Annotated in this window: 705 protein-coding genes, 23 tRNA genes, 1 other RNA gene, 3 pseudogenes and 1 riboswitch; of the genes and pseudogenes, 485 read left to right on the forward strand and 247 right to left on the reverse strand. The window is 27.7% G+C overall.

Annotation, left to right across the window (positions count from 1 at the left end; all coding sequences use genetic code 11):
- Window positions 1-1,152, forward strand: a complete 1,152-nt coding sequence (locus tag ACA135_RS00005; RefSeq protein ID WP_409198282.1) for a Cdc6/Cdc18 family protein — start codon at window positions 1-3, stop codon at window positions 1,150-1,152.
- A gap of 8 nt (window positions 1,153-1,160) precedes the next feature.
- On the opposite strand, the gene pyrB is transcribed toward ACA135_RS00005, so the two are convergent.
- The 4 genes from pyrB to hisG are packed head-to-tail and all read right to left on the reverse strand — an operon-like array spanning window position 1,161 to window position 4,291.
- Complete coding sequence (gene pyrB, locus ACA135_RS00010) at window positions 1,161-2,096, reverse strand: aspartate carbamoyltransferase (protein WP_409198283.1); 936 nt, start codon at window positions 2,094-2,096, stop codon at window positions 1,161-1,163.
- Window positions 2,097-2,116: 20 nt separating this feature from the next.
- The gene (locus ACA135_RS00015) at window positions 2,117-2,614 is read right to left on the reverse strand and encodes a flavodoxin domain-containing protein (RefSeq protein WP_409198284.1); all 498 of its coding nucleotides are present in this window, start codon (window positions 2,612-2,614) and stop codon (window positions 2,117-2,119) included.
- A 2-nt stretch (window positions 2,615-2,616) separates the two neighbouring features.
- Window positions 2,617-3,399 (reverse strand): fumarylacetoacetate hydrolase family protein, encoded by a 783-nt coding sequence (locus ACA135_RS00020; protein ID WP_409198285.1) that lies wholly within the window; start codon window positions 3,397-3,399, stop codon window positions 2,617-2,619.
- Between the two features lie 19 nt (window positions 3,400-3,418).
- Window positions 3,419-4,291, reverse strand: a complete 873-nt coding sequence (hisG, locus tag ACA135_RS00025; RefSeq protein ID WP_409198286.1) for an ATP phosphoribosyltransferase — start codon at window positions 4,289-4,291, stop codon at window positions 3,419-3,421.
- 142 nt (window positions 4,292-4,433) lie between these two features.
- Here hisG and ACA135_RS00030 point away from each other — a divergent pair, with 142 nt between their 5' ends.
- A complete protein-coding gene (locus tag ACA135_RS00030) occupies window positions 4,434-5,738 on the forward strand; it encodes an amidohydrolase family protein (protein WP_409198287.1) in 1,305 nt (434 codons plus the stop codon).
- A gap of 285 nt (window positions 5,739-6,023) precedes the next feature.
- Here ACA135_RS00030 and tfrA read toward each other — a convergent pair whose 3' ends face one another.
- Both tfrA and ribB read right to left on the reverse strand, forming a co-directional pair.
- Complete coding sequence (gene tfrA, locus ACA135_RS00035) at window positions 6,024-7,679, reverse strand: fumarate reductase (CoM/CoB) subunit TfrA (protein ID WP_409198288.1); 1,656 nt, start codon at window positions 7,677-7,679, stop codon at window positions 6,024-6,026.
- Between the two features lie 45 nt (window positions 7,680-7,724).
- Window positions 7,725-8,363 (reverse strand): 3,4-dihydroxy-2-butanone-4-phosphate synthase, encoded by a 639-nt coding sequence (gene ribB, locus ACA135_RS00040; RefSeq protein ID WP_409198289.1) that lies wholly within the window; start codon window positions 8,361-8,363, stop codon window positions 7,725-7,727.
- 83 nt (window positions 8,364-8,446) lie between these two features.
- A riboswitch (FMN riboswitch) is annotated at window positions 8,447-8,593 on the reverse strand.
- 134 nt (window positions 8,594-8,727) lie between these two features.
- On the opposite strand from ribB, the gene ACA135_RS00045 reads away from it, so the two are divergent.
- Window positions 8,728-9,108, forward strand: coding sequence for a DUF120 domain-containing protein (locus ACA135_RS00045; RefSeq protein WP_409198290.1), 381 nt, complete (start codon window positions 8,728-8,730; stop codon window positions 9,106-9,108).
- Here ACA135_RS00045 and ACA135_RS00050 read toward each other — a convergent pair.
- Window positions 9,105-10,625: a DJ-1/PfpI family protein gene (locus ACA135_RS00050; protein WP_409198291.1), complete on the reverse strand. Its 1,521-nt coding sequence runs from the start codon at window positions 10,623-10,625 to the stop codon at window positions 9,105-9,107. The two genes, ACA135_RS00045 and ACA135_RS00050, sit on opposite strands and share 4 nt — an antisense overlap.
- 234 nt (window positions 10,626-10,859) lie before the next feature.
- Window positions 10,860-12,239 carry an Asp-tRNA(Asn)/Glu-tRNA(Gln) amidotransferase subunit GatA gene (gatA, locus tag ACA135_RS00055; protein ID WP_409198292.1) on the reverse strand — a complete coding sequence of 460 codons (1,380 nt, stop codon included), beginning with the start codon at window positions 12,237-12,239 and terminating at the stop codon, window positions 10,860-10,862.
- A 185-nt stretch (window positions 12,240-12,424) separates the two neighbouring features.
- On the opposite strand from gatA, the gene ACA135_RS00060 reads away from it, so the two are divergent.
- Window positions 12,425-13,219: an HAD family hydrolase gene (locus ACA135_RS00060; RefSeq protein ID WP_409198293.1), complete on the forward strand. Its 795-nt coding sequence runs from the start codon at window positions 12,425-12,427 to the stop codon at window positions 13,217-13,219.
- Here ACA135_RS00060 and ACA135_RS00065 read toward each other — a convergent pair.
- The gene (locus ACA135_RS00065) at window positions 13,216-13,965 is read right to left on the reverse strand and encodes a sugar phosphate isomerase/epimerase family protein (RefSeq protein WP_409198294.1); all 750 of its coding nucleotides are present in this window, start codon (window positions 13,963-13,965) and stop codon (window positions 13,216-13,218) included. The two genes, ACA135_RS00060 and ACA135_RS00065, sit on opposite strands and share 4 nt — an antisense overlap.
- Window positions 13,966-14,118: 153 nt before the next feature.
- On the opposite strand from ACA135_RS00065, the gene ACA135_RS00070 reads away from it, so the two are divergent.
- The 4 genes from ACA135_RS00070 to ACA135_RS00085 are packed head-to-tail and all read left to right on the forward strand — an operon-like array spanning window position 14,119 to window position 18,209.
- On the forward strand, window positions 14,119-14,601 hold the full coding sequence (locus tag ACA135_RS00070) for a PadR family transcriptional regulator (RefSeq protein WP_409198295.1): 483 nt from the start codon (window positions 14,119-14,121) through the stop codon (window positions 14,599-14,601).
- Window positions 14,598-15,662 (forward strand): ATP-binding cassette domain-containing protein, encoded by a 1,065-nt coding sequence (locus ACA135_RS00075; RefSeq protein WP_409198296.1) that lies wholly within the window; start codon window positions 14,598-14,600, stop codon window positions 15,660-15,662. The genes ACA135_RS00070 and ACA135_RS00075 overlap by 4 nt, the downstream gene beginning before the upstream one ends.
- 27 nt (window positions 15,663-15,689) lie before the next feature.
- Entirely contained in the window at window positions 15,690-16,874 is a 1,185-nt protein-coding gene (locus ACA135_RS00080; RefSeq protein WP_409198297.1) for an ABC transporter permease, read from the forward strand.
- A 12-nt stretch (window positions 16,875-16,886) separates the two neighbouring features.
- Window positions 16,887-18,209, forward strand: coding sequence for a PQQ-binding-like beta-propeller repeat protein (locus ACA135_RS00085; protein ID WP_409198298.1), 1,323 nt, complete (start codon window positions 16,887-16,889; stop codon window positions 18,207-18,209).
- A gap of 110 nt (window positions 18,210-18,319) precedes the next feature.
- On the opposite strand, the gene ACA135_RS00090 is transcribed toward ACA135_RS00085, so the two are convergent.
- The 5 genes from ACA135_RS00090 to ACA135_RS00110 all read right to left on the reverse strand — a co-directional run bounded on the left by ACA135_RS00090 (window position 18,320) and on the right by ACA135_RS00110 (window position 24,049).
- Complete coding sequence (locus ACA135_RS00090) at window positions 18,320-19,849, reverse strand: 2-isopropylmalate synthase (RefSeq protein WP_409199048.1); 1,530 nt, start codon at window positions 19,847-19,849, stop codon at window positions 18,320-18,322.
- A gap of 76 nt (window positions 19,850-19,925) precedes the next feature.
- Window positions 19,926-20,720 carry a DUF63 family protein gene (locus ACA135_RS00095; RefSeq protein ID WP_409198299.1) on the reverse strand — a complete coding sequence of 265 codons (795 nt, stop codon included), beginning with the start codon at window positions 20,718-20,720 and terminating at the stop codon, window positions 19,926-19,928.
- A 15-nt stretch (window positions 20,721-20,735) separates the two neighbouring features.
- Window positions 20,736-21,422, reverse strand: coding sequence for a PHP domain-containing protein (locus ACA135_RS00100; RefSeq protein WP_409198300.1), 687 nt, complete (start codon window positions 21,420-21,422; stop codon window positions 20,736-20,738).
- A gap of 11 nt (window positions 21,423-21,433) precedes the next feature.
- Entirely contained in the window at window positions 21,434-22,495 is a 1,062-nt protein-coding gene (locus ACA135_RS00105) for a DUF1786 domain-containing protein (protein ID WP_409198301.1), read from the reverse strand.
- Window positions 22,496-22,570: 75 nt separating this feature from the next.
- Window positions 22,571-24,049 (reverse strand): IS1182 family transposase, encoded by a 1,479-nt coding sequence (locus ACA135_RS00110; protein ID WP_409197524.1) that lies wholly within the window; start codon window positions 24,047-24,049, stop codon window positions 22,571-22,573.
- A 368-nt stretch (window positions 24,050-24,417) separates the two neighbouring features.
- Between ACA135_RS00110 and ACA135_RS00115 the strand changes: the two genes are divergently transcribed.
- Entirely contained in the window at window positions 24,418-25,053 is a 636-nt protein-coding gene (locus ACA135_RS00115; RefSeq protein WP_409198302.1) for a hypothetical protein, read from the forward strand.
- Window positions 25,054-25,118: 65 nt separating this feature from the next.
- Here the strand turns inward: ACA135_RS00115 and ACA135_RS00120 are convergent, their stop codons facing one another.
- Complete coding sequence (locus tag ACA135_RS00120) at window positions 25,119-26,225, reverse strand: radical SAM protein (protein ID WP_409198303.1); 1,107 nt, start codon at window positions 26,223-26,225, stop codon at window positions 25,119-25,121.
- 98 nt (window positions 26,226-26,323) lie between these two features.
- Here ACA135_RS00120 and cfbB point away from each other — a divergent pair, with 98 nt between their 5' ends.
- The 5 genes from cfbB to ACA135_RS00145 all read left to right on the forward strand — a co-directional run bounded on the left by cfbB (window position 26,324) and on the right by ACA135_RS00145 (window position 32,914).
- A complete protein-coding gene (cfbB, locus tag ACA135_RS00125; RefSeq protein WP_409198304.1) occupies window positions 26,324-27,769 on the forward strand; it encodes a Ni-sirohydrochlorin a,c-diamide synthase in 1,446 nt (481 codons plus the stop codon).
- A 564-nt stretch (window positions 27,770-28,333) separates the two neighbouring features.
- Complete coding sequence (locus ACA135_RS00130; protein WP_409198305.1) at window positions 28,334-29,020, forward strand: hypothetical protein; 687 nt, start codon at window positions 28,334-28,336, stop codon at window positions 29,018-29,020.
- A gap of 615 nt (window positions 29,021-29,635) precedes the next feature.
- On the forward strand, window positions 29,636-30,823 hold the full coding sequence (locus tag ACA135_RS00135; protein WP_409198306.1) for an oligosaccharide repeat unit polymerase family protein: 1,188 nt from the start codon (window positions 29,636-29,638) through the stop codon (window positions 30,821-30,823).
- Window positions 30,802-31,947, forward strand: a complete 1,146-nt coding sequence (locus tag ACA135_RS00140; RefSeq protein WP_409198307.1) for a hypothetical protein — start codon at window positions 30,802-30,804, stop codon at window positions 31,945-31,947. The genes ACA135_RS00135 and ACA135_RS00140 overlap by 22 nt, the downstream gene beginning before the upstream one ends.
- A gap of 136 nt (window positions 31,948-32,083) precedes the next feature.
- Window positions 32,084-32,914 (forward strand): F420-dependent methylenetetrahydromethanopterin dehydrogenase, encoded by an 831-nt coding sequence (locus ACA135_RS00145; protein ID WP_409198308.1) that lies wholly within the window; start codon window positions 32,084-32,086, stop codon window positions 32,912-32,914.
- Window positions 32,915-33,037: 123 nt separating this feature from the next.
- On the opposite strand, the gene hisB is transcribed toward ACA135_RS00145, so the two are convergent.
- From hisB to ACA135_RS00170, 5 genes are all read right to left on the reverse strand, one after another.
- A complete protein-coding gene (gene hisB, locus ACA135_RS00150; RefSeq protein WP_409198309.1) occupies window positions 33,038-33,616 on the reverse strand; it encodes an imidazoleglycerol-phosphate dehydratase HisB in 579 nt (192 codons plus the stop codon).
- 75 nt (window positions 33,617-33,691) lie between these two features.
- Window positions 33,692-33,931 carry a ferredoxin family protein gene (locus tag ACA135_RS00155; RefSeq protein ID WP_409199049.1) on the reverse strand — a complete coding sequence of 80 codons (240 nt, stop codon included), beginning with the start codon at window positions 33,929-33,931 and terminating at the stop codon, window positions 33,692-33,694.
- Between the two features lie 8 nt (window positions 33,932-33,939).
- Window positions 33,940-34,635 carry a TOBE domain-containing protein gene (locus ACA135_RS00160; RefSeq protein WP_409198310.1) on the reverse strand — a complete coding sequence of 232 codons (696 nt, stop codon included), beginning with the start codon at window positions 34,633-34,635 and terminating at the stop codon, window positions 33,940-33,942.
- 125 nt (window positions 34,636-34,760) lie between these two features.
- A complete protein-coding gene (locus ACA135_RS00165) occupies window positions 34,761-36,320 on the reverse strand; it encodes a flippase (RefSeq protein WP_409198311.1) in 1,560 nt (519 codons plus the stop codon).
- A gap of 126 nt (window positions 36,321-36,446) precedes the next feature.
- Complete coding sequence (locus ACA135_RS00170) at window positions 36,447-37,028, reverse strand: flavodoxin family protein (RefSeq protein ID WP_409199050.1); 582 nt, start codon at window positions 37,026-37,028, stop codon at window positions 36,447-36,449.
- 99 nt (window positions 37,029-37,127) lie between these two features.
- On the opposite strand from ACA135_RS00170, the gene ACA135_RS00175 reads away from it, so the two are divergent.
- The gene (locus ACA135_RS00175; protein ID WP_409198312.1) at window positions 37,128-37,667 is read left to right on the forward strand and encodes a hypothetical protein; all 540 of its coding nucleotides are present in this window, start codon (window positions 37,128-37,130) and stop codon (window positions 37,665-37,667) included.
- A gap of 6 nt (window positions 37,668-37,673) precedes the next feature.
- Here the strand turns inward: ACA135_RS00175 and ACA135_RS00180 are convergent, their stop codons facing one another.
- From ACA135_RS00180 to ACA135_RS00205, 6 genes are all read right to left on the reverse strand, one after another.
- Window positions 37,674-37,943 (reverse strand): zinc ribbon domain-containing protein, encoded by a 270-nt coding sequence (locus tag ACA135_RS00180; RefSeq protein ID WP_409198313.1) that lies wholly within the window; start codon window positions 37,941-37,943, stop codon window positions 37,674-37,676.
- A 91-nt stretch (window positions 37,944-38,034) separates the two neighbouring features.
- Window positions 38,035-39,258, reverse strand: a complete 1,224-nt coding sequence (locus ACA135_RS00185; RefSeq protein ID WP_409198314.1) for a bifunctional 5,6,7,8-tetrahydromethanopterin hydro-lyase/3-hexulose-6-phosphate synthase — start codon at window positions 39,256-39,258, stop codon at window positions 38,035-38,037.
- A 262-nt stretch (window positions 39,259-39,520) separates the two neighbouring features.
- On the reverse strand, window positions 39,521-41,356 hold the full coding sequence (locus tag ACA135_RS00190; RefSeq protein WP_409198315.1) for a threonine--tRNA ligase: 1,836 nt from the start codon (window positions 41,354-41,356) through the stop codon (window positions 39,521-39,523).
- Between the two features lie 174 nt (window positions 41,357-41,530).
- Window positions 41,531-41,773 (reverse strand): barstar family protein, encoded by a 243-nt coding sequence (locus ACA135_RS00195; protein WP_409198316.1) that lies wholly within the window; start codon window positions 41,771-41,773, stop codon window positions 41,531-41,533.
- A 14-nt stretch (window positions 41,774-41,787) separates the two neighbouring features.
- Window positions 41,788-42,246, reverse strand: coding sequence for a ribonuclease domain-containing protein (locus ACA135_RS00200; protein ID WP_409198317.1), 459 nt, complete (start codon window positions 42,244-42,246; stop codon window positions 41,788-41,790).
- A gap of 43 nt (window positions 42,247-42,289) precedes the next feature.
- Window positions 42,290-43,057, reverse strand: coding sequence for a TrmB family transcriptional regulator (locus ACA135_RS00205; RefSeq protein ID WP_409198318.1), 768 nt, complete (start codon window positions 43,055-43,057; stop codon window positions 42,290-42,292).
- A gap of 151 nt (window positions 43,058-43,208) precedes the next feature.
- Between ACA135_RS00205 and hcp the strand changes: the two genes are divergently transcribed.
- The 5 genes from hcp to argS all read left to right on the forward strand — a co-directional run bounded on the left by hcp (window position 43,209) and on the right by argS (window position 49,083).
- Window positions 43,209-44,513: a hydroxylamine reductase gene (gene hcp, locus ACA135_RS00210; protein ID WP_409198319.1), complete on the forward strand. Its 1,305-nt coding sequence runs from the start codon at window positions 43,209-43,211 to the stop codon at window positions 44,511-44,513.
- A 38-nt stretch (window positions 44,514-44,551) separates the two neighbouring features.
- Entirely contained in the window at window positions 44,552-44,878 is a 327-nt protein-coding gene (locus ACA135_RS00215; RefSeq protein WP_409198320.1) for a cupin domain-containing protein, read from the forward strand.
- A gap of 172 nt (window positions 44,879-45,050) precedes the next feature.
- Window positions 45,051-46,706 (forward strand): dihydroxy-acid dehydratase, encoded by a 1,656-nt coding sequence (gene ilvD / locus ACA135_RS00220; protein ID WP_409198321.1) that lies wholly within the window; start codon window positions 45,051-45,053, stop codon window positions 46,704-46,706.
- Window positions 46,707-46,793: 87 nt separating this feature from the next.
- Entirely contained in the window at window positions 46,794-47,216 is a 423-nt protein-coding gene (locus ACA135_RS00225; RefSeq protein WP_409198322.1) for a signal peptidase I, read from the forward strand.
- Between the two features lie 157 nt (window positions 47,217-47,373).
- Window positions 47,374-49,083 (forward strand): arginine--tRNA ligase, encoded by a 1,710-nt coding sequence (gene argS, locus ACA135_RS00230; RefSeq protein WP_409198323.1) that lies wholly within the window; start codon window positions 47,374-47,376, stop codon window positions 49,081-49,083.
- 75 nt (window positions 49,084-49,158) lie between these two features.
- Here argS and ACA135_RS00235 read toward each other — a convergent pair whose 3' ends face one another.
- From ACA135_RS00235 to purD, 4 genes are all read right to left on the reverse strand, one after another.
- On the reverse strand, window positions 49,159-50,598 hold the full coding sequence (locus tag ACA135_RS00235) for a B12-binding domain-containing radical SAM protein (RefSeq protein ID WP_409198324.1): 1,440 nt from the start codon (window positions 50,596-50,598) through the stop codon (window positions 49,159-49,161).
- A gap of 83 nt (window positions 50,599-50,681) precedes the next feature.
- The gene (locus ACA135_RS00240; protein ID WP_409198325.1) at window positions 50,682-51,110 is read right to left on the reverse strand and encodes a universal stress protein; all 429 of its coding nucleotides are present in this window, start codon (window positions 51,108-51,110) and stop codon (window positions 50,682-50,684) included.
- A 206-nt stretch (window positions 51,111-51,316) separates the two neighbouring features.
- Window positions 51,317-52,219 carry an ornithine carbamoyltransferase gene (argF, locus tag ACA135_RS00245; RefSeq protein WP_409198326.1) on the reverse strand — a complete coding sequence of 301 codons (903 nt, stop codon included), beginning with the start codon at window positions 52,217-52,219 and terminating at the stop codon, window positions 51,317-51,319.
- 188 nt (window positions 52,220-52,407) lie between these two features.
- On the reverse strand, window positions 52,408-53,721 hold the full coding sequence (gene purD / locus ACA135_RS00250; protein WP_409198327.1) for a phosphoribosylamine--glycine ligase: 1,314 nt from the start codon (window positions 53,719-53,721) through the stop codon (window positions 52,408-52,410).
- A gap of 198 nt (window positions 53,722-53,919) precedes the next feature.
- Between purD and ACA135_RS00255 the strand changes: the two genes are divergently transcribed.
- From ACA135_RS00255 to ACA135_RS00275, 5 genes are all read left to right on the forward strand, one after another.
- The gene (locus ACA135_RS00255) at window positions 53,920-55,629 is read left to right on the forward strand and encodes an acetolactate synthase large subunit (protein WP_409198328.1); all 1,710 of its coding nucleotides are present in this window, start codon (window positions 53,920-53,922) and stop codon (window positions 55,627-55,629) included.
- Entirely contained in the window at window positions 55,630-56,136 is a 507-nt protein-coding gene (ilvN, locus tag ACA135_RS00260) for an acetolactate synthase small subunit (protein WP_409198329.1), read from the forward strand.
- A gap of 43 nt (window positions 56,137-56,179) precedes the next feature.
- Window positions 56,180-56,704 carry a beta-class carbonic anhydrase gene (locus tag ACA135_RS00265; protein ID WP_409198330.1) on the forward strand — a complete coding sequence of 175 codons (525 nt, stop codon included), beginning with the start codon at window positions 56,180-56,182 and terminating at the stop codon, window positions 56,702-56,704.
- 202 nt (window positions 56,705-56,906) lie between these two features.
- Window positions 56,907-57,902: a ketol-acid reductoisomerase gene (gene ilvC, locus ACA135_RS00270; protein ID WP_409198331.1), complete on the forward strand. Its 996-nt coding sequence runs from the start codon at window positions 56,907-56,909 to the stop codon at window positions 57,900-57,902.
- Between the two features lie 191 nt (window positions 57,903-58,093).
- A complete protein-coding gene (locus tag ACA135_RS00275; protein ID WP_409198332.1) occupies window positions 58,094-59,098 on the forward strand; it encodes a methanogenesis marker 12 protein in 1,005 nt (334 codons plus the stop codon).
- Between the two features lie 36 nt (window positions 59,099-59,134).
- Here ACA135_RS00275 and ACA135_RS00280 read toward each other — a convergent pair whose 3' ends face one another.
- Together ACA135_RS00280 and ACA135_RS00285 are read right to left on the reverse strand one after the other, a co-directional pair.
- On the reverse strand, window positions 59,135-59,965 hold the full coding sequence (locus ACA135_RS00280) for an undecaprenyl-diphosphate phosphatase (RefSeq protein WP_409198169.1): 831 nt from the start codon (window positions 59,963-59,965) through the stop codon (window positions 59,135-59,137).
- Between the two features lie 26 nt (window positions 59,966-59,991).
- Complete coding sequence (locus tag ACA135_RS00285; RefSeq protein ID WP_409198333.1) at window positions 59,992-60,915, reverse strand: branched-chain amino acid transaminase; 924 nt, start codon at window positions 60,913-60,915, stop codon at window positions 59,992-59,994.
- 226 nt (window positions 60,916-61,141) lie between these two features.
- Between ACA135_RS00285 and ACA135_RS00290 the strand changes: the two genes are divergently transcribed.
- Window positions 61,142-61,213 (forward strand) — tRNA-Val (locus ACA135_RS00290).
- 157 nt (window positions 61,214-61,370) lie between these two features.
- Here ACA135_RS00290 and ACA135_RS00295 read toward each other — a convergent pair.
- Window positions 61,371-62,378, reverse strand: a complete 1,008-nt coding sequence (locus ACA135_RS00295) for a restriction endonuclease (RefSeq protein WP_409198334.1) — start codon at window positions 62,376-62,378, stop codon at window positions 61,371-61,373.
- 170 nt (window positions 62,379-62,548) lie between these two features.
- Between ACA135_RS00295 and surE the strand changes: the two genes are divergently transcribed.
- Window positions 62,549-63,319, forward strand: coding sequence for a 5'/3'-nucleotidase SurE (surE, locus tag ACA135_RS00300; RefSeq protein WP_409198335.1), 771 nt, complete (start codon window positions 62,549-62,551; stop codon window positions 63,317-63,319).
- A gap of 59 nt (window positions 63,320-63,378) precedes the next feature.
- Here the strand turns inward: surE and ACA135_RS00305 are convergent, their stop codons facing one another.
- A complete protein-coding gene (locus tag ACA135_RS00305) occupies window positions 63,379-63,525 on the reverse strand; it encodes a hypothetical protein (protein ID WP_409198336.1) in 147 nt (48 codons plus the stop codon).
- Between the two features lie 168 nt (window positions 63,526-63,693).
- Here ACA135_RS00305 and ACA135_RS00310 point away from each other — a divergent pair, with 168 nt between their 5' ends.
- The gene (locus ACA135_RS00310) at window positions 63,694-63,894 is read left to right on the forward strand and encodes an LSM domain-containing protein (protein WP_409198337.1); all 201 of its coding nucleotides are present in this window, start codon (window positions 63,694-63,696) and stop codon (window positions 63,892-63,894) included.
- A 55-nt stretch (window positions 63,895-63,949) separates the two neighbouring features.
- On the opposite strand, the gene cobT is transcribed toward ACA135_RS00310, so the two are convergent.
- Window positions 63,950-65,035, reverse strand: coding sequence for a nicotinate mononucleotide-dependent phosphoribosyltransferase CobT (gene cobT / locus ACA135_RS00315; protein WP_409198338.1), 1,086 nt, complete (start codon window positions 65,033-65,035; stop codon window positions 63,950-63,952).
- A gap of 133 nt (window positions 65,036-65,168) precedes the next feature.
- Here cobT and ACA135_RS00320 point away from each other — a divergent pair, with 133 nt between their 5' ends.
- The 10 genes from ACA135_RS00320 to ACA135_RS00365 all read left to right on the forward strand — a co-directional run bounded on the left by ACA135_RS00320 (window position 65,169) and on the right by ACA135_RS00365 (window position 77,536).
- Window positions 65,169-66,830, forward strand: a complete 1,662-nt coding sequence (locus tag ACA135_RS00320; RefSeq protein ID WP_409199051.1) for a bifunctional N(6)-L-threonylcarbamoyladenine synthase/serine/threonine protein kinase — start codon at window positions 65,169-65,171, stop codon at window positions 66,828-66,830.
- Window positions 66,831-66,866: 36 nt separating this feature from the next.
- Complete coding sequence (locus ACA135_RS00325) at window positions 66,867-67,418, forward strand: XTP/dITP diphosphatase (protein ID WP_409198339.1); 552 nt, start codon at window positions 66,867-66,869, stop codon at window positions 67,416-67,418.
- Window positions 67,419-67,498: 80 nt separating this feature from the next.
- Complete coding sequence (locus tag ACA135_RS00330; RefSeq protein ID WP_409198340.1) at window positions 67,499-67,894, forward strand: 30S ribosomal protein S15; 396 nt, start codon at window positions 67,499-67,501, stop codon at window positions 67,892-67,894.
- A 19-nt stretch (window positions 67,895-67,913) separates the two neighbouring features.
- Complete coding sequence (locus tag ACA135_RS00335; protein WP_409199052.1) at window positions 67,914-69,221, forward strand: DHHA1 domain-containing protein; 1,308 nt, start codon at window positions 67,914-67,916, stop codon at window positions 69,219-69,221.
- A gap of 143 nt (window positions 69,222-69,364) precedes the next feature.
- Window positions 69,365-70,555: an aconitase X catalytic domain-containing protein gene (locus ACA135_RS00340; protein ID WP_409198341.1), complete on the forward strand. Its 1,191-nt coding sequence runs from the start codon at window positions 69,365-69,367 to the stop codon at window positions 70,553-70,555.
- 48 nt (window positions 70,556-70,603) lie between these two features.
- On the forward strand, window positions 70,604-70,867 hold the full coding sequence (locus ACA135_RS00345; RefSeq protein WP_409198342.1) for a zinc ribbon domain-containing protein: 264 nt from the start codon (window positions 70,604-70,606) through the stop codon (window positions 70,865-70,867).
- 228 nt (window positions 70,868-71,095) lie between these two features.
- Window positions 71,096-72,565, forward strand: a complete 1,470-nt coding sequence (locus tag ACA135_RS00350) for a Mur ligase family protein (RefSeq protein ID WP_409198343.1) — start codon at window positions 71,096-71,098, stop codon at window positions 72,563-72,565.
- Window positions 72,558-74,132, forward strand: a complete 1,575-nt coding sequence (locus tag ACA135_RS00355) for a Mur ligase family protein (RefSeq protein ID WP_409198344.1) — start codon at window positions 72,558-72,560, stop codon at window positions 74,130-74,132. Before ACA135_RS00350 ends, ACA135_RS00355 begins: the two co-directional genes overlap by 8 nt.
- 182 nt (window positions 74,133-74,314) lie before the next feature.
- Window positions 74,315-76,711, forward strand: coding sequence for a DEAD/DEAH box helicase (locus ACA135_RS00360; RefSeq protein ID WP_409198345.1), 2,397 nt, complete (start codon window positions 74,315-74,317; stop codon window positions 76,709-76,711).
- 93 nt (window positions 76,712-76,804) lie between these two features.
- Window positions 76,805-77,536 carry a tRNA (adenine-N1)-methyltransferase gene (locus ACA135_RS00365; RefSeq protein WP_409198346.1) on the forward strand — a complete coding sequence of 244 codons (732 nt, stop codon included), beginning with the start codon at window positions 76,805-76,807 and terminating at the stop codon, window positions 77,534-77,536.
- Window positions 77,537-77,588: 52 nt separating this feature from the next.
- Here the strand turns inward: ACA135_RS00365 and leuS are convergent, their stop codons facing one another.
- Window positions 77,589-80,453, reverse strand: coding sequence for a leucine--tRNA ligase (leuS, locus tag ACA135_RS00370; RefSeq protein ID WP_409198347.1), 2,865 nt, complete (start codon window positions 80,451-80,453; stop codon window positions 77,589-77,591).
- 51 nt (window positions 80,454-80,504) lie between these two features.
- Window positions 80,505-81,332, reverse strand: coding sequence for an NAD+ synthase (locus ACA135_RS00375; RefSeq protein WP_409198348.1), 828 nt, complete (start codon window positions 81,330-81,332; stop codon window positions 80,505-80,507).
- A 234-nt stretch (window positions 81,333-81,566) separates the two neighbouring features.
- Between ACA135_RS00375 and ACA135_RS00380 the strand changes: the two genes are divergently transcribed.
- Complete coding sequence (locus ACA135_RS00380; protein ID WP_409198349.1) at window positions 81,567-82,574, forward strand: ArsA family ATPase; 1,008 nt, start codon at window positions 81,567-81,569, stop codon at window positions 82,572-82,574.
- A 110-nt stretch (window positions 82,575-82,684) separates the two neighbouring features.
- On the opposite strand, the gene ACA135_RS00385 is transcribed toward ACA135_RS00380, so the two are convergent.
- Window positions 82,685-83,320 carry a cobalt-precorrin-7 (C(5))-methyltransferase gene (locus ACA135_RS00385; protein ID WP_409199053.1) on the reverse strand — a complete coding sequence of 212 codons (636 nt, stop codon included), beginning with the start codon at window positions 83,318-83,320 and terminating at the stop codon, window positions 82,685-82,687.
- 17 nt (window positions 83,321-83,337) lie between these two features.
- Window positions 83,338-83,733, reverse strand: coding sequence for a winged helix-turn-helix transcriptional regulator (locus ACA135_RS00390; protein WP_409198350.1), 396 nt, complete (start codon window positions 83,731-83,733; stop codon window positions 83,338-83,340).
- A gap of 373 nt (window positions 83,734-84,106) precedes the next feature.
- Here ACA135_RS00390 and ACA135_RS00395 point away from each other — a divergent pair, with 373 nt between their 5' ends.
- A complete protein-coding gene (locus ACA135_RS00395) occupies window positions 84,107-84,511 on the forward strand; it encodes a pyridoxamine 5'-phosphate oxidase family protein (RefSeq protein ID WP_409198351.1) in 405 nt (134 codons plus the stop codon).
- A gap of 77 nt (window positions 84,512-84,588) precedes the next feature.
- On the opposite strand, the gene ACA135_RS00400 is transcribed toward ACA135_RS00395, so the two are convergent.
- Both ACA135_RS00400 and ACA135_RS00405 read right to left on the reverse strand, forming a co-directional pair.
- On the reverse strand, window positions 84,589-86,706 hold the full coding sequence (locus ACA135_RS00400) for a phage holin family protein (protein WP_409198352.1): 2,118 nt from the start codon (window positions 86,704-86,706) through the stop codon (window positions 84,589-84,591).
- Between the two features lie 215 nt (window positions 86,707-86,921).
- Window positions 86,922-87,761, reverse strand: a pseudogene (locus ACA135_RS00405) (metallophosphoesterase); the annotation flags it as partial.
- Between the two features lie 103 nt (window positions 87,762-87,864).
- Here ACA135_RS00405 and ACA135_RS00410 point away from each other — a divergent pair.
- A complete protein-coding gene (locus tag ACA135_RS00410; RefSeq protein WP_409198353.1) occupies window positions 87,865-89,061 on the forward strand; it encodes a TIGR00375 family protein in 1,197 nt (398 codons plus the stop codon).
- A gap of 10 nt (window positions 89,062-89,071) precedes the next feature.
- Here ACA135_RS00410 and ACA135_RS00415 read toward each other — a convergent pair whose 3' ends face one another.
- The 4 genes from ACA135_RS00415 to ACA135_RS00430 all read right to left on the reverse strand — a co-directional run bounded on the left by ACA135_RS00415 (window position 89,072) and on the right by ACA135_RS00430 (window position 92,486).
- Window positions 89,072-91,105, reverse strand: coding sequence for a heavy metal translocating P-type ATPase (locus ACA135_RS00415; RefSeq protein WP_409198354.1), 2,034 nt, complete (start codon window positions 91,103-91,105; stop codon window positions 89,072-89,074).
- Window positions 91,095-91,445 (reverse strand): ArsR/SmtB family transcription factor, encoded by a 351-nt coding sequence (locus tag ACA135_RS00420; RefSeq protein WP_409198355.1) that lies wholly within the window; start codon window positions 91,443-91,445, stop codon window positions 91,095-91,097. Before ACA135_RS00420 ends, ACA135_RS00415 begins: the two co-directional genes overlap by 11 nt.
- Window positions 91,446-91,658: 213 nt before the next feature.
- A tRNA-Arg gene (locus ACA135_RS00425) sits at window positions 91,659-91,732 on the reverse strand.
- A 136-nt stretch (window positions 91,733-91,868) separates the two neighbouring features.
- Window positions 91,869-92,486, reverse strand: a complete 618-nt coding sequence (locus ACA135_RS00430) for an endoglucanase (protein WP_409198356.1) — start codon at window positions 92,484-92,486, stop codon at window positions 91,869-91,871.
- A 584-nt stretch (window positions 92,487-93,070) separates the two neighbouring features.
- On the opposite strand from ACA135_RS00430, the gene frhA reads away from it, so the two are divergent.
- From frhA to frhB, 4 genes are read left to right on the forward strand one after another with little or no spacing between them, the layout of a single operon-like run.
- Complete coding sequence (frhA, locus tag ACA135_RS00435; RefSeq protein WP_409198357.1) at window positions 93,071-94,288, forward strand: coenzyme F420 hydrogenase subunit alpha; 1,218 nt, start codon at window positions 93,071-93,073, stop codon at window positions 94,286-94,288.
- Between the two features lie 20 nt (window positions 94,289-94,308).
- Window positions 94,309-94,773 (forward strand): coenzyme F420-reducing hydrogenase, FrhD protein, encoded by a 465-nt coding sequence (gene frhD, locus ACA135_RS00440; protein WP_409198358.1) that lies wholly within the window; start codon window positions 94,309-94,311, stop codon window positions 94,771-94,773.
- A gap of 19 nt (window positions 94,774-94,792) precedes the next feature.
- Window positions 94,793-95,725 (forward strand): coenzyme F420 hydrogenase subunit gamma, encoded by a 933-nt coding sequence (gene frhG, locus ACA135_RS00445; protein WP_409198359.1) that lies wholly within the window; start codon window positions 94,793-94,795, stop codon window positions 95,723-95,725.
- 12 nt (window positions 95,726-95,737) lie between these two features.
- Window positions 95,738-96,583, forward strand: coding sequence for a coenzyme F420 hydrogenase subunit beta (gene frhB / locus ACA135_RS00450; RefSeq protein WP_409198360.1), 846 nt, complete (start codon window positions 95,738-95,740; stop codon window positions 96,581-96,583).
- 232 nt (window positions 96,584-96,815) lie between these two features.
- Here the strand turns inward: frhB and map are convergent, their stop codons facing one another.
- A complete protein-coding gene (gene map / locus ACA135_RS00455) occupies window positions 96,816-97,748 on the reverse strand; it encodes a type II methionyl aminopeptidase (protein WP_409198361.1) in 933 nt (310 codons plus the stop codon).
- Between the two features lie 168 nt (window positions 97,749-97,916).
- On the opposite strand from map, the gene ACA135_RS00460 reads away from it, so the two are divergent.
- The 9 genes from ACA135_RS00460 (at window position 97,917) to ACA135_RS00500 (ending at window position 110,052) form a co-directional block, all read left to right on the forward strand.
- On the forward strand, window positions 97,917-98,321 hold the full coding sequence (locus tag ACA135_RS00460; RefSeq protein WP_409199054.1) for a hypothetical protein: 405 nt from the start codon (window positions 97,917-97,919) through the stop codon (window positions 98,319-98,321).
- Window positions 98,322-98,344: 23 nt separating this feature from the next.
- The gene (locus ACA135_RS00465) at window positions 98,345-98,830 is read left to right on the forward strand and encodes a hypothetical protein (RefSeq protein WP_409198362.1); all 486 of its coding nucleotides are present in this window, start codon (window positions 98,345-98,347) and stop codon (window positions 98,828-98,830) included.
- 121 nt (window positions 98,831-98,951) lie between these two features.
- A tRNA-Met gene (locus ACA135_RS00470) sits at window positions 98,952-99,026 on the forward strand.
- A gap of 103 nt (window positions 99,027-99,129) precedes the next feature.
- An RNA gene (gene rnpB / locus ACA135_RS00475) (RNase P RNA component) lies at window positions 99,130-99,421 on the forward strand.
- 144 nt (window positions 99,422-99,565) lie between these two features.
- Window positions 99,566-104,527: a cobaltochelatase subunit CobN gene (locus ACA135_RS00480; RefSeq protein ID WP_409198363.1), complete on the forward strand. Its 4,962-nt coding sequence runs from the start codon at window positions 99,566-99,568 to the stop codon at window positions 104,525-104,527.
- Window positions 104,528-104,780: 253 nt separating this feature from the next.
- Window positions 104,781-108,089, forward strand: a complete 3,309-nt coding sequence (locus tag ACA135_RS00485; protein ID WP_409198364.1) for a beta strand repeat-containing protein — start codon at window positions 104,781-104,783, stop codon at window positions 108,087-108,089.
- A 54-nt stretch (window positions 108,090-108,143) separates the two neighbouring features.
- The gene (locus tag ACA135_RS00490) at window positions 108,144-108,851 is read left to right on the forward strand and encodes a DUF2162 domain-containing protein (protein WP_409198365.1); all 708 of its coding nucleotides are present in this window, start codon (window positions 108,144-108,146) and stop codon (window positions 108,849-108,851) included.
- 171 nt (window positions 108,852-109,022) lie between these two features.
- Entirely contained in the window at window positions 109,023-109,685 is a 663-nt protein-coding gene (locus ACA135_RS00495) for a MotA/TolQ/ExbB proton channel family protein (RefSeq protein ID WP_409198366.1), read from the forward strand.
- A 7-nt stretch (window positions 109,686-109,692) separates the two neighbouring features.
- Window positions 109,693-110,052 (forward strand): DUF2149 domain-containing protein, encoded by a 360-nt coding sequence (locus tag ACA135_RS00500; protein ID WP_409198367.1) that lies wholly within the window; start codon window positions 109,693-109,695, stop codon window positions 110,050-110,052.
- A gap of 300 nt (window positions 110,053-110,352) precedes the next feature.
- On the opposite strand, the gene dnaJ is transcribed toward ACA135_RS00500, so the two are convergent.
- The 3 genes from dnaJ to ACA135_RS00515 all read right to left on the reverse strand — a co-directional run bounded on the left by dnaJ (window position 110,353) and on the right by ACA135_RS00515 (window position 114,322).
- The gene (gene dnaJ / locus ACA135_RS00505) at window positions 110,353-111,513 is read right to left on the reverse strand and encodes a molecular chaperone DnaJ (RefSeq protein WP_409198368.1); all 1,161 of its coding nucleotides are present in this window, start codon (window positions 111,511-111,513) and stop codon (window positions 110,353-110,355) included.
- A 230-nt stretch (window positions 111,514-111,743) separates the two neighbouring features.
- Window positions 111,744-113,654, reverse strand: a complete 1,911-nt coding sequence (gene dnaK / locus ACA135_RS00510) for a molecular chaperone DnaK (protein ID WP_409198369.1) — start codon at window positions 113,652-113,654, stop codon at window positions 111,744-111,746.
- Between the two features lie 92 nt (window positions 113,655-113,746).
- Window positions 113,747-114,322: a nucleotide exchange factor GrpE gene (locus tag ACA135_RS00515; protein ID WP_409198370.1), complete on the reverse strand. Its 576-nt coding sequence runs from the start codon at window positions 114,320-114,322 to the stop codon at window positions 113,747-113,749.
- Window positions 114,323-114,628: 306 nt separating this feature from the next.
- Here ACA135_RS00515 and ACA135_RS00520 point away from each other — a divergent pair, with 306 nt between their 5' ends.
- On the forward strand, window positions 114,629-115,210 hold the full coding sequence (locus ACA135_RS00520) for an ArsR/SmtB family transcription factor (RefSeq protein WP_409198371.1): 582 nt from the start codon (window positions 114,629-114,631) through the stop codon (window positions 115,208-115,210).
- A 24-nt stretch (window positions 115,211-115,234) separates the two neighbouring features.
- On the opposite strand, the gene hypF is transcribed toward ACA135_RS00520, so the two are convergent.
- Complete coding sequence (gene hypF, locus ACA135_RS00525) at window positions 115,235-117,544, reverse strand: carbamoyltransferase HypF (RefSeq protein WP_409198372.1); 2,310 nt, start codon at window positions 117,542-117,544, stop codon at window positions 115,235-115,237.
- Between the two features lie 130 nt (window positions 117,545-117,674).
- On the opposite strand from hypF, the gene larB reads away from it, so the two are divergent.
- Together larB and ACA135_RS00535 are read left to right on the forward strand one after the other, a co-directional pair.
- Window positions 117,675-118,466, forward strand: coding sequence for a nickel pincer cofactor biosynthesis protein LarB (gene larB, locus ACA135_RS00530; protein ID WP_409198373.1), 792 nt, complete (start codon window positions 117,675-117,677; stop codon window positions 118,464-118,466).
- A 62-nt stretch (window positions 118,467-118,528) separates the two neighbouring features.
- Window positions 118,529-119,137: a GNAT family N-acetyltransferase gene (locus ACA135_RS00535; protein WP_409198374.1), complete on the forward strand. Its 609-nt coding sequence runs from the start codon at window positions 118,529-118,531 to the stop codon at window positions 119,135-119,137.
- A gap of 50 nt (window positions 119,138-119,187) precedes the next feature.
- Here ACA135_RS00535 and hisE read toward each other — a convergent pair whose 3' ends face one another.
- The 4 genes from hisE to ACA135_RS00555 form a co-directional block, all read right to left on the reverse strand.
- Window positions 119,188-119,478, reverse strand: a complete 291-nt coding sequence (gene hisE, locus ACA135_RS00540) for a phosphoribosyl-ATP diphosphatase (RefSeq protein WP_409198375.1) — start codon at window positions 119,476-119,478, stop codon at window positions 119,188-119,190.
- Between the two features lie 23 nt (window positions 119,479-119,501).
- Complete coding sequence (locus ACA135_RS00545; RefSeq protein ID WP_409198376.1) at window positions 119,502-120,311, reverse strand: CBS domain-containing ParB/RepB/Spo0J family partition protein; 810 nt, start codon at window positions 120,309-120,311, stop codon at window positions 119,502-119,504.
- Between the two features lie 31 nt (window positions 120,312-120,342).
- On the reverse strand, window positions 120,343-121,695 hold the full coding sequence (gatB, locus tag ACA135_RS00550) for an Asp-tRNA(Asn)/Glu-tRNA(Gln) amidotransferase subunit GatB (protein WP_409199055.1): 1,353 nt from the start codon (window positions 121,693-121,695) through the stop codon (window positions 120,343-120,345).
- Between the two features lie 210 nt (window positions 121,696-121,905).
- Window positions 121,906-122,907 carry a radical SAM protein gene (locus ACA135_RS00555; RefSeq protein WP_409198377.1) on the reverse strand — a complete coding sequence of 334 codons (1,002 nt, stop codon included), beginning with the start codon at window positions 122,905-122,907 and terminating at the stop codon, window positions 121,906-121,908.
- 283 nt (window positions 122,908-123,190) lie between these two features.
- Here ACA135_RS00555 and ACA135_RS00560 point away from each other — a divergent pair.
- The 8 genes from ACA135_RS00560 (at window position 123,191) to ACA135_RS00595 (ending at window position 125,248) form a co-directional block, all read left to right on the forward strand.
- A tRNA-Asn gene (locus ACA135_RS00560) sits at window positions 123,191-123,263 on the forward strand.
- 6 nt (window positions 123,264-123,269) lie between these two features.
- Window positions 123,270-123,343, forward strand: a tRNA-Ile gene (locus tag ACA135_RS00565).
- 25 nt (window positions 123,344-123,368) lie between these two features.
- A tRNA-Glu gene (locus ACA135_RS00570) sits at window positions 123,369-123,443 on the forward strand.
- Between the two features lie 48 nt (window positions 123,444-123,491).
- Window positions 123,492-123,574, forward strand: a tRNA-Leu gene (locus tag ACA135_RS00575).
- A 60-nt stretch (window positions 123,575-123,634) separates the two neighbouring features.
- Window positions 123,635-123,710, forward strand: a tRNA-His gene (locus ACA135_RS00580).
- A 187-nt stretch (window positions 123,711-123,897) separates the two neighbouring features.
- On the forward strand, window positions 123,898-124,305 hold the full coding sequence (gene hjc, locus ACA135_RS00585; protein ID WP_409198378.1) for a Holliday junction resolvase Hjc: 408 nt from the start codon (window positions 123,898-123,900) through the stop codon (window positions 124,303-124,305).
- Between the two features lie 96 nt (window positions 124,306-124,401).
- Window positions 124,402-124,551: transfer RNA gene (locus ACA135_RS00590), tRNA-Trp, on the forward strand.
- 85 nt (window positions 124,552-124,636) lie between these two features.
- Window positions 124,637-125,248, forward strand: coding sequence for an MBL fold metallo-hydrolase (locus ACA135_RS00595; protein ID WP_409198379.1), 612 nt, complete (start codon window positions 124,637-124,639; stop codon window positions 125,246-125,248).
- A gap of 27 nt (window positions 125,249-125,275) precedes the next feature.
- On the opposite strand, the gene ACA135_RS00600 is transcribed toward ACA135_RS00595, so the two are convergent.
- The 3 genes from ACA135_RS00600 to ACA135_RS00610 all read right to left on the reverse strand — a co-directional run bounded on the left by ACA135_RS00600 (window position 125,276) and on the right by ACA135_RS00610 (window position 128,192).
- Entirely contained in the window at window positions 125,276-125,950 is a 675-nt protein-coding gene (locus tag ACA135_RS00600; RefSeq protein ID WP_409198380.1) for a potassium channel family protein, read from the reverse strand.
- A 279-nt stretch (window positions 125,951-126,229) separates the two neighbouring features.
- Window positions 126,230-127,696 carry a TrkH family potassium uptake protein gene (locus tag ACA135_RS00605; RefSeq protein WP_409198381.1) on the reverse strand — a complete coding sequence of 489 codons (1,467 nt, stop codon included), beginning with the start codon at window positions 127,694-127,696 and terminating at the stop codon, window positions 126,230-126,232.
- A gap of 274 nt (window positions 127,697-127,970) precedes the next feature.
- Complete coding sequence (locus tag ACA135_RS00610) at window positions 127,971-128,192, reverse strand: TRAM domain-containing protein (RefSeq protein WP_409198382.1); 222 nt, start codon at window positions 128,190-128,192, stop codon at window positions 127,971-127,973.
- A gap of 387 nt (window positions 128,193-128,579) precedes the next feature.
- Between ACA135_RS00610 and ACA135_RS00615 the strand changes: the two genes are divergently transcribed.
- On the forward strand, window positions 128,580-129,734 hold the full coding sequence (locus ACA135_RS00615) for a UPF0104 family protein (RefSeq protein WP_409198383.1): 1,155 nt from the start codon (window positions 128,580-128,582) through the stop codon (window positions 129,732-129,734).
- A 229-nt stretch (window positions 129,735-129,963) separates the two neighbouring features.
- On the forward strand, window positions 129,964-130,851 hold the full coding sequence (gene fhcD, locus ACA135_RS00620; RefSeq protein WP_409198384.1) for a formylmethanofuran--tetrahydromethanopterin N-formyltransferase: 888 nt from the start codon (window positions 129,964-129,966) through the stop codon (window positions 130,849-130,851).
- Window positions 130,852-130,918: 67 nt separating this feature from the next.
- On the opposite strand, the gene ACA135_RS00625 is transcribed toward fhcD, so the two are convergent.
- Window positions 130,919-132,076: an NAD-binding protein gene (locus tag ACA135_RS00625; protein WP_409198385.1), complete on the reverse strand. Its 1,158-nt coding sequence runs from the start codon at window positions 132,074-132,076 to the stop codon at window positions 130,919-130,921.
- Between the two features lie 122 nt (window positions 132,077-132,198).
- Here ACA135_RS00625 and ACA135_RS00630 point away from each other — a divergent pair, with 122 nt between their 5' ends.
- Window positions 132,199-133,767: an NAD(P)H-hydrate dehydratase gene (locus ACA135_RS00630; protein ID WP_409198386.1), complete on the forward strand. Its 1,569-nt coding sequence runs from the start codon at window positions 132,199-132,201 to the stop codon at window positions 133,765-133,767.
- Window positions 133,768-134,472, forward strand: coding sequence for a DNA/RNA nuclease SfsA (sfsA, locus tag ACA135_RS00635; RefSeq protein WP_409198387.1), 705 nt, complete (start codon window positions 133,768-133,770; stop codon window positions 134,470-134,472).
- 147 nt (window positions 134,473-134,619) lie between these two features.
- Here the strand turns inward: sfsA and ACA135_RS00640 are convergent, their stop codons facing one another.
- Window positions 134,620-135,795, reverse strand: a complete 1,176-nt coding sequence (locus tag ACA135_RS00640; RefSeq protein ID WP_409198388.1) for an argininosuccinate synthase — start codon at window positions 135,793-135,795, stop codon at window positions 134,620-134,622.
- A gap of 432 nt (window positions 135,796-136,227) precedes the next feature.
- Window positions 136,228-138,246 carry an IGHMBP2 family helicase gene (locus ACA135_RS00645; RefSeq protein ID WP_409198389.1) on the reverse strand — a complete coding sequence of 673 codons (2,019 nt, stop codon included), beginning with the start codon at window positions 138,244-138,246 and terminating at the stop codon, window positions 136,228-136,230.
- A gap of 200 nt (window positions 138,247-138,446) precedes the next feature.
- On the opposite strand from ACA135_RS00645, the gene ACA135_RS00650 reads away from it, so the two are divergent.
- From ACA135_RS00650 to ACA135_RS00740, 19 genes are all read left to right on the forward strand, one after another.
- The gene (locus ACA135_RS00650; RefSeq protein ID WP_409198390.1) at window positions 138,447-139,238 is read left to right on the forward strand and encodes a succinylglutamate desuccinylase/aspartoacylase family protein; all 792 of its coding nucleotides are present in this window, start codon (window positions 138,447-138,449) and stop codon (window positions 139,236-139,238) included.
- Window positions 139,239-139,723: 485 nt separating this feature from the next.
- The gene (locus ACA135_RS00655) at window positions 139,724-140,026 is read left to right on the forward strand and encodes a metal-dependent hydrolase (RefSeq protein WP_409198391.1); all 303 of its coding nucleotides are present in this window, start codon (window positions 139,724-139,726) and stop codon (window positions 140,024-140,026) included.
- 312 nt (window positions 140,027-140,338) lie between these two features.
- Window positions 140,339-140,653 carry a monovalent cation/H+ antiporter subunit E gene (locus ACA135_RS00660; RefSeq protein ID WP_409198392.1) on the forward strand — a complete coding sequence of 105 codons (315 nt, stop codon included), beginning with the start codon at window positions 140,339-140,341 and terminating at the stop codon, window positions 140,651-140,653.
- A 98-nt stretch (window positions 140,654-140,751) separates the two neighbouring features.
- Window positions 140,752-141,012 carry a monovalent cation/H+ antiporter complex subunit F gene (locus ACA135_RS00665; RefSeq protein ID WP_409198393.1) on the forward strand — a complete coding sequence of 87 codons (261 nt, stop codon included), beginning with the start codon at window positions 140,752-140,754 and terminating at the stop codon, window positions 141,010-141,012.
- A gap of 1 nt (window position 141,013) precedes the next feature.
- A complete protein-coding gene (locus ACA135_RS00670; RefSeq protein WP_409198394.1) occupies window positions 141,014-141,457 on the forward strand; it encodes a cation:proton antiporter in 444 nt (147 codons plus the stop codon).
- 2 nt (window positions 141,458-141,459) lie between these two features.
- Window positions 141,460-141,693 (forward strand): DUF4040 domain-containing protein, encoded by a 234-nt coding sequence (locus tag ACA135_RS00675; RefSeq protein WP_409198395.1) that lies wholly within the window; start codon window positions 141,460-141,462, stop codon window positions 141,691-141,693.
- A 2-nt stretch (window positions 141,694-141,695) separates the two neighbouring features.
- Complete coding sequence (locus tag ACA135_RS00680; protein WP_409199056.1) at window positions 141,696-142,064, forward strand: cation:proton antiporter subunit C; 369 nt, start codon at window positions 141,696-141,698, stop codon at window positions 142,062-142,064.
- Window positions 142,057-143,550 carry an energy conserving hydrogenase EhbF gene (gene ehbF, locus ACA135_RS00685; protein ID WP_409198396.1) on the forward strand — a complete coding sequence of 498 codons (1,494 nt, stop codon included), beginning with the start codon at window positions 142,057-142,059 and terminating at the stop codon, window positions 143,548-143,550. Before ACA135_RS00680 ends, ehbF begins: the two co-directional genes overlap by 8 nt.
- Window position 143,551: 1 nt before the next feature.
- The gene (locus ACA135_RS00690; RefSeq protein ID WP_409198397.1) at window positions 143,552-143,887 is read left to right on the forward strand and encodes an energy-converting hydrogenase B subunit G EhbG; all 336 of its coding nucleotides are present in this window, start codon (window positions 143,552-143,554) and stop codon (window positions 143,885-143,887) included.
- Window positions 143,880-144,158, forward strand: a complete 279-nt coding sequence (locus ACA135_RS00695; protein WP_409198398.1) for an EhbH — start codon at window positions 143,880-143,882, stop codon at window positions 144,156-144,158. The genes ACA135_RS00690 and ACA135_RS00695 overlap by 8 nt, the downstream gene beginning before the upstream one ends.
- Complete coding sequence (locus ACA135_RS00700) at window positions 144,155-144,637, forward strand: MnhB domain-containing protein (protein WP_409198399.1); 483 nt, start codon at window positions 144,155-144,157, stop codon at window positions 144,635-144,637. The genes ACA135_RS00695 and ACA135_RS00700 overlap by 4 nt, the downstream gene beginning before the upstream one ends.
- Window positions 144,634-144,894: an energy-converting hydrogenase B subunit J gene (locus tag ACA135_RS00705; protein ID WP_409198400.1), complete on the forward strand. Its 261-nt coding sequence runs from the start codon at window positions 144,634-144,636 to the stop codon at window positions 144,892-144,894. Before ACA135_RS00700 ends, ACA135_RS00705 begins: the two co-directional genes overlap by 4 nt.
- Before the next feature lie 159 nt (window positions 144,895-145,053).
- Window positions 145,054-146,427 carry a 4Fe-4S binding protein gene (locus ACA135_RS00710; protein ID WP_409198401.1) on the forward strand — a complete coding sequence of 458 codons (1,374 nt, stop codon included), beginning with the start codon at window positions 145,054-145,056 and terminating at the stop codon, window positions 146,425-146,427.
- Between the two features lie 22 nt (window positions 146,428-146,449).
- Window positions 146,450-146,968, forward strand: coding sequence for a 4Fe-4S binding protein (locus tag ACA135_RS00715; protein WP_409198402.1), 519 nt, complete (start codon window positions 146,450-146,452; stop codon window positions 146,966-146,968).
- Window positions 146,965-147,411 (forward strand): NADH-quinone oxidoreductase subunit B family protein, encoded by a 447-nt coding sequence (locus ACA135_RS00720; protein ID WP_409198403.1) that lies wholly within the window; start codon window positions 146,965-146,967, stop codon window positions 147,409-147,411. Before ACA135_RS00715 ends, ACA135_RS00720 begins: the two co-directional genes overlap by 4 nt.
- A 92-nt stretch (window positions 147,412-147,503) precedes the next feature.
- The gene (locus ACA135_RS00725; RefSeq protein WP_409198404.1) at window positions 147,504-148,664 is read left to right on the forward strand and encodes a nickel-dependent hydrogenase large subunit; all 1,161 of its coding nucleotides are present in this window, start codon (window positions 147,504-147,506) and stop codon (window positions 148,662-148,664) included.
- 4 nt (window positions 148,665-148,668) lie between these two features.
- Window positions 148,669-149,667, forward strand: a complete 999-nt coding sequence (locus ACA135_RS00730; RefSeq protein ID WP_409198405.1) for a respiratory chain complex I subunit 1 family protein — start codon at window positions 148,669-148,671, stop codon at window positions 149,665-149,667.
- A 30-nt stretch (window positions 149,668-149,697) separates the two neighbouring features.
- On the forward strand, window positions 149,698-149,979 hold the full coding sequence (locus tag ACA135_RS00735; protein WP_409198406.1) for an energy-converting hydrogenase B subunit P: 282 nt from the start codon (window positions 149,698-149,700) through the stop codon (window positions 149,977-149,979).
- Window positions 149,980-150,077: 98 nt separating this feature from the next.
- Window positions 150,078-150,734: a DUF5612 domain-containing protein gene (locus ACA135_RS00740; RefSeq protein ID WP_409198407.1), complete on the forward strand. Its 657-nt coding sequence runs from the start codon at window positions 150,078-150,080 to the stop codon at window positions 150,732-150,734.
- Window positions 150,735-150,925: 191 nt separating this feature from the next.
- Here the strand turns inward: ACA135_RS00740 and ACA135_RS00745 are convergent, their stop codons facing one another.
- From ACA135_RS00745 to ACA135_RS00755, 3 genes are all read right to left on the reverse strand, one after another.
- Window positions 150,926-151,522: a sugar O-acetyltransferase gene (locus ACA135_RS00745; RefSeq protein ID WP_409198408.1), complete on the reverse strand. Its 597-nt coding sequence runs from the start codon at window positions 151,520-151,522 to the stop codon at window positions 150,926-150,928.
- Between the two features lie 112 nt (window positions 151,523-151,634).
- Window positions 151,635-152,732 (reverse strand): DNA polymerase subunit beta, encoded by a 1,098-nt coding sequence (locus ACA135_RS00750; RefSeq protein WP_409199057.1) that lies wholly within the window; start codon window positions 152,730-152,732, stop codon window positions 151,635-151,637.
- Between the two features lie 293 nt (window positions 152,733-153,025).
- A complete protein-coding gene (locus ACA135_RS00755) occupies window positions 153,026-154,024 on the reverse strand; it encodes an Ig-like domain-containing protein (RefSeq protein ID WP_409198409.1) in 999 nt (332 codons plus the stop codon).
- Between the two features lie 1,267 nt (window positions 154,025-155,291).
- Here ACA135_RS00755 and ACA135_RS00760 point away from each other — a divergent pair.
- The 9 genes from ACA135_RS00760 to coaBC all read left to right on the forward strand — a co-directional run bounded on the left by ACA135_RS00760 (window position 155,292) and on the right by coaBC (window position 163,100).
- Window positions 155,292-155,885 (forward strand): DUF366 family protein, encoded by a 594-nt coding sequence (locus ACA135_RS00760; protein WP_409198410.1) that lies wholly within the window; start codon window positions 155,292-155,294, stop codon window positions 155,883-155,885.
- Window positions 155,886-155,916: 31 nt separating this feature from the next.
- Window positions 155,917-156,435: a 6-carboxytetrahydropterin synthase gene (locus ACA135_RS00765; protein ID WP_409198411.1), complete on the forward strand. Its 519-nt coding sequence runs from the start codon at window positions 155,917-155,919 to the stop codon at window positions 156,433-156,435.
- 122 nt (window positions 156,436-156,557) lie between these two features.
- Entirely contained in the window at window positions 156,558-157,256 is a 699-nt protein-coding gene (locus ACA135_RS00770; protein ID WP_409198412.1) for a 7-carboxy-7-deazaguanine synthase QueE, read from the forward strand.
- 91 nt (window positions 157,257-157,347) lie between these two features.
- Window positions 157,348-158,277 carry a CBS domain-containing protein gene (locus tag ACA135_RS00775; protein WP_409198413.1) on the forward strand — a complete coding sequence of 310 codons (930 nt, stop codon included), beginning with the start codon at window positions 157,348-157,350 and terminating at the stop codon, window positions 158,275-158,277.
- 76 nt (window positions 158,278-158,353) lie between these two features.
- Window positions 158,354-159,175 (forward strand): CBS domain-containing protein, encoded by an 822-nt coding sequence (locus ACA135_RS00780; RefSeq protein ID WP_409198414.1) that lies wholly within the window; start codon window positions 158,354-158,356, stop codon window positions 159,173-159,175.
- A gap of 273 nt (window positions 159,176-159,448) precedes the next feature.
- Complete coding sequence (gene pheA / locus ACA135_RS00785) at window positions 159,449-160,258, forward strand: prephenate dehydratase (RefSeq protein ID WP_409198415.1); 810 nt, start codon at window positions 159,449-159,451, stop codon at window positions 160,256-160,258.
- 208 nt (window positions 160,259-160,466) lie between these two features.
- Window positions 160,467-161,168, forward strand: coding sequence for a hypothetical protein (locus ACA135_RS00790; protein WP_409198416.1), 702 nt, complete (start codon window positions 160,467-160,469; stop codon window positions 161,166-161,168).
- A gap of 144 nt (window positions 161,169-161,312) precedes the next feature.
- Window positions 161,313-161,855, forward strand: coding sequence for a hypothetical protein (locus ACA135_RS00795; RefSeq protein ID WP_409198417.1), 543 nt, complete (start codon window positions 161,313-161,315; stop codon window positions 161,853-161,855).
- A gap of 72 nt (window positions 161,856-161,927) precedes the next feature.
- On the forward strand, window positions 161,928-163,100 hold the full coding sequence (gene coaBC / locus ACA135_RS00800; protein WP_409198418.1) for a bifunctional phosphopantothenoylcysteine decarboxylase/phosphopantothenate--cysteine ligase CoaBC: 1,173 nt from the start codon (window positions 161,928-161,930) through the stop codon (window positions 163,098-163,100).
- A gap of 715 nt (window positions 163,101-163,815) precedes the next feature.
- On the opposite strand, the gene ACA135_RS00805 is transcribed toward coaBC, so the two are convergent.
- Window positions 163,816-164,460: a fibrillarin-like rRNA/tRNA 2'-O-methyltransferase gene (locus tag ACA135_RS00805; RefSeq protein ID WP_409198419.1), complete on the reverse strand. Its 645-nt coding sequence runs from the start codon at window positions 164,458-164,460 to the stop codon at window positions 163,816-163,818.
- A gap of 63 nt (window positions 164,461-164,523) precedes the next feature.
- Window positions 164,524-165,756, reverse strand: coding sequence for an NOP5/NOP56 family protein (locus tag ACA135_RS00810; RefSeq protein ID WP_409198420.1), 1,233 nt, complete (start codon window positions 165,754-165,756; stop codon window positions 164,524-164,526).
- A gap of 155 nt (window positions 165,757-165,911) precedes the next feature.
- Here ACA135_RS00810 and ACA135_RS00815 point away from each other — a divergent pair, with 155 nt between their 5' ends.
- From ACA135_RS00815 to ACA135_RS00830, 4 genes are all read left to right on the forward strand, one after another.
- Window positions 165,912-166,820, forward strand: coding sequence for a dihydroorotate dehydrogenase (locus ACA135_RS00815; RefSeq protein WP_409198421.1), 909 nt, complete (start codon window positions 165,912-165,914; stop codon window positions 166,818-166,820).
- A 30-nt stretch (window positions 166,821-166,850) separates the two neighbouring features.
- Window positions 166,851-167,660, forward strand: coding sequence for a dihydroorotate dehydrogenase electron transfer subunit (locus ACA135_RS00820; RefSeq protein WP_409198422.1), 810 nt, complete (start codon window positions 166,851-166,853; stop codon window positions 167,658-167,660).
- 69 nt (window positions 167,661-167,729) lie between these two features.
- Complete coding sequence (locus ACA135_RS00825) at window positions 167,730-168,812, forward strand: AI-2E family transporter (protein WP_409198423.1); 1,083 nt, start codon at window positions 167,730-167,732, stop codon at window positions 168,810-168,812.
- Window positions 168,813-168,814: 2 nt separating this feature from the next.
- Window positions 168,815-170,641 (forward strand): 3'-5' exonuclease, encoded by a 1,827-nt coding sequence (locus ACA135_RS00830; RefSeq protein ID WP_409198424.1) that lies wholly within the window; start codon window positions 168,815-168,817, stop codon window positions 170,639-170,641.
- 352 nt (window positions 170,642-170,993) lie between these two features.
- Here ACA135_RS00830 and comC read toward each other — a convergent pair whose 3' ends face one another.
- The 4 genes from comC to psmB all read right to left on the reverse strand — a co-directional run bounded on the left by comC (window position 170,994) and on the right by psmB (window position 176,168).
- Window positions 170,994-172,016 (reverse strand): L-sulfolactate dehydrogenase, encoded by a 1,023-nt coding sequence (comC, locus tag ACA135_RS00835; protein WP_409198425.1) that lies wholly within the window; start codon window positions 172,014-172,016, stop codon window positions 170,994-170,996.
- A 31-nt stretch (window positions 172,017-172,047) separates the two neighbouring features.
- Complete coding sequence (gene purM, locus ACA135_RS00840) at window positions 172,048-173,067, reverse strand: phosphoribosylformylglycinamidine cyclo-ligase (RefSeq protein WP_409198426.1); 1,020 nt, start codon at window positions 173,065-173,067, stop codon at window positions 172,048-172,050.
- A 198-nt stretch (window positions 173,068-173,265) separates the two neighbouring features.
- The gene (locus ACA135_RS00845) at window positions 173,266-175,176 is read right to left on the reverse strand and encodes a beta-CASP ribonuclease aCPSF1 (protein WP_409198427.1); all 1,911 of its coding nucleotides are present in this window, start codon (window positions 175,174-175,176) and stop codon (window positions 173,266-173,268) included.
- Window positions 175,177-175,547: 371 nt separating this feature from the next.
- On the reverse strand, window positions 175,548-176,168 hold the full coding sequence (gene psmB / locus ACA135_RS00850; RefSeq protein WP_409198428.1) for an archaeal proteasome endopeptidase complex subunit beta: 621 nt from the start codon (window positions 176,166-176,168) through the stop codon (window positions 175,548-175,550).
- Between the two features lie 354 nt (window positions 176,169-176,522).
- On the opposite strand from psmB, the gene ACA135_RS00855 reads away from it, so the two are divergent.
- Window positions 176,523-177,284, forward strand: a complete 762-nt coding sequence (locus ACA135_RS00855; protein WP_409198429.1) for a class I SAM-dependent methyltransferase — start codon at window positions 176,523-176,525, stop codon at window positions 177,282-177,284.
- A 20-nt stretch (window positions 177,285-177,304) separates the two neighbouring features.
- Here the strand turns inward: ACA135_RS00855 and cofG are convergent, their stop codons facing one another.
- From cofG to ACA135_RS00880, 5 genes are all read right to left on the reverse strand, one after another.
- Window positions 177,305-178,333: a 7,8-didemethyl-8-hydroxy-5-deazariboflavin synthase subunit CofG gene (gene cofG, locus ACA135_RS00860; RefSeq protein ID WP_409199058.1), complete on the reverse strand. Its 1,029-nt coding sequence runs from the start codon at window positions 178,331-178,333 to the stop codon at window positions 177,305-177,307.
- 126 nt (window positions 178,334-178,459) lie between these two features.
- Entirely contained in the window at window positions 178,460-178,912 is a 453-nt protein-coding gene (locus ACA135_RS00865; protein WP_409198430.1) for a DUF2120 family protein, read from the reverse strand.
- 185 nt (window positions 178,913-179,097) lie between these two features.
- The gene (mptA, locus tag ACA135_RS00870) at window positions 179,098-180,036 is read right to left on the reverse strand and encodes a GTP cyclohydrolase MptA (protein WP_409198431.1); all 939 of its coding nucleotides are present in this window, start codon (window positions 180,034-180,036) and stop codon (window positions 179,098-179,100) included.
- Between the two features lie 300 nt (window positions 180,037-180,336).
- Window positions 180,337-180,816, reverse strand: a complete 480-nt coding sequence (locus ACA135_RS00875; RefSeq protein WP_409198432.1) for an Lrp/AsnC family transcriptional regulator — start codon at window positions 180,814-180,816, stop codon at window positions 180,337-180,339.
- A 648-nt stretch (window positions 180,817-181,464) separates the two neighbouring features.
- Complete coding sequence (locus ACA135_RS00880) at window positions 181,465-182,658, reverse strand: tRNA (guanine(10)-N(2))-dimethyltransferase (RefSeq protein ID WP_409198433.1); 1,194 nt, start codon at window positions 182,656-182,658, stop codon at window positions 181,465-181,467.
- A gap of 185 nt (window positions 182,659-182,843) precedes the next feature.
- Between ACA135_RS00880 and ACA135_RS00885 the strand changes: the two genes are divergently transcribed.
- Window positions 182,844-183,953 (forward strand): DegT/DnrJ/EryC1/StrS family aminotransferase, encoded by a 1,110-nt coding sequence (locus ACA135_RS00885; protein WP_409198434.1) that lies wholly within the window; start codon window positions 182,844-182,846, stop codon window positions 183,951-183,953.
- Between the two features lie 108 nt (window positions 183,954-184,061).
- Here ACA135_RS00885 and ACA135_RS00890 read toward each other — a convergent pair whose 3' ends face one another.
- Complete coding sequence (locus ACA135_RS00890; RefSeq protein WP_409198435.1) at window positions 184,062-184,367, reverse strand: MTH1187 family thiamine-binding protein; 306 nt, start codon at window positions 184,365-184,367, stop codon at window positions 184,062-184,064.
- Window positions 184,368-184,719: 352 nt separating this feature from the next.
- On the opposite strand from ACA135_RS00890, the gene ACA135_RS00895 reads away from it, so the two are divergent.
- Window positions 184,720-185,568, forward strand: coding sequence for a TIGR00269 family protein (locus ACA135_RS00895; protein ID WP_409198436.1), 849 nt, complete (start codon window positions 184,720-184,722; stop codon window positions 185,566-185,568).
- 20 nt (window positions 185,569-185,588) lie between these two features.
- On the opposite strand, the gene ACA135_RS00900 is transcribed toward ACA135_RS00895, so the two are convergent.
- From ACA135_RS00900 to comB, 6 genes are all read right to left on the reverse strand, one after another.
- Window positions 185,589-186,530, reverse strand: a complete 942-nt coding sequence (locus ACA135_RS00900) for a calcium/sodium antiporter (RefSeq protein WP_409198437.1) — start codon at window positions 186,528-186,530, stop codon at window positions 185,589-185,591.
- 176 nt (window positions 186,531-186,706) lie between these two features.
- Entirely contained in the window at window positions 186,707-187,648 is a 942-nt protein-coding gene (locus tag ACA135_RS00905; RefSeq protein WP_409198438.1) for a calcium/sodium antiporter, read from the reverse strand.
- A 53-nt stretch (window positions 187,649-187,701) separates the two neighbouring features.
- On the reverse strand, window positions 187,702-189,048 hold the full coding sequence (locus ACA135_RS00910) for a hemolysin family protein (RefSeq protein WP_409198439.1): 1,347 nt from the start codon (window positions 189,046-189,048) through the stop codon (window positions 187,702-187,704).
- A gap of 34 nt (window positions 189,049-189,082) precedes the next feature.
- Window positions 189,083-189,301, reverse strand: a complete 219-nt coding sequence (locus ACA135_RS00915; protein WP_409198440.1) for a DUF1922 domain-containing protein — start codon at window positions 189,299-189,301, stop codon at window positions 189,083-189,085.
- Between the two features lie 151 nt (window positions 189,302-189,452).
- Complete coding sequence (locus tag ACA135_RS00920; protein ID WP_409198441.1) at window positions 189,453-190,622, reverse strand: TraB/GumN family protein; 1,170 nt, start codon at window positions 190,620-190,622, stop codon at window positions 189,453-189,455.
- Between the two features lie 205 nt (window positions 190,623-190,827).
- A complete protein-coding gene (gene comB / locus ACA135_RS00925) occupies window positions 190,828-191,514 on the reverse strand; it encodes a 2-phosphosulfolactate phosphatase (RefSeq protein ID WP_409198442.1) in 687 nt (228 codons plus the stop codon).
- Window positions 191,515-191,675: 161 nt separating this feature from the next.
- Here comB and ACA135_RS00930 point away from each other — a divergent pair, with 161 nt between their 5' ends.
- The 31 genes from ACA135_RS00930 (at window position 191,676) to ACA135_RS01080 (ending at window position 225,775) form a co-directional block, all read left to right on the forward strand.
- A complete protein-coding gene (locus ACA135_RS00930; protein WP_409198443.1) occupies window positions 191,676-192,230 on the forward strand; it encodes a hypothetical protein in 555 nt (184 codons plus the stop codon).
- 99 nt (window positions 192,231-192,329) lie between these two features.
- A complete protein-coding gene (locus tag ACA135_RS00935) occupies window positions 192,330-193,241 on the forward strand; it encodes a methanogenesis marker 7 protein (protein ID WP_409198444.1) in 912 nt (303 codons plus the stop codon).
- Between the two features lie 92 nt (window positions 193,242-193,333).
- Window positions 193,334-194,434 carry a metallophosphoesterase gene (locus ACA135_RS00940; protein ID WP_409198445.1) on the forward strand — a complete coding sequence of 367 codons (1,101 nt, stop codon included), beginning with the start codon at window positions 193,334-193,336 and terminating at the stop codon, window positions 194,432-194,434.
- A gap of 54 nt (window positions 194,435-194,488) precedes the next feature.
- Complete coding sequence (mmp10, locus tag ACA135_RS00945) at window positions 194,489-195,736, forward strand: methyl coenzyme M reductase-arginine methyltransferase Mmp10 (protein WP_409198446.1); 1,248 nt, start codon at window positions 194,489-194,491, stop codon at window positions 195,734-195,736.
- Window positions 195,737-196,525: 789 nt separating this feature from the next.
- Window positions 196,526-197,854, forward strand: a complete 1,329-nt coding sequence (gene mcrB / locus ACA135_RS00950) for a coenzyme-B sulfoethylthiotransferase subunit beta (protein WP_409198447.1) — start codon at window positions 196,526-196,528, stop codon at window positions 197,852-197,854.
- A gap of 70 nt (window positions 197,855-197,924) precedes the next feature.
- Window positions 197,925-198,380: a methyl-coenzyme M reductase operon protein D gene (gene mcrD / locus ACA135_RS00955; protein ID WP_409198448.1), complete on the forward strand. Its 456-nt coding sequence runs from the start codon at window positions 197,925-197,927 to the stop codon at window positions 198,378-198,380.
- A 40-nt stretch (window positions 198,381-198,420) separates the two neighbouring features.
- Window positions 198,421-199,017: a methyl-coenzyme M reductase I operon protein C gene (gene mcrC / locus ACA135_RS00960; RefSeq protein WP_409198449.1), complete on the forward strand. Its 597-nt coding sequence runs from the start codon at window positions 198,421-198,423 to the stop codon at window positions 199,015-199,017.
- A 2-nt stretch (window positions 199,018-199,019) separates the two neighbouring features.
- Complete coding sequence (gene mcrG, locus ACA135_RS00965) at window positions 199,020-199,793, forward strand: coenzyme-B sulfoethylthiotransferase subunit gamma (RefSeq protein WP_409198450.1); 774 nt, start codon at window positions 199,020-199,022, stop codon at window positions 199,791-199,793.
- A 1-nt stretch (window position 199,794) separates the two neighbouring features.
- Window positions 199,795-201,453 (forward strand): coenzyme-B sulfoethylthiotransferase subunit alpha, encoded by a 1,659-nt coding sequence (gene mcrA, locus ACA135_RS00970; protein ID WP_409198451.1) that lies wholly within the window; start codon window positions 199,795-199,797, stop codon window positions 201,451-201,453.
- Window positions 201,454-202,117: 664 nt separating this feature from the next.
- Window positions 202,118-203,062, forward strand: coding sequence for a tetrahydromethanopterin S-methyltransferase subunit E (mtrE, locus tag ACA135_RS00975; protein ID WP_409198452.1), 945 nt, complete (start codon window positions 202,118-202,120; stop codon window positions 203,060-203,062).
- Window positions 203,063-203,075: 13 nt separating this feature from the next.
- The gene (gene mtrD / locus ACA135_RS00980; protein WP_409198453.1) at window positions 203,076-203,780 is read left to right on the forward strand and encodes a tetrahydromethanopterin S-methyltransferase subunit D; all 705 of its coding nucleotides are present in this window, start codon (window positions 203,076-203,078) and stop codon (window positions 203,778-203,780) included.
- A 1-nt stretch (window position 203,781) separates the two neighbouring features.
- Complete coding sequence (gene mtrC, locus ACA135_RS00985; RefSeq protein ID WP_409198454.1) at window positions 203,782-204,579, forward strand: tetrahydromethanopterin S-methyltransferase subunit MtrC; 798 nt, start codon at window positions 203,782-203,784, stop codon at window positions 204,577-204,579.
- Window positions 204,580-204,590: 11 nt separating this feature from the next.
- A complete protein-coding gene (gene mtrB / locus ACA135_RS00990) occupies window positions 204,591-204,914 on the forward strand; it encodes a tetrahydromethanopterin S-methyltransferase subunit MtrB (RefSeq protein WP_409198455.1) in 324 nt (107 codons plus the stop codon).
- Window positions 204,915-205,637, forward strand: a complete 723-nt coding sequence (mtrA, locus tag ACA135_RS00995; RefSeq protein ID WP_409198456.1) for a tetrahydromethanopterin S-methyltransferase subunit A — start codon at window positions 204,915-204,917, stop codon at window positions 205,635-205,637. It abuts the gene before it with no gap.
- Between the two features lie 16 nt (window positions 205,638-205,653).
- Window positions 205,654-205,860: a tetrahydromethanopterin S-methyltransferase subunit F gene (locus tag ACA135_RS01000; RefSeq protein ID WP_409198457.1), complete on the forward strand. Its 207-nt coding sequence runs from the start codon at window positions 205,654-205,656 to the stop codon at window positions 205,858-205,860.
- 12 nt (window positions 205,861-205,872) lie between these two features.
- Window positions 205,873-206,109 carry a tetrahydromethanopterin S-methyltransferase subunit MtrG gene (gene mtrG / locus ACA135_RS01005; RefSeq protein ID WP_409198458.1) on the forward strand — a complete coding sequence of 79 codons (237 nt, stop codon included), beginning with the start codon at window positions 205,873-205,875 and terminating at the stop codon, window positions 206,107-206,109.
- A 24-nt stretch (window positions 206,110-206,133) separates the two neighbouring features.
- A complete protein-coding gene (gene mtrH, locus ACA135_RS01010) occupies window positions 206,134-207,069 on the forward strand; it encodes a tetrahydromethanopterin S-methyltransferase subunit H (protein ID WP_409198459.1) in 936 nt (311 codons plus the stop codon).
- Between the two features lie 370 nt (window positions 207,070-207,439).
- Window positions 207,440-208,906 carry a methanogenesis marker 14 protein gene (locus tag ACA135_RS01015; protein ID WP_409198460.1) on the forward strand — a complete coding sequence of 489 codons (1,467 nt, stop codon included), beginning with the start codon at window positions 207,440-207,442 and terminating at the stop codon, window positions 208,904-208,906.
- A 59-nt stretch (window positions 208,907-208,965) separates the two neighbouring features.
- A complete protein-coding gene (locus ACA135_RS01020; RefSeq protein WP_409198461.1) occupies window positions 208,966-209,574 on the forward strand; it encodes an NTP transferase domain-containing protein in 609 nt (202 codons plus the stop codon).
- Window positions 209,575-209,808: 234 nt separating this feature from the next.
- Window positions 209,809-210,075, forward strand: coding sequence for a PRC-barrel domain-containing protein (locus ACA135_RS01025; RefSeq protein ID WP_409198462.1), 267 nt, complete (start codon window positions 209,809-209,811; stop codon window positions 210,073-210,075).
- A gap of 258 nt (window positions 210,076-210,333) precedes the next feature.
- On the forward strand, window positions 210,334-211,260 hold the full coding sequence (locus ACA135_RS01030; RefSeq protein WP_409198463.1) for a nucleotidyltransferase domain-containing protein: 927 nt from the start codon (window positions 210,334-210,336) through the stop codon (window positions 211,258-211,260).
- A 9-nt stretch (window positions 211,261-211,269) separates the two neighbouring features.
- Window positions 211,270-211,866 carry a hypothetical protein gene (locus ACA135_RS01035; protein ID WP_409198464.1) on the forward strand — a complete coding sequence of 199 codons (597 nt, stop codon included), beginning with the start codon at window positions 211,270-211,272 and terminating at the stop codon, window positions 211,864-211,866.
- 52 nt (window positions 211,867-211,918) lie between these two features.
- Window positions 211,919-213,406: a hypothetical protein gene (locus ACA135_RS01040; RefSeq protein ID WP_409198465.1), complete on the forward strand. Its 1,488-nt coding sequence runs from the start codon at window positions 211,919-211,921 to the stop codon at window positions 213,404-213,406.
- A 174-nt stretch (window positions 213,407-213,580) separates the two neighbouring features.
- Complete coding sequence (gene sufC / locus ACA135_RS01045; protein WP_409198466.1) at window positions 213,581-214,348, forward strand: Fe-S cluster assembly ATPase SufC; 768 nt, start codon at window positions 213,581-213,583, stop codon at window positions 214,346-214,348.
- A complete protein-coding gene (locus ACA135_RS01050; protein WP_409198467.1) occupies window positions 214,284-215,552 on the forward strand; it encodes a SufB/SufD family protein in 1,269 nt (422 codons plus the stop codon). Before sufC ends, ACA135_RS01050 begins: the two co-directional genes overlap by 65 nt.
- A 530-nt stretch (window positions 215,553-216,082) precedes the next feature.
- Window positions 216,083-216,619 carry a hypothetical protein gene (locus tag ACA135_RS01055; protein WP_409198468.1) on the forward strand — a complete coding sequence of 179 codons (537 nt, stop codon included), beginning with the start codon at window positions 216,083-216,085 and terminating at the stop codon, window positions 216,617-216,619.
- A gap of 1,202 nt (window positions 216,620-217,821) precedes the next feature.
- Window positions 217,822-218,247, forward strand: coding sequence for a hydrogenase iron-sulfur subunit (locus ACA135_RS01060; protein WP_409198469.1), 426 nt, complete (start codon window positions 217,822-217,824; stop codon window positions 218,245-218,247).
- Window positions 218,248-218,277: 30 nt separating this feature from the next.
- Window positions 218,278-219,207 (forward strand): F420-nonreducing hydrogenase, encoded by a 930-nt coding sequence (locus tag ACA135_RS01065; protein ID WP_409198470.1) that lies wholly within the window; start codon window positions 218,278-218,280, stop codon window positions 219,205-219,207.
- 2 nt (window positions 219,208-219,209) lie between these two features.
- Window positions 219,210-220,634, forward strand: coding sequence for a Ni/Fe hydrogenase subunit alpha (locus tag ACA135_RS01070; RefSeq protein ID WP_409198471.1), 1,425 nt, complete (start codon window positions 219,210-219,212; stop codon window positions 220,632-220,634).
- A 231-nt stretch (window positions 220,635-220,865) separates the two neighbouring features.
- Window positions 220,866-222,101, forward strand: a complete 1,236-nt coding sequence (locus tag ACA135_RS01075) for a 4Fe-4S binding protein (RefSeq protein WP_409198472.1) — start codon at window positions 220,866-220,868, stop codon at window positions 222,099-222,101.
- A 623-nt stretch (window positions 222,102-222,724) separates the two neighbouring features.
- The gene (locus ACA135_RS01080) at window positions 222,725-225,775 is read left to right on the forward strand and encodes a beta strand repeat-containing protein (RefSeq protein WP_409198473.1); all 3,051 of its coding nucleotides are present in this window, start codon (window positions 222,725-222,727) and stop codon (window positions 225,773-225,775) included.
- 329 nt (window positions 225,776-226,104) lie between these two features.
- On the opposite strand, the gene pyrC is transcribed toward ACA135_RS01080, so the two are convergent.
- A complete protein-coding gene (pyrC, locus tag ACA135_RS01085) occupies window positions 226,105-227,424 on the reverse strand; it encodes a dihydroorotase (protein ID WP_409198474.1) in 1,320 nt (439 codons plus the stop codon).
- An 86-nt stretch (window positions 227,425-227,510) separates the two neighbouring features.
- On the opposite strand from pyrC, the gene ACA135_RS01090 reads away from it, so the two are divergent.
- Window positions 227,511-228,641 carry a nucleotidyltransferase family protein gene (locus ACA135_RS01090; RefSeq protein WP_409198475.1) on the forward strand — a complete coding sequence of 377 codons (1,131 nt, stop codon included), beginning with the start codon at window positions 227,511-227,513 and terminating at the stop codon, window positions 228,639-228,641.
- Window positions 228,632-229,381: a peptidylprolyl isomerase gene (locus ACA135_RS01095; RefSeq protein WP_409198476.1), complete on the forward strand. Its 750-nt coding sequence runs from the start codon at window positions 228,632-228,634 to the stop codon at window positions 229,379-229,381. Before ACA135_RS01090 ends, ACA135_RS01095 begins: the two co-directional genes overlap by 10 nt.
- Window positions 229,382-229,475: 94 nt before the next feature.
- Here ACA135_RS01095 and ACA135_RS01100 read toward each other — a convergent pair whose 3' ends face one another.
- Window positions 229,476-230,900 (reverse strand): hypothetical protein, encoded by a 1,425-nt coding sequence (locus ACA135_RS01100; protein ID WP_409198477.1) that lies wholly within the window; start codon window positions 230,898-230,900, stop codon window positions 229,476-229,478.
- A gap of 372 nt (window positions 230,901-231,272) precedes the next feature.
- Between ACA135_RS01100 and ACA135_RS01105 the strand changes: the two genes are divergently transcribed.
- Window positions 231,273-231,476, forward strand: a complete 204-nt coding sequence (locus ACA135_RS01105; protein WP_409198478.1) for a hypothetical protein — start codon at window positions 231,273-231,275, stop codon at window positions 231,474-231,476.
- Between the two features lie 69 nt (window positions 231,477-231,545).
- On the opposite strand, the gene serS is transcribed toward ACA135_RS01105, so the two are convergent.
- Together serS and ACA135_RS01115 are read right to left on the reverse strand one after the other, a co-directional pair.
- Window positions 231,546-233,114, reverse strand: a complete 1,569-nt coding sequence (serS, locus tag ACA135_RS01110) for a serine--tRNA ligase (protein WP_409198479.1) — start codon at window positions 233,112-233,114, stop codon at window positions 231,546-231,548.
- Window positions 233,099-233,371, reverse strand: a complete 273-nt coding sequence (locus ACA135_RS01115; protein ID WP_409198480.1) for a KEOPS complex subunit Pcc1 — start codon at window positions 233,369-233,371, stop codon at window positions 233,099-233,101. Before ACA135_RS01115 ends, serS begins: the two co-directional genes overlap by 16 nt.
- Before the next feature lie 202 nt (window positions 233,372-233,573).
- Here ACA135_RS01115 and ACA135_RS01120 point away from each other — a divergent pair, with 202 nt between their 5' ends.
- The 8 genes from ACA135_RS01120 to ACA135_RS01155 all read left to right on the forward strand — a co-directional run bounded on the left by ACA135_RS01120 (window position 233,574) and on the right by ACA135_RS01155 (window position 242,456).
- Window positions 233,574-233,930, forward strand: a complete 357-nt coding sequence (locus tag ACA135_RS01120; RefSeq protein ID WP_409198481.1) for an HIRAN domain-containing protein — start codon at window positions 233,574-233,576, stop codon at window positions 233,928-233,930.
- Between the two features lie 30 nt (window positions 233,931-233,960).
- On the forward strand, window positions 233,961-234,908 hold the full coding sequence (locus tag ACA135_RS01125) for an ARPP-1 family domain-containing protein (RefSeq protein WP_409198482.1): 948 nt from the start codon (window positions 233,961-233,963) through the stop codon (window positions 234,906-234,908).
- A gap of 418 nt (window positions 234,909-235,326) precedes the next feature.
- Window positions 235,327-235,809, forward strand: coding sequence for a 50S ribosomal protein L16 (rplJ, locus tag ACA135_RS01130; protein ID WP_409198483.1), 483 nt, complete (start codon window positions 235,327-235,329; stop codon window positions 235,807-235,809).
- Between the two features lie 273 nt (window positions 235,810-236,082).
- Window positions 236,083-238,359, forward strand: coding sequence for a phosphoenolpyruvate synthase (gene ppsA, locus ACA135_RS01135; protein WP_409198484.1), 2,277 nt, complete (start codon window positions 236,083-236,085; stop codon window positions 238,357-238,359).
- Window positions 238,360-238,556: 197 nt separating this feature from the next.
- Window positions 238,557-239,723 carry a tyrosine decarboxylase MfnA gene (gene mfnA, locus ACA135_RS01140; RefSeq protein ID WP_409198485.1) on the forward strand — a complete coding sequence of 389 codons (1,167 nt, stop codon included), beginning with the start codon at window positions 238,557-238,559 and terminating at the stop codon, window positions 239,721-239,723.
- 308 nt (window positions 239,724-240,031) lie between these two features.
- A complete protein-coding gene (locus ACA135_RS01145; protein WP_409199059.1) occupies window positions 240,032-240,454 on the forward strand; it encodes an ATP-binding protein in 423 nt (140 codons plus the stop codon).
- 321 nt (window positions 240,455-240,775) lie between these two features.
- Window positions 240,776-241,276 (forward strand): fumarate hydratase C-terminal domain-containing protein, encoded by a 501-nt coding sequence (locus tag ACA135_RS01150; protein ID WP_409198486.1) that lies wholly within the window; start codon window positions 240,776-240,778, stop codon window positions 241,274-241,276.
- A 64-nt stretch (window positions 241,277-241,340) separates the two neighbouring features.
- Window positions 241,341-242,456: a DUF763 domain-containing protein gene (locus tag ACA135_RS01155; RefSeq protein WP_409198487.1), complete on the forward strand. Its 1,116-nt coding sequence runs from the start codon at window positions 241,341-241,343 to the stop codon at window positions 242,454-242,456.
- Window positions 242,457-242,484: 28 nt separating this feature from the next.
- Here the strand turns inward: ACA135_RS01155 and ACA135_RS01160 are convergent, their stop codons facing one another.
- From ACA135_RS01160 to ACA135_RS01170, 3 genes are read right to left on the reverse strand one after another with little or no spacing between them, the layout of a single operon-like run.
- Window positions 242,485-243,045: a tRNA (cytidine(56)-2'-O)-methyltransferase gene (locus tag ACA135_RS01160; protein ID WP_409198488.1), complete on the reverse strand. Its 561-nt coding sequence runs from the start codon at window positions 243,043-243,045 to the stop codon at window positions 242,485-242,487.
- Between the two features lie 33 nt (window positions 243,046-243,078).
- Window positions 243,079-243,879: an adenosylcobinamide-GDP ribazoletransferase gene (cobS, locus tag ACA135_RS01165; protein WP_409198489.1), complete on the reverse strand. Its 801-nt coding sequence runs from the start codon at window positions 243,877-243,879 to the stop codon at window positions 243,079-243,081.
- Between the two features lie 36 nt (window positions 243,880-243,915).
- On the reverse strand, window positions 243,916-245,073 hold the full coding sequence (locus ACA135_RS01170) for a phosphatidylglycerophosphatase A (RefSeq protein ID WP_409198490.1): 1,158 nt from the start codon (window positions 245,071-245,073) through the stop codon (window positions 243,916-243,918).
- A 229-nt stretch (window positions 245,074-245,302) separates the two neighbouring features.
- Between ACA135_RS01170 and larC the strand changes: the two genes are divergently transcribed.
- Genes larC through ACA135_RS01190 form a run of 4 tightly spaced genes read left to right on the forward strand, consistent with a single transcriptional unit; the run spans window position 245,303 to window position 248,299 of the window.
- On the forward strand, window positions 245,303-246,535 hold the full coding sequence (larC, locus tag ACA135_RS01175; RefSeq protein WP_409198491.1) for a nickel pincer cofactor biosynthesis protein LarC: 1,233 nt from the start codon (window positions 245,303-245,305) through the stop codon (window positions 246,533-246,535).
- Window position 246,536: 1 nt separating this feature from the next.
- Window positions 246,537-246,998, forward strand: coding sequence for a GNAT family N-acetyltransferase (locus ACA135_RS01180; RefSeq protein WP_409198492.1), 462 nt, complete (start codon window positions 246,537-246,539; stop codon window positions 246,996-246,998).
- 15 nt (window positions 246,999-247,013) lie between these two features.
- Window positions 247,014-247,715 carry a 7-cyano-7-deazaguanine synthase QueC gene (gene queC, locus ACA135_RS01185; RefSeq protein ID WP_409198493.1) on the forward strand — a complete coding sequence of 234 codons (702 nt, stop codon included), beginning with the start codon at window positions 247,014-247,016 and terminating at the stop codon, window positions 247,713-247,715.
- Window positions 247,716-247,771: 56 nt separating this feature from the next.
- Window positions 247,772-248,299, forward strand: a complete 528-nt coding sequence (locus ACA135_RS01190; protein ID WP_409198494.1) for a hypothetical protein — start codon at window positions 247,772-247,774, stop codon at window positions 248,297-248,299.
- Window positions 248,300-248,373: 74 nt separating this feature from the next.
- Here ACA135_RS01190 and ACA135_RS01195 read toward each other — a convergent pair whose 3' ends face one another.
- The 6 genes from ACA135_RS01195 to ACA135_RS01220 all read right to left on the reverse strand — a co-directional run bounded on the left by ACA135_RS01195 (window position 248,374) and on the right by ACA135_RS01220 (window position 253,522).
- Complete coding sequence (locus ACA135_RS01195; RefSeq protein ID WP_409198495.1) at window positions 248,374-248,787, reverse strand: hypothetical protein; 414 nt, start codon at window positions 248,785-248,787, stop codon at window positions 248,374-248,376.
- Window positions 248,788-248,794: 7 nt separating this feature from the next.
- Window positions 248,795-249,163 carry a hypothetical protein gene (locus ACA135_RS01200; RefSeq protein WP_409198496.1) on the reverse strand — a complete coding sequence of 123 codons (369 nt, stop codon included), beginning with the start codon at window positions 249,161-249,163 and terminating at the stop codon, window positions 248,795-248,797.
- Window positions 249,163-249,447 (reverse strand): hypothetical protein, encoded by a 285-nt coding sequence (locus ACA135_RS01205; protein WP_409198497.1) that lies wholly within the window; start codon window positions 249,445-249,447, stop codon window positions 249,163-249,165. Before ACA135_RS01205 ends, ACA135_RS01200 begins: the two co-directional genes overlap by 1 nt.
- A gap of 165 nt (window positions 249,448-249,612) precedes the next feature.
- Entirely contained in the window at window positions 249,613-250,356 is a 744-nt protein-coding gene (locus ACA135_RS01210; protein ID WP_409198498.1) for a hypothetical protein, read from the reverse strand.
- A gap of 451 nt (window positions 250,357-250,807) precedes the next feature.
- On the reverse strand, window positions 250,808-252,526 hold the full coding sequence (gene oadA, locus ACA135_RS01215; RefSeq protein WP_409198499.1) for a sodium-extruding oxaloacetate decarboxylase subunit alpha: 1,719 nt from the start codon (window positions 252,524-252,526) through the stop codon (window positions 250,808-250,810).
- A 204-nt stretch (window positions 252,527-252,730) separates the two neighbouring features.
- On the reverse strand, window positions 252,731-253,522 hold the full coding sequence (locus ACA135_RS01220; protein WP_409198500.1) for a CPBP family intramembrane glutamic endopeptidase: 792 nt from the start codon (window positions 253,520-253,522) through the stop codon (window positions 252,731-252,733).
- 325 nt (window positions 253,523-253,847) lie between these two features.
- On the opposite strand from ACA135_RS01220, the gene ACA135_RS01225 reads away from it, so the two are divergent.
- A complete protein-coding gene (locus ACA135_RS01225) occupies window positions 253,848-254,750 on the forward strand; it encodes a hypothetical protein (protein ID WP_409198501.1) in 903 nt (300 codons plus the stop codon).
- Window positions 254,751-254,779: 29 nt separating this feature from the next.
- On the opposite strand, the gene ACA135_RS01230 is transcribed toward ACA135_RS01225, so the two are convergent.
- Window positions 254,780-255,844 (reverse strand): inositol-3-phosphate synthase, encoded by a 1,065-nt coding sequence (locus ACA135_RS01230; protein WP_409199060.1) that lies wholly within the window; start codon window positions 255,842-255,844, stop codon window positions 254,780-254,782.
- Between the two features lie 250 nt (window positions 255,845-256,094).
- Between ACA135_RS01230 and ACA135_RS01235 the strand changes: the two genes are divergently transcribed.
- Together ACA135_RS01235 and ACA135_RS01240 are read left to right on the forward strand one after the other, a co-directional pair.
- Window positions 256,095-257,369 (forward strand): glycosyltransferase, encoded by a 1,275-nt coding sequence (locus ACA135_RS01235; RefSeq protein WP_409198502.1) that lies wholly within the window; start codon window positions 256,095-256,097, stop codon window positions 257,367-257,369.
- 44 nt (window positions 257,370-257,413) lie between these two features.
- Entirely contained in the window at window positions 257,414-258,274 is an 861-nt protein-coding gene (locus ACA135_RS01240) for a UbiA family prenyltransferase (RefSeq protein ID WP_409198503.1), read from the forward strand.
- Window positions 258,275-258,320: 46 nt separating this feature from the next.
- On the opposite strand, the gene ACA135_RS01245 is transcribed toward ACA135_RS01240, so the two are convergent.
- From ACA135_RS01245 to ACA135_RS01255, 3 genes are all read right to left on the reverse strand, one after another.
- Window positions 258,321-258,725, reverse strand: a complete 405-nt coding sequence (locus ACA135_RS01245) for a hypothetical protein (protein WP_409198504.1) — start codon at window positions 258,723-258,725, stop codon at window positions 258,321-258,323.
- A 284-nt stretch (window positions 258,726-259,009) separates the two neighbouring features.
- Entirely contained in the window at window positions 259,010-259,360 is a 351-nt protein-coding gene (locus ACA135_RS01250) for a hypothetical protein (protein ID WP_409198505.1), read from the reverse strand.
- A gap of 270 nt (window positions 259,361-259,630) precedes the next feature.
- A complete protein-coding gene (locus ACA135_RS01255) occupies window positions 259,631-261,379 on the reverse strand; it encodes a glycosyltransferase family 39 protein (RefSeq protein ID WP_409198506.1) in 1,749 nt (582 codons plus the stop codon).
- Window positions 261,380-261,539: 160 nt separating this feature from the next.
- Here ACA135_RS01255 and ACA135_RS01260 point away from each other — a divergent pair, with 160 nt between their 5' ends.
- The 4 genes from ACA135_RS01260 to ACA135_RS01275 all read left to right on the forward strand — a co-directional run bounded on the left by ACA135_RS01260 (window position 261,540) and on the right by ACA135_RS01275 (window position 267,191).
- Window positions 261,540-263,387 carry a glycosyltransferase family 39 protein gene (locus tag ACA135_RS01260; RefSeq protein WP_409198507.1) on the forward strand — a complete coding sequence of 616 codons (1,848 nt, stop codon included), beginning with the start codon at window positions 261,540-261,542 and terminating at the stop codon, window positions 263,385-263,387.
- 20 nt (window positions 263,388-263,407) lie between these two features.
- Window positions 263,408-264,589, forward strand: a complete 1,182-nt coding sequence (locus ACA135_RS01265) for a glycosyltransferase (RefSeq protein WP_409198508.1) — start codon at window positions 263,408-263,410, stop codon at window positions 264,587-264,589.
- A gap of 164 nt (window positions 264,590-264,753) precedes the next feature.
- On the forward strand, window positions 264,754-266,646 hold the full coding sequence (locus ACA135_RS01270) for a hypothetical protein (RefSeq protein ID WP_409198509.1): 1,893 nt from the start codon (window positions 264,754-264,756) through the stop codon (window positions 266,644-266,646).
- A gap of 41 nt (window positions 266,647-266,687) precedes the next feature.
- Window positions 266,688-267,191 (forward strand): acyltransferase, encoded by a 504-nt coding sequence (locus ACA135_RS01275; protein ID WP_409198510.1) that lies wholly within the window; start codon window positions 266,688-266,690, stop codon window positions 267,189-267,191.
- 30 nt (window positions 267,192-267,221) lie between these two features.
- On the opposite strand, the gene ACA135_RS01280 is transcribed toward ACA135_RS01275, so the two are convergent.
- Genes ACA135_RS01280 through ACA135_RS01295 form a run of 4 tightly spaced genes read right to left on the reverse strand, consistent with a single transcriptional unit; the run spans window position 267,222 to window position 272,935 of the window.
- Window positions 267,222-268,673 carry a flippase gene (locus ACA135_RS01280; RefSeq protein WP_409198511.1) on the reverse strand — a complete coding sequence of 484 codons (1,452 nt, stop codon included), beginning with the start codon at window positions 268,671-268,673 and terminating at the stop codon, window positions 267,222-267,224.
- A gap of 17 nt (window positions 268,674-268,690) precedes the next feature.
- Window positions 268,691-270,157: a sialyltransferase gene (locus ACA135_RS01285; RefSeq protein ID WP_409198512.1), complete on the reverse strand. Its 1,467-nt coding sequence runs from the start codon at window positions 270,155-270,157 to the stop codon at window positions 268,691-268,693.
- A gap of 49 nt (window positions 270,158-270,206) precedes the next feature.
- On the reverse strand, window positions 270,207-271,259 hold the full coding sequence (locus ACA135_RS01290) for an N-acetylneuraminate synthase family protein (RefSeq protein WP_409198513.1): 1,053 nt from the start codon (window positions 271,257-271,259) through the stop codon (window positions 270,207-270,209).
- Window positions 271,256-272,935, reverse strand: coding sequence for a cytidylyltransferase domain-containing protein (locus ACA135_RS01295; RefSeq protein ID WP_409198514.1), 1,680 nt, complete (start codon window positions 272,933-272,935; stop codon window positions 271,256-271,258). The genes ACA135_RS01290 and ACA135_RS01295 overlap by 4 nt, the downstream gene beginning before the upstream one ends.
- Before the next feature lie 268 nt (window positions 272,936-273,203).
- Here ACA135_RS01295 and hypD point away from each other — a divergent pair, with 268 nt between their 5' ends.
- Genes hypD through ACA135_RS01310 form a run of 3 tightly spaced genes read left to right on the forward strand, consistent with a single transcriptional unit; the run spans window position 273,204 to window position 276,341 of the window.
- A complete protein-coding gene (hypD, locus tag ACA135_RS01300; RefSeq protein ID WP_409198515.1) occupies window positions 273,204-274,256 on the forward strand; it encodes a hydrogenase formation protein HypD in 1,053 nt (350 codons plus the stop codon).
- Window positions 274,257-274,288: 32 nt separating this feature from the next.
- Window positions 274,289-274,990, forward strand: coding sequence for a phosphoglycolate phosphatase (locus ACA135_RS01305; RefSeq protein WP_409198516.1), 702 nt, complete (start codon window positions 274,289-274,291; stop codon window positions 274,988-274,990).
- Window positions 274,991-275,036: 46 nt separating this feature from the next.
- Window positions 275,037-276,341, forward strand: a complete 1,305-nt coding sequence (locus tag ACA135_RS01310) for a TldD/PmbA family protein (protein WP_409198517.1) — start codon at window positions 275,037-275,039, stop codon at window positions 276,339-276,341.
- 58 nt (window positions 276,342-276,399) lie between these two features.
- On the opposite strand, the gene thiD is transcribed toward ACA135_RS01310, so the two are convergent.
- Genes thiD through proS form a run of 3 tightly spaced genes read right to left on the reverse strand, consistent with a single transcriptional unit; the run spans window position 276,400 to window position 279,294 of the window.
- Window positions 276,400-277,164, reverse strand: a complete 765-nt coding sequence (gene thiD, locus ACA135_RS01315) for a bifunctional hydroxymethylpyrimidine kinase/phosphomethylpyrimidine kinase (RefSeq protein ID WP_409198518.1) — start codon at window positions 277,162-277,164, stop codon at window positions 276,400-276,402.
- A gap of 6 nt (window positions 277,165-277,170) precedes the next feature.
- Window positions 277,171-277,842 carry a 2-phospho-L-lactate guanylyltransferase gene (cofC, locus tag ACA135_RS01320; protein WP_409198519.1) on the reverse strand — a complete coding sequence of 224 codons (672 nt, stop codon included), beginning with the start codon at window positions 277,840-277,842 and terminating at the stop codon, window positions 277,171-277,173.
- Between the two features lie 45 nt (window positions 277,843-277,887).
- A complete protein-coding gene (gene proS, locus ACA135_RS01325; protein ID WP_409198520.1) occupies window positions 277,888-279,294 on the reverse strand; it encodes a proline--tRNA ligase in 1,407 nt (468 codons plus the stop codon).
- 190 nt (window positions 279,295-279,484) lie between these two features.
- Here proS and ACA135_RS01330 point away from each other — a divergent pair, with 190 nt between their 5' ends.
- The 8 genes from ACA135_RS01330 to ACA135_RS01365 all read left to right on the forward strand — a co-directional run bounded on the left by ACA135_RS01330 (window position 279,485) and on the right by ACA135_RS01365 (window position 288,440).
- Window positions 279,485-280,525 (forward strand): NAD(P)-dependent glycerol-1-phosphate dehydrogenase, encoded by a 1,041-nt coding sequence (locus ACA135_RS01330; protein WP_409198521.1) that lies wholly within the window; start codon window positions 279,485-279,487, stop codon window positions 280,523-280,525.
- Complete coding sequence (locus tag ACA135_RS01335; protein WP_409198522.1) at window positions 280,525-280,959, forward strand: UPF0179 family protein; 435 nt, start codon at window positions 280,525-280,527, stop codon at window positions 280,957-280,959. The genes ACA135_RS01330 and ACA135_RS01335 overlap by 1 nt, the downstream gene beginning before the upstream one ends.
- Window positions 280,960-281,049: 90 nt before the next feature.
- Window positions 281,050-281,715 carry a ribose-5-phosphate isomerase RpiA gene (gene rpiA / locus ACA135_RS01340; protein ID WP_409198523.1) on the forward strand — a complete coding sequence of 222 codons (666 nt, stop codon included), beginning with the start codon at window positions 281,050-281,052 and terminating at the stop codon, window positions 281,713-281,715.
- 34 nt (window positions 281,716-281,749) lie between these two features.
- Window positions 281,750-281,971, forward strand: coding sequence for a hypothetical protein (locus tag ACA135_RS01345; protein ID WP_409198524.1), 222 nt, complete (start codon window positions 281,750-281,752; stop codon window positions 281,969-281,971).
- An 819-nt stretch (window positions 281,972-282,790) separates the two neighbouring features.
- Window positions 282,791-284,788, forward strand: coding sequence for a methionine--tRNA ligase (metG, locus tag ACA135_RS01350; protein ID WP_409198525.1), 1,998 nt, complete (start codon window positions 282,791-282,793; stop codon window positions 284,786-284,788).
- 182 nt (window positions 284,789-284,970) lie between these two features.
- A complete protein-coding gene (locus ACA135_RS01355; RefSeq protein ID WP_409198526.1) occupies window positions 284,971-286,539 on the forward strand; it encodes a DUF530 domain-containing protein in 1,569 nt (522 codons plus the stop codon).
- 19 nt (window positions 286,540-286,558) lie between these two features.
- Window positions 286,559-287,080, forward strand: a complete 522-nt coding sequence (locus tag ACA135_RS01360; protein ID WP_409198527.1) for a resolvase — start codon at window positions 286,559-286,561, stop codon at window positions 287,078-287,080.
- Window positions 287,081-287,417: 337 nt separating this feature from the next.
- The gene (locus ACA135_RS01365; protein WP_409198528.1) at window positions 287,418-288,440 is read left to right on the forward strand and encodes a multidrug transporter; all 1,023 of its coding nucleotides are present in this window, start codon (window positions 287,418-287,420) and stop codon (window positions 288,438-288,440) included.
- Window positions 288,441-288,561: 121 nt separating this feature from the next.
- Here the strand turns inward: ACA135_RS01365 and ACA135_RS01370 are convergent, their stop codons facing one another.
- From ACA135_RS01370 to glp, 3 genes are read right to left on the reverse strand one after another with little or no spacing between them, the layout of a single operon-like run.
- Window positions 288,562-288,789, reverse strand: coding sequence for a hypothetical protein (locus ACA135_RS01370; RefSeq protein ID WP_409198529.1), 228 nt, complete (start codon window positions 288,787-288,789; stop codon window positions 288,562-288,564).
- Window positions 288,790-288,816: 27 nt separating this feature from the next.
- Entirely contained in the window at window positions 288,817-289,278 is a 462-nt protein-coding gene (locus ACA135_RS01375; RefSeq protein WP_409198530.1) for a GyrI-like domain-containing protein, read from the reverse strand.
- A gap of 36 nt (window positions 289,279-289,314) precedes the next feature.
- Complete coding sequence (gene glp, locus ACA135_RS01380) at window positions 289,315-290,541, reverse strand: gephyrin-like molybdotransferase Glp (RefSeq protein WP_409198531.1); 1,227 nt, start codon at window positions 290,539-290,541, stop codon at window positions 289,315-289,317.
- Between the two features lie 242 nt (window positions 290,542-290,783).
- Here glp and eif1A point away from each other — a divergent pair, with 242 nt between their 5' ends.
- The 12 genes from eif1A to ACA135_RS01440 all read left to right on the forward strand — a co-directional run bounded on the left by eif1A (window position 290,784) and on the right by ACA135_RS01440 (window position 301,329).
- Window positions 290,784-291,098 carry a translation initiation factor eIF-1A gene (eif1A, locus tag ACA135_RS01385; RefSeq protein WP_409198532.1) on the forward strand — a complete coding sequence of 105 codons (315 nt, stop codon included), beginning with the start codon at window positions 290,784-290,786 and terminating at the stop codon, window positions 291,096-291,098.
- Between the two features lie 85 nt (window positions 291,099-291,183).
- On the forward strand, window positions 291,184-291,957 hold the full coding sequence (locus ACA135_RS01390; protein ID WP_409198533.1) for a serine protein kinase RIO: 774 nt from the start codon (window positions 291,184-291,186) through the stop codon (window positions 291,955-291,957).
- Between the two features lie 284 nt (window positions 291,958-292,241).
- Window positions 292,242-292,883, forward strand: coding sequence for a KH domain-containing protein (locus tag ACA135_RS01395; RefSeq protein WP_409198534.1), 642 nt, complete (start codon window positions 292,242-292,244; stop codon window positions 292,881-292,883).
- A 487-nt stretch (window positions 292,884-293,370) separates the two neighbouring features.
- Window positions 293,371-295,146, forward strand: coding sequence for a DNA topoisomerase VI subunit B (gene top6B, locus ACA135_RS01400; protein WP_409198535.1), 1,776 nt, complete (start codon window positions 293,371-293,373; stop codon window positions 295,144-295,146).
- A gap of 29 nt (window positions 295,147-295,175) precedes the next feature.
- Window positions 295,176-296,255, forward strand: coding sequence for a DNA topoisomerase IV subunit A (locus ACA135_RS01405; protein ID WP_409199061.1), 1,080 nt, complete (start codon window positions 295,176-295,178; stop codon window positions 296,253-296,255).
- Between the two features lie 109 nt (window positions 296,256-296,364).
- Window positions 296,365-296,880 carry a DUF2284 domain-containing protein gene (locus tag ACA135_RS01410; RefSeq protein ID WP_409198536.1) on the forward strand — a complete coding sequence of 172 codons (516 nt, stop codon included), beginning with the start codon at window positions 296,365-296,367 and terminating at the stop codon, window positions 296,878-296,880.
- 148 nt (window positions 296,881-297,028) lie between these two features.
- Window positions 297,029-298,042 carry a phosphorylating glyceraldehyde-3-phosphate dehydrogenase gene (locus ACA135_RS01415; RefSeq protein WP_409198537.1) on the forward strand — a complete coding sequence of 338 codons (1,014 nt, stop codon included), beginning with the start codon at window positions 297,029-297,031 and terminating at the stop codon, window positions 298,040-298,042.
- 104 nt (window positions 298,043-298,146) lie between these two features.
- On the forward strand, window positions 298,147-298,983 hold the full coding sequence (locus tag ACA135_RS01420; protein ID WP_409198538.1) for a TIM barrel protein: 837 nt from the start codon (window positions 298,147-298,149) through the stop codon (window positions 298,981-298,983).
- Window positions 298,984-299,271: 288 nt separating this feature from the next.
- Window positions 299,272-299,496, forward strand: coding sequence for a histone family protein (locus ACA135_RS01425; protein ID WP_409198539.1), 225 nt, complete (start codon window positions 299,272-299,274; stop codon window positions 299,494-299,496).
- 256 nt (window positions 299,497-299,752) lie between these two features.
- Complete coding sequence (locus tag ACA135_RS01430) at window positions 299,753-299,920, forward strand: hypothetical protein (RefSeq protein WP_409198540.1); 168 nt, start codon at window positions 299,753-299,755, stop codon at window positions 299,918-299,920.
- A gap of 51 nt (window positions 299,921-299,971) precedes the next feature.
- Window positions 299,972-300,118 (forward strand): hypothetical protein, encoded by a 147-nt coding sequence (locus tag ACA135_RS01435; RefSeq protein WP_409198541.1) that lies wholly within the window; start codon window positions 299,972-299,974, stop codon window positions 300,116-300,118.
- Between the two features lie 86 nt (window positions 300,119-300,204).
- Window positions 300,205-301,329, forward strand: a complete 1,125-nt coding sequence (locus ACA135_RS01440; protein ID WP_409198542.1) for an AAA family ATPase — start codon at window positions 300,205-300,207, stop codon at window positions 301,327-301,329.
- 67 nt (window positions 301,330-301,396) lie between these two features.
- On the opposite strand, the gene hemA is transcribed toward ACA135_RS01440, so the two are convergent.
- The 19 genes from hemA to ACA135_RS01535 all read right to left on the reverse strand — a co-directional run bounded on the left by hemA (window position 301,397) and on the right by ACA135_RS01535 (window position 317,857).
- Window positions 301,397-302,602 (reverse strand): glutamyl-tRNA reductase, encoded by a 1,206-nt coding sequence (gene hemA, locus ACA135_RS01445; protein WP_409198543.1) that lies wholly within the window; start codon window positions 302,600-302,602, stop codon window positions 301,397-301,399.
- A 66-nt stretch (window positions 302,603-302,668) separates the two neighbouring features.
- On the reverse strand, window positions 302,669-303,286 hold the full coding sequence (locus ACA135_RS01450; RefSeq protein ID WP_409198544.1) for a bifunctional precorrin-2 dehydrogenase/sirohydrochlorin ferrochelatase: 618 nt from the start codon (window positions 303,284-303,286) through the stop codon (window positions 302,669-302,671).
- A 124-nt stretch (window positions 303,287-303,410) separates the two neighbouring features.
- Entirely contained in the window at window positions 303,411-303,893 is a 483-nt protein-coding gene (locus ACA135_RS01455; RefSeq protein WP_409198545.1) for a methanogenesis marker 9 domain-containing protein, read from the reverse strand.
- Window positions 303,894-304,125: 232 nt separating this feature from the next.
- Window positions 304,126-305,727, reverse strand: coding sequence for a methyl coenzyme M reductase system, component A2 (gene atwA, locus ACA135_RS01460; RefSeq protein WP_409198546.1), 1,602 nt, complete (start codon window positions 305,725-305,727; stop codon window positions 304,126-304,128).
- Between the two features lie 168 nt (window positions 305,728-305,895).
- Window positions 305,896-306,195, reverse strand: a complete 300-nt coding sequence (locus tag ACA135_RS01465) for a hypothetical protein (protein ID WP_409198547.1) — start codon at window positions 306,193-306,195, stop codon at window positions 305,896-305,898.
- A 60-nt stretch (window positions 306,196-306,255) separates the two neighbouring features.
- Window positions 306,256-306,651 (reverse strand): DUF134 domain-containing protein, encoded by a 396-nt coding sequence (locus tag ACA135_RS01470; RefSeq protein ID WP_409198548.1) that lies wholly within the window; start codon window positions 306,649-306,651, stop codon window positions 306,256-306,258.
- 102 nt (window positions 306,652-306,753) lie between these two features.
- The gene (locus tag ACA135_RS01475; protein WP_409199062.1) at window positions 306,754-307,461 is read right to left on the reverse strand and encodes an MJ0144 family RNA dihydrouridine synthase-like protein; all 708 of its coding nucleotides are present in this window, start codon (window positions 307,459-307,461) and stop codon (window positions 306,754-306,756) included.
- Between the two features lie 175 nt (window positions 307,462-307,636).
- Entirely contained in the window at window positions 307,637-308,404 is a 768-nt protein-coding gene (locus ACA135_RS01480) for a GTP cyclohydrolase III (protein ID WP_409198549.1), read from the reverse strand.
- A gap of 115 nt (window positions 308,405-308,519) precedes the next feature.
- Window positions 308,520-309,422 (reverse strand): 2-phospho-L-lactate transferase, encoded by a 903-nt coding sequence (gene cofD / locus ACA135_RS01485; RefSeq protein ID WP_409199063.1) that lies wholly within the window; start codon window positions 309,420-309,422, stop codon window positions 308,520-308,522.
- Between the two features lie 42 nt (window positions 309,423-309,464).
- A complete protein-coding gene (locus tag ACA135_RS01490) occupies window positions 309,465-309,935 on the reverse strand; it encodes a hypothetical protein (RefSeq protein WP_409198550.1) in 471 nt (156 codons plus the stop codon).
- Between the two features lie 5 nt (window positions 309,936-309,940).
- A complete protein-coding gene (locus tag ACA135_RS01495) occupies window positions 309,941-310,696 on the reverse strand; it encodes a DAPG hydrolase family protein (RefSeq protein WP_409198551.1) in 756 nt (251 codons plus the stop codon).
- Window positions 310,697-310,724: 28 nt separating this feature from the next.
- Entirely contained in the window at window positions 310,725-311,489 is a 765-nt protein-coding gene (locus ACA135_RS01500; RefSeq protein ID WP_409198552.1) for a coenzyme F420-0:L-glutamate ligase, read from the reverse strand.
- 151 nt (window positions 311,490-311,640) lie between these two features.
- The gene (locus ACA135_RS01505; RefSeq protein ID WP_409198553.1) at window positions 311,641-312,267 is read right to left on the reverse strand and encodes an IMP cyclohydrolase; all 627 of its coding nucleotides are present in this window, start codon (window positions 312,265-312,267) and stop codon (window positions 311,641-311,643) included.
- A 43-nt stretch (window positions 312,268-312,310) separates the two neighbouring features.
- Window positions 312,311-312,721 carry an ExbD/TolR family protein gene (locus tag ACA135_RS01510; RefSeq protein ID WP_409198554.1) on the reverse strand — a complete coding sequence of 137 codons (411 nt, stop codon included), beginning with the start codon at window positions 312,719-312,721 and terminating at the stop codon, window positions 312,311-312,313.
- Window positions 312,722-312,807: 86 nt separating this feature from the next.
- Window positions 312,808-313,647 (reverse strand): MotA/TolQ/ExbB proton channel family protein, encoded by an 840-nt coding sequence (locus ACA135_RS01515; protein WP_409198555.1) that lies wholly within the window; start codon window positions 313,645-313,647, stop codon window positions 312,808-312,810.
- A 160-nt stretch (window positions 313,648-313,807) separates the two neighbouring features.
- Window positions 313,808-315,172 (reverse strand): FAD-dependent oxidoreductase, encoded by a 1,365-nt coding sequence (locus tag ACA135_RS01520; protein WP_409198556.1) that lies wholly within the window; start codon window positions 315,170-315,172, stop codon window positions 313,808-313,810.
- Between the two features lie 152 nt (window positions 315,173-315,324).
- The gene (gene rnhB, locus ACA135_RS01525; RefSeq protein WP_409198557.1) at window positions 315,325-315,954 is read right to left on the reverse strand and encodes a ribonuclease HII; all 630 of its coding nucleotides are present in this window, start codon (window positions 315,952-315,954) and stop codon (window positions 315,325-315,327) included.
- 197 nt (window positions 315,955-316,151) lie between these two features.
- Window positions 316,152-317,225 (reverse strand): rod shape-determining protein, encoded by a 1,074-nt coding sequence (locus tag ACA135_RS01530; protein ID WP_409198558.1) that lies wholly within the window; start codon window positions 317,223-317,225, stop codon window positions 316,152-316,154.
- Window positions 317,226-317,227: 2 nt separating this feature from the next.
- A complete protein-coding gene (locus tag ACA135_RS01535; protein WP_409199064.1) occupies window positions 317,228-317,857 on the reverse strand; it encodes a hypothetical protein in 630 nt (209 codons plus the stop codon).
- A gap of 415 nt (window positions 317,858-318,272) precedes the next feature.
- Between ACA135_RS01535 and ACA135_RS01540 the strand changes: the two genes are divergently transcribed.
- The 8 genes from ACA135_RS01540 (at window position 318,273) to sucC (ending at window position 324,313) form a co-directional block, all read left to right on the forward strand.
- Complete coding sequence (locus tag ACA135_RS01540; protein ID WP_409198559.1) at window positions 318,273-318,980, forward strand: archaetidylserine synthase; 708 nt, start codon at window positions 318,273-318,275, stop codon at window positions 318,978-318,980.
- Between the two features lie 40 nt (window positions 318,981-319,020).
- Entirely contained in the window at window positions 319,021-319,755 is a 735-nt protein-coding gene (locus tag ACA135_RS01545) for a class E sortase (protein WP_409198560.1), read from the forward strand.
- 39 nt (window positions 319,756-319,794) lie between these two features.
- A complete protein-coding gene (locus ACA135_RS01550; RefSeq protein WP_409198561.1) occupies window positions 319,795-320,166 on the forward strand; it encodes a dihydroneopterin aldolase family protein in 372 nt (123 codons plus the stop codon).
- 227 nt (window positions 320,167-320,393) lie between these two features.
- Window positions 320,394-320,600: a ferredoxin family protein gene (locus ACA135_RS01555; RefSeq protein WP_409198562.1), complete on the forward strand. Its 207-nt coding sequence runs from the start codon at window positions 320,394-320,396 to the stop codon at window positions 320,598-320,600.
- Window position 320,601: 1 nt separating this feature from the next.
- Window positions 320,602-321,735 carry a 2-oxoacid:acceptor oxidoreductase subunit alpha gene (locus ACA135_RS01560; protein WP_409198563.1) on the forward strand — a complete coding sequence of 378 codons (1,134 nt, stop codon included), beginning with the start codon at window positions 320,602-320,604 and terminating at the stop codon, window positions 321,733-321,735.
- 3 nt (window positions 321,736-321,738) lie between these two features.
- Window positions 321,739-322,599, forward strand: a complete 861-nt coding sequence (locus ACA135_RS01565; protein WP_409198564.1) for a 2-oxoacid:ferredoxin oxidoreductase subunit beta — start codon at window positions 321,739-321,741, stop codon at window positions 322,597-322,599.
- Window positions 322,600-322,604: 5 nt separating this feature from the next.
- Window positions 322,605-323,156 (forward strand): 2-oxoacid:ferredoxin oxidoreductase subunit gamma, encoded by a 552-nt coding sequence (locus ACA135_RS01570; protein ID WP_409198565.1) that lies wholly within the window; start codon window positions 322,605-322,607, stop codon window positions 323,154-323,156.
- 47 nt (window positions 323,157-323,203) lie between these two features.
- On the forward strand, window positions 323,204-324,313 hold the full coding sequence (sucC, locus tag ACA135_RS01575) for an ADP-forming succinate--CoA ligase subunit beta (protein ID WP_409198566.1): 1,110 nt from the start codon (window positions 323,204-323,206) through the stop codon (window positions 324,311-324,313).
- 53 nt (window positions 324,314-324,366) lie between these two features.
- Here sucC and twy1 read toward each other — a convergent pair whose 3' ends face one another.
- Complete coding sequence (twy1, locus tag ACA135_RS01580) at window positions 324,367-325,281, reverse strand: 4-demethylwyosine synthase TYW1 (RefSeq protein WP_409198567.1); 915 nt, start codon at window positions 325,279-325,281, stop codon at window positions 324,367-324,369.
- Between the two features lie 166 nt (window positions 325,282-325,447).
- On the opposite strand from twy1, the gene tpiA reads away from it, so the two are divergent.
- Both tpiA and ACA135_RS01590 read left to right on the forward strand, forming a co-directional pair.
- Window positions 325,448-326,125, forward strand: coding sequence for a triose-phosphate isomerase (gene tpiA, locus ACA135_RS01585; protein ID WP_409198568.1), 678 nt, complete (start codon window positions 325,448-325,450; stop codon window positions 326,123-326,125).
- Window positions 326,126-326,158: 33 nt separating this feature from the next.
- Window positions 326,159-327,388, forward strand: a complete 1,230-nt coding sequence (locus ACA135_RS01590; RefSeq protein ID WP_409198569.1) for a phosphoglycerate kinase — start codon at window positions 326,159-326,161, stop codon at window positions 327,386-327,388.
- Between the two features lie 36 nt (window positions 327,389-327,424).
- On the opposite strand, the gene thiE is transcribed toward ACA135_RS01590, so the two are convergent.
- Together thiE and thiM are read right to left on the reverse strand one after the other, a co-directional pair.
- Window positions 327,425-328,057 (reverse strand): thiamine phosphate synthase, encoded by a 633-nt coding sequence (gene thiE, locus ACA135_RS01595; RefSeq protein ID WP_409198570.1) that lies wholly within the window; start codon window positions 328,055-328,057, stop codon window positions 327,425-327,427.
- Window positions 328,058-328,081: 24 nt separating this feature from the next.
- Entirely contained in the window at window positions 328,082-328,966 is an 885-nt protein-coding gene (gene thiM, locus ACA135_RS01600; protein WP_409198571.1) for a hydroxyethylthiazole kinase, read from the reverse strand.
- Between the two features lie 154 nt (window positions 328,967-329,120).
- Between thiM and ACA135_RS01605 the strand changes: the two genes are divergently transcribed.
- From ACA135_RS01605 to ACA135_RS01690, 18 genes are all read left to right on the forward strand, one after another.
- Window positions 329,121-329,194 (forward strand) — tRNA-Thr (locus ACA135_RS01605).
- A gap of 149 nt (window positions 329,195-329,343) precedes the next feature.
- Window positions 329,344-329,418 (forward strand) — tRNA-Pro (locus ACA135_RS01610).
- 11 nt (window positions 329,419-329,429) lie between these two features.
- A tRNA-Tyr gene (locus ACA135_RS01615) sits at window positions 329,430-329,503 on the forward strand.
- 187 nt (window positions 329,504-329,690) lie between these two features.
- Window positions 329,691-329,762, forward strand: a tRNA-Asp gene (locus tag ACA135_RS01620).
- A gap of 151 nt (window positions 329,763-329,913) precedes the next feature.
- Window positions 329,914-329,987, forward strand: a tRNA-Lys gene (locus ACA135_RS01625).
- Window positions 329,988-330,071: 84 nt separating this feature from the next.
- Window positions 330,072-330,305: a DNA-directed RNA polymerase subunit H gene (locus tag ACA135_RS01630; RefSeq protein WP_409198572.1), complete on the forward strand. Its 234-nt coding sequence runs from the start codon at window positions 330,072-330,074 to the stop codon at window positions 330,303-330,305.
- 417 nt (window positions 330,306-330,722) lie between these two features.
- Window positions 330,723-332,279 carry a DNA-directed RNA polymerase subunit B'' gene (locus ACA135_RS01635; RefSeq protein WP_409198573.1) on the forward strand — a complete coding sequence of 519 codons (1,557 nt, stop codon included), beginning with the start codon at window positions 330,723-330,725 and terminating at the stop codon, window positions 332,277-332,279.
- 14 nt (window positions 332,280-332,293) lie between these two features.
- The gene (gene rpoB, locus ACA135_RS01640; protein WP_409198574.1) at window positions 332,294-334,126 is read left to right on the forward strand and encodes a DNA-directed RNA polymerase subunit B; all 1,833 of its coding nucleotides are present in this window, start codon (window positions 332,294-332,296) and stop codon (window positions 334,124-334,126) included.
- Between the two features lie 57 nt (window positions 334,127-334,183).
- Entirely contained in the window at window positions 334,184-336,793 is a 2,610-nt protein-coding gene (locus ACA135_RS01645; RefSeq protein ID WP_409199065.1) for a DNA-directed RNA polymerase subunit A', read from the forward strand.
- A 19-nt stretch (window positions 336,794-336,812) separates the two neighbouring features.
- Window positions 336,813-337,970, forward strand: a complete 1,158-nt coding sequence (gene rpoA2, locus ACA135_RS01650; RefSeq protein WP_409198575.1) for a DNA-directed RNA polymerase subunit A'' — start codon at window positions 336,813-336,815, stop codon at window positions 337,968-337,970.
- Between the two features lie 9 nt (window positions 337,971-337,979).
- Window positions 337,980-338,279 carry a 50S ribosomal protein L30e gene (locus ACA135_RS01655; protein ID WP_409198576.1) on the forward strand — a complete coding sequence of 100 codons (300 nt, stop codon included), beginning with the start codon at window positions 337,980-337,982 and terminating at the stop codon, window positions 338,277-338,279.
- Between the two features lie 6 nt (window positions 338,280-338,285).
- Window positions 338,286-338,717 carry a NusA-like transcription termination signal-binding factor gene (locus ACA135_RS01660; protein ID WP_409198577.1) on the forward strand — a complete coding sequence of 144 codons (432 nt, stop codon included), beginning with the start codon at window positions 338,286-338,288 and terminating at the stop codon, window positions 338,715-338,717.
- 700 nt (window positions 338,718-339,417) lie between these two features.
- Window positions 339,418-339,843: a 30S ribosomal protein S12 gene (locus ACA135_RS01665; protein ID WP_409198578.1), complete on the forward strand. Its 426-nt coding sequence runs from the start codon at window positions 339,418-339,420 to the stop codon at window positions 339,841-339,843.
- Between the two features lie 14 nt (window positions 339,844-339,857).
- Complete coding sequence (locus ACA135_RS01670; RefSeq protein ID WP_409198579.1) at window positions 339,858-340,418, forward strand: 30S ribosomal protein S7; 561 nt, start codon at window positions 339,858-339,860, stop codon at window positions 340,416-340,418.
- Between the two features lie 42 nt (window positions 340,419-340,460).
- A complete protein-coding gene (locus tag ACA135_RS01675; protein ID WP_409198580.1) occupies window positions 340,461-342,653 on the forward strand; it encodes an elongation factor EF-2 in 2,193 nt (730 codons plus the stop codon).
- A 284-nt stretch (window positions 342,654-342,937) separates the two neighbouring features.
- Window positions 342,938-344,179, forward strand: a complete 1,242-nt coding sequence (tuf, locus tag ACA135_RS01680; protein WP_409198581.1) for a translation elongation factor EF-1 subunit alpha — start codon at window positions 342,938-342,940, stop codon at window positions 344,177-344,179.
- Between the two features lie 132 nt (window positions 344,180-344,311).
- A complete protein-coding gene (gene rpsJ, locus ACA135_RS01685; protein WP_409198582.1) occupies window positions 344,312-344,620 on the forward strand; it encodes a 30S ribosomal protein S10 in 309 nt (102 codons plus the stop codon).
- Between the two features lie 118 nt (window positions 344,621-344,738).
- A tRNA-Ser gene (locus tag ACA135_RS01690) sits at window positions 344,739-344,823 on the forward strand.
- Window positions 344,824-344,955: 132 nt separating this feature from the next.
- Here the strand turns inward: ACA135_RS01690 and cobK are convergent.
- Both cobK and ACA135_RS01700 read right to left on the reverse strand, forming a co-directional pair.
- Window positions 344,956-345,744, reverse strand: a complete 789-nt coding sequence (cobK, locus tag ACA135_RS01695) for a precorrin-6A reductase (RefSeq protein ID WP_409198583.1) — start codon at window positions 345,742-345,744, stop codon at window positions 344,956-344,958.
- A gap of 48 nt (window positions 345,745-345,792) precedes the next feature.
- Window positions 345,793-346,185: a UPF0146 family protein gene (locus ACA135_RS01700; RefSeq protein ID WP_409198584.1), complete on the reverse strand. Its 393-nt coding sequence runs from the start codon at window positions 346,183-346,185 to the stop codon at window positions 345,793-345,795.
- A 165-nt stretch (window positions 346,186-346,350) separates the two neighbouring features.
- Between ACA135_RS01700 and rimI the strand changes: the two genes are divergently transcribed.
- Window positions 346,351-346,788 (forward strand): ribosomal protein S18-alanine N-acetyltransferase, encoded by a 438-nt coding sequence (rimI, locus tag ACA135_RS01705; RefSeq protein WP_409198585.1) that lies wholly within the window; start codon window positions 346,351-346,353, stop codon window positions 346,786-346,788.
- Here rimI and ACA135_RS01710 read toward each other — a convergent pair.
- Genes ACA135_RS01710 through ACA135_RS01725 form a run of 4 tightly spaced genes read right to left on the reverse strand, consistent with a single transcriptional unit; the run spans window position 346,783 to window position 349,703 of the window.
- On the reverse strand, window positions 346,783-347,268 hold the full coding sequence (locus ACA135_RS01710) for an HD domain-containing protein (protein ID WP_409198586.1): 486 nt from the start codon (window positions 347,266-347,268) through the stop codon (window positions 346,783-346,785). The two genes, rimI and ACA135_RS01710, sit on opposite strands and share 6 nt — an antisense overlap.
- 47 nt (window positions 347,269-347,315) lie before the next feature.
- Window positions 347,316-348,131 (reverse strand): hypothetical protein, encoded by an 816-nt coding sequence (locus ACA135_RS01715; RefSeq protein ID WP_409198587.1) that lies wholly within the window; start codon window positions 348,129-348,131, stop codon window positions 347,316-347,318.
- Window positions 348,128-349,315: an adhesin gene (locus ACA135_RS01720; RefSeq protein ID WP_409198588.1), complete on the reverse strand. Its 1,188-nt coding sequence runs from the start codon at window positions 349,313-349,315 to the stop codon at window positions 348,128-348,130. Before ACA135_RS01720 ends, ACA135_RS01715 begins: the two co-directional genes overlap by 4 nt.
- 46 nt (window positions 349,316-349,361) lie before the next feature.
- Window positions 349,362-349,703, reverse strand: a complete 342-nt coding sequence (locus ACA135_RS01725; protein ID WP_409198589.1) for a hypothetical protein — start codon at window positions 349,701-349,703, stop codon at window positions 349,362-349,364.
- A gap of 159 nt (window positions 349,704-349,862) precedes the next feature.
- Between ACA135_RS01725 and ACA135_RS01730 the strand changes: the two genes are divergently transcribed.
- The 9 genes from ACA135_RS01730 to ACA135_RS01770 all read left to right on the forward strand — a co-directional run bounded on the left by ACA135_RS01730 (window position 349,863) and on the right by ACA135_RS01770 (window position 362,174).
- Complete coding sequence (locus tag ACA135_RS01730) at window positions 349,863-350,393, forward strand: zinc-ribbon domain-containing protein (protein ID WP_409198590.1); 531 nt, start codon at window positions 349,863-349,865, stop codon at window positions 350,391-350,393.
- A 94-nt stretch (window positions 350,394-350,487) separates the two neighbouring features.
- Window positions 350,488-350,733 (forward strand): hypothetical protein, encoded by a 246-nt coding sequence (locus ACA135_RS01735; RefSeq protein ID WP_409198591.1) that lies wholly within the window; start codon window positions 350,488-350,490, stop codon window positions 350,731-350,733.
- Window positions 350,734-351,268: 535 nt separating this feature from the next.
- Window positions 351,269-352,351, forward strand: coding sequence for a glutamine-hydrolyzing carbamoyl-phosphate synthase small subunit (gene carA / locus ACA135_RS01740; RefSeq protein ID WP_409198592.1), 1,083 nt, complete (start codon window positions 351,269-351,271; stop codon window positions 352,349-352,351).
- 110 nt (window positions 352,352-352,461) lie between these two features.
- Window positions 352,462-355,641 carry a carbamoyl-phosphate synthase large subunit gene (carB, locus tag ACA135_RS01745; RefSeq protein ID WP_409198593.1) on the forward strand — a complete coding sequence of 1,060 codons (3,180 nt, stop codon included), beginning with the start codon at window positions 352,462-352,464 and terminating at the stop codon, window positions 355,639-355,641.
- A 264-nt stretch (window positions 355,642-355,905) separates the two neighbouring features.
- Complete coding sequence (locus ACA135_RS01750) at window positions 355,906-358,554, forward strand: PEP/pyruvate-binding domain-containing protein (RefSeq protein WP_409198594.1); 2,649 nt, start codon at window positions 355,906-355,908, stop codon at window positions 358,552-358,554.
- A 55-nt stretch (window positions 358,555-358,609) separates the two neighbouring features.
- On the forward strand, window positions 358,610-359,779 hold the full coding sequence (locus tag ACA135_RS01755; RefSeq protein ID WP_409198595.1) for an amidohydrolase family protein: 1,170 nt from the start codon (window positions 358,610-358,612) through the stop codon (window positions 359,777-359,779).
- Between the two features lie 85 nt (window positions 359,780-359,864).
- Window positions 359,865-360,302 carry a universal stress protein gene (locus ACA135_RS01760; protein WP_409198596.1) on the forward strand — a complete coding sequence of 146 codons (438 nt, stop codon included), beginning with the start codon at window positions 359,865-359,867 and terminating at the stop codon, window positions 360,300-360,302.
- Between the two features lie 395 nt (window positions 360,303-360,697).
- Complete coding sequence (locus ACA135_RS01765) at window positions 360,698-361,531, forward strand: CBS domain-containing protein (RefSeq protein ID WP_409198597.1); 834 nt, start codon at window positions 360,698-360,700, stop codon at window positions 361,529-361,531.
- Window positions 361,532-361,688: 157 nt separating this feature from the next.
- Entirely contained in the window at window positions 361,689-362,174 is a 486-nt protein-coding gene (locus ACA135_RS01770; protein WP_409198598.1) for a hypothetical protein, read from the forward strand.
- A 26-nt stretch (window positions 362,175-362,200) separates the two neighbouring features.
- On the opposite strand, the gene ACA135_RS01775 is transcribed toward ACA135_RS01770, so the two are convergent.
- Genes ACA135_RS01775 through ACA135_RS01785 form a run of 3 tightly spaced genes read right to left on the reverse strand, consistent with a single transcriptional unit; the run spans window position 362,201 to window position 365,135 of the window.
- Window positions 362,201-363,229, reverse strand: coding sequence for an ATP-binding protein (locus ACA135_RS01775; RefSeq protein WP_409198599.1), 1,029 nt, complete (start codon window positions 363,227-363,229; stop codon window positions 362,201-362,203).
- 9 nt (window positions 363,230-363,238) lie between these two features.
- The gene (locus ACA135_RS01780) at window positions 363,239-363,889 is read right to left on the reverse strand and encodes a TfuA-related McrA-glycine thioamidation protein (protein ID WP_409198600.1); all 651 of its coding nucleotides are present in this window, start codon (window positions 363,887-363,889) and stop codon (window positions 363,239-363,241) included.
- Between the two features lie 25 nt (window positions 363,890-363,914).
- Window positions 363,915-365,135 (reverse strand): YcaO-related McrA-glycine thioamidation protein, encoded by a 1,221-nt coding sequence (locus ACA135_RS01785; RefSeq protein ID WP_409198601.1) that lies wholly within the window; start codon window positions 365,133-365,135, stop codon window positions 363,915-363,917.
- 144 nt (window positions 365,136-365,279) lie between these two features.
- On the opposite strand from ACA135_RS01785, the gene ACA135_RS01790 reads away from it, so the two are divergent.
- On the forward strand, window positions 365,280-366,317 hold the full coding sequence (locus ACA135_RS01790; protein WP_409198602.1) for a M24 family metallopeptidase: 1,038 nt from the start codon (window positions 365,280-365,282) through the stop codon (window positions 366,315-366,317).
- Between the two features lie 24 nt (window positions 366,318-366,341).
- Complete coding sequence (locus ACA135_RS01795) at window positions 366,342-367,754, forward strand: lactaldehyde dehydrogenase (RefSeq protein WP_409198603.1); 1,413 nt, start codon at window positions 366,342-366,344, stop codon at window positions 367,752-367,754.
- Window positions 367,755-367,802: 48 nt separating this feature from the next.
- Here the strand turns inward: ACA135_RS01795 and ACA135_RS01800 are convergent, their stop codons facing one another.
- Entirely contained in the window at window positions 367,803-368,531 is a 729-nt protein-coding gene (locus tag ACA135_RS01800) for a tRNA-binding protein (protein WP_409198604.1), read from the reverse strand.
- Window positions 368,532-368,946: 415 nt separating this feature from the next.
- On the opposite strand from ACA135_RS01800, the gene ACA135_RS01805 reads away from it, so the two are divergent.
- The 4 genes from ACA135_RS01805 to ACA135_RS01820 all read left to right on the forward strand — a co-directional run bounded on the left by ACA135_RS01805 (window position 368,947) and on the right by ACA135_RS01820 (window position 371,872).
- Window positions 368,947-369,375 carry a PRC-barrel domain-containing protein gene (locus ACA135_RS01805; RefSeq protein ID WP_409198605.1) on the forward strand — a complete coding sequence of 143 codons (429 nt, stop codon included), beginning with the start codon at window positions 368,947-368,949 and terminating at the stop codon, window positions 369,373-369,375.
- 277 nt (window positions 369,376-369,652) lie between these two features.
- Window positions 369,653-370,417 carry an aspartate dehydrogenase gene (locus ACA135_RS01810; protein ID WP_409198606.1) on the forward strand — a complete coding sequence of 255 codons (765 nt, stop codon included), beginning with the start codon at window positions 369,653-369,655 and terminating at the stop codon, window positions 370,415-370,417.
- A gap of 35 nt (window positions 370,418-370,452) precedes the next feature.
- On the forward strand, window positions 370,453-371,190 hold the full coding sequence (locus ACA135_RS01815) for a tRNA(His) guanylyltransferase Thg1 family protein (protein WP_409198607.1): 738 nt from the start codon (window positions 370,453-370,455) through the stop codon (window positions 371,188-371,190).
- A gap of 34 nt (window positions 371,191-371,224) precedes the next feature.
- On the forward strand, window positions 371,225-371,872 hold the full coding sequence (locus tag ACA135_RS01820) for a Mov34/MPN/PAD-1 family protein (RefSeq protein ID WP_409198608.1): 648 nt from the start codon (window positions 371,225-371,227) through the stop codon (window positions 371,870-371,872).
- A 59-nt stretch (window positions 371,873-371,931) separates the two neighbouring features.
- On the opposite strand, the gene serA is transcribed toward ACA135_RS01820, so the two are convergent.
- Window positions 371,932-373,503, reverse strand: coding sequence for a phosphoglycerate dehydrogenase (gene serA / locus ACA135_RS01825; protein ID WP_409199066.1), 1,572 nt, complete (start codon window positions 373,501-373,503; stop codon window positions 371,932-371,934).
- A gap of 337 nt (window positions 373,504-373,840) precedes the next feature.
- Here serA and ACA135_RS01830 point away from each other — a divergent pair, with 337 nt between their 5' ends.
- From ACA135_RS01830 to ACA135_RS01840, 3 genes are read left to right on the forward strand one after another with little or no spacing between them, the layout of a single operon-like run.
- Entirely contained in the window at window positions 373,841-374,179 is a 339-nt protein-coding gene (locus ACA135_RS01830; RefSeq protein ID WP_409198609.1) for a heavy metal-binding domain-containing protein, read from the forward strand.
- Window positions 374,180-374,212: 33 nt separating this feature from the next.
- Window positions 374,213-374,551 carry a heavy metal-binding domain-containing protein gene (locus ACA135_RS01835; protein ID WP_409198610.1) on the forward strand — a complete coding sequence of 113 codons (339 nt, stop codon included), beginning with the start codon at window positions 374,213-374,215 and terminating at the stop codon, window positions 374,549-374,551.
- A gap of 7 nt (window positions 374,552-374,558) precedes the next feature.
- Complete coding sequence (locus tag ACA135_RS01840) at window positions 374,559-375,362, forward strand: hypothetical protein (protein ID WP_409198611.1); 804 nt, start codon at window positions 374,559-374,561, stop codon at window positions 375,360-375,362.
- A gap of 16 nt (window positions 375,363-375,378) precedes the next feature.
- Here the strand turns inward: ACA135_RS01840 and ACA135_RS01845 are convergent, their stop codons facing one another.
- Complete coding sequence (locus ACA135_RS01845) at window positions 375,379-376,341, reverse strand: transcriptional regulator (protein ID WP_409198612.1); 963 nt, start codon at window positions 376,339-376,341, stop codon at window positions 375,379-375,381.
- Between the two features lie 149 nt (window positions 376,342-376,490).
- Between ACA135_RS01845 and ACA135_RS01850 the strand changes: the two genes are divergently transcribed.
- The 21 genes and pseudogenes from ACA135_RS01850 (at window position 376,491) to ACA135_RS01950 (ending at window position 396,085) form a co-directional block, all read left to right on the forward strand.
- The gene (locus tag ACA135_RS01850; protein ID WP_409198613.1) at window positions 376,491-377,759 is read left to right on the forward strand and encodes a DUF1743 domain-containing protein; all 1,269 of its coding nucleotides are present in this window, start codon (window positions 376,491-376,493) and stop codon (window positions 377,757-377,759) included.
- A 128-nt stretch (window positions 377,760-377,887) separates the two neighbouring features.
- A complete protein-coding gene (locus tag ACA135_RS01855) occupies window positions 377,888-378,841 on the forward strand; it encodes a DUF3100 domain-containing protein (protein ID WP_409198614.1) in 954 nt (317 codons plus the stop codon).
- A gap of 2 nt (window positions 378,842-378,843) precedes the next feature.
- Complete coding sequence (locus ACA135_RS01860; protein ID WP_409198615.1) at window positions 378,844-379,326, forward strand: hypothetical protein; 483 nt, start codon at window positions 378,844-378,846, stop codon at window positions 379,324-379,326.
- 69 nt (window positions 379,327-379,395) lie between these two features.
- Window positions 379,396-380,820 carry an MmgE/PrpD family protein gene (locus ACA135_RS01865; RefSeq protein ID WP_409198616.1) on the forward strand — a complete coding sequence of 475 codons (1,425 nt, stop codon included), beginning with the start codon at window positions 379,396-379,398 and terminating at the stop codon, window positions 380,818-380,820.
- A 14-nt stretch (window positions 380,821-380,834) separates the two neighbouring features.
- A complete protein-coding gene (locus tag ACA135_RS01870; protein WP_409198617.1) occupies window positions 380,835-381,737 on the forward strand; it encodes a peptidase in 903 nt (300 codons plus the stop codon).
- Window positions 381,738-381,768: 31 nt separating this feature from the next.
- The gene (locus tag ACA135_RS01875; RefSeq protein WP_409198618.1) at window positions 381,769-382,611 is read left to right on the forward strand and encodes a fumarate hydratase; all 843 of its coding nucleotides are present in this window, start codon (window positions 381,769-381,771) and stop codon (window positions 382,609-382,611) included.
- A 65-nt stretch (window positions 382,612-382,676) separates the two neighbouring features.
- Window positions 382,677-383,495 carry a citryl-CoA lyase gene (locus ACA135_RS01880; RefSeq protein ID WP_409199067.1) on the forward strand — a complete coding sequence of 273 codons (819 nt, stop codon included), beginning with the start codon at window positions 382,677-382,679 and terminating at the stop codon, window positions 383,493-383,495.
- Between the two features lie 20 nt (window positions 383,496-383,515).
- Window positions 383,516-384,028 (forward strand): nitroreductase family protein, encoded by a 513-nt coding sequence (locus ACA135_RS01885; protein ID WP_409198619.1) that lies wholly within the window; start codon window positions 383,516-383,518, stop codon window positions 384,026-384,028.
- A 196-nt stretch (window positions 384,029-384,224) separates the two neighbouring features.
- Complete coding sequence (locus tag ACA135_RS01890) at window positions 384,225-385,223, forward strand: response regulator (RefSeq protein ID WP_409198620.1); 999 nt, start codon at window positions 384,225-384,227, stop codon at window positions 385,221-385,223.
- Between the two features lie 67 nt (window positions 385,224-385,290).
- Window positions 385,291-385,689, forward strand: a complete 399-nt coding sequence (locus ACA135_RS01895) for a hypothetical protein (RefSeq protein WP_409198621.1) — start codon at window positions 385,291-385,293, stop codon at window positions 385,687-385,689.
- A gap of 162 nt (window positions 385,690-385,851) precedes the next feature.
- A complete protein-coding gene (locus tag ACA135_RS01900; protein WP_409198622.1) occupies window positions 385,852-386,214 on the forward strand; it encodes a hypothetical protein in 363 nt (120 codons plus the stop codon).
- A 244-nt stretch (window positions 386,215-386,458) separates the two neighbouring features.
- Window positions 386,459-386,773, forward strand: coding sequence for an ATP synthase archaeal subunit H (gene ahaH / locus ACA135_RS01905; protein WP_409198623.1), 315 nt, complete (start codon window positions 386,459-386,461; stop codon window positions 386,771-386,773).
- 10 nt (window positions 386,774-386,783) lie between these two features.
- Window positions 386,784-388,784 (forward strand): V-type ATP synthase subunit I, encoded by a 2,001-nt coding sequence (locus ACA135_RS01910; RefSeq protein WP_409198624.1) that lies wholly within the window; start codon window positions 386,784-386,786, stop codon window positions 388,782-388,784.
- 113 nt (window positions 388,785-388,897) lie between these two features.
- On the forward strand, window positions 388,898-389,383 hold the full coding sequence (locus ACA135_RS01915) for a V-type ATP synthase subunit K (protein WP_409198625.1): 486 nt from the start codon (window positions 388,898-388,900) through the stop codon (window positions 389,381-389,383).
- Between the two features lie 13 nt (window positions 389,384-389,396).
- On the forward strand, window positions 389,397-390,083 hold the full coding sequence (locus tag ACA135_RS01920) for a V-type proton ATPase subunit E (RefSeq protein WP_409198626.1): 687 nt from the start codon (window positions 389,397-389,399) through the stop codon (window positions 390,081-390,083).
- Window positions 390,084-390,094: 11 nt separating this feature from the next.
- Window positions 390,095-391,249: an ATP synthase A1 subunit C gene (ahaC, locus tag ACA135_RS01925; RefSeq protein WP_409198627.1), complete on the forward strand. Its 1,155-nt coding sequence runs from the start codon at window positions 390,095-390,097 to the stop codon at window positions 391,247-391,249.
- Entirely contained in the window at window positions 391,246-391,563 is a 318-nt protein-coding gene (locus ACA135_RS01930) for a V-type ATP synthase subunit F (protein ID WP_409198628.1), read from the forward strand. The genes ahaC and ACA135_RS01930 overlap by 4 nt, the downstream gene beginning before the upstream one ends.
- Window positions 391,560-393,317, forward strand: coding sequence for an ATP synthase subunit A (locus tag ACA135_RS01935; protein ID WP_409198629.1), 1,758 nt, complete (start codon window positions 391,560-391,562; stop codon window positions 393,315-393,317). Before ACA135_RS01930 ends, ACA135_RS01935 begins: the two co-directional genes overlap by 4 nt.
- A 4-nt stretch (window positions 393,318-393,321) precedes the next feature.
- Window positions 393,322-394,716, forward strand: coding sequence for an ATP synthase subunit B (locus ACA135_RS01940; RefSeq protein ID WP_409198630.1), 1,395 nt, complete (start codon window positions 393,322-393,324; stop codon window positions 394,714-394,716).
- A 61-nt stretch (window positions 394,717-394,777) separates the two neighbouring features.
- Window positions 394,778-395,410, forward strand: a pseudogene (locus ACA135_RS01945) (V-type ATP synthase subunit D); the annotation flags it as partial.
- Between the two features lie 519 nt (window positions 395,411-395,929).
- Window positions 395,930-396,085: a hypothetical protein gene (locus ACA135_RS01950; RefSeq protein WP_409198631.1), complete on the forward strand. Its 156-nt coding sequence runs from the start codon at window positions 395,930-395,932 to the stop codon at window positions 396,083-396,085.
- Here the strand turns inward: ACA135_RS01950 and ACA135_RS01955 are convergent.
- The 9 genes from ACA135_RS01955 to dnaG form a co-directional block, all read right to left on the reverse strand.
- Entirely contained in the window at window positions 396,082-397,353 is a 1,272-nt protein-coding gene (locus ACA135_RS01955) for an ATP-grasp domain-containing protein (protein WP_409198632.1), read from the reverse strand. The two genes, ACA135_RS01950 and ACA135_RS01955, sit on opposite strands and share 4 nt — an antisense overlap.
- A gap of 113 nt (window positions 397,354-397,466) precedes the next feature.
- A tRNA-Gln gene (locus ACA135_RS01960) sits at window positions 397,467-397,538 on the reverse strand.
- 95 nt (window positions 397,539-397,633) lie between these two features.
- A complete protein-coding gene (locus ACA135_RS01965) occupies window positions 397,634-398,029 on the reverse strand; it encodes a DUF1284 domain-containing protein (protein WP_409198633.1) in 396 nt (131 codons plus the stop codon).
- 33 nt (window positions 398,030-398,062) lie between these two features.
- Window positions 398,063-398,203, reverse strand: a complete 141-nt coding sequence (locus ACA135_RS01970; RefSeq protein WP_409198634.1) for a hypothetical protein — start codon at window positions 398,201-398,203, stop codon at window positions 398,063-398,065.
- A 67-nt stretch (window positions 398,204-398,270) separates the two neighbouring features.
- Window positions 398,271-398,876, reverse strand: a complete 606-nt coding sequence (locus tag ACA135_RS01975; protein WP_409199068.1) for a biotin transporter BioY — start codon at window positions 398,874-398,876, stop codon at window positions 398,271-398,273.
- Between the two features lie 150 nt (window positions 398,877-399,026).
- Window positions 399,027-399,839 (reverse strand): type 1 glutamine amidotransferase, encoded by an 813-nt coding sequence (locus ACA135_RS01980; protein ID WP_409198635.1) that lies wholly within the window; start codon window positions 399,837-399,839, stop codon window positions 399,027-399,029.
- 18 nt (window positions 399,840-399,857) lie between these two features.
- Complete coding sequence (locus tag ACA135_RS01985) at window positions 399,858-401,225, reverse strand: MurT ligase domain-containing protein (protein WP_409198636.1); 1,368 nt, start codon at window positions 401,223-401,225, stop codon at window positions 399,858-399,860.
- Window positions 401,226-401,407: 182 nt separating this feature from the next.
- Window positions 401,408-402,304: a site-specific tyrosine recombinase/integron integrase gene (gene xerA, locus ACA135_RS01990; protein ID WP_409198637.1), complete on the reverse strand. Its 897-nt coding sequence runs from the start codon at window positions 402,302-402,304 to the stop codon at window positions 401,408-401,410.
- A gap of 248 nt (window positions 402,305-402,552) precedes the next feature.
- Window positions 402,553-403,845, reverse strand: coding sequence for a DNA primase DnaG (dnaG, locus tag ACA135_RS01995; protein WP_409198638.1), 1,293 nt, complete (start codon window positions 403,843-403,845; stop codon window positions 402,553-402,555).
- An 839-nt stretch (window positions 403,846-404,684) separates the two neighbouring features.
- On the opposite strand from dnaG, the gene ACA135_RS02000 reads away from it, so the two are divergent.
- The 4 genes from ACA135_RS02000 (at window position 404,685) to ACA135_RS02015 (ending at window position 408,250) form a co-directional block, all read left to right on the forward strand.
- A complete protein-coding gene (locus ACA135_RS02000; protein ID WP_409198639.1) occupies window positions 404,685-405,470 on the forward strand; it encodes an RraA family protein in 786 nt (261 codons plus the stop codon).
- Window positions 405,471-405,547: 77 nt separating this feature from the next.
- On the forward strand, window positions 405,548-406,651 hold the full coding sequence (locus ACA135_RS02005) for a UPF0104 family protein (protein ID WP_409198640.1): 1,104 nt from the start codon (window positions 405,548-405,550) through the stop codon (window positions 406,649-406,651).
- A gap of 325 nt (window positions 406,652-406,976) precedes the next feature.
- On the forward strand, window positions 406,977-407,297 hold the full coding sequence (locus ACA135_RS02010; RefSeq protein ID WP_409198641.1) for an H/ACA ribonucleoprotein complex subunit GAR1: 321 nt from the start codon (window positions 406,977-406,979) through the stop codon (window positions 407,295-407,297).
- A gap of 20 nt (window positions 407,298-407,317) precedes the next feature.
- Window positions 407,318-408,250 carry a transcription initiation factor IIB gene (locus ACA135_RS02015; protein WP_409199069.1) on the forward strand — a complete coding sequence of 311 codons (933 nt, stop codon included), beginning with the start codon at window positions 407,318-407,320 and terminating at the stop codon, window positions 408,248-408,250.
- 53 nt (window positions 408,251-408,303) lie between these two features.
- Here ACA135_RS02015 and ACA135_RS02020 read toward each other — a convergent pair whose 3' ends face one another.
- Together ACA135_RS02020 and ACA135_RS02025 are read right to left on the reverse strand one after the other, a co-directional pair.
- The gene (locus ACA135_RS02020; RefSeq protein WP_409198642.1) at window positions 408,304-410,292 is read right to left on the reverse strand and encodes an MJ1255/VC2487 family glycosyltransferase; all 1,989 of its coding nucleotides are present in this window, start codon (window positions 410,290-410,292) and stop codon (window positions 408,304-408,306) included.
- A gap of 52 nt (window positions 410,293-410,344) precedes the next feature.
- Window positions 410,345-411,445, reverse strand: a complete 1,101-nt coding sequence (locus tag ACA135_RS02025; RefSeq protein WP_409198643.1) for a hypothetical protein — start codon at window positions 411,443-411,445, stop codon at window positions 410,345-410,347.
- 201 nt (window positions 411,446-411,646) lie between these two features.
- On the opposite strand from ACA135_RS02025, the gene ACA135_RS02030 reads away from it, so the two are divergent.
- On the forward strand, window positions 411,647-412,411 hold the full coding sequence (locus tag ACA135_RS02030) for a sulfite exporter TauE/SafE family protein (protein WP_409199070.1): 765 nt from the start codon (window positions 411,647-411,649) through the stop codon (window positions 412,409-412,411).
- Here the strand turns inward: ACA135_RS02030 and ACA135_RS02035 are convergent.
- From ACA135_RS02035 to pyrH, 4 genes are all read right to left on the reverse strand, one after another.
- On the reverse strand, window positions 412,408-413,274 hold the full coding sequence (locus ACA135_RS02035; RefSeq protein WP_409198644.1) for a heavy metal-binding domain-containing protein: 867 nt from the start codon (window positions 413,272-413,274) through the stop codon (window positions 412,408-412,410). The two genes, ACA135_RS02030 and ACA135_RS02035, sit on opposite strands and share 4 nt — an antisense overlap.
- A 24-nt stretch (window positions 413,275-413,298) precedes the next feature.
- Entirely contained in the window at window positions 413,299-413,622 is a 324-nt protein-coding gene (locus ACA135_RS02040) for a YbjQ family protein (protein ID WP_409198645.1), read from the reverse strand.
- Window positions 413,623-413,713: 91 nt separating this feature from the next.
- Complete coding sequence (locus ACA135_RS02045; protein ID WP_409198646.1) at window positions 413,714-413,905, reverse strand: DUF2116 family Zn-ribbon domain-containing protein; 192 nt, start codon at window positions 413,903-413,905, stop codon at window positions 413,714-413,716.
- Window positions 413,906-413,934: 29 nt separating this feature from the next.
- Window positions 413,935-414,612: a UMP kinase gene (gene pyrH / locus ACA135_RS02050; protein ID WP_409198647.1), complete on the reverse strand. Its 678-nt coding sequence runs from the start codon at window positions 414,610-414,612 to the stop codon at window positions 413,935-413,937.
- Window positions 414,613-414,883: 271 nt separating this feature from the next.
- Here pyrH and prf1 point away from each other — a divergent pair, with 271 nt between their 5' ends.
- The 4 genes from prf1 (at window position 414,884) to ACA135_RS02070 (ending at window position 418,896) form a co-directional block, all read left to right on the forward strand.
- Window positions 414,884-416,113 carry a peptide chain release factor aRF-1 gene (gene prf1, locus ACA135_RS02055; RefSeq protein WP_409198648.1) on the forward strand — a complete coding sequence of 410 codons (1,230 nt, stop codon included), beginning with the start codon at window positions 414,884-414,886 and terminating at the stop codon, window positions 416,111-416,113.
- 56 nt (window positions 416,114-416,169) lie between these two features.
- Window positions 416,170-416,391, forward strand: coding sequence for a hypothetical protein (locus ACA135_RS02060; protein WP_409198649.1), 222 nt, complete (start codon window positions 416,170-416,172; stop codon window positions 416,389-416,391).
- 310 nt (window positions 416,392-416,701) lie between these two features.
- Complete coding sequence (gene gdhA / locus ACA135_RS02065) at window positions 416,702-418,036, forward strand: NADP-specific glutamate dehydrogenase (RefSeq protein WP_409198650.1); 1,335 nt, start codon at window positions 416,702-416,704, stop codon at window positions 418,034-418,036.
- A gap of 554 nt (window positions 418,037-418,590) precedes the next feature.
- Window positions 418,591-418,896 carry a hypothetical protein gene (locus tag ACA135_RS02070; protein ID WP_409198651.1) on the forward strand — a complete coding sequence of 102 codons (306 nt, stop codon included), beginning with the start codon at window positions 418,591-418,593 and terminating at the stop codon, window positions 418,894-418,896.
- 61 nt (window positions 418,897-418,957) lie between these two features.
- Here the strand turns inward: ACA135_RS02070 and ACA135_RS02075 are convergent, their stop codons facing one another.
- The 6 genes from ACA135_RS02075 to ACA135_RS02100 form a co-directional block, all read right to left on the reverse strand.
- The gene (locus ACA135_RS02075; RefSeq protein ID WP_409198652.1) at window positions 418,958-419,572 is read right to left on the reverse strand and encodes an orotate phosphoribosyltransferase-like protein; all 615 of its coding nucleotides are present in this window, start codon (window positions 419,570-419,572) and stop codon (window positions 418,958-418,960) included.
- A gap of 35 nt (window positions 419,573-419,607) precedes the next feature.
- Window positions 419,608-420,558, reverse strand: a complete 951-nt coding sequence (locus ACA135_RS02080) for a Gfo/Idh/MocA family protein (RefSeq protein ID WP_409198653.1) — start codon at window positions 420,556-420,558, stop codon at window positions 419,608-419,610.
- A 216-nt stretch (window positions 420,559-420,774) separates the two neighbouring features.
- Window positions 420,775-421,644 carry a hydroxymethylbilane synthase gene (hemC, locus tag ACA135_RS02085; RefSeq protein ID WP_409198654.1) on the reverse strand — a complete coding sequence of 290 codons (870 nt, stop codon included), beginning with the start codon at window positions 421,642-421,644 and terminating at the stop codon, window positions 420,775-420,777.
- Between the two features lie 52 nt (window positions 421,645-421,696).
- Complete coding sequence (gene cfbE, locus ACA135_RS02090) at window positions 421,697-423,187, reverse strand: coenzyme F430 synthase (protein WP_409198655.1); 1,491 nt, start codon at window positions 423,185-423,187, stop codon at window positions 421,697-421,699.
- Between the two features lie 32 nt (window positions 423,188-423,219).
- The gene (locus ACA135_RS02095; RefSeq protein WP_409198656.1) at window positions 423,220-425,094 is read right to left on the reverse strand and encodes a bifunctional NADP phosphatase/NAD kinase; all 1,875 of its coding nucleotides are present in this window, start codon (window positions 425,092-425,094) and stop codon (window positions 423,220-423,222) included.
- Window positions 425,095-425,127: 33 nt separating this feature from the next.
- Window positions 425,128-425,586 carry a pyruvoyl-dependent arginine decarboxylase gene (locus tag ACA135_RS02100; RefSeq protein ID WP_409198657.1) on the reverse strand — a complete coding sequence of 153 codons (459 nt, stop codon included), beginning with the start codon at window positions 425,584-425,586 and terminating at the stop codon, window positions 425,128-425,130.
- 344 nt (window positions 425,587-425,930) lie between these two features.
- Between ACA135_RS02100 and ACA135_RS02105 the strand changes: the two genes are divergently transcribed.
- On the forward strand, window positions 425,931-426,338 hold the full coding sequence (locus tag ACA135_RS02105) for a translation initiation factor IF-5A (protein ID WP_409198658.1): 408 nt from the start codon (window positions 425,931-425,933) through the stop codon (window positions 426,336-426,338).
- A 122-nt stretch (window positions 426,339-426,460) separates the two neighbouring features.
- Window positions 426,461-427,372 carry an agmatinase gene (gene speB / locus ACA135_RS02110; RefSeq protein ID WP_409198659.1) on the forward strand — a complete coding sequence of 304 codons (912 nt, stop codon included), beginning with the start codon at window positions 426,461-426,463 and terminating at the stop codon, window positions 427,370-427,372.
- A 19-nt stretch (window positions 427,373-427,391) separates the two neighbouring features.
- Here speB and ACA135_RS02115 read toward each other — a convergent pair whose 3' ends face one another.
- A complete protein-coding gene (locus ACA135_RS02115; protein WP_409198660.1) occupies window positions 427,392-427,919 on the reverse strand; it encodes a nitroreductase family protein in 528 nt (175 codons plus the stop codon).
- A 154-nt stretch (window positions 427,920-428,073) separates the two neighbouring features.
- On the opposite strand from ACA135_RS02115, the gene ACA135_RS02120 reads away from it, so the two are divergent.
- Both ACA135_RS02120 and ade read left to right on the forward strand, forming a co-directional pair.
- The gene (locus ACA135_RS02120) at window positions 428,074-429,321 is read left to right on the forward strand and encodes a TIGR00300 family protein (RefSeq protein WP_409198661.1); all 1,248 of its coding nucleotides are present in this window, start codon (window positions 428,074-428,076) and stop codon (window positions 429,319-429,321) included.
- 59 nt (window positions 429,322-429,380) lie between these two features.
- A complete protein-coding gene (ade, locus tag ACA135_RS02125) occupies window positions 429,381-431,099 on the forward strand; it encodes an adenine deaminase (protein WP_409198662.1) in 1,719 nt (572 codons plus the stop codon).
- Window positions 431,100-431,107: 8 nt separating this feature from the next.
- Here the strand turns inward: ade and ACA135_RS02130 are convergent, their stop codons facing one another.
- Complete coding sequence (locus ACA135_RS02130) at window positions 431,108-431,740, reverse strand: DUF447 domain-containing protein (protein ID WP_409198663.1); 633 nt, start codon at window positions 431,738-431,740, stop codon at window positions 431,108-431,110.
- A 200-nt stretch (window positions 431,741-431,940) separates the two neighbouring features.
- On the opposite strand from ACA135_RS02130, the gene ACA135_RS02135 reads away from it, so the two are divergent.
- The gene (locus ACA135_RS02135; RefSeq protein WP_409198664.1) at window positions 431,941-432,948 is read left to right on the forward strand and encodes an SIS domain-containing protein; all 1,008 of its coding nucleotides are present in this window, start codon (window positions 431,941-431,943) and stop codon (window positions 432,946-432,948) included.
- A 125-nt stretch (window positions 432,949-433,073) separates the two neighbouring features.
- Here the strand turns inward: ACA135_RS02135 and ACA135_RS02140 are convergent, their stop codons facing one another.
- The 4 genes from ACA135_RS02140 to ACA135_RS02155 form a co-directional block, all read right to left on the reverse strand.
- A complete protein-coding gene (locus ACA135_RS02140; protein WP_409198665.1) occupies window positions 433,074-433,643 on the reverse strand; it encodes an Hsp20/alpha crystallin family protein in 570 nt (189 codons plus the stop codon).
- A 143-nt stretch (window positions 433,644-433,786) separates the two neighbouring features.
- A complete protein-coding gene (locus ACA135_RS02145; protein ID WP_409198666.1) occupies window positions 433,787-434,809 on the reverse strand; it encodes an NOG1 family protein in 1,023 nt (340 codons plus the stop codon).
- Between the two features lie 165 nt (window positions 434,810-434,974).
- Window positions 434,975-435,541: a TIGR00296 family protein gene (locus ACA135_RS02150; protein WP_409198667.1), complete on the reverse strand. Its 567-nt coding sequence runs from the start codon at window positions 435,539-435,541 to the stop codon at window positions 434,975-434,977.
- 25 nt (window positions 435,542-435,566) lie between these two features.
- Entirely contained in the window at window positions 435,567-436,937 is a 1,371-nt protein-coding gene (locus ACA135_RS02155) for a TldD/PmbA family protein (protein ID WP_409198668.1), read from the reverse strand.
- A 319-nt stretch (window positions 436,938-437,256) separates the two neighbouring features.
- On the opposite strand from ACA135_RS02155, the gene ACA135_RS02160 reads away from it, so the two are divergent.
- On the forward strand, window positions 437,257-438,471 hold the full coding sequence (locus ACA135_RS02160) for a GMC family oxidoreductase N-terminal domain-containing protein (RefSeq protein ID WP_409198669.1): 1,215 nt from the start codon (window positions 437,257-437,259) through the stop codon (window positions 438,469-438,471).
- Between the two features lie 22 nt (window positions 438,472-438,493).
- On the opposite strand, the gene pyrI is transcribed toward ACA135_RS02160, so the two are convergent.
- The 7 genes from pyrI to hisA form a co-directional block, all read right to left on the reverse strand.
- A complete protein-coding gene (gene pyrI / locus ACA135_RS02165; protein WP_409198670.1) occupies window positions 438,494-438,955 on the reverse strand; it encodes an aspartate carbamoyltransferase regulatory subunit in 462 nt (153 codons plus the stop codon).
- 113 nt (window positions 438,956-439,068) lie between these two features.
- Window positions 439,069-440,298: a preprotein translocase subunit SecD gene (locus tag ACA135_RS02170; protein WP_409198671.1), complete on the reverse strand. Its 1,230-nt coding sequence runs from the start codon at window positions 440,296-440,298 to the stop codon at window positions 439,069-439,071.
- The gene (locus tag ACA135_RS02175) at window positions 440,295-441,137 is read right to left on the reverse strand and encodes a protein translocase subunit SecF (protein WP_409198672.1); all 843 of its coding nucleotides are present in this window, start codon (window positions 441,135-441,137) and stop codon (window positions 440,295-440,297) included. Before ACA135_RS02175 ends, ACA135_RS02170 begins: the two co-directional genes overlap by 4 nt.
- 329 nt (window positions 441,138-441,466) lie before the next feature.
- A complete protein-coding gene (locus tag ACA135_RS02180; RefSeq protein WP_409198673.1) occupies window positions 441,467-441,958 on the reverse strand; it encodes a flavodoxin family protein in 492 nt (163 codons plus the stop codon).
- Window positions 441,959-442,008: 50 nt separating this feature from the next.
- A complete protein-coding gene (gene argC, locus ACA135_RS02185) occupies window positions 442,009-443,028 on the reverse strand; it encodes an N-acetyl-gamma-glutamyl-phosphate reductase (RefSeq protein WP_409198674.1) in 1,020 nt (339 codons plus the stop codon).
- Between the two features lie 139 nt (window positions 443,029-443,167).
- Window positions 443,168-443,611: an adenylyltransferase/cytidyltransferase family protein gene (locus ACA135_RS02190; protein ID WP_409199071.1), complete on the reverse strand. Its 444-nt coding sequence runs from the start codon at window positions 443,609-443,611 to the stop codon at window positions 443,168-443,170.
- A 10-nt stretch (window positions 443,612-443,621) separates the two neighbouring features.
- Complete coding sequence (hisA, locus tag ACA135_RS02195; RefSeq protein ID WP_409198675.1) at window positions 443,622-444,368, reverse strand: 1-(5-phosphoribosyl)-5-[(5-phosphoribosylamino)methylideneamino]imidazole-4-carboxamide isomerase; 747 nt, start codon at window positions 444,366-444,368, stop codon at window positions 443,622-443,624.
- A gap of 132 nt (window positions 444,369-444,500) precedes the next feature.
- Between hisA and truA the strand changes: the two genes are divergently transcribed.
- Complete coding sequence (gene truA / locus ACA135_RS02200) at window positions 444,501-445,370, forward strand: tRNA pseudouridine(38-40) synthase TruA (RefSeq protein WP_409198676.1); 870 nt, start codon at window positions 444,501-444,503, stop codon at window positions 445,368-445,370.
- 55 nt (window positions 445,371-445,425) lie between these two features.
- Here the strand turns inward: truA and ACA135_RS02205 are convergent, their stop codons facing one another.
- Window positions 445,426-446,547: an acyltransferase gene (locus tag ACA135_RS02205; RefSeq protein ID WP_409198677.1), complete on the reverse strand. Its 1,122-nt coding sequence runs from the start codon at window positions 446,545-446,547 to the stop codon at window positions 445,426-445,428.
- 329 nt (window positions 446,548-446,876) lie between these two features.
- Between ACA135_RS02205 and wecB the strand changes: the two genes are divergently transcribed.
- From wecB to ACA135_RS02225, 4 genes are all read left to right on the forward strand, one after another.
- Window positions 446,877-448,202 (forward strand): non-hydrolyzing UDP-N-acetylglucosamine 2-epimerase, encoded by a 1,326-nt coding sequence (wecB, locus tag ACA135_RS02210; protein WP_409198678.1) that lies wholly within the window; start codon window positions 446,877-446,879, stop codon window positions 448,200-448,202.
- Window positions 448,203-448,283: 81 nt separating this feature from the next.
- Window positions 448,284-449,363 carry an ATP-grasp domain-containing protein gene (locus ACA135_RS02215; RefSeq protein ID WP_409198679.1) on the forward strand — a complete coding sequence of 360 codons (1,080 nt, stop codon included), beginning with the start codon at window positions 448,284-448,286 and terminating at the stop codon, window positions 449,361-449,363.
- Between the two features lie 28 nt (window positions 449,364-449,391).
- Complete coding sequence (locus ACA135_RS02220) at window positions 449,392-450,414, forward strand: hydantoinase/oxoprolinase family protein (RefSeq protein WP_409198680.1); 1,023 nt, start codon at window positions 449,392-449,394, stop codon at window positions 450,412-450,414.
- A gap of 29 nt (window positions 450,415-450,443) precedes the next feature.
- A complete protein-coding gene (locus ACA135_RS02225) occupies window positions 450,444-451,139 on the forward strand; it encodes a hypothetical protein (protein WP_409198681.1) in 696 nt (231 codons plus the stop codon).
- Window positions 451,140-451,518: 379 nt separating this feature from the next.
- Here the strand turns inward: ACA135_RS02225 and ACA135_RS02230 are convergent, their stop codons facing one another.
- Window positions 451,519-452,085 (reverse strand): CDP-2,3-bis-(O-geranylgeranyl)-sn-glycerol synthase, encoded by a 567-nt coding sequence (locus ACA135_RS02230; RefSeq protein ID WP_409198682.1) that lies wholly within the window; start codon window positions 452,083-452,085, stop codon window positions 451,519-451,521.
- Window positions 452,086-452,446: 361 nt separating this feature from the next.
- Here ACA135_RS02230 and ACA135_RS02235 point away from each other — a divergent pair, with 361 nt between their 5' ends.
- The 11 genes from ACA135_RS02235 to ACA135_RS02285 all read left to right on the forward strand — a co-directional run bounded on the left by ACA135_RS02235 (window position 452,447) and on the right by ACA135_RS02285 (window position 460,201).
- Entirely contained in the window at window positions 452,447-452,737 is a 291-nt protein-coding gene (locus ACA135_RS02235; RefSeq protein ID WP_409198683.1) for a hypothetical protein, read from the forward strand.
- A 40-nt stretch (window positions 452,738-452,777) separates the two neighbouring features.
- Window positions 452,778-452,945, forward strand: a complete 168-nt coding sequence (locus ACA135_RS02240) for a hypothetical protein (RefSeq protein WP_409198684.1) — start codon at window positions 452,778-452,780, stop codon at window positions 452,943-452,945.
- 116 nt (window positions 452,946-453,061) lie between these two features.
- On the forward strand, window positions 453,062-453,370 hold the full coding sequence (locus ACA135_RS02245; RefSeq protein WP_409198685.1) for a hypothetical protein: 309 nt from the start codon (window positions 453,062-453,064) through the stop codon (window positions 453,368-453,370).
- Window positions 453,371-453,890: 520 nt separating this feature from the next.
- Window positions 453,891-455,408: a tetraether lipid synthase Tes gene (gene tes, locus ACA135_RS02250; RefSeq protein WP_409198686.1), complete on the forward strand. Its 1,518-nt coding sequence runs from the start codon at window positions 453,891-453,893 to the stop codon at window positions 455,406-455,408.
- Window positions 455,409-455,475: 67 nt separating this feature from the next.
- Window positions 455,476-456,462, forward strand: a complete 987-nt coding sequence (locus tag ACA135_RS02255) for a beta-ribofuranosylaminobenzene 5'-phosphate synthase (RefSeq protein WP_409198687.1) — start codon at window positions 455,476-455,478, stop codon at window positions 456,460-456,462.
- 35 nt (window positions 456,463-456,497) lie between these two features.
- Window positions 456,498-456,980, forward strand: coding sequence for a homoaconitase small subunit (hacB, locus tag ACA135_RS02260; RefSeq protein ID WP_409198688.1), 483 nt, complete (start codon window positions 456,498-456,500; stop codon window positions 456,978-456,980).
- Between the two features lie 136 nt (window positions 456,981-457,116).
- Window positions 457,117-457,743 (forward strand): HVO_0476 family zinc finger protein, encoded by a 627-nt coding sequence (locus tag ACA135_RS02265; RefSeq protein ID WP_409198689.1) that lies wholly within the window; start codon window positions 457,117-457,119, stop codon window positions 457,741-457,743.
- A 40-nt stretch (window positions 457,744-457,783) separates the two neighbouring features.
- Window positions 457,784-459,061, forward strand: coding sequence for a tRNA (N(6)-L-threonylcarbamoyladenosine(37)-C(2))-methylthiotransferase (locus tag ACA135_RS02270; RefSeq protein ID WP_409198690.1), 1,278 nt, complete (start codon window positions 457,784-457,786; stop codon window positions 459,059-459,061).
- 469 nt (window positions 459,062-459,530) lie between these two features.
- On the forward strand, window positions 459,531-459,731 hold the full coding sequence (locus tag ACA135_RS02275; protein ID WP_409198691.1) for a histone family protein: 201 nt from the start codon (window positions 459,531-459,533) through the stop codon (window positions 459,729-459,731).
- 321 nt (window positions 459,732-460,052) lie between these two features.
- Window positions 460,053-460,124: transfer RNA gene (locus ACA135_RS02280), tRNA-Val, on the forward strand.
- A 3-nt stretch (window positions 460,125-460,127) separates the two neighbouring features.
- Window positions 460,128-460,201, forward strand: a tRNA-Phe gene (locus tag ACA135_RS02285).
- A gap of 109 nt (window positions 460,202-460,310) precedes the next feature.
- Here ACA135_RS02285 and deoC read toward each other — a convergent pair.
- Window positions 460,311-461,063, reverse strand: coding sequence for a deoxyribose-phosphate aldolase (gene deoC / locus ACA135_RS02290; protein WP_409198692.1), 753 nt, complete (start codon window positions 461,061-461,063; stop codon window positions 460,311-460,313).
- A 126-nt stretch (window positions 461,064-461,189) separates the two neighbouring features.
- Window positions 461,190-462,860, reverse strand: coding sequence for a tRNA uridine(34) 5-carboxymethylaminomethyl modification radical SAM/GNAT enzyme Elp3 (locus ACA135_RS02295; protein WP_409198693.1), 1,671 nt, complete (start codon window positions 462,858-462,860; stop codon window positions 461,190-461,192).
- A gap of 135 nt (window positions 462,861-462,995) precedes the next feature.
- Between ACA135_RS02295 and ACA135_RS02300 the strand changes: the two genes are divergently transcribed.
- The 4 genes from ACA135_RS02300 to ACA135_RS02315 all read left to right on the forward strand — a co-directional run bounded on the left by ACA135_RS02300 (window position 462,996) and on the right by ACA135_RS02315 (window position 464,722).
- Window positions 462,996-463,304 carry a PRC-barrel domain-containing protein gene (locus ACA135_RS02300; RefSeq protein WP_409198694.1) on the forward strand — a complete coding sequence of 103 codons (309 nt, stop codon included), beginning with the start codon at window positions 462,996-462,998 and terminating at the stop codon, window positions 463,302-463,304.
- 36 nt (window positions 463,305-463,340) lie between these two features.
- The gene (locus ACA135_RS02305) at window positions 463,341-463,643 is read left to right on the forward strand and encodes a DUF2098 domain-containing protein (protein WP_409198695.1); all 303 of its coding nucleotides are present in this window, start codon (window positions 463,341-463,343) and stop codon (window positions 463,641-463,643) included.
- Between the two features lie 135 nt (window positions 463,644-463,778).
- Window positions 463,779-464,279 (forward strand): DUF308 domain-containing protein, encoded by a 501-nt coding sequence (locus ACA135_RS02310; RefSeq protein ID WP_409198696.1) that lies wholly within the window; start codon window positions 463,779-463,781, stop codon window positions 464,277-464,279.
- 134 nt (window positions 464,280-464,413) lie between these two features.
- On the forward strand, window positions 464,414-464,722 hold the full coding sequence (locus ACA135_RS02315; protein ID WP_409198697.1) for a hypothetical protein: 309 nt from the start codon (window positions 464,414-464,416) through the stop codon (window positions 464,720-464,722).
- A 51-nt stretch (window positions 464,723-464,773) separates the two neighbouring features.
- On the opposite strand, the gene ACA135_RS02320 is transcribed toward ACA135_RS02315, so the two are convergent.
- The 4 genes from ACA135_RS02320 to cbiD all read right to left on the reverse strand — a co-directional run bounded on the left by ACA135_RS02320 (window position 464,774) and on the right by cbiD (window position 469,733).
- Window positions 464,774-466,843 carry a DEAD/DEAH box helicase gene (locus ACA135_RS02320; RefSeq protein WP_409198698.1) on the reverse strand — a complete coding sequence of 690 codons (2,070 nt, stop codon included), beginning with the start codon at window positions 466,841-466,843 and terminating at the stop codon, window positions 464,774-464,776.
- A gap of 114 nt (window positions 466,844-466,957) precedes the next feature.
- On the reverse strand, window positions 466,958-467,428 hold the full coding sequence (gene moaC / locus ACA135_RS02325; protein ID WP_409198699.1) for a cyclic pyranopterin monophosphate synthase MoaC: 471 nt from the start codon (window positions 467,426-467,428) through the stop codon (window positions 466,958-466,960).
- 73 nt (window positions 467,429-467,501) lie between these two features.
- Window positions 467,502-468,599, reverse strand: coding sequence for a glycosyltransferase family 4 protein (locus tag ACA135_RS02330; RefSeq protein ID WP_409198700.1), 1,098 nt, complete (start codon window positions 468,597-468,599; stop codon window positions 467,502-467,504).
- Between the two features lie 30 nt (window positions 468,600-468,629).
- Window positions 468,630-469,733 (reverse strand): cobalt-precorrin-5B (C(1))-methyltransferase CbiD, encoded by a 1,104-nt coding sequence (gene cbiD, locus ACA135_RS02335; protein ID WP_409198701.1) that lies wholly within the window; start codon window positions 469,731-469,733, stop codon window positions 468,630-468,632.
- A gap of 128 nt (window positions 469,734-469,861) precedes the next feature.
- Here cbiD and ACA135_RS02340 point away from each other — a divergent pair, with 128 nt between their 5' ends.
- Complete coding sequence (locus ACA135_RS02340; protein WP_409198702.1) at window positions 469,862-471,322, forward strand: sodium-dependent transporter; 1,461 nt, start codon at window positions 469,862-469,864, stop codon at window positions 471,320-471,322.
- 44 nt (window positions 471,323-471,366) lie between these two features.
- Here the strand turns inward: ACA135_RS02340 and ACA135_RS02345 are convergent, their stop codons facing one another.
- Window positions 471,367-472,131 (reverse strand): nitroreductase family protein, encoded by a 765-nt coding sequence (locus ACA135_RS02345; RefSeq protein ID WP_409198703.1) that lies wholly within the window; start codon window positions 472,129-472,131, stop codon window positions 471,367-471,369.
- A gap of 136 nt (window positions 472,132-472,267) precedes the next feature.
- Between ACA135_RS02345 and ACA135_RS02350 the strand changes: the two genes are divergently transcribed.
- The 6 genes from ACA135_RS02350 (at window position 472,268) to ACA135_RS02375 (ending at window position 477,038) form a co-directional block, all read left to right on the forward strand.
- Window positions 472,268-472,341, forward strand: a tRNA-Gly gene (locus tag ACA135_RS02350).
- A gap of 2 nt (window positions 472,342-472,343) precedes the next feature.
- Window positions 472,344-472,417, forward strand: a tRNA-Gly gene (locus ACA135_RS02355).
- Window positions 472,418-472,697: 280 nt separating this feature from the next.
- A complete protein-coding gene (locus ACA135_RS02360; protein ID WP_409198704.1) occupies window positions 472,698-473,738 on the forward strand; it encodes a hydroxymethylglutaryl-CoA synthase in 1,041 nt (346 codons plus the stop codon).
- A 36-nt stretch (window positions 473,739-473,774) separates the two neighbouring features.
- Entirely contained in the window at window positions 473,775-474,935 is a 1,161-nt protein-coding gene (locus tag ACA135_RS02365; protein ID WP_409198705.1) for a thiolase domain-containing protein, read from the forward strand.
- 191 nt (window positions 474,936-475,126) lie between these two features.
- The gene (locus tag ACA135_RS02370) at window positions 475,127-476,131 is read left to right on the forward strand and encodes a M48 family metallopeptidase (RefSeq protein WP_409198706.1); all 1,005 of its coding nucleotides are present in this window, start codon (window positions 475,127-475,129) and stop codon (window positions 476,129-476,131) included.
- 448 nt (window positions 476,132-476,579) lie between these two features.
- On the forward strand, window positions 476,580-477,038 hold the full coding sequence (locus ACA135_RS02375) for a GNAT family N-acetyltransferase (RefSeq protein ID WP_409198707.1): 459 nt from the start codon (window positions 476,580-476,582) through the stop codon (window positions 477,036-477,038).
- A gap of 40 nt (window positions 477,039-477,078) precedes the next feature.
- Here the strand turns inward: ACA135_RS02375 and cobQ are convergent, their stop codons facing one another.
- On the reverse strand, window positions 477,079-478,629 hold the full coding sequence (cobQ, locus tag ACA135_RS02380) for a cobyric acid synthase CobQ (RefSeq protein WP_409198708.1): 1,551 nt from the start codon (window positions 478,627-478,629) through the stop codon (window positions 477,079-477,081).
- Between the two features lie 452 nt (window positions 478,630-479,081).
- Here cobQ and lonB point away from each other — a divergent pair, with 452 nt between their 5' ends.
- From lonB to ACA135_RS02415, 7 genes are all read left to right on the forward strand, one after another.
- The gene (gene lonB, locus ACA135_RS02385; protein ID WP_409199072.1) at window positions 479,082-480,962 is read left to right on the forward strand and encodes an ATP-dependent protease LonB; all 1,881 of its coding nucleotides are present in this window, start codon (window positions 479,082-479,084) and stop codon (window positions 480,960-480,962) included.
- A gap of 172 nt (window positions 480,963-481,134) precedes the next feature.
- Window positions 481,135-482,034 (forward strand): ribose-phosphate diphosphokinase, encoded by a 900-nt coding sequence (locus ACA135_RS02390; RefSeq protein WP_409198709.1) that lies wholly within the window; start codon window positions 481,135-481,137, stop codon window positions 482,032-482,034.
- Between the two features lie 36 nt (window positions 482,035-482,070).
- Entirely contained in the window at window positions 482,071-482,451 is a 381-nt protein-coding gene (gene hypA / locus ACA135_RS02395; protein WP_409198710.1) for a hydrogenase maturation nickel metallochaperone HypA, read from the forward strand.
- Between the two features lie 36 nt (window positions 482,452-482,487).
- Window positions 482,488-483,147: a hydrogenase nickel incorporation protein HypB gene (hypB, locus tag ACA135_RS02400; protein WP_409198711.1), complete on the forward strand. Its 660-nt coding sequence runs from the start codon at window positions 482,488-482,490 to the stop codon at window positions 483,145-483,147.
- A gap of 58 nt (window positions 483,148-483,205) precedes the next feature.
- Window positions 483,206-484,240: a DUF354 domain-containing protein gene (locus ACA135_RS02405; RefSeq protein WP_409198712.1), complete on the forward strand. Its 1,035-nt coding sequence runs from the start codon at window positions 483,206-483,208 to the stop codon at window positions 484,238-484,240.
- 71 nt (window positions 484,241-484,311) lie between these two features.
- Window positions 484,312-484,384: transfer RNA gene (locus tag ACA135_RS02410), tRNA-Ala, on the forward strand.
- Between the two features lie 154 nt (window positions 484,385-484,538).
- Window positions 484,539-485,621, forward strand: a complete 1,083-nt coding sequence (locus ACA135_RS02415; RefSeq protein WP_409198713.1) for a hypothetical protein — start codon at window positions 484,539-484,541, stop codon at window positions 485,619-485,621.
- A 236-nt stretch (window positions 485,622-485,857) separates the two neighbouring features.
- Here ACA135_RS02415 and ACA135_RS02420 read toward each other — a convergent pair whose 3' ends face one another.
- Together ACA135_RS02420 and ACA135_RS02425 are read right to left on the reverse strand one after the other, a co-directional pair.
- Window positions 485,858-486,640 carry a zinc-ribbon domain-containing protein gene (locus tag ACA135_RS02420; RefSeq protein ID WP_409198714.1) on the reverse strand — a complete coding sequence of 261 codons (783 nt, stop codon included), beginning with the start codon at window positions 486,638-486,640 and terminating at the stop codon, window positions 485,858-485,860.
- Between the two features lie 41 nt (window positions 486,641-486,681).
- On the reverse strand, window positions 486,682-487,161 hold the full coding sequence (locus tag ACA135_RS02425; protein ID WP_409198715.1) for a hypothetical protein: 480 nt from the start codon (window positions 487,159-487,161) through the stop codon (window positions 486,682-486,684).
- Between the two features lie 66 nt (window positions 487,162-487,227).
- Between ACA135_RS02425 and ACA135_RS02430 the strand changes: the two genes are divergently transcribed.
- On the forward strand, window positions 487,228-488,805 hold the full coding sequence (locus ACA135_RS02430; RefSeq protein ID WP_409198716.1) for an MnmC family methyltransferase: 1,578 nt from the start codon (window positions 487,228-487,230) through the stop codon (window positions 488,803-488,805).
- A 102-nt stretch (window positions 488,806-488,907) separates the two neighbouring features.
- Here ACA135_RS02430 and ACA135_RS02435 read toward each other — a convergent pair whose 3' ends face one another.
- The gene (locus ACA135_RS02435; RefSeq protein WP_409198717.1) at window positions 488,908-490,725 is read right to left on the reverse strand and encodes a DUF2070 family protein; all 1,818 of its coding nucleotides are present in this window, start codon (window positions 490,723-490,725) and stop codon (window positions 488,908-488,910) included.
- Window positions 490,726-490,900: 175 nt separating this feature from the next.
- Here ACA135_RS02435 and ACA135_RS02440 point away from each other — a divergent pair, with 175 nt between their 5' ends.
- The 3 genes from ACA135_RS02440 (at window position 490,901) to ACA135_RS02450 (ending at window position 493,239) form a co-directional block, all read left to right on the forward strand.
- Complete coding sequence (locus ACA135_RS02440; RefSeq protein WP_409199073.1) at window positions 490,901-491,425, forward strand: FumA C-terminus/TtdB family hydratase beta subunit; 525 nt, start codon at window positions 490,901-490,903, stop codon at window positions 491,423-491,425.
- Window positions 491,426-491,616: 191 nt separating this feature from the next.
- The gene (locus ACA135_RS02445; RefSeq protein WP_409198718.1) at window positions 491,617-491,949 is read left to right on the forward strand and encodes a hypothetical protein; all 333 of its coding nucleotides are present in this window, start codon (window positions 491,617-491,619) and stop codon (window positions 491,947-491,949) included.
- A 135-nt stretch (window positions 491,950-492,084) separates the two neighbouring features.
- Window positions 492,085-493,239 carry a TIGR03576 family pyridoxal phosphate-dependent enzyme gene (locus ACA135_RS02450; RefSeq protein ID WP_409198719.1) on the forward strand — a complete coding sequence of 385 codons (1,155 nt, stop codon included), beginning with the start codon at window positions 492,085-492,087 and terminating at the stop codon, window positions 493,237-493,239.
- Between the two features lie 38 nt (window positions 493,240-493,277).
- On the opposite strand, the gene ACA135_RS02455 is transcribed toward ACA135_RS02450, so the two are convergent.
- Window positions 493,278-494,201 (reverse strand): biotin--[acetyl-CoA-carboxylase] ligase, encoded by a 924-nt coding sequence (locus tag ACA135_RS02455; protein WP_409198720.1) that lies wholly within the window; start codon window positions 494,199-494,201, stop codon window positions 493,278-493,280.
- Window positions 494,202-494,232: 31 nt separating this feature from the next.
- A complete protein-coding gene (locus ACA135_RS02460; RefSeq protein ID WP_409198721.1) occupies window positions 494,233-495,729 on the reverse strand; it encodes an acetyl-CoA carboxylase biotin carboxylase subunit in 1,497 nt (498 codons plus the stop codon).
- A 148-nt stretch (window positions 495,730-495,877) separates the two neighbouring features.
- Here ACA135_RS02460 and ACA135_RS02465 point away from each other — a divergent pair, with 148 nt between their 5' ends.
- From ACA135_RS02465 to ACA135_RS02720, 52 genes are all read left to right on the forward strand, one after another.
- The gene (locus ACA135_RS02465) at window positions 495,878-496,555 is read left to right on the forward strand and encodes an METTL5 family protein (protein ID WP_409198722.1); all 678 of its coding nucleotides are present in this window, start codon (window positions 495,878-495,880) and stop codon (window positions 496,553-496,555) included.
- 291 nt (window positions 496,556-496,846) lie between these two features.
- Complete coding sequence (locus tag ACA135_RS02470) at window positions 496,847-497,671, forward strand: putative RNA uridine N3 methyltransferase (RefSeq protein ID WP_409198723.1); 825 nt, start codon at window positions 496,847-496,849, stop codon at window positions 497,669-497,671.
- A gap of 480 nt (window positions 497,672-498,151) precedes the next feature.
- Complete coding sequence (gene rpl3p, locus ACA135_RS02475; protein ID WP_409198724.1) at window positions 498,152-499,162, forward strand: 50S ribosomal protein L3; 1,011 nt, start codon at window positions 498,152-498,154, stop codon at window positions 499,160-499,162.
- Window positions 499,163-499,164: 2 nt separating this feature from the next.
- Complete coding sequence (gene rpl4p, locus ACA135_RS02480) at window positions 499,165-499,929, forward strand: 50S ribosomal protein L4 (RefSeq protein WP_409198725.1); 765 nt, start codon at window positions 499,165-499,167, stop codon at window positions 499,927-499,929.
- Window positions 499,930-499,984: 55 nt separating this feature from the next.
- Window positions 499,985-500,245 carry a 50S ribosomal protein L23 gene (locus ACA135_RS02485; protein ID WP_409198726.1) on the forward strand — a complete coding sequence of 87 codons (261 nt, stop codon included), beginning with the start codon at window positions 499,985-499,987 and terminating at the stop codon, window positions 500,243-500,245.
- 13 nt (window positions 500,246-500,258) lie between these two features.
- On the forward strand, window positions 500,259-500,984 hold the full coding sequence (locus ACA135_RS02490; protein WP_409198727.1) for a 50S ribosomal protein L2: 726 nt from the start codon (window positions 500,259-500,261) through the stop codon (window positions 500,982-500,984).
- A gap of 16 nt (window positions 500,985-501,000) precedes the next feature.
- Entirely contained in the window at window positions 501,001-501,417 is a 417-nt protein-coding gene (gene rpsS, locus ACA135_RS02495) for a 30S ribosomal protein S19 (protein ID WP_409198728.1), read from the forward strand.
- 12 nt (window positions 501,418-501,429) lie between these two features.
- On the forward strand, window positions 501,430-501,894 hold the full coding sequence (locus ACA135_RS02500) for a 50S ribosomal protein L22 (RefSeq protein WP_409198729.1): 465 nt from the start codon (window positions 501,430-501,432) through the stop codon (window positions 501,892-501,894).
- 4 nt (window positions 501,895-501,898) lie between these two features.
- Window positions 501,899-502,666 carry a 30S ribosomal protein S3 gene (locus ACA135_RS02505; protein ID WP_409198730.1) on the forward strand — a complete coding sequence of 256 codons (768 nt, stop codon included), beginning with the start codon at window positions 501,899-501,901 and terminating at the stop codon, window positions 502,664-502,666.
- A 2-nt stretch (window positions 502,667-502,668) separates the two neighbouring features.
- A complete protein-coding gene (gene rpmC, locus ACA135_RS02510; RefSeq protein ID WP_409198731.1) occupies window positions 502,669-502,875 on the forward strand; it encodes a 50S ribosomal protein L29 in 207 nt (68 codons plus the stop codon).
- Window positions 502,876-503,250 (forward strand): stress response translation initiation inhibitor YciH, encoded by a 375-nt coding sequence (yciH, locus tag ACA135_RS02515; RefSeq protein ID WP_409198732.1) that lies wholly within the window; start codon window positions 502,876-502,878, stop codon window positions 503,248-503,250.
- 103 nt (window positions 503,251-503,353) lie between these two features.
- Complete coding sequence (gene rnp1 / locus ACA135_RS02520; protein ID WP_409198733.1) at window positions 503,354-503,635, forward strand: ribonuclease P protein component 1; 282 nt, start codon at window positions 503,354-503,356, stop codon at window positions 503,633-503,635.
- Window positions 503,636-503,645: 10 nt separating this feature from the next.
- Window positions 503,646-503,966 (forward strand): 30S ribosomal protein S17, encoded by a 321-nt coding sequence (locus tag ACA135_RS02525; protein WP_409198734.1) that lies wholly within the window; start codon window positions 503,646-503,648, stop codon window positions 503,964-503,966.
- Window position 503,967: 1 nt separating this feature from the next.
- A complete protein-coding gene (locus tag ACA135_RS02530) occupies window positions 503,968-504,366 on the forward strand; it encodes a 50S ribosomal protein L14 (RefSeq protein ID WP_409198735.1) in 399 nt (132 codons plus the stop codon).
- An 11-nt stretch (window positions 504,367-504,377) separates the two neighbouring features.
- Window positions 504,378-504,728: a 50S ribosomal protein L24 gene (rplX, locus tag ACA135_RS02535; protein WP_409198736.1), complete on the forward strand. Its 351-nt coding sequence runs from the start codon at window positions 504,378-504,380 to the stop codon at window positions 504,726-504,728.
- A 3-nt stretch (window positions 504,729-504,731) separates the two neighbouring features.
- Window positions 504,732-505,463: a 30S ribosomal protein S4e gene (locus tag ACA135_RS02540; protein WP_409198737.1), complete on the forward strand. Its 732-nt coding sequence runs from the start codon at window positions 504,732-504,734 to the stop codon at window positions 505,461-505,463.
- A complete protein-coding gene (locus ACA135_RS02545; RefSeq protein WP_409198738.1) occupies window positions 505,460-505,987 on the forward strand; it encodes a 50S ribosomal protein L5 in 528 nt (175 codons plus the stop codon). The genes ACA135_RS02540 and ACA135_RS02545 overlap by 4 nt, the downstream gene beginning before the upstream one ends.
- Window positions 505,988-506,000: 13 nt before the next feature.
- Window positions 506,001-506,153, forward strand: a complete 153-nt coding sequence (locus ACA135_RS02550) for a 30S ribosomal protein S14 (RefSeq protein ID WP_409198739.1) — start codon at window positions 506,001-506,003, stop codon at window positions 506,151-506,153.
- A 59-nt stretch (window positions 506,154-506,212) separates the two neighbouring features.
- Window positions 506,213-506,605 carry a 30S ribosomal protein S8 gene (locus tag ACA135_RS02555; protein ID WP_409198740.1) on the forward strand — a complete coding sequence of 131 codons (393 nt, stop codon included), beginning with the start codon at window positions 506,213-506,215 and terminating at the stop codon, window positions 506,603-506,605.
- A gap of 10 nt (window positions 506,606-506,615) precedes the next feature.
- Window positions 506,616-507,164, forward strand: coding sequence for a 50S ribosomal protein L6 (locus ACA135_RS02560; RefSeq protein ID WP_409198741.1), 549 nt, complete (start codon window positions 506,616-506,618; stop codon window positions 507,162-507,164).
- Window positions 507,165-507,188: 24 nt separating this feature from the next.
- Entirely contained in the window at window positions 507,189-507,515 is a 327-nt protein-coding gene (locus ACA135_RS02565; RefSeq protein ID WP_409198742.1) for a 50S ribosomal protein L32e, read from the forward strand.
- A gap of 404 nt (window positions 507,516-507,919) precedes the next feature.
- Window positions 507,920-508,366, forward strand: a complete 447-nt coding sequence (locus ACA135_RS02570; RefSeq protein WP_409198743.1) for a 50S ribosomal protein L19e — start codon at window positions 507,920-507,922, stop codon at window positions 508,364-508,366.
- An 11-nt stretch (window positions 508,367-508,377) separates the two neighbouring features.
- Window positions 508,378-508,956: a 50S ribosomal protein L18 gene (locus tag ACA135_RS02575; RefSeq protein ID WP_409198744.1), complete on the forward strand. Its 579-nt coding sequence runs from the start codon at window positions 508,378-508,380 to the stop codon at window positions 508,954-508,956.
- A 2-nt stretch (window positions 508,957-508,958) separates the two neighbouring features.
- A complete protein-coding gene (gene rpsE, locus ACA135_RS02580) occupies window positions 508,959-509,597 on the forward strand; it encodes a 30S ribosomal protein S5 (RefSeq protein ID WP_409198745.1) in 639 nt (212 codons plus the stop codon).
- 13 nt (window positions 509,598-509,610) lie between these two features.
- The gene (locus ACA135_RS02585) at window positions 509,611-510,069 is read left to right on the forward strand and encodes a 50S ribosomal protein L30 (RefSeq protein WP_409198746.1); all 459 of its coding nucleotides are present in this window, start codon (window positions 509,611-509,613) and stop codon (window positions 510,067-510,069) included.
- A gap of 15 nt (window positions 510,070-510,084) precedes the next feature.
- Window positions 510,085-510,522 carry an uL15m family ribosomal protein gene (locus ACA135_RS02590; protein WP_409198747.1) on the forward strand — a complete coding sequence of 146 codons (438 nt, stop codon included), beginning with the start codon at window positions 510,085-510,087 and terminating at the stop codon, window positions 510,520-510,522.
- A 183-nt stretch (window positions 510,523-510,705) separates the two neighbouring features.
- Entirely contained in the window at window positions 510,706-512,073 is a 1,368-nt protein-coding gene (gene secY, locus ACA135_RS02595; RefSeq protein ID WP_409198748.1) for a preprotein translocase subunit SecY, read from the forward strand.
- Window positions 512,074-512,166: 93 nt separating this feature from the next.
- Window positions 512,167-512,727: an adenylate kinase gene (locus tag ACA135_RS02600; RefSeq protein WP_409198749.1), complete on the forward strand. Its 561-nt coding sequence runs from the start codon at window positions 512,167-512,169 to the stop codon at window positions 512,725-512,727.
- Window positions 512,728-512,754: 27 nt separating this feature from the next.
- Window positions 512,755-513,318 carry a DUF106 domain-containing protein gene (locus ACA135_RS02605; protein ID WP_409198750.1) on the forward strand — a complete coding sequence of 188 codons (564 nt, stop codon included), beginning with the start codon at window positions 512,755-512,757 and terminating at the stop codon, window positions 513,316-513,318.
- A 197-nt stretch (window positions 513,319-513,515) separates the two neighbouring features.
- A complete protein-coding gene (locus ACA135_RS02610) occupies window positions 513,516-513,782 on the forward strand; it encodes a 50S ribosomal protein L34e (RefSeq protein ID WP_409198751.1) in 267 nt (88 codons plus the stop codon).
- Window positions 513,782-514,300, forward strand: a complete 519-nt coding sequence (cmk, locus tag ACA135_RS02615) for a (d)CMP kinase (RefSeq protein WP_409198752.1) — start codon at window positions 513,782-513,784, stop codon at window positions 514,298-514,300. The genes ACA135_RS02610 and cmk overlap by 1 nt, the downstream gene beginning before the upstream one ends.
- A complete protein-coding gene (locus ACA135_RS02620; RefSeq protein ID WP_409198753.1) occupies window positions 514,301-514,513 on the forward strand; it encodes a 50S ribosomal protein L14e in 213 nt (70 codons plus the stop codon).
- A 139-nt stretch (window positions 514,514-514,652) separates the two neighbouring features.
- Window positions 514,653-515,615 carry an RNA-guided pseudouridylation complex pseudouridine synthase subunit Cbf5 gene (locus tag ACA135_RS02625; protein ID WP_409198754.1) on the forward strand — a complete coding sequence of 321 codons (963 nt, stop codon included), beginning with the start codon at window positions 514,653-514,655 and terminating at the stop codon, window positions 515,613-515,615.
- A gap of 203 nt (window positions 515,616-515,818) precedes the next feature.
- Window positions 515,819-515,903: transfer RNA gene (locus tag ACA135_RS02630), tRNA-Ser, on the forward strand.
- 230 nt (window positions 515,904-516,133) lie between these two features.
- Window positions 516,134-516,595 carry a 30S ribosomal protein S13 gene (locus ACA135_RS02635; RefSeq protein ID WP_409198755.1) on the forward strand — a complete coding sequence of 154 codons (462 nt, stop codon included), beginning with the start codon at window positions 516,134-516,136 and terminating at the stop codon, window positions 516,593-516,595.
- 106 nt (window positions 516,596-516,701) lie between these two features.
- A complete protein-coding gene (locus tag ACA135_RS02640) occupies window positions 516,702-517,241 on the forward strand; it encodes a 30S ribosomal protein S4 (RefSeq protein ID WP_409198756.1) in 540 nt (179 codons plus the stop codon).
- 20 nt (window positions 517,242-517,261) lie between these two features.
- On the forward strand, window positions 517,262-517,654 hold the full coding sequence (locus ACA135_RS02645; protein ID WP_409198757.1) for a 30S ribosomal protein S11: 393 nt from the start codon (window positions 517,262-517,264) through the stop codon (window positions 517,652-517,654).
- A 13-nt stretch (window positions 517,655-517,667) separates the two neighbouring features.
- Complete coding sequence (locus ACA135_RS02650) at window positions 517,668-518,510, forward strand: DNA-directed RNA polymerase subunit D (protein WP_409198758.1); 843 nt, start codon at window positions 517,668-517,670, stop codon at window positions 518,508-518,510.
- Between the two features lie 2 nt (window positions 518,511-518,512).
- A complete protein-coding gene (locus ACA135_RS02655) occupies window positions 518,513-518,878 on the forward strand; it encodes a 50S ribosomal protein L18e (protein WP_409198759.1) in 366 nt (121 codons plus the stop codon).
- A gap of 66 nt (window positions 518,879-518,944) precedes the next feature.
- Window positions 518,945-519,367, forward strand: coding sequence for a 50S ribosomal protein L13 (locus ACA135_RS02660; RefSeq protein WP_409198760.1), 423 nt, complete (start codon window positions 518,945-518,947; stop codon window positions 519,365-519,367).
- Window positions 519,368-519,424: 57 nt separating this feature from the next.
- Window positions 519,425-519,829 carry a 30S ribosomal protein S9 gene (locus ACA135_RS02665; RefSeq protein ID WP_409198761.1) on the forward strand — a complete coding sequence of 135 codons (405 nt, stop codon included), beginning with the start codon at window positions 519,425-519,427 and terminating at the stop codon, window positions 519,827-519,829.
- A 110-nt stretch (window positions 519,830-519,939) separates the two neighbouring features.
- Window positions 519,940-520,110 (forward strand): DNA-directed RNA polymerase subunit N, encoded by a 171-nt coding sequence (locus ACA135_RS02670; protein ID WP_409198762.1) that lies wholly within the window; start codon window positions 519,940-519,942, stop codon window positions 520,108-520,110.
- Window positions 520,111-520,205: 95 nt separating this feature from the next.
- Complete coding sequence (locus ACA135_RS02675) at window positions 520,206-520,415, forward strand: DNA-directed RNA polymerase subunit K (protein WP_409198763.1); 210 nt, start codon at window positions 520,206-520,208, stop codon at window positions 520,413-520,415.
- A gap of 378 nt (window positions 520,416-520,793) precedes the next feature.
- Window positions 520,794-522,044, forward strand: coding sequence for a phosphopyruvate hydratase (gene eno, locus ACA135_RS02680; RefSeq protein ID WP_409198764.1), 1,251 nt, complete (start codon window positions 520,794-520,796; stop codon window positions 522,042-522,044).
- A gap of 75 nt (window positions 522,045-522,119) precedes the next feature.
- The gene (gene rpsB, locus ACA135_RS02685; protein WP_409198765.1) at window positions 522,120-522,716 is read left to right on the forward strand and encodes a 30S ribosomal protein S2; all 597 of its coding nucleotides are present in this window, start codon (window positions 522,120-522,122) and stop codon (window positions 522,714-522,716) included.
- A 146-nt stretch (window positions 522,717-522,862) separates the two neighbouring features.
- Window positions 522,863-523,714: an AmmeMemoRadiSam system protein B gene (amrB, locus tag ACA135_RS02690; RefSeq protein ID WP_409198766.1), complete on the forward strand. Its 852-nt coding sequence runs from the start codon at window positions 522,863-522,865 to the stop codon at window positions 523,712-523,714.
- Between the two features lie 69 nt (window positions 523,715-523,783).
- Window positions 523,784-524,746: a mevalonate kinase gene (mvk, locus tag ACA135_RS02695; RefSeq protein WP_409198767.1), complete on the forward strand. Its 963-nt coding sequence runs from the start codon at window positions 523,784-523,786 to the stop codon at window positions 524,744-524,746.
- A gap of 46 nt (window positions 524,747-524,792) precedes the next feature.
- On the forward strand, window positions 524,793-525,626 hold the full coding sequence (locus ACA135_RS02700) for an isopentenyl phosphate kinase (RefSeq protein ID WP_409198768.1): 834 nt from the start codon (window positions 524,793-524,795) through the stop codon (window positions 525,624-525,626).
- 265 nt (window positions 525,627-525,891) lie between these two features.
- On the forward strand, window positions 525,892-526,944 hold the full coding sequence (fni, locus tag ACA135_RS02705; RefSeq protein WP_409198769.1) for a type 2 isopentenyl-diphosphate Delta-isomerase: 1,053 nt from the start codon (window positions 525,892-525,894) through the stop codon (window positions 526,942-526,944).
- A 3-nt stretch (window positions 526,945-526,947) separates the two neighbouring features.
- A complete protein-coding gene (locus ACA135_RS02710; protein WP_409198770.1) occupies window positions 526,948-528,294 on the forward strand; it encodes an RNase J family beta-CASP ribonuclease in 1,347 nt (448 codons plus the stop codon).
- A 156-nt stretch (window positions 528,295-528,450) separates the two neighbouring features.
- Window positions 528,451-529,446, forward strand: coding sequence for a short chain isoprenyl diphosphate synthase IdsA (idsA, locus tag ACA135_RS02715; RefSeq protein WP_409198771.1), 996 nt, complete (start codon window positions 528,451-528,453; stop codon window positions 529,444-529,446).
- 69 nt (window positions 529,447-529,515) lie between these two features.
- Window positions 529,516-530,304 (forward strand): HEAT repeat domain-containing protein, encoded by a 789-nt coding sequence (locus tag ACA135_RS02720; RefSeq protein ID WP_409198772.1) that lies wholly within the window; start codon window positions 529,516-529,518, stop codon window positions 530,302-530,304.
- A 108-nt stretch (window positions 530,305-530,412) separates the two neighbouring features.
- Here the strand turns inward: ACA135_RS02720 and ACA135_RS02725 are convergent, their stop codons facing one another.
- The 5 genes from ACA135_RS02725 to ACA135_RS02745 all read right to left on the reverse strand — a co-directional run bounded on the left by ACA135_RS02725 (window position 530,413) and on the right by ACA135_RS02745 (window position 537,752).
- The gene (locus ACA135_RS02725) at window positions 530,413-532,509 is read right to left on the reverse strand and encodes a pseudomurein-binding repeat-containing protein (RefSeq protein WP_409198773.1); all 2,097 of its coding nucleotides are present in this window, start codon (window positions 532,507-532,509) and stop codon (window positions 530,413-530,415) included.
- A 150-nt stretch (window positions 532,510-532,659) separates the two neighbouring features.
- Window positions 532,660-535,050, reverse strand: coding sequence for a hypothetical protein (locus ACA135_RS02730; RefSeq protein WP_409198774.1), 2,391 nt, complete (start codon window positions 535,048-535,050; stop codon window positions 532,660-532,662).
- A 152-nt stretch (window positions 535,051-535,202) separates the two neighbouring features.
- The gene (locus ACA135_RS02735; protein ID WP_409198775.1) at window positions 535,203-536,024 is read right to left on the reverse strand and encodes a class I SAM-dependent methyltransferase; all 822 of its coding nucleotides are present in this window, start codon (window positions 536,022-536,024) and stop codon (window positions 535,203-535,205) included.
- 28 nt (window positions 536,025-536,052) lie between these two features.
- Window positions 536,053-536,901, reverse strand: coding sequence for a class I SAM-dependent methyltransferase (locus tag ACA135_RS02740; RefSeq protein WP_409198776.1), 849 nt, complete (start codon window positions 536,899-536,901; stop codon window positions 536,053-536,055).
- Between the two features lie 26 nt (window positions 536,902-536,927).
- On the reverse strand, window positions 536,928-537,752 hold the full coding sequence (locus tag ACA135_RS02745) for a class I SAM-dependent methyltransferase (protein ID WP_409198777.1): 825 nt from the start codon (window positions 537,750-537,752) through the stop codon (window positions 536,928-536,930).
- A gap of 155 nt (window positions 537,753-537,907) precedes the next feature.
- On the opposite strand from ACA135_RS02745, the gene ACA135_RS02750 reads away from it, so the two are divergent.
- The gene (locus ACA135_RS02750) at window positions 537,908-539,572 is read left to right on the forward strand and encodes a glutamate--tRNA ligase (protein ID WP_409198778.1); all 1,665 of its coding nucleotides are present in this window, start codon (window positions 537,908-537,910) and stop codon (window positions 539,570-539,572) included.
- Window positions 539,573-539,609: 37 nt separating this feature from the next.
- Here the strand turns inward: ACA135_RS02750 and ACA135_RS02755 are convergent, their stop codons facing one another.
- Together ACA135_RS02755 and ACA135_RS02760 are read right to left on the reverse strand one after the other, a co-directional pair.
- Window positions 539,610-541,100, reverse strand: a complete 1,491-nt coding sequence (locus tag ACA135_RS02755) for a sodium-dependent transporter (protein ID WP_409198779.1) — start codon at window positions 541,098-541,100, stop codon at window positions 539,610-539,612.
- A gap of 161 nt (window positions 541,101-541,261) precedes the next feature.
- Window positions 541,262-543,085 carry a hypothetical protein gene (locus ACA135_RS02760; protein WP_409198780.1) on the reverse strand — a complete coding sequence of 608 codons (1,824 nt, stop codon included), beginning with the start codon at window positions 543,083-543,085 and terminating at the stop codon, window positions 541,262-541,264.
- Between the two features lie 236 nt (window positions 543,086-543,321).
- Here ACA135_RS02760 and ACA135_RS02765 point away from each other — a divergent pair, with 236 nt between their 5' ends.
- The 12 genes from ACA135_RS02765 (at window position 543,322) to ACA135_RS02820 (ending at window position 554,349) form a co-directional block, all read left to right on the forward strand.
- Entirely contained in the window at window positions 543,322-544,557 is a 1,236-nt protein-coding gene (locus tag ACA135_RS02765) for an LL-diaminopimelate aminotransferase (protein WP_409198781.1), read from the forward strand.
- 28 nt (window positions 544,558-544,585) lie between these two features.
- Window positions 544,586-545,266: a DUF6882 domain-containing protein gene (locus ACA135_RS02770; protein ID WP_409198782.1), complete on the forward strand. Its 681-nt coding sequence runs from the start codon at window positions 544,586-544,588 to the stop codon at window positions 545,264-545,266.
- 37 nt (window positions 545,267-545,303) lie between these two features.
- A complete protein-coding gene (locus tag ACA135_RS02775) occupies window positions 545,304-545,933 on the forward strand; it encodes a DUF6891 domain-containing protein (RefSeq protein ID WP_409198783.1) in 630 nt (209 codons plus the stop codon).
- Between the two features lie 4 nt (window positions 545,934-545,937).
- Window positions 545,938-546,594: a hypothetical protein gene (locus tag ACA135_RS02780; protein WP_409198784.1), complete on the forward strand. Its 657-nt coding sequence runs from the start codon at window positions 545,938-545,940 to the stop codon at window positions 546,592-546,594.
- A 23-nt stretch (window positions 546,595-546,617) separates the two neighbouring features.
- Complete coding sequence (locus ACA135_RS02785) at window positions 546,618-547,160, forward strand: hypothetical protein (protein ID WP_409198785.1); 543 nt, start codon at window positions 546,618-546,620, stop codon at window positions 547,158-547,160.
- Between the two features lie 163 nt (window positions 547,161-547,323).
- Complete coding sequence (locus tag ACA135_RS02790; RefSeq protein ID WP_409198786.1) at window positions 547,324-548,346, forward strand: adenylosuccinate synthetase; 1,023 nt, start codon at window positions 547,324-547,326, stop codon at window positions 548,344-548,346.
- A 121-nt stretch (window positions 548,347-548,467) separates the two neighbouring features.
- A complete protein-coding gene (locus ACA135_RS02795; RefSeq protein WP_409198787.1) occupies window positions 548,468-548,881 on the forward strand; it encodes a transposase in 414 nt (137 codons plus the stop codon).
- Window positions 548,882-549,276: 395 nt separating this feature from the next.
- The gene (locus ACA135_RS02800; protein ID WP_409198788.1) at window positions 549,277-550,242 is read left to right on the forward strand and encodes an ABC transporter substrate-binding protein; all 966 of its coding nucleotides are present in this window, start codon (window positions 549,277-549,279) and stop codon (window positions 550,240-550,242) included.
- Between the two features lie 255 nt (window positions 550,243-550,497).
- Window positions 550,498-551,241, forward strand: a complete 744-nt coding sequence (locus ACA135_RS02805; RefSeq protein ID WP_409198789.1) for an ABC transporter permease — start codon at window positions 550,498-550,500, stop codon at window positions 551,239-551,241.
- Between the two features lie 46 nt (window positions 551,242-551,287).
- On the forward strand, window positions 551,288-552,046 hold the full coding sequence (locus ACA135_RS02810; RefSeq protein ID WP_409198790.1) for an ABC transporter ATP-binding protein: 759 nt from the start codon (window positions 551,288-551,290) through the stop codon (window positions 552,044-552,046).
- 178 nt (window positions 552,047-552,224) lie between these two features.
- Entirely contained in the window at window positions 552,225-552,989 is a 765-nt protein-coding gene (cobM, locus tag ACA135_RS02815; protein WP_409198791.1) for a precorrin-4 C(11)-methyltransferase, read from the forward strand.
- A 25-nt stretch (window positions 552,990-553,014) separates the two neighbouring features.
- Complete coding sequence (locus ACA135_RS02820; RefSeq protein ID WP_409198792.1) at window positions 553,015-554,349, forward strand: DNA primase; 1,335 nt, start codon at window positions 553,015-553,017, stop codon at window positions 554,347-554,349.
- Window positions 554,350-554,369: 20 nt separating this feature from the next.
- On the opposite strand, the gene ACA135_RS02825 is transcribed toward ACA135_RS02820, so the two are convergent.
- Window positions 554,370-554,831, reverse strand: coding sequence for a hypothetical protein (locus ACA135_RS02825; protein WP_409198793.1), 462 nt, complete (start codon window positions 554,829-554,831; stop codon window positions 554,370-554,372).
- A gap of 210 nt (window positions 554,832-555,041) precedes the next feature.
- On the opposite strand from ACA135_RS02825, the gene priS reads away from it, so the two are divergent.
- Both priS and ACA135_RS02835 read left to right on the forward strand, forming a co-directional pair.
- A complete protein-coding gene (gene priS / locus ACA135_RS02830; protein ID WP_409198794.1) occupies window positions 555,042-556,019 on the forward strand; it encodes a DNA primase catalytic subunit PriS in 978 nt (325 codons plus the stop codon).
- Window positions 556,020-556,696: 677 nt separating this feature from the next.
- A complete protein-coding gene (locus ACA135_RS02835; RefSeq protein WP_409198795.1) occupies window positions 556,697-557,248 on the forward strand; it encodes a hypothetical protein in 552 nt (183 codons plus the stop codon).
- A 160-nt stretch (window positions 557,249-557,408) separates the two neighbouring features.
- Here the strand turns inward: ACA135_RS02835 and cca are convergent, their stop codons facing one another.
- A complete protein-coding gene (gene cca / locus ACA135_RS02840) occupies window positions 557,409-558,815 on the reverse strand; it encodes a CCA tRNA nucleotidyltransferase (RefSeq protein ID WP_409198796.1) in 1,407 nt (468 codons plus the stop codon).
- Between the two features lie 159 nt (window positions 558,816-558,974).
- Here cca and ACA135_RS02845 point away from each other — a divergent pair, with 159 nt between their 5' ends.
- The 4 genes from ACA135_RS02845 (at window position 558,975) to thpR (ending at window position 561,991) form a co-directional block, all read left to right on the forward strand.
- Window positions 558,975-559,271, forward strand: a complete 297-nt coding sequence (locus ACA135_RS02845; RefSeq protein ID WP_409198797.1) for a putative quinol monooxygenase — start codon at window positions 558,975-558,977, stop codon at window positions 559,269-559,271.
- A 160-nt stretch (window positions 559,272-559,431) separates the two neighbouring features.
- On the forward strand, window positions 559,432-560,226 hold the full coding sequence (locus ACA135_RS02850; protein WP_409199074.1) for a 2-amino-3,7-dideoxy-D-threo-hept-6-ulosonate synthase: 795 nt from the start codon (window positions 559,432-559,434) through the stop codon (window positions 560,224-560,226).
- Between the two features lie 23 nt (window positions 560,227-560,249).
- On the forward strand, window positions 560,250-561,380 hold the full coding sequence (locus ACA135_RS02855) for a 3-dehydroquinate synthase II (RefSeq protein WP_409198798.1): 1,131 nt from the start codon (window positions 560,250-560,252) through the stop codon (window positions 561,378-561,380).
- Between the two features lie 47 nt (window positions 561,381-561,427).
- Window positions 561,428-561,991: an RNA 2',3'-cyclic phosphodiesterase gene (thpR, locus tag ACA135_RS02860; RefSeq protein WP_409198799.1), complete on the forward strand. Its 564-nt coding sequence runs from the start codon at window positions 561,428-561,430 to the stop codon at window positions 561,989-561,991.
- Window positions 561,992-562,002: 11 nt separating this feature from the next.
- Here the strand turns inward: thpR and ACA135_RS02865 are convergent, their stop codons facing one another.
- Both ACA135_RS02865 and ACA135_RS02870 read right to left on the reverse strand, forming a co-directional pair.
- Window positions 562,003-562,530 (reverse strand): SAM-dependent methyltransferase, encoded by a 528-nt coding sequence (locus ACA135_RS02865; protein ID WP_409199075.1) that lies wholly within the window; start codon window positions 562,528-562,530, stop codon window positions 562,003-562,005.
- The gene (locus tag ACA135_RS02870) at window positions 562,511-563,419 is read right to left on the reverse strand and encodes a pantoate kinase (RefSeq protein WP_409198800.1); all 909 of its coding nucleotides are present in this window, start codon (window positions 563,417-563,419) and stop codon (window positions 562,511-562,513) included. Before ACA135_RS02870 ends, ACA135_RS02865 begins: the two co-directional genes overlap by 20 nt.
- 116 nt (window positions 563,420-563,535) lie before the next feature.
- Between ACA135_RS02870 and ACA135_RS02875 the strand changes: the two genes are divergently transcribed.
- From ACA135_RS02875 to comA, 7 genes are all read left to right on the forward strand, one after another.
- Window positions 563,536-564,198, forward strand: coding sequence for a histidinol phosphate phosphatase domain-containing protein (locus tag ACA135_RS02875; RefSeq protein ID WP_409198801.1), 663 nt, complete (start codon window positions 563,536-563,538; stop codon window positions 564,196-564,198).
- A 20-nt stretch (window positions 564,199-564,218) separates the two neighbouring features.
- A complete protein-coding gene (locus tag ACA135_RS02880; RefSeq protein WP_409198802.1) occupies window positions 564,219-564,959 on the forward strand; it encodes a UPF0280 family protein in 741 nt (246 codons plus the stop codon).
- A gap of 409 nt (window positions 564,960-565,368) precedes the next feature.
- Window positions 565,369-565,959 (forward strand): ferredoxin:CoB-CoM heterodisulfide reductase subunit HdrC, encoded by a 591-nt coding sequence (gene hdrC / locus ACA135_RS02885; protein WP_409198803.1) that lies wholly within the window; start codon window positions 565,369-565,371, stop codon window positions 565,957-565,959.
- On the forward strand, window positions 565,960-566,910 hold the full coding sequence (hdrB, locus tag ACA135_RS02890; protein WP_409198804.1) for a ferredoxin:CoB-CoM heterodisulfide reductase subunit HdrB: 951 nt from the start codon (window positions 565,960-565,962) through the stop codon (window positions 566,908-566,910).
- The gene (hdrA, locus tag ACA135_RS02895; RefSeq protein WP_409198805.1) at window positions 566,910-569,237 is read left to right on the forward strand and encodes a ferredoxin:CoB-CoM heterodisulfide reductase subunit HdrA; all 2,328 of its coding nucleotides are present in this window, start codon (window positions 566,910-566,912) and stop codon (window positions 569,235-569,237) included. The genes hdrB and hdrA overlap by 1 nt, the downstream gene beginning before the upstream one ends.
- Window positions 569,238-569,264: 27 nt before the next feature.
- Entirely contained in the window at window positions 569,265-570,521 is a 1,257-nt protein-coding gene (locus ACA135_RS02900; RefSeq protein ID WP_409198806.1) for a methanogenesis marker 16 metalloprotein, read from the forward strand.
- 22 nt (window positions 570,522-570,543) lie between these two features.
- A complete protein-coding gene (gene comA / locus ACA135_RS02905; RefSeq protein ID WP_409198807.1) occupies window positions 570,544-571,314 on the forward strand; it encodes a phosphosulfolactate synthase in 771 nt (256 codons plus the stop codon).
- On the opposite strand, the gene comE is transcribed toward comA, so the two are convergent.
- A complete protein-coding gene (comE, locus tag ACA135_RS02910; protein WP_409198808.1) occupies window positions 571,315-571,857 on the reverse strand; it encodes a sulfopyruvate decarboxylase subunit beta in 543 nt (180 codons plus the stop codon).
- A 2-nt stretch (window positions 571,858-571,859) separates the two neighbouring features.
- Entirely contained in the window at window positions 571,860-572,363 is a 504-nt protein-coding gene (gene comD, locus ACA135_RS02915; protein ID WP_409198809.1) for a sulfopyruvate decarboxylase subunit alpha, read from the reverse strand.
- A gap of 182 nt (window positions 572,364-572,545) precedes the next feature.
- Here comD and ACA135_RS02920 point away from each other — a divergent pair, with 182 nt between their 5' ends.
- The 3 genes from ACA135_RS02920 (at window position 572,546) to feoB (ending at window position 575,792) form a co-directional block, all read left to right on the forward strand.
- The gene (locus ACA135_RS02920) at window positions 572,546-573,094 is read left to right on the forward strand and encodes a DUF2115 family protein (RefSeq protein WP_409198810.1); all 549 of its coding nucleotides are present in this window, start codon (window positions 572,546-572,548) and stop codon (window positions 573,092-573,094) included.
- 160 nt (window positions 573,095-573,254) lie between these two features.
- Entirely contained in the window at window positions 573,255-573,620 is a 366-nt protein-coding gene (locus ACA135_RS02925; protein WP_409198811.1) for a ferrous iron transport protein A, read from the forward strand.
- Between the two features lie 147 nt (window positions 573,621-573,767).
- The gene (gene feoB / locus ACA135_RS02930) at window positions 573,768-575,792 is read left to right on the forward strand and encodes a ferrous iron transport protein B (protein ID WP_409198812.1); all 2,025 of its coding nucleotides are present in this window, start codon (window positions 573,768-573,770) and stop codon (window positions 575,790-575,792) included.
- Window positions 575,793-575,870: 78 nt separating this feature from the next.
- Here feoB and ACA135_RS02935 read toward each other — a convergent pair whose 3' ends face one another.
- Window positions 575,871-576,266 carry a carboxymuconolactone decarboxylase family protein gene (locus tag ACA135_RS02935; protein ID WP_409198813.1) on the reverse strand — a complete coding sequence of 132 codons (396 nt, stop codon included), beginning with the start codon at window positions 576,264-576,266 and terminating at the stop codon, window positions 575,871-575,873.
- A gap of 169 nt (window positions 576,267-576,435) precedes the next feature.
- On the opposite strand from ACA135_RS02935, the gene ACA135_RS02940 reads away from it, so the two are divergent.
- On the forward strand, window positions 576,436-577,098 hold the full coding sequence (locus tag ACA135_RS02940; RefSeq protein ID WP_409198814.1) for a 2,5-diamino-6-(ribosylamino)-4(3H)-pyrimidinone 5'-phosphate reductase: 663 nt from the start codon (window positions 576,436-576,438) through the stop codon (window positions 577,096-577,098).
- A gap of 2 nt (window positions 577,099-577,100) precedes the next feature.
- On the opposite strand, the gene ACA135_RS02945 is transcribed toward ACA135_RS02940, so the two are convergent.
- From ACA135_RS02945 to mtxX, 3 genes are all read right to left on the reverse strand, one after another.
- The gene (locus tag ACA135_RS02945; RefSeq protein ID WP_409198815.1) at window positions 577,101-577,865 is read right to left on the reverse strand and encodes a TatD family hydrolase; all 765 of its coding nucleotides are present in this window, start codon (window positions 577,863-577,865) and stop codon (window positions 577,101-577,103) included.
- 6 nt (window positions 577,866-577,871) lie between these two features.
- Window positions 577,872-578,636, reverse strand: a complete 765-nt coding sequence (uppS, locus tag ACA135_RS02950) for a polyprenyl diphosphate synthase (RefSeq protein ID WP_409198816.1) — start codon at window positions 578,634-578,636, stop codon at window positions 577,872-577,874.
- A 67-nt stretch (window positions 578,637-578,703) separates the two neighbouring features.
- Window positions 578,704-579,441, reverse strand: coding sequence for a methanogenesis marker protein Mmp4/MtxX (gene mtxX / locus ACA135_RS02955; RefSeq protein WP_409198817.1), 738 nt, complete (start codon window positions 579,439-579,441; stop codon window positions 578,704-578,706).
- Between the two features lie 192 nt (window positions 579,442-579,633).
- Here mtxX and ACA135_RS02960 point away from each other — a divergent pair, with 192 nt between their 5' ends.
- From ACA135_RS02960 to ppk1, 6 genes are all read left to right on the forward strand, one after another.
- Complete coding sequence (locus ACA135_RS02960; protein WP_409198818.1) at window positions 579,634-580,272, forward strand: DUF4012 domain-containing protein; 639 nt, start codon at window positions 579,634-579,636, stop codon at window positions 580,270-580,272.
- Window positions 580,273-580,409: 137 nt separating this feature from the next.
- On the forward strand, window positions 580,410-581,141 hold the full coding sequence (locus tag ACA135_RS02965) for a DUF4012 domain-containing protein (protein WP_409198819.1): 732 nt from the start codon (window positions 580,410-580,412) through the stop codon (window positions 581,139-581,141).
- 180 nt (window positions 581,142-581,321) lie between these two features.
- On the forward strand, window positions 581,322-582,494 hold the full coding sequence (locus ACA135_RS02970; RefSeq protein WP_409198820.1) for an aldo/keto reductase: 1,173 nt from the start codon (window positions 581,322-581,324) through the stop codon (window positions 582,492-582,494).
- Window positions 582,495-582,641: 147 nt separating this feature from the next.
- Window positions 582,642-583,331, forward strand: coding sequence for a TMEM175 family protein (locus ACA135_RS02975; RefSeq protein ID WP_409198821.1), 690 nt, complete (start codon window positions 582,642-582,644; stop codon window positions 583,329-583,331).
- Window positions 583,332-583,420: 89 nt separating this feature from the next.
- Window positions 583,421-584,323, forward strand: coding sequence for a phosphatase (locus tag ACA135_RS02980; protein WP_409198822.1), 903 nt, complete (start codon window positions 583,421-583,423; stop codon window positions 584,321-584,323).
- Between the two features lie 5 nt (window positions 584,324-584,328).
- On the forward strand, window positions 584,329-586,497 hold the full coding sequence (gene ppk1, locus ACA135_RS02985) for a polyphosphate kinase 1 (protein ID WP_409198823.1): 2,169 nt from the start codon (window positions 584,329-584,331) through the stop codon (window positions 586,495-586,497).
- A 42-nt stretch (window positions 586,498-586,539) separates the two neighbouring features.
- Here the strand turns inward: ppk1 and hemL are convergent, their stop codons facing one another.
- The 4 genes from hemL to ACA135_RS03005 form a co-directional block, all read right to left on the reverse strand.
- Window positions 586,540-587,805: a glutamate-1-semialdehyde 2,1-aminomutase gene (gene hemL, locus ACA135_RS02990; protein WP_409198824.1), complete on the reverse strand. Its 1,266-nt coding sequence runs from the start codon at window positions 587,803-587,805 to the stop codon at window positions 586,540-586,542.
- Between the two features lie 28 nt (window positions 587,806-587,833).
- A complete protein-coding gene (locus tag ACA135_RS02995; protein ID WP_409198825.1) occupies window positions 587,834-588,469 on the reverse strand; it encodes a cobalt-precorrin-8 methylmutase in 636 nt (211 codons plus the stop codon).
- A gap of 90 nt (window positions 588,470-588,559) precedes the next feature.
- Window positions 588,560-588,706 carry a hypothetical protein gene (locus ACA135_RS03000; protein ID WP_409198826.1) on the reverse strand — a complete coding sequence of 49 codons (147 nt, stop codon included), beginning with the start codon at window positions 588,704-588,706 and terminating at the stop codon, window positions 588,560-588,562.
- A 72-nt stretch (window positions 588,707-588,778) separates the two neighbouring features.
- Window positions 588,779-590,047 carry an NAD(P)/FAD-dependent oxidoreductase gene (locus ACA135_RS03005; RefSeq protein WP_409198827.1) on the reverse strand — a complete coding sequence of 423 codons (1,269 nt, stop codon included), beginning with the start codon at window positions 590,045-590,047 and terminating at the stop codon, window positions 588,779-588,781.
- A gap of 141 nt (window positions 590,048-590,188) precedes the next feature.
- On the opposite strand from ACA135_RS03005, the gene ACA135_RS03010 reads away from it, so the two are divergent.
- A complete protein-coding gene (locus ACA135_RS03010) occupies window positions 590,189-590,569 on the forward strand; it encodes a hypothetical protein (protein ID WP_409198828.1) in 381 nt (126 codons plus the stop codon).
- Between the two features lie 271 nt (window positions 590,570-590,840).
- Here ACA135_RS03010 and aspS read toward each other — a convergent pair whose 3' ends face one another.
- Together aspS and hisD are read right to left on the reverse strand one after the other, a co-directional pair.
- Window positions 590,841-592,160 carry an aspartate--tRNA(Asn) ligase gene (gene aspS, locus ACA135_RS03015; RefSeq protein ID WP_409198829.1) on the reverse strand — a complete coding sequence of 440 codons (1,320 nt, stop codon included), beginning with the start codon at window positions 592,158-592,160 and terminating at the stop codon, window positions 590,841-590,843.
- A 240-nt stretch (window positions 592,161-592,400) separates the two neighbouring features.
- Window positions 592,401-593,678, reverse strand: a complete 1,278-nt coding sequence (hisD, locus tag ACA135_RS03020; RefSeq protein ID WP_409198830.1) for a histidinol dehydrogenase — start codon at window positions 593,676-593,678, stop codon at window positions 592,401-592,403.
- A 392-nt stretch (window positions 593,679-594,070) separates the two neighbouring features.
- Here hisD and ACA135_RS03025 point away from each other — a divergent pair, with 392 nt between their 5' ends.
- The 5 genes from ACA135_RS03025 to ACA135_RS03045 all read left to right on the forward strand — a co-directional run bounded on the left by ACA135_RS03025 (window position 594,071) and on the right by ACA135_RS03045 (window position 599,062).
- Window positions 594,071-594,370, forward strand: a complete 300-nt coding sequence (locus ACA135_RS03025) for a UPF0058 family protein (RefSeq protein ID WP_409198831.1) — start codon at window positions 594,071-594,073, stop codon at window positions 594,368-594,370.
- Between the two features lie 204 nt (window positions 594,371-594,574).
- On the forward strand, window positions 594,575-595,951 hold the full coding sequence (locus ACA135_RS03030; RefSeq protein WP_409198832.1) for a 2,3-diphosphoglycerate synthetase: 1,377 nt from the start codon (window positions 594,575-594,577) through the stop codon (window positions 595,949-595,951).
- Window positions 595,952-595,978: 27 nt separating this feature from the next.
- Entirely contained in the window at window positions 595,979-597,100 is a 1,122-nt protein-coding gene (locus tag ACA135_RS03035) for a sensor histidine kinase (protein ID WP_409198833.1), read from the forward strand.
- Between the two features lie 52 nt (window positions 597,101-597,152).
- Complete coding sequence (locus ACA135_RS03040; RefSeq protein WP_409198834.1) at window positions 597,153-597,740, forward strand: TetR/AcrR family transcriptional regulator; 588 nt, start codon at window positions 597,153-597,155, stop codon at window positions 597,738-597,740.
- A gap of 59 nt (window positions 597,741-597,799) precedes the next feature.
- Window positions 597,800-599,062, forward strand: coding sequence for a YhgE/Pip domain-containing protein (locus tag ACA135_RS03045; RefSeq protein ID WP_409198835.1), 1,263 nt, complete (start codon window positions 597,800-597,802; stop codon window positions 599,060-599,062).
- A gap of 29 nt (window positions 599,063-599,091) precedes the next feature.
- Here the strand turns inward: ACA135_RS03045 and ACA135_RS03050 are convergent, their stop codons facing one another.
- Window positions 599,092-599,529, reverse strand: coding sequence for a molybdenum cofactor biosynthesis protein MoaE (locus ACA135_RS03050; RefSeq protein WP_409198836.1), 438 nt, complete (start codon window positions 599,527-599,529; stop codon window positions 599,092-599,094).
- Window positions 599,530-599,652: 123 nt separating this feature from the next.
- Window positions 599,653-600,198: a nicotinamide-nucleotide adenylyltransferase gene (locus ACA135_RS03055; protein ID WP_409199076.1), complete on the reverse strand. Its 546-nt coding sequence runs from the start codon at window positions 600,196-600,198 to the stop codon at window positions 599,653-599,655.
- 136 nt (window positions 600,199-600,334) lie between these two features.
- Here ACA135_RS03055 and cofH point away from each other — a divergent pair, with 136 nt between their 5' ends.
- The 11 genes from cofH to ACA135_RS03110 all read left to right on the forward strand — a co-directional run bounded on the left by cofH (window position 600,335) and on the right by ACA135_RS03110 (window position 608,025).
- On the forward strand, window positions 600,335-601,459 hold the full coding sequence (gene cofH / locus ACA135_RS03060; protein WP_409198837.1) for a 5-amino-6-(D-ribitylamino)uracil--L-tyrosine 4-hydroxyphenyl transferase CofH: 1,125 nt from the start codon (window positions 600,335-600,337) through the stop codon (window positions 601,457-601,459).
- Between the two features lie 24 nt (window positions 601,460-601,483).
- Window positions 601,484-601,741, forward strand: coding sequence for a hypothetical protein (locus tag ACA135_RS03065; protein ID WP_409198838.1), 258 nt, complete (start codon window positions 601,484-601,486; stop codon window positions 601,739-601,741).
- A gap of 104 nt (window positions 601,742-601,845) precedes the next feature.
- A complete protein-coding gene (locus ACA135_RS03070; protein ID WP_409199077.1) occupies window positions 601,846-603,555 on the forward strand; it encodes an ATP-binding cassette domain-containing protein in 1,710 nt (569 codons plus the stop codon).
- 20 nt (window positions 603,556-603,575) lie between these two features.
- Window positions 603,576-603,986, forward strand: coding sequence for a universal stress protein (locus ACA135_RS03075; protein WP_409198839.1), 411 nt, complete (start codon window positions 603,576-603,578; stop codon window positions 603,984-603,986).
- A 245-nt stretch (window positions 603,987-604,231) separates the two neighbouring features.
- Window positions 604,232-605,731, forward strand: a complete 1,500-nt coding sequence (locus ACA135_RS03080; protein WP_409198840.1) for a DUF2193 domain-containing protein — start codon at window positions 604,232-604,234, stop codon at window positions 605,729-605,731.
- Window positions 605,732-605,776: 45 nt separating this feature from the next.
- Entirely contained in the window at window positions 605,777-606,541 is a 765-nt protein-coding gene (locus tag ACA135_RS03085) for an MIP/aquaporin family protein (RefSeq protein WP_409198841.1), read from the forward strand.
- Between the two features lie 173 nt (window positions 606,542-606,714).
- A complete protein-coding gene (locus ACA135_RS03090; protein WP_409198842.1) occupies window positions 606,715-606,873 on the forward strand; it encodes a rubredoxin in 159 nt (52 codons plus the stop codon).
- 29 nt (window positions 606,874-606,902) lie between these two features.
- Window positions 606,903-607,061: a rubredoxin gene (rd, locus tag ACA135_RS03095; RefSeq protein WP_409198843.1), complete on the forward strand. Its 159-nt coding sequence runs from the start codon at window positions 606,903-606,905 to the stop codon at window positions 607,059-607,061.
- A gap of 64 nt (window positions 607,062-607,125) precedes the next feature.
- Entirely contained in the window at window positions 607,126-607,287 is a 162-nt protein-coding gene (locus ACA135_RS03100) for a rubredoxin (RefSeq protein WP_409198844.1), read from the forward strand.
- Between the two features lie 36 nt (window positions 607,288-607,323).
- A complete protein-coding gene (gene rd, locus ACA135_RS03105; RefSeq protein ID WP_409198845.1) occupies window positions 607,324-607,482 on the forward strand; it encodes a rubredoxin in 159 nt (52 codons plus the stop codon).
- 30 nt (window positions 607,483-607,512) lie between these two features.
- On the forward strand, window positions 607,513-608,025 hold the full coding sequence (locus ACA135_RS03110) for a ferritin (protein WP_409198846.1): 513 nt from the start codon (window positions 607,513-607,515) through the stop codon (window positions 608,023-608,025).
- A 415-nt stretch (window positions 608,026-608,440) separates the two neighbouring features.
- Here the strand turns inward: ACA135_RS03110 and ACA135_RS03115 are convergent, their stop codons facing one another.
- Window positions 608,441-608,986, reverse strand: a complete 546-nt coding sequence (locus ACA135_RS03115; RefSeq protein ID WP_409198847.1) for a DUF6431 domain-containing protein — start codon at window positions 608,984-608,986, stop codon at window positions 608,441-608,443.
- 217 nt (window positions 608,987-609,203) lie between these two features.
- Here ACA135_RS03115 and aroD point away from each other — a divergent pair, with 217 nt between their 5' ends.
- Together aroD and ACA135_RS03125 are read left to right on the forward strand one after the other, a co-directional pair.
- On the forward strand, window positions 609,204-609,896 hold the full coding sequence (gene aroD, locus ACA135_RS03120; protein ID WP_409198848.1) for a type I 3-dehydroquinate dehydratase: 693 nt from the start codon (window positions 609,204-609,206) through the stop codon (window positions 609,894-609,896).
- 28 nt (window positions 609,897-609,924) lie between these two features.
- Window positions 609,925-610,557, forward strand: a complete 633-nt coding sequence (locus ACA135_RS03125; protein WP_409198849.1) for a S24 family peptidase — start codon at window positions 609,925-609,927, stop codon at window positions 610,555-610,557.
- A gap of 82 nt (window positions 610,558-610,639) precedes the next feature.
- Here the strand turns inward: ACA135_RS03125 and ACA135_RS03130 are convergent, their stop codons facing one another.
- The gene (locus tag ACA135_RS03130) at window positions 610,640-611,611 is read right to left on the reverse strand and encodes a zinc metalloprotease HtpX (protein WP_409198850.1); all 972 of its coding nucleotides are present in this window, start codon (window positions 611,609-611,611) and stop codon (window positions 610,640-610,642) included.
- Between the two features lie 221 nt (window positions 611,612-611,832).
- On the opposite strand from ACA135_RS03130, the gene ACA135_RS03135 reads away from it, so the two are divergent.
- The 3 genes from ACA135_RS03135 (at window position 611,833) to ACA135_RS03145 (ending at window position 616,348) form a co-directional block, all read left to right on the forward strand.
- Entirely contained in the window at window positions 611,833-613,710 is a 1,878-nt protein-coding gene (locus ACA135_RS03135) for a PAS domain-containing protein (protein WP_409198851.1), read from the forward strand.
- A 125-nt stretch (window positions 613,711-613,835) separates the two neighbouring features.
- Window positions 613,836-614,783: a replication factor C small subunit gene (locus ACA135_RS03140; protein ID WP_409198852.1), complete on the forward strand. Its 948-nt coding sequence runs from the start codon at window positions 613,836-613,838 to the stop codon at window positions 614,781-614,783.
- A gap of 35 nt (window positions 614,784-614,818) precedes the next feature.
- Window positions 614,819-616,348 carry a replication factor C large subunit gene (locus tag ACA135_RS03145; protein WP_409198853.1) on the forward strand — a complete coding sequence of 510 codons (1,530 nt, stop codon included), beginning with the start codon at window positions 614,819-614,821 and terminating at the stop codon, window positions 616,346-616,348.
- 32 nt (window positions 616,349-616,380) lie between these two features.
- Here ACA135_RS03145 and ACA135_RS03150 read toward each other — a convergent pair whose 3' ends face one another.
- Window positions 616,381-617,028, reverse strand: a complete 648-nt coding sequence (locus ACA135_RS03150; RefSeq protein ID WP_409198854.1) for an ATPase — start codon at window positions 617,026-617,028, stop codon at window positions 616,381-616,383.
- A gap of 65 nt (window positions 617,029-617,093) precedes the next feature.
- Window positions 617,094-617,966: a shikimate dehydrogenase gene (gene aroE / locus ACA135_RS03155; protein ID WP_409199078.1), complete on the reverse strand. Its 873-nt coding sequence runs from the start codon at window positions 617,964-617,966 to the stop codon at window positions 617,094-617,096.
- 279 nt (window positions 617,967-618,245) lie between these two features.
- Between aroE and hisS the strand changes: the two genes are divergently transcribed.
- The 7 genes from hisS (at window position 618,246) to ACA135_RS03190 (ending at window position 626,562) form a co-directional block, all read left to right on the forward strand.
- On the forward strand, window positions 618,246-619,532 hold the full coding sequence (gene hisS, locus ACA135_RS03160) for a histidine--tRNA ligase (protein ID WP_409198855.1): 1,287 nt from the start codon (window positions 618,246-618,248) through the stop codon (window positions 619,530-619,532).
- A gap of 29 nt (window positions 619,533-619,561) precedes the next feature.
- On the forward strand, window positions 619,562-619,975 hold the full coding sequence (gene hisI / locus ACA135_RS03165) for a phosphoribosyl-AMP cyclohydrolase (RefSeq protein ID WP_409198856.1): 414 nt from the start codon (window positions 619,562-619,564) through the stop codon (window positions 619,973-619,975).
- Window positions 619,976-620,007: 32 nt separating this feature from the next.
- Complete coding sequence (locus ACA135_RS03170) at window positions 620,008-621,879, forward strand: PINc/VapC family ATPase (RefSeq protein ID WP_409198857.1); 1,872 nt, start codon at window positions 620,008-620,010, stop codon at window positions 621,877-621,879.
- Between the two features lie 14 nt (window positions 621,880-621,893).
- The gene (locus ACA135_RS03175; RefSeq protein WP_409198858.1) at window positions 621,894-622,640 is read left to right on the forward strand and encodes a sugar phosphate isomerase/epimerase family protein; all 747 of its coding nucleotides are present in this window, start codon (window positions 621,894-621,896) and stop codon (window positions 622,638-622,640) included.
- 141 nt (window positions 622,641-622,781) lie between these two features.
- Window positions 622,782-623,870, forward strand: coding sequence for a hypothetical protein (locus ACA135_RS03180; protein WP_409198859.1), 1,089 nt, complete (start codon window positions 622,782-622,784; stop codon window positions 623,868-623,870).
- A 288-nt stretch (window positions 623,871-624,158) separates the two neighbouring features.
- Window positions 624,159-625,457, forward strand: a complete 1,299-nt coding sequence (locus ACA135_RS03185) for a zinc-ribbon domain-containing protein (RefSeq protein ID WP_409198860.1) — start codon at window positions 624,159-624,161, stop codon at window positions 625,455-625,457.
- 28 nt (window positions 625,458-625,485) lie between these two features.
- Window positions 625,486-626,562, forward strand: coding sequence for a hypothetical protein (locus tag ACA135_RS03190; protein ID WP_409198861.1), 1,077 nt, complete (start codon window positions 625,486-625,488; stop codon window positions 626,560-626,562).
- A 2-nt stretch (window positions 626,563-626,564) separates the two neighbouring features.
- On the opposite strand, the gene ACA135_RS03195 is transcribed toward ACA135_RS03190, so the two are convergent.
- Window positions 626,565-627,137: a glycosyl transferase gene (locus tag ACA135_RS03195; RefSeq protein ID WP_409198862.1), complete on the reverse strand. Its 573-nt coding sequence runs from the start codon at window positions 627,135-627,137 to the stop codon at window positions 626,565-626,567.
- A gap of 255 nt (window positions 627,138-627,392) precedes the next feature.
- On the opposite strand from ACA135_RS03195, the gene ACA135_RS03200 reads away from it, so the two are divergent.
- Window positions 627,393-628,049: an Ig-like domain-containing protein gene (locus tag ACA135_RS03200; RefSeq protein WP_409198863.1), complete on the forward strand. Its 657-nt coding sequence runs from the start codon at window positions 627,393-627,395 to the stop codon at window positions 628,047-628,049.
- Between the two features lie 52 nt (window positions 628,050-628,101).
- Here ACA135_RS03200 and ACA135_RS03205 read toward each other — a convergent pair whose 3' ends face one another.
- Complete coding sequence (locus tag ACA135_RS03205) at window positions 628,102-629,421, reverse strand: hypothetical protein (protein ID WP_409198864.1); 1,320 nt, start codon at window positions 629,419-629,421, stop codon at window positions 628,102-628,104.
- Between the two features lie 4 nt (window positions 629,422-629,425).
- Window positions 629,426-631,360, reverse strand: a complete 1,935-nt coding sequence (locus ACA135_RS03210) for an ATP-binding protein (protein WP_409198865.1) — start codon at window positions 631,358-631,360, stop codon at window positions 629,426-629,428.
- A 418-nt stretch (window positions 631,361-631,778) separates the two neighbouring features.
- Between ACA135_RS03210 and ACA135_RS03215 the strand changes: the two genes are divergently transcribed.
- The 6 genes from ACA135_RS03215 to ACA135_RS03240 all read left to right on the forward strand — a co-directional run bounded on the left by ACA135_RS03215 (window position 631,779) and on the right by ACA135_RS03240 (window position 635,840).
- Window positions 631,779-631,853: transfer RNA gene (locus ACA135_RS03215), tRNA-Lys, on the forward strand.
- Between the two features lie 327 nt (window positions 631,854-632,180).
- Entirely contained in the window at window positions 632,181-632,765 is a 585-nt protein-coding gene (locus tag ACA135_RS03220; protein ID WP_409199079.1) for a 50S ribosomal protein L15e, read from the forward strand.
- 157 nt (window positions 632,766-632,922) lie between these two features.
- Complete coding sequence (locus ACA135_RS03225) at window positions 632,923-633,342, forward strand: RNA-binding protein (protein ID WP_409198866.1); 420 nt, start codon at window positions 632,923-632,925, stop codon at window positions 633,340-633,342.
- 46 nt (window positions 633,343-633,388) lie between these two features.
- Complete coding sequence (rnp3, locus tag ACA135_RS03230) at window positions 633,389-634,108, forward strand: ribonuclease P protein component 3 (protein ID WP_409198867.1); 720 nt, start codon at window positions 633,389-633,391, stop codon at window positions 634,106-634,108.
- Window positions 634,105-634,464: an Rpp14/Pop5 family protein gene (locus ACA135_RS03235; RefSeq protein ID WP_409198868.1), complete on the forward strand. Its 360-nt coding sequence runs from the start codon at window positions 634,105-634,107 to the stop codon at window positions 634,462-634,464. Before rnp3 ends, ACA135_RS03235 begins: the two co-directional genes overlap by 4 nt.
- Before the next feature lie 146 nt (window positions 634,465-634,610).
- Window positions 634,611-635,840 carry a hypothetical protein gene (locus ACA135_RS03240; RefSeq protein WP_409198869.1) on the forward strand — a complete coding sequence of 410 codons (1,230 nt, stop codon included), beginning with the start codon at window positions 634,611-634,613 and terminating at the stop codon, window positions 635,838-635,840.
- Window positions 635,841-635,880: 40 nt separating this feature from the next.
- On the opposite strand, the gene ACA135_RS03245 is transcribed toward ACA135_RS03240, so the two are convergent.
- Window positions 635,881-636,519, reverse strand: coding sequence for a LemA family protein (locus tag ACA135_RS03245; RefSeq protein ID WP_409198870.1), 639 nt, complete (start codon window positions 636,517-636,519; stop codon window positions 635,881-635,883).
- A 448-nt stretch (window positions 636,520-636,967) separates the two neighbouring features.
- Between ACA135_RS03245 and psmA the strand changes: the two genes are divergently transcribed.
- From psmA to ACA135_RS03345, 20 genes and pseudogenes are all read left to right on the forward strand, one after another.
- The gene (gene psmA, locus ACA135_RS03250) at window positions 636,968-637,798 is read left to right on the forward strand and encodes an archaeal proteasome endopeptidase complex subunit alpha (protein WP_409198871.1); all 831 of its coding nucleotides are present in this window, start codon (window positions 636,968-636,970) and stop codon (window positions 637,796-637,798) included.
- Between the two features lie 66 nt (window positions 637,799-637,864).
- Window positions 637,865-638,569 carry a ribosome assembly factor SBDS gene (locus tag ACA135_RS03255; RefSeq protein ID WP_409198872.1) on the forward strand — a complete coding sequence of 235 codons (705 nt, stop codon included), beginning with the start codon at window positions 637,865-637,867 and terminating at the stop codon, window positions 638,567-638,569.
- 26 nt (window positions 638,570-638,595) lie between these two features.
- Window positions 638,596-639,273: pseudogene (rrp4, locus tag ACA135_RS03260) on the forward strand (exosome complex RNA-binding protein Rrp4); the annotation flags it as partial.
- Between the two features lie 608 nt (window positions 639,274-639,881).
- Window positions 639,882-640,574: an exosome complex exonuclease Rrp41 gene (gene rrp41, locus ACA135_RS03265; protein ID WP_409199080.1), complete on the forward strand. Its 693-nt coding sequence runs from the start codon at window positions 639,882-639,884 to the stop codon at window positions 640,572-640,574.
- The gene (gene rrp42 / locus ACA135_RS03270) at window positions 640,574-641,365 is read left to right on the forward strand and encodes an exosome complex protein Rrp42 (protein ID WP_409199081.1); all 792 of its coding nucleotides are present in this window, start codon (window positions 640,574-640,576) and stop codon (window positions 641,363-641,365) included. The genes rrp41 and rrp42 overlap by 1 nt, the downstream gene beginning before the upstream one ends.
- Window positions 641,366-641,685: 320 nt before the next feature.
- Window positions 641,686-641,952, forward strand: coding sequence for a 50S ribosomal protein L37Ae (gene rpl37A, locus ACA135_RS03275; RefSeq protein ID WP_409198873.1), 267 nt, complete (start codon window positions 641,686-641,688; stop codon window positions 641,950-641,952).
- A 1-nt stretch (window position 641,953) separates the two neighbouring features.
- Entirely contained in the window at window positions 641,954-642,085 is a 132-nt protein-coding gene (locus ACA135_RS03280; protein ID WP_409199082.1) for a DNA-directed RNA polymerase subunit P, read from the forward strand.
- Window positions 642,086-642,258: 173 nt separating this feature from the next.
- Window positions 642,259-642,768: a ribonucleotide-diphosphate reductase subunit beta gene (locus ACA135_RS03285; protein WP_409198874.1), complete on the forward strand. Its 510-nt coding sequence runs from the start codon at window positions 642,259-642,261 to the stop codon at window positions 642,766-642,768.
- A gap of 82 nt (window positions 642,769-642,850) precedes the next feature.
- Window positions 642,851-643,069 carry a KEOPS complex subunit Pcc1 gene (locus ACA135_RS03290; RefSeq protein ID WP_409199083.1) on the forward strand — a complete coding sequence of 73 codons (219 nt, stop codon included), beginning with the start codon at window positions 642,851-642,853 and terminating at the stop codon, window positions 643,067-643,069.
- 109 nt (window positions 643,070-643,178) lie between these two features.
- Window positions 643,179-643,550 (forward strand): prefoldin subunit beta, encoded by a 372-nt coding sequence (locus ACA135_RS03295; protein ID WP_409198875.1) that lies wholly within the window; start codon window positions 643,179-643,181, stop codon window positions 643,548-643,550.
- Between the two features lie 96 nt (window positions 643,551-643,646).
- On the forward strand, window positions 643,647-643,943 hold the full coding sequence (locus ACA135_RS03300) for a DUF3194 domain-containing protein (protein ID WP_409198876.1): 297 nt from the start codon (window positions 643,647-643,649) through the stop codon (window positions 643,941-643,943).
- A 447-nt stretch (window positions 643,944-644,390) separates the two neighbouring features.
- Window positions 644,391-644,552 (forward strand): hypothetical protein, encoded by a 162-nt coding sequence (locus ACA135_RS03305; RefSeq protein WP_409198877.1) that lies wholly within the window; start codon window positions 644,391-644,393, stop codon window positions 644,550-644,552.
- A gap of 1 nt (window position 644,553) precedes the next feature.
- Window positions 644,554-644,928, forward strand: a complete 375-nt coding sequence (locus ACA135_RS03310) for a hypothetical protein (RefSeq protein ID WP_409198878.1) — start codon at window positions 644,554-644,556, stop codon at window positions 644,926-644,928.
- A complete protein-coding gene (locus ACA135_RS03315; protein ID WP_409198879.1) occupies window positions 644,925-645,245 on the forward strand; it encodes a hypothetical protein in 321 nt (106 codons plus the stop codon). The genes ACA135_RS03310 and ACA135_RS03315 overlap by 4 nt, the downstream gene beginning before the upstream one ends.
- Before the next feature lie 85 nt (window positions 645,246-645,330).
- Window positions 645,331-645,555: a transposase gene (locus ACA135_RS03320; RefSeq protein WP_409198880.1), complete on the forward strand. Its 225-nt coding sequence runs from the start codon at window positions 645,331-645,333 to the stop codon at window positions 645,553-645,555.
- Window positions 645,556-646,213: 658 nt separating this feature from the next.
- The gene (locus ACA135_RS03325) at window positions 646,214-646,459 is read left to right on the forward strand and encodes a hypothetical protein (protein ID WP_409198881.1); all 246 of its coding nucleotides are present in this window, start codon (window positions 646,214-646,216) and stop codon (window positions 646,457-646,459) included.
- The gene (locus ACA135_RS03330) at window positions 646,456-646,986 is read left to right on the forward strand and encodes a hypothetical protein (protein ID WP_409198882.1); all 531 of its coding nucleotides are present in this window, start codon (window positions 646,456-646,458) and stop codon (window positions 646,984-646,986) included. Before ACA135_RS03325 ends, ACA135_RS03330 begins: the two co-directional genes overlap by 4 nt.
- Window positions 646,987-647,213: 227 nt before the next feature.
- Window positions 647,214-648,752: a hypothetical protein gene (locus ACA135_RS03335; protein WP_409198883.1), complete on the forward strand. Its 1,539-nt coding sequence runs from the start codon at window positions 647,214-647,216 to the stop codon at window positions 648,750-648,752.
- Between the two features lie 303 nt (window positions 648,753-649,055).
- Window positions 649,056-649,451, forward strand: coding sequence for a putative zinc-binding protein (locus ACA135_RS03340; RefSeq protein ID WP_409198884.1), 396 nt, complete (start codon window positions 649,056-649,058; stop codon window positions 649,449-649,451).
- A 13-nt stretch (window positions 649,452-649,464) separates the two neighbouring features.
- Window positions 649,465-650,157, forward strand: a complete 693-nt coding sequence (locus tag ACA135_RS03345; protein WP_409198885.1) for a HisA/HisF family protein — start codon at window positions 649,465-649,467, stop codon at window positions 650,155-650,157.
- Window positions 650,158-650,240: 83 nt separating this feature from the next.
- Here ACA135_RS03345 and ACA135_RS03350 read toward each other — a convergent pair whose 3' ends face one another.
- Together ACA135_RS03350 and ACA135_RS03355 are read right to left on the reverse strand one after the other, a co-directional pair.
- A complete protein-coding gene (locus ACA135_RS03350; RefSeq protein ID WP_409198886.1) occupies window positions 650,241-650,420 on the reverse strand; it encodes a hypothetical protein in 180 nt (59 codons plus the stop codon).
- An 87-nt stretch (window positions 650,421-650,507) separates the two neighbouring features.
- Entirely contained in the window at window positions 650,508-650,840 is a 333-nt protein-coding gene (locus ACA135_RS03355) for a DUF2085 domain-containing protein (RefSeq protein ID WP_409198887.1), read from the reverse strand.
- A 698-nt stretch (window positions 650,841-651,538) separates the two neighbouring features.
- Here ACA135_RS03355 and ACA135_RS03360 point away from each other — a divergent pair.
- From ACA135_RS03360 to ACA135_RS03380, 5 genes are all read left to right on the forward strand, one after another.
- Window positions 651,539-655,915 carry an Ig-like domain-containing protein gene (locus ACA135_RS03360; protein WP_409198888.1) on the forward strand — a complete coding sequence of 1,459 codons (4,377 nt, stop codon included), beginning with the start codon at window positions 651,539-651,541 and terminating at the stop codon, window positions 655,913-655,915.
- A gap of 214 nt (window positions 655,916-656,129) precedes the next feature.
- Window positions 656,130-657,011 carry a pyridoxal 5'-phosphate synthase lyase subunit PdxS gene (gene pdxS / locus ACA135_RS03365; RefSeq protein WP_409198889.1) on the forward strand — a complete coding sequence of 294 codons (882 nt, stop codon included), beginning with the start codon at window positions 656,130-656,132 and terminating at the stop codon, window positions 657,009-657,011.
- 61 nt (window positions 657,012-657,072) lie between these two features.
- Complete coding sequence (locus ACA135_RS03370; protein WP_409198890.1) at window positions 657,073-657,918, forward strand: PfkB family carbohydrate kinase; 846 nt, start codon at window positions 657,073-657,075, stop codon at window positions 657,916-657,918.
- A 232-nt stretch (window positions 657,919-658,150) separates the two neighbouring features.
- The gene (locus tag ACA135_RS03375) at window positions 658,151-660,079 is read left to right on the forward strand and encodes a hypothetical protein (RefSeq protein WP_409198891.1); all 1,929 of its coding nucleotides are present in this window, start codon (window positions 658,151-658,153) and stop codon (window positions 660,077-660,079) included.
- 159 nt (window positions 660,080-660,238) lie between these two features.
- Window positions 660,239-661,090, forward strand: coding sequence for a cation diffusion facilitator family transporter (locus tag ACA135_RS03380; protein ID WP_409198892.1), 852 nt, complete (start codon window positions 660,239-660,241; stop codon window positions 661,088-661,090).
- A gap of 301 nt (window positions 661,091-661,391) precedes the next feature.
- Here ACA135_RS03380 and ACA135_RS03385 read toward each other — a convergent pair whose 3' ends face one another.
- The 5 genes from ACA135_RS03385 to ACA135_RS03405 all read right to left on the reverse strand — a co-directional run bounded on the left by ACA135_RS03385 (window position 661,392) and on the right by ACA135_RS03405 (window position 665,028).
- Window positions 661,392-663,071, reverse strand: coding sequence for an AMP-binding protein (locus tag ACA135_RS03385; RefSeq protein ID WP_409198893.1), 1,680 nt, complete (start codon window positions 663,069-663,071; stop codon window positions 661,392-661,394).
- Window positions 663,071-663,523, reverse strand: a complete 453-nt coding sequence (locus ACA135_RS03390; protein WP_409198894.1) for an acyl-CoA thioesterase — start codon at window positions 663,521-663,523, stop codon at window positions 663,071-663,073. The genes ACA135_RS03385 and ACA135_RS03390 overlap by 1 nt, the downstream gene beginning before the upstream one ends.
- Before the next feature lie 2 nt (window positions 663,524-663,525).
- A complete protein-coding gene (locus ACA135_RS03395; RefSeq protein WP_409198895.1) occupies window positions 663,526-663,966 on the reverse strand; it encodes an acyl-CoA thioesterase in 441 nt (146 codons plus the stop codon).
- Window positions 663,967-663,988: 22 nt separating this feature from the next.
- Complete coding sequence (locus ACA135_RS03400) at window positions 663,989-664,567, reverse strand: helix-turn-helix domain-containing protein (RefSeq protein WP_409198896.1); 579 nt, start codon at window positions 664,565-664,567, stop codon at window positions 663,989-663,991.
- Window positions 664,568-664,887: 320 nt separating this feature from the next.
- Entirely contained in the window at window positions 664,888-665,028 is a 141-nt protein-coding gene (locus tag ACA135_RS03405; protein ID WP_409198897.1) for a hypothetical protein, read from the reverse strand.
- A 763-nt stretch (window positions 665,029-665,791) separates the two neighbouring features.
- Between ACA135_RS03405 and ACA135_RS03410 the strand changes: the two genes are divergently transcribed.
- Window positions 665,792-667,012: an ammonium transporter gene (locus tag ACA135_RS03410; protein WP_409198898.1), complete on the forward strand. Its 1,221-nt coding sequence runs from the start codon at window positions 665,792-665,794 to the stop codon at window positions 667,010-667,012.
- A gap of 38 nt (window positions 667,013-667,050) precedes the next feature.
- Entirely contained in the window at window positions 667,051-667,389 is a 339-nt protein-coding gene (locus tag ACA135_RS03415) for a P-II family nitrogen regulator (protein ID WP_409198899.1), read from the forward strand.
- A gap of 80 nt (window positions 667,390-667,469) precedes the next feature.
- Here ACA135_RS03415 and ACA135_RS03420 read toward each other — a convergent pair whose 3' ends face one another.
- Window positions 667,470-667,682, reverse strand: a complete 213-nt coding sequence (locus tag ACA135_RS03420; RefSeq protein ID WP_409198900.1) for a hypothetical protein — start codon at window positions 667,680-667,682, stop codon at window positions 667,470-667,472.
- Window positions 667,683-667,911: 229 nt separating this feature from the next.
- On the reverse strand, window positions 667,912-668,139 hold the full coding sequence (locus ACA135_RS03425; protein ID WP_409198901.1) for a hypothetical protein: 228 nt from the start codon (window positions 668,137-668,139) through the stop codon (window positions 667,912-667,914).
- Between the two features lie 288 nt (window positions 668,140-668,427).
- Between ACA135_RS03425 and ACA135_RS03430 the strand changes: the two genes are divergently transcribed.
- Complete coding sequence (locus ACA135_RS03430; protein WP_409198902.1) at window positions 668,428-671,109, forward strand: DUF5814 domain-containing protein; 2,682 nt, start codon at window positions 668,428-668,430, stop codon at window positions 671,107-671,109.
- Between the two features lie 9 nt (window positions 671,110-671,118).
- Here ACA135_RS03430 and ACA135_RS03435 read toward each other — a convergent pair whose 3' ends face one another.
- The 3 genes from ACA135_RS03435 to ACA135_RS03445 form a co-directional block, all read right to left on the reverse strand.
- Window positions 671,119-671,718: a YigZ family protein gene (locus ACA135_RS03435; protein WP_409198903.1), complete on the reverse strand. Its 600-nt coding sequence runs from the start codon at window positions 671,716-671,718 to the stop codon at window positions 671,119-671,121.
- A gap of 168 nt (window positions 671,719-671,886) precedes the next feature.
- The gene (locus ACA135_RS03440) at window positions 671,887-672,132 is read right to left on the reverse strand and encodes a hypothetical protein (RefSeq protein ID WP_409198904.1); all 246 of its coding nucleotides are present in this window, start codon (window positions 672,130-672,132) and stop codon (window positions 671,887-671,889) included.
- Between the two features lie 18 nt (window positions 672,133-672,150).
- Window positions 672,151-673,347: an ATP-binding protein gene (locus tag ACA135_RS03445; RefSeq protein WP_409198905.1), complete on the reverse strand. Its 1,197-nt coding sequence runs from the start codon at window positions 673,345-673,347 to the stop codon at window positions 672,151-672,153.
- 367 nt (window positions 673,348-673,714) lie between these two features.
- Between ACA135_RS03445 and ACA135_RS03450 the strand changes: the two genes are divergently transcribed.
- A complete protein-coding gene (locus tag ACA135_RS03450) occupies window positions 673,715-674,026 on the forward strand; it encodes a hypothetical protein (RefSeq protein WP_409198906.1) in 312 nt (103 codons plus the stop codon).
- Between the two features lie 61 nt (window positions 674,027-674,087).
- Here the strand turns inward: ACA135_RS03450 and ACA135_RS03455 are convergent, their stop codons facing one another.
- Complete coding sequence (locus ACA135_RS03455; protein WP_409198907.1) at window positions 674,088-674,921, reverse strand: methanogenesis marker 8 protein; 834 nt, start codon at window positions 674,919-674,921, stop codon at window positions 674,088-674,090.
- 231 nt (window positions 674,922-675,152) lie between these two features.
- Between ACA135_RS03455 and ACA135_RS03460 the strand changes: the two genes are divergently transcribed.
- Window positions 675,153-676,358, forward strand: a complete 1,206-nt coding sequence (locus ACA135_RS03460) for an ATP-binding protein (protein ID WP_409198908.1) — start codon at window positions 675,153-675,155, stop codon at window positions 676,356-676,358.
- A gap of 34 nt (window positions 676,359-676,392) precedes the next feature.
- On the opposite strand, the gene arfB is transcribed toward ACA135_RS03460, so the two are convergent.
- The gene (gene arfB, locus ACA135_RS03465; RefSeq protein WP_409198909.1) at window positions 676,393-677,085 is read right to left on the reverse strand and encodes a 2-amino-5-formylamino-6-ribosylaminopyrimidin-4(3H)-one 5'-monophosphate deformylase; all 693 of its coding nucleotides are present in this window, start codon (window positions 677,083-677,085) and stop codon (window positions 676,393-676,395) included.
- A gap of 25 nt (window positions 677,086-677,110) precedes the next feature.
- Window positions 677,111-677,587: an RNA-binding protein gene (locus ACA135_RS03470; RefSeq protein ID WP_409198910.1), complete on the reverse strand. Its 477-nt coding sequence runs from the start codon at window positions 677,585-677,587 to the stop codon at window positions 677,111-677,113.
- 338 nt (window positions 677,588-677,925) lie between these two features.
- Here ACA135_RS03470 and ACA135_RS03475 point away from each other — a divergent pair, with 338 nt between their 5' ends.
- The 3 genes from ACA135_RS03475 to ACA135_RS03485 all read left to right on the forward strand — a co-directional run bounded on the left by ACA135_RS03475 (window position 677,926) and on the right by ACA135_RS03485 (window position 679,390).
- The gene (locus tag ACA135_RS03475) at window positions 677,926-678,159 is read left to right on the forward strand and encodes an LSm family protein (RefSeq protein WP_409198911.1); all 234 of its coding nucleotides are present in this window, start codon (window positions 677,926-677,928) and stop codon (window positions 678,157-678,159) included.
- A 247-nt stretch (window positions 678,160-678,406) separates the two neighbouring features.
- Entirely contained in the window at window positions 678,407-678,592 is a 186-nt protein-coding gene (locus ACA135_RS03480) for a 50S ribosomal protein L37e (RefSeq protein ID WP_409198912.1), read from the forward strand.
- A 231-nt stretch (window positions 678,593-678,823) separates the two neighbouring features.
- Window positions 678,824-679,390: a sugar O-acetyltransferase gene (locus ACA135_RS03485; protein WP_409198913.1), complete on the forward strand. Its 567-nt coding sequence runs from the start codon at window positions 678,824-678,826 to the stop codon at window positions 679,388-679,390.
- On the opposite strand, the gene ACA135_RS03490 is transcribed toward ACA135_RS03485, so the two are convergent.
- Window positions 679,387-679,845, reverse strand: coding sequence for a hypothetical protein (locus ACA135_RS03490; RefSeq protein ID WP_409198914.1), 459 nt, complete (start codon window positions 679,843-679,845; stop codon window positions 679,387-679,389). The two genes, ACA135_RS03485 and ACA135_RS03490, sit on opposite strands and share 4 nt — an antisense overlap.
- A 480-nt stretch (window positions 679,846-680,325) precedes the next feature.
- Here ACA135_RS03490 and rnc point away from each other — a divergent pair, with 480 nt between their 5' ends.
- From rnc to ACA135_RS03505, 3 genes are all read left to right on the forward strand, one after another.
- Window positions 680,326-681,000: a ribonuclease III gene (gene rnc / locus ACA135_RS03495; protein WP_409198915.1), complete on the forward strand. Its 675-nt coding sequence runs from the start codon at window positions 680,326-680,328 to the stop codon at window positions 680,998-681,000.
- A 132-nt stretch (window positions 681,001-681,132) separates the two neighbouring features.
- Window positions 681,133-681,501, forward strand: coding sequence for a hypothetical protein (locus ACA135_RS03500; protein WP_409198916.1), 369 nt, complete (start codon window positions 681,133-681,135; stop codon window positions 681,499-681,501).
- 121 nt (window positions 681,502-681,622) lie between these two features.
- The gene (locus tag ACA135_RS03505) at window positions 681,623-683,260 is read left to right on the forward strand and encodes a hypothetical protein (protein WP_409198917.1); all 1,638 of its coding nucleotides are present in this window, start codon (window positions 681,623-681,625) and stop codon (window positions 683,258-683,260) included.
- Between the two features lie 67 nt (window positions 683,261-683,327).
- On the opposite strand, the gene ACA135_RS03510 is transcribed toward ACA135_RS03505, so the two are convergent.
- Window positions 683,328-684,803, reverse strand: coding sequence for a homoserine O-acetyltransferase (locus ACA135_RS03510; RefSeq protein WP_409198918.1), 1,476 nt, complete (start codon window positions 684,801-684,803; stop codon window positions 683,328-683,330).
- Between the two features lie 192 nt (window positions 684,804-684,995).
- Here ACA135_RS03510 and ACA135_RS03515 point away from each other — a divergent pair, with 192 nt between their 5' ends.
- The 5 genes from ACA135_RS03515 to ACA135_RS03535 all read left to right on the forward strand — a co-directional run bounded on the left by ACA135_RS03515 (window position 684,996) and on the right by ACA135_RS03535 (window position 689,846).
- Window positions 684,996-686,525 carry an asparagine synthetase B family protein gene (locus ACA135_RS03515; RefSeq protein WP_409198919.1) on the forward strand — a complete coding sequence of 510 codons (1,530 nt, stop codon included), beginning with the start codon at window positions 684,996-684,998 and terminating at the stop codon, window positions 686,523-686,525.
- Window positions 686,526-686,706: 181 nt separating this feature from the next.
- Window positions 686,707-686,916, forward strand: coding sequence for an Asp-tRNA(Asn) amidotransferase subunit GatC (gene gatC / locus ACA135_RS03520; protein WP_409198920.1), 210 nt, complete (start codon window positions 686,707-686,709; stop codon window positions 686,914-686,916).
- Between the two features lie 90 nt (window positions 686,917-687,006).
- Window positions 687,007-687,492, forward strand: a complete 486-nt coding sequence (locus ACA135_RS03525) for an amino acid-binding protein (protein ID WP_409198921.1) — start codon at window positions 687,007-687,009, stop codon at window positions 687,490-687,492.
- A gap of 21 nt (window positions 687,493-687,513) precedes the next feature.
- Complete coding sequence (locus ACA135_RS03530) at window positions 687,514-688,533, forward strand: homoserine dehydrogenase (protein WP_409198922.1); 1,020 nt, start codon at window positions 687,514-687,516, stop codon at window positions 688,531-688,533.
- A gap of 95 nt (window positions 688,534-688,628) precedes the next feature.
- Complete coding sequence (locus ACA135_RS03535; protein ID WP_409198923.1) at window positions 688,629-689,846, forward strand: cofactor-independent phosphoglycerate mutase; 1,218 nt, start codon at window positions 688,629-688,631, stop codon at window positions 689,844-689,846.
- Window positions 689,847-689,891: 45 nt separating this feature from the next.
- Here the strand turns inward: ACA135_RS03535 and ACA135_RS03540 are convergent, their stop codons facing one another.
- Together ACA135_RS03540 and ACA135_RS03545 are read right to left on the reverse strand one after the other, a co-directional pair.
- On the reverse strand, window positions 689,892-691,691 hold the full coding sequence (locus tag ACA135_RS03540; protein WP_409198924.1) for a DUF2207 domain-containing protein: 1,800 nt from the start codon (window positions 691,689-691,691) through the stop codon (window positions 689,892-689,894).
- Between the two features lie 37 nt (window positions 691,692-691,728).
- A complete protein-coding gene (locus tag ACA135_RS03545) occupies window positions 691,729-692,283 on the reverse strand; it encodes a LemA family protein (RefSeq protein ID WP_409198925.1) in 555 nt (184 codons plus the stop codon).
- A 353-nt stretch (window positions 692,284-692,636) separates the two neighbouring features.
- On the opposite strand from ACA135_RS03545, the gene ACA135_RS03550 reads away from it, so the two are divergent.
- The 5 genes from ACA135_RS03550 to ACA135_RS03570 all read left to right on the forward strand — a co-directional run bounded on the left by ACA135_RS03550 (window position 692,637) and on the right by ACA135_RS03570 (window position 697,696).
- Window positions 692,637-694,238 carry a CTP synthase gene (locus ACA135_RS03550; protein WP_409199084.1) on the forward strand — a complete coding sequence of 534 codons (1,602 nt, stop codon included), beginning with the start codon at window positions 692,637-692,639 and terminating at the stop codon, window positions 694,236-694,238.
- Window positions 694,239-694,471: 233 nt separating this feature from the next.
- Window positions 694,472-695,257 (forward strand): hypothetical protein, encoded by a 786-nt coding sequence (locus tag ACA135_RS03555; protein WP_409198926.1) that lies wholly within the window; start codon window positions 694,472-694,474, stop codon window positions 695,255-695,257.
- 411 nt (window positions 695,258-695,668) lie between these two features.
- Window positions 695,669-696,349 (forward strand): TIGR00289 family protein, encoded by a 681-nt coding sequence (locus tag ACA135_RS03560; protein ID WP_409198927.1) that lies wholly within the window; start codon window positions 695,669-695,671, stop codon window positions 696,347-696,349.
- Window positions 696,350-696,411: 62 nt separating this feature from the next.
- Complete coding sequence (locus tag ACA135_RS03565) at window positions 696,412-697,083, forward strand: diacylglycerol/polyprenol kinase family protein (protein ID WP_409198928.1); 672 nt, start codon at window positions 696,412-696,414, stop codon at window positions 697,081-697,083.
- Window positions 697,084-697,120: 37 nt separating this feature from the next.
- Complete coding sequence (locus ACA135_RS03570; RefSeq protein ID WP_409198929.1) at window positions 697,121-697,696, forward strand: thymidylate kinase; 576 nt, start codon at window positions 697,121-697,123, stop codon at window positions 697,694-697,696.
- A 20-nt stretch (window positions 697,697-697,716) separates the two neighbouring features.
- Here ACA135_RS03570 and ACA135_RS03575 read toward each other — a convergent pair whose 3' ends face one another.
- Both ACA135_RS03575 and ACA135_RS03580 read right to left on the reverse strand, forming a co-directional pair.
- Window positions 697,717-698,283 carry an AAA family ATPase gene (locus ACA135_RS03575; protein WP_409198930.1) on the reverse strand — a complete coding sequence of 189 codons (567 nt, stop codon included), beginning with the start codon at window positions 698,281-698,283 and terminating at the stop codon, window positions 697,717-697,719.
- 26 nt (window positions 698,284-698,309) lie between these two features.
- Complete coding sequence (locus ACA135_RS03580) at window positions 698,310-699,047, reverse strand: 4-phosphopantoate--beta-alanine ligase (protein ID WP_409198931.1); 738 nt, start codon at window positions 699,045-699,047, stop codon at window positions 698,310-698,312.
- 147 nt (window positions 699,048-699,194) lie between these two features.
- Between ACA135_RS03580 and ACA135_RS03585 the strand changes: the two genes are divergently transcribed.
- The 6 genes from ACA135_RS03585 to ACA135_RS03610 all read left to right on the forward strand — a co-directional run bounded on the left by ACA135_RS03585 (window position 699,195) and on the right by ACA135_RS03610 (window position 702,130).
- Entirely contained in the window at window positions 699,195-699,971 is a 777-nt protein-coding gene (locus tag ACA135_RS03585) for a PAS domain S-box protein (RefSeq protein WP_409198932.1), read from the forward strand.
- Between the two features lie 110 nt (window positions 699,972-700,081).
- Window positions 700,082-700,249, forward strand: coding sequence for a hypothetical protein (locus tag ACA135_RS03590; RefSeq protein ID WP_409198933.1), 168 nt, complete (start codon window positions 700,082-700,084; stop codon window positions 700,247-700,249).
- Window positions 700,233-700,358, forward strand: a complete 126-nt coding sequence (locus tag ACA135_RS03595; protein ID WP_409198934.1) for a hypothetical protein — start codon at window positions 700,233-700,235, stop codon at window positions 700,356-700,358. The genes ACA135_RS03590 and ACA135_RS03595 overlap by 17 nt, the downstream gene beginning before the upstream one ends.
- Window positions 700,359-700,400: 42 nt before the next feature.
- Window positions 700,401-700,724 carry a hypothetical protein gene (locus ACA135_RS03600; RefSeq protein WP_409198935.1) on the forward strand — a complete coding sequence of 108 codons (324 nt, stop codon included), beginning with the start codon at window positions 700,401-700,403 and terminating at the stop codon, window positions 700,722-700,724.
- Window positions 700,725-700,988: 264 nt separating this feature from the next.
- Window positions 700,989-701,303, forward strand: a complete 315-nt coding sequence (locus tag ACA135_RS03605) for a hypothetical protein (protein WP_409198936.1) — start codon at window positions 700,989-700,991, stop codon at window positions 701,301-701,303.
- On the forward strand, window positions 701,300-702,130 hold the full coding sequence (locus ACA135_RS03610; RefSeq protein ID WP_409198937.1) for a sensor histidine kinase: 831 nt from the start codon (window positions 701,300-701,302) through the stop codon (window positions 702,128-702,130). The genes ACA135_RS03605 and ACA135_RS03610 overlap by 4 nt, the downstream gene beginning before the upstream one ends.
- 44 nt (window positions 702,131-702,174) lie before the next feature.
- On the opposite strand, the gene uvrC is transcribed toward ACA135_RS03610, so the two are convergent.
- Both uvrC and ACA135_RS03620 read right to left on the reverse strand, forming a co-directional pair.
- Window positions 702,175-703,968, reverse strand: a complete 1,794-nt coding sequence (gene uvrC, locus ACA135_RS03615; RefSeq protein WP_409198938.1) for an excinuclease ABC subunit UvrC — start codon at window positions 703,966-703,968, stop codon at window positions 702,175-702,177.
- 53 nt (window positions 703,969-704,021) lie between these two features.
- Window positions 704,022-704,396, reverse strand: coding sequence for a hypothetical protein (locus tag ACA135_RS03620; protein ID WP_409198939.1), 375 nt, complete (start codon window positions 704,394-704,396; stop codon window positions 704,022-704,024).
- Between the two features lie 167 nt (window positions 704,397-704,563).
- On the opposite strand from ACA135_RS03620, the gene uvrB reads away from it, so the two are divergent.
- From uvrB to ACA135_RS03660, 8 genes are all read left to right on the forward strand, one after another.
- Window positions 704,564-706,549, forward strand: coding sequence for an excinuclease ABC subunit UvrB (uvrB, locus tag ACA135_RS03625; RefSeq protein WP_409198940.1), 1,986 nt, complete (start codon window positions 704,564-704,566; stop codon window positions 706,547-706,549).
- Window positions 706,550-707,148: 599 nt separating this feature from the next.
- A complete protein-coding gene (locus ACA135_RS03630) occupies window positions 707,149-707,343 on the forward strand; it encodes an indolepyruvate ferredoxin oxidoreductase subunit alpha (protein ID WP_409198941.1) in 195 nt (64 codons plus the stop codon).
- A 165-nt stretch (window positions 707,344-707,508) separates the two neighbouring features.
- Window positions 707,509-707,700: an indolepyruvate ferredoxin oxidoreductase subunit alpha gene (locus tag ACA135_RS03635; RefSeq protein ID WP_409198942.1), complete on the forward strand. Its 192-nt coding sequence runs from the start codon at window positions 707,509-707,511 to the stop codon at window positions 707,698-707,700.
- A gap of 245 nt (window positions 707,701-707,945) precedes the next feature.
- Window positions 707,946-709,793, forward strand: a complete 1,848-nt coding sequence (locus tag ACA135_RS03640; protein WP_409198943.1) for a sensor histidine kinase — start codon at window positions 707,946-707,948, stop codon at window positions 709,791-709,793.
- 143 nt (window positions 709,794-709,936) lie between these two features.
- Complete coding sequence (locus ACA135_RS03645) at window positions 709,937-711,916, forward strand: hypothetical protein (protein WP_409198944.1); 1,980 nt, start codon at window positions 709,937-709,939, stop codon at window positions 711,914-711,916.
- Window positions 711,917-712,960: 1,044 nt separating this feature from the next.
- Window positions 712,961-713,554 (forward strand): double zinc ribbon domain-containing protein, encoded by a 594-nt coding sequence (locus ACA135_RS03650; protein WP_409198945.1) that lies wholly within the window; start codon window positions 712,961-712,963, stop codon window positions 713,552-713,554.
- 4 nt (window positions 713,555-713,558) lie between these two features.
- Window positions 713,559-714,194: a zinc ribbon domain-containing protein gene (locus ACA135_RS03655; RefSeq protein WP_409198946.1), complete on the forward strand. Its 636-nt coding sequence runs from the start codon at window positions 713,559-713,561 to the stop codon at window positions 714,192-714,194.
- 314 nt (window positions 714,195-714,508) lie between these two features.
- Complete coding sequence (locus tag ACA135_RS03660; protein WP_409198947.1) at window positions 714,509-714,982, forward strand: hypothetical protein; 474 nt, start codon at window positions 714,509-714,511, stop codon at window positions 714,980-714,982.
- Window positions 714,983-715,000 lie beyond the last annotated feature (18 nt).

Below are 715,000 nucleotides of genomic sequence, written 5' to 3' on the forward strand. Positions count from 1 at the left end.
ATGACAAATATTTTTGATAATTTAGAAGGTGAAGATTCTGTTTTTAAAGACATAAAACCTTTAGATCATAGGTTTTTACCTGAACACTTACCACACAGAAAAGAACAAATTACATCCATAGCTAAATATTGGGTTGAAGCTTTAAATAATGTAGCACCATCTGATATAACTATTTATGGAAAAACTGGAACCGGAAAAACAGCAGCTGCTAAATTCGCAAAAGAACAATTGAAAGAAGCAGCTAAAAATAAAAGTATTTTTGTAAAAGTAGAATATATTCGTTGCACAGATTATACAACTGAATATCAAGTTATTGCTCATTTATGTCAACAATTAGGTAGAGATGTTCCTCATAGAGGATGGACTAAAGCAGAAGTAATTAATACTTTTAGAGATATTTTTAAAACTAATGCTTTTGGTAAAAAACTTATTCTTATTGTCATTCTTGATGAAATTGATATTTTACTTCAAAAAGATGGAGATGGAATACTTTATACATTAACAAGAACTGAAAATGTTTCAGTTTTATCAATTAGTAATTATTTAGATTTTAAAAAATTTATAAAACCTAGAGTTATGAGTAGTTTAAGAGATCGAGAAATTGTATTCCCTCCTTATAATGCTGAACAATTATCCGATATTTTACAAGAAAGATCTAGATTGTCTTTTGATAAAGGAGTTTTAGATGATGATGTTATTCCTTTATGTTCTGCTATGGCTGCTAAAGAAGAAGGGGATGCTAGGTATGCTTTAGATCTTCTTAGAACTGCAGGTGAATTAGCTGATGAAAAAGATTCAGAAATAATTCATGGTAATTTTGTTCGAGAAGCTAAAGATCGGATAGAACATAATAAAATCACAGATATAATAATTACTCTTCCTACTCAACAACAAAGAGTTCTTGAAGCTCTTTTAAATTTAACAAAAGAAAATAAAGAAATAACTTCCGGTAAGTTATATGATGCATATAAATTGGTTTCTAAAGGAGATTCTGTAACTTATAGAAGAATTTTTGATTTTATTAATGAATTAGAAATGCTTGGAATTATTTCAACTAATACTATATCTAGAGGTAGAGGTAAAGGGAGAACTAATATAATTTCATTACAATGTGATACAGATTTATTAGAAAGTACTTTATATTCTTTATAATTTTTACATTATTTTTTTACATTATTTTGAATTATATTTTTTAAAATTGCCATTCTAACAGGAATTGCATTATATGCTTGTTCAAAATATTTATTATATTTAGTATTATCTATATCTGTTGAAATTTCATCTATACGAGGCAATGGATGCATTACTATTAAATTTTTGTTTTCTACTAATTTTTTATCAATTAAATATGCACCTTTTATTTTTAAATAATCTTCAATATCAGGGAATCTTTCTTTTTGTATTCTGGTTACATATAATACATCAACATCATTAATTACATCTTTTATGTTATTAGTTTCTTTAATTCTAATATTATTCTTTTTTAAATCATGTATTACATCTTTAGGCATTTTTAATTCTTCAGGTGACACAAAAGTCATTTCAACACCATATAATGCTAAAGCATAAACTAATGAATGAACAGTTCGTCCATATTTTAAATCTCCAATTAAAGCTACTTTTAATCCTTCAATTTCACCAAATTCTTTTTTCATAGTATATAAATCTAATAAAGTTTGTGTAGGATGTTGACCAGCACCATCTCCAGCATTTACAACTGGAACATCAACTATTTCTGAGATAAATCGTGATACTCCTTCTAAATCATGCCTAATTACTAAAGCATCTGAATAACCTTCTAACATTTTAGCTGTATCAGCTAAACTTTCTCCTTTAACAACTGAACTAGTATTACTATTTTGAAAACCAACACAATTTCCACCTAATCTTTTCATTGCGGTTTCAAATGATAATCTAGTTCGAGTAGATGGCTCAAAAAACATCATTCCAAGAATTTTCCCAGATAATGCTTCAGACTTATCTTTAGATTTTGCAATATTTTCGAGTTTATTGGCTTCATTTAATATATAATTAATATCCTCTTTTTCAAAATCTTTAATTGATATCACATTTTTTAGACGAAAAATTTTAATCATTCTCCTTTAAATTTCTTATTTCATCTTATTTTTAATTTATTTATCTCATTCATAAAATCTTGTATTTGATCAAATTTCAGTGATGGTAATTCTTCATCATTTTTTAAATAATTTTCAATTTCATTAATCATTATTTTTTTAGTTATTAAATTACCTTTTTCAGGATGAATTTCATTACCAAAAAATCCAGTTGTTACAGTTGAATCCACTAATCCTTTAGTAAAAGAATCTCTGAAATATTTGTCGATTTCTTTATCATTATTAGCTAAAATAAATAAACCAATATTTTTACCTAATAATGTTTTAATGTTTCTTGAAGTATATTGTTTTATTTGGCTTTGAATTCTTCCTTTGTGTATAGATCCACCTATTATAATAAAATCATATTTTTGTAAACATTCGGATTTTGCTTTATTTATAGGTATTGTAACACATTCTCCTTTAATACCTTTAGCTAAAATTTTAGCTACTTTATGTGTTGTACCATATGTTGTTCCATAAATTATAGCTGTTTTCATATTTAATCCTCTTTTAATTCATTTGTTAAAATTCCAATATCTTCAATTGATATTTTAATTATATCATTTTTATTCATTGGCCCTACACCTGAAGGAGTCCCTGTTGCTATAACATCACCTGGATATAAAGTCATAATATTTGATATATATTCTAGAAGCTTATATGGTGAAAAAATCATATTTTTAGTATTTGAATCTTGTTTTATAGTGTCATTTAAATATACTTTAATATTTTGATTTAAAGGATTCATTTCGGTTTGAACAAAAGGACCTATAGGAGCAAAACTATCAAAACTTTTACCTCTTGTCCATTGTTCGTCTTTAATAGTTAAATCACGTGCAGTTACATCATTTATTATACTATATCCAAAAATATATTTATTAGCAATATCTTGAGTCACATTTTTTGCTTTTTTACCTATAATGATAGCTAATTCGCCTTCATAATCTACTCTTTTTGAGGTTTTAGGATAAATTATTTTATCATTATTTCCAATTACACATGTTGAAGGTTTTATAAAAATTTTTGGTTCTAATGGTAAATTTAAATCCATTTCTTCAGCATGATCTTTGTAATTTAATCCTACACAAACTATTTTACTTGGATTAACAGGATTTATAATTTTAATTTCATTAATATTATAACTTTTAATTAATTCATTTTTTAAATTTGTAATATTCAAATCATTATATTCTAAAATATCATTTTTAATTTCTATTACTTTTTCACCATCATAATATCCATTTTTTATTTGATTTTCTGATATGAATTTTAAAAATTTCATTATATTTACCTGTTTTATTTTAAATAATTCTTTCTATAGGTACAACTAATATATCATGAGCTCCTGCTTTTCTAAGTTTATTAATTAATTCAAATACTTCATCTTCATCAACAACAGCTTGAACAGCAACAGTATCTATTTTAGATAAAACTTCTGATATTGTTGGTCCAGTCATAGCAGGCATAACATCTTTAACATTATTTAAGTCAGCACTAGCAACATTCATCATAATTAATTTTTTTTGTTTTGCATTAATTACTCCACAAATACTAGTTTTTACTTCATCTATCAAGATTTTTTTGTTTTTGTCGTTATTATAAATATTTTTATTAGTTATTAATTTAATAGAACTTTTAAGTAATGTATCTACAATTTTTAAATGATTCATAGTTAAAGTAGTTCCTGTACTAGTTAAATCTGTTATTGCATCTGCAATACCGATAAATGGTGCGATTTCGGTTGATCCTGTTAATTTAACTATTTTAATTTTTTTTAGATTTTTAGAATCTAAATATTTTTTAGTTAAATTTGGAAATTCAGTTGCAATCGCCATTCCATCTTTTAAGTCTTTTTCACTTTTTATTTTTGAATTTTCTGGTGATGCTAAAACAAGGCTAGTTTGTCCGAAATTTAAGTCAGTTAATATTTCTACATCGGCGTTGCTTTCCTTTATTAAATCTAACCCTGTTATACCCATATCTACAATTCCTTCAGCAACAAATTCTGGTATATCTGCTGCTCTTGCAAACATTATGTCAATATTTTCATTATATGTTGATGAAAATAATTTTCTATTTGATGAATCTTTTAATCCCAAACCAGCTTGTTCAATCATTTCTACTGAAGGATTACTAATTCTACCTTTAGATGGTACTGCAATTATTAGTTTCATATTTAGATTTTTCTCCTATCTAATTTTCTTTATTATTTTTAATTTTCTTTAATATTGTATAAATAAATTTTTATAAATTTAATATTTTTATAATAAGAATTTATATACATAATTATATAATTAAAAAAATGTGGTAAATTTAATGGAAACAAAAACTATATTAATTAAAGATATAACAATTTTAAATCCTGATTTGGGAAATGTAAAAGAATTTCAAGGTTCTGTTTTAATAGAAAATGATAAAATTGCTAAAATTGGTAACAATATTAATGAAAGTGTCGATAAAGTGATTGATGGTAAAGGTAAAATTTTAATGCCTGGGCTTGTTAATACTCATAATCATATTTCAATGAACTTATTTAGAGGTTTAGCTGATGATTTAGAATTAAATACTTGGTTAAATGATCATATTTGGCCGATGGAATCTCATTTAAATTCTAATTATTGTTATATTGGTGCTCTTTTAGCTGCTGTTGAAATGATTAAATCTGGAACAACAACTTTCAATGATATGTATTTTTACATGGGTAGTGTTGCTCAAGCTATTGATAAAGCAGGTATTAGAGGAGTTTTATCTTATGGTATGATCGATTTTGGTGATGAAGAAAAAAGAGAGCATGAATTTAAGGAAAATATTGATTTAATTAAGGATTTTAATAATTCTGCTAATGGTAGAATAACCTGTAGGTTTGGTCCTCATTCACCTGTAACATGTTCTAAAGAGCTTTTAGAAAGAGTTAGAGAAGAAGCAAATAAATACAATGTGGGAATTCATATTCATATGAATGAAACTCAAAAAGAAATAAAAGATGTTGTTGATTCTACTGGGATGAGACCTTTTGAATATTTAAATAGTTTAAATTTTTTAAGTTCTGATGTTTTAGCGGCTCATTGTGTGTGGTTATCTGATAATGAAATTGATATTTTAAAACAAAAAGATGTACAAGTTTCTCATAATCCTTGTAGTAATATGAAATTAGCTTCTGGTATTGCTCCTGTTTCAAAATTATTAAATAAGGGGGTCAATGTTTCAATTGGAACTGATGGTGTTGCATCTAATAATAATCTTGATTTATTTGAAGAAATGAAGTTTGCTTCTTTACTTCAAAAAGTAAATGATTTAAATCCCGAAGTTTTACCTTCTAATCAAGTTTTTAACATGGCTACAATCAATGGTGCAAAAGCTTTAAGTTTAGATAAAGATATTGGTTCAATTGAAGTTGGTAAAAAAGCTGATTTAATTTTATTAGATAAAAAATCTATTAATATGACTCCAGATAGTAAAATATCAAGTTCTAATTTAGTTTATTCAGCAAATGGATCTGATGTTTTAACCACTATCTGTAATGGTCAGATTTTAATGGAAGATAAAAAGATTCTATGTTTAAATGAAGATAAAGTTAAGAGTTTAGCTAATGAAGCTATTTTAGAAATGAAAAATTTATAATTTATTCTCTTTTTTTATATTTTTACTAAATTTTGTTTAATTAGACTATTTTATATTTAAAAACAAGATGTAAAATTTGTATATAATCTCAAAATTAGTTATTTTAAATATTAGGTTCATATGTTATTGCACCACCAATACAATAACATATTTTCCCGAACCTAATCCACCATTTTTTTCACCATTTTTTAAAAAAAGTACTATACATAATATTATTTTATATATAGCAATATTTTATTTATTGTAAATAGTATATAAACTTTACACTTTTTAACAATAATTTTTTTATCTTGGTATAAATTTAATGTTATATTGGCTCATAACAATACTTTTTTTCCATTCATCTGTTGTCTCAGGAAAATCTTCTCTAAAATGAGCACCTCTACTTTCTCGTCTGATTATGGCAGATTTAACAACAAGTATAGCTACATCAACCATATTTATTAGTTCTAAACCATCAATAAGTTTTTTATTATATTGTGAGTCGTTTGAAATATTTAAATCTTCTGTTTCTTCTTTTATTTTTAATATATTTTTCAATGCTCTGTTTAATCCTTTTTCATTACGAATTATTGAAACATCTTCCCACATTATATTTTTTAATGCATTTTTCAATTTCAATGGATCATATTTTCCTTTTTTGATTAATCCATTAATACGTGATTCTTCATTTTCAATCATTTCTTTATTTATTTCAAATTCTGTATTTTCACAACATTCAGATGCTGAAATACCAGAACGTGCACCAAATACTTGTGTTTCTGCTAAAGCATTTCCACCTAACCTATTTGCACCATGAACACCACCACTAGCTTCTCCAGCTGCAAATAAGTTTTTAATATTGGTTTCACATTTATCATTTATTTTCACTCCACCCATGAAATGATGGGCTGTTGGAGCCACTTCCATTTTTTCTTTTTTAATATTTACTCCAACATCTTCAAATTGTTCAACCATGGTTTTTAATTTTTTATCTATAACTTCATCAGGTAAATGGCTAATGTCTAAGTATACACCATTTCTTTTTGTTCCTCTTCCCTCTCTTATTTCATTATAAATGGATCTTGCAACAACATCACGTGTTGCTAATTCTTTTCTTGGATCATAATTTTCCATAAATCTTTCATTATTTTTATTTAATAAAATTCCACCTTCTCCTCTAACTGCTTCAGTTACAAGAACTCCTGCTTTTGATTTTGGATAAATCATCCCTGTTGGGTGAAATTGAACTTCTTCCATATCTATAACTTCTGCTCCAGCATTAAATGCTAATACATACCCATCTCCATTTTTTTGTATTGTATTTGATGTCACTGGATATAATTGTCCTGCTCCACCACATGCAATTATTACAGATTTTGTTTGGAAAAATATTGTTGAAGAGTCCTTTAATTTTATTCCAACTGCTCCTATTACTTTTGGAAAATTTGGATTTTTTTTACTTAATATTAAAGAAGTAATCATTATTTCATCAAGTGTTTCAATATTTCTTTTAATGATTTCTTCTTTTAATGAGGTTATGATTTCATGGCCTGTACGATCACTTTCATATATTGTTCTTTTAAAAGTTTGACCTCCAAAAGGTCTTTGATTTAGTTTTCCATTTTCTTGTCTATCAAATAATGCTCCATATTCTTCTAAATCTTTTAATCGATCAGGTGATTCATCAACTAATGTTTTAACTAGTTGTTTATCATTTAAATAACTTCCACCTTTTAATGTATCTTTAAAGTGGATTTTTTTATTATCTTCAGGATTCACAGCACCAATTGCAGCATTATATCCTCCTTCTGCCATACCAGTACATCCGGATCTAAATGATAAACCTTTAGAAACAATTACAGGTTTATATCCATTTTTAGCTACTTCTATAGCGGCTCTGCAACCTGCACCTCCAGAACCAATTATTAATACATCAGTTTGATAAATTTCACTTTTCATAAAATCATTCCACATTTATTTATAATATAAAATTATTTTTAATGTTTATGAATTGTTTTTTTTATATTTTATAATGTCTTGAATTGTGACAATAGGTAAGTTTTTTTCCTTTGAAAATTCAATTATTCTAGGCATTCTAGCCATAGTACCATCTTCATTTGTTATTTCACAAAGTACACCTATTGGTTTTAATCCTGCCATACTCATTATATCTACACTAGCTTCTGTGTGTCCATCTCTTTCTAGTACGCCACCTGCTTTAGCTCTTAAAGGAAATACATGGCCGGGATGATTTAAATCTTCAGGTTTAGCATTATCTTTTGAAGCTGCTTTAATAGTTCTTACTCTGTCTGCAGCAGATACTCCTGTGGTAACTCCTTCAGCTGCTTCAATTGTGATTGTAAAAGCAGTTCCATAAGTACTTGTATTATTATCAACCATTAATGGAAGATTTAAAGAGTCTGCTTTTTCAGGTTTTAAACATAAACAAACTATACCACTTCCTTCACGGATTAAAAGTGCCATTTGTTCATTAGTTAATTTTTCAGCTGAAAAGATCATATCTCCTTCATTTTCACGATTTTCATCATCGGTTATGATGATTCCATTTCCATCTCTTACAGATTTTAGTGCTATTTCTACACGTTCTTTAGCTGTACCTTTTAACATTTCTTCATGATTCATAGTAATGTCTCCTAAATAGTTTCTTTTATACATGAACCAGGGCTTAAAAAAAGATTAAATACTTTAAATTATATATGTATTTTTCCAATTCTCTTCCATCCAGACTTTAACTGTCGGTTTTGGATTTACACCAAATCAACATTTACAATTTAATTGCAATGCTCGTGGACTTATCAAATTTTTCTTGAATAACCACCGGTGGAGAATTTCACTCCGCCCTGAGAACTTATTAATTTACAAATATGTTTTTATTACTTAAATAAATTTTTATCTTTAATAAATAAATTTATTAAATAAAGATTATAAATTTAAAATAATAAAAAATTATTAAAATTTTTAATTTTTATAATAATTGAGGCAAATAATGGAAATTGAAGGAATAGTAACAACAGGTTATGGAAAAGGTGCATACTTTTTAGGACAAGAATTTTATAAATTAAAATTTCAAGAAAAATGTGGTTTTATACCTTTTCCAGGAACTTTAAATATAATCATACCTGAAGATAAATTAAAAGAGATTAATTCTATAAAAAATAATTGTAATAATACTATTAAACCTGATGAGGGTTTTGGTGGTGTAAAATATATAAAATCTAGATTAAATAACACTGAAAATGGGGCTATAGTTTTTCCTGATAAAACAACACATGAAGAAAACTATTTAGAATTTATTTCTAAAAATAATTTAAGAAAAAAATTAAAATTAAAAGATAATGATATTGTTAAATTATATATAAATATTTAAAAAAAACTTTTATTTTCTTCAAAAGTTAAATATTTATTAAATAATGGTTTATTTCCCATTTTAGCTATTTTTTGAATATTAATATGTTCTTCAATAACTTCTAATGCTAATTTACCAAATAAATCATATCTTATTTCTATTTCTGGAGTTCCTCCTCTTTTTTCTAATTTAACCTTAGGAATAGCTAATATATTATTAATACCAGTTTCTTTCTCTACATAAGAAATTACTTCATTAAATATTTTCATATCATAAACTTTATTAAATAATATTCCTTTAACATCAATCCCTATTTTATTAAGCATTTTGGTGTGTGAAATTAAGTTAACCGCAGCAGATTCTATCCCTTCTTTATTAACACCAGATATTAATAACATTGGAATGTTAGAAGATGCACAAATTTCAGCTGCAGAATATGGAGTTTTTTTATTTAAAAATCCAGTAAATACGCTCATAACTCCTTCAATTAGGACAATATCGTATTGGGATTCTTTTAATTTGTTTAGTGTTTCTTTAATATCTACCCAACCTAAATGTCCTATTTTAATAGAAGCATACTCTTCCATCTTTCCTTTTGTTAAATATAATGAAGTTACAGTATCTCTCACATCTGGCCCTACTTTTAATATACCAACGTTCAATCCTCGATGTCTTAAAGCTCCTGCTAATCCTGTTGTTATAAATGTTTTCCCTGAATCAGACCCTATACTCCCAATACAAATACATAAAGGCATATTTCCTTTTATTTTTTTAAATTCACTGAATGGGTTATTAATATCGTTACTAGATAATTGATTGATAGAGATACCTGATTCAATACCTATTTCTTTATTTATTTTAACTTTTAATTCCTTGTTTTTAAAGTAAATGTTTTCAATATCCTTCTCATTTGCTCCTATAAAATTTAAAAAATTTTTTACAACTTCAGGATTCTCATCTAATAAATTATGAAGCATAGTTCCAATCACATTACCATCATCATTCAATGATCCAGAAATTATTTTATTTTTCACATCCCCATAATTCATCCGTTTAATTGGTGAATAAAATAAGGTTTTTGCATTGCCTTTTACTAAACCATATGTATGGCAATGAAAACCTGTAATATCTTCTTTAATATTGTTTGTAAGATAAGATTTTGATACAACTTCAGCTGTTACTCTATCATTACTAATTAAAGGTGAAAATTCAACATCTAATAATTCTAATCCTTTTTTTATTATAGGGGCGGGTGAATTCCGACCAATATCAATTTGATTACCTAAAATTTGATATCCTGCACAAATTCCAATAATAGGTTTTCCTTCTTTTGCCATTAATTTAATTTCTTTAAATATATTATCATTTAATGAATTTGATTCAATTAATGTTCCTCCAGGTATAATTAAAGCATCTAATTCTTTATGTATAGGTAACCCATTTATTAAACCATTTGATTTTATTAAATTTGTAGGTAAATTACCAAAATCTTCAAATCCAGGTACAGTTCCTTTTAAATATGTTAATCCAATTTTCAACTTTATCAAATCCTAATAAGAATTAAAGAAATAATATTTTGTAATATATTATAAGTGTTTAAAATAGTTTATGTAAATAAAAATAGTTTTTTATTATATGGAATATTTGATTAAAAATGTGTTTTTAATAATAAAATTCATTTAATTTATAATCTAAGCATCCTTTTTTTTTGATTATAAATTCAATTTTATCAAATTCTAATAAAAATTAAAAAAAAGAGATATATTAAATATTTAATTATTTTCTAAAGCAGCCATTACTTTAATAATTTTACCATCATCTAATGGTTTGGCTTGTAATTGTAAACCTACAGGAATACCTTCAACTTCCCCAGCTTTAATACTTCCTGCAGGAATACCTGCTAAATTAGCTATTACAGTTAAAGTATCATAAGCATACATTTCCATTGGTGTTAATTTTTCTCCAATCTTATGTGGTAATTTAGGAACAGTAGGACCAACTATTAAATCAACATCTTCTAATATTTCGTTAATATTATTTCTAATAAGTGATCTTGATTGTAATGCTTTTTTATAATATTTTCCACTAAATTCTTTTTGTGATATGTAAGATCCCATTTTAATTCTTCTTAAAACTTCGTCTCCACATACTTCTTCTATCCTATGTCCATATTTTCTACCATCATATTTTCTAGTTGCAGAGAAAAATTCCACATAATTAATTAGGTAATATGTAGGTAAACATAAATCTATATAATTAAAGTTAATTTCTATAATTTTAGCACCTAATTCTTCTAATTTACCTATTGATTCATCTATTATTTTATTAATTTCAGCATCTGTAATGTCACTAAATTGTTTACATTTAGCTATTTTCATACCTTCTAATGGTTTGTTTCCTTTTTGATTTGTAGCTATTTCAGTAAAATTTGGTGAATCCCACTTTAAAGTTGTACATTCAGAGGGGTCATATGAAATTATTGTATCTAATGCTAAAGCTATACCAGTTATATCGTTAGACATAGGACCTATTTGATCTAAACTCATAGCTAAATCTAATAATCCTTGTCTAGAAACAGCTCCATAAGTTGGTTTAAAACCAATGACTCCACAATGTGATGCAGGATTTCTTATAGAACCTCCAGTGTCTGAACCAATTGATATATCACACATATTCGCTGAAACTGCTGCTGCACTTCCCCCACTTGATCCTCCTGGAATTCTACCTAGTGCTGCAGGGTTATTTGTTGTTCCATACATAGATGTTTCAGTTGAACTACCAGCAGCAAATTCGTCCATATTTGTTATTCCAATAATTATCCCATCAGCTTCTTTAATTTTTTTAATAACAGTCGCATCATAGCTTCCTATATAATTATCCAGTGTTTTTGATGCTGCAGATATAATTTTGTCTTCAACATTAATATTTGCTTTTATACCGAATACTAAACCAGCTAAAGAACCTACTTTTTTACCATTATCTATTTTTTCATCTATTTCTTTAGCTTTATTTAAAGCATCTTCTTTGTTTATATATATGAAAGCGTTTATTTCATTATTTTTTTCATCTATAATTTTTAAATAATTTTCTAAGTTTTCTTGTGCAGTTAACTCTTGCTTTTTGATGGAATTTAATTTTTCAATAATATTCATTAAAACACCTAATTTAATAATTTTGATAATTAATGTTAAATTTTTATAATATTTTTTTTATACTTAATTAATAATAATTAGATTTGTTTTTTTTGTTTAAATAATTTAAGTAAAATATTTTATAATAAAAAGTTTTTTTAATATTTAAGATAATATATTAAATATATTATTTTTATTGTGATTTTATGAGTGATAAAGCAGTTGTTTTTGATAATTCTGGGACTTTACTTGAAAGGTATAGAGCAATTAAAAATTTGTCTACTGGAGAAATCTTTACTAATGTTAATTCTCTTCAATTAATAGATAATATTGGTGACGCAGCTTTGGTAATTCTTCAATTTGATTCTTCATGTTTAACAAAAATGGATTCAAATATTAAAATTTATGATTTGATTAAAAAATATGATATTGAATTCGATGTTAGTTATTCAAATTATTATGTTAGTAAAGAAGATGTTTTGAGTATATTAAAAAATGATTCTTCTATAATACGGGATATATCTGATGCATTTGATGTTTTGAGAGGTAAAGTTAAGAATATGCATTTATGTAATGGCTCAGCTATTATATTGGATCTTAATAGTCAAAAAGTTGCTTATACTATTACTTCTGCAGGAAAACTATTTCCTAAAGTTCTTTTTACAGTAAATGAACTTAAAAAAAATGGGGTTAATGTTTATATAGCATCTGGTGACCGTTCTGGAGCTATTAAAAAGTTAGCAAACATAATTCAAATTGATGAGAGTAATGCTTTTCCTACAGCTGATTCTAAAAATAAATGTGAAATTGTGTCTAATTTACAAAATCAAGGTTTTAAAGTTATGATGGTGGGGGATGGACCAAATGATATTTTAGCTTTTAATAAAGCTAATATTTCTGTTTTAACTTTAGAACAAAAAGAAGAAGTTTCTCCTAAAATGTTTGATCATGCCGATCATGTTATTCATAATATTTCTGAAGTTTTAAACATTGATTTTTAATTTATTATTTTTTCTAATACTTTTTTACTTTCTAAAACTTTTTGATAATTATTTAGTTCTAATATACCATTTTGTACTTGTTTTAATAGGTTTAAATCTAATGTGCCTTTTCCTAATATGGTATGTTGATCTTTAATCCCATTATTATCACTTAAGTGGCAGTATGCTCTGTTAGGTATTTCTAAAAATTCTGGGGTGTTTTCACATGTATTAGCATGTCCTAAATCTATTGTAACTGAGCAATTTGTTTCTTCTACTATTTTTGTTAATTCTTCAGGTTTTGTGCATAAAAATTTTGGTTTTCCTGGCATATTTTCAACCGATACTTTTGTTTCCATCCCTTCTGCATACTCTACACATTCTTTTATAGAGGCTGTTGTTAATTTTAAAGCCATTTTTCTAATTCTGTCTTCTATTCTTCCTATTTGCCCTGGATGAATTGTTATGGCTTTTGCTCCTATTTCGTTTGCCAAATCCAAAGTTCTTAATGTTTGTCTTATGGATTCTTTTCTTATTCCTCGATTGATACTAGCTAAGTTTAAATCTACTGTAGGTGCATGTAAGTAATAATCAAAATCATATGATTTAAATGGTTCTAACATTTTTTTGTTTTTTAATAAGTATTCTGGACTATATAATCCTTCTGTTAATACTTCAACCATGTTAAATTTGTCTTTTTTAGCTATATTTAACATTTCATCTATAGGTTTCATAAATAGTGCTAAAGTTGAAAATCCTATATTCATTTTTTCATTTCTCCTGTATTAATTTAATAAAAATATTTTATCTTCCCATACATTTATATATATTAAATTTATATATAAAACTTTAATATATCAAAAATTAACATATAACTTTTTATTTTTAAAATATAAATTATCATGAAATTGGATGAAAAAATGGATGAGAAAAAATATAGTGATATAGATATTGAAGAAAACTTAAAAATAAAGAAAAACATTATTAAGCAGATTCATAATGGTTTTTATAGAATTATTATCTTATGGGAAGTTAATAAATCCCCTATTCATGGTTATGGTATCATGAAAAAAATTGACTTATTTTTTCAAAAACAAATTGATGAAAATATTTTAAAAAAATCTAACCCTAGTAAAATATATCCAATTTTAAAAAAAATGGAACAAAGTGGAGTTATAAAAGGGTACTGGGATATTAATGATAATCATAAGAAAGTTAAATTTTATGAAATAACTGATAAGGGAAAAATAATTTTAAATTCTGTTAAATATCGATTTCATGAGGTAGGTTCTAATCCTATTTGGTCAGAATTTATGCAAGACATGATTTTAAACCCGATAATTGATGAAGAATTAAGTAATTATCAATCTTTTTATTATAAAAATTGTGAGGTGAATAAATGAAATATGCAATAGAAACTTTTGATTTAACAAAAAAATATAAAAATTTCACTGCTGTTAATTCAATTAATTTTAAAATACCTAAAGGAACTATTTTTGGAATGTTGGGGCCTAATGGTGCAGGAAAGACTACTACAATTAAGATGTTAAATTGTTTAACTCAACCAACTTCTGGAACTGCATCTGTCGCGGAATTTGATGTAAAAGAAAATCCAAATGAAGTTCGAGAAAAAATTGGAATGGTTCCTCAAGCAGTTAGTTTATATAAGGATTTGACTGTTCGAGAAAATGCAGAGTTATGTTCTGATTATTATGGAATTCCAGATGAAGAAAAAAATGATAGAATATCTAATTTAATGGATTTAGTGGATATTTCATATGCAAAGGATAAATTGATTTCTCAATTGTCTGGGGGACAAAAACAAAAAGCTTCTTTAGTTGCTAGTTTAGTTCATCGTCCAGATATTTTATTTTTAGATGAACCAACTATTGGTTTAGATCCTACTACTAAAAGAGTCTTATGGAATCTTATTAGAGATTTAAATAATAGTGGACATACAATTATTTTATGTTCACATGATATGCACGAAGTAGATATGCTCTGTGACAATGTAGGTATTATAAACACAGGGAAACTAGTTGCTTATGATACTCCTCAAGGTTTAAAAGATTCTTTATTAAAAGATGAAAAAATGGAATATGAAAAAAATATTTCTCATACTTTAAATGAAGTACACAATGAAAATGGTGGTAATTTACCTATTAATCTTTCTCAAAATCAGGATAATATTTGTTTGAAAAAAATGTCCTTTATTATTGAAAATCAAAATGAAGAAATTATAAATTCAATTAAAGCTTTAAAACCTGTTAATGAAGTTAAATTAGGTGAAAATAATCGAATTAATTTAAAAATTAATAGTTTTGATGATGATGTTGTAAATGATGTTATTAAAACTATAATTTCTAAAAATGGAAAAATTAGTGCTGTCTCTACTGAAGAACCATCATTAGAGGATGTTTTCATGAAAGTTACATCAGAGGTTGATAAAGATGCAAGAGCATAGAAATATTTTACTTGATTTGGTGATGTTATGCTAGAATTAAAAAAACTTAGTTGGATGGTTAAAAAAGAGTGGTTAAGTTTAAGAAGACATCCCGGTAGATTAGTTTCTATTATTGCATTTCCTATAATTATGATTTTATTATTTGGATATGGGATGGGTGGAGATTTATCTAATTTACCTGTTGTTGTTGTTTCTCAAGACCATGGTGATTTAACTGATTTAACATTAGATACTATTAAGTCTGAGGATATTTATCATGTGGTAAATATTACTTCAGATACGAATGCTGCTAAGGAAATGGTGGATTCTGGGCAGGTTAAAGCTGCAATTATTTTACCTACTAATTATGATAGTTCAGATGGTCAACAAAAAACGGCTACATTGTACTTAGATTCTTCAGATCAAATGGGTTCTCAAACACTAGTTCCTGCTACTCAAAGTATTTTTAGTCAGCTTTCTATTAAACAGGCAACAGCACAACAAACTTCTACTATGGGTTCTAATGGCACTAATGTTGTAACTGAAGATGCTGATACTAGTGGTTCTTTGTCTGCAAGTTTGGACAGTGCTAAATCTACAATTAATCTTCAAATAAATAGAATTTATGGTAATGTTAAATATATGGATTTCTTAGTACCTGCAATTTTAGGAATGACTATTATGATGTCTTGTATGATGGGTATGGGTGCATCTATTGCTGGTGAACGAGAAACAGGTGAATTAGCTAGATTATTCATGACACCAACTAGTGTGGCGACAGTTATTGGGGGAAAAATTTTAGGAAAGCTATCTGTTGAAATGTTTAGATCAGTAGTTTTACTGATTTCCGCGATTATACTATTCAGTATTACAATTAAAGGAGGAATAATTCCTACATTAATATTATTATTCTTAGGTGCATTATGTTTTGTTGGTTTTGGTATTATGTTATCAGCAAGAACCTCTACTCAAGAAGATTATACTCAATTAGTAATGCCTTTTGCAATGCCAATGATGTTTGTATCTGGAGTTTTTTATCCTATCGAAACCATGCCTTGGATTTTACAGAAATTGGCTTATGTATTTCCATTAACATATTTAAATGATGCTATGAGAGCTGTAATGATTAAAGGACAAACCCTAGGAGATGTTTGGTTAGATATTGCTGTTTTATTAGGATTTACATTATTGTTCTTCTTAATTGGTGTTAAAAGATTTAATAGGGATGTTTAAAAGTGATAAATTATGTCAAAAAATAAATCAATATTAATTTTATTAATGATTTCAATCATATGTATTAGTCCTATTTATGGAGCATCTTCCGATTGGACAATGTTTCAACAGGATGCGAGTCATGAAGGTTTTTTAGAAGAAGCTTCAGATTTTGTTACAAATTTATGGTCTTTTAATATGGGAAGTTCAATTTATTCTACTCCTGTAATTCATGGAGACAATATTTATGTTGTATCAAATGATGGAATTTTAAAGTCTATAGATATGGAAGATGGAAGTCAAGATTGGTCATATAATCTAGGTACTAAAGTAACTGCTTCACCTGTCATTGCAAATAATACTTTATTTGTAGGAGGTCAAGATGGTTCAATGTATGCTTATGATATTCAAAATAAAAATTTAAAATGGCAATATGATACATCTAAACCTATAGAATCTACAGCTTCAGTAAATAATGGTACAGTTTATTTTGGTTCTAATAATGGTCATGTTTATGGGCTTAATTCCGAAGATGGTTCTAATGTTTATGATGTATCTGTTGGTGGGAAAATTATTTCTTCCCCTACTGTTGTTAATCAAACAATTTATGTTGGGTCAACTAATAATGAAATACTTGCTTTAGATATTAATTCTAAAAATCAAACATGGTCTTACACTACTGGTGATGAAGTTAGATCTTCTCCAGCTGTTTCTAATGGTACAGTATTTATAGGTTCTTCTGATGGAACATTATATGCATTAAATCAAACTGATGGTTCAGTTAATTGGAAATATGATTCAAGTGATAAAATTTTATCTTCTCCAACCGTAGATGAATATAATAATAATGTTTATATTGGTTCTGATTCTGGTAATGTGTCTTGTTTAGATACTCGGGATGGAACATTTAAATGGGCTTATTCTACTGGAGATAAAGTACGATCTACCCCTGCTTTATATGATGGTGGTTTAGTTATTGGATCAAATGATGGTAATGCATATATATTGAATAAATTTACAGGAGAATGTAATTTTAGTTTTAATCCAGGATATTTCTTTTTCAATAATCCAATATCAGCTTCACCTGTTATTTATGGTGATAGTTTATTTATAAGTGGTCATGATGGTTATTTATATTCTTTAAATAATCAAAAAAATGAAGCTCCTGCATCTGTATTTTTATATTATGCTATTGTTATCATAATTGTCTTTATAGCGGTTATTTATTTACTTATTAGATTTTTAAAAAATATTAAAAATAAAAATAAGATAAAAAGTAAATCTCATACTCAGAAAGTTTCTGGTGATGAAGAAGAAAAAGAGATAATTGATAAGGAAAATCAGGAAAAATTATAAAAATTTAATATTTTTTAGCTAAAATATAATTTAATATTTTTTAGTATTTTAGCTAAAATCTTTTTTAATTTTAGTTTAATTAATACTTTTTTTTAATATTTTAAATTAATTTATTTAATATTTTTTTTAATTAATATTATTTTATTTATAGAGTTTATTACAGCTAATACACTAGCCATTATTACATCATCATTAGTTGCTCTTCCTGTAGCTTTATTTTTATTAGTATCTGAAGTTATTGCAAAAACTTCTGCTAATGCATCTGTACCTCCAGTTATAGCATCTAAATGATATGCTTCTAAATTAATATTTATTTTTTCTTGAACTAATGATTTTATTGCATTAAAAGCTGCATCTATAGGTCCTACACCTATTTCGGATGTTTCTTTAATTTTATCATCTATTAATAATTTCACTGTTGCTGTTGCAGAAACTGATTCACCACTTACAACTGTTAATCCTAATAATTTTATTGCTTCTTCTTGTGCAGTACTGATTTCTGTTATAGCTATTGATTTAACATCTGCATCTGTTAAAATTTTTCCTTTATCTCCTAACTCTTTGATTTGTTTATAAACAGAATAAAATTCATTTTCAGTTAAATCTAAATTAAATTCTGAAATTTTAGCTTTCAATGCATTTACTCCAGTATGTTTACCTAAAGCTATTTTTCTTGATTGCCCCACTAATTCTGGAGGTATAGGTTCATATGTAGAACTATTTTTAAGAATTCCTTGGACATGAATACCAGCTTCATGTGCAAATGCATTTTTCCCTACAATTGGTTTATTTGGAGATAAATTAAATCCAGTTATTTTGCTAACAAAATCAGATAAATTATATAATTTTGTGGTATCAACATCTAAATCTATTCCATAAGCTATTTTAAGGGTCATAATAAATTCTTCTAATGATGCATTTCCTCCTCTTTCACCTATTCCATTAACAGTTAAATGAGCTTGTTTAACTCCTTCTTCTATAGCAATAACTGAATTTGCTACGGCTAAACCAAAATCATTATGAAAGTGTACACTTAATGGAACATTTATATTAGGTTTTAATTGCCTAATTAACTCTTTAGTTGTTATAGGGACCAATATTCCCACAGTATCTGGAATATTAATTACATCAACCTTTGCTTCTTCTGCCGCTTTATAAACTTCTAATAAGTAGTCTAGTTCTGTTCTTGTAGCATCTTCTGCAGAAAACTCCACAGTTAAACCATGATCTTTTGCATATTCAATTGTCTTAACCGTTTTTTCAATAATTTCTTCTTTAGACATTCCTAATTTATAATCTCTGTGAATGGGGGATGTTCCTATGAATGTATGAATATAATTTAAATTAGAATCTAATACTGCATCTACATCTTTTTTTAAAGCTCGGGATAATCCACATAATTCTGCATTTAATCCACATTTACTTAATTTTCGTGCTGTTTCTTTTTCCCCTTCAGAAACTATCGGAAAACCAATTTCTATAGTGTTAACACCTAATTTATCTAATTTTTCAGCAATTTTGATTTTTTCACTAGGTGTTAATGCTATTCCAGGTGCTTGTTCTCCATCTCTTAATGTAGTGTCAAATAGATTTATCTGATCTGCAATGTCCATTTGTTTCTTTAATCTATTGATGTCTATAGTATACACAATAATTCCTCATTTTTGTATATTTTACATTATTTAAATTTTGTTATAAGTTTAATTTACAAATTATTTAAAAACTACTTATTGCTATTGTTATTATATTTCTCAAACCTGGTGCTAGTCCTAATACAAAGATTGTTAATTTTAATAGTCCATTAATATTTTCATCATCAATGTATTTGTCAGTTATATATAATGCAAATGTTATTATAATAATTTTCAATGGAATCATTGTTGCAGCAGTGTTTATATAAAAATGGATAAAATTTGGTAAGACATGTTGTTCGTAATAACCTAAATAATCCACTGCTATAAAAGTAGAACTTGCATCTAATAGATGTGCGGATAAAATTGATAGATTTAATTTATCATTGTATAATTTCCATTTTTTCCCTAGTATATAAAAACTTATTGTTAATATTGACCAGATTATAATAATTAATGATATTGAATTTATATTAAAATTAGGAATTTTTGATAGTGGAATTATTAGTATTGTTAATCCTATTAAAAATATTGTGTATCTGTAATCTAAATTTTTTGTTTTATTTAAATAATAACCTATTAAAAGGGAGCTAATAGCTAAAATACCCACTAAAAAATATATTCCAGGGGTGATTAAAAACATTGTTTTTGGATAAACATTATTATCTACTAATGCACGAATAATTGTTCCAAAAAATATGAAAGGAATTAAAGAATAAATTATTTCTTTTGGATTAATTTTTAGGTGATTAAATAATTTTAATATTAAAAATAATATGATAATTAATATTATTCCATAAATTAAAGTGTTAAAAACTGTGTATCCTGAGAAAAATATGTTCTGAATTGTTGTTGGTAAAAATTGATCTATTGTTGGCATTTGATAAAAACCATATTATTGTTCTATTTCTGATACCTCATTAGGTATGGTTTTAGATCTTTTTAATTTACGTTTTATAACATTTCCCAATACTCTAAAATTAGATGTTTTCTTTCCTTTAGGTGTTGTTTTCTTTTTTTGTATTGCATCTAAAATATCATCCACATTACAATCACAATCAATTTCTGTATAGCAATCTCCTATTGATTTTATAAAATGAGAATCACTAGATCCAAATCTTGCTAGATTCTTATTTTTAGATAGTTCTTTAGCATGACTATTAGAGTATCCAATTATGTATCTTGCATTTAATGTTTCAACACCGTCATTAGATAAATTATCATCAATTTTTGTAAAGAGTCCATGTCTATAATAAGAATAAGGATGAGGTATGATTGCTAAACCTCCAAGATCTCGTATTCTTTCTACAGTTTCTATTGCTGATTTCCCTTTGGGAATGGCTTCTGTTACCCCAAATCCCAATATATGTCCTGAATATGTTGATATTTCGATAGATGGAACAACTAGTAAATTATCCATATTTTTTGATTCTTTTATTGCAAATTTAGATCCTTTCACTGTGTTGTGGTCACTAATAGCTATAGCATTTAAACCAACTTTTTGGGCTTGTTTTAAAATATCTTTAACTTGTGAGTTTGAATCTCCAGAATATATACTATGAATATGCGGATCGATTTTCATTATTTTGATTCCTATTGATTTAATTTATATTTTATAGTTTTTATTAATCCTATGGTTCCAGTCATCATAACATCTCCACCTGGAGAAGCATAATGATAATCTAATTTTGTATCTTCTATTAATTTTCTTTTTGGTCCGGATACAATTACTTTTTCTATTTTTGATATTGGGTTTATTACATGTGCTCCATGGCCATCATCGTCGTGAACTTCTTCAAATGTTATTGTTCCATCAGCTAATCTTTTATTTAATTTATCTATTTTTTCCCCATTTAATCTAGATGTGTGATGTTCATAAACTCCTTGTATTTTACCATTTTCAATAGATGCCACTGTTGTATGCCCATTTCCAATGTCCATCACAATATAACTATTTAATCCTTCTGTAGATTTATCATAGTACATTCCACAGATAGATGCAAATTTAGTATCCATTAATAATAATGGTTTTTCATGGTTTTTATTTTTTATTGCTAATTGGACTGATTTTTTTACTGATTGCATTCTACTATAATATTCAGGTATTTCCTCTTTTAAAAATCCATATTCTTCAGGTTTTATTGGTTTTTTTAATTTTTCTCTGATTTTTTCAAATCGAAAGTCTCGGTCTCCCATTTTTTCATTGTATCCATGATCTTGGACTGCTATAGCTAGTGCATCAAAATTATAATTTAAATCGTATTGTGAAATAATGTTTGATATTTTATTAATGTTCACATCTTGAAGTGTTATTTTTGTATAGTTTTCATATTTTTTGTTATTTTTATCTTCAACAATTTCTATTCCATAAGATGCGACTTGTTCTAAATTATCTCTAATAGTTTTCCCTGCAAGTTTTTCTGCAGCTACTTTGTATCCTTTTTCTATGTGTTTAACTAATTGATTTTTTATTTTTCCTCCACCCATTATCACTCCATTTAAATAAATATTACTATTTGTTTTTTCAATTTTTTGACATATAGTTAAATGAGGGGATGGTAAAACAAGTTTTATTGAATTTTCTATTTCCTTTTCTCTATTGTAGAACATTATATCTTTGGTCCCTGTTCCAACATCAATTGCTAAAATTCTCATAAATTTAATATGTTTTTTTTATTATATGAGGGTTGGCCATAAATAGTTTTTGATATTTTTTGGTATTACTTTTTTTTATTTTTCTGTGGTTTTGCATTTTAGGTTGAGTGTTGCTCCTATTTTTTCTATGAATTGGTTTATGTTGTCTGTTTCGTCATATGTGTTTTTGATTATGTGGTTTAGTCTTTTTAGGTTGTATGTTAGTGCTTGTAGTGCTAGTATGTGTTCTGTGTGTTGTATTCCTGTTGTTGGTAGTTCATTTATGTGGTAGTAGGTTTTGAGTGTTCCGAATGGTGCTTCTACTGTGCTTGATCTTTTTTTAAACATGGTTTTGTATTCTTTTGTTTCCATTTGTTTTTTCATTTTTAGGGCTGTGTTACTTGTGAATTCTGTTATTTGTCTTTGTGTTCCTTTGTAGCATTTTTCTTTATCCTGGCAGTCTTGGCATGCATTGTAGTTCCAGTATCTTCTTTCGATTTTATAAGGTTTTGTTTCATTTTCTAAGTAATGTTTGATTTCTTGTTGGAAAGGTAGTTCTTGTTTATTTGGGCAAATGTAAGTGTCTTTTTCTAGATCATGCTTGAAGTGGTCTTTATGGAATGGGTTTTCACTTAATCTTCCTGTGTTTTCTCGAGTTTGTTTTCTATCTGGTATTAGTCCTTTGATATTATTTTGTTCTAGGTATTGGAAGCTGGTTTCGGTGTGGTATCCTGTATCTGCACTTACATATTCTGGTTCATCGTTGATGTTATTTATTGCATTTTTCACTATTTCTGGTAATTCATAATGGTCTGTTGGTTTTTGTGAAACTTTTACTGCACAAATAAGTTTGGAAACGGTGTCTACAGCGCTTTGAACATTGTATGCGACCTCATTTAATCCTTGTTTATTATGCATCCAACGAGCTTCAACATCGTTTACAGGTACTGTATTTTGACCGGACATCTTTATTTGGGTTTGTAACTCAAATAGTAATTCTAATTTATCTTCATTGTTTAAATCTGTTCGTTCAATCAATTTACGTGCTGGACGTGGGAGTTTTTTAATTTTCTTATTAGGTAACTTTAATCCACTATAATACTGAATTAAAGTATTAATGTCCTTTTCATGTAAAACATTAAATTTAGAGTTGTATGCTTTTTTAATAGTTCCATCGATGGATATATGCTTAAAATCTGTGATTCCTAATTCATTTGCAAAAAGTAAAGTACTTCCAATAAAAACATTAAATAAATAACCATAATCACGGATGAATCTTCGAATACTTCTTTGAGAAGGTTTAATTCCATTAGAAACATATAAATAAATTTTATGATACTTAGCATGATCTTCTATAACTTTAGAACTAGTAACACCCTCATTAAAAGCATAAATAATTAATTTAAACATTTCACGAACCGGTAAAACAGGCCTACCCTTTCCTCCCATGTTTTCTTCAACCTCTAAAACTGGGAAAAATTCATCAACAAAACGCACAATAAAACGAGAAAGATGATCCTTAGGAATATCATCATCTAAACGCTCCAATTTAAAACTAGATTGTTTAATATCCATAACTAACACCAATAAATTAATAATACTTAATATTAATATATTTAACTACTAGTATATAAATATAACTATTTAAAAACACTTAAAATAAAAAAATAAACACAAAAAATTAATATAAAACAATACCACTAAAATAAAACACATTAAAAAAAATTAACACCCAAAAATGACAACAAAAATAAAAAAAACATGAAAAATAATAACTTAAAAAAATAAAATAAAAAAAAGTATTACAAAAAATTAAAAAATCGATTTTTGGCCAACCCTCTATATATTATTTTAGTTATAAGTTATTAGTTATAACTTATAACATTTAACTTATATATTATAACTTATAAATTCTTCAATAATTAAAATTTAAGGTTTTTGTCATGGGAAATAATAATTGTAATTTAAAATTTAAAGAGTCATATTCTTTAAAAGAAAATTCTTCTAATAATAATATCAATGAGTTAGAAAATATTTTGGAAAATGATAGAATTTTGGATGATTTACATATTAAAGAAGAATTAATTAAAGAAACTAATGATTTTAATAATTTTGGAGAAAAAGAAATAGATAACCATTCTCAAAGCATGATCGTTTTTAAATTAAATAATTTATCAAAAAATCATAAAATTTTATCTAATTTAATACAACCATATAACTCAAATCATAATAATAATCAATTTTTATTAGAGAATGATTTTTTAATAGAAAAAGCTGATATTAAAATTGATACTTCTTCTAAAAATATACAATTTAATAATAGCTATAATCAATATAAACCTAACTTAGATTTAGACACTTTTAAGATTGAAAAATCAGAAAATAAATTTATTCCAAAAAAAAGTCAAAATCCACCTCAAGAATTATCAAACATCAACCATGAAATAATTGAAGAAATTAATCAAAAAGTTAAAAAAAATCCAAGAATTACATTATGGTCACCAAGATCTGCTGCTGTTCTTCGTTATTTAAGAAAAACCTCTCCGAATTTAGTATTAGTAAAGAAGCATCTTTATTAATAGATAATCTGATAAAAGTTAAATACCAGGATATATGGAATCTTTTTAATGATTTAGATTAATTATCATTGAAATGTTGTTTGGTATTTACCCTCTATTTTTATATATGGCTCTGCTCTTTTAGTCACAACACCAATTTTTTTCAAATCACTTAATTTTTTAAATGGCATTTTTTTACGTATATTAATAATTTTTTTTGCTGATTTTGTACCAATTCCTGGAACCCTAATTAATTCAATATAAGGTGCAGAATTAATTTCAACAGGAAATATATTCATCTCTTGTGCGGCTAATATCTTAGGATCCTCACTTAAGGATAATTGACCATTTTCATTAAATACTATTTCATTTTTTTTAAAATTATATTCACTTAGTAATGCATCAGCATGATATAATTGTGCGGTACGTTCTGTGGATTCTCCTATTCTATTTTCTAATTCAGTACCTTCAACAGGAGTAAAAGCACTAAAATAAGTTCTTCTTAAATCAAATTTATTATACAAAGATTCCATTCTTTTTAATATTTCTTCATCTGTTTCATCATTTGCACCAATTACCAATTGAGTAGTTTGTCCAGAAGGAGCTAATGATGAATCTCTTTTAGATAAGTCATTAATCCATTTAATTCTTTTTAAAATATCTTTATTATAATCTTTTGTAGAACTTAATTCATATAATCCATCTTTAGTGGCAGCTTCTATGTTCATACTTATCCTATCTGATAATGACATAGCTCTTTTAATTGAATCTTTAGAAGCACCGGGAATAATTTTAAGATGTATATAATCTTGGTATCCATATTCCTTTCTTAATATTCTTATTGTTTCTATTAAATTTTCCATAGTTTGATCTATTGTATTACCTACACCTGAACTTAAAAATAAACCGTTTACTAAATTACTATCATAATAATTTAAAAATACTTTAGCTATTTCTCTAGGGCTTAATTCCATTCTTGTAAAATTTCTTTTACATTCATTAATACAATATTTACAATCATTTTTACATTTGTTAGTCATTAATGTTTTAAATAGTGGAATTTCACAACCATTTGAACTGGCATTATAAATTCCTGGTAGATTAACTTCAGAATTTTTCTGTTTGTTTACATAATCACATAAATCAAATTGTGCGGAATCTGCTAAAATTTGCATTTTTCCTAATATTGTCATAATATTAATGTATTTTTTATCTTAATATTTTTATTGTAAATAATCATTTTCTATTGAATAAGAAAATTTATAAATAGAACTTATTACAACTATTTATCATGAAAATAGTATTAGCTGGTACTAGTAGTGCTGTAGGTAAAACAACAATTGCCACTGGGATTATGAAAGCTTTATCAGAAAAACATAATATTCAACCTTTTAAAGTCGGTCCAGATTATATAGATCCTTCCTATCATACTTTAGCTACTGGTAATCCTTCTAGAAATTTAGATTCTTTTTTTATGACTGATTATCAAATTATTAATGTTTTTAATCAAGGTTTAAAAAAATCTAATTCAGAAATAGGTATAATTGAAGGTGTTAGGGGTTTATATGAAGGAATAAGTCCTACTGGTGATGTGGGTAATACTGCTTCTATTGCTAAAGCTTTAGATGCTCCTGTAATTTTAATATTGGATGCTCGAAGTTTAGTTAAAAGTGCCGCTGCTGTTGTTTTAGGATTTAAATCTTTAGATCCTTCAATTAAAATTGAAGGTGTTATTTTAAATAAAGTTCGTGGAAAAAAACATTATTTAAAAGCTAAAGAATCCGTTGAAAAATTAACCGATACTAAAGTAATTGGGGGAATTCCTCGAGATGACTCTTTGATGGTTAAACAACGTCATCTAGGTTTAGTCCCCGCTTTAGAAAAAGAAAAAATTATTAATAATATTGATATTTGGTCTAATATAATTAAAAAATACATTGATTTAGACTTATTAATGGATATTATTAAACAATCAAAGTATTCTAATATTGGAGAAAATTTGAATATACTGCAAGAAAATAATTTGTCTAATATAAATAATAATATATCTTCAACATCACTAATAGAAAATTATAAATCTACAGATGAATCTACTATAAATGAATTATGGAAAATTGAAAATAAAAATCCTGTAAAAATTGGGGTTGCTAAAGATGAAATTTTTTCATTTTATTACCAAGATACCTTTGATGCATTAAAAGATAATAATGCTAAAATAATTTATTTTAGTCCTTATAAAGATGAGAATCTTCCTGATGTCGATGCTTTGTATATTGGTGGTGGTTATCCTGAATTATTTAAAAAAGAATTATCTAATAATATCTCAATGATTAATTCAATTAAGGAATTTCATGAAGATCATTTGCCTATTTATGCAGAATGTGGTGGATTAATATACTTGTCTCAATCTATAGATAATATTCCTATGGTGAATGCTTTACCTTATAAATCAGAAATGACTTCTCATGTTCAAGGTTTAAGTTATGTTATTGGTAAGGCATCAAAAGATTCCATTATTTCTGAAAAAAACGATATCTTAAGAGGGCATGAATTTCATTATACTAAAATTTTGCCTAATGATAATACTAATTTTGTTTTTGATGTCCAAAGAGGTAAAGGAATAATTAATTCTATGGATGGAATTACTTTAGGCAATACTGTTGCTAGTTATCTTCATATTCACCCTTGTTCTTATACTAATTTTGCTTATAATTTTACTCAAAATTCTTCTTTTTAATTTTTATTCGATTTTTCATTTTATTTTTTTTGTCAACTTTTAGTATATATTTTGTGACTCAAAGATATTATCATTTAACTTAATGACATTACATGTATATTTTTAGATCATTAATGTATTAATTTTAATGATATTTTTCATTATTTTTTTCTATTTTTTCCATTTTTATTTTTTTTATTTATAATGTTTTTTTTAATAATTAACTATGTTAATGACGATCCTTTTTATCGAGTTGTTTTTGCAAATTTTTGTAACTCAATTTTTTTCACTTGAAATTGTTCTCATGCAATTTTTTTCAAGAAATAAAATTTTCTTGCATATGTTAACTCAATTTTTAATTTAAGAATTTGTTGATAATATCATTTTAACTCAATCATTTTTTTTCACTTTATACTTTTTTATATTATAACTCAATTTTTTTCAATGTTATATAATTAATGTTTTTTGTTATTGCAATTAATATTATAATTAACTCAACTATATATGCTATGATTAACAAATAATTAAACATATTATACTTAATTTATTAGTATAAATTTATTTTAACATTAAGAAGGAACTTTTATGTTAGAAAAAGAAATTAAACAATATAAAAGAGGTAATAGTTTTACCTACAGAATTGATCTTTCTAAAAAAGATAATTTTGAAGGTGGAGAAAAAGTTATGCTTCTCACTCTTAATGAATATAATCAATTCAATAATAAAATCGATGATTTCAATAAATTATTGGATGATAAAGATAATATTATTTCTTCTTTACGGGAAGAAAATAATAATCTTAAATCATGTGTAAACAAAGAAGTTGACAAACGTAATCTTGAAATCTCTAAAAAAAATGAAGAGATTAAAAGGCTTATGGATGAGAATCAAGTTTCTTTGCAAAAATGTTATGATATAATTGATGAGAAAGATAAATCTATTTCACATTCAATTGAAGAGATTCGGTTGGAAAGAGAAAAATCAGATGATATCTCTAAAAATTATACTGAAGAAATTAGATTGGAACGTCAAAGAAATGATAATTTACTTACTTCTAAAAATGATGAGATTAAATCTTTAAATTCTAAGTTGAATTCTTGTTTAGAGGAAAGTATGGATAAAAATAATCTTTTAACTGCTTATCGTTTATTAATTGAAAGATATAAATCTCGTAGTTTTATTGATCGTTTATTGAATAAAGAGCCTTCAGAAACTGATTTGAATGTGGGTTCTAAAGATACTTATATTTTAGACACTGAGAAAAAAGATTAATTTTTTATTTTTTTTTATTTTTTTTTATTGATAATGTAATATTATTATCATTCGAGGGTTAGTGTAATGTTCTTTTTTACTATTTGATATTTGTAACTCTTAGACATATTTTTCCACTGTATTTTGTATCTACATGTTAATATCATTGTAGTCTCTTTTTTTAATTTTTTTAGGTTAAAGGTATATTTCAAGTGTAAATTTATTGCTTCATTAGTCTTTAAGTTTTATCTAAGATAATATCACTAAGTTGTCATGTTAACAGCTTTTTATTAACATTTTTTAATTTTGATATTACATTTAAGTTATCATTTTTTTTAGTAATTGTAATGTTATTAACATCAAAAATTAATATTTTTAATAATTATTTAATTAATATTATTACTTTTTCAATGATATTTTTCTAATTTTCTTTTAAAATTAAAATTTTTTTTATCTAATATACTTCATCTTAATGCATTGAAAAAATTATTATTTAATTTTAGATCTAGTAGAAAAAAATTTTTAATAATTAATTAATATTTTTTTAATAAAAAATAATAATAACATTATTGATATATAAAATTAATAATAAACATAAATATAATTCTTAAGTTCTTAATAAAAAAATGTGATTTTATGAATAATATTAAATCTTATTTAAAAAATATAGATGTTTTTAATCCACTAATTATTGTTTTTGCAATTTTTTTATTTGTATTAATTGCATTACCAACCTGGTATATAACAACAGAATTACATACCCCTGAAATACCAATGTACTTTTTTATATTATTTGGATTAGTACTTTTTATACTAGGAACCTTAATTCCTAATATATTATATAAATTCAAAAATTCTTTCAAAAATAAAATAGATAATTTTAAGCTCAAGCCTAAAAAAAATCTTGAAAAACTTCCATTTTTTGGAAATTATTCTCAAATGGAATTATTATTACTATTTATAGTAATTTTAGGGATTGTTTTACAAATAATTAATTTAATTTCATTAGGCGGTATACCATTGTTTAGTAGTTATTTAAAAACTAAAGCTGCTACTAAAATTTGGTTAATATCTTATATAATTTATTTACCGGGAATAAATTTGCTTTTAGCTAAATTTAATAGAAAATCACATTATTTATTACTAATTTTAGGTTTATTTTTATTTGTTTTAACAGGTTATAGAACTACTCCAATAGCCATTCTATTGTCTACTTTTATAACTTTATATTATACTCGAAATTTTGAAACTAAACATCAATTAATATTTATTTTAGTAATAATAATTTTATTTATTTTAATAGGGTTCATTGCTATTAAATCTATTTCTACCCAGCATTGGAGAATTGGCCCATTAGAATTAGTTTCTTATAGAGCAGGATTTACTTTAAATATATTTGATAAAGTAACACGTCGAGAATTTTTAACTCATGGTAATCTTTTCTATTCCACTTTATCTGGATTTTTTAATTCAGTAGATCCAAGAGTCCTTGTAGGGCAAGCTGTTCTTAATGAAAATCATTCAATAACTTCTACAATTTTTGGTCCTGCAACTTTAGATTTCGGGATTATGGGTATGGGTATACAAATGTTTTTATTAGGTTTAATTTTAAAATTTTTATATATAATACAAAAATATAAAAAAGACATTTTTACTGCATTTTATGCAGTTATTCTAGCTCAAACATTAATTTGGATTGAAACAGGACCTACTGATTTAGTAGTTTGGATTTTTTATGCTATATGCATTCTTTTAATTTTCATTGGCTTTTATAAAATTAATTTTTTTAATGAGGAAGATAAATGTCAAATAAAAAAAAGTTAATGACAATTGCAATTGCAGCAGAAATCACACCTGCAAAAACAATTATTCCTATTATTAAAAAAATCAAATTATTAGAATCAAAAAATAAGTTAAATTGGGAAAATTCTAAAATAATAGGTTTATACCATGGGGATAGTGTTAAAAATATTCTAAGTCCTTTTTGTGATGAATGTTTTTCAATAGGTCAAGGTAGAGGATCTAATAAGAAAAAAAATTCAAATATAAAATTAGCATACTTAATTTTTAAGGATTTTTTAAAAGCTTTTTCTGCAATGAGAGGTAAAAATATAGATCTTCTTATCACTGCAGGAAATGCAGGGGATGTTAGAAAATCTATTTTGGCTGCTAATTTTTTACATATTCCAGTCATTCATATAGAACAAGATATTTATAATCCTATTGAAATTATTTCTCATGCAAATTTGGTTACTGTCCCCTCTGAAAAATATGTTTCTTATTTAAAAAATCATTATAATTTAAGTAATGTTATAAATATTGGTGGATATCCAATGGTATCTTACGTTATTGATTCTATTAAAAATCATAAAAATATTTCAAAAGAACAAATTTTAAGTGAAAATGGTTTAAAGTTAACTGATGATTATATTTTACTTGTGTTGGGTGGGGATTTAAGAGATAATGATTTAGAAAGATTAATACGGGTTTGCGAAAGTTTAAATTATCTTATAATTATTGCCCCATATCGTTTTGATAAACACTTAGTTGAAAGTTTAGTTAACTCTTCTAATATTAATGTTTTAGATAATTATGTGGATTTATATAATTATCTTAGCAATGCTAAAATTTTGATATATGCTGCAGGTATGGGAATGACAATTGAAGCAGGTATCTTTGAAATTCCTAGTATTAAAATAAAAGGTTTTCATAAAGATCATGCTAGTGTTGATTTGGCTAATGATTTAAACATTCCAATAGTTGATATTGATGATATTAGTCATGTTATTAATCACTTATCTAAATCTAACAGTAAGGATTTAATAGAAAATAGTCAAATTGCTATTGATAATTTAATTGATATTATTAATAATTTTAATTTTTCATTTAATAAAAGTGGTTTAAGTTCTACAAAAAAAATATGGAATCAAAGAAAAAAATATAGATAAATCTTAATTTATTTAATGTTTAACTCTTTTTAATTATATTTCCTCTTCTTAATATAATCTAATATATAAACTTACCGGTATCTTTTTAACAAAAGTACTTAAATAGTTTAAAGTATAGAATTATTCTTGTGATAATATGGTAGTTAAAATTGGAATTATAAAAAGTGGAAATATAGCAAGTTCACCTGTTCTCGAACTTTTATTAGATGAAAGAGCAGACAGACCAAATATTGACGTAAGAATAATCAGTTCTGGAGCTAAAATGAGCCCAGAACAAACAGAAGAAGTTGTTCCTAAAATAAAGGATTTCGACCCAGACTTTTGTATATTCACAAGTCCAAATCCAACAGCACCAGGACCAGCTAAAGCAAGAGAATTATTATCTCAATTAGATGTACCTGCAATGATTATTGGAGATACTCCTGGACTCAAAGCTAAAGATGAAATGAAAGAACAAGGAATAGGATACATCATAGTCAAAGCTGACTCTATGATTGGTGCTAGAAGAGAATTTTTAGACCCAACTGAAATGGCTTCTTTCAACTCTGATCTTATTAAAGTATTAGCTTGTACTGGAGCTTACAGATTAATACAAAACACTATTGATGGTATGATTGAACAAGCAGAAGCAGGTAAAGAAATAGAATTACCTCAATTAGTTGTATCTGCTGAAAAAGCTGCTGACGCAGGTGATTTCTCTAACCCATATGCAAAAGCTAAAGCTATTGCAGCATACACTATGGCTGAACACGTTGCAGACTTAGATCTTAAAGGTTGTTTCATGGTACAAGACTTTGAAAAATTCATATACCTTGTAGAAGCTGCACACGAAACTGCTTCCCAAGCTGCTAAATTAGCAACTGAAGCAAGAGAAATAGAAAAAGCTAACGATACTGTTTTAAGAACTCCACATATGAAAGATGGATCTACTGGTTCTAAAACTGTATTAACTGAAAAACCACAATAAATACTATTATTATAAGTAGCTTTTTTTAGCTACTACTTTTTTTATTTTTTTTTAATTAGGAAAAATAGTTAAATAAATTTAATTATACTTATTTTAAAGATTATTTTTAAAAAATAGTTATTTTTATAAAACTCCTTTAGTACTAGGAATTTTATCATTTTCTATAATACAAGCATAATGTAATGATTTAGCGAATGCTTTAAATAATGCTTCAGCTTTATGGTGATCATTTGACCCTTTTACTGTTCCATAAATATTGATTTTTGCACTACTAGCAAATGATTCAAAGAAATGTATAATAATATCTGAAGTCATGTCTCCGATTTTATCATTTTTGAATTTTAAATCCATATTACAATAATTTCTTCCACTAATATCAATTGCAATTTTTGCTACTGAATCATCCATTGGGATTGTTGCATCTGCCATTCTTCGTATTCCTTTTTTGTCTCCAACTGCTTTGTTAAATGCAGTACCTAATAATATTCCAATGTCTTCAACTGTATGGTGATCATCTACTTCAATATCTCCAATAGCTTTTATTTTTAAATCCATGTAGCTATGTTTTGAAAAAGATTCTAACATATGGTTAAAAAAGTTTATTCCAGTATCTATATCATAATTTCCTTCACCATCAATATTAAGTTCTATATTGATATCGGTTTCTGATGTTTTTCTATTTACTTTTGCTGTTCTTTCCATTTGAATCCCATTTTTAAATTTTTTATATTATGTATAAAAATTTTATTTAATTAAATTAATAAATGCTTTAATAATTTATTCCCTTGGAGCATTTCTCATAATTTTAATAGCGTCTACTGGACATTTCATGGCACATAAAGTACAAACATGACAATATTCTAAATGAGATACATGTGCAACGGTATTAATTTTCCAAATTTTCCCACTTTTAGGACAAATTTCTTCACAGTTACCACATCCTGTACATTTATCTTCATCTATTTTAATTTTTAAAATATAAATCCCCTCACAAAAACTAAGAAAATAAATAAAAATTTATTTAATTATAATTTCAAAGTCGCTACTGACACCGCTTTAAAACCAATATAAATTTCTTTTCCTAAAGTTAAATTTAATTCTTTAGTTGCAGATACAGTAATATCTGAGAAAATATCGGTTCCACCAATATCAATTTTAACTCTGATCATTTCACCTTCAAGTTTCATTTCAATAATTTGACCTTTAAATATATTTCTAATACTAGATTCTTGAGGTTTCAACATTATGAAAATATTATCATAGCTAATCAAAGCTAAAATTTTATCTCCAACATTATAATTTTCATTTAATGGAATAGTTAATTGAACTTGTGGATTCAATTCAATTTTCATAATACCTTTAGGTCTATCAATACTTATTATATTAGCTTCAATCTCATTAACGTCTCGATGTAACTCCATAATTGCATTGATTTTTTTACATTCTTTTAAAATCATTTTACCTTCAGAAGTCAAAGTGGCACTTCCTCCCCCACCACTTCCACCTTTTTGTGTGCTTACAATTGCAATTTCTAAATTAGATTCTATCTTACTAATATAATTTAATGCAGTTCGATATGAAATTTTAGTTAATTTTGCAGCTTCAGTAATAGATCCTGTATTATTTATATACTTTAATAAATCGAATTTTTTACTATTCAGTAAAAATGAATTATCATCTATACTAATTTTATATTCTACGCCTGCTTTTACCTCAGTCATTTTATTTACCCTTCTATAAATAATTACTAATTAAAAATAATCTCCAAATATTTTTATCTTTATTTATGTAATATGTTATTATGTTTTTAATATAATTTAAAAAATTTTCTATTTAATTTTTATTTTTATACATATCTTTCTAAAATATTTATGAATTTTTGTACATATTTAGTTAACGGCCCAAATTTATTTCCAAAAGTTCTTGCAGCATTAATATCCTCAGGGTTTAATGTTCTAAAAGCTATTAAAAAAATTGTGTAGATTATGGGACAAATAATTAATCCTAAAATTAATCCTATAGTATTATGACCTAAAAAGAATTGTATGAAGTATATTGGTATAGCCATAATAATTGATGCAATAATTATTTTTGTAAAAAATCCTATAGGTGCTTTTGTTTTTGTAATATGGAATGTAACAATTAACATAGGTATCATCATTGCTAATGATGCAATAGTTATTGCTAATGATCCTCCAATAATTCCATAAATTGGGATAAGATAATATCCTAATAGTACTGTGACAAGGGTTCCAAATAATAATAAATACATAGGTATTCTAGGGTTCCCTATTCCTTGAACTATACTAGATGAAATTGTAAACATGGAATAAAATGTCATTCCTATAACTAATACAGCTAAAGCACCTGCTCCAGCTATGTATGCAGGGTTAGTGAAATATACTAAACCTATTATCTCTTTTGCATACATTGCAATTCCAACACACATTGGAACTACAAAAACCATCCCATACCTATATACATTTGTAACATATTTTCCTAAAAGGTTTTTATTCTTTAAACTAAATGCTTCGGATACAGCAGGTAAAATTGTTGTTGCAAGAGAAGAAGAAATCATTAATGGTAAACGACCAATAGGATCTGCAGCTGTATAATAACCAATTGTTTCTGAAGTTAAAAAATAACCCATAATAATTGTACAAGCACTATATATACACATTTCAGCTAATGCTGCAACAGTTACTGGTATTGAAAATGAAATAAGACTAACTGCTAATTCCATCTCTTGTTTTTTACTAAATTCAAAATCAGGGCTAGGTTTTCTTATATATTTTCCCATATACTTCTTAAAAATAATATAAGCAGATAAAGCAGATAATGCAAATCCTAAAGCACTACCTAATACTGCACCAAATGCAGATAATCCAATCATAACTAAAGCTACAGCAAATATTATCATGAATAACTGTTCAATAGCACGGGTGTATAAAATGTAATCCATCTTATAAACCCCTTGAAATGCTCCCCGATAAGCTCCAACAATAACACTAAAAGGAGTTATAAGCCCTACTGCTTGTAAAGGTAGTAAAACTTCAGGTTTACCAAAAAAGTCAGCTAACCAAGGAGCTACAATGAAAACCATCAGTAATCCCATAACAATACCTAAAAATGCCATGATTTTTAATGCAGTATAAACTGTTTGATTAGCTAAATCTTTTTTATCTAATGCATTATATTCTGAAACATATTTAGCAATTGCAGGGGGTAGTCCTCCAGCAGCTAAAATTTGAAAAATTCCTTGGAATGGTAATGTTAAACCAAGTATACCATAAGCAGATGGCCCTAAAAGACTTGCCATTAAAAAACGGTAAACATAACCTCCGACACGAAAGATTATATTTCCTATGAAAATTATTATACTACCTTTAGCTAATTTAGAAGCCATTAATTCACCTAAAAAAAAATTTTATAATTTAAAAAATAATTTAAAAAAATATTATATAACTTTATTAATTTAACTTTTTTTTTGTTAATAAACTTAATTGTTTAATACTATTTTTAAGAAATTATTTTAACTTTTTTTTAAACTGTTCATGAAATTATTTATAGTTCTATTCAAAGTTTCAAAACCATATTTGTCTTTTTTAATTTCTTCTAAAGAATCCTTTGACCAAAATGAAGCACCTAAATTAGCTCCAAATGATCCTCCTCCAACTATATTTATATTATGAATTATATAAAAGGTATTTATTTCTTGGATAGCTAATTCCTGGCCACCTACCCTATCTCCACCTACCGCTATACTCATTCCAGTTTTTCCACTTAAAATTTTTAAATCTTTAGCTTCTAAAGCCCGACATCTTTCCATAATCATTTTAATTTGTGAACTTATTCCTCCACAATGAATAGGAGTAGCTATTATAAACCCTTCTGCTTCTTCGATTAAAGGATATAATTCTTGCATGTCATCTTCAATAATACATTTTTTATTTTTTAAACAGTAATCGCAATGTTGACATGGATGAATATCTTTACCTCTAACTTCAAAATCTATTGTTTTAAAAGAATTATTTTTTAATTTACTTAAAGCAATGTTTAATACATAATTTGTAGTTTGGTCTCGTGGACTCCCACATATTCCTAAAATCATAATTAATTCTATTTATCTTAAATTTATTATATTTTTTGAAAAATTTTTAATATATGAAAAAACAAAATAATTATAATAAATTTTTCTTTTAGAGGTTTAGTAATGGATTATGCCAAAGGTAAAGTGAAAAAATATTCAAGAGAGTATACAAGAACTCTTAAAGATGGTGAGAAAAAGAAATATAAAACCGAGCAGGTTCAAATCACAATACCTAAACAACAAAATATTTTCAATGATGATGAAGAAGTTGTTATCTTACATGATTCTGATAAAAATAAATTAGAATCACAAGATGATGTAGCTGTAGCTTTATCTTTTCACAATCACATCTTAAAAGAAGAAACAAAAAAATTAAATGAGGATATAAAAATTAAGGATTCTATTATTGATAATCTTAATAAAAAAATAGATTATTTAAATAAAGAAATTGAAAATTTAAATTCAGAAAAAATTGAGGATGAAGATGTTGTGGATGAAATTCCTTCTGATGCTGAATTTTTAGAACTTCAAAAATCATACATCTCTCTTTTAGAAAAAAATGATTTACTTCAATCTGAATTAGAAAATGCTAAAATCGGTGAAATATATCAGAAAGGATTAGCTAATAAATTTAGAAATTTTATTTTATATAAATCTGATTAAGAAAAATTATTCTTCTTCAAGTTGATTACTCCATCTTTTTAAACCAGGTAAACTTTGTAGTAATACTCCAGTAAACATTGTTTCATCAGCTCTAGGATTTTTGTTTAACATTTTTTTAACATTTTTTGTTATCATTTCTTCAAGTGTGATGTTTGGTTCTGTAAACTCCCCATTTTGGTAACATTCATTACAATAGTCATGATTTTTAGATCCATCTATATTAGTTCCAAACTCTTTTTCTACCATTGGTTTTCCACAAGAATTACAAAATACCATTTAAATGACCTCTTATTTTTATTGTTTAAAAATGGAAAAAATAGAAAAAATATTTAAATTTAATTATTCATTTTAAAAGAATATTTAAGTTTTAAATATTTTCGTCTTCATCTAAAGCTAATCTCATATTGTCAGGGTCTACTGGGAAGTGTTCTAAGAAATCTTCTGCAGATCTTCTTACATCTCTAGATCCAATAATATATCTTCCTGCAATAATAATATCTGCACCTTTATCAATAGCTTCTTCAACTTTATTAGGAGTTATTCCTCCAGCTACTGCTATTAATCCGTTTCCTATAAGTTTTTTAATTTCTCTAATGTTTCCCCATTCAGTCATTTCACTAGTATCTTCACCTTTTTCAGCTTTTGTTGTTTCAAGGTCAACATTTCGGTGTAAGAGCACTATATTTGGTTTAAGTTCAGGTTTTAATTGTTTTATTTTTCCAGTGAAATCATCTACATTCATCATATCTAAGATTGAATATATTCCTTGTTTTTGGGCTTCATGTATAGCTTTTTCTATAGATTCAATTGTTCCTAATCCAGATATAGCTACTGCATCTGCAGTTTCATCTGCAGCCATTTTTATTTCTACTCTTCCAACATCTAAAGTTTTTAAATCTGCTATAATGAAAGCATCTGGTCTAAGTTTTCTAATTTTACTTACTACACCAACACCAAATTTTTTAACGAGTGGTGTTCCTGCTTCAATAATGATTCTTTCTCGGTCTGGTAATTGATCGATTATTCTTTCCATAGCGTTTAGATTATCTAAATCAAGAGCAACTTGTAAATATGGAGGGTTCCATAATCTTGTTACTTTGAATCCCATTATTGGGTGGGTTCCTCTATCTTTTTCTGCTAATACTTTATTTATATTTGGGTAGCCTTTCATTGCTCTTTTAATTGCTAATTTAGTTGCACCATAATTGTATTGGTAGATTTTTCTAAAGTCTTCAGCTTTAGGATCTATGAATACACTTACCATAAGCACGATATCTTCAGTTTTATCTTTTGGTATTAATCCTTCTTCAACTGCATCTGCTACTGCTCGTCCTACAGCTGTTTGTGCAGGTCCAAAAATTTTACTTGCATCATCTAAATCTCCAACTGTAACTTTAGGAATAATTAATGTTACAGGTTTTGTTAATAAGTTTGGTCTAATAACTGTAAGTAAAGGGGTGTGACCTATAGATAATTGTGTCATACTGTTTGCAAAAGCACTTCCAACAGGACCTTCTTTTTCACCAATAACTAAATCAACATGAGCTAATTCATTTCCATCCCCAATAAGGGCTTCACCGATTCTATACATATTTAATGTCCTCCGATATTAATATAAAATACCTAAATATATTTTTTTAATGAAACTTTAAATTTTTTTAAATAGATAAAATTATAAAATTTCTATGAGTATGTTTATACTATATTAATTTATGAATTAATGTAATATATAATATTTTTCAAATAATAAATTTTTTTGAAAATAAGTTTTTTAATTTCTTTAAATATAAAAAAATAGTGTTAAAATAGCTAAAAATATATTTAGCTATTAATTTAAATTTTAAATTTTTTGATTAGTTGAATCTAATTCTATTATTTACGTAACGTTGGAGAGGTAATCTTCTATATGGTAATCCTTTATTTTTAGAATTTATTTCATTAATTAAATCATTTAAATTCATATCTACCTTTTCACCACTTTCTCTAACTGTTACTGAAAAAGTTTCTGATTCTAATTCTTTGTCTCCAATAACGAAAATATATGGAATCCATTCTTTAGAAGCATTTCTAATTTTTTTACCAATTCTATCTTCACTGTTGTCTATATCTACTCTAATATTATTTTCAGATATTTTATCAGCTAATTTATCAGCATATTCAACATGTTTATCACTAATCGGAAGTATTCTTACTTGTGTTGGAGCTAACCATGTTGGTAACATTGGAGATTTTTCATTAATTTCTTTGGCGGTTTTTTCAAGTAAACTGCAAATGACTCTTTCTATACTTCCTGTTGGACTGCAATGTAAAATAGTTGGGTGATGTTCTTGACCATCTTCTCCAAGATAATTAATGTCAAATCTTTTACCACTTTCAACATCTATTTGTACTGTTGGATTTTCAATTGGTCGACCTAAGTAATCAATTGCAGCAAAATCAATTTTACAACTCCAATAATGTTTTCTTTCTGGTAATATTTCTAAAAGCATTGGTTTTCCAGTTTTTGCTGCTGTTTTAAACATCCATTCTTTGTGTTGGTCGAAAAATTCTTTTGTTGCTCTAAATATTACTTCATAATTAACATCTAAATCGTATCCAGTTTGAATACACATTTCTGTCTGTTTCTCGAATTCCTCTAATGTAGAGTCCATATCTGCACAAAAACTATGGAAATCTGGCATTGTAAACGCTCTTAATCTCTTAAGCCCTACAACTTCTCCTCTTTTTTCGTATCTAAAACTATATGTGGAAAGTTCATATACTTTTGCAGGTAAATTTTTCCATGTTAAGAATGAGTCTCCTAATACTCTGAATGCTCCGAAACAACAAGCAAATCTTAGCATTAAATCTTTTTTAGTATTTGTTCTATATTGTCTTTCTCCAAATTTAGCAGCATGCTCTCTTATTGCAGGGTTTGATAAATCATAAAATATAGGAGTTTCAATAGGCATTGCACCTTGATCTAAAACTAAGTTGTAAACGTAATCAGATAATAAATCACGTATTAAACGTCCTTTAGGATACCATTTTAAGTTCCCTACATCGGATGCACTTTCATAATCACACAATTCTTTTTCTCTCATTATTTTAACATGAGGAGGTTCTCCTTCATCACTTGAACCTTTACCTAATTCATATTGTGTTAATTTTTCTAAATCTTCATTTTCATAATTGAATTTATCTGTATCTATGATTTCATCATTATACATAATATAAAATTTAGATTTTGGACCTTTTTCATCCTTTTCTTCATCTTCTTCATCCTCTTCTGCAGTAATAGTTCTTGAAAGTTCAGATAAAGGATGTCCTTTGCATGAAATTTCAAATGCTTTATACCATCCGAAAGGTACTCTATTAACTTCTAATCCTTTTTCTTTAATTGCTTCTTCAGTATCTTTTAATATATTTATAGCAGTTTCAGGTGAACTTAAGGAATTAGATAAATGAGCATAAGGGTATAAAACAATATTTTCCGCTTTAACTTGGTCATTAGTTTTAATTATTTCTTTAACTAAATTTTTTACTATTCCTTTAGGATTTATTTCATCTTTTTTTTCAACTGCAGTGAAAACAACTAATGATTCATTGAATAAACCATTTTTTTGAGATTCACTTATTTCTTCGGCCATTGAGGTTTTGTTTTTAACATTATATTTTAAATAATCAGAGTGAATAATTAATACTCGCATTAAATCACCTTTTTTAGTAATAATTAATAAAAATTTAAAAATAAATCATTTTATTTATAATTTATATAATATTCTAAATTTTATAAATTATATTATATAATATTATTTTTTTAATCAAACAATAATCTATTATTTTTAGAATCATAGTTTTTGTAATAAATAATTTAAGATTATTTATTCAATTTTGATTGATAAGTATGGATTTTCTTTTTCTGCATCTTTAAAAGTAGTTATAATCGTTTTTTTAATTTTTTTGGAATATATGAGGGTTATTTCAGTTTTTTCACCTATTTCACTTAAACAATCGAATAATGCATCTAAATTTTTACCATAATATTCTGGAAAATTTAAGCTTTTTTTCATATATTCATGAGGATTGTTTTCCATGAGTTTTCCGTTAAGTATTATTTTTTTCATCATTTTCCTCAATTTTAATTTAATTTGGTGAAAGTTTTATAATGGTTATCTGTGTAATATATATCTCCATCGGGTGAATAAATTATTCTTTTAGCTCCTCTAGTTTTTGATCCATTTGTATCAATATCACATTCTATGTATTCTTTTCCTTGAGGTAATACTCGCTCACGATTTGTGAAATAATCCCCACCAATACTCTTTCCAGGGGCATAAGGTTCTAAATATCCTCCATGCCATCCAAGATATCTTGCATCTGATTTACTTATATAATTATCTGGTAGTTTGTCGAATTTTTCAATATATGCAGCAACATCATTTTCTTGATCGTATTGTCCATTTATTTGGATAGAACTATTTGATGATATTTGATTGTTTGATGAATTTATGGTTTGAGTATAGATTATACATCCAGAAATTATTATTATTATTAAAAAAATTAGTATAATTGGCTTTATTTTTTTCAAATTTATCATCTTTAAATAATATTCATATAAATTATAATAATTTTTTTATAAGTTATATTTTTTTATTAATTTGTTCATAGAACCTGTCATCATAATTTTTAGATATGTCTGGGTATTGATTCCATACACAAATTGAAGTATCAGGTATAACACTTTTCTTTTCTTTAGAAAATTTAGAATATATATGCATCATTTCTTCACCATCTCTAATTATCATTTTTACAAAGGGTATATTAGCTTTGTAAATATTTATGTATGGATTTTCTAAACTTGATATGATGTCTGTTTTTTTATTATTTACATAACAATATGGGGATGCTAAAATATTTATTTTAATGTTTTTAGACATTTTTTTTAAAATATTGTCTAATGGTTCTTTTTCATTTTCAAATAAAAAACCTATTCTCATGTTTAATGTTCTTTTTGATCGTGATATTATTTCTATTTCTTTTTTTATTATTTTTTCCTGATTTCTGATTAACCACATTGGTGCTTGGACTTGTGAAATTTGGTTTTCATATGTGTCGTTTAAATTATTTTCTGTTTCGTTTAATTCTTCGATTAATTTATCTTTTTCTTTTTTGAATATATCTTTTGGTGGGATAGCTGTATATTTTAAAGGTCTTCCTTTTTCTAAATCTAAGTAACCTTTGTTGTATAATCTTTTTAGCACGTCATAAACTTTTGATCTAGGAACTTGTGAATCTATGCTTATTTCGTGGGGAGTTCCGGTTATCATCCTATTTAAACTTTGATATACTTTAGCTTCGTACATGCTTAACCCTAGTTTTTGTAATGAATGGATGGTTTTATCTTTCAATTTTATTACCCTTATTTTAGTAAAATTTTTTTATAATATACCTTATTATACTTTTTACCCTTAATAAGTTACACTATCTTTATATGTATTATGGTTATATTATGATTTAAGCATAAAATATGTAAAAATATTTTTCATGGAGGAAAAAATTATGACAAATGAACCATTAGATATGTTTTGTTATCAATGTTCCCAAACTATGGGTGGAACTGGATGTACTATACGCGGAGCTTGTGGAAAAACACCAACTGTTGCTAGATTACAAGATAATCTTATTTTTGCATTAAAAGGTATTAGTGCCTACAATTACCATGCAAATGAGTTAGGTGCTAAAGATCAAGATGTTGATGAATTTTTAACAGAAGGATTATACACTACATTAACAAATGTGAATTTTGATGCAGGTGATTTAATAAATATGGGATTAAAAGCTGGAGAAGCTAATATAAAAGTAATGAAATTACTTAAACAAGCTCACATAGACCATTATGGTGAACCAGAACCTGCAGAAGTAAAAGTAGGAGCTCAACCAGGTCCTGGAATATTAGTTACAGGTCATGATTTAAGAGCTTTAGAAGAATTACTAAAACAAACAGAAGGAACAGGTATTAATATATATACTCATAGTGAAATGATACCAGCTCATGGATACCCGGGATTAAGAAAATATGAACACTTAAAAGGACAACTTGGAGGTCCATGGTATGATCAAAAGAAAATATTTTCAAAATATAATGTTGCAATATTAGCTACATCTAATTGTGTTTTACTACCAAAAGATGATTATAAAGATAGATTCTTTACAATGGGTGTTACAAAATTGCCTGAAGTACCAGTAATAGAAAATTATGATTTCACTCCATTAATTGAAAAAGCAAAAGAATTAGGCGATTTAGAACCTGAAAAATTAACTACTTTATCAACCGGATTTGGAGTATCTACAATATTATCTTTAGCTCCAAAAATTAAAGAATTAGTTGAAGCAGGAAAAATTAAAAGATTCTTTTTAGTAGGTGGATGTGATTCACCATTCTCTAAGAATAAATATTATCGTGAATTTGTAGAAAATTTACCTGAAGACACAATAATTTTAACATTAGGTTGTGGAAAATATAGATTTAATGATTTAGAATTAGGTGATATTGAAGGAATTCCAAGATTATTAGATATGGGTCAATGTAATGATGCAATTGCAGCTGTTGACGTGGCATTAGCATTATGTGACTTATTTAATGTTGAATTAAATGATTTACCTCTCACTATTGTATTAAGTTGGATGGAACAAAAAGCTGCAGCTATTTTATGGAGTTTATTCTATTTAGGTAAAAAAGACATGTTAATAGGTCCAATTTTACCAGCATGGGCTAATGATGAAATAGTTAAAGTATTAGTTGATACATTTAATTTAACTCCAATAGGCGATCCAAAAGAAGATATAAAAAAGATCATGGGTTAAAATTTAATATTTTAAAATTAATCAGAGGAGTGAATTAAATGGAAGATTTAAAAGCAAAACCAATTAATATAGAAAACTTAATTGATTACCAAAAAGATTCTGTAGTAAGTATGGAAGTAATTAAAAAAGAGCTTGGAACAGTAACACTATTCGCATTTGATAAAGGACAAGGTTTAAGTGAACATAGTGCTCCTTTTGATGCAATGGTACAAATAATTGATGGTGAAGCAGAAATAACTATTGATGGAAAATCAAATAATGTTTCAAAAGGTCAAATGATTATAATGCCTGCTAACATACCTCATGCTTTACAAGCAGTTAATGAACCATATAAAATGATTTTAACAATGATTAAATCTAATTAAAATCTATTAAATTAATTATTTTTTTATTCTTTTTTTGATATTATCTTTTTTTATTCTTTTTTTATAAATTATCTAAATTATATTTTTTATAAAATAATATAAATCTTATAAAATTTAAATTAATTATTATAAAAATAAATTTTAAAAATTATTTTAATTAAAGTGATTTATTATGAGAAGCGATAAAGTAAAAAAGGGTGTTCAAAGAGCACCTCATAGATCATTATTCAGAGCATGTGGTATTAATGATGAAGATTTTAAAAAACCATTTATTGGTATAGCAAATAGTTTTACAGATGTAGTTCCTGGACATATTCATTTAAGAGATTTAGTTGAATATGTTAAAGAAGGTATACGTGCAGCCGGTGGAATACCATTTGAATTTAACACTATGGCAATATGTGATGGTATAGCTATGAATCATGAAGGAATGAAATATTCTTTACCTTCTAGAGAAATAGTCGCTGCTACAGTAGAAAGTATGGTTAAAGGACATAGTTTTGATGGGCTTGTTTTAATGCCAAGTTGTGATAAAGTTGTTCCTGGTATGTTAATGGCTGCTGGAAGATTAGATATTCCTACAATAGCTTTAACTGGGGGGGCAATGGTACCTGGAAAATTTAAAGGTAAAAATGCCGATTTGATTACTGTCTATGAAGCTGTTGGTGAATTTTCTTCCGGTAAAATCACTGAAGAAGAATTAGATGAACTTGAAAGAGTTGCATGTCCTGGAGCAGGAAGTTGTTCTGGATTATTTACTGCAAATTCTATGGCTTGTTTAACTGAAACTTTAGGTATGAGTCTTCCTACTTGTGGAACTACTCTTGCTTTAGACCCTAATAAAAAAGAGTTAGCTAAAGCTACTGGTAAAAGAATAGTTGAAATGGTTGAGGAAGATTTAATTCCTTCAAAAATTATGACTCAAGAGGCTTTTGAGAATGCTATTGCTTTAGATATGGCTTTAGGTGGTTCAAGTAATACTGCTCTTCATATTCCTGCAATTGCTTATGAATTTTCAGATAAAGGTGTAGATGTAACTTTGAGTTTATTTGATGAAATTAGTCAAAAAGTTCCACACATTGCTCTTTTATCTCCTGCAGGAGAAGATACTATATTAGATCTTCATAATGCTGGAGGGGTACAAGCTGTTTTAAAAGATATTGAACCTAAAATTAATAAAGATTGTTTAACTTGTTTAGGTACAACAGTTGGAGAAAATATAAAAGATGTTGTAGTTAAAAATGAAGAAGTTATTCATCCTATGGATAATCCAGTTCATGGTGTTGGTGGTTTAGCAATACTTAAAGGAAATATTGCACCTAATGGATCTATTGTTAAATCTGGTGCTGTTCCTGAAGATTTAATGCATATTAAAGGTCCTGCAAAAGTATATAATAGTGAAGAAGAAGGTGTTGAAGCAATATTTGGGCATAAAGTTAATGATGGGGATATCCTTATAATCAGATGTGAAGGCCCTATTGGTGGTCCTGGAATGAGAGAAATGCTTAATCCAACTAGTGCAATTGTAGGAATGGGACTTAATAATGTAGGTTTAATAACTGATGGAAGATTTTCTGGAGGTACAAGAGGACCTTGTATAGGTCATGTTTCACCTGAAGCAATGGATAATGGGCCTATTGGATTATTAAAAGATGGAGATATAATTGAAATAGACATTAATAATAGAACTTTAAATGCTGAATTATCTGAAGAAGAATTTAAACAAAGATCTAAAGATGTTGAACTACCTAAAAAAGAAGTTAAAGGTTGGTTAGATATCTATAGAAAAAATGTAACCTCAGCAGATAAAGGAGCTATAATGAGATAATTTCTTATAATTATATTTTTAACTTTTTTTTTAAAATCCTTAATTTAATATATTATAATAAATATAAAAAAAATATAAGGTGTTAAATTGTCGAATAAAAAAGAAATACTAGCATATGTTGTAATCATTATCATTGGATTAATGGTTGCTCAACACTTGAACGTAGTTGTTTCTGGTAGTATGGAACCTGTTTTTTATAGGGGAGATATTGTAATAGTTCAAAAAACTGATTTACTAGGTATCCAAGAATTTGATCCAGACAGTGTCCAAGTTGGAGATATAGTTGTTTATGATGCTAGTTGGTTTTCAAGTCCTGTAATTCACAGGGTAATAAATATTACCGAAATAAATGGAACTACGTATTATGAGATAAAAGGTGATAATAATAAAGTTCCAGACCCTTATTGGGTAACGTCTGCCCGAATAAAAGAGAGGGTTGTAACTATTGGTGATCAACCTTTAATTATCCCAAAAATTGGTTATATTACGATTGCTTTAAAAGGATTATGATATTAATTCTAAAATTTTAATATAACTAGTTAATTAAATGAAATAATTTATAGACTATTTGTAGGGAGTTTTTTCCTCCCTTTTACACACTTTTTTTATTTTTTTATAAAAATTCAATAATTAAAATTATATTTTATATATTAATTTGGTGTATACGATGAATATTGCAGTAAAAGATGAAGCTTTTAAATCATTAAAAAATTTGCTTGATAAAAAGGGATATGATATTCCAGATAATGAAATTAAATTAGAATTCCCTCCTAATCCAGAATTAGGAGATTTAGCTACTACATTAACATTTTCATTAGCTAAAATATTAAAAAAGTCTCCAAATTTAATTGCTCAAGATTTAGTTAAGGAAATTGAATTTCCAAAAATTTTTGATAAAGTAGAGGCTAAAGGACCTTATTTAAACTTTTTTATTAATTATGATATTTTTTCTAAAGAATTATTAAAATCTATTAAAAAAAATTATGGTCAACTTCCAAATAAAGATGAGAAAATTGTTTTAGAACATACCTCAGCTAATCCTAATGGCCCATTACATGTGGGACATATTCGAAATTCTATAATTGGAGATTCTTTAAGTAGAGTACTTAAAAAATCTGGTCGAGATGTCGAAACTCAATATTATGTTAATGATATGGGTAGACAAATAGCTATTATTGTATTTGGAATTACTGAATTAGGTTTAAAAATAGAAGATCAAGAAGGAGATAAAATTGATCATAAGATTGGTCAATTATATTTCAAAGCTAATCAAAAACTTAATGAAAATAAGGAATTAACTTCTAATGTTGATGATTTGATTCAAAAATACGAGAAAGGTGATGATGCTGAACTTAATAAAATTTTTGAAAATGTTGTTTCTCAATGTATTAATGGGGTTAAAGAAACATTATCTAGAATGAATATAATTCATGATGATTTTGTTTGGGAAGGTCAATTTGTACGAGATGGTACTGTTGATAAAATTACAGATGAACTATATGAAATAGGTTATGCTAGAAAAAGTGATGTTTTATACCTTGATTTAACTGAATGGGATATAGATAAAGAGTTAGTTCTTAGAAGAGCTAATGGGACTTCATTATATTCAACTAGAGATATTGCTTATCATATTCATAAATGTCAACAAGGGGATATTGTTCTTGATGTTCTTGGTGCTGATCATAAATTAGCATTTAAACAGGTTAGTCTTGCATTAGAAATTTTAGAAGTTGTTGAACCAAACAGTGATGAGCTTGAAGTTGTATTTTATGAATTTATTAATTTACCTGATGGTTCAATGTCTACAAGAAAGGGTATTTTTGTTTCTGTGGATGATTTAATTGATGAAGCTGTTTCAAGAGCTAGAAAAGAGTTAGATGAAAGACGTCCAGATTTATCTGATGAAGAGTTAAATAATATTTCTGAAGAAATTGGTATTGGAGCTATTAGATTTTATATTGCAAGATTATCTCCAGAAAAACCTATTACTTTTAAATGGGATGAAGCTTTAAGTTTTGAAAGAGGTTGTGCTTCTATTCAATATGCTCATGCTAGAGCTTGTAAACTACTTAAAAAAGCTGGTGATAAGGAACTTTCAATTGAAGATAATTGGTCACCTGATGATGTAGAGAAAGATTTAATTAGGAATTTAGCTAAGTTCCCTGAAGTTATTGAGAATTCTGCTTCTTCAAGACATGTGCATCCTATTGCTCAATATTGTCAAGATTTATCTAGTGCTTTTAATAAATTTTATAAATCTGAACAAGTATTAGGGTCTGAATTTGAAGGGGTTAGATTAAACATTGTTAAAAAATCTCAAATAACTCTTAAAAATGCTTTAGATTTATTAGGAGTACCTGCTCCTGAAATGATGTAAAAAATAGGTTTTTTAATAATTTAAATTTTTTAGTTTAAATTATTAATTTTTTTTTTATTTATTAGATTTTATATTTTATTTTGTTGGTTTTTCACTTGCATTTTCTTCATAGTCTTTCATATAAGAATCATTGCTTGGTTTTATTGCTGTTTTAATTACTCCACCTATTGCTTTTAAAAGGGCCATTCCATCTTGTCTGACTTGACTAATAATGTAACATGGTCTTAAATAAAATTTTATGAAAGCCATAGTTTGTAATCTTCTTAAATCTTTCATTGAGCAATCTACTGTTTCTAATATTGGAGATATTAAAGTATACTTAGACCAATCTTTAACTTTAATTAAATTTTTCTCAAATGCTTCTTTATAAAATCTTGTCCCTGGGTATGGGGTAGCTAAACTAAAAATTGCATAATTAGGTTTTAAGTCATGAACAAATTTTATAGTTTTATTAATACTTTCTTTAGTGTCTCCAGGCATACCCATTGCTACAGAAGCTATTGTTCTAATATCATTTTCTCGTGATATTTTAAATGCATGTTGTATTTTTTCTACTGTAGTACCTTTATGCATATCGTCTAATGATTGTTGATCTGCGGATTCAACACCTAAAAATATTGTTATACATCCTGATTCTTTCATTATGTCTAATAATTCTTCATCTAAATTATCAACACGTGCAGTACAACCCCACATAATGTTTAAATTTCTGGCCATTATTTCGTTACATATCTCTTTTACTTTACGTTTGTTTAATGTAAAAGTATCATCGAGGAAAGCTATTGTGTCTATATCATAGTTGTTTTTTAAATATTCTATTTCATCTACAATATTTTCTGTACTTCTGCTTCTTATTCTTCTTCCATGCATAGCTGCTGATGAACAGAATGAGCATTGATTTGGACATCCTCTTGTTGTTATCATTGTTGTCATATGGGTTGTAACATCTAACATACGATATTTGTCCATAGGCATTAAATGTAGTGCGGGATATGGTAATGTATCTAAATCTTGGATAACTTCTCGATCATTGGTCACTATAGTTTTTTCACAATCATTTTTGTCTTTAAATACAAGCCCATCAATGTTTGATAAGTCAGTATTGTTTTCAAGTGCTTGTGCTAATTCTACTATAGTATTTTCCCCTTCTCCTCGAATTACAATATCTATATTTGGATTTTCTATAATTTCGTTGTAAGTGAAAGTAGGATGATAACCACCAATAGCTACAATTGTATTAGGTAATATTTTTTTCACTACTGCAGCAGTTTCTAATGCTGTTCCTATTGTTGGTGTAAGTGCAGTTAATGCAACTAAATCAGGTTTTCTTTCTAATAATTCTTGTTCTATTTCCTCATATGTTAAATCTAATGCAGAAGCGTCTAAAATATTTACTGGTATGTTATTTCTTTCAAGCATTGCTGCCATATAACCTATACCAAGAGGGGGAGCTATAACTCCAATGAATTTGTATTTAGATTTGTAATGAGGTGGATTTATAAAAGTAACATTCATTTTATCAAGTCTTTAATATTTTTATTAAGTAAGTATTTATAATATTTTCCTTTTATAAATATTACTATAAATAATTATTTTGTTTATAATTTGTGGATTAATAATACATCGTTTTTTGCATTTTTAACTACATTTTCTGCTACGCTACCTAAGAATAATTTATCTAATCCACTTTTCCCTGAACTTGCAATAACAATTAAGTCCACATTTTCTTCTTTAGCTACTTCTATTATGGATTTTGCTGGGGATCCTGTGACTACTTTTGTACTTATTTTCACGTTTGCATTAATTTTTTCTTTCATTTTTGCTACATTTTCTTCAGCATTTTTAGAAAGAAGATTATTTAAATTACTTATATCATCTTCATTTGATAATTGGAGTGTTATTATGTTACTTGCAACAGATAATAATATTAATTCCCCATTTTCTTTGTCGATGATATTTAATGCGGTTTCTATTTCTTTATCAGCGTTTTTTGAACCATCAGTTGGTAATAAAATTTTTCGATACATTTTTCCACCAAGTTTTTTATATATTATTTTATATATTTTATTTTTTTATTAATTTATCGATTTTTTTCAAATAAAATTGTTGTATTAAAAATTAAAATTTTAGAATAAGAATTTTTTCTAATTTTATACTTTTTTTAGTTTAAAATTAGATTTTTTTTAAAGTGATTTATTTTAGGTGAAAAAAGGGGGAATTTAAAGATTTTATTTTATTTTAAAAAATAATACATTACTGCTTTTTGGGCATGTAATCTGTTTTCAGCTTCGTCTATAACAACAGATTGGGGTCCGTCTATAACATCACTTGTTACTTCTCTTCCTCGAATAGCAGGTAAACAATGCATAAATATTGCATTATCATTAGCTAATTCCATGAGTTCTGAGTTGACTTGGTAATTTGCGAAGTCATGTAATCTTTTTTCTGTTTCTTCCTCATCACCCATACTAATCCAAACATCAGTGTATATAACATCTGCACCTTTTACAGCATTTTTGACATCAGAGGTTATATTAATTTCGGATCCATAATTATCCGCTATTTTTAATGATTCTTCAATAATTTCTTCATTTGGTTGGTATCCGATTGGGCAAGCAACTGTAATATCCATTCCTAAACAAGCACAAATTAAAAGTAATGAATTACAAACATTATTCCCATCACCAACATAAACAAATTTTCCATCAAAATTTCCTAAATGTTCTTTGACAGTTAACATATCTGCTAATGCTTGACAAGGGTGTTCTATATCAGTTAATCCATTAATAATTGGAACAGTGGCTTCTTGTGAAAACTCAACAACATCTTTATGATTAATAGCTCTAATCATTATTCCATCTACATATCTACTAATAACTTTAGCTGTATCTGCAATAGGTTCTCCTCTACCCATTTGGATATCATTATTAGAAAGGAATAATGCTTGTCCTCCTAATTGGTACATACCAACTTCAAAAGACACTCTAGTACGTGTAGATGATTTTTGAAAAATCATAGCTAATGATTTCCCTTTTAATGGTTTATCCTCTATGTTTCCTGCTTTAAAATCAATAGCTAAATTTAAAATGTCTACAACTTCGTTTTCAATATCTTTTATTGATAATAAATTTTTCATTTAAAATTTCCCCGTTTAAAAAAATAATTTTCAAAATAAAGTTTTTAATTAATTAGTATAAATTTGTTAAAAAAATTATCATGTTTTTATAATAAGTTATACTATTTCATTTTTTTAATAATTAAAACTTTCGTTTAAAATAAAATATTTTAAAAAAAATAGGAGAGTAGGAATATCTTATTAACTTTTTATATTCCTAAAATTTGATGCATATGTTTTACTCTTTTGTTAATAAGAGTATCTGTACCTACATCTTTTCTATGATAAACATTTCCATTTATAAATTCACAAGCTTTTTCAGCTTTTTTTTCTGCTTCAGAAATTGATTCACCTTGAGCCACTACTCCTAAAGCTCTTGAACCAGATAAATAGATTCCATCATCTTTTTGATTAACTGCTGCATAGAATACATTTGCACCGATTTCATGAATTTTTTCTTCATTAATATCTATCTTAGTATTATTATATTTTGTATTTGGGTACCCATCTGGAACAATATATTTACAAACACTAGCTTTATCTTCAAATTCAACTTTATTTAAATTATTATTAATAATGTCTTTACATACATCTATCATTTTAGTTTTTAATAATGGAAGAACATTCATAGCTTCGGGATCTCCGAATCTAGCGTTATACTCTATTAATCTAGGTCCATCGGCACATAACATGAATTGCCCATATAAAATTCCTTTATATGGTTCTGTTTCTTTAGCAATTGCTTCAATGGTTTGTTGCATAATGTTTACTGCAATATCATAATTTTCTTTTGATAAAAATGGTAGTAATCCTCCTTTATCAGAATATGAACCCATACCTCCAGTAATATCTCCTTTATCTCCTTCAAGAGCTTGAGGATGATCTTGTGCAGCAGGCATTGGTGCTAGGTGTTTTCCATCACAAAATGCTTGTATTGTAAACTCTTCACCAATTAATCTTTCTTCAATAATAACTTGAGCAAATCCGCCCATTGCATTGTCCATAACTTCCTTTGCATAAGCTTTTGCTTCATCATTATTTTTTAAATGTTCACCTACAATTTTTACTCCTTTACCTCCAGTTAATCCTACTGGTTTAACTACGGCATCTTTATCAAAACTGTCTAAAAACTTACTAATATCTTCATAGTTGTCGAATACTTTATAAGTTAATGAACCAGGAATTTCATATTTTTCAAATAAATTTCGCATGAATGATTTATCAGTTTCAATTCTTGCAGCTTCTTTTTTAGGACCTACACATTTAATTCCATTTTTTTCAAGTTCATTTACAATTCCTTTCCCTAATGGACTTTCTGGTCCGATAACAGCTATTTCTATTCCGTTTTCGCTAGCATATTTAGCTACTTTTTCTATTTCTTCTTCAGAACCTTGTTTAAAATTTGCAATTTTTGAAATTCCAGGATTTATTTTTCCTGTATATGCATATAATTCAACATCATTTTTCAATGCATTACAAATGGCGTGTTCTCTTGCTCCAGTTCCGACAACTAAGACCTTCATCTTCTTTTAATCTCCATTATTTTTTTTCGTATTATGTATATAAATTTAAATAAATTATATTTCTTTTTATGTATTTTTTTAATTAAAAAACTTTTTTATAATATATTTATATTAATATTGAAATACAATAATAACATATTATAATTAATTTTATATTAATAATTTATAATAAGAGAAAGTTAAGTAGGTGCTATAAAATTGAAAGGCGGAGAAGCCATAATAAAATCTTTGAAGGAACAAGGAGTAGATACCATTTTTGGGTATCCTGGTGGTCAAACTATACCATTTTATGATATGTTATATGATTCTGATTTAAAACATATTTTAGTTAGACATGAACAAGGTGCTGTTCATGCTGCAGAAGGTTATGCTAGAGCTTCAGGGAAAGTTGGAGTTTGTGTTGCTACTTCTGGACCTGGGGCTACTAATTTAGTTACTGGAATTGCTGATGCGTTTATGGATTCAACTCCACTTATTGCTATTACTGGTCAAGTTCCAGTTCATTTAATTGGTAATGATGCTTTTCAGGAGGCTGATATTGTTGGTATTACAATGCCTGTAACTAAACATAGTTATCAAGCTAAATCTGCTAATGAAATACCTTCTATTATTAAATCTAGTTTTGAAATTGCTAGTACTGGTAGACCTGGACCAATTTTAATTGATGTTCCTAAGAATGTTCAAGAAGGTGAAATTACTGAATATGTTGATGATTTGATTTCAACTCCAGGTTATAATCCAACAATTAAGGGTAATATCAAACAAGTTAAAAAGGCTGCAGAATTAATTAAAATGTCTAAAAAACCTATGATTTTAGCAGGTGGTGGGGTAATAATTTCTGGAGCTTCTCATGAGCTTGATATTTTATCTAATTTAATTAATGCGCCTGTTATGACTACTTTAATGGGTAAAAGTGCTATTCCTGAGGATCAAGATAATTGTCTTGGAATGTTAGGTATGCATGGTAGAGAAGTATCTAATTTGTCTGTTAATAAAAGTGATCTTTTAATTGCAGTTGGGTGTAGATTTTCTGATAGGACCACTGGAAAATTAGATGAATTTATACCTAATACTAAAGTTATTCATATAGATATTGATCCTGCTGAAATAGGTAAAAATGTTGATGTTGATGTTCCAATTGTTGGTGATGCTAAAAATATTTTAGGTTCTATTGTAGATGAATTATCTGGATTTAAATCTAATAATGATTCTATGAATTGGTTTAATAATATATTAGAATGTAAAAATTCTTTCATTCCTAGAGTATCTTATAATAGTACTCCTTTAATGCCTCAAGAAATTTTTAAAGAGATTAATGCTTCTGTTACACCAGATACTATACTTACTGCTGATGTTGGTTTAAATCAAATGTGGGCTGCACATTTTTATGATTCAACTAAACCTAGAACATTTATTACTTCTGGTGGTTTGGGGACTATGGGTTTCGGTTTTCCTGCTGCTATTGGTGCTAAAGTTGCAATGCCAGATAATCCTGTACTTTCCATTGTTGGTGATGGGGGATTTTTAATGGTTAATCAGGAATTAGCTACTATTAAAGAGTATGATATTCCAGTTATAGTTGCAATACTAAATAATCGTAAATTGGGAATGGTTTATCAATGGCAAAATCTTTTGTATGATCAACGTTTATCTGAAACTGATATGGGTAATACTCCTGACTTTGTTAAGTTAGCAGAAAGTTATGGTGTTGCTGGTCAAAGAATAACTGATACTGAAGAAACAGGTAAAGCTGTAAGTAAAGCAATTAAAGATAATGAATCTATTGTTTTAGATATTGTTATTAAAAAAGATGAATTTTTACCAATGGTTCCTCCTGGTGCTGCTGTTGATGATATTCTTGGTGAATTTAAGCATGAATGTGATGTTTGTAATAATGGTGGTGATTAAATGAATGATTATGATGATAGTAATCAATTTCATATAATTAGTACATTAGTTGAAGATAAACCGGGTGTTTTACAAAAAGTTTCAAGTTTATTTACAAGAAGAGGTTTCAATATTGAAAGTATCACTGTAGGTCGTTCTGAAGTTCCTAATCTTTCTCGTATGGTTATAATTGTTAAAGGGGATTATAAAGTTTTGGAACAAGTAATTAAACAATTAAATAAACTTGTTGATGTTGTAAAAGTTAAAGATTTAGAACATAATCATTCTGTTTCTAGAGAATTATGTTTGATTAAAGTTAAATCTGAGGATGAAAAATCTAAATTAGAAATTATGCAGTATGTAAATATTTTCAGAGCTAAAGTTATTGATATTTGTGATAATAGTTTAATTATAGAAGTAACTGGTGATGTTGGTAAAATTAATGCTTTAATTAATTTACTTAAATCTCATGGTATTAAAAAGATTGCTAGAACTGGTTCTACTGCTATGGCTCGTGGAAATTATTAATTAATTTTTATATTTCATTAATTAAATTTTTGAGGTATATAATATGATAATTGATAAAGTATTAGAAAATAATCAAAATTTTGTAGAAAATTTTGAAGGTGAAGAATTAGGTCATTTGCCTAAAATGAATCTATGTATTGTAACTTGTATGGATACTCGTCTAACTAATTTTTTAGAACCTGCTTTAGGTATTGATAGAGAGGATGCAAAAATTATTAGAAATGCAGGTAATACTATTGTTGGTGAAGATGTTATAAGATCTGTTGCAGCAGCTGTTTACTCTTTAGGTTGTGAAGAAGTTATGGTTATTGGACATACTAATTGTGGTATGAAAAATGCTAATGTGGATAAGATTAAATCTTCAATGATTGAAAAAGGTGTACCTGAAGAAGAAATCAATAAAGTTGATTTAAGTAAATGGATTGGGTCTATTGAAGATGAAGAAATCAATGTTATTGAAACAGTGAAAAAAATTAAAGAACATCCTTTAATTGCTGATGGAATTATTGTTCATGGTTTAATAGTTGATATTGTAACTGGTGAATTAAAAGTTTTAGTTAAAGGTTAAATTTAATTTTTTTACTTTTTTTATTTTTTTAAATCTATTCAATTTTTAATTGACTTTTGAACTTTTTCTTATAAAAGAATTTATATGTTATTAAACACAATATTTAATTGTTATAATTTTTATTCCAACAATAACCTTTTTTTATAATTAATGATTAATTGCTGGTTTTTTACTTAAATAATTTAATAGGAGACTTTAAACGATGAAAATGTACTATGACAAAGATGTAGATAATGATGCTCTTGCAGGAAAAACTATTGCTGTAATGGGTTATGGTAGTCAAGGTAGAGCACAATCTAGAAACTTAGCTGATAGTGGATGTAATGTCATTATTGGTTTAAGAGAAGGAGGAAAATCTTGGCAAATAGCTAAAGATGATGGTATGACTGTTAAAACTTTTGATGAAGCTGCAAAAGAAGCAGATATTATCCATATATTATTACCTGATGAAATTCAAGCAGATGTTTATGAAAAACACATAAAACCATATGTTGAAACTGGAAACACTTTAGCATGTTCTCATGGATATAATGTTCATTTTGATTTAATTGAACCTCCTGAAGATGTTAATGTTATAATGTATGCTCCAAAAGGACCAGGTTCTATGGTAAGAGAAACTTACTTACAAGGTTTCGGAATTCCAGGTCTTGTTGCAGTAGAACAAGATGCTACTGGTGATGCATTACAAATAGCTTTAGGTATGGCAAAAGCTTGTGGATTTACTAAAGCTGGAGTTATTGAAACTACTTTCAAAGAAGAAACAGAAACTGATTTATTCGGTGAACAAGCTGTTCTTTGTGGAGGATTAACTGAATTAATTAATGCTGGATTCCAAACATTAGTTGAAGCTGGATATCAACCTGAAATAGCATACTTTGAAACATGCCATGAAGTAAAACTTATTGTAGATATAATTTATAAAAAAGGTTTTGCTGGAATGTGGAAAGATGTTAGTAACACTGCAGAATATGGTGGATTAACTAAAGGACCTCAAGTTATCACTGATGAAGCTAAAGAAGGAATGAAAAAAGTCTTAAGTGATATTCAAGATGGAACCTTCAAAGATGATTTTGCTGCTGAAAATGCAACTGATGCTGCTAATTTAAAGGAAATGAGAGCTGCATCTCAAAAATTAGATATTGAAATTGTTGGTACAAGATTAAGAAAAGCTTGTGGCCTTCAAGATGATGATGAATAAATTTTAAATTCATTATCACTTTTTTTAATATTATTTTAAAATAACTAATCTTAGTTATTTCTCTTTTTTTACATTTTTTTTTTTAAATTATTAATATACAAATTTTTTTATAATACTTATTTACATAGTTTATTTATTATTAAATTAAAAGTGGAAACTTTTTAGTTTTTTCTTAATTAAAGGTAAAAATTATGGTATTTGTAGGAATGGATCACGGAACAACAGGAATATCTTTTGCTATTTTAGATTCTGATGGTAAAGTATTAGATGTGTTTAAAATTTCTCGTGAAGATAGTAAAGCAGGTAAAGTTAAAGCATTAAATGAATTATCTAAAAGAATTGATTTAGAGGCTATTGAATTAATGGCTATTACTTATGCTATGGGTGATGGTTTTGATAAGATATTACCTATAGATAAAGTAAAAGATAGAGGTATTATTTCTATTAATGGTGCAGGTAAAGTTACTGGTGGTGGGACTTCAGTATTCTCTGAAATAGAAAATTCTAATATTCCCATTATTATGATTCCAGGTTTACATAAAAATTCATCATCTTTAAATCCATTATTTAAAGCAGCATATTCTCATCAAGCAAGTCCTGAAAAAGTTAGTATAGTTTATAATTCTTTTTTAAATACTCATTGGGATAATATGATTGTTGGAGATTTAAGTTCAAATAGTGTAAATATTCTTGTTGAAAATGGAAAAATTATTGGTGCTATTGATGCTTGTCTGGGGGCTATGGGTTTTGTTCATGGTCCTATTGATTTAGAAATGATTAGGGATATTGATGAAGGTAAACGTTCTGCTAATGAATGTTTTTCTCATGCGGGAGCTATAAAAATAGCTGGTATTGATGATAAAGTTGAGTATATGAAAGGGGACCTTTTAGATAAATATAATAATCATGATGATTCAGCAATATTAGCAGTGGATACAATGGTTATGACTATAGCTATGGAAATTTTTGGTCTTATTGGTGTAAGTGAAAATAAGATTGATGGTATTGTATTAACTGGTTCTTTAGGTTCAATGAAAAACCCTTTTGATTTTGAAGATAAATTGAATAAATATTTAAAAAATCAGTATGATATTAAAGTTATTGGTGTGGATTCAGGTGCTATTGGTGCTGCACAAATAGCTCTTGATGTTTTTAATGGAAAAAAAGATATTTTAGGTATTGAAGTTGATTATTAAACTTCAATACTCTATTTTTTTTAATTTTTATTAGTTTTACCATCCTAGTGCTAGGCTTCCTATTAGTACTATTATTCCTACTATCCAACAGTAGTATGCGAATACATCTAGGCTTTTTTCTTGTATGATTTTGAGTAAGAATTTGATTGCTAGGTATCCTGATATTGCTGCTACTATAAATCCTGCTATGTATGCTCCTATGTTTGCATCCATTGCTGGTAGGTCTTTTAATTGCACTACTGCTGCTCCAAGTATTGCTGGTATTGATAGTATGAAACTGAATTTTGCTGCAAATTCTTTATCTAAACCTGAGAATAATCCTGCAGCTATAGTGGTTCCTGATCTGGATAATCCTGGCATGACTGCTATTGCTTGTCCACAACCCATTATTATGGATTCTTTCAATCCAATATTAGATTCATCTATTTTTCCAGTATTCATTCTTTGTGAAACATATAATAACACTCCAGTTATTAATAAAAAGAATGCTGGTATTGTTATTCCTGTGAATAATGCGGTTACTGCATCATTAAATAATAATCCCACCACTCCTACAGGTATTGTTGCAATAATAACAAGCCATGCTAGCTTTTTATAAGGTTCTTCCTTAACTCCTTTCATGAATTTTCCAGTAAATAAATCTTTCAAACTTAGGAAAAATGCATAAATCATTAAACAAATATCTTTAAAAAAGTACACAACAACAGCAACAAGAGTACCTACATGTAATAATACATCAAAAGCAATACTGGAATCTGTAAGTCCTAGTAAATGTTGAATGAAAACAAGATGGGCTGAACTACTCACTGGGAGAAATTCAGTTAAACCCTGAACCAAACCAATAATAATTGCTTGTATAATATCCATAAAAAATCACATCAAAAATTATTTTATTATATATAATTTAACCAGTTGTATTTATCTTCTGTTTTTCCTTCAACTATTTCAAAGAATTTACTTTGGATTTCTTCAGTTACAGGTCCTCTACTTCCGATTCCAACTTGTCTTCCATCTATGGATCGTATAGGTGTGACTTCTGCAGCTGATCCTGTGAAGAATACTTCGTCTGCTAAGTATAAATCTTCTCTTGGTAATGGTCTTTCTATAACATCATAACCTAAATCTTTGGATATTTGCATTATACTAGCTCTTGTGATTCCATCTAATACTGAGGATGATAATGTTGGAGTGTATAATGTGTTATCTTTTACTAAGAAAATATTTTCCCCACTACCTTCTCCGATATGTCCAGCATAATCAAGTTGTATACATTCATCAAAGCCATTTTCTGTAGCTTCTATTTTAGCTAGTTGGGAGTTCATATAATTTGCTGCTGCTTTAGCTAATGTTGGTAATGTGTCAGGTGCTGGTTTTCTCCATGAAGATACGCCAACATTTACTCCATTTTTCATACCTTCTTCACCTAAGTAAGATCCCCATTCCCAAACTGCTATTGTGGTGTTAACTGGGCAGTTTAAAGGTGATACTCCTAGTTCTCCATATCCTCTATATGTTATAGGTCGAACATAACAAGATTTTAAATTGTTTATTTTTATTGTATCTTTGATTGCATTTGCAATTTCTTCTTGAGTGTATGGGATTGGCATTTTGTAAATTTTTGCTGAATTAAATAATCTTTTCACATGATCGTTTAATCTGAAAACTGCTGATCCTTTTTTATTATTATAACATCTTATTCCTTCAAATACTGCAGATCCGTAGTGAACAACATGTGATAATACGTGAATTTTTGCATCTTTCCAATCTACTAATTCGCCGTCCATCCATATTTTTAAATTTTTATCGTCCCATGCCATTTTTTCACCTTTAATTTATTATTTTGTAATTTTAAGAATTATCATTATGATTTATATTATTCAATTATTAAATAGATTACTATTCATTTATTTTATTATTTGTTTTTTCTCTGTTTTTTTCTAAATTTTTTTTGGTGGGTTTTGTTTTTTCTCTGTTTTTTCATGATTTTTTACTCCATAATAGTAACCTTTATATAGTATGTTAGATAAAGTATTGGTGTTGTATGGTTCCGTGGTCTAGGGGTATGATACCTCCCTTACAAGGAGGGGATCACGAGTTCAAATCTCGTCGGAACCACTTTTATACTTTTATTACTATTTTTATTATATTTTTAAATCATTGTTAGTTGTAACAAAATTTTTTTATAAAATAAGCTTATTTTTTGATATTTTTTAAAAATTTAAAAGAAAAAAAATTTAATTTTGAAAAAAAAGGATTATATTTAATTTTTTATTTATAATATTACGAGTAACATTAAAATAATTAATGAAATAAAGAATATAACAGTTCCTTTAACTAATATTTGAGCTCCATCTCTATCTACAAATAGTATAAGACCATAAGATAAGGCTAATGCTACTAATAATTCTACAACTCCAGCTATACCTCCCGGTATGTTGGTTAAACTTATTAAAACATATGATATTATATAAGATAATAATACAACTACAACAATTAAGAAGAGTGTGTTACTCCATATAGGTTTTAATTTATCTATTGTAGAAGGACCCTCTTTTTTAGGTTTATCTGAATTAAAATTAAATCTATTACTAGATTTTCCACTAGATCTTCTACTAGATTTTGCATTACTAAATAATGATTTAAAATTTGGAGAATCATTCCTATTTGTATTTCCTTTAAACAAACTATGTTTTGGAGTTACATTGTCTTCTTGACCAAAATTATCATTATTTAAAAATTCGTTCACTGTTGCTTCATCTTCATAAGATAATGGGGTGCTGTCATCTTTAACAGTTTCTATAGTGGAATTATCGTAATCTGTATCTAATAAAGGTTCACCATTATCATAAGTTGTTGGATTATCAAAAATTTCATCTTCGTTTGTTTGTTTAGTAATCAAATTATTTAGGTTTTTAGTATGGTCTTTTTCTGAATATTTTTGAGCTAAAGCTGTTAATTTATTTCTGTCAACGAGTTTAATATTTCTTTTTTTGGCATAATTTACTGCTTGTTTTGAAAAACTACTGCTTGTTACTATAGTAATTTTTGATGCTTTAAGTATGTCACTAACTTCTTCCATTTGTCTTAAAATATCTGTCCCTACTTCAAATTCTTTTTCATAGTTTTTACAAGCTACAACTACTCCAATGTCACCCATGGAACTTGGAAGTACAGCATATATATCAACAATTTGTTTAGTGGTTTTAAAATTTTTATATACTTTAAAACCGGAGTCTTCCATAACTTTAGCAATAAAATTTATCAATTGTGGCTTTTCCACGATTTCACCTAGCTCTATTTAAATTTTTAAAAAAAATATTATCTTTAAAAAATAATTTTTAAAATAATAAATATTTAATTATTACTTTGCCTTTTTTGATATATAAAATATATTTTTTTCAATTTTTAATATTACAAAAATACTTATTAGTAAGAGTATAACTTTATATTATGACAAATATTTTAATTAGTAATGATGATGGTGTTTATGCCTCAGGGATTTTAGCTGCAAAACATGCTGTTGAAGATTTAGGTGATGTTACAATTGTAGCTCCGTCTAATCAACAAAGTGGGATAGGTCGTGCTTTAACTCTTTTTGAACCCTTAAGAATTAACTCTTTAAATTTAAGTGATGGTACTCCAGCTTATTCCGTTTCAGGAACTCCTACTGATGCTATAACATTAGGTATTTTTGAATTATTAGATGAAAAACCTGATTTGGTTATTTCTGGAATAAATGTTGGACATAATACTGGTAAAGGAGAACTTACTACTTCTGGAACTATTGGTGCTGCTATGGAAGCTGCTGCTTTAGGTGTTCCATCTATTGCTGTTTCACAGGAAGTTTTATCCGGGACTATGAAATTTGAACGTAATGTAGAATTAGATTATTCAATAACTGAAAAACTTTTATATGAAGTTTCTGAAAAAGTTTTAAAAAAAGGTTTGCCTAAAGGTATTGATTTGTTGAATTTAAATGTTCCATCAAAACCTTCTAGTGAGGAAATACTTTTAACTCGTTTAGGTGAAAGGATGTATGTACCTGAAATTGATGTTAGATCTGATCCTAGAGGAAAACCTTATTATTGGATTGATGGATTGCCTTATCAAGGTGAAGAAGAAGGGACTGATGGTTATACTTTAAAGGTTTTAAATGTTCCTACATTAACTCCTTTAAAAATAGACTGTACGGCGGATTTAAAATCTTTAGAAGATTGGTGAAACTTTAAATTTAATAATAAAAAGTGAATAAATTTTTTAAAATAAAATATAAGATTTTATTATTTAATATTTAATTCTTTTAAAATTTTATCTCTTTCTTTTTTTAAACCTTCTAATCTAGCTTCATCAGTACATCCATCTTTTTCTAACTTGGCTAATGTAGTTGTTATTGCTTGTAATGTTGTTTCTAATTGATTAACTGGCATTATTTTCCTCCTATTTTTTATTATTTATATATTTAAAAAAACTATCTTATATATTAATTGGTTGGTGTTATTACTAACATTAATTTTTTTACTTAGTAAAATGTAAATAAATTTATATAATAAGCTTAATAATATTATAAAAAATACTATTTTAGGAGAATAAAATAAATGAATGATGATAGTTTTCAAGTAAGTAAACAATTTTCTGATTTTAAAGGTAAAAATGTTTTAATTGGTTTAAAAAATTGGGAAGAAATAGAAGGTAAAATAATCAGTATTGATAACTTTTTAAATACTGTTTTAGAATCTGAAGGAAATTTAAATGTAATTAAAGGTGGAAAAATAGCTTTTATATCTGTAAAAAAATAATTAATTTAAATTCATCATATTATTTTGATGAATTAAATTTAATTTTTAATTTTAATTAATTTTCACATTCTTTTACTATAGCATTTCTTAATTCTTCAACATCATGTCCATGGGTAAGTGCTAAAAACATTGAACCTCCAGCACCAGCACCTTCTTTAACGAATCCTTTTAAATAATTTTTTAATCCATCATGATTGGTTTTTTCAAATCCTGGGTCCACTACATAAACTGGAATATTTTCATCGATTTGTTTTAAAATGTTAAATAAGTCTGCTGTTTCATCTTCTGCAACATAAACAGTAGTTGCAAGTGCTATTCTTGAAAAATCAAAGTCAGGGTCTATTGTTTTAATTAATGCGCATACAGCACACATTTGGGTTCCCCCTGCTAAAATAACAGGTTTATTGCTTCCCATAACCATTCCAGCCATTGCTGGTATTGTTGGGTCTCCAACTGCTTTTATTGCATCAAATGGGGATAGTATATCGGTTTCTGGATCATCACTTTCTGGATCAATTCCTGCATTTTTAAGTCCTTCGTTGACAGTTTCTATTTTTAGATTATGTGGATTTGTTGGTGTGCTTCCACTTACTTTAAAGTTTGCATCATATCCTAATGCTTTTAAAACTCCTAAGGCAGTTGTTGTTCCTCCAGGTATACTTTCACCAATTGTTATATAATCATGAAGTTCAGCAAAATCCATTCCTAATTCTATAGAATTATAGTAAATTTCTTCTGCATTTTCTACTGCATGACCAGTTCTTATGTCTTTACCTCCTTCTTCTCCAACTTCTGTTGTTTGAATAACAGGTTTTATTTCACAACCAGCATTAATTATTATTAATGGTATTTTACTTAAATTTAAAGAAGCTTTTGTTATGATTGCTGGAGTAGGTGCTGAATTTCCATCTACTACGGTTTCAGCCATATCATTTGTACATTTTACTTCTCCAATTGTTATTAATTCTGCATCTGCAGCAGGTGTGTATTTGGTTTTTTCTGGACTTGCACCTGCACCACTTATTCCTTCAATTTTAGATGTTTCTGTTGTTCCTATAGTGCAGACAAATACACAATTTCTTTTATTTTCTATTTTTTTAATTAAATTATCTGAGCCATAAATTTTTAATCCTTCAGTCAATTTTTTTACACTCCTTTTTATTAAAATATTAAGCATGTTTTTATAATTTTATTACTTATGAAATTCATACATATATTAATTAATTTAACTTTATATAAGTTTATTAAAAAATTTTTTACTTTCAATTAATTTTATTTTTTTAAAGGAGTTTATTATTTTGATATCTTTAGGAATTGAGGGAACTGCAGAGAAAACAGGTGTAGGAATTGTTGATGATGAAGGTAATATATTGTCTTCAGTTGGAAATCAGTTATTCCCAAAGGAAGGAGGTATTCATCCAAGGGAAGCTGCTGAACATCATGCTTATTGGATTCCTAAATTAATTCCTCAGGCTGTTGAAGAAGCTGGAATTGATTTAACTGATGTTGATTTTATTTCATTTTCTCAAGGTCCAGGTTTAGGGCCTGCTCTTAGAACTGTAGCTACTGCTGCTAGAACATTATCTTTATCTTTAAAAATTCCTATAGTTGGTGTTAATCATTGTATTGGTCATGTTGAAATAGGTAAATTGGATACGGGTGCTATTAATCCTGTTTCCCTTTATGTTAGTGGTGGTAATAGTCAAGTAATAGCATTTGAATCAGGAAGATATCGAATTTTTGGAGAAACTTTAGATATAGCAGTAGGGAATTGTTTTGATCATTTTGGGAGAGAAACTGGTTTAGGTCATCCTGGAGGTCCAGTTATTGAAAAATTAGCATTAAATGGTAGTTATGTTGATTTACCTTATAGTGTTAAAGGTATGGATTTTTCATTTTCTGGTTTATTAAGTGCTGCTTTAAGAGCTTTTAAAAGAGGGGTTCCTATTGAAGATATATGTTTTAGTCTTCAAGAAACTGCTTTTGGAATGCTTGTAGAAGTGACTGAACGAGCTTTAGCACATACTGATAAAAATGAAGTTTTGCTTTGTGGTGGGGTTTCAGCAAATTCTAGGCTTCGGGAAATGCTAAAAATAATGGCTGATGAACATTATGCTAATTTTTACATGCCTAATATGAAGTATTGTGGGGATAATGGGGCTATGATTGCATGGCTTGGGCAGTTAACCAATAAATATTTTGGGACTGTTGATATTAAAGATACTCATATCATTCAAAGGTATCGTACTGATGAAGTTGATGTTCCGTGGGTTAAAGATTATAAAAATAAAATAAACTTACCAAGTAATATTTTAGCTAAAGGTGCTGAATCAGATATTTTAGAAAAATCTTATTTAGGTGAAGATGCTATTTTGAAAAAGAGAGTGCCTAAATCTTACCGTGTAAAAGAAATTGATAATAAAATTAGAAAGATGCGTACTAAAAGTGAATCTAAGTTAATTAGTGATATTAAAACTTGTGGTGTTAAATCTCCTGTTCTTTTTGATGTTAATTTGGAAGATGAATCTATTTTGATGGAAAAAATTCATGGAAATTTGGTTAAAGATATTATGGATTCTTTAAGTTCTGATGATAGATTTAATTTAGCTAAAAAGATTGGATATAATATTGGTTTGATGCATAATAAAGATATTATTCATGGGGATATTACAAGTTCTAATATGATGGTTGATGATGAAGGTAATTTTGTTTTCCTCGATTTTGGTTTAGGTAGTTATTCTGATTTAGTTGAGGATAAAGCAACTGATCTTTTAGTTCTTAAAAAGTCTTTTCAAAGTATAGATTATGAAATTGCTAATGAAACTTTTGACTGGATTTTAGATGGTTATATTGGTAGTTATGAAGATGATTTAAATAAAAATATGATTTTAAATAAGATTAAAGAAATTGAATCTAGAGGAAGATATACTCATTAATTTAATTTTTTTAAATAATTTTGTAGGGTTAGTAATATGATAACATTTATAACTGGAAACGAACATAAAGTAATAGAAGCAGAGAATATTTTTAAAAATTTCGATATTGAATTAGAGCATATTGATTTAGGATACTGTGAACCTCAAGGGACTCTTGAGGATGTGGCTAAATTCGGTGCAAAGTATGCTTGTCGGAAATTGAATAAATCTGTTATTGTTGAAGATGCTGGTTTATTTATTAAGTCTTTAAATGGATTTCCTGGAGTTTATTCCTCTTATGTGCAGGATACTTTAGGAAATAAAGGTATTTTAAAGTTAATGAATGGTATTGATGACCGATACGCTGAATTCAGGTCAGTCATTGGGTATTGCGCTCCCAAGTCTGAGCCCAAGGTCTTTTTAGGGCGTGTTAAAGGTCAGATAGCTCTCGAAGAAAAAGGTAATCTTGGTTTTGCTTTTGATCCTCTATTTTATGTAGAAGAGGAAGGTAAAACTTTTGGAGAACTTACAACTGAAGAGAAAAATCAGTTTTCACATAGAAAGAATTCTTTACAACAATTTATTGATTGGTATGTTAATCAACTTTAATGAGAATTAATATTAATTATAATCTATTTAATCTATTAAGACCGTTTTTTACAATAAAAAAATTAATGAGGTAATTAAATATGTCCGTAGACTGGGTAACTTATTCAAATGAAGAAATCGAAGAACTTATTTTAAAATTTACTAAGGAAGGTAAATCTCCAAGTGAAATTGGTGTTACATTAAGAGATCAATATGGTATTCCTAGTGTTAAAGAAGTGACTGGTGAAAAAATCACTCAAATTCTTAAAAAGAATGGTCAAGGAACTGAATATCCTGAAGATATTATGAATTTAATTAAAAGAGCTGTAAATATAAGAGATCATTTAAAAGAAAATCCTAAAGATATTCATTCTAAAAGAGGTTTAACTATTATTGAATCTAGAATTCGCCGTTTAGGTGCTTACTATGTAAGTGAAGGCGATTTACAAGAAGGATGGAGATACGATCCAACAGAAGCAGCACTCCTTGTTAAATAAGTCAGGTAACGCTTGTGATATGCTGAAGAAGCATATCGAAAATGGGGACGTTATAAGATTAATATCTCATAACGATGCTGATGGAATTTCAGCTGCTGGTGTTATAGCTAATGCTATTCATGAAGAAGGGGGACAATTTCATACAACAATTGTTCCTCGTCTTAAATCAGATACTGTTAAGGATTTAGCTAAAGAAAAATATGAATTATTTGTATTTTCTGATATGGGTAGTGCTTGTTTAGAACAAATTAATCAATCTATCAAATCTGATGTTATTATAGCTGATCATCATCAACCAAGTGATGTTGAAGCTAATGATAATGTTGTTCATATAAATCCACATTTATTTGGAATTGATGGGAGTAAAGATTTGAGTGGTGCAGGTGCTAGTTATTTAGTTGTTAGAGATATGGATAAAAAACATTTAGCTTATCTTGCATTAGTTGGAGCTTTTGGTGATATGCAATGTCCTGATGGTTTTTCTGGTGTAAATCAAATGATTTTATCTGATGGTTTAGATTCAGGTAATTTAGAAATTCATGAGGACTTGAAAATTGTTTCTAAAACTCAAGAGCCTATTTATAAATCATTAGCTTATACTTTAAATCCTGCTCTTCCTGGATTAACTGGAAATTTAGAAGGAGCTATAGGATTTTTAGAAAAACGAGGAATTTCTTATGGTATTAAATTTGATGAGTTAAGTGATGAAGAACGTGATGTTCTTAAAGATGAACTTATTAAATTGAATCCTGAAATTTTTGGTGATGTATATACTGTTCCTAAAGAAAATCCTGTTTTAAGAAACTTAGAAGAATATTCTATTTTATTGGATTCTTGTGGGAAAAACAAAAAATTTGGTTTAGGTATTTCAATTGCTTTAGGGGAAAGAGATAAGGCATTGAATGCTGCTCTTAATCTTCAAAATAATTATCGTTCTGAATTGATGAAAGGAATGGAATGGATTACTCGTGAGGGTAGTATTCCTATGGATTATATTCAATATATTTATAGTGATGATAAAGTATTGAAAAGTGTTATGGGGACTATAGCTAGTGTGGGGATGTCTGCAAAGATATTGCCTGAGGATAAACCTATTTTGGCTTTAGCTAGACTTCATAATGATATTAAAATTTCTGGTAGAACAACTCGTCCGATGGTTAATAAGGGAGTTGATTTAGGTAAGGCTTTACAGGATGCATCTGCTAACTTTGGTGGTCAAGGTGGAGGTCATGATATAGCTGCTGGAGCCATGATTCCTTTCACGGCTAAAGATAATTTTTTACTTTTGGTAAATGATATTATTGAACATCAACTAAATAATAATTAATTTATTTTTTTATACTTTTTTTAATACTATTTTTTAAAGTTTCATTTCATTTTTTAGAAAAATTTTATACTTTTTAAAGATTATAATATATTTAGATGATTATACTTTTTTATATTTAAAAAATTTTTAGGAGTAAATTTTAGATGTTTTTAACTCATGATGAAGAAAAGATGTGTAATGGTGAATATGGTGATACTGTCCGTAAAAGTATGGATATTTTAGTTGCATTAGGCGATATTTATGGTGCTGAAAAGTTTGTGGATATAAGTTCTGCACAAGTTTCAGGTGTTTCTTATAAAACAATAGGTCAAGCTGGTTTAGAGTATCTTGAAGATTTAGCTTCAGATAAAAGTGGTTATGCTACAATTCCTTCTACTCTTAATCCTGCAGGTACAGATTTAGATAATTGGAGTGAATTAGGTTTTCCGGCTGATTTTGCTTCTAAACAAACTGATATTGTTAATGCTTATGGTCAATTGGGTATTTCAAAAACTTGTACTTGTACTCCTTATCTTATAGGTAATGTTCCTAGATTTAGGGATCATATTTCTTGGTCTGAATCTTCTGCTGTTGCTTATGTTAATTCTGTTATAGGTGCTAGAACTAATCGTGAAGGTGGTCCGGGGGCATTAGCTGCAGCTATTGTTGGTAAAACTCCTTTGTATGGTTTTCATTTAGATGAAAATAGGGCTTCTACTTTGATTGTTGATGTTGAAGCGGATTTAAATGGTGCTGATTTTGGTGCATTAGGGTATGCTGTTGGTCAAGTTGTTGGTGATGGTATTCCATATTTTAAGTTAAATAATGTTCCTACAAATAATGATTTAAAATCTTTAGGTGCTGCATTAGCTTCTTCAGGTGCTGTTGCATTATATTATGTTGAAAATGTCACTCCAGAATTTGATACAATTGCATTAAGTAATGAAGTTAATGATAATATGGCTGTTTCTACAGAAGATATTAAAGAAACTCGTGATAAATTGTCTACTGCTTCAGGTTATGCTGATCTTGTGTGTTTAGGTTGTCCTCATGCTTCTTTAGAAGAAATTAAAGATGTTGCTAATTTTGTCTGTGGTAAAAATATTTCTAATGAACTTTGGATTTGTACTTCAATTAATATTAAAGCTGCTGCAGATAGGATGGGTTATACTAAAATGATTGAAAATGCTGGTGGACATATAGTTCAAGATACTTGTATGGTAGTTGCTCCAATAGAAGACATGGGATATGAAAGTGTTGGTGTTAATTCTGCAAAGGCAGCTAATTATGTTCCATCTATGTGTGGTCTAAAAGTAATTTACAATGACTTTGAAAATTTGATAAAATTCGATTAATTTAATAAATCACATATTATATAATTTGATTAAGGGGAGGTGGAAAAAATGGATTATGAAAATATGAAATTTTGCCAATCTTGTGCAATGCCAATGACTGAAGAATTTTACGGTTCAAACAAAGATGGCAGTAAAAATGAAGAATATTGTAAATATTGCTATGAAAATGGTGAATTTACAAGTGATATGACAATGGAAGAAATGATAGATTTTTGTGTTCCAAAAACAGTAGAAAATACTGATATGGATGAAGAATCTGCACGTAAAATGTTAAATCAAATGTTTCCTCAATTAAAAAGATGGAAAAAATAATATTTTTTTATAAAACTATTTTTTTTTAATTTTTTATAATTAAATCATCAATATATAAAATTCTTTTTTTTCTTAAATTATTATATTATCCCATTTAAAATAAATTATTTAATTTTATGTCTAATTCAAAAAAATTATTATTAAATAATAGTTATGGCTAATATATTTATAATTAATATTAGTTTAATATAAAATTTCAATACATTAAATAAATGGAGATTAATAAAAATGAATTGTATCATTATTGGAGCTGGAAATGCTGGACGTCCTGTTGCAAGATTATTAAATCATATAGGGCATGACGTGACAATTACTGATCCTAAAAAATTAGAAAATTTTCATGAAGATTTTCAAGGAAATTTATTAATAATGGAAAATGAAGGAGTAACTTTAGATTTAGGTAATTTAACACCTGATTTAAGTAAATTTGATTATGTATATGCTGCACCAACATTACCTGATAATTCACCAGCAGCTATAGCTATTAAAAATTCTGATATCAAAATAATTTCAAATGATGATTTTGGAAGAATAGTAAATAAATTGATTAAACCTGATATCATTGGAATAACTGGAAGTGTTGGGAAAACAAGCACAACACATATAGTTGATTCAATGTTTAGATCTGCAGGTTATAAAATATGGAAATGCTCTTCAATGAATCAAAATTTAGTAAGTGAAGTAATAGTTGATGGAATTATAAAAGGATTACCGGATAAAGCAGATATAGCTATATTGGAACTTCCCCATGGGACTGCAGGATTAATGGGTGAATTAAATCTTAAAGTCGGAGCCTTATTAAATATTTATGCAGAACATTTGTCTGAATTTGGAGGATCAATGGAACGATATATCCAAAGAAAAATGTTCATCACTAAACACAGTGAAAAATTAATTTCCAGTACCCAATGTAAAGATATTTTAAAAGATATTAGACCAGATACATTATATTATGGAATGGTTAATAATCTACCAGATAATGAAAATACAGATTTATTCAAAAAATTAAAAACTGATAAAATTCTTATAAGTGAAAATCAAGTCTGTAATTTTATAGGTGAAAGTGGTCAAAATTCCATTAAAATAGGATATAATTTTGAAGATAAGAATGATTGTTTTGAATCTGAATTTCATATGATGAGTTATTATTTTGAAAATGCATTAGCTGCTACAGCTATTGCTATGGCTTATGGGTTAGATTTAAAATATATTAAACAAGGTTTAAAAAACTTTAAAGGATTAGCTGTCCATATGGAATATATGGGAAATTATAATGGTCGAGAAGTATTTATTGATGCATCTTACTTAATCGAGGGTATGAAAGCTACATTAGAATTTTTTGAGGATAAAAGATTAGTAGTCTTATTAGATAACTTTGACACCACAACAAAAAGGGATAAGAAAGAAACAGGGAAATTAATAGGTAAATATGCTGATGTAATGATTGCTACAGGTTTTAATGAACCTTATCAAAAAGTATTCATGGAACCTGCCGAAGAATTATTAAATGCCGCTTCAGATTCAAACGCAGAAAAAATATTAGCTGAAACAATGGTAGATGGTGCTGAGATGTGTATTAAATATTCACTTCCAGGAGATAATATTTTACATTTAGGTCCACAATTAATGCAAAATTATGAAAGTGTACGAAATAAAATTGTTAAAGGTTTAGAAGAGGGTTGTAAAAAATATGAATAATATTGAATTAACAAGTTTATCTGATGCAGAATTATCTTCATTGAATTTAGATTCTAAAGTTTTTGGTGTCATCGGTGTTTGTGGTGTTGTTGGAAATTTAGTTGCTAGAATTTTAATGGACAGAGGATTCGATGTTATAGGGACTGACATGGCAAATGAAAAAGATTGTACCTTTAAAAGTTCTTTTGAAGGTTACGATATAGAAATTTTTTATGGAGGACACCCTGAAGAATTCTTTAAAAAAGTTGATTATATAATTCCACCTCCAAGTTTACCAAAAAATGCAAAAATTTTTGATATTATTCAAGAAAAAAATATTCCTATCCTAAGTTTAGGAGATATTTTTAAATTATTCTCTCCGGATAAAGATGTTATTTGTATTACAGGTACTAATGGAAAAACAACAACTACTACCCTTTTAAAACATATTGCTTATTATGTAGGTTTAAAACCTGCAGAACATAATCTAAAAGGTATGCAAGGTAATAATGAGTTTATACCTAGTTTACAGAGTCGTCTTAATGGAGATGTAGCAATTTTAGAAACAGGAACAGATGGGACTCCTGGAGGATTAAATTCAATTGTAACACTTACTCAACCATCTTCAGGTATTTTAACTAATATCACTCCTGATCATTTATCTAATGATGCAAGTTTAATTGATTATGCTAAAGTTAAAGGAGAATTAGTTGAAGGTTTAATGAATAAACAATTAATTGTAAATTCTGATGATCCAACTGTCAAAGGTTTGATAAAAAATTTAAATTATCAAGGTGATTTAATAACTTTTGGTTTAGATGAAAAACCTGCTAAAGTTGGATATAAACCTTGTTGGTGTGGTAAAAATATTGAAATTCAAGAAATAATATCTGGAGTAGGTATGTATAATTGTAGTTGTGGTATTAAATATCAAAAACCTGATTATATTGCTAAAGAAATCTCTTTAAAAGATAAAAAATTTATAGTTTCTGGTCCTGATGGTGATTATCCAATTCAAATGAGCATTGAAGGTTTACATAATGTTTATAATTGTTTAGGTGTTATTGTTGCTGCTCGGGAATTTTTAAATTTACCTTATAATGTTATTCAAGAAGCAATATCTACATTTAATGGTGTTCCAGGTAGAATGGAAATTATGGGTGATGTTAATGGAAAAACATTAATGGTTGATTATGCTCATAATCCCGCTGGGGTTGAAACTGTTTTAAGGGAATTAAAAAAGCTTTATGGTGATTTTACAGTTGTTATTACTGTATCTTCAGAATCTGGTCATGTAGGTGATGTTGAAATCCTTAAATATGCTTTAACTTATGCTAAGAATGTGGTCCCGGCTTCTTATTCTGCTCGAATTGTTGCAGATGAATTCATTAAACAAAATCCAGATATTACTAATCAAATTATTTTCACTGATATAGTGCCTGAAAAATTTAGAAAAAAAACATTAGGTGCTACTAAAGAAGAAGTTTTTGAAGGTATTAAAACAGGATTAAAAACTAATGTTAATACTGTAGTAGCAATTGGTGAAGCAGCTATTAAATTTAAATCATTAGTAAATGATTTTAAATAATGAAAAAAATTTATTTGTAATAAATATTTTTTCAAATAATTATTTTTTTATAAGAAAATATTTTACTTAATTTATTCTATTATTCTACTTATTGGTACTTTTTTTTAAAAAAATTGGTGTTTTGTAACTCTTTTAAAAAGTTTTGATTAATTATTTAAAGTATTAAGCATTATATTATATCTATGGTAAATTTTATCGAGCATAAATTGATACGACCTAAAACTGCTGAAGCTAGAACTTATCAACAAATATTAGCTGCTGATGTATTAACAGAGGGTAATACAATGATTGTTGCTCCAACTGCATTAGGAAAAACTTTAGTAGCTGTTCTTGTAGCTGCAGAAAGGTTAGATAAATTAAAATCATCTAAAGTTCTAATTTTAGCACCTAGTAAACCATTAGCTATACAACATGAAGAAAATTTTAAAAAATTTTTAATGCCTAAATGTACATCTATCACTGGGTCTGTTAAAACTGAAGAAAGATCTAAAAGATGGGATGAATCTCAAATTATATGTGCAACTCCACAAACTGTTGAGTCCGACTTATTAAATAATCGTTATTCTTTAGAAAATGTTTCATTAGTAGTTTTTGATGAATGTCATCATGCTGTAGGTTCGTATTCTTATGTTTATTTAGCTTCTAGATATGTTAAAGAAGCTAAGAATCATTTAATTTTAGGATTAACTGCATCACCTGGTTATGATAAATCTAAAATTAATGAAGTTTGTCAAAATCTTTTTATTCAAAAAGTTAAAATTAAAACTGAAGATGATCCTGATGTTAAACCTTATTTTAATCCTATTAAAATAGATTGGGTTCAAATTAAATTAGGTAAAGAATTGGAAAGAATTAAAGAACTTCTTAATAAAGCTTTAAAGCTTCGTTTAAAAGGTTTAAAATCTTTAGGTGTAATAAATACTATTTCTGTTAATAAAAGGGATGTTTTACAAGCTAGAGGTCGTGTTCAAAATAGAATTGCTCGTTCTACTAACCCTCCTAAACAATGTTATCAAGCCATGTCTATTTTAAGTGCTGTAATCAATGTTCAACATTCATTAGTACTTTTAGAAACACAAGGAGTTAATACTTTTAATCAGTATGTTAAAAGGTTGAGAAAGAAGAATACTAAAGCTGCAAAAAATTTATTATTAGATCCTAATTTTACTAAAGCAATAAGATTAGCACATGAAGCAGAAGAAAAAGGTATTGAACATCCAAAGTTGCAAAAATTGATAGAAATTCTTAAAAAAGAATTAGGTGTTGATGATAATCAAACTAGATTAAAATCTATGCGGGATACTCAAGATAATGTAAAAATACCTAAAATTATTGTTTTTACTCAGTTTAGGGATACACTTGAAATGTTACATCAAAGATGTGAAAAAGAAGGTATTAAAAGTGTAAAATTTTTTGGTCAAGGTACACGAGATGGTGAAAAAGGATTAACTCAAAAAGAACAAAAAAATATTATTAAATCTTTTAAAACTGGTTCTTATGATGTTTTACTTTCAACAAGTGTTGCTGAAGAAGGTATTGATATTCCTGCAGTTGACTTGGTTATTTTATATGAACCTGTTCCCTCTGAAGTTCGTATGATACAAAGAAGAGGACGTACTGGACGTAAAAATACTGGTAAAATGAAGGTTTTAATAACAAAAGGAACTAGGGATGAAGGTTATTATTGGGCTGCAGTTAATAAAGAAAAGAAGATGAAGAAACAATTATTAACTAAAGAAGCAATAGACGGCTTGGATTTAAACGCTAAAGAACTTATTGAAAGTGTTAAATCAGAAAAATCCGGTAAACCTAAAATTGAGGATGATAAATTAGATGAAGAACTTGTAGGTGATGATAATAAAGAAATTAATATTGAGGGAAACTTAGATCTTAGTCCTAAAAATAAAAACTTACTTGTGTATGTTGATTCTAGAGAAGGAAATTCTAATGTTATTCGTGATTTGGATTTAATAGATGTAGATATTAAAATTAAAGCTTTAACTGTTGCAGACTATCAAATTAGTGATGATGTGGCTATTGAACGTAAAACTGCAAAAGACTTTGTAGATTCTATTGTAGATAAACGTCTTTTTAAACAAGCAAGAATGATGATGGAAGAATTTAAAAAACCTATAATGATTTTAGAAGGGGATGATTTTTACACTGGATTTATTAATCCAAATGCTATTCGTGGATCCATTGCTTCTATAGCTTTAGATTTTGGAATAAGTATTATTCCTACAAGAAGTTCTGAAGATACAGCGGCGATGATTAAAAGAATTGCTGCTCGTGAACAAAAAGGGGAAAGACCTACTATTCAGTTAAGAACTGAGAAAAAACCTGTAAATTTATGGGAACAACAATTGTTTATTGTTGAATCTTTACCTAATGTTGGCCCTGTGAGTTCTAAAAATTTATTAGAACATTTTGGATCAGTTGAAAATGTGATAAATGCATCTGAAGATGAATTACAAGAAGTTGATGGTATAGGTAAAAAAATTGCTAAAGAGATTAGAAAGGTTTTAAGTGAGCAATATTTAAATTTTAAAAAAGAAATTAAAGATCAAAAGTTAATGTAAAAGATAGAAAATGTATACAATAGAATTTTTTTCTAAAAAAAATATTATACAATAGAATAAAAAAATTAAGTTAATAATTAAAATGGTGGTTTTTTGAAGATTTTAATGGATGAAAGAGGTAAAAAATATTTACTTAAAGAAGATAGGGAGTTCCAAACAGATTTAGGTATAATAAAAAAAGAGCAAATGGAAAGAGCAACTATTGGTGATGAGGTAATTACACATTTAGGGAAAAAATATAAAATTATTAAACCTACTGTTAATGATTTCATTGATTTAATGGATAGAAGATGCTCTATACTTATTCAAAAAGATATTGGGGTTGTTTTAGCCCATACTGGTTTAGGTGCTGGTGATAGAGTAATTGATGCTGGAACTGGTGCAGGAGCTATAGCTTTAAATTTTGGTAATGTTGTTGGAGAAAAGGGTAAAGTGTTTTCGTATGAAATTCGAGAAGATTTTGCTCAAGTAGCTAAAAAAAATATAGATGATTTTGGAATAACAAATATTGAAATTAAAAATAAGGATATTAAACAGGGGATAGATGAAGAAGAAATAGACTTAGTATTTTTAGATCTTCCAAAACCTTTTGAAATATTTGAGGATGTTTATAAAAATTTAAGGTTAGGAGGATGGTTAGCAGTTTATGCTCCATATATTCAACAAGCTGAAATTAGTTATAAAATATCTAAAAAAGTAGGTTTTTCTGATATAAAGATTCTTGAAACTTTAGAACGTGAAATGGAAGTTAGACCTCAAGGAACTCGTCCAAAAACAAGAATGGTTGGACATAGTGGGTATTTAATTTTTTCACGTAAGTTATAATAAAAAAAAGTAAAGATTTAGGGTTTGGTATATTATTACCAAATCCTTTTTTTTATTCCATATATATAGCTGGTTTATAAGGAATTGCATTTTTTGCCTTATTTTTAGGATCATAACTATTATCTGTATGGATAATTATTTTAGAGTTACATTCTTCTTCTATATAATCTGAAGCATCAGTAATTATTTTTAATTCATCAATTTTACCAATATATTTAGTTTTTGTAACTTCTCTACCTAATTTTTTAGCTGTAGTTGCGATTTCCTTTTTGTTGTCATGAATATTTTCCGCAATAGCTTTTCCCATTATTTTTCCAATATCTGGTTTTCCTACTTCATCAGCTATTTTATATAAATCCCATTTCCATTCGGGGGATAAATATAAATGAACTTTTTCTATATTGTTTCCAACCATGTTTTTGATTTCATTTATATCTTTTACAAGGTTTTGTATAATTAGTTCTGATCTTTCTATTTTGGGATTTATTAATGATTCATCATATTTTGGCCATTCAGCTTCGGATATAAATCCTTTTCCGCCATGTTTACTCCATATTTCTTCACAAGTGTGTGGTGTGAATGGGGATAATAGTCTTAACCATGATTCTAAAACAGTTGATAATACATATATCATACCTGGATCTTTAGTATTGATTAAATGTTTTGTTCTATACATATAATGATCTAAATCTTTTTTAAGAAGGAAGAATGATTCTTGTAATGCTTTTCTTGTTTGGAATACTTCTAATGCTTCAGTAGCATTTTTGATTCTGAGGTTTAGTTGGTTTATCATCCATAAATCAATTGTTCTGGTTAATTCTACTTTGTTTATATTGTTTAAATCAATTGGTTTGTTTTTAATTTCTTCAATTTTGGTTGCAAATTCTTTAAACCAATTTAATTTTCTTTTTGTTCCTAGAACTTCTTTTTCTCTCCAATCAAAATCTTGCCATGGTTCGGCAGAGGACATTAAGAATAATCTTACAACATCTGCAGAGTAATCTTTTATTGCATCTTTTAGTAATATAATATTACCTTTGGATGAAGACATTTTATTTCCTTCAAGTAATCCCATTCCGAAGACAACTGTTCCTTGTGGCCATTTTTCTTTAGGGAAAATAGCTCCATGGTGGAACATTAAAAAGCTTAAATGATTACCTACTAAATCTTTTGCAGATAATCTCCAGTCTAATGGGTACCAGTAGTTAAATTCGTCTTGAATTTCTTTTACTTTTTCAGGTTCTAATTTTATTTCTTCATTATTTTTTGGTTCTATATTTAAAAATACTTTATCAAAAAATGCAGGAGTTAAAATTTCAGGATCCATATCTTTTAGATATTTTGCTATGGTGTAATATGACATATATATTGTAGAGTCTGATAATGGTTCAATTAACCATTGTTTGTCCCATGGTAAGTGTGTACCTAATCCTAATCTTCTGGAACAAGCCCAATCTTCTAACCATCCTAAGTAGTATTCGAAGTTTGATTTAACTTCTCCGGGTATTATTGTTTCTCCTTCTAATACTTCTCTTGCTGTGTTTGTCCATTCTTCATCAGAATATCTTAAAAACCATTGGTTATCCATTACTTTAACTACACAACGTTCTCCACATCTACAAATCACTGGTCTTTCTGAAAAGTCATACATTTTTCCTGCTTGATTGTTTTCAAGCATTTTGTCTCTAATTTCATTTCTTGCAGTGACAACACTTTCTCCAGCAAATTCTGGAATGTCTTCTCTTATACGACCTTTGTTATGTTCTGTTTTGTATAATTCATTGGTTGCTTCTTGAAGTTTAGGATCTTCTTGATTTTTAATTCCTAATTTTTCTATAACATCTTTAGCAGGAATATCTCCATATTTTTTGAGTTTTATGACTGGTATAGGTTCTATTTTTGCTACTGTTTCTTCTAATCCGTAATTTTTTAGTAGTGCTTTGTTTTCTTTTAAATCTTTTAATGCAATATAATCTGCTGGTGCATGTGCAGGTACTGAGAATACGGTTCCACTACCATATTCTGCATCTACAAAACTAGCAGGTAATAATGGTAGTTTTTCATTTGTTATTGGGTTTGTAACATATTTTCCTATGTAAGGGGTCATGTCTATTTGACCTAATATTTCTAAACCATTAATTTGATTTGATAAGTTATCGTATGCTGTTCTACTTATTATCCAAGTTTCATTTTCATTTTTAACTTCGATGTATTCTACATCTGGGTTTATCCATAGGTTTGTTGCACCATATATTGTTTCTGGTCTGAATGTAGCAGGTACTAATATTTTACCATCTATTTCAAATTTAAGTAGTGTTAATTCGTTTATACTTACTCCTTCTCCTTCAAGTAAGTCATGGTCTCCTACTGGGTTTTTGTCTCTTGGACAGTATTTTACTGGGTGTTTTCCTTTTGTTATTAAACCTTTATCATATAATTTTGTGATTTGCCATGTTACAAATTTTTGATATGTAGGGTCTATTGTTCTGAACTCTCTTCTCCAGTCTATGGAATATCCCATATCGTTCATTACTTCATGGTATTCGTTACTAAAATATTTTACTATGAATTCAGGATCCTCTAATTTAGGTAATGTTTCTTTTGGTACTCTGTGAACTTTTTCGTATAATTCCATTGTCCATGGATCTTTTCTTTTTATTCTACTTGCTATTCCTATTACTGGTGCACCGGTTACATGCCAAGCCATTGGGAAGAGTACATTATATCCTTCCATTCTTTTAAATCTTGCATATACATCCGGAACTGTGTATGTTCTTCCATGTCCGATATGCATTGCTCCACTTGGGTATGGGAATGCAACTGTTAAGTATAATTTTTTTCTTTCATCTGGGTCTGATTGAAATAGCTTAGCATCTTCCCATTTTTTTTGCCATTTCTTTTCTATATCATTTGTCACTGAATTCACCATTTAATATTTTTATAATTTTTTTTTAAAGTAAAATCTTATTTAAATTAATTTTCCACTAGTTCTTGGACTTTGAGGAGATTCAACTTTATGTCTACTATTTATTATCATAGATCTAATTCTATTGATTTCCTCAATGCTTAAATCAATATTTTTCATTATCTCTTCATTATCCATATTCTTGTCAATAATCATATATAATAAAGAGTCTAATTTATCATAACTTAAACCAATTTCATCTTCATCTTTTTGACCAGGCCATAAACCTGCTCTAGGAGGTTTAGAAATTATATCTTCAGGGATACCCCAATCTTTAGCTAAAATTCTAAGTTGAGTTTTATAAATATCACCTATTGGTTCGATATCACAACCACCATCACCAAATTTGGTGAAATATCCAATAAGTAATTCACTTCTATTACCTGTACCGATAACAATATAATTTTTTAAATTAGCATAATAATATAATAAAGACATTCTTATTCTTGCTTTAAGATTACCACTTGCAACTTTGAAAATATCCTCATTAATATAATCTAATTTTTTTATATTCTCAGTATCTGTAATGTTAAAAAATTCATTTGAAATTGTATCGATTGAAACTTCAATATATCTAATGTCTAATATGTTTGCCATTAAGCGGGCATGTTTTCTATCTTCATCGGGAGTTGTTGAACTGTACATATGAATTCCAAAAACATTTTCTTTACCGACAGCTTCAACTGATAATAATCCACTTACACTTGAATCGATTCCACCACTTAATCCAACAACAATACCTTTAGCATTTGCATTAGAGACAGTTTCTTTTATAAAATCGATAATTTCATTTTTAGCTTTTTCACTATTGATTTTAGGTAATTCTAACATTATATCACTAGATTATTATTATTAATAAAAAAATTATAATAATAATATTTTATTTTTAATTTATTTAATAATTATCTAATTAAACCAAAAATTTTAAAAACTTTTATTAACTAAAAAAAATCAATTAATATTTTAAGTTTAAAAATAATGATAATTTATATTATAATCAAAAAAAAATATTTAAATTAATTATTAAAAAAATGAAAAAATTATATAATGGAGAGTGGATTAAAAATGGCATTTAAAGATTTATTTAAATTTAAAAATGGTCAAACAACTTTCATGTTTGTAGGTGGAAAAGGAGGAGTTGGAAAAACTAGTGTTTCATGTTCAACAGCTTTATGGTTAGCTAAAAAAGGTAAAAATACATTATTAGTTTCAACAGATCCAGCACACTCCTTATCTGATTCTTTAGAAGTTAATATAGGGGCATATCCTGTAGAAGTAACAGAAAATTTACATGCAATTGAAATAGATCCAGACATGGCTATGGAACAAAAACAACAACAAATCAATAGTCAAAAAGCTAGAGCTACAGCAGATAAAATGGCAGGTTTAGATTTTTTAGGAGATCAAATGGATTTAGCATCTTCATCTCCTGGAGCTGATGAAGCAGCAGCATTTGAAGTTTTCATGGGACTTTTAACAAATAATGAATATGATATAGTAGTATTTGATACCGCACCAACTGGCCATACATTAAGATTATTATCCTTCCCAGAAGTTATGGACTCATGGGTAGGTAAATTATATAAAGCTAAAACTAAATTAGGTGAAGCATCCTCAAAATTAAAAGGAATAATTCCTTTCATGGATCCAAATGATGATGTAGCATCAACTGCGGAATTAGAAGCAACAAAAAGACAAATAAATGAAGCAAAAAAAGTATTATCTGATCCTGAAAGAACAACATTTAAAATGGTAGTAATTCCTGAAGAAATGAGTATTTATGAATCAGAAAGAGCTATTGAAGCACTTCAAAAGTTTGATATAACAGTTGATGGAATAGTAGTTAATCAAGTAATGCCTGATATTACAGATTGTGATTTTTGTCATTCAAGACACACACTACAACAAAAACGTTTAGCATTAATAAATCAAAAATTCAAAGAACAAGAAGTTACACAAATTCCTTTATTTAAAGATGAAGTTAAAGGAATTGATAAACTTAATAATTTAGCTGAAATATTATATGAAGGTAAAATTAACGATGAAGTAAAAAGGGATGCAATACAGTTATAAAAATAATTAATTTTTATAATTTACTTTTTTTATAAATACAATACTTAGAAAGTGAAAATTTATCTTTCACATAAATATTTTTTTTATTATTATTCAATACATTTAATCTATTATATAATCATAACACACATATAAGTAAATTCACTATTTGCTATTTCTTTTAAATTAGATTTAACGATATGTTCTTCAGGATAACTAAGCCTTTCACATACAATTACTTCCCTATTAGGATTAACATCATTATCTAAAAGAAATTGTGCCATATCCTTAACTTTACGTGAAGGTAATGCAATTGTTGTTTTACCATTATTTATATATTGTAAAATATCTTCAATATTTTCCCTACCATGGAATGTTATAATATTTGCTTCATCCCAATTAATATGATTTTTAGCTGCAGCTAACTGTAGAGAACTTATCCCTGGAACAACATTTATATTATCAATATTAAATCCTTTTTCCCTACTTATTCTTTTTATAGGTTTAAGAACACCAGAAAATCCTGGATCTCCAGTTGATAATATAGTGACATTTTTACCTTTTTTAACCATTTCAATTGATTCTTCCAATTTTTTTGTCAAATCTTTAACATTAAATACTATATACTCATTTTTGTTTTCAAACAAATCAAGTGCTCTTTGGCTGCCTATAGTTATATCTGAATTTTTAACAGTTTCTACTGCAATTTGAGTTAAATATTCTTTAGATCCAGGCCCTACACCTACTATGTTTAATTTTCCCATAATAATCATTTCTTTTATTTTTATTCTTCAATATTTAAAGTTTTTTTAAAATTATTTTTTATATTTTTATTAAGTTCTACATTTTCATATTCTTCATAATCACATTTATCTAAAGTGAACATAGCTAATTCATATATTATTTTATTCATACTCCTTCCAAGATCTGTTAAATAATATTCGGTAGTGACTGGGCTTGTGCTTAAAACTTTTTTTCCAATAAGATTGTTTTCTTCCATAGTTTTCAAGCAATTTGACAGTACTTTATTACTTAATCCAGGTTTATTTTCTAAAAATTCTTTAAAGTGTTTTTTCCCAAAGAATAGGTCTCTAATTATTTGTATTGTCCATTTTTTATTAATTAAGTCTAAAGCTTTATCTACAGGACAACTTACTCCACAATTTTTTGTATTAGTCATAAAAATTTTTCTCCTAATATATTTTAAAAATTTTAAGGATTTATTATAACTTATTATAATTTTGACTATATAAAAAATTAATATTTTTTAATAAATCTTTTAATAGTTACTAAATAGTTACAAGTAACTTTTTACTTATAACTATTTTAAAATAGTGGAGTGGATGGAATATAATGTAATTAACATTAATTATTTGTTACTTAAAGGTAACTTAGTTACTAAAAAGTTACAAAATCTTTATAATACTGGTTGTTAATAATACAAAATGAAGTTAAACAGTTAACTTTGAAAACAACAATTTATTTAGAATTTTTTTACATATTACAGAATGATATGCAAAAAAAAGAATTTAATCATAAGGAGAAAAATTTTCATGAATGATGTAATAAACTTTTTAAAAGAAAACCCAATTCAATATGTAGCAACTGTAGGACTAGATGGGAATGCGAAAGTAAGACCTTTAATGTTCTACTTAGAATCTGACGGAAAATTATTTTTTTGCACCAATAATCAAAAGCCTGTATATAATGAATTAAAATCAAATTCAAATTTTGAGCTTGTTGTTGCAAATCCTGAATTCAAATGGTGTAGAATAAGTGGTCAAGCAGAGTTTGTAGATGATTTAAATATAAAACAAAAAATCATAGATTCAAACGAATTAGTAAAAACACTTTATCAAACACCAGATAATCCAATATTTGTAGCATTTTATATTAAAAATGGAAAAGCAGTTATAAGAGATTTTTCAGGAGAACCTCCTAAAAAATATGATTTATAATTAAATAATAAATTTTTAGAATTTATTTTTTTATTTAAAAAAAGTGGAAAAAATTTTACTTTAATTTGTAAAATTTTTTATTTTCCATGATTCAAATTTTTCAAAGAGTTTTCAGAATTCCTATATTTTAGTATTTCACTTTTAAGTACTTTATACACATTTTCAGCACTAATTAATGGTGTTGGTACATCCCATTCTATTGGATGTAACATAAATGGTTTACTTTGTGTTCCACCTATGCCTCCATGACTTCCAACTAATTCTTCAAATGCACAAATTTCTTCAGTTTCAGGGTTATAAAAACTGTTTACTAAAATATCTGGAGTATATTTAAAACTATTACTTCTTCTTAAATGTTGTGGAGCATTTTCACCAAATACTTTTAATGGATTTTCTCCTTCAATTTTATCTTCATTTAAATAGTAAACACCATTAGCACCAATAGCTATTGGACCGAATTCTTCAGAATCTACCATTATAAAACCTATACCTTCTTGTTTAACAAGTCCAGGTATAAGATTTGGGAATAAATTTTTAATTTTTTCATAGGATAATCTTTCTTTAAATTGTGTTAAATAAACCATTGCTAAATTTCCTGAGGCTAATACTATAACTTCTGATTCTTCCGGTTTTTTATTTTCAGTCCGGAAAACTTTTTCATTAGTAACATACTCTAAAACATCTTCAGTTCTATCTGTAATGTTATCTATACCATTTTTAATAGAATCTCTTGCACCTTTTAATGGTGAAAACATTTTTGAATAGTTCTCATTAGAATCCATATTACTATATAAATTCATATCTTCAGGCAATAAACTTCTTACATAATTTTCAAAACTAATTCCATATCTTTGTTTAAATGTAGCACCATTTCCTTGCCCATGATCAGATTGTATTACAAATTTATATGGTCTATCTGCATATTCACTTGCTTTTTCTAAACGATTAAACTGTTTATCTAATTGTTTTAAACATTTGAATGAATCATTATCTCTTATTCCTGTATGATGTGCTATCTCATCATACCCTAAATATGTTGCATAAGTAATGTCAATATCTCCTACTAACATGTCTCCCATAATTGTTTCAGTGGTAATTTCTCTCATAAGAACATTAGCACCTGCTCTTGTAGGTATAAATGCTAAACCTCTTCTAATACGAGGTTGAACATTTCTTAACCAATGAGTTATTTGGGAGATTATTTCTAATATCATTTCCCAAAAGAATAATATAATTATACTTGGAAATCTATTAGGATTTGCGAAGAGGTAATACCAAGTTGTGTTATAAAATTTTTTAAGATTTTTTATTTTACTAAAGGTTAATATTACATCATCAGTATCTCCTGAAAATAAGTTGGAACGGCTTGCACCATCATCTACTAGTAAACCATTCCCATCGGATATTCTTTTTTCTATCATTGGAGCATCTGAAAATCCTGTAGATGTTACAATTTGATTATTATGTTCTTTTTCAACCCATCTAAATGCTGTAATATTTTCATTGTTTCCGTGTAAGATACCTGCCTGACTAGCACCTGTTTGGCTTGAAAGATCAGTTTCCCATTCTGTAACAGCATGACTTCCTCTTTTTACCCAATTAGATAATGTTGGCATATATCCTTTTTTCATAGCTTCTTCAAAAATTTCTTTTGCTAATCCATCAATTTCTAAAATTATTATCCCCGGATATTTTTTTGTTGTAGGATGTCGTTTTTTAATTAAATCTCTAGTTACAGTTCTATAATATGAACTTTCACTATCTAATGTAAGGACTGCTGATAAAATTGTTGTTATTAATGCCATTCCTAAAGGAGCTAAAATAAGTGCAGGACCATCAATAGTTAGTCCTGGAGTAAATAAACTTAAAATATAAATTAATAATCCATCCATTATTAAGGTTCCTATTCCAATTGTATATACTAAGAAAGGTAAGAAAAGTCTTGTTAGTAATGGCCAAATTAATGCATTGATAATTGCTAATGCTATTACTGCAACTACTGCAGTTTCCCAACTTGTTACAACCAATCCTACATTTGCATTTGCTATTAATAAGAACCCTATAATTTCTCCAATTAAAACTACAATTGACCTTCCGATTTTTGATGAAGTACTTACTTTTTCAGGTTCTACTGGTTCGTTTGTTATGTAATCAGTTGTTTCTTTTATTTTTGGTCTAATATCTTTAGAATCCATTTTAATCAATTTTTTGTGTTATTTTTTAATTAAAATTATTATTCACGCTTCAATAATTTATTTAAACCTTTTTCAAATTTTTCATAGGTTTCTGAATTTTTATACATTGATTCTATATTCTCTAAACTTAATGCAAGGATGTTTTCATTTGTTTGCCCTTTATTTTCATCTTCTTCTAATGATTCTTTTTCACGTATTTTTTCCTGAACAATAGGACTTTTTAAATGGAAAATAGTTATCTCCGGTGGGCAATTAAGTCTAAACCAAAAAATATTAGTACCTAGTCCTCGACTTGTGTATTGAATCATATTGCCTACTTTATATTTTCCTACAGGATATTTTCTAGAGTAAGAACCTCTAAAAAGTGTAGTATTTATCCCAGGTATAATAAATTGTCCTCCATGTGAATGTCCAGATATTTGTAGACTAAATTTTCTACTAAGTGAACTTAAATCTGCAAAATCAGGTTCATGGGCAAGTAAAATAGCAGCACTTTCATCAGGAATTTTAGTTAAAACTTTTCCAAGATTATCTTCACCAACCATCATACTATCCACACCTGCAACATATAATTCATGTCCTTCTTTATTTAACACAAAAACATCATTGCTAATATTGTGAATATTTGCATTTTTCAATACTTTTTTAATGATTTTAGGACTTAACCAATGGTCATGATTTCCAAGTACTGCTAATGAAACATCCTTTGGTTTTAACTTTTTTAAGGAATCTTCTAAATCATCTTTAACATCATCTATATTATAAGATACATAGTCTCCAGTTAAAGTTACCATATCAGGTTTATGGGAATTTACAATACCAACTACACCATCTAAATATTCTGGTGTCATCCATTGTCCAAGGTGAATATCACATAAATTAATTATTTTATAATTGTGAAAAATAGGATCTAAATTTTTTATTTCTATATCAATGTTTATAACTTCAAAATCTTCAGGATTAAAAGTGATATTTTTCACTTTTTCCCTTGTAACAGTCATAACTTCTTGAATAGTTTGTTTAGCTTCAAAAGCTGCTGGTTTTTTTTCACTCAATAAAATCACTATATATTAATTACTTGTAATTATTTTATTGTTTTGAAATAATTTATACTTTTTTCTATAATTTCATATATTAAAAAATAGAAATAGAATACTCATGTTAGTTAATGCGGATTTACATATCCATAGTTGTTTTTCTATGGCAACATCTAAAGATATGTTAATTAATAATATTGCTCCTAAAAGTAAAGAAAAAGGTTTAAATCTTGTTGGTACTGGAGATGCTTTTCATCCTGGATGGTTAAATATAATTGAAGAAAGTACTGAGTATAAAGGTGATGGGGTTTATTCAAAAGATGATTGTGACTTTATTTTAACTACTGAAGTTGAGGGGAAAAGTCGAATTCATCATTTAATTTTCATACCTACAATTGAAATTGCTCGTGAATTATCTGATAAATTAGTTTCAAAAAATAAAAATTCAGATGGTAGACCAAGAACCAAAATGGATGGTGCTGAAATATTAGAAATGGTTAAAGAGTATGATTGTATGATTGGTCCTGCTCATGCTTTCACTCCTTGGACGGGAATGTATAAATCGTTTGATAGTATTTATGATTGTTATGATAAAAAGCCTGATTTTATTGAACTAGGTTTATCTGCTGATACTAATATGGCAGATACAGTAAGTGAACTTCAAGACTTTGTATTTCTTTCAAATTCTGATGCTCATTCTCCATGGCCTCATCGTTTAGGTAGGGAATTTAATCAAATTGAAATGGATGATATATCATATTCTTCTCTAAAAAAAGCTATAAAAAATAAAAAAGTTACTAAAAATTATGGTTTATACCCTAATTTAGGAAAATACCATATGACTGCATGTACTAAATGTCATAAATTAATTGATCCAGAATTAGCTAAAGAGGATAAGATGAAGTGTACTTGTGGAGGTAAAATTAAAAAAGGGGTTGATTATAGAATAAATGAGATTTCATCTTGGAAAGAACCTCATCATCCAGAACATCGTCCAGATTATGTTCATTTAATGCCTATGGCTGAAATTATTAGTACAATTTATGATAAAGGAGTTACTACAAAATTTGTTCAAGGTAAATGGCAAAAATTAGTTGATGCTTTTGGTCCAGAAATCACAATTTTAATTAATACACCTATTGAAGAGATTGAAAAAATTGATTTAGAAACTTCTAAAGCTATTGAAGCTTTTAGAAATGGAACTGTTAATGTTATTCCTGGAGGTGGGGGTAAATATGGTGAAATTTCTTTTGATGAAAAATTAATACCTAGAGAAACAGAATCTATTGATAATAGACTTACTCTAGATAATTTTTAATTCCTTTTTTTTAATTTATTGTGATATTTTTTTGTTTGAATTTAGAAGCTCTTAATGAATTTCCTACTGCAATTAATGTTAATCCCATATCACCTATTAATACTGCTTCCCATAATTCAACATAACCACAAATTCCTAAAATGATTAATAATCCTTTAACTGTTAATGTTAATATGATGTTTTCTTTAACAATGTTCATGGTTTTTTTAGCTAAATTTATAATATAATCTATTTTACTTATATCATCATTTATAAGAATAATATCTCCAGTTTCTATTGCTGCATCTGCTCCTTCCATTCCCATTGCTATTCCTACATTGGCTCTTGCAAGTGAAGGTGTATCATTTACTCCATCTCCTACCATTGCAACATTACTGTATTCTTTTATCATTTCTTCTGTAATATTCACCTTATCTTCTGGTAGGAGATTACTGTAATATTTATCTAATCCAGTTAAAGATGCTACATTTGCTGCAATTTCATTATTATCTCCTGTTAGCATTATTGTTTTAATGTTTTTATTTTGTAGTTGTTTAATTGTATTTGGGGTTTTTTCTCTGATTTTATCTGCTAAGCTTATGATTCCAAGGATTTCTTTTTCATTACTTAATATTATGCTTGTTTTGTTAATATTTGGATTTTTATTTTGTAAGGTTTGAATTTTTTTGTTAAATTCTGGATTGAATTGGAATAATTCTTTTTTACCTATATAATATTTAGTATTATTTATTGTGCCTTCTAATCCTTGTCCAGATATTGATTTGAAGTTTTCTACATTTTCTAAATTTATATTATTTTTTGATTTATATTCATTAAATGCTTTAGCAATAGGGTGTTTAGATTTATTTTCTAAACTACAGGCTATATTTATTATTTTGTCTTTTTTAAATTGGGGTGCAGTGATTATTGATTTTATTTCTAGTTTTCCTTCTGTTAATGTTCCGGTTTTATCGAATAATATTGCTTTTATATTATTTAATTCTTCAATATATTCTCCCCCTTTTATTATAATCCCATTTTTAGTTCCTGCAGTTAAAGCTGAAACCATTGAAAGTGGTGTTGAAATTACTAATGCACATGGACAAGAGATCACTAATAAAACTAATGCTCTATATATCCAAGTATTAAATGTTTGTTGGAAAATTAATGGGGGGACAATTGCTACAATTACTGCTAATAATACTATGGTAGGTGTATAATATTTTGCGAATTTATCAATAAATAAGTCGATATGTGCTTTTTTTTCTTCGGATTCTTTGATTAAATCTATTATTTTAGCGAATATTGTATTATTTGATGATTTAGTTACTTTTATTTCAATGTATCCTTCTTCATTTATTGTGGAGGAGTATACTTCGTCTCCTATTTTTTTATTTATTGCTAAACTTTCTCCTGTAATTGATGATTGATTTACAGATGTGTTTCCATTTATTATTATACCATCAACAGGAATTTTGTCTCCAGGTTTTACAATTACTATATCATCTATTTCGACTTGGTCAATGTTTATTTCTATTTCTTTTCCATTTTTTTTAATGGTTGCTTTATCTGGACTTAATTTTATTAAGTTGCTTATTGATTTTTTTGATTTATCTATTGATAAATCTTCTATGAATTCTGCTATGAAAAATAATAATATTAATATGGATCCTTCTAATCCATCTCCTAATAAAAATGCTCCTATTGTTGCAATTGTTACTAGTAATTCTATTTTTATTTCTTTGTTTAGTAATGATTTTATTCCATGTGTTATGATTTCTTTTCCAACTATTATGACTTCTATTAATAATATTATTTGTGATATTAAGTTTGAGGATATTGGTCCTATTTGGAATGTTGTAAATTTATTAATATATATTCCTATTAAAAAAATTATTGATCCTATAAGTATTGTATAAATTGATTTTTTGTAACTTTCAGGTTCTTCTTCTATATTTTCTAGTATTCCTTTTTCACATGAGCATTCGGTATGTTCATGGTTGTGTGTACATGATTTGCTATGAGTGTGTTCACTGTTTTCATGTTCATGATGGTTATTTCTCATATTCTTCAGCTTCTGTTATTAACTTTGTTATTTGATTGTTGTTTAATGAATAAAATACTCTTTTATTTTTTTTTCTGAATTTCACCATGTCATTGCTTCTTAATAATCTTAATTGGTGTGATATACTTGATTGGCTCATATCTAAAAGTAATGATAATTCGCATACGCATAATTCTTCGTGTTCTAATGCGGAAATTATTCTTAATCTGTTGTAGTCTCCTAATAGTTTGAATAATTTTGCTATTTCGTTGTATGTTTCTTCTGTTTTCATTTTTTTATTTACTGTTTCGAGTAAATCTTCTCTTATACTTTTGATTTCACAAATATTCTCTTCAGTCATATGAATATCTATTCATATGTACATATATAAATGTTTTTATTTTTTTAAAAAAAATATTATTAAAAATAGAAGAAAAATTTTTGAAAATTAAAGTGTGAAATATAATAAAATTTAGTATAAAATTTTATTTTAAAAATAGAATATTATTATAAAAAGTAGTAAATGAAATCTGTAAAATTTAAATGAGAAAAATCAGTTTAAAAAAAGTTTAAACGGACCCGCCGGGATTTGAACCCGGGACCTTCGGATTAGAAGTCCGACGCCCTATCCAACTAGGCTACGAGCCCTCATTAACAAGATGTATTAACATCTGTTTTTTATACTATATATATGTATCTATTAAAATAATTCATAAAAAAAATTGCAGAAAAATAAATTTTATTGACTAATCAATCAGATTAATCAATAATATAAATATTAAATTTAACCTTCTCCTATAACATTACCATTGCCATCAATGATAATACAATCTACAGTATTTCCGTTTTTATCATGTACATAACAGTACCAATCATTATCTTTCCATACTGCAGCAGAAACAGAACATCCATCTTCTTCTACATGTTCATTAGCTATTTCTATTGCTCTAGTAGAATTTATATGGCTTGTAGTGCCACTTCCAGAATCTGAACCTCCACTACCAGAATTGGTTCCTGATCCAGAGTTTCCATTATTGGAAGTACTATGTCCACCATTATTTGATCCACTGGAACTTGTTCCACTAGAACTTCCTCCATTGCTTGATCCACTTGAACTTGTTCCTGAGCTTCCGCCATTAGAACTAGATCCTGAACTAGCAACATTAGAATCAGAATTGGAACTAGGTTGAGCATTTGAAGAACTACCAGCACTGTTTGAATCAGTTGCTTGGGTGGTATTGTTTCCTAATCCATTACCTGTACTGGCAAGGGAATCTGCTGAAGGTGTAAATCCTGCAAGATCTGAAAATGCATTATCAGGGTTTGTTAATCCGTATGCTGTAACTCCTGCAGCAATACATAAGACAACAATTACGGATATAATTATATTTGCATGATCCATTCGATTCACCTCGGTTTGCTATTTTATAAATAACTCAAAAATCTCTTTAAATATAAGACTTTTTTTTTTAATTAATAAAATTTTTTTTAAAAAATGTAACCTTTAAAAGATTTTTTTAAAGGATTTTTTATTACATTAAATTTAAAAAATGATAAAATTTAGTGGTTAAAAATTTTATTAATATATTATTATAAGTATCTTTACTATTATAAAGATGTTGGTTATTTAAATTGAATAGAGCAAATTTAATATTATCATTTTTTCATTTTTTATTACTTAGTTTTTTCTTTTTCATTTTAAATACTAATCATAGGGCTTTTATACCAATAGATAAAACACTATTTTTTTTAAAAATTTTATTTTAAAATTATTAATCTTTAATTTTGTTTTTAATTTATAAATATCTAATATTTTTCTTATTAATTTTGTTTTAAGTTTCTTATAATTGGAATTTAATCAAATAATTTTAATTATCATATATAAACCTTTCTTTTTGGTTCAAAACATAAGTTTATTAATACTATTTATTTTAAAATAATAATTGTTAGTTTCTAAAATTTTTTAAAAAATAAGAGGTGACACATTTGAGCGAAAAAATAGTTATATCTCCTACATCACGTCAGGAAGGGCATGCCGAACTTGTCATGGAAGTCGATGATGAAGGGATAGTTACCAAAGGTAGATACTTAAGTATCACTCCTGTTAGAGGCTTAGAAAAGATGGTTGCTGGAAAACCACCAGAATCTGCGATAGTATTATGTCAAAGAATTTGTGGTGTTTGTCCAATTCCTCATACTCTAGCTTCAGCAGAAGCAATGGACGATTCATTAGATATACAAATTCCAGAAGCTGCAGCACAATTAAGAGAATTAACAATTTCTGCTTCTAATATAAACAGTCATGCAATACACCATTTCTTAGTTGCACCGGATATAGTTCCTGAAAATCTTTTTAAAGATGCAGTAAATTCTGTAGGTACAATCCGTAAAAATGCACAATATGTTGTAGATATGGTAGCTGGTGAAGGAATTCACCCTTCCGATGTAAGAGTCGGTGGTATGGCAAGAAATATTACAGAATTAGCACGTAAAAAATTATATGCTAGATTAAAAGCATTAGTCCCTGTTGTGGATGATCATGTTGATTTAATCGTAGGATTAGTTGAAGATGCTGATTTCCCAGAAGGTTTAGGTGCAATTGACCAACCTGTATTTGCAAGTAGTAATGGTTACGGTGACAGAGACTTCTTTGATCTTGAAAGATACAGAGAACTTACTCCAGAAGCATGGTATGATGACCCTGAATTAGGTAAAAAAGCATGTACATCCGTACCTTTATACGATGGTGTAAATGTAGAAACAGGTCCAAGAGCAAGAGCTGCTAAATTTGGCGGATATACCGGTAAAGGTGTCAAAGCTCAACATATAACCAGAGCTTACGAAATGAAAAACTATTTATCTAAAGCACTTAATCTTTTAGATGAATTAGATACTTCTGCAAACACCATGGCTGATTTTGACCCTAGAGGAACAGGAAAACTAGGTGTAGGTGTAATTGAAGCACCTAGAGGTACTGATATCCATATGGGAGTAGTTAAAGATGGAAGAATCCAATATTATAATGCTTTAGTTCCAACAACTTGGAATATTCCAACAATGGGACCAGCAACTGAAGGATTCCACTATCAATACGGAGCTCATGTTATTAGAGCATACGATCCATGTTTATCATGTGCTACCCACGTAATGGTAGTTGATGATGAAGATAAGAGCGTTATCAAAAATGACATGGTGAAAATTTAAACAACTAATTGAGGGAAATTATGCCTTATGAAGCAGAAAATCTGGTAGTTGGTTGCGGAAACCTATTATTTAAAGATGATGGTTTCGGACCTTATGTTATCAAAGCCTTAGAAGAACGTTTTAAGGATAAAGAAATGCCAGAAGAAACTATGTTTATTGATGCTGGAACTAGTGCAACACATTATATATTTTCATTACCTGATGAAAGATGGAAAAAAATTATTGTAATTGATGTTGTAGAGTTTGGGGCTGAACCAGGAACACTTAAATATTTTAGTCCTTTTGATATGCCTAAAGGAAAATATGAAAGTGCTCACAGTTGGCCAGTAGAAGAACCCCTTCAAGACTTAGCCGAAAAAATGGATGTTATAATTGTGGGCTGTCAACCAGGTGAAATTACTGCACCTGATGTTGTGATGGGCTTATCTGACCCTGTTGAAAAGGCTATTCCTGAAGCAGTTGAGATGATTTTAAAGAAATTATAAGAGGTATGAGGGTTTAGCAATGTCTTTTATAGAAAGAATTAAAAGGTTTTTAGGCATTGGCTCTAAACCGGATGAATCTAAAGATGATGAAGCTAAAAAAGAAGCTATTAAAGAAGAATCTAAAGAAGAAGCTAAAAAAGAAGCTGTAGTAACAGCTAAAAAAGAGGCTATAAAATCTGAGGAAGTTTCTGAAAAAGCTAAATCATCTGAGCCAAAGAAAGAGAAATCTTCAAAACAGGAGGATGGAAAAGTGGCTGATAAACCAAAAATAGGATATATTCACTTAAGTGGGTGTACTGGAGATGGAATGTCATTAACTGAAAATTATGATATTCTTGCAGACTTACTCACTGACATGGTGGACATCGTTTACGGACAAACTTTAGTTGATGTATGGGATATGCCAGAAATGGATTTAGCATTAGTTGAAGGTTCAGTCTGTTTACAAGATGAACACAGTTTAAAAGAAATTAAAGAAATAAGAGAAAAAGCAAACTTAGTATGTGCTTTTGGATCTTGTGCATTAACTGGATGTTTCACACGATACTCTCGTGGTGGACAACAAGGTAATCCAAAACATGAATCATTTGTACCAGTTGGAGATGTTGTAAAAGTAGATGTTGCATTACCAGGATGTCCTGCATCACCAGAAATTATAGCAAAAACTGTAGTAGCTTTAATTAATGGAGATATGGATTATTTACAACCTATGTTAGACATGGCAGCATGTAACCTTGCATGTGGTTGTGATTTACAAACTAATGTTGTAAATAAAGCTTTATGTACTGGTTGTGGAACTTGTGTAATGGCTTGTCCTACAAGAGCTCTCACAATGGTTGAAGGAAGACCAGCTCATGATAAAGATAGATGTGTAAAATGTGGTTCATGTTATACACACTGTCCAAGATCTTGGTTCCCTGAAGAGCAAATTAAAAAGGATTTAGGACTATAGGAGGATTTAAATATGGTATTAGGTACTTACAAAGATATAGTCACTGCTAGAGCTACAGATAAACAAATCCAAAAAGTCTCACAAGATGGTGGAATAGTTACAGCATTATTTACCTATGCATTAGATGAAGGTATTATTGAAGGTGCAGTTGTTGCAGGTAATACAGATACTCCATGGCAACCTGAACCAACAATAGCTATGAGTGCAGATGAAATTATTGCTGCTGCTGGAACTAAATACACATTTTCCCCAAATAATGCTGTTTTAAAAGAAGCAGTAAGACAATGTGGTATTGAAAAGTTAGGAACAGTTGCTACACCATGTGAAATAATGGGTCTTAGAAAAATGCAATCTTACCCATTTTCCACAAGATTCTTAGCAGATAAAATTAAACTTTTAATAGGTATTTTCTGTATGGAAAACTTTTCCTATGCATCTCTTCAAACTTTCGTTGAATCCAAATTAAATGGATCCATGGAATTAACTGATAAGATGGATATTGGTAAAGGAAAACTATGGATTGAAGATCCAAAAGGTAACAGCGGATTAAAATTAAAAGAAACACACGGATATGAACAAGCTGGATGTAACATATGTAAAGATTATGTTGCAGAATTAGCTGATGTATCTACTGGTTCTGTGGGATCTCCTGATGGATGGTCTACAGTATTATCTAGAACTGATGCAGGTAAAACTATATTTGATGCTGCTGTCGAAGCTGGAGTTATTGAAACTAAAGCTGTTGACGAAGGTAAATTTGGTAAACAAATGCTTGAAAAATTAGCAGGTCAAAAGAAAGATAAAGCTGCAAAAGAATCTCAAAGACGAATGGAATTAGGATTACCTGTACCTTGGTAATTTGATTTCCTAAAGGTAATTCATTTTTAATTAAATGAATTTACCATTTTTCTTTTTTTATACTTATTTTAAAATCTTTTTTCATAATTTATATTTTAGAAAATTTTTAATATTCCTAATTTTTAGTTAAAATAAAAATAGATAGTCTAATTAATTTTTTTTGGTGATAAAAATTTGGTGGATATATTTTATAAAAATTAAAAAAAGTAATTTTATTTAATTATTATTTTTTTTATAATGTAGTTACGTTACAACCATCTGGTTCTACTATAACTGTATGTTCTTTTTGAGCAACCCATGCACCTGATTTTTCTTTAAGTGCAGCATAAGGATAGATAGACATTGTTTGTGATAATTTTCTAAGTGATGCATGTGCTCTGTTTGGATTAAATTTTTCGGTTATCCATCTGCCTGAAAATGGTAAGTCATGATAATTATTTTCTATATAATCTATTACTTTTTGATCATGTTTTATTCTATAAGGTTTATTTTTTAAGAATGAATAAATATAAGAATTTGGAGTATCATTTACTAAACCAATTCCATCTGTAGCAAAAGGTTCTATTGCAATAGCTTGTCCTTCTTTTAATTTAGTTGTATCGTGGTTATTTATATTTGGTATTGATAATCCTGCATGTAAATTCCATTTTTCTAAACTATGTCCAGTTAAATTACTTACGGGGTTTAGTTTATAATCAGTTATTGCTTCTTCAACAGCTTGACCTATTTTACCTATTTCCACTCCTTCTCTAACTGTGCTTATTGCTGCTTCTAACCCTGCAGCTGATGCTTCGATTATGTCTTGATTTTTATTTAATGTTTCTTCATCAAATAAATCTTCTAAATTGTCTCCAGGAACCATTATTGTTACAGCAGAATCTGCTATATATCCATTTATTTCTGTACCCATATCTAATTTAACTAAGTCCCCTGTAACCATTTTATTTGTATCATTTATTGGGGATGTGTAATGAGCGGTGATTTCATTTATTGATACATTACATGGGAATGAGATTCCTGCACCTGCTTTTAATGTTTCACTTTCTACATAATTTACTAAGTCTAATATAGGTAAATCATTTTTAATAAGTTTTACAGCATTGTTTCTTATTTTTGATAATATTTTTCCTGCTTTTTCGTAGGATTCTATTTCATCTGATTCCATTTTTTCTCCTTCATATTTTTTATTAATTTTTTTTTATTAGTATATCTACTTTTTTTGGTTTTATCCTTTTCAAAATTTTTATATACTATTTATTTTATATTTATAATTAGTATTTATTAATTAATAATTATTTTACTTAATTAATAATTTGGAGGAAAAAATTTTATGATGGCTTCAAATTTTGCAATTCCTAATCAATTATTTATTTTGATTTTAGCGGTTATTTTAGTTATTGTTATTGTTTTAGTTGTTGTTCAGTGGAGAAAAGTTGCTGAATCTAAAAATACAATTAATTTAATGGAAAAAGAGATTGAACTTAAAAAAATTGCTATGGTTGAAAAAGATTTGGAAAACAAACGATTAATGGAAAATCCTGTTCAGTTACCTAAAGATCAACAAGAACATCTTACTCAAATCAGAACTTCTACTGATGATGTTAGAGGAAATGTTGGTTATTTACATAGTGAAATCAATGAAAGATTAGCTAGATTAGAGGCACAAACTGAGCAAAAGAAATTAGAAGAAATGCTTAAAGATATTGAACAAAAAGAAAAGAAGCTTTATAAAAAGTAAAACTTTATTAGGAGAGTATGTGAATGGATATTGTGGAAATTGTAGCTATTATTATTCTTATTCTTGCTATTGTAATTTTGCTTTATTATATTATTAGTGCTAAATCTAATGTTTTAGATAAAGTTAAGGATTATGTTCCTGCTTCTATGGATACAGGTGAACCTGAAACTATGCCTTCTGGTGCTTATGATAATGAAGAAGATAAGGTTTCTATGGGAGATAAAATTAAATATACTTTTAAGGATGTTCCTAGTTCTTTAAATAATTCTACTGATCTTTTTTCTAAAAAGTTAGATTCTTTTTTAGATGAAAAAAGTGAGGAGTTAATTGAGGATTGGTCTTTAGTTACTAAAGATGATTTAAGTGATCTTGAAGAAAGATGCGATACTGCTTGTGAAAGTATTGATGATTTAGAAAAAAGATTTAATGATTATCAAACCAACACTGATGATAATATTGCTGATTTAGATACTAGATTAAAGGCTTTAGAAGATTTAGATAAAGACTAAATCTTTTGCTTTATTTTTTTTAATTTATTATGCAAAACCTTTATATAGTATGTTAACATAATTATATATATCCAATTCTTATGGATTATGATATTTTTTTATAAGAATTTTTAACTCGTATAGCAGGGTGGGGTAGTCTGGTGATCCCGCGGGGCTCATAACCCCGAGAGCCCTAGTTCAAATCTAGGCCCTGCTACTTATTTTTATAAACAATTTTTTTATACAATACTATTTTTTAATTAGATTATTTTTTGGAAAGTTTTTTATATTAAAATTTGTTTATATTATATTTATATGGTGCAAGCTGAAGACAGCTGCTGGTTTATATTTTTTATAAACTAAGGAAACTCCGCCCATCATTACAGAACTACAATGTTGAAAAACATATGCTGAGAAGTATGACTCTGGAGCAGAAACGATACGTCTTTTAATGAATGACTATGATGTTTAACTGATTGACATTAAAAGGAACGGTGAAACGGCCAATCTGTAGGATGCAAGGGCAAAAAATGCTGATGACAACTGTATGAGGCAAGGTAGTCCGCTAAGATGAATGCTGATAAAACAGAAGGTGGGTTATTCTCGGCAGGCACCATTATTTTTTTCATTTTTTATTTTTTCTTTTTTTTACTTAATTTATAAACTTCATTTGATATTTTTAAAGTATAATAGAAAATTATTTATTCTAGTTTAAATTAATTACATATCAATTCATTTAAATGGAGGTGAAAAAAGTTGAAAAAAATTAATAGATTAACACTGATATTTCTAATAATCTTTATTGTAATGGTTAGTATTGCATCAGTAACTGCTGAAAACAATTTTAATGACAATTCTCTATCTTCTTCCTCATTATTAAGTAATGAAAATATAAGTCAAATGTCATCTAATAATATTACACTATTAGATTCAAACGATACAAATACAGTCAATAGTGTATTGTCAGCAAATCAAAATTCATCAGAAACTATTAATAATTTAGCTGCAACAAATTCATTAGGTGTAAATAAACCTACAACCACAATAAAAGTCTTAGATTCTAAAAATAGTAGTTCAGGAAATTATAGTGAAGAAGGATTTTTAATTTCTAATGCTACTGTTAAAATCTATGATTCCAACAATCAACTTGTTTATTCTGGTATAACTAATAATGATGGTACAATAACAACTAACTTATTGGATTATGGAAAGTACACTCTCAATGTGGAATATTCTACATATAATCCTATTATGAAAAATTTCACAGTGGATTCATTTAATACAGTAACCGATGTTCGTTTTATTCCTGATATCTGTTTATTAGTTTATTATGGTGCACATTCTGAAAAAGTAGATTATTTAATGAATATTTCTAAAAGAGTTTATTATATTAATACTTATCCTGATTTTGAATCTAATAAAGTTTGGTTGTTAGATTATGCAAATTATATACAGTTAGATATGTATGCAGCGGATACTTATCAATTTGATACAAATATTCTTGTTAATTCTCCAGCAAATAAAAATTATATGGTTTCATATACATTTGGAGTTTATAATTCTACACTTCTTAAAAAAATTGGAATCAATTTTGTTGGAGCTAATTCAAGTAATAATACTCCTAATACATTAGCAAATACATATATTGGATCTTATTTTCAAGCAAATGATATAACTGATATGGATGTTTTAGAAAAAAATATGGAAAACTATTATGCATATATATTATATTTATTAGGGGATAGTAATGTAAACCCTACTTTAAATTCTAGTAGAACCCCATTATTATCATCTAGTTTTGGAATATATCATCCTAGTCTTGGAAAATTATGTTCCACTCCTAATCAAACTTTAATTAATCAATGGATTTTAGAAGATTCTGGATATAATAGTGATGGTCAAGGAAGTCTTAACTGGATGACTAATGAATATGTAAAATGGCAAGATGTAAATTCTAATGTTCAAACATTATTTAATCAATTTGAATCTTGGTATAAAAATTATAATCCTAATTTGAATTCTTCTTATGTGATTATTGCAAGTTATTATCCTGGAGGAAATTTAGTTGATTCAATGATAAAAAAATATGAATCTCAAAACCGTAGTGTATTTAATCTTTATCAAAGTTCAACAAGTCCATCTATTGCTTCTTTACTAACAACTATTTATAATATATCTACTAAAGGTGTTAGCCTTGTTAATTCATTGTATTCATGGTCTATGGATTATGAAAATATGGGAAATGGCGGTGCAATTAGTGCGTATGCTCAAATGAATATCAATATTATAAGAGCTTTAAACGAAGTAAGTGAAACTAGTTATTTAAGTACTTATGGTCCACAAACAGAATGGACTTATGCAGTAACTATACCTAGTTTCGAAGGTGTTTATGGAGCTATTCTATGTAGTTATCTTGATGAAAATGGAACAGAAGTAGTCATAGATAGTGGTGTAAATAAATTAGTTGAAACTTCTCTTGGTTGGGTTAATCTTAAAGAAAAAAATAATACAAATAAAAAAATAGCTGTAGTATTATATGATTATCCACCAGGTAAAGGTGAAATTGGAGCATCATATTTAGATGTCTTCACTAGTGTACATGATTTATTAATACAATTATGTGATGCCGGTTATGATATTGGAATGAGTAAAGATCAAATTCCAAATGTAACAACATTATATACAATTATTTCAGAAATGGGAAATAAAGGTGTATGGGCTCAAGGTTTATTAAATCAGTATGTGGAAAAATATTATAATAATTTAACAGAAAATGGACAATTAATTGATTTTAATAAATATTTAACTTACTTTAATTCATTAAATAAAACTCTACAAGATAAATTAGTTGAATATTGGGGATCTAGTATAGGAAATGTAATGGTTTATAATAGTACTTATATTGTAATTCCTGGAATGTCTTTTGGTAATATATTCATAACATTTCAACCAAGTAGAGGATGGGAAAATGTAGAAGATTATCATAGTTCTTATCTTCCACCTTCACAACAATATGTTTCATTTTATAAATGGTTACAAAATGATTATAAAGCAGATGCTATAATCAATATGGGAACTCATGGAACTATTGAGTTTTTACCTGGACGATCTATAGGTCTTCAAGCTGATGATTGGACATTTGAATTGATGAGTATTCCAACTATTTATCCATATATAGTATCTAATCCTGGTGAAGCAATGGTTGCAAAAGATAGATTAGGTGCATTAGTTATTAGTCATATGACTCCTGCAACTGTTATATCTGAATTATATGGTAATTTAACTACATTAAATACTTATATTACAAATTATGAAACTGCAATTAAGAATAATGCTTCAGATTTAGCTTCTCAGTATGAAAAGTTAATACTTAATATGTCAAGCAGTCTTGGTTATACTCAACCTAGTGAAAATCAAAGTTTTATTACTTGGGTTGATGATTTACATGAACAACTTGAAGATTTATCTAATGATGTAGTAACATTAGGATTACATACTTTAGGTGTAGGTTTAACTGGTGATGAATTAATTCAAGAGGTAATAACTATTGTTGCTTCAAGAACTTCTATTTATGATGATATTTTGAGCATGCTTTATCCTAATCTTTCTAAATTAGGTTATTATTCTGTATTACATAACACTAATTATACTAAAGAAGTGGATATTATTCAAGGATGGCTTACTGAAGTCGTTACATATTTAGTTTCTGGTCAAGAAAATTTAAGCGATATTGCTACATTATGGAATATTTCTAAAGATTCAGATTTTTATAATTCTTTAGTTTTTGCTAATTTTACAATTACCAATTTAGTGAATAATTATGAATGGGAATCAATTATAAATGCTTTATCTGGAGGATATGTTCAACCAGGTTTAATGGCGGATCCTTCTTATTCAGATAGTTTACCTACTGGTACAAATGCTTATACTGTAGATACTACTAAAATGCCTTCTAAAGCTGCTTGGGAAACATCTAAAAATATAGCCAATAAACTATTAGTTGATTATTATGAAGCTCATGGTAAATTCCCTGAATTAGTTGGTTTAATTATATGGGGTACTGAGTTACTACGTACTGAAGGTATTGGTATAGGTGAATTCTTATATTTACTTGGTGTTACTCCAACTTGGTCTACAACTGGTACAGTTACTGGAATAGAACTTATTCCTTTAGATGAGTTAACTGTAACCTTATCTAATGGTACTGTATTAAATAGACCTCGTGTTGATGTTTATGCAAGTATTGTAACTAGTAATGTAAAATGGATAAGTCTTTTAGTAGGTGCTGTTGATTTAGTTTATAATAGTACACCTAATGAAGATGCTACTGTTAATATGGTTAAAAAGCATTATGCTGAAAATCCAACTTTAGATAGATTATTTGGTTTACCTGGTGCAGTTCTTGAAGGAACTGGAATGAGTGATTTTATACCTAATACAAATAAATGGCAAAATGATACTAATGTTAAATCCACTTTAGCAGATATTTATCTTTCAAGAGTATCTTACTCTTGGACTATTAAAGATGGTAAATTAGTTATTACTCAAAAAAGAGGGGATTATGAATATTTACTTAAAAATGTTGATATAATTACTCAAAATATAGATAGTACTTGGAGGTTCTTAGATTCTGATGATTATTATGATTGGTTTGGAGGAATGGTTGGAGCATCCAAGTATCTAGGTGGAAAAGCTGATACTTCTGTAGTTGATATTAGAAATAAAAATGATATTATCACCCGTACACTTTCAGAAGAGTTAGAGTTTGAGGTTCGTTCAGTTATATTAAATCCAAAAGTACAAGCTTCCTTACTTGGAGATAACCCTTCAGGCTGGCAAGCTTATGCTAAAAGATATGAATATATTTTTGGTTTTGAAACTGTAGCTGGTGGAAATTCAAATAGTAATTCTGGTGGCGGTTCTTCTACTGGTGGTTCTTCTAGTGGAACTGGTTCTAGTTTATTCTCTAATGGGGTTTATGATGCTTTAGCTCAGAATATTATTGGTATAAGTTCATCAGCTAATGCGGATTATAAAGCTGTTTCATTCCAAACTTCTGCTGCTTGGATGGTTTATTCTTATCAGAAAGGTTATTGGAAAGCAGATAAAACTACTTTAACTAAATTAGTTGATACATATGTTCAATCTGTTGTTCAATATGGATTTGCTTGTTGTCACCATACTTGTGCTAATTTAGAATTTAATAAAATGGTGATGCAGATGTCTTCTCTTTCACCAGAGACTAAACAGCAGTATTCTGATATGTATGAAGCAATGACAGGTAGTAATCAAGCTTGTTATTCTTCTAACGGGGGTAATACTAATCCTTCAAGTGGTGGAACTTCTAGTTCTGGCAGTCAAGGTGAGTCTGGTAGTTCATCTTCTGGATCTTCTGGTAGTTCTAGTACTGGTAGTGCTGGTTCTTCTTCAAGTGTTGGTACTTATGATCAGTCAAGTAGTTCGGATAGTAGTTCTAGTGATAGTTCAGGTTCTAATAGTAATAGTAACTCTCAACAAGATTCTAGTAAAGGTCAATCTTCTGATTCTGGATCTTCTAGTAAAGGTGATGCGTATGAAATGTCTACATCTTCATCTTCTTCCAATCAATCTAAAGGATCTATGCCAGTAGCGGTTATTGCTTGTATTCTTGTTTTATTAGCTATATTTGGATTTGGATATATTAGAGCTAAGAAAAATAATGATGATGATGATTATTAATCATTATTATTTTTTTATTTTATTTTTTTTTCAATCTTACTTTATTTTTTTAAGGTAAACTTTATTACTTACTTTTTATTATACTTTATATATACTCAATTTAGATTTATTTTAATAAATTTCATTTTATTAATTAATAATCATTGATGTATTAAGAAATTTGGGGCCTTTCTTTAAAATATTTAAAAATTTGGAATATAAGTAATTTTTTGGCTTCTTTTTTCATATAAAAGTAAAAAAATGGTGAAAAATAATGAAAGTAACAAAAGTTACATTAATTTTGGGAATATTAATAATATTTCTAACTATGGGTGTTGCTAGTGCTACTGATATAAATTCTAGTTCTAATAATATTGGAGATTCTAGTATTTCTGATATAAATATAGGAAATTCTGATATATCAACCAATACGATGGTTAGTACATCAAATAGTATCAATACACTTTCAGCATCTAATAGTTACAATATAACTGATGACTCATATTCAAATTATTTTAATGAGTCTGGAAATATAAAGTCATCTTCTGGAATAAGTTCTGGAGATACTATTAATATAGGAAATGTAAATGGTAAAAATTTTATTATAGATACTCCTTTAACTATAACAAACTTAAATTCAACAAGTGTTTTAGCTAATGGTTCTATTACTCTTTTATCTGGTAGTGATGGATCTACTATTTCAGGTTTAACCTTAATTTCAAATACTACTAATGGTATTAATGTTTATTCTTCTAACAATACTATAACAAACAATAATATTAAGATAACAGGAAATAATAGTTATGGTATCTATGCTGAAGGTGGAAATAATAATATTATTTCAAATAATATAATTTCAATGAATGGTATCAATTCATATACTTATGCTATTGATATTCAAGCTGCTTCTTATTTTGATGATCCAACAGGAACTGCAACTATAACTGGTTATAAAATTACTAATAATACAATTAATGGAATTGTAGATAGTAAATATTATGCTGGACTTTATGCTTCAGGTTTAATTAACAGTATAATTTCTAATAATAATATTAATATTTCTTCTAATTGTTTCGTTTATGGTATAGCTGTTTCTAATAATTGGGGATTAACTAATTCAACTGGTAATATCACTATAAGTAAAAATCAAATTTCAGCTAAAGGACAAATGATTTATTTAATTGAATCTTTTAAAAATACTGAAATGAATATTATGGATAATGATTTATCTGCAAATGGTAATGGTGTTTATGCTATAGCTGCATACTCAATTACAAATAGTAATATTAATAATAATTTAATCAATATTATTGGTGGAAACATTTCCTTATTAAATATTACTAATAATGATATTATAAAAAGTGGTAATACTGCAATTACATTAGTTGGGGATTCTACTGGAAATAATATTAATGATAATACTATTAAAGCAGTTGATACTTTTGCAATAAACCTTGAAGGTTCATCTAATAAAATAGATAATAATAATATTGTTTTAAATACAACAAAAGATTATACAAACTACATGTTAGCAGCTATTAATATAGTTTCTAATAATGCTATTGAAAATGTAACACTCACTAATAATAATATAAATTATGATAGTGCAGTAAAATATGTTTATGGGGTATATTTATCTGTTAATTATCCTTATACTGGAGAATTCACTTCATTTACAATAAACAATAATAAGATTACTGGTAAAGGTTATGAAAATATGATCTATGGTATTTATGCTGTAGGTTTAGATAATTCTAATATCTTAAACAATAATTTTAAGCTTGAAAATAATGGAATAACCTATGGAATAGCAGGAAACAATGTATATGGTTCAACTGTAATTCCAAGTAATGTTATAATTAGTAAAAATACAATTAATTCAAAAGGAATCATGAACTATTTAATTGGTTCTTTATTCATGATTAATAATTATACTATAACTGATAATGTTTTAATTGGTGAAGGTAAAGGTGTTTATGCAATTTCTGGATATGCACTTACAAACAGTACAATTAACAATAATGATATAACTGTTATTGGTGGAAATATTAGTAAAATAGCTTTAAATAGTTCAGATGCTATAAAAAGTGGAAATGCAGCTATTAAATTAATTTCTGGTTCTACTGGAAACTCTATTTCTGATAATTTAATTAATTCCACAAATGCAAATGGTATGGATATTGAAAGTTCATCTAATTCTATAAATGATAATGTTATTTTTATAAATAGTAATGATAGTATTGATGTAGGTAGTTATGGATCATCTAGTATAGCTGGTATTTATGCTTCTGAAGATGGATTAACTGATTTAAATATTAATAATAATGATATTTTATTATCCGGTAATGCAGATTATAACTATGGTATGAGTATAATAGCACCTTATCCCGCAACAAAAAATATAACTTCTATTAAAATCACAGACAATTCAATTTTAGCTAATGTAAATAGTAACTATATAGCCGGTATTTATACTAATGCAGTTAATAGTGAAATATCTAATAATCTCATTGATATTAATTCTAATAATTTTGTTTATGGTATAGCTACAGATCCATTTTATCCAAGTACTGGTGGTAACAATATTATAACCTATAATAATGTCACAGGAGAAGGTGTCGATGTACGTTTAATCGAAGTCACTTCTTCATCTAATGATACTATAGCTTATAATAATCTTAAAGCTAAAGGAAATGCTGTATATGGTGTAGCAGGCTACACTTTAGATGATAGTGTAATTGATCATAATAATATAACTTTAATTGGAGGAAATGGAAGCTTAGCTCAAAGTGGTGGAGACATGATTCCATCAGGTAATGCAGCAGTAATATTAATGGGTAACTCTACAAACTCATACATTACTAATAACACATTTAACACCAATCAAAAAATTTATATCAATCAAACTGGTGCAACAAACTTAACCGTATATAATAATACAAATAAATCAGCAAGTCTAAAAACATTTTTAGTTTGTAATAATCTGGTTGAAGTTTATGGTACTGGTCAAAATTTCACTGGTAAGTTAGTTGATGAGTTTGGTGATCCTATTGTTGGTCAGCATGTTGCTTTGAATTTAACTCGTTTAAGTGATGGTGCTAGTAAGATTTATGGTGTTACTACTGATCTTGCTGGTGAGTTCCAATTAGAAATTAATCTATTTGTAGGTAATTACACTGCTAGTGCTAGTTATAATGGATTTAGTAAAGATAATGTTACTTATTTACCTTCTAGTTCTAGTGTTGCTAGTATTCAAGTTATTACTAAAATTGATAATCGTACTAGTACTGTTTTAAGCAATAAGAATTTTACTGAAGTTTATGGTGCTAGTCAAAATTTCACAGGTACATTAAGTGATATTAATGGTAAATCTATCATTGGTCAGCATGTTGCTTTGAATTTAACTCGTTTAAGTGATGGTGCTAGTAAGATTTATTGGGTTACTACAGATGGTGCTGGTGAGTTCCAATTAGAAATTAACTTATTTGCAGGTGATTATACTTGTTTATCTAGTTATGCTGGTAATGGCCTATATCAACCTTCAACTAGTAGTTTAACTTCTATAATCGTAACTAAAGCATAAAACTTTAAACTTTTAGAAAATTGAATAAAAAGAAAAAATTTGGAGAAAATTATTATGGAAATATTCAGTATTTTAATGCAAGTGGGAATATTATCTGCTGTTTTGGTTTTTGGTATTAAGGTAGGTTTGGCTTCTGGTTTGGCTAATATTTCTAAGAAGTATCTTGCTGGTGTATGTATTGGTTATGGTGCTGGGGTTTTAATATTGTCTAAGGTGGCGTCTTATTATACAAGTCAGTTAACTAATTTGATTTATACTTATAATTCTGGATTTTTTATTATAATGGCTGCTATTATGATTGTGGCAGGTGTTTTAACTATTCGTGAGTATAAGGTGCATAATAAGAACACTACTGCTGCTACTTGTATGGTGGTTATTGCTCCTTGTCCATGTTGTTTTGGAGTTATAATTGCAACTATACTGTTACTTGCTCCAACTGTAAGTATTGGTGTCTTTATTTTAAGTGAATATGTTGCAGTTGCACTAGTTGCAACCATATTAATATCATATTTCGCATCTAATACAATAGTCAAGTTTATTAAAAAACCTTATCCAATTATTCTTGGAAACTTTGAATTATTCCTTGGAGTATACTTCCTATTATCCGCTATAGTTTTACCAAACATAGCAACTGCACTAAGTAAACAGTTTAGTGGAATTAACATCCAATCTTTCAATTCATTGTCCATGTTCATAGTCTTAGCACTAGTTTTAATAGTAATTGGATATTTCATGACTAAAAAATCTAGCTTACTAGACTAAAAAATAAAATAAAATAAGGAAATTTATGATGGATGGTCAAAAGTTTAAAATTTTTAAGCATAAACATTATAAAAAAAATGTTTAGTTTATTAATTGAAGAAAATTTTTCTTTAAAAATATATTTTTGGCCACTCATCTTCATGTTAAAAAAAATTTTAAAGGTGAAAATTAATGGTTTCAAGCATTCCTGGAAGTAGCTTTTTAACATCTGCTTTAGATGTTATTTCTCAAAGTTTACAGATTCCAGTTATTGTATTTTTATTATTATTTGCTGTTATTTCAGTTATAATATTGGGAGGTCTTATATCTGAGTATACTTCACGTAAGAAAGTTCCTATGAAAACTATGCGTGAATTGATATATAGTATTAGTGAATCTAGTACTATTGAAGAAATGAAAGAGGTTATTGCTTCTGCTAAAATTCCTAAATCTCAAAGAAGGGTTTTGGATAAGATTGCTTCTTCTAGTTCTTTGACTAAGGATTCTCGTGTTGCTTTGGCTCGTAAGTTTATAGAAAATGAAGAGGATAGAACAGCAAAATCTTTAGAAAAAACTGATATTATTACTCGTATTGGTCCTACTCTTGGTTTGATGGGTACTTTAATCCCTATGGGTCCTGGTCTTGCAGCTTTAAAAACAGGTGATGTTAATACTTTATCTCAAGCTATTATTGTAGCTTTTGATACTACTGTTGTTGGTATTGGTGCTGGTGCGATTGCTTACTTTGTTTCTAAGGTTAGAAGTCGTTGGTATGAGGAGTATTTATCTAATCTTGATGCTTTAGCTGATGTTGTCTTAGATAAGTTGAATCATTTAAAATCTTATGGAAAGTGATTTTTTTATGGTTCGTGAGACTAGTCGTAGACGACGTAAACATGAAGAAGAAGATCCAATGGCTGGTGTAGGTAATCTTGTTGATGCTATGCTAGTTATTGCTGTAGGTTTACTTGTTTTCCTTGTTATGAGTTGGAACATGCAAGATGTTGTTTTTAATGAGGATATGAGTCAAAGTCAAAAACAAGATGCTATGAATGCAATGCAGAAAGTAGCTCAGGTAGATCAAGGCCAACAATTAAACGACACACCTGATACCAGTAATGCAAGTGGTAAAGGTTATACTGAAATGGGTAAAGTGTATAAAGATCCTAGTTCGGGAAAATTAATAATGGTAGAAAGTACTCTACGAACATTATATTCTTAATATCTATTTTTTTTATTTTTACTTTTTTATTAAACATTATTTCTATTTTTCAGATGGATTTTTAAATTGATTTAATTAAAACTAAAGTCTATAATTTTTTATATCTAAGTTAAAACTATTATTTTAAAATAGGTTGTTTATGATATTATTCTTTTATAAACTTTTTTCACATATACTAAAGTATAAAATATACATTAAATAATAAAAATAGTGCAATTTAGTAAAATTAGAATTTAAATATAAATAAAATTAGGATTACTTTTAAATAAAATTAAAAAAATAAGAAAGTTGTAAAAAATGTTATTTATTAATAGCATCTTTTACTTTATCAAAAATTCCTTTTTTATAAGTTTTGATTTCTTCTCCACTTATATCAGCGAATTCTTTAAGTAAGTCTTTTTGAGCTTCATTAAGTTTTTGAGGAACAACTACTATTGCTGTAACATAAAGGTTTCCTTTCATGTCACGGTTCATTATTGGCATACCTTGTTCGCGGACTCTGAATACAGTTCCACTTTGTGTTCCTTCAGGTATTTTTAAATCTATTGCTCCATTAATTGTTGGAACTTCTACTGTTGCACCTAAACTTGCTTCAACAAAACTTATTTCTTTTTCGTAGTAAAGATTAGATCCATCTCTTTCAAATTTTTTGTTTGGTTTTACTCGGATTTGAACATATAAATCTCCAGATCCTCCACCAACTTCCCCTGCATTACCTTCACCAGATACTCTTAATCTGTTTCCAGTTTCAACTCCTGCAGGTACTTTGATATTAATGGTTTTACTTTCTTTAACAGTTCCTTTTCCATGACATTTGTGGCAAGGTTCTTCTATTATTTTACCAGTTCCATTACAATCTCTACATGGTCTTATATTTACCATTTGTCCTAAGATTGTTCTGTTTACTTGTTTTACTTGTCCAGTTCCGCCACAAGTTTGACAAGTTTTTGTATTAGTACCAGGTTCAGCTTTTTCTCCTTTACAACTTGGACAGGTAACATCATGTCTTATTGTTATATCTTTACTTAAACCACTTGCAGCTTCTTCTAGACTAATAGTTATATCAGTATAAATATCAGATCCTCTTTGAGGGCCTTGTCTATTTGATCTTGGTCTTCCTCCACCGAAACCGAACATGTCGAAGATATCTTCTACGTTAAATCCGCCTGATCCTCCGAAACCTTGGAATATATCATCAAAGTTTGCATTTCTGAATATATCTTCTTGTGAAAATCCATCCATTCCTGCATGACCGAACTTATCATATCTTTGTCGTTTATCTTCGTCTGATAAAACAGCATAAGCTTCACTTATCTCTTTGAATTTTTCTGTTGCATCTGGATCGTCACTGACATCTGGATGGTATTTCATTGCTAATTTTCGATAAGCTTTTTTAATTTCTTTGTCGGTAGAACCTTTGTCTACTCCAAGAATTTCATAGTAATCTCGCTTTTCTGCCATTTGTTCACCTTTTTCATGTATAAATACTGAACTATGATCTTAATTTTTAAAAAATGGAATAATAGTTCAAAATTAGAATTAATATTTTATTAAAATAAATTTTTGTTATTATAATATTATTTTTTATTATATAAATAATTTAAAATTATTTTTTGGTGGTGGTTTATTTTTTCTAATTTTGTTAAAAAAAAATAAGGTTAAGTTAAAAATTAATTTAACTTAGATTTTTTTTATTCTTTTTTATCATCATCTTTTACTTCATAGTCTGCATCGATAGTATCATCATTAGCATTGTTTTGGTCAGCTCCAGCATCTGCACCTTGAGCACCTTGTGCGCCTTGAGCTTCTTGTTGTGCTTGTTGAGCTGCTGCAGCTTCTTGATAAATCTTAGCACCTACATCTTGAACTTTTTTAGTTAATTCTTCAGTTTTATCTTTGATTGCTGCTATGTCGTCACCGCTAATTAATTCTCTTAATTCTGAAGTTAATTTTTCGATGTCAGATTTTTCTTCATCAGAGATTTTATCTTTTAAATCTTCTACTGTTTTTTCTGAAGTGTAAATCATGGAATCTGCATTGTTTCTGACTTCAATTTCTTCTTGTTTCTTTTTATCTTCGTCAGCATGCATTTCTGCTTCTTTAACCTTTTTATCAATATCGTCTTTAGATAATTTGTTTGGTGCAGATATTGTGATTGCTTGTTCTTTTCCAGTTCCCATATCTTTTGCAGTTACATTTAATATTCCATTTGCATCAATATCGAAGGTAACTTCAATTTGTGGCATTCCTCTTGGTGCTGCTGGTATTCCTATTAATTGGAATCTACCGAGAGTTGTGTTATCTGCAGCCATTGGTCTTTCACCTTGTAATACATGAATGTCTACACTTGTTTGGTTATCTGCTGCAGTTGAGAATATTTGGCTCTTTTTGGTTGGGATGGTTGTGTTTCTGTCAATAAGTTTTGTACTTACGGATCCTAATGTTTCAATACCTAAGGATAATGGGGTTACATCTAAAAGAACGAGGTCTTTTATTTCTCCAGCTAATACTCCTCCTTGAATTGCTGCTCCCATTGCTACACATTCCATTGGGTCAATTCCTCTTTCTACTGGTTGACCTATGAATTTTTCCACATATTTTTGAACTACAGGCATTCTTGTTGGTCCTCCTACGAGGATGATTTTATTGATGTCGTTTTTGTTCATTTTTGCATCGTCTAATGCTTGTTTCATAGGGTTTCCACATTTGTTAACAATTCCATTTACTAACTCTTCGAGTTTTGCTCTGGATAATGTGTTGATTAAGTTTTGTGGTTTTCCACTTCCATCTACACAGATGAATGGTAAGTTTATATCGGTTGTTAGTGTTGTGGATAATTCGATTTTTGCTTTTTCAGCTGCTTCTCTTAATCTTTGTACTGCTTGGTCGTCGTCCATTAAGTCGATTCCGCTTGATTTTTTGAATTCATCAGCTAAGTATTTCATGATTGCATTATCCATATCGGTACCACCGAGTTGGGTGTCTCCGCTTGTGGATTTTACTTCAAATACTCCTCCACCAAATTCCATAATGGTTACATCGAGGGTTCCTCCTCCTAAATCGAATACCATAATGTTTATATCGTCATCGGATTGTTTATCGATTCCGTATGCTAAACTTGCTGCTGTTGGTTCGTTTACAAGTCTTACTACATCTAATCCTGCAATTGTACCTGCATCTTTTGTTGCGGTTCTTTGGTTATCGTCAAAGTATGCTGGAACTGTGATTACTGCTTTTTCGATTGGTTCTCCTAAGAAACTTTCAGCATCTTTTTTGATTTTTTGTAGGATCATTGCGGAAATTTCTTGTGGGGTGTATTCTTTTCCGTTTGCTTTTACTTTTTTATTTGTACCCATACTTCTTTTAATTGCGCTTATTGTGTTTTCAGGGTTTGTAATTGCTTGTCTTCTAGCTGGTTCTCCAACTAATGTTTGTCCGTCTTCGGTGAATGCAACGTAGCTTGGGAAAGCTTTTCCGTATTGTGTTGCTCCTTCTGCTGATGGGATGATTGTTGGTTTTCCTCCTACGAGTACGGATGCTGCTGAGTTACTGGTACCTAAATCAATACCGATTATTTTTTCTTTTTTATTTTCTTCAGACATAGTTTGTCACCTTATTTTTTGTTATTTTTTATGAGTTTTTTATAATAATATTATAAATTTAATTTTTTTATTTTTGCTAAAATTTTTCAGATCTATTTTTTACATACATTAACTTTGGAATATTTGATTACTTTGTCTTTTAAGGTGTATCCTTTCATTAGTTCATCAATTATTTCATTGTTTTCGTATTCGTCACTATCTGTTACTAGTAGTGCTTCATGTTTGTATGGATCAAATTTTTCTCCTTTTGCAGGGATTACTTTTAATCCTTCTTTTTCTAAAACTTTAGTCATTTTTTTATAAATTAATTTTGTTGCTTCAATTGCATCTTCTTCGGTTTGTGAGTTTTCTGTTACTCTTTCTAAGTCTTCATAGCAATCTAGAAGGTTTGTTATTAATTCTTCGTTAGCATATTTTATTAATTCTGACTTTTGTTTTTCTGAAAATTTTTTGTAATTTTCGAAATCAGCTTGTTGTCTTAATGTTAATGATTTACAATCAGCTAATTCCTCTTCTTTCTTTTCAAGGTCTTCTTTAATTTTAGCTAATTCGTCTTTTTTAGATTTTTTGTTAATTTTTTTAGATTTTTTTTCATCTTTTTCTAGATTCTTTTTTTCTGATTTTTCAGTTGTTTTTTTAGAATCTTTTTCTTCTTTTTCATTAGCCATTTGTTCACCTTTATGAATAATTAAAGAGGGAGAAAGTGGATTTGTAACTCTATCTTTTTTTTCTCTTCATTGTTTGATAATAAGTTCCATTTTTTTTGAGATATTAATATTTTTTTGGGATAATATTTTTTTTTTAGGAGGTTGACTTATTTAATAATATTTTTTGAGAAATATATTAAAGTAACAAAAAGTTATCTTTCTCTATTACTATTATAGTAACAAAAAGTTATATAAAGGTTTCGGTTTTTTTCATCTTTTAATAACAAAAAGTTATATAAAGGATAATTTACTTAATATATAATTACTATGACAAACAATCCACAAAATTCACAAAACCAAAATAACCACATAGACCTTGAAGATGTGAGTATGGAAGACATCTTAGATGTAATGGGATGTAAAACTAGAAGAGACATAATCAATTTACTAAGAGATGAACCAAAATTTGTTAGTGAAATTTCACAAGAACTAAATATCGGACAAAAAGCTATCATAGAACACTTACGTGCAATGGAAGATATTGGAATATTAAACTCTTCATTTAAAAAAGTAGTAAGAGGAAGACCACGAAAATACTACGACATGCCAAACGATCTCACTGTAAACATACAAATCACACCAATAACAATACATGTCAACAACCCTGATGATATGTTAAATAAAAAACAATTACCATCAGGTGATGAATGGTCAAAACTCTTAGAATTAGAAAAAAAAATAGATCAAGGTCAATGGGAAGCTGTTGAAGAACTTAAAAGTTTAATAAGATTATATGATAATCTAAAAAGTCGAGCAGAATACATTTTAGAAAGAACTGCAGACGAACAAGATAATAGAAAAGATATCATAAAACCACACAAAACATATTTCTTCACAGAAAAATATTAAAAAAAAATTTAATTTTTTATTTTTTCACTTTTTTTTATAAGCTGCAACAATGGCCTGACCTAAAGAAACAGAACCATCACCAGCACAAGAATTTTTGTGTTGAATAAATTCAAAACCTGATTTTTCAATATAATTTTTAGTAGTTAAACTAATTAACTCATTATAAAATGTACCACCAGTAGCACCAATATATTTAACACCTTTTTCACTTGCAGCATCAACAGCAATTTTACTTAAACCTTCACTAACTGCAACTTGTCCAGCATAAGCAATTTCACTTTTTTCCACACCATCCTTAATTAAATCTATAACATTTTTTAAAATATTACCAGTATCTAATACAATGCGTTTATTAAGTTTTTTAAATCTAAGAGGAATATTATATTCACCTTTAGCAGGTATGGCTGCAGATTCTAATTTCATAGCAGCTTCACCCTCAAAATTCCGTTCACCACAAATATTTAATGCAGTTGAGATGGAATCCAATACTCTACCAGTACTACTAGTAATCCCAACATTTAAATTAGAATCTAATTGTTTGAAAAGAGTTTCAATCTCCATATCTCCATGAGGGAAATAATCAACATAACTTTCTTTTAATAATTTAATTACTTCATCTCTACTGAAACTTTCACAAGAATCTAATATACTAGCTAACATACGAACAGGATATTTAGCACATAAATCTCCACCTGGCATCTTTTGAGGCATTAAAGATCCTAATCTTTCAAAACTTTCAATATCTGTATAAAGTATTTCCCCTCCCCAAGCAGTTCCATCACTACCATAACCTACACCATCAGATGCAATAACAATCATTTCATCAATATCATTATCATTTGCTAAAGCAACTCCATGAGCATGATGATGTTGAACTTGCACTAATTCAGCATTATATTTTTCACTTAATTCTTTAGCTAATTTAGTTGTGAAAAATTGAGGATGCATATCACAAGCAATTATATCAAAATCATTAGTCTTTGTAATATTCATCATATTCTTTATAGCATCTTGTAAAAACAAGTAAGTTTTATATTTATTAGTATTACCAATATGTTGGGAAACATATGCTAAATTATTTTTAACTATAGTGAAAGTCACATCTAATTCAGGACCAAGAGCTAAAACATTTTTATTTAAAACTTTACCTTTTAAATCATATGGTTCAGGTGTGTAACCTCTAGAACGTCTAATAAAAGATAAGAAATCATTACGGTATCTTACAACAGAATCATCACAACGATTAACAATTCTTCGGTTATGAATTAAACTATAATCACTAATACCTTTTAAGTTTCCAAGAATTTCCTCATTACTTATCATCATAGGTTCACCTGGAACATTAGCAGATGTCATAATATATGCAGGTTCATCACTAAAATCAAATAAAAGATTATGTAAAGGAGAATAAGGTAACATCACCCCAATTGTATGTAAATTTGGAGCTACAGAATCTGCAAAATAATAATCTTTACTTTTTTTAAGCACTACAATAGGTCTTTCCTTAGATTTTAAAGTTATTTTTTCTTTTTGACTTATTTCAGTAAAAGTTAAACTTGTTTCTATATCAGGACTCATAACTGCGAAAGGTTGACTTTTTCTTCCAAGACGTTTTCTTAAGCGATTAACAACATCTTCATCTGTAACTTTACAAACTAAATGTGTTCCTCCAATACCTTTAATACTTAATATATTACCTTCATCTAATAATTTCACAGTATCATGTAAAGGGTGTTTTGAATTTAAATCATTATCATCTTTATCAAATAAACTTAATTTTGGACCACAATCAGGACAACACATTGCTTCTGCATGATATCTTCGATTTAAAGGATCCTTATACTCTTTTTCACATTTATCACATAATGGAAAATCATCCATAGTTGTTTTATCCCTATCATAAGGAAGATTTTCTATAACAGTAAAACGTGGACCGCAATCAGTACAAGCATTAAAAGGATGATGATATCTTCTATTATTTGGATCTCTTATTTCTTTCAAACAATTATCACAAATAGCTAAATCCGGAGGTATAACTGAAGCTCCAGAAAAATTATCCAAACTTTCATAAATTTTAAATTCATCATACTTGTCATTGTTTTTTAAGCATTGAGTTTTAATAGAATTTATTTTAGAAATAGGAGGTTTTTTATTTTCTAAATCATATAAAAATTGTTCAATATTCTTTTTTTCTCCCTGAAGTACTATTTCAACTACATTTCCTAAATTTCTAACATAACCTTTTAATTTTAATTCAGTTGCAACTCTGTAAACAAAAGGTCTAAATCCTACTCCTTGAACAATGCCCTGAACTAAAATCTTTGTACTTTCCATAATAATTGTTTCCTATTAAAAAATTAGTAAAAATAATTTTTTTTTATAAATATTAATAATAACTAATATATTATAAATAGTTAATAAAAATATAAGTCTTTATAAAATTAAAAAAATATTGGTGGATGAATTGAAAGAAACTCTAAAGAATCTTTTAGATGGTAAGATAACCATTGAAGAATGTGAAAACATTTTAAAAGCAGATAATATAATCGATATGGAAGGATTAATTAAATTCGATAGGGATAGGGAAGATCGTACAGGTTTTCCTGAAGCTGTTTATTCTAGTGGTAAAGATTATGAAGATTTAATAATTATAGCAAATAATTATTTTAAATCAGTTAAACCTAATGAAAAATCTTCCTTACTATTCACTCGTTTATCCAAATCAAGATTTGAATCTTTAAATGATGATTTAAGTGATTTGAAAGAAAAAGGTTTTAATTTAGATTATAATCCTAAAGCTAAAATTTTAAGAATTAATAATTATCCATTAAAAGATAAAATTAATCCAGATTATGGGAAGATTGGCATACTTACTGCAGGAACCTCAGATATTCCAGTTGCTGAAGAAGCAAAAATTGTAATTCAAGAAGGTGGTTGTGAAGTAATAAGTTCCTATGATGTAGGTGTTGCAGGTATTCATAGACTTTTACCTCAAATTAGTAAAATGGTAAAAGATAAAGTAAACTGTATTATAGCATGTGCCGGAATGGAAGGTGCACTACCTTCAGTTGTTGCTGGTTTAGTGGATGTGCCTGTTATTGCTGTTCCTACTAGTATAGGTTATGGTGTAAGTGATAATGGTAAAACAGCCCTATTTGCTATGCTTCAATCTTGTGCTCCTGGAATTGCTGTTGTAAATATTGATAATGGTTTTGGAGCAGGAGTTTTAGCTTTAACAATAGTTAAAAACCATTAAATTTAATAATTTAAAACAATTTACTCTTTTGATTAATAAAATTTTTTTAGTTGTGTTAAAAAATGATTTTTGAAAAATTCAATCCTGAAATTCATGATTATCATAAACTAGCTAGTTTAACTTATGATGTGGATTTTAGAACATATGAAAAAGTCTTTAAAAATAAAGATATTGCTCTTTTTGCCATAGAAGAAGAAATGATATTAACCTTTAAAAAAGATAATAATGAAAATTATTCTTTTTATGTTATTTTAGATGATCATCGTCAAATAATTGGTATGGTTAAGATTAGTAAAGGCGAAACTCATCATCTTATTCAAGATAGTTTATTTTTATTTAAAAACTTAAGATTTTCTGAAGCTTCTAAATTATCTTATATATCACTTTTAGATAGTTTGGTTTTATCAAAAGTTAATAATAATGATTTATACATTGGTGAAATTGCTATTAACCCCAAAAATCGAGGTCAAGGTTTAGGAAAATTAGTTATTAATAAAATAATTAAATATGCAAAAAATAAGGGTTATAAAAGAGTAGTGCTTGATGCCGATTTTAGAAATTTAGGTGCTTTAAAACTTTATGAATCATTAGGGTTTTCAGTATTTAATCAAAAGTCTTCAAAAATTTTAGATTCACAAAGAGGAATGTACAATTTAGAATATATTTTATAAAAAAGGAGTAATGAAGAAAAAAAATTTTAAATTGAAATATTTTTCATGATTTATTTTCTTCTTCTTTCAAATTCATCAAATACTTCATTTAAGTTTACTCCTTTATATGCTAGGAGTAATAAATTATGGAATATTAAATCAACAGATTCATAAACAAGGTTTTCATCATTTTTTGCAGCTAAAATAACTTCTGCTGCTTCTTCACCTACTTTTTCACAAATCTTATCAACAGCTTTTTTATCACTATCTTTCATAATATTAGATGTGTAAGAATCAATAGGATTGTCTCTTCTATCTTCTAGTACTTTGTATACTTCATTGATGATTGTTTCATCTGCCATTATTAAATCCTCCAAATTTTTATTTAATCTCTTTTTGTTTTTATTGTTTCAGTTAATGCAATTAATGGGTGTTGAGCGTCATCGATTATGTTTATATCATCAAATTTATAAATTCCTTGTGAATCTGCTGTTTTTTCCATTCCTAATCTTAAATCTTGACCTAAGTCAATAACGTATGAATCTATTTTATCGTATCCTAATTTTATAGATGCCACTGCTCTATGGTGTCCATCTACAAGAATCCATCGATTACCAGTTTTTACAACAATTGCAGGTTCTGCTAGTCCTCTTTCTAATTCATATATTCTTCCTTGTAATTCATCAGCATAGATTCTATCTTGGGTTGGTCTTAACTCATTAACTGGAACTTCTTTTCTTTTGAGTTTTGTTTTTATTCCATATAATTGTTCTAATGTTTCTTTAAAGTATTCTACCTTAGTAGGTGTGGAACGTTCTATATGTGATCTTACCATATCTGTATTGGTTATGATTCCTTTAACTTGTTTTTCATTGTTAACAACAGGTAATCTGGAAATACCATGTCTAAACATTACTCTTGAAGCATCATTAATAGACATATCATCTAATGCAACTACAACTTCATTAGACATTACTCCTTTAACTAATTCGGCCCAATCTTTAAGAAGTAAGTCATAAGCAGTAACTATACCTTGTATTACTCCATTATCATCAACAACTGGGAATCCATCGTGTCCAGTTTTTTTCATTATTTTAATTACATCAGCACTTGGAGTGTTAGGAGTTACAGTAATTACATTTTTAGTCATATAATCTTTTACTGTTGATTTTATTTTAGTTTCAGTACTTGTCATAAAATTTTATCCTCCTATAAATTCTATTTTCTTATTTTAATAAGTCATTTAAAATTTTAACAGTTTCCCCAGGATCTGCTTTACCTCGAGTTAATCTCATTACTTGACCCATTAAGAAATTAATTGAATTTTTCTGACCATTATTATAATCTTCAACTGCTTTTGGATTTTCATCAATTGCTTGTTTAGCAGCTTTAACTATTCCGTCTTCTTCAACCACACCTATTAATCCTAATTCTTCAGCTAAAACTTTTGGAGTTTTTTCTTCATTTGGCATTTTTTCAATAATTCTTTGCCCTGCTTTAGTTGTGATTTTTTTATTTTCAAGTAAGTTAAATAGTTCGATTAAGTCTTGGGATGTGATTTCACTTTCAACTAAATCAATTTTATTATAAGTTAATACTCTTTTAAGTTCATCTTTCATCCATAATGCAGCAAATTCTGGACTTATTTCTTTTACAACATTTTCATAAGTATCTGCTAAATCTATTTCAGAAGTTAATACTTTTGCAGATTCTTTATCAATACCATATTGTTTTTCGAATCTTTTTGCCTTGTTGTATGGTGTTTCAGGCATTATTTCAATTATATCGTTTATTTGTTTGTCAGATATTTGCATTGGAGGTAAATCTGGGTCAGGAATAAATCTGTAATCATCTGCATTTTCTTTGTCTCTCATTGATACTGTAATCATTTGAGTTTCTAAGTATGCTCTGGTTTCTTGTTTTATTTCTATTCCTCTTTTTGTAAGGTTTTTTTGTCTTACAACTTCAAATTTAAGTGCTTTGAAAGCTCCTTTGATGGAGTTGATGTTTTTCATTTCTACTCTGTTTCCTCCGTTTATGGAAACATTTACATCAGCTCTCATAGTACCTTCTCCACGTGCTCCTTTACTGTATTGTAGTACTCGTATTAATTCTTTTAAGAAGTTTCTTGCTTCTTCTGGAGATTTGATATCAGGTTCTGTTACAATTTCTATTAATGGAATTCCTGATCTGTTGAAGTCAACTGTTCCTCTGTCAGGTTTATATTGTCCTGGATCTTCTTCCATATGTATTTCTCTGATTCTAATACCATTTAATTCTCCTTCATATCCTATTGGGATACTTGTTCTTTGGTATCCACTGGATAAATCAGGGTAATCGTAATGTTTTCTCATAAAATAAGCTTGGTTTTGTTCTATTTTACAGTTAAGCATTAAAGATATCATTAAAGCATTTTTTATAGCTTTTTCATTTGTTGGGTAAGGTTTTGCTCCTGGTTGGTTTAAACATATTGGGCAAATATTTGTATTAGCTGGAGCTTCTTTATAATTAGTTTTACATTCACAAAAAAGTTTTGATTCAGTTTCTAATTGTACGTGAATTTCTAATCCACACATCATGTCTACATCAGATATAGTAATTCCTCCCATTGAATAATTTTTTTTAATATTAATGGAAATTTTTTTTATAAAAAATAGTAGTAAAAAATATTTTTATATTGATTCTTTTTTTTACTCTATAATATATATTGGTTAAGATTCTGTTTGAAATTATTAATAAATATTTTCTATATTATAATGTTTTTTTATTAATAGAAAAATAGAATTATTCTATTTGTACTTGTTTTTTAATGAATCTTTAATGTATCTTTTTATGTAAGGATTGAAATCTTTATTGTATTGACTTTTTTCAGATCCTAATTTATCTTTATTTGTAAAAGTTCCTTTTAATTTTCTTCCAGTCCATTGTACTTCTTCTTCTACTCTTTTACCATATTTTGTTCCGAACATTTTAAATAATGGGAATTTAGTTATTCCATTTGCTCCACTTAATATTAATATTCCAATATTTGCTAAGTTATCTACCCAAGTTCCACATATTATTTCTATTTTTGGGAAGTTTAATCTAATTGTTGAAACTACTTTAGCATAATATAAGGATGCTGGTTGTGAACTGTTAACATATACTGTTTCGGGGTGGGGATTTAGTGAATAAAATATAACTCTATCTATGTCATGTTCTTTCAGGTATTGAATTAAATAGTTAATGTCTTCAAATGTTTCCCCTAATCCTAAAATTATAGTTATGGCTTTTTTAAATCCTAAATCTCCAGCTTTATCTAACATATTACTTATATCGTTTAATGGTTTGCTTGGACATATTTCTTTTTGGAGTATGGGGTTTGCAGTTTCTACTGCTCCAGTTATTCCTTTAACTTCTTTTCCGTATTCTTCTAATTGGTCTGTTATTCCAGTGTTTAACCATACTCCTTCTCCAGTTATGTTGTATATATTTGAAGCTATTGATTTAATTTCGGATGTTGTAAATGATTTGTATCCTCCTGATAAAAATTCAATATTCCATCCTAATCGTTTACACATTTCTGCTTCTGCTAAAATATTATTAACTCTTCTTCGAGCTTTTTTAGGATCACTTATTTTATTTTTTTGGGTGCTCATATAACAGAATTTACAATCTCCTTTATCACACCACCATGATAGGAATATTGCTCTTTCTAAGCTAATTGTGTTTGAAAAATTTTTTAGTGTTAGTTTATTAGCTTTATTTATTTTTTCTAGTATTTCTGTGCTGTTTATTGTATTTTGTTCCATTTTATCCTTTGTTTATTTTTTTATTTTGAATTTTTTCTGTTTGTTTTTATTATGGGTTTTGTCTTTTAAATATCTAATTTTTCCATAAAGTTTATATATTATTAAAACATAGTTGTAGTATTGATATTTATTTGGTCATAGTATTTTTTTTGTTTTAAAATAGTTAAAACAAAACCTTTATATACAATAATTGTCCAAGTTAAATTGTATGTTCAAAATCTAATTTTTTTTATTTTGAGCAGAAAATTTTTATTGCATTCTGATTAAAGCATGGGTGTCTTATGCCATCGTAGCTCAGTAGGTAGAGCGTTCGGCTGTTAACCGATTGGTCACAGGTTCGAGCCCTGTCGATGGCGCTTTTTGGGCCCATAGCTTAGCCAGGTAGAGCGCCCGGCTCATAACCGGGCGGCCATGGGTTCGAACCCCATTGGGCCCATACCTAATCAAATGCATTTATATCTGCTTCGGTAGTGTAGTCCGGCCAATCATTTTGCCCTTTCGAGGCGAAGACTCGGGTTCGAATCCCGGCCGAAGCATTTAATTTAATATGATTTTATCAAGGGGAATGCCCTCTCCTTTCCGAAGCGGGGGTGCCCGAGCGGCCAAAGGGGACAGGCTTAGGACCTGTTGACGCAGGTCTACCAGGGTTCGAATCCCTGCTCCCGCATTAATCTATTAATTTTACTTATAATCAATTACTTTTACATATTTTATAATATGTTCAAATGCCGGGGTAGGGTAGGCGGTTATCCTACGGGACTGTGGATCCTGCGACTCGGGTTCGAATCTCGGCCCCGGCCCCATTTTTATAACTAATTTTACTAATTTTTCTATTCTTGTTTATTTAATCCAATTTTTAATTCAATAATATTTATTCTTATTATTAATTTTCAAATGCTTGGAAAAGTTCTTTTAATAGTCAAAATAAATTTATATATATTATTTTTAAATATTTATTAAATAATTTCAGATTATAGGATGTTGATTTTAATGGTTAAAAAAGGTTCTGCAGAAGAAAGAGACTTAGTTCATAGATTATGGAGTTTAGATTTTGCTGCAATGAGAGCACCAGCATCTGGAGGTGCTACAAAAAAGCCATTACCTGATGTTTTGGCAGGTAATTCAAAAATATATTTAGCTATTGAAGTTAAAACAACAACTAAAGATAAAATTTACATAGACTCTCCTCAAATAGATGCATTATGTGAATTTTCTAAAATTTTTGGAGCAACTCCATATATTGGAGTTAAATTTAAATATACTAAATGGTTATTTTTAGATCCAAAAACAACTGAAAGAACTAAAAGCAATAATTATAAAATAGAAAAAGATTTTGCTTTAGAAAAAGGTTTAGAACTTGATGAAATCACAGGTAAAGATAAGCAAATTAAATTTTAAACTTTTCATAAATTAAGTTTAAACATAAAGTTTAAATAATATTAATAACTAATTTTTATATACTGTAAGAATATTATTTCTTATGAATTTATATTTGGGGTTATAGTGTAACCTGGCATCATCTGGGACTCCAGTTGTCTTTGAAGAAAACGCGCAGTCTGATCAGTATGTGATTGATATGATGATCAATTGGAGTACTGAGACAAGAGAAATCCTAGGATCGGGGTTCAAATCCCTGTGACCCCACTTTTATATAACTATAATTATATGCTTTTTTTAGAATTTTTAATTAAATAAATTTAAAAATACTACTTTTAGGAGACTATTTTTAATGGAAAAAATTGGAAACATAATTTGTATTCATGGAAAGGATTTAGATTCTAATATTTATATTGTAGATGATATTATATTTGATACTGGAACTGGAGAAAATAAAGATTATTTGTTTTCCCAATTAAAAGAAGCAGGTGTTAATCCAGAAAATATTAAATTAATAGTTAACACTCATTGTCACTTTGATCATGTTGGAGGAAATAATTTTTTCCCTAATGCTAAAGTAGCAATACATCAAGATGATGCAGATTCACTAGAAAATTATAATAAAGAATTAACAGTTTGTAATCTTTTTGGTAGAACTATAACTAGACATGATGTAGATATAAGATTAAAAGAAGGAGATCATGTTGGAGATTTTGAAGTAATTCATACACCTGGTCATAGTCATGGTGGAATATGTTTATGGGATGGTGAAAATCTTATTTGTGGAGATACAGTCTTTGCAAATGGTGGTTATGGAAGACCTGATATTGGTGGAAATATTGATGAATTAAGAAAATCATTAAGAAAATTAAATAAATTAAATGTTAAATATTTATTCCCAGGTCATGGTCCATGGGTTAATAATGGTAAAAAACATATAGAATTATCTAATCAAGGAATTTGATTAGTTTTCATATATTATTTACTATTTTTATAAACTTAAAGCACTCTTTTTATTATCCATGAATTTTTTTTCAGCTTTTTTGAAGCAACCTCTTTTAACTAATATAGAAATTTTTTCTCCTCTAGCTAAAACTCTTCCAGGTTGAGGTATTTCTAATCCATCTTTAGTATAAATAGCAATTATTATACAATCTTTAGTCGGGGAAACTTCTTCTACTTTTTTACCCACTACTTTATCATTTAAAATGTTCATATCTAAGATTTCTGCACTACCTTCTCCAAATGATACTAAATCTGCTACATTAGGTCTAGTGATTAGTTTTTCTACAAATCCTGCAGCTGTTCTTTCTGGACTTATTACTTCATCTATTCCTACTTTTTTAAATGCTTCTTCGTGGTCTGGGTTACTTACACGTGCTATAATCTTCTTTTCATCATATTCTTTTGCTAATATACAAGATAATAAGTTAGCTTCATCGTTTCCTGTGGTTGCAACAAATATATCTGCTTCATCTATGTTTGCTTCTTCTAATGTTTTTGTATCAGTACCGCTTCCACAAATTATCATTGCATCTAGTTCCATTGCAGCATTGTTACATAATTTTTCATTATTTTCAATAATTGTTATATCATAACCATCATTGATTAAAAGATTTGCAAGTGAGAGTCCTACACGCCCTCCACCTAAAATTATCACATACATATTTTGTCATCCCATTTAATTTTTTTTAGAATAAGTTTTAATTAATTTATTAAATTTTTATCATCCATTTTAATTTTTCAGATTAATACTTTAATTTAATTAATATCTCAATTTTAATTTTTTTATTAAAATATCACTTATATTTTATTATAATTTATTAATCTTACTTCCTATTATATAAACTTATTTAAAGTTATATTTAATTTATTTATTTAGGCTTTTTTTAAATAGGGATGTGTTTTTATTATCCTTTTTTATTAAAAATAGATTTTAGGGTGTTTAAATTTTCTGTTTTAACCCTTTGTGAATTTGTCTATTTGCTCTTTTAAAAGATTCATAAATAGCTTTTAGAAGAACTAATACTGGTATTATTTCTAATCTACCAATCCACATATTTACAACTAATAAGTATTTTAATTCGCTTGGTAATAATGAGCATGAGGATCCTAACCATACTCCATTGTTACCTTGTGCAGATACAACATTAAATAATGATTGTAAAGGAGGATATCCATAAGCTAATAAAATTAACCAACTAATTGCAATAAATAGCATGAACAATGCGATATATGAACTGGATTCTTTAATTTCTTTATCTCCAATTGTTTTTCCACCAATCTTAGCATTGATAACTCTACCTTTCGGAGATAATAGATTCAATGTTGTTAAATTTATTCCTTTTAAAAAAGTTATAATACGTATTACTTTAATTGAACCTACAGTAGATCCAGATGATCCTCCTACAAGCATTAATATTATAATTACTAATAATGTGAAACCAGGCCATAATGTCATTACAGAAGAACTAGGTACATTTGCACCAGTTGTACTTATTGCTGATACTACCTGAAATACGATAATCATTGGATCCATATGACTTGTTAAATAAATTCCTATTGAAGAAATTATTATTAATACCATTATTGCTTGAAATTGCACATCCTGAATTATGGACTTTCCTTTACTTTTTATTGCCTTATAATGAACTGAGAAGTTAATTGATCCTATTATCATTATAATTATTGTTACTAAGTATATGGCATTACTATGGTATGCTCCAATATTCTCGTTTTTAATAGACATCCCTCCAGTGGAGATTGATGTGAATGTTGCATTTATTGAATCAAAAAGAGGCATACCAACTAATACATACATTATTATTCCAACAATAGTGTAAATAGAATACATTTCTAAGGTTTTATATAATGTGTTTACTACACTTGGTTTGATTCGATCGTCTCTTGCTTCTGATTCATAAAGTCTAGATGCAGCAGTACCATTCCGTATTAAAATTCCAATAAATATGATTACTACTCCTAATCCACCTAACCATTGTTCATAACTTCTTAAAAAAAGGATTGATTTAGGTAAAATTTCTACATCAGGAAAAATAGTTAATCCACTACCTGTCCAAGCAGACATATTCTCAAAAAAAGCATTTGTAAATGAGATGTCAATACACATCATCATTATTGCAGCACCAATAATTCCTGCCCATATCCAAGCCAAGGAGGATATTATCATTCCTTGTCGTAATCTAATTTTATCATAACAGGTAAACTTTCTATGTAAAACACTACCTAATAAAATAGAGATTAATGGAGGTATAATTAAATTTATATAAATATTTTCATGATAAATGAGAGCTATTATAATGGGGGCTAATAAAACAAGACCTAATCCTTGCATTATTATTCCAAGATAATGTGCACTTATTAAAATATCAGATTTATTTATATACTTCATTAATATTTTTTTATTTCTTCAATTATTTAAATTTTTATTGAAATATATATTTTTATTGAAATATTTATAAAAAAAAGTCGAATTTTATATGTATTTATAATATTGTTTTGTTTAAAAAATTAGTATTTAAATTAAATCATTTATTTATTAAAAAAATTTATAAAAAAAAATAAAAAAGTATTTTCCATAAAAAAACTTTTTTATAATTAAAACTTTAAAACAAAGTTAAAATTATATAAGTTAATATTTATGAAAAAAGGAGGTAGTTAAAAATTTATTCAACTACTTCTCCGAAAGCGAATTTTCGGCGGGTTGCATTAACTTTTATTTTTACTTCTTGACCAACTTCGGTTTCAGGAACAAATATGACAAATCCGTCAACTCTAGCAATTCCGTCTCCACTTTTACCTTGGTCTTCTATTTTAACATCGTACTCTGTTCCTACTTCTACAGGACAGGAGTATTCTTCTTGTTTATTGTAACTATCTTCAAACATTTATATTCACATCCGTTAATCAGTCAACACATTAAATGTTGCTTTTTAACATAATTAAATGCAATAAATGAGTAAAATAACATAAAAATTAATCTAATTTGCAACCAATCAAAATTTATTCACTAATATAAAATAATCTTAAAAAAATAATTCCTTCAAAAATTAAAATATAATTCATTAATAATTAAAATTAATTAATTTAGAAAAAGCTTATGATATATTCTCTACTTATGCATTAATTAATATTTAATTTTTTAAAGTATATAAACATTTGTTTTTTTAAGGTTCATAAACTAAATTTTCATAAAATCTTAAATATATTAAAAGTTAATACTTTATTAATAATTTTTTTATTAATCTTTTATGCAATAAATTTTAGGTTAGACAATGAAGTATAAATCTTATATATTCTTAGGTATTGGCTTATTAATCATGGTTGTGATGTTGTGGTTTATAGGTATTGATCAAGTGTTAAATGCTTTAAAAATTGCTAATATATATCATGTTATACTTGCTATACTTCTACAGTTTTTCACTTATTTCCTGTATACTTTTAGATGGGAAATAATTAATAAAGTAGCTGATAAAGATTTAGGTTTTAAAAAATTACTCCCTATGGTTTTAGTTAGCTTATCTGTTAATAATATTACTCCTAGTGGTCGAGGTGGGGGAGAACCTGTAAGAGCTTATCTTCTTACTAAAGAAGGTGGAGGACCTTTTTCTGAAACTTTCGCTACAGTTATTGCAGATAGAGCTTTAGATACATTCCCTTTTATTATATTAGCTATTATCACAATTGTTGCTTTAATAATGCATCTTACTTTAAATCCTATTATTGTAGTAGTTATGATAGCTGCAGTTATTGCAATTATTATTATTGTTTTTTTAATAGTCTATATGTCTATTAATGAAAATTTCGGGAATAAAATTATTAATTGGATTTCTAAATTAGCAATTAAAATTTTTAAGAAAAAAGATCCAGATAATATTAGAAAACAAGTTTCTGTAGCTATAAATGGTTTTCAAGATACAATGCGTAGTATGGTTAAGAATAAAAACATATTATATTATGCTCTACCTCTTTCATTTTTCATATGGTTTATAGAAATTTTAAGAGTGTATATTGTATTTTTAGCATTTGGTTGTTCTGTAACACCAGTCCTTATAGGTGAAGTCTTCATTGTAGCTTCTTTAATTGGAATGATTCCTGCATTACCTGGAGGTTTAGGTGCAGTCGATGGAGTTATGATTTTATTATATTCAAGTTCAGGTATTTCTCCCTCTATTAGTGCAGCAGCTACTGTTGTTGAAAGATTAATTTCATTTTGGATGACAACAATTATTGGATTTTTAGTTTTACCATTTTATGGTGAGGATGCTTTAAATAAAATTTCTTCGCTAATGTCAAGTGATGAAGAGGAAATAACTGAAGAATTAGATGAAGAAAATACTTTAAATGAAAAAGATGAATCTAATTCTAATGATTCTAAAGATTTGAGTAATAATGATTCATCTACTCCTAATTTGAATGATGATAATTAATTCATCATATACTCCTACTTTTTTTTAACACTTTTTTTATATTTTTATTTTTTCTATGAAAATTAAATAGAAAGCTTTATTTTATTTATAAATTATAAACTTTAATGATTGAATTATATCTTTACTAAAATTCATTTAGAAATTTAAATTTTTAAAATTTAATTACATTATTTTTTTAGTAAATTATAATTAAAATCTATCAATTTTGAAAAAAATCAATGGTGAAAAAATGGAAATAAATGGTGTAGATATTAAAGATACTTATGCAGAAGGTTTCGGAATTAAAGTTACAAGAATGTTAGTAACTGCAGCTACAAAAAAATTAGCTAAAATTGCTGTAACTGAAGCAACTGGATATGGAACTTCTGTTATTGGATGTCCTGCAGAAGCAGGAATTGATGGTTACGTACCTCCTGAAGAAACTCCTGATGGAAGACCTGGTTACACAATTATGATTTGTCAAGGTGGAAAGAAAGCTTTAGATCATGAATTAATGGAAAGAATCGGTATGGGAATTTTAACAGCACCTACTACTGCAGTATTTAACTGTCTTGAATCTGAAGATGTTTTAAAAACTGGTAATAAATTAAAATTCTTCGGTGATGGATTTGAAGAAGTAATAGATATTGATGGAAGAAAAATCCACTCTATCCCAATTATGTCTGGAGATTTCTTAGTAGAATCTGCTTTTGGATATAAAGAAGGTGTTGCTGGAGGAAACTTTTTCGTTTTAGCAAATAGTAAAATGAGTGCACTCGTAGCAACCGAAGCTGCTATTGATGCTATTCATAATGTTGAAGGAGTAATAACCCCATTCCCTGGCGGTATGGTTGCATCTGGTTCTAAAGTTGGATGTAATAATTATGAATTTTTAAACGCATCTACCAATGAAAAAATGTGTGTTACCTTAAAAGATAAAGTTGATAGTGATATTCCTGACGATGTTTATGGTGTAATGGAAGTCGTTATTGATGGTGTTGATGAAGATTCTGTTAGAGAAGCAATGAAACAAGGAATTAAAGCTGCTTGTAATGTTGATGGAGTTCTTCAAATCAGTGCAGGTAACTTTGGTGGAAATTTAGGTGCTTATAAAATAAATTTACAAGATTTATTCTAAATAAATCTTATAAATTCTCTTTTTTAAATTTTTTTTATATAAATTATAGTTTACAATTTTGTTCTTGTTAATCAAATATTTCTTGAGCTTGATTTTTAGTTAATTTAAGGATTTCATCATCACTTAAATCAATTCCCAAAATAATATTTTCATCAGATAATTTTTTCATCGCATTATCTATATCTTTAAATGTTTTTCCCGTCATATGGTGGGAGTGAATTCCTCCTACGGACTTGTAAAGATTTTTAATAGATTTTTTAGCAATTTCATTCTTTTCCAATATATTGTTGAATTTAGCATAATCTCCATTTTGAATTGAACCAATTTTCCGGATTAAAGGTTCTTTAATTCCAGGGAAATGATACTCAATATCTTCAAGATTACAATTATTATTCATAACTATTTTCATTTCATTTGAAATTTCTTCTACTGAATGTTTACATGTGATTTTAATTGATTTTGGAGACATAGCTGCATAATAAATATCGCTTCCTCCACTTGATTCAGGGGATACTACTTTGTTTGATCCTGCATTTTTTAATCTTTTAATATTTTCAGAGTAACTTGCTCTAGAAACAATCCATAATTCAGGTGCTATTTCTCTTGTAGTTAATACTATGAATAAATTGTTCACATCACTTCCAGTACATACTAACATTCCATTTGATTTCTCTAAACCAATTCTTTTCAATAAATTTGTGTCAGTTGCATCATCACACATTGTAATTATGTTTTCATCTTCATTTTCTTCATTTAATCTATCAATTATTTCCTTATTTTTTTCAATAATTAATACTTGCTGATTTCTTTTTTTAAGCTCATCTAAAACTACTTTACCTACTCTTCCGTATCCGCATAAAATATAATGATCTTTAAGATGACTTATTCTTTTTTTCATTTTCACACCGCTTCTAGCTTTTTCCATACCCTCAGTAATGACTGAGAATATTACACCGAATACATAAGCAATAATTGCAATTCCTGCAAAAGCTAAGGTCACTGCAAATATTCTCTGTAAAATTGTAGTAAGGATAATGTCTCCGTAACCTACTGTTGTTAAGGTTATACCTGTGAAATATAGTGCTTCCATTGGACTTAATTTCATTATGTATATTGAACCAATTTCTCCATATATTAAAATTGCAATGAATATGCCTATACCGTACTTAATTTTATTGGTGTCTATAAATTTTAATAGAGTTTTTATTAAACCATACCTTTCCATAAAATTTTCCCATTAACTTTTTTATAACTTAATTATTATTATATAAAAGATTAAATTAAATACTTTTCTTAATAAATATTATAGTTAATTATAAGAAAATAATTTCAGGTGGAATAAAATTTATGGATCCAATAGATATGCAGGTAACTGATCATAACTGTGAATATTTAGGTCTTTCTAGACTTTGTTTAATGGAGAATGCAGGTAAATCTTTATCTGATGAGGTTGCAACTTTATCTACTTTCACATTTTCTAAACCAGTTAAAATCGTTATTTTCACTGGTTCTGGGGGAAATGGTGGTGATGGTTTTGTTGCTGCTCGTCATTTACTAAATCGTGGTTTTAGTGTTGATTTATGTCTTTTAAAAAATGATGATGAAATCAAATTTCAGGATGCTCTTACTAATTTGAAAGTATTGCGTAATTTAAATCCTAGGGTTTCTCGTTTGAATATTAATTATTTAAAAGATTCTAGTGAAATAGATAAATTAGATATTGCCTTTAATAATAATTTTTCCGAATCTATTATTATAGATGGAATATTGGGGACTGGAATAAAGGGTAAGATACGTTCTAAAGAAAGACGAGCTATAGAAGTTATTAATAAATCAAATGCTTTAAAAGTTGCAATTGATGTTCCTTCTGGAATGAATCCGTTAACTGGTGAGGTTTTGGATGTTTGTGTTAAAGCTGATTATACTGTAGGTTTTCATAAAGTTAAAACTGGTCTAAAAATTGCTTCTGAAGATATTGTAGGTGGATTAATTACTTGTGATATTGGAATACCTCTTGAAGCAGAACTATTTGTTGGTGATGGAGATTTATTAAAACTTAAAAATAGGTCTAATAATTCTCATAAAGGAAATAATGGTAGTTTACTTATTATAGGGGGGAGTAAGGAATATTCTGGTGCTCCAGGATTAGCTGGAATTAGTGCTATAAGTAGTGGTGTTGATTTAGTTCATGTTGCAACTCCTGAATCTGCTGCTACTCCAATTAAATCTTATTCTCCAGATTTAATTGTCCATAGTTTAAAAGGAGATTATTTAAATTTAAATAATCAAGAAGAAATTTTAAATTTAGTTGAAGATGTTGATGCAGTTTTAATTGGTCCGGGGGCTAGTCAAAATGATGAAACTAAAAAATTATTTAATATTTTAGTTCATAAAATTAAAAAACCAATAGTTTTAGATGCAGATGCATTGAAATTAGTTAATCGGAAATTAATCTCTAAAAGAAATGATATTATATTAACTCCTCATAATAATGAATTTAAACAATTTTATCAAGATATTATTCATGAAGAAGGATTAACTTTTGATGATGTTAGTATGAGATTTGATAATTTAAACTATAAAACTGTTAATGATAAATTAACTTTTTTCCAATCTGTTACAAACTCAATTGAAGGAGTTACTGTAGTTAAAGGTGAATCTGATTTTATTTTCCAAGGATCTAAAGTTAAAATTAACACTACAGGTAATCCTGGAATGACTGTTGGAGGGACTGGTGATTGTTTAGCTGGTTTAACTAGTGGATTATTAGCTCAAGGTTTAAATGTTTTTGATTCAGCATCTCTTGCAACATTTTTAAATGGTAAAGCAGGAGATTTAGCCATGGATAAATATGGTTATGGTTTTGCTGCTTCTAATTTATCTGAATTTATTGGAAAGTTAATGGATGGAGTTTAATTGAATAATTATGTTGAAGGTGTATTTAAAAATAGGCCTAATCGTTTCATTGCTGAAGTTCTAATTAATAATGAATTAGTTAAAGCTCATGTTCCTAATACTGGTAGATGTAAAGAACTTTTAGTACCTGATGCTAAAGTTTTTCTTTTACCTAGTAATAATCCTAAAAGGAAAACTAAATATTCTCTTCATTTTGTTTTAAATAAAGGGGTGCTTGTGAGTTTATTTTCTCAACAAGCTAATGAAATTGTTTTTAATTCAATAAAACAAGGTATAGTTGGGGAACTTCAAGGTTATAATGTATTAGAAAGGGAAAAAACTATTGATAATTCCAGAATTGATATTTATTTAGGTAAATCTAAGGATGGAAATATTTTTGAGGATTGTTATGTTGAGGTTAAAGGTGTTACTTTAATTAAGGATGGTTTAGCCCAATTTCCTGATGCTCCAACAGAAAGGGGTAGGAAACATTTAAATGAGTTAATAGAACTTAAAAAAAGAGGGCATCGTGCTGCTGTTTTCTTTTTAATTCAACATCCCAAAGGTGATAAATTCAGACCGAATTGGGAAAATGATCCTGATTTTGCTAAAATTTTAAATAAAGCTTATTCTTCTGGAGTTGAAATTTTAGTTTATAAATGTGAAAATAGTTTAGATGGTATAACTATGCTTAATAAATCTTTAAGTTTTGATTTAAGTCTTTAATTCTATTTTATTTTATTATGTAGAAAATTTTTGAAAATTAGTTTTTCTTATTATATTTATTTTAATGACTTAGCTAAAAAAGTAGGAGTTTTTTTTAGAGTATAATATTTTAATTATTATATTCTAAAAAAAATTTTTTAAAATTTTTTATTGGTTTAATTTTTGGAAGTTTGCAGCTTGAATTCCGTGGTACTTAATCATACCTTCAACTTCTCTTTGGTCGGTTTCTTTATCTTCAAATGTGATTTGATCTACACTGTGTAAGCTGAAGTCAGATTCTCTTGTTAATGGGTGGATAGATCCTTTGAATAATTTCATTACGACTTTTCCACATACTCTTCTTTGCATATTATCAAATGCTTGATCTAAATCTTCTTTTAAAGGTTCTTGCCAGAGAGCTCCATATACTAAATCTGCATATAATGTACTCATATATTCTGCAAATCTTAATTCACTTGTAGTTAAAACTAATTCTTCTAATGCTTTGTGTGCATTGATTAATAATTTAGCTCCAGGAACTTCGTATATTTCTCTGCTTTTTAATCCAATCATTCTGTTTTCTATAGTGTCTACTCTTCCAACACCATTTTCTCCAGCTATTTTGTTAGCTTCTCTTATGATGTCGATTAATGGCATCATTTTGCCATTTATAGCTATAGGTATTCCTTCTTCGAATTCTATTGAAATCTTTTCTGGAGTGTCTTTTGCATCTTCAGATGAAGCGGTCCATGCATAAATGTTTTCAGGTGCTTCGTTTTTAGGGTCTTCAAGAATGTCTCCTTCTATTGATCTTCCCCAAATGTTTTCATCTACACTATATCTTTTATCTGAGGATAATGGGAGGTTGTGTTCTTTTGCATATTTTACTTCTTCGGTTCTTGTTAGGTTTAATTCTCTTATTGGTGCGATTATTTTATAATCTGACATTGCATTTATGATTGATTCGAATCTGAATTGATCATTTCCTTTTCCGGTACATCCGTGAGCTATTGCTACTGCACCTTCTTTATCTGCTACTTCGATTATTTTTAATGCTATAAGAGGTCTTGCTAATGCTGTACTTAATGGGTATCCTTCATATTCTGCATTTGCTTTTATTCCTTTAGAAATATAATCGTTTGCAAATTCTTCTTTTGCATCAATTATATAATGTTTACCTGTGTTTATGTTGTCTGCGGAGTTTTGAGATTTTTCTAATTCATCTTCAGGTTGTCCAACATCTACACATACAGTTATTACTTCGTAATTGTATTTTTCTTCTAATAATTTTACACATACAGTTGTGTCTAGTCCACCACTGAATGCTAATACTACTTTATCCATTTTATAATCACTTCTTAATCAATTTTTTATAAATTTTTGTAATAATTATATTATTATGATTTTTATTTTGTAATTTATATTATTTATAAGGTTTATATTGGATTTATAAAAATTGAGGATTTTTTTGAAAATTTTTAAAATTAGTAAGTTTTTTGCTATTTTTTTAGCAGAAGAAAAAGATTCTCTTAATTGATACTTTTTATTTTTTGGGGTAATTTATTTTATTTTTATTATTTAAAAGAATGGCATGTTTATATGAGTCTTTTTAATTTAAACTTTCTATTTGAGCGAAGATATTTTTTTTATCAATTAAGAGAATTCTTTTGTGAGATATAAAAACGTGAAAATTTTTATTCTCATATTTAGTAAATTGTATTTCATACTATATAAAGTTTAGGTATACCTAAATTATTAATTAAAAAAATAATAAAATTAAAGAACTTTAAATGAATCATTATCTTTACAATAATCAATTAAATCTTTATACACATTATCAAACTTCAAAGTACTACTATCTCCAATAATAATTAATTTACGTTTAGCACGAGTAATAGAAACATTTAAACGTCGAATATCATCTAAAAAACCAATATTATTATTCTTATTACTTCGCACTGTAGAAATTAAAACAATTTCTTTTTCACGTCCCTGAAAACCATCAACAGTTTTAACTTCAACAGGAATCAAATCCCTTAAAAATTCAACTTGATCCATATAAGGACTAATAACCCCAATATCCTCTGCACAATAACCTAAATCCAAATAATTACTAACAATAATATTAACAATATTTGCCTCAACTTTATTCAAAACAGATTTAGAATCATTCAAATGTATCTCCATATTCCTTTCAATTAAAGAAGTATCTAAAAATAAAAACGGATAATTAGGATTTTCAAAAAACTTATTAATATTATTAATCCTAACACTTAATTTCTTATTAAAATTTTTAGAAATATTATTAGAACCTAAAGAATTTTTATTTAAATCATTTAAAGAAATAGATTTCACAGAATCATCACTAAACAATTTATTATCATAAAATTCAATATTTGGAAAACTCATCAATTTTTCATTCATACGATATTGACAATTAAGAAGAGAAGACTTATGCTCATAAGAAATAATTAATTTTTCAAATAAGGTTTCCTGAAGCTTTCTAGATTTATTACTAATAATAGTAGGAGGTAATTGCTTATGATCTCCTGCTAAAACAAAACGTTTTGCCTTATTTATAGGAATTAAAACACTAGGAGTACTAGCTTGTGAAGCTTCATCAATAATAGCAACATCAAAAATAATCTCTTCAATATACTCTAAAGCTGCACTAGAATTAGTAGATAAAATCACATCACTATTTTTAATAATGTCCTTAATAATTTCATCTTCTAATAATTCACTTTCTTTATAGTATTCTTCAACTTCACGGTTAATTAAAATCCAATTAGCTAAAGATTTCATGATTTTAACATTAATACCTCTTGAAGATTTATTATTTTCAGCATTTTTAATAATCTCTTCATCACTAAAACCTCTCCTATACCGTGGGCTAGGTTTAGTAAAAGTGTCCCGTATTTTACATTTTTCATCAATGATTTTTTCAATCTTATCTTTTTTACTATTTAATGGGTGTTGCTCTGCCTTATAAGCTAATGAATATTTAATATTATGTTTAGATATTCTTTGTGGGTGGCCTAATCTTGTTAAATTTAAGGTTTCTTGACTTTCCCCTAATTTTTCTATTAAACCTTCAAGTAAATTATCAACACTTGTATTACTTTCACCAGTAGCTAATATTTTATGGTTTTGTTTCCATTCTTGATAAATTAATTCGTTTAATGTTCTTGTTTTCCCAGTTCCGAAAGGTCCATGTATTAAGAAGAAATCTTCTGAATTAATTGCATTATTTATTGCATCTTTTTGTGATGAATTCAATTTTTTATCTTTAAAATTTTTAATTTGAATTTTTTTGCTCTTTTTACTAGGGCTTTGTTTTTTTAATAAAAAATTTACTGCTTTTTTTCCATATGGACTTAAATTTTTTAAATTTTCTTCCATTCTTCTAAAATTCACATCACTAGCATATAAATTTATATCCACATGTTTTTTTATAGCCCATTGTGGGATATTGTTTAATGCTACTTTAATGAATCTTCCACCTTTCTCAGTTACTGTACCAGTTAGGTCACTTTTTAAGGGATTTCCTTTACTTATTAGTACTAAGTCACCTACATTGATTTCAGTATTTACTATTGGTTCTTTTCTACCATATTGAATTATATTATATCCTAATTCTTTCCCTAAATTTTTCCCTTTTAAATGATTGATGGCGATTCCTTTTTTTTCTCTTTGATGAGGTTTTAATCTCTTTATCATATTTCTCATTGCACTTATTTCGGCTTTTCTTTCATTATTTATAAGTTCTATGAGATTTGAAATATATTTTTTCAACAGAATCTACCTTCCATAAATTTTATTCATTATATCTACTATTCTATATTATTTTTCTTATTAAAATTATTATTTTAGATTATCTTATATACTATTTTTAATAAATTTTCATTTATAATAATTGTATTTATAAATATTATCTTATAAATGAACGAATTTAAATTTTAATAATAATTCTAAAAAAGAGGGTTTTAAAGAAAATGGAACAAACAGTAGCTTCACATAATTTAAAGGATAATGTAACTACTATAGAAAAATCATTATTTACTAATAATGATTATTTTTCCATAACTACATTATATTCAAAATCTCAAGGTTATGTTTCAGGCAATAAAAATCTTTTTGCAAACATGGATTATACTCCATTAACTAAATTTATTCTTAAAGAAACTCTTAAAGGTACTCCTTTAATTAAATTAGGTTCTGGAGATTTAAAAGTAATGATTATTGCAGGAGTTCATGGTAATGAATTGCCTCCTCAAAATGCGGCTTTAATGCTGATTAATAAATTGCAAAATCTTCATTTAAATGGAACAGTTTATATTATTCCATTTGCAGCCCCTGAAGCAACAATGTATAATATTAGAAATTATAATGGTCAAGACATTAACCGGTCTAGTATGATTAAAGGATCTTTAGGTAATTTAATAATTGATAAGATTAAAGATTTAGGAATTACTTATGTTGCAGATTTTCATTCTACTGCCCTTAATGCTAATCCTGGAAAAGAAGGTGTTTTTTGCACAATTAAACCATCTCCTAAAAGTTTTGATATAGCTTCATTTATTAGTGAAGATACTAATTCTTCTATAATTAACTATAATAATGCGGGGACAATGTTTAAAGGTGCTATTGAAGATGAATGTAATTTAATAGGTATTCCAGCTGTTACATGTGAAGTAATATCCTCTATAGGTCGTGTTAGTTTAGGTTCTACAAAGAGATCTTTAAATCAGATGATTAGTTTTTTAAAATATTGTAATATTCTTTAATAATAATTCTATTTTTAATTATTTTTCAAATGCTTACAAAATTATTATTTAGTATAATAATAGTAAAATTCACTTATAAAAGGTGATAAATTATTTCTTCATATAAAGCTCATACATTATTCGGATTAGTACTTTCTTTATTATATTTTCAAAACCCTTTAGCTATAGCTTTAGTAATTTTAGGTGCAAACTTTTCAGATTTTGATCATGATTTTAAAAGAAAAAATGTCTTTCTTTTAATGTTAACTGGTTTAATATTAACTATTGTAATGTATGCTTTTAATTTTCCTTATTATATAGGGTTAATCTTAATTTTATTAAGTTTAATATTTCTTTTATCAAACCATAGGGGATTTACACATTCTATTTTTGGAATAATAGTTTTATCTATACTCATATCTGCTATTGTTATTTGTGGGATGAATTTCATTATTTATTTCAGTATGTTTTCAAATTATATTACTTTTAAATTAGCTTTAGTTTTAATGATAATTTTATTAAGTGTTTTTGTTTTAAATAAAAGGGTTTTACCATTTTTTTTAGCTTTATTGATTTTATGCTTATTATTTATGCCGTGTACTAAGATTAGTTATGTTTTGATTTTTATTTCTTTAATTTTAGGATTTTTAAGTCATTTAATACTAGATTCATTTTCCTCTTCCGGAATAAGATTATTTAGACCATTTAGTAATCAGAAAGTTTATAAGAAATTTGGTATTACTTTAAGTATTCTGTTAATTATTTTATCCATTCCTCATTTGATTAACTTAAGCCATTTATTATTTTAAAAAAACTTTTAATATAATTCGTTTAAATAATCTTTTTTCCAGCTTTAACTTAAATTTTATCATTTTTTAAGTTTTTTGACTTATAATTTTTTAGTATTATTATTTTTAAACTTTTTTTATTAGTATTTTAATGATTTTAAGTGTTTTAATTCTTTTTTTTTGGAGCTTATTATCGAAACATTTATAATAAATAATCATGATAAATAGTATTAATATATTAGGAAAATTTTTAAAATATTAATTTTTCTAAAAAAATATTATTATTTAATAAAAATGTTTAAAAAAAATAGAGGATAATGGAGCTTTAATTCAATGTTTTTAACTAGAATTTATTATGCAATAGCTTACTTTTTTGTTTTAATATGGGAAATAATAAAAGCGGTTTTTGATGTAACTCTTCGTACATTAAAAGATGGAGAATATGATCCAATAATAGTTAATATTGAAACAGTACTTAAAAGACCTGTAGCTCAAACCATATTAGCTAATAGTATAACTTTAACTCCTGGAACTTTAACTGTAGATTTAGATTCAGAAGCACAAGTTTTAAAAGTAGCTATTATTAGTCCAAGAGAAAAAGAGGATATTATTCCATTCGAACCATATATTAAAGGAATGTTAGAATAAAGAAGAAGTATACATGGAAAAATCCCCTTTTTTCAAATTATATATAAAAATTTTTATTTAAATCATTATTAAAACTAAGTAAAAAAAATGTGATAGTGATGGATTTACTACTAATTTCAAAGATTTTCTTATTAATTGCCTTTTGTATTTTCACATTGGCAGCTTTAAGATTGGCTACTCATAAATCAACAACTATGGGTATAGTTGGAGTGGATGCTATAACAGTTTCTGTTTCAGTTATTCTTGTAGCTTTAGGTGGTATTTATGGGATTGGATTTTTTAGAGATATAGCTTTAGCTTTAGTTCTTTTAGGAATAGTTGGTACTATAGCTTTTGCAACTGTCAATAGAGGGGATTAAAATGATTACACCATCTATTCTAAATTTGATACAATCTTTATTGCTCATTATTGTAGCTATCATTACTATTATTGTTAGTATTGGTATTTTAAGATTAGATAAAGACATGGATAATGTAGTTTATGCAAGAATCCATATATTGGGTGTAATTGATATTGCCGCAGTGATTGCTTTTATATGCTTAGGAGATCCTTTATTAGGAGTATTATATTTCATCTTAGCCCCATTTGCAGCACATGCTATGGCTAATGGATATTTCCATGGTGAAGATAAAAAAAATAATAAAAACTTAGTTGAAGGTAATGAAAAGAAAGATGATAAAAAAGATTTTACTGAAGAGATGGAATCAACAGGTTTCTATAAAAATGTAAATGAATTTAAAGAATTTGATGATTCTGAAGATAAAATTTCAATTTCTACTCTAAAGATTACTGAGGATGAATAATTATGATTGAGTACGTAATAATGGTTATCATAGTATTAGGTGCTATAATTACCTTAATGCAAAAAGATTTACTCAAAGCAGCTGTTGTTAGTGGAATAACTGGATTATGTGTAGCTTTCTTATATGAAATTTTATTAGCTCCAGATGTTGCTTTAACCCAAGCTATTGTAGGAGCAGCAATTGTACCTGCATTTATAGCATTAGCAGTGAAAAAAACTAAAAGGACTGATGACTAATGATTATGGATGTTCAATTAGCATCATTATTTACTTCAGGTGCTTTAATCGTTATAGGTCTTTATGCAGCAATATTCTTAGATAATATAATTAAAAAGATTATAGGTTTAAGTTTTATAGAAGAAGGAGTCAACCTATTTCTAGTTGCTTTAGGTTATAAATTAGGTGGAATAGTTCCAATTTTCTTACCTGGAATGACAAAAAGTTCATTCTATGCAAATTCTGCTTATCCTTTACCTCAAGCTTTAGTTTTAACAAGTATTGTTATTGGGGCAAGTACATTAGCTGTAATGCTTGCATTAGTTATGGTATTATATAAAAAGCATCACACTTTAAGTACAAAAGCTATGTTAGGTGAAGATCATGAATGAATTAATTCCTTTAATAGTAATAATACCATTAATTTGTGCTTTATTATTAAATTTACTTCATGGAAAAAATAGAATATCTAGAATAATGGCTTTAATAGTTGCAATCGTAATCCCAATAATAGCTTTAGTTGCTTCAAATGGTTTACATTTCTTTGGAGGCCACACTCCATTAACATTTAACCCCACATTGTTAGAGTCTTTACCTGCAAGTTTACTTAGTTCACGGGTTATTCTTTTCCATCCAGCTATTACCTATAGTTTAGCAGGTTTAGAAAAAATATTCATTTTCATTCTTGGAATTGTAATCTTTTTATCTTTATTCACATATTTCAATAAATATAAAAAAGTATCTGGACCTTATTTATTCTTAATATTTATGGGAACAGCTGCAGTAAGTGCAATGTTATTAAGTGATGATATTTTTAATATGTACATATTTTTTGAAATTGCAGCATTAACACAAACAGGTATTATATTAGCTTCAAACACTGAAGGCAGTACGGAAACTGCATTAAAATATATGATATTAGGATCAATTGGAGGACCTATACTACTTTTAGGTATAGGATTTGTTTTAGGTGTAATTGGTAGTGTAAACATAACTGATATTGTTTATGCGATTCACACAGGTTATGTAAATCCTTACTCTCCAACATTACTAATTGGTTTTGCTATGATCTTTTTCGGTTGGTTATATGCATCAGGATTACCTCCATTCAACACAATAAAATCATTAATATACAGTAAAGGTACTCCAGAATCATCAGCAATACTTACAACTTTTTCAGTATTAACAATGGTTGCATTTGGATTAGTAATGTTTAGAATATTTGGATATTTATCTGTATATAAAATAACTATAATGTTATTTGCATTACTGGCTATGGTACTTGGTGTATCTATGGCTGTTGTCCAAACAGATTATAGGAAAATGTTAGGGTTTTTAGCAGTAGGTGAATTAGGTTTCATTGCTATCGGATTTGGAATAGGAACTAAATTATCTATGACTGCAGGACTTTTCCAAGCTTTTAATGATATAGTTATTACCTCATTATTATTCATTGGATTTGGTATAGTTTATTACTTAACTGGTACATCTGATACTCGTAAATTAGGTGGATTAATTTCATTAAACCCTAAAGTTAGTATAATGATATTACTCGGAGGTTTAGCATTAGCTGGTGTTCCTCCATTTAACGGATTCCAATCTAAATTAATGTTAGTTCAATCTGCATTAAATGCAGGATTCCCAGAAATAGCTATTATAATTGTTTTAGTTAGTATAGTGGTCTTTATGACATTTGTTAAAGCATTCCATTCAATTTATTTAAAACCTAAACCTAAAGATTTAAGTTTTGTGCATAAAGAAGTTCCAAGTTTAGCAATAGTGTCTATAGCTATATTATTAATAATATGTCTTGTAATAGGTCTTGATCCTAATTTAATAACATATAGCTTTGGACAATATTTAGGGGGCTTGATATAAGATGGCATTTTATGATTTATTATTAGATTCTCTTAAGGAGGTTAAAGGAAAAATTAAGAAAGATCCTTTAACTAGTGATAATGTTTCAGGTGCAACTGCAGGAGAATTAACTATTATATCAGTAACCTTACTTGCAGCATTGTTACTTACTCGTGTAAATTTACTTATTTCAATGGTTATTATTTTAATTTTAGCTGTTGCATTAGTTACTAATTTACCTTTAATCCCTAAAGTTATTAAGGAAGAAAATAATTCATTGGATACAATGCTGTTTTATGTTATTTTAACATTAGGAATTGTGGTTTGTCTTATTTATTGGGGTGTAGGCTATGTATGATAATATTAAAGAATTAATATTAGCAATTGTCACTGCTTTATTTGGTGTAACTTTATTTGATGCTCTTTTCAATTTAAAAAGTATCATTGCTCCTGGAATCAGTTTAATTTATAATGCTTTAGGTCCTAATATTGCTCCAAACATGGTTACTAATATAGTATTTGATTGGAGAGGTTATGATACTTTAGGTGAAGCATTAATTCTTGTTTCAGCTGTTTTAATTGTCTTATTAATATTTGGAAGAGGAAAATTAAAAGGTGATGAACAATGAGTGAAGGAAGTACAGTATTAAAATTACTAGCTTTTCCAATTTCAATCCTCACAATATGTTTAGGAGTAAACACTATATTAGGTGGACATATTACACCGGGTGGTGGTTTCCAAGGTGGAGCTATGATTGCTGGAGGAGTTATTTTAAGTCTCTTTGTTTATGGTTATGATAAAATTCCATTAGATTTTTCTCATGATTTTGTTTCAGCAGTTGAAAGTTTTGGAGCTTTAGCTTATATTGGTTTAGGATTAATAGGTTTAATATTTGCAGGTTCATTCTTGTATAATATTGGTTTTGATGCTTATAATCTAGTTCCAAATTTTATACAAACTATTTTCCATTACCCTGATGTGACTAATGCTGGAATCATTCCGTACTTAAATATAGTTGTTGGTTTAAAAGTTATGGTAGGTTTATCTGCTATTGCAATTGCATTTTATCAATTTAAAAGTTTTGAAGAAGAAGGGGATGAAGAATGATAATTATAGGACCAATTTTATTTGGATTAATAATCGGCTTAGTAATAGGTTCTAGAATTAGAACTGATGCTAAAGTTAATATTGGATTAACTGGAGGATCTATTCTCTTATTATTCATTGTTGCTATATTAATGGCATGGCAATTAGGAAATTTCCCATATTATTCTGATTTTCCTGTTGCAACTGGATTCGTATCAGCATTTATAGGTCTTATATTAGGTAAATTCTTATTTGGAAGATCTAAAGAAAATAGTTAAAAAAGATGATTGTTGATTAATAAAAAAATTTTAATTATTTTTATATTATCAAGAAAAGGATTTTTGATTTTATAAAAAAAATAATTTCAATATTATAATAATAATATTTATAAAAAGAAAAGTTTTAAAAAAAATAAAATTAGATTGGAAGTAAAAATCATGTATATAACAACTAATAAATGTGAAAGTCGAGCAGAATGTATTAAAAAGTGCCCGACAGAAGCTATTAGGTTAATTAAAGGAAATGCTTTTAGCTGTATTACATGTGGGACATGTCATGATGTCTGCCCTAATAATGCTATTTTCAAAAATAGTTATGGGGGTTATGTTGTAGATAGAGCTAAATGTAACGGTTGCGGAATATGTGAATATTCTTGTCCAGTTGAAAGTATACATATTGAAGATGGTGTTGTTAAAGGTATTTGTTCAATGTGTGGCTTATGTGGAGATGTTTGTGAATCAAGAATAGACGCATCTAATTTAATTGATGAAAACCGTTTAAGTTTTTTAAATTCTTTAAAATTAGCAATGCCTAATGTTTCTGATGTTAATGTACCTATTCAATCTAATAAAAGTGATAAAGAATTTGCTTCTAGAATTTGTATGGATACTGATTATGATAAATGTACATTATGTGGTAGATGTGAATATTACTGTCCAACAAATGCTATAAATGTTACAACACAACAACAAGGAATATGTACAGACTGTAAGATTTGTGAAGATATTTGCCCTACTGGAGCTATTAAAAATGGTATAGTTGATTCATCTGCCTGTACTTTGTGTTTAAATTGTTTAAATAATTGTCCAAGTAATTCAATTAGTATAGATGATTTTAAAGTTAATATTATTAAATTGAATCAAAAAATTAATGGTTCTATTATTTCATGTTTAAATTGTGGATTATGTGCAGATAATAATGAAAATGGTTCCCTGGTAAAGGTTGATGGAAATTTAAGATATGATCCATCATTAGATGTTTTATCTGATTTGTCAGTTGAAAATCATCAGTTAATGATGGCGGATTGTCCAGTTTCAACATTACATGAGACTAGTGATTATAAACTAGAAGGATATTGTGTGTCCTGTGGAAAATGTGTTGAAGTTTGTCAAAATGATGCACGTAGCGCTTCAGTTATAGAATGGGATGGTAAAGTTTCAGAAGATTGTATATCTTGTGGAATATGTGTTGAGGTATGTCCAAAAGATGCTATTACCTTGAAAAGAGGAACTATTGAAGTTGATTTAGATAAATGTATAATGTGTGAAACTTGTGGAATTCATTGTCCAAAAGATGCTATTCCAAAGCGAACAACAGTTAAAAAAGAAATAGCTGATGGATTCAATATGATTGATCAACAATTATGTATCAATTGTGGTTTATGTCAAGATATTTGTCCTGAAGATGCTATTATAGAAAAAGATGGTCATTTAGTTGTTAATGAAGATGATTGTATTTATTGTGGTGCATGTATGCATGTTTGCCCATCAAATGCTTTCCTCTTTGAAAGAAAATTCAAGGATGCTAAATAGTCCAGTACTAGGTGGAGTTTAAATGAAAGATTTACTTAAAGTATTCTTAGAAGGAGCTTACGGAAATATAAAGAAAATACTTTTTGCTTCAGATAGAGTAACTGATATGGATATGAGAAATGCTATCCTAAATGGTGAAGTAAAACCTACAGAAAAAGTATCTAAAGCTTGTATTGGATGTGGTGGTTGTGCAAATGTTTGTCCAACTGATGCAATAACTATGAAACCATTAAAAGAACCTGTTAAATTAGCTGAAGGATGGATTGTTACTGAAGTTCCAGAATTAAATCAAGAAAAATGTGTTGTTTGTTATTGGTGTCATGATTTTTGTCCAGTATATGCTTTATATGGAGAAGCTGGTGCTATACATCCGAATAATGTTGGTGAAAATGTTATTGATGTTGAAAATCTTATTAAAGAACCTTTTAAAATCCCAGCAGATAAACTTGCATTTATAGCACAATACATGTCTGATAAGTCTGTATTAAATAACCTTAAAAATAATAATCCTAAAAAAGAGGATAAAGAGGAGATAGAATGAGTCTTAAATCTTTTTCACGATCAAAATCTATTCATTTGATGTTATGTTATACTGGTGGATGTAATGGTTGTGATATTGAAATTGTGAATTGTGTTTTATCACCAAGATTTGATTTAGAACAGTATAATGTGTTTTTAACTTGGAATCCTCGTGAAGCTGATATATTAGTAGTTACAGGTCCTGTTACACATCATAATAGGAAACCTTTAGAAGAAATTTATGCTGCAGTTCCTGAACCTAAAATTGTTGTAGCTGCAGGTAGTTGTGCATTGATGGGTGGAGTTTATAAAAATATTCATGGAGATATACCTTCTGAAGAGATTGATGGTCCAGTTGAAAATATAATTCCTGTGGATGCTAAAGTTCCAGGTTGTGCCTGCAGACCTCAAGATGTTATTGCAGGAGTTGTGTCAGTTCTACCTAAATTGTTAGATGCTGATTAATAAAAATGAGATTTAATTTATAAAAATATTATGTTTATAAAAATTTTAATAATTCAAAAATTTAAGATGATTTAAAAATAAGGTGTGAGATAATGGAAGAGAAAAGAGCTAAAAAGGAGGAAGTAATAGAAACTGAAATCCAAATGGGTACAGTTCATCCTGCTGCTTTAGAACCTTATAGAGTTAGATTTTTTGTGGAAGATGAAATTATTAAAGATGCGGAAATAACTGTTGGTGTTAATCATCGGGGTGTTGAACGTATTATGGAAGGTCTTCCTGTAGAGAAAGCTAATGCTCTTACTGAAAAAATTTGTGGAATTTGTTCTAATTCCCATGTCTGGAATTCTGTTAGAACTGCTGAAAAGGGATTAGAAGTTGATGTTCCGGATAGAGCAGTTTATATTAGAGTTATTATGGGGGAATTAGAAAGATTACATAGTCACTTCCTTTATTTAGCTCATGGTTGTGAAGTTTTAGGTCATGAAACTTTTTCTATGAGAGTTTTCTATATGAGAGAAACTATTATGGAACTCTTAAGTATGATTGGTGGAAATCGTGTTCAGTATGGTTGTGCTATTATAGGTGGTGTGAGACCTAGATGTGAGCTTGATGAAAATCGTATACAAAGATTGATTGATGGGATGAATAAAACAGAAGAAGCTCTCACAAATTTTGCTGATAGATTCCTTCATGATACTATGGTTATGTCAAGAATCACTGGTGTTGGTGTTCTTCCTCAAGAACAAGCTATTAAACTTGCAGTTTCTGGACCAACTCTTAGGGCTACTGGTGTTAAATCTGATTTAAGAACTGGTATGTATGAGTATGAGAATTTTGATTATGATCTTATAACTCAACCTGATGGTGATGTTAAATCTAATCTTTTAATGAGAGTTTTAGAATCATTTGAATCTATTAAAATTATTCGCCAAGCGGTTAAAAATCTTCCTTCTGGTTCTATTTCTAATAGGTCTTGGGAAATGTTTGATTGTGATATTATTGAATCTCATATTGAGGTTCCACGTGGGGATTTATATGATTCTTTTGCAATTGAAGATGGTAGAATTAGAAGTTGTTTAATTAGAACTCCTAGTTTAGCTAATATTGGTGCTATGCAATATGCATGTATTGGTGATTCTATTACTGATGGTCAATTATGTATAGTTCAATGTGATCCATGTTTCACTTGTACTGATCGTGCTGTAGAAATTATTCAACTTGATAAAAATGATAAAAAAATAATGAGGAAATAGGAAAATGTCATTCATTCCAATTATATATTCAGTTTTAGCAGTGTTAGGTACTTTGGTTGTTGCTGTGTTTGTAGGGACTCTTCTTCCAGGTTTTGAAAGAAAGTATGTTCAGGCTAGAATTCAGCAAAGAATTGGGCCAAATTTTGCTAGTCCAGGTTTATTTTCAACTATTAAATTCTTTTTCAAGAAAAATTTGAAAATTAATTCACCTGTTCCTAGTTTATATAAGGCTTTACCAGTTGTTTGTTTCATTGCAGTGTTTTTATTGTTTTTAACTTTAACTCCACAAAATTATCAATTTTTAGCTTTTGCTAGTTTGATTGCTATTGTTGGATTTTTAAAGATTGATGAAATTTGTTATGTATTAATGGGTTCTTTGTCTAAGTCTGTTATGTCTGGTAATATGCCTTTCCCAGATCATGCTAAAGGTGGAGCTAGAACTGATACTAATGTTAGTTTTTTAGAAGATATAAGTTCTAATAGATCTTTAAGAATGATTGCTTTTGGTTCTTTTCCATTGTATTTATCTTTATTTGTTCCTGTAGTTTTATCTGGTAGTATTTATCTTAATGATATAGTGACTATGCAACAAATTTCTGGTCCGTTCTTATTTACTGTTCCAGGTTTTATTGGTGCTATAGTATTCTTGATTGGTTATATTATCTTATTAAATGAGTATCCTTTTAATATTGTCCATGCTGAAGCGGATGTTATTCAAGGGCCATATATGGAATTTGCTGCTGATTCAAGAGCTTTTATTTATTTAACTAAAGGATTTTTAATGTTTGCTCTAGCTAGTATTTTTTGTGTACTATTTTTAGGTATTACACCTAATATTCTATCTTGGGGTATTCTTGTTAATATTGTGGTTGCTTTTATTTTCCCAGTTATTGTTGGGATTTTAAGTGCATTCTCTCCAGTATTTACTTTTAGACAATTTTATCCAGTTGTTATTGCTAGCTCTTTACTTGGAGTTTTAGCTATTGTTGTAGGAATGTTTTAATATTTATTATTTTATTTTAGGTGACTTTGAATGAAAATTGTTATGAGACCTTATCATATGTTAAGTCTTGGGGGATATATTGTTGAAACACATTTTCCTTATCGGAATCTTATAATTGTTAATAAAACTGCTGAACCTATTAAAATTGAGGTCCCTGTTTTAGATGAAAGTTGGATTGATGAACATAGGGCTTTAGGTTTAGAAGTTATTCCTGTTAGGGATGAAGATAATTATTTAGCTATGTTTAAAAAAGCACATGCTGATTTAGATAAGTTTATGGAAACAGTGGATATTGACGTTGAGTTAATTTAAATACTTTTTCCATTTTTTTTAATTTTATTTTTTATATTTTTTTATATAATGAATTACATATTATTTTTTATATTATTTTTATATGCTAGTGATTTAAAATGACAGATTTAGCTTTAAGTATTCAAACTTTAGAAAAAAAAGGTGTTCTAGATGATATTACTGAAATTTTTTCTTCACATAATCTGAATATTTCTTATGCTCATATTTATATTGAGAAAAATGATTATGGTTCTATTAATGTGGAATTGGAAAATGTTGAGGATGTTGATGAATTACTTGATGATTTGAATAATTCTCCTTTAGTTAAAAAGGTTGAAGTAAGAGGATCCTTGATGGATGTTTATGGTAAACGTATTTTAATTTTTGGTGGGGGTGCTCAAGTTTCTCAAGTTGCTTTAGGTGCTATTACTGAAGCTGATCGTCATAATATTCGTGGTGAAAGAATTAGTGTGGATACTATTCCTTTAGTTGGTGAAGATAATATCTCTGAAGCTGTAGATGCTTTATCTATTACTCCTAGAGTTAATGCTTTAGTTTTAGCTGGTTCTTTAATGGGTGGTGAAATCACTAAAGCTGTTCGTAGGGTTAAGAAAGAGTTTGGCTTATTAGTTATTAGTCTTAATATGCCTGGTAGCGCTGCTAAAGAAGCAGATTTAATTGTAACTGACCCTATTCAAGCTGGTGTAATGGCTGTTATGGCTGTTGCTAATACTGCTGTTTTTGATGTTGATAAATTAGATAATAAAAAGTACTAATTTTTTTTAATTTTTTTATTCTAAACTAATTTTTCAATCAATTTTTCTTTCCATTAAATAGATTATACCTTAAATTAAAATACTTGTAATCTGATTAATACTATTTTTATCAAAGTTTTCTTTAAGAATTTACAAGCACTAAACTACAATTTCTAATAAATATAACATTACCTACATCAAGCAGAAAAAACTTATAAAAATTTTTTCATAGAATCTTTTTCTGTAATTTCCCGATAAAATTTACAAGGATTACCAAATGCTACACAATTCGGAGGAATATCTTTAATCACAACACTTCCCGCACCAATAACAGCACCCTCTCCAATAGTAACATCACCAACAACAGTACTACTCCCACCAATCCACACATTATCTCCAATATTAATTTTAGTACCATACTCTAAATTAACAATTTTACCATCTTTTTCAAACACTCTCTCAGAAGCTGGAAGAGGATGACTACCCGCAAGTAAACTAACATTAGGAGCAATCATTACTCTATCTCCAATATTTACTTCCCCATCATCTAAGATTGTGAAATTAAAATTAGCATAGAAATCATCTCCAATAAATATGTTTTTCCCATAATTAAATTGGATAGGTCCTTGCATATAGAAATCTTTTCCAATAGAACCTAAAAATTCTTCTAAAATTTCATATCTTCTATCATCATAATCATCTAAAGAATTGTATTCTTGACATAAAATATGAGTCCTATGTCTAATTTCCCCTAAGTCAGGAGTTCTAGGATAATATAATTTTCCTGCAAGTGTTTCTCTATTATTCATAAAAATCACAAAAATTTCCTTTTAAAAACATTTTAAAACTTTCACTGTAATTAGCTAAAAAAATAGGTTTGTTTTGTCAAAAAAATATAAAAAAATAGTAAATAAAAAATTTTTATTCAACAGGACTCTTTTCTAACTTGATAAATTCATCTAAAGCTTCTCTAGTTGTACCTACAACAATACGATACCAAGAGTTTTCACCCTCAGTTGAAACCTTTTCAACTTTTCCACGGGCAATAACTTTTTCACCTTCTAAAACTTCACCAGCATAAGTATGGGTGAAACTAGCAAGGCCAGTAATATTAACATCAACACCATCAATAAGTTCAACATTATCAATATCATAAACTGCAGGATTATCAAAAGATTCTAAAGCATTAGTAATAGTACAAGTAATAGTAGATTTTCCTAATGGTTCAAAAACAGTATCCCCATAATAACCACTAATCTCATCATAATTACGAGTAGCTAAAATATCGAATAAAGTACCATCAATAACTCCCCGATTACTTTTACGATTCTCATACCAACAAAATTCATCTTTACTTAAACTATCATCTTTAATACGTTTATTAAAAACCCGTTGGAAGAAATCATTCCCAATACTATTTAAAGTAACCTTCTTACTTAAATCAGGAATTTCAACTTCTTGATCCTTATTTTTTTTATAAGCTTCAACAGCTTTCCTATGATTTCCAAGACCATAAACAACAAAATCTAAATCAGATGTTCCTTTTTTCTGTAAATTTGGACAAATTGAACCAGAAATTCCTAAATCATCATAACTTATCCCAGCTTCATAATGGAAAAAATCAGATAAATCAATTAATTTATAATATAATTTTTCTTCGTCACTTAAAGAATCAATGTTTTTATCTTTAAATTTAGGAACATATTCTTCTCTAATTTCTTTTAATCTTTCTTCAGGTTTTATAATTTCAGCAACTTTATTTAATGGTACTCCCATCATATCTTCAACTTTAGTTACTTCATCATAAAAAAGATATTCTGGAAAATTTTCTTTTAGATAATTATATGCTCCTTTTGAGTCTACTTTAGAATAATGTTTACCATTTTTTTCACGATCACCCTTAGGATCTGGTATGTATCTTAAAAAACTAATAAAACGGTTAGTAGGATGCACATAATTTGTTGAAGCAAAAAATAGGTCATCTGTAGTGTGTATAAAATCTCTTGTTCTAACTTTCATATCCATTTTTATTTAAGCCCCAAAAATTTTTTTATTCTTAATTAATTATTATATTTAATTTATAATTCTTGTAAGTTAAAAATTTTTACTAATTATGTATATAATATAATATTTTTCTAAAAAAATTTTCTTAAAAAATAAAATTAGATAATATAAAAGCATGTAAAAAAAAATGAAAAAATAAGATTTAAAAAAATGGTTAAAAAAAAATTTAATTGGTGGTTTAAAAAAAAATTTTAAAGTTTTTTTTTAATAAATTAAATAATATTATGTAATAGATAAATACTTTTTTTTTAAGCTAAAATTGGTGCTGTAACTGTAGTTAAATATGCTCTTGGATTATAAGATTTATCTCTTCCAGTAACACCATCATAATCTGCATCACAATAAGAACATGTGAGTTCGCTTTCGTATACTCCTTTAGGATTAATTGTTAATGTGTTATAATGATGACATAAAGGACAGTAATTAACGAAACTTGTTATATACCATTTATAAGCATATCCACTATGACCAACTGAAGGTTTAGCTTTAATTGTTATTGTTGGAAGTTCTTCTTCACTAGAATTTCCAGTAGAACTTTCATTATCAGTATTTGTTTCACTATTGTTTGTTTCTTCTATATTTATAATATTAGAATTTATTGCACTACCATAACGATCAGAATTAAAACTATAAGTTACATTATAATTTCCTGCTGCAAGGTTAATTGCTAATTTAGCAATACCATTAACATCAGTAATAACTTGATATGTTTTACTTAATGCACCTTTACTTAAAGTAATGTTAACTATTTGATTTACTAATGCATTTCCATACATATCTGTTAAATTAACAGTGTAACTTGAACCACTTCCAGTAGTTGTAGCTAAATCATTTCCAGATAAAGTAATTGGTATTTTTACTTTAATAGGACTAGTTCCATTAATTTCAGAGAAACTATAAGTTGAACTATAATTTCCAGGGAAAAGATTTATTTGAAGTCTTGCAACTCCTTCTGTATCAGTAGTTGCCCAGTAAATTTTACTAGCACCATCTGAGAATCTTGTTAAATTAATTGCAACATGTTGTCCAATTATTGGAGTACCATCATCATGGGTTAAGGTTATAGTTAAATTTTCACCTTTTCCATAAGTTGTAGTTAATCCATCTGAAGAAATGGTCATGTTTAATTTTTTAACAGTGTCATTTACAGTGTTTGATAATTTACTTTCATTATCTGCTGTTTGACTTAGAACATTACTGTTTGTTTTGGATTCTATAGTCTGATTACTAATTACTTGGTTTTTCACATTTTCAGAAGATATTTGTGTAATGTTTGAATTTTCACTATTTATATCTCCGGAATCAGTATTTGATAAAATTGTATTTGTATTATTTATATCACTTACATTAGTGGCTGCACATGCACTTAAACTTATAAAGAATAGGCATAGGCTTGCTATGGTTAATGCTTTTCTTTGTAACGAAATTTTTTCACCTCAATTTTGTCACTAAATATTGAATCAAATGTTCTAAAATAAAAAACGATTAAGGATTTCATTTCTTTATTAAATGAAATAGGAAAAAATTTTTCTTTTTTTTTATTTTTTTTTCCAAGAATCTTTTTTTTATTATAATGAAATATTTTAATTTTGAGTATTCACACATATTTTTTTAATTTTTTAATTTTGGTGTGAATGAAAATATTTATGAGAACATAATTCGCATAGTGCGCTTAACTAATCCATTAATATTTTCTACTTATAAACCTTTGTTTTTAAAAATTAAGTATTAATTGGTGTTATTTTACTTAAAACGTTTATAATTGGTGAAAACTTAATTAAATTAACTTTTTTAACTATATTTTACTTAAAATTTTTTTTGATTTACTAAATTTTATGGAAAATTTATTAGATGCTTTGTGACTCTATTATAGTAAATATCAATTATTTATAAGGTAATGGTTTAAATCTTATTAATTTATCCTTTTTTAATTATATTATTATGATTTCTCATGTTTTTATATGGAAATATATTAATTTTATCCTTTTTTAATTTGGATTCATTGGTTAGCATTCTATCAAATTAAATTCTTTTATACTTTTGGAAGTTGTTTTAATTATTTTTTTAATATTAATTTTTTTAATATATTCTAAAGATTATTGTTGGATTGAGGTTTAAAAGAGTGGAAAATTGTTTTTTTTATTTGTTATTAAGATTTTTAAGCAAAGTAAAATTGTACATGAATAATCATGTTAAATACAATTTTTTTATTATTTCATTTTAAGCTAAATTTCTAAATCTAACTAAAAATTGTTAAATCTTAATTTTTAATCTATATTGGTTTTTAATTAAAATTTAAATAATATACTTTTTTAATATATCTTAAAGGGTATTGTACTATTTTTAAGTTATTTTTATCCACTTTTTAATGATTTTTTATTTCGGAAAAATTGGGAAATATTGTAAGCATTGTCTAAAAAAGTACATTTTATTAAAGTATAAATTATTATACTTCATAGAACAGAATTCATTATTATTATATTATAAAAAAAATTTTTAGATGTTGAGGTTATAATGGAAATTACACATAAACATATAGAAAAAAAGTTTGCATATGATGGAAGTCAAATTAATCCTTCATGGGCTTTTAAAACATTTGGTGTTAAAGGATCTTCTATTATTACTTGGAGAGGTGCAATGAATATTACACCCGATAATATGAAAGATTTTGCTGATGTAGGATTAGAGATTAAAGGAAATGAAATGGTTCATTTTATGAGTGAATTTTTTGATATTCAACCAGCTAATATTAGAATGGCTTATATGCGCCAAAGATTATTAGTTCTTATATTTAAAGAAGAATTAGCTAAAATGGGTGTTAAATCTACTCGTGATGGTGATGATATTTTTGTTGATGGTGCTAAATTAACTGTTTCTATTGCTAGTGTATCTATTAGTTCAATGAAAATACATTTTGCTTTTAATATTAAAGATGAGGGAACACCTGATGTTCTTGAAACAATTGGAATTTTTGAACTTAGAAATGAAAATGGTGAATTAGTTTTTAATGAAGATAATTTACTTAATTTTGTAAATAATGTAGTTAATAGTTTTATTAAAGAGTTACAAACTATTGAATTAGATATTAGTAAAACTGATGTTTTATAAAAATTTTAATTTATTTTTGGGAGATGATTTTATGAAGATTTTAATTAATGGGATTAATGCGAATTTAAGATTCTCATCTGCACATTTAATTCCAAGTCATGAAACTTGTGGTTTTATTCATGGACATTCTTATTTTGTGGATGTTGAAATTGAAGGTGAAAGAGCTGGGGAATTTCAATTTGTTGTAGATTTTAAAGATGTTAAAAATTCTTTAAGAAGTATTTGTAAAAGTTTAGATCATAGATTATTAGTTCCAGTTTTTAATAAGCATATTAGTTTTAAAGATGTGCCTGATAATGAAAAAAGTGTTGAAAAACTTCAAAAAGAGAAAAGTTTACAGTTTAAGATAGGTGATAAAGGATATACTATCCCTACTGTTGATTGTGTTTTATTACCTTTACCTACTAGTTCTGCTGAAGATTTAGCTAAATTTTTTGCAGATAAGTTAAGTGATGATCTTAAGGATATGGGTTATGATAATTTATCTTCTCTTTCTGCATGTGTAAATGAAGGTATTGGTCAAGGAGCTTTATATAATAAAGAATTATAATTAAATTTTTTTATTATAATAACCTTTATTAATTTTAAAAATCTAAGATTTAATGGTAGTTTAATTTTTATAAAAAAATTAATACTTAATTATTATATATTAATACAATTTATGTGATTTAAATGGATGCACCAATTATCGAGATATTTTCAAGCATACAAGGAGAAGGACTCTTAATTGGGGAACGACAAATATTTGTACGTTTAGCGGGTTGTAACTTAAACTGCACTTATTGTGACACTAAAAACAGTCAATCTGCTAATGTTGGAACTATGATGTCAGTTAATCAAGTTTTAGAAAAAATTGAAGAATTAAGTACTCCAGATTTAGGTTCTATATCTTATACTGGAGGAGAACCAATGTTACATGCAGATTTTATATCTGAACTCATTAAAAAAACAGAAACAAAATCTTTACTTGAAACAAACGGTACATTACCTAAAGAATTAACTAAACTTGAAGATTTAGATTGGGCATCAATGGATATAAAATTACCTGAACATTTTGATAACACATGGTCTGATAAAATTTTAGAAAATGAAATTTCATTTATAAAATTATTAATAGAACAAGATACAAAATTATATTGTAAGTTAGTTGTACTACCTTCCACAAAAATAAGTACAGTTGAAAAGGTTTTAAAACATATATCAAGTGAAATATCTGGACATATGGAAATACCTTTAATAATACAACCTGCAAGTCCCTTAGAATTATGGGAAGGTAACACAGATAAACTATTCCAGTTTTCTGAGGTTGCAGGGAAATATATGAAGGTGTACACTATCCCACAAATCCATAAATTTCTAAATATAGAATAGTTTGAATAAGGAAAATAGAAAATAAAATAATAATTCAATTTTTTTTATTTAAACAAGAACCCAAAATTATTAACCCTTGAGGTGTGAAATGATGAAAGATAACAAATCAACTATAAAAAATCCAATGAGTCGTGGAGATTCATTTGAACATAAAAAAGATGCTGTAAAAGAAAAAAATAGTAAAGATGGAGATATTATGGCTCTAGCTAAAAAAGATGTAATATCAATCCCTCCAACTATGTCTATTCAAAAAGCATCTGAATTAATGATTGCTCATGGATTTAGACGATTACCAATAACTGACCCCGGTTCTGGAAAAATTTTAGGAATAGTTACAGCAATGGATATTTTAGATTTCCTCGGTGGAGGAAGTAAATTTAATATTATTGAAAAGAAACACAATGATAACTTTTTAGCAGCAATTAATGATCCTATAAGATCCATCATGACATCTAATGTTGTTACAATGAGTCATAAAGATTCTGTAACTGAAGCTGTTAAAGTAATGTTAGATCATAAAATAGGTTCTATACCTGTTCTTGATGATGAAGAAAAAATTGTAGGAATCATTACTGAAAGAGATTTCGCATTATCTATGGCAGGTCTTTTAACTGATGAAATAGTTCAAGATGTTATGATAACTGATGTGTTAACAACAACACCTGGAACTCCAATTGAAAGTTCTACTAAAATAATGGTTAGAAACAATTTAAGAAGAATCCCTGTAGTATCAGGTGATAAATTAGTAGGAATTATTACTTCCACAGATATTCTAAGATTCTTAGGTGATAAAGAAATGTTTTCAAACATGACTTCTAATAGTGGTTTAGATGTATTAAACATGAAAATCAGTGAAATCATGCAACCAAACATATCAATTATTGAACCTTTAACTCGTTTAGGTGATTTATGCGATTTATTCAAAGAAAAGAATATTGGTGGTGCTCCTGTAGTTAAAGATGATAAATTAGTAGGAATTATCACTGAAAGAGATATTTTAAACACTATATTAAAAGATTAAATATACATATAATTTATAAAAAATTTTTAAATTATAATATAAACCTTAAATTTTTATTTAGAAGGAGTAATCTATAATGCAAATTAAAAATTTAATGTCTGAAAATCCAATAACAATTGATAAAAATAAGAATATATGTGATTGTTTAAGAATCATGTATAAAGATGATTTATCAAGAATTCCTGTAATAAAATCTGTAGAAGGAAATAAAAAAGAACTTGTTGGAATAATTTCAGAAAAAGATATAGCTAATAAATTAGGTTCATCCAAATATGCGGATGTAGCTATTTCTCATTTTCATGTATCTACAGTAATGGTTAAAGATGTTATTACTGTAGATGAAAATGCAGATTCAAATGAAGTTGCAAATATTTTACATGAAAATAATATTGGGGCATTACCTGTAATGAGTGATGATGAATTAGTAGGTATTGTAACTAAATCTGATTTCATTAATCTTTGTAAAGGTAAACCATTTGAAAAAATTTCAGTTAAAGATGCAATGACTCGTGATATAATATCTGTTGCAATTAATGATCGTTTAGTTCATGCAAGAAGAGTTATAATGGACTCTGGAATTGGTCGTTTACTTGTTAGTGAAGAACATGAACTTGCAGGTATAATTACTAGTAAGGATATTGCTAAGGCTTATGTTTCATTCAAAAAACATACGCCTGAAAAACATCATCAAGCACAACTTAAAAACTTAGTTGTTGAAGATGTAATGAGTACTAATATCCAAAAAGTATATGAAAACGATTCTATTTCTGAAGTAGCAGAAAAAATGTTAGAAACTGGATTTAATGGATACCCAGTTTCTAATGAGGATAATGATGTAGTGGGTATTATAACCCAGTCTGATTTATTAAAGATACTTATAGACTTAGAATCTCAATAGATAAAACACATAAAAATCTATTATAAAAAAAATTTTTTCATATAAAAAGGGGAATTTTTCCCCTTAAAAAAATTTTTTAAAAAATAAATACTATTTTAAACTACTTTTTTTATTATAATATATTTCTAAGAAAAAATGATTTTTCATATTTTTATACTTAAAAAATCATAAATTTAATTAAAATTAATATAATTCTTAATTTACATAATTATATATTCACTATATTTTTTCAAAGAAAAATTAATAATTTAATTTATAAAGGAATGAAATTTTTTGCAAAATAAAGTATCGTTTTTAGGACCTAATGGAACTTTTACTCATGAAGCAGCATCAACAATCAGTGAAAATTTAATCAGTTACTGTAGTATACAATCAGTAATGGAATCAGTTGTTAATGGTGAGTGTGATAAAGGAGTAGTTCCAATAGAAAATTCAATTGAAGGATCAGTAACACTAACATTAGACTTATTAGTTCATAAATTTAATTTAATGATTGAAAATGAAATCATAATACCTATCAATCATAATCTCCTGGTAAATGATGGTGTTCGGATTGAAGATATAAGTGATGTTTACTCTCATTCACAAGCATTAGCACAATGTCAACCATTTCTTGAAAAATTAAATGTGAAAAAACATTTCACATTATCAACAGCAGCTGCAGCTAAAAAGGTTGAAGGGCATAAGAATTATGCAGCTATAGGAACTTTAACTTCTGGGAAATTATATAATTTAAAACCTTTAGTTTCTAATGTTCAAGATAATGATACAAATCAAACTAGATTCATAATTTTATCAAAAAAAGATCATATTCCAACAGGGCATGATAAAACTTCAATTGTTTTCTCATTATATGATGATGCAAGTTCTGGAGCTTTATATAAAGTTTTAAAAATATTTTCTAATAAAAATATTAACTTATCAAAAATTGAGTCTCGTCCTTCAAAAGAAGGATTAGGAAGTTATATTTTCTTTATTGATTTAGAAGGGCATAGAAATGATAAGAGTATTTCTGAAATATTAAGTGAAGTAAAAGAGAAAACTTCATTCTTTAAAATTTTAGGATCTTATCCTATTTATTAAAACTATTTTTTCACTTTTTTTAAGAAATTTTTTTTAGTTAATTATATTAAATATAAAGTACAAATTTATTTAGTATAATGGAAAATTATTTAAATGAATTTTGTTTTGAAAATTAATAAAATTCTATATTATAAAGATAAATTTTTAATGTTTTTTATTTCAAAAAAAAAATTATTATTATAAAAAAAAATGGGGAGGGAAAAAGGTCATGAATCAAGATAAAGAAAAATTATTAATGATTTTAAATAATCTTGAACAAGATTATCGTTCTGGTAATATTTCTCAAGAAAAATATGATTATTTATCTGAACAGTATAATCGTAAACTTGAAGCTATTAGTGTTTCAGAAAGAATAAGAACTATGCAAGGTAGACCAAATGATGATTCCTCAACCAATTCATTACAAGAATCTATTGATAAAGATAATGAAGAAGATCAAGAATTAATTGAAAAGTTTATTGTTAAAACTAATAAACCTAAGAAAAAGAGTAAGCCTTTAGGTAATGGTGCTATAATTGCTATTGCTACTTTATGTTTAATAGTTGCTTTTGGAACTGGTATTGGTTTTGGAGTTTTCAATTTTGATTTTAATGGTAACGCAGTGTCTATGTTTGGACAAGCTTCTATATCTGATTCTGCTTTCCCTGTGGTGGTTGCAAACACTACCCCGAATACTACTAATATAACTAGTACTTCTGATAATTATAATCAAAGTAGTTATATAAGTTCAGATACTAGTGATTCTGATAGTAGTTCATCATCTTCTGATACAACAGATTCTGGTAGTACTGATTCTGGTTCTAGTGATTCAGGTAGTTCTGATTCAGGAGGTTCTGACTCTGGTGGATCAAGTTCTGGTGGTTCCGGTTCTAGTTCTGGTGGATCAAGTTCTGGTGGTTCTACTGGATAAAAAATTAATTTCTAAATTTTTTAAGGATAAAAAATTTTTTTTATCATAATTTTAAATTTTTAGGAAAATCATGTGTATGTGTATTTTAGAAAATGAGGGATTATTTTTTTTTAATGATTTAAGAAGATTAATGGTGACAATTATATGAAAAAATATTATTATTTTATAGGAATTTTAGTAGTGTTACTTGTTATATCTGTATCTGGTTGTATAGGGGATAATTCAAACAATACTAATTCAACTAGGGTTCAATCTTTAACAGAGAATAATGTAACATTAGAATTCCCTTCTACTTGGATTCAAGCAGATGCTCAGGATAATGCATCTGTTCTTGCTGTTGCAGATCCAAATTCTAAAGATCAACAAGGTTTTAGTGATACTAATGTTAATGTTGAAAAGAAAGCTGTTTCTTCTTCATTAGAAACTGATTTTAATTCAACTTATACTCAGTTATCAAAAAATTCAGATTACCAAATTTTATCTCAAGGTAATGTTACTGCAGGATCATATACAGGTTTAGAATCAATTTACACTTCTAATGTTAATGGTACTACAAAGATGCACAAAGCGGTTTGGATTGAAAATGGGGATAATGTTTATGTAATTTTATGTAGTGCTCCTCAAAATAAATTTGATTCTCAAGCTAGTATTTTTGATTTTATTATAAGTAATTTTAAGTTTAGCTAAAATTAGTTTTAACTTTTAAAATTTTACTTTTTTTATTTTTTTTAATAATGAATTAATGGTGGTTATTTTTTTATGGATATTGTATTATGTGTAACAGGTAGTGTTGCAGCTACTGAATCTATTAAGTTAGCTAGAGAATTTAAACGTCAAGGACATAATGTTAAATGTTTCATGACTCAAGAAGCTACTAAAATTATTCATCCTAATGCGATGGAGTTTGCAAGTCGTGAAGGTGTTGTTTTAGATTTAACTGGTGATATTGAACATGTTAAGTATGCTCAAGCTGATTTAATTCTTGTGGCTCCTGCTACTGCTAATACTATTAGTAAATTCGCTTGTAAGATTGCAGATAATGCTGTTAGTACTTTACTTATCACAGCTTTTGGACATAATACTCCAATTGTGTTTGTTCCTTCTATGCATGATTCTATGTATGATGCTGTTTATCCTAATATTCTTAAATTAAAATCTGAAGGAATTAAATTTGTTAATCCTCGTATGGATGAAGGTAAAGCTAAATTCCCTTCTGTTGAAGATATTGTTTTAGAATCTCTTAGAACGGTTAATTTAGATCGTTTTAATAAAGGTGAAGATTCAAATAATATTGCAGGTAAAAAGGTTTTAATTAGTCTTGGTGGTACTTACGAAGCTATTGATCCTATTCGAGGTATAACTAATCGTTCTTCTGGTAAGATGGGTTTAGAATTAGCTAAACAAGCTTATATTCGTGGTGCTGATTTAAGTCTTTTAATGGCTCATGTTACAGTAAACATTCCTAAAGTATTTAATGTTATTTACACTGAAAGCAGTGAACTCATGAATAGTACTACTATTAAACTTGTACCTGATTTTGATATTTTCATAGCTACTGCAGCAGTTTCAGATTTCGCACCTATTAAAGAGGAAAACTTTAAAATTTCTTCTGATTTTAATTTAACTCTTGATTTTAAACCTTTAAATAAAATTATTAAACATATTAAAGAAGTTAATCCTAATATCTTTTTAGTTGGTTTTAAAGCGGAGTATAATGTTTCTGAGGAGAAAATGATTGAATGTGCTCATAATCAAATTGATTTTGCAGGTACTGATTTAGTTGTTGCAAATGATGTTGGTCGTGAAGGTTGTGAATTTGGTTCTGATAATAATGAAGTTATTCTTGTCAATGATAATATTTTAAAATTAGCATTTTCATCTAAAAAAGATTTAAGTATTCTTATCTTCAATGAGATTAATCGTTTAATTTAAAAAAATTTTTTATTATTTTTATATACTTTCTAGTTTTTTAAATATATTGTAGATTATTATTTTTCAGGGCTTATCTAAATTTTTTAAATGATTTTTTTAGCTTTTAATTAATATTTTTTTTCAATATCTTATTTTTATTATCCTAGTGTTTTTATACTATTTTTAAACCCTAAAAAGTAATACTTTTTTACTTATTATCCATTATTTTTTAATACTTATGAATCTTAAGTAAAAATATGGAATATCTAAAAAAATCATGTAATTAAATTATTTAAAATTAGTATTTTTAAAAAAGAAGCTTAATCCCTCGGAACTTACCAATGTGGAGTGTTTTTTTTGAGTGAACTTTTCCAGAGAGATTAATCTGAACTTTTTAAATATTGCATTAGCATTTATAATTTTATTATTTCATAGTATATAAAGGTGCTATTAGTAATACTTTTTTAAGGTTTTTATCGTAATAACTAACTCCCATACTAAGGCTTTAAAACACTTTAAAATAATAGAAAAACCATAAAAAAATACAAACAATTTCACACCTTATGGAATAAAAAATCTATAAGATATTATATAATAAGATCTAATATAATTTTTAAAAAAAAATTTATACCTAGGATACAAAAGTTAGGAATAATTTTTCATGAAACCTTAAGATGTCCATATATTAAGATAAAAAAGATTAAAAAAAGAAAGATTAAAAAACAAAACAAGAAATTTAAAAACTTTTCTCAATTAAAAAACCGGCATGATCCTTCTCATAAGGCTCTAATTTAACCTTTTGAAGAATACTAAAACCATTACTTTTTAATTTACGTTCCTCTTCCTTAAAAATTTTTTTAGGCTTTTGCACAACATCAATACTACGAGCCTTAATCATAAGCAAACCTTGACCACCTTCCTTTAAAAAGAGGTTCATATTTTTCATAAATAATTCACTTTGATTTGGTTGAGCAACATCACAATATACTAAGTCAACTTTCTCAACTAAATCAATATAATTTTTAGGTTTAGTTGCATCATTAAGTAAAGGTGCAATATTCGGACGAGTCTTACATAAATTATTTAATTTACGCATACTAACTGGTGAAAACTCAACAGCATAAATAATACCATCACTCACAACATCTGAAATATGGGAAACAGTAGTTCCAGTAGAAGCCCCTAAATATAAAACTTTAAAATCTTTCTCCAATTTAAAATTCTCTAAACCATTTAATAAGGCTGCAGCTAACTTAGACCTATGAGGATTCCATAACCTATACTCATCCTCACCTTCATTAATTAATTTTTCACCATAAACACGTAAACCAGGACTAATATTCTTTGTTGCAAGCATATCATCCTTTTGATAAATCTCCATATATAATCAAACTTCCTAAAAAATTTATTCAAATAACTAAAATTTTTAACTTTCAAAAATCCCTTATTTTCTCTTTTTATGTTTACGATTCCGTTTATTCTTCTTTTTCCCCTGATACTTATTATGTTTATTTTTAGAAGAATCCTTTTCATAAGTTCTTTCTTCTTCCCGTTTACGTTTTGTTTTTTTAGGGAAAGGATTTTCTTTTTCGATTCTTTCAACTTCACTTTCAAAATCTAATTTTATTTGTGGATTGAATTTTTTAACAAAAACATCTCTTCTAACTGCAAGTGAAATCTTTAAAGCTAAAACTCTAGCAATTTTCCCACGATTCCACCAATTACAACTTCTAACATTAGGATGTTGATATATTAAACCATGTTTTGGTGGTCGTTCACCAGTTTTCAAATGTCTAAATAATGCCTTTTCTGCACCCATAATTTGAACAGTACTTGAAGGATACATTGATAATTTCTTAATACCTCCACTATGTGAAATTAATTTAGCACCTAAGGAAGCACCTACTAAATCTTTTAAATTAGGAGCAATACTTTCCATTTTATTTTCAATATATTCAATTATTTCCCTTCTAGATTCTTGCATGGAATATAATGATTTAGTGAAATTGTTTAAAACCTTCAAATCTTCACTATTAATATCTGCTCCAGCACTTTCATGGTAATCTATTTTAAATAAATCCGGATTATTTTTAATAATCTCTTCTCTATTATTATTTTCAGCAATAATTTTTATGTAAGCTTCATTATTATTTATTGCATCCATTTCTGGGAAGTAAATTATATACCATTCTCGCATACGTTCAATTAACTTACTTATAGATTCATCAATTTCATCAATTGAATTAATGGCTTGAATAAGAAGTTTATCATCTTCAGATGCACTTTCTTTCATTTTAATAGTTGCAATTTCATTATAAATTCCAACAATTTTTCCAGGATAAGATTCATTATTAAAGAAGTTTAATTTACTCAATATTTCTTCTAAATTCTTTCTTAAGTACTCTCCACCCTTATTTGTAGTGTTTATACTTATTTTTTCAAAACCATTTATTGTTTTATATTGGGATAATCTGTTATTGCTTTCAAGGTTAATTTCATCATATTTGCCTTCTAATTCTTCGATTAGACTTTTTTCAATATTTAAAACTTCTTTATCTTCAATTTTAAGTAAATTATCCACTATTTCATTTTCAGGAAATAGTTTATAACTTATTAGTTTTAAATCTTGATTGAAAGCTAAAAATCCAGCTACACATTTTGTAATATATAATTCCATATTATTTTATTAGATTTTACTTTATTATTAAAATTTTTTATATAAATTAAAGTTTTTTATAGTAAAATTATAAATCTTATATAAATCATAAATCTATAATAGTATAGAATTAAAATTATTATAAAAGATTTGTTTTAAAGGAGTAAAGAACTAAGATGTTAGAAACAAATGTTTGTGGATTAAATTTTAAAAACCCATTGTTACTTGCTGCAGGAGTAATGGGTAGTCATGCATCCTCCCTAAACTGGATATTAAATTCTGGTGCTAGTGGGGTTGTAACTAAATCATTTTCCATAGAACCTAATCCAGGTTATCATAATCCAACAACTGTACCAGTTGAAGGTGGTATAATTAATGCTATAGGATTATCTAGTCCTGGTGTTGAGAATTTTAAAGAAGAATTAGAACAAATTGATTCTAAAGGTGTTCGTGTTGCATCTATTTATGGTGCTAGTCCTGAAGAATTTTCATATCTAGCTAGTGAAATTGAAGATTTAATTGATGTAATAGAATTAAATGTTTCATGCCCTCATGCAATGTGTGGTTATGGTTCTAGCATAGGTCAAGATCCAACACTTACTGAAAAAATCGTTAAAGCAACTAAGGAAAGTTGTAAAGTTCCAGTTTGGACTAAATTAACACCTAATGTTACAAGCATTAGTGAAATAGCTATAGCTGCAGAAAAAGGTGGTTCAGATGCAATTACTCTTATTAACTCTTTAGGTCCAGGTATGAAGATTGATATTAAAACAGGAAACCCTATCCTCTCTAATAAATTTGGTGGAATGAGCGGTCCTGCAATTAAACCAATAGCTTTAAGATGTGTATGGGATGTTTATGATAGTGTGGAAATTCCAGTTATAGGTGTTGGTGGGATAAGTAATTATAAAGATGTTGTAGAATTCTTATATGCTGGTGCTAGCCTTGTGCAAATTGGTACTTCTATAATGGATTATGGTCCTGAAATTTTCAAAACAATTAACACAGATTTAAATGAATTTATAGAAAACAGTGATTTTAACTCCATAAATGATATGGTAGGTTATGCACATAAAAAAATATAAAAAAATATTATTAATGGGGAGAAATTTATAATGAAAAGTCCAGAAGTTTTAGAAATAAAGGAAATCATAGAAGAAACTCCTACAATTAAAACTTTCATATTTGATTGGGAAATGGAAGGAGAAAACATTCCTTACCCTGGTCAATTTTTAATGGTGTGGAATTTTAAAGATGAAAAACCAATGAGTATTTCCCATATGAATTTTAAGAATAATGAAATAGGCTTTACTGTTAAAGCTATAGGTCCATTTACTAATAATATTCACACATTAAAAGAGGGAGATAATTTAGGTATTAGAGGACCTTTTGGTAATGGTTTTAATTGTGATTTTAAGGATAAACACGTTCTTGCAGTTGGTGGCGGAGTTGGAATGGGACCATTCATACCATTTTCTGAGGAATGTATTAATAATGGTGGAGAAGTTGATGTAATATCAGCTGCAACAACTAAAGATGAATTATTATTTGTTGAAGAATTAGAAGATCTTGGTGTAAATGTATATACTTGCACTGATGATGGAACCTGTGGATTTAAAGGTTTTGCAACAGACCGTGTAAATGATTTATTAAAAACTAATCATTATGATTCTGCAGCTGTATGTGGTCCAGAAGTAATGATGAAACCAATATTTGATTTATTAGAAGAAAATAATATACCTGCACAATATGATATTGGAAGATATATGAAATGTGCAATAGGAATTTGTGGTCAATGTTGTGTGGATAATACAGGTTGGAGAGTTTGTAAAGATGGACCAGTTTTCAGTGAAAAACAATTAAGACAAATCACAGAATTTGGAAAATATCAACGAGAACCCTCTGGAATTAAACAATATTATTAAAATTAGAATTAATTAATAAAAATTTAATTTCTTTTATATTATTATAAAAAAATAGTTGGTTTAAAAAAAATGGATATAAATTTCTCAAAAAAATTAACACTACCAATACTTGTCATAATTATACTTTTAGCATTATCTTTTTCAGTTTTAATGCCAGTATTGAATATGATACTTCTAGGTGCAATATTTGCTTATGGTTTAAGACCTATTGCTAATCGTTTACAATCTAAAATTAAGTTTACCTCTATTAGTACGATTATAGCAGTATTACTGGTTTTAATACCTTTAATCTTATTATTAGTTTATATTGTGTTTATTATTAGTGGTTTTGCAATTAATTTTTTCAATTCAAATCATGCTACACTAACTAATTTTAGTTCAGGCCAATTATCCTCAATAGTTGCACAAGTTTTACCTGCACAGTATCATGCTAACATTGGTTCTATTACAAATAGTTTATACTCATCTCTAACAAGTGGACTTCATTATGTTATTAATTATTTCATAGGATTAGTTAAGAAAATACCTTATATTTCCCTAGAATTATGTGTATTATTCTTTTCAATGTATTACTTTACAAAGGATGGAGATAAATTCTGGGCATATGTACAAGCATTCATACCAACTGAAAGATCTGAATTCTTTAATAATATGTTCTTTCAAATTGAGAATGTTTTAAAAAGCATATTCTTTGGACATTTCTTAACAGCTATTATAATTGGTATTATTGCAGGAATTGGATTTTATATATTAGGATTTCCTTATGCATTATTCTTAGGAATATTAACTGGGGTATGTCAATTAATCCCAATCTTTGGTCCATGGATAATTTATATGATACTTGTAATTTGGGATTTAATTACAGGTAATTATCCTAGAGCTATAATAACCTTACTATTCGGAATCTTTTTAAGTTTATCTGATATGTATATAAGACCAGCATTATCCAGTAAATATGCAGATATTCATCCTTTAATATTATTTATAGGATTCTTATCTGGACCATTAGTATTCGGTATTGTTGGATTTATTTTAGGCCCATTATTCTTAGGAATAACTTATGCGGTTTTAAAATCTTTTAAATTAGAAATAGAAAAACAAAATAAGGAAAAAGAATTATTAGAAGAATCTGGAGAACCTGGAGGTGAATAAATATGGAAAAACGTAAAATGATTGTAACTGATATAGATTACATAACATATGAAGATAAACCTGTAATTCGCCTTTTTGGGAAAATAAAAGGGGATAAGGAAGGTCAAAATATAATTGCATTAGATGGAACATTTGAACCTTACTTATATGTGATGCCTGAAGGGAATATTGAGGAATGCATTCTTCAAATCGAAGATGAAATTGAACCAATTAGAATTGAAAAACTTAGTAAGAAAGATTTCCAAGTAAAGAAAGATTTTTTAAAAGTATTTTTTAAACATCCTCAAGACGTTCCTAAAAAGAGAGATATGTTAAGAGATTTAAGTCTTGTTCAGGATTTACGAGAACACGACATACCTTTTTACAGAAGATATTTAATTGATAATGATTTGTATCCTATGGGTGTAGTTGAACTTGAAGGTGAATTAATAGATTCTTTCCCTACAATTGATTCTAATAATGAATCTCTTGAAATCATGAAATTAGATCATTCTCCTGTTATGTTTGATAATGCTTATCAAAATTTCAGTATATTGAGTTTTGATTTAGAAGTTTATAATCCAAAAGGCATGCCTAATGCAGATAAAGATGAAATCATTATGATAGGTGCTGCAAGTAACACTGGTATTAGTAAAGTTATTAGTACTAAAGGTGAAGATATTGATTTTGTTGAAACAGTATCTAGTGAGAAAGAAATGATTGAATCATTTGTAAAACTTATTAAGGATAATAATTTTGATATTATAGTTGGTTATAATTCTGATAATTTTGATTTCCCATATCTACGTGATAGGGCTAAAATTTTAGGTGTTGATTTAGATTTAGGTATGGATGGTTCTTCACTTAAATTTTTAAGAAGAGGATATACTAATGCTGCTACAATTAAAGGTTTAATTCATGTTGATTTGTATTTAGTAATGAGAAGATACATGAATTTAGATCGTTATACTCTTGAAAGAGTTTATCAAGAATTGTTTGGTGAAGAGAAAATTGATGTTCCAGGGGATAAGATTTTCATGTACTGGGATAGTGATAGTGAAGAATTAGATAGGTTATTTGATTATTCTCTTGATGATACTGTTTCTACTTTAAAAATTGCTGAGCAAACATTACCTATTAATCTTGAATTGACTCGTGTTGTTGGTCAACCTTTCTTTGATATTACTCGTATGGCTACAGGTCAGCAAGCTGAATGGTATTTGGTTCGTAAAGCTTTTGAAATTAATGAGGTAGTTCCTAATAAACCAACTGGTAAAGATTTTATTAATCGTAAACATGAGAGTAATGTTGGAGGTTATGTTAAAGAACCTGAAGTTGGTTTACATGAAAATCTTGTTCAATTCGATTTCCGTAGTCTGTATCCTAGTCTTATAATTAGTAAAAATATTTCTCCCGATGTTTTATATCATGAGGATGATTCATTTGATTCTTTAGTTGATGATGAAATTGATAAAGATGATTACTTTATATCTCCGGAACATCATTATATGTTTAAAAAGTCTCCTAAAGGTTTTATTCCCTCTGTTATTGGTAATGTTTTAGATGAACGTATTCGTATTAAGACTGCTATGAAGAAAAGTACTGATTATACTGAGAAAATGATGCTTGATGTTCAGCAACAAGCTTTGAAAAGATTAGCTAATACTATGTATGGTGTTTATGGTTATTCTCGTTTCAGATGGTATTCTTTTGAGTGTGCTCAAGCTATTACTGCTTGGGGTCGTGAGAATATTAAGGATGCTATGAAGTTTGCTGAAGATTATGGTTTTTATGCTATTTATGCTGATACTGATGGTTTTTATTGTAAGTATTGTCCTGATAAGGATTAGTGGATTATTTTTTGAAATTTAATATTTACTTTTTCTCTTTTTTTAATATTTTTTTTTTAGTTTAAAATTTTTCTTAAAATAATTTCACAAACCTATTTTTCGAAGTCTTTGAAACTTCATTTATTCCAATTCTATGATTGATTATTCTAAATGATTGAATAAATATACCATTTTTTATTTAGTATATCTTTATCTTATTCAATTGGTACTTTTAAATTAAAAAATTTTAAAAGGTTTACATATATTCAACACATATATTTTTAAAATTACCAAAAAAAGTAGTTAAATTAAATTAAAAAAGGTTCGTTTTAAAAAAAGTAGAAAGAAAAAAAAATAATTAATTAAAGAAAAATTATGCAGCGTAATCTTCAATATCAATATCAATATTTTTACAAATATCATTTAAAGTATCAAATAAAACAGGGTCTAATTCCCAACCATTAGCTAAATTACCTTTAACTCTTTCAACTTCAAGAGATCCAGGAATAACACCATTATCTGCTCTAATTTCATCTAAAAATTTATCTGTTTCATCATTAAATTGTTCTTTACCAACAAATTTTTCAGGATCTATAGCTAAGAATAAATCTCCTTTAGTACAATCTTCACTACAAGTAGCAGTTCCTTTAACTCCAGTTCCAATACCTGCATTTACAAGGGAGCCTGTTAAAATTTCTATTAAGAATGCTAATCCGTATCCTTTAAATCCTCCAAATGGTAAGATTGAACCTTCAATTCCTTTTGCTGGGTCAGTGGTTGGTTTTCCATCTTTATCTAAAGCGGTTCCTTCAGGTATTGATTCACCTTTTCTTCTTGATTCTAAAAGTTTTCCTCTTGCTGCAACACTTGTTGCCATATCAAGAGCAATGTATGTGTCTTCATTTGGAATACCAATTGCTATTGGGTTAGTTCCTATTAAAGGTTTTTTACCACCGAATGGTGCGATTGCAGGTTCGGTGTTTGCTATAACTACTCCTATACATCCTTTTTGGGAAGCTAAATCTGAATAGTAACCTGTTACACCGAAATGATTACCATTATGGGTTCCCACGATTCCTATTCCTACATTTTTAGCTTTTTCAATTGCTAAATCCATAGCTCTTCTTGCTACATATTGTCCAAAAAGACTATTACCATTGATTAATGCCATAGCTTCTGTTTCTCTTTCAATATCTATGTCACCTTCAAGGTTAATGGTTTTAGCTTTAAATCCTTTAATGTATTGTGAAAATCTTCCTATTCCATGGGAAGTGAATCCTTTTAAATCTGCATCTACTGTAGCTTGTGCAACGATATCTGCTTGGTTTTCTTGGGTTCCTAATTTAATTAGGATGTCAGTAACTAATTTTTTTTCATTTTTGGCATTAAGCTTCATTTATTATTTCTCCAATTATATTATTTTTTTTTTAGTATTCTATTTCAGTATTTTCGAAGGTTTTTATTTTTATTTTGTCTTCAGATATTACTTTTCCAATTTTGTAAGCTTCTACATCTTTGGATACTTCTTCGATTATTTTATCTGCTTCTTCTTCTTTTGCAATGATTACAAAACCAATCCCCATGTTGAATACTTTGTACATTTCTTTTAATGGTACATTTTGTTCATATATTAATTTAAATATTTCTTGTGGTTCTGGAAGGTTATTGATTTCGAATCCTATTCCTTTTTTAAGTCTTTGTAGGTTTGTGAATCCTCCACCTGTAATGTGGGCTAATCCGTGGATGTTGAAATCTTTTTTGAATAAATTTACTATTGGTTTTACATATAATTTTGTAGGTGTTAAGAGTTCTTCTCCAACTGTTTTGTTGGTGTTTGGTATTTTATCATCTACTTGTAGCTTGGCATCTTCAAATATTGCTTTTCTTGCTAGGCTTAATCCATTACTGTGGATTCCACTACTTTTTAATCCTATTAATGTGTCTCCGATTTCAATATCTTTTCCACTTATTATTTTATCAGTATCTACGAATCCTATTCCTGTTCCTGCTAAATCGAAGTCTTTTATTATTTTTGGTAAGGATGCTGTTTCTCCACCTATTATGGATATGTTAGATTCTTCTGCACCTTTAACTAATCCTTCTGCTATTTCTGACGCGGTTTCGGGGTCTGGGTTTTCTACTGCTAAGTAATCTACTAGTGCTATTGGTTCTGCACCAACACAAAGAATATCGTTAACCACCATAGCAATACAATCTATTCCTACAGTATCATATTTATTCATCATTTTAGCGACTAATATTTTACTTCCAACACCATCGGTACTCATTGCTATTGCTTTATCGCCTAATCTTACTAAAGCTGCAAAGTGTCCACTATCAGTTATTATGTCTCTTAATTCTAATGTTGGTTTTAATTTTGAAGCTAATGCTTTAACGGTTTCAGCTTCTAAATCTATATTAACACCAGATTCTGAATATGTAACCATTTATTCACCTTTTTAATTATTTTTTTTAATTATTTATAATTTTTATAACATTTTTTATTTTTGTATTAATTATTATTTATATTTATAAAAAAAAGTTTTAATAATTTAAATAATTTTAGTTTAATTTTGTGTTTTTTTTAAAAAAAGTTTTAAAGAAAATTAGGAGAAAAAATTTTTTTTAATCCTAATTCCCTTTTTTTATTGTAATCTTGTTGCTTCAAGATTTAATGGAGTTTTTGTTTCTATTTTATAAGATCTATGAACACTACTTGCAAGGTCCACAGTTTTGTATGGGTCTCCGTGACACATTATTATTTTATCTGGTCTTGGATGTATTCTTTTTGCAAATTCCATTAATTGTCTTCTGTTAGAGTGTCCACTGAATCCTTCTACAGTTTTTACTTGCATTCTAACATTATATACTTGGGTTCTACCTTCATCGTTTTCAAGTGGTATTTCTTTCATACCTTTTTGGATTCTTCTACCAAGTGATCCTTCAGATTGGTATCCTACAAATACTATTGCGTTTCTTTCATCTTCACTTAACCATTTGAAGTATTGTACACTGTTTCCTCCAGTTAACATACCACTTGTGGATAATATGATACATGGGTCCCCTTCAACAATGTCTTTTCTTTCATTGATGTTTTGTACTTTGACAAAGTAATCTGAAACAAATGGGTTTCTACCCATATGGAATATTTGGTCTCTTAAGTCTTTACTTAAGTATTCTGGTCTTGCTGTGTGGATTGCTGTTGCTTCCCATATCATTCCATCAATGTAGATTGGTACTTCATCTATCATTCCTTGACGCATGTATTCTTCAAGAACTATCATTAATTCTTGTGCTCTTCCTACTGCAAATACTGGTACTAATACTTTTCCTCCACGATTTAATGTTTGGTAGATGGTTTTCATTAGTTCTTTTTCTGCTTTGTTACGGGATGGTTGAACATCTTCATGTCCTCCATAAGTACTTTCCATTACAAGTGATTCACTTCTTGGGAATCTGGTTGTTGCTGGTTCAAGGAGTCTGCTTCTTTCGTATTTGAAATCTCCTGTGTATACCATGTTATGTGCACCGTCTCCTATGTGTAAGTGACTCATTGCTGAACCTAAGATGTGTCCTGCATTATGGAATGTTAATTTTATATCTGTAGTAATATCTGTTACTTCCCCATAATCTAAGGTTATGCTGTGTTTTAATTCTTTTTGAACATGTTTAACATTGAATGGTAATGGATTATCTTCTCTATGTGCAATATCTATATGATCTAATTGTAGTAAGGTCATTAAGTCTCTTGTTGGTGTTGTACAGTATACTGGTCCTTCATATCCATAATGGTAAAGATATGGTAAGAATCCACAGTGATCTAAGTGTGCGTGTGATATAATTACAGCATCTAAATCTTGTATTGAAAATTCTGGAACATTTAAAAATGGGAAAGCTGTTTTTTCATCAGGTCCTGCTACGTTCACTCCACAGTCTAAGAGTACTCGACTGTTTGGTGTTTGTAGTAACATACAGGATCTTCCAACTTCTTTGAATCCTCCCATACTTGTTAATCTCGCCCAATCATTATCATATTTTACACTTTGATGAATTCTTGAACCTAATTCGGTTAAGTTTTTCTTTCTTTCTTTACTACTGCTTAATATTGTGTTTCGAACTCTTCCAATTATTTCTGATTTGATTGGTGGTGTTCTTAATATTTTTGGAGCCCATCCTGTTTTACGTACAATATCTCTTGATGTTACTCCATATTTTCCAATTACAAGTCCTGGTTTTTGTGCTTCTATTATTACTTCATTGGTTACATCGTCAAATGAAACATTTGTAATATGTGCATCTTCAGGAACTATTTGGTTTATTGTTTCAATTGTTTTTTCAGGTTCCATTAGTACGCTTTTATCTGAGCGTATAATCATCCTTTTTCTTAAGTCCTTAGCTAAGTTTCGAACAAGATCACCATTGTCAGTTATTATTTCCGGATTTTTTGTGTAAATAACAACTTGTGGACCTTCAAATTCGATTTTAGCAACTTGTACCTTTTCAGGTAATCTTTCGTTTATTGTTTTTTTAATATCTTCTAATGATTCTGAAGCCATATAATCACTTCATAAAATAAGTTTTATAGTGTAGATAAAGTATAGAGTATAAATTTTACCCCTATTTTTACTTTAATTAAAGTATTTCTTCTATAGAAAAATTTTAAGGTTTTTATTATAAAAAATTAATTTAATATTGATTTTATTTAATTAATTCTTTCTTTTTAATGTAAAAAGGGTGATTTTTATTTTAATTTAATAAAAAAGAGTGGATAAAAAAGATAAAACAATAATAAAATCTTAGGGTATTGTTAATCGTGTTATTTTATCACTTTTATTATACTTCTATTTCACACTGTTATATGTAAAAAATAGTTTTTTTAATATAAAAATTTATAAAAATAATCTGTATTTCTAATTATTTTTTTATTTTAACTGATTTTTTTTACTTTCTTTTCAACTTCCTTCTTATCTAACATTTTATAACCATCTTTAGTGACGGTTGCTACTAAAAATCCATTTCCACTGTAAACATCTCTTTCAGTAGCTGCTTTAATAGCTCTAAGAGCTAATTCTATACCTTGGGTTGTGGTTAATTTTGGAGTGTAACGGTCTTCAAGAACACCGTATGCGAATGTTGAACCAGAACCAGTTGATATGAAAGTATCTTTAATCATACCACCAGCCGCATCTAATGAGTAAATAGATGCTCCATCTTCATCTACTCCACCAAGTAATATTTGCACATAAGCTGGGGTGGAATGTAAAATGTTTGATGTTACTGCTGCAGCAGCTTCTATATTCATATCTTCTCCGTTTCGTAATTTGTATAATGAAACTTCTGCACTTATAACTTTCATTAAATTTTGAGCATCAGCTACTGATCCTGCAATAGTTGTAGCTATATTATCATCTATTTTAAATATCTTTTCAGCTACTTTGTGAGCTACTAAATTTCCCATACTAGCTCTTCTTTCACTTGCAAAAACAACTCCGTCTTTACAGGTGATTCCGACAGTAGTTGTACCTTTTAAGATTTTTTCATCACTCATTTAAAATACACCTCTGAGTAAAAATTGTTTATTAAATATTTTTTTTATATAAAATTGATTTATTAATTTTCTAAAAATTTTATTCTAACTAAAAATTAGTACTTTCATGCTTTTTATAGTTATTGTCTTAAAATAAAAACGATGAATTAATTAAAATAAAATTAGAATTAATGTATAAATATATTTTGAGTTAACTTTAGTTTTATTAAAATCTTAAACATTAACTTTAGATTAGTTTGTAAAATCTAATATATAATAGTTTCTAATTACTCTTTGAATTAATAGTTTATTTATATAAATTTTCATTATAATAAATAATATAGAAAAAATTTTTATAATGGGGAAATGTTTCTTTTGAAGTATAAAAAAATTGGTAAAATATTAATTTTAGATAAGAATTCACCTAAAACAAAAGAGGACAAGGAGTACTTGGAATCATTACTTAAAAAGTATAATGTTGAATCTATTGTTAAAGTTAAATCTATTTCTGGTCAAATGAGAGAACCTAGCCTTGAAGTTTTAATAGGGGATACAACTGAAACAATTCATAAAGAAAATGGGTGTTATTTTAAACTTGATTTAAGTAAAGTTATGTGGGCTAAAGGGAATAATAATGAACGTTTAAGGATTGCTAAACTTGTTGATGATGGTGAAGTTGTTTGTGATATGTTTGCAGGTATAGGTTATTTCACAATACCAATAGCAGTTTTAAGTAAGGCTAAACAAATTAATGCTATTGAAATTAACCCTAACAGTTACAAGTACTTATTAGAAAATATTAAATTAAATAAAATAAATGATAAAGCTGGTTATATGAGAGTTAATCCAATTTTAGGTGATTGTGCAAATGAAATCCAAAACTTTAGGGCTGATCGGATTATTATGGGTTATGTTAAAACCACACATCATTATTTAAAACCTGCTATAAATAGTTTGAAAAAAGGAGGAATCCTTCATTATCATGAAACAGTACCTGAAAAATTAATTAACACTCGACCAGTAGAACGTATTCGAGAAATTGCTGGAAGTAGAAAAGTTACAGTTTTAAACATTGTTAAAATTAAAAAATATTCTCCAGGTGTTTGGCATATTGTTGTTGATGCAAAAATAGATTAAAAAAAATAAAGTTTAATTTTTTATTTTTCTATACTTTTTAAAAGATTACTAGCCTTATCTAAAAGATTATCATTTAAATATTCAGGGGTAATATACTTTTTATAAATTGCTAATCTTTCTTGTAACTTGTAACCTGCATCCATGGTTAATCTTTCCAATTGATTAAAAGTCGGCCAAGGACTAGTAGGATTTACATAATCATCAGTTAAAGGTGAAACACCACCCCAATCATCAGTTCCGCAGAGTAAAAATATTTGATTAGTTTCAAGATTAAGATTAGGTGGAACTTGTATACTAACTTCATCCTTAAAAATTATTTTACCTACACAAACTGTTCTAATCATATCTAATAAGGAAGGTTCACTATAATCACACATTTCAATACCTGGACTAGTTGTGAAATTTTGAATAATAATCTCTTGAATATGACCATATTTATCTTGTAAATCTTTTAATGCAAGTAAAGATTCTGCAATTTCCTCTTTAGTTTCCCCAATTCCAATTAATAATCCAGTAGTATAAGGAATTTTAAGTTTACCTGCATTCTCTATAGTTTCTAACCTAATTTTAGGATCTTTACCTGGACTTTTTTCATGTGCAATAGTTTCCATTAAACGAGGAGAAACATTCTCAAGCATCATACCCATTGAAACATTCACTTCTTTTAACTTTTGCATTGTTTCATATGAAAAATTCCCAGCATTAGTATGTGGAAGTAGGCTTGTTTTATCTAAAGTCATTTTACAGATACTATAAATATAATCTCCCATATTAGAATAACCTAATTCTTTTAATTTATCCTGCACTGCCTTTTCAGTATCTGCATCTTCACCCATTGTAAATAATGCTTCTTTACAATTAAATTTCTCAGCTTCCATGAGTAATTTTAAAACTTCATCAGGTGTTTTAAGGATTATAGTATCAGGATTTAATGGATCCTTTTTAAATGCACAGTATCCACAATTATTCTTACAAACTTCAGTTAAGGGGATGAAAACATTTTTACTAAAACTAATCTTATTAGTGCTTCTGGTATTTGCAATCTTCATTAACTCAAGAATATCGTTTTCTTTTGTGTTTAAGAGAGTTACTATGTCTTTTCTGCTTAAAGTTTTATTTAAAATATTAGGATTTATCATTATAATAGAACCGATTAAAAAATTTTTATATTATTTTTAGACAATTTCTGTATCATCTATTTTTGATAGTACTGTTTCAACATACATTGGACCCATATCATTTTTATCTTTCCAAGTGGTTACTAGTATATCTACTCCATGGATTGCGAATAATTTCATTTCAACATCAGCACCTAATGCTTCATAATCCTTTTTCATACGATTTAATCCATTAGTATCAGTTCCAGTTGAAATTTCTACTTCAGATCTTATGTGTTGATCTGCAGTTACTATGAATTCATTTGCTTTTTCTGAATTTAAATCAATTTCTTCACCATCGAAGAATTTCATTATTCCATCTAATTTTTCTGGCATTGTTTTATATGAATCTCTTAGTGTGGATTTTCCTCTAACTATTAATAAATCATCACTAACAAATGCTGCTCGTGAGCCTTGAAATGCTTTATAATAACCCATTACGTCTCCAGCAAGTACTTTTAAATCTATCATAATTTTTCACTTCTAAATCATTTTATTATATTTATATAGTTTTTATAATATTATAAAGAAAAAGGTTTTATTATATATTTTTTGGTTTTGTTTAAAATTTTTAAAAAAAAGTTTTAAAAAAAATGGAGTACATTTATTAGTAGTAATGTGTTTGTACTCCACGTTTTTAATATTTTATTATTTTTTTAGAAGTTTAATTCTTCTTTTAATTCACCCATAGTTGCAATTCTTTCTGCAAAAGCATTGTGTCTATGGATACTTTCTTGATTGACTTGTCTTGCAGTTATTAATGTATCGTCATCTAAATATGAGAATTTTTGTAAGATTTGTTCAATCATGTTTCTTACTACATCTTCAACAAAGACTGGTTTTTCATGTGCATTCATTACAACTGCATTTTCATCAGGACGTTTTAAGAGTTCACAGACTGGGGAACTCATTGAATTTTCAATGAGGTTTATAATTTCTTCTCCTTTAACCGTTTGGTTTTCTGGAACTTCTATTAATACGGTTCCTACTCCTCTTTGGTTGTGTGATGCGAATGTTACGGTATCTAAAACTTTTTGTGTGGTTTCTTCATCTAAGAATTCTAATAGTTTTATTTTATCTGCTTCCATTACAGATTCTTGTGCACAAGGGCAAACTGTCATTCCAACTACTTCAGCACCTATACTTTTTCGTATTGTGATTTTACCGTCTTTGGATCGTGTTCCTACAGCTTTTGCTATAAGTTTTGTCATTTCTTGTGTTGGTTTTTCTGTTACTGGAGATTTACGCATCATCATGTAATCGCTTATCATTCTTACTTCTGCTCTTGTAGAGTAAGTATGTTTTTCAAGCATTTTACTAACTGTTTCTGCACAAATTGATTCTACTTCGAAATTACTTGTTTCAATGACTTCTTCCATAACTTCACTAATTGCTTCAGGATTTCTTGACATATGAATTCCTTTTTGATCATTTGGGAGATCAACGAAAGCATCAAATGTTGGTAATAATATTATTGGTCTTTTTTTACCTCTATCTAATTTTAAAAGTTTTTTTACACCTGTAACTCCTACTCGACTTAATTCTATAGGAATTCTAGGTGTGTCATCTTGAGTGTCTGGGAAACAAACTACCAAATTCTACACCTCTAATTTTATGTAAAATAATCTTTTCTAAGTGATATTGTATCATATAGATTTTTTTTTAAAGATTATTTTAATTTTTTTTTTATTTACTTAATTGGTATTCTTTTATTTATCTATATTTTTTTATGGTTTGTTTAGATTCTAATTAAATAAATATAAATAATAACTAAAAGTTTTTTAAATTTCTAATTATTATTTATATCAGTTTAAAAAAAAATCAGTTAGATAATTCAATGGTGATTTATATTAAATAATATTCTCTATGCATTGAATTATTTTTTTTGATTCTTTTTATAATATGTTAGCTGAACCCATATCTTCTTTTACAACATTTAACACTGTTTGTGTGTATGTTCTTTCAATACCTGGTTCTTTTAACATTTCTTTAATGAAATGATCTAATTCAGATGTGTCTCGGAATTTTGCAATTAAAAATGCATCGTATTCGCCAGTAACATCATAGATAGCAACTACGTTTTTGTTGAATGCTGTTTTGTTTTCCCAATTTTCTAATTTTCCACCTTTAACTTTAACTCCTACAATGCTGGTTAAGGTGAAACCAAGTTTATCATGTCTTAAGATTGGTGCAAATTTACTTATAACACCAGTTTTAACCATTTTATCTATACGGTTATGTACGGTACCTACAGATATTCCTAAATCACGGGATATTTGTCTGTATGATATTCTTACATCGTCGTTTATTATTTTTAATATTCTTACATCGGTGTCATCTAATTTAACAATTTCATCGTTAACATCACTTACCATTTTTACAGCCTCTCGTTTTTTTATGTAATAAATTTATATTAAATTTAATGTTCTATAAATTTTGTTCAAGAAAAATTTAAAACATTTGTTTAATTTTATTATTTTATAATTAGTATTAATGTTTTATAAAACTTTTTATTTTGAGTTTTTTTCAAGTTTTTTTATTAAGTTTTCCTTGTTTTATTAAGTTTTTAGATTGTTGTTTCTTAATATTTTTATATTTTAAATATTATTTTTTTGTTTTTTTTTAGTTTGGATTGTTTTTAATTAGTGTTGTGGTGTTTTAAATTGTTTGGATTCTTTTTGTAATTTTTTTAATTTATTTTGAAAAAATAGGTTATTTTTATGTTTTTTTCATAGAATTTAATAGTTTATTATAATTTTATAAGTTTTTATTATTAATCTATTAAATTTTTTTTAGTTTGTTCTTTAATATAAAAACTTTTATTTTGCTTTAAAAGAATTTTTTCACTCTTAAATCATAATATTGAATAAAACATATTAAATTTGCTTAAAAATTGGAAAAATAAAGATTTTTGAATAATTTTTTTTGGTTTGAATTAATTTAATAATTTTATATTTATCTTATTAACTAATATCAAAAAAGAAGAATAAATTATATAATTAATAATAATTTAAAATTTTTTTTTATTCTTTTAAAAGTTCTAAAATAATATTTTTAATATCTTCAATACTTGCATCAGTTCGAATTCCTAAAGGTGAAAAATGTGTTCTAACTGCAATATAACCATTATTTTTAAGAGTGTCTAATATTTTATCTAATTTCGGAGCACTAACCTTAAGATTCCTACAGATTACATGTATATCATAAAATCCAACAGGAGTTTCAGCTTCACTATAACAAGTATTTAAAAGTTTTAAAACATCATCTTTAGTATTTAACTCTTTATCATCACTAATACTTATCATTTCTTGAATAAATTCCTTATTTTGTATTTCACCTAACCACATTGGTCCTGCAATAGTTAATTTCCCTCCACAAATAGGACAATTTTCAGGAATATTACTAGCTAAACCATAAATAGGTTCATGATGTAGGCAATTTTTACAATGAGCCATATATCCAATATTCTTTAAGGATTCATCAGTAGCACGTGAACCCTTTTTAATATATAAATACATTCTCATATAATGCTCACTACTATGTGACATTAAAACAGTGATATACTTTTTATACTTAGCTAAAGTAAGAGCTGCAAAACCTGCAAGAATACGTATACCATTCTCATGACAATATTCACTTTTAAATGGTTTAGCATTATACTTACGTATACAAGGTTCTTTATAAGTACCACAAAGTGCACTAGTATCAGTTGCAGTTAAACATAATAAACTGTTACGTTTAATACTATATCCTGCAGAATCAACAAAATAAGAAGGTGTACCAAAAGGATCAATATCAATAATATCAAATTCTCCCCTATGATTACGTAACATTACACTAGCTTCTTTTTGATAAATATTAATATCCACATTATTCAGATCGGCATTGATTTTAGTGAATTCATTAGCTAAACTACTAATATCGTTAACACTAACATCTCCAATATTATCTATCTCTTTTTTGTAACGAACACCACGTATTCCACTTCCACCGAACACGTCACAAATATCCACATTATGATTTAAGATTTTCTGGAAAGCTTGAATAGCTAAAATTGAAGTATCTCGATTAAACTCCATACGAGGATTATAGAATACAGGAGCATCTGATGATACCTTATCGAATTCTGGAAATTCAATTTTAACTAAACCTTCATTTATAATTTTTAAATCATCTTCACTATATTCTAATTCTTTTTCTTCTAAATTTTCAACCATCATTATCACATATTAATTTAATTTTTTAAATTTTAATTCCTGAAAATATTTTTATAAAATAAAAACAAATATTAACTTAATATAATTTATTTAAGTACAAATAATTTATAACTTTTTATATAACAAAATCATAATTCTAAAAAAAAATAAATAAAATTTAAGAAAAAACTTGGAGAATAAATATTATGGCAAATAATCAAATTTCTATAGCTAAACCTATAATAGGTGATGAGGAAATAAATGCAGTAATAGATGTGATGAAATCTGGAATGATAGCTCAAGGACCTAAAGTGAAAGAATTTGAAGAAAAATTCGCAGAATATGTAGGTGCAAAATATGGAGTAGCAACAAATTCAGGAACTGCTGCTTTACATGTAGCAATGTTATCTGCAGGTTTAAAACCAGGCGATGAAGTTATCACAACACCTTTCACATTTGTAGCTACTGGAAATTCTGTATTATACACTGGAGCAAAACCAGTATTTGTTGACATAGATCCTAAAACTTACACCTTAGACCCTTCTAAAATTGAAGAAGCAATAACAGAAAACACTAAAGCCATTTTACCAGTTCAATTATTTGGTCAATCAGCAGATATGAAACCAATATGTGACATTGCAAAAGATAATGATTTAATTGTAATTGAAGATGCAGCACAAGCTCATGGGGCAAAATATAATGGGGATGAAAAAGTTGGAAGTATTGGAGATATGGGTTGTTTCAGTTTTTACCCCACTAAAAACATGACCACTAGTGAAGGTGGAATGATCACTACTGATAATGAAGAATTAGCTAAAAAATCTAGAATTTATCGTGCTCATGGTAGTAGTGTTAAATATAAACATGATGTAATCGGATACAATTTCCGTATGACTGATATAGGCGCAGCAATTGGTCTTGAACAATTAAAGAAAATCGATTCCTTTAATGAAAAAAGAATTAATAATGCAAAATATTTAACTGAAGGATTAAAAGATTTAAAAGGCATAACAACTCCATTTGTACGTGAAGGTTCAAAACATGTATTCCATCAATACACAATAAGAGTAAGTGCACAAAAACGTGATGAATGGGTTGAATTCTTTAATGAAAATGGAATTGGAAATGGAATACATTACCCTATACCATTATATGAACAACCATTATATGAAAAATTAGGTTATAAACAAGACTTACCTGTAACAAAAGAAATTGCAAGTACCGTAATTTCAATACCTGTTCACCCAAGCTTAACAACACAAGATTTAGATACAATTATTAAAGTTGTACGTGAAGGTTCACAAAAATTTGAATAAAAAAAAGTTTAAAGTATCTATAATGGAGAAAATTCATAAAAATATATAAATGTTAAAATCCCTTTTCTCCACTTTTTTTAATTATTATTTTTTAAAATTAAATAATTCTTATTCTAACATATTATTTACAGTATTAACCTTATCATTTAATCCTCTGTTGGATAAATCTCTTCTATCATCAATTTTAATAACAGTGTAGACACGATTAATACCTTGTTTAAAAACAGCTTCTTGGGCTTTACTTATTGCTTTGTATAATTCATCATAAGACTCTGCTTCTATTAAAGTACCCATACCAGTTAACTGATAATTTAGGCCAGAATCTTTAATAGATTGTACTGCAGCTGTTACGAATTCCTTACATTCAGTTCCATCATTCCCAACGGGAAGTATACAAAAATCACAAGTTATCATAGACTATAGATATATAATTAAAAAGATATAAACTTTTAACAATATATCTTTTAGGCTCTGTCAAAAACTTAGTTGATATTATTTTTTAAAAAATATTAGGAGTTATATTTTTTTCATATAATAATGTTTAAATTTTAATTTAAGTATCGTACAATTAATATATTAGCTTAATTTTACATGTTAAGGTGAATTATTATTAATTAGTACTACAAAAACTCATAGAATTAAAAAATCATTATTTCATTGATTTAAATTTTAACCAAAATTTTCGTACATAAAAACGAGAAAACAAATATCAACTAAGTTTTTGACAGTGCCATCTTTTATAAAAAAAATATGGGAATTATTAATAATGGCAGAAACACTTCAAAAAGATGAATTTAATAAAAAAATTTATAACAGGATAAATAATCTCATCACTGATTATAAATTAATCGAAGAAAGAGATAAAATAGCTGTAGCATTATCTGGAGGGAAAGATAGTGTATTAACCCTTTATGCATTAAAAGAATTTCAAACCAAACTTGATTTTGATTTAGTTGCAATTAGTGTTGATGAAGGTATTAAAGGTTATCGCCAAGAAGGTATTACCTCTGCAATAGATAATGCTCTAAAATTAGATGTGCCACTTATTCAGAAGTCTTTTAATGAGGAAGAAGGTTTTAATTTAGATGATATTTATACTAACTTTAAAAGTGCATGTATACCTTGTGGAGTTTTTCGTAGAAATATTTTAAATAAAACAGCATATGATTGGGGTGCAGATAAGATTGCTACTGGCCATAATCTTGATGATGAAATTCAATCATTTTTAATGAGTTTTTCACGTGGGGATAATGTGAAATTTTCTAAATTCGGTCCAAAATTAAATCGTATTCACCCTAAACTTGTTCCACGTATTAAACCTTTATGGAATACACCGGAAAAAGAGGTTGGGATGTGGGGTGTTCTTAATGGGATTGAAATTCATTTTGCTGAATGCCCATATAGTAATCTTTCATTAAGAGCTAAAATTAAAGAATTTCTTAATCTTGCTGAAGATGAAAATCCTGGGGTTAAAGAAAAAGTTATGGAATCTTTTAAAAAAGATTTAGATTTTGATTCACCGGTTCCTATTGTTTTAAATGAATGTGAACTTTGTGGCGAACCAACATCTGGTAAAATTTGTAAAGCTTGTGAAATTATTGATTTATTAAAATAAACAATAAATCCCTATTTTTTTTAGTTTCTCATTATTATAAATGCCATATATATAATGAACATTGCAATAAATATTATTCCTTCTTTTCTATCTATTTCTCTGTCACCTGCAGAGAATATGTATAGTGTGAATGTTGCAATTAACATTACAATAAGATCTATTAACATACTAGATCCAACAGTTATTGGGTGGATGAGTCCACTTAAACCTAATATGAATAGTATGTTGAATATGTTACTTCCTACAATGTTTCCTATTGCAATATTGTTTTCACCTTTTTTTATTGCAGTTAGGCTGGTTATTAATTCTGGTAGGCTGGTTCCTATTGATACTATTGTTAATCCTATAAGGGTTTCACTTAAACCGATACTTAATGCAATATATCTTGAACTGTCTACAACTAATTGTGCACCTATTATTATTGCCACTAAACTTATTATGGATATTATGATACTTTTCGGTAGGGAATATTTTGCTTTTTCAACTTTTGTTGATTCTTTTGATTTTTTCGCATCTCTTACTAAATATAATACATATAATATTATGAGTATTAAGAATATTAATCCTGTTATTCTACTTATTTGCCAGGTAAAGTATAATATTCCAGTTAATAGTAAGCTTGTGAAAATTAAAAAGACCATGTCTTTTTTAACTAATTTTAAATCAACTTTCATTGTTGCAACAAGAGCACATATACCTAATATGAATAGTATGTTGAATATGTTACTTCCTACAATATTACTTATTGCTATTGCATTACTTCCATCTATTGCTGCTGCAACACTTACTGCTGCTTCAGGGGCACTGGTACCGAATGCTACGACTGTTAAACCAATAATTAGTGTTGGTACTCTTAGTACATTTGCTATGCTACTTGCACCGTCTACGAAGTAATCTGCACCTTTTATTAAAAACAAGAATCCTACAATTAGTATTATTAATTGTATGATGATTTCTATCATTTGATAAACTCCATTTTTGGAATATAAAAAAAATTCATATGATTAATATAAATTTTTTTAGAAAAACACGTTTGTTCTATATTTTTCCTGTACAATTATTAAATTTTTATAGTATATAATTTTTATCTAAAAAAAAGTAAGAAATAAGGGGGGGGGTTGTTTTAATTTTAAAATTTTTAGTTTCTCATTATTATAAATGCCATATAAATTATAAAGAATATGAGGAAAATTATTCCTTCTTTCTTATCTAATTTTTCATCTAAATATGAGAAAACATATAAAAGTACTGTAGCAAGTATCATTACACATAAATCAACAATCATATCATGACCAACGGTTATTGGATGGATGAATCCACTTAAACCTAATATGAAAAGTATGTTAAATAAACAACTTCCTACAATGTTTCCTATTGCAATATTGTTTTCACCTTTTTTCACTGCAGTTAAACTGGTTATTAATTCTGGTAGGCTGGTTCCTATTGAAATTATTGTTAATCCTATAAGGGTTTCACTCATACCTAAACTTAATGCAATGAATTTAGCACTATTTACAACTAATTGTGCACCTAAAACAATAGCTATTAAACTAACTATAACAATCACAATACTTAAAATTAATGAGTATTTAGGTTTTTCAACAAATTTAGCTTCTTCTGATTTTCTAGCATTATAAACTAAGTATACAACATAAGCTATGATTAATATTAAAAATATTAATGCAAGTAATCTGCTGATTTGCCAAGTTAAAAACACAGCACCTGTTAAAAGAATGCTTGTTAATAAAAGGAAAGGTAAGTCTTGTTTGACTAATTTAGGATCCACTTTCATTGTTGCAACAAGTGAACATAAACCAAGTATTAATAGTATGTTGAATATGTTACTTCCTACTACATTACTTATTGCTATTGCATTACTTCCACTTAATGCTGCTGCAACACTTACTGCTGCTTCAGGGGCACTGGTACCGAATGCTACGACTGTTAATCCAATAATTAGTGTTGGTATTTTCAGTACGTTCGCTATGCTACTTGCACCGTCTACGAAGTAATCTGCACCTTTTATTAAAAATAGGAATCCTACAATTAGTAAGATTATTTGTATTATCATTTCTATCATTATTGATAAACTCCATTAAGGGTTATGTTTAAGAGATAAAAGAAAATAGGGTTTTAATCTTCTTCTTCCTCTTCTTCATTTTCATTATTTTTTTTATTTTTATCTCTAATTACAAGTACTTTGTCTATGTGGTGTCCATCAATAGCTAATATTTTAAATGTGAAATCTTCCCAATGGAATATGTCACCAGGTTCAGGGATTTTTCCTGTGAAACTTAATATGAAACCTGCAAGTGTTGTGTAATAATCATCTTCTTCTGATGGGAAATCTTCATCTTCTAAATCATATATTTCAGCAAAAGTATCTATTGGATATCTACCATCTATTAAGTAAGATCCATCTTTTCTTTTAGTTGCTTTTGGATCATTATTTTCATCAATACCTGGAATGTCTCCTACAATTCCTTCAAGTAAATCATTTAATGTGATTAATCCTTCTAATGTTCCGAATTCATCAACAACAAGTGACATGTGCACATATTCTTTGTTTTGTTTAAATTGTTTTAATAATTCCATTGATGGTAATTGATCTGGAATGACTAATGGTTCTTTAATGTTTCTTCTAAGTTCCATTTTGTCTTTTTTAAATATACTGCTTAGTACATCTTTAGCTTGTATTACTCCAAGGAAATCATCTAGTTCTCCTTCTGCAATTGGGAATATGGATCTTTTACTGTCAATGATTCTTTCTTGGATTTCATCTAAATCATCTTCTAAATCTATCCATATGATTTCATTTCTTGGGGTCATTATCATATCGACTTTTTGTGCATCTAAACGGAATACTCTTTTAATTATACTTTCTTCTTCTTTTTCAATGGTTCCGTCTTCTATACCTTCTGCGATTAATAGTTTAACTTCATCTTGTGTTACTACATCATCTTCAGTTGGTTTGGAACCTATTAATTTTAATAAGAAATTGGTTGATCCACTTATAGCTTTTACTAATGGTTTGCAAATGGTTGTCATGTAGTGCATTGTTTTTGCACTTTTCATTGCTGATTTTTCTGGATCATTTAGTGCAATACGTTTTGGGACAATTTCACCAATAAGTAAACTGAAATAGGTTGTAATTATTACAACTATTAAAAATGATAATGGTGTTGCATATGGAATGTAAGGATTTATGGATGCTGCTAATGGTTCTGCAAGTGTTGCTCCACCAAGAGCCCCTGTTAATATTCCAATTAATGTGATTCCAATTTGTATTGCTGATAAGAATTCGTTTGGATCTTCTAAAAAATCTAAAATGATTTTAGCGTTTCTGTTTCCATCTTGTTCATATTTTTGTAATGTAATTTTTTTAGACGACACAATGGCAATCTCTGCCATAGATAAATAACCATTTAATAAGATTAAAATGGCTATGAATAAAATTTCTAAGTATATAAAATAACTCATTTCTCTTCTGACCTTTTATAATATTTAATTTTTGTTAGTGTTTTAAATCACTAGCTTTTTGAAAACCTGTACCACCATATATGTCTTCTTGCATTTGGCGAACGGTTTCTGCTGCATCTGCTTGTGTTTCAACTTTTTTAAAGATTCTTCTCTCTTTAACTTTTATAGTTTTTCCACAAGTGCATTTTCTTGTCTTTACACCTTCTTTTGCATATAAGACTCTGCCACATCCGCAGCGAAAGATAAGATACATTTTGTTAAGTCTTCTCCTTCAAATAATTTTTAAATTTTTATTATATTATTATGATATTTACTTTTGTTGTTGAAGTTAATTAAAGTATTGATTAATAGTAAATTATAAAAAAAGTAGTAAATAAGGAAGGGTTTAATTTAAAAATTTTTTTTTAGAATATTTTAAAGAATAATGGTATGAATACTTGTGATGGAAGGATTACAAGTGTTGCTATACTTACAGCTAAATTAGTACCAATCACTACAAGTAATACTCTGAATATATTATTATTCCATAAATCTCTTAAAGAACTAATATCATTTAAGTTTTTAATATCTTTTTTACGAACTTTACGATATTTTAATTCAGTTAAACCACTAAACCATCCTGCTGCAAGTAATGGGTGGATTATTGTTAATGGTGCAACTACTCCTCCAACCAGTGCAGATTGGATTTTACTACCACTACATATGGATCCTACAAATCCCATTATCATACTGATTATAATGAATTCTGCTATGTTCCATTCAATTTTAATACCTTTTATAAATGCAAGAAAAAATATCACAACGAATAGTATTGGTATTATTGCTAAGATTATTTTAAGCCATGGTATTCCACCTTTTTTTTCAGTATTGGTTATTTCACTAATTGGTGGTATTGTTTCTGGATTGTCTAAGTAACGATTTATTCCTTCTTGGTGTCCTGCACCTACAACTGCTATTACTTTATCTTCTTCAATAGATTGTATACTGTTTGCAAGGTATGCGTCTCTTTCTTGTACGAGGGCATGGTAAGCTCCAGGGGATACTTCTTGGAAATATTCCATTACTTCTTCTAAGGTTTCCTCGTTTTTTAACTCTTCAATGTCTATTTCTTCAGTTTCATCTTCACCTGAGAAGAAACTTGTTACTGTGCTGAAGAGGAATTTGAGTTTTTCCCAAAAACTCATATTGTTGAGGGTTCTTTGAAGTGTTATGTTTATGTCACGATCGAGTAAGGCGATTTTTATTCCTAAATCATTTGCTGCATCTGCTGCTGCTATCATTTCAGAACCAGGTTTAACATCTAAGTTTGCCCCGATTTTGTTTTGAATATATGAGAGTATGGTGGTTGCGAAGAATAATCCTACTTTGTTTTCTTTTATTATTTGTTTAAGGTGGATTGGTTCTTCATCATCAACGAGTCCAGCTCTTTCTTTCATTAATCTATCGTATCGTCCGTAATCTAATTCTATTCCAACCACGTCTGGTTGTAATTCATAGATAGTGTTTTTAACTTCTTCCACACTATCTGAGGATACGTGAGCTGTTCCAATTATTGTTAAACATTCTCTTTTCATAGGTAAAAACTCTTAAAAATCTTTTTTTTAAATTATATTTTCTTTTTTTATAAAAACTTATTATTATTTTTTTTAATTCAAAATAAAAAATTATGAGGGTGGTATTATTTATTTTTATAAAATTAGAAAAATTTTTAATTTCTTATGTTTTATTTTATTAACTATTTAAATAATATCTTTATAAGTATATAAAACTTATTTTTTTTTAGATTAATTCTAATTTATTATTTTTATACATTACTACATTATTTGTTATATTTTTTTGCATGCAATAGGTTATGTCTTCTGTGTGTCCTAATTTTTTTAGGATTTGACTTGAGTGTGTGTTTAGTATTGATTCTTTGAAGTTTTCCTCATCTCTTGATGCAAGGATGCTTCCTATTGCATATTCACTTATTTCATCTGTACTTTTTAATTCTTTTTTTATCCAGTATAATATTTCACCACAGGCAAGGTAATCTTCTAAGGCAAAGTTATGTTTTCTCCCCGCCATAACTAGGTCTATGTGGGTGGTTGCTATTTCAACTGCTTTTTTTGCTACTGCTTTTCCATTTATAAAGCTACCTATTAATACAGTTGAGTTCATTGCTTCCATTATTCTTGTTCCATTAGTTGTTGTTAGGACTAATGTGTCTTTATCTGTTTTGTAATTTTCAACTTTTTCGGGGGAATTTCCTATTTGGAATCCATCTAATTTTTTCCCTAATCGTTCTCCTGCAAGTACTGCATTTTCCGTTTTTGCAATTTTTCTTGCTTCTTCTGGTGTGAATGAGGGTATTACTTTTTTAAAGTTATTGAATGCTGTGGTCATTGTAGCGCTTGCTCTTAGTGCATCTACTACAATACTCACATCTTTACTTTGGGTTTTCTCAAGACTTAATGTGACTTTCATTATTTTTTCCTTTGAAAATTTTTTTATATTAATAATTATTAATATATAAGAATTAAATAATATTTAACAATAAAGTATTTTAAAAAAGAAAAATTATTTTATAATAATATTTAGTTATGAAAAATTTTTATTTTATCTTTTTTAGGTCGTGAACTTATAATATGAAAATAGTTGTAACTCCAATGTGTGAAAAAATTGTATTATGGGCAGGTATATGTGACTATACTGTAAATAAGTTTCCAGATACAGAAGAAAATATGGATATAGCAATAGTATTAGCTGATAGAGAAACTAATATGGATTCTATAAATATAAGTTTAAACACATTTAAACAAATTAAAGAATCAATTAATAAAATATCTCAAATATTTGGAACAAATATTGATGGGGAAAATATAGAAAAAATTTTTAAAAATTCTAGTGATGCTTATAATATAATAAGGAATTTAAATAATATACGCCATGAGAATAAAGACATTAATGTTAAAGTATACTCAAATTTTTTAAAAGACATTGTAGAAGATTTAGGTTTTAATATAATAAATGATGGGGATACTGATTATAATATTGTAATTTATCCAGATTACCTTTCAAATAAAATAAGTCTAAAAGATAAGGATTGTAAATTAATTAAGGTACCTTCACATTCTAATGTATCTAATAATCCATTAGAACGTGCAGTTATACGGTATAATATTATATTAAATAATATTTAATTTTTAAAAAAATTTTTATATCCTTTAATATAATAATATATTATATAATAATTATCAGTAATTTAATAGTAAAATTTTTTTTAGGGAGATTTTAATAGTATGTATGAAACATTAACATATGAAGGTGGAGTTCATAGAAGCGAAGAATTAAAAGAACTCATTGAAGATTTAGGCGGGTTTATTCTTCAAGAAAACGTTTTACAAATGGAATTAATCATTAACATGGCTGTTCCAATGGAAGATGTTGATAAGGTTAAAGAAAAAGCTAAAGAAATTCTTGGTGAAATAACAGTTGCACCTATGGCAGGAACTGAAATTGCTATTGTATCTCCAACTCTTGCAAGACATCACCTACCTCATGCAGCATGTGATATTAGTGAATATTTACGTCGTTATGGTGCAAAAGATAATATGATTGGTTTAGCTCGTGGTCATGGTAAAGGTACCTCAGGAATTTCAGAAATTGAAAAAGATTTAATTGAGGAACATGATATAGCTATTTTTGCCCTTGGAAGTTTTAAAGATTGTATTATTGATAAATCTTTCCTTTATGATGATATAGACATACCAGTTATTGTTACAGGATCTCCAGAAATAGATTTAGAAGATTTACCTGGAGCCGATGCTTATGTTTCAGGTTTAGGTCGTATACCTCGTAGATTAAAACGAGGACCTGATATTCGAGCTTTAAAAAGATTAGTTGATGTTGTTGAAGATCAATTAACAATTTTGAAGAAAGATTTAGCTCAAGACCCTCCATTATTCCCAAGCATACTTGTGAAAAATGAGATTGAATCTCAAGTTCCAGCAATCCACGAAGTAATTAGTCCAACACCAGTAACTAGTCAAATTAGTGGTTTACGTGTTAAATTAGATTATGATAAATATCATGAAGTCATTGAAAATGTTATGATTGATGATAAAAAATTAAAGGATATAGCTAGTGTTGAAAAATCTCATATGTATGATTATATTTTAGTTCGTCTTTTAAATGAAAGTTCACTAGTTTAAAAAATAAAAATTTTTATTTTTAATTATATTTTTTTTTAGAATTTTTATACTCTTTTTTATTTTTAATTATATATTTTTTTGTGGTGTTATTTATGGAAGATTTAGAGAAACGTTATATTTTTAATTCAGTTTTCCCCTCAATTGTTTTGAGTTTTTATAATTATTTTTTATTAAAAGCTATGTGGGCTTTGATTGGCAGTCCAAATAATAATATAATTATACTTATAAGTCTAGGGGTATGTGTTTTAACTTTAATATCTTCTTATATTGAATTATATAATTCTAATAAATTCACACGTTCTATTATGGTAGTTTTAGAATCATGGAAATGGCCATCTCTTATTTTCTTATTTATAATGATAATTTTATACTTAATTTCCTATTTTGTAATAATACCTAAAATCATAACAATTAGTATATATCTTGTGGTGTTTTTAATAGGATTTTATGCCTATTATAATGCTCATAAAATAAAAGTCATAGAATATGAATTAGAAATTGAAAACTTAAAAGAAGAACTAAACATTATCCATATATCTGATATTCATTATGGAACTTATAGAAACCAAGGATTACTTAAAAAAATTGTTGAAAAAATTAATTACTTAGCAGATAAAGGAGCTCAACTAGTAATAATTAGTGGAGATTTAGCTGATGGATCAACAAGTATAGGAAAAGAGGATTTTAATGAATTTAAAAATATAAAAATACCAGTAATATTCACACCTGGAAATCATGATTATTACCCTGGAATAGAGAAAGTTTACTCTGCTTGTGAAAATGCTGGAATATATATTTTAAATAATAATTATTGCACATTTAAAGATTTAACTATATATGGTTTAAATTATAGTTTCACAAACCCTCAAAAATCATTTAATCAATTTAATATTAATCCTGAAACTAATAATATAATGGTTTATCATGCTCCGGATCATTGGAAGGATTTTATAAAATATGGTTTTGATATTCAATTATCTGGTCATACTCATGGTGGACAATTTTATCCTGCAAATTTATGGGTGGGAAAGTTTTTCCCATTTTGTAAAGGATTATTTATTAATAATCAAGGGGATAAAACAAGTTATTTATCTGTATCTACTGGTGTAGGTACTATGGGTCCACCATTACGTTTAGGGACAAATAGTGAAATGGTTTTATTAAAACTTATACCAAAAAAAATAAAACCATAACCCTTTTTTTTGAGGGATTATTTATTTTAACTAGAAATTATATAAAAGATTCTTATGCAAATAGTAGCTGATGTTGGTGGAATTCCTGGAAAAGATTGTAGAGGATTTTGTAAATATTGTTATTTTCGTAAAGTAAAACCTATTGAACCTTTAGGTTGTAGGTACTGTTCTCCAAACACTGTGGGATGTAAACATTGTGGTGAAGGTGTTTGTGAGACAGGTTCTGAGTTTAAACCTTCATTTCTTGTTATGAATGAGATTCAAACTGCTATGATGATGAATCAAACAAGTGATAAGGAGATTAAAGTGAATATTTCTGGTGGTGGAGATGTTAGTTGTTATCCTCAACTTGAAGAATTAGTAGGTGGAATTAATCAGTTTGGTCTTAAATCACATCTTGGTTATACTAGTGGTAAAGGAATTGATGATTCTAAGATGGCTTCAAGATTAATGGATCTTGGTGTTGATGAGGTTACTTTTACTTTATTTGCTAATGATGTTGGTTTACGTAAGGAATGGGTTAAGGATCCTAGTCCTGAGGCTTCTCTTGAATCTGCTAAACTTTTCGCTGAAAGTGCTAATCTTTATGCGGCAAGTGTTATTATTCCTGGTGTGAATGATGGTGAAGTTTTACGTAAAACTTGTGAATCTTTAGAATCTTGGGGTGCTAAAGCTTTACTTTTAATGAGATTTGCTAATAGTACTAATCAGGGCCTTATTTTAGGTAATTCTCCAATTGTTGAGGATGTTAACTCTCAAAGTGTTGATGAGTTTTCATCACTTGTTCAGGAAATTAATAATGAGTATAATTTAAGGGTGACTGGAACTCCTTTAGGTGATCCTAGCATTAATGCTCCATTTATTATTGCTCGTGATGGTAATGAGGAGTATTTACAATTTCTTAAAGATGTTACTGGTGAGGCAACTATTATTACTAGTAAGTTAGCTGCACCATTTATTAGTAAAGTCTTTAAAAAGATAGGTGCTAATAGTGTTAATGTTATTGGTACTAATAAAGAGATTGCTTGTTTAATGACTCAGGAAGATTTTGAATCTGTTGATTTAAGTCAGGTTAAAGATTCTGTTATTATCCCAGGTCGTAGTTTTGTTCATGACAAGGTTGCTGAGGATATATTTTCACGTGATGGTGTTGAACGTGTTGTTGGTAGAGGACCAGATACTTTAAGTGTTGATGGTGAGTTAAGTAGTGGTTTTACTGAGGAAGAAGTTATTATGGAAGAATTAGAATCTTTTAGGGATTTAATTGATGCTATAAACTTCTTTGGGATGAAACCTAATTAACTATTTTTTTATTTTTTCAGTATTACTTTTTATTTTTTCTTATTCTATTTTTTTCTTATATTCTTTAGTGTTTTAATGTTTGGGCTTGTTCTTAAGGGTTTTTAGGTTTTAATCTCCTTTATTTAACCTTTTTAGTTTTAATGTTTGGTTTTTTTAAATCTTTTTTTTATTTTGCTCTTTTTATTGTTTTTTATTTTTCAAAACATTTTTTATTACTTTTATAAATTTTTTTATTATTTTTCGTTGTGTTTAAAACGTTTGAAAGTTTATAATAATTGAAGAATATTTAAAATTAATTTTATAAATTTAAGATTATTTTAGATTATTATATAAATTTCATAGTGTAATGTTAAAAATTTTTCAATTAAATTATAAGATTTCAATTTTTTTTAATTTAAAAAACTTAACTAAATATTTTAAAGTATTTTACTTAAATTCTCTCATTTAAATTAGTATAAGTTTTGTTTTAATTTTACCATTGATTTTTCATGTTTTAATCTTTTGTTCTATTAAATTTTTCAGTTTTAAGTTCTCTTCTTTTAAAAAAAATTAGTAATACTTTTTATCCCAATAATAAGATATAACTTAATTTAACTTATCATTAATAAAGTTTACTAAATCTTTCTAAAAAATATATTTATATTATATCTTATTCAAAGATAAAATCGTATACCAAATAGCTGGCTATTGCAATACTTGCTTTGTAGCTTACTCACCTCAAACATATTTTACATAAAACTGTTTGAGAGAGTGGTATATTAGTAACTCTATTAAATTAGGAGGGAAAAAATGGCAAAGTTTGATGATAAAGTCGATTTATACGACGAAAGAGGTTCATTAGTATCATCTGATGTACCTATCGAAGCTCTAAGTCCACTACGAAATCCTGCAATACAAAAAATTATTCAAGGTGTAAAACGGACTGTAGCAGTTAACTTAGAAGGTATCGAAAACGCATTAAAAACTGGATCTGTTGGAGGAAACAAATCCAAGATTCTAGGAAGAGAAATGGATCTCGACTTAGTAGGAAACGCTGACGCTATTGGAGCATCTTTAAAGAAAATGATCCAAGTAGACGAAGGAGACGACACATTAGTAGAACCTATCTCTGGTGGTAAAAGATTAAAAGTACAAATTCCAACCAAAAGATTAGCTTGTGCTGCAGAATACTCTGTATCCCCATTAGCTACCGCAGCTGCTTTAACACAATCCATTATTGAAAACATGGATGTAAGCATCTACGATGGTAACATGGTAAAAGCTGCAATCTTAGGAAGATACCCACAATCTGTAGATTACATGGGAGCTAACATTGCAACTATGTTAGATGTACCACAAAAACTCGAAGGACCAGGTTACGCATTAAGAAATATTGGTGCAAACCACTTCGTAGCTGCAACTCTTAAAAACTCATTACAAGGAACTGCTCTTTGTTCTATATTTGAACAATCTGCTATGTTCGAAATGGGAGATGCAATCGGTGCATTCGAAAGATTACACTTATTAGGTTTAGCTTACCAAGGTTTAAACGCTGATAATATGGTATTAGATCTTGTTAAACAAAATGCAGAAGGTAACGTTGGTAATGTTGTAGCTGCAACAGTTGACAAAGCTATTGGCGACAATGTTATATCTGAAGCAGAAGATTTAAACGGTTTCAAATTATACAAAACTGACGATGTAGCAAAATGGAACGCATATTGTGCTGCTGGATCCATCGCTGCTGTTATGGTTAACGTTGGTGCAGCAAGAGCTGCTCAAGGTATTCCAAGTACCTTATTATACTTCAACGATAACATAGAATTTGCAACTGGTTTACCTGGTCTTGACTTCGGTAGAGCAGAAGGTGTAGCTGTAGGATTCAGTTTCTTCAGTCACTCCATCTACGGAGGAGGAGGTCCTGGTATCTTCAACGGTAACCACGTTGTAACCAGACACAGTAAAGGATTCTGTATTCCACCAGTAGTAGCTGCAATGTCCTTAGATGCAGGTACTCAACTTTTCAGCCCAGAAAAAACCTCTGGACTTATTAAAGAAGTATACAGTTCATTTGATGAATTCCGTGAACCTTTAAAATACGTTGCAGAAGCAGCTGACGAAATCAAAGGAGACATCTAAGTAATCTATGAATTTTTAAAAATTCATCAAAATTCTAATTTATTAAAATAAAAAACACAGAGGTAATTAAATGGATATAGAAATATTCCCTTTCAGAATACTCGGTTCAGACACTACCGAAAAATTATTAAATGAAATTGAATCATTAGATGATGTAAAAAGAACAGTTATTCATGGACCAAGATTCCCACCTTTAGATGATTTTGAACGTAAATACGGAGATCGCAGAGTCATCACCATAAATGGTGAAGAAGTTGAATTAAAAGTCAAAACTGGTCGTATATGGATTGAATTGGGAAACACTGAAACAATCGATTTAATTGATGAAATTTGTGGTAAACATCTTCCTTTTGGTTATGATATTAACACTAATCGAGAACAATACATCAGAAAGTCTAGAACTGTTACTGATGATATGAAGTATGGGAATGTTGATATGCCTGATGAATTAATCGGAATGACTGATCAACACTCAAAATTTTCAGAAAGTGTTTCATTAATTAAAAAAGATACTAATAATTCTTAAAATTTAAATAAAAATTAATATTTTATAAATGTGATTAACTATGATTGGAAGAAAAAGTCATGTTGTGGATTGTCGAGAAACTAGAGGTCTTGGTGAAGGTGGAGGTATTGCTCAAAGAGGAACTTTCGCTCAATGTGGAAGTGATGTTGTTGCAGTAGCTATGTCTCCTGGTAGACGTCACATTACCAAACCTGTATGTGAAATCACATTTGCACTTCGTGAATCTAATCTTTTAACTAGTACTATTATCTTAGATGCAGGTTCAGGTGTTCCTCGTGATGCTCCTTCTGCTAGTGGTGGAAGCCTTTTTGGTTTAACCCATAAAGAGATTGAGCAAATGAGTCAATATAAATTACTTGTTGTGCATTTAGGTGGAGTTAAAAATCATATTATATACAAAGCAAGATTAATTTTAAGAAATGTTAATAAACCTTGTGTTATTATTTGTGAATACCCTATTGATTTTGAAGACCTTGCAAAAATTGGTGTTAAAACTTTAAAGGTTATGCCTAGTGAAGTTAAAACCAAGGGCACTGTTGTGGGAATTATTAGTGGTGTTATCAGAGGAGAAACAGCTCCTCAGGAAAAATTAGATGAGATTATTAGAAAAGTCAAAATAGGATTAGGAGATGTATGATTATGGTACAATATTATCCAGGAACTTCTCAGGTTGCAGAAAATAGACGTAAATTTATGGATCCAACAAACGATCTTGAAGTTTTACGTGAAATATCTGATGAAGATGTAGTAAAAATTTTAGGTCACAGAGCTCCAGGTGAAGAATATAAAAGTGTTCACCCACCATTAGAAGAAATGGATGAGCCTGATGATATTATTAGAGAACTTGTAACACCTATTGATGGTGCTAAAGCAGGGGACAGAGTAAGATATATTCAATTCGCTGATTCCATGTATTTCGCTCCAGCTCAACCTTTCTTAAGAGCTAGATCTTACGTAAACAGATTTAGAGGTGTAGATACTGGTACTTTATCTGGTCGTCAAATTATAGAATGTCGTGAAAGAGATTTAGAAAAATTATCTAAAGAAATCTTACAAAACGAATACTTCGATCCAGCTAGAACTGGAATCAGAGGTAAAAGTGTACACGGACACTCTTTAAGACTCGACGAAGACGGTATGATGTTTGATATGTTAAGAAGACAAATCTTTAACAAAAAAACCGGAAAAGTCGAAATGGTTAAAAACCAAATTGGTATTGAATTAGATGAACCTGTAATTTTAGGTGAACCTATAGATGAAGAAACCTTAAAACAAAAAACCACCATCTACAGAAGAGACGGTGACTCCTACAGAGAAGATAAAGATGCTGTAAAAGTTTGTCAAAACATTCACGTATCTAGATCTATAGGTGCATACAACCCAGAAATATTTGGAAACAAGAAGGTAGAATAATATGGCAGCAGATAAAAAGTTCATGGAAGCTTTAACAAAAAAGTTTAAAGAAGATCCTACCGACAGAACCACTACTTTTTATAACTTAGGTGGTTGGAGACAATCTGAAAGAAAAACTGAATTTGTTAAAGAAGGAGAAGAAATTGCTAAAAAGAGAGGAATCCCAATGTACAATCCAGACGTTGGTTCCCCTCTTGGTCAAAGAGCTTTAATGTCTTACCAATTATCCACAACTGATACTTTTGTTGAAGGTGACGATTTACACTTTATAAACAACGCAGCTATTCAACAAGCTTGGGATGACATTAGAAGAACTGTTATTGTAGGATTAAACACTGCACACACAGTTCTTGAAAAAAGATTAGGTATGGAAGTAACTCCAGAAACAATTACTAATTACTTAGAAACTGTAAACCACGCAATGCCTGGTGGAGCTATTGTTCAAGAACATATGGTTGAAACCAACCCTATGTTAGTAGCAGACAGTTATGTAAAAGTATTCACTGGAGACGATGAATTAGCAGATGAAATTGATGATTGCTTCGTTTTAGACATTAATAAAATGTTCCCTGAAGAACAAGCTGAAGCTTTAAAGAAAGAAGTAGGTTCTGCAGTATGGCAAGCAGTTAGAATTCCTTCCCTTGTAGGAAGAGTTTGTGATGGAGGTACTACCTCTCGTTGGTCTGCTATGCAAATCGGTATGTCTATGATTTCTGCTTACAACCAATGTGCTGGTGAAGGTGCAACTGGTGATTTCGCTTACGCATCTAAACACGCAGAAGTTATAAACATGGGTACTTACTTACCTGTAAGAAGAGCAAGAGCTGCAAATGAAGTCGGTGGTATTCCATTCGGATTCATGGCAGATATTGCACAAGGTAGTAGAACTAACCCAGATGACCCTGTTCGTTCCTCCTTAGAAGTTGTAGCATTAGGTGCTGCACTTTACGATCAAATCTGGTTAGGTTCTTACATGTCTGGTGGAGTAGGATTCACTCAATATGCTACAGCAGCATATACTGATAATATCTTAGATGACTTCTCTTACTATGGACAAGAATATGTAGAAGACAAATATGGTGGATTATGTGAAGCTCCTAATAACATGGATACCGTTCTTGATGTAGGTTCTGAAGTTGCATTCTATGCATTAGAACAATACGAAGACTATCCTGCTTTACTTGAAACTCACTTCGGTGGTTCTCAAAGAGCATCTGTTATTTCCGCAGCATCTGGTATATCTACTGCATTTGCTACTGGTAATGGTCAAACTGGTTTAAGTGCTTGGTACTTATCCATGTACTTACATAAAGAAGAACATTCCAGATTAGGATTCTATGGTTTCGATTTACAAGATCAATGTGGTGCAGCTAACGTATTCTCTATAAGAAACGACGAAGGTTTACCAATTGAAATGAGAGGACCAAACTACCCTAACTACGCAATGAATGTAGGTCACCAAGGTGAATACGCAGGTATTGCTCAAGCTCCTCACTCAGCACGTAAAGATGCATTTGCATTTAACGCTTTAGTTAAAATCGCATTTGCTGACCCAAGTTTAACATTTGACTTCGGTGCTGTACGTTCTGAATTTGCTAAAGGTGCTTTAAGAGAATTCGAACCTGATGGTGAAAGATCTGTCATCATTCCAGCTAAATAAACACGAAATATTTAAAGACTAAGATAGGTGTTTTTAATTAAACACCTATTTTTTTTCTTAATTTTCCAGATTTATTTTAAAAAATTAAATTACAATCAATTTTAATAATTATCAAATAAGGTTTAATGTTTATTGTTTATCTAAAAACTTTTTAGTAAAGCTTATATTAAACTTTTTTATATAGATATAAAGTATAGGTTAAACTATCCTATATTCAAATAAATCAAAAAATGTTTTCAATGAGGTTAAACTTCCTTTCAAATATTTAAAAAAAATAATACAAAAAAATGTAAAACCATTTCTATTTTTTAGAAAGTTTTACTTTAGTTTATAAGTTTTCATTAAGTTATAAACTATTTACTCTAATAAAAAGGAATTCAAGTAGTTATTAATAAAAAAATATTAAAAATAATTATATGTCCTGAATTTATTTTTAATGGAGAAAAAAATCAATTAATAAAAAAATGAGTGCAATCCTTTAAAAAATGGGATGACAATTATTTTTTTTGGGATAAAAATAATTGTTAATGATTAATTATTAATTAATCAGAACCATTATAAAGTGAGAAATAATTATTAAAGAAGATAATTATTATTGTTTTCTTTAAATTAGCTTATTAAATTTATTAAATTAATTTAATAAAAACTAAGGAGGAAAAAATATATGGACCCAATTACATTAGGTGTAGTCGCATTAATCGGAATAGCTGCTACTATTGGTGGGGCATCAGAAGATATCGAATCTGATATCGGTTCTGAAAGTAACCCTAACTCACAAGTACAACTCGCTCCGCAAATGGGACATTTACACAGAATGATAAATAAAGCGATCTCTGGGGAACCAGTCGCTTACGGTGTATGGTGTGGAATTTCTTGTTCCGTAGCTTATTTAGTTATGACATTAAATGCTGGATTTTTATCCTTACCTATTATAGCTATAGCTATTGGTGCAACAGTTGCTGCTCTTGTACACGTTATATATACAACAACAGCTCATATTGGTCGTATTGTTGGTCAAGCTCAGTTCCAACAACCACTATTTTATGATCTATTGATTGAATGTTTAGGACCTATTGCAGGTCATGGATTTATTGCAACTTTTTGTATTACAAGTTTCTGTTATTTAATGACAATCCCTCTCGGAGGAAATCCTTTAGTTAGCTTCCCATTACCTGTTTTAGGTGTTGTATGGGGTATTACTATTGGTGCTATCGGATCTTCAACTGGGGATGTTCACTACGGTACAGAAAGTGAATATCAAACTTACCCATTTGGTGGAGGTACTCCTGTAGCTATTCAAGGAGATATAGTTACTAAAGAAGCATGTGGTGCTAAAAACAGTATCGATGTAGGAAACTTTTGTGCTAAATTTGGTGGACCTTTAACTGGTGTTTGTTTCGGATTAATCGTATTCTTCAGTTTCTGGATTACTGTAGTATTCGGAGTTACTGGTGGTATTATTGCTGGTGCAATAATTATATTAATTTTAATCTATCTTAACTTTAGATTAGAAACTTTTGCTCGTAATGTTTATGGACCTTATGAAGAAGAAGCTAAACCTGCAGAAGAAGCTGAACTTGTAGAAGAAGCTGAAAAGGCAGGACAATAAGGAGGATAAAATTATGTTAGACCCAATTAGTTTAATTATATTTATCGCTGTAGGTGGAGTTCTTATTGGAGCAGGAGTACACTTTATTCCTGTAGGTGGAGCTCCAGCAGCTATGGCAACAGCAACCGGTGTAGGTACTGGTACAGCTATGTTAGCAGCAGGTGCAGGTATGACTGGACTTGTTACAGCAGCTTCAATGACTGGTCAACCAATGTATCTTATTGTTTTAGCAGGTGCAATTGGTGCAATGTTAATGATGGGATTCACCATGTTAATTGCAAACTATATTTATGTATATGGTTGTGGTGTAGTACCAGCTTCTGCAAAAGTAGATAACGATCCTATTACTGGTAGAAATCAAGAAATTTATTGTACACCTGGTACAGAAGGACACGGAATTCCTACTGTCTGTTTCGTCAGTGGAATTATTGGTGCTCTTATGGGAGGTGCTGGTGGTGGACTTATTTACTACACAGTAAATACCGCAGCTACCAACGCTAGTTTTATTACAACCCCTATAGAAGCAGCTGCATTAGCAGCTATTATCGCTATTTCTGTTTATTTCATTAATTCTGTTATTGCTTCTTATAATATAGGAGGTACTATTGAAGGATTCCATGATCCTAAGTTCAAAAAAATCGGTCGTGGATTCGCAGCTTGTCTTATCGCATCTATTATCTGCGCTATACTTTGTGTACTCATTTTAGGAGGTATCTAAAATGGCTGAAGAAAACGCAGTTAATTCCAATGCATTACTTGCAGTAGGAATAATTGGTGGATTATTAGGAATATATTTAGTTGGTATCAACTCTCTTATAGGACCACTTCTTGCTTGTTTAGGTGGTATTTGTGCTATCGTATGGGGTGCAAATGCTATTAGAACCGTTGCAGGATATGGTTTAGGTACTGGTGTACCTTCTATAGGTTACATGTGTTTAGCTATTGGTATTATTGGTGGATTATCTGGTCTTGCTTTAACATTAGTCCCAGCTTTATCTGGATTTGCAATGTTAGGACCTATATTCGCTTTAATAATTGCAATGGTTTTAGGTTTCATTGTAGCAGTTATAGCTAAAAAAATTGTAGGAATGAAAATACCTGTTTTACTTAGATGTACTACTGAAATTGCTGGAGCAGCAGCTTTATCTGTTATAGCATTTTCCGTAGCATTAGCTGGTGCTTATGATATTGCTTCAATATCTGCAGCAGTACTTATACCAGGTTACATTGTTTTATTCTTTATTTTAAACACTATGGCTATACAAGAACCATTTAATGCTTGTCTTGGACCTAACGAAGATCAAAAAAGAACTTTAACCTTAGCAGTTGCTAATGGTTTCCTTGCAATTTGTGTCGTTGGTTTATTATTAATACCTTCTGGATTAGTTTCCTTATTAGTAATAATTGTTGGAGTTATTGGATGGATTTGCAGTTACAAAAAATTCCTTAAAATGTCTAATGAAGCTGCAGCATCCGTTAAATGGTCTGGTTTATGGCCTAAAACAGAGGATCAATAGGAGGTTCAATTATGGAAATGTTACCTTTAATTCAAGTTGTCCCAGAAATGGATCTAGCTATTGACCCTGTAACAGGATCAATAGGTGGAGCTATTGGTGGCGGAGTTTTAGTCACCTTAGACGATGTTAATGTTGAAATAGATAAAATAGAAGAAGCAGCTGATGAATTAATTAATTCTTTAGACCCAACCACTGCTCCTGTAGGTGCTTATGCTGGAAGAGCAGGTTCCTATGTTACTGCAGGTAAACAAACAAACTTTGTTTACGGATTCTTAATTGGATTACTTTTATTAGTAGCTATACTTCCTATTTTAGCTAAGATGGGGGTATTATAGATGGTAGATAAAAAAGAACCTGCAGCAGATTGGCCTCTTATCACAGGAGATTATGTTACAGGTGACCCTGAAAGCCCTGTTGCAGCTGTAACTTTAGCTTCTAATTTAGAAGAAGCTGCTGTTGCTGCTGGAGCTGCTATTGCAGGTCACTGTCACACTGAAAACCTTGGTCTTGAAAAAGTAATCGCTAACACTATTTCTGATCCAAACATCAGATTCTTAATAGTATGTGGTGCTGAAGTACAAGGACACATTACTGGTGCAAGTTTAAAAGCTTTACATGAAAACGGTGCTGACCCTGACAAAGGAGAAATCATAGGTGCTCCTGGAGCTATCCCATATATCGATAATATTCCACAAGATGGAATTGCAAGATTCCAACAACAAGTTGAAATAGTTGATTTAATCGATGTAGAAGATGAAGGTCAAATTGCTTCCAAAGTAAAAGAATGTGTTGAAAAAGATCCAGGTGCTTTTGAAGAAGAAGCAATGGTAATCGACGTTAGTGACGACGATGAAGACGAAGACGAAGGAGATGCAGTACGTCCTGTAACCCCTGAAACCGCTTTACTCGAAGCACGAATGAGAAACATCAACACCCAAATCAAAATGATTGGAGCAGTTGAAAAGGATTTATCCGGTAATTATGCAGGAAAAGTACAAGGAATCATGATTGGTCTTGTATTTACCTTAGTAATCGGAGCTTTATTCTTAATAATATAAGTTAGGAGGTAGGATTATGGTTAAATTTTCAAACAAACCAAACATGAAAGGTATTAAAAGTACATCTGAAAACATTAATCGATCTTCTAAACTTATAGGAAGACAAGGTCGATTATGGTCAGGATTATATCAAACTAGAGTTAGTGGTATAGGATACGGACTTATATTTGCTTTTGCACTATGTCTTGTAATACCATTAATAGTTAAATTATGCGGAATGTAAAGAGGTGTTATGATGGCTGATAATGAAATACCTCAAGTACTTGTTTCTGCAGAAGAATTCGATAAATCTAGTGCAAGATTAGATGATGTTGAAGAAAAAGTTGATTTTACTATTGGTGAATATTACCAACGTTTAGGTCAACAATCTGGTAGAGATGTTGGTATTTTATATGGTATAATTATAGGAATGATAATATTGTTAGTATTTATTAAATTTAATTTAGTAGCAATATTGACAGGATTACTCTAGAATTAATATTTGGAGGATTAACAAATGTATAAGTTTGATAAAGAACAAGTCGTCGTAGATGTTGCTGGATGTAAATGTGGTGGTCAACCTGGAGAATATCCAACCGTACTTGCAGGAACTATCTTTTATGGCGGACACAAAATTATTAGTGATGAAAAAGAAGGAATTTTCGATAAAGACAAAGCTGAAGAATTAATTAAACATATGGAAGAAATGGAAGATACCACTGGTAACCCATGTATTATCCAAACTTTTGGTGCAACACCAGAAGCTATGGTAAAATACTTAGAATTTGTCGGTGATGTATCAGACAAGGCTTTCATGATTGATTCTACTAGTGCTGATGCTAAAGTAGCAGGTGCTAGATATGCTCAAGATGCAGGTTTAACTGACAGAGCTATATATAACAGTTTAAGTATGGCTTGTGAAGAACCTGAAATCGAAGCAGTTAAAGAAACCGATATTTCTTCTTCAATTATTCTCGGATTCAACCCAATGGAACCTGGTGTCGAAGGTAAAATCGATATTTGGGAAAATGGTGGATCTGTAATGGATCAAGGAATTCTTGAATTAGCAGACGAATGTGGTATTGATAAACCATTTATGGATGTAGCTATTACTCCTTTAGGTCAAGGTGCAGGTCCTGCACTCAGAACAACATTTGCTGAAAAAAGTAAATGGGGTTACCCTATAGGATCCGGTATTCATAATGTACCATCTGCATGGGATTGGTTAAGAGACTACAAAAAGACAGTACGTAAAGAAACTTTCCACGTATGTGATATAGGTTCTGACCTTTTACAAATTGCTGTAGGAGGAGACTTCTGTCTCTTTGGACCTATCGAAAACAGTCCTGATGTTTTCCCAGCAGCTGCTATGGCTGATGGATTCGTTGCTGAAGCTGCAAAAGATTTAGGAACTGAACCTATAGAAACTCACCCATTCAATAAATTATTATAAATAATTTATTAGTTTGAGGATTTTACTATAGAGTTTACTTCTTTAAACTCTTTTAAAGTTAAACACGTAAAAATATAAAGGCTTTATATGGGCTTTTAGGTTTTAAGTAAAAATTTTTATTTAAAACTTAAATTCTATATAAAACCAATTTTTTTAAAACCATATTAATACTAATTTTACATAAATTATTACTAACTTTTTTTTACAAAAATTAAAACACCCCCTAGATTTAATTAAAATTCCTGGAAATCCTATTCTATATTAGAACAATTTAATAAAATTTATATTGTTATATTTATAAACCCAATAAACAAGCATAAAAATAAAAAATTTTATAATATTAATTTTAGGAGTTAAATGGTGTATAAAAATGTCATTTTTAGGTAATTTATTCAATAAAGGCCCAAAACCAGTCATAGCTCATAGTCAAACAGAAAAATTAGATTTTCTAAAAGCTAGTACTAACCGGCCTCAAAGTCCAGGTTTCAAAACAAGACCTGATGAGTATTATGTTGTTGCAAGTGTAGAACTCGGAAACACAACAACCAAATGTATTCTTACAGCTACCAACTTAAATTCTAGTAAATCCTACCTACTAGATAAAACAGTTAAAATGACTAGAGATATTCGAAAACCAAAACCCGACGAAGAAGTATTCGGTTCAACAGTTTGGGGAATAGAATTATCAAAAGAATCAGTAGCAGATTTAATAAAAGACACAGTACTAGAATCCCTACACAAAGCAAACGTAGACATGGAAAAAGACTTAGACTTCGTAGTACGTTCAACAGGTGTAACAGCAGGTTTTGCAACCACACAAGAAGTAGGTAAACTAGTAATAGCACTAGCAGACGGATGCTTAAATGCAGGTATACCACCTAAAAAAATGGCACCAGCAATGACCACACAACAATTACCAAAAAGATTACAAAATTTCACCCTACTAGACAATATAAGTTTCGATGGAGCAGTAGTAAGTGTAGTTCCACCACGAGGCCGAGAAGTAGTAGCAAACGAAATGGAAGGAGAACTAGTAACAGCAGGAATAAAACTAGGAAGTAAATGGACAGAAGTCGATTACCGAAACCCCTGTGTCAGCCTAGATTTCGGAAGTACACTAGCCGGCCGTATAGTAAACAAAGAAGAACCATACGCAAATACAATAGGTAACTTTTTAGGACTTGCAGGTGTTATAAGTGATTCACTTGCACGTGGAAGTAAACAAGTAGACCCCAAAGGTGGAGCAGCACTAGATTTATATGATCCAAAACTCCTACGTAAAGGAGATCAGAAAAAAGCAAAAATCAATGCACAAGAAGCACATAAACTCATAAACATCACCAAAGTACCAGAAGGTATGGAACGTTTCGGTACAGTACCATTAGACAGTACCCGAGCAAAAGATGCAGGAACCACTCTAATAGGTTGTGATGTTGGAACTAATGCAGATGGATTAGGTGAATTAATGGAATTAGGAGGACAATTCTATGATGAAGATGGTCTTCCAACCTTACTTGCAACAATGGATCATGTAAGTGCAATAATAGTTGACCGCTTACTAGATATAGCATTTGAAGAAAAACTTGTCCTACCTGGAAGCATATTAGGTGTAACAGGTCGTGCAGGTATCACAGGACGTAAACCTAACCTTATACTTGAATACACTAAAGAAAAATTCGATCAAGTAGTATTTGTTGAAGATGGATTAGGTTTAGGTGCAGCTACTATGGCTCGTTGTATGAATAGTATGGGTACTCCAAAAACACCATTAGGTGGAAACCAAGGAGAACATTGTATACTTAAAAAACGTATGCAACTTCAAAACAAAAAAACATAATTAAACATAAAATATTATAAACTTTATTCTTTCTTTTTTTTATGATTTTTAGTATACTAATGGCTGGTGGACGTGGGACACGTTTAAATAATAAAGTTGAAAAACCATTATACAATTTTAATGGTAAACCCCTAATAGACCATGTAATAGGAAACCTTCAAAAATCAAAAGTTGATAAAATTATCATAGCACTAAGCCCACATACAAACCAAACACTAAAACATTTAAAAGAAAAAGGATTTAAAAACTTCAACCTAGACTTAATAGATTCTTATAATGAATTTATCCTAAGTACTCCAGGTGAAGGATATCTTAAAGATTATAACTACATTTTAGAATTACTAGAGAAACATTCAAAAAAGGATACAGTACTATTTATCAATACTGATCTTCCTTTTATAAATTATAATATTTTAAATAAAGTTTTAAATGAATATGAAAAAGTTCAAACTGATGCTTTAAGTGTTTTTGTTCCTGAAGAAATTTTCAATACCAACAACCTAGATTACAAGTATGCATATAAAGGATTAGTACCTTCAGGATTAAACATAGTTCGAAGCGAAAATATCATTCAAGAACAAGAAGATTTAATTTTACCACATATAGAACTAGCACTTAACATGAATACATTAAATAATATACAGATAGGGCTTAAATTATTAAAATAAAATAATAAAAAAAGACTTATCAAAAAGTTTATATATTTTATAACTACATAGATTTATTTAATAATATAAAAACTTTAATTCAGGCTTTTTTAAAAAAAAATATTTTATCTAAAAAAAAACAAAATCCCTTAAAAAAACTGTTAATAGAATAAAATATTAAAAATTTTTTTTTATACATAAAAGAATACAGAAATTAAAAAACATATGAAAAAAATTAACTTGGTGGAATTTATAATGGAAAATAAGGCAATACCTAAAAAAGAAGAAAAAATGTGGAGTGAAATTAAGAATTATCAAGTAGCAACCAATAATGCACGTATACTTGGAGTTCTTGACGAACTTATAATAAACGAAAAAACTGGTAAAATAGTTGATATTGCTATTCGCGTAGAAAGTGGCCGTAACGTTCATGTAAAAGGCGCTAAACGTAAAGGAGACCTATTACTCGTTCCTTTCACTAAAGTTGAAAAAGTTGGAGAATTCATAATAGTAACAGAATAAAACTATTCTCTAAATTCTCTAATACTCCCCCATTTTTTTACATTACTACTACTTTTTTTTAAAACAATTTTTATAATTTCTATTTTTCAATATTTAATAACTTAAGACTTAATTAATTCTTTTTTAGAAAAAATTATTCCAATTTAAAAAAATTTTAACTCATGGCATAATTTTAAAAAATGAATATTTATTAGACAAAAATATTAATATATATTAATTTTTCATCTTTTTTTAGATATTAAGAATATTATTTTTCAAATGCTTGGAAAAGTTATAATATATTTAATCTCCATAATACTAATAATAAATTTATTAAATTTAAGGGGGATTAATATTAAATTAAATAAATATCAATTACAAGCATATGAAAATTTAGGTTCAATCAGAAATTCTAAATTATCTTATAATAGATTGAAAAATGTTTTAAAAAATATTAATGATTTTAATTATGATGTTTTTATTCAAGGATCCTATGCAAATAAGACTAATATTCCTGGAGATAGTGATGTTGATGTTATTATTAATTTAAATGATATTTTTAATCATAATATAAATGAAAATTCTAAAGAAGATCAAGAGGATTTTCATAGAAATCATAGTAATGCAAAGCTAAGTATAAAAGATTTTTATGATTCAGTTTTATCTGTATTAAATGATTCTAACTATAATTTTCTAAGAAAAAAGAAATGTTTAAAAATTTCTGGGACTCCTTTAAATGTTGATTTAGTTGTTAGCAATAATTATCATAATTATACTAAATACCCTAATTATATTGAGGGAATAAAAGTGTATACTTCTAATAATGAAAATATAGTTAGTTACCCTAAGCTACATAAAAAAAATGGTTTTAATAAAAATAGTCGAGTTAATAGTAATTATAAAAGAACTGTACGAATTTTTAAAAACATTAAAAGTTATTTAGTTTCAAATAGTGTAATTTCTGAAAGCATTGTTTCATCTTATTTTATTGAATGCTTATTATATAATGTTCCAGATAATTATTATCAAAACTATAACATTGAAAAAAGATTTTTTGGAATATTAAACTATTTATTAAATGAACCAAATTTTATGGAAATGAAAACTCAAGATGAACAAAACTATTTATTTGGTGATTCGGATAATCAATGGGATAAAAAACATGCATTAAAGTTTTTAAATTGGGTAAACTCTTTTAATAGGTAAGATGTTATTATGCATAACTATTCAGTTGATAAAAATCATGATAAATTTATATTAACTATTATATTAATTTTTGCAGGTTTTTTAGATGCACTAATAAATTATATTTTCCCTATTTGGTTCCATAATTTTTTTGTTTCAATTTTTTATTTTCCTTTCTTTTTAATTACCTTCATTGCATGTTTTTCTTTTTTATTTTTTTTATTTAATGATTTTTTATGGAGTAAGAAACCTATTAATAACTGGATAGTGAAATGTCCTGATTTAAATGGAAATTGGGAAGGTCAAGTTATTAATCCTTGTTATGATCCAATAGATGTTCATGTTGAAATAAAACAAACATGGACAAAAATTATTATTTATTTAAATACAGATACTGCGGAATCTAAAACTAAAGCATTAACTTTTTTCACAGAAGATTCAACATACCCTAAAGTAGAATATATTTATTATAATAAAACTAAGAATAATTCTGATAAAGATTTTTATTCACATGGGGGAACAACATCCTTAATTTATAAGGAGAATTGTCTAGTTGGTAATTATTATACAGATGAACAAAGAAGAACATATGGAAAAATTAAATTATGTAAAAAAAATATTAAATAGTTTATAAATTTTAATCATTTTTATATTTAAAATTGTTAAAGGAGGAGTATTAATGCCTTATTTTAATAAAATCGAATGGGAATTTTTAAAAAATTCAAAAGAATATGATTTAAGTTCTAATCATTATGAATTAAATATTTCTATACCGAATTGTAATAAATTAAAAATTAAAAGAGATGAACAATATAATATCATTGGATTATTTTCGGGTGAGTGTTTCAATGTGGATGAAGTTGAATTTGTTAGAGAACTTTTTAGAAGTAATTCTCCTCCCAAATTTCAGGTAAGTTCAAATTCAAATATTTTAACTTTTTCCTGTAGTTCAATGATAAAATTAACATTTGATGTAAAAAAGAATTATGAATTTACTTTTTATATTAAAAACTTAAACAATCAATCACATAATTTTAATAAGGAAGAAATTTCTTGGACAAGTGAATGGTATGTTAATGGTTCCTCAGAAAAAGCTTTTAAAAGAGCTACTGAGTATATTAAAAAAGATTTTTATGTTAAAAATAGGTTAGATTTAAATTCTGAAAATTTTAATTATCAAAATAGTTCTAATTTTACTGATAAAATATCTTCAATAGTTCGTGATTATTTATTTATTGAACCTACAAATTGTTCTTCTTTTATTATAGGGAAAGTTCCTGAAAGATTTGGTCCTAATTGGTCAAATTGTATTGGAATTGAATATCAAAAACAATTTGGTTTTCCTTCTCAAAATGATATGAAAAAAATTCATGAAATATTATCATTTTTCTTTGGACGATTGTTAATTAAGGTTGGGGAAACATCCTTTGATAAGAATGGTTGGCCGTTAAATGAAATATCTATTGAACCTAATATTTCTCCAATTACTAACTTAAAAATAATATCAGGTTTAAATGATTTATGTCCTATAAAATATGATTTACCCCTTTTTAATAATTGTATAGAACAAGATTTGAAACTTTTATTAGATAATTATATATGTATGGACGAAAATTTTTCAAATGTATTTAAATTGTTATTTGATTCTATGTTAACATCAACAGATTCAGCTATTGTTATTATTGCTGGTGCTTTAGATTTTTTAGTTGATTATTGGTTAAGTAACAAAAAAACCGAGTTTTTATCTAAAGAAGAGTATAATAATATTGTTAAAGCTGAACTAAAGAGTATTAATGAGAAGTTGGATGAATATCCTCAATTATTAAATAAAATTAATAATGCTTATAAAAAAAGTGGGACAAGTAGATATGATGATTTTTTTGAGGATATTGGGATTGAAGTAGGGAAAGTAGAAAAAAAAGCTATGGATTATCGGAATATTATAGCTCATGGACATAAAATGAAACCAGAAACGGAAATTAAATTAATTCTTTTAACTTATGTTTACATGACTTTGTTGAATAGATGTATACTTAAAATTTTAGGTTTTACTGGAAACTATAACGATTTATGTTTTAATGAGAATAGGAATATCAATCTTAAGATTCCTGAAGAAAAATTAAAAGAAATTAAAAATATGGCTAATGAATATATTAATGAGAATTAATATATTAATCTCAAATTTATTGAAAAATTTTTAATATAACAATGTTTATATAAATGATAACAAATAAAAGAAGAATATAATAATTGTTATATTTTTTTCTATAAAAAAAAATTAATAATTAAAAAAAAAGAATTTGTATTTAAATAAAAATAATTCATGGTGGTGGAAAATAAAATGTTACTAAAAATAGAAGACTTAGCAGTACAAGTCGAAGGAAAACAAGTACTCAAAGACATCGACTTGTGTATAAAAGAAGGAGAAACCCACGTCCTACTCGGACCTAACGGTGGAGGGAAAAGTACACTCTTCATGAGCATACTCGGATTTCCTAATTACAAAATAACCAATGGTAATATAATATTTAAAGGAGAAGACATAACTAACTTAACAACAACCGAAAGAGTTCAAAAAGGAATAGGTGTAAGTTTCCAAACACCTCCAGCAATAAGAGGAGTAAGTGTAGAAAACCTATTAAGACTCATAGAAAACAAAGATATAGAAAAAGAACTCTCACCAAAAATGCAAAACTTATGCACAAAACTAAAATTCAACCAAGACTTCCTAAAAAGAGACGTGAACCTCGGATTCTCAGGAGGAGAAGTTAAAAGATCAGAAATACTCCAACTCCTAGCACAAAAACCAGAATTCGTAATGTTTGATGAACCTGACAGTGGAGTAGACATAGAAAACGTTGAATTAATAGCAGAAGAAATAAATGAATTATTAGAAAAAAATACCAAACCAAAACAAAGAACAAGATCAGGATTATTAATCACTCACCTCGGATACATCCTAAACTATGTAAATGCAGACATAGCACATGTACTCCTAGACGGTGAAATCGCTTGTTCAGGAAACCCAGAAGAAATAATACAAGATGTTAAAACAGAAGGATTTAGAGGATGTGTTGAATGTGCGGAATGTATCTCAAAAAGCTGCTAAAGCAAAAGACAAAAAAGCAGCAATAGGAACAGATGTAACTATAGAAAACTATTCAGAAGAAACTATAGATGCATATGATGTAATAGACAGCTTAGATGATGTAAGTAAATCAACACAAGACACCCTACTAAAAGTCGGAGTAGACTCTGATGAAACTAATCGAGCAGGATCATTTCTACAAGTTGGTCAAAGTAACATCTTCCAAGACAGCCTAACAGGTGATGTGGAATTACTAAACCTACAACAAGCATTAGATAAATACAATTGGGTATCAGATTTAATGTGGACAACAGTCCAAGCAGACGCAGATAAATACACTGCAAAAACAGCACTTCGAGAATCTGAAGAAAATGTAAGATCAGGTTACTTCATAAGAAGTAAACCAGGAACCAAACAAACCTTCCCAGTACAAGCATGCATGTTTATAGCAGACCAAGACGTAATCCAAACCACTCACAATATAATAATTGCAGAAGAAAACTCAGAACTACATTTAATAACTGGTTGTGCAACAGGAGACGATGTATCCTCAGCACTCCACGTAGGAGTCTCAGAACTATTCGTCAAACCAGGTGGAAAAATCACATTCACCATGATACATAACTGGGCAGAACAAGTAGAAGTACGTCCAAGAACCGGAATAAAAGTAGAAGACAATGGTACATTTATAAATAACTATATCTTAACCAGTCCAGTACACTCTCTACAATCTTATCCAACAGCACACTGTGTAGGTAAAAATTCACGTGCACTATTCCAAACCATCCTTAATGGTCAAAAAGATAGTTACATTGATAGTGGGGCACGAGGAATACTTTCCGGTGATGGAGCATCAACAGAAGTTATTAGTCGAGCAGTAAGTAATGATGAATCAAAAATTTATGCAAGAGGGCACCTAGCAGGTGAACGACCAAACGTAAAAGGTCACCTAGAATGTAACGGACTCGTACTATCCGATGATTCAAGCATTTATGCTGTACCAGAATTAGAAGCAAACAGTAGTGGTCTTGAATTATCACACGAAGCTGCAGTAGGTAAAATAGATGAAGATGAAATCTATTACCTTACAAGTCGTGGTTTAACAGAAGAAGAAGCAGCTGCAATGATAGTTAGAGGATTTTTAAGTATGGATATAACAGGCTTACCACCAGCACTTGCAAAATCCACACAAGAAATGATAGACATGAGTGTAAAAGGAATATAAAAATAAATACTCTTCCTTTCCCTCTATTTTTTTATAATGTTTCTAGCTAGATTAAACAATTCTTCTTTGTCTATATAAAGATTAAAATTCCCTATTTTTTTATAACTTTAATTAAACTATTTTTAAATTCAATTTTTAACAAAACCTTAAATAAAAATGATTTTATTACTCTCCTATTTTTTTAAAACAATTTACTGGTTTATTTATAATTACACTCCATTTTAACTAATTTTGAAAACTAATTTTTTTTAAATGACTTACAAAGTATTAATTACCTAATTATAATTGGAGGTGAAAAAAAATTTTAAAACTTAAATTTTAAGTACAGATATTTTAGTTTGATTTAAACAAAACTTATCAAATCTATCTAAGTCAAAAAAAAATTAAGGAATATAATTTTTAGAATGGAATGAAAAATAAGAAAAAAATTAAATTTTAAATCTTTAATGGGGAATTAAGAGAAAAATATAAGTCAAATAAATTTATATAAAAATTATAATAAAATAGTGGGGTTTTAAAGAATAAAAATTTTGAAAAACATAGATACAAAGACAATTTCAGGAAGGATCTCTAAAGAAAAATTTGAAGAATTAAAAAATTTAAATTTAGATGGAACAACTAGTATAAAAGTTGCTAAAGCAATAGATTTTTTAATATTAATTTATTCAGATAATAATGAACAATATAAGGAATTATATGAATTAAATTTAAAGAGAACCCGTAGAGATGAAATTGAAAAAGAGTTAAAGGAATTAAAAAAGGATATAAATTTTTTAGAAGAAAAAAACAATACAGTTAAAAACTTAGATTTAACTGATACATTAAAAAAAATATATTATAATGATAAATGTTCAGATTTTTTAAATAAGCAGTTAGAACGATTATCTAATAGAAGGTATGCTCCTGAAATTTTTAAAGATAAAAATAATTTATCTTTTAATCAAAAAAGGTACTTAGAAATTTTAATTAATAGTTTAAAAAAGTTTAATAATGAAAACAATTTTGATTTAGATTATGATAGTTTTATTGAGGGGATGATACAAATAAAACAGGAAAACAAGGATTAAATAAAAATATACTTATTATAAAAGTTTAAATTAAAAATTTAACTAAGTTTTAAATTGTATACACATTTTGCATACCTTTTAAAATTTTTGCGCAAGTGTAGTGTAAGGGGGGAGTTATAACTTTAAGTTATAACTATAACTATATTCTAGCTAGTATAATAATAATAATAATAATAATAATAATAATAATAATAATAATAAACTATAATTCTGCGAGGGTCCTGTATAGAAAAAGAGTTATAACTTTAAATTATAACTATAACTCCCATAATACAGTATACATTTTCAAATCTTAAAAAACCTATAACTTTAAGTTATAACTTTAACTCTATTCTTATAGTATACATTTTCAAATCTTAAAAAACCTATAACTTTAAGTTATAACTTTAACTCTATTCTTATAGTATAGATTTTCAGATTTTAAATTAACTATAACTTTAGGTTATAACTTTAACTCCTCTTACTTAGTATAGTTTATATTTATAAAAAATATTTTTTTCATATAATTGTATTAATTTATTCATTGTATTTTTTTAATGATCTTTTAATTTTTGGTTTTTAGATGAAATTTAAATATTTAAGGGGGTAATGTTTTTTTTATTAAAATTTTTTTGGGGTTTATTCTTATTTTTATATTTTTTGTTGATTTTATCATATATTGCTAGCTAGAGGTATACTGATTGGTACTTTTTTCAATGTTTTATAGGGGCTTTGTTTTTTTTAATTTTTTCATATAATTTTTCTTGTTGGTGATGTTTGTGTTTCTTATTTTTTTAAATGTCTATTGGATTTTTATTGAAGTTTTTTAAGTGTTTGTATAGTGTTTTAATTATTTTAAAGGTATTTAGTTAAAAATAAAACTGTTAGTATTAATACATACAAAAAACTTAATATGATATTTAAAGCTTTCGAAATACTTTTCGAAGTAACATTTATATTTAATACTTATTTAATATATTAACAGTACATTGATGTTAAGCTGAGCTAGCTCATTAACGTACAATAAAAACTAAAAATTAAATAAGAAAAATTAAGACTTTTTTTTTATTTAAAAAAATATTAGTTTTACATAAAAAAAACTTTTTATAAAAAGCAAAAAAAAAATATAAATCCTTTAAAAGGAAACCAATATTTCTTTTTTTAAGGTAAAAAAAAATATATATAAAAAAAAATTTGAGATATTCTAGAGGAGGAAAAACTCTATGGACGAAGATGTAAAAATAGTAATGTTTTGTTGTAACTGGTGCTCCTATGGTGGAGCAGACACAGCAGGTACTGCTAGAATGCAATACCCACCGAATATAAGAGTAATTCGAGTAATGTGTTCCGGAAGAATAGACCCACAATTTATCCTTAAAGCATTCAGAGAAGGTGCAGATGGAGTACTTATCGCAGGATGCCATATGGGAGACTGCCACTACGATGCAGGAAACTACAAATTAGATAGAAGAATGAGATTAGTTTACAAACTCGTAGAAGACCTTGGAATAGGAAAAGAAAGAGTATACCATGATTGGATCAGTGCATCCGAAGGGGAAAAATTCGCAACTACTGTAACCATGATGGTAAATCGTATTAAAGAACTCGGACCATCCCCATTAAAAGAAGAAATCGAAGCAGAAGGATAAATTTAATATTATTTGGAGGATTATGATAACATGGCTGAAAAAGCACAAATAGGAACCATGTGGCTCGGAGGATGTTCCGGTTGTCACTTATCAATTGCTGATTTCCACGAATCATTACTTGATGTATTAGAATTAGCAGAATTCAAATTTTCACCAGTACTTATGGATACCAAATATGATGAAGTACCACACTTAGATGTACTTATTGTAGAAGGTGGAATAAGAAACAATGAAAACCGTGAATTAGCAGAAATGTTAAGAGAAAAAGCAGACTTTGTAATTGCATACGGAACATGTGCAGCATACGGTGGAATACCAGGACTTGGAAACTTACACACCGTAGAAGAATTAGAAGAAGAAGCATACATTAACTCTTGCAGTACTGTAAACCCAGAAGGAATCATCCCAAGCGAAGGCGTACCACACCTTGAATCCCGTGTAAGACCATTACACGAATGTATTGATGTGGACTTAACCATCCCAGGATGCCCACCAAGATCCGATGTAGTTGCACAAGCAATCATCACATTATTAAATGGGGAAACAATAGAATTACCAACAACTAACCTTTGTGAAGTATGTCCAAGAGAAAAACCACCTGCAGGTTTAGCAATGGACTTCATCAAAAGACAATTTGAAGTTGGAAAACCAGAAGAAGATTTATGTTTAATCTCCCAAGGACTCGTATGTATGGGACCAGCAACAGTATCCCTCTGTGGATCCGAATGCCCAGGAGATGCAAACGTACCATGCCGTGGATGTTACGGACCAACTGCAAATGTTAAAGATGCAGGAGCAAAAATGATTTCCGCTATCGCATCAGATTACGGAGTATCAGAAGATAAAGATGTAGATCCAGAAGAAGTAGCAAACGAATTAGATGATATCGTAGGAACATTCTACACCTACACTTTACCTGATGCATTAGTACCAATGAAAATGCAAAAAGGAGGCAAATAAATATGACAACACTTACAATGGAACCAGTAACCCGTATTGAAGGACACGCAAAAATCACCGTAGACCTTGATGAAAACGGTAACGTAAAAGACACAAAATTACATGTAATGGAATTCCGTGGTTTTGAAAAATTCTTACAAGGAAGACCAATAGAAGAAGTAGCACGTATCGTACCACGTATCTGTGGTATTTGTGATGTACAACACCACTTCGCAGCAGCAAAAGCAGCAGACCAAATCTTCGGATTCGGAGATGAAATACTCCCTACTGCTTATAAGATGAGAGAAATTGAAAACTGGGGTTCATTCATGCACTCCCACGCTCTTCACTTTTACTTCCTCGCAGCACCAGATTTAATAATACCAAACGGAACAAGACAAACCCGTAACGTATTCCAAATCATTAAAGACAGTCCAGAAGTAGCATTACAAGCAATCAAAATCAGAAGAAATGGTTTAGATATTGTAAGAGCAATAGGTGGACGTCCAATTCACCCAGCTAGTAGTATTCCAGGTGGAATAACCACAGAACTTTCAGATGAAACACAAGCAGATTTACTTGCAAAAGCAAAAGAAAACGTTGAACTTGCTCAAGCAACCCTTGACCTTGCAAAACCAGTATTTGCTGAAAAATTAGACCTTGTACAAACCCTTGGAAACTTCGGAGACACACGTCACTGTGGACTCGTTAAAGATGGTGTATGGGATGTATATGATGGAAACGTAAGAATAAAATCTAAAGACGGATCCAAAATCGAATACGAATACAACAACCTTGAATACCAAGACATTGTTGCAGAACATGTAAAACCTTACAGTTGGTTAAAATTCCCATACATTAAAGAATTAGGATACCCTGAAGGAATTTACCGTGTAGCACCATTATCTCGTTTAAATGTTGCTGATAAAATGCCAGACCAAGCACCATTAGCTCAAGCTGCATTTGAAGAATTCCGTGAAAAATTCGGATACGCACAACAACCATTACTCTTCCACTGGGCAAGAATTATTGAAATGTTAGCAGCAGCAGAATGTGCAGCTGACGGATTAGATCAAGACTTATCTGGTGAAAAAGTACCGGAACCACAAGAAAAAGTAGCAGGAGAAGGTGCAGGTATTGTAGAAGCAGCTCGTGGAACATTAATCCACCACTACAAAACAGATGACAATGGACTTGTAACTAAAGCAAACATCGTTGTTGCAACTATCCAAAACAATCCAGCAATGGAAATGGGAATAAACCAAGTCGCAAAAACTTACATTAAACCTGGTGTTGAAGTAGATGATAAAATCTTCAACCTTATGGAAATGGTTATTCGTGCATACGATCCATGTTTATCCTGTGCAACCCATACAATGGATGGTCAAATGAGACTTGCAACTATTGAAGTATACGATAGTGAAGGAACCCTTGTCAAGAAAATATAAAATATTTGATGCAAAAAAAAATATAATACTAAAAAAAAAATAGAATTTTATAAAAAAAAGTTTTTTATGAGGAAAAAAATACTATTTAACCCCCATATTATTTTTTTATATAATCCCTTTTTTTTAGAATTATTTTATATTAAAAAAAATATTTTTTTTTTCAAACAAAAAAATTAAAATAATAAATTGAAGAAAAAAAATTTAATTAATTAAATTAGGAGAATAACTAATATGATATCAGTTAATCAAGATACTTGCATCAAATGTGGAGCTTGTGAAGGAGTTTGTCCTTCAGGTGCTATTGCAGTAAAAGAAACAGTAACTTACTGTGATACTTGTGAAAGTGAACCTAAATGTGCTGATGTGTGTCCTAATGGTGCATTAACTGTTGGAGACATTATCATTTCTGATGATGCAGATCCAGTTGTAAGATTAAACTTCAATCCAAGTAAATGTGACCAATGTGGAGAATGTATAAGTGCATGTCCTAAAAGTATAATGAAACTTGGAGACGAGGAAGGAGAATTACCACTTGGTGGATACTGTGTAATGTGTCAACAATGTGTTGATATTTGTCCAGTAGATGCAATCGGTATGCCAGGTATAAAAGAACCAGCCACTCGAGAAGTAAATATTGAAGGTGCAGTCTACATAGAAGACTGTGTAGGATGTGGAACATGTGTAAGTGAATGCCCAGTAGAAGCAATTACTTTATCTGGTTATGGTGAACCAATCACTATAGATGAAGATACTTGTATTAAATGTGGAATCTGCTCACAAACATGTCCATGGAATGCAGTATACATTAGTGAAAACATTCCAACTAAACGTGGAAAAACCATAAACACTTTCACATTAAACAATACAGATTGTATTGGATGTAATACTTGTGTAGATGCATGTCCAGGAGACTTCATACAAGCTAAAGGTGCAGATTTAAGTATAAAATTGCCAAAAGCATGTGCAGCATGTGGACTCTGTGAAAAATTATGCCCAGTCGACGCCATTACATTAGATGTGACTTGGGGACAAGCAACACAAGCCAACGAAGAAGGACTAGTCCGTGATACAAATAAATGTATCTTCGATGGATCCTGCGCACTTAAATGTCCAACAGAAGCAATACGTGTAGTCACTAAACGTGGAATGGAATTACCCTCCAAAAAACGTGACATGGGAGAACCATCCTTCAACATGTGTGCAAGATGCGGAGCATGTGCAGCAGTATGTCCAAACGATGCACTACAACTTGCAGAAGTAGATAAAATCATAGACGGTGTAACAGTTACACGTAACCGTATAAACTTCAATGCAAGTAAATGTGATCAATGTGGAGACTGCATAAGTGCATGTCCATATGACATGTTACATGAAACAAGTAAACCAAACTTACCTGTAGCAGGATTCTGCACACTCTGTGAAAACTGTATCGAAAGATGCAAAGAAGAAGCACTATCACTAAAATAAACACAAAATAAACAAATTTTATAAGGAATTTTAAGGGGAGGAATTACTCTTATTTCCCCTTTTTTCTTATAAAAAAAATTATTAACTCTTTTTTTCTTTAATTATCAAAAATTTTCTAATAAATAATCCTATTTTTTTTACTCATATTTTATGAGAATAATATAGTAAAGTATTTATTGTATAATTACAATAAGGTTATATTAACATGGTATTTTTTTAACAACCCTTTAAAAGAACTTATTAGGTTTTGGATTGTTTTAATAAATTAAAACAAAAATGAAAGGTTTAATTTGATGTTAAAAAATAACTAACACTCTTACACCTACTCATATTCCCACCATAATAATAATTGTATGAAAATTTTAAAGGACATAAAACTATTGTTATTTAAAAGAATACTTCATGTTAAAATGTTTATATGGGGATGATGTAATCCCAAAATAAGAAAAATGGGGGGAAAACTTTCTTCTCTATTTTTATTATAAGGGTTTTACTATTATTTTCTTTCATATGAAAAAGAATAAAAAAAATATATTTAGACAGACGAATGAAAAAATAGATCAAAAAAAATTAAATTTTTTTTGATACTATAATAACTCAAAAATTTTGAGGTGAAAAATAAAATGTTTTCAAAAAACATTAAAGTTTTATCATTATTTTTAGTTCTTGCAGTTGTAATGATTGGAGCACTTGGTGCTGTATCTGCTGCTGATGCTGGTGATTTAACTGGTGATAATGTTAATATTGTCACTGATAATGCTTCAGCTTCTGTAGATTATACTGGTGCAGGTACTGTTCATATTACTGGTGATGTTAAAACCAATACAACTGTTGGTACTACTTCTAGTATTGATAATAACACTCCTGTAAATGATACCCTTGGAGATTCTGCTCTTACTGGTGAAGGTTCAAATGTTAATGTTGATGGAACTAAAATTTATACAAAAGCTGATGGAACTGGAGATACTATTTCTACTACTTTAACAGGTACTTCATCTAATAATTTAACATTAAATGAAAATGGTACTTTTTCAGCAGATTATACATTCTCTAGCACAGCTTTAACTAATGGTACTACTTACTATTTACAAGTAACAATACCAGTAAATGCTGTTGCAAGTGATGGTACAAACTATGCAGATGTTAAAACTGTTATTGTAAAATATGTTCCTTTCACTGCTACTACTGCTACTATGAATCTTGATAAGAATACTAGTACTATTAGTTATGGTGATGATTGGACTTATAGTGGAACTTTAAATAATCCTGATGGTACTCCTGTAGTTAATCAAGCTGTTTTATTAACAATCACTGGAAACAGTTTAGCTGAAAAGAATAATGTTACTGTTTATACTGGTGCTAATGGTGAATTTAAGTTTAATACTACATTTTGGAATGCAGCAGGTAATAGTCCTTTAGCTGCTACAACTACTGAAAATTATACTTTAGCTTTTAATAGTACTGGTGCTACTACTATTGGTGCTACATTAAATGTTACTAATAAGAATGGTAAAGTTAATGTTGTATTAAATGATACTAATATTAACTTTGGTGATGTTATTACTATTAACGCTACTATTGTAGATGCTAATGGTAAATTAATGAATGTTGCAGGTACTTTAACTGCTACTTTAATTAACCAAGCAACTGGTGATAATGTTACTGTTACTTTAAATCCTTCTACAGATAATACTGTTTACACTGGTGAAACTTCAAATACTTTACCTGCTGGTGTTTACTATATTACTGTATCTGGTACTCAAACTAATTATGATATTAATGCTTCTGATGTTAATCTTTTAACTGTTAATAAGGTTGCTACTAATATTAAAGGTAATGATACTATTTACACTACTGGTGATGCTTTAGCTAAGACTGATGATACTTTCATTAAATTAGTTTCTAACTCTACTACTGGTGTAACTAACATTGATGGTTCTTGGACTGCTGTTCTCTATAAAGCAGACGGTACACCAATAAAAAGTGTAACTGTTACTGAAGGAACTGGTGCTGCTCTAGGTACTGCTACTATTAAAGCTAGCGAAATCACTGCTTTAGCTGATGGTAGTTATTATGTTGTAATTAATTTTGCTGCTGATAATTATCTTCCTAGTAACACTACAGTAAATATTGTTGTTAAAAAACTTAATACTATTACTATTACTAATGAAGATTTAACATATGATTTCGGTACTACTGGTAATGATACTTACTTAAACATTACTTCTGATAAAGTTATGAATACTACTGTTGAAGTATTCCTTGGCAATAAATCTTTAGGTAATGTTGATATTAAAGATGGAAAAGCTAGTATTGATTTCGGTAAATTAGCTCTTCAATCTGATGATTATACAGTTACAATAGTTTATGCTGGTGATGATACTTACTTACCATTTAATGCTACTACAAAATTAACTGTTGTTGGTAAAAATATTGGTAATCTTAACACTAATGCTTCCATTATTAATGGAGTAACTATTAATAGTGTTAATAAAACTTTCACTCTTAACTTAACTAATAGTACTAAAGATCTTGTAAATTACACTGGTAAAGTAAATTATTACATCGGTGATAAACTTGCTGGTACTGTAAACATGGTTGAAGGTAAAGTTATTGTTGATGCTAAAACCTTAACTGGTTTAACTAATGGAGCAAACATTTTAACTTTCCAAATCAAAAATAATTTTACTAGTGAACAAGTTAAGGTAACTATTAATACTGTTCAATTACCTACTGATATTATAGCTGATAATCTTACTACTACTAATAATACTAATATTATTATTAAAGGTAGTGTGACTAATGCTACTGAAGGACTTGTTACTGTTATTTTATTAGATAAAGATAATGAACCTCTTGCTCTTGCTTTCGGTGTTTTAAATGCTGATGGTACTTTCAATGTTTCATTTGCTAATTATGCTAATGGTGTTTACACTGCTAATATAATGTATAATTCCACTACTGGTTTATCTAAAAATAATACTAAAAACATTACTGTAACTGTAAACGGTACTGCACCTACTCCTACTGGTAATATTACTACTAATTTAACTATTAATAGTAATTTCACTGAAGCTTATGGTGAAGGTTTAAACTTAACTGGTAAATTAACTGATGCTAATGGTAACCCTATTGTTGGTCAACATATTGCTCTTAATCTTACTAACCCAACTACTGGTGCTAGTAAAATTTATTGGGTAACTACTGATACTAATGGAGAATACCAATTACAAATTAATTTATTCGTTGGATCTTACACAGCTAGTGCAAGTTATGGTGGTTTCACAACTGCAGATAATACAACTACTTATTTACCTAGTGGTCCTGCAAACGGTACTATTACCGTTACTAACGGAACCGAACCTGTAGATAACCGTACTGCTACCGTATTATCTTTCAGTAATTTTACTGAAACTTATGGTCAAGCTTTAAACTTCACTGGAACTTTAAAAACTACTGATGGTACTCCTATTATTGGTCAAAAGATAGGTATGATATTATCTAATGCTGCTGGTCAAAGTAAACTTTACTGGAGAACTACTGACTCTGCTGGAGAAGTACAATTACCTATTGAATTATTCGCTGGTGATTACACCTTCAAATGTTACTTTGAAGGGGACAGTACTTACCAACCTTCCAATAATCAAACTGGTAGTATTACTGTAACCGCTTAAAGTTTAGTAAATGTTTTAAACACAAAATAAACAAAATTTTATATAAAAAAAATTTTAAGTTAAAAGGGGAATTTTTCCCCTTTTTCTTAAAATCCTATTTTTCATTTTTTTAAATTCCTAAAACTTTTACAGGTGAAATTTTATTTATAAAATATTTTAATGTGTACATGTTTACACACTCACACATTAATTTATTCAAAATAGGAATAAAAAAATCTTATACTAAATTTTAAAAAAAAGAAACTATTAAAATAATTAAAAAAACATTTAATTAAAATATTATTTAAAACCTTAACTATAAAAATAATTAAGGCTTTACTAAGGTTTACTTAACTATGCACGTATTTACTAATTTTTTCACCCTTCCCATCTATATCTTCTTTCAGTATTTCACCTTTTTCCATAATTATCCCCCCATTAACAATTGTCATTACAGGTTTACCAGTATAACTCCAATTTTTAAATGGTGAATATTTAGCTTTACTATAAAATTCCCTAGGATCTATTACTCCACTTTCTTTAAGATTTACTATAGTTAAATCTGCATCGTATCCTTCACGTATTTCTCCCTTATTTTCAAGGTGGAATCTTTTTGCAGGATTTTCACTCATTATCTTAGCTAGTAATCCTAAACTTAAGCTACCCTTATTTACCTCAGTTAAAAGTAATGGCACTACACATTCGAGGTTACTAATTCCTGGTTTACTATCCCACACACCTAAACTTTTTTCATTTAATGTGTGGGGTGCGTGATCTGTTCCTATCATACACTCATGGGTAATGTTTTTTAATCCAATTTTATCATTAACGTTACGTAGTGGTGGGTTGGTTTTTACCATATTTCCTAAACTATTAAAGTAACTGTTATCTAGATATATGTGGTGTGGTGTAAACTCATAACTTACATCACACGGACTTTTTAATACTTCCTTTAATCCTTTAACTGTACTCAAATGACAGATGTGTGCTTTTAAATCATACTTTCTAATTAAATCTAGGGCTTGTTTTATACTTACAATTTCTGCCTCAGAGGGTCGAGCATAACTATAATCAATACTCTGATTTTCTAGTTTACTTTTTTGATAGTAAGTATTTTCATGTACTATAAAACGGTTTTCACAGTGACAAGAAACTAAAAAACTAGTACCTAGTTCAGTGTTTAATCTTTGTAAATCCTTAAACTTTTCATTTAGACTAGAATCTGTTTCGAGGTCCATGAATATTTTAAAACTAGCAGGTTTCAATTTTGCTATATTACACATTTCAGTATATGTATTAAATCCAGAGTTTAAACCGAAGTTCACTATACTTTTCTTTTCCCCTATTTTTATTTTTTCATGAAAATTTTTATAAGTATTAGTTATGGGTTTAGTATTGGGCATATCAATTACAGTAGTGAATCCTCCATTTGCAGCACTCATACTACCAGTATAAAAATCTTCCTTATAAGTTAAACCTGGGTCACGGAAGTGTACATGAGGATCTATTAAACCTGGAAGCACCACTTCACCTTCTCCTGGGCTTATTACGTTTTCCCCATTTAAACCTGTTTTACTTATTTTACTTATCTTTCCCTCATTTATTCCTATATTATATTCACCTTTCATGTTTACTATTTTCACATTTCTGAGTACTGTATCAAATAACATAAAATAAATCCAATCCTCCCCACAATAAATTTCTATTATAGTGTAATTAATTTTATTATTTATAAGATTTATAAATAATTAATATTATGGTAAGTGAAGTTTATGTGGAAAATATTTTAAAACGTGATAAGAAGATTTTTAAAAAAGATTACAATGATTCTCAAAACCGGAATTTAGTGAAAAACAAAACACCTTCTAGTGGTGGTGTTCCTTTAGTTGCTGATTTTACTGAGTATTCACCTTTACATAATGGTCATTATCATTGTATGAAAACTGCAAAAGAACATGTTCCTGATGGTTTGTTTGTTGCAGTTGTACCTGGAATTTTTGAGCGTAGTGGACGAGGCCTACCCTACATTTTACCCAGGGAGGTTAGAGCTGAGATTGCAGTGGATGTTGGTGCGGATATTGTAGTTGAAGGTCCACCTATGGGTATTATGGGTTCTGGTCAATACAGTCTCTGTTTATGTAAAATGTTTCAAGCCCTAAACACTGACTATATTCCAAGGGGTTATAATCCTTCACCAGAATTTTCGGATATTCTTAAGCGTATAAGTATGGGTCATGCAGTTGTTCCTAAACCTTATAAAATAGTTGATAAAACATTACATGAGACTGTTTTTAAGGGTAAGTTAGCTGAGGATAATTATGTTATTTGTTCATTTAGTAAAAGTTTGAATAAGATTGGATTTGATTTTAAGGATAAATTCATATTTGTTCCACGTATTGAAGGTGTTAGTGGTACACGAATACGGGAAGCCATAGTAAGTAACGAATTAGATTCCATTAAAGACATGGTACCAAGTGAGACTTTAAGAATTTTAAAACGTGAAATAGAAAATAATCATGCACCATTACATAATATAAGAAACACAGAAGAAATCCTTAAAAATGTTAACACTTTATCTTATGGGGAATTATCTAAATTAAACTTTTTCACACCAGAATTAACTAAAAATATTATATTTAACAGGGAAGAAGAACCTTTCACAAGTCTAGATGAAGTTTTAAATATTATTCCTTATGGTTTTAGTACTCATTATAAACATAGGGTTTTAAGTATACTTGAGACAAAAGTAAATAATGATATAATATCTAATTATATTGAAACTTATCCTTTTAACATACGTGTACTAAATTATAAAAATGAACACGTTTTAGAAGATTTTAAAAATAAAATAATTAACGATAATAGGAGAATTAAATTATGGCAATAGAAAATGGTGACTTTGTTAAAATAGAATTCACTGGAAAAGTAGAAGAAACCGGTGATGTATTTGATACTACTAATCAAGATGTAGCTGAAGAAGCAGGAATATATAATAAAGAAAAAAATTATGGACCAATACCAATAGTTGTTGGTGGAAAACATTTACTCCCAGCAATAGATGAAGCAGTGCTTGGTATGGAAGTAGGGGATAATAAGAAAGTAACAGTTGACCCTGAAAATGGTTTCGGTCATCGTGACAGTAGTTTAGTTCAACTCATCCCAATGAAAGAATTTAAAAAACAAGGTATGACACCATACCCTGGAATGAAAATCACAGCTGAAGGACAAACTGGTAAAATCTTAACTGTAAATGGTGGAAGAGTTAAAGTAGATTTCAACCATGAACTTGCAGGTAAAACTTTAGATTATGATTTAACCATCTCTGAAGTTATTGATGATGATACTGAAAAAGTTAAAAGTATGATTAATCTTCACTATGCTTACCCTAATATGGATCTTGACAAGACTGAAGTTGAATTTGACGAAGACACTATTAAAATCAAGTTAGATGAAATCACTCATTTCGATCAAAAAAGTTATATGGATATAACCTTTGCTAGATACCGAATTAGTAAAGATTTATATGAAAACATGCCTTATGATAAGGTTCAATTTGTTGATGAATTCGAAAAAAGAGCAGAAGAAGAATCTGAAGAAACCGAGGAAAATACTGAAAGTGAAGAATAATTCCTTTCACTTTTTTTAATTTTTTTTAACCCCAAAATATTAACAATTGTTAACATTTCACTTATAAAAAAAATAAAAAATAAAAGAAAGGATTTTAATTAAAAATATTACCAATAAGTTGTAAAGGATCACTAAACAATACACTAACAGCATCAATATATGTAGGATAATCCCCACTTAAAGTAAATAAGTAAATCACATAACTAACCACTATAAGAATTAAAACAATTAAAATAATAGTTAAAATAATTTCACCAACACTAAACTTACCCTCATCCTCACCATCATCACTATTTTCATGGTGATTATGGATACTTCGAACATTACTATTTAATTCCTCATTATGAACATAATAATCCGCTTCATCCTCATAATACTGTTGAGGCTCAACCTCATCTTCAGGTAAATTGTTTAAAACTTCACCACTATGATGGAATAATCCCTTATCATAACCACCAGTACTACTACTAGTATTAAAAGCATCAGCTTCACGCATCTCATCCTCATATTCAGATTGCTGATTAGCATAAGCACTTTGAACACGACCAGTATCAGGTTCACTATTTAAATGACCTTCCTCTTCAAGAATACGTTCACGAATCTCCTCATAACTTAAACCATCATCACTATCATTATTATTTTGCATGTGAACAGGAACAATAACATCCTCATCATCACTTTCACTTAAACTACTAGTATAAGTCCCATCATTAAAACTATCCTCAATACTACTAGTAACAGTTTCCGCTACCTCTACCTCTTCCTCATCATCTTCATCTTCTTCTGGTTCCTCTTTTTTAATAAAAGGTTTACGTGTTAAAGGACCATTTTCAGCTTCATCCATAGCTAATTGATCTTGAAGAGATAAAGGTTTATCAGATTTAACTTCCTCACTAATACTTTCTTCACTTTTATCAGGTTCATCATAATAAAGATCTTCTAAATACTTCTCATACTTAGCTTCTAACTCTTCATCCGGACCATCACCCTCACTTACAACTTCACTTTCCTCAAAAACTGCAGGCTCCTTCATTCCAGGCTCAGGTACCTTATAAACATCATCACTCACTGCTTCCTCTTTTTCTTCATTTAAATATGAAGCAGACTCCTCAGTTAAACCTTTCTCTTCAAGCATACTTGAAATCTTAGCTGCAGAACGGAACTTATGCTTACCCGCACCATTAGAAACACTAACCTCTTCATTTTCTTCTTCAAATTGGTTTTCAAAGTCATAATCCCCATCTTCAGCTGCTTCATCCTCTAATTCAGGTTCAACTTCACCAGTACTAATCTCACTTTGACTTGCAGGTTTTCTTTCAACTTCACCAGTACCAATACTAGGTTCCGGATTCTTATTCCCCATAGCTTTTTCAACTATACTTTCAGTAACCAATTCATTAATACAATCTTTACAATAAGTATTTCCAGCAATTTTTATAAGGCACTCTTCACATATTGCTTTACCACAAACTGCACAATTAGCCACTGCTTCTCTATCTGGATGATTCTCACAATTCATTTAAATCTAACACTCCAACAAACCATTTATTTTTTTCCCTGAGAAAAATTAATGTTTTATCCCTTCCAATAACTATTTAATTTATTATTTATTTTTTTTAAAATAAAATGAGGGGGGTTTAAAAAAATTTTTTTTAATATTTAATTATAAATAACTAATAATATAATCTTATTAATGTTATATATCTTTAACAAAACTCTTTATTAAAGTTTGTTTTATATTACCCATTACTCCCTAAAATTAATACTAAAATAAGAAATAATTAATAATCCTAGTTTTTTAAAATTTCTTCGAAAAACTTTCTGAAATAAAAACCAAAAAAAATTATTATCATAATTTATATAAAATATTAAATATGGGGGAATTTTAAAAATGAAAAAATGTTTAAAAAAACCTAAAAATATTTCACATATAAAACCGTATAAAAATTCTTTAAATCATAATGAAAATCTAGTTAAAAATGATTTGATAAATAATCATACTCAAGAAGAAATTAAACTAGAGTATATTAATAAAATTAAAAAAATAGAAAAACAAAAATCTATAATTCTTCATGATTTAGAAGAACTATTTTAAATTATTTAAAAAAAAATTTTTTAGTAAGGATTAAAAGAAAAGTTTCATCCTTACATTTAAGTTTCCTTTTTATTGTTTTGGCCAGGTTAAAACTTTAGGTGTTTTTGCATCTTTTAAGCGGTCAAGCACCATTTTTGGCCAGTTTTCTTTATCGAATCCTTTTTGTGCAAGGAAACCGAATAACCAACGTGTTAATCCGAAACCTGTACAACCTGTCCAGATGTTGTGTTGGTGTGCTTCTTGTATACTGAATCCTTCTACGAAGTGTGTTCCATGATTGTTTGCACTTACTACTGCAACTCCTTTGTCACGGTTTGGTACTACTAGTCTCATTTCATATTTTGGCACGTCTGGGAATTCTATTCCACGGTTTTCAACTTTTCGTCCTTCAAGGTAGAATGGATCATCTCCAACTTCTGTGTACCATTCAAGTTCTAATTCACTTGCTAAGTCTTGGGATAAGAGGAGTGTAGCATCTCGTACTTTATCTACTTGTTCTGGGGTTCCGCACCATACTGCTTCTACTCGTTGGAATTCATGTACACGGTCTAGGCCTTTTGCACCTCCACCTTCCCATCTGTAGGTCCATCCACTTTTATCGAAACATTTTATTGGTAAGTCTTTTTCATCAACTACTTCGTGTGAGAGGAATTCGTAGAATGGTTCGCATTGTGCTGCAGCATTAACATATCCTGGATCTTTTAAGCCATCTTTTAGGAGGTCTATTGGTATTTCATGGTTAATGATTAATTCTTGTTTGAATTTATCAAATGCTTCAGGGTCTCTTTTTGGTGCGCTTACATAGTACATTCCTTCAGGTAGGCCTTCTAAGTATTTCATTTTATCTAATACTTCGAATGGTATGAGTTTTGGGAATAAGCATTCTTGGAAGTCAAGTTTATCTAATACTTTTTCCACGAGGATGCTTTCTATTGCTCTCTCAAGCGCGGTCATTTTTGGTCCATAAAACCATTGTCCTTTTCCAGGGAATTGTTTAACCCATCCAAGTTTTAATGCTTCTTCGGTCACATCATCTACAGGGTGTAATTCGAATTTATCACTTCTGTAAACGATTTCACCTGGAGTACTGTTCATCTTGTAGGTTAAATCTAATTGTTCACCATTTTCATCAGTTAACTCTTCTTTAGTAGCTACCTGTTTTATAATACGATTAATAGTTTGTTTTTTAATTTCAGATTCATTAATATCTTTAATTGTGAAACATACAAAATTATCTTCTTCCTGGATATTTTCTATTTGTTCGAATTTTAAAGCTGCATCCTTATTAAAACTATACTCATCAGTAGGTATGCTTATTTCATAGGTGTCTATGTGCATGTCACGTACACCTAAATGATATTTTTTACCAACAATTTTACTTAATGGATTTTTTAAACGTAATAATCCGTCATGTGCACGTATTTTATGACCAGATTTAATGGTTAAGTTTAATTTATCACCAGTAATATTCCAATCAGTAATTTGTGCTCCTGCTTCTAGGGTTTCATTTCCTAAACCACGGAGTAATAATTCTTTATTCGCATCATCTATGAAGCTTTGAATATCTTCTTTAGCTTCTGTTGCATCTTTACTAAAGGTAATTTCTCCTTTGAGTGTGAATTTCATTTTCTTCCACATTCTCCCTTAAAATTTTTTTCTGTATTCGGTTGTGATTTTTCAAGTATTTTCTCAACAAGTATCTCGGATGCTATTAAATCATCACTGGTGCTTAAGAAACTGCCTAAATTTTCACTCGTAATTTTATAATTTATAATATTATCTGTAATAGTTGATTTACAGTAACCTTCATCATCATCTACTTTTAACGATTGATAAGATATTTCTGCATCTTCACTTTTCTTATATTCTATTTTTATATCTGCTTTAATCTTCACAGTAAAAAAATCCTTTATTTTTTTTCAACTATTTAATATAAAAAAAATATAAAATAAATTCATTTTATATTCTACTTATTAATTTTATGTATTCAAGTATATATTTATAATTCACAAAGAAAATATTTTTTTTATGGATGAAAATTTTAATATATTAGTAAATGTATAATAAAATTAATAATTAAGGGGGAGTGCTTTTAAAATGGTTGATTTTAGTGAAATGTTTATAACAGTTAATGGTACTAGTTTTTTTCATGGAGTGAAACCTTTCCAAATAGGTAGTATTTTAAAATTAGTAAAGGATCCGGAAAATCTTCATGATGGTGAAGCTATTAAAGTTCTAATGCGTTATGCTGGTCAAGTAGGATTTGTTGCAAATAGTCCTAAAACTGTAGCTAAAGGAGCAATGAGTGCAGGTAGGATTTATGATAAAATCATGAATCCAGATTATGCTAAAGTCCGATTTATATTTAAGGATTCTATAATTGCTCAAGTATTATCTCATGATGAATTAGAACAGGAAAAATCTGATGAAAATTCAGATGTGAATAAAATTTAAAAAAATCAGTACGGGGGAGGATTTTTTTTTATGAGTGTTAATGCAATAAAAGATAGTTTAAGTAGTATTGAATTTTTACCAGTGCAAAACTATGAAAATGTATCAGTTTTAGGGTTTGAAACTAGTAATCTTAATGATTTTGATTTTCTCACTCTTAAGAAAGGTTTACGTATGGGTTTAGTGGAGTTAAATGAAGAAAACCCAAATGGAATTGTTGATACGATAAAAGTGATGAATAATGCAGTAACACCTTTACTTATTCTTGAAGGTGAAGTACTTATTGGTGCTAAACAGGATCGTATTGCAAATACTAGTCTTTTAATCCCACCACATGTTGGAAAATTAATACCTGTAAGTTGTGTTGAAGCTAATAGGTGGGAGTATCAAACTAATAATTTTTATGATTCTACAAATTATGCTTCATCAAATGTTAGAGGTGCACGGACAGAAACTGTTAATGTTTCACTTAAAAAAGAGGGGGTTTATAAATCTAATCAAGGCCTTGTTTGGGATGTGATTAATCAAACTCAAAACAATTTAAATATTGAATCTCAGACTAGTGCTTTAAAAGATGTTTATTCCTCTAAAGAGGAGACATTAAATGAATACTATGAAAGTTTCCCATATGCAAATAAGCAGAATGGTAGTATAATTCTTATAAACAATGAAGTTAAAGGATTAGAATTATTATATAATAATTATTTATATAAAGAGTTTCATGAGAGAATAATTAAAAGTTACATAATTGATGCCTTACAAGAGAGTAAAACTAGTAATACTGAAGATTTGGATGTTTATAATTTGGCTGAGGATTTTAGGGATAATATTTCATCTTCTAAGTATGAAACTTTTAAATCAGTTGGTTGTGGGGAGGATTCACGTTTTGAAAATACTGATTCAACTGGATCTGCATTAATTTATAAAAATGAATTGATTCATGCAGTATTCTTTAATAAATTAAAATCACTTGTAATTTAAATAAATTATAAATTTTTTTTCTACTTATAATTTTTTTTTTATTCTACTTAATTATATTATTATATAATAGAAATTACAAAATAAATTATTGTAAATGAATTTTTATTAAACTCATTTTTTTTATAAATAAAAATATTTTTTTTCATGATGAACTTTTTTCAACATAACATTTATTAATGTTGATTAAAATAAATAATCGTATTCTATCTTAAATTATATAAAATAACATTAAATTTTAGATACAAAAAAAATAATTTTTATTTAATCTTAAAATTTTATTTAAATAAACCCCATATATAATCTTAAAATTAAGTTTTAAAGGGGCTTGTTTATTTTTATTATATATCAAACCATAATTTATAATTTGGATTGTTTGATAGAAAAATTTTTAAATTTATTATTTATGGAGGAACTATTAATGGTTCGTGCTTACTCAAGAAAAGAATATATTAGAAAAACCCCAAATTCAAGAATTGTTCAATATGATATGGGAAGCTTAACAGATGAATTCCCAGTAGCTGTATCTTTATCAGTTAAAAGACCTATCAGAATTAGTCATAATGCTTTAGAAGCTGCAAGAATTGCTTCTAACAGATTAATGATGAGAAAGGCAGGAAGATTCGGATACCATTTGAAAATCAGAACTTACCCACACAATATTGTACGTATTAATCCTATGGCTACAGGAGCTGGAGCAGATCGTGTACAAAGTGGTATGAGAAACGCATTCGGAAAAGCAGTTAGTGTAGAAGCTTTATGCAGTAAAAATCAAAAAGTTATCACTATTGATATTAATCCTAAAAACTTTAACGATGCAAAACTCGCACTTAAACGTGCATCAATGAAACTTCCAGTTGCATGTAAAATCACTGTAGATAAAGGCGCAGAATTAATTAAATAAATATAATAAAAAGAAAGAAAATTTTTTCTATAAATTTTTTCCTTTTTTTATTATAAAAACAAAAAAAAATAATTAATGTTAATATTTGATTAATAAAAAAAAGATTTAAAAGTTAATTCCAAAAAAAAAATTAACCCTCAAAAAAAATTCGATAAAATCTAAATAAAATAAAGGATTAATCATTAAATTCTATTTAAAAAAAATTTTTATGGAAAATTTATATTATATTTTTAAAAATATTGTTAAAAAAAATATTAGAGGAAATTTGAAAAAATGTATGTTGAAAGATTTGAAAATATTAGCAAAGACGACATTGGAATAGCTGGGGGAAAAGGAGCAAATCTTGGAGAATTAACTCAAGCAGGCATCCCTGTACCACCAGGATTTGTAATAACAGCAGAAACCTACCAAAAATTCATGGAATCTACTGGAATATTCCAATCAGTAATGGATATACTTGACACAATCGATATTAACAAAACTAAAGAACTTCAAGAAGCTGCAGAAGAAATAAAACAAATAATCATTGACACTCCAATACCAGAAGACATAACCACTCTTATAATAGAAGCATACAATGCCCTATCACAAAGAGTAGGTGTTGATGATGCAGATGTAGCAATAAGATCATCTGCAACAGCAGAAGATTTACCTGATGCATCATTTGCAGGACAACAAGATACTTTCCTTCATGTAAAAGGAACAGAACAAGTAATTGAATATGTTCGTAAATGTTGGGCAAGTTTATTTGAAGCAAGAGCAATCTTTTATCGTGAAGAAAACGACTTCGACCACTCCAGAGTATTAATCGCAGTTGTAGTTCAACAAATGGTTAACTCTGAAAAAGCAGGAGTAATGTTCACTGTAAACCCATCTACAGGGGAAAATATTGCATTAATAGAAGGATCCTGGGGATTAGGTGAAGCAGTAGTTTCTGGAACAGTAACACCTGATACTTACACTGTAGATAAAGACACAGATAAAATCTTATCAGTTAAAGTCAGTGAAAAAAGATACATGTTCACAAAAGATGATGAAGGAACCAGTAAAGAAACCACTGTACCAAAAGACAAACAAAACCTAAGAGTCTTACCAGATGATGAATTACTTAATTTAGTTGCAATGGGAAAACGTATACAAGCACATTACGGAAAACCACAAGATACTGAATGGGCAATGGAAAATGGTAATTTATTCATGTTACAATCCAGACCAATTACTACACTTGGAGATGACACTCCAAAGCCTGAAACTAATGAAGTTGAAGACATGAAAGTAATTAAAAAAGGATTAGGTGCAAGTCCAGGTACAGGTTCTGGAACAGTGAAAATAATTAAAAAAATCCAAGAACTCGACAAAATCCAAGACGGAGACATAATGGTTACAACAATGACCACACCAGATATGGTTCCAGCAATGAAAAGAGCTAATGCAATCGTAACTGATGAAGGAGGAGTAACCTGTCACGCTGCAATCATCTCCCGTGAACTTGGAATACCATGTGTAGTGGGAACTGGAGACGGAACTAGTGCAATTAAAGAAAACATTGATGTAACTGTAGATGGTAAAAAAGGATTCATCTATGAAGGAATCCAAAAACAAGCCGAAGAAAAAACAGAAACACCAGCAACCCTTGCACAAGAAGCTCCAATCATAACCGTAACACAAGTAAAAGCTAATGTAAGTATGCCTGAAGCTGCACCAAGAGCATTCGCAACCGGTGCAGATGGAGTAGGATTACTCCGTACAGAGCACATGATGTTAGCTGCTGGAGTCCACCCTGTAAAATTCTTAGAAGAAGACAGAGAAGATGAATTAGTAAACATATTAGTTGAAAACATTCTCAAAGTAGTGGATGTATTCTATCCAAAACCAGTATGGTATCGTACATTAGATTCTCCAACTGATGAATTCAAAACACTTGATGGTGGAGAAAACGAACCTGATGAACCAAACCCAATGCTTGGTTGGAGAGGAATCAGAAGAGAACTTGACCAAGACGGTATACTTCGTGCAGAATTTAAGGCAATTAAAAAGTTACATGATCAAGGATACACAAATATTGGAGTAATGATTCCACTTGCACAACATCCTGATGAACTTAGAAAAGCAAAGAAAATCTGTGAAGAAGTAGGATTAACCCCACACAAAGATATTGAATTTGGAATGATGGTAGAAATACCAGCAGCAGCAATCCTCATACAAGACTTTATTGATGTTGGCTTAGACTTCGTGAGTTTAGGAACTAACGATTTAACCCAATATACACTTGCAGTAGACCGTAACAATGAATTTGTTGCTAAAAATTATAGTGAAGAACACCCAGCAGTAATGGCATTAGTAGAACGCACAATCAGAACATGTGTTGAAAATGGTGTAACTTGCAGTATCTGTGGTCAAGCAGGAAGTGTACCTCACATTGTTGAAAAACTTGTTGGAATGGGTATTACAAGTGTATCTGCAAACTCTGATGCAATATTAGAAGTGCGTAAAACAGTAGCACGTGCAGAACAAAAATTAATACTTGACGCTGCAAGAAAACAACAATAAAAAAACATTGGATTATAAAAAAAGAAAAAAAACACATTCATCTTTTAATTATAATCCCCTCTTTTTTTAATATTCTTTCAAAATTTATAAACCATATTTAAATTAAATTTTTTATTCAAATTTTTAAAACTTTTTTTTTTAATTATATTTCCATAAAAATTAATAATATATAATAAATTAAAAATAAGGGAATTTATATGAATACAAAACCAATAGCAAAATCAGAAATCCTAAAAGAACTACAAGAATACCAAAACCAAGATTATAAATACGAATCAGGAAGGATATTAGGTTCAATGTGCACACAAGCACATCCATTTGCTAAAGAAGTTTTTATAAAATTTTTAGACAGTAACCTTGGAGACGCTGGCTTATTCCAAGGAACCAAACATATCGAAGATGAAGCAATAAAAACAATAGGATCATTTCTTGGAAACCCAGAAGTTTATGGAAACATTGTAACAGGTGGAACTGAAGCAAATCTCATGGCAATGAGAGGGGCGAGAAATCTTGCAATCAATGAAAAAGGAATAAAAAATGGGGAAATAATCGTACCAGAATCAGCACATTTCTCATTTAAAAAAGCACAAGACATGCTAGGATTAAAAGTAATCCACGCACCCTTAGATGAAGAATACCGGACTTCTACTGATTTTGTACAAGACAATATAAACAAAAATACTGTTGCAATAGTGGGAGTTGCAGGTTCAACAGAACTTGGAGTAATAGATCCAATCCAAGAATTATCAGATATTAGTACTGATAAAAATATTCACTTACATGTTGATGCAGCATTTGGAGGATTTGTAATACCATTCCTTAAAGATTTAGGATACCATTTCCCAGATTTCGATTTCACCCTACCAGGTGTTGATTCCATGACCATTGATCCACATAAAATGGGACTTGCACCAATACCTGCAGGTTGTATACTATTTAAGGATAATAAATGTTTAGATGCAATGGCAGTTGATACTCCATATTTAACTTATAAACAACAATCAACAATTGTTGGAACCCGACTGGGAGCTAGTAGTGCCGCTATTTTTGCTTTAATGAAATATCTTGGTCGTGAAGGTTATGCTAAATTAGCACAGGAATGTATGGATAATACTAATTTTCTAGCTAAAGGCCTTAAAGATTTAGGTTATGACTTGGTTATGGAACCTAAACTTAATATTATAGGTTTTAACCATCCACAGTTAAGTACTGAGGAATTAGCTGATGAACTTGAAAAAAGAGATTGGAGAGTTTCTATGAGTAAATGTCCAGAAGCTGTAAGAATCATAGTGATGAGACACATTAAGCATGAAAATATTCTAGATTTACTAAGTGACCTTAAGGATATTAAAAATAATCTTTAAAAATTATCACACTTACATTGTTAACTACTTGTTTAATTAAGTATTAAACAATTTATATTAATTCTTTTTTTACCTTAAAAAACAGTAAAATTTCAATACTTTAAAAAATAAAATATTTTTCCCCATTATCTTAAAATAAAATAAGTTTCAAAACCACACCAACTGAAGATATAAGCCCTATTTTTCCACATTTTTCATTAACCAAGCTAAATTATCAGTTAAAGTATGCATAATCTGTAAACTCTCTAAATCATTTCTAACTCATACTGAGTATTACCCTGCACACAATTCCAAAATATCCATTAACCATAAACGATTTAGGGATTACTGAGATTCCAGTTCATAGAAATGGTAATATTTGTGATTTGTTTTCTAAAACTAAATATATGGAACATATGGGTTCAGGTATATCAAGAATGAATGCTGAAATGCTTAAGTTTGGTTTACCTAAACCTAAATTTTCTAATGATGATAATCTCTTTAAAGTAATTCTGTATGGTCCTAATGGGAAATTTAATAAAAGTAAATTTTTAGAAAAGTGTGATTTAAATTCAAGACAAGAATCAGCATTAATTGAATTAGATAAGGGGAAAGGATTTACTATTAAAGAATATGCGGAGATGTTTAATGTTTCTAGATTTACTGCTTCTAGAGATTTAAATTATCTAATTGAGAATGGTTTAATTAGGAAAGTTAAAAGAGGTAATAAATTTTATTTTTTACCATTTTAATACATAACTATTTTTTTTGCACATGTCTTGCTCTTTTGTTTTATTGTTTGGGGGTGTGTTTATTTTAGTGTTTTTTGTTGTTAGTGTTATTTTTATTTGGTTTGTTTTCTTTTATTTTTGTAGTTTTTTATTTTTTTAATTTTTTTGCACATTGATATGATGTGTCAAAAATATATTTTTTTAAAAAAATTTCTTTAATAAATAATCTAATAATTTAGTTGGTTTTTAATTATAAATTATAAATAATAAATATTTGTTTAATTTTCCCATTAATCTAAAAAAGAAAAATATTAAACTATTTCAAAAATATAAAATAATAATATGAAAGAAATCACAACACCAGTCAAAAATGAAACTATTAAAAATCTTAAAATTGGTGATAAGGTAAATATTACAGGAACAATGCTTACAGGAAGAGATGCAGTACTGCCAAAACTTGTAAAATTATTAGAAAATAATAAAAAAGATGAAATTAAAGTAAACCTTGAAGGGGCTGTGATTATGCATACAGCTTTTAGTAGTGCGGGAATTGCACCAACCACTAGTAATAAAACAGAAATAGAATCAAGCATAATACCCTTATCAGGGGCTGGTGTGAAATTACATATAGGTAAAGGATCCCTACACCCTGAAACTGTTGAAGGTTTAAAAAAAGAGGGAAGTGCTTATATAGTAACACCACCTGTTGCAGCATTACTTACAAGTAAAGTGAAATCTTATAAATGTGTAATGTATCCAGAAGAAGGAATGGAAGCATTATACCAATTAGAAGTGGAAAATATTCCAGGTATAGTTGCAAGTATTAATGGTGAAACCATTTAAATAAACACACTATTTTTCAAATGCTCTCTAATTATTTAAATACTAATTTTATAAAAATATTAATATGCAAAGAAAAGGGGTAGCGAATTTACCATTACATGGAGGACACCCACCACACTGGTTATTCACCCGAATGATAGATTTAGCCGAAGCAATAACAGATGTAATACTAGATGAATACGGTCACACAGAATACTTAAACCGTATAAGTAACCCATACTGGTTTCAAACATTCTCCTGCGTATTAGGATTTGATTGGCATTCCTCTGGAACAACCACAACAACACTTGGAGCTTTAAAAAGAGCAATTAAACCAGAAAAACATGGAATCTACATTTCCGGTGGAAAAGGTGCTAAGTCTCGTAAAACACCACAAGGCATAATTCATGCAGGAGATCTTTTCAATATTTCCACAAATAAAATTGATGAAATGGTGAACAATAGTAAATTATCTGCTAAAATAGATAATAGTTGCATACAAGACGGATTCACCCTATATCAACATAATTTCTTCATAACAGAAAAAGGTGAATGGGCAGTAGTCCAACAAGGAATGAATACAAAAAATAAGTATGCAAGAAGATACCATTGGATGAGTAACACAATAGATGATATGTTAGAAAACCCACATACTGGAATATCCTGTGATGAAAAAGAAGCACAAGCACTAAATATGGTTGCAACAGAAAGTCAAAACACACAACAAATTAGCATAGATTTAATAAATGATAATCCAGAACACTTACGTAAATATTTTAAAAGAAAAGATCAAGCACAAACTTTACTCTCAGATTTCAAATCCACAACCAGTTTCACCATGCCGGCACATCATCCAGTACTTGATATGGATTTATCAGATAAAGAATTTGAAGTACTTAAAGAAGCATGGGAAATACAACCTGAAAATTATGAGGAATTACTCCTTTTACATGGTATTGGTCCGAAAAAGATAAGAGCATTAGCATTAATAAGTGATTTAGTATATGGTGAACCTGCAAGTTGGGAAGATCCTGTGAAATATAGTTTCACACATGGAGGTAAAGATGGTTTCCCTTATCCTGTAAATCGTGAAGTATATGATAATTCAATTAATACAATGAGACAAGCAATAGAAGAATCCCATATAAATAAAGATGAGAGAATAAAAGCAATAAAAAGATTAGATGATTTTATCACCTAAAAAATAAAATTAGTATTTAAATTATATTTTAATGGTCTATTCCATGACTTTTCTTGTTTTCATCATGAATATTTACATGTTTTCCATGAGCTTCTGGAATAACTTCAAAGACTGGTTCTTCAAATTCAATATTAAATTCTTCACCATCCATTAACATATGTTGAAATACTGCTAATGCTGCAACTTCACTGTGAGGTTGTGTTGTAACACTAACATTCCAGTCACTATTTTCATAAACCTTAGTTGGGACTTTAGCTCCACCTACAACTATTAAAATATCCTTATTGGAATCTCTAACTTCACTTACTACATCTTGTGCTTGTGAACCATACATTGTTAAGTGAACGATTTTCCCACCATTATCTCTCCAATCAGTGATAACTTTCATGAAATTTTTTTCATAGGCAACTTCAAAGTCTCCACCCCAACGGTTTACAATATCTCGAACATTATCCATTAATCTATGATCTTGTTCTCCACTTAACCAAACTTTACTTGCACCAAAAGCTCTACTTGTTAAACATACATGTGTTGTGATACGTGTATCTCTTTTTAATCTATGATCTAATCTTAAAACATTAATCTTCAAAAATATCAAACCTCCAAAATAATCTTTCTTTTTTTATACTATGAGTACGTATGGTATTATCATCATTAAAAGTGAAAACATACGTCCTATTTCATTACTTGCACCTAAAACATCACCTGTTGCAAATTTCATATGACGTTTACAAACAAGACTAGTTAATGCTCCACCAAGTATACCACCAATAACTCCAAATACTCCTAATTTTGTATTAATAACAAATGCAATAATTAAACAAATAATAACACTTACAAGGTAGTTAGTTTTATTTGTGTATTGTATAAAACTTTTACCAGTACCATTAACATAAGGTGTGCTTGTTAAACAAGTAGTTAATAATCCAAGTTTAGCACACATTTCACTTATAAGAACAATCCAAATAAGACCATGACTAATAAATGTGAAATAACAAGTAATAGTAATAAGTCCTGTTAAAAATAATGAGGATATAGCACCAGTACCAATTAAAGAATCACGCATTACACGGATTTTATCTTTACTAGTTCCCTGAAACATCACACCATCACTAAAATCAAGCAAACCATCTAAATGATGACAACCATTAATTAATATGAAAAATCCATAAATAATAACAGCACTTAAAAAGTAAGGTAAGTTTAAAACATTATTCAAAACAAATAATATAATAACACCTAATAATCCTACAAAAGCATTAATAACAGGCCAAAACCATGTCATTTTAGCCATTTCATCAATTGTTGTTCGAACATTCAATGGTACTATAGTTGAAAAAGTAAATAATCCAAGAATACTTCTCCACATTGAAAATTCTTGTCTATTAAAATAATCATCCCTATTTTTGTCAACACGACTCATAAAAAAATTCACTCCCACCTTTGTTCTACTTTTTCTTTATTCTTCAAAAATTTTACTCATACAACCTGCAATTAATCCAGCAAAGATATCATCTAACATTGGACCTAAACCAAAAATAATCCCCGGTTTCTTTTCATCATAACGTTTAAAATTAAAGGTAGCCTTTGTGCCAGCAATCTGATTACTAATAGCTAAACCTAAAACTTCATCAGTATATAAATATGCAGGATCATCTGAGATATCCACTTCACGTAAACGATTATTCTCAAAATCCTGTTCTGTTCTGATTGCAGCCATTAACAAAGCAATCACATTAATATCAGTTAAACTCTTAAGGATTTCTTCTTCTAACCGATTCTTCAAATCACTAGTAACATCAACACCAACACAAAGTTCAAAACCAGCATCAACTAAATCACTAATCTGTATACCTTCAGAAACAAGATAATCAAGAATACCGAAATCTAAACCCATACGTTTAACACTATCCTCACAGTTAATAATAACAGATTCCTCTAAATCCTTTAAAAACTTAGGAATATCTAAAGATTCATCATCATATTCAGCTTGAGTAATATCAACACCACTATCCATATACTCCTCATCATAATCCTGACTTGGAAGGTTAGATGCAATAACCAAGAAATCATTCTGATTTATAATATTATTAATATGAACTGGTAAATTCAAACCTTGGAAAAACTTAGTTTTAGCTTTAATACAAGTCTTATAAATGTTAATTAAAAGTTTAGGACTTAAACTCTTATTAATCAAAATAACTTCACCAAGATCAATACGTGCATCCTTAAAACCTTTAGGACTATTTGCAACTTTCAATTTATCAGTGAAATCTTCAACACTAACATCATTACTTATAATATTCAATATACCATAATCATCATAAGTATTAGTGAAATATTCTAAATCATTAGAAAATGTTGAAATATAACTACCAGAAATATTATTTGTTTCCTTATAATCTTCAGTTAATCCAATTAAACCCTCAATATCCAAGTTTTCATTATTTTTCACATCATCCTTTAAAATAATAATATTTTCAACTATATCAATACCATCACTTATTTCTAAATCACTAAAAGTTAAAAAATAATCTGGATTATTAATACAAATATGATTATCCGTATTTGAAACTTTAACATTACTTAAATGGTTCTTTTCACTTGTATCATTCACTATAAATAGCCCCTATAAAAAAATTTTTTTATTTTTCATTATCAAAATAATTAAAAGAGAATTCTTTTTTCCAAATATGTATAATCAAGAAAAAAATAAAATTATTAAGATTTAAAAATAATAAATCATATTAATATATATCATTTTCAACATAATAAATATTAATATTTAAAAATAAAAATTTAAAAAAAAATATAATTTATTTTTTATATAGGAGAATGAAAACTTCATGGTAGTTATAATCGACCCACAACAAAGCGGAATTGCAGGAAACATGATAGTTGGAGCATTCGTAGATATGGGAGTAAATCCAAATGAAATGAAAACAATAATGGAGAAAGTAGCTAACGAATTCGGAAAAGCCACCATACATTTAAATAAAATCAACAAAAAAGGCATACAATCCACATATTGTAAGGTAGAAATACCTGAAGATGAAAATCCGCACATTCATTACACAGATTTAATAAAAAAATTAGACACCATATCACAAAACTCAGATTATGATTCTAAAATTTTTGAATTAAGTAAAAAAGTTTTCCAAAAAATAGCAGAAGCAGAATCTGCAGTCCATGGTCAATCACTTCAAGAAATACATTTCCATGAAGTAGGAGCATGTGATGCAGTAGCAGACATAATAGGCTCAGTCTATGGATACTACAAATTAGGATTAGATAAAACACAAGTCATAGGATTACCAGTAAGTGTAGGTGGAGGAAATATCAAATCTTCACATGGAAGAATACCCGTACCAGTACCTGCAACACTAAATATTTTAAAAGGAATCACAATAAAAGGAGGACCCGTAGACACAGAACTAGCAACACCAACAGGTGCAGCATTATATGTAACCTTCTGTGATGAATTCAAACAATTCCAACCAAGTTTAAAACCCCAAATAATAGGTTACGGGGCAGGTAAGAAAGAATTCAACTACCCTAATGTATTAAGAATAATACAAGGAGAAAACCAAATACCTCTACAAAAAATAAATGTAATAGAAACCAATATAGATCACTTAAACGGTGAACAATTAGGATACCTCTTTGATAAATTAATAAAAGAAGGAGCAAATGATGTAATCATAATCCCTGTGATTATGAAAAAAAATCGACCAGGACAAATACTAAAAGTAATATCCAAAGAAGAAAACACAGAACATTTATTAAAAATAATATTTGCAGAAACAGGATCACTTGGAATAAGAGTAACACCAATGACACATAGAGGAATAGCTAAAAGAGAATTTAAAAAAATCCCAATCAAAATAAACGACACAAAATATGAAGTAACTTATAAAATAGCATATATAGATAATAAAATAATATCTAATCGTCCCGAATTTGAGGATATGAAAAAAATAGCACTTAAAACAGGTTATCCCCTAAAAGATGTAATAGAACAAGCAAACATCACAATAAATAAACACTTAAAAGAAAATATAAAAAAAGGCTTAAATTAATATGGAAATCAAAATAGCAACAATAGAAGATGCAGAAATAATAACTAGTATAGTTGAAAACACTATAACTGAAATCTATCCGAAATATTTATCTGAAGAAAATATAGAATATTTCCTAAACCTACACTCAAAAGAAAACATAATAAAAGATATTCAAAACAAAAACGTGTACGTATTCCAATACCATGGAATAAGCTTTGCAACAGCAACCATACGAGAAAACAATGTAAAAAGATTATACGTACTACCATCATTTGAAGGAAACGGTTACGGTTCAGCAATAATGACTTTCTTCGAAGATAAAATAAGTGAAAAATATGATTACATCCTAATAGATTCAACTAGTCCAAGTATAAATTTTTACATTAAACGAGGATATTATACAATAGAAAATATAGAATTTAATATAAATAATGAAAAAATTTTATACTATGAAATACTTAAAAAAGACTTAATAAGATAGGAAGATAAAAAACATATGATTAAAAAAGAAAACTTAAACCATAAAAAAGCAATAGCAGTATTATCAGGAGGCTTAGATTCAGCAGTAGCCACAGCATTCTATGCAAAAGAATACGATATACATGCAATAACATTCGATTATGGTCAAAAAGCAGCAAAAAAAGAAATACAAGTTTCTAAAGAAATATGCGAAGCCCTAAATATCAAACACACTGTAATGGATTTAAAATGGTTAGGTCAAATAAGTAACTCAGCATTAACCACAGATAAACCAATACCAGAAATCGAAAACAACAAATTAGATGATACAAAAACATGTACCAGTACAGCAGATAAAGTATGGGTACCAGGTAGAAACATAGTATTCACAAGTATAGCAACAAGCTTTGCAGAAGCAGAACATGCTGAAATAATTATTGTCGGATGGGATAAGGAAGAAGCAGCAACATTCCCAGATAACTCCAAAGAATTCCTAGAAAAATATAATCAAATGCTAAAAGAAGGATCACCTCAAAACATCACAGTAAAAGCACCAGCAATAGATTTAAGTAAAAAAGAAATAGTTCAATTGGGACAAAAATATAATGCTCCAATGAACTTAAGCTACTCATGTTATAAAGGAAATAACAAACATTGTGGAGTCTGTGAATCTTGCATGCGACGTAAAAGAGCTTTCAAAGAAGCACAAATAAGTGACCCAACAGATTATGAACAATAAAAAACATAAAATAATATAAAACAAAATAATAAAAAATTTTTATAGTCTTGATTAAATTGAAAAAAGAATTCTTAATGGCACAATTAGGTAGAATATTCATAATAGTAGCAATAATTCTATCAATAGTTAATGCTTTCTACTGGAAAAAGAATTATATAGATGGATTATCTGTAATATTCGCTTTCCTATCATTAGTCATGGTGCTATATGCATCACGTAATATTCGAAAAGAATATGTAAACAGTCCAATTGGAGCATTAAACCAACAAGTAGCACAAAGCTACCTATTTAACATGGTATACAAGTCAACAATTCAAAACAATTTTGAATCACTACCACTTGCAGTAGAAGAAGAAGTAAAAGAGAAAATGCCACAAATAAGCATAGATCAATTACTTAAAATATATGACTATATGCTAACAATACCAAAAGAAATAAACATCTTTTATTATAACTTAGATTCCACTAATCAAAATGATTTAAAAAATTCAGAAGCAGATATTAAAGCTTGGATAAAAAGTAAATACTTATGGATGGATGAAGAAAGCTTAGATTTAAGTTTCCAAAGATTCTTTAACTCATAAGAATTTACTTTTAAGCTAACTAATTTTTTTTTAAAATCTTAAAAAAATTTTTATTTTATAATAAGAAAATAATCTTAAAAAAATTTTAAAATATACTCTGCATATTTAAATAAATCTTCAATTGTTAAATTATAATTTTGATTATTTTTGTCAGGAATTTCAAAATAATAATCGCATTTAACTCTATTATATTTAAGAGTTATTAGTTTGTCTCTAATGTCTTTTCTAACAAATTTCATAGGTTTTTGAAGATTTTTATATATGTAGTTAGGGATTTTAGTATGGTCTCCAGAACCATTAGACTTATAATCAGTATTTTCTTCTAACCATTTTAAAACATGTAAAAATGTAGCATAATATGTTCGACTAACAATCGTTCTTTCTATAGCAGAAGAATTAGAATTTAAATTATCCCTATTTTCATATAATTCATGGGCTAAGTCTAAAAAATATTTAGGTTCAAAAGATGAAAAATCATCAGAATACATAATAGATTTACCTACTTAGAATTATCAAAGTTTTATCATAATAAGAAAGCATATCCTCTTTATCGCATTCAAAAAATAATTCAGCGTTTATGTTTAATGATAATAGATTTAATTCTTCAGATGAAATTTCTGGTTTAATTTTAAAGATATATTCTACATCAATATAAATTTCTTCTGAATTATCATTTATTATGCAAGAATCTATTTGATTTGAATATTTAGGGACAATTTCATTTTTTAAAAAATTATAAATTTTATCATAAGGTTCTAAATAATTTTTAAGAATATTTGTATCATTAAAATATTTTGAAAAATCGTTTGATTTATCAAATTCAGTTGCATTAAATAATTTGGTTGTTCCTTCTACAATTTCCATTATTTAACCTCTTTAATAGCTTTTAAAATTTTAGGTAAATCTTCTGAATTATCAACATCAATAACTAATTTTTTATCGAGCTTTTGTTTACTATTTTTATGCAATAGTGTAATACTTCTAGGAATGTCATTTTTTGTTTCTACAATAAAATTAATTTTAATCGGGTCAACAGTTTCTTCTTCAAATTCTTCTTTTATTTTAGTAACAAAATTAGGGTGTAATAACTCTTTTAATGTAATACCTTCAATTAAAATTTGTAAAATTTCTTCATTAAATTCTGCCATTTAATCACCTTTAATAATTTTATAGTTATTCTATATTTTAAAGATTTCTTTTTTTCAATATTGGGTTTGTTCCACAATATTTTTTATTAATTCCAGTTGTCAACAAATAGTTGACAACTGAATATTCATCGAGTTCTCAATTTCAAAAATATTTTTTAAAAATTTTTAACTAAATTCAACACCACAATCTTCGATCTCCTTTTTCAGATTTTTAAAATAGTCTTCAGAATTAACATTCATTCTATGATTAGTAACATTTGAATCCATAATATCTACATCTAATAATGGACTGATCAAATTAGGTAATCCTTCTGTTTCAAATGAAACAATACCACAAATATCTGTATCATAAATAGGACTATTAACATTTAAAGTTTGAATTTCTTCAAGATTATTTGTCTGTTCTATTTTCTTTTTTAAATCTTCACTAATATCTACAGCAAATGATAATGGGAGTTGAGATATTATTATGTGTTTATTAATATAAAATGCGAGATTATTTTTAACTAAAGAATCCATAACATATTTATTTGGGCTATCTATAAGGATTAGATCTGTTTCACACATTTGTTTAGTGTCCATTAAATCTTCATATAAAAGATTATTTCCACGAAATTCTGGTAAGACATAAATTAAGTTTAATATATAACTATCATTTACACTAGTTCTATATACACTAAATCCTACTACTTTTTTATCATAGACTATTTCTTTCATAAAAGCATATTCCTTGTCAGGATCTTCTAAAAATCCATCTTTAACAAAGGCTTTATATAAATAAGGATATTTATCTGTTAATGTAGGTACTAATTTAATTTGATCTTTAAGATGGTTTTCTTCTTGGTTGAATATTATTTTGCCTATACCATCTTCACGAACTATATATTCATGTTTATTTTTATTTACCATGACATATCACCTCTTAATGAATTAAAGTATTTTATTTTAAAACTCATACTTTTTTCACCTCCTAAGATTTTATTTAAAATTAAATTATTTTCTCCTTTTTATTTGATTTAATTAAAGAAAATAATTAAAATTCATTTTATTATATAGGACTAATACTCATTGTGGTAGCATGTGAAAATTACTATTCTTTTATTATCCATATTTGATTTTTATTAAAACAATAAAATATGATTAAAATTAGATTAGCAGTTTTTATAACTGTTATATTAATTTAAAATTATTATTTTTTAATTTTATGAGGTTAATAGTTTTAATAAATGATAATTAAGAAAAATGAGAAATTTTAGAGGATTGATATAATTTAGAAGGAATTTATTTAAAAAAAAGTTTAGAATTATAATAAAAAATTTTTAAAAAAAGAAAAGGGGGGGGTATGGTAATAAGTGTTTACTTATTTTATTACCATTAAGGTGTCGCCAGCGTTTACAGTATCTCCTTCATTTATGAAAATTTCTTTGACTTGTCCGTTTTCTTCGGCTTGAATATCATTTTCCATTTTCATAGCTTCTAATACTGCTACAACATCACCTTCTTTAACTTTATCTCCAATGTTTACTTTGAGTTTTAAAATCATTCCTTGCATTGAAGAGGTTAATGCACCTTCAACTGGTGTGAATGGGCCTTTATCTGTTGCTTCATCAATTTCCATAAATCCAGTTGGCATGATTTTAACATCGAAAACATCACCATCTACTTCTACAGCATATTCTGTAGGTATGTTAACTCCCTCATTAGTCATATCTGCTTGTTTTGGAGATAATAATTCTTCTTCTTCAACTTCTCCTTTTAAGAATTTAGTTGCAAGTGCAGGGAATAATGCAAGTGTGAGAATATCTTCATCTTTTTTAATTAAACCATCTTTTTCGCCTTGTTTTTTGAATTCTTCATATTCTGGTTTAAGTAAATCTGCAGGTCTGCAATCTATTGGTTTTTCGTCTCCAATGATTTTTTTAGCTAATCTTTTATTAACTGGTGCAGGTGGTCTACCATAATTTCCTTTCATATATTCTTTTACTTCATTACTAACGTTTTTGTAACGTTTACCACCAAGTACATTCATTACAGATTGGATTCCTACAATTTGACTAGTTGGAGTTACAAGTGGAGGGTATCCCATATCTTTTCTAACACGTGGCATTTCTTCAAGAACATCTTGGTAACGATCAAGAGCGTTTTGTTCTTTTAATTGGGAGATAAGATTACTTAACATTCCTCCAGGAATTTGGTAAGTTAAAACATCAGTATCAATACGTTCTGCAATTGGATCAATTAAGCTGGAATATTTTTCTCGTATTTTTTCGAAATATTTTTTAATATGATTTAGTTTCTTTAAACTTAGTTTAGTATCATATTCTGTTCCACTTAAAGATGCTACTATTGTTTCAGTTGGAGGTTGACTTGTACCCCATGCGAGTGGTGATATTGCAGTATCTAAAATATCCACACCTGCTTGACAAGCTGCATAGTAACTTATAGGGCTCATACCACTAGTACAATGTGAGTGTAAGTTTATTAGTAAACCAGTTTCTTCTTTCAATCTGGTTATTAATTCATAAGCAGTTGAAGGGTTAATTAAACCAGCCATATCCTTAATTGAAATAGAATCACAATCTAATGCTTCTAATTCTTTAGCTAATTCAACATATTTATCAATAGTGTGAACAGGACTTATAGTGTAACTTATTGTCCCTTGTACGTGTCCACCTGCATTTTTAGCCACTTCAATAGATTTTTTCATATTTCTTACATCATTTAAAGCATCGAAGATTCTGAAAATATCAACACCATTTTCATAAGATTTTTCCACGAATTTAGTTACAACATCATCAGGATAATTCTTATAAGCAAGTAAGTTTTGTCCACGAAGTAACATTTGTATAGGTGTTTTTGTAATATTCTCCTTTAAAACTCTTAATCTTTCCCATGGATCCTCATTCAAATATCTTATACAAGAATCAAATGTTGCTCCTCCCCAAGCTTCTAATGAGAAATATCCGATTTTATCTAATTCCTCAGCTATAGGTACCATATCTCTAGTTCTTATACGTGTTGCTAAGAGTGATTGATGCGCATCTCTTAATGCAGTTTCTGTAATTTTTGTTGATTTCATGACTTTTTACACCTCTTCATGACTTCATATAATAAATATAATTAACAGTTAACAATATAATTTATAAATTTTTTCATAAACTATTATTATGTTAGATTTTTTTAGCTAAAATAGTTATTGTTTTATAAGGGTATATAAAGTGAATTTAAAAATCATAAAAAAAATTAAAAAAAATAGTAGAAAATTTAAAAAAAGATAAGAATTTTAAACTTTCAAATCAATAACTTGATTTTCACTGGATTTAACATCTAAGGAAATATCCTCTTTTAAAGGCTTAATCTTTCTAGCAATTAATAAACCAATAACCAAGTTACCTATAATAAGGAATAAATTATAACCAATATAAATTCCAGGGTACTGTACTAAATTATAACTTACAAAATGTCCAGCATAAACAGTATTTGTTAAATAAGTGAATAAATCAAAAACACCATGTAATAAAATCACACTTAATAAATTATTAGTTCTAAGGAAAACAGCACCAAGAATAATTCCTGCAGTCATAGCATAAACAACCTGAATTAAAGTATCTAACACCGGAGCATGAGTTAAATTAATAAGATGAGCTAAACCAAAGAAAAGACTAGCTAATATTAAAGTCTTATACACTCCTCTTTTACTGTAACCAAAAACACTCATTAAATTTTGAAGAACTAAACCTCTCATAAAGATTTCTTCATAAACTCCAACTGCAAATGAGTAAACAATAGCACCAATAATAGGAGCTAAAGTAAAAGTCATAGGATTATTAACATTTAATGTTAAAAATATGATTAACTGAACAACACCAGTTAAAATCACAAAAGAACCTAATTTAAGACCTAAACTTAAATTATGCTTACCAAAAAGATCCTTACTAAACAAACCTAACTGTTTCATTATAAACAAGGCCATAAGTGCTAAAATAATTTCAGTAACACTTTCAGTAACATAAGGTAAACCTTGTGATAAATTAATTGAACTAAAAATTGTGTTTAAAACAATTCCAATAATCAAAAATAATACTAAAGAGAGTATAGTGAAAAGTAATGGTTTTCTTTTAGAAAAATTTTCTCTCGTATTTATAATAATCACCTCTAAATATTTAAAATTTATACTTTTTTTAAAAAATTTTATCCTAATTCATTGAAAAATTAGCAAATACTTAATATTTAACTTAATAATTTATTGTTAATCTGTTTTAAAGCTTTTGGAAAATAAAACAATAAAATTAAACATTCAAAATTTTAAAAAGTTTTTAAGTTTTTATTCAAAAAATTATTAAGTATGAAAAAAATATAAACTCTAATATAAGTTAAATATAAAAAAAGGAGACTAAAAGGTGCTTAAAAAAAGTGAATATTTAAAATCAGATAAAATATTAAAACCACCACTAAACATTAATCTACCATACTTTGCATATGGACTTTTCAAACCAGACCAATTAGCCTATAATAAAATCAAAAACCTAACAAAAAAATACCATCCTGGAAAAATATATGCAGAAATCTATTTAAAAGATGGCATAGTATTACTAAAACCTAAAACCTGTAAATCCCTAATCAATGGTGAATTATACTATTTTGAAGAGGACATGAAAAATTTAGCCTATGATAATATACGAGCATTTGAACCTAAAAAATTTTACAAATGGCAAGAAATTAAAGTAATAATAAATGGAAACCTAGTAAAAGCAAACACTCTAATTGGGAAAGATTTTAAAAACTGTAAACTATTAAAAAATCCTAATTTTCAAAGTGAAGACCCCTTCTTTAAAGAAGCATTATGTGAAATAGAATCAATAATTAAAGAAGATAATATAAATCAAGAAAAACTAGAATGGATAAACACTAGAAACTTTCAACATATTTTCAGATTACAAATGGCATACTCCCTACTTTGGACATGTATAAAACGATTCGCATTTATAAAATACCCATTAACTGATGACTTATCTAATCAATATAAACTAATAGCTAAAGAACCAGTATTTAAGGAAAATCTTTTAAAAACAGTTAAAACAGAAAGAAAAATTTACTCCTCAGATTACCTAAATGAAAATATATTAAATAAAAATTCTCCAGAAGAATCATTAAACTACTATTACACTCTTAGAAATTATGGAGTCCACAGAGAAACAATTTCAGAGGATTACATTATAATAAAAACAGGTTTACAAGAATTATTAAAAATATTTAAAGAAATAGTTGAAAATTCAAAAAAAGAAAATATAAATGAAAAATAGTAAATTTTTAATGGTGAAAAATTTAAATTTTATCTTTCAAGATCACCATTAAGGAAAGCTTCAACTTTTTCAGCTGCAATATCATCAGTATATTGAACCGGTGGATGTTTCATAAGATATGATGAAATAGAAGTTAATTGACCACCAACACCTCTTTTTAATCCAAGTTTACAACAACGAACTGCATCAATAACACAACCTGCACTGTTAGGTGAATCTTCCACACTTAAACGTAATTCAATATTCATAGGAACATCACCAAAAGTCTTACCTTCCATTCTTAAGAAACATAATTTATTATCATTTTGCCAAGGCACATAATCACTAGGACCAATATGAATATTATGATCTTCTAATCTTTGAGGAACAACTGCTTGAACAGCTTCTGTTTTAGATTCCCGTTTAGAACTTAAACGATCATGATTTAACATATTTAGAAAATCAGTGTTTCCCCCAGTATTAAGTTGATAAGTTCTATCAAGAGTAACTCCTCTTTCTTTAAAAAGATTAGCTAATGTCCGATGAGTGATAGTTGCACCAATTTGTGCCTTAATATCATCACCAATACAAGGTATACCTTTATCCTGGAATTTCTTCTCCCATTCATCATCACTAACAATGAAAACAGGCATACAATTAATAAATGCAATACCAGCATCTAAACAACATTGTGCATAAAAACGAGCAGCCTTTTCAGAGCCAACAGGAAGATAATTTAATAAAATCTCAGCACCACTATCCTTTAAAACCTGAACAACATCACAAGGTTTGTCTTCACTAACCATAAAAGTATAATCATCTTCATAATTTTTCATATGAGGAGCTACACCATCAAGAACTTTACCCATTGATACTTTAACATCAGTTTCAGGGAGATTATCATTAAAAATAGTAGTACAATTTGGTTTTTCAAAAATAGCATCATTAACACTTTTCCCAACTTTTCTTTGATCTATATCAAATGCTGCAACTACTTCAATATCTCCAGGTTCATAATCATCAATTTTCCAATGCATTAAACCATTGGAATCTTTCTCGGTTTTATCAGAATAATAATAAATACCTTGAATAAGTGAGCTAGCACAATTCCCCATACCAACTATAGCAATCTTAATCTTATCTACCAATTAAATTCACCTAATAATTTCTTTGTTTTATAATAAAATCTTAATAATCATTGAATATTTAAGAATAGTAAATTATAATAATATAATATTAATTTTCATTTTATTTAAATATAATTTTTATTTAAACTGATAAAATTAAAAGTATAAAAGTATTATTTAATATAAATTAAATTCAAGTTATAAAAAAAATTTTAAGGGAGTAAAAAAGGGGAAGAACATGAAGAAAGTATTATTAATTGCATTCTATTTCAATCAAGTAAATGAAATAGCATCTAAAAGATTAAGAGCCTTAGCTAAATATTTACCTGAATATGGATGGGAACCAATAGTTATAGTTCCCAATCTTGGTAAATTAAATATGGAAGGTTTAAATTGTGAAGTAATCCAAACTCCCTATGAAGACATGATGGATAAATGGTTAAAACGCCAAAGCAGAGAAAAAGTTGAAAATACTCAACCAATTATACGAGACTCAACAAGTGTAAATAACAAAGTTTTAAGTAAAATGGTAACATTTGCAGGTGAAATATTCGCTTATCCTGATGGTATGAAATATTGGTATGAACCAGCAATGGAATACTCTTCAAAAATAATAGAAGAAGAAAATATAAATGCAATAATCTCCTCATCTTGGCCAGTAACAGCACATAAAATAGGTAAAGATTTGAAAAAAAAGTATAACCTACCATGGATAGCAGACCTACGTGACCTATGGAATATGAATCCTTACATAAACCATACACATATTAGAAACTATTTTGAAAAACGTTTAGAAATTAACACATTTAATTATGCAGATGCACTTACAACTACAACACCCCTTGCAGCCACCACCCTATCCCAATTACATCCAAATAATTTAATCCAAGCTATACCCTCAGGATACGATCCAGATGACTTTAAAAAAATAAACACCCTAACAGAAAATAAGAATACTAAATTAAACATAACATATGCAGGATCATTATATGCAGGAAAAAGAGACCCTACAATACTATTTGAATCATTAAAACAATTAATAGATGAAAAATTAATTAATCAAGATAAAATTCAATTAAACTTTTATGGAGACTCTGGAAACTTAAAAGAAATTGCAGAAAAATACAATCTAGAATCAAGTTTAAATATTGGGGGATTCATCCCTCATGAAGAAGTACTAGAAAAAGAATCTAAATCAGATATTCTTTTACTTATTAGTTGGAATAATCCTAAAGAACAAATGTTCATACCTGGAAAAGTATATGAATACTTAGCACTTAAAAAACCAATACTATCTATTGGTTACAAACAAGGATCATTAAAAGATTTAATCACAGAAACAAGTATAGGATTCCATGTTTCATCTTTAAATGATACAAAAGAAGCATTAGTAAAATTTTATAATGAATTTAATGAAAATAATATAATTACTTTTAAAGCTAATGAAAATATTGATAAATTTTCAATGAAAAATACAGCTTGTAATTTTGCAAAATTATTAAACCAAATATAAAACATAATAATAAATTAATAAAAAAAAGATGGAATGTAATTTTTATGAATGTATATTTAGAAATAACCAGACCAACAAATGCATTAATGGCAGCAGTAGCTGTACTATTAATGGCAATAATAAATTTTAATTATGGAATACCCATAATATTAGGTTTCATAACTGTTTTATTTGCAACTTCTGGCGGAAACGTGATTAATGATTTCTTTGATTATAAAATTGATAAAATTAACAAACCACAAAGACCAATTCCATCAGGACGAATCAGTTTAAAAAATGCTAAAAATTATTCAATAATACTATTTCTAATATCAATACTACTAAGTGGACTTATAAGTTATCTGGTGAAAGATTTAACCCCATTAATATTAGTTTTCTGTTGTTGTTTATTGATGTATTTTTATGCACGTAATCTTAAAGCCATGCCACTTTTCGGTAATATTGCAGTATCATTACTTACAGCATTATGCTTCATATTTGGTGGAGATATTCTTGCATTCAGCACTCACTCCTTCTTAATACTTCAAACAGGATTTGCATTAGGATTTTTCGCATTCTTCATGACACTAGCTAGAGAAATAACAAAAGACATGGAAGATATTGAAGGAGACAAAATAGAATCTGCAGAAACATTACCAATAGTATGGGGAAATAGGAATTCAAGCATCTTATCAAGCATATTAATAATTATAACAGCACTTGTAAGTCCATTACTATTTTACCTTAATATATTTAATGTTTACTATTTAGTAGTGATGATAATACCTATAATCTTATTCTTATACTGTGCAGTTATTATATTGAAAAATCAAGAGCCAGTAACTTGTGGAAAAGTTTCAAAGTACTTAAAAATAGGTATGTTAATAAGTTTTTTAGCATTCATTATAGGATCCATACCTTTCTAAAAAAAATAGTTAAAAAAAATATTAAAATTTATTAAATTCCTTTTTTTTATCCTACTCTTTCACTACTTATGGGGCCATTACTAGACCAGTATTCTTCATAGATTCCAGGATCACTTTGACCTCCTGAAGTAGAGATTCTACTTTTATAGATTGGATTTCCATCCTCATCGACTTTTCCAGTATCTTCATCTACTTGCCAGTCATCATAGCCTTTTTGACTGTTTTTCACATTAGAATTTGAATTTCCATTACTATTAGAACTTGAAGCTTTAGATGAATCATCATTAGTGCTTGCTACAGTAGAATTAGTGGTATTGTTACCATTAACAGTTGTATTATTACTTATAGAATTAACATCATCATTATTAGTTAATACTACTCCTACAACAACACCTATAACTGCTAAAATAATAATTATTAAAGCAATTATAATTAGGTTACTTTTATCCATTGCATATTCACCCTCATATTTTTATAAAATTTTCTATTACACCCTTAATTTTTAAATATTAAATTTATAATTAGATATAATTTTCTAAAAAAAAAGTATACTGTGTGCATGTTAAAATTAGGTTTGGATTGAAAAATTTATAAAAAAAATAGTGAAAAAAAATTTATAAAAAAGTGGGAGTATTATGTATTTTAATAAAAATATTTTCTTTATGAGTTTATTTTTAAAAAAATGGTGTAAAAAAAATATCCCACATTTTTTTTAAATTAAATATGTTTTTAGGTTTAACCTACTCCAATTTCATTTCCATTTGCATCAACTTCATGTCCAGCACCTTCAACAGTGTTCCCATCTTTATCATAAGTTATATACCCACTTTCAGTAGTTCCATTAGAATTGGTTTTTGACCAGGTGACAGTTTTACTACCATCATCATTAACAGTAGTGGTATTTGAAGAAACATTATTGGTTGAATCATTTAAATTTATAGTTGATGAATTGGTGGAATTATTTGAGGCATTTGTAGAATTAACTAATGCATTATCGCCACTGGAAATGTAATTTACAGCTCCAACAGCAGCTACTGCAATAATTATAACAACCAATATTAAAATAAAAATATTGCTTTTTTCCAAATTTCTCACCTCCTAAGTGTTTAAAATTTAAATGTATCAAATACTTATAATCCTCTTACTTATTAAATATAACGGTTTTATTAAGGGTTAAAATATCAATTAAACACAGAACAAGCCTTTAAATAATCTTTAAAAATAGTGAACTTAAATAAAAAAATAGGGGATTGGTTTTAAAAAACCCTTCAATGATTAAAATTCTTAATAAACATAAAACTAATAAAATGCACTATAATCAAGTATTCCTCACTATTTAAGGATACACTAAATCATTCACACTTTCTGATAAACACTAACCTCTCCAATCTGTTTAACTTCTTTATATTGGGGAATACTTAAATTTTGATACTGTGAAATATAATACTTCGTATTGTTAGCCAACATTTCATTAGAAAATTTTGAAGAATTCTCTTTATTAGTAACATAATGAACTTCTTTTTGAAGATACCAAGTAAATATAGGTCCTCTATCTGCCCAAATCACAGCAGAACCTAAATTCGGATCATGACCCTCTAACCAAGTTACAGTATCTTGCTCATTATTTACAAGTGAATCATGTTTATTAACACCTAAATATGAGAAACTCATAATAAGAAGTAAAATAACACAAACAGTAGGAATAATATGTTTTAAACTTACACTTTTAATCTTATAATCTTTTAACTTTTCACATATAAAACTTAAACCAAAAGTAATGAAAAATGCTAAAGCAGGAGCAAATGCAGTAGCATAACGATCAACTTTAGTTAAATGAGCAGATAAAAATATCATATGGCCCATAAACCATCCAATCATCATTAAATCATAAGTAAAAAATTCATACTTAAACTTATTATTCTCATTAAAACTTAAAAGTACCTTATTAAATGTAAGTGAAAAAATGAAAATACTAATAAAGAATAATATTTCACATTTAACAAAAGAAACCTTACCTGCAATGAAAAAGGATAAACACATACCAACAATAGAAGCAAATAAAATCACATAAAATATGCTTTTTGGAATCTTAAATTTACCTACAATATTATCCCAAAAACTATTAGTATCATAATTAAATCCAACTTTAGAATCCATAATACCATAAGATTCTTTTAAAACCTTTGAAAAACGGTACAATGCATAAACAATACCGACCATACAAATTATTAACAATATAATACCAACCCAATGGTTAGGATTATAAATATATCTTGGAAGATTACTGAAATAATATAATAAATTATTCCCTTTATGCTTACGAATAGCAAAAGCAGATCTAGTAGTAGTGGAAGATATTGTTTCCGCTTGATTTAAAAAACCAAATGGTATATGGTTAGATAAATAATAATAAAAGAAGGGAACCATGAATACTAAACCAAACAAAGCACCACCAATAATATTCTTAAAATACTTCTTTATAGTACTAAAAATATCCTTTTGGGATAAGAAATAAAGAATCATTACAGCAAAAACAACAGCACCAGTATACTTTGCAAAGAATGTTAAAACACTTAAAGGGAAAGCTAAATAGAAATATTTTTGATTAGTTTTCATGGCTTTAATAAAAAAGTATAAAGTCCAAATAGAAAGTGCAACACAAGGCACATCAATTGATCCATTACCAGCCCACATAATGTTTACAGTGAAACTACCATACAATATAGCACCAAAAATACTATAAGTATTATCAAATCTTAATCTTAAAAGAAGATAAGTTCCAACAACACCTAAAACATAAAAAATTCCAGTAATAACAAATAAACTATTAACACTCACAAAATTTAATCTAAAAGCAATACTAGTTAAAAAAGGAATTAGTGGAGATAAGAAATCCACATAATCATAACCAGTAATATTAACTCCACTAAACTTAAGAGCTTCAATCAAATAAAGGTAAATATCCCTATAAGAATGTCCAAGAATGTTTTCACTACAATTAATCCAAACAATTAAACTACCAATAATTAAAGAAACTATTAATACAGTTAATAAACTAAAAAGATTCTTATTTTCCTTAATAAGTGATTTAAAATTCTTAAGCATATAATTTGATTTCTCCTTTTTTAAAAAATTTTTTTTTATTTATCCTTTTTTTATAATAAATAATAGTATAATATATTAATAATATTTATTACATATTATTTAACATATTAAGAAGAAAGAAATAAAAAGTATATGATTTTTTTAAGTGGGTTTGAATTTAATGAAATTTATAAAAGACATCAACATAAATCGAATGGACTCACCTTACATCCTATTTTTATTAATATTCACTTCACTTATAACAATAAACCTAATATTTTTCAATAACCAATTAGGAATTTATTGTTCTGATGTTTTCATTTACTTATTAAACAGTTTAAACTATGCTGGAGTGAATATAGATGCTAACCCTACAATGTATTTATCCCCTATAATATGTATGATTACAGGAGGAATATTCCGCTTAGGATATGTTAATGTTAATGCATTATACATTGTAACAGGAATTTTTGCAATATTTGGAAATTTAGGATTCTACATATTACTTAAAAAACGATTCAATAAAATTTTAAGTTTAATAGGATCCATACTACTATTCAGCCTGTCCTTAAATCTATTATGGTTAGCAAATGGAACATTAGATATTCCTGCAATCGGTTTAAGTATTTGGTCAATCCTATTTTTCACATTAGCAGTAGATAAAAACCCTAAATATTACATACCCTCATTACTCTTATTTGTTTTAAGCATATTCACACGTTATACTGCAGGATTAATCATACCCGTACTATTAATATACTTCTTTGGAAAATATGATTTATTCCAATGTTTAGATAAACTCTTATCCGATAGGGAATCTTTTAAAGAATCAGCAAAAGCCTTTTTTAAAACTAATGAAGTAAAATACATTATAATAGCATTAATTAGTAGTATAATTTTAACAATAATTTTCCTTTATGTTATAAGTGGATATGTAACAAATTTAGGATTCTTATCCCAATCTTCAGCAGTTAGTTCTGGATTAAAAACAAGTACTGTAGATTCAGCATTCACAACAAACACATATTTTTATATTACAAATTTCTTAAACTTCCTATTCTCAAATAATATAATATTTAAGGGTAATATACCATCATTATACAATCCAAGTATAATCTCCTATTTAGTATTATTCATAACAATTATAGGATTAATTATAGGTGGTTTAAAATTAAAATATCAGAAAAAAAGACACATAAATTTAAATGGTTTATCTGATTTTAAATCTGAAAATAAAATCGAAACAGTTACTAAAACAACTGATTATAAAGTTAAAAATGAAAAAATTGAGTCAAAACCAATTAAAAAAACTAGTAAAGAACCATTATTTAAAACTAAAAAATTAGAACCCTTACTTAAACTAATATTTATAATTACTTTAATATTTGCAGTATTAAGTTTTGATAAAATCAGTTCTACTATTACATTAATCTTAATCAGTTTTGATATTCTAATACTAAACTCCTTATTAAGTAATCATAAAATTAAATATTTAAACCTAGATTTAGCAATGATTACATGGTTTCTTGTATACTTAATAGCATTTACTTATATAAATATTAAAGTAAACCGTTATATTTTAACAGTAATGCCTGCATTTGTATACTTTTTCACTTTAGGATTAAATTATATCTCTCAAGAATTAGATTTTAATTTAAACCTATTTAAACATAAAATCAACACATCCCAATTACTCGCAATACTTTTAATCATAATATTTGTATTTAGTGCATTTACTTTCACCTCAACAGTAACAATAGATCAAGAAATAAAATCACCAGAATTAATGTCCCAATACTTAAAACATTACGATCCAGATTATGAAAGTAAAAATATAGGAGTATATAATAAAAGACCATTTTCATGGTTCTTACATAAAGATTTATTCGGAATAGATAAATATCATAGAGATTACTTAGAACAAAGTGATTTAACATATTACATATCTAATGAAAAAGTAAACTTAACAAACTATCATCAAATTCAAAAAGAAGGTAAATTATACCTTTATGAAAGAAACAATGCTTAATTAATGGAGAACAAAATAATATGAATATATTACATGTAGCGCACTCTTACTACCCCTGTCTTGCAGCAGGAGGAGTAGTTAATGCATCTTACCAAATTGGGTGCAAACAAGTACAAAACGGTAATAGTGTTTATGTATACACTACAGATTCTTGTAAGGAAAGATTAAAATTTCAAAACACAAACTATAATGTGAATGTTAATGGAATAAAAGTAAACTATTTCAAAAACCTTTCCAATACAATTAAAGCAAAAACATTAGTGGATACACCAATCACAGCAGCCAATTATATACGTAAAGATATCAGTAATCATGATATAATCCACATTCATGAACACCGTCAAACATTAGCAATCATTACATGCCATTATGCTAGAAAAAACAATATACCCTACATTGTACAAGCACATGGAAGTGTTTTACCATTTTTCCAAAAAGAAAAATTAAAAGAAATATATGATAAATTCTGGGGATTTAACACATTACATAATGCAGATAAAGTATTTGCCCTAACAGAAATTGAAAAACAACAATACATAAAAATGGGAGTTTCACCAGAGAAAATAGAAATAGTGCCATTAGGAATAAACTTAGAAGAATACTCAAAACTACCTATCAAAGGACAATTCAGAAAAAAACATAATATCCAAGAAGAAGACACCTTACTAATATTTATTGGACGATTACATAAAATAAAAGGATTAGACCTACTAATTGAAGCATTTGATGAATTAATTAAAACAAATAAAAATGATAATATAAAATTAGCAATAATCGGACCAGACGATGGATTTTTACCAGAAATACAAAAACTCATAAAACAGAAAGGATTAAACAAACAAATAATAATAACAGGTCCCTTATATAAACAAGAAAAACAAGAAGCCCTCACTGACTGTGATATGTTTATAATGCCATCTCAATATGAATCATTCACTACAAGTGGATTAGAAGCAATGGCCTGTGAAAAACCATTAATCCTAACTAAAAACAACCATATACACAATTGGGTTAACCAAAAATGTGGCCTAAGCTGTGATTATGATAAAATAAGTTTAAAAAACAGTATACAAGAACTAATAGAAAACGAACAATTAGCAAAACAGTATGGTGTAGAAGGCCGTAAGCTAGTTGAAGAAAAATACAATTGGAATGTAATTGATAAACAAATAATAAACATTTACAATTCAATTATAAAATAAGAAAAATTGTCCAAGTTAAATAATAATATTTAAATCATAAAAACAAGATATATAATTTAGTAAACTTAATTAAAAAAAGTATATTACAATAAAATTAAATCTGATAAGATTATAATTAATACCTTTTTTTTAAAACATTTATTTGCTATTATAGAGGATTACAGATGAAAGTTGTTGTTTGTCAAAATTGTGGAGCTAAATATCAATTAGAAGATGATGAAGATTTAAATGGTTTTGAATGTAGTATCTGCACAGGTAACTTAGAAGAACTTGCAGAATACCCAACAACTGAAGATTCATCACATAAAACTAAACAAACTCATTTTAAAAATAATTATAAAGATTTTAAGCTTGTTTACTGTGAAGATTGTGGATTAAAATATCGTTTAAATAGTGGGGATATTGTAGATGAATATGAATGTGTAAGTTGCGGGGGAAGATTAATACCTGTAGATGAAGAAGATCAAATGACACCCTCTCCAAAAATCTTAGAACCACCAGTATATGAAAAAACTGCCACAACCCCAGGTAAACGTCATGATATAAAGAAATTAAAAGCAGATTTAGAAGAATCTCGCCATGACTTAAAAGAATCCAATATTCAAAAACAACTTATAGAACAAGAAAATAATGCAGAAACACCTATTGTTGATGCAGAATTAATCCCAAACGAAACCGTTTCAAATGAACCACCAATTCGTGAAGTGGAATTAATCCCAGAAAAAAATCTAGAAGCCCCAATTCCTGAAGAAGCTGGAGAAGAACATAATCAAGAACAAATTAATAAGTCCTCACACTCCCTACCTGAAGTAGAACCTAAAAACACTTCAAATTACAATTCAGAATACTCTGAAAATATACTTAAAAAAAGTGTAAGGGTAGGTCCTAAAGGAAGAATTTCAGATGAATTAACAGATTACTTAAGTAATCTAAATCAAGAATCTGAAACAATTCCAAAAGAGAATATTCAAACAAATAAAACAAAAGAAGTTAAAAAACAATCTAAACATGTTAAACATGAAGAAGCTTCAGCAAATGATCGCTATGCCTTAGCTTTATATAAATATCATGATGAATTAAAAAAACAAATGAAACAAGATTTTCTAGATAGTATTGCAGATTCTCATTATGGTGAAAATTCATTTGAAAAATTCTCAAACATGTTAAAAGATCAATTTAAAACTTATAGGGAAGATTTAACACATGCTCCTAAATTAATTCATACAGATATTAGAACTCCTGAAGGATATAAAACTAATAAACAAGAACTTATACCTCACCCAAATGAGGAAAATTTATCTTACCATATGGTTTACATAGTAACTGGTTCAGTTGTGGCTTTAATAGGTTTAGCTGATGTTCTGATTTCTGGTAGAACCATAAGCATATCTTTCATAACTTTAGGTATTATAATAATTATTTATGGATTTTATAAACGTTATTCCTATGCGGATAATGAAGCTAGAGGTAGAATTATTCGTGCTAAACTATTAACTCTTCCTGAAGACTTTTATGTTTTATATTATGTAAGACCTCCTGAAGCCGGTAAAGGAATAAACCATGTTGTTATAGGTCCTACTGGAATATTTACAATTGTCACTCAAAAATATAATTCTAAAGAGGATAATGGTAAAATCAAACAAGATAAGGAAAATTCATCTTTAATTGGTAAGTCTGGTTCATTAGAAGAATATTTATCTAGTAAACATAGTTTAAAAGTTGTATCTAACTTCAGAGATAAACAAACTCATTTTAAAGTAAATGATAGTAAAATTAAATTTGATACTAATAATAAGATTAAACAAGAAACATTAAATTTAAATGAAAATTTATCACAATTTTTAGATGAAAATGGTTTACGTGGAATACATATAGAACCACTTGTTGGTTTTGTAAATAATGAAGTTGCAGTTATTAATGTAATTTTAACTAATGATGATTTATTCCTTGAAGAACTTTTATATAAAATCAAGCATGGTGAACGTAGAATTGATGATTTAACAATTCATAAAATTGCAGTTTTATTATCACAATACTCAGCAGAATGTTCATCATAAAAAAATGGATTTAATAAAAAAAATTTTAAAGTGGATTAACGATGAGTATACTATCTTTTTTTCATAATCTTAAATTGAAACATTATACTAAAAATATTCAAAAAACTGTAAGGGAATGTGGAGTGAATCTTAGGGTTAATGGTCCTTCTATTGCAACATCTAACACTTATCTTGGAAATAATGTTAATTTTAATGGTATTCATATTCAAGGTAAAGGTAAAGTTAAGATTGGTGATAATTTCCATTCAGGTATTGAGTGTATGATCCTTACAGATAATCATAATTATGATAATGGTAAAGCTATACCTTATGATGAAACTATTATTAGTAAAAATGTTACTATTGAAGATAATGTTTGGTTAGGTAATCGTGTTAACATATTACCTGGTGTTACTATTCATGAAGGTGCTATAATTCAATTAGGAAGTGTTGTTGTTCGTGATGTTCCTAAGTGTGCTATAGTTGGTGGGAATCCTGCTACTGTTTTTAAATATCGTGATAAAGAGCATTATGAAAAGTTAAAATCTCAAGCTAAATTTCATTAAAAATAATAATTTTTTATTTACTCTAAATTTTTAACTAATCATTTTTTTAAAGAATCTAATTTCTTCTATTTTTATACATTTCATTACAAATATTAAAGTGAAATATACTATTACTCCAATTATTATTGTAATTAAAACATTTACTAATCCTATTGGGTTAATTAATTTAACTACTACACCCATTATGATTGCAGCTATAATAATTTTTATAGTGGAACTTTTTTCATAAGGTAATTTATGATATTTTCTACTTTTATATGTTGTAATTGTAAATGTGAAAATGTAACATAGTAAGGTTACGAATGCTGCTCCAATGATTCCTAGAATTGGTACTAATAAAATATTTAATAAAATATTAGCTATTGCTGCTATTGTCCATAGTTTTCCTAAGATTTTTGTTTCTTTTTCTAATATTAAATAATTGTTAGTTATTCCGTAAACACCCATGAATATTGCACCTAAGCATACAAATGGTGTTACCAAGTATCCTGTGTTTGCAATGGTGCTGGTTGTTATAAGTAAGAGTAATGGTTTGCTTAAAACTGACATTCCTACAGCTGCAGGCACAGTTAATAATAAGTAATATTTCATACTATATCGCATATAATAATCAACAGTTGCCATATCTCCTTTTTCATAATGTTCTGGAAGTATTGCTGGGAGTAAAACAGCAAATGGGGATAAAAACATTAATAAAACACTTCCTAAAGCATATCCTGGAGAATAACAACCAACTGCTGCTGATCCAAGTATGGTTCCAATAACATATTTATCACTTGAATCAACTACCCATGAAGATACATTATTTGGAATAGTTGGAATAGCAAAAGATAATTCCTCCCTCAAGTTTTTATATGAAGGCTTACCAATTCCAAGATATCCAACAACCATAATTAACATCATAACAAAGACTAATGCATATCCACTAAGTAAACCTAAAACAACAGTTTCAATATGATAACCTGAATACACAAGGAAAATACATAAAAAAACCCCAATATAACTTTGCAAAATCAAGAAAATACTATACTTCTTCATTTGCTGAAAAGTTCTAAAGAAAGTAATTAACATTAAATTCAAACAAGCAAAAAATGAAATCAAAGTAGTAATATACAATACTCGTAAATTCCCATTAAACAAAGCATTAGCTATAGGTTGTCTGAATATCAAAAAACATCCACAAATAATCAAAGTAGATAACAAAGTAACTGAAATCATACTATAAAAAGAACCCCTAATAGTATTCTTATCCTTCTCCGAAGATAAAAACCTAACCATAGTATAAGGTAATCCAAGATTAGCAATATTAGGAACCAAAGCAACAGTAGTAGTAACTTGAGCCCACATACCATACTCAGCAGTGGAAAAACTCTTAGTAATAATTGGTATGAAAATAAGACTACTTAAACTAATTAAAATATTAGTAATACCAACTAAACCAATTCTCTGAACAAATTTAACATACTGACTCAAAACAAACACACCTAATAATCAAAACATTAAATCTTTTTTCGAGGAACTTGCATAATATTCTTATTCAACAAAACATCCTCTAAAAGTTGCTCATCATAATTCTTAAAGAAGAAATCAGCATCATACTCTTCCAAATCTAAATCCTTCAATTTATTAACCATATCATTAGGATTTCTAACTTTAACAACAATTTTCTTCTCAACTAAATCATCTAAATACTCAACACCAGGAACATCAACAATAAAAGTCTTACAATTAAAAGCCAAACCTTCATAAATTGCAGTAGAAAAAGCACCAACCTGATACTCAGATTCAGCAAATAATTTATATAACTCAGGTTCATTACTATCAATAACACTAAAATTATCTAAATTATCAGCCTCTACAAGTTTAGGATAATTCTCCTTCCAAGTACTATACTCTCCAGGATGTAATTTATAAATAAAATCATAACCATCTAAAGTACTAGCTAAATCACATGCAAATTCACTTAAATACTTCCCTATAACTCCTTGAGAAATAAAAAGTATCTGATTCTTCTTTTTAGAAACATCCTTATACTTTTTACTATTATCCTCAAAATAAGGAAAACCAACACTAAAAATAGCATGCTTCTTAATAGGATAAGCACTAGCATCTTTCCAGTAATCCCCAAAACTTAAAATCTTATTAGGGAAATAAGCTATATGCTCATAAGTCCCACTTTTAAGAGTAATATTTTCACTAGGATAACTATAACCTAAATGATACTTACTAATTATACCATGCTGTAATTCAATAACTTCAATACCTAAATCTTTACAAGCAGCAACCAAAGCTTTATTCTCATAAGCAACAACAACATAGACTTGTTCAACTTTCTTATCATTTAATAATTCTTTATACTTTTCATACTCATACTGGAAATTAAGAATATGATTAGAAAAAATCTCAAATAAATCAACTTCCACCCCAAAATGAGTATGAATTAAATTTTCAATAGACTGTATAGTTTCAGATTCTTTCTCAGTATACTCAATATTATGTGTTTTTTTATAAAAATAAGAACCAAGTAAAATACGATCATTAAACTTAACCTTATCATCCTTTTTAATATAATGCTTATTTAAATAAGGAGAATCAAGAACTTCATAAGATTTACCTAAATTCTCTAAGCTATCTCTTAAAAAATAACTATAAATATCCATATACTCCCCATTATTTAAAACTTTACGAGGATGATTAAAAATAAGAATTTCAAAATTATCTTGACCTTTAAAAGGATTGCAAAAAATACTATTCTTAATAAAAGGTAAGAAAGATTTAACTTTATCAAATAAACTAACACTAGCTTGCTGAGCACTACCAAATAAACCAAGTTTACGGGTTATTTCATAATAAAGATATAAACGTACAAGTTCCCAAGGATAAACATGTTGAATCATAATATAATTAAGATTATACTCATTTTCCAATCTAAAAAATTCATCACAAACTTCTTTAACACTCATCATTTCAATTAAATCCTTCTACAAAATAATTAATATTTTTTTCATAAAAATTCTATTTAAACATATTAAAATCTAATAAATCATCTTCACAAATACGTACTTTAACTTCCCTACCTAAAACTAAATCAATCTTACTAGGTGAAATACCACTACCTGGACGTTTAAATGTTAAATCATTAACATCAATAATTTCACCAACATCCATATCACGCTTAGCAACTATAGATCTACGAGCCTGAATTCGAGCAGCACCTTCACAATCAAGTGGAACCTTATCATATTGACCATTAATACTTCTAATAAATTCAATATTTTTAAAAAACTTCTTAACATCAGATGGATCCATAGCATGATAATGATCATTACCTTTTAAAGTTTTATCTAATGTGAAATGCTTTTCAATAATTTTAGCACCATTTAAATAAGCAGTAGTGAGAACTAACATTTCATCATCAGGTTTAGTATGATCTGAATAACCAATATCATACTCAGGATAAAGATTTTTAAGATTTTTAATCATTAATAAATTAGCATCCTCATAATCTGTAGGGTAAGATAAAACACAATGCATAATACCAATATCCCTATTATCTTCATCTTCAATAGCTCGAATAGCTTCTGAAATCTCTTTAGTAGTTGAAGCCCCAGTAGAAATAATAATAGGTTTGTTTTTACGAGCAATAACCTTAATAAATGGAATATTTGTTAAATCAGATGAACTTATCTTATAAACACTCATAAATTCATCTAAATATTCAACAGATTCAAAATCAAAAGGGGTTGAAAGAAACATTATACCAATACTATCACAATACTTGGCAATTTCATGGTATTCCTCACTACCGAATTGATCAAACTTTTTAAACAATTCATATTGGGAAGTTGTTGGTTCTTCATTTAAATCCCAATAAGCTGGAGAATTCTTTGAAGCAATTGTATTCGCTTTATAACTTTGAAATTTAACAGCTCCACAACCAGAATCTTTAGCTTCCTTAACCATTAATTTTGCAGCATCCATATTACTAATATTCATCTTTTTAGCTATGTCATAATAGTTAACACCAATTTCTGCAATTAAAAATGGTTCTTTATTGAATATGCTCATTGTTTAACATTTCTCCCTTTCTTTTCTTTTTCAAATTCTAAATATTTCGGTTTAACAATTTTCATTAAGTTTTCAAAACCATGTCTAACATCAACATTTTTCATACGATTACTCATTTCCAGTCGTAAATCATAATTATAAATAATATCATTAATAGTTTTAATTAAATCAGTTTCCTTAACTTCACTACCTAATCCTAAATTAATAAAACCATTTTCCACATTACCAAAAATGTGGGTTAATTCTCGTTGATTTTGACAAAGACAAACACATGGAACTCCAATAGAAGCTATTTCATACATTGTTCTACCTGCTGAAGTGAAAATAATGTCTGCTGAAATCATATATTCACTAATATTTTTAACATCTTCAAAGATTTCAATGTTATTATAATCTTGGAACTCTTTTTCAATTCCTTTTTTATCCATATACCCAAGTCCAAGAATAACTTTAACATTACCTTTAAAATCACTTTTTAAAATAGAATTTAAAGTTTTTTTAGTTAAATCATTTGGATCTGTTCCTCCAAATGTTAATAAAATCTCTTTCACACTTGGATGGATTTCTTTATAAGGTTGATAATAGAATTCATCCTTTAAAATATAATAAAGATGACCACTGTATAAATTTTTAAGAGGTATCTTATGCTCATATAATGCATCACAAACTACATCAGCATATTTCACTCCACCTCCTAAATCCTCAAAATTAAGAACAAAATAATCTTCATCTTTTAAACTTTTAATATAACTAGATGATGTGTTTAAAATATCATTTACTACAATATCCGGTTCATACTCCTTAATTTTACCTAGAATATTATCTTCTTTATGTGTAATGTATGGGTAATTATAATTTTTAATTATATTAATCCCAATTTCTTTATTCTCATTTAATAAGAACATAACATCATGATTCACTAATTTAGATGCAATAGCTAAGCCACGGTAAATGTGGCCTGTGCCAATTTCATGAGAAGCATCAGTCTTAATAAGAATACGTTTTTTCATTAAAAGACGTTCTGCAACCCACCAATCCTCATAATTATCAATATCAATACTTTCATGAGGACTTACAGGTATTAAATCAATTTTTTCACCTAATCGTGAATCTTCTTTAAGGAATTCTCTTTTTGTTGCAAAAATAGAGCCAGTTTCACGGTATTGTTTAGGTAAATACTGACGATTAACCCTTTTACTATATAAAGGATAAAATTTATCATCTTCAGTATCATAACCCCAACTTAAATGCCTATCATCAACAACACTAATAACAGTATCATTACCCTCACAAAGCTTTTCAATAGCCTTATTCAAGGTACTGGTTTTTAAAAGAGGAGAAGTAGGTTGAAGAGTTATAACAAAATCATAAACAGTATTAAACTTTTCTTCTTGTTTAATTGTAGCATCATAAATAACAGGATCTAAAGGCACATTATCTTCTGCTAACTCTTTAGAACGTTTAATAACATCAGCACCAAACTTCTCAGCAATAAATTTAATCTCATCATCATCAGTACTAACAACAACATTATCAATATACTCAGAAGAATTAGCATGGTTAATAGTATGTGCAATTAAAGGTTTATCATTCATCATACGAATATTTTTACGAGGAATACCTTTAGAACCTCCTCTTGCAGGAATAACCACTAAAATTTTATTATCCTTATACATCTTTAAGAAAACCTTTTCCCTTTTTTAAATTTTAAAAAATAATTACTTTTCATATAAATTCATTATATTCATAAATATATAACCATAGAATATTTATATTTTTTTTAAAAAAAGGATAAAAATCTTTTAAAAATTAAATATATTTAGTTTTAACTAAAATTTTAAATATTTATTTAAACAAACAGAAATTACATTAAGAATTATAAAAATATTAATTACTATCTAATTATCAAAAAAAATAATAAATAAAAAAACGGTGTAAAACAAAATGAAAAATTTATCTAAAGAATTAGTTAGCAGAATAAATGATATTGCTGTACCTGTAAGAATAATGCACGTTTGCGGATCACATGAACATGCCATAATGGAAAATGGGATAAGATCACTATTACCTGAAGAAGTAGAAATTGTTGCAGGACCAGGATGCCCAGTATGTGTAGTTCCATCAAGAGAAATAGATGAAGCACTATCACTTGTAAATCGAGATGTAACAATCACAACATTTGGAGACATGCTAAGAGTTCCAGGATCCAACCAATCACTAGCAGATGCAAAATCAAAAGGTGCAGATGTAAGAGTAGTTTATGGAATAAACAATGCAGTAGAACTAGCAGAAAAAAATCCAGAAAAAAAAGTAGTTTTCATTGCAGCAGGATTCGAAACAACTGCACCAACAACAGCATCAACAATACTAAACGAACCACCTGAAAACTTCTCAATCCTATCATGCCACAGATTAATACCACCTGCATTAGACTTCCTAATATCCTCAGGAGAAACAAATTTAAATGCACTAATCGAACCAGGGCATGTTTGCACAATAATAGGAACCAAACCATTCGATCATTTCTCAACAAAATATGGAATACCGCAAGCAACAGCAGGATTCAACCCATTAGACATTCTCATGGCAGTTTACCTAATTCTTAGACAAATCAAAAATGATGACCCTCATGTAGATAATGAATACAAAAGAGCAGTAAGAGAAGAAGGAAACATAGTAGCTCAAAAAGCAATGGATGAAGTATTCACAGTAAAAAGTAGAGAATGGAGAGGATTTCCAAAAATGCCAAATAGTGTTCTTGAATTAAAAGATGAATTCACCCAATACAATGCAAGAGACATATACGATATAGAAGTAAAAGATGTGAAAGAAGCACCAAAAGGTTGTATATGTGGACCAATACTTCGGGGATTAAAAAGGCCAACAGATTGTAAATTATTCGGAAAATCCTGCAATCCAATGCACCCAATAGGAGCATGTATGGTAAGTAAAGAAGGAACCTGTAACATAGCACACAGATACACTCCAAAAAATTAAAAATACATATTCCATAAAAAGGATATAAAACAATGAAAAAAATAAAAGCTTTAGCATTAGATATTGACGGAACCATCACAGACTCACAAAGATTACTATCTATAAATGCAATCAAAACAATAAGAAAAGTTGAAAACAGTGGAATACCAGTAATATTAGTAACTGGAAATACAGCAGTATACACTTATGCATTAACAACTTCCATAGGTACAACAGGAGGAGTAGTAGGTGAAAATGGTGGAGTAATGTTTAAAGAAGGATATAAAAACAATGAAACAATAGTATTCGCAGATAAAAAATATATAGATAAAGCTTACAATTACCTAAAAGAAAACTTAACAAAAGAACATCAATTAAAAATAGTAGATGACCAATACTGCAGACTATCTGAAGTAGCATTTTACAGAACAATGAATGCAGACATAATACGAGAAATATTAAAAGATTGGAATGTTAAAGTCTACGATAGTGGATTTGCCTTACACATAACAGATCAAAACATTAACAAAGGAATCACATTAGAAAAATTAGCAAAGATTTTAAAAATTAACCCTGACAACATAATGGGAATAGGAGACAGTGAAAACGACTTAGACTTCCTAGACCATGTTGGGATAAAAATAGCAGTAGCAAATGCTAGTTCAAATCTAAAAGAAAAAGCCGACTATGTTTGCAAGAAACCCAACGGTGATGGGGTAATGGAAGCTGTAGAAAAATTCATATTCAATGATTAAAAAAAAATAATAAAATAATTCAATTTATCAGGGGATAAAAAATACAATGTTAAATCAAATAATAGAAGAAGCAGAAAGAAACATTAGCAAATACTGTGATGAATACGAAATATTTGCTGAAAACTCAAAACTCTTAGAGTTAGATGCACAAAAATCAGATTTAAGCTTTGCAAAACAAGAAATTAACTTAGGACTAGGTATAAGAGTAATACAAGACAATAAATTAGGTTTTGCATTCACATCAGATATGAATAAAATATCAGAAACAGCAGAAAAAGCATATTCTAATGCGAAATTAAACCAAGAAGATTCAAACTTTGCATTTGCAGAAAAATCATCCTATCCAACAATAAAAAATAATTATGATAAGAAAAATGAAGAATTAGAATTAGATGAAATGACTTCATTTATGGAAAACATACTAAGCACAGTAGAAGAAAAAGGATGTAAACCAACAAGTGGAGGATTTTCAAGAGGATCCGGTGAAGAAATAATCTTAAACTCTAACGGGGTAAATGCATCTGAAAAAGGCACTGGTTTTGGAGCATACATTGCAGTAAACGCTTTTAAAAAAGATGAATTTTCAAGTGCATATGACTCAATATCCTCATGTAACTATGACTTTAATGGGGAAGAATTAGCAGAAAAAGTATCTCAACTAGCCATGGATTCAGTTGGTGGGGAAAACATAGATACTGGAGATAAAGAAGTAGTCCTAGATTATAATGCAGCAACTGGATTATTAAACACTTTCATGAGTGGATTCAATGCAGATAATGTTCAAAGAGGAAGATCAATACTTAAAGACAAAGTAGGTGAATCAATCGTTAGTGAAAACTTATCCATATATGATGATGGAACTATTGATGCAGGTTTATCTAGTTGTAAATTTGATGGAGAAGGAACACCATCACAAAAAACAGAACTAGTAAAAGATGGAGTTCTTAAAGGATTTATATATGATATGTACACAGCAAACAAAGCTAATATAAAAAGTACAGGTAATGGTTTTAGAGGATCCTACTCCTCAACACCGGGGGTAAGTTCATCAAACATAATATTAGATTTTAATAAAATGACAAAAATTGATGAAATAGATAATGGAATAATTGCAACAGACCTACTAGGAGCACATACTGCAAATCCAATAAGTGGAGATTTCAGTGTAGAAGTAAACAATGGATTTTTAATTGAAAATGGGGAAATCACCAAACCAATTAAAAAAGCAATGATATCTGGAAATGTTTTTGAAACATTTAAAAATTGTGAAGCAATAGATTCACAAATTAAACAATATGGATCATTTATCCTTCCAAAAATCTTATTACATAATTTAAGAGTAATTGGTTAAAAAAAAAGAAATTCAATATTAAAAAATTTTCAATGAGAATAATTTAATTCTCATTTAACTACTTACTTATTTTTTTAGATAAAAAATTAGGATTCAAGGTTTTATACCTTCCATTTAAAATAGAATTAAATGTAAAATCCATAGCTTCATTAATAGATTTAAATAAATCCATATCATTATTTTTAATCAAATTAGCAACAATAGCTGCTGAAAAGGTACAACCAGAACCATGAGTATTATCACTCTCAATTAATTCTTGATTAAAAACTTTAACTTCCCCATTATAAAAAGTATTAACTCCATTTAAATGACCACCAGTAATGATTACATTACAATAATCACCAATCTTATAAGCAGCTTCAATGGCATCCTCTTTAGATTTAATCTCAATTCCACTTAATTGTTCTGCCTCAGAAACATTTGGAGTAGTAAGTATACATCGAGGAAGTAAATATTTTTTAAAAGCTTTACAAATATTATTTTCACTTAACTTATCACCAGCACTAGCAACCATTACAGGATCAACTACAATTTTTAAATCATATTCTATGACCTTTTTAGAGACAGCTTTAATAATGTCCTTAGAATATAATAAACCAGTTTTACCATAACCAATATCATATTCACTTAAAACAGAATCAAATTGTTCATTAATAAAATCCACACTAATTGGTTTAACAGAATATACTTTAGATGGATTTTGAGCAGTTAATGCAGTTACAACACTTGTAGGGTGAATATTATAACTGGCTAATGTTTTAACATCAGTTAATATTCCAGCCCCACCAGAAGGATCTAAGCCTGCAATTGTAATACCAATCATAAATAATTAATCTCGTGTTACTTTTAGTCTTTCATGACCATGAATACTTTCAACACTAATATTTAAAGACTCTAAATACTTTTTAGTATCAGTACCTTTACCATGAATCATAATTTCCCCTAAATCTTCAGTTGTATTAACATCTAAAGCCATATAAAAAGAATCATGAACTAATGGGGAAAATCCTTTAGCCTCTGCATTTTCAACATGTTTTTGAAAACTAAACTCTCCAAATTCCATATTAATCCCACAAGGCTTAATAATAAGAGCATTAGTTCCCCCACCTTTAGAAGGTACAATAAGAAAATCAAGCTTGCTTGCTTGCTTAATAATTAATTTAATATTAGTTTTACCAATAAGAGGAACATCAGAAGGTATAATTAACACTTTTCGAGTTTTACCTCTACAATAAGTCATAGCCTGATTAAGAGCTTTATTCAAATTACTATCCTCATTTTCAACTAAAGTATCAACTTTTAACTTTTTAGCATAATCTAATACTTCACGGTCTCGACTAATAATAATAATTTTATCAACTAACCTTTTAAGAGTGCCTGTAACATCTTTTAACATAGCTTTTAACAAGTCTTCTCTTTCTTCACTAGATAAAAATGGAGACAATCGTGTTTTAGCATCAGTGAATTTACTTACAGGTATTATTGCATAAATCTTATCCACAACTATCAATACTCCTAAAAATTTTAAAAATTTTTTTATAATAATTTAATAAGTTTTAGCTATTAAAGCAATATGTTTAGCAGGTTTACCACAATGAGCACAAACATCATCAGTTTCAATATCTTCCTTATAAGTTCCAAGTAAATCAATATCAGTTAACTCTTCAATAGCTTTTCCACAGTCTTCATCTCCACACCATGGGAAACTAACCATATTGCCATTTTCAATAAGGCTACTTATCTCATTAACATCCTCAACTGATTTAATATTATCCTTAAATGAATCCCAAGCATTTTCTCTTAATAAACCATCAATATCATTTAAAGCATTTTTAACTGGTGAAACAATGTCCTCTTTAAGACTAAGTTCTACCTTTTCAAGATTATCTCTTCTTACAAGAACAGTTTTATTATTCTCTAAATCTCTTGGACCAAGTTCTAATCTAATTGGTGTTCCTTTTAATTCCCATTCATAAAATTTCTTACCAGGTCTAATATCTCTACTATCAATTCTTACACGTATACCAGCATTTTCTAAACTTTCTTTAATTTCATTACACTTGTTTAAAACTTCTTCTTTTCCTTTTTTAAATAATATAGGAATTATAGTAACTTGTTTAGGTGATATTTTTGGAGGTAAAACTAATCCTTTATCATCGCCATGAATTCCAATAATTGCAGCTATTACTCTATCACTAATACCATAACAGGTTTGATAAGCATATTCATGTTCTCCTTCTTTATTCTCAAAGGTTATATCATAAGTTTTTGCAAATGTTTGACCAAGATTATGTACAGTTCCAATTTGTAAAGCTTTTCCATCAGGTAATAATGTGTCAAAAGCCATAGTATAATCTGCACCAGGGAATTTATCCCAAATAGGTCTTTTAGTAATAGTATAAGGAATTCCAAGTTCATTGAAAAGTTTCTTATAAATTTCAATACCTATTTTAACTTGTTCTTCTGCTTCTTCAGAACTAGAATGTACTGTATGTGCTTCTGCAAAAGTAGTTATTTCACGAACTCGAATCATAGGACGAGTATGCTTAGTTTCATATCTGAAAGTGTTAACAACTTGATAATATCTCATTGGTAAGTCAATATGGGATCTAACCCATAAAGATAACATTGGATAAATACTACTTTCACTTGTAGGACGTAAAGCTAACTTTTCATTTAATGGTTTTTTACCACCTTGAGTTACCCAATAAACTTCATCTTCAAATCCTTTTACATGTCTTCCTTCTTTAGCTAATTCAGTTTCAGGAATTAATAAAGGGAATAATACTTCTTCATGATCTTTATCGAGTAATTCACTATAAACTTTTAACATGTGTTTTCTTATTTGATATCCGTATGGTAACCAAACACTCATACCTTTAATTGGATATCTAGCATCAGTTATATTTGCTTCTTCTAAAATATTGTGGAACCATTCACTAAAGTTTTCCAAATTTATCACCTAATAATAATTTAACAATTAATATTTTATTGTTTTTTAAATTTTATATATCTTATCCAAAAAATTTAAATTTTCTTAGTAAATATCCAAAAAATATTATAAAATACCAAAACTTTTTTTAATCTATTAAATATAGAATATTATTGAATGATAAATAAATTATAAGGAGAATATTTTTGTCATGGTAACTAAAAAAATTCAATTACCTCGTGAAGTACATATTGGTCCAGGTTTAATTGATAATACAGGAACAATATGTAATGATTTAAGGTTTTATAATGATGCATTAATGGTTTGTGGACCCCATACCTATAAAATTGCAGGTAAACAAGTTATTGATAGTTTAGAAAATGCAGATTTCAGTGTTGAAGTAGTTAAAGTAGATTCAGCCACTCAAGAAAGTGTGAATCAGGTAGAAGAAAAAATAGGTAAAGCTCAAGTAATACTTGGAGTAGGTGGAGGTAAAATCATTGATGTTGCTAAAATGTCCTCAGCAAATACTGGAACCTACTTTTTATCCGTTCCAACTACAGCATCACATGATGGAATAACATCCCCTTTAGCATCAATAAAAAGTGATAAAGGCAGTGTGTCAATTAAAGCACAATCTCCAATGGCAGTAGTTGCTGATACTGATATTATAAGAAATTCTCCTTACCGTCTTTTAGCATCAGGATGTGCCGATGTAATAGCAAATTACACAGCAGTACTAGACTGGAAACTAGCTAAAAGATTACAAAATGTTAGTTACAGTGAATCCGCATCATCCCTATCACAAATGACTGCAAAACTAATAACTCAAGGTGCTGATCAAATAAAACCAGGATTAGAAAAAAGTACAAGACTAATTGCAAAAGCATTATTCAGTACAGGAGTTGCTATAAGTATAGCAAACACATCCCGTCCTGCAAGTGGATCAGAACACCTTTTCTCACATGCATTAGATAAAATAGCAGAAAAACCAGCACTTCACGGAGAACAATGTGGAGTAGGAACTATAATGATGATGAACCTACATGGTGGGGACTGGAAATGTATACGTGACTCATTACAAAAAGTTAAAGCACCAACTACAGCAAAAGAATTAGGGGTAAGTCCTGAAGAAATAATAGAAGCTTTAACAATAGCACATACAATAAGAGACAGATACACTATACTTGGAGATAGAGGATTATCTAGAGAAGCAGCAGAACAACTAGCAACAAGTACAGGGGTGATTTAATGATAACATTAATAGGTAAAGAATTAGCGAAAAAAGGAACAAGTTTCATATTTCAAGGACCTGCTGATGAATGCGAAACATGTAGATTCGAAACAACATGTATAGGTTCATTAAAAGTTGGAAGAAAATACACTATAACCGAAGTCAAAGACTCAGAACTTAAATGCCCAATTCATGCAGAAGAAAAGGTAGTACCTATAGAAGTAGAACTAGCAGATATTGAAATGTTATTAGATTCCAAAAAAGTATTTGAAGGATCATATTTCAACTATGAAAAACCAATATGCACAATTAAAGATTGTAAATATCATCATTTATGTTTCCCTGATGGTTTAATTTCTGAAGATAAAGTATCAATAGCAAAAGACTTAAGAGAATCACCAGATGATTGTCAAATGGGTTTATCTTTAAAGAAGATATTAGCTAGATTCTAAAAAAATAATATTATATAAATTTAAATAATATTTATCTGTATAAAAATTAAATATTAAACAAAAAAAATTAATAAAGGTGGAAGAAAAACTATGAACCTTAAATTAAATGCAGGATATGCTGCAGCAGAATTAGTAAAAGATGGTCAAGTTTTAGGTCTTGGAACCGGTTCAACAACTCATTATTTTATAGAAAAAGTAGGACAAAGAGTTAAAGAAGAAGAATTAGAACTATTCGGAATCCCTACAAGTTATCAATCATTTTTACTTGCAAAAAAATGGAATATACCATGCACAACATTAAATGAATACAGTATAGATTTAGCTGTTGATGGTGCTGATGAAGTGGATCCTCAAAAAAATCTTGTAAAAGGTGGAGGAGCAGCTCATACACTTGAAAAAATTGTGGATTACTCTGCAAAAGAATTAGTTATAATTGCAGATGAATCTAAAGAGGTTGAAAAACTTGGAGCATTCCCAGTTCCAGTTGAAGTTATTAAAGAAGCAACACAACCTGTAATAAGTGCTTTAACCGATATGGGTGCAGAACCAGTTATAAGAATGGGTGTTCAAAAGGATGGACCTGTAATAACTGATAATGGAAATTTCATTATTGATGCTAAATTCCCTACAATTGACAGTCCTGTTGATATGGAAATTGAGCTTAACACTATTCCAGGTGTTGTTGAAAATGGTATATTTACTGAAATGGTAGATAAAGTAATTTTTGGAACTAAAAATGGTTTAAAAGAATTATAAATATTAAATTTTATTAAATGGAGTGTGATTTTTCATGCCAATTCCTGGACTTAATATACCTTATGAATTTAGAAAGATGTTAAACATGTTTTTAATTTTAATGGGTATAGCTATAATTATTTATGCAGTTTTATGGATTTTAGCTAAGTTAGCATTGATTCCATATGTATTTTTCAGTATTTTTCCACAAATAATATTATTAATAATTGGTATTTTTATCTTTTATCAAGCTTGGATTAATAGAAAACAATACTAAAAACTATTTTTTTTATTTTATTTAGAAGATATTTTTCTTTTTTTCACATTTTTTATAGAAATATTTATATACTAAAAAAATTATATTACATAATGCTTATATTTTTATATAAAATTTTTTAATTCAGATAAAAGGATTAAAAAAATAATTAATAATAAAAAGATTTTTAATAACTACTCACAAATAAAATTAAACTACTATTAAAAAATAAAATATAATTTTTAATTAATAGTTAAGGAATATTAAACTCTAAAATTTTTATAAAAAAGTATTCGGCTTTTTTGGTTAGGAATAAAAGTTTTGGCAAGTTATAATAACGATGATATAACTATTAATTAAAAAAAATATTTATTTACTATTCCAATAATATGTTATTTAAAAAAAATTTTCACGCTCAGCTATTATTATTAATTAAAATATAAGAAAATAAGCTTTTTATTAAAGTTATATAAACCTAAAAAAATTACCTTAAAAGAAAAATTCAATAAAATGTAGTCTAATGAATCGTTTTTTCTTAAACTCCATTTAACAAGAACTCATTTATTTACCCAAAATTAATTCTATTTGGAAAAAACGAATATAAAACACGTAAAAAGGTTTCAATATAACTTTAATAAAAAATCCTCTTATTTTTAAATTTTTATACTATTTCTAAAATAACTTAACTCCAACATTAAAAAAATATTATAGTAATAATATATAAACAAATATATTACTAATATTAAACAAAACTAAAACTATAATGTAAATTTTATAAAATTAATTTTTATCACATTATACTAATAAACAATAAAACTTTTTTGGAGGAAAACGGATAAAATGTCAAAAATTTTTATTTCATGTGCATTACCCTACGCAAATGGACCTTGCCATTTAGGACATTTAAGATCAACTTACATTCCTGCAGACATCTATGCAAGATGTAATAGAATGCAAGGAAACGAAGTATTATTTGTCTGTGCAACTGATGAACATGGGACACCAATCGCTGTACAAGCAGAAAATGAAGGAAAAAAACCTATAGAAATAGCTAAAAGATATCATGATATGATAGTTGAAGATGTAAAATCTTGCGACATCACATTAGACAGTTTCACACGTACAACAGATAAATTACACTATGAAATCAGTCAAAACTTCTTTTTAAACCTATACAACAAAGGATTAATATATGAACACACTATAGAACAATTATACTGTGAAAATTGTCATAAATTCTTACCTGACCGATACGTTGAAGGAACATGTCCAGTATGTGGGGCAGAAGGGGCAAGAGGAGACCACTGTGAAAGTTGTGGAAGACACTTAGAACCAACTGAACTCAAAGAACCACAATGTTTAACCTGTGGACACACACCAGTTATAAAAACAAGTAAACAATACTTCTACAAACTCAGTAACTTCGAAGACGACATAGAAGAATACATAGAAAACAATAAAAAATTACCCTCAAATGTAAGAAACTATGCACTAAACTGGTTAAAAGAAGGTTTAGACGATTGGATAATGACAAGAGATATGAAATGGGGTATACCTGTCCCATTAAAAGATGCTGAAGGAAAAGTAATATATGTTTGGGGAGAAGCATTCCTTGGATACATATCATCAGCAGCACAATGGTCAAGAAAAACAGGAAAACCATGGGAAGACTACTGGAATGATACAGCAATACATTTCATTGGTAAAGATATCATCTACCATCACGCACTATTCTGGCCAGCATTACTATCAGGTTATGGTTGTAAATTACCAGACAACATATTTGCCGGAGAATTCCTATCCCTTGAAGGTAAAAAAATGAGTACAAGTAAAAATTGGGTAATATGGGTATCTGATTTTGTACGTGACTTCGACTCAGACTTACTAAGATACTACTTAACAATCAACGCACCACTAAACAAAGACACAGATTTTAGTTGGGATGATTTCCAAAGAAGAGTAAACGATGAACTTGCAGATGTACTTGGAAACTTCTTACACAGAACTTTCACATTCACCCACAAATTCTTCGATGGAAAAGTACCAGAATACAAAAATCCAAGCCAAGAAGACATTGAATTTGAAAAATTAATAAAACAATTACCTGAAACAGAAAAAGATTACATAAACGATTTTAAATTCAGAGAAGGATTAGTTGAAGTTTTCAAAGTAGCTAAAGCAGCTAACAAATACTTTAATGACCAAGAACCTTGGAAAGCAATAAAAGAAAATCCACAAAAAGCAGCAAACACAGTATACTTATGTGATCAATTAGCAAAAAGCTTTGCAACATTAACAAAACCATACATCCCAAAAACTGCAGATAAAATAGCAAAAATAGTAAACATCACAGATAATGATACTTGGGATAAAGCAACAGAATACCTCCCAATAGGTCATGAAATTAACAAACCAAAACCACTATTCCAAAAAATAGAAGATTCAACAATCAAAGCAGAAAAAGAAAAATTATACAAAAACTTAGAAAAAAGCACAGATAATGGAGAAAAGAAAATGAGTGAAAAAATCAGTATAGATTACTTTGATAAAGTAGAAATAAGAATTGGACAAATAAAAGAAGCAGAAAAAATTGAAAAATCTAATAAATTATTAAAATTACAAGTAAATGTTGGAGACAAAACATTACAAATAGTTGCAGGATTAGCTAAAAGATACAGTCCAGAAGAATTAATAGATAAAAAAGTAACAGTACTAGTAAACTTAGAACCTGCAAAACTATTTGGTGTAGAATCCCAAGGAATGCTTTTAGCATCAGGTGAAAGTGCAGCACTACTCGTACCTGAAGAACCAGTAAATGTAGGTGAAGAAATACAATAAGAAAAATTTTTAAAATTAATTCTATCCCATTTAAAATTGAAAAATATTCGGCGTATAAAAAAAACTTTAAATAAAAAAAATATTTAAAATTAAAAGATAGAATTAAATTAAAAAACTTCCCCCTAACCCCCAACTTTATTTAGTCTTTTTATGAAAAATTAGCCTCACAGGTGAGTAATAAAATGGATGAATCCATGCTCATAACAAATGCTGAAAAGTATTTAAATAAAATAGATAAAGAAAAAATTGACATAAAACACATTAACAACATTGAAGAGTTTAAAACAGTCTACTTCAGGTTTCAAGAAAGATTAAACACCTTACAAGATTTAAAAGAAAAAATGGATGCAAATGGTTACACAGCACCATTTAGATCATTAAACCGTTATGGAGTTTCCTCCACATCAGATGTTGGATTTGATGAAATATCTGAAATAAACCGTCATAACCAACACTTCAGATTAAAAGCAACAGCAAAACGAAACATTTTAGATCGAGTTAAAGCCGCAATAGACTCACATAAAATAGCAATGGGAAATCTTGAATCCTATGGTCAATTTAAATGTAAAGACTGTGGAAAAAGTTACAGACCAACAAACTTCAATAATCCAAATATAAAATGTGACTGTGGTAGTGAAAACTTTGAATTTGATGTAGACGAATCTGGAGTCTACAGGCTAGAAATAATACCACATTTACCATTATCTGGTAACTACATGGTATTAATGAGTGAACTATCTGAATGGGGAAGAGATTCACTTAAAAAAGTTTTAAATTTACTTAAAACTAAAAGAAAAACAGTAATAACAAATGTATCTCCTGTAATTTCAGTAAAAGAAAACAATAGATGGATAACAAAAAGAGTATCCCTAGATTCTGAATTCGTAGATAGCTATGAAGAAGAACTTCGAAGAATTTATGGAAGAAACTTCCGAATAGAAAGATTAGACTTCCATAGATCAAGACCAACAATAATAAATGATAAACATACAAGAACCGCTCTAGCAATAGCTTACGTGAAACATTCAGAAACCATAGTTAAAAAACACAAACAAGCAATCCTAGAAAATAATATTAGAAACTTAGAACACTTACAAATCTATGACGAAGTAGTTAAAGATGTTAAATTAGACAACCCAAACTTTATCGAAGAACTTGACACATTAGAAGAATGGAGAAACAATAAAGTAAGTGAAATATTACAAGATATAGGATTAATGGATAAATTCGGTCACTTAGACAGAACATTAAAAAGCGATATTAAAAAAAGAGACCAAATAGAACAAACAATATTCTCAGAAATAGCTCCAACACTAATAAGATGGGATATCTTCAAATATTACATAACAACCTCCAATGATAAAAGAAAAAGATATGGAGGACCATTCCCATACATCAGAGGAGATATTGACAGACAACAAAGAAAAATTTTCCAAAGATATTCAAACAAAACAATCAAAATATTACAAGAAATGGAAAATGAGAAAATCATACCAGTACCAGACATGGATCTTTTACTTTACAAAAAATTCAATTTAGAAAAACAAATAAAAAATTCTAATATAAAATTAGATTACACAGCACTAGGTGCAGCAATGATAAGTACCAACTCAGATATTCCAATAAAAGAATCAGCTAGAGTATTCACTGTATCTCAAAAACGTGTAGAAAAAGAAATCAAAAACTTAGAAAACAGTAAAAGACCTAGAAGTAAAAAATCAAAAAAGTTTTTAGAAATGATAAAAAATTAAAAAAAAGGGTTAAAATTCAATGATTAATGAGGATCAAAAAAATTCAACAGACTTAGATATTAATGCGTGGCAAATACATATTACTCATCCATTAACTTCAGAAAAAATAATAGAATTAATGGATAATTATCCTAGTCTTAGAAGAATAACATGTTCACAGAGTTTATATGATAATATTTCCCCAAAATATCTTGAAGCATTAAAATCATTAGACATAAAAGTGGAAGTAGAATATAATTGGGGAAGAAAACGAGTACACCCTCAAGAAGATATAGATAAAGTATTAAACTCTTTAAAAGAAGGAAATTCACCTAAAAGTATTAGTGAACAGTTCAATATTCCTTTAAATAGGGTATATTACTTCAGATCAAAATATTCAAACGATTCTAAAAAAGATTATAATTTCTATAAAAGAAAATATGATGATAAATTACGTTTAAAGATTAAAAATTTAGTTAAAAACGGTGAAAAACCAAAGAACATATCAAAAGACTTTAATATTCCTCTTAGATCTGTTTATAATATTTTAAATGATAAATAACTTATTCTTACATTTTTTTTACTAAAATTTGATTAAATACATTTTTCTTTAATATTTCTTTTTAATGTTAATGTTTAGTGATAAAATCCACATAATACTTTTTTATAAATAAGAATTAAATATAAAAATCTATTATTTTCACAATTATACTACTTAAAACATCCATATATTCTTTTAATTTCTTTTTTAGTTTTATTATTTTTTCCATAATCCCTTTTTTTAAAAAAAATTTAAATGGATAATTTTTAATATTAATAATAATATAATAAGATTAATTTTTACTTTAATTAAGTAATGTTTTTTATTAAAAAAAATTTAAATGGAGAAATAAAAGTTCATGATTTCAGTTTTAACACCTCCACATCTGCCTTTAGTTTTAATTGCATTGGTTTGTGGTATTGTATCATTTGCAGTTACTTGGTTTGTTATGCCTCATCTTATTCATCGTTTGGAAAATGCTCATATTGTAGGTAAAGATATTCATAAATCTTTAAAGCCTATTGTTGCAGAGATGGGTGGTTTAGGAATATTATTTGGTTTTATTATTGGTATGTTTTGTGGTGTTTATTTATTTTCTACACTTACATTTCAATTAATTATTGTATTATTGGTTATTCTACTTGTAGGTATTATTGGTATGGTTGATGATTTAATAATGCTTTCATCTTATGAGAAGTTAATATTGCTCTTTTTTGCAGGTATTCCTTTAATTTGGGCTGCTCCGCCTAATGTTGGATTTTTCTATATTATTTGTATTCCTATTGCAGTTAGTATTTGTTCTAATTTAACTAATATGCTTGCTGGTTTAAATGGTATTGAATCTGGTTTAGGAGTAATTGCAATGGTTTCTCTTACTATTTCTTGTATTGTATTAGGTAAGTATGATGTTGCTATAATAAGTATGAGTATGTTAGGTCCTTTAATTGCATTTTTATACTTTAATAAGCATCCGGCTAAGGTTTTCCCAGGGGATACTGGTACATTAATTATTGGTGCAGCTATTGCAGCTATTGCATTTATTGGAAGATTAAAGTTCATTGCTTTTATTATATTATTACCGAATATTATTGATGCGGCATTGAAATTTTATAGTGCTGGTGTTATGAATCGTGCAGATCAAAAGCCTACTCAGGTTTCATCTGATGGTACTCTTTTCAGTCCAGATCAAGGTTTCAAGTCTTTGATTCGTTTTGTTTTAAGAAAGCCTGTTGATGAGAAGACTGCTGTTAAAATGATTTGGGGTATTGGAATCTTTTTCGGTCTTGTTGGTATTATTATTGCTGTATTGATGCCTGGTGTTTTAGATAATCATTTAATGGCTCAATTTTTAAGTTTTAAAGATTTATTCTATCATATTTAAAATTTTTTTTATATTTTTTTTATTTAATAAATTAAATGTATATACATAATTATATGTGTACACACTTACACATAAAATTATTTTTAAAAAAAATAATTAATGAAAAAAATATAAGTTAAAATCAATTCTTAGCACGAATTCTTAACTTTTCATAAATTTCATCAATTTTAGCATCTTCTTCTTTTTCTCTTTTCTTAAGAACATTATCATTTTTCAAATTAAATTTATCAATTAAATCATAAATATCCTTAGAAGAATGAGATACCTTTTTAGATGAAGTTTCTGTAAGTTTTTTATAAATCCTATCTACCTTTTTATCTTGTTCTTTTTCACTATAAGGTACATTCATAAAAATTCCTCATCTTTAGTTAATATTTTACATTTTAATAACAGGTAATTGTATTTCTCTTAAACAATCCTTTTCTTCAACTTCAAAAGGACTATTTAAAAATATTTCTTTAGGTGAACCAATAATATCATAATGATTTAACTCAGCAAATTCAATCATTTCATCATAACTTTCCCGAATATTATCACGAGACCCTTGATGAATACCTGAAAGAACAGTGTGTTCAACCATATCCGCAATATCTATTTCAGGAGTTTTATCCACTTCATCATCAGAAATAGGAACACCTAAATCATAAACAACATCATCCTCTTTAACTCTATCAGGCATTCGATAAAATATAACAAAATAATCTCCAATAGTTTTAATCTCTTTATCTTCAACCCATCCAGTTAACTTAGAAATCATCACTTCCATATCACTTAAAGGTCCTTTATGTTTCATAACAGCAATTTTATGATCAGGTACAATTTTTTCTTGAACATTCATAATAATCATTTCCTCATTAATTAAATATTAACTTTTTTATTTAAATAAAGTAACAGTTACAATTTCCCCTTCATCTACTAACTCAATATTTTTATCAACTTTAGTATAACCATCTGCAGTAGCTAAAGAGAATATAGCACCAGAATCCTTAAATATAGGTTCAACACCATCATTCTTTATTCTAACTAACTGATATTGCATTCTACCAATAGGAGAATGGATTCTTTTAGTTATAGGTCCGGTAAAAGTATTCTTATTCTCATCTACTTTAATACCAGCTAATTTCTCTAAACTTGGAACTACAAACATGTTAAAAATCACAAGAGCACTAACAGGATTTCCAGGTAAACCAATCACTATTTTACCATCAATAACTCCAACTAATGTAGGTTTGCCTGGTTGAACTGTAATCCCATGAATATAAACACAACCTAATTCATCAAGAATACTTCTTAAATTATCCCCAACACCTGCAGAAGTCCCACCAGAAACTAATACAACATCAAAATCTTTAATACTACTATTAATCTTATTTTTTATAGAATCATAATCATCTTTAATAATACCTAAAGTTTTTGCATCTGAACCAGCAGCATCAGCCCCAGTTTTTAACATATCACTATTAACATCATAAATTTTCCCAGGAATAATAAGTTCATCATTATCTAATAATTCATTCCCTGTAGAAATAATACCAACTTTAGGTTTTTTATAAACATCAACTTCACTAATTCCTTGTGCAGCTATAACTCCAATTTTAGAGGGAGTTAAAAGTTCACCTTTACTTAAAATCTTATTACCCTTTTTAATATCAGAACCTTTTTGCCCAATTTCTTGAGTAGGTGTTAAACTTTTAAATAAATTAACATTACCTTCATCATCTAAATCTGTAAACTCAACCATTTCAACAGCTTCAGCACCCTCAGGCATAGGGGCACCAGTACTAATTTGGATACATTCTCCAAGTTTCAATGTTTTGTCACTAAAATCCCCAGCTTCAACAACATCCACGATCTTAACAATATTTGGACTTTCTTCACTAGCACCATAAGTATCCTCTACTTTAACAGCATAACCATCCTTAAGTGCTCTGTTAAAAGGAGGAAAATCTATTCTGCTTTCTATATCATTAAATAAAACACGATTAAGACTATCACTTAATTTAACACTTTCAGATTCTGGAGGATAATACTTTTCAAATAAATCCCCAATAATCTTCTTAGCATCACCAGATTCTTTAATCTTTAAAAATTCCTTTCCCATTTTAATCACAATTTTCTTAAAAATAAATAAAAATTTTTTATTATTAATTAGTATATCATTAATTCCAATTATATATAATATTATATATAAAGAATTATAAAATAATATTCATATTATAAAATATTGTATGTTTACAATTTTTTTAAAATATTAAAAAAACCCAGTATTTATTTTCTTAACAACTAAAATCATTATTAAGACACTTATAAATCATTTAAGGTTCATAAACAGGAGGAAAATTTTTGACTAATAAAAAACATAATAACAACAATGCCCCACAAGAGTATCACAGAGTAAGAACACCTCGAAGAGGGGAAATGCCTGGTGTAGTAGAACAAATCATGGGACATGGAAAAATCAGAGTAAGATGCTCAGATGGATACATAAGAATGACCCGTATACCTGGAAAAATGAAAAAACGTATTTGGATTCGAGAAGGAGATGTTGTACTCGTTAAACCATGGGATTTCCAAACCAATGAAAAAGCTGATGTAATTTGGAGATACACTAGAACAGAATCTAACTGGCTCGAAAGAAAAGGCTACTTAAAAATGTAAAACCATCTATTTTTAAGTAAATTTTAATTCCCATACCAAAAATAAAAAATATTTCAAAAAAAATAATTTCAGAAGGTTAATAAAAATGGATTCTAAAATAAATAAAGCTGATGCAGAATTACAAAAATTAATCTCTGAAAAAAGAATAAAAGATGATGATGATAAAAAAGTAGCTAGTGAAGTATTCGATGATAAAACATTAAAAACCTTATACAAACTAGCTAACCAAAACTATTTAGACATCTTAAACGGGGCCATTAGCACAGGTAAAGAAGCAAACGTCCTTAAAGGCATAAAAGATGATGGATCCATAATAGCTGTAAAAATTTATCGAATCACCACATCTGATTTTAAAAAAATGCATTATTACATTGATGGTGATCCACGTTTCAATGTCAAATCAACAAATAAAAGACAACTAATAAAAGCTTGGGTTAATAAAGAATACCGAAACCTAAACAGATTATATGAAAATGGTGTAAATGTACCTAAACCTATTGTTGCCTTAGATAATGTATTATTATTAGAATTTATAGGAAATGATCAAGGAGAACCTGCAAAAACTGCACGATACGATCCTCCAGAAGACCCTACAGATTTTTATGAAAGATTACTTTTAGAAATGGATAGGTTCATAAATAAATCTAACTTAATCCATGGTGACCTATCAACTTTCAATATCATGAATTTTAATCAAAATCCTGTAATAATTGATGTTTCACAATCTGTAGTTCGAGATCATCCAATAGCTAAAGAATTATTGTTGAGAGATATAAAAAATATCTCTACAGAATTCAATAAATTAGGAGTTCAAACTTCTGAAAGTAAAATTAAAGATTATTTAAATCTTAAAATTTAATAAAACTACTTTCTACTATTTTTTTATAAAAGAAGATTACTTTTCAAATGCTTGGAAAATATTCTTTTAATAATTAATTTCAATATTAATAATAACGCTTGTTTATATCCAAAAAAAATAATAGGAAGTTAGTTTCTAATTTTTTAAAATATAAAAATTCATTTTTTTTCAAAATGAATAAATAAGATTAAAATAATATAAGAATAATGTATTTAATAATATTTGGAAAAAATGTTTAAATAAAACTTTTTTCTACTATTATAATAAAATTTGAGGTGAATAAATTGCCAGAAACTGACTATCTTAAAATTCCTAACAATCGAGTAGGAGTTTTAATTGGAAAAAACGGTGAAACTAAAGAACAAATTGAGAAAGTAACTCAAACCCAATTAGATATTGATGGAGAAGAAGGTTTAGTAACAATAAATCCAACTCCTGATATGGAAGATCAATTAGGTGTTTGGAAAACTAATCATATCGTCAAAGCTATAGGTAGAGGTTTTAATCCTGAAACTGCATTAAAATTATTAGATGATGATATGTACTTAGAAATAATTAAGTTACCTCTTTTTGTTGGAAAATCTAAAAAAGCTTTAGCTAGATATAAAGGAAGAATCATTGGAAAAGATGGTAAAACTAGAGAAATCATTGTTGGAATGGCAGAAGTGGATATGGCAATTTATGGAAAAACAGTTTCCATTATTGGTCTTCTAGATAATGTGGAGATTGCAAAAGAAGCTGTTGAAATGATTCTTAATGGATCAAGACATAAATCGGTATATGGATTTTTAGAAAATAAAAAGCAAGACTTAAAAATGAAAGAATTTAAGGCTATTGTTGGAATTGATGATGATGAAATTCAACTTCGTGATGATTTAGATGATATAGATGATGAATCTGAATCAGATGAAGATTTAGAAGAATAATTATTTTTTTAATTCCCATTCTTTTTTTTATTTTATTTTAAAGATTAATTTGAATTTATTATTTAATTAATTTTTAAGATTTTTTCCATTTTTTTTTATCCTATTTCTTAAAAACTCCCTACATTACTAAATTTATTATCAAAAATTAGGCATACTCTGTTGATTAAACTTATTAGTTACACTAGTTCCATAATAATAATTAATCTTAAAAATATTAATTTTAGTTTTTTATAATAAAACTTATATATAATATTAACTATAGGTATATCTATTGATAAATTTAGTAGAGTTTATTCAATTTTATACAAAATAATATTTTTTTCTACCAAAAAATAAAATATAAATTTTCAAATTTATAAAAAAAGGTTTTTTCTTTTTATAAAAAAATTTTATTTAAAATTTTTTTTAGCTAATGCTATGAAAAAAATATTAAAATCATCATAATTACAAAATATATAAAAAATTTTTTTAATGGAGGTAAATTAATTTGTCCCAACAAGCATCAGAACTCTTTGACAACTTCCAAGAATTGACACCGTCAGAGTTCTTCAGAAAAAATAAACAAATGTTAGGATTCAGTGGAAAAATAAGATCATTAACCGTAGTATTCCACGAACTTATAACTAACAGTTTTGATGCAGCAGAAGAAGCTGGAATTCTTCCAGAAATTAAAATAGACTTAAAAAGACTTGATAAAGAACATTATGTTCTAAGACATTCAGATAACGGTCCAGGAATCCCAGAAAAATTCATAATGAAAGTATACTGTACAATGTTTGCAGGATCCAAGTTTAGAAACATCCAATCCCGAGGACAACAAGGATTAGGATGTAGTGGATGTGTACTTTTATCCCAAATGACTACAGGTGAACCAGCACATGTAATCTCAGGATACCAAGAAAACGGGGAACTAAAAGGAATTAAAATGGACTTTAAAATGGATGTTAAAAAGAACAAAGGTATGTTACTACACAAAGAAAAATATCCTGTAGACCATACTGGAGTATGCATAGAACTCCAATTTAAAGATGTTTCATATTCCCTAGCAGAACAAGGAGCATTTGAATATATACGTAGAACCATGATAGGAAACCCTCATGCAAAAATAATATTCAGAGACCCATCAGGACACAAATATATATTCAATAGAGCATCAGACATTGTACCTCCATTACCAAAAGAAGTATTACCTCATCCAAAAGGTGTTACCGCAGATGATTTAATCTTCATGGCTAAACACACAGATAAAAGACGATTTAAAAGTTTACTAACAAGTTCACTTTCCAGAATGTCTGCTAAAAGAATTAAAGAAGTTGAAGAACTAACTGGAATCGACTTAAACAAAAGACCAAAAGATATGAAATGGGCTGAAGCAGAAGCAATAGTACATGCTTTCTCTAAAATGAAATTCATGGCCCCACCAACAAACGGTTTAATACCAATTGGTTCAGATCAAATCGAAAAAGGTATGAAACAAATACTTAAACCAGAATTCATAACTTCCATTACAAGAAAACCAGTAACCTACAAAGGAGGAGTAGCTTTCATTGTAGAAGCTGGAATAGCATATGGAGGGGACTGTGGAAGACTCATCAGTGATCAAAGAAAAGCAGAAATAATGAGATTCGCAAATCGAGTACCATTATCATTCGATCAAGGATCATGTGCAATAACAGAAGCATTAAAAAGTATAGACTGGAAACGATACGGAATCAGAGACCTTGACAATGCTCCAATAACATTATTCATTAACATAATCTCAACCCAAGTACCATACTTATCTACAGGAAAACAAAGTATTGCTCCAGAACCTGAAATAGTTCATGAAGTAAGACAAGCATCAATGAAACTAGCACGAAGACTTCAAAAACATTTAAGAAAGAAACGAGCAGCTAAAGAAAAGAAAATGAGATCTAAAATATTCGAAGATTACGTACCTGTAATCTTAGAAGAAGCTGCAAAACTTGGAGAAGTTGAAGTACCAGACTATGAAGAAGTATTATCCAAAGTAACTAAAAGATCCATTGCAGATTTATTAGGTGAAACTGTAGAAGAAGTTGAAGAAGAGGAAGAAGATGCTTTAATGGAAGAACTAGATGAATTCGGATACAAAGTAGATGAAGAACATTCAAACATGACAAATATTGAAAATAAATCAGTTGTAGAAGAATTAGAAGATGAACTAATCATTGAAGAAGAAGATGCAAAAAAAACACAATCAGAAAGTAAACAATCTACTTTAACAAAAAATGAAGGTGACTAAATATGGCTGAAGAAGAAAGACCTGAAGATATGAAAAAAGGATTATCCCATAAAGAAAAAAGAAAAGAATACACATTCAATAAACTCAAAGAATTAGGTCAAGGAATTGTTGCTGATGTAGAACAAAAAAAAGTACCTTCATTAAAAATCCCTTCTAGAGGAACAGGAAACATAGTATATGATGATGCTAAAAAATATTATGTTCTCGGAGACCGATACGGTCGAAGATCATTAGGAAATGTTAAACAAATCCGTAAAATGGGACAAATGGTATTCACTGCAAATTTCTGTAAAGATTTAGTTCAAAGAGAAAAAACTGCAACAATACGGGAAATGTATTATGTATCTGAAGGTTGGGGTGTAGAATTTAACACACAACAGGAATCAAATACTGTAGGTGAAGATTTAGAAGTAGCACTTGGAACAACTCGTGAAGACCTTGGATTAATGCCCGAAGAAGATGGAGCATCAGTATACGGTGATTTAACCCTATTAGATGATGATGTTGAATTAAATGCTAAAAAATCTGGAAAATCAGGTTACACTATAAGTCCAACAATTGACCAAGTAGAATTTCTTGACTGTGGAGTAGAAAGAGTACTCGCAGTGGAAACAATGGGAATGTTTCACAGATTAGTTCAAGAAAACGCTTATGACAGATTCAACACATTAGTTGTTGGATTAAAAGGACAAGCAGCACGTGCAACAAGAAGATTCATAAAAAGATTAAACACAGAATTAAATTTACCAGTATATATTTGTAACGATGGAGATCCATGGGGATTCCATATTGCACAAGTTATCATATCTGGAAGTGCTAAATTAGCACATGTAAACTATGACCTTGCAACTCCAAATGCACAATTTATTGGTGTAACCGCAAGTGATATTATAAATTATGATCTTCCAACTGATCCATTAAAAGATATAGATGTTTTAAGATTAAAAGAACTATCTAAAGATCCAAGATATCAAACAGATTTCTGGCAGACTGAAATAAAAAAGATGCTTAAAATAGGTAAAAAAGCAGAACAGCAATCTTTCAGTAAATATGGATTAGAATATATTGTAGATACATACTTCCCACATAAATTAGGAATAGAAGAATAAACAATTTATAATCATAAATTAAATATTATTTTTCTTATTTTCTAAAATTTTCTTCTTTTTTTTAACTTTTTTTTTATAATACAATTAATAATACGTGTTGGATTTATTTATGAGAGATTTAAAACAATTAAAAATCAAATTATCTAATATAATTAATGAGTATAATGGAATAAATATTGATTATATTCCTACAGATTCTATAGTTATTGAACCTTGGACTAGGTTAAAATGTCAATATGGATGCTCCCATTATAAAAAGTCATTAACCTGCTCACCTTACCCACCGAAACCTAGTGAAATGCGAGAAATAGTGAAATCTTACTCTCAAGCTATCCTATTAGAATTTCATGAAAATTTTGAAATAATTAATAATCTTGTTGTGGAAGTAGAAAATGAATGTGCAAGAGAAGGTTTTTATAAAGCATTTGGTTTAGGTGCAGGATTTTGTAAATTTTGTAAAGAATGTAATCTTGAGGAATGTTTAAAACCTGAACTAGCTAGACCTTCACTTTCTGCAGTAGGAGTAGATATTCATAAAACAATAGCAAATAATGGATATGATATTTTAGCTTATGATGAAATTGAAAAAACATATTTATGTTATGGTTTAGTTTTACTTGATTAATTAAAATCTTAGTATTATAAGATTTGTATGGAATTATTTTAAAAGATTATATCAAATTACTTATATTACTAAAAGAAAAATAGTATTATAATTAATAAAATATGTTTTTATTAAATTTTAAAAAATTTTTTTTAGGTGTTAAAAAATTATGAAATCTGTCGCTATTAATGGATATGGAACTATTGGTAAAAGAGTAGCTGATGCAGTTGCAGCTCAAAAAGATATGAAAATTGTGGGTGTAAGTAAAACACGACCAACATTTGAAGCAAGAGCAGCAGTAAATAAAGATTATCCTTTATATATTGGTATTCCTGAACGTGAACACTTATTTAGGGAATCAGGAATTGAAATAGCAGGTACTGTTGATGATATGATTGAAGAAGCTGATGTTGTAGTTGACTGTACCCCTGGAAATCTTGGAAAAGCAAATCTAGAGAAATATAAAAAAGCTGGAGTTAAAGCTATTTACCAAGGTGGAGAAGATCATGAACTAACTGGATTATCATTTAATTCCTTTGCAAATTATGATGATTCATTTGGAGCAAATTATACACGTGTAGTTTCATGTAATACAACAGGATTAACAAGAACTTTATCAACTATAGATCCAATATGTGACATTAAAAAAGTAAGAGCAGTTATGGTTCGTCGAGGAGCAGATCCTAACGAAGTGAAAAAAGGACCAATAAATTCAATTGTACCTAACCCTCCTAAAGTACCTTCTCATCATGGACCTGATGTGAAAACTGTTATGGGAGATATTGATGTTACAACTATGGCATTATTAGTTCCAACAACTTTAATGCATCAACATAATTTAATGGTTGAAATTAATAATGATGTGACTATTGATGAAATTATAGATGCATTTGAAAAACGTTCCCGTGTAATGCTTGTAGATGCAAGTGAAGGATTAGGATCTACTGCAGAATTAATGGAATTTGCTAAAGAATTAGGTAGAAATAGAAATGATTTCTATGAAATCCCAGTATGGAGAGAATCAATAAACATTGTAGATAATGAATTATTTTATATGCAAGCTGTTCATCAAGAATCTGATGTTGTTCCTGAAAATGTTGATGCAATACGCGCATTACTTGAAATGGAATCAGATAATGAAAAATCCATAGCAAAAACTAATAAAGCAATGGGAATATTATAAAATAAAAAAAAATACACATTATATTAAAATTTCTAAACCTTTTTTTTAAATTTTTTTTATAAATTAAATAATTCATAACCTTTTTTTTTTAGAAGTGATTAATCATGAAAGATAAAATAATTTTTGGACCAGCAGGAAAACCATTAGATTATAATGGAAGTGCTTATACTTCATCAAAATATCTCTCAAAACAGGGTTTACATGCATTTGAATATCAATCTTCTCATGGAATTAGAATTGGAGAGAAAAGTGCTAAAATATTGAAAAAACAATCAGAAAAAGAAGATGTTTTAATATCAATGCATGGGCCTTATTATATTAATATGTGTTCTAAGGAACCTGAAAAAATTGATGCTTCCATAGAAAGATTAGTTGATTCTGCAAGAGTAGGTGAATGGATGGGTGCATATCGTTTAGTGTTCCATCCAGGTTTTTATTCTAATCAAAAACCAGAAAAAGCTTTAGAGATATGTGAACAATCTTATAAAAGATTACTTGAAAGATGTGAAGAAGAGGGGTTTGAAAATTATACTTTTGCCCCTGAAACTACAGGTAAAAAATCTCAATTAGGTAATCTTGATGAAATTATTAATATGTGTCAAGGTTTTCAACATTTTGAACCCACTATAGATTTTGCTCATGTTCATGCTCGTGGACGTGGAATTTTGAATAAAAAAGAGGATTATAGTTGTATTTTCTCTAAATTAGAAAATGGTTTAGATATAAAAAGATTGCATTGTCATTTCACAACTATAGAGTATACTCATAATGGTGAGAGAAAACATCATAATTTAAATGAATATCCTGAATATGGGCCGTATATTAAGGATTTATTGTTAAATCTTATTGAAAATGATTGGAAAGCTACAATAATTTGTGAAACACCTCTTAGGGATAAAGATTCTATGAAGATGAAACAAATTTATGAATCTTTAATTTAAAATAAAATTTTTTTAATTTTACTTTTTTTTTAGATATAATATTTTTAATTTATAAATAGTTCAATTTTACTTTTTGGTAAATAAATTTTTAATATGCCTAAATTTAATTGTAATTTAAAATTATTATGATTAGATGGAATGTTTTTACATAATAGTAATATAATGCTTATTTTTTGCTTAATATGACAATATATTTATATAGGATGTTGATTACAATACTATAATATATAATAAATATATGTAAGAAAATATTTATTATAAAAAAAATTATTGTGGAGATGTTTAATAATGAAGAACAATGAATTACCTCTTGCACCTATTGCAAGAATCGTTAAAAATGCAGGTGCAGAAAGAGTAAGTGAAGATGCTAAAGAAGCATTAGCAGAAAAATTAGAAGAATGCGCAACTGAAGTAGCTAAAGAAGCTGTAGCTTTAGCAAGACATGCTGGTCGTAAAACCATCAAAGCTGAAGATATTAAATTAGCTAAAAGTGCAATTTGCTGCAAAGATTAAATTTATTAAATTTAATTTTTTTTATTTTAACTTTTTTTCAAAAATTAATAATACTACTTTTTTTACATAATTTTAATAAATACGAAATAATTTAAAATTAAACTATAAAACTTTTTTGTGTAAATTATATTTTTTTAAATTACATAAAACAATTATACTTTTATAAAAAAATATACATATTATTTTATAATAAAAAATTATAATAATTTTTTTTATCATATAATCTAATTATATTCTATTTTCAGGTGATTAAAAAATGTTTTATAAAACAATTATGCGTATAGACGATGTACACAGACTAAGAGATATAAGAGATCAATTATTAGTATTACAAGGACGAAATCCTACAAGAGAAGGAGATAGAGCTCTTAAAGTTGTAGTTCAAAGAATAGATAATATTCAAGAAAAATTAGATAAACGTTAATATTAATTAATTTCAAACAATCTACCATTATTTTAAGAAGGTTTAAATATTATGGAAATTAAAGAATATGCAAGTCTTAAAAAGATTCAAGATCAATTATTAATTGACCAAGGAAGAAAACCTACACGAAAAGGGAATAAATCCTTAAAACAAATTAATAAATCTATTCAAAAATTTAATAATATTAAATTAAAGTGAATATTTTTTTTATAGAATTTTTTTTTAATAAACTTTTTTTTGGATAAAAAGTTTAAATAACCATTTTTTTCAGTTGGTGTGAAATTTTGCAAACGAATAATCAAAACAATGACGTTAATAAATCTACGAATACAATAACCACTTCTAAAGTAAATAATAATAAAGAAGCTAAAGCAGTTGTTTTAAAAGGTGTTGGATATCCATTTAATTTTGCTTTAATGGATGGTTCAAATATAGAAATATCAGATAAGGTGCTATTTGAACAATATGCACGAGATCAATGGATAGGTATGGATGTAAGTGAAGGCACTTATCTTTTTGACCAAAAAATAATCCCAGATTTTGCATTTAAAGTTATCACTGTATTTCCAAACAATTCTGTAATTGGGGAAAATACTTCCATAGTTATTGTGGAAGAAGAAAAAGTTAAACCTACTTTGAAATCTATAAAAACTAATTTCAGTATTAGTGATGTGGTAGGTCAAGAAAGTGCTAAGAAAAAAGCTAAAGTTATAATGAAATATTTACATGAACCTGAAAAATTTGGAGAATGGGCACCACGAAACATACTATTTTATGGACTTCCAGGTACTGGTAAAACAATGTTAGCCAAAGCATTATCTAATGAAATCAAAGTTCCATTATATTTAATCAAAGCAACATCATTAATTGGTGATCATGTTGGAGATGGTGCATATAAGATCCATGAACTATTTACACTTGCACAAAAAACATCACCATCCATAATATTCATAGATGAAATAGACGCAGTAGCATTACACAGATCATACCAATCACTAAGAGGAGATGTATCTGAAATAGTAAACGCACTACTAACAGAAATGGATGGAATAAACCCAAATAAGGGGGTAATAACCATAGGTGCAACTAACAACATAGAAACATTAGATTACGCAATCAGATCAAGATTCGAACAAGAAATCGAATTTGCAATGCCTACAGAACAAGAAAGAAAACAAATCATAGAAAACAACCTGAAAACATTCCCACTAAAAATGGAAGTACCAACCGAAAAATTAGTACAAATATCAAAAGGCATGAGTGGAAGAGACATTAAAGAAAAACTACTCAAAACAGGATTACACAATGCAATATCTAATGATAAAAAAACAGTAACAAAACAAGACATTAAATATGCAATAGATATGAAAAAACAAAAACAAAACGAAGTAAAAAACATGTTTGTATAAAAAAAAGAATTTTCTTTAATAAATACAAACCCTACTATTTTTTTTTATTCAAATTAATAAAAATAATTCATTCATTAATGAAAAATTTCTCAGCTGCATTAATCAAATACTCATCCTCATCTTCAGCAGCATTCTTAATATTAACAGAAATATCATAAAAAATTTTATTAACAATAGATTTAGTAAGATTATCAATAATCTTAACACTACCTTCACTATCAGCTAACTTCACAATAGCTTTTTCACTTTCCCTTTGACGAATATCTTCCATATTAGATCTAATCTTACGTAAAATATCTTCAACTTTCATTAATTTAAAAGAATTTTCCAATAAATCAAATTCTTCTGAAATAATCTTCTCAGCAGCTTCAGATTCATTTTTACGCAAAGCCTTATTTTTTTCAGCAACCCCTCTTAAATCATCAATATTTAAAAGATTAACATTTAAATCTTTAACATCCTCATCAATATCTCGAGGATTAGCAATATCAATCATTAAAATATTTTCAGCATTTTTATCCTCAATAATAGGAGCAACACGTTCCTTAGTTAAAATATAATGAGGAGCACCAGTAGCACTAATAACAACATCAGCATTAGCCAAATAATGACCAATATCATCAATTAAAATAGATTCTCCACCTAATTCTTTAGCTAATCTATTTGCACGGAAATAAGTTCTATTAGCAACAAAAATCGCTTTCAAATCTTTCTCAGCAATAGCTTTAGCAACTAAAGTACCCATTTCACCAGCACCAATAACAAGAACACACTTACCTCTTAAATCACCAATAATTTCCTCAGCTAAATCAACAGCAGCAGAACCAATAGAAACACTACCCTGATTAATCATAGTCTTCTGTCTAACTTCCTGGCCCACATGAATAGCCTTTAAAAAAATAGTATCTAAAATTTTACCACAATGATTTTCCTTATCTGCAACTTTTTTAGAATCCTTAATCTGACCTAAAATTTGATCTTCACCAACAATCATAGACTCTAAACCAGAAGTCATTCTAAAAAGATGAATAATACTATCATCACCATATTGAATAATAATATTCTTATTATCATGATCTAATAATGGCTCATCATAAGAAATAAAATCATCATGAATATAATATTCATATCTGTTACAAGTAGATATTTCAACATATTCATTAATATCATACTTTTCTTTTAATTGATTAAATAAATTTTTTAAATCATTAGAAACTATTTCCATAGTCTCAATATCTGCAATTTTATGATCTACACCTATATTGATTATCAATTAATTCTCTCCCTAAAAAAAATAAACATAAAAGAAATTCTATTAATATTATATTACTATTAATTATTAAATATTTTCAATTAAACCCTCAACATAAACTTTAGCTTCATCTAATTTAGATTCCTCTAAAAGCATATTAACTTTATCATCCTTTAAAATATCATACAATTTATTCTTCCTATCTTTCTGATTAGGAATCTTATTTTTTAAAAGATTACGACAATAATCTTGAAGTTGAATCTCAAGAATATCTTTAGAACTAATTGTAGATTGAATCTTTTTTCGAAGCTCCTTAGCCATCAAAGGACTTTTACCGCCAGTAAATAAGGAAATTTCAACATCACCAATAAAAAAACTTGAAGGAATGACAAGATTACCCTCATCTGGACAATCAGCACGATTAACTAATTTACCCTCACTAATTTTTGAAACATAATCAGATAAATCCTTATCTCCACTAGCTAAAATAACAATATCGCACCATTTAACTAACTTGTCAACATTACTCAAATCTTCTAATATGGCTCCTTTATCTAATAATTCTTCAGAAATAAAATCTCCAGCTAAAATAACATTAGAACCTTTATCCAAAAAACGATTAGCTCTACGTGTAGCTACCTCTCCAGTTCCTAAAATAAAAACATTTTTATCTTTCACTTCTAAAAAAACTGATGTTAAACCCATATAATTACCTTTCTTTATTAATTAAAAACTAGTTTAATAAAAAATATTTCATAAAAAAAATAAAAAATTAGTAGAATTTTTTTAATAAAAAAAATTCATAAAAAATAAATAAAACATATAAATTTTATTTTCCATTTTCTAAAGCTTTAACTCTAAGTAACTTAATAGCCATATGCAAATCATTATTACAATCAGTTAAAACTTTATTAGCTTCAGTTTCAGATATTTCGAATGCATCAACAAGAGCATTAATATTTTCTTCACAATCATCTTCTGTATTACCAACTAATGCTTCGGATAATTCTTTTTTCAAAGTTAAATATTCATCTGGACTCATGTTAATATTTCGCAATACCATATCTCTTAAAGGACAAGGTTTAGATGTTTTACAACACCAAACTAATGAACCAAAACAAGTTCCAGCACCTTCGCCCAATCTAGTGTTTTTAGCGAAATCTTCTTTAATTTTTATATATTCTTGTGGTGTTATTCCTACTTCTCTTAAAGCATTCATCACAGGACATGGTTTAACTGGAGGACAGCAAAATGCTAATCCTCTAACATCTCCCCCTCGACATATATGTGATGGTGCGTCATCCCAACCCATATTATTACTCCTTAAATTTATTTTATTAAAATTTTATATTTAATTAGTTTTTCACTATTAAAAGAATGCCTAAAATTAAGACATAATTACATTTTAATTAGTATATCTATATAAAATTTAATTCTATATAAAACTAATATTTTTATTCTAATAATATGATTTTTAAAGTATATAATGTAAACGGTTTTATTTAAAAAAAATGTAAAAAAAGAATTAAAAGTATGATAAATTATTATTCGTCTTTTAACATGTCTTCTTTCTCTTTAACTGTTAATGATGAAACGATTTCTTCAGGTTTTCCAGTTTCTAAAACTTTTCCGCCTCTCATAAGAGTAGCACGATCACAAACATCTAATACGAAATCCATATCGTGGGATACTATTAAGAATGTTTGATCAAATTCATCTCTTGCTCGAAGAATAGAGTCAGTTACAATAACTCTTGTAATTGGATCCATAGTACCAGTTGGTTCATCTAAAATAATAATATTTGGCTCTTTAATAAGAACTTGTGCAAGTGCTACACGATGTTTTTCCCCTACACTTAATTCATCAGGATATTTTTCTAAAATATTTCCTGCAGTACTTTCATCAAATCCAACAGCAACAAGAACATGACTAGCTTTTATTTTTGCAAATTCTCCAGGTAAATCTAAACTTATAGCATCAGTTAAATTTCCAAGAATTGTTCTACTTGGATATAAGGAATATTCTTGGTGAAGTAATCCAATATAAGGAGTCACTCTTCCCCGATTAAATTGACCTGCCTTAGTCATATCAATCCAATCATCTCCAAGTTTAATGTTAATTTCACCACTACTTGGATCAGTTAAACCTAATATCATACGAGTAAGTGTTGTTTTTCCAGAACCACTTAATCCAACAATTCCAAATATTTCCCCATGGTTAACACTTAAATTAATGTTATCATCAGCTTTAACTACTCCTCTTTCAATAGAATAATAATATTTCTTAATATTTTTAATTTCTATTTCAGGACCACCATGTGCATGTTTTTCAACTTTTTTAGGTAAAGGAACAGTAGCTAAAAATTTATCAACAACTTCTTCAGGTTTTCCACATTCTTTAATTTCACCTTTTTCTAACCAAATAACTTTATCTGCTAAAGTATTAATTACTTCTGGCCAATGACTAGTAATAACCATAGTAATATTCTTATTTTTAATTTCTTTTTCAAGAGTATCATGTAAACGGTCAGCAGTTTGAGGATCTAATGTACCTGTAGGTTCATCAGCTAAAAATAAAGTTGGATTTTTCGCTAATTGTCTAGCTAAAACTACTCTTTGCTTTTCTCCTCCACTTAAATCACGAGCTACATGAGTTACACGGTGGCTCATTTGAACCATATCTAAGAGTTCTAAAGCTCTATAAATATTTTCTTCTAAATATTTACCTTCATCACCCATAGCTTTAAGAACATTATCGATTACAGTTTCTTCATCGTATAATGCGAAATTTCTTTGAAGCATTATAGCTATTCTTCTTTTAATAGCAGCAAATTCTAATCTTTCAGCATGCCAAAAGTCAATGGTTTTTTCTTCATATTCTCCACCACATGAACATTTTTTACCAATTTTAGAGGGTGCTTCAACATGCATACATTCTTTACACATTGCAACATGGAATATTATTTGACCTTCATCTGGTTCATATTCTTTTGTACCTCTTAACATACTGATTAAAACAGATTTTCCACTACCACTTCTACCTAATATTCCTAAAGTTTCTCCTTCATCAATTTCTAAGTTTATGTTTTTAAGAACGGGGACATCATTAAATGTTTTTCCTATGTTTTTAAATGTAATAAAAGACATTCGTTCACCTTTAATTTTTTTGTTCCTTTTTTTAATTTATTTTATAATGAATATTATTCCTTTTTTGATTAATAATCGTAAATTTATAAAATTCTTATATATTAGATTTTATATTTCTTATTTATAATATTTATTATCTTATTTTATAACAGATTTAATATTTTTAATTTAATTAATACATCTTCCACTACCATGCATAGGAGTTCCACATTTAGGGCATTTAGTATTTTTACAAGGTTCACCCTTAATTTTAGGGATTTCATATCCACATTTAGGACATTTACAAGAAGAAGGAGGAATTCCAATACCTCTACCTTCTCCTCCAAAAGATCTTCTTTTATTCAATGTATCATTTTTTAAGAGTATGATTTTATCAGATTTACATTCTGGACATTCAGTGTACTTTTTATTATTATTTTTCCATTCTAATCCACAATTTTGGCAATGGTAAACTTCATGTTCATCCATTTTTTTACACGTCCTATTTTTTTTACCTTAATCTTTTAGAACATTATTTGAAATTTTTTTTTATTCCTCTATTAATAATTCAATATCTTTAGATTTGCAATCTGGACATTCAGTGTACTTTTTATTATTGTTGTTCCATTGAAATCCACATTTTTTGCAATGATAAGTATTTGGTTCGTTAATATTATCAGTTTCAATTATATTGATTTTTCTCCCTTCAATTAAGGATTTAGCAATTTTTTTTCTAGCAGAATTCAGTATTCTATGGAAAGTTGACTGGGAGATGTTCATTAATTCTGCAGATTCTTTTTGATTAAAATTATGGTAATCCTTTAATCTAATTGCTTCATATTCATCAGCTACCATTTTTATAGCTGGTAAATTATTATTGTTTTGATTGAAGCACCTTTGTTCAGGATTTTTACTTATTTGACGTTTGATTTTTGGTCTAACCATAATTTTCAACCTTTATAATATAATTTTTTATTATATATTATGAATATATATTCATAACACCTTTATAAAACTTACTATAAACATAAATAAAAACAGAAAAAATTACAAAGATGATAAATCAAAATCTAATTTACCATTCATACAAGCCCTAGCTAAAGAAACACCATCAGCACCAGCACTAACCATATCCTCAGCACGCTCAAGTGAATTAATAGAATTATTACCAATCAAACAAATATCAGTTTCACCTGAAATTCTACGAATCAAATCCAAATCAGCATTAGCAACACCAGGATTCATAGCATCCACATGAAGAAAATCAGCACCAGATTCATCAACCAATTTAGCAATACTCAAAGTATCAACACCATTAACATTAGCACGAATCTTAACAGAAACCTTAGAACTAGCATTATCAACAACACTAACAATATAATCTGATAAATCAGAACGTTTTAACATACTTTGCCCACAACCAATACTAGTTAACTCTTTTTGTCTACAATGACAATTAATCTCAACAATATCAACAGAATCTAATTCACTAACTTTAATAACATTCTCAGGATTAACAGAACGAACATTACAAGAAATTAAAACATCAGAATTTTCACGAATCAACTCAGATTCATCTTTAATAAAAGAAAAAACATTAGACATTTCTAAATCAAACTCTTTCCTACCTCTAGAAATAATTTTTTTACCAGCATCAATAGAAGATTCATCAATATTAAAACCTCCTAAAGTAGCAACATTAAATCCATAAGGAATTAACTTTAATAAAAAATTTCCATCACTTATTCCAGCCATAGGAGCTATCACTTTTATCATAAAAAATCAATCTCTCATTTATAAAAAAATAATTTAAAAAAAAGGAAAATTCAATAAAAACTTAATAAAAAAAGAATAATTAAAAAAAAATGGATGGTTTTTAATATACGGAATTTCTTTTTTTATAGGTGAAATACATTAAATTTAAATAAATTTAATCTTTATATTCTTTTTCAACAATGTCAATCCATTTCTCATTGTTGCATTCACGAATATTTTCTAAACCAATATCTGCCATATAAGCAGCATCTTCAGCATTATTACCTTTTCCAATACCTGCTTTTAAACCAATACCGATCTCATCATATAATTCTTTTAAAGTTTCTTCAATTTCCTCAGCACTCATACCATTACATGGGCACATAAAGTTATCTCCACCAATAAAGAACACTAAACCGCCTTTTTTAATTAACTTACTCATTAAATAATGCTGTGCCTTATTAACCATAAAACTAGTATCAAAAGCAGACTCAATATCAGTTAAAGTTTCAGTCACACTATTAATATCCACATGGGCAACTTGAACATAATTTTCACTATTTTCAGCTAAAGAATCAACAGCTAAAATTTCCTTTCTTTCTTTTTGTTGAGCTCCACCTTTATTCTGTAAAGCAATTGTTGCTAATTTTTGAGCTTCATGAGGTGTTTCAGCAGCACCCACACCCATACTTATTGTAATTGGGTATCTATTACGAATAGATCTTTGAATTCTTAAATGATCTTCAGTATCTAAACCATTAGTAATGGCTAGCATATTATCAAATCTAGTAAAGAACACTAAACCTTTCTTCATAGCAAATTGTCTTTGCACATCAGCAAATAATTCAGATTGTAAAATTTGAAGGTCAGATTCATTACGTGGGCGAGGAGTAACTGTCCAAGGACCATAGTTATCAATTTGTATCAATGTCATTTGTATCATATAATTTCACCTATATTATTAATATATAGATTTTAACTAAATAGTATAAAAACTTTTCATTATATTTTAAATAAATTTAAAAAAAAATTTAAGTCTTTTTAAAGAAATTAAAAAATCAAATCTTTTTTAAACAATTTTTAGCTAAATTTTTTTTATCTTCCATAGTTTTCATAATAGTATTAGTCACTGTTACTTCTGGAATAATCTTTCCAATTTCACTCTTTAAATTCTCATCTTTTAAATCAATAACCATCTTATTAAGAAAACTTTTATAAATAGATGCAATACCATAAGAACTAGTTTCATAACCTAAAGCATTCATAAACTTATTTGCAGGACCACTAACCGCAGAACCACCAACAATAGGAGAAACCCCAACAACATAAGTACTTTTCAAAGCATCTATAACTCCATCTAACTTTAAAATAGGTAAAATACTAGTAATAGGATTAGATGGGCCTATAATCACAATATCTGAATTCTGTATAGTATTAATAATTTCAGGAGCAGGTTTAACATTACTATAAATCACATCTAAAACTTCAGGTTTCATCTGCTCTTTAATTAAAAAATCATGAAATTCCATTTCACCTTTATCAGTTAAAATTTTTATTTCAGAATCTTCATCACTCATAGGATAAACTTTAGATTTAATATTTAAACCTTTTCTTTGAATATCAACAGCTTCAGTTAAACTATAATCTTTTAATAATAATGTTTTTTGAATTTTAGTACTCCGATCTTTATCCCCAATTCTCAATAACTCAGGAGAACCTATTTCACTAAGACGTTCATTAGTTATAAAAGTATCATCCTTAATCCCATACCACAAATCTTCATTAATAATATCTGAAAGCGTATAAAGCACAGTATCAATATCTGCAGAAACATAAACTCCAGAAAAATAATCATTTTCAACAGTATTAACAATTATATTAATATCCTCAGCATCAACAATATTTTTCAAACCTTGAATTAATTTTGGAGTTCCTGTACCTCCAGAAAGTATAGTAATTATCATTTAAATAGCCTCTATAAAAAAAATAGTAAATATTTTTTTTTATTTAATATTTATAGTTTCAATCGCATTAACAGATTCTTCTCCACATTGAGGACATGGATGTAAATCATCAATTAAAAGAGCCATTTGATTATCACAATTAGGACAATTATTTTCTAATAAAATTTTTCTTCTATGTTGGAAACTTGTTTTATTAAAATCAAAAGTTAAAATCTTATTAAATTTTAAATCATTACCTATAAGATCAGGTATTAAATTATAAATTTCTTTTTCATTTAAATTAGTGTTATTAATTTCTGGAACATAAGTTTTAATAAAATTATCACAATTTTTACAGTATCCAACATATAGATATCCTGCTAATTCAGAATTATCCATTTTCTTAGAAGTCTTCATAGTTAAACTTTCTTCAACTATTTCATCTTTATCTTCATTTAAATAAAAAATCAATGATTTATCAGTAAATTTAAAACCACAATTTTCACATTCATATTTAACAATAGAACCCATTCTAGTTATTCTCCAATATCTATTTTATAGAATTTTTCTCGGTATGTATCATATAATGGAGGTAAAATCTCATTAAGTCTAGTATATTCTATAAAATAATGTTTACTTATTAAATAAGCAGTATCCTCATTAAGTAATCTTCTTTTTATTAATCTTGGAATATTATCTCCAATCCAAAAACGACTAATAATTTGAATACCTTCATCTTTCTCCTTAATTACATGAACCATTTTACTATGGCCAATTACTCCACCAATAGTACCTATGGTTGCACAAAAAACAGTACCAATATTATTATCTTTAAATAATGTTTTATCAAATCCAAATATCCATGGATTTTGAAATTTAATAGCTAATGTCACATTACCTTTACCAAAATCTTCTGTAACATGATGAGTGCATGGTTCAAAACCGTGAAATTTTCCTTTATATAATTTATCATCTAAATTAATAATACTTGAATGGTAACCAGGATACCATAATCTGTAATATGTACTACTTTGTGAGTACCACCAAAACCACCATTCAATCATATCAACTGTAAGATTCGGAAAGTTTAAGGTCATTGAAAGTAGATAAGTACCATCATCTAAGCATTTATAACCAGTTTCATTTTGAACATCTTCATTCAAAATTAATTGATTAATATTACTCTTAGATATTGTAGTGATATCTGAAGCTTTATTAATCTTTTGTCTAATTTCTTTACTTAACTTAGGTAATGGGATTTCAAACATTTGATCAATTACATTCTCAACCATAAACTCATCTTCTTAAAAATTTTATTCTTTATTTTCTAAATACATCATATTGTTTAGGTAATAATAAAGGATTAATATTACTGTCCTTATTTCTTAATAAATTAAAACCAGTAAATCCACGAACAATAACAACAGGTAAACCTTCATCAGCTTGCCCTTGGATTAATGATGCAGCTGCAGCTAATTCATCAGCTGTTGCAATTTCAGAAGATTTCAATTCTCTACCATATAAATCTTTTTCACCTTTTCGTTTCCAAAGAGGATTAATACCAGAACAACCTATAGCAGTTCCAATAGCACCAACACGGAAGGCTCTACCTTGAGTATCAGTAATAATAACAGCTAATTCTTTACCAGTAACATCTTCTAAGGCTTCTCTTAAATCTCTAGCAGACTTATCAGCATTTTTAGGCATTGGTGTAGCTAAACCTTCATCAACATTTGATTCATCAATTCCAGAATTAGCACACACAAAACCGTCCTTAGTCTCAGTTATAATAAAATCAGGACCAACCGCTACAACTTCTCTTGACTCTTGAATAATTGCTTCAACTAATTTAGAATCTTTTTGAGTTTTTTTAGCTATAATAATAGCATCATCAGATGGTAAAATATCTCCTAAATTTATAATATTACCCTCTGCCTTAGAAACCATAGTTTCAGCAATTAACAAAATATCACTATCTTCAAGTTCAATATTTTGTTCTTCTAAAGCTTTTAAAATTAATTTAGTTATATTATCCCCTTTTTTTACTAAAGGAATTCCTTCAAGTCCAATTAATTCGAGTGTCATGTTAATAAAATAATGTTTAATAATATAAAAATTTATTGTTTTATGAAAAAATTACATTTAAAAAGCTTAAAATTTAATTTAAAAAATAAAAAAATAAGTAAAAAATAAATAAATAAAAAAAATAGAAAAAAAATAAAAATTCTTATTAAAATTATGGAGTTAAAACAGAAATATCCCATTTTCCATCATACACACTAGCTGCAGATGTTACGGGTTTTTCAAATTCTTCAAATGCTCCACCATCAAATATTAGTTGAGCCGCTTCATCAGCATTTTCAGCACTGAATTTAACAATTTCAGGATTATTGCATTCATATGTAGATATAAATACAGCTTCACCAAAACCTACTTTTTCAACTAATAATTTCTCATCAGTAACAATTCCAACATAACACTCATAATCATTTTCACTACATGCACAATTAATTACAGCAGCAATTCTAGGAGTATTATAATCATCTTTCTCATAATCCATAGTTAACAGAGAGTAACCTAAAGCATCTTTAATACTCATTCCTAAACTAATTTTATCTGCAATAACATCAGTATGTGAACCATTAGAAACTATTGCAGTATCACCAACAATTTTAATACAATTATATGCAATATAAGTATTTTTAAATATATCGGTTTCAAAACCTTCTTTTGGAATTATTGCAGCTTCATCTTCACCTTTTTTAGCTTGTCTATTTGGAAAAGATCTACTAGAAACTCTATAAGCTACAAAAGGTTTACCATCTGTACTCATACCTACAGATAAAATTCTACCTAAATACATTTTTTATCAACCTCAAAAAAAAATATTATAAAAAAAAATTTATTTAACCCGTTTCAGGGCTACGAACTGCCTTATTAGGATCCATACCCGATGGTATCTTAATCGTAATCGATTTATCTTGAGGGTTAATATCTATTCTACCCTGATCCATAACTTGAGCTTGAACACCAATAGCATTATCCTTAATTTGGTCAGACATATCAATACCATTAACAGTAACTTTTTGCAAACCAGCTACAGGAATCATATAATATTCATTATTCCCTGAACTATCAGTTATATTTGGTTTACCTGTACCTCCGTTGTCTTGATGGCTCACATCAGCAGCACCAAAACTACTAGTTACAACTATAAAAATTAATAAAGTAAATAAAATGTCTATAAATGGCACTAATTTGATTTCAGGCTCATCATTTTTAAGTTTTTCTTTATGTTTCTTAATATCAATTGCCATTTTATTTTCCTCATATACATAAAAAAATTTGAAAAACTAAAAAGAATTGAAAATAAATTCTCCCAAGCTTTTAAAATTTCATAAATTCATTGTTTAAGTTTACTTTCAGTTATTTCAGATTTAACATCACATTTTTCCAAAATAATATTACTAATACTTTTTTCTAGCATACTAGGTTTAAATGAAATTTGGACATTAGAATAAGGTTCTGAAATTTCTCTAACACTAACAATACCTTCAGCTTCTTGTAAAGCTTCAATAACACAAGGCATTTTTTCATAAACCCTAATTTTAACTACAGCATAACTCCAATTAGTCATTTTAGTAGCTAATTCAATTTTATCCATTTCTTCATCAATCAAACCTTTAATATAAGTATTTATTGGTATTAAAAGAATAGCTACAGCTAATCCTGCAATAGTTGTAATTAATGCAACATAGATTCCCTGAGCCATAGTAGTACTACTAACATTTACACCTAAACTTTTAAAAGTCATCCAAATACCTAAAACTGTACCAATCAATCCTAAAAAAGGAGCAATTTCAATAATAGTTTTAAGAGTACTAAGATTCTTAGTCATTTTACTAACTTCAACAATAAAAATCTGTTCCATACTTTCTTCGACTTCGGTTTTATTTTTATAACCGATTTTTAAAGCTTCGGATATAATTCTAGATACTGGATTCTTGTAATGGCTAATATTTTTAAGAGCTTCAATAGCTCCACCTTTTTCCATAGAAACAGTTACAGTACCCATAATTTCAGTAGCATCAACTTTACTAATACGTCTTAAATAGAATACTTTCTGTAATGAAATTAATAAACCCCAAATACCTAAAAAAGTAATAATGTAGGTAATAATTCCACCATCTTGAAACATTTCAATAATACCATTAATACCGCCAGTTAATGCTTCAATCAACATGTTTTCCTCTTTAATTATTTTATAAAATTATGTATAAAAATTATTAAATAATATAATAAAAAATATTCACTTAATAATAACTGTAGTTTTATTTAAAGTAATATATATTTATTTTTAAAAAAATTAAAAAAAAGTAAAAGAAAAATTTTAAAAAAATTAATTAAATATTAAACAAATCATTTAAAGATTCACTCATAGTAGGATGGGTGAAAACTTGATTTTTAAGTAAAGTATAATCTAAATCTAAATCCATAGCTAATTTAATAATATTAATCACTTCAAAAGATTCCTCACAAATTAACTCAGCACCTAAAATCTTATTAGAATCCTCATCAATAATAGCTTTTAATAAGCCAACAGGATTTTTAAGAACTTGTGCCTTAGGAATACCTGCAGCAGGCATTTTAGATATTTTTACATTAAAACCTTTATCAATAGCTTCTTTTTCAGTTAAACCAACTCTAGAAAAACAAGGATCAATAAAAACACTAAATGGAACATTCTTACGATTAGATAAATTATAATCCATTTTACCTTCAAGTTGATTTTTCACAATACGGAAATCATCAAGAGATATATAAGTAAATTGAAGACCACCTACAACATCACCCATAGCCCAAATATTAGGAGTAGATGTTTGTAAATTATCATCTGTTTTAACCGCACCACGTTTAGTAGTTTCAACACCTGCAAGATCTAGATTCAACCCTACAGTATTAGCTTTTCTACCAGTAGCAATTAAAACAGCATCAGCACAAAAACTATTCTTAACATCATCAATAGTATAATTAATCACAGCTTCATCATCTTTATTAATAATAGATTCGATTTCAGCATTAAAAATAATATCAATACCTTTATTCTTAAAAATAGATTCAATCTCATCTGCAACATCTCTATCGTCACGTTTTAAAAACAAAGGTCCATGTTGAATAATAGTAACTTTAGATCCAAAATTTGAATACATAGAAGCAAATTCTAAACCAATATATCCACCACCAACAATAACTAATCTTTCTGGAAACTCATCAAGATCCATTAAGCTATCACTGAAATAAACATAAGGATTATTATCTATCCCTTCAATAGGAGGTTTTACAGAACTAGATCCTGTATTAATAAAGATTCTATCTCCTTCAATATTAAAAGTTTCATCATTGGTTTTTATTTGTACCTGATTTTCATTTATAAAACTTCCAAAACCATTAAAAACAGTAATATTTTCATTTTTATCTAACATATTAAAGTTTTTTTCACGAAGCATACCAGTTAATCTTCTTTTTTCAAGAATTGCTTCTTTATAAAACTTCTTTTTTTCATCTAAATTTAAATCTTTACCTTTTAATTTTAAACTACTAGTCACTAAAGATTTTGATGGAATACAACCAACATTAATACAAGTTCCACCATACATTTGGTCTGATTTTTCAATCATCGCAACACTTTCACCTTTAGAACCTAAATATGCTGAAAGTGTTTTACCACCTTTTCCAAATCCAATAACAATATTTTGAAAATGTTTCATTATATATTCACCTCAAAAATAAATTCATATTCAATAATTTAATTAGTGATTTAATAATATTTATCTTTATTTAAAATGTTGTAATAAAAAATATTGTTTAGGAAAATAACGAATAATTTAAAAAAAAGTATGTAATTAAAGAAGTTAAAAATTTAATATCTAACACTTCTCATTTTTTGTACAGTATTCCAACTTTTACGTACAAAATAAGGCATTTCATCATATGTAAAATTAGTTAAAAAATCTTTAGTTTTAGGATCACTAGGGTAACCTGAACCAATCCCACCCATTTGAATATAATCTTCATTAATATCTTTAATAATTTTATCCCTAGTACATTTAGCTATAATTGAAGCTGCAGCTACTTGATAATAATTATCATCTGCTTTATGTTCTGCTGTAATATTATCACATTCAACTATGCTTTTAATTTCATTTTCTAATCGTTTAGGTTTAACATCTAATGAATCTATAATAACAGCATCTGGTTTCAAATTTTCAATAATTTTAATCATAGCAATTTTTTCAATTTCATTTAAATTCACATCTTTAGATCGTAAATTATCAATATCCATTGCAGTTATCTCAACAGTTTCATACTCAAACATTTTCACTAATTTACGAGCAAGAGTAGTTCTTCTTTTAGGAGTTAATTTTTTAGAATCCTTAACACCCATTCGTTCTAATATTTTTGTTTTTTCTTCAGGAATCACAATACCTGCTACTATCATAGGGCCTAATACAGGGCCTCTTCCAGCTTCATCTAATCCTAGAATATTCATAATTATCTATAACCAAACATTTAAACAAAATTTTTTCTAAAAAATAAAAATTATTATTATTTTTTTAAGATTTATATAAAGAATTTAAAAAATAGTTAAAAAAAAATTTGTTTATTCATTAAAAGATTATGTTTTATATATCTTTCAATGAATTCAAATTTCTTTTATTGAGTTTTTCCCGTGTTTATAGGAGAAATTTATCTCATAGCTTTAAGACGTACTTCTGGTTCTAAAGCTAATGGTTCTGCAGCTACGATTGCAGTTCCTTTTGCAACAACAGTCATTGGGTCATCGGATATTTTGATTGGTATTTCTACTTCATCAAATATTCTTTCTTTAACTCCACGTAATCTGGAAGTTCCACCTACAGCAACAGTATTTGAATAGATTCCCATCATTAATTCAGGAGGTAATCTTTCTAATATGAGTTGTAATCCATTCATTACTTCAATCATTATTGGTTCAGCTGCATCTGCAACTAACATTGAATCAATAACTACTTTTTTAGGTCTGTTAGTATCCATTGCTTTTCCAATGATTTCCACACTTAAGTTTTCCATTTCTTCACTACAATGAACCATACCAACTTCAATTTTTGCAGCTTCAGCATCATGGATACTTATTGCAACATTGAATTTTTCTGCAACTAATTCAACAATTCTTGCATCAATATCGTCTCCACCCCAACGGACGGTTTCAATATCATTAATTCCTCCAAGAGAAATAACAACTAAATCACTTGAACCAGCACCAATATCAATAACCATTGTTCCATTAGGTTCTGCTATAGGTAATCCTGCACCTATTGCTGCAGCTAATCCTTCACTGATAACTAAAACATATTCTGCTCCTGCTTTTCTACCAATTTCTTCAGCAGCATTTTTTTCTACTTCAGATGAATCTCCTGGAATTCCAATAACGATTCTTCCAACACTTTCACCATCTTTAATACCAATTTCCATGGCTTTAATTAATAAAGCTTGAGCTTGAGCTATATTTTCAATAACTCCTTTTTTTAATGGTCTTACTGCGGTAATATCTTCAGGAGTTCTGCCTAACATTCTTTTTGCTTCTTCTCCTACAGATAAAACTGCTGTTGGATCATCTTTTTTAACAGCAACAACGGAAGGGATTTGATATAAATCAAATTTGTCTCCAGATGGTTTTGCAATCACTGTATTTAAAGTTCCTAAATCTATTCCTAAGCTATTTTTAACTATTGTTTTTTTTGGTTCTGATTCTTGTACCTCGGTATCTCCAAAAATACTCACGGTTATTCCTCCATAATGTCTTTAAAGTCTATAACAAAAATTTTATTTGATGTAGCGATTTTTTGAATTTTAGCGACATCCTCTGTATGTTCAATTGAAATGAGAATTGTATTTAACACTGCTTCATCCATATTGAATAGAGGAGTTACGATATTCTGTAAAAATTTGGGTATATCTTTTGAAATATTTAATTCAGTTTCTATAAACCCTGTAGTTTGATCTTCTAATAAAATTGAAATGGGTGCATTTTCTCTTCCAGTATCATTAACAAATTTTTTTATTCTATCTTCAGGACCTACTAATGTCATTAAATTTTCTTCATTTTCAATATAGTAAGGGGCAATTACAATAGATGCGCTGCCTTTTTCTTTGGATATTTTGCTGATTTCTCTAATTTTATAGGAATCTCCTTTTAAAATTATAAAATCAAATTTTTTATTAATTTTACCTTCAGTAAATGAGATATGTTCTCTAAATAGAATTTTAACAGTTTTTTTAGATGCAATTGCTGTGTATACTATGTCATTAACTAGTTTATCATTTCCAGCTATAACACACCATACTTTTTCAACATCTTCTTCAGATGAAACTTTTGCAGCTTGTCTGAGAATCTGAATTTTATCTTCTATCATTATATACACATCATAAAACATTCTTTTTCGAATGCTAACCCTATTAAATTAAGCATATTTTATTTATTTAAAAATATAAGGTTATACTAATTTTTTAAATATGTTACACTATTTTTAGGCAATATAACAAATTCTAAACGATTTAATAAAAATTAAATTTATAGTGCTAACATTTAATAATTATCTATATTTTACTAATATTTATATTTAATATATTAATATATAAAAAAAGTTTTAAAAATTTAATTTAATTAAAAAAATTTCTACATTATATATATTATTAAGTTACATTACTATATAAAATTTTAAAAAAATTTTTATAAAAGTTTAAAGAAATCTGTGTATATAAAAAACTTAAATAATATTTTAAAAAAAGGGTAGGGTTATATAATTACTCTAGAGGTTAAAAGATAAAATGCAATTACAAGAAACTGGAATTTTTAATTTTATCAGAATACCTGATTTAATTTCATCATTAAATATGATATTCGGATTTTTAGGAATTTTAATGGCAATAAATAATTATTTCTCATTATCAGCATTTTTTATTATCATTGCAATAATTTTTGATAGTGTTGATGGATGGGTTGCAAGAAAATTAGGTTTTCATGATGATTTAGGATTTGGTAAAAATATAGATTCTCTAGCAGACATAGTTTCATTTGGTGTTGCTCCAGCAGTACTATTATACACATTAGGAATGAAACTAGCACCAAATCTTGAAGTTTTAACAATTATAATATGTTTATACATGGTACTATGCGGAGTTTTAAGATTAGCACGGTTCAATGTAATTGGAGATAAAATTGAATATAAAGGATTTATAGGTTTCCCCATACCAGGAATTGCATTATTACTAACAGCATTATATTTAACAGGATTATTCAACATATGGATTGCATATATTTTAATGATTATTGTTGCTACATTAATGGTAAGTAATTTCAAATATCCAAAAGTGGATAATTATCCTATAATCGCAATTGCAGTAATATTAATAATCTTAACACCCTTAAAATTAGCATTATTCAATATTAATATCCCTGCATTAATTTTATTCATAATTGTATTAATCTATTTAATAATATTTCTTTATTATAATCTAAGTAACACAATAGAATAATTAAATGGGATAAATTTCTAAAAAAGGAATCATTAAACAAATGTTAAATAATAAATTAGATATTAAAACATTAATCGTTATCATAGCATTAATCATCCTTGCTATGTATGCATTTACAGAGGTAACTTATTTTTCTTCAAAAATAGTTATAGAAAGAAATATAGAATCTCCAGTATTAACAATTCCACAATTAGGTGTTCAAGAAAAAATTAATAATGTTTCTATATCTCAAGGAGTCTATAAAGAAGAACAATCTAACACTCCAACTCATGGTGAAGTAATATTATTTGGACATAGGACACTTCAAGGTTCACCATTCTTAAGGTTAAATGAATTAAAACCTGGAGACATTATCACTTTAGATTGGCCTGGTATAGGTGAAGCAAACTATACTGTAAATTCAACAAAAATAGTTCCAGCATCATATAAGATGCAAGTCAGCAATACTTTGCAAAAAATAGATTTAATAACATGTAATCCTATTGGATCAACAAGTGAAAGATTAATAGTCTCAGGAGATTTAACAAGTGTAGGTGAATTAAATCATACAATATTAAAAGAAAATCCACAAAAAGATTATGGATTGTATATATGTATAATATTTTTAGCATTAGGATTATTATTCACATATTTCTATCCTAAAGAATATCGTATGATTATATTAATTCTTATATTAATTTTATCTGCAATATTATTTTATTATAATTTCTTTCCCATATCTTCACAGATTATGGCTAATAAATTAGGATGGTTAAATAGTTTTTATAATTTCTAAAAAATGTATGTTTTAATAAAAAAAAGGAGAATAAACATAATGGATGTAAATGAAGAATATTTTAATAATATAACCACTAGAGAAAGAGCAATATTTGAAGGGGCAATCACAATGGGTGCATTATTCCACCAATTTGTAGGAACTCCTATAAGTAAAGCAACAGCACCTAGTTTAGAAAATGCAATCAAACAATCATTAGAATTACAACCTGCTATAGAAAAAATAGATGTTAAAATAGATTTATCAAAATTAGATGAATCAATGACAGATTTTGATTATACTACACTTAATGGTGACATGTTAGACATTAAAGTATACTCTAAAATTGAGGATATTTTAGCAGTAATCCGTATTGAATTTATAGAGGAATTAAACTATCCTTTAATGTATGTTGAAGATATATTTGAATAAAAGTATAAATAATCAATAAAATACTAAATATAACAAATTAAAATACTTATTAAAATAAAAATTCACTTCTTTTCAATTCTTTTTTTTTAATAAATTTTATTAATTATTAAATCTATATAATAAAGTGTTTGTCTAATTAATAAATCAATATTAGTTAGAAATTTAAAAAAAATTCTTATAAGATTAAATTAAGATAATTAAAAAAAAATTTATTTCAGGACGATTTTATGATATATATAAACTCAAAATTATGTAAAGGATGTGACATTTGCATAATTACATGCCCTAAAGATGTTTTTGAGAAATCTAAAGAAAAAAACTCAAAAGATGTTTATTTACCTTTCCCAAAAAATGAAGAAAAATGTAATGTATGTGGCTTATGTGAACTTTCATGTCCAGATCAAGCAATTGCTGTAGATAAAAAGGAGGACTAAAATGTCTCAAGAATATTTCTTATTAGGAAATGAAGCCTGTGCTAAAGGTGCAATCTACGCAGGATGCCGATTCTTTGCAGGATACCCAATAACTCCTTCAACAGAAATAGCAGAAGCATTAGCAAGAGAATTACCTAAAGTGGATGGTGCATTTGTACAAATGGAAGATGAAATAGCATCAGCAGGAGCACTAGTTGGAGCATCATGGAGTGGTGTTAAATCAATGACAGCAACATCAGGACCAGGAATCTCATTAATGCAAGAAAACATTGGTTATGCATTCATTACAGAAACTCCAATTGTAATCATAAATGTGCAAAGAGGTTCACCTTCCACAGGTCAACCAACAATGTCTAGTCAATCAGATATGATGCAAGTAAGATGGGGATCACATGGAGATTATGAACCAATCGCATTAGCACCATCATCAGTACAAGAATTCTTTGACTTCACAATAGAAGCATTCAATTTAGCTGAAAAATACAGATGCCCAGTATTTGTAATGTCAGATGAAGCAGTAGGACACATGAGAGAAAAAATGTCAATACCTGATGATATTAATGTTCAAACTCGCCAAATGCCTGAAGAACCTCCAGAAGATTACCTACCATTTAAAGCTCCAAAAAACGGCACACCAAAAATGCCAGCATTTGGAGATGGATATAACGTAGCAATTACCGGATTAACACATGATGAAAGAGGATACCCAGATACAAATAATCCAAAAACACACTCACAACTTGTAAAAAGATTATGTAATAAAATATTAAAAAACCGAGAAGATATTGTATCTTTTAAAGAAGAAGATTGTGATGATGCTGATTTAGTAGTAATAACTTATGGTTCACCATACAGATCTGCAAAAACAGCAGTTAATCAAGCAAGAGAAGAAGGTCTTAAAGTAGGTTCATTAAAAATCAACACACCATGGCCTTTCCCAGATGAAGAGCTTGAAAAAATAGCAAAACAAGCAGATGATTTATTAGTACTTGAACAAAATCTCGGACAAATGGTCCATGAAGTAGAAAGAGTAGCTAAATCTGATGCAAATGTTCATTTATTTGGAAAAATTGGAGGAGAACTCCACAAACCTGATGAAATCTTAACAAAGATTAAAGAAATCAAGGGGGTATAAATAATGGTTGAAGAAAAACAAAGTCCATTTTTAAAATATTTAAGAGAAGATAGACTTCCTCACATATTCTGTCCAGGCTGTGGTAATGGTATGGTTATGAATGCTTTCTTTAAAGCATTAGAAGGTACTGATATTGATTTTGAAAATATTGCTATGGTTTCAGGAATCGGATGTTCATCTAGAATACCAGGTTATGTGAAATGTGATTCATTACACACAACACATGGAAGAGCATTACCATTTGCTACAGGATTAAAAGTAGGAAATCCAGATTTAGATGTTATAGTATTCACTGGTGATGGGGATGGTGCATCCATAGGAGGAAACCATTTAATTCATGCTGCAAGACGTAATATTAACTTAACTGTAATTTGTGTTAATAATAATATTTATGGAATGACTGGAGGACAAATCAGTCCAACCTCACCAAAAGGAAGTTATGGAACTACAGCACCTTACGGTTCTAAAGATGTTCCATTTAACTTATCCGAATTAGTAGTTGCTGCAGGAGCATCTTATGTAGCTAGATGGACATCAACAAATCCTCTCCAATTAGTTAATTCAATTAAAAAAGGATTAAATACTAATGGATTTGCATTCATTGAAGTAGTTACACAATGTCCAACATACTATGGAAGAAAAAATAAAATGAAAACTGCAACTGCAATGTTTGAATACTTAAAAGAAAATAGTATAAATAAAAGAAAAGCAGACAAAATGGATCCTGAAGAAATTGAAGATAAAATCATCATTGGAGAATTTATCAATAGACAAGAACCTGAATTCACAGATAATGTTCAAGAATTAGATGAAGAAACTTCTAAAAAACCATATAAAAAACGAACAGCATATGAGGAGTTATGATTAATATGAGAACCGAAATAAGAATTGCTGGATTTGGTGGTCAAGGAGTTATAATGGCTGGAATCATTGTAGGTAAAGCAGCAGCATTATACGATAATATAAATGCAGTTCAAACACAATCATATGGTCCTGAAGCTAGAGGAGGAGCATCAAAAACTGAAGTTGTAATTAGTGATGATGAAATTTATTATCCTAAAGTTCAAGAACCAGATATCCTTGTTGCAATGTCACATACTGCTTTAATAAAATATTTGGATGATTTAAAAGATAATGGAATATTAATTATAGATCCCGATATGGTTGAAGAAAATGATCCTGTACTTGTAAAATTTATCAAAGACCATAATATAAAATTATTCAAAGCACCTGCAACAGAAACAGCTGTTAATGATATAGGTTTAAGAGTCGTTGCGAATATTGTTATGGTTGGTGCGATAGTTAAAGCTACAAAAATAATTTCTAAAGATGCTGCATTAAAAGCTATATTATCTAGTGTTCCTAAGGGAACTGAAAAGAAAAACCAAGATGCATTCGAAGCAGGATATAATCTGATTTAATTTAAATAAATAGTATAAATAAATAAATAATTTATTGGGGAATAATCATGAAATTTTATGAAAATAATGCAAAAAAAATCTTTAAAAAGGAAGGTATTCAAATTTTAGATGGAGAAGTTGCATATTCTCCTCAAGAAGCTATGGCTATTACTACCGAATTTGGAGTTCCAGTTGCAGTTAAATCACAAGTTTTAACTGGAGGAAGAGGTAAAGCTGGAGGTATTAAATTTGCAGATACTCCGGGTGAAGCTTTCGAGAAAGCTACTGAACTTTTAGGTTCTAAAATTAAAGATGAAACAGTTAATCATTTATTAATTGAAAAAAAAGCAGATATTATTAAAGAATTCTTTTTATCCATTACTATAGATAGAGCTAATAAAAAACCTATTATAATGGTCAGTGCTGAAGGTGGAATGGAAATAGAAGAATTAGCAAAAACTAATCCTGAAAAAATTATTAAATATCATGTTGACCCTTTAAGAGAATTTTTCCCATTTGAAGCTCGTGAAATTGCAATTAAAATGGGTGTTGATTCTAAATATATTCAAGGAATTGGTAATGTAATTTGGGAACTTTATCAAGTATTCGATAAATATGATGCTCATACTGCTGAAATTAATCCTTTAGCCTTAACTCCAGAAGGTTTTATTGCTGCTGATGCTAAATTAGAAATAGAAAATGATGCTTTATTCCGTCATAAAGATGTTATGGAAGAATTAAACTTCCAAAAGAAAGAATTTGCTTTTGTTACTCTTGATGGGGATATTGCAGTATTAGGTAATGGTGCAGGTTTAACTTTAACTGGAATGGACATGATTAAACTTGCAGGTGGTGAACCTGCTACTTTCTTAGATATTGGTGGAGGATCATCTGAAAGTACTATTAAAAAAGCGTTAAGTTTAGTTTTAACTTACCCTCCTGTGAAAGTAGTATTTTTAAATGTTTTAGGAGGTATTACTCGGGCTGATGATGTTGCTAAAGGTGTAGTGGATGCTATTAAAGCAACTAATAAAGAAGTTCATATTGTAATACGTTTAACTGGTACTAATGAGAAAGAAGGTCAAAAGATTTTAGATGATGCTGGAATTCCATATGAAACAAGTATGGAAAAAGCTGCTAAAAAGGCTGTTGAAATCTGTAATTCCCTTAAAGATTAAAAAAATTTTATATTAAATTTTTTTTAATTTTCACTATTTTTTAAATATTTTTTTTATTTTAATAATACAACTCTACTTATCTCAGAGTCATTAATTATTTTTTGACCTGTGTATTGACAAATTTCTTCTGCAAAGTCTTTTACTTCTTGGAATGTTGGCATATTTTCAAGTGTTAATCTTTCTCTTGAATATCCCACACACATATATGCTTTTATTTCTACATAAGTTGGGTTTGCTTTTTCTAAAAGTTTCCCATAATCTTCTGCTTTAACCATATTTTTTCCCTTAACACATGTTGTCCGTATACATGTTCTACTATCATAACTATTTAAAAAGTTAAGGGTTTCATTTAAACGATTCCAACCATCATTTATTTGAGGGTTACAAACATCTTTATAAATTTTCTCATCAGGTGCATCTAAGGAAATGTATAATTGTGTAGGTTCATTTTCTAACTCTTCCAATTTTTTAGGATTCATCCCATTACTAACAAGAAAAGTGTTAAAATCTCGACGATTAAACTCACCAATTAACTCATCAATTTCAGGATAAAAAGTAGGTTCACCTGCTAAAGAAATAGCAGCATTAGTAGGTTTCTTACTTTCCTCTAATTTCTTTTTATCTGCTTTATCATTACCCCAAAAACCACATAAAAGTTTAGTCTGAGCAGCAATAGCCTCATCAATAATAGTCTTAGGATCATCATAATCCCCATCCCATTCAGTTTCAGTTAAAGACAAATCCCTCCAACAAAAACTACACTTCTGATTACAAAAAGGAACTGCAGGAGAAAATTGAAGACAACGATGACTTTCAATACCATAAAACTTCTCTTTATAACAAACTCCCTCATTCAAAATACTTTTTTTCTGCCAATGGCAAATCTTGGCTGCAGAATGACCATGTTCACCTACAAAACGATAACCACTATACTCTAATTTTTCTTGTTGTTTTTTAGTTAATGACATAATAAAAACCATAAATTTTTAAAAATATACCTAATTAAAATTAATTATAAATATAATTATACATAATATTATTTATTATATACGTTTAGAATTCTTTAAAAAGATTATTTTCTAAAAAAAATTCAAGGAATTCAAAAATTAAAAAATTTTTATGGGGTAATTAAATTTGTCTAAAAATGATAAACCTATTGTAATATTAAATTATAAAACTTATTTAGAATCTAGTGGAGACAAAGCATTATCATTAGCAAAAGACTTAGAAAGTGCTTATGATGAAACAGGAATACCAATGATAGCATCACCACAAGCAATAGATATAACAAAAATAAAAGATGAAACAAGCATACCAGTTTATGCACAACATATAGATCCAATAAAACCAGGTGGAAACACAGGATCAAATCTATTAGAATCATTTTTAGCTAATGGCATAGATGGAACATTACTAAATCATTCAGAAAAAAGAATGAAATTAGCAGATATAGAATCTTTAGTTACTAAAGCAAAAGAATCAAACCTAAAAACATGTGTATGCTCAAACAATGTTGCAACAAGTGAAGCAATAGCAACACTCTCACCAACATATGTAGCAGTAGAACCTCCAGAATTAATAGGAACAGGAATACCAGTATCTAAAGCAGAACCTGAAATCATCACAGGAACCGTAGATAAAGTAAAAAATATTAACAAAAATGTTAAAGTTTTATGTGGCGCAGGAATATCAACAGGAGAAGATATGAAAGCAGCTATAGAACTTGGAGCAGAAGGAGTTCTTTTAGCTAGTGGAATAATAAAAGCTAAAAATCCAAAAGAAGCATTACTGGATTTAGTAAGTAAAATATAATAGGAGTAAAATAGTTAGGTAGGGAAAAATAATATGTCAATTAACTTTAATACATTAGATGATTTTGAAATAGAAGGAAAAACAGTTCTTATAAGAATTGATATAAACTCACCTGTAGACCCCTCATCTGGAACAATTTTAGATGACACTCGAGAAAAATTACATTCCGAAACATTAAAAGAATTATCAAACAAAGGTGCAAAAACAGTTATTCTAGCCCACCAAAGCAGACCAGGAAAAACTGATTTCACAACTCTAAAACAACATGCTGAAGTATTAACAGATATATTAAGTATACATGTGAAATATGTAGACTCAATATTTTCAGTTAGAGCAAAAAAAGCAATTAGAGATTTAAAAGATGGTGAATTACTCCTTCTTGAAAATGCAAGATTTTTCTCAGAAGAAACACTTCAAAGAACTCCAGAAGAACAATCAAAATCAATAATGGTAAAAGAATTATCCCCACTTATAGATTTATTTATAAACGATGCATTTGCAGCAGCACACAGATCACAAGTTTCACTTGTAGGATTCACTAAAAAGGTTCCTTCAGCAGCAGGTAGAGTAATGGAAAAAGAATTAAAAATACTCACCGAAGCATTAGATAATGTTAAAAAACCATGTGTATTTGTTCTCGGAGGAATGAAAGCAGACGACTCCATAATGGTAATGGAAAATGTATTAAGAAATGGAACTGCAGATACCGTTATAACTTCTGGTATAATAGCAAATATTTTATTATGGGCAGCTGGAATCGATATTAATGATGTTAATAAAGATTTCATTAAAAATAAAGGTTACTATAATATGGTGGATAAATCAAAACAACTACTTAAAGAATTCCCCAATCAAATAGTATATCCAAAAGATGTAGCTGTAAATGTTGATGGAGAAAGAGAAGACTTACCTATTAACCAAATAACAAATCATTCAATCTTTGATATAGGTAAAGAAACAATTAAAGAATATGCAAAAATAATTAGAGATGCAAAAACAATATTTGCTAATGGTCCAGCAGGGGTCTTTGAAAATCCGAAATTTGCAATAGGCACTGAAGATATAATAAATTCCATAGCAATATCTAAAGGTTATAGTATAATTGGTGGAGGACATATTGCTGCAGCTACTACTAGTTTAGGATATGAAGATAAAATGGATCATGTAAGTAGTGGTGGTGGAGCTTGTATAAGTTTACTTGCAGGAAAAAAATTACCAGCAGTTAAAGCTTTAGAAGATTCTGCAAAAAATTTTGAAAAATAAAATTAAATTTTAAATATTATTATAATCTCTTTTTTTTTATTTTATAGCATCAAATTCCTTTTTTAAATTTTCACTAGTAAATTCAGGATCTTTACTTTCCATAATTGCTGAGACAACACAAATCCCTTCAATATTTGTACCTTTAAAATCTTTAACATTAGATTCATTAACTCCACCTATAACAACAACTGGAATATTTACAGAATCTGCAATATTTTTCAAATCTTGAAGACTTATATGTGGAGCATTAGGTTTTGTTGGAGATGGAAAAACAGCACCAGATCCAATATAATCGGCACCATCATTTTCAGCTTTTTTAGCTTGTTCTACAGTTTGAGCTGAAACACCAAGTAACATATCCGGTCCAATTACTTTTCTAACTTCAGCAGCATCAATATCTGTTTGGCCTACATGAACTCCATCAGCTTCTAAATCCATTGCTATAGCTACATTATTATCAATAATAAATGGAATATTATATTTTTTAGCTATTTTTTGAACTTTTTTACCTATTTCTAAAAATTCAGTTAAAGGTAATTCTTTTTCACGAACTTGAAGCATTGTAATGCCACCTTTAGCTGCTTTTTCAATAATGTTTAAAAATTCATCTTCAGTTTTATTTTTATTATTAGTTACTAAGTATAAACTATAATCAATATCTTTATCCATATTTAATCGTTTCCTATTATTTTTTTAGAATATTTCTTTAATTTTTGCTTCTTTCTTTAAATCTTCTGGAGAAGTTTTGTATAAATAATCTATAAGCATAGTTCTAAAACTACCAGTACCTAAATTATTTTCTTTAACATATTCACTAGCTTTTTCTCCAGCAATTCCCATATGGGCTGTTGCAGCTATTGCTCCAATGAATGGGTTGTTTACACTTTCATAGACACCAACTATCATACTTAACATACAGCCACTACCAGTGATTAATGACATCATTTCATCACCATTACTTATACTATAAGTTTGTTCTCCATTTGATATTAAATCTATTGGTCCACTTGCGACTATAATAATGTTTAAGTTTTTAGCTATCTTTTTAACTATTGCAGCATTTTCTTTGAGATTTTTTTCATTAATTAAATCATTATCATTAGCATCTACTCCAACTGCTCCGGTTGTGCTGTCTTTGGTTATTTCCATTAAATCTCCAATAGCTCTTATTTCAGACATGTTTCCCTTAATACATGTGATATTATGATTTTTTATTAAGTATTTAATTATGTTTTTTCTGTTTTCTGTAACACTTATTCCTACTGGATCTATTATTACAGGGGTATTGTTTTCATCAGTTCTTTTGCATGATTCTTTTATTATTTTGATGGACATTCTGTTTAATTTTCCAATGTTTATTACAAAGGATTGTGCTATTGCTGCAAAATCTGCACCATCTTCATCGTCATCAAACATTGCTGCAGTTCCCCCTACTGCTAACATTGCATTAGTACAATCATTTATGGTTACATTATTTGTTAATCCCACTGTTAATGGTTTTTCACTCTTTACAGTTTCTAAAGCTTTTAGTATTTCATTGGTTATGGTTTTAGCTTTTTCTTTCATTGTTATCATCATTTTAAAAATTTTCTTAGGAAATATTATTTTTGTTATTATAACTTAAATAATTTGTCATGAATATTCATGATAGATTATTATTTTTTTCAAATAACCGAAAAGTATTTAAAGGAAAATAAACTAACAACTTAATGTTGAATATTTTATTTATGGTGCCTCGGTGGCTCAGTCTGGTAGAGCGCGAGACTTGTAATCTCGTGGTCGTGGGTTCAATTCCCACCCGGGGCTTGATAAATATATTATCTAATAAAAAAATATTATCTATTTGGATAAATTATTTTTCACAATTTTTAATTAATTTTCAACATAAATTTTATTAAATTGAATCAAATAAGAGTTATATTTATAAGTAATGAAAACATAATATATTATATCTTGGGACCGTAGGGTAGCTTGGTCGATCCTTTGGGCTTTGGGAGCCTGAGACTCCGGTTCAAATCCGGGCGGTCCCATCAAATGTCTACCCGCCTTAGCTCAATTTGGCAGAGCGTTGGACTGTAGATCCAAATGTTGCTGGTTCAAGTCCGGCAGGCGGGATTTCATATTTGTATTGGTGAAAAGGATAAAATTTAATCCTATTCTATCTTAAATATTTTGTTTAAGAGTTGAAATAATTATTTTTATTTTAAAAAAATAATTAAAAAACAATACCTTTATATATATGTAAAATCTATATTGTAATAATGGGCAAAATTTAAGATTTTGTTCATGTTTTGTATTATTTGCCCTGGTGGTGTAGGGGCTATCATGTGGGCCTGTCGAGCCCGCGACTTGGGTTCAAATCCCGGCCAGGGCGTTTAAATATTTAAGCCTATTATAGAGTGCATATGCCTATTCAAAAGGACATAAAAAACTTATAATTTTAAATATTAAAACCTACATTTAAATACTACAAAAACGTAAATACTATTAGTATTAATATAACAATTATTTTCATTTGTAATCAAGGGCCCGTAGCTCAGTCTGGCAGAGCGCTTGGCTTTTAACCAAGCGGCCGCGGGTTCAATTCCCGTCGGGCCCGTTCTAATTTTTTACATACTTTATATTAATTACTAGATATTTTAATCGAATTTCGAATTTAATTTATTCTATTTGGAGGAATATTGTGAAGATGAATATTCTAGAACATCATTATGTTCCAAAGCATGAAATTTTAACTGATTCTGAAACTAAGAAATTTCAAAAAAGCTTAGAATATGATGTTGAAGAATTACCTAAAATTAAAGCAAAAGATCCTGTTGTAAAAGCTATAGATGCTAAACCAGGAGATATCTTAAGAATAACTAGAGATAGTCAAACTGCAGGAACCTTTTTAACCTACAGACTAGTTGAAGAGTAAAAAAGATAAAATTTTTTTTTTACTAAAACTAAATCATTTTTTCTTATAAAACTATAAAAAATAGGTAAAAATTTCAAATTAAAAATTTAAGGTTCAAAAACTGGTTATTTTTTAGAATTCAATTTTTAATTAACAATAATAACTACAAAATTAAACCTTTCAAGCAAGAAAAATTAACGAATTGATATTTAAATTTATTAAATATCAAGGAAAAAATTATAAAAAAAATATTTTGTATAAAAAAATAATTAAATTCAAGAAAATTATCTAGATAAAATTTTTTTTTAAAACTTCTTAACTTATTATAATATAAATTAAGAGTACTTAATCTATTTTAAAAAAATAATTATAAAGAATTTTAACAATTTTTTTTTATTTACAAAAAAATTTTAATTATTATAAATCTGGAGGAAGTCCATGAAAGAAAATACATGGGGTTTAGTAAACTCATTTTTTGATGAATACCAATTGGTAGATCACCATTTAAAATCTTACAACGACTTTGTTAACAATCGTATACAAAAAATTATTGATATAACCGATCCAATAAGCTTAGAAAATGGTAAATATACTGTAAGAACAGGTAAATTACATATTCATAAACCATTCACTAAAGAAGCAGATGGATCAAAAAGTATGATTTATCCAACTGAAGCAAGATTAAGAAACTTAAATTATTCAGCACATATGTACTTAGAAATGACATTAGATGAAGAAGGAGAACCACAAAATCCACTCACTGAAGAAGATGAAGTATATATTGGTGAATTACCACTTATGCTTAAATCTGATATTTGTCATTTACATGGACTTAATGCTGATGAATTAGTTGCTAAAGGAGAAGATCCTAAAGACCCTGGTGGATATTTCATAGTAAACGGTTCTGAAAGAGCAGTAGTTACAATGGAAGAAATCGCTCCAAACAAAATCATATTAGAAAGAATTGGAGAATTCGAAGATAGAAGAGCAAAAGCAATAGTAACTTCTATTAAAAGTGGTTTCAGAGCAAGAATTTCTTTAGAATATAAAAAACCACGTAAAAGCGGTGTTTTCTTAAGAATATCTTTCCCATATGTACCTGGAGAAATACCTCTTGTTATTTTACTTAGAGCATTAGGATTATCTACTGATGAAAAAATCATCACAGCAATATCTGAAAACTTCAATTATCAAATGGTAATTGCAGATGATATGCAAGTATCCTCATCCCAACTTAAAATAGATGCTGAAGAATTAGAAGAATTATCTGCTGAAGAAAAAGAAGATTACTTAACTCAAGCAGCAATAAAATTCATAGGAAATCGTGTAGCAAAAGGTATGACTGAAGAATACAGAATCAAAAGAGCTGAAGATGTTATTGACAGATACTTATTACCACACATGGGAACCGAACCAGAAAGACGTCATGATAAAGCAATATATCTTGCAGAAATGACTGAAATGTTACTTCAAGTAATAGCTGGAGAAAGAGATCCCCATGATAAGGATCACTACACTAACAAAAGACTCCGAGTATCTGGAGATTTAATGGAAGATTTATTCAGAGTAGCTTTCACAAGTTTAACTAGAGATATGAGTTACCAATTAGAAAGAAGCTTATCACGTGGAAAAACATTATCTATTAAACAAGCTGTACGTTCAGATGTATTAACAGAAAATATTAAACATGCTATAGCAACAGGTAATTGGGTAGGTGGAAGAGCTGGAGTAAGTCAATTATTAGATAGAACTAGTTACATGGGAACACTTTCACATTTAAGACGTGTAGTATCACCATTAACAAGAAGTCAACCCCACTTTGAAGCAAGAGATTTACACCCAACACAATTTGGTAAAATATGTCCAAATGAAACTCCAGAAGGACCTAATTGTGGATTAGTTAAAAACTTAGCATTATTATGTAAAATATCCGAAGGTTCAGACACTCAAGAAATAGTTGATACAATTGAATCAATGAATGTATTAAACAAATAATCAGGAGGAATTCCGTGACAGAAACAGCAAATCAAGTTAACAAAGCTAAAGTTTATATTAATGGGGAACTCATTGGTTCAGTAAACGATCCTATAGATTTCACCAAGCAAATGAGAGAAAAAAGACGAGCTGGTGAAGTATCTGATGAAATGAACATAACCTATTATAATGATACAGATGAAATTTACATATTCAATGATCCAGGAAGAGCTCGAAGACCTTTAATCATAGTAGAAAATGGACTTCCATTACTTACAGAAGAACATTTAGACCAAGTTGAAAAAGGAAAAATCACTTGGAATGATTTAATAAACATGGGTTTAATTGAATATTTAGATGCAGAAGAAGAAGAAAATGCATACATAGCAATGACATTAAATGATTTAAATGAAGATATAACTCATTTAGAAATCGACCCATCCACTATGTTAGGTATATGTGCAGGAATCATCCCATTTTCAGATCACAATTCTTCTCCAAGAAATACCATGGAAGCAGGTATGACCAAACAAGCACTTGGATTATACGTATCAAATTATGCATTACGTACAGATACAAGAGCACACTTATTACATCATCCACAAACCCCTATAGTAAAAACAAGAATAATTGATGCAACCAATTATGATGCAAGACCATCCGGTCAAAACTTAGTAGTAGCATTAATGAGTTATGAAGGGTATAACATGGAAGATGCAATGATCCTAAACAAATCTTCTCTTGAAAGAGGAATGGGAAGAAGCTCATTTTTCAGATCATATGAAGCATCAGAAAGAAGATACCCTGGAGGACAAGAAGATAAATTCGAAGTCCCAGAAAAAGGAGTAAAAGGATACAGATCTGAAGAATCATACAGAAACTTAGATGAAGATGGAATAGTCAACCCAGAATCACATGTAGAATCTGGAGATGTATTAATCGGAAAAACAAGCCCTCCAAGATTCTTAGAAGAAATCGATGAATTCGGTACAGTAGCTGAAAAAAGACGAGAAACAAGTGTAACCGTAAGACACGGTGAAAAAGGTATAGTCGATGCAGTATTACTAACCGAAACTGTTGAAGGAAGTAAATTAACAAAAATCCGAGTAAGAGAAACAAGACAACCTGAATTCGGAGATAAATTCGCTTCAAGACACGGGCAAAAAGGGGTAGTTGGATTAATCTTATCCCAAGAAGATGTACCATTCACAGAAGATGGAGTAATACCAGATATTATAGTAAACCCCCATGCGATACCATCAAGAATGTCTGTAGGACAAGTACTCGAAATGGTAGCAGGTAAAGCAGCTTGTTTAGAAGGAGAACGTATTGATGGAACACCATTCAATGATGATATTGAAGGCGAAATCAAACAAACCTTAAAAGACCATGGATTTGAATCTGCAGGTTGTGAATCATTATACAATGGTTCCACTGGAGAAAGAGTAGAAGCAGAAATATTTGTCGGAGTAGCATACTACCAAAAATTACACCACATGACAACAGATAAAGTCTACGCTCGTTCAAGAGGACCAGTACAAGTTCTCACACGCCAACCAACAGAAGGAAGAGCACGTGAAGGTGGTTTAAGATTTGGAGAAATGGAAAGAGATTGTCTTATAGCACACGGAGCAGCATTATCATTAAAAGAAAGACTCTTAGATGAATCAGATAAATATGAAGCAATCGTTTGTGACAATTGTGGTATGCTAGCAGTATACGATAAAAACAAAGATAAAAAATACTGCCCAATATGTGGCGATTCAGAATCTTACCCAGTAGAAATTTCATATGCATTTAAACTTTTACTCGATGAACTCAAAAGTTTATGTATCTTCCCTAAATTAGTATTAGGAGATAAAGCATAAGAAACTTAACAAAGACGGACTTATGATTACTAATAAAATATATTAAAAGGAGCTAATATTTTGCAAAAAGGAATTATAAAACAGATTAATGAAATAGATTTTGGATTAATGTCACCAGATGATATTCGGAAAATGTCTGTTGTTAAAATTGAAACTCCCGATACCTACGATGAAGATGGATACCCAATTGAAAATGGATTAATGGATCCTCATTTAGGTGTTATAGACCCAAGTTTAAAATGTAGAACCTGTGGTTTTAGAGGAGGAGAATGTCAAGGGCACTTTGGAAGTATCGACTTAGCAAGACCTGTAATACATGTAGGTTTTGGAGATATTATTCATAAAATCTTACGTTCAACTTGTAATGAATGTGGAAGAATCCTTTTAGATGATTCTGAAATTGAAACCTACACAAATAAAATGAATGAATTAAAAGAAAATGGGGAAAATCTAAACGGCTTAATTAAAGAAATCTATAATGTAGCACGTAAAGATGAATGTCCACATTGTGGAGCAGAACAAGAAGCTGTTAAAATAGATAAACCAATATCTATCATTCAAGGAGATTACAAGTTAACTGCATCTGAAGTAAGAGAAAAATTAGAAAGAATCAAAGATGAAGATGCTTACATTTTAGGAGTAAACCCTGAAGTAGCACGTCCAGAATGGATGGTATTAACAGTATTACCAGTACCTCCAGTAACTGTAAGACCTTCAATCACTTTAGATACTGGTGAAAGATCTGAAGATGATTTAACCCATAAATTAGTTGATATTTTAAGAATCAACCAAAGATTAATAGAAAACATGGAAGCAGGAGCTCCACAATTAATTGTAGAAGATTTATGGGAATTATTACAATACCATGTAACAACTTACTTTGATAATGAAGCATCAGGAGTACCTCCAGCAAGACATCGATCTGGTCGTCCATTAAAAACCTTAGCTCAAAGATTAAAAGGTAAAGAAGGAAGATTCAGAAGTAACCTTTCAGGTAAACGTGTAAACTTTTCAGCACGTACTGTAATTAGTCCAGATCCAAACATTAGTATTAATGAAGTTGGAGTACCTGAAATGATTGCAAAAGAAGTAACTGTTCCAACTTATGTTAATGAATGGAATATTAACAAAATGAAAGAACATGTTCTTAATGGACCAAATAAACATCCTGGAGCTAACTATGTAATCAGATTAGACGGTCGAAAAATGAGAGTCTATGATGAAAACAAAGAAAACATAGCAGAAAGCTTAGAACCGGGATGGATTATAGAAAGACATTTAAAAGACGGAGATGTTGTTCTATTCAATCGTCAACCATCACTTCACAGAATGAGTATGATGGCACATGAAGTAAAAGTTTTACCATATAAAACATTCAGACTCAACCTTTGTGTATGTCCTCCATACAATGCAGATTTCGATGGGGATGAAATGAACATGCACGTATTCCAAACAGATGAATCTCGTGCAGAAGCAAAATCATTAATGAGAGTACAAGAACATATTCTCTCTCCTCGTTTTGGTGGTCCAATTATTGGTGCTATCCACGATCATATTAGTGGAGCATACTTATTAACCCGTGATGGATCAACATTTACTGAAGAACAAGCTTTCCAAATAATCAGAAAATCCCATTTAGCAATACCTAAACGTAAATATGAAGATTGGACTGGAAAAGAATTATTCAGTTTACTCCTACCAGATGATCTTAATATGCATTATAAAGCAGAAATCTGTAGACATTGTGATGAATGTTTAGGAACTTCATGTGAAAATGATGCATATGTTGTTATTGAAAATGGGGTTCTCGAATACGGAGCTATAGATGAAAAAGCATATGGTTCATTCAGTGGTAAAATCTTAGATAAAATTGTTAAGGAATATGGTCCTGATCGAGCTAGAGAATTCTTAGATCGTTCAACTGATTTAGCTATTTGTGGAATCATGAAAACAGGAATCACAACAAGTACTAATGATGAAGAAATTCCAGAAGAAGCTAGTGACAGAATTGAAGCACGTTTAGATCAAGCTGAAGAAAACGTAGATAAATTAGTTAAAGCTTTTGATGCTGGTGAATTAGAAGCATTACCTGGTAGAAGTTTAGAAGAAACTTTAGAAATGAAAATCATGCAAGTTCTTGGTGAAGCTCGGGATAAATCTGGGGAAATTGCTGAAGCATACTTTGGAATGGATAACCACAGTGTAGTAATGGCACGTACTGGTGCAAGAGCATCTATGCTTAACTTAACTCAGATTACTGCTTGTGTAGGACAACAATCTGTTCGTGGGGGTCGTATCCACAGAGGTTATATTGAAAGAACTTTACCTCACTTCAGAAGAAACGAATTAGGTGCTAAAGCTAAAGGATTTGTTCATTCAAGTTATAAAGAAGGATTAGATCCAATAGAATTCTTTTTCCACGCTATGGGAGGAAGAGAAGGGCTTGTTGATACAGCTATTCGTACAGCACAATCTGGTTATATGCAAAGAAGACTTGTAAATGCTTTACAAGATTTAAAAGTTAAAGAAAATGGGTTAGTAACAGATAATAGAGGAAAAGTTGTTCAAACCATGTTCGGAGAAGATGGAGTAGATCCAGCAAAAAGTGATTATGGACATGCAGCAGACCTTGATAAACTAATTGATGAAATGAGAGTTAAAAAATAAATTCAGGAGTAAGGTTAGTATGGCAGAAGAAATGGATAAAGCAATAACTAAAGTAGAAAAAGTTCTTAAAAAGAGAAAAATCGATTTTCCTGAAAAATATGTTCTCAGTCTTGCAGATGCTTATGTAAGAAGAGATTTAACTGATAAAGAATTAGATAAATTAATAGTTAAAGTCGAAGAAGCCTATGAACGAGCTCATGTTGAAGCTGGGGAGGCTGTTGGAACTGTAGCTGCACAATCTGTAGGGGAACCTGGTACTCAGATGACCATGCGTACTTTTCACTACGCAGGGGTAGCAGAATTAAACGTTACCTTAGGTCTACCAAGACTTATAGAAATTGTTGATGCAAGAAAGAAAATTTCAACTCCAACAATGGATATTTACTTTGAAGAAGAATACAATAACGATGAAGAATTTGTTAAAAAATTAGCAAACCGAATCGGTAAAAGTACAATCAATGATGTCATTAAAGATTTCAATTTAAATTATGCTGAAATGAATGTTCAAGCAGAATTAGATGTTGAAAAAATTCAAGAAAAAAGACTTGACTATGATGATATAATTGCAAGTATAGAAAAAGCTTTTAAGAAAGTAAATATAAAAGACAACATGCTTACATTTGAACCTTCAAAACAATCAATTCGTGAACTAAGACTTCTCTCAGATAAAGTACGTGATTTACAAGTAAGTGGTATTAAAAATATCGGAAAAGTAATTATACGTAAAGAAGATGAATTCACAATACATACTGAAGGATCAAATTTAGGTCAAGTTTTAAAAATAGAAGGTATTGACAAATTTAGAACTTCCACTAATGATATATACGAAATAGAAAACGTTCTTGGTATAGAAGCAGCTCGTAACGCAATCATACATGAAACCTCTAGAACTCTCGGAGAACAAGGGTTAAGTGTTGATATAAGACACATAATGTTAGTTGCAGATATGATGACTCACCAAGGAGTAGTTAACTCTATAGGAAGACATGGAATTAGTGGAGAAAAATCAAGTGTTCTTGCTCGTGCTGCATTCGAAGAAACTAGTAAACATTTACTTCATGCAAGTATAAGAGGAGAAGTTGATCATTTAACCGGTGTAATAGAAAATATTATTATTGGACAACCAATACCCCTTGGTACTGGCTCAGCTAGTGTCATAATGAAACCAAATAAATAAAGGAGGCAGATGATGGACGTAGATAGAGGAATAAGAGTCGCAGTAGACACAGGAGATGTCACATTAGGCTCAGAAAAAGCAATTCAATCTTTAAAATTAGGAAGAGGTTTATTAGCTGTAGTAGCAGCAAACAGTCCTAAAGAAATTAAAGAAGATGTTGAATACTATTCAAAACTTTCTGAAATACCATTCATAACATATGAAGGTACCAGTGTAGAATTAGGTTCTGTTTGTGGAAAACCATTCACAGTAGCAACTTTAATCATTAACGATCCAGGAGATTCTACTATATTAGAAATATTGGGGTAGATTTAATTGTCTATTAAATTTAATGCAAATGAAATCAGATACATAGCTCTCTTTGAGAGTTTAACTGGTGCAATGGTAAAAGATTGTATCATTGATGAAGATAATAGTAAAGTAACCTTTGTTGTTAAAAATGGAGACATGGGCTTAGCTATCGGTAAAGGTGGAAGCACAGTCAACAAAGTTCAAAAAGCTGTAGATAAAGGTGTTGAAATCATCGAATTTTCTGAAGATCCAACAACTTTCATAAAAAATATTTTAGCTCCAGCAGAACTTAAAAATATTAAAGTTCTCCAAAAAGAAACAGGTGAAAAAATAGCTACAGTTGCAACAGACGCTGTTAACAAACGTATTGCCATTGGTAAAAACGGTGTTAACATAGAAAGAGCTAAACTTTTAGCTAAAAGACAACATAATATAAGTAATATCATTTTAAAATAAATAAGATATTACTTATTTTTTCTTTTTTTAAAATATTTAATAATTAAATTAACTAAAAACTTTTTCTAAAATAGATTTTTTTCAAAAAATAAACTTGAAAAAACATAACATATATAAATGTAGTAAAACATAATTATTGATATTATAGGTATGGTTACATAAACCAAATTTTAATGTTATAAAAAAAATGTATTTAGTAAATACTATGAAACTAAATGTGTGCAATTTAGTTACAATAGAAATTTCCTTTATAACAAAAAACCTATTAAAATTAAATAAATCCATAAATCAACATATTGTATAAAAATTAAATAATACTAATTTTTTAAAATCAATTTGTTTTAACACTTAAAATTAATCAATAATATTAATCAGTGTTAACGTTATTTATTTAATGAAAAAATAATCCAAAAACTAAATACAAAAAAATTATATTACTAAATATAATTAGCTAATTATATTAAAAAATACAATTTATAAACCTTCAAATTAGTTTTAAAACTAAAATAAGGTATTATTACAAAAAAATAGATTCTATAATTATAATATCTATTATAAATTAGAAATTTAGATTGCTATAAAAAAATTATATTGTGAAGAAAGAAAATTTTATAGTAAATCGCAGCGGTGGATTTCTAATTCATAATCATGAATTATATTATTATAATCTTTCACAGACAAAAGAAAAAGAGGATATAATATGCCAGGACTTTTTGCTGCAAAAAAATTAAAAAGTAAAAGACAACATTTTAAATGGAAAGATGTGGAATACAAAAGAAAAGCTTTAAGATTAGATGTTAAAGCAGATCCTTTAGAAGGAGCTCCACAAGCACGAGGAATTGTAATTGAAAAAGTAGGAATAGAAGCAAAACAACCTAACTCTGCAATTCGTAAATGTGTACGTGTTCAATTAATTAAGAACGGTAAACAATTAACAGCATTCGCTCCAGGAGACAATGCTATAGGATTTATCGATGAGCACGATGAAGTAATGATTGAAGGAATCGGAGGACCATCCGGAAGATCCATGGGAGATATTCCTGGGGTTCGTTGGAAAGTATCTAAAGTTAATAATGTAGCTTTAGAACAAATGGTATCTGGAAAAATTGAAAAACCAGTAAGATAAGTGAGGTAATCCGTATGAGTCAAATTTTTGAAAAATATGAATTAGATGATGTTAAAATTTCTGATTTAGGTTTAAATGGATACATCTGCTTAGATGAAACCATTGTTCCTCATACATCAGGTCGACATGTTAAAAGACAATTTGCAAAATCTAAAGTATCTATCGTAGAAAGATTAATGAACAAATTAATGAGAACTGAAAGAAATTCTGGTAAAAAAAATAAAGCATACATTACAGTAAGAGATGCATTAGAAATTATTCAAAAGAAAACCAAACAAAATCCAGTTCAAATCTTAGTAAAAGCTGTAGAAAAATCTGCACCTCGTGAAGAAACTACTCGTATTAAATACGGTGGAATAGGATACCAAGTAGCTGTAGATATTTCCCCACAAAGAAGAGTAGATTTAGCATTAGGTTTCATAAGTTTAGGAACAATGCAATCAGCATTCAAAAACAAACAATCTATGGCACAATGTTTAGCTAATGAATTATTAATGGCTTCAAATGAAGATTCTAGAAGCTTTGCATTACGTAAGAAAGAAGAAAAAGAAAGAGTAGCAAAAGCTGCACATTAAGTGTTAAAATAACACAAAAAATTATTATTATAGGTGATTATTTTGAGTAGACGAGATAAAATGATTGAAAAGATCAAGGATTTAATGTACAAACCAGAATCTATCAGAAACATTGGTATTGTAGCACACATTGATCATGGTAAAACAACATTATCTGATAACTTACTTGCAGGTGCAGGAATGATTTCTGAAGAACTTGCAGGGGATCAAAGATTCTTAGATTTCGATGAACAAGAACAAGCACGTGGTATCACAATCGATGCAGCAAACGTATCCATGGTTCACCATTATGATGGAAAAGAATACTTAATCAACTTAATTGATACTCCAGGACACGTTGATTTCGGTGGAGACGTAACTCGTGCAATGAGAGCAGTAGATGGAGCTGTAGTTGTAGTATGTGCTGTTGAAGGTATCATGCCCCAAACTGAAACTGTATTAAGACAAGCATTAAAAGAACATGTTAAACCTGTTTTATTCATCAACAAGGTAGATAGATTAATTAATGAATTAAAATTAGAACCTGATGAATTACAAAACAGATTCCTTAAAATCATAGCTGAAGCAAACAAACTCGTAAAAAATGTAGCTCCAGAAGAATTTAGAGATGCATGGAAATTTGATGTAGCAGATGGAAGTGTAGCATTCGGATCAGCTTACCATAACTGGGCTATAAATGTTCCAATCATGCAAAAAACTAAAATCAACTTCAAAGATATCATAGACTACTGTAATGATGATAAACAAAAAGAATTAGCTCACAAAGTACCAATCACAGAAGTATTACTTGGTATGGTAGTAGAACACTTACCTAGTCCAAATGAATCCCAAGCATATCGTGTACCACACATCTGGGATGGAGACATCGAAAGTCCTGCAGGACAAACCATGACAACTACTGACCCTAATGGACCATTAGCAGTAATGGTAACTAATGTAACTGTAGATAAACATGCAGGAGAAGTTGCTACTGGAAGAGTATACGGAGGTACCATATCCAAAGGTACAGAAGTATTCTTAGTAGGTGGACATGCAAAAGCTAGAGTTCAACAAGTAGGTGTCTACTTCGGACCAGAAAGAGTTAATACCGATAATGTACCAGCAGGTAACATTGTATATGTTGCTGGTGCAAGAGGAGCAATAGCAGGGGAAACCATTTGTGATCCTGAACACAAAATTGTAGAATTTGAAGGATTAGAACACATATCCGAACCTGTAGTAACCGTTGCTGTAGAAGCTAAAAACACAAAAGATTTACCAAAACTTATTGAAGTATTAAGACAAGTAGCTAAAGAAGATCCAACAATTCATGTAGAAATTAATGAAGAAACTGGAGAACACTTAGTATCTGGTATGGGAGAACTTCACTTAGAAGTTATCAGTTACAGAATCAACGAAAAAGGTGTAGATATACAAACTTCCGAACCAATCGTTGTATACAGAGAAACTGTATCTGCAAAAGCAGGCCCAGTTGAAGGTAAATCTCCAAACAAACATAACAGATTCTATATTACCGTTGAACCTTTAGATGATGAATTATTCAAAGCAATGCAAAAAGGTAAAATAAAAGAAGGTAAAGTCAAAGGTAAAGAATCTGCTGCAGAATTCCAAGAATATGGAATGGAAAAAGACGAAGCTAAAAAAGTATGGGATGTTTACAATAAGAGTGTATTCATAAATGCAACTCGTGGTATCCAATACTTAGATGAAGTAAAAGAACTCCTTATTGAAGGATTCGAATCTGCTTTAGATGATGGTCCAGTTGCAAATGAAATTGCAATGGGATTAAAATTCAAATTAGTAGATGCAAAACTTCACGAAGATGCAGTTCACAGAGGACCAGCACAAGTATTACCATCTATCAGAAAAGCTGTTTATGGATCTATCATGTTAGCAAAACCTACATTACTTGAACCTATGCAAAAAGTATTCATCAACACTCCATCTGAATACATGGGATCATGTACTAGAGAAATTCAAAACAGAAGAGGTCAAATTGTTGACATGACTCAAGACAGAGACATGGTCAGTATTGAATCTAAAGTACCTGTAGCTGAAATGTTTGGATTTGCAGGTGATATTAGATCCGCTGCAGAAGGTAGATGTTTATGGTCTACTGAAATGGCAGGATTCGAAAGATTACCTGGAGAATTACAATCTAAAATTATTAGAGAAATCAGACAAAGAAAAGGATTATCTGCTGAACCTTATGGAGCAGAACATTACTTAGGATAAATCACTTTACGATTTCAAATTAATATTATTAGATTAATTAAAATTAAAAAATTAAAATCAAATAAACTCTGAAAATGATTAATAATAATAAAATTATTATGATTCAGAGTAATGATTTTTATTTATTAAATCAAGATTTATATTATGAAAAAAATATATAAACATTAAAGTTATATATTATGAAAAATAATATCAATTATTGTATATATTGTTAAGTAACTTTACTTAACCAATAAAGAAATTATACTAATAAAAAATTAATTTATTAAAATGAGGTTTTTATAATGGCAAAAGCAAAAGAACATATAAACTTAGCATTTATTGGACACGTTGACCACGGTAAATCCACTCTTGTTGGACACATGTTATTAGAAGCAGGTGCAATCGCGGAACAACAATTAGATGACGGTGAAAACAAATTCAGATTTGTTATGGATAAATTAGGAGAAGAAAGAGAAAGAGGAGTAACTATTGATTTAGCTCACCAAAAATTCTCCACTAACAAATACGATTTTACTGTAGTAGATTGTCCTGGACACAGAGATTTCGTTAAAAACATGATCACTGGAGCATCCCAAGCAGATGCAGCTGTATTAGTAGTAGCTGCAGACGATGGTGTAATGCCACAAACAAAAGAACATGTTTTCTTATCTAAAACTTTAGGTATCAATCAATTAATCGTAGCAGTAAACAAAATGGATGTTGTAGATTACAGCGAAGACAAATATAATGAAGTAAAAAAAGATGTTTCTACTTTAATTAAATCTATTGGATTCAAACCTGATCAAGTACCTTTCATCCCATTATCTGCATTTGAAGGAGACAACATTAAAGAAAAAAGTTCTAACATGACTTGGTATAAAGGAGATGCACTCATACCTGCATTAGACAAACTTAATGCACCTGAAAAACCTTTAACCTTACCTTTAAGAGTACCTGTACAAGATGTATACTCCATTACTGGAGTTGGAACTGTACCTGTTGGAAGAGTTGAAACTGGTGTAATGAAACAAGGAGATAATGTAATATTTGAACCTGCAGGAGCTTCCGGAGAAGTAAAATCTGTAGAAGAACACCACGAAGCATTACCTCAAGCAGAACCTGGAGACAATGTCGGATTTAACGTACGTGGAGTAGGTAAAAACGATATTAGAAGAGGAGATGTAGCTGGACATACTACTGATGCACCTGCTGTTGCAAAAGAATTTGATGCACAAATTGTTGTATTACAACACCCAGGAGTTATCACCGTAGGATACACCCCAGTATTCCACTGTCACACTTCTCAAGTAGCTTGTACTTTTATTGAATTAACAAAGAAAATCAACCCAGCTACTGGTCAAGTTGAAGAAGAAAACCCTGATTTCTTAAAAACTGGTAACTCTGCATTTGTTAAAATACGACCTACAAAACCTATGGTTATTGAAGATGCAAGAAAAATCCCTCAAATGGGAAGATTCGCAATCAGAGATATGGGTCAAACCGTTGCTGCAGGAGTATGTATTGCAGTAACTCCAGCTAAATAAGTTGGATAACAATTAAAATCAGTATAAAAGAGCCTTATAAAATACCTACATTCTCCTTTTTAAGGAGGATGTAATTAATTTTTATCTTTTATAATGGATTTTTGAGCCTTTTTATTTTTTTTGGAGGATAAGATGAATCAAGCAAGAATCAAGCTTACAGGAACAGACCCTGAAAAACTCAATTATGTTTGCGATCAACTTAAAAAGATTGCAGAACGTACAGGTGTAGATATTTCAGGCCCAATCCCATTACCAACTAAAAAATTAGTTGTCCCTACTCGTAAATCTCCTGATGGAGAAGGAAAAGCTTCATGGGAAAAATGGGAATTACGTATTCATAAACGTTTAATCGGTATTGGTGCTGATGAAAGAGCAATGAGACAAGTAATGAAAGTCAATGTTCCAGATAATGTAAGTATCGAAATCGAATTAAAAAGTTAATTAAATGAATCTAAAGATATAATTTGTAGCTAAAAATAAAATTATTTTTATTAAGTGTTTAGCACAATTTTATACCCCATTCATTTTTATTTATCAATAATATTAATAATATACTATTGCCAAGATAGCCTAGCCAGGTAAGGCGCAGGACTTGAGATCCTGTGGAGATTCTCTCCGCCTGGGTTCAAATCCCAGTCTTGGCGTTTATTTCATATACCTTTTTTTAAATTTCTATCTATTTTTTTCTAATTTTAAAAAATAACTAAATCCTACTCAATTTTTTAAACTCTTTTAATTTAAATAACCATTAAATATTAAGCTAACAATAAGTATACTTAACATTTTAATTTTAGAAGCAATTCATTTAAACTATTAACAATGTATTCTTCATCTAAATCATCAATGCGAGGTCTATCAACTAATACAATATCTATTCCAAATTCATTAGCAGCACTAATCTTCTCAAAAAGACCCCCAGTTTCACCACTTTCCTTTGTAATAATAACTTTAGCATTAAATTTATTTATTAAAAACATATTCTCCTCTTTAGTTGAAACACCCTTCATAAATAAAACATGATCTGGATTAATATTTAATTCTTCACATTTTGCAATTGATGATGCTACATTTAAAACACGAGGATAAAAAAAGTCTTTGTTTACATACTTTAAAACATCACTCATAGTGTTAGCACCAGCAAAATGTAAAACATTTTGATTATCCTTATTTAAATCTTCTATAATAAATCTCCCCGCTTCAACAAAAGAATCAACATGATAAAGAAAATTAGTATCAACACTTTTTAAATCAAAAGGAGGTCTCTCAAAACGTATATATTCAATATTCACAATCTTAGAAATTTCAATTGCAGTTTGACTTATATGTGAAGCAAAAGGATGAGTAGCATCAATTAAAAAATCAAAATCCCTATCACTTAAAATATTTAAAATTTCATCTTTAACTAAAGGTTTACTAATAACCTCATCACTACCACTACTCAAAGATAATTCTCCACCATATCTAGTAGTAGTTGTAGTTAAAATATAAGAATCATTAAAATTATCCTTAATTAACTCTATAATATCAGTTGCGTCTTTAGTCCCACCAAGTAAAAAAATATTCAAATAAAACCCACACTCTAACTTTAATAAAAAAACTTTTTTTAAAATAATTTAAGGATAAATATAAAAACTAACCTTTTTAAAATTCTTTAAATTCATATTCCTACCTTTAACATTTAAATCCTCACCAGTTAAAGGTTTAATTATAAGAGAAGAATTAATATTTTCAGATAAATCAATCAAATAAGGTTGAATCTCATAAGGAGGACGTATAGAATAAATTAAATCCACACCATTATAAATAGATAAATCAGGTTCCATAATGTCATCTCTAACAACACTTCTATCTGCAGGATTAATATCAACTTTAATTAAATCAATATTTTCACAAGCACTCAAATAGTTAGATATATCAAAAAACTTCCCTACACCTATTTCAACCACTTTAAAATTTTCTCTACCTTCACTTAAATTTTTAATATACTCTCCTAAACCATCCCACAAAATAGCACATCTCCCTAAAAATAATTTCTCTCAAGAATATTTATCTAAAGAATCAGTATATAAACCATGTATAATAAAATTTTTTAAAAGAAATAAAAAATTATTTATAAAAAATAATTAAACATTATATAAGATAATAATAAAATTTTAAGGTTAATAAAAAAAATGATTATAAGAAAATTTCAATACTCAGACTTAAAAAAAGTGTATGAAATAGAAGAAATATCCTTTTCAGAACCTTACAATATAGATATTTTATTAAAATTGTATGAATTAGGAGTAGGGTTTTTAGTTGCTGAAGAAGATACAGAAATTGTAGGATATATACTATTTTGGATAAAAGAAATAGATAATGGTCATATCATATCCTTAGCTGTAGATAAAAATTATAGGGGAACTAAAGTTGGAACAAGATTATTACAAACAGCAATAAATATATTCATAGATAGTGGAATCTATAAAATCAATTTAGAAGTTAAAACCCAAAATTATAAAGCTATAACTTTTTACAAATCATTAGGATTTGTAGTTGACCGTGAAGAAATAAACTATTACGAAGATGGATCTAATGCATTTAAAATGCACTTAGATTGTCCATCATAAAAATAAATTTTCCAAAAATTCTTTCCCAGTTTTAGTATTAAAAATTTTAGATTCAACACTAGAAATACTAGATTTGCTAGAATTTTCCTCATAAAGATTCACTAAAAAATCAGCTTCAACTAAAATTTGAAAATCAATACCCTCAATTTTATTATAACTATGATGATTTCCTACAAGAAAAATTACTCTTTCAATAAAATCATTAGAAAAACCATATTTAATAAGTAATTTTTTAGCTAAAATAGGACCTAATTCTTCTTGATGTTTACCCTTAGAATCACCATACTTTATTTCACTTTCCTTAATTCCAATATCATGAAGAATACATGCTACTTCAATAATTTCTAAAGTCTCCTTAGAAACATTTTCTAATTCTCCAATAGTTTTACCATAAGCATAAACTTTTAAAAAATGATTAATCCGCTTACAATCACCTTTAAAAATTTTTATCATTTCATAAATTAATTTTTCATTAGTCATAAAAAATATAATCCCTCATAATTTATCTCTAAAAAAAAATTTCATGATTAAATATATGCATTATTTATAATTTTATCTTCAATATTTTCATAATGATTATATTCTTCAATATAATTATTTTTTTCTTCATCTAATCGGTTTTTATATTCATTAACCTTTTCTTCATCATTTAAGAAATCCGTTTGATTAAAGGGGTAAGAATCCTTAATTTTAATTAAATCTTTGTTAATAAGTTTTATTCTAATTTTTAATAAATTAATTAAATCTAATAATTCTTTAATATTTTTTTCTTTAGATTTAGAAAGATTACTATTAATTGTCATAACTTTTATTGATTTAATAGTCTTAAAATCATAATTTTCATAAGCTTCTATAGCATTTAATAAATAATTTTCCATAGTATAATCAAAATTATCCACTAAATCAGGATGTAAAAGAAGAAGAGTTTCCTTATAGATATGGTTTAATTTTTTAAAATCTTCTCTCTTTAATTCTTCTTTAAGGCCATGATTTTTAGTTACAGTTAATTTAGCAGATAATTCTTTTAAATATTCATTCTGTTTTCTAAATTCATTTTCGACTTGTTCATCAATTTCAAAAAGATTTAACCTAGATTTTCTATTTAATTGTTTTTCCATTAAACCTATTTTCATCTTAATTTTCTCACATTCAATTTTATTAGTCTCTATTTTATATTTTAAACTACCAAATTTCAGAATGTAATCCGTATCTAAATTAGGACAAATATGCAATTGTAAATGATCCATTAAAACTATTTTTTCAGCTAGTTTACCTTTTAAAATTTTAACCTCATTTTCCAAGGTTAAAATTCGAGTATTTTCATTCATATAATCACATTTCATCTCAATCTTCTATTCTTAGGTCTTCTTCTTGAATATCGTTTTTTACGTCTACGTTTTAATACAGCATTTCGAACAAGAATAACACCAACAATCACTATAAGTATAACAATTCCAATAGTGACTAAAGTTACATTAGTATTATCATAATACTTATGGAAATCTGCCTCTTGAGGAAGTACCATTTTGGATGAACTTGTTTGATCTTCAGTTAATAGGGCAAAATTATAAACTAAATCATAATAACCTATACGCGCACCATCATAATTAATATAATTTGGAGCTCGCCCATTTTCATCCATATAATCCACTACAATATCTGACATATTCACATAATCTTGTAGGGAATATTGGTTATGATTAAATGAAGAATATTTCTCAGGATTAGTTGGGGGAGAATAATCCTCTGGAGTGTTTAAAGAGTAACCTGCAATGTAAGATGAGGTCATATACAAAATTTGTTGTGTTGTATAACTACCATAACTAGTTTCCATTTTTGCAGGATATCCATCCACTACTTTCTGACTATCTTCAGCCATATATTTTGGATCCATTTTATGATAAGAAATTAAATTAGTATCAAGAGTACCACCACTATTTCCACTTTCAACAACTTTTATAATAGAATCTGCTAAGTATTTATTAACAGTATCACTACTTTCTGAAATCCCATTTTCACCAACTTCATTAGGTAAAGCTTGACAAGGTTGTATTAAATTTATCCCTGCTTCAGTTAAAAGTGTTCCAGGTTTTTGAATATTAGCAAATGAACTATTAGAATAATTATCATCATAAGATCTTCTTAAAAAATTAATATTTGTTAAATCTAAAGTACCCGCATTAACATAAACAATTTTTTTATCTGAAAGACTTGATGATGCTTTAGCTAAATTAAGTAAATTAGCAGCATCTGCATAAGCTATTGCCACACTAACATCTGCATCAGCTTGAATTGCACGATCACCTTCACCAGGGTTTGATGCACTATCATCAATGATTACAGTTATCTGCCCATTACTTTCCTGCTCAATATAATTTTTTATTTCATTTAACATGTTAATGTCTTGATCATTACCTTGCATGTTATCGCAGGTTAAAAAAACTGTAGTAGCATTTACATCTTCAGCCATAACTGGAACAATAATCAAAAGAATTAATATTATAAATGTAATAATTTTCCATTTCATAAAAATCTTATAATCCTTTCATTTTTTTTATTTAAAACTTTTTTTTTTAATCTAATGTATTTCCAAGAATCCATTGTAATGTGTTTAATTTAATATCACAAGTCCATTCAGCAGCATGAAGTGCTCTTTTATTTTCCATGTCTCCTTTTTCGCTGGCTATAGCATAATCTTCATTTAATTTTTTAAGTTTTTTAGTTTCTTTTTCAACCATTTTTTCAATTTCACTTTCATCTTTATTAATAACAGCTTTTATTACTGCTTGTTGAAGTTGGCTACCAACTAATATAACACTAATCTCATTAGTTATTGGTTCTGTAGTGTTTATAATTCCTTCTTCTTTTTCTTTTAACTCAGTTAATTTTTCATTAATTTCATCCATAGATTTCATAATTATCTTTTTTTCCTAATTCAATTTTTGAGATTTAAGAATATCATTAGTTATTATATTATTTATAATTCATTTTTTATATTAATAATTTAGTAAAACTTTTAAATTATTTATTATATATTATTTAATGATTATATATTAAATTTATAAAGGTTTTCTATGAAATATAAAAAATGTTTGAATTGTGGGACAGATAATGAATTAAGGGCAAAATTCTGCCGAAAATGTGGAGCTTCCTTTACGACTAATAATGAAGATAATACTATAAATCAAAATTCACAAACAGATAAAAAACAGGAAAAACATGAAAAAATTATGATTCTTACTCTTATAGTAATCATATTTTTTGTAATTAGTGGATTAAGTGCATCTATTATTAATGCAGATACTAATAGTTATAATAATATTAGTGGGGATTCAGGAGTTTCAACTACTACTCATAGTTCACAAAGTAGTGTTAAAGAAGTTTCATCATCATTTCCCACTGGTTTAATTTTCCCTGATGAGTTCACATATCCTTTTGATACATCACAGGATAATCAACAAAATATAGTTGATAGTGAAAGTTCATCTTCAATTTCAGATTCTAATGATTATAGTACTGATTCTGGAGATTCAGATGGATCTGCAGATTCAGAAAATTCTAATAATTATAATAACTTAGGTCTTAGTCAAAGTTCTGAGGAATAATAAAAAATTATTTAAATAAAAATAATTATAATATGTGGAATATAATAAATTATATTCTCTAAAAATTTTATGTTTTTAAAAAAATGGTGATAATATGAGTCGTGAAGATGAAGTCATTGATGTTAATGATTATGATGTGGTGAGTAAAGAAGAAATTGATGATGAAGTTAATACTTCAAATCAAAATACTGAAAACACAACTCAGTATAATGAAAAAACATACAATTCTAATGATTCTTATAATAATGATTTTATGTTTTCCACTCAAAACCCATTAGTTCTTTTATTAGTGGTTGTTTTCATAATTTTATTTGCAATTATTGCCTTAACTTTCCATTAATCAATTTATAAATTTTATTTTAATTTTTAAGGTTTTTCATGATAAAAAATTTCTTAATAAAAAATCAAAAGTTAACATTTCGTGGGAAAAATTTAATAATTTTTATTATAGCTTTCACTTTATATTTAATTAATAAATTTATTTTAATATCTTTAAATTCTTTTTTTTCTAATTATTTCAATGATTTATTAGCCACATTACTACTTTTCAGTTTTATCAACACAATTTCACCAATATACTTACAAAAATCAGTAATTATAATTTTAATAACATTAATTGCAATATTTTTTTGGGAGTATCTTTCATTATTTTTAAAACCTGGAAGTGTTTTTGATTGGTATGATATACTTGCATATTTTATTTCAATGATAATTTATTTATTAATTCTAAAATTTTTTTTAAAAATAAAAGATTAATTGTTTAAAAAGATTTTTTTCATAATACTAAAAATAGCTAATTATTTTAAGGGAGTTTTATAAATATAATTATAATTTGTAATATTAATATAATATTTTTATAAATAAATGGTGATTCAATGGTAAAAGAGGCTAAGATAGCTTTAGAAGATGGAACTGTTTTAAAAGGTGAAGCATTTGGATATGAAACTACGAATGTAGGGGAAGTTGTTTTTTCAACAGGTATGACAGGTTATACTGAATCTTTAACTGATCCTTCATTTAAAGGTGAAATCTTAATGAGCACATATCCTTTAGAAGGAAATTATGGAGTAGATGAAGATTGGTATCAATCTGATAAAATTCAAACTGAAGGATTTATAGTTCGGGAATTATGTAGAAAACCAAGTTGTTTTGGTGCAGATAAGTCATTAGATGAATTTTTAAAAGAATTTGAAATTCCAGGAATTAGTGGAATTGATACTAGAGCATTAACTCTTAAAATTCGAGAATTTGGGTCTATGAAAGGGGCTTTAACAACTGAAAATATAGCTGATGATGAACTTCTTAAACTAGCTAGAGCACAACCTAATATTCAAGATATTGATTTAGTTCCAAAAGTATCTACTAAAGAAATAAAAAAATATGGAGAAGATATGGATTTAAATGTTGCTCTAATTGATTGTGGGGTAAAGAAAAACATTATTCAAGGCTTTTTAGATAAAGGAATGGGTGTAACATTATTCCCTTATGACACTCCAAGTGATAAAATAATGGATTATGATCCTAATGGTTTAATGGTTTCATGTGGACCTGGAAATCCAGAAAGAAACCTTAAAACAATTGATACTATTCAGAAGTTATCAAACAAATTACCTATTTTTGGTATTTGTATGGGTCAACAAGTAATAGCAAAATCTTTTGGTGCAAAAATTTTCAAAATGAAATTTGGTCATAGAGGAGCAAATCAACCTGTAAAAGATTTAGTGACTGGTAATGTATTTATAACTTCACAAAATCATGGATTTAGTGTTGATGCTGATTCATTAAAAGATACTCCATTAAATTTAACTCAAGTTAATTTAAATGATGGGACACCTGAAGGATTCTCCCATGATGAATTAGTTTTACGTTGTGTACAATACCATCCAGAAGCAGGTCCAGGACCTAATGATACTAGATTCATATATGATGAGTTTAAGGAAATGATGGATACATATTAAATAAATTATGAAAAATTAATATTATTTGAATTACTAAAATTTTTAAAAATGATTAATTAGTTTTTTTACGGATTTAAACTTTATAAAAAAATTATTTTGAGGATTATATAATGCCTATTGATAAGGATATAAAAAAAGTGTTAATAATTGGTTCAGGACCTATACAAATAGGTCAAGCTGCAGAATTTGATTATTCTGGATCACAAGCATGTAAATCAATTAGAGAAGAAGGAATTGAAACGGTTTTAGTAAATAGTAATCCGGCAACAATTCAAACAGATATGGATATGGCGGATACTGTTTATACAGAACCTTTAACACCTGAATTAGTTGCAAAAATTATTGAAAAAGAAAATATTGATGCAATACTCCCAACTATGGGTGGTCAAACAGGATTAAACATAGCAACAGGACTTGGAGATTTAGGATTACTGGATAATATTAAAGTTTTAGGTTCTAATGTTCAAACTATTAAGGATGTTGAAGACAGAGATTTATTCGGAAATTTCATGAACAGATTAAATGAACCAATTCCAAGATGTCATGCTGTTGAATCAATTGAAGATGCAATAAAAGCAGTTAATGATATAGGATACCCTGTAATTGTAAGACCTGCATTTACATTAGGTGGAACTGGTGGAGGTGTAGCTCACAATGAAGAAGAACTAAAAGAAATAGCTACACATGGATTAGACATGAGTCTAATTAATCAAGTTCTTATAGATGAATCTGTTCTTGGATGGAAAGAATTAGAATTCGAAGTAATGCGAGATAAAAATGATACTTGTATAATCGTTTGTACCATGGAAAACATGGATCCAATGGGTATACATACTGGAGAAAGTATAGTAGTAGCACCAATACAAAATTTAAATGATAAAGTATATCAAAAATTAAGAGATGCTTCTATAAAAATTATTAGATCTTTAGGAATACAAGGTGGATGTAATATACAATTTGCATTAAACCCTAAAACAAATGAATACAAAGTAATTGAAGTTAATCCAAGAGTAAGTAGAAGTAGTGCATTAGCTTCAAAAGCAACAGGTTATCCAATAGCTAAAATATCCTCAAAAATAGCATTAGGTTTAACTTTAGATGAAATCCGTAATGACATAACTAAAGAAACACCTGCATCATTTGAACCTTCCATAGATTATGTAGTAGTTAAAATTCCAAGATGGCCATTTGATAAATTTAAAGGAATAAATCGAAAAATTGGAGTACAAATGAAAGCAACTGGGGAAGTAATGGCAATCGGTCGAACAATGGAAGAAGCATTACAAAAAGCTATACGATCCTTAGATATTGGAGTTCATGGTTTTGAAGAATGCAAGTACACTGAAGATGACCTTATTAATCCAACTGATGAAAGATTATTCCAAATGTACACTGCTTTAAAAGATGGAATGTCAGTAAAAAAATTATATGAATTAACAAATATTGACACTTTCTTTTTAGATAAAATACAAAACATTATAGATTTTGAAAAAACATTAACAAAAGAAAATATTAAAAATCCTGAAACATTTAAAAAAGCAAAAACAATGGGATTCTCAAATTATACATTAGCTGAACTAACTAATCAAAAAGAAGAAGATATAGTTGAAATAGCTAATCAAACAGGTATTAAACCAAACTATAAAATGGTTGATACTTGTGCTGCAGAATTTGAAGCAAAAACACCTTATTATTACAGTAGTTATGATGATGGAAATGAATTAAAAATTGATGATAAAAGAAAAATCATGATTATAGGTGCTGGACCAATAAGAATAGGTCAAGGAATAGAATTTGATTACTGCTGTGTACATTCTTCACTTGCATTAAAAGAACAAGAAATAGAAACAATACTTATTAATAACAATCCTGAAACTGTAAGTACAGATTATGATATATCTGATAAATTATTCTTTGAACCATTAACATTTGAAGATGTAATGGGAGTAATTGAAAATGAAAAACCAGAAGGAGTTATTGTACAATTTGGTGGACAAACAAGTATAAACCTAGCAGTACCATTAGCAAATGCAGGAATAAAAATATTAGGAACTCCTTATGAAAGTATTGATAAAGCAGAAGATCGTGAAAGATTCACTGAAGTATTAAACAAACTAAATATTCATCAAGCACCATATGGATTAGCACATTCATTTGAAGATGCTAAGAAAGCAGCACATAAAATAGGATTCCCAGTACTTGTAAGACCATCTTATGTAATAGGTGGACGAGCAATGGAAATAGTTTACGATGATAATGAACTTGAAACTTATATGCAAGAAGCAGTAAAGGTCTCATCAGAACACCCAATACTTGTAGATAAATTCTTAGAAGATGCAATAGAATTAGATGTAGATGTATTATGTGATGGAGAAAATGTCTTTATTGCAGGAATCATGGAACACATTGAAGAAGCAGGAGTGCATTCAGGAGATTCAGCATGTGTAATACCTCCACAAACAATACCTGAACACATCTTAGACATTATACGAGAAAACACTAAAAACTTAGCATTAGAACTTGATGTTGTAGGTTTAATGAATATCCAATATGCTGTGAAATTAGATGAAGAAATGGTTTACATCATAGAAGCTAATCCTAGAGCAAGTAGAACTGTACCATTTGTAAGTAAAGCAATAGGAATACCTTTAGCTAAAATAGCAACTTGGTTAATGGTAGGTGCTAAATTAGAAGACTTTGGTTTAACTAAAGAAATAAAAATAAATCATGTAGCTGTAAAAGAATCAGTATTCCCATTCATCAAACTCCCAGAATCTGACACAATACTAGGTCCAGAAATGAAATCCACTGGAGAAAGTATAGGTGTTGATGAAACATTCGGATTAGCATACTACAAATCTCAACTAGCAGCAGGAATGGATTTACCAAAAGAAGGCACAATCTTCATAAGTGTTAAAGAACAAGATAAAAAGAAAATCCAATTAATAGCTGAAAAAGCACATAATTTAGGATTCAAATTAGTAGCTACATCTGGAACTGCAGATAGTGTACAAAATGTTCCAATAGATAAAATTAAAAAAGTTTCACAAGGATCTCCAAACATTAAAGAACAAATGTTAAATGATGAAATTGATTTAATTATCAACACACCAGCAGGAAAACAAGCATCTGAAGATGGATATATCATTAGAAGATTAGCTATAGAACTTGGAATACCTTATGTAACTACATTAGCTGGAGCTAGAGCAGCATTAAAAGCAATTGAAGCTATTAAAAATAATGAAATTAAAGTTAAATCCTTAAATGACCATCTTGATGAGTCAATTTAAGTTTTTATTAACTTTTAATTTTTAATATTTTCTCATTTATTTTTCCATAATCCTAATAAATATTTTATAATTTTATTCAAAAATTATTTATTAACTCTTTTTTTATTCAAAATTACATCTTTTAAATATTCTTTTTTTAAACATTTAATTAATTTTTTGAAAAAATATATTAACAATAAAATTGTTAACTAAAAATATTGAATTTAAAAAATTAAAAATCTTTATTATAAAAACCTAAAAATTTTAGGGGAGGGAAACATTATTATGAGATCATTTGACAGAATAAAATCTGGAATTCCTGATTTAGATAAATCATTAGACAATATAAGATTAGGGGATAATGTAGTATGGCACGTATCAGAATTAGATGAATTTAGATTATTTGTAAAACCTTTCATCAACCAAGCTTTAAAAGACCATAGAAACTTAATATATATAAGATTTGCATATCATGAACCATTTGTAGATATCACACCTGAAGAACAAGAAATTTTAAACCAAAGAGATCCAAATAGTGATGAATTATACACAATGATTCAAAGAGAAAATGGTTTAAAAATATACCAAGTAGATCCATCAACACAATTCGAAGCCTTCACAGTAGCAGTACACAATATCATTACAAAAGAAGGAAGATTCTCATTCTATGTGTTTGATTCCCTATCCGAACTTCAAGTAGCATGGTCTGCAGATTTAATGATGGGAAACTTCTTCAGAGTAACATGTCCTTACTTATTCAAATTAGATACAGTAGCATACTTCCCACTACATAGAGGAAGCCATTCCTTTGAAACAATAGCTAAAATTAGAGATACAACACAATTATTAATAGATATATACAGTGAAGATGATGAAATTTACATACATCCACTAAAAATATGGAACAGATACTCACAAAGCATGTTTTTAGGACACAAATATAATAAAGAGGACCAATCAATCGAAGTACTAACAGATGGTGTTGGTGTAAGTAGATTTTACCAAGTATTAAACAAATCATCAGCATATCATAACGAACAAACTACAGATAATTGGGATAGATTCTTCACATTAGCACACCTCCAATACAGAAATGGGGAAGATATCACAGATAAATGTGATAGAATGTGTAAAATGATGATAAGCAAAGATTCACACATGTTCCAATTAGTTAAAGAAAACTTTGAACCCTCAGACTACTTTGAAATATATAATAGATTAATAGGAAGTGGAATGATAGGTGGAAAAGCATGTGGGATGCTTCTTGCACGGAAAATAATAAAAAACAAATTACCTGAAGAATATAAAAGATTAGAACCTCATGATTCATTTTACATTGGTTCAGATATGTTTTACACATACATTGTAGCTAACCACCTTTGGGATTTACGAATAAAACAAAGAACTAAAGAGGGATACTATGTTGAAGCTAAAAAACTTAAAAAGGAACTTCAAAATGGAATTTTCCCTGAAGAAATACGAGAAAACTTTAAAAGAATATTGGATTACTTTGGACAAACACCAATAATCGTTAGAAGCAGTAGTTTCTTAGAAGATGGGTTTGGAAATGCATTTGCTGGAAAATATGAATCAGTATTCTGTGTAAATCGTGGAACATTTGAAGAAAGATTGCAAGATTTTGAAAATGCTGTAAAAACAGTTTATGCAAGTACAATGGATATATCTGCATTAGAGTATCGTAATAGGAATCATTTGGAAGATATTGATGAACAAATGGCTCTTTTAGTTCAAAGAGTATCAGGTTCATATTATGAAGATTATTACTTCCCAACTGTTGCGGGAGTAGGATACTCATATAGTCCATACTCTCCATTACCTGATATGGATAAAAAAGCAGGAATGTTAAGACTTGTAATGGGATTAGGGACTAAAGCAGTAGACAGAACACAGAATGATTATCCAAGAATAATCAACTTAGATAAGCCTAAAGTAGTTACAATGACAAGTATGGCAGACAGACATAGATATTCACAGCATTCCTTAGATGTTCTTGATTTAAAAGAAATTTCCGTAAAAGAACACCCAGTATCTGAAGGATTAGAAGTTTTACCTAGATATGCAAAAAATGAAGTTGTAGAACATGATACTGAAATAGAAGAAAGATACAAGGAACAAGGTCATCCTCGTGAAGTCGTATTTGTGTCATGTCAAGGAATGGTTAATAATAAAGTATTCACAAACATGATGCAAAATATATTAAAAACATTAGAAGAAAACTATAACTTCCCAGTAGATATAGAATTCACAGTAAATATAGGACAACAACATTCATTTGTAGTAAACTTAGTACAATGTAGGCCATTATCAATATCAAAATCAAATGAGAACATTGAAATTCCTAAAATAAAAGATAATATCTTATTCCATATTAAAGATGCAAGTATGGGAAGATCTAGAAGAGAAAACATTGATGTAATTGTAACTGTAGATCCACATAAATATTATGAATTCCCTTACAATAAAAAGTCTAACATAGCTCGTATAATTGGAAAAATAAATGATTACTATAAACATGAAAATATAAACTTAATGTTAATAGTACCTGGAAGAATAGGCACATCTTCACCTGAACTTGGAATACCTGTAACATTTGCAGATATTAGTGACTTCTTTGCTATACTAGAAGTGTCTTATAGTGAAGTAGGGTATGTTCCAGAATTATCATTTGGAAGTCATTTATTCCAAGACCTTGTTGAAGCAGATATATTTTATGGAGCATTATTTGAAGATGAAACTCGATTAGTCTATGATACACACTTGTTAGATCAATTCCCAAATCAATTAAAAGATATAGATTCTACATTAGGTGATGAAATATATGAGATGGTTGATGTAGTGGAAATAAAAGATGGTAAAATGGAATTTTACTATGATATGAAAAAGGATGAAGCAATAAGTTACTATGGAAAATAAAAAATATAATCTTCCTATATTTTTTATTAATAAACTAATAATATAAAAGATTTTTATGATAACTATAAGTAATGGGATAGTTTTAAAAGGTTTAAATCTAGTTCCCTCAAAAGAAAATATTTTAATAGATGATGGATGTATTCTTGAAATATCACCTGATATTAAAGAAGGAAAAATATTAGATGCTACAAATTGTATAATTTGTCCTTCATTTCTAAATGCACACACTCATATTGGAGATTCTATAATTAAAGATGAAGGTGATGGTTTATCATTAAGTGAAATTGTAAAACCTCCAAATGGTATTAAACATAAAGCATTAGAAAATGCTGATGAAGATAGTTTAATTTCTTCTATGCAAGATGCCATGATTACAATGTTAAAAAGTGGAACTACTCACTTTATTGATTATCGTGAAGGTGGAATTAAAGGGGTTAAATTATTAAAAAAAGCATCTGAAAATATTCCAATAAATCCAATAATTCTTGGAAGAGATAATAGTTTCTATGGTGATAATCCTGATTTACATAAAGTAAAAATTAATGTACGGAAATTATTAAAAATAGCAGATGGTTTAGCACCAAGTGGATTTGGAGAAATAAGTCAAGAAGTTGCAAATATAATTGTTGAGGAATGTGATAAAAAAGGGAAAATTTCTTCAATTCATGCTGCAGAAAGTGAAAATGCACAAAAAAAGTCCATAGAAAAAAAGGGGCAGACAGAAATTAAATTAAGTGTTGATTCTGGTTTTAAACAAATAGTTCATGTTACCAATCCTGTTAAAGATGATATTGATTTGTTAAAAAATTCAAATTCATCTATAACATTGTGTCCTAGGGCAAATGCAACTTTGGCTGTTGGTACTCCTCCTATAAAAAAAATTTTAAAAACAGGATTAAAACCATTAATTGGAACAGACAATTTAATGGTAAATACGCCAAATATTTTTAGGGAATTAGAATATACGCTTAAAATTATGAGAGCACAAAATAAGCATTATGTTCCACCTAAAACAATACTTGAATTTGCAACAACTAATATATGTGCTCAAGCTAATAATCAATTATTAAATTCAATAATTAATAAAACTATAATCACAGAAGGTAGTAGCCCACAATTAATGGTAGTTAAAAAATTATCAAAAAATAATTACTTAAGTCTAATAAACAGAACAGAAACAGAACATATTAAATATTTATTCAATAAGAATATTATAAAATTTTAATACATAAATTTAATAAGCAATAAAATAATATCTTAATCGAAAAAGATTTCATTCATTAAAATTATAAAATAAAAAAGGTGATAACATGGTGGAAGAACAATTATATAAAAGAATATTATTCCCAACTGATGGTTCTAAATATGCACAAAAAGCTGAAAAGGATGCATTATTCCTTGCAGAAGCTTCTGGTGCAGAATTAATCATTTTAAGTGTAGTGGAAAACTCATTTTCAGTAGGTTTACCTGCAGATGATACTACCTTTAGAATAACTGAAATGCTTAAAGAAGATGTTAAAAATAATTTAAATAATGCTAAAAATGATATTGGGGATAATGTAAAAGTAACTACTAAAATCGGTGAAGGTTCTCCAGCAGATGTTATACTAAAAACAGCAGAAAATGAAAATATCGATTTAATTGTAATGGGAAGTTCTGGTAAAACTGGATTTGATCGCTTCATTATGGGAAGTGTTGCTGAAAGAGTAGTTAAAGCTGCTAAATGTAAAGTTTTAGTAGTCCACTAAAAAAATTTATTTTTCAAAATTTAAACTTTTTTACTTTTTTTACTAAAACCTTTATTCTTTTTTTAAATACTAATTAAACCTTTTTACATAAAAGTTATATAAAATAAAAATAAAACAATAAACTAATAGTATTATATTATTAATTTAATGTAAAATTCTTAAAAAATTAATAAAATTTTATATATTAATTTAAAAAAATTATTATAATAAAATTTTTTCTTTATTCTCACTGATTTTAGTGTAAAGAATATAAAATATATAATATTTTAAAAAATCATACAAGTATAAAAAGTTAAATAAAGAAAAAACAGGAGATATTTTACCTATTTTAAATTAAATCAGATTAAGAATAAATAGAATAATATTATACAAAAAAATAGTATATGGTGATATTAATGTTAGTAAAAGACATATTGTCTGAAGATGTTGTTTATGTTAGTGTTCCTGGAACACGTGAAAAAGCTTTAGAAATAATTGTTAAAAAGAATGTATCAGTTGTTCCTGTAGTTAAAGAAGGTTCTAAAAAATTAGTAGGAATATTAACCCGTTCTGACTTAATAACTAATCCTGATGAAGAACAAGTAGCAATGTTAATGACAAGAGATTTAGTTACTGCTGAATTAGATGAACCTATTGAAGAAGTAGCTAAAAAAATGGTAAAAAATAATGTAAGAAGAGTTCCAGTGGTTGAGGGTGAAGATTTAGCTGGAATTGTAACAGCATTTGATATTGTATCATTAGCACTAACTCAAATGAATATTAAAGATCCTGTGGAAAATTATATGATAAAAACAGTTCCAACTGCATGGGATCAAACACCTTTAAATGTTGCTTTTGAGAACATGGCATTATTCGGATTAAAATCATTAATCGGATTAAATAATGAAGGAAAAATGAGTGGAATACTTACTGAAACAGATTTCATAGCAGAAAGTGAAGTTAGAAGTGAAACAACACAACATGACTCTACTGTAGGTACTGAAGGAGACAAATGGTCTTGGGATAGTACAAGTGTATTATACATTGAAAAAAATAAACTTAAATTCACAGATAAAGTTGTTCGTGATGTAGCTTCTGATAAAGTAACTACAGCTAATTCTAAAACTAAAGTATCTGCATGTGCAGAAAAAATGAAGTCATTAAATGTTGAACAATTACCAGTAATTGGAATTGAAGGCGACCTTATAGGTCTTGTTAGAGCAAGTGACTTGATTAAAGCTTTAATCTAAAAAGAAAAATTATAAAAAAAGTGAGAAAAACCATTTTTTCACTTTCCTTTTTTTTAAATCATTTTTTTATCTAAAAAATTTTTTCTATAAATCTTTAAAAAGAATTATAATAAATTCCTTTTAAAATTTTTTTATCTAAATTTATGGTGGAAAACATATGGAATCACAACCTATTTTAATAATTAAAGATACTCCTAGTACAATAGGAATAAGAGTTAGAGTGGGAGAAGTTTATAAAGAAAACAATATTCAATTAAGTGTAATGTTAGGTTATTACTGGGAAAACAATTTACCAGTTATAAAAAATCTTATAGAATTATTTGAAAATGTTATAAAAAGAACTGTTAATGAAGTATACCCTCATCAAAATTTATTTCTAAAATATGATATTCTTACAGATGATGTTTTAGAAAAAGCAACAAAATTAGAAATTAAACTAATTGAAGTTAAAGCTGATGGGACTGAATTCAAATTAGATGGTAAAATTATAACATTAAAAGGGATTTTATCTGAAGAAACATATTCTGCTGAAGATAAAGAAGAACTAGTTTCAAATATTCATGAAAAACATGTTGAAAAAAAATTAGTTAGTCAGGAAAAAATGTCCTTTAAGGATTTTGTTAAACTTCAACAAAAAAAATAGTTAATAAAATAAAAGTTTATCTTATTTTAAATATTTCTTCTAATAAAAGGTAATATTCTAATTAATGTTTCTTTACTCTCTGTGAAGTCTTTAACATTTTCTATAATGATTTTACCTTTTTCAGAGATTATAACATTTTTATTATTAAAACTTAAACTAATTGTATTATTATTTAAAGTTTTAATTTTCCCTAATTCTTTTAATTTTTCATTACTTTTTGAAATATTTATGGTGTAAGGTAATTTAGTTTCTGATATGTTCTGTTCTGATTTGAAATTTATCATTTTGTTTTTATTAGTCTTAGGTGTGATATTAAGTAAAATATTATTAAATTTTAATGTTTTAAGCTTATTACTTATTAAATTGATTTTGTTTTCATCTAATTCATAAGGTTTTTCTATTTCTATTTCCGCATTATTGTTATTATCTCTTATTTTAATTATTTCATCATTATTAATGTTTTTAACAAACTCTTCACTATAATCAATACGTTTAATATTTTCATGACTTAAGGGAATATTTGTTTTTATTCGTGTTGCAAGACATGTTGTTGATTTGTTATATTCAATATTATTTTCTTTTAAATATTTTTTTACTTCTTCACTACTTATACCTTCATTTATAAGGGGTGTTAAAAAATTATTTTTATAAGTTATTAAAATCCCTGGACGATCATCAAAAAGATCACTTATATTATTTCCATCTACAATTATATCAATAGATTCATCATGTGCTACCTCTTTAATTTTATCATACATGATTTGACGACAAAGGTAACATCGATTTCCTTTATTTTCTCTAAACTCATCTACATTAAATAGGTCAATTTTAACAATTTTCTGTGAAATACCAATTTTATGAGCAATCTTTTTAGAATTTTCAATAAAACCTGTAGGCATTAAACCATTATCAATAGTTATAGCAATAGGATCTCTACAAACCTCAACAATTAAACTAGAGAGTAAACTACTATCTGCTCCTCCAGAAAATGCAATAGCAACACGTTTATCTCTAAGTTCCCTTTTTACTCTATTAATTTTATCTTCAATACTCATAGAAACTCCTCAATTATGAATCATACTTAATGATTTAATATAATTTAATACTTCTATAGCATCTAAAGTTTTAATATCTGGAACACTAGTAATAAAATCAATTAATTCATCTTTAATATCATCACTTAACTCAGATTTTTTAAAAATATTATAATAAGTTCTTTTAGGATAATAAATTGATTTAGCAACATTTAATATATGATTTTCCAATTCAGTATCAATTATTCCTTCTTCAACACTTAAATCTAATTTATAATTCACATTAACTAAAGCTTCAGATAAAACACTTTGACTTTCAGGATCAAATGTTACAGCAACATCATCGTCTGAATTTAAAATACCTTCCCTGTATTGTTTATAAATATTACCAATACCAATCATACCTAAATCATCTAATTCAGAAGCTCTTAAAGCACCCATACTGCCTCCACCAACAACAGTTACACCTTCATTCATTGCTTTCATAATTTCTTTATGGCTAACTGCAGGATGTTGATGAAAAACACCATCGATAATCCCAATAATATCAGGTTTATCATTTAAAGCATTAAGAATATCTCCTCTTTTAACTGGAAATCGATAATCGGCATGTAAAATTTTTTCAGCATCTTCAAAAGAAATAGATAGGCCCGTAAAAACTATAATTTTCTTATTTAACATAATAAAAAGTTTCCATAAATTTATTTCAATGATTTAAATCATATTCAACAGCACGTTCTCCTCTTCTAGAAGGATCCAGTGCAAAAAGTTCCGCACCTGGAATAATGACTCTAACAACATTAACTCCAATTTCAGATCGTGTTAAATCTTTAAACAATATTTTATTTAAACCAACATTACTTAATTTTTCAATACAAGTATCAATATCTTTTTTAATAGAAACACTACTATTATTATCAATACTACTTAAATTAATCTTATTTCCTTCTGATTCGAAGTAATGACTATTGATTTTCTTCATTCGACCATAACCTGCCTTTCTCATAAAATCTGCACGAGCAGTATCCTCACGAGTACCATGAATTTGAGTGGCACGACTTTGAGCAACCTCTGTTAAAGCACGTAAAACAGCAATTTCAGGATTTAAATGAGTTCCAACACCTAATGTTAAAAGAGCAGCATCTTTTAATAAAGTATCATCACTTGATACAGCTATAGTCGGAATTTCAACATCAGCAGTAATATCTAATAAATTTATATCCACAGATTCATTTTCAAACTTATTTAAAATATTATTAATATCTTCACTTTCAATAGTATCTAAATCAATTTCTTTTCGATTTTTTTTAGTTTCTTCAAAAATACTCCAAGCATCTCTTTCAACAACTTCAAAAATCCCATGAAGCACTGCTTCCTCTAAAACATTACCTGAAGCCAAACCATTAGTATTCCCCTTAACAAAACTAGTAATATTATCATTACTTGGAATATAAGGATGATAAATTAAATTAATCGGAACATCAAATTCTTCTTCGGACACAATATCTGTCATTTTACTCCATTCTAATTCTAAACCCTTTAAACTTTCAATATCCACAGATTGAGGTAAAACTAAACTTTCAAAATCAACAGGATTACTCATATCCTCAAAAGTACCAATAATTATATTATCATTATCAATTTTTTGTTTTTCAGCAGAATATCTTTCAAAACCTTCCATCATAGCAGAAGCTTTAGCTTGAGGTTTACCAATTCCTTTACCTGCATAAACACTTACACTCCCTTCTTGAGCAGTAGGTCTTATTGCAGAAAAAACAGGAATTCCCACACGATCAAGATCAGTAATTTCAGTTAAACGTGTAATACCTGCAACTCTTAATTTATCTTCATAATTTTTAATAGTTTCTCTAGGTTCTTTAACCCTATGAGTACCATTAAAATATTTGATTGGAATATCTGAAAACATATTGACTCCTTTTATTAAAATTTTATTTATAATTTTTGATATAATATAATAATTGTTATATAAAGTTAATAAAATTTATTATAATATTATAATCAAATCATTAATTAAAAATTAATAAAAATAATCAAGAAGGAAAATTATATTATGGCAAATGAAAGTAAAAATATTCACTTAAATAATATTGTGAAAAAATTAGAAGAAAATAATTATGATGGAATGTTACTAGCAGATTTTAATAATATTAGGTACATTTCAGGATACTTACCCCAAAGTTTTGCTTTCGCTATATTAAAAGAAAACCCAATAATATACGTTGCAGAAATGGATATGGAAATAGCAAATAAAACTAGTTCTATAGAAATTCAACAATTCACATCATATGAGGAACTTAAAAGAATATTAAAAAAAGAAAATTTAACTAATTTAGCAATAGAAAATAATTTAACTGTAGATAGTTTTACAAAACTCAACAATGATTTAAAACTAAATATTGAACCATTCATGGCTGAAGAAAGAATGATTAAATCTTCAGAGGAAATAAAAAAAATTGATACAGCAATGAATATTGCACATAAATCATTATTAGAATTAAATCCAAGATCTTTAATCGAAGAAGGTATAAGTGAATGGGAAACAGCATATAAATTAGGCTATTTAATGCGTAAAAATGGTGCTGAAGTAGAATCATTTGACACTATAGTTGCATCAGGAGCAAATAGTAGTTTACCTCATGCAGTTGTAAGCCCTAAACCTTTAGATTCACATATATTAATTGATTATGGATGTAAATATCAAGGTTATTGCTCAGACACAACAAGAACCTATCCTAGCACTGAAAAACAAGAAGAAATATTTGATATTGTTCTTGAAGCTCATGATAAAGCTATAAAAGCCATTAAACCTGGAATTGATGGTTCAAAAATTGATGCCATTGCAAGAGACATTATAACTGATTATGGATATGGGGATAAATTCATTCATACTACAGGACATAGTTTAGGCTTAGATATTCATGAAGCTCCAACATTATCTACAAGAGGCCATACTATTCTCGAGAATAATATGATTGTAACAGTTGAACCAGGAATTTATTTAGAAGGAAATTTTGGAGTTAGAATAGAAGATACTATATTAATAGATAATAAAGGTAAAATAATTGGAAATTTACCTCAAAGATTATAAAAAATTATTAATGGAGGACTATTAATGAAAATGTTAATAAATGGGGAAAATTATGATAAAGAAGAACATAAAGAAATTTTAAACCCATATAATGGAGAAATAGTTGATACTGTACCTATTGCTAATAGAAATGAAGTTAAAAAAGCTGTTAATGCAGCAAATCAAGCTAAAAATTCATTAACTGGGATGAGTGCACGTAAAGTTTCTGAAAAATTATATGATGCCTTTGAAAATTTAAAAAATGAAAAAGAAGAATTTGCAAAAATCATAACACAAGAAACTGGAAAACCAATAAAACAATCCTTAGGCGAAATGGAAAGATCAATAGATACTTTAAAATTATCTTCAGAGGAATCTAAAAGAATTTATGGCGAAACAGTACCCTTAGATGCAGGTTTAGGAGGTAAAGGTTTTTTTGCATTTACCGAAAGAATCCCATTAGGTGTTGTAGCAGCAATAACACCATTTAATTATCCTGTAAATTTAGCAATTCATAAAATAGCCCCGGCAATAGCAGCAAAAAACACCACAGTTTTTAAACCTAGTATGCAAGCACCTCTTGCAGGACTTAAAATGGCTGAAATTATTGCACAAGAATTTCCTAAAGGTGTAATTAACACAATTACTGGTATGGGTGGTGAAATTGGTGATGCATTAATAACTAATGAAAATATAAATAAAATATCTTTTACAGGAAGTGTAGCAACAGGATTATTTATAGCATCACGTGCTGGAATGAAAAAGATTACATTAGAATTAGGGGGAAACGATCCATTAATCGTACTTGCTGATGCAGATATAAAAAAAGCTGTAAAAGGAGCAGTAAATGGAGCTTACCTTTATTCAGGACAAGTATGTATGGGTGTTAAACGTATAATTGTAGATAATCTTATCGCAGAAGAATTCACAGATTTATTAGTTAAAGAAACACAAAAATTAAAAATTGGAAATCCAATGGATGAAAATATAGATATGGGGCCATTAATTGATGAAAATGCTGCAATTAATGTTGAAAAAACAGTTGACAATGCAATAGCAGATGGAGCTGAACTTTTAACTGGAGGAAAACGTAAAAACACATTTTATCAACCTACAGTTTTAGACAATGTTAATATGGATATGGATGTAGTGGCTAATGAAACATTTGGACCAATAGCCCCAATTATTCATGTTAATGGTGTTGAAGAAGCTATAAAAACTGCGAATAATACACAATATGGTTTACAAGCTGGTGTGTTCACAGAAAACATACATAATGGTTTAAAATGTGCTAATGAAATTGAAGCAGGAACTGTATGGATAAATAAACAATCAACATTTAGAACAGATAATATGCCATTTGGAGGGGTTAAATCTAGTGGAGTGGGAAAAGAAGGAATAAAATATGCCGTTCAAGACATGACTAAACCAAAATTAATTGGATTTAACTTACGTTAAATTTAATTAGAAATATTATCTCTTTCTAACTCCCTTTTATATTTTTTTTTATTTCTTTTGAAGAAATCCTTCAATAAGATTTCTAGTATCATTTAAAGATTCCATAGGAATACCATTAGGTAACTCTCCTAATTTGCCTTTAACATCTTTTAAAACAACACCATTCACACCAAGAAACATTCCTTCACTTGCAATATCCATAAAACTTTGTGGAGGTAACATGGCAACAGCAACATGATTACCCTCTTTAACATCTAAATTATTAGTAACAACAGTAATTGCTCTTTTTTTAAGGTTAACGTTACAAATCATTAAAGAATCAGCATTAGGATGTTTACTAACACTCATTATTTCACCAACAAAAATATCTATCCCAATAATTGGATCATTAATTGAACCTAAAGATAATCTATGACGTAAACCTAAAATTGTATTTAAAAAAAATTGAACTTTAGCAATATTCTCTTCAGTTTTCTCCCGTTCTTCTTTAGGTGCTTTATTAAGAAAAATATGATTCCATTCATCTCCCCCTAAATAATGTATCACATAATTAGCTTCTTCCTCTAATTTACTAAGTTCCGGAGAATTACTTAACTCATTACCTTCAAGGTATGAATAAAGTAATGATTGAAAATGAGCATCCATATTATCTGCAGATTCAAGAGCCATTTTTTTATTCCAATGACCTCTAAATGCTCCAGTTTGAACAGTTCTCATAAATAATTCTTTAGATTTAACAGCAATTAAAATTCTATAATCTTTAGATGTATCCCACACAATTATCTCTCCAAATTTAAATAATCATAAATATTTTTTAAAAGTAAAATTATACTAATTAATATATTAAATTTATTATAATTTAAACTTAATTTAAATTAATCAATTTTATCCAATTTCATTTAAAACACTATTATGAAAAATATACTTTTAATTTAAGATTCAAAAACGCTTATTAAGCCTTAATTTTAATTATAAGTTTAAAATTTTTATTTTAATAGAATTTTAACAAAAACTTTTTATACTAATAAAAAAAAATAATATATTACTTAAAGTTTAACTAAATTTTGTAGTGAAAATAACTTTAAATCATAGTAATAATTTAATAAAACAAGTTAATCAAACAAAATAACTAATATATAAAATTTAGCTAAATAATATCAATATTATATAAATAATTTACAATGGTGAAAAAATGGTAGAAGTTTCCAGTCTTTATGATTTAGATATATATACTATAGCAGGGCAATATGTAGGACAAGTAGCTGATGTTGTACTCAACATTAAATATGGAACTATTTCCAAACTACGAGTAAAAGCATTAGAACCTGAAAAGAAAAATGTAGGAATAAGAGACATTTTTACTAGTGGGTTAAGAATGGTCCCTGAAGAAGAAAATGTAAATTCATATCATCAAGAAGGATTACTTGATGTTGGTTATGATAAAGTAAAAGCTATTGGGGATATAATGTTAATAGATCCACAAGATTTAATTCATAAACCACAAGCTCAAAGAGCTAGACCTACACCTACTCCTAATGTAGAAGCACCAACACCAAAAGCTCCAAAAACACAAGAAGCAGAACCTAAAATCCAAGATACTATAGAAAAAAAGGTTGAATAAGATTTTAAGTTTTTTTCTTTTTTCTTTTTATTAATTTTTTTTAAAAATTATTAACTTATTAAATTTTTTTATTTTTTCTCTATAAATCATGATTAAAGTATAAAAAAACTGATTAATATGATACTTTAAACATTTAAGAATATTTTACTTTTAAAAATTTATCTAATATTTTTTTCTAAAAAACATGATTTATTAAAAGTATAAAACTTATGAAAAATAATTAATTCATTAAAAAAGAAAAATCAAATAAATATAAAAAAAATAAAAGTGATTATTTATGAAAGTTGGAATTATAGGTTGTGGAGCTATAGCAAATCTTATAGTGAACAATATTTTAGCAACTGAGAAAAATATAACTATCGAACATTTCTATGATCGTGATATGGAAAAAGCTGAAAATTTAGCTAGTATTGCTAATGGTATAGCAGTAATAAATATTGAAGATTTAATAGATAATGTTGATTTAGTTTTAGAAGCAGCATCCCCAAGTTCAGTTAACGAATATGCTTTAAAAGTTTTAAATAAAGGAAAAAGCATGATTATTATGAGTGTTGGAGCTTTAATGGATGAAAATTTTAGAAATGAAGTAGTTGAAACTGCAAAAAAACATAATGCTAAAATTTACACTCCTTCTGGAGCAATACTTGGATTAGATGGTATAAAAGCTGCATCTATTGGTGAAATTAAAGAAGCTAAACTAACAACCAGAAAATCACCTAGATCTTTAGGAAAAGATGTTAATAAAGAAGAAATATTATTTGAAGGTAAAGCATCAGAAGCAGTTAAAAAATTTCCATTTAACATTAATGTAGCTGCTACATTAAGTTTAGCATGTGATATGGATATTGATGTTAAAGTTATAGTCGATCCAAAAGTTGATAGGAATGTCCATGAAGTAGTTGTTACAGGAGATTTCGGAAAATTCACTACTCGATGTGAAAATTTACCATGTGCTTCTAATCCTAAAACCAGTATGCTTGCAGCTTTCTCTGCAATAAAATTATTAAAACATTTTAATGAAACATTACTTAGTGGTACATAATAATAAATTTAATTATTTTTTTTCAGGTGAAAATTTTGAAAGATTATGAAATATATTCTAATCTACAAGTACCTAAGGGATCAAACATTATCTTACGTTTAGATGGTAGAAAGTTCCATACTCTAGCTAAAACATTAAATTTAGAAAAACCTTATGATTCTAATTTTGCTAAACTAATGATTGAAGTGTGTAAAGATTTATTCAATGAATTTTCACCAAAATTTATTTATACTTTTTCTGATGAAATAAATATTTTACTTTCTGAGATTCCATTTTCTAATAGAGTTGAAAAGATAGATTCTGTTTTTGCAAGTTTAGCATCTAGTTCAATAACCAAACATTTAAATGATTTTTTCGATTTAGATGAAATACCATTAATTTCTTTTGATTCAAGAATAATCCCTATCCCTTTTAATGATATAAACACATATTTCAAATGGAGACAAGATGAAGCTTGGAGAAACTGTATGAATGCTTATGGAATTTGGGTATTAAAAAAAGATTATTCTTCTAAAATAGCTAATGAAAAAATTAAAGGATTAAAGTCTAGTGATATTCATAACTTATTATTTGATAAAGGAATAAATTTGAATAATCTTCCAGTATGGGAAAAAAGAGGAATTGGATTTTATAAAAAAAATAAAAAAATAAAGGGTTTTAATCCAAAAACCAATTCAGATACAATCTCTTATAGAAATTATCTTTTTACAGATTGTAATCTTGAAATGTTTTCAAAGGATTTTTTTAAAACAATTAATTTAAAACATGATTAAAAATAAAAAACATAAATAAGGAAGTGTCATATTTATGGTATTTGATAAATTTATTTCAAAAGTATTAAGTAATGATAAAAGAAATTTTAATGAAGTGTGTGTGGATAATAAAGTTATTGAATCTGTAATTTATTATGCCAAAGAATCTTATCCAAATGAGTTTTTAGCATTCTTTGATGGTAATGTTAAGGATAATAAACTTATATTAGATAGTCTACTTTTCTTACCGGGTGAAACTTCTAATACTGGTGCAACTTTTAATGAAGGTTTAATGCCTCCTTCTCAACGTATATGGGGTACAGTTCATTCTCATCCAGGTCCAAGTGCACAACCTAGTAATGCTGACTTAATGACCTTTAGTAAACATGGATTATTTCATATGATTATTTGTTTGCCTTATGAAATTCCTAGTCTCTGTGCTTATGATGCATATGGTGATTCTGTAAAATATAGTCTTGGTGATTACGATGATAAAAATCAGGACGCAATGTTAGATGATTTACAAGATTTACAAGATGAAATAGGGCATGGTTATCCCGAAGATTATGATTTTTCTGAAGATGATAGTACTAAAGAATATGATGCTTTTATGAAGAAATATAATGAAGCTAAAGCTAATAATCAAAGAGTAATCTATATCGATGTGAATAAACTAGAAAATGATAATTATAAAAATAAGTAAAAAATATTTAAAAAAATAAAAAAAATTAAAGATATAAATTTTTTACAAGAAATTTATATTTATAATTTTAATTTAGTTGCATCAAATACATAATCTAAATCTATTAATTCTTTAATTACTTTATCTGGTACAGGATGATCTAATGTTAAAATCATTATTGCTTCTCCACCAGCAACATCTCTTCCTACTTGCATAATTCCAACATTAACTTTATATTCTCCTAATTTTGTACCAATTAAACCAATAGTTCCTGGAACATCCTTATATTTTGCAATAAACATGTTTCCTGAAGGTTTAACATCCACCCAATATTCGTTAACTTTAACGATTTTAGGTTCATGTATAAATGTTCCTTCTGCAGAAAAACTGTCTTTACTACTTTTAGCTCGAACTTTAACTAAAGAATCGTAACCTTTAGCATTATCTGTTTTCCCTTCAGTAATTTTAATTCCTCTTGTTTTTGCCATGTTTAAAGAGTTCACTGTATTTACTGAACTGTTTAAAATTGAATCAAGAATACCTTTTAAAACACATCTTCCGAGTATGTCTTGGTTTTGAAGACTTGCTAATTCACCACAGTAAATTATTTCTACTTCTTTTACTTTTCCTTTTAATGATTGGGAAATAAAACTTCCTAAACGTTCACAAACTTCCATGTAAGGTTTGAGTTCATTTTTAAGTCTGTTATCTATTCTTGGTAAATTGATAACATTTTTAGGAGTTTTTCCTTTATTTAAATCTATAATTTCTTCAGCTACAATAATAGCTGCACCTTTTTGAGCTTCTTTAGTGGATGCTGCAATATGTGGAGTTAAAACAATATTATCTAAAGTTGTTAACTTATTATCTTTAGGAGGTTCATTTTCATAAACATCTAAAGCAGCTCCTCCAATTTTATTTTCACTTAAAGCTGTGTATAAAGCTTCTTCATCAATAATTCCACCACGAGCACAATTAACAATGAATGCATTTTCTTTCATTAAATCAAATTGTTCATCGCTTATAGAATGTTTAGTTTCTTCAGTTAAAGGAACATGGATTGTTATGAAGTCAGCATTTTTAAGAACAGTGTTTAAATCGGTTAATCTTACACCCATTTGTTCTGCAACATCATCCGGTAAATAAGGATCATATACTATTGCATCCATTTCAAAAGCTTTACAACGGTTTACAACTTGGGAACCAATTCTACCCATTCCGATAACACCTAAAGTTTTTCCTCTAAGTTCAACTCCCATAAATTTCTTCTTTTCCCATTTATTATCTTTAACAGATTTATCAGCAATAGCAATTTTACGAGCCATAGCTAATAATAATCCCATAGTATGTTCAGCAACAGTAATACTAGTGGATTCTGGGGAGTTAACAACCATAACACCATTTTCTGTAGCAGCATCAATGTCTATATTATCCACACCAACACCAGCTCTTGCAATAATCTTTAAATTGTCAGCAGCTTCAATAACTTCCTTAGTCATCTTAGTTCTACTTCTAACAACAATTCCATCAAAATCTTTAATAGTAGCTACTAATTCTTCAGGAGATATAGTTGTATTAACAACAACATCCATCTCATTTTTTAACATAGCTATTCCATCTTCATTAATTGCATCTGCAACAAGAACTTTCATTTTTTTCATTCTCTCCTATATTAATTATTTAAAATAAATTACTTTTATAATACCTAAATAAAATTAATTTTTTTATTAATTAAAAAAACCTTTTAACAAAATTTTTCTCTATAAAGTTTTACATTAACTATAAAAAATATTTTTTCACACTATTTTCCTATTAATAAAAATTTTATATATTTTTTTATAAAAATTTATAAACTTTTTAAATCATATTATTCTTAATGATTTTTGAATAAAATAAATTTTTAGAATTAAAAAGGTTGTAATTAATTATAATACAACTTTAGTTTAATCTAATATTTAAAAATTATTATAAAAAAAGAGGTGAAAAATTATGGTTTCAATTGATGAGTTTCCAATTTCTTCTGCTAATTACCTTCCGGGTTTTAAAGTTGTTGAATCTAAAGGTTTTGTTTATGGTTTAACTGTTAGAAGTCGTGGTGTTGGTGGAAATGTTACTGCAGGTGTTAGATCTTTATTTGGTGGAGAAATTAAAGAATATGTTAAAATGATGGAAGAAACACGTAATGAAGCATTAGATAGATGTATTGAACACACTAAAGACTTAGGTGGAAATGCAATTATTTCATTAAGATTCGATTCTGACAGTATTTCTCAAGATATGCAAGAAGTATTAGCATATGGTACTGCAGTTGTAGTAGAAAAAGAATAAATTTAAAATAGAATCATGTTAAGGTGAAAAATTATGGTTTCAATTGATGAGTTTCCAATTTCTTCTGCTAATTACCTTCCGGGTTTTAAAGTTGTTGAATCTAAAGGTTTTGTTTATGGTTTAACTGTTAGAAGTCGTGGTGTTGGTGGAAATCTTACTGCGGGTGTTAGATCTTTATTTGGTGGAGAAATTAAAGAATATGTGAAAATGTTACAAGATTCACGTGAAGAAGCATTAAATTTATGCATAGAACATGCACAACAATTAGATGCAAATGCTATAATCTCACTAAGATATGATTCTAACAGTATTTTTCAATATATGCAAGAAGTATTAGCATATGGTACTGCAGTAATAATAGAAGAAGAATAATGAGTAGGTGTTAACTATTTTCAATGAAAAATTAAAATTCAAAGATAAAGAAATTTCAAAAACAATTCTTGGAACAGCCACATTCACAGGAGAAACATATTTCGGACATAGATCTCGTTTATATGAATTAGATTTAGAAACTCAACCAGAAAATATAGCTAAAATAATCCAAAAAGCTTATGATTTAGGTGTAAGATCTATAAACTTAGTTAATCATGAAAATTTATTAAAAGCTTATGATATGGCATGTGAAAATGGTGTTGAAATGGATGTCATTGCAACAATCGGTAAATCTAATGTGAATTATTTAATGCCTGATTATGAAAAAGCAAAAGAAGTAGATTGGTTAAGTGATATTCATAAATTAAGTAAATACAATCCAAGTATAATGCTAATAGATGAATTTTTAGTTAACAGTTATGACTGGAAATACCTTGAAAATATGTTAAATCAAATAAATAAATTAAACATTTTCAGTGGACTAATAACTTTTTCACCATTTGAAACAACAAAAAAATTATTAGATTCTCCAATAAGAAATGATTTTGATTTTTATATGATACCAGTTAATAAATATGGTTATACTATGGATAGTGAATCTTTCTTAAAAGATGATCAAATCAAGTTAACAAAACTATTAAAAGAATTAGATAAAAAAATAATAATTCAAAAAGCATTAGCAGTAGGTATACTACAACCTAAAGAAGCATTTGAATTCATTAAAAAATTAGAATTCGCTGACATGATAACAGTTGGAATAGCTAGTATAAAAGAAGCAGAATCAACATTTAATACTTTAAATAATTTATAATATATTATTTTTTTTTTTAATTATCTCTTCTTTCTTTAACTATTTTTAAAAATTCAGCAGAATCTCCAACTTCTTTCATTTCCCAAGATTTAACTACAGGTATACCATCTAGTGATTCACCAATTTTCTTATTATTCACTATGAAAAAAGAGTCAGATAATGTAATTAAAGATAAATCTTTTAAAGTTATTGCCATTTTTTTAAGTGTTTTTGAATTCCGATTATTCTCTAAATTAGTAATTAAGGGGTTATTTGGATTAATTTTAGGATTATTTAATTTAGCTAAAGCATCAAAAGGACTTTTTTCTGTTGAAACTATTCCAAAACCTAATTTAGCTAAATCTTTCACACGATTATCATTAGTAGATAAGTCAGCTTTTAATTTTATCTCTTCATCATTTTTATATGGTTTGAATAAGTCAATATCTAATGTTATTTTTGTGTTTAAAATATCTTCTAAAGCCATTGCTGTTTCAGTATTCGCTCTAACTTTACCATTCTCATATTTATACATTGTAGCACGTGAAACATGAGCTAAATCAGCTAAATCTTTTAGGGATAAAGAATATTCTTCACGATATTCTTTTAAAACATTTCCATTAATTTGAACATAATACCCTCCACGATCTGCTAAAATTTCAGGGTATTCATCATACATAATCATATTTTTAAGAGTTTGAACACCTATTGTAGGAATACCATGTCTTTCATAAACAACATCTTCTTCAAGAAGATGATTTTTACTTTTTAAACCAACAAGTATAGGTGAAGCTAAAAAAGAATTAGATAATCCTCTAATTTCTTCAACATGCGCTTCATTAACACTATCAACATTTATAAGGATTTTTAACATTAATAATAATGCTTTTTTACGAGCAATCATATCAAAACAACTATGTTCATAAATATGAGATGTTTCAAATCCTTCATTAATTAATAGTTGATGTATCCCTTGTATCAATTGAGCCCTATTATTCATAGATAATTACCTCAGTATAAAATCTTAAATAATTTTTTTATCCAGTTTAAACTAATTAATATATTTAAATAAGAAAATATTAATTATTATAATATATTATATATTTTGGAAACTATATAATAATTATTATAAATTATTTTTTCTTGTAGGTGATTTTTATAAAATTTCTTCATATAGGTATAGATGATACTGACTCTCCAAATGGAATGTGCACAACTTATTTAGGTGCTAAAATAATCGACGAATTAAAAGAAAACAAAATTGAAATAGAAGGTTTTCCAAGATTAATTAGATTAAATCCATTTGCCCGATTTAAAACTAGAGGAAATGGTGCAATACACTTCAAAATTCCATATGAAGGTACAGATATTAATTTTGTTAAAGAATTAATTTTAAAAACTGTTTCAGATTTAGCAATGTTTGATTGTGACAACACTAATCCTGGTGTTGTATTTTACAGTGGTGAAATAACTCCTGAAATGATTGATTACTCTTATAAAGCTATTCATTCAGTTATTACAATTAAGGAAGCTGAAAATTTTGCTAAAAAAATTGGTGCAGATATTTATAAATTTAAAAAAGGAAGAGGAATAATTGGATCTCTTGCTGCAATAGGATGTCCATTGAAAGATTATACCTATGAATTATTAGCTTACAGGGTACCTGAAAATTATGGTACTAAACGTGCAATTGATTATGATTCAGTGATTGAAATGGATAAAAAAACTTTTCCTGATACTTTTGAAAATTATGATAAAGCTGAAGATTATATTGCCATTGAACCAAAAACTCCATGTCCTGTAATGTATGGAATTCGTAGTAACTCTCCAGATACATTATTATTAGCGAAAAAGATTGTTAAATTAAATGAACCTATTGAAAGGTTTAGAATTTATTTAACCAATCAACATACAGACATGCATGTTGAAAAAGCGAAAAAAATTGAGGACATGAAACAATATAGTTGTTATATTATTCAAGGTAAAGTTAAAAATAAACCTAAAATAATTGAAGGCGGCCATATGTTTTTCAATTTATATGATGAATCTGGAGAAATAGCATGTGGGGCATATGAGCCAACAAAAGATTTTCGTAAGGTTGTTAAAAAATTATTGCCTGAAGACATAGTTAAACTTTATGGTGGAATAGGGGAGCACGGAACATTCAATATAGAGAAATTTCAAGTAATTAAATTAATAGATGTTGAATATAAAAACCCAAAATGTAAATGTGGAAAAAGAATGACTTCTGCAGGTAAAAATAAAGGTTTTAAATGTAAAAAATGTGGAAATAAGATTAGTTCAAATCAAAAAATCCCCGAAACAATTTCACGTTCCCTTGTTGAAGGTAAATTCTATGAAACACCTATTTCTGCACGAAGACACTTAGCTAAACCAATTGTTAGAATGAATTTATAATTATTGAAAAAATTAAATACTATTAATTTATAAATTTGAAGTTAATAAAGAATAATTAATTATAATTTTAAAACTGTAAGATAATATTTTGAACTTCAATAATAAAATGTTTATAATTTTTTCTTACCTTGGAAGTGAGAGTTATATCTGCTAAAAAAGATCAACCACATGAACATGCATTTCGTGAAAAAACGGATAAACAAATTAAAAAGCCTTGGCGGGAATATAAACTTCATATAACCGTTTTAATTATATCTATTATTTCCATGTCTATTGGAGTTCAAAAGATTTACTTATCAAAAACAGTAAGTATTGTATTAATGCCTTTACTTTATGCAATGATAATTGGTTTAATTCTATATTTAGCTAAACCTATAAAATTCGTTGGTAAAAAGCAATCTAAAATGGCTGAAGGTGCTATGTTAGTTTTTATAGGTCCTTTACTTGCTAAACTTGCTGTTGCTAGTGGTCAATCTTTATATGTTTTAGCTCAAGTAGGCCCTGCACTTATTTTACAAGAATTAGGTAATTTAGGAACAATTTTCTTTGCATTACCTATCGCATTGCTATTAGGATTTAAACGTGAATCAATTGGTATGACAAGTTCAATTTGTCGTGAACCTAATTTAGGGATTATTATAGATAAATATGGATTTAAATCTCCTGAAGCAAAAGGAGTTTTAGCAGTTTTTGTTATAGGGACTATGATAGGTACAATTTATATTAGTTTTTTAGCAAGTGTTTGTGCATCTGTTTTACCATTACATCCTTATGCTTTTGCAATGGCAAGTGGTATTGGAAGTGCGAGTATGAATGCGGCAGCAATTTCTCCACTTGTTTATATGTATCCTAATATGGCCAATACATTATTAGCATTTGCAGGTTTCAGTAATTTATTATCTTTTTGTTTTGGAATATATGCAAGTATATTTTTAGGAATTCCTTTAACAGAATATTTATACAAACATTTAGAACCTATAATTGGAAGAAATGTGCCAGATGTTTTATCTTCAATATCATTATCTTCTAAAGATACTCCAAATACTGAATCTTCTGAAGAAAAATCTATAGGGGATGATTAAAAATGTCATTTGATCCAGATCCAAAAGTTATAACTTTTAAAAGAGTATTATATTGGATTTTATTATTATTGATATTTTCAATCATTACTGTAATAGCAAATTATGTAGGTTATAAACATCCAATGAGTGAAGCACTTATGGGAATGTTTATTTTATCAGGTATTACATTAGTTGGGCTTTTAATGGAGAGACTCTTACCATATCAAATTTCAAACATTATTTATATAAGTATTATAGGATGTATACTTGCATTACCATTTGTACCAACATCTGGATTTGTAACTTACTATGTTTCTAAAGTTGATTTAATCTCAATTGTTACAGTATTCCTCGCATATGTAGGTATTGGAATCGGTAGAGATTGGAAAGACTTTAAACGTATTGGATGGAGAGGAGTTATTGTAACAATATTCGTAATTTCAGGGACTTATATATGTTCTGCAACCGTAGCTCAAATAGTATTAATCTTAACTGGTGCAATTTAAAATATTTTTCTTATAAATTAATTTTTTACACTTTTTTTTTATTTAAATAAATTAAATGAGAATTTAATAATGATTGTTGAAAAAATTTCAGATTTTATTTTAGAAACAAATTATGAAAACATATCTAAAAAGGATATTGAATTAATTAAGTTATGTTTTTTAGATTATTTAGCTGTAACAATTAAAGGTATTAATCAAACTCCTACTAAATATCTTATAAAAACTTTAAATGAATTAAATTATCCATTTTCTAATTCTAAACAATTTCAAGATTCTTGTAAAGTCATAGGGTATGATAATTCTTATTTTAATACATTAAATGCAGGTTTTATTAATGGAGTTTCAGCCCATGTTTTAGAATTAGATGATGGTCATAGACTTGCACAATTACATCCTGGAGCAGTAGTATTTTCAACAGCTTTAGCAGTTTCACAATCAACTGATTCAAGTTCAAAAGAATTTTTGGGATCTGTTATAATAGGTTATGAAATATCAATAACTTTAGGAAAATTAGTAAATCCTAATCATAGGAATCAAGGATTTCATTCTACTGGAACAATAGGGGCTATAGCTGCAGGTGCAACAGCATCTAAATTACTGAAATTAAATAAATTTCAAATCATCTCTGCTTTAGGACTTTCAGGAACACAATCTTCAGGACTTTTAGAATCAGATCATCAAGGAAGTATGGGAAAAGTTTTACATGTAGGTAAAGCCGTTACAAATGGTATTTTAGCAGCTTACCTTGCAAAAAATGGTTTCACTGGTACAGAATCAATAATTGACGGGGATGAAGGATTTATTCGTGCTATGTCAACTAAAACTGTAATAAATCATGATTTATTAAATGATTATATAAATGAAAACTTAAAAAAATCCCATATAAATGAAGTTTATCATAAAAAATATCCATTCTGTAGACATATTCACTCTACAATAGATTCTATATTTAAATTAAAGAATCAATTAAATCACGATAAAATAAACATAAATCAAATAGATAAAGTTATAGTTAATACATATAAAATAGCAGCAGAACATAACAATTATAATCCTCTTAATAAACAAGATTTAAAACAATCATTACCCTTTGCAGTAGCAATAGCCTTAATTTATGGCAATGTAAATATAGATCTAATTGATTCTTTAATTAAAAAAGACTTATTAACTCCAAATGAAAGTGAAAACCTTGAAGAAATTAATAATATAAAAAATTTATTAAATAAAATAATAATTATAAATAATGAAAATTTAACTAATTTGTTTCCAGAAAAGAGACCTGCAAATGTAAAAATTGTAGTAAATACAAAACTTAATAATAAAATATTTGAAGATGAAACTTATTTTCCATTAGGAGAAGCTGAAAATCCTTTAACTAAAATGGATATTTTAAAAAAATTTAAGATATTAAATCCTAATTATGATATGGAAAAACTTAAAATCATTGAAAATATGGAAGATTATAAACTTAATGAATTATTAAAAATTATTTAAAAGGTATATAGCTTATGAAAGAAACTAGAATATCACTTGAAAAATTAGGAATCCATGAAGCCACAACTGAATATGTGTCAAATAAAAGATTTAATGATAAAGGACAATACCGTTTAGAAGTTCCAGGAATTCAAACTCCAAATGCATTAAGTTCCCTCATTAATGCTTGTGAAGATGAAAATATAATAATCCACAGAGCCACACAAACTAAAGGAATCATGTTTTTAAGAGATTCTGAAATAAACGAAATGGTGGAATTAGCAAAAAGTGCTCAAATTGAACTATTTTTAAGTGTAGGTCCTAGAGCAACTTATGATACTAGTGCAACAGTCCAAACATCAGAAGGAAAACGTATAGGGTATCGTCTTAGAGGATTCGATAACCTCGTATACGCTATTGAAGATGTTAAAAGAGCAACAAATTTAGGTGTTAGAGGAATACTCCTATATGATGAAGGTTTACTTTATGCATTATCCCAAATGAGAGGAAATGAGGAAATACCTAAAGATACTCATTTCAAATTATCTGCACATGCAGGATGCAGTAATCCTGCATCAGCTAAACTATTTGAAAAAATAGGATTAAATTCATTAAATCCAGTTAGAGATTTACAAATACCAATGCTTGCAAGTATGCGAAAAACAATTAATATTCCTATAGATATCCATACAGAAAACCCTAAATCAACTGGAGGATTCATAAGACATTATGAAGTTCCAGACATGATTAAAGTAGCAAGTCCAATATATTTAAAAACCGGAGGATCAATCGCTAAAACTCATAACTGGGACACTACAAATACTGAGGCTAAATTAAGAATAAAACAAGTTGGATTAGTACAAGATGTTATAGACAGATATTATCCAGAAGCAAAAATGTCTCCAAAATCTTCTAAAGATTTAGCAATACCATTATAACAAAATTCACTTAAAAGGAAAAAAAATATTTATGGATTTAACTAAAGAAGTATCAAAAGCGGTAATACAAGCAAGTACAACATATCCTAAAAATCGTTTAACAGCTTTTAAAAAAGCTATAAAAAACGAAACTAATGACAATGCAAAATGGGCTTTAAAAATCATGATGAAAAATGAGGAAATCGCTAAAAATAAAAAATTACCTATGTGTGATGACACAGGTATTCCTCATATTTTCATAGAGCAAGGAAAAAATTCTCCCATATCTATTGAAATTTTAAATGAAATCCAATTAGGTATTGCTGAAGGTTTAAAAAAATTACCAGGAAGACCAATGGCAGTTAAAGGTCAAGATATAGAAAGAATTGAACAATCTCAAGGATTATATGATTCACCTTCAATGGTTAAACCTGCACCAATATTATTAGATAAATCTTATAATGAAAACACAAAAATACATATCTTACTCCTAGGTGGAGGTCCAGAAATAAGAGCAAAAACTTATAGAGTTTTCCATAAACATTCATATGAAGAAGTATTAAATTTTGCAATTGGCTGGTTAAAATCATCTCTTCCAATGTTAGGTTGCACACCGTCTATTCCCTGTATCGGTATAGGCCGTACACATTTTGAAGCATCTTCCTTAATGATTAAATCAATGATTTATGGAGATTTATCTAATCAATCAAATTTAGAACAATTAATATCAAATGAGATAAATAAAACTAATATTGGCCCAATGGGTTTAGGTGGAGACACTACAGTTTTAGGTTCTTTTATTCAAATTGGGAATCAAAGAGCAAGTGGTGTTAGAATCGTTTCTATTAGACCTTCCTGTTTTGTTGAACCTAGAGTTGCTACAATTACATTGTAAAAATAAAATACTAATCTAATTAATTAAAATTTATAAGGAAAAAAATCATGGAACCTGAGAAACCAATATTAAAAAAAGGATTCAAAATACCTGAACATAATTTAAGAACATCAATAACTAAAGTAGAACCTGATAAAATAATAACTAGAGGATATTCTCAAGATGATTTAATAGGTAATTTAAGTTTTTCTGATATGATATTTTTACTATTAAAAGGAGAATTACCTAATGAAAAACAATCTAAAATATTTTCACATGTATTAGTAAGTTTTTCAGATCATGGAGTTACTCCACCAAGTACACAAGCAACAAGAATAATTGCATCATCAGGATCACCAATTAATAATTCTGTTGCAGGGGGCCTGTTAAGTTTTGGAAAAAATCATGCAGGGGCGATAGAAAAATCAATGAAACTCTTTCAGGATAGTATTAAAAGTTTAAACCTTGAAAATCATAAAGCTGAAGATGAAAACAAATTAATATCTAAATTAGCAATAAAAATAGTGAATAATTATTCTAAACAAAATTTCAAGATTCCAGGTTTTGGTCATAGATACCATCATAAAGATCCAAGGGCAGTTAAACTTTTATCATTAGCTATTAATGAAGGAGTTATAGGTCCACATACCAAGTTAGCATTAGTTATTGAAAGTTTATTATATGAAAAAAAAGGTATAAAAATGAATGTTGATGGTGCTAATGCAGGAATACTTTCTGATTTAGGATTTGATAGTAGATTAGGTTTAGGAATATTCATGATAAGTAGAGTGCCAGGTTTAGTTGCTCATAGTTATGAAGAAATGACAGAAGAAGAAGAATTTCGTAGATTCTGTGATTTAGAAGATATAACCTATGAAGGTCAAGATTTTACTTCATTTGATTAAAAAAAAATAAGGTGATTTTTATGGATTTTTTTGAAACAATAAATAAAAGATATAGTGTTCGAGGATTTAAAGATAAGAAAGTTGAAAAGGAAAAATTAAATCAAATTTTAGAAGCAGGTAGACGTGCCCCAACAGGGGTAAATTATCAACCTATTAAAATTTTTGTCATAGATACTGAAAAAAATAAAGAATTATTAAAAGAAATATACCCTCAACCTTGGTTTTTTGAAGCACCATTAGTTATATGTGTTGCTGCATCACATAAAGAAGCATGGACTAGACCATGGGATGGTAAAAACATAGCTGAGATAGATGCAAGTATAGTTATGGATCATATGATATTAGCAGCTACTGCATTAGGTTTAGGGACTTGTTATATTGCTGCATTTAAACCATATGCTGCATTAAAGTTATTTGATTACGATGAAACTTTAGAACCAATTTTATTCACACCTTTAGGTTATCCCAATGCAGAACCTAGTGAACGAAATAATGTTAGAAAAAATTTAACTGATTTAGTTATTTATAAATAAAATAAACTTTTTTTTACACTAAAAACTTATAATTACTTTAAATTTTTCATTTTTTTAAAAATTTATTTCATAAAGCTTTTAAAACATGATAAATATATATTCATTCATCTAAATTTTTAATAAAAATTTTATCATTTTTTTTAAAAACTAATGATTTACAAAATTTTTCTTAACAATTAAATGGGGTTTTATAAAAATGGTTAAAAATAAAATTTTGATTGTGGAAGATGAAAAAATAACAGCAATGGATTTAAAGTTTAAATTAGAAGATTTAAATTATGAAATTTGTGGTATGGCTGTAAATGGTGTTGATGCTATAAACTTAGCAAATAAAGAAAAACCAGATTTAGTATTAATGGACATAACTCTTAAAGGAGAAATGAATGGTATTAATGCGGCTAAGTCAATTTTAAATGAAAATATCCCTTTAATATTTTTAACTTCTCATACTGATGAAGATACTTTTAAAGAAGCTAACCAAGTACCTTCCTATGGTTTTTTAAACAAACCTTTTGACATGTTAAAACTAGAAAGAACTATCAAATTGGCTTTAAACAGATCAAAAATAGAATTGGATAAACTTCAAATGTCTAAAGGTGAAACTTCTATTTTAGCCACTCAAAATCCTAAATTACATGAACAAGCTGTAATAGAATTTGAAGCAGGGAAAAAATATAAAAATGAATTTTTAACAAAAAGAAAAGCAAATAATACTTTCACAGTTTTAATAATTGAAGATGAATCTATAACTGCTTTAGATTTAAAAGCTAAAATTGAAGATTTTGGATATAATGTACTTGGAATTGAAGACAATGGTGAAAAAGCTATTGAATTAGCTAAAGATAAAAAACCAGATTTAATTTTAATGGATATATCTTTAAAAGGTTCAATTTCTGGTATTGATGTATCTAAGCAAATTTCTCATTTGAATATTCCTATAGTTTATTTAACTGGTAGTTCTAATGATGAGAATATTAAAAATGCTTTAGAAACAGCACCTTATGGTTTTATTAGTAAACCGATTTTTGATTTAGAATTAGAACAAATTTTAGAGTTAACTTTAATTAAACATACAGATGATTTTGAAAAAATCTTTGGAACCGAAATTTCACAGACTCCGGATTCACAATCAACTAACAAGTCAAAAAAAGAACCTAAATTTAAATCTTTAATTCGAGGAATATTGAAAAAATAATTTCTCATCTTTCATATTTTTCATTAGATATACTATTTTAATAAAAAAATTTTTGTAGTTAACTAATATGATGCCTAAATTTATTTTTGCAAAAAATCAGAATGAAATGTATAAAACTGCTGATTTATTAGAAGAAAAAAAATACAAAGTAAAATCTGAGGATAAAAATTATATTCTCCTTAGAAAAAATGCTTATGGAAATATTCTTATTCATATTGCAATTATTCTAATTGCACTATTCTATTTTAATTATATAATAATAATTACAATTTTATACTTTTTATATAATTTTTATAAAAATTCAGTTGTGATTTTAATAACAACAGAATCTAAAGATGAAGATGGAAACCCACTAGATTTTATTAAATTAGAAGATTTAGAAGATTTTTATTCAGGTCCTGGAAATCAAGATAGAGATATGATTGAAGATTTTAAAAATGTTATTAAAAAAAGTAGAAAGAAATAAACTTTTTTTTATTTTTTCAAATATCTATATATACTAAAAAATTTTAATAGTATAGTAATAATTTGATGATTAAAAATTTTTAAATAGAAAGTTTTTTTCAAAAAATTATTTTTAAAAAATAATAATTTTAATTTATGATATTCTTTTTTGGAGAATTATGATATGAATTTAAGTAAAAACGAATTATTTGGAATAATCTTTTTCTTTGTTTTAGTTTCTTGGGCGATAGTACCATTTTTTATGTCAAGTTCATTCACATCATCTGATATTGGTTTTTCTGTGATTTTAATTGTCATAGGTTTAACTTATATGTTATCTGCTTTTGTTCCTCAATGGAATAAATCTGCAATAATGTCAGATGGGGTTGTTTTTGTTTTAACTTCACTTGTTCTATTTTCAGGATCTGATCGATTAATTTTCTTCATTTTTGGAGCAATTTTAATCTTTTTAGCATTTTTAGCTTATGGTAAAAGATTACCTCCTAAATTGTTGAAATATTTTTATAGGGAACGATCTAAAAAATAATGTCTTAAGAAAAATTTAATTTAATATTTTTTTTTAAGACAAAAAAAACTTGTTTTTATGAATTTTAAAAAAATTAAATTAATTATTTTTTATTATAATATCTTTATATTATTGGTTTGCAATTTTTTATTAAAAAATAGGATTATTTTAAATAATTTTTGGTTTTTGAAACTAATTTTAGAATCAAATAGTAAAAGATATATATTAATCTAAATAGAAATTATTAATACCATGGTGATTTATTATGGCAGGGATATCAGAATCTATTACACAAATTAAAAAAGCTGAAACTGATGCTGATACCTTAGTTGAAGATTCTAAATTAGAATCTTCCAATATTATCGAAGAATCAAAAGCGAAAGCTAGTGAATTTATCGATGCTGCTAAGGCATCCGCTAACGATGAAGCTAAAAATACTGTTTTTGATGCAGAAGAAAATGCAAAAAAAGAGGCAAAATCTATTACTGCACAATCCGAAAAGGACGCTCAAGCTCTTAAATCAAGTGCTATGAGTAATGTGGATGAAGCTGCTTCTTTTGTTGTCAAAAATATATTATAACGTGAGAATAATGTTCAAAACTGTGAGAATGCAAAAGCTTAAAATAATGGCATTGGATGAATATGTTCCAAATGTAGTGAAAAACCTACATGAGGAAGGTATTGTTCAAGTCGAAGATGTTTCTGAAAGCATTCAACAGAATCCAAAGACAGCTGAATTATTAGACCCTTCAAAAGTTACACCTTATACTGGTAAAATTTCTTCACTTCTTATGAAGACTACTAGTATTTCTGAATTATTAGGTGATGCTTTAAGTGTTAATTCTGGAATTAAGGATAAACTTAAAGGTTTTATATCTCCAGAAATTCCAGTTTTACAAGATGTTGAAGATATGGATACTGAAAGTTTTATTAAGTATACAGAATCTATTTTAACTGAAGTGGGACCTTTAACTGATGAAGTTCAAGATAAGTTGGCTAAACTGGATAGTGAAAAAAGTTCGCTTGAATCTAATATTAATGTTGCTAATAAACTTAAATCTGTTGATTTAGACTTAAGTTTATTAGAAGATTCAAAACATACTTCTTCTCTAGTAGGTCGGATGAATGTTGAATCTGTTGAGGAATATAAGAAAGAACTAAGCGAAATTACAGACCAACTCTTAATTGAAGAAGCTCATGATGAGGATGAAGATTATAAAATCCTCATAACCGTAGTTCCTACAAATCTTAGAGATGATGTTTTTATTTTACTTAGAAAATTTGACTTTGAACGATTGGATACAACTGGTTTAGAAGGAAAACCTGATCAGGTTATTGCTAAATCAAATTCTAGAATCCAAGAAATTGAAGTTCAAAAATCCCAAGTTAATTCTAGCTTAAAAGATATAGCTGATAAATGGGATGACAAAATACTTGTTTTAAAAGAACAATTAGAAATTGAAAAAGAAAGAAATGAGATTTACGCATCCTTTGGTAAAACTAAAACTACCAAAGTATTAGAAGCATATGTACCTAAACCTAAAGTAGATAAAGCTATCGAAGTATTAGATAAAACTACTGAAGGTAATTATGTTTATGAATTAGAAGATATACAGGATAGAGATGAAGACGTTCCTATTCTTCAAAAAAATAATTCTTATGCAAAACCTTATGAAACTCTTGTGCAAATGTACGGACCTGTAAAATATAATGCTATTGATCCTACTATTTTTGTTGCAATAACATTTCCATTTTTCTTCGGTTTCTGTTTAACCGATGGTGGATATGGAATAATTGTAACTTTATTAGGATATTTATTATATAAAGGTATGGGAAAGATGAATGAAACTTTTTCCGACTTTGGAAAAATTGTTATGGCTTGTGGTATATGGGCTATAATACTGGGATTAATTACTAATGGATTTATTGGAGATTTCTTTACAAGATTCCTTGGAATAACTATTCCTACAGTAATTCCTATGTTTGATGCTTTTAAACATCCAGCAAATATTCTAATTGTTGCAATTGCTGTTGGTATTCTTTATACTAATATTGGTTTCATTATTGGAGCAATAAACAACCTTAGAAATGGGGATAAAAAAGAAGCATTAGGTTCTCAAATAGTATGGTTTATCTTAGAAATAGGTATAATCTTACTAGCTGCAGGATATATGGTTCCAGCAATTGGTCAAATCGGAATTATAGCTGGTTTAGCATTAGTTGTATTAACCCTAATTTTACTAGTATATGCATCTGGAATATATGGTGTGATGGATGTATTTGGATTTTTAGGAGATGTTTTATCATATGCTCGTCTTTTAGCTCTTTGTTTAGCTACTGGTGGTATTGCTATGACAGTAAATATCTTAGCACAACTTGTGGGAACATCTATTCCATATGTAGGAATAATAATAGCTGTAATTTTATTTATCTTTGGACATATTGCAAATTTTGCATTCCAAGTATTAGGTGCTGGAGTTAATGCATTACGTTTAAACTATGTAGAATTTTTCGGACAATTCTTTGTTAACGGAAAAAACATGTTTGAACCATTTAAAGCAAAAAGAAAATTTACTAAAGTCAAAAGATAATTTTGCTTACAAAAATTAAACTTAAAAATTTTTATAAAATTAAATATTTTTATACAATTACAAAATTTAAATTTCAAATAAATATTATAAACTAATTAAAAGGAGAATAAATTATGGTGGAAATTGTATTAGGTACTGCACTTGCAGCTGTTGGAGCTGGAGTAGCAGTTGGTTTCGCAGGTTTAGGATCAGGTTTAGGTCAAGGTTTCGCAGCATCTGGTGCTGTTGGAGCTGTAGCAGAAGATAATAGTATGTTCGCACGTGGTATCATCTTTTCAGCTTTATGTGAAACCCAAGCTATCTACGGATTCTTAATTGCAATCTTATTAATGGTATTTTCAGGATTACTCGGTGGTGGAGCTGGATTAAGTACTGCTGCAGGTATTGTAGCAATTGGTTCAGGTGCAGCTATTGGATTTGCAGGACTCGGTTCTGGTATGGGTCAAGGTCTTGCAGCAGGTTCATCTGTTGGTGCTGTAGTTGAAGATAATAGTATGTTCGCACGTGGTATTATTTTCTCAGCATTAGAAGAAACCCAAGCTATTTACGGATTCCTTATAGCTATCTTACTTATGGTATTCGGTGGAATATTAGCCTAGGAGGTCAAATATAATGAGCTCTGGGGCAGAAAATATAGTTTCTAACATCATGTCTGAAGCTCAGAATAAAGCTGATGGAAATATTCAAGAAGCACAATCTCAAGCAGACACTATCACCAAATCTGGTGAAAAGAAAGCTGAGGCTGCTAAAAATCAAATATTAGTAAGTGGTAAAAAACAAGCTGATATGAGACATCAACAAATTATATCTGAAGCTAAAATGAATGCAAGAAGATTTGAATTAGAAGCTAAAGAAGAAGTAATCAATGCAGCTTTTGATAAAGCTACAAATGATTTAAAAAACATTGCATCTACAGATAAAGAAGAATATATTAACGCTTTAGTTGAAATGATTAAAGAATCAGCTACTGAAATTGGTGGTGGAGAACTAATAATTCAACTAAAAGAAGAAGATATTCCAAAAATTAAAAGCAATCTAGATGTAATTGCCGCTGAAGTAAAAGCAGTTGTTACAAAAAATAAAAAAGATCAATTAAACCTTAAAAGTATGGCAAAAACTGTTTCTGCAAGTACAGGAACAGAAACCAAATTTGTCATAGGTGAACCTATAAACACTATCGGTGGAGTAATAGTTAAAACCAAAAATGGTGAAATTGAAGTAAATAATACTATAGAATCTAGAATGCTAAGAAACAAAAAAGAATTACGTTCTGAAGTTGCTAAAATATTATTTAAATAGGAGGATGAATTATGGCTGGTGAAATAACTTCAATTGTATCACAATTAGGTCTTACTCCTGAAGTATTCCTAATATTAGTTATCTTTACATTTGTGGTAATAGCTGCAATCGTAGTTGTTGTTGTAACCGTACCGATCTTAAAAATCTACCCATATCTTAATCCTATTTCTAGAGTAAGAGCACGTAAAGGAAGATTATTAACAGAAAAACAAATTTCTGAGCTCGTTGAAACTTCAGACATTTCTGAAGTAGAAAACTATTTAAGTGGAATTCCAGATTACAGTGATATCGCTGAAGGAGAATCAGTTGAAAAAACTTTAGATACTAAAATGGGTGAAACTTATGATGTTGTTGCTAGATTAGTACCAAAAGATATTGCACCTGCATTTAAAGTATTTTCAAAGAAATCTGATATTAGTAATATTAAAAGTTTACTTGCTGCAAAAGCAGTTGGTCTTAACCAAGACGAAACTTCTAATTTATTAATACCTACTGGAAAATTATACGAAGATATTGAAAGATTAACTGATGTTAATTCTGTTAATGATGTTGTTGCAGGTTTAGATAATACTGAATACGCAAATGTTTTATCTGAAGCTTTACCAATCTATGAAGAAAAGAAAGTTTTACTTCCTTTAGATTCTGCTTTAGATAAGTATTACTTACAATCCTTATTAAAAGCAAGAGTAGTACCTTCAGAAGCAAACACTGAAATATTATATTCTTATCTTGGAAATCAAGTAGATGTAGCTAACATTAACTTAATAATACGTGCTAAAGCAGATAAATTAGATTATGATGAATTAGAACCATACATTTTTAATAATGGTTACCAATTAAGAGAATGGAAACTTAAAGACTTAATGGAATCTGAAGATATACTTGGAGTAATCTCAAGTTTAGATGGAACAAAATATGCTGAAGTTTTAAATGCTGTAGTTCCACAGTATAATGAAACAGGTTCAATTGATGTCTTTGAAAAAGCTTTAAATAAATTTTTATCTGAAGCTGCTCACACATACTCTATGAAAAAACCATTAGGTATTGGTCCAATAATAGGTTTCTTAACTTTAAAAGAACAAGAAATACATAATCTTAAAGTAATTGCTAGAGCTAAAAGAGAAAAAGAATTCCCTACATCTCAATTACGGGAGATGTTAGTATGAGTGAAATAGCTATTATAGGTGATTTAGATACTGTCACCGGTTTTAAACTTGGTGGAGTAAAAAAAGGTAAAGTTGTTAAAACAGATGAAGAAGCAATAACCGCTTTTGATTCATGTATAAATGAGCAAGTTTCAATTATTTTAATAACAGAAAAGATTGCAAGCAACATTAGAAAACATATTAATAGAACTATAGGTAATGAAGTTTTACCTATGATTATTGAGATACCTGATAAATCTGGTTCAGAAGCAACTGAAAACGAACAAATGACAGACCTTATTAAAAGAGTTATCGGGGTAGAGATGGTTAAATGATTATTGAAGGAAATATTATTAAAGTTGCAGGGCCTGTTATTCTAGCTGATGGAATGAGAGGAACTCAAATGCACGAAATGGTTAAAGTGGGTGACGATAAACTCATTGGTGAAATCATTGAATTAGAAGGTGACACCGCAACCATTCAAGTATATGAAGAAACAGCAGGTATTAAACCTGGTGAAAAAATTGAAAGTACCGGAGGTCCATTATCTGTAGAACTCGCACCTGGTATAATGGGTTCAATTTATGATGGAATTCAAAGACCTTTAGATGAAATCAAAAAATTAACTGGAGATTACATTGCAAGAGGTATAGATGTTCCTTCCGTAGATAAAGAAAAGAAATGGGATTTTAAACCTTTAGTAAAAGTAGGAGACAAAGTAATAACAGGAGATCCATTAGGTGAAGTTCAAGAAACTAGTGCTGTTCTTCATAAAATATTATTACCTCCAACTATTGAATCTGGAGTAGTTAAATCTATTCAATCAGGCGAACACACTGTAGAAGAAATTATTGCAGAAATTGAAAAAGATGATGGTACCATTGCAGAAGTTGCAATGTTACAAAAATGGCCTGTAAGAAAAGGACGTCCTTATAAAGAAAAATTAGATCCAGATATACCATTAGTAACTGGTCAAAGATCACAAGATACTTTCTTCCCAGTTGCAAAAGGCGGTACAGCTGCAATCCCAGGTCCTTTCGGATCAGGTAAAACTGTAACACAACAACAATTAGCTAAATGGGCTAATGCAGATATAGTTGTATATATTGGATGCGGTGAACGTGGTAACGAAATGACAGAAGTACTTACTGAATTCCCTTTCCTTGACGATCCAAAAACAGGTAATCCTCTAATGGATAGAACTATTCTTATTGCTAATACTTCTAATATGCCAGTAGCTGCTCGTGAAGCATGTGTATACACAGGTATTACTATTGCAGAATACTTCAGAGATCAAGGTTACGATGTAGCACTTATGGCAGATTCAACTTCCAGATGGGCTGAAGCAATGAGAGAAATCTCAGGAAGACTAGAAGAAATGCCTGGTGAAGAAGGTTACCCAGCATACTTAGCATCAAGATTAGCACAATTCTATGAAAGAGCAGGAAGAATTCATACTTTAGGATCTACTGAATTAGAATCTTCTATTAGTGTTGTTGGAGCAGTATCCCCTCCAGGAGGAGATTTATCTGAACCTGTTACTCAAAACACATTACGTATATGTAAAGTATTTTGGGCATTAGATGCATCATTAGCAGATAAACGTCACTTCCCTTCAATTAATTGGTTAACTAGTTACTCATTATATGTTGACGATATTGAAGGCTGGTGGTCTAATGAAGTAGGAAATGATTGGAGACCAAATCGTGATAAAGCAATGGCTTTATTACAAAGAGAATCCGAACTTGAAGAAATTGTTCAATTAGTTGGTCCAGATGCTTTACCTGATTTAGATAGAGTAACCTTAGAAACTACTCGTATGTTAAGAGAAGATTTCTTAGGACAAAATGCTTTTGATGATGTCGATACATACTGTCCTCCTCAAAAACAACATGATATGCTTAAAATAATATTATTATTCCAAGATGAAGCATCCGCAGCTGTTAAAAAAGGAGCAGACATAAAAGATATTGTTGCATTAACTGTAAAAGACCAAATTGCAAGAATGAAATATGTTCCTTCTGAAGAATTCGCAGCTAAAGCTAAAGAAATTGAAGCTGAAGTAGTTAAAGAATGTAGTGAGGTGTAAACAAATGAATACTGATATTAAAACAAGAGAATACACCACAGTTACAGAAGTTACCGGTCCTTTAATGGTCGTTGATGGAGTTGAAGGTGTAGGTTACAACGAAATTGTAGAAATTGAAACTCCTAACGGAGAACACAGACAAGGACAAGTTTTAGAAGTAAAACAAGATGTTGCAGTTATTCAAGTATTTGAAGGTACAAGTGATTTAAACACTAAAAACACTAAAACTAGATTTACTGGTGAAACAGCAAAAATCGGTGTATCCAAAGAAATGATGGGACGTATCTTTAATGGTACTGGTAAACCTATTGATGGTGGTCCTGAAATAATTCCTGAAAAAGAATTAGATATTAATGGAGCACCAATGAATCCAGCATCTCGTGAATTCCCAGAAGAATTTATTCAAACTGGTATATCAACTATTGATGGAATGAATACTTTAGTAAGAGGACAAAAATTACCAATCTTTTCAGGATCTGGTTTACCTCATAATGATTTAGCAGCACAAATTGCTAGACAAGCTAGAGTATTAGGTGGAGAATCTGAATTTGCAGTAATATTTGCTGCAATGGGTATTACTCACGAAGAAGCAAATTTCTTTATGCGAGATTTTGAAAGAACTGGAGCATTAGAAAAAGTAACAGTTTTCATGAACCTTGCAGATGACCCTGCTATTGAAAGAATTTTAACTCCAAAAATGGCTTTAACAACTGCTGAATATTTAGCTTTTGAAAAGGATATGCAAGTATTAGTTATATTAACTGATATTACAAATTACTGTGAAGCATTAAGAGAAATTTCTGCAGCAAGAGATGAAGTACCTGGAAGACGTGGATATCCTGGATACATGTATACTGATTTAGCTGGTATGTATGAACGTGCAGGCCGTATACAAGGAAAAGAAGGATCAATCACTCAAATGCCTATTCTTGTAATGCCTCAAGATGATATTACTCACCCTATTCCGGATTTAACTGGATATATTACAGAAGGACAAATTGTACTTAATCGTAATCTTCACAGAAAAGGTATTTACCCTCCTGTAGATCCATTACCATCCTTATCTCGTTTAATGGGTGGGGGTATTGGAGAAGGAAAAACTCGTCCAGACCACAGTGGTGTATCTGACCAACTTTATTCTGCTTATGCAGAAGGTCGTGAATTAAGAGATTTAGTTGCTGTAGTAGGTGAAGAAGCTCTTACAGAAAGAGATCGTAAATTTTTAGAATTTGCTGATAATTTCGAAAACCAATTTATTACACAAGCTAAAGATGAAGATAGAAGTATTGAAGAAACCTTAGATCTTGGTTGGAAACTTTTAAGTATCTTACCTAAAAATGAACTCAAAAGAGTTAAAGATGAATTCATTGATCAATATCTTCCAAAGGCTGAAGAATAAGATAAAACTATATGATATTAATTTTCAATTAATATCTAATATCTTTATTTAGGAGGATAAAATGGCAGAAGAAATAATAAGCGGGATAAATCCAACTCGAATGGAGTTACTTGCCCTCAAAGATAGAGAACAACTTGCAGTTAAAGGTCACAGTTTACTTAAAGAAAAACGTGATGCTTTAATTAAAGAGTTTTTCGATATTTTAGATAAAGTTCAAGGAGCTCGAGATGAATTGAATGAAGAACTCGCAGAAGCTTATGAAGATTTAACTGCAGCTCAAATCCAAATGGGTGATTTAGCTGTTCAAAAAGCAGCTCTTTCTGTTACTGAATCTATGGATGTTGATATTAAATCTAGGAATATTATGGGTGTTTCCGTACCTGTAATTGATATGAAAGCACAAAATAGAACTATTCTAGATCGTGGTTATGGATTCAATGATACATCTATTAGGTTAGATGAAGCAGCTAAGAAATTCGAGCATTGTTTAAAATTATCCATTCAACTTGGAGAAATTGAAAAAACAATTTATTTATTAGCAGCTGAAATTGAAGCAACTAAACGTCGGGTAAATGCTCTTGAACATATTATGGTTCCAAGATTACAAGCAACTATCAAATCCATTGATATGAGATTACAAGAAATGGAAAGAGAAAACTTCGTTAGACTTAAAATGATTCGTGCTACAATAGAAAAGAGTCAAGAAAGTGGAATTGAAGATGCTAAGAATTCTCGTCAAGATTATGAAGCTAAAGAATTAGCTGAAGCTGAAAAATTAGCTAAAAAAGAATCTACTATTGGTAAAGTTAAGGAAGCTGTAAAAAGCAAAATTCCTTCTAAAACTAAAAAGGATTCAGAAAAAACAGAAGAATCTACTTCCAAAGTAAAAGCGGAAGTTGAAAAACCTGTTAAAAAATCTTCTAAGAATAACGATGAAAAATCTGTGGATGAAGAAAAACCAAAGAAAAAATTTAAAATGAAATCATTTAAAATTAGATAATTAAAATTTTATTATTTAGTTTTAATATTTTTATTAATTTTTTTCTAAAAATAAAACACGGAGTCTGAAATTTTATTATTAAATATAAAATTTTTTAATGACTCTTTTTATAATTTTTTTCATGCTTAAAATTATATATTAGTTTTTTTAATATTATATTACTAAAAAATTTTCAAATTTTTGTAAGTGCTTAATTTTTAGAAGTGTGGATTTATGCAAAGAAACCCTATAGATCAATTTATGAAAGATCCAGATCATGTTGCTAAAGTGTTTATAATAATTCAAATTGTTCAAATTGCTACTACTGCAATTTTAGTTATAGGAACAATTCTTTTTATATTATATTTAGCAGGTGTTATTCATTTTTAAATATTTTTAATATTTTCGTTTATTGCACTTTCAATTGCATTACTATTTTTAATTAATTTTTTTACATTATTTGCTTGGTCTATTATTGTGACTAAAGGTTGATTTTTTTCTATTATCACATTTGGGTAAGGTATATCAAATACATTATCTTTATTTAAATTTCCTATTTTTATAGTATTTGTTGAATATATTATCTTTTTAAAACTATACCCGTTATATTCCGGTATTTCTATTATTTTTCCTTGGCATGCTTTAATATGAGCATCTAATAAATTTATTTTTAAAAGTTTTTCAATACATTCATATGTGCCTTGTACACGAGGGTTTACTTCAATAATATAAATATCATTTTCTAATATGTTGTTGTTTTTGGTATTTTCAGATAATATCATGTCAACCCCATTAGATCCAATTAATTTTAAATCTTTAATTATTTCTTGGGATATTTGATTCATGTCTTCGTTTAAATTATCTATACCTATTTCATCATTTGGTATTGTGTATTCATTTAAGCTTTGTAAACTTTTAATATTCAATGGTATTATATTCCCATTATAAACAAAGGATTTATTTTTCTGATAATCATTAATTGTTAATAATCGACTATTTATTATGGTTTTTGTTTCATGATTGTTACTTAATACGGATGAACTGATATTTATTCCTTTAATATTTTCTTGTAATATTAATTCTTGATTTTCAGTAATTTTTTCTAATTTTTCACTATTTCTTTCATTACATTTAAATTCATTTAAGGTATTATAATTTAATAAGTTGACCCCATAACCACCACTTCCTTTACGTGGTTTTAGGATATATGAGTTGTCTACATTATTTTTTAGAATTTCTTCAACTTCATGTATATCTTTTATCTTAAAAGTTTCAGGGGTTAAAAATTTATTACAAATATGTTTATAAAACTTATATTTATCTTCAACTTCACCAACATTTTTATTACCTAAAATTTTTCCACGATACTTTTTAAAATCACCTACAAAATCTGAGGAGGAAATACCTGCACACAAAATAATATAATCCACTTTTTCTAAAAAATCCCTAGATTTATCCAAAAGTTCTAATGGATCATATTTTTCTTCAAAAATGCCACAAGACTCATTTACTTTTTGATTAAGTAAATGTATTTCATCATAAGGTTTATTAAAATCATAAGTAGCATAATAACTACTGGAATATACCTCAAAATTTAACTTAAGTGCTGAATTAACAAGAGGTCTAGTATTAACTCCCATAATAAGTAATTTTTTCATAATTATCAAATTCTCCTAAAAATTAATTTAATTTTATAAAAAAATAGATGAATTTATAAAGCAATATAAAAAATTTTAAAAACAGTTAAAAAAATAGCTTTTTATAGATAATATAGTCCCGAGCGGAGTCGAACCGCCGTCTCCGGGTCCAAAGCCTAGAAGGATTACCACTACCCTACGGGACTAAAAATCAGTTGCAATACACAGATTACAACATATTATTATATTCTTCAATCTCCTATTTAAACTTATCGTATAATTTATTTAAAAAATATAATTTTTATAAAAATTTTTGATAAAACAAACATTTATCAATCCAACCACAATCCCCACAAATACTTTTCAAACTATATTTAGAATTAAATATATTATTTATTTCTTTAAATAATTCATCTGTTTGAAATTCTTTGTCAGAATTTTGAATCTTACTTAAAATTGTTTCATCCATTAATACAATATTTTCATTAGTCCTAAAATCTTTACAAAAACCTTTTTCATTAAGATTAGGGCAAAATTTACAAATATCATCTGCTGAATTACATAAACCAACTAAATTATTCTTATTTTTTAAAATTTTCACTATATAATTCATATTTTTAACAAATTCATCACTATAACCATATCCTTGATATCCTTGAAGGCATAATAAATGATGAGCTCGAAGTTTAATTTTCATAAAAATATAATTCCTCTTAAATTAATTAAGTTTTCATAATTCTTGATACATTAATAATTGTTCTAATGGAGTATTACAAGAATTTTTCTTTTTAGACTTCTTATGCTTATGATTTTCTGATTGATATTTTTTATCAGATTCTTTAACTTTTTCAAAGAATTCTAAAACATTCATTTTATCAAATCCCAAAAATATGACAAAATATTACTATAAATTAAAAAATAAAAAAAGTAAAAAATATTTAAGCTTTAGGTAAAAATACCTTAGATACTAAACCCGCACTTAAAATTTTAACTATATCCCCAATAATAAATGGAGCAAGACCCATAATAATTAAATCGATAGGTCCAAGAACAATTCCTTGTGTGAAATAAGACCAAGCAGCTAATCCTGCAAGTCCTGGAATATAAATTATTACAAAATTTGCAATAGCAACAACAGCAGTCATTCTAGTGAAATTTCTAGATTTAACATATCTTTCAGAAATTAATCCAACAAAATATGCAGCTAATACCATTCCAACAAAGTATCCACAAGTAGATCCTAATAAAGTAGCTATTCCGCCTGATGCACCAGCAAACCATGGAATCAAAGTAGCACCTATACCAATATATAATATTTGACTAAATGCTCCATACTTTTTACCTAAAAATAAACCTGCTATTAAAACTGCAAAGGTTTGTCCAGTAATAGGTACTGGGGTAAAAGGTAAAGGAATAATAAATTGTGCCATAATACCAGTGAAACATGCCATTATAAAAGCCATAATAACTTTTGTCACTGTATTAGAATCTTGAATTTTATTAAATGCGATTTCTCTCTTATTATAATATGAATTAATATTTATATTCATTTTAATACTCCTATTTTAAATATTATTTATAATTTATTTTAAAAATTAGTTTCTTATTATAATGGATATTACTCTATAATCCATTAGTATAAAATTTATAAAAACTTTTATAAAAAATTTTCTAAATTAAATACTATTTTTTTTTCAATGTTTTTTATATTCTCGTAAATCTTTTATCTTTTTTTTATATTTCCAATACTTACTTAATTCGTTATCATTTTGTAATTTGATTAATTTGTTAGCCATAGCATTACGTGCTTTAATTTCAATTTTATCATCAATAAGAGGTAAAGAATCAATATCATATTTATTCTTTAAAGCATTTAATATTAAATAATCAGCAATATGAGGATTTTTTGGTAATAATGGGCCATGTAAATAGCTACCTATAAGATTTTTATAAATTACACCCTCTTTATTATCTTTACCATTATTTCCATGACCTAACTTAACTTTACCAAACGGTTCATAATTATGATAAGTACGTCCACCATGATTCTCAAATCCAACAACACTTTTAGGATTCAAATCTAAATTATTTTCAATTAAAATATTCCCAATCAATCTTTCATTGCTAGATTCTGTTTTAATATCTAATAATTCTAAGCAGGGAATATCATTACCTTCAGCATCACAGTAATCATTACCTAACATTTGATAACTACCACAGATAGCTAAAACAACACCATCATTATTAATATAATTATCTATCATGCTTCTTTTATCAAGTAAATCCTTAGAAACTATGTTTTGTTGATTATCTGAACCTCCTCCAATTAAAATCATATCAATATTACCTATATCTTCAACGGTTTTTGTTCCTATAGTTGAAATTGTTTGATTAACCTTAATTCCTCTCCATTCACATCTTTTATTAATACATATTAAGTTACCAATATCCCCATACATATTTAAGATATCTGGATACATATTTATAATATTCAATTCCATTTTCATAGTAATCTTAGAGTATTTTTAATTTTCGTAAATTTGTGCATGTTTTCTGTATAAAATTTTTCTAGCTTCAGGCATACCTGTAAAAGTTCCAACAATATAAGATCTATTATTTTCAGACAATAATTGATCAATTCCAGATTTTAAATCAAATCTATCTTTTCCAGGATAAATTTTAATTCTATTAGTGGGAAAATTAGCATATTTTAATCTTAAAGCAGCATCTTCAGCTCGAGTTCCTGCACAATAAAAATTTTTCACTTTTGGAATATTTTTTATTTCATCAAAATTTGCATCCCAAATCCAAGAAACATCTTTTCCATCTGCAGCATAATCATTTAGAATAAACATTATTGATTTTTCACTTGGATTAATACGAAAAGCAGAAAAAACTTCACTTAAACCTATAGGATTTTTACTTAAAACAAGAACAACTTCTTTATCTCCTAATTTAATTGTTTCCATACGTCCTAATTTATATTCAAAACTTTGAATTCTACTTCGTATAGTTTCATATTTTAAACCTAATTCACTAGATAATGCTATGACAGCTAAACAATTATATAAATTATATAATCCCATAACATTTAATCTAAAAGATTTTTGTTCATTACAATATCCAATTGTGAAATCATAATAACCATCATGAGGAGACACTGAAATTAATTTATAATCTGAGAAAGGATTGCTGGCCCCACAGTTATTACAATGATATTGGCCAATGTTTCCATAATTAATAAAATCATATTCTAATCTATCACCACAGATTGGACAAAATACAGATTCTAATACTTCAACATCTTTTTTAGAATTTTTTGTTTCACCGTGACTATAATAAACTTTAGGATTAGGTAAATCATTAAAATATAAACATGAAGGATCATCTGCATTTAATATTAATACGGTTTGAGGATTAGTTATAGAATCATGAACCATTTTAATAGTATTTTCTACTTCACCAAATCTGTCTAGTTGATCTCTAAAAAAATTAGTTATTACAATATAATTTGGATTGATATATTTTGTAACTTTTGGAACTGTTCCTTCATCTACTTCGAATATACCACAATCATAATGGTTTTTTTTATTTATTATAAAAGAAGTAACTACCCCAGTTATTAAGTTTGAACCATTAAGATTTGAGGCAATATTTTCATAATAACTATTTAGAACATGGTTTAATAAATTGTTAGTAGTAGTTTTTCCATTGGTACCTGTAATTATAATAGTCCTATCACATTTATTTACCATTTTGGAGAGAAGATTAGGTTCTATTTTCATACTTACTTTTCCCGGCAATGCAGTTCCTTTTTTCCCACTCATTTTTAAAATTTTGTAGGTAAATTTTCCTGCATACATAGAAAATTTTGTGTTTAAATCCCCTTTCATTTAATCATCCCTATTATTCTGAGATTTTATTTATTAAATGTTTCTTTAACACATTACAATTATTTTATTTAATATTTAAATCTTTTTGTTAATAATGTTAATACAGGATTTTATTTTTCTTTTATACTTAATTTTTTAGAATCCTTTATTTTTTTTAAGATGAAATGCTTGTTTATTTATTTTTATAAATGGTGTTGATGTTTTGCTATGTCATAAATCTCTTTTATTGTATCCATATCCACACTGGTATAAATTTGTGTTGTTGACAAACTAGAATGGCCAAGTAATTGTTGTATTACTCTAATGTCTACACCATTTTTTAATAAATGTGTTGCAAAGGAGTGTCTAAGTATATGAGGGGTTACCCTTTTGTTTATACCTACTTTTTCAGCATAAATTTTTATCATTCTTTGAATATATCTTGGGGTGATTTTATCATTGTCACGATTTAAGAAAAGGTATTCTGATTTGGAATTTCTCACATTTAAGTATTGTTCTATTAATTTCTTAGTATCTTCATCAAAAAGTACAATACGATCTTTGTCCCCTTTTCCTCTAACTCGAATGGTTCTTTCTTCGAAATCTATGTCTTTAATAATTAAATTTACTAATTCAGAAATTCTCAATCCAGATGAGTAAAGTACAGCTAATATTACTTTATCTCTAAGTTTTGTTTTTTGTTTTAATTGACTATCTGAATTTGGATCCCAAGTAACTGAATTTATAAGGTTTTCTACTTCTGTTTCATTCAATGATTTAGGTAATGATTTTGTTCTTTTAGGAGGCTTAACTTCATTTAAAAAGGATATTTTATTAAATTCTAAAAATTTTTTACATACTACTGTTACTAAATATATGTAATTTTGTGTAACATGTTTATCTCTTTTTAAGATTTGTATATATCTTTTAAAACTTCTTAAAAATCTTTTTTCATCATATAAATCCTCTTGTTTATTTAAATATTTTATGAAATTACGTATTATTGATTTATAAGTTTTTATAGTGTTCATGGAGTAATTTCTAATTTCTAAATCAATAAAATATTCTTCAAACATATCTTTGAAACTGAAAATATTCATAATATTTTCTTTGTTCCCATTTTTATCATATGAAGGTAAATTTATTCGTGATTTTAGTGTTTCTTCTATATAATCACTTCCTGTTTTTAAATTGTTAATTAAAACATTTGATTATTGATGATTTATGTTCGTTATATTTGTATGTGCGTTTATAAAAATTTTTATAATAAAAAAAACTTGGAATATATAAAAAAAAGCGAATTTAATTTATAAAAAAATAAAAAAAGATTAAAAAGTTAATATAATTTTTAATTTACAGTAATAATTCTTAAACTATCAGGTTTTTTAACCATATGACTTGATTTAAAAGCTACTAAATTTTTAATTCCCTTAGATGCTGAAACATCTGCTAATCTTTGTGAAATTACTCCATCAAATATAACAGTATTTGCATCTGGATTGTTTTGTTTGAGTTCATCATAAAGATTTTCAACGCTAACTTCTTTAATAATATTTAAGGAATCATCTAAAATTTCACTATTACCAGTACCAGTAAGTTTTCCTAACATATTTTTCATAGAATTGATTTCACTATTATGTTTTTTGTCAATTCTATTGTTACCATTTCGTTTATTATTGTTATTATATCTATTATTTTTACGATTGTAACGATTATTATTATTAGAATTATTATTGCTGTTATTGTATTGGTTATTATTGTTATTAGATTTGTTATACTTATGATTTTTAGACTTGTTATCTTCAAGTGAAATTGTATTAATTACTTGATCTAAAGGTACTTTGTCACGTAATGCAACCATTACTTCATCTTTTTCAAGATCTTCAACTTCTTTACCCCTTGGAGCTTGTGTAACATAATCAACATCTCCAACTTGAACAAGTTCTTTTAATATAAGTTCTCCTCCACGATCACCATCAACAAAAGCAGTTACAGTTCGATGTTTGGTTAATTCTGCAACACCTGCAGGAATATTAACTCCTTCAACAGCTACAGTATTTCGTATACCATATTTTAATAAGTTTAAAACATCACTTCTACCTTCCACTACAATAATAGCATCAGAAGTATGAACACTAGGGCCTGCAGGAAGTTTTTCTTCCCCATATTCTGAAATTTCATGAATTCTCATAGATTCTCTGATTTCTTCAATCATTTTCATACTTTCAGGTGAAGATGTTTCCATCATAGTTGTATAAATTTCTTTTGCACGATTTACAACTTGTTGTCTTTTAACTGCTCTAACATCTTCCACTTTGAGAATAGTTATTTCTGCTTCACAAGGACCAACTCGATTAATAGTTTCAAGGGATGCAGCTAATATTGCGGTTTCAATTCTATCTAAACTAGATGGAATTACTATTTCACCTTTAGCTCTACCTCCATTGGAATGAATAATAACTTGGATTCTTCCAATTCTACCTGTTCTTTGAAGTTCTCTTAAATCTAAATCATTACTTAAAAGACCTTCAGTTTGTCCAAAAACCGCACCAACCACATCAGGTTTTTCCACGATTCCATTTGCATTTATTTGTGCATGAATAAGATATTTAGTTGTAGTTAATTCTTCTCCTTTTCCCATCTTAAGCCTCCGTTTTATTAAGCTTAGATACTTTTAGAGATAATTTAAAATCCTGTAATATTATTTTTTATAATTAATTTATAATACTCAGAAAAACAATTAATTATTTAATTGTTAAATTATACTTTTGTAATTGTATTTTGATAATAATATTTTATAATAGCTATTTGTTAAAGCTAAATCTAATTTTTATCAATTAGACAATGATACATCAAATATACTTAAAAAATAGAATTTACTTTTACTTATTTTGAAGTTGAGAATATTAATAACATGAACTTTTTTTATAGAAAAATCTTTAGTTTTTCATTTTTAAAAAGTTTTTATTAAAAAAAATTTTTATATTTTTTTAAATCAATTAGTAAGCTTATTTTTATATTTTTTATTAAATTTTTATAATTTTTAATTAAAATTTTTATATACCTAAATTTTTAAAAAAATTCTAAAATAACCTTAATTTATTATTTTTTAATTGATTTTTCTTTTTAATTCTTGTTAAATCCCTTAATTAATTCTCCTGTCTTTTGTTTAACTTCATTAATTAATTTTTGTAATATTTAGTAAATTGTAAATTTATAAACTCAATTTTTGAGTATAATATGATTATTAGTATCTAACTAAATTTTTGTATAAACAGGTATATAAAATATTTTATTATCTTTCATGTTTTAACATTATAAATTTAATTTTCCAATTTTCTTATTAATTAATTTAAAAATAATTATATACTTTTAAAATAAAAAATTAATAGTTAATAAATAATTAATAAAAATTCCATATTTTATTACTAATTAAAAGATTAATTTTTATCATAAAAAAAAAATTTGAGGTGTGAATTGATGTCAAAAGGAAAATTATCAGCAAAAACTTTTTTAAATAACATAAATAATAAATTTGATGATTTATCTGATTTAAAAGATTTTAGTACAATAAGTTTAGATGATCCACGATTAATTAATAAAACTTTTAATATTGAAGATTTAACTTTAAATGAATCTAAAAATAATATTGAACAATATCAAGAGTTAAAAATTATTTTAGAAACCGCTTCTGCATGTCAAATATCAGATGCAGTTAATGCAGTAACAGGAGAATCTGGGGTTATAAAAGGTTTGAAATCTATTAATAATCAAAGAGCTTATGGTAGGGTAGTAACATCTAAAGCATCTTCAAAAGATTGGGGAGCTTCACTTTTAGCAATAGATGCTGCAAAAGAAGGAGATTTTCTACTATTATCTACCACTGGAGAACCAGCAGCAGTTTGGGGAGAATTAGCTTCAACTTGTGCTAAAGAAAAGGGAATAGTGGGAACTGCTGTTTATGGTGCCACAAGAGATATTGATGTGCTATTACATTTAGATTATCCTGTTTTTGCATTAGAAACATTACCTAATGCAGGTAAACCTTCAGGTATTGGGGAATTAAATGTGAATTTACAAATAGAAAATTATTTAATAAGTCCTGGTGACTTTATTTATGCTGATGAAAGTGGAGTAGTTATTGTTCAAAAATCTATATTTTCTAAAGTTATCTTAGAAACTTTAAAAATCAAAATCAATGAATCAAAAATTATTAACCAACTAAAGGCTGGAAAATCTTTATCTACTATAGTAGGGCTTAAATAAACATAAATTTTTTATTTTTATCCTTCATTTTTTTCATTATTCACTACATTTTATATTATAAAAAAGAGGTTGTATTTTTGACTTCATCTGAAAAAAGTAATGCCCAAACAATATATTCATTTATTTTAGATAATAAATATGCTATTATTGTAAGCTTTATAATTGTTCTTTCAATGTTATTTGTAATGGTGGCTTTATCTGGATTAGATTCTATAATAGCTAATTTAAGCCATACAAATCTCTTTCTTTTAGGTTTAACATTCATAGTTCAAATAATTGTAATTTTATTATGGGCTTATAGGTGGAAAATTATTTTATATCATATGCATGACTCACCGGGGTTTAAAAATGTCGTTGGCATATTACTTACTAGTATTTTTGGGAATAATATAACTCCTGGAGCTATTGGTGGGGAACCATTAAGGGCATATGTACTTAAGGAGTATAATGGAACTCCATTTGAAGTTGGTTTTGCTTCAACTATGGCTGATAGAGTTTTTGAAATGTTTCCTTTTGTATTAATTAGTTTACTTGCAATAATTAGTATAATAACATGGAATTTAGGCATAATATCTAAAATTTTCTTATTATTTTTAATTATTGCAGTATTCTCTTTATTTTTAATCGTGATTTACACAGGTTTTAATAAAGAATGGTCTATGAATTTAGCTGAAAAAACCATAAATTTCTTCTTACCATTTATAGAGAAATTTACTAGAAAAACTTATAATCAAAGTCATTTAATTGAAACTGCAAATAATTATATTAACAATTTCAATTCAAGTTTCCGTATGATGGTTGAAGATAAAAATTTATTTGTAAAAGGTATTATTTTAGCTTTAATTTGTTGGTTTTTAGATTTATCCAATTCTTATTTAGCATTTATGGCTATAGGTATACATCCTCCTATTGCGCCTTTTATCACAGTTTATACTATTGCTATACTTTTATCATTTTTACCTACTTTACCTGGATCTTTAGGAATTACAGAAATTGTAATGATAGCATTATTTGTTCCTGTAGGAATTTTTGCAGATCAAGTATTAGCTGCTTCTGCCCTTGAAAGATTAGCTTCTTATGTTTTCCCTACTGTTTTAGGTATTTTAGCTAGTTTATATTATGTTAAAATTTTTTCTAAAAAACGTTTAGAAAAGAAAAATCAAAAGTTAATAACTGATTAAAATATTTTTAATCATTATTTTGATTTTTTAATTAATTGGGCTATTTTTATTGCGTTATTTAATAATTCATTTAATATCTTTGATTTTTTGTTTATATTCCTATGTTTATTTAATCAAATTTAATTATTATAGTAAATTGATGTTACTTTTATACAGAGTAAATTATTACTATAGTTTCAAACGAATTAAGAGAATTTTTTCTATTTAAACTAAATAGTAATATTTTTAAATGGGTTTTAAATTTATATTTAATATTATCGTAAAGTTTATATATGATGAATGTAGAATTTTATATATACATACTCATCTATTTTAATTGATTTTTATGAAAGTTTTAGGGAATATTTCACATATAGCAAAATCTGGTAAACTCATAGCAACCACCACTCAAACACCTCCTTCAGGAGCTTATGTTTTAACAGAAAACAAAAAAAAGATTGGTAAAGTAAACGATGTATTTGGTCCAGTAAAAAATCCTTATGTTTCTATTAAATTATTCCGTTCAACAAATAAAGAAGAATTAGAAAATATGATTGGTGAAAAACTGTATGTATCACCTAATAAAAATAAACGGGGGAAAAAAGCACGAAAAAAGAAATGGAAGAGATGGAACAAAAATACAACAAAAAAGGCAAAAAGCCAGTAAACATCTCTGAAAAAGAAAGAATGATACATGATGTATCAGTCACCGAAAAACAAACAAGATGCCCTGAATGTGGATCAGAAGATTTAATTGGTGATTATGAGCGTGCAGAAGTCGTTTGTGCTAACTGCGGTTTAGTTATTGATGAAAATTTAGTAGATATGGGTCCAGAATGGAGAGCATTCGACCATGAACAAAGAGATAAACGTACCCGTGTAGGAGCTCCAATTACTTACACCATTCACGATAAAGGTTTAAGTACAATGATTGATTGGAGAAACAAAGATATTTATGGAAGAGATATCCCTGCAAGAAATAGAGCTCAATGGTATAGACTCAGAAAATGGCAAAGAAAAATAAGAATATCTGGAGCAACAGAACGTAACTTAGCATTTGCATTAAGTGAACTAGACAGAGATTCATCAAGATTAGGACTTCCAAGAAGTGTAAGAGAAGCTGCATCTGTAGTATACAGAAGTGCAGTAGAAAATAAACTCATCAGAGGAAGAAGTATTGAAGGAGTTGTAGCAGCTTCATTATATGCTGCTTGTAGAAGATGTAAAGTTCCTCGTACTTTAGATGAAATTGCAGAAGTTTCTAGAGTAAGTAAAAAAGAAGTTGGAAGAACATACAGATTCTTAACAAGAGAATTAAATATTAAATTACCTCCAACATCACCAGTCGATTATGTACCTAGATTTGCAAGTGAACTCGGATTATCAGGTGAAGTACAATCAAGATCTATTGAAATAATAGAAAAAGCAATGGAAAAAGGATTAACATCAGGTAGAGGTCCAACAGGTGTTGCAGCAGCAGCTTTATACATAGCTTCTGTACTACTTGGGGAAAGAAAAACACAAAGAGATGTAGCGGACATTGCAGGAGTTACTGAAGTAACAATAAGAAATCGTTATAAGGAACTCACAGAACAATTAGACATGGGAGTAACATTATAAACATTTAAAAATTTTACTTCCCATAAACTTTTTTTTTAAATTACTAATATACATTAATAATCTTTACTAAATTTTTGAATATCACGTTCTACTTCATTTAAGATAGCAGAATTATCTGTATTTTTGACTTTATCTAAATTTTCACGATATTTGGGAATATTTTTTATAAACTTACGAATTAACTTATTGTTAAAATTATTATGGAATTCTCCATAACCTAATTTTTTAACATAATAACCATTAAGGATTTGTTCAAAGTTACCATTAGCAGGAATACTATAAACAGGTTTTTTAAGATAAATAGCTTCTGAAATCATTGTGAAACCACCATTAGTTAAAATAGCTTTAGCAGTACGCATATCTTCATAAATGGCATCTTCATTAAATGAACGATAAGTTAAATTCCCATCAACCAGATCTTTATTAAAACCATAAACAATAAAATTCTCTTTAACCTTCTTCAAATTTTTCATTAATTCAATATTAGAATCACTAGTTTGATAAACAACAATATGATCTTTATTTTCAGGTTTTAATTTCATAATATCCTCACGAATAACTGGAGGGTAAATTGCAGTAATTTCAGGGTGTCTAAGTGGAGGGAAAAAGAAACTAGTTAAAATATGTTTTTCAGGACGTATTATGTAAGCTTTAACTACAGCTTTAGCAACTAACATATCCATTTCATGATTTTTAGGGTAATCATAATCAGTTTGGGTAATCATATGAATATTATCTAAACTAATCATAGGAACATTAATTAATTTACTTAACATACTAGCATAATTCTCAAAATCTGAAATAATCAAATTAGGTTTAACAATTTGAGATTCTTTATATAAAACATCATAACCCTCTTTTAAATTAGTTGGATTAGCTTTAATAGCTTTTAAAAAAGTAGCCTTATTTTTAACAGTATTATTCTCATAAACAGTGTTAAATCCACCAATTTCAAAAACATTATCAAATTTATTGTTTAAATATTTGTAAGCTCTATCACTTGAAAAAATATATACATCATGATGTTTTATTAATTCCTCAATAATAACACTACTTCTAATTGCATGACCCATACCTTCTCCACAAATTGAGTAAAAAATTCTTTTTCTTTTATTATTTTTTAAATTTTTACTCTCTTTTTTAATTGGTTTAGCTGAATAATCATGTTTAGGAGTATTATGTTTAAGTTTAGAAATACTTCTAAATTTCTTATCATCACTTAAATTAGTCGGAAGATGTTTTTGTTTAAGATTATGTTTTTGATGAAAAGTACCTTTACCAATATTCATTTTTGATTTTTCAGCAATTTGATCTAAATCATTTTTTTCTAATGCTGTTATAGGTTCATGTCCAAATTTATAATTTAGTTCTTCAGCACTAGTACGTTTTCCTCTAAAATCATTAATAGTACTTTTACCATAAGTCTTCAATAAACTATATAATCCTTCTTCTTCTAATCTTCGGGTGGATACACAAATCTTAGGTTTTCTTAAAACTTTAAACTCTTCTAATTTAGATAATCTTTCAATATAATCAGTATCTTCACCAAATGTTAATCTTTCATCAAAACCTCCAGCAATTTCATGTAAATATCTTTTAGATACTATTCCATAACAGCCTGCACCATGAGGTTTAATATTTTCTGCAGCTATCATGAACCAGTTAGCCAAATCATGTAAAAATTTATCTTTATGTTTTTCAGACATTGGAGTCATTTGTGTAATACCAATACCTAACAATTCTCCTTCAAATTCAGCTACTAAATCTTCTAAATAATTAGGAGTTAATCTTAAATCAGAATCTAAAAATAATAATATTTCACCTTTAGCAATTTTAGCACCATTATTACGACCAACTGCAGGTAATCCTCCTTGAACAATTTTACAATTATAATCTTCAGCAATTTTCACTGTATTATCATTAGAATCATTGTCTGCAACAATGATTTCATAACTTTCAAAATTTTGAGATTTAATACTTTTTAATAAGCTTGGAAGATATTTTTCCTCGTTATATGTAGGTATAATAATACTTAACTTCATTTTCATCATCTAAAAAATAAATTTATAAAATACAAATTTTCCTATAATCTTATTATAAATAAGAATAAATATTCCAACTTTCACTAAACCAATCACATTTACCTTGCAGTGATCTAGCTAGGCTATTTTCTAATTCCATTTCATTATAATTTGAATTAAACTGTGCATGTATACTATTATCTGTTTCTGTTATATTTAATGTATTATATTGGCTTAAATCACAATTATCTGATGGGTTCATAATTGTAACATCATAATATTCTGGATTTGAACCTATAAATGCTACTGAGAACCTTAATAATATGATAAATATTAAAATTAAATGAGGAAGAAGAACCTTAAATATCTTTTTATAATCATTCCATTTTTTCGGAATATTAATATTATCTTTTTCATTTTCTACCCATTTTTTAATTCCAAATATTCTCCCAATCCAATAAGTAAAGCTTGAATAATCATAATAAACTACTAAAAATCCATATAGTCCTCCAACACAGGGGGTTGAAAAAAAACCTCCATCCATAACTCCAATCAATCCAAGTGTCATAGTCATTGATAAGAATAATCTAGTGAACTTAGTTTTATTTTGAAGGCTTTTTAACATTATTAAGAAAAGTACTGGTATTAAAACAAATAAATACTTAGTATACCACGGTACATACTGAGATAATGAATTTCCAATATGTATTCCCTGAGGAATACTAACTAATACTGCATTAATCAAAGTTCCTAGCACTGATTTATAAACATGGGAATGAAGTAAGCTAGTACTAGTCATACTTGGATCCATTGAAGTGAATATAGTGAAAACTCCAATACCAAAATTATATCTTATTATTACTTCAGTAATTAATCCCCATAAAGCTAAACTTAATAATAATAAAAAACCTAATTTTAAATAAAAATCATGATCTTTTTTTAAAAAATTTGGCCAAGGTATTTTTTTAATAATATTCCAATTTTCCATTTCACTAAAAATTAAGAATATTCCAAAAATAGCAAAAAATAAAATATCTTTACCTTTAGAAGAACCCATTAATATTAAATGTAAAAATGGACGTATAACTAAATCCACACTATTTGAAAAAAATAGGATTATAGATAATATGATGCAAACAAAACCCAATTTTTGATATTTATTCAATTTAAACATTTTTTACCAGAATCCTTAAAAAAGGTATTTATTTTTGAAATTTAATTCTTATAATTTTTTTAAAGAATAAAATTTAAGTTATTTAAAATATTAACTTTAAGTAATATAATCATTTTTATTTTATTTAAAAAATAATTTAAAAAATTAATATGGAGGAGAATAAATATTTTCACATTATTTTATTTTATTGGTTTAATTTTCATTGGGATTATAGCAGGTATAGCATCAGGTTTATTAGGTGTAGGAGGAGGATTTATAATGGTTCCTCTACAATTTTTCCTTTTAACATCTTTAGGTGTAGATTCAAGTCTGGCTTTAATGGTATCTTTTGGTACAAGTTTAGCAATAATTATACCCACTTCTATTAGTGGAGCATATAAACATAATAAAGAATTAAAAAATATTTTAAAGCCTGGAATTATTTTAGGTATATTCGGCATATTTGGAGGATTCTTAGGAGGTTTTCTAGCATCCTATGCTCCTACAAGAATATTACAAATATTTTTTGGAATAGTTTTAATAATTATTGCAATTAACATGTTTTTAAACAAAAAAACAGGAAAAACTAAACCTAAAATTAAATTCAATATATTATCTGCAGCACTAATTGGTGTAAGTGTGGGATTGCTTTCTGGTTTACTTGGAATTGGTGGAGGGGTATTTATTGTAACAATTCTATCTGTAATTTTAGGATTTTCCATGATAGAATCAATAGGTATTTCTAGTGTATTTATTTCATTAGCTGCTGTTGGTGGGGTAAGTTCATATATAATTACAGGATTAGGGGTAAATACTTTACCATATTCATTAGGTTATGTTAGTTTAGTAAACTTTTTTGTAATAATTTTGTTTTCAATTCCATGCGCGTATCTTGGTGCAAACTTGTCCCATAAATTACCTGAAAGAAGATTACAAGAAATATTTGCAATATTATTAGTTATTCTTGCAATTAAAATGATAATTTAAGACCAAGTCTTACTTTTTTCAATAACTACTCCAGTACCATGAGCAGTAACATTACAAATGGTTCCATTACCATCTAATATATCATACTCTAATGTTAAATCTAAAATCCCATTACATCCATCATTTTTTGCTTCTTTGCATAAATTTGCTATGGCTTGATCTTTAATTTTTCGTAAATCTTTCAATAATAACTCTTCGTCTTTGTCAAAACCCATAGGATGTTTAGCTTTATAAATAATTTTGCCTTCATAAATTCCATTATATTTTATTACTTCCTGATTCCATAAATGGGTAGTACTTAAAAGTAATATTCCTAAATCGTTAATATCAATTTGTAAATTTTCATCAAAATTGTTTATATTTTTATCAGGTTTTATAAGTGGAAGTTCTTCTCCAGTTATTTTTGATTTGATTTTTATATAAATTTTATATAAAAAACCTGTTATTTTTTTAAATATTCCTGAAATATAAGATATCATAGCTAAAATTATAATTATTATGAAATAATTAATTAAAGTAGGAATTGCAGCTTGTAATATTACAATTACGCTTCCAATTGTTATAAAATTAAATCCTAAAGTTGGATTAGCGATTATGAATCCATAAACTACTGTTACAGCAAACAATATAAATGCACTAACAGCTCCAGTGGTTTCTTTCATATATTTTTGTGCAAAATAAGTTTCTACATAACCTGCTACTAATGGTGAGAAAACTAATCCTAAATTCCAACCAAAAATATCTAAATGGATCATTAAACAGAATTCATATGTTAATAATCCAGCGATAGTTCCAAGTGTTATACAGAATGTTGCCTCTCCAAAATCATCCAATCTTTTTTGCAAATCTGTATTTAATTTCATTTTATTATCTCAATTTAAAAAAAGTTATTCATAAGATATTGCTGTACCGTAAGCTGTGACTAATATTGTATTTCCCATAGTTCCTCCAAGATTATTATAAGATATTTTAAGCCCGATTATAGCATTAGCTCCTTTTTCAGCAGCTTTTTCTTTCATACTGCTTAGGGCTATTTCTCTAGCTTTTTGAATTTCTTCTTCATATTTGGAGGTTCTTCCACCTACTACATCACGAACTCCGGAAAATAAGTCTTTATATACATTAGATCCTATTAAAGATTCACCAGTAACTAAACCATGATATCTTAAAATGTTTTTATTTTCTAATGTGTTTGTTGATGATAAAATCATTTTTTATTCTCCACTGAATAATGAATTATTTTTAGTTTTTAAATAAAAAAAAGTTTAATATTAAACCATTTTAAAACAAAAAAGATTTTTTTTATCTTAAAAAGGTCATGTATGCCCATATTCCAACAAAGACAAGTATTAATACAAAAATTAAAACTCTAGATTTTCTTCCTTGTTCTTGTCTCATTTTAATAACTTTATCACAATCTGGGGAGCATGTTTTTTCATTCATTGGTATTGGGGTTCCGCATACTGGACAATGTTTATGTGGTTCTACTGCCATTTTATCTTTTCTCCTTTTTTTTAATATATTTATTCTGAAATTACTTTGGTCCCGATTTTTTCACCATTAATGGCTTTTATCAAGTTTTTAGGATTATCACCATTACAGATTACAGTTTCTAGTGAGGAACGTTTAATCATTTGTATTGCTGTCATGTCAAAAAATTCATAAGTTCCAGCTTTCACATCTTTTCCTTTAATAAATTCCATCATATCACTTGCAGTAATTTCATTAATTAATTCTGCATCACTAAATTTGTTAGGATCTTTATTATACATTCCATCTACAGAAGTTAAGTTTACTAAAAGGTCTGCTTTAACATATTCTGCTAAAATAGCTGCAACTGCATCAGTACTATGAGCAGGTTCTGTTCCACCCATAACTACTATTTTTCCACTTGAGGAATATTCTAAAGCTTCTTGGAAGTTGTGTGGGACTTTTTGATATGCTTTATTTTCTAGTGCAGAAAGTAAAAGTTTTGCATTGATTCTTGTTACTTCTATACCTATATCATCACATTTAGCTTCTCCACACTCTAAATCTCTAACAACTTTTATATATTCTCTTGCAGGTTTACCTCCACCTACAACAATAAATAATTCATGTTCTTCACTTAGTGGTTTTAATATTTCAGCATATTCTTTAAATTTTTTTGAATCAAATTCTTGTATTAAAATTGATCCTCCAATTGCCGCTACTATTCTCATTTAAATCAAGTCACCCGTAATTTTTTAATAAATTATATTTAAATATAAAATTTTTTTTATCTAAATAATTTAATAATCTATTATATTTATTTAAATCATGATATTTAAATATTAAAATAAAGTATTGAAATTTTTATTAAATTATATATCTAAGTAAGTACAAATAGTATTAATATTATATGATTTTAAATAATATATTCAAAAAAATATTTTTTTAACATTTTAATTAAAAATTAATCATTTTAATCATTTTAAATATGGAGTGAAATAATTGTCAGACGTATCTTCAAAAGAATTATATGAATTTAAAAGAACTTTACGAGAGTTAGGTGAAAAAAAAGGAAGAGGTACTGAATTAGTATCTGTTTATATCCCTCGTGATAAACAATTAAGTGATGTAGGAAAACAAATGAGAGATGAACTTGGACAAAGTTCTAATATTAAAAGTAAAACTACTAGAAAAAATGTTCAATCTGCGATTGAAGTAATAATGCAAAGAATAAGATTATTTAAACATCCTCCTGAAAAAGGTTTAGTACTATTTACTGGAATGATTCCAAAAGGTGGACCTGGTACAGAAAAAATGGAAACCTTTGTTTTTGAACCACCTGAACCGATACAAACATATTGGTACATTTGTGATAATGTTTTCTATTTAGAACCTTTAGAAGAAATGATTGAAACAAAAGAGGTTTATGGTATCGTAGTTTTAGATAGAAAAGAATCTACTATTGCTACTTTAAAAGGTAAAAAAATTGAAATTTTAAAACATTTAACTAGTGGTGTTCCAGGTAAACATAAAGCAGGAGGTCAATCACAAAGAAGATTTGATCGTGTAATTGATTTAGCTGCACATGAATTTAAAAAAAGAATTGGGGATCATGTAAATCAAGCTTTTTTAGATATTGAAGATTTAAAGGGTGTTATTTTAGGTGGACCAGGTAATACTAAGGAAGAATTTTTAAAAGGTGAATATCTTCATTATGAAATTAAACAAAAAGTAATAGCAACTATTGATACTTCTTATACTGGAGAATTTGGAATTCGTGAAATCATTGATAAATCCATGGGAATTTTAGATGAAATGGATGTAATGAAGGAAAAACACATTGTTCAAGGATTCTTAAAAGAATTAATTAATGAAAAAGGTTTAGCTTCTTATGGGGAAGATGAAGTTAGAAGAAATTTACGAATTGGAGCGGTAGATACTCTTTTATTATCTGAAGATTTACGTTCTGAAAGAAAAACTTACCAATGTCCTGTTTGTGAATTTCAAATAAGTAAAACCATAAAAAATGGTGAAGCTGATGAAGAATTAGTTTGTAAAGAATGTAATGAGAAAATGAAAATCATTAAATCTGAAGATATTATAGATGAACTAGTTTTACTTGCAGATGAAACAGCCTCAAATGTAGAAATAATATCTACTGAAACTGAAGAAGGAATGCAATTATTTAGAGCTTTTGGTGGTATAGCCGCTATTTTAAGATATCATATATAAAATTGAAAATATTTTTATAGTTTGAAATTAAATTAATAAACAGTGGAGCAACAAATATGAAATTGGTTGAAGAGGAAATTATTAAAGGAAGATTTTCAGTTCTTGTGAATAATAAAGTTATTGATGTGGATAGTACAAAATTAGGATCAACTCGTAAAGAAATATTAAGTTCTATGAAAGAAATTGTTGATGAATATGATGAATTTTTCATTCCTGGAACTATAATGTTAAGTGATAAAGCTACTTTTCATTTAAGAATGCAAGAATCTTGTGAATAATTTTTTATTATAAAATTTAATATTCCACTTTCAATATTTTTTTAATTTTTATTTTTTTATCATATTTTACTATTTTTTGAAAATGAGTTTTTTCCAATATTTTTTTTATTTTTCTAAGAATTTTTTTATTTTTTTATTTTTTAATGAGTATTTTATCCATTGATTTTTTTATTTTTCTAAAAATTTGTCAATTTGTATAAAATAGAATAGTATAAAAGTTATGAAACTATACATAATATTAAATAATTAAATTATACTGAATATTTTTTAATTATTAATTTTAATAACATAAATTCAAATGGAGGATATTATGTCATACGTTGATGAGGTAATTAGCCGTACAATAAAAGAAAATCCTAGTGAAGTGGAATTCCACCAAACTTTAAATGAAGTATTAAAATCAATTGAAGTAGTGGTAGATGAAAATGAAGATGCATACAGAAGAAATGCTGTATTAGAAAGATTAGTAAACCCTGAAAGACAAATAAAATTTAGAGTCCCTTGGGTAGATGATGAAGGTCAAGTACAAGTAAATACTGGATATCGTGTACAATTTAACAGTGCATTAGGGCCTTATAAAGGAGGACTTCGTTTCCACCCTTCAGTAAACATAGGAATTATTAAATTTTTAGGATTTGAACAAATATTTAAAAATGCATTAACTCGCCTCCCAATAGGTGGAGGTAAAGGAGGATCTGACTTTGATCCTAAAGGAAAATCCGACAGAGAAGTTATGGCATTTTGTCAAAGTTTCATGACAGAAGTATACCGTCATATCGGAGATACTCAAGATGTACCTGCAGGAGATATTGGAGTAGGTGCAAGAGAAATAGGTTTCTTATTCGGTGAATACAAAAGAATCACAAAAAGATTTGAAGGAGTATTAACTGGAAAAGGATTATCATTCGGAGGTTCTTTAGCTAGAACAGAAGCTACAGGATATGGATTATTATATTTAACTAATGAAATGTTAAAAGCAAATGGTCAAAGTTTAGATGGTAAAACATTATCCGTATCAGGATCAGGTAATGTAGCAACATTTGCAATACAAAAAGCACAAGAATTAGGAGCTAATGTCGTATCTGCTTCAGATTCATCTGGATGGATTTATGATCCGGAAGGAATTGATCTTAAATTATTAAGAGAAATTAAAGAAATTAGACGTGGAAGAGTTAAAGAATATGCAGAAGAAAGAAAATCTGCTGAATACCACGAAGGTACAGGAGTATGGAGTATTAAAGCAGATGTAGCTTTACCATGTGCTACTCAAAATGAATTAAATCTTGATGATGCAAAAGCTTTAGTTGATAATGGTGTTTTCGCTGTAGCTGAAGGTGCAAACATGCCTACTACTTTAGATGCTACAAATTATTTACTAGATAATAACATATTATTCGCACCAGCAAAAGCTGCAAATGCAGGTGGAGTAGCTGTATCCGCACTTGAAATGAGTCAAAATGCTGAAAAATTACATTGGAGTTTTGAAGAAGTAGACAACTTACTTAAAAGAACAATGGTTAATATATTCTCAGACTTAGATTCTACATCAAAACAATATGATGCTGAAGGAAACTATGTATTAGGTGCAAATATTACAGGTTTCAAACGTGTTGTTGATGCAATGAATGCACAAGGAATCGTTTAAACACAATTTATATTTAGGTGAACATATAATCTTTTGTTCACCACTCACTTTTTTTATTAAAAAAATTGTTTTAACTTTAATAATTCATTACTTATATTAATGAAACAATTTTTTATTAGATAGATTAAATTTAAAAAATTTAATATTTTCAAAATTAAAATAATTATATAATTTAATTAACATTAATGTTTAGCTTTTTTCTATGTTCTTTTTTATGATTTGTAGAACAAAATTACTTAATTTTTATTTTTAACAAATATTTTATTATAAAGTTAGTATTTTTTGAATTTTTGTATTGTTCGTTAAAAATTTCATTAATTTTAAAAAAAGAATTTGTATAATTTTAAATTTTTAACGTTCAATATAGTTCCCCACGTGCTTTAGTTTATTAAAAAAATACAATAAAAATTAAACATAATTATTATGTTGTTTAACTTTTAAATCGTATTACATTACTTTATATACTACTTTTTCCTTATGTATATACAAAGTTAAATAAAAACTTTAATTCATTGTTAGTTTAAAAATTTTGAAAAAATAAAAGGAAGAATAAAATGAAGCAAGGATATTACTTTACTGGAAATGAAACTTTTAAAATTAACCCAAATATGATAAATGAAATAAAACAAGATTACATAAATGGAAAAGAAACCAAATCTTTACTATTTAAAAAATATTATCGAAAATACAATATTGATCGATTTACTTTTATAAATATAATCGAAGATATTAATCAAGAATTAGGAATAAATAAAAGAGTATCTATTAATAAAAAAGCCATTAAATTAATGGATTCTAAAATGGGAATGAATCAAAAACCTAATTATTATAATCCGTCCAATTTTAACAAAAAATATTAAAAATAAATAAATTTCAAGAAATAAAAAAAAGTAAAAAATAGTAAGTAAAAAATTATTAAATTTATAATTTACTTACTTTTATTAAGGATTCTACAGGAACTCCTTCTACTTCTGAAAGGCCTGCTTTATCAATTAATACAGTACAAGCAATTGGTTCAGCACCATGGTCTCTAACTGAATTAATCACTTCTCTCATAGTTTTACCACTAGTGATGACATCATCAACTATAACAACCTTTTTTCCTTCAACAGATCCGAAATTGTTACTTATAGCTCCTTCACCGTCTCCGTTGTTATCTACTTTTTTGTGTTTATTTGGATGATATACTGCTAATGATGTTTTTTTACATGCCATATCTTCTATAAAATCTGCCATTAAAACTGAAAATGGTATACCACTAATAGCTACTCCAATAACAGTATCAATTTCACCATGAGTCATTGCCATATCACCTAATGCTGCAGATATATATTTAAGTCGTGATGAACTTGCACCTAAGCTTTTCCAATTTATAGCAAAATCTGCTGGTTGTTTTATTTCTTTTTTTTCGTCAGCTTTTTGGAGAGTCAACCATCTTGCAGTATCCATAGAAACATTAAGTTCATCTGCAATTTCCCCAGTAGTGAATCCATGGCTTCTAAGTTCACTAGCTCTTTTTATAAGTTTTGTATTCATCGAATCACTAAGTTAAACTTTTATTTATGATAAATTTAAATTTTATCTAATGGTATTGGTATGTGTTCTTTAGAAGATTTATTTGCAGCTAAAACCATTCTAAGTGCGTTAAGACCATCTTCACCAGTTATTACTGGTTTTTCATTATTAACAACACATTCTAAAAAGGAACTTAATTCCTCTTTTAAGGGTTCTTCGTGTTTTATTTGGATGTCTTGAGCAAATTTACCATGAACATCAATACTTTGATCGATATAATCTACTGAGATAATACCATCAGTTCCTGTAATTTCAATTTGTCGACGTTTGTAAGGTGTTAACCAATTTACTTCTAATATTCCAGTTACATCTTCAAAATTTACCATGATTTCAGCATGGTCTTCATATTCACATTTATCAAGAATACTTCCCATAGTTGCATAAACTTGTGATACTTCTTCATCAAATAAGTAATACATTACATCTAAATCATGTATAGCTAAGTCTATTGCTACTCCTACATCTTTTATTCTTGGTGGGAATGGTCCTACTCTTTTAGCAGATGCAGATACTACATCTCCAATTACATCATTTTCAATTAATTCTTTAGCTTTTTGTACTGCTGGATTAAATCTTTCAACATGTCCAGTACTTAATATAACCCCTTTTTCTTTTGCAGCTTTAATCATTCCTTCTGCTTCTTCTTCAGTGAATGCAATTGGTTTTTCTACTAAAACATGTTTTCCATGTTCTATAGCTTTCATAACCACATTATAATGATGTGTGGTTGGTACACAAACACTAACAACTTCAATTTCAGGATCATTTAATAAGTCTTCAATATCATTATAACCTTTGGTATCATATTTTTTACACACTTTCTTTAAGGTTCGTTCACTAACATCTGATACAGCTACAAGATTTGCATTTTCTAGTCTGTAATATACACGGGCATGGTTATAACCCATTGCTCCAACACCAATAACTCCTACATTAACAGTTCTCACAATCATTTCCTCCAAATTTTTTTTTAAAAAATTTTGAATAATAAAATTTTTAAGTATCTTTGACTAAAATTTTTAACTTAAATATTATATTAATATATAAATATATGTTCTATATTAAATTAACCATTCATCCATTATACTTTTTATTTATTTAAATAATTTAATATGTTCAGTTTATACTAAGTTTTTTTAACATTATCCCTATATTTAAAAAAATTAAATGTATTCTATCATTTCTCGACCAATTTTAACCCCTATTTCTTTCGCATCTTTAATAGAACCACTAACAGAAGATTTATATAATGTATCCCCTTTTTTATCTAATAATATAGAATTAAGTACTAATTCATTATTTTTCATTGAAGCTATAGCTCCTAATGGCCATTGACATCCTACACCTACTTCTTCAAGGATAGTTTTTTCAGATAACACTTGTTGGAAACTAATATAATCATTTAACTTTTGAATTATTTCCTTTTTGTCTGAATCTTTTCTTGCAATAATAGCAATTGCTCCTTGTCCTGCTGCAGGATAAATGTAATCTGTTGGAAATACCTTTTTAATATATTTAGTTAAACCTAAACGTTTTAATCCAGCTTCAGCCATTATTGTAGCATTAACTTCTCCTTTTAATACTTTTTGAATACGAGTTTCAATATTACCTCGAAGAGGTTTTAATTTAAAACCTTTATTATAATGGTTACAGAAAGCTTCTCTTCTTAAACTACTACTTCCTAATGTGCAACCATCTGATAAATCTTCCCAATTATACTGAGAAATTAAAACTTCATTAGGAGATTCTCTTGAGGGTATGGCAATTATTTCAAGATCCTCATCTAATTCAGTAGGGACATCTTTAAGACTATGGACTGCAAAATCTACTTCTTCTTCTAATACTACTTTGTCTAACTCTTTAGTGAATAAACCTTTAGAATCCATATTATACAATTGAGAATTAGTAATTTTATCTCCCTTAGTTTTTATAATTTTAATTTTAATTTCTTCATTACTTATCTTAGATAATGAGTTATTAATTTCTTCAGTTTGTGCAAGAGCTAATTTGCTTCCTCTAGTTCCAATTATCATCTAATTTCGCCTAAATTTTTATTTTTTTTTTTTTTAATTAATCATATAATATTTATCTTTTATTTAAATCAGAATATTTTGAACGATAAATTAACAAAATATTCTTTTTATTCTTAACAACTAAATCAATAGCATCTTTAAAATTTTCAAAATAAGGAATTTCAACTTCCATCTCATTTTTTAAATTCCATCCTAATTCATCAGTTAAGATTAAATCAATACTATCTTTATCAATTTTAACTTTTAATAATTTTATTAATTCTGTTTCATTAATTTCCTCACAAGTTATACCATATTTTCCACCAAGGATAACTACATAATTATCCATATTTTTAATCATATCCATAGAAATTTTTATAGATTCAACATTTAACCCAGGATTAACTTCCTCAATAATCACTTGATTATTAATCTCCCTTTTTGAAGTTCTTCCAGGTATTCCATTAAATTTTTTTAAACCATTTTTAATATCTTCATATTTAATATCTAAAGATAAACAAGATGTTATGGCACATAAAACATTTGAAACATTATGTTTTCCTGGTGCAAATGTTTGAACTTCTAAATTTCCATCAATTTGGTTTCCACTAATTGTTTTCAAATCTTTAAATTCGATGTTTATTATGGTATTGTCTAAAGAATATTTTATATTTTTTATTTTAACTGTGGCATTATCATTTTTTGGATTAGTTGAAAAGGAATTAATCTTTTCACTAAATTTTTCTAATTCTTCAGGATAATATTTTTTTAAAGTTTCATATTCAATAGTAATTAATTTACAATCAAATACTTGTTTTTTAGCTTCTCTAGCGTTAGATGTATTTTTAGCAATAGAATAATTTTCCACTAAATTTGTTAATATACCAATATCTCCTAATCCAGAAACACCCAATGAACTTTCAATAATAACAGATTCATAATTAAATTTTAGATCGTTTTTTTCATCAAATTCAAAATTACATGGAGGATTAACTATTTTTTTACTTAATTTTATTGTTTCAATCATACTTGCAGGAGTTATACTAATATCGTTTTTTAGAATAACTTTCTTATCACCATTAAATATGAATGCTCCAAGACTAGAAAGTAATAATAATTTTTGTTTATATTCTGTTAAAATTTCTTTAAGAATGAAAGCAGTACTAGTTTTTCCTTTCACTCCAGTAATCTCAATAAGTGGAATTTTTTCTTTTTTCCGTTTTTTATTCCAATTTTCTAAAATTAATTTCACTGCTTGATGATGAGTTAAAAAAATATAATTATTATTACTATTATTTTCACCGATAATTTCAGTTTTATTTAATGGGCAATGTATTGGGGAAATAATGAAAAATTTTTCATTTGAGTCAATATTTTTGTTAATTTTTTTAAATTCTTCTAAATTTTTTAGTAATATTATATTATTAGATTCAATTTGAAATTTTTCATTTTCATTTAATGTATTATAAATATCATAAGCATAAATTTCACTAAAGCCTAGATTAGACAATTCTATGCTAATTGTAATTCCACCATGTGTTAAATCTATTACTAGTGCTTTCATTATAATTCAACCAAATTTAAAGTATGTAATGTTTAAAGGCTTCTACTATTTGCACTAATTCCACCTTCATTTAATTTATCTTTAACTTTTTTATAAAAATATTTGTTATTAGTTCTAATGAAAACAACATCTTTTTCAGATTTTTTAAATATTAATTCTTCCATATAATTGATTTCTTTATGGATTTGTCCGTCCATCACATAAACTGCTTTTTTACCTTTCTTTAAAAGTTTTACTCGTATTTCACTATTGTCTGAAACTAAAAATGGTCTTAATCCTAATTTATATGGGCATATTGGTATAATTATAAATCCTCCAACTTTAGGATCTACTATTGGGCCTCCTGCAGACATGGAATATGCTGTTGAACCACTAGGTGTAGATATTATTAATCCATCAGCTCTGAATTCTTCAACCATTTCACCATCAACACTGATTTCGAAGTGTAACATTTTTGCAGGTTTAGCTGTCATAATTACTACTTCATTTAATGCAGGGAATCTTTGGTTTTCATGTGATACTGTTAATTGAGTACGGTTTTCTTTATAATAATCTCCATTTAAAATATGGTCTAAAGTTTCAAATGTTTTATTAACTTCAATTTCAGTTAAAAATCCAACGGTCCCCATGTTAATACCGAATATTGGTATTTCTCTAGTAAGTTGGTTTTGTGTTCTAAGTAAAGTTCCGTCCCCACCTAATATTACGGCCATATCTGTTTTGAAGTTTTTAAGAGGTTGAGATAACTTTTCGAAGTTTATATCAAAGTCAAGATTTTTTAAATGTTCACTTATCTCAGGAGATTCTTCAATGGTTTCTTCTATTATTCCTTTTAGATTAGGATTTATTTTAATCTCTTCTAATTTGTTAGCTAAACTTTCTTCAATAACAACATTAATACCTTTATTAAGTAAGTATTCAATTATTTTCACTGAAAATAACATGGATTTATATTCATCTACTCTACTTACTATTCCTATGCATTTAATGAGTTTAGTTTCATCATTATTAATGATATTAATGATTTTATTATGTAATTCTTGATTACTTGCTGCAATAATCACAGTTCTTTCATAAATGCTTAATTCGTTTGTTAATTTTTCCCCATATTTATTGGTTACTATTGCTCCAGATTCTTCAACGATTAATTTACTTGCAGCGATGTCGATTATTCTACTACCTCTTAAATCTAAGAAAACATCATATTTTCCGCTAGCAATATATGTTAATTCTAAAACTACAGAACCTAAAACTCTCATTCTTCTTGCAGTGTCTATTAATTTACTTGCTGAAAAAGTTTTTGTTTTTGTAAATCCTCCTAATGTGATATTAGTTAAATCAGTTTCTGTGGTGGGTTCCATTTTTTCCCCATTCATTAAAGCTCCTTTTCCTTTAACTGCTTCATATGTGTTACCACTAGAATAATTTTTAACAAATCCTGCTTGAACATCTTCAAGAGTTGCAACTCTACCTTCAGGGACTTCAGCAACTGCTACGGATATACCAAATGCTGGAATGTTTTTTATGGCATTGTTAGTTCCATCAAGAGGATCAATTAAGAAAATATATTTAGGTTTAGTTTCTTCAGATTCTAAATCAGATTCAACTGTAGGAGTATCTGGATTTAATTCTTCAGTAATATGTGCTGGTCTTTGTGTCCCTTTTCCTAATTTTAATTCTCCAATTTCTTCACTTATTAAATAAGAATAAAAATTGGCATTTTTTAAAATTTTTATAACTTCATTTTCAGCTACTATATCTATATATGATGTTGGTGTTCCATCAGCTCCTATTTTAACAAATTCTGCAGATTTAGGATTTCCAACATATACTTTTAATAATTTTTCAACATTAGTGATAATTTGTTTTGATATGTTTTCACACATTTTTATTTCATCATCATCCATTTTTGCAATCCTCCTTTTATTGTTACAAATGATTTATTCAATAATATCATCATTTATGTAAACTACTGAAGCAATAACTGAACCTTTATTTTCTACTGTATGTGTAATAGTTTCCACAATTAAATCTTTAATTTCAACATTACGTTTATTCATCATATATTGAACCATATTGATTGCTTCTTCTTTTATCATTTCTTCATTATCATTTATTCCGGTTGTTTCAACTACACAACCTAAACGATCACCTATAGCAACAGCAACACATGCATTTATAATATTACCTTTTTTTTTACTAGTTACTTCAGATAACACACAATTTACCATTGCTCCAGGTTTTAATTTAGGTAATGGCACGAGTTCAGTATTTGGACCTAACATGCTTGATACTTTTATTAAGTTAACATCACCAATACCTGCTTCACTTAATGCATTATCAAATGCATTTAATTTTGTTGGGCCTTCTGCTTTTCCTGATACAATAGCTATTTTCATTTTTATCAACAATTTTTGTCATGTATAATTTTAAATAATATTTTTTCAATATAATCTTATTATATTTTTATATTGATTTAATCTTTATAACTTATTATTAAAATTTATAATCATTTATTTAATTAATATACATAACTTCCGAATAGTTTATATAAAAAGTTAACCTAATATATTATTGTCTAATTATTATAGATTTAGGTTAAAGTAACTATAAATTAAATTCTTATTTTAAGATTGATTCAGAGAAAAAGTATCATTACGTAGTTATAATTTTATTTAACCTAAAAAGATTATTTATGATACTAATTTAATTCAAAAAAAATTATTATAATGAGGTTAAAATAATGGCAACTAAAGTCGTAGAAATTAAAACATTAAAAGTAGGTAAATATATTGTATTAGGTGGAGAAGCATCTAAAATTACTAGTTTAACAACATCATCTCCAGGAAAACACGGAGCTGCAAAAGCAAGACTTGAAGCAGTTGGTGTTTTTGATCATCAAAAAAGAAGTATAGTTAAACCAGTTAACACTAAAGTAGATATACCTATAATAGATAAAAGAGTAGGACAAATACTTTCTATTCAACCTACAACTATTCAATTAATGGATATGGAAAATTATGAAACATTAGATCTTCCAGTTCCAGATGAAGAAGACTTAAAAGAACGTCTTGTTGAAGGTGGAGAAGTAGAATATATTCTTGCAATGGGCAATATGAAAATTATGAGAACTAAAGGAAGTTCTCGATAAATTTTTAAAATAATAAAAATTTTTATAAAAAATTATATAAAAATTACATTTTCTTTTTTTTAAATTTTTAATATTTACTTCTTTTTAAAAAAATAATTTAAAATATAGGATATTAAAAAAACATGTTATTTAACACTTATGAACCTTGGAAATTTACATTTGCACAAGAAACCTCTAATTTAGAAGATATAAAAAATCAAAATTTTCATGATTTATCTAAATCTGGACAATGGGGGATAATAGGTGTTCCATTTGACAGTACCTGTTCATACCATAATGGTTCTAGATATGCGCCTCTTGTCATAAGAGAAGCATCTTATGGTTTTGAAAAATTTAACACAAACTTTCAAAAAAATTTAGATACTATTTTTTATGATTTTGGAGATAGCAACATCATAAATGGGAATTGTAAAAAAACATGTGAAATAGTAGAAGAAAATGTCACTGATTTATTAACCAATAATATAAATCCTCTTATTATTGGAGGAGAACATAGTCTTACTTTAGGTTCAATAAAAGCTTTAGCAAAATTTTATAATATTTCTGAAATTACAGTTATTCATATTGATGCACATAGAGACATTATAGAATCTTATCAAAATGAAAAGTACTCTCATGCAACAATTTTGAGAAGAATTCATGAGTTGAATCCTAAGGAAATAATTCAAATTGGTATTAGATCTGCTTCAAAAGAAGAAAATGACTATGTAAAAAATCAGAAAAATATTCAAACTTTCACACCTACGGATTTACAATCAGATTTTAATAAATTAATAAATTACTTAAAATCAATTAAAGGTCCAATATATTTAACTATAGATATGGATGGATTAGATCCATCTATTGCACCTAGTGTTGGAAACCCCACTCCTAATGGTTTAAAATCACAAGATATCGCTGAAGTTATGAAAATTATTTCAAAAAAAGAAATTATAGGTTTTGATTTAATGGAAGTAGCAACTAATAAATTAGGAGATATTACTGCAGTTTTAGCAGCTAAATTTATATTAGACTTTTTAACATTACTTCCATAAAATTTTTAAAAACAATTTTTTACCATTTTTCCCAATGAATTTTATTTTCATCCCACTTATTTTTAATATTCTGATTTCCTTTTGGATGGCCAATTGCTATTAAATTAAAAGGGATTATATTTTTAGGTAAATTAAAATAATTTTTTAATTTATTCACCCTATTTTCGGAGGGATAAATTCCTGTCCACACACCACCTAAACCTAAAGCTTCTATTGCTAAAAGTATATTTTCTGTTGCAGCAGAACAATCTTCAATCCAATAATCTTCAGAATCTTTCAATGTTTTTTTCATATCTCCAGTAACAATGATTCCAGCTTTTGCATTTTTGAACATTTTTGCATATTCATGTATGTCTGCCATATCGTTAAGTGTATTTTTATTTTGAATTATAATAAAATTCCATGGTTGAAAATTACATGTTGATGGTGCGGCCATACCAGCTTTTAATATTGTTATTAAATCTTCTTTTTCTATTTGTTCTTCATTATATTGTCTAACACTTTTTCGATTAAGTATATTGTTTAATATAATATCTTTTTCATTCATTTATCCCACTAACCTTAAAAGTTTTATCAAAAAGATAAAATTTTATATAATACTTTGTATAATATTTAATTATAATTTATTTTTTTATAAAATAACATATAAAAATTTTTATTTTAATAAATAATATAATAATTTAATTTAAGGAGAGAAATCAATGTACGAACGACAAATTGAACTTTCAGGCCATATAATTGATTCTTTAGCTTTACCTAAAACTATGGATATTATAATGGATAAAGGTGGAGATTTTGATATTATCAAATTTGATGTTGGAAAAAGAAAATCAGATATAAGTAGAGCTAAAATGATGGTTTCAGCAGAATCTCCTGATGTTTTAGATAGTATATTAGATGAATTATCTGTTCTTGGTGTTTCAATAGCTGAGATTAAAGAAGCTAATTTAGTAGCTTCTCCTAAAGATAAAGTAGCTCCTGAGGGATTTTATTCAACTACTAATTATGTCACTCATGTTTTATATAAAGGAAATTGGTTGCTTGTTAATAACACTGAAATGGATTGTATGATTTTAGTAGATGAAACAAAAGGAAAAGCTTATTGTAAACCTTTAAATGATTTAAAAAAAGGAGATAAAATTGTTGTAGGTAGAGATGGGATAAAAGTGGCTCCTCCTGAAAGAGTAAGAGGTAAACAAGGTGGATTTGAATTCATGAATAGTGATGTCTCCTCAGAAAAACCATTATTATCCATTGCTAAAACTATTGCATCTGAAATTAAAGAAATTAAAAGTAAAGGTGGAAAAATTGCTCTTGTAGGTGGTCCAGCTATTGTTCATACTGGCTCTGCTAAGTTTATAGCTGCATTAATCCGAGAAGGAATAATTGACGTGGTTTTTGCAGGAAATGCATTAGCTACTCATGATATTGAATCTGATCAATTTGGAACTTCTTTAGGGATTAATGTTGAAACAGGTGAAATAGTATCTCATGGACATACTCATCATATGAGAGCTATTAATAGAATAAATAAATCTGGATCAATTGAAGCCGCAGTTAAAGATGGTACTTTAAAAAGTGGAATTATGTATGAATGTGTTAAAAATAATGTTCCTTTTGTTTTAGCAGGTTCTATACGTGATGATGGGCCTTTACCGGATGTTATAACTGATACAGCAGAGTCTCAAGCTAAAATGAGATATTATTGCCAAAAAATCGATATGTGTCTAATGGTCTCTACAATGTTACATTCTATTGCTACAGGTAATATGTTATCTGCTAAAGTAAAAAGTATATGTATAGATATTAACCCTTCAACAGTTACAAAACTTGCTGATCGTGGAAGTGCTCAAGTAATGCGTGTTGTAACAGATATTGGTGCATTTTTACCAGTTCTTTATGAATGTTTACATGAAGACAGTTTTATTTCTGAAAATTTACCAAAATAAATTAAATTAATTCTATTTTTTTATTTTTCAATTTTTATTTAAAAGAGGTTATTTTTCTTATGAATTCTAAGATTAAAGTTAATATTCTAGATTTTAATTTAGATGATATTTACCCTGCTGAAATTCTTATTGAAGATGGTTTTATTTCTAATATTTCTAAATTAGATTTTAATGAACCATTAAATTATGAAGGAATTCTTCTTCCAGGATTTATAGACAGTCATATTCATATTGAATCTACAATGTTATCTCCAGCTAATTTCGCAAAGGCTGTTTTGCCTTTTGGAACTACTTCTGTAGTGGCGGATCCTCATGAAATAGCTAATGTTTTAGGTGTTAAAGGTATTGAATTCATGATTTCAAATGGAAAAAATGTTCCATTTGATTTTTATTTTTCAGCACCTTCTTGTGTTCCCGCTACTAATTTTGAAACTAATGGTGCTAATATTGATGTTGAAACAATTAAAGAATTGTTTAAACTCCCAAATGTTATTTGTCTTGGTGAAATGATGAATTTTCCCGGAGTTATTAATAATGATTTAGGTGTTAATTTGAAGTTAGATTTAGCTAACAAATTAAGTGTTCCTATTGATGGTCATGCTCCTTTATTAAATGGTGAAGATTTAATAAAATATGTGTCTAAAGGTATAAGTACTGATCATGAATGTAGTAGTTTTGATGAAGCTATAGAAAAAAAACATCTAGGTATGAAAATCATGGTTCGTGAAGGTTCTTCTGCTAAAAATATGGATGCTCTTTTTAATATTAATAATCGTATAAAGTATTGGACAAGTGAATCTAAATTTGGAAACATTTCCATAGATGATTATGAAAAACTATTAAAACATCCAATATTTGATTTTTTAGTAAGTGATGATAAAAACCCTATAGACTTAAAAAAAGGCCATTTAAACCAACTAATAAAAAAAGCAATTAACTATGATATAGAACCGATTGAAGCAATAAAAATGGTAACATTAAACCCTGCAAACCACTATCATTTAAATGCTGGTGAAATATCTGTTGGTAAAAAAGCAAATTTTACGTTAGTGAATAATTTAAAAGATTTAGACATTAAATTAACTATAGTAAACGGTAAAATAGTTGCTAAAAATGGGAAATCACTTTTCAAAGTAAAAAAACCAAAAATATCAAACACGTTTAATGTAAATCTTAAAAAACCAGAAGATTTTGATATAAAAACAAAAAAAAATAATTATGTAAATGTAAAAATAATTGAAGCTTTTAATGGAGAATTAATTACAAACTCAATTATAGATACCTTAAAAATTGAAAACAATATAATACAATCTGACACTAAAAAAGACATATTAAAAATAAGTGTAGTAGAACGTTACGGTCATAATCATGTGTCAAACGGTTTTATAAAAGGATTTGGTATTAAAAAAGGAGCAATTGCAACATCAATATCTCATGATTCTCACAATATAATAACTATTGGTACTAATTCAATAGACATGGCAAAAGCTGTAAATAAATTAATTCAAAATCATGGAGGATTAACAGTTTCTTATAATAATACTCAAAAAAGTTTAAAATTACCAATTGCAGGATTAATGAGTAATGAAAATATAGAAATAGTATCTACAAATTTTGAAAATATGAAAAATTTAGTTCAAAAATTAGGTTCAAAATTAGATGACCCTTTCATGACATTATCTTTCATGGCATTACTTGTTATCCCTGATTTAAAATTATCAGATAAAGGTTTATTCAGCCTAAATGAGTTTGATTTCGTAAATTTAATACAAAATTAAGTTTAAGTTTAAATTTCATATCCTTTATTTTTTAAACTTTTTTTAATCATTTTCATAGCTTCTTTATCCTGTTTACTACCAACTTTATTTATAACTCTACTATTCTCATTAAAACGTCCTAAAAAATAATCTAATTTCTCACCTTTCACTTTATCAACTCTACTATAATTTACAAGTGATTCAATAATACAATGAATACCACGATTAATTGCAACAACATCACTTTTGTTTTTAGTAATATCACTCACATTAGAACAAATATATGTTGATTCAACAGGTTTTATAGGATCATCTTTTTTAATAAAATTTTTTGTATTATCAACACTAGCTTTAAAATACGCATCAACATCTTTCAATATTAATGAATCCTTATTAACATAATATTCAGATGGAATATTGTTAATAATAGCTAAAGTAAAATAAATAGGATTAGATGTAATATTAACCATAAACTCTTTATTTTTAAGAATATTATTTAAAGTTGTACTTCCTTGAAAGATATGATTAACAATTTGGTTTGTTCCTTTAACTATTGTCCCAAAAGGTGCAGCATTTTGACTACCATCATTATTTTTACTAGTTAAGATTACTTCATATTGTTGCCCATGATTCATTCCAATATCTTTAAGAGTCATTACCATATTTTTTCAAACCTATAAAATTTTCATAAAATATAATTAATATTTTGATTAATAATACTTTTATAATTTTTTAAAACTTATATAATTTAATTACTTTTTTATATTAGTTACTACAAAAATAAATTATAATATTATTAAAATATATTTAAAAATACCACCATTACAAATTTTTAAAAATTAATTATACTGAAGGAATATTTATGGTTTATAAAATGCGTACAGAACTGTTAGAACAACCCAACGCTTTAAGAAAAACTTTTAAAGAAGAATCTTCTAACATGAAAAGAATTTCAAAAGAGTTAGAAGATGTGGATAAAATATATTTAGTTGGTTGTGGAAGTTCATTATCTACACTTTATTCAGTTCGTGATGCTTTAGGTATGGTTTCAGATTTCCCTGTAGTTGTTGCTACAGGTTATGAATTTACTTATAGTAAAAATTTAGGCGATCAAAATGCCGCTGCAATTTTCGCATCACAGTCAGGAGAAACTGCTGACACTTTAGCTGGTTTGAAAAAAGCTAATGAATTAGGTTTTAATACTATTTCAATTTCAAATGAACAAAATAGTTCTATGTTAAAAGAAGCTAAAAATCCTATTTTAACTAGAGGAGATAAAGAAGAAGCTATATTAGGGACTAAAACATATGTTACACAATTAGCTTGTCTTTATTACCTTTTATTTGCATCATCTAATTATGAGAAAAAAAATGAAATATTAAATGATTTAAATAGATTACCTGATCTAATTGAAGAACTATTAAAAACAACTGAAGAAGAAAATAAAAAATTAGCTGAAAAATATAAAGATGAAGATATCTTTTACTGCTTAGGTGGTGGACCTAATTTTGGTTTAGCTTATAAATTAGCTATGACTATGCTTATGGAAGGGGCAATTAAACACGCTTGCCCATTATATGCTGCGGAATTTCGTCATGGTTTAATTGAAAGAGCAGAAAAAGATGTTCCTATGATATTTTTGGAAGCTAATTATCCAGTAGATGCTTTAACTGAAAAGGCAATAAATTTTTCAAATAAATTGGAATGTAAAACTATTACATATAGATTAAAGGATTATGCAAACATTAATGATTTACTTGCACCTCTTATTTTAGTAGTTCCTTTAGAATGGTTTGTATATTATCTTGCTCACTTTAATGGTGAAAATCCGGGGAGTACTAGACATATAGGTAAAGTTCGTTATGAATAAAAAGTTTTAAACTTTTTATTTTTAAAATCTTTTTTTTAAATAAGAATTAATAATTTACAAATAAAAAAATAAGAACTATTTTTTTAATTAAAAAATAGTTAGAAAAAATTTAATTTTATATCTAATTATTCTAAATCAACTGTGTATTTTTCTTCTTGAACTTTAGGAATTTCTAAGAAGATAGTACCTGCATTTGCTTTTGCAGAAATTTCTTTTATTTTTATTTTTGCAGGTAATCTAACTGATCTTTTAGCTTCACCAGTTTTTCTACCTTTAATTAAAAATTCAGGTTGAACATCAGACGGTTTTTCAATGTCTTCAAGTGTTGATGGGAAATTTGCTTTAATTGTAATTTCATTTTCAGATGCTTCAATTTCAATTTGATCTTTTTCAACACCAGGTAAATCTACTTTTAAGTAATAACAATCACTTACATCTATTAAATCTAAATCAAGTTTGGAAGGGGTTGTTTCTTTATAATCTTGGATTTTTCCATCCATAGTTTTTTGAACTCCTCTCATACTTACCATTAAATCTTCCATGGATTTTCCAAGGTCTGTAGATACTCTATCAACAACATTTTTACCTATTTCAGCTCTTTTTTCTACTCTTTCTTTTCCAGTATTAATATCTTCTTTCACTTTTTCTCTGTGAAGATGTGGTTTTTCTTCATTTTGTTGTTCGTTTTCAACCATTAAAATCAAACTCCTTAAAATTTATTACATTTTATTTATATTTTTATTTATTAAATTTTTTTGCATTATATTAAATAACTTTAAGTTACTTTATTATATTTAAAACTTTTGTTTTATTAATTTTCAAAATTTAATACATTTAGTTAATAATCGTCATTGTTTCTATCAATTTTTTTGACAGAATCAAAAACTTTTAATATTTTATCAATACCTTCTCCTTCTGATGCAGATATTAATAATGGATTGTCATTCATTTTTATAAATTTATCAATATAATCAAATCTATCAGAACCAGTTTCATATCCTGCAATATCAATTTTATTAAATAAAACAATTATTGGAGCACTGAAAACTTTTTGAATTTCTGTTAATAAATTATTTTGATGTTCTAAAGTATAACCACAAGTCTCAGATGCATCAAAGATGAATAAAATAGCATCAGCTAAATCTTCAAGAGCAACCATAGCATTCATTTCAATATCATTCATATCAACAATAGGACGATCTAATAATCCTGGGGTGTCAATAATTTGGATTTGTTTCCAATTTCTTTCAATATGTCCAATTTGAATTCCTTTTGTAGTAAATGGGTAATCAGCAACTTCAGGTTCTGCATCTGTTAATTGACGAAGTAAAGTTGATTTTCCTACATTTGGGAAACCTGCAATTACAATACTTGTAGCATCAAAATCGATAGTTGGCATGTTACGTAATTGACTTTTAGCAAAATCTAAAAAATCTAAATCTTTACTAATCTTTTTAGCTACACTAGCAACACGACCATAAGCTTGACTTCTAAGTTGTGAAGCCTTCTCTGGAGGATATCTTCTAATTTTTTTAGAATAATCCCTTTCTAATTGGCTTATAATACCATATGCCCAATTTAAAGCACCTAATGATTTTTTCAAATCATCAATACCTACAGTTATATCAATATAATCTTGGTAAAATATAGGTAAATCTTCAACAGTTGGTGTTCGATCATTTATCATTTTTAACCGATCTTTAATTACTTGGCATGCAGTTACTACTCTAACTTCTTCAATTCGTTTAGGCTTTAATCTTCTAGGCATTTTTGATGATCTAACTTCATCAGCAGCCTTTTTCCCTCTTCTAAATCCTTTATCTAAAAGTTCATCTGGAGTAGGGATTGTTGGTATCATCATAATTATCACTAATAATCTTTTCTGTAAATATTTATTAAATTTTGTAAAAATTTTTTATTTCATAATTTAAAATAATAAAAAATAGTGCTTAATATTTAATTATGTTTTAAATATATATAAAATTAATATAAAAAAATAGAATTTTAAAAAAATTTTAAAAATTTTTTATTCTTTAAAAATTTCTCCTTGAAATTTAAATATTTCAATATTGGAATCTTTTTTCCAAGTATCCGGATATAATCCTGCTTTAAGGCAGGTATGTGATAAAAATTCTTCTTTTCCCATATTAAATTCTGTTGCTACTTGTGGTAAAAGTAATCCACTATTAAAACCTTTTTTAATAATTAACCCATCTTCACCTAAATTAATCTTTTCAGGATATTCAGAACTTTCTAAAACATCTATTAATTCAGGTTTTGTTAAAACTGTAATTTCTAAATTAATCTTTTCTAATTCTTCATTTTTAAGCACAGGAAATCTAGGGTCAGCTGTTGCTGCAGATATGGCTACATCAATAAGTGCTGAAATTAATGGCTTAATAGGTTCAGGATAACCAATACATCCTCTTAGCTCTGAATTTTCATTTATTGTACAAAAAACCCCTAAATCTTCTTTTAGATGTTCGGGACAATCTTGGGGTATGTCAATTTTTACATTTTTATTTATCATATCTTCAATAGCTTTTCGAGCAATTTTTAATAAATATTTTCCATCATTTTCACTTATTGTCATTTTTATCAAGCCCCTTATAATTTTTTTAATTACTGCCTCCAACCATAGCATTCAATATTCTAGTGTTAGGACCACCATCTCCAACAGGAGCAATTTGACCATTCTTTCCACAGAATCCAACACTAAATTTAAAATCATTACCTATTGCATCAACATTTTTCAATGTTTCTAAAATATTTCCTGATAATGATACATCTCTTAATTCTTGACCAATTTCCCCATTTTCTATTTTATATGATTCCACAGCATTGAACTGGAATATTCCTTTTCCAGTATCTACTTGACCCCCTCTAGAACCTTTTAAATAAATTCCTTCAGGTATATCTTCAATCAATTCTTCAAATGAATGATCACCAGGTTCCAAATAAGTATTACTCATTCTTACAATAGGTTGGTCATTAATTGAACTTCTTGCATTACCACTAGATTTCATTCCTAATTTTGAAGCAGATTCTCTTGAAGAAAGTAATGAAACTAATTCTCCATCTTTAACTAGTTGATTTTTATGAGTTTTCACACCTTCTACATCATATTCATAATATCCAAAACCATCCTTATTTGAAGGATCATCATAAATATTTATTATATCAGATCCAATTTTATCTCCTAATTTTCCTTTTAAAACAGAATCATCTTGTAAAATTAAATCTGCTTCACTTGCATGACCTAAAGCTTCATGTATAAATACACCAGTTAACTCATTATCTGTAATTATTGGGAATTTTCCAGAAGGTGCAGTGCTTGCATTTAAAAGATTTGTAGCTTTTTCCCCTATTTTTCTTCCAAAACTTTCAATATCAGCATTTTTTAGTATCTCATAACCTTTTGCTCCTCCTAAACTCCCATGTCCAAATTGTATTAAATCTCCAGATGATGCTACTGTGTTTAACCATAATCCAATTCTAGTTTCATCTTGTATAATTTCAGTACCTTCACTTGTCACAATTGCAGTTTCAGATTCACTATCTTGATAATTGACGGTAGTACTTATGACTTTACCTACTGATGCACTTTTATTTGCATCTGCCATTAATTCTTTTTTTTCTTCGATATCTACATCGTTTACTGATATTTTTCTAGGAGTTTTAACTTTATCTTTAACAATATTTGCTTCAGATAATTCAACATCTCCTTTTAAAGATTTTGAAATTTTTATAGCTGTTTGTGTGATATCATCTAATTTGTTTAAATCATTTGTATAAGCAAATCCCCAAGCTCCATTATTTAGTACTCTTATTCTTGCTCCATTTGATATTCCAGTATTAATTTCCTGAATTTTATTGTCTTTCATTATAATATTAGTATTATTTCCAGTTCCTGCACGTATGTCTGCATAATCTACTTTATCTTGGATTTTAGCTATTATTTTCTCAAAAATGTCTATTTTTGTTTCCATTTTCTACCCACTTTTTAATTTTTATTATTATTTATGATTTTAATTTTAATTTTTTCTTAAGTTTTTTATTAATTTAATTTTTTCATTTACAAATAGTATTCTCTTAAGATTATATATATTATTAATTTAAGTTTTATGTGTAAATAAAATTTTATATATTGTAAAAAAGATTTTAATTTTTCTAATTATTTCTTTTGTTTATTTTGAGTTTATTTCTTTAGAAATGTTTATAAATATAATTAATAACAATAGTTATATAGATATAATTTTTATGAATATAAAAAAATATTATTAAATATAAAAACTCGGAGTGAAAAAAATGGTTATAATAATTGGATCTGGAGCTGGAGGAGCTATAATTGCAATGGAATTAGCAAAATCCAATATACCAGTCACAATAATAGAAAAAGGACCATACATAAAAACTAAAGATGCAATCAATTACTATGATAAATCATATGAAAATATGGATTTATTAAAAACAACCTGTGTTGGTGGATCTACAATCGTTTCAGCAGGAAATGGAGTAAGAATCTTAGAAAAAGAGTTCAAAAATATTGGAATAGACCTTTCAAATGAATATAATCAAGTTGAAAAACTACTTAACATCCATGAAATGGATGATAATCATATAGGTGAAGGAACTCAAAAATTCATAGATATCTCAAAACAATATGGTTTTAAAACACAAAAAATGCCTAAATTTATAAGAGATTCAGAATGTAAAATTTGTGGGAAATGTTCTTTTGGGTGTCCACAAGATGCTAAATGGAGCTCAAAAGATTTTATTGATATAGCTATTAAAAATAATGCAGAATTATTAACAAATACTGAAGCTACAAAGATAATAATCGAAAATGGACAGTTAAAAGGAGTAGAAATTAAAAAAGATAATAAAACAAGAATAATAAAATCAAATGAAATAATACTCGCAGCTGGAGCTATAAATTCTGCAATAATACTCCAAAATTCAGGAATAAACGCCGGAAGAAAATTATTCATGGATCCATTTGTAACTGTAGGTGGATTATTAAAAGATATTCATTATAATACTGAAGTTCAAATGAATGCTTTAGCCATAGGAAATGATTATATTTTATCCCCACACTTTTCTACATATGCAGCATCATTCCTTAAAGAAAATGGTTATGATATCGAAAATAAAGATATATTAAGTATAATGGTTAAAATTCCAGATGATGGACTGGGAAAAATAGAAAATGGGAAAGTAATAAAATATAATTCTATAAATGATATAAAGCGTTTAGCTGAAGGTTCAGCTGCTGCTGGTGCAATATTAACCACTGCAGGAGTAGATCCAACAACAATTACTTCAACAGTTTTTAGAGGAGCACATCCTGGAGGTACTGCTGCAATTGGTGAAGTTGTTGATAAAAATCTTCAAACTAATATAAATGGTTTATATGTAGGAGATGCAAGTGTTATACCATGGTCTCCTGGAAAACCTCCAATATTACTCATATTGGCTTTAGCATTAAGATTAGCAAATCATTTAATTGAAGAATATTCTTAATAAAATTTTCTCTTTATTTTTTTTAAAATTGTTTATTTATTTCTTCTTCATTAATTATTCTTTCACAATAATGGCATCTAAGAAGTAAAGGGTCTTTTTTTATAACATAAAACTTACTTTTTATCGGTTCTGGAGTGTTACTAATGCATTTAGGATTTATACATTTAATGATAGATTCTAATTCATCTCTAAGAGTAACTTGAGCTTTAGAAATAATTTCATACTCTCTTATAATATTTATAGTTGCATTAGGTGAAATTAATGCAATTTGATCTAATTCATCATTATCTAATTCTCTATTCTCTATCTTAACAATATCTTTTTTACCTCCATCACTAGAAGAAACATTTATTGCTAAAGAAACATTAGATTCTCCATCAGGAAGTCCTAAAATTCTCATTACATATAATGATTTATTTGCAGTAATATGATCAATTACAGTACCATCTTTAATAGGTTTAACTTTAAGCTCAGGTTTTATCATAATATCATCTATATAAAATAATTTATTTAAAATTTATGAAAAAAAGTATTAATTTAATAAGATAAGTTTTAAAAAAATATTTAAAAAAAAGAAGATAAGGATAATAAATATCCTTAAGCTACGAAAGATTCAATAAATTTAGCATATGCTGGTCTTGTAATGAATACTCCAATAAGTACACCTAAAATTGTGGTAAATGCAAAACCAGAAATAGTACCTATACCACTACTACCTCTAGCAAATCCAATATATGTTAAAGGTAACATAGCTGCAATTAAAGTACCTGCAGAAGCAAATATAATGAATAATGCATTTTTAACATTCATTCTTGCTCGAACATGTTTATGTTTTGATTTATCTGATTGATGCGTAAGTACTTCATCCGTAATAATAATTTGATCATCAATACCCGTACCAACACTTGCAATTAACCCGGCTATTGCAGCTAAATCAATATTCCAACTAATTAATGACGCAACACCTAAAACAATCAGCACTTCAGATAAACTTGTTATCATTATAGGAACAACTAATATTGGTTTTCTATAACGAATATAAACAATTCCACTAATTACTAATATTGCTAATAACCCTGCAATACATGTACCTTCTAAAAATTCCTGACCTAACTCGGCAGAAATCGTATTTGAACCAACAACATGAACTTTCACTGGTAATGATCCTGTTTTAAGTACAGTATAAACCGTATTTGCTTTAGATTGGGTTTCTTGAACAGTATCTTCACTACCCGTAACCTCTAAATCGGTAACAGGTTCACCAGTAGCTAATTCTGCAGATAAACTTGGAGGATCATTATCTATAGGTTTACCATCTAAGTACATTACTACTTTTTGTCCAGATTTACCTTTAGCCACATCAGCAAAATGTTTAGCTCCATCTGTTGTCAAAGTAAATGGTACAATCCAAGAAGTTTCACCTTCTACTTTATAACTATCAACACTCGCAACATCATTTCCAGTTAACGCTGTTTGATTATCAATTTTAGCAGTAAATACTCCAGGATTACCAATTAAACGCTCAACTTCGGAAGGAGACTTACCAGCCATTTCAATAATTACTCTTTGATCTCCACTTTCACGAACTTTTACATCTGAAACTCCATATAAATTAAGACGTTTATCAAGAACAGTTGTGACAGTTTTCATAGTACTACTATTAACTGGTTCATCTAATTGTAACTGGATGGAAGATCCACCTTTTAAATCTAAACCTTCATCAATCCCTAAAGCCGCTACACTAATTATACTAATTAAAATAAATGCAATTAACAGAATTACTTGTTTATCTTTCAAAAACTCTTTAATTTTTTTCTTGTTTTTCATTTTGATCTCTCCAGATAAACTCTTAAAATTGTTAAATTCATACACCAAGTTGTAAGTATATCTGCACATAGACCTAAAATAAGTACAGATGAAATACTAGTTAATGTGGAAGCTTCAGGTATTAAAAATGCTGTAACAATATATAATACAACCATAGCAGATATAGCTGATATTGACATTGTTAAACCTGTTTCCATAGCATCACTTGCTCTTTTAACTACAGTACCATCATGTCTTTTCAGTAACCGAGTAGTAAGTAAAATATCTGTGTCAACACTGTAACCAATAAGCATTAATAATGCACCAACAGATGCTATACTTAAAGGTATTTTGAATAAAGCCATTCCTCCAATAGCAATTACAATATCACATAATGCTGCAAGAATAACTGCAACAGAAGGTACAGGCTCTCTAAATACAATAAATACAGTTATTGCCATAAATATAAATGCAAATAATAATGCCCAATAAACTTGACCCATTGCTTCTTGACTTAATACTGGCCCAATTGCATTAAAACTCGCAACTTTACCATTATCCCCTAAAGCTGAAGTAAATGTCGTATCATTAATACCATTACTTATATCAACAGTAACCTTATTTGAATCGGCTCCATTACTATAAACACTAACATCAGAGGTATTTAAACTATCGGATAATTGAGATTGCAAAGCACTTGGACTAATATTACTAGTTAATTGAACTTCTGCAGTGGACCCTCCTTTTAATTCAATACCTTGGTCAACACCTACAAAAGTTATAAGTGCTAATGCTATAATAGTTATAATTATTGGAACGAAAATTACTTTTTTGTAAGATTCCATAAATTTTTCAAACATTTCTATTCATAACCATATAATTTTTAAAACTAATTTTTTGTAATAAAAAATAGTTATATATTTTTATTTAAAATTAATAATTCAATAATTATAATAAAATAAAGTGTATAATATTACTAAAAATCAATTATTAATTTTAAATTATTTTATAATGTAATAATCTAGCTGTAATTTAAAATAAATTAATTATAATGAAAATATTTCACATATGTTTAAAGTTAGATTATAAATATATTATATGAATAAAGATTTAAAGTTTTGTATAAAAATTAAAAAATAATAAAAATAGAAAATTTTTAAAATATAAAAAAATTAGTATAATAAGAATTTTAACTGTAAATACTTAAATCTAATAATCTTGCAATATTAAAACTATCATCAGCAATTTGATTTAAAGTTTTATCTTTAGTTTTAAGAGTAAAAGTTTCAATTACACGCCCACCTCTAACTTCTACCTTTTCAGTCATTCTTTTAATAGCATTTTTTCCACCAGAATTTGACATAGTAGCGAATAAAACAACATCTTTTCCTTTTAAATCTAGTTTATCTATTAAAGTAATTATAGCAGGAACTGGATTGCTAGCCCATGTAGGAGTGCCAATATAAATCAAATCATAATCAGAAATATTAATATTAGATGGGGTAATTTCAGTTTTACTTTCCCTAAAAGCATCTATACTAGAACTAAATTTACTAAAAAATCCACTTCGTTTCTTAATATCTTTAACTCTAATAATATCACTAGATAATTCATGTGCTAAAGTTTCAGCAACTATTTTAGTATTTTCACTTTTTGAATAATATATAATTAAAGTTTTCATGCTTTCATGTTCCTATTTTTTCTAAATTTTCAATAACCAACATCATATATTTAAGGATGCATACCATAAGCTTCTAAACCTTCAGTTTCATCAAATCCACATAAAAGATTCATATTATGGATAGCTTGACCAGAAGCCCCTTTAACTAAATTATCAATAGCAGATACAATAACTAATCTACCAGTTTCATCAATCTCAAAACATCCTATATGAATATAATTAGATCCACGAACAGAACTTAAACGTGGCATTTCTCCTTCATCCATAATTTTCACGAAAGGTTCATCTTTATATTGTTTAAGATAAATATCACGTATTTCTTCACTACCAATATCATTATATTCATCTTTTAAAAAACTATGATTTGTAGTTAAAATACCTCGAATCACAGGAACTAAATGAGGAGTAAAAGATACTTTAACATCAGAAAATAATCCTAATTCTTGTTGAATTTCAGGCATATGTCTATGACTAGTTACTTTATATGGATTAATATTATCTCCAATATTTGGATAATGACTGGATTCTGTTGGTTTAATACCAGAACCGCTAACTCCAGATTTACTATCAAAAATACATCTATTTAACATTTTTGCTTTAGATAAAGGAAAAGCAGATAATATGGATCCAGTTGTGAAACATCCAGGATTAGCAACAAGTTTAGCTTTTTTAATCTCTTTTCTATGAATTTCTGGAAGACCATATACAGCATCTATTTTACCAGTATGTTTAAAACCATACCATTTTTCATAAATATTATAATCATTGAATCGGTAATCTCCACTTAAATCAATGACTTTAGCACCAGTATCTAAAAGTTCTGGAACAATTTTCATTGAAGCCCCATGTGGTGTTGCTGTAAATATAATATCCGCATTAATATCATTTAATTTTTTATTACTAAATTTTAAACCAGTATCCCTAAGATTAGGATGAACTTTATGTAACGGGATGTTATCATACTTTCTAGAAGTAATATCTGTTATTTCTACTTCTGGATGGTTTAATAAAAATCTAATTAATTCTCCACCAGTATATCCACTTGCCCCTATAATAGCTACGTCTACCATTTTTTTACACCAATAAAATAATAATTTATATTATGTTTTATTCCATATAAACTCTTTTTCTTTTGATTAAAGTAATATGTCTTTATGTTTTTGTATCATATTTAAAATTTAATTAATTTTAATAGATTCTTTTTCAGGGTTAACAATCTTTTAAATTTTCTTTACCATAATTTGTTTCTTTAATCTTTTTTATAATTTTACAACTGCTATCTAAATCTGCTTTATGATAACTTTTTACTTTTTTAACTTCAATATTTAAATTCCTATCTTTCAAACTTTTTCGAAGTTTATCTAAATCAAAATCTTGATCTGCACCTATAGCTATTATATTGGGTTTTATTTCTTCAACTATTTTAAACATATCTCCATCATGCCCAAGATAAGCTTCATTTACTGGTTTTAAATATTTTACCATTTCTAATCGTTGATTTTCATTTATAATAGGTATTCTTTTTCGTTTTTTGACTGTTGAATCTTTAGCCACTACAACTATTAATTCAGCATTCTCTCCACCTAATTCTTTAGCTTTTTCTAAATATAAACCATGACCTGGGTGGATTATGTCAAAAGTGCCACTTGCCATTACTTTCATTTTAGAATTCACCTTTTAAACTTTGATATTTTAATGCATCATCTATTTTGATTTTATCTTTATATAATGCTGAACCTATTACAATACCCTTAACTCCAGTTTTAGATAATTTTTCAACATCTTCTATTGTAGTTATTCCTCCAGAGTAAACAATTGGAATATTTACAGATTTCACTAATTCTAATATAGGGTCTATGTTAAATCCATTAAGTAAACCTTCTACATCAACATTTGTGAATAATATACTTCCAGCCCCATAATCTTCAAATTCTTTACTAATTTCTGTAGCACTTTTATTAATCTCTTCTTGCCACCCTTTTATAACAACTTTAGAATTTTTACTATCTAAAGAAATCATTATCCTATCGGCACCATACTCTTCAGATAATTTTGTTATTGTTTCTGGATGTTTGATTCCCATAGTACCAATAATTAATCTTTCAATATCTAAATTAAGTAAATTTTCAGCATATTCAATACTTCTTATGCCCCCACCTAATTGAATAGGAACATTAACCTCATTTAATATTTTTTTAATAGTTTCAATATTAGTTTCACCATTTAAAGTCCCATCTAAATCAATTACATGAACAGTATTAGCACCTTTATCTTCCCAATACTTTGCAACTCTCTCAGGATTATTAATCACTACTTGTTCAGTTCCAGGTTCGCCTTGAACTAATTGAACACATTTTCCACCTTTAATATCCACTGCAGGCATTATTAACATTTCATCTTTTTTAAACATATTAAAAACCATTTATTTAAGAAAATTTTGATAAAAAAACTTTATTTTTAAATAATATATACTACTTTAATATTTAAAAAGTATGATATATATTTATAATTACAAAAAAAATTTGCAAAGGATTTAATAAAAATGAAGAGAACAGCTTTAAAAATTGGTTATATAGGTACAAATTTTCATGGATTCCAAAGACAACCTAATCTTAGAACAATAGAAGAAGAACTTATTAATACTTTGCAAAGATTAGAATATTTTGGTGATTTAAAAAAAGCAAGATTTCGTATTGCCGGCCGAACAGACAAAGGAGTTCATAGTTTAGGAAATGTTATTAGTTTTCAAAGTGAAAAAGAAGTGCTCGTAAATCAAATCAATACAAATCTTCCAGATGATATTCAAATATTAGGTAAAGCTCCAGTACGTTTTGGTTTTAAACCTCGTTATGCTCAAATGAGACAATACCGATATATTTTATTTGATTCAGATTTAAATATGGATTTATTACATCAATGTGCAAATATTTTTAAAGGGACTCATAATTTTATAAATTTTTCAAAAAGAGAACAAAAAACACCTATAAGAACCATAGAAGATATAAAGATTTCAACACCTCTTTTCAATGAAGATGTGAAATTTAAAAATAATAATTTAACTAGTTTAACTAATTCTTGTTCCCCTATATTTATTGATATATTTGGAGAAAGTTTTCTATGGAATATGGTACGTAAAATGATGAGAATCTTTGTTTTAGTAGGTAAAGAAAAATTATCACTAGATCAAGTTGAAAATTTATTAAATCCTAAAATCAATGAAGAAAAAGCATGTATTAAAGTTATGAATGCAGATCAACTAATCTTAATGAATATTCAATATGATAATATAAATTTTATAAAAGATGATTATGCTATTGAAAGATTTAAAAGAATATTAATAAAAAATTTATTAAATTATCAACGTAACTATTCTTTAACTGAAAGTATAATTAATTCATTAAATGATATTTAACAGATTCAGGCTTCTTTAAATTATTAAAATAATTAATAATATTACTTTATTTGTATTAAATATAATCGTTAATATAAACTAATGGATTTTTCCTAACTACTCCCACTAAATTTTTTAAATATGGAGTTTTACTAAAAATTAACATGATAACATAGGGAATTATGAAAGCTATAAAGAAACATATCCAAGACATATAATAAAAATTACTTGGAGTAAAATATACTTTCATTATTATTCCAATAATAAATTCATACATAAGAAATATTCCTATAGTTATTCTGGATAAATGCATTAAAAATTTATAATATGATTTGTTTCTATTTGGTTCTTTATAAATATTAGTTGCATTTTTTAAGAAAATGAATAAACCAGCGGATTGTAAAATCATATAAACACTATAACGGTTAAATATAGTTATATCGTTACCTGGACTAATTGCAGGTGATAAAATTGGTAATAATATTGTCATCAATATAAATAAACCTAATCCAAAATTTTTATTGTTAAATATTTTCCATCTAGTATTCATTAAGTAGTAACCTAATATAACAAATCCAATTGGTCCCATAAAATAATTAATATATAATGCTAAGTCTATATTGAATGTACTTTTTAATAAACAAACTATTAACCAAATAACTAAAAAATATTCTGCCTCTCTAAGAGGAGTATTTTGAACCCAAGATTTAAGTATAGGTAAGAAAAGGTAAACTCCAAAAATTAACCACATATAACTATATTGAGTTGAAAACCAAGATTGTGCAAAGAATACACTTTTAAAAAGATCATAAAAACCAAGAACAGTAAAAGATTTTATACCAAAAAAATTCATTAGTTCTGGGTGGAATCCACATATTATTATTACAAGCAATGTAAGCAATATTGAAAAAAATATTAATGGAGTAGCCATACCCCAAAATCTATCTTCTAAAAATTCTCTTATTCTCCAATTTTCTTGCAAAAAACTACCCACTAACATTAAAAAAAGTGGAACTCCAAAATTAAATGCAGAATTTCCAATATCTGCAAGTAACCAATTAATATTTGCAAAATTATGCGGGGCTGTCATCACTGGGGGATATATACATACATGTGAAAAAATTAGAGATATTATTGCAATAGGAGGTAAAATTTTAAAAAAATCGTTTGATAATATTGGTTCTTTTACTTTTTCCATTTGTGTCAACTCATCTAAAATTAAAGTAGAGTGTAAAAAATTGAATTTTAATTTTTAGTTAATTTATTAAAAATAGTTATTATATAATTTTTTTATCAAACTTATTTATAACTTTTTGCTCTTTTTTAAAATTTTTGTCAAAAATTTAGGATGATTTTAGTTTGAATCTTATGTTTAATTTTAACATAGTTTATTAATATTTTAAATTCATTAAAACTATTAAATTCATTATATTTAAATGATTTAAAATTAAAATTAATCAATAATTAATAAAAAATATTATAAAAAATTATAAATTAAAAATATTTTTCTTATATTGGAGATAATTTATGAAGATATCTATTGTACTTGGAACAAGACCTGAAATAATTAAAATGGCTTCTGTTATTGATGAAATAATAGATCGTGGCCATGAATTACTTTTAATTCATACAGGTCAACATTATGATAAAGAAATGTCTGAAACATTTTTTAAAGATTTAAAATTACCTTTACCTAATTATAATATTCATGTAGGGTCTGGATCTCATGGTAAACAAACAGGTAAAATGATGGAAGGAATTGAAAATGTATTAATTAAAGAAAAACCTGATATTTTGCTTGTTCAAGGGGATACTAATGCAGTACTTGCAGGAGCATTAGTAGCGGTTAAATTACATATACCTGTAGGTCATGTAGAAGCAGGTCTTAGATCATTTGATGAAACAATGCCTGAAGAAATTAATCGTAAAGCAGCGGATGTTTCATCTAAATTATACTTTGTTCCTACTGAAGAATCTGCAATTAATTTAATTAGTGAAGATATTTCTCGTAAACGGGTAATCATAACAGGAAATACAGTAGTTGATGCATGTTATAGAAATTTACAAATTGCTGAGAATAGAGACATTTCTGAGTATGAAAAAGAATTAGCAGATTTAGATATTGATAATATGGATAATATTCTCACATTAACAATGCATAGAGCAGAAAATGTTGATGTGAAACAACGATTGAATAGCATAATAGATGCATTAATTGAATTAAAAGATATGAATATAATTTTCCCAATCCATCCTAGAACTCGAAAAACTCTTGAAAACTTCGGATTATTAGAAAAACTTAATAGTTATAATCATATTCATATTATAAAACCTGTTGGTTATTTAGATTTTCTTGTTCTATTATCTAAATCAACTTTGATTTTAACTGATTCTGGAGGATTACAAGAAGAAGCTATTACTTTAAATATTCCAGCATTAACCTTAAGATATAATACTGAAAGACCTGAAACAGTATCTGCAGGAGGTAATATTCTTGTAGGTTCTGATAAAGATGTAATTCTAGATAATGCTTTTAAAATTTTAAATAATCCTGATTTTGCAAATAAAATGAAAAATGCTAAAAATCCTTATGGTGAAGGAAACACTGCTAATGAAATTTTAACTTGTATAGAAAAATTTTATAAAGATAACAAATTAGCGTTGGTTTCACCTGATAAAGTTATGTCAACATTTAATAGGGAAATGAAATTAATCACTGAAGATATTACAGTTAAAGAATTTGAAGATAAATATGATGCATTAATACAATTTGTTTATAGTGATAATGCAATTTTCCCAAATGATGATTTAAATATTAAAAATAAATTCATATTATATAAAATTTATAGTTAAATAATTAATTATTTAACTCTATTATTTCTACCTATTTTTTTTAAGAATATAATAATATTATAATATTAAAGAGTAATTTTTATGATGCGTGATTTAAGTAATTGTGATGAGAATTCAATTCTACTTTTTGAATATTTTACAGCTAATGGAATAAATGACATGTCAATTATATCTGAAGCTACTGGTATGATTAAAGAATTAGCAGATGACTTAAAACATTTAGATATTTACCTTTTAGTTTCAAAAAAATTTAAAAATTTATTTGAAGATCTTGAAGTTCAAATAATATTTATTGACGAACCATTAATCCTTTGGTTAGAAAAAAATGCTTGTAAATTTAAAAAATCAATTTTTATAGCAGATGAAGGAGATGAACATTTATTTAATATAACAAAAATTCTTGAAGATAACAATCTTAAATTGTATTGTTCTAATTCAGAAAGTATCCTTACTTGTACAAATAAATATTTAACTCATGAAATGTTAAAAAATCTTGTAAATCAACCATTAACTTATAAAATTAAAATTGATTCATTTTCTAATTTTAAAAATGAAATTTTAAGTATTTATAATGAATTCAATAAATATGAAGATACTAAATTAATTATTAAGCCTATTGATGGTGTAGATTGTGAAAAAGTATCTTTAATTTCAAAAAAAGAGGATCTAATCAATTTTAATAATATTTATCCTGAAGGGACAATTGTACTTATTCAAAAATATGTTGAAGGGTATTCTTGCAGTGTAAGTCTCTTAACTGATGGGAACCATGCAATTCCTTTAAGTTTAAATAAGCAGAATATTGTATTTGGTAAAAAAGATATTTCTTATTGTGGTGGGGAGCTTCCATTTAACCACCCATTGAAAAATCAAGCTTTTAAACTTGCAACTGAGGCGGTAGAAACTGTTAAAGGACTTAAAGGTTTTGTTGGTGTAGATTTGATTTTAGGGGAAGAAGTAACATTTTTAGAAATAAATTCACGATTCACAACACCTTATGTTGGATTAAAAAAACTAGTAAATTTTAATATAGGAGAAACAATAATTAATTTATTAGATAATAAAATTAATATTCAAAAATTAAAAGAAAATATTATATTAAATGGTAAAGTTAAATTTACTAAAGAAGAAAATGAATTAAAAATTGAAAAATTTAATTAATATTTTTATAATACGAGGATTATTATTTATGAAAGTAGCAGGTTTTGATATTGGTGGAGCCAATACAGATTTAGCAATAATAGATTTTAAAGACAATGAAATTAAAGAAGTAAAGACAGATTTTGAATATCTTCCGATGTGGCGAAAAAGCCAAGAGTTAGGTGAAACTCTTGTACGATTGATTGAAAATATTTGTCCTTTAGATGAAATTGATGCTGTGGGCATATCCATGACTGCTGAATTAGTTGATGCATATTCAACTAAAAAAGAGGGAGTTTTGGATATTATTAATAAATCAGAAAAAGAATTTAATGTTCCTGTAGGTATTGTTGGTATTGATGGGATGTTAAGTGCTTCTGATATTAAAAAACAACCAATTAAAGCTGCAGCTGCTAATTGGGTAGCTACTGCTGAAATTGCAGGTATTATGGAAGAAGATTGTGTGTTTGTAGATACTGGAAGTACCACTACTGATATAATACCAGTTAAAAATGGTTCAGAATGTGCTAAGGGACGTTCTGATTTTGAAAGATTAGCAACTGGTGAATTAGTTTATACTGGAACACTTAGAACAAATTTATCCAGTTTCTTAGATAAAATCCCATTTGATGGTATGGACTATAGGGTGGCATCAGAGTTATTTGCAATTACTGCAGATGTTTATACAGTTTTAGATTTAATTTCTCCTGATGATTACGTATGTGATACTTGTGATGGTCAAGGTAAATCTAAAGAAGAAGCAATGAGAAGAATTTCTAGAGTCTTATGTGCAGATTTAGATATTTTATCTCCTGAAGATATTGTTGAAATCGCACAATACATTCACCAAGCACAAGTTGCACAAATTGCAAATGCTTTAGATGAGGTTGCTTCAAGAGAAAATTTAGATATTGTTATAACAACAGGTTTAGGTAAAGATATTCTATGTAATGAAGCGGCTTTAAGTTTAGATTTAAGAGTTAAACCTATGGATATGTTATTGTCCGATGAAGAATGTGTTGTTGCTCCAGCTATAGGAACTGCTATAATGATGGAAAAATTCATCAGTTAAAATTTATTTTTTTGAGCTAGTGATTTGATATGGGAAAAAAGAAAAAATCAAATCTTTTAAAATGGTTATTGATTTTAACAGTAATAATATTAGTTGTTTTTTCTTTTATTAATAATTGTCAAACTACTACTGTAGGTTATAATGATTTAGGGCAAGTTGTGAAATATAACTATTCTCATTATTCAAATCCTGATGTTAAAATTGCTGTTGTTTCTGGTATGCATTCACGTGAATCATTACATCAATGGGTTTTACCTGAAGTTTGTAAATTCGTAGCATTATTTAATAATGTTGAAGTTGATAATTATAAAGTCACGGTTACTTCAAACCCTGAAGATTTTGATATTGGTCGAGCTAATGGGGAGTCTTTAGTTCATGATTATGTTGTTGATGATGTAGCTAATTCTGATTATGATTTAGTGATAATTGGCCATGATCACGAAGAAGGTTATGGTGATGGTTATTATATTGCAACACCTAGTATGGATTCTTCTTCTGTTGATTTAGCTTCTGCAGTAATGGAAAAGTTGTCAGATTTTAATTATTATAAACGAAATTCCGATAATTCTGCAAAAAGTTCTAGTATTACATCAGTTGATAATCCTATTGTAGCTACAGGTACTAATTTGTTTGTTTATGAAATACCTGAGGATGATTTTATATTATTTGCTTTTATTAATTCATATAGGTTAATATCAGAATCTTATAATGTTTTATCTTCATAAACACTATTTATTTTTTAAAATTAGTTATTTCTTTATTTTTGGAGAGTAAATCTTAAAGTTAGTTAGGTCTTTAACTGTTTGTCCTTGTTAAAGCTTAAGAAGGGGGATGATTTAAAACTTTAAGATTCCCTCTAGAAAAATAGACATTTTTTAAGTAATTTCTATTTTTCTAATTAAAAGTTTTTAATTAGTATTATTTAATATTTTCTATTTAATTTTATGGCTTGTTTTTTTATTTTTTATTTAATCTATTAAATATTCAATTATTATTCTTATAAATGAACATTGTTATTAGTTTAATCATTTATTTAATTAAGAACATGTTAAGTGGTTTTTAATCTAATATTTAAAAAAGTTTAATTAAAAAAATGATTAATATTCAATACCAAACATCTTTTATTCCAAGTAAATAAGCTATTGTATTAGAACTTAAATGTAAAATTAAAGTAATAAATCCTATGATTAAAACGAAATTTACACTTAAAGGTACTAAGAATGATATTAAAAGAAGTGACATTATTACGAAGTCTAATTGATCAAGGAAAGGTGCAGGTTTCCCACTAGCAATTCCTAAACGTCTTTTGATAAAACTTCCAGCAGCATCTCCTAACAATGCACCAAAAGCAAGAATAAATCCTAAAAATAGTCCATTAGGTATGCTTTGAAAAACATTTAGAGTTATTATTCCTCCACTTATTTGGGTTAAATTAATACTTAAAAAACCCTGAATACCTCCAACTAAAGTTCCTAAAATTGTCCCGGAAATAAATCCTTTCCAAGTTACCCCGTTACCTATAATTCTATAACCATCTGAAAGAGTTTTACCTTTATCCATAGGTGTTCCTCCACCAAAAGCAAGACCACTAAGGTTAGAAACATAAGCAGGTAACATAAAATAAATTGCTATTGCACAACTAATTAAAAAATTAACTAAATTAATTACCATAATTGATTTTCCATAATAAAAATTATTTTTGTTATATTAAAATTATTCTCTACAAACTATTTAAATTAGATTGTAATATAAGTAAAACAAAATTTTTTTGGCTCTGTCAAAAACTTGTGTGTTTTCATTTTTTGAAATTTTTTTGACTCATAATTTTTTTAAGCTTTATAATTGCTTTAATTGTGATTTAGAAATAGTAAAGTTAATATATTAAGTGGAGCTAATATATTTATATGTCAAGTACAAAAATAAAAGCTCCATGTTATACTATGGAGCCAATACAATTTAAACTTTACGATTTTTTGAAGAGTTTTCTGGTTTTAGATCTGATGTTTCTAAAAAGTTGATTGGATGTCAGGATATGAGTCCTAATTTGATTTGTCTTGAAAAAAATGGTAAGATAATATTTAGCAATCATAATGCTGTTTGTCCAGTGTGTGGGTCTCATCATAGTCGTAAAAATGGTAAAATTGAACGTGAATTAATATTTTTGAATAAAGGAACCGAAACTTGTATTGTTCAAAAGTATAAATGTAAAAATTGTGGTAATGTATTTAGTGCTGATTTGTCATCTTTAGTTGATACTAATCGGAATATTACTAAGCCAGTAATTGATTTTATCCTTAAATCCTATAGTATTAGTGGTGGATAGTATTTCGTAAAAATCATGCATAGGTTAAAAGAAATCCATAATGTTGATATCTCTTATCATAAGTGTTGAAAACATTTTATTAGGCTTAGAATATGATTTTGATAATGATTTTTATAGTCTTTCTGGTTATTACTTGTTTGATGCTTTGTGGGTTAAAATTAACAGTGTTTGGAATTATATTTTAGCTTTTATTCGACCTACAAAGTAATACAATTGTTTTCTACGATTTAGCCCATTTCTGAGTCAGAAAAAAGTATTTACAAGTTTTTAAGTGAATCCACTTACAATCAAGATCGTAACTATATTGTATACTGATTTAAAACATTGAGTAATCGCCAACCTATACGAAAATTAGGTTTTAAACATCAATTCTGTGTGTTTCACACTAAACAAAAAATAAACAGAGACATAAATGATTACTTAAAACAAAACAAATTAAGTTTTGAGGATATTGAATCTGTAAAAAGTTTTAAACATGAAATTTTCAATATTATGGATGCTCCCGACTTAGAAACAGCTAAAACAAAAAGAGATCAATTTATCAAAGAACAAAAAAACTTACCTGAACCAATTTTCAAAATATTATGGAAATTCATAGTCCACTTACTTCAAAAACTTAACATATTACATTAAAAACAGTAACATTAGTCGTACGAGTAACAAAATCGAGAATATATTCCAAAAAGTATTCCCAAAACATATTAAAAGACTCATGAAAACAGAAACCGGATTAATCAACAGATTCAAACTAAAACTCGAATTCTGGAACATAAAAAATAAAAACCAAATTTAACACACAAGTTTTTGACAGAGCCAATTTTTTATTAATATTTAAGTTTAAATACTAGGAATAGTAATATATAATAAAGTTAAGATGTATTTATGTTAATCATTTACTATATAAATGATATGTCTAAACTTAAATTAATTTAAATGTAAAAATCATGCAATATAATTTATAATTTGATAAAATATTCATTATTATTTAATTAATTAACATTTTTTATAAAAAATACTTTTAATTTTTTCATTACTTAAAAAATAGTAGGGTTAATAAAAAAATTACTCATTATAATTAATTATTCCTATTTTTTATAAAAATTTTAACAAAAACATTTAAAAAGAAGGATTTTTAAAATTATTCGGTGATAAAATGGAAATAAAAAAAACTGTTAGTTTATGCCCAACATGTCTTAAACCTGTACCTGCAGAAGTTTATGAAAAAGATGGAAAAATATTTATTAAAAAAACATGTCCAGAACATGGAGAATTTAATAATACTTATTGGGGATCTTCTGATCTTTACGGAAAATTAGAAAAATTTACCCCTTTAATAAAACCAGCAGATAATCCTCAAGTTGAAAAAAATGGTGGTTGTCCGAATAATTGCGGAATTTGTGAACAACATGAATCAACAACAGTTTTAGGATTAATTGATGTTACAAATAGATGTAATTTACGATGTCCAATCTGTTTTGCAAATGCTGCAGCTTCTAAATCATTATATGAACCTACTTTTGATGAAATTAAAGAAATGCTTCAGAATTTAAGAAACATTGAACCAAGAGGATGCCCAGCAATACAATTTGCAGGCGGAGAACCAACAGTAAGAAAAGATTTACCTGAATTAATTAAATTAGCTATTGATTTAGGATTTTCCCATACTCAAATTGCTACAAATGGTATACGATTAGCTAAAAAAGAAGGTTATGCTAAAGAATTACGTGAAACTGGTTTAAATACAGTATACTTACAATTTGATGGTGTTACAGAAGAACCTTATCTTGTAGCTAGAAACAAAAACTTATTATCTGTTAAATTAGAAGCAATAGAAAAATGTAGAGAAGCAGGTTTAGGAATAGTTCTAGTACCTACTTTAGTTAAAGGAATAAACGATGATCAAGTTGGGGATATCTTAAGATTTGCAATGAATAATATAGATATCATACATGGCGTAAACTTCCAACCAGTATCATTTTCAGGAAGAACCCCTCATGAAGAAGTTGAAGAACAAAGAATTACCATTCCTGATTTTATTAATTTAGTTGATGAACAAACAGATCATGATATTGTACCAGATGATTTCTACCCTCCTTCATTCGTTCAACCAATTTCACGTTTTGCTGGAGCATTACAAGGTTCAGAACCTCCAGTTTACTTAAATTGTCATGAACATTGTGGTGTTGGAACATATGCTTTCTTACAAGGTGATGAAGTTATTCCAGTAACTCGATTTATAGATGTAGAAAAATTAATGGACTTATTAAACAAATATACTGATGAACTAGAAGAAGGCGGTTTTGGAAAACAAAAAAGAGTTATTGCCAAAGCTATTAAAAACGTCCCTAATGTAGTAGATTCTGATAAGACACCTGATATTTTAAACATGAAAAAAATATTACTAGATATATTTAAAGAAAGATCTTATGAATCAGTAGGAGAATTCCATAAACACGCATTACTTGTTTCATGTATGCACTTTATGGATCCATTTAACTTTGATGCAGATAGAGTAAGAAAATGTATAATTCATTATGCAGTTCCTGATGGTAGAATAATACCATTTTGTACAATGAACTCTATTTACCGATCAGAAATAGAAAAAGAATTTTCAACCCCGCTTAAATCAAAATTACTTCAATATAATGATAAAACTTCAAAAGAAGAATAATCTTTTAAGTTTAAATTTTAATTTTTTTCAATAATCTAACAAAAATAAAAAAAACTTGATGATTTCAATGATGATAAAAACCCCTTCTAGATTACATATGACATTAATTGATTTAAATGGATCATATGGTAGATTTGATGGTGGAGTAGGATTAACTCTAGCTAATCCTCATTTTATATTAAAAAGTGAGGAAACTGAAAAAGGTATCACTATAGGTTTTGATGATAACATAACAAATCCTGAAATATTTGATGAATGTATTACAAAAATTTCTAACTCTGCAGAAAGGGTTATAAATCATTTTAATATTGAATCTGGTTTTCATTTTCAGGTTAAACAAGCATATTTCCCTCATTCAGGTTTAGGTTCTGGAACACAAATATCTCTTGCTACTGGAAAATTAATATGTGAACATATTGGTCAAAATATTTTATCTCCTAATTTAGGAGCTATTGTTGGAAGAGGTGGAACTTCAGGTATTGGTACTTTCTCTTTTGACTTAGGTGGATTTATTGCAGATGGAGGACATAGTTCTAAAGAAAAATCAACATTCTTACCTTCTTCAGCATCTGGAGCTAGACCTCCTCATCTTATTGGACAATATGATTTTCCAGAAGATTGGAATATTTTAATAGCACTTCCTAGTGCAGATAATAGTGTTACAGGTAATAAAGAAGTTAATATTTTTCAACATTATTGTCCAGTTCCAAAAAGTGAAGTGGAACAAGTTTCTCATGTTGTTTTCATGAATCTTATACCATATTTATTAGAACATGATATTGAGAATTTTGGTGCTAGTATTGATATGATTCAAACCAGAGGTTTCAAAAAAATAGAAGTAAGCCTTCAACCACCTAAACTTGTAAATTTAATGAATTTCATGCGTGATAATGGTGCTTATGGTGTTGGAATGAGTTCATTTGGACCTGTAACTTACACTGTTTATGATAAAAGTAATAAAGATATAGTTAAAGCAACTGAAGAATATCTTGATGGTGATGGTATAGTTATTACAACTAAAGCACAAAATCATGGTTATGAATTAACAAAATAAGAAAAAATATTTTTTCTGACAATAAAGTGAAAATTATGAAAGAGTTAAAAGGTAAAGTGTGGGAGTTTGGGGATAATATTGATACTGATGTAATTATCCCTGGAAGATATCTTAGAACATTCAATCCAAAAGATTTAGCAGCTCATGTACTTGAAGGTGAAAGACCGGATTTTACAGCTAATGTAAAAAAAGGAGATATTATTGTAGCAAATGAAAATTTTGGTTGTGGTTCTAGTAGAGAACAAGCACCTTTAGCAATAAAAACTGCAGGTGTTACAGCTATAATAGCTAAATCATTTGCAAGAATATTCTATCGTAATGCAATTAACATAGGTTTGCCAGTTATTAAAGCTAATGTAATTGCAAAAGATCAAGATATTTTATCCATAAATCTAGAAAAAGGTCAAGTTATAAATGAATCTACTAAGGAATGCTTTAATATAGAACCTTTTGAAGATTTCATGTTAAAAATATTATCTGATGGTGGTATTGTTAATCATTACTTGAAAAAAAAATGAATAATTTTACTTTTTCATGAAAATATTCACTTATTCTTTAATGAAATTTTAAAAAATAGAAATTTCCTTTTTTAATAATATTGAATATAAATTAATTACTTAATAAATAAAAAAAATTTAATAGGAGGTGCCAATTATGGAGTGTCCAATTTGTGGTTCAAAAAACGCTACAATACTAAAAACTAAAAAAATTAACTCTAAAAAAAATTCTCGACGTGAATTATTATTAAAATGTGAAAACTGTGGTCAAGTATTTAATGAATCAATTATAGAAGAAAAACCTCAAAGTTACAGGTTAGTTATAAGTGAACATGAAGATTCTTTTAAAACTTCAGTGGAATTATCCCCAGATCAAAAATTAAATGTAGGAGATTATTTACAAACAAAATTTGGAAAAGTTGAAATTACTTCTTTAGAAACTACTCAACGAAGAGAAAGTCATGTTAAGGCTCGGGATGTTAAAACTATATGGGCTAATTCAAAAGAAATTCCTGCAAGATTTGGAATTAGTGTTGATTTACATGGTAAAGTAGCATCATTTAAAGTTGAAACTGTACGAGACTTTAAAATTAGTGTTGATGATGTATTTAAAATTGATAATTTTATTATAAATGTTTATATGATTAAAACTGAAGACCGTAAGACTAGTAAAGGATTTGCTAAGGCAAGAGTTATTAAACGTGTTTATGGTCGGCCCGTTAATTTAAAACGTTATGATTATGATTTAACAGAAAGTATTGTAAGTAAAAAAGCATTAGAATAAAAAATTTTTTAAAACTTTTTTTTTAGAGGTTTGAATCTTAATGAAAGTATATATTGAAACTTATGGATGTACATTTAATCAAGCTGATTCTCAAATTATGGCAGGAAATTTAATAAAAGGCAATATTGATATTGTAAACTCTGCTGAAAAAGCAGATGTTATTATAATCAATACTTGTTATGTGAAATTACCTACAGAAAGTAAAGTAATTAATAAAATAAAAAATTTACAATCAAAGTTCCCTAATAAAAAAATAATAATTAGTGGATGTATGGTTGAAGTAGATCCTAAAAAATTAAACGATATAGGCCCTAACTGTTCTTGGATTGGACCTCATCAATTAAATAAAACAGTATCTATTGTTAAAACTGCTTATGATGGTGGGGTAAGTCGTGCTTATGGTTTATCCAAGGATTCTAAAGTGGGTGTTCCTAAATTATCTGAAAATCCTTATATTCATGTAATACAAATATGTGAAGGATGTTTAGGTGCATGCACTTATTGTTGTACTCGATTAGCTAGAGGTCCATTAAATAGTTATCCAATTATAGATATTGTTGACGAAGCTAAACAAGCAATTAAAAATGGTTGTGTGGAAATAGAGTTAACAGCTCAAGATACTTCAGCTTATGGTAAAGATACTGGTGAAAAATTTTCAGATTTAATACGAGCAGTTGCTTCTTTAGATGGTAATTTTAGGGTTCGTATAGGGATGATGAATCCTAAAAATATTGGTGATGAAATTGATGATCTTATTGAATCTTTTAAATTAGAAAAAGTTTACAAATTCCTTCATTTACCAATTCAATCAGGTAGTAATAAAGTATTAAATGAAATGAATCGTAATCATACAGTTAATGAATATAAATTTATTGTTGAAAAATTTAGAAATCAAATTCCTGAATTAACCCTTGCTACGGATATTATTGTAGGATATCCTACAGAAACTGAGGAAGATTTCAAAGAAACTGTGGATTTAGTTAAAGATTTAAAATTTAGCATAATTCATATAAGTAAATATCATCATAGGTTAGGAGCTATTTCTTCTAATCTTAAAGAGATTCCCTCTGATATAATGCATAAACGTTCTAAATATTTGACTGAAATTAAATATGAGATTACTGAAATGGAAAATAAAGAATTTTTAGGATCTGATGTTGAAGTTTTAGTTGTTGAAAAAGGACGTAAAGGTGGTTTTATTGCTAAGACTAATTCTTATATTCCTGTTGTTGTTGAAGATGTAAAATTAGGATCTTTTGTTAATGTTCATATTTATGATGTGACTGGCACTTATCTGCTTGGAAGATTAATTGAATAATTTTTTTTATTCTATGCCTCTCAAATTATTTAATTTTTATTTTAATTATATCATTAACTTAAATGATTTTTAGCTTTTTGTTTTACTTAATTTTAAATATTTTTTTATCTTATCCATTTTCAATACCTAAATTTAATTTAATTTTTTTTTAAAATTATTTTTATAGATTTTTAAATTATTAGGTTTGTATGATGTCATATTCTTTTGTTTTGAATTGTATTTATTCTTTTTTTATCTTTTAAGAGCTTTTTAATCGTTTTTGTTTGTTTGTTTTTCAGGTGTTTTTAGGTTCTTAATTTGATATTAATTACTAAAAATTTGTTGATTTTATTGATATTCTACTGTTTAATAATCATTATAGAATTAATATATTATCATGTTTATTTTATCTATATAGTGGGTTTTTAGTTCTTAAAAAAACAATACCTTTATATACTAAGTAATACAACATTCAATTGGAGGTGAAAATATGAGTGAATTACCAATCGCACCTGTAGGCCGTATATTAAAAAACGCTGGCGCACAAAGAATTTCTGATGATGCAAAAATCGCATTAGCTGAAGCATTAGAAGAACAAGGTGATGCAATAGCACAAAAAGCTGTTAATTTCGCACGCCACGCTGGTAGAAAAACTGTCAAAGCTGAAGATATCAAATTAGCTATCAAATAAGTTTTGTGACATGTTTTTAAACTATTGGCCAGTTTTGGCCAATTATTTTTTTTATTCAATTATTTATATCAGAATATTTGCTATAAATTTATTTTATTAGTTAAATATTATTATTTATCATTGATTTAAGAAAAAGCATAATTTTATGGATATTCAATATTTATGTTTATCGTTTAAATTTTCCATACACACTTAAGCGAAGTGTGTATTAACCTTAACTGGTTTCCATGCTTAGGTTAATAAATTTTATTCAAAATTTGTGTAAAAAATTTTTTTAATAGAAACTTTTATATATGACTTTGAATATAGTTTAGTAAGTAGGGACCGGTGGTCTAGGGGTATGATACCTCCTTGACGTGGAGGTGATCACGAGTTCAAATCTCGTTCGGTCCATGTGCCATAGTAGTTCAGAGTGGGAGAACGCCAGACTGAAGATCTGGATGTCGCTGGTTCAAGTCCGGCCTATGGCATTCTTTATTAACTAATTTTTTTAATAATAACCTAATATTTGGGTTATTTTTTTATAAATTTTGATTATATTGTTTTTTTATTTTAAAAATTTAAAAAGAGAAGAAGTATTTAATCTTTATATTTTGGTTTTTTATCAAATATGCCTGGAGCGTTTTTTTCAGTATTAGAACTTGATAATTCTAATTGATCAATAATTTTTGGTCCTGAAGAAGTACCTATTCTATCTGCTCCTGCAGCTATTACTCTATTTACTGTTTTAAAATTATTGATTCCTCCTGATGCTTTAATTTGTTTTGATGGGGCATATTTTCTTATTATTGTTAAGTATGTTACTAATTCGTTAAATTTACATGCTCCGCTAAATCCAGTATTTGTTTTAATATAATCTGCATTAGTTTTTTCGATTGTTTTTGATATTTCTTTTATTTCAGTTTCATCGATTAATGTTAATTCTATTATTACTTTTAATATATGGTCTCCAATAGCTTCTTTTACTGCATTTATATCTTCTTGAATTAATTTATAATCTTTATTTTTTAAAGCAGGAATATTTGCTACCATATCTATTTCATCTGCACCATTTATTATTGCTTGTTTTGCTTCAGCTACTTTGGATGTTGTTGTTCCAAATCCTAATGGGAAGTCAATCACGCTAACAATTTTTATATTTTCTTTTCTTAGTTTTTCGGATACATATTTTATATATGTTGGTCCTACTACAACTGCATAAAATTCATATTTTTTTGCTGTTTCTATGAATTCATCTATTTCTTTTATAGATGCAGTATTATCTAAAAATGCATAATCAATGTATTTAGCTATTTCATCTTCAGTTTTTAATCGTAATAGGTTGTTTACCATTTTTTCACTTTCTTTTTTAAAATTTTATTTTTTAATTATAATGTTTTTCATATTACTTATTGTTAGTAATTATACTAACATATTAATTTATATCTTATATAAATATTTTTCTTTAAGTCAAAAATATTAAATTAATTTTTTTGCCATGTAAGGTCCTTTAAGTTCGTAACCAAATCTTCGATAATAGTTTCTAGCACCTATACCACTTGTAACAATAAGTTCATTTTTTCCTTTATCAATACATAACTCTTCTGCACGCTTAATTAAACGTTCACCAAAACCATTATGTTGCCCAATTTTATTAGCTTTCTCTCCAATTTTTAACATGTTTCCATAAACATGAAGTTCTCTTAAAAGTGCACTATCTGCACCAATCTCACTACGATGAACCTTTTTAGAAGGCATGCGTAGACGTAAAAAACCAGCTAAACTTTCTTCATTACTATCTTCAAATGATAAAAATGTTTCTTCACCTTCAACAGCAGTATAACTTTCTTCAAACAATTGGAAATCTTCAAGATTATAATTTTTATCTTTATGACCAATTTCTCTACAACGAATACATTTACAATTAATACCTTCTTCATCTAATCTATTATAAACTAACTCTCCTAAATTAGATTTTTTAACCCCTGCTTCAATAAGGGTAGAAGGAATATCTCGTTGAATACGCATAGTACGGACCCACTTTGGGAGAATTTTCTTAATCTCAACAATTAATTCAACAGCTTCTTCATCAGTATAAGGTTCATAACCACCATCTTTCCAAAGATCATATAATTCACTACCTTTAGTTACAAGACAAGGATAAATTTTTAACATATCCGGTTTATAAGAATCATTTGTAAAAACTGTTTTGAACATTTCAAGATCTTCTTTTTGTCTTTGAAATAAACCAGGCATTAAATGCATGGCAACTTTTAAACCAGAATCTCTTAAAACACGATTAGCTTCAATTGAATCTTTTACACTATGTCCTCGTTTCATTTTTTTATAAATTTCATCATGTATTGTTTGAACTCCAATTTCAACCCTAGTAGCACCCATATTTAACATTCTATCTACATGTTCTTTTTTACACCAATCAGGCCTAGTTTCAAAAGTCATTCCAACACAACGAACTTTGGAAAATTCATTAGCTTTTTGCACATCTTCTAAAATAACATAATCAGTAGGGGCAAAAGTCTTTAAAATATTATTAGAATATAAAGGGTCTTTTTTAATAATATCTTTTGTAATATCTTTTAATTTCATCCCTTTTTCAATATTTTTAAGTACAATACCAAAATCTACCATAGCTTTTAAACATTGAGAGACAAACCAAGTTTGATACGATAAATCTGTAGATGGAAATGTTCCACCCATTATAATTAGTTCAATTTTATCCACAGGATGTCCTATACTATATAATTGTTTGATTCGATTAAATGTTTGGATATATGGATGATACTCATACATTCTACCTCTAAGTGCAGCTGGTTCTTCACCTGTGTAACTTGGTGGAGCAATATCACTTTTTGGACAGTAAAAACATCTTCCATGAGGACATTCGTGAGGGTGACACATTACAGCTACAACAGCAACTCCTGAAAGAGTTCTAGAAGGTTTTTTTCTTAATAAACCACTAATACTTCTTTTTTCTTCTATTGTGGCTGCTTCAAGGATGTCTGCATTGCTCATGAATTTGTTTAATTTTAAATCTCTACAAAGTTGTCTTTTTTCAACTTCTAAATCACGTCGAGTTTTAATTTTCCCATTTTTTATGTCCTCAATAATTATTCGACAAGCTTCTTCCATATAATTTATTCTCCAATAATTTATAAAAATTAATTAATAAATCAGTTAGATTTATATATTTTTTCATACTATAATTTTTATATCTATAATATTAAATAATTGTTTTATATATTAATAAAATATGAGGTTAAAAAAATGAGAGTAAAAAAACTTTTAGGAATGCTTGCTTTAGATGTTAATGCTAAAGAAATAGGAAAAATCAGTGATTTAGATTTTGATTCAGAAACTGGAAAAATTAATCAAATTGCAGTAACTTTAAAAAAGAATATTTTATCTAATGATGAGTTATTATTTGATTATGCTGAAATTAAGAGTGTTGGAGATTATGTACTATTAGATACTACTGTAACTAAAGAAAATCCAACAGTTGAAGTAGATCCCGAATCTGAATCTGAATCTCAAAAAGAATCAAAACCAGAAACTGAAAAAGTAAATTTAGATTAAAATTTAATCTTTTATAAAATAGGAGTGTTTGGAAAAATGGAAGCATGTGACATACGTGGAGAAACTGTTTCTATTGGTTCTTATGCACGTTATGGTGGAACAGGGACAGTAGGCCAAGTTTCTGATATAAAAATAGAAAATAATTCCACTTGGGCTAAATTTAATGAAAATTCTTTATGGTACTCTTTAGACACTATTGAGGTAATTAATAAAGATGATATTAAAAAATATGCTCATGATGATAAAGATAGAGTAGAAAAAGTTAAAGATTTGAAAAATAATGTTAAAGAAGATGCTGTAGCTAATGCTATGGATGTTGATGCTTGTGGAGCAGGTTAATTTTTTATTCAAATTTTAATAATTTTTTTATTTCTTTTTTTAAATTTTTTAGACTTAAATAATAATATTTATATTTTAATCCTTACATAATATAAAATGTTTATAAATATTTTAAATTTGTGAGGTGAAAATATTATGCAAAATAGACAAATCGTTGGTATTATCGCAGTTATATTAGGTATTCTTGTAATGGTTTTCCCATATGTAAGTACTATGTTAATGTCCTTCTTAGCAGGTTTTAGTTTGCTTATTTTAGGTTTATACTTCATTATTGGTGGAGCAGACTTATGGAGTTTTTCTAAAGGAATATCTGCGACATATATAATTTTAGGGATTATCGGATTTATATTTGGAATTATTTTAATAGGTAATTTAAATTTATTCGGTGATTTAATTGGATTATACTTCTATATTATTGGAATAATGTTAATAATCGCTGGTATTTTAAGTTTATTTGCTAGAGTCCATCCTATTACTAAAGGTTCTGCAATTGTAATGTTAATTTTAGGGATTATCACAATAATTTTAGGCGTATTCTCAATGGCAAGTCCACTTTATGTAGCTATTATTTTAGGAGTAGCATTAATTGTTGATGGTATTGCTATTTACTTAAATGGAGATGAATTTATAGGATAAACATTTTTTCAATGTTTTATCCTTATTTTTTTAAAAAATTATTCTGTTCGCATAATAACAAATTATATATGTTTTAAAAAATAAATTATAATATAAAGATTTTCTAAAAAAAATCTTTAGGAGTTAAAATAAAAATGAAAACTAAAATATTAATTTTGTTGGTATTTATTGCAGCAATAAGCTTACTCATAATATCTCCAGCATCTGCACAAGACGTGTCACTTGCAAAATCACCAGATAATGGCGCAATAATGGGATCTTGCCAATGTAACGATCACTGTTTAAACTCAGGACAATTTTTAGACATTAACTGTTCCAACCAAAATGGAGCAGATATAAACACAACTAGAACTTACTGTAACACAGTTTATACTTACCCACAAGAATATCCTATGGATCATTACATACCATATAACTATCAACAAAATCAAAAAATAGATTAAATTAAATGAAGTTTTTAGAAAAAAATTTTTCTAAAAACTATTTTATTTTTTTTATAATTCACTAAATTCATGAATTTTTTTAGCTAAAGTAGGACCAATACCATCAACTTTTTGTAATTCTTTTTCACTAACAAATCTTAAATCTTCACCAAATATATCAACTAAACTTCTAGCACGTTTTCTACCTAATCTTTTAACACCTAAAACTAAAGGAATAAGATCCTCTTTAATACCATAATACAATCTTGCAGATAAAATATCTAAATCTTTACTAAAATTATATTTTCCTAAAACTTCTAAAGTGTTTTTTGTAAAACGAACAAGCATACTAGCTTCGTAAGCAGAACGTCGAGTACTTGCACTATAAACATGATAAGCATTTTCAATTTGAAATTCATTTTTTTCATTAATCCATTCCACTAAACTTACACAAGTTGCTTCAGGATTACCAATATCAACAGCAAATAATCCTAAACTAGATAATTTTTCACGTACAGGATCTTTACTTTTTCTACCTTTAAAAGAAATCAATGGTAAATCCGGAGTTTCTGCTAATGCATAAATAAGTTCATAAGAATTAAATTCTTCAATATGGGAAGCATATTCCTTAATTTTAACAGCAGTTTCAACAGCATAATTAGACTTAGCAATCAAATTACCGAAATCAGTAGCTTTTAAACCATTAGGAGTAGCCATTAAAATACCATTTTGTAATAAAAACTCTAAAGAAGATTGTATCTCAAATTGTAAACTATCTGAAGCAAAAAGACTCATACTAGGATTATTTTTCATTTGATATCCATAAAAAGTCATTTCAAAAAATTCCTGTAATTCTTCGGGTGTTTTAGATAAATTAGATGCAACTTGAGAAATTATTTGTTTAAGAACAGCATCTTTATTTTCAATTAATTTAGAATTAGTAGGTTCCACTAATCCATGAACATATCTTTCCTCTAAATCCATAGCTTCATCCATTGATTTAGCAATTAAATATGAATATCCAACAGTATCATATTGAGGTCTACCAGCTCGACCGGACATTTGCAAATAATCAAATACCGGAATATTTTGTGGCCCTCTAGATGTCCAACGAGTATAATCTCTAATTGCAACATATTTACTTGGTAAATTCACACCATACATTAAACTAGGTGTTGCAGCAATCATTAAAATATTTCCAGCTCTAAATTCATCTTCAATAATTTCTTTTTGCTCATTAAATAAACCAGCATGATGGAATACAGCGCCATTTTCTGCGGCTTCAGCTAAACGAACACAAGTACTTGTAGGTTTAGATCCCTTCTTTTTAGGAACATCTAATAATTCGTCAGCTACTTTCTTGAATTTTGCTTTTTGTGTTTTAGAAATTTTTTTCTTCATCTTCCCAGATACATAAGTAGCTAAACTTTCAGTAAATCTTCTAGTTGATACAAAACTTAAGGCTTGTGAATTTTCTTCTAATGCTTTCTCTATTATTTTAACTATAACATCATTCTTATTTTTAGTATTAAACATTTCAGTATCTAATACTTCTTTATTTAACGGTACTGGACGATAATCATGTTCAATTACTTTTGCATTTAACCATCCTTCAATTTCATCCATATTCTCTAAAGTTGCAGATAATGCAATAATTCGAAGATTAGGATTAATTTTTTTAGCTCTAGTAATTGCACATTCTAATGTTGGTCCTCTTGAAAATTCGCCTATCATATGAAATTCATCAATAATAATCGTATCTACTTCTCGAAGTGTGTTCCATGAAAAACGAGTTAAAGCATCAAATGATTCAAAAACCATCACTGATAAATCTGAACTTCTAGGACTTCTACCAATTGTAATGTCATGATTTTCAAATTTTTTAAATTCTTTAATTTTTTCATTTTGTATAGAAATTAATGGAGCAGCATAAACTGCTTTACCTCCATTTAATATGGTTTTTAATGCCGCCATAACTCCTAAAACAGTTTTACCACTAGCTGTTGGAATAGCTATAATCGTATTTTCTTTATTATCCAAATATCCAGATTCAATAACTGCTTTTTGTGCGGGATTAAATTTTTTAATATAAGGATAACAATCTTCAAGTATCTCTTTAATGTTTTCGGGAATATTTTCCATTAATTTCTCTCCAAAAATAAAATTTTATTAAATTTTTCTCTAAATTTAATATATTATATGCTTTATACTTTCTTTTTTCCTTAGCATGTGAAAAGTATTAAAATATATTTTTTATTAAATTTTTTCCTTTTTTAATACACAGATATCACTAATTGCAGTATTAGGGTACTGACCATTTTCATCTTTTTCTACAGCTTTAACCATATCCCAAATTGTGAGTAAAACCACACTAACACCAGTTATAGCTTCCATTTCAACACCTGTTTGTCCTGTAGTTTTAACACTAACAGTTGTACTAATTTCACTATCTTCAATATTAAAATTTATTTCAATACCACTGATACTTAACGGATGACATAAAGGTATTAAATTAGAAGTATTTTTAATAGCATTTATACCTGCAACTTGAGCAGTTGTTAATACATTACCCTTTTTAATTTCAGCATTTTCAATCATTTTAATTGTACTTTTTTGAAGATGAATTTTACCAGTAGCTATAGCCATTCTTCTTTGTAATGGTTTATCTCCAACTTCAACCATATGAATCCCATCTTTAGTAAGATGAGTAAATTCTTTTTCTTTCATTTTAATTACCTATTATAAAAAAATTAAAATTATTATTATATTTCTTTAAAATTTATAAATAAAGTTTAAATATTTAATTTAATTCTTTGTATGGAATTTCAACTTTTGAAAAATCAAAAGATCTGTTTCTTGCATTAGAAGCAAATTTATCATATAAATCTTTATCATTTAAAAGTAAATCAATTTTTTCACTTAAATCATCACTACTATTAGGATTAATAAGCAAACCAACATCTTTTGTAATAATTTCACGAATTCCACCAACATCACTGCCGATTATAGGTTTACCACATGCTAAAGCCTCAATAAGAACTAAACCAAAACTTTCACTATAAGAAGGTAAAACTAACATATCACAACTAGGAATAATTTTTTCTATATCCTCACGAGCACCTAGAAAAATCACATCCTTAATATCTTCTTTTTTCACATACTCTTTTAAACTATTTAATAAAGGCCCATTACCTACAATGACTAATGTTGAATCATTATTTAATTTATTTTTAGCTTCAATAAGTGTTTTAACATTTTTTCTTTTAATTATATTTCCTACAAATAAAATTATAGGCTTATTAATATTTACATTATAATCATTTTTTAATTCATCCTTAAAATTGTAGTCATTATTAGGTTTGAAACGTTCAGTATCTACAGAATTCCAATTAATACTTATTTTATTTTCTAATCCTTTAATATTTGTTTTAATAATCTCTTTTTTAAGTGCTTGGCTAACTGCTAAAATATGATCGGCATTTTTTAAAACTTTTTTAATTATAGGATGAATTAAAAAATGTTTTGCATATAATTCAAACATATCTGATCCATGAGCAGTAACATAAGTTGTAATATTATTTTTTTTCCCTACTTTAGTTGCAGCATAACCTGCAGGGAAAAGATAATGTCCATGAATAATATCAATATTTTTTTCATGAACTAATTTATTTAAACATTTTTGAGCATTAATACCAAATAATAATCCTCTAAGACCGGGAATATTTATTCCTTTTGTCCCAATTACATGTATTCCATCAATATCTTTAATATCTTTATGGGGGTAAGTAATCACATAGACTTCATGGCCTTGTTTAACTAATTCTTTAGATAATGTATGAATATGGACTCCTACACCTCCAATATGTGGAGGAAATTGACCAACCATCGCTATTTTCATTTATTAATCATCTCATAAAAAATTTTATATTTATCTAATTAATCTATTATCATAATTTGTGTTTAAAATATTTCCTTCCATGTCTACAAGGATAACATTTAATTCTAAATCAAATCTATTTAAACATTTTCTTTTAATAGCATTTGCAATACTATTTAGAACCATTGTATCTAATTTTTCTTTTTTTAGAATATTTATAATTTCCTCAGTAGTTTTTGCCTCAAAAATTTTAACAATAACTTCTTTTCCACATCCAACTAATGCTGCATGTGCAGCAAATATTTCACATCTACCATCAGCTACTGCATGTTTAGTGTTAAATATACCACCAGCTAGTTTAACAAGCTTACCAATATGCCCAAATAATGTAAAACTACTTATTCCTCTTTTTTTAGCTTCTTCAAACATAAATCCAATAAAATTACCTGTTTGAATAATCTCTCCTTTTTTAACATTTAAATCTTTTAATGCTAATTTTTCACCAATATTACCGGGAACAAATACTAAATTTTCTACATTTTCTGCAATAGCTACATCAATTTGAGTTACAATAGAATTTTTATAAGCGGTATTATCCATGGATCTTGCAATACCTGTAGTTCCAAGAATACTTATACCATTAACTATCCCAAGACGGGGATTCATAGTCTTACTAGAAATTTGTTCTCCATTAGGTATGCTTATTATAACTTTCGCAACTTTATTTGGTGGTAAAATTTTTTCTAAATTTTCCTTAATCATTTTTCGAGGTATAGGATTTATTGCCGCTTCACCTATTGGGATTTGCAAACCTGGTTTAGTAATTATTCCAACTCCTTTACCTCCATAAATTTGAATATTTGCCTCAAATTTATCTTTTTTATCACATAATTCCACAGTACTTACAATATCTAATCCTACAGTGACATCCGGATCATTATATGGATATTTAACACTAGAACTTTCAGCTTTATTCTTAGAAATCATCTTACAAGATTTAATTATTATATTTAATGTTTTTATTGGAGTTATAATATCTACATTTTTAATATTAAGTTTTTGATTTAGAACCTTCTGTAAACTAGCTAGTGCTGTAGCTGTAGCTAAACTTCCTGTAGTTACTCCAGTTTTTACTTTGTTTTCTTTTTTTATCATGGTATAAAAATCTTTTATTTTATTATTTTAATTATATATTTATTATTTTTTTATAGGATAAATTATTTATTAAAAAAAGTAGAAAATATATTTATTAATTTTATAAATTATTTAGGAAAAATGTTGATATGGCAAATGAGAAAAAAGTGCCTGTATGGGATAATAATTTTTCTTTCTTAATGGCAATGATTGGTGCTGCTATTGGTTTAGGTAATATCTGGGGATATCCATATGTAGCTTATACTAATGGTGGGGGGACATTTTTAATTCCTTACTTATGTGCTATTTTTATTTTAGGCTTACCTTTCTTATTTTTAGAATATAGTATAGGATTCAAATTTAAAACATCTTTATCTGAAATTTTGAAAAAAATTAAACCTAAGTTTGAAGTGCTTGGTTGGTTTGTTGCTTTAATATCTTTTTTGATTTTGTGTTATTACGTATGTATTATTGGTTGGGATTTAATTTATATAATTCTAAGCTTTTTTAAAGGTTGGGGTTCTAATCCCTCTGCTTTTTTAACAAATTCATTGCTGCATAGTCATAATGGTTTTTCTGGATTGAGTTATATTGTATGGCCTGTTGTTGTTAGTTTAGTTTTTATTTGGTTTTTAATTTGGGCAATTTCCCGTACTGATTTAAATTCTGGAATTGGTAGAGTTACTAAGTTGTTAATACCTTTACTTGTTATCATGATGGTTATAATTGTGTTATATTCACTAACTCTATCAGGTTCCAATATTGGTTATTCTTACTTGCTTAAACCTCAATGGAGTATGTTGTTATCGCCATCTGTATGGCTTGCTGCTTTTGGTCAAATTCTATTCTCTTTAAGTTTAGGAATGGCAGTAATTACATCTTATACTAGTTATTTACCTGAAGGTTCAGATTTAATTAAAAATGGTTTTATTGTTGTAGCGTCTAATTGTGGTTTTGAAGTTTTTACTGCATTTGGAGTATTTTCTATCATTGGCTTTATGTCTTTTTCACAGGGAATACCATTTAATCAAATTATTACACAAGGAGTTGGTTTAATATTTGTTGTATTTCCTACGGTACTAAATATAATGGGTAATTATGCATATATAATAGGGCCTTTGTTCTTTTTATGTATATTTTTTGCAGGAATTACAACTACTATATCCTTTTTAGAACCATTATCTTTAGCAATAAATCGAAAATTTAATATAAGTAGAAAAAGTGCTTCTACATTACTCTGTTTAGTTGGTTTTGGAATATCTTTAATATTTGCTACTGGTTCTGGTAGTTATTTACTAGAAATATGTGATAGTTTTTTAAATCAATTTGGAATTTTATTTGGAATAATTTGTCAATGTATAATATTTGGTTGGTATTATAAAATTGATGATTTATTAAATGTTTTAAATAATAATTCTAAATTAAATATGGGTAAATTTTGGACAAATATTATAAAATATGTTATACCTATAATTTTATTTATAGTGTGGATTACTGGATTATATGGTTTATTTGCCTCAGGAAACATTAATTATATAATAATACAATTGATTCTTGCATTAGTAATAATCATTGTTCCAAGTATTTTGACAATATTACCTGAGCGTTAAAAAATTTTATTATTTAATTAAATTTAAGTAATTTTATATTTTTTTTATTCAATGTTTATAGTGCATATTTGGGAGTAATCATCTAAATTATTCTTCAAATCATCAAAATTAATTGTATATTCTTTATTTTCATTTTTTATCCCTAAACATAAACATAATAAACCTATCCCTGCATCAATTTGATTAAAGTTACCCATACCTATTTTTTTATCAATAAATGAAGGTTTTTTACAATAATAATCTATAGAGTTATTATTATTAAAATAAACATACCATGGTTGAGTATTACTTGCTGAAGGGGCATATTGTAAGCTTTCGAGTATTCTTATTGTTATATCATTATCTTTAATATGGTTAAAATTACTTATTTCATCTAAAGGTTTTCTAATAAATTCTGTTTTATCTTTTCTATGTATTTTTTCTTTTGTTTTTCCGAATGCAAGGACAATTCCATATTTAAGTTCACTTAAATTTTTCAATTTATTTTTTGCTCTTGGAATACCTTCCCAACAAGCTCCTATATTATTTTTTGAAAAGTAAAGATCTAATTGTTCAAGTATGAAACCTATATTATTCAAACCAGAATTTGAATTTTCAGAGAAAGCTGCAATATAATAAGGAGCAGGTTTCATATAAATAGTATTTAAGTAATTACTTGTTATAATTTTGAATTCAACAGGTGTTTTATTCAATCTCTCTGTATTGTCTAAAATTTCTTTTACTTTTTCAATATTTAAATCAGAATTCATATCATAATTTCGAATAGATTTTCTATGAAATATTGAATCATATAAATTTTCATTTAACATAATTTTTTCTTCCTACTTTTCATGAAATAAAATTCAATATTTTAACTTATTTTTATAAATATATAAAAGAATTGAAAATTTTTCCATAAGATTTATATATGATGAAAACTAACACTTTATTGTTGTATGTAATTTAGCGGTGTTAGTCCAGCCTGGTTAAGACTCTAGCCTGCCACGTTAGAGACCCGGGTTCAAATCCCGGACGCCGCATTGCAGCCGTGGTATAGTCTGGTTATTACTTGGGCCTTCCAAGCCTACAACCCGGGTTCGAATCCCGGCGGCTGCATTTACTATTTTTAAAATTAATATTTCATTATAATATTAATTGATATGTTTTTTATCTAATTTTTTAAACCCTAAAATACATTATTTATTAGATTTAATAAACTTTAAATTCTTATTTTTTAAAAAACAATAATTATTTATATAAAAAAATTTTAAACTATTATTAATATAAATTAATTAATAAAAATTTTAAAATTTATACTAATTACTATTTTAAAAAAATTTTAAAATTATATTGATAAAAAAATTTTTAAATAAAAAATATAAATGGTTGTGATTTTATGGCTGGAATTGTTGGATATGGAGCTTATGTACCTTCATATAGAATCAAAGTAGAAGAAATTGCAAAAGTATGGGGAGACGATCCAGAATCTATATCAAATGGATTAGTTGTTAATGAAAAATCAGTTCCTGCATCAGATGAAGATACTGCAACAATTGCAGTAACTGCAGCAAGAAATGCATTAAAAAGAGCAGAAATTGATCCACAAAAATTAGGTGCAGTATATGTGGGATCTGAATCTCATCCTTATGCAGTTAAACCAACTGCAACTATAGTGGCTGAAGCTATAGGAGCAACTCCTGAATTAACTGCTGCAGATTTAGAATTTGCATGCAAAGCTGGAACTGCAGGTATGCAAGCTGTAATGGGTGAAGTTGATTCTGGTATGATTGATTATGGTTTAGCAATAGGTGCTGATACATCTCAAGGTGCACCAGGTGATGCATTAGAATACACAGCATCAGCAGGTGGAGCTGCTTACATTATTGGTAAAAAAAATACAATAGCAGATATAGAAACTACATACAGTTTCACTACAGATACCCCGGACTTTTATAGAAGAGAAGGTCAACCTTATCCATCTCATGGTGGAAGATTCACCGGAGACCCTGCATATTATAAACACGTATTTGGAGCTGCAAAAGGTTTATTTGAAAAAACAGATTCAAAACCTGAAGATTATGATTATGCAATTTTCCACCAACCAAACGGAAAATTTTATCTTAGAGCTGCTAGAAAATTAGGATTTAAACCTGAACAATATAAATATGGTTTATTAACTCCAAATATTGGAAACACATACTCTGGAGCTGTTCCATTAGCATTATCAAATGTATTAGACAAAGCAGAATCAGGAGATAAAATATTCATAATATCTTATGGGTCAGGTGCAGGTAGTGATGGATTCACATTAACAGTAAATGATAGATTAAAAGAAATCCAAGAATTAGCTCCAAAAACTCAAGACTATATAGATGATAAACATTATGTTGATTATGCAGTTTATGCTAAATATAAAGGAAAAATTCGAATGGCATAATATTAAAGGGAGAAAAAAGATTTAAGGTGATATTTTATGAGAGATGTTGCAATTATAGGAGTAGCCCAAACAAAATTCGGAGAATTATGGGATACTTCATTTAGAGAATTAATAGCTGAAGCAGGACTTGGAGCTATTAAAGATTCAGGTATTTCTGGTGATGATATTGGTGCAATGTATGTTGGGAATATGTCATCCGGTTTATTCGTAGATCAAGAACATATAGCTTCACTTATTTCTGATCATATGGGTTTAAATCCAGTACCATGTACTCGTGTTGAAGCGGCATGTGCATCAGGAAGTTTAGCTTTAAGACAAGGAATCATTACAGTAGCATCAGGTTATGAAGACATTGTTATCAGTGCAGGTGTTGAAAAAATGACTGATGTTGTAGATGCAACCCCTGCAATTGCAACTGCATCAGATCAAGAATGGGAAGCTCAACAAGGAGCTACATTCCCATCATTATATGCAATGATTGCTAGAAGACATATGTATGAATATGGAACTACCAGAGAACAATTAGCAGAAGTGAGCGTAGTTAATCACCACAATGCACAATATAACCCATATGCTCAATTTCCGTTTGAAATCACTACAGAAAAAGTTTTAAACTCTTCTAAAGTAGCTGACCCTTTAACATTATTAGATTGTTCTCCAGTTTCAGATGGGGCAGCAGCTGTAGTTTTATGTCCTGCAGAAGATGCACATAAATATACAGATACTCCAATATATGTTAAAGCATCCGCACAATCTTCTGATAGTATTGCATTACACGATAGAAAAGACATGACCACATTAAATGCTACTAAAGTAGCAGCTAAAAAAGCTTATGATATGGCTGGAGTCACTGTTAAAGATATTGATGTAACAGAAGTTCATGATTGTTTCTCAATCAATGGATTATTAGCAGTAGAAGATTTAGGATTTACAGAAAAAGGAAATGGTGGAAAAGTTATCGAAGATGGTCAAACCAGAATTGATGGAGACTTCCCAATAAATCCTTCAGGAGGACTTAAAGCAAGAGGACATCCTCTTGGAGCAACAGGTATCGCTCAAGCTTGTGAAATTTCCTGGCAATTAAGAGGAGACGCAGGTAAACGTCAAGTAGATGGTGCTGAAATTGGTATGACTCATAATGTAGGTGGTACTGGAGGTACTGCAACAGTTCATATTCTTTCTCGGGATCAAAATTAAATTTGCATAAAATTCATTTTTTATTATTTTTTTCATAAAAAAATAACTTTTTTTTAATTTTTCACTAATTTGTTTAAAACATTATTTTAATAATATTAAAGGGGGTTATTAAGATAAAGAAGAATAAAAGAAGTAATATTAATCCTTTCACAGGAAAAAATCACTTTGATATTGTAGATGATGATAGATTTTTGAATCAAGTTTATGCACAATACTACAATATTATTAATCAAAGTCAATTATTAGATGATACTCCTCAAGCTCAATTAATATTTAATGTATCCAGTAAACTAATTAATGCTGTTGAAGATTATTTATTGAAAATTGGGCGGATAGATTATACAGAGAATTATTATGATTGGGAGTTTCATTTAGTCTCAAGTAATACAGTTAATGCTTTTTGTATGCCTGGAGGTAAAATAGTTGTGTATTCAGGAATATTATCAATAGCAAATAATGAAGAAAAAATAGCTTTTATTTTAGGCCATGAAATGGCTCATGCTTTATTGGACCACTCCAGAACCCAAGCAAGTAACTATAAAGCTAAAAACACATTAACTACTGTAACAAGAGTTGGAAGTTTAGCTCTTGATTTTGCAGGACTAGGAGGATTAGGAGATATTACAAGAGCTGCAGTTAATGTGGCAGATATTGGTTCTGAATTTTTATTAATGAAACCTTTTGGAAGATCCCAAGAGTTAGAAGCAGATAAATTAGGGATGATGATTATTTATTTAGCAGGTTATAACATTAGAAATATTCCCTTATTTTGGCAAGATATGAGTAAACAAAATTCTAATGCACATGATTTTTTCTCAACACATCCATCAGATCAAAAAAGAATTGATGCAATGAAAGAAATTATTTTAGAAATAGATAACCACAAAGACTTTTATAGCACTCCAATTTTGGAAGATTCCTTAAATTCAAAAAATTATATTAATTCAAAAAATAATTCAATTAATCAACAGAATTATATGCCTCAAATAATGGATGAATTTAATCCAAATAATTCAGTTAATAAAATTGATAATCAAGTGTATTGTCAAAATTGTGGACAGCCTGTAGATATTGATGCTCATTTTTGCACAAAGTGTGGTCATAAACTTAATGCATTATTAAAGTGTCCTAATTGTGGTACAATAATCAATAATGAAGACCTATTTTGTTCTAATTGTGGATACTCTTTAAAATAATTTTGATAAAAAATTTTAGTAATAAACTTATTATTATTTATTCATTCAATAATTCATATTTAATAAATCCTTATTTTCAATTTTTAAATTATAATTTTTCATATTTTTTATTTTAATTTTATATTTCTACTAATATTTTTAAATTATCCCAGATTATTTCTCTTAAATCTTTAAATATTATAATTATTCATATATTTTGAAGTATTATTAGTTTTTCATTATTAATTTTATAATTTCTCTTATTTTAGTATTACATTAATCATTTAATTTTAAGATTAAATACTTTTTTTTATAATACTCCTTATTTAATAATATTTCCCAATTTTCTTTTATTTGTCCAATTTAAATTTAATTTAAGATTAAATACATTAGTTATTTATTCAATGTTTTATTTATTTGAAACAAAAAAAGGATAAACTTTATTTATATGAAAAATTAATATTTTTTTATGTTGATATTAGAAGCTACAATTTCAGATTTAAGATCAATACTTGAATTGCAATATTTGGCATATCAAAAAGAGGCTGAAATTTTAGATGACTACGAACTTGATCCTTTAAAAGAAACTGAAGAAGAAATTGAAGAAGCATTCTTTAATGGAGTTATTTTAAAAGCTATTGATGATTTAGGTCATATTGTAGGTTCTGTTAGAGCATTTAAAAAAGAAGATACTGTTTTTATAGAAAGATTAATAGTTGATCCTAATTTAACTGGAAATGGAATTGGTTCAAAATTATTAGATGCTGCTGAAAAATTATTACCTAGTAAACGTTACGAATTTTTTTCTTCAGATATTATTTCAAATAATTTAGATTTTTTCAGAAATAATGGGTACAAAGAGTTTAAAGCAGAATTTATAAAACCTAATGTTCGTGCTGTATACTTTGAAAAATTATCAACTGATTAAAGTTCATTAATCGTAGGTATTGCAAATATAAATTTTTTTTTTATTCAAATAATAATTTATCAATATAATCCATGTCAACATTTTCCTCAACAATTTTAGCTAATTTTTCAATATTTAAATCTTTATTTGTTTCATAAGGGTCTAATCCATTATTAATAGGAATTCCCTTTTGTTCTCTGATATAATTTAAAAATTCTCTTCTGAAATTATAATTATGGAATATCCCATGAAAATATGTTCCAATTACATTTTTTTCTACTGCACCATCAAAAGTACTGTTTTCATTGTTACCAATACCTTTTTTAATTTTTAATAATGGCAGTGACCCATTTAAAACTGTTGTACCTTCATGTAATTCATAACCAGTAATTTTTTCACCACTTATTTTATTGAAAATTTCTCCAATATTACCATTTTCATTATTTCCAAAATTTTCAATGATTTCATTTGCAAGAATAGCTTCGCTTTGTTCCACTACTTTTTCCTTTCTTTCAAAGTGACTATCTATATTTAACAATCCCAAACCTTTTATTGTTCCTTTTTTAGATTCTTTTTTAGATTCATCATAAATATTATTTCCAAGCATTTGATATCCTCCGCAAATGCCAATGATTGGTATTTTTGCACTTAATTTTATGATTTCATCTGCTTTTCCACTATCTTTTAATGCAATTGTATCTAAAATTGTGTTTCTTGTACCTGGAATTATTAATGCATCTACATTTCCAATTTCTTCATTAAGATCTATTAATTTTAATCCAACATCTTCTTCAAATTCAAAAGGATCTATATCAGTGAAATTAGCTATTTTTGGAAGTTTTATCACACCTATAGTTATAGGTTTATTTGATTTAAATTTATGTTCATATAAACTTGCAGAATCTTCTTCAGGTAATTTTAAGCTATGATCATAAGGCAATACTCCTAATATGGGAGCATTTATGATTTTTTCTATTTTTTCTATTCCTGGTTGTAATATGTTTAAGTTTCCACTAAATTTGTTTATTATCACAGCTTTAAGTCTTGATTTGTCATGTTCATCTAGTAATTGGAATGTTCCTGCTATTGATGCAAAAACTCCTCCCCTATCTATATCTGCTACTAATATAACATTAGCATCAGCAATATGCGCTATTTCCATATTTGCTATGTCCTCTTTACGCATATTTATTTCAGCTGGAGATCCTGCTCCTTCTATTATTATAATATCATTTTTTTCTTTTAAAATGTTTAATGATTCATTTATTGCGTTTAATGCATATTCTCTACAATTGTGTTGGTAATCATAAAAATTCATATCTCCTATTGCTGTTCCTTGAATTATTACCTGTGATGTGAACTCTCCTTTAGGTTTTAATAATATGGGGTTCATGTGCACACTAGGTTCTACTTTTGCAGCATTTGCTTGTAAAACTTGTGCAATTCCCATTTCTTTATTTTCATATGTTGTAAATGAGTTCAATGACATATTCTGTGATTTGAAAGGTGCTACTTTGTATCCTCTATTTGCGTATATTCTACATAGTGCTGCTGTTACTACACTTTTTCCTGCATTTGATGAGGTACCTTGAATCATGATACATTTTGTCATAATATTTTTTTCCTTTTATAATTTTAGTTATTTTTTTATTTTTTATATTTATTAAAGTTAATTTTTATTAATTTAATTTGGCTTGATTTTTTTTAATGTTTGGAACAAAATTTATATGATATAAAATATTTAAATAAATATTGTTAAAAACTTAATTAATATTTTTAATTAATCATTTTTATTAACAGTAATTTAGAACTAAAATATTAAACTTACAAAAATTAATTAAATTCAATATGTTTATATACATTTAAATATAATTAATAAATAGAAACTTTAAGTAACAAAAATTTATTAAAAACATTAAATGTAAAACAAATTAAAACTCGAAAAAACAGAGGTTTACCATGAAATTTGAAGAAAAATCAACAACTGATTTTGTTGATGAAAAAGTAGAAGAAGAAAAAGAACAATCTGAAGAAGAAAAATTTGTTCCTTCTACAAATAAACCTATGCTTGACTATGAGAATATAGGCAATACTGGTGACATAAATGTACCGCCACTTTTAATAGACCAAGTAATTGGGCATGAAGAATCAGTAGAAACTATTAAAAAGGCAGCAAAACAAAGAAGAAATGTTCTCCTTATTGGAGATCCTGGTGTAGGAAAATCAATGCTTGCAAAAGGAATGGCTGAATTATTACCACCTGAAGTATTACAAGATATTTTAGTATACCCTAATGCAGAAGACCCTAATAATCCAATTATTAGACCTGTACCTGCAGGTGAAGGTAAAAAAATCGTAAAAGCAAACAAATCTAATGCAAAAGTTTATGAAGAAAAGAAAATGATGTTAGTTATGTTTGCAGTAGCTGCAATATTTGCTTTAGGTTTATACTACCAAAAAATATTTGAAGCAATAATCGCTGTATTACTAATTATATTTATTGCAATGCAAATTAAACCAAAAAACACAACATTATCTCCAAAATTATTAGTTAATAATGGGGATAGAAGATTTGCACCATTCATGGATGGAACTGGATCACATGCAGGAGCATTACTCGGAGATGTAAGACACGATCCATACCAATCTGGAGGTTTAGGAACACCTGCACATGAACGTGTAGAAGCAGGTATGATTCATAAAGCTAATAAAGGAGTTTTATACATTGATGAAATTGGAACAATGTCTACTAAAACTCAACAAGAATTATTATCCGCAATGCAAGAAAAAAAATATTCTATCACAGGACAAAGTGAAAACAGTAGTGGTGCTATGGTAAGATCTCAATCTGTTCCATGTGACTTTGTGTTAGTTGCTTCTGGTAATATTAAAGTATTAGAAGGGATGCATCCAGCAATGCGTTCAAGAATAAGAGGATATGGTTATGAAGTTTTCATGAAGGATTCAATGGAAGATACTTTAGAAAATCGTAAAAAATTAGTGCAATTTGTAGCACAAGAAATAAAAAACGATGGAAGAATCCCTCAATTCAAACCTGATGCACTTGATGAAATAATATTAGAAGCAAAACGTAGATCTGGTAAAAAAGATTCTTTAACACTTAAACTCAGAGATTTAGGTGGATTAGTAAGAGCTGCAGGAGATGTTGCAATTGAACAATCTGCACCATTTGTAACAGCGGATCATGTAATCACTGCTAAAAAATATTCTAGAACATTAGAACAACAAATGGCTGATATGTCCATTGTTCAAAGAAAAGAATACAGTATGTTTAACCCTAAAGGTGGAAAAGTTGGTATGGTAAATGGTTTAGCAATAATCGGTGACAGATCAGGTATTGTATCACCAATTGCTGCTGAAGCTGCACCTGCACAAAGTAAAAATGAAGGGAAAATTATAGCAACAGGAAAACTTGGAGAAATAGCTAAAGAATCTGTACAAAATGTAAGTGCACTAGTTAAGAAATATACAGATAAAGATACCTCTGATTATGATATACATGTTCAATTCATTCAAACATATGATGGTGTTGAAGGAGACAGTGCTAGTGTATCTATAGCTGCAGCTGTAATAAGTGCAATCGAAGATATACCACTTGATCAGACTGTTGCATTAACCGGTTCTTTAAATGTCCGTGGGGATGTAATGCCTATTGGTGGAGCAACAGGTAAAATTGAAGCTGCTGCAGAAGCCGGAATAAAAACTGTTTTAATCCCAAAAAGTAATATGAAAGATGTTATGATAGAATCTAAGTATGAAAAAATGATTAAAATTATTCCAATGAGTACTCTTAGTGATGTTCTCGAACACATTTTAATAAATGGTAATAAGAAAGATAATTTAATTAATCATATTAAAAAACTTGGAAATCATGTTGCTGATAATATACCTGAAAGCACTATCAAAACTCCAAATGCACATTAATTAAATTTTTAGTTATAATATTTTCATTATAACTATCTTTTCTATTTTTTATTTTTATTTTATCTCAATTTTTTTATTTTAATTTAATTATTTTTAAAAACCTTATTATAATATGAAGATTAAAATATATTATAATTATATATTAAATAATATTATTTTTCATGGTGATAATTTGATAATTGGTGGTTCAGCATCACAAAGTTTAGCTGCTAAAGTAGCTGAAGAATTAGGGGACATTATATGTCCAATAGAAACTAAAAAATTTCCCGATGGGGAAAGATATCTCAGGTTTAAAGAAGATGTAGAAGGCGAAGAAGTTACAGTAATCCAATCTACAGGATTTCCTCAAGACGAACATTTAATAGAATTATTATTTTTAATAAAAAATTTAAAAAGTTTAAATGCTAAAAAAATTAAAGTTGTTGTCCCATATTTAGGTTATGGTAGACAAGAATTAAGATTTAAATCAGGTGAAGCGATTTCTGCACAATTTGTTGCAGAACTAATTGAAGATTCTGGGGCAGATGAATTCATAAGCATTAATCTTCATGAAGATAGTGTGAGAGAATTTTTCAATATTCCTACATTGAATTTATCCGCTATGCCTCCTATTGCTGATTATATTAACACTATTACAGAGGACCCTATTATTATTGCTCCTGATAAAGGAGCATTAGGATTTGCTGAAGAAATTTCAAAAATTTTAAATTGTAATTGTACTTATATGAGCAAAGTTAGATTAGGTCCAGATAAAGTTGAAACTCGAATTGTTGATGTTGAAGATTCTACCGAAACTAATTCTAAAGTAGGTATTAATGCTGTTAAAAATAAAGAAGCTGTTATTATTGATGATATTATTGCTACTGGAGGCACTATTGTTAATGCAGTAAACATCTTACAAGAATATGGTGCAAAATCTGTTAATGTTTGTTGTGTTCATCCAACATTAGTTAATGATGCAGTAATAAAAATTTATGCTGCAGGTGCAAAAAATCTTGCAGGTACAGATACATTGAAGTCTGATGTCAGTTGTATAACAGTAGCTAAAGTTATTGCAGATGCAATAAAATAAAAATTATTTATAAAATATTAAAAGGAATTAATTAAAATGCACGAATTATCAATGGCTCAAGGAATTTTCACTACTGTAATGGATACTGCAGAAGCAAATGATGCAACTGAAGTTACTAAAGTTATAATTGAAGTTGGCCGATTAGCTATGATTAATCCGGAACAAATCAGTTTTTTATTGGATGTTTTGAAGGAGAATACTATAGCTGAAAATGCTGAATTTGTTATTAATGAAATCCCTGTAGAAATAGAATGTCAAGAATGTGATTATAAAGGGATTGTATCCCTTGATGGTTTAGATCATTATGCTCCTATTATTAAATGTCCTAAATGTGAGACTCCACGAATACTAATTTTAAATGGTAAAGATATAATAGTGAAAAATATTGTAATAGAAAAACCTGATGAAGATGAATAAATTAATTATTTAAAAATTTTTTTAGGAGGATATAAAATGCATAAAGTAGCAAGTGTTGAAGTAGAAAAAAATATTATGAAAGCTAATGAAGCTATAGCTGAAAGAAATAAAAAGTTATTAGAAAATAATAATATTTATTGTGTTGATTTCGTAGGTGCTATTGGTTCAGGTAAAACTTCTTTAATTGAAGATATCATAGAAAATGTCGATGAAAATATTGGTGTAGTTGCTGGAGATGTAATTAGTAAATTTGATGCTGAAAGAATTAAATCTCATGATGTCCCCGTTGTTGGTTTAAACACTGGTAAAGAATGTCATTTAGATGCACATCTTGTAGAACACTCTTTAGAAGATATGCCTCTAGATAAAATTGATTGTTTATTTATAGAAAATGTTGGAAATTTAATTTGTCCTGTTGACTTTGCATTAGGTTCTCATATGAGAGTTGTTGTAGTAAGTGTTACTGAAGGTGATGATACTGTTGAAAAACATCCACTTATTTTCCAAAGTGCTGATTTAATTATTATTAATAAAACAGATTTAGCAGAAGCAGTTGGTGCAGACACTAATAAAATGGTTGCTGATGCTAAAGGGTTAAATCCTGATGTTAAAATTATAACTTCTAGTTTAAAAGAAGGTAGAGGACTAGAAGAGATAATTGAAGCTATTAAAGAACAAAAACCTGAAAATTTATAAGAAATTTTCTGTTATTATAAATTTATTAATATTATTTAAGTAATTAGGTGGGTTTTCATTGAAAATTTGGATTGATATATCAAATGCTCCTCATGTTCGTTTTTTTAAAGATGTTATTAAATATTTAATTGATGAAGGTGAAGATGTCATTGTTACTACTCGTCAGTTTGGTGACATTCATAAACTTATGGATATGTATGGTATTGATTATATTAGTGTAGGAAAACATGGGGTTAGTTTAAAAGATAAGCTTCGAGAGAGTACAACACGTGTAACTGATTTATTTGATATTATTGCAGATGAAAAAATTGATGTAGCTGTATCTAAGCATAGTATAGAACTTCCTAGAATTAGTTTTGGTTTAGGTATTCCTAGTTTATATATTTTAGATAATGAACATGCTGTAGCTGCTAATAAATTAACTCTTCCATTATGTGACAGAATTATTGCTCCTAAAATTATAGATGTTTGGAAATTAATGGAATATGGTGCAGATCCTAATAAAATTTTACCTTATAATGGGACATCTGAATTAATGCATTTTAAGAGTTTTAACTATAATGATAATATATTTGATGATTTAGGTTTAAATTTAAAGAAAAGTAAAACTATATTCATGCGACCAGAACCTTCTCTTGCTAGTTATTTGGATGCTGATTGCCGTAAATCTGTATTATCTCCTATTGTTGAAGTATTAAAAGAATATGCTAATATTTTAGTTCTTCCTAGATTTAAAGAACAATCCAAAATTTTTGAGGGTATTGATAATGTAACTATTTTGGATCCTCCAGTGGATACTAGTAGTATTATTAAAAAGGCAGATCTTGTTATTGGTGCTGGAGGTACTATGAACAGGGAGGCGGCTATTCTTCAAACTCCAGTAATTTCATGTTATCCGGGTACTTGTTTGTCTGTAGATAAATTTTATATTAATCAAGGTTTAATGTATAGGTCTAATAATCTTGATGATATTATTAATAAAGCTTTGAGTTTTATTGTTAATCCTCATGAACCTATAGATGTTAACCACGATGATTTGTTTAAAATAGTGCTAAATAACATTTATGATTTAGGTAAAAATGGAAAACCATAATAATGTTTTAAATTATTTTATTACGTTACATAAATTTTAAGTAGTAATAAAATAATAATGTTATTATAATGGGGCTGGTAGCTCAGATGGTAGATCGTCGCCTTGGCATGGCGGAGGCCCCGGGTTCAAATCCCGGTCAGTCCATTTAAATATTGAAGATTATTTATACTGTAAAATGAAAATTAAAACAATAATTTTTGTTTATCTGAAAAAATTTAATATTATAAATAAACTCATATTATAAAATTAAAAAGTAAATTATTTAATTAAAAATATTATAATATATGTGTGATAAAAAATGGCGTTTATAGCTCAAAATCATTTTCAATTTATATTAGAAATAGCAGCAATAATATTTGCAAGTATGATATTTATAATTAACTTAGTGCCATTATCACTAAGTATTGTAACATTCTTGTCTTTATTCCTAGCTATAGTATTCACTTTGCTATTTGCAGCTGATATTGGTTTACTATTTCTATCGTTTGGTCAACACGAATTTACACATACATTTGGACCAATAGCTTTACTTGCTATAATAACCGCTCTAGCTTCATTAAAAATTATGGAACGTTCCGGAGTAAATGTACAAGGTCTTAAAAGACTTGTATATATATTACTTGCCCTAATAACTTTATTTGGAGGAATGATGCATAGATCCTTCTTAATATTATGGATTCTTGGTTTATTCATAGGATATCTTATTATATCCAAATCTTTCAGAGAAAAATCATTTTTAACCATAAAAAGAGTATTTATATTTTTAGGATTAGGTGTTGCAGCATTCGGTTTAATGGAATTATTAGCAAAAGTATCTGGAATGCAAGTATTCAGTCCAATGTTACGTATTAGTCGTCTAGAAAATAACAGTCTCTCAAGTATTCAAATGGTACTTCATAATACAAATCTAATTGGGCATGTTCAAAATTCATCCTATTGGGGATCACAAGGACTAGGTTTTGCTGATGGATACATAAGTTTGCCAATGCAATTTATCTTATTATTTGGATTACCTTTCCCAATGTTCTTTGGTTTACTAGTATCTAAAAAAGATATTATTGATTATATGCTTCCAGGAACCTTTGGATATGCATATGATTTTGGATATTTAACGATGATTGCCTTAGTTGCATTTGTGGTAATAACGTTGATTGTAGGATTAAAAATTTTACAAAAATACCGTGATAAGCGTGAAAGAAAAAATAAAAAGTATTTAGGTAAAGAAGTATTATTGATTGGATCATTAACTGCTTTCACTACCCAAGCACTTATCGGTTTATTTATATTCAACAGAACTATAAATGGAACTGCATTATTAACATTTATTGTTTTAGCTTCTTTAGTATGGGGAAATGTTGTAACGCTTAAACGAAGCAACTAAATCTTCATACATTTTTACTTTTTTTCAAAATTAAATAACATTTTAATTTTAATTTACTGATTTTTAAAAAAATTTACAATACTTCATTTTTTAATTTTTTATAAAAAATATTTTTATCAAGAACTTTTTAAGTTGGATTAGTTTTTAAAATAATTTTAATAAAAATTATTATTTATCATAATGTTTAAAAATTTAAAAAAATAGAAAGTTTTAAAAAAATTTTAAATTAATTGTTTTTATATTATTAATCTTAACAGATAATATGAATTATCATAATAATATAATTGATTAATCATTGAATTTATCATTCCTACTATAATCATGAAAATTATTATAGATAAAATTATTGGAATTAATATCATTATCATAATTTCAACATCTGAAAATGATCTCCGTACTGGCAATTCAGGTTGTTCTTTTTTCCATAATTCATTTAATGATTCTTGTATGTTAATAAGTACCCATATTTGGAGAAACGGTAATAAAATCCACACAATTAAATTTCCTCCTGAAGAGTAGGAAGGAATATTATTGAGTTTTAATTTTTTTTCATATTGGTTAAAAAGTTCATACATAATTATCCAATTTACTATAGGTATTAATAAAAGTATAGTGAATAATGCGGGACTAGTATCCTCGTGATAATACTCTTTTAAGTATGTGCTATTTTTATAATACCAATAAAAACTATATAATCCTCCAGTCAATATCATAAGTAATGCTAACCTACGTATAGGTATTACATTGGATTCTTGTTGTATCCCTGTATTATATGATGTATTTTGAGGATTTGAACTGTTCAATGAATTTCCACATCTTGGACAGTAATCAGGGTTTCCATTAATTTGGTTTCCACATTGGGTACAAAAACTTTTGGCATTGTTTTTTATGGAATTCACATTTTTCTGTATCTGTGGAGGATTTACTTGTGTAACATTTATTTTTGCCCCACAATTATAACAAAACTTGGTGTCCTTTTCCACAATAGTTCCACATTGTGGACATTTTTCTTTTTCCATTTTAATCATTTTCCTAAAAAAAATTTTTTATTAATTTTAAATCATGTTTGAATTTGTTTTTTTAATTTCTCTGGTTCTTTTATTTGTATATTATGTATTTGGTATTGATTCATTGTTTCATCAAAACTTATGTAATCTTTATATTGGTAAATCAATGTATTTATTGTGCAAATATCTATTCCAGTTTTTTCATAAATTTCAATATTTGTAATAGGTGTTTTTGAGTCTAATAAAACATTTAATATTGTATTATGAATCTGTTTATAAACATCTAGCTTACTTATTAAATATTTTAACCCTTTAAGATTTATTTCTACGGATTTCAAATCACCATCTTTGCTCATTCTTAATTCAACTAATTCTTTTTCGGCTAATTTTTTTAATATTTTAATGTTTTCGTTTTCACTGGTATCTAAATCATATGTTAAGTTTATAAATTTCATGTACCGTATTCTTTTTGGTCCATTATCTTTTTGGCACATATTGTACAGTATTTCTAATATTTTCAATTCAGAATCCATAATATTTTTTTCTCCTTTAAATTTTTGGTTAATGTTTATTATGGATGTTTTCTAAATATATCTTTTATGACATATCTTGATGAATCCAGAGTAATAAATGATACAATTTATGATAAAATAAATCAATACTTTGAAAAAGAAAATGAATTTCCTAATAGGTATAATAGAGTAGATTTTTTTAACAATAATAAAGATTATTTTTATCAAACTGAAGATACATCTTACAGTATAAAATCAAGGGAAATCAACAATAAGATAGAAATTCTCCACACAAAAACAGGTGCAATATCAGAATCTTTTGAAAAATTTATTAAACCAATGAAATTTAACTATCAAAAAGATATTCATGTATTAGATATTTGTGGAGGAATTGGCTATAACTCAACAGCTATGATTCATGATTTCATAGAACATTCTTCACCAAATACAAAATTAGTAATTGATTGTGTTGAAATAAGTAAAGCTACACTTGCTGCAGGATTACTTGTACCCTCACCGATATCTGCCCATGATATAATGAAACATGCAATTGAAAACAGTTTAATATATGAATCTTATATTTTAAATCCAAAAGAAAAAACACCCATACCTAAAAATATAGAGATAAATATTTACATAGAAGATGCTCGTTGTACAATAAAACAATTACCTAATAATTATTATGATGCAATATTTTTAGATCCATTTAGCCAAACAATGTCACCAGAACTTTTTAGTTTTGAATTCATTAAAGAATTTCGAAGAGTCATAAAACAAGACGGATTAATAGCCACATATACTAGTTCATCACCAGTACGATCTGCATTTATAAAAAATGGATTTCATGTAGGTTTAGGTCCAATTTATGGTAGAAAACAAGGAGGAACACTAGCATCCCCCAGTTCTTTCATGTTAACTGAATCAATTCCTAAAGATGATGAAATAAAAATTGCATTATCTGATGTGGGAATACCTTTTCATGACCCTAACTTAAACGGATCAACACAGGAAGTTACAGAAAACAGACAAAAATCAAGACATAAAGAAAGACACCATACTTTAATTTCCAGTGCTGTTAAAACAACAACTTACTTAGGTAAAGAACCTAAAGATTCAGCACTAAAAAGACGAATGGAACGAAACTTAGCTAAAATTGGGATACCTGGACTTAAAAGTAAAGAAGCATTTTACTTAATAGAACCAGAAAAACAGTATAACTTAAAGTATTTGGACAATAATAATTCTAGAACACGTATACTTGAAATGCATAATCGTTTGAATAAAATCCTTAAAATGAATAATAATCAACTAAATGCATATAAATGTATGAAATGTGGTTTTAATTGGCCAAAAAACTCTAATATGGGATATAAATGTCCTCAATGTGGTTCAATACATATAAACAAAATAATAGATAAAAAACATAGAAAAAATCGTCCAATTACAGGAAATCCAAATAAAGATTACCGTCATCATCATCGTTTATATAATAATGATGATTTTGGAGCACATATACACCATAAAAAACATAAACATCACCATAACCATCTATGGTTATATAATATAGATAATTTTGGTCAAGGATTAAATCATTGGTCCAATCATGGACATAAACATTTCCATGACTATGATAGGCATAAAAATCATCATAACCATCATAATTAACTATAAAATGTTTTTTTCCCATTTAAATTTTATATTTTTTTAAAAATATTTATATAACAATTTAAAAAAGAAGAAAAAAATAATATATGGGTCTTTTTTATTTTATAAAAAGTAAATCCATATAAAAACAAAGATTAGTGCTGTAATAAATATTAATGGAGCCATAATTTTACTAACAGCTACAATTGAACTTATTGTTGATATTAATTCCGTACTGTTATTTGGTCCAAAAGTTTTTAAATTTTCAATTTTATTAAGATCGGTTCCTGCTTCAACAGGTTCAAGATCTTCTAAAGCATTTAATATACTTTCACGTAAATATTCTATGATTTTAGTTTTTTCAGATACTCCAATAGGATTATATCCATTAGATAAAGTATTTACTGAATGAGTGTCAGTTGTTAAAACTTCTAATTCATCTATCGGTAAATCATTTAATTCTTTAAGTATTGTTTCCCTAAAACCTAATTCCATATTATTACTATCAAATAATGCTATTGCGGTTTTTTGTTCTCCTGCCTGAATAACCATTACTTTAAGTGCACTGTCACCTACACCATTGTTTTTATCTAAACCTTCCATTTGATTATAACTTATTCCAACTTGTAATGGATGATTTTGTTCTAAGTTTTCAATCTTTTTAACAGTATCTAATAATTGGAATACTTCAGGGTTTCCAGGTAATACTCCTCCTTTTTCAGCATTAAAACTATTATGACAATCAACCACTATACTATTTTCAATTTTACAAGTTTTTTGACTTTCAATCATCATTGATAATCCTATACTAAATTCAATATCATCACTACCTGATGGTGCAAATGTTGAAAGCATGAGAATTCCATCATTAAAAAATTGAACTCCAATATTTGCTTGTTTTTCTGAGTATCTGACGAATTTACTACATTTACTAGAGTAATTCATTTTTTCTAAGCTTTCATTAACAGCATCTTTAATTTTATATATTTCATTAACACTTACTGGATTGAAATCATGTGTTGATGGTCCATGTGCTACCATTGTAAAGTAATCATATTCATTAGCAAGTAATGTTGGCATATTAGCTCCACCAATGTCTCCAATAGGTCCGGGATGTACAGATGGGCTGATAAATAATGCTTTAATATCACCATTCATCTTTTTAAAACTTAAAGTACCTACTATTGTGTCAATTTCTTCTCCTGAAGTGTCAAATAAGTTTTCTAAGTATGAGGATCCTTCATTCATATGTGCAATAAAAAAACTTAGTAAATCTAAAGCTCCAAATCCGAGGTTATTTTTCATTGGATTTTCAACAACTTTCATAAATGAGTAGATAGCTACTAAAAATACTAGACATGCTATAATAACTTTTAATATTGTTCCAAAAATTCCTAGTTGGAAAACTATTTCAAGATTACCTAAAAATGTCACTACAATTAACATACTTATTATTAATAAAGGTTGAACTAAACTAATAATAAATGATTTAAAAGGACCAATATGGCTGGTTCCCCATAACACTAAAAAATTCCAAGCAAAAATTAATACACAGCCGAATAGTATACTATTTACAAATAGGTCCATTTTAAGAATTATTCCAGCAATTAATCCAAGTACAGATATTACACATAATATCACCATACTTGTAAGAGAAAGAAACATGCTATGTTTCCTTTTGAGGTTAATACCTTTTAATAAATAAACCCATTGTTGGTCTGTAGCACCAGAAACAATGCTTCCTATTCCAAAAACAAAAAATCCAAATGAACCTCCATAAAAAAGGTTTTCTAATTGACTATATGTGTTGATTGGTTGTAATAAAAATATTATGGCTCCAGTTATAAAACTAATAAATATCATACTGAATAATGATATTTTAACTTTAGGGAGTGTTTTAATATACTTTGATAATCCTGCAACACTACTCATACTTGACATGTTTAACTCTTACTCCATTTTAAAAAAATTTTTATTTATATTATTAAAGTAATATTATTATTTATTTAATAAAATTTATAATAGTATACTATAATTATAATAAATGTTTTTAATAATATTTATTATATCTAAAAAATTTAAAAATAATAATAACTAAAAATTTAAGGACAAATTTATTATGATGGATATAAAAGTACCTGTTAAAAATCAAGATTTAACAAAGTTAAAAATAGGAGATATAGTGACAGTCTCCGGAACTATTGTCACTGCCAGAGATCAAGCACATAAAAAAATCATTGAACAAGGTGCACCATTTTCATTAGATGGTGTGGCATTATTCCATGCAGGCCCTATAATCCAAAAAGATGATGAAGGAAATTACAATATAGTTGCAATAGGCCCAACTACTAGTATGAGAATGAATCCTTATCAAGCTGATGTATTAGATAAAGGAGTAAAAATTGTTATAGGTAAAGGAGGAATGGATGATTCAGTTAAAAAAGCCTTAAAAAGAGATAAATCTGTTTATCTTGTTGCAACTGGAGGATGCGCTGCATTATATGTGGATAAAGTAAAAGAAGTTTCTAATGTGGATTGGTTAGATCTTGGAATGCCTGAAGCATTATGGGAATTATCTGTTGAAAAATTTGGACCATTGGTTGTGGGAATGGATTCCAATGGAAATAGTTTATATGATTAATTATATTAATATTTAAATTACTAAATAATATTATAATTCAATTCTATTTGCCGAATAGTTTATATAATAAAACTTTTATTACTTAATAATAGTTTGTAAAAAAAACATTTTTTATAAAAGATTATTTTGTAATGATTTTTAAAAAATTTTAATAATACAAAAATTAATAAATAAAAAAAGGTGAATTAAACATGCCTGGTGCTTTAAAAGAAACTGCAGAAAAAAAACTTAAATCTAGAATCCGAAAATTTAAAAAAGTAAATAAAAGTGATGAAGAAAAAGATAAATTTTTTGAACAATTAGGAGGGTCTGTTGAAATATATTTACCAACTAAAAATCCTGAAGAAACATCAGATAGTATATTATTTTATACTACTGCTGATGGTAAAATTATTGAAGCAGAATATTCATATAATGAAGGCGATAACTTTGAAACTATTCCTTTAGATGGGAAAAATTTAGATATTGTTGTTGAAGCTTTCAGTTCTAATTTCCATTTAGAATTTCTAGATGATGAATCTTAAATTAAAAATTTATATCTAGTTTTTAAATACTTTTTTTATTAATTTTATTTTAAACCCCTTTTTTTTAAATATACTATTTTTTTTAAAAAAATTTAATAACATTATAATATATTATATTATAAATAGTGAAAAATTATGCTAGTTACTAGTTCTTTAGATGAAGTAAAAAAACGTGAATCTGCATTAAGAAATATTAGAAAAATAATTAATCAAGATACTAGGAAAAATTTATATGATTTTACTGGTTTATCTGGAGGTTTTCTTGCTACAGAAAGTGATTTAAAACTTTTGGAAACTTACGTGGGCCCAGCTATTTTTGAAGAAAAATTACAGAAAGAGGGTATTAAACATTTGGGTGGAGAAAAAGTTTTTGCAGTAAATAGGACCAGTTCAGGAATACTTGCAACAATATTAGCTCTGGTCCCTGAAAAAGGTTTTGTTTTACATTTTTTAAAAGAACACCCTGCTCATCCAAGTATACCTAGATCATGTAAATTAATGCATGCGAATTATTTAGAATATACGGATATTGATAAATTTCGTGTTCCTTATGATGTTAATTTAGTTATAATCACAGGTTCCACTATGGATCATCAAACTATTGATGAAAAAACTTTTAAAAAAGTTATAAATCTTGCCCATAAAGAAAATATTCCAGTTTTAGTTGATGATGCTTCTGGTGCTCGTATAAGAACTGCAATTTTTAATCAGAAAAAAGCAACAGAATTAGGTGCTGATTTAGTTGTAACAAGTACAGATAAATTAATGAAAGGCCCTCGTGGAGGTTTAATGGCTGGTAAGGAGGATTTAATAGATTTAGTTAAATCCAAAGCTACACAATTTGGTTTAGAAGCTCAGCCTCCAAGTATTTTAGCTATGGTGAAAGGTTTAGAAGATTATAATCCTGAAAATTTAAGATCATCATTAAATAAGAAAACAGAATTATTTGATCAATTAAAACTTAAATATGATTCTTTCCAAGAAACACCTACAGGGATAATGGTTAAAGAAGGAGATATGTATAACGAATTACATTGTGAAAATAAAGATTTAACAGCTAAAGATTTTAACTTCCTTTGGTCAATGATATTACTTAAAAAAGAAGGGATAATAACAATACCTGCAGTAGGAATGCCTGGAGCTTCTGCCACTATTAGATTTGATATAGCTTCACCTGATAGTAATAAGTTAACAGTTGAAGAAATAATTAAAAAAATAAATTCTTCTATTAATTCATTAAAAAATGTTATGAATAATACAGATAAATGTTATAATTTAATTTTTGAATAAAAAAAGAAAAAAAGGAGAAAATTTTTAATTTAATTTTTTTAGTACACATTACCTTTATGACGTAATTCTCCTGCAAAAATTTTTTCAAGAGAACCGTCATTTTTTTCAATAATTAAACTACCTTCCTTATTAATTCCAATAGCATAACCTTCAATAACTTTTCCTAAAGGTTGATGAATAATAACTTCACTTCCAATAGTTTTAGATAAGTGTCTCCATTCATTTAAGATTTTTTCATAATCTTCTTCTTTGAAATAATTATAAAATTTCTCAAATTCTTCAAGGAAAATTCTGATAATTTTTTTCTCTTTAATCTCACGGTTAGCTTCATCTTTTAAACTTGTAACATTTTCTTTTAATTCATCGGGGAAATCATTCATAGTTAAATTGGTATCAATTCCAATACCTACAACAACATAATCTAAATTATTAAATGAAGCTTTTGCTTCTGTAAGTATTCCAGATACTTTTTTATCATTAATAAGTATGTCATTGGGCCATTTAATTTGAGCATTAACTCCAATAGTTCTTAATGTTTTACAAACAGCAACACCAGTAGCAAGAGTAATTAATGAAGCATGAGTTGGAGGAACATTTGGTCTAATTAATATACTTAACCAAGAACCTCCTTTAGGAGATTTCCAAGGTTTGCCTGATCTTCCTCGAGCTTTAGTTTGGGTATCTGCAATTATAACCACACCTTCTTCTTCGTCTGATTCCCCAAAGAATTTAGCTATATTGTTTGTAGATTTTACTTCATCATAAAAATATATATTTTTCCCAATATAATCGGTTTTTAAGTTTTCTTGAATTTTTCTAGCGGTGTTTTCACTGCTTTCTTGTGAACCTAATTCCTTAAGAAAATCAATGATTTCAGATTCTTCTAATGCTAAAACTTCATCAGCATCTTTATCTGAAATTTTATTTTTCTTTTTAAGTAAATCTATCATTTCTTGTTTCATCTGAAATTCCTCGTTTTTAAAATATTTTCTCTTAATTTCTCTTTTTATTTTGTAAAGCTTGTGCATTTGTTAAGTAGGAACCTACTCCTGCACTAATTGCAGCTATTTTCTTTCCTGGCATGAAAGTAGCTTTTAAACGGTTCACGTTTTCTCTATCTTCTTCAATTACTTTCTTCATTTCTTCTTCAATTCCCTTTTTATGGTCATCAATGAAATGAGTGTTAAGTTCTCCTTTTAAGAAGTAAGGATTTCTAATAATTGCTTTATGGAATGGAATTGTGGTTTTTACTCCTAATATTATGTATTCGCTCAATGCTCTTTTCATTCTATCTATTGCATCTTGACGAGTACTTCCATTTGTAACTAATTTACTTATCATACTATCATAAAATGTAGGAATAGTATAATTCATATAAACTCCACTGTCTAATCTTACTCCTGGGCCTCCAGGTGATCTATATCCTGTAATTTTTCCAGGATTTGGTGCAAAATCAGATAATGGATCTTCTGCATTTATACGGCATTCGATTGCATGTCCTGTTACTTTTATATCTTTTTGTTCTAAGTTTAGTTCTTCCCCTGCAGCTATTTTTATTTGTTCTTTTACAAGGTCAATATTAGTTACTATTTCAGTTATAGGGTGTTCTACTTGAATACGAGTATTCATTTCTAAGAAATAATAGTTACCATTATCATACATAAATTCTATTGTTCCAGCACCAGTATAATTAATGGATGATGCTGCTTTAACTGCACTTTCACCCATTTGTGCACGTAATTCTTCTGTCATTATTGGAGAAGGTGCTTCTTCTAATAATTTTTGATGTCTTCGTTGAATACTACATTCTCGATCTGCGGCATGAATTACATTACCATAATTATCTCCAAGAACTTGGAATTCTATATGTCTAGGTTTTTCTAAGTATTTTTCTATAAATACAGTGCTGTCTCCAAAATTGGCTGCAGCTACAGATTGAGTGGATTCGATAGCACGTTGTAATTCATCTTCACTATAAACAGCTCGCATACCAATTCCACCACCACCTGCAGATGCTTTAATAATTACTGGATATCCAATGTTTTTTGCAATTTCTTTTGCTTCATTTATATCTGTTAATCCTTCTTGGGTTCCTTCAATTACAGGTATTCCTGCTTTACGCATTATTTGTTTACTTGTAATTTTATCCCCCATTTGACGTATTACATCTCCTGTAGGTCCTACAAGGGTGATTCCATTCTTTTCACATTCTTCTCCTAGTTTAGGATTCTCTGCAAGAAATCCATAACCTGGGTGAATTGCTTCTGCACCAGATTCAACTGCTGCATTAATAATTTTATCTATATTTAAATAACTTTGTAAAGGACTAGGATTACCTAGTGGGTATCTTTCATCTGCATAGTTAGTGTATAAAGATGTTTTATCTGCATCAGAATAGACTGCAACACTTTTAACATCTAATTCACGGCATGCTCGCATGATTCTGATAGCTATTTCTCCTCTGTTAGCTATTAATATCTTGTCAAACAATTTCATAACCTCTTTTTGTAAAGTAATAATTATTAAATTTATTCAATAATTAAATATTTATTATAATATATTATTATATAATTAAATTATCTTTATTATATTTTTTTAGATAACAAATATTTAGTACCACTATTAAGGTTTTATTATTATGATAAAAATTAAAAAGAAAAAACAATTAGAAATGATACTTCAAAAAATACCTTCTCATCCAAATCCTAAAGTTAACTTAGAACAATATACAACACCTTCTTATATTGCAAGTGATTTATTATGGAATGCATATTCAATTGGTGATATTGAGGGTAGAAATATTATAGATTTGGGGTGTGGAACTGGAATATTTGCTATAGGTTCAAGTTTGCTTGGGGCTTGCAAATCTTTAGGTTTAGATATAGATAATGATTCAATTGGTACGGCTTTAAAAACATCAAATAATTTAAATCTTAAGAATGTAAATTTTGATGTTTTAAATGTTCTACAATCTAATGATTTAATAAATATTGTAAAAACTTATAATTTAAGTTATGATAATAATTTTAAGGTTGAAACTCTATTCCAGAATCCTCCTTTTGGTTCTCAAGAAAAGGTAAAAAAAGGTAAAGATAAAAAATTTATTGATGTTGCAATGAATTCAGCAGAGGTGATATATTCTTTTCACATGTTATCTACTGAAAAATTTGTGTGTGAATATTTTGAAAGTAAAGGTGGTGTTGTGTCTCATAAATTTAGGTATCATTTTCCTTTACCTAAAGTTTATAGTTTTCATAAAAAAGAAACTTATAATGTTGATGTGATTGTTTTAAGAGTTGAAAATTTTTCAATTTAATTTTTTCATTATTATTTTTTTTCTTTTTCAATTTAATTTCTGATTTATTTTTTATTTCTTGTTTTATGTGTTATTTGTTCTCTTTTTCTATTAAAAGAAGTAAAGTATATATACTATATTAAACTAATATAATTATAATCTATATATTATATATTTAAATAAATTTGTTATAGTAGATCTATAAAATACTCTAACTTTTAGAGTATTGGAACTTAACTTAATATTTTCCTAGTTGATATTATAAAAATTTTAGGGTAATATTTATATATAGATTTGAATAAATAATTATTAATGCAGAAACGAAATTTATCAATCTTTATACCAAATTCATTCTTGTCTGAGACAACTGACTTAAAATTTAAGACTAGTAAAGTTGGAATTTTAGGAAGATTATTAGCTGTATATAGAGCTAATCAAGTTGTAATTTACAATGATATGTCTCATGGAGATGAAAATAACTTCAAAGATGGGGATTTCATTGCTGAAGTACTTTCTTTCATGGATACACCTCAATATTTAAGAAAACAGGCGTTTCCAATAAAGTCAGAATTGAAGCATGTTGGAATACTACCTCCTTTAAGAGCTCCACACCATCCTAATAATGTAGAACCTGAATTAGGTGATTACAGACAAGGATTTACTGTGAAGCGTAATAGAAAAGGAACATTTGTTGATATAGGTATGGATAAATTAGCATTCTGCAGAGAGCAACTTACAGTAAAAAAAGTTTTCAGCTTTAAAATTACAAAGTTAGCTAAAGAGGTAATAGTCACACCTGATGAACCAGATGACATTTACTGGGGTTATAAGACATTATCTACTCATAAAAGTCTTAAAAATAGCTTGAAATTAGTTAAACCCGATCTTGTTGTTTTAACTACAAGATATGCAGATACAATAGATTCTATTTTTAATGAATTAGAATATAAGGTAAAGGAATCTGATAATATAGCAATATTATTTGGAGGACCTTACTCTTCAATTGAAGAAAATGTTGAAAGTTCTAATTGGGATCTTGTGAAAGTAAATACAATACCTAATCAAGGAACTGAAACCGTCCGAACTGAAGAAGCTGTATCAGCTACATTATCTATATTCAATTTAATGATGGACTAATAAGGAATTATTAGTCTATTTGCAGGTTAAAACTTAACTTGCATATTGTGTATCAAAAAATTAGATTATTAATAACAATTATTTTTCCAGTTATTGATAAAAAGCTCATGCTAGATTTATTAGTCAGAGCTATCAACTATTAAATTTACTCCTAAATAGGGGTATGAAAATTTTAGTTGTAAAGAAAAATATTCATGTTTATCTAACTTTAGATTAAATTAAAAGAATAATAAAGTTCTATTTCTAATCTTTAAAGTTATTTATTTAAATTTAAAAAATAAAAGACATTTAATTAAAGAATCTGTATTATTATACTATTTAGATACTCTTTAATATGAAATGATTAAAAAAATGATTTAAAATACGTATTTTAAATTAAAATAAAAAGATAAAGAATAAACCAATAATTAATAGGTTACAATTATTAAAACTAATTAATTACGGGAAATAAAAATATAAAATAAAGGAGGAAAAGATTAAATGGTAAGACATCACCAACCAAGAAAAGGTTCAGTTGCATACAGCCCTAGAAAAAGAGCTGCTAAAGAAACACCTAGAATCAAATCTTGGCCAAGTTATGAAGAACCAAAACTTTTAGGTCTTGCTGGTTATAAAGTGGGTATGACACATGCAATGTGTGTAGATGCTGATAATAACTCTCCTACTTATAATATGGAAGTTTTCACACCAGTAACTGTTTTGGAAGTACCGCCTGTTGTTATAATGGGTATTAGATCATATGAAAAAACTACTCGTGGTTTAAGAGCTATCACCGAGGTTATTGCAGATAATTTAGATGAAGAACTCTCCCGGAAGATTACTCTTCCTAAAGAATATAATCAATCTGAAGCTATTGCAAAAATACAAGATGCCTTAGAATATACTGATGATATTAAACTTTTAGTACATACAAATCCTAAAGTAACCAGTGTTCCTAAAAAGAAACCTGAAATTTTTGAATGTGCTATAGGAGGAACTTCTTCAGAAGAAAAATTAAATGCTGCTTTAGAATTATTAGGTAATGAAGTTAAAGCAAGCGATGTATTTTCTGAAGGACAATATGTAGATTCTATCGCTACCACCAAAGGAAAAGGATTCCAAGGTGTAATTAAAAGATGGAATATTAGAATCCAATATGGTAAAGCTGCTAGAAGTGGTAAGAAAAGACATGTAGGTTCTATTGGTCCATGGACACCTAGAAGAACTATGTGGACAGTTGCTCAAGCTGGTCAAACTGGATACCATAAGAGAACTGAATTTAACAAAAAGATTTTAAAGATTGCAGATGCATCTCAAGTAGATGAAATTAATCCTGATGGAGGATTTATAAAATATGGTCTTGTTAAAAATGATTATATTTTAGTAAAAGGTTCTGTACCTGGTCCATCTAAAAGATTAATTATCTTAAGAAAAGCTATGCGTCCTAAAAAATCTGATGCTAATGCACCACAAATTAATTATATTAGTACTCGTTCTAAACAAGGAGCTTAATCATGAAGGTTAATACTTATAATCTAAAAGGGGAAGTTGATGGAAATATTGAACTTCCAGCTATTTTTGATGAAGAATATAGACCAGACCTTATAAAAAGAGCTGTAATTTCTGCACAAACTGCTAGAGTACAACCTTGGGGAAACGATCCTATGGCTGGTAAAAGAACTACAGCTACTTCTTGGGGTTCAGGAAGAGGTGCAGCTATGGTACCTAGAATAAAAAATGGCTCTAAAACTGCTTTTATTCCTTTAGCTGTCGGTGGTCGTCAAGCTCACCCAGTACGTGCTGAAAAAAATCATCATGAAAAAATCAATACTAAAGAAAGAAGATTCGCTATTAGATCTGCAGTTGCTGCAACTACTAATGAAGAATTAGTTTCTGGTAGAGGTCATAGAATTGATAATGTACCTCAAGTACCTTTAGTTGTTGATGATGAATTAGCTTCAATCAAAAAAACAAGTGAAACTCGTGAAATATTCAAAAAATTAGGAATATTTGATGATATCACAAAAGCTAAAAATAGTAGAAAAGTGAAAGCTGGTAGAGGTAAACTTAGAGGTAGAAAATACCGTAATGCTAAGGGACCTCTAATAGTTGTTGATGAGGATAAAGGTATCAGTTTAGGTGCACGTAACCATGCTGGTGTCGATATTGTATCTGTTAAAAATTTAAATGCTGAATTATTAGCACCAGGTACTCATCCAGGTAGATTAACTGTTTTCACTAAATCCGCAGTTGAAAAATTAGGAGGATTATTCCAATAAATATCCAATATTGGATGTTTAAAATGGAATGATTATAAAGTGAAGGTGGATAATTATGGATCCTTACGCAATTATAGTTAAACCTCATGTAACTGAGAAAACTATGAACTTAATAGATCAAAATAATGAATTAACTTTTGTTGTTAATAGAGAATCTAACAAAAATTCTATAAAACGTGCTATTGAACAATTATATGACGTTAAAGTTGAAAAAGTTAACACTCATATTAGCTCAAAAGGTATTAAACTTGCATATATTAAGTTAACAGAAGAAGAAGATGCAGAAGATATTGCTGTTAAAATGGGAGTATTCTAAGGAGGAATGAAATATGGGTAAACGATTAATCATTCAACGTAGAGGAAGAGGAACTCCTACTTACCGTGTAGCATCTCACAGATTTAAAGATAAAATACAATATAGAAATTATGATAATCTTGAAAAAGAAGGAAGTATAAAAGGTGTAGTTTCTGATATTGTACACGATCCTGCAAGAACAGCACCTATTGCATTAGTCAAATTTGAAAATGGAGAAAAAAAATTCATACTCGCTCCAGAAAGTATACAAATTGATGATGAAATAGAATGTGGAATTTCTGCTCCAATAAGTTTTGGTAATACATTACCATTAAGAGAAATTCCAGAAGGAACTCCTATCTATGATATAGAAAATAGACCAGGAGATGGTGGACGTTTTGTTAGATCTTCAGGTACTTATGCTTCTTTAATAACTCATGATTTAAATCAAGCTGTTGTTGAATTACCGTCTGGTGAATTAAAATCTTTCAATCCAAATTGCCGTGCAAGTATTGGAGTAGTTGCAGGTGGAGGAAGAAAAGAAAAACCATTCCTTAAAGCAGGAAACAGATGGCATGCTCTTAATGCTAAGGGTAAAAAGATGATGACAGTTAGAGGAGTAGCAATGAATGCTGTAGACCACCCTCACGGGGGAGGTAACAGACAACACCCAGGTGTACCAACTACTATTTCAAGACATGCATCTCCAGGAAGAAAAGTTGGTTCAATTGCAGCTAAACGTACAGGTAAAAGACGATAATTAAGGAGGTAGCTACTTGGCAAGAAAAATATTTAAATATCAAGGATTAACCCTAGAAGAATTACAAGATTTATCTCTAGATGAGTTAGTTGAGATCTTACCATCAAGACAAAGAAGATCTCTTAAGAGAGGATTTTTACCAAGACAACAAACTGTTTTGGATAAATTCCGAAAACTTAAAAAACAAGAAGAAAACAAAAAAGGCGGTAAACCAATAGTAATAAAAACACACTGCCGTGATATGATTGTATTACCTGAAATGGTTGGAACCACTTTTGGTATATACAATGGTCATGAATTCAAAGAAGTTACATTCACTCCAGAAATGATTGGTTGTTACTTTGGAGAATTCGCACCAACTAGACAAAAAGTTAGTCACGGTGACCCAGGAATGGGAGCTACAAGAAGTAGTATGTTTGTACCGCTTAAATAAGGAGATTAGAACATGGCAAATAACTATGCATATAACAATAAAGATATTGATGAAGAAAAAACTGCACGTGCTATGGCTAAATCTCTTAAGGTTTCCCCAAAACATTGTGTTGAAATTAGTAATGCAATAAGAGGAATGGAAGTAACAAAAGCAAAAGAATATTTACAAAATGTTATTGATATGAAACAAGCTGTTCCATTCAAAAGACATAATAAGAAAGTAGGTCATCGTAAAGGTGCACAAGGTTGGCCATCTGGAAGATACCCTGTTAAAGCTGCAGCTGAAATTTTAAAAGTTTTAGAAAATGCAGAAAGTAATGCAGAGTATAAAGGTATGGATACTGAAAACCTTATTATTGAACACATATCTAGTCATAGAGGTATGGTTATTAGAGGAGCTATACCAAGAGCTTTTGGTAGAGTCACTCCATTTAATACACCAACTACCCATGTTCAAGTAGTATTAGTGGAGGCTTAAGTTTATGATAGAAAAAGATTTCGTAACCGAAGGACTTAAAAGAACCAAAATCGACGAATTTTTAGAAACCGAACTTGAAAGAGCAGGTTATGGTGGAATGGATGTTCAAGTTACACCACTTGGAACAATGATTGTTGTTTATGCTGAAAGACCAGGAATGGTTATAGGTAGAGGTGGAAAAACTGTTAGAGCTATCACTCAAACTTTAAAAAATAATTTTGATTTAGATAATCCTCAAGTTGAAGTAAAAGAAGTTGATGTTCCAGAACTTAATCCTAAAATTATGGCATCTAAAATTTCTAATATGCTTCAAAGAGGTATGCACTTTAGACGAGTTGCTTATTCCACTATTCGTAGAATTATGGGAGCTGGAGCTCAAGGTGTAGAAATTACAATCTCTGGTAAAATTAGAGGTTCTAGATCTGCTGTTTCAAAATTTGTTGAAGGATACATTAAGAAATGTGGTGAACCTTCAGACAGATTTGTTAAAGAAGGTTTTGCAAGTGCTACTTTAAAACCAGGTGTTTTAGGAATTTTCGTACGTATTATGCCTCCTGAAGCAGTTTTACCCGATAAAGTTGAAATAATTGCTCCTCAAATTCAAGAAGAAATTATTGAAGAAGAAGTTGTTGAAGAAGTCGAAGAAGTCGAAGAAACTGAAGCTCCTGAAGAATCTGAAAACATTGAAGAGTTAGAAGAATTAGAAGAAATTGTTATGGAAGATGAAGCCGAAGAAACAAATTCTTCTGAAGAATCTAAAGAGGATGAGTAATTATGGCTATTTTAAGAAGTAATGAAATTTGGGAAATGGAAATTGAAGAAATTCAAGAAAAATTAATTGAACTCAAAGTTGAATTAAATAAAACCGTTTCTAAAGGTGCTGCTGCAGGTGTTATTGATAACCCTGGTCAAGTTAAAGAACTTAAAAGAACTATTGCTCGTGTTCTTACAATTATGAGCCAAAAACAGAAGGAGAACTAAATGAAAATTTGTGAGGTATGCGGTCTTCCTGAAGAACTTTGTGTTTGCGAAGAAATTGCAAGAGAAGTTCAAACTGTTAAAGTATTTACAGTAAGAAGAAGATTCGGTAAACTTATGACAATTGTCGAAGGAATAGATGAACACGATATTGATATTAAAGAACTCACTAAAACTTTGAAAAGTAAATGTGCTTGTGGTGGAACTGCTAAAAATGGTCAAATTGAACTTCAAGGTGATCATAAAACTAAAGTAAAAGAAGTTCTATCTAGTATGGGATTCTCTTCAGATACTATTGAAATTAGAGATTATAAAAAGAAAAATAATCATAAACATAATAATAATCATAATAACAATAGACATCATAAGAAACATTAAAATTCTAAATTCAATATTGTAAATTTGTCTGATTAATGTTCTAAAACAAAATATCATAAGTTTGATTATTTTATTTTTTAATCACACTTTTGTTTAGAATAATATGATAAACTCAGAAAATATATTCTATCATGAATTGATTGGTTTAGAGCTTAAGGTTATAAATAGCTCTAATAAATCATTGATTGGTTTAAGTGGAATTGTTATTGATGAAACTAAAAAGACTTTAAAAATCGAGACATCCACTAAAGGGGAAAAATTGATTCAAAAAAATGTTTCAATTTTTCATATAATTCTCCCAGATAAATCTAAAGTTGAAATTGATGGGAAAATATTATTGAATCGTCCTGAAGATAGAATAAAAAAGAGATATAAAAAAATATAATGGTGATAATATGGTTGGTCTCAATGTCCAAGAACCTGAAACTACATGTAAGGATCCTAATTGCCCATTTCATGGTAATTTGCCTTTAAGAGGTCAAGTCCTTGAAGCTACAGTTACATCCTATAAAAATGATAGAACTGTTACTGTAGAACGTAGTTACTACAAATTCATTAAGAAATATGAAAGATATGAAAAAAGAAATTCAAAAATTAATGTTCACAAACCTGATTGCATTAATATAGAAATTGGTGATGATGTAAAAATCGCTGAATGTAGACCTTTAAGTAAAACTAAACATTTTGTTATTGTAGAAGTTAAAGGGGATAATTAAAATGAAAGCAAGTACATCAAATATTACAAAACCTTTACCTGTTGGTGCTAGACTTCAATGTGTTGATAATACTGGTGCACGTGAAATTGAAATTTTATCTGTAAAAGGATTTAAAGGTGTCCGCAGACGACTTGATGCAGCTGGTGTTGGTGACTTAGTTACAGCTTCAGTTAAAAAAGGAACTGCGGATATGCGAAGAGAAATTGTTCAAGCTGTTGTAGTAAGACAAAAGAAAGAATTTAGACGTGCTGATGGTCTTCGTGTTAAATTTGAAGATAATGCGGCAGTTATAATAACTCCTGAAGGATTATTAAAAGGTTCTGAAGTAAGAGGTCCTGTAGCTAAAGAAGCTGCAGATAAATGGCCTAGTGTTGGTAGTGCAGCTAGCATTTTAATTTAAAGGTGAAAATTATGTCAAAACAACCAAGAAAACAAAGAAAAGCATTATACTCTGCACCTTTACACCAACGTCGTAACAGAATGAGTGTAAATTTAAGTCATGAATTAAGAGAAAAGTTAGGTAAAAGATCTCTTCCTGTTAAAGTTGGAGATAAAGTAACCGTACTTCGTGGTGATTTTAAAGGTCAAGATGGTGAAGTCGAAGCTATTGACATTAAAAGATACAAAGTTACTATTGATGGAATAACTTTAAATAAAGCTGATGGTAATGTAGTATTTTTACAAGTTCACCCTTCTAACTTAATGATTACTGATGCAGATTTAGATGATGATAAAAGAAATAAACATGTAAAGGAGGAATAAATAATGGCAAATATGGGATCAAGAAAACATCTTAAAAGATATAAAGCTCCTAAATCCTGGCCTATCCATCCAAAAGAAAAAACTTGGACAGTTAAACCAGCAGCAGGTCCACATGCTATTGAAGATTCCTTATCTTTAATGGTAGTAGTTCGAGATGTATTAAAAATAGCTGATAATTCCAGAGAAGCAAAAACTATAATAAATTCTGGAGATATCTTAATAGATGGAAAAGTTAAAAAAGATTATAAATATCCAGTTGGATTAATGGATATAATTACAATTCCAAAAAATGAAACATCTTACCGAGTATTATTAGATAATAAAAACAGATTAACTTTATTAAAAATTAATAATAATGATGCTGATGAAAAATTATCTAAAATCGTTAATAAAACTACAATCAAAGGTGGAAAAATACAATATAATCTTCATGATGGTAGAAACTTATTAACAGATGGAGATTACAAAGTCGGAGATGTTTTAAGTCTTAAATTACCTGAACAAGAAGTTCAAAACTCATTCAAATTAGAAGAAGGAGCTACTGTTCTTGTTACTGGAGGAAAACATACTGGAGAAATAGGTAAAATATCTGAAATTATTATCAGTAAAACTTCTAATCCAAATACTGTAATTATAGAAAACAATAAGAAAGAAAATTTCTTAACTTTAAAAGATTACGCATTTGTTATTGGTGGAGAAAAACCTGTAATTGACTTATTGGAGGTTAACCAATGAATCCTATGGATCAAATAAAAATTTCCAAAGCTACAGTAAATATAGGTGTAGGAGAATCTGGTGAAAAATTAACTCGTGCTTTAACTTTACTCGAAAATTTCACAGAACAAAAACCAGTAAAAACTTTTTCTAAAGTTACTAATCCTGAATTTGGTATTCGTAAAAGACAACCAATTGCATGTAAAGTAACTTTAAGAGGTGAAAAAGCTGATAGAGTTATTAAAATGGTATTAGATGGTATTAATAATAAGATTAAACCTACCCAATTTGATGCTCAAGGTAACTTATCTTTCGGTATAAGAGAACATATTGATATTCCAGGAATGAGATATAACCCTGATATTGGTATATTTGGTATGAATATTTCTGTAACCTTTGAAAAACCAGGATACAGAATAGCTAAAAGAAAAATCCAAAATAAAAAGATTCCTCAAAAACATAAAATTACTCCAGAACAAACCATGAAATTCATGGAAGATAATTTTAATGTAAACTATGTGGATGAAATTATTGAAACTTATTAAATAAATATAAAAGGTGATAAATTTGCCAAGAAAATACGGTAGAGCAGCAAAAAAATGTAGTCGATGTGGAGATCATTCTGCTATGATCAGTCGTTATGGATTAAATTTATGTCGACAATGCTTTAGAGAAGTCGCCCCAAAGATTGGATTTAAAAAATATAATTAAATTATATTGAATTTTTTACAAAAATTATTAAAATTAAAAATTAAAAAGGTGTTATAGTTATGACTCTTATGGATCCTCTTGCTGATGCTTTAACTAATTTAAGAAACAATGAATTACAAGTTAATAATCATTGTACTATAAGCCCAGCATCAAAATTAATCGGGCAAGTTTTAAGCACAATGCAAAAAGAGAATTATATAGATGAATTTGAATATATAGATGACAATAAGGCTGGAAAATTCGAAGTAGAATTAGATGGTAACATTAATCAATGTGGTGTTATTAAGCCTCGTCATGCTGTAAAGAAAGATGAATTTGAAAAATTTGAAAAAAGATATTTACCAGCAAAGAATTTCGGTATTTTAATCGTTACTACTCCTGAAGGTATTATGACCCACAAGGAAGCTAAAGAACGAGGTATCGGTGGAAGATTGTTGGCTTATATGTATTAGGTGATTATGTATGGTATTAGCTGCAGCTATTAAGGAAGAAATTGAAATTCCTGAAGGCGTTGAAGTTAACCTTGAAAAAGTTAACATTGAAGACACTATTTCTGTCAAAGGTCCAAATGGTGAAACTTCTAGAAAATTTAATTATCCAAACCTAACTATTACTAAAGAAGATAATTCTATAATAATAGAAACTAATTTCCCAAAGAAACAAGATAAATCTATGGTTGGAACAACTAAAGCTCATATTAATAATATGTTAATAGGAGTTACAGATGGATTTACTTACAAAATGAAAATTGTATTCGCTCACTTTCCAATGACTGTTAAAGTTAGTGGAAATAAAGTAAATATAGACAATTTTATTGGTGAAAGAAGTCCTAGATTATCTAATATTGTAGGTTCTGCAAAAGTTAGTGTTAAAGGTGATGAAGTAACCATTACTGGTGTAAATAAAGAAGATGTTGGTCAAACTATGGCTAATTTAGAACAAGCTACTAAAATTACAGGAAAAGATCCTAGAGTTTTCCAAGATGGTATTTACTTAGTTAGCAAAGAATAAAAGAGTTATTTATTGGTGATTATTATGAATAAAAAATTTAATAGACAAGAATATGCTCGTTACAAAAAATTAGGTAATAAATGGAGACGTCCTCGAGGTAAAACCAGTAAAATGAGAAGATATGAAGCTGGTAAGCCTGATATGCCTGCAATAGGTTATCGTTCCCCTAGAGTTACAAGAGGTTTACATCCTTCTGGATACAAAGATGTACTTGTATGTAATATGAAAGAATTAGAAGCTTTAAATCCTGATACTGAAGCAGGAAGAATTAGTGCTTCTATAGGTTCTAGAAAGAAAGCTATGATGTTAGAAAAAGCATCAGAATTAGGAATAAAAATATTAAATAAATAAATTTTTATTATACAATAAAAAGTTTTTTTAATCATTTTCAATTTTAAATGAAAAAATGATTATTTCCAAATTATATTAATGATTATTAGAAAAAAATTATCTTATAAACTACTTGATGAAATTAAAAAAATTAATTGGGCAGTTATTTAAAATGATATGGGATTATGGAGTACAGTTTGTAACCTCAAATCAAACTTTAAATAACATTTATCTGAATTAGATTAAATCTTTTTCAGCATTTTTTTAAAACTTCATTAAGCAAATATAATTCATTGTAAAATTTAAGGGAAATCTAAAAACTTGAAAAAATTGCAATTATTTTATTTCAAGCTATAAATAATTAGAATAATTCTATAATAAAAAAATAAATCAATTACTTTAAAAAAATAATTGGAGGATTATTAATGAATCTTACAACTCAAAAAAGATTAGCTGCTAGTATTCTTAAAGTAGGAGTTAATCGAGTATGGATTGATCCTGAAGAAATCGAAGAAGTTTCTAGAGCTATCACTAGAGATTCAGTTCGTCAACTTATCGATCAAGGAATTATTAAAGCTAAACCTGAAACTGGTATTAGTAGTTACAGATCTAAAAAGATTAAACAACAAAAAGCAAAAGGTAGACGTAAAGGACGAGGTAGTATAAAAGGAGCTAAAAAAGCTCGGAACCCTAAAAAGAAAGTTTGGATGAGAACTATCCGTGCTTTAAGAGGGGAATTAAAAGATATGCGTGATGCAGATCAAATAGATCCTACTACTTATCGTAAATTGTATAAAATGGCTAAAGGTGGAGCCTTCAAAAGTAAATCTTATATGAAGTCTTACGCTCGTGACCATGAATTACTTAAATAGGAGGAATGAACTTGGCACACGGATCAAATTATAAAGTAGCATTCAGAAGAAGAAGAGAAGGAAAAACTGATTATGCTCAAAGAATGAAATTAGTTAAGATTAATGCAAATAGATTAGTTGTTAGAGTTTCTAATGCTAATGTTATTGTTCAAGTTGTAAAAGTAGGTGAAAATGGAGATGAAACATTAGTATCTGCTCATAGTAAAGAACTTAATAAATTAGGTTGGAAAGCTGGAAACAAAAACACTAGTGCTGTATATTTAACTGGTTATTTATGTGGTAAAAAAGCTTTAGCTGCAAACATTGATGAAGCTATCGCAGATATAGGTTTAAAATCTCCTATTAAAGGTTCTAAAATATTTGCTGCTATTAAAGGAGCTTCTGATGCTGGATTTTATGTACCATTTGGTGAAAAAGTTATTCCTAGTGAAGAACGTATTAATGGTCAACATATTGCAGATTATGCAGAATCCTTAGATGAAGCTGATTTAAAAACTAAATTTAGTAAATATTTAGAAAATGATCTTCAACCTGTAGATTTACCGGATCACTTTGAAGAAATTAAAAATAAAATTGATGATGAGGTATAACTATGAGTTTTAATATTGATGAATGGGAACCTACCACAAAAATTGGTACTCAAGTAAAAGAAGGTACTATTACTGATATAGATGAAATTTTTGAAAAAGGTTTACCTATAATGGAATTAGAAATAGTAGATGCCTTACTTCCAGACCTTGAAGAAGAAGTAATGGATGTTAACTTAGTTCAAAGAATGCACAAATCTGGAAGAAAAGTAAACTTCAGAGTAATTGTTGCTGTTGGAAATAAAAACGGTTATGTTGGATTAGGTCAAGGTAAAGCTAGAGAAGTAGGTCCAGCTATTAGAAAAGCTGTTGATAATGCTAAGTACAATTTAATTAAAGTACGAAGAGGATGTGGAGATTGGGGTTGTGTTTGTGGTAAACAACATACAGTTCCTTTCAAAGTCACAGGTAATACTGGTAGTGTAGATGTAACTTTAATCCCTGCTCCTGCTGGAGTAGGATTAGCTGTAGGAAATGTTGGTAAAACAATCTTAGGTCTTGCAGGTATTAAAGATGTTTGGAGTAGTGCTAGTGGCCAAACTCAAACAACTGTTAACTTTGCATTCGCAGTTTTCGATGCTTTAAAAGAATTAAGTAAAGTTAAAGCAACTAAAGGCGAATTAAAAGGCATGGGAGTGCTTTAAATAGGTGATTATCATGTTTTTTGTTATTAGAGTTAGAGGTAGTACAGGTGTTATTGCTGACATCAAAGATACATTAGATTTACTAAATCTTACAAGAATCAGCCATGCTGTTTTAGTTGAAGAAAATCCAAGTATGAAAGGTATGCTTCAAAAAGCAAAAGATTATCTTACTTGGGGAGAAATTGATGCTGAAACATTAACTGAAATTATTGAAAAAAGAGGAAAACTTGTTGGTGGAGATAAAGTCACTGAAGAATATCTTAAAGAAAATACTGATTTTTCATCTTTTGAAGAATTAGCTAATGCATTAATCAATGCTGAAATTAAAGCTAAAGATATTAATATGAAACCTGTTTTCCGTTTACACCCTCCAAGAAAAGGTTATGAATCTATCCGTCTTACTTATAATGAAGGTGGAACCCTTGGTTACAGAGGCGAAGAAATTATTGATCTCGCAAAGAGAATGAGTTAATTATTGGTGGTATGAATGATTAGAAAAAGTCGTAAAATTAATAAACAAAGAGGCTCTCGTTCTATTGGTGGAGGATGCTCCAAAAAACGTAGAGGTGCAGGAAATAGAGGTGGAAGAGGTTTAGCTGGTGCAGATAAACAACACTGGACTTGGACTGTAATTCACGATCCTGATCATTATGGTAAACATGGATTTAAAAGACCTCAAAAAATGGTTAAAAAAATTAATCCTGTTAACTTAAGTTATTTAGATGATAAATCTGAAGAATTATTAGAAAAAGGTATTGCTTCTAAAGATGGAGATTCTATTGTTATAGATATAACTGAATTAGGTTACAATAAAGTTTTAGCTAAAGGTTCTATTTCAAAACCATTAACTATTAAATCTCCTTCTTTTTCAGCTTCTGCTATTGCTAAATTAGAAGAAGCTGGAGGCGAAGCTGTAGAATTATAATTTAACTAATTTAATATAATTCTATATTTTTTATTATTTCAAAAAGTTTATTTTATTAAAAATAGTTTTATTAATCATGAAAATTAATATATTATTAATTTAATGAGTTGGCTATTTTTATTCATTAAATTTTTTAAAATATTTAAAAATTTATTATTTAGTTAGTTATATCTGAGGAATAACATGTCAGTTTTGGAAAATTTTAAACCTTTATTTAGGCTTCTTCCTGAAGTTAAAACTCCTATTCATAGAGAAAGTTTTAATGAGAAGCTTAAATGGACAGGTATTATATTGGTATTATATTTTATTTTAACTCAAGTTCCATTATATGGATTGAGTAGTGCAGCTGTTGATCAATTTGCTCAATTAAGAGCGGTTATGGCTGGAAGTTTTGGTTCAATTTTAACTTTAGGGATTGGTCCTATTGTAACCGCATCAATTGTACTTCAACTATTAGTTGGTTCAAAAATATTAAAATTAGATTTATCTTTACATGAAGATAAAGCAATGTTCCAAAGTACTCAGAAATTGTTAGCTATTGTTTTCACAATATTTGAAGCTGGAGTTCTTGTTTTTACAGGAAGTTTAATACCTATAGATAACTCTTATCTTGGTGTATTAATGTTACAATTAGTTATTGGAGCTGTATTAATTATTTACCTTGATGAAGTTGTATCTAAATGGGGATTTGGTTCTGGTGTAGGTCTATTTATTGCAGCAGGTGTTGCTGAACAAATTGTTGTTGGTACATTTAACTTTTTACCATCACCAACTCAACCTGGTACTTTCTCTGGTATGATTCCGCAATTTATCCAATCAATTGCTGCAGGACAACCTAATCCTTCTGTATTGCTCCCATTAATTGCTACTATAATAGTATTTTTAATTGCTTCTTATGGTGAAAGTATGAGAGTAGAAATTCCTATTTCTCATGGATCTGTTAGAGGGCACGGAAGAATTAGAGGATCTGTTGGTAAATATCCATTAAAATTTATTTATGCAAGTAATATGCCAGTTATATTAACTAGTGCATTATTAGTGAACGTTTCTCTTATGGCTAGTGTCTTCCAAAAATTAGGATGGCCAATATTAGGTGAAGTTTCACAAGGTCAAGCAATTAATGGTTTAGCATTATATTTAACAACTCCTTCTGGAGTTAGTATGTTATGGACTAATCCATTTAGAGTAATCTTTTATGCTATTTTCTTCTTAGCATGTTGTGCTCTATTCAGTTGGTTATGGGTAGAAATCAGTGGATTAAATGCTAAAGAAGTTAGTAAAAAATTATATGATTCTGGTATTCAAATACCTGGATTCAGAAGTAGTAAGAGACAGTTATATAAAATTATGAATAAATATATTCCTGCATTAACCATATTAGGTGGTTTATTCGTAGGACTTTTAGCATTTGGAGCTGATTTCACTCAAGCTTTAGGTGGAGGTACTGGTGTATTACTTACTGTTGGTATTGTATACAGGTTATATGAAGAAATTGCTCAAGAACAACTTATGGATATGCACCCAGTATTAAGAAAATTCTTAGACAACTAAGATTTTTAAACAAAAATATATTTTTTATTTTATATTTTTTTTAAACATAAATATGATTTAATTTAAAATTTATAAATTATAAGAGGGATTATTATGAAATTAGTAGTTTCAACAGGGATACCTGGTTCAGGTAGTACAACAGTATTAGAAAAAGCTTTACAAGAAGTCGATTATCTTCATATTAACTATGGAGATATCATGACTGAAATTGCTATTGAAAAAGAGTTAGTTGAAGATAGAGATTCTTTAAGAAAATTATCTTCTGATGTTCAAAAAGAAATTCAAAAGGAAGCAGGTATTAAAATTAAGGAGAAATCAAAATCTCAAAATGTTATAGTTGATACTCATTGTACTATTAACACTCCAGATGGTTATTTACCTGGATTACCTATATGGGTTTTAGAAGGATTATCTCCAGATTGTTTTATATTAATCGAAGCAAATCCTGATGAAATATTATATAGACGATTGAATGATGATTCTAGAGTAAGAGATATTGAAAAAGCAAAGGATATTCAATTACATCAAGAAATGAATCGTGCAGCTTCTATGGCTTATGCAACTTTAACTGGTGCTACTGTAAAAATTATTAATAATCATGATAATCATTTAAATTCTACAGTTAAAAATTTTGTAGATTTATTAAAAGATTAAATTGAATAATTTTAAGGAACTAATATTATGGTAGTTGAAATAGTTTATATGGTTTTAGATGCAATTTTTGCACCTTTAATTTCATTGGATCCTACTCCTAAAAATCCAATGCTTACAATTTTTGTGATATCATTAATAATTTCTCTTATTACTACTCTTGCTCAAAAATTGTTAGTTGATCAAGATGAGATGAAAGAAATCCAAGATGAAATGAAAGCATATCAAAAAGAAATGAAAGAAGCTCAAATGAGTGGTGATAATAGGCAAATGGCCAAATTACAAGCTAAACAAGGAGATGTAATGGCTAAACAATCTAAAATGATGAAAATGTCTTTTAAGCCTATGATTGTTACTTTTATACCAATATTATTAGTTTTTTATTGGATGGCTCAATCAGTTGTTTCTAAAACAATTGTTTCACTTCCTCCGGCGGTTTATTATACTTTATTAACCCCGTTATGGCATATGTTTTATGGACCTCCAACTACAACTTTACCTTATGCTGTAGGTTGGTTAGGTTGGTACATTTTATGTACATTTGCTTTATCACAAATATTAAGAAAATATATGGGATTCAAAGATGGATTTTAAATCCATTTTTGAGAAATATTTTAGAAAAAAGAATAAGTTTATATTGATAGATGATTATAATAATATTATAAATTACTATTTTTAAATAAATTGGTTTTTTATTATTAAATATAATTATTTAATTTATATTTTGAATCTATTTTTTTATAATAATAGGTTCTTTAATTATTAAAATTTTATAAAAGGTGGAGAAAAGAATGCCTGAATTAAGATACAGATCAAGATCATACAAACGGATGCATAATAACACCCCTGGTGGTAAAAGTGTCCTAAGATATAAAAAGAAGAAACCATCTAAGCATGTATGTGCTGAATGTGGTGCACCGTTACATGGAGTTCCTCGAGGACGTCCATATGAAATTAATAAATTGTCTAAATCTCAAAAAAGACCTAGCCGCCCATATGGTGGTTATTTATGTTCTAAATGTGCTCGTAAGCACTTTAAAAATGAGGCTAGACAATAATGATTATAACTATCGGTGGCCTTGCAGGTACTGGAACTACTACTGCAGCCCAAGTATTATCTAAAAAATTGGATATACCCTTTTTATCTACAGGTAGTATCTTTAGGGATATGGCTAAAGAGAAAGGTATGTCAGTTTTAGAATTTAGTAAATTTGCTGAAAATAATACTGAAATCGATAATGAAATTGATAAAAGACAAGCTGAAATAGCTAAAATTTCTGATAATCTAATTGTTGAAGGTAGACTTTCTGCTTACTTTATTGATGCTGACTTAAAAATTTGGATGTATGCTCCTTTTGAAATTCGAGCTAACCGAATTTGTGATAGAGAAATTAAATCTTTTGAAACAGCTAGTCAAGAAATAAAGATTCGAGAAGAAAGTGAAGCTTCTAGATATTTAGATATTCATAATATAGATATTAATAATTTTGATATCTATGATTTAATGCTTAATACTAATAGGTTTAATCCTGATAGTATAGCAAATATAATTTTAACAACATTAAAGGTGATATAAATGGCATCTATTGAAGTCGGAAGAGTATGTATTAAGACAGCTGGTAGAGAAGCTGGCGAAAAATGTGCAATAATTGATATTATTGATGATAACTTTGTTGAAATAGTTGGTCAAACTATAAAAAATAGAAGATGTAATATTAACCATCTTGAACCTATTGATCAAACTGTAGAAGTTACAGATGATATTGAAGCTATTAAAAAATCATTATAAGAATAATTATCTTTAATTATTTTTATAAACTAATTTTTTCAATATATTTACATTATTTTTTTAATTAATAATTTTTATTTTAATATAAATAAAAATAAGTTTGAATTTTTTTTAAATACTTTATTTTAATGTGATTTTTATGGAAGGTTATGTAGTTAAATCTTCAAGTAGTACTAATGATGATTATGGTTGTGACCCTTTTAATAGACCTATTGAAGAACACATTACTCATGGAATAATTAATTTAGATAAGACTTCTGGTCCTACTTCCCATGAGATTGATTCTTGGGTTAAAAGAATTTTGCATGTTAATAAAACAGGTCATAGTGGAACTTTAGATCCTAAGGTTACTGGTATTTTACCTATAGGTATTGGTTCTGCTACTAGAGTTATTCAATTGTTATTACTTGCTCCTAAAGAATATGTTTGTTTAATGAAATTACATCAAGAAGTTGATGAAGATTCTATTAAATCTATTTTTGAAAAATTTACTGGTAAAATTTTCCAAACTCCTCCAGTAAAATCAGCTGTAAAACGAGAACTTAGAGCTCGTACTATTTATTATTCTGATATTTATGAAATAGATGGTCGGGATGTTCTTTTCCGTATTGGTTGTGAATCTGGAACTTATGTTCGTACTTATTGTCATAATATAGGTGAAGCTTTAGGTTGTGGTGCCCATATGGCAGAATTACGTCGTACTATGGTTGGTCCTTTAAATGAACATACTAATCTTATTACTTTACAAGATTTAACTGATGCATATTATTATTATGCTGAAGAAGGTGATGAAACTTCTTTACGTAATATGATTAAACCTATGGAAGTTGCGACTGAACATTTACCTAAAGTAATTATTAGAGATTCTGCTGTTGGTGCTATTTGTCATGGTGCTAATTTAGCTGCTGGAGGAATTGTTGCTATTTCAGAAAATGTTCGCTATGGTGATATTGTTGCTATAATGACTATTAAAGGAGAGCTTGTTGCTTCTGCTAAATCTTTATTTAGTCTTGATGAAATTTTAGATTCTGATTCTGGAATTATTTTTGAAACTAATAATGTTTATATGGATCCGGATGTTTATCCAAGTATGTGGAAATAAATTTTTAATCAAAACATTTAAATATGATAAAATACAATATTTTTTTATCAGGTAATTATGATAGTCGATTATGTTTATTTTTACATAAATAAATATATTTTTTAATTAAACTATTTTTTTTATTATCTAAAAATAAATTTTAACAATATTTATTATTAGTAATTAATCCTGTGTATATAGGTTTATACTATTTATTATACCATGCCGAGATAGTCTAGCCTGGTAAGGCGCGAGACTGGAAATCTCGTGGGGATTTTCCCCTCCTGGGTTCAAATCCCAGTCTCGGCGTTTATTAGTATTTATTATTTTTATAATCTAATCAATTATTTTTTATTATGGATTATAAATCTTATTATAAATCTGATATAATTTTGCACTCTTAACTAATGTACTTTTTTTAGTTAAGTTTTAAAAACTGTTGAAAAACTGTGTTTTAAAAGAATTTTTTAAAATTCTTATTGAAACATTCGAACTCGCTACGTCTCGCGAGTTCGCTCTACTAAGCGGAGGTTAATTTTATGGAAGACGATTTTAAGCACTTAGTGCGTATTTCAAGAAAGGATGTAGACGGTAATAAAACTGCCGAATATGCTTTAACTGATATTAAAGGTGTTGGATTATCTTTATCCCGTTCCATTTGTCTTATCTTAGGTTTAGATCTTAATCAAAAAATAGGTTACATGCCTGATGAAGATGTTAAAAAAATAGAAGATATTTTAGAAAATCCTATGGAATCTGAAATTCCAGATTGGATGTTAAACAGAAGACGAGATTATGCTACTGGTAAAACTACTCATTTAATTGAATCAGATCTTGACATGACTTTAAGAGATGATTTAAACAGAATGAAGAAAACTAGAAGTTACAAAGGTCGAAGACATGAAGCTGGATTACCAGTTAGAGGTCAAAGAACTAAAGCTACATTTAGACATGGATCTTCTGTTGGTGTAAAAAGAACAAGACCAGCAAAGTTACCATAGATTAAAGTAACTTTATCAAGAAGACTATTTTAAGATTAATTAATTTAATTATTTAATTCTTATTAATCAATTATATTTACTAAAATATTATTAAGGAGATAATATAATGGGAAGTCCAAGAAAAGCAAGAAAGAAATATGATACTCCACCTCATCCTTGGAATGCTGATAGAATAAAATCAGAAAACAAACTTATGTCCAAATATGGATTAAAAAACAAAAAGGAAATTTGGAAAGCTGATACTCTAGTAAGAAACTATAGTCGGGATGCTAGATATTTATTAGGTTTCGCTCAAGATGAAATAAAAGTTCAAAAAAGAGAATTATTAGGACATTTAATCCGAGAGGGCGTATTACCAGATAATGCGGAATTAGAAGATATTCTTAATTTAACTGTGGAAGATATTTTAAGAAGAAGATTACAAACTGTGGTTTATCAAAAAGGTTTAGCTAGAACTGCTAAAGAAGCAAGAATGTTTATTGTTCATGGTCATATTACATTGAATAATAAAAAGATTGATTCTCCAAGTTATGTAGTTCAAAAAGGAGAAGAAGATCTTATAGGATTTTATAGATCCTCTCCTGTTGCAAAACAAATTGAAGATTATAATAAAACTCAAAACAAAGTGGAAGAACAAACAGAATAATATTCAAGGGTTGATAAATTATGGCAAAAAATGAAAAATGGGGAATAGCTAATATTTACTCATCATTTAATAACACTATTATTACTGTAACTGATATTACTGGTGCTGAAACCATTACTCAATGGTCTGGTGGTAAAGTTGTACGTTCTGATAGACAAGAAGCATCTCCTTTTGCAGCTATGGAAGCAGCTACTCGTGCTGCTGATGATGCTAAAGAAAAAGGATTTGTGGGTTTACATATAAAAGTCCGAGCTCCTGGTGGAAATGGTCCTAGAAGTCCAGGTCCTGGTGCACAAGCTACAATTCGTGCTTTTGCTAGAGCTGGAGTTAAAATAGGAAAAATAGAAGATGTAACTCCTATACCTCACGATGGTACCGGACGTCCTGGTGGAAAGAGAGGAAGAAGAGTTTAAGAAGGGGTTTAATATGGAGATTGAAGTCAAAAATCAAACTGATGATGAGATTACTTTTATCATCCGTGATGCGGAAGTACCTTTTGTCAATGCAATAAGAAGAATCGCTATGATGGAAGTACCAAAAATGGCAATTGAAGATGTTTATATGGTTCAAAACGATTCTGCTATGTTTGATGAGGTATTAGCTCATCGTTTAGGTTTAACTCCATTAGTTTCTGATTTAGATGCTGTTGACGGATTAGTCATGCCAGATAATTGTGACTGTGGAGATCATTGTCCTAAATGCAGTGTATCTTTAACATTAAATAAATCTGGTCCAGGAGTTATTTACTCTAAAGATTTAGTTTCTTCTGACTCAAAAATTAAACCTGTATATGATACCATACCTCTTTTAAAATTAAAAGAAGGTCAAAATGTAGAATTAGAAGCTATCGCTCAATTAGGTATTGGGAAAGATCATGCAAAATGGGTACCTACTACAGTATGTGCTTATAAACAATATCCTGAAATTACATTTAATGATGATTTAAATATCGATTATGCTTGTGTCGAAGCATGTCCGAAGAAAATCCTTAAAGCTAATAAAAAGAAAGGAAAAATTGAAGTTACTGATATTGAATCATGTACATTATGTAAAGCATGTGAAAGAGCCTGCGAAAAGCAACTAGTCAAAGATGAAAATGGAAATGAATTTTCCAAAAAATACATTAATCTAGGGTATCAAGAAAATAATTTTATATTTAAAATTGAAACAGATGGATCAATGCCTCCTAAAGAGGTTTTATTAAAAGCTTGTGATGTTTTATCAAATAAAGCAGATGAGTTTATTACATTTAGTAAAGGAGGAAGCTAATAATGGCTAGAAATGTTATTAAAACTAATCCTAACCTTATTGCATTAGCTCATAACTTAAGAAAAAAATCTTATGATGAAGATGTAGCTATATGGAAATCAGTGGCAGCTAAATTAGAAAAATCAACAAGAAATCAACCAGAAGTAAATGTTGCAAACATTAATAGATATACTTCTGAAAATGATACAGTTGTTATTCCAGGAAAAGTATTATCTAATGGAAATTTAGATCATAAAGTTGTTGTCGCAGCATTAAAATTTTCTGAAACTGCTAAAGCTGAAATTGAAAAAGCTGGTGGAGATTGTATTTCCATTGCAGATTTAGTTGAAAAGAACCCAAAAGGTTCTAATGTCAAGATTATGCAATAAGCTTATTTAGGAATTATTAATTTAAAAAAAATAAATATATGAAAAATATTATAATAGGTGTTTATTATGATTATTAACGGAGAAGGACATATTTTAGGAAGACTTGCTAGTGTAACTAGTAAAAAACTTCTTGAAGGTGAAGAGATAGTTGTTCTTAACGCTGAAAAAATTATGTTAACTGGTAATAAAGATTGGGCTTATGCAAGATATAAACAACGAGTAGATAGAAAAAGTATATCTAACCCTCGTGATTTAGGTCCTAAATATCCTAGAAGACCAGAAGATATATTCAGAAGAACTGTTAAAGGAATGTTACCTACTAAAAAAACTAAAGGTCGAGTTGCTTACAAAGGATTAAAAGCTTTTGTTGGTGTTCCTGCAGAATATGCTGATGCAAACCTTGAAACTATTCCTGATGCTGAATATACTCATGTTAAAAAGGGTATTAAATTAGGAGAAATCTCTGAACTTTTAGGTGTAGATTTCTAGATAAAAAGTATTAAATTACAATTAAAACAAATTAAAATAAATAAACGGAGTGTAACTATGAAAAAAGTTGTTCACACAAGCGGTAAACGTAAAACAGCTATTGCTAGAGGAACCGTTCAAGAAGGTAAAGGTAGAGTACGAGTAAATAAATCTCCAGTTGAACTTTACGATCCTGAATTAGCACGTTTAAAATTATATGAACCATTAGAATTAGCTGGTGAAGACCTTATAAATACTGTTGACATCAATGTACATGTACAAGGTGGAGGAGTAATGGGTCAAGCAGAAGCTGCTCGTATGGTAATTGCTAAAGGTTTAGTTCAATGGACTAATGATGTAGATCTTAAAGAAAGATTCACTCAATATGACAGAACAATGTTAGTTGGTGATCCAAGACGTTCTGAACCAAAGAAATTTGGTGGTCCTGGGGCAAGAGCTCGTAAACAAAAAAGTTACAGATAAATTCATTATTTTTAATTAATGAATTAACTTTTTTATGTTTTAAAAAGATCTTTAAAAAAATATATGAAAATTAAAAATTATAATAATAAAATAGGAAATGATGATTTAAGATGATACCTATACGATGTATTAGTTGTGGAAAACCCGTTTCTGCATACTTTGATGAATATCAAAGTAGATTAGCTGATGGAGAAGATTCAAAAGCTATTCTAGATGATATGGGTATTGACAGATATTGTTGTAGAAGAATGCTCATTTCTCATGTGGAAACTTGGGAATAGAAACCTTTTTATTATTTTTATTCACTCTTTTACAATTAAATAAAAATTATATTTTTATTTGTGAATGTTTTTTAAATAAAAGGAGTAATTAAGATATGCCTGCTAAAAAAACAAGTACAAAAAAATCAACAGCAAAAAAATATACAAGATTTGAAAAAGCTAGACTTTTAGGTTCTAGAGCTATACAATTATCTATGGGTGCTAAACCTTTAGTGAAAGTTACTGAAGATGATGATCCTATTGATATTGCTCTTGCTGAATTAAAAGAGAATGTTTTACCTTTAGATGTTAAACCTAGAGAATAACATTTTAACTTATTAATCTTGTTTTTTTATAAATTTTTTAAAAAAAAATTTCATCATAAATCATATTATAATAACTTATTTATGAGTAAAGATTTATTTAGTATTAAACTCAATACTAATAGTATATATAAAAATTTAAAATAAATTTAACTAATTAAAAAAATTATTATCATAAGCAATCTATGAATCGAACTACTAATTTTTTATAAGATTAACGATTCTTTAGTTAATCTCAAAGTAGATTTTATGGTAAGAGGAACATGGAATTAAATTAATAATCCATAATAAATTAATAATATGTGGTATTAATTTGTGCATGATAATAATTTTTAAAAATATATTAAAAATGTTTAAAAAAAATTAATGTGGTGTTTTTTTATGGATAGTATTATAGAAGATGTCCGTGTTAGAAAAATATTAGATAGTAGAGGAAATCCAACTGTAGAAGTAGATATTCTCACATGGAATGGATTTGGTCGAGCTGCTGCACCTTCAGGTGCTAGTACAGGTTCTAGAGAAGTTGTTTCTTTCCCTCAAGGTGGGGTAGATCAAATTATTAGTGAAGTTGAAGATGTTATATCATCTGAACTTATAGGTATGGCTGCTGAAGACATTTCAGATATAGATTATGTTTTAAAAGAAATAGATGGTACTGATAATATGTCATCTATTGGTGGTAACACTACTGTTGCTGTATCTATGGCTGCAGCAAAAGCAGCAGCAAATTCATACAATTTACCATTATACCGTTTCTTAGGTGGAAATATGGTTAATAAATTACCTTACCCATTAGGAAACATGATGAATGGTGGAGAACATGCAGGACCTAATGCTCCTGATATTCAAGAATTTTTAGTTGTACCTGTAGGTGCATCTAATATATCTGAAGCTGTTTTTGCTAACTCTGCAATACATAAAAGACTTAAAGAATTAATCCAATCCAAAGACAGTAATTTTACTGGTGGTAAAGGTGATGAAGGTGGATGGATACCTAACATTTCAAATGATAATGCTTTAGATATTCAATCTCAAGCATGTGAAGAAGTTGGAGATGAATTAGGAATAACTATTAAACCATCTTTAGATCTCGCTGCTTCTGAATTTTGGGATAAAGATGAAAACAAATATGTTTATGCTCAAGATGGTATTAGTAGAGATAGTGGCGAACAAGTTGAATATGTTAAAGATATCATAGATACTTATGGTATGTTCTATATAGAAGATCCATTTGATGAAAAAGATTTTGATGGCTTTTCTGAATTAACTTCAGCTGTAGGAGATAAATGTATTATCTGTGGTGATGATATATTTGTTACAAATAAAGAAATTTTAGCTGAAGGAATAGAAAAAGGCGCTGCTAATGGTTTAATAATCAAACCAAATCAAATCGGTTCTTTAACTGAAACTTATAAAACAGTTCAATTAGCAAAAGAAAACAATTATGTTCCTGTAGTATCTCATAGATCTGGAGAAACAACTGATGAAACTATTGCTCATTTAGCTGTTGCACTTGGAACTCCTTTAATTAAAACTGGAGCAATAAGTGGAGAACGTATTGCAAAATTAAACGAACTTATTCGTATTGAAGAAGAATTACCAGACCCAGAAATGGCTGATTTAAAATTTTAAAAATATTTCAAAATTAAAAATTATTAACAAAATAAATTACAAAAATAAAAAAAAATTAATATTAAGGTGAATTAAATGTCAGAACTTTTAATACCATTAGATAATTATTTAGCAGCAGGTTTACATATAGGAACTCAACAAAAAACTCATGATATGGAAAGATATATTTTCCGTGTAAGATCAGACGGTTTATATGTTTTAGATATACGTAAAACTGATGAACGTATTTGTCAGGTTGCTAAATTCTTAGCACAATATGATGCTGATGATATTCTTGTAGTAGCTACAAGACAATATGGTCAAGCTCCAGTAAAAAAATTCGGAGAAATCACTGGTTGTAAAACTATACCTGGTAGATTTATTCCTGGAACTTTAACTAATCCAACTTATCATAAATTCATAGAACCAAAAATTATTGTTGTAACTGATCCAAGATCAGATGCACAAGCTGTTTTAGAATCTAAACAAAATGGAATCCCTGTTGTAGGTTTATGTGATACTGAAAACTTACTTACTAATGTGGATATTGTTGTACCTGTAAACAATAAAGGTAGAAAAGCTATTGCTCTTGTATACTGGTTATTAGCTAGACAATTATTAAGAGAAAGAGGTACAATTGGTCCGGAAGATGAATTAGATATTGAAGCTGCAGACTTTGAATTAAAATTCTAGATAAAAGAAAGAAAAATTAAAAATAATACTATATTTTATTTTATTTTTCCATCCCTTTTTTGTAAAAAATATTATAGGTTATTAAAATAAATATTATTATAATATTAGGGTTAAAAAATAATTTATTTTTCGGAGTAATGTTTATTATGATTAGACAACCTGTAGTTGCAGGAAGCTTTTATCAAAGTAATGTGAGATATTTATTAGATAGTATTGAGGATGCATTTAAATCATCAAGTGGTTTTGGAGAAATCCCAACTCTATCTAGATTTAAATATAAAGATTCCATGTTAACTGGCATATTAGTTCCTCATGCAGGTTATATGTATTCAGGTGCTGTTGCAAGTAATTCTTATGCTGAATTAGCTTTAGATGGTTTTCCTGATACTTTTGTCATTTTATGCCCTAATCATACAGGATTAGGAGATCCATTAAGTGTTTTTTCTGAAGGAGAATGGGTTACTCCTTTAGGACATGTTTCAGTAGATGAAATTTTTTCTAAGGAATTAATTAATAATTCTAAGTTCGCAAGTTCTAATTTTGAGGCCCATATGCAAGAGCATAGTATAGAAGTCCAGTTACCTTTTTTACAATATTTTTCTAAAGATTTTAAAATAGTACCTATTTGTATGGGGGTTCAGGATTCCGCATTTGTGGATGACATTTTGGATGCTATAATTAAAGCACAAGATGTTACTGGTCGTGATATTCGTGTTATTGCTAGTTCTGATTTAAGTCATTTTAATAATCAAAAGATAGCCGAAAATTTAGATAATTTAATACTTGAAGATATTAAAAATATGGATTCATTAAAACTACTTTCAGATGTTAAGTCTAATAATATTACAATGTGTGGTTATGCTCCTGCAATGGTTGCTATAAATTATTCAAAAATTAAGGGAGAAGGTATATCTAAAGTATTAAAATATTCTACTAGTGGTAATGTTACACATGATTATAACTCAGTTGTAGGTTATGGCTCTGCAATATTTAAATAAATAAAGGAAAAATGTTAAAATAAAGTAAAATATTGATATATAAAAAAAATAAAAATTTGATGATTAAAAATGGAATCTGTAGCTTCAGCACCTGGAAAAACAATTTTATTTGGTGAACACTCAGTTGTATATAGTGAACCTGCTATTGCCGGTGCTGTAAATAAAAGAGCTACAGTCAAAATTAGAAGATCAAGAAATCAAAATACAATTTTAAAATCTAAAGATTTAAACTTTGAAGCAATATTAGATACTCGTAAAGAATCTTACTCTCTTAAACATGGGAAACCTGGGATAATACGATATATTTTAAATGCTTTAAGTAAATTTCATGATCATACTCCTATTGAAATATTATTATCAATAAATATACCTATTGGTTCAGGTTTAGGATCTTCAGCAGCTGTTACTGTTGCAACATTAGCAGCCCTATTTGATTATCATGATATTCCATTTACAAAAGAATCATTGGCTCAAGACGCTTATAATGTTGAATTAGATGTTCAAGGTATGGCTAGTCCGTTAGATACTATTGTGAGTACTTATGGTGGTTTAATTTATCTTTCTAGAGAGAAAAAACCAATCAGTTTCACAAATCATATAAACTCTAATTTTGTTATAGGATTTACCACAAAATACGGTAATACTGGAAAAATGGTAAAAAATGTTAAAAATCTTAAAGATGCTTATCCAAACATAATTAACCCTATAATTGAAGACATGGGATTTATAGCCAATGAAGCTCGTATAGCAATTTTAAAAAATGATATATCTAAAGTAGGGGAATTAATGAATATAAATCAAGGATTATTGGATTCTTTAGGAGTAAATACTTCAGAATTATCTCGAATGATTTATTTAGCACGTAAAAATGGTGCTTTAGGTTCTAAAATTACAGGTTCAGGTGGAGGAGGAAGTATAATTGCTTTATGCCCTCATAATCCTGATAAAGTTATGAAAGCTATCAATAGATATGATAATACTTTAAAAATAAAATTCTCTAAAGATGGAGTTTTAACTAAAGATTCTATTTAATAAAATAAATTATATATATTATAATTAAACATAAAGCCGTGTTCTCATGATTATATTAAAAATTGGTGGAAGTATATTAACAAAAAAAGACTTAGCAAAACCAGAAGTAGATTATGAAAATCTTGAGCGTATTGCAAGTGAAATTGAAGAATCATTACATTCTGATGACTTAAATTCTGATTTATCTGATGGTTTAATTATAGTTCATGGTGCTGGATCATTTGGTCATCCTCCAGCTAGTAAATATAAAATAGGAGAATCCTTCCCAATTGAGGATTATCCATTCAAACGTTTAGGTTTTGCAGAAATACAAAATCAAGTAAAAAAATTAAATTCAATAATTTGTGACAGTTTAATAAAACATAATATTCCAGTAGTTAGCATGCCTCCTTCATCTTTTGTAACAACAGTTGATAAAAGAATATATGAATTTCGTTTAGGATTAATTAAAAAATATATTAAAGAAGGATATGTTCCAGTTTTATATGGGGATATTGTGTTAGATGAAGAATTAAAAATGGCCATAATTTCAGGAGATCAAATTTTACAATACATAGCTAAAATTCTTAAATCAGATAATATAATTCTTGGTACAGATGTAAATGGAGTTTACACAAAAAACCCAAAAAATCATAAAGATAGTAAATTAATATCAGTTTTAACTAATTTAAATCAAATAGAAGAATTAGAATCTACAACTAATATTGATGTTACTGGGGGTATGGTTGGTAAAGTTAAAGAATTATTAGAATTAGCTAATCTTGGAATTGATAGTGAAATAATTAATGCTAATACTCCAAAAACTATAGCAAATGCTTTACAATCAAAGCCAGTAATAGGTACAAAATTAACAAGTAAATTAGAAGAATATAACTATTAATAAAATTTAATAGTAAATTATATAAAATAAAGTTTAATACAAAAATCGAAAAAATAATACTTTTAGTAAATTAACTTTTATCATTATCATTTTAATCAATTAAAAAATTAATTAAAAAAATTTTAGTGAGGAAATTTGATAAAAATAGAGTAAGTAGAATAATAGAAAAAATAGAAATTAATATAAAAGAAAAAAATTATTAATTAAAAAAAAATTTTCATTATAACCATAATGAGTTTATTATAAAAATTAAGGAAGAATATCTATGATATCTAATAGAAAATCAGAACATCTAAACATTTGTAATAATGAAGATGTTAGTTTTAAGAACAAAACAACTGGATTTAATGATATAGAATTGTTACATAAAGCTTTACCTGAAATAAATAAAGAAGAGATTGATATTTCTACTTCTGCTTTTGGTAAAAAATTAGATTCTCCTCTTTTTTTCACTGCAATTACTGGTGGTCATCCAGAAGCTAAAAAATTAAACAAGATTTTAGCATTAGCTGCAGAAGAAAAAAATATAGGTTTAGGATTAGGTAGTCAAAGAGCAGCAATTGAACATCCGGAACTTAATGAAACTTATACTGTTGCTCGAGAATATGCTCCTAATGCATTATTGTTAGGAAATATTGGAGCTCCTCAAATAGATCTTGCTGAAGATGCTGTTAAAATGTTTGATGCAGATATATTAGCTGTTCATTTAAATCCTTTACAAGAATCTATACAACCTGAAGGAGATCTTAATAGTGAAGGATTTTTAGATTCTATAAGTAAAATCACTGATCTCGTAGATGTGCCTGTTATGGTTAAAGAAACTGGATGTGGATTAAGCTCTGAAGACGCTTCATTATTGGAAAATGCTGGAGTGAACTACATCGATGTGGAAGGTGCCGGTGGTACTAGTTGGGCTGCTGTTGAAACTTTTCGTGCAAAAGATAAGTATCTTGGAGAGTTATTCTGGGATTGGGGTATACCTACAGCTGTAAGTACTTTTGAAGTTGTAAATACAGTTAATGTTCCAGTAATATCTTCTGGAGGTATTCGTTCTGGTTTAGATGCAGCTAAAGCTATTGCTTTAGGTGCTGATAGTGTTGGAATGGCATTACCTGCTCTTAAAAATGCTTATTATGGACTTGAAAATTTAATTAATTTAATAAATCAATTTAATGAATCTTTGAAAATAGCCATGTTTTTAGTAGGTGCTAAAAATTTAGATGAATTAAAAAATTCTTCTTTAATAATTAAAGGCGAAACTAAAGAATGGTTGGAACAACGGGGATTTAACACAAAAATTTATGCAAGGAGAAACTAATTTATGACAGTAGAAGTTATAGCAATAGGTGGATACGAAGAAGTCGGAAAAAATATGACTGCCGTAAAAGTAAATGATGAAGTCATCATTTTTGATATGGGTATTCACTTAGATAGAATAAACATACATGAAGATACAGATATAGACAGAATGCACAGTTTAGATTTAATAGAAAGAGGAGTAATTCCTGATGATACATTAATGAAAGATGTAGATGGTAAAGTAAAAGGTATTATCTTTACTCATGGTCATTTAGACCATATTGGTGCAGTAGCAAAACTTGCGCATCGTTATGATGCTCCTTTAATTGGAACACCGTTTACTACAGCATTAATAGAAAATACTATTAAGGGTGAACGAAAATTTAAAGTTCATAATCCTATTAAATCATTAAATCCAGGTAGTAAGATACAATTATCTAAAAATATTACTTTAGAATTTGTTCAATCAACTCACAGTATACCTCAAGCAGTAATTGCAGTATTACACACATCTGAAGGAATTATTGTCTATGCTTTAGATTTTAAATTTGATAATCATCAAAAAATAAGTCCACCTCCAGATTATAATCGTTTAAAAGAATTAGGTCGAAAAGGAGTTTTATGTTTAATAGTTGAAACAACCAATGCTCAAAATTATGACCAAGTAAAAACTTATTCTGAAAGAGTTCCTAGAGTGATTTTAGAAGATTTAATGAAAGGTCCAATGGAAGAAGATAAAGGAATGATTATAACAACATTTTCATCACATGTTGAACGTATCCAAGCAATTGCAGATATTGCAGCTAAAGGAAATCGTGAAATTCTCTTTTTAGGTAGAAGTATGGAACGATATTGTGGTTTAGCAGAAAAAATGGGATTATTACATTTACCAAAGAATGCTAATATTTATGGTCATCCAAAATCAGTTAATAAAGCACTTGCAAAAGCTGATGATCATCCTGAAAAATATTTATTAGTTACTACAGGACATCAAGGTGAACCTGATGCTTTACTTCCTAGAATAGCTGGTGGACGTACTCCATATAATATAAAGAAAGGAGATAATGTAATTATTTCTGCACCTATTATTCCTAATCCAACTAATGCAGCTAATCGTCATATTTTAGAAACAAGATTAATCACTAAAGGTGCAAGAATATACTCAAATGCCCATGTATCTGGACATGCTGGTCGTGAAGATCATCGTGAATTTTTAAGAATGCTAAAACCTAAACATATAATACCTGCCCATGGAGAACTATCTATGTTAACAGCTTATGGTGAACTTGCAGAGGAAGAAGGATATCGTATAGGTAAAGATGTTCATATTTTACGTAATGCACAAGCACAAGTTTTTAATGGAGAATAATTTTTTTATTCTCCTTTTTTTTAGAAAACTTTTAGAATGAATTTTATATAAGTTTTGTTAAAAACTATATTAAGTAATTATTTTACATTTCATAATGTTTTTATTTAAAATTTTTTTGGGATATTTTTTTATAAATTTAGGTGGAGGAAAATTATAATGGTTGATGTTGTATCAATTTTAAAAGAAAATTCACAAGTGGTTATAGATTCTATTGATGAAAATTTATCTATCATTGTGCCTGAAGAGTTAAGTGATGCTTCAAAGTATTTAACTAAAGCTGGAGGTAAAATGTTACGTCCTTCTTTAACTTTAATTACTAGTGAAGCTGTTGGTGGAAACAAATCTTCTACAGTTCAAACTGCTGCAGCTATTGAATTAATTCATACTTTTTCACTTATTCATGATGATATTATGGATAAAGATGATATGAGAAGAGGTAAACCTTCTGTTCATAAAGTTTGGGGAGAACCATTAGCAATCTTAGCTGGAGATACTTTATTTAGTAAAGCTTTTGAAATGATTATAACTAGTAAAGGTGAGAATCTTAATTTTGAACAAATTAATAAGACCTTAGCTACAGTAGCTGATTCTTGTGTTAAAATTTGTGAGGGCCAAGCTAGTGATATGAGTTTTGAAGGGGATTTCACAGTTAAAGAAGATGCATATTTAGATATGATTTTTAAAAAGACTGGTGCTTTAATTGCTACTGCCACTAAATCTGGTGCGATTATGGGTGGAGCTGATGAAGAAGTTATAAATGCTATGTATGATTATGGTAAACTTATTGGTCTTGCTTTCCAAATTCAGGATGATTATTTAGATGTTGTTAGTGATGAAGAGTCTTTAGGTAAACCTATTGGTAGTGATATTGCTGAGGGTAAAATGACTTTGATGGTTGTTAAAGCTTTAGATAAAGCAGATGATGATGATTCTGAAAGATTAATTGAAATTCTTAAAAATACTAATTCAACACAAGATAAAGTAGATGAAGCTATTAATATTTTTAAAAAATATGGTACTATTCAATATGCTCATGATGTTGCTCAATTAAATGTTAATAAAGCTAAGGAAATACTAAAAATATTGCCTGATTCTGAAGCTAAAACTTCACTTAGTTTAATTGCAGATTTTGTTTTAAATAGAAAGTCTTAAAAAAAAATTTATTTATAAACTAAAAGATAATAATATTAAAATAACAAATAAAAAGGGGTTTTTTCATCTATGGGAATTATTGACAAAACTTTTCATAAAGGAGTATATAGCGAAAATTGGTCAGAAAGACAAAATGCTATAAAAACTACAGATGATATAAAACTCCTTCAAAAAATAGCCTTAACTGATGAAAATTGGTTAGTTAGAAGCGAAGCCTTAAAAAAAATTGAAAATCAAGATTTTCTAGAAACTATAGCATTAAATGATAAAAATATTGATTTAAGACAACAAGCATTACAGAAAATTGATAATCCTAAAATACTCAAAAACATAGTTTTATACAATGACAATCCAGATGTAAGAAGAAGTACACTAGAAAAAATAAAAGACCAAAAAGTAATTCAATATGTAGCATTAAATGATGATCATTGGTGGGTACGACGAGCTGCACTAGAAAAAATTGAAGATCCAACTATAATTGAAAACATTGCTTTTTTAGACAAAAATTACAAGGTTAGAAAAGCAGCATTAGATAAAATTCCATATGAAAAAGTTATAGAAAAAATAGCATTAAATGATGAACATTGGGTTATAAGAAAAGCTGCTTTAGAAAAGATTACCAATTCACAAATTTTCGATAAATTAGCTAAAAATGATATAAATTGGGAAATTCGAAAAGATTGTGTTGAAAAATCTAATAATCGTTTATTAATGGAAGATATTGCAGTAAATGATGAAAATTTTGAAGTGCGAGCGGCTGCTGTTAAAAAAATTAATAATCATGATTTACTATTTAAAATATCTAAAGATGATACAAACTTCGTAGTACGGGAAGTTGCAAGAAGTTGTTTACATTAAATATAATTCAAATATTTTTTGATAAATAAAAAGAATAAAATTTTTTATAGAAGGTTTAAAAAATTTTAATTTTCCTTTTTTTTAAATATTAATTTTTATTACTAATTTTTAAATATTGATTCCAGCATAATTCAATAAAGCATTCATCATATTAAAAGACTTGTTAACAGTTCCACTTGCGATAGTTCCATGAGAAGTTAAAACTTCACAAGTTACTGCAGGAATACTATTAAGATTACAAACATCTTCAACAGCACCTTCATATTCACTACCGGCATAACTGTAAATGATTTTAGAAACACTACATTTACTAGCAATATAAGAAGCTATAGTTGCACTTTCACTAGTTGGTTTATAAGTACCAAAAACAGTATTTGCACCAGGATTTCCTCCAGGTTGAGTGCAATGGAAATCTCCAAAAATATTAGTACCTAAACTTTTAGCAATTTTAATAAGGTTATTACTTACAGTTCCATCTACGTTAGCTACACTATTTAAATTAACACCATTAAAATATCGAGTACTGGTAGCTGCACTAGCTGGACATAAATCACAAACTACATATATTGTACCATTAATTTTACTTTGATCTAGATTAGCAAGAATATTAATAAGTTTAAAAGTAGCAGCAATAGATGATAATTCATTTCCATGAACACCTGCATTAATAAACACTGTTTTTCCATTTCCATTTCCAAAAGTAAGTAAAACAGTACCATTTTTACTTGCATCTAATACTTGAGTAGTTAAACTAGTAGATTCAATATTATTCATTAAAACACTATTTTTAGTTAAATCCCCACCAGTTCCCCAAAGAAGAGTAGTTAAAGTATATGAACCAGAGCTTGTTTTTATAACCTCTGTAACTCCTCCTTTTTTCATAATATTTGTATTCACAGCAATACTTGAAGGAAGAACATTATTTTGATTATAATAACTTAATGTTTCAGCAAATATATTTACATAATTTTCATAGGAAATTTTTCCAATACCATTACTAGAATCATAATTTGCTGCACGATTATTTTTAATAATATAACTTTCTATTCGTGATGCCATAGAAACAATATCATCTTTTGATAAAGTTACAGTTAAACTTTCAATATTACAATTTTTCGCATTTGAAACATTTGTAATTTCAATATCCTCTTTAGATCCATTATTTATTTCAATTATTGCTTTTGTCATTAAATCTAAAAATTGTGCAATACTAAAATTTTTATTATTTAAATTTATAGTTGAAGGTAAAGTACCATTAACGACAATATAATTTTTTAAAAATGAAGCTGTAGTTAATATGCTATTAAGGCTAACATAATTACCATTAGTAGTTTCATTAAGACTATAAACTATCATTGAATTAATTATACTATCTGCTGCAGGGTAACTATATTTGGTATTGTTAAATCCATAAAATGAACTTTCAGTAGTATAATCTCCAGGATAAAGGTTAATCTGTAAACTATATTCTCCATAAATATCTGTTGTAGCCCAATAAACTTTACTCTGATTATCTGAAAGTCTAGTTAAATTAAGACTAATATGCATACCTATAAGTGGGTTTCCATCACTATCTTTTAAAGTACCTGTGAAATTCAAACCTTCTCCATAAGTTTCATAAAAATCATTTGCATTTAAATAATTACCTGATAAAACTTTAATAATATTATTAATAGTAATATTTTGATAAGAACTTGTTACATAATAAAGTCCGGGCCCTAAGTTAATACTTAAACTTGCTTCGCCACTATCATTGGTTAAACAAGTATATGTAATATTTTTCCCATAACTATTTGCTAAATTAATTGATATGTTCTGATTATTTAATACATTACCATCATTATCAGTTAATTTAGTTATGAATGAGTCATTATAACCATAATATTTAGTGAGATTGTCTGCTGTTAAAATTGCATTTGAATTATCACTTAAAATATTATTAACTTGATTATTTCCTAAATTATTTGTATTAGTATTATTGTATTTTTCATTTGAAATAGATTGAATACTATCTTTGTTATTATCTGAAATTCCTAATATTGTAGTATTAACATCTTCAACTATTCCAATATTATCATTGTTACTCATATCTTCTTTTGGAAAATCTGAAAGATTTTCATTTGCAGAGATACAAGATAAGCTACTAACAATGATAAAACTAAAAATTAAAAAAGATATCATAAGTTTTAAACTATTTTTTTTCATTATACACCTCTATTTTTTTTTAAAAAATTCACTTAATTAATTTTTTTATTCTATTAACTATATAAAATTCGGAGTTTTAAAAAAGTTTGATATATTACTTTTAAATAAAATTTTAAAATTAAAAAAAAATTAAAAAAGGAGAAAAAAAATTTAAAAGTTTGGATTACTATCTAAACTTACATTAAATCCATTATACATTAAAAATCCAATTTGGAAATTATAAGAGATTTGTGTACTACTACGTGTAATAGTATTATGTAATACAACAACTTCACCAGTAATAGCTGGAATTCCTGCTATATTAACATTATCTTGTAATGCAGTTGGATAAACTTCTCCAGCATAAGTTACAATTTGAGTATCATATCCAGAAATCTTTGAAATATAATCAGCCATTACAGCACTTTCATTATTAGGACTGTAAGCACCCATAATGACATTATTTCCAGGTAATCCTCCTGGTTTAGTAGTGTGCATATCGGCAAAAGCATCAATATTTAAATTAAGTGCTAATTTAACTAAGTTATTAGCAACAGATCCTGAAATTGTAGCTTGTCTGTTTGGATCTACACCATTATATTCACGTACTCCTAATTGAGCAGTATATGGTATTAAATCACAAATCATATAAATAGTACCATTGATTTCTTTCATATTAGATAAATATTCAGCTATTTGATAAGCTGCAGCTTGTGAAGATAATTCATTTCCATGAATTCCGGCATTGATAAATACTGTACGGCCATTTCCATTACCGAATTTCACAAGAACTGTTCCTTGTTTTTCAGCATTAATTATTTCATCAACAATACCTCCACGAGAAGTAGTACTAGTTATGTAATTATATAATACACTATTTTTAGTAATATCTCCACCAGTTCCCCAATTAAGAATACTTAAACTGTAACCTTTACTTACAACAATATTAGTAGTTATACTATTTCCACCATAACTTGCAGTAGCTATATAATTTCCACTAGCTAAATTAATAGGTAAAAATGCAATTCCATTAACATCTGTAGTTGACCAGTAAGTTTTATTAAGATTACTATTAGCAACTCTAAGATTAATTGCAATATGTTGGCCAATAACAGTTATATTTGGAGTTGCAAGAGTAACAGTATAATTTGCAGCTTCACCAAAGTTAATATTTAAATCTTCAGCAGTTAAACCAACTTTAAGAACTTTCATACTATTATTAGTATTACTACCAATATAACCAGATTTATCATTGTCATAATATGCTCCAGCAGTATATAATCCAGGTGCAAGGTTTATTTGAAGTTGTGCATATCCGTCATTGTCAGTTGTAGCCCAATAAATTTTACTTGCATTATCACTTAATCTTGTTAAGTTTAAACCTATATGTTGTCCAATAATTGGATTACCTAAAATATCAGTTAATTTTACTGTAAAATTTTTCCCTTCACCAAAATATTCTTCAAAATCATCACCGAAAAGTAAAGTATTTTTAGGAATTTCTGTAACATTTAAAAGGAAATAAACAGTTTGATCATCAATTTTTGCAGTAATATTAATTATTCCAATTTCATTACTTAAAAAAATTGTAGTTAAAGAACCATTATTTAAATATCCTTCTTTAACACTATAATTCCCATTATCGGTATTAAATTTAACATAATCAGAAGGTAATTCAAGGCCTAAATAAAATGTTTTATTAGTTTTAGTATCAATATAAGAATTTAAATTAACTACAATAGGAGTAGTTGTATTAACCATCACATTATCATAAGAGTTCATTGTTGCAATTACGAAGAAATCAGTGTTTACATTACTTAAAGTATTTATTTCGGGTAAATTTTTACCCCACCAATTAAAATTAACATTAGATTTATCAGTATTTGTTACATAAATCACTTTATTAGTTAATGAGTTTCCTTTAATTATATTATAATTAATGGTTGCAGTTCCAGCATAAATACCACTACCTGTGTTAGCAGTATTATTAATTAGTTGACTGGTTATTATATTTACATCTCCAGTAGTGTAAACCGCTCCTCCATTATTAGCACTATTATTAATTAAATTACTTCCACTAATTTGAATGTTTCCACCATTCAATGCATATACTGCACCTCCATTTAGGGTGGTCTTTCCATTAACTAAATTTAAATTGTTTAATGTTAATGTTCCAGTACCAGCATAATTAATTATTCTAGCACTATTACATCCATCAATGGTGAAATTATTACCATTTATTTTATAATTCTCATTTGAAATGGTGATTCCATTAATATAGGCGGAATCAGTGGCAATATTATATTTATAATTTTTATCTAAAGTTATAGAATTGTTGTTTGAATTAATAAGATTTTGTAAATCAGAAAAAGATCCTGAATTAGAATCTGAAATTACATTTTCTGTAGAACTTATTTGATTTTCATCAGCAACACTAATAGTTTCTAAATTTGAAACATTATCATTACTTAAAAGATTATTATTTGCATCAGAAACAATATTATTAGTGTCTGCAGCGGAAACAACACCTAAACTACAAATAATTAATATAAAAATGCTCACTATTACTATTTTATTTAATTTAATAATTTTTATTCACCTCGAAAAAATTTTTTAATTAAATTTTATAATAGTATAATTAATTTTGTTGGATTTTATTTATTAATTTAATTGTTTATAAAAAAAATAGTAAAAAATAGTAAAATTTAAAATTATCATATCTCTTTTTTCCACCAAATAAGAACCCAATCTCCTTTATTATTTGGGTTTTCCCATTTACCTTCGCTGTTTTGTATTAAATTCTTTTTAAAATGATTATTTAACTTTTCACGCTCTTTATCAGAAACTGTACCTATTCTCCAATTGAAACGTTCAATTGCTTCATTTATACTATCATAACCTTTAACACTTTCACATTCAAGATTAATAACATTAGGATGAATTCCCATACTATTTAACAAGTTAAATATAATTATATATTCATCAAATTTTCTAGGTACTTTCTTACCAATTGCTTCAAGAGCTTTATTTTCTTCTTTACGGTTATTAGGTCCATAAAAACTAATATAAACATATTTTCGAGCAATATCATTTAAATTACTCAAAACTTCTTTCATATTATAAGCACTGTTAATAGAACGAGAAGCCACAATAACATCATATTGTCCAATATTATCTTTATTTAAAGTTAAAATATCTTGTCGTAAAGTAATAATATTACTTAAACCCTCATCAATCATTTTTGCCTGAATCAAATCTAACATTTTATCTGATTTATCAACCGCCAAAAGATGACCAGACTTTTTAGCTAAAGGTATAGTAATAGTACCTTCACCACAACCTAAATCCATAACACTATCACTAGGTGAAACTTTCACATGATTAAGTAATTTAATTGGGTAATCATCCTTTTCAATCCACTTACCAAACTTATCAGCTATTTCATTCCAATCTTTCTTTTCACGCTTTTTTTCACCAAGTTCTTTTCTCCAAATATAATCCCAGTCAATATCTTCAATATTTTCTTCACTTTTCATTTTAAATAATCCCTTTTTTTCAAAATATTTATATTTCCATTTGATCTTCTTTTTTCCACCAAATCAACACCCAATCGGGTTTATCCAATGGATTAAAAAGTTTTTTAGTTTTACTATCTACTTGTAATGTTTTACTTAAAAATTCATGTAATTGACCTTTTTCCTTATCGCTATAATTGTCTAGTTTCCATTTACCATTAACCATAGCTTCATCAATATCATCATATGTTCTAACTGGACCCACATCTAAATTTATAACATTTGCATAAATTCCTATTTGTTCTAATAAATTTAATAATAAAACATATGATGGATGGTCAGTGTAATTTTTATCAATAAAATTATAAAATTCCTTTTCCATTCTCCAATTATTAGGTCCAAAAAAAGTTATAAACACATATTTATTAGCTATTTCATTTAAATTAATTAATAAATCTTCCATTTCTGGAAATGAATTGATACTTCTTGAAGCAAGAACAATATCTTTATGACCAATACTATCTAAATTAATATCTGAAATATCCATTTCTATAGTTTCAATATTATTAATGCTTTTTTCTCGGATTCTTTTGTCAAATAATTCAATCATTTTTTTAGAAGAGTCTACTGCGGTAATATTTTTAACTTTTTCGCTTAAGGGAATACTTACAGAGCCTTCACCAGCACCAATATCTAATAATGAATCAGATTTATCTAAAATTAAATTATTAATTAATTTATCTGTATAATCATCTTTAGCATTTAATTTTTCATATGGCTCTGCAGCTTTATCCCAATTTTTATTAACACCTAAATTGCCTTTTTCTTTTAATCCTTCTTTCCAAAAATAATTCCAATCTATATCATTAATATCCTCTATTTTAATTTTAAATAACATTATAATTTCCTCTTAATTAATTATTTTTATTTTTCCCACCAAATCAACACCCAATCTGCTTTATCATTTGGATTAAAATATTGGCCTGTTTTTGGATTTTTAACCATAATTTTATTAATATATTCATAAAATATTTTTAATTCTTTGTCAGTTAATAATTCTCTTCTCCATTTACCCGATTCACAGGCTTCCTCAATACTAGAATACTCTCTAGATTTTCCAATATTTAAGTTTAAAACATTAGGGTAAATATTTTTACTTATAAGAATATTAAAAAAATAATCATGTGAAGGAAAATCATTAAAAGGTTTTCCAATTTTTTCATAAAAATCCTTTTCTAACTTCCAATTATTTGGTCCAAATAAGGTAACATAAACCCTTTTATTAGCAATTTTATCAATATTATCTAAAACATTTCCAATATCAACGATACTGTTTAAACATCTAGAAGCAATAACAATATCAAATTTGCCTAATTTTTCAACATTTAAATTATTCAAATCCATTTCAATTGTTTTAACATTATTAATATTCATTTTTTCGCATTTATCATTTAATATTTCAAGCATTTTTTTAGAAGAATCTATTCCTGTTACAGTTTTAACTTTTTTTGCAATAGGTAATGTAATACTTCCTTCACCACAACCTAAATCAAGAACACTGTCCTCCTTATTCAAATCCAATTCTTGGATAAAACGAGTATGATAATCATCTCGTTTTGCAGATTTACCAAAATGGGGTGCAGCTTTATCCCAATCTTTATTACGATCAATTTTTTGTTTTAATTTTTCACTCCAAAAATATATCCAATCAATATCTTCAGGAGTTTTAATACAATCATCTTTTTTCATAAAAAATCATCACATTTTTTTAAAATGAATTATTATTGTAATATATTTATAATGTTATTAACATATGTATATTTAATGAAATTAATTAAAGACTAATTTTTTATATAATCTTATTTTTATTAATTTTTGAAAAAATTTTTATTTTGTTGATATTTATGGATAAACTAGAGGAAATAATTTATAAACATGCATTGTTGAATGCTATAAAACATAAAGGAAGCGCAAATCCAAAAGCTGTAATGGGTTCTATAATGAGTAAAGAAGCAGAACTTCGTAGTCGTGCTAGTGAAATAGGTCCTTTAAGTGGTAAAATTGTTGCTAAAGTAAATGCTTTATCTAAAGAAGAGCAAAAAAGTGAAATGGAAAAGTATGATGTACATGTTGAAACCAAAAAACATAGTAAAAAAGTTAAGGGTTTAGGTGAATTACCTGGCTCTCATAAAAATGTTGTTATGCGTTTTGCACCTAATCCAAGTGGACCATTACATATTGGGCATGCACGTGCAGCAATTCCTAATAGTGAATTTGTTAAAAAATATAATGGTAAATTAATATTACGTATTGAAGATACTGATCCAAAAAGAGTTTTTGAACCAGCATATCAAATGATTCAAGAAGATCTTGAATGGTTAGGTGTTAAACCTGATGAAATTTACTATCAATCTGATAGATTTGAAATTTACTACAAATATGCTGAAGAATTAATTGAAAAAGGTAAAGCATATATGTGTACTTGTGATAGTAAAGATTTTAAGGAATTAAAAGATAATTGCAAACCATGTCCCCATAGAGATAATACAATAGAAGAAAATCTTAAACTCTGGAAAGAATTCCCTGAAATGGAAGAAGGTCAAGCTGTCCTACGTGTTAAAACAGATATTAAACATAAAAATCCTGCAATAAGAGATTGGGTTGCAATGAGAATAGTTAATCAAGAACACCCTAAACTTGGAAATAAATATAAAATTTATCCTATGATGAATTTTTCTGTAGCAGTAGATGATCATTTAATGGGAATGACTCATGTATTAAGAGGTAAAGATCACCTTGCAAATAGTGAAAAACAAAAGTACTTATACAATCATATGGGATGGGAAGTACCTGAATTTATTCATTATGGTCGTTTAAAAATGACTGATATTGCATTATCCACTAGTAAAGCTAAAGCAGGTATTGAATCTGGAGAATACTGGGGATGGGATGATCCTAGACTTGGTACTCTTCGTGCTTTAGCTAGACGTGGAATTCAACCCGAAGCTATTATTGAATTAATGAAAGAAATTGGAATTAAAATGAATGATTCATCTGTTAGTTGGAAGAAAATTTATGGATTAAATCGCCATATAATCGAGGACAAAGTTAATAGATATTTCTTTGTACCAGATCCAATGAAAGTATCTATACCTTTAAAAGATAATATGATTATTAAACGTCCATTACACCCAGATTATCTTGAAAGAGGGGAACGTGAACTATTATTCGATGGTGAAGCATACATTCCTAAAAAAGATTTTAAAGATGGTCTTGTACGTTTAATGGATGCAGTTAATTTAGATTTAAAAGATGAAAATGCAAGTTATCATAGTTCATCCTTTGAAGATGCAAGAGAACATCATGCAAGTATTATTCAATGGGTTCCATTAAAAGATAATGTTAAAGTAAAAATTGTAATGCCTGATGCTAGTACTGTTACAGGGTTAGCAGAATCAGATATAAAAGAATTAAAAGTAGGGACAATCTTACAATTTGAAAGATTTGGTTTTGTAAAATTAGATTCAAAAAATGATAATGAAATTACTTTTTATTACGCCCATAAATAATGGTTTAAATAAAAAGTTTTTTTAATTTACTATTTTTTTATTTTTCACTTATTTTAAAGTTTTTATTCTTTATTGGCATTACGGTTAATATCATAGGAAGAATAATAATTATTCCACTTAAAATTAATTTTATTCCAATACTTATAAAATTTCCATAGGTTAAAATTTCACCAATTCCACCTATCCAAATAAATATTATTACAAATGGTAAAAAATATTTTATAATTTTTTCCCACCAATTCCCAATTTGGAATTTACTTTTTTCATTAAATATTGGAATCAATTTATCTACACCATATATCCAACCAAATATTAAACATTCAAGTAATATACCAAATAATAAAGCGAAGTTATTTAAGAAACTATCAGTTATGTCTAAAATATAAGATCCCATTCCTGTTGAGAATATTAATGCACATATACAACCTATAATACATAAAATACTAGCAGCTTTTTCACGACTTATTTTGAATTTATTTTGAATAGATAAAGATGCAGGTTCAATTAATGCTAAAGTACTTGTTATACCTGCAAAAAATGTACATAAAAAGAATAGGGGTCCAAGTATATATGCCCAATTTCCAAGAATATTAAACACAGTTGGATAAGCTATAAATATTAATCCAGTTCCTTGTGTTATCAATTGATTAATAGGTGTTCCACTATTTAAAGACATATATCCAAGTATTGAAAACACTCCTAAAGCAGCAAAATTTTCAAATCCACAGTTAGCTAAAACCACCCATAATACATTATCACTTAAACCTGAATTATCGGGCAAATAACTAGCGAATGTTAATGCTATTGACATTCCAAGACTTAATGAGAATAATACTTGTCCAAATGCAGCTAACCAAATATTTATATTTAGTAATAAAGACCAGTTAGGATTGAATAATGTTTTTAAACCAATTACAGCTCCTGGAAGAGTGAGTGAAAATATTACTACAATAACCATCATAATAAATAGTAAAGGAACTAAAATAGAAGATGCTTTTCCTAAACCTTTTTCTACATCCCGATGAGCTATAAACCACATTAATCCCCAAACTATTAAAATTGATATTGCTAAAACAGGCACTATGTAAGTTAATCCAGATAAAGAACTAGTAGATTGTAATAAGGTTGAAGAGTAAAAATCATTTGGATTTGCACCCCATCCTTTAAATAAACTTAAAACGAAATATATCCCATTTAATCCGACTATGCTACTATAATATATGAGTATTAAGAAAACAATTACAGGAATTAACCAACCAATATACTCTAATTTTGGTTTAATATTATAAATTGTTTTAGTTATTGAAGATTTAAATTTATAACCCGCACCATATTCTAATAATAAAAATGGAATCCCCATTACTAAAATAGCAATTAAGTAAGGTATATAAAAAGCTCCACCACCACTACTATATAAAACATAAGGATATCTCCAAATATTCCCTAAACCTACAGCAGAACCAATCATTGCTAATAAGAATGATAATTTGCTTCCCCATTGATTTTCTTTGTGTTTTGTTTTATTCATTAATTTCACTTAGTTTAGAATCCTTGTTTGTATAGTTTATTGTTAATACTTAATTTTTAGTTCCTTTTTTCAAGTTTAAAAAATTTTTAATTTATTAAAAAGAAGTTTGAAATGTTGATTTAATTAAAAAAATATTAATAAAAATATTAATAAAAATTTATTTAGAATTTTTTCTTGACTGAACCTGTACTTATCCAAATTCTATGTTTTCGGTAAGTAACATAAATTTGTCCAGGTTTAGTTTTAAGAATAGTACTAGAATAAGTTTCTCCATTATGATTAAATATAACTGTTTCTCCTCTTTTAAGTTCTATAGGGGTTCCATTAACTTTAATTGTTTCTGGAGTATTTGATTTAATATTGTTTGAATCAGTTTTGGGAGTAGTTTTTGCAGTAGTTTTTGGAGGTGTTCTAAGTTTTGAAATATGGTTAATTTCATAAGGAACTTCAAGATTAGGTAATTCATCATTACTTAATTCAATTTTTTTATCTTTCTCAGTTTTTTCATGTTTTTTATTATTTTTAATGTTTTCTTGGATTTTATTAGATCCTTCAGAATAAACTTTTTTGGTTTTTTTACTTATGTTACTTAAATTAAATTCACTTAATTTTTCATAGAATTTATCTATGTGTTGACTAGCATTTTCTATTTTCTTTTGATCGTTATCGCGATGAACGAAGTTTTCATATGGAGTTAAAGTTTCATTAAAATCTTCATCTTCAGGATATTCTTCAATATCTCCAATTTCTTCGCCAGCTTCTTCTTTTTGTCGTTTTTCAGCATAAATTGGAGTTATAAATTCCTCTTCCTCATCTGTCTGGTAACTTGCATCATCTAAACCTTCAAATGATTTACCAATATCATCCTCAACTTCAGTATGGTTATAGGGAATATTATTTATTTCTTCGTAAATTTCATCAACATTTTCATTGGGTTGATTATAACTTTTATCTTTTAAAATTTCTTCAAGAGTGACATTATCCTTTCTATCACTTTCATCTAAAACTACTACTCCTTCTTCATTAATTCTTTTTTGAGTATGATGTTTTTTGTTTTCTTCGGTTGGTTTTGTGGAAGTTTGATTAATAAGTTCTAATTGTTTATCACTCATTGGTACACTAGAAACACTACTCACAGCTTTATCCATTATTGTTTCGGGCTTATCTATTTCATTCAATAAGTTTGTAGAATTTAAAGTTTCTTTTAAATCTTCTTTTTCTTCTTCTTCTTCGGGTTTTGTGTTTTCTTCTAGTTTTGGTTTTTCTTCTTCTTCGGGTTTTGTGTTTTCTTCTAGTTTTGGTTTTTCTTCTTCTTCGGGTTTTGTGTTTTCTTCTAGTTTTGGTTTTTCTTCTTCTTCGGGTTTTGTGTTTTCTTCTAGTTTTGGTTTTTCTTTTTCGGGTTGTGTGAGAGTATTTTGATTGTCATCATTATTTATTTTTAAACTAGTTTTAACAATAGGATCTTCGATTTTGAATTTTTCCTTTTCTTCCTCTTTTAAAGGGGTTATTGTTTCAACTTCATTATATGTAGATTTTGATCCTTTTTTAAGAGAAGCAGGTTTGTCATTTGAGTTTTTAATTAAATTGTCATTGAATTCACTAATTTTGTTTTTAAAATCTGTTGTTGGTTCACCAATAGTATCTTTAACTAAGTCTTTTGCAGAATATTCTTTTTTATTATTATTTTTCCCGGTAAACATATTTTTAAATGAATCTGTTAAAGAATAATCATTTTCAATATTTTGTGTTTGTTGATATGAATCAATTTTTTCTTCTTTTTTATTAAAATTAAACATTGAACTTATATCTTCAGTTTCAGGAAGTTTATTTTTTTGATTTTTAAGTTTATTTATATATTTAGTTGTATTGAGTCCGTTTGTTGGCATTTCAGTTTCTATTTCTTTGTAATACTTTTTTACCCAAACAATAGAGCAAATACCGATTATTGCTATTATTAAAAGTAAAACTACTGTTAGTGAATTCATTTATTTTTTCCTCACACATTTTTTATAAATTTATAATTATATTTTATTATAATTATTATAAAATATATATTTTATTTATTTTTAGAAAAAATATTTTTTTTAGGAACTTTTTTAGAAACTTTTTTAACAAAAAAAATTTATAATTAAATATAGTATATATAATAAGCAAATTTATTATAATATTATATTTTAGATTAAATTTTAGATTAAAAAAATTTTATAGGAAATGAATTTAGATGGTAGTAAAAATTAATGAAAATTATCTTTTAATACAAAATAGTTACCTTTTTGTGGAAGTAGAAAGACGTGCTAATAAATATCAGGAAGAAAATCCTGATAAAAATATAATTAAAATGGGTATTGGTGATGTAACAAAACCTTTAGCTAAAACTGTTGTAAAAGCTTTTAAAGATGCAGTTGAAGAAATGGGACATTCTGACACTTTTCATGGTTACGGTCCTGAACAAGGTTATGATTTTTTACAAAAAGCAATTATTGATAATGAATTTAAACCATTAGGCGTCAATTTTGATTTAGATGAAGTTTTTATCAGTGATGGCGCAAAATGTGATACAGGAAATATACAAGAAATTTTTGGTATAGATAACACTATTGCTGTAACTGATCCTGTTTATCCAGTATATGTAGATACTAATGTAATGGCTGGAAGAACTGGACCTATAATGGATAATGGAATGTTCGAAGGAATTGTATATTTACCTTGCACTGAAGAAAATGATTTTGTCCCAGAACTTCCAAAAGAACCTGTGGACATTATATATTTATGTTTCCCAAATAATCCAACTGGTGAAACTCTTACTAAAGAACAATTAACAGTATTTGTAAATTATGCAATAGAAAATGATGCAATTATTCTTTTTGATGCTGCTTATGAATGTTTTATTCAGGAAGAGGATGTTCCACACAGTATTTATGAAATTCCCGGAGCAAAAAAAGTTGCAATTGAATTTAGAAGTTATTCAAAAACTGCAGGATTTACTGGAACACGTTGTGCATATACTATTGTACCAAAAGACATTGAAATCACAGCATCTAATAAAGAAATTGTAAAATTAAATGATTTATGGAATCGTAGACAAACCACTAAATTCAATGGAGTTTCTTATCCAGTTCAACGAGCAGCAGAATCTATTTACACAGAACAAGGTCAAAAAGAAATCAAAGAAAATCTTGCTTATTACAATGAAAATGCTAAACTTATAAGAGAAAGCTTTTTAAAAATGGGATTAAACACTTATGGTGGAGTTAATAGTCCATATGTTTGGGTTAAAACTCCAGAAGGTGTTGATTCATGGAAATTCTTTGATATATTACTTGAAGAAGCAAATGTTGTTGGAACCCCAGGTTCTGGATTTGGTCCAAGTGGTGAAGGATATCTTAGATTAACTGCATTCAATACACATGAAAACACAAAAGAAGCAATGGATAGAATAAGTAAATTATCCTTCTAAAAATAATTGAATTATAGGATTTGATAAAATGGTTAAAGGCATAGATATATTAGAAAAAAAAGATGATTTTAATGATATTTTCACTAAAACAGGTACAATGGCTTATGAAAGACAACAAAATTTAAGTGAAGTTATAGGTGAAAATAATTGCGAGATTAATTTTGAAGATGGATTATTAGTTTTTCCAGATAATGAATTTCCAATGCAAATTATAGGATCATTATCACAAAAAGAAGAAAAATGGTCATGGGCTTGGGATAATGATGATGTTGGTTTTCCACAAATTTTACTTGAAGATGTAAATAAAATCAAGAAAATTGGTGAAGAATATAATATTCCTGAATTTTCTAACAGCATTTTAACTAATGTTAATATTGATGTAGCTCATATTTTACTTATGACTGTTGCACCTTTAGTTGATGCAGATGCATATTATGCAGTTGATGCAGGGGATTTAATTTTATTTGTAACTATTCATTCAGATGAAATACCTACTAATGAAGATTTAGATAAGTTTTCTCATAATTATAACGATTTTCAAATAGATTATCCCGTAAATGCAAGAAAAGCATTAAAAGGTTATACTATTCTTAAAGGTTATGAATTTGTAGATAGAGAAGACTTTTCAATGGCTAAAACTGGACAACAAAGAGTCATTGTCGGATTTTCAGATCGTGGAAAAGTTACTAATATTCAAACAATGAAATAAAAAATAAATTAGTACCAAATTTAAGGGTTAGTTGTTTATGAATGTAGAATTGAAAGAAGAAATAATATATGAAATTAGTCTTCTTGTTAAATCTGGATTCTATGCTCCTCTAGAAATTAATGAGATAATAGAAGAACAATTCCTAGATGAAGATGTTAATTTTAATCAAATAGATTTAATAGTTAAAGAAGAATTAGAAAAACATATTGAAGATTTGAAAGATTGTAAGTTTAAATTTTTTAGAAGTTTGAATAATAGTTTTATAGATTTAGCTAAAAAAAACATTGTCCCTATTCATAATGCCGGATTTGACTTTGAAGAGGGGGTTAATGATGCATTTGAAATTTATACTCATCTTGTAAATAATAAATATGATGCTAAAGGTTTTGTTTTCTACTCTTTTTATGATATAGAAGATTGTATTAATGATAATGAATTATATTTAACTTTTGGGGATTATAAACAAAATAAAAAATTAGCTCTTAAAATTGGTAATGAAATTGTGGATTCATTAAAATTTAATAATTTAAATGTTAAATGGGATGGTAGTCTTGATGAAAGAATTTGTATTAAACCATTTAAATGGATGAAACATTTTGATGAAGATTTCACTTATGGGATGGAAGGAGCCGTTGAAACTTATATAAAAATTAATTTAAAGGATTAATATCATGGAAAAAAAGTCATTAAATCTAATTGAAGATATAATATCTACTGCTGGACGATGGACATGGCTTGAAATATCTAATGATGCATTATATTTTGAATTTAAAGATGTTCAAATCTTTAATCCCAAAAATGATACTAATAAATTTGAAGATTCTAGTAGTGAAATAGCTATAAGATTTGGTGAAAATATTTTTCTAGCTATTTTCTATAATGATATTAAAGATGTGGAATTTTTAGGACTTTCAAATGATTTACAAAATTTAATGAAATCTGATACAATTAATTTTAAAGATAATCTAATGAATTTTCATAAAGAATTTTCATTAAAAATAGTGAAAAATCAATTTAAATTTCAAGATCGGGATTACCTTAAAGCAATAGCAAATTTTTATGAAAATAAAAAAATACTTGTTGAAAATTACGAAGAGGGTAATAATGGTTATGATTTTTTATTATGTTTTACTGTTAGTAATGTAAGTATTGCAGTAGGAGGTAATAATATTCATTTTTTCAATGATTTTGAGCAGTTAACTGGTGAAGATATAAAAAATTTATCTAATAAATGGTGTTTGTACTATTTAGATTATTGGAATAAAAAAGGGACAAATGAAGAATATTCTTTTGATTCTATATGTGAAGAATTCCCCCTTAATTTATAATAAAAATAATTTTTTTGATTAATATGAAAAATACAGATAAAGGATATAATTATTTGAATGTTTCAAATGATTTTTATGGTGAAACTCCAAGCCCCAAAGCTATTGAAATAGCGGATTATGAGTTTTTTTGGGATTGTGTGGATCAATTAGCACCTTTTGGTTCTGATGAAGGTTATATGGCTTTTGTTGAATTATGTGATTGGAGAGAAGATAATCCCAATGCTCCTCTAATTGAGTGTTTTAATTGGATTTTAAATAGTTGGGATTTAAATTTAGAGGATTATAATGAAGAAATTCTTGAAGATTCTAATATAACTAAAATTATTAAAGATAAAAGTTTTGATGAAGATTTAATCATGCTTGATGTTACAATTATTGCAACAGCTTTTGGTCAATTAATTTTAGAAGGAAAAATTGATGCTGATGTTAAGAATATTGTTCAATTAGCAGTTCTTCGTCAAATGAATCATTTAGTTTTAGATGAATTCTTAGGATATAATGAAGAATGGAAATATGATAGGTATAAGTATCTTCAAATTCTTTTAGACATATTGAAAATTGCATAATTTTTAGGTTAATTTTATAAAGGTTTAAAAATATATTAATTGTTTGGTGTATTAATTATAATTATATGTTAATGTAATTGATTATCATTTAAGATTTATGAATTTATTAAGATATTTAAAAAAATTTTTTTTATCATAAAATTTTTTTTAGGAGATTTAAATAATGACTTGTAGTATATTAGTCGGTGGAGCTTGGGGAGATGAAGGTAAAGGTAAATGTATTACTTACCTTTGTGATAACGATAAACCGAAAGTTATAGCTCGTGCAGGTGTAGGTCCAAATGCGGGTCACTCTGTTGTTTTAAATGGAGAAAAATATGGTTTAAGATTAATTCCTTCTGGTTTTGTTCAAAGAGATGCTCAACTTCTTATTGGTGCTGGTGTCTTAGTGGATCCTGAAGTATTTTTCCATGAATTAGAATATTTAGATAAGTTTGATGTTAAAAGTAGAACTCTTGTTGATCCTCGTTGTAGTATGATAACTAAAGAAGATCGTGATCGTGATCGTGGTTCAGAACATTTATTTAAAAAGATTGGCAGTACTGGTTCAGGATGTGGTCCAGCAAATAGTGATCGTGTTTTAAGAATAGCTGACATGGCTAAAGATGTTCCAGAACTTCAAGATTATTTGACCGATGTTTCTGTAGCATGTAATGATAATATTGATGCTGGTGAAGATGTTTTTATTGAAGGTTCTCAAGGTTTTGGACTTTCATTATACTATGGAACTTATCCTTTTGTAACTAGTAAAGATACTACTGCTAGTACTTTTGCTGCAGATGTAGGTGTAGGTCCAACAAAAATTGATGAAGTTATCAATGTTTTTAAAGCTTATATTACTCGTGTTGGTGAAGGACCATTTTCAACTGAAATAAATCAGAATAAAGCTGAAGAGATGGATATTGAAGAATATGGTACTGTTACTGGTCGTCGTAGAAGAGTAGGTCTTTTTGATTTTGAGTTAGCTAAGGAATCTTGTAGAATTAATGGTGCTACTCAAATTGCTTTAACTTGTGTTGATAGATTATATCCTGATTGTGCACGTACACAAGATTATGGTACTTTATCTGCTGAAACTAAAGATTTCATTGATCAAATTGAAACTGAAACTGGTGTTCCTGTAACTATTATTAGTACTGGTCCGGATTTAGTTGATACTATTGATTTAAGAAGTGAATTATTATAGATTTATAAATTTTATGAATCTATTTTTTATATTTTAATTTTTTTTATTTAATAAAATTTTTTTGTAATGTTATTATGATATTACATAAAATTTATTAATAATGTATATTTATAGTATAATCATGAAGGGTGTTATTAATCCTGAAGTTAATTTGCCTGATGAAAAAATTGCAATGGCTTTTTTTAGGAGCATACGTTGGGTTCATGGAGTTTACTGTCCTAAGTGTAAATCTTATGATATTAATAATCGAGGAATTCAGGGGAGAGTTCGTAGATACTCTTGTAAAGAATGTGGAAATAATTTTAATGATTTTAGTGGAACCTTTTTTTATAAAAGTAAAATCCCTTTAGGCGTCATGTTGTATATCTTATTTAATATGAATATTAAAACCGTAAAAGAGTTAGTTGCGGAAACTGGTTATAGTAGACAGTGTATTAGTCGCATAACTAAATTATTTAGGGATAAATTATTTGATAATCCTGAATTTTATCATAATGAAAAAGAAATTAATAATGATATTGAAAAGAAGATGTAAGCTTATTAGTCATTATTATTTTATGCCTTAAACTATATTTGATATTGTATATTTGTCTTTTTTTAATTTATTTTAGTATTTGTCTTTCAATCTTTTTTTAAATTAATGTTCTTTCTTTTAATAATAAAATATATTTATAATTTGATTTATATAATAAAAAAATATATTATTTTGCACTATTATATTAACTAATACTATTTTATCTTTTTTAAAGTATTTTATTATCATATGCTTATGTAATTGTAATATTATGATTACACTAAATTTTTTTATCAAAACTATTATATATCTAATGTTTTATTATAATATATTAATAATGATTTTATGTAAAAATTTAATTTTTTTAAAAAATTTAATTTCTCTCTCATTATTTTAAAAAATTTTTGGTGATATAATTGAATAAAAAGACTATAATTGTAGCTATTATTATAATTGCAATAATTGCAGTTTTTGGAGCTTATTTTTATATGAACTCCCAAGATGATGGAACTGTAAATATTGGTTACTTACCATCTGATCATGATGCTGCATTATTTGTTGCAGATGCTCAAGATAAATACCAAGCTGAAGGTATTAAAACTAATCTTGTACAATTCAACAATGGTGGAGATTTAATGACTGCTATGGCAAGTGGGGAAGTTGATGTTGGTTATGTTGGAATCACTCCAGTGTTATCTAGTATTCAAAAAGGTGTTCCTGTAAAAATAGTATCAGCAGTTCAAACTGAAGGTAGTGGACTTGTAGTGAGTTCAAATTCTAGTATAACTAGTATTAAAGATCTTAAAGGTAAAACTGTAGGTACTCCAGGTGAAGCTTCAATACAAAATATGTTACTTAAATATGCTCTTCAAAAAAATGGTATGAATGAAAGTGATGTTAAAATATCTGCAATGAAAGTACCAAGTATGAATGATGCTATTAAAACTGGTAAAATTGATGCTATGATGACTTATGAACCTTATGTAACTATGGCAACAAGTCAAGGTTATGGGAAAGAAATTGCAGATTCTAGTAATATTTTACCTAACCACCCATGTTGTGTAGTTACAGCAAGTGATGATTTTATTAATAACCATCCAGATGAACTTAAAAAGATAGTTGAAATCCATGCAAATGAAACTAATTATATTAATTCTAATGTGGATAAATCTGCAGAATTACTACCTTCTGATATAGTAGCTAATTCTACTGTTGAAAAACAATCTTTAAACAAACTTCACTTTATAAGTGGATTAAGTTCTGATTATAAAGATAGTGTAAGATCTTTCATGGATATTGAAGTTCAAATGGGATTATTAAAACAAAAATTGACTGATAATCAAATTTTCTATGATATTAATAGTACAAATAGTACTAAATAATATCATAATTTTTACTTTTTTAATTTTTAATTTTATTACTTGCTTTATAATATAAAGTTTAAATTAATTTAACTAATTTTTTAATTTTTTAGGTTTTATTTGAGTTAAATTTCTGTTATTTTATTTTTTTTAATTAAAATTTAATTTAAAGAATTTTGTAAGAGTTTCATTTATTAATTACTTTTAAATATTAAAAAGAGCTAAGTTATATTCGTATATTATAAAATTTTTAAAAAAATTATTATTGATGATTTAATGAATAAAAAGAAAATTATAATTCCAATATTATTGCCTGTAATAGTATTAATATTCTGGTATGCAATAACAGATGGCTTAGGTTTAATAACACCTTATGTTTTACCTGGACCTATAGAAGTTTGCCAATCAGCTTTTACTGCAATTATTAATGGAAAGTTATTAAAAGATACTATTGATACATTATTTAAAGTATTTTTAGGTTTAATACTAGCATCTATAGTGGCTATACCTTTAGGTGTTGTGCTTGGAAGTAGTGAAACATTAGAAGATTTATGTAGTGTAGTTATAAGTATATTACGCCCTATTCCACCAGTTGCTTGGATTCCTTTCAGTATTTTATGGTTTGGAATTGGTACAGTTCCTGCGGTATTCATTATCTTCATGGGTTGTGTTTTCCCAATTCTTGTTTATACCTTGGATGGTGTTAAAAGAACTCCTAAAGTTCTTGTTGAAGCAGCTCAAACTCTTGGTGCTAATCGTTGGAATGTTTTACGCCGTATAATTTTACCTTCAGCAGTTCCTTACATAGTTTCTGGGTTAAAAGTTGGTGTAAGTATTGCTTTAATGTGTACAATTTCTGCAGAAATGATAGGATCAAGTAGTGGTTTAGGTTATTTAATTTTAACATCTACAAACTTATTTGATACTGGAACAACTGTAGTTGGAATGTTAACTATTGGTATTATCGGAATAATATTTGATTACATGTTTAGAAAAGTTCAAGATCAAATATTTTGGTAGAATGAATAATATTTCATTAAAATAAATTTTATAGGGGAATAATATTTTGGTAATTCAAGTAAAAAATGTAAATAAATCTTTTAAACAAGAAGATGGCGATATTCTCCATGTTTTAGATAATATTAATCTTGATATAAAAGATAGGGAATTTATTTGTTTATTGGGTCCTTCTGGATGTGGTAAAACTACTCTTTTACGTATTATTGCAGGATTAGATGAACCTGATTCTGGGGAAGTTAATGATAGTGCTGGTTTAATTAAAGGTCCTTCACGTGATAGAGGTTTTATTTTTCAACAGTACTCATTGTTTCCTTGGATGACTGTATTGGATAATGTTGTTTTTGGATTAAATATGTGTTATCCTGATAAAAAGGAAGAAAATTTGGAATCTGCTAAAAGATATCTTCAAAGAGTAGGTTTAGAAGATTTTCAAAATAGTTATCCTTATCAATTATCTGGGGGTATGAAACAAAGAGTAGCTATTATTAGATCTTTATTAAATCATACTCCGGTTCAATTGATGGATGAACCATTTTCTGCTTTAGATATGCAAACTAGGCATACTTTACAAGAACAATTAATTGGAGTTTGGAAAAGATTTGATACTACAATTGTTTTTGTTACTCATGATGTGGATGAAGCGGTCTTTTTGGCAGATAAAGTTGTTGTTATGGATAAAAATCCTGGACGTGTTAAAGATATAGTTTCTATTGATTTGGAACGTCCAAGGAAGAGAGAATCCACGGAATTTTTAAAAATTCAGGAGGAAGTTATGGAATCTCTAGGTGTTCATGATATGGAATAAATTTATTTTTTTTATTTTTTTTATTTTTTTTATTTTGAAATTCTTTTTTTAGTATATACTTTTATTAGTTAAAAAAATCTAATCCTATTTTATAAATGATTTAATTAATTAAAATAATTTTTATTTAACTGATTTATGGATTAATTATTCTAGTTATAATATATAAGTAGTGATTTTAATGACAGGAAAAGTAATATTTATTGGCGCAGGTCCTGGAGCTCCAGATTTAATAACAGTTCGTGGATATCAAACTATTCAAAAAGCAGATTGCATAATATATGCTGGTTCATTAGTAAATAAAAAAGTATTAGATAACCGTAAATCTGATGCAAAAGTTTTTAATAGTGCTGAATTAAACTTAAATGAAATAGTAACAATAATGGAAAAAGCAACAAGTGAAAATAAATTGGTTGCAAGAGTACATACTGGAGATCCAAGTATTTATGGTGCAATTGCAGAACAAATCAGATTATTAAAGGAAAAAAGTATTGAATATGAACTTATTCCTGGAGTTAGTTCAGTATTTGGTTCAGCAGCTGCATTAGAAAAAGAATTAACTTTACCTGAAATTTCTCAAACAGTCATAATAACAAGACCTGAAGGAAGGACACCTAAACCTAAAGATGAATCATTAGAGAGTTTAGCATCTCATCATGCTACAATGTGCATATTCTTAGGTGTGGGTATGATTGATAAGGTAGTGAGCGAATTATCTAAAAATTATCCAATTAATACGCCTGTTGCAGTAGTTAAAAAAGCTACATGGCCAGATCAAGAAATTGTTAAAGGTACTTTAAAAGATATTGCAATTAAAGTAAAACAGGCCAATATTACAAAAACTGCAATGATTATTGTAGGAGAAGTTTTAGGTCCTATAGACTTCAATGATTCTAAACTTTATGATGCAACATTTGCACATGAATATCGTGACAGTAAAAAGTAACCAAATTTAAGGAAAAAAATTTAAAATGAATTTAATACCATATATAAATCCATTATCTGATGAAAGTTTAAAAATTGTTTCACAAAATAGTAATTTAAATGAAACATTTGAATATAACAATGGCTTAGTGGATACTATAAACCGTAGTTCAAATCAAAATTTAGAATCTAGTCATGTGCCTATAAGTATTGGGGATTTGGCGATAAAAAGAATTAATTGGTATATTGAACGTAAAAATAATAAAAATTATAAACTTTCAGATTATTCTTACCTTTTTAATAAGGATATATTGAAATTTGATGTAATTGCTTTTCATATGTTGGCACAAGCTGTAGCCACTAAATTTAATATAAGTTCTAGAGAGACTAAACTCTTCATAGAATCAGAAGGATCATTGATTCTTGATAGATTAAATCGTTTGTTAACTAATGAAAGACAAGATATGGTTGATTCAATTTTAAAACAATTATCCATAACACAGGGTTCAAGATGGACTATATTAAAAGATATTATTGATAATCGTAATTTATCTTTAACTAATTTATGTATAAACAATGGTGAAATAATTTTAAGTAAAGAAGATTTTTTGAATGCTTATAATGATAAATTTCATAATAGACGTCCTGAAAGCATGTATGATATGTTAGTTGGTGAAAATCTTAAAGAACAAATAGTTTCTAATATGATAATGTTAAATACTGAAAATTATATTAAAATGATTAAAGAAAAATCTTCTTTTGTAAATATTCATTCTAATATTGAAAAACTAGGTTCTGATGTAGAAAAAACTATTTCTGAAGAAATGACTAAATATAGTACTTTTTATGCTAATGCAAATAATTTTAAAATAGGAAAATTAATTAGAGAAGCATTTCCACCATGTATATATAATACTGTAAATGGTGTATCTTCGGGTGGCCGTAATGATGCTATTGTTTTACTTTTAACTAGTTTTGTATCTTATGCTCGTTTATATCCAGGTATTTTTGCAAGTGAAGGTGGGGTGAAAGTTTCGGATATTGATAAAAATTTGGTCATTACTGAAAATGAAATTTTACCTTTAATTTATGAAGCTGCAGATAATTGTACTCCTCCATTATTTGAAGATCAACCCCAAGAAAAAATAAATATTATTTCTAAACTAGGATTTGGTATGCATGATAGTCCTGATTTAAATCATGAAGGTGAAACTAAATGGTATACTCCAATGAGTTGTGAGAAAATAAAGATGCACCTTCCTCAATTGTGTAAAGCTGATAAAGATTGTAAAAAAATTAATAATCCTTTAAGTTGTTATGGTATTAAAAAAAATAGATTAATTAGGGAAGGTAAAATAAAAGAAGAAGAAAAAAAGAATTAATGAAGAAAATTTATGCTTTTTTAGTAATTATCACATTCATTATTATAATTTTGAATTATACTGTTTTCCCAATCATTGTAATTCATGAATTTATAATCTTCGATGCAATCAGCTAAAATATTAATTTTACGTTCTTCTTCATCAATATCTTCTTTTTCACAGAATTCACTTAATAAATCTGGAGAATATTTGTCCTTTTTTCTATCTACATATTTCAAGAATTTTTTATATTCTTCTTCATTAAAAAATTTTTCTGGAAGAAATAGTTCATCTTCCGCTTCTATGGTGAAAATTTCAACATAATTTAAATTATCTGGTATTTCGCCTTGTTCTAATCCTATTCCTTTTATTATTCCGGAATCTAATTCTATTATTGTCATTCCAGTTTTTTGATTAGGAATCCAGTTTTCTAAGGCAGGTTTTACAAGTGCTCTTGGACTAATATCATTGAAAATGCTTTTTAGTTCTTCTTCACTAATCATTTTAATCACTTCTTTTTATATTTCTTATTTAATAACTATGAATCTTTTTAATTTATATATTTATCCTTATTATTTTAGTATGAATTTTATATGTATTTTAAGAATATTTTATACCTTCAAAAAGTTATTTATATAATTTTAATATAGATATAAATAATAGTATAAATATAATTACATTTATTTATAAAAACTATTTTTTTAAAGATTGTCATGTTTGGTCCGTCATCATTACAAGAGCGAAGAAGATATTACAGGGAAGAATGGTCTCCAAATAATGTTCCTAATTTTATTTTAGATGAAATTATAAAAAAGGAATTTGGTTTTGATCATAATGGGACTGGTCCAAATGATCGTTATAAAACTTTTAAAGGCCCTAAATCTTTGAGACGATTTTTACGTGCTAAAGCTCCTTTTGCTGCTTATGTTAGTGTAGCTTATTATCAAGAACCTCGTCGTAGAGAAGGTTGGGAAAAAGCAGAGTATGTTTTTGATGTTGATGCAAAAGATTTACCTATACGTTCCTGTAATTGTGATGGTGTTTGTGAAATTTGTTTAAGTGAAGCATTAGAAATTGTTAATAATTTAATCGATACTCTTAAATCTGATTTAGGAATAAAAAATATTCATTTAATTTACTCGGGTAGAGGTTATCATATTCGGATATTAGATCCAGATATGGTTGTTGCAGGTACAGGTTTGCGAAGTGAAGTTTTGAAGTATGTAGCAGGTGCTGAAGTTCCAAAAAGTAAATTTTCAAATCCTAATAGTATTAATAATACTTATGATATTCCTCATTTTATGATCCCAATTGCATATCCTAATGTTTTTACTCAAAGAGTGAAATATGATATTTTACATCTTAAAGGTAATGAAGAGATTGATGGTATTAATCCTAAATTGCTTAAAGATGTGATTAAATATAGAGGCTATTTGAATAATGATGATTGGGGTTCTTTTAAGGCTAATATAGGTCCTAGGCGGTATAAAGATATGGAAAGGGGTTTGGCTAAAGTGAATCTTTCTACTATTGATGCAAAGGTTTCTATTGATTTAAAACGTATTTTACGTTTACCAAGTAGTCTTCATAGTAAAGTTAGTATGAAATGTGTTGAAGTTAAAAATCGTGAAAATTTTGATCCACTTAAAGAAGCTGTTCCTAAATTTGTATATGAACGTAAAGATTCTTAATTTAATTTTTGGTAATGTTTTTTTTATTTTTTCCATTATATTTGTTATTTTTAATTATGAATCTGTTTTATTATTTAGTTTTTAATTTTGACTTTCATTTTTCTATTTTTTTTATTTAATAACTAATTATTTGATTTGATTTAATTTCTATTATTTTTTAATCTTTTATTTTGGAAATTATTTTTTTCTTAACTTTTTTAATTTATTTTTATAGTTTATGTGCTTGTTTTAGTGTTAAATACTATTATTTAATGTTGTAGGTTTGTTTATTCTTTAATTTTGTTTTATTTAACTTTTTATTTTAACTGCTGTGTTAAAATATTTTATTATGTCTGAATTTTAAGATATTTATCTTGGTGTTTGGTTTAGTTTCATTCTAAAAGATTATTTATAATTATATTTTGTTCAATTTTTTTATTAATATTTTATTAAAAATAACTATATTTTTATATACTTGAAAGCACCTATCTATTTCTTGGAGTTAAAAATTAAACAAAATTTTTTTAACTTCTAAAATTTAGAATTGAAAATTTTTAGAAAAAATATAATCTAAAATTTTTCAATTATATCGCCAAAAAAAATAAACTAAAAAGGATATTAGTTTAGGAGGCATAACATATGACAGAAAAATTTTACTAATAGAAATATTAATAATTTTAATAACTCTATCAATTGCAATGCAAGTAACATGTGCAACACCTGAAAATGAAATTAGTATACATAATAATACCACTACACAAATTACTAATATTCATCCCCACCATATACCAATAGAACCGAATACAAAAAATAATTTAATAAACAACACCACATATCATGTAAATGATACACGAGAACATCTGAATTCAAGTTTAATTAATAAAACACCAAATAATATAAGTCCATTAATATTAAATAAATCACCAAATAATAATTCAGAAAGTATATTTGCACACAATCAAAGTTTCCAAAAATCAAACTTTTCAAACACAATAATCGATTCATTAAACGATACACATTTCAGAGTAAACGAATTAACAATCATAAATAATCATTTAATGATACATAAAGAAATGAAAAATCCTGACAAATTCAATGAATCAGAAATTTTAGGTAAACAAATTGAATTAAATAATCATATTAATAATCATTCGCATTTGCCTAAAATAATTGATGAAAAAAATCGAAATTCAACTAATTTCACTAATAAAACCAGTAGAGATTTTAAGGAGGATGAAGATTATGATTAAAGGAAAATATGTAAAAAAAGATATTAAATTCACCAAGGTAATCCAAAAAATTTGGCATTACATTTAAAATTTAAAAAAAGTAAAAAATATTGGTGGTGATGTAATAATAAAATCATATAAGGGTAAAAAGTCAAGTCCCTTATTTATCAATTTACTTTTTTTATCTTTTTACATACTGTTTAGGATAAATAAAATCATCTAAAAAGTTTAAAAAATCTTTTTTAAAAGAATAATTTTCAAAATTTTTATTAGATAAGAAATTTTCAATTAAATCTAAATCATAAGTGGCAATGATTAAATCTTTTAAATTTTTACCAATTTTAATATTATGAATATTTTCATTAGTTAAAATATAATTAATATAAGATTCTGGTGTTTTAAACTTTCTTTCTTTAGTTAATACTAATAAATCATCAATACTATACAGTTTATCCCCACGATAATTTTTAAAGTTATCACAGGATTTTTTACTCCAAATTTTAGGTCCTTCATGTATAATATATTTACTTTGCTTGTAAACATTTAACTCAAAAATAAAAATTGCTAATTTATTTTCATCAGTCCAATAATCACTTTTAAAAATACTGAAATCTTTTGTTTCTAATTTTTCAGTAATAGATTCCATAGTTTTATTTAATTGGGGATGTAAACTATCTGGAGGGATTTCTGGTATTTCAAATTTTAACAAAAGTGTATGTGTTTCACGATCTTTGAATTTTTTTAATATTTCAGAAGTGCTTATTTTTTGTTTTTTATTTAATGGTTTGAAGTAATCTGATTTTTTGTCATTATTAGTTTCATCTAAAAAATTTCGTGAAGCGATTATAAAATCTACCATTTTTTCTAATCTTAATGCTGCTCCAACATTCCTATTTTCATCAGTTGGATCTATTGTTATTAGGGGATCATTAAAATTTTTTCCAGTCCCATAATCTTCGAGGTCTATAATTATCCCATAATTCCAATTTTGTGCATTTTCTAATAATTTTTCAAAGGTTCCATATTTGAGAATGAGTAACTCACAAAGATACCCTGCAAATCCCCCGACCTTAAATTCAGATCCATAAGTTTTTATTTCGCTCATGAATTTTTTTAAAAGTAAAACTTCACTTTTTTGTTCTTCTTTTAAATGAGAAGTTATATATTTAGTATGGAGTAATGTTCTATCTACTGCGGATTTTAATTGTTTTGCGGATTTAATTTTATAACAAGGAACAAAATCGATATCATAACCATCAATACAACTTGTGAGGTATGGATGGGATGCGTAATGTTCTTCTGCTTTTCCATTAAATTCTTCACTACATTGATATCCTAATTTAAGCCCTAATTCTTTTAATTGATCCATTGGTGTTGAGAGGGGGAAATTTATAAAAATATCTATATCAGATTTCCCTCTTAAAAATGTATTTTTTGCAACTGATCCTACAAGTAATGCCTCTGCATTAATATTTTGTTCTTTTAATATTCTATTTAAGTATTTTATTAAGTTGTTACTTAGTGTATGTATTTGTTCTTTTTCCTTAGTAGTAGGTTGTATTTCATTTAAGATTGTTTTATAATTCATGTATTTTTCCCTTTTATTTTAGAATCTTTTTTGTATTATATTATCTTTATTTGTGCTATTTAAAAAAATTTTGGATGTTATTCTATTTTACTAAAAGTTTATAAATGTTAATTAATATACATTGAATTAAAGTATTTTAATATTTTAGGAGTTAAGTATATGTTACTCGTATTTGCAAAATTAATCCCTGTAAACGGAAAAGATAAGGAAATTATTGAAGAAGCACTAACTTTGGTTGAAGAAACCCGTAAAGAAGCTGCGAATATTGAATATAATTTCGATAAGGATGTTGAAGATGGAACCTATCTTTTTATTGAAAAATGGGAAGATATGGATGGTTTGAATAAACATCTTACTTCAAAACATTTTAAAGCTTTCGATACTAATATTAAGGCTTTTTCTAAAGATATGGATATTAAAATTTTTAATGCTGAGTCTGTTAATTTATATGAGTAGCTTTGCTACTCTTTTTCTTTTTTTTAACAACCAATAATAATTGTACAAAAAAATACATTATAGTTTTTATTTGTACATTAAATTTATATACTTTTAAAGATTAATTAATTTTATATATAAGTAAACTTTATTAAAAATTTACAGCAATTAAGGAGTTTTAATCATGATAGGTAAAAAAATTCGATTAGAAAGAATAATAGACAGAAAAACAAAAAAAACCGTAATAGCTCCAATGGACCATGGGGTATCATCTGGGCCAATAAAAGGAATAGTTGATATGGATAAAACCATAGAACAAATATCTCGTGGAGGAGCAAATGCAGTTCTTATGCATAAAGGGATTGTAGAACAAGGACATAGAGGGTATGGAAATGATTTAGGATTAATAATACATTTATCTGCTAGTACAAGCTTAAGTCCAGATCCTAACAATAAAGTAACAGTAACTAGTGTAGAAAAAGCAATACAACTCGGTGCAGATGCAGTAAGTATACATGTAAATATAGGGTCTGAAAAAGAACCTGAAATGTTAAAAGAATTAGGGGAAATATCAGAAACTTGCAGCCAATGGGGAATACCATTATTAGCAATGATGTACCCAAGAGGACAAAAAATCAAATCTGAAACAGATGTAAACATGGTAAAACATGCAGCACGTGTGGGAAGTGAATTAGGTGTGGACATTGTAAAAACAAATTACACCGGTGATCCAGCAAGTTTTGAAGAAGTGGTAGAAGGAGCATTAGTACCAGTTGTAATAGCAGGAGGTCCAAAAGTTGATACAGATAGAGAATTATTACAAATGGCTAAAGAATCAGTTGAAGTAGGGGGAGCCGGAGTAGCATTTGGAAGAAATATTTTCCAAGCAGAAAACCCTGGAAAAATAACAAAAGCAATTTCAGAAGTAGTCCATAACAAAATGGATGTGGATGACGCATTAGAATTATTAAAATAAATAATTAAATAAAGGTAATTTTTATGGAAAAATTCGCATGGATAATGTCACCTAATAAAAATTGGGATGATAAAAAAGATTTAATCACAACCTCATTGGAATCTGGAATAAATCACATAATGGCTAAAGAAGACGAAATCAAAAACATCAAAAAATTAGCAAATACAAACATAATCTCTAACAATCCAGAAGCGGAAATATATTTAATTGGAATAAATGGTGAAGGAGACAACACTCTACCTTTATCCAAAAATTTAGAAAAATCCAAAGATTTAAAAGATGCAAAAGAACATAAAAACTTAGGACAGTCTGTTGCAGCTTATATAGAAATAATTGATAAAGAGCATGAACATTTAGCTAGAAAATTAGGTAAAACTGTAGATTACTTAATATTAGTTGGAAAAGATTGGACAGTCATACCATTAGAAAATATTCTAGCAGATTTACAATCTGAAAATGTTAAAATTATTGCAGCAGTTACTGATGAAAATGAAGCAAAACTAGCTTTAGAAACTTTAGAAATTGGAACTGATGGAGTAATATTTGAACCTAAAGATTTTGCACAAATAAAAAAAATTGCTGATTTAATCGAAAACTTATCACATGAAAAATATAATTTGAAAGAAGCAACCATAACAAATGTAAAACCTTTAGGAACAGGAGATAGAGTTTGTATTGATACAACTTCCATGATGGTTCCAGGTGAAGGAATGCTTATAGGTTCCTATAGTAAAGCAATGTTTTTAGTTCATAGTGAATCATTAGAAAGTGAATATGTAGCATCAAGACCATTCCGTGTTAATGCTGGCCCTGTACAAGCTTATGTTATGGTCCCTGGAAACAAAACAAGATATCTAGCAGAATTAGAAGCTGGAGATGAAGTTTTAATTGTAAACAAAGATGGCACCACTAGACCCACTATTGTTGGAAGATGTAAAATTGAAAAAAGACCTTTACTATTAATAGAAGCAGAATATGAAGATATAAAAATTAAATCCCTTTTACAAAATGCTGAAACAATTCGGATAGTATCAAATAATGGGGAGGCTGTAAGTGTATCAAATTTAAACCAGGGGGATAAAGTAAAAGTTTTTATTGATGAAAATGCGAGACATTTTGGAATGGCAATAAATGAAACTATAATTGAAAAATAGATATAAAAAACATTTTATATTTTATCTTTTTTTTAGAAGTGATATTTATGAGTGGAGTTAGAAGTTTTTTAGCAATAGAAATAGAGCCAAATTTAAAACCATTAATTAATAATTTAATTAAAGAATTTAAAAAAACAGATACTAATATAAAGTATGTATCAACAGAAAATATACATTTAACACTTAAATTTTTTGGGGATGTATCAGAAGACATGTTGAAAAAAATAGAGATTGCAACAAATAAAGTAATTAAAAATTTCAAACAATTCAACATAAGATTAGAAGGATTAGGTACATTTCCAAATTCAAATCATATAAAAGTTATCTGGGTAGGTATAAATGAAAGTTCTGATTTAGAATTATTAGAACAAAAATTAGATACTGAATTTAATAAATTAGGATTTAAAAAAGAGAAAAATTATATTAGTCATTTAACTATTGGGCGCATGAAAAATCCTAAAAATAAAAAACAAGTTCAAAAAGTGTTAAAAGAAAATAATGAAGTTTTAATTGGTGAAATGAAAGTGAAAAATTTACATTTAAAAAAGAGTACATTAACTTCTAAAGGTCCAATTTATGAAGATTTAAAAGTATTTAAATTAAATGAATAATTTTTATTAAGTTAAATTTTTTCACTCCACAATTTAAACTCTTTAATTTGTGGGGGAATTCCCATATCTCCACAACTATCAAGGAAGCCGTTTTCAGAATGCATATCCTCATTACTGGTAGCAGTATTTATAAAATCAATTAAACCTCTATTTCGTATAATACTATCTCTAGGTTTAAATGTGGAAGACCAAATATAATAAACTTTAAATGTTGTATCTGGGTGATAACCTCCTCCAAGATCAACACTTAAAATATCACATTTATCTATTTTTTCTTTAACTTTTTTTAAACTTTCATGTAAACGAACATCACTATTTAAAAAACTTAAATTTTTATATTCAAATGATAACTTATCCATTTTAGATTTAGCTTCTGGACTATTATCTAATGCAATTAAATTCCCATTAGGGATTCTATTTAACATAAATTGGCTTGATTTTCCCACGTGACATCCTAATTCAATAATAGTATCATCTGGTTGTATAATATCTTTTAGGTTTTCTCGGTATGACTTCATTTTATAAGTAATTTTGATCATTAACAACTTTTCCTTTTTCTAAATATTTTATTCCATCATTATATAACTTAGATATGGTATATTCTTCTGGATCTATTTCAGATATATCGTCAGTTATTGCAAAAGCGGTATTTCCTAACATTGCCATACTTGCACCAAATGTTTTAGTATTTAAATCTTCTATTATCTTTTTTACTTTAGGATTCAGTAATTCTGTTTCTTCAGAAAATTGATAAGAATATTTTAAGAATGTTCTAATGCTTGGAAGTTTTAAGAATTTTTCCTCCATATTGGAACCTATTTTAGTAATTTTTTCTTTTTGTTTACTGTTTGTTATAATGTTTTTTGTTTTTATACTGCCTAAAGATTTTGTTATAATGTATAATTCGTTATCTGTATTTATAACTTCACACTCTCCGTAACCGGGGGCTCCAGGTTTTATTCTGAATACTAAACCTTTTTCCATTTCAGCTAATACATCACCAAGACCAGTTCCAAGACTTACTTCAACAAGATGTGCATATTGTCCTGCTTTAATTGGGGATATTGGAAGTTTGAGTAATTTAGTAAGTGCTAAACTAGTACTCAATGCAGAAGCTCCACTTGTTCCAAATCCACAACCGACAGGAACATTAATGTTTTGATTAATTGTGAAATTATCTTTAAAGTTGAATTCACTTTTCATTAATTCTATTGTTTTACGGATTATTGCTTCTTTTTCTGGATTAGAATCAGCATTAATACTTATATTAGTTTCCTCATTATTTGGATTTTTCTGAATAGAAGTTGTTACTCCTCGATTTAATAATATTCCTGCACCTTTAGATCCGGTTTGTAAAGGTGTTGTTGCTTCTTGTATACTAAAAAATCCTGTTATATGTGAAGGTACAAATACATTAACTTTTTTCATTTTTATCACTAAAGATTTTTTTAAAATATGAACCCTTAAATATTTAATATAATATATAAAAATATAACAAAGATAATATTTAATTATAACTATTAATTTTGAAGGAGATTATTGATTTGGCATATAAAAGAATTGATTTGCATATGCACAGTTTATTTAGTGATGGTGAATTATTACCTAGTGAATTAGCTAGAAGAGCAGATGTTTTAGGGCATGAAACAATAGCGATTACTGATCATGTTGACTATTCTAATGTAGAAAATTTACCTGAGCTAATGGGTGCAATTGATGATGTTAATAGTAAATGGGATATAAATGTGGTTTTAGGTGCGGAAATAACTCATGTTCCTGCTGAATCAATTGGTGAATTGTCTATACGTTGTAGAGAATTAGGTGCAAAAATTGTTGTTGTTCATGGTGAAACTTTGGCAGAACCTGTAATAGAAGGGACAAATCATGCTGCTGTTCAATCAGATATAGATATATTAGCACATCCAGGTTTAATTAATAAAGAAGAAGTTATTCTTGCTAAAGAAAATGATATAGCTTTAGAAATTACAGCTCGTAAAGGACATTGTTTAGCTAATGGTCATGTAGCTAAAATTGCAACTGAAATTGGTGCAGATCTTGTAATCGATACAGATTGTCATGATCCTGATGATTTAATTAGCTTTAAACAGGCTTATCGTATTGCTCTTGGTGCTGGTTTGTCTGATTCTCAAGCTATGAAAGCTTTGATTGATAATCCTCATAAAATTTTAAATAGAAGATTAAGATAAACTATTTTTTTACTTTTTTTATGAATTCTAATACTTTTAAATCTAAACTAAGTGTTGAAGAAACTAAAATTAACTTAGTAACAGATATTTCATTTCATAATTTAAATGATTATATTTTTAATATCCGAAGTACTATTAAAGATTATATGAAGCGTCATCCTATTTTTAGCGGTAGTTTCGAGCCAGTTATTGTAGATGATAGTGCTCCGAATATTATTAAAAGGATGTGTGATGCAAGTTCAGTTGCTGGTGTTGGACCTACTGCTTGTTTGGCTGGAACTATTGCTGAATTTTCTAGAGATTACTTAATAAGTTGTGGTAGTAAATATTCAATTGTTGATAATGGTGGGGATATTAGTTTTGTTACAGATAAAGATTTTATTTGTGGAATTTATGCAGGTAAATCTTCGTTATCAGGTAAATTAGGTTTTAAGTTTTTAGCTGGTGAAAAATTAGGAATTTGCTCTTCGTCTGCCACTGTTGGTTTTTCTACAAGTTTGGGTAAGTCTGATGTTGTAACTGTTATTGCTGATGATACTTTATTTGCTGATGCTTTAGCAACTAGTATTGGTAATCATGTTTTGGGGGTAGATGATGAAACCTCTGTTAATAATGGTTTAGAATTTGCTGATAATTTAAATAACTATTTTAAATCTGCTTTAATCATTGTTAATGATACTGTTGGTACTATTGGGAATTTACCTGAAATTGTTAAGCTTAATCCTTCTTTGGAAATTAATAATTTTGAGGAAATTGACTGATTTCTTTTATTTCTTGAAAATTGATTTTTTAGATGTAAGCTTATTAGTTCTATTCTTATCTTTTTTATTTTATCTTTTTTTATTTAATTTTAATTCTTTTTTTGTTTTATAGTTTTTTAATGTTAATTTTCCTATTTGGATTGTTTTTATGTCTTTATTTAAATTTTTATATTTTTTTATTTACTTTTTTTATTTAAATTTTTTGTTTTATGAACTAATAAAAATTTAATGTTGATTAATTATTTTATCATTTTATTAAATTATGTATAATTTTTATTTTATAAATTGAACTAAATTAGGGGTATTTTTATATAATAATGAAAAACCTTATATATTATATTTTTATAATAAAATATTAATTAAGATTAAATAAATTTAAACATTTTTTAAAAAAATTGGATGTAAAGGTATGAGTAAAGAAAAAATAAATGAAAACCCTTTAGAACTTGCCGAAAAAATAATTCATAATCCCAAATCCTCAAAAGATATTGGATTATTAAGATGTGTTCAATGTGGTATGTGTACTAGTGTTTGTCCAGCAGCTAGACATAGTGAGTATAACCCTAGAAACATGATCGAACGAGTTTTAGAAGGTGATGAAACAGTATTAGAAGATGAAAACTTATGGAATTGTTTTTATTGCTATACCTGCCACAGTATTTGTCCAGTAGGTAATAGTGCATGTGAAGTTAATCAAGTATTAAAACAAATAGCCTTTGATGAAGGGAAAACTAATAAAAAATTAAAACCCTTCTACAATTATGGTGAAGTCTTTATAAATCAGGCTATGGGTGGTATTCCTAAAAATTTCGTAAAAGATTTAGCTAAAGATTTTGGTCCTGAATGGGTGGATTTTAAAAAAAATTTAATTCCAATACGCGAAAAATTAGGTTTAGGAAAATTAAATCCTCCAAAAAAGACAGTAAAAGAAATAAATTTATTACTTATGAATTCAGGATTTGATAAACGCCTAAAAAAAATCAAAAAGGGTGATGATTAAATGAAATCTATTCCTAATGGAAAATTTTTACTTTTTAAATCATGTATGGTAAATGTAGAATATCCAGGTATTGAATCATCAACTAAATACATATTTGATAAGTTAGGCATTGACTATATAATATCTCCTGAACAAACTTGTTGCACTGGATTAGGGCACTATAGTGATGTTTTTGATGAATTAGATACTACTGTAGTTGCAGCACGTAATTTTAATTTAGCAAAGTCTTTAAATCATGGAAATTTAGCTATGATGTGTTCTACATGTTATGCTATTAATAAAAAATCTGCAGATTTATTAAATAATAATAAAGAAGTAAGAAATCATGTAAATGAAATATTTATTAAATCTGGTTTAAATGATAAAACTTACTCTGAAGGCGATATGGATTCTAGGGATAATATTTTTCATGTTGTTGAAATATTTTATAATAATCGAGAAAAAATTAATAAGCTGTTAAAATATCAATTAAAAGGATTAAAAGTTGCAACTCACCATGCGTGTCATTATTGCAAAGTTCAATATGAAGATACAATTGATGGAGTTAGAAATCCAATGTTACTAGATGAACTAGCTAAAACCTGTGGGATTGATACTCTAAAATGGTATGATCATAAAAGATTAACTTGTGGGAATGGGTTTCGCCAAAGATTTGTAAATAGGGATTATTCTTTAGAAGTAACTAAAGAAAAATTATTATCCTTAAAAGATGAGGGTGTGGACATTTTACTACATATGTGTCCAAATTGTCAAATTCAATATGATCGTTATCAACCCGTTATAGAAAAACAAATTGGGGAAAAAATTGGTATTTATCATATGAATATTAGTCAACTTATAGCTTTATCTATGGGTGCTGATCCTTATACTGTTGCAGGTATACAAACTCATAGTGTAAATTTAAATCAGGTTCTTAAAAATTTTGAAGAAATTCCTCGGGAGGTAGAATAATGGTTGTGGAATCATTAAATCATAGTAGTAATTCTGATTTACGGATAGGAGTTTTTATTTGTAAATGTGGGGGTAATATTTCTGATAAAGTTGATATTAATCGTTTAATAGATGAGATTGATGCTAATGTTATTGAAGTTTACACTAATCTTTGTAGTTTAAATGGTAGGAAGATTATACGTGATAATATTATTACTAAACATTTGGATCGTGTAGTTATTGTGGCATGTTCTCCAATTTCTCATGAAAAAACTTTTCAAGATTATATTAAACCATTAAATCCTTATTTAATGGATATGGTCAATTTACGTGAACAATGTAGTTGGGTTCATTCTTCTAAAACTAAACTTACTGATAAAGCTGTTAGTTTGGTTAATGCAAGTATTGAGAAAGTAAAACAATCTCATCCTGTAGATCCTATTCTTTGCCAAACACCAGATAGTGTTGCAGTAATTGGTGCTGGAATTAGTGGAATATCTGCTGCTACAAGTTTAGCTCGTCAAGGTTATGAAGTTTATTTAATTGAAGATAAACCTAGTATAGGGGGGCATATGGCTGGAATTGGTAAAGTATTTTCTCCAGTTAAAATTGCTGAAGAATGTGGTTTATGTCTATTGAATCCTGTAATAAAAAGTGTAGTTGAGAATGATAATGTTAATATTTTAACTAATACTCATGTAAAAAGTATTAATAGACGTGCAGGTACTTTTAATATAGTTCTAGAAAATAATCCTCGTTATGTTGATAATAATAAGTGTATAAGCTGTGGAGAATGTGCTGAAGTTTGTCCTGTTCAAGTACCTGATGAATTTAATGAATGCTTATCTTCACGTAAAGCTATTTATAAACCATATTCTCAAGCATATCCTGACACATATACTATTGATATGGATAATTGTAAAAAGTGTGGAGCCTGTGTTAAAAAGTGTAAAATGGATGCTATTTATTTAGATGGTGAAGTGGAAAATTTACCTATTACTGTAGGATCAGTGGTTATAGCTACAGGTCATGAATTATTTGATCCAAATAAAAGACCAGAATATAGTTATTCTCGTAATGAAGATGTTATCACTCAAAGTGAATTAGGTCGAATAATGGGGGTTAATGGGCCTACTAGGGGTAAACTTCTAAAACCAAGTAATAATGAGATCCCTAAACGTGTTGTAATGATACAATGTGTAGGTTCAAGAGATGATAAACCAGGAGCACATAAATATTGTAGTAAAGTTTGTTGTATGGTTGCTTTAAAAAATGCAAATATTATAAAACATAAATATCCTGATACAGATATAGTGATTTGTTATACAGATATACGAACACCTGGAATGTATGAAAAGTATTATAAACATTCTCAACAATCTGGGATACGTTTAATAAGAGGACGTCCTGGTGAAGTAGTTAAAAGTGGTGATAATTTAATTATACGTGTTGAAGATACTTTACAGAAAAAGGTTAAAGAAGTAGAAGCCGATTTAGTAGTATTGTCCACGGCAATTGAACCGTCTCAAGGAACAAAAGATATGGCTAAATTATTAAATGTTGGTTTAACTGAAGATATGTTCATAAAAGAGTCACATCCTAAAATCAAACCTGTAACAACAGATGTAAAAGGAGTATATGTTTGTGGAACTGCTCAAGATCCAAAAGATATCACTGAAAGTATTATGCAAGCTAATGCTGCAGCAAGCAAAGTATCTGAAATAATGCATGATGGAATTGAAGTTGAACCATTTATTGCTGAAATCGATAATGAAGCTTGTAATCTTTGTGGTGATTGTATAAACATGTGTAAATATAAAGCTATGAGTATTGTAGATGATGAATTATACATTGATCCTATGTGTTGTTCTGGTTGTGGAAAATGTTTAACAGTATGTAAAAGAAAATCCATAAGAGTTAATGGGGATGTTGATGAGAAGATTTTCGCAACAATTTATGGTATGCTTAAGAATAAACCTTCAAATGAAAAATGTATTCTTGTATTTTTAGATAATATTGGTTATACTGCAGCAGATAATATTGGAGTTAATAGAGTTGAATATCCTGAAAGTATTCGCATAATTAAGGTTCATAGTGTAAATAGAGTAATGTCTAAACATATTATTTATGCCTTGAAAAATGGGGCAGATGGAATATTTATTGGGGAATATCCAGGAGATTTAATGTATTCTGAAGTTGAAAGAAAGATGCATACTATTCAAAATGATATAATTGCTAATAATATGGATCCTGAAAGATTACAATTTGCAAGAGTTTATATTCCTTATTTCAGAGGTTTAGCTGATAAATTTAAAGATTTTGATAATAAAATCAGATCTTTAGAATAAAATTTAGATATAATGAAGGTTTTTGGGATGAAAAATAGGACTAAAGAAGAAATTAATGAGAAAATTGTTAATGGTGAAGCAAAAATTTTAACAGCCGATGAGCTAAAAAGTAAAATTAAAAATTCTGATGAGATTTCATTTGATGATGTTGATGTTGTAACAACTGGAACCTGTGGAATTATGAGTGGAACTGCTGCTATTTTACATATTCCTATTGCTGATGGGGGTTCATTTAAAAAAGCTAAAAAAATATTACTTAATGGTGTTGAAGGTCATGTGGGTCCTTGTCCAAATGAATGGTTAGGTTCAGTTGATTTAATAATTTATGGTACTGAACATAGTAAAACTAATCCCGAATATGGTGGCGGATTTTTATTTAAAGATTTAGTTATGGGTAAGGAAATTAATGTTGAAGTTGAATCTGAAAATGGAGAATTTTTTACTAAAAAAGTAACACTTGATGATATGCCAACTGCTGAAATGATTGGAACACGTAATGCATTTAAAAATTATAATTCTTTCACTAATCCTGATAACGAAGATGGTATAACAAGTATTTTTGCCCAACCTGCTATGAAAGGAAATTTAAAAGAATACACATTTAGTGGTTGTGGAGATATTAACCCATTACAAAATGATCCGCAGCAAAATGTTATCAAAAGTGGATGTAAAATATTATTAAATGGGGCAGAAGGATTAATATTAGGTAATGGGACTAGAAGTTCTAAAGATAAACCTAATCTCATGTTAGCAGCTAATATGAAAGATATGGGTGAAAAATATTTAGGAGGATTTAAAACTTCAGAAGGTCCTGAAGTATTTGATTCAGTAGCAATTCCAATACCAATTCTGGATGAAAAAATATTTAACAATACTTTCTTGTTAGACAAAGATATTCCATTATCAATATCTCATATTAAGGGAAGACATTTGCCGTTAGCTCAAATTGATTATAGTAAAGCTTGGGTTGAAGGTAATGATGAAAGACCTATTTTTAATAAAGATGAATGTTTAAATTGTGATGAATGTGATGTAAAAAAATACTGTCCAACTAATGCTTTTAAAAATAAAAAAATAAATTTAGAGTATTGTTTTGGTTGTGGAGTATGTCATAATGTTTGTAAAAATCGAGCATTTAAAATCAATTTAGGAAGTATTAAAACAGAAATTAATTCGAATAATGTTGAAATTCCTATTGTTTGTCGTGAATCTGATAGAAAACGAGCTAAAGATTTAGCTTTAGAATTAAAAGATAAAATCTTGAAAAATGAATTTAAGTTATAAATATTAAAGGTTGTGTGAGAAAATGAAATCATTTGAATTTTTATTACCTGATAGAATTAGTAAACCAAGAGATTCTGGTCTAACTATGGTTTTAGATAAAGGTTTAGGGTTAAAAAATGCAGAAAGTCTTATGGAAATTTCTGGAGAATATGTTGATTTGTTAAAATTTGGTTGGGGAACATCTATTCTTCATGATAAAGATTTAATAAAGGATAAAGTTAAAATGTATCAATCTTTTAACATAAAAACTTTTACAGGGGGGACTTTATTTGAATTAGCTTGTTTAAATAATAAAATTGATGAAGTTTTTGAGGAATCTAAAAGTATTGGTTTTGATGCAATTGAAATTAGTAATGGTTCAATTGATATGGGTGAAGATGATAAATTAAGTTTTATTAAAGAAGCTAAAAATAATGGATTTTTTGTTTTAAGTGAAGTAGGTAAAAAGAATATTACTAAAGATAAAAGCATATCTTTAGATGAACGTATTGATGCAATTAAAGAAGAAATAAATGCTGGTTCAGATTTAGTTATTATGGAAGGTCGTGAAAGCGGTAAAAGTATTGGTATTTATGATGATACTGGAGAAGTTAAGTTAGATGTTGTTAATTCTATTATTGATAAAATTGATGTTAATAATATTCTATGGGAAGCTCCTAATAAGAATCAACAAGTTAATTTGGTTTTAAATATTGGTCAAAATGTAAATCTAGGGAATATTTCAACTACTGATATTACATCTGTTGAATCTATTCGAAGAGGTTTACGTGGTGATACAGTGGGGAAAGTATAATTAAATTTTTTCCATAAATCTATTTTTTATTTCCTCAGGAGATAATGGAATTACTGGAGATTTTGAATTTCCAGGTTCTATTTTATATCTAATTATTACAGGTTCATTGTAATCTTTTTCTAATAATTTTTTGAAATCTATTTCTTCGTATTCATAAGCATTTTTGTATCCAATACTTTTTATGATTTTTAAAAGATCTGTATTTTTCGCATAGGTTTCTTGGTTTCCTGTTGAACCGTAAGCTCCATTGTCTAAAATTATTAAAATATAATTTTTGGGATTTTGGTTTTTTATTGTTACTAGTGTGGCTAAATTCATTAAAATGGATCCATCTCCATCTATACTAATAACTTTCTTATTTGGATTGGATAATGCTATTCCTAATCCTATACTGGAACATAATCCCATAGAACCTAACATGTAAAAGTTTTCTTCTCTATCTTTTATTTGGTATAATTCTTTACATGGAAATCCTATGTTACAAATTATTAATTCATTAGTTATATGATTCATTATTTCCTGAATTGCATTGTATCTAATCATTTTTAATCATCTCCTTTCCAGTAACTAATTTCAAAAAGGATTGCAACTTGTGTTTTTTCTTTTTCTGCTTTAATCCATGATTTTTTTACAGTTTCTTTTGCATTTTTAGGTGTTTTTGGTTTATAATATGGGATGTTTAATGATTCTAAAATTTTTGGTGTTGCTTTTCCCATAGGAACTTGACCTATTATTGGTTCTCCTTTGGTTCCTCTATGGCTTATTATCATTAATAAGGGGATTTTGTATAATTGACATAAGGATGCCAGTGCATTTACACTATTTCCAAGTCCACTATTTTGCATTAAAATACATGGTTTTTTTCCAGCTAAATAAGCTCCTGTAAGTATCCCTATTCCTTCTTCTTCTCTGGGTACAGGTATGTATGTAATTTCTTCATCTTTTTTTATTAAGTTGAATAAGTTTTGTAAATTAACACATGGTACACTTACAATAAAATTGATTCCAGCCTCTTTTATTCCTTCATATATTGCTTGGCTACTACTCAAAATTTATTTCTCCTTTAATTATTTTAATCTAATTTTTTTTCAATAATAGTTTGTGTTTGTAAATATATATTCCTTTGTTCTTTTAAACTAATTTTGTCATTATTTTTTAATTTTTTATATTTAAATAAAAACATATTTATTTACTTTGATATTAATTATTATTAAGTAAGGAGATTAATTTTATGGAAATGTTTAAAGATTTAATTAAATTAAGTCAGCAATCTGAAATTAGTAAAAATAATGTTTTAAATATTTTAAAAGAGTATGCCAAAACTATTGGTATGTATGATCAGATGCTTGCTTGTACTCAAATGAAAGAAGAGAATGTTTATATTCAAAAGGAATATGCAGAAAAGTTTGAAGCTCTTTATATTAAATCTTTTATTTTTAGGGTTAATGATATTGAATCAGATAGGAAGGAGTATGTTGGATTAATTGATAAATCTATGTTTAAAGAAGCTATTAATTTATTTAAATTTCAATATGATGAGGATTCTGTTTCTAGAAGTGAAAATGATAAATTTCCACTTATTTATGCTTTAATTAGTTTTTATACTACTTTTATTCTTGAAGAACCTATTCATCCTGTAGGTTCTCCTTTTCCGGGAAATTTATATGTTATTGAAGAAGATGGGAAATATCTTTGTCCTGTGAAAGATGCTCAAGAAGATTCTCCTAATGCTGTATGTAAGATGTGTATTGCTGAAAATTTAAATCATAAAAAATCTTAATTTAATTTTTTTTATTGTTTTTTAATCCTTTTTTTAAGTGTTTAGGCATGTTTTAAGGTTTTGATGTAAAATTATATATATCAGTTTTAATAGAATAATATATAATTAAGTTTAGGATTACCTAAACTTTGTTTTTATTAAAAAAATAAGGGTGAAATAAGTGTCTCATAGACATTTTAAAAATCATAAAAGACATCAACATGAACATGTAAATGAAGAACATTGTCATGGTCAAAATAAAATTCAATATCCTCCAAATTGTAAAAAATTAAATGAATTAAAAGAGGGACAACATGGCAAAATAATATCATTCCATAATCATGGACATCAAGGGCATGTTGATGAATCTCATAAAGAATTAAAACGTCATTTAATGAGTATGGGATTTGTAAAAGGTGCAGAAATAAAATTAGAAGAGATTGCGCCTTTAGGGGATCCTTTAAAAGTGAAAGTTAAAGGATATGATATAGCCCTCAGAAAAGAAGAAGCTGAAGATATAGTAGTTGACTTATCTGAAGAGAAATAACTTTTTTTAAAATTTTAAATACTAATTTTTTTGAAATAGTTAAAGACAATTTTTTTAAATAAAAGTTTTTTTTTAATAAAAAATATTTCTTTTATAATTATTCACCACTTATCATAGACATAAAATAAACTAAGGAAAAATATTAAAATGAAAACCCTACGAATTGGTCTTGCAGGAAACCCTAATGTTGGTAAAAGCACAGTATTTAATTACTTAACTGGTATGCATCAACATGTAGGTAATTGGCCTGGAAAAACAGTAGAAAAAAGTGAAGGAACAGATATTATAATCCATAATGGAGAAAAACTAGAATTAGAAATTGTTGATCTTCCTGGAAACTATAATTTAAGTGCTAAAACATTAGAAGAAAAAGTATCTATTGACTATATTGTAGATGAATCAAGTGATTTAATTATTAATGTAATAGATGCATCTAATTTTGAGAGAAATATGTATTTAACATTACAGTTAATGGAACTTGAAGCAAACCTTGTAATAGCTTTAAACATGAATAAATTTGCCCGAAAAAAAGAATATGAAATTGATTCAAAAAAATTATCTGAATTACTTGGTGTTCCAGTTGTTGAAATAGAAGCAACAGATGAAGTAGGTATAGAAAATTTATTAGATAAAGTAATTGAAACCTGTAAAAATCCGATAAATTCAAGTGATAAATTAGTTTATGGTTATGAATTAAAAGATCATATCCAAGATATCGTGAATGAAGTTGAAAAAGTTCCAGAATTAGCAGATATTCCGCCAAAGTGGGTTGCTATAAAATTATTAGAAAATGATGAAGCTATTACGGGAAGAGTGCAAAATTCAAAAAATGCAGCAGAAATTCTTAGAGCATCTAAAAAAGTTAAAAAGCATTTGCAAGATGTTTTTAATGAAAACTCTGAAGAAGTTTTAGCTAATGCACGTTATGGTTTTATTGATGGGTTAGTAAAAGAAGCAGTTGATAAACCTGCTATAGAAAAACCTACAACATCTGATAAGATAGATAAAGTAGTTACAAATAAGATACTTGGTATTCCTATATTTCTAGGAATAATGTTTGCAGCATTTGAATTAACTTTCACACTTTCATCCCCATTACAAAATTTAATTCAATATGGATTTAACATTTTAGGTGCAGAAATATATGTTGTATTAGGTCATACATTTTTATCTAGTTTTTTAGTAGATGGAATAATTGGAGGGGTTGGTGGAGTACTTGTATTTTTACCATTACTATTTATATTATTTTTAGTTTTATCTTTATTGGAAGATTCAGGATATTTGTCACGTGCAGCTTTTGTAATGGATCGTGTTATGCATAAACTTGTAGGTTTGCATGGTAAATCATTTATCCCTATGGTTTTAGGTTTTGGATGTTGTGTTCCTGGAGTCATGGCAACACGTACATTGGATAATGATAAAGATCGTTTAACAACAATGCTTATTATTCCTTTTATGAGTTGTAGTGCTAGATTACCTGTTTATGCATTATTAACAGCTGCATTTTTTGCAGCTTATCAAGGTTTAATTATATTTGCATTGTATGTAATAGGAATTATTGTAGCCATTATTGTAGCGTTAATATTTAAGAAAACATTATTTAAAGGTTTATCTACTCCATTTGTAATGGAACTCCCCTCTTATAAGTTACCTTCACTTAAAGGAGTTCTTATACATACTTGGGAACGAATTGTCGTATTCCTTAAAAATGCAGGAACTGTTATTTTTGTATTATCTATTGTTATATGGATTTTCAGTAGTTTACCTGTAGGTGTGAGTTATGGTGCTAAAGCTAGTTTAACTGGACAAATAGGTACATTTATTGCTCCAATTTTTGGACCTTTAGGTTTTGGGCAATGGCAACCATCTATTGCTTTAATATTTGGAGTATTTTCTAAAGAAGTTATTGTTAGTACTTTCACTTCTTTATTTGGAGCATCAGGTACTATTGGTGTAATATCTGCATTACAATCTGTTTTCACTCCATTATCTGCATTTTCATTTTTAATATTTGTACTATTATACACTCCATGTTTAGCAACATTTGCAACAATGAAAAATGAAACTCATAGTTGGAAATGGCCATTATTTAGTATGTGTGTAACATTAGTAGTTGCATATATTATTTCATTTGTAATATATCAAGGCGGACTTTTATTGGGTTTCAGATAAAAAGAGCAGTTTAAATATATTTTTATAAAAAATAAGAGGGGGGGGTGATGATTATATCCTCTCCACTTTTGTTTTGATTTATTCTTCTTTTTTAATTGGTAATAAATCTAATTCTTTAAATACTTTTTTTGCAGTCATCATACCATTTATTGCTGCAGGAAATCCTGCATAAGCACTCATTTGCATTATAATTTCAACAATCTCTTTGGGACTATTACCTACTTTTAAAGCAGCATGGACATGATCATATAATTCTTTTTGTGCATGGCCTAATGCAGTTATCGCAGCTACAGTGCATAATTCTCTAGTTTTTAAATCAACTTCTTTACGGGTGTATATTTCTGAATATGGAAATTCTACTACAAATCTTCCAAGATCTGGGGCAATATCTTCTAAATCTTCAAATAAATTTTCTATATTTTCTTTATTAATTTCTCTTAAAACATTCATTCCTTTTTCATATCTATCTTCCATAATTATCCATCCTTTTTTAAATTATTCACATTTATTAACTATAATAATTATTGTAAAAAAAAGTTTCATTTTTTAAGAGTAGGTAAATTTTAATTAAGTAGTAATTATAAACTTATTTTAAAAGTATATAAAAATTTTAATGTAAATCTTATTTTTAAGGAGATATTATATGAAACCTTATGTTATATTAAGTGCTGCAATGACTCTTGATGGTAAAATTGCTACAAAAACAGGTAGTTCTGAAATTTCTGGAGAAAAAGATTTAGAAAGGGTGCATAAGTTACGTAGTGATATGGATGCTATAATGGTGGGGATTGGAACAGTTCTAGTTGATGATCCACGTTTAACTGTCCATAAAGTACCTGCTAAAAAGGAAGATAATCCTATACGAGTTATTGTTGATAGTAAAGCTAGAACTCCTTTAAATTCTCGTATATTAAATGCTGATGCTAAAACTATTATAGCTGTTGGAAATAATGCTGATCCTTTTAAAATTAATAATCTTTCGGATAAAGTAGATGTTTTAGTTACAAATGGAGAAAAAGGTGAAGTTAATTTAATGGAATTAATGGATTATCTTAAAAACATAGGGGTTAATAGTTTAATGCTTGAAGGAGGAGCTACCTTAAATTTCAGCATGTTTAATGAAGGTTTAATTGATGAAATTAGAGTTTGTGTTGCTCCAATGATTGCTGGAGGTAAATTTGCTAAAACTTTAGTTGATGGTGAAGGTTTTGATAAAATGAATGATGCTGTTAAATTAAGTTTTAAGGAATCTTATATCTTAGATGGGGATCTTGTTTTAATTTATTTGGTAAAAAACTTTTTTTAATTTTACTTTATTTTAAAAACTTTTTTTGCATTATTTGTTGTTACTTTATCAACATTTTCTATGTCTATATTTTGAAGTTCTGCAATTTTTTTAACAGCTAATTTTACATTGGATGGTTCATTTCTCTCTTCTTTTGTCATTGCTAAATAAGGACTATCTGTTTCAGTAAGCATGTGATCTATAGGTATTTGGCTAGCTAAATCTTGGTGTTGTTTACTATAACAAACCATAGTGGAGAAACTCATAAAATAGTTTTCATGTTCCATAATCCTTCTTGCTGTTTTTAAACTTCCACTGTAACAGTGAAAGATTACATATGGAATATCTTCATAATCTAATATTATGTTTAATGCTTTTTTATCAGCATCTCTTACATGCATCAGTAAAGGGATTTGTTCTTGGTTTGCGATTTCAATGAAACTTAAAAATATTTCTTTTTGTTTTTGTCTTAATGCTTTATCTTTTACAAAAAAATAATCCATTCCTACTTCGCCTATTGCAGATATGTTTTTTTTGTTTTCTATTATATGTTTTTGTACTGATTTTCTTTCTTCTATTGTTGCATTTTGTGAAGTTACAGGGTGGAAGCCTAAGCTTGGGTATATGAAACCTTTTTCTTCTTTGGCATATTTCAATGCACCTATATTTGCTTCATAGTTTGTTCCACTTAATACTACTGCATCTAATGTGTTTTTTGCTCTTTTTATTACTTGGTCTCTGTCTTTATCATATTCTGGGAAGTCTATATGGCAATGTGTATCTATCATATATTTTCATGCTCCAAATCTTCTATCTCTTTCTTGGTAATCTCGTAATGCTCTTAAAAAATCTGTTTTACGTAATTCTGGCCATAAACTATCACAGAAATATAATTCACTATAACTTGATTGCCATAATAAAAATCCACTTAATCGTTCTTCTCCACTTGTTCGTATTATAAGGTTAGGATCACTTAATCCTTCAGTATATAAGTTTTTACTTACTAAATCTTCGGTTATATTTTCTTTATTTATTTTTCCATTTTCAACTTCATCTACAATTTTTTTGATTGCATCTACTATTTCTTGTCTTCCATCATAACCTATTGCTAAGTTAAGTTGGCTGTCATGGTAATTTTTTGTTGCTTCTTCTGCTTCATTAATAGCTTCTCTAACATTTGATGGTAGTAATTCTAGTCTTCCAACTGCTTTTACTCTAACTTTATTTTTGTGGATTTTTTTATGAGTAACTAATTTTTTGAAATTTATCTCAAATAGGTTCATTAATCCATCCACTTCTTCTTTTGGTCGGTTAAAGTTTTCTGTTGAAAATGCATAAACTGTTACAACTTTTATTCCAAGATCTATGCTCCAATCTAAGACTTTTTCTAATGTGTTTACTCCTCTTTCGTGCCCTTTTGTAACATCCATATTGTCTTGAAGTTTAGAGTATCTACGGTTTCCATCCATGATTATAGCTATGTGGTAAGGCATATTTTCTGGTGTTAAATGTTTGGTTAAATACCATTCATAAATGTCGTAGATAAATTGAAATACCATATTTTTGTTTTCCTTTTAATTTATTTAATCTAATTATTTATTTGTTTTTATTATATATCTTGTTTTTTTATTTTATATCTTGTGATTTTTTTGATAGGTAGTATGCTAATTTAATACTTCTTATATAAGTTTCAGTGCTTTGATCTCTACTTGTGTCTATATATATTTCGGGTATTCCTAATGTTATTGCACCCATACTTGGCCATTTGTTCATTAATACAAGTGTTCTAAATATTATATTACCTATTATTCCATCTGGGCATATTATTATATTATTTTTTTCTTGTATTGCTTTTTCTATTAGTATGTAATAATTGGTGATTTGATATTGAGGATATTCTTTTTGGATTTCTTTTGTTAATTTTTCTGATTCTTTTAAACTTTGATCTATAATTTGGCTTCTGTTTTCATCGTCTTTTCGTCCTTTTGCAAGTATTGCTATTTTTGGTGTTTTTTCCAAGTTTTCTAGGAATTCTATATTTTGTTTTATTAGTTCTTTTTTGTTTTTTAATGTTGTTCCTTCATCTATTCCTACAGGAGTTAATAAAAATTTATTTTTTTCTCCATTTATTATTGTGGAGCGGTTTATTTTTGTATTAGTATGTGTTTTTTTTATATTTTGTATTATATTTTTTGCGGGTAGTGATCCTCTTATTACAGCATTTATATTTGGGTTTTTTATTGCTTTTAAGAGTTCTTGGTTGGTTTTCACTGTTTTTATATTTATGTTTGGGTTTTTTTCAAATTCTTTTGTTGCTTTTAAGGTGTTTTTGTTTAGTCCTTCACCTATTATTATGTTTATCATGTTATTCTTTTTGTTTATCTTTTATTTTATATTTATTTTTTTTAAGGTTTCTTTGTTGGGTTATATTTATATAGTATGTAATCTATATTTTACAATTGGAATATATATTTTACATAACTATTAATAGTTTGATAATTATAAAAGTTAATAATTATAATTTTTAATAAAAATTTAATGGAGGATGATTCAAAAATGGGAACTCAAAAGAAGATAGCAATCCTATTACTCATAATAATATTATTTGGATTAATATTCTTTGTCTTTAATGGAATTTTCTTAGGAGACAGTAGTGGATCCAATATTTTAGTATGTGCTGTTGATGAATCTGAAAACAGGCCTGGAATGGGTGCTGTTGATATGGCATATTTAATAAGTACAACTGGAGGAAATAATACTCCAATTTATCCATCTGGAATGGTTCATCCTACTGCATCTGAACCTGCCGAGGCGCAAGCAGAAGGGGCGGGAAGTCAATTATTATTACATGATTCATTATGGAATAATGATACAAAACAAGGAGCCCAATATGCAAAAGAAATAGTTGAATATAATACAAATCAATCAGTTGGTCCGGTAATTTTAATAAATACAAAAGCTTTAGATGCAATTATACAAGCGGCTTCACCATTAGAATATAATGGTCAAGTAGTAAATGCTTCAGGTATAGATCTTATACGTGAAGATCAAGTCCAAGGTGCAAGTAGGGGAGATGCTGTTTTATCTTTTGCTGATGCACTAATTAATGCAACACATAATCCGATGAAATTAATTAAAATGGCAGGAGCTGCATCCTCTCAATATTTCCAAGGTAACCTTAGAATATACTTTTAATTTTAAGGTTATTTCTTACTTTTTTTTAAATTTAGAATTAATCATTAAATATAATTTTAAAAAACTTAAATTTATATTAAATGAAGTTTAAAATTATAATTTGATTATTTAATCAAATTAACTTAAGTGATTTTTTTATGAAGAGAAGAAATAAACTATTAATAGCGATTTTAATTTCTATAATCGCTTTAATTTTAGTAGTTATTGCTGGACAAATGTTTTTTGACCATGGTGGGGATTTAACTCAAGGTGAAAAGAAAATATTAGTTTGTGCAGTGGATCAAACTGAGGAGCGTCCTGGAATGGGTGCTGTTGATATGGCTTATATTATTACATTGGAAAATGGTTCAGTTTCACATTATACTCCAATTTATCCTCATGGTATGAGACATCCTACTAAAAACGAGCCTACTGAAGCTCTTAATACGGGTGCTAGAGATAATGGTGGAAAAATGTTGCTCCATGATGCATTGTGGTATAATGACACAGATGAAGGTGTTCAAAATGTTAAAGAAATTGTTGAATATAATAAAAGTGTTAAATTAGATGCTGTTGTATTGGTTAATGTGGAAGCTGCTGATGCAATTGTTAAATCTGCGGGTCCGTTAGAGATTAATGGAACTCCTACAGTTGTTAATGTACTTGATTTTGTTCGGGAAGATCAACATCAAAATAACAATACTAGGGGTCAAGCTATTATAACGGTTGTTGAAGGTTTATCTAATGCTGTTCAAGATCCTGCTACTCGTAATACTATGATGCAAATGGCTATTACTCAGTATAATAAAGGAAATATTGTGGTATGGCCTAAAGGTTCATTTATACAATTGCTTTATACGAAAGGTTTTAATTCAATTGTTAATAACTAATGAATTTATTAATTGTTAAGGGAAAACTCTATGGGGTTTTCCTTTTTTTTATAGATTAAGTAATACTTTTTATTATTTATTTAATATCAAGATAATAATTTTATATAATAATTTATAAAAAAAGTAATAACATAAACCCTTCATTTAGTACTAAGATAAAAAAAGGGAGGATACAAAAAATTGCAATACAGAGAATTAGGAAAAACAGGAGAAAAAGTATCACAAATAGGCTTTGGACTAATGAGATTACCAGTATTAAATGGTGACAACACAAAAATTGATACTAAAAAAGCCTCTGAAATGTTATCTTATGGAATTGATAATGGAATAAACATATTAGATACAGGATTTGATTATCATGGCAACTGCTTAGATGAAAATGGTGGAGCATCCGAACCATTCTTATCCGAATTTTTAGATATGGGTTATCGAGAAAAAGTATTAATAAGTAGTAAACTACCATTATACCCAATCAATAAAAAAGAAGACTTAGATTATTACTTCAACAAACAATTAGAAAGATTAAACACAGATTGTATTGATATTTACATGCTCCATGGAATTAAAACAAACCTATGGGGTAAACTAATGTTTACTGGGTATCTTAATGAATTTTTAGACAACCTCTTATCTGAAGGAAAAGTAAAACATATTGGATTTTCACATCACGGAGATTATCAACTGTTCCAGAAAGTAATGAATTATTATGATAAATGGGAAGTAGTACTCACACAAATGAACTACTTAGACACACAATATAAAAGTGGAAAAAAAACAATAGATTACGTTGGAGACAATGGAATAGGAAATATGATAATGGAACCTCTAAGAGGAGGAACATTAGTAAATAATATACCTCCAAAAGTTCAAGAATTAATGAATACTAGTGACAATATTAAATCACCAATAGAATGGGGATTAGGATATCTTTGGAACATGCCACATATCAATTGTGTATTAAGTGAAATGAGTACATTAGAACAAGTAAAAACTAATATTGAAATAGCAAACAAAGCTAAACCAGGATATTTCACAGAAGAAGATAATAAAATCCTTAAAAAAATAATCAATGAATTTCGTCACTCTAGTGAAATCTTATGTACTTACTGTAATTATTGTATGCCTTGTTCCCATGGAGTAAACATACCTAAATGTTTTCATGAATACAATGAATCAAAAGTATTTGATAAACCAGATAAAATTTCTAATCAATACTTTGATGTAATAACTGAAAAAAGTAGAGCAGATCAATGTAAAAATTGTGCACAATGTTTAGAAGAATGTCCACAAGATATTGATATAATGACTGAATTACATAAAGTAGAAGATTACTTCAAAAATACTAAGCATTAATTCATAAACAAATTTTTAATAGTGATTATTGAAGTTAGTATAGTGTGATTAATTTTTAATATAAAATAGGATTAACTATTTTTGTATTGATAATTTTAATAGTAGAAATTATAAAATATAAAATAACTACTAATTGAAGTGATAAATTTGCCACGAAATGTATTGATTAAGCATGCTCCAGATCGTTTATCTGGGTTAATTGATGGAATTTATGCTATTGCTATGACAATACTTGTTTTGAGTATTGCAGTACCTTCAGCTAATGTAATTACTACCAATTACCAAATGACTACTTATATAATTGAATCCTTAGGACCTTCAATATTAATGTATTTTATAAGTTTCTTTTTAATAGCTAACTTCTGGTCTAATAGTAATTTACTTTTAATCATTGAAGAAATTGATAATACAGTTTACTATATCAATTTAGTTGCTTTAGCATTTATTTGTTTAATTCCATTTGCTACAGAATTTTTAGCAAAATTTTGGACATTTTTTGAAGCAGATATTATTTTTGCATCATTAATTTTTATAGTATCCTTATTATACCTTTATATGTTTATACATTCATTTAAAAAAGATATTATCATGAAAAATTTTAGAGTTCAAATGAAGCCATATATGCGTACTCTAATGTTTATAATTTTGTATCCCGTTATTGCATCTGGATTAGCAATTATTTTAAGTTTTTATTCACCTGTATTAAGTATATCATCCTATCTCTTAGTATTAATCCTAAGATTAATTTGGAAAATCTTTAAACATATGGATATTAATCCTGCTGATGAAAATCATATTAAAGCTCTTGAAAAAGAAGTTGAAGAAGGCAATAATTAAAAATCTAAATATTTTTTCTATTTTTTAAAATTTTTTGTAATTTTTAAATATAATATTGTACTATAATATTAATTATGATAGGTGAGAATTTGATTACTGGTATAGTTGATATAGGTTCTAATACTATACGTTTAAATGTTTATAATATAAATGAAGAAAATTTTGAATTAATGCTTTCAAAAAAGGTATCTGCAGGTTTAATTAATTATAAAAAAAACAAAATCCTCAATGAACAGGGGATTAAAATATTAATAAGTACTATTCAAGATTTTAAAAAAATTTTAGACTTTTTAAATATTAAAAATTATCATTTTTTTGCTACCGCATCTTTACGTAATATTAAAAATAAAGATAATGTTTTAAAACAAGTGAAAGATAAAACTGGAATTAGTATTGAATTAATTTCAGGTAAAGAAGAAGCGCAATTAAGTTTTCAAGGAGTTGTTTCATCTATTAAAGAGAAAGATGGAGTTTTAATAGATTTAGGTGGAGGCAGTACTGAAATTGTTATCTTTGAAGATTCCAAATCTAAATTAACTTTTAGTTTACCAATCGGTTCTTTAAGTCTTTTTAATAAATATGTAAATCATATGTTACCTACATATGAAGAAGCTGAAGATATTAGAGAAGAGGTATTTCATCAATTAAAAGTTTTAAAAGTCCCTCATTTAAAAATTAAGAATATGGTTGGTGTAGGTGGTACTATACGTGCTATAAAAAAATTATTAATATCTGAAGGTTTGCAAGATGAATCAAATAATTTAATATTTTCAAGTTTACTTAAAGAAGTAGAAAAAGACTTGAAACATAATGATAAAAAAACTTATATGAAAATTTTAAAAGTTAAAGCTTCACGTATACATACTTTAGTTCCTGGTTTAATTGTAATTGATGCAATATGTGATTATTTTGGTGTAAGGGAAATACAAGCTTGTAAATTTGGTGTTCGTGAAGGATATTTAAATTCTAAAATAATTAATGATAGTGAGTAATTTTAATGTCTAAAAAGAAGAATAAGAATAAAGGTTTTATTTGTTCATATACACAAAATCGTGAACTTTCCTGGTTGAAATTTGATCAAAGGGTTTTAGAAGAAGCAGAAGATCCGGATGTTCCTTTATTAGAAAAATTAAATTTTGTAAGTATTTTCACCAGTAATCTTGATGAATTTTATATGGTTAGATGTGGAACTCTTTATGATTTAACTTTAGTCAATGATCCTGATTATTATGATAATAAAACCGGGTGGGGTGCTCAAGAGCAATTAGATAAAATTTATGAAGAAACTGTAAAATTATACCAAAAACAAGATATAATTTATCATGATATACTAACAGATCTTAGTAAACACGGTATTGTAAATTTAAATTATAAAGATTTAACAAAAAAAGAAAAAACTTTTGTTGATAATTATTTCACTGAATTCATATTACCTGTACTCTCCCCATTGATGTTAGGTGATAATCAACCTTTCCCTCATTTAAAAAATAAAGCTTTAAATATTGTTTTAGAATTAAAGGATGAATATGGTATTTATCATGCGGTAGTTCCTATCCCTAATTCACTTCCTAGAGTAATTTATCCTGATGAGGGTATGAAAAATTTTGCTCCTGATAGAATTAGAAATCTTAAAAAAGCTCGTTTTATTTTACTTGAAAAAGTTATTTTAAAACATGTTGATGAGATTTTCAGTAATTATGAAGTAGCAGAAAAGGCAATAATTTCTGTAACACGTAATGCAGATATTAATTTATCTACTAAAAAATTAGATGATGATGAGGATTACAGACATCATATGAAAAGTATTCTTAAAAAAAGAAATCGTTTAGCACCTATACGTTTAGAAATTTATAAAAATGTTAATCCTTATCTTAGGTTAATGTTATGTAATTATTTGAATTTAAATTTAAATCAATCTTTTGTTTCAAACACTCCTCTTGAAATGTCTTATACTAAAGAAATTTTCAATAATGTTAGTCATGATTATTTTAAGGATTTATTTTATACTCCTTATACACAACGGATTACTAATGAGTTAACTGATGATCCAATTATTCCACAAATTAAAAAGAAAAATGTATTAATATTTTATCCTTATGAATCTATGGATACATTTTTAAAATTGCTTAAGGAAGCAGCAAGAGATCCTAAAGTTGTTAGTATTAAAATGACTATATATCGTTTAAGTAACACTAGTAAAGTTATAAAATACTTATTGGAAGCTGCAGATAATGGTAAAAAGATTACAGTTTTAATGGAACTTAAAGCACGTTTTGATGAACAAAACAATATTAGATATACTGAACTTTTAGAACAAGAAGGTTGTAATATTTTATATGGATTTGATCAATTTAAAGTCCACAGCAAAATTTGTCTTATTACAAGACGTGAAGATGATGGTAACTTTTCTTGTACTGCTCAAATTGGTACAGGTAATTATAATGAAAAAACTAGTAAAATTTATTCTGATTTTTGTTACATAACTTCTAATAAAGGTATTTGTGGAGATGCAGTTGAATTCTTTAAGAATATGGAAGCAGGTAATCTTAAAGGGGATTATAAAAATTTACTTGTTGCACCTTATGGTTTTCGTAAAGCAATGTTAAAAAATATTCGTAAAACTATTAAAAAAGCAGAAAATGGTGAAAAAGCAATTATTATAATGAAAATGAATAGTTTGACTGATAAAAAAGTTATAGATCAATTAGAAATTGCTTCTCAAGCGGGAGTTAAAATTAAATTGATTATTAGAGGAATTTGTACTCTTGTTCCAGGTATTCCTGGACATACGGATAATATTTCAGTTATTAGTGTTGTGGGTAGATTTTTAGAACATACAAGAATATATTGTTTTGGTAGTGAACCTGAAAATGATTCAAAAAAATCTCCAGAATCTTTACTTAAAATGTATATAAGTAGTGCAGATATGATGACACGTAATACACAAAAACGTGTAGAGATTGCTACTCCAATTAAGGATAAAAAAGTGAAAAAACAAATTTACCATATTCTTAATGTCTTTTTACATGATAATGTTAAAGCTCGTAAGTTAAATCGTGAAGGATTCTATGATAAAATTGCTGAAGGATCTAAAAAAGTTAATGCCCAAGCAACTTTCATGAAAGAGTATGCAAAAAAGGATAATAAAACTATAGAAGATTATTAATTAAATTTTTTATGGGAAGATTTTTTTTAATCTTCCTATAATTTACTTTTGATATATTGTTTTTAAACTTTTTTCTATAGCATAAGATGTTTTTTCAAGGTCTTCATCACTGTGTGCTCCACTTAGGAAGCAGCATTCAAATTGGCTTGGTGCTATGAATACTCCATTTTTAAGTAATTCATGGAAATAATCGGTGAATAAGTCACTGTCACTTTTTTTTGCTTCAGTATAATTTGTTACAGGTTCTGGGTTAAAATATATTTGAAACATACTTCCTATTCCATTTACTTGTAAGTTTAGACCTAAATCTTCAATATTGTCTTTTAATCTGAGTCTTAATAAGTTTCCTTTTTTGTTTAAAGTATCATAGAATGATTTGTCTAATTGTTCGAGTGCTGTTATACCTGCTCGTATAGATAAAGGGTTTCCACTGAATGTTCCTGCTTGGTACACTGGACCATTAGGTGCAAATAATTCCATTATTTTTTGTTTCCCCGCTATTGCTCCAATTGGTAAACCTCCTCCTAATATTTTTGCAAAAGTACAAATATCCGGAGTTACTCCGAAGTATTCTTGTGCTCCTCCTGATGATAATCTGAAACCTGTAATTACTTCATCGAATATTAATATTATCCCATAATCTATTGTTAATTTTCTTATGAAATCTAAGTATCCTTTTTTAGGTTTTATACATCCCACATTTCCCATTACTACTTCCATAATAATACATGCTATGTTGTTTCCTTCTTCTTCAATAAGTTCTTTTAATGCTTCCTCATCATTAAATGGTACACTCAAAGTGTTTTGTGTTGTAGATTCAGGTATTCCTTTACTATCTGGGTGTGTTGCTGCACCAGAACCTGATTTTACTAATACATAATCATGGGCACCATGATATGTTCCTTCAAACTTAACTATTTTATCTCTTCCAGTATACCCTCTAGCTAATCTAATTGCACTCATAGTTGCTTCAGTTCCACTATTACAGAATCTAACCATATCTGCACAGGGGACACGATTTATTATTTCTTGGGATAATTTAATTTCATTTTCAGTAGGTACTCCATATAATGTTCCTTTTTGGGCTTGATCTGTTATGGCTTCTACTATTTTTGGATTTGCATGGCCAAGTATTAATGGCCCATATCCAAGACAGTGGTCAATATATGTTTTACCATCAATGTCTGTAATTTTACTACCACTTGCTTGTTTTGCAAAAAATGGGTATGGTTTATATGCTCTTACAGGTGAACTAACTCCTCCGGGCATATTTTCTTTTGATATTTTAAATAGTTCTTCTGAATACATTATTTTTGAACTTCCTTTATTTTTGTAATTATTTTTTACTATTTTGGATTAATGAATTTGCACATGCAACTGCTATTGGTGTTCCGCCTTTTGGGCCGTTAGTTATTATATTTGGTATATCTGATTTTTGTAATATTTTTTTACTGTCTGCTGCTCCAACAAATCCTACTGGAACTCCTATTATACTTTTAACATTTAATTCTCCAGTTTCTTTTAATTCAATAGCTTTTAAAAGTGCAGTTGGAGCATTACCTATTACAATTATTCCTTCAAAGCCAGTTTCTGCTGCATATTGAATTGCAGCTGCTGCACGTGTAATAGGTTCTTTTTGGGATAATTTTTTAGTTATTTCTTTAACTTTTTCATCTTTAATATAACAGTAAACATCACCATCATATTGAGTTATTCCTGATTTAACCATGTTAATATCAGTTAAAATATCTTCATTGTTTTTCAAAGCTTTAATACTAACATTAACAAAATTAGGACTTATACTTACTAATTTAGCATATTCGGGATCAGCAGTTGAATGAACAATACGCTCAACAATATCTGTTTCTATAGGATTTAAATTTTTAACATCATCCTTAATAAGTTCTCTAATAATTTCCCGACTTTTTGTTGCAATATCCATTCCTTGATTGGTTGAAGCTCCCATAAACATTTTTATCACATTTCTTATTTATACTACTCTTTATTAATTAAAATTTTTCATATTTATTGTTCTAAAAAAATTGTTTAATTTAAAATTAATTTAATCGTAAACTTCTATACCTATACCTGCATAACCACAAATTGCACAATATTCATCTTCAACATTTCCATATTCATCAACTATTTGTACTATAGAATTCATTCCACATTCAGGACAATATCCGTCATGTTCTTCTCGATAACTCATATTATATTTCCCCTTAATATTTTTAATATATTATTAAATATTGATTGTTATAATCTAAAAAACTTATTATTTTTATTTTAAACTTTCACTTGCACTTTTTCCTGCAAGATAACCAGTACTAAAACATAATTGTAAATTATATCCTCCAGTAGGACCTGCAGGTTCTAAAATTTCACCTGCAAAATATAATCCTTCATTTAATTTTGATTCTAAAGTTTTATTATTAATTTCATCAATTTTTACTCCACCTATAGTAACTTTAGCATCTTCTTTAAAGATTCCAGAAACAATAAATGGGAAATGTTTTAAATTATTAACTATACGATTTTTATCTTTACGTGTAAGATTACTCATAGTTTTGTTACTACTAACTTGTGCTTGATTTAAAAAATATCCTATAAAACTGTTAGTCATTAATTTTTGCATATAATTCTTAACTTTAGTTTTTCCATGATTTGGCATATCTTTTGTTATTTTTTCTTTTAATTGGTTTTCTGTTAATTTAGGTTTTAAGTCAACACTTATTTTTATTTCATCTAAATCTGTTGCATTGTTTAATATGTCATAATTACTTTTTTTCATTATTTCATTACTTAAATCAATTATTGCTGGTCCAGTTAATCCTTTGTGAGATATTAGTATATCACCAGTTTTACTTATCTTCTTTTTCTTATCTTTAAATGAAACTGTAACATTACTTAACTGTACTCCTGCTAATTTGTGTAAGTGATTATCATCTATATTTAAACTTACAAGTCCTGGTTTAATTGGACTTATACTATGTGTTAAGGTTTCTGCGAATATGTATCCATCACCATTGCTTCCGGTATTTGGGTAAGCTATTCCACCTGTTGTAATTATTAATTTATCACATTGATATTCTTCATTATTTGTTTGAATTTGGAATTTAGAGTCTTTAAGATTAATTGACTTTACAGTTGTATTAACTATTAAGTTCACTTTAAAATTTTCAAGATACTCTTTTAATACTCCTTTTATAATATGAGCATCATCTGTAGTGGGAAATATTCTGCCGTTGTCTTCTGTTTTAAATGTAACTTCTTTATTTTCAAAAATTTCAAGTAAATCTGTATTTGTTAATGTATAAAATGAAGGTTTTAAAAAGTTTTTTTCTTCATATAATTTTAATTGGTCTTTAATTGGTTTTTCGTTTGTTATGTTGCAACGTCCACCACCAGTTAATAATAATTTTTGACCTAAATCATTATTCTTTTCTATAATTGCAATTGTTTTGCCATTATTTAAGTTTTTTGCTGCACTTAATCCTGCCATCATTCCAGAGGGTCCACCTCCGATAATGCATATTGAATATGTTTTCATAATTTTTTATTTCCTAAATTGTTTCTTTATTATTTAGTTATCTTTTTTATTTTTTCTAGTATTTTATTCTTTATTTTTTCTTAAATGGATTTTTTTTATAATAAAGTTTATTAATTATTTTTTGAATATGTTTTACATATTATGAAATTAGATTCTGATTATATTTTAGATCATTATATTGAAATTTATAAAAAAATTTTTTGTGAACCTGTAGTTATGCCAAGGTTAATTAATCAATGTATTGGTAATGAAAGTAATTCTTTAGGATATAAACTTATTTTATTGATGGAAGATGTTAAAATTCCTCCTGAAGTTTTAGAATTTAAAAATAGGAAACGTGAAGAGATTCGTCATTTTGAAGAGGATACTTTAAGTAATTATAATAATACTGAAGCTCAACGTCTTATTAATGAGTATCATGAAAAAGAGCTTATGAAATTTTTAGAGGATTATCCTGAGTTTAGTGGTGTTATTTTAAATAATAATTTATCCAAGCGGTTTTTAAATTTTTTACACAAATAATAATTTTTTCATTTTTAAGTGTATATATGCTTTTATCTTTTTTTGTTTTAAGAATAATACTTTAATTATTTTTGTTTTCCTTTTGTTTATTTTATACTTTGTATTGTTTTTTATATCTTATTTCATTGGTTTTTTTGTTTTAATTGATTTGATATTATGAGGTGTTTGTAAAAATAATTATGTAAGTATATTAACGAACTAATTATTTTTGTATAAAAAAAGAGAAGAAAAAAATATATTTTTTCTTCTCAAAAATTTATTACTAAAAAACTTAAGGAGTAAGTCGACGTCTATCTCTAGGGAAAAGAACAGTTTCACGAATGTTTTCAACACCAGTTAAAACCATATTTAAACGATCAGAACCTACACCCCAACCAGCATGAGGAGGCATACCATATCTAAATGCTTTTAAATAATCTGCAAATGCATCAACATTTAAACCTTTAGCTTCAAGTTGATTTTTAAGTAAATCATATTGATGTATACGTGTTGCACCTGATGAAATTTCTAAATCTTTATACATTAAATCGAAAGCATGACTAATTTCAGGACGATCTTCTTGAGGCATTACATAAAATGGTTTAATAGCAGTAGGCCATTCAGTTAAGAAATAAAATCCTTCTTGACTTTCACCTAAAGCCTTTTCACCAGCTCTACTTAAATCTTCACCCCATTCCATTTCAACACCTTTACTGTTAACAATATCTACAGCATCATCATATTTAACTTCAGGGAAAGGTCCTTCTGGTATATCTAATGTTTGATTTAAGATTTCTAATTGATCTTTACAATTTTCATTAGTGCTTCTTAATACACGAGAAATCATTTTATCTAATATTTCCATTGCATCTTTATCATCCATGAAACTAGCTTCCATATCTATACTTACAGCTTCATTTAAATGTCTTAAAGTATCATGTTCTTCTGCTCTGAAAATTTGACCAATTTCAAATACTTTATCGAATCCAGCACTCATCATCATTTGTTTATACAATTGAGGGGATTGACCAAGGAAAGCTTCACGTTCAAAGTAAGTGATAGGGAATAATTCAGTTCCTCCTTCTGTAGCACTAGCTACAAGTTTAGGTGTGTGAATTTCCATAATACCTTCTTCATCAAAGTATTCACGAACAGTTTTGAACATGTTATCTTTGATTTTGAAGATGCTACTAACATGAGCTACACGTAAATCAAGGAATCTAGAATCTAATCTTGTATCAATTTCAGCTTTAACTTTTTCAGTTGGATCCATTGGTAATGGTTGTTGTGCAAGGTTTAATACTTTAATTTCTTCAGGAATTATTTCTACACCATTAGGTGCTTTGTTAGAATCTTGTACTTTACCTTTAACTGCAATAACAGATTCTTTGCTTAATCCACGTAAATCTTCTAATATTTCTTTTGTAACTTTCTTACTTGGTGCTGTAACTTGTATCATACCTTCACGATCACGGACAAGTACAAATATGATTCCACCAAGGTCTCTTATTTCATGAACCCATCCCATTATAACTATTTCTTCACCAGTTATTGTGGGATTAACTTTATTAGTATAATGGGTTCTTCTCCAATCATTTAATAAGTATTCCATTATAATTCTCCTTATTCTGTTAATATAATAAAATAAAATTTAGTATTTTTTTAGTATTGTTATTAATTTAAACATACTATATTAATTTATAATCTTTTTAGTTTATAAAAGTATAAGACAAATTTTTTAAGAATATGGTGAAAACTTGTTTATTTAAAATGGTTTACATTATTTTTTATTCAGAAGTTTTATATTTAATTCTAAATCAATTGAATTTAAAAAATTTTTAAAAAAAGAATTTTATTTTTTATTAATTCTTACTTTAACACTGTCGCCGTGAGCAGCAAAACCTTCATAATCAGCTATTGGTAGGATTGTTTTACTTAATTCTTTTAAACCTTCAAGTGTTAATGTTTGTATTGTAGGTTTTTTAAGAAATGCTTCTGTGGATAAACCAGAATACATTCTTGCACCTTGGCCAGTAGGTAATACATGATTAGTTCCAGATCCATAATCTCCAGCTGCAACCGGGGAATATTTTCCAATAAATATACTTCCTGCATTGTTAATTTTACTTAATGTTTGTGTATCATTTTTAGTTGTTATTATTAAATGTTCAGGTGCATATTCATTTGTAAAATCAATTGCATCTTCTAAATTTTCAGTTAATAATATTTTTCCATATTTATTCAATGATTCTTTAATTATTTCACTTCTTACAGCTTCTTCTGCATATTTTTCAATTAATGGTTTAGTTTTTTCAGCCAATTCTTTACTTGGAGTTACAAAGAAACAAGAAGCATTAGGGTCGTGTTCTGCTTGTGATAGAATATCATATGCAATGTATTCTGGTATTGCAGTTTCATCTGCAAGTACTAATAATTCTGATGGTCCTGCAGGGAATTCTATATCTACTTCTCCATAGACTAATTTTTTTGCTGCAGTTACAAAAACATTTCCAGGTCCAACAATCTTTTCAACAGGTTTTATTGATTCTGTTCCATACGCCATTGCAGCTATTGCTTGTGCACCTCCTACTTTATAGATTTCATCTGCTCCTGCTATATCTGCTGCTACTAAAATAGCATCTAATATTTTACCTTCTTTATTAGGAGGTGTGCAACAAATTATTCTTTTAACTCCTGCAATTTTTGCAGGTATTACAGTCATTAGTATACTTGATGGATAAGCTGCTCTTCCACCGGGAATGTAACATCCTACACTATTTATAGGTCTTATTATTTGCCCTGCATTTATTCCAGGTTTAACTTCCATACTATATTCTTTTGGAATTTGTGCAGTGTGAAATTTTTTTATATTTTCTGTTGCTGATTTTAATGAATTTATTAAATTTTCATCTAAATTTTCATATGCTTGTTTAATTTCATTTTCTGTAACTTTTAAATCTTCTACAAATACTCCATCAAATTTTTCAGTATATTCCTTCACAGATTTATCTTTATTAATTTTAACATTATTTATAATGTCTGTTACTGTTTTTAATACTTGATTTACATCAGATTGTGATCTTTTAGTTAAAATTTTCACATCTTTTTTATCATATTTTGTAATTTCCATAATATTTTCCAATCCCTATTTTTTTTTGATTGATTATTTGATTTTATTATAATAATTATATATTATTAATTATTTTTTATAGTATATTAATAAATATTTATCTTTAAATTAAGAATTTTTTTAAAAAATAACCTTCTAATATATATACTTTTACTATTAGTTTAATATGATAAGGTTTATATATGATATTGGAAACTTTTAAATATCATTTCTTATAAATCTAAAATAGATAAAAGATTTTGATTAGAATTTGAATATATTATTTATCAAAAAATTATTCTAAATAAATAAAAAATAATACTAAAATTAAAAGTTTTTAATCTTTTTAACTATAAAAAAGATGTTTCAAACTCAAAAATTTAAAGAAAAAATATTATAAAAGGGTTAAATGTATGTATAAAGATGAAATGATTCAATTACATCAATTTTTAGTATATGTATTAAAATATTTAGACACTGACGAAAGGGTTCATGAAAATTGTGCAGAATACCTTGCTCTTAAGATTAGTCCTCATCATATTCATAAAACTAAAGCAGAACATAAACATGCTATTTTTGTTTTATGTAACATAATAGGTGAAGTAATTTTAGAAAAAGATCCAGATACAATACCTCCAAATGTATCAAATGCACTTCAAGATCTTGTAAGAAGATCAAGAAAAGAGTTAATGGCTCAAGAATTAAGTAAATAATTTTTAATTATTATTTATTTATAAATCCTTTTTTTAAAATTTACTAAATTATTTATTATTAAATTACTATTTTTTCAGGTTAAAGAATATTATAAAAATCTTGTTTTTCAAATTTTTATATGAGTTATACAAAAATTTTAATAATTATATTGTTTATATAAATTATTATTTAAAAAAAAATTTTCTTTATGGATTTGATTGAAAATGTCTCTTAATAAAATGGTATGTTTAGTAGATGGAGAACATTACCTTCCAGTTACTAAATCTGCTATTGATACCCTAAACAATTTGGAACATATAGATGTAGTAGCCGTAATCTTTATTGGCGGAACAGAGAAACTTAAAACAGATAATGCTGATTTATACTCTGAAATGATGGGTTTACCGGTTCATTTTGGTGAAAATAAAAGTGAGATTCCATATAATTTGATAACTGAAATAATAAGAAAATATCATGCTGATTCTGTTATGGATTTAAGTGATGAACCTGTATTGGATTATACTAAACGTTTTAATATAGCTTCTAGAATTCTTGCTGAAGGAATACCTTATGAAGGTCCTGATTTTAAATTTGAACCTATAACACAATATGAAGTATGTGAAAAACCATGCCTTAAAATTTTAGGAACAGGTAAACGTATTGGTAAAACTGCAGTTTCAGGATATTTATCAAGGTTAATAGATAAATTAGGTTATGAACCATGTGTTGTTGCAATGGGTAGGGGAGGTCCTGAAGAACCAGAAGTTGTTCATGGGGATACATTTGAAATAACACCTGAATTTTTGATTGAACAATCAGAAAAGGGTGTTCATGCTGCAAGTGATCATTGGGAAGATGCTTTAATGAGTCGTATACTCACTATTGGTTGTCGCCGATGTGGTGGAGGTATGGCTGGAGAAGTATTCTTAACTAATATGAAAAAAGGTGCTCAAATAGCTAACAGTGTTGAGAATAAATTTGTTATTTTTGAGGGTAGTGGAGCAGCTATACCTCCTATAAAAACAAATAAGAACATTGTTCTTATTGGTGCTAATCAACCTTTAATGAATATTAAAAACTTTTTTGGTCCTTTCCGTATAAATTTAGCAGATTTAATTATTTTAACAATGTGTGAAGAACCTATGGCTTCACATGATAAAATTAAAGAAATAGAAAATTTCATTTCAGAAATTAATCCTAACTCTAAAATTATATCAACAGTATTTCGCCCTAAACCTTTAGGTGATATAAAAGGTAAAAAAGTACTATTTGCAACTACAGCTCCAAGTAGTGTTAAAGATGTTTTGGTTTCATATTTAGAAAAAGAATATTCTTGTGAAGTTGTTGCTACAACACCATATCTTTCAAATAGGCCCTTATTACAAAAGGATATTCAGAAAAATATAAATAATGTGGATGTTATGTTAACTGAGTTAAAAGCTGCCGCTGTTGATGTAGCAACTAAAGATTCATTAGATGCAGGTTTAGAAGTTATCTATTGTGATAATATTCCATTACCAATAAGTTCTAATTATCCAAATTTATCTGAAAGTATCATTGAAATTGTTGATGGTGCAATAGATGATTTTCATCAAAATTAATTTTAAATTTTAAGGAGATTCTAATTTTTGTTTGAAATAAAATGTAAACATATGGAGACTGGGGAAGTTAAAATTGTTACTTTTGATAAAATATCTGAGGTTATATCTGATTATGAACCTATATGTGAAATTCCTGAACCTAAGTTTTTGGAAATAAATAATTCTTTAGATTATAATTTTCTTCCATTAAAACTATTTGATAAATTAAATTTTCATATACATATTTTAGTACCTATTGATAATGATGAAGACTTTTTTTTCCAATATGTGGATAATGATGATTTTTCTAATGTTGTTAAAAACAAGGGCAGTTATTTAGGTTGTAAATTTTCAGATGTTTATCGTAATCTTAAAGATTTAGGTATTTTGGGAATTTTACAAAATGTTTATGAGGATGGTAAAACTAGGGAGACTCAGATTAAAGTTTATAAGGATAATCATTTGATTTTTTATTTAGAATCTGTATTTGTTATGTATGCTGATAAGATTTATAATTTTTCTCAACCTAAAACTGATGATTATTTAAATAGTATTCAGCTTGAAAAGACTGTTTCTGATAATGAGAGGCTTTTAAAAGAATTACAAGATAGAGTTCGTAATAATCTTCAATTAATTCGTAGTTTTATTGATCTTGAAATTATGAATAATCCAGGTTCTCCAGAAATGACTCTTAAAAAGACTAGTGCTCGTATTTCTGCTTTGAGTATTGTTCATCAAGAAATTTACAATAGTGACAATCCTCTTTATTTATCTAATGCTAATTTTATTGAGATTATATTAACTAATTTATTAAATGATTTTCAGTCTAGTAATATTTCATTGGATTTAGATTTTGCTAAGGTTATTTATGTTGGCATGGATCAAGCTATTTTGTTAAGTTTAATTGTTAATGAATTATGTACTAATACTATTAATCATGCTTATCCAAATGGTGAAACTGGTATTTTGCATGTTAAACTTTATAATGATGATTCTGATTCTATTGTTTTGGAATTTTTTGATGAAGGTGTTGGTTTACCTAGTGATGTTGATGTTGGTTCTTTTGATAATTTAGGTTTTACTATTGTTAAGAGTTTAGTTGGTCAATTGAATGGTAATGTTAATGTTATGGATTTAGATAAAGGTTTTGGGCTTTTTATTAAATTTTAATTTTTTTCTTTTTTTACAAACATTTATATGTTAGTAAGTACTTACTTACATTATGGAAGTTGATGATACATCACTAAAAATAATAGATGCTACAATTCAAGTCTTAAATGAAGAAGGATTAAGTGGCACAACAACAATGAAAATAGCTAAAAAAGCAAAAGTCAGTGAAGTAACTATCTTTAGAAAATTTAAAAACAAAAATAATTTAATTGCTAAATCTAAAGAAGCTTACCTTCAAAGATTCTTAGAAAAAACAGATAATCTATTTAGTATAGACCCAAACTTGGATTTAAGGGATTATATTAAACAGTTATGGATTGAATCCAAGAAAATGTTTGAAGACGAAATGAATCTTATAAAAATAAGTTTTGAAGAAATCAATGTTGAAGTATTACACCGAAAAGCATTAGCACAATTTTCTGAAAAAATAATTAATAATTTAACTAAAATATTCCAAAATCAAATAAACAAAGGAAAAATAAGAAAAATTAATCCTAAAATGGCTGCTGTAAATATTTATAGTGTAATGTTTGAATCATTAGTTTTATTGAAAGTTTATGGTGTTCATTTAGACCAATCTGAAGATAGTTATGTGGAAGACTTCCTAAATATATTCCTAAATGGGATTTCAATAAATTAAATTAACCTTAAATAAATTTCACAAATAAAAATAGTTTTTTAGGGGGAGTTAGTAGTAAAATGTTAAATAATATATGGAAAATCATAAAAAATGATGCAAAAAATTCATTAAAAAATCCTGTAATTATTATTGTTATAATTGCAATTATAATTTTACCTTCTCTTTATGCAGTATTAAACGTTCAAGCATGTTGGGATCCTTATGGTAAAACTGGTAATATGGATTTCGCTGTAGTAAACTTAGATGATGGTTCAACATATAATGGTATATCTCAAAATTTTGGGAATGATTTAGTAAATGAGTTAAAAGATAATAATCAATTTAATTGGCAATTTACTAATGAAACTGATGCAAGAGATGGTGTGACCAGTGGAAAGTATTATGCTGCGATAATTGTTCCAGATAATTTTACGGAGAGCGTTCTAAGTATCACTAGTCAAAATCCACAACCCTCTAGTTTAGAATATCTTGTTAATGAGAAAATTAGTCCTGTTGGTAGTCGTATGACTGATTCAGGTGCTAAGGAAATTCAAACAAATCTTAATAATATGATTAGTCAAACAGTAGGTAATCAAGCTTTAACACAAGTTGCTACAGTTGGTGCTAGTTTACCTGTCCAAACATCATTAAGTAAACTTTCAGCAGTTAATGAGTCTGGAGCAAATAATTATTTCTATAGTCCTGTGAGTATTGATAGAAAAGCAGTTTATCCAGTTGATAATTATGGTTCTAGTGTTGCCCCATTTTATATTTCTTTAGCTTTATGGCTTGGAGCAATTATGTCAGGTGTTATTCTTAAAACTAGATATAATGATCCAATATATAAACCAGTAGAAATGTACTTTGGACGGATGGTTTTATATATTGTAATAGGATTGTTACAAGCAATTGTAACTGCTTCCGGATGTCTATTAGTTGGAATGGAAGTTGCAAATCCGTTATTATTTGTTTTAACGGTTCTGTTTGGATCAATTGTTTGTACGACTATAGTTTATTCATTAATCAGTTTATTTGATAATGGAGGTAAAGCATTAGCTATTATTATATTAGTGCTCCAAATATCAGGTACTGGTGGTATGTACCCAATTCAAATTATGGCTTCATTCTTTGGAATGGCACATAATTATTTACCTATGACTTATTGTATTGATGCAATAAGAGAGGTCATGCTTGGTATGTATTGGCCTAACTTTACAGCTGCAATGCTTAAATTAATTGTTTATCCACTTATAACATTTATTGTTAGTGTTTTAATTAAATTTAAGTTTGATGGTACAGTAAAAGGATTTGTAGATAAACTTCATGATAGTGGATTAGCTTAAATCCACTATTTTTAATTTTTTTAATTTTTTTATCCGCCTGCAAGGATTATTTTTTTCCCTTGGCTGCTTATTTCTTCTTTTTTAAAGCCTAAGTCATGTTTTACTTTTTCTATTACTTCACTCATAGCTTTTAATGTTTCACCTCTATGAGGTCCAAGTACTGCAACTAAAAATAATGGATCGCCGGTGTAAAATTCTCCTATATAATGCACGAGGTTTATTTGGAATACTCCATATTTAATTTTTGCAGCTTCTGCTATTTGTTCCATTTCTTTTTCTGCTTTTTGTTTATCTTGAATTGTTTGTATGAGTTTTTCAACAGTTTTATTTTCTTCATTACCCCTTACAAATCCTTCAAATGTGAATATTGCTCCACTATCATCTACTTTTGGGTTTTTCTTTAAATCATCTACTAAATCTTTTGTTTCAATGTAATCGTCATCTTTTGGGATTATTTTTATTATCATAATTTTCACCATATTATATATTAATATAATTTTTATTAACTATTGTTATATATTTTTGTTTTTTATAACTACATTTAAACTTATTTGAAAAAAATTTATAAACTTAGAAAAAATATGTTAAATTTATTCTCTTTTTTTAAGATCACTAACTTCTTTTTTAGAAAGATCTTTTAATCGTTGGATACCATCAACTTCAGACACAATATCTACAGTGGCTTGAGGCACTAAACTTTCCCAATTTTCATCATGTAACATTCGATATCTAACTTCAGTTCCAGATAATTCTTCACGGTTAAACAAAGGTGGACGAGTAACATCATAACCTTCCTCTCTGAATAACCTATCAACTAAAGGATTACCTGTAAAAACTTTACTAAAAGGAGGAGTCATCATTTTAACATGAGCCGGCCAAACAGCATTTAATTGAATATCTTCCATAGGTATAATATAATAATGTCTATGTTTAATACTATTTTCAGATAATGCTTGAGTAAGCATCATAACACGTTCACCAGCAGTAAATGGATCTTTAAGAGTATGGGATAATTGAGCACTACCAATACCAATAATAATTTCATCTACATCTTTTAAAGTTTCTTTAATTACTTGTATATGGCCATTATGAACGGGTTGCATACGACCAATAAGTAACCCTCTTTTCTTTTCTATCATTACTATTTATTCTTATAAAAACATCTTATTAAATTTAACTAAAAAAAATAATTTTTTAAATCATTTTAAAAAATATTCAAACACATACTTATAATAGAAAGCTTTTTATTAAAGATTATTTATAATCCTAAATATGAAATTTGATTTAGAACTTAATGATAAGACTAAAAAAATATTGGACAATGCTATAGATGAACCAATTAGTGTTGATGAAGCTAACTATTTAATTAATGTTCAGGGTCAAGATTTATTTGGATTATTAGCCGCAGCAGATAAAGTTCGTGAAAATGTTGTAGGAAATAAAGTTACTTTTATAAATAATTGTAATTTAAATTTTACAAATGTTTGTAAAGTACTGTGTGGTTTCTGTGCCTTTGGAAAAAGTAGAAACGATCCAGAAGCATATATTTTAACAGATGAAGAAATAATTCAAAAAGCAGATAGTGCTGTTAAAACTGGAGCTCATGAATTCACATTAATGGGGGGAGTTCTTCCAGAAGCAGATATAGATTATTATGAACATCTACTAAAACTATTAAAAGATCATTATCCTAATACTATGATTCATGGATTTTCACCTACAATGATTTATGATGCTGCACAAGTATCTGAAATGGATATTAAAGAAGCATTTCAAGTTCTTAAAAAAGCGGGTTTAGATTCATTACCTGGAACTGCTGCAGAAATTTTAACTGATCGTGCACGTAAAATAATTTGTCCGAAAAAGGTAACTACTCAACAATGGATAGATATTGTTGAAACTGCTCAAAAAGTTGGAATACCCGGTTCTGCAACTATGATGTATGGACATATTGAAACAATTGAAGAACGTGTTAAAACCATGGATATCTTAAGACAAATACAATCTAAAACTCATGGATTTACTGAATTTATTCCAATGACTTTTATGTATGAACATTCTCCAATCTTCCTTGAAGGACAAGAAAATTTAGGAGCTACTGGAACTGAAGATTTGAAATTATATGCAGTTTCCCGTTTAATGTATCATGATTTAATACCTAATATTCAAGTAAGTTGGGTTAAAATGGGTTTTCGTTTTGCACAAGTATCTTTAATGGCAGGAGCCAATGATTTAGGTGGAACATTAGGTGGAGATGAATTATCTGCTGCTAGTGGAGCACCTGACGGTTTTGAAACAAATATTCAAAATCTTGAAAGGTTAGCTAAAAATATTGGTAGAGATCCTGTTGAGAGAAACACAAAATATACTGAGTTTTATCCAATAAATTCAGAATAAAACATTTTTTTTTAAACTTTTTTTATGTTGCAAAAACAATTTTTATCAAAATTAAGTTCTATATTACAAGCACAACCTAAAGTTTGTGCTCATCCTTTAGCTCCTGTTAGATATAAAATTATTGAGGATTATGCATTAATCATTAATAATATAAAAATTAATGAGTTTGATACATTTTTCATTGATAATTATTATGATATTCATTTTTTAAGGAAAGATATGGAAGTTGATGTTCTAAATTTATATGATGTTGTTGAAGTATCATATCAAAAAATTGATTAAATTTATAACTTATAGTTTATATTATAAGATACATAATATAATAACTAAATGTAATAAAAATATTTTTTTATAATAATCTAATACTTTTGGAGAGTAAAATCGTGATGCTTAAAGTAGATAATCTTAGTAAAACATTTGAATTAGATAATGGGGAAAAAGTAAAAGCTTTAGATGGTATATCATTTGAAGTAGAAGAAGGTGAAATACTTGGAATAATCGGTCGAAGTGGGTCTGGAAAAACTACATTACTTAGAACATTAAGAGGAGTGGAACCAGTTGAAGAAGGTGAAATACAACTAGAACGTTTACATATAACACCGGACACTACACCACATTATTATCATGAATTAAAAAAAATTACTGCTATACATTTGCAAAGAAATTTTGGTATATGGCCTGAAACACCTTATAATAATGTTTTACGTAAATTATATGCAAATACATATGGTGATGAGTCCATGTGTGATTTTAAATTAGCTGAACAACTTTACGGTGATGAAGCATTAAAACTTTTAAAACTTGTAGGTTTGTATGATAAAAAAGATCATTTAGGTACTGTACTTAGTGGTGGGGAAAAACAAAGACTTATTATGGCTAGGGAACTAGCTAAAAAACCTAAATTGTTATTATTAGATGAACCTGCTACAATGGCATGTCCTAAAACTAAACAAGAAACATTAGATGCTATTAAGAATATTAATAAAGAATTAGGTATTACTATTGTCTTAGTATCTCATTTACCTGAAATTCATGAATATTTATCTGATCGTTTAATTCATATTGAAAATGGTAAAATAGTTGATGAAGGGGAAGTGGAACCAGTAATTCAAAATTTCCTTAAAGACATGGAACCTGTAAATGATATAAATATTGAAAGTACTGATGAATGTATAATAAATGTAAAAGATTTATTTAAGCGTTTCTTCCTATTAACTGGGGGGGATGTGTTAAATATGGAAGATATTAATCTTGAAGTATATAAACAGGATATTCTTTCACTTATAGGTCCAAGTGGTGCAGGTAAAACTATTTTACTTAGAATGTTAGGTGGATTAGAGGTACCTGATAAAGGCGAAATATTATATAAATTAGTTAAAGAGGATGATTCTGTTGAATGGGTTAATATTGGAAATGCAAGTATTAGTCGTTTAGATATTCGTCGTAAATCAACATTTATGCATCAAGAGTTTGCATTAACTCATTATTCTACTGTTCGTGAACAATTAGCAACAAAATTAGGTTATAAAAATCGTAAATTAATGGATAAAGCTAAATCACGTGCTAAGGAAATTAATTTAAGTGATGAATTGTTAGATGCAATTTACTTACTTACAGATTTACCTGCAAATGAAGCATCTGATCGTTTAATGAAAGTTGGTTTGCCTCATGGCATATTAGATGAATTATTCCCTAAATTCCCATCTAGTGATGTGGAATCAGAAGTTAAAGAGATTTTTGAAGATTTAAATTTATCTATGGATATTCTTGATAGAAAATCTTATGAATTATCTGGAGGTCAAAAGGTTCGGGTAATGTTAGCTTTACAATTAATTAGTAAACCTGAAATATTATTACTTGATGAACCATTTGGGGATTTAGATCCAATTACTTTACGTACAGTTACTAATAGTTTAAAAACTTTAGCAAAACGTTTAAAATTCTCAGTAGTTATGGTTTCACATAATACTGATTTTGTTAAAGAGTTTGCAAACAGAGCAGTCTTTATGGATGATGGGAAATTATTAGATGATGGAAAACCTGATATATTAGTGGATGATTTTATTAAGTATTGTCATGCTGATTATTTAATGTAAAAATTACTGAGGATTTTTTTATGTTTGATGTTATAACAGTTCCTATAGATGAATCAGAATATGCGGATAAAGCTATTGATATAGCAATTGATTTAGCTAGTAAGTATAATTCTAAAATTGCAGCAGTTCATGTGTTAGATGAAGGGTCATTATTTAGTTATGATGCTCTTGAAGATGAAGGTGATAATCTTTTATCTAAAATCACTAATAAGGCTAAAGAGTATGATATTGAAGTTGTGGAGCATTTAATTACAGGGGATGCTTTACGTGATATTGAGGTAATTATTCGTAAAACTTGTGCTGATTTAGTAGTTTTACCTGCTTATGGTAATCATTCTTTTATTCGTGGTGTTGATAAAACTAATTTTATTGGTAGTGTAGCTGAACGTTTAATTAAAACAAGTAAAGTTCCAGTTTTATTAGTTAAATAAATCTTTTTATTTTTTCCTTTTTCTATTTATTCTATTTTTCTTGTCGTTAATAATTGAATATTCTTTTATTTTTTTTATAATTAACTTAATTTTTATTTAAAAAAATTTATTAATAACTATTTACTTATATTTACATGTTTTTAATTATGTTCCTTTATTTAATTTTTTATAAATAATATTTTAGGCATATAATTAAAATATTTAGTTGAATTTATTGTTAAATTTAATAAAAAAAGTGATATAAGATGAAAGAATTATACCAAAAAATGATTGATGAAGCATTGGCTGCTCAAAAGGCTGATGTTTCTGTAATCAAAGAAAAACGTGGTGGAAATTTTAAAATTCAAGATGCAAAGCCCTATATGGATGCAGCATCTAATATGAAACCAATTGGAGAGCAAGCACAATCTGTTTTTGATTTACATACAAATAGTGTTAAAACTCATTTTAAGATGTTGAATCAATTAACTGATACTGTTCGCCCTGAAGATGATCCAATGGTTGAACACTATCAAACACCTCCTGTTTTAGAAATTGTTAAAGAAGAAGATCCTGACTTTAGTGAAAGTGTGGATAAATTTGTTCAGTCTATTGCTGATCATGAAGCAATAGTTGGAAAAGAATCTATAAGAAGATATGGTGGATTTTATGGGCCAACTTGTGTAGTTGATTTTGCATTGATTCCGGGAAGTACTAGTAATATTGTAAATCAAATTCTACAAAAAACTGATATTCCAGTAGCACATAAACAAGCCATTCTTGCAAGTAAATCTTGGGGTATGAATACTTCTTATGGTGTAGGGGATAAATTTGCACAAGAAATTGAAGCGGGGGCAACACCTGCTGAGGCAACTGAAGCTGAAGTTAAACAATTCCAAAAGTTATATTCTTCACCTATTGAAGCTCAATGTGAATTGATGGCTGCTGCAGGTGAATCTAGTTTTGATGTACGTAAATATATGAATGGATATAAGGATGATATGCGTAAGTATGTTAAAGCTGCAATGGATGATGATGTTCATTATGGTAATATTGTAACTGTTCCTGCATATTGTGTAGGGGATATTGCTCATCATATTAGTCAATCTACATATAATATGTGTAAAGATGATGTGGTAATGGCAATTATTGAAGCAGCTACAAAAGTTATGGATGATTCTTTAAACAGTAATATTGATAATTTCAAATCTGAATTTGAAGTTTTATCATTAGCTACAGGTTCTGCAGCATGTGCTGTAGAATATATGCTTGAATTAGATGGTTTTAATGCTGTAATGATTGTTGACTTATTAACTAAACGTTATCATAATTTTGTACAACAATTCCCTACTCGGGGGGCAGCTTCTGAATTACATAATTGTGACTTTATGGATATGATTTATCGGGGTTATGGTTATCTTGATAAAGCTCGTAAAGCAAGAAGTGCAGAACCTGAAGAACTTAAACCTATTGTTGGGGGAAAAATAGTTGATTTATCTAGTATTAAAGATAATGAAGTTATTATGAATCCTCAAAGATACACTTATCCTTCCTGTGCAATTAGTGTAAGATTCAGTAGTCTTATGAGACTTGCAGACTATCCATGTTTACTTACAAGTGAACCTGTAACTGCTACAATGATGACTAATGTAATTGCTTTACATAAAGAAGATCCTGCAAGTCCTGTTCGTGGATGTAAGAATTGTGCAAGTGCTTCTTTAATTGACTTTAGACATGATTATTGTCAATGGAGAGAAAGTATTTAAATTTAATATAAATTTTTAATTTTTTTTTAAGTGAGGTATTTTTTTATGGAGTGTGGAATTGAAAAAAAGATGATTGCTGAAGCTTTAGGGACTTTTTTCTTAGTTTTCTTCGGTACAGGTGCTGCAGTAATGACACTTATTATTGCTCATAGTGTTAGTCCTGCTGCAACTATTGGTACTCTTGGAGGATTTGCCGATTGGTTAGCTATTGGTTTAGCATTTGGTTTAGCTGGAATGGTTAGTATTTATATATTTGGTAAGATTTCTGGGGCTCATATGAATCCTGCAGTAACACTTGGTTTATGGATAAGTAAAAATATTTCAGGTAAAGATTCAGTATTGTATATTATAGCTCAATGTATAGGTGCTGTACTTGCAAGTATATGTTTATATATTATCTTAGGACCTCAAGCAATAACTATTGGTTCTTTAGGTGCAACTGTACCTGCTGCTGGTATAAATTACTTCCAAGCTATGTTTGTTGAATTTATAGGTACTTTCTTCTTAGTTCTCACTGTTATGGGTGTGGCTGTTGATAAAAAAGCAGAACCTGCAGTTGGAGGTTTTGCTATAGGTATGGCTATTGCAACTGCTATTTTCCTTCTTGGTGGAATTACTGGAGGATGTATTAATCCTGCACGAGGTTTCGGACCATATCTCATTGACTTTTTACTTGGTGGTGTAAATCTTTGGAATTACTTCCCAATTTACATAATTGGACCTATAGTTGGAGGTCTTCTTGCTGGATTTATATATCAAAAAATCGCTGAAGGTACTGATGTTTGTGATTTACCAAATCTTTATGATTAAAACTAAATAATTTATTTTTTTATTTTTTTATTTTTTTGCTTATTTTTTTTGTTTTACTCAATATTAAATGTTTTATAAGGATAAAACAATAAACTTTTATATGTGGAAAAATAATATTTCAATTGTTATTAATTATATTATATAAAAATTAATTTTAAAGGAGAATAAGAAATATGGCACAATATAAATGTAAAGTCTGTGGATATGTATATGATGAAGAAAAAGGAGAAGCTCGTAAAGACATAGCACCTGGAACATTATGGGCAGATGTACCAGAAGGTTTTAAATGTCCTTCATGTGGAGCTCCAAAGAGAATGTTTAAGGAAATTTAAATAAAATTTAATATAGAAGATGTTTAACTATGGTAAAATATATTTGTGATGCATGTGGATATGAATATGTTCCAGAAAATGGTGATCCAGATAATGGTATAGCACCAGGAACAGCTTTTGAGGATTTACCTGATGATTGGGTATGTCCAATTTGTGGACTTGAAAAATCAATTTTTGTAGAAGAATAAAAAAACATTTCATTGTGAAATGATTTTTAATACCAAAAAATGTTTATTGAGATGAAATTACGAAATGACAAGATATTTTTGTAAACTATGCGATTATGAATACTTGCCGGAACAAGGAGATCCCCATTTTAATATAAAACCTGGGACTTCTTTTGAGGATTTACCTGATGAATGGGAATGTCCTTTATGTGGAATAAAAAAATCATTCTTTGAAAAAGAAGATTAATATAAAATTTAAAATAATTTAAAAGGATTTAAGATTATGGCAAAATATATTTGCAGCACATGTGGATATGTCTATAATGAAGAAGACGGTGACCCTGATAATGGTATAGCACCAGGAACTTCTTTTGAGGATTTACCTGATGATTGGACATGTCCAATGTGTGGTGTTGGTAAAAAGATGTTCATAAAAAGATAAAAAAAATAATTTTTGGAGGAAATGATTAAAATGATAGATGAAAAAGTATTAGAAGCTTTAAATAAACAAGTAAATGCAGAATTATACTCCTCATATTTATACATGGCTATGTCTGCATTTCTTGAAGATAAAGGATTACCTGGATTTGCAAACCTTGAAATGGTAAATGCTAAAGAAGAATTAGATCATGCAATGAAATTCTATGATTTCATCATAAGAAGAGGTGGAAAAGTAGAAATTGAAGCAATTGAAAAACCAACTACAGATTGGGAAAACCCTGTTGCAGTGCTTGAAAATGTAGTATCTCATGAAGAAAAAGTAACAGGACTTATTAATGATTTAGTTTCATTAGCTATAGAACAAAAAGATTTTGCAACAAACCAATTCCTTCAATGGTTTGTAGATGAACAAGTTGAAGAAGAAGAAACTGCTAATGATGATTTAAATAGTCTTAATTTAGCAATGGATTCTGGCAATGGATTATACTTACTAGATCAACAATTTGCTGCACGTGTTTACACACCACCTGCAACCAATGAATAAATTTAATTATTATATTAAATTTATTCCACAACTTTTTTTAAAATTTTTTTAATTACTTACTTATCCTATGAAAATTAAATAGGAAACTTTTTTCTTTTTATTTTTGTTGTTTTTAGGTCCAAAGATTTGATAATATTGAAAATTTTCTGTTTAAAATTTTCACATATTTAATATCATTAAAAGTTAAGTTGTTTGTTTTAAGTAATCATTTTTGTCTCTGTTTATTTTTTGTTTAGTGTGGCACATAAAAATTTGATGTTTAAAAACTAATTTTTGGAAAGGTTGAAGATTTCTATGTTTTAAATCGGTCACAATAAGATTTTAATTGTGAGTGTAATTAGACTCAAAATTGATAAACACATTTTTAACTTAAAAGAGAATAATCATAATGAATACAATAATATTACTTTTTAAGTCAAAAATCCTCTTTTAATTCATTTTCAAAGTCTACTAAAATGTTTTCAATACTCTGATAAGAAATATCAACGTTATAGATTTCTTTTAACATGTACCTGATTTTGCGGATACTATCATTACAAATACTATCACCACTAATATTATAAGATTTAATGATAAAGTCAATCACAGGCTTAGTAATTTTTTTATTAACTTCAACTAAAGAGGATAAATCAGTATTAAATATGTTATTGCATTTGCTGCATTTATATCTTTGAATTTTACAAATTTGGGTTCCTAAGTCCATGAAAATCAATTCACGTTCTATTTTATCACCTTTAATATTATGTTTAGACCCACACACTGGACAAACAGCAATATTATTGTTAAATATTATTTCACCATTTTTTTCAAGACGAATTAAATTAGGACTCATGTCTTGACATCCAATCAACTTTTTTGACACATCAGATCTAAAATCCGAAAACTCTTCATAAAAATCGTAAAGTTTAAATTGTATTGGTTCTCTAATAGGATGTGGAGGTTTTATTTTTTTATTAGGCATATAAATGTGTTACTTTCACTTAATATATTAACTTTACTATTTTTAATTCATTATTAACAACATAATATACTTTAAAAAAAATTATGAATTATTATATTACAAAAAATAAAATTAACTAAGTTTTAGACAGAGTCCGAAAATTAAATAGGAAACTTTTTTTATACATATTTTAATATATTTATTTAATAATAAAATTTAGGTAAAGATGAGGTAAGGTATGTATTCTCAAACAAAAATTGCTGTACCAATTTTTAAAAAAGATAAAAAATCAATAATTGAAGAAGCTCAATATTGTATTCAAAAAGGAGCAGATTTAATAGAATTTAGAATAGATGGTATGGATAATCCTAAACCTCAAATTGTACGTGAGATTATTGAAGAAATTAATTTTCCCACAATAGCTACAAATCGAGTGAAAACTGAAGGTGGATTATTTAAAGGTACTGAAGAACAACGTGTAAATATTCTTCTTGAAACAGTTGATGTTGCAGAATTTGTAGATATTGAGTTACAAACAAATGATAATTTAATTAAACAAATAACAGAAACAAATGTTAAAACTATAATAAGTTATCATGATTTTAAAAAAACACCACCTTTAAATGAATTATTAAATATTGTTTTTAAGGAAAAAAATTTAGGCAATATTGCTAAAGTAGCTTTAATGCCAAATGATTTAGAGGATACTTTAACAGTTCTAGCTATTTTAAGTCATTGTGAAGATACCATAGCAATTAGTATGGGGGATATTGGTTCATATACTCGTGTTATAAGTACTAAATTTAATGCACCTATAACATTTGCAGTAAGTAGTGATGTTACAGCTCCTGGTCAAATTGATATTGAAACAATGAAACAATTATTAAATTTGGATATAATGGATATTGATGATTTAAATTCTTCTTATTAATCAAAAAAGTTGCTTGGAGATGATTTTTTTGAAAAAGATTTATTTTTTGATATTATTTTTATTACTTTTAAGTATTAGTTTTGCTAGTGTTTATGCTGATTCTAATATTAATATTAATGTAATAATTAATGGTCAGCAAGTATCTATAACTGATTCTTCATTAAACTTTTTAGATTCTAATAGAGCCAATATGGATAATGAAATTATAAATTTCACTGCAAATCAAGTAGTAGATATGTATGCTAGCACGGAATCTTACAAGCAAGGGGTATCTGATATTGCAAAAACTTATGGGTATGATGTTGTTACTGTGAATATTGATTCAGATTTAAATGATGGATCTCTTCCTTTGGTTTCAGCTGTCAAGGGTACTAGCATGACTCCAACTTTGCATAGTGGGGATATTATTATAATTAATCGTACTCAAGAAATTAAAACTGGAGATGTGGTTGTTTGTAATGATACTGAGTATGGTTTGATTGTTAAAAGAGTAGGTGAAGTTAATGGGGCTAATGTTTATTTACAAAGTGATAATAAATCTAAAGAGTTAATTAATGATGGGGGATTATTTTATGTTGAGGAAGGTTTACATAAATGGGTTACTCTTGATAGAATTTATGGTGTAGTTAAATATGATTTAACTGAAAATTCTACTAGTTGAATTTAATATTTTTATTTAAAATTAGAAAAAATATTATATGTGGAGAATTTTTAATTTTTCTCCATAAATTAAAGTTTTTGTTTTATTCTTTTCCTGTTTGGATGTCACTTAATCTTTTTACTCTTTTTAACATGTCTGGGTGGGTGCTGAATAGTTCCATGATTTTGCTACCAGTGCTGATTTTAACATTTTCGGTTTGTAATTTTTCTAGTTCATCTGCTCCAAGGATTCCGTCACGGTTGAAATCTACTTGTGAGAATTCTGAAATATCTCTTTGTGTATTACTTACATCATTTAAGAAAAATGCTTTACTTCCTTCTACATCTTTAATTTCTTGGGGGTTACATTGTGCTGCACCATATACTAGTTTGTATAATGCGCTTGCAAGGTATTGTGGTTGGTTTCCAAATTCTACACTTGCTTGGTCTGCATAATATTCACGTGTCCGGCTGATAAATAAAACGATTAATTGTCCTAAAGCATAACATACCATTGCTATTAAACCAAGTATTATACCTGCTCCATTGTCATTGTCTCCTTGGAACATTGTGCTTAATGCAACATAATAACATATCATAGGGATAGCACTTACAAGAGTGGTTATTACCATATCATTATGTTTTAAATGTCCCATTTCGTGTCCAAGCACTGCTTTTAATTCGTCACGGTTAACTACTCCAAGAATTCCTCTTGTTACACAAATATGTCCACTACGTCTAGTTCGGCCATATGCAAAAGCATTTGGTATATTTGTTTCACTAATACCTATTTTTGGCATTGGTACATCTGCAGCTAGTGCTAATTCTTCAACCATTTGGTAAATGTTTGGTGCTTCTTCACGAGTAACATGTTTAACACCCATACTCATTTCAACAAGTTTAGGTCCCATTAAGTATTGTATAAATATTAATAGTAACCCTATGAGGGCATAAGCACTCACTCCTAAGTTTATACCAAGTATTCCTAAAACTAAGAATAATATGATATATACCATTGCAAATAATGCTATCATGGCTAAAGTTAATCTGATTCTTAATTTCCATGTTCCTTTCAATTTATTTACTCCTTAAATTTTTTTATGATAATTAGTTAATTTTATAAGTATATAAATACTTTCAATATTTTCTTATAAATTAAATTTCAATTTTATAAACAATTAATAAAACTATTTAGAATACATTTGATAATGGGGAATATGTTATTATCTTTAACTTTAAAAAAGTATATTAATGTTAATAATTATAATTTAATTAAGAATTTAAATAATGATGCAAAATGTATACGCTAACACATATTGACTTGGATAATAATACTAAAAAGAATGTAACTCTTAGAGATTTGAAAGAATATCACCATTTTTCAGATAAAATTCATGATGTTAAAGAATTAGAACACTCTCCCATTGCTAATAATATTGATTTCAGTATTGGTGTTTTAGAACCCTTGGATGGTGCTGAAGACTTTGTTTATGTATATTTAAATCGGCCAGTTGTTAAATTTGGTGATAAAACTGATAATATTATAGGAAGATCCTATAAAGACTTATTTTCAAATGTTAAGGAATTTAATTCTTTTGATTGTTTAATGCGAGCTTGGAATGAAAATCGTAGGATTAACACAATAGTTTTAATTTATAAAGATAATAATTTATTGTTTGCTTTAAACATTTATTATGTTCGTGAAGATGACTATTTAATAATTTATAGTAAAGATATTACAGATTATGCTAAACTTAAACAAGAACATGAAAAACTATTTTATAATTCTAAAGATGGGTTTTTAATCATGAATTATAAAGGGGAGGTTTTGCATACTAATAATAAGTTTTTTGAAATTTTAGGTTATTCTATTGAAGATTTTATGCAAGTTAACCCTTTATCTTGGATTTTAAAAAATGTTGAAGTCATTTCTTTAACTGATGAAGAATATGGAAATATGTTAGAATTATTAGATGAAGTTATTAGTCATAGAATTAAAAATACTACTTTTGATGTTAAATACCCATTGAAAAATGGTAAATATGGTTATCTTCATGTTTTTGCAGTTCCTACTAAATATGAAAATCAGGATGTAGCTCAAATTAGTATTACAGATATTACTAAATCTAAGAAAAAAGAAATTGAAGCATTAAGATTACATAAAAATCTTAATACTATTCAAGGTATGGCAAAAATTGCTATTTCTTCATATAATTTTAAGAATATTCAATGGACTACTGAAATTTTTAATATTCTTGATATGGATCCTTCAAAACATGATTATGAAAATATTAATACTTATTTAGATTTGATTCTTGATGAGGATCGTAGTATTTTTGATGATGCAATTTCTAAGTTAAATCCTGATAATCCTCAAATTTCATTAACTGTTCGTGTTAAAACTTTTAATGGTAAAATTAAGTATATCGCTCAACTTAATAAAGCATTTTATGATGATGATGGTAATTGTAAAGTTGTTATTGGTTTTATTCAAGATGTTACTCAACAAAAAGTTTATGAAGATAAATTACGTAATGCTTTATCTGAGAAAAATGAATATGCTGATGATTTAGAACTTATTTTGGATGAGAAGGATGTTCTTATTAATGAGGTTCATGATCGTGTTAAGAATAATCTTCAAATTATTCAAAGTATATTCGATTTAGAAATGCATTTTAATCCAGATAATCCTTCAGCTACTGTTCGTAAGACTTATAATCGTGTTAAATCTATGGCTTTTGCGCATGAACAAGTTTATGATGATTTGGATTCTAATCGTGTTATTGATGCTTCTGTTTATATTAGACAAACAGTTTTAACATTGTTTTCTTATTATAATACTAAAATCCGTCCAGTTTTTGAATTAGATAATATAACTTTACCTTTAAATATTGTTATTCCGTTAGGTTTAATTTTAAATGAGTTATGTATTAATACTATTCAACACGCTTTTGATAAAGGTAATGAAGGTGTATTTTCAGTTGTTCTTAAAAAGGGTTCTGAAAATGTTGTTCTTATTGTTAAAGATAATGGTCATGGAGCGCCAACTGATTTTTCACCAGTTTCAGATAGTAATTTAGGAATAAATATTATAAATAATTTAGTTAGTCAAATAGATGGTAAAGTTGAATATTTAAGTGAAAGTACTGGGTTTTCAGTTTTAATCACTTTTTAATAAACTTTTTTTCATGATAAATTTTATTATATATGAAAATCTTATAAATGTATTAGATAACTTATTTTAATAAATATTATTTAAAATGATTTTTTTAAAGAATTAAATAATTGGTGATTAATAAAATGATTGGTCCATGGGTAGAAAAATATAGACCTCAAAGTTTAGATGATATTGTAGGTCAAACACAAATTATAAACAGACTTGAAAAGTATGTTAATGAAGAAAGTATGCCTAATCTTATGTTTACTGGCCCTGCAGGTGTTGGTAAAACAACTACTGCTTTAAGTTTAGCTAAAGCTGTTCTTGGAGATTATTGGAAACAAAATTTTTTAGAGTTAAATGCTTCTGATGCTAGAGGAATTGATACTGTACGAAATAATATTAAAAACTTTTGCCGTTTAAAACCTGTTGGTGCTCCATTTCGTATAATTTTCCTTGATGAAGTTGATAATATGACTAAAGATGCTCAACATGCTCTTCGTCGTGAAATGGAAATGTATACTAAGACTGCTAGTTTCATTTTAAGTTGTAATTATTCAAGTAAAATCATAGACCCTATCCAATCTCGTTGTGCTATTTTCAGATTCGCACCACTTAAAGGTGAAGATATTAATAAACGATTGGAATATATTGCAAGCTCTGAGGGTTTTGAATTTGATGAAGAAGCTATCAAAACAATTGTTTATTTTGCTGAAGGGGATATGCGTAAATCTGTTAATATGTTACAATCTGCAGCTTCTGAAGGGGAAGTTATTTCTGAAAATGCAGTATATGATGTTGTAAGTAAAGCTAGACCTGAAGATATTAATAATTTAGTTACAAAAGCCCTTACTGGTGATTTTATGGGTGCTAGGAATATTTTACGTGAAACAATGGTTTTACATGGTACTAGTGGTGAAGATATGATTAATCAAATCTATCAAGAAGTTAGTAGACGTGTTATGGATGATAAAATGGAAGGTAAAGTGTATATGGATTTAATTGAAGGTATTGCTGATACAGATTTCCGTATACGTGAAGGGGCCAATCCTAGAATACAATTAGAAGCGTTACTCGCTAAATTCTTATAAATATGAATTAAAATATTAAAAGGACTTTACATAACATGTTATGGACAGATAAATACCGACCACAAACCTTTAAAGAATTATTAGGTAATGGTAAAAGTAAAAAACAAATAGAACATTGGGTTAATGAGTGGAAAAAAGGTAATCCTCAAAAACCATTACTTTTAGTTGGACCTGCAGGTATAGGTAAAACATCTTTAGCTTATATAATAGCTAAAGAATTCTCTGAACATATAGAATTAAATGCCAGTGATAAAAGATCTTATGATATATTAATGAGTACTATTGGAGAATCCTCTAGTACACATTCTCTTTTTGGTGAATCATATAAACTTCTTATCTTAGATGAAGTAGATGGTATTAATGGTAATGATGATCGTGGAGGATCACGTGCTATTAATAAAATTATTAAAGAATCTAAACAACCTATGATTATGATGGCTAATGATTTTTATAGTAAACGATTAACCACTATTAAAACTAAATGTCTTGTAATTAAAATGACTAAAGTTCACACTAACTCTGTAGGTGCTGCATTAAAAAAAATCTGCAGAAAAGAAGGAATAGATTTTGATCCTGAAGCTATAAAAGTTTTAGCTAAAAACAGTAATGGAGATATGCGTGCAGCAATCAATACTTTACAAGCTGCAAGTGAAGACGGTGAAAAATTTGAATTATCAAATTTAGATAATATTTCACAAAAAGATAACACTAATAATATTTTTGACACTGTACGTACAGTTCTTAAAAGTAGAACAGTTAATCATATTAAACCAGATATGATGATTGATGAAGATCCTACTCTTGTAATGGAATATATTGCAGAAAATATTCCCCATGAATATGAAAAACCATCTGAAATAAAAAATGCATATGAAAATATTGCTAAAGCTGATTTGTACTTTGGAAGAGCAAGAGCTACAAGGGATTATACTTACTGGAGATATGCATCTGATTTTATGGGGCCAGGTGTTGCTTTAAGTAAAAAAGAAACTTATCGTAAATTTACAAGATTAACAGGAGCTCAAGCTTTTCGTTTAATGGGTCAAACACGGGGTAAACGAGCTTTACGTGATCGTATTGCTGAAAAAATGGAAAATAAAATGCACGTTTCATTAGAAGTAGCATATACTATGTTTCCTTCATTTGAAATTATTTTCCAAAATGATGAAATGGCTTATGAAATCAGTAGCTTTTTAGAATTAGAAGATGATGAGATTAAACGCTTCCGTAAAAGAAAAATTCCAAAAAAAGTCATTAAGAAAATGGAAAAAGAAATTAATGAAGCTAAACGTTTAGAACGTGAAGAACTTAATAAGAATATAAAAACAGGAATTTATCGGGAATCTACTAAAAAAACTTTAAATAAAGTAAAAGAAAATGCAGAAGAAAAAGTTAAGGATTCTAAATCTGATGATGATTCTAATGTAATTAGTAATGAAAATCCTGAAAAAGAAAATTTTAAACCAGAAGAGAAAGAATCTAAACCTAAAAAGTCTAAAAAACCTAAAAAAGAAAAAGAATCTGAAAAGTTAGATAAGGGACAAACTAGTTTATTTAGTTTTTAAAATTATCCTTTTTAAAATCTTTTTCCCTTTTTTTAATGATTTTTTTCAATAAATTTTTTAGATTTAAGAATATTTTCTTTATATTGAGGTATGATTTCTGATATGAAATCCATAAAGCTTAAACTTAATTTTCCATAAGTTCTTGCAGGATAATCTGTTTTATTATTGTTATCTAAAAAGCTGTTTATCCATTCATTAGAAACATTAATAAAAGGATAAATAATTGGAACATTTTCATTATTGTTATGTCTTTTGAAATTAATACCTTCACCTGTGAAGATATCGGATAATATATTATATGCTTCAATATTTAAGGTTAAACTACTAATTTTTTTATTTATTTTAAAATTATCTTTATCCTTGTATTCAACGAAATTTATTCCGTATTTTCTACTATAAGGTTCCAGTATAATTATTATTAATTCATCAGTTGAATCTTTAATTTCTGGAAGTAAAACAGTGTCTTTTGGTTTTAGTTGGTGGGATAAAATTTTACTTGCATGATTACAAATTTTTTGAAGTAAACTACTTCTTAATATTTTTATTTCAGGATAATATTTATTGAAAGTTTGCTCTCGTTTTCTACTGAATTTACTGAAACGTAAATTATTTATGTAGATAATTTCAGGTGTGTAACTGATAAAGCGAGTATCTACTCCTATAATTTTTAAAAGTTTCAATACTTCTTTTTTGTTGGTGGATGTCATAATTTTTAGAATTTAAAAAGAAAGAATAATATTGGGATTTATATTTTCTTTTCTTCTATTTTTGTGGTTAAAATTTCTCTTAATTTATTTTCCATAATATCTTTTGGTGCTTCTTTACCAGTCCATATTTTTATTGCTTCTGCAGCTTGGTAAATTAACATTTTTACACCGTTTACTGTTTTTGCTCCTGCTTCTTTTGCTTCTTTAATTAAGTTTGTTTCAATTGGATTGTAGACTATATCATTTACAATTATGTCTTCAGGTATTTCATCAGCATGTAATATAGGGTTTTGGTCAGGATATCCTTTCATTCCAAGGGGTGTTGTGTTTATTAAGATATCTGTTTGTTGTGCTTGAAGTATTAAATTATCCATATTGTCATAGTTTAAATCTGATAGTATTCCAGTATTTTTAATATTGCTTGTTAATTCTTCTGCTTTAGCTAAATCCCGATTTATCACTGTTAATGAGTTTATACCTGAATGTGCTAATTGGTAACATATTGCTCTGCTTGCTCCACCAGCACCAACTACAAGTATGTCTTTATTTGTTACACTTGTTTTGTTTTCTAGGGCATGTAAACATCCTATTCCATCTGTATTGTAACCAATAGCTTCATTATTCTCGAATTTTATAGTGTTAACTGCTCCAATTTCTTTAGCTATCGGGTCTAAGTGGTTTAAAGTTACAAGTACATTTTTTTTATGAGGTATAGTTACATTTAAACCTTTGATATTTAATTTGTTAGCTCCTCCAATAGCAGATCCAAGATTTTCACTTAATACGTGAAAAGGTAAATAAACATAATTTAAGTTTAAATATTCAAATGCAGCATTATTTATTATTGGACTAAAACTGTGTTCTATAGGATCTCCAATAACTCCAATAATATTTGTTGTTCCATCAATAATCATTTTTTAATTTCACCTTTATGGATAAATTTAATTTTTAATATTTTATTATTATAAATAAAAATCAGTATTTAATATATTTATTATTATTTTTTATCTTATAAATATATTAAAGGATTAAGAAAGTTTTTATTATAGTATTATTTATTTTGAATTCATATTTTTATTAAATATTTTTAATAAGCATAACAACTAATATTTAATTAATAATAAATTTTTAACATTAATAAATTATAATTATATTAATAAAAAAATTATTTTCATGGAGATAAACAATTTATGGAATTTAATAGACCTAGAGGAACAAGAGATTTCCTATTTGATGAAATGAGAGAAAGAAAAAGAGTAGAAAATATATTACGTGATGTTTTTCAATCATATGCTTTTCAAGAAATTAAAACACCAATTTTTGAAGAATTAGAATTATTCACAACAAAATCTGGTGAAGAAATAGTGGATCAATTGTATAATTTTAAGGATAAAAGTGATCGTGAAATTACATTACGTCCAGAAATCACTGCACCAGTTGCTAGATTATATTTAAATGAATTAACAAAAACAGCAAAACCAATTAAATTATATTATTATGGTAGTTGTTTTAGATATGAACGACCTCAAAAAGGTAGATTTAGACAATTTTGGCAATTTGGATGTGAACTCATAGGAGCAAGAAGTCCTGATGGTGAAGCAGAAGTATTAAGTATGTGTAATACTTCCTTAGAAAGATTAGGTATAAAAACTGCAGAAATACATATTAATCATCTTGGAATTATAAGAGGTTTATTCAAACACTTTGATATAGATTCTGATACTCAAAGAGAATTAATGATAATAATAGATAAAGGGGATAAAGATTTATTAAAAGAATCTCTTATTGGGGAAAAACCATTAATAGATAATCCTGAATTAAATGCAGTACTCATTGACTTAATTGATATGGTGGGGAATAAAAATATTATTAAAAATATTGAAGATTTAGTTGGGGATTATGAAGAAACTGTAGATAGTATAGATGAATTAAAAGATTTAATAAAAGCTTTAGATAGTTATAATCTTGAAAATTATAAACTAAATTTAGGTGTAGCAAGAGGTTTAGATTATTATACTGGAATAGTTTTTGAAGTATACATTCCTGAACTTGGAGCACAAAAACAAGTTTGTGGGGGAGGAACTTATAGTCTTATAAAAATATTTGGTGGTGATGAAGTAGAATCTACAGGTTTTGCTTTTGGATTTGATAGATTGATGAATGCAATTAAAGAACCAGAAGTTTTAACTCCTTATATTGATGCTTATGTTTTACCTATAAATGAAGAAACACACTTTGAATCATTTACTATAGCGACAAAACTTAGAAATCAAGGAGTAAAAACTGAAGTGGATTTATCTACTCGAAAATTTAAAAAAGCATTAAAACATGCTAATAAATTGAAAGTTCCTTATGTTGTGATGGTAGGTAAAAGAGATTTAGATCAAGGTTCAGTAACACTTAAAAATATGTATAGTGGAGAACAAGAAATTGTTAGTGTTAATGTACTTGCTGATACTATTAAAAAACATTTATAATTAAAATTATTTAAAGGAGGAATAAATTAATGGAAATGAATTTTCGATTAGAAAAAAATGGTGAAAATCTTATAATTGCTGTAGCACAAGATTATCAAACAAATGAAGTTTTAATGGTAGCATTTATGAATGAAGAAGCGTTACAAGATACATTAAAAACTGGTAAAGCACATTATTATAGTACATCTCGTGGAAAACAATGGATGAAAGGAGAAAGTAGTGGAAACACACAACAAGTCCATGAGATATTATTTGATTGTGATGCAGATGCAATAATTTTAAAAATAGATCAAAAAGGAGCTGCTTGTCATTTAGGATATAGAAGTTGTTTCTTTAGACAATTAGATTTAAAAACAAAAGATATTACTAATATATCTGATGATGAAATAAAAACAATTAGTGAAAGATTATTTAATCCAGAAGAAGTTTATGGAAAACAATAATTATTAAAAAAAACAAGTATGAGGATTTTTAAATGGATTACGATATAACTGAAGAAGATGAAGAAAAACGATTCGTCCCAGATACAAGTGCAATAATTGAAGGAACAATAAAAAAAATCCTCGACAATGATGATTTAATTTATCCAGAAATAATTATTCCTGAAGCTGTAATAGCGGAATTAGAACACCAAGCAAACAATAGTAGACCAACAGGATTCACAGGATTAAATAATTTAAAAGAATTACAAAAATTAGCTCAAAATCAATATTTAAATATTCATTTTACAGGAAGAAGACCTAATACTTCTGAAATTATAGATGCCAGAAAAGGGGAAGTTGATGCACTTATAAGGGATGTTGCACGTGATGAAAATGCAATACTTGTTACAAGTGATAAAGTTCAAGCCGAAACTGCAGAAGCACAAGGTTTAAATGTAATTTATAATGCTCAAAAATATCATGGAGATAAAGATCTTAAAATTATGGAATTTTTCACTGCAGATACAATGAGTGTTCATTTAAAAGAAAATGTTCCTGCTTTTGCTAAGAAAGGAACACCTGGACATATTGAACTTGTACAAATTTCAGAAAATAAGATTTCATATAATGATTTAGAAAACTTTGCTGAAGAAATTCTTGAAAAGGCAAGTAATGATAAAAGAACATATTTAGAAGCTGATTTGAAGGGAGCTATTGTAGTTCAATCTAAAGATTTAAGAATTAGTATCACTCGCCCACCTTTCAGTGAAGCAATGGAAATAACTGCTGTTAGACCTGTTGCTGAAGTATCACTTGAAGATTATAATATAAGTGAAGATTTACTTAATCGTATTAGTCAAGGTGATCATGGTATTTTAATTAGTGGGTCTCCAGGTGCAGGTAAAAGTACTTTTGCACAAGCTTTAGCTACTTATTTTAGTCAGAATATGAGTAAAGTTGTTAAAACTATGGAATCTCCTCGTGATTTACAAGTTCCCGATGAAATTACTCAATATTCTCCTTTAGAGGGGGATATGGAGAAAACAGCTGATATTCTTTTACTTGTACGTCCTGATGTAACAATATATGATGAGTTACGTAAAAGTTATGATTTTCAAATTTTTGCAGATATGAGACTTGCAGGTGTGGGGATGGTTGGTGTGGTTCATGCTACTAAACCTATAGATGCTATTCAAAGAATAACTAATCGTGTTGAATTAGGTGTTATTCCAAGTATTGTTGATACAACTATTTTTATAGATGAAGGCCATATTAGTAGTGTTTATGAAACTCGAATGACTGTTAAAGTACCAAGTGGTATGCAAGAACAAGATTTAGCTAGACCAGTTATAGAAGTTAGAGATTTATTAACTGGTGATTTAAAGAATGAGATTTATACTTATGGGGAACAAACTATTGTTATAGATGTGGAACAAGTAGGTAAAAAAGGTTCTGAGGAAGATGAATCTAGTAGTGTTGAACGTATAGCTGAAAAACAAATTATTAGGGATGTTAAAAAGGTTATTCCAGGAGCACAAATTGAAGCTAAAATTATTTCACCTAATAGGGTAAGAGTTTCAGTTCCGAATGAGTATCGTCCTAAAATTATTGGACGTGGCGGTAAACGTATTGATGAATTAGAACGTAAAATCGGTATTGGTATAAGTATTGAAACTTTAAATGAAGGTCCTGATGATGATTTAAGAATACCTTGTCAAGTTAATAAGAAAGGTGTTAATTTAGAATTCCCAAAAGATAGTACTGGTTCTAGTTTTGATATTTTTGTAGGTGATGACTATTTATTCACTGCTACTGTTGGTAAAAGTGGTTTAATACGTTTACGTCGTGGTTTGGAGTTAACAGATATCTTATTAGATGCTATTGATGAGAATATTGGAATTTTTGCAAGAAGAAGAAATGATTAAATAAAGGTTTTATTATGAATATTGGAGCATCAACTTTAGCAAGCACTGATTTAGAAAAGTTTTTGGATTATTGTGTGGATTTAGATTTGGACTTTGTGGAGCTTGTTAAATCTTATCCTAATCATGATTTGGATTTTGATTTATTAAACTCTTATGATTTTACTTATAGTGTTCATAGTCCCCTTATTGATATGAATATTTGCAGTTTAACACGCAGTATTAGAGAAGCTAGTATGCAGGAATTAAAAGATAGTATTGATGATGCTGCTCGTTTAGGTGCTAGAAATGTTGTTATTCATCCAGGTAAGGTTTCTTTTTTGGGTCAACCTTATGAAGATCATATTTATGATATTTGTGTTGATTCTTTTAAGGAAATTCATTATTATAGTTCTGGTACTGGGGTTATGCCTTTAATTGAGAATATGCCCCTTATTCCTGGTTTTATGTATACTGATATTAATAGGTTAAATTCTACACTTGATAATTTAGATATGTTTATGACTTTTGATATTGGTCATGCTTACACTGCAGGTTTTAGTGAAAATGAAATGTATTTTCCAAGAATTAAACACATACATTTGCATGATAATAATGGTGATGATGATTCACACTTGCCATTAGGTGAAGGCAGTATAGATTTAAAACAGGTATTATATCTTCTTGATGAAAAAAATTATAAGGGCACCTACATTATAGAAGCAAATAATCCTGAATCATTAAAGATTAGTTTAGAATACTTAAAAAATAATAATTTCATTTAATCTATATTCTTTTTTTATAAATCTTTTTTTATTTTTCAAATGCTCTTGGAAAATTCATATTTAAATAATAATTTAATATTATTAATTAGACCTGGAAAACAAAAATTTAAAATTATTTTTTTAAGGAGGTAAAATCAAAACATGATTCAAAATAAAACATTCCGCAATGACATTAATATTGAAATAGATCCAGTAATAATAAACACCCAAATAGAAGAAATCAAAGAATTAAATGAAGATTTCTATAAAGAATATAGTGAAATATATAATGAATACACTGGATTAATAATAAAATTAGATGAATCAAGTAATGATTTAACAGATTTCATTAATAATCAAATCCTTCAAAACTTAGAAAAATCACTAGATATTTGTGAATTATCAATAAAAATCTTACAACATAAATCTCAAGATACTTACATAAGTGTAGCAAATATTATAAAAAATTATAATTTAAAAATTCCAGGTAATGAAAATGAAACACTATGTGAAACAATAGCGAATTTTATTTCCTTTAAAAACGATTTAAATTACTATAATAATCAACTCATCATATGGAATGATACATTAAATAATCCCACAAGTAAAGAAGAAAATAGTGAAGTGAAAAAATTAAGGAAAAAAGTAAACTATCATTTCACAAATCAAATTTTATTTAATAAAGAGTACTTATCAAACATTTTGCTCTTTTTTGATGAAATATTAAGTATGAGTGAAAAAAATAATAAATTATTAAATTCTGCTATTGATTGTAAATCATTAAAATCTTACTTAAAATATACTAATATTCAAATTACAAATAAGCAGAAAAACTTATTCAGTGGATTTGATGACTTATCTGATTATATAAATAATATGGAAAATGAATCTAATCCTGAAGATGCCCTAGATTATATTGTTGATATTATAAAAAACAATATTGATTGGCCTTTCATATTCCAATTCATGATAAGTAAAATTAATTCAACAATAAACAAGCATGGTTTTGATTACTTAAATGAAAATTTTAATAATTTTTCTAACAATCAAATAGCATACTTAAACCAAATATTAAACCGTTTCATAATTCCTCATCAAGATGAAATAAGTAGAATTTTAAAATCATTAACAAAAAATTCACAAGCTAATCAAAAACATAAATCTGAAATAATATCATTAATAGATATTTATAATGACAGATTGGATAATATTGTATTTGATATTAAGCGTTTCATAATGAAATATCAATAAATCATATATCATGCTTATGGGAAGGTTTTAAATTTAAAAAAATTTTTTAATTCTCACATACCAAACCAAATCCAATAAAATTTTAATAAAAATTTTAAGGAATTAAAAAATAATTTTTAAACCTTCCCATATTACTAACCTATTTATTAAAACTTTTTTTAACATAATCTAACTAAATTTAAAAAATATTTTAACACATTACATTATAAAAATCTTTTTTTATGGATAAATATTTATATTAATTCTAATATTATAATAAATAATTATAAATTATTGGGTATGTATTTTATGGTTGATTATTGTTTCACATTTTTAAAAGATAAGTTTCCTGAAATCGAAAAAATGACAAAGGAGCTTGAATTTAATTTGTATAATCAAAATAGTATGAGTGTTCTTACTATGGGGGGATCTATTGCAGAAAATATTATCAATAAAGTCTGTGAATATGAAGATGTTCCTATTAGTGATTTAACTACTCAAGAATCTCGCATAGATTATTTATTTGATAAAAAAGTTTTATCTTCTCGTTTAACAAAGGATTTTCATGAAATCCGACATCTTCGTAATATGGTAGTTCATCAAGCATATCAAGGTGATATTGATGAAGCATACACAGTACATCATATAATTTATAATATTATAGAATGGTTTTATAAGAAATATGAAGATCCAGAATATGAAATCCCTGGATATAGTGCAATGTTATATGAAGATAAAAAATATATTCAACAATTATATGATGAAGCTTTAGCAGGTGATAAAAAAATTACACCTCCATTATTATGTCCTACTTGTGGATTTGAAGTATCAAAAGAAAATAGGTATTGTCCGGAATGTGGTGAAAGATTAAAAAATTTGGATATTAATCAGGATGTAGCTAAAAAGATTGAAAATTTCCCTATTACTGAAGAGTTATACTCTGATGAATTAGAAAAATATCAACTTCAAAAGGAATTAGAAACAAAAAACACTAGATTAATAGATTATCAAAGACGTCGGGATGATCAAATTCATGATTTGAAAAAAAAGCATAAAAGACAATTAGATGAATTATATGCTGCTTTAAATAATGTGAATTTAGATTTAACTGATATTACAAAGAAAATTAAATCTTTAGAAAATAAATCTTTTTTAACTCAGCAGGAGAAAGTTGACTTAAAAGATGCTAATGAAGAGAAAGATTATTTGTTAAATGAACGTAAAATTATTAATAAACGTAAAACTCTTTTGTTTGAGAAACAACCTTGTGAAATGCAAGATTTAATTGATGATTTGAATTTTGAAAGAGAAACTATTGATCAAATGAATTATCGGGAACAAGAGGAAATATTAAATGATATTGCAATTGAAAAGCGCAGATTGCGTAGGGTTCAAAGAAATATTGAAAATGGTTATAAAAGGGAGAAATTTATTATTTGCCCACATTGTGGTGAAAGAAATACTTTAGATACTGTTTATTGTATTAATTGTGGTAGTATTATTAAACCTAATTTGAAGCCAAGTCATAAGGTTTATTGTACTCAGTGTGGACTTTTGCTTGATTCAGATTATGATTATTGTACTTCTTGTGGGCATTGGATGCATTAAATAGGTTAAGGTGGAGTGTGTTATTTTTTTGATTCAAAATAATGATTTAGATTCTGAAACTAGTGATGAATTTATGGATGAGTATAAAAGTGTACATCAAGATTTTTATGATAATTATTTACAAATTATTGAATCTTTTGATGATGATTTAATTTATTCCTTAGAAGAAGCTTTTGAAGAAAACGATTTAAAAAGGGTAGACAGTATACATGAAATTTTATTAAATACTTTAAAAGAATTAAGCAATTATTTAAATAAAAGTGGGCCTTTATTAAATGAGGAGAATAATAAATTATATGAAAATTTTAACAAGGTATTTCAAATTATTAACATTGAAAACCCTAACACTTCAGAGTTCAATAGTTTCATTGCAGAAGTATTTCTCTTACCTGAAGTATACTTATCTACAATTGAATTAATAAGTCACAGTCAATATAACATATTTAACAAGATAATATTATTACCTGTAATAAATGAAAATATAGAAAAACAGTCTGTTGAATTATTAACATCTTATGAAAAATTCCAAAAAATTTTAAATAGATTCTTAGAAAAAATGGTTACAATTAAAAATCAAACACAAACATTAATTAAAAACACAAATAATAAAACTTTACAAATTACCATAGATTCAACACACTTAATAAGTAATCTAGAAAATATAGAAGACTATTTTGATGATTATTTCATTACTATAAAAGAAAAAGTGAATGAAATACCAAAATATGATTCAAAAATAAGTTATGGATTAGATCTTGATTATATTTTAATAAAAGACAATGTTTTAAAAGAATATATAATAGATAACAATGAATGGATAGAAGATTATAAAAATTTTTTAGAGGAGTATACTAATTATAAAGAAAATTATTCACAATTACTCATAATTGAAAGTATAGGGTATGATTTTATACCACGGATCAATTTTTGGATAAATGATAAAAATAAGCACATAATTGAATATTGTGAAATTTTAGAAAAATATGAAAAGAATATAAAAAAATTTTATCAACAAAGCAAGGAAAAAGAAGAATTAACTGAAATTAGTTTAAATAAACACTTAAAAAATTTAAATTATTTAATAAAGGATATAAATAATGATTAATATTATTTTTCAAATTTATCAATTATTTTCCTATAATTCTCATTTTGAAGTTCTAAACTAATCATATTTGTCTTATTAGCTTTAATAATGTGTTCTTTACTTTCAATTAACTCTTTTATATTTTCATCTTGTTTATTAATAATCTTATCCTTTTGCTCAAGAAGCCCTTCATAAGTTTTACTAATCTTTCGTAATTGAGTTTCTAAATTAACAGTATTATTTTCTATTTGGACCTTATAATCATCAATTAAACTTCTTAAATATTTAACTTGATCTTGTTTATCCTCAATAATTTCAACTTTTTCATTAATCTTAACTTGTAAATCATCTAACTCTTTAAGTTTAGCTTTCTCATTATTCACTTCACTACTTAATTTTAATTCCATTTTTTGTTTTTCAAATTTAAACTTAGCAATATGGGAATTCAAAGCACTAATCTTATCATCTTTTTGACTTAGACTCATATTTAACTCATCTATTTCCCCATCTTTCAATTCAATAATACCTTCTAAGTCTTGAATCTTCTTTTTATTATAATTATTTTTGTTATGATTCTGATTACTTGGTTTACTCATACTTTTAATCCCTAAAATAATATTTACTATTAAAACTTTTATTTTTATATAGCTACTAATTATTATTTTTTCAATATAATAATAATTTTTCCCTAATTTTTTTATATTTAATTGGTCTTTTATTTTCCTATTTTTTGGTTAAAATTTTTTATAAAAATTTATATATTCTTATAAAAAAAGTATAATTACTATAAAATTTTTTTAAAAAAAAGAATAAATTGTTTTTAAATTATATTTAGAGGGAGTGATTTTTTCATGGAATTTAATAAACTAATTTTGTTATGTGTATGTGTAGTAGCAATTGTAGTAATTTCTTGTGCATCTATATGGGCTTTATCTTCTGGAGTTGAAACCAATCTTGTGGCATCTGCCACTACTATTAATCAAGGAGAAAATTTCACAGTAACATTATCTGATAATGAGGGCAATAAATTAACAAATAAAAATGTTAGTTTAACTATAAATAATTCTAATAATCAATCTAAAGAATACAATCTTACAACAGATAATAATGGAATGGTATCTTTACCTATAAATTTACCTTCAGGAAATTATTCTATACTATCAAAATTTAATGGTGTTGATGGATATAAAAGTTCCACTCTTTCACAAGATTTGATTGTTACTAGTTTAATTTCACAAGGAACTAAATCCAGTAACAGTGATAGTTCTATTTCAAGTAGTTCAAATGGGCCTGAAACTTTTGGAGTGTGTGTATATTGTGGTAAGGTAGTTCCTGGAAAATGGGGTAGAATATGTTGTGATAGTTGTCAAAAAGCTCGTGATTCAGGGGACATGTCACAAATTCAACATACTGATGAATCTAAAGCATATATTGATCCAAATGGAAGAGTTAGTGGGGATGGTGATCATAGTGATGTTTATCACAATTATAGGTATGATAATCTTTAATTAAAAATTATTTTTTTATCTAACCTTTTTTTACTTTTCTTATTTTTTTTTATTAAGATAAACTTGTTTCTGCATGATGTTTAAGAATATTTCCACTAACAGATTGAGAAATACTTACATTTTGATTAATTAAACTAATAGGTAATAAAGCATTATCAAAACGATCATTTTTCAATTTATCTAAATTGTTTAAAATTATATCAATATTTTTAAAATCATTTTTACAAGGTTTGCTTAAACGATGATTTGAAGGTATATCTAATACAAAAACCTTACTTTTAGTTGATTTATAAATAATTTTATTACTATAATATGTAGTACTACCATACGGTTGGTTAATATTTTCTTCACCAAATATTATGTATTTGTAAATATACTCATTATCTGGTATGATATAAGTTCCAGGTTCTAATAATTGACTTACTTCATGTGCATGGTCTACAAACTCTCCACTTTTTTCCACACCTACTAGAAACAAATCACAAGTATGTTCTAAGTAATCTACGAGTTCTCTCATCGGTTTGCTCATATTACTTGTAACACCAAAAAATGCTAAAGGTCCATCTTTAATAAATAATGATTCTTTAAGTAAACTTGGAGCAACATCCATAAGAATGTGAATGTAATGAATTATAAGGAATTGTTCTAAAGTATTCATTAAATAACTACTTATTCCTTTTGCTAAGTTTTCACTAATTAATTCATGTAATCGGAAAACATCAGTTAAATAAATCTTTTCATGACAATGTGGACATTGGAATGTGTAATTTTTCATATTGTGTTTATAGAGTATTACAGGTTTACCACATTCCGGACAAGAACTTAGGAGGTATGTCATTTTTTCAGGTTTACGATATTCTCTATAAACAAACCAAGATAATGTTTCCATTAGAGTTTTTTGGATTTTAGTTTTTTTGAAATGATTATATAAAAAGTATCTGATACTGTTTTTAAGATTTTTTTGTGTTTTACTTTTAATATTTTTTGTAGGGATACTGAAATTATATGCATCAATATTATGTAATTTTCCAATATCTAATTTTCCTATAAACTCTTTATCTTCTAATTTAAATAAGTCATTTAATTGGAAATAGTTCACACCATACCTGTAGAATGCTACAGTACTTGAGGGAAATTCTTTACCTATCATTACTTCATTATATCCTCCATCAAATGCTAATACTTTTCTTATAGGATTTTTTTCAATTTTTTTGGCAGTGTAAGTATTCATGTTGCCTATTAAGTCTTCTGTTGCATGTTTTGGATAGTAACAATCTTTTAATAATTCTTTTATATCTTCATCTAAAATTAATGGTGTTTGTGATGATTGACTTGCGAATTCTGCTGGTTTTAATCCTTCGGAATAACTCATTTTTTCATCCTCCAAATTTATCAATTTGTACTGGTACTACAAACGGATTACTGTATGTTTTCATTCTTACAAATCCTTTATCTTGTGGTGCGAATCTTCTTAATGTGTCTAAGAAGTCTTCGAAGTCATAAAATTTTCGTAGTTCATTTAATTCATCAGTATTATTTAAGTGTGAGATAAACCAATTTTGAGTATTTTTTAGTATATTACTACTTATACTGCTTACTTCTTGTGTTGCGTAAACTAATCCTAAGTTTAATTTAGCTCCTTCTTTAGCTATTCTATTATATATTTGGTTTAAATCTGAATCATCATGTTTTGGGAATAAGTTATGTGCTTCTTCAAAGTAAAATTGTATTGTATTGTTTTCCTTGTTTTTTATGAAATTTTTTATACTATTTTTGAAGATGTGTTCACATATTCTTTTACTGTAATCGTTTTGTATTTCTCTTTCGCCTTGTGATAGGTCTACAATTATGATTTTTCCTTCTCTTAAAAAATTTATTATTTCTTTTTTATAATTATCTGTAGTGGTGGTGTGATGATTGTTTAATACTTCTAAATTTTTGTATCCTCTTAAATTTTCGTTCGTACTATTTTTTTTACATCTTGTTAACATGATTAATAGGTTTTCTAAATCTTTATCAATCCATGTTCTATTTTCATGTTTTAGAGGATAATCTCTTAAGTAAGGTATTTCATCGTGGTGTTGCCAGATTGATGTGAAGAATTCTATTGCATCTTCGTAGCTTATTCCTTCTGTTGGATCTATTCCTACATGTGGATCATTAGAAATATGTGAACTTACTGTGAATCTTATCTTCTCTGGATTTCCGTATTTGTCTTTTGGTAGTTCAAATCCTGCTTTATATAAACAACATTGGTATGCTGCTTCTTTTCTTTTATATCTTCTCATTTTACTAAAGTATAAGTCTTTTTCTTCTTGGCTTATTTCCCCTTCTGGTTTTTTAGGAGGATGTAATTCTATACTTACAAAATCTTCCATGTATCCTGATCTGCTTGTCTGTCCTAGTTTTGTTTTTATAATGTTGAATCCTTCATTGATGTCATGGTAAAAGTTTGCTCTTAATGTTTTGAAATTAGGTTTGTCTAAAACACTGTATCTTACTACTTTTTCAGGATTTAATATTTCATATATTGCTGTTCCTTCGTCTTGTTGGTTGCTGTTAGCATATTCTCCATTTATATCGAAAACTATTTGCCCTATCGGATTTTTTGGAGTGTTTAATTTGTCTGTTAATTGTATTATCTTTTTTAATGTGTTGGATTTTCCAGTTCTTGTCATTCCAAATATTGCTGTTCTTTTTCCGATGAAGTCTTCACTAGAAACGTATACATTAACTTTATTATGTTTGAATCCACAACTACTACTGTACTTTACTTTACCTATACTAACTGGGTGACGTTTTTCTGATTTTTCACATACTCCTAAGTTTACTATTGCTTCTAATGCTTTATCTTTTGGTTTGTATATCGTGTAATTACTTGGACTGTAAAAATTGTCAATATCTGATCCGAAGTAAACGTCTCCATTTTCAGTTTTGTGAAATGATCCAAGGACATTACATTCTAGACCGCTAAAACTGAATGCGTATCTGGTTAGTGGGTCCATTTTTTCTTTTTCACTGGTGTTTGGTTCTTTATAATATTCTATGAGTGTGCTGAATATTTCTTCTTGGTTTGGTAGGTGGACTTGTCCCATTGCTCTTAAGAGTATTGCTTCGGGATTTTCTCCATTATCATTGTCGTAGTATGCAAGTAGGAATGTACCTTTTGGAATTCCATGTACTTTGGCTTTACTTTCGTCTCCAATAAGTATGCATGCTTTCGAGTAATCTAAGTAAAATGGTTTTCCTACCATTTCTTCTTTGCCTAATGCAAATATATCGTTTTTATTTAGTTCAAATTTTTCTTTCATCTTTACAAGCACTCCCTATAATTTTCTTGTAATATGATTTATCTATTTTTTTAATGGTGCTTCTTTTTTGTACTCTTCTTGGGAGGTTTAATTTATAAATTCTTCAAAAATTTTAATTTTTTTTGCTAATGCTTTTTGAAGAATTTATTTAATATTTTTTTAATCCATTTTTTGGATTTCAATCCCTTAAATTATTTTTTTTAAGGTGAATGATTAAAGTTAAGATATTTTTTTTAACTTTAAATTTTTTTTATGAGTGAATTTATAAAGATAATTAAGTAAGGTATATATATTAGGCCTTGTGCTAGAGCATTTGAAAAGTATTATTCAATTTATTAAGTAATATTTATATACTAAAATAAACATATTTTAATTTTTAATATAGAATTAATAAAATTATTTTAAAGATTGAGACTATGGGCCTGTAGCTCAGTCTGGCCAGAGCGCTTGGCTCTTAACCTTGTTGTCGCGGGTTCAATTCCCGTCAGGCCCGTATAACTTTTTTTAACTTTAAAATTTTTTACATAATTGGAATTGTAAATTATATAAGATTAATAGAAACCCTTATAAATGATTAAAACAAAAATCTTATTATCGTTGTAATAGTAACTAATTTTTAATATAACTATTAATACTTTTTTAATATTTACAAAAAAATTATCAACAATATACTAAACGATACTTTTTTAGGGACTAAAATAAAATCTTATTTTTATTATATATCCCGTGGATGTGGCCCATTTTAAAAATAAAATAATTTAAGAAATTATTTTATAATCATTAAAAAGGCTGAACTAAATTAAAGGTGTAACTTAAAATGATGTATAAATATATTAAAGAAGCATGGAGAAATCCATCTGAATCTTACGTAAGAGAACTTATGTGGCAAAGAGCTCCTGTTTGGAGAAGAGAAAATGTCATAACCAGAATAGAAAGACCTACTCGTATAGACAGAGCACGATCCTTAGGATACAAAGCTAAAAAAGGATATGTAATGGTACGTACTCGAGTAAGAAGAGGAACACGTCGAAAAACTCGTTTCACCAGTGGTCGTAAACCAAAACGAATGGGTGTAAACAAAATCACAACAGCTAAAAGTATTCAAAGAATAGCTGAAGAACGTGTAAGTAAAAAATATCCAAACCTTGAAGTTTTAAACAGTTACTGGGTATGGTCTGATGGTAAATTCAAATACTATGAAGTTATCCTTGTTGACCCACAAAGTCCTTCAATCAAAAATGATTCTAAAATTAACTGGATTTGCGAACCTCAACACAAAAACCGAGCACTTAGAGGATTAACTAGTGCAGGTACTAAAGGTAGAGGTATTAGCAAAAAAGGTAAAGGAAGAAAGAAAGTAGGTAAAAACAAATACGGAAAATTCAAAAACTCTAGTAAATTCTAAAGTTTTAATTTCCTTTTTTTTTTACATTTCTTTTAATTTTTACTTTTTTTCTAAAAAATAAATAAAATATAATTAAATAAAAACTATTTCTTATATAACAAAAAAATTAATAGAAAAAAATCATAAAAGATTTTTTCTAATAGGATTATTAAAAATTATGATACATAATATTCGCTTCAGATTATTCATATATGAAAATGAAGATCCTGAAGAACTTATTTTAGCATTACTTAATATTTTACCTACTGCAGAATATGAAGTAGAAATGGCTGAAGGTTTACTTGGTGAACCTATGCAAATATTAACTGGTAGAATAGATAAAAAAAGAGATTGTAAAGATTTTCTTAAAAATTTACTTGAAACAGATCAAGAACAATTAATCAAACTTAACAAAGATTTAAATTCTAAAATGGATCATAGTGGTAACCTATTTTTAAGATTAGATAAAACAGATGCAATAGATGATATTTGGACCATTATTGATAAAGGAGATGCAATACATTTAAAAATAAAAATAGAAGCATATCCTGCAAAAAAAGAAATTGCAATGAAAAATTTATCAGAAATCTTACCATAAATATTAACAATATTAATAATTAATAAAAAGGAGACGGCCTTAAATAATGAAATATTATGATTTTAACTTAAAAGGATCTAATTATCAAAATGACCTAAAACTCTTAAATGAAGCTCATAATCTAAATTGGGATTATGTGAAAATAATGTATTCACAAGAAGAGTATACAAATGCACTTAATAATGAAAACATTTTAAGAGATGAAGAGAAAAAATTAGGTATAAATTTTGATTATGGTTTAGAAATCAATACAAATAATCCTGAAGAATTACGTAAACTTACACGTAAAAATCGTAGTAAAATCAAATACATTTCATGTTTAGGTGGAAATTTAAAAATAAACCGTGCAGCCCTTGAAAATCGTCAAATAGATACTTTATCAAGACCTTATTATCATCGTCGAGATTCTGGTATGAATCATGTTCTAGCTAAACTTGCACGAGATAATAATGTATGTGTGGAATTATCACTTAAAGATATTTTAACTAATCACTTATCATATCGTGCAAAAGTAATTTCATATTTTAAAGAAATCTTATTATTTCAACGTAAATATAAGTTTCCATTAATTTTAACAAGTGGCGCTACTAATTTTTATGATACTAAATCAGTTAAGGATTTTTTATCAATTTTCAATTCTATAGGATTTACTAATGAAGAAATAAATAATGCAATATCTACGGTACCTTCTAATATTATCGATTTTAACAATAATAGGGAAAATATGGTTATTGAGGGCGTATGCATAGTAGATGATGACTTATGAAACTAAAAGTTTTACCTCCAACTCTTCGTAAAAATAAAAGATATTTAACTTTAGATATTAAATCTGAAGTTAAACACAATAAGGATGATTTTGTTTTAGCTATATGGGATTCATGCATAAGATTTTGGGGAGAACAAGAAACTAGTAATTTTGATTTATGGTTAATGAAATTATTTTATGATGATGAATCTGATGATTTTTACCATTATCGTGCTGTTCTCAAATGTCAACGAGGATATGAAGAGGAAGTTCGTGCAGCATTAGCATTATCAACTCGTTATAATAATAAAAAAATTAACATTACAACTATTGGTTTATCTGGAACTATTAAATCAGCTGTAGATAAATATATTTAAACAATTATTCTCATATCTTTTTTTAAAATTTTCTAATTTTCATTTTATCAATATTTTATTAACTAATAAATTATAATACATTTAATTAATTATTATAAAAATTTATTATTTTAATAGAAAAAATAGGATAAGGAGATTTTTATGCAATGTTAACTAATATTAATCAATATAATTATGCTACATGTTTTATTAAAGATTATATTAATGAAAATAATTTAAAGTATAATTGTCCTTTAAAGATTAAGGAAGTATATAATGATTTTCAAAATAAATTTTCACCTTATATATTAAAAAATTTGAGGGATGATGAAATTTTAGATTATCTATTTTTACATGATTTTGATAAGGATAATTTAGCTTATATTTTAGAAAATTTTGAAACTAATTTTACAGGTGCACTTGGTTTAAGTAGTCCATATAAATATCGTTTGTTTAAAAAGAATAATCAATGGGTTTGGGGTGCAACAAGTAAACATTTAGAAAAATTATCTACAGATGATGCTATTATTAAAGCTAAACTAATTAGGGATGCTCTTATAAAAGGTGCGGATTTAATTCAATCAGCTACTCTTATTTCTTCAGAGGATTATATAAATCTTGAAAAGGCTTTAGTAAATATTTTTAATGATTCAAAAGTTTCACCAACATCTTCTTGGGTTCATAAGTATTATCATTTAATTTTTCCAAAAAAATTCATAAATTTCCATTCATTAACTTGGAGATCTTATATTTTAAACAATTTAAATATTTCACCCTCTTCTAATTTTTATGGATGTGATGGGCAAGTGTTTTCAATTATTCATGGGGCTGATTTAAATCTTTATAGTTTTAATATGGTTTTTAATCAAATGATTAGTGAAAACATTTTACCTTTAAATAAATCTAAGGGTAAGGATTTTAATGTTTGGCTTTTATCACCTGAGGATAATCTAGATTTATGGAGTGAATTTAAGTTAAATAATTTTATAAGTATAGGTTTTTCTAAATTAGGTAATTTAAATAATTTTGAGAATATTCATGAAATTAGGTATGAATTAGATGAGAATTATCCTGGTTCTTTAAATCAGATTAATAATTCAAAAGCTTTGTGTGATTTTTTAAAACAAATGAGTATTGGGGATTATGTTTTTATTAGAATTGGGGGAGATAAACTTTTAGGTTTAGGGCGGATTGTTTCTGATTATAAATTTAGTGAAGATTTTAATCATTATCGTGATGTGGAATGGTTAAAAATTGATGATATTGTTGTTGGGGATCCTTTAGCTCCATTTTTGCCTTTAATTTTAACAAAAATTACTAATATTAATAAAAACAGATTCAGGGGTCATGATTTTTATAAAGCTTTAGGTGAAAAATTTGGTTATGAATTAGAATAAATTTAAAAAAAAGTGGGGGGGAATATTGTGGGTGATGTTTTTAGAATTTAATTTTTGGTGTTATTCTATCTTCATCACTTATTTGGAAATAATTTATTGGTTTAAAGTTGAATAGGAGTGCTACTATATTTGTTGGTATTTGTTGGCATAGGTTATTGTAGTTTAATACTTTATTATTAAAATTTTCCCTATAATTTGCAATTTGTCCTTCAATTTGGTTTAATTGGTTTTGTAAGTCTTGAAAATTTGTATTAGCTTTTAAATCAGGATAATTTTCGGCAACCATAAATAAATTATTAAGAGTTTCAGTTAATTTATTATTAGCATTTAATGCACTTTTAACAGTATCCGCATTTTTCAAACCAGATCTAGCTTCAGTTACTTCATTTAAGGTTTCTTTTTCATGACTTGCATATCCTTTAACGGTTTCTACCAGATTAGGGATTAAATCCATTCTTCGGTTTAATTGGACGTCAATTTGAGCCCAACTATTATCAACACTATTTCTCCCATTAATTAGTTCATTGTATCCTTTAAATAGTAAATAAGCTATTATTACTATGAAAGCACCAATTAAAGAGCAAATCCAATTGTTCGGATAACCTAAATTACTTGTAAAGATTAAGAATATTATTAGACTTATAAAACCATATAATAGACTTCTACTAATATCGTTCATTTTTAAATCCCCTTTTTTGTTGTTTTTTAAATATATAATTCAATTTAAATAATTAGTTTTCTATAAAATCTATTAAATAAATTTTTTCTATTTTTAAGAGTTTTTTTTATAATAAAGTTTATTAACTAATTTAAGTATAAATAAATAAGAACAAGAATTAGTAGGATTAAAAAAAACTTTTACCAAGTAAAGGATATTTGGTTTATTTTTAAGAATTGCTTATATTTTAATAATAAAATTATAAGTAGAAAAAAATGTGGTAAGGATTTAGTTTTTTTGTAGAATTAGGCTTTGTCTTTATTGTGGAATTAATATTGAGTATTTTTTTCATTTTCTTATATGATTTAATAAACTTTTTTTTATTCCTCTATTATATGAAAAATGTATTTTTGTATTTATAAGAATTGATTTGATTTAAAAAAAAATATTTAGTGAGGTATTGAATAATATGCAACCTTTACAACAACAAAATGCTGGATATGATAGAGCTATAACCGTATTCAGTCCAGATGGAAGACTTTTCCAAGTAGAATATGCAAGAGAAGCTGTTAAACGTGGAACTACCAGTTTAGGTGTTAAATCTAAGGATGGTGTAGTTCTTGTCGTGGATAAAAGAACAACTAGTAGATTAGTCGAAACTAAATCTATTGAGAAGATTTTCCAAATTGATGATCATATTGGAGCTGCTACTAGTGGTCTTGTGGCTGATGCTCGTGCTTTAATTGATCGTGCTCGTGTAGAAGCTCAAATTAATAAAATTAGTTATAATGAACCTATTCGTGTTGAAGCTTTAGCTAAAAAGATTTGTGATTTAAAACAATTATACACTCAAAATGGTGGTGTTAGACCTTTTGGTTCTGCTTTAATTATTGGTGGAGTAAATAAGAAAGGATGCCGATTGTTTGAAACTGATCCTAGTGGAGCATTAATTGAATATAAAGCTACTGCTATAGGTTCTGGTCGTAGCGATGCTATGGATTATTTCGAAGAAAACTATAAGGAAGATTTAAGTCTTGATGAAGCTATAGATTTAGCATTAGATGCTGTTTATGTTGCAACTAGTGGTAAAGTTACAGATAAATCAGTTGAAATTGCTGTTATTGAAGCTGAAACAAAAACTTATAGAAAATTAGACCATGATGAAGTAACAAAATATGTTGAAACTCTTTTAGAACGTAACGCTCCAGAAGAAGATGAAGACGAAGAAGATGCTGATGCTGAAGAATCCGAAGATAAAGAAGATGCTGATGCTGAAGAATCTGAAGATAAAGTAGAATAAGAAGATTAAAATAAATATCAATTTTTTTTTAATCTTCTTTTTTTTTAAAGGGAGGGTATGATTGTTATGGTTAATGTAGATGATGCAATTATTGCAAGGTTAGAATCTTATGGGGAAAAATTTGAGATTTTAGTTGATGCTGATTTAGCTGCTGATTTTAGAAACCCCGACCATACAGAAGAAATACCAATTGAAGATATATTAGCAGTTGAAGAAATATTTAAAGATTCTAAAAAAGGAGATAAAGCTTCTGAAGAAGCTATGGAAAAAGTTTTTGATACAGTTGAACCTTTAGAAGTTGCAAAACAAATACTTGATAAAGGACAAGTTCAATTAACCGCTGAACAAAGACGTCATATGCAAGAAGATAAACGTAGAATGGTAATTAATACTATTGCACGTGAATCAATTAATCCACAAACAGGTTATCCTCATCCCGCACAACGTATTGAAAATGCTATGGATGAATGTAAAGTTAAAATTGATCCATTTACAAGTGTGGATCAGCAAGTTAAAACTGCACTTAAAGCTATTAAAGTTAAAATACCTATACGTTTTGAAAGGGTTAAAATGGCTGTTCGTCTTCCAGGAGATGTGACCGGACATGCTTATAAAGAAATTAATAGTTTGGGTAAAATTTTAAATGAAGAATGGCAACAAGATGGATCTTGGATTGGTATAGTTGAGATTCCAGGTGGTTTACAAGATGCTTTTAATCATAAGATGGCCTCTATATCTAGAGGGGAAGCTGAAACTAAATTAATTAAATAAAAAATTTTTTTGGAGATATAAAGATTATGTTATATGTAGATGAAAAAGATTTAGTGATTCCTGGTGAAGTCTTAGCTGAAGGTGACTTTTATTCAGGAAGAGGAACCTTCCAAGAAAACGGTTCTATCTGTTCAAAACTTATGGGATTAGTTTCCCTTCGTAATAAAAAGATTAGTGTAACTCCTCTTAAAAGTAAATACATTCCTAAACGAGGGGATGTTGTTATCGGTAAAATTCAAGAAGTAAGATTCTCAATGTGGGATGTTGATATTAATTCACCATATTCAGGTATTTTATCTGGTTCTGAGGTTTTTGGAAGAGATAAAAGAGAATTGAAAAGTGTTTATGATGTTGGTGACACTCTCTTTTTTAGAATCATTGATGTCGATGAAGTTAAAAAAGCTAAACTTGGTTTAAAAGGTCGTGGAATGGGTAAATTCTATGGAGGTATTATAGTAAGTATTTCACCTACTAAAGTACCTAGACTCATAGGTAAAAAAGGTTCTATGATTAATATGATTAAGGATAAAACTCATTGTAAAATTGTTGTTGGTCAAAATGGTTTAGTCTGGGTTAAAGGTGAAGAACATATGCAACAATTAACTAAAGAGATTATTAATCAAATTGAAGAACAAGCTCATACTAGTGGATTAACTAATCGTATTCGAGATAAATTATGTTTAATTATTGATGGTAAATTACCAGAACCAGAACCTGAAGTTGAAGCTGAAAATGATGTTAAGTTTTTTGATAATTCACCAAAACACGAAATTTTAGACGATAATGATGAAGATGTTCTAGCTAAACCTACTCTTCAAAACTTTAAAGATGATTTAGATGAAGATGATGGTTTTATTGGTGATTCTGTAATTGAAGAAGTAAGTGATGTTGAAGATTTCAGTAAAGATACCTTATCTAATTCTAATAGTATTGATGAAATTTCTATAACTGAAGAAGATAATCAAGATTTCGATGTTAAAGAAGATACTCCTATTGAAAATTTAGAAGATGTTTTAGAAGAAGATAATGAAATTACAGGCATTGAATCTGATTTAATATCTGAAGTTCGAGCTAAGGTAGAAGCTGATTCAAATAAAGCAAATAATAATGGTTTGAAGTTTAAGACTTTTGGTAAATCAAAGTTTAATGATAAAGTTGATAAACATTCTAAATTACATTTTGGCACTATTTCCCAAGCAGATGGGAGAAGTTCTAGTAGTATTTTGAATCCTGAAACTAAAGGTAAGAAATCTAGTAAATGGAGAAAATTAGATTAAATATTATATTTTTTTAATAATTATGAGGTGTTAGTATTTCAGAGGATACTTTACGAGGCGATGGTAGAAAATTTGATGAACTTCGTCCAATAAAAATTGAAGCAGGAGTTTTAAAACGGGCAGACGGGTCTGCTTATGTTGAAATGGGTGGAAATAAGATTTTAGCTAGTGTTTATGGTCCTAGATCCACTTATATGAGAAGATTTTTACGTCCAGATACTGGTGTTATTAGAGTTAGATATAATATGGCTCCATTTTCAGTGGATGATCGTAAGAGACCAGGTCCAGATAGACGTAGTATAGAAATTAGTAAGATAGCTGAGGATGCTTTACGTCCAGCTTTACTTTTAGAAAGTTTCCCTAATAGTATGGTTGAAGTTAGTATTGAAGTCATTGAAGCTGAAGGAGGTACTCGTTGTGCGGGTATTACTGCAGCTGCAGTTGCTCTTGCTGATGCGGGTGTTCCTATGAAAGATATTCCTGTAGGTTGTGCTGCTGGTAAGATGGATGATAAAGTTGTTCTTGATTTATCTGAAATTGAAGATAAAGAAGGACAAGCTGATGTTCCTATAGTTATATTGCCTCGTACTGAGGAAATTACACTTTTACAAGCGGATGGTAATTTAACTGAAGATGAATTTGAAGAAGCTTTAGATTTAGCTATTGGTGGTTGTCAACAAATTGCTGAATATCAAAGAAAAGCTTTAAAAGCTAGATATGGGGAATAATTATGGATATTGTACCGGAAATCACAAAGAATAGTATTACTAAGTTAATTAATGAAGGTGAAAGACCTGATGGTAGATCTGTAGATGAATACCGTAATATTTTTGTTGAACCAGGTGTTATAAGTAAGGCTGAAGGTTCAGCTAGAGTTAAATTAGGTGATACTCAGGTAATTGCAGGAATTAAGCCTAGTATTGGTACTCCTTTCCCTGATACTCCTGATGTTGGAGTTTTAATGACTAATTGTGAATTATTACCTATGGCTTCACCTGATTTTGAAGCAGGTCCACCTAGTCCTGATAGTGTTGAATTAGCACGTGTTGTTGATCGTGGAATTCGTGAAAGTCAATTAATTGATTTAGATAAATTATGTATTAAAGAAGGCGAAAAAGTTTGGATGCTATTTGTGGATTTACATGTAATAGATTATGATGGAAACCTTTTTGATGCATGTAACCTTGCAGTAATGAGTGCTTTAATGGATTGTAAAATACCACAAGCTACTTTAGTTGATGATGAAGTGGAATTGGATTATGATAATATGGTTTCTTTATCTATTAATGATAAATTATCTTTAAGTACTTTTGTTAAGATTGGTGATGGAATAGTATTGGATCCAAGTTTAGATGAAGAAAGAATTTTAGATGCTAGATTAACTGTGGGTATTAGTGAAGAAGGTAATTGTGTTTGTTCCATGCAAAAAGGTGGAAGTGAACCTTTAACACGTGATGAAATTTTAGATTCAGTTCATACAGCATTTGAAGTTAAAGATGGCTTACTTGGAAACTTGTAAATAGGATGTTTTTATTTAATTCCTATTTTTCTATTTTTTTAAGCTTTTTTACCATTAACTTTAAATACTTTTAAATCTTATATTAGTATATTATATGTTTTAACAATAATTTTGATTGTTAAAATTTAAGTAAAAAAATAATTCTATTTTATTATATTAAAAAAAATATTTTTTTTATAAAAATCTAAAATAAAATATTATGGGATTTGAAAATTAATTTTCATTCTAAGGTTTTTAAATGAATTTTTTCTAAAAAGGTAAAAAGAATTAATTTTAATATAATTTTTTATTTATTCAAATAAATTTTTTAAGTGATTATTATGGCAAGAACAAAGAAAGTTGGTATAACAGGCCGTTTCGGAGCAAGATACGGAAGAAAAGCAAAAAGATCCGTTAAGAACATTGAAGAAAACATGAAACAAAAACATGTTTGTCCTAGATGTGATAGACCTTATGTTAAAAGAGTAAGTGCAGGAATTTGGAAATGTACTAAATGTGGTACAGTCTTTACTGGAGGAGCTTATGTTCCTGAAACCCCTATGGTTAAATCTGCAACTCGTAATATCAAAGGATTAGGAGGAGACTAAACTGTATAGATGTCCAGAATGTGGAACTGAAGTCGACCATCATGGATATATGGAAAATAAGTGTCCTAAGTGCCGATATAGAATTTTATTTAAGGAAGTTCCTAAAGTAAGAAAACTAGTTAAAGCACGATAATTTTTTAAACTTTTTTTTACTTATCTAAAAAAAATATTATTAAATATTTTTTTTCTAAAAAAACTTTTTTTTTAATAAAAACTTTGAATATATACTATTTTTTTATAAATTTAAAAATAATATAAAAAGAAAAATTCCTAAATTTTTTTTATGGGAGAATTAAATGATTATTTATGTTAATTTCAACATCTAGAAAACCATCACAAAAAACAAGAAAGTTTTGTAAAAATTTATCCCATGCTTTTGATTTTGATTACACTAATCGTGGAAAATCTTCTATTAGAGATTTACTTGTTAAAAGTAAAGAACTTGGAAGAAATGGTTTATTGTTAATTTATGAAATCAAAGGAAATCCAAGTAAAATGACTTTTATTTCATCAATAGGTGAAGAAGAGTTAGCATTATTAATTTCTGCTGAAACTTGTAATGAACGATTACATATTAAGCCTAAAGATTTGAAAATTCGTAATGATTTTTCAGGTTTAAGTCCTTTATGTGATGTGCTTGGTTTTGAAGTGGATAATAAAAGTAAATTAAGTTCTAATTATCTTCATTTTAGATCTGCTGATAATGGTAATGAAGAGGGCTTATATAATCTTCCAATTGCAATTATAGATTTTTATAATAAGTTTGGGGATAAAATAGATCTTCGAATTAATGTTAAAAAGATTGTGGTTGATTAAAAAATTAATTAATAGTTAAGGGGTTGTTTTTATCCTTGAGAGTACTAGTAAATTTTTAAACAGTATTAAATCTAATATTGAAATAGAATTTGAGGATTGTAATCAGGCACGTATTGTTCATGATTCTATTTTGCTTGAATTTGAAAGTTCTCCAGATTATCGGAGTACTATGAATATTATTCAAGAGGGTAATGTTTTAATTTTAAGTATTGATGCTGAGGATGCTACTAGTTTTCGTGCAAGTCTTAATTCTGCTATTAAATGGATGAAATTATCCGTAGAAATTAATGAATTAGTTTAAAACTTTTTATGGATAAGGTTTAAATAGATTATTAAATATATTTAATTATAGTATTTATTATAAAATTTATATTATGTTTTTAGAAAAATTTTAAAGGTGGATGATTATTATGGATATTCCAAAAAATGTACAAGAACAATTAAATCAATTTCAACAATTACAACAACAAGCTCAAATGATTGCAACTCAAAAAAATACTAATGATATTCAAATTAAGGAAACTGAATCTGCTCTTGAAGAATTAAAGAAAGCTGATAAAGATGCTGATGTTTTTAAGACTGCAGGTAATTTACTTATTAAAGTAGATCATGATGAGATTAATAGTGAACTTGAAGATAAACTTGAAACTTATAATCTTAGACAACAAACTATGTCTCGTCAAGAAGATCGTGTTATGAAAAAGCTTAAAGAAATGCAAGCTAATATTGAAAAATCTATGAAAGGTTTACAATATAATAGTGAACCTTCTGATGTGGAATAAAAGATTTATTTTTAAGTGAAGAATTTATTTTCTTACTTTTTTTAATATTTTCTTATTTTTTTATAGTTTATTAATTCTTTTTTGTGTGTGTTTTTTATGAAGGTTCTTAAAGATTTGTCTGAGGATGATTTAGTTACAATTTCTGATTTTTTATCTAATGAGATTAATCGGGAAATAGGTTTTATTTCTAATCCTAAAGAGATTATTGGTATGGATGTTAATGTTAAAGTTGCTTTTGATGATATTGATAAGCGTTTAGATGTTGATACTGATGTTGATTTAGATACTGATAGTTTGTCTAATTTAGGTGAGGATGCTATTGGTGAAGCTGTTGATCGTGCTTATAAAAAGTTAGATAATTTTATTGATGCTCATTTTAAGGTGGATGAGTAATTTCTTTTTTTATTTTTTTATTCTTTTTTTTATGGGTTTTTTTATATAAAAAATATTTATTCAAGTTAAATTTATTTTTTATAAAGTTAAATTTATATACTTGTTTTTAGATAATATAAAATGGTCCATATAAAAAAACAATAAAAAAACTGTTTTTTTTATTAATTAATTTTTTTTAATCTAAGGGAGGGTTGGCCAAAAATTGATTTTTTAATTTTTTGTAATACTTTTTTTATTTTATTTTTTTAGTTATTATTTTTCATGTTTTTTGTTTTTGTTGTCATTTTTGGGTGTGAATTTTTTTTTAATGTGTTTTATTTTCTTGGTATTGTTTTATATTAATTTTTAGTGTTGTTTTTTTTATTTTAAGAGTTTTTAAATAGTTATATTTTATACTAGTGGTTACATATATTAATATTAAGTATTATTAATTTATTGGTGTTAGTTATGGATATTGAACAGTCTAGTTTTAAATTGGAGCGTTTGGATGATGATATTCCTAAGGATCATCTTTCTCGTTTTATTGTGCGTTTTGTTGATGAATTTTTCCCAATTTTGGAAGTTGAAGAAAACATGGGAGGAAGGGTAGACCTTTTTATCGGTTCGTGAAATGTTTAAATTAATTATTTATGCTTTTAATAATGGTGTTACTAGTTCTAAAGTTATAGAAGATCATGCTAAGTATCATAAAATTTATTTATATGTTTCTAATGGAATTAAACCTTCTCAAAGAAGTATTCGAAGATTCATCCGTGATTATGGTTATTTGTTTAATGTTTTTATTGGAAGTACTTTACTTTTTCCAAATGAATTAGGAATCACAGATTTTAAGCATATATCCATTGATAGAACTATTAAAAAAGCATACAACTCTAAATTTAATGTTTTGCATGAAAAGGACATTAATACTTTAATTCAGTATTATAATGGATTAAAGTTACCTAATAAAAAAATTAAAAAGCTCCACGTCCAGCACGTAAATTGATTGAACGAACAGATTTAAACAATGAAGATAAATTAGAATTATTATTTGAGTTACAAACTCAATTAAAGATGTCTGGTCAAAATACAGTACCTGTAAACGATGTTGAAGCTCGTTGGATGCAAAATAAACAAGGATTAAATGAGGTCGCATACAATGTTGAAAGCGCTGTAGGCACCGTTTCCAAACTTATTTGTGCAGTAAAAGTTTCACAAAAACCAACAGGCCATTATGAATTACTAGAAATAGTTAAAAATGCAATTAATAACATCAACGATGAACCAGAATATGTAAGTGCAGATACAGGATACCACACCTAAACTAGCTTTCAATACTTAGAAAAAAATAATATTAAAGGATTAATACCGGATAGAAAACAAACTCGAGAGAATACAGGAAGATTAAGTGAAAACCCATTCCATAAAAGACCACTTCAAGCATGATCTAGAAAAAGACACTTACATTTGCCCAAACAACCAAGAACTACCTTTCCAACAAGAAATCAAACATTACTTAGAAAATGAAACCAAACTTTATAAAATTGAAAGAAGATACTGGAACTACAATGCATGCCAAGACTGCCCCGATAAAGAAAAATGCTACAAAGGAACACAAAGACAAATAACATAATTCACAATTAACACAGCCCTAAAAATGAAAAAACATATGGAAACAGAAGAATACAAAAATATGTTTAAAAAAAGATCAAGCACAGTAGAAGCACCATTCGGAACACTTAAAACTTACTACCACATAAATGAACTACCAACAACAGGAATATAACACACAGAACACATACTAGCACTACAAGCACTAACATACATCCTAAAAAGGCTAAATCACATAATTAAAAACGAATACGACGAAACAGACAACATAAACCAATTCATAGAAAAAATAGGAGCAACACTCAACCTAAAATGCAAAACCACAGAAAAAAAAGTAATACCAAAAAATATCAAAAATTATTTTTGGCCAACACTCTAAGAATGGAATAAAAATTTCATCCTTAAAAAACATTTAATACTATTTTTAAAAATAAAATATTTTTTAATTATTAAAAAGATAATTTTAATAAATTTTTATCTTTATTAAACAATTTTTCTAACATATTTTTTTTAATAATATTCAACAAAAATAATTTTTATTAATCCAAAAAATTTATTTACTTAAAAATTTAATATAATTTTTTAGATTTTATACAAATTTAATATAGAAAAAAATTTTTAGAAATAAGGAGGAAATTTTTCATGGGAAAAAATTTTCATTGTTTTTCTTTTTAGTTTTTTTGGTAGTTTGTTTATGTATACCTGTGGCTTTTGCAGAGAATACTAATGGATCTACTCTTACAACAAATTCTTCTTCATCTAACTATTCTACAGGAGAATCTGTTTTAAGTGTAGGTGATAATAGTACACTATCTGATATGCCTACAGGGGGTATTCCGGGTAATGGTACTCCACCTGATATGCCTAATGGCACTGGTCCTAATGGTACTTTACCTAATGGCACTGGTTTTTATTTACAGCCATGACCTCTACCTCCTCACAAGGTCCTAATGGTACTTTACCTAATGGCACTGGTCCTAGTCCTATAGATAATATTACAAGTCCAAATACTTCTTTAACTGGTAATAATATTACAGTTATTTATGGTGCTGGTGAAAATTATACTGTAACATTAACTACAGTTAATGGTACTCCTATTATTGGACAACACATTGCAATGAATCTTACTCGTTTAAATGATGGTGCAAGTAAAGTTTACTGGGAGACAACAGATACAAATGGTATAGCAGACCTTGAAATCAATTTATATCCAGGATATTATACTTCATCATCAAGTTATGAAGGAAACACTACATTAAATTACACTTCAAGTAGTTGTTTTAATACAATAATTGTTGTAACAAATTCAACAACAAACAAAACAAGTACAGTATTAATCGTACAACCATTTACAGAAGTTTATGGTGCAGGTGAAAACTTCACAGCAACTCTTAAAGACTCTAATGGTAAAAGCATAGTAGGAAAACATATTGCATTAAATCTTATCGTTTAAGTGATGGTGCAAGTAAAGTTTATTGGGAGACAACAGATACAAATGGTATAGCAGACCTACAAATAAATTTATATGCAGGATCTTATACTGTAACTGCAAGTTTCCCAACTGATGATAATTACACAAATTCTTCTGCTTCAACTACAATTGAAGTAACAAATTCATCATCTAAAAATAATAATGACTCTTACAATGTAACCGTATTAACTGAAAAATTATCATTAAATATGAATAATTGGAATTATGATTCAACTAATGATATTTATTATCAATTAGGACTCATATATTGTGTAGACCCTGCAACAACAACTTATGAGGAATTAGCTATTTACGTTCCAGGATCATATTTGAATGGTATTAAAAATACTAATGGAACTTATACTTGTAGTTTAAATAATACAAATAAAGTAAATAATTATACAGTTAAAACTGCACCTATTGTAATGCCAATTAATACTCCAGGATATTCAGCACAAACTGCTGTAACAAAATATAGTAGTAATGGCATAACTGATTATACTAATTCCGGATTTGTTTATGTTTATGCAGGATGTAGGGGTAGAGATAATGGTGATAATTACAGTGGTGGAGCACCTTGGGGAGTTACAGATTTAAAAGCAGCTGTAACTTATTTAAAATTCAATAAAGATGTAATGCCAGGTGATACTGAATCAATATTTACCTTCGGACACAGTGGTGGAGGAGCACAAAGTGCACTAATGGGAGCTACTGGAGATAGTGAATTATATAATTCATACTTAGAATCCATTGGAGCTGCTATGGTAGATAAAGAAGGTAATAATATTTCAAATAGTATTTGTGGAGCAATGTGCTGGTGTCCTATAACTAGTCTTGATTATGCTGATGGAGCATATGAATGGAACATGGGTCAATATGCAACAATCGGTACTAGAACAAATACAACTTGGACATCCAGTTTATCTGATGATTTAAGTACAGCATTTGCATCCTATATTAATCAATTAGGATTAAAATCCTCTAATGGTACCTTATTAACTTTAAACCAATCTAGTACTGGAATTTACACCTCTGGAACATATTATAATTATTTATTATCTGTAATAGAAGAATCATTAAATAATTATTTAAATGACACTAATTTCCAAGATACAAGTTATAAAACAGCACAATCATATATTAACTCATTAAACAGTGATGAACAATGGATTACATATGATAATATTACTAATACAGCAAAAATAATTAGTATAGAAGCTTTTGTAACTCATTGTAAATCTGCACAAAAAAGTGTTGGAGCATTTGATAGTTTAGATAAATCTGCAGCAGAAAATAATTTATTTGGAAACGATAACAATGAATATTTACACTTTGACACTGTGATGAGTGAATTATTAACAAATAATTCAAATAAATATTCTAATTATTCAGATTATAATAGTCAGTATGCAACATCTTATGCAAATGATTTAAACGCATTAGATTCATTAAATAATACAATACAATATCGTGTAAATATGTATAATCCAATGTATTATTTAAGTGATTATTATAATGGAAGTGGAAGTTCAAATGTTGCTAAATATTGGCGAATATCTACTGGTATAGATCAAACAGATACTGCTTTAACTGTAGAAACTAATTTATACTTAGCATTAAAAGAATGTACTAGTGTTGAAAGTGTAATTTTCCAAACAGTATGGGGACAAGGTCATACTACTGCTGAAAGAACTGGAACTAGTACTGAAAACTTTATAAATTGGGTTAATACTTGTTTAAATTCTTAAATTAAAAATTTAATTTTTTATTTTTTTTTTTTATCTTTTTTTATACTAAAATCACCTTATTTTTTTTATTAAATAGTTTTTTTATAAAAATTTTTTAGAATATTATTTATTTAATTCTTAAGAAAAATTATAAAATTTGAATCAGTGGAGCTTATTAAATTGGTACTGTTTTTGGGAAATAAAAATCAAAAAACAAAATATCAACTAAGTTTTTCAAAAGATATTTTAACCATTAAAACCTTATAAACAATTATAAAATAATAAACCTCATAAAATAATAGGAAAAAAAGGGGAATATAAACAATGGCAGATAAAATAATAATAGCTTCATGTAGTGGAATGAGTCCAAACGGATTAGTTGCACGAGTAGCAGCATTAGACTATGTAATTGACAACGAAGATGTAATAGAACTATGCATGGGATTAGTATCAGGAGACCAAATCAATTACAATCTCCTAATAAAAGAATACCCCGTCTTTGCAATAAATGGATGTGATGGGAACTGTGTGGAAAAAATACTTAACGAACGAGGAGTAAAACCAGCAGGAGCCATAAATATTGGTGAAGAATTAGAAAAACAATCTTATACTCCAAACGATCCCGCAAGACTAGACGAAGAAGGAGAAAAATGTGTAGAATACATAAAAACCCGCCTCAATGAAGAACTAGAAAAAATATTTGAAAACCAAAAAGAATAGGGGCATAATAAAATTGATTGAAATAATACCAGTATTAGATTTAAAAAACCACATAGCAGTTAGTGGAAAATCCGGACAAAGAAACACATACACACCATTACAAACAATATACTCACCTAACCCCAACCCATTTGACATTGCAGGAAACCTAAAAATAAATAATGCAAAAAGAGTCTATATTGCAGACTTAGACTTAATAGAAAAACAAGGACACAACATAGACCAAATCAAAAACACCAACATGATATTGCCGGTCATATTAGATGCTGGAGTAAAAAATTATGAATCCTTCAAATTCTACTTAAACTTTGCATATAAAATAATAATTGCAACAGAAACCCTCGAAAGTATAGAAGAATTAGATAAAATATTTAAAACATTTCCCTCTGAGAGAATAATTATTAGTGTAGATGTAAAAGATGGAAAATTATACTCACAAAACTTAAACATGAACCTAAAAGAATTTCAAGAAATCCTAAAAAAATATGATCCAAGCGAAATCATACTCCTAGACATATCTAGAGTAGGGACTGGAGAAGGATTTAACAAAGAATTACTAGAAAAATTCAAAGATTTCAAAGACCAAATTATTATAGGTGGAGGAATTCAAGCAAAAGACCTTCAAAAATTAGAAGAATTAGGTTTTAAAAAAGCACTAGTCGGAACAGCCCTACATAAAGGTGAAATCAAAATAAACCCATTTTAAAAAGAATCATTAAATCTATAAAACATAAAAATTTTAATCATAAGAAAAAGTAAAAATAATTAATTAATTTAATTTTTTTTTTTTTAAGCTAACATTGTTGGCAGTATGATAAATGGACTTATTGCAGCTATAAAAAATAGTATTATGCCAATTGCAGTTGCTATATTCCGATTATCCATAACTCCGGTTATTATACAGAGTACTCCCATAAATCCTAAAATTACTGGAATGATGTGTGAAAAAAATATAAATCCTGTTACCATTATAAATCACATTTAAATATATTTCAATTAATTCTATTTTTGTTATTTTTCCTATATAATACTATTTAATTTATAAAAACACATTTTCTAGATTAAACTTAATATAATCCATTCTACCTCTTCAGCAAATAACATTGCACCATAACCTGCTAATAAACCGGTAACAAATCTTAAACTATTATTACTCAAACGATTGCCATAACGTTGAGTTAACCCATCAACTAAACATGGAATTACCAAAACTACTGATAAAAATAATAAAAATAAATCATGCCCCACACTTAATATAAAGTAAAATATGAAAAATAGGATTATACCAAGATATAATCCAGTGCATCTTGCACAAACTGGAAACTGATAACCTTTAATATGAAAACTTCTCTCAGGCTTCCTATGACAAATATAATTTAAAGGATTCATAACAACTCACTCTTATCTCCCATTTTTTTAGTCTCCTGAACAACACGCACTGAAAATAATCATTCCAATTATAACAGCTAACACAATCATTAAAAAACCCATTATTTTTCACCCCAAAAAAATTAATTCTAAATTCCACTTTTTTTTAATTAATACCTTTTTTATTCATCTTTTTTTATAAAACTTTTTATAAACAAATTTAAACTTTTACTAAAAACCTTAATATTCTTAGTAAATAGTTTAGTATATATCTAAATATTATTTCATTATAAGTAATATGTGGTTCATATTCATTTAATAATATTTATTATACTATTTTGATTTATTTGACTTATATTATTCTATTTGGATAAAATATTTTAAAAAAAAATATAAGAGTTTTTACAAGTCTTTATTTAAATTTAAATATTATAATACCTTTTTAAGATAATCAAATCAAAAATTATATATTACTTAATTATATATAAACTTTAACCAGATGAAGGATAAAAAAATTTTTTACCAAATAAATATTTAATTCCTTTAATAAAAATTTCATTCAATTTATATTTTCATAAACAAGTTTTTTTTTAAGTGGAATTAATTAATTCCTTTATCTAATAAAAAAAGGAGTTTAATATTAAGAAATGAAACATAAATGTCACATTATCAGTATATGTATAATAATACTGTTATTATCTCTAATAATTAGTGTTGGAATGGTGACAGTAAGTGCAAGTGATCCTCAAATAACAGATAATACTAGCATAACTACATATTCTGATAATATTAATGATAAAAAATTAAGCCTTAATACGGTGAATGTATCAAATGAAAAAAATGAAATTAATATAGAAAAAACACAAAAAGGTTCACTTCAAAATGACTGTGAAGAAAAACTTTTAAGATTAAAGGATGTGAATACAGAATTAAATTCAATAGGATTTGGTTCTGAAATTAATCATTTAAAATTCAATAATCCAAAATTTGAGCCATATTTTAGTAGAAATTATATTAATTCCTACACATTTAATTATCTTTGCTCAGAATTAACTTTTAATTTAACATTTCAGGAAATTGAATATGAAAATGACCACTCCTCAGATAAAATTATTGATTATTATTTAAAAGGTGACACTGAGACATCAATATCAAATAAAACTAATTCTGAGGGTCAATTATCAATAACACATTCTATGCCCACTTTAAGTGTTTATACTTTGTATCATAGTCTTCAAAATAAATTGTCTTTTTATAATTATACCAAAATGAAATTAAATTTTAAGCACAAACTTAAATTAACTTCAAACTATAATCAATATACTACTTATGATGAAACTCCTCATCTGATTCAAAATATTACCAATTCTACTAGTACTCAAATATCTGGTATAACAATTAAATCTAATAATATTACTTCTCTAAAAACTAATTCTAATGGTCAAATGACTTTTACAGTACCTTCAACTTATTCTCTTTCTTCTTCTCAGCATAATGTAAACTTTTATACTAATAGTGTTGAGATGGATGAGTATTTCCAATCTAAAGTTGGAGTGTCATTAAAGGCTAATTCTCAAACTCCAACTATTAGTGCAAGCATTCCAAATACTTTTGTTTACGGTGCAAGTGATAATATTATTACTGTGACTTTAACGGATTCTATAAGTGGTGCTGCTTTATCTGATCAAACTATTAAATATAAAATTGATGAGGGTAGTGAACAAACTGCTTCTTCAACTACTAATTCTAAAGGTCAGGTATATATTGCTTTGCCAGATAATTTAGCAGGTGGTTCTCATAATTTTGATTTTAGTTCAGTTAAAAATACTGACTATAATTCTGCTTCTGGAACACAACAAACATTCAATATAAAAACTCAACAATCTAGTATGGGTACTTCTGATGTTAGTTATAGTTTTGTTTATGGGTATGATGTTGGTAGTGTTGTTGTGAATTTGTTTGATGTTGAGGGTGTTGTTGTTCCTGGTGTTGTTGTTAATTGTACTTTGTGGTTAGGTAATAAAGAAATTACTGATATGCCTGTTGTTCGGTCTGGTGAGGCTTTTAGTATTCCTAAAGGTTTAGCTGGTGGTGAGTATACTTTGATGTATGATTTTGGTGGTAATGAGAATTACACAAAATCTTCTATGAGTACTTCTATCACTATTAATCCTCAACAATCTAGTATAAGTACTTCTGATGTTAGTTATAATTTTATTTTTAATAGTGAAAGTAATACTGTGACTATTAATCTTTATAATGCTTTTGATGATTTATTACTCGGTAAAAAGATTTCTTATAATTTTAATGGGGAAACTAAAGAAGTTGTATCTGGTGTGGAATTTGTTTTACCTATAAAGGGTTTAAAAGTTGATACTTATACTTTATCTTATCAATTTAAGGGTGATGAGAATTACACAAAATCTTCTATGAGTACTTCTATCACTATTGGTCCTCAACAATCTAGTATGGGTACTTCTGATGTTAGTTATAGTTTTGTTTATGGGTATGATGTTGGTAGTGTTGTTGTGAATTTGTTTGATGTTGAGGGTGTTGTTGTTCCTGGTGTTGTTGTTAATTGTACTTTGTGGTTAGGTAATAAAGAAATTACTGATATGCCTGTTGTTCGGTCTGGTGAGGCTTTTAGTATTCCTAAAGGTTTAGCTGGTGGTGAGTATACTTTGATGTATGATTTTGGTGGTAATGAGAATTACACAAAATCTTCTATGAGTACTTCTATCACTATTAATCCTCAACAATCTAGTATAAGTACTTCTGATGTTAGTTATAATTTTATTTTTAATAGTGAAAGTAATACTGTGACTATTAATCTTTATAATGCTTTTGATGATTTATTACTCGGTAAAAAGATTTCTTATAATTTTAATGGGGAAACTAAAGAGGCAGTATCTGGTGAAGCATTTGTTTTACCTATAACTGGTTTAAAAGTTGGTGATTATACTTTATCTTATCAATTTATGGGTGATGAGAATTACACAAAATCTAATGTGGTTACTACTAATATTAATGTGATTCAGCAAACTCCAAATATAAGTACTCCATATCTTAAGTATACTTTTACTTATGGTGTGGATAATGCTATTATTGTGACTTTAACTGATTCAAAGTCTAATGATCCTTTAGAGGGTAAGACTATTAAGTATCATTTTGATTCATTAACTGCAGAAACTTTAATTACTAATAGTAATGGTCAAGTTAGTATTCCTGTTTCTAAAGATTTAACTGCTGCTTTAAATCATATTTTGAATTATAATTTTGTTGGTGATTATAATTATACTAATAGGACTGGTTTACAAGTGAATTTTACTATAAATTCTCGGAAGACTTTTGTGAATAATAGTATGGATCATTATATTTTCATTGAAGGTACTAATTCTAATACTGTTCCTGTGTTCTTGTATGATGTTTATAAAACTAAATTATTAACTGGTAAAACTATTTATTATAATATTAATGGAGTGAATGGTTTCACTAATGATGGAATTATCTCTATTCCTAATGGTTTACCTGGTGGACGTGTTTATACTTTAACTTACACTTTCCGTGGTGATGATAATTATATTAAATCTAGTAATAGTTCACTAATTTTCATTCAAAAAATTACACATTTTGAGGGTTTTAATCTCAGCACTATTAATAGTAGTGTTAATTATACTGTTTGTTTAAAGACTTTAGATGGTAATGTTTTAAGTAATGAGAGTTTACTATTCGTATTTAACAATACATATTATCCTGTTGTGACAAATGTGAATGGTGTGGCATGTTTAAGTTTAAACAATTTAAGTTTAGGATCATATAATGTAGATTATGTTTACTTTGGAAACAATTTATACACATCATCTAATGGATTTAGTAATATTAATGTTGTTGATAAATTAAAAACTGATTCTAATATTATTCTCACTTACGATGTTAAAGGTAAAGTTTTAAATTTTAACTTAACAAGTAATAATATTCCTATTAATGAAGCTAATATCACTGTACTTATTAATGGAACTAATTATACTTTAATCACTGATAAGGATGGTTTAGCTAGTATTGATTTAAGTAATTATAGTCTTGGAACTTATAATCTAAGTTATTATTATCCTGGAAATAAGGATATTAATAAGTGTAATGGGTCTTGTAATATTAGTGTAACTAATCCTATTGATTCTGTTTTAACTTTAAACAATTATACTATGACTGTTGGTTTACTTGGTAATCTTACAGGTAAGTTAACTACATTTAATGGTACTCCTTTAAATGGTATGGTGATATTTTTAAATCTCACTAATCTAGGTAATAATTTAAGTAAGGTTTATAATGTTACAAGTGATATTAATGGAGATTATGCTTTACCTATTAATCTTGCAGTAGGAGAATACAGTGCTAGTGCAAGTTATCTTGGAAAAACCATTGGAAATAACACTTACCTTAATATAGGTCCTGTTTATAGTAGTATTAGTATTAAAGCTAATATGACATTTGTTGGTACTGTTTTAAGTGTGAATAATTTAACTGAAACTTATGGTGATGGTTTAAACTTAACTGGAAAACTCTTAGATATTAATGGTAAACCTGTAATTGGTCAACATATCTTATTAAACTTAACACGTCTTAGTGATGGTGTAAGTAAAATTTATCCATGTACAACTGATAATACTGGTGAGTATCAATTAGAAATCAACCTTTACCCTGGAGAATATAGTGTTAGTGGAAGTTTTAATGGTTTAACTGTTAAAAATGTTACTTATTCCCTATCAACTATAATTAATGGTTCAATACTTATTAATAAGGTTGTTACTGTTTTAAGTGCTGATGAATTTCTTGCTAAAGTTAATTATGGTCTTATTTTTACTGGAAAACTTATAAATAGTGAAAGTGAACCATTAAGTAATCAAATGATTAGTATTAATCTTAATAATTCACGTAATGGTTTAAGTAAAACATACTATGTATATACTGATACTAATGGAGTATATAGTTTAGTTATTAATTTAGCTAAAGGATCATATACTGCTCAATGCAGTTTCACGGGTACAAATGAATATGAATCTAGTATTGCAAACACAAGTTTAAGTATTAAAGCTTAATATATAAAATTTTAAAACTTTTTTTTCTTTTTCTTTTTTTATTGTCTTGTTTTAAGTTATTTTTTTTATACAAAAACTTTTATAACAATAGTTATATAATAGTATTGTATATATAAATATTTATAAATACTTAAAAAAATAAATTATTAATTAATATAAAACTTTAAAAATTATAAAAAAATACAATTTAAAAATTTTCTAGGAGAATTATAGAATGGAAAAAGGAACAGACGTATTAAAAGAAGGCTTTGCAAAAATGACTAAAGGTGGAGTCATCATGGATGTAGTAAATGCAAAACAAGCAGCAATTGCAGAAGATGCAGGGGCAGTAGCAGTAATGGCATTAGAAAAAGTACCAGCAGACATCCGTAAAGCAGGTGGAGTAGCAAGAATGGCGGATCCAACTATCGTAGAAGAAGTAGTAGATGCAGTTAGTATACCTGTAATGGCAAAAGCAAGAATAGGACATATTGCAGAAGCACAAATACTTCAAACACTCGGAGTAGACATGATAGATGAAAGTGAAGTACTCACACCAGCAGACGACGAATTCCACATAAACAAAAAAGAATTTACAATCCCATTCGTATGTGGAGCAAGAAACCTCGGAGAAGCATTAAGAAGAATCGACGAAGGTGCAGCAATGATACGAACCAAAGGAGAACCAGGAACAGGAAATGTTGTTGAAGCAGTACGTCACATGAGAATGGTAACTGGGGAAATCAGAGATGTTCAAAACAAAAACACTGAAGAATTAAGAGAATATGCAAGAGTCATAGAAGCACCATTACCATTACTTGAAGAAACAGCAAAACTTGGACACTTACCAGTAGTAAACTTTGCAGCTGGAGGAATTGCAACACCAGCAGATGCATCCTTAATGATGCAACTTGGATCTGATGGAATATTTGTAGGATCTGGAATCTTCAAATCAGGTAATCCAGAAGCATTTGCAAAAGCAATTGTTGAAGCTACAGCTAATTATGATAAACCTGAAAAACTTGCCGAAGTATCCAAAGGACTTGGAGAAGCAATGAAAGGAATAGAAATCTCCAACATTTCAGATTCTGAAAGAATGCAAGAAAGAGGAATATAAAACCTTTCTCTTACTCTTATTTTTTTAAAACATTAATAATACTAAAAGGTAAGAAATTAATATGAAACCAGTATTAGCAATAGGACCACTAAGTAAAGACATACTAATAAACAAAACACAAAAAATAGAAAAAACAGGTGGAGCCTTATACTACCAAAGTCAAATCTACCAATACTTAAAAACCCCATATCAAATAATCCTATCACTAAAAACTGAAGATAAAAACTTAATAAACAACTTCCCTAATCCAGAAAAAATACATCCAATATATAAAAAAGAAACAATAACATTCACTAATAAATACTTAACACCAGAAAAAAGAATACAAACAAGTAACTTCGCAAATACACCAATAACTATAGAAGACATTAAACCATTAACAGAAAATATAAATTTCTCAGCAATAATCTTAAATCCTCTATTAAAAACAGATTTCAACTTAAATATTTATCAATATTTAAATACATTAAAAACACCTATCTATTTAAGTATACAAGGACTTTTAAGAACACAATCTAAGAATAATCAAATAAAATTAGAGAAAAATAAGGACCTTAATCAAATATTACCTTATATAACTGGTTTATTTTTAGATCAATTTGAAGCACAAACATTATATCCAAATGATCCCTTAGATTTAATAGCATATAAATTATCTAAACTAGGACCATTAGAAACAATAATAACACAAGCACATAAAGGTTCACTTATACATTCTAAAATTACTAATACTACAATTTCTGTACCTGCAGTTAAAGTCCAAGAAGAAAATTTTCCAACAGGAGCTGGAGATACTTATATGGCAGCATATATTTCACAAAGATTAAATGGGTATAGTATTAATTATAGTGCAGAATTCGCATCTGAAATCACTAGTAAAAAAATAGAATGGGGTAAACTAATATAAATCCTTGTTTTTATTTTCTGAATTATAAAAACATTTAAAACTTCTTTTGATATCCCTATTTTAAAATTTTTTTTATTCAGTTTTTATTGATTATTTATTTTTAATTTATTTATTATCTTTATTTTGAATGTTGAGGGGGGAATGTTTTATATATTTTTAATTTTATATTTTTAAATGTCGATATGTAATGTATCACTTGTCGTTTATTTATTTTTAAAATTAGGAGGAAAATATGAAAAATTTTAAGTGTTTAAATATTTTAATTATTTTAGTAACGCTAGCTGTCTTAATATTATCTGTTCCTTCAGCTTTTGCAGTTGATACAAATAATTATACAAATGATAATGTAATATTAAATTCTAATACTACTAATAATATTTATGTGGATAATAATACTAATATTCAAACTGTTATTGATAATGCCAGTGAAGGTTGTAATATTGTTTTAAGCAATGGCACATATCATGAGTCCGGTTTAATTGTTAATAAAAGTTTAAATTTTATTGGTGATGAAAATTCTATTATCAATGCTACAAATTTTAATACAAGTATTTTCACCATAACAGGAAAAAATACTAATATTATGTTTGCTGGTTTAAATTTTATTGGAGGTTCTAGTAATTTTGGTGGTGCTTTAGACATTTATGATGCAAAAGTTACTATTTCTAATTGTAATTTCACAGGTGCCTATGCTAGTAACAATGGTGGTTGTATAGCTAATCTTGGTGGAAATTTAATAATTGATAATTCCTTTTTTAATAACTGTAGTAGTGGTCATAACGGTGGTTCAATAAACTGTTTTAATGGGGATTTAACCTTAACTAATAGCTTTTTTGCAAATTGTAAATGTGATTATGATGGGGGTGCAATTTCCCTAAATAATTACAGTAGTGGAAAAATTATAGGTAACTTTTTTATAAATAACACTGCAGGTGAATGGGGTGCTTGTGTTTATGAATGGAATGCAATAACTGTTAATATTACTAATAATATTTTTATTTCTAATAATGCTAAAAAAGGTGCTTGTTTATTCATCTATGGTGCAAATAATATAACTGGTAATGTTTTTAAAAATAATAGTGCTGATTATGGTGCAGGAGTATATGTTGAAGAAGCTTATGGATCTGTACTTTCAAGTGTTGAATGTAATTTTAATAGTTTTATTAATAATATTGCATTAAATGGTAGTGATGTTTACATTTATCGTTGTTCATTACCTAGTAATTTTAATAATAACTGGTGGGGAATAAATAACCCTTTAACCAATATTAGTCAATTTAACCAATCTTACTATGATATTAAAAATGATGTAGGTTTACCATCTACATGGTTAAACACTAAAGCTACCTATAAAAATAGTATAATAACTGTTGAAATGGCCTCATCTAATACTTCTAGTAAGGATAATATTAATTTACCAGTTTTCGCTAATTTATATTATAATAATAATTTAATAGATACAAATATTTTAATTAATGGAACTACAGATTTTAATGTTTCATCATATGAATTAGATAATATACTAATTAATGTAGGTAATCAAAATTTCACTTTCACATCAACTAATACTAGTACTATTCTTAATAGTTCTAATGTTTCTGTAATTTATGGTTATACTAATAAATACACTGTTAAATTAACAACTAATACTGGTAAAGCTTTATCCAATGAAGAAGTTCTTTTAAATATTACTAATTTAAGTAATGGATTAAACAAGGTATATAAGATTTTAACTGATAATGAAGGTATTGCAAGTTTACCTATTAATCTTTTAACAGGTGCCTATAGTATGAATGCAAGTTATTCTGGAAATAATCAGTATACATCATCAACAATTTTCACTTATTATAACATTATAACAAACCTTTATAATACTAATCTAATTGTTAATAATTTTAATGAAACATTTGATAGTGGTAATTCTTTAATTGGTAAATTGAGTGATGTGTGGGGAAATCCTATAGTAAATAGAATTGTTAATTTAAAATTATCCCGTTTAAGTGATGGTGTTAGTAAAACTTATTATGTTACCACTGATACTAATGGGGAGTATAATTTACCTATAAATTTAAATATTGGTTGTTATAAAGTAGATTGTTCTTTTGATGGGGATAATCCTTATTTAGCAAGCAGTACCTTGGGTACAATTACTGTTTATTAATTAAATTTAATTTTTTATTTTTTTTAGATTATTTGTTAAGTTCTTTTTTTTATAGAATTAGTTTTTATATATTTTAAAACATTTTTCATATGAATATTTGCTCATATGATTAATTTATCTTATATAATATTATATACTGTTTAAAACATAAAACTATTTATGAATAAATTAGATGATTATAATCATAAAGCTACTGTGCATTTATCCTTTGCACTAGTTTTAAATCTACTTTTTAATGTTATTGTTATTGTTGGAGGATTACTTACTAATAGTATTGCGATTCTTGCAGATGCTGTTCATGATGTTGGTGATACTCTTGCAATTTTTATTGCATGGTTTTTGCAAAAGTTTTCTGAACGTGGTCGAAATTATATTTACACTTATGGATATAAACGGTTTAGTGTTTTAGGTGCAGTACTCACAAGTACTATTGTTATTTGTGCTTGTGTCGTTGTATTATATGAAGCTTTTAGTCGTTTATTTGCACCTGTGGAACCTTCTTCAACTGGTATGGTTCTTGTTGCCCTATTAGGTATCCTTTTAAAAGGTTTATCAGTTTATGCCTTACATGGAGGTAAAACATTTAATGAACGAAGTATTCTTGTTCACTTGTTTGGTGATGTTGTTGAATGGATTGTTGTTTTAATTTTAAGTGTTGTGCTTGTATTCTATAATATTCCTATTTTAGATCCTTTAGCTAGTATCGGTATTAGTTTATGGATTATTTATAATCTTGGAAATAATCTTTATCGTAGTTTAAAAGTACTGGTACAATCAGTACCTAATGATTTTGATTTAAAAACTTTTAAATCAGAAGTTACAAATATCCAGGGTGTTATTGGTGTTGAAGATTTACATGTGTGGAGTCTTGATGGAATTAGTAATGTTCTCACTTTAAAGATTAAGACAAATATGACTGATGCTAATAGTTTATTTAAAATTAAAGATGAAGTAAATAATATTGCTTCTAATTATGATGTTAGTGATTCTACAGTTGAGTTTAAAACCTAAAAACTTTTCATTTACACCATCAACTTTCATTTTCAATATTTTTAAAGATTCCTTTCATTATTTTATTAAATCTTTTCTTGTTTTCAATAATTTTAATCTTTCCATCCGTTTAAACCTATCTTCTAATCTTATTATTTAAAAAGTAATAATAAATGTATATATCTATTATTTAATTTTCACTTTTCTATAAATTAATATTTATAAAAAACTAAGAACTAATAAAAAAAAGTATTTGATAATTTGTGAGTATAAAAAAAAGTTTTTAAAATAAGGAAAAAAATTTGGAGAATTTAAATTTAATTTATAAATCTCCATTTACTTTTCGCTCTTCAAGTAATTTAAGACCTAAATCTCCAAGTTTATACTTTTGAATTTTTCCACTAGTAGTTAATGGGAATTCTTCTACAAAGAATACATATTTAGGAACCTTAAATCTTGCAATATTACCTATACAAAAGTCTCTTATATCAGCTTCTGTTAAGTCATCACAATTATCTTCTTTAATTATGAATGCACCTACGATTTCCCCATATTTTTCATCAGGTATTCCTGCTACTTGTGCATCTTGGATACATGGATGAGTGAATAAGTATTCTTCAATTTCACGAGGGTAAATATTTTCCCCTCCACGTATAATCATATCTTTAATACGTCCAACAATACTATAATATCCATCTTCATCTTCCACAGCTAAATCTCCACTGTGTAACCATCCATCAGGTTCAATGGTTTCAGCAGTTTTCTCAGGCATGTTATAGTATCCTTTCATCACATTGAATCCTTTACACATTATTTCCCCTTTTTCTCCTTGAGGTAATTCTTCACCAGTTTCAGGATCTACAATTTTAACCTCAATGTTTGGGAATTTTCTACCTACAGTGTTAACTTTCTTTTCAAAAGTATCTTCTGCACATGTTTGTGTGAATCCTGGTGCTGCTTCAGTTAATCCATAAACACTTGTGATTTCTTTCATGTTCATTTTATCTATTACAGCTTTCATTGCTTCTTTTGGACATGTGGAACCTGCCATAATACCTGTTCTTAAACTAGTTAAGTCGAACATATCAAACATAGGATGGTTTAATTCTGCAATGAACATTGTTGGAACTCCATAAACACTAGTACATTTTTCTTTTTGGATACTAGATAAAGTGAGTAATGGGTTGAATTCTTCTAACATTACAAGTGTTGAACCATGAGTGATTACTGACATTACTCCAAGAACTGTTCCAAAACAGTGGAATAATGGTACAATTAAACATAAACGATCTTTATTAGTATAGTTCATGTTTTCCCCAATATAAAATCCATCGTTTACAATATTTCTACTTGTTAACATTACTCCTTTAGGGAATCCTTCTGTACCACTAGTATATTGCATCATGATTACATCATTCTGATCCACATTAGCTTTTGCATCAGTTAATTCTTTATCTGCAACATTTTGACCTAATAAAAGTAATTCATTAGTATTGTACATTCCCCGGTGTTTTCTTTGTCCAATATAGATTATATCTTTTAAATGTGGATATTTTTTACTGTGAAGATTTCCTCTTGCTTGTGTTTTTAATTCTGGTACTAGTTCATACATTATGTTAAAGTAAGATGTGTCACGGAATCCATCAGTCATAGCTATTGCTTTCATGTCTGATTGTTCTAATACATAATCTACTTCATGTTTTTGGTAAGCAGTATTCATTGTTACAAGTACTGCACCAATTTTTGCTGTTGCAAACATGAATGTTATCCATTCAGGCACATTTTTTGCCCATATTCCAACATGATCTCCTTTTCCAACTCCAATTCCAAGTAATCCTTTTGCTAGATTATCTGCTCTTTCATCGAATTCTTTGTATGTGAAACGTAGTCCTCTGTCTGGGTAAACTAAAAATTCATGGTCTGGTTGTTTTTTTACCATGTCTTCAAAGAATGCTCCTAGACTTTTTTCTGTGAATAATTCTGAAATTTTAAACACCACCATTATATATTATTTTTTTTATTTTTCTTTAAAAAGCAATCATTTGCTATTTCATCTTCACTAATTAAGTGTTCTCTAAGTTTCTCTTTAATCTCTTCTGGTATGGGTTCTTTGTGTTGTGCCATAAAATCAAAGTTAACTACTACACTTTTTCCTTTAGCTTTTAATTCTCCATCTTGCCATGCTTCATGGCCTGTAACAAAAGATGTGTTTCCAATATGTAATATGTAAGTTTTTATAAGTACATCTTTACCATAAACGGTTTTTCCAACAAAATCGTTTTCTGTACGCAACATTATAAGTTTCCATTTTTCATAATGTAGGTCTAAATCCGGTGTGAAAAATCTGAATACATCATTTCTCCCAACTTCAAACCAGTTACCTATCACTGTGTTGTTTACACAACGCATTGCATCAATGTCCCCGAATTGTGGTTGAACTATAGTTTCAAACATTTTTATTTCACCTTCATACTTGGTATGTGTTTTCCGATTTCTTCTTCACTTATTAAGTGTTTATTAAGTTTTTCTTTTATGTCCTCAGGTATTGGCATTTGTTCATTGTTTATCCAATCATAGTATACAAGAATTGATTTTCCAACTGCTTTTAATTCTCCATTTTGCCATGCTTCTTCCCCTGTGGTAAATGAGGTTTCACCAACTCTTAAAATATATGATAAGATTGTTACATCTTTTCCAAAGAATGTTTGTCCAACAAAGTTTGCTTCATTGTGTACAAGTATTAATTTCCAGTCTTCATCTTCTAAGCTTAAATTTGGTGTGAAAAATTTAAATATTTCATTTCTAGCAAGTTCAAACCAGTCTACCATTTTATTATTGTTTACATGTTTTAAACCATCTATATCTCCAAAACGGGGAGTTACTGTTATTTCAAACATTTTTATGTTCTCCCATTTTATTTTAATCTTTTGGAGTGTAGAGTACTGCTAATATTTGTGATTTTTCTTTATGATAACTGTGAAGGTGGTGTGGTACGATTCCATCGTAGTATGCACTATCACCTTTGTTTAGTATACTTGTTTCTTTTCCATATTCTAATTCTATGTCCCCATTTAAAACATATATAAATTCTTCACCTTCATGGCTAGATAATTCATAGTTTTCTTCTTTAGATTCAACATCTATTATGAATGGTTCCATATGTCTGTCTACTTTTCCTGCTGCTAATGCATGGAATTCTAAATCTGAACTATTTGTTACATTTTCTCTTCCACTGAAGTATACGGTATGATCACTTTTTCCCCCTCTTACTATTATTGGATCTTCTTCAGGGGTGTCATCAAGGAATGTTCCGAGTCTTACTCCTAATGCACGAGATATTTTAGTTAGTGGTGTGAGTGATGGTATCACATCTCCTTTTTCTATAGCTTTTACTATAGGGAGGCTTACTCCACTATCTTCTGCTAGTTGTTTGATTTCCATGTCTTGGGTTTCTCTCATCTGTTTTACTTTAAATCCTATACTATTTTTTTCAGGCATTTTTTCTACCATCCTATTATGAAAAATTTTTTTAATATTAAGTTGTTATTTTTTTTTTTTGGAAGTTTTTAAAAATATTTTAAACTAGTAAAATTCTTGTAGTTTAATTTTTATTAAAATTAGTAAATTAATTATAAAAAAAATCTTAATCTTAATTTTTTTTATTATAATAATAATTATTATATTATATTAATTATTTTTATGATTATTTTTTCTGAAAGTTTTTGATAAAATTATTTATTTTTTATTTGTTTGGTTTCTATTTCTCTTTCAGATAAATTATTTTTTTTTGTAGGTGTGAAATTACTATTATATTGTAGTTAATTTACTTGAATATCTGTTGGGTACAGACTATTGGTTATTATGTTCCCTGTGTATTGAGCAGCGATGCTGCTCAAACCTAATGTTAACAAACCTATGGATAATAATTTTATTGTATCTCCTTTTGTTATTGAATTCAAGTTTGTTCACCTATATTAATTGTTTTGTATTTAAAATAGTTTTTATATATATTTTTTGTATAATTTTCTATTATACATTTTTAATATTGAATTTTTTATCATTTAAAGTTTGTTATTGTTTGAACATTTTTTTACTATTTTTTTTAGTGTTTTCCCTATTTTTAAATATTTTTTTATTTTTTATTTTTTTCAGATCATTATTTTAGTGTTGTGCCGGTAATTTTTTCAAATTTTTTCCGGTTTGCATGTTTTTTTAAGATTCATATTTTTTTAATTTTTTTCCTATTTTTTTATCTTAAATTTTTATTTATAATGTATTTTATTTTTATTTCTATTTTTATTGGTTTTATGTTTTTATTTTATCTTTTTAGTTTTGTTTTTTTGTTTTTTTTATTTTTTATCTTTTTAATGTTGGTTTTGGATTCTTATTTTTTTACCAAAACATTTAAATACTCTTGTAAACAACATTATTATGTCGGAAGGTGGTTTCCGTATTCCGGCAAAAAATATTTTTTGAATAAACATCCATTTTTAAGAAATGATTCTTAATTCAAAAAGAATATGATAAATATTTTAAGAATAATCAAAAACCATTTCAAAAAAAATTCATAATTTTATAAGCTAAAAAAAAATTTCTAATTATCATTTAATTTAAAAAGTTTGTTTATTCAAAAAAAAATTTTAATAAAAAAATAACGGAAAACCTCACAAAAAAAATTAATTTAAAATCAAAAATAATATTTACAGAAGAGAGAAGATTTATATGTCAGCAATCGCAGCATTAAGTTCAGGTGATACAGCATGGATAATAGTAGCATCTATTCTAGTATTACTCATGAGTATACCTGGAGCCGCATTTTTTTATGGCGGACTAGCTAAAAAGAAAAACGTATTAAACACAATGTTTTTAACACTCATAGCATTTGCAATAATTGCATTAATATGGGTAACTTATGGATATTCATTTGCCTTTGGTTCAACAATTAATGGAATCATAGGAGCACCTGCAAACCTATTTATGTCAGGAATTTCTCCAGATGCATTAAATGGATCAATACCAACAATGCTTTATATAGTGTTCCAATTAACATTTGCAGCATTAACAGGAGCATTAATATCAGGTGCAGTAGTAGGAAGAATGAAAACATCTTCATGGATAGTATTTATTATCGCATGGGCAACACTTGTATACCTACCAATATGTCATTGGGTATGGGGTGGAGGATGGTTAATGAACCTCGGAGCTCTTGATTTCGCAGGAGGTACAGTAGTTCATATTAACTGTGGTCTATCCGCATTAGCACTTATCTTAGTATTAGGTGCACGTAAAGAAAAAACATTATTACCTCATAACTTAACAACATCCATACTTGGTGCAGCATTCCTATTCTTTGGATGGTTAGGATTCAATGGAGGATCTGCATTAACAGCTGGAGGATTAGCTTCCAGTGCAATACTTGTAAGTATAGTAGCAGCATGTGCAGCACTCATCATGTGGTGTATTATTGATGCTATAAAAGTTGGAAAACCAACAGTATTAGGTGCAATAACAGGACTCATAGCAGGACTTGTAGCAATCACTCCTGCAGCAGGATTTGTTGATGTTCCAGCAGCAATTATAATTGGTCTTGGAGCTTCATTAGTTTCATACTTCGCAGTATACTACATTAAAGAAAGACTTGGATACGATGATGCATTAGATGTATTTGGTGTACACGGATGTTCCGGTATATTTGGATCAATCGTAACAGGTATATTCGCATCCCCATTCATTAACTCCGCAGCATCAGGATTATTATATGGAAATCCAGGACAAGTAGGAATACAATTACTTGCAACTGCAGTCTCAATAGTATGGGCATTTGGTGTAAGTTATATCATTGCTAAAGTAATCGATAAAACAATGGGTCTAAGAGTAGAAGAATCAGTTGAAGTAGAAGGATTAGATACCAATCTTCACGAAGAATCCGGATACAACTTATAAGATCAAAAACAATATATTATTAATGGAGTCATGATAACTTGAAAAGAATAATAGCAGTAATTCGTGAAGCAAAATTAGAAGATGTAAAAAAAGCCTTAATAAGAATAGGGTGTGATGGAATGAACATCTCCGAAATTAGAGGAAGAGGACGACAATTAGGAATAAAAGAATCATACAGAGGTTCAAACTATTGTATAGATTTAATCCCAAAAACACGTGTAGAACTAATTGTCAAAGACGAAGATGTTGAAGAAGTTAGTCAAGTAGTAATAGATGCTGCAAGAACTGGTGATGTTGGAGATGGTAAAATTTTCATCTCACCAATTGATGAAGTCATAAGAATAAGAACAGGTGAAAGAGGAGACGATGCAGTATAATGCATCTAATCCAAATCCCACCTTCTTTCTCCTTTTTTTAAAATTACTAAATATAATAAATTAATAAATAACTTTTTTTTTTAAACTTCAGGTAAACAATAAGCCATGAAAGCAACTAAAATCATATAAACTAAATAAATTATACCTGCCCAAATATTACTTGTAAAACTAAGAACTATCCAAAAAACAAAAGTAATAATTAAAAAATAGATTCCAATATGATCATGTTGCATAACATGACCTAAACCGGGCATAATCAAACTAATTATTCCTGCAAAAACACTTTCAACCATTATAAATAATTTCCTTATTAAACTTATAATTAATAAAACTTTAAAATCATAAGTATTTAACTCTTATTATTTATGAAATTTAAAACTATCATTTTAATATAATAAAAAGATGAATTTTGTAGAAATAGTATCAAAAAATATTTCGTGTTTATAAAAAATTAGTATTTTAAGGGGTTAATAAGGGGAAATTAATAAATAAAAATTTTCCCCAAAATTTAAATTTTTAATTTTATTCACTCATTTTGTAAGTATCATATGCAAAGTAAATACAATATATTAATACTATGATTGCTAATATGCTGTATACAATACTACCTTTAGTGGAGAACATAATTGCACCGAGTATAAGATAAATGATGAATATTATAATATTTTTTTTAGTTTCTCCACCTTGTATTAATTCTCCAATACCTGGTAAGAAAAATGAGATTATTGTAGCTAAATATTTATTTACCATAATTTTCACCTCCATAAAAATGTTTATTAATATTTTATTATTATACTTAAGATATATTAATACTTTTTGTTTTTTTTTTATTTGTTTTTTTTTTATAATTAAATCTTATTTTTAAAGTATTGTAATTTTAAGTATTGTTTTAATCTTTAGATTAATAATTAAAGAAACATTTTTTTTAGAAATTTATTTTTTTGTCTAATTTTTTATTATTTTTTTTATTTAAGTTTAAAAAGATTAATTATTTTTGGGAAATTTATATTAAAAATAAGATATATAATTATATTTAATATGATTATTTTAAGAAAAAGTAAAAATGCTTGGAAAATGTATCCTATAGGTTCTCCTAAAGGGGCTTTAAACACTAGAAGGGAACCTGAATTTGTAGGAACACTTAAATTTCACTATGATGAAGCAGGTTTTAACTTAAACAAATATATTAAGAAAACTGAAAACGAGGATAAATTATATCCTCCCTCTGATGCTATAAATTTCTTGCGCTCACAAGCAGTATTTCTAGCTAGTCATGATGAGGATATAGAAGAATTTTTAACCAGTTCTAATATAAAAGTAAGACATACTAAAGTTTGTCCCCACTGTATATATGAAGGGTTTGTAACAATCATTAGTAAAGATTATAGTTACTCTTATCATGATCAAAGAATTTGTAAAACTTGTGCTGAAGAAACTATTAAAAGAGAAATGAAACTTCGAAGATATGATAAGCATGTTTCTAAAAATTTTAGTCGAGTTTTGCAGAAAACTGGAAGTTTAGATACTGTACTTGAAATGTTATCTCCAAAGTTTGATCCTTTAAAACATAATAATTTAACACTTTTTGATAAGATTAAAGTGAATGATAATAAGTTTCCTGAAATCAAGATGAGTAGATTAAAAGTTCCTAAACCATTTAAAAAAGTATTAACTAGGGATCCTGATGCAAAACTTTTACCTGTGCAATTACTTGCTATACGTGAAGGTGTGATGCGTGATGAGGATATGCTTGTTGTTTCTGCTACTGGTAGTGGTAAAACTTTAATTGGTGAACTTGCAGGTATTCCTAAGGCTTTAAATGGTAAGAAGTTTCTTTTTTTAACACCTCTTGTTGCACTTGCTAATCAGAAGTATCGTGATTTTAAAAAGAAATATGAACCTTTAGGTTTAAAAGTTGCAATTAAAGTTGGACAAAATCGTATACATGCTAAAAATGAATTAAGCTTACCAGATTCTAATATTACTAATTCTGATATTATTGTTGGTACTTATGAAGGTTTAGATTTCATGTTACGTAGTGGTAAGAAGGATTTACTAACTAATCTTGGAGTAGTGCTTATTGATGAAATTCACACAATTTCAGATCCTGATAGAGGTTTAAGATTAAATGGTTTAATTAATCGTATACGTAATCTGTTCCCCAAAACTCAGTTGATTGGTTTAAGTGCTACTGTTCGTAATCCTAAAGTTTTAGCTGATGCTTTTAATATGAAACTTGTGGAATATGATCAACGTCCTGTACCTTTAGAGCGACATCTTGTTTTTGTTAGAAATGAGGTTCAAAAACGTTTAATTATGAAGAAACTTGTACAAAAGGAATATCATAGTAAGAGTAGTAAAGGTTTTAAAGGTCAAACTATTATTTTCACTAATTCTCGTCGTAAAACTCATAAAATTGCGAATTTTTTAAGTAATAAAGGAATTAATGCTAGTGCTTATCATGCAGGTTTATCTTATTATAAGAAGGAACGTATTGAGAAAAATTTTGGTAAAGGTAAGATTGCTGCTGTTGTAACTACTGCCGCTTTAGCTGCTGGTGTGGATTTCCCTGCCAGTCAAGTTATTTTTGAATCTTTACTTATGGGTAATAAATGGATTAGTCCTAATGAATTTAGTCAAATGCTTGGAAGAGCAGGACGTCCTAGTTATCATGATCGAGGTATGATTTATTTATTACCTGAAATTGATAATGAATTTGACAATATATCTGAGGAAGTTACTGCTTTAAATTTACTTGAAAGTGATGTTGAAGATGTTCATGTTAATTATACTGAATCAGGTACTTTAGAAGAGATTTTAGCTGATGTTAGTAGTGAGTCTTTAACTAATATTCAAATGATACATGATTTTTACTCTAAAAAACCAATTCCTATAGAACTAGATATAGGGGTAAATGAATTAATAGATAATAAAATGTTAAACCTTGATTATAATAAAAATGTTAACTCTTCAAAGTATGGTCGAGCAGTAAGTATGAGTTTTTTATCACCGGAAGATGGAGAATATGTGAAGAATTCACTTAAACGTGGAGATTACTTAAACCAATTTATAAACAAACCTTACATGCAAAAACGTATTACAAAAATTTCATCAAAAAAACAAACAACACATAAAAGTTTAGAATCACAAAAAAATAAAAAAAATAAAAATAAGAACAAAAAAACTAAAAAAAATAATTATAAACACTTAGATAAAAATAATCCAGAATTAAAAATAGAAAACATTGCAATGGATTTAGAATTATTTGAAAACGCTTACCTCTCTCCAGTAATACATAAACAAATATCAAACAGTATGAAAATGAATTTTTCAACAAGATTATTCAGCGAATCCACTTTAGATATTATATCCTCTGGGGATGTTCTAGCTAAAGTAGATAAAAAATTTCAAGAAGCATTACTTCGTTTACAAATAGATTTCTTACGTTGTAAATGTAAAGATCGTCCATTTTGTGATTGCTTACAAAGAGGAGTTACTATGATAATTTTAGAGCAACGTTTAAAACATAAAGATCCTAATGATATTAGTCGTAAACTCTATAATGAGTACCAAATACAAGCTTATCCTGGAGATATTTATAGTTGGTTAGATACTTTTGTCCGTAACTTAGATGCTATTAAACGCATAAGTAAAGCATTTGATAATAAGAAAATGGTTAAAGCTTGTAATAATTTAATTAAAGTTATAGAAAAAGGATAAAAAAAGATTTCATTGCTTTTCAAGGAATTTTTCACCAAGACTAATTATTCGTATTTGATTTTGTAATTTGCTTTTAATAGACTCTAAAAGTTTAACATCTAATAAAGCTATAATGTATTTCACATCTTCCACATACTCTTTTTTAATTATTCTTAAGTTATGGTTTCTAATTTCATTATCCACATTCTTTATAATAGTGTAAGAAAATATTAATTGAACTGTTTGGTATTTTTCCATTTCAACTATTTCTGCGGTTTCTAAAGTGTTTTGCACACTTTTACTATATGCTCTAACAAGTCCTCCAGCACCTAATTTTATTCCACCAAAATATCTAGTTACTATTGCTGTGATGTTTTGAAGATTATTTTTCTTTAAAATATTAAGCATAGGTCTTCCAGCAGTTCCACTAGGTTCACCATTATCATCATAACCTTCACCATCTTCTACAATATAAGCAGTGCAATTATGGGTTGCATCTTTAAATTCCTCAGATATTTGTTTAATTATTTCTTTGGCTTGTTTTTCATTAGTTGAAGGTATTAATCTACAGATGAATTCTGATTTTTTAATGTTTAATTCATTAATATATGTTTGTTTAATGGTTTTCATAAAAAAGTAGTCACCAAAATTTAATTATAGTTTTTTCTGTTTTTTTTAATATTTTAATATTATTCTTTAAAAACTATTTTTTTTAAGAGATCCATATTTAATAATTAAAAGAAGTAAGTAGTATTTTAAAAAAGATTTTTTAAATTGAAAATTATAAATTTTCTTTTTTTATAGTAATAAAAACATTTTTACACCAATGATTATGAAAACAACACCAGCGATTCTTGATATTAATTCATGATAGCTTTGGAAGTATCCTCCAAAATAATTTCCAACACATAATACTATTACAGTTAAAACGATATCAACAGCTAAAATCATCCAAAATGGAACACCATTTGCTCCAGATAAAGTACCAATTAATAAATTATCTAATTCTGCAGCACCAATAAGTGCTATAAGTTCTACTAACATTTTTTATCAATCCTTTTATTATATTGATTTGGTTTTTAAAAATTCTATTATATTATAATGTTTTATTCCTTTTTGTGAAAAATCAGTTTCATCTGCACTTATTACGAATTTTGGATAATTATTTTCAATTTTTAATAATTCTCCAAATTCTCTTTTTTCATCATTTTCACAGGTTAAATAATCTGTAATTTGGAAGTAAATTTTTTCATCATTTTTAATGCAAATAAAGTCTATTTCTTTATCTCTTAGTTTACCTATTGTAATACTATAGCCACGTCTTAACATTTCCATATAAACTATGTTTTCTAAGATTTGACTTAAACATTCTGTGTTATTTAAACATAATGCTTGTCTGAATCCGTGGTCTGTTAGGTAAAATTTTTCATTAGTTTTTAGGACTTTATCTTCTATTAAATCTTCTCTTTTTACTTTGTGTATGAAGTATGCTTCTTCACAGTAAGTTAAGTAATTATAAACTGTTTCGTGACTAATTTTTAGGCCTTGTTTTTTGAAATATTTTGAAATACTATTTGCTGAGAATGGGAAACCAATGTTTAATGTGATGAATCTTATTAATTGATCTAGGATCATAGTACTTTTTATGGGATTTTTTTGAACTACTTCTTTGAAAATTATGGAATTATATAAATCTTCTAAATAAGTGAGTTTTAAATCTTCATTTAAATTAGAAACGTATGGTATTCCTCCAGATATTAAGTATTCTTCAAATATTAATTTTTCATTGTATTTTTCTTTTTTTTCTTTTTTTGATTCTATTATTTCTTTAAAATTTAAGGGATAGATTTTTATTATCTTATAATCTTGTTTTAATCTTTGTAATTTTTCGTTTAATTTGTGTTTATTGCTGATTGTGAGGTAAATATCAGTGTTGGTGTTTTGTAATTTATTTATACTTTCATTCCAGTTTTCTACATTTTGGATTTCATAAAAGAATATGTATTGTTTTTCTTTTGTAATTTTTTTTTCTAGTATTTTGTCTAGTTGGGTATTATTTTTGATTTTGTGGTATGTTCCATTTTCAAAATTAATTTCTGTAATGTTTTCTTTTTTGGTTTGTCTTTTTTTTAATTCTTCTATTGTATTTTTTAGTATTTTTGTTTTACCTGCTCTTTTTATTCCGGCTAGTATTTTTATACAGTTTTGGTCTATTAGTTCTTTGATTTGATTCGTGTATATTTCTCTTTCTATTGTCATTTTTTTCACTTTTGACTATTTTTTTAGTCACGTTTTTTTGTTTGTCTTCATAATATATAAAAGTTTTGCGTCTACAACTGCAAAAAATATGCAATTACTAAATTTTTATACTGTACATACAAAATTTAGTAAATTTTTAATTTTTACTCTAAAACTAAAAAATACACTCAAAAAAAATGAGTATTTAAAAAAAATTTAGATTAACTAATAAATTTACTGTTAAATTATAAATTTAAAATTATTAAAAAAATAAAAATCAGAAAAACAAGTTTTTAATATTTGGGGCCAAATTTATATTTAATAATAAACATACATATACAAAGAATTATATTAACAAAAATTTTATTGAAGGATGGTGAAAAAATAAATGGCAAATAAAGCAGCAACAGCATTAGTATTTTTTGTAATTGCAATAATAGCATTCGGTTTAAGTGCCTGCTGTGCAATGGCAACATATGGTGCATTTCAAACATCATCAATCACAGGATCTGATAATGGTGATACAGGTAGTGTAAGTTCTGATTATTCAGTAAGTGATGGGGATTCAAATACTCAATCTTCTAATAATAATCAAGATATCTTAACAAATGTTAAAGATACTGTAAAATCATTACTCGGAATGGATACAAGCAATGAAACCCAATATAGTGAAGACTCCTCTATAAGTAATGGTTATTAAATCTCCCGTTTTAATTATATGGGAGATTCACAATTTTATTCTACTTTTTTTTAAAAAAATTTTAAATTAATGGTTCAGGTATTCTAGGATTATCTTTTTTAGGCTTAACTCCACCAATTTTATCTAATCTCAATTTTAAAAATTCAGCACCCTTTGGAGTTATAGCATAAATAGGTACAGATTCACCTACTTTATAAACATTATTTTCTTCACAAATCTCCCAAACATATTTAGAAGCACAAGCAGTTATAATTTCACAATTACTTATTAATTCACTTGCATCTTTCTTGCTTAAACCTGTGGTGTGAACACCAAAAATGTAAATATTAACATCAGGATTAGAATCTTTTAATTTCTGGATTTCATTTAAACCATCACAACCTGCAAAAGTTACAACAATATTTTTAAAACCTCTATTTATTGCAAGTTTCACACCTTCAACTTGATTAATTGTAGTATTCTTGGGATCTGCTACATTTTCAATACCTATTTTTTCTATTATTTCAGGTATAGGGCTTGTTTTTATAAGTCCAGATACTCTTCCACCTACTCCTTGAACAATTTCAGGATTATCTAATATTACGGTTCCACAACCTTCACAGACCATTACGGCACAATCTATAATATTTTCTTCAATTAATGATGATGTTATTTCAGAGATTCCGAATGTTAAGAAGTCTTTCATTCTGATTTCACGTTCTGCTGTGCACATACCAAAATCTTTTATACGAAATTCAATGTTTTCTTTTATTTTATCTTTAGTAAGTTTTTCAATATTTCTATGTTTATGAAATAGTGGGCAGTAATCTATTTTTGGTTCACCAATGTTTACAATTTTCCCATCTTTAATCACTATTTTAGATTTACCTAATGCTTCAATAATGTGTTCATCCATTTTATCACTATTAAAATATTTAGATTTAAATCTTATATATGTTTTTTCCTATTTTTTTTAAGTTATTAAAGTTTTTAGATTCATTTTTATAATTTTTTTCAGTGTATTTAAAATTTGTATGTTTTTTCCTATTTTTTTCAGTGTATTTAAAAAAGTTTATATGGAATATTCTATTTATATATAATATAATTGGAAACAATTTTTTAAAAAATTTATAAAAAGGTTTTAAAAATGTATACATTAAAAAGAGATTCTTATTTAAATAAAATTAAACCATTAATTGATAAAGATATCATAAAAGTTTTAACTGGTATACGTCGTTGCGGAAAATCTGTAATGCTAAAATTAATAATGGAAGAATTAGAAAACAAGGGAATATTAAAATCTAATATAATTTATTTAAATTTTGACTCATCCAAATTTCAAAACATAAAAACTAATGAAGAATTAAACAATTATATTACAAAAATTTTAGAAAATAAAAAAAATAAAGTTTATCTTTTTTTTGATGAAATACAAAATGTAGATGGATGGGAAAGAAGCATTAATGGTTTTATGTTAGATTTTAAATGTGATATTTATATTACAGGTTCAAATAGTAAATTATTAAGTGGGGAATTAAGTACTTATCTTACAGGAAGATATATTGAAATCCCAATTTATCCATTTAGTTTTAAGGAAATATCACAATATTATCAAGAAAATAATAAGAAAAAAAGTAATTGGGAAATATTTAATGAATATATTGCATATGGAGGATTACCTATTCTCTTAACATTAGATGAAGATAATAAATTAATGTACTTAGAAGATTTATATAATGCAATACTCTTAAAAGATGTAGTAACTAAGTATAATGTTAAAAATCCAAAGGTTTTAAACAATTTAATGCATTATATAAGTTTAAATATTGGACATACATTTTCGGGTTATAGTATTTCTAAATATTTCAAAAATCAAGGAATCAATGTAAGTCCAAATACATTATACAATTATTTAAGTTATTGTGAAAATGCATGTTTGATACATAAAGTAAAAAGAGAAGATTTAGTAAGTAAAAAAGTTTTGAAATCTAAAGAAAAATATTACTTAACTGATCATGGTTTTCGTCAAGCATTATGTTTATGTAATAATAGAGATTTAAGTCAAGTTTTTGAAAACATTGTTTATAATGAAATGTTAAGATTAGGTTATAAGGTAACCATTGGTGAGATAAAAAATAAAGAAATAGATTTGATTTGTAAAAAACATGATCAAAAAGTTTATATTCAAGTAACTTACTTATTAGATAGTAAAAAAACAAAAGAAAGAGAATTTGGTGAATTATTAAAAATTAATGATAATTTCCCAAAGATTGTTATAAGTGCAGATCAATTTGACTTCTCACAAGATGGTATAAAACATTATAATATCATTGATTTTTTAAAAGAATATTAAGTAATTTTTATTATAAAAATTTAATACTTTTTTTTTAGAAGTCACTTAATTTTTCTATATCAAATAGGACACTGCTTACGCATAAGTTTATTAATTGTTCCCCATATACCTTATCCACGTATACACCGTTTTCTTCCACGTCTCGTGCACCTGATTCAATACCCGGATCATCTAATCTTGCTTGTTTAAATTGTGATAATCCTACTTCTCCATAAATATTAGTATCTGCTTGGTTTTTTATTTGCTTTTCATCAAGTATTCCTAGTACTTTACCCATACTTAGTTCTCCTGATGCAGCATGGGGTCCTTCGTTTTCTACAATACTATTATTTACTTGTATTGTTACTCCTGATTTTTCTTCTATAAAATCTAAGTATTGGTATATGGGTATGTTTCCACCGTGACCATTTACTATTATGCATCGATCAATTTTTAGGTATTGTTTTGCAGATTTTAATGTTTTTGTTATTTCGTAAGCTACATCTTTTAGTTCGTAGTGTACACCATGATGTATTGTTGGTAATTCATATGCAGGGAATACTACACCTAAAAATCTGCATCCACTATTTAAACTTGCAATGAGTGATACGTAGGAAGCTATTTTTGCATCAGTGTCTATTGGTAATGATGGGCCGTGGTTTTCAAGGTGTGATCCTAATGCTAGTACTCCTACTTTATGAACTCTTGTGTTTTTTATGTTTCCTGCTTCTAGTCTTAGTTTCACCATTTTATATTAATCCTCCCAAATTTTATTATAATTCGAATTCCCAGATATCGTCGCCTATGTAATGTAATGTTTTTATTGCTTTTCCTGTATCATTTTCTTCCATTTCAGGACCAGTTATTAAACTTTCTCCCATTACTAATGGTTTGTGATGGTTTTCATCCACTACTAACACCACATCTCCTTTTTCTATTGTAGAGTCTGCTTGTGTTATTCCTGGACTCATTACATCTGCCCCGTTTGTCATGAATTTAACTGCTCCCATATCTACTACTACGGTTTTTGAATTTAAATCTTCGTAGAGTGCTGCTTTTAGTGTTGGGTATGGTTTGTTGTTAATCATTATGATGTATGGTTTACCATTTACAAGAACGAAATCGTTTGGGTCTACTTCTAGTAATTCTACACTATCTTTGTTGTTTATTAGTGTACCGTATTCTCCTAATTGTTTTTTGATTTCTTTAATCTTTTTTTTCTTTAAGAAGTATCGTTTTTTGACTTTCAAATTATTCCACCATTTAATTCTTTATTATTTTTATTATTTTGTTGTTTATATGATTAATAATTTATTATACTTAAGGCTAAACCTTTATATACTTTATTGGACTATATTATATTATTGTTGTAATTAAGATTAAATCATTAAAATAAGTATTTTATTTTTAAATTAATTTAATAATTTGTTTAAAATGGGCTTTATTTTTTTGCTTTGTTTTAATTATTAAATTACAGAAAAAAATTATTAATTTGTAGTTTTTATTTATTTGGATACTGTTAAATATTTTTTTAATAGTTACCTTTAAATAGGAAGCTAACATATTTATTATAGTATAGGTGATAATCATGAGCGGACAACAAAATGTTCAAAGACCACTTGACGCATTAGGTCAAGCATTAAACTCTCCAGTATTGATCAAACTCAAAGGAGATCGTGAATTCAGAGGTACATTAAAAAGTTTTGATTTACATATGAATCTTGTACTTAATGATGCTGAAGAATTAGAAAATGGAGATGTTGCAAGAAGATTAGGTACTGTCCTCATTCGAGGAGATAATATAGTATATATCTCACCTTAGATAGTCTTTTTTCTTGATTAATTACATATATATGCGTAATATTTTTGGGAATGTTTTATTTTATTAAAATATTTCTTTTATTAAAATTTTTATTCAATTATTTTAATTTAATTAGTAAAAAATATTTATTTTTTTAGATTATATTTTTTCTTTTTCTAGTTAATTATTTGTTGAATTATATAATTTTTATTTAAATCTTATAAGATATTTCACTAATAGATAATAAGTTTGAAGGGAGGAATTTGCAGTGAAAGGAACACCTAGTATGGGTAAGAAGAATAAGAAAACCCATATTCGTTGTAGAAGATGTGGTAGAAACACTTACCATGTTCGTAAGAAAGTTTGTGCTTCTTGTGGTTTCGGTAAATCTAAGAAGATGCGAAGTTACAATTGGCAAAATAAAAAACCTGTTACTGGTCAAAGATTAGTTTAAATGGGTTTTTACTTATTTATTTTTTCTTTTTTTTATACTATTTTAGTAATACTTTTTTATGTATTATTATTAACTACTTTTTTTTTAAAAAAATTATATTAATCCATAAAAACAAAAAAATAAACATACTCCATAAACCTTAAAAGAAATGAAAAACTCACACATTCTAAATTTAATAAAATAAGTATAGAAAGAAACACATATATTCCAATTCAACTTATACTAAAAAAAATGAAACCTGAAAACAATATATTCCAAAGAATCCAAGAAGGACAAGAAATCAAACAAACCGATCCAGAAATCCAAAATCTTTACAAAACATTCGATGAAACATTAAAAACAGTACAAAAAATAAACACTACAATACTAAGTAAAGATGAAATAAGAAAAATACTAAGTAAACAATTCGGTTATAAAATACACGAATCAGTATACATAATACCTCCTATATACTTAGACTATGGTCATAATATAAAACTTGGAAAAAACATTTTCATAAACCATTCCTGCAGCCTACTAGACCAAGGAGGAATAACAATAGATGATAATGTAATCATAGCGCCAAAAGTAAATTTAATAACCACAAATCATAAAATAAAACCAGAAGAAAGAACTACATTAATTTCTAAACCTATACATATTAAAGAAAACGTATGGATTGGTACTAATGCTACAATATTGCCAGGTGTTACAATTGGAAAAAATAGTATAATAGCTGCAGGAGCAGTAGTTTCAAAAGATGTTAAAGATAATGTAATTGTAGCTGGAGTGCCTGGAAAAATAATTAAAAAAATTTAAAAATCTTCTACTTTTAAACTTAAATTATTAATAATATCATTAATTAATTTTTTATCTTTACCAGTTTTATCAAGAATTAAACTAGTTAATTTTTCAGCTTCATCCTGTTTATAGTTAGCATTTAATTCTTCACCAATACTATCCCATAAATCTACAGCCCAATTCTTTTTACCATCATAAACTTGATCAACTAAAGTTAATTTCCCATCATGTAATCTGATTAAACGAATATCTTGTTTAGGTTTAGATTTCCTACCTTCTTTATTACAATCAAGATATAATCCATTTTTCATTTCTTCTTTATAGTCTCCAGCTTTAACAAAATCTCCAGTAATACTGTAACCATTCATTACACTTTTATCTAATCCTTCAACAGTTTTTAACCATCCTCCACATCTACGAAAATCAATACTAGGATCAAGTTCTGTAATTTCTTCACACCAATTTAATATCATTTTTATCTATCCTCTTTTTTTCAATCATTATTTTTTTTTAATTGTTATAATCATAAAATTAAGGGATATATTAAGAAAAATATTTTCATGATTTTAGTTTATGCTTACTTTAAAATTATGTTTGTATAAATCAATAGTACTCAAAAAATGTGTATGTTTTGTTTTACTATTATTTTACATTCATATTTTAATTTTAAGCATTTAAATCATCTATTAATCTGTAAATATTTTTTTATCCCTTTAATTTAAATAAACACCTATATTAAAAAGGTTAATCTAATTAAATTTAATTTTTATTATAGATTTTTCCTTTTTATTTTGGTTAAGTAATAATTTAATAATTAGTTTATAAATGACTTATCCGAGAGCAAATGAAAAGTAAAAAAAGGTTTTGATTTGAAAAATTTGGAAAATAATTAAATACAAAAACGAATAAAATATTTATTAGCTTTAAAATTACTTTATTTTTTTGTGATTTGAATGAACGAATTATTAAATAAATTTAACATTAAAACAAACAACTTAGATATATATGAAACAGCTTTCACACATTCCTCTTATGCGGTGAAACAGGAATTACCCTTAGATTATGAAAGATTAGAATTTTTAGGAGATTCTATATTAAACATGATCGTATCAGACATTTTATTTAAAATGCACCCTAATTTTGGTGAAGGAAAACTAACAAAAATTCGGGCAAATTATGTATGCCAACAAGCATTAATCTTTTACTCACATAAATTTGGTTTAGATCAATATGTTAAATTAGATTTTGAAGACAGTTACTTAACAAAAAACGAGGTATTAAGTATAACAGCAGATGTTTTTGAATCTTTCTTAGGAGCAATATATTTAGATCAAGGATTTGATACAGTAAAAAAATTTTTAATCGAAACCATTTATCCTTATATAAAACAAAAATTAATCTTTTTTTATGATTATAAATCTTCTATTAAAGAATATGGGGATGCAAATGAAGTAAAAGTCGATTATGAATTATTAGAAGAAAAAGGATTACCTCATAATAAAACATTTAAAATGTGCATTTTAATAGATGGAGAACAGTACGGAACTGGAGTAGGTAAAAATAAGAAAGATGCAGAACAATTAGCTGCTAAAGAAGCAATAAGTAAATTAAACATAGAAAGTAAATAATGCATATTTTAGGATAGTAAATGATTTTTTTTAATTATTATTCACTGTTTTTATAATTTATTTATTAATTTTTATGAATATTTGAAAAATTTAAATATAAATTAATTTTCTATTTTTTTTTGAGTGATTTTTATGGTTGAATTAAATAAAGATAGTATTTTAGAAAGTTTTAATGAAATGGAACAAGAATTACGTTTATATCCTATAGAAGAGGGTTTAGAAGATGATATTATAAGTGTTATTAAAGGTAAAGAATTATCTTCTAATGAAATGTTTGATTTAGATTCTAGAATTGAAGAATTTTTTTATGGTGCTGGTTTGAAGTGTCGTAAAGAAACTTATTTTTTTGATAATGGTTTTGAATTTTATGTTACTGAATTAGAAATTGATTTACGTAAATTGGTTCATATTCGTGATAGTTTCCCTAAATTTGATCGTGTTAGTGTTACTACTGATATGGATCAGGGTTTTTCTACTTTAGCTGTTAAATTTAAATTATAAAATATTCTTTTTTTTATTACTATTTTTTCATTTTTCATCCTTAAATTTTTAAGGGTAAGTTTTATTTATTGATGTGAATATATTATCATATAGACATGTTTTTCATTAAAAATGATTGATAATGGAGGTGACAAATTTTAAACCTATAAAACAGATTGTTATTTTAATCTTACTTTTTGCATTAATATCTTCAATCACTTGTGTATCAGCAGAAAGCTTAACAAGTAATGATAATTCCACTAATATTATAAGTAACTCTACAGATAATAGTGTATCTAGCACTAATTCTCCTAATATTATTTATATTAATCCAGGTGATTCTATAAATGATACTGTTAATAAAGCAGCTATAAATAGTACTATTATTTTAAATCCTGGAGTTTATAATGAATCTGGAGTTATTATTAATAAGAGTATTTCTATTTCAGGTAATGGTAATTCTGATGATGTGATTATTGATGGTAAGAAAGCTAATAGTATTTTTATTATAAATAATTTTAGTACTGTTTATGTGTCAAATCTTACTTTTATTAATGGATGGGGTGCAGATTTTGGTGGTGGTATAAATTCCCAGAATTCTTCTTTATATGTTGATAATTGTAATTTTATAAATAACACTGCTCATACAATCAATGGTGGAGGTATTTATAGTGGTGGTGAAGTTGATCTTAAATCCTATTTGTTTGTGAATAATTCTTATTTCTGCAATAATTATGCAGGTCATGATGGTGGAGCTATTACTACTTATAAAGGTGATAGTTATATTTATAATAGTGTTTTCACCTTAAATTATGCTTACCGTGATGGTGGAGCTGTTCGTGTTGGAGTTTATTCAACCACTTACATTTATGGTTGTTTATTTGAGAATAATACAGCAAGAGAATGGGGTGGAGCTTTATATAATTGGCCAGGTAAATTAAGTGTTTATAATTCAACAATTAATAATAATACTGCAGGTACTCGTGGTGGGGCAATTATTACTTCCGGACCTTTAAATGTTTTTGATTCTGTTATTACTAATAATTATGCTGGAATGTTTGGTGGAGCTATCTTTATTGATGAAGAAACCCCTGGAATACCTTCTACAGCTACAGTTAATAATAATAATATTATTATGAATAATAGTGCATGGATTGAAGCTCAAGATATTTTCATTGATTTAACTACTTCTAAAACTACAAATTTCGATAATAATTATTGGGGTACAAACGATCCAATTAATGGAAGTGATTATAAGTATTCTTGGGCAGATCGTGTAAGTTTTAATAATTTCACAAATAATCCGGTTAAATGGATTACCCAAAATAATTCTAATTCAAATAATAATGGGGTTAATGTGAATCCTAGTACTAATAGTACTCCTTATGAACCTGTAGCTACAACTATTGTAGCATCCGTTAATGTGAATCCTAGTACTAATAGTACTAATCCAATTAAAACTAATAATGCATCTTCACAAGTAACTAATACTCTAAATAATTTAGCTAAGTCACTTAATAGTATGAGTGGTAATTTAACTAATTCACTCCATAATGATTCTAGTCAAGAAAATCAGGTTTCTGATTCTTTGAATGTTCAAACTAATTCAAATGTTGGTGCTAATCCTGATTCATCAAGTTCTGATTCAAAAAAGTATACTGAAGTTAAAGTGAATAAAACTAATGATAAAAATAATAATGATAATTTACAATACTTTATTTGTGCTTTTATTGTACTTGCTGCACTTGTAATTGGATTTTATATGCATAAGAAATATTAAAAGTTCTTTTAAAGAATTAGTATAAATTCTTTTTTTTAGAACTAATAAATTTTTTTTTACTATTTTTTTATACTGTGTTTGTGAATAAATGACTTATTAAATCAGTTGTTATTACGCCTATAAGTTCATCATTATCATCTATTACAGGTAAACAACTTATATCGTCATCTTTCATTCTACCTGCTATTGTTCTTATAGTTTCATCTTTTTTACAGAATTTAACATCTTCAGTCATCACGTCTTTTAATTCTTCTCCACCTTGTGCTATTGCCTTTGAAAGATCCCATGCAGTTATGATTCCAATAAGTTTATTATCCTCTGTTACAACAGGTAAGTGTGTTACATAATGGTCCATCATAATTTTCGCTGCTTTTTTTATTTTGGCATCTTCTGTAATGGTCATTACTTCAGTGTTCATTAAATCTTCCACAATATTATCTTGTAAGAACCGTGATATAAGGTAGTTTAATTGTCCACCTTCAAGTAGGAATGCGTCATGTCCATAGTTACTTTTTATTTCACTGTAAGATATTTCTATGCCGTTTGCTTGCATTGCTCTTAATATTTCTTCTGCTTGTTCATTAGTATATAACCAGTCACTGTCAACATTAATGTATTCTATTTTAGATTTTATTGGTTTGAATCCGTCAATGAGGGATCCATTTTCACTTAAATCGAATAAGTCTATTGCTTTTGTAATGTATAAATATGAATTTGCATCAAATCTTTTGACAAATGTTTTTCCTTGATGGTGAAGGTAACTTTCTACTTGGAAATCTGTTGTGAAATCATAGGTTACTTCATCTTTGTCTTGTAGGTCTCTTCCAAATTTTAAATACATTGATTCATCGGATAGGTATGTTATGTGTGCTATCATTCTTGCTACTGCAAGTCCTGCTTCTGGTGCTTTGTCTGTTTGGTAATATTCTCCGTTTTGCCAAAATGGGTCTTTGATTATTGCTTGTCGTCCTACTTCGTTGAATGCTATTTGTTGTGGGCTGGATCTTGCTGTTGTTGCTATTGGTATTGCTTTTTTAACCATTTCAGGATAACTTAATGTCCATTGTAAGGTTTGCATTCCTCCCATTGATCCTCCTATTACTGCTAGTAGTTTTTCTATTCCAAGTAGGTCTATTAATTTTTTTTCTACATTAACTATGTCTTTTAGTGTTATGACTGGGAAGTCTATTCCGTATTCTTTTCCTGTTTCTGGGTTTATGCTTGCTGGTCCTGTTGTTCCTTTGCATCCTCCTAGGACGTTGCTGCATATTATGAAATATTTTTCACTATCTAATGCTTTTCCAGGTCCTATTATGATTTCCCACCATCCTGGTTTACTATCTCCTTCGTGCCATCCTGCAGCATGTGCATCTCCTGTGAGTGCGTGACAGACTAATATGGCATTGTTTTTTTCTTTGTTTAATTTTCCGTATGTTTCGTAAGCTATTGTTACATTATCTATTGATTTTCCTGATTCTAATTGAATTTCTTCAGATAATGTTACTGCTAATGGTTTGACTATGCCGACAGATTTAGTCTTCATTATTAATCCCTTCGATTAGTTTTTTTTAATAAAAACTTTAATTTTTTATTAATTATTTTTTTATTGGTTCTAATATTTAATTATTTTTTATCAATAACTACTTTAACGATTGTTATATTTAAAGTTTATTTAACATCCCATCAATAAATACTAAACAAATATAAAAAAACTTTTTTCAAAGGAAAAATTTACATGTGCTCAATAATAGGATTAAAAGGAAACATCAAAATAGAAACATTAAGAAAAATGATGAAAACAACACAACATAGAGGCCCAGATGCATCAGGAATCTATTTAACAAACAATAAAGAATCATTACTCAAAACAAACTCTCAAAACCTAGTAAACTTAAAAAATCAGACTTATAATATTGGACTTGGACAAAATCTCCTCTCCATATTCCCAAGTGTTAAAAACCCTGAAGATGCAATTAAAATAAACACACAACCAATTAAAAAAGATAACTTAACACTCATATTTAATGGTGAAATCTACAATTACCCTGAAATCATAAAAAAAATTGGAAATGAAGAAAAAACACGTTCTGATAGTCATTTACTCTTAGATTTAATCATTAATAAAAAAAATACTAGTGGGAATCTTAAAACTGCAATAATAGAAACACTAAAAATTATTGATGGAGATTATTCTTTTGCAATAACAGATGATACTAACTTAATACTAGCTAGAGATCCTGTTGGAGTAAAACCATTATATTATGGAACAAAATTAGAAGAAAAAATTATGGGCTTTGCCTCTGAACGTAAAGCATTATGGGCAGCAGGAATAACAAGTATTAATACCTTAAAACCAGGATGTATATTATATAATGATGAAATCATAGAAGTTAATGATTTATTTAAAACTATTACAAGTAATGAAGCTTCATATGAAGATTACATGAACCAATTAACTAATACTTTATATGAAAGTGTATATAAAAGAGTTATGAACTTATCTGAAGTAGGTTTAATCTTTTCCGGTGGAGTAGATAGTGCATTTCTTGCATATATCTTAAAAAAAATTAGTTTGAAAACAGGTTTAAAAGTAACCTTATATACTGTAGGGAATATTGGAAGTAAAGACTTAGAATATAGTAAAAAATTAGCATCCACTTTAGATTTACCATTAAAAATTCAATTAATTCGACCCCAAGAAGTAGAAAATAGTATTGGGGATGTTATAAAAAGTATTGAAAGTACTAATCCTATGAAATTAGGCGTAGGTATGACAATATTTTTTGCATCTTATATGATAAAACAAGATAAAATAAAAGTTGCACTTTCAGGTCAAGGAGCAGATGAACTATTTGCAGGATACAATCGATACATGAAACATATAAAAAAACAGGATTATCAAGGATTAAATAATGAATTAACTAATGATATTGAAAACATTTATAATGTAAACCTTGAACGTGATGATGCAGCATGTATGGCAAATGGGGTAGAACTAAGAGTCCCTTACCTTGATTATGAACTTATAAAACTTGCAATGACAATACCTTCAAAATATAAAATCTTTGATTCTGAAGATAAACTTAAAAAACATATTCTAAGAGAGGCAGCAGAAAAATATGGAGTACCTAAAGAGTACGCACAACGTCCTAAAAAAGCAGCACAATACGGTTCTGGAATAGATAAAATCTTAAAAAAGCAGACTAGTAAAAAAGTAGATTTTGATAAAATTTTAAATGATTTTAAAAATGAATTAATAAATTAACCATAGAATATATATCTTCAATTTAAAATTTTTTTTTAATATATAATTTTTTAGAAAACTTAAATTATTTATTTATTTTTAATTCTATTCCTTTTAAAAACTTTTATAAATATAAAAAAACATATTTTATTATTAATATAAAACATTTAATAAATTTATTAAAAAAATGGAGAAACAATAAATGATAGAAAAAGATGCAGAAAAGATTTTAGAAAATTTCTCTAAATCTTTAGATACTATTCCAGATCTTGAAGAAACTTACTATATTACGGATAATTTAAATTTAGAAAGAAAAGATGAAGCACATCCACAAGATAGTGCTAGAATTGTTAGAAACACTAAAACAGATAAAGATGGTAATGTAGTAGTTAAAAAAGCAGACTGGGTATAAAAAAAATTTTAATATTTTTTTTTATTTAAGATGACTTTTTTATTCCTTACTTTTAAAATTAATTAATAAAAAAATTATGATGTGGTAATTATGAGAATGAATTTAGTCTTAGAAATCCAAGATGTTCCGGGACAATTAGTATCAGTCTTATCACCAATAGGTGATTTAGGAGCAAATTTAGTCACAATCATTCACCAAAGAAAAGTTAAAAATGAAAAAGGTTATATTCCTGTACAAATCACAATTGAAGGAGAAAGAAATAACCTTAATGCAGTTTTAGATAAATTTGATGAAATGGGAATAAACATTTTAGAAAAAGATGATGTGATTTTAAAACAAAGAATCAGCACAATCCTCATTGGAGATGTTATAGATACTGATGTAAGAGACACTCTTGATAGAATAAATGTCTTAGATGGTGTTTGGGTTGTTGGATTAGATATAAAATTAGATAAAGAATATAAATCCTCAGCAATGATTACAATTGAATCAGATATTGGACAAAAAGAAACAACATTTAAAAAAGTCCAAGAAATAGCTAAAGAAAAAGATTTACTTGTAATAAATGAGGTCTAAAAGATTTAGGGGTTGACATTGATGGATGAATGTAAAATAATTGTAATGGGATTTGGATCTGTAGGTCAAGGTATTGTAAAAGCAATAAAGATGGAAAAAGATAAAATCCTAGAAACTTTAGGAATCAACCTTAAAATTGTAGCAGTTGCAGATTCTTGTTCTTCAGCAATAAATCCAGATGGTTTAAATGTTGAAGAATTACTTAAAACAAAAAGCGAAAAAGGTAAATTAGGGCAATGTCCTAATTGTGGAACCACAAATACCGATACTGATGTATTAGATAATGTGGATTATGATGTTCTTATGGAATGTACTCCAACTAATATTGATGATGGTGAACCTGCAAGAACATTAACATTAAAAGCTTTTTCACAAGGAAAAGATGTAGTAACAAGTAACAAAGGACATTTAGCTTTAAATTATAAAGAATTAGATGATGCTGCTAAAGCAAATAATGTAATGTTTAAATTTGAAGCTAGTGTTGGTGGGGCAATGCCTATAATTAATTATGCTAAAGATGCATTAAGTGGTAATCAAATTATTAGTATAATTGGAATATTAAATGGTACAACTAATTATATTCTTTCACGTATGACTAGTGAAGGTTCAAGTTACCCTGATACTTTAAAAGAATCTCAAATGTTAGGTATAGCTGAAACTAATCCTACACAGGATGTTGAAGGTATAGATGCTGCATGTAAAGCTGTAATATTATCTAATAGTGTGTTAGGTCAACCTGCAACATATAGTGATGTTGAAGTTGAAGGAATCAGCAATATAACCAGTGAAGCCGTATCATTAGCTAAAGAAAATGGATATTTAATTAAACTCATAACTGAAGTTTCTCCAAAAACTTTAAAAGTTTCTCCAAGATTAGTTAAACAAGGAAGTAGTTATGATTTAAATGGAACATTAAATATGGCAACACTTAAAACAGATTTAGCTGATGAAGTCACAACTGTAGGTAAAGGTGCAGGATCACTTGAAACAGCATCTGCTATGATGACTGATTTAATAACAATTCTTAGAACAAAAAATTAAAAAAATTATTTTTTTAATTTAAAAAAATTTTAATTATTATTCTTTTTTAACATTCTTTTTTTTTTTTAAATTATTATAAAGGGAAGTGTATTATTTTGAAATATGTAATAATGATAGGTGATGGTATGAGTGATTACCCATTACCAGAACTAAACAATCACACACCATTAGAAGTAGCTAAAAAACCAAATATGGATAAACTTGCAGAAAAAGGATGCTCAGGACTTACAATAAATGCACCTAAAAATTTACCTGTAGGCTCTGATGTGGCTAATATGAGTATTTTTGGTTATGATCCACATAAATATTATACAGGTCGAGGACCAATAGAAGCTGCTAATCAAGGAATAGAAACTGTTGATGGAGATGTTGTTTTCCGTTGTAATTTAATTACTGAAAAAGATGGTAAAATTGTTGACTTTACAAGTGGACATATAAGTACTGAAGAAGCAACTGAATTAATGGAAGCATTAAATAAACATTTTAAAGATAAATACCCTGATTTTAAAGGTTTTTGGCATCATGGTTTAAGTTACAGACATTTATTTGTTTATCATGATATAAACACCAGTAAACTTGAAATACCTGCACCTCACGATATAGTGGATGAAGATTTTAATAAATACCTTGATTTTGATACAAGTTATGGTAAAACTATTAAAGATATAATGTTTGAATCTAAAGAAGTACTTAAAAACCATCCAGTAAATCTTAAACGAGTAAGTGAAGGTAAGAATCCTGCAAATATGATTTGGTTATGGGGTCAAGGAACTAAACCTAGTATGCCTGCATTTAAAGATTTATATAATATAGATGCTGCAGTAATAACTGGGGTAGACTTATTGAAAGGGCTTGCTATTTTTACTAAATTAAATAAAGTTGATGTTCCTGGTGCAACTGGATACTTTGACACTGATTATGAAGCTAAAGCAGAATATGCATGTAATGCACTTAAAGATAATGATTTAGTTATAATTCATGTTGAAGCTCCTGATGAAGCAGGACATGCTGCAGATATTGATGAAAAAATTAAAGCTATTGAAAGAATTGATAAAATCATTTTAGGTAAAATCTTAAAAGAATTACCAAAATATGGGGATTATAAAGTAGTTGTTTTACCAGATCATCCAACACCAGTTCCACTTAAAACTCATAGTAGAGATTTAGTGCCAATTACAGTTTATTCAAGTATTAATGAAGATAATAAGGATAATGTTAAAGTATTTAGTGAAAAAACTAATAGTGAAGGTTCTCTTGGAACTTCTAATATTGGTTGTGATTTAATTAAAAATTTATTAAATAATACTTGGTAAAAAAAAGTAAAAAATTTAGAAAAAAAAGTAAAAGTAAAAGAGCATTTAGAATGCTCCTCCACCTCCACCTCCAGATCCTCCACCTATATCAAAACCACCATCACTATCAGTAGCATTAGCAGTTGACATACCAGTGTTGAATGCTGAATCCATTAATAAGAAACCACCATAAGAATGGAACATATAAGTATCATTATAATATGGATCATAACTTGAATTATCATAGTATTCCATTTTCATAACCTTATGTACTTTATCAGCAACTCCTAAAGCAGCTGCATATACAAGGTATTGATTCCAAATTTCAATAGATTCTGGAGGATGTTCCTTCATTAAACTATTGTCATTTAAGAATTTTTTGAAATTTTTCCATTTGTCATGGAATTCTTTTCCATTTTCAGTCCATCTACCACCAACATCATCTGGTAGTATTAAACAAATAATTGATGTAATAAAAATTATTATTGCACCAACAAGGGAATAAGTAGCAGTTGGAATAGTACTTAATAGTGCCATTGCAGCAATAAAGATAGATAAAATGATTCCTCCAATTCCAATAAATGTAAATATTGTGGAACCAGTATTTATAAAGATTTTTTTCAATTTGTCCTCATTTAAATATTGGAAAGCGAAATCTTCTTGCCATAATTCATATTTTTCTTTAAACCATTCACCGTTTTCTCTATTACTTAATGTATCTTGGAAATCGTTTAAACTTAAAGTTCCATTATCGTCTGAGAAGGTTTTGAAAATATTTATAATATCTTTTTCGTGAGTATCTAAGTTATCTGCTTTATCATTGTTCACGGTTAAGTATAAGTTCTTTTTATCTGGTTTATCTGTATTTTCTACTGTTAATTTTAAGATTTTCCTATCAATTAAATCCATGATTGTTGCTTCGAAACCTTTCATATCAGGGGTTCCGATATTACTACTATTTTCTATTAAAGCATTAATCATTGCTGGAGGGTCTTTGGTAGGTAGTTCTCTTTCATATATTCCATTGTAGTTGATTTTTGGTTCTCTACCATATTTTAAGTATACTCCTATAGGTGCAAGTGGACTTATGCAACATAGAATTCCAATTATTAAGAATAGGTTATTATAAAATTCAGTACTACTTTTATAATCTTCTTGTGTTTTCATGATTTCATTTAAACCATTACGATTTTCATGTTTTGCATTAACTGCATTTGAAAAGTCTTTTAATGGCATTGTTACTTGTAATTCAAAGAAATCTCCACTAGGTATACTTGTAGTTGTAGATTGTATTGTGTTACCAGTCATACTACTTGTTTGATTAAATTGTGGTGGATTTAACCAGTATTGGTTACCGGTATTTGAAGGTAAATGTATGGTTGTTATGACTTGACCTACATCTACATCCCATTGATCTCCCCATAATTTGTACTGTAATGATGCAGTATCTTTATAGATGGTTACAACATTTTTAAAATCATAATTTATATGCACATCAACATCTGTATCTGAGATAGGTTCTGTTTTTGCAGCATCACTATATAAATAAATTTTTATATGTTCTGTGCCAGATTCATTAGTTATTGTGTATTTATTGTATGCTCCGTCTGTTGTTATATTCAGGTTTTCTATGCTTTCACCACTTTTTAGTGGTATGTCTCGGTATACTCCATTGTAAGTTCCACTAAATATGTAGTGGTATGTTTCTTGGATGTGTAACATTCCATTGTTTTGCACGGTTAAATCAAGTAAAGCTTGACTTATACTGTACTCTTTATCATCATCTTCTGCAAAAGCAACTGATAGGGTTGAAAGTAAGAATATTGAAAGTATTAAACATGCGAATATTTTTTTATTAATTTTCATATTTTACCCTTAAAAATAATTTATTATTTAAGTTCTTTTAGAATTCTACTTTAGGTACAGTTTCAGCTTCTTCTGGTGCATCAAAGAATTCTTCTTCTTGGAAGTGGAACATGTTAGCAATTATATTACTTGGGAACATTTGGCATTTATTATTGTACATTAATACAGTATCATTATAGAATTGTCTGCTGTATGCTATTTTATCTTCAGTTTCTGCTAATTGGTCTTGTAATTTTTGGAAATTAGTATTTGCTTTTAAATCAGGATAATTTTCTGCAACTGCAAATAATGATTTTAAAGCTCCACTTAATTGATTATTAGCTGTACTTGTTTCTTCAACACCATTTGCATTCATTAAAGATGATCTAGCATTGGTTACATCTTCAAGGACTGTTTTTTCGTGACTTGCGTAACCTTTTACGGTTTCAACTAAGTTTGGAATTAAGTCCATTCTTCTTTTAAGTTGTACATCTATTTGACTCCAACTATTTTTTACTCGGTTTCTAGCATTAATTAATCCATTATAAGTTGAAATTAAGTATATGATTATAATGAGGATTATTACTACTAGAATTATTAATATCCATGACATAAATTTTCATACTCCTTTTATTTATGCTTATTTTTATAAACTTTAAACTATTTATATTTTTATCCTTAATTTTTTCTTATTTTTAATTAAATTTATTATTTATGATTAATTACATTATACAATTTTAATTTTATTCTTGTTTTGTTTACTTTTTGTTAATTTTTTTATTTTTTTTCTAAAAATTTTTTCACGAATATTCATTTGGTGTTTATAAATGAATTACTTAAATTATCTTTTTAGCATAAGGTATAATATATTAATTAAATCAAATAGATATATTATTAATAATTTTTATCAATTAATTTAGAAAATAAATTTACTTTATAATTTTATAAAATTGGGAGAGTATTAATCTGACAAAATATATTTGTATAACTGGTGGAGTTGTTAGTTCTATTGGAAAAGGAATAACCTCTGCAAGTATAGGACGTCTTTTACGTTCATTTGGTTTGAAAGTTGCTGCAATTAAGATAGATCCTTATCTTAATTGGGATTCTGGAACATTAAATCCTTACCAACATGGTGAAGTTTTTGTAACTTATGATGGGATGGAAACAGATTTAGATTTAGGTCATTATGAAAGATTCCTTGATGTGGAGTTACCTGGTGTTTCTAATATTACTACCGGTAAAGTTTACAGTGCGGTTATTGAGAAAGAACGTAAAGGTGAATTTTTAGGTGCTTGTGTACAAATTATTCCACATATCACTGATCAAATTAAATCTATGATTCGTGAAGTTGCAGCTGAAGGTAATTATGATGTTTTAATGGTCGAACTTGGAGGTACTGTTGGTGATATTGAATCTCAACCATTCCTTGAAGCTTTAAGACAATTACGTAATGAGGAAGGTTTTGAAAATGTTATGTTTACTCATGTAACATTTGTACCATATCTAGATGCTGCTAAAGAATTTAAAACTAAACCTACTCAACATTCTACTAAAGAATTACGTAGTATGGGTATTAATCCAGATATGATTGTTACACGTAGTCCTAAACCTATAGATGATGCTTTACGTATGAAAATTGCACATTTCTGTGATGTGGGATATGATGCAGTAGTTCATACACCTGATGCTGATAGTATTTATGAAGTTCCATTAGTTTTAAATAATTTTGATGTTGGGAACTTTATAAATAATCGTTTAAATCTTGGAATAGACACTAATCCTAATAAACTTAATGAATGGGCTGAAGTTGTGGATAAATTAAAAATTCGAAGTCCTGTTGTTACTATTGGTATTGTAGGTAAATATGTTGAATATGAAGATGCATATATTAGTATTCGTGAATCATTACATCATGCAGCTGCTGAAGTAGGTGTTAAAATGAATATTGAATACTTCTCTAGTGATGTTGATGAGTTAAATAAAAATGAGTTAAAACATTTAGATGGTATTCTTGTTCCAGGTGGATTTGGTGAACGTGGTCTTAAAGGTAAACTTGAAGCTGTTGATTATGCATTAGATAATAATGTGCCTATTTTTGGTATTTGTCTTGGAATGCAATGTATGATTATTGAGATTGCTCGTCGAAATGGTTTAACTGATGCTAATAGTACTGAATTTGATGCTGAAACACCTTATCCTGTTATAGATATGATGGAAGAGCAAAAGAAAGTTAAGAATATGGGTGGAACTATGCGTTTAGGTCAATATGATTGTAAATTAGTTCCAGATACTAAAACTTCTGAAGCTTATAATGTTCCTGAAGTTAAAGAAAGACATCGTCATAGATTTGAATTTAATAATGATTATAGGGATAAATTAGAAAGTTTAGGTGTGACTATTTCTGGTACTACTCCTGATGATTTTCTTGTTGAAATTATAGAAGTTAAAGATCATCCATGGTTTGTTGGTTGTCAATTCCATCCAGAATTTAAATCTAGACCTAATAGACCTCATCCTTTATTTGTTTCATTTGTTGATGCTGCAAATAATTATCGTCAAAATTAAATTTTAAAATAATTTTTTTTTATTCATTTTTATCTTATTTTTCTTATTATATGTCTTGATTTTTCACTTTTTTTCCAATATATTTTGTTCTAATATGGATAAACTTTATAAACTACTTGTATTAATAATTATTAGTAATAAACTTGTACTGAAATATAATAACATATTCAGTATGAATTTTTTTAAAACAATTTAATTAATATTAATAAAAATATTTTTTGGGATAAATTATTATGGATATTATAACAGCAGCTATACTAATCATATTATTTATTGTAATTTTGATTTTTAGTTTTTCAATGGGAATGTTAACTCCATTAATTAAGAAAAAAGAAATAGGATTAGTGATTATTATAGGAGTGATTTTGGGAGTTGTTGGTGGAGCTTTTTTCATCACACCAACCTTGCAAGGTTATCCTCAAGCAGTAGGAACTTTAACACAAATTGTTGATGGTGGTCATGAAATAATGACAATTGAACTTCCATCTTCAGCAAATATTAATCAAGTAAAATCTAATATTGAACAAATGGATGGAGTGAATAATGTTTCAAGTAAAGGAATTTTAATTCACACTCAACCTTTCTCGGACAATACTTCGGCTAGTTTAGATAAAAATATTATGTATATGAATGCTAATTTAAGTAATTGGAGTTTTGATAATAAAGCAGGCATAATTAATGTAAATTTCACTAATAATAATCTTACACATAATCTTAAAACTTTAAAAGAAAGATTATTCTCTGATTATGGTGTTTCTTATAGTTATGCTGTAATTGAATTACAAGTTGATGCTCAAGCTGGTAGTGTGCAACATATTACAACTGAATTATCTAAGGATAATATTGTTGTAAGTGATGTTAATGGTCCTGTACATGATTCAATAGCTAATGCTCAAAATAATATGCCATCTTCTACAGTAGTAGTCCTATTTTGTGCAATTCTTGGCGGATTTGTAACATTACTTGGAGTGTATATAGATCCAATTAGAAGATTTTTAGGTAATATTAAGTGGCGTTAGTACCTTTTAATAAATTCTTATTTTTTTTGGGGGATTAAATTATAATCCTCATTTTTAATCTTTTTTTTTAAATTTAATTTAGTTAATATTTTCTAGTTTTAATCGCAGAAGATTTAAAACTAATAAGAGATACTATAAGTGTCATCTATGAAGAAATGGTAATATGTTTAAATAAATATTTCATAGATGTTTATTTTTTTCATTTTCTAAAAGGATGTTTTGTAAAATAAAATCTACCTTAAAAATTTTAAAAATGAGTAAATAATAAATAAATGATTTTTTTTCAGGGTCAGAAAAACCCTTAAACTATTTTTTTTAGATTAAAATCTATTTTATTTATAAAAAATTTTTATACTATTTTATATAAAATTAATATTATTAATTAAGAATTTAATAGGATTAATGTTTTTTATGAAATCTGCAATATTATTTAGTGGTGGAAAAGATAGTACAATGGCTTTAAATTATTCATTGAAGCATGGGGATGAAGTATTATATTTACTTAGTATGAAAAGTAAAAATCCAGAATCTTACATGTTCCATGTTCCCAATATTGATTTAACAAGTCTTATTAGTGAAGCTGTAGGAATACCTCTTATTCAAGGTAAAAGTTCAGGAGTTAAAGAAGAAGAATTGGTTGATTTGAAAAAAGAATTAATTAAACTTAAAAATCTTGGTGTGGAAGCAGTTTATACTGGTGCTTTATTCAGCCAATACCAAAAATCTAGGATAGATAAATTAACAAGTGAAGTTGGTTTAGATTGTATTAATCCTTATTGGCATATGGATCCTGAAGAATATATGAATCTTGTTATAAGTGAAGGATTTGATGTAATAATTTGTGGAGTATTTGCTTATGGTTTAAATGAATCTTGGCTTGGAAAACACATCACAACTGAAGTTTTAGAGGATTTAAAACAGGTTAATAAGGAGTGTAGGATTAATTTAGCTTTTGAAGGTGGTGAAGCTGAAACATTTGTCCTTGATGGTCCTATCTTTAAAAAGAGAATTAAAATTTTAGAAGCTGTAAATGATTGGCATGTTGATAATGGGACTTATAATATAATTGATGCTGAACTTGAAGATAAATAATTTTTATTCAATTCTTTTTTTATAAATTTTTAAATACTATATTAAATAATAAGTTTAATTATATGTATGATATATTTTTATGGATAATCACATTTGTTTATGTAGGAATTGTATTTTTCATTTCAGAGAAAGTTTTTAATAGTGAATCTGTTTTTTCACGAAAATTTTTACATATAATGATGGGTAATTTAATATTTATAATGCCATTTTATAGTAGTAATCTTGTAATGGCAATTTTTGTTACTTTACCAATTGCAATAGTATTGTTTTTAATGACAGATTATTCTCCAATTCAAATTATGAATAGTGGAACAACTCGTTCTGGTCATAATCTTGGATTATTCTATTATGCATTTATTTGGACAATTCTTTTAATTATATTCCCTAATAATCTTGGTATTGTTGCTTTAAGTATTGGTGCTATGTCTTATGGTGATGGTTTTGCTAGTGTTATAGGTGGAATGTATGGTAAGCATATTTATAATCTCACAGGTGATGATAAAACATTGGAAGGTTCTGTGGGAATGTTTTGTGCTATTATAGTGTCTAGTTTAGTTATTGTTGGATTTTATTTATTAGTTGGTGCTAGTGTTCCAAGTTTTAATGTGTTTAGTTTAGTTTTAATTGCATTAATTGCAACATTTGTTGAAAGTGTTAGTCCTAAAGGTTTAGATAATATTATGGTTCCATTATCAACAGGAATACTTTATTGGATATTAACTGTATTATTATGATGGAAAAAAATTATTTTAGTTAAAGGTGTGTTTTCAGATGAGATTTATAGTTGTGGATGGATTAGATGGATCTGGTAAGGATACTCAATCACATTTACTTTATAAAAAGTATAGTAAAAAGGGGTCTTGTGTTTTACGTTCTCATCCTTCAAAGGACACTGTTTTTGGTCGAAAGAGTAAAGAAGCATTACTTGGCCGGGGTGAATTAAATAAGTTAAAAGCTACAGTTTTTTATGGTTTAGATGTGATTCATTCTCTTATTAAATATTATGGTACTGCTGAGACTGTTATTTTCACTCGTTACACTTTGGCTGTTTCTTATCTTCCTGGACTTGTTGGTTTGTTTATTTATAAAATTGTTTGTGTTATTTTACCTACTAGTGATTATATGTTCTTTTTAGATGTTTCTCCTAATGAATCTTTAAAACGTATGGATTCAAGAGGAGAGGAAACTGAAATGTTTGAAAATTATGATAGTTTACATGAAACACGTCAAAAAATTTCTAATGTGATTTATAATTGGAATGTTATCCCTGCAGATAATAGTGTTGAAGAAGTTTTTAATGAAATTGATAATACTATTAAGACTGTGGATTATAAAAAGTTAAATTAAAAAAAAATAGTGTAAAAATGTTATTGTAAGTAAATTGTTTCATGATTTAAGATTTTATCAAAAAATGTGTCTATTTTATTGTTGTATTCTTCAAATGTTGATTCGTTTACTATGATATAATCACTTGTTGCAATCACATTACCTATTCCGAATTCTAATTCTCTTTTGTCACGTAATCTGAAACTGTTAATGTCTTGTGTATCGTCTCCACGTCCTCTTTTACTTATACGGTTAAATCTTGTTAGGGGGCTTGCAAAGACTGATATTAATGTGAAATCTGGGAATGCGTCTTTAAACAGTTCTACTTCAAATGGGCTTCTTATTCCTTCAACTATTATTAAATTTTCGTTATCTGGACATGTTTCTATTAATTCTTTAACTTTGTTTATTGTGAATTTTGCTACAACATATTGTCCATGTTCTAATCTGAGATTAGTTGCTGTTGTTCCTGTATCTTCGCCCCGTTTTTTTGCTTCTTCTCGTATAACATCACCCATATTTGTTACAAGGTAACCTTTTTCTATAGAATATTTTGAAATGAAACTTTTTCCTGAGCCAGGTAGTCCTGAGATTCCAATTACTTTCATTTGTATCACTTATTTTTACTTTTTGTTTATTGTTTTATTTTAAATTCATCTAATGATTTTTTTAAGTTTTCTTTATTATTAAAATCTTTTATGATTTTTTCTAAATCTTTAGTTTCATAGTTTTTATATTCTTTAGCTAGTTTTGTCATGTATGGAATTGCTCGTACAATATTGTCCACTATTGTAACTGTACTCATTTGAGCAGTTCGTGATAGTGGATTTAAATCTATTGTGATGATTTCTTTTCCATGTTCAACAAGTATTTCTGCACGATCCCCATCTTCTAATGGGACTAAAACCACATCGGAAGTGTAAATGCCTTCAGGTGAAGCAGTTGATCGGGGATTTGTTATTCCATCAATATTTAATAATTCACTTGTGTTAGTTCCAAGGATATCATCCCATCCATGTTCTTTAAACATTTTTTCAATAATTTGCACACGTTCTTCACTACGATAGAATAAGTTAAGCTCGATTTTACATTCTAATTGGGTAGCTAAATCAATTATTTCATCTATAACTAATGCTGTTGTGTTACCATTAACTGAGAGTACAGGGTTTTTTGCTAGTAATAATTTACATACTGCTACTTTCATAGCTTCTTCTGCAGGAGGACAAGTTTTTTCACCTAAAAGGTAATCGAATGTTTCTCCTCTTCCATGAGCTATCATACCTGAATCAGCAAGGTAACCTTCTTTAAATGCATTTTTAATTTTATCTCTTAAAACGAGGGATTCATATCTTGGATGATTTTTAGGAATCATAATATTATAATTTATGTTTTTTTTATTTATAAAAATTTATATTATATAAAATTTTTTTTAAATGAAATATTATAAATAATTGGAATTTAATAAATTATAATTATATTTTTGAATTTAGGAAACAATTGTATAATGGGTTTGTTAAAATTGAAAACTATAGGAAGTATTAATCATATATTTGAGGATTCTTTTAAAGAAAAATATTCTGAAAAATTTGCAAATTATGGTGAGGATTCATATTGTTTAGCTTTAACTGATTATAAAAATCATATAATCAATTTTGTTACTTTTACTTTAGATGAATTTTTTGTAGAAACTAGTAATGTTGAATGTGAATTTGATTCCTCGCTAAATGATTTATCTGAACTTATCACTTCTTTAAAATATGGGGTTGATGTTTTTAAACCTTATGATAATGGGGAGGATTATACTATTTCTTATCTTTCAGATATTAGTTTTCGTTTCTTTCTTAATTTAGGATTTTTAAACACTAATCAAATCCTTAATAAACCTTTAAAAATTATTTTCCCAAAATTTAAAGAATTAGGTCTTTTTGAAATATATAATAATTCTTATAATTTAAATAGGATGAATAACTTTAAATTAATACTATTTTTTAATGAGGAGTTATTATTTGATGCTAATTATCGTTTATCTAGATATAAAGATTATTTAGTGCAGATGGTTGATGCTATTTCAGATTTTCATTATATGAAAAGGATTCAGCATATTTTTAATGAATCTACAACACCTTTAATTATTATTCAAGAGGGGATGGTTGTAGAAGTAAATGATGCTTACTTAGAATTGTTTGGTTTTAAAAAAGAAGATATTGTTGGTAAGCCTTATAATTTTTCTACTAAAAATTCTTTAAACATGAGTTTATCTGAGCGTAAAGATAGGCTCTGTCAAAAACTTAGTTGATTTTATTTTTTGAAATATTTTGACTCATAATTTTTTTAAGCTTTTTTATGGCTTTAATTATGATTTAGAAATAGTAAATTTAATATATTAAGTGGAGCTAATATATTTATATGACTAATAAAAAAATAAAAGTTCCATGTTATACTATGGAGCCTATACAATTTAAACTTTACTATTTTTGTGAAGAGTTTTCTGGTTTTAGATTTGGTGTGTCTAAAAAGTTAGTTGGGTGTCAGGATATGAGTCCTGAATTGATTCGTCTTGAAAAAAAATGGTGAAATAATTTTTAGCAATAGTGTTGCTGTTTGTCCAGTGTGTGGGTCTCACCACAATGTTAAAGATGGTAAAATGGAACGTGAATTGATTTTCATGAACTTAGGGAATTAAACTTGTAAAGTTCAAAGATATAAATGCATTAGATGTGGTAATGTGTTTAGTGCTGATTTGTCATCTATAGTTGAGGTTAATCGGAATATTACTAAGCCAGTGATTGATTTTATCTTTAAATCCTATAGTATTGGTGGTGATAGTATTTGTAAAATCATGCACAGGTTAAAAGAAATCCATAATGTGGATATTTCTTATCAAAGTGTTGAAAACATTTTATTGGGCTTTGAATATGATTTTGATAATGGTTTTTATAGTTTTTCTGGTTATTACTTGTTTGATGCTTTGTGGGTTAAAATTAACAGCACGTGGAATTATCTTTTGGCCTTATTCGACCTACATAGTAATACTATTGTATTCCTATGATTTAGCCTCTTCTGAGTCAGAAAAAAGTATTTTACAAGTTTTTAAGTGAATCTACTTACAATCAAGATCGTAAATATATTGTTACTGATTTGAAACATGAATATCGTCAACCCATACGAAAATTAGGTTTTAAACACCAATTCTGTGTGTTTCACACAAAACAAAAAATAAACATGAGACATAAACGATTACTTAAAACAAAACAAATTAAGTTATGAAGATATTGAATCTGTAAAAAGTTTTAAACATGAAATTTTCAATATTATGGATGCTCCAGACTTAGAAACAGCTAAAACAAAAAGAGATCAACTTATCAAAGAACAAAAAACCCTACCTGAACCAATTTTCAAAATCTTATGGAAATTCATAGTCCCCTACTTCAAAAACTTAACATATTACATTAAAAACACTAACATTAGTCGTACGAGTAACAAAATCGAGAATATATTCCAAAAAGTATTCCCAAAACATATTAAAAGACTAATGAAAACAAAAACCGGATTAATCAACAGATTTAAACTAAAACTAGAATTTTGGAACATAAAAAATAAAAACCAAAATCATCAACTAAATTTTTGACAGAGCCTAAAGATATTTTACAAAAAATTTTAAATAGGGAAATTTATTATCATGAAGATGAACGTTGCTTTTTAAATGCAAATGGGGATAAGGTTTATATTAAATCTATTATTTTCCCTGTAACTTATTTAAATCGTGTTGCTGCACAAATTAATTTAATAGATATTACAACATCTTTTCTTTATGAAGAGAATTTAGAGGAAATTAATAAGGAATTAAATACGCTTGTTGATGAGAAGAATATGCTTTTAAAAGAGGTTCATCATAGAGTGAAGAATAATCTTCAGATTATGCTTAGTTTAATTAATTTAGATTCTCGTTATCATCCTAATGATTCTGATCAGGTTTTGGGATCTGCTAAAAATCGTATTAATGCTATGGCTTTAATGCATGAAAAAATTTATAGATCTTCTGATTTAGCTCATATAAATATAAAAGAATATATTGAAACTGAAGTAAATTACTTATTTGATTTATATGGTGTTGAAAATATTGAGATTAATTATTTATTGGATGATTTAGAATTAAGTATGGATACTGCAATTTCTTTAGGTTTAATAATTAATGAAATGATTATTAATGTTATTAAATATGCTTTCCCTAATGGTGAAGATGGGAAACTTAGTATTATTCTTCATGCTTCTTCTAATAAGGTTACTTTAATTTTAGCAGATAATGGTGTAGGTGCTCCAAAGGATTTAGATGCTGAAAATTCTAGTAGTTTAGGTTTAACTGTTGTACGTGGTTTAGTTAATCAAATCAATGGTAGTATTACTCGTTTAGATCGTCCAGGAACTGCTTATATGGTTGAATTTTTATTAGAATAAGATTTTATTAATGGGTGGATGGTTTTTATAAATTGATTTCTTTTTTATGGGTGGAAGTGTTTATAAATTGTTTCTGCAAGATTTTGGTTTATTAAATCTATTTTAGCTAGTTCTTCTACACTTGCATTTTTAATTTCATCTATGCTTCCTAAATTTTTAAGTAAGCTAATTTTTCTTTTTTTACCTATTCCTGGAATATTGTCTAGGGAGGATTCTGTAATTTTTTTGCTACGTAATTTTCTGTGATGTGTAACACCAAAACGGTGTGCTTCATCTCTTACTCTTTGAAGTAGGTGTAATCCTTCATTGTTTTCAGGAATTCTAATAGGTATGTTGGATTTTGGTATGAAGATTTCTTCGAATTCTTTTGCTAGTCCAATAATTGGTATGAATGTTAAATTATATTTCTCAAGTACTTCATAGGCTACATGTAATTGTCCTTTACCTCCATCTATTAAGATTAAATCAGGCATGCTTCCAGGTTCTAATGGTATTCTTTCTTTTTCTTCTTGATTATAATATTCTGCTATCTTTTTAAGTCTTCTTGTTAATAATTCTTTCATCATCCCATAATCATCTGGACCTGGGGTTTGCATTTTAAATATTCTATATTGTTTTTTATTAGGTTTTCCATTTAAGAAGCTTACGTTACTTCCTACTGCAAGTTTTCCTGAGATATTACTTATATCGTATCCTTCGATTACTAATGGTAGTTTTTCTAGTTTTAAATATTTTTTAACTTCGATTAAGCTATCGTCCATTTTTTCTTTTTGATTTTTTATTATATCTGCATTTTTTCTTGCCATACGGACTAATCTTAATTTAGTTCCTTTTTGGGGTATGTGAATATGGACTTTGTTTCCACGAATATCTGTTAACCAGTCTTCTATTAATTTTTTATCTGGAATGTTTTCTTCAATTAGTATTTCTTTTGGAACATGTCGGTTTATTCCATAGTATTGTTTTATGAATGCACTTATTATGTCGTCGGATCTGTCTTCTTCAGTGGTTGTCATTATGAAGTCGTCTCTTCCTATAATGTTTCCGTTTCTAATGCTCATTACTACAACTATTGTTGCATTTTCTTTTAGACTGGTTGCTATTATGTCTTGATCTGTTTCGTCCATGAATTCTACGAATTGTTTTTCAATTACTTCATGTATGCTGTTTATTTGGTCTCTAAGTACTGCTGCTTTTTCGAATTCTTGATTTTTACTTGCTTGTTTCATTTCGTCTTCTAAAGTTTTTAGGATTTTATTATATTTTCCTTGGAAGAATAAGTCTATTTTACTTATATTTTCATTGTATTCTTCTTTACTTATTTTACCTGCACATGGTGCATTACATAAATTGATTTGGGAATTTAGGCAAGGTCCATCCATTCTTTTACAGGTTCTTATTTTGAATAATGATTTTAATAGTTTTACAGTTTCATTCACACTTCTAACATCTGTAAATGGTCCGTAATATGTTCCTGTTTTTCCAATGTGGCGGGTTAGGACTAAGCGGGGGAAATCTTCATTGGTTAATTTTGCATATGGATATCTTTTATCATCTTTTAAGCGTATATTATATTTTGGTCGGTGTTTTTTTATTAAATTAGCTTCTAGTATTAGGGCTTCTTTTTCACTATTGGTTATAATATACTCTAAACTGTGGAAGTGACTCATTAAAACTGTAGTTTTTGGTCTATCCTTTTTTTCTTTAAAATAGGATTTCACCCTATTTTTAAGGTTTTTTGCTTTTCCAATGTATATTATTTTTTCATCAGCATTTTTCATGATGTATATTCCAGGTTTAGTTGGAAGTTCATCTGCTGATTTTACTTTAGTTGACATAAATTTTTTTTTAGATAATTATTTTTTTTATTTTTTTATTTTTTTTATTTTTTTTATTTGGATCTCATTACCCATTCAAGTATATCTTTTTCTTGTTCTAATTTCCAAATTGTTTCATTTATAATATCAATATTATTCATATCTGGTTTGTTTAATTCACTGGAATGGTCTTCTGTTGAAGCTGTATTTCTTTTTTCTTTTAAATCTCTTATTGTGGTTTCCACATTTAATAGGTATGCTACAATATCAGGATCCATTTTGTACTTGTTTAATACTTCTTCTATTGCGTTTATTTGGATTTTATCTATTTTTAATTGTGTTTTAAGTTCTTCATGTCCATTTGTAATGTAAGAAAGCATATCTTCTAATTCTTCTTCCTCTTCTTTTAATTCTTTTAATTTTTCTTTTATTTCGTTTATATGTTTCAATTTATTATTCCTCCAAATTTATTTTAATATAAATTTATTAATTTTTTTAATTTTATTTTAGCATTATTTTTATAATACATATTATATATAAGTAAAAATCAATAAAAGTATTTTTTAGTATTGGATAAATTAATTTTTTTTATTATAAAAAAAAGGGTCTTAATCTTATGAATGATGAGTTTCAAAAAAGTTTTAAATTAGATTCAAAGTATAAACCTTTAGGTGATCAACCTCAAGCTATAGATTCACTTGTTAATGGTGTGAATAAGGGTATGCATGAGCAAACATTATTAGGGGTTACTGGTTCTGGTAAAACTTTCACTATGGCTAATGTTATTGAACGTGTTCAGAAACCTACTCTTGTTATTTCTCATAATAAAACACTTGCTGCTCAATTGTATGAAGAGTTAAAAAGTTTTTTTCCTGATAATGCTGTAGAGTACTTTGTTAGTTATTATGATTATTATCAACCTGAAGCATATGTGCCTAGTAGTGATACTTTTATCGATAAGGAAGCTAGTATTAATGAGGAAATTGATATTATGCGACATTCTGCTACTCAATCTCTTCTTTCACGTGATGATGTTATTGTTGTTAGTAGTGTGAGTTGTATTTATGGTATTGGTTCACCTGAGGATTATGGTGAGTTTGCTTTAAAGATTAGTGTTGGGGATACTTTTGATCGTAAGGATATTATTCGTAGATTAATTTTCATGCAATATGAGCGTAATGATATTCTTTTTGAGCGTGGTCAATTTCGTGTTCGTGGGGATGTGATTGATATTAATCCTGTTCATGGTACTCCTCCTGTTCGTATTGAATTGTTTGGTGATGAAGTTGAATCTATAAGTCTTTTTAATAAGGTTACTAATAAGAAGTCTGAGAATTTGCAAAGGTATATGATTTATCCGGCTAAGCATTTTGTTGTTGGTGCTGATCGTATGGATGCTTCTATTCGTAATATTCAAGAAGAATTGGATGATCGTTTGAATGAGTTGAAGTTAGAGAATAAGCTTGTTGAAGCTCAAAGATTAGAGCAAAGAACTCGTTTTGATATTGAAATGTTGCAGGAAATGGGTTATTGTCCGGGTATTGAGAATTACAGTCTTCATTTATCTGGTCGTAAGTGGGGTGAGAAGCCTTATACTTTGCTTAAATATTTCCCTGATGATTTTTTAACTATTATTGATGAGTCTCATGTTACTGTTCCTCAAATTCGTGGTATGTATAATGGGGATCGTTCTCGTAAGGAAACTTTGGTTCGTCATGGTTTCAGGTTACCAAGTGCTAAGGAAAATCGTCCTTTCCGTTTTGATGAGTTTGAAGCTACTGTGGATCAGGTTATTTATATGAGTGCTACTCCTGGTGAATATGAGTTAAGTCGTAGTCAGAATGTTGTTAAGCAGATTATTCGTCCTACTGGTTTAGTAGATCCTGAGGTTATTATTCGTCCTATTGAAGGTCAAGTCGAGGATTTGCTTGGTGAGGTTCGTAAACGTGCTGATAGGGATGAGAGGGTGCTTGTTACTACTTTGACTAAGCGTATGTCTGAGGATTTAACTGATTATTATGCTAAGATTGGTGTTAAGGTTAGATATTTGCATTCTGAAATTGATACTTTGGAACGTATTGAGATTATTGATGATTTAAGACGTGGTGAGTTTGATTGTCTTGTTGGTGTTAACCTTTTAAGAGAGGGTTTAGATTTGCCTGAAGTTAGTCTTGTTGCTATTTTGGATGCTGATAAGGAGGGTTTCCTTCGTAGTGAAACTAGTCTTATTCAGACTATTGGTCGTGCTGCTCGTAATGTTAATGGTCAGGTGATTATGTATGCTGATGTTATGACTGATTCTGTTAAAAATTCTGTTAAGGTTACACGGGATAGACGTAAGCTTCAATTGGCTTTTAATGAGAAGTATAATATTACTCCTACTAGTACTTATCGTACTCTTAAGGAGCGTAAGCAAGATATTAGTAAATTGGATAAATCTAAAGGGGATATTAGTAATATGCCTAAGGATGATTTACGTGCATTGATTAAAGATTTAGAGTCTGATATGGCTGATTCTGCAGGTGATTTGGACTTTGAAAGAGCTGCTTTGATTCGTGATGAATTAGTTGTATTGAAGGATGTTTTGAAAAATAAGCGTTAATTAAAAATAGTATGTTTTTTTTATAAGTGGAAATAGAAGGGTAAAATTATAAAAGTTTAAAAATTTTTTTTTAAATACTATTTTTTTTTTAAATATAAATTAAGGAATGATAATATATTTTTTTTCAAGGCGATTTCCCATTTTTTTTTTAAACTTTTTATAATTTTATTTTTATGTCCCACTTATTTTTGTGTTTATTTTTTTTTTTAAGTTAACGAAATTATGTGTAGATTTTTAATTTTTTTTCTATCAAAATATATTTGGAGATTATATTTTTTAGTTGTGAAAAATAATGTTTTTTTTAAAAAAATTTTATTTTTTTTATAATTTCATCAACGATGTAAAATTAATTTCACATCGTTTTTTATATATCCTTATACTCATATATAAAGCTTTCTAAATAAAAATTTTAAAAATCATGAAAAATATAAACATAATAAAAAAGGTTTATTAACAATAAAATCATTACAATTAAATAATAATATACTTTAATATACAATCAGAAGATAGGAAAAAATTCAACCTATCTAAAAATAAAAATTTATTAAATTATATTATTAAAAATATAAAAAAAATTATTTAAACGGAGAAAAAATACAATGTCAAAAATAACAATAGATAAAGATAAATGTGATAATGTAGATTGTGGAGACTGTGTAGATATGTGCCCAGAAGAATGCTTTAAAATGGGAGAAGGAGAAATAGAAATCCAACACCCAGATTTATGTGATCAATGTGATGTCTGTGTAGATATTTGCCCAAATGCTGCAATAACAGTCGAACCAGATGAATAATTAAATTCTTTTTATAAATTCTTTTTATAAATTTTTTTTTTAAACTAATTTAACCTTAAACTATTTATTTTGACAAAAAATTTTTTAAATAATAAAATATAAAAGTAAATTTTTAATAATATAAAATCATAAGAAAAAAAATAATTGTTTGGAGGTTAAAAAAATATGGTAACAATAACAATAGATAAAGATAAATGTGATAATGTTGATTGTGGTGAATGTGTAGATATTTGCCCTGTAGAAAACTTTGTTATGGGTGACGGTGAAATAATCATTCAACACCCAGAAGAATGTACTTTATGCGAAATCTGTATGGATGTATGTCCAAATGGATGTGTCGTAGTTAAAGACGAATAAAATACATTAAGTTTTAAACAAATCTAATTTTTTTTAAAACATTTTCTTTTTAATTCTTTTAAAACTCTATTTTTAATTATTTAATATTTTATTTCTATTTCTTTCGAACAATCTCTTTTTAAATCAACTAATTTCTATATTAACTATTAATAAATAGTAAATCATTTATACTAATTAAAAAATACATTAATTATAATAAGATTTTTCTCCCTTTTTAATTAACAATTAATATGGATTTAAGTAAAATGGTTACTAAAGAAAAAAGAGCAAGTATTATAGAAAATATGGATCCAACTATAATAAATAAAGCTCATAAGTTTATAAATTATGGGGCAATATTAATCTTAATATTCTCTATATTAATATTCATATTTGATTCAAATTTTATAACAGACATTATAGGTCCTAACTTTATAGGAAACATTGCACACAACCCTTTAATCTATATAATAATCTGTACAGTTTTTCTCTTAGATCAAAAATTTGGGAAAAAATTAAGAATTTTAAACAACATATTATCTCTATTTGTTGGTTTTATTGGAGTATTAGCAATATTCTCTTTTTTTAATATTAGTGAAATTAATTATTTTTTATTTAGTGTAACTAATAATTCATTATATTTAGCTTATTATTTCATAATATATTCTATAATGTTATTATGTATTGTTAATCGGAAATGGTTAGGTTTATCACAATTTTTACCACTTATTAATATTGCAGTAGCAGTTATTGGTATTTTAAACTGTTTAGCATTTCCAGATCCTAATTGGGGTATAATATTAAACTTTGCAGTTTTTAAAGTAATATTGTCTGGATTGCTTTTTAATGCTAATCCTTATCAGGGTTTTATTTGGATTTTCTATTTAGATACTCCTGGAAGTCAATTTATACGTTATGGTATTTTTGTTGTGCCTTTAATTTTTTTCATTCCTGTAGCATTAATAATGTATTATTTCACCCCTACACTTTTAGTTGATTCTTATGTAGCAGTTGCAACTATTGCAATGTTAATTATTTTAATCATGCTTATTTTTTACAGTTGGAGAGTAGAACGTTATGATTTAGAAAATGTTTTATCTTTTAATGAAAATGAGGAAAATCGTAAATTTTATGAATCCTTAATTCAAAATATGAGTGGTGGTGTACTTGCAACAGATAGTGAGGATAATATAATCTATATTAACAAAGCATTCAGTACTTATTTTGGATTAAATGAAAAAATATTAACTAACACTCCATTTTTTGATGGTCAATGGTATTTTAGTATATTATTCGATGAGTATGCTGAAGCAAAATCTAGTAAAAAACCAGTATTTATTGAGTATAAAGAGATTATGCACTATGCTGGTGTACGTTATATTAGTGGATGGATAACACCAATAATTATAGATGATACTTTTAAAGGTATGATTTTTACTTTAATTGATGTGTCTTCACAGGAAGGTTCTACTCTTAGTGCAGCATTAGATGATAAGAATGTGTTACTTGGAGAAGTTCATGATCGTGTTAAAAATAATATGCAAATAATTTTAAGTTTATTAAATATTCAATCTCACGAATCACAAAATGATGAAATCAAGGAAGCAATTTTAGAATCTCAACAAAGAATAAACACTATGGCATTAGTTCATGAAAAATTATATCAAAACCTTGATTTTTCACAAGTCAATGTTATAAAATATGTTGATGAATTAATTAAAGAAGTATGTAAAAATTTCAGCAAAAATGATAATATAAGTTTTGATAAAGATATTTTAAATTCTAATTTCAGTATTGGTACTACTATCTCATTAGGTTTAATTTTAAATGAATTATTAACTAATTGTGGTAAATATGCATTCCCTAATGGAAAAGAAGGATTAGTTAAAATTAAACTTAGAAAAAACAAAGCTAATCTTAATGAGTATTACTTTGAAATCAAAGATAATGGTGTGGGATTCTTAAACAATGATATTGATGAGCATATGGGTATTAAAATTGTTAAGGAAATGGCTAGTCAGTTAAATGGGGTTGTAAATATTTATTCTTCTAATCATGGTGTTTTAGTAAATATTATATTCAGACCAGATGAAGAGAAAATGGATAAATATTAATTAATATTTAATTTCTTTTTAAACACATTTTTTTCCTTTTAATTATTCTTTTTTTTATATAAAATTATTTAATTATTAAATAACATAATTTAAGATTAGTGTTTATTTTTTTTATAATAATTAAATGAGGAGTATAAATTTTAATGACTATAAAAATTAAGAAAATATTAATCCTACTATTATTTATTTGTATTTTATGTAATTTAACTACTATTTCTGCTGAAAACATTACAAATATTAGTTCAAATCAGGTGGATGGTGTTAATCAATCATTTAATGATTTAAATCAAACTGTAAGTAGGGATAATTATACTGTAAATTTGAAAAATAATTATACTTATCAATTGAATAATGATTCTAATTTGTATCAGGGTATAATTTTAAATGGTATTCATCAAATTATTGGTGAAAATTGTCGAATAGATGCTAACAATGAGGGTAAATTGATTTTTAATGTTAGTACTGGTAGTAATATTATATTTAATAATTTAACTTTTAAAAATTGTGAAAATGCTGTGTATGTTTCTTCTAATTCTAATGTAATGTTTATTAATTTTGAATTTATAGGTAATCATGCAAATGATTATGGTGGTGGTGTTTATTTAGACAATACTTCACCAGGTAATTTCATAAATTTTATTAATTGTAGTTTTATTAATAATTCTGCAAAAAATAAAGGTGGGGGAATATATACTCTTAATACTAATCTTAAGATTATAAATTGTAATTTCACAAGTAATAAGGCTGGTGAAGCTGGTGGGGCATTATTTACTAATTTAGCAAATGTTGAAATCATTAACTCTAATTTTATTAATAATACTGCAGTTTCTGGTGGTGGAATAAATATTATTAGTGGTGAAATAATTAATTCTAGTTTCACAGGTAATTATGCAGAAACTTTAGGTGGAGCTATTTATGCTGTTGATAAATTAAATGTTAAAAATACAAGTTTCACATCTAATAAAGCTTTATTTTCTAGTGGTGCGATTTATAATACAATTAAAGTGGATTGTGAATTTTCAAGTTTTATTAATAATACTGGATCTGTTTATGCTCTTAAAACATGTACTTTAAATGGAAATGTATTTTTAAATAATAATTTAGAAAATCAGTATACTATTTATGTTAATTCTAAAGATGATTTAAATGCTAATTATAATTGGTGGGGTAATAATCAGGCTTTCAATAATTCTACTTTAATAAGTTTAAATCCATCTAACCCTATAAATCAGGGTAAGTCTTCTTTCACTCCAGATAATTGGATTATATTATCCTTAAAGAATGTGGATTATAATTTAGTATTAAGTTTAAATACTGTATATGATAATTTGAATAATTCTTATTTTTCTCTTCCAGAAAATATTAAACTGCCTTTTAGGCAAGCTTTCTTTATTACAAATAATGGTAAGGTAGATCCAGAGAATTTTAGTTTTATGAAAGAATTTACAAGTAAATATTTACCTAATGAAACTGTGACTAATAATACTTTTATAAAAGTTTTTGTGGATAATCAAACATTAAGTTTAAATTTTAACCCTAGAACTTTAACTATTAATAACTACACTGCAGTTTATGGTGTGATTGGAAATCTTACAGGAAAACTTTTAAGTACTGATGGTAGTCCTATTATTGGTCAGCATATTAGTTTGAATCTTACTAATCCATGTACTGGTTTGAGTAAGGTTTATTTTGTTAGTACTGATGTTAATGGTGAGTATCACTTAGAAATTAATCTTTATCCTGGATTATACACTGGTTTTGCAAGTTATGATAATTTAAGTACTTCAATTGTAAGTATTTTTATTATAGATCCAAGTCTTAATCTTAACAGTACTATTTTGACTGATAATAAATTCCAAGAAATTTATGGTGCTGGGGCTAATTTCACTGGTAAACTTTTAAATTCTAGTGGTAGTCCTATTATTGGTCAGCATGTTAGTTTGAATCTTACTAATCCGTGTACTGGTTTGAGTAAGGTTTATTTTGTTAGTACTGATGTTAATGGTGAGTATCACTTAGAAATTAATCTTTATCCTGGAGAGTATAAAGTTTTTTGTACTTATGAGGGTACTAGTCAGTATGAATCATCTAATGTTTCTAATACTATTAGTGTTAGTGTTTAATTTCATTTTTTTAGGATTTTCCCCTAATTAATCTATTTTTCTTTTATTTTTCATCACATCTAAATTAAAATCTCATTTAATTAAAATGGTAGTTAAACTATTATTATTTATTTTAATTTAGGGTTAAATTAATAAAATTAGTTGTATGCTATTTTTTCTAGTTAAAGTTTATACTTAATTAGCATCTACCTATTAAATATCTTAAGTTTTATTAAAATTAATAAAAATACCTAAATTTATATCTAAAGTTTAATTTAGAAAAAAATGTTTTATATTAAAAAAAGACTTAGTAAAATTAGTTAAATTGTATTATTAAAAAGTATTGAATAGCATGTGCTTTAAAAAAAGGTTTAAAATATTTTTTAAAAACATATGTTAAAGGGGGTGATATGTGTTAACACATGCTATTCTAGTTAATCTATAAATATTTTATAGTATATAAAGGTATTTATTTTCATCATGAATTAGTTCTAAACTTTTTGTTTTTGGATTTAAACCTTTATAGCTCTTTTAGAAAAACTTGATTTATTCGCAAATTAACTAACTATCACTTTTTTTTATGAAAATAAATAAAAACAAAAATTCAAAAAAAATCTAAATTATTAGCACCTAAAATCTTAATATTTTTATAATTAAATATTTCAAAATCATGAAAAAATAGAGTAGGTGTGGAAAAAAAGAGAGCACACCCCATTATTTAGTAAATACTAATATTTACTAAAAATTTTTTCTCTCTTTTTATTAAATCCTACTTTAACATATGTTTTTCTTATTTTTCAGGCTTAATTTACTTATATTTTTTTTTAAGAGTCCTAAAAAAAATTTACATATAAACAGGCACCTGGTAATAATGAATATGGTCTTTTATTTATATATATTTTTTCTAAAAAAAAATTTTATGAATCCCTATTTTTAAATAATCTAAAAATCAGTATTGTTCCATAATATATGAACAAATAATAGGTGAATTTAAATATTAACACTCAATAGATTAACTATTATAAATTAAATATTTTTTAAAAGAATAAAAGGGGTTGCTAGGACTTGTCAAAGATTTGTCCAAAATGTAGTCAAGAATATGAAAATAAAATGGAATACTGTACAGAATGTGGATGTAAACTATCACAAGCTAAGAAAATACCACCGATCCTTTTTTGTCCTAAATGTGGAGGGAAATTAAGAAAAGGTGCAATTTATTGTGAAAAATGTGGAAGTCAAATAGAAAAGATAAACTCAAAACAGGAAGTTAAAGTAGAAAATTCAGATGAAAACTATAAAAAATATTATCCAATTCTCATAGGATTAATAATAAATAGTATAATAGGTTTAGTTTCACAAAACATTTATCCCGTAATAATTGGGGCTTTAATCCTTGGATATTTAAGTATTAATAATAACTTAGTTGACTTATTAATTTACAGTTTAATTCTTTCAATTTTATCATTAGTAATTATAGATTATAATCTTCTTATGAATTTTTTAAGTTCAATGCCTGCTACAATGTATTTTATCTACCTCCAATTTTTAACAGATTTAGCTTATTCAGTAGTATTAAGTGTTGTTTTTAGTTTTATTGGATTTAAATTAAAAGAAATTTTCCCAGAACTTCATAATAAAATAATTAATATGGGGGCTTAATTTTTTGAAACTTTATTGTCCAAATTGTGGAGAAGAAATACCAAAGAAGGATAAATTTTGTAAATATTGTGGAAAACCTTTAGAAAATCTTGAATCAGAAAAGAACTTAAGTTTTAAAGGATTAACTACTAAGTATCATTCATTAAATCCAAATGATAAATTACGTTTAAAAAATTTAAGCATTATTTTAATTATTGTTGTAATAGTTTTAGCTAGTATGGGTGCAATTATTTATTATACTGCATTAAATCAAACAGTTGATTTAGGATCTGAAGGGAAATTTAATTTACCTTTTGGTTATGAAGTTGATGAAGAAAATAGTAATAATGATATGCTCTTAATGAATAATTTTAGAGAGTTAACTTCTATAGGAATAATACCTGGTGTGGATAATCAGCAAGATTATCAAGCTATTACTGGGTATCTTTTAGTAGGTCAAAGAAATGTTTATATTAATGGTTTAAGTGTAACTGAAGAGCATTATAGTGCTCCTTTGAGTTTTTATAAAGATCAATATAAGTATTATGTTGTTAAAGAGGGTAAACAATTAACTATAACTGCTTTAATGTCTAATGATTTGGATTGGAGTGTTCAAAAATCTGATAATCCTGTAAATATTATAATATCCACACTTCATTAAGTTTTTAATTAAATTTCACTTTTTTTAATTTTTTTTGTAAGGTTTTATATAGTATATTATCTAAAATGTCCTTCTAAACTTTAAAAATTTTTTTCTAATTTTTTATTCTTTTACAATTTCATATGAATATATAATAAAATAAAACTTAAACTTTTTTTATTTTATCTTAATAATTATTAATAGGATGTTTTATATAAGTTAAAGATATAATTTTAATTAATAAATAATTTTTAATAATTATTAAGTAAAATTTTAAATTTACATATAAAGCAAGTAATGAAAATATAAAAAAAAGTGTTTTTTGTGATTTTAATATGATAGTTAAAAATTTAGATTGTCTATCTATACCTAAAGAATTAAAGAAAGTTGAAATTGAAATCTATGAGGATTTTTATATTTACTTAATCCAAATAGATGGTTTTGGCTATGCATTACATAGTAATAAAGGAGATAATCGTTCTAATTTATATGTGTTAAAAACTGATTTTTTACCATCTGATTATGTCTTAGATGAAAATTATGATGAAAAAAAACAATTTATTATTATTGTAAAAAGATTATTATTTAATTTATATGAAAATTTAAAGATTAAAGAATCTAAGAAGATGCAAGAAGAATATGTATTTATTCATTTAATGGATTTATTAGAAACAGGTCAATATGAAATTATAACTAAAGATTATGATTTATATAGTTTAATTGAAGAAGGAGTTATTAAACTAGTTATTGATACTTTAAAAAATGAAGTTAATGATTTAAAGACAATAGTTAATAATCAAGATTCTTAAAATAATTTATTTTAATTT

The sequence above is a fragment of the Methanobrevibacter acididurans genome (assembly GCF_046197875.1).
Taxonomy (GTDB): domain Archaea; phylum Methanobacteriota; class Methanobacteria; order Methanobacteriales; family Methanobacteriaceae; genus Methanobrevibacter_A; species Methanobrevibacter_A acididurans.

Bases quoted from the DNA above. Each gene is read 5' to 3' on its own strand.
- ACA135_RS03490 (WP_409198914.1), bottom strand. From the start codon at position 679,845: ATGATATTAAATTGGTGTGAAGAAATTACAGAACTTGATCCTAGTATT.
- ACA135_RS01265 (WP_409198508.1), top strand. From the start codon at position 263,408: ATGAATATATTACATGTAGCGCACTCTTACTACCCCTGTCTTGCAGCA.
- ACA135_RS00880 (WP_409198433.1), bottom strand. From the start codon at position 182,658: ATGGTTGAAAATTTAGAAGAAAAAGAATTAGAATATAGTGAAGATGAT.
- ACA135_RS03505 (WP_409198917.1), top strand. From the start codon at position 681,623: ATGGAGGTGACAAATTTTAAACCTATAAAACAGATTGTTATTTTAATC.
- idsA (WP_409198771.1), top strand. From the start codon at position 528,451: ATGGTTGATGTTGTATCAATTTTAAAAGAAAATTCACAAGTGGTTATA.
- ACA135_RS01780 (WP_409198600.1), bottom strand. From the start codon at position 363,889: ATGTTAAATAAGAAAATTATAGTTTTTACGGGCCTATCTATTTCTTTT.
- ACA135_RS03400 (WP_409198896.1), bottom strand. From the start codon at position 664,567: ATGCCTGAAAAAAATAGTATAGGATTTAAAGTAAAACAGATGAGAGAA.
- ACA135_RS01335 (WP_409198522.1), top strand. From the start codon at position 280,525: ATGATAACATTAATAGGTAAAGAATTAGCGAAAAAAGGAACAAGTTTC.
- cfbB (WP_409198304.1), top strand. From the start codon at position 26,324: ATGAAAATAGTATTAGCTGGTACTAGTAGTGCTGTAGGTAAAACAACA.
- ACA135_RS02445 (WP_409198718.1), top strand. From the start codon at position 491,617: ATGCCTGGTGCTTTAAAAGAAACTGCAGAAAAAAAACTTAAATCTAGA.
- ACA135_RS03425 (WP_409198901.1), bottom strand. From the start codon at position 668,139: ATGGTAAATAAATATTTAGCTACAATAATCTCATTTTTCTTACCAGGT.
- ACA135_RS03340 (WP_409198884.1), top strand. From the start codon at position 649,056: ATGGCAGATAAAATAATAATAGCTTCATGTAGTGGAATGAGTCCAAAC.
- uvrB (WP_409198940.1), top strand. From the start codon at position 704,564: ATGAATGATGAGTTTCAAAAAAGTTTTAAATTAGATTCAAAGTATAAA.
- ACA135_RS02665 (WP_409198761.1), top strand. From the start codon at position 519,425: ATGAAAAAAGTTGTTCACACAAGCGGTAAACGTAAAACAGCTATTGCT.
- ACA135_RS02320 (WP_409198698.1), bottom strand. From the start codon at position 466,843: ATGGAAAATATTCCCGAAAACATTAAAGAGATACTTGAAGATTGTTAT.
- ACA135_RS03560 (WP_409198927.1), top strand. From the start codon at position 695,669: ATGAAATCTGCAATATTATTTAGTGGTGGAAAAGATAGTACAATGGCT.
- ACA135_RS00045 (WP_409198290.1), top strand. From the start codon at position 8,728: ATGGAAATTGAAGGAATAGTAACAACAGGTTATGGAAAAGGTGCATAC.
- ACA135_RS02265 (WP_409198689.1), top strand. From the start codon at position 457,117: ATGGAGTGTCCAATTTGTGGTTCAAAAAACGCTACAATACTAAAAACT.
- ACA135_RS02060 (WP_409198649.1), top strand. From the start codon at position 416,170: ATGAAATTGGTTGAAGAGGAAATTATTAAAGGAAGATTTTCAGTTCTT.
- ACA135_RS03475 (WP_409198911.1), top strand. From the start codon at position 677,926: ATGAGCGGACAACAAAATGTTCAAAGACCACTTGACGCATTAGGTCAA.
- tuf (WP_409198581.1), top strand. From the start codon at position 342,938: ATGGCAAAAGCAAAAGAACATATAAACTTAGCATTTATTGGACACGTT.
- ACA135_RS00360 (WP_409198345.1), top strand. From the start codon at position 74,315: ATGGTAAATTTTATCGAGCATAAATTGATACGACCTAAAACTGCTGAA.
- tes (WP_409198686.1), top strand. From the start codon at position 453,891: ATGGAAATAAAAAAAACTGTTAGTTTATGCCCAACATGTCTTAAACCT.
- cbiD (WP_409198701.1), bottom strand. From the start codon at position 469,733: ATGATAAAAAAAGAAAACAAAGTAAAAACTGGAGTAACTACAGGAAGT.
- ACA135_RS03205 (WP_409198864.1), bottom strand. From the start codon at position 629,421: ATGAGTTATTCCGAAGGATTAAAACCAGCAGAATTCGCAAGTCAATCA.
- frhB (WP_409198360.1), top strand. From the start codon at position 95,738: ATGGTATTAGGTACTTACAAAGATATAGTCACTGCTAGAGCTACAGAT.
- ACA135_RS00410 (WP_409198353.1), top strand. From the start codon at position 87,865: ATGTTAGTTAATGCGGATTTACATATCCATAGTTGTTTTTCTATGGCA.
- ACA135_RS03540 (WP_409198924.1), bottom strand. From the start codon at position 691,691: ATGAAAATTAATAAAAAAATATTCGCATGTTTAATACTTTCAATATTC.
- ACA135_RS00795 (WP_409198417.1), top strand. From the start codon at position 161,313: ATGAAAAAATATTATTATTTTATAGGAATTTTAGTAGTGTTACTTGTT.
- cmk (WP_409198752.1), top strand. From the start codon at position 513,782: ATGATTATAACTATCGGTGGCCTTGCAGGTACTGGAACTACTACTGCA.
- rpsE (WP_409198745.1), top strand. From the start codon at position 508,959: ATGAGTTTTAATATTGATGAATGGGAACCTACCACAAAAATTGGTACT.
- ACA135_RS00490 (WP_409198365.1), top strand. From the start codon at position 108,144: ATGGAAATATTCAGTATTTTAATGCAAGTGGGAATATTATCTGCTGTT.
- ACA135_RS01230 (WP_409199060.1), bottom strand. From the start codon at position 255,844: ATGGGGAATTGTGCTAGCTCACTTATTCAAGGTATTTATTATTATTCT.
- ACA135_RS00780 (WP_409198414.1), top strand. From the start codon at position 158,354: ATGCAAATTAAAAATTTAATGTCTGAAAATCCAATAACAATTGATAAA.
- ACA135_RS01860 (WP_409198615.1), top strand. From the start codon at position 378,844: ATGTCATTTGATCCAGATCCAAAAGTTATAACTTTTAAAAGAGTATTA.
- aspS (WP_409198829.1), bottom strand. From the start codon at position 592,160: ATGGAATACTTATTAAATGATTGGAGAAGAACCCATTATACTAATAAA.
- ACA135_RS03555 (WP_409198926.1), top strand. From the start codon at position 694,472: ATGGATATTATAACAGCAGCTATACTAATCATATTATTTATTGTAATT.
- ACA135_RS00810 (WP_409198420.1), bottom strand. From the start codon at position 165,756: ATGGAATTATATATTACAAAATGTGTAGCTGGATTTTTAGCTTTCAAT.
- ACA135_RS02790 (WP_409198786.1), top strand. From the start codon at position 547,324: ATGACTTGTAGTATATTAGTCGGTGGAGCTTGGGGAGATGAAGGTAAA.
- ACA135_RS02415 (WP_409198713.1), top strand. From the start codon at position 484,539: ATGGCGTTTATAGCTCAAAATCATTTTCAATTTATATTAGAAATAGCA.
- ACA135_RS02295 (WP_409198693.1), bottom strand. From the start codon at position 462,860: ATGGAAGAAGCTTGTCGAATAATTATTGAGGACATAAAAAATGGGAAA.
- ACA135_RS03305 (WP_409198877.1), top strand. From the start codon at position 644,391: ATGGATATTGAACAGTCTAGTTTTAAATTGGAGCGTTTGGATGATGAT.
- cobM (WP_409198791.1), top strand. From the start codon at position 552,225: ATGACAGGAAAAGTAATATTTATTGGCGCAGGTCCTGGAGCTCCAGAT.
- surE (WP_409198335.1), top strand. From the start codon at position 62,549: ATGACAAATATTTTAATTAGTAATGATGATGGTGTTTATGCCTCAGGG.
- ACA135_RS02120 (WP_409198661.1), top strand. From the start codon at position 428,074: ATGTACGAACGACAAATTGAACTTTCAGGCCATATAATTGATTCTTTA.
- ACA135_RS02805 (WP_409198789.1), top strand. From the start codon at position 550,498: ATGAATAAAAAGAAAATTATAATTCCAATATTATTGCCTGTAATAGTA.
- ACA135_RS00765 (WP_409198411.1), top strand. From the start codon at position 155,917: ATGAAGATTTTAATTAATGGGATTAATGCGAATTTAAGATTCTCATCT.
- ACA135_RS01710 (WP_409198586.1), bottom strand. From the start codon at position 347,268: ATGACTAATGAAAAATTAATTTATGAAATGATAAAAATTTTTAAAGGT.
- ACA135_RS00655 (WP_409198391.1), top strand. From the start codon at position 139,724: ATGATAATTTTATTAAGTGTTTTTGTTTTAAATAAAAGGGTTTTACCA.
- wecB (WP_409198678.1), top strand. From the start codon at position 446,877: ATGAAGATATCTATTGTACTTGGAACAAGACCTGAAATAATTAAAATG.
- metG (WP_409198525.1), top strand. From the start codon at position 282,791: ATGTCAAAAATTTTTATTTCATGTGCATTACCCTACGCAAATGGACCT.
- ACA135_RS03510 (WP_409198918.1), bottom strand. From the start codon at position 684,803: ATGAAGACTAAATCTGTCGGCATAGTCAAACCATTAGCAGTAACATTA.
- ACA135_RS01415 (WP_409198537.1), top strand. From the start codon at position 297,029: ATGAAATCTGTCGCTATTAATGGATATGGAACTATTGGTAAAAGAGTA.
- oadA (WP_409198499.1), bottom strand. From the start codon at position 252,526: ATGAAATCAACAAAAATTACAGAAACTGCATTAAGAGATGCGCATCAA.
- ACA135_RS00500 (WP_409198367.1), top strand. From the start codon at position 109,693: ATGGTTCGTGAGACTAGTCGTAGACGACGTAAACATGAAGAAGAAGAT.
- ACA135_RS00770 (WP_409198412.1), top strand. From the start codon at position 156,558: ATGGATGCACCAATTATCGAGATATTTTCAAGCATACAAGGAGAAGGA.
- rnp1 (WP_409198733.1), top strand. From the start codon at position 503,354: ATGATAAACTCAGAAAATATATTCTATCATGAATTGATTGGTTTAGAG.
- ACA135_RS03385 (WP_409198893.1), bottom strand. From the start codon at position 663,071: ATGGTGGTGTTTAAAATTTCAGAATTATTCACAGAAAAAAGTCTAGGA.
- ACA135_RS01310 (WP_409198517.1), top strand. From the start codon at position 275,037: ATGTTAAATCAAATAATAGAAGAAGCAGAAAGAAACATTAGCAAATAC.
- mvk (WP_409198767.1), top strand. From the start codon at position 523,784: ATGGAATCTGTAGCTTCAGCACCTGGAAAAACAATTTTATTTGGTGAA.
- hisE (WP_409198375.1), bottom strand. From the start codon at position 119,478: ATGGCAGATGAAACAATCATCAATGAAGTATACAAAGTACTAGAAGAT.
- ACA135_RS02540 (WP_409198737.1), top strand. From the start codon at position 504,732: ATGGCAAATATGGGATCAAGAAAACATCTTAAAAGATATAAAGCTCCT.
- ACA135_RS00730 (WP_409198405.1), top strand. From the start codon at position 148,669: ATGTCATTCATTCCAATTATATATTCAGTTTTAGCAGTGTTAGGTACT.
- ACA135_RS00345 (WP_409198342.1), top strand. From the start codon at position 70,604: ATGGATTATGAAAATATGAAATTTTGCCAATCTTGTGCAATGCCAATG.
- ACA135_RS03220 (WP_409199079.1), top strand. From the start codon at position 632,181: ATGTATAAATATATTAAAGAAGCATGGAGAAATCCATCTGAATCTTAC.
- mtrC (WP_409198454.1), top strand. From the start codon at position 203,782: ATGGCTGAAGAAAACGCAGTTAATTCCAATGCATTACTTGCAGTAGGA.
- dnaK (WP_409198369.1), bottom strand. From the start codon at position 113,654: ATGTCTGAAGAAAATAAAAAAGAAAAAATAATCGGTATTGATTTAGGT.
- ACA135_RS00060 (WP_409198293.1), top strand. From the start codon at position 12,425: ATGAGTGATAAAGCAGTTGTTTTTGATAATTCTGGGACTTTACTTGAA.
- ACA135_RS01080 (WP_409198473.1), top strand. From the start codon at position 222,725: ATGTTTTCAAAAAACATTAAAGTTTTATCATTATTTTTAGTTCTTGCA.
- comE (WP_409198808.1), bottom strand. From the start codon at position 571,857: ATGATTAGATACAATGCAATTCAGGAAATAATGAATCATATAACTAAT.
- ACA135_RS01275 (WP_409198510.1), top strand. From the start codon at position 266,688: ATGAGTATACTATCTTTTTTTCATAATCTTAAATTGAAACATTATACT.
- ACA135_RS01025 (WP_409198462.1), top strand. From the start codon at position 209,809: ATGGAAAATAAGGCAATACCTAAAAAAGAAGAAAAAATGTGGAGTGAA.
- ACA135_RS00240 (WP_409198325.1), bottom strand. From the start codon at position 51,110: ATGTATCGAAAAATTTTATTACCAACTGATGGTTCAAAAAACGCTGAT.
- ACA135_RS02710 (WP_409198770.1), top strand. From the start codon at position 526,948: ATGACAGTAGAAGTTATAGCAATAGGTGGATACGAAGAAGTCGGAAAA.
- ACA135_RS02145 (WP_409198666.1), bottom strand. From the start codon at position 434,809: ATGATGATACCAACAATCCCTACTCCAGATGAACTTTTAGATAAAGGA.
- ACA135_RS03350 (WP_409198886.1), bottom strand. From the start codon at position 650,420: ATGGTAACAGGATTTATATTTTTTTCACACATCATTCCAGTAATTTTA.
- ACA135_RS00390 (WP_409198350.1), bottom strand. From the start codon at position 83,733: ATGACTAATACAAAAAATTGTGGAGTAAGTTGTCCTGTAGATAAAGCT.
- ACA135_RS02420 (WP_409198714.1), bottom strand. From the start codon at position 486,640: ATGGAAAAAGAAAAATGTCCACAATGTGGAACTATTGTGGAAAAGGAC.
- ACA135_RS02345 (WP_409198703.1), bottom strand. From the start codon at position 472,131: ATGTTAAATGAAAATTTATATGATTCAATATTTCATAGAAAATCTATT.
- ACA135_RS00175 (WP_409198312.1), top strand. From the start codon at position 37,128: ATGGATTATGCCAAAGGTAAAGTGAAAAAATATTCAAGAGAGTATACA.
- ACA135_RS03285 (WP_409198874.1), top strand. From the start codon at position 642,259: ATGTTAATTTCAACATCTAGAAAACCATCACAAAAAACAAGAAAGTTT.
- atwA (WP_409198546.1), bottom strand. From the start codon at position 305,727: ATGTCTTTTATTACATTTAAAAACATAGGAAAAACATTTAATGATGTC.
- ACA135_RS03085 (WP_409198841.1), top strand. From the start codon at position 605,777: ATGGAGTGTGGAATTGAAAAAAAGATGATTGCTGAAGCTTTAGGGACT.
- ACA135_RS02865 (WP_409199075.1), bottom strand. From the start codon at position 562,530: ATGATCAAAATTACTTATAAAATGAAGTCATACCGAGAAAACCTAAAA.
- hemC (WP_409198654.1), bottom strand. From the start codon at position 421,644: ATGATAATTGGAACTAGAGGAAGCAAATTAGCTCTTGCACAAACTGAA.
- pyrC (WP_409198474.1), bottom strand. From the start codon at position 227,424: ATGTTATTTGATACAGTACTCAGAAATGTGAAAATAGTAAACATGAAA.
- ACA135_RS01635 (WP_409198573.1), top strand. From the start codon at position 330,723: ATGAAAGAAAATACATGGGGTTTAGTAAACTCATTTTTTGATGAATAC.
- ACA135_RS03010 (WP_409198828.1), top strand. From the start codon at position 590,189: ATGAAATTAGATTCTGATTATATTTTAGATCATTATATTGAAATTTAT.
- ACA135_RS00775 (WP_409198413.1), top strand. From the start codon at position 157,348: ATGAAAGATAACAAATCAACTATAAAAAATCCAATGAGTCGTGGAGAT.
- hisB (WP_409198309.1), bottom strand. From the start codon at position 33,616: ATGGAAAGAACAGCAAAAGTAAATAGAAAAACATCAGAAACCGATATC.
- ACA135_RS01355 (WP_409198526.1), top strand. From the start codon at position 284,971: ATGGATGAATCCATGCTCATAACAAATGCTGAAAAGTATTTAAATAAA.
- ACA135_RS00900 (WP_409198437.1), bottom strand. From the start codon at position 186,530: ATGATAGAAATCATCATACAATTAATAATACTAATTGTAGGATTCTTG.
- ACA135_RS01870 (WP_409198617.1), top strand. From the start codon at position 380,835: ATGAAAGAAACTAGAATATCACTTGAAAAATTAGGAATCCATGAAGCC.
- hisA (WP_409198675.1), bottom strand. From the start codon at position 444,368: ATGTTTAAAAAAGATGAAATGTTAATAATGCCTGCAGTGGATATTAAA.
- ACA135_RS03030 (WP_409198832.1), top strand. From the start codon at position 594,575: ATGTCTCTTAATAAAATGGTATGTTTAGTAGATGGAGAACATTACCTT.
- ACA135_RS01260 (WP_409198507.1), top strand. From the start codon at position 261,540: ATGAAATTTATAAAAGACATCAACATAAATCGAATGGACTCACCTTAC.
- ACA135_RS01790 (WP_409198602.1), top strand. From the start codon at position 365,280: ATGGCAAATGAAAGTAAAAATATTCACTTAAATAATATTGTGAAAAAA.
- ACA135_RS01100 (WP_409198477.1), bottom strand. From the start codon at position 230,900: ATGAATTGTGAGAATCATCCAGATAGAGAAGCAGTGGCTAATTGTGCA.
- ACA135_RS00610 (WP_409198382.1), bottom strand. From the start codon at position 128,192: ATGTTTGAAGATAGTTACAATAAACAAGAAGAATACTCCTGTCCTGTA.
- ACA135_RS03525 (WP_409198921.1), top strand. From the start codon at position 687,007: ATGAGAATGAATTTAGTCTTAGAAATCCAAGATGTTCCGGGACAATTA.
- comA (WP_409198807.1), top strand. From the start codon at position 570,544: ATGAAATCATTTGAATTTTTATTACCTGATAGAATTAGTAAACCAAGA.
- mtrG (WP_409198458.1), top strand. From the start codon at position 205,873: ATGGCTGATAATGAAATACCTCAAGTACTTGTTTCTGCAGAAGAATTC.
- hisD (WP_409198830.1), bottom strand. From the start codon at position 593,678: ATGGAAATTACAAAATATGATAAAAAAGATGTGAAAATTTTAACTAAA.
- rnhB (WP_409198557.1), bottom strand. From the start codon at position 315,954: ATGAATATTCTAGGATTAGATGAAGCTGGAAGAGGCCCTGTATTAGGC.
- eno (WP_409198764.1), top strand. From the start codon at position 520,794: ATGGATAGTATTATAGAAGATGTCCGTGTTAGAAAAATATTAGATAGT.
- ACA135_RS02095 (WP_409198656.1), bottom strand. From the start codon at position 425,094: ATGGATGATGATGAAATAAAAATGTGTGAAAACATATCAAAACAAATT.
- rimI (WP_409198585.1), top strand. From the start codon at position 346,351: ATGATTATAAGAAAATTTCAATACTCAGACTTAAAAAAAGTGTATGAA.
- ACA135_RS03410 (WP_409198898.1), top strand. From the start codon at position 665,792: ATGTCAGCAATCGCAGCATTAAGTTCAGGTGATACAGCATGGATAATA.
- ACA135_RS03080 (WP_409198840.1), top strand. From the start codon at position 604,232: ATGAAAGAATTATACCAAAAAATGATTGATGAAGCATTGGCTGCTCAA.
- fhcD (WP_409198384.1), top strand. From the start codon at position 129,964: ATGGAAATAAATGGTGTAGATATTAAAGATACTTATGCAGAAGGTTTC.
- ACA135_RS02425 (WP_409198715.1), bottom strand. From the start codon at position 487,161: ATGGATTCTGAATTGAAAATATTAGAAATACTGTACAATATGTGCCAA.
- ACA135_RS00715 (WP_409198402.1), top strand. From the start codon at position 146,450: ATGAAAGATTTACTTAAAGTATTCTTAGAAGGAGCTTACGGAAATATA.
- ACA135_RS02780 (WP_409198784.1), top strand. From the start codon at position 545,938: ATGGAAAAAAAGTCATTAAATCTAATTGAAGATATAATATCTACTGCT.
- argS (WP_409198323.1), top strand. From the start codon at position 47,374: ATGAATATTGCAGTAAAAGATGAAGCTTTTAAATCATTAAAAAATTTG.
- ACA135_RS00185 (WP_409198314.1), bottom strand. From the start codon at position 39,258: ATGTATAGAATCGGTGAAGCCCTTATTGGGGATGGAAATGAATTAGCT.
- ACA135_RS01835 (WP_409198610.1), top strand. From the start codon at position 374,213: ATGGTTTCAATTGATGAGTTTCCAATTTCTTCTGCTAATTACCTTCCG.
- ACA135_RS03295 (WP_409198875.1), top strand. From the start codon at position 643,179: ATGGATATTCCAAAAAATGTACAAGAACAATTAAATCAATTTCAACAA.
- ACA135_RS01195 (WP_409198495.1), bottom strand. From the start codon at position 248,787: ATGTATTCTGATGATTTTTCATCTTTTGAACCTAAATATTTTTTAGAC.
- ACA135_RS02205 (WP_409198677.1), bottom strand. From the start codon at position 446,547: ATGGAAAAAGTAAAAGAACCAATATTATCAAACGATTTTTTTAAAATT.
- ACA135_RS02660 (WP_409198760.1), top strand. From the start codon at position 518,945: ATGATTATTAACGGAGAAGGACATATTTTAGGAAGACTTGCTAGTGTA.
- ACA135_RS02255 (WP_409198687.1), top strand. From the start codon at position 455,476: ATGATGATAAAAACCCCTTCTAGATTACATATGACATTAATTGATTTA.
- ACA135_RS02745 (WP_409198777.1), bottom strand. From the start codon at position 537,752: ATGAAAAAAGATGATTGTATTAAAACTCCTGAAGATATTGATTGGATA.
- ACA135_RS00845 (WP_409198427.1), bottom strand. From the start codon at position 175,176: ATGGCTTCAGAATCATTAGAAGATATTAAAAAAACAATAAACGAAAGA.
- priS (WP_409198794.1), top strand. From the start codon at position 555,042: ATGTTTGGTCCGTCATCATTACAAGAGCGAAGAAGATATTACAGGGAA.
- ACA135_RS01475 (WP_409199062.1), bottom strand. From the start codon at position 307,461: ATGGCTGGAATAAGTGATGGAAATTTTTTATTAAAGTTAATTCCTTAT.
- ACA135_RS00910 (WP_409198439.1), bottom strand. From the start codon at position 189,048: ATGAGTTATTTTATATACTTAGAAATTTTATTCATAGCCATTTTAATC.
- ACA135_RS00485 (WP_409198364.1), top strand. From the start codon at position 104,781: ATGAAAGTAACAAAAGTTACATTAATTTTGGGAATATTAATAATATTT.
- gatB (WP_409199055.1), bottom strand. From the start codon at position 121,695: ATGATGTGTGGATTAGAAATTCACGTACAATTAGAAACTGAATCAAAA.
- ACA135_RS01070 (WP_409198471.1), top strand. From the start codon at position 219,210: ATGACAACACTTACAATGGAACCAGTAACCCGTATTGAAGGACACGCA.
- xerA (WP_409198637.1), bottom strand. From the start codon at position 402,304: ATGAATATTTTCAGTTTCAAAGATATGTTTGAAGAATATTTTATTGAT.
- ACA135_RS02995 (WP_409198825.1), bottom strand. From the start codon at position 588,469: ATGTTTATGGGAGCTTCAACCAATCAAGGAATGGATATTGCAACAAAA.
- cobQ (WP_409198708.1), bottom strand. From the start codon at position 478,629: ATGACAAAATGTATCATGATTCAAGGTACCTCATCAAATGCAGGAAAA.
- ACA135_RS02100 (WP_409198657.1), bottom strand. From the start codon at position 425,586: ATGAAAATAGCTATTGTATCAGGAAAAGCAGAAGGCCCAACAAAATTA.
- ACA135_RS03640 (WP_409198943.1), top strand. From the start codon at position 707,946: ATGGTTACTAAAGAAAAAAGAGCAAGTATTATAGAAAATATGGATCCA.
- ACA135_RS00105 (WP_409198301.1), bottom strand. From the start codon at position 22,495: ATGAGAATTTTAGCAATTGATGTTGGAACAGGGACCAAAGATATAATG.
- ACA135_RS01750 (WP_409198594.1), top strand. From the start codon at position 355,906: ATGAGATCATTTGACAGAATAAAATCTGGAATTCCTGATTTAGATAAA.
- ACA135_RS00865 (WP_409198430.1), bottom strand. From the start codon at position 178,912: ATGATAGATTTAAAAGTACTTGCTGGAGACGTAATGGGTTATTATAAA.
- ACA135_RS03360 (WP_409198888.1), top strand. From the start codon at position 651,539: ATGGTGACAGTAAGTGCAAGTGATCCTCAAATAACAGATAATACTAGC.
- ACA135_RS03630 (WP_409198941.1), top strand. From the start codon at position 707,149: ATGTCAAAAATAACAATAGATAAAGATAAATGTGATAATGTAGATTGT.
- ACA135_RS00725 (WP_409198404.1), top strand. From the start codon at position 147,504: ATGGAAGAGAAAAGAGCTAAAAAGGAGGAAGTAATAGAAACTGAAATC.
- ACA135_RS01050 (WP_409198467.1), top strand. From the start codon at position 214,284: ATGTTAAAACAGAAGGATTTAGAGGATGTGTTGAATGTGCGGAATGTA.
- ACA135_RS00760 (WP_409198410.1), top strand. From the start codon at position 155,292: ATGGAAATTACACATAAACATATAGAAAAAAAGTTTGCATATGATGGA.
- ACA135_RS01730 (WP_409198590.1), top strand. From the start codon at position 349,863: ATGAAATATAAAAAATGTTTGAATTGTGGGACAGATAATGAATTAAGG.
- ACA135_RS00165 (WP_409198311.1), bottom strand. From the start codon at position 36,320: ATGGCTTCTAAATTAGCTAAAGGTAGTATAATAATTTTCATAGGAAAT.
- ACA135_RS02845 (WP_409198797.1), top strand. From the start codon at position 558,975: ATGTTACTCGTATTTGCAAAATTAATCCCTGTAAACGGAAAAGATAAG.
- ACA135_RS00015 (WP_409198284.1), bottom strand. From the start codon at position 2,614: ATGAAAACAGCTATAATTTATGGAACAACATATGGTACAACACATAAA.
- purM (WP_409198426.1), bottom strand. From the start codon at position 173,067: ATGGTTACATATTCAGAATCTGGTGTTAATATAGATTTAGAAGCTGAA.
- ACA135_RS01820 (WP_409198608.1), top strand. From the start codon at position 371,225: ATGGTATTTGATAAATTTATTTCAAAAGTATTAAGTAATGATAAAAGA.
- ACA135_RS00815 (WP_409198421.1), top strand. From the start codon at position 165,912: ATGTTAGAAACAAATGTTTGTGGATTAAATTTTAAAAACCCATTGTTA.
- ACA135_RS01390 (WP_409198533.1), top strand. From the start codon at position 291,184: ATGGATTCTAAAATAAATAAAGCTGATGCAGAATTACAAAAATTAATC.
- ACA135_RS02450 (WP_409198719.1), top strand. From the start codon at position 492,085: ATGCTAGTTACTAGTTCTTTAGATGAAGTAAAAAAACGTGAATCTGCA.
- ACA135_RS03645 (WP_409198944.1), top strand. From the start codon at position 709,937: ATGACTATAAAAATTAAGAAAATATTAATCCTACTATTATTTATTTGT.
- ACA135_RS00790 (WP_409198416.1), top strand. From the start codon at position 160,467: ATGAATCAAGATAAAGAAAAATTATTAATGATTTTAAATAATCTTGAA.
- ACA135_RS00930 (WP_409198443.1), top strand. From the start codon at position 191,676: ATGAAAATAGTTGTAACTCCAATGTGTGAAAAAATTGTATTATGGGCA.
- ACA135_RS01895 (WP_409198621.1), top strand. From the start codon at position 385,291: ATGATGCCTAAATTTATTTTTGCAAAAAATCAGAATGAAATGTATAAA.
- hdrB (WP_409198804.1), top strand. From the start codon at position 565,960: ATGAAATCTATTCCTAATGGAAAATTTTTACTTTTTAAATCATGTATG.
- ACA135_RS01120 (WP_409198481.1), top strand. From the start codon at position 233,574: ATGGTTGATTTTAGTGAAATGTTTATAACAGTTAATGGTACTAGTTTT.
- ACA135_RS00265 (WP_409198330.1), top strand. From the start codon at position 56,180: ATGATAATTGATAAAGTATTAGAAAATAATCAAAATTTTGTAGAAAAT.
- ACA135_RS03050 (WP_409198836.1), bottom strand. From the start codon at position 599,529: ATGATAATAAAAATAATCCCAAAAGATGACGATTACATTGAAACAAAA.
- ACA135_RS00600 (WP_409198380.1), bottom strand. From the start codon at position 125,950: ATGTATGTGATAATTTTAGGTGGAGGGCGTGTAGGACTCTCACTTGCA.
- ACA135_RS00890 (WP_409198435.1), bottom strand. From the start codon at position 184,367: ATGATAACTTGTGATTTTTGTATACTTCCCGTTGGGAATGATGGAACT.
- ACA135_RS01560 (WP_409198563.1), top strand. From the start codon at position 320,602: ATGTCTCAAGAATATTTCTTATTAGGAAATGAAGCCTGTGCTAAAGGT.
- ACA135_RS02300 (WP_409198694.1), top strand. From the start codon at position 462,996: ATGAGAGTAAAAAAACTTTTAGGAATGCTTGCTTTAGATGTTAATGCT.
- ACA135_RS02135 (WP_409198664.1), top strand. From the start codon at position 431,941: ATGGTTTATAAAATGCGTACAGAACTGTTAGAACAACCCAACGCTTTA.
- ACA135_RS01450 (WP_409198544.1), bottom strand. From the start codon at position 303,286: ATGGGTTTAACATCAGTTTTTTTAGAAGTGAAAGATAAAAATGTTTTT.
- ACA135_RS00650 (WP_409198390.1), top strand. From the start codon at position 138,447: ATGGAACAAACAGTAGCTTCACATAATTTAAAGGATAATGTAACTACT.
- ACA135_RS03025 (WP_409198831.1), top strand. From the start codon at position 594,071: ATGTATAAAGATGAAATGATTCAATTACATCAATTTTTAGTATATGTA.
- ACA135_RS00030 (WP_409198287.1), top strand. From the start codon at position 4,434: ATGGAAACAAAAACTATATTAATTAAAGATATAACAATTTTAAATCCT.
- ACA135_RS00160 (WP_409198310.1), bottom strand. From the start codon at position 34,635: ATGACTGAGGTAAAAGCAGGCGTAGAATATAAAATTAGTATAGATGAT.
- ACA135_RS00335 (WP_409199052.1), top strand. From the start codon at position 67,914: ATGCTGAAGAAGCATATCGAAAATGGGGACGTTATAAGATTAATATCT.
- ACA135_RS00420 (WP_409198355.1), bottom strand. From the start codon at position 91,445: ATGACTGAAGAGAATATTTGTGAAATCAAAAGTATAAGAGAAGATTTA.
- ACA135_RS02330 (WP_409198700.1), bottom strand. From the start codon at position 468,599: ATGAAAATAGCGATGGTTGGTCAATTTCCTCCACATATTGGAGGTGTA.
- cofH (WP_409198837.1), top strand. From the start codon at position 600,335: ATGAAATTTGATTTAGAACTTAATGATAAGACTAAAAAAATATTGGAC.
- ACA135_RS03135 (WP_409198851.1), top strand. From the start codon at position 611,833: ATGTATACGCTAACACATATTGACTTGGATAATAATACTAAAAAGAAT.
- ACA135_RS01065 (WP_409198470.1), top strand. From the start codon at position 218,278: ATGGCTGAAAAAGCACAAATAGGAACCATGTGGCTCGGAGGATGTTCC.
- ACA135_RS03310 (WP_409198878.1), top strand. From the start codon at position 644,554: ATGTTTAAATTAATTATTTATGCTTTTAATAATGGTGTTACTAGTTCT.
- hisG (WP_409198286.1), bottom strand. From the start codon at position 4,291: ATGAAACTAATAATTGCAGTACCATCTAAAGGTAGAATTAGTAATCCT.
- ACA135_RS00085 (WP_409198298.1), top strand. From the start codon at position 16,887: ATGTCAAAAAATAAATCAATATTAATTTTATTAATGATTTCAATCATA.
- ACA135_RS01890 (WP_409198620.1), top strand. From the start codon at position 384,225: ATGGTTAAAAATAAAATTTTGATTGTGGAAGATGAAAAAATAACAGCA.
- ACA135_RS01470 (WP_409198548.1), bottom strand. From the start codon at position 306,651: ATGGTTAGACCAAAAATCAAACGTCAAATAAGTAAAAATCCTGAACAA.
- hcp (WP_409198319.1), top strand. From the start codon at position 43,209: ATGACAAATGAACCATTAGATATGTTTTGTTATCAATGTTCCCAAACT.
- ACA135_RS02565 (WP_409198742.1), top strand. From the start codon at position 507,189: ATGAATAAAAAATTTAATAGACAAGAATATGCTCGTTACAAAAAATTA.
- ACA135_RS01965 (WP_409198633.1), bottom strand. From the start codon at position 398,029: ATGAAAATTAAACTTCGAGCTCATCATTTATTATGCCTTCAAGGATAT.
- hypB (WP_409198711.1), top strand. From the start codon at position 482,488: ATGCATAAAGTAGCAAGTGTTGAAGTAGAAAAAAATATTATGAAAGCT.
- ACA135_RS01420 (WP_409198538.1), top strand. From the start codon at position 298,147: ATGAAAGATAAAATAATTTTTGGACCAGCAGGAAAACCATTAGATTAT.
- ACA135_RS01490 (WP_409198550.1), bottom strand. From the start codon at position 309,935: ATGGGTTCTATTGTTAAATATGAATGTGAAAATTGTGGTTTTAAATTT.
- ACA135_RS02775 (WP_409198783.1), top strand. From the start codon at position 545,304: ATGAATGTAGAATTGAAAGAAGAAATAATATATGAAATTAGTCTTCTT.
- ACA135_RS01235 (WP_409198502.1), top strand. From the start codon at position 256,095: ATGAAGAAAGTATTATTAATTGCATTCTATTTCAATCAAGTAAATGAA.
- cofG (WP_409199058.1), bottom strand. From the start codon at position 178,333: ATGAAGATTGCAAATACCAGAAGCACTAATAAGATTAGTTTTAGTAAA.
- ppsA (WP_409198484.1), top strand. From the start codon at position 236,083: ATGTATGTTGAAAGATTTGAAAATATTAGCAAAGACGACATTGGAATA.
- gatA (WP_409198292.1), bottom strand. From the start codon at position 12,239: ATGAATATTATTGAAAAATTAAATTCCATCAAAAAGCAAGAGTTAACT.
- ACA135_RS02740 (WP_409198776.1), bottom strand. From the start codon at position 536,901: ATGTTATTTAAAATTAAAATAGAGGATATTAATGATATAGATTGGAAT.
- ACA135_RS01590 (WP_409198569.1), top strand. From the start codon at position 326,159: ATGTCAATTAACTTTAATACATTAGATGATTTTGAAATAGAAGGAAAA.
- argC (WP_409198674.1), bottom strand. From the start codon at position 443,028: ATGGTAGACGTAGCTATTATAGGGGCAAGTGGATATACTGGTGGAGAA.
- ACA135_RS02960 (WP_409198818.1), top strand. From the start codon at position 579,634: ATGGGAACTCAAAAGAAGATAGCAATCCTATTACTCATAATAATATTA.
- ACA135_RS02770 (WP_409198782.1), top strand. From the start codon at position 544,586: ATGGTTAAAGGCATAGATATATTAGAAAAAAAAGATGATTTTAATGAT.
- ACA135_RS00215 (WP_409198320.1), top strand. From the start codon at position 44,552: ATGGAAGATTTAAAAGCAAAACCAATTAATATAGAAAACTTAATTGAT.
- rpoA2 (WP_409198575.1), top strand. From the start codon at position 336,813: ATGGCAGAAGAAATGGATAAAGCAATAACTAAAGTAGAAAAAGTTCTT.
- ACA135_RS02640 (WP_409198756.1), top strand. From the start codon at position 516,702: ATGGGAAGTCCAAGAAAAGCAAGAAAGAAATATGATACTCCACCTCAT.
- ACA135_RS00070 (WP_409198295.1), top strand. From the start codon at position 14,119: ATGGATGAGAAAAAATATAGTGATATAGATATTGAAGAAAACTTAAAA.
- ACA135_RS03255 (WP_409198872.1), top strand. From the start codon at position 637,865: ATGGTTAATGTAGATGATGCAATTATTGCAAGGTTAGAATCTTATGGG.
- ACA135_RS02600 (WP_409198749.1), top strand. From the start codon at position 512,167: ATGAAATTAGTAGTTTCAACAGGGATACCTGGTTCAGGTAGTACAACA.
- ACA135_RS01970 (WP_409198634.1), bottom strand. From the start codon at position 398,203: ATGAATGTTTTAGAATTCTTTGAAAAAGTTAAAGAATCTGATAAAAAA.
- ACA135_RS01715 (WP_409198587.1), bottom strand. From the start codon at position 348,131: ATGAAATGTGATTATATGAATGAAAATACTCGAATTTTAACCTTGGAA.
- ACA135_RS01330 (WP_409198521.1), top strand. From the start codon at position 279,485: ATGGTAACTAAAAAAATTCAATTACCTCGTGAAGTACATATTGGTCCA.
- hjc (WP_409198378.1), top strand. From the start codon at position 123,898: ATGGTTAAAAAAGGTTCTGCAGAAGAAAGAGACTTAGTTCATAGATTA.
- ACA135_RS01830 (WP_409198609.1), top strand. From the start codon at position 373,841: ATGGTTTCAATTGATGAGTTTCCAATTTCTTCTGCTAATTACCTTCCG.
- ACA135_RS02720 (WP_409198772.1), top strand. From the start codon at position 529,516: ATGGGAATTATTGACAAAACTTTTCATAAAGGAGTATATAGCGAAAAT.
- rpsB (WP_409198765.1), top strand. From the start codon at position 522,120: ATGTCAGAACTTTTAATACCATTAGATAATTATTTAGCAGCAGGTTTA.
- ACA135_RS00330 (WP_409198340.1), top strand. From the start codon at position 67,499: ATGTCCGTAGACTGGGTAACTTATTCAAATGAAGAAATCGAAGAACTT.
- twy1 (WP_409198567.1), bottom strand. From the start codon at position 325,281: ATGTCATTAACTAAAAAACAACAAGAAAAATTAGAGTATAGTGGTTAT.
- hemL (WP_409198824.1), bottom strand. From the start codon at position 587,805: ATGTATTCAGAAGAACTATTTAAAATATCAAAAGAAAATATGCCCGGA.
- yciH (WP_409198732.1), top strand. From the start codon at position 502,876: ATGAAAATTTGTGAGGTATGCGGTCTTCCTGAAGAACTTTGTGTTTGC.
- ACA135_RS02530 (WP_409198735.1), top strand. From the start codon at position 503,968: ATGAAAGCAAGTACATCAAATATTACAAAACCTTTACCTGTTGGTGCT.
- ACA135_RS01205 (WP_409198497.1), bottom strand. From the start codon at position 249,447: ATGGCAGAATTTAATGAAGAAATTTTACAAATTTTAATTGAAGGTATT.
- ACA135_RS02000 (WP_409198639.1), top strand. From the start codon at position 404,685: ATGTCAAAAGGAAAATTATCAGCAAAAACTTTTTTAAATAACATAAAT.
- ACA135_RS01405 (WP_409199061.1), top strand. From the start codon at position 295,176: ATGAAAAAAGGATTATCCCATAAAGAAAAAAGAAAAGAATACACATTC.
- ACA135_RS03225 (WP_409198866.1), top strand. From the start codon at position 632,923: ATGATACATAATATTCGCTTCAGATTATTCATATATGAAAATGAAGAT.
- ACA135_RS00915 (WP_409198440.1), bottom strand. From the start codon at position 189,301: ATGTATCTTATCTTTCGCTGCGGATGTGGCAGAGTCTTATATGCAAAA.
- ACA135_RS00830 (WP_409198424.1), top strand. From the start codon at position 168,815: ATGGAAAAACGTAAAATGATTGTAACTGATATAGATTACATAACATAT.
- uvrC (WP_409198938.1), bottom strand. From the start codon at position 703,968: ATGTCAACTAAAGTAAAATCAGCAGATGAACTTCCAACTAAACCTGGA.
- cfbE (WP_409198655.1), bottom strand. From the start codon at position 423,187: ATGAAAGCACTAGTAATAGATTTAACACATGGTGGAATTACAATTAGC.
- ACA135_RS01665 (WP_409198578.1), top strand. From the start codon at position 339,418: ATGCCAGGACTTTTTGCTGCAAAAAAATTAAAAAGTAAAAGACAACAT.
- cca (WP_409198796.1), bottom strand. From the start codon at position 558,815: ATGAATTATAAAACAATCTTAAATGAAATACAACCTACTACTAAGGAA.
- ACA135_RS02070 (WP_409198651.1), top strand. From the start codon at position 418,591: ATGAAGCAAGGATATTACTTTACTGGAAATGAAACTTTTAAAATTAAC.
- rpiA (WP_409198523.1), top strand. From the start codon at position 281,050: ATGAACCTTAAATTAAATGCAGGATATGCTGCAGCAGAATTAGTAAAA.
- ilvD (WP_409198321.1), top strand. From the start codon at position 45,051: ATGAGAAGCGATAAAGTAAAAAAGGGTGTTCAAAGAGCACCTCATAGA.
- ACA135_RS01125 (WP_409198482.1), top strand. From the start codon at position 233,961: ATGAGTGTTAATGCAATAAAAGATAGTTTAAGTAGTATTGAATTTTTA.
- pyrH (WP_409198647.1), bottom strand. From the start codon at position 414,612: ATGAGAATAGTAGCGGCAATTGGAGGATCAATTTTAATACAAGAATTT.
- aroD (WP_409198848.1), top strand. From the start codon at position 609,204: ATGTATTCTCAAACAAAAATTGCTGTACCAATTTTTAAAAAAGATAAA.
- ACA135_RS02240 (WP_409198684.1), top strand. From the start codon at position 452,778: ATGTTGATATCTCTTATCATAAGTGTTGAAAACATTTTATTAGGCTTA.
- ACA135_RS00310 (WP_409198337.1), top strand. From the start codon at position 63,694: ATGAATGATGATAGTTTTCAAGTAAGTAAACAATTTTCTGATTTTAAA.
- argF (WP_409198326.1), bottom strand. From the start codon at position 52,219: ATGAAAAATTTATTATCAATAAAAGATATTGAAAACGAAGTTGTAGAC.
- ACA135_RS02465 (WP_409198722.1), top strand. From the start codon at position 495,878: ATGATAAAAATTAAAAAGAAAAAACAATTAGAAATGATACTTCAAAAA.
- ACA135_RS02025 (WP_409198643.1), bottom strand. From the start codon at position 411,445: ATGTTTAAATTGAATAAATATCAAAAATTGGGTTTTGTTTGCATCATA.
- ACA135_RS02570 (WP_409198743.1), top strand. From the start codon at position 507,920: ATGAATCTTACAACTCAAAAAAGATTAGCTGCTAGTATTCTTAAAGTA.
- ACA135_RS02755 (WP_409198779.1), bottom strand. From the start codon at position 541,100: ATGAATAAAACAAAACACAAAGAAAATCAATGGGGAAGCAAATTATCA.
- ACA135_RS02490 (WP_409198727.1), top strand. From the start codon at position 500,259: ATGGGTAAACGATTAATCATTCAACGTAGAGGAAGAGGAACTCCTACT.
- sucC (WP_409198566.1), top strand. From the start codon at position 323,204: ATGAAATTTTATGAAAATAATGCAAAAAAAATCTTTAAAAAGGAAGGT.
- ACA135_RS00520 (WP_409198371.1), top strand. From the start codon at position 114,629: ATGACAAACAATCCACAAAATTCACAAAACCAAAATAACCACATAGAC.
- ACA135_RS03145 (WP_409198853.1), top strand. From the start codon at position 614,819: ATGTTATGGACAGATAAATACCGACCACAAACCTTTAAAGAATTATTA.
- ACA135_RS03115 (WP_409198847.1), bottom strand. From the start codon at position 608,986: ATGCCTAATAAAAAAATAAAACCTCCACATCCTATTAGAGAACCAATA.
- ACA135_RS01565 (WP_409198564.1), top strand. From the start codon at position 321,739: ATGGTTGAAGAAAAACAAAGTCCATTTTTAAAATATTTAAGAGAAGAT.
- ACA135_RS03045 (WP_409198835.1), top strand. From the start codon at position 597,800: ATGTTAAATAATATATGGAAAATCATAAAAAATGATGCAAAAAATTCA.
- ACA135_RS01935 (WP_409198629.1), top strand. From the start codon at position 391,560: ATGATTATTGAAGGAAATATTATTAAAGTTGCAGGGCCTGTTATTCTA.
- ACA135_RS00110 (WP_409197524.1), bottom strand. From the start codon at position 24,049: ATGGATATTAAACAATCTAGTTTTAAATTGGAGCGTTTAGATGATGAT.
- ACA135_RS02485 (WP_409198726.1), top strand. From the start codon at position 499,985: ATGGATCCTTACGCAATTATAGTTAAACCTCATGTAACTGAGAAAACT.
- ACA135_RS02225 (WP_409198681.1), top strand. From the start codon at position 450,444: ATGGGAAAAAAGAAAAAATCAAATCTTTTAAAATGGTTATTGATTTTA.
- ACA135_RS03375 (WP_409198891.1), top strand. From the start codon at position 658,151: ATGAAAAATTTTAAGTGTTTAAATATTTTAATTATTTTAGTAACGCTA.
- ACA135_RS00190 (WP_409198315.1), bottom strand. From the start codon at position 41,356: ATGCGAGTATTAATTATTCACTCTGATTATTTAAAATATAATGTTAAA.
- ACA135_RS01535 (WP_409199064.1), bottom strand. From the start codon at position 317,857: ATGATAGAAGATAAAATTCAGATTCTCAGACAAGCTGCAAAAGTTTCA.
- ACA135_RS02365 (WP_409198705.1), top strand. From the start codon at position 473,775: ATGAGAGATGTTGCAATTATAGGAGTAGCCCAAACAAAATTCGGAGAA.
- ACA135_RS03455 (WP_409198907.1), bottom strand. From the start codon at position 674,921: ATGGATGAACACATTATTGAAGCATTAGGTAAATCTAAAATAGTGATT.
- ACA135_RS01985 (WP_409198636.1), bottom strand. From the start codon at position 401,225: ATGAAAGGGGATTTAAACACAAAATTTTCTATGTATGCAGGAAAATTT.
- rpl37A (WP_409198873.1), top strand. From the start codon at position 641,686: ATGGCAAGAACAAAGAAAGTTGGTATAACAGGCCGTTTCGGAGCAAGA.
- amrB (WP_409198766.1), top strand. From the start codon at position 522,863: ATGATTAGACAACCTGTAGTTGCAGGAAGCTTTTATCAAAGTAATGTG.
- ACA135_RS01430 (WP_409198540.1), top strand. From the start codon at position 299,753: ATGTTTTATAAAACAATTATGCGTATAGACGATGTACACAGACTAAGA.
- ACA135_RS00465 (WP_409198362.1), top strand. From the start codon at position 98,345: ATGGATATTGTGGAAATTGTAGCTATTATTATTCTTATTCTTGCTATT.
- ACA135_RS01155 (WP_409198487.1), top strand. From the start codon at position 241,341: ATGCAAAGAAAAGGGGTAGCGAATTTACCATTACATGGAGGACACCCA.
- serA (WP_409199066.1), bottom strand. From the start codon at position 373,503: ATGAAAGTTCTTGTTGCAGATGCAATTAATGAAGATGGAATAGCTATG.
- ACA135_RS00825 (WP_409198423.1), top strand. From the start codon at position 167,730: ATGGATATAAATTTCTCAAAAAAATTAACACTACCAATACTTGTCATA.
- pyrI (WP_409198670.1), bottom strand. From the start codon at position 438,955: ATGATAAAACCTGAGCTTAAAGTTAAACCTATTAAAGATGGTACTGTA.
- ACA135_RS02360 (WP_409198704.1), top strand. From the start codon at position 472,698: ATGGCTGGAATTGTTGGATATGGAGCTTATGTACCTTCATATAGAATC.
- ACA135_RS01510 (WP_409198554.1), bottom strand. From the start codon at position 312,721: ATGGCAATTGATATTAAGAAACATAAAGAAAAACTTAAAAATGATGAG.
- ACA135_RS02825 (WP_409198793.1), bottom strand. From the start codon at position 554,831: ATGATTAGTGAAGAAGAACTAAAAAGCATTTTCAATGATATTAGTCCA.
- ACA135_RS02235 (WP_409198683.1), top strand. From the start codon at position 452,447: ATGAGTCCTAATTTGATTTGTCTTGAAAAAAATGGTAAGATAATATTT.
- ACA135_RS02655 (WP_409198759.1), top strand. From the start codon at position 518,513: ATGGCTAGAAATGTTATTAAAACTAATCCTAACCTTATTGCATTAGCT.
- ACA135_RS01180 (WP_409198492.1), top strand. From the start codon at position 246,537: ATGGAAATCAAAATAGCAACAATAGAAGATGCAGAAATAATAACTAGT.
- ACA135_RS01305 (WP_409198516.1), top strand. From the start codon at position 274,289: ATGAAAAAAATAAAAGCTTTAGCATTAGATATTGACGGAACCATCACA.
- mmp10 (WP_409198446.1), top strand. From the start codon at position 194,489: ATGCAAATAGTAGCTGATGTTGGTGGAATTCCTGGAAAAGATTGTAGA.
- ACA135_RS00875 (WP_409198432.1), bottom strand. From the start codon at position 180,816: ATGGTAAGTGATGTTAACGATGAAATTGTTAAATTAGATGACACCGAT.
- ACA135_RS00140 (WP_409198307.1), top strand. From the start codon at position 30,802: ATGTCAAATAAAAAAAAGTTAATGACAATTGCAATTGCAGCAGAAATC.
- ACA135_RS01290 (WP_409198513.1), bottom strand. From the start codon at position 271,259: ATGAGCATATTCAATAAAGAACCATTTTTAATTGCAGAAATTGGTGTT.
- ACA135_RS03100 (WP_409198844.1), top strand. From the start codon at position 607,126: ATGACAAGATATTTTTGTAAACTATGCGATTATGAATACTTGCCGGAA.
- ACA135_RS00145 (WP_409198308.1), top strand. From the start codon at position 32,084: ATGGTAGTTAAAATTGGAATTATAAAAAGTGGAAATATAGCAAGTTCA.
- ACA135_RS00195 (WP_409198316.1), bottom strand. From the start codon at position 41,773: ATGAAAAAAATAATACTTAACGGAAAACTCATGGAAAACAATCCTCAT.
- ACA135_RS02175 (WP_409198672.1), bottom strand. From the start codon at position 441,137: ATGTTTGAAAAATTTATGGAATCTTACAAAAAAGTAATTTTCGTTCCA.
- mcrA (WP_409198451.1), top strand. From the start codon at position 199,795: ATGGCAGCAGATAAAAAGTTCATGGAAGCTTTAACAAAAAAGTTTAAA.
- ACA135_RS03355 (WP_409198887.1), bottom strand. From the start codon at position 650,840: ATGAATCCTTTAAATTATATTTGTCATAGGAAGCCTGAGAGAAGTTTT.
- hdrC (WP_409198803.1), top strand. From the start codon at position 565,369: ATGAGTAAAGAAAAAATAAATGAAAACCCTTTAGAACTTGCCGAAAAA.
- larC (WP_409198491.1), top strand. From the start codon at position 245,303: ATGGTAGTTATAATCGACCCACAACAAAGCGGAATTGCAGGAAACATG.
- ACA135_RS01360 (WP_409198527.1), top strand. From the start codon at position 286,559: ATGATTAATGAGGATCAAAAAAATTCAACAGACTTAGATATTAATGCG.
- ACA135_RS01240 (WP_409198503.1), top strand. From the start codon at position 257,414: ATGAATGTATATTTAGAAATAACCAGACCAACAAATGCATTAATGGCA.
- secY (WP_409198748.1), top strand. From the start codon at position 510,706: ATGTCAGTTTTGGAAAATTTTAAACCTTTATTTAGGCTTCTTCCTGAA.
- psmB (WP_409198428.1), bottom strand. From the start codon at position 176,168: ATGAGTGATGAAAAAATCTTAAAAGGTACAACTACTGTCGGAATCACC.
- thiD (WP_409198518.1), bottom strand. From the start codon at position 277,164: ATGATTGGTATTACAATTGCAGGCTTAGATCCTTCTGGTGGGGCTGGA.
- ACA135_RS03575 (WP_409198930.1), bottom strand. From the start codon at position 698,283: ATGAAAGTAATTGGAATCTCAGGACTACCTGGCTCAGGAAAAAGTTTC.
- ACA135_RS02435 (WP_409198717.1), bottom strand. From the start codon at position 490,725: ATGTCAAGTATGAGTAGTGTTGCAGGATTATCAAAGTATATTAAAACA.
- ACA135_RS01920 (WP_409198626.1), top strand. From the start codon at position 389,397: ATGAGCTCTGGGGCAGAAAATATAGTTTCTAACATCATGTCTGAAGCT.
- ACA135_RS02585 (WP_409198746.1), top strand. From the start codon at position 509,611: ATGTTTTTTGTTATTAGAGTTAGAGGTAGTACAGGTGTTATTGCTGAC.
- carA (WP_409198592.1), top strand. From the start codon at position 351,269: ATGGTAAAAGAGGCTAAGATAGCTTTAGAAGATGGAACTGTTTTAAAA.
- map (WP_409198361.1), bottom strand. From the start codon at position 97,748: ATGGAATCAGATGAAATAGAATCCTACGAAAAAGCAGGAAAAATATTA.
- mtrH (WP_409198459.1), top strand. From the start codon at position 206,134: ATGTATAAGTTTGATAAAGAACAAGTCGTCGTAGATGTTGCTGGATGT.
- ACA135_RS02785 (WP_409198785.1), top strand. From the start codon at position 546,618: ATGAAAAATACAGATAAAGGATATAATTATTTGAATGTTTCAAATGAT.
- ACA135_RS02215 (WP_409198679.1), top strand. From the start codon at position 448,284: ATGATGCGTGATTTAAGTAATTGTGATGAGAATTCAATTCTACTTTTT.
- ACA135_RS01435 (WP_409198541.1), top strand. From the start codon at position 299,972: ATGGAAATTAAAGAATATGCAAGTCTTAAAAAGATTCAAGATCAATTA.
- ACA135_RS00395 (WP_409198351.1), top strand. From the start codon at position 84,107: ATGAATGATGTAATAAACTTTTTAAAAGAAAACCCAATTCAATATGTA.
- ACA135_RS01000 (WP_409198457.1), top strand. From the start codon at position 205,654: ATGGTTAAATTTTCAAACAAACCAAACATGAAAGGTATTAAAAGTACA.
- ACA135_RS01210 (WP_409198498.1), bottom strand. From the start codon at position 250,356: ATGGTAAATAAAAATAAACATGAATATATAGTTCGTGAAGATGGTATA.
- ACA135_RS02940 (WP_409198814.1), top strand. From the start codon at position 576,436: ATGAAACCTTATGTTATATTAAGTGCTGCAATGACTCTTGATGGTAAA.
- ACA135_RS00640 (WP_409198388.1), bottom strand. From the start codon at position 135,795: ATGGATAAAGTAGTATTAGCATTCAGTGGTGGACTAGACACAACTGTA.
- ACA135_RS02310 (WP_409198696.1), top strand. From the start codon at position 463,779: ATGCAAAATAGACAAATCGTTGGTATTATCGCAGTTATATTAGGTATT.
- ACA135_RS00135 (WP_409198306.1), top strand. From the start codon at position 29,636: ATGAATAATATTAAATCTTATTTAAAAAATATAGATGTTTTTAATCCA.
- ACA135_RS00630 (WP_409198386.1), top strand. From the start codon at position 132,199: ATGGATCCAATAGATATGCAGGTAACTGATCATAACTGTGAATATTTA.
- ACA135_RS02035 (WP_409198644.1), bottom strand. From the start codon at position 413,274: ATGAAATTAAATACAGATTTGCAAAAAAGATTGGATGATTTTGGAGAG.
- ACA135_RS01020 (WP_409198461.1), top strand. From the start codon at position 208,966: ATGGCTGGTGGACGTGGGACACGTTTAAATAATAAAGTTGAAAAACCA.
- ACA135_RS03435 (WP_409198903.1), bottom strand. From the start codon at position 671,718: ATGAAAACCATTAAACAAACATATATTAATGAATTAAACATTAAAAAA.
- rplJ (WP_409198483.1), top strand. From the start codon at position 235,327: ATGGTTCGTGCTTACTCAAGAAAAGAATATATTAGAAAAACCCCAAAT.
- ACA135_RS00660 (WP_409198392.1), top strand. From the start codon at position 140,339: ATGTTTTTAACTAGAATTTATTATGCAATAGCTTACTTTTTTGTTTTA.
- ACA135_RS00065 (WP_409198294.1), bottom strand. From the start codon at position 13,965: ATGAATATAGGATTTTCAACTTTAGCACTATTTATGAAACCTATAGAT.
- ACA135_RS02835 (WP_409198795.1), top strand. From the start codon at position 556,697: ATGCAAGTAACATGTGCAACACCTGAAAATGAAATTAGTATACATAAT.
- ACA135_RS02625 (WP_409198754.1), top strand. From the start codon at position 514,653: ATGGAAGGTTATGTAGTTAAATCTTCAAGTAGTACTAATGATGATTAT.
- ACA135_RS01940 (WP_409198630.1), top strand. From the start codon at position 393,322: ATGAATACTGATATTAAAACAAGAGAATACACCACAGTTACAGAAGTT.
- ACA135_RS01670 (WP_409198579.1), top strand. From the start codon at position 339,858: ATGAGTCAAATTTTTGAAAAATATGAATTAGATGATGTTAAAATTTCT.
- ACA135_RS02130 (WP_409198663.1), bottom strand. From the start codon at position 431,740: ATGGTAATGACTCTTAAAGATATTGGAATGAATCATGGGCAACAATAT.
- ACA135_RS03635 (WP_409198942.1), top strand. From the start codon at position 707,509: ATGGTAACAATAACAATAGATAAAGATAAATGTGATAATGTTGATTGT.
- ACA135_RS02855 (WP_409198798.1), top strand. From the start codon at position 560,250: ATGGAAAAATTCGCATGGATAATGTCACCTAATAAAAATTGGGATGAT.
- ACA135_RS00020 (WP_409198285.1), bottom strand. From the start codon at position 3,399: ATGAAATTTTTAAAATTCATATCAGAAAATCAAATAAAAAATGGATAT.
- ACA135_RS03580 (WP_409198931.1), bottom strand. From the start codon at position 699,047: ATGATTCCTAAAAATCATCCAAGATATGAATCCCTCGTTTTAAGAGAT.
- frhG (WP_409198359.1), top strand. From the start codon at position 94,793: ATGTCTTTTATAGAAAGAATTAAAAGGTTTTTAGGCATTGGCTCTAAA.
- ACA135_RS03440 (WP_409198904.1), bottom strand. From the start codon at position 672,132: ATGTTAGTAGAACTTATAGCACTTATTGGTGCTGCAGAATTAGATAAT.
- ACA135_RS00430 (WP_409198356.1), bottom strand. From the start codon at position 92,486: ATGGATCATGCAAATATAATTATATCCGTAATTGTTGTCTTATGTATT.
- ACA135_RS02590 (WP_409198747.1), top strand. From the start codon at position 510,085: ATGATTAGAAAAAGTCGTAAAATTAATAAACAAAGAGGCTCTCGTTCT.
- ACA135_RS02020 (WP_409198642.1), bottom strand. From the start codon at position 410,292: ATGAAGTTAAGTATTATTATACCTACATATAACGAGGAAAAATATCTT.
- ACA135_RS03570 (WP_409198929.1), top strand. From the start codon at position 697,121: ATGAGATTTATAGTTGTGGATGGATTAGATGGATCTGGTAAGGATACT.
- ACA135_RS03500 (WP_409198916.1), top strand. From the start codon at position 681,133: ATGGTTGAATTAAATAAAGATAGTATTTTAGAAAGTTTTAATGAAATG.
- ACA135_RS01775 (WP_409198599.1), bottom strand. From the start codon at position 363,229: ATGAGTATTGAAGATAAAATTAATAGAGTAAAAAGGGAACTTAGAGAT.
- ACA135_RS02635 (WP_409198755.1), top strand. From the start codon at position 516,134: ATGGAAGACGATTTTAAGCACTTAGTGCGTATTTCAAGAAAGGATGTA.
- hypD (WP_409198515.1), top strand. From the start codon at position 273,204: ATGAAAAATTTATCTAAAGAATTAGTTAGCAGAATAAATGATATTGCT.
- mtrD (WP_409198453.1), top strand. From the start codon at position 203,076: ATGTTAGACCCAATTAGTTTAATTATATTTATCGCTGTAGGTGGAGTT.
- ACA135_RS00905 (WP_409198438.1), bottom strand. From the start codon at position 187,648: ATGATAGAAATGATAATACAAATAATCTTACTAATTGTAGGATTCCTA.
- ACA135_RS00615 (WP_409198383.1), top strand. From the start codon at position 128,580: ATGAAGTATAAATCTTATATATTCTTAGGTATTGGCTTATTAATCATG.
- rpl3p (WP_409198724.1), top strand. From the start codon at position 498,152: ATGGTAAGACATCACCAACCAAGAAAAGGTTCAGTTGCATACAGCCCT.
- coaBC (WP_409198418.1), top strand. From the start codon at position 161,928: ATGGATATTGTATTATGTGTAACAGGTAGTGTTGCAGCTACTGAATCT.
- ACA135_RS02735 (WP_409198775.1), bottom strand. From the start codon at position 536,024: ATGAAAAGTGAAGAAAATATTGAAGATATTGACTGGGATTATATTTGG.
- ACA135_RS01955 (WP_409198632.1), bottom strand. From the start codon at position 397,353: ATGAAAAAATTACTTATTATGGGAGTTAATACTAGACCTCTTGTTAAT.
- ACA135_RS02105 (WP_409198658.1), top strand. From the start codon at position 425,931: ATGGCAACTAAAGTCGTAGAAATTAAAACATTAAAAGTAGGTAAATAT.
- ACA135_RS01150 (WP_409198486.1), top strand. From the start codon at position 240,776: ATGAAAGAAATCACAACACCAGTCAAAAATGAAACTATTAAAAATCTT.
- ACA135_RS01425 (WP_409198539.1), top strand. From the start codon at position 299,272: ATGAAGAACAATGAATTACCTCTTGCACCTATTGCAAGAATCGTTAAA.
- hdrA (WP_409198805.1), top strand. From the start codon at position 566,910: ATGGTTGTGGAATCATTAAATCATAGTAGTAATTCTGATTTACGGATA.
- ACA135_RS00235 (WP_409198324.1), bottom strand. From the start codon at position 50,598: ATGAATGTTACTTTTATAAATCCACCTCATTACAAATCTAAATACAAA.
- thiM (WP_409198571.1), bottom strand. From the start codon at position 328,966: ATGATGATAACAATGAAAGAAAAAGCTAAAACCATAACCAATGAAATA.
- ACA135_RS02315 (WP_409198697.1), top strand. From the start codon at position 464,414: ATGAAAACTAAAATATTAATTTTGTTGGTATTTATTGCAGCAATAAGC.
- comC (WP_409198425.1), bottom strand. From the start codon at position 172,016: ATGAAGCTTAATGCCAAAAATGAAAAAAAATTAGTTACTGACATCCTA.
- ACA135_RS02500 (WP_409198729.1), top strand. From the start codon at position 501,430: ATGGCAAATAACTATGCATATAACAATAAAGATATTGATGAAGAAAAA.
- glp (WP_409198531.1), bottom strand. From the start codon at position 290,541: ATGGGAAAGGAATTTTTAAAGATTAAAGAATCTGGTGATGCTAAGAAG.
- mcrG (WP_409198450.1), top strand. From the start codon at position 199,020: ATGGTACAATATTATCCAGGAACTTCTCAGGTTGCAGAAAATAGACGT.
- ACA135_RS00920 (WP_409198441.1), bottom strand. From the start codon at position 190,622: ATGAAAAGAGAATGTTTAACAATAATTGGAACAGCTCACGTATCCTCA.
- ACA135_RS02645 (WP_409198757.1), top strand. From the start codon at position 517,262: ATGGCAAAAAATGAAAAATGGGGAATAGCTAATATTTACTCATCATTT.
- ACA135_RS02305 (WP_409198695.1), top strand. From the start codon at position 463,341: ATGGAAGCATGTGACATACGTGGAGAAACTGTTTCTATTGGTTCTTAT.
- ACA135_RS01545 (WP_409198560.1), top strand. From the start codon at position 319,021: ATGTTAAATAATAAATTAGATATTAAAACATTAATCGTTATCATAGCA.
- ACA135_RS01060 (WP_409198469.1), top strand. From the start codon at position 217,822: ATGGACGAAGATGTAAAAATAGTAATGTTTTGTTGTAACTGGTGCTCC.
- ACA135_RS03170 (WP_409198857.1), top strand. From the start codon at position 620,008: ATGGATTACGATATAACTGAAGAAGATGAAGAAAAACGATTCGTCCCA.
- ACA135_RS01865 (WP_409198616.1), top strand. From the start codon at position 379,396: ATGATTGTTGAAAAAATTTCAGATTTTATTTTAGAAACAAATTATGAA.
- ACA135_RS02545 (WP_409198738.1), top strand. From the start codon at position 505,460: ATGAATCCTATGGATCAAATAAAAATTTCCAAAGCTACAGTAAATATA.
- ACA135_RS02430 (WP_409198716.1), top strand. From the start codon at position 487,228: ATGACATATCTTGATGAATCCAGAGTAATAAATGATACAATTTATGAT.
- ACA135_RS01810 (WP_409198606.1), top strand. From the start codon at position 369,653: ATGAAAGTTGGAATTATAGGTTGTGGAGCTATAGCAAATCTTATAGTG.
- ACA135_RS00120 (WP_409198303.1), bottom strand. From the start codon at position 26,225: ATGACAATATTAGGAAAAATGCAAATTTTAGCAGATTCCGCACAATTT.
- frhD (WP_409198358.1), top strand. From the start codon at position 94,309: ATGCCTTATGAAGCAGAAAATCTGGTAGTTGGTTGCGGAAACCTATTA.
- ACA135_RS03140 (WP_409198852.1), top strand. From the start codon at position 613,836: ATGATTGGTCCATGGGTAGAAAAATATAGACCTCAAAGTTTAGATGAT.
- ACA135_RS02150 (WP_409198667.1), bottom strand. From the start codon at position 435,541: ATGACAATAAGTGAAAATGATGGAAAATATTTATTAAAAATTGCTCGA.
- rd (WP_409198845.1), top strand. From the start codon at position 607,324: ATGGCAAAATATATTTGCAGCACATGTGGATATGTCTATAATGAAGAA.
- ACA135_RS00495 (WP_409198366.1), top strand. From the start codon at position 109,023: ATGGTTTCAAGCATTCCTGGAAGTAGCTTTTTAACATCTGCTTTAGAT.
- ACA135_RS01295 (WP_409198514.1), bottom strand. From the start codon at position 272,935: ATGTATAAGGATAATAAAATTTTAGTGGTTATTCCTGCAAGAGGAGGT.
- ACA135_RS01760 (WP_409198596.1), top strand. From the start codon at position 359,865: ATGGTGGAAGAACAATTATATAAAAGAATATTATTCCCAACTGATGGT.
- ACA135_RS01735 (WP_409198591.1), top strand. From the start codon at position 350,488: ATGAGTCGTGAAGATGAAGTCATTGATGTTAATGATTATGATGTGGTG.
- ACA135_RS02470 (WP_409198723.1), top strand. From the start codon at position 496,847: ATGCAGAAACGAAATTTATCAATCTTTATACCAAATTCATTCTTGTCT.
- pdxS (WP_409198889.1), top strand. From the start codon at position 656,130: ATGGAAAAAGGAACAGACGTATTAAAAGAAGGCTTTGCAAAAATGACT.
- ACA135_RS00400 (WP_409198352.1), bottom strand. From the start codon at position 86,706: ATGGATTCTAAAGATATTAGACCAAAAATAAAAGAAACAACTGATTAC.
- ACA135_RS02340 (WP_409198702.1), top strand. From the start codon at position 469,862: ATGGCAAATGAGAAAAAAGTGCCTGTATGGGATAATAATTTTTCTTTC.
- ACA135_RS03420 (WP_409198900.1), bottom strand. From the start codon at position 667,682: ATGGTTGAAAGTGTTTTTGCAGGAATAATTAGTTTGATTATGCCCGGT.
- ACA135_RS00380 (WP_409198349.1), top strand. From the start codon at position 81,567: ATGGCATTTAAAGATTTATTTAAATTTAAAAATGGTCAAACAACTTTC.
- ACA135_RS02820 (WP_409198792.1), top strand. From the start codon at position 553,015: ATGAATTTAATACCATATATAAATCCATTATCTGATGAAAGTTTAAAA.
- ACA135_RS01090 (WP_409198475.1), top strand. From the start codon at position 227,511: ATGGTAAGTGAAGTTTATGTGGAAAATATTTTAAAACGTGATAAGAAG.
- ACA135_RS00710 (WP_409198401.1), top strand. From the start codon at position 145,054: ATGTATATAACAACTAATAAATGTGAAAGTCGAGCAGAATGTATTAAA.
- queC (WP_409198493.1), top strand. From the start codon at position 247,014: ATGATTAAAAAAGAAAACTTAAACCATAAAAAAGCAATAGCAGTATTA.
- ACA135_RS02045 (WP_409198646.1), bottom strand. From the start codon at position 413,905: ATGGCAGTAGAACCACATAAACATTGTCCAGTATGCGGAACCCCAATA.
- ACA135_RS01755 (WP_409198595.1), top strand. From the start codon at position 358,610: ATGATAACTATAAGTAATGGGATAGTTTTAAAAGGTTTAAATCTAGTT.
- ACA135_RS01950 (WP_409198631.1), top strand. From the start codon at position 395,930: ATGCAAAGAAACCCTATAGATCAATTTATGAAAGATCCAGATCATGTT.
- ACA135_RS03605 (WP_409198936.1), top strand. From the start codon at position 700,989: ATGGATGCTCCAGACTTAGAAACAGCTAAAACAAAAAGAGATCAACTT.
- thiE (WP_409198570.1), bottom strand. From the start codon at position 328,057: ATGGATAAAGATATTGATTATAGTTTATACTTAGTAACTAATAATAAA.
- truA (WP_409198676.1), top strand. From the start codon at position 444,501: ATGAAGAGAACAGCTTTAAAAATTGGTTATATAGGTACAAATTTTCAT.
- ACA135_RS00350 (WP_409198343.1), top strand. From the start codon at position 71,096: ATGAATTGTATCATTATTGGAGCTGGAAATGCTGGACGTCCTGTTGCA.
- ACA135_RS02180 (WP_409198673.1), bottom strand. From the start codon at position 441,958: ATGAAAACTTTAATTATATATTATTCAAAAAGTGAAAATACTAAAATA.
- ACA135_RS03485 (WP_409198913.1), top strand. From the start codon at position 678,824: ATGAAACCTGAAAACAATATATTCCAAAGAATCCAAGAAGGACAAGAA.
- hacB (WP_409198688.1), top strand. From the start codon at position 456,498: ATGAAAGAGTTAAAAGGTAAAGTGTGGGAGTTTGGGGATAATATTGAT.
- ACA135_RS00720 (WP_409198403.1), top strand. From the start codon at position 146,965: ATGAGTCTTAAATCTTTTTCACGATCAAAATCTATTCATTTGATGTTA.
- ACA135_RS02220 (WP_409198680.1), top strand. From the start codon at position 449,392: ATGAAAGTAGCAGGTTTTGATATTGGTGGAGCCAATACAGATTTAGCA.
- ACA135_RS00745 (WP_409198408.1), bottom strand. From the start codon at position 151,522: ATGAATAATAGAGAAACACTTGCAGGAAAATTATATTATCCTAGAACT.
- ACA135_RS00325 (WP_409198339.1), top strand. From the start codon at position 66,867: ATGATAACATTTATAACTGGAAACGAACATAAAGTAATAGAAGCAGAG.
- ACA135_RS03110 (WP_409198846.1), top strand. From the start codon at position 607,513: ATGATAGATGAAAAAGTATTAGAAGCTTTAAATAAACAAGTAAATGCA.
- ACA135_RS03515 (WP_409198919.1), top strand. From the start codon at position 684,996: ATGTGCTCAATAATAGGATTAAAAGGAAACATCAAAATAGAAACATTA.
- mtrE (WP_409198452.1), top strand. From the start codon at position 202,118: ATGGACCCAATTACATTAGGTGTAGTCGCATTAATCGGAATAGCTGCT.
- ACA135_RS00305 (WP_409198336.1), bottom strand. From the start codon at position 63,525: ATGCCAGTTAATCAATTAGAAACAACATTACAAGCAATAACAACTACA.
- ilvN (WP_409198329.1), top strand. From the start codon at position 55,630: ATGAATGATTATGATGATAGTAATCAATTTCATATAATTAGTACATTA.
- ACA135_RS00355 (WP_409198344.1), top strand. From the start codon at position 72,558: ATGAATAATATTGAATTAACAAGTTTATCTGATGCAGAATTATCTTCA.
- ACA135_RS03070 (WP_409199077.1), top strand. From the start codon at position 601,846: ATGCTTAAAGTAGATAATCTTAGTAAAACATTTGAATTAGATAATGGG.
- mcrD (WP_409198448.1), top strand. From the start codon at position 197,925: ATGGATATAGAAATATTCCCTTTCAGAATACTCGGTTCAGACACTACC.
- ACA135_RS00675 (WP_409198395.1), top strand. From the start codon at position 141,460: ATGATTGAGTACGTAATAATGGTTATCATAGTATTAGGTGCTATAATT.
- ACA135_RS03530 (WP_409198922.1), top strand. From the start codon at position 687,514: ATGGATGAATGTAAAATAATTGTAATGGGATTTGGATCTGTAGGTCAA.
- ACA135_RS01105 (WP_409198478.1), top strand. From the start codon at position 231,273: ATGAAAAAATGTTTAAAAAAACCTAAAAATATTTCACATATAAAACCG.
- ACA135_RS02935 (WP_409198813.1), bottom strand. From the start codon at position 576,266: ATGGAAGATAGATATGAAAAAGGAATGAATGTTTTAAGAGAAATTAAT.
- ilvC (WP_409198331.1), top strand. From the start codon at position 56,907: ATGAAAATGTACTATGACAAAGATGTAGATAATGATGCTCTTGCAGGA.
- ACA135_RS00940 (WP_409198445.1), top strand. From the start codon at position 193,334: ATGGAAGATTTAGAGAAACGTTATATTTTTAATTCAGTTTTCCCCTCA.
- ACA135_RS02675 (WP_409198763.1), top strand. From the start codon at position 520,206: ATGCCTGCTAAAAAAACAAGTACAAAAAAATCAACAGCAAAAAAATAT.
- lonB (WP_409199072.1), top strand. From the start codon at position 479,082: ATGCTTGACTATGAGAATATAGGCAATACTGGTGACATAAATGTACCG.
- ehbF (WP_409198396.1), top strand. From the start codon at position 142,057: ATGAATGAATTAATTCCTTTAATAGTAATAATACCATTAATTTGTGCT.
- ACA135_RS02190 (WP_409199071.1), bottom strand. From the start codon at position 443,611: ATGGCAAGTGGCACTTTTGACATAATCCACCCAGGTCATGGTTTATAT.
- ACA135_RS01930 (WP_409198628.1), top strand. From the start codon at position 391,246: ATGAGTGAAATAGCTATTATAGGTGATTTAGATACTGTCACCGGTTTT.
- ACA135_RS02765 (WP_409198781.1), top strand. From the start codon at position 543,322: ATGGTAGTAAAAATTAATGAAAATTATCTTTTAATACAAAATAGTTAC.
- ACA135_RS00285 (WP_409198333.1), bottom strand. From the start codon at position 60,915: ATGGCATGGGACGATAAAAATTTAAAAATATGGATGGACGGCGAATTA.
- rnp3 (WP_409198867.1), top strand. From the start codon at position 633,389: ATGAAATATTATGATTTTAACTTAAAAGGATCTAATTATCAAAATGAC.
- ACA135_RS01980 (WP_409198635.1), bottom strand. From the start codon at position 399,839: ATGAAAATGGAATTGAATATTATAAATATGTATCCAGATATCTTAAAT.
- ACA135_RS02900 (WP_409198806.1), top strand. From the start codon at position 569,265: ATGAAAAATAGGACTAAAGAAGAAATTAATGAGAAAATTGTTAATGGT.
- ACA135_RS02920 (WP_409198810.1), top strand. From the start codon at position 572,546: ATGGAAATGTTTAAAGATTTAATTAAATTAAGTCAGCAATCTGAAATT.
- ACA135_RS03185 (WP_409198860.1), top strand. From the start codon at position 624,159: ATGGTTGATTATTGTTTCACATTTTTAAAAGATAAGTTTCCTGAAATC.
- carB (WP_409198593.1), top strand. From the start codon at position 352,462: ATGCCTATTGATAAGGATATAAAAAAAGTGTTAATAATTGGTTCAGGA.
- feoB (WP_409198812.1), top strand. From the start codon at position 573,768: ATGAAAACCCTACGAATTGGTCTTGCAGGAAACCCTAATGTTGGTAAA.
- ACA135_RS01455 (WP_409198545.1), bottom strand. From the start codon at position 303,893: ATGGGTTGGGATGACGCACCATCACATATATGTCGAGGGGGAGATGTT.
- ACA135_RS02455 (WP_409198720.1), bottom strand. From the start codon at position 494,201: ATGAAACAAGAAATGATAGATTTACTTAAAAAGAAAAATAAAATTTCA.
- tfrA (WP_409198288.1), bottom strand. From the start codon at position 7,679: ATGAAAAGTGAAATTTATCAAACTGATGTATTAATAATTGGTTCTGGA.
- ACA135_RS02795 (WP_409198787.1), top strand. From the start codon at position 548,468: ATGAAGGGTGTTATTAATCCTGAAGTTAATTTGCCTGATGAAAAAATT.
- ACA135_RS02270 (WP_409198690.1), top strand. From the start codon at position 457,784: ATGAAAGTATATATTGAAACTTATGGATGTACATTTAATCAAGCTGAT.
- ACA135_RS03390 (WP_409198894.1), bottom strand. From the start codon at position 663,523: ATGTTTGAAACTATAGTTCAACCACAATTCGGGGACATTGATGCAATG.
- ACA135_RS03040 (WP_409198834.1), top strand. From the start codon at position 597,153: ATGGAAGTTGATGATACATCACTAAAAATAATAGATGCTACAATTCAA.
- ACA135_RS01410 (WP_409198536.1), top strand. From the start codon at position 296,365: ATGAGAGATTTAAAACAATTAAAAATCAAATTATCTAATATAATTAAT.
- ACA135_RS01375 (WP_409198530.1), bottom strand. From the start codon at position 289,278: ATGAATGTTCAAGAAAAAATTGTACCTGATCATAAAATTGCTGTTATG.
- ACA135_RS00005 (WP_409198282.1), top strand. From the start codon at position 1: ATGACAAATATTTTTGATAATTTAGAAGGTGAAGATTCTGTTTTTAAA.
- ACA135_RS01520 (WP_409198556.1), bottom strand. From the start codon at position 315,172: ATGAAACATTTTCAAAATATTGTTATTGGATTTGGAAAAGGTGGTAAA.
- ACA135_RS03000 (WP_409198826.1), bottom strand. From the start codon at position 588,706: ATGAGTTATCGAGAAGAACATGACGGATATTGTCCTGAATGTGGAATG.
- ACA135_RS01480 (WP_409198549.1), bottom strand. From the start codon at position 308,404: ATGATACAAATGACATTGATACAAATTGATAACTATGGTCCTTGGACA.
- ACA135_RS03370 (WP_409198890.1), top strand. From the start codon at position 657,073: ATGAAACCAGTATTAGCAATAGGACCACTAAGTAAAGACATACTAATA.
- ACA135_RS00735 (WP_409198406.1), top strand. From the start codon at position 149,698: ATGAAAATTGTTATGAGACCTTATCATATGTTAAGTCTTGGGGGATAT.
- purD (WP_409198327.1), bottom strand. From the start codon at position 53,721: ATGAAGGTCTTAGTTGTCGGAACTGGAGCAAGAGAACACGCCATTTGT.
- ACA135_RS00415 (WP_409198354.1), bottom strand. From the start codon at position 91,105: ATGAGAAATAACCATCATGAACATGAAAACAGTGAACACACTCATAGC.
- ACA135_RS02620 (WP_409198753.1), top strand. From the start codon at position 514,301: ATGGCATCTATTGAAGTCGGAAGAGTATGTATTAAGACAGCTGGTAGA.
- ribB (WP_409198289.1), bottom strand. From the start codon at position 8,363: ATGAATCATGAAGAAATGTTAAAAGGTACAGCTAAAGAACGTGTAGAA.
- ACA135_RS01495 (WP_409198551.1), bottom strand. From the start codon at position 310,696: ATGGTTGAGAATGTAATTGATCAAATGTTTGAAATCCCATTACCTAAG.
- comB (WP_409198442.1), bottom strand. From the start codon at position 191,514: ATGAAAGTCACATTAAGTCTTGAGAAAACCCAAAGTAAAGATGTGAGT.
- ACA135_RS00750 (WP_409199057.1), bottom strand. From the start codon at position 152,732: ATGAAAGTTAGAACAAGAGATTTTATACACACTACAGATGACCTATTT.
- ACA135_RS01845 (WP_409198612.1), bottom strand. From the start codon at position 376,341: ATGAATAATAGGGCTCAATTGATACAAGGGATACATCAACTATTAATT.
- ACA135_RS01550 (WP_409198561.1), top strand. From the start codon at position 319,795: ATGGATGTAAATGAAGAATATTTTAATAATATAACCACTAGAGAAAGA.
- ACA135_RS02010 (WP_409198641.1), top strand. From the start codon at position 406,977: ATGAAAGTTTTAGGGAATATTTCACATATAGCAAAATCTGGTAAACTC.
- ACA135_RS00280 (WP_409198169.1), bottom strand. From the start codon at position 59,965: ATGGATATTATACAAGCAATTATTATTGGTTTGGTTCAGGGTTTAACT.
- ACA135_RS03430 (WP_409198902.1), top strand. From the start codon at position 668,428: ATGATTATTTTAAGAAAAAGTAAAAATGCTTGGAAAATGTATCCTATA.
- ACA135_RS03005 (WP_409198827.1), bottom strand. From the start codon at position 590,047: ATGAAAACATATTCAATATGCATTATCGGAGGTGGACCCTCTGGAATG.
- ACA135_RS03460 (WP_409198908.1), top strand. From the start codon at position 675,153: ATGTATACATTAAAAAGAGATTCTTATTTAAATAAAATTAAACCATTA.
- ACA135_RS01910 (WP_409198624.1), top strand. From the start codon at position 386,784: ATGTTCAAAACTGTGAGAATGCAAAAGCTTAAAATAATGGCATTGGAT.
- ACA135_RS01570 (WP_409198565.1), top strand. From the start codon at position 322,605: ATGAGAACCGAAATAAGAATTGCTGGATTTGGTGGTCAAGGAGTTATA.
- rpl4p (WP_409198725.1), top strand. From the start codon at position 499,165: ATGAAGGTTAATACTTATAATCTAAAAGGGGAAGTTGATGGAAATATT.
- ACA135_RS01465 (WP_409198547.1), bottom strand. From the start codon at position 306,195: ATGGATGAACATGAAGTTTACCATTGCCAAAATTGTGGATTAGAATGG.
- ACA135_RS01900 (WP_409198622.1), top strand. From the start codon at position 385,852: ATGAATTTAAGTAAAAACGAATTATTTGGAATAATCTTTTTCTTTGTT.
- ACA135_RS01245 (WP_409198504.1), bottom strand. From the start codon at position 258,725: ATGGATAAAAGTAACCTAATTATAATTGCTTTAATAATTATTATTTTA.
- ACA135_RS02275 (WP_409198691.1), top strand. From the start codon at position 459,531: ATGAGTGAATTACCAATCGCACCTGTAGGCCGTATATTAAAAAACGCT.
- ACA135_RS00705 (WP_409198400.1), top strand. From the start codon at position 144,634: ATGATAATTATAGGACCAATTTTATTTGGATTAATAATCGGCTTAGTA.
- ACA135_RS00885 (WP_409198434.1), top strand. From the start codon at position 182,844: ATGGCAAATAATCAAATTTCTATAGCTAAACCTATAATAGGTGATGAG.
- ACA135_RS00375 (WP_409198348.1), bottom strand. From the start codon at position 81,332: ATGTTAGAATTACCTAAAATCAATAGTGAAAAAGCTAAAAATGAAATT.
- ACA135_RS00605 (WP_409198381.1), bottom strand. From the start codon at position 127,696: ATGAAGTATATAAATAAATCTGATATTTTAATAAGTGCACATTATCTT.
- ACA135_RS00100 (WP_409198300.1), bottom strand. From the start codon at position 21,422: ATGAAAATCGATCCGCATATTCATAGTATATATTCTGGAGATTCAAAC.
- ahaC (WP_409198627.1), top strand. From the start codon at position 390,095: ATGGCTGGTGAAATAACTTCAATTGTATCACAATTAGGTCTTACTCCT.
- ACA135_RS02170 (WP_409198671.1), bottom strand. From the start codon at position 440,298: ATGAAAAACAAGAAAAAAATTAAAGAGTTTTTGAAAGATAAACAAGTA.
- ACA135_RS01515 (WP_409198555.1), bottom strand. From the start codon at position 313,647: ATGTTGATTGAAGCATTAACTGGCGGTATTAATGGTATTATTGAAATG.
- ACA135_RS02670 (WP_409198762.1), top strand. From the start codon at position 519,940: ATGATACCTATACGATGTATTAGTTGTGGAAAACCCGTTTCTGCATAC.
- ACA135_RS00340 (WP_409198341.1), top strand. From the start codon at position 69,365: ATGTTTTTAACTCATGATGAAGAAAAGATGTGTAATGGTGAATATGGT.
- ACA135_RS02230 (WP_409198682.1), bottom strand. From the start codon at position 452,085: ATGGTAATTAATTTAGTTAATTTTTTAATTAGTTGTGCAATAGCAATT.
- ACA135_RS03240 (WP_409198869.1), top strand. From the start codon at position 634,611: ATGTTAACTAATATTAATCAATATAATTATGCTACATGTTTTATTAAA.
- ACA135_RS03235 (WP_409198868.1), top strand. From the start codon at position 634,105: ATGAAACTAAAAGTTTTACCTCCAACTCTTCGTAAAAATAAAAGATAT.
- ACA135_RS03180 (WP_409198859.1), top strand. From the start codon at position 622,782: ATGATTCAAAATAAAACATTCCGCAATGACATTAATATTGAAATAGAT.
- ACA135_RS02965 (WP_409198819.1), top strand. From the start codon at position 580,410: ATGAAGAGAAGAAATAAACTATTAATAGCGATTTTAATTTCTATAATC.
- ACA135_RS01015 (WP_409198460.1), top strand. From the start codon at position 207,440: ATGTCATTTTTAGGTAATTTATTCAATAAAGGCCCAAAACCAGTCATA.
- ACA135_RS03335 (WP_409198883.1), top strand. From the start codon at position 647,214: ATGAATAATTGGAATTATGATTCAACTAATGATATTTATTATCAATTA.
- ACA135_RS02650 (WP_409198758.1), top strand. From the start codon at position 517,668: ATGGAGATTGAAGTCAAAAATCAAACTGATGATGAGATTACTTTTATC.
- ACA135_RS00535 (WP_409198374.1), top strand. From the start codon at position 118,529: ATGATTTTTGAAAAATTCAATCCTGAAATTCATGATTATCATAAACTA.
- ACA135_RS02760 (WP_409198780.1), bottom strand. From the start codon at position 543,085: ATGAATTCACTAACAGTAGTTTTACTTTTAATAATAGCAATAATCGGT.
- ACA135_RS03210 (WP_409198865.1), bottom strand. From the start codon at position 631,360: ATGAAAGAAAAATTTGAACTAAATAAAAACGATATATTTGCATTAGGC.
- ACA135_RS00700 (WP_409198399.1), top strand. From the start codon at position 144,155: ATGAGTGAAGGAAGTACAGTATTAAAATTACTAGCTTTTCCAATTTCA.
- mtxX (WP_409198817.1), bottom strand. From the start codon at position 579,441: ATGATAAACATAATAATAGGTGAAGGACTAAACAAAAACACCTTAAAA.
- rplX (WP_409198736.1), top strand. From the start codon at position 504,378: ATGTCAAAACAACCAAGAAAACAAAGAAAAGCATTATACTCTGCACCT.
- ppk1 (WP_409198823.1), top strand. From the start codon at position 584,329: ATGTCTAAAAAGAAGAATAAGAATAAAGGTTTTATTTGTTCATATACA.
- ACA135_RS00595 (WP_409198379.1), top strand. From the start codon at position 124,637: ATGGAAAAAATTGGAAACATAATTTGTATTCATGGAAAGGATTTAGAT.
- ACA135_RS03065 (WP_409198838.1), top strand. From the start codon at position 601,484: ATGTTGCAAAAACAATTTTTATCAAAATTAAGTTCTATATTACAAGCA.
- ACA135_RS03445 (WP_409198905.1), bottom strand. From the start codon at position 673,347: ATGACAATAGAAAGAGAAATATACACGAATCAAATCAAAGAACTAATA.
- ACA135_RS01785 (WP_409198601.1), bottom strand. From the start codon at position 365,135: ATGTTTTCAGATATTCCAATCAAATATTTTAATGGTACTCATAGGGTT.
- ACA135_RS02750 (WP_409198778.1), top strand. From the start codon at position 537,908: ATGGATAAACTAGAGGAAATAATTTATAAACATGCATTGTTGAATGCT.
- ACA135_RS01655 (WP_409198576.1), top strand. From the start codon at position 337,980: ATGATGGACGTAGATAGAGGAATAAGAGTCGCAGTAGACACAGGAGAT.
- ACA135_RS03300 (WP_409198876.1), top strand. From the start codon at position 643,647: ATGAAGGTTCTTAAAGATTTGTCTGAGGATGATTTAGTTACAATTTCT.
- hypA (WP_409198710.1), top strand. From the start codon at position 482,071: ATGCACGAATTATCAATGGCTCAAGGAATTTTCACTACTGTAATGGAT.
- ACA135_RS00075 (WP_409198296.1), top strand. From the start codon at position 14,598: ATGAAATATGCAATAGAAACTTTTGATTTAACAAAAAAATATAAAAAT.
- ACA135_RS00740 (WP_409198407.1), top strand. From the start codon at position 150,078: ATGACAGATTTAGCTTTAAGTATTCAAACTTTAGAAAAAAAAGGTGTT.
- ACA135_RS03590 (WP_409198933.1), top strand. From the start codon at position 700,082: ATGACTAATAAAAAAATAAAAGTTCCATGTTATACTATGGAGCCTATA.
- ACA135_RS02115 (WP_409198660.1), bottom strand. From the start codon at position 427,919: ATGAATGAAAAAGATATTATATTAAACAATATACTTAATCGAAAAAGT.
- rnc (WP_409198915.1), top strand. From the start codon at position 680,326: ATGAACGAATTATTAAATAAATTTAACATTAAAACAAACAACTTAGAT.
- mtrB (WP_409198455.1), top strand. From the start codon at position 204,591: ATGGAAATGTTACCTTTAATTCAAGTTGTCCCAGAAATGGATCTAGCT.
- ACA135_RS01345 (WP_409198524.1), top strand. From the start codon at position 281,750: ATGCCAATTCCTGGACTTAATATACCTTATGAATTTAGAAAGATGTTA.
- ACA135_RS02525 (WP_409198734.1), top strand. From the start codon at position 503,646: ATGGTTGGTCTCAATGTCCAAGAACCTGAAACTACATGTAAGGATCCT.
- ACA135_RS00555 (WP_409198377.1), bottom strand. From the start codon at position 122,907: ATGGAACAAAATACAATAAACAGCACAGAAATACTAGAAAAAATAAAT.
- ACA135_RS03075 (WP_409198839.1), top strand. From the start codon at position 603,576: ATGTTTGATGTTATAACAGTTCCTATAGATGAATCAGAATATGCGGAT.
- ACA135_RS02375 (WP_409198707.1), top strand. From the start codon at position 476,580: ATGTTGATATTAGAAGCTACAATTTCAGATTTAAGATCAATACTTGAA.
- ACA135_RS02880 (WP_409198802.1), top strand. From the start codon at position 564,219: ATGAATTCTAATACTTTTAAATCTAAACTAAGTGTTGAAGAAACTAAA.
- ACA135_RS02040 (WP_409198645.1), bottom strand. From the start codon at position 413,622: ATGATTTTATCATCAACAAACACATTAGAAAATAAAAACATTTTAAGA.
- gdhA (WP_409198650.1), top strand. From the start codon at position 416,702: ATGTCATACGTTGATGAGGTAATTAGCCGTACAATAAAAGAAAATCCT.
- moaC (WP_409198699.1), bottom strand. From the start codon at position 467,428: ATGAAAGAAAAAGAATTTACTCATCTTACTAAAGATGGGATTCATATG.
- ACA135_RS01075 (WP_409198472.1), top strand. From the start codon at position 220,866: ATGATATCAGTTAATCAAGATACTTGCATCAAATGTGGAGCTTGTGAA.
- ACA135_RS00625 (WP_409198385.1), bottom strand. From the start codon at position 132,076: ATGGAAAGGTATGGTTTAATAAAAACTCTATTAAAATTTATAGACACC.
- ACA135_RS01505 (WP_409198553.1), bottom strand. From the start codon at position 312,267: ATGTATTTAGGTAGAATTTTATCTGTAGGTATGAGTACAGATGGTAAA.
- ACA135_RS00670 (WP_409198394.1), top strand. From the start codon at position 141,014: ATGATTACACCATCTATTCTAAATTTGATACAATCTTTATTGCTCATT.
- ACA135_RS01720 (WP_409198588.1), bottom strand. From the start codon at position 349,315: ATGAAATGGAAAATTATTACATTTATAATATTAATTCTTTTGATTATT.
- ACA135_RS01540 (WP_409198559.1), top strand. From the start codon at position 318,273: ATGCAATTACAAGAAACTGGAATTTTTAATTTTATCAGAATACCTGAT.
- ACA135_RS01270 (WP_409198509.1), top strand. From the start codon at position 264,754: ATGAAAGTTGTTGTTTGTCAAAATTGTGGAGCTAAATATCAATTAGAA.
- ACA135_RS03200 (WP_409198863.1), top strand. From the start codon at position 627,393: ATGGAATTTAATAAACTAATTTTGTTATGTGTATGTGTAGTAGCAATT.
- ACA135_RS00275 (WP_409198332.1), top strand. From the start codon at position 58,094: ATGGTATTTGTAGGAATGGATCACGGAACAACAGGAATATCTTTTGCT.
- ACA135_RS01885 (WP_409198619.1), top strand. From the start codon at position 383,516: ATGGATTTTTTTGAAACAATAAATAAAAGATATAGTGTTCGAGGATTT.
- mcrB (WP_409198447.1), top strand. From the start codon at position 196,526: ATGGCAAAGTTTGATGATAAAGTCGATTTATACGACGAAAGAGGTTCA.
- thpR (WP_409198799.1), top strand. From the start codon at position 561,428: ATGAGTGGAGTTAGAAGTTTTTTAGCAATAGAAATAGAGCCAAATTTA.
- speB (WP_409198659.1), top strand. From the start codon at position 426,461: ATGTTATTTAACACTTATGAACCTTGGAAATTTACATTTGCACAAGAA.
- ACA135_RS00935 (WP_409198444.1), top strand. From the start codon at position 192,330: ATGTATGAAACATTAACATATGAAGGTGGAGTTCATAGAAGCGAAGAA.
- ACA135_RS02555 (WP_409198740.1), top strand. From the start codon at position 506,213: ATGACTCTTATGGATCCTCTTGCTGATGCTTTAACTAATTTAAGAAAC.
- rpmC (WP_409198731.1), top strand. From the start codon at position 502,669: ATGGCTATTTTAAGAAGTAATGAAATTTGGGAAATGGAAATTGAAGAA.
- cobS (WP_409198489.1), bottom strand. From the start codon at position 243,879: ATGAGTCGTGTTGACAAAAATAGGGATGATTATTTTAATAGACAAGAA.
- ACA135_RS02505 (WP_409198730.1), top strand. From the start codon at position 501,899: ATGATAGAAAAAGATTTCGTAACCGAAGGACTTAAAAGAACCAAAATC.
- ACA135_RS00180 (WP_409198313.1), bottom strand. From the start codon at position 37,943: ATGGTATTTTGTAATTCTTGTGGAAAACCAATGGTAGAAAAAGAGTTT.
- hisI (WP_409198856.1), top strand. From the start codon at position 619,562: ATGGAAATGAATTTTCGATTAGAAAAAAATGGTGAAAATCTTATAATT.
- sufC (WP_409198466.1), top strand. From the start codon at position 213,581: ATGTTACTAAAAATAGAAGACTTAGCAGTACAAGTCGAAGGAAAACAA.
- ACA135_RS02945 (WP_409198815.1), bottom strand. From the start codon at position 577,865: ATGATAGATACACATTGCCATATAGACTTCCCAGAATATGATAAAGAC.
- dnaG (WP_409198638.1), bottom strand. From the start codon at position 403,845: ATGGGAAAAGGAGAAGAATTAACTACAACTAAATATCTTATTCATGCA.
- ACA135_RS01795 (WP_409198603.1), top strand. From the start codon at position 366,342: ATGAAAATGTTAATAAATGGGGAAAATTATGATAAAGAAGAACATAAA.
- ACA135_RS00200 (WP_409198317.1), bottom strand. From the start codon at position 42,246: ATGATAAATTTGAAAAAAATAAAGCCAATTATACTAATTTTTTTAATA.
- ACA135_RS00805 (WP_409198419.1), bottom strand. From the start codon at position 164,460: ATGGAGATTTATCAAAAGGATGATATGCTTGCAACAAAGAATATTAGT.
- ACA135_RS01095 (WP_409198476.1), top strand. From the start codon at position 228,632: ATGGCAATAGAAAATGGTGACTTTGTTAAAATAGAATTCACTGGAAAA.
- ACA135_RS00690 (WP_409198397.1), top strand. From the start codon at position 143,552: ATGGCATTTTATGATTTATTATTAGATTCTCTTAAGGAGGTTAAAGGA.
- ACA135_RS02075 (WP_409198652.1), bottom strand. From the start codon at position 419,572: ATGAATACAAAACTTATAAAAAGAGCTAGTGAACTTAGAAGCCATGGA.
- ACA135_RS01255 (WP_409198506.1), bottom strand. From the start codon at position 261,379: ATGCTTAAGAATTTTAAATCACTTATTAAGGAAAATAAGAATCTTTTT.
- ACA135_RS02610 (WP_409198751.1), top strand. From the start codon at position 513,516: ATGCCTGAATTAAGATACAGATCAAGATCATACAAACGGATGCATAAT.
- ACA135_RS02870 (WP_409198800.1), bottom strand. From the start codon at position 563,419: ATGAAAAAAGTTAATGTATTTGTACCTTCACATATAACAGGATTTTTT.
- gatC (WP_409198920.1), top strand. From the start codon at position 686,707: ATGATAGAAAAAGATGCAGAAAAGATTTTAGAAAATTTCTCTAAATCT.
- mtrA (WP_409198456.1), top strand. From the start codon at position 204,915: ATGGTAGATAAAAAAGAACCTGCAGCAGATTGGCCTCTTATCACAGGA.
- ACA135_RS02160 (WP_409198669.1), top strand. From the start codon at position 437,257: ATGGTTATAATAATTGGATCTGGAGCTGGAGGAGCTATAATTGCAATG.
- fni (WP_409198769.1), top strand. From the start codon at position 525,892: ATGATATCTAATAGAAAATCAGAACATCTAAACATTTGTAATAATGAA.
- ACA135_RS02560 (WP_409198741.1), top strand. From the start codon at position 506,616: ATGGTATTAGCTGCAGCTATTAAGGAAGAAATTGAAATTCCTGAAGGC.
- ACA135_RS00695 (WP_409198398.1), top strand. From the start codon at position 143,880: ATGTATGATAATATTAAAGAATTAATATTAGCAATTGTCACTGCTTTA.
- hypF (WP_409198372.1), bottom strand. From the start codon at position 117,544: ATGGAAAGTACAAAGATTTTAGTTCAGGGCATTGTTCAAGGAGTAGGA.
- ACA135_RS01875 (WP_409198618.1), top strand. From the start codon at position 381,769: ATGGATTTAACTAAAGAAGTATCAAAAGCGGTAATACAAGCAAGTACA.
- ACA135_RS01500 (WP_409198552.1), bottom strand. From the start codon at position 311,489: ATGACACTCGAATTAATTGGACTTGAAGGAATTCCTTTAGTAAAAAAA.
- ACA135_RS01725 (WP_409198589.1), bottom strand. From the start codon at position 349,703: ATGAAATCTATGGATGAAATTAATGAAAAATTAACTGAGTTAAAAGAA.
- ACA135_RS03450 (WP_409198906.1), top strand. From the start codon at position 673,715: ATGGCAAATAAAGCAGCAACAGCATTAGTATTTTTTGTAATTGCAATA.
- ACA135_RS01805 (WP_409198605.1), top strand. From the start codon at position 368,947: ATGGTAGAAGTTTCCAGTCTTTATGATTTAGATATATATACTATAGCA.
- ACA135_RS00130 (WP_409198305.1), top strand. From the start codon at position 28,334: ATGTTAGAAAAAGAAATTAAACAATATAAAAGAGGTAATAGTTTTACC.
- ACA135_RS01370 (WP_409198529.1), bottom strand. From the start codon at position 288,789: ATGAATGTACCTTATAGTGAAAAAGAACAAGATAAAAAGGTAGATAGG.
- ACA135_RS03395 (WP_409198895.1), bottom strand. From the start codon at position 663,966: ATGTTTGAAATAACAGTAACTCCCCGTTTTGGAGATATAGATGGTTTA.
- ACA135_RS00895 (WP_409198436.1), top strand. From the start codon at position 184,720: ATGGCAGAAACACTTCAAAAAGATGAATTTAATAAAAAAATTTATAAC.
- ACA135_RS01365 (WP_409198528.1), top strand. From the start codon at position 287,418: ATGATTTCAGTTTTAACACCTCCACATCTGCCTTTAGTTTTAATTGCA.
- ACA135_RS03545 (WP_409198925.1), bottom strand. From the start codon at position 692,283: ATGTCATGGATATTAATAATTCTAGTAGTAATAATCCTCATTATAATC.
- ACA135_RS00820 (WP_409198422.1), top strand. From the start codon at position 166,851: ATGAAAAGTCCAGAAGTTTTAGAAATAAAGGAAATCATAGAAGAAACT.
- rd (WP_409198843.1), top strand. From the start codon at position 606,903: ATGGTAAAATATATTTGTGATGCATGTGGATATGAATATGTTCCAGAA.
- ACA135_RS01555 (WP_409198562.1), top strand. From the start codon at position 320,394: ATGATATATATAAACTCAAAATTATGTAAAGGATGTGACATTTGCATA.
- ACA135_RS03660 (WP_409198947.1), top strand. From the start codon at position 714,509: ATGATAGTTAAAAATTTAGATTGTCTATCTATACCTAAAGAATTAAAG.
- ahaH (WP_409198623.1), top strand. From the start codon at position 386,459: ATGGCAGGGATATCAGAATCTATTACACAAATTAAAAAAGCTGAAACT.
- ACA135_RS00460 (WP_409199054.1), top strand. From the start codon at position 97,917: ATGGCTTCAAATTTTGCAATTCCTAATCAATTATTTATTTTGATTTTA.
- ACA135_RS01040 (WP_409198465.1), top strand. From the start codon at position 211,919: ATGCCTTATTTTAATAAAATCGAATGGGAATTTTTAAAAAATTCAAAA.
- ACA135_RS03195 (WP_409198862.1), bottom strand. From the start codon at position 627,137: ATGAGTAAACCAAGTAATCAGAATCATAACAAAAATAATTATAATAAA.
- ACA135_RS03090 (WP_409198842.1), top strand. From the start codon at position 606,715: ATGGCACAATATAAATGTAAAGTCTGTGGATATGTATATGATGAAGAA.
- mcrC (WP_409198449.1), top strand. From the start codon at position 198,421: ATGATTGGAAGAAAAAGTCATGTTGTGGATTGTCGAGAAACTAGAGGT.
- ACA135_RS02700 (WP_409198768.1), top strand. From the start codon at position 524,793: ATGATTATATTAAAAATTGGTGGAAGTATATTAACAAAAAAAGACTTA.
- ACA135_RS00545 (WP_409198376.1), bottom strand. From the start codon at position 120,311: ATGACAAGTACTGAAACTAAAATAAAATCAACAGTAAAAGATTATATG.
- dnaJ (WP_409198368.1), bottom strand. From the start codon at position 111,513: ATGGCAGAAAAGCGAGATTACTATGAAATTCTTGGAGTAGACAAAGGT.
- ACA135_RS01765 (WP_409198597.1), top strand. From the start codon at position 360,698: ATGTTAGTAAAAGACATATTGTCTGAAGATGTTGTTTATGTTAGTGTT.
- ACA135_RS03245 (WP_409198870.1), bottom strand. From the start codon at position 636,519: ATGAACGATATTAGTAGAAGTCTATTATATGGTTTTATAAGTCTAATA.
- ACA135_RS02725 (WP_409198773.1), bottom strand. From the start codon at position 532,509: ATGAAAAAAAATAGTTTAAAACTTATGATATCTTTTTTAATTTTTAGT.
- ACA135_RS03330 (WP_409198882.1), top strand. From the start codon at position 646,456: ATGACCTCTACCTCCTCACAAGGTCCTAATGGTACTTTACCTAATGGC.
- ACA135_RS01200 (WP_409198496.1), bottom strand. From the start codon at position 249,163: ATGGAAATTGTAGAAGGAACAACCAAATTATTTAATGCAACTGAATTT.
- ade (WP_409198662.1), top strand. From the start codon at position 429,381: ATGAATTCTAAGATTAAAGTTAATATTCTAGATTTTAATTTAGATGAT.
- ACA135_RS01035 (WP_409198464.1), top strand. From the start codon at position 211,270: ATGCATAACTATTCAGTTGATAAAAATCATGATAAATTTATATTAACT.
- ACA135_RS01915 (WP_409198625.1), top strand. From the start codon at position 388,898: ATGGTGGAAATTGTATTAGGTACTGCACTTGCAGCTGTTGGAGCTGGA.
- ACA135_RS00080 (WP_409198297.1), top strand. From the start codon at position 15,690: ATGCTAGAATTAAAAAAACTTAGTTGGATGGTTAAAAAAGAGTGGTTA.
- ACA135_RS02140 (WP_409198665.1), bottom strand. From the start codon at position 433,643: ATGGTTGAAAACGAACAACAAAATGAAGAAAAACCACATCTTCACAGA.
- pyrB (WP_409198283.1), bottom strand. From the start codon at position 2,096: ATGATTAAAATTTTTCGTCTAAAAAATGTGATATCAATTAAAGATTTT.
- mfnA (WP_409198485.1), top strand. From the start codon at position 238,557: ATGAATACAAAACCAATAGCAAAATCAGAAATCCTAAAAGAACTACAA.
- ACA135_RS00665 (WP_409198393.1), top strand. From the start codon at position 140,752: ATGGATTTACTACTAATTTCAAAGATTTTCTTATTAATTGCCTTTTGT.
- ACA135_RS03380 (WP_409198892.1), top strand. From the start codon at position 660,239: ATGAATAAATTAGATGATTATAATCATAAAGCTACTGTGCATTTATCC.
- arfB (WP_409198909.1), bottom strand. From the start codon at position 677,085: ATGGTGAAACTAAGACTAGAAGCAGGAAACATAAAAAACACAAGAGTT.
- ACA135_RS03565 (WP_409198928.1), top strand. From the start codon at position 696,412: ATGTATGATATATTTTTATGGATAATCACATTTGTTTATGTAGGAATT.
- ACA135_RS01285 (WP_409198512.1), bottom strand. From the start codon at position 270,157: ATGATGAGTGTTAAAGAAGTTTGTGATGAATTTTTTAGATTGGAAAAT.
- rpsJ (WP_409198582.1), top strand. From the start codon at position 344,312: ATGAATCAAGCAAGAATCAAGCTTACAGGAACAGACCCTGAAAAACTC.
- serS (WP_409198479.1), bottom strand. From the start codon at position 233,114: ATGTGGAAGAAAATGAAATTCACACTCAAAGGAGAAATTACCTTTAGT.
- uppS (WP_409198816.1), bottom strand. From the start codon at position 578,636: ATGGTATTTCAATTTATCTACGACATTTATGAATGGTATTTAACCAAA.
- ACA135_RS00115 (WP_409198302.1), top strand. From the start codon at position 24,418: ATGGGAAATAATAATTGTAATTTAAAATTTAAAGAGTCATATTCTTTA.
- ACA135_RS00095 (WP_409198299.1), bottom strand. From the start codon at position 20,720: ATGCCAACAATAGATCAATTTTTACCAACAACAATTCAGAACATATTT.
- ACA135_RS02605 (WP_409198750.1), top strand. From the start codon at position 512,755: ATGGTAGTTGAAATAGTTTATATGGTTTTAGATGCAATTTTTGCACCT.
- ACA135_RS03175 (WP_409198858.1), top strand. From the start codon at position 621,894: ATGAATATTGGAGCATCAACTTTAGCAAGCACTGATTTAGAAAAGTTT.
- hisS (WP_409198855.1), top strand. From the start codon at position 618,246: ATGGAATTTAATAGACCTAGAGGAACAAGAGATTTCCTATTTGATGAA.
- ACA135_RS02155 (WP_409198668.1), bottom strand. From the start codon at position 436,937: ATGGAAACAAAAATAGACATTTTTGAGAAAATAATAGCTAAAATCCAA.
- ACA135_RS01770 (WP_409198598.1), top strand. From the start codon at position 361,689: ATGGAATCACAACCTATTTTAATAATTAAAGATACTCCTAGTACAATA.
- ACA135_RS01030 (WP_409198463.1), top strand. From the start codon at position 210,334: ATGCTTGGAAAAGTTATAATATATTTAATCTCCATAATACTAATAATA.
- deoC (WP_409198692.1), bottom strand. From the start codon at position 461,063: ATGGTAAACAACCTATTACGATTAAAAACTGAAGATGAAATAGCTAAA.
- ACA135_RS00515 (WP_409198370.1), bottom strand. From the start codon at position 114,322: ATGGCTAATGAAAAAGAAGAAAAAGATTCTAAAAAAACAACTGAAAAA.
- ACA135_RS02015 (WP_409199069.1), top strand. From the start codon at position 407,318: ATGATACATGATGTATCAGTCACCGAAAAACAAACAAGATGCCCTGAA.
- psmA (WP_409198871.1), top strand. From the start codon at position 636,968: ATGCAACCTTTACAACAACAAAATGCTGGATATGATAGAGCTATAACC.